The following is a 718,923-nucleotide window of genomic DNA, read 5'->3' as shown; positions in this document are numbered from 1 at the left end:
CACCAAGGATGCCCAAGATGATCAGTATCCGGTATTAGACCCCGTTTCCAGGGCTTGTCCCAGAGTGCAGGGCAGATTGCCCACGTGTTACTCACCCGTTCGCCACTAATCCCCTCCCGAAGGAGGTTCATCGTTCGACTTGCATGTGTTAAGCACGCCGCCAGCGTTCGTCCTGAGCCAGGATCAAACTCTCCGTGAATGTTTACCCGTGATCGGGTGCACACATCACGAGAGCGGAACATCGGGAGGAATAGTCCCGACGTTCACAGCGTCCTCGCTGTGTTTTCTTCAAAGGAACCTCGACCATCCGAACCGGATGGACGGGGTATCAACATATCTGGCGTTGACTTTTGGCACGCTGTTGAGTTCTCAAGGAACGGACGCTTCCTTTGTACTCACCCTCTCGGGCTTTCCTCCGGGCGCTTCCCTTCGGTCTTGCGTTTCCGACTCTATCAGTGTTTTTCCGGCCCTCTGACCACCGTTCCGCGGACATGCGGAAGGAGATCCGAAGTTAGGATCTGACGAGTTGGATTGCTGCCGGGTCCTGGATGCGTGTCCGCATCCCTCATCCCCAGGCAGGTCTAAGACTGTACACGGGGTCGCAGACCGCATGCAAATCCATTAGGGTGGGTGGTCTAGACCTCTTGTCTGGACCACGGATCTGGATCTGTCCCCGGAATCGGTACGTCTCATGACATACCCTGCTGAACAGCACGCCGGAGACAGCCAGTGACGGCGCTCGTACCGATCTCCATCTCTTGGGAGGACTCCCATGACCACCGTGACGTCCCCGCTTGCAGGACGGGCCATCGGACTGGCCTCCGTGCCCGATCCCGTCTTCTCCGGCGCCATGGTCGGCCCGGGCACCGCGATCGACCCCGTGCGGGAGCCTTCCGAGGCCGTCTCCCCCGTCGACGGCGTGATCGTCTCTCTGCACCCGCACGCGTTCGTCGTCGTCGACGAGAACGGGCACGGTGTGCTCACCCACCTCGGCATCGACACCGTCCAGCTCAACGGCGAGGGCTTCGAGCTGCTCGTCAACAAGGGCGACACCGTCACGCGCGGACAGAGCATCGTGCGCTGGAACCCGGCCGCCGTCGAGGCCGCCGGCAAGTCCCCCGTGTGCCCGGTCGTGGCGCTGGAGGCCACGGCGGACGCCCTCTCCGAGCTCCGTGAAGAGGGCGACGTGAAGGCGGGCGACGCGCTCTTCCTCTGGAAGTGACGTGACGCCGTCCCCGTGACGGCACAGGGCGACGGCACAGAACATCGGATGCTGCGGCGCGACCCGCCGCTTTACCGGAGACGGGTGAGATGGAGACAACGCTGCGAGGCGTCGGCGTGAGCCACGGGGTGGCGATCGGCGAGGTACGGCACATGGGCACGGCGGTGCTGGAGCCGCCGGCCAAGCAGATCCCGGCGGAGGAGGCGGAGCGCGAGCAGCAGCGCGCCCGTCAGGCCGTCGAGGCGGTCGCGGCCGATCTGACCGCGCGCGGGAACCTCGCCGGCGGCGAGGCGCAGGCGGTGCTCGAGGCGCAGGCCCTGATGGCGCAGGACCCGGAGCTGATGGCCGACGTGGACCGGCGCGTCGCCGTGGGCAGCTCCGCCGAGCGCGCGGTCTACGACGCGTTCGCCGCGTACCGCGAGCTGCTGGCGAACGCGGGCGAGTACCTGGCGGGCCGGGTCGCAGACCTGGACGACGTGCGCAACCGCATCGTGGCGCGGCTGCTCGGCGTGCCGATGCCGGGTGTGCCGGACAGCGACGAGCCGTACGTGCTGGTCGCGCGGGATCTCGCGCCGGCTGACACGGCGCTGCTGGACCCCACGCTGGTGCTCGGTTTCGTGACCGAGGAGGGCGGGCCCACCAGTCACAGCGCGATCCTGGCGCGTGCCCTGGGCGTGCCGGCGGTCGTGGCCCTGCCGGGGGCCGGTGAAATCGCCGAGGGCACGCTGATAGCGGTCGACGGCAGCTCGGGCGAGATCTTCGTGGACCCGACCGAGGAGCGTCGCGCCGCTCTGGAGGCCGCGGCGGCCGAGCGGAAGGCCGCTCTCGCGGCGGCGACCGGCCCCGGCGCGACGGCCGACGGGCACAAGGTGCCGCTGCTGGCGAACATCGGCGGACCGGCGGATGTCCCGGCGGCGGTCGAGGCGGGGGCCGAGGGCGTCGGTCTGTTCCGCACCGAGTTCCTGTTCCTGGACGACAGCAAGAACGCTCCGTCCGAGGAGAAGCAGGTCGAGGCGTACCGGCAGGTGCTGGAGGCGTTCCCCGAGGGGCGTGTCGTGGTGCGTGTGCTGGACGCGGGCGCGGACAAGCCGCTGGACTTCCTCACCCCCGGCGACGAGCCGAACCCGGCGCTGGGCGTGCGGGGTCTGCGGACCCTGCTCGACCACCCGGAGGTGCTGCGCACCCAGCTGACGGCGCTGGCCAAGGCCGCGGAGGGGCAGCCGGTCCACCTCGAGGTGATGGCCCCGATGGTGGCGGACCGGGCCGACGCGAAGGCGTTCGCGGACGCGTGCCGCGAGGCGGGGCTGCGGGCCAAGTACGGCGCGATGGTCGAGATCCCGTCGGCGGCGCTGCGCGCGCGTTCGGTGCTGCAGGAGGTGGAGTTCCTGTCGCTGGGCACGAACGACCTCGCGCAGTACACGTTCGCCGCGGATCGTCAGGTGGGTGCGGTCTCCCGGCTGCAGGATCCGTGGCAGCCGGCGCTGCTCGACCTGGTGGCGCTGTCCGCCGAGGCGGCGCGCGCCGAGGGCAAGAGCTGCGGTGTGTGCGGTGAGGCCGCGTCGGACCCGCTGCTGGCCTGTGTGCTGACGGGGCTGGGCGTCACCTCTCTCTCGATGGGTGCGGCGTCCATTCCCTATGTGCGGGCGCAGCTGGCGAAGTTCACGCTGGCGCAGTGCGAGCGGGCGGCCGCTGCCGCCAGGGCCTCGGACAGCGCGGACGAGGCGCGGAGTGCGGCGCAGGCGGTGCTGTCGGGCGAGTAGTTCCCGCAGGGCCCCCGCAACACTGTGTCCTGAGGGGCGCTCCACTTCGGTGGGGCGCCCCTCGGGCTGTCCGCTCTTGCCGAGCGCGGTCAGTGGCGGTGGTCCGGGCCGGGATCGGCGTCCGTGAGGTCGGGTGACGCGCAGTAGTCGACGTTGGACTCGGGCGGGATGATCTCGCCGGTCTCGGTGTCGGTGCAGTAGGCGTCGAAGACCTCTCCCGCGGTGAGGGGGACGAGTCCGTGGCCGCGGATGCGCCAGCCGTGGATGCGGTCGGGTGCGCCCGGGGTGCTGGTGCGCATCACCAGGCCGCCGGGGTTGGCGGTGGCGAGGCCGACGGCCAGGACGGTGGTGAACTCGAGGGCTTCGGTCTCGTCGATGCGGACGCCGTCGTCGGTGCCGTCGGCGTGCAGCACGGCGACCAGGGATTCGGGTGGTCCGGAGACGCTGCAGACGAGATGGCGGTCGCCCGGTGGCGCGCTGTCGAGGATGCGGGAGACGAGGCGGGAGGCGCGGGTGAAGGCCGCGTGTCCGAGGTCCTCGCCGCAGGAGGCGCAGGGGCCGAGTCGGGCGAGGAGCGTCGTGGCGTACTCCCAGGTGGCGCGGCGGACCGCCTCGTCGACGAGGGTGGTCATGAGGTCGGACAGGGGCCGGCCGTCGTAGGGGACGGCGGGTCCGGTGGCTGCGCGCTCGGCGGTGAACCGGGTGCGGCTGAGGTGGCTGTCGGGGTCGAGGCCGTGCTGCGCGCACCAGTCGGCGTACTCCTCGGGGTCGAAGAGGGCCACCGTGGTGTGGCTGCCCTGGAGGGCGCGGGCGCGCAGCACGGCCTCGACGTGTTTCAGGTAGGTGGCGTGGTCGTCGAAGACGAAGCTGTCGTAGCGCCGCATGGCGCGGAAGTCGTGTTCGTCGGTGAGCACGCCGATGGTGCCCACGATCTCGCGGCGCAGGACGCGTCGCAGGGTCCGCTGGTCGGTGTACGCCATGTCTCCCCCTCTGCACGGTCGATCAATGCTCACTCACCGTAATCGGCGGCACTGACATCGGGTGCGGAGGAGGAGAGGGGGCGCGGGCCGGTCAGGGGCGGGTGCGGGCCAGCTCCTGGTAGTGGGCGAGCAGGTCGAGGTTGTCGATGGAGCCGGGGTTGACGGCCTTCTCCAGGGGGGTGCCCTGGAGGAGTCGCTTGACCGGGACCTCGATGCGCTTGCCGGTGAGGGTGTGCGGGATGCCGGGCACCTCGATGATCTCGTCGGGGACGTGCCGGGGCGAGAGCTGGGTGCGGATGGTCTTCCTGATGCGGTCGGTGAGTTCGTCGTCGAGGGTGGCGCCGGGCGCCAGGTGGACGAAGAGCGGCATCCAGTAGCCGCCGTCGGGCTGTTCGATGCCGACGACCAGGGACTCCCTGATCTCGGGGAGGCGTTCGACGGCCTCGTAGATGTCGGCGGAGCCCATGCGGACGCCCTGGCGGTTGAGGGTGGAGTCGGAGCGGCCGTGGATGACCACGGAACCGCGCGAGGTGAGGGTGATCCAGTCGCCATGGCGCCAGACGCCGGGGTAGGTGTCGAAGTAGCTGTCGTGGTACCGGCTGCCGTCGGGGTCGTTCCAGAAGCGGATCGGCATGGACGGCATGGGGTTGGCGACCACGAGTTCGCCGACCTCGTCGGTGAGGGGCTTGCCGGCGGGGTCCCAGGACTGCAGGTCGGTGCCGAGGCAAGGGGCCTGGAGCTCGCCGACGTGGACGGGGAGGGTGGGGACGGCTCCGGCGAAGCAGGAGCAGACGTCGGTGCCGCCGCTGACGGAGGCGATCCACAGGTCGTGGCGGACCTCGTCGTGCAGCCAGCGGAAGCCGTCGGGCGGCAGCGGGGAGCCGGTGGTGGCCACGCACTTCACGGCGGACAGGTCGTGGTCGCGCGACGGGTGGACGCCGGCCTTGCGGCAGGCCATGACGTACGCGGCGGAGGTGCCGTAGAGGGTGGCGCCGGTGCGTTCGGCGATGCGCCACTGGGCCCCGGTGTCCGGGTGGCCGGGGCTGCCGTCGTAGAGGACGACGGTGGTGCCGGTGAGGAGGCCGGAGACGAGGAAGTTCCACATCATCCAGCCGGTGGAGGTGTACCAGAAGAAGCGGTCCTCGGGGCCGAGGTCGCAGTGCAGGCCGAGCTGCTTGAGGTGCTCGACGACGATGCCGCCCTGCGACTGGACGATGGCCTTGGGCAGTCCGGTGGTGCCGGAGGAGTAGAGCACCCACAGGGGGTGGTCGAAGGGCACCTGCTCGAAGACCGGTGCGGTGTCGGCGGCGGTGAGGGCGGACCACTCCAGGGCGCCGTCGGGGGCGTCGGTGCCGAGCAGCGGGATGTGCACGACGGCGCGCAGGGTGGGCAGTTCACGGCGGAGTTCGGCGACGATCCCGCGGCGGTCGTGTTCCTTGCCGCCGTAGCGGTAGCCGTCGACGGTGAACAGGACGACCGGTTCGACCTGCTGGAAGCGGTCGAGGACGCTGCGGGCGCCGAAGTCGGGGGCGCAGGAGGTCCACACGCCGCCGACGGCCGCGGTGGCGAGGAGGGCGACGACGGCCTCGGGGATGTTGGGCAGGTAGCCGCTGACGCGGTCGCCGGGGCGTACGCCGAGGGCACGCAGTTCGGCGGCGAGGGAGCCGACCTGGCGACGCAGTTCGCTCCAGGTGACGGGGCGGGGGTCGTGGGTCTCGTCCACATGGAGCAGGGCCGGCTCGTCCGCACGGGAGTCGGCGGCGCGCAGGGCGTGCTCGGCGTAGTTGAGGGTCGCTCCGGGGAACCACCGGGCGCCGGGCATCGAGCGGTCGCCGAGGACGCGCTCGTACGGCGTGGTGAAGCGGATGTCGAACCACTCGGTGACCGCTTTCCAGAAGGTCTCCAGCTCCTCGACGGACCACCGGTGGAGTGCCGCGTAGCCGCCGTCGGCGGGGGCGCCGTGGTGTTCGGCGGCCCAGGCCTGGAACCGGGTGATGCGGGCCTCGGCGATACGTTCCGCTGTCGGCTCCCAGAGCGGCTGAGGGTTCACGGTCGACATGGGGCGGCTCCCGGACTGTGCGCGTCGTGTGCGTCCTCCGCGCACGGGCTGGGGTGTGCGCGTGACGCGGCTGACAGGGACGATGCCACGTGATCGACTTCTGCACCAGGGTGCCCCCCACATAGTCCCTGTCGTGAAGATGTGGTCCGATCACGGGTTAACGGGAGTTGAACGCCACGCTTGCGGGGCGCGGTCGATGGCAGGGTGTGCAACATGAACGGTCGTGACCTGGTGCGTTCGTGGTGGTCGGTCGGTGTGGCGGGAGCGGCACGGGGGTTGCGTACCGTACGAGCAGCGTGGCGCAGGCGGGGTGCGGACGCCACCGGGCCGGGGCCGCGGGTGCGGGCGCGGGTGCCGGGGACCGTGAGGGAGGTGGAGCCGGGTCCCGGCGGGGGTGTGCTCCGGTTCGCCCGCTCGGAGCTGCGGATCCTGGTCGCGGTGAACGGCGCGGTGTTCTGGGGGTGGGACGGGGCGGGTCCGGAGCCGTCGTACGCGCTGGCCGGTGCGTGTCCGGAGCCGGATCCGCGGGCCGAGCTGGAGCCGGACACGGACGGCGGCTGGCGTGTGGTGGCCGAGCGGGTGACGGTCGCGGTGTCACGGCACGGGGCGCTGGAGGTGCTCACGCCCGGGGGTGTGACGTTGCGGCGGGATCTGCCGCCGCGGTGGTGGGAGGCGGAGGGCGGGGGCCCTGCGCGGTGGATGCAGCGGTCGGAGGTGCCGGCGGACGCCCGCTTCTTCGGCCCGGGCGGCCGGGCGGAGGGCCCGCGGCCGGGGAACGGCGTCTCGGGGACGGGGAGCGCGGCGCCGGTGACGATGCCCGTGCAGCTGGTGGTGGCCGACGCGGGCACGCATCTGCTGTTCGTCGACAACCCGTGGGACGGCACGCTGACGCTGCGCGAGGGGGCGGAGGGCGCCGGTTCCGGGCACGACCGGGCGGGCACGAGCGAGCTGCGCATGGAGGGCGGTCCGGTACGCGGCTGGGTGATGGTGGGCACGCCGGCCCGGGTCCTGCTCACGTGGGCGTCGCTGACCGGGGCGCCCGCGCTGCCGCCCGCGTGGGCGTTCGGCCACCACCATGTGCGGGAGGGCGCCGGCGGCGAGGACGAGGTGCGGCGGGTGGTCACCGGTCACCAGGAGCGGGGGCTGCCGCTGGACGCGGTGCATCTGGGGCACGGGCATCTGGACGGCGGCCGCGCGTTCACCGTCGACCAGGACCGCTTTCCGAAACTGCCGGTGCTCGCGGACGAGATGCGGCGGGAGGGGATACGGCTGGTGTCGGTGGTGCCGTCCGCGGTGCGCGCGGAGGACCGGTGCCACGAGGGGGTGTTTCCGGATCTCACCGACGCGCGCGTGCGGTACGCGGGTCTGGCGGCGCAGGGTGTCGTGGGGGTGTGGCACACGGCCCACGCCTCCGTCCCGGTCGGGCGCGTGGATGCTCTGGGCCTGGCCCGGGCGGCGTACGAAGAGCTACGGGACGAAGTACCCGCCGACGAGGGGCCGTTGGTGCTGTCACCGTCCGTGTGGGCGGGGCAGCAGCGGTACGGCGGGGTGTGGTGCGGCGAGGGCGCCGCGGGGTGGTCCGGGCTGCGGGCGTCGCTCGCGAGGGTGTTGGGGCTCGGGCTGTGCGGTGTGCCGTTCTCCGGGCCGGACGTCGTGGGCGTCGGCGGGGAAGGTGCTGAACTGTACGTGCGGCGACTGCAGTTGGCCGCGTATCTGCCGTTGCTGCGCACGGGCGCCGTGGGTCGGGCGGACGGCGGGCCGTGGGAGCACGGCGCGGTGGTGCTGGGACACACGCGCGTGGCGCTGGGCGAACGGCGGCGGCTGCTGCCGTACTTCGTGACGCTGGCGCACCTCGCGCGGCGGACCGGGGCGCCGATGGTGCGGCCGGTGTGGTGGCCGGCGCCGGAGGAGCGGGAGTTGCGGGACTGCGAGGACGCGTTCCTGCTGGGTGACGCGCTGCTGGTGGCGCCGGTGCTGGAGCCGGGCGCGGTCCGGCGGGAGGTGCGGCTGCCGCGCGGGCGGTGGTACGACACGGCGACGGGGCGGGCGTACGAAGGGCCGGCGAAGGTGCTGGTCGACGCCCCGCTGGAGCGGATACCCGTGTTCGCGCGGGCGGGCGCGGTGCTGCCGGTGCGCGGGGAGGACGGCGGGACCGAGCTGGAGGTGTGGGCGCCCGCCCCGGGCCGGAGCGGGGGCGGGCTGGTGGTGCCGGGCGGCGGGGACGGCGGGGAGGGGCCGGAGGCCGAGCGGTACTCGGTGACCCGCTCGGGCCCGCGGGTCGTCGTTCGGCGGGAGACGGAGGACGGCGTGGAGGAGCCGTCCCGGCCGGTACGCGTCCGCGGGCTCGACGGGCCGGGCGGTCAGATGTAGCGGCCCTCGAAGAAGGCGCGCACCGCCAGGGTGTGCAGGGGGAAGTCGAGTTCCTCCGGGCGGCGCAGCAGGTGTGTGCCCTCGGTCTCGTCGGTGGGCGCGGAGGCGGGCAGATCGGCCGCGGGGCGTTCGGGGAGCAGGCCGAACAGCAGCAGGTGGCCGTCGGGGGCGCTCATGGCGTCGACGAGCCGGACGTCGCGGCTCTCCGCGTCGAGGCCGGTCTCCTCCTTGAGTTCGCGGACGACGGCCTGGCGCCAGTCCTCGCCGTGGTCGATGTAGCCGCCGGGCAGGGCGGTGCCGCCCTTGGCGGGCGGGATCGCCCGGGTGACGACGACCAGGGCGGTGCCCTGGGTGTCGTACACGGGCTGGAGGGCCACGGCGACGGGGAGCGGGTTGCGGTAGGCGACGGCGCCGCAGGCGGGGCAGGTGCGCGGCCAGCCGGAGACGCCCTCTCCGTAGGGCGCGCCGCAGGTCGAACAGTGGCTGCCCGCCGCGGAGTTGGGAACGTGATTATCGGACACGCGCGGGACTGTATCCGATGGCGGAAGGGGCGTCTGTCGGCAGGGCGGTCCAGCGGTGGCCGGCGAGGGAGCTGCGGGCCACGGGGAAGTCGAAGTAGGTGTCCGGGTAGGCCTCGGGCTTGAAGGTGTAGTGCCACCACTCCTCGGCGAGGTTCACGAAGCCGAGGTCCTCCAGGGTGTTCTTGAGCAGCATCCGGTTGGCGCGCTGCTCTCCCGTGATGCGCGGGTCGAGGGTGTGGCTGAGGGTGTCGAAGCAGTCGTAACCGGTGCCCATGTCCACGGAGTTGTCGGGGAACCGCTCGTCCCGGGGCGCGAAGCAGGGGGTGAGCGGTTCGCCCGGGCGGTAGGGGCGAGTGGGGTGGGCGGGGAGCTTCACCAGGGTGAGGTCGACCGTGGAGCCGCGGCTGTGGCCCGACTTCTCCGCGATGTACCCGTCGGCGAACAGGCGGGTCTTGTCGACGTTCGGGTAGAACTCGGCCTTCATGGTCTGGTCGTCGAGGTCCTCGGCCCAGCGGACGAAGTGGTCCACGGCGCGTTGAGGGCGGTAGCAGTCGTACACCTTGAGGGAGTAGCCCTGCGGCAGCAGCCGGCGCTGGGCGACGCGGAGGGCCTCGGCGGCGGGTCGGGTGAGGATGCACAGGGGCTGCCGATAGCCGTCGATGCGCTCGCCGACGAAGTTGTGCGGGGTGACGTAGCGGATCTCGTGCAGGATCGTCGGGTCGACGCTGTGCAGGGCCACGAAGTCGCGGGGCGCCTTGGGTTCGGGCGTCGCCCGGGCGGGTGCGGCCGCCGCAGTCGCGGTGAGCAGGGCGACGAGAGTGGTGACCAGGGCGCGTACCGCGCGGGGAGAACGTGTCATGTCCCCTGCATCTATCAGACGGGGACCGCCGCGCGGAAGCAGGCGCCCCGACCCGTTCTGTCACCGACCTTGACGCTTCCTGACCGCCGGTGAACACTTCCGGTGTCAGTCGACATCGCCGTACATCTCGGCGCATTTCGGCGCGCCACGGCAGGCGTCGCACCGACGCCAGGACTCCCCCACGGGGCGATGCGGCTGCGACGGCACGCTCGTCACGGACGCCGGGCGGGGCGCGGATCCTCCCTGCCTTCGGCTGAAGTCGCCACGGGAAACGCACCCTGCACGTGAGGTCCGGGGCCGACCGTCCTGGGCCCCGGCCCAGGAGCCGCCATGAGCAACGGAGACATATTCGTCGGCGAGGTCATCGGCACCGCCATCCTCATTCTCTTCGGCGCCGGCGTGGTCGCCGCCGTCGTCCTCAACTACTCCAAGGCGAAGGACGCCGGCTGGGTGGTCATCGCGTTCGGCTGGGGCTTCGGCGTGATGGCCGGGGCGTACACCGCGGCCCCGCTGTCCGGGGGCCACCTCAACCCGGCGGTCACCCTCGGGATCGCCATGGACACCGGCGAGTGGGACAAGGTACCCGTCTACGTGGCCGGGCAGATGGTCGGCGCCATGCTCGGCGCCGTGCTCTGCTGGCTGGTCTACTACGCACAGTTCGAGGCCAACGCCGAGGAGGACATCTCCCAGCCGACGCTCGGCGTCTTCTCCACCACCCCGGCGATCCGCCGCCCGGTCGCCAACCTCGTCACCGAGATCATCGCGACCATGGGACTGGTCCTGCCGATCCTGGCCTTCGGGCTCACCGAGGGGCTCGGCGAGTCGGGCACCGCGATCCTCATCGTGTCGTTCCTGGTCGTCGGCATCGGCCTGTCGCTCGGCGGCCCCACCGGATACGCCATCAACCCGGCCCGTGACCTCGGCCCGCGCATCGTGCACGCGCTGCTCCCGATCCCCCGCAAGGGCACCTCGGACTGGGGGTACGCCTGGGTCCCCGTCGTGGGGCCGCTCATCGGCGGGGCCCTGTCCGGGCTCGTGTTCAACGCAGCCTTCTGACTCCGCAAGCCCGACGAAGGGGACGTCATGACGGACAAGTTCGTCGCCGCGATCGACCAGGGCACCACCTCCAGCCGTTGCATCGTCTTCGACCAGCTCGGCGCGATCGTCGCCGTCGATCAGCGGGAGCACCGCCAGATCTTCCCGAAACCGGGCTGGGTGGAGCACGACGCCACGGAGATCTGGTCCAAGGTGCAGGCCGTGGTGGCCGGCGCGCTCGCCAAGGCGGGCCTGCGCGCCGACCAGCTCAGCGCGCTGGGCATCACCAACCAGCGTGAGACGACGGTCCTGTGGGACCGGTCCACGGGCAAGCCCGTGCACAACGCCGTCGTGTGGCAGGACACCAGGACCGCCGGGCTGTGCGCGCAGCTCGGCGGCTCCGACGGGCAGGACCGGTTCCGCGACCGCACGGGTCTGCCGCTGGCCAGCTACTTCTCCGGGCCCAAGGTGGCCTGGCTGCTGGACAACGTGCCCGGGCTGCGGGCCCGCGCGGAGAACGGCGAGATAGCCTTCGGCACCATCGACTCCTGGCTGATCTGGAACCTCACCGGCGGCACCGACGGCGGACGGCACGTCACCGACGTGACCAACGCCGGACGGACGATGCTGATGAACCTGGAGACCCTCCAGTGGGACCCGACCGTCCTCGCCGCGATGAACGTCCCGGAGGCGGTGCTCCCGGAGATCAGGTCCTCCGCCGAGGTCTACGGCACCGCCGTCGGCCAGCTCTCCGGGGTGCCGGTCGCCTCCGCGCTGGGCGACCAGCAGGCCGCGGTCTTCGGACAGGCCTGCTACGACGTCGGCTCCGCCAAGAACACCTATGGCACCGGCAGTTTCCTGCTGCTCAACACCGGGGACCGGCCCGTGCCGTCGAAGCACGGGCTGCTCACCACCATGGGCTACAAGATCGGCGGCGAGGCGCCCGTGTACTGCCTGGAGGGGTCGATCGCCCTCACGGGCGCCCTGGTGCAGTGGTTCCGCGACCAGCTCGGCATCATCCGTACCGCGGACGAGATCGAGCCGCTCGCGGCGAGTGTGGAGGACAACGGCGGCGCGTACATCGTGCCCGCGTTCTCCGGCCTCTTCGCCCCGTACTGGCGCTCCGACGCGCGCGGTGTGGTCACGGGCCTGACCCGTTACGTCACCAAGGCGCACCTGGCGCGGGCGGTGCTGGAGGCGACGAGCTGGCAGACGCGTGAGGTCGTCGACGCCATGTACCAGGACTCCGGGGTGCGCATCACCACCCTGAAGGTCGACGGCGGCATGACGAGGAACGGCCTGCTGATGCAGCACCAGGCGGACGTGCTCGACGTGCCGGTGATCAGGCCCCGGGTGTCGGAGACGACCTGTCTGGGCGCCGCCTATGCGGCCGGGCTCGCCACGGGCGTGTGGAACGGCCTGGACGAGCTGAAGTCGCACTGGCAGAAGGACGCCGAGTGGACGCCCGCCATGGAGACGTCCGTGCGGGACCGTGAGTACCGCAACTGGCGCAAGGCGGTGGAGAAGAGCCTCGGCTGGGTCGAGGAGGGCGAGGACTGAGCCACGCGCATGGTGGCCGGTCCTTCGTGCGGCGGCCTGTGCCCCGGTCGGCGGGGGCACGGGCCGCGTACCCTCGCCGCTCTCAGGTGGCGACCGCGCTGCGCCGCCGTGCGGCCTGGGTCATGGCGTGCTGGACGACGCCGACCAGGACCTCCTTGACCGACTCGCGGTCACGCGCGTCGCACAGCACCAGCGGTACGTCGTCGTCGAGGTCGAGGGCGCGGCGTACCGCGTCCTCCGGGTAACGGGCCGAGCCCTCGAAGCAGTTGACGCCCACCACGAACGGTATGGCGCGCCGCTCGAAGTAGTCGACGGCGGCGAAGCAGTCCTCCAGGCGCCGGGTGTCGGCGAGGACCACCGCGCCCAGCGCGCCCTCGGACAGCTCGTCCCACATGAACCAGAACCGCTCCTGGCCGGGCGTGCCGAACAGGTACAGCACCAGGTCCTCGCGCAGGGTGATGCGCCCGAAGTCCATGGCCACGGTGGTGGTGCTCTTCGCCTCGACGCCGCTGGTGTCGTCGACGGGCCGCCCGGCCTCCGTGAGGAGTTCCTCGGTGCGCAGCGGCCTGATCTCGCTGACCGCGCCGACGAGCGTGGTCTTGCCCACGCCGAAGCCGCCGGCCACCAGGATCTTGAGCGTGACGGGCTCGACCGGGGGCTTGCCGCGCTCAGAACGCCCGAAGATCATCGGTCTCTTCTCCTGCTCGGTGGTGGTCGGGCGGCGGGCCGTATCCCCCGCCGCCGGGGGTTTCGATGACGAGGACGTCGCCGGGGCCGACGTCCGCCGAGTCGCTGCCGGCGAGCCGGGTGACGGTGCCGTCGGCGCGCTCGATCCGGTTGGCGCCCGTCGCTCCGGGGAGGCCGCCCGCCATGCCGTAGGGCGGCACCCTGCGGTGCTGGGACAGCGTGGAGACGGTCATGGGCTCCAGGAAGCGGATGCGGCGCACGGCTCCGTCGCCGCCGCGCCACCGTCCGGCGCCGCCGCTGCCCCGGCGCACGGCGAACTCCTCGAGCCGGACCGGCAGCCGCCACTCCAGGATCTCCGGGTCGGTGAGCCGGGAGTTGGTCATGTGGGTCTGCACGACGGAGGCTCCGGCGTATCCGTCGCCGGCGCCGGAGCCGGACGCCACGGTCTCGTAGTACTGGTGGCGGGCGTTGCCGAAGGTCACGTTGTTCATCGTGCCGGACCCCTCGGCCTGGACGCCCAGCGCCGCGTAGAGGGCGCCGGTGACGGCCTGTGAGGTCTCCACGTTGCCCGCGACGACGGCGGCCGGGGGTTCGGGCGCCAGCATGGAGCCGGGCGGGACGACGATGCGCAGCGGCCGCAGACAGCCGTCGTTGAGCGGGATGTCGTCGGCGACCAGGGTGCGGAAGACGTACAGGACAGCCGCGTTGACGACGGAGAAGGGCGCGTTGAAGTTGGTGGCGAGCTGCGGGGACGTGCCGGTGAAGTCGATGGTCGCGGAGCGTGCGGCGCGGTCCACGCCCACCTTGACGCGGATGACTGCGCCCGCGTCGGTCTCGTAGGCGTACTCGCCTTCGTCCAGTGCGCCGATGACGCGGCGCACCGCCTCCTCGGCGTTGTCCTGGACGTGCCGCATGTAGGCCTGGACGACGTCGAGGCCGTAGGTGTCGATCATGCGGCCGACCTCTTCGACGCCCTTGTGGTTGGCGGCGATCTGGGCGCGCAGGTCGGCGAGGTTGGTCGCGGGGTTGCGGGAGGGGTGTGGCGCCTCGGTGAGCAGGCGGAGGGTCTCCTCCTCGCGGAACCGGCCGTTCTCGGTGAGCAGCCAGTTGTCGAAGAGGACGCCCTCCTCGTCGATGGTGCGGCTGTTCGCGGGCATGGAGCCGGGGGCGATGCCGCCGATCTCGGCGTGGTGGCCGCGGGAGGCGACGTGAAAGAGGACCTCGGGCTCCGCGCCCTCCTCGGGGGTGCCGAAGACGGGGGTGATGACGGTGACGTCCGGCAGGTGGGTACCGCCGTGGTACGGGTCGTTGACGGCGTAGGTGTCGCCGGGACGCATGGAGGTGCCGCGCCGTCGGACGACCTCCTTGACGCTGGTGCCCATCGAGCCCAGGTGGACGGGGATGTGCGGGGCGTTGGCCACCAGGTTCCCGTCGGGGTCGAAGAGGGCGCAGGAGAAGTCCAGGCGTTCCTTGATGTTGACGGACTGGGCGGTGGACTCCAGGCGGGCGCCCATCTGTTCGGCGATGGACATGAAGAGGTTGTTGAAGATCTCCAGCAGGACCGGGTCGACCTCCGTGTCGACGTCGGGACTCCGTGTGACGGCCGCGCGTTCCATGACCAGATGTCCGTCCTGGGTGGTCGCGGCCCGCCAGCCGTCGTCGACGACGGTCGTGGAGCCGTCCTCGGCGATGATCGCGGGGCCGGTGACGGTCTCGCCGGGAGGCAGGTCCTCGCGGCGGTGGAGGGGGACGTCGCGCCAGGCGCCGCCGGTGTGGAGGCGGACGGTGACGGGTGCGGCGGGCCGGCCGGACCAGGTGGCGAGGGCGGCGAGATCGGGGGGTTCGGTGGTGCCGGTGGCCTCGACGGAGAGGGCCTCGACGACGATCGGACGGTCGAGGGTGAAGGAGTAGGTGGCGCGGTGCCGGTCCTCGAAGGCGCGCCGCATGGTGTCCGGGTCGGTGAGCCCGACGGTGAGGGCGGTGTCGGTGCCGTCGTAGCGGAGCTGGGCGCGGCGGGCGACCTCGATGCGCTCCTCGGGCACGTCCTCGGCGAGGAGTTCGGCGCGGGCCGCCGCTTCCAGCTCGTCGGCGGTCGCATGGACGTGGGGCATGGCGGCGGGTTCCAGCGGGGCCTCGACGGAGCGTTCACGCATGGCGGTGGTGTCGGCGAGGCCGATGCCGAGGGCGGACAGCACGCCCGCCATGGGTGGCACGAGGACGGTGCGGATGCCGAGGGAGTCGGCGACCATGCAGGCGTGCTGGCCGCCCGCCCCGCCGAAGGTGGTGAGGGCGTACCGCGTGATGTCGTGGCCCTTCTGCACGGAGATCCGCTTGACCGCGGCCGCGATGTTCGCGACGGCGATCTGGAGATACCCCTCGGCGACCTGTTCGGGGGTGCGATCGTCGCCGGTGCTCTCGTGGATCTCGCGGGCAAGTGCGGTGAAGCGTGCGCGGACCACGTCCGCGTCGAGCGGCTGGTCGCCGCCGGGGCCGAACACGGCCGGGAAGTGGGCGGGTTGGATGCGGCCCAGCATGACGTTGGCGTCGGTGACGGCGAGCGGGCCACCGCGGCGGTAGCAGGCGGGGCCGGGGTCGGCGCCCGCCGAGTCGGGGCCCACGCGGTAGCGGGAGCCGTCGAAGTGGAGGACGGAGCCGCCTCCGGCGGCGACGGTGTGGATGTCGAGCATCGGCGCGCGCAGCCGCACACCGGCGATCCGCGTGGTGAAGACGCGTTCGTACTCGCCGGCGAAGTGGGAGACGTCGGTGGAGGTGCCGCCCATGTCGAAGCCGATGACCCGGTCGAAGCCGGCGAGCTGCGACATGCGGGCCATGCCGACGATCCCGCCGGCCGGTCCGGACAGGATCGCGTCCTTGCCGCGAAACTGCCGTGCCTCGGTGAGCCCGCCGTTGGACTGCATGAACATCAGCGTGACGCCTTCGAGCGCGTCGGCGACCTGGCGCACGTAGCGGCGCAGCACGGGTGAGAGGTAGGCGTCGACGACGGCGGTGTCCCCGCGCGGCACCAGCTTCATCAGCGGGCTGACCTCGCTGGAGAGGGAGATCTGCGGGAAGCCGATGCGGGCGGCGAGTTCCCCGACGGCCTGTTCGTGGGCGGGGTGGCGGTCGCTGTGCAGGCAGACCACGGCGACGGCCCGGATCCCGTCGTCGTACGCCTGCCGCAGGGGCCCTTCCAGGGCGCCGAGGTCGGGGGCACGCAGGACGGTGCCGTCGGCGGCGACGCGTTCGTCCACCTCGACGACCCGCTCGTGGAGCGGTAAGGGCAGGTCGATGCGGCGCGCGAAGATGTGCGGGCGGTTCTGGTAGGCGATCCGCAGGGCGTCGCGGAAGCCGCGGGTGACGACCAGCAGGGTGCGCTCGCCCTTGCGTTCGAGGAGGGCGTTGGTGGCGACGGTGGTCCCCATGCGGACGACGTCGACGGGGTCGCCGGACCCGTTCAGCAGCGCGCGGACGCCGATCACGGCCGCGTCGGCGCCGGGCGGGCCGGAGCGGTCCGGGTCCGGACGGTCGGAGAGGACCTTGCGGGTGAGCAGCCGGCCGTCGGGGCGGCGCGCGACGATGTCGGTGAAGGTGCCGCCTCGGTCGACCCAGAACTGCCAGCCTGTCACGTCACTACCCCGCTTCCGCGCCGGTCACAGCGCCCGGAGGCCGTTGATCACGTCGCGCAGAATACTCTCGTCCGGCAGCTCGGCCGGGGGTACCGGCCGGTTCACATGGACGAATTCCGCGTCCACGAGATCGCCCACGAGGACCCGGACCACGCCCACCGGCAGGTCGAGCCCGGCGGCGAGTTCGGCGACCGTCTGGGGGGTGTCGCGGCACAGCCCGACGATGTCGACGTGCTCCGGGGAGAGGGAGGGGTCGTCCTCCGCGTCGTCCCCGTGCGGCTCCGCGACGACCACGGCGATCAGGTCGAGGCGGTGCTGGGCCGCACTGGTGGTGCGGCCCCGCGTCATGGCGTACGGACGGACGACCGGTCCGGCCTCGTCGTCGAACCAGTGGCTACTACCCTGACCGTGATCGCTCATGTCGGTCCACTACCCGCCCGAGGGCAGATCGGTGCGTGGCGCGGCGCCCAGGTGCACGCCGACACGCTTCACCAGGAGAGTCATCTCGTAGGCCACCTGGCCGACGTCGGAGTCGGCGTCGGCGAGGACGGCGAGGCAGCTGCCGTCACCGGCGGCGGTGACGAAGAGGAACGCCTCGTCGAGTTCGACGACGGTCTGGCGGACCTCACCGGCCTCGAAGTGGCGCCCCACGCCCTTGGCGAGGCTGTGGAAGCCGGAGGCGACGGCGGCCAGGTGCTCGCTGTCCTCCCGGGTCAGGTCCTTGGACGCCCCCGTGGGCAGGCCGTCGCCGGAGAGCACGATCGCCTTGCGGATGCTGGCGACGCGGTCCACCAGGTCGTCGAGGAGCCAGTTCAGCTCCCCCTTGTCGTGCGTGTGGCCGGTGGCGCTCGGTTCGGTCATCGACCGTCCCCCTTAGTCCTTCGTCGTGGTGCTGTGCCGCTGCCGGCGTCGTCGCCCGCGGCGTTCTCCTCCCGGCCGCGCTGCCAGCCGCGCTGGAGCGAGGCCATGCGGCTGCGTACTTCGTCCGCGTCCCGTTCGACGGGCCGGGCCCGGTCGGTCTTCCGGGTCGCGGTGTCGCGCTTGAGCTGCGGGGCCAGGCTGGCCTGCCGCACGCGCCGGGGCAGTGGTGCGCCGTCGGGCTGCGGTGTTCCGGTGTCCGTGTCGTCGGTGACCGGAGAGGAGTCGTCGGGGCCGCCGTGCGTGGTCGCGGGGCGGCGGGCGGGTGCGCCGGACGCCGGGCCCGCGGGGGTGGCGGCCCTTTCCTCGGGCCCGTCGGCGGGCCGGGCGGGTCCGGTGGTGCGGCGGCGGCCGGGCAGGGGCGGCGGTGTCTCCGCGCCCGGCTGCTCCGTGTCACGCGCGGGAAGTTCCGACACGGGTTCCGCGCCGGCGCGGCCGATGGCCCGGCGGCCGGTGTCGCCGCGGCGCCGGGAAGGCAGCGGCGGGGGCTCGTCCGTGTCGGGGCGGGTGTGCGGGGCGGCGGTGTCGTCATCGGTCCGTCCGCCGCGGGCCCGCTGGTCGCGGACCGGGCGGCCGTGGGAGCTGACCAGCTTGGGGGTCGCCCGGCGGGTGAGCGGCACGGGGCCGCTCCCCCGCTCGCCGGTCCGGTCCCGGTCGTCGTCGGTGGTCCCGTGCCGTGCGGTGTCTCGGCCGGGCCGCTCGTCGTCGGTGAGGGAGCGGCGGGGCCGGAACAGGCCGCCGTGCTCGCCGTCCTCGTCGTCAAGGGCGGGGAAGCCGTCGAGGGCGTCCAGGTCGACGGGCGCCTCGAGTTCGACCGGCCCGTCCAGCACGGAGGCGGGCAGTCCGGGCAGGGTCACGGGCACCTGGGAGAGCGCGGCGCGGCGGCTGTCCGCCGGTTCCTTCTCCGTACGGTGCGGCCGGTCGAGGCGGAACCCGACGCCGTTGGTGTCGGGCACGTCGTCGGTGAGCAGCGCGTCCGGGATGAAGACGACGGCCGTGGTGCCGCCGTACGGGGAGGGCTGGAGGGAGACGCGGACGTTCTGCCGCTGGGCGAGCCGGCTGACGACGAACAGGCCGAGCCGGTCGGTGTCGGACAGCTCGAACTCGGGTGTCTCCGCGAGCCGCAGGTTGGCGTCGAGCAGCGCGTCGGCGGCCATGCCGAGGCCCCGGTCGTGGATCTCCAGGGTGAAGCCGTTGGCGACGCGCTCGCCGACGACCTGGACGGCGGTGTGCGGCGGGGAGAAGACCGTGGCGTTCTCCAGCAGTTCGGCCACCAGGTGGGTGAGGTCGGCGACGGCGGGGCCGGTGACGGCGACCCTGGGGAGCCGGCGGACCTCGATGCGCTCGTAGTCCTCGACCTCGGCGACCGCGGCCCGTACGACGTCCATGAGCTGCACGGGCTTGCGCCACTGCCGGGAGGGGGCGGCGCCGGAGAGGATGACCAGGCCCTCGGCGTGCCGGCGCATACGGGTCGTCAGGTGGTCCAGCCGGAACAGGTCGGCGAGTTCCTCGGTGTCGTCGGTACGGCGCTCCATCGCGTCGAGCAGGGTGAGCTGCTTGTGCAGCAGCACCTGGCTGCGGCGGGCGAGGTTGACGAACACCTCGGAGACGCCCGACCGCAGTTCGGCCTGCTTGACGGCGGCCTCGACGGCGGCGCGCTGCAGGGTGTTGAGTGCCTGGCCGACCTCGCCGATCTCGTTCTTGTCGTACTCGAGGCGCGGGACCTCGGTCTCGACGTCGACCTGTTCGCCGGCCGAGAGGCGGCGCATCACGCTGGGCAGTCGTACCCCGGAGGCCTCGTGGGCCTCCAGGCGCAGCTGTCGGAGGTCGCGGATGAGTTTCCGGCCCACGCGCACGGAGAGGAACAGGGAGAACAGCAGGGCGGCGAGGCCGAGCACACCTGCGGCGACGGCCTTGACGATGACGCCCATGGCGACGGGCCGGACGCGTTCCTGGTAGCGGTCGGTCGCCTGGTCGTTGAGGGCACCGAGTTCGTCGAGCACCTTGCCGGCGGCGGTGTCCCAGCTCTTGGCGGTGACGCCGCGGGGCTCGCCCTCCTCGGCGAAGACGGCGGCCTGCTCGCCGACCCGCAGCGGGGCGGTCGTGGCGTTGGCCCAGAAGGTGTCGTAGCGGTCGCGCTCGTCCGCGGGGAGCTGCGGCAGGGCGGTCTCGTACAGCAGGCTGCGCTGGGCCATCAGGTCGGAGACGTCCCGCACCTCGGTGGGGGCCAGCCTGCCCACGATCAGGGCGGAGCCGAGGAGGGCGTCCTCGCGGGAGAGCAGCTCGCGGGCGCGGGAGAGGTTCACCAGGGCGCGGTACTGCTTGTCGAGGCCGACGTCCTCGACCACGTGCAGGTCGGACAGCAGCACGTAGCACGGGTCGACGAGGCGGTTGTACAGATCGAGCGCCTGGCGGCGGTCGACGGTGCCGTCGTCGACGCTGCGGCGGAGGGACTCGAGACCCTCGAACGAGTCGAGGGCGGCGTCGAGTTTGTCGGAGCTGCCGTGCATGGCCTCGCGCACACCGCTGCCGGACGCGCTCCTGCGGACCACGGCCACGGCCCTGTCCGTGGCGGCGCGGCTCGCCTTGAGAGCCGTGAGGCCGTCGGAGGCGCGGGGGTCGGCGAGATGGACGAGGGTCTGCCGCCGCTCCTGCTGGAGGACGCGGACGGTGTCCTCGACGGGGTAGCCGACCTTCTCCATCACCGACGACACGTCGAACAGGTGGCTCGCCTCACGGCTCGTGATCACGGTGGTGAAGGCCCAGAGCGTGGTCAGGGACACCAGCGGCACGAGGAGCAGCGCCACGATCTTCCGGCGGATGGACTTCCCGCGAAAGCGCATGGCCTCCCCCAGCTCGGCCCCCGGGCGACCGGAGGCACACATGTGCGTCAACAAACGGCGCGAGCCTACTACCGCCTCGGGGGCAACTCGAAGACCCGTCCGGAGGGTTCGATTCCGGCACCTGGCCGGTTCAGGCTGAGTTGTCCGGCCATTACGGGAGATTGCCTCCCGGAATCCCGGACGGGTCCCCCGGCCCTTACTCCCGGGTTTCACACGGTGGTTGGCCGAAATCTTTCCCGACCGGGAATCTTCACGCGTCTCCGCGCGTCCTTACCTGCGGGACATGGGGGCGGAATCGGCCACAGGAGCCGTGTCCCGCACCTGGGCGGCGTAAAACAGCGCAACCCGGGCAGCCAATGGGGAGCCGGGTCTTCGGACAGCAGCAGCGGGCTGGCGGCGGTGGGGAGTGACACGGGTGATGGGCACGGCGGAGCGGCGTGAGACGTCCGGCGACGGCACGGCGGCGCGGGAGGTGACGCGGCAGCAGGCCGCGCCGGCCACGGGCGCGGCCGGACGGCGGGCGGACGGCGGACCCGCCCGGGAGACCGCCGAGGTCCGGGCGGCGTACCGGCCGCTGTGGGTGGAGGAACCGGCCAAGCGGCGCAGGCTGCCCGATCCGGTGCGGACGGCCGCGGTGCGGGCGGTGCTGATCATCGCGGTGACGCTGATCCAGGCCACGGTGGCCGTGCTGTGCACGCTGGCCGGGTCCTGGCTCGCCTTCCCGATGGTCATCAGCAGCGTCGTCAGCACGATCGCGGCCACCTGGGCGGTCCTCGACGTGTGGGTGACCCGTCAGGTGTGGAACCAGCGGCACGGCGTGGTGTCCACGCCCAGCAGCACGGCCCGGGCGCTGCGCCGCGAGCGGCGGCAGGCCCGCCGGGCGGAGCGCGCCGCCGAGCGCGAGCGGGCCCGCATACGCCGGCGGGGCGGCGCCGGGCAGCTGTCCCACCCGTAGGGCACGCCGTCGGTAGGGTGGCGTTCCGTACGAGGCACGGCCCGACGGGCGCGGTGCACCGGGCGTACGGATGAATGAGGGCCGGCCATGACCCGTGCGGGACGCCCCGAGGAGCAGGGGAAGAGCGCGAGCGGCGCCGTGCAGTCCGTGGACCGGGCGGTGACGGTGCTGGAGATCCTCGCCCGGCGCGGCGAGGCGGGCGTCACGGAGATCGCCGACGAGCTGGGCGTGCACCGCTCCACCGCCTCCCGGCTGCTGGGCGTCCTGGAGAACCGCGGCCTGGTCGCGCAGGCAGGCGACCGCGGCAAGTACCACCTCGGTGCCGGTGTGCTGCGTCTCGCGGGCGCGGCGGCCGTACGTCTTGACGTCTCGCAGGAGGCCGTCCCCGTCTGCCGGGACCTCGCCGACGAGCTGGGCGAGACGGTCAATGCCGCGGTGCCGGACGAGGACGCGGCCGTCAACATCATGCAGGCGCGCGGCACGGCCGCGGTGACGGCGCAGGACTGGCTGGGCCGGCGCACGGCGCTGCACGCGACGTCCAGCGGCAAGGTGTTCCTCGCCCATATGACGCCCGCGCGCCGCGAGGAGCAACTGGCCCGCCCGCTGCGCCGGTTCACCGAGCACACCGTCACGGACGCGTCCGTGCTGCGCGCCGAGCTGGAGCGGGTGCCCGAGCAGGGGTACGCGGCGACGCGGGAGGAGCTGGAGCTCGGACTCGTCGCCGTCGCGGCACCGGTCCGCGCGCACGACGGCGCGGTGATCGCCGCGATCAGCGTCTCCGGCCCGGTGTTCCGGATGACCCCGGACCGGGTCCCCGTGCTGGGGGCCAGGACTGCCGCGGCGGCGGAGGAGCTGTCGCGGAGGATGGGGTACGGGTTCTAGGCGGGTGTTCGCGGCGCGGGCGACGACCCGCAGCCGTTGTTCGCCGGACCGGCCGACAGCCGTGGCAGCGGACCGGCGTGGGTGGTCGCGTCCGTGAGCGGGGCGGTGAGGCGGCGGGACCGAGTCCCGGGCGCCCGCGAGCGGGCCGGTGAGGCGTTCCGGTGTGAGCCGCCGGCGCCACGGCGCGACCCGACTCGCGGGCGGGCGTGGCGCATCCGTCCCTGTGACCGGCCCGGCGGTCGAGGCACCGGGCCGGGCTCTCAGGTCGTCGCCGCGGGCCGCTTGAACATCCGTGTCGCCGTGATCTCGCTGTGGGTCTCCTCGCCCGGGTCCGGCTGGGGCAGGCCCGGGCGGAGGTGCTCCTCCACGCTGATGTACTTCAGGCCCGCCCGCAGGTCGGCGTCGTTGCGGAGCCGGATGACGAGGGGGAACTCGGCCAGGGCCGTGGTGTCGAACAGGCCCGTGGTGTAGAGCAGCTGGACGCCGAGCGCGTCGGCGACCGCACGCTGGAGCTCCAGCAGATAGGTCGCGTTGGCCCGGCCGATGGGGTTGTCGAGGAACAGCGTGCCGGCGTGCCGGTGCTTGTCGCGGCCCCGGTCGTTGGAGCGCAGGGCGGCCATCGTGCAGTACAGGGCGATGGCCGCGGTGAGCAGCTGGCCGCCCGAGAACACGTCGCCCATCTGCCCGACCGGCACCCGCTCCGCGCGCAGCACCGCGTCGGGCTTGAGGATCTCGACCGCCACGCCCTTGGGCCGCAGGGCGGCGGCGACGCCGCGCAGCAGCAGGGACATGCCGTCGCGCCGCAGGTCGGAGTTCTTCTTGACGGCCGCGCGGGTGGCCTCGTCGACGACCTCGCCGAGGCGCTCGGTGAGGGTGGCCTGGTCGGGCTCCTCGAAGCGGATGCGCAGGAACTCCTGTCCGGACCACTCCCCCAGTCCCTCCGGCAGCCGGGAGAGCCGCTGGGCGGAGCGCAGGGTGGCCAGGGCGGACTCGACCAGACCGCGCAGCCGGTCCACGATCGAGTCGCGGTTGCGCTCCAGCTGCTCCAGCTCGTCGGTGAGGACCCGCAGCCGGGGGGCGAAGGCGTCGGCCCACTTCTTGGCGTGCTCCGGCAGCGCGGAGGCGGGCAGTTCGCGGATCTGCTGGCGGGCGGGCGTGCGGACCTGCTCGTAGCGGGTGGAGTTGGCGTGCCGCACCAGCACGTCGCTCGCCTCGCGCACGGCGGCCTCGGCGGCGGACAGGTCGGCGGCGCAGCCGCGCAGCGAGCGGCGCGCCTCGGCGGCCGAGCGCCGGGCGTCGTCCAGGTCGCCGGGGTACGGCTCGGGCCGTTCCTGCTCCTCCTCGGCGGTGTGCTCGCGCAGCAGGTCGCGGAGCATGGCGGCGATCTCGTCGAAGCCGCCGGCCGCGTCCTCGGCGGCCCGGTGAGTGGCGAGCAGCTCGGCGTGCGCCTCCCTGGCCTGGCTCAACTCCGCCTCACGGCTGGCGAGTTCAGTGGTGGCCGTGCGCAGGAGCGCCTGGGCGTGTTCGGCGTCGCGCGGGACCAGCTCCTCGGGAAGCTCCGTGTGCGCCTCACCGTCGGCGGGGGCGAGGCGCTCGGCCCCGCCGCGGAGCCGGCCGAGCTGCTCGCTCGCCCCGGACATGCGGGTCTCCAGAAGCTGCACCAGCTCCTCGGCGCGGGCGGCGGCGGCCTGCCGGCTGGGGCCGTCGGAGCCGTCGGGCGACTGGAGCAGCTGCTCGGCGCGGGTGCGGACCTTGTTGCTGAGCCGGTCCAGCTCGGCGCGGGCGGCGCTCTCGTCGCTCTCCGCGCGGGCCTGCTCGGCGCGCAGGTCGGCGCCGACGCCGACCTTCTCGTACACCTGGGACGCGGCGCGGTAGGCCTCCCGCAGGGCGGGCAGGGACGCCTGCGGAGCGCCGTCGGCGTCCTCGGGCAGGTCGTCGGGGGCGCCGGCGATCTCGGAACGCTCGGCGCGCAGGGTGCGGGCGGTGCGCCGGGCGTCGTCGGCGGCGCGCTGGGCGGCGCGCCGGTCCTCGTCGGCGGCGCGGGCGCGTTCCAGGCAGGACTGGGCGCGGGCCTCCGCCTCGGCGGCGTCGTCGGCCAGTTCGCGCAGCTTGGCCTGCCAGCCGGCGCGTTCGCGCAGCCGGAAGGCGAGTCCGGCGAGGGCGTCGGCGGCGCGCCGGGCCTTCTGGGCGGCCTCCTGCCGTTCGTCGCGGACCCTGACCGCCTCGGCGGCGGCCTCCTCGGCCTCCGCCCGGAGGCTGCGCGCCTCCGCCAGCTCGGCCTCGGTCTCCTCGGCGAACGCCCGTGCCTGCTCGGCCGTCGCGGCCAGTTCGGCGAGGCGTCCGGCGGGGCAGCCGGTGCGCCAGGAGGCGAGCCGGGCGGCGAGCTCGCGGTCCTTGCCGAGCCGGGCGGCGAGGGCACGGATCTCCTCGTCCCGTTCGGCGGCGCGGGCGCGCAGCGCCTGCCGCTCCTCGTCGGCGGCGTGCTCGTCGTGCATGGCCGGGTTCGGCGGTACGAGGAACACGTCGCCGGAGTCGGACGCGGGCGTGGGCGCGAGCAGCGCGGCGGCCGTGCCGACGGCGACGGCGGACCGGGGCAGCAGGGCGGCGTCGCTGAGCGCCTCACGGGCGCGGACGTGGGAGTCGGGGTCGGTGATGACGACGCCGTCGACCAGCTCGGGGCGGGCGGCCAGGACGCGCGCGTGGTCGGCGGGGTCGACGGCCTGGGCGAGGTAGCGCCACCCGGGGAGGGCGGGAATGCCGTGCTCGCCGAGGAACTCGACGGTGGCCAGCACGTCAGGGCCGGGCGGCAGCAGTCCGCCGTCGCCGAGGGCGCCGAGGATGCGGGCGTCGTCCGCGGCGGCGGTGCGCAGCTCGAACAGCTGGCGCTCGGCGGAGGACACGGCGTCGTCGAGCAGCTCGCGCAACTCGTCGGCGAACCGGTCGAGTTCCTCCGCGCTCAGCCCGCCCTCGCGGGGGCCGCCGGCTCCTCCGTCGGAGTCCGTGCGCTGGCCGGGTACGGCGGTTGGGCGCTTGCCGGAGACGCCGGGCAGGCTGAGCAGTTCCGCGAGCCGCTGTTCGGCGGCGAGACCCTCGGCGGTGCGGCGTTCGCTTTCGTGGGCGCGCTCGGCGGCGGTGGCCGCGTCGGCGGCGCGGGCGGCGGTGAGTTCGGCGCGGCTCTCGGCGGCGGCCGCCTCACGGGCGTGTTCGGTGGCCCGCCGGGCGGTCTCGCGGGCGGTGTCCCAGGCGGCGACCGCGGTCTTCTCGGCGTCGCTGGCCGCGAGGGCGGCGCGGGCCGGGTCGGCGTCGGGGGCGCTGTCGTCCAGCCAGCCGGCCCGGACGGCCTCGGCGGTCTCCTGCTCGACCTCGGCGAGCCGCTGGCGCAGGTGGCCGATCTCGCTGCGGGCGCGCTGCGCCTCGGTGGCGGCGGCGGTGGAGTCGCGGTAGGCGCCGTCGCCGACCTCCTGGAGGGCGGCGGACCGCGCCTCCTCCTCGTTGGCGAGGTTCTCGGCGTTCCGCGCCGCGGCGTGCAGGGCGCGGACCAGGTCGACGGCGGCCTTGGCGCGGGCGGCGAGGGCCGGCGCGGCGTCCCGCTCGGCCTCCTGGATCGCGGCGGACACTCTCGCGACCCGGTCGGCGGCGGCGCGGTGCCGCAGCACGGACTCGGCGGCCTGCCAGGCTGAGTGGAGGGTGCGCGCGTCGGCCAGTTCACGCTTCTGGGCGGCGGCGGACTTCTCGGCGGCGGCGAGCGCCAGCGAGGCGTGCCGGTAGGCGAGTTCGGCGGCGACGGACGCGCTGTGGGCGCGGGCGGTCTCGGCCTGGGTGACGGCGTGGGCGGCGGCGGTGACGCGGTGGGCGAGGTCGGCCGCGCGCTCGCGCTCCTGGGCGCCGCGCGCGGACAGCCGGCGGGCGAGGGTGCGGGTGCGGCGTTCGGCGGCGGCGTGGATCTCCCGGGCGCGGGTGCGGGTGTCGGCTGCCTCGACGATCCGGCCGAGGAGGTCCACCGACCCGGCGGTGAAGTCGCGTTCGGCGATGAGTTCGGCGCGCCGGCCCAGCTTGTTGCCGAAGCCGCTGACCAGGTCGGCGAGTCCGTCGGTGTCGCGGGTGTCGGTGACGGCGCGCAGCAGCAGGTCGGTGAAGTCGGAGTCCTTCTTCACCGCGAAGAGGCCGGCCGCCTCGCCCTCGTCGGCGTTCATTTCCCGCTGGTAGCGGAAGAGTTCGGGGTCGAGTCCGAGGTCACCGAGGTGTTCGGTCCAGCGCTCGTGGATCTCCTCCCAGTGCACCTCCAGATGCGGGTACGTCCTGCCCGCCTCGGTGAGGGCGTCGCGGAAGCCCTTCATGGTGCGGCGCCGGCCGCGCGCGCCGGACTGTCCCTCGGCGGGCGGTCGCACGGACGTGGCCTCGGCGACGGGGAGGTTGTCCAGGCTGAGGCCGGGTCCCGGGCGGAAGGAGTACCAGGCCTCGGCGAACTTCCGCGGGTCGCCGGAGACCTGACGGCCCCGCCACTCGCTGACCTTGCCGACGACGACGCACTCGCCGGTCTGCACGTGCTGCCACTCGAGCGCCACGTGGCCGCAGTCGTCGGCGAGGAGGAACTTGCGCAGCACGCCGGAGCTGGCGCCGCCGAGGGTGTTGCGGTGGCCCGGGAGCATCACGGAGAAGATCAGCTTCAGCAGGACGGACTTTCCGCCGCCGTTCTCCAGGAAGAGCACGCCGGCGGGCGCGGGACGGCGGGGCGGGCCGACGGGCTCGTCCGCGAAGAACTCCGCCTGCGTCGGCGCCGGGTTCGGCACTGTGGCGCCGACGCCGCGCAGATCGAGCACGGTGTCGGCGTAGCGTGCGCCGGCCGGTCCGATGGAGTAGAGGCGGACCCGGGACAGCTCGTACATGGCGGACTCTCGTGAGGCTTCGTGGGGTGGGGTCAGGCGGAGTGGAAGGGCAGGCCGGCGTCGGCGACCAGGTCCAGGGCGTCGCCGTCCTCGGGGGGCAGCAGCGTGGGGGTGCCGTCGGTGACGGGGACGACGCCGAGGTCGAGCAGTTCGGCCATGGCCGCGCTGCCCGCCATGTCGCGGACCTGGAGCTGGTAGCGGGCGGTGGTGCGGTAGGTGCCGCCGTTGTCGTCGCCGGTGCGCTGGAGGAAGCCGGAGTCGGTGAGGAAGGAGACGGCCTTGGCGACGATGCCGGTGGTGGATCCGGCCAGGCGGCGGGCGTCCTTGGTGGCGCCGGTGGCGCTGCGCCGGGACCAGATCCGCCAGGCGGCCTCCAGTCCGGGGGCGTCCGTGGCCGGGTCGGTGTTCTCGCCCTGCTCGGCGGCCCGCTCCTCCAGGCGGTGGCAGGCCTGGCGGACGAACGCGTCGACGCCGTTGACCGTGACGCGCCCGATGTAGCCGTCGTCGGCGAGGTCCTCGGGGCGGGGGAAGGCCATGGCGGCGACGGCGAGGTGGGCGAGGCCGTGCAGGAAGCGGTCGCCGCCGTCGGCGGAGGCACGGCGGGCGTAGTCACCCATGCGGACGGCGAACACCGAGTCCTCGGCGGCGGTGACGGCCATGCCGGCGCGCGGGGACACCTCCAGCACGATCAGTCCGAGGCCGGTGGCGACGGCGTCCGCGAGCCGCGCGAACGGCGGGTCCTCGCGGTAGCGGCGCAGCAGGTCGGCGTACTCCTGGTCGCGGGCGGGCTGCAGCTTGGGCTGGAGGCCGAAGGCGACGAGCCGGGCCGCGTCCGCGGCGTCGGCGGGCGTGACGGCGGTGCCGGCCGGCGTCGCCGCGGGCTCCGGCTCGCTCCAGTCGGCGTGCTCGGTCACGGTCGGGGCTCCTCGGTGCGTGCGGTGTCGGTGCGGGGGATGCAGCCGCGGGGGCCGCGGAGGCGGCAGGCGTGGACGCGGGGTGCCGGTGTCTCGGTCATGCCGCCTCCGTACGGTCCGCGGCCATGCCCGCCGCGTCCAGCAGGGCCGTGCCCACGATGAGGTCGGCGCCGCCGAACTCGGGGTCGTCGAGCTCGGTGCCGTCGTCCACGGCGAACAGCAGCTTCGGCTCGCCCTGGCGGTAGGCGGTGCCGACGGGGGGGCTGGCGGCGTGAACGGCCAGCAGGGCGACCAGGTAGGGCAGCTCGGGGTCCTTGCGGCGGGCCTCGGCGAGCAGCCCGGACAGCCGGCGGGGCGCGTCGGCCGGGAGGTCGAGCAGTGCGGTGGCGGCGGCGAGCTGTTCCTCGCTGAAGCGGCTGTCGTCGGGCGTGGCGATGAGGTCCGGCTCGGGCATCTCGGCGCCGAGGTGCTCCCGCTCCACGGGCGGGGTCAGCAGGATCTCGACGAGGTCGGCGACCCGGACGGAGACGGGCGTGCGCAGTCCGGTGCCGTGGGCGAAGAACACGTCGGTGACCCGGGACGCCTGCTCCACGGGGAGCGGCAGCAGCGGGGCGAGGAGCTGGCCGTACAGGTCGGTGCCGGCGGCCGCGGCGGGCGTGGCGAAGGCCTGCCGGTCCTGCTCGGCGCGGAACAGCGGGCCTGCCTCCAGGAGCCGGGACTGCAGCTGGGTGTGGCGCCGGATGCAGTCCTTGACGATGTCCACCAGCTCGGCGGCGCGGCGCTTGCGCTCGGGTTCCTCGGACTCGTCGCGGGCCTTGCGGATGTTGGTGAGGATGGCGTTCTCGTGGCGGTAGCGGTCGGCCACGTGGTCGAGAGCCTCGGCGATCATGTCGGGTACGGCGCTGAGCCAGTCCACCGCGCGGACGTTGCGCCGGGTGGCCTCCAGGGCGCGGCGCAGGGTCTCGGAGTACTGCACCGTGCGGTAGCGGGCCTGTTCGGCGGCGAGCTGGGCGTCGGCGAGCCTGCCCCGGCTGATCAGCACCTCGAGCTTGACCTCGGCGGCGATCTGGGCGCTGGTGACGTCGGTGTCGAGGGCGCCGACCAGGACGTTGACCGCCTCGTCGGTGGTGCGCAGGTACACCGTGCCGCCGGGGCCCGGGACCTCCTCGATCAGCTTGAAGTCGTAGTCGCGGCGGACGTAGGTGCCGTCCGGTCCGAAGACGCCGTACACCGCGCGGAAACCGCGGTCGACGCTGCCGACGTTGATCAGGTTCTCCAGGACCCAGCGGGCCACCCGCTCGTGCTCGGCGGCGGGGCGCCCGGGGGCCTGGGCGGCGACGCGCGGGAGGAGCCGGGCGACGATCTGTTCGTGGTCGGCGCCGGTGTCGAAGTCCATGTTGAGCGTGACCAGGTCGATGGCGGCGAGCGCGATCTCCGCCATGCCGTACACCGAGTACTCGCCCGCGAGATTGGCCTTGCGGGTGTCCAGGTCGTGCAGCGGCGCGGTGCACGCGAGCGCGCGCAGCCGCCGCGCCAGCCCTTCGTCGGCGGCCGGGCCCGGCGCGGGGCGCGGCCCCGCGCTGAGCTGGGGCGGAACGCTGTCCGTCGATGCAGGCGAAGTCACGGTGCACAGACTAGGTCCTCGGTCCGACAACGGCCCAAACGAGGCAGTTGCGCCCCGGCGCCCGACCTGCGGACCGCCTGCGGGGACGGGTTGCCGTGCGGGCCTAGTCCCCTTCGCCCACCCGGCGCCGGTAGACCTCCACCACCCGTTCCAGCGACACGTCGAGATAGGCGGCGAGCAGGCGTTCGGCCGCGTCCCGGTCGCCCGCCTCAAGAGCCTGGAGAATCTCGACATTTCGTGCGATGTACGGTTCGTGTAGCCGCTGCGGCTCGTCCACCACGTGGAAGGCGAGCCGAAGTTCGGCGAACACGCTGCGCATCAGCTCGGCGGTGCGCTCGCCGGAGGCGAGGGCGACCAGTTCCTGGTGGAAGTGGATGTTGGCCGTACCCACTGCTTTCCAGTCACCTTCGCGGGCCGCCCGCCGCCCCTTCTCGACCGCCTGGACGAGCCCGTCGAGGGCGTAGGGCGGCTCGCCGAGTCCTCGTACGACGGCGCATTCGACGAGCCGGCGGGTGCGGTAGATGTCCTCGACGTCCTCGACGGTCAGCACCCGTACGAACACGCCCCGGTTGAGCTCGTGGACGAGCAGCCGTTCGTGCGTGAGCAGCCGGAACGCCTCGCGGAGCGTGTTGCGGGACACCCCGAGGGCGCCGCCGATGCTGTCCTCCGAGAGCCGGGTGCCGGGCGGGAAGAACCCTTCGGCGATGCGGCTCCTGAGGATGTCCGCGACGCGCTCGGCGGTGCTGGTCCTGCCCAGCAGGGCACGGTCGTCGGCCAGTCCGCTCGTCTGCTCTGCCATGCCGGAATTCAAGCGCACCCGGAAGGACGAGACAACATGGGTATTGAAGGATCGTTCAACGATCCTCTACCTTGCTGAGGCATCGGCACGGCTCACCCTTCCTTGCACCGCCGTCCCCCCTCTGCGAGGTGCCCATGAGCACGACCCCTCCTCCGTCAGACGCCCTGACCGGAACCCCACGCCCCGTCAAGCCCGAACCCCCTTCCGAGGACGGGGCGTTCGGCTGGCTGCGCGCGCTCGGCCCACGCGGCCGCCGCGCCTTCGGCGGAGCTTTCGGCGGCTATGCCCTGGATTCGTACGACTACTTCACGCTGCCGCTGACGATGGTGGCGCTGTCCGCCTACTTCGGCCTGAACAGCGGTCAGACCGGACTGCTGACCACCGTGACCCTCATCGTCTCGGCCGTCGGCGGCGCCCTCGCGGGCGTCCTCGCGGACCGCATCGGCCGGGTCGAGGCACTGCTGCTGACCGTGATCACCTACGCGGTGTTCACCGTGGCGTGCGGCTTCGCCCCCAACTACGAGACACTGCTGGTCTTCCGTGCCCTCCAGGGCCTCGGCTTCGGCGGCGAGTGGGCGGTCGGCGCGATCCTGGTCGCCGAGTACGCCGGCGCCAAGCACCGGGGCCGCACACTCGGCGCGGTGCAGAGCGCGTGGGCCGTGGGCTGGGCCCTGGCCGTGATCGTCTACACGGCGGTCTTCTCGCTGGTCGACGGCGACCTGGCCTGGCGCGTGATGTTCTGGACCGGCGCGCTGCCCGCACTGCTCGTGGTGTGGGTGCGGCGCAGCGTGCAGGACGCGCCGGAGGCGGCCGCCGCGCGCGAGGAGAGCGCGAGCAAGGGATCGTTCGCGGCGATCTTCCGGCCGTCCCGTGCGGGCTCCCCCGGGCTGCTGCGCACCACCGTGTTCGCCGTGCTGCTCTCCACCGGCGTGCAGGGCGGCTACTACACCCTCGCCACCTGGGTGCCGACCTACCTCAAGACCGAGCGGGACCTGTCGGTCGTGGGCACCGGCGGCTACCTCACGTTCCTCATATCGGGCGCGTTCCTCGGCTATCTGACGGGCGGTTACCTCACCGACCTCCTGGGCCGGCGGCGCAACATCTGGCTGTTCGCCCTCCTGTCGGCGGTGTGCATCGTCGCGTACACGAACATCCCCAGCGGCGCCAACACCCTGGTCCTGGTGCTCGGGTTCCCGCTCGGGTTCTGCATGTCGGCCATCTTCAGCGGCTTCGGCTCCTACCTGAGCGAGCTGTACCCCACGGCCGTGCGCGGCACCGGACAGGGTTTCACCTACAACACCGGCCGCGCCGTCGGCGCCGTCTTCCCCACCACCGTCGGCTTCCTCGCCGACAGCTGGGGCGTCGGCGGCGCCCTGGTCTTCGGCGCGATCGGCTACGGCCTGGCCGCGCTCGCGCTGCTCGGGCTGCCGGAGACGCGCGGAAAGGAGCTCGAGTGACCACCCCCTTCGACGACGGCGCCCGCACCGCCGTGGACGACCGCCCCGTGGTCCTCGCGGACGACACCACGCGCGCGTGGAGCCCGCGGACGGCCCGCGCCCGCTTCCGGGAGGGCCTGGCGATCCCCACGGCCGGCGTGGCCGCCGGGTACGCCCAGGCCAATCTCGTCTCCGTGCCCGCGGACTGGGCGTACGACATGCTGCTGTTCTGCCAGCGCAATCCCCGCGCGTGCCCCCTCCTCGACGTCACCGACGCCGGTTCGACGTCCACGGTGCTCGCCTCCGACGCCGACCTGCGCACCGATCTGCCGCGCTACCGGGTGTGGGAGGACGGCGAACTGGTGGACGAGCCGACGGACGTACGGGCCTACTGGCGGGACGACCTGGTGTCGTTCCTCATCGGCTGCAGCTTCACCTTCGAGTGGGCGCTCGCTGCGGCCGGGGTGCCGCTGCGCCATGTCGAGCAGGGCCGGAACGTCCCGATGTACCGGACGACGTGGCAGTGCCGTCCGGCGGGGCGGCTGAGCGGCCCGATGGTGGTGTCGATGCGTCCGGTGCCGCCGGAGCACCTCGACGCGGCCATCCGGGAGAGCAGTCTGATGCCCGCTGTGCACGGCGCCCCGGTGCACTGCGGCGACCCGTCCGCACTCGGCGTCGAGGACCTGGACCGTCCCGACTTCGGCGACCGGGTGGAGCTCGCCCCGGACGACATCCCGGTGTTCTGGGCGTGCGGGGTCACCCCGCAGGCCGCGGTCATGGCGTCCCGGCCGCCGTTCGCCCTCACCCACGCGCCGGGCCGAATGTTCGTCGGCGACGCCCGCGACGAGCAGTTCCGCGTGTTCTGACCGGCGCCCTCACCCGCACGAAGAAACGAAGGACCCATGATCTCGATCGATCTGAACGCCGACCTCGGCGAGGGCTTCGGCCGCTGGACGCTCACCGACGACGAGCGGCTGCTGTCGGTGGTGACCAGCGCCAACGTGGCCTGCGGCTTCCACGCGGGGGACGCGCCCACCATGCGACGGGTGTGCGAACTCGCCGCCGCACGCGGGGTGCGGATCGGCGCCCAGGTCTCCTACCGGGACCTGGCGGGGTTCGGCCGGCGGGCGATGGACGTGCCGCCCGCCGAGCTGACGGCCGAGGTGGCGTACCAGATCGGCGCCCTGGAGGTGTTCGCCCGAGCGGCGGGGACCCGCGTCGCATACGTCAAGCCGCACGGCGCGCTCTACAACCGGGTGGTGCGCGACGAGGAGCAGGCGCGCGCGGTGCTCGACGGGGTGCTCCTCGCCGACCCCACGCTGCCCGTGCTCGGCCTGCCCGGCTCACGGCTGCTGGAGCTGGCCGCGAAGGCGGGGCTCCCCGCGGTCGAGGAGGCGTTCGCTGACCGTGCGTACACCGACGAGGGCACGCTGGTGGCACGCGGTCAGGAGGGCGCCCTGGTCACCGACCCGGAGGCCGTACTGCGGCGCTCGGTGGAGCTGGCCCGCGGCGGTGAGGTCGTGGCGCTCTCGGGGCGCCGCATCGAGATGAGGGCCCGCTCACTGTGTCTGCACGGCGACACCCCGGGCGCGGTGGACCTGGCACGGCAGGTGCGGGACGCGCTGGAGGCGGCGGGGATCCGCGTGGAGGCGTTCGCATGAGGACGCTGCCCGTCGGCGCGGACGCGCTGCTCGTCGAGGTCGCCCCGGGCGAGGATGCCCAGGCGCTCCTGGCGGACCTGCTGCGCCGCCGCGCGGAGGGGTCCCTGACGGCCCGTGAGATCGTCCCGGGCGCGCGCACGGTGCTGCTCGACGGTCTGCCCGATCCCGCTCGCCTGGCCGCCGAACTCACCTCACGTCCGGTGCCGCCCGTGCCGCCGCGCGCGGCCGGGACGGTCGAGATACCGGTGCGGTACGACGGTCCGGACCTGGCCGACGTGGCGGCGCACTGGGGTGTCGCGGAGGGCGAGGTGGCGCGGATCCACGCGGACGCCGAGTTCCGGGTGGCCTTCTGCGGTTTCGCCCCCGGCTTCGGTTACCTCACGGGCCTCCCCGCCCGCTATGAGGTCCCCCGCCGGTCCGCCCCGCGTACGTCGGTCCCGGCGGGCTCGGTGGCTCTCGCCGGGCCGTACACGGGCGTCTATCCGCGCTCCTCCCCCGGCGGGTGGCAGCTCATCGGCACCACGGACGTCGTGCTGTGGGACCACACCCGGGAGCCGGCCGCGCTGCTCTCGCCGGGCACGCGCGTGCGGTTCGTCCCGGTGGCCTCGAAGGGGCCGGCGACATGACGGACCGCGCGCTCTCCGTCGTCCGGGCGGGCGCCCTGACGACCGTTCAGGACCGCGGCCGGCCCGGTCATGCCCACCTGGGCGTCCCCCGCTCCGGCGCGCTGGACGGGCCTGCCGCCGCGCTCGCGAACCGCCTGGTGGGCAACGGGCCGGACGCGGCCGTCCTGGAGACCACCCTCGACGGCTGTTCCCTGCGGCCGCGGTCCGCCGTCACGGTCGCGGTCACCGGAGCGCCGTGCCGGGTGACGGTGGACGGCCGCCCCGCGGCCTGGGGCGCGCCGGTGCGGGTGCGGGCGGGGGCCGTGCTGGACGTCGGGCCCGCGGTGCTCGGGGTACGGGCCTACGTCGCCGTGTCCGGCGGGGTGGCCGTCGAGCCGGTGCTCGGGAGTCGGTCCACGGACCTGCTGTCCGGGCTGGGGCCGGCGCCGCTGACGGACGGGGCGGTCCTGCCGCTCGGGGCGCCGACGGGGGTGGACGCGCGCGTGGACGTGGCTCCGCAGGCCGGACCGCCGTCCGAACTGGTGCTGCGGGTCTCTCTCGGGCCGCGGGACGACTGGTTCACGGCGGGGGCGGTGCGGCGGTTCCTGTCCGGCGTGTTCCGCGTCTCGCCGGCGAGCAACCGCATCGGGTTGCGGACGACGGGGCCGGTGCTGGAGCGGGCGCGGAAGGAGGAATTGCCGAGTGAGGGGATGGTGCTGGGGTCGGTGCAGGTGCCTCCGGCAGGGACGCCGGTGATTTTCCTTGCCGATCATCCGACGACCGGGGGGTATCCGGTGATCGGCGTGGTGCACGCGGATGATCTGCCTGCGGCGGCTCAGGCTCGGCCGGGGACGGCTGTGCGGTTCGTCTCCGCGCGGGCGCGCGGTTGCCGAGGTTCCTGAGGGCTGCGCCCCCGGCCCCCCTTGTCGGCCCCGGCGGGCCTCGTCCTCGAACGCCGGACGGGCCGGACAGCCCCTCCGGCGTTCGTGGAGCGGGGCCCGGGGCGTGGCCCCGGGGTCACACAGCCGTGCCTTCGGGGCCGATCCTGCTGCGGACAGCCGTCTGTACTTCCGCCTCTTCCGCCGGGTCGGCGGCCAGGCGGCGGAGGCGGTCCACCACACGCGCGTCCCCCGTCTCGGCATGGCGCGCCGCGATCTCGCGGGTGGTCTCCTCGCAGTCCCAGAGACACTCGACGGCGAAGCCCGTGGCGAAGGACGGGTCGGTGGCGGCGAGGGCGCGGGCGGCGCGGCCGCGGAGGTGGGAGGAGGCGGTCTCGCGGTAGACGTGCCTCAGGACGGGTGCGGCACAGGCGATGCCGAGGCGTCCGGCGCCGTCGACGAGGGTCCACAGGGTCGTCGCGTCGGGGCCTTCGCCCCGTACGGCCTCACGGAGCGCCGCGAGGACGAGGTCACGGTCGCGTGTGCCGCCCCGGCAGGCGAGGACGCGGGCGGCGGCCTCGCCGAGCGCGTCGGGCCGGCGGGCCCAGCCCCGCGCCCGGTCGACGGCGGCCACACTGCGCATGCGTTCGAAAGCGTCGACTGCGGCGTCCACGACGGCCGTCGAGCCGTTGGCCGCGGCGGCCTCGATCAGGTCGAGGGCGTCGGGATCGGCGGTGTCGGCGAGATAGCGCAAGGCTGTGCAGCGGGCCCCGTCGGAGCCGTCCCGGGCCGCCCGGACGATCTCCGGGCGATCCTCGGGGCCCGCCACGGCGGTGAGGCAGCGGGCGGCCGGCACATGGAGGGCGGCGCCACGGTCCATGCCCTGCTGAGCCCAGTCGAACACCGCCTGGACGCTCCAGCCGGGGCGTGGCCCGGTGGGCCGCATCTGCCGTTGCCAGCGGTCGAAGGAGCCGGCCTCCTGGGCGGCGCGTACGCGTGCGGCGACGGCGGGGCGCGGATCGTCCGCCCACAACCGCCAGGGACGGGGTTCGAAGGCGTCCCGCACGGTCGCGGCCAGTTCGGCCTCGCCCTCGGCGTCGGTGGAGAAGCGCGCGAGCACCGGGGCGGCGAGGGAGCGCAGGCCGGCGTCGTCGTCGCGCAGGGCGAGTTCGTCGAGGGCCCAGGCCCAGTTGGCGCCCTGGGCGGCGTACCTGCGCAACAGGTGCAGGGCGTCCTGCCTGCCGTAGGAGGCGAGGTGGCCCAGCACGGCGAGGGCGAGCCCGGTGCGTGACTCGTCGGTGTCGAGGACGTCCTCGGGGTCGAAGAGGTGCGCCTCGATCGCCTCGAGTCCGCCGTGCAGGTCGAGGTAGAGGCGGGCGTAGTACAGGGAGCGGTTCTCCACCTGCCAGTCGTGGCGCGGGTCGCGCAGCACACAGTGGTTCAGCGCCGCGAGCGCCTCGGAGCGCGGGGCGGTGAGCGCGTGCAGTGTGCCGTCGCCGCGGCCCCGCTGGAGCAGGCCGAGCAGCGTACCGCTGGGCGCTATGACCGGATCGAACATGGGAAACAGCCTCACATCAAGCGTCGACGCAACCGGGAGTGTGGATCACCTGGCCGCGTGACAACACGTCGGGGCGCCCGCCGTTTCCTGCTTGTTGTAGACCATCTCTCTCTGCCTCTCGTCGGTGGCCCATGCGGGCCGCTCACGGCCCGCGCGGTGCGGCAACACCTGCCCAGCCGTCGCGTCCGTGAATCACGTCGTCATGATGACCCGCCGGTCACATCTGCCGCGACCGTATTTCGGCGGCCCTGTACCGCCTCCCCCGTTTTTGGTGTCGTCGCTGGTCGGAGCGGAGTCGCTCAGTTCTTGTCGAACAGCTCGAGCAGCTCCGTGCGGGCGAACATCCTGGCCGTGTCGACGGCCGACGGGGTGCCCGCGGAGGGGTCGGCGCCGCCCTCGAGGAGCGCCTTGACGACATCCGTCCCGCCCTTGAAGACCGCTCCCGCGAGTGGCGTCTGGCCGCGGTCGTTGACGCGGTCGGCGTCGGCGCCACGGGCCAGCAGGGCGCGCACCGCCTCGGCGTGGCCGTGGTAGGCGGCGAGCATCACGAGCGAGTCGCCGCGGTCGTTGGTGAGGTCGGCGGGGACGCCCGCGTCGACGTAGGCCACGAGTTCCTCGGTGCGGCCGCGCCGGGCCAGGTCGAAGATCTTGGTCGCGAGCTCCACGACCTCGGGGTCGGGGGCTTCACTCATCGCCGGACCGCCTCTCACTGCACACGGTTACACGCATCGGGAACAGGGTGTACGCCTGCACGTGGGGCAGCCGTACGGGTGAATCGCCAGGGTACTGGCTCGGGCGGCACATGAGCCGACACGGCCGAGGTAATGATCACCGCGGACACCGCGCGGCGTTCGGGGCGGATATCCACCCAGTTGCACCTTTTATCGTATAGATACATTCTGTGATCAGGGAAGTACTCATGGTGACTGTCCCCGTGAACCAGGAGAACTCACATGATCATCTCGATCTCATGCGTGGTGCTGCTCGGCATCGTCGTCTTCATCTTCTTCCGCAAGGACGGACTGAAGCTGTCCCACGCGCTGGTGGCGATGCTGTTCGGCTTCTATCTGGCCAGCACGGCCATCGCGCCGAGCATCAAGGCGGGCGGCGAGAGCCTCGCCGGCCTCCTGGGCGGGTTCAAGTTCTGACCCGGCCGACCACGCCCCGCCCGCCCGTACGCACCCTCTGGAGACCGTAGTGGCCCGGCGTCCCCTTCCCCGCATCCTCAGCAACGGAAGCGCCCAGCTCGCCCGGAGCCGGGAGCTGGCCAGGACTGCGGCCGACAGCGCCACGGACGTCCTCCACCCGCTGATCACCATCACGCGCGGGCTGCGCCGGCTGGCCTCGGCCGGACGGCGCAGGTGGGTCGACACACCCAAGGACCGGCGCGGCGCGCTGCTCTTCGGTGTGGCGGCGGTGCTGCTGGCCGTGGCGCTCGCGCCGTACGGCCCGCTGCTCGCCGTCGTCGCCCTGATGGCGGCGGCGGCCTGGCACGGGCGGGACCGCACGCCCGCGGCCCCCGCCGGACCCGCCCCCGGCCAGCTCCAGCGTCTGCAGTCGCTGTACGAGGCCCTGGTGCCGTACTTCTCGGCGAGCGACGACCCCGAGCCGCTGTACGCCCGCGGCGGCGACTGGGGGAAGGTCTTCTCCGAGTACGAGTTCGACGGCGACGGCCGTCTCGCGCACCTGATGATCTCCTACCCGGCCTACTTCACCGACGCCGAACCCGAGTCCCGGACGCGGATCGAGCATCTGCTCGGCGCCAAGTGCGGACGCGGCCGGGAGTACCACTTCTCGTGGGACGAGGAGGCCAACCAGCTCACGGTCCGCGTCCTCGCCCCGCTGCCCACCGACATCGCCGCCCAGCCGTTCGTCACGGCTCCCGGCGAGACGGTGCTCGGCTTCACCGACCCCACGCGCGTGCAGCGGACGCTGCCGCTCACGCACGGCGCGCACGGCGAGGAGCGGACCGACGTCCCGCCGGTCGTCTGGCGCACCGGCGTCCGCTCCACCGAGCCGCATCTGCTCGCCGTCGGCCAGCCGGGCAGCGGCACGTCGACGCTGCTGCGGTCCATCGCCCTCCAGGCGCTGCACCACGGCGACGTGGTGATCGTCGACGGCGGCGGGACCGGCGAGTACGCCTGCCTCACCGGCCGGGACGGCGTGCTCGCCGTCGAGTGCGCCCTGTCGGGGGCGGTGACGAGCCTGGAGTGGGCGGCCGCCGAGACGGAGCGGCGGATGGCCGCGGCGGGCAAGGCGCACCAGGCGGGTGACCCGCCGCCCGAGGACACCAAGCGGCCGCTGTGGCTGCTGCTCGACCGGCCGAGCGTCTTCACCCATCTGGCCGCGGCGGACGACGGCACGGATCCGCAGTCCCTCCTCCAGGCCCCGCTCCGGCACGGGCGTGCCGCGAACGTGACCGTGGTGGTGGCGGAGCAGTTCGACGGGCTCGACGCGCTGAGTGCGCCGGTACGGCAGCACACGAGGGCGCGGGTGGTGCTGGGGCCTGCGACGGCCGAGCAGCTGGAGACCGTTCTGGGCGCGCCGCCGCACACCACGCGGGTGGATCAGATGCCGCCCGGGCGCGGGTACGCGCGGCTGGGCACCGGCCCTGTGCACCGGCTCCAGGTGCCGGCGACCCCGGACCCCTACGACGACGCGACCAGCGAGGCGCACCGCCAGGCGGTCCTCGACCTCCTCCCGCCCCGCACGACGCCGGCGGACGAGGAGCCGGGTCCGGTGCCGGAGGCTGTGCGGTTGGACAAGGCGGCGACGGAGAAGGTGGCTGCGGCGGCCGCGCTGGCGACGGACACGGAGGTGTCGGAGCCGGCGGCCCCGGGGGGCGCGGCGGTGGCGGAGCCGTCCTCCTGACCCCGGCTGCGGGCCGCCCGCGGCAGATCGCGCAGTTCCCCGCGCCCCTGACGCCCTGCGGGCAGTCGTGCCGCAGGGCGGCACGGGTGGGCGCAGGCCGCACCCTCTCGGCGGGCCGCCTCCTCAGCAGCGCCGTACCTGCGGCCAACGGATTGCCGCGCATCGTCGTACGCCGGGTGCGGCCCGCCGAGGGCTGAGCGCGCAGTTCCCCGCGCCCCTGACACCCTGCGGGCAGTCGTGCCGCAGGGCGGCACGGGTGGGCGCAGGCGGCACCCTCTCGGCGGGCCTCGCCGACAGTGCCGTACCTGCGGCCAACGCGGCCCGCCCGGCGCTGAGCGGGCAGTTCCCCGCGCTCCCCAAGGGCGTCGTCCTCACGCGACGAAGGTGCGTGGGGCCTCCCCGCCCGTCGTTCCCCCCGTTTCCACGATCCGCGCCGCCGCCGCCAGGCGCACCGCCGCTTCCTCGGCGACCGCGCCTCCCACCGTGAACGGCAGCCGGACGTAGCCCTCGAAGGCGCCGTCCACCCCGAAGCGGGGCCCGGACGGGACGCGTACCCCCACCCGCTCCCCCGCCTCGGCGAGCCGGGACCCGGACAGGCCGCCCGTGCGGACCCAGAGGGTGAGGCCCCCGCGGGGCACCTCGAACTCCCAGCCGGGCAGCTCCCGCCGCACCGCGCTCACCAGTTCGTCCCGGTTCTGCCGGGCCTGCGTACGGCGCAGTTCGACCGCCTCCTCCCAGCCGCCCGTTCCGAACAGCCAGTTCACGGCCAACTGCTCCAGGACCGGCGTCCCCAGGTCGGCATAGGCGCGCGCCGCGACCAGGCTGCGGATCACGTCGGGTGCGGCCCGCACCCACCCGATCCGCATCCCCGCCCAGAAGGCTTTGCTCGCCGAGCCGACGGTGATCACGGTGGACCCCGCCGGATCGAACCCGCACACCGGCCGCGGCATCTCCACGTCCTCGTCGAGCCACAGCTCGCTCATCGTCTCGTCGGCGACCAGCACCGTCCCCGCCGAGCGGGCCGCGTCGACGAGCCTGCGCCGCTGGTCTTCGTCGGCGAGCGCCCCGGTGGGGTTGTGGAAGTCGGCGACGACGTAGGCGATGCGAGGCGCGGCCTCGCGCAGCACCTGGCGCCAGCGGTCGAGGTCCCACCCCGTCAGGCCCTCGGCCATGGCGACGGGGACCAGCCGGGCGCCGGCCTCGCGCATCAGCTGGAGGATGTTGGCGTAGGAGGGCGATTCCACGGCGATGCGCTCGCCGCGTCCGCCGAAGAGATGGCAGATGGCGTCGATGGCGCCCATCGCGCCGGTGGTGACCATGATCTGCTCGGGCATGGTGGCGATGCCCCGCTGGGTGTAGCGGTCGGCGATCATCGCGCGCAGCGCGGGCAGCCCCGCCGGGTAGTCGCCGTGGGTGTGCGCGTACGGCGGCAGCTCCTCCAGCGCGCCCTGGACGGCGCGGGTGAGCCACGGCTCGGGGGCGGGCAGGGCGGCGCAGCCCAGGTCGATCATGGAGCCGAGCGCCTCGGGCGGCAGCGGCTCCAGGCCCCGTGCCGGCACCGGGTTGCCTGCCGGGACGGCGGTCCAGCTTCCGGCGCCGCGCCGTGACTCGAGGAAGCCCTCGCCGCGCAGCGCCTCGTAGGCGGCGGCGACGGTGGTGCGGCTCACGGACAGGGCGAGGGCCAGTTCCCGCTCGGCGGGCAGCCGCGCGGCGACCGGCACGCGCCCTTCGAGCACCAGCAGCCGGATGCCGTCGGCGAGGGCGCGGTAGGCGGGCGGACGCCGGGTGCCGGGCCCCGCCGGGCGGTCCTGCTGGGAGCCGAGCAGCCGGGCCAGCTGTGCGGCACCCACTGCGGAAGTCCACTGCGCCATATGATTCAGTCCACCTTCCCCGGATTGGCCATGGATGGCATGACCAGTCAGGCTCCAGGGTGGCACGCATCGGTCCACTTCCACCACAGGGGGGCACCTTTTGGCCAGAAACGCGCTCGGCGAGCGCCATGTCGTGCGGCGGCTGTTCCAGCTCTACGCGGGCCTGGCCCTGTACGGGGCGAGTTCGGCGCTTCTGGTGCGGTCCGGGCTGGGGCTCGAACCGTGGAACGTCCTGCACCAGGGCCTGTCCGAGCGCACCGGCTTGTCCATGGGCGTGGTGCTGACCGCGGTGGGCGCGCTGGTCCTGCTGCTGTGGATCCCGCTGCGGCAGCGGCCAGGGCTCGGCACCGTCTCCAACGTGCTGGTGATCGGCGTGGCGATGGACGCGACCCTGGCCGTGGTGCCGGACGCGCACGGCATGGCCGTCAGGGTGGCGCTGATGGCGTCGGGGATCGTGCTGAACGGCGCGGCGACCGGCCTCTACATCGCGGCCCGGTTCGGTCCCGGTCCACGCGACGGGCTGATGACGGGGCTGAACCGGCGCACGGGCGTGTCGGTGCGTCTGGTCCGTACGGCCATCGAGATCACCGTGGTGGCCACCGGCTTCGTGCTGGGCGGCACGGTCGGCGTCGGCACCCTGCTGTACGCGGTGACCATCGGTCCGCTCGCCCAGCTGTTCCTGCGCGTCTTCGCCGTCCCCGTCCCGGAAGAGGGCAGCACCGTCGTTGCGGGGCGGACACCCCGGCGGGCGATACTGCGGTCGTGACCCCTCGGATCCGCCATCCCTACCTCGACCATCCGGGACCGCTCGCCTTCGCCCACCGGGGCGGGGCCGCCGACGGTCTCGAGAACACCGTCCGGCAGTTCCGGCGCGCCGTCGAGGCGGGCTACCGGTACATCGAGACCGACGTCCACGCCACGCGCGACGGCCGGCTCGTCGCCTTCCACGACTCCACCCTGGACCGGGTGACGGACGGCGCGGGCCGGATCGCCGACCTGCCCTGGGCGGAGGTGGCGCGGGCGCGGGTGGCCGGCCGGGAGCCGGTCCCGTTGTTCGAGGAGCTGCTGGAGACCTTCCCCGAGGTCCGCTGGAACGTGGACGTGAAGGCCGGACCCGCGCTGCTCCCCCTGCTGGAGCTCGTCGGGCGCACGGGCGCCTGGGACCGGATCTGCGTCGGCTCGTTCTCGGAGGCGCGCGTGGTGCGCGCCCAGCGGCTGGCCGGGCCACGGCTCGCCACGTCGTTCGGCACCCGGGGCGTGCTCGGCCTGCGGCTGCGGTCCTGGGGCCTGCCGGCGTCGCCGCGCCGGTCGGCCGTCGCCGCCCAGGTGCCCGAGGAGCAGTCGGGCGTCCGCGTGGTCGACGAGCGGTTCGTGAGGACGGCCCACGCGCGCGGGCTCCAGGTCCACGTGTGGACGGTGAACGAACCGCAGCGCATCCACCGGCTCCTCGACCTGGGGGTGGATGGCATCATGACCGATCACATCGACATACTGCGCAAGGTCATGGAGGACCGCGGCACCTGGGTCTGAGACCCCCGCAGCCCCCGTCGCCTCGGCGCGCACACGGGGAAGCGAGGGCACGGGTGGACATCGACACCGTGCGGTCACCGGCGGCGGACGACAGCGCCGGACGGCGGCGCGAGCAGCGCGGCTGGTACTTCTACGACTGGGCCTGCTCGGTCTACTCGACATCCGTCGTCACCGTGTTCCTCGGCCCGTACCTGACCACGGTCGCCGAGGCCGCGGCGGACGCGGAAGGGTTCGTGCATCCGCTGGGTGTACCCGTGCGCGCGGGCTCCTTCTTCGCGTACGCCGTGTCCCTGTCGGTGGTCGTGGCGGTGCTGGTGATGCCGCTGGTGGGGGCCGCCGCCGACCGGACCGGGCGCAAGAAGCCGCTGCTCGCTGCGGCCGCGTACACGGGCGCGGCGGCCACCGCGGGGATGTTCTTCCTCGACGGCGACCGCTATCTGCTGGGCGGTCTGCTGCTGGTGGTGGCGAATGCCGCGCAGTCGGTCGCGATGATGCTCTACAACTCCTACCTGCCGCAGATCGCGCCGCCGGAGGAGCGCGACGCCGTCTCCTCGCGCGGATGGGCCTTCGGCTACGCGGCGGGCGCGCTGGTGCTGGTGGCGAACCTCGTCCTCTACACGGGGCACGACAGCTTCGGCGTGTCCGAGGGCATGGCGGTGCGGATCTGCCTGGCGTCGGCCGGGCTGTGGTGGGGCGCGTTCGCCCTGATACCCCTGCGCCGGCTGCGGGACCGCCGCACCCCCGCGCGCGAGGCGGCCCTGCCGGGGTTCCGGCAGCTGGCGGCGACGGTCCGCGACATGCGCCGGCACCCGCTCACGCTCGCGTTCCTGCTGGCGTACCTGGTCTACAACGACGGCATCCAGACGGTGATCTCCCAGGCCTCCGTGTACGGCTCGAAAGAGCTGGGGCTGGGACAGTCGACGTTGATCGTGGCCGTGCTGCTGGTGCAGGTGCTGGCGGTGGCGGGCGCGCTGCTGCTGGGCCGGCTCGCCCGGCGGTACGGGGCGAAGCGCACGATCCTCGGCTCGCTGGGCGCCTGGACGGTGACGCTGGCCGCCGGCTACTTCCTGCCCGCCGGCGCGCCCGGCTGGTTCTTCGTGCTGGCCGCCGGGATCGGCCTGGTCCTCGGCGGCAGCCAGGCACTGTCCCGCTCCCTCTTCTCCCATCTGGTCCCGCCCGGCAAGGAGGCCGAGTACTTCTCGGCGTACGAGATCAGCGACCGGGGGCTGAGCTGGCTCGGACCGCTGCTGTTCGGTCTGACGTACCAGCTCACGGGCAGCTACCGGGACGCGATCGTCTCCCTGGTGGGGTTCTTCGTCCTGGGATTCGTCCTGCTCGCGCGGGTACCCGTACGCAGGGCGATCGCCGACGCGGGCAACCCGGTGCCCCAGCGGATTTAGCGCTCGACGCGAAAGGGCGGTAGTGTACGCGTTTGGCCTGCCAGGCGTACCGTTACTGCGCGTCAAAGATGCCGAACCGCTGTGTGACATCTGTGACCAGATGTGACAAACCGGGCGTCGGTGGGTACTGCACTGGTTGACAAAGGCTGCGGCCACGACGGCGACACATGACCCGGAACGGGACTCGGAACGGGAATCTTTACCGCCGACCGGACGTTGACCGGATGACGACGACAGCGACACCTGTCCTGTGGGCGACAAGCCCGGGAGGCACGATTCATGAGTGAGCGAGCTCTTCGCGGCACGCGCCTCGTGGTGACCAGCTACGAGACGGACCGCGGCATCGACCTGGCCCCCCGCCAGGCCGTGGAGTACGCATGCGAGAAGGGGCACCGCTTCGAGATGCCCTTCTCGGTCGAGGCGGAGATCCCGCCGGAGTGGGAGTGCAAGGTCTGCGGTGCCCAGGCACTCCTGGTGGACGGAGACGGTCCGGAGGAGAAGAAGGCCAAGCCTGCGCGTACGCACTGGGACATGCTGATGGAGCGGCGCACCCGTGAGGAGCTCGAAGAGGTCCTCGAGGAGCGTCTCGCCGTTCTGCGTTCCGGTGCGATGAACATCGCGGTGCATCCGCGGGACAGCCGCAAGTCGGCCTGATCCCGGCGGGAGCCCGCCCGGACGCACAGCGACAGGACCGAGGGCGCCGTACAGGTACGGCGCCCTCGGTCCTGTCCGTGTGCCCGGACGCGCGTCCGGGTTCCCCTACTTCGTCAGCGGAGGCCGCGGCCCGCGCGCGGTGTCCCCCTGGCTGCTTCCGGGCTCGTCCCTGATGACCTCGCCCTGGACCACCTTGCCGTCGGGGTGGTGCATACGGGCCTGGGTGAAGGCGTCCCCCAACGGGCTCTGCGCGGCGGCCTCACGGAGCTTGCGCTCGAAGGTGCGCTCCGCGTAGCGGCCGACGGCCTTCTGGACCGGCGGCACGAGCAGGAGCAGCCCCAGCACGTCGGAGATCGGACCCGGCAGGACGATCAGCAGACCGCCCAGCATCGTGAGCCCGTTTCCCTCGCTGTCGGACCGGGCGCCCGGGGTCACCGGTCCGCCGCCCTGCTGCTGTTGCACGGTCTCGGTGAGGTTCTTGAACGCGCGGCGGCCCGCCCGTTTGATCACGTACGAGCCGAGGACGACGCCGGCCAGCAGGATCAGGAAGACCACCAGCCCGTTGGACGCCCCGGCGACGAGGGTCAGCAGCCAGATCTCCAGTACGAGCCATACGGCGACACCGAGCGGCAGCAGCGTGCGCAGCCGGGAGCGCCGGGGCCGGGCGGGATACGGGCTGTGGGCACCAGTCGTCATACCCCCAGTGTGCCTGGGCCCGGCTCAGCACGGGATAAGCGGGCCCATGGACCCCGGGGCCCGGGTCTACGGCTCGGAGCGCCCGGTGTCCGCCGTCGTCTCCTCGACCGGGACGGCCTTGCCCGCGCGGGGCCTGCCGGGCTTGTTGTCGTCGTCGCGGCCGAGGACCTTGCCGACCCTCTCCCCCACGCCCCACGCGGTGACCCGCCACAGCGCCTCGACGAGGATGTCCTTGCTCATCTTGGAGTCGCCGAGTTCGCGCTCCACGAAGGTGATGGGCACCTCGACGACGTGGTAGCCGGCCTTCACCGCGCGGCGGGCGAGGTCGACCTGGAAGCAGTAGCCCTGGGAGGCGACCTCTTCGAGGCCGAGGCCCTCCAGCGTCTCGCGGCGGAACGCGCGGAAGCCGCCGGTGATGTCACGCAGCGGCAGGTCGAGCGCCATACGCGAGTAGAAACTGCCGCCGCGGGAGATGAACTCGCGCGACTTCGGCCAGTTGACCACCCGGCCGCCGGGCACCCAGCGCGAGCCGAGCACCAGGTCGGCGGCCTTGAGGGCGGTGAGCAGCCGGGGCAGCTCCTCGGGCTGGTGGGAGCCGTCGGCGTCCATCTCGACCAGTACGCCGTAGCCGTGCTCCAGGCCCCAGCGGAAGCCCGCCAGGTAGGCGGCTCCGAGGCCTTCCTTGCCCTTGCGGTGCAGCACCTGGACGTGGTCGTCCTCGGCGGCCAGTTCGTCGGCGAGCTTGCCGGTGCCGTCGGGGCTGTTGTCGTCGGCCACGAGGACGTGCGCCTCGGGAACGGCCTTGCGCACGCGTCCGACGATCGCCTTGATGTTCTCCGCCTCGTTGTACGTGGGGATGATCACCAAAGCCGTACCGAGCGGGCCGAATTTCCGCCCCTGGGATCCTGCCGCGAGGGTCCCGCCGCCGTCGTTCACTGCTGCCCCTTCATGTCCTGTGCGCAGGATCCCACCTTAGTGTGCACGACCTGCCGTGACATGACAGGACGTACATATGGTGGTGTCGTTTCCCGATCATCGGGTGGGCACATCTTCTTCCACCGGGTGCATGCGGACGGCGGATGGGGGCCCGGCGCCCTTCGGGCCGGCCCGGGACCCGCCGGCTGCGGATCACCTGGAGCCGTTGTCTACTGAGCGCCCGGGCCCCACCCGGGGTCGCACCTCCCCTGCCGGCGGACACGTCCCCCGGTCCCGCGCCGCGCTGAGCCTGGCTCCCAGCGACGGTGCCCCGGTGCGGCACACCGTCCCTGACCCAGCGGCGCCGGCCCGAGTGGCCGGACGGTCTCCGGTCGGGCGTCCGGTGGTGGACCCGGCCGAACCTACCGGCCCCCTGCGGCCGCCTGTCAACAGTCGTCCGACCTGCGCAGCGCGGTTCAAATGCCTGGTCAGAGGCGAGGATGCGCAGGTCGCGCGACGGGGGCGCGGTGCATGATCGACCGCCGCGCCGCCCGCGCAGATCACTCGCCCGGCCGTACGAAGACCGTGCGGCCGCCAACCACCGTGCGGAGGCAGACGGGCAGGTCACGGCCGGGGGTGAGGTCGGGCAGGCCGGGGGTGCCGGACCTCGGGTCGGTGGACCAGCGGGCCACCCGGTCGTCGGGCGCCTGGACGACGAGTTCGCCGGTGCGCCAGACGGCGTAGTCGGCGGGGGCGCCGGGCACCAGGACGCCCGCGTCGTCCCGTCCGGCGGCCCGCCAGCCGCCGCGGGTGTGGGCGGTGAAGGCCGCGCGGACGGAGACGCGGTGCTCGGGGGTCCGGTGGAAGGCCGCCGCCCGGACGGTCCCCCAGGGGTCGAGCGGGGTGACCGGGCTGTCGGAGCCGAAGGCGAGCGGCACGCCGGCGCGCAGCAGCGCGGCGAACGGGTTGAGCGTGCGGGCGCGCTCCGTGCCGAGGCGCTGGGCGTACATGCCGTCCTCACCGCCCCACAGGGCGTCGAACGCGGGCTGCACGGAGGCGGTGAGACCGAACTCGGCGAACGCGGCGATCGTCTCCGGGGTGACCATCTCGGCGTGTTCGACGCGGTGCCGGGCGGCGCGCACGCGGGCGGGACCGAGCTTTTCCGCCGCCGCGCGGACACCGTCGACCACCGTGCTCACGGCGGCGTCCCCGATGGCGTGGAAGCCCGCCTGGAGGCCCGCCTCGGTGCAGGCCACCACATGGGCGGCGACCGCGTCCGCGTCGAGGTGCGCGGTGCCGGTGTGGGCGGCGTCGGCGTACGGCTCGTGCAGGCAGGCGGTGTGCGAGCCGAGGGCGCCGTCGGCAAAGAGGTCGCCCGCCGCGCCGAGCGCGCCCAGTTCGCGGGCCTTGGCGACGTCCTGCTCGGCCCAGTAGCCGACGACGCGCGGGCCGGGCTCCTCGCGGGCCAGGCGCAGCAGGCCGGTGAAGTCGTCCTCGGACGAGATCTCCGGGCCACCGCACTCGTGCACCGTGCCGATGCCGAGGGAGGCCGCGTGGGCGAGCGCGGCGCGTTGGGCGGTGGTGCGCTGGGCGGGGGTGACGGCGCCCAGGGCGGCGGCGCGCACCGCGTGGTGGTCGTCGCCGGTGAGGGGGCGGTCTTCGCGGGTCACACCCCCGGCGACGAGGTCGAGCAGGGCGGTGGAGACGACGGCGGAGTGCACGTCGATCCGGCTCAGGTAGAGCGGGCGGCCCGCGGTGGCCTCGTCAAGCTCCGCGCGCGTCGGGGGCCGGCCGCCGGGCCAGCGGGCGGCGTCCCAGCCGTGTCCGAGGAGCACGCGGTCGTCCGGGCGGGCTGCGGCGAACTCCCGCACCCGGGCGAGGGCGTCGTCCAGGGAGGCGGCGGTGGACAGGTCCAGGCCGGTGAGGGCGAGGCCGGTGGCGGTGGTGTGCACGTGAGCGTCGGTGAACGCCGGGGTGACCAGCGCCCCGTCGAGGTCGACCACCTCGTCGACACCGTCCGCGAAGGCATCGGCGGCACCCTCGGAACCCACCCAGGCGACCTGTCCGTGCTCGACGACCATCGCGGTGGCGAAGGGGTCGGCGGGGCTGTGCACCTCTCCACGACGGAGCAGGACGGTGGGCGGCGGGGCGGTACGTTCACTCATGCCCTTAGTCTCGCGCGCCGCGCGCACGGCCCGGCACGCAGGTCCCGCTCGGGGCGCGTCGAGGTGTGCGCAGGGCCCCGGCGCGCTCGGGGCCCGTCAGATGCGCGGCGGCCGCGCCTCGTACGGCGTCGACAGGACCACCGTCGTGCGGGTCGACACTCCCGCCAGGGAGCGCACCCTCGCGAGGAGTTCCTCCAGTTCGTGCGGGGTCGCCACGCGGACCTTGAGGATGTAGTTCTCGTCGCCCGCGACGCTGTGGCACGCCTCGATCTCCGGGACGCCCGCCAGGCGGTCCGCGATGTCGTCGGGGGCGCTGGGGTCGAACGGTTTGACCGAGATGAACGCGGTCATGGGCAGGCCGACCGCCTCCGGGTCGACCACCGCCGCGTAGCCGCGGATGACGCCGCGCTGCTCCAGCCGTCGCACCCGCTGGTGCACGGCCGACGTGGACAGGCCCGTGGCCTTGCCCAGGTCCGTGTAGCTCATCCGCCCGTCCTTGACGAGCAGCTGCACGATCTGTCGGTCCAGCTCCTCCATGGCGCTGAACCTACAGGGCGCTTGATCGCCTCGGACACCGGAACGGCCACGCGCGGGGGCCACGGGCGGCACCCGCGAGCGGCGTGTGACGAAGACCACACGACTTGGGCCGTCTCCGTGATGTTCTCGTGATTACCCCCCAGGGGTGGAGGGAAGTGCTTGCTGTGGTCGAGGCCGCAGCGCCTGAACGGCCCAGCCCGAGGGGGAGAACCCAATGCAGAGTCTTAAGCGCCCTGGTCGTACCACGTCCAAGCGGCAGCAGCCCGTCGTCACGCCCGAGCCGGAGTACGTCGAACCCGGAACCCCGGACGACGACTTCGACGCGTACGACACCTTCGAGATGTTCCGGGTCGTGTGCCCGGACTGCTCGCAGCCCATCGCCCTCCTGGCGGACGAGGAGATCCTGCCGGAGCACGCCCTGTGTGCCTCGCCGTGGAACCCGTTCGGGCTCACGGTCTGCCCCGGCACCGGCCGGCGGGCCTCCGAGGCCCGGCCCGCGGACGAGACCGTCACACCCCAGGAGCAGGACACGGCCCTGCTGCTGACGCTCCCTCAGGGACTCGACTGGCGGACCCAGCCCTTCTCGCACGTCGGCGGACCGGGATCGCGTCCGATCCGGTTCCCGGTGTTGCGGCGCGACGCCGCCTGAGCGCGGGCCGGTCCGGGGGTGGCGGAGCACCGCCACCCTCGCCGTTCGCCGCCCCGCCGTTCGCCGCCCCGCCGGTGTCCGCCGCACGGGGCATCGTTGAACGCACGCTCTATTCGGCACGCCGGTGACCCGGCCGCCCGTTCGCGCGTTGGCCGGGCATGACGACCCCCACGTACTCGACGACCGGGCGTCAGCGCCAGGTGTTCGTGCCGCCGCCCGTCGAGGCGGCCGTGACCGTCCCGCGGCCGCAGCTCCCGGACCCGCCGATCTTCCGCGAGATGATGCGGACGTGGACGGACCGGGGCCGCACCGTGCCCGGGCGGCATGACCCGGAGTGGGCCCGGCTCGCGGAGCCCTGGCGGGGTTTCGGCCGGTTCAGCGCGTCTCCGGCCCCGCGAGGTGGCGGGCGATGACCATGCGCTGGATCTGGTTGGTGCCCTCGACGATCTGCAGCACCTTCGCCTCGCGCATGTAGCGCTCGGCGGGGAAGTCGGCGGTGTAGCCGTAGCCGCCGAGGACCTGCACGGCGTCGGTGGTGACCCGCATCGCGGTGTCGGTGCAGTGCAGCTTGGCCATGGCGGCCTGCCTGCCGAACGGCCGGCCCGCGTCGCGCAGCCGGGCCGCCGCCAGGTACAGGGCGCGCCCCGCCTCGATCTGGGTGGCCATGTCGGCGAGCATGAAGCGCAGCCCCTGGAAGTCGGCGATCGGCCTGCCGAACTGGCGCCGCTCGGTGGCGTAGCCGACGGCCTCGTCGAGCGCCGCCTGGGCCACGCCGATGGCGCACGCGGCGATGCCGAGCCGGCCGCCGTCGAGCGCGGACAGGGCGATGGCGAATCCCTGCCCCTCCTCGCCGATGCGTCGCGCGTCGGGCACCCGGACGCCGTCGAAGTGGACCTGGGCGGTGGGCGAGCCCTTCATGCCCATCTTCTTCTCGGGCGCGGCGGCGCCGACCCCCTCGGCGTCCCCGGGCACCAGGAAGGCGCTGATGCCGCGCGCCCCCTCGCCGCCGGTGCGCGCCATGACCGTGTAGAAGTCGGCGACGCCGCCGTGGGTGATCCACGCCTTGGTGCCGTCGATGACCCAGTCGTCCCCGTCGCGGACCGCGCGGGTGCGCAGGGACGCGGCGTCGGAGCCGGAGGAGGGCTCGGAGAGGCAGTAGCCGCCGAGCAGTCCGCCGCCGAGCATGGCGGGCAGATGCTCCGCGCGCTGCTCCTTGGTGCCGTAGGCGGCGAGCGGATAGGTGGCGAGGGTGTGCACGCTGACGCCGAGGGCGACGGTGAGGCGGGCGCGGGCGAGCTCCTCCAGCACCTGGAGGTAGACCTCGTAGGGCTGGTCGCCGCCGCCGTACTCGGAGTCGTAGGGCAGGCCGAGCAGGCCGGACTCGGACAACAGGGTGAACAGCTCGCGCGGGAAGCGGCCTGCTTCCTCCTCCTCGGCGGCCCTGGGGGCGACCTCGCGCTGCGCGATGTCGCGGACGAGCGTGAGCAGGTCCCGGGCCTCGTCCGTGGGCAGTAGCCGGTCCACCGGCTGCGGGGCGCGGTCGGGCATGACGTCGCTCTCCTCCCTGTTGGGGCACATCGGCGTGCGCCTTGGGTGGAGGCGGCTCCGCCGGGGTCGTTCCGGTGCCGGGCCGATGCTCGCACTCCCGGGTCTCGGAAGCTGCTGACCAGCGGCTGTGCGCTGTGAGTATGCCCGATCGGCGGCATCGCGTCACCAGTTAACGACCGCTTACTTCCGCCACACCTTACGGCGTCCTCTCCGCGATCACATTGGTCCGCACCATTGACCAACTGGTCTAGTCCTCCTAGGGTTTCCCTCCAACCCGAGTCACCGCGTTCATGCCAATGCAACGCGGCTCTCCCCTCCCCCACGAGGAGACACCGGATGCCATCCCCCCACCGCCCCCGCACGCTGCGGGCGCTCGTGTCCGCCGCCTGTACCGCCGTGCTCGGCGCCGGACTGCTCGCCGGCACGAGCGCCTCGACCGCCACCGCGGCGACCTCGGCTCAGGAGGCCGCCGCCGGCTCGAAGGTCGTCGGCTACTTCACCGAATGGGGCACGTACGACCGGAAGTACTACGTCAAGAACATCGAGACGTCGGGCTCCGCTGACCGGCTCACCCACATCAACTACGCCTTCGGCAACGTGACCGGCGGCAAGTGCGCCATCGGCGACGCCTACGCGGCCACCGACCGCGCCTACACCGCCGAGGAGTCCGTCGACGGGGTCGCCGACACCTGGGACCAGCCGCTGCGCGGCACCTTCAACCAGTTGCGCAAGCTGAAGCAGAAGCATCCCGACCTCAGGGTGATCTGGTCCTTCGGAGGCTGGACCTGGTCCGGCGGCTTCGGTGAGGCCGCGAAGAACCCGGCCGCCTTCGCGCAGTCCTGCCTCGACCTGGTGGAGGACCCGCGCTGGGCCGACGTCTTCGACGGCATCGACATCGACTGGGAGTACCCCAACGCCTGCGGCGCCACCTGCGACACCAGCGGCCGTGACGCCTACCGCGAGCTGATGGCGGCGCTGCGCTCCACCTTCGGCCCCGACGCCCTGGTCACCGCCGCGATCCCGGCGGACGCCACCGACGGCGGCAAGATCGACGCGGCCGACTACGCGGGCGCCGCCCAGTACGTCGACTGGTACAACCCGATGACGTACGACTTCTTCGGCGCCTGGGACACCGCGGGACCGACCGCCCCGCACTCGCCGCTGACCTCGTACGACGGCATTCCGAAGGCCGAGTACAACAGCGCGGCCACCATCGCGAAGCTGACCGGCCTGGGCATCCCCGCGGACAAGCTGCTGCTCGGCATCGGCTTCTACGGCCGTGGCTGGACCGGCGTCACCCAGGCGGAGCCGGGCGGCACCGCGACCGGTCCCGCGCCCGGCACGTACGAGGCTGGGATCGACGACTACAAGGTCCTGAAGGACAAGTGCCCCGCGACCGGCACCGTCGGCGGCACCGCCTACGCCAAGTGCGGCGACCAGTGGTGGAGCTACGACACGCCTGAGACCGTCGCCTCCAAGACGGAGTGGAAGAACCAGCAGGGCCTCGGTGGCACGTTCTTCTGGGAGCTGAGCGGCGACACCGCGAACGGTGAGCTGATCAAGGCCATCCGGTAGCCGACTGCCGCCGGACGCGCGCGGGGCGGGGGTTCCACGGGGGGACTCCCGCCCCGCGCGCGTACCCGGGCGGCACGCCCCGGCGTCAGCCGTCGCGGCGCGCGGGCTCCGGGGCCGGGTGGGCGGGGTCCAGTTCCTCGATGGCGCGCATCGCACCGCCGAGCGTCTTCACCAGCAGCTCGCACATGGTCTCGCGGGACAGGTCGGGGCGGTCGATCCAGGCCAGTACCGCGCCCTCCACGCTGCACACCCAGGCCAGCAGCCCCATCCGGGCCACCGGGGCGATGTCTCGGCGGCCGTACGCGCCCTCCGCGATGGTCGCGACGATCGCCTCGCGCACCCCGTCCCTGATGGCGTGCACCTCGGCGTCGAAGCCGACGCCGCCGCTCACGATCGCGCGGTAGGCGGCCTGGTTGTGCTCCGCGTAGCGCAGATAGCTGTCGATGGTGCGCTGGACCCGCTCCACGGGCGGCAGTTCGTCGCCGCTCGCCGCCATCGTGACCAGACCGGTCACCGAGTCCTCGATGATGGCCAGGTAGTAGCCGCGCTTGGAGTGGAAGTAGTAGTAGATCAGTCCCTTGGCGACCCGCGCCTGGCGTGCGATGTCGTCCATCGACAGCGCGTCGTAGGAGCGGTCGGCGAACAGGCGGCGTCCGACGGCGATGAGTTCGGCGCGACGGGCCGACGCTCGCCGGGTGCCGCGGGCCGAGGGAGGCACGGCGGACTGCTGGCTGATGTTCAATGTCGGCCCAGGTCTCCTGCGGGGGGCGGGACGGTCCCGCAGGAGTATGGCAGGCCGGCCCGCGCCGCGGCAGGCCGCCGGTACCTCGGGACTACAGCAGTCCCAGCTGCGTCACCAGCATCGCGAGGACCACGACGAGGGTCCAGCCGAGGACATGCTCGAGGATCTTCGGGCCGTCCTCACGGGGTCCGCCGGTACGGGCACGGGTGACGGTGGCTGCGTTGGCGCTCATGACTTCTACCTGGTCTCCGGTGGTGCGTGGATCCCCCCAAGCGACGTCGTCCACCTTGCCACCGGAAACGGCTGATCCCGCCGAGAGGTTGCTCACACGCGGCGGTCCCCGGTGGCGGCCGGGGCCCGCCGCGCGCGTCGGCTCAGCGCACGCCCACCGCCGCGAGCGCCTTGCGCTGGCGGGAGGTCGGGCGGGCCGGGAAGTACAGGTAGCAGACGCCGCCGGTGCCGGAGACGACCTTCCCGGAGGCGTTGTACCGCTTGGTCCGCAGCCAGACGTTCTCCCACTCGCGCCGCTTGTAGATCCGGCGCACGGCCTCGTTGTCGTCGGAGGCGGGGTCGTTGGCGATCACGTCGCCGTCGGCGGTGAAGCCGATCACCGTCATCAGGTGCCCGGAGGTGCCGTAGCCCGCCCCCGTCAGCTCCTCCTTGAGGAACGACTGGGAGGTGATGGCCGGGATGCCCGCCGCGATCAGCGTCTCCAGGTCGGTGAGCGACCTGAGCCGGGTGACCACGCCCTGGAGGCCCGGGAAGGTGGCCGCGTAGGCCGCGTTGAACGGCCAGTTGCCGCACCCGGCGTACTGGTAGTCGTACGTGTGACGGGCCGCGTGGCAGATCTGCGGGTCGGCGTACGCCGGGTCGACCCAGGAGAGCTGCTCCTGGGTGAGCCGGCCGCCCCAGTACTCGATGATCATCTGCGAGGAGGTGGGGCTGCACCAGGCCTCGCCGCCGTTGTCGTACTCGGGGTACTGGCCCTTGTGGATCTCCTGCGAGTAGCGCGGGACGAGGAGTTCCTTCGCGAGCCCGGGCGTCGAGGCGGGGACGGTGAACCGGTCGGGGACGTCGGAGCCCATCACGCCGAGGCGCCACACGGTCGGGGTGAGGCGGGTGCCGGGACGGCGGTACAGGGTGAGGCGCAGCCGGACGGAGGTGATGCGCAGCCCCGAGGCCGCGTCGTCGACGGCGAGCGTGTCCGTCCAGACGCTGCTCCTGCCGTCCTCCTGGTCGTCCACGGAGGTGCGCCGGATGTCACCGTCGCCGGCCGCCCAGCGGCCCATCACGTACCAGGGGGTGTCCGTGCCGTCGGAGTACGAGCCCTTCAGCTCGACCTGGATCCAGGTGCCCTCGGGTGTGTGCGCGTTCCAGGAGGCGATCACCTCGGTGGAGGGGACCGCGAGCCGGTGGACGGGCGAGGTCCAGGTCGCGTACTCCCAGGCGGCCGTGCGGCCGGTGTGCGGATCGGTGTAGTCCGTGGTGCCGGCCGCCTTGGCGATCACCACGCCGGGGCGGACACCGGCCTGGGCGCGGGTGCCGGCGGCGGTGCCGGAGCGCCAGTCGGTGTACGTGGTCCAGGCGCGGTTGTCGACGGTGCGGGCGGCGGCCCTCCCGGGCGCCGCGGGCCGGGTGGCGCCGGCGGTCGGGACGGCCGCGGACGCCGTCGCCGCGCTTCCGGCGACGGTGGCGACGACCGCCGCGGCCAGAACGGTTCTGCGGGACGGCAGTTCGGCTCTGCTCATGGGTGGGGGACCCCCAGGTGTCGGAGTCGGGACGGGACCGGTGCACGGCCGCCGGACGGTGTGCGGCCGGCGGATGGAGCGGGTGTGCGCCCCACTATGAACGCAGCTGGGCGGGTCCTGCCAGCATCCGGGCCGTGCGGTGTCGACCAACATGGGAGTGGACCAATGGCGGAGGCACCGCAGGTGGGCGAGGGGCCGCCCGCGGCGCCCGCGATCAGCGGCGCGACTGCGGGGAGGCGTGGTGCGCGGGCCGTGCCGGCGTTCGGGGCCTAGAGTGCTCCCGTCCGCCCTCCCCCACACCCCCGGGAACCAGCCATTCACACGCTCGCCTCCCGCATCCGCCGGCTCCCTCCGTCGTGCGGCCCGGTGCGGCTCGTCGCCGTCGACGGGCACGCCGGGTCCGGGAAGTCGACGTTCGCGGGGCTGCTGGCCGACCGGCTCGGCGGCGCCCCGGTGCTGCACCTCGACGACATCGCCCGCCACGACGAGCTGTTCGACTGGACCGCACGGCTGCACGACGAGGTGATCGGCCCGCTCTCCGGTGGCGCGACCGCGCACTACCGTCCCTACGACTGGCGTGCCCGCCGCCCCGGGCCGCCGCTCCCGCTGCCCGCCGCGCCGGTGGTGCTGGTCGAGGGCGTCGGCGCCGGGCGGGCTGCGCTGCGGCCGCATCTGGCCTTGCTGCTGTGGATGGACGTGCCGCGTGAGGAGTCCTGGGCGCGGGGGCGGGCGCGGGACGGCGAGGAGCAGCGGGAGTTCTGGGACGGCTGGGAGCGGGCGGAGCGCGCGCACTTCGCCGCCGACCCCTCGCGCCCCTTCGCGCACCTGCTGGTACGGCAGCGACAGCAGGGGTACGAGGTGATTCCCGGCCCTGCCGGGACAGGTGAGGCACGGTGTCCCCTCACACTCGGTGACGGGTCGTAGGCAATGTGGTGATCCTGTGAAGAGCGGTCCCGGACAAGTTGCCGCAGTCGCCCAACTCGGCTTGACCGAGGGCCCGTACAGGTCTTACGTTCTCAATGTGCGGCCCTTCGGGAACCGCTCGCAGACACGAAGCCCCCGGTTGTTCCCCCGTGATCGGGGGCTTCGTTCTGCCCTTTTCACGTTTTCCGGGCGCGCAGCGGCATATGACGATCACCCTCGGTGAGGATCACCTTCCGCGCTCCTCCCGCGCGCCCCCTTCCTCTCTCCGTTTCCCCTGCTCCGCACCCTGCGGACACCGCGCCCCCGCAGGTACGATGCCCCCGGTGCGACCGACGACGAAGCTTCGCGCACCTTGCAACTCCGGTCCGCGGCACAGCGGTTCGGCCACAGGGCGCCGGCGGCCGAGGGGCCGGCCTGCACACCGACGGGGGCACGGTTTGTGGGGGACGTGATGGACTTCGGCACGCAGGGCCCCCAGGCCCCGGCCGACCTCGCCTGGCTGCGAGGCGTGGACGCCTACACGATGGGCGCCTATCCGCAGGCGGAGGAGGAGTTCCGGACCGCCGTACGGATCGACCCGGGGATGGCGGACGGCTGGCTCGGACTGCACGCGCTGCGCATCGACACGACGACCGCGCTGCTGCGGATGTTCCGCCACCGCGAACGCTTCGGCGAACAGCGGACCCGGCACCACCGCACCCTCAACTCCTGGTACTGGCTGGGCTGGTGGGTGCAGCCCGTCCTCGAGACCCCCCGCGACCTGCTGCTCGCCCACGCCTCCCACTGGCTGGACGGCCGGCACGTCCCCGAGCTGGACCGCGCGCTCGCCGGACTGCCCCCCGTGGACGCCGACCCGCAGGTGCGCTTTCTGCACGCCTGCCGCGCCTATCTCGTCAAGGACTGGGAGCAGCTGGTCCGGCACACCGACCCGCTCGTCGACGACCCGCTGCTGGGCATCGAGGCGGGCCTGTTCGGCGGCATGGCCCGGGTGCGCCTCGAGATGTACGGGCAGGCCGAGCCCCTGCTGGCGGCGGCGCTGATGCGGTGCCGCAGCGAGCAGCCGCAGCGCAAGGAGCTGCGCTACTGGCTGGCGCGCGCCCGCGAGGGCACGGGCCGCAGCGCCGCCGCGCTCCCCCTGTACCGGGCCGTGCACCGGGTCGACCCGGCCTTCATGGACACTTCCGCCCGGCTCGCGGCGATCGCCGAGGGCGACGGCTACGACGACGACTCCGCCGACCTCGCCGCGATCACCCTGACCGGCGCCGGGCAGGACAGCGTCGACGGCCCCGACACGCTTGACCCGCTCTTCGGGACGGAGGGCCGCGACCTGCGGCTGTCCGACCCCGACCCCGCCCCTCCCCCGATGCCCTCGTTCGGCGGGTCCGGGGTGCGCGAGCGCTCCGGCGGCTCCGGCCCGGTCCTGCCCCCGGGACCCACCGACCCGGCGCTGCTGGAGGAGGCGCTCGCGGAACTGGAGCGCATGGTCGGCCTAGAACCGGTGAAGCGCCAGGTCAAGGCGCTGTCCGCGCAGCTGAACATGGCGCGGCTGCGAGCCGGCCAGGGGCTTCCGGTGCAGCCGCCGAAGCGGCACTTCGTCTTCTCCGGCCCGTCCGGCACGGGCAAGACCACGGTCGCCCGGATCCTGGGCCGGGTCTTCTACGCCCTCGGGCTGCTCGGCGGCGACCACCTGGTGGAGGCGCAGCGGGCGGACCTGGTGGGCGAGTACCTCGGGCAGACCGCGGTCAAGGCCAACGAGCTGATCGACTCCGCCCTCGGCGGGGTGCTCTTCGTCGACGAGGCGTACTCCCTGTCGAACTCGGGGTACGGCAAGGGCGACGCGTACGGCGACGAGGCGCTGCAGGTGCTGCTGAAGCGGGCGGAGGACAACCGCGACCATCTGGTGGTGATCCTCGCCGGCTACCCGGAGGGCATGGACCGGCTGCTGGCGGCGAACCCCGGGCTGTCGTCCCGTTTCACCACCCGCGTGGACTTCCCGTCGTACCGGCCGCTGGAGCTGACGAGGATCGGCGAGGTGCTGGCCGCGGAGAACGGCGACGTGTGGGACGAGGAGGCCCTGGACGAGCTGCGCTCCATCGCCGGGCACGTGGTGGACCAGGGGTGGATCGACGAGCTGGGCAACGGGCGGTTCCTGCGCACCCTGTACGAGAAGAGCTGCGCCTACCGCGACCTGCGGCTGTCGGTCTACCCGGGGCCGCTGTCCCGCGAGGACCTGGCGACCCTGCGCCTGCCGGACCTGATGCAGGCGTACGGGGAGGTGCTGTCGGGGCGGGGCCCGTCGGACCCGTCGGGGCCCTAGGACCCCGACGGGCACGTCGGCGTGCGGCGGCACGCGGTCAGGTGGCCATCGCCTCCTCCGGTGCCCCGCTCGCCCGCTGCGGGGTGAGCGCGACCTCCCGGTGGGCGGGGTCCCGCACCTCGCCGACCAGCATCTCCAGCACGTCCTCCAGGGCGACCAGGCCCAGCACCTTGCCGGACGCGTCCGCCACCTGCGCCAGATGGGTGGCCGCCCGGCGCATCACGGTGAGGGCGTCGTCCAGCGGGAGTTCGGGCCGCAGCGTCGTCATCGGGCGCCACAGGTGCTGCGGGACGGCCCGGTCGGCGTCCTCGAGGTCCAGGACGTCCTTGACGTGCAGATAGCCCATGAAGGCGCCGCCCTCGGCCGCCACCGGGAAGCGGGAGTAGCCGGTGCGGGCGGTCAGTTCCACGATCTGCCCCGGGGTGACCGCCGGGGTGACCGTCACCAGGGACTCGCGGCGCAGCAGCACGTCCGTCACCGGGCGCGAGCCCAGCTCCAGGGCGTCCTCCAGACGCTCCGCCTCCTCCGGGTCGAGCAGTCCGGCCTGGCCTGCGTCCTCCACCAGCCGGTTGAGCTGCTCGCTGGTGAAAACGGCCTCCACCTCGTCCTTGGGCTCCACGCGGAAGAGCCGCAGGACACCCTGCGCACAGGCCCCGAGGGCGACCGTGACCGGCTTGCACAGGCGTGCGAACCACACCAGCCCCGGGCTGAGCCACAGGGCCGCCTTCTCGGGCGCGGCCATCGCCAGGTTCTTCGGGACCATCTCGCCGATGACGAGGTGGAAGAAGACCACGGCGGCGAGCGCGATGACGTAGCCGAGCGGGTGGATCACCCCGTGCGGCAGGCGCATCCACGCGAACACCGGCTCGAGCAGCCCGGCGACGGTCGGCTCGGCGACCGCGCCCAGGGTGAGCGAGCAGACGGTGATGCCGAACTGGGCGGCCGCCATCATCTGCGGCAGATGCTCCAGGCCGTACAGCACCTGACGGGCGCGGGCGGTGCCGAGCGGCTCGATCTGGCTGCGGCGGACCGACACCAGGGCGAACTCGGCGCCGACGAAGAAGCCGTTGGCGAGCACGAGCAGCGCCGCGAACAGCAGTTGCAGGACGCTCATCCGGCAGCCTCCGCGAGAGGGACCCGGGCCGTGCGGACCAGGCGGACGCGTTCCGCGCGGTAGTGACCGACGCGGCGCACCGACAGCCGCCAGCCCGGAAGTTCCGTGCGGTCCCCCACGGCCGGGATGCGGCCGAGCAGATCGGCGACCAGGCCGGCCACCGTCTCGTAGGGGCCCTCGGGGACCTCCAGTCCTATGCGGCGCAGGATGTCGACCCGGGCGCCGCCGTCGACGTCCCAGGCCGGGTTGCCGTCCTCCGGCGGGGCCGGGGCGAGTTCGGGCACGTCCTGTCCGTCGTGCTCGTCGCGCACCTCGCCGACGATCTCCTCGACGATGTCCTCCAGGGTGACGACACCGGCGGTGCCGCCGTACTCGTCGACGACGACCGCGATGGGCTGCTCGCTGCGCAGCCGGGTGAGCAGCGGGCGCACCGGGAGGGTCTCGGGGACCTGCAGCGCCGGGCGGGCGATGCGGGCGACCGGGGTGCGCAGCCGTTCGTGCGCGGGGACCGCCAGGGCGTCCTTGAGGTGGACCATGCCGGCGATCTCGTCGATCCGTTCCCGGTACACGGGGAAGCGGGACAGGCCGGTGGCGCGGGTCAGGTTGACCACGTCCTCCGCGGTCGCGGACGCCTGGAGGGCGCTGACCCGCACGCGCGGGGTCATGACGTGCTGGGCGGTCAGCTCGCCCAGGGACAGGGTGCGGACGAAGAGGTCCGCGGTGTCCTGTTCCAGGGCGCCCGCGCGGGCCGAGTGCCGGGCCAGGGAGACCAGTTCGCCGGGGGTGCGGGCGGAGGCGAGCTCCTCGGCGGGCTCGATGCCCAGGGCCCGCACCAGCCGGTTGGCCACGGCGTTCAGTCCGGCGATGACCGGGCGGAACAGGCGGGCGAAGGCGTGCTGCGGGCCGGCGACGAAACGCGCGACCTGCATCGGCCGGGACACCGCCCAGTTCTTCGGCACGAGTTCACCGATCACCATCTGCACGGCGGACGCGAGCAGCATGCCGATCACCACGGACACGCCGGAGACCGCGCCCTCGGGTATGCCGGCGCCGGTGAGCGGGCCGTCCAGCAGGTGGGCGAGGGCCGGTTCGGCGAGCATGCCGACCACCAGCGAGGTGATGGTGATGCCGAGCTGGGTGCCGGAGAGCTGGAAGGACAGTTCGCGCAGGGACGCGACGACCCGGCGGGCGCGCCGGTCGCCGGCCGCTGCGGCCTCCTCGGCGTCGGCCCGTTCCACGGTGACCAGGCCGAACTCGGCGGCCACGAAGAAGCCGTTGGCGAGGATCAGCAGGAAGGCGGCTGCGAGAAGCAGCAGAGGGGTGCTCATGATGCCGCCGCCTCCGCATGGGCGCCCGCCGGGCGGTGAGCGCTATGTCGGCAGGGGGCGGCGCAGGTACTGCAGGACGATCCGTCCATCGCCGGAGAGGGTCACTCCTCGGATAGCTGGGGCCCCTCGGCGCACCGGGCGGGGCGGCAGGGGCGGAGGCGCTGTCGGCGCGCCTCCGCCCAACAGATTAATCAAGACAGGGGCGGCTGCGGCAGGTCCGTTCCTCCCCACGCGACCGACCCGGAGATGTCCGGGTCAGTCGCGGGGTGCCTCGGCCTCGGGTGCGGAGTGCGCCTCGGCGAGGGCCCGCAGGGCGCGGGCGTCGGCGACCGCGCGCTGCCGGGCGATGCCGGGCTGGATGCCGAGCGCGGGCAGGCTGGTGCCGTCGCTGAGGTCGAGGAAGACCCAGGGATCACCCGAGCGGAGGTTCACCTGAAGGATCTCCGCCCATTCCAGACGGCGCCGGTTCACGATGTTGACGACCGTGACGCCTGTCTCGTCGGCGACGATCTTCGGCCGCGCCAGCAGGAACAGCGCACCGGCCAGCAGCGCGGCGGTGAACACGAAGCTGATCCGCTCCCCCGGGCCGAGCCCGTTCAGAAGCAGCCCGATCAGACTGACCACGACGAACAGCGCGACGCCCGCGGTGAGCAGCACGGCGCGGGTGCGGCCGGGCCGGAACGTGACGGGAAGCTCGGGGAGCTCGGTGCCGGACATGAAATGGCTCTCCCTGCCCGTCAGAGACGGCAGGCGTGGATCGCCGTGGTGAGGATGGCGCGGGCCCCGATGTCGTACAGGTCGTCCATGATCCGCTGCGCCTCCTTGGAGGGGACCATGGCGCGGACGGCGACCCAGCCCTCGTTGTGCAGCGGGGAGACGGTCGGGGACTCGAGGCCGGGGGTCAGCGCGACGGCCTTCTCCAGCTGCTCGACCCGGCAGTCGTAGTCCATCATCACGTACGTGCGGGCGACCAGGACGCCCTGGAGGCGGCGCAGGAACTGCTGCACCTTGGGGTCCTCGCCGTCCGTGCCGGTCCGGCGGATGACGACAGCCTCGGACTGCATGATCGGGTCGCCGACGACCTCCAGGCCGGCGTTGCGCAGGGAGGTGCCGGTCTCGACGACGTCCGCGATGACCTGGGCGACGCCGAGCTGGATGGCGGTCTCCACCGCCCCGTCGAGGTGGACGACGGAGGCGTCGATGCCGTGCTCCGCGAGGTGCGCGGCGACGATGCCCTCGTAGGAGGTGGCGACGGTCTTGCCGGTGAGGTCGGCGGGACCGGTGATCGTGCCGGGCTTGGCGGCGTACCGGAAGGTGGAGCGGGCGAAGCCGAGCGGCAGGATCTCCTCGGCGTCGGCGCCGGAGTCGATCAGCAGGTCACGGCCGGTGATGCCGATGTCCAGCTGCCCGGAGGCGACGTAGATGGCGATGTCGCGGGGGCGGAGGTAGAAGAACTCGACCTCGTTGACCGGGTCGACGATCCGCAGCTCCTTGGACTCCCTGCGCTGCTGGTAGCCGGCCTCATGCAGCATCTCCGCCGCAGGTCCTGACAGGGAACCCTTGTTGGGGACGGCGATGCGCAGCATGAGGTCGGCTTCCTTTGCGTGAAGGGGTGGGCGGAGCGGGGGGTTTCTACAGGTGGGCGTAGACGTCGTCGAGGGAGATGCCGCGGGCGACCATCATCACCTGGACGTGGTACAGCAGCTGCGAGATCTCCTCGGCGGCCGCCTCCTTGCCCTCGTACTCGGCGGCCATCCAGACCTCGGCGGCCTCCTCGACGACCTTCTTGCCGATGGCATGGACGCCCTTGTCCACCAGCTCGGCGGTGCGGGAGGTGGCGGGATCCCCGTGGGCGGCCTTGTGCTGGAGCTCGGTGAAGAGCTCCTCGAACGTCTTCTTGGACATGGTGGTCCTTACCCTACGCGGTGACGGGGACTGCTCACCGCCAGGGTTCGGACACCGAGCGCAGGCAAGCTGCGGTGGCGACGGCCGCGGTGACCGCCTCGTGCCCCTTGTCCTCGCGGGAGCCGGGCAGTCCGGCGCGGTCGAGGGCCTGCTGTTCGTCGTCGCACGTGAGGAGGCCGAAGCCGACAGGGACACCGGTGTCGACGGACACCTGGGTGAGCCCCTGGGTGACGCCCTGGCACACGTAGTCGAAGTGGGGCGTGCCGCCTCGGATGACGACGCCGAGCGCGACGATCGCGTCGTAGCCCCGGCCGGCCAGGACCTTGGCGACGACGGGCAGTTCCCAGCTGCCGGGGACCCTCAGCAGGGTCGGCTCGTCGATGCCCAGGTCGTGCAGGGCGCGCAGGGCGCCGTCCACCAGTCCGTCCATCACCTTCTCGTGCCACTGTGCCGCGATGACGGCGACCCGCAGATCACCCACATTGCGTACCGTCAGCTCCGGTGCACCCTTGCCGCTCACGTCTCTCCTCGTGGTTCTTGTTACTGGTTGCCGCAGGCGGGCACGGTCGGCGTGTCCAGCCAGGGCAGGTCGTGGCCCATCCGGTCCCGCTTGGTGCGCAGGTAGCGGAGGTTGTGCTCGCTCGCGGTGACGGGCATCGGCTCACGCCGGACGACGTCGATGCCGTGGCGGGCGAGCGCGTCGGACTTGTCGGGGTTGTTGGTCATCAGGCGGACGCTGCGGACGCCGAGGTCGGCGAGGATCTGCGCGCCCGCCGCGTAGTCGCGGGCGTCGGCGGGCAGGCCGAGTTCCAGGTTGGCGTCGAGGGTGTCGCGCCCGCGCTCCTGCAGTTCGTAGGCGCGCAGCTTGGACATCAGGCCGATGCCGCGACCCTCGTGCCCGCGCAGGTAGACGACGACGCCCCGCCCCTCGGCCTGGATGCGGTCCAGGGAGGCGTCGAGCTGGGGGCCGCAGTCGCAGCGCTGGGAGCCGAAGACGTCCCCGGTGAGGCACTCGGAGTGCATGCGGACGAGGACGTCCGCGCCGTCGCCGAGGTCGCCGTGGACCAGGGCGACGTGCTCGACGCCGTCGACGGTGGAGCGGAATCCGTACGCGGTGAAGGTGCCGTGGGCGGTGGGCAGCCGGACCTCGGCCTCGCGGCGGACGGTGGGCTCGCTGCCGCGCCGGTAGGCGATCAGGTCCTCGATGGAGATGATCGACAGCCCGTGCTTGCTGGCGAACGGGACCAGCTCGGGCAGGCGCAGCATGCGGCCGTCCTCACCGGCGATCTCCACGATGGCGCCGGCGGGGCGCAGTCCCGCGAGGCGTGCCAGGTCGACGGCGGCCTCGGTGTGGCCGTCGCGCTCGAGCACGCCGCCGGGGCGGGCGCGCAGCGGGAAGATGTGGCCCGGGCGGACGAAGTCGTCCGGCGCGGCGGTGCCGGACGCCAGCAGCCGGAGGGTGGTGGCCCGGTCGGAGGCCGAGATGCCGGTGGTCACGCCGTGCGCGGCGGAGCCGTCGACGGTGACGGTGAAGGCGGTCCGCATGGACTCGGTGTTCTGCTCCACCATCTGCGGGATCCGCAGCCGGTCGAGCTCCTCGCCGGTCATGGGGGCGCAGATCATGCCGCGGCACTCGGTCATCATGAAGGCGACGATCTCCTCGGTCACCTTCTCGGCGGCGACGATCAGGTCGCCCTCGTTCTCCCGGTTCTCGTCGTCGACGACCACCACGGGGCGGCCGGCGGCGATGTCGGCGATCGCCTGCTCGACGGGGTCGAGCCGGAGGTCGAGGTCCTCGGTGTCGTAGAGAATCGGTGCCGCAGTCATGCCGGCGCTCCTTCCAGTGCGGGCCGCGCGTCACGGGAGCGCAGCCACCAGTCGCGCATGCCCCACAGGACGAGCGCGCCGTAGATGACGTAGACGAAGCCGGAGAAGGCGAAGCCGTTGGCGAAGTTCAGCGGGACGCCGACGAGGTCGACGAGCAGCCAGGCGAACCAGAACTCGACCATGCCGCGGGCCTGGGCGTACATCGCGACGATCGTGCCGACGAAGATGTAGGCGTCCGGCCAGGGGTCCCAGGACAGGGACGGGTAGGCGGTGAAGAGGCCGCCGACGGCGAGGGTGCCGGCGGCCGCCCCGGCGAGCAGCACGCCCCGCTCGCGCCAGGTCGCGAACCGTACGGCGACGGTGCCGTCCTGGGCCTGCCGCCGGCCGCGCTTCCACTGCAGGAAGCCCCAGACGGCGACGAGCATGACGACGACCTGCTTGCCGGCGCTGCCGGAGAGGTGGGCGGTGGCGAAGGCCGTGAAGAGGATGAGCCCGGAGACGAACTGGGCGGGCCAGGTCCACAGGGAGCGGCGCCAGCCGAGGGCGAGGCCGATCAGCCCGATCACGTTGCCGATCATGTCGGCCCACTTGATGTGCTGGCCGAACAGGGTGAAGGCCTCGGAGTTGAGCCAGTTCACCGGGTGGCCTCCTCACCCGCGACGCGGTCGCCGAGCATGCGCTCGACGTACTTGGCGATGACGTCCGCCTCGAGGTTGACCGGGTCCCCGGGCTTCTTGATGCCGAGGGTGGTCAGGGCGAGGGTGGTGGGGATGAGGCTGACGGTGAAGTGGTCGCGCCCGGCGTCGACGACGGTGAGGCTGATGCCGTCGACGGTGATGGAGCCCTTCTCCACGACGTAGCGGCTGAGCTCCGCGGGGAGGGAGATCTTGACGATCTCCCAGTGCTCGGACGGGGTGCGGTCGAGGATCTCGCCGGTGCCGTCGACGTGGCCCTGCACGATGTGGCCGCCGAGGCGGTCGCCGACGGCGGTGGGCCGCTCGAGGTTGACGCGGGAGCCGACGGCGAGGGCGCCGAGGCTGGAGCGGTTCAGGGTCTCCGCCATGACGTCGGCGGTGAACTCGTCGCCCTCGTGGTCGACGACGGTGAGGCACACGCCGTTGACGGCGATGGAGTCGCCGTGTTTCGCGCCCTGGGTGACCACAGGGCCTCGCAGGCGGAAGCGACAGGCGTCGTCGAGGGTCTCGACGGCGGTGACCTCGCCCAGCTCTTCGACGATTCCGGTGAACACTTCCCGGGTCCTCCTGCCTCTTCGGGCACGGACTCCGGGGCTGTCGATGACGACAGAATCACGGGTGAGGACACCGGGGCGACGCCGGACAGGGATCGCCCTGAGGGCGAACCGGTACGGCGGCGCGCATGGATGCCCGCCCGCCGCGCACTGCCTCCCATCCGGACTTTAACCGTCGGTCCAGGAATTTCACCTGGTCAACCGGTCGCTGGAGGCGACCGGGTCGCGGACTGTAACCGCCGGTTCGGACTTTCACCGACCCCGGAGTGCGCTGCTACTGGTACAGCCCCAGTCTGCCACGGCCGTGACTCGGCCACGCGGGTGAGGTGTGTGGAGTGGGTCACAGCGAGCGACGCGGAGGCAACCGAGGGTCGCACGATGCACAACTGCCGCGGACGTGCGCCCCCTTGGCGCCCCCTCCGCCTCCGACGACTGGTCCATACCTATTGACCGAAGTGGTCTAGTCCTCTTAGGGTCCGAGCTGCCTCCGCGGAGCGACGGCAGGACCGAGGGTCCCGCCGCGCTCCCCTCCCCGGCCGGCCCGGCGGCGGTGACGACGGCCCTTGCCCGCCGCCGGGCCTCACCACGCGCCCGGATGCGCCCGGCGCCCGGCCCGGCGAAGCTGGACCCCGTACGGCGCCACGCGCACGACACCCCGGGGCGCCCGTGTCCGGAGGGACTTGAGCAGCATGACCACGATCCTGGTGACCGGCGGTACCGGAACCCTCGGCCGGCATGTCGTCACGCGGCTGCGGGCGGACGGCCACGACGTGCGGGTGCTCACCCGCCACACCCCGCCCTACGCCGTCGACCTGCGTGAGGGTGACGACGGGCTGGAACGCGCCCTGGACGGCACGGGCACCGTCGTGCACTGCGCCACCTCGGCGCGCGGCGGCGACGAGCAGGCCGCACGGAACCTGATCGCGGCGGCGCGGCGGGCCGGGGTGGCGCATCTGGTCTACATCTCGATCGTCGGCGTCGACCGCGTGCCGTTCCCCTACTACCGCACCAAGCTGGCGGTGGAGCGGCAGTTCGAGGACTCCGGGACCGGCTGGACGGTGCTGCGCGCCACGCAGTTCCACGACCTGCTGTTCCGGCTGTTCCAGGGCCTGTCGAAGTCGCCGGTGATGCCGCTGCCCGCCCGGGTCAAGGACCAGCCGGTGGAGGTCAGGGAGGTCGCGCACCGCCTGGCCGAACTGGCCCGGGGCGCGCCCGCCGGACGCGCGGACGACATGGGCGGCCCCGAGGTCCGCACGATGCACTCCCTGGCCCGTTCGTACCTGGACGCCACGGGCCGCCGCCGCGCACTGGTGAAGGTCCCGCTCCGCGGACCGGCGTACGAGGCGTTCCGAGCGGGGGGCCATCTCGCCCCGGAACGGGCGGTCGGCACGCGGACGTTCGAGGAATTCCTCGCGGAGCGGTTCGCGGCGAAGGGGGGCCGGCGGTAGGCGTACACCCCGAGGCGCCGGGCGAGGCGGTCCGGCCCGCCGGGCACCCTTGTCAGTGCCCAGGCACTCCGAACAGTTCGTCCTGGGCGTGGTCGCGGGCCGTCAGCAGCGCTCCGCGCAGGACCGCTCCGCCGCCCAGGGTGCTGGGGCGCACGTCCACGGGGAGCGGGGACATCACGGTCAGCCGGTCGTGCACGCGGGCCGCCAGCGCCTCGCCGCCCGCCTGGCCGATCTCGCCGCCCAGGACCACGCACCCGGGGTCCAGCAGCGCGACCACGGAGGCGACGCCCACCGCGACACGGTCGGCCAGGGTGTCCAGGAAGCGCGTGTGCGCCGCGCTCCGTGGTGCGGAGACGGCCGCCCGTACCGCGCCCGCCGCCTCCGGGTCCGCCCCGGGCTCCGGTACGACGCCGCACTCCCTCGCGAGGGAGGCGACCGCCGCCGCGCCCGCCAGGGAGTGGAAGCCGCCCGCGCAGTCGGTGGCCGAGGGCAGGCCCCGGGTGCCCGGGACGGGGAGGAAGCCGATCTCGCCGGTGCCGCCGGAGGCGCCCCGGCGCAGCGCGCCGTCGAGGATCACGGCGGCGCCGGTGCCGTGGCCCAGCCACAGCAGCACGAAGGTGTCCCGGTCACGGGCGGCCCCGTCGCGCTGCTCGGCGAGCGCGGCGAGGTTGGTCTCGTTCTCCACGCTGACCCGGGCCTCGGGCAGCCGTTCCTGGAGGGCGGCCACCAGGCGTCGGTGCCACTCCGGCAGGCCGGTGGAGTCACGGAGTTCGCCGGTCGCGGGGTCGATGAGGCCGGGCGCGCCGATGCCCACCGTGTGCAGCCGGTCGGCGCCCGCCTCCTTGGCCGTCCGCTCGACCAGGGCGACGGCCTGCTCGACCGCGGGGCCGGTGCCGGTGTCGTCGGCGATGGGCAGGGAGGCCTCGGCCAGGACCCCGCCGACGAGGTCGGACACGGCCAGGGCGACACCCTCGGTGCGCACGTCCAGGGCGGCGAGGTGCGCGCGGCCGGCGACGATGCCGTAGAGCTTGGCGTTGGGGCCCCTCCGCCGGCCGCGGGCCTCGCCGGCGACCTCGATCAGACCGGCGGCGGTGAGGCGTTCGACCAGGTCGGCGACGGTGGGGCGGGACAGTCCGGTGAGCTCCTTCAGCTGTCCCGCGGTCAGCGGACCCTCCTGCTGGAGCAGGCGCAGGGCGAGCCTGTCGTTGATGGCTCGGGCGGTGCGCGGGGATGCGGCCATGCCGGGATCCTTCCAGATCGGCGGACCCGGCCGGCGGGTGCCGTGTCCCGGGGTACCCCGTTTCTTTCAGGCAGGGTTCCTGATAGTTTACGGCGGCGCGCGACTGAAGGAACGCGGTCACGACAGCGGTGGATCAGGGAGGGGCGGGTCGATGAGTGCAGTGGTTCACACGCCACGCGAGGTGAAGCGGGCACGGTACGCCGTGGCCGCGGTGTTCGCCGTGCACGGCGCGGTCACCGGGTCGTTCGCGACCCGGGTCCCCTGGATCCAGGACCACGCGGGGGTCAGCGCGGGTCAGCTGGGCCTGGCGCTCGCCTTCCCCGCCCTGGGCGCGTCCCTGGCGATGCCGCTCGCGGGCGGCATCTCGCACCGCTTCGGCGCCCGCAACGCGCTGCGCGGCCTGCTCGCCCTGTGGACGCTCGCGCTCGTCCTGCCGTCCCTCGCCCCCAACCTGCTGACCCTCTGTCTGGCCCTGTTCGTCTACGGCGCCACGGCGGGCATGTCGGACGTGGCGATGAACGCCCTCGGCGTCGAGGTGGAGAACCGCCTCGACCGGTCGATCATGTCGGGCCTGCACGGCATGTGGAGCGTCGGCGCGGTCGTCGGCTCGGCGGCCGGCACGCTCGCCGCGCACCTCGGCTCGGACGCCCGGCTGCACCACGCGCTGGCCGCCGCGGTGCTGACGGTCGTGGGCTTCGCGGCCTGCGCCTGGGTGCTCGACCTCCAGCCGGCCGAGGACGAGGATCCGCCGCCACGGTTCGCGCTGCCGCCGCGCTCGGCGCTCCTGATCGGCGCGATCGGCTTCTGCGCGGTGTTCGCCGAGGGGGCGAGCCTGGACTGGTCGGCCGTCTATCTGCGCGACCGGCTGGAGACGTCCGCGGGTCTCGCGGCGGCCTGCACCACCGGCTTCACCCTCACCATGGCGGTCGCCCGTATCGCGGGCGACCGGGTGGTGGACCGCTACGGCGCGGTGCGCACGGTCCGCGCGAGCGGAGTGATCGCCCTGCTCGGCGGCCTGCTGATCGTGTTCGCCGGCCACCCGGCCGTCGCGATGGCCGGATTCGCGCTGATGGGGCTGGGCATCGCGGTGGTCGTCCCGCTCTGCTTCGCCGCCGCCGGCCGCAGCGGCTCCAACCCCAGCCTGGCCATCGCGGGCGTGGCGACCATCACCTACACCTCGGGGCTGGTCGCCCCGAGCGCGATCGGCATGCTGGCCCAGGCGACCAGCCTGATGGTGTCGTTCGTACTGGTGACTCTGCTGACATGCGGCATCGCCGGCTTCGCCGGGGTGCTGCGCGCGGGCGACCGGGTGAAGGTCACGCGTCCGGACGCAGCAGTTCCCGAGCGGCGTCCCTGAACTCTTCGCTCCAGGGCGCCGGGCGCAGGGTCGTGGCGTCGAGCCGCACCAGTACCCGGCTGCCCCGGGCGTACGTCACCGCGCCGTCCGCCGAGCAGAACCGGAAGCCGTAGGTGAGCCCGGTCGTGCCGAGCCGGTCGAGCCACAGGTGGACGGCGTAGGGGCCGGGCCGGGTGACCGGGGCCTCGTAGGTGAGGCGGAGTTCCTTGACCGCGTTGCAGGCGTCGCCGGCGGCCGCCCAGTCGCCGTCGAAGGTGATGCCGTTGGCCTGCCACAGCTCGGCCCAGGCGCGCTCGACGAGCAGCGGGTAGCGGGCGTTGTGCAGCAGCCCCAGCGCGTCGAGGTCGTCGAAGTGGACGGTCACGGGGATCAGCCGGCCGTAGGAGAGGGCGGGCGCGGGCGGGGCTTCGGCGGTCACGGGCGGTGCTCCTGGGACGTACGGGATCGGTGCCGTGTGCAGCGATCAACGGCGTGCCCTCATCCTAAGCGGACGCTCAGGAGCGCCCGCGTGCCCGCCCACCTGTGCGAACCACTCCTTTCCGGGCCGCACAATGGTGCGGACACGCTGGCCGCACGACGAAAGCGACAACCCATGGATCTCGGCGTCCGCTGGAAACTGCACGGAGACGGACGCACTCCGGCACCCGGGGCGGTGGTCCGTCCCGACGAGCGCCTCTCCTGGCCGCGCACGGCGGGCCTGGGCGCCCAGCACGTGGTCGCCATGTTCGGCGCGTCGTTCGTGGCGCCCGTCCTCATGGGCCTGGACCCCAACCTGGCGATCATGATGTCGGGCGTCGCCACCATGGTCTTCCTGCTGGCCACCCGCGGCCGGGTGCCGAGCTACCTGGGCTGCTCGCTCTCCTTCGTGGGCGTCGCCGCGGTGATCCGGGCGGACGGCGGTTCCAGCGCCACGGTGACGGGCGCGGTGTTCGTGGTGGGCGGCGCGCTGTTCCTGGTGGGCCTCGCGGTGCGGAAGTTCGGCGCGCGGATCATCCACGCGGCGATGCCGCCCGTGGTGACCGGTGCGGTGGTCATGCTGATCGGCTTCAACCTGGCGCCGGTGACCGCCTCGACGTACTGGCCGCAGGACCAGTGGACCGCCCTGTTCGTGATGCTGTTCACCGGACTGGCCGTGGTGTGCCTGCGCGGCTTCTGGTCCCGCATCGCGATCTTCCTCGGCCTGATCTTCGGATACGCGCTGTCCTGGGCGCAGGACCGGATCTTCGGGCAGATCCACTCGGCCGACGCGAGCGGCAAGGTGACCGACCACTGGCGTCTGGACCTGTCCGGCGTGGGCCAGGCGGACTGGATCGGCCTGCCGGACTTCCACGGGCCGTCCTTCGAGTGGTCGGCGATCCTGGTCGCCCTGCCGGTGGTCATCGCGCTGATCGCCGAGAACGCGGGCCATGTGAAGGCGGTCGGCGAGATGACCGGCGACAACCTGGACGACAAGCTCGGCACGGCCATCTCCGCCGACGGCGTCGGCTCCATGCTGTCCACCGCGGTCGGCGGCCCGCCCAACACCACCTACTCCGAGAACATCGGCGTGATGGCCGCGACCCGCGTCTATTCCACCGCCGCCTACTGGGCCGCCGCCGGCTTCGCCCTGCTGTTCGGCCTGTGCCCCAAGTTCGGCGCGGTCGTGGCGGCCGTCCCCGGCGGTGTGCTGGGCGGCATCACCGTCATCCTGTACGGCATGATCGGCCTGCTCGGAGCCCAGATCTGGCTCAACGCCAAGGTGGACCTGCGCAATCCGTTGAACCTGGTGCCGGCCGCGGCGGGCATCATCATCGGCGTCGGCAACGTCTCCATGGAGTTCACCGACACCTTCTCGCTCAGCGGCATCGCCCTCGGCACGGTCGTCGTCATCACCGGCTACCACGCCCTGCGCGCCTTCGCCCCCGCCCACCTCAAGACGCAGACGCCGCTGCTCGACGAGGGCACCTCCTCCTACGACACGGGCGGCTCGGAGGAGGATCAGCGCGCCAAGTCGTAGGCGTACGACGGGCTGAAGGTCCCCGGCGCGCCCTTGCAGCCGTCGGACTCACCGGGGAGCTTCACCCACAGGTAGGCGTCGATCCGGGCCTCGCCGGTGCTGAGCGTCGGCGCCCGGCCCAGCTTGCGGCCCGCGGGGTCGCACCATGCGCCGCCGGCGGGGGCGCCGTTGCCGTTGCGGCTGGTGTCGATCACCGCGCCGAGGCCCGTCCCGCCGAGGGCGTCCAGCACGGCGCGGTCGTAGGCGATCTCGTCGGCGGTGCCGTGGAAGTTGGACACGTTGCTGAAGACGCCGTCCGACGACGCGGGCGAGGCGGCCCCCGCCCTGCGCAGCAGGTCCGCCTGCTCGGCGGGCGGGTGCCAGCCGGAGTGCCCGGCGTCGTAGTAGACGCGGGCGCGGGGGTTGGCGTCCTTGAACACGCGTCCGGCGCGGGCCAGCGAGGCGAACCGCTCGGCCCGCTGTCCGGCGGACAGACAGTCGGCCTGTGCGACCGAGTCGGGCTCCAGGATCACCACGACCTCCCCGCTGCCGAGCCCGGCGGCGAACCGGTCGATCCAGTCGTCGTAGGCGTCGAGATCCGGCGCGCCGCCCTCGGAGTGCCCGCCGCAGTCCCGCCCGGGAATGGCGTACGGCACGACGACGGGCACCCGCCCCGCGGCGGCCCCGCCGGACGTCACCGCCCTCACCCGCGCGGTGACGGTGTCCGGCGACCAGTCCGCGAACCAGACGGCCGCCGGCTGGTCGGCGATGCGCGACTCGATGAGCGGCCGGCGCGGGTCGCCGGGATGCCCCCGCACCCAGTCGAGCACGCGGGAGGCGGGGTGGCGGTAGAGCCGTGCGGACACGGCGACCGCGCGCTCCTTCTTGGCGCTCGGGGACGGCGACGCACTCGACCGCCTGGGCCCGGGGGACGTCGACGTCGTGGCCGAGAGCGACGCCGACGGGACGGCGGGCAGCGGCACGAGACCGGGCGACGCGGACGGCACGGGCCTGGCCTCCGGTACGTCCGGCCTCTCCCCCGTCGCCGAGATCACCCCGGACACGGTGCCGGCGGCGACCACGAGCGAGGCCGCCGCGACCATCGTGGCCCTCCGTGCGGCGCGCCGGCGTTCCGCACGGCGCGCCGAGAGTCTCCGGGCACGCGAGCCTGCCACCTTGTGCTTCCCCCTCCCCCACGGCGGGCGCGTTCCCCCGTTCCGGGGAAGCGCCGGGCCCGCCGCCACTGGAGTCAGACTAAAGGTGTCACCCTGCGCTCATGGCGCAATGCGAACAAGTCCTCACCCCGGTCGACGGGGTCGTCGCCCGTCTGAGCGCCCTCGACGCGGTCCTGCCCGCGCGGGACGGGGTCGCGGTCTTCAACCGTGTCTACCTCGCCGTGACACGGGCCGTGGACCGGCGCATCGACGCCGGTCTGTTCCCCGACACCCGTGCGGTGATCACCCTGGACGTCCGCTTCGCCGAGTACTACCTCGCGGCCGTCGACGCCGCGGCGGACGGCCGGCGTCCCCCCGCCTGCTGGCGTCCGCTGTTCCAGTTCCGCCGCCATCCCGGGGTACGTCCGGTGCAGTTCGCGCTGGCGGGCATCAACGCGCACATCGGGCACGACCTCGCGCTGGCCGTGGTGGACACCTGCCGTACGCTCGGCTGCGAACCCGCAGACCTGGAGGACGAGTTCGAGGCCGTGGGCGAGATCCTCCTGTCGCTGGAGGAGCGCATCCGCGACGAACTGGTGCCCGGCCCCGAGTCGCTGAGGATCGCCGACCCGCTGACCCATCTGCTCGGCGCGTGGAGCCTGGACCGCGCCCGGGACGCGGCCTGGACGGCGGCGCGCGCCCTGTGGGCGCTGCGCCGACTGCCCGACGTGGCGGCGGAGTTCACCGAACGGCTGGACACCGCGACGGGGTTCGCGGGCCGCATGCTGCTCACCCCGCTGCCCGACTGACGTCAGTCCTCCGGGAGTTCGACGGGCGCGATCTCGTCGTACAGGTCACCGGGGCCCGGGTTGGACGGGTCGGTGGCGCCCCCGAGCTGGTGCATCACGCCCCACACCGCGTTGAGCGCGGTCTGCACGGCGCCCTCGGCCCAGCCCGCCGTCCACGAGATGTCGTCGCCGGCGAGGAAGATGCCCCGCTTGTCCTCCGGCAGCCGGTCCTGCATGAAGTGCGTGAACAGCCGCCGCTGGTAGCGGTAGTGGCCCGGCAGGTTCGCCTTGAACGCGCCCATGAAGTAGGGCTCGTTCTCCCAGGAGACGGTCACCGGGTTGCCGATGATGTGCTTCCGGATGTCGACCTTGGGGTAGATCTCGCCGAGCGACTTCAGCATGACCTCCATCCGCTCGTTCGCGGACAGCGGCAGCCACTTCAGACTGTCGTCGCACCAGGTGTAGGACAGGCAGATGACCGCGGGCTTGTCCGGGCCGTTGTCCAGCAGATAGGTGCCGCGGGTCATACGGTCGGTGAGCGTCATCGACATGACGTCCCGCCCGGTCGGATTCCCCCTGTCGTCGACGGCCTTGTCCAGCCAGAAGGGACGGTCCACGGGCACGAACAGCTTGGAGCTCTCCATGTAGTGGGTGCGCTCGATCGCGGTCCAGTGGTCGATCGGGAAGAGCGAGTCGTCGCAGTCGATCTTCGACAGCAGCATCCAGGACTGGGCGGTGAAGATGGCCGCACGGTACGTACGGATGTCACCGCGGGCATCGGTCACGGTGATCCGGTTCCCGGCGGTCCGCCCCAGCCGTGTGACGGCGGGCCGCGGCTCCCCGTCCACGTGCAGCGACTTCAGCGAGGTGCCGTACGGCCAGTGGACGATCTTCTCGGGCTCCCGCTCCCACAGCCGCAGCGGCAGCTGCTGCGACCCGCCGACGATCCCCCGGTGGTGGTCGTCCGCCTCGGTGTAGACGACCCGCAGAATCTCCAGGATCGAATTCGGGAAGTCGGTGTCCCATCCCCCGGTCCCGAACCCGACCTGCCCGAAGATCTCCCGGTGCCGGAAGGACTTGAAGGCCTCCGACTCGCACAGGAACCCGTAGAAGGTCTGGTTGTCGAGCTTTTCCACCAGCCGCGACCAGATCTCCCGGATGCGCGGCACGTCCCGCTCGCGCAGGGCCCGGTTCATGTCGGAGAAGTCGGCTCCCTCCTCCAGACACCGCGCCCAGGCATCGGCCACGTCACGGTAGACCTGCGGCAGATCGTCCATCGTCTCCGCGTAGTGCGACTCGCCCTTCAGGTCGACGACGGTCGAAGGGGTCGCCTCGGCCAGCGGATTCGGGAAGGGCCGGGTCTCCAGCCCCACGAGGTCGATGTAGTGCTGCAGCGCCGTGGACGACGGCGGGAACCGCATGGCGCCCATCTCCGCCGTCAGCGACGGGTCGCACCCCTCGAACCCGACGGTCCGCAGCCGCCCGCCGATCCGGTCGGCCTCGTACACGACCGGCTTGAGTCCCATCTTCATCAGCTCGTAGGCGGCGACGATCCCCGACAGCCCACCGCCGATGACGGCGACCTCGGTGCCGTGCTCGGTGGCCGGCACCTGCCCGATCCCGGCGGGGTGGGCCAGGAAGTCGTCGTACGCGTACGGGAAGTCAGGGCCGAACATGGTGATCGGCGGCTGCTGCTCGTCGGCGTGCTCGACGGCGTTGGGCACCGTGGACGTCATGGGGTACGGACTCCTTGCAGTGATGGAACCAGGGAGGATCAGACGAGGGACCCGTAGAGGGGCGGCCGGCGGTCCCGCAGATACGGGTTGGCCTCGCGGGACGCGGCGAGAAGCACCGGGTCGACGTCGGCGAGGAGCAGTTCCTCACCCCGTCCCGCGCGGGCGCGGGCGACCCCGTCGGGCCCGGCCAGCGTGGACAGTCCCACGAACTCGAACTCGCCCTCCGGGCCGACCCGGTTGACGTACGCGATGTACATCTGGCTCTCGAAGGCGCGCACCGGCACGACGGACTCGGCGACGAACTGGTACGGGTGCAGCTGGGCCGTGGGCACCAGCAGCAGGTCGGTACCGGCGAGCGCGTGGGCGCGGACGTTCTCCGGGAACTCCACGTCGTAGCAGATCATCAGGCCGACGGTGAGGCCGTGCAGCTCGGCCTGCGCGACGGTGTCCTGACCCGGGGTGAAGTGGTCGTGCTCGAAGCAGCCGTACAGGTGGGTCTTGCGGTAGTTCGCGAGACGGACGCCGTCGGCGGCGACGAGCTGGACGGAGTTGTACACCGCGTCGCCGGCCCGCTCGGGGTAGCCGTAGGCGACGGCGAGACCGTGCCGGGCGGCGATCTCGGCGACCGCGTCCGCGGCGTCGCCGTCCTCCGGCTCGGCGAGGCGGCCGAGGTCGTCGCCGATGGCGTAGCCGGTGAGGAAGAGCTCGGAGGTCACCAGCAGATCCGCGCCCGCCGCGGCCGCGCGGGCGGCCACGTCGTCGAGAGCCTTGAGGTTCTCGACGACGTGGCCGGGGTGGCCGGAGCTCTGGAGCAGGGCGGTGCGCATGCGTGATCCTCACCGGAAGGGCGGGGGGTTGGGGGTCACCCATGAAGGTACGGTCGCGTGCCTGCGCCGGACAAGAAGAAGCCGTTGCGCACCGGTGCGCCGATCGTTGCGCGTGGAGGGCCGATCACGGCGATTCGTTGCACGCGATCAGCGCGCACCCCGGATGCTGTCGATGATGCGGGTCCAGTTGTCGCCGCCGTGCCCGTTCTCGATCGCGCGCCGGTAGTGGCCCTGCACGGCCAGGGGGAGCGCGAGGTCGAGACCGAGTGACCTGCTGGTCTCGACGATGTGGTCGGACGTGGCGCCCATCATGGTGACCGTGCTGAGATCGCCTGGATGCTCGCCGGCGTCGAGCGCGGAGCCGGGGTTCTCCTCACCGGCCCGCAGGATGTCGCCGGTCGAGTCGGCGGACGCCAGCAGCTCCGGCAGCGCTTCCCGCGCCTTCATTCCCACGGTGCCCAGCATCGCGGTGGCGTGCATCAGCCCGGAGAGGGTGGTGAGGAACACCGCGAGCTGGGCCTGGTACATCATCTGGGCGGCACCCGGGTCCTCGCCCAGATACTTCGGTGTCCCCAACAGCGCCAACGCCGCCCGGTGGCTCTCCAGCACGCGTTCAGGGCCGCTGTAGTAGACGAAGGCCGCCTCCGTGCCGACCATCGGCGCGGGGACCATGACCCCTCCGGTCAGGAAGGCGGCCCCGTGACCGGTCGCCCAGGCGGCCGCCTCTCGCGAGCGGTCGGGGGTGTCGGAGCTCAGATTGACCAGGGTCCGGCCGGCGAGCGAGGCGGTGGCGCCGCCGAGGATGTCGTACATCGCCTGGTAGTCGGTGAGGCTGAGAATCACGAGGTCACTCGCCTCGACCGCCTCCCCAGGCGTGGCCGCGGGCTTCGCTCCGTCGGCGACGACGGCGTCGGCCCGGCCGGCGGTGCGGTTCCAGACGGTGACGGAGCGGCCGGCGGCGAGCAGGGTACGGGTCATGGCCTGCCCCATGGGGCCGAGCCCGATCACGGTGACGGAGCGGTCGTCCTTGCGGGTGCTGTTCTCTCGTTCGTTCACCCCTCCATGGTTCGACGGCGTCACTACCCTGGGAAGTACCGACTTTTTTCTGCGGTACTTACCTTTTCGTAAGGGGGATCGGTGATGGCGAAGGCGCCGAGAACGGGGCCGTACATCTGCGGCATCGACGCCGCGCTCGACGTGGTGAGCGGCAAGTGGAAGGGCCTGATCCTCTGGGAGCTCGACGCCCACCGGGTCCGCCGCTTCGCCGAGCTCCGCCGAGGTCTGCCGGGGGTGAGCGAGAAGATGCTGACGCAGCACCTGCGGGAGATGGAGGAGGACGGTCTCGTGCACCGGGAGGTGTACGCCGAGGTGCCGCCACGGGTGGAGTACTCCCTGACCGAGTCCGGACGCGCACTGAACCAGGCCCTCGCTCCGCTCGGCGCCTGGGGCACCGAGCGGATGCGGCGCGAGGGCTTCACCACGGTCGACATGCCCGAGACCTCGCACGGGTGACCGCCGGCGGCCGCCCACGGCGAGGAGGGGGCGCGGCGGGGGTGGGCGCCCGCAGCGGCCGGCGCGTCCACGCCCTGTGCCCCTCCCGGCGACCCGGTCGCGCCGGACCGAGGACGGCAACCCCCGCCGCGACCCCACACTCCCACCGACCATGGGCACTACGCCGACCTCACCGGACGGAACCCCGCGCCGCAGGCGTCACACCTCAGCCCCCACCCGCCCCCTCCGCCGCACGACGGCCGACCCCACCGCCAGCCCCACGGCCAGCACCACGTACGGCACCGCCGACACCGCGAACGCCGCACCGTGCCCGTGGCCCGACGCGATCACCGCGTACCCCGCGAACACCGTCAGCGTCACGACCTCCGTGCCCAGCCCCGCCACCGACGTCAGCGTCGCGCGCCCCGTCGACTCGATCCGGTGCTGCAGGCGTGCCTCCGCCAGCACGGTCGCCGCCTGGAACGCACCGAACGCCACCGCGACCAGCAGCAGTCCCGCCACCGTCCCGGCGACGGCGCCCACCGCCAGAGCGAGGCCGCCCCCGCCCAGCAGCACAGCGAGTGCGCCCGTGCCGAACCGCTCCCCCTCCCCCGCCAGCAGGCTTCCTGCCGTGGCCCCGCCCCAGATCACCAGCAGCACCCACGGCACGGCCACATCGGCGGCCCCCGCCTCGCGGACCAGCAACGGTGTGTACTCGTCCAGCGCACCCCACACCGCCGCCACCGCCGGCACCAGCAGCAACGCCCCCCGCACGGACCGGTCCCGTCGAGCCTCACCCAGACCGGCCCGCATAGCGACGACCCAGCCCCTACGCTCCGCGGCCCGCGCCCTCCGGTGGTCGGGAAACCTCAGCGCGGTCAGCGACGTCAGCAGGCACACCAGCACACTCGCCGCTCCCACGGCCGCATGTCCGCCCCACGCCAGCACGGGCCCGGCCAGCCCCATCGCCGCCATCACGGCGGCCAGCCCCGCCGCCCGCGCCCGCCCCAGCACACGCGCGTACCGGTCGGAGGCCCCGCCCCGCTCCAGCTCGTCGTAGACGAGGGCCTCCAGCGCACCTGAGCACAACGCCCCGCCGGTCCCCCACAGGACGAATCCCACCGCGAAGGCGGCGTACGACGGCACGAGGATCCACAGCGCGAACCCTGCGCCCGTCAGCAGCGGACCGACGACCAGCAACAGCCGCCGTGACACCGCGTCGGCCCACGCCCCGGACGGCACCTCCAGCACCACGGCGGTGACGGACCACAGGGCGAACAGGGACGAGATCTGCCACACGGACAGCCCGGCGTCGCTGAACAGCAGCGCGTACACCGGGTACAGCAGAACGAATTCTTCGAAGAACGAGTAGCCGTACAGCGTGGTCGTCAGCCGACGCACGCGCACGTCGACGGCACGCGTGGGCGTGAGAGTCATGAGGCCTTCCCGTAAGGGCGGTTCGGACACCGGACGCTGAGGTCGAACGGCGCCCGCGGCGGCCCTCGGGAGGCACTACGGCTGCATCAATGTCGCCAGGTCATACTCCTGAGGGTAGTCCCCCGCCCCTCGGCGGCACCACCACATTCCCCTTTCGCTTCAGGCGCTGCCATGGCAGCCGGTACCCGCTGAGCGCGGTCAGGCAGGCCTGCAGCAGCACCAGGTACATCACCTGCCGGTACACGACCTGCTGCACGGGCAGCGCCCACAGTGGCCGCAGCGGCTCCCCGTCGAGACGGAAGGCGTACGCGGCGCACACCCCCTGCACCGCCAGCACCCCGCACCACGCCAGCAGCGTGAGTGCCGCGTTCCCGAACACCAGCCCGTACAGGGTCAGCAGGTCGATCAGCGGGGCGAGCAGCGGCGTGAGGATCTGGAACACCGCCAGCAACGGCAGTCCGACCCTCCCGAACCGCCCGGCGTGCCCCCGTTCGACGAGGGCGTGCCGGTGCTTCCACGCGGCCTGCATCGTGCCGTAGCTCCACCGGTACCGCTGGCGCCACAGCTGTCGCAGCGACCCCGGCGCCTCGGTCCAGGCGACGGCGTGCTCGGCGTAGCGCACCTCCCACCCGGCCCGGTGCAGGGCCATGGTGAGGTCGGTGTCCTCGGCGAGCGTGTCCCCGCTGAGCATCCCGGCCTGGCGCAGGGCCGAGACGCGGAAGGCCCCGACGGCGCCGGGCACGGTCGGCATGCACCGCAGCAGGTCGTACATGCGCCGGTCGAGGTTGAAGCCCATGACGTACTCGATGTGCTGCCAGCGGCCGAGCATGCCGTGCCGGTTGCCGACCTTGGCGTTGCCCGCGGTGGCGCCGACGGACGGGTCGGCGAACGGCTCGACGAGGTGACGGACGGTGGAGGGCTCGAAGACGGTGTCGGCGTCGAGCATCACGACGACGTCGTGCGAGGCGCGCAGCACACCGGTGTTCAGCGCGGCGGCCTTGCCCCGGTTGGGCGTGCGCACCACGGTCACCCCGGGCAACCGCAGCGCCTCGGCGGCGTCGGCGGTGCCGTCGTCGGAGCCGTCGTCCACGACGACGATCTCCACCGGGTGGTCGCTCGCGACCAGCGACCGCAGCGTCTTGCCGATGCAGACGACCTCGTTGTACGCGGGCACGACCACGCTGACGGGCCTGGTGACGGGCGGCCCCGGCCCGGCCCGCGGACGCCGGCGCGCACGCCGCGCGTGGCGGCGGGCCAGGCCCAGCATCGCCACGCACCGCGCCAGCACCAGCCCCCCGACGACCAGCAGCAGCGCGCCCAGCACGGACACCGTCGTCCCCGACACGGTCACGGCGGTCACGAACACCCACCCCTGCCACCGCTCCGCGGTGCCGGCACCGCCCATGAGGCGTTCGACGCCCACGAGCCCGGCGACCGTGGAGAAGCGGTAGCCGTCGGCCTTGAGTCGCGGCACCAGCGTCTCCAGCGCCCGCACGGTCTGCGAGCGGTCGCCTCCGGAGTCGTGGAGCAGCACGATCGTCCCCCGGCCGGGCACCTCGGGAACGGCCGCGTCGGCGATGGCCCGGGCGCCGGGCCGGCTCCAGTCGCGGGTGTCCTGGTCGACGAAGGCCAGCACGTACCCCTTCTCGCCGAGGTGCCGGGCGACGGTCCAGGAGGGGCCGTCCAGCGAGCCGGTGGTCGAGGAGTACGGCATCCGCACGAGCGAGCTGTGGACGCCGGCGGCCCCGGCGAGGGCGAGCTGGGTGAACGCCAGCTCCCGGTCGACCGCGTCCTCGGACTGGGTGGCCAGGTCGGGGTGGGAGAAGGTGTGCACGCCGATCTCGTGTCCCGAACGGATCAGGTCCCGTACGAGGTCGGGGTGGCGGGCGGTCTGCCGTCCGGTGACGAAGAAGGTGCCGGGCACGTCGTGGCGGTCGAGGACCTCGCGGATCCGGGGCGTCCACGCGGGGTCGGGTCCGTCGTCGAAGGTCAGGACGACCGTCCCGGCCGGGGCGCGGTAGGTGCGCGGCGGGTCGTGGCCCGCGTCGACGACCGGTCCCCCCTCCGCGACCTCCCGGGGCACGCCCGCCCCGCTCCGGCCGGCCCGCTCCCCGCGGCCCTCCTGGTCCCCGGCGAAGCCGCGGGAGGTGTAACCCTCGACGGCGAGGACGGAGACGACGAAGGCCAGCAGGACCAGCGGCACCACGATGCGGAACCAGCGCCGCCGCGGCCCCGGTGTCGCGGACGGTGGACCGGCCGGGCGGTGCGGTCGCCGCCGCATCAGGGGGTCCCGGCGGCCGGCGGGTCGTCGGGCTGGGAGGCGCCGGGGTTCTCGGACGGCGCCTCGGGCGTGGGCTGCGGCGTGACGGGCGGCTCGGGCGGGTTGTCCGTGCCGGGCCCGGACGGCTCGTCGGTGCCGGGCGGCGGCGCCTCGGAGTCACCGCCGTCGCCGGGCGCGGACGGCTCACCGGCGCCCGGTTCCTGCGGCTCCTCGGGTGCACCCGGCTCCTCGGCGTCGCCGGGCTCCCCGGTCTGCTCCGGCCCGTCCGTGACCTCCACCCCGCCCGGCTCCGGCGGCTGCACCGGCACCCCGGCGACGCTCCCGGGATCGGCGCCGGGCGGCAGCAGCAGCGCGCCCGCCGGGTTGTCCCCGGCGCCGGCGATCAGCGGGACGACCGGCATACCCGGCCCCGCCCCGGCCCCGGCGTCCTCGGGTGGACGCGCGTCCCCCTCCGCGTCCGGCCGCAGCGGCGCCGTGGGGGTGGCCTCGCCGGGCAGCGGCGGCAGCAGGGCCTCCGGGGCGAACGGGGTCGCCCCCATCAGGCTCAGCGCGAGCACGCTCAGATAGCCGGCCGCCAGCCCGGCGGCGCCGTATCCGGCCCGCCGCAGCAGCCGGGCCCGCCGGCCGGAGGCGTCGACGAAAACCGGATCCGGCCCTTCGGGCTCACCGGTCACCGCACCGGAATCGGAGGGCTGCCGCATATGCCCCAGATTACGCCGATTCAGTGACCCTCACGCGGGGACGACTCACCGAGTACGGCGGGACTCACCCGCTCCGCACGGCCTATGTCGGCGACCCCGACGAGAACCGCCGCAGCAACGGCGACAGCACCAGCACGGACTTGGTCCGCTCGACGAACGGTTCGCCGGCGATCCGCTCCAGCACCCGTTCGAAGTGCCGCATGTCGGAGGCGAAGACCTGGGCGACCGCGTCCGCGTCCCCGGTGACCGTGGACGCGGCGACGACCTCCTGGTACCGCTCGAGCCCCCGCTGGATGGTCTCCGGAGAGGTGTTGCTGCGGCAGTAGATCTCGACGAACCCCTCCGTCTCCCAGCCGAGGGCGGCGGGGTCCACCCGCACGGTGAAACCGGTGATGGCCCCGGTCGCGCGCAGCCGGTCCACGCGCCGTTTGACGGCGGGCGCGGAGAGGCCGACGAGCTGGCCGATGTCCGCGTAGGAGCGGCGGGCGTCCTCGGCGAGGGCGTGCACGATGCGTTCGTCGAGATCGTTCAGCACTGCGGGTCGTTCACTTCGCTTCCGACGGGGCGGGGGCGGCGAGCCGGGAGCGGCGGTAGCCGTAGAGGAAGTAGAACACGAGCCCGACGGCCATCCAGACACCGAAGACGACCCAGGTGACGGTGGACAGGCTGCCCATCATCCACAGGCAGAAGCCGAAGCCGAGGGCGGGCAGCAGCGGGGACAGCGGGACCCGGAAGGAGCGCGGCATGTCGGGGCGGCTGCGGCGCAGCACCACCACGGCGACGTTGACCAGGGCGAAGGCGAAGAGGGTGCCGATGCTGGTGGCGTCGGCGAGCTGGCCGAGCGGGACGGCGGCGGCGAGGACACCGCAGAACAGGGAGACGATCAGGGTGTTGGCGCGGGGCGTGCCGGTGCGCGGGCTGACCCGGGCGAACACCTTGGGCACCAGTCCGTCGCGGGACATGGCGAACAGGATGCGGGTCTGGCCGTACAGGACGGTGAGGACGACGCTGGCGATGGCGACGACGGCACAGAACGCCAGCAGGGTGCCCCAGAAGCTCTGGCCGGTGACCTCGCGCATGATTTGGGCGAGGGTGGCCTCGGAGTCGGTGAACTGCCGCCACGGCTTGGCGCCCACGGCGACGGCGGCGACCAGGACGTACAGCGCGGTGATGATCGCGAGGGACAGCAGGATCGCGCGGGGCAGGTCGCGCTGGGCGTTCTTGGCCTCCTCGCCTGCGGTGGAGGCGGCGTCGAATCCGATGTACGAGAAGAACAGGGTGGCTCCGGCGGCGCTGACGCCGGCCATGCCGAGCGGCATGAAGTTCTCGTAGTTGCCGGAGCGGAAGCCCTGGACGCCGATGGCGCAGAACAGCACCAGGGCGCCGATCTTGACGAGGACCATCACCGTGTTGGCGCGGGCCGACTCGCGGGCGCCGCCGAGCAGGAACGCCATGGCCAGCATGACGACGATCAGCGCCGGCGCGTTGAAGACGCCGCCGTCGCCGGGCGGGGCGGACAGCGCGGCGGGCAGGGTGACGCCGATGGTGCCGTCGAGGAGTTCGTTGAGGTACTCGCCCCAGCCGACGGCGACGGCCGCGACCGAGACGCCGTACTCCAGCATCAGACACCAGCCGCAGACCCAGGCGATCAGTTCGCCCATCGTTGCGTACGCATACGAGTACGAGGAGCCGGAGACGGGGATGGTGCCGGCCAGCTCCGCGTAGGAGAGGGCGGAGAAGAGGGCCGTCAGACCGGCGATGACGAAGGACAGCGTGACCGCGGGTCCGGCCTTGGGGACGGCCTCGCCGAGGACGACGAAGATGCCGGTGCCGAGCGTGGCGCCGATGCTGATCATGGTCAGCTGCCACAGCCCGAGGGAGCGGCGCAGGGTGCCGCCCTCGCCGTGGCCGCCCTCGGCGACCAGGCGTTCCACGGGCTTGCGCCGCATCAGACGCATACCCACGCCTGAGGAGTGCGGGGCGGCGGGACCGCCGTTGTGCGGGGGTGCGCCATGGTCGAGCACGCGCTGACTCCTTGATCGCTGCCGGGCTTCCGCGGCCGGGGACCGACGGCGCCCCGCGACAGCCGGGACCCGTCGAGCGGGGTCCCCGCCACACACGTACAGCGCGTAACCCTACGAGGTTCTTCGTTGCTGCTGAAATGCAGCAACCTTGCGCACCACCGCAAGATCATTGCGTTCCTCGAGGTGAGGCGGGTGTTCGTTGCGCCGGCCGTGTGGGCCGTTCCACACCCGCCCCACCGGACGGGTCAGCTCCAGCTGGCGTGCAGCGGCTTGCCCTCGGCGTAGCCGGCCGCGCTCTGGACGCCGACGACGGCCTTCTCGGCGAACTCCTCCAGCGAGGCGGCGCCCGCGTAGGTGCAGGAGGAGCGGACGCCCGCGATGATCGAGTCGATCAGGTCCTCGACGCCGGGGCGCTCCGGGTCGAGGAACATGCGGGAGGTGGAGATGCCCTCCTCGAACAGCCCCTTGCGGGCGCGGTCGTAGGCGGACTCCTCGGAGGTGCGGTTGCGCACGGCGCGGGCGGAGGCCATGCCGAAGGACTCCTTGTAGGGGCGGCCGTTCGCGTCGTGCTGGAGGTCGCCCGGGGACTCGTAGGTGCCGGCGAACCACGAGCCGATCATCACGTTGGACGCGCCGGCCGCGAGGGCCATGGCCACGTCGCGCGGGTGGCGGACGCCGCCGTCGGCCCACACGTGCTTGCCGTACTTCTTCGCCTCGGCGGCGCACTCCAGCACGGCGGAGAACTGCGGCCGGCCGACGCCGGTCATCATCCGGGTGGTGCACATGGCGCCGGGGCCGACGCCGACCTTGACGATGTCCGCGCCGGCCTCGATCAGGTCGCGGACGCCCTCGGCGGAGACGATGTTGCCGGCGACGACCGGCACCTGCGGGTCGAGCCCGCGCACCAGCCGGACAGCGTTGATCATCGACTCCTGATGGCCGTGCGCGGTGTCGATGACGAGGGTGTCGATGCCCGCGTCGAGCAGCTGCTTGGCCCTGCCGGCCACGTCGCCGTTGATGCCGACGGCGGCGGCGATGCGCAGCCGTCCCCGTGCGTCGGTGGCGGGCGTGTAGAGGGTGGCGCGCAGGGCGCCCTTGCGGGTCAGGATGCCGGCCAGGCGGCCCTCGGCGTCCACGGCGGGCGCGTAGCGGCGGTTGGCGCCGTCGAGGGTGTTGAAGGCCTCGCGCGGGTCCATGCCGGCGTCGAGGAGGAGCAGGTCCTTGGACATGACCTCGTCGAGCTGGGTGAAGCGGTCCACGCCGGCCAGGTCGGCGTCGGTGACCACGCCGACCGGACGGCGCTCCTCGTCGACGACCACGCCCGCGTTGTGCGCCCGCTTGGGCAGCAGGGACAGGGCGTCCGCGACGGTCTGGTGCGGGGCCAGCACGATCGGGGTGTCCAGCACCAGGTGGCGGGCCTTCACCCAGGAGACGACCTCGGCGACGACCTCGATCGGGATGTCCTGCGGTATGACGACCAGTCCGCCGCGCCGGGCGACCGTCTCGGCCATGCGGCGGCCGGCGATCGCGGTCATGTTGGCGACGACGAGCGGGATCGTGGTGCCCGTGCCGTCGGGCGAGCTGAGGTCCACACCCTGCCGCGAGCCGACCGCGGAGCGGCTCGGCACCATGAAGACGTCGTCGTACGTCAGGTCGTACGGGGGCTGGATGTCGTTGAGGAAACGCACGTGCTGCACATCCCAGTCGATCAGAGGTGGCCCCCGGACAGGTCAGCCAGGGGGAAGAGCACGTACTTCATTGTCCCACGGCGACCGGAACGTCAGCCCCGGTCGGATCGTCCAGCCTGGTCGGGAAGGTGCTCGGCGGATCCTCCAACGGCGAGCGCCACGGTGAGCGCCGGGTCCCGTTCCGCGGCCTCGGCGAACACCTCCTGGGCGGTCGCCCACTCCTGGGGACGGGAGTCGGCGTAGGCGCGCCAGCCGCGGACGACGAGCAGCAGCCCGCGCCCGTCCGCGCCCTCGGGCCAGACGGTGCGGTCGGAGAGGGAGTCGACGAGGGCGTCCCAGTTGCGGCCGAACCAGTCGGGCAGGCCGAGGGCGCGGGCGCAGCGGTCCATCAGGCCCGCCTTGTCGGTCACCCCGTCGAGGTCGAGGGGGACGACGAGCCGGCCGGTGAGGTCGTGGGTCATCTCGGTACCGCCCTGAACGATGCGTAGGGGTCGTCGGTGTAGTACGTCTCGCCGTTCCGCCCGATGACGATGCGCCGGGCACCCCGGTCGTCGGATCCGGGCGTGGGCACCGTGTATGCGCGACAGTCGCCGCGCTCGCGCCGGGGCAGCAGCCCTTCGACGCCGCCGAACACGAAGCCGTCCCGCTCGTAGGGGAACGGGCCTCCCTCGCCGATGAGTGAAGGGTGCGGCGGGCCACGGCGGGCAGCTCGGGCACCTCGGCGACAGGCGTCCCCCCGGCCCGGACCCGGGCCCCGGCACGGTCGGCCTCCGTCGTCACCGCCGGACGAGCAGCCCGCCGGCATCAGGGGGCGAGGAGCAGGCAGGCCACGAGACGCGGGAGGAGGGCCCGTAACGGCATCGTGCGGCCGATGCTGCCGGCCCCCTCCCGGTCCCACCCGCCGTCAGGGGCCGTCCGGGTCCGCGCGGTTCAGGGCGGAGCGCGGGGTGGGTCCCGCGGTCATCAGGTAGTCGGCGGCCGAGGTGTCGGTCACCAGGCTGGTGACGAGGCCGGAGCGCAGCACCGCGTCGATCGCCGGTCCCTTGCGCTGGCCGCCGGCGATGGCGACGACCTCGGGCACCTTGCGCAGCTGGTCGGTCTTGACGGTGATGCACCGCTCCCCCAGGTCGCGGCCGACCCGGCGCCCTTCGGCGTCGAAGAGGTGGGCGGACATCTCCGCGGCCACGCCGAGGGAGGCGTAGTGGGCGCGCTCCTCGTCGCTGAGCATGTCGTGCACCGTGGAGATGCCCGGCTCCCAGGAGCCGATGGACACACAGGCCACGGTGACCTTGTCGAAGTACTCGAAGGCCCGCGCGATGCCCGTCTGGTGGCGCAGCGCCTCCGCGGTGGCGGCGTCAGGCAGGAGCATCGGCGCGTAGATGGGGTGGGCGTCGCCGCCCGACACCTGCGCGGCGCGGCGCACTGCCTCGACCGAGCCGCGTTCCGCCGTGCCCGCGTCGTACACGCCGGTGAGCTGGACGACCGTGCAGGGCGGGAGCCGGTCCAGGGCCGCCGCCATGTGGATGGTGGAACGCCCCCAGGCGAGTCCCAGCACGTCCCCCTCGTTGACCAGCTCGCCGAGCAGGTCGGCGGCCACCTCTCCCAGGTTCTCGGGGTCGGGCGTCTCCTCGGCCTCGGCCGGGGACTCGACCACGACGGCGTGCCGCAGGCCGTAGCGTGCGCGGAGCGCGTCCGAGCGCTCGGCGTCCAGCTCGGCGGGCACACGGATCTCGATGCGTACCAGATCCCGCTCGAGGGCGGTCTCCAGGACCCGGGCCACCTTGAAGCGGCTGACACCGAACTCCTCGGCGATCTGGATCTTGGACTTGCCCTCGAGGTAGAAGCGGCGGGCCATGGCCGCCGCCTGCACCAGCTCAGCGGGTCCCATCCGCATGGCTGACCGGCCCGCCGACATACCCGACACGGCGATCTCCTCACTGCTGTTCACACTCTGGATTCGCCGTTCATCCTTGCAGATCCGGCGCTGTCGATCAGCCCTGCTGACTGCCGTTCACGTACATGACGCTCAGTGGTCGTGCAACCACGACGCCTTCGACGTCGCCGCCTCCGCCTGCTTGCGCAGGGCACGGACCGCCTCGGCCGGGTCCGACGCCCCGTACACGGCGGATCCCGCGACGAAGACGTCCGCGCCGGCGTCGGCGCACTGCTCGATGGTCGAGGCCGACACACCGCCGTCGACCTGCAGCCACAGCTCCAGACCGTGCTTGCTGATCAGCTCACGGGTGCGGCGGATCTTCGGCAGCATGATGTCGAGGAACGCCTGCCCGCCGAAGCCCGGTTCAACCGTCATGATCAGCAGCATGTCCAGCTCGGGCAGCAGATCCTCGTAGGGCTCGATCGGCGTCGCCGGCCGCAGCGCCATGGAGGCGCGGGCGCCCTTGGCGCGGATCTCCCGGGCGAGGCGGACGGGCGCGGTGGCCGCCTCGACGTGGAAGGTGACCGAGCCGGCCCCCGCCTCCACGTACTGCGGCGCCCAGCGGTCGGGCGCCTCGATCATCAGATGGCAGTCCAGCGGCGTGTCCGTGGCCCGGGCCAGCGACTCCACGACCGGCACGCCGAGCGTCAGGTTGGGCACGAAGTGGTTGTCCATCACGTCGACGTGGAGCCAGTCGGCTCCCTCGACGGCCTTCGCCTCCTCGGCGAGCCGGGCGAAGTCGGCGGACAGAATGCTGGGACTGATCTGCGGGGCCATGCCCCAAGCGTATGCGCTGCGCCGCGCGGCGGTACGGACGGTCCGGAGACTGGTCAACGACCTCGCGTAGAGGCGCCGACCGGTTTCGCCGGACCCCGGCGTCCGTGGGTCACGCGGCGGGCCCGTACGCCCGGGCGCCTGCCCCAACGCCCGGATGCCTGCGGCTGGCGGGGTATCAGCCACCGGCGTCGGTGCGAGCCGGGGGGCGTTCGCGCAACTCGGCGCCAACGAGATGCCGCCGCGCCCACCCGTGCCGCCCCAGGCGGCACGACTGCCCGCAGTTGGCGGCAGCCAGCCGCCGTCGTCCGGTCACGCGCCCACGGCCAGCGCGTTGTTGCCGCCCGCGGCGGGGAGGGGACGGGGTGGGGGTGAGCGCCCGCAGCGGCCGGCGCGTCCGCGCCCTCCCCTACCAAGCGACTCCATCGCGCCGGACCGAGGACGTCCGCCCCCGCCGCGGCCCCGCACCACCCACCCCTCGTAGGCGACGGCTCGGAGTCACGCCGTCCGGCGCAGCAGCGCCAGATACATCGCGTCCGTGCCGTGCAGGTGCGGCCACAGTTGGATGTCAGGGCCGTCGCCCAGGTCTGGGACATCCGCAAGCAGAGGCCGGGCGTCGATCAGTTCCGCGTCCGGGAACTGCTTGAGCAGGTCCCCCACCACCGCCCGGGTCTCCGCGAGATGCGGCGAGCACGTCGCGTAGCCGACGACACCGCCGACCCGCACCGACTCCAAGGCGGTGCGCAGCAACCCCCGCTGCAGCGGTGCGAAGCCGTCCAGATCCTCGGGGCGCCGCCGCCACCGCGCCTCGGGCCGCCGCCGTAGCGCACCAAGACCGGTGCACGGCACATCCACCAGCACCCGGTCGAAGCTCCCGGGCCGCCACGGCGGACGCGTCCCGTCCGCGGCGACCACCTGGTACGGGCCGGGGTTCCCGGCCAGCGCCTTGGCGACCAGCCCCGCCCGGTGCGGCTGCTTCTCGGAGGCGAGCAGCACGGCCCCGCGCTCCGCGGCGAGCGCGCCGAGCAGCGCGGCCTTGCCGCCGGGACCCGCGCACGCGTCCAGCCACCGCCGGTCCGGTCCCTCGACGGGCGCCGCCGCGAGCGCGAGCGCCACCAGCTGGCTGCCCTCGTCCTGGACCCCGGCCCGTCCCTCGGCGACCGCAGGGACCGCGCCGGGCTCCCCTCCCTCGGTGAGCCGCACCGCGTAGGGGGACCAGCGGCCGGGGACGGCGGCCTCCTCGGCGAGCAGCTCGTCGGTGGTGGCCCGCCCGGGACGGGCGACCAGCGTCACCTCGGGCCGCTCGTTGTCGGCGCGCAGCAGCTCCTCGACGCCGGCGCGTCCGCCGCCGAGGGAGTCCCACAGCGCGGAGACCACCCAGCGCGGGTGGGAGTGCACGACGGCGAGATGGTCCTCGGGGTCCTCGTCGTACGGCGGCGCGACCCGTTCCAGCCAGCCGTCCAGGTCGTCCTGGGCGATCTTCCGCAGCACGGCGTTGACGAACTTGGCGCGCCCGTCGCCGAGCACCACCCGGGCCAGCTCGACGGTGGCGGACACCGCGGCGTGCGTCGGGATCCGCGTGCCGAGGAGCTGGTGCGCGCCGAGGCTCAGCACGTCCAGCACCGGCGGGTCGACCTCGCGCAGCGGCCGGTCGACGCAGGCCGCGATGACGGCGTCGTAGGTGCCCTGGCGGCGCAGGGTGCCGTACACCAGCTCGGTGGCCAGCGCCGCGTCCCGCGCGTCGAACTTCTCGGGCCCTTCGTTCTCCCGCGCCTTGCGCAGCAGCGGGGGCAGGACGAGGTTGGCGTACGCGTCACGCTCGTCCACGGCCCGCAGCGCCTCGAAGGCGAGGATGCGGACGGGGTCCTTCTTGGGACGGCGGTAGGGCTTGGCGGGCCTGCGGGGCCGACGGGGCTGGTCGCTCACGAAAAAGGTGCTCCGGATGTGGGTGGACGTGCGCGCCCCAGCCTACGGCGTACGCCGGGGAGGAGCCGGGGGCCGTCAGTCGCCGAGGGTCTCCCCGGCCGCGATCCGCACCCCGCGCGCCCAGTCGGCGCCGCGCATCGGCTTCTTGCCCTGGGGCTGCACCCACAGCAGCTCCACGGCGTACGAACCGGTACCGACGTACACGTTGTTCTTTCCGGCGGACAGCTGCCCGGGCGTCAGGTCCGTCCGCTCGGGCACGGGCCTGGCCTGCACGATCTTCAGCCGCTCGCCGCGGAAGGTGGTCCAGGCGCCGGGCGCGGGCGTGCAGCCGCGCACCACGCGGTCCACGCGCAGCGCCGGGGCCCGCCAGTCGACGCGCGCGTCCTCGACGTTGACCTTCGGCGCCAGGCTGACGCCCTCGGCGGGCTGCGGCACGGCCTTCAGCGTGCCGTCCTCGATGCCGTCCATGGTCGCGGCGAGCAGTCCGGCGCCGGCGAAGGCGAGCCGGGTGAGCAGGTCGCCGCTGGTGTCGGTGGGGCGGATCTCCTCGGTGACGGTGCCGTAGACGGGGCCGGAGTCCAGCCCTTCCTCGATGAGGAACGTGGTGGCGCCGGTGATCTCGTCGCCGGCCATGACGGCGTGCTGGACGGGGGCCGCGCCCCGCCAGGCCGGCAGCAGGGAGAAGTGCAGGTTGACCCAGCCGTGGGCGGGGACGTCCAGGGCGACGCGCGGCAGCAGCGCGCCGTAGGCGACGACGGGGCAGCAGTCGGGTCCGATCTCCCGGAGCCGCTCCAGGAAATCGGGGTCCTTCGGCCTGACCGGCTTCAGCACCTCGATCCCGGCCTCCTCCGCCCGCTCGGCGACCGGCGAGGCGACCAGCCGGCGGCCGCGTCCGGCGGGTGCGTCGGGCCGCGTGACCACGGCGGCGACCTCGTGCCGCCCGGAGGCGAGAAGAGCGTCCAGAGCGGGAACGGCGACCTCGGGGGTACCGGCGAAGACGAGCTTCATGGGGTGCGGAGGGCCTCTCGGGCGGGAACGGTTCGGGCGACGCACCAGTCTATGGGGCGGCGTTCACCCCGGGACGCAGGGACGGCTCCGCGTCCGGCCCACGGGCTCACGGTGCAGGAACGTTCCGAACTGGGGACGGTCCCGTGCGCGCCGGTTCCCTCGGGGGCGTACGCATATGCCGCCGCGCCCCAGCCCGTGACCCGGGGACCGGAACGGCGTTGGTCAAGGAAGAGTTGACCAAGGGCCCCGACAGGGCCCGTTCCTTTCAACGCCGGTTCGAGAGGCTTGTTCATGGCCGACCACGCAACCCACGACGCCCAGGCTCGGGCCAGCCTGCACCTGCTGGTGCGGGACATCGAGCGGGTCCGCCGGCAGGTGGACGCACTGCGCACGCTCACCGCCCAGCTCGGCAACGTCTACCGCCCGCGCCGCTCCGGTCCCTCCACGGGCTTCGTCGTCTACGGACGGGCCCCAGCCCCGACCGTCCGTCTCGCCCAGGAACTGCGGGACAGCGTCGAGACCCTGGTCACGGCCGCCGTTGACTTCGACCGCTCCCTGGGCTTCTCGTGGGACGCGGTGGGCTCCGCGCTCGGGGTCACCAAGCAGGCCGTGCACCGCCGGTACGGTGCTCGGCGCGCTGCCGCGCAGGCGTCGGCCTCCGCCGAGACCGAGCGGGCCCCGGAGTCGTCGGGCTCGCGCACGGTCAACGTCGGCTCCGGCGTGACCACGGTGCCGACCGTGCCTGCGGCGCGCGTCATGCCGACCCAGCCCACCGCGGGCAGCCCGTCGCTCCGCGACGATCCCCGCCCCACGGCCTTCCCGGCCCCCCGCAACGGCTGACACCCGCACGCCCTCCCGGCCGCCGTCCCGGGAGGGCGCGCACCTGTCCTGGTGGCGCGCCCCTTTTCTCACCGTGCCGGGTTCCTGGGCTCCTGGGCTCGAGAGGCCCTGGGGGGTACCTCCCAGACCCTCAAGGCACCGGGGGAGGCACGACTGCCCGCAACGGCGGTGGGTCCGACAACTGCCGCGACCGCGAGTCCCTCCCCCTCCCCGACAGCCGCATGCGGCTGTCGGGGGCCCACGGCCGACCTGGCCGACACGCCGCAGGCCGAGCACCCGCGCCCTACCCGATGTCCGGTGGATCGATCCGCACCCACACCGGCGTGCTCCCGCCCCGAGCCATCCGCGCTGCCTGCGCAGCCTTCAGCGCGCCCGCGAGCGGAGCCCCGTGCCCCGGAGGAACGCGGATCAACGCGCGATCCCACTGCTCCCCCGGCGGAGGCGCCCCCGGCCGGCGGGGACGACCCGCCGGAGTCACCGGCATCGGCACAGGCCCCAGCACCTCCGCCTGAGCCGGCAGCTCCACCGCACGCAAGAACTCCGCCACCGCGTCCCCCGGCCCCGCCACCGCCGCCATCCGCGACACCGGCGGAAAGCCCAGCTCCCCCCGCTCCGCCAGTTCCCGTACCGCGAATCCCGGGGGGTCCCACCGCACCAGCGCCTGTACCGGCCGCAGCGTCGGCTCGGCGACCACGACCACCGTCCCGCCCGCCGTCTGCGGCCGCACCAGCGCCGCCGCGCCCATCCACCGCCGCAGCGCGTCCTCCCCTGCCCGCAGGTCGGGGCGGCTCAGCATGGCCCACCCGTCCAGCAACAGCGCCGCCGCGTACCCGCCCTCGGCGACCGGCTCCGCGCCGGGTGTGCTCACCACCACCGCCGGCGACCCCGGCACCGTGTCCAGCACGTGCTCCCGCCCCGACGTCCGGACCGGCACCGCGGGGAACGCCCGCCCCAGCTCCTCGGCGGTCCGCCGGGCTCCCACCACCTGCGCCCTCAGCCGGAAACCACCGCACTCGGGACAGTGCCAGCCGCTCTCCGTGCGTCCGCACCACCCGCAGCGCAGATCGTCCGAGCCGTGCGCCTCCAGCGGGCCCGAGCAGTGGCGGCACCGCGCCGGCGCCCGGCACGTCGCGCAGGCCATGCGCGGGACGTAGCCGCGCCGGGGCACCTGGACCAGCACCGGCCCGTGCCGCAGCCCCTCCCGGACCGCTTGCCAGGCGAGCGTGGGCAGCCGGGCGGCGCGGGCGGCCTCGTCCCGCGCCAGATCCTGATCCCCGACCGTCCGCACCAGCGGCGCGGACGCCCGCACCCGCTCCCGCGCGGCCTGCAACGGCCGCGCCCAGCCGGTGTCCACGAGCTGCGCGGCCTCCACCGTGCAGCTCCAGCCGCCCAGCAGGAAGCCGCACCGGTCCTGCGCGGCCCGCAGCAGCAGCACCTCCCGGGTGTGCGGCTGCGGCGCGTGCTGCTCGCTGTGGCTGTCGTCGCCGTCGTCCCACACCGCGACCAGTCCCAGGTCGCGCACGGGCGCGAACATCGCCGCCCGGGTCCCGATCACCGCCCGCACCGACCCGCGCCGTACGGCGAGCCACTGGGCGTACCGCTTCTCCGGTCCGGCGTCGGCGGTGAGCACCGCGTGCCGTCCCTCCCCCAGCAGTGCGGTCAGCGCGGCGTCGAGCCGGGCCACGGCCCGCCCGTCCGGCACGACGACCAGCGCGCCGCGCCCCGAGGACAGGGTCGCGGCGACCGCGCGGGCGATCTCCTCGCACCACAGTGGACCGGGCAGGGCGTTCCACACCGCGCGCGGGCTGCCGCCCGAGGCCAGGGACTCCAGGAACGCCGGTCCCTGCTCGTACCGCTCCCAGGGCCCGGCCGCCGGAGCCGGGGGCGGGGGCAGCGGATCCGGCGAGGGGCGCTGCTCGGCGCGGGCGTTGCGCGGCGGCACCGCGAGCTGGAGGACGTCGGCGAGGCTGCCCGCGTACCGGTCGGCGACCGCGCGGGCGAGACCGAGCAGCTCCTCGTCCAGGACCCGCTCGGGCGAGACGACCTGGGCCAGTGCGGCCAGCGGTCCGGAGTAGTCGGACTCGGCGCGGCGCTCGATCAGGAACCCGTCGATCAGTCCGCCGCCCTCGCGCCGTCCGTCCCGCACGCGGTGCCGGCCGGCGCCGAAGCGCACCCTCACCCTCACCCCCGGCTGGGCGGCGGCGTCCAGGTCCTCGGGGACGGCGTAGTCGAAGTAGCGGTCGAGGTGGAGGACGCCCTTGTCGACGAGGACGCGGGCGACGGGCAGCTCCTTGGCGAGGGGGGCGCCGCGCCAGGTGCGGGGCTTGGCGCGGGGGGCTTTCGCCCGGCGGACGGTCTCACGGATGAGGGCGAGCTGCTCGGGGGGCGCGCCTTGCGCGTCCCCGGCCGTCTGTCCGTCCTCGCTGCTCACCCCTGCATTGTTCCAAACGCGACTGACAACACCGCCGCCCGCCGTGGGTGCCGTTGCGCCCACCTGAGCCGCCCCTGCGGCCCGGCTGCCCGCGACGGCGGCGCTCACGCAGATCCACCGAGGCCCGGTCCCCCCCTCTCGGGGGGGGCCGGGCCTCGGTGGGAAGAACAGCCCGTGGGCTTACAGCCCCGCGGCCTTCCGCAGCGCGTCCACGCGGTCCGTCCGCTCCCACGTGAAGTCGGGCAGCTCACGGCCGAAGTGGCCGTAGGCGGCGGTCTGGGCGTAGATCGGGCGCAGCAGGTCCAGGTCGCGGATGATCGCGGCGGGACGGAGGTCGAAGACCTCGTCGATCGCCCGCTCGATCTTCTCGACGTCGACCTTGGCGGTGCCGAAGGTCTCCACGAACAGGCCGACCGGCTCGGCCTTGCCGATGGCGTAGGCGACCTGCACCTCGCAGCGGGCGGCCAGGCCGGCCGCGACGACGTTCTTGGCGACCCAGCGCATCGCGTACGCGGCGGAGCGGTCCACCTTGGAGGGGTCCTTGCCGGAGAAGGCGCCGCCGCCGTGGCGGGCCATGCCGCCGTAGGTGTCGATGATGATCTTCCGGCCGGTCAGGCCGGCGTCGCCCATCGGGCCGCCGATCTCGAAACGCCCGGTCGGGTTCACCAGCAGGCGGTAGTTCTCGGTGTCGAGCTTGATGCCGTCCTCGAGCAGCGCCTTCAGCTCCGGCTCCACGACGAACTCGCGGATGTCGGGGGCGAGCAGCGACTCCAGGTCGATGTCGGAGGCGTGCTGCGAGGAGACGACGACGGTGTCCAGGCGGACCGCCTTGTCGCCGTCGTACTCGATGGTGACCTGGGTCTTGCCGTCCGGGCGCAGGTAGGGGATGGTCCCGTTCTTGCGGACGTCGGACAGGCGCTTGGACAGGCGGTGCGCCAGGAAGATCGGCAGCGGCATCAGCGTCGGCGTCTCGTCCGTCGCGTAGCCGAACATCAGGCCCTGGTCGCCCGCGCCCTGCCGGTCCAGCTCGTCGTCGTCGCCCTCGACCCGGGTCTCGTACGCCGTGTCGACGCCCTGGGCGATGTCCGGGGACTGCGCGCCGATCGACACGGAGACGCCGCAGGAGGCGCCGTCGAAGCCCTTCTTCGAGGAGTCGTAACCGATCTCCAGGATCTTGCTGCGCACCAGCGTCGCGATGTCCGCGTACGTCTTGGTGGTGACCTCGCCGGCCACGTGCACGAGGCCGGTGGTGATCAGGGTCTCGACGGCGACCCGGGAGGTCGGGTCCTCGCGGAGCAGCGCGTCGAGAATGGTGTCGCTGATCTGGTCAGCGATCTTGTCGGGGTGACCCTCGGTCACGGACTCCGAGGTGAACAGACGACGGGACACAATGCTCCCTGGGGTTGCAGCGGCTGCTGGCTGATCATGGGCGAACGGCGGGGGCTGCACCCGACGCCGTCGGTGGAACAGTTTATCGGTCGTGCGTCGCCACGGGTCCCCCCGTCTCGCCTCGCGAGAGCGCTGTGACCTGCGGCACGGGCATTCTCTCCGCGCGGGGCGCGGTTCGCCAGAGGCGCCACACCCCGGATGGAGGCGTTCCGGGTGACCGGGGAACGGATGAGCCATTCATGCGAGGCGCTCGGCGACGAGGTCCCAGACGGTGTCGGCGAGGGCCTCTTTCGGCCCGTGCGGGACGGGCGTCTCGCTGCCGTCGGCGCCCAGAATCACGGCCTCGTTGGTCTCGGAACCGAAGGTCCTCGCCTCGCCCACCTCGTTCACCACGAGAAGGTCGCACCCCTTGCGCTTCAGCTTGGCCCGGCCGTTGGCGAGGACGTCGTCGGTCTCCGCGGCGAAGCCGACGATCACCTGTCCGGACCTCACCCGGTCGCCGGAGACCTCGGCGAGAATGTCCGGATTCCGCACCAGGGTGATGGGCTCCGGCTCCTTGTCGTCCTTCTTCTTGATCTTCCCGGCCGCGTAGACGGCGGGGCGGAAGTCGGCGACGGCGGCGGCCATGACGACCGCGTCGGCGTCGGCGGCGGCGCCGAGGACGGCCTCGCGCAGTTCCACGGCCGTGCCGACGCGGACGAGGTCCACGCCGGCGGGGTCGGGCAGCGCGGTGTTGGCGGCGATCAGGGTGACGCGGGCGCCCCGGGCGGCGGCGGTGCGGGCGAGGGCGTAGCCCTGCTTGCCGGAGGAGCGGTTGCCGAGGAAGCGGACCGGGTCGAGGGGCTCGCGGGTGCCTCCGGCGCTGACGACGACGTGCCGTCCGGCGAGGTCGGGGGCGGTGCCGCCGCGGGCCAGGACGCGGCGGCAGACCTCGAAGATCTCGGCGGGGTCGGGCAGTCGGCCCTTGCCGGTGTCGACGCCCGTGAGGCGACCGACGGCCGGCTCGACGACGACGGCGCCGCGGGCGCGCAGCGTGGCCACGTTCTCCTGGGTGGCCGGGTGCTCCCACATCTCCGTGTGCATGGCGGGGGCGAAGACCACCGGGCAGCGCGCGGTGAGGAGGGTGTTGGTGAGGAGGTCGTCGGCGAGGCCGTGGGCGGCCTTGGCGAGCATGTCGGCCGTGGCGGGCGCGACGACGACCAGGTCGGCGTGCTGTCCGATGCGGACGTGCGGCACCTCGTGGACGTCGTCCCAGACCTCGGTGGAGACCGGGTTGCCGGACAGGGCGGACCAGGTGGCGGCGCCGACGAAGTGCAGCGCGGAGGCGGTGGGGACGACGCGCACGTCGTGTCCCGACTCGGTGAGCCGCCTCAGCAGCTCACAGGCCTTGTAGGCGGCGATGCCGCCGCTGACCCCCAGAACGACCTTCGGCTTGTCCACCGTCTCTCCCCGCACCTCGGAATCCTGCTGCCATCACCCATGAGAACACCACAGGCCCGGCAGACGTCTGCCGGGCCTGTGGAAAAGTCAGCTGCGAGCTGATGGTACGACGTACTGACCGATCACTGGTTGGGGCCGTCGACGGCCTCGGAGGTCAGCAGTCCCGCGTTGATCTCGCGCAGCGCGATCGACAGCGGCTTCTCGTGGACGTGGGTGTCGACGAGAGGACCGACGTACTCGAGCAGGCCTTCGCCGAGCTGCGAGTAGTACGCGTTGATCTGGCGGGCCCGCTTGGCCGCGTAGATCACGAGGCTGTACTTCGAGTCCGTGGCCTCGAGGAGCTCGTCGATCGGCGGGTTGATGATGCCCTCGGGCGCGGAGATGGAAGAGGACACGCTCTACCTTCCGATGGATGGGAAAGATTCAGTCGTTTCGACCGGCGGACGGTCGTCCACGATCACACGACGTTCATCAAGGCTAGCAGCTCGCGAGCGACCTCCTCGACGGAGGTGTTGACCAGCGTCGTGTCGAACTCCGGTTCGGCCGCGAGCTCGGTCCGCGCGGCCTCCAGCCGGCGCTCGATGACCTCGGGCGACTCCGTGCCCCGGCCGGTGAGCCTGCGGACCAGTTCCTCCCAGGAGGGAGGGGCCAGGAACACCAGCTGGGCGTCGGTCATGGACTCGCGGACCTGCCGCGCGCCCTGGAGGTCGATCTCCAGGAGCACGGGCACCCCGGCCTCCAGGTGCTCCATCACCGCCGCGCGGGGCGTGCCGTAGCGGTTCCCCGCGAACTCGGCCCACTCGAGCAGCTCACCGTTGGCGATGAGCTTGTCCATCTCCTCGTCGGTGACGAAGAAGTAGTGGACGCCGTGCTGCTCACCGGGACGGGGTGTGCGGGTCGTCGCCGACACCGAGAGCCAGACCTCGGGGTGTTCCTTGCGCATATGCGCGACGACCGTGCTCTTGCCGACCCCGGAGGGGCCGGAGAGCACGGTCAGTCGCGGACGTTCGTCCGGGGGTACGGGGGTCGCCCCCCGGGGTGTTGCAGCCATGCGGCGATTATTCCAGCAATCGCGGGGTGTCCGGGACGCCGGTCCCGGACCGCCCGTGACTCAGGAGCCGGTGCTGCCGAACTCGCGCTCCAGGGAGGCGATCTGGTTCGAGCCGAGACCCCGCACGCGGCGGCTCTCGGAGATCCCCAGACGCTCCATGATCTGCTTGGCGCGGACCTTGCCCACGCCCGGCAGGGACTCGAGCAGGGCGGAGACCTTCATCTTGCCGATGACGTCGTTCTCCTGGCCCTGCTTGATGACCTCGTGCAGGGAGGCGCCGGAGTGCTTGAGTCGATTCTTGACCTCGGCCCGCTCCCGGCGAGCCGCGGCGGCCTTTTCGAGCGCGGCTGCGCGCTGTTCAGGGGTAAGGGGCGGAAGAGCCACGCCTACGTCACCTCGGATGTCGAACTGTCGGATACGGACCGGTGAGGAACCTAGTCGCCCCACACCTGGGGAGTCACGAGCAACGCGTGCCCGTTCACTCTTCGTCGGAGACTAGCGTCCATGGCGGCCCGAGTCAGCGAGAACAGCGGAAAAGTCCTGGTCAGCCTCCGTCAGGCCGGACATTCCGGACATAATTCCTCGGATTTGAGGGTGTATCCAGAGTGCGACGACCACGGAGTCCCCTGGTGAGCCTTCTCAGGCGGGCGTCAGCGCGGCACGGATCTCGTCCGCGAACCGCTCCGAGGCGTCACGCAGAGCGACCGTGTCGGGACCGTGGCGCAACACTCCCCGGCTGACGTTCGGCACGACGTTGCGCACGGCACGCCCGAACACCGCCGGGAGATCCGCCGGCGTCGCCCCCTGCGCCCCGATGCCCGGCGCCAGGATCGGCCCGCCCATGTCGAGGTCGTAGGAGGACAGGTCGCCGAGGGTGGCGCCGACGACCGCGCCGAAGGAGCCGAGCGGCTCCTCCCCCGCGTTCTCCAGCGCGAGATGGCCGAGCACCGTCGCCCCGACCGTCCGCCCGTCGGCGCGCACCGCGTGCTGCACCTCGCCGCCCTCCGGGTTGGAGGTCAGCGCCAGCACGAACAGTCCGGTGCCGGACTCCCGCGCCAGCGCGACGGCGGGACTCAGCGAGCCGTAGCCGAGGTACGGGGAGACGGTGAGCGCGTCGGAGAAGAGCGGCGCGTCCTTGTGCAGGAACGCCTCCGCGTAGGCGGCCATGGTCGAGCCGATGTCGCCGCGCTTGGCGTCCATGACGACCAGCGCCCCGGCCTCCCGGGCCTCCCGCACGGTGGTCTCGAGCACGGCGACGCCGCGTGAGCCGAACCGCTCGAAGAAGGCGCTCTGCGGCTTGAGCACGGCGACCCGGTCGGCCACGGCCTCGACCACCGTGCGGCTGAACCGCTCAAGACCGTCGACGGTGTCGCCCAGGCCCCACTCGGACAGCAGGGACGCGTGCGGGTCGATGCCCACGCACAGGGGGCCGCGCTCGTCCATCGCGCGGCGCAGCCGTGCGCCGAAGGGTTCGAGCACTGTCATGCGGAGATCCTCACGTCGGCGCCCACCGCGTCGGCGAGCGTGGCGTAGGGGCTGGTGCGCAGCCGCGCGGCGAGCCCCTTGTGGACGGAGCGGGCCCAGAAGGGGCCCTGGTAGATGAACGCGCTGTACCCCTGGACCAGCGTGGCACCGGCCAGGATGCGCTGCCAGGCGTCCTCGGCGTTCTCGACGCCGCCGACGCCGACCAGTGTGATCCGGTCGCCCACGCGCGCGTAGAGGCGGCGCAGCACCTCCAGCGAGCGGGCCTTGAGGGGCGCGCCGGACAGTCCGCCGGTCTCCTGGACGAGGGCCGGGTCGGAGGTCAGACCGAGGCCCTCGCGGGCGATGGTGGTGTTGGTGGCGATGATGCCGTCGAGTCCCAGCTCCACGGCGAGGTCGGCGACGGCGTCGATGTCCTCGTCGGCCAGGTCGGGGGCGATCTTCACCAGCAGCGGCACCCGGCGGGCGGGGACCGCGCGGTCGGCGGCCTCGCGGACGGCGGTGAGCAGCGGGCGGAGCTGGTCCACGGCCTGGAGGCTGCGCAGGCCCGGGGTGTTCGGGCTGGAGACGTTGACGACGAGGTAGTCGGCGTGGGGCGCGAGCCGCTCGGCGGACTTCACGTAGTCGGCGGCGGCCTCGGACTCCGGGACGACCTTGGTCTTGCCGATGTTGACGCCCACGACGGTCCTGAAGACCGGCTCGCGGGAGGCCAGGCGGGCGGCGACGGCGAGCGAGCCGTCGTTGTTGAATCCCATGCGGTTGATCAGCGCGCGGTCGGGGACCAGGCGGAACAGCCGCTTCTTCGGGTTGCCGGGCTGCGGCTCGCCGGTCACGGTGCCGATCTCGACGTGGTCGAAGCCGAGCATCGCCAGGCCGTCGATGCCGACGGCGTTCTTGTCGAAGCCGGCGGCCAGTCCGAAGGGGCTGTGCAGGCGCAGTCCGAGCGCCTCGGTGCGCAGTTCCTCGTACCGGGGGGCGAGCACGGCGGCGACGTACGTCCGCAGCACCGGGACGCGGGCGACACGGCGGATCCAGCGGAAGGCCAGGTGGTGGGCCTCCTCCGGGTCCATCCGCGAGAAGAGCAGGGTGAAGAGAATCCTGTACATGGTGTCCTCATGGAGAGGGGGACACCGTTTCCGGTGTCCCCCTTCGGGCTACTGGTCCTCGCGGGCCGCGATCAGATGTTCCGCGTGTTCCTGGAGCGAGCGCACTCCCACGTCGCCCCGGTTGAGCGCGTCGATGCCCTGGACCGCGGCGGCGAGCGCCTGGACCGTGGTGAGGCAGGGCACCGAGCGGGCCACGGCCGCGGTACGGATCTCGTAGCCGTCGAGCCGGCCCCCCGTGCCGTACGGGGTGTTGACGATGAGGTCCACCTCGCCGTCGTGGATGAGCTGGACGATGGTCTTCTCGCCGTTGGGTCCGGTGCCCTCGAACTGCTTGCGCACGACGGTGGCCCTGATGCCGTTGCGCTTGAGGACCTCGGCGGTGCCGGAGGTGGCGAGCAGCTCGAAGCCGTGCGCCACCAGCTCGCGCGCCGGGAAGATCATCGAGCGCTTGTCCCGGTTGGCGACCGAGATGAAGGCGCGGCCCTTGGTGGGCAGCGGGCCGTAGGCGCCGGCCTGCGACTTGGCGTAGGCCGTGCCGAAGACGCTGTCGATGCCCATGACCTCGCCGGTGGAGCGCATCTCCGGGCCGAGGACCGTGTCGACGCCGCGGCCGTGGATGTCCCGGAAGCGGGACCACGGCATCACGGCCTCCTTGACGGAGATCGGCGCGTCCAGCGGCAGCTCGCCGCCGTCGCCCTTCGCCGGGAGCAGGCCCTCGGCGCGCAGCTCGGCGACGGTGGCGCCGAGCGAGATGCGCGCGGCGGCCTTGGCGAGCGGCACCGCGGTCGCCTTCGAGGTGAAGGGCACGGTGCGGGAGGCGCGCGGGTTGGCCTCCAGGACGTAGAGGATGTCCCCGGCGAGGGCGAACTGGATGTTGATCAGTCCCCGCACGCCGACACCCTTGGCGATGGCCTCGGTGGAGGCGCGCAGCCGCTTGATGTCGAAGCCGCCGAGGGTGATCGGGGGCAGCGCGCACGCCGAGTCGCCGGAGTGGATGCCGGCCTCCTCGATGTGCTCCATCACGCCGCCGAGGTAGAGCTCCTCGCCGTCGTAGAGGGCGTCGACGTCGATCTCGATGGCGTCATCGAGGAAGCGGTCGACGAGGACCGGCCGGGAGGGGCTGATCTCGGTCGACTCGGCGATGTACGCCTCCAGCCGGGTCTCGTCGTAGACGATCTCCATGCCGCGTCCGCCGAGCACGTAGGACGGGCGGACGAGGACCGGGTAGCCGATCTCGTCGGCGATGGCCTTGGCCTCGGCGAAGGTGGTGGCCGTGCCGTGCTTGGGCGCGGGCAGACCGGCCTCCTTGAGGACCCGGCCGAAGGCGCCGCGGTCCTCGGCGGCGTGGATCGCCTCCGGGGAGGTGCCGACGACCGGTACGCCGTTGTCCTTGAGCGCCTGGGAGAGGCCGAGCGGGGTCTGGCCGCCGAGCTGGACGATCACGCCCGCGACCGGTCCGGCCTGCTGCTCGGCGTGGACGATCTCCAGGACGTCCTCCAGGGTGAGCGGCTCGAAGTAGAGCCGGTCGGAGGTGTCGTAGTCGGTGGAGACGGTCTCCGGGTTGCAGTTGACCATCACGGTCTCGTAGCCGGCGTCGCTCAGGGCGAAGGAGGCGTGGACGCAGGAGTAGTCGAACTCGATGCCCTGGCCGATGCGGTTCGGGCCGGAGCCCAGGATGATCACCGCGGGCTTCTCACGGGGCTCGACCTCGGTCTCCTCGTCGTAGGAGGAGTAGAAGTACGGCGTCTGCGCGGCGAACTCGGCGGCGCAAGTGTCGACCGTCTTGTAGACCGGGCGGATGCCGAGCGCGTGCCGGACCTCGCGGACGACGTCCTCGCGCAGACCGCGGATCTCGCCGATCTGCTGGTCCGAGAAGCCGTGCCGCTTGGCCTCGGCGAGCAGGTCGGGGGTCAGCTCGGGAGCGGCGGCCAGCTCGTCGGCGGTCTCCTTGATGAGGAAGAGCTGGTCGACGAACCACGGGTCGATCTTCGTGGCCTCGAAGACCTCCTCGGGCGTGGCGCCCGCGCGGATGGCCTGCATGACGGCGTTGATCCGGCCGTCGGTGGGGCGGACCGCCTCGCGCAGCAGCTCGGCCTTGTCGCCGGGTTCGCCCACGAACGTGAACTGGCTGCCCTTCTTCTCCAGCGAGCGCAGCGCCTTCTGGAACGCCTCGGTGAAGTTGCGGCCGATGGCCATGGCCTCGCCGACCGACTTCATGGTGGTCGTCAGCGTGGAGTCGGCCTGCGGGAACTTCTCGAAGGCGAACCGCGGCGCCTTCACGACCACGTAGTCGAGCGTGGGTTCGAAGGAGGCCGGGGTTTCCCGCGTGATGTCGTTCGGGATCTCGTCGAGGGTGTAGCCGACGGCGAGCTTGGCGGCGATCTTGGCGATGGGGAAGCCGGTCGCCTTGGAGGCGAGCGCCGAGGACCGGGAGACGCGCGGGTTCATCTCGATGACGATGACCCGGCCGTCCTCGGGGTTGACCGCGAACTGGATGTTGCAGCCGCCGGTGTCCACACCGACCTCGCGGATGATCGCGATGCCGACGTCGCGCAGCACCTGGTACTCGCGGTCGGTCAGCGTCATCGCGGGCGCGACGGTGATCGAGTCGCCGGTGTGCACGCCCATGGGGTCGAAGTTCTCGATGGAGCAGACGACCACGACGTTGTCGTTCTTGTCGCGCATCAGCTCCAGCTCGTACTCCTTCCAGCCGAGGATGGACTCCTCCAGGAGCACCTCGGTGGTCGGCGAGAGGGTGAGGCCCTGGCCGGCGATGCGGCGCAGCTCCTCCTCGTCGTGCGCGAAGCCGGAGCCGGCGCCGCCCATGGTGAAGGACGGGCGGACGACGACCGGGTAACCGCCGAGTGCCTCGACGCCCTTGAGGACGTCGTCCATGGAGTGGCAGATGTAGGAGCGGGCGGACTCGCCGTGGCCGATCCTGGCGCGGACGGCCTCGACGACCTCCTTGAACCGGTCGCGGTCCTCGCCCTTGTGGATCGCCTCGACGTTGGCGCCGATCAGCTCGACGCCGTACTTGTCGAGGACGCCGTTCTCATGGAGGGAGATCGCCGTGTTGAGGGCCGTCTGGCCGCCCAGGGTGGGCAGCAGGGCGTCCGGCTGCTCCTTCGCGATGATCTTCTCGACGAACTCGGGCGTGATCGGCTCGACGTAGGTCGCGTCGGCGATCTCCGGGTCGGTCATGATCGTCGCCGGGTTGGAGTTGACCAGGATCACGCGCAGGCCCTCGGCCTTGAGCACGCGGCAGGCCTGGGTGCCGGAGTAGTCGAACTCCGCGGCCTGGCCGATGACGATCGGGCCGGAGCCGATGACCAGGACGGACTGGATATCGGTGCGCTTAGGCACGCTGGCCCTCCATCAGGGAGACGAAGCGGTCGAACAGGTAGGCGGCGTCGTGCGGGCCCGCGGCCGCTTCGGGGTGGTACTGGACGCTGAAGGCCGGCTTGTCGAGCAGCTGGAGGCCTTCCACCACGTTGTCGTTCAGGCAGACGTGGGACACCTCGGCACGGCCGAACGGGGTGTCGGAGACCTTGTCGAGCGGGGCGTCGACGGCGAAGCCGTGGTTGTGCGCGGTGACCTCGACCTTGCCGGTCGTGCGGTCCTGCACCGGCTGGTTGATGCCGCGGTGGCCGTACTTCAGCTTGTAGGTGCCGAAGCCGAGGGCGCGGCCGAGGATCTGGTTGCCGAAGCAGATGCCGAACAGGGGGGTGCCGCGCTCGAGCACGCCCCGCATCACGGAGACGGCGTGGTCGGCGGTGGCGGGGTCGCCGGGGCCGTTGGAGAAGAACACGCCGTCCGGGTTCACCGCGTACACGTCGTCGACGGTGGCGGTGGCGGGCAGCACGTGCACCTCGATGCCGCGCTCGGCCATCCGGTACGGGGTCATGCCCTTGATGCCGAGGTCGACGGCGGCGACGGTGAACTTCTTCCCGCCCTGCGCGGGGACGACGTACGCCTCCTTGGTGGCCACCTCGGCGGAGAGGTCGGCGCCCGTCATCTCGGGGGCCTGGCGGACCTCGGCGAGCATGGTGCCCTCGTCGGGCAGGGCGTTGCCGGAGAAGATGCCGACGCGCATGGCGCCTCGTTCGCGCAGGTGGCGGGTGAGGGCGCGGGTGTCGACGCCGCTGATGCCGACGACGCCCTGGGCGGCCAGCTCCTCGTCGAGCGTGCGGCGGGAGCGCCAGTTGGACGGCACGCGCGCGGGGTCGCGCACGACGTAGCCGGAGACCCAGATCCGCTTGGACTCGGCGTCCTCGTCGTTGACGCCGGTGTTGCCGACGTGCGGGGCGGTCATCACCACGACCTGGCGGTGGTACGACGGGTCCGTGAGGGTTTCCTGGTAGCCGGTCATGCCGGTGGAGAACACCGCTTCGCCGAAGGTCTCCCCCACCGCCCCGTAGGCACGGCCGCGGAAGATCCGGCCGTCCTCCAGGACGAGTACGGCGGGAACCTTGCCGGTTCCCCTGGTGGAGGTTGTCATCGTGCGCCTTCCGTCTTGTTGATCATGTTCGTGAGGGCGTCGACCCAATCGGTGTGCTCCGCCGCGTGGTCGGAGCGGAAACCGGAGTCGATGAGCCGGTCGCCGTGCTGCCAGGTGATCACCAGCAGGCCGCCCTCGGTGAGGACCTTGCCGGCGATGCCCTTGTCGAGCCGGGCCTCGCGCAGCGCGTCCACCGGGATGAAGAAGTCGTCCGCGCCGGGGCGCACGACGTCCAGTCCGGCGTCGCTGAGGGTCAGCTCGGCACGGCTGCGGGTGCCCAGGCCGTGCGCCACGATGCGGTCCAGCCACTGACCGGCCGTGGTCGAGCCGTGGTAGCGGCCGCTCATGGTCAGTGTCGCCGGGCCGGGGTCGTCCGGCGCGCTGTGCAGCTCGGGCAGGTCGCTCTGGAGCGTGCCGCGCCACTTCCAGCCTTCGCGCATCAGCCAGTAGACGAGCGCGACGAAGAGGGCGAGGCCGACGACCCAGCCGATCCGGGCGGCCCAGTCGGTCACTTCCGCCGATTCCCTCTCGGCGGCCAGCAGGATGAGAGATGTCACGTGAGCTTCCCGTCGACGAGCGTGGCCTTGCCCCGGAGCCAGGTGTGGGTGACACGGCCCGGCAGCTCGCGGCCCTCGTAGGGCGTGTTGCGGCTGCGCGAGGCGAAGCCCGCGGGGTCCACCGGTCCACGGTATGCCGTGTCGACGAGGGTGAGGTTGGCGGGCTCACCTGCCGAGACGGGGCGGCCGTGGCCCTCGGCGCGGCCGATGCGCGCGGGTGTGAAGGACATGCGCTCGGCGACGCCGGCCCAGTCCAGCAGACCCGTGTCGACCATCGTCTCCTGGACCACCGACAGCGCGGTCTCCAGGCCGACCATGCCCATGGCGGCGGCGGCCCACTCGCAGTCCTTGTCCTCGTGCGGGTGCGGGGCGTGGTCGGTGGCGACGATGTCGATGGTGCCGTCGGCGAGCGCCTCGCGCAGGGCCAGCACGTCGCGCTCGGTGCGCAGCGGCGGGTTGACCTTGTAGACCGGGTTGTACGAGCGCACCAGTTCGTCGGTGAGGAGCAGGTGGTGCGGGGTGACCTCGGCGGTCACGCGGATGCCGCGGGACTTGGCCCAGCGGACGATCTCCACGGAGCCGGCGGTCGACAGGTGGCAGATGTGGACGCGGGAGCCGACGTGGTCGGCGAGCAGCACGTCGCGGGCGATGATCGACTCCTCCGCGACGGCCGGCCAGCCGCCGAGGCCCAGCTCGGCGGAGACGACGCCCTCGTTCATCTGGGCGCCCTCGGTGAGGCGGGGCTCCTGGGCGTGCTGGGCGACGACGCCGTCGAAGGCCTTCACGTACTCAAGGGCGCGGCGCATGATCACGGCGTCGTGGACGCACTTGCCGTCGTCGGAGAAGACGGTGACGGCGGCCGCGGACTCGTGCATGGCGCCCAGCTCGGCGAGCTTCTGTCCCTCCAGGCCGACGGTTACGGCGCCGATCGGCTGCACGTCGCAGTAACCGGACTCCTGGCCGAGCCGCCAGACCTGCTCGACGACGCCGGCGGTGTCGGCGACCGGGAAGGTGTTGGCCATGGCGAAGACGTTGGTGTAGCCGCCGCTCGCCGCCGCGCGGGTGCCGGTCAGGACGGTCTCGGAGTCCTCGCGGCCGGGCTCGCGCAGATGGGTGTGCAGGTCGACCAGCCCCGGCAGCAGCACCTTGCCGTCGGCCTCGACGACCTCGGCGCCCTCGGCGGAGAGGCCGGCGCCGACCTGAGTGATCGTTTCACCGTCGATCAGGACGTCCTGGGGCTCGCCGCCGAGCACCTTCGCACCACGGATCAGGGTCTTGCTCATCGTTGTCAGTTCTCCTCGGCGGTACGGGCGGGGGCGGCGGACGCGCTCGGCGTCTGGAACTCGGCTCCGCCGAGCAGCAGGTACAGGACGGCCATCCGGATGGAGACGCCGTTGGCGACCTGCTCGACGACGGTGCAGCGGTCGGAGTCGGCGACCTCGGCGGTGATCTCCATGCCCCGGACCATCGGGCCGGGGTGCATCACGATCGCGTGCTCCGGCATCCGCGCCATGCGGTCGCCGTCGAGGCCGTAGCGGCGGGAGTACTCGCGCTCGGTGGGGAAGAACGCGGCGTTCATCCGCTCGCGCTGGACGCGCAGCATCATCACCGCGTCGGACTTGGGCAGCGTGGAGTCCAGGTCGTAGGAGACCTCGCAGGGCCAGGTCTCGACGCCGACCGGGAGCAGCGTGGGCGGTGCGACGAGGGTGACCTCGGCGCCGAGGGTGTGCAGCAGGTCGACGTTGGAGCGGGCGACCCGGCTGTGCAGGACGTCGCCGACGAGGGTGATGCGGCGGCCGTTCAGGTCCTGTCCCAGCCCGGTGTCCCGGCCGACGAGCCTGCGGCGCATGGTGAACGCGTCGAGCAGCGCCTGGGTGGGGTGCTGGTGGGTGCCGTCGCCGGCGTTGATGACGTGTGCGTCGATCCAGCCGGAGGTGGCGAGCCGGTAGGGGGCGCCGGAGGCGCCGTGCCGGATGACGACCGCGTCGACGCCCATGGCCTCCAGGGTCTGGGCGGTGTCCTTCAGGGACTCGCCCTTGGAGACGCTGGAGCCCTTGGCGGAGAAGTTGATGACGTCCGCGGACAGCCGCTTCTCGGCGGCCTCGAAGGAGATCCGGGTGCGGGTGGAGTCCTCGAAGAAGAGGTTGACGACGGTACGGCCGCGCAGGGTGGGGAGTTTCTTGATCGGCCGGTCGGCCACCCGGGCCATCTCCTCGGCGGTGTCGAGGATGAGGACGGCGTCGTCGCGGGTGAGGTCGGCGGCCGAGATGAGATGACGCTGCATCTGTCAGGCTCCGTAAAGGCAGTTTCAATGAGGCGAAATCGGGCGGACGGGTACGCGCGTGGGCGTGCCGCGCCGGCGCACACCCGTCCGGCGTGCGCTTCGCGTGCTACTGCGGGGTCTGCTTGGCGCCGAGCAGCACGGTGTCGCGGCCGTCCTCCTCGGCGAGCAGGACCTTGACCGTCTCCCGCAGCGACGTGGGAAGGTTCTTGCCGACGTAGTCGGCGCGGATGGGCAGTTCGCGGTGGCCGCGGTCGACCAGCACCGCGAGCTGCACCGCGCGGGGGCGCCCGATGTCGTTCAGGGCGTCGAGGGCGGCGCGGATGGTGCGGCCGGAGAAGAGCACGTCGTCGACGAGGACGACCAGCTTGCCGTCGATGCCGTCGCCGGGGATCTCGGTGCGGGCCAGCGCACGCGGCGGCTGCAGGCGCAGGTCGTCGCGGTACATGGTGATGTCGAGCGAGCCGACCGGCACCTTGCGCTCGGTGATCTGCTCGAGCTTGTCGGCGAGCCGCCGGGCGAGGAAGACGCCCCGGGTCGGGATGCCGAGGAGCACCACGTCGTCGGCGCCCTTGGCGCGTTCGACGATCTCGTGGGCGATGCGGGTCATGACCCGGGCGATGTCGGGGGCCTCGAGAACGGGCCGAGCGTCCGCCTGGGAGGGCGGCGGTTGCGGGTCGTGCGTGTCCATACGAAACGGACCTCCTTCTCCGCCTCACGGGACGGACCTTAAAGGACGTCGGATTGCGCCCCTCAGGCTAGCAGGTCGTTTTCCGGCCGCAGCGACACCCCCGGTCACCCGTATGGAGCAGCCGATCTTCGCTACCACGGAAGAGTCGGTGTGGACCATTCGGCTTGACGCACGAGAGTAACGCTGCGTAACCTCACAGTGAGTTACCAGCCGCGCGGCATGGAATCCAGCCATCCGCGTCGACACAGTGCCGGGGAGCTATATGTCCAGCGAATACGCCAAACAGCTCGGGGCCAAGCTCCGGGCGATCCGCACCCAGCAGGGCCTTTCCCTCCACGGTGTCGAGGAGAAGTCCCAGGGCCGCTGGAAGGCGGTCGTGGTCGGTTCGTACGAGCGCGGCGACCGCGCCGTGACCGTACAGCGCCTCGCGGAGCTGGCGGACTTCTACGGCGTCCCGGTGCAGGAGCTGCTGCCGGGCACGACCCCGGGCGGCGCCGCGGAGCCGCCGCCGAAGCTGGTCCTGGACCTGGAGCGGCTGGCCACGGTGCCGGCCGAGAAGGCGGGCCCGCTGCAGCGCTACGCGGCGACGATCCAGTCGCAGCGCGGTGACTACAACGGCAAGGTGCTGTCGATCCGCCAGGACGACCTGCGCACGCTCGCCGTGATCTACGACCAGTCGCCCTCGGTCCTCACCGAGCAGCTGATCAGCTGGGGCGTGCTGGACGCGGACGCGCGCCGTGCGGTGGCCTCCCACGAGGACGCGTAGCCGCTCCGCGGGGGCGCAGAAACGTGCCGCCGGGGTGCCGGAACCTTCAGGTTCCGGCACCCCGGCGGTCTTTTCGTCTGCCTGCTGCGGTCGTGGTCCGGCCGCGGGCCGTGGCGGGCTGAGCGCGCAGTTCCCCGCGCCCCTGAAGGGGCGCCTACTGCTCGCGGCGGAGCGAAGGCTTGAGTTCCTTCAGGCGGCCGAGGAGGCCGTTGACGAACGAGGGGGACTCGTCCGTGGAGAACTCCTTCGCCAGCTGCACCATCTCGTCCAGCACGACCGCGTCCGGGGTCTCGTCGACCCAGATCAGCTCGTACGCGCCGAGCCGCAGGATGCTGCGGTCCACGACGGGCATCCGGTCGAGCGTCCAGCCGACCGAGTACTGCGCGATCAGCTCGTCGATCCGCTTCGCGTGCTCCGCGTAGCCCTCGACGAGCTGCATCGTGTACTCGCTCACCGGCGGCTGCCGGGAGTCGGTCCGGGAGTGCCGGATCCAGTCGGCGAGGACCGTCAGGACCTCGGTGCCGCGCTGGTCGCCCTCGAAGATGATCTGGAAGGCGCGCTTGCGGGCCGTGTTGCGGGCAGCCACGGTTAGCTGTTCACCCGGCCGAGGTAGTCGCTGGTACGGGTGTCGACCTTGATCTTCTCACCGGTGGTGATGAAGAGCGGGACCTGGATCTGGTGACCGGTCTCCAGCGTGGCGGGCTTGGTGCCGCCGGTGGAGCGGTCGCCCTGGACGCCCGGCTCGGTCTCCTGGATCGTCAGCTCGACGGCGGCCGGCAGCTCGACGAAGAGCACCTCGCCCTCGTGCTGGGCGACCGTGGCGGTGAAGCCCTCGACGAGGAAGTTGGCGGCGTCGCCGACGGCCTTGCGGTCGACCATGAGCTGGTCGTAGGTCTCCATGTCCATGAAGACGAAGTAGTCGCCGTCCATGTAGGAGAACTGCATGTCGCGCTTGTCGACGGTGGCCGTTTCGACCTTGACGCCGGCGTTGAAGGTCTTGTCGACGACCTTGCCGGAGAGCACGTTCTTGAGCTTGGTGCGCACGAAGGCCGGGCCCTTGCCGGGCTTGACGTGCTGGAACTCGACGACGGACCAGAGCTGGCCGCCTTCGAGCTTGAGCACCATGCCGTTCTTGAGGTCGTTCGTGGAAGCCACGGTTGCGGAATCTCCTGGACTGGACTGACGTGGACGACGGCCGGGGCGAGGGCAGGCGCACTGCGCGAGGCTAGAGCGCGAGCAGCTCCTTGGTCGTGATGGTGAGTAGCTCGGGTCCGCCGTCCGCCTCGGGGCGCACGACGAGCGTGTCATCGATCCGGACGCCGCCCCGGCCGGGGAGGTGGACCCCCGGCTCGACGGTGACCGGCACGCAAGCGTCCAGTTTACCCATGGCCGCCGGGGTCAATTGAGGGTCCTCGTCGATTTCCAGTCCGACGCCGTGACCAGTGAGGACGGGAAGCGCCTCCGCGTACCCGGCCGAGTCCAGCACCTGGCGCGCCGCACGGTCCACGTCACGGCACGCGGCGCCTGGCGCCAGGGACTCGCGTCCCGCCCGCTGGGCGGAGAACACGAGGTCGTACAGCTCGATCTGCCAGTCGGCGGGGGCGGTGCCGATGACGAAGGTACGGCCGATCTCGCAGCGGTAGCCGCGGTAGGTGGCGCCGAGGCAGACGGAGAGGAAGTCTCCCTCCTCGACCCGGCGGTCGGTGGGCCGGTGGCCGGGGCGTCCCGCGTGGGGTCCGGTGGCGACGGAGGTGGGGAAGGCCGGACCGTCGGCGCCGTGGTCGACCAGGCGGCGCTCCAGCTCCAGGGCGAGGTGGCGTTCGGTGCGGCCGACCAGGATGGACTCCAGGAGTTCGCCCAGGGCCTGGTCGGCGATCTCCGCGCCGATGCGGAGACAGGAGATCTCCTCCTCGTCCTTGACCACACGCAGCTGTTCGACCGCGCCGCCGACGCCGGTGAGGCGCAGGCGCGGAGCGGCCTCGCGGATCGCGCGGTGCCGGGTGACGGTGAGGTGGTGCTCCTCCACGGCGAGGGCGTCGACGCCCTGGGCGACCGCGAGGGCGGCGGCCTCCACGGCGGGGTCGCCGCCGATGCCGGTCATGACGTGCAGGCGCAGCGCCTCGTCGGGGCGGTTGTGCGGGATGCGGTCGTCCGGCGGCTCCGCGCACACGAGGACGTCCTCGGTCCTGCCGAGCAGCAGCACGGCGTTCTCGGGGGCGGCGCCGGACAGGTAGCGGACGTTGGCGGGCCGGGACACCAGCGCGGCGGTGCTGCCGCTCGCGTTGCAGCGTTCCCGGAGGCGCGTCCGGCGGACCGCGTAGACCTCAGACATGATTCGAGCGTAGGAGCGGCGGCGGGATGTCGCCGGTCGAGCGGGGCCGACCGGGGGCAGCGCGGCCGCTGCGCGCCGGCCCGCGCCCCTGAAGAACTCAGCTCACCACTTCGGAGGGCTGGCGATCGCCCGGGTGAGGACGTCGTCGAGGATGCGGGCCGTCTCCGGTATGTCCAGCTGGGAGTTGTCGATGATCGGCAGCCCTGAGCCGTACCAGCCGGCCATGCGGCCGTGGATGCGGGCCACCTCCTCGTCACTGAGGCGGCGGTTGCCGGTGCGCTCCGCGTTGCGCTCCAGGACGACGTCCAGGCCGGGCAGGAGGACGACGGGGAGCAGGCCGGGGCCGACGTGCCGCTTCCAGCCGCCGAGGCCGACGACCGGGCGGTCGGGGAAGACCGCGTCGTCGAGGATGCAGGAGATGCCGTTGGCCAGGAAGTTGCGGGCGGCGAAGCCGCAGGTGCGGCGGGCCAGCCGGTACTGCGCCTCGGAGTTGTCGTTCCAGCCGGTCTGCGGGTCGGCGAAGCCGGAGCGGACCCATTCGCGGACGTCGTCGAGGCTGATGTGCGCGGTGGGCACGCGGCGGTGGTCCGCCCAGTACTTGGCGACGCTCGTCTTGCCGGCGCCCGCGGGGCCGATGAGCAGCACGGCGAGGGTCGTCGCGCTCGGGTCGGGGGTCGCCGGGCCCTGTGGCGCGCTCGGTATGCCGACCGGGCCCCCGGGCGGCAGCGTGACATGGCCGGTGGTGTCCGGCGGCGGGGGCATGGAGGCGTGCTGCGGGCCGGCCGGGTGCGGGGGCGCCGGGTGGCCGGGGGGCTGGGCGTGCATCGGGGCCGCGTGGCCCTGCTGCTGATGCTGGCCTGGGTGGTGCGCGGCCGGTGACCAGCCGGCGGCCGGTCCGTGCCCCGGCTGGTGGGGCGGCGGCAGCGGAGAACCCACTGCGTGCTGCATCCGGTGCCACTCCGTCTCGTACAGGCAATGGGTCACTGACAGCGGGGGCCGTCCCCGCGTTACCGAACGGTACCGCCCCCTGCCGTCGTTGTGTGAACGGCCGGGGGCGGTGATGAGTGCCCGTCAGGCGGCTACTCCCCCACCTCGCCGTAGGCGGCGAGCAGGACGGCCGGGTCGGGGCCCTCCAGCACGGTGGGTCTGGCGAGCCCGTCGAGGACGACGAAGCGCAGCAGGTTGCCGCGGGACTTCTTGTCGACCTTCATGTTCTCCAGCAGCTTGGGCCACTGGTCGTAGCGGTAGTGCAGGGGGAGCCCCACGGCCTCGAGGACCGTGCGGTGGCGGTCGGCGGTGGCGTCGTCCAGACGGCCGGCGAGGCGGCCCAGTTCGGCGGCGAAGTGCATGCCGACGGCGACGGCGGCGCCGTGACGCCACTTGTACCGCTCGTTCTTCTCGATGGCGTGGCCGAGGGTGTGACCGTAGTTGAGGATCTCGCGGAGGCCGGACTCCTTGAGGTCGCTGGAGACCACGTCGGCCTTCACCCGGATCGAGCGTTCGATCAGCTCGGCGGTGTGCTGTCCGGCCGGGGTGCGGGCGGCCTCGGGGTCGGACTCGATCAGGTCGAGGATCACCGGGTCGGCGATGAAGCCGGCCTTGATGACCTCGGCGAGCCCGGAGACGTAGTCGTGGACCGGGAGGGAGTCGAGGGCGCCGAGGTCGCACAGGACGCCGGCGGGCGGGTGGAAGGCGCCGACGAGGTTCTTGCCCTCGGCGGTGTTGATGCCCGTCTTGCCGCCCACGGCCGCGTCGACCATGCCCAGCACGGTGGTCGGGACGGCGATCCAGCGCACGCCCCGCAGCCAGGTCGCGGCGACGAACCCGGCGAGGTCCGTGGTGGCCCCGCCGCCGACGCCCACGACGACGTCGGTGCGGGTGAAGCCGGACTGGCCGAGTGCCTTCCAGCAGTAGGCGGCGACCTCGGCGGTCTTGGCCTCCTCGGCGTTCGGCACCTGGATGGCGACGGCCTCGTAGCCCTGGCCGGCGAGGTCGGCGCGGAGCGCGTCGCCGGTCTCGGCGAGGGCCTCGGGGTGGATGACCGCCACCCGCTGGGCCTTGTCACCGATCAGCCCGGGGAGTTCGCCGAGCAGCTGCCGTCCGACCAGGACGTCGTAGGGGTCGGTGCCCGCCGTGCCCGCGACGTGGACACGGGTCACTGCCTCGTTGCTCATGGTTCCTTCAACTCCAGTGCGTCCAGGACCGCTTCGGCGACCTCTTCGGGCGTGCGGCCGTCGGTCGGCACGACGGCCTTCGCGGTCTCCTCGTACAGGTGGCGGCGGGCCTCCATCAGCTCGCGCCACTGCTTGCGCGGGTTGACCGCGAGGAGCGGGCGGGCGGCGCCGAGGCCGGTGCGGCGGACCGCCTCCTCGACATCCATCGACAGGTAGACGACCCGCTCCCCGGCGAGCAGCGCGCGGGTGTCCGGGTCGAGGACGGCGCCGCCGCCCAGGGCGAGGACGCCGTCGTGGGTGGCGAGCGCCTGCCGCACGGCCTCCTTCTCCAGGGCGCGGAAGGCGGGCTCGCCGTCCTCGACGAAGATGTCGGAGACGGCGCGGCCCTCGGCGGCGACGATGTCGTCGTCGGTGTCCCGGTAGCCGACGCCGAGGCGGTCGGCGAGGAGCTGCCCCACGGTGGACTTGCCGACGCCCATCGGGCCGGTCAGGACGAGCCGCGGGCTCACCGGATCGCCAGGTTGTCGAGGTACGAGGTGACGTTGCGGCGGGTCTCGGCGACGCTGTCACCGCCGAACTTCTCCGCCATCGCGTCCGCCAGCACCAGGGCGACCATGGCCTCGGCGACGATGCCGGCCGCCGGGACGGCGGAGACGTCGGAGCGCTGGTGGTGGGCCTGCGCGGCCTCACCGGTGGTGACGTCCACGGTCTTCAGGGCGCGGGGCACGGTGGCGATGGGCTTCATCGCGGCGCGGACGCGCAGCAGCTCGCCGGTGGACAGCCCGCCTTCGGTGCCGCCGGCCCGGCCGGAGACCCGCTTGATGCCCTCGGGCGTGCTGACGATCTCGTCGTGCGCCTTGGAGCCGGGCACGCGGGCCAGCTCGAAGCCGTCGCCGATCTCGACGCCCTTGATGGCCTGGATGCCCATGAGGGCCCCGGCCAGCCGGGCGTCCAGCTTGCGGTCCCAGTGCACGTGCGAGCCGAGGCCCACGGGGACGCCGTAGGCCAGCACCTCGACGACGCCGCCGAGGGTGTCGCCGTCCTTGTGCGCCTGGTCGACCTCGGCGACCATCGCCTTCGACGTGTCCGCGTCCAGGCAGCGCAGCGGGTCGGCGTCCAGCCGCTCCACGTCGGCCGGCGTCGGGTACACGCCCTGCGGCGCCTTCACCGAGCACAGCTCGACGACGTGGGAGACGATCTCGATGCCGGCCGTCTCCTTGAGGTACGACCGGGCCACCGCGCCCAGCGCCACACGGGCCGCGGTCTCACGGGCGGAGGCGCGCTCCAGGATCGGACGGGCCTCGTCGAAGCCGTACTTCTGCATGCCGGCGAGGTCGGCGTGGCCCGGGCGCGGGCGGGTCAGCGGGGCGTTGCGCGCGAGGCCGGCCAGCACCTCGTCGTCGACCGGGTCGGCCGCCATGACCTGCTCCCACTTGGGCCACTCGGTGTTGCCCACCATGACGGCGACCGGGGAGCCCAGGGTCAGTCCGTGCCGGACGCCGCCCAGGAACGTGACCTCGTCCCGCTCGAACTTCATCCGGGCACCGCGGCCGTAGCCGAGCCGCCGCCTCGCCAGGTGGTCCGCCACCATGTCCGTGGTGATCGGCACGCCGGCGGGAAGGCCCTCCAGCGTCGCGACGAGTGCGGGACCGTGGGACTCCCCCGCGGTCAGCCAGCGCAACCTGCTCAACGGTGCTCCTCCGTGTTCGCGCCCCGGTACTGCCCTGCGCACGCTCCTGCTCGCGTACGCGCGCGGCGGGACGGGGTGCGCGGGTCCCGGTCCGCCGTCCTTCGATCCTCCCACGTCGGGCGAGGCGTCCGGCCGCCGGTCCACCTGACGGACGGCCCGGATCACCAGCCGGCCACGGGGATCAGCCCCGCCCGCCGTCCTCACGGCGCGGGGCGTAGGCGCCGAGGAAGTCGGCGCCACTGGGCTCGCGGGTGCCCGGACGGGCAGCCGGGCCGCCCTGATGCTGCGGGGCGTACGGGCCGAGGAAGCCGGCGCCGCTCGCCTGCGCGTGGACGGACGCGCCCGCGCGCGGGGCGCGGCGGGCGGCGACACGGCGCTTGAGCTTCAGCGCCCAGGCCGCCAGGAAGGCGAGCACCACCAGCGCCAGTACGGTGATCTGCACCCAGTCGGGCAGAAAGCCCAGCAGCGACTCGAACATCTGCGTCTTCCAGGACGCCAGCGGCACGCCTGCGGACATGAAAGGGTCCCCTCCCCCAGAGTTCCGCCCCCTGCGGAACGAGGAGGGATCTTACCGGGCGGCCAGGGCCTCCTCGCCCGCCCGGCGCATGGCCTCCAGCGGGGCCGGGGAGCGGCCGGTCATCTGCTCCACCTGGAGCACCGCCTGGTGCACCAGCAGGTCGAGCCCGCTCACCACGGCTCCGCCGTGCGCGGACCAGCGGGCGGCGAGGACCGTCGGCCACGGGTCGTACAGCACGTCGAACAGGGCCGCCGGGCGCTCGGGCACGGCGTGGGCGAGGGCGTCGGTGACGCCGGCCGGGGTGGTGCTGACGACCAGCGGGGCGTGCAGGGCCTCCTCGGCGTCGTCCCAGGCGGCGATCCGCACGGTGACGTCGAGGCGCTCCGCCCACTGCCGCATCTCGGCGGCCCGGGCCTCGCTGCGCACGTAGACGGCGACCTCGCCGGAGCAGACGCGCGACAGCGCGGCGAGCGCGGAGGAGGCGGTGGCGCCGGCGCCGAGGATCGCGGCGGTGTCCACCTTGTCGATGCCGTGCTCGTGCAGGGCCGCGACCATTCCGGGGATGTCGGTGTTGTCGCCGGTGCGGCGGCCGTCCTCGGTGAGGACGACCGTGTTGACCGCGTCGACGGAGGCCGCCGTCTCGCTGATCCCGTCCAGCAACGGGATGACGGCCCGCTTCAGCGGCATCGTCAGCGACAGTCCGGCCCACTCGGGGCCGAGCGTCTCGAAGAAGCCGGGCAACGCCTTCTCGTCGATCTCGAACCGGTCGTAGGTCCACCCCTCAAGGCCCAGCTCGGCGTAGGCGGCGCGGTGCAGCACGGGCGAGAGGGAGTGGGCGATCGGGGAGCCGAGCACGGCGGCACGGCGGGCCTCAGGCATCAGTTCCCCCTCGACGCGTTGAACTTGTCGACGAGCTTCTGGTGCTCCTCGATGTTCCTGGCGAACTCGGTCTTGTCCATGCCGTCCGTGGCCACGAAGTAGATCCAGCCGTCCGAGGTGGGGTTGAGCGCCGCCTTGACGGCGTCGTCGCCGGGGTTGCCGATGGGACCGGGCGGCAGCCCCTTGTTGGTGTACGTGTTGTAGGGGTCGGTGTTGCTGTTGATCTCCGACTCGGAGATGTCGATCTCGCTCTGACCCTTGAGGTAGTTGAAGGACGAGTCGAACTGGAGCTTCTGGTTCGTCTCGGTGTTCGTCGGCTTCAGCCGGTTGTAGATGACCTCCGACATCTTGCGGAAGTCGTCGTGCGTCTTGCCCTCCGCCTGCACGAGGCTGGCGACCGTCACCAGTTCCCACGGCCCCTCGAGACCGAGGCTCTTCGCCTTGGTCTCGAAGTCCAGCGACTCGTACTTCTCGGTGGCACGAGCCACCATCTGCTTGAGCACCTCCTCCGGCGTCTGCCCCTTCGCGACGGCGTAGCTGGAGGGGAAGAGGAACCCTTCGAGCGGGTCCTTCACGTCCGGGTGGTTCACTGCCCAGTCGGGCAGTCCGAGGGTCTTCCACTTGGTCTCGGCGACCTTGGCCGTGGTGCCCTTCCTGACCTCGAGGCGCGCGTCGATCAGCTCGTAGACGGCGGCGTTGCGCTTGCCCTCGGCGATGATCAGGTTGTCGCGGCTCTTGGGGCTGAGCATCAGTTCGACCGCGCTCGCGGCCGACATCTCCTTCTGGAGCGTGTAGACGCCGTCCTGGATGTTCTTGCCGTCCGGGTTGGCCGCCTGGGCCGCGACGAACGCGTCGACGCTCTTGACCACGCCCATCTTCTTGAGCACCTGGCCGATGGCGTAGCCGCCGGAGCCCTTGGGGATGGTGACGGTGACCTGCTCGCCGTTGCCGGAGCCCGCGAAGTCCGGGGCGCTGCCGAAACGATCCTGGTAGAACTGGTAGCCGAAGTAGCTCACCCCGGCCAGTCCGCCGCCGAAGACGGCGACGACCACGAGGCAGGCCAGTCCGCTGCGCCGCTTCCTCTCCTTGCCGCCGCCCCTGCGGTCCCCGCCGCCCCGGCGCTCGCCGCGTCCGCGCCGGTCGTCCGGCTCTTCGTCGCGGCCGTCCTCGTCGTCGCCGCCCGCGAAGAACGCATGCTCGCCCTGGTCGGGTCCGGGGTCCCAGTCGGTCTGCGGCTCGGGCTCCCGCTCCGGCTCGGGCCTCCGCCGGCCGGGGGGCTCGGGCGGCGGGTAGGCCTCGGGGGTGCCGTAGTAGTCGGACTGCTCGCCGCCGTAGGGCGCGGGCTGCTGCGCGTACGGGTCCTGGGGGCCGCCGGCGTAGGGGTCCTGGGGGTACGAGCCGGTGGGCCAGCCGGTGTGGTCGTACTGCGGCTGCTGGGGCTGCTGCGACGCCTGGTGCTGCGGCTGCTGGGGCTGATGGTGCTGCGGCTGCTGGGGCGCGTACTGCTGACCGTACTGGTCGTACTGCGGGTACGACTGATCGCCGTAGCCGTGCTGCTCACCGGTGCCCCAGTCGCCGTACTGCTGCTGCGGCTGCTGCGGGTAGTGCTGCTGCTGGCCGCCGTAGGACTGCTGGGCCTGCTGGGCGGCCTGCTGTCCTCCCCATCCGCCGTCCCCGTACAACGGGTCGTCCGGATGCCACGGTTCGGAGCCTTGGCCCCGGCCATACTCAGTCATCGATCCCCTAGAGCCGCGAGGCGGCGGCAGCCCGGCCACCTGAAGACCTCGGCTTCCGTTCCGTCTCTCTCTGTGCGGGGGCTGTTCGAACACCGCCCGCATCGCGCGGAACGTTACCGTATCGCGATCAGATGACCACTTCGACGCCCTCGCCGGGTGGTCTGCCTGACACCCGTTCGGATTCCAGTGCCTGCTGGAGGATGATCACAGCGGCGGCCTGGTCGATGACGGAGCGCCCCTTCTTGGACTTGACGCCGGAGGCGCGCAGTCCCTGGCTGGCCGTCACCGTGGTCATGCGCTCGTCCACGAGCCTCACCGGGACCGGCGCGATCACGCGCGCCATCTCCTGGGCGAACCCGCGTACCTTCACGGCGGCGGGGCCCTCGCCCCCCTTGAGGGAGCGAGGGAGACCGACGACGACCTCGATCGGCTCGTACTCCTCGACGAGCCGGCTCAGTCTGCGGAGGGCGGCCGGGACGTCCCGGCCGGGGACGGTCTCGACCGGAGTGGCGAGGATCCCGTCGGGGTCGCAGGAGGCGACCCCGATCCGGGCGTCCCCGACGTCGACCGCGAGGCGGCGGCCGCGGCGCATGGCCGGGCCGTCCGCCTGCTCGTGCGCGGGACCGTTCACTTGGCGGTGTCCGCCACGAGACGCTCCACGGCCTCGACGGCCTCGCCGACGGCGGCCGGGTTCTGGCCGCCGCCCTGGGCGACGTCCGGCTTGCCGCCACCGCCGCCGCCGAGGGTCTTGGCGGCGGCGCGCACCAGCTCGCCGGCCTTGAGCCCGCGCTCACGGGCGGCCTCGTTGGTGGCGATGACGGTGAGCGGCTTGCCGCCCACCGTGCTGAACAGGGCGACGACGGCGGCCCGTCCGCCCTGGATGCGGCCGCGCACGTCGAGCACCAGCTTGCGCAGGTCGTCGGCGGTCGTGCCGTCCGGGACCTGGCCGGTGACCACGGCGACGCCCTTGATGTCCTTGGCGGACTCGGCGAGACCGGCGGCGGCCTGGAGCACCTTCTCGGCGCGGAACTTCTCGATCTCCTTCTCGGCGTCCTTCAGCCGGCCGAGCATGGCGGAGACCTTCTCGGGCAGTTCCTCGGCACGGCCCTTGAGGAGTTCGGTGAGCTGGTTGACGACCGTGTGCTCGCGGGCGAGGAAGTTGTAGGCGTCCACGCCGACGAGGGCCTCGATGCGGCGCACGCCGGAGCCGATGGAGGACTCGCCGAGCAGCTTCACCAGGCCCAGCTGGGCGGTGTTGTGCACGTGGGTGCCGCCGCACAGCTCCTTGGAGAAGTCGCCGATGGTGACCACGCGCACGCGGTCGCCGTACTTCTCGCCGAACTCGGCGATGGCGCCCTGCCGCTTGGCCTCGTCGATGCCCATGACGTCGGCGCGGACGTCGAGGTCGCGGGCGAGCACCTCGTTGATCTTCTGCTCGACGTCCGTCATGACCGTCTGCGGGACGGCGGACGGCGAGCCGAAGTCGAAGCGGAACCGGCCGGGCTGGTTCTCGGAGCCGGCCTGGGCGGCCGTCGGACCGAGGGCGTCGCGCAGGGCCTGGTGGGTGAGGTGGGTGGCCGAGTGGGCACGGGCGATGGCCTTGCGCCGGCGGTCGTCGATGGCGGCGTGGGCGCGGGAGCCCACGGTGACCTCGCCGACCTGGACGACGCCCTTGTGGACGTAGACGCCCGGGACGGGCTTCTGGCAGTCGCGGACCTCGATCACGGCGCCGGAGTCGGTGCGGATGCGGCCGGTGTCGCCGATCTGGCCGCCGCCCTCGGCGTAGAAGGGGGTGCGGTCCAGGACGATCTCGACCTCGTCGCCCTCGGTGGCGGCGGGCGAGGAGACGCCGTCGACGAGGATGCCGACGACGGCGGACTCGCCCTCGGTGTCCGTGTAGCCGATGAAGTCGGTGGCGCCGGCCCGGTCGGCGATCTCGCGGTAGGCACCGAGGTCGGCGTGGCCCGTCTTCTTGGCCTGGGCGTCGGCCTTGGCGCGCTCCCGCTGCTCCTTCATCAGACGGCGGAAGCCGTCCTCGTCCACCGAGAGGCCCTGCTCGGCGGCCATCTCCAGGGTGAGGTCGATGGGGAAGCCCCAGGTGTCGTGGAGCAGGAAGGCCTTGTCGCCGGGCAGCACGCCGGAGCCGGCGGCCTTGGTCTCGGACACGGCGGTGTCGAGGATGTTGGTGCCGGCCTTCAGCGTCTTGAGGAAGGCGTTCTCCTCGGCGAGGGCGACCTTCTCGATGCGCTCGCGGTCGGTGATCAGCTCGGGGTACTGCTGGCCCATCATGCCGATGACGACGTCGATGAGGTCCTTGACGACCGGGCCGGTGGCACCGAGGAGGCGCATGTTGCGGATGGCGCGGCGCATGATGCGGCGCAGCACATAGCCGCGGCCCTCGTTGCCGGGGGTGACGCCGTCGCCGATGAGCATGGTGGCGGTGCGCATGTGGTCGGTCACCACGCGCAGGGAGACGTCGGAGCTCTGGGCGTCGCCGTAGCGGACGCCGGTCAGCTCGGTGGCCTTCTCGATGACGGCCATGGAGGTGTCGATCTCGTACATGTTCTGCACGCCCTGCAGAATCATGGCGAGCCGCTCGAGGCCGAGACCGGTGTCGATGTTCTTGCTGGGCAGGTCGCCGAGGATCTCGAAGTCGTCCTTGCCGGTGCCCTCGCCCCGCTCGTACTGCATGAAGACGAGGTTCCAGATCTCCACGTACCGCTCGTCGTTGACGGCGGGGCCGCCCTCGGCACCGAACTCGGGGCCGCGGTCGTAGTTGATCTCGGAGCAGGGGCCGCAGGGGCCGGGGACGCCCATGGACCAGAAGTTGTCCTTCTTGCCCAGACGCTGGATGCGTTCCTTGGGCACGCCCACGACCTCGTGCCAGATCTGCTCGGCCTCGTCGTCGTCCTGGTAGACGGTGATCCACAGCTTCTCCGGCTCGAGGCCGTAACCGCCCTTGTCCTGGGGCGTGGTGAGCAGCTCCCAGGCGAGCTTGATGGCGCCCTCCTTGAAGTAGTCACCGAAGGAGAAGTTGCCGCACATCTGGAAGAACGTGCCGTGGCGGGTGGTCTTGCCGACCTCTTCGATGTCGGGGGTGCGCACGCACTTCTGCACGCTGGTGGCGCGGTCGAAGGGCGGCTTGACCTCGCCGAGGAAGTAGGGCTTGAAGGGCACCATGCCGGCCGGGACGAGGAGCAGAGTCGGGTCGTCCGCGATGAGCGACGCCGACGGGACGACGGTGTGCCCGCGCTCCTCGAAGAAGCTCAGCCAGCGGCGGCGGATCTCGGCCGACTCCATCAGTGGTCCTCATTCCGGTTGTACGGGTACGTCGGGTACGTCGACTTCTTATGGCCCTCAACGTACGGGGGGCTGTTGCGGTTCTCGATCACGGCGTAGCCGCGGGGCGCGGGCAGTTCACGGTCGACAGGAGCGTTGAGTCCGAGCGCGTCGCCGAGTTCGGCCTCGCGCTGCGCCATGTTGTCGCGGACCTCGAGGGCGAAGTCCACCGCGCGGTCCTTGAGCCGGCCGCCGGCCTCGATCGCCTTGTTCGCCGCGGCGACGGCGAGGTGCTCGGGGGTGAGCTGCTTGATTTTGCGGTTGACCTTGGTGGTGGCCCACACGCCGGCGGCGACGCCGGTGGTGAACCAGAACGTTCGGCGGAACATCGTCCGGTCAGTCCTTCTTTCCCCGGGTCCGCTTGTCGCGCCGCGCTCCCGGGACGGTGCGGCCCACGATCACGTTGCGCCGCGCCCCCTCCGGCGCGTCCTCCTTGCGGCCGCCGAGGGCCCGGCGCACGCCGTAGCCGAAGGCGGCGACCTTGACCAGGGGGCCGCCGAAGGTGGAGGCCACGGTGGTGGAGAGCGCGGAGGCGTTGGAGGTGACCTCCTGGACGTCGGAGGCGATCGCGTCGACCCGTTCGATCTGGGTCTGCGCGGACCGGACCGCCGTGGAGGCCTCCGCCAGCAGCGGGACGGCCTGGTCGGTCACGTCCGCCACCAGTTTGGTGGTCGCCCGGAGCGTCTGGGCCAGCCTCGCCAGTGCCACGGCGAGGAAGGAGACCAGGATCGCCCAGAAGACGGCCACCAGGATGCCGGCCACCTCGCCACCGGACACTGTGTGCACCCGCTCCCTTGAAACGCGCCTGAACATCGAGAAAGTCGTGTGACCGAGCCTATCGCGCCGGTGACGGGTCTCCGTACCGGATTACCGTCCGTCGCGGCGCCGGTCCGGACGGAAGGCGGCGGAAGGTGCCCGGGCGAGGACGAGCCCGCCGCCTCCCCGCCCCGGAGGGCGGGGGGACGACGGGCTCGGGATACCGCGTGCCTGCCTGCTCAGCGGGCGTAGTACTCGACGACGAGCTGCTCGTCGCAGATCACCGGGATCTCCTTGCGGTTCGGCTCACGGTCCAGGCGGAACGCCAGGGCCTTGAGGTTCACCTGCAGGTAGCGCGGGATCTCACCGTCGGGGGCGAAGCCACCCTCACGAGCGATCGTGAAGAGCGTCTTCTCCTTGCTGCGCTCACGGACCTCCACGACGTCGTCCGGGCGGACACGGAAGGAAGGCTTGTCGACCTTCTTGCCGTTCACCTGGATGTGGCCGTGGGTGACCATCTGGCGGGCCTGGTAGATCGTGCGGGCGATGCCCGAACGCAGGACCAGCGCGTCGAGACGGCGCTCGAGCTCGATGACCAGGGCCTCGCCGGTCTTCATCGAGGTCTTGGAGGCGCGCTCGTAGGCACGGACGAGCTGCCGCTCGGAGAGGTCGTACTGCGCGCGCAGACGCTGCTTCTCCAGCAGACGGACCTTGTAGTCCGAGTTCTGCTTGCGGCCACGGCCGTGCTCACCCGGCGGGTAGGGGCGGGCCTCGAAGTACTTGACGGCCTTCGGGGTCAGCGCGATACCGAGGGCACGCGACTTCTTGACCTTGGGGCGGGACTGGTTCGCCACTTCTTTTCCTTTTCCTTTACGGCTGCCTCAGGGTTACGGGAGGTCGCATCCGCAGCCGGGGAATCCCAGCAGGTCCCCATGGGACGTGCCGGGCAGCCGCTCCCCTGGTCTGGGCACATACGTGCAGCACACGAACGGCCCACCGACCGCTCCCGGGACTTACGGGTGGTGGTGGGCTGCCCGCGACACCTACGACGGTGCGCGACGCTCCTGGATCGAAAGATCCGGCTGGTCGTCCCGCCTGAGGCGCCGACCGGAGCCGGACACGGGACACAGCACTTCGCGTGATTCTACAGGGTGCTCAGGACCGCTTGCGACCGAGGTGCTTCCTGGTCCACTCCACGGCGTCCGCGTACCGCGCCTCGGCGCCGTGCCGGGTGGGCTCGTAGTACTCGCGGTCCTTCAGGGCGTCCGGGGCGTACTGCTGCTCGGCGATGCCCTCGGGCAGGTCGTGCGGGTAGGTGTACCCCTTGCCGTGTCCGAGCTTGCCCGCGCCCTTGTAGTGGCTGTCGCGCAGATGGGAGGGGACCGGGCCGGCCAGTCCCTTGCGGACGTCCTCCAGGGCGGCGCCGATCGCGGTGGTGGCCGCGTTGGACTTGGGGGCGAGCGCCAGGGCGATGGTGGCGTGGCTGAGGGTGAGCGCGGCCTCGGGGAAGCCGATCATGGCGACGGCCTGGGCGGCGGCGACCGCGATCTGCAGGGCGTTGGGATCGGCGAGGCCGATGTCCTCGCTGGCGGAGATCATCAGGCGGCGGGCGATGAAGCGGGGGTCCTCGCCGGCCTCGATCATGCGGGCCAGGTAGTGCAGGGCCGCGTCCACGTCGGAGCCGCGGATCGACTTGATCAGCGCGCTGGCGACGTCGTAGTGCTGGTCGCCGTCGCGGTCGTACTTCACGGCGGCCCGGTCGACCGTCTCCTCCAGGGTCGCCAGGGTCACCTCGGGCTCGCCCTTGTCCAGTGCGGCGCCGGCGGCGGCCTCCAGGGCGGTGAGCGCGCGGCGGGCGTCCCCGCCCGCGATGCGCAGCAGGTGCTCGGCGGTGTCGTCGGGGAGGGTGACGGCGCCCTTGAGACCGCGCTCGTCGGTGAGGGCGCGCCGCAGCAGGGAGCGGATGTCGTCGTCGGTGAGCGGTTCGAGGGTGAGCAGCAGGGAGCGGGAGAGCAGTGGGGAGATGACCGAGAAGTAGGGGTTCTCGGTGGTCGCGGCGATGAGGGTGACCCAGCGGTTCTCCACGGCGGGGAGCAGGGAGTCCTGCTGGGCCTTGCTGAAACGGTGGATCTCGTCGAGGAAGAGGACCGTCTCCTGTCCGTACCCGCCGGAGGCCCGGCGGGCGCCGTCGATGACCGCGCGGACCTCCTTGACGCCGGCGGTGATCGCGGACAGTTCCACGAAGCGCTTGTTGGTGGCCTTGGAGACCACGTAGGCGAGGGTCGTCTTGCCCGTGCCGGGCGGGCCCCAGAGGATCACCGAGGAGGGTCCCGCGGGGCCCGAGGAGCCTTCGCCGACCAGTCTGCGCAGGGGGGAGCCCGGCTTCAGCAGGTGCTGCTGGCCGACCACCTCGTCGAGGGTGCGCGGGCGCATCCGGACCGCCAGCGGGCTCCCGGCGGGGTCCTTCTCCTGGCGTTCTTCTGCTGCGGCGGTGAACAGGTCGGGCTCCACGCTGAAACCCTAAAGCACCGCGCCGACAGCCCGGCGCGGGCGGTCAGCTGGTCCAGAAGTCCCACCAGCGGGTCAGGATCAGCATGCCGATGATGCCGATGTGCAGCACCGGCAGGACCCAGGTGAACTCGCCGAAGAAGCTCTTGAGCCAGGAGGGCGCGGGCAGGAAGCCCTTGCGGATGTTGAAGGACGTCACGTACCAGAACATGACGATCGTGGCGACCCAGGCGAGGCAGCACCACAGGCACAGGGCGTTGATCCGGTACAGGGACTGGAACATCAGCCAGGCGCAGAAGCCGACGCCGAAGAGGGTGCCCGCGTTGAAGGTGAGCCAGTACCAGCGGGGGAAGCGGGCCCGGGCGAGCAGGCTCACGCCGACGCAGACCACGATGCCGTAGGTCACCAGGCCGAGCATCGGGTTGGGGAAGCCGAACACGGAGGCCTGGTCGCTCTCCATGACGCTGCCGCAGGAGACGACGGGGTTGAGGCTGCAGCCGGGGACGAACGTCTCGCCCTTGACCTTGGCCTCGAGCAGCTTGAACTTGTCGAGCGTGATCACCCAGGCGGCGAGCACGCCGGCCGCGCCGGTGATCACCAGGAGCAGCGCGAGGGCACGGCTCGCGCCCTCGGTGCGCGGTGCGGTCGCGGCTCGCTGCTGCGACGCGGAAGGTTCTGGCTCCATGTCGACGTCCCTGACTGTCGTCCTGCTCATACGCCGATTCCGTCACTGGTGAGTCTGGACCTGCTTCGGGCAGGGGTCATTGTGCCGTACGGTCCCGTGAACGCGCCGTTGGACCCGCATAAGGACGTACGGGCGTTCGGCCCGGGGTGCAGGGTTCCGGCCGGTTCTCGCGGGGTTCCGCACACGCGTCCGGTCCGGGGTCCCCCGCCGGGGTGGAGTCGGAATCCGTGTCGTTGACGACGCACGGGCGCCGGGCCCCTCGGCAAGAGACCCGGCGCCCGGAACGGGACGTCTCAGCCGAGGCGGGACTCGAGCTCCGCCACGATCTCGTTCAGGCCGACCGCGGTCTGCTCGCCGGACTCCAGGTCCTTGAGCTGGACCAGGCCCTGCTCGATGTCACGCTCACCGAGGATCAGCGCGTACCGCGCGCCCGAGCGGTTGGCCGCCTTCATCGCGGCCTTGAGGCCCTTGCCGCCGTAGGAGAAGTCCGCGGCCACGCCGTTCTTGCGCAGCTCGGTGACCTTCGCGAACAGCACCCGGCGGGCCTCGTCGCCGAGCGGCACGGCGAACACGCTGGTGGTGACGGGCAGTTCGAGCTCGACACCCTCCGCCTCCAGGGCCAGCACCGTGCGGTCGACGCCGAGCGCCCAGCCGACGGACGGCAGCGCGGGGCCGCCGATCATCTCGGACAGGCCGTCGTAGCGGCCGCCGCCGCCCACCGCGGACTGGGAGCCGAGGCCGTCGTGGACGAACTCGAACGTGGTGCGGGTGTAGTAGTCCAGGCCGCGCACCAGCTTGGGGTCGTCCTCGAAGACCACGCCCGCCGCCGTGACCAGCTCGCGCACCTCCTCGTGGTACGCCTTGCAGGCGTCGCAGAGGTAGTCGCGCAGCAGCGGGGCGTCGCCGAGCTGCTTCTGCACCGATTCGCGCTTGTCGTCCAGGACGCGCAGCGGGTTGATCTCCGCGCGGCGCAGGGTGTCCTCGTCGAGGTCCAGACCGCGCAGGAAGTTCTGCAGCGCCTCCCGGTAGACGGGTCGGCACTCCTTGTCGCCCAGGCTGTTGAGCAGGATGCGGAAGTTCTGCAGGCCCAGGGAACGGTACGCCTGGTCGGCCAGGATGATCAGCTCGGCGTCGAGGGCCGGGTCCTCGGCGCCGATCGCCTCGGCGCCCACCTGGGAGAAGTGCCGGTAACGCCCCTTCTGCGGGCGCTCGTAGCGGTAGTACGAGCCGGAGTACCAGAGTTTGACCGGCAGGTTGCCCGCCTTGTGCAGATTGGCCTCCAGCGCGGCGCGCAGCACGGAGGCGGTGCCCTCGGGACGCAGGGCGAGCCTGTCGCCGCCCTTGGTCTCGAAGGCGTACATCTCCTTGGTGACGATGTCGGTGGACTCGCCGACGCCGCGTGCGAACAGCTCGACGTTCTCGAAGCCGGGCGTCTCGATGTAGCCGTAGCCGGAGCCGCGCAGCGGGGCGGCGATCGCCTCGCGCACGGCGAGGTACTTGGCGGACTCGGGCGGCAGCAGGTCGTAGGTGCCCTTGGGGGCCTTGAAGGTGCTCACGGAAGTGTCACATTCCTCGTCGGGGAGCCTCGGTCCGGGCTCCCGGGCCGGCGGCCACCTGCCGCAGATACGGGTTGGTGGCGCGCTCCTGGCCGATGGTGGTCTGGGGGCCGTGTCCGGACAGCACCACGGTCGAGTCGTCGAGCGGCAGGCACACGCGGGCCAGCGAGTCGAGCATCTCGGCCATGTCACCGCCGGGCAGGTCGGTGCGTCCGACGGAGCCGGCGAACAACAGGTCGCCCGAGAACATGACCGGCGGGATGTCGGCCGACTCGGGCAGGCTGAAGGTCACCGACCCCTTGGTATGGCCCGGGGCGTGCGCGACGGAGAACTCGAGACCCGCCAGCTTCAGCGCGGCGCCGTCGGTGAGTTCCTTGACGTCGTCCGGCTCCCCCACCGTCAGCTCCCCCAGGAGCGGCATGCCGATGGACCGGCCTATGCCCTTCTCCGGGTCGCTCATCATGTACCGGTCCTCGGGGTGGATCCAGGCTGGCACGTCGTGCGCGCCGCAGACCGGCACCACCGAGGCGACGTGGTCGATGTGGCCGTGGGTGAGGACGACGGCGACGGGCTTGAGCCGGTGCTTGCGGACCGCCTCCGCCACACCGTCGGCGGCCTGGTGGCCCGGGTCGATGATCACGCACTCCTCGCCGGCGGCGGGGGCGACGAGATAACAGTTCGTCCCCCATGCTCCGGCGGGGAACCCGGCAATGAGCACGATCGTCCTTCGTTTGTGTCGGTACGGGAGGCTTGCGACGGGCTGCGCCCGTGGTCAGAGCCTACCGGCGCTGCCGATTCCTCAGCGAACCCATATACGGTACGGGGCACACGCAGGCGGTCGGCTCACCGCACGCACGCACGCGTACCGGCCGGCACACGAGACGCATGAGGAGAGAACCCGGTGGTCAGCCAGGAGCAGCGGCGGCGTCAGCTCGCCCGGGAGAAGTTCTTGCGGCAGCAGCAGCGGCGTACCGAGGCGCGGCGCAAAACGCGGGTCCGCAACGCGGTCATCGCGTCGGTGCTCGGTGTGACTCTGATCGGCAGCCTCGCGCTGTACACGACGGGGGTGCTCGAGCAGGACGACGACAAGACCAACGCGGCCGCGGAGGTCACGCCGGAGGCCGAAAAGACCTCCAAGGCCCCGGACCCGTGCGAGAAGCCGGCCGCGGGCGAGGTCGAGAAGCAGACGTGGAAGAAGGAGCCGGCGCTGTCGATCGACAAGTCTGCGAAGTACACGATGAGGCTCGAGACCACCTGCGGAACGATAGACGTGGCGCTGAAGGCGTCGGCGGCCCCGCACACGGTCAACTCGTTCCACTTCCTGGCGGGCAAGGGCTACTTCGACCACACCAAGTGCCACCGGCTCACCACCAACGGCATCTACGTCCTGCAGTGCGGCGACCCGACGGGCACCGGCACCGGCGGTCCCGGCTACACCATCCCGGACGAGAACCTGAAGGACGCGAGCCTGAAGAACAACACCTACCCCGCGGGCACGGTGGCGATGGCCAACACCGGGCAGAAGGACAGTGGCGGCAGCCAGTTCTTCCTGGTCTACGAGGACAGCCAGCTCCCGCCCAGCTACACACCGTTCGGCACCGTCTCGGACGCGGGCCTGAAGGTTCTGAAGAAGATCGCCGACGCCGGGGAGAGCACCGGGGCCGGCGACGGGGCGCCCAACGCGACGGTCGTGATCGACAAGGCGACCGTCACCGCATCCTGAGCCCCAACTGCGTAATTTCGGTCGCGCGGGATGCGGACAGGCATCCCGTCGGTCGCCTATGTTGGCCGTGACGAAACTGTGGACGATGCCCGGGGGAGCGCACAGGCCCCTCGACGGCATCATGTGGAGGAGGCGCTGTGAGCAGCGACCCGTGGGGCCGCGTCGACGAGACGGGGACCGTGTACGTGCGTACGGCCGACGGCGAGAAGGTCGTCGGTTCCTGGCAGGCCGGCTCCCCTGACGAGGCGCTGGCCTACTTCGAGCGCAAGTACGAGGGCCTGGTTGTCGAGATCGGCCTCCTCGAGAAGCGGGTGAGGACCACCGACCTGTCGTCCAAGGACGCCATGGCCGCGATCGACCACCTGCGCGAGCAGGTCGACGCCCATCACGCGGTCGGTGACCTGGACGCCCTCAGGGCACGGCTGGACAAGCTCGTGGAGCTGGTCGACAAGCGCCGCGAGGAGCGCAAGGCGCAGCGGGCCCGGCAGTCCGAGGAGGCGCGGCAGGCCAAGGAGGCGCTGGTCGTCGAGGCCGAGGAGCTGGCGCAGTCCGACCAGTGGCGGGCGGCCGGCGAGCGGCTGCGGGCCCTGGTGGACACCTGGAAGGGTCTGCCGCGGCTGGACCGCAAGTCCGACGACGAGCTGTGGCACCGGTTCTCGCACGCGCGGTCGGCGTTCTCCAAGCGGCGCAAGCAGCACTTCGCGCAGCTGGACGCGCAGCGCGAGGACGCCCGCCGGGTCAAGGAGCAGCTGGTCGCCGAGGCCGAGGCGCTGTCGGGCTCGACGGACTGGGGCCCGACGGCGGCCCGGTACCGCGATCTGATGGCGCAGTGGAAGGCCGCCGGCCGTGCCCAGCGCGAGCACGAGGAAGAGCTGTGGAACCGCTTCCGCAGCGCCCAGGACGTCTTCTTCGCGGCCCGTTCCTCGGTGTTCGCCGAGCGTGACGCGGAGCAGGCGGAGAACCTCAAGCTCAAGGAGGAGCTGGCCGGCGAGGCGGAGAAGCTGCTGCCGATCACGGATCTGAAGGCCGCAAGGGCCGCGTTCCGTGCGATCAACGAGCGCTGGGAGGCCATCGGCCATGTGCCGAGGGACGCCCGCCCGAAGGTCGAGGGCCGGATGCACACCGTGGAGCGCGCGATCCAGGAGGCCGAGGAGGCCGAGTGGCGCCGCACCAACCCGGAGGCCCGTGCCCGGGCCGAGGGTCTGACCGGTCAGCTGCAGGCCGCCGTGGACAAGCTGAAGGGCCAGATCGAGCAGGCCCGCGCGCAGGGCAACACCGCGAAGGCGGAGAAGCTGGAGCGCGAGCTGGAGGGCCGCCAGGCCTTGCTGGACCAGGCCCTGAAGGGTCTCCAGGAGTTCGGCGGCTGAGTCAGGGCGACGGACACGACGAAGGGGCCGCCGTACCTCGGGTACGGCGGCCCCTTCGTTTGTCCTCGCCTCGTGCTAGCCGCGGTTGCGTGCCGAGGTGACGCGGTAGACGTCGTAGACGCCCTCCACCCCGCGTACGGCCTTCAGGACGTGGCCGAGGTGCTTGGGGTCGCCCATCTCGAAGGTGAAGCGGGAGGTGGCGACCCGGTCGCGGGAGGTCTGGACGGCCGCGGACAGGATGTTGACGTGCTGGTCGGACAGCACGCGCGTGACGTCCGACAGCAGCCGGGAGCGGTCCAGCGCCTCGACCTGGATGGCGACGAGGAACACCGAGGACTGGGTGGGCGCCCACTCGACCTCGAGGATCCGCTCCGGCTCGCGGGACAGCGAGTCGACGTTCACGCAGTCGCTGCGGTGGACCGAGACGCCGCTGCCGCGGGTGACGAAGCCGATGATCGGGTCGCCGGGCACCGGCGTGCAGCAGCGGGCCAGCTTGACCCACACGTCCTCGACGCCCTTGACGACGACGCCGGGGTCGGCGCTGGAGCGGCGCTTGCGGCGGCTGCGGGTGGGCGGGACCGACTCGTCGATCTCCTCGGTGGCCGCCTCCTCGCCGCCGAGTGCCTGCACCAGCTTCTGCACGATGTTCTGCGCGGAGACGTGCCCCTCGCCGATCGCCGCGTACAGCGCGGAGATGTCCGAGTAGCGCATCTCGTGCGCCAGCGTGACGAGCGAGTCGCCGGTGAGGATGCGCTGGATGGGGAGGTTCTGCTTGCGCATGGCGCGGACGATGGAGTCCTTGCCCTGCTCGATCGCCTCGTCGCGGCGCTCCTTGGAGAACCAGGCGCGGATCTTGTTGCGGGCGCGGGGCGACTTCACGAAGCCGAGCCAGTCGCGGGAGGGGCCCGCGCCGGCCGCCTTGGAGGTGAAGACCTCCACCAGGTCGCCGTTGTCGAGGGTCGACTCCAGCGGCACCAGACGGCCGTTGACCCGGGCGCCTATGGTGCGGTGGCCGACCTCGGTGTGCACCGCGTACGCGAAGTCCACGGGGGTGGCGCCCGCGGGCAGCGCTATGACGTCGCCCTTCGGGGTGAAGACGAAGACCTCGTTGCGCGAGAGGTCGAAGCGCAGCGACTCCAGGAACTCGCCCGGGTCCTCGGTCTCCTTCTGCCAGTCGAGGAGCTGGCGCAGCCACGCCATGTCGTTGAGGTGGTCGTCCTTGCTCTTGCCGGACGACCTGGGCGCGTCGGTGCGGATCTTGGAAGCGCCGGCGACGGCCTCCTGCTTGTACTTCCAGTGCGCGGCGATGCCGTACTCGGCGCGGCGGTGCATGTCGAACGTGCGGATCTGCAGCTCGACGGGCTTGCCGCCTGGGCCGATGACCGTCGTGTGCAGCGACTGGTACATGTTGAACTTGGGCATCGCGATGTAGTCCTTGAACCGGCCGGGGACCGGATTCCATCGCGCGTGCACCGTGCCGAGGGCCGCGTAGCAGTCGCGGACGGTGTCCACGAGGACGCGGATGCCCACCAGGTCGTAGATCTCCGCGAAGTCACGGCCGCGGACGATCATCTTCTGGTAGACGCTGTAGTAGTGCTTGGGGCGGCCGGTGACGGTCGCCTTGATGCGGGCGGCCCGCAGGTCCTGCTGCACCTCGTCGGTGACGACGGCGAGGTACTCGTCGCGCTTGGGGGCGCGCTCGGCGACCAGGCGGACGATCTCGTCGTACATCTTGGGGTAGAGGATCGCGAAGGCGAGGTCCTCCAGCTCCCACTTGATGGTGTTCATGCCCAGGCGGTGGGCGAGCGGCGCGTAGATCTCCAGGGTCTCGCGCGCCTTCTTCTCCTGCTTCTCACGTTTGAGGTAGCGCATGGTGCGCATGTTGTGCAGGCGGTCGGCGAGCTTGATGACCAGGACGCGGGGGTCCTTGGCCATGGCCACGACCATCTTGCGCACGGTCTCGGCCTGCGCGGCCTCGCCGAACTTGACCTTGTCCAGCTTGGTGACGCCGTCGACGAGCAGCGCGACCACGTCGCCGAAGTCGCGGCGCAGATCCTCCAGGCCGTACTCGGTGTCCTCGACCGTGTCGTGCAGCAGGCCGGCCATCAGCGTCGCCGGGTCCATGCCGAGCTCGGCGAGGATGGTGGTCACCGCGAGCGGGTGCGTGATGTACGGGTCGCCGCTCTTGCGCTTCTGGCCGCGGTGCCAGCGCTCGGCTACCTGGTACGCCTTCTCGATCTGGCGGAGCGTGGCGTTCTCGATCTTGGGGTCGTTGCCGCGCACGATCCGCAGCAGCGGCTCCAGCACCGGGTTGTACGGGTTGGCCCGCTGGACGCCGAGCCGGGCCAGGCGGGCACGGACACGGTTGGAGGAGCCGGAGCGGGGCTGGCCGGTGTTGGGGCGGGCCGGGGACCCGGAGCGCTCGGGAGGGGACGGCTTGGGCCGCGGCTGCTCGGGCTTGTCCACGGGAGCCCCCTGGGCACGCTGGACCGGCCCGCGGGTGTCGTTCTTCGCGTGGGGCGTGTCCGGCGCGGGCTTGGCCGCCGGGGCCGAGGCGGGCTCGGGCTTGGCGGCGGTCAGGTGCTGGGCCTCGTCTGGCAAGAGGGCTCCTCGTGCGCGATCCGGGTCCCCCGGTCAGGCTCCGGAGACCCCATGGTAGCGAGCCCGGGCCCGCCGATCGCCTCCGGAACGGTGTGAGGACCGTCAACAGGAGAAACGCACGAGGCGGACGCCGGATTCCTCCGGGTCCGCCTGCGTGGTGTTTCCAGGGGCCGTCTCCGGTGCCCCAAGGGTCCTCAGACCGTGAGCAGCGCCTCCAGCGGTGCGCCCGCCAGGGCGGGCTCCAGCCGGGCCCGGCCGCCGAGGAAGCCGAGCTCCATCAGCACGGCGAGGCCGGCGACCTCGGCACCCGCCCTGCGGATGAGCTGGAGGGACGCCTCGGCGGTGCCGCCGGTGGCCAGGACGTCGTCGACGACCAGGACGCGGTCCTCGGCGCCGAGGTCCTCCGCGTGGACCTCGATCTCGGCCGAGCCGTACTCCAGGTCGTAGGACTGGCTGAGGGTGGCGCCGGGGAGCTTGCCCGCCTTGCGGACGGGGATGAAGCCCAGGCCGGCGCGGACGGCGACCGGGGCGCCGAGGATGAACCCGCGGGCCTCCAGGCCGACGACCTTGGTGGCGCCGGCCCGGTGGGCGACGTCAGCGAGGGCCTCCGTGAGCGCGTCGAACGCCTTGGGGTCGGCCAGGAGCGGGGTGATGTCCTTGAACATCACGCCCGGTTCCGGATAGTCCGCCACGTCCCGGATGCGGCTCTGCAGCAGGGCGGACAGGTCGGCGTGGTCGGTCATCGGCGCTTCCCCGAGGGTCGGCCGCGGCCGCGGGCACGGGACGCGGGCTGGTTGCGCGGTCCGACGACCGCCGCCGCGACGTCGGCGGGCTCGTCGCGTCCGTCGTCGGTCACCGGGGCGTCCTGGCCCTCGTCCGGGTCGCCGCCCTGGGCGCGCTTGGCGAGCACGCGCTTCTTCAGGCTCTTCATGGCCGGCTCGCGCTCCTTGAGGTCGGCGACGAGCGGGGTGGCGATGAAGATCGAGGAGTACGCACCGGCGGCGAGACCCACGAACAGCGACAGGGAGATGTCGTTCAGCATGCCGGCGCCGAGGACGCCGCCGCCGATGAACAGCAGGCCCGCCACCGGAAGCAGCGCGACCACCGTGGTGTTGATCGACCGCACCAGGGTGCTGTTGATCGACCGGTTGGCGATCTCGCTGTAGGTCCAGCGGGTCTGCTTGGTGATGTCCCTGGTCTGTTCCTTGAGGCTGTCGAAGACGACCACCGTGTCGTACAGCGAGTAGCCGAGGATGGTGAGCAGACCGATCACCGTGCCGGGGGTGACCTCGAAGCCGACGAGGGCGTAGATCCCGACCGTGATGGTGATGTCGTGGATCAGCGCGACGAACGCGGCGAGGGCCATCCGCCACTCGAAGGCGATCGCCAGATAGATCACCACCAGGATCAGGAAGATCCCCAGGCCCTGCCAGGCCTTGTTGGCGATCTGCTCGCCCCAGCTCGGACCGACCAGTTCGGCGTTGATCTTCTCGGCGTCGACCTTGAGGTCGCCGGCGAGGCGCTCCTTGATGGTGTCCGAGGTCTTGGTGTCGATGCCCGCGACCTGGATGCGCATGCTGCCGTCGCCGAGCTTCTGGACGATGGCGTCGTGGCCGGAGGCGTCCTCCGCGTAGCCCTCGGCGGTGGACACCGAGACGCTCATGTTCTTCGGGGTGGTGAAGACCGCGCCGCCCTGGAACTCGATGCCCATGTGCAGGCCGCGCACCGCCAGGCCGACGATGGCCGTGATGGTGATGAGGATCGAGATGCCGTACCAGATCTTGCGGTTCTTGACGAAGTCGTAGCCGATCTCGCCGTGGTGCAGTCGGGCGCCGAGGGTGCCGAGCTTCGACATCTCTCACGCCTCCTTCGTCTGGGCAGGGGCGGAGGGACGACGGGTGCGGCGCAGCGGCGGTTTCGCGCCCAGCGCCTTCGGGTCGAGACCGGACCACTTGTGGCCGCTCGCGAAGAACTTGCGGCGGGCCATCAGCGTCAGCAGCGGCTTGGTGAAGAGGAACACCACCACGACGTCGAGGACGGTGGTCAGACCCAGGGTGAACGCGAAGCCCTGCACCTTGCCGACGGTGACCACGAAGAGCACGGCGGCGGCGAGGAAGGACACGAAGTCGGAGACCAGGATGGTGCGCCGGGCGCGCGGCCAGGCCCGCTCCACGGAGGGGCGCAGGGAGCGGCCCTCACGGATCTCGTCCCGGACCCGTTCGAAGTACACGATGAACGAGTCCGCCGTGATGCCGATGGCGACGATGGCGCCGCAGACGGCCGGCAGGTTCAGCGCGAAGCCGATGGTCGGGCCGAGCAGTGCCATGATCACGTAGGTGAGGGCCGCGGAGACCATCAGCGACGCGATGGCGATGAACGACAGACCGCGGTAGTAGAAGAGCAGGTACAGGATCACCAGCGCGAGGCCGATGGCGCCGGCGATCAGACCGGCCTGGAGCTGCTCGCCGCCGAGGGCGGCGGTGACGGTGGTGACGCTGTCCTCGCGGAAGGTCAGCGGCAGGGCGCCGTAGGACAGCATGTTGGCCAGTTCCTGCGCCGACTGCTGATTGAAGTTGCCGGAGATCTCGGCGTTGCCGCCGGTCAGCGCCTGCCGGACGTACGGGTCGGAGACGACCTCGCCGTCCAGGACGATCGCGAACTGGTTCTGCGGCGACTGCTTCTGCGCGAGCTGGCCGGTGATGTCGGCGAACTTCTTGGAGCCCTCGCCCGTGAACTTCATGGTCACGGTCCAGCCGGCGCCGGAGGTGGTGTTCAGGACGGCGTCGGCCTCGTCGACGTCGGTGCCGTCGACGGCGGCCGGGCCGAGGATGTACTTCTGCCACTGACCCTGGGAGTTCTGGCCACAGGCGACGGTGGACTCGGTGGCCTTGGCGCCGTCACCGGCCGTGGCGCGGACGCTCTCCTTGGTGCAGTCGAGCTTGGCGTACTCGGCCTGGAGCTTGGCGTCGGAGTCGTCGGCGGCGCCGCCCGTCGCGGACGGGGAGGGGCTGGCCTTGTCCGAGGGGGACGGGCTCGCGTCGGCCTTGAGGGCGTCGGTGACCGCGCGGCCCTGGGTGGTGGCGCTCGCCGAGGGGTCGGCGGACGCCGAGGAGCCGTCGGTGGCCTCCTGGCTCGCGCCGTCCGTCGCCTTGTCCCCGGCCTTGTCGCCGGAGGGGTCGGCGGAGGGCTCGCCGGTCGCACTGGGCTGGGGGGCGGCGCCGCCCCCGGCCAGCTCGGTGGCGATCACGGGACGGAAGTAGAGCTTGGCGGTGGTGCCGACCTGTTCCCGGGCCTGCTTGGAATTCGTGCCCTTGGGAATGTTGACGATGATGTTGCGGTCGCCCTGCGTCTGGACCTCGGCCTCGGAGACGCCCAGACCGTTGACACGCCGCTCCATGATGGAGACCGCGGTGTCCATGTTGGTCTTGTTGATCGCGGACTCCTGGCCCGCCTCGGGGACCGCCGCCAGCGTGATGCTCGTTCCGCCGGCCAGGTCGATGCCGAGACGCGGAGTGGTGTGCCCGGAGGCGAACATCCCTCCGGTGAGCGCCACGATGGCGATCAGGATCAGAGCCAGCGAGCGCCACGGCTTGCTTGTGGCGCTCGCGTTCCGTCCCTTTTTGAGTGCTGCCACCTTCTCGTACTCCCTCTCGGGCCGCCTCGTCCCCGGTCGGGAGGCCGGCGGCCATGACATGGTGTCGGGATGATCCCGTGCGAGCCGGGCATGATCCGGGGCGCGCGGGGTCCTCCCGCGCGCCCCGGAACGCGGCTACTTCGCGTCGGAGTCGCCGTCGGACTTCTTCGCGCGCGCGTCCGCCGTGGCGTCGGCCGGCTCGTCCCCCGCGTCCTTCTTGCCGAGGTCGACAGGCGTGTCGTCGGAGTCGGCGGCAGCGTCGGAGGCGTCGTCGGTGTCGGTGAGGGAGGAGGCGTCGTCGGGGACGACGTCGGCGTCGGACTGCAGGTCGTGCTCGATGCCGTGCACGATGCGGTTGTACTCCTCGTCGGTCAGGACGGCACCGATCGAGTTCTTGGCGAACAGCAGCTCCACACCCGGCCCGGCGTCGAGGAGGACGGTGTCCTCGCTGACCTCCTTGACCGTGGCGTACATGCCCCCGATCGTGCGGACGCCGGAACCGGGCTGCATCTGGTTCCGCATCTCGATGGCCTGCTGCTGCTTCTTCTTGGCCGACCGGGTCATCAGGAACATGGCCCCGATGAGCACAATGAACGGGAGGAGGGTCAGGAGACTCACGGGTCGGAACTTCCTTCACACGACCGCGATGGTGAACGGCCTGATGGTTGGGGGTATGTGGTGCCGCCGACAAGGGCGGCATCGGCGGAGTCTAAGCGAGTCCGCACCAACGGAACAACGCTCAGCATGGCACCGGGGTTCCTGCCCGGGCCAGCGTGCTCGCCGTCACGCCCCGAACAGGTTCCCTTGTCCGTTTCCGGCGGCCTGCGAGCGTGGCGGCGTGAGGCCGAGATGCGACCATGCCGCGGGCGTCGCCACCCGTCCCCGCGGGGTACGGGCGAGCAGACCCTCCCGCACCAGGAAGGGCTCGGCCACCTCCTCCACGGTCTCACGCTCCTCCCCCACCGCGACGGCGAGCGTGGACAGGCCGACCGGACCGCCGCCGAACAGCTTCAGCAGCGCCTCCAGCACCGCCCGGTCCAGCCGGTCCAGGCCGCGGGCGTCCACCTCGTACACCGCGAGGGCCGCGGCGGCGACGTCCTTGGTGATCCGGCCGTCCGCCTTGACCTGCGCGTAGTCGCGGACCCGGCGCAGCAGGCGGTTGGCGATGCGGGGCGTGCCGCGGGAGCGTCCGGCGATCTCTGCGGCGCCCTCGGCGTCGATCTCCACGTCGAGCAGGCCCGCCGAGCGGTGGACGACCCGCTCCAGCTCACCCGGTTCGTAGAACTCCATGTGCGCGGTGAAACCGAAGCGGTCGCGCAGCGGGGGCGGCAGCAGACCGGCCCGGGTGGTGGCGCCGACCAGGGTGAAGGGCGGCAGCTCCAGCGGGATGGCGGTGGCGCCGGGGCCCTTGCCGACGATCACGTCGACGCGGAAGTCCTCCATCGCCATGTACAGCATCTCCTCGGCGGGCCGGGACATGCGGTGGATCTCGTCGAGGAAGAGGACCTCACCCTCCTGGAGGGAGGAGAGGATCGCGGCGAGATCGCCGGCGTGCTGGATGGCGGGGCCCGAGGTGATGCGGATGGGGGCGCCCATCTCGGCCGCGATGATCATGGAGAGGGTGGTCTTGCCGAGGCCGGGGGCACCGGAGAGCAGCACGTGGTCGGCGGTGGCGCCGCGGGCGCGGGCGGCGCGCAGCACCAGGTCGAGCTGCTCGCGGACCTTCTCCTGGCCGATGAACTCGCCCAGGTCCTTGGGGCGCAGCGCGGCCTCGACGGCCTGGTCCTCGCGGTCGGCGACCGATTCCACCAGCCGCTCGGAGGCGGCGGTGTCGTTCGTGTCGTCCCAGTTCATGTGCGTGTGCCTCAGCTCTCCGTACGGACTCGGGGCGCGGTCGTGGGCCGGCGGGCGCCGGTCGCGGTCCGCGGGCTATCGGGCGCGGTTCAGTGTCTGCAGGGCCGACTTGAGCAGCTGCCCCACCGGCACGGCGCCCTCGGCGGCCTCCGCCTGGGGAGTCACCGCGGCCACGGCTTCGTCGGCCTCACGGGTCGCGTACCCCAGTCCGATGAGGGCGGCGTGCAGCTGGTCGCGCCAGCCGGAGGTGACGGGCGCGCCGACGGCGGGGGCGCCGGTGGGCTCGCCGAGCCGGTCCTTCAGTTCGAGGAGCAGCTTCTGGGCGCCCTTCCTGCCGATGCCGGGGACGGCGGTCAGCGCCTTCTCGTCGCCGGTGGCCACGGCGCGGCGCAGGGCGTCGGGGCTGTGCACGGCGAGCATGGCCTGGGCGAGCCGGGGGCCGACGCCGCTGGCGGTCTGGAGCCGCTCGAAGACCTGGCGGCCGTCCTCGTCGGCGAAGCCGTACAGCGTGAGGGAGTCCTCGCGGACGACGAGGGACGTGGCGAGCTTCGCGGGCTGCCCGACACGGAAGGTGGACAGCGTGTCCGGCGTGCACCGGACGGCCATGCCGACGCCGCCGACCTCGACCACCGCGGTGTCGGGGGTGAGGGCGGCGACCGTGCCGCTGACGAAGGCGATCATGCCGTACGGCCTTTCGATGCGTGGCGGGCCGAGGGGGCCCGGGGGGTGGTCGGCGGGGTCCGCGCCGCGTGGGCGGCGACGGCCTGCTGGAGGCGGTTCTGGGCGGGGGCGCGCCAGATGTGGCAGATGGCGAGCGCGAGGGCGTCGGCGGCGTCGGCCGGCCTCGGCGGCGCGTCGAGCCGGAGCAGGCGGGTCACCATGGCCCCGACCTGGTCCTTGTCGGCGCGGCCCGAGCCGGTGACGGCGGCCTTGACCTCGCTGGGCGTGTGCAGGGCGACGGGGATGCCGCGCCGGGAGGCGCAGAGGATGGCGACGGCGCTGGCCTGGGCGGTGCCCATCACCGTGCGCACGTTGTGCTGGCTGAAGACGCGCTCCACGGCGACGAACTCCGGGCGGTGCTCGTCGAGCCACTGCTCCAGGCCCTGCTCGACGGCGACCAGGCGGTGTCCGAGGTCGGCGTCGGCGGGCGTGCGGACGACTCCCACGCCGAGCATGGTCAGCGGGCGTCCCGCGACCCCTTCGACGACGCCGACACCGCACCGGGTCAGTCCCGGGTCCACCCCCAGTACGCGCACGCGTCACCCCCTTGTTCGATCACCTGTTTGTGCAGGCTATCGGGTGCCACCGACAAAGCGGCGGGCCGACGGGGTGTGTCCCGTCGGCCCGCCGCCGTGATACGCCTCAGGCGTCGACCTTCTCCATGATCTCGTCGCTCACGTCGAAGTTGGCGAAGACGTTCTGCACGTCGTCGCTGTCCTCCAGCGCGTCGATGAGCTTGAAGATCTTCTTCGCGCCCTCCTCGTCCAGCTGGACCTGCATGGTCGGGACGAAGTTGGCGTCGGCCGACTCGTAGTCGATGCCGGCGTCCTGGAGAGCGGTGCGGACCGCGACCAGGTCGGTCGGCTCGCTGAGCACCTCGAAGCTCTCACCGAGGTCGTTGACCTCCTCGGCGCCCGCGTCGAGCACGGCGGCGAGGACGTCGTCCTCGGTCAGCTCGCCCTTGGGGACGATCACCACGCCCTTGCGGTTGAACAGGTACGACACCGAGCCCGGGTCGGCCATGGAGCCGCCGTTGCGGGTCATCGCGACCCGGACGTCGGAGGCGGCGCGGTTGCGGTTGTCGGTGAGGCACTCGATGAGCACCGCGACGCCGTTGGGGCCGTAGCCCTCGTACATGATCGTCTCGTAGTCGGCGCCGCCGGCCTCGAGACCCGCGCCGCGCTTGACCGCGGAGTCGATGTTCTTGTTGGGAACCGACTGCTTCTTCGCCTTCTGGATGGCGTCGTACAGCGTCGGGTTGCCGTCGGGGTCGGCTCCGCCCATCCGGGCCGCGACCTCGATGTTCTTGATGAGCTTCGCGAAGAGCTTGCCGCGCTTGGCGTCGATCACGGCCTTCTTGTGCTTCGTCGTGGCCCATTTAGAGTGGCCGGACATCTGCCTGTCTCCTTCGCGTAACCCATCTCTGCAACGAACGCAGGAATCCTACAAGGACTCGCCCCGCCGGTCCGCCCGCACCATGTCGGTGAAGAGGCGGTGCATCCGGTGGTCCCCGGTCAGCTCCGGGTGGAAGGACGTCGCCAGCGCGTTGCCCTGGCGGACCGCGACGATGTGTCCGCCGTGCTCGGCGAGCACCTCGGCGGAGGCGCCGACGGACTCCACCCAGGGGGCGCGGATGAAGACCCCCTCCACGGGTTCCCCGGGAACGCCCTTGACCTCGACGGCGGCCTCGAAGGACTCGTTCTGCCGTCCGAAGGCGTTGCGGCGCACGATCATGTCGATGCCGCCGACGGTCTCCTGCCCGGAGCGCGGGTCGAGGATCTTGTCGGCAAGCATGATCATGCCGGCGCAGGTGCCGTAGACGGGCATGCCGGCGCGCACGCGGGCGCGCAGGGGCTCCATCAGGCCGAAGAGCACGGCCAGCTTGGAGATCGTGGTGGACTCCCCGCCCGGGATCACCAGGCCGTCGACCTCGGCGAGCTCCTCCGGACGCCGGACCGGCCCGGCCACGGCGTCCGCCGCGGCCAGGGCCACCAGATGCTCCCGCACGTCGCCCTGGAGTGCGAGCACTCCGATCACGGGAGCGGTCATCACCAGCCCCGGTTGGCGTAGCGCTCGGTCTCGGGCAGGGTGTCGCAGTTGATGCCGACCATGGCCTCGCCCAGGTTGCGGGACGCGTCCGCGATGATCTTCGGGTCGTCGTAGAAGGTGGTCGCCTTCACGATGGCCGCGGCGCGCTTGGCGGGGTCGCCGGACTTGAAGATGCCGGAGCCGACGAAGACGCCCTCGGCGCCCAGCTGACGCATCAGCGCGGCGTCGGCCGGGGTGGCCACACCGCCGGCGGAGAACAGCACGACCGGCAGCTTGCCCAGCTCGGCGACCTCCTTGACCAGCTCGTAGGGGGCGCGCAGCTCCTTGGCGGCGGCGTACAGCTCGTGGTTGTCGTAGCCGCGCAGGCGGGCGATCTCGTTCTTGATCTGGCGCAGGTGGCGGACGGCCTCGACGACGTTGCCGGTGCCGGCCTCGCCCTTGGAGCGGATCATCGCGGCGCCCTCGGCGATGCGGCGCAGGGCCTCGCCCAGGTTGGTGGCGCCGCAGACGAACGGGGTGGTGAACGCCCACTTGTCCGAGTGGTTGACCTCGTCGGCCGGGGTGAGGACCTCGGACTCGTCGATGTAGTCGACGCCGAGCGACTGGAGCACCTGGGCCTCGACGAAGTGGCCGATGCGGGACTTCGCCATCACCGGGATGGACACGGCGTCGATGATGCCCTCGATCATGTCCGGGTCGGACATGCGGGCCACACCGCCGTCCTTGCGGATGTCGGCCGGGACGCGCTCCAGGGCCATGACGGCGACGGCGCCCGCGTCCTCGGCGATCTTCGCCTGCTCCGGCGTGACGACGTCCATGATCACGCCGCCCTTGAGCTGCTCGGCCATGCCGCGCTTCACGCGCGCGGTGCCGGTCTCGGGACCCTGGTTTTCGGAGAGCGTGCTGGACACGAATGACCTCGCTGGGATGAGGGGGATTCTGCAGCACTGAGGAAACGTGAACCGAGCAGGCCACAGCAAGGGCCAATGACGAGCCGGTGGCTCGTTTTCGGTCGGGGGCGGGGTGCCCGGTGGCCGGAAACCGCTGTCAGGCGGCCCGCTCGATCAGCGCCGCCGGCGGCTCGTCGTCCATCTCGAACGCCAGGGGGAACGGGGCGTGTCCGGCCAGCCGGAACCAGCGCACCTTGCGGTGCAGCCGCAGCGCGCGGGCGGCGCGCACGGCGTCGTTGTGGAAGCGGCGGGCCATCGGCACCCTGCGGACGGCCTCGGCGAGTTCGAGGGCGGCCTCCTCTCCCCCGGGCGCCTCCCGGACCGCGTCCACCTGCGCGGCGTCGGCGAACACCGCCCGAAGCGCCTGGCTCAGCTCGCTCTCGGCGACCTCCCGCTGTTCCTCCACCGCCTGCCGCGCGGCGTGCGCGGCCTCGTAGAGGACGATCGACGCGGCGGGGTCGAGCACCCCGGAGGTGGCCAGTTCCTGCGCCACGGAGGCGCGGCGCAGCAGTTGCGCGTCGAGCGCGGCACGGGCGGCGTCGATCCGGGCATGCAGCCGGTCCAGCCGCCCGGCCGTCCAGCTCAGGTACAGCCCGACGGCGACGAGGACGACGAGGATCCAGATCAGGGTTGGTGTCACGGGCGGCAAGGCTAGTACCGGCGGCGCCGGGCTCTGTCGTGGGGCTGCGCCCCGGGGGCGGTCGCGACACCGGGGGCGGGCCGTCGGGGGCTGGTCGCGCAGTTCCCCGCGCCCCTTCGGGGCGTTCAGTCCCGCGCGAGCCCCAGCCGGGCTCTCAGGCCCGTCGCCCTGTCGTCCGTCGCCACCGCCGCCGCGCCTGCCGTGACCGTTTCGTAGACGGAGAGGATGTCCGCGCCGACCGTCGACCAGTCGAAGCGGCGCACATGGGCGCTGCCCCGCGCGCGGAGTTCCTCGCGGCGCTCGGGGTCGCCCAGGAGGCGTACCGCCGCGTCCGCGAGCGCGTCCGCGTCCTCGTTGGCGAACAGCTCGCCGGCCGCGCCCTGGTCGAGGACCTGGGCGAAGGCGTCCAGGTCGGAGGCGAGCACCGGCGCGCCCGCCGACATCGCCTCGACGAGGATGATGCCGAAGCTCTCGCCGCCCGTGTTGGGCGCCACGTACAGGTCCACGCTGCGCAGCAGCCGTGCCTTGTCCTCGTCGCTGACCATGCCGAGGAACTCCACGCGCGACCGCAGCTCCGCCGGCAGCGACTCCACGGCCTCCTCCTCGTCGCCGCGCCCGGCCACCAGCAGCCGGGTCTGCGGGCGGGCGGCGAGGATCTTCGGCAGGGCCCGCATCAGCACCGGCAGGCCCTTGCGGGGCTCGTCGATGCGGCCGATGAAGCCGATGGTGTCGCCCTGCCACTGAGGCTTGGGCTCGGCCTTGGCGAAGAAGTCGACGTCGACCCCGTTGGGGATGACCACCGCGTCGCCGCCGAGGTGCTCGACGAGGGTGCGCCGGGCGTACTCGCTCACCGCGATCCGCGCGCTGATCTTCTCCAGGGCCGCCTGGAGGATGGCGTACGCGGCGATCATGGCCTTGGAGCGCGGGTTGGAGGTGTGGAAGGTCGCCACCAGCGGGCCCTGTGCCGCCCAGCAGGTCAGCAGGCCAAGGGACGGCGAGGACGGCTCGTGGATGTGCACCACGTCGAAGGAGCCGTCGTGCAGCCAGCGCCGGACCCGCGCGGCGGACAGGAACCCGAAGTTCAGCCGGGCCACCGAGCCGTTGTAGGGCACCGGCACCGCGCGGCCCGCGGAGACGACGTACGGGGGCAGCGGGGTGTCGTCGTCGGCCGGGGCGAGGACGGACACCTCGTGCCCCTGGCGGAGGAAGTACTCGGCCAGGTCGCGGATGTGGAACTGGACGCCGCCCGGCACGTCCCAGGAGTACGGGCAGACGATGCCGATCCTCACGCCGTGCCCTCCCGGTCGCGCTCGGGGGCGTGCGCGGGGTCGAGGTCCTCGGTCCACAAGCGCTGCAGCATGTGCCAGTCCTCCGGGTGCTCGGCGATTCCCGTGGCGAAGGCGTCGGCCAGCGCCTGTGTCATCACAGACGTCTTCTCGGCGCGCGTACCTGACGCGGGAACCTCGACCGGGGGATGCACCCGGCCCTGCATCACGGGCGGCTCGTCGTACCAGAGGGTCACGGGCAGCAGCCGCGCCCCGGTGTGCTGGGCCAGCAGGGCGGGCCCCGCGGGCATGCGGGCGGCATGGCCGAAGAAGCTCACCTCGACGCCCGAGGCGGACAGGTCGCGGTCGGCGACCAGGCAGACCAGGCCGCCGTCGCGCAGCCGCCGGGCGAGTGTGCCGAAGGCGGAGCCGCCGCTGTGCGGGAGGACCTCCATGCCGAGGCCCTCCCGGTAGGCGACGAACCGGTCGTACAGCGTCTCCGGCTTCAGGCGCTCGGCGACGGTGGTGAACGGTACGCCGAGCCTGGTGGTGACCCAGGCGCCGGCCAGGTCCCAGTTGGCGAGGTGCGGCAGCGCCAGGACGACGCCCTTGCCGGCCGCCATGCCCTCGTGGAGGTGGTGCAGGCCCTCCACGGTGAGAGAGTCGGCGATGCGCTCCGGGCTCCAGGCGGGCAGCCGGAAGGACTCCATCCAGTACCGCAGATAAGACCGCATCCCCGCGCGGGACAGCTCGGCGAGCCGCTCGGGGCTCGCGCCCGGCACCACGCGTGCGTAGTTGCTCTCCAGCCGCAGCACGCCCTTGCCGCGCTGTTTCCAGGCGGCGTCGGCGATGGTCCGCCCGAGGCGCACCGCGACCGGCTCGGGCAGCTTCTTCACGGTGCCCCAGCCGGCGCCGTACAGGGCGTCGGTGAGGCGCTCCCGGGCGCTCACCGGTCCGCCTCGCTCCCCAGCGCCTGCTGCTGCTCCGCGGCCTCCGCCTCGGCGGACTCGCGGCGCACGGTGACCACACGCTGGATCAGCGTGACGAGGCTGCCGACGGCGACCACCCACAGGGCGATCGGCAGCAGGTACTGGATGCCGGGCACGCCGAACGCGTGCATGCCCGCGAGCCCGGCCGCGACCAGCGAGATCACCAGCCGCTCGGCCCGCTCCACCAGACCGTTGACGGCGACCGGCAGCCCGATCGACTCGCCGCGCGCCTTGGTGTACGACACCACCTGGCCGCTGGCGAGGCAGAAGATCGACACCGCGCACAGCACGTTGTCGTCGCCGGAGCCCGCGTACCACAGGGCGAAGCCGCCGAAAACCGCGCTGTCGGCGACCCGGTCGAGGGTGGAGTCGAGGAAGGCGCCCCAGCGGCTGGAACGGCCCAGCTGGCGGGCCATGTTGCCGTCGACCAGGTCGGAGAACACGAACAGCGTGATGACGACCGTGCCCCAGAAGAAGTCGCCGCGCGGATAGAACACCAGCGCGCCGGCCACCACGCCCGCGGTGCCGATGAGCGTGACCGTGTCGGGGCTGACCCCCCGCCGGATGAGAAACGCGGCGAACGGTGTGAGGACACGCGTGAAAAATGCACGCGCGTACTTGTTCAGCATGGCCTTCCCGACGGTCGGTGTGGCCGTGTGGCCCCTGCTGGCCACCGGCGGGCCCATCGTAGTCACCGCGCGCGGGCGTGACTGCGGGGCACCCGGACCGCGCGCGGGGGGCGCCGCGGCGCATCGCCGGGACCGGGGACGCGAGGGGCGATCACGTCCTTCGTATGGACGCGCCGTGACGGGAGTGGAAAGCTCGAAGAACCGCGGGCGCCGCCGGAGCCGCACCGCAGGCGATGCCCCCGGACGGGGTCCGGGGAAGGCTTCCACGGGTCCGCGCCCACAGTGACCTCACCGTGCACGGGAGGCAGGATCATGGGCGACAAGGCGCACACACACCCCGGGGCCGCCGGCAGGGCACAGGCGGCCGACCGTCCCACGTCCGTACGGAACGTGGTGCTGGTCGGCCACTCCGGATCGGGCAAGACGACTCTGGTGGAGGCCCTCGCACTGACCGCGGGGGCGGTGAACCGGGCGGGCCGCGTGGAGGACGGCGGCACCGTCTCCGACCACGACGAGATCGAGCACCGGCAGCAGCGTTCGGTGCAGCTCTCCCTGGTGCCCGTGGAGTGGAACGGCATCAAGGTCAACCTTCTGGACACCCCCGGCTACGCCGACTTCGTCGGGGAGCTCAGGGCCGGTCTGCGAGCGGCGGACGCGGCCCTTTTCGTCGTCTCGGCCGCGGACGGCGTGGACGGTTCGACCCGCATGGTGTGGGACGAGTGCGCGGCGGTCGGCATGCCCCGCGCGATCGTCGTCACGCACCTGGAGGCGGCCCGCGCCGACTTCGAGGAGATGACCCGGGTCTGCGCGGAGACCTTCGGCGGGGACGACCCGGACGCGGTGCTGCCGCTGTACCTGCCGCTGCGCGGCCCCGAGGGGCCGGACGGGCACGCGCCGGTGACCGGCCTGATCGGGCTGCTGACGCGGAAGCTGTTCGACTACTCGAGCGGCGAGCGCGTGGCGAACGAACCGGTCGGTGACCAGGTTCCGCTGATCGAGGAGGCACGCGGCCGGCTGATCGAGGGAATTATCTCCGAGAGCGAGGACGAGACCCTCATGGACCGCTACCTCGGCGGTGAGGACGTCGACGTCAGGACGCTGATCGACGACGCGGAACGCGCGGTGGCGCGGGGCGTCTTCTTCCCCGTCCTGGCCGCCGCGCCCGCCGCCCCCGGCGCCCGGCAGGGACTCGGCACGGTGGAACTGCTCGACCTGATCACGGGCGGCTTCCCGACCCCGCTGGAGCACGGCACCCCGCAGGTGACCACGCTGGACGGCAGGCCGCGCGAGCTGAAGCCGTGCGACCCGGACGCCCCGCTGGTCGCGGAGGTCGTGAAGACCTCCTCCGACCCCTACGTGGGACGGCTGTCACTGGTCCGGGTCTTCTCCGGGACGCTGCGCGCCGACCAGACCGTGCACGTCTCCGGGCACGGGCTGACCGACCGGGGCCACGAGGACCACGACGTCGACGAGCGGGTCGGCGCCCTGTCCACGCCGTTCGGCAAGGTGCAGCGGCCCGTGTCGCACGTCATCGCGGGCGACCTGGCGTGCGTGGCGAAGCTGTCCCGCGCGGAGACGGGCGACACCCTGTCCTCGAAGGACGACCCTCTCGTCATGGAGCCGTGGGAGATGCCCGACCCGCTGCTGCCGCAGGCCATCGAGGCGCACAGCAAGGCCGACGAGGACAAGCTGTCGCAGGGGCTCTCGCGGCTGGTGGCCGAGGACCCGACGATGCGGCTCGAGCAGAACCAGGACACCCACCAGGTGGTGCTGTGGTGTCTCGGCGAGGCGCACGCGGACGTGGCGCTGGAGCGGCTGCGCAGCCGGTACGGCGTACAGGTCGACGTGGTGCCGCACCGGGTGTCGCTGCGGGAGACGTTCGGCGGCAGGGCGTCCGGGCGCGGACGGCACGTCAAACAGTCCGGCGGGCACGGGCAGTTCGCGATCTGCGAGATCGAGGTGGAGCCGCTGCCGAACGGCTCGGGCATCGAGTTCGTGGACAAGGTCGTCGGCGGCGCCGTGCCGCGCCAGTTCGTCCCGTCGGTGGAGAAGGGCATAAGGGCCCAAGCTCGGAAGGGAGTCGCGGCGGGGCATCCGCTCGTCGACGTGCGGGTGACGCTGCTGGACGGCAAGGCCCACTCGGTGGACTCCTCGGACGCCGCGTTCCAGACGGCGGGCGCGCTGGCGCTGCGGGAGGCCGCGGCGGACGCGAGGATCCATCTGCTGGAGCCGGTGGCCGAGGTGTCCGTGCTGGTCGGCGACGACTACGTGGGCACAGTGATGAGCGACCTGTCCGGGCGCCGCGGCCGGGTCCTGGGCACCGAGCAGTCGCCCGGCGGACGCACGCTGATCCGCGCGGAGGTGCCGGAGATCGAGATCGGCCGGTACGCCGTCGACCTGCGGTCGCTGTCGCACGGCACCGCACGCTTCAGCCGCCGCTACGTCCGGCACGAACCGATGCCGCCGCAGGTCGCGGAACGGGTCAAAGGGGAGGCGCACGCGGCCTCCTGACGCGCCGGGCGCCCGCCGGTCACTCCGGCGGGCGCCCGTGTGCGCGGTCGCGCTTCCGCTTCACTCCGCGACACCTCCCCCGTACCGGAGAACGGCTTGGAACGACCCCCGGCGCACGGCGGTGGCTGCCTATACGCTGAACACCTGATCAACAGGTGTGCGCAGCACGGAAGTCGGGAAGGCCGCAAGACGACAGTCGCGGCGATCGGGGGCGGGAATGACCGTTGAGAGCGGTTACGCGGAGTTCTTCGGTCCGCAGGTACCGCGTACGGGCGACGAGGGTCAGACACCCACGTTCGCGCTGGCCTCGGCGGCCTACCGGGACAACGAGGCCGAGGAGATACTCAAGGCCAACAGCGAGTGGCACAAGTCGGAGGTCGGCAAGCCGCGGATCAAGCTGTTCCGGCCCAATCTGGGCGAGGCGTTCTCCCGGGCGATCATCGACCGGATGCTGGGCTCGGGCCGCGCCCCGCTCATCCAGTCCTTCGGGACCCAGCCGCAGGTGGTCGTGGAGCACGCGCTGGCGGCCCACCGCATCCGCCGCGAGCGCGACAACTGGCTGACCGCCGTGATGGTGCTGTGCGGGCTGCTGTTCCTGCCCGGCCTGCTGGTCTGGCTGCTGGTGTTCCAGATCCGCACGACGATGGCCAAGCGCGACGACAAGCGGGCCGGCGCGCTCGCCACCGCCCTGCTGGTCGGCGTCGGCGCCCTGGCTGTGCTGTTCCTGCTGCGCATGCCGTTCACCGGGTTCTGGGCCTGGTACGCGCGCGCGGCGGTCGTGGCCCCGGTGCTGGGCTGGTTCTGGGCCAAGCAGATCTGCGAGCGCACCGCTCGTGACCTGCGGGAACGCTGGGACAGCCTGCTGTCGGGCAGCAGCATCGGCGCCAAGGTGCCCGAGGCGGTGCCGAGCAGCCCCGGCGAGACGGCGGCCGAGCAGCTGCGCCAGTCGCTGGCCCGGCTCAGCGCCGAGCAGCAGTCCAACTCCGTCTTCTACGCCGGTCCCAAGGGCATCCTCGGGATGGGCACCCGCTGGGGCAGCTGGCAGCTCGCCGAGGACCTGGCGCCGGCCGACCCCGACCGCGAGATCCACCCGTTCCGCAGCTGGGACGTCATCAAGGCCATCCACGACCGGCTGCGCATGCTGGAGCGCGGCCCGCTGAACACGGGCGGCTTCCCCAAGCCGTCGATACGCCACTGGATCGTCACCCCCATCGGGGAGAACGCCACGGCGGTCACCCGGCCCGAGGGCACGGACGTCGAGGCGTACCAGGTGAAACAGCACGCCGTGCAGGAGATCTGCAACAAGCAGCAGTTCGGCGCGGGCGACCGGCACTACCTGGGCGTGCAGTGGACCCTGTGGGACGGCCAGCTGGTGATCACGATGCTGATCACGGTGACCGTGCTGCACGAGACGCTGCGCATCGAGGTCACCGGGCATGCCCTGGGGCCGGTGCATTCCCTCTTCACCACCAAGCCGGCGGCGAAGGAGAAGGAGGTCCAGAAGTCGGTCAAGTTCTGGGAGACCCGGAAGGTCAAGCTCCCGCTGGTCGACTCGGACGAGGTGGTGCGCCTGGCCGCCCGCGCGCCCCTGACCAACTACCCTCCGCTGCTGTACTGGCTGGGCGGCAAGCTGACCCTGCCCGAGCCGTTCGGACTGCGGCACGCCTGGGCGGACAAGCCCTGGCGGCACCGGTTCATGGCGGACGACGCGCTGCGGGCGGCGACACCGGTGCTGCGTGTGGTGCACTCCGCGGCGATCAAGGTGCTGGAGGAGAACGGCGTGGACACCACCAAGTTCGGCTCCCGCTCCTCCTCCCTGTCCACGGCGGTGCAGGAGGCGACGCCGAGCAAGGCCGACCTGTACGACGCGTAGGCGTCCGGCGGGCGGGGTGCGCTGCCGCGGACCCCGCCTCCCCCGGTACAGGGCGTCAGGCCGTCGGCCAGGCCTCGGCGAGCATCTTGCGGGTGTCGGCCAGCAGCTGCGGCAGCACCTTGGTGTGGCCGATGACCGGCATGAAGTTGGTGTCGCCGCCCCAGCGCGGGACGACGTGCTGGTGCAGGTGGGCGGCGATGCCCGCGCCCGCGACCGTGCCCTGGTTCATGCCGATGTTGAAGCCGTGCGCGCCCGACGCCGTGCGCAGCGCGGTCATCGCCTGCTTGGTGAGCGCGGCGAGCTCCGCCGTCTCCTCGGCCGTGAGCTCGGTGTAGTCGGCCACGTGCCGGTAGGGCACGGTCATCAGATGGCCGCCGGTGTACGGGTACAGGTTGAGCACCGCGTACACCAGCTCGCCGCGGCGCAGGATCAGCCCGTCCTCGTCGGACTCGGCCGGGAGGGAACAGAAGGGGCAGCCGTCGCCGGCGCCGGGGCCGCTCGGCTTGTTCTCGCCCTGGATGTAGGCCATCCGGTGGGGCGTCCACAGACGCTGGAACGCGTCCTGCGTCCCCACTCCCAACTGCTGCTCCGGCTCACTCGTCATGCGTGCAGCATATGGCGTGACCGCGGGACCGCGGCAAAAAGCCCCCGGGATCGCTCCCGGGGGCTTCTGCGCGTACGGGTCAGACCTGCGCCCGCTCCTCGACGACCTTCACGATCTTGGCGATGGCCTCGTCGACGGGGATGCCGTTCTCCTGCGAGCCGTCGCGGTAGCGGAAGGACACCGCGCCGTTCGCCATGTCCTCGTCGCCCGCGATGACCATGAAGGGCACCTTCTGCTTCTGGGCGTTCCTGATCTTCTTCTGCATACGGTCGGAGGAGGAGTCCACCTCGACGCGCAGACCCTGCTTGCGGGCCGCGTCCGCGAACTTCTCCAGGTGGTCGACGTGCGCGTCGCCGATCGGGATGCCGAGCGCCTGGACCGGGGCCAGCCACGCCGGGAAGGCGCCCGCGTAGTGCTCCAGGAGCACCGCGAAGAACCGCTCGATGGAGCCGAACAGCGCACGGTGGATCATGACCGGGCGGGTCTTGGTGCCGTCCGCGGCGGTGTACTCCAGGTCGAACCGCTCCGGCAGGTTGAAGTCGAGCTGGATGGTCGACATCTGCCAGGTGCGGCCGATGGCGTCCTTCGCCTGCACGGAGATCTTCGGCCCGTAGAAGGCGGCGCCGCCCGGGTCCGGGACCAGCGGCAGGCCCTGCTTCTCGGCGACCTGGCGCAGCGTCTCGGTCGCCTCCTCCCAGGCCTCGTCCGAGCCGACGAACTTCTCCGGGTCCTTGGTGGACAGCTCCAGGTAGAAGTCGGTGAGGCCGTAGTCGCGCAGCAGGTTCAGGACGAAGGTGAGGGTCTTGTCGAGCTCCTCGGACATCTGCTCGCGGGTGCAGTAGATGTGCGCGTCGTCCTGGGTGAAGCCGCGGGCCCGGGTCAGGCCGTGCACGACGCCCGACTTCTCGTACCGGTACACGGTCCCGAACTCGAAGAGACGCAGCGGCAGTTCGCGGTAGGAGCGGCCGCGCGCGTCGAAGATCAGGTTGTGCATCGGGCAGTTCATGGGCTTGAGGTAGTAGTCCACGCCCTCGTCGAGCTGCATGGGCGGGTACATGCCGTCGGCGTACCAGTCCAGGTGGCCCGAGGTCTCGAAGAGCTTCCCCTTCGTCGCGTGGGGGGTGTAGACGAACTCGTAGCCCTCCTCCTCGTGCCGGCGGCGCGAGTAGTCCTCCATGACCCGGCGGATGATGCCGCCCTTGGGGTGGAAGACGGCGAGGCCGGAGCCGATCTGCTCCGGGATGGAGAACAGGTCGAGCTCGCTGCCGAGCTTGCGGTGGTCGCGCTTCTCGGCCTCGGCGAGGAACTCCAGGTGCGCCTTCAGCTCCTCCTTGGAGGGCCAGGCGGTGCCGTAGATGCGCTGGAGCATCGGGTTCTTCTCGCTGCCGCGCCAGTAGGCGGCCGCGTTGCGCATCAGCTTGAACGCCGGGATGTTCCGGGTGGTGGGCAGGTGGGGACCGCGGCAGAGGTCCTTCCAGCACAGCTCGCCGGTCTTGGCGTCGATGTTGTCGTAGATCGTCAGCTCACCGGCGCCGACCTCGACGTCCGCGCCGTCGTCGTGCGAGGCGGAGCCCTTGAGGCCGATCAGCTCCAGCTTGTACGGCTCGTCGGCGAGCTCCTCGCGGGCGGCCTCGTCGGTCACCACGCGGCGGGAGAAGCGCTGGCCGCGCTTCTGGATCTCCTGCATCTTCTTCTCGATGGCCTTGAGATCCTCGGGCGTGAAGGGCTTCTCCACGTCGAAGTCGTAGTAGAAGCCGTCCCGGACCGGGGGGCCGATGCCCAGCTTGGCCTCGGGGAACAGCTCCTGCACGGCCTGGGCCATCACGTGCGCGGTGGAGTGGCGCAGGATGTTGAGGCCGTCCTCGGAGGAGATCTCGACGCCCTCGACGGTCTCGCCGTCCTGGACCTGGTACGAGAGGTCCTTGAGCTCGCCGGCCACCCGAGCGGCGATGACCGAGCGCTCGCCGGCGAAGAGCTCGGCGGCCGTAGTGCCCGTCGTCACCACGCGTTCTTCCCGCTCGGAATCGCGTTGGATGATCACACGGACGTCTGACACCGGTCTCTCCTGACTGAAGGCTGTGGTCGCGGCGCCATACCGGAGCGCACGCATGGGTGCGATCGTACCGACCCGGGACCGGTGCAGGCGAAATCAGCCGTCGCGGGCCGGCCCGAAGGCATCGCCGAAGTCGTCCGCGCTCTCCTGCAGCACCTTGAGCAGCCGGTCGCGTTCGGCCTCGTCGACCTGGACCGGCGCGACCCCGCGGACCTCGGTGAGACGCCGGAACCCGCTGCGTCCGGCCAGCCGCCCGCGCATCCGCACCGGCAGCCCCATGAGGTGGGCGTGCCCGGCGATCCGGTAGTCCTCCTCGCCGAGCGTGACGCGGAGGTGCCCTACGTCGGCGCCCGCGAGCACCCGCAGCCGCACCAGGCCGACGTCCCCGGCCTGTGCCCGGTACATCCGCACGACCGCCCCGGTGACCGTGACGGTGACGGAGGGCTCCGCTCGCTGGTAGCGGCGGCCGGCCTCGATGAGCGCGGGCAGGTCGCCGGGCGAGAACTCCACGGGACCGGCGGCCGCGCAGCCCTCGGGCACCCCGGCCGCCGGCGACCAGTCCACGCCGACCCGGGCGCCCTCGGTCCCCCGCACCAGGGCGACGAGGGCCTCGGTGAACTCGTGGCTGACGCCCGCGCCGACGGCGGTGCCGAAGGCGTCCATGGAGCCGGTGGCCCGCCGGTGGTCGACGGCCTCGCGGGCGGCGTGCAGGGCGTGGAACAGACTCACGGCCAGCGGGCGGCCGGTGGCGACGGGCACGAAGGCGGTGAGGCCGCGGCCGTCCGGCGCGGGGCCCACCAGCACGCCCTCCAGCGCAGCGGCGGCCGGGCGCCGGTGGCGGGCGCCGTGGTAGCCGGCGCGGGCGCGGGTGGCGAGCGCGGCGGCGAGCAGGGTGCGGCGGGCGGCGGTCCTCAGCTGTTCCTCCGCGGTCCAGGCGACGGCGTCGCCTGGACCGGGCGGCAGGTCGCGGGACCAGCGGATCTCGTCGCTGGGGACGGCGAGGGCGAGCAGGATCTGGCGGGCGGAGGGCGTGCCGCTGCGGGACAGCGCGTCCAGGGCCTCGGCGAGCAGGTCCTCGCTGTCGGGGAAGGCACGGCCGGCCGGCACGAGCAGGCTGGTGCCGGTGCCCGGGCCGGGCGGGGCCCACCGGCCGTAGCGACCGGGGGCGCCGCCGCGCCGCTGCCAGCCGTGCCGGCGCAGCAGGGCGGTGAGCACGGCGGGGTCGGTGCCGGCGGCCTCGGGCGGCTGTGTGTCGGGGAAGGCGTCGGCGGGGTGCGGGCGGGCGGGCCGGGCGGGCTCCCCGGTGGGACGGTGGGTCATGGTCTGCCTCCCCTGCCGACCCGCGTCATGATCTCGCACAGCGCGCGGTCGTCGAAGATGCGTGAGGTCGGGATCCGTACGGTGGTGCGGCGGCGGCCGGTGACGGGGTGTCCGGCGAGGTTGACCCAGTAGCAGCAGTGGCGCAGGTCGAGCCGGTCGTGTCCGGCGCGCAGCCAGTCGTCCTGGGAGCGAGGCAGGATCATCACGACGAGGATCTTGTGCACGGAGACCGGGGTGCGGGCGAGCTTCTCCAGGTGGGCGTTGTCCAGGGTGAAGGAGAAGGAGCGTCCCCGGGGGTGCGGGGCGATCTGTGACGTGGCCTTGAGCTGCACCTTGATGGTGACCTCGTCGTCGACGAGGTGTCCGGGCGCGCTGTGGCTGACGTGCCAGTCGATGCCGTTGTCGGGGAAGGGCTGGGACAGCGAGCAGCCCGCCGCCGCGGCGACGGCGTGGAGATAGCCGACCTGCAGGGTCTCCATGCAGGCGGTGGTGGCGAGGGTGCCGCGAGAGGCCGGTGTGCGCTCCGGCAGCAGCCCGCCCCGTTCGGGCTGCGCGATGGCCATGACCAACAGCCTTCCAGAACAGTCGAATCCCATGCGCGGGTCGCTGAACTGCAAAGACCCGTACTCGTGTTGTCTCCTCCCCGCGTAGCGCGCAAACAGGGCGGGTATCACCGGTCCGAGCGGTCGACCGCGTGTCAACTGTTGATGGTGAGCGAGGGGTTGGTGGGTATGACGTGCTGGTACGAGGGGCCGCTGGCCGCCTTCGACACGGAGACCACGGGTGTGGACGTCGAGACCGACCGGATCGTGTCGGCCGCTCTCGTCGTCCAGGACGCGCCGGGCACCCGGCCGCGGGTGACCCGCTGGCTGGTGAATCCGGGCGTGCCGGTGCCGGCCGCGGCGACCGAGGTGCACGGGCTGACGGAGGAGCATCTGCAGCGCAACGGCCGCTGGCCGGCACCGGTGATGTACGAGGTGGCGCAGGCGCTGGCGGAGCAGGCGGCGGTGGGCCGGCCGGTGGTGGTGATGAACGCGCCGTTCGATCTGACGCTGCTGGACCGGGAGTTGCGCCGGCACCGGGCGTCGTCGCTGGACCGCTGGTTCGAGCGGTCGCCGCTGCTGGTGCTGGATCCGCGGGTGCTGGACAAGCATCTGGACCGCTACCGCAAGGGGCGCCGCACGCTGGCCGATCTGTGCGCGCACTACGAGGTGGAACTGGAGGAGGCGCACGACGCGGCGGCGGACGCGACGGCCGCGCTGGAGGTCACCCGGGCGGTGGGCCGCCGGTTCGCGTCCCGGCTGGAGCGGCTGTCCCCCGGTGAGCTGCACACGTTGCAGGCGGTGTGGCACGCGGCACAGGCGCGGGGCCTGCAGGCGTGGTTCGCGCGCACCGGAACGGAGGAGATCGTCGACCCGGCCTGGCCCCTGCGCCCGGACCTGCCGGCGGCGGCGTGACCTCACTCACCGGCCCACGGCATCGTGGGCCGGGGGCGTGGGTGGCGGAGCTCCCACAACGCGCGGCGAACCCGGGCAGAACACGAAGAGAGCGACGTGGTCCGCGTTTTCGGCGGACACACGTCGCTCTCGCGAGCGTGGGCGATACTGGGTTCGAACCAGTGACCTCTTCGGTGTGAACGAAGCGCTCTCCCACTGAGCTAATCGCCCGGGAACGCACTGAACAATACAGGGGTCGGGACGCTTCGTTCAAACCGCTTGAAGGTGCGCCGCCAGTCCGCGCCGCCCGGCCCGCAGCATCAGCGCGTGGTTGGCCCGGAAGAGCGGCCGGCCGGGCACGGCGAGCAGCCGCAGCAGCCGCGCCCGGACGTCGACCTCCTGCTCGTAGTGGGCGAGGCAGCCGTGCGCGCCCAGGTCGGTGACGGTCCACCGCGCCCAGCCGTCGATGTCACCGGACAGCCCGGCCTCCAGCACGCCGTTCTCCCGGTCCCGCCGCCCCTCCCGCAGGGTGAAGGTGAGGTCGTACGGGAGGACGGAGCGGATCGTGACGATGCCGGTGGTGTCGTCGAGGCGGGCGACCTCCCGCACCTGCGGCCACCACCGGGGGTATTCCTCGATCCGCTCCAGCACGCCGTACACGGTCGCGGCGGGCGCGGACAGCGTCCATACGGTGCGGAAGCGGTAATGGTTCCGGTCCATGTACGGAGTGTGCCCGCCCGCGCCCGCCTCGTGCGTCACGGCATGCGGTCCCCCAGGAGTGCGAGGTTCTCTATGGCGGCGAGTCCATACAGGGCGGTGTCGTTGGTGGAGACCCAGGGGGCCTCACTGCCTGCGACCAGGGCGGTGGGACCGCTCACCTTCTCGGTCTTCCAGGGCGCGGACTCCTTGTACCCGTCGGAGTCGTAGAACTTGGCCCACGCCCGCTGCGCCAGCGCCTCGTCCCCGGTGCGCACGGCGGCGTAGGCGTCGAGGCGGGAGTGGCCCTGGAAGAGGATCAGGCTGCCGAAGTCGGTGCCGTAGCGCGCGGCCTGTTCGGCCTTGGTGGCGTTGAACCAGCGGCAGTAGTCGTAGTACGCCTGCTCGAACTCGGGCATGTCGACGAGGTCGATCAGTTCGGCGCACAGTTCGTTGAGGCCGAAGACGGCGGACAGGTGGGAGACCTCCACCTTCGGTGTGCCGGCGACGGCGAACCGGCCGGTGTCCAGGTCGTACAGGCCGCTGCCCTGGACGAAGCCGTTGGGCTGGGCGGCGATGGTCTCCATGGTGGAGAGCACGCGCGCCCGGGCCTTCCGCCACTGGGGGCCCTTGCGTTCCCACTCGGTGAGCCAGGCGGAGACCAGGCCGCTCCAGTCGGTGCCGAAGCCGATGGACAGGGCGTTGCAATCCGGGGCGTACGGCTCGGTGCGGATCTTGCGCAGCGGGTCCAGGGCCAGGAAGGTCTCGTCGCTGTCGACGTTGGCGTGCATGAGGTCGCCGGTGCGTTCGTCGGCGGTGAGGAAGTAGTAGAAGCGCCGGTAGGTGGTGTTGGCGATGCGCTGCTGCTTGGCGCTGTCGGCGTAGTGCTGGACGCCGTGCCGGGTGCCGAGCCCGGCCCACTCGCCGAGGTGGTAGACGTCGACCTCGCCGGTGTGGCGGGTCATGGCCTCGGCGAAGCGGAAGATGTCGGCGCGCCCCGAGCGCAGGTAGGCGTACCAGAGCCACAGGTCGGGCGAGAGTTCGCTGTTGTCCCAGGCGTAGCCGCCGACGTCGTAGCGCCACTGGTGCCGGACGGTGTCGTAGGTGTGCATGATGTCGCCGTAGTCCCAGAAGCCGTACCAGCGGCGCTGCTCCACCTGGTCCTTGTAGTAGGCGAAGAGGAAGTCGAGGTGGTCCTCGATCTTCTCCTTGGCGGGGGTGGAGCGGTCGGGCTCGGCGAAGAGGCCCTTGCCGAAGACGCCGGCGGTGATCAGCTGCGAGGGCGGCGCGGCGAGCTGCGGCAGCACGCGTACGGCGCGTGCGCGGGCGGCGAGCCGGTCGGCGTCCGGGGTGGCGGCCTCGGCCCAGAACAGCAGCTCGGAGGTGCGGGCGATGCCGTAGGGCGTGCCGAAGCCGGGCTCGTAATCCTCGTAGGTGATGTTGAGGCCCTCGAGCTGTTCGGGGAAGGTGTCCTGGCCCATGCCGTCGTGGTAGAAGCGCAGGTCCATGGGCTGGGCCTCGGGTGACCAGAGCCAGAGGGTGACCTCGGCGGTGTCGGTGTGCGCGTCGCGGACGTCGAGCTGGGCGGGGTGCTTCTCCCAGAAGTCGCGCAGCCCAAAGGAGAGGCCGCCGCTGACGCCGCCGACGTAGCCGAAGCCGGAGGCGCGCCGCCCGCCGCCGGCGCCGATCCAGCCGTGGCCCTTCCTGGTGCGCTTGCGGACGGTGAAGCCGTCGGCGGACAGCTGGGAGAGGGTGTAGTCGCCCCATTCGGGGATGTACTGCAAGCGGCTGGTCACGCGCTGGTCCCAGGTGGTCGGGTCGGGCAGCCTGCGGCCCTCGAACTGGGCCTCCTGCACGGCGGTCCCCGGGTCACGGCGCAGCCCTGTGATCCCCTTGACCGCCTCCCGGAGCATCCCCTCGCCCTCGCCGCCGAGCCGGATGTGCCGGTCGTACGTCGCGTCGCGCAGCGGGACGGAGAAGCGGACGCCGATGCCGCGCACGAAGTCGCCCTTGGCGCTGCCGGGTTCCTGCTTCCCGTCGTAGGTGATGGTGTGCACCATGCGGAAGGAGTCGGCGCCCGCGTAGAAGTAGAGGCGTACGGAGAAGGGCAGCAGGGTGTCGCGGCCCTTGCGGTGGGTGCCGTCGACGCGGACGACCGCGCGGACGGGGCCGTCCTGCTCGACGGTGACGCCGGAGACGGTGCCGTCGAACCGCTCGGTGCGGACGGTGGTGCGGTCGCCGTCCTCGATCTCGGGCTGGCGCAGCACGACGAGGCGTCCGTCGCGGGCGATCTCGGTCGAGCCGCGGGTGACCGAGCGGACCAGGGTGTCGCCGCCGGTGCCGATCCGGGCGGTGATGACGCCGGTGGAGACGGTGACGGTGGCGCCGCGTCGGGTGACGGTGACCTTCTTGTCGGGTGCGGCGGGCGTGCCGGTCTTCAGAGTGAGCCGACCGGTGCCGGAAATGACGGCGTGCGCGGTCCACTTGAGGGAGCCGTCGGGCCAGTACGCGAGCGGCCAGGTCTGGACGGGGACGTCCTTGCCGTCGGCGTCCGTCACGGCGAAGGTCCGGGTCTCCGGATGGGCGCCGCGGGGCCAGGGGACGCCGACGGTGGAGCCCGGGGCGGCGCCCGGTCCGTCCTCCTCCAGCCAGTCCAGGGTCACCGGGTCGGAGACGCCGGGCGCGGTGGCGGGCGCCGCGGCGGCTTCCCTCTCGCCGAGGGCCAGGCCGGCCTGGGCGGCGGCTCCGGCGACGGCGACCGCCTTGATGAGAGTTCTGCGGGGGATGGGGGACATGGCCCGTCCTTTCCATGGCTGCCGGGTGCTGCGCTTATGTCAGGGGCATGACAGACGGAGATGTGGTGCCGGAGCGCCCACCCCGTAGGAGGCACCGCCCGTCAGCGGTGCCGGTGACGTTCCTCCACGGCGACGGCGGCCGCCGTGACGGCCCCCAGCGCGGGCACCGCGAGGGGGGTGCTGAACCAGGCGGAGCAGACCACGACGGCCAGCCCGCCGATGAGCAGGAAGGATCCGGCGGGGTCGCGGACGGTGTGCCGCCCGGCCCGCGCCATCAGCGGCCGCCAGGACACGCCGGGCCGCCACAGCGCCGCCGCCCGCAGCAGCGCGGCCGCCGCCCCGATGAGCGCGAGCACCCCGACGGCCCCGACCAGCGGGCCGCCCGGCAGTCCGGCCCGTACGGCGCGCAGGTCGGTCCACACCACGGCGACGGCCGCCCATCCGGCGAGCCCGACGATCCGGCCGCCGCGCACCGCCGCCCGGAAGTCGGCCGTGAACTCCCGCCATCCGCCCTGCTGGTGGGCCAGATGGCGGCGCAGGTGCCGGGCGCCCGCCGCCAGCGCGGCGGGGTAGGTGACCAGCGGCAGCGCGGCCAGCGCGATCCACACGCCGGTCAGCAGGCACTCGGCGAAGAGCGCGAACCTTCCCCAGGCCCTCGAATCGGTGCGTGCCAGGGACATCGTCAGCTCACTCAGCCCTTCAGTCCGGAGGTCGCCATGCCGTCGATGAGATAGCGCTGGAAGGCGAGGAAGAAGGCCAGCACGGGCAGCAGCGCGACCAGGGACATGGCGATCATGCCGCCGTAGTTGGCGAGCCCTTCCTGGTCGACGAACATCTTCAGCCCGAGGGAGACCGTGTACTTGCCGGGCTCGTTGAGGTAGATCAGCGGGCCCATGAAGTCGTTCCAGGCGTTGATGAAGGTGAAGATGGCGCTGGTGATCAGGGCCGGCCGGCACAGCGGCAGCACGATCGACCAGTAGATGCGCAGATGCCCGCAGCCGTCGAGCCGGGCCGCCTCGTCCAGCTCCCGGGGCAGGTTCCGCATGAACTGCACCATCAGGAAGACGAAGAACGCCTCCGTGGCCAGGTACTTCCCCAGCAGCAGCGGGGTGTACGTATTGATCATCTCCAGGTTGCGGAACAGCACGTACTGCGGGATCAGCAGCACGTGGTACGGCAGCAGCAGCGTGCCGATCATGAGCGTGAAGAGCAGATTGCGGCCCGCGAACCGGATCCTGGCGAAGGCGTAGGCGGTGAGCGAGCAGGAGATCAGGATGCCGATCACCGAACCCACCGCGAGGAACAGCGAGTTGAAGAAGAAGGTGGAGACGGGGATGTCGGCGATGCCATCGGCGAGGCTGGTGTAGTTGGACACGATCGGGTCGGCCGGGAAGAGGTCCAGGCTGCCGACGATGTCCTCGCTCGCCTTGAACGACCCTCCGATCACCCACACCACCGGGTAGAGGATCACCGCCAGGAGCGTCAGCGCCACGAGGTGCCAGGCGAGCGAGCCGGGCAGCCGGCGCCGCAGCGCGCCCTTCGCCGACGGGGTGCGGGTGATGTCGGTGGCCTGTGCGGTCATCGGCCGCCCTCCTCGTAGTGCACCCAGCGCTTCTGGGACCGGAACAGCACCGCCGTGACCAGGGCGACCGCGACCAGCAACATCCACGCCATGGCGGAGGCCAGGCCCATCCGGCTGTTCTCGAAGCCCTGGACGTACAGATAGCAGGTGTAGACCATGGAGCCGTCCGCCGGACCGCAGGCGTTGCCGCCCGCGCCGCCGCCGACGATGTAGGCGGAGCTGAAGATCTGGAACGAGTGGATCGTCTCCAGCAGGACGTTGAAGAACAGCACCGGCGAGATCATCGGCAGGGTGATGTTCCAGAACTGCCGCAGCTTGCCGGCCCCGTCGACGTCGGCCGCCTCGTACAGCTCCCGCGGCACCTGCTTCAGCCCGGCCAGGAAGATGACCATCGGCGCGCCGAACTGCCAGACCGTCAGGGCGACCAGGCTGTAGATGATGAGGTCCGGGTCGCCGGTCCAGCCGCCGGCGCCGATGCCGAACACCTTCTGCGTCCGGTCGACGATCGCGTCGTCCGAGAAGATCGCCTTCCAGACGATGGCGACCGACACGCTCGCGCCGATCAGCGACGGCGCGTAGAACGCGGCACGGTAGAAGGCCTGCCCGCGCCGCTTCTGCGCGAGCAGCAGGGCCACGCCGAGCGCCACGAGCAGTTTGACGGGCGTGCCGACGACGACGTACCAGAGGGTGACCCGCACCGAGTGGCGCCAGCGCGGGTCGCCGAACATCTCGGAGAAGTTGTCCAGGCCGATCCAGCGCGGGGCGTCGAACAGGTTGTAGTCGGTGAACGCGAAGTAGAGCGAGGCGACCATCGGGCCCGCCGTCAGCAGCAGGAACCCGGCGATCCACGGGGACATGAAGAGATAGCCGGCCAGGTTCTCCCGGTGCCCCCGCCGCTTCAGGTCGGCAGGGCGCGGGGGTGTGTCCGGACTGTGCCGCGGCTCGGGGTCCTTCGCCCGGACCTCCGTCGCGGGGGCGTGTGTCACGGCGGTTCCCATCAGCTGCTGAGGGCGGTCTTCGACTCGTTGAAGAACTGTTCGACGGCGTCGGGCACCGACCGCTTGCCCAGGCCCAGCTCCTCGCCGATGCGCAGGAACGCGGCCTCGCAGATGTCGGCGCCGTTCGGGTGCGGGGTGATGGGCTCCAGCACGCCCGCCTGCACGAGGGACTCCTCGTAGGCGGCGATCGCCTTGTTCACCGCGTCGGTGGGCCGGTACGCCTCGTACTGCGCCGTGGTGGCGGGCACGCCCCGGTCGTAGCCCATGATCTTGGCGACCTCGGGGTCGTGCACCATGAAGTCGATGAACTTGGCGACCTCCACCGGGTGCTGGGTGCGCCTGGAGGCGCTCAGCATCAGCGAGCCGAGGTACTGGCCGGTCCGCTTGCCGTCGGTGGTGGGGATCGGCGCGAGACCGTACTCGCTCCTGCCCTCGGAGGTGTAGCGGACGGTGAAGTTGTCCCAGGTGAACTCGGAGCCCGCGAGTTCGGCGGAGAGCGCCGACTTGGGCTTGATCTGGGCGACCTTCTTGGGGTCGGCGAAGAGTCCGGACCGCACGCCCTTCTCCGCCTTCGTCCACCACCGGGTCAGATCCGCCTCGGTGAAACCGAGACCGTCCTCGGTGAAGAACGCCTTGCCGTTCTGACGCAGGTACAGGTCGTAGAGGTACATGACGCCGTACATGCCGCTGTCGCCGGCGCGGCCCGTCCGGTCGCGCACCCGGGCCATCGCCTCGTCGAAATCGTCCCAGGTCCAGCCCGTTTCGGGAGTGACACCGGCGCGGGCGTAGACCGGCTTGTCGATGACGAGGGCCATCGAGTTGGACCCCACGGGCACGCCGAGGAGTTTGCCGTCGATCTCGCCGAACGTGTCGAGGCCCGCCCGGAATCCCTCCATGCGCAGGTTGCCGGCCTTGACCTGCTCCTTGAGGTCCAGGAGCACATTCTTCGCATCGTATTTGCGGAGGAATCCGATGGCATTCTGGAAGACGTCCGGCGGATTTCCGCCGGAGGCCTGCGTGTTGAACTTCTTCCAGAAATCCGTGTACGGCTGGAAGTCGGTCTTGACCCTGATCTTCGGGTACTTCTTCTCGAAGAGATCGATGGTCCTGTTGATGCGCCGCGCCCGGTCCTCGGCGCCCCACCACGCATAACGGATCGTCACCGTTCCGTCGCCGGAACCGCTTCCGCCACCGCAGGCGGTCGCCGTCGCACCGAGCCCCGTGACGGCGAGCGAGACCCCCGCCGCTTTGAGGACCGTCCGCCTCTCCACACCCCTGCCCTGCTGCATACGAGCCTCCCCGCGACGGTCCCGGCCGCCTCGTGAATCGTTTCAAGTAAGCGCTTGCTGGCACAAGGTACGGAGGGCCCACGGGCGCGTCAATGATTCGGACAGGAATTGGTGGCGAGGCCTCGCGGGCGCCGGGCGGCGGGGGCGTCCGGTAATCGTCCCGGGCGGGAGGGAAAGCGGCAGGTCCCCGGCCTCGCGGCCGACCGGTCGAACGGAACGGCGGCGGCCGTTGCGGGGCACGCGGCAGGTCACGGTCGGGTGACGCACGGGCGAAGCGGAACGGGACGGAGGGAGGTGTCGACGGGCCGTCCCGGCAACGACGAAGCGGCCCGGCTCACTGTTGGTGAGCCGGGCCGCTTGATCCCGGTGGGCGATACTGGGTTCGAACCAGTGACCTCTTCGGTGTGAACGAAGCGCTCTCCCACTGAGCTAATCGCCCGGGCGCAGGAAGAACATTACCCCATGTCAGGGGTGCCCGTGACCACTGTGACCACCGACCGGACGTGATCACCGTGTGCGCCGGGGGCCGGACGAACCGGCGCCCCGGCCCCTGTCACTGGTCCTTGATCTTCCAGGGCATCTGCAGACCGAACTTCCACAGGTAGAAGCCGGCCAGCGCGGCCACGATCACCAGGCCGACCGACGTCAGGATGATGTTGCGGCGACGCACCCGCGGGTCCAGCGCCCGCTGGGCCGCCTCGGTGACCTTGCGCTTGGTCCAGCGCAGCACCAGCTGGGCCCACACGAACTCGGTCGCCCAGATCGCCATGCCGCCGAAGATCACGACCCATCCAGGGCCAGGCAGCGGAAGCATGATCACGCCGGCCACCACCACGGCCAGACCGACGACGAAGACCCCCACCTGCCAGCTCAGATGCAGCGCCCGCCGCGCCTTCACGAACTCGGGCGCCCTCGACCCGAGTCCCCTCTCGTCCCGACGCTCGCTCTCGTCCACCGTCACCCCGTGGGCCGCGGCCACGACCTCGCCGGACTCGTTACTCCCCGTGTTCATGCAGCCCAACACTACCCGAGCCGAACACATCACCGGAATGGACGCAGGACACGAACGATCTCTCGGCCGGAAGAGTTACGTAATCCCACGCAAAACACTCAGAGGGGTTTACAACGGCACCGTAGGTGGCATGTCGATTTCGCCGACGTGCGAATCCCCGAGCGCACACTGAGCGAAAGGCCCTGGCGCTTATGAACACCACGGTCAGCTGCGAGCTGCACCTGCGCCTCGTTGTGTCGAGCGAGTCCTCCCTGCCTGTCCCCGCAGGCCTGCGGTACGACACGGCCGACCCCTACGCCGTGCACGCCACCTTCCACACCGGAGCCGAGGAAACCGTCGAGTGGGTGTTCGCCCGCGACCTCCTCGCCGAGGGACTTCACCGCCCCACGGGCACCGGCGACGTCCGCGTCTGGCCGTCGCGCAGTCATGGTCAGGGCGTCGTGTGCATCGCCCTGAGCTCTCCGGAGGGGGAAGCCCTGCTCGAGGCCCCGGCACGGGCTCTGGAGTCCTTCCTGAAGCGCACCGACGCCGCCGTGCCGCCCGGCACGGAGCACCGGCACTTCGATCTCGATCAGGAGCTCTCGCACATCCTGGCGGAAAGCTAGCGCGCCGCCTCGAAGCCGCCCGGCGCCGTCGACTCGGGGTGACGGCGCGGGCCTGAACAACAGGATGCATCGGCGTCGACGCCGCGGGTTTCTTGCCGTGGGTCGACGCCGGTGTGTTGTGCGGGGCGCGGGCGCGTCGGCGTGGCCGCGGGCGCGCCTAGGGCCCTGCGCGCCGTCAGGGGCTGCGCGCGCAGTTCCCCGCGCCCCTTCGGGGCGCTTCCTGGAAGGTACGTCCAAGGCGCCCGCAGGCCTCCCTGGCAAGGGCGTCGTGGGCGGGAACCGTTCACGGGGGTTCTGCGTTGGAATCGAAGCCGTGTGCGGAGCGGGGAGGTGCGGGGTGGGGTGGAGCCACTACCATCGGCCAGCATCGGCGGGCGCCCGCCCGACCCCCAGGCCAGGGAGCGAATCGTGCTGATCACCCATGACACCCGGTGCGCGCTGGACACCGTGGTGGATCTGGTGAACACCGCACCGGAGGACGACGCGACTCCGGACGGACTGGCGGACGTCGCCGCCCTCGAGGCGTTCGTACGGGACCACGAGGTCAGCGAGGTCGGGGTGCTCACCGAGTTCGACCTGGCCGCCGTGCGCAAGATCCGCGCCCGGTTCGCCGCGGTGTTCGCCGCTCCCGACGCCCGCAGCGCCGCCATGATGATCAACGAACTGATCGCGGCCGCCGGCACCACGCCCCGGCTCACCGACCACGACGGCTACGACTGGCACGTGCACTACTTCGCCCCCGGCGCGTCCGTGGCCGACCACCTGGCGGCCGACTGCGGGATGGCGTTGGCGTTCTTCGTGGTCGCCGGCGAGCAGGAGCGCCTGCGCCGCTGCGAGGCCCCGGACTGCCGGCACGCCTTCGTGGACCTGTCCCGCAACCGTTCGCGCCGCTACTGCGACAGCCGCACCTGCGGCAACCGGCTGCATGTCGCCGCCTACCGGGCACGCCGCAAGGAGGCCGCGGGCTGATCCGCCCCAGCCGCCACGGAGAGTGACGGGAGGTGCCGGGCCGACGCGGTCCCGACGGGTGACGCCGGGAACCGCGGGTACGGCTCACAGCCACAGCAGGTCGTGCAAGGCGGCCGTGAGCAGCAGACACCCGATCACCGCAAGGAAGATCATCAGCGGTGGCTGGGATAGGGCGAAGAGGCATCCGCGCGGCTCGCCCTGCTGCGGCGCGGCATCGCTCTGTGTCGTGTCCAGCATCTCGCCGCGATGATGACGCATCGGACGCGCCGGACGCGATCAACACTCGTGGAGAGCATGTGCGCACACGGAAAGCGCGGTCTACCGGTCAGAGCGTGATCACTTCCGCGCGGTCCGGGTCCCCCTGTGACGCATGTGGTCCTGGGTGGTCAGATGCCGTGCTTCTTGAGGATGGCCTCGATGTCGCTGAAGTCGTCGTCCCCCTGTGCGGCCGGCTTCTGCCGGGGCGCGGGGCTCTGTCCGCGGGCGGGCGCCTGTCCCAGGGCGGGCGCGGACGCGCCGGGCGCCGTGGCGGCGGGGGTGGCCGCCTCCCTTGCCGCCTTGCGTTCCTTGCGGATGCCGCCGCGCCGGCGCTCCACCGTGCGGGTCGTGGCGAACATCAGCCAGGACAGGCCCAGCACGCCGAAGCCCGCCCAGGCGACCGGACTGAAAGCGGTGTCCGCGAGCCACTCGACGACGCCGGTCATCACCAGACCGAGCGGCACGAGCGCGTAGGCGGCGATGCGCGTCGCCGTCAGGTAGCGCTTGCGGTAGGCCGTGACCACCGCGATGCCCAGGCCTGCCGCGGCGACGGCGGAGCAGACGGTCTCGGCAATCATCCGGTCCTCCAGGGCAGCGTGCGTGCGGTCACGACGGGCTTCGCCGGCGTCCTCTCCATCCTGCACCCGCCGAGCCCCGAGCGGCCATGCCCGGGGCGGACATCAGGGACATCTCCGGGTCCGGGCTCCTCCGAAGGTGCCGGTCGGCACACGCCTGAGGGTCTCGGGCCGGGGACGCGGGCCCGGGGCCGGATTGGGTGGTGCCGGGGTGCGGCTGGAAGACTGTCGGTCATGAGTGACTCCTCCCCCGCCCGCCCCGCCGCCCCTGTCCTCGACGTGTGGTGCGAGCTGCAGTGTTCGGACTGCCGGACCGCCCTGGACGACCTGCGCGCCCTGCGTGCCCGGTACGGCGACCGGCTGGAGATCCGGCTGCGGCACTTCCCGCTGGAGAAGCACAAGCACGCCTTCGCCGCGGCCCAGGCCGCCGAGGAGGCGTGGGAGCAGGGCCGGGGCTGGGACTACGCGGAGGCCGTGCTCGGCCGGGTCGAGGAGCTGGAGCGCCGGGGCGATGCGGTCCTGGTCGAGGTCGCCCGCGAGCTGGGCCTCGACGCCGACGAGGTCGACACCGCCCTGATCGACGGCCGGCACATCCTGGTGGTCGACGCTGACCAGGCCGAGGGCAAGGCGATCGGGGTGACCGGGACGCCCACGTACGTCATCGGCGGGGAGCGGCTCGACGGCGGCAGGAGCCAGGAGGGGCTGCGCGAGCGGATCGAGGAGATCGCGGACCGGCTGCTGACCGGGCAGGACGCCTGACCCCGCCGTCCCCTCCGTCCCGGCCGCTACACCAGCGGCTTGTACAGCGAGTAGCGGGTCGCGGTGTAGCCGAGCGAGTCGTAGAGCCGTTCGGCGGGGGTGTTGCCCGCGAAGACGTTGAGGCCGATGGTCCGGTTGCCCGCGGCGGCCGCCTGGGCCTCGGCGAGCAGCATGAGGCTGCGTCCGTGGCCGCGACCCCGGTGGGCGGGCCGGGTCTCGACGTCGTACACGTACGCGCGCTCCCCGCGCACCGCGAGCCAGAGCGTGCCGACCACCGCGCCCTCGTGTTCGAGGACGCTGAGGAGCATGTCCTCCGTGGCGAGGCCGTCAGGCAGCAGCGCCGCCTCGTCGGCGGCGGCCTTGGCCAGCGCCTCCGCCTCAGGCACCCCGCGACGCGCCCACTCCCGCGCGTAGTCGGCCGAGCTCTCGGCCTGCCAGGGGCCGAACTCCTCCTCGGTCATGGGGCGTGCGCGGGCGCCGTCGGGCAGGGCGGGCGGGGTGGCGCGAAGGGCCTTCTCCATCGTCCGGTTGCGCACGACGTAGCCGAGTGCCGTGGCGAGGGCGAGGGCGGTGCCCGGTTCGGCGGGGACGGTGACCTCGATGCGGCGGCAGCCCCAGCCGCGCGCCACCTCCTCCGCCGCGAGGGCCGCCACCGTGCCCCGGCCACGCCGGCGGTCGGGTTCGTCGATGCGCAGGCTGACGATCCGGGCCACGGCGTCGCCGAAGACGGGGTCCGTGCCGAGGCGCACCTCCCCCACGGGACGGCTGTTCACGCAGACGTGGAAGTGACGCGAACGCGTCCCGTCGGGATTCCGCTGGAGCGGCTCGGTCGGCCGCAGGGTGGTGGTCATCACGGGAGTTCTACCCCGCCGCGCCCCCGGCTTCAGCCGGTTTTCCGGCCCCTCACGGGTCGATGTCCGCCGCGGACCGCTCCTCGAAGATCCGCATGGCCTTGGCCGTCACCGGGCCGGGCGCGGCGGACAGTTCACGGTCGTCGACGCGGTGCACTGCCTGCACGTCGCGCAGGGTGGAGGTGAGGAAGATCTCGTCGGCCTCGCGCAGGACGTCCAGCGGCAGGTCGGTCTCCTTGGCCCCGGTCCACTCGGCGACCAGGGCGCGGGTGATGCCCGCGAGGCAGCCGGAGGCGAGCGGCGGGGTGTGGATCTCGCCGTCGAGGACGACGAAGACGTTCGACCCGGTGCCCTCGCAGAGCTGTCCGACGGTGTTGCCGAAGAGAGCCTCGGAGGCGCCGTGTTCGTGCGCGCGGGCGAGGGCGACGACGTTCTCGGCGTACGAGGTGGTCTTCAGGCCGGTGAGCGCGCCGCGTTCGTTGCGGGTCCAGGGCACGGTGACGACTGCCGTGGTGTCCGGGCGGCGGGTGGTCCCGCCGAGGGCGACGACGAGGGTCGGGCCCTTGTCGCCCCGGTCGGAGCCGAGCGGGCCGTGTCCGCCGGTGTAGGTGAGGCGCAGCCGGCCGAGCGGCACGGGGTTGGCCTCCAGAACGGCGGCACAGGCGCGGCGGACCTCGTCGAGGTCGGGGTCGGGCAGCCCGAGGCCCCGGGCCGAGCGGGTCAGCCGGTCGAGATGCCGGGTGAGGGCGAACGGCCGGCCGTCCACGGCCTTCACCGTCTCGAAGATGCCGTCGCCCACGGTCAGTCCGTGGTCGAAGACGGAGACGCGGGCGGACTCGGAGTCCCGCAGCGCGCCGTCGAGCCAGATCTTCACGTCTGGATCCTTTCGCTCACCTGGTACGTCCCCGACGCTACCGCGAGCAGCCGGGAAGCCTTCAGCTCGGTCTCGCGCCACTCCCCCTCGGGGTCGGAACCCCAGGTGATGCCGGCGCCGGTGCCGAACCGCAGCACGGCCGCGCCGTCGGCGTCCCGGTCGATCCAGAAGGTGCGGATGCCGACGGCGAGCACGCCGGTGCCGCGGTCGGCGTCGACCCAGCCGATCCCGCCGCAGTAGGGGCCGCGCGGGGCGGTCTCCAGAGCGTCGATGATCCGCAGCGCGCTGGACTTGGGCGCCCCGGTGACGGAGCCGGGCGGGAAGGCGGCGCGGAGCAGCCCGGGCCAGCCCTCACCGCCGCGCAGCTCGCCGCGGACCGTGGAGACGAGGTGGACCAGCCCCGGGTGCTTCTCGACGGCGCACAGGTCGGGGACGGTGACGGTGCCGGTGGCGCAGACCTGTCCGATGTCGTTGCGGACCAGGTCGACGATCATGACGTTCTCGGCGTAGTCCTTCTCCAGCAGGTCCGCCTCGGTGCGGCCGGTGCCCTTGATCGGCCCGGACTCGACGGTCCGGCCGTCCCGGCGCAGGAACAACTCGGGCGAGGCGGTGGCGATCTCCACGCCGTGCCGCGGCAGCCGAATCGTTCCTGCGTAGGGGGCCGGGTTGCCGCGGGCCAGCACGGCGGTGAGGGCGTCCACGTCGGCGTCCGGGGCCACCGGGGCGGACAGGACGCGGCAGAGGTTCGCCTGGTAGACCTCGCCCGTCGCTATGTGGTCGCGGATGCGGCGCACCGCCGCCGTGTACGCGGCACGGTCGAGGGAGGACGTCCAGTCGCCGGCCGTCGGTCCCCGCCAGGCGCCCGATGCCGGCGGCGGCACGGGCTCGGTGCGGACGTCCCGGAACCGGGCGCAGGTCAGGCGCCCCTCGAAGTCGGCGGCGACCGCCCAGAAGCCCGAGGAGTCGAGGGCGGCGGGGTCGTCGGTGACGTCGGCGAGGCCGGTGGCGACGCGGTCACCGAAGCGCGCGAGAGGTGGCAGGTCGTGCACGCCACGAGTCTATGGCGGGGGCGCGCGGGTGACGTGACCACGCCCCTGAGCAGGCGCAGCGCAGCACGCTGCACAAACGGGTTTTTGTGCTGGCCCCGGAATCCGCTAGAGTTCAGTTCGTCGCCGGGACGCGCAAGCGGACCGAAACGACAGGCGGACGTAGCTCAGTTGGTAGAGCGCAACCTTGCCAAGGTTGAGGTCGCGAGTTCGAGCCTCGTCGTCCGCTCGAAGGAAGAGGGGGCTTCCCGGTCCCCTACACTCCTGGTGGAGTGGCCGAGAGGCGAGGCAACGGCCTGCAAAGCCGTCTACACGGGTTCAAATCCCGTCTCCACCTCCAAGGACGATTAGCTCAGCGGGAGAGCGCTTCCCTGACACGGAAGAGGTCACTGGTTCAATCCCAGTATCGTCCACTGGATCTCCGGATCCTGGATCTGCGAAGATCCGAACCCCGCGCGATTAGCTCAGCGGGAGAGCGCTTCCCTGACACGGAAGAGGTCACTGGTTCAATCCCAGTATCGCGCACGCAGTGCCCATGAGCCGCTCCGCGGAGTGGTCGTGGTCCCGAGGACGATTAGCTCAGCGGGAGAGCGCTTCCCTGACACGGAAGAGGTCACTGGTTCAATCCCAGTATCGTCCACACGGCTCGAAGCCCCCGGTCCTGCGACCGGGGGCTTCGTCGTGTGCCCGTCAGCTGGAGAAGAGCATGTGGCCGAAGCTCTTGTGACGCCGGTGACCGCCGTAGTGGCCGCCGTGCGGCGCTCCCCACGCCGGGGCCTGCGGCGCCGCGGCCGGGGGGTACGCCTGGGGGGCGGCCGGCGGGGGCGGTGCGGGCTGCGACCACTGGGACTCGAGCCGGGTCAGCGCCTCCAGCTCGCCGTAGTCGAGGAAGATCCCCCGGCACCCGCTGCACTGCTCGATCTGGACACCGTTGCGGTTGTACGTGTGCATCGGGGCACGGCACTTCGGACACTGCATCTTCTGGTCAACTCCTCGCCGTTCGTATCTGCTTCGCGTATCAGCTGGACAGACTCCGTCCGGCTGTGGGCCGGTTGCACCCTACGCCGGGGAGATTCTGTCAGTCCGCCGGAGCTGCGGCCGGTACGGACCGCATGCGGGCACAGGCGTCGACCAGCCACTCCTCCACCTCGTCCAGCGGCCGGCCCGCCGCGGCCGCCTTGGTGACGGCGCGGGCGGCGGTCTGCGCGGTGAGGGCGCGGGCCGGGACGTCCAGCACGGGCCAGGGATCGCCGTCGGGCGGTACGGCGGGGCCGCCGGCGGCGCGGTAAGCGGTCAGGAAGCGGTGCCAGGCGTCGGGGTCGAGCATCCCCACGGCGTACCAGGCGGCGGGGCGGGCCAGGTCCCACACCGGCGGGCCCGCACCGAGGTCGTCCACGTCGATCAGCAGCCACGGGCCGCCGGGAGCGCGGTCGCGTATCAGCTGGCCGAGGTGGAAGTCGCCGTGGCAGAGGCGTACGGGCCCCGGCGCGGGCGCCTCGCCGCGGGCCCACGGAGGGAGGCCCGCCCAGGCGTCCAGCACGGGGGCGGCCGCCGGGTGGCGCGGGGCGAGGTCCCCGAGGAGCGCCACGGCGCGGGCGGCCTTCTCCGGTCCGCGCATGGGAGGGACGGCCTCGGGGAGCGGGGTCCGGTGCAGGCGGGCGAGGAGGACGCCCGCCTCCTCCCAGGGGGCGGCGTCCGGGTCGTCCGGGTCCACGGGCGTGCCGTACGGCCAGTACGTGACCGGGCGGCCGTGCAGCTCGGCCGGGGCCGGGGTGAGCGGGGGCAGCAGGATGCCGGGAAGGCGGGCGGCGACGGCGGTCCGCACGGCCAGCTCGGCGGTGTCCGTCTCCGCGGGGTGCGCCTTGGCCACCGCGACGGCGTGCCGGACGACGGTGGTGTCCTCGCGGTGGACGAGAGTGGCCGCGGTGCAGGGGCAGGCGGGGTCGCGGGCGTGGGCCGCCGCCGCGGCGCGGGCGGCCAGGGCGGGGAGGAGGTCCTCGGTCACGGGGTGAGGCTACGCGGGGCGGACGGGCGTCCTCGCGGGTGGGGAAAAGCAATGCCGGCGCAGCTCCCCAGCTGCGCCGGCATCTTGCCGTCCGCCGCACCCCCGTCCCCACGGGGTTTCATGGGTGGATGTCCCCGCCCGGACCGCTCTTCCGGGCCTGGGGTCGCTGAATTCAGCGTCCCAGCATCTCGCCCACGGACGACGCCTGTGTGGTCACCAGCTCCCACCCGTCGAAGACGAGGAGGAGCAGGACCGCCAGGGGCAGGGCCATGAGCGTCGCCACCAGCGGGTGCCGGCGGCCCTCGCCGCGATCCCGCGTGCGGAGCAGTGTCCGCGGTGCCGTGTACGCCATGGCCCCTTCTCCTGACCGTTTCTGTTGTCTTTGACAGCGGCGGGCGTCCGACCTCGGGGGACGAGTGCTGCACCCGCCGCTCGACATCGAATTTATGGGTTTCGGGCTTCCGGCACGTCATGCCCTCGTACCGATCGGTGGGCCTCCCGGAGGATGAGCGGGCCGCCGCGCCGTACTCCCCTGGGTGGAGACGGCGTCCTACGCCTCGGGGACATCCCCGAGGGGACGGCCGCCGCGGCCCGCTCCCTCCGAGGTGTCCTGGCGCGGGACGGGCTGCTCCACCAGGGCGAGCACCCGGTTCGCCATGAAACGCGCGGTGCGCACCACAGCCCCGGTTCGGGTGACTTCGCTCACTTCGACCACCCCTCGTCGTACCGCCGTCTCGACCCTGCGGCCCGCCCGCGAGGCCACCACCTCGTACGTACGCGTCGTGTCCCCTGCGTCCACGACGATCTCGACCCGGTCACCCCTCACGCGATCAATCCCCCTCCGCCGTCGGGTGGTTGGGACCGGACAGGTCCGCCCTCGCGCGAACCCGGCCTGCTCAGGCCCTCCCTGACCACACTTCAAGTCTCCCACCGGCCACTGACAATCCGTCGAACGGAGAGGGCGCGGCCTCTGCGCACGGACGGGTGTGGAAACGTAAGCTGTGGCACGTCACAGGACCGGGCAGCGGGGATGAACATGGCGATGATGCGCCTGAGGCGCGAGGACCCGCGCGTCGTCGGCTCTTTCAGGCTTCACCGACGGCTCGGCGCGGGCGGGATGGGCGTGGTCTACCTGGGCTCCGACAAGAAGGGGCAGCGGGTCGCACTGAAGGTCATCCGTCCCGATCTTGCGGAGGACCAGGAGTTCCGCTCACGGTTCGCCCGCGAGGTCTCGGCGGCCCGGCGCATCCGCGGTGGCTGCACGGCCCGGCTGGTCGCCGCCGACCTGGAGGCGGACCGCCCCTGGTTCGCCACCCAGTACGTGCCCGGTCCGTCGCTGCACGACAAGGTGGCCGACGAGGGCCCGCTCAGCGCCGCGGAGGTGGCCGCCGTGGGCGCCGCGCTCTCGGAGGGGCTGGTCGCGGTGCACGAGGCCGGGGTGGTGCACCGGGACCTCAAGCCGTCCAACATCCTGCTGTCCCCTAAGGGACCGCGGATCATCGACTTCGGCATCGCCTGGGCCACCGGCGCGTCGACACTCACGCACGTGGGCACGGCCGTCGGCTCGCCCGGCTTCCTCGCGCCCGAGCAGGTGCGCGGTGCGGCCGTCACACCGGCCACGGACGTGTTCTCGCTGGGCGCCACGCTCGCGTACGCGTCGATGGGCGACTCGCCCTTCGGACACGGCAGTTCCGAAGTGATGCTGTACCGCGTGGTGCACGAGGAGGCGCAGCTGCAGGGCGTCCCCGACGCGCTGGCCCCGCTGGTGCGGGCCTGTCTGGCGAAGGATCCCGAGGAGCGGCCGAGCACGCTGCAACTGTCGCTGCGGCTCAAGGAGATCGCCGCGCGGGAGGCACAGGGGCTCGCCGACGTCCGTCCTCCGGCGCCGCGCACCCCCGAGTCCGAGCGGGCGGTCGGCCGGCTCGCCGACACCTATCCCGACCGGGACGCGCGCCGGCAGGGGGACCGGGCCACTCCCCCGCGCGGCGGCTCCGCCTCCCGGAGCGGCGGCCCCTCGTCCTCGCGGGGCGGCCGCGGCGTGCCCCCGTCGCGGGGCGGCGGCTCCGGGCGCAGCGGGGCGCCCCGCCAGGGCACACCGGCCCGCCCCCGGCCGCGCACCGGCGCCCCGTCCCGCGGCGGAACCCGCCCCGGCACCGGCACGGGCGCCCGCCGGCCGGCGCCCCGCACGGGCTCAGGACTGCGCCCGGCGAACCCGCGGCTGCTGAGGCAGCGGCTGTTCGTGTTCGTCGTGGTGACGCTGGTGGTGGCGTTCGGGATCGCGGTGGTGCAGGGGTGCCAGGGACCGTCCTGAGGGGACGTCCTCCGGGCGAAGGTGCCGACCCGGCCGGTGGGCGGTGCGGTCGCCACCCGCTCGGCACGGTGGGGCCGTCGGCCGCCGTGCGGCAAGCCGCTCAGCCGTCCGGCCCAGCGCCTGGGTCCGCAGCCCGATCGCAGAAGCGGGGTAGGAAGGCCGCGCCCCAGGGCAGGACGCGCAGCTGTCCGGCGTTCAGGCCCGGACTCGGCCGGCGGGGCGCCCGCCCCTCCGTGGTGGGGTGCGTTCGGGGAGATCTGGCCGCCTTGGACACGCGGCGACCGCCCCGTCGGGCAGCCCGGTTCCGCTCCACCGGCCGGAGGCAGCGGTGTCGCTCTCCGGCGTGGGGGCGTGCGGTACTCCGGGCCGCGCGCGGAGGGCTCGCCGGGACATCGGTGAACGTGCCCGTCGGCGAGCGGCGCGTCGTCTCCTCAGGCGAATGAGGCGTCACCCTCCCAGTTCACGGTCACGACCTCGGGGAGCAGGGCGTGGATCACGACCCGCCCGACGTCCGTCTTGAACCGCTCGATAATGTCGGCGATCTCTCCCGGCGGGAACCTGTTCTGCAGTTCCGCGACGAGCTTGTCCGCCGGCACCCCGGCCTTGTCCGCGAGGGCACCGGTGTTTGCCGGGTTGTTGCCCCATCCCTTCGCGGCGTTGCTCCGCCCGACGTGGATCGATTCCCCGGCCGTCAGGACAGAGGCGCCGTTCTGCTCGATGCTCGACTGGCTGCTGGCCAGACGGGCAGTCAGGTGCGCCTTTTCACCGCGGATCGTCACCGAGGACGAGCCGCTCCTTCGGTCGACGACCTCGCCACCGGTATTCAGCATCACGTTGAGGTGGACCGCCAGTACGGCCGTCGTCGATCCGTCCTGCACCCGCACCTCCACCGGGCGCGAGATGAGGTTGTTGCCGCCGTTGTTGCGGGACTCCCGTCCGAACGGAAAGCCGCCGAGCGTGCGGTTGTGGCCGACGATGACGTCCAGGAGCCGGTCGCCGTCCATCCTGGCGGGAGCGGTGGCCTGCGCGCCCCCGGCGCGTTGGACGACTGCCGCCCGCTGCACGGGGACGGAACAGCCGGCCACCGCCTCGAAGGCCCCGGTGACCGGTGCGTCCGTCGCACGCTGGACGGGCGACGCGGCCGCGGCCCGGGCCCCGACTTCGGCCGCCTCGCGTTCGGCGTGGTCGTTCTCGTCGGAGACCTTCAGGCCGTTGCCCATGTCGGTGCCCGGGACGGCGCCCCTCTGCTGCTGCATGACGTGGTGCAGCTCGTGGTAGAGGGTCTGCGGCTGCGAGACGTCACCGACGATGTCGCTGCCCGAGGTGAAGGCGACGGCGCCCAGAGCGCGGGAGACCTCGATGTCCTTCGGGCCGTCATGGATCTGCACCGCGCTGTAGGCGCCCCTGGGGGTGCCCAGTCTGGCCTCCGCGTCCCGCTGGACCGATGTCGGCAGGGAACGGCCGCGCGAGCCGAGGATGCCCTTCACCGCCGAGCCGGTCCCCTCCTCGGTGGCCCGCGTCCCGTGCCCGCAGTCGGCGCTGTGCCTGTGCGCCTCCCGCTGCAGGGCGCGCGCGACGGCCCTGTTGCCCGCGGTCCGCTGGAGCGCGGTGACGTCACCCGGCCGGGGACCGGCGCCCTGGGAGAGCACCGCCGGGTCCGGGGCCGCCGAAGGGGTCCGGGTGACGGGGGCGCGGGGCTTCGTCCGGTCCTGCGCCTTCTCCGAGTCCTGCGCGCGCATGCGACGAAGCCCTCCCGGTGAACGTACGTGGTCCCCACCATGGATACGCCACAGGAGCACGCGACCGTAAGGACGAAAGGGGCACCGCCTTCTGCCCTTTGGGGCCCGGGCGACGGCGCCGCGCCCGTCGCCCGCCCGGCGTGCCTCTTCCCTAGTCCTGCGGTCGCCCCGCCGTCACCGCGTAGAAGGCGACCGCCGCCGCCGCGCCCACGTTGAGGGAGTCCACTCCGTGGGACATCGGGATGCGGACCCAGGTGTCGGCGGCGGCGAGGGCCCGGGTGGAGAGGCCCGTGCCTTCCGCACCCAGCATCAGGGCCACCCGGTCCATGCGGTGCGGCGCCGTCTCGTCGAGGGTGCGGGCGCGTTCGTCCGGGGTGAGGGCGAGGACGGTGAAACCCAGGTCCTGGACCGTCGTCAGATCCTTGGGCCAGGTTTCCAGGCGGGCGTACGGGACGGAGAAGACGGCGCCCATGGAGACCTTGACGCTGCGGCGGTACAGCGGGTCGGCGCAGTCCGGGGAGAGCAGGACCGCGTCCATCCCGAGGGCGGCGGCCGAGCGGAAGATCGCGCCGATGTTGGTGTGGTCGTTGACCGATTCCATGACGACGACACGGCGGGCCGTGCGGAGCACGTCGGCGGGGTCGGGCAGCGGCCGGCGCTGCATGGAGGCGAGCGCGCCGCGGTGCACGTGGTAACCGGTGACCTTTTCGGCGAGCGCGGGCTCCACGACGTAGACGGGGGCGTCGGAGCGGTCGATGACGTCCCGCATGACGTCGACCCACTTCCGCGACAGCAGCATGGACCGCATGCCGTAACCCGCGTCGCCGGCCCGCCGGACGACCTTCTCGCCCTCGGCGATAAACAGGCCCTCGGCGGGTTCGCGACGGCGGCGCAGCTCGACGTCCGTGAGGTCGGTGTAGTCGTGCAGGCGCGGGTCGGCCGGGTCGTCGACGGTGATGAGCTCGCCCATGTCAGGCGGTCGTCCCGTCCGGACCGAGGGCCACGACGTCGCCGACGACGATGACCGCCGGGGGCTTGACGTCCTGGGCGACGACCGTCTCGCCGACCGTGGCGAGGGTCGCGTCGACGCGGCGCTGGGCGGCGGTGGTGCCCTCCTGGACGAGGGCGACCGGGGTGTCCGGGGACTTGCCGTGCGCCACCAGTGTCTCGGCGATCCGGCCGATCTTGTCGACGCCCATGAGGATCACCAGGGTGCCGGTCAGCTTCGCCAGCGACGGCCAGTCGACCAGGGAGCGCTCGTCGTCGGGGGCGACATGGCCGCTGACCACGGTGAACTCGTGCGCCACACCCCGGTGGGTGACGGGGATGCCGGCCGCACCCGGCACGGAGATGGAGCTGGAGATGCCGGGGACGACGGTGCAGGGGATGCCGGCCTCGGCGAGGGCGTGCAGTTCCTCCATGCCGCGCCCGAAGACGTACGGGTCGCCGCCCTTGAGGCGGACCACGGACTTGCCCTGCTTGGCGTGCTCGATCAGCGCGTTGTTGATGGCCTCCTGGGCCATGAAGCGGCCGTACGGGATCTTCGCCGCGTCGATCACCTCGACGTGCGCGGGGAGTTCGGCGAGGAGGTCGCGCGGGCCGAGGCGGTCGGCGATGACGACGTCGGCCTCGGCGAGCAGACGGCGTCCGCGCACGGTGATGAGGTCCGGGTCGCCGGGGCCGCCGCCGACGAGGGCGACGCCCGCGGTGCGGGTGCGGAAGTGCGGGGCGACGAGGGTGCCGTCGCGCAGGCCCTCGACCACGGCGTCACGGACGGCCGCGGTGTGCCGGGGGTCGCGTCCGCGGGCGTCGGTGGTGAGCACGGCGACGGTGACGCCCTCGCTGTGGCCGGTCGCCGGGGTCCAGGCGGTGGCCCGGTCGGCGTCGTCGGAGCGTACGCACCAGACGCGGTGCGCCTCCGCCTCGGCGGAGGCGGCGGTGTTGGCGTCGGGATCGCTGGTCGCGATCAGCGCGTACCAGGCGTCGGCGAGGTCGCCCTCGGCGTAGGGGCGGCGGTGCCAGGTGATCTCACCGGCGTCCGCCATCGCCTCCACGGAGGGGGTGGCCTCCGGTGACACGAGGTGGATGTCGGCGCCCGCCTTGATCAGGGCGGGAAGACGCCGCTGGGCGACCTGGCCGCCGCCGAGGACGACGACCCGGCGTCCGGTGAGGCGGAGGCCTACGGGGTAGGGCGGGTGTTCGGCCATCAGCTGGGGCTCCTCGGACGAGCGGTGGGTCAGCGGGCACGCTGCGGCGTCGGAGCGGGCCTGACGTGGCATTTTATGCCCGCGGGTGGCAGGGGTGGGGAGGGTCCGGGGAGTGGGACGGCTCTCATCGAGGGCCTGCCTTCGCCCACGCACCCACCACGGACGGCGTCCCCGCCCGCCCCGTGTCGACGGGAGGGGCGGGGGCGTCTTGTCCTACTTCTCCGTCACGCCCGCCGAGTCGAACGTGGCGACCTCGTGCATGGCGCGGGCCGTGCTCTGGACCAGCGGGAGTGCGAGCAGCGCGCCCGTGCCCTCGCCGAGCCGCAGGTCGAGGTCGACCAGCGGGCGCAGCCCCAGCTTGTTGAGCGCGGCCACATGGCCGGGCTCCGCGCTGCGGTGGCCGGCGATGCAGGCCGCGAGGACCTCCGGCGCGATGGCGCGGGCGACGAGCGCGGCGGCGCCGGCGCTGACGCCGTCCAGGATCACCGGCGTCCGCAGCGACGCACCGCCGAGCAGCAGGCCGACCATCGCCGCGTGTTCGAACCCGCCGACCGCGGCCAGCACGCCGAGCGGGTCGGACGGGTCGGGCTGATGCAATTCCAGGGCGCGGCGCACGACATCGGTCTTGCGGGCGAGTGTCTCGTCGTTGATGCCGGTGCCGCGGCCGGTGACCTCGGCCGGGTCGGCGCCGGTGTAGACGGAGATGAGGGCCGCTGACGCCGTGGTGTTCGCGATGCCCATCTCACCCGTGAGGAGGGCCTTGTTGCCGGCCGCGACGAGGTCGCGGGCCGTCTCGATGCCCACCTCGACGGCCTGCTTGGCCTCCTCGCGGGTCATCGCGGGCCCGGCGGTCATGTCGGACGTACCGGCGCGGATCTTGCGCGGCAGCAGTCCGGGCGTGGCCGGCAGGTCGGAGGAGACGCCCACGTCGACCACGCAGACCTCGGCGCCGACCTGGGCGGCGAAGGCGTTGCACACCGCTCCCCCGCCGAGGAAGTTGGCCACCATCTGGGCGGTGACCTCCTGCGGCCAGGGGGTGACGCCCTGGGCGTGCACCCCGTGGTCGCCGGCGAAGATCGCGACGGCCGCGGGCTCCGGGATGGGCGGGGGGCACTGCCGGGACAGTCCCGACAGCTGGGCGGAGATGATCTCCAGCATGCCGAGCGCTCCGGCCGGCTTCGTCATGCGCTTCTGGCGCTCCCACGCCTCGCCGAGCGCCTTGGCGTCCAGCGGGCGGATCTGCGCGACGGTCTCGGCAAGCAGGTCGTGGGGGTCCTCTCCGGGCAGGGCGCGGCGGCCGTACGTCTCCTCGTGCACCACCCACGACAGGGGGCGCCGCTTGGACCAGCCGGCCTGCATCAGCTCGGGCTCGTCCGGGAACTCGTCGACGTAGCCGACGCACAGGTAGGCGACGACCTCCAGGTGCTCGGGCAGGTCCAGGGCGCGGACCATCTCGCGCTCGTCGAAGAAGCTGACCCAGCCCACGCCGAGGCCCTCGGCGCGGGCGGCGAGCCAGAGGTTCTCCACCGCGAGCGCCGAGGAGTACGGCGCCATCTGCGGCTGGGTGTGCCGTCCGAGGGTGTGGCGCCCGCCGCGCGTGGGGTCGGCGGTGACCACGATGTTCACCGGGGTGTCGAGGATGGCCTCGATCTTCAGTTCCTTGAACTGCTTGGCCCGGCCCTTGGGGAGCGTCTTGGCGTAGGCCTCGCGCTGGCGCATCGCCAGCTCGTGCATCCGGCGCCGGGTCTCCTCGGAGCGGATGACGACGAAGTCCCAGGGCTGCGAGTGCCCGACGGAGGGCGCGGTGTGGGCGGCCTCCAGGACGCGCAGCAGCACCTCGTGCGGGATGGGGTCGCCGCGGAAGCCGTTGCGGATGTCGCGGCGCTCGCGCATCACCTTGAGCACGGCCTCGCGTTCCGCGTCCGCGTAACCGGGGGCGGCGGGACCGGCCGGCTCCGCCTGCGGCGCCGGCCCTGGCTCCACGCCGGCGCCCTGGGTGTCCAGGTCGTCGGCGTTCTGCGCGACGTCGGCCTCGGCGTCGGCGGCGGGGGCCGGCGGCACGACGGCGGCGGGGGCGGGGGCGCGGTCGTCGGCGGGGGCGGGCTCCGGGGCGGGGGTCTCCACAGCGGCGTGCGCCTCGGCGGGCGCGCCCTCGGGGGCTGCCTCCTCGGGGACCGTCACGCCCTGCGGCGGGGTCGGGGCGAGGTGGGGCGCGGTGGGCACGGTGCCGTCCACAGGGACGAACTGACCCAGCGGCTGGTCCGCCTCGGGCTCGAGCGGCAGGGTGCCCGGGAGCGGGGTAGCGTGCGCGGGCGTCTGCTGGGGGCCCTGCACGGGCTCGGACGCGGGCACGGACTCTCCGGCGCCCTGGGGCGAGGGCACGGCCTGGGGCTCAGGCGCAGCCGCGGTTTCCGCGGCGGCCGGTACGGGCTCCGGGGCCACCGGGGCTTCGGGAGCCGGGACCGCCTCGGCGGTCGGCTCCGCCACCGGGGCTTCGGTCTCCGGTGCGGGCGCGGGCTGCGGGGACGCGGCGGTCACCGGAGCCTCCACGGCCGGTACGGCGGTGTCGGGGGCTTCGACGGCCGGGACCTTGGGCGTCTGGGCGTCCTGCGCCGCAGGAGCGTCCTGCGCCGCGGCGGCGTCCGGCACCGGGGCGGCTTCGTGCGCCTCAGGGGCCGGCACGGCCTCGGGCACGGCAGTGCCCGCTGCGACGGCGGGGGCTTCCCGGGCCTCGGCGTCCGGCGCACCGGCGGTCTCGTCGACGGCCGCCTGCACGTCGGTTGCCTGCGGTTCCGCCCTCTGCGGCGCGGCCGTCTCGGCGGCAGCCGCCCGGTCGGGGTCGTCCTGACCGTCCGCCACGACGGCCTCCGGCGCCTGGGCCTGCTCAGGGCCGACCACCGTCTCACCGGTGTCGTGCGCCGCCTGCGGGGCGACCGGCGCCTCGGCTTCGGCCTGTGGGGCCTGCGGCTCCTGGGCCACCTCCTGCGGCGCCTGAGCGCCCTCGGGCGACGGCACGGGCGCGTCCTGCGTCTCCCCCGGGCCGGTCACGGCGGCGACCGGTGTCCGGCCGGCCTCCGGGGTCACGGTTCCGTCCGCGGCGGCTTCCGGAGCCACCGCGACGCCGGCCTGCTGAGCAGCCTCCGTCACCTCACCAGGAGCCGCGTCCGCCGGCGCATTCCCGTCGTCGCCGGCCACCGCGTCCCCGGGCGCACCCGGCCCCGGCACGGCCGGCGTGACCTGCTCGCCGTACGCCGCCGCAGGCGTCTGCTCGCCCTCGGCGTCAACCGCCGTACCGACCGCCTGCGTGGCGACCCGGGCGACGGCCGCCTGGGCCGCGTCCACGGGCCGGTCGGCCGGAGCCGCCGCGCCCTGGGCGACCCAGGGTGCGCCCTGCGGTGCGGCGGCCTCCCGCGCGCGCGGGACGTCGAGGTACTCGGGGCCGAGGGTCGGCGGGCCCGGCTGGCGGGCCGGAAGGTCGGCGGGGCCTCGGTCGGCGAGGGAGCGGACCGGGCTCGCGGACAGGTCGGGCAGCGGCGGGCCGAGGTGCAGCGGACGGCGCGGCGCGGCGGGAGGCGGAGAAGGGGCGGGCGCGGGCGCCTGCTGCTGCGGCTCGGGCGGGCGGACGCCGCCGAGGTCGACGGAGCCGCTGTCACGGCCGTCCGTCTCGTGCGGGCCCGGCTGGTGGACGGTCTCGACGACCGGCTCGGGCGCGGGCGGCGCGATCTCGTTGCCCCAGGCGCCCTGGGCGCCCGGCAGCAGCAGGTCTTCGTCCTCGGCGGGACTGTCGGAGAGGTAGGTGTACGCGTCGGGCGCGGCGACGCCCGGCTGCTCCACCCTGCCTGCGTTCTCCGGCAGTCCCTCGCCCGGGACCTGGCCGGTGTCGGTCATGCGTACCCCTCGCCCATCGGTTAGTGCTCCTACGACCAGCTCACCCGGAACGGCGCACCGACCGCCCCACACTGAAGAACGAGCGTGCGTCCCCAGCGGCACGAACGGCCCGCCCGAAAAAGGCGACAAAGCCATTCACTGGCATTGTCGCGGGCGCACCGCCGTCGCGTCAGCTTGATCGGCGACGGTTCCGCTGTGGACTGCGCCACGTTGCGCGTCCTCCGGTTCCTGCCGTACCACGACCCACCCCAAAACGGGCGCGCTTTGTGGACATTGACCGACGAAGCGCCGGGTGACCAGTGCGGTACAACGATCGGCCAGCCTACCGCGCGCAGTACGACAAACCGATCACGGGGACGGCTTTGGGGCTCAGCGGCCCCGGGCGGGCAGCACCCCGCTGAGCAGGAACGCGACGCTCCGTTCCTTCTCCGTCCAGGCCTGGGTGTCGAGTTCGACGGACTGGAGGAGGGCGCACTCGACGCGGTAGCCGTGCTCCGTCAGGTTCCGGCCGATCAGCTCGGCGGCGTCACGGGTGGCGGCGTGCGTGACGATGCGCTGCGGACGGCGGTCGGCCACGGCGGAGACCACGGCCGCTCCCCCGCCGCCGACCCTGACCACGTCCGGCTCGGGGAGGTTCTCCAGGATCTGCGGCGCGGAGCCGTGGACGATCTGCATCTGCACGCCTTGGCGGCGCGCGGCGGCGTCGGTGCGGGCGCAGGCGTGGCGGTCGCGGTCGACGGCGATGACGGCGGCCCCGGCCCGTGCCGCGTCCGTGGCGAACGCCCCGGAGCCGCAGCCGATGTCCCAGACGAGATCGCCAAGGCCCGGTCCTAGACGTGCGAGTTGGCCGGTGCGCACGGGTTCCCGCTCGCCCTCGCCGAGGTCGCCGCCGTACTCCCCGGCGGGCAGGGTCCAGCCGCGCGGCCCCGCGGAGGGGTTGCGTCCGGCGATCCAGCCGGCGGAGTCGCCGGAGGCCACCGGGCCGCCGATGACGATGACCACGTTGGGGTCGCGCCAGGTGTGGTCGGCGGCCTTGTCGGAGGTGACGACGGTGACCTGTTCGCGCTCGGTGCCGAGTTCCTCGCAGATGACGAAGGAGCGGTGGACGCCCTCCATCAGCAGACCGAGTTCGGCGGGCCCGGCTCCGGGCGAGGTGAGAACCGCCACTTTGGTGTGGGCCCGGCATACGTTCACCGCGCGGCGCAGGGTGCGCGGGTGGGCGACGACCACCTCCGCGTCGTCCCACGGCATCCCGGCCCGGGCGAAGGCGGCGGCGACCGAGGAGACCGCGGGCACGACCTCGACCTCCAGGCCGAACTCGGGTGCGCGCAGGGTGCGCACGACGCCGAAGAAGCCGGGGTCGCCGTCGGCGAGCACGACCGCGGTGCCGCGGTGGGCGGCGATGCGGCGGGCGGCGAGGGAGACGGAGCCGAGGCGGATCCGCTCGGCCGCGGGGGGCACCTCGGGGAGCGCCAGATGGTGTGCGGCGCCTGCGACCAGCGTGGCGGCGCCGAGCGCGGCGCGTGCCGCGTCGGTCAGCGGCGAGCCGTCCCAGCCGATCACCGTGACCCGGTCGGCCATCGTCGTCAGTCTCCTGAGGTTTGCGCAGGTCGTCGTCGGCTGTTCCGCCCGGAGGCGGTCTGCTGAGATTACCTGGTGCGGTCACGGGCCGCCGCGCCGGTGCGGGCCGCCGTCCGCCCCTCGGACGTCAGTTCCAGTCGGTGTAGCCGGGGAAGCCGCCGCTGTCGGCCAGTTGTCCGTCCGCGCCCTCGATGTCCTCGGGCAGCAGGCTCCACACGATGTAGTCGGTGCGGACCTCGCTCCAGCCGCCGTCCTCGCCGCGGACCCTGGCTATGCAGGCGTTGCGCAGCACGCCCTCGCTGATGCAGCCGATCTTCTGGGCGACCTGCTGGGCGGCGGTGTTGTCGGCGGCGGTGCGCAGTTCGATGCGCTGGAGCTTCTGGTCCCCGAAGAGCCACTGGGCGGTGGCGAGCGCGGCCTCGGAGGCGTAGCCCTCGCCGCGCGCCCAGGGGGCGACGATGTACGACAGCTCGGTGGACCGCACGTGCCAGTTGGTGCGGGTGAGCCGGATGAGGCCGACCAGGCGCTGGGTGAGGAACTCGGCGACGGCGAGGTCCAGGCCGTGTCCCGCGGCGCGTTCGGCGGGGGCGTACTCGGTGATCCAGGTGCGGGCGGTGTCCTCGGTGAACGGCTGCGGGACGCCGGTCCAGGCGCCCACCTGCTCGTCGCTCATCATCGCGGCGAGGGCGGGGACGTCGTCCGCGTCGAGGGGACGCAGCACCAACCGCTCCGTGCTGAGGGAGATGTCGGGGAAGGTGCTCGTCATGCGCCGCTCCGTAACCTGAGAGACCGTCGGGTGCTGCTGAACTGCCCAGCATGCAGCATGAAAGCACCGGGACGCACCACGGGGTCCGCCCCTCGCGCGGAGTGGACCCCGTGGCCGGCGCGAGGCCGGATCAGAAGGAGGCGAGCACGGAACCGGCGTACTTGTCCTCGATGAACTTCTTCACCTCGGGCGAGGTGAGGAGCTTCGCGAGCTTCTTGACGCGCGGGTCGTTCTCCTGGCCCTCCTTGACGGCGAGCAGGTTGCTGTTCGGGTTGTCCTTGGCCTTCTCGAGGACCAGGGCGTCCTCGGCGGGCTTCAGGTCGGCCTCGATGGCGTAGTTGCCGTTGACCACGGCCGCGTCGACGTCGTCGAGGGAGCGCGGGGTCTGGGCGGCCTCGAGCTCCTTGAACGTGAGCTTCTTGGGGTTCTCGGTGATGTCCGCGGGGGTCGCCGAGGTGCCGACGCCGTCCTTGAGGGTGATCAGGCCGTTGGCTGCGAGCAGCTGCAGCGCCCGGCCCTCGTTGACGGTGTCGTTCGGGATCGCGACGGTGGCACCGCTCTTCAGCTCGTCGGCCTCCTTCACCTTGTGCGAGTAGAGGCCGAGCGGCTCCAGGTGAACGTCGACGACCGACACGATGTGGGTGCCGTTCTTCTTGTTGAAGTCGTCGAGGTACGGCTGGGTCTGGAAGTAGTTGGCGCCGACCGAGCCGTCCTCCGTCGCGGTGTTCGGGGTGACGTAGTCGGTGAACTCCTTGACCTCGAGGTCGAGGCCGGCCTTCTCGGCGAGGTTGTCCTTCACGAAGTTCAGGATCTCGGCGTGCGGCACGGGGCTCGCGGCGACGACCAGCGGGCCGGAGGTGTCGGAGGCGGCGTCCTTGTCCGAGCCGCAGGCGGAGAGCCCGAGGGTGAGGGCTCCGGCGGCGAGGACGGCGGTGGTGATCTTGGCGGTGTTACGCACGAAAAGTGCCTTTCCTTGGGTGGTGCGACCCCGTCTTGGTGCACGGGGAGTCGGGGGGAGGGTGGCGCGGGCGGCCCGGCCGGGTCAGGCGGCCTTGCCGACCTCGGCGGTGGCCGGTTCCTCGCCCTTCAGCAGCCGCAGCTTCGGACCGGGGCCGGAGCGGGCGCCGCGGCGGTGCAGGGCGCGGGCGGCGAAGTCGCCGGCGAACTGGATCAGCGAGATGACCACGGCGAGGATCGCCACGGTGATCCACATCAGGCCGGTCTCGAAGCGCTGGTAGCCGTAGCGGACGGCGAGGTCGCCGAGTCCGCCGCCGCCGACGGTGCCGGCCATGGCGGAGTAGCCGATGAGCGCGATGACCGTGGTGGTCGTGGAGGCGATCAGCGAGGGCAGCGCCTCGGGAACGAGAACCTTGCGGACGATGGTCCAGGTGTTGCCGCCCATCGCCTGCACGGCCTCCACGAGCCCGTGGTCCACCTCGCGCACGGCGGTCTCGACGAGCCGCGCGAAGAAGGGGATGCCGCCGATGGCGAGCGGCACGACCGCGGCCTCGCTGCCGATGGTGGTGCCGGTGACCCAGCGGGTGAAGTTCATCAGGGCGACCATGAGGATGATGAACGGCAGCGAGCGGCCGATGTTCACGATCTGCCCGATGACCTTGTTCACCACGGTGTTCTGCAGCAGTCCGCCCTTGTCGGTGAGGACCAGCAGGATGCCGAGCGGAAGGCCGCCGACGACGGCGATCAGGGTGGACCAGCCGACCATGACCAGCGTCTCGGTACAGGCCTGTTCCAGCAGCGGCTGCATCTCGGACCAGGTCACTTGGCACCCTCCTTCACCAGCGTGGGCTCGTCGTGGCCGACGACGTCGATCTGAAGGCCCTGCTCGCGCAGGAACCCGATGGGCACGACGTTGTCCTCGTAGCGGCCGGGCAGTTCGATGCGCATGCGGCCGACCTGGAGCCCGCCGACGGTGTCGATGGCGGCGCCGAGGATCGATATGTCGATGTTGTAGGTGCGCGAGAGCTGGGAGATGACCGGCTGGGTGGCGCTCTCGCCCTGGAAGGTCACGTCGACGACGGTGCGGTCGTCGCCGCTCGCCTCGCCGCCGACGGGGAACAGCGCGGCGGCGAGTTCCGAGCCGGGGGTGGCCAGCAGGTCGGTGACCGTGCCGGACTCGACGATGCGGCCCTTCTCCATGAGGGCGGCCGAGTCGCAGATCGACTTCACGACGTCCATCTCGTGCGTGATGAGCAGGACGGTGAGGCCCAGCTGGCGGTTGAGGTCGCGCAGCAGCTGGAGGATCGAGCGGGTGGTCTCCGGGTCCAGGGCGCTGGTCGCCTCGTCGGAGAGCAGCACCTTGGGGTCTCCGGCGAGGGCGCGGGCGATGCCGACGCGCTGCTTCTGGCCGCCGGAGAGCTGGGCCGGGTAGGACTTGGCCTTGTCGGCGAGGCCGACCAGGTCGAGCAGTTCCAGCGCCTTGCGGGAACGTTCCTTCCCGGACTTGCCGAGGATTTCCAGCGGGAGTTCGACGTTGTCCTGCACGGTGCGCGAGGACAGCAGGTTGAAGTGCTGGAAGACCATGCCGATGCGGCTGCGCGCCTGGCGGAGCTCCCGGCCGGCGCGGGGGCCGCGGCCGGCGAGCGCGGTGAGGTCCTGGCCGGCCACGGTCACGGTGCCCGAGGTGGGACGCTCCAGCAGGTTGACGCAGCGGATGAGGGAGGACTTGCCGGCGCCGGACTGGCCGATGACGCCGTAGACCTCGCCTTCGCGGACGTGCAGGTCGACGCCGTCCAGGGCGGTGACCTCGCGGCCGCGGGAGCGGTGAGTCCGATAGACCTTCGTGAGGCCCGAGGTGGTGATCACGTGGGTTTCCGTCACTGTCGAGTGCGCGGCACGTCGTGGGCGCCGGGCACGTGGCATGCAGGGAATGGCGGCAGGGCGGCACGGATCTCACGGACGTACGGGAGTCCGGGGAGAGACGTGCACGGGCTGGCCCGGTCGCGCGTGCGGGGCACGCGGGCGGACACGAGCCGGCTCTCGCTTCGGGGCGCGAGGCTCAGGCGGTGCGGGGGCCCTCTAGAAGGCGCACATTCGGCGGAGACACATACAACGAGCACCGGGCGTCATGGTCGCCTCGGTCGCAGGGGTGCGGTCGCTCGTCGTGGTCATGTGGGTCAGTAAAGCAGACGTTCACTTCTGAACGGACCCGGCCGTCCGCATGGTGGACAGCCGTGGACACCCGTGCGCGCACGTCAGGCCCGTACGCCGATGTCGATCCCGGCATCCGTGACCAGTACGGACAGGGCCGACAGGTCCCTCACCACCAGGTCGGCGGTCAGCTCCTCGGCGCGGTGGGTTGTGGCCAAGGCCACGGTCGTCATGCCGGCGGCGCGGCCGGCCTGGAGCCCGGCGGGGGCGTCCTCGAAGACGACGCACTCCGCGGGATCGACGCCGAGCATGCGCGCGGCGAGCAGGTAGGGCTCGGGGTCGGGCTTGCCATGGGTGATGTCGTCGGCGGCGACCAGGGTCTTGGGCAGGATGCCCGCGGCGCCCAGCCGGGCCTCGGCGAGCCGCCGGGTTGCGGAGGTGACCACGGCCCAGCGCTCGGCGGGCAGTCCGGCGAGGAACTCCTTCGTCCCGGGCAGCAGGCCGACCCCGCCCTCGGCGACGTCCTCCACCTCCAGGTCCTCGATGCGCGCGACGGCCTGCGGCACCAGGTGGGCGGGCAGCAGGTCGGCGGCTATCTCGGCGGCCGGCCTGCCGTGCAGCTCGATCCGCGCGAAGTCGTCGGCCGTCAGCCCGTACTCCACGGCCCACCGCGTCCAGCAGCGGTTGACGGAGTCCAGGGAGGACACGAGGGTCCCGTCGTTGTCGAACAGCAGGGCACGCGCATGAATGGTCATGCCATCGACCCTACGGGGCACGGGAGGCGGACCGGGAACGACGGCCGCGGGGCCGAGGTCGGCGCGGCTTTTCCGGCGTAATAGGCTCCCTGCCATGCTGGATGTCCTGACCGTGGTGACCGCTGTCGCCGCGCTGCTGCTCGCCGCCTGGTGCGGCTGGGCCGCCTACCGTGACCAGCCGACGAAGGACTGGCATTTCATCGGCATGGCCGTGGTCACCCTGCTGGCGCTGGTGCAGCTGGTGGTCGGGATCGTGCGGCTGGCCGGAGGCGAGAAGCCGGAGCAGGGCACGACGATCTTCGTGGCGTATCTGCTGGGCTCGTTCGCCTGCGTCCCGGCGGCGGGCTTCCTGTCGCTGGGCGAGCGCACGCGGTGGGGCTCGGTGACCGTCGCGGCGAGCGGCGTGGTGCTGGCCGTGCTCGAGGTGCGGCTGTTCGACATCTGGGGAGGCTGAGGTGACCTCGACGCGGGAGTGGCCGAACCGGACGCGGCTGGCGAGCGGACCCGGACTGCTGCTGGTCTGGCTGTACGGGGTGATGGTGGTGGGCGCCCTGTCGCGCTCGGCCTACCAGATCGCCACCGAGTTCGACCGGGCGCCGCTCGCCTACTCGCTGTCGGCGCTGGCCGGCGTGGTCTACGGCTTCATCACCTACACGCTGGTGCGGGGCGGGGAGAAGGCCCGCAGGGCGGCGCTGGTGTGCTGCGCCGCCGAGCTGGTGGGCGTGCTGACCGTCGGCACCTGGACGCTGGTGGAGCCGTCCGCCTTCCCCGACGCCACCGTGTGGTCCGACTACGGGATGGGCTACCTCTTCATCCCGGTGCTGCTGCCGCTGACCGCCGTGTACTGGCTGCGCCGGTCACGCGTCCAGGAGCCGGCTGCCTGACGGGCGGCCGGCCCTGGTCACGCGGTCTGTCACGCCGTCACGGTCAGGCGGTCGTCGCGTACGTCTCCGCCTTCTTCTCCAGCACGATCATCGGTACGCCGTCGGCGCCGCGGGACGTGCCGACGCGCTGGTAGCCGACCTTGCTGTAGAGGCGGAGGTTGCTCTCGCTGCGGTGTCCCGCGTGCAGCCGGAACGTGCGGGCGCCGCGCTCGCCGGCGAGCGCGGCCTCGGCGGCCTTGAGGAGCCGGGCGCCGATGCCGTGACCCTGGAGACGGGGGTGGACGCAGAGCTTGCCGATCGCGGCGGCGCCGTCCTCGGTGATCCTGCCGTGCACCGACCCGACGATCTCGTCGCCGAGGCGCGCGACGAAAACGCAGTCCCGGACGACCTCCTCGCGGACCGACTCGAGGGTCTGGACCAGGGGATCGATGCGGTAGTTGCCGTAGAGGGCCGCCTCGCTCTGGAAGCACAGGTACTGCAACCTGAAGATCTGCTCCGCGTCCTGCTCGGCCGCCGCAGAGATGGTCACGCTCATGCCCATGTGCGCACGCCTCCCGCTCACCTGATCACCTGTCGTCCCCCACTCCTATCCCCGTCCTCAGCCCGCCGCAACCTCCGTCGCGAGTAAACGACGCAGACATCCCAGGCATCTGGAGCGTTCCGGACCGATACTGCCCTGTGAGATACCCAACTCCCCTGCGATTTCGCGGTATGTCGGATCGCGGGGGGACAGGAGCGCGGCCAGCAGACCGGGGCAGCGGCCGGGGAGCCGGCGCACCGCGTCACGCAGGGCGCCGCGGTGGACGGCGACGAGTGCGAGCCGCTCCGGATCGTGCCGCCCGGTGTCGGCTGGTTCGCAGGTCAGCGCTGTCTCACGGCGGGCGGTGCGACGGATGCGGCGGGCCTCCGCGCGGATCGCGCGGCGCAGCCAGAGCTGCGGGTCGGCGGGCGGTCCAGCACGGCGGAGCCGCTCGAGGAGGCGGAGCCAGACCGCCTGTTCCAGGTCGCCCGCTTCGGCGCCGCCGGACGCCTCGGCGGCGGCCTCCGCGGCGAGAAGGGGGCCGAGCAGGGCGATCAGGTCGCGCTCCGGGAGCGGATCGTGCGTGGGGAGCGGATCGTGCGTGGGCAGCGGATCGTGCGCGGTCGGTGACTCGTGCGCGGCGAACGGGTCGGTTCTCACGACCGCTTCGACACGTGCGCCCCGGGCGGGGTTGCCCGGGGCGCACGTGCCTCACCCCTTCCGGGGGCGGTGCGGATCAGCGGTTGACGAAGTCCTCGCGGGCCAGCAGCCCGGTGTCCGGGTGGTCGGTGAAGACGCCGTCGATGCCGGTGGCGAAGTAGGCGCGGTAGGCGCCGAAGACGTCGCCATAGGCGTCGGGGTCGGAGCCCTTGCGGAACTCCGCGGGCAGGAACGGGTTCTCGTTGCGCAGTGTGTAGGGGTGCAGGATCAGGCCCGCGCGGTGGGCGTCCCGGACCAGGGTGGTGGGTTCGGTGAGCCGGCCCGCGGAGTCGCGCGGGATGATCAGGTTCAGGGTGGGGCCGATGCCCTGCGCGTAGGAGGCGATCTCCTTCAGGCCCTTGGGCGTGATGAGGTCGTCGACGGTGCGCGGGTCGCCGGCCTCGGTGAAGTCCCAGGGGCGGGTGCCCGCCCCGTCGAGCAGGACGACGAGCGGGTTGCCGACCAGTCCGCCGAGCCGCTGGACGGCCGTCGGCTCGAACGACTGAAGGATGACCGGGGAGTTCCTGCGGTCCTTGCCGTGCCGGCGCAGCACCTTCGCCACCCGCTCCTCCAGGCCGAGGCCCAGCTTGCGGAAGTAGGTGGGGTGCTTGAGCTCGGGGTAGATCCACACCTGCTTGCCGCGCCTGCGGGTCTGCTCGTCCTGCCAGCGCAGCACCTCCTCGAAGGTGGGGATGTCCCAGCGGCCGTTGTAGAGGGTGCTGTGGGGGCGGTTGGCGGGGATGCGCTCCACGGCGCGCAGCCGCTTGAGCTCCGCGAGCGTGAAGTCCTCGGTGAACCAGCCGGTGACCTGGACGCCGTCCAGCGTCTTGGTGGTGCGGCGGCCGGCGAACTCGGGGTGCTCGGCGACGTCGGTGGTGCCGCCGATCTCCGGTTCGTGGCGGCAGACGAGATGGCCGTCCTTGGTGGGGACGAGGTCGCCCGCCTCGACGATGTCCGCGCCCATGTCGAGGGCGAGCTGGTACGAGCCGAAGGTGTGCTCGGGCCGGTGGCCGCTGGCACCGCGGTGACCGATGATCGTCGGCACGGGCAGGCTGTCGAGGCCGCGTCCGCGCCCCTGCCCGGCGCCCTGGGCCGCGCGGGCCGTGCCGGCGAGCCCGAGGACGGTGCCGCCCGCGCCGAGAACCGCCGCTCCGAGCACGGCCCGCCGGCCGGTCACGCTCGCCTGTTCGTTCGACTCCGGTGTCGCCATGAACGCCTCCTGTGTCGGCTGGTGCGGTGCGGGCCGATCGTAGGTGCGCCCGGTTGACGCACGGGAGACCTCGAGCCGAACACACGGGTGGTGTCGCATGACGTACGCCCCTCCTACGAATGACGTACGCCTGTCGTATTCAGGCGAGGATGTGACGGCGCGTCCGGTTCGTGCCGGCGGGCGCGGGTACCCGGGCGGTGCGCGGGTCCGGGCGAGCTGTGTCACAGCGTGACAGCCGTGTTGCGCGCCGCCCGCGCGCACGGCCGCGCAGGTGAACCCGGGTCAAGAGTCCGTAAGACCTCGGTTAACTGCCACGAGCCCGATGTGCGCGACTCCCCGGACCGCGAGTAATGTCCTCACCTGCACAGACTCATACGGCATTCGTCGACGTCCGCTTCCCACCGGAGGGCCCGTTGTCCCGCTTCGCGCTCATCAAGGCAGTGCTCGGTCCGATCATGCGCCTGATGTTCCGCCCACAGGTGGAGGGCGCGGAGCACATCCCGGGCGACGGTCCGGTGATCCTGGCCGGCAACCATCTGACGTTCATCGACTCGATGATCCTTCCGCTGGTGTGCGACCGGCAGGTCTTCTTCATCGGCAAGGACGAGTACGTCACCGGCAAGGGTCTCAAGGGGCGGCTGATGGCGTGGTTCTTCACCGGCGTCGGCATGATCCCGGTCGACCGCGACGGCGGGCGGGGCGGCGTGGCCGCGCTGATGACCGGGCGCCGGGTGCTGGAGGAGGGCAACGTCTTCGGGATCTACCCGGAGGGCACCCGCTCCCCCGACGGCCGCCTCTACCGCGGCCGCACCGGCATCGCCCGCCTGACGCTGATGACCGGCGCGCCGGTGGTGCCGTTCGCGATGATCGGCACGGACAAGCTCCAGCCGGGCGGGGCGGGGCTGCCCCGCCCCGGGCGGGTCACGGTCCGGTTCGGCGAGGCGATGGAGTTCTCCCGCTACGAGGGGATGGACCGCGACCGGTACGTGCTGCGGGCGGTCACCGACTCGGTGATGACGGAGGTCATGCGGTTGTCGGGGCAGGAGTACGTGGACATGTATGCCAGCAAGGCGAAGGAGGCGGCCTAGTCAGGTCGACGTTCCTGTGCGGCGGGCGCCGGCGGAGTCCTCTCCGCCGGCGCCCGCCGCCGTTTCCGGTTCCGTGTGGGTGGGTGGGGCATGACGCGCAGTTCCCCGCGCCCCTTTACGCGTTGTCCAGCCGTTGGTCTTTCAGCATGAACCATGCTGCTGCCGAGGCTGCCAGGAGGACCGCTGCTCCCGCTCCCGCTGCCAGGGTGAGGCCGCTGACGAAGGCCTCTCGGGCCGCGTCGAGCATGGGGGCCGCGGTGGCAGTGGGCATGTGCGTTGCTGCTTCCACCGCGCTGCCCAGGGACTCGTGGGCGGACGGTGGCGTGCCCTGCGGGGCCGGGAAGCCGCGGTAGACCCCTGTGACGATCGAGCCCAGGACCGCGATGCCCAGGGCCGCCCCCAGTTCGTAGGCCGTTTCGGAGACGGCTGAGGCCGCGCCCGCCTGTTCCTTCGGGACACCGGAGAGGATCACGTCCGCCGTCACCGTGAACGAGAAGCCCGCGCCCGCGCCGACCACCAGGAGGGCCGCGCCCAGCAGGGGGTAGCCGGTGGACTGGCCGATGACGGTCAGGGCGGCCAGGGCCAGGCCGATCGCCGCCAGGCCCCCGGCGACGACCGAGCGCACCGAGAAGCGGCGGGCGGTCCGGCCCGCGATGAGGCCGGCCGCCACCGCGCCGATCGCGGCCGGGAGTTCCGCGAGGCCCGCTTCGAACGGACGCCGTCCCTGGACCAGTTGCAGGTACTGGGAGAGGAAGAAGACCAGGCCGGACAGGCCGAGGACGGTCAGGAGGTCGGCGAGCACCGCGCCGCTGAAGCCCCGGCTGCGGAACAGCCGCATGTCCAGGAGGGGCTTCGGGAGCGCCAGCTGACGGCGGACGAACAGGTACAGGGCCGTCGCGCCCAGCAGGCCCGCCGCGAGGGCGGGCACGGCGGCACCATGGCTCGCGGTCTCCTTCACCGCGTAGACCACGCCGATCATGCCGGCGAGCGACAGGGCCACGCTGGGCAGGTCCCACGGGCCCGGTTCCGGGGCGCGCGACTCCGGGAGCAGCTTGATGCCGACGAGCACCAGGACCGCCATGACCGGCAGGTTGATCAGGAAGACCGAGCCCCACCAGAAGTGTTCGAGGAGCAGTCCGCCGAGGATCGGGCCGACCGCCGTGCCCGCGGAGGCGGTCGCGCCCCAGATGCCGATGGCGAGGCTCCGCTCGCGCGGGTCGTGGAAGAGGTTGCGGATCAGCGCGAGGGTGGCGGGCATCAGCGTGGCCCCGGCGACGCCGAGCAGGGCGCGCGCCGCGATCATCACCTCGGGCGTGTGCGCGTAGGCGTTCAGCACGGAGATCAGGCCGAACGCGGCGGCGCCGTACAGCAGGATCCGCTTGCGGCCGATGCGGTCCCCGAGGCTGCCCATCGACACCAGCAGTCCGGCGAGCACGAAGGAGTAGACGTCGCCGATCCACAGCAGTTGGGAGCCGGTGGGGGCGAGGTCCTCACTGATGTACGGGGTGGCCAGGCCGAGGACGGTCGCGTCGACGGCCACCAGCAGGACGGCGAGTACGAGGACCGACAGGGCGAGCCAGCGGCCGGGGCGGGGTGCCGTCTCGTCGGTCGGGGCTGCCGTCCGTATGGCGCTGGTCATGATTGCTTCCTTGCCGCCGGTTCTTCCGGGCGTCGTACGCCGCCGAGCAGCAGCTCGACGATCATGTGGGTGAAGTCCTTGGGCGCGACCCTGCCTTCGGCGACCGCCCAGGCCGCGGAGGCGAGCAGACCGTAGAGGGCCTCGGTGAGCCAGGCCGGGGTGAGGTCGATGCGGAACTCTCCGCTCGACTGGCCGCGCCGGAACAGCCCGGCGACGCGCTCGTCGATCCTCGCCCAGCCCTCGTTCTGCTCCTCTCCCTCGAAGAGCTGGTTCTCGGAGTAGAGGAAGGCGAGCAGGCCCGCGTGCGGTTCGATCTCGGCGACCAGGCGCCGTACGGCCCCGGTGGCGGGACCCTCGTCGGTGCGGGCGGCGGCGAGGGCGGCCTCGCACTCGGCGATGCCCAGCGCCTCGAGCGCGCGGACCAGCGCGTCCCGCCCGGCGAACTGCCGGTGCAGGGTGGCGCGACTGATCCCGGCGGCCTTGGCGACCTCGTCCATGGTCGCGGTGGATTTGCGGGTCAGCAGGGCCGCGGCGCTGCGCAGCACGTGCTCTCGGTCGACAGCCATGAGTCAACGGTACCCCATGTGAGACATTCATGTCTCATCGAGGACGCATATGTCTCGCGCAGGGTGCGAACTACGTCCTCAGTGCCAGGGCAGCGTGCCTCGGTGCTGCCAGTACGCCTCGGGGGTCTCCCCCAGCGGAGCCAGGCGGGCGAGCTGGTCGTCGGTGAGGTCGACGGCGGCCGCGTGCAGGTTCGAGGTCAGCTGGACGACCGTCGCCGCGCCGGACAGGACGACGCCCGCCCATGGCTCGCGCAGGACCACGGCGAGGGCGACCGCGTCGCAGCCCAGGCCCGTTTCCTCGGCGACCGCGCGCAGCGGCTCGGGGGCGTGCGGTGCGGCCAGGCGGCCGTTGGCCATGCCCTCCTTCACGATCACCGTGAGTCCGGCGTCGTGCGCCTCGGCCAGTGCCGGGCCCGCGGAGGTCTCCAGGATGTTGTACGTGGACTGCACGGTGCGGAAGAGGGGTTCGCCGTCGACGGTGACCGCGAGGGCCGCGCGGACCGCGTCCGCCTGGCGGGGGCCGCTGGTGGAGAAGCCGACGGTCACGCCCTGCGCCGCCGCCTCGGCGAGGCGGGCGTGCAGGTCCTTGTCGGTGAGGGCGGGGCTGTCCGGGGTGACCGAGTGGATCTGGTAGAGGTCCAGGCGGTCGCCGAGGATCGCGTCGGTCTCGGCGCGCTGGCGTTCGTACGCGGCGAGGGAGTGGTCCTTGACCTCGTGACGCTCCGCGTCGGTGGTCCAGCCGGCGGTGTAGGTGTAGCCCCACTTGCTGCCGACGACCACGTCGGTGACGTCGGGGCGGCGCTTCAGCCAGTCCGCGAGGAACTCCTCGCTGCGGCCGTAGGAGCGGGCCGCGTCGATGTAGCGGACGCCTTGGGCGTAGGCGGCGTCGAGGAGTTGGTGGGTGCGGGTGCGGAGGTTCTCGACCGTGCGGTCGTCGCCTTCGCCGAGGTCGGCGGCTCGGTCGAGGGTGATGTAGCCGGGGCGGCCCACCGCGGCGAGGCCCAGGCCCAGGTGGGCGGTGGGGGTGGTGGCGGTGGCCAGGCGGGAGAAGGGCATGTCGGCTCCGTCGGTCGGCTCCGGTTTCGGCGGTGCCCAACGTAACCCGCGAGGTGGGTCTGCCCTCGGCCATGAGGTCGGGACGTGCGGCTGTGTGGGGGTAGTTTGCGCAGTTCCCCGCGCCCCCTGGAGGGGCCTCCGGGGGGCGCGGTGCGTGCGGCGGCGTCGGGGTTGGGCGCGCCGTTCCCCGCGCCCCTTCGGGGCGCTTGACCTACTGCTTCTTCGCAGTGGCCCACTTGTGCTGGAGCGCCACGTTCTCCTTCAGTTCCGCGAGCTGGACCGCGACCGCGCTCGGGGCCGTGCCTCCCCTGCCGTTGCGGGAGGCCAGGGCGCCGGGGACGTTGAGGACCGTGCGGACCTCGGGGGTGAGGTGGGCGGAGATCTTCGCGAACTGCTCGTCCGTGAGGTCGTCCAGTTCCTTGCCCTCCGACTCGGCGACCTTCACGCACTCTCCGGCCACCTCGTGGGCGACGCGGAAGGGCACGCCCTGGCGGACCAGCCACTCGGCGATGTCCGTGGCGAGGGAGAAGCCGGCGGGGGCCAGTTCCTCCATGCGCTCGCGGTGCACGGTGAGCGTGGCCGTCATCCCGGTGAACGCCGGCAGCAGGACCTCCAGCTGGTCGATGGAGTCGAAGACCGGCTCCTTGTCCTCCTGGAGGTCGCGGTTGTACGCGAGCGGGAGGGCCTTGAGGGTGGCCATCAGACCGGTGAGGTTGCCGATGAGACGGCCGGACTTGCCGCGCGCCAGCTCGGCGATGTCCGGGTTCTTCTTCTGCGGCATGATCGACGAGCCGGTGGAGAAGGCGTCGTGCAGGGTCACGAAGGAGAACTCCTTCGTGTTCCAGATGATGATCTCCTCGGCGATCCGGGAGACGTTCACGCCGATCATCGCGGTGATGAAGGCGAACTCGGCGACGAAGTCGCGGGAGGCCGTGCCGTCGATGGAGTTGCCGGCGCTGCCGTGCTCGAAGCCGAGGTCCTTGGCGACCGCCTCCGGGTCCAGGCCGAGGGAGGAGCCCGCGAGGGCGCCGGAGCCGTACGGGGAGACGGCGGTCCGCTCGTCCCACTGGCGCAGCCGCTCGGCGTCCCGGGAGAGGGACTGCACGTGCGCGAGCACGTGGTGGGCGAAGAGCACCGGCTGGGCGTGCTGGAGGTGGGTGCGGCCGGGCATCGCGACGTCCGGGTGGGCCTCGGCGAGCCCGATCAGGGCGTCCTGGAGGTCGGCGATCAGACCGCCGATGACGCGGGCGTGGTCGCGCAGGTACATCCGGAAGAGGGTGGCGACCTGGTCGTTCCGGGACCGTCCGGCGCGCAGCTTGCCGCCGAGGTCCGGGCCGAGCCGCTCCAGCAGGCCGCGCTCCAGGGCGGTGTGGACGTCCTCGTCGGCGATGGTGCCGGTGAAGGCGCCGGAGGCGACGTCGGCCTCGAGCTGGTCGAGTCCTTCGAGCATGCGGGTCAGCTCGTCCTCGGTGAGCAGCCCCGCCTGATGGAGCACGCGCGCGTGGGCGCGGGAGCCGGCGATGTCGTAGGGGGCCAGCCGCCAGTCGAAGTGGACGGACGCGGACAGCTTCTCCAGGGCCTCGGCGGGACCGTCGGCGAAACGGCCGCCCCAGAGCCGGACGTCACCGCTGTTGCTGCTCACTGCGTGCTCCTCGAGGGTTCCGGATGTGCCGCCGCCTCCTCACGGACGTGTGAGGAGGCGGCTGTCAGGCTAGTGCGTGTGAGGGGTCGTCAGGCGCCGCGGCGCTCAGGCGAGGTCGCGCTTGGCCGCGATCTTCGACGACAGGCTGTAGATGTCGATGAAGCCCTTGGCCGCGGCCTGGTCGAAGGTGTCGCCCGTGTCGTAGGTGGCCAGGTTGAAGTCGTACAGGGACGACTCCGAGCGCCGGCCGGTGACGACGGCGCGGCCGCCGTGCAGCGTCATCCGGATGTCGCCGTTGACGTGCTGGTTGGCCTCGGCGATGAAGCCGTCGAGGGCGCGCTTCAGCGGGGAGAACCACTGGCCGTCGTAGACGAGCTCGCCCCAGCGCTGCTCGACCTGCCGCTTGTAGCGGGCCAGCTCGCGCTCGACCGTGACGTTCTCCAGCTCCTGGTGGGCGGTGATCAGGGCGATCGCGCCGGGGGCCTCGTAGACCTCGCGGGACTTGATGCCGACGAGACGGTCCTCGACCATGTCGATCCGGCCGATGCCCTGGGCGCCGGCGCGCTCGTTGAGCTGCTGGATGGCCTGGAGGACGGTGACGGGCTTGCCGTCGACGGCGACCGGGACGCCCTCCTTGAAGGTGATGATCACCTCGTCGGGCTCCCGGGGCACGGCCGGGTTCTGCGTGTACTCGTAGACGTCCTCGATGGGCGCGTTCCAGATGTCCTCGAGGAAGCCCGTCTCGACGGCGCGTCCGAAGACGTTCTGGTCGATGGAGTACGGGGACTTCTTGGTGGTGGCGATCGGCAGGCCCTTGGCCTCGCAGAAGGCGATGGCCTTGTCACGGGTCATCGCATAGTCGCGGACCGGGGCGATGCACTTCAGGTCGGGGGCGAGGGCGACGATGCCGGCCTCGAAGCGGACCTGGTCGTTGCCCTTGCCGGTGCAGCCGTGGGCGACGGTGGTGGCGCCGTGCTTCTGCGCGGCGGCGACGAGGTGCTTGACGATCGTCGGCCGGGACAGCGCGGAGACCAGCGGGTAGCGGTCCATGTAGAGGGCGTTGGCCTTGATCGCCGGGAGGCAGTACTCCTCGGCGAACTCGTCCTTGGCGTCCGCGACCTCGGCCTCGACGGCACCGCAGGCGAGCGCGCGCTTGCGGATGACGTCCAGGTCCTCGCCGCCCTGGCCGACGTCGACCGCAACGGCGATGACCTCGGCGCCCGTCTCCTCGGCGATCCAGCCGATGGCGACGGAGGTGTCCAGACCGCCTGAGTAGGCGAGTACGACGCGCTCGGTCACGGGTTTCTCCTCACAGTGCATTCGCTGACATGCATGAGTATGCAGGAGTCCGCATGATTCGTCAATTCCCCTGGTCGCGGGGCGTCTGCCGGGACCGCACCGCAGCTGTTTCGCACGGAAGTTGAACGCGGGAAACCGCTTGCGCGTATGACTCGCCGGACGCAGGCGCCGCGTCGCTCCACCCGAGACACACCCGACCCCGAGTGAGGCATTCGCATGTCCAGGGCTCTTCCGAAGTACAACAAGCGCCGTGTCGGCCTGGCCGGCGGCGCCGCCGCGGTGGCACTGACCGGCGCCGTGATCGCGGGCACCGCGCTCGCGGGCGAGTCGTCCGACGGCGGCGGCGCGGACGCCAGGACCCTGGCCGGACCCGGCACGGTCTCCTGCCCGGACGTCGCCTCGCGGCTCCCCGCGGTCCCCGCCTCCGCCCAGGCCGAGGTCACCCGCAACCTGCAGCAGCTCGACCAGCAGATCGCCGAGGCGAACAAGCGACTGGTCGACACCGTCGGCCAGGGCGGCCCGAACTTCGTCCGGAACGCCATCCTCGGCCCGCTCGAGGACAAGCGGGTCGCCACCGTCAACCGCATCGCCACCGCCATAGGCCGCACCGCCGACCGCCCCGCCGGCCTGGACGCCCTGGCCGCGTGCTCGCTCGACGCGCAGGGCGCCCCGGCTGCTCCGGGCCAGGAGGAGACCGGCGGCGCCGGCGCCTCCGCGCCGCCCGCCGAGGACATGGGCGGCGACACGGGCGCGGGCGGCGGTGACACGGGCGCCGGTCAGGGCGGGGACGCCTCCGGCGCAGGCACGGTCTCCTGCCCGGACGTCGCCTCGCGGCTCCCCGCGGTCCCCGCCTCCGCCCAGGCCGAGGTCACCCGCAACCTGCAGCAGCTCGACCAGCAGATCGCCGAGGCGAACAAGCGGCTGGTCGACACCGTCGGCCAGGGCGGCCCGAACTTCGTCCGGAACGCCATCCTCGGCCCCCTCGAGGACAAGCGCGCCGCCGCCATCGACCGCATCGCCCTCTCCATAGGCCGCGCCGCCGAGCGCCCGGCCGGTCTCGCCCCCCTCGCCGCCTGCACGCTCACCAAGTGACGTGACAGGCGCTGTGGCCGCCCCGTTCAAGCGCCGGCCGGGGCGGCCACGGTCTCTTCCACCCCGTACGGGACCGTCAAATGCTTAGACAGGCGAAAGATCTGCCCGGATAATCGGTGGACATGGGAAAAACGTATGAGCGCATCGACGGGCGGCTCCGCACCTTCATCGAGGAGCAGCCGGTCTTCTTCACCGCCACCGCTCCCCTGTCCGCCGACGGCACGGTCAACCTTTCCCCCAAGGGGCTCAAGGGCTCCTTCGCGGTCCTGGACGACCTCACCGTCGCCTACCTGGACTTCGCGGGGTCCAACGCCGAGACCGTCGCCCACCTCCGGGAGAACGGCCGGATCACCCTGATGTGGTGCGCCTTCCAGGGCCCGCCGAACATCGTGCGCGTGCACGGGCGCGGGGAGCCCGTCTTCCGCGACGACCCGCGGTTCAAGGAACTGCTCGCCCACTTCCCCGGCATCGACCCGTGGAGCCACGGGCTGCGCGCGGTCGTGGTCGTCCGTGCCGACCTGATCCGGGACACCTGCGGCTACGCCGTGCCCTACATGGCGTACGAGGGCGAGCGGGACCTGCACGAGAGGCGGTTCGCCAGGGAGGACGACGCCTCCCTGGACGCCTACTTCACCAAGAAGGAGCACGTCGCGACGAGCCTGGACGGACTTCCCGGGCTGCCGTTGCCGCTGCCCCCGTCCAGCATGTGAGCCATGCGCCCACGTCGTGTCCCCGTCGCCGTCCTCGTACCCCTGGCCCTGCTCTCGCTCGGCACGGCGCAACGCCCCGCGTCGCCGCTGCCGGAGCGGATGGCGGACACCGGGGGCGGCACGCAGCTGATCACGGCGGTGGCGGCGCGGACCGGGTCCACCACCGGCACGGTCACCTGGTGGGACCGCAAGGGCGGACGATGGGTGGCGGCCGGCTCCGCGAAGGCCCGCTTCGGCGCGAACGGGCTAGCCGAGGGCACGACCCGCAGGCAGGGCACCCACACCACCCCCACCGGGCTGTACGGCCTGCCGTACGCCTTCGGCGTCGAGGCGGCCCCCTCCGGCACCCGCTTCAGCTACCGGCCCGTACGGCAGAACTCCTGGTGGTGCCAGGACAACGACTCCCGCGTCTACAACCGGTGGACCGAACCCCGGGCCGCCGACTGCCGGGCGAGCCGGGCCGAGCACCTGATCACCTACCGCACGCAGTACGCGCACGCCCTGGTCGTGGACTTCAACTACCGCCGTCCGGTGCGCGGCCGGGGCGCCGGCATCTTCCTGCACGTCAACGGGCGCGGCGCCACCGCGGGTTGCGTGTCCGTGCCGAAGAACGCGATGCGCGAGATCCTGCGCTGGGCGAACCCCGCCCGGGCCCCGCACCTCGCGATCGGCACCACCGGCGGGCGCACCGCGATCACCCGCTACTGAAACAGGCGGCGAATCCACGGTTTTCGCTGAACACTCCGGCGTGGCGGCACGTATGTGAGGGCCAAGGGCCGAGTCCCACGGAGGAACCGTGACCACCACGCTCGCCGGCGGCCGTGCCGCCCGCCGCCAGACGATGCGCCGCATCCGTCCGCGCCGCTCCCCCGCGGTTCCGCTGCTGCTCGCCGTGGGTGCGGGCGCGGTGGCCGTGCTGTGGCTCTGGTGGACGAGCACGCCGTCCATCGCGGACACCACCGGGAAGATCATCGCCGCCGGCCGGATCACCGGTCTGCTCGCCGGATACCTGATGGCCCTGGTCGTGCTACAGATGGCGCGGGTGCCGGCGCTGGAACGGCGGGTCGGCTCGGACCGGGTCGCCCGCTGGCACGCGATGAGCGGCCGCTACACCGTCAGCCTGGTCGTCGCCCACGTCTTCCTGATCATGTGGGGCTACGCCCGGCAGGCCGGCAAGTCCCTCGCCGACATCGCGTCGCAGACGATCACCTCCGTCAACACGCTGCCCGACATGGGCAAGGCCGCCATCGGCACCGGTCTGCTCCTGGTGATCGCCTTCCTGTCGATCGGCCCGGTCCGGCGCCGGCTGCCCTACGACGGCTGGTACCACGTGCACCTGCTGACGTACGCGGCGGTGTTCCTGACGTTCTGGCACCAGATCACCACCGGCAACGAGTTCGCCGTCACCCCGTCCGCGAAGACCTTCTGGTACGGCCTCTACGGCGCCGTGACCGCGCTGGTCCTCTGGTACCGGATCCTCACCCCGGTCCGGCTCAACCTGCGGCACCGGATGCGGGTCCAGGCCGTCATCGAGGAGACGCCCGGCGTCGTGTCGGTGCTGATCGGCGGGCACCGGCTGCACCGGATGGGCGCCGAGGCCGGGCAGTTCTTCCGCTGGCGCTTCCTCGCTCCCGGGATGCGGTTCAGCTCCCACCCGTACTCGCTGTCCGCCGCGCCCCGCCCGGACATGCTGCGGATCACCGTCAAGGCGATCGGCGACCACAGCTCCCGGCTGCGCGAGCTGGAGCCCGGCACCCGGGTGTGGGCGGAGGGCCCCTACGGGGCGCTGACCGCGCAGCGCCGCAGCCGCGGCAAGGTGCTGCTGGTCGCGGGCGGCGTGGGCATCACCCCGATGCGCGCCCTGTTCGAGACGCTGCCCGGCGCCTCCGGCGACATCACCCTGCTGTACCGGGCGAACAGCACGCAGGACCTGGCGCTGTGGGGCGAGCTGGCGAAGATCGCCGACGAGCGGGGCGCCCGGCTGATGTACGCGGTGAACAGCCCCGACGGGGAACGCCCGGACATCTCGGCGGAGAGCCTGCGGCGCAAGATCCCCGACGTCGACCGCCACGACGTCTTCATGTGCGGGCCGCCCGGGTTCGCCCAGCAGGTGTACGCGGCCCTGCGGGACGCCGGGGTCCCCGCGCGCCGGATCCACCACGAGTCGTTCGAGATGTGAGCGGCGGGCCGTCGGCCCCGGTCGCCCGTACCCGTCAGGAGCTTGAGAAGCGATGAGGAAGAGTCACCCCGTCCGGCGCGCCGTTCTGGCGACCGCCGCCACCGTCTCCGGGATCGTGCTGCTGCTGTCGCTGAAACCCGCGTCCGACCCGGGGTCGGCCGAGGCGGCGGGTGGCGCCCCGCCCGCGGCGGAGTCCGTGCAGGGCGGCGCCCGCCCCATCGGGGACGGCACGGTCACCGGCGACGCGGCTCGGACCCAGTACGGGGCGGTGCAGGTGCGGCTGACCGTCAGCGGCGGCAGGATCACCAAGGCCGAGGCCGTCCAGGCGCCCAAGGGCGGCCAGAGCGACCAGGTCACCTCCAACGCCGTGCCCAGGCTCAACCAGGCGGCCGTGCAGGCGCAGGGCGCGGACATCGACGCCGTGTCCGGCGCGACCTACACCAGCGCCGGCTACAAGGAGTCCCTCCAGTCGGCCCTGGACAAGGCGCGCGCCTCCGCGCCCGCCGGCACGGGCGGCGGCGACGCGGCCCAGGCGCGGACGGTCACCGGTGAGGCCGCGCAGACCCAGTACGGCCCGGTGCAGGTACGGATCACCGTCAGCGGCGGCAGGATCACCAAGGCCGAGGCCGTCCAGGCACCCAAGGGCGGCCAGAGCGACCAGGTCACCTCCGACGCCGTGCCGAAGCTGAACCAGGCGGCGGTGCAGGCCGGCACCGCGGACATCGACGCCGTGTCCGGCGCCACCTACACCAGCGCCGGCTATAAGGAGTCCCTCCAGTCGGCCCTGGACAAGGCCGGTGGCTGACACGGTGACGGAACCCGTTGAGGCGCCCGCCGCGGAGCGTCGCGTGGTGGAGACGATGGGGACCGTCTTCTCCCTCGACGTCCGCGGCGGGGAACCCGGCGCGGTGCGCGCGGCGCTGGAGGAGGCCGCCGCCGGACTGCTCCGGGTGGACGAGGTGTTCAGCACCTACCGCGAGGACACCCAGATCTCGCGTCTCGCGCGCGGCGAGCTGGACGTCGGGCAGTGCGCCGCCGAGGTCGCCGAGGTGCTGGAGCTGGCCGCGGAGGCGGAGCGGGTCAGCGACGGCTGGTTCAGCACGCGCTACCGGGGCCGGCTCGACCCGACCGGCATCGTCAAGGGCTGGGCCACCGAACGCGCGGCCCGCCGGCTCCTGGCGGCCGGGGCGTCGGGGGTGAGCGTCAACGGCGGCGGCGACGTCCAGCTGCTCGGCTCACCGGGCACGGGCCGGCCCTGGCGGGTCGGCGTGTCGGACCCGTTGCGCCCGGGTGGCCTCGCCGCGGTGGTATCCGCCGCCGGGGCGCGGGAGCTGGCGGTGGCCACGTCCGGCACGGCGGAGCGCGGCGACCACATCGTCGACCCGCGTACGGGCCGCTCCGCGGTGACCGACCTGGTCGCGGTGACGGTGGTCGCCCCCCGCCTGACCTGGGCGGACTGCTGGGCCACGGCGGCCTTCGCGATGGGATCCCGGGAGGGCCTGCGCTGGCTGGACGCCCTCCCCGACACGGAGGCCCTCCTGGTCACAGCGGGCGACGAGGTCCGCTGCACGGCGAACCTCGCCCAGTGGCTGGGCTGACGAGCGCCCCGTAAGGGGCGCGGGGAACTGCGCGACCAGCCACGTGCGGCCCGCACCCGGTGTGCAACAGGTCCCGGCACCCCGGTGGCCGTACGGGGGTGAAGCACAGGTCCGCTGGGGAGTGCCGCCTGCGCCCACCCGTGCCGCCCTGCGACACGAGCGCCCGCAGGCGGCGGGGGCGCACGACCAGCCCCCTCAGCCCCCGTTCTGGGCCAACCGCAGCAAATGATCGGCCAACGCCTGCCCACCCGTGGGCTCCCTGCTGATCAGCAACAACGTGTCGTCCCCGGCGATGGTGCCGAGGATGTCGTGCAACTCGGCCTGATCAATGGCAGAGGCCAAGAACTGCGCGGCCCCCGGAGGCGTCCGGAGCACGACCAGATTCGCGGAGGCCTCCGCGGAGATCAGCAGCTCCTGCGAGAGCCTCCGCATCCGCTCTTCCTTCGCCGACTCCCCCAGCGGCGCCCGCGGCGTGCGGAACCCGCCCTCGCTCGGCACTGCGTAGATCAGATCCCCGTCGTTGTTGCGGATCTTCACCGCGTTCAGCTCGTCGAGGTCCCGGGAGAGCGTCGCCTGGGTGACGCTCAGCCCGTCGTCGGCGAGCAGCTTCGCGAGCTGGCTCTGCGACCGCACCGGCTGCCGGTTGAGGATGTCCACGATCCGGCGGTGCCGCGCGGTACGGGTCTGCGGCACGGCAGGACCGGCCTGCCCGCCCTGACCCGCCGTACGCCCCTGGTCCTGCTCCTGGCTCATCGTCGTCTCATTCTCCGGATCGTCCTTCCCCACCCGCGCGTCCGGCGGCGTCCAGGATGCCGGGCAGCGCCCCGAGGAACGCGGCCACCGCGTCGTCCCCGAGGTTCAGCGGCGGCATGAGCCGCACGACGTCGGGGGCGGCGGCGTTCACGAGGAACCCGGCGTCCTGAGCCGCCTGTTGCGCCTGGGGCGCGAGCGGCTCGGTGAGCACGATACCCAGGAGCAGGCCCGCTCCCCGGACGTGGCCGATCAAGGCGTGCCCGAGGCCCTCGATCCCCTCGCGCAGCTTCTCGCCCTGCCGCTTGGCGTTCTCCAGCAGTCCGTCGCCTGCGATGGTGTCGAGCACCGCGAGTCCGGCGGCGCAGGCGACCGGGTTGCCGCCGAAGGTCGTGCCGTGATGACCGGGCCGGAGCAGCTGGGCGGCGCGCCCGAAGGCGACGGTGGCGCCGAGCGGCAGTCCGCCGCCGAGCTGCTTGGCGAGGGTGACGACGTCCGGCAGGACGCCCTCGTGGGCCTGGTAGGCGAACCAGTCGCCGGTCCGGCCGACGCCGGTCTGCACCTCGTCCAGCACGAGCAGCGCGCCCTTGGCGGCCGTGATGGCGCGGGCCGCCTTGAGGTAGCCCGTCGGCGGGACGACCACGCCGAGTTCGCCCTGGATGGGTTCGAGGATGACGAGGGCCGTGTCCTCGGTGACGGCCGCGTCCAGCGCCTGGGCGTCGCCGAACGGCACGTGGGTGACGTCCCCGGGCAGCGGCAGGAAGGGCTCCCGCTTGCCGGTCTGCCCGGTGAGCGCGAGGGCCCCCATGGTGCGGCCGTGGAAGGCGCCCTCGGTCGCGACGACGTGGGGGCGTCCGGTGAGCCGGCCAATCTTGAAGGCGGCCTCGTTGGCCTCGGCGCCGGAGTTGCAGAAGAAGACCCTGCCGTCCCGGCCGAAGAGCTGGAGCAGCCGCTCGGCGAGGGCGACGGTCGGCTCGGCGAGGAAGAGGTTGGAGATGTGGCCGAGGGAGGAGATCTGCCGGGTGACGGCCTCGACGATCGCCGGGTGGCCGTGGCCGAGGGCGTTGGTGGCGATGCCGCCGACGAAGTCGAGGTACTCCTTGCCGTCGGCGTCCCAGAGCCGCTGTCCCTCGCCGCGCACGAGGGGGAGGCGGGGCGTGCCGTAGTTGTTCATCAGTGCGCCCTGCCACCGGGCGGTCAGTTCCGCGTTGCTCACGACTCCCCCTGTTCGTCGGGCACGACCATGGTGCCGATGCCCTCGTCCGTGAAGATTTCCAGCAGGATCGAGTGCTGGACCCGGCCGTCGATGACGCGGGCGGTGTTCACACCGCCCCGCACGGCGTGCAGGCAGCCCTCCATCTTGGGCACCATGCCCGAGGACAGCTCCGGCAGGAGCTTCTCGAGCTGGGACGCGGTGAGACGGCTGATCACCTCGTCGCTGTTCGGCCAGTCCTCGTAGAGTCCCTCGACGTCCGTGAGGACCATGAGGGTTTCGGCGCCCAGTGCAGCAGCGAGTGCCGCAGCCGCCGTATCAGCATTGACGTTGTAGACATGGTGGTCGTCCTGGGAGCGGGCGATCGACGAGACGACCGGGATGCGGCCGTCGGCGAGCAGGGCCTCGATCGCGCCCGTGTCGATCTCGGTGATCTCGCCGACCCGCCCGATGTCGACCGGTTCGCCGTCGATCTCGGGCTGGTGCTTGGTGGCGGTGAGGGTGTGGGCGTCCTCGCCGGTGAGGCCGACGGCGAGCGGGCCGTGCCGGTTGAGCAGGCCGACCAGCTCGCGCTGGACCTGCCCGGCGAGCACCATGCGGACGACGTCCATGGCGTCCTCGGTGGTGACGCGCAGGCCGGCCTTGAACTCGCTGACGATGCCGTGGGTCTCCAGCGCGCGGCTGATCTGCGGACCCCCGCCGTGCACGACGACGGGCTTCAGTCCGGCGTGCCGCAGGAAGACGACGTCCTGCGCGAAGGCGGCCTTCAGCTCCTCGTCGACCATGGCGTTGCCGCCGAACTTGATGACGACGGTCTTGCCGTGGTGCCGGGTCAGCCAGGGCAGCGCCTCGATGAGGATCTGCGCCTTGGGCAGCGCGGTGTGCTTACGGGTGACGGTCATGAGGAGTAGGCGCTGTTCTCGTGGACGTAGTCGGCGGTGAGGTCGTTGGTCCAGATCGTGGCGGTGGCGTCGCCGGCGGACAGGTCGGCGACGATGTGCACCTCGCGGTAGCGCATGTCGACCTTGTCGCGGTCCTCGCCGACCCCGCCGTTCTTGCACACCCAGACGCCGTTGATGGCGACGTTGAGCCGGTCGGGCTCGAAGGCGGCCTTGGTCGTGCCGATCGCGGAGAGCACGCGGCCCCAGTTGGGGTCCTCGCCGTGGATCGCGCACTTGAGGAGGTTGTTGCGGGCGATGGAGCGGCCCACCTCGACGGCGTCGTCCTCGGTGGCGGCGTTCACGACCTCGACCTTGATGTCCTTGCTGGCGCCCTCGGCGTCACGGATGAGCTGGCCGCCGAGGTCGTCGCAGACCTGCCGCACCGCCTCCGCGAACTCCTCGTACTCCGGGGTGACGCCACTGGCGCCGGAGGCGAGCAGCAGCACGGTGTCGTTGGTGGACATGCAGCCGTCGGAGTCGACGCGGTCGAAGGTGACCTTGGTGGCGGCGCGCAGCGCCTTGTCCAGGGTCGCGCCGTCGACGTCGGCGTCGGTGGTGAGGACGACGAGCATGGTGGCGAGGCCGGGGGCGAGCATGCCCGCGCCCTTGGCCATGCCGCCGACCGTCCAGCCGTCCTTGGTGACCACGGAGGTCTTGTGGACGGTGTCCGTGGTCTTGATGGCGATGGCGGCCTTCTCGCCGCCGTGCTCGGAGAGCTGGGCGGCGGCGGTCTCGACGCCGGGGAGCAGCTTGTCCATGGGGAGCAGGACGCCGATGAGGCCCGTCGAGCAGACGGCGACCTCGCCGGCGCCGACGCCGAGCACCTCGGCGGCCTTCTCGGCGGTGGCGTGGGTGTCCTGGAAGCCCTTGGGGCCGGTGCAGGCGTTGGCGCCGCCGGAGTTGAGGACGACGGCGGCGAGCTGACCGCTCTTGAGGACCTGCTCGGACCAGAGCACCGGCGCGGCCTTCACGCGGTTGGAGGTGAAGACGCCGGCGGCGGCGCGGCGGGGGCCGTCGTTGACCACGAGGGCCAGGTCGGGGTTGCCGTTCTCCTTGATCCCGGCGGCGATGCCCGCCGCCGTGAATCCCTTTGCTGCCGTCACACTCACTGTGTCTCCTCGTTCGCCCCGCCGCGAAAGCGGCTGATGTCTCGGCCGCCCGTGCCGCGCAGAGGTGCGGGCATCGTGATCACCTGCGGCCCGGTGGCTGCACGCGCGTCGCTCACGGCGCGACTCCGATCGTCGAAAGCCCGGTGGTCTCGTCGAGACCCAGGGCGATGTTCATGCTCTGGACGGCACCGCCCGCGGTGCCCTTGGTGAGGTTGTCGATGGCGCTGATCACGACGATCCGGCCGGCGGCCGGGTCGTGGGCGACCTGCACCTGGACGGCGTTGGAGCCGTACACGGAGGCGGTGGCGGGCCACTGTCCCTCGGGGAGGAGGCGCACGAACGGTTCGTCGGCGTACGCCTTCTCGTAGGCGGCGCGCACGGACTCGGCGGTGACGCCGGGCTTCGCCTTCGCGGAGCAGGTGGCGAGGATGCCGCGGGGCATCGGCGCCAGGGTGGGCGTGAAGGAGACGGTGACGCGCTCGCCGGCCGCCGCGCTGAGGTTCTGGATCATCTCGGGGGTGTGCCGGTGCCCGCCGCCCACGCCGTACGGCGACATGGAGCCCATGACCTCGCTGCCCAGCAGGTGCGGCTTGGGCGACTTGCCCGCGCCGGAGGTGCCGGACGCGGCGACGACCACGGCCTCGGCCTCGGCGAGCCCGTCGGCGTAGGCCGGGTACAGGGCGAGGGAGACGGCGGTGGGGTAGCAACCGGGCACCGCGACACGCTTGGACCCCTCCAGCGCGGCGCGGCCACCCGGCAGTTCGGGCAGGCCGTAGGGCCAGGTGCCGGCGTGCGGGGAGCCGTAGAAGGCCTCCCAGTCGGCGGCGTCCTTCAGCCGGAAGTCGGCGCCCATGTCGATCACGAGGACCTCGTCGCCGAGCTGCTCGGCGACGGCGGCGGACTGGCCGTGCGGCAGCGCGAGGAAGACGACGTCGTGTCCGGCGAGCGCCTCGGGGGTGGTGGGCTCCAGCACCCGGTCGGCCAGCGGCAGCAGGTGCGGCTGGAGCGCGCCCAGGCGCTGTCCGGCGTTGGAGTTGCCGGTCAGGGCGCCGATCTCGACCTCGGGGTGCGTCAGGAGCAGACGCAGCAGCTCACCGCCCGCGTACCCGCTCGCTCCGGCCACCGCCGCACGTACCGCCATGGGAAAACCCTCCTCCTGGATGGCATGACTATACGTTTCCCTGCACGTTTATGCAACGCGGTGCCCGCGAGCCGCCGCCCTGACGCCGCTACGTCTCCGGGACCTCGGCGTGACACCGCTGGACGTGGGCCAGGGCGACGCCCTCCCCGGACGGTCGTCGCGGACCCGGAGGGCACCGCGTGCCGCATGCTGGAGCCCCGCGAGATCTACCCCTGCACCGGCCCGGGTCGCCCAGCTGATCAGAGAGGTCGGCGAGGTGTCGCGAGTACGTCCTCGAGAACCTTCTCGAGCGTGACGCGGGCCAGTTCGCGCCGCAGGGTCTCCTCGATGCCCTGGTAGATGCCCCGCATCGCCGGCTGGATGCCGTGACCCACCACGCATCCCTGGTCCGGGGTGGTGCGGTGCATCGCGAACAGCGGGCCGGGTTCCACTGCGTCGTACACGTCGAGCAGGGTGATCGACCCCAGCTCGCGCGCCAGCGACCAGCCCGCGCCCGCGCCCCGCCGGGACTCCACGAGCCCGGCCCTGCGCAGTTCGCCGAGCAGCCGCCTGATCACCACGGGGTTGGTGTTCGCGCTGGCTGCGATCTTCTCGGAGGTGGCGACCTCGTGGCCCTGGCGCTGGTAGAGACCGATCCAGGCCAGCGCATGGGCGGCAATCGTCAGCCTGCTGTTGGCGCTCATGACCCTCCTCCGGTCGCAACGCCCCATGTTACGACAACATCGTCGTAACAGTGTAAGTTGCGACCATCTGCCGTAACTATTATCGTTACGACAGCCGGGGAGGGCCGATCGCAGACAAGCGCGAGCGGATCTCGAGCGTGTGGGGAATTCAGAGGAGAGCAGAAATGGAAAGCAACGAAAAGACCGTTCGCGAGGCTTACCGGCTCGCGGAAGGGAACGTCCTCGACGGTGACGGTTTCCTGGCCTTGTTCACCGAGGACGGGTCGTTCAACGACATGTCGACCTCGCAGAGTTTCCGCGGGGAGCAGATCCCTCAGGTGATCGCGGGCCTCGCCCGCTCGTTCCCCGATGTACACCGTGAGCTGCTCGAGGTACACGCGTTCGGTGATGTCGTCGCCGTCGAGTTGCGAATCCAGGGGACGCATCTCGGAGGGTTTCCGACTCCGGCCGGCGAGATCCCACCGACCGGGAACCGGATCGACGTGCCGGCGGCGGACCTCTGGTACCTCCGTGACGGAAAGATCGAGAGGTTCAATTGCTACAACGCGATGAACGTGTGGCTCGACCAGATCGGGGTCCACCCCGACTTCAAGTCCGCAGTCGAGGCCACCGGGACAGCAGCCACGACGGCGTAACTCCGCCGGTCGGCCGAGTGTGCGACGGAAGTTCCGCGCTCGCCGGTCACCTCACCGCCCACGGCCTGGTCGGGCGAACCCTCGGGGCCGGTCCTGGCCGGCCCCGAGGGTCACGCGTTCCGCGTGGTCACCTCCGGCCGATCCTCATGAACGTCACCGAGTGCGGCGGGAAGGTGTACGTGAACCTGTCTGCCACGCCTGGGAACGTCGAGGTCACCGGGGCGACCGGGGTGTCCGTCTCGGTGTTCACCTCGTCCGGGTCGGCGGCCAGGGTGGTGACCCGGGCGCGGGAGGAGACGCGCGCCGAGCCGAGGCCGACGGAGGTGCGGGCCTCGGACGGCTGGGCGTTGACGACCTTGAGGAGCAGGTCGCCGGTGCGGGCGTCCTCGGTGACGACCTGACGGAACGGCTCGGCCGGCTTGTCGTCGGTGAAGCTGCCCCACTCCTCGCCGTCGAGGAACAGGGTGACCTGGCGGCCGCGCACCTCGACCCGGATGTCGTAGGCGCGACCAGTCTCGATCGAGCCGGGCTTGGAGAGCAGCGTGGACTTGCCGCCGTCGACGGCCTGCTCGACCGCCGAGCGGGTGTTGTTCCAGCCGCCCAGGTTCCACCAGTAGTAGTTCCCGGTGTCCTTCACGCCGAAGGCGATCAGGAAGCCCTCCTTGCCCGACCGCTTCTCCGCCGTGACCCGCAGGTCGTAGTCGCGCCACTCGGGGTCGCCCGCGGTGACCAGGGTGTTCTCGGCGGTCTCGTCGGTCTGGACGTAGCGGCCGTCCTGGACGGTCCAGCTGCCGCCGCCGACGTGACGCCAGCGGTCGGCGCCGGCCGAGAAGTCGTCGCTGAGCAGCGTGGCGCCGTCGGCAGCCGTCACCTCGACGTCGTCGTAGGCGGCGCTCGTCGCCCAGGTGGAGAGGCCGACCGCTCCGGTGACGGGGCCGCTGACGCCGGGTGTGGTGCTCGCCCGCGAGGGGACGACGCGGTCGCCGACGTTGTTCATGAACAGCTTCTGCACCTCGTAGTTCGCCGAGCCCCAGGAGGCGCGGTTGTTGAACCAGATCATGTCCGGCCGCCACTGCACGTAGTCCTCGTTGGCCAGCAGCGGCGCGTACGAGGCGAGCTTCACGACGTCGGCGTTGCGCTCGAGGCCGGTCATGTACGCCGCCTCGGCCAGGGCGTTCTTCCAGGCGTTGCCCTGAGAGGCGTACTCGCCGACGAAGACCTTCGGGCCCTGCCGGTCGTAGGAGTCGTAGCGGTCGTTGTTCCGGAGGAACCACTGCGGGCTGTTGTAGTAGTGCTCGTCGACCATGTCGACGCCGCCCTCGCGGTTGAGCCGCCAGGCGGTGTCGAAGACCGTGCCGGTGTCGTCCGGACCGGAGTTGGAGATCACCGTGATGCCCGGGTGCTCCGCCTCGACGGCGGCGCGGAAGCGCTGGAAGCGGGCGAAGAACTCATGGGGCAGGTTCTCCTCGTTGCCGACGGCGATGTGGGTGAGGCCGAAGGGCCTGGGGTGGCCCATCTCGGCGCGCAGGCCGCCCCACTTCGACGTCCTCGGGCCGTTGGCGAACTCGATCAGGTCGAGGGTGTCCTGGATGTGACGCTCCAGCAGCGCCTCGTCGTCGGTGGCCTCGTTCTGGCCGCAGCCGGTGACGAGCGCGGGGACGACCGGGAGCGGCATCGCGCCGACGTCCTCCGCGAAGCGGAAGTACTCGTAGTACCCGAGCCCGTAACTCTGGTTGTAGCCCCAGAAGTTGGCGTTGGTGGCGCGCTCCTCGACCGGACCGACGGTGTCCTTCCACTGGTAGGCGCGCTTGCGCTGCCAGCCGGAGGATTCGCTGTAGTCCTCCATGGAGCCGGTGTTGACCAGGCAGCCGCCGGGGAAGCGGAGGAATCCGGGCTTCAGCGCGGCGACCTTCTCGGCGAGGTCCTTGCGCAGCCCGTTGGGCTGGTTCCTGTACGTCTCGCGCGGGAACAGCGACACCATGTCCAGAGCCGCGTCGGCGGAGGTCGCCACGGTGAGACGGCCGCGGTTGCTGGTGCGGGACGCGGTGAACGCGGCCTTGTACTGCGTCCAGCCGCCCCGCACGGCCACCTTGCGGCTGTCGGCGAGGGCGCCCGCCGCGTCCTTGAGCGTGACCGTGAGAGTGGCGCCCGCCCGGGCGCGGGCCCACACCGAGAAGTCGTACCGCTTGCCCTGCTCGACCCGGATGCCGGTGTTGTAGCCGGCGTTGGTGACGGAGGAGCCGGCGCCGAGGGACAGGTAGGTGCGGTTGCGCTCGTTGAGCCGGCCGGCGTCGTCCGCCGCCTCGGCCGTGCCGGAGACGGTCCAGGAGGTCAGAGGCGTGTAGGAGGCGTGGTCGGCGGTGGAGTACTCGAACGAGCGGTTCTGGACGAGTTCGGCGTACAGACCGCCGTCGGCGGCCCGGTTGATGTCCTCGAAGAAGACGCCGTACATCGTGTCGTCGATCGCCGGGCCACGGGCGACGGTGTCGACGGTGATCGTGTAGTCGGTGACGGGCTCCGCGTGGGCGGGGACCGGCAGCAGGACGGTGGCCGTCAGCAGGGCGGCGCCGGTGAGGACGGCTCTGCGGCGGGTGCGGTGCCGGGCGGTGCGTGACATGGATACTCCGCGGCTCTTGGGGGGAGTGGGGCGGTGGTTCGATATGTCGGACGCTGTGCAGCACTTCGAACGGCAAGATAGGGAGGGGGCAGGAGCACGTCAATGGGGCGTGCGGCACCGGGGAGCACGGGAGGACTGGACGCCATGGGTGAGTTCTGGCCGGTACCCGACGCGCCGGCGTATCTGGCCGGCACCTGGCGGGCCGAGCGTGTCGTGCGGGACCTGGCGAGCGGGGACGAGGGGCGGTTCACCGGAACCGTGGTGTTCGAGCCGCTCGAGGACGGCGACGGTCTGCTGCAGCGGGAGTCCGGCGACTTCACCTGGCGGGGCGTCACCCGGCCCGCCGAGCGCACGCTCCGCTTCCTGTCCGGCCCCGACGGCACGGCGGACGTACGGTTCGCGGACGGCCGCTTCTTCCACGGCCTGGACCTCAGGTCCGGCCGGCACATCGCCGACCACCCCTGCTCGGCGGACCTCTACCGGGGCGAGTTCACCGTCCGGGACGCGGACCACTGGCGCGCGGTCTGGCGGGTGCGCGGCCCGGCGAAGGACCTGGAACTCGTCACGGAGTACGCACGAACTCCCGCCATGGGAGGTTAAGCGCGCAAGGGCTGGACCGGGACGCTGTCCAGCCGCAGGCTCCAGCGGCCCGGCCGCCCGGCCACGCTGATCGTCGACAGCGAGCGGACGTCGATGTTCCAGTAGGTGGCGGGCGGCGCCTTGAGCGCGTAGACGAGCGCCGCGCGGATCACGGACGGCTCGGCCACGGCGACCACCCGGCAGTGGTCCTCGGCGGGCCGCGTGTCCAGCCAGCCGCCGACGCGTCCGATGAAGTCCAGCAAGGACTCCCCGCCGTGCGGTGTGGACCCCGGGTCGGTGAGCCAGGCGTCCACCGCCTCCGGCTCGCGGGCCATCGCCTCGCCGAGGGTCAGTCCACGCCAGCGCCCCATGTCGCAGTCGCGCAGGGCGAGCTGGACGAGCGGCGCGTAGCCGAGTCCCTCCCCGGTGGCGCGGCTGCGCGGGGCCGGGGAGCAGTAGCGCAGGTCGGCCGCGGCCAGGGGCAGCAGTTCGTGCGCGACGCGTTGCACCTCGCTCCATCCGGCCTGGTCCAGCGGCCGGGAGTCCTCGAAGCGCTCGGACAGCACCGTGGAGCTCCCCGCTGCGGCGACGAACGTGACCCGAAGTGCCATGCGGCGATGGTCAGCCGCCGGGGTCGGCCGGTCAAGAGGTGCCGACCGGCCATGACGCATGGTGGCGCGGCCCTCACCCTCCGGCGAGGGCATACGGAACAATCCCGCCCTCCGCACCCGCCGGAGCGGGCGTCACGACTGCTCGAAAAGCAGCGCCATCCACTGGTCCGGCCGCTCCAGTGGCCGGAACCCGAGGGGCGCGTACACCTCGTGCGCGTCGTGCGTCGCGAGCAGGACGCGCCGTACGCCGTACTCGCGCACTTCCTCTCGTACGGCGGTGACCAGCGCGGTACCGAGGCCCTTGCCGCGGACGGCGGGGTCCACGTACACGTCGCACAGCCAGGCGAAGGTGGCCCGGTCGGTGATGACACGGGCGTACGCCACCTGCGCGCCGGTGACCGTGTCGTACACGCCGAAGTTGAGCGAGCCGCCGATCGCCCTGTCCTGTGTCTCGCGGGGACGGCCGAGGGCCCAGTACGCGTCGGTGGACAGCCACCGGTGCACGGTGTCGCCGTCGATGCGGGCGGGGTCGGTGGAGATCTCGTAGCCCTCGGGGAGGCGGGAGTCGGCAGTCATGCGCCGATGCTGGCAGCCGGCGGCGGCGGGCGTCGAGCCGTTATCCCACCACCTGGGACCAGGCCGTGCGCAGCCGGTGCACACCCTCCGTGATCTCGCCGATGCCGGCCACGGCTGCGAAGCTCAGGCGCAGGTGTCCGGCGGGCGGTTCCGCGCTGAAGTAGGGACGTCCGGGGGTGACGGCGACACCCGCGCGCAGGGCTGCGGCGGTCAGGGCGGACTCGGACGCGCCGTCGGGCAGGCGCAGCCACAGGTGGTAGCCGCCGGAGGGGATGTGCGGGAGGGCCAGGCCCGGCAGCTGGAGGCGGAGGGCCGCGGTCATGGCGTCGCGGCGGGTGCGCAGGGCGGTGGCGACGGCGCGCAGGTGGCGGGGCCAGGCGGCCGAGCCGACGAGTTCCAGGGTGGCCTCCTGGAGCGGGCGCGGCACGAAGAAGGTGTCGACGATCTGGATGGCCCGCAGCCGCTCCAGCACCGGGCCGTGCGCGGCAAGAGCGCTCACCCGGAAGCTGGGCGAGGTGGCCTTGGTCAGCGAGCTGACGTGCACCACCACGCCGTCGGGGTCGTCGGCGGCGAGCGGGCGCGGCAGCGGGCCCGCGTCCTCGTGCACGAGCCGCCGTACGAAGTCGTCCTCGACGACGAACGCGCCGGCCTGCCGGGCGATGCGCAGCACCTCGGCGCGCCGCCCGGGGGCGAGGACGGCGCCGGTGGGGTTCTGGAAGAGGGGCTGGCAGACGAAGACGCGGGCGCCGGTCGCGCGGAAGGCGTCGGCGAGCAGGGACGGCCGTACGCCGTCGGCGTCGACCGGGACGGGGACCGGGCGGAGTCCCGCGGCGCGGGCGATGGCCAGCATGCCGGGGTAGGTGGGCGACTCGACGAGGACAGGCGCGCCGGGCGGGGCGAGGGCGCGCAGGGCGGTGGTGAGGGCGGACTGTCCGCCCGCGGTGACGAGCACACCGGCCGCCGTCACGGGTCCGCCGATGGCACGCGCGAACCATTCGCGCAGCTCCGGCAGTCCCTCCATGGGCGGGCGGCCCCACGCTCCGGGCCTGCGTCCGGCGCGGGCCAGCGCGGCCGCCATGGCGCGTTCGGGCTGGAGCGAGGGGTGCAGATAGCCGCCGTTGAACTCGATCACCCCGGGTGCGGGGGCGGCGAGCGAGACGAGGACGCCGGACGCGTCGACCGAGCGCGGTACGAGGTCGGCGGCGCCGTCGGCGCTGAGGGCGACCTCCTGCCAGGAGCTGTCACCGGTGGGGGCGGCCGGTGTGCGGGGCGCGGCACGGAAGGCGCCGGCGCCGGGCCGGGTGACGACCAGTCCCTCGGCGGCCAGTCGCGCCAGGGCCCGGGAGACGGTCACGGGGCTGACCCGGAACCGCTCGACGAGGGCGCGGCTGGACGGGAGCTTCTCACCGGCAGAGTAGCGGTCCAGCTCCTGTCGGAGCTGTTCCGCCAGTTCACCGACGCTGCTACTCTCTTGCATGAGAGCACAGAGTAGCGCTACTGCCACGGTTCCGATAGCAGTTCCCGCTCCCCCGCGCGGCCGTGGCTTCGGCACCCTCCAGGCCGCCCTCGGGGTGGTCGCCTTCTCCCTGACCTTCCCCGCCACCGCCTGGGGACTGGAGGGCTTCGGCCCCTGGTCGCTGGTGGCGGTGCGCAGCGTGCTCGCGGCGGTGATCGCCGGGGGCTGTCTGCTGGCCCTGCGCGTCCCGCTCCCCGCCCGCCGCCACTGGGCGGGGCTCGCGGTGGTCGCGGCGGGGGTGGTGCTCGGTTTCCCCATGCTGACCACGCTGGCACTGCAGACGTCCACGACGGCGCACGCCGCGGTCGTCGTCGGCCTGCTGCCGCTCACCACGGCCCTTCTCTCGTCCCTGCGGACGGGCTCACGCCCCTCGCGCACCTTTTGGGCGGCCGCCCTCGCCGGCGCGGCGGCAGTGGTGGCGTTCACCGTGCAGCAGAGCGGGGGCGCGCTGACGACGGCGGACCTGTACCTCTTCGGCGCCCTGCTGATCTGCGCGGCCGGCTACACCGAGGGCGGCCGGCTGGCCGGCGCCATGCCGGGCTGGCAGGTCATCGGCTGGGCGCTGGTGCTGTGCCTGCCGCTCACGGTGCCGGTGGCCGCGGTGGCCCTGACCGCGGAACCGGTCCACCTCACCGCGCACAGCGTGACCGGCCTGCTGTGGGTGGCGGCGGGCTCCCAGTTCCTCGGCCTGATCGTCTGGTACCGGGGCATGGCGTCCATCGGCATCCCGAAGGCCAGCCAACTCCAGCTCGCCCAGCCCCTGCTGACCCTGTTCTGGTCGGTCTTCCTCCTGGGTGAACACCTCCCCCTGGCGGCACCGCTCACGGCGGTGGCGGTCCTGGTGTGCATCGCGGTGACACAGCGGGCGAGGGGTTAGTCCGCGGACGCGGCCGGCCGAACAGGACGTGACACGGCCCGGGCCGGGCGGGACGTCCGGGGCGCGCTCCCGCCGAGGGAGGTCGGGCCCGGCCGCAGCCCCCGGCGACGACGTCGGACCACTGCCGTCGTGGGTCTCCCGCCGTAGACTCGTAGGAGCATGGACCGCTGCTCCCGTCAGGTGAGGAGGCGACGATGCGCGCAACCGTGGGTGACCGTCTTGTCCAGCACGGCAGGGTGGTCGGCCAGCACGACAAGGTCGGCGAGATCGTCGAAGTGCTCGGCCGGGACGGCGACCCGCCGTACCGGGTCCGGTTCGAGGACGGGCACGAGGGCATCTGCTCCCCCGGCCCCGACACCGAGATCCGGCACCGGGAGGTCGTGACTCGGCACTGATCAGGACGGGGGCCCGGCGGGCCGGCCGTAGTGGTCGGCCACCACCCGTGCCATCGCCCCGACCGGATCGGCCGTCACCTCGCGCGCCGCGAAGAACACGTGCCCCCGCACCTCGGGGTACCGCCTCGCCAGCGTGAGGTGACGGGACAGTTCGGCGGGGTCCTGCCAGGCAGCCGGCTGCGCCGGGTCCCCCGCCTTGTACAGCGCCTCCCCCGCGTACAGCCGCGTGCCCGAGCCGCGTACGACGTCGGCCCACCAGGGCAGCAGCTTCGCGTAGTCGGCCGCGGCGAAGCCGATGTTCCAGTACAGCTGCGGGCAGATGTAGTCGATCCAGTTCTCCAGCGCCCACTTCCGCGTGTCCGCGTGCAGGTCGTCGTACGACTGCACGCCCGCGCGGGTGTCGGACCCCCGCGCGTCGACGTCGGCGTTGCGCCACACCCCGAAGGGGCTGATGCCGAAGCGGGTGCCGGGGCGGATCGTCCGGAGCGCCTCGGCCGTCTCGTGGACCAGCCGGTCGACGTTGTCCCGCCGCCAGGCCGCGCGGTCCGGGAAGGCGGCCCCGTACCGGTCGTAGGCGGCGTCGTCGTCGAAGGTCTGCCCGGCCACCGGGTACGGGTAGAAGTAGTCGTCGAAGTGGACCCCGTCGACCGGGTAGCGCCGCACCGCGTCCAGCATCGCCTCCCGCACGAACGCCCGGACCTCGGGCAGCCCCGGGTCGTAGTACAGCTTCCCGCCGTACGGGATCACCCAGCCGGGGTTGCGGCGCGCCGGGTGGGAGGCGGCGAGCCGCGTGGGGTCGGCGTGCACGGCGACCCGGTACGGGTTGAACCAGGCGTGCAGCTGCAGCCCGCGGGCGTGCGCCTCGACGACCGCCGTGCCGAGCGGGTCCCAGCCCGGGTCGGCGCCCTGCGTGCCGGTGAGGTACTGCGACCACGGCTCGTGCGGTGACGGCCACAGCGCGTCGGCCGTGGGCCGCACCTGCAGCATCACCGTGTCGAGGCGGGCGCGGACGGCGGCGTCGAGGTGGGCGAGCAGTTCGGCGCGCTGCCGGTCGGCGCTCAGCCCGGGCCGGGACGGCCAGTCCCGGTTGGTGACGGTGGCCACCCACATGCCCCGCATCTCACCGCCCGCCGTGCCTCCACGCCCCGGCCCGCCCGCCGTGCCCGCGTGCGGCGCGGGCCGCGGTGCGGCGGACCCCTGCGTCGTCGTCGCCAGCGCGGCCAGCCCCGCCGCCGCGAAGCCCCTGCGTGACACCCGCACCCTCGCCCCCTTGCCTCCGCTGCGGCGACATCTGCCACGATCGTCCCGGAACCGCCTGGTCAGGGCGGGTCGCCCGGCCAGGATGCCCCACCCCCGCGATCGATCATCGATACTTCGGAGTAACGTGCACGAACGGAGCAGGCGCCGGGACCCGGCACCCTGCCACAGCCGTAAGCAGTAGCGAAAGGGACGATGTGACCGACATCGAACGCGTCGGAGTGGTGGGCTGCGGTCAGATGGGCGCGGGTATCGCCGAGGTGTGCGCCCGTTCCGGGCTGGACGTCAAGGTCGCCGAGACCACCGGCGAAGCCCTGGAGATCGGCCGTACCCGGCTGTTCAACTCCCTGTCGAAGGCGGCGGAGCGCGGCAAGATCGGTGAGGAGGAGCTGGAGGCCACGCAGGCCCGGCTGACCTTCACCACGGACCTCGGCGAGTTCGCCGACCGTGACCTGGTGATCGAGGCCGTCGTCGAGAACGAGCAGGTGAAGACGGAGATCTTCCAGGTGCTCGACCAGGTGGTGACCCGCCCCGACGCGATCCTGGCGTCGAACACCTCCTCCATCCCGCTGGTGAAGCTGGCCGTGGCCACGTCCCGCCCGGACCACGTCATCGGCATCCACTTCTTCAACCCGGCCCCGGTGCAGAAGCTGGTCGAGCTGATCCCGGCGCTCACCACCTCCGAGGGCACCCTGAGCCGCGCGCAGGTCTTCACCGAGAAGGTGCTGGGCAAGCACGCGATCCGCGCCCAGGACCGCTCCGGCTTCGTGGTCAACGCGCTGCTGATCCCGTACCTGCTCTCCGCGATCCGGATGTTCGAGTCGGGCATCGCCAGCCGCGAGGACATCGACAACGGCATGGAGATGGGCTGCGCCCACCCGATGGGCCCGCTCAAGCTGTCCGACCTGATCGGTTTGGACACGGTGGCCTCGGTCGCGTACTCGATGTACGAGGAGTACAAGGAGCCCCTGTACGCGGCTCCGCCGCTGCTCCAGCGCATGGTGGACGCGGGGCGGCTCGGCCGCAAGACGGGGTCGGGCTTCTACTCGTACGAGTGACGGTACGAGCGCCGGCTCATCCGCGGGTCCCTGGCCGGTCGTCCGGCCCGGGACCCGCGGCGTACACCCCGAACGCCCACCGGCAGTGGGGCAGCAGGGCGCGCAGCGCGGGGTTGCGGACGGGGCGCCGGGCCAGGGCGGGCAGGCCGGGATGTGTGGCGCCGACGCCGGTCGGCGGGGACGTCGCGCTGACCTCGACCCCGCCGAGGGACGGCGCCGGCGCGCGGGCCCAGGTGGTGCGACGGGAGCCGGCTGCGGGTGCTGGAGCAGCCGGAGTTCGTGCGGCCCGCTCCCTACAGGCGCAGGTGGTGCAGGAGCAGTAAGGCGGCTGCCATGTTGGCCGCGGGGACCTCGCCGCGGGTGATCAGGTCCGGGACCACCTTCAGGGGGACCCATTCACGGCGGTCCGACTCGAAGGCGTCGACGGGGTCGCCGACGTACTCGCCCTCGTCGGACCAGTAGATGTGGTGGCGGGCGTCGGTGAGGCCGTTGGACGGCTCCACGCTCATCAGGTGGTGCAGCGGGCCCGGTCGCCAGCCGGTCTCCTCCTCCAGCTCCCGGGCCGCCGCGCGGACGACGTCCTCGCCGTCCTCCACCACGCCCGCCGCGAGTTCCCAGCCCCAGCTGTCGGTGATGAAGCGGTGCCGCCACAGCAGCAGGACCTCGTTGGCGTCGTTGACGACGGTGGCGACCGCGACGGGCCTGAGCCGTATGAGGAAGTGGTCGAGGTGACGGCCGTCCGGGAGTTCGACGTCTGCGATATTGACGCTGAACCAGCGGTTTGAGTACACAGGCTGTTCGTTTAGTTTCGTCCACTGCATGGTTCTGCCGCCTTCCGATGGGTAAGGGGCAATATCGCAGCAGCGGCGGCCGTACAGCAGGCGCACGGAGGGCCGCCCGTGACGCATGGGGCGGCGCGGTGAGGCACGCGCCGGGCGCGGCGCGGCCCCGGGCAGCCCTCGTACGCCGGGGGCGGCCGGGGGCCGTCTACAGCGGCACCCGCAGCGCCCCGTCGATGAGTTCGGCCGCCTCGGCGGTGCCCGCGTACCCGCTGCGGATCAGATGCTCGCGCACCTCGCGCAGGCGGTCGCGCAGCCGCTGCGACTCCATGCCGCGGGCCTGTTCGGCCATCTGCACGGCGACGGCCACCGCCCGGTCGGCGTTGCCCTGGCGCAGTTCGACCGTGCACAGCATGGCCAGCCGGTGCACCCGGCCCCGGTCGTGCGCCGGAGTGTCCACGGCCGCAGCCGCGTGCTCCCCCGCCGCCGCGAGCTCGCCGAGACGCAACAGCGCCTCCGCCACCTGCACGTTGACCAGGCCCGGCTGGACATATCCGGTCTCGTCGGGCTCGTGGCCGCGGTGAATGCGCGCGGCGGACTCCTCGGCCCGCCGGATGCACGACAAGGCGCCCGCCGCGTCTCCGAGATGGGCGTACGCCTTAGCCTGCATCGCGTACAGGTCCGAGGCGAGCGCCGGGGTGATCCGGTGGCCCGCGGCGCGCAGCGCGGCCTCGGCGAAGGCGACGGCCTGCCGGAACTCCCGCATGAACAGGGACTGGTTGACGAGCAGGGCGATGACGTACGCGCCGAGGCCCCGGTCGCCGCTGGCCTTGGCGAGCCGCAGTGCCTGGTGGAAGTAGCGCTGGGCGAGGCCATGGGCGTCGGAGTCGTAGGCGCAGATGCCGGCGATGGCGACCAAGGCGCCTGTGGCGCGGTGGAGTTGGCGGCCGGTGGCGTCGGTGTAGCTGCCGCGCAGCAGCGGGGCCGCCTCGGCGTTGAGGAAGCCGACGACGCGGGCGCGGGTCGCCATGCCGCCGGCCTTGCGGTACATCTGCTCGTAGTGGGCGCGGGCGGCGCGCAGCATCTCCAGGTCGCCGGGGGTGACCCGGTGCGGGCCGCCGCGGGATACGTCCACGTCCTCCGGCGGGTTCTCCCACTCCCACACGGGCATCACGGCCGGCGTGCCGGTGACGGCGGGGGCGCCGAGGAGGTGCGGGCGGCCCTGCTGGTCGGAGCGCCACAGGGCGGTGGCCCTCTCGACGAAGCCGGAGAGCGAACCGGCGTGCGGGACGGCCGGATCGCCGGGGACGCCCAGCCCGACGTCGTCGAGGGTGACGGGGCGGCGCAGCCGGGCGGCGAGCACCTCGCAGATCAGGTCGGGCACCTGGCCCCGGGGACGCTGCCCTTTCAGCCACCGGGCCACGGCGGTGTGTTCGTAGCGCAGCGTCAGACCGCGCGCCCGCCCCGCCTGGTTGACGTGCGCGGCCAGCCCCGCGTGGGAGATGCCGGCCTCGTCGAGGATCGCGTCCAGCAGAGTGTTGGGCTGCATGTCGGGCCCCCCGGTGGCTCGGTGCGGACAGGGTAGTGGCTGAGCGTTCACACGGGGTGTGAACGGAGTGCCCGCATCCGCAGTGTGCACGCGCTGTCGCGGAGCGTGCCCGGCCGGTTGACTGAATTGCCTCGAAAGAGGCCGGCCGGGCCGCCGGCTCCCCCTCGTACAGCGGCGGCCCGTATGTTCGCCGTCCGCCCGGCCGCCTGCCCGACACTCCGTGGCGGGGCGGACGGCCGCCGGCCTCACGCGGCGCCACCGGCCGGCCGTGGCCGGGCAGGGTGCGGCACTACCGCTCCGCCGTGGCCGAGCGGGGGACGCCGCGGGTCGGCCGCGCGGGCGGGGAGCAGCGTTCGTTTCTGAGGATCAGCAGGGCCACGTCGTCCTTCGGCGGGCCGTCGCTGTGCTCGAGCAGGGCGGTGAGGACCGTCCGCAGAACGGCCTGGGGCGTCTGCGGACGGGCGCGGGCCGCCTCGGTGAGGACGTCGCCGAGCGGGAAGAAACGGCCGCCGGTGTCGCGGGCCTCCTCCGCGCCGTCGGTGTGCAGGACGAGGATGTCGCCGGGGAGCAGACGGCCGCACGCGGTGGCGGGCAGCTCGCCGGGCAGGGGGAACAGGCCGAGCGGCGGCAGGGGATCGGCGCGGGCCAGCGGCTCGGCGCCCGCGCCGGTCAGCCGGTACGGCCAGGGGTGGCCGCAGTTGAGGGCGTGCACCTCGCCGTCCGGGAGGATCTCCAGCAGCAGCACGGTGACGAACTCCTCGGCGGCGGGGGCGCCGTCCGGGGCCGGGTGGTCACCGTCCGCGCGCTCACGCAGATGCCGGTCCATGGCGCGCTCCAGGCGGCCCAGCACCCCGGCGAGGGTCTTCTCGTCGTGGGCGGCCTCGCGGAAGCTGCCGAGGACGGCGGCGCCGGTACGGACGGCGCCGAGGCCGTGGCCGCGGACGTCGCCGATGACGGCCCGTACGCCGTGCTCGGTGGCCGTCACCTCGTAGAGGTCGCCGCCGATGCGGGCGCCCCGGTCGGCGGAGAGGTGCGCGGCGGCGACGGCCAGCCCTTCGACCCGCGGGGGCGGGGGCCGCAGCAGCACGCTCTGGGCGGCCTCGGCGATCCGGTGGGCGTGCCGGACCTCGCGCAGCATGCGGCGCCGGATGTGCAGGACGATGCCGGTGCCGACCGCGCACAGCAGGGCGCTGCTGACCAGGCGTGCGCCGAGGGCGTCGTCCCGGGCCAGCGGGCAGGTCAGCCGGTAGGCGACCGCGACGGCGCCCCACGCCGTGGGCACCGCCAGGGAGCGCAGCCGTGACAGGAACCGGGGTGGCACCCCGCGGGGAGCCCCAGGGTTGAAGCGGATCATGCCGATGGCCCCCCAAATAGGCCCGGACAGCGCAGACCGGCCTCGAGAGGCCGGTCCGATTCTGTCGACCGCTGCGCCACTTCCGGCCGCATCACCCGGCTCAGTCACCCGAACGAGTGAGTAACCGGCGGGACGCCGCAGTTCCGCTCTCTGACCAGCCTGACATGCCCGCGCCCACCCTCGCATATGCCCGAACCGGAACCCGCCCTCCGCCCCTCCGGGCCGCCTCGGCCCCAGCGGTCCCCTGGGCAGGGACGCACCTGGTACGCCCACAGCGGCGCCGACGCCGGTGGAGCTCGCGGTCGGCGGGGCGGGTGTCCGGGCGGCGCGGTGAGCCTCGAGCAGGAGCCGCGCGGCGAGGTGCCGGCGTCGGACCGGGCGCATCACCCGGCGCCGCGAGCGACGCCCCCACGCGCGACGGGCCGATCGCAAGGCGTGCTGCCTTGCGACCGGCCCGTGCACGGGACAGCGTGCGGCGTCAGCCGCGGAGTACCGCGCCGGTGCGGTCCGTCGCCAGGGCGACGGCCGCCTCGCGGGCCGCCGACGCCTCGTCGACGGTCAGCGTGCGGTCGTTCGCGCGGAAGCGCAGCGCGTAGGCCAGGGACTTGCGGCCCTCGCCGAGCTGCTCGGCGTTCTCGTAGACGTCGAACAGGCGGATGGACTCCAGGAGTTCGCCCGCGCCCTCGCGCAGCGCCGCCTCCACGTCCGCGGCGGGCACGTAGGCGTCGACGACCAGGGCGACATCCTGCGTGGCGACCGGGAAGGTGGAGATGGACGGAGCCTGCGGCACCGTGTCGCCGACCCGCTCCAGGACGTCCAGGTCCAGCTCCATCGCGCAGGAGCGCGCGGGCAGGCCCAGCGTCTTCAGGACGCGCGGGTGCAGCTCACCGGCGTGTCCGACGACGCGCTCGGCGCCGTCGACGGTGACGGTCAGCTCGGCGCAGCGGCCAGGGTGCCAGGGACCGTACTGCCCCTTGCGGATGCCCAGTTCGGCGCCCGCCTCACGGGCGACGGTCCGGGCGGCCTCGACCGCGTCGGCCCAGTCGGCCGGGCGGCCCTTGCCCCACCAGCCGGCCTGCTCGCGCGCGCCGGCCAGGACGACGGCGACGTGCCGGGGCTGGTCGGGCAGCGCGGCGTTCAGCGCGGCGATGTCGTCGGGGCTCGGACGCCGGTCGACGGGGAGGTTCGCGGCGACCCTGGCGGCGTCCCGCGGCTGGAAGACCAGGCCGGTCTCGAACAGCGCCAGGTCGTGCGAGCCCCGGCCGTCGTTGCGGCGCAGCGCGGCGAGCAGCCCGGGCAGCAGCGAGGTCCGCAGCGCGGGCTCCTCGTCGCTGAGCGGGTTGACCAGCTTGACGACGCGGCGGGCCGGATCGTCGGCCTCCAGGCCGAGCTGGTCGAAGACCTGCTCGCTGATGAAGGGGTAGTTCAGCGCCTCCACGTACCCGGCGCCGGCGAGCGCCCGTCCGATGCGGCGGTGCAGCCGCTGGCGGGCGGTCAGACCCCGGCCGGCGGGCGGCCTGGGCAGCGTGGAGGGCAGGTTCTCGTAGCCCTCCAGCCGGATGACCTCCTCGGCGAGGTCGTTCGGGTCGGTGAGGTCGGGCCGCCACGACGGGACGGTCACGATCAGCTCGTCCTGGCCGTAGACGTCGCAGCCGACCTCCTGGAGGCGGCGTACGACGGTCTCCCGGCCGTAGGTCACACCGGCGACCTTGTCCGGGTGGTCGGCGGCCATGGTGACGGTGTGCGGCGCGCCGGGGGCGACGACCTCGGTGACGCCGGCCTCGGCGGTGCCTCCGGCGAGCAGCACCAGCAGGTCGACGGTGCGCTGTGCCGCGGCGGCCGCGGCCTGCGGGTCCACACCGCGCTCGAAGCGGCGGGAGGCCTCCGAGGACAGCTTGTGACGGCGGGCCGTGCGGGCCACCGACACCTGGTCGAAGTGGGCCGCCTCGATGATCACGTCGGTCGTCGCCGCGGCGCCCTCCTCGGAGGGGTCGTGGTCGGCGATCTCGGTGTCGGCGCCGCCCATGACGCCGGCCAGGCCGATGGGACCGCGGTCGTCGGTGATGACGAGGTCCTCGGCGTGCAGCTTCCGCTCGACGCCGTCGAGGGTGACGATCTTCTCGCCCTCCTGCGCACGGCGGACGCCGATGGCGCCCTGGACCTGGTGGCGGTCGTAGGCGTGCAGCGGCTGGCCGAGCTCCATCATCACGTAGTTGGTGACGTCGACGGCGAGCGAGATCGGGCGCATGCCGACCTTCTGCAGCCGGCGCTGGAGCCAGATCGGGGAGCGCGCCTCCGGGCTGAGGCCGGTCACCGTGCGGGCGGTGAAGCGGTCGCAGCCCGCCGGGTCGGAGACCTTCACCGGGTAGCCGAAGGCGTTGGGCCCGGGCACGTCGAGCAGCGCCGGGTCGCGCAGCGGCAGGCCGTAGGCGATGGCGGTCTCGCGGGCGACGCCGCGGATGGACAGGCAGTCGCCGCGGTTGGCGGTGACGGCGATGTCCAGGACCTCGTCGACCAGTTCCAGCAGCTCGACGGCATCCTTGCCGACCTCGGTCTCCGGCGGCAGCACGATGATGCCGTGGGAGCCGTCGTCGCCCATGCCCAGCTCGTCGCTGGAGCAGATCATGCCGTGCGAGACCTTGCCGTAGGTCTTGCGGGCGCTGATGGAGAAGCCGCCGGGCAGGGTGGCGCCGGGCAGGACCACGACGACCTTGTCGCCGACGGAGAAGTTCCGGGCGCCGCAGACGATCTCCTGGGGCTCGCCGGTGCCGTTGGCCCGGCCGACGTCGACCGTGCAGAAGCGGATCGGCTTCTTGAAGCCCTCGAGCTCCTCGATCGTCAGCACCTGGCCGACGACCAGCGGGCCCTTGAGGTCGGCGCCGAGGTGCTCGACGGTCTCGACCTCCAGCCCGGCCGAAATCAGCTTGGCCTGCACGTCGCGGCCGGTCTCGGTGGCCGGCAGGTCGACGTACTCCCGCAGCCAGGAAAGCGGGACCCGCATCAGATCTCCATCCCGAACGGCCGGGTGAACCGGACGTCACCCTCGACCATGTCTCGCATGTCTTCGACGTTGTGGCGGAACATCAGCATCCGCTCGATGCCGAACCCGAAGGCGAAGCCGCTGTACTTCTCCGGGTCGACGCCGCAGGCGGTGAGCACCCGCGGGTTGACCATGCCGCAGCCGCCGAGCTCGATCCAGCCCTCGCTGGAGCAGGTGCGGCAGGGCCGGTCGGGGTTGCCGACGGACGCGCCCTTGCAGACGTAGCAGAGCATGTCCATCTCGGCGGACGGCTCGGTGAAGGGGAAGAAGTTCGGCCGCAGCCGGGTCTTCATCTCCGCGCCGAACAGCGACTGGACCATGTGGTCCAGGGTGCCCTTGAGGTCCGCCATGGTCAGGCCCTCGTCGACGGCGAGCAGCTCGACCTGGTGGAAGACGGGGGTGTGCGTGGCGTCCAGCTCGTCGGTGCGGTACACACGGCCGGGGCAGATCACGTAGACCGGCAGCTCGCGGTCGAGCAGGGAGCGGATCTGCACGGGCGAGGTGTGCGTGCGCAGCACGACGCCGGACTCGGAACCGCCCTGGGGGCCTTGCACGAAGAACGTGTCGGCCTCGCCGCGCGCCGGGTGGTCCGGGCCGATGTTGAGCGCGTCGAAGTTGAACCACTCCGCCTCGACCTCGGGACCCTCGGCGACCTCGTAGCCCATCGCCACGAAGATGTCCTCGATGCGCTCGGAGAGCGTGGTGAGGGGGTGACGGGCGCCGGCCGGGACGCGGTCGTGGGGCAGCGTGACGTCCACGGACTCCTCGACGAGGACGCGGGCGTCGCGCTCGGCCTCCAGCTCCGCCTGGCGGGCGGCGAGCGCCTTGTTCACGGCACCGCGGGCCTGGCCGACGCGCTTGCCGGCCTCGGCCTTGGCGTGCGGGGGCAGCGCGCCGATCTCGCGGTTGGCCAGGGCCAGCGGGGACGAGCCGCCGGTGTGGGCGACCTTCGCCTCCTGGAGCGCGTCGAGGGAGTCCGCGGCGGCGAAGGCGGCGAGCGCCTCGTCCCGCATGCGCTCGATCTCTTCCGGTTTCAACGCCTCGACCTCGACAGGGTCGTACGACTTATTCGGTGCCGACATCTCTTCCCGTGCTTCCGATTGGCTGGCTGATGGTCCCCGTCATCGACTCGTGGACGAACGGTCCGTCGCGCGCCCGCAGCGGGCCGCGGCTTTCGTCCTCGGGACGCAAAGGTGCCAAAGGCCGAGTCTAACGGGGTGAAGGTACGCGAAGGCGCCCGTGGGGGCCGCAGGCGTCTCAGGTGAGATACGCGGGGGCCGCCACGGGCAACGTAAATCGGAACTCGGCGCCGCCGCCGGGGGCGCGTCCGACCGTGATGGTGCCGCCGTGGGCCTCGACGATGCCCTTGACGATGTACAGCCCGAGGCCCGTGCCGCCGCGCTTGCTGCCCCGCCAGAAGCGGGTGAAGACGCGGTTCATGGACTCCTCCGGGATGCCGGGCCCCTCGTCGCTGACGGTGACGGACGTGGCTGCGGGTTCGGCGTGCTCGCGGTCGCGGGGTGACGCCGAGGGTGTGATGTCGATGGTGACGGTTCCCTCGCCGTGGCGCACGGCATTTTCCAGCAGGTTGCTCAGCACCTGGTCGATCTTGTCGGGGTCGGCCCACAGGGCGGGCAGCGGGTGCTGCACCCGCAGCAGGAACCGGTCGGCGGGCTGGCCCGCGGCGACGTGCGCCTGGATGTGGCGGCCCACGGCGGCCCCGATGTCGACGGGCTGGCGGCGCACCTCGAGGCGCCCGGAGTCGATGCGGGATATGTCGAGCAGTTCGGCGATGAGCCGGGTGACGCGGTCGGCGTCGGCGTCGACGGTCTCCAGCATGAGCCGCTTCTGGTCGTCGGTGAAGCGTTCCCACTTGGCGAGGAGGGTGGCGGTGAAGCCCTTGACCGAGGTGAGCGGGGAGCGCAGTTCGTGCGCGACGGTCGCGATCAGCTCGGCGTGGCTGCGCTCGGTGCGGCGTCGCGCCTCGGTGTCGCGGAGGGTGACGACCACACGGCGGACGGGCCCGGTGGGGCGGGTGCGGACGTAGCGGGCGGAGACGAGGACCTCCCGGCCGCCGGGCAGCAGGAGGTTGCGCTCGGGCTGGCCGACCCGGATGGCGAGGCCGCCGTAGGGGTCGGTGAGCTGCCACCAGCGGCGCCCCTCCAGGTCCTCTAACGGCAGCGCCGTCTCCAGGGACCGGCCGAGGGCCTGCTCGGCGGGGACGGCGGTGATGCGCACGGCGGCGGCGTTGAAGCAGATCACCCGTCCGTGCTCGTCGGCGACGACGAGTCCGTCGGGGAGCTGGTCGGGGTCGATGCCGAGGTCGGCGAGGTCACCGGGCCGGGGCGCGGGCGGGCGCGCCGTGCGCTCTGCTCCCGGTGCGCTGCTCGTGCCGACGCTCATCCCCGTACCCCACCTCTCGGAACGTCCTCGGGGCGCCCCGTTCCCGGGCCCCGGCCGAGAGCTTGGGGAGGTCCCCGAGCTGGTCAGCCTACTAGCTCTCGGTGACGGAGCGGGACCCTCCGGCGGCGCGCTGTGCACGTGCCGACGCGTAGAGACATACGGCGGCGGCAGTGGCGAGGTTCAGGCTCTCCGCCTTTCCGTGGATGGGGACGCGGACGACGGCGTCGGCGAGGGCGCGGGTCTCCTCGGGCAGACCCCAGGCCTCGTTGCCGAAGATCCAGCCGGTGGGGCCGCCCATGGTGCCCTTGTCGAGCTCCTCGTCGAGGTCGCGGTCGCCGGCCCCGTCGGCGGCGAGCAGCCGTACGCCCGCCTCGCGCAGCCCGGCGACGGCCCGCTCGACGGGCACGTTCACGGCGACGGGCAGGTGGAAGTGGGAGCCGACGGAGGCACGGACGGCCTTGGGGTTGTACAGGTCGACGGAGGCGTCGGTGAGCACGACGGCGTCGGCCCCGGCGGCGTCGGCGCAGCGCAGCACCGTGCCGGCGTTCCCGGGGTCGCGGACGTGGGCGAGGACGGCGACGAGGCGGGGACGGGCGGCGAGGATCTCCTCGAACGGCGTGTCCAGGAAGCGGCAGACGCCGACGAGGCCCTGCGGGGTGACGGTGGTGGAGATGTCGGCGACGACCTCGTCGGAGGCGAGGTGGACGCGGGCGCCGGCGTCCCGGGCGGCCCCGACGATGTCGGCGTACCGCTCGGCGGCCTCGGGGGTGGTGAACAGCTCGACGAGGGTGGCGGTGTCCTGGGTGCGGTGCGCGGCGGCCTCGCGGACGGCCTGCGGTCCCTCGGCGAGGAACAGCCGCTCCTTCCCCCGGAAGTTCCGCCTGGCGAGCCGCCGCGCGGCGCTCACCCGGGCGGACCGAGGAGAAATCAGCTCAGGACCAGCGGACACCATTTCAGTCACCTTCAGCGAGGACGGCCAGGGGCGCGGGGAACCGCGCGACCGGCCACGACGAACCCGCGGCCGCGGAACGGCCCGGCGGACAACGACACAGCACGGGACCCGCAGGCCGAAGCCTGCGGGTCCCGGAGAATGGAACGTCGGCCAAGGCCGACGACCTCACGCAGCCTTGGGCGCGTTCACGTCCGCCGGCAGCGCCTTCTGCGCGACCTCGACGAGCGCGGCGAAGGCGGTGGCGTCGTTGACGGCCAGCTCGGCCAGGATCTTGCGGTCCACCTCGACGTTGGCGGCCTTCAGACCCTGGATGAAGCGGTTGTACGTGATGCCGTTGGCGCGGGCAGCGGCGTTGATGCGCTGGATCCACAGCTGACGGAAGTCGCCCTTGCGCTTCTTGCGGTCGTTGTAGTTGTAGACCAGCGAGTGGGTGACCTGCTCCTTGGCCTTGCGGTACAGGCGCGAGCGCTGACCGCGGTAGCCGGAGGCCTGCTCGAGGATCGCCCGGCGCTTCTTGTGGGCGTTGACTGCCCGCTTGACGCGTGCCACTTGTTAACTCCTTGTAGCGGGGCCGTGGTGGTGCTCACACGGCCCGGAATCGATTGGGTCCCGGTCTGACGTACGTACGGCGCTCACGCGCCGGGGCGTCACTTGCCGAGAAGCTTCTTGATCTTCGCGGCGTCGCCCGGGGCCATCTCGGCGTTGCCGGTGAGGCGACGCGTCACACGGGACGACTTGTGCTCGAGCAGGTGGCGCTTGCCGGCACGCTCGCGGAGCACCTTGCCGGAGCCGGTGATCTTGAAGCGCTTGCTGGCACCGCTGTGCGACTTGTTCTTCGGCATAGCGCCGTTCTCTCCTCGTCGGTGGCGCTCCTGTGCCCGGTCGTGAAACCGGGCACGGTGGAGCGTCGTACTTGTGTCGGGTTGCTTCCTGGGGCTCGCGCCCCGGGGAGTCACGCCTCGGCCGGCTCCTCGGCCGCCTGGACGGAGTCCGCGTCTGCGGCGTTCTGCGACTTGCCGGGGTTGGCCTTCGCTTCTGCCTTGCGGGCTTCCTGAGCCTGACGGGCCTCGGCCATCGCCTCGGTCTTCTTCTTGTGCGGACCGAGGACCATGATCATGTTGCGGCCGTCCTGCTTCGGGTTCGACTCCACGAACCCGAGGTCGGCCACGTCCTCCGCGAGACGCTGCAGCAGTCGGTAACCGAGCTCCGGCCGGGACTGCTCGCGACCACGGAACATGATCGTGATCTTGACCTTGTCGCCCTGCTTGAGGAACCGGACGACGTGACCCTTCTTGGTGTCGTAGTCGTGCGGGTCGATCTTCGGCCGGAGCTTCATCTCCTTGATGACCGTGTGCGCCTGGTTCTTGCGCGCCTCACGGGCCTTCATGGCCGACTCGTACTTGAACTTCCCGTAGTCCATGAGCTTGCACACGGGCGGACGGGCGTTCGCCGCGACCTCCACGAGGTCGAGGTCGTACTCCTGCGCAAGCTCCAGGGCCTTGGCAAGCGGGACAATCCCGACCTGCTCGCCGCTGGGACCGACAAGTCGCACCTCGGGAACGCGAATCCGGTCGTTGATGCGGGGCTCGGCGCTGATGGATCCTCCTCGGTAGCACCACGCGACGGTCTGGCGGACAGCCGCGTAACGTCTGTGTTCGTTAGACCTAACCGCGCCGAGACACGAAAAATGCCCCGGACGATCACCTGCGGGGCTCCTCGAACTACCGGAGCACCGCCACGGGGACCGCGGGGCGCGCTTTCGGGCGGATCGCCGACTCGGGGACGGGATCTGCCTGACCGGTGACCCGCCGCCCTGAGGGCGGCCAGGTGGGAGTTCGAAAGCCTCCACTTGTGGGCCGGGCTCGCGTGCCGTGAGACATACGGGTCCGACCGGTCGTTACACAAGGTTAGCAGCTCCCGGAGACGTGCACCAACCGGCCGTCCGCCCGGCTCCTGGCGTCGGGAGCGCGCCGGGCTGCGCCTATCGTGTGGGGCATGAGTGAGACCTCCCCCTCGGACACCCCCGAGACCCCCGGCAGCCCCGACTTCGACGCCATGGCCCGCGACATCGCGGAGGTCCCGGCGGTCGAGGTGATCGTGACGGTCGCCGTCAACCTGATGAGCGCCGCCGCCGTGAAGCTCGGTCTGACCGAGGAGGGCGACCAGCACAAGGACCTGGACGAGGCCCGCAAGCTGGTGCACGCACTGGCCGGTCTGCTGGACGCCTCGGCGACCGAGATCAGCTCGTTCCACGCGGCGCCGCTGCGGGACGGTCTGAAGTCGCTGCAGCTCGCCTTCCGCGAGGCCTCCCTGATCCCGGACGAGCCGGGCAAGGGGCCGGGCGAGAAGTACACGGGCGCGGTCTACGGCTGACGCGGCGGGCGCCCCGGTGCCGGGGCGCCGTCCTTCCTTCTTCCTCAGCTACGCACGTACAAGGGCTCGCCGGGAGGCGTCGCCTCGGCCGGCAGGACCGCCAGGTCGAGGCCGCGCACCAGGCGGGCCCTCAGTGTCTCGTCGGCGGCGAGCCGCTGCGCCACGGCGCGGGCGGCCTCGGCGACCGGCGCGGCCGGGTCGAGGACCAGGGCGAGGGTGCCGTCGGCCTGTCCCGGCCCCAGATGGGCGCGGACCACGGACGGCTCGGCGGCGACGGCGGCGCGCACGGCCTCGACGACGGCGGGGTCCTTCAGCGGGTCGGTGCTGGTGCGGCCCTCGGCGAGGGCGAGCAGCGTGGGCCCGGTCAGTTCGAACGGCACCGGGCCCGCCAGGTCGAGGACGACCGTGTCCGCCTTCTCGTGCGCGGCGGCCTGGAGCGCCTGGTGCAGCGGTACGGCGACGGGGCGGGCCGCCGGGTCCCAGCGGGCGAGGGAGTCGGTGGAGGTGAAGGCGGGCAGCGCGGTGCGCCCCCCGGCCTTGAGCGTCGGCACGGCCATGTCGCTGGTCTTCTCGCGGCGCAGCCCGTTCTCGTCCTCCTCGACCTCGCCGAGCACGGCCACCACGGGCACGAGCAGCCGGGCGTCCTTGAGCGCCTCCAGGACCGGGCCGACGGCGTTGCCGTCCTCCGCCCAGGCGGCGAGCGCGGCGCTCAGCCGGGGGTCGGCCGAGCCGTCGTCGTCGCGGAAGGGGGAGTCGGGAATGTTCTTGTTCGCCACGGTCCCCGACCTTAGCGGCCGTGGGCGGGACGCCCGGACGCGGGCGGGAGGGAGCGCGGGATGACGGACGGGCCGAGGGTGTCGGCGGCGGCGCTGGATCTGGCGAGCGGGGAGACGTACGCCTCGGGCGGCGGGGAGTTCGTGACGGCGAGCGTGGTGAAGGTGGACATCCTGACCGGGCTGCTGCTGACCGCGCGCGACGCGGGCCGCGGACTCACCGCGGCCGAGCGGGCGCACGCGGAGGCGATGATCGTACGCAGCGACAACGACGCGGCGACGGCGCTGTGGCAGGTGGTGGGGCGGGCGGCGGGGCTGGACGCGGCGAACGCCCGGCTCGGCCTCACCCGCACCGTGGCCGACGCGCGTTGGGGGCTGACCCGGACGACGGCCGCGGACCGGGTGAGGCTGCTGCGGCAGGTTTTCGCACCGGGGGACGTGCGGGCGTACGTGCGGGAGTTGATGGAGCGGGTCGTGCCGGAACAGGCGTGGGGTGTGCCGGCCCTGGCCGACCCGGGCACACGGTGGGCCGTCAAGAACGGCTGGCTGCCACGGGACGCGACGGGGCTGTGGGTGGTGAACAGCACGGGGTGCGTGACGGTGGGCGGGCGCGTGTACGCGGTGGCGGTGCTGTCGGACGGGCACGCGTCGATGGCGGAGGGGGTGGCACGGGTGGAGGAGGCGGCGCGGGACGCGGTGCGGCGCTGCGGAGGTGCCGCTGTGCCCACCCGTGCCGCCCCAGCCACGAATGCCCGCAGCCAGGGCGGTGGCAGCAGCGCCCCTCTGGGGCGCGGGGAACTGCGCGACCAGCCACGGACTGCCCGCACCCGCCCACGCAGCGCCGCCACCCCCTCATGGCGGGGCGAACTGAACCCGTAGGCGCCCGGCGCGCTCAGAACGTGTCGGTCTCCCGGCGCCCCCGCCACAGCACGACCGCCACGACGAGGAGCACTCCGCCGACGCCGCCTGCCAGAGGGGCGGCCCAGTCTGCGGTGTCGTCGCCGGGGCTTTCGGCGGCCGGGCCCGGACCGAAGTACTCGTCGCCGTACGCCGCCGCCTCGAGGCCCTCCGGCTTCAGCCGGTCGGCGGCCTCGATCGCGGCGGCCGGATCGACGAACCCGAAGCCGCGGGAGTCGTCGCGTCCGGCGGCGGGCGCGTTGCGGGCGGTGTCCTGAAGGAGCCGCTTGATCTGCGCCGGGGTCAGGTCCGGGTGGGCGGCCTTCACCAGGGCGACGGCGCCGGAGACGAACGCGGCGGCGGCGCTGGTGCCCCAGCCCTCGTAGTACTTGTGGTCGGGGTCGGCGATGATCACGTCGACGCCGGGGGCGCTGACCGTGGCGTACCAGCGGCGGGTCGAGAAGGGGGCGCGGGTGCCGTAGCGGTCGACGGCGGTGGCGGCGATGACGCCCGGGTACGCCGCCGGGTAGGAGATCCGGTCGCCCTTCTCGCCGCCGTTGCCGGCGGAGGCGACGACGACCACGCCCTTGCGCAGGGCGTACTGGATCGCCTCGTCCTCGCCCTCCTCCGGGTGCGCGGAGGCGGAGTCGTCGCCGAGGGAGAGGTTGATGACGTCGGCGCCGTGGTCGGCGGCCCAGCGGATGCCCTCCGCGAGGGCGTTGCCGCGGGTGCTGCGGGCCTTGGCGCGGGCCGGGTCCTTGTCCTCGAGGATGACGCGGACGGGGAGGATCTTCGCCTCGGGGGCGACGCCCAGGACGCCGTCGCCGTTGCCCGGGCCGTGCCCGTGACCGGCGATGATGCCGGCCATGGCGGTGCCGTGGCGGGCCCACGCCTCGTCGCCCTCGCGTGCGCCGAAGCCGACGAGGTCCTTGCCCTGGAGGACGTTGCCGTCGAGGTCGGGGTGGTCGGCCTCGACGCCGGTGTCCAGGACGGCGACGGTGACGCCCGCACCGCGCGTGGTGGACCACACCTGGTCGGCGTGCAGGGCGTCCAGGGCCCACTGCCGGTCGCGGATGGTGTCGGCGTGCGCGGTGGTCCCGGGCACCAGGACGAGGGCGGCGGCGAGCAGGCCGCCGAGGGCGGCGGGGCGTTTCCTCATGACGGACGCTCCGTGGGGGTGCCGGCCCGTTTGCGCAGGGCGCGTTCGAAGCGGTCGGCGAGACCGCGGGCCTCGTGGCCCAGGCCCGCCTGGGCGGGGGCGGTGGTGGCTCCGGACCGCATGGCGTCCTCGGCGGGCAGCGGCTCGTCGACGGATCGGCCGTCGGCCCAGCCGGAGACGGCGTAGACGACGACGGGGGCGTCGGTGAGCACGGAGATCGCCCAGGAGGCCCGCTGCTCGGGGCCGAAACCCTCGGCGGCGGTGTCCTTCGCCGCGTACGGCAGCGGCATGAGGTCGCCGCGGCGGTCCAGGCGCTCCCGCTCGAAGCGGCGGGCGAGGGCCTCCATGCCGACCGCGTCCGCCTCGGTGAACAGCAGGCCGACGGTGGTGACATGGCTCTGCGTGGCGTCGGTGTAGGTCGCGCGGAGCAGGCGCTCGCAGCCGACGGGGGCGAGGACGCGGGTGAGGAGGGCGTCGAAGGCGCCCTCGCAGCCGCTGTCGGGGGCGACGGCGATCCGCGTCCAGACCCGGTCGGCCTCCCCGGGGCCCGCTCCCCGGCCCTGCACGGTGGGCGGGAACAGCTGGTCGACGGGCACCTCGTGCCACAGGTCGCCCGCGACCGCGAAGGCGTGCCGGGTGCCGGGTCCCTCGGGTCCGTCGGCGAGCCAGGCGCCGGTGACGGCGCCGCCGATCAGCCCCGTGCCGAGCACGAGACAGACGGCCGCGGCGACGGCCTGGCCGCGGGTGCGGCGCGCGAACGGGCGGGGCCCGGTCTCGGGTCCCCCGGAGGACACGGAGGCGGGACGTCCCGCGCCGGGGACGCCGCCCGGGGACATGGGCGCGCTCCAGGACAACGCGGGGTCCGGCTCGGCCGGGACGGCGCGCAGCCGGGTGGTGGTCTCCGAGGGGGTGTCCGGGCGGGGCCGGTGCGCGGGCCGGGGCGGTACGGAGGGCGCGGGCGGCGTGACGGCGGGGGTCGCGGACCCGGCCCGCCCGACGGTGGGCGGCGCGTCCGGGAACCGCGCGGAGGCCTGGGGCGGCGGGGGCGCGGCGCGGTCGTCGGCGCCGATACGGGGGAAGCAGGGGCGCTCCCCGGAGGCGGGGCGCGGGGGTGTGCCGCCGGGGGCGGGGGGTGCGGCCGGGCGGACGGGGGTTCCGTCGCCGGTGGGGCGGTACGTGGGCTCGGCGGGGGCCGCGCCGGCGCGGCGTGTGTCGGACGCGGCGGGCGTGGGACCGTCGCCGGCCGGGTGGTACGGCCGCTCGGCGGCGCCCGTGCCGCGCGCGTCGGGGACGGCAGGGGCGGCCGGGCGGTGCGCCGGTTCGGCAGGGGCCACGCCGCGGGGGGCGCCCTCGCGCCAGGCGTCGGGCGCGGGGCGCCGGGTGCCGACGGTGCCCGCGCGGTTGCCGGTGCCGGACGGCCGATGCGGCCGCTCGGTACGGGCCGCGCCCGCGTCGAGCGCGTCGGCGGACGCGCGGGGCGTCGTCGTGCTGTCGTCGGCGGTGCTGTCGCCTGTCGCCGTACCCGCGTCCCACGGGCCGGGCGTCCCCCGGCCGGCGCCGGGCGCGTCCGGTCCGGGGCGCGGGGCCTCGGGGCGGTCCGTGCCGGACTGCCGGTACGGATGTGCGTCGCCACCGGCGCCCGAGTCCGTGCCGTCGGACGCGGTGCGCTGGGCGACCACCCGGCCCGTGTCGTCGGAGGCGGGCCGGTCCGTCTGCGGCGAGGGGGTGTCGTCCAGGGGGGTTCGGGGGTCGAACGGTCCCGGGTTGCCTGCGGTGCGGGGGGCGTGGGGCGGGCGTGGGGGGAGGGAGGCGCGGCGCGCTTCCGTGCTCATGCACCCCCCGTTTCCTCGTGCCCGGGCCGGTCCTCGCCGTCCGCGGCCGGTGTGTCGCTGCCAGGTGGCCCGGCGCGGACGCGTCCCGGGCACAGATACCCGCACGACCGGCGCGTCATCCCGCCCGGACGACCGGGCCGGCCCCGTACCGCCGTGCGTGCGCGTCACTCTACGGCGTGCGGCGCGCCGAACGGGAACCAGTCCACAGGCCCGCGGCATCTGCCCGGAACGTCCCCCTACCCTGCGGTAATCCGGTCTGGCAGGCTGCGGTCATGACTGCGCGCGCCGCCGACCGGGCCCGTTACGACCGGGCCACCGCACAGCTCGACGCTCCCGTCGCGATCGTGGATCTCGATGCCTTCGACGCCAATGCGGACGATCTGGTCCGCCGTGCCGGGGGCAAGCCGATCCGGGTCGCCAGCAAGTCCGTGCGCTGCCGGGCGCTGCTCGAACGCGTCCTGGCCCGTGAGGGTTTCGCGGGGATCATGTCGTTCACGCTCGCCGAGTCGCTGTGGCTGGCCCGCTCCGGTTTCGACGACGTCCTCCTCGCCTACCCGTCCGCCGACCGCGCCGGGTACGCCGAACTCGCCGCCGATCCCAAGCTCGCCGCCGCAGTGACCGTGATGATCGACGATCCCGCGCAGCTGGACCTGATCGACGCGGCGCGGGCCGGCGGAAGTGAAGTGGTGCGTGTGTGCCTGGAGTTGGACACCGCGCTCACACTGCTCGGCGGGCGGGTGCGGATCGGCGCCCGCCGCTCCCCGCTGCACTCCCCCGCCCAGGTCGCCGAGATGGCCCGTGCGGTGGCCCGCCGGCCCGGGTTCAAGGTCGTCGGGATCATGGCGTACGAGGGGCATGTGGCCGGGGTCGGGGACGCGGTGGCCGGGCGGCCGCTGCGGTCCCGGGCGGTGCGGCTGATGCAGGCGGCCGCGCGCCGTGAACTCGCCGAGCGGCGGGCCGCGGTGGTGCGGGCGGTCCGGGAGGTCGTGCCGGACCTGGAGTTCGTCAACGGCGGCGGCACGGGCAGTGTGCAGCACACGGCGGCCGAGGACGCGGTGACCGAGATCGCGGCCGGTTCGGGCCTGTACGTGCCGCGGCTGTTCGACAACTACACGTCGTTCAGGGGGCGTCCGGCCGCGCTGTTCGCCCTGCCGGTGGTGCGGCGGCCCGGGGTCGGCGTGGTCACGGTGCTGGGCGGCGGCTACCCGGCGTCCGGCGCGCCCGGCGCGGACCGGCTGCCGGTGCCGTATCTGCCGGAAGGGCTGCGCTACGACCCGCAGGAGGGCGCGGGCGAGGTGCAGACGCCGCTGCTGGGACCGGTCGCGGACGATCTGCTGATCGGCGACAAGGTGTGGTTCCGGCACGCCAAGGCGGGCGAGTTGTGCGAGCGGTTCGACACGCTGCACCTGGTGGAGGGGGACGCCGTGACGGCGACCGTGCCGACGTACCGGGGTGAGGGGCACACGTTCCTGTAGCCGCGCCGTGCCCGGCCCGTGGCCGCTCAGCCGGTCGGGCCGATGCTGCTGCCGACGCCGCCGGACGCCTGGCCGGCGGTCGAGCGGATGCCCTTGGTGATGCGGTCCATGTCGGCCACGGGCGGTCCGTCCGGGCCCGCCTCGAAGATGAAACGGACGAGGACCGGGGACTCGGTGCCGACGCCGGACGGGAAGACGAGGGACTGGACGTGGCCCCCGGAGCCCTTGGCGGTGGTCACCCGCCAGCGCACCAGGTATCCGGCGCGGCCCGCCACCGCGACGGGCCCCGCCTTGACGACCTGGTGGGACGTCATGCCGCCGTAGGGGCGGTTGCCGAGGGTGTCCTCGTCGAAGGCCTCCTCGGCGGCTTCGGGGATGTCCGCCTCGGCCAGGGCGCGGGGTGAGGACTCGTCGGTGCCGGTCACCGTACGCGAGACGACCATGCCGCCGCGGCAGAGGGTGCCCTCTCCGGGGCAGTCGTGGGTGCCGTCGGTGGTCATGACGGCGTCCTTCTCGACCACGTGCTGCGGGCGGACCCAGCCGTCGAGGAGCGGGAAGGTGACGCCGTTCAGCTCGTCCACCACCACGCCCTCGTCCCGCGGCGCGGGCTCGGAGGGCGAGGGCGACGGCTGCGTGGACTGTGTCGTGGGCGCGGGAGCGGTCGGGCTGGGCCCGGTGCGGACCTCCGGGTCCCCGTCGTCACGGGTGAGCGCCACCGCCCCGGCGACGACGGCGGCGACCAGTACGGCCCCGGCGGCGGTCAGTGCGACGGCCTTGGCCCCGCCGGAGCCGCCCGAGCCGCCGGACCCACCGGTACCGCCACCGCCGGGCGGGGCCGGAGGACCGAAGCCTCCCGGAGCCCCGTACGAACCCGGCGCCTCAGGGGCGCTCGGCGCTCCGTACCCGTGCGCCCCCGTCCCGGACGCCGGCGCGGGCCCGGCCGCCGGTGTCCGCCGGTGCCCGGTCCAGGCCGTGCCGTCCCACCAGCGCTCCAGGTGCGGGGCGTGCGGGTCGGGGTACCAGCCGGGCGGGGGCGTCATGCTCATCCGAGCACTGTAACGACGGGCGTCGTCACCGCGGGACGGGCACTACAGGGGTGTGACGTACGCCCCCGAGATGCCGCCGTCGACGAGGAAGTCGGTGGCGTTGACGAAGGACGAGTCGTCGCTGGCCAGGAAGGCGACGGCGGCGGCGATCTCCTCGGCCTCGGCGAACCGGCCGAGCGGGATGTGCACCAGCCGTCGCGCGGCCCGCTCCGGGTCCTTGGCGAACAGCTCCTGCAGCAGCGGGGTGTTGACCGGCCCGGGGCACAGCGCGTTGACCCGGATGCCCTCACGGGCGAACTGCACGCCGAGCTCACGGGACATGGCGAGGACGCCGCCCTTGGACGCGGTGTACGAGATCTGCGAGGTCGCCGCGCCCATCCGGGCCACGAAGGACGCGGTGTTGATGATGGAGCCTTTGCGCTGCTCCCGCATGTAGGGGATGGCGGCCTTGCAGCACAGGTAGACGGAGGTGAGGTTGACCTCCTGGACCCGCTTCCAGGCCTCCAGGCCGGTCTCCAGGATGGAGTCGTCGTCGGGCGGCGAGATGCCCGCGTTGTTGAACGCGACGTCGACGCTGCCGTACGTCTCGTACGCGGTGCGGAACAGCGTCTCGACCTGCTCGGGGTCGGTGACGTCGGTGTTCACGAAGATCCCGCCGGTCTCCTCGGCGGCGGCCTTGCCGCGGACCTCGTCGACGTCCGCGCAGACCACGTTCGCCCCCTCGGAGGCCAGGCGGCGCGCGGAGGCGAGCCCGATGCCGCTGCCGGCTCCGGTGACGACGGCGGTGCGGCCGGCCAGGCGGCGGCAGATGATGTCCTCGCTCATGTGCGGTCAGGCCTCCGTGCTGATGAAGACGTTCTTGGTTTCGGTGAAGGCGGTCAGGGCGTCCGGGCCCAGCTCGCGGCCCACGCCGGACTGCTTGAATCCGCCGAAGGGGGTCCAGTAGCGCACGCTCGCATGGGAGTTGACGGACAGGTTCCCGGCGCGAACGGCGCGGGAGACGCGCAGGGCGCGGCCGACGTCCCGGGTCCACAGGGAGCCGGCGAGTCCGTAGTCGGTGGCGTTGGCGAGTCGGACGGCGTCCGCCTCGTCGTCGAAGGGGAGAACGACGGCGACGGGTCCGAAGACCTCCTCGACGGCGACCCGGTCGTCGGGACGGACGGCGGTGAGGACGGTGGGCGGGAACCAGTAGCCGGGGCCCTCGGGCGCCTTGCCGCGGATGCCGTCGAGGTGGTCGGGGACGTAGGAGCGGACGCGGTCGAGCTGGGTGCGGGAGATCAGCGGGCCCATGTCGACGTCCGCGTCGCCGCCGGGGTCGCCGACGCGGACGGCCTCGATCGCGGGGGCGAGCAGTTCCAGGAAGCGGTCGTGGGCGGAGCGTTCGACGAGGATGCGGGTGCGGGCGCAGCAGTCCTGTCCGGCGTTGTCGAGGAAGGACATGGGGGCGGCGGCCGCGGCGGCCTCCAGGTCGGCGTCGGCGAACACGATGTTCGGGCTCTTGCCGCCGAGTTCGAGGGTGACGCGCTTGAGGTGCGCGGCGCCCCTGGCCCACACCTGTTTGCCGACGGCCGTGGACCCGGTGAACACGATCTTGGCGACGCCGGGGTGCTCGACGAGGGCGTTCCCGGCGACCGGGCCGTGTCCGGGGAGCACCTGGAACAGGCCTTCGGGAAGACCGGCCTCCAGGGCGAGTCCGGCGAGGCGCAGGGCGGTGAGGGGGGTGGTCTCGGCGGGCTTGAGGAGGACCGCGTTCCCGGCGGCGAGGGCGGGTGCGGCGCCCCAGGCCGCGATGGGCAGGGGGAAGTTCCAGGGGGCGATGACGCCGACGACGCCGAGGGGCTCGAGGAAGGTGACGTCGATGCCGCCCGGGACGGGGATCTGCCGGCCGGTGAGGCGCTCCACTCCCCCGGCCGCGTAGTCGAGCAGGTCGCGGACGTTCCCGGCCTCCCAGCGGGCGTTCCCGAGGGTGTGGCCGGCCTCGCGGACCTCCAGCCGGGCGAGTTCCTCGACGTGGCCGTCGACGGCGGCGGCGAAGCGGCGCAGCAGACGGGCGCGTTCGCCGGGCGCGAGGGCGGCCCAGACCGTCTGGGCGCGGGTCGCGCGGGCGACGGCGGCGTCCACGTCGGCGACGGTCGCGGCCGGGACGGTGGCGATGACCTCCTCGGTGGCGGGGTTGCGCACCTGGAGCTCGGCGGACTGGTCGGACACTCGGGGCCTCACATGCGTTCGAAGGAGCGGCGCAGCTCCCAGTCGGTGACCGCGGCGTCGAAGGCGTCGGTCTCGACGCGCGCCATGTTGCGGTAGTGGGCGACGACCTCCTCGCCGAAGGCCGCCTCGGCGATCTCGCTGCGCTCCCACAGCTCCGCGGCCTCGCGCAGGGTGGTGGGGACGTGGTCGAAGCCGGCGGTGTAGGCGTTGCCCGCGCAGGGCTCGGGCAGTTCGAGGCGCTGCTCGACGCCGTGCAGCCCGGCGGCGACCATGCCGGCCACCGCCAGGTACGGGTTGACGTCGCCGCCCGGCAGCCGGTTCTCGAAGCGCAGGGAGCGGCCGTGGCCGACGACACGCAGCGCGCAGGTGCGGTTGTCGTGGCCCCAGGCGACGGCGGTCGGGGCGAAGGAGCCCGGCTGGAACCGCTTGTAGCTGTTGATGTGCGGGGCGTAGAGGAGGGAGAACTCACGGAGTGCGGCGAGCTGTCCGGCGAGGAAGTGCCGCATCACCTCGGACATGCTGTCCGGGTCCTCCGGGGAGTCGGGCATGGCGCTCTCGCCGCCGAGGTCGGCGAGCGACAGGTGGATGTGGCAGGAGTTGCCCTCGCGTTCGTTGTACTTGGCCATGAAGGTGATCGAGACGCCCTCCTGGGCGGCGATCTCCTTGGCCCCGGTCTTGTAGACGGAGTGCTGGTCGCAGGTGACCAGGGCGTCGTCGTAGCGGAAGGCGATCTCGTGCTGGCCGGGGTTGCACTCGCCCTTGGCGGACTCGACGGTGAGGCCGGCGCCGGCCATCTCGTTGCGGATGCGGCGCAGCAGGGGCTCGACGCGGCCGGTGCCGAGCACCGAGTAGTCGACGTTGTACCGGTTGGCCGGGGTGAGGCCGCGGTAGCCGGAGTCCCAGGCCTGTTCGTAGGTGTCCTTGAAGACGATGAACTCCAGCTCGGTGCCGACCTGGGCGGTGTAGCCGAGGGCGGCGAGCCGGTCGAGCTGCCGGCGGAGTATCTGCCGGGGCGCGGCGGCCACCGGGGAGCCGTCGGCCCAGGCCAGGTCGGCGACGACCATCGCGGTGCCCTCGTTCCAGGGGACGCGGCGCAGGGTGTCCAGGTCCGGGTACATGGCGAAGTCGCCGTAGCCGGTCTCCCAGGAGGACATGGCGTAGCCGTCGACGGTGTTCATGTCGGCGTCGACGGCGAGCAGGTAGTTGCAGCCCTCGGTGCCGTGGTGAAGGACCTCGTCGAGGAAGAAGCGGGCGGCGAACCGCTTGCCCTGGAGGCGGCCTTGCATGTCGGGGAAGGCCAGGACGACAGTGTCGATCTCGCCGCCCGCGACGAGGGCGTGCAGCTCCTCGACGGGAAGCGGCGGTGTGCGGTCTGCCACGGGAGGGCCTCCTCGGGCTTCTTCGGTCAACCGGGAGCCATAAGGTATTGCCGGGAACCATTGCTTGGGAAGGGGGCACGACCAGATGCCCAAGGATGCGGTGGGCGCGGTGGGGGACCGGCTGGCGCCGGTGCTGCGGCAGGTGCGTGCGGGCAACGGCTTCGAGGAGGCGCTGGAGCAGATCCTGCAGGTGGTGCGGCTCGGGCTGGTGGCGGGCGGGGAGCGGCTGCCGGCCGAGCGGGAGCTGGCGGAGCGGCTGGGGATCAGCCGGGTGACGCTGCGCGAGGTGCTGAAGGTGCTCCAGGACCAGGGCCTGGTGGAGTCCCGGCGCGGCCGGTACGGCGGGACGTTCGTGCTGCCCAGGCCGACGGACGCGGGCGAGGAGGAGCTGCGGCGGCGGATCGCCGAGGTGGACATCGAGGACGTGCTGCGCTTCCGGGAGGTGCTGGAGGTCGGCGCGGCCGGGCTGTGCGCGGGGCACGGGCTGACGGACGTGCAGGCCGGGCGGCTGCGGGAGGCGCTGGCCGGCACGCAGGAGGCGCCGCTGGGCGACTACCGGCGGGCGGACACCCTGTTCCACCTGACCCTGGCGGAGCTGTCCGGCTCCCCGACCCTGACGGCGCAGTACGCGGCCGTTCGGGCGACGGTGAACGACCTGCTGGACTGCATCCCGCTGCTGGTGCGCAACCTGGAGCACTCGCAGCGGCAGCACGCGGCGCTGGTGGGGGCGGTCCTCGAGGGGGACGCGGACGGGGCGCGCGAGGTGATGCGGGAGCACTGTGGGGGTACGGCGGCGCTGTTGCGGGGGTTCCTCGCCTGACGGTGTGGCGCGCGGCGGGTGCGGGCAGGGTTTACGGCGGCTTGTCGCACGGGGGTTGCGCTCGCGTCGGGTGCGCCACGAGGGTAGGGGACCGCAAAGGTCTGGATCCGTTCCATTACCGTCGTCCGCGCCACACCGCCTCCTGGGGAGCCGTGCCGTGAGCCTTCCGTCCGCATCCCGTGAACCCGCCGGCGAGCCCGACGACTACCTGGAACGCCGGAAGCTGCGCCGGGGCAGCGCGGGCTGGCTGCTGCTGACCGGACTCGGCGTCGCCTACGTCGTCTCCGGCGACTACTCCGGCTGGAACTTCGGCCTGGCCGAGGGCGGCTTCGGCGGCCTCGCGATCGCCATGGTCCTGATGGGCGCCATGTACACCTGCATGGTGTTCGCCCTGGCCGAGCTGTCGTCGATCCTGCCCACGGCGGGCGGCGGCTACGGCTTCGCCCGCCGTGCGCTCGGCCCGTGGGGCGGCTTCCTCACCGGCACCGCCATCCTCATCGAGTACGTCCTCGCGCCGGCCGCGATCTCCATCTTCATCGGCGACTACGTCGAGTCGCTCGGGCTGTTCGGCCTGGAGTCGGGCTGGCCGGTGTACCTGGCGTGCTTCGTCGTCTTCATCGGCATCCACCTGTGGGGCGTCGGCGAGGCGCTGCGGTTCAGCTTCGTGGTCACCGGCATCGCGGTGGCCGCGCTGGTGGTGTTCGCGCTGGCGGCGCTGCCCCAGTTCGACGCCTCCTCGCTGGACGACATCCCGGTGGACTCCTCGGCGCTGGGCGCGAGTTCGTGGCTGCCGATGGGGCTGCTCGGGATCTGGGCGGCGTTCCCGTTCGGCATGTGGTTCTTCCTGGGCGTGGAGGGCGTGCCGCTGGCCGCCGAGGAGACCCGGGAGCCGGCCCGTACGCTGCCGCGCGCGATCCGCTGGTCGATGGGCATCCTGGTGGTGCTGGCCCTGATGACCTTCCTCACGGCGGCCGGGGCGCGCGGCTCGTCCGCCGTCCAGGACGCGGGCAACCCGCTGGTCGAGGCGCTCCAGCCGGACGGCGAGGCGACCGTGCTGAGCAGGATCGTGAACTACGCGGGCCTCGCGGGGCTCATCGCCTCGTTCTTCTCACTGATCTACGCCGGTTCGCGGCAGCTGTTCGCGCTGTCCCGGGCGGGCTACCTGCCCCGGTTCCTGTCCCTGACCAGCAGCCGGCGCGCCCCGTACCTCGGCCTGGTGGTCCCGGGCGCGATCGGGTTCGCGCTGGCCGCGAGCACGGGCAACGGGGCGCGGATGCTGAACATCGCCGTGTTCGGTGCGACGATCTCCTACGCGCTGATGTCGCTGTCCCACATCGTGCTGCGGCGCCGGGAACCGGAGCTGCCGCGGCCGTACCGGACGCCGGGCGGGGTGCTGACCTCGTCGGTGGCCCTGGTGCTGGCCTGCGCGGCGCTGGTGGCGACGTTCCTGGTGGACGTGACGGCGGCGTTCATCGCGCTGGCGGTGTACATCGTGGCGCTGGCCTACTTCGGGCTGTACAGCCGCAAGCACCTGGTGGCGAAGGCGCCGGAGGAGGAGTTCGCGGCGCTGGCGGCGGCCGAGGCGGAGCTGACGCGGGACTGAGGAAGAGGAGGTGCCCGGGTGTCGGGCAGGCCACTGATCGGCATCAGTACGTACGCGGAATCGGGCGTGCGGTGGGGCGTGTGGCAGCTGGACGCCGCGCTGCTGCCGGCCGGCTATCCGCGGCTGGTGCAGCGGGCGGGCGGACTGGCGGCGATGCTCCCGCCGGACGCGCCGGAGCACGCGGCGGCGGCGGTGGCCCGGCTGGACGGCCTGGTGATCGCGGGCGGCCCGGACGTGGAGCCCGCCCACTACGGCGCCGAGCCCGACCCGCGCACGGGGCCTCCGGCCCGGGCCCGGGACGCCTGGGAGCTGGCGCTGATCCGGGCCGCCCTGGAGCGGGGCGTGCCACTGCTCGGCATCTGCCGGGGCATGCAGCTGCTGAACGTCGCCCTGGGCGGCACCCTGGTCCAGCACATCGACGGCCACGCGGAGGTCCCGGGCGTCTTCGGCCACCACCCGGTCAAGCCCGTCCCGGGCACGCGGTACGCGCAGGCCGTCCCCGAGGAGACGTCGGTCCCCACCTACCACCACCAGGCGGTCGACCGCCTCGGCACCGGCCTGATCCCCTCCGCGTACGCGGAGGACGGCACGGTGGAGGCCGTCGAACGGCCTGGCGGCCCCTGGGTGGTGGGGGTGCAGTGGCATCCGGAGATGGGGGAGGACGAGCGGGTGGTCCGCGCGCTGGTCGCGGCGGCAGGGGTCTGACGAGAAGCGGCCCGCCGGCCCGTCCACGGCAAGCGCGGGACGGTAGGGCTGTGCCCTGCGATTCCGCGCCGGCCGGCCGGTAGCCACCCGAGTACGGAGGCCTGAACGGCTCGCGTCAGGCTCGGCGCGTACGGCAACCGGTCGGGCACACGGTACGGAGGCGCGGCGGGCGGCGGCCGAGCAGCCCCGTCGGCGCGGCGGGCGACCCACCCGCATGCCCCGTCCTCGGGGCAGCGCTGTGCAGCGGCCTGGCACGGCGCAGTCGCCCGGGAGTCGCTCCTCCCCTCGGCCACGGCTCGCGCACCGACGCGTAGGGCGTCGTGCCGTGCTTCGGCCCCGGTCCGCCGCGCGGCTCCCCGTTCTGCCCCGTCATGGGCGTCTTCGTCGCCGTCGGGCTCGGCGCGGCCTCGGTCCTGCCCCGCCCCTCCCCGCCGAGGACGGCGTCGGCCCGGGGTCGCGGGCACGGGTGCCGACCCCGAGGCCCGTCGGAGGCCTCCACACCCCGGCGCCCAGGGTGCCGCAGGTGATCGAAGGGACAAGGCGCCCCCGTCCACGGCGCGGCAGCCCGCATCGTCCCGGCCGGGGCGTCTGCCGCCGCAGGCGCGGCGACGGGCACGATCCGTGTGACATCGGCGGCCAGGACGCCGCGTCCTTCCTCGCCGGGCGCGGGCCCGGATTCTCAGCTTCGGGTCAGCGACAGCAGATCCCGCGCCGGCCCCGTCGGGCGGTGGCCCGTGGGCCAGACCGCCCGCAGATCGCGGGCCAGGGCGACCGACTGGACCGGGATGCGGACCAGACGCCGCATCCCCAGCTCCTCCCCCACCGCCAGCTCGCTCAGCACCGCGGGACCCGCGCCGCCGACCGCCGCCGCCTTCACCGCCGTCGTCGAGGACAACTCGATCAGCGGGCGGGCCAGGCCGCCGAGCGCCGCGTCCAGCACCTGCCGGGTGCCCGAACCCTCCTCCCGCAGGACGAGCGGCGTGGCCGCCAGTTCCTCCGCCGCGAGGGGGCGTCTTCGGCGGGCCCAGGGGTGCGAGGGGGCCGTGACCACGACCAGCCGGTCATGGGCGATCACCGCGGAGTCGAGCCCGGCCGGCACCGTCAGCCCCTCCACGAAGCCGAGGTCCGCCTCCCCCGCCAGCAGCCGCTCCGCGACCGCCGTCGAGTTGCCGGCGAGCAGGGACACGGCCGTGTCGGGGCGCTGCGCGCGCAGCGCGACGAGCCACCCCGGCAGCAGGTACTCGGCGATCGTCATGCTCGCCGCGACCCGCAGCCGTGAGTCCCTGCGGTCCCGCAGCGCCTGCGCGCCCGCGTCGAACGCCTCGGCCGCCTCGACGATCCGCCGGGCCCAGTCGGTGACCAGGGCGCCCGCGTCGGTGAGCCGCGACCCGCGGGGCGAACGGTCGACCAGGGCGACGCCGAGCTGCCGTTCCATCGAGCGGATCCGGCTGCTCGCGGCGGGCTGGGTGATCCCCAGCTCCCGCGCGGCACGGCCCAGACTCCCCACCCGTGCCACGGCGAGCAGCAGCTCGAGCGCTCCGAGGTCGGGCACCCTGTGCGCGAGCGAACCGCCGTTCCCGGGCCGGTCGTCGCCGTGGTCTTCCGTCCTGCTCATAAGCCCAGCTTATGCAACGCGCGGCGCACGCCCGGACGGCCGCTGTCCGGCCCGTGGTCGCGCCTGTCGGATCACGCCGCATGTCCGGCACCCCGCCGGTCGGCCGCACACGCCCGCCCGTGCACGCCCGGACAGGCGTCCTCACCGGACCGCGGACCCGTGGGCCCGTGCGAGGGAAGACGCGGCACGTCCGGCACGCTGCCGGCCGGCCGCGTACGCCGGCACGGTGTGCCCGGGTCGCCGGCGCCGCCTCCGCCGGTACCCGCCGCTTCGGCCCGCTCACGGCGGGTCCCGCAGAGCCGCTCACGGTCATCGGCCGGAACGCGCCGTCCGCTCGCCCGGCCCCGTGCGCCGCCGGACGCGTCCCGGCCCCGGCTGCCCGCGGCACCCGAAGCACACCCCGCCGCGCGCGCCGCCGCTCAGGCGCCCGCCTCCCGCAACGCCTGCCCCAGCGCCTTCGGCGCCTGGGCCAACGACGGGCCGTACCAGGTGAGAGGGCGTCCGCCGACGAGGGCGCACGGCAGGCCGGGAAAGGCTTCCGGGCCGTCGTCGGCGGTGAAGCGGTACGGCTCGTCGGGGAGGACGACCAGATCCGGCCGTTCCGCGCGCAACTCGTCGAGCGGGACGCGCGGATACCGTTCGGAGTGGTCCGCGAACAGATTGCGTACGCCGAGCCGGGCCAGCAGGTCGCCCGCGAAGGTGTCACGGCCGAGCACCATCCAGGGACGGCGCCAGACGGGGACGACCGCCGTACGCGGCTCCCGGAACACCGGCGGCGCCTCCCACGCCGCCTGGGCCGCGTCCAGCCAGCCGGGCCGGCTCCGCACCCCGCACGCGGTCAGGACGCGGTCCAGTTCGGCGAAGGCCTGCGGCAGGGTCCGCACGTGGGTGACCAGGACGTCGAGGCCCGCCGCACGCAGGGCGTCGAGGTCGGGCGGCCGGTTCTCCTCCTCGTTGGCGATCACCAGGTCGGGGGCCAGCCCGGCGATCCGGTCGGTCTTCGGGTTCTTGGTGCCGCCGATGCGCGCCACGTCCAGGCCGGGCGGATGCGTGCACCAGTCGGTGGCCGCGATCAGGGCGCCGGGCGCCGACACGGCCACGGCCTCGGTGAGCGAGGGGACGAGGGACACCACGCGGAGGGCGCTCATCGGCGCGGCTTGGTGTCCCGCAGCGCCTCGATGTGCTCGGCGACGGCGACGATCAGCAGCCGGGTCTCCGGCACCGTGGCCCGCCAGCGGTGCCGTACACCGCCGGTGAGGTAGAGGGTGTCGCCGCGGCCGAGGCGGTAGGCGCGCCCCTCGGCCTCGATCTCCACGGCGCCTTCCGCGACGTACATCAACTGGTCGTTGCGGAACTGCAGTTCACGTCCGGCGTCGTGATCGCCGGTGAACTCCTGCGCGTGCATCTGGTGGTGGCCGCGGACCAGGGACCGCACCCGCGGCTCCGCCCACTCCTCGGCGCCGTCGGCACGGACGACGTCCACGCTGCACGCCGGGTCGGCGGCGGCGAGCAGTTCGACCGCGGTGGTGCGCAGCGCGTCGGCGAGCTTCTCCAAGGAGGTCTGGCTGGGACGCGCGCGCTCGTTCTCGATCTGGCTGAGGAACGGGACCGACAGACCGCTTCGCTCGGCCACGACGGCGAGGGTGAGATCCAGCGTGCGGCGTCGCCGCCGTACGGCAGCGCCCACCCGCAGGGGCTGTTCTTTGTGGTCGCCCATCGCTCCGGCTCCCTCCTTCGCCGCTCGTCGCACCCGACCGCCGAGGTTCCGGCGCTCTTCCCTCGCTGAGTTGTCTGCACCCTACGCATGTTCGGCAAACCGTTTCAGGCGCCTGTCACGTCGCGGTCACGCGCGGCCGGTGCGGACCTCACAGTTCACGCCAGCCGCCCGTCGGGCCCCTCGGCACACCCCGGATGCGAAAAGGGGTGTTCCCGCCATTGTTCACCGTGTTCGCCGGAAGGTCACGAGGAGATTCCAGGAGGTTCGGGCAGGGGTTCGCGCTCTGTGGTTGTCCGGATTCTTACGGTGGCGGGGGGCGGCTCCGGACGGCGCGAGGGGCGGGTCCGGGCGCCCCTGAGGACGCTCCGGGACCCGCCCCTCGCAGGACGTGACCGGTGTGCGCGACGGCTACTGCGGCGTCATCCGCTCCACCATGTCCGGGTGCTCCTCGAGCCAGGCGGCGACGGCCTCCTCCTCGTGCCCCTGGCCGCGGTTCTTGATCTCCGCCTCCAGGGTGCCGAGCTCGTCCTCACTCATGCGGAAACCCTTGATCCACTCGGTGAGCCGCGGGTACTGCTCGGGGAACTTCTTGCTGGCGATCGTGCGGATCGTGTTCCCCTCGCCGAAGGCCTTCTTGGGATCCTTCAGCTTGGTCAGCTCGTACTCGCTGTAGGCCCAGTGCGGCGACCACAGGGTGACCGCGACGGGCTTCTTCTGCGCCAGTGCGCGCTTGAGCTCGGCCAGCATCGCGGGCGTGGAGCCGTCGACGACCTCGTACTCGTCCTCGAGGCCGTAGCCCGGCAGCACCTCGTTCTTCAGCAGCTGCATCTCGCCGGTGCCGGGCTCGATGCCGATGATCTTCCCGTCGAAGAGGTCGGCCTTCCCCTTGAGGTCGGCGAGCGACTTCACGTCCTTGACGTACGACGGGACGGCGATCTCCAGCGAGGTCGGCTCGTACCAGGTGCCGAGGTCGGTGAGCTTGTCCTTGTTCTTGTCCCAGTAGTTCTTCTGCGCGTACGGCAGCCACGCGTCGAAGTTGAGGTCGAGGTCTCCGGAGGCGAGGCCGGTGTAGACCGGGCCGACGTCCATCTGCTTCAGGTTCAGCTTGTAGCCGCGCCGCTCCAGGACGTTCTTCCACAGGTAGGTGACGGCGATGTCCTCGTCCCAGGGGAACCAGGCGATGTCCAGCGGCCGCTTCGCCTCGGCGGGCGTGCCGCCGCCCCCGGAGTTCACGGGAGCCAGCTTGTCGACGACGTCCGGGTTGGACTTCAGCCAGGTGCGCACGGCCTCCTGCTGCTTGCCCTTGCCGGCCTTGTTGATCTCGGCCTCCAGGCTGGTGAGTTGCTCCTCGGTCATCGAGAAGTTCTTCAGCCAGTTGCCGACGGTGGGGTTGTCGCCGGCGAAGCCCTTGCGGGACAGCGTGTGCACACCGTCGCCCTCGCCCCAGGCGCCCTTGGGGTCCTCGAGCTTCTTCAGGTCGAGGTCGTTGTACGCCCAGTGCGGGGACCAGAGCGTGACGACGATCGGCTCCTTCTTGCTCATGGCGCGCTTCAGTTCGGCCAGCATGGCCGGGGTCGAGCTGTCGACGACCTGGTACTCGCCGTCGAGGCCGTACTCCTTGAGGACCTTGCTCTTCAGCAGGGCCATCTCGCCGGCGCTGGACTCGATGCCGGTGATCCTCCCCTTGAACTGCCCGGCCCTGCCCTTGAGGTCCGCGAGCGAGTTCACGTCCTTCATGTAGGCGGGGACGGTGAGTTCCAGGGACGTCTCGTCGTACCAGGATCCGAGGTCGTCGAGGCGGGAGCCGTACTTCTTCCAGTACTGCTCGTGGGTGGTCGGCAGCCAGGAGTTGGTGACGACGTCGATGTCGCCCTGCGCGAGGGAGGTGTAGAGCGGCCCGGCGTCGAACTGCTTGGCCTCCACCTCGTATCCGCGCTGCTCCAGGATCTCCTTCCAGAGGAAGGTGGAGGCGATGCCCTCGTCCCAGGGGACGTAGCCGAGGGAGACCTTCTGGCCCTTGCCGACCTTGCCGTCGCCGGCGGTGTCGGAGGAGCCGCCGGAGCCGCCGAACAGGCTCATGCCGCCGGCCACCAGGGCCAGGACGACGACGCCGATCACGGCGACCTGCGGGCGCGGCCGGTACGACCAGATCTTCATGCGGCCCGCGGCGCGGGCGCGGGCGGCGGCCCGGCGGCCCAGCGGGGACACCTGGGTGCCCAGGGCGCTGGTCATGCGGTCGAGGTAGATCGCCAGGATGACGATGGCGACACCGGCCTCGGAGCCGAGGCCGACGTTGAGCTGGCCGATGGCCTCGTTGACGTCGCCGCCGAGGCCGCCGGTGCCGACCATGCCGGCGATCGCGGCCATGGACAGACCCAGCATGATCACCTGGTTGACGCCCGCCATCACCGTGGGCAGCGCCAGCGGGAGCTGGACGCGCAGCAGGGTGTCGCGGGGCGTGGTGCCGAACGCCTCGGCCGCCTCGACGAGTTCCTTGTCGACCTGCCGGACGCCCAGCTCGGTCATGCGGACGCCGGGGGCGAGGGCGAAGATCAGGGTGGCGACGATGCCCGCGGAGGCGCCTGTGCCGAAGAACAGGATCGCCGGGATGAGGTAGATCATCGCGGGCAGCGTCTGCATGAAGTCCAGCACGGGCCGCACCAGTGAGCTGACGCGGTCGGAGCGGGCCGCCCAGATGCCCACGGGCACGGCGACGACCAGCGCTATCAGCGTGGCGACCAGCACCAGCGACAGCGTGATCATCGCGTTCTCCCACAGCTCCATCGACACGATGAACGCGAAGCCGAGGAAGGTGAGGACACCGGCGAGCGCGCCGCGCAGCCAGAAGGCGATCACCGCGAAGATCGCGACGAGCAGCAGCGGCTCGGGCGCCTGGAGGACGGCGTTGATGCCGTCGTAGGTGCCGGTGAAGACGGTCTTGAAGAAGTCGAACAGCCAGCTGACGTGGGCGAGGAGCCAGTCGACGGCGTCGTTGACCCAGTCGCCGAGCGGGATCCTAGGCATGCGCCATCACCTTCCCGCCCTGGTCCTTGGGGCTGTCGCAGACGCCGGGGTCCGCCTCCTCGTCGCCGAGGAAGCCGACCAGGCGCTGCCGCGGCACGACGCCGACGAGCTCACCGTCGTCGACCACGGCCACCGGGTGCGGCAGGCGCGCGCTGATCGCGCACAGCTCCGTGAAGGACGTGCCGGGCGTCGCGGTCTCACAGCCGCAGTCGGCCTCGTCGCCGCGCACCTCGTGGTCCATGACCGCTTGGGCGGTGAGCACGCGGGAGCGGTCGACGTCCTGGGTGAAGGAGGCCACGTAGTCGTTGGCCGGGCGGATCAGGATGTCCTGTGCGGTGCCGATCTGGACGATGCGACCGTCCCGCATGACGGCGATGCGGTCACCGAGGCGCATGGCCTCGTTGAGGTCGTGGGTGATGAAGACGATGGTCTTCTTCAGTTTCTTCTGCAGCTCGATCAGCTGGTCCTGCATGTCACGGCGGATCAGCGGGTCGAGGGCGCTGAAGGACTCGTCCATCAGCAGCAGGTCGGCGTCGGTGGCGAGCGCGCGGGCGAGGCCCACGCGCTGCTGCATGCCGCCCGACAGTTCGTCGGGCCACGAGTCCTCCCAGCCGGCCAGGCCACACAGGGCGAGCGCCTCGTCGGCGCGGCGTTCGCGCTCGGCGCGGGGCACGCCCTGCACTTCAAGACCGTAGGCAGCGTTGTCACGGACGCTGCGGTGCGGGAAGAGCGCGAAGTGCTGGAAGACCATGCTGATCTTCCGGGACCTGACGTCCCTCAGCTCGCGGTCGGACAGGGCGGTGAGGTCCTGTCCGTCGAAGCGGACGTGCCCGGCGGTCGGCTCCAGCAGACCGTTCAGCATCCGCAGCAGGGTCGACTTGCCGGAGCCCGAAAGGCCCATGACGACGAAGATCTCGCCCGGCTCCACGGAGAAGGACGCGTCGATGACGGCGGCGGTGACGCCGTCGGCCCGCAGCTCCTCGCGGTCCGCCGTGTTGGTGCGCAGTCGTTCCACTGCCTGGTCCGGTCGTCTGCCGAACACCTTGAACAGGTGCTCGGCCTCAAGCCTTGATGACACACGTACCTCTCGTCTCGGCGACAGATCCCGGAGCGATGCGAGGCGGACCCGTGGGCCGCGACAGGTTGAAACAGAAACCGGCATCGTTCCGCCGCCGCGCCTCCCCGCAATCGAACGGCGCAAACTTTTCGTGGGCCGCCTCACAGATGTGGCGCAGGACGCAACACGTCGCGCGGCAGGCCACGCGGGCGCGCCGACGGGCCGGTGCTGTCGGTGGGGTGGGGCATGATGCGGGACGTGACCGGACTGATGCTTCTCGACACCGCCTCCCTCTACTTCCGCGCCTATTTCGGCGTCCCGGAGTCCGTCAAGGCGCCGGACGGCACGCCGGTGAACGCCGTGCGCGGGCTGCTGGACTTCATCGACCGCCTGGTCAAGGACCACCGGCCGGACCGGCTGGTGGCCTGCATGGACGCCGACTGGCGCCCGCAGTGGCGGGTTGACCTGATCCCCTCCTACAAGGCGCACCGGGTCGCCGAGGAGCAGGAGACGGGTCCCGACGTGGAGGAGGTGCCGGACACGCTGTCGCCGCAGGTGCCGGTGATCGAGGAGGTGCTCGACGCGCTGGGCATCGCCCGGGTGGGCGTCGCCGGTTACGAGGCGGACGACGTGATCGGCACGTTCACCGCGCGCGCGGAAGGACCGGTCGACATCGTCACCGGCGACCGCGACCTGTACCAGCTGGTGGACGACGCGCGCGGGGTGCGCGTGCTGTACCCGGTGAAGGGCGTCGGCACGCTGCAGGTCACCGACGAGGCGGCGCTGCGCGCGAAGTATGGGGTGGACGGCAGGGGGTACGCGGATCTGGCGCTGCTGCGCGGCGACCCGAGCGACGGCCTGCCGGGCGTCCCCGGCATCGGGGAGAAGACGGCGGCCAAGCTGCTGGCCGAGTTCACCGACCTGGCCGGGATCCTGGCGGCCGTGGACGACCCGCGGTCGAAGCTCACGCCGACGCAGCGCAGGCGTCTGGACGAGGCGCGGCCGTATCTCGCGGTGGCGCCGAAGGTCGTCCGGGTCGCGGACGACGTCCCGCTCCCGGACGTCGACACGGCCCTGCCGCGCGCCCCGCGCGACCCGGCCGCCGTGGAGTCCCTGGCCGCGCGCTGGGGCCTGGGCGGTTCGGTCACCCGCCTGTTGGCGACGCTCGCGGAGCGGTAGGTGCTAACTTAGGCATACCTAACCGCAACTGGGAGGTCCTCATGGCAGAGCGACCGGCACGCGCGCCGCGCACCCCGCACACCGGCGTGGTCGTCCGCACCGAGCGGCTGACCCCGCACATGCAGCGCGTGGTGCTGGGCGGCGAGGGCCTCGCATGCGTCTCGGCGGACACCTGCACCGACCACTACGTCAAGCTGCTGTTCCCGGCGCCGGGCGCGGTCTACCCGGAGCCCTTCGACCTGGAGCGGATCCGCGCCGAGTTCCCGCGCGAGCAGTGGCCGGTGACCCGGACGTACACGATCCGCCACTGGGACGCCGAACACCGTGAGCTGACCCTCGACTTCGTGATCCACGGCGACGAGGGGCTGGCCGGCCCCTGGGCGATCAACGCCCGCCCCGGCGACGTGGTCCGCTTCCTCGGCCCCGGCGGCGCCTACGCACCCGACCCGGCCGCCGACTGGCACCTCCTGGCAGGCGACGAGAGCGCGCTGCCCGCGATCGCCCGCGCCCTGGAGTCGCTCCCGCAGGGCGCCCGCGCGGTCGCGTTCCTGGAGATCGCCGGCCCGGAGGAGGAGCAGAAGATCGACTCCGACGTGGAGATCCGCTGGCTGCACCGCGGTGACCGCAGGGTCGGCGAGGCCCTGGTGGAGGCGGTCAACGCCCTCGACTGGCCGGAGGGCCGCGTCCACGCCTTCGTCCACGGCGAGGCGCACTTCGTGAAGGAACTCCGCCGCCTGCTCCGCGTGGACCGCGACATCCCCCGCGAGGACCTCTCCATCTCCGGCTACTGGCGCCTGGGCCACAACGAGGACGGCTGGCAGGCCTCGAAGAAGGAATGGAACGCCCGCGTCGAGGCGGAGCAGGAGGGGACGCCCGCGGCGTAAGCGCCCCGCGGGGGCGCGGGGACCGCGCGAACGAAGCCCCACCGGCTCAGGGGCGCGGGGAACTGCGCGAACAACCCCCACCGGCTCAGGGGCGCGGGGAACTGCGCGAACAACCCCCACCGGCCCGCACCGGCTCACGGGCGCGGGAACTGCCCGAACGCCCCCCACCGGCCCGCACCGGCAGGTGACCCCGCACCTCCCCGTACCCTTGCCCCACGTGAGACGCAGACGCACCCCCGCCCCTCCCCCACCCCTGCCGCAGCGCGACGGCGTGGACCCGGTCCGGGTGCGTCTGCCGGCAGACGGCCCGGGCGCGACGGTGCGCGAACACCTGGTTCTGCGGCTGGCCGCACCCTCCGCCGTGATCGACGGCATGTTCGACGCCGGTGCGATCGTCGACGCGACCGGCAACCCCGTCCCGCCGGACACCCCTTACACCCCCGGCCTCACGGTCTGGTTCCACCGCGACATGCCCGACGAACCCCCCGTCCCCTTCGCCCTGCACGTGGTGCACCAGGACGACCACCTCGTCGTCGCGGACAAACCCCACTTCCTCGCCACCACGCCCCGCGGCCGCCACGTCCGCCAGACGGCCCTGGCCCGCCTCCGCCACGAGCTCGGCCTGCCGCACCTGACGGCCGCACACCGCCTGGACCGCCTCACCTCGGGACTGGTGCTGTTCACCGTGCGCCCCGAGGAGCGCGGCGCGTACCAGACGCTGTTCCGCGACCGCCGGGTGCACAAGGAGTACGAGGCCGTCGCCCCGTACGACCCGGCGCTGGACCTCCCCCGCACCCTCCGCAGCCGGATCGTCAAGGAGCGCGAGGAGCTGACCGCTAAAGAGGTCGACGGCGAACCGAACGCGGAAACCCACGTAGAACTGCTCACGCACCGTGCGGACGGCCTGGCCCGGTACCGGCTGGTGCCCGGCACCGGCCAGACCCACCAGCTCCGGGTGCACATGAGCGCCCTCGGCGTGCCGATCCTCGGCGACCCCCTCTACCCGGAGGTGAGCGCTCCGGTCCCGGCCGGCGACTTCCGGCGCCCGCTGCAACTGCTGGCGCGGGAACTGGCGTTCACGGACCCGGTGACGGGTGCGGCACACCGGTTCACCAGCGGCCGGACGCTCGAGGCGTGGACCTCGTACGACACCTGGGCGGCGGATCAGTAGCCGCGCCACCACCGCAGGAACCGCTGCCAGGCGCCCTTGGGCGGCTCGGGCTGCGCGAGCGGAGGCGGTACGGGCACGGCGGCCGGAACCGTACCGGCGTCCGGCGCCCCGCCGACACCCGCACCCGCACCCGCACCTGCACCCGCACCGCCCACAGCAGCACCCACCGATGCAGGCGCGGGTGCCGGAGTCTGCCGCGGGACTCCCCCGATCTGCCAGTCGTGCGCCGCGGGCGCCCCCGAGCCGGCCTCGTGGCCCGGCGCCTGCGTGATCTCCTGCTGAGGCCGCGGCGTGAAGTGCACCGGCAGCGAGACCAGATGGCGCGAGGCGATCGACTCGGTGAAGGTCAGCTCCTCCTCGTCGCAGCTCAGCTCCACGTCCGGCAGCCGCATCAGCAGGGCGTCGACGCCGACCTCGGCGATGACACGGCCGATGTCCTGGCCGGGGCACTCGTGGGTGCCGCCGCCGAACGCGAGGTGCGAGCGGTTGCCCTGCATGTCGGCGGTCGGGTCGGGGCGGACGCGCGGGTCGACGTTGGCCGGCGCGGGTGCGAACAGCAGCCCGTCCCCCTTGCGGATGCGCTGCCCGCCCAGCTCGGTGTCCTGCTTGGCGTAGTAGGCGAAGATCGTGCTGAACGGCGGTTCGTCCCAGAGGAGTTGCTCCACCGCCTGGGGCACGGTCATCTGGCCGCCGTTGAGCTGGGACCGGAACCGCGGGTCGATCAGCACCTGGCGCAGCACGTTGGCGAGCAGGTTCGCCGTGGCCTCGTAGGCGGCGATCAGCACCACCCGCAGATGCTGGCTGACCTCCTCGTCGGACAGCCCGGCCGGGTGGCTGACGAGTCGGCCGGTGAAGTCGTCCCGGGGTTCCTTGCGGCGGCGCGCGGTGAGGCGGTTCAGCGCCTCCATCACATGGGCGTTGCTCGCGATGGCGGTCTCGGTGCCGCGGATCATGTCGCGGGCGGCCTGCACCATGCGGTCGTCGTACTCGTCGGGCATGCCGAGGACGTGGCACATCACGGCCATCGGCAGGTGCTCGGCGTACTCACTGACCAGGTCGGCCTCGCCGGCCTCGCAGAACCGGTTGACGACCCGCTGGACGCTGCGGTTGACGTACCGGCGCAGACTGCGGAAGTCGGTCGCGGAGACGGCGGTGTCGATGGCGCCGCGCCAGCGCCGGTGCTGCTCTCCCTCGACATGGGCGCACATCGGCTGCCAGGCGATGTGCGGCATCAGCGGGTGGTCGGGTTTGACCAGGCCGTCGCGGAGCGCGGACCAGATGCGGCTGTCCTTGGTGAACTGCCCCGGACTTCGCACCAGTTGCTGACTCTCGGCGTGGCCGAGCACGATCCACAGCGGTACGTCGTCATGGATGAGGACAGGCGCCACCGGGCCGTGTTCCTCGCGCAGCCGCTCGTAGAGCCTCTTGAGGTCGTCCGACTCGTGGAGCCGGGCGAGTCCGCCGGGGCCCAGGCCGTGCGCGGGGCATCCGGGGGGCGGTCCGGGCCGGGCGTCGTCACCGGCCGGGCGGTCCGGCGTCTGGGAGTGGGATTCAGGCGTCACTGTGGTCGCTCCGGGAAGGGGAATGCCTATGAGGTTCCGAGGAAGGGAAAGAGGTCCCGCGCGTCAGGTGAGCGAGCCCGTCATGGCGAGCGAGTGCAGGAAGCGCATCAGGGTCATCAGCACGTCGCGGCTGGAGGCGCGGCGCCGCACGTCACACTCCACAATGGGGATCATCTCGGACAGGTCGAGCGCGGACCGCAGGTCGGTGATGGGGTAACGGGGCGCGTCCGGGAAGGAGTTGACGGCGACGACGAAGGGCACGCCGCGTTCCTCCAGGCGGCCCATGACGTCGAAGCTGACCTCGAGGCGGCGCGTGTCGACCAGGACGACCGCGCCGAGCGCGCCTTCGAACAGGCCGTTCCACAGGAACCAGAAGCGTTCCTGGCCCGGCGTGCCGAAGAGGTACAGCACCAGCTCGTCGGTGATCCTGATGCGGCCGAAGTCCATGGCGACGGTGGTGGCCGTCTTGGACGGGGAGCCGTAGTTGTCGTCGACCCCGATGCCGGCCTGCGTCATGGTCTCCTCGGTGGTCAGCGGTTTGATCTCGCTGACCGAGCCGACCATGGTGGTCTTGCCGACCCCGAACCCGCCGACGATCACGATCTTCACCGCGGACTGCGCCGTGTGGGGCAGCTGGTCCTCGGCGCGTGGGCCCGGGATGGTGTCAGAGCCGTTGAAGTCCATGCATCACCGCTTCGAGAAGGGAACGGTCCGGGAGCGCCTTGCGGACGATCGGGGAGCGCGCCTGGACCAGTTCCGCCGTCAGCAGTTCGGTGATCAGCACGGTCACCACGCTGAACGGCAGACTGAGATAGGCCGACAGCTCGGCCACGGACAAAGGGGCGACGCAGAGCCTGAGCAGCGCCGCCTGCTCGGGGGTGGCGGAGGGCGGGGGGTCGGGGGAACGCGCCACGATCAGCGTGACCAGGTCGATGTCGGCGCGCTCGCCGTCCGGTCCCGCGACGACGTACAGCCGCTCCGGGTTGCCGCCCTCGCCCTCCTTCCGGGCCGGGGCGGCCGGCTGTGCGGGCGTGCCCTGCCCGGGAGTGCGCCTCTGGCGTCGGGGAGGAGTCATACGGTCTGCCCGTTCCGTCGGGGCGGACTGGTCAGATGGGCGCCGATGCGGACGACGAGGTCGCGCATCATGCCGCCCATGCGGCCGGGTTCGCAGGTCATGTCGGAGAGGACCGCGAGGTAGGCGTTGGCACCGGCCGCCATCAGGTAGAAGTAGCCCTCGTCGATCTCGATGAGCACCATCTTCATCTCGCCGTCGCCGTGCGGGAGTTCCTGTGCGACGGCGGCGGCGAGACTCTGCACGCCGGCGCAGGCGGCGGCGACCCGGTCGGCGGCGTCCGGCTCGCCGCCGTAGCGTGCGATGCGCAGGCCGTCGGCGGAGAGCACCACGATCATCTCGACGCCGGGTACGCCGTCGGCGAGCTCCTTGAGCATCCAGTCGAAGTTGGCTCGTTGCTGGATCACTTGAGGTCCCCCTCGTCCTCGGCCTCGGTGCGGGCCGGTTCGTTGATGAGATGCAGGTAGGCGGTCGGGTTCCGGGTGAAGTCGGTGGGGTGGACGTCCGGGTCGAGGTCCTTCTTCAGCCCCTCCCAGAAGGCGTCGACCCACAGCCCCGGTTCGCGGTCGTGCCGCTTCTTCTTCGCGGGCTCGGCGGCGGCCCAGATGTCGTGGTACTCCTCGCCGCGCTCCCTGGCCTCGCGCTCGGCGCGCTCGGCGGCGGCCTGCTCGGCGTAGCGCTGGGCGAGCGGGGTCCTGACGCGGCTGCGGCGCTGCGGGAGGCCGCCCGCGGTCCATTCGGTCACCTCGGGGACGTCGTCCTCCACGGCGGCCGTCTCGGGGATGCGGGGGCTGGTGGGGCGGCGCTTCTTGGGGGCGCGCTGCGGGCCGGGGAGGGCGTCGACGGGGCGGGGCACGGCGGTGGCGCCGATGCCGTGGGCGAGACCGACTCCTGGCTGGTCGGTGATCATCTCGCTGGGGACGACCAGGACGGCGCGAACGCCGCCGTACGCGGAGGCGCGCAGCGACACCTGCATGTTGAACTGCGTGCACAGACGGCCGACGACGGCGAGGCCGAGACGCGGGTTGCCGCCGATCTCCTGGAGGTCGACGCCGCGCTGGGCGCGCTCGAGGATGCCCTCGATGCGGGCGCGGGCCTGCTCGTCGAGGCTGACGCCGGCGTCCTCGATCTCGATGGCGACGCCGGTCTGCACCTCGGTGGCGGTGACGCTGACCTTGCTGGTGGGCGGCGAGTAGCGGGTGGCGTTGTCGAGGAGTTCGGCGGCGGCGTGGATGACCGGCTCGACGTAGATGCCCTTGATGTTGATCTTGGCGATCGACTTCAGGTCGATGCGGCGGTACTCGAGGATGCGGGACATGGCGCCGCGCAGCACGCTGTAGAGCGCGACCGGCTTGGGCCACTGGCGTCCGGGGCGGCCGCCGCCGAGGACGGAGATGGAGTCGGCGAGGCGGCCGATCAGCGCGGTGCCGTGGTCGATGCGCAGGAGGTCGTCGAAGACCTCGGGGTTGCGGCCGTGGTCCTCCTCCATCTCCCTCAGTTCCTTGGCCTGCTGGTGGACGATGGCCTGGACGCGGCGGGCGATGGAGACGAAGGAGCGCTGCGAGGAGTCACGCAGGTTCTCCTCGTCGTCGATGATCTTGAGGACCGTGCGCAGCAGCACCTGCTGGTACGTGGGGAGGTCCCGCCAGGACGGGTTGAGCCTCGGCAGGTCACGCATCACCTCGTCCGGCTCGTTGCCGGCGTGCAGGTGGTTCAGGCAGGCGGGGAAGACCTGCTGGATGAAGTACTCGGTCTCCGTGTCGTGGGCGGCGATCCGCGCCTCCAGACACGCACGGTGACGCTCGTGCTCGGCGCGTGCCTCCCGCAGTACGCGGCCGCGGCGCACCGCCTCGGTCGCGGTGGCGGCCACCAGCAGGGTCGCTACGGCACCGCACACGCCGACAGCGATCCGGGCGGGCTCCGTCACCAGGGCGACGGCGGCTCCGGTCGCCGCGGCCATCACTATGGCCGGCATCAACAGCACGCGTGCGTAAGGAAGTTGGACACTCGCCATGTGAGCCCTCTGAAGCGTGTCGACTGACGGTCGGGAACGTGCACATAAGGGAACAAGCGCACGAATTCATCTCAACTCGGTGCGCTGCGGGCGAGCTTAGTCCGACGGGATCATCGCCATGTCATATTCAGCAACTGCCGGAAACGGCCCCCGGGGCAGGAGTACGCTCGAGGCCATTTGCACGGTCCGGGATGATTCGAACACACACTGTCACGACGCACAGGCGTACGACGACCACTCACCGTCACGGGTTAACCGGACCTGAGGAGCAGCGGTCCACGGTCTCTCGGAGGCCTCCCCATCCCTTCCCCCGCGCGCGGCCGGTGATGCGGCCGCACCAGGGCGCGCACAGTGCGGAAGCCCGGCGCGCGGGGGGCGCACCGGGCTTCCGGAGAGAGTGCCGAGCGGGGTCAGCCCACGGAGGAGTAGGCCACCACCCCGCGCAGCAGACCGTCCACCGCCTTGCGGGCGTTCTTCGCGACCGTCGAGCCCTCGGCGACCGGGGCCGCCGCGGAGATCTGCCCCAGCACGTCGATGACCTGCTTGCACCAGCGCACGAAGTCGCCGGCCGGCATCTCCGCCTCGCGCAGCACCTCGTCGAGGCCCTTGCCGGAGGCCCACATGTAGGCGGCCCAGGCGAAGCCGAGATCGGGCTCGCGCTGGCCCACGCCCTCGGTCTGGCTGATCCGGAAGTCCTCCTCCAGCGCGTCCAGCCGGCCCCAGATGCGGACCATCTCGCCGAGCGCCGCCTTCGCCCTGCCCGAGGGCAGCTTCGGCGCCGCCGCGTCGTCCGCGACCCGCGACTCGTACACCAACGCCGAGACGCACGCGGCGAGTTCGGCGGGGCCGAGGCCCTCCCAGACCCGCTCGCGCAGGCATTCACTGGCCAGCAGGTCCAGCTCGCCGTACAACCGGGCCAGCCGCCTGCCGTGCTCGGTGACCTCGTCGCCGCGCAGATAGTCCATCTCGGTCAGCAGCGCGACGATCCGGTCGAAGGTGCGGGCGATGGTGTTCGTCCGGCCCTCGATGCGCCGCTCCAGCTGCGAGGTGTCCCGCATCAGCCGGTGGTAGCGCTCCGCCCAGCGGGCGTGGTCCTCGCGGTCCTGGCAGCCGTGGCACGGGTGCGCCCGCAGCGCCTTGCGCAGCCGCGCGATCTCCCGGTCGTCGGCGGCCGGGGCGCGGTTCTTGCGGTGCCGGTCCGGCACGATGTGGCCGGCCTTGGTGCGCAGCGCGGAGGCGAGGTCCCGGCGGGACTGCGGGGAGCGCGGGTTGAACGACTTCGGGATCCGCATCCGCTCCAGCGCCTCCACGGGCACCGGGAAGTCGACCGACGCCAGCCGCTTCACCTGGCGCTCGGCGGTCAGCACCAGCGGACGCGGACCGTCGTGGTACTCCACGCCACGGTGGCCGTTGGTCCGGCCGGCGGGCAGCCCCGGGTCGAGCACCAGCGCCAGTCCGGCGTACTTGCCGGTGGGCACGTGGATGACGTCACCGGGCCTGAGCTTCTCCAGCGCGACGGCCGCCTCCGCGCGCCGCTGCACCTGACCCTGGCGGGCCAGCTCGTTCTCCCGGTCCTTCAGCTCACGGCGGAGCCGCGCGTACTCCTCGAAGTCGCCGAGGTGGCAGGTCATCGAGGCCTTGTAGCCCTCGAGGCCCTCCTCGTTGCGCTGCACCTGACGCGAGATGCCGACGACCGACTTGTCCGCCTGGAACTGCGCGAACGACGTCTCCAGCAGCTCCCGCGAGCGGTGCCGCCCGAACTGCTCGACCAGGTTGACCGCCATGTTGTACGACGGCTTGAAGCTGGAGCGCAGCGGATACGTGCGCGTGCCGGCCAGTCCCGCGAGGTGATCGGGGTTCATCCCGCGCTGCCACAGCACCACGGCGTGGCCCTCGACGTCGATGCCGCGGCGGCCCGCCCGGCCGGTCAGCTGGGTGTACTCGCCGGGGGTGATGTCGGCGTGCTGCTCGCCGTTCCACTTGACGAGTTTCTCCAGCACCACCGAGCGAGCGGGCATGTTGATGCCCAGGGCCAGGGTCTCGGTCGCGAACACGGCCTTCACCAGACCGCGCACGAACAGCTCCTCGACGACCTCCTTGAAGGTCGGCAGCATGCCCGCGTGGTGCGCGGCTATGCCCCGCTCGAGGCCCTCCAGCCACTCGTAGTAGCCGAGGACGTGCAGGTCCTCGGCCGGGATGGAGGCGGTGCGCTCCTCGACCAGGTCGCGGACCTGGGCCCGTGCCTCCTCGTCGTTGAGCCGCAGGCCCGCGTACAGGCACTGCTGCACCGCGGCCTCGCAGGCGGCCCGGCTGAAGATGAACGTGATGGCGGGCAGCAGACCCTCGGCGTCGAGCCGCTCGATGACCTCCGGCCGGCTCGGCGTCCACACGCGCGAGCGCTGTCTGCGCTCCCGCTCGCGGTCCGCCTCCCGCATGCCGTTGCGGCCCCGGCGGCGGTCGCCCCAGGACGGGCGGCTCGCCTCCAGCCGGGCCATGCGCGTCAGGTCGGGGTTGACGGCCTTCTTGTGGCCCTCCCCCTCCTCGAAAAGGTCGTACATCCGGCGGCCCGCCAGCACGTGCTGGAACAGCGGCACGGGCCGGTGCTCGGAGACGATCACCTCGGTGTCGCCGCGGACGGTGTCCAGCCAGTCGCCGAACTCCTCGGCGTTGGACACGGTCGCCGACAGGGAGACCAGCGTCACCGACTCCGGGAGGTGGATGATCACTTCCTCCCAGACGGCGCCCCGGAAGCGGTCGGAGAGGTAGTGCACCTCGTCCATCACCACGTAGCCGAGGCCGAGGAGGGTCTGCGACCCGGCGTACAGCATGTTCCGCAGGACCTCGGTGGTCATCACGACCACGGGCGCCTCGGAATTGACGCTGTTGTCACCGGTGAGCAGGCCCACCTTGTCGGTGCCGTAGCGGCGGCACAGGTCGGCGTACTTCTGGTTCGACAGCGCCTTGATGGGCGTCGTGTAGAAGCACTTCCTGCCCTCCTGGAGGGCGAGGTGGACGGCGAACTCGCCGACGATCGTCTTGCCGGATCCGGTGGGGGCGGCGACCAGCACGCCCTTTCCGGCCTCGAGGGCCCGGCAGGCCTCCACCTGGAAGGGGTCGAGGCCGAAGTCGTACATCTCGCGGAAGGAGGCGAGCGAGGTGGCCTGCTCGGCAGCGCGCCTGCGTGCTGCCGCGTACCGCTCGGCCGGTGAGAGGTCCTCTGTCATCGTGCTTTCGAGCGTACCGGGCCGCACCGACAACGTGACGATCATTATCCGGACCGGCCACGTGAGGTGCGGCGACGCCCGCTCAGGGGCCGACGACCCGGACCGCCCCCGGCACGCAGCGGGCGGTCAGCGGCAGCGGCCCGACGTACTCGCCGTCCGCGTAGCCGGTGACGTCCTCGGCGACCAGCTCCACGCTCGCCGCCCGCATGACGGACACCACGGGGTGGTCGACGTGCGTCCCCTTGTAGACCCGCGGAAACACCCGCAGCAGCGTGGCCCGGCTGCACTCGCCGACCACGGTGATGTCGAACAGTCCGTCGGTGAGGTCGGCGCCCGGGCATATCCGCATGCCCCCGCCGTACGACGGCCCGTTCCCCACGGCCACCAGCGTCGCCTCGACCTCGTGGACCTCCCCGCCGTCCAGCGTGATCCGGTACGGCAGCGGCCGGAAGGCGGCCAGCTCGGCGACCATCGCCACGTCGTACTTGAAGCGGCCGAGGGGGACGCGCATCCGGTTGCCCCGGTCGTTGACCCGGGAGTCGAAGCCGGAGGCGAGCACGGCCCCGAACCAGCGGTCGCCGATCCGGCCGAGGTCGACGTCACGGGAGCGGCCGCTCTTGAGGGCGTCGGCGATCATCCGGCCGGACGTGGCGGGTTCGCGCAGAGGCATGCCGAGTGCCCGGGCGAAGTCGTTGCCGGTGCCCGCGGCCACCAGACCGAAGGGGGTGCCGGTGCCGACGACGGCCTGCAGGGCGAGGTTGGCCATGCCGTCGCCGCCGACGGCGATCAGGGCCCCGGTGCCCTCCTCGACGGCGGTGCGCGCCCGGGACAGCGCGTCCTCGGGGCCGTCGCCCGTCACGGCGCTGACGTGGAAGCCGGCGTCGCGCAGCGCGGAGGCGGCCGACCGCGCCGCACGGGCGCCCCGGCCGCCGCCCGCGGTGGGGTTCACGAAGAGGGTGATCTCGCTGGTCACGGGAGTGACCCTACGAGGTGCCGGCTCGTCCTCAGGTCACGTCGTCATAACCGTTGACGCGGTCCCGGGAGGTCTGCTCGGGCAGCGCGGCGACCGGTTCGGCCGGTTCGACCGCTTCCGGGGTGTGGTCGAGCACGGAGGCCTCGTCGTCGGAGGGGCCCTCGGACTCCTTGCGGGCGCGTCGTCTGTCGTTCAGCAGCGAGAAGCCGACGGCCACGAAGTACAGGACGACGATCGGCCCGGACAGCGCCAGCATGCCCACCGGGTCGGTGGTGGGCGTGGCGACCGCGCCGAAGATGAAGACGCCCATGACGACACCGCGCCACCAGCCCGCCATCCGGCGGCCGGACACGATGCCCACCATGTTGAGCATGATCAGGAGCAGGGGCAGCTCGAAGGCCAGGCCGAAGACCAGCACCATGCGGATGGTGAAGTCGAGGACCTCGTCGAGCGACAGGATGTTCGCCGATCCCCCGGGCGTGAGACTGAGCAGCACCTTGATGCTGACCGGGAGGATGACGTACGAGAGGAGGGCGCCGCCGGCGAACAGCGGCACCGCGGCCGCGGTGAAGACGTAGGTGTACTTCTTCTCGTGCCGGTGCAGACCGGGGGCGACGAAGGCCCACAGCTGGTAGAGCCAGACCGGGCTGGAGACGACCAGGCCCGCCATGAGGCTCACCTTGATCGTCGTGGTGAACGGCGACGTCAGTGTGTTGAACGACACGATGGCGCAGTTGCCGCCGTCGCTGTTCGTCAGGGAGTCGCACTTGGGCACCGGCTCGGCCAGGAACTGCATGAGCTGTTCGCTGTAGAACGCGGCGACGACCGACACCACGACGATCGCGAGCACGGCCTTGGCCAGGCGGTTCCGCAGCTCACGCAGGTGTTCCACAAGAGGCATGCGCCCCTCGGGATCCCTCTGCTGTGTGCGGGCAGACTTGAGCAACCCACGTTCCCATCTCGTGCGGCGGGCCGGACGTCACCGGCCCTGCGTCAGCGCTTGGTCGTGTCCGTCGGCTCGGTGACCGGGCGGGAGCTGGTCACGTCGCCGGGGGCGGCCTGGATGGTGCGCTGCGCCGGGGGCTGCTCGCCGCTGGCCGGCGGGTCGGCCGGAGCGGAGGACTTGTTGTCCTCCTTCATCGCCTTCGCCTCGCTCTTCAGGATGCGGGCGGACTTGCCGAGCGACCGCGCCATGTCGGGGAGCTTCTTGGCGCCGAACAGCAGGATGATGACGACGAGGATCAGAATGATCTCGGTAGGTCCGAGCCGTCCCATAAGTCTTTACCTTCTCACCGAGGCGGGTGGGTGGGGGGCTGTCCGACCGGTCGGACATGCGTCCGAAGGACGGTGCAGACAGCGATCGTAACGCCCAGAGGTAAACGTCCGGCAATCCCTGTGCGTACTCCCGTCCGCGGCCCGTGCCTCGTTCTCCGGGCCGCGATCAGCAGCGTACCTGCCGGGCCCCGGCCCGTGACAGGGCGGCGACAACGCCCCGTCCGGACGGCCGTGACCCGCCGGCGCCGCCGCGGGTCACAGGGCCTCCGCCGAGCGGGCCGTGCTCTCCGCCGCCCGCTCCAGGTCCTCGGCCGCGCGGCCGATGCGGCGGGCCGAGTCCGCGACCTGCCTGCCGAGGCGCTCCGCCTCGACGAACACCCGGACGGCGAGCACTGCGAGCACCGTCAGCCCCAGGAATCCCAGGGCCACGGCGAACATCGGCCAGAACATGGGTCGAGCCTAGACGGTCGAGTGCAGCCGGAGCGTACGCACCCCGCCGCCGGTGAGCAGCTCGACGATCCGCTCCCCCGCCGGCTTGCGGACGGCGGCGCCGCACTCGGGGCAGGTGAAGGAGTAGAAGGTGGTGCGGCTGCTGGCGCCGATGGCCAGCCGCAGCGCGCTCGCGGACAGTTCGAAGCGCTCCCGGCAGTCCGGGCAGCCCGCCCGGAACATCACCGGGGCCACGTTCCTCATCCCGGCGAACGCGGACGCCGCCGTCATGCCTCGTGCCCCTGTGGTCGCCGACTCGCTCAAAGCCCTCGCTCCTGACTGTCGTCCTGCCCGGTCATCCCGCCGCCCCGGCCCCGTCGTACGCCTCCAGCGCCTCACGCGCCGCCCGGCGGGCGCTCTCGGCCAGTTCCCGCGGCTCCACGATGCGTCCGTCGCGGCCGAGCCGCAGCGCCAGCCGCTTCAGCGACGCGGGGTCGGGGGTGCGCAGGGTGATACGGAGCCCGCCGTCGGGAAGCTCATCGGCGCTGTCGTGCGGGTAGTACTCGGCCACCCAGCGCCCGCCCGGCCCGACCTCGACGACCACCTCGGGATCCTCGGCCGCGGGCTGCACCAGCCCTTCGGACAGGTCGCGCAGCTCGACCTCGGGCGGCGCGGACGGCTCGTCGAGGATCTTGATCTCGGCGACCCGGTCCAGCCGGAAGGTGCGGCGCGCCTCGGAGCGGCGGCACCACGCCTCGACGTACGTGTGCCCGACGCTGACCAGGCGGATGGGGTCGATCTCCCGCTCGGTGACCTCGTCGCGGGCGGGCGAGTAGTAGCGGATCCACAGCCGGCGGCGCTCGGCGATGGCCCGGTCGACGTCCGCGAAGACGCCGCCCTCGGACTCGAAGGTCACCGACAGCCGGGAGCTGGCGCCGGCCGCCTCGCCGGCCGCGGTCTCCACCTTCGCGGTGGCCCGCAGCAGCGCCTGACGATCGCTCTCGCGCAGCCCCGGCAGCGTGGCCACGGCGCGGGCGGCGACGAGCAGCGCGGTCGCCTCGTCGGCGGCCAGGCGCAGCGGCTCGGCCGCGTCGGCGCCCAGGGCGGCCGGGTTGTGCCACCAGATGCGCTCGCCGTCGGTGTCGATGTCCAGCAGGTCGCCGCCGCGGAAGCTGGTGCCGCACATGGGCAGCACGTCGAGGTCGGAGACCAGTTCGTCCTCGGTGATGCCGAAGGCGCGCGCCACGTCCTCGATGCGGGCGCCGGGGCGCTCGCGGAGATACGTCACCAGGGACAGCATCCGCCGCGTCTGGTCGATGGCGTTCACGGGCCTGACCGGTTTGCCTGCCACGTTGTCGTCCGCTCCCCCTCAGCCCTTGGCCACGGCACGCAGCCGGTCCACCACGTCGGCCCGCAGTTCCTCGGGCTCCAGCACCACCACGTCCGGTCCGAACTCCACCAGCCAGGCGTCCAGTCCGTGCCCGTACGGGATCTCCAACTCGTCCCAGCCGTTGCCGAGTTCCCGGACCGACGTGGCCTTGGCCCGGAGCGGGAAGCCGGCGTCGGAGCGCAGCCGGATGCGCGCGGAGCGGTCGGCGGTCTCCCCGGCCCAGCTCGCCACGGTCTCCCGCACGGTGACGACGTCGGGCACCGGCACGGTGAACCGGCCGGCGCGCGAGCGCACCTTGCCGGTGATCCGGGACAGCCGGAAGACCCGCTCGGCGCCGCGGTCGCGGTCCCAGCCGGCCAGGTACCAGTGGCCGCGCCAGCACTCCAGCGCCCACGGCTCGACATGCCGCTGCTCGGGCTGGGCGGCGTTGGCCTTGCGGTAGTCGAAGACGACCGGGCGGCGGTCGCGGCAGGCGAGCATCAGCGGCTCGAACGCGGCCTCGTGCACCGGGATGCGCGGCTCCAGCGCGCCGTGCGCGCCGTACGGGTCGACGTCCTCCGGGAGTCCGGCGGCGCGCAGCTTCTGCAGGGCGCCGGAGGCCGCTCCGGCCAGCCGGGCCTGCTGCCACACCTTCGCGGCGAGCCCGAGGGCGGCGGCCTCCTCGGCGTCCAGGGTGATGGGAGGCAGCCGGTTGCTGTCGCGGCGGGCGAGATAGCCCGTGTCGCCCTCGAGGTTCTCGACGGTCTCGATGACCAGTCCGAGTTCGCGCAGGTCGTCCTTGTCGCGCTCGAACATGCGGTTGAAGGAGTCGTCGGAGCCCGCCTCGAGGTACGCCTCGATGGACTCACGCAGCTCGCGCTTGGTGAGCGGCCGCCGCGTCCCGAGCAGACACAGCGCCAAGTTCATCAGCCGCTCGGCCTTGGCAATCGCCATCGACGCGCTTCGCCTCCCTATGGTGCTTACGACCGATGACCGTACCGCCCCGGGGTGGCGTGGTGAAAGCCGAGGGCCCGTGCCCGGACAGGCATGGGCCCTCGGCGATCGACTCCGGTCGGATCAGACGCCGAGCAGGTCGACCACGAAGATCAGGGTCTCACCGGGCTGGATCGCCGGGGTGGGGCTCTGGTTGCCGTAGGCGAGGTGGGCCGGGATGGTCAGCTGGCGGCGGCCGCCGACCTTCATGCCCTGCACGCCCTGGTCCCAGCCCTTGATGACCCGGCCCGCGCCCAGCGGGAAGCGGAAGGGGGTGCCACGGTTCCAGCTGGCGTCGAACTCCTCGCCGGTGCTGAAGGCGACGCCCACGTAGTGGACGGTGACGGTGTGACCCGCCTTCGCCACCTCGCCGTCGCCCTCCCAGATGTCCTTGATCTCGAGGTCCGCCGGGGGCTCGCCGCCCGGGAAGTCGATCTCGGGCTTGTCGATGCTCACGTCTTCATGCTCCTGCTTGTCTGCGGAAAGGCGAACACGCACAGTCTTGCATCCCGGCGGGGTCACAGCTTCGCGAGGATGTCCACGGAGAAGACCAGCGTGGAGTCCTTCTGGATGCCGCTGCCCTGCGGCGGGTTGTCGCCGTAGCCCAGCTTCGGCGGGATGACGATGAGGACGCGGCTGCCGACCTTCTTGCCGGTGAGGCCCTGCGCCCAGCCCTTGACGACCTGCTGGAGCGAGAAGGACGTCAGCTGGCCGCGGCCGTACGTGGAGTCGAACTCCTTGCCGCCGTCCCACAGCACGCCCTTGTACTGCACCAGGACGCTGTCCTCGGCGCCGACCTCCTCGCCGTCGCCCTCGATGACGTAGTTCGCCACGAGCTTGTCCGGGGCCTGGGCGTCGGGCACCTCGATGGAGGGTGCCTTGCCGTCGGTGTTGGTGCCGACCTTGGGCAGGTCGATGTCGTCCTGGGCGACGTCGGTGCCCTTGGCGGAGCTCTTGGCGTTGAACGTGTCCTGCACGTCGACCACGAACACCAGCGTGTCGGTGCCCTTGATGCCCGCCTGCGCGTTGCCCTGGTCGCCGTAGCCCCAGGTGGGCGGGACCGCCATCTGGACGCGGCTGCCGGTCTTCTTCCCCACGAGCCCGTAGCGCCAGCCGTCGATGATCGTGCCCTGGGCGAGCTGGATGGCCAGGGGCTGCTTGCGGTCGTAGGAGTTGTCGAACACCTTGGCGGTGCTCCAGACCTGGCCCAGGTAGTGGGCGACGATGAAGTCGTTCTCGGCGATCGTGCGCCCGCCGCCCGCGATGACCGTCTTGACCGCGAGGTCCTTGGAGGGGTCGCCGCTGCCCTTCGCGACGGTCGGCTTCTCGCCGAACTTGGTCCCGGCCGTGATCGCCGGCAGCGGGCCCTCGACGATCTTCGGCGACGGGGCGGCCGACGCCTCGGACTCGGAGGGCGCGGCCGTCTCGCTGGCCTTGCCGGAATCGGACTTGTCGTCGCCGCACGCGGCGAGGGTGGCCAGTCCAGCGGGGACGGCAATGAGAAGTGAGCGTCGGCGCACGGTGGGGGCCTCGTAATCATCGATCTTGTGGATGGCGTCCGCGCAACTCTACGGCGTGAGAAGGGCGCCGCACGGTGTAACGTACGGCGCCCGTGTGACGTTCCGGGTGTTTCGTCAACTCCCGGGGGACACGTCCTCTCACATGCCGGCGATCAGCTTCTCCACCCGCTCGTCCACCGAACGGAACGGGTCCTTGCACAACACGGTGCGCTGGGCCTGGTCGTTGAGCTTGAGGTGCACCCAGTCGACGGTGAAGTCCCGCCGCTGCTCCTGGGCGCGCCGGATGAAGTCGCCGCGCAGCCGGGCACGAGTGGTCTGCGGCGGCACGGACTTGCCCTCGAAGATTTTCAGGTCGTTGCAGATCCGGGCGGCTTGTCCCTTCTTCTCGAGCAGGTAGTACAGACCACGGCGACGGTGGATGTCGTGGTAGGCGAGGTCTATCTGCGCGACCCGCGGGTGCGACATGGTCATGTTGTGCTTGGCGCGGTAGCGCTCGAGCAGCTTGTACTTCATGACCCAGTCGATCTCGGTGCCGATGCGGTCGAGGTCCTCGGACTCGATCGCGTCCAGCGTGCGGCCCCACAGCTCCAGCACCTGGTCGACGGTGCCGGTGCGGATCCCGCGGCGCTCGCAGAAGTCCACGGCCTTCTCGTAGTACTCGCGCTGCACCTCCAGCGCGGAGGCCTCCCGGCCGCTGGCCAGGCGCACCTTGCGGCGGCCCGTGATGTCGTGGCTGACCTCGCGGATCGCCCGGATGGGGTTCTCCAGGGTGAGGTCGCGCATGACGGTGCCCGCCTCGATCATGCGCAGCACCAGGTCGGTGGCGCCGACCTTGAGCAGCATGGTCGTCTCGGACATGTTCGAGTCGCCGACGATGACGTGCAGCCGGCGGTAGCGCTCGGCGTCGGCGTGCGGCTCGTCCCGCGTGTTGATGATCGGCCGGGAGCGGGTCGTCGCCGAGGAGACGCCCTCCCAGATGTGCTCGGCGCGCTGGCTGACGCAGTAGACGGCGCCGCGCGGCGTCTGCAGCACCTTGCCGGCTCCGCACAGCAGCTGCCTCGTCACCAGGAACGGGATGAGGATGTCCGCGAGCCGGGAGAACTCCCCGTGCCGGGCCACGAGGTAGTTCTCGTGGCACCCGTAGGAGTTGCCCGCCGAGTCGGTGTTGTTCTTGAAGAGGTAGACGTCGCCCGCGATTCCCTCCTCGTGCAGGCGTCGTTCGGCGTCCACCAGGAGTCCTTCGAGAATGCGCTCGCCGGCCTTGTCGTGGGTGACCAGTTCGGTCACGTTGTCACATTCCGGCGTTGCGTATTCCGGATGTGACCCCACGTCGAGATAGAGGCGGGCGCCGTTCCGCAGAAAGACATTGCTGCTTCGGCCCCATGACACGACACGGCGGAAGAGGTACCGCGCCACCTCGTCAGGCGACAGGCGGCGCTGTCCCCTGAACGTGCACGTGACGCCGTACTCGTTCTCCAGCCCGAAAATGCGGCGGTCCATGAGGGAACATTACGCCCGATCCTTCGAGCTGAAACGGGGTTCGACGGCACGGTTCGGATCATTTTCCGAACCGGCCGCGACAACCGCCGTCCTGGCCGGAACCGCCAATACCCTTCCGGTGGCGATCAAAACCAGCAGCGACACGCCGCCCGCCGCACCGGGTACGGCGAATCCCCAGAGCGCCCCGCCGGCCTCGACCACGGGCCCGGTCACACCGGTCCCGAGCGACGCGCCGACGGTGAAGGTGGTCACCAGCCACGAGAACGCCTCGGTCACCGTCCCCCGCGGCGCGTGCCGGTCCACCAGGACGAACGCGCACGCGATCGCCGGGGCCAGGAACACCCCCGCGAGCACCGTGAGCAGCGTCATCGCCACCGGGCCCGGCATCAGCGTCAGCGGCAGGTAGAAGACGGCCAGGAGCGCCACGATCACCTGGAGCCGCCGCGCGGGCTCCCCGGCCCACTGCCGCGCCCCGTACGCGATGCCGCCGATCAGCGCGCCCAGCCCGATCCCGGCCATCATCCAGCCGTACACGACGTCACCGCCGTGGTCGTCGGCGTACGTCACGGCGGCCACCGTGATGGACCCCAGCGCCATGCCGACGGCCAGGAAGGCCCCGAGCAGCGCGATGAGTCCCGGCGAGCGCAGCGCGCCCAGCCAGTGGGCCTCACGCGGCGCGGACCGCCAGGCCCGCGAGGGCGGCGAGACGACCACGGACAGGGCGCCCAGCACCCCGATGACGTTCAGCACGAGCAGCGCGGCCTGGGCCGACCACAGGGAGACGCACACCGTCACGAGCAGCGGCCCGACGGCGAACATCACCTCCTGGGCCACGGCGTCGAGGGCGTACGCCCGGTGGACGTGCTCCTCCTTGGGCAGCACCGAGGACCACAGCGCACGCAGGCCGCCCTCCAGAGGCGGCGTGAACAACCCGGCCAGGGCGACGGCGGCATACGCGACGACCAGCGACCCGGTCCCCACGAAGGCGAACACGGCCATCGCCAGCGCCGACAGCAACGCCGCCGGCAACTGCACGCGGGGCTGCCCCTTCAGATCGACGAGCCGCCCCAGCACCGGCTGCCCCACGGCGTTGGCCACGCCGTACACCGCGGCGAGCACACCGGCCAGGCTGTACGACCCGCCTTCCGCCCGCACGAACAGCACGATCGCGATCGGCGCGGTCGCGTTGGGCAGCCGCCCGACCAGCGTGCCCACGAGCAGCCGGGTGGCGTGCCGCGCCCGGAGGATGTCCAGGTAACCCGTCGCCATACCGGCCCTCTCACCGAAGTGTTACGTATAACTAAGCCCTCCATACGTACCATGACCGCTGTTCACCAGTCCAGACGAAGGAGCGCCGGTGCCCAGAGCCAGCACCCGCCCGACGAGCCGGGACGTCGCCCGGGAAGCAGGCGTCTCCCAGGCCGCGGTGTCCCTCGTGCTGGGCGAGAAATGGCGGGGACGGGTCTCCGAGGCCACGGCGGCCCGCGTCCGCGAGGCCGCGCGCACGCTGGGTTACCGCCCCAATCTCGCGGCCCGCAACCTGCGGCTGGGCCGCACGCGTACCGTCCTGCTGGTCGTGCCGGCCCTGACCACGGAGTTCTTCGCGGGCGTCTACACGGGCGCGGCCCGTGTGGCGTCCCGCCACGGCTTCGGCGTGGTGCTCTACCCCTCCCCCGAGGGCATCGGCCCGGCCCGCGACCCGTTCGCGTCCGCGCAGGCGGCGCTGGACGGCGTCATCGCGTCCTCGATGGCGGCGGAGGCGCTCACCGCCATCCGCGGGGACCAGCTCCCCCTGGTCATGCTGGACAGCGACCCGTCCGCCCCCGGGGCCACGGTGAACCTGGACATCGCGGACGGGGTCCGCCAAGTGGCCGAGCACCTCCTCGGCCTCGGCCACCGCCACTTCCTGCACCTCGGCGCGGACGTACCGTCCTGGACCTTCGAGGTCCGCGCACGGGAGCTGGAGGCACGGCTCCGCCGCGTGCCGGGCACGTCTCTGCGCACGGCGCGCTCGCCGATCTCCATCAAGGGGGCGGAGGCCGCTGCGGAGGCGGCGCTGACGGCCGGGGAGCGGGTGACGGCGGTCGTCTGCGACGACGATCAGCTGGCGGCGGGGGTCTACAAGGCGGCCCGCCGGCTGGGCCTGCGTGTCCCCTCCGACCTCTCGGTCACGGGGATGGACGACCTGGCCCTGGCCACGGCGATCGACCCCGAGCTGACCACTGTCCGCCTGGACGCGGAGCTCTTCGGCGAGCGGGGCATGCAGGCGCTCCTGGCAGTCCTGGACGGCGAGGAACCCTCCGGGACGGACATCCCGGTCCACCTGGAGGTCCGGGGTTCGACGACCCGGGTCCCCTGAGCACGCGGTGTAGGTGCGGGCCAGGCGATGCCGGCGCACTTGGCGCCACCGATGTCGGTGAAGCCGCTCGCGGCGGAGAGGGGACGGGGTGGGGGTGGGCGCCCGCAGCGGCTGGCGCGTCCGCGCCCTGCACCTCTCCAGCCGGCACTCTCGCGCCGGACCGAGGACGCCCACCCCCACCGCGGCCCCGCACCACCACCCCACCGTGGGCGCTACAGCAACCCCCACCGGACAGGACGATGCGCCGCAGGCATCAGACCGCAACCCCCATGGGCCGCAGGCATCAGACCGCAACCCCCATGGGCCGAGGCATCAGACCGCAACCCCCACCGGCGGCTACTCCACGTCCCCGCCGGACCGCGTCTCCTCCGAGCCGCCCGCCGCCTCCAGAAGGCGAACCAGCTGCCGCCCCTCGATCCGCTTGAACTTCCGCTTCTGCGGCCGCGTCCGGTCCAGCACCGCCACCTCCAGCCGCTCCGCGGGAATCTCCCGCTCACTGCCGTTGGTGTCCCGGGACAACGCCTGGACCGCCAGCTTCAGCGCCTCCGCCAGCGTCATCCCGTCCCGGTGCCGCTGGTCGAGGTACCCGCTGATCTGCTCCGCGTTGCCCCCCACCGCCACCGATCCGTGTTCGTCCACGATCGACCCGTCGTGCGGCAGCCGGTAGATCTGGTCCTGATCCGGGGTCTCCCCGACCTCGGCCACCACCAGCTCCACCTCGTACGGCTTCTCCCCCACGCTGGAGAAGATCGTGCCGAGCGTCTGCGCGTACACGTTGGCCAGACCGCGTGCGGTGACGTCACCGCGGTCGTAGGTGTAACCCCGCAGATCGGCGTACCGAACGCCCCCGATCCGCAGGTTCTCGTACTCGTTGTACTTACCGGCCGCGGCGAACCCGATCCGGTCGTAGATCTCGCTGAACTTGTGCAGCGCACGGGACGGGTTCTCACCGACGAACACGATCCCGTCGGCGTACTGCAGCACGACCAGGCTGCGGCCTCGGGCGATGCCCTTGCGGGCGTACTCCGCCCGGTCCGCCATCGCCTGCTGAGGTGAGACATAGAACGGCGTCGACACCGGTTACCCGTCCCTTTCTGTCGAAGTCACTGGACCACCCTGAAGGACCACCCTGAGCCCCTGATCTACAGCAACGAGGCCCGCGGCCCGTCCGGCTGCTCCAGCCTGCGCTCCAGCACGGACCGGGCGATGTCGGACGACTCGTCCTCGGTCAGCCGGCGGTAGCCGTCCTCGGTGATCACGGTGACGATCGGATAGATCCGGCGGGCGACATCGGGACCACCGGTCGCCGAGTCGTCGTCTGCCGCGTCGTACAGCGCCTGCACCACCAGCGTGGTGGCCTCGGCCTCGCTCAGATCCTCACGGAAGAGCTTCTTCATCGCACCGCGCGCGAAGATCGACCCGGACCCGGTCGCGGCGAATCCGTGCTCCTCGGACCGCCCGCCGGTGACGTCGTAGGAGAAGATCCGGCCCTTCTCCCGGTCCACGTCGTACCCGGCGAAGAGGGGCACCACGGCCAGGCCCTGCATGGCCATCCCCAGGTTCGAGCGGATCATCGTCGACAGCCGGTTGGCCTTGCCCTCCAGCGACAGCTGCGCGCCCTCGACCTTCTCGAAGTGCTCGAGCTCGAGCTGGAACAGCTTGACCATCTCCACGGCGAGGCCCGCCGTGCCGGCGATGCCGACCGCCGAGTACTCGTCGGCCGGGAACACCTTCTCGATGTCCCGTTGCGCGATCACGTTCCCCATGGTGGCCCGCCGGTCACCGGCGAGGACCACACCGCCGGGGAAGGTGACGGCCACGATGGTCGTGCCGTGCGGGGCCTCGATCACGCCCTGCACGGGCGGCAACGTCCTCCTGCCCGGCAGCAGCTCCGGCTGGTGCTCGGAGAGGAAGTCCATGAAGGAGGAGGAGCCCGGCGTCAGGAAGGCAGCCGGCAGACGCCCGGTGCCAGGAGTATTGGCTTCCACGAAGTTCCTTCCAGGTAGGCAGCTGCCCGACGAACAGCGTCGGGATCATCTCCCAACTTGCCGATGGCCGAATTGCAGTTGAAGCACATTACGCCACGGACCCTACCCGCCCCACAGCAATGATCCACATTTCCTACAACAGCTTCTGGAACAGCCGGCCACACGCCTCAGAGCCGAGCGAACGCCGCCCGCGACCGGCCACAGGACCGGCCGCGGGCAGCGCCCTCTTGGTACCGCTCACCGCTCACCGCTCACCGCTGAACGCGACGAGCGATGACTGCCGAACCGGCGAAGCCGGTGAGGCTACTCGCCGCCCTTCTGGACGAAGGACCGCACGAAGTCCTCGGCATTGGCCTCGAGCACGTCGTCGATCTCGTCCAGGACGTCGTCCACGTCGTCGCTGAGCTGCTCGTGACGCTCCTTGAGGTCCTCCGAAGCCTGCGCCTCTGCCGCCTGCTCCTCGACCTCCTCGGTGGACCGCGTGGCCTTCTGCTGTCCGCCGCCGGTGTCCTTGGTCGCCATCACCCTCACCCCGCTCGGTTCGCCCGACACAGTTGTTCGGTCAAGATCAGACCCTACAAGCAGGGTCCGACAATGCCCCCGCAGTTGCTCCAACGTACGGGGACCACCTCGATGATTCCCGGACGGGCGGTTTTCCACCCTGTCCGGCCGGTCCGTCCCGGATACCCGCAGGTACCCCCACGACGGCGGCTCACCCGGTCAGCCGCCGGACAACACCCTGACCAGGTCTTCCGCCGTCCGGCAGCGGTCCAGGAGCGCCTTGACGTGATTACGCGTTCCGCGAAGCGGCTCCAGGGTTGGGACCCGTTGGAGGGAGTCCCGGCCCGGCAGATCGAAGATCACCGAGTCCCAGGAGGCCGCCGCGACGTCGTCCGCGTACTGCTCCAGACACCGCCCGCGGAAGTAGGCGCGGGTGTCCTCAGGGGGCTGCGTACGGGCGCGCTCGACCTCGGCCTCGTCGAGCAGCCGCTTCATCCGTCCCCGGGCCACCAGACGGTTGTAGAGGCCCTTCTCGGGCCGCACGTCGGCGTACTGCAGGTCGACCAGGTGCAGCCGGGCCGCGTCCCAGTCGAGGCCGTCACGGCGCCGGTAGCCCTCCATGAGCTCCCGCTTGGCGACCCAGTCCAGCTCGCCGGCGAGGCTCATCGGGTCGTTCTCCAGCCGCGTGAGCGTGTCCTCCCAACGGGTGAGGACGTCCTTGGTCTGCTCGTCGGCGTCGTCCCCGAAGCGCTCCTCGACGTACTTGCGGCCGAGCTCGTAGTACTCCATCTGGAGCTGCACGGCGGTCAGGGTGCGGCCGCTGCGGAGCGTGACGAGGTGCTTCAGGGAGGGGTCGTGCGACACCTGGTGCAGGGTCCGCACCGGCTGGTCGACGGCCAGGTCCACCGCGATGAACCCGTCCTCGATCATGGACAGCACCAGCGCCGTCGTGCCGAGCTTGAGATAGGTCGAGATCTCGGAAAGGTTCGCGTCGCCGATGATCACATGCAGCCGCCGGTACTTCTCGGCGTCCGCGTGCGGCTCGTCGCGCGTGTTGATGATGGGGCGCTTCAGCGTCGTCTCGAGGCCGACCTCGACCTCGAAGTAGTCCGCCCGCTGGCTGATCTGGAAGCCGTGCTCGTGGCCGTCCTGGCCGATGCCGACCCGGCCGGCGCCGGTGAAGACCTGCCGGGAGACGAAGAACGGCGTCAGATGGCGCACGATGTCCGAGAAGGGGGTCTCCCGCTTCATCAGGTAGTTCTCGTGCGTGCCGTAGGACGCGCCCTTGTTGTCGGTGTTGTTCTTGTACAGGTGGATGGGCTGGGCGCCCGGAAGCTGCGCGGCCCGCTCCGCCGCCTCCGCCATGATCCGCTCGCCGGCCTTGTCCCACAGCACGGCGTCCCTCGGGTTGGTGACCTCGGGGGCGCTGTACTCCGGATGGGCGTGGTCGACGTAGAGCCGCGCGCCGTTGGTCAGGATGACGTTGGCCAGGCCGATGTCCTCGTCGGTGAGCTGGCTGGCGTCGGCGGCCTCGCGGGCGAGGTCGAAGCCTCGCGCGTCCCGCAGCGGATTCTCCTCCTCGAAGTCCCAGCGGGCCCGGCGGGCCCGGTGCATCGCCGCCGCGTAGGCGTTCACGATCTGGGACGAGGTGAGCATGGCATTGGCGTTGGGGTGGCCGGGTACGGAGATTCCGTACTCCGTCTCGATGCCCATTACTCGCCGTACGGTCATGCGGCCCTCCTTGCCCGGCGGCGTCCCCGGTCGGGGGCGCCGCAGTACCGCTGGCGCTCCGGTGCGTGTGCGGTGCCCGTCCCCGCACTGCGCGACTCGGCGGTATGGAAGAGCCTAGAACGCCTTTGCGCTGGTGGGGAGATCATTTGCGTCATTGCTGTGCTCCAGCCGTGGCACCGAAAAGCAGTCGGCTGCGGGTACCCGTGGTGGGCACCCGCAGCCGCCCTCGCTTTTACAGGTACTGACCGGTGTTCGCCACCGTGTCGATGGAGCGTCCGGTGTCCGCGCCCTGCTTTCCGGTGATGAGGGTGCGGATGTAAACAATCCGCTCGCCCTTCTTTCCGGAGATCCGGGCCCAGTCGTCCGGGTTGGTGGTGTTGGGCAGGTCCTCGTTCTCCTTGAACTCGTCCACGCAGGCCTGGAGCAGGTGGGAGACGCGGAGGCCCTTCTGGTTCTTCTCGAGGAAGTCCTTGATCGCCATCTTCTTGGCGCGGCCCACGATGTTCTCGATCATGGCGCCGGAATTGAAGTCCTTGAAGTACAGGACTTCCTTGTCGCCGTTGGCGTAGGTGACTTCCAGGAAGCGGTTCTCCTCGGATTCCGCGTACATCTGTTCCACGGCGGTCTGGATCATGCTCTGGACCGTCATGGCCTTGTCGCCGCCGTGCTCGGCGAGGTCGTCGGCGTGCAGCGGGAGGCGCTCGGTGAGGTACTTGCCGAAGATGTCCTTGGCCGCCTCGGCGTCCGGACGCTCGATCTTGATCTTCACGTCCAGCCGGCCGGGACGCAGGATGGCCGGGTCGATCATGTCCTCACGGTTGGAGGCGCCGATCACGACCACGTTCTGCAGGCCCTCGACACCGTCGATCTCGGCGAGCAGCTGCGGGACGATGGTGTTCTCCACGTCCGAGCTGACGCCGGAGCCGCGGGTGCGGAAGAGGGACTCCATCTCGTCGAAGAAGACGATGACGGGGGTGCCCTCGCTGGCCTTCTCCCGGGCCCGCTGGAAGACCAGGCGGATCTGCCGCTCGGTCTCACCGACGTACTTGTTCAGCAGCTCGGGGCCCTTGATGTTGAGGAAGAAGCTCTTGCCGGCGGCGACACCGGTGACCTCGGCGACCTTCTTGGCCAGCGAGTTCGCCACGGCCTTGGCGATGAGCGTCTTGCCGCATCCGGGGGGCCCGTAGAGCAGCACGCCCTTGGGCGGCCGCAGCTCGTGCTCCTTGAACAGGTCCGGGTAGAGGTACGGCAGCTCGACCGCGTCGCGGATGGCCTCGATCTGGTTGCCGAGGCCGCCGATCTGCTCGTAGCCGATGTCGGGGACTTCCTCGAGGACGAGCTCCTCGACCTCGCTCTTGGGCACGACCTCGTAGACGTACCCGGAGCGGGGCTCCAGGAGCAGGGCGTCACCGGCGCGGATGGTGACGTCCAGCAGCGGCTCGGCGAGCCGCACCACCCGTTCCTCGTCGGTGTGGCCCAGGACCAGGGCCCTCTCGCCGTCCTCGAGGATCTCCTTGAGGGTGACGATCTCGCCGACGCGCTCGAACTCCATGGCCTCGACCACGTTGAGCGCTTCGTTGAGCATCACTTCCTGGCCGCGCCGGAGCTCCTCCAGCTCGACGTTCGGGCTGACGTTCACCCGCAGCTTGCGGCCGCCGGTGAAGATGTCGGCCGTGCCGTCCTCGTTCGCCGTGAGGAAGACACCGAAGCCGGCCGGGGGCTGGGCCAGCCGGTCGACCTCCTCCTTGAGGGCCACGATCTGGTCGCGGGCCTCGCGGAGGGTGCTCGCCAGCCGTTCGTTCTGGGCGGACACGCCGGCCAGGTTGGTCTGCAGCTCGACGATCCGCTCTTCGAGAATTCTCGTGTGCCGCGGAGAGTCGGCGAGCTTGCGTCGCAGGACGGCGATCTCCTGCTCAAGGTAGGCGATCTGCCCGGCCGGGTCGTCGGACCCGCGTCCCGGGCGGATGCCGCGGTTCATGTCGTCGTCGTGGGCTGCCACGGTCCTCACCTCCTCCAAGGGGAGCTGGACGCTTCCAGACCCTACCTGGGCGGGTGTCGATTGAAACCCCTAGATCACAAAGACGGTCGGGGTGTGTCCGATCTTCACCCTTGCGCTCTCCCTCACGCCAGGGGAATACCCATCGAGAATGATCGGAACCCAGTCGGCGTTAGGGTCGACGTGTTCAACACCCGTCAGAGCTGGCCGGATTCCCGCACGGCTCGGCGAACCCAACGGCAGGAGAGACGATCGTGCAGCAGGAGGCCGCAACCGGCGCCGAGGCCCTGGAGGTCTGGATCGACCAGGATCTGTGTACCGGCGACGGCATCTGCGCCCAGTACGCGCCCGAGGTGTTCGAGCTGGACATCGACGGCCTGGCGTACGTGAAGAACGCGCAGGACGAGCTGCTCCAGGACAAGGGCGCGGCAACACCCGTCCCGCTGCCGCTCCTCACGGACGTCGTCGACTCGGCGAAGGAGTGTCCCGGCGAGTGCATCCACGTGCGGCGCGTTTCGGACAGCGTCGAGGTGTACGGGCCCGACGCGGGGTGACCACCGCCGCACGGCGGGTCACGTCTGTCTGATTCCTCACACTCCCGGGCGCGCGTGGTCGCCGCGCGCCCGCGTGCGGGTCACACGCTCCGCGCGTCGGACGGCGCGGACCGGACGAACGCGCCGTTCTCCCAGCGCCACTTCACGGTCTCGCGCACGTCGGGGCAGCAACTGGGCACGTCGGCGGACGAGTAGCCGAGCAGCGTGGCGACGACGTCCCGGCCGCGTACGGCGAAGTCCTCGACGTTGGTGCGGTCCTTGGGGTCGGCGAGGGTGGCCACCACGCGCGGTTCCGCGCCGGCGGCCTGCGTGATCACGTAGACGCCGTCGGGCGGGGTGCCCATCGGGGCGTCGCAGTGGACCGCCGCGACCGTCTCGGGGCGGCCGTCGCCGTCGAGGTCACCGGATGCGTGCTTCTTCACCACCAGCTTCACGGGACCGCAGTCGAGCGGGAACTCCACCTCGGCCGGGTCCGGCGGCAGCGCCTGCGCCGGCGCGTTCTTCGTGTGCGGGGCGCCCGGCGCGGCGGCGGTCGCGTGGTCGGGCTGCAGCACGGAGGAGAGCGCCACGACTCCGGCGACGGCCGTGGCGGTGGCGACCCAGTGGATCGGCCGGGCGTGCGTGTGGGCGAGCTCCGGAACGGCGGAAGACTGCACGAGGAGTGTCTCCTGTGAGGGCTGTGCCGGTGGGGGTGGCCAGCATCGTGCCACACGTCACAGGACGGAGGGAACGGCGGGGTCCGCGGTCGTCGCGCGGAGGTGCCGTGGGGCCCGGTGGGAGCCCGGGCGTCAATGCGTCGGCGCCGTGGCGCAGTTCCCGCCGGGGTGGGGGAACCGGGCCACGGCGCCGGAGCGTTGCAGGGGTGCGGACCGGGTCAGCGGCCGGTGCCTCCGTCGGCGTTGGGGCCGGAGTAGTCCTCGCCGTAGGCGCCCTTGGCCGGGCGGCGCCGGCGCATGGGCGGCTCGACGCCGTCGGCGAGCCGGCGGGCGGTGAGCAGGAAGCCGGTGTGGCCGATCATCCGGTGGTCGGGGCGGACGGCCAGGCCCTCGATGTGCCAGTTGCGGATCATCGTCTCCCAGGCGGTCGGCTCGTTGAAGCAGCCGATCTCCCGGATGGACTCGACGGTCCGGGCGAGCTGGGTGGTGGTGGCCACGTAGCAGCAGAGGATGCCGCCGGGGACGAGCGCCTTGGAGACGGCCTCCAGGCACTCCCAGGGGGCCAGCATGTCGAGGATGACGCGGTCGACGTCCGTGTCGGACAGGTTGTCCTGGAGGTCGCCCACGGTGAGCTGCCAGGCGGGGTGCGGGCCGCCGAAGTAGCGCTCGACGTTCTGCCGGGCGATGTCGGCGAAGTCCTCGCGGCGCTCGTAGGAGTGCAGCATGCCCTGGTCGCCGATGGCGCGCAGCAGGAAGCTGCTGAGCGAGCCGGAGCCCACGCCCGCCTCGACGACGCGCGCGCCGGGGAAGATGTCGGCGAAGGCGAGGATCTGCCCCGCGTCCTTCGGGTAGACGACGGCTGCCCCTCGGGGCATGGACAGGACGTAGTCGGGGAGCAGGGGGCGCAGCGCGAGGTAGGCGACGTTCCCGGTGGTGCGGACAACGCTGCCCTCGGGAGCGCCGATCAGTTCGTCGTGGGGGAAGGAACCCTTGTGGGTGTGGAAGTTCTTCCCGGCCTCGAGCGTGAACGTGTAGTGGCGGCCCTTGGGGTCGGTCAGCTGTACCTGGTCCCCGACCTTGAAGGGCCCGCGCCTGCGGGCGGCACCGGTCGGTTCGGACATGTGACCAGCCTACCGGTCCCCGGAGGGCCCGCCGACCACGGACGGTGGCGGGGGCGGCGGGTCAGGAGGGGCGCGCCATGGCCTTCACGAAGGCGCGCTCCACGTCGGCGGCGGACAGCACGCCGTAGATCTCGCCGGTCTCCTCGACGACCAGATACTCGGTGGCGGGTGTCGCGCGCAGCGCGTCCAGCAGTTCCTCCCCGGCCAGTTCCGCGGAGACGCGCATGCCCTCGGTGATGTCCTGGGCGAGGGTGCCCACCGGCACCCAGGGGCGCCGGTGCTCGGGCACGCCGACGATCGCGGCCTCGCGGACCAGGGAGACCGGCACGCCGTCGGCGTCGACGACGACCAGGGCGCGGGCTCCGGCCGCGTTGGCCCGGCGCAGTCCCTCGGAGAGCGGGGTGTCGCTCTCCACGGGGACCGCGCGGCGGGTGAGGGTGCGGGCGCGCAGCTCGGGCAGGTGCTCCCGCAGGCGGGCCATGCGCAGGCTGTTCCCGGCGCCGGTCCAGATGATCGCGGCCAGGATGGCCGCGAGCAGGGCGTCCAGGACGGTGTCCATGCCGACGTTGTCCACGGCGTCGGAGCCGAGCGCCCCGGACTGGGTGAGCAGCGGGAGCCCGATCAGCACGCAGACGGCGAGGGCGCGGCCCACCCAGGCGGCGACGACGGTGCCGGTCATGGGCTTGCCGGTGATCGCCCAGACGACCGCGCGGAGCATCCGGCCGCCGTCCAGCGGCAGGCCGGGCAGCAGGTTGAAGGCGGCCACGATGAGGTTGGACACCATCAGTCCGGCCAGCAGCACCCCGGGCACGCTGCCGGGGTCGACGGCGAGCAGGCCGAGGTAGAACAGCCCGGCCAGCACCAGGGAGAGCAGCGGGCCGACGAACGCCAGCACGAACTCTCTGCCGGGTGTCTCGGCCTCCTTCTCGATCTCGGAGACGCCGCCGAAGAACTGGAGCTGGATACGGCGCACCGGGAGCTTGAAGCGGAGGGCGGCGAGGGTGTGCGCCAGCTCGTGCACCAGCACGGAGGCGTAGAAGGCCACCGCGAAGAACAGGGAGACCAGATAGCTGACCGCCCCCAGCTCGGGCAGGACGCGGTCGATCTGGCCGCCGAAGACCCAGGTGATGAGGATGGCGACGAGGAACCAGCTGGGCGCGACGTACACGGGCACGCCGAAGGGGCGGCCCATCAGCAGCCCGCCGCGCTTGCGCTCCTCGGGGCGCTGCGGGGGCTGTCCCTTGCCGCTGCCGGAGTGGGCGAACGGGTGGTCGGGGTGCTCGGGCCGCCCGGCGGGGGCCTGGGAGGGGCGGGCAGGGCGGTCCGCCGCCACGGGTTCCGTGTGCGCCGGGGTGCGGTGCCGGTCCTGGCCGGGCGCGGGGGCGTCGTCCGGGGCGGCACCGGTGTCCTGCGGCGTCCCGCGCTCGGGGGGCGGGGCGCCGGGGCCGGGCGTGTGACCCTCGGGCCGGGCGTCCGTCCCGTCGGCGGGCGTCGGGGCGGAGGGGGTCGTCGGGCCGTCGCCGGTGCCGCCGGGAGCCTGGGCCTCGGGCCCGGTGTGCTCGGCCGACTCGTCGTTGCCGGGCCGCGGCTGTCCGCGCCCGCCGCTTACGTCCACCGGTGTCCCCTCGTTCGCTGCGTCTCCCGCGCCTGCCGGACGGGAGGGTCCTGGGTCGATGGTATGCGCCGTCCGCCGCCTCTTCCGCCCCGCACCCCTGTCTCCACCCCCTCGTTCCCCTTCCTCCCCACGCTCCCCCGTCGCGCACTCCCCGCCCCCGTGCCCCGGGGGTTGTCCACAGGCTCGCCGCGATGTCGGCGGCGGGCCGTAAGGTCTGTGGTCATGGAGACGAGCACCGAGGGCGCGACGCGGCCCGACATCAGCCCGGCCGGGCCCGGCGAGGCAGTGGACACGGTCGTGGTGGCCGGTCCCCCCGCCGCGCCGCCCGTCTCGCTGTCGCCGTCCCGTGCGAGTGACTTCATGCAGTGCCCGCTGCTGTACCGGTTCCGGGTGATCGACCGGCTGCCGGAGAAGCCGAGCGAGGCGGCGACGCGGGGCACGCTGGTCCACGCGGTGCTCGAGCGGCTGTTCGACGCCCCGGCCGGCGACCGCACGGTGCCGCGCGCGAAGTCGCTGATCCCCGGCCAGTGGGACCGGCTGCGTGAGAGCAGGCCGGAGGTCGCGGAGCTGTTCGCGGACGACCCGGAGGGCGAGCGGCTGGCGCGCTGGCTGACGGAGGCGGAGGCGCTGGTCGAGCGGTGGTTCACGCTGGAGGACCCGAGCCGGCTGGAGCCCGCCGAGCGGGAGCTGTTCGTGGAGGCGGAGCTGGACTCCGGACTGCGGCTGCGCGGCATCATCGACCGGGTGGACGTGGCGCCCACGGGCGAGGTGCGGATCGTCGACTACAAGACCGGCAAGGCGCCCCGCCCGGAGTACGCGGAGGGCGCGCTGTTCCAGATGAAGTTCTACGCCCTGGTGGTGTGGCGCCTGAAGAAGGTGGTCCCGCGCCGGCTCCAGCTGGTGTACCTGGGCAGCGGGGACGTGCTGACGTACGACCCGGTGCTCGCGGATCTGGAGCGGGTGGAGCGCAAGCTGCTCGCGCTGTGGGAGGCGATCCGGCGGGCGACCGAGACGGGCGACTGGCGGCCCCGGCCGACGAAGCTGTGCGGCTGGTGCGACCACCAGGCGCACTGCCCGGAGTTCGGCGGCACTCCCCCGCCCTATCCGCTGCCTCTGAGGGCGCCTGAGTCCGGCGGGGGCGAGCAGGGCAGAATGGGGCCGGACTAGCGAAGGAGACTTACGTGGCCATCCGCGTCCTACTGGTCGACGACCAGCCGCTGCTGCGCACCGGATTCCGGATGATCCTGGAGGCCGAACAGGACCTCGCGGTCGTCGGCGAGGCCGGGGACGGACTGCAGGCCCTGGACCAGGTGCGGGCGCTGCAGCCCGACGTGGTGCTCATGGACATCCGCATGCCGCGGATGGACGGGGTGGAGGCCACCCGCCAGATCACCGGCCCGGAGCGGAACGGCCCGGCGAAGGTGCTGGTGCTGACGACGTTCGATCTCGACGAGTACGTGGTGGAGGCGCTGAAGGCGGGGGCCAGCGGCTTCCTGCTGAAGGACGCCCCTGCCAACGAGCTGGTGCAGGCGATCCGGGTGGTCGCCGCCGGTGAGGCGATGCTCGCGCCGAGCATCACGCGCCGGCTGCTGGACAAGTACGCCACGCATCTGCCGTCCGGCGAGGAGCCGGTGCCGGACACGCTGCACACGCTGACCGACCGTGAGGTCGAGGTGCTGAAGCTGGTGGCGCGCGGGCTGTCCAACGCGGAGATCGCCGCCGACCTGTTCGTCAGTGAGACCACGGTGAAGACGCACGTCGGTCATGTGCTGACCAAGCTGGGCCTGCGCGACCGCGTGCAGGCCGCGGTGTACGCGTACGAGAGCGGGCTGGTGCGCCCCGGCGCCCAGTAGCGCGTACGTCGCGTCTCACACATGCGTGTGGGCGCCCTCCCGGCCGGGAGGGCGCCCCCACGTTCGTCTGTGCGGCGGTCAGCTGCTCTTGCTCAGCTCCCAGAACCGGAACACGGTGGACGCGTCCAGGCAGTACTCAAGACCGTAGACGCCGTCCTGGACGACCGCGTACTGCTTGCCCTGCCAGATGGGCAGCAGCGGGACGTCGTCGGCGACCTGGTCCTGGATCGCGCCGAACTCCTTGTCGGTGGCGCCGCGGTCGCTCTCGGCGGCGGTGCGCGGCAGGAGCGTCTCGGTGATCTCGCCCGGGTCGTAGTTGTTGGAGAGGACGTTGCCCTCGCCGAAGAACGGGGCGGTGAAGTTGTCGGCGTCCGGGTAGTCCGGCACCCAGCCCTTCACGTAGACGCCGTACTTGCCGGCGGCGACGTCCTTCTCGTACTGGGCGAACTCGACCGACTTCACGTCGGCGTCGAACAGGCCGCTGGCGTTGAGCTGCCTGGCGATCGCCTCGAGCTCCTGGTCGGTGGCCGGGCCGTAACGGTCCGGGGTGGACCAGAGGGTCAGCTCCACCTTCCCGGTGATGCCCTCCTCCTCCAGCGCGGCCTTGGCCTTGGCCTTGGAGGGGCGGGCGCCGTAGGTGTCGAAGAAGGCGGTGTTGTGGCCGGCGACACCGGCCGGGATGATCGAGTACAGCGGCGTGGCGGTGCCCTCGTACACGTCGTGCATCAGGGCGTCGCGGTCGATCAGGTACGCCATGGCCTTGCGCACACCGAGCCGGCCGGCGACCGGGTCGTCCATGTTGAAGACCAGGTGCTGCACCTCGGCGCTGCTGCCCTCGACGACCTCGATGCCGCCGTTTCCGCGGTCGGCCTCTTCGATCTCGTTGATGGCCCGGGCGGTGAGACCGCGGTAGGCGATGTCGACCTCGCCCTTCTCCAGGGCCTTCTTCAGACCGTCCTGGTCGCCGTGGAAGAACTGCAGCGTCACGCCGTCGTTCTGCGGCTCTGCCGAGCCGCTGTAGTGCTCGTTGACGGAGAACACGGCCTTGTCGTCGTCGAACGAGTCCAGCTTGTACGGACCGGAGCCGACCGCCTTGCCGTCCTCACGCAGGCCGTTCGCGTCGTACTCGCGGTGGTTGACGATGGCGCCGGCACCGGAGGCGATCTTGCTGGGGAAGGTGGCGTCGGCCGTGTTCAGCCGGAAGACGACCGTCTTCTCGTCCGGCGTCTCCACCTGCTCCAGGGTCGGGAACATGACCGCGGGACCGTCGGGGTCGTCGATCTTCAGCATGCGGTCGAAGGAGAACTTCACGTCCTTCGAGGTGAGCGGGTCACCGTTGCTGAACTTCAGTCCCTCCCGCAGCGTGCAGGTGTAGACCCGGGTGGCGGTGTCGGTGAACGCGCAGCTCTTCGCGGCGTCCGGCTGCGGCTCGGTGCCGCCCTTGGGGAAGCCGAGCAGCGACTGGAACACGTTGTTGAACAGCAGCCAGGAACCGGGGTCGTATCCGGAGGCGGGGTCGGTGGCCAGGACGTCGTCGGACATGCCGACGACAATCCTGGAGCCGTTCGACGCCGCGTCCCCGCCCTCGGAGCCGCAGCCGGCCAGCAGGCCGGTGGCCAGCACGGCCACGAGGGGCAGTGCCGGCCACTGGGTGCGCAGTTTCACGAGCGATGCCTTGTCGTTTCCGTGGGTCCGGGCCGAGCCACCGGATCCCGGCGTGCAGATTCGTCAGCCGCTGACGCCGCGTCCGAGCTCCCACAGCTGGAGCGTGGAGGAGGAGTTGAGCGCGTAGGCGGTGCCGGTGATGTCGTCGCGGGCCGCGAGGTACTGCTTGCCCTGCCACAGCGGCAGCACGGGGACCTCGTCGGCGACGATCTCCTGAATCTTCGTGAAGGCCTTCGAGGCGTTGAGGCGGTCGGCCTGGCGGCGAGACTCGGGGATCAGGTCCTTGCGGACATCGGTGTTGACGTAGGGCGAGTTGAGGAAGTTGTCCTCGTCGAGGAAGGGCGCGACGAAGGCGTCGGCGTCCGGGTAGTCCGGGAACCAGCCCATGCCGTAGACGTCGTACTTGCCCTTCTGGCCGGCCGGGCGGAACTTGTCCCAGGAGGTGCCCTCGATGTCCGTCCGGAACAGGCCGCTGTCGTTGAGCTGCTTGCTGAGCTGCTCGAACTCCGCCTTGGTGGCGGGACCGTAGTGGTCGGTCGTGTAGTGCAGTGTGAGCTTCACCGGCGTGTCGACGCCGGCCTCCTCGAGCAGCTCGCGGGCCTTGCCCACGTTCGGGTCGCCGTACTTGTTGAAGAACGCGTTGGAGTGGCCGGTGACGCCGGCGGGCACCAGCGAGAACAGCGGCTCGGCCTGGCTGCCGTAGACCTTGCCGACGAGCTCGTCGCGGTTGATCACCTGGGCCATCGCCTGACGGACGGCCTTGTCCTTCACCGACTCGGCCTTGGTGTTGAAGGCCAGGTAGCGGATCTCCAGACCCGGGGACTCCACCAGTTCGACGTCGCCGTCGGTGGCGTTGGCCAGCTCCTGGATCTGCTCCGGCGACATGCTGCGGGTCATGACGTCGATCTCGCCGTCCTTCAGCGCGTCCCCCATGGACTCGGCGCTGTCGTAGGCGGCCAGCTCGACCTTGTCGTTGTTGACCTGGAGGACGCCCTTGTACGAGGGGTTCTTGGTGAAGGTGGCGCGGACCAGGGCGCCGTCCTTTACCTCGGTCTCCATGGTGTACGGACCGGAGCCGTCGACCTCGAAGCCCTCGCGCAGCTTGTCCTTGGCGTAGTCGTCCTTGTTGACGATGCCCGCGACCGGGGTGGACAGCTTGTACGGGAAGGTCGCGTCGGCCGCCTTGAGGTGGAAGATCACCTCGCGGTCGCCCTGCGTCTCGATCGTGTCGATGGTGGACAGCAGGGCGAAGACACCGCTGTCGCCCTTGAGGGAGAGGGCGCGGTCGATGGAGTACTTCACGTCCTGCGCGGTGATCGGGTCTCCGTTAGAGAACTGGAGGCCGTCGCGCAGGGTGCAGGTGTAGCGCTCGTTGCCGGCGTCGGTGAAGCCGCAGGACTCGGCCGCCTCGGGCACGGGCTCGCCGTCGCCCCGGGGCTGGACCATGAGGGTCTGGACGGTCTGCCGCAGGATGTTCCAGGTGCCGACGTCGTAGGCCCAGGCGGGGTCGAGGGGGGCGAGCCCTTCCTCCTCGGATGCGGTGAACCGGTCCGTGGTGCCCACGACGATCGCGTCGCCGTCGCCGCTGCCGCTCTCGGTGTCGCCACAGGCGGCGAGCACCGGCGCGAGCAGGCCCATCGCGGCCGCCAGCACCAAAGTCTTGCGGTTCATGCTCGAGTTTCTCCAGGACGTCGTCGTCTCCGCGCCGTCCGCGCGTGCAGGGGTCGGCACGGCGGCGAGCAGGGAGGGGTGCGGTTCTCGCGACGACATTAGTCCGCGTCCGCAGGAGGGTTCGCAGCCCCCGGAGTTGGGGCCCCATCACGCAGCGGAACCAGGTGTGAACGGACCGACAGGGATGACCGGGGAAGGATTGGTGCAGCGTCCCACCAATCAGGACACATGGGCGCGCCTGTGATCTCCCCAATAGGGCGGGATGCACGCCCGGACATCGTTGTCGGCCCGTGTGAATGTGGTGAACGTCACGTGTGAAAGAGGGCTCGACGGCCATGCAGATTCGGCCACCGGCGGCCGGAACGCATGCGGACGGCTCGGACGTGACGGCCCCTGGACGGAGCGCCGCGCATGCCGGTTCCGGCGGCGGTGCACACCGCGTGAGCGGTCAGCGCAGGTCCGTCATCAGACCGCGCAGGAACGGCAGGTCCACGACGTCCAGCGACGGGACGACCGTGCGCCGGGCGGCCGGGGTGATCGGGCCCACGGAGGGCACCGCGACCACCTGGCAGCCGGCGGCCTCGGCGGCGGTGACGCCGGTAACGGTGTCCTCGACGACCGCGCAGCGCACCGGGTCGGCGCCGAGGCCGGCGGCCGCCGCGAGGTAGGGGTCGGGGTGCGGCTTGGTGCGCGGCACCTCGTCACCGGCGACGGACAGGGCGAAGTACTCGGCGCCCAGGACGGGCAGCACCCGGTCGATGATGCGCCGGTGGGAGGCGGAGACGAGCGCTGTCGGGATCTCGTGCTCGGCCAGCTCGGCGAGCAGCCGCGCGGCGCCGGGCATCAGCGGCAGCGTGTGGTCGATGCGGCTCTCGAAGGCGTCGTTGAGCAGGACCGTGAGCTCGTCGAGGCCGATGTCGGCCCCGGTCGCCTCGATCAGGAAGCCCGCGCTCCGGGTCATGGGGCCGCCGACCACGATGTGGCGCCAGGCGTCGTCGAGGGTGTGCCCGAGGGACGCGAAGACCTCGGTCTCGACGTCCCACCAGAAGCCCTCGGTGTCCACCAGGGTGCCGTCCATGTCGAGGAGCACGGCCTGGAGGGCCGAGCCTTCGGCCGTAAGGGTTCCGAGCGCGGGGACCGTACTGGTCATCCACATACCTCCTAAAGGGACGATCAGGCCGGTTCCCACGAAGGGAACCGGCCTGCGGTGGACCGACCAGTGTACGTCGTGCGCGCCGGAAGTGCCTGGTGCGGCCGCCGGGGCGGCGGCCGCACGGGCCCGGCGGGCGTCGCCGGACCGGCTCAGCGGGCGTTGAAGTACTTCGCCTCCGGGTGATGGATCACGATGGCGTCGGTGGACTGCTCGGGGTGCAGCTGGAACTCCTCCGAGAGCTGCACGCCGATGCGTCCCGGCTCCAGCAGGTCCGCGATCTTCGCGCGGTCCTCCAGGTCGGGGCAGGCGCCGTACCCGAGGGAGAAGCGGGCGCCCCGGTACTTCAGGGCGAACATGTCCTCCATGGCGTCGGGGTCCTCGCCGGCGAAGCCGAGCTCGGAGCGGACGCGGGCGTGCCAGTACTCGGCGAGTGCCTCGGCGAGCTGGACGGACAGGCCGTGCAGCTCCAGGTACTCGCGGTAGGCGTCGGCCTCGAAGAGCCGGGCGGTCTCCTCGCCGATGCGGGACCCGACGGTGACGACCTGAAGTCCGACGACGTCCTTCTCGCCGGACTCCTCCGGGCGGAAGAAGTCGGCCAGGCACAGCCGGCGGCCGCGGCGCTGGCGCGGGAAGGTGAAGCGGGTGCGCTCGTTGCCGTCCTCGTCCAGGATGATCAGGTCGTCGTCCTTGGAGACGCAGGGGAAGTAGCCGTAGACCACGGCCGCCTCCAGCAGGTTCTCCGTCTGCAGCCGGTCCAGCAGACCGCGCAGCCGCGGCCGGCCCTCGGTCTCCACCAGCTCCTCGTACGTGGGGCCGTCGCCGGCGCGGGCCTGCTTCAGGCCCCACTGGCCCTTGAACAGCGCGCCCTCGTCGAGCCAGGAGGCGTACTCCTTGAGCTGGATGCCCTTGACGACGCGGGTGCCCCAGAACGGCGGCTCCGGGACCGGGTTGTCGGTGGCGACGTCGGAGCGGACGCTGCCCTCCTCGGGACGCTCCTCGACCTCCACGGTTGCCGCGCGCACCCGCCGCTGCTTCAGCTCCGGCAGCTTCGCCCCCGGCACCCCGCGCTTGATGCCGATCAGCGCGTCCATCAGCCGCAGGCCCTCGAACGCGTCACGGGCGTAGCGGACCTCGCCCTGGTAGATCTCGTGCAGGTCCTGTTCGACGTAGGCGCGGGTGAGGGCGGCGCCGCCCAGGATGACCGGGTAGTCGGCGGCCAGACCCCGCTGGTTGAGCTCCTCCAGGTTCTCCTTCATGATCACCGTGGACTTGACCAGCAGACCCGACATGCCGATCACGTCGGCCTTGTGCTCGTCCGCGGCCTCCAGGATCGCCGAGACCGGCTGCTTGATGCCGAGGTTGACCACGTTGTAGCCGTTGTTCGACAGGATGATGTCGACCAGGTTCTTGCCGATGTCGTGCACGTCCCCGCGCACCGTGGCCAGCACGATCGTGCCCTTGCCGGCCTCGTCGGTCTTCTCCATGTGCGGCTCCAGATGAGCCACCGCGGTCTTCATCACCTCGGCGGACTGCAGCACGAACGGCAGCTGCATCTGCCCCGACCCGAACAGCTCGCCGACCACCTTCATGCCGTCCAGCAGGGTGTCGTTGACGATGTCCAGCGCCTTGCGGGTCCGGAGCGCCTCGTCGAGGTCGGCCTCCAGGCCGTTGCGCTCGCCGTCGATGATGCGGCGCTTGAGCCGCTCGTCCAGCGGCAGCGCGGCCAGCTCCTCGGCCTTGCCCGCCTTCAGCGACTTCGCCGTGGCGCCCTCGAACAGCTGCATGAGCTTCTGCAGCGGGTCGTAGCCCTCCGCACGCCGGTCGTAGATCAGGTCGAGGGCGGTCTGCACTTCCTCCTCGCTGAACCGGGCGATCGGGAGGATCTTCGACGCGTGCACGATCGCCGAGTCCAGGCCCGCCTTCACGCACTCGTCGAGGAAGACACTGTTCAGCAGGATGCGGGCGGCCGGGTTCAGGCCGAAGGAGATGTTCGACAGGCCCAGGGTGGTCTGCACGTCCGGATGACGGCGCTTCAGCTCACGGATGCCCTCGATCGTGGCGATGCCGTCCTTGCGGGACTCCTCCTGGCCGGTGCAGATCGTGAACGTCAGACAGTCCACGAGGATGTCCTCCTCGCGGATGCCCCAGTTCCCGGTCAGATCCGCGATCAGGCGCTCGGCGATCTCGACCTTCTTCTCCGCCGTGCGCGCCTGGCCCTCCTCGTCGATGGTCAGCGCGATCAGCGCCGCACCGTGCTCCCGCGCCAGCTCCGTCACCCGGGCGAAGCGCGACTCGGGGCCGTCGCCGTCCTCGTAGTTCACCGAGTTGATCACCGCGCGGCCGCCGAGCTTCTCCAGCCCGGCGCGGATCACGTCGACCTCGGTGGAGTCCAGCACGATCGGCAGCGTCGAGGCGGTCGCGAACCGGCCCGCCAGCTCCCGCATGTCCGCCACACCGTCACGGCCGACGTAGTCGACGCACAGGTCCAGCATGTGCGCGCCCTCGCGGATCTGCTCCCGCGCCATCTCCACGCAGTCGTCCCAGCGGCCCTCCAGCATGGCCTCGCGGAACTTCTTCGACCCGTTGGCGTTGGTGCGCTCACCGATCGCCAGGTAGGAGGTGTCCTGCCGGAACGGCACGCTCTGGTAGAGGGACGCCGCACCCGGCTCGGGCCGCGGGTCGCGCTCCACCGGGGCCAGCTCCCGCACCCGCTCGACCAGCCGGCGCAGATGCTCCGGTGTGGTGCCGCAGCAGCCGCCCACCAGCGACAGCCCGTACTCCCGCACGAACGTCTCCTGCGCGTCCGCCAGCTCCGGAGCGGTCAGCGGGTAGTGGGCGCCGTCCTTGGTCAGCTCGGGCAGGCCGGCGTTCGGCATGCACGACAGCGGGACGCGGGAGTGGCGCGCCAGGTAGCGCAGGTGCTCGCTCATCTCGGCGGGGCCGGTCGCACAGTTCAGGCCGACCATGTCGATGCCCAGCGGCTCCAGCGCGGTCAGCGCCGCGCCGATCTCCGAGCCGAGCAGCATCGTGCCGGTGGTCTCCACCGTCACCGACACGATCAGCGGCACCTCGAGGCCGACGGCCTGCATGGCGCGGCGGGCGGCGATGACGGACGCCTTGGTCTGCAGCAGGTCCTGCGTCGTCTCCACGAGCAGCGCGTCGGCGCCGCCGGCGAGCAGGCCCTCCGCGTTCTGCTGGTAGGCGTCGCGGATGGCGCCGAACGTGGTGTGGCCGAGGGTGGGCAGCTTGGTGCCCGGGCCCATGGAGCCCAGCACCCAGCGTGGCCGGCCGTCGCGGGCGGTGAACTCGTCGGCCGTCTCGCGGGCGATGCGGGCGCCCGCCTCGGAGAGTTCGAGCACGCGCTCGGGGATGTCGTATTCGCCCAATGCGGTGAGGTTGGCGCCGAACGTGTTGGTCTCGACGCAGTCGACGCCCGCGTCGAAGTACTCGGAATGGACCGAACGGACGATGTCGGGGCGGGTCAGGTTCAGGATCTCGTTGCAGCCCTCGAGGTTCTGGAAGTCCTCGAGAGTGGGGTCCTGGGCCTGGAGCATCGTGCCCATCGCTCCGTCGGCGACCACCACACGGGTGGCCAGGGCCTCACGGAGCGCGGACACACGGGTCCGGCTGTCGGCGGAAGGGGTCAGCGGCAACGAGGCCATGAAAGGGGCTCCCTCAGGTGCGACGGCTGTCGGCTTTGCGGCTGCCCGGAAAAGTCACCTGTTCGAGCTTCCCCGGCAGGGCGCACGCCGTCAGGGTATCCGGGACCGCCCCCTGGCGTCGGGCGCGTCCACGGGCCGGACGAAGATGGCCGACGGGCGACGGTCGGGGCGGGAGAGACGCGACCGAACATGACCGACCATTAGCGAAGGGTCGGCATCGACCGGTAGTGTTCGGCATTGCCGAACAGCGGCAGCGACGTCGCGAGTCGGCGCTCGAAGGGGACGGAGGCAGTACGGCGATGGCACGGAACATCCAGTCGCTCGAACGGGCGGCAGCGATGCTGCGCCTGCTCGCGGGCGGCGAGCGACGGCTCGGCCTCTCGGACATCGCCTCCTCGCTGGGCCTCGCCAAGGGCACCGCCCACGGCATCCTGCGCACCCTCCAGCAGGAGGGGTTCGTCGAGCAGGACGAGGCCTCCGGCCGCTACCAGCTGGGCGCGGAGCTGCTGCGCCTGGGCACCACCTATCTGGACGTCCACGAGCTGCGGGCCCGCGCCCTGGTGTGGACGGACGACCTGGCCCGCTCCAGCGGGGAGAGCGTCTACCTGGGGGTGCTGCACCAGCAGGGCGTGCTGATCGTGCACCACGTCTTCCGGCCCGACGACAGCCGGCAGGTGCTGGAGATCGGCGCCATGCAGCCGCTGCACTCCACGGCTCTGGGCAAGGTGCTGTCGGCCTACGACCCGGTGGCGCACAGCGAGGCCCTGGAGGCCGACCGCAAGGCGTTCACCGACCGCACGGTGTGCGACGTCGAGGCCTTCGAGGAGATCCTCGACCTCACCCGCGCGCGGGGCTACGCGGCGGACGTGGAGGAGACCTGGGAGGGCGTGGCCTCGCTGGCCGCGCCCATCCACGACCGGCGGCGCATGCCGGTCGGGGCGGTCGGCATCACGGGCGCGGTGGAGCGGCTGCGCAAGGACGGCGAGCTGCGGTCCGAGCTGATCGCGGCGGTGCGGGACTGCGCCCGCGCGGTGTCGCGGGACCTTGGCGCCGGACGCTTCTGAGCGGGCCGGCCGCGCGCCGGACACCGGACGACACAGCACCCGGACGCCTGAGGGCGGACCGGGGCACACGCATGCGCCCGTACGGAGAAGGGCAGCGATCGGTCCGAGGGGCAGGTACGGCGATCAGTAACGATCGCGCTTTCGACAACCGAGACTCTTGACGCATCTCCGGTGCCGGGCAAGACTCCCGTCCATCGGTCGGCATTGTCGAACACCTACCGGCAATACGCGCTAGAGTGGGACAACGCCAAGGGCCGGCAACGCTCTCACCCCTGAGGGCGCCAATCCCCGGAGGGACCCGGGGGTCGGCATCCCTGGACGAAGGACAAAGGAGTCGCGGGTGTCCAGCTCCGACATCTTCATCGGCGAGACCATCGGTACCGCCATACTCATCCTGCTCGGCGGCGGTGTGTGCGCCGCCGTGACGCTCAAGGCCTCCAAGGCCCGTAACGCCGGCTGGCTCGCCATCGCCTTCGGCTGGGGCTTCGCCGTCATGACGGCGGTCTACATATCGGGGCCGCTCTCCGGCGCCCACCTGAACCCGGCCGTGACCCTCGCGCTCGCCATCAAGGACGGCGAGTGGGCCAACGTTCCGACCTACTTCGCCGCGCAGATCCTCGGCGCGATGATCGGCGCCACACTGGTGTGGCTCGCCTACTACGGCCAGTTCCACGCCCACCTCACCGACAAGGAGATCGTGGGCGGACCGGGCGCCCAGACGACGTCCGCCAAGGCCGTCGAGGCGCAGGAGAAGGGCGCCGGCCCGGTGCTCGGCGTCTTCTCCACGGGTCCGGAGATCCGGAACACGGTGCAGAACCTCACCACGGAGATCATCGGCACCTTCGTGCTGCTGCTCGCCGTCCTCACGCAGGGCCTGAACGACGCGGGCAACGGCCTCGGCATCCTCGGCGGTCTGGTCACCGCGCTCGTGGTGGTCTCGATCGGCCTGTCGCTGGGCGGCCCGACGGGGTACGCCATCAACCCCGCCCGTGACCTCGGCCCCCGTATCGTCCACGCCCTGCTGCCGCTGCCCAACAAGGGCGGCTCCGACTGGTCGTACGCCTGGGTCCCGGTGGTCGGTCCGCTGATCGGCGGCGCCATCGCGGCCGGCGTCTACAACGTCGCCTTCGCGTAGACGACCTCACCGGCTTCGACCGCGATCGTTGTAGAAGCGCCGTACCCACTGCCCCGTAACCAAGGAACTCCCAGGAGCACACCGTGACCGACGCCCACACCGCCGGCCCGTTCATCGCCGCGATCGACCAGGGCACCACCTCTTCCCGCTGCATCGTCTTCGACCGCGACGGGCGCATCGTCTCCGTCGACCAGAAGGAGCACGAGCAGATCTTCCCCAAGCCCGGCTGGGTGGAGCACGACGCCACCGAGATCTGGACGAACGTCCAGGAAGTGGTCGCCGGCGCCGTCGCCAAGGCCGGCATCACCCGGGACGACATCAAGGCCATCGGCATCACCAACCAGCGCGAGACCACCGTGCTGTGGGACAGGAACACCGGTGAGCCGGTCCACAACGCGATCGTCTGGCAGGACACCCGTACCGACGCCCTCTGCCGTGAGCTGGGCCGCAACGTCGGCCAGGACCGCTTCCGCCGCGAGACCGGCCTCCCCCTGGCCTCCTACTTCGCCGGTCCCAAGGCGCGCTGGCTGCTCGACAACGTCGAGGGGCTGAAGGAGCGTGCGGAGGCGGGCGACATTCTTTTCGGCACCATGGACACATGGGTCATCTGGAACCTCACGGGCGGAACGGACGGCGGTCGCCACGTCACCGACGTCACCAACGCCTCCCGCACCATGCTGATGAACCTGCACACCATGCAGTGGGACACGAGGATCGCCGAGTCGATCGGCGTCCCGACGCAGATGCTGCCGGAGATCCGCTCCTCCGCCGAGGTCTACGGCGAGATCAAGGGCGGCAAGCTGGGCGACCTGCTCGGCGGCATTCCGGTCGCCTCGGCGCTCGGCGACCAGCAGGCGGCGCTGTTCGGCCAGACCTGCTTCGCCGAGGGCGAGACCAAGTCGACCTACGGCACCGGCACCTTCATGGTGATGAACACCGGCGACAAGATCATCAACTCGTACAGCGGCCTGCTGACCACGGTCGGCTACCAGATCGGCGACCAGAAGCCGGTCTACGCCCTGGAGGGCTCGATCGCCGTCACCGGTTCGCTGGTGCAGTGGATGCGCGACCAGATGGGCCTGATCTCCACCGCCGCGGAGATCGAGACCCTGGCGCTGTCCGTCGAGGACAACGGCGGCGCCTACTTCGTGCCGGCCTTCTCCGGCCTGTTCGCCCCGTACTGGCGCTCCGACGCCCGCGGTGTGATCGCCGGCCTCACCCGGTACGTGACCAAGGCGCACCTCGCGCGCGCCGTCCTGGAGGCCACCGCCTGGCAGACGCGGGAGATCGCCGACGCCATGACGAAGGACTCCGGCGTGGAGCTCGCCGCTCTCAAGGTCGACGGCGGCATGACCTCCAACAACCTGCTGATGCAGACCCTCGCCGACTTCGTGGACGCCCCCGTGGTGCGCCCGATGGTCGCCGAGACCACCTGCCTCGGCGCCGCCTACGCCGCCGGCCTGGCCGTCGGCTTCTGGAACAGCACCGACGACCTGCGCGCCAACTGGCGCAGGGCCGCCGAGTGGACCCCCCGCATGGACGCGGACACCCGCGACCGTGAGTACAAGAGCTGGCTCAAGGCCGTCGAGCGGACCATGGGCTGGCTCGAGGACGAGGAGTAGAACCGCCATGACCACCCAAGCCACCCCGCAGTCCGTACCTGCCCTGGGGACGCACCCGGCCTCCGGCCCGAACCCGAGCCGTGCCGAGACCCGGGAGCAGCTTTCCAAGGCGTCGTACGACCTCCTCGTCATCGGCGGCGGCATCCTGGGCATCTCCACCGCCTGGCACGCCGCGCAGTCCGGTCTCAGGGTGGCTCTGGTGGACGCCGGTGACTTCGCCGGAGCCACCTCCTCCGCCTCCTCCAAGCTGCTCCACGGCGGTCTGCGCTACCTGCAGACCGGCGCGGTGAAGCTGGTGGCGGAGAACCACTTCGAGCGCCGTGCGGTCTCCCGTCAGGTGGCCCCCCACCTGTCGAACCCGCTCACGTTCTACCTCCCCGTGTACAAGGGCGGGCCGCACGGCGCGGCGAAGCTCGGGGCAGGCGTCTTCGCCTACTCGGCGCTGTCGGCCTTCGGCGACGGCGTGGGTCACCTGCTGTCGCCGGCGAAGGCCGCGCAGGACGTGCCGGAGCTGCGCACCGAGAACCTCAAGGCCGTGGCCGTGTACGGCGACGACCAGATGAACGACGCGCGCATGGCCCTCATGACGGTCCGCGCGGCCGCCGAGTCGGGCGCGGTCGTCCTCAACCACGCCGAGGTGACCGGCCTGCGCTTCACCAAGGGCCGGGTCACCGGCGCCGAGCTGCGCGACCGCCTCTCCGGCGACGAGTTCGGCGTCAACGCCCGGCTGGTGCTCAACGCCACCGGCCCGTGGGTGGACCACCTGCGCCGCATGGAGGACCCGGCCGCGGCCCCGTCGATCCGCCTGTCGAAGGGCGCGCACCTGGTCCTGAAGCGGACCTCCCCGTGGAAGGCCGCGCTGGCCACGCCGATCGACAAGTACCGGATCACCTTCGCCCTCCCCTGGGAGGACATGCTGCTGCTCGGCACCACCGACGAGGAGTACGAGGGCGACCCGGCGGACGTCGCGGTGAACGAGAAGGACATCGCGCAGATACTCGACGAGGCCGCCTTCTCCATCCGCGACCAGCAGCTCGACCGTGACCTGATCACGTACTCCTTCGCCGGCCTGCGGGTGCTGCCTGGCGGCCCCGGTGACACGGCCAAGGCCAAGCGGGAGACCGTGGTCACCGAGGGCAAGGGCGGGATGCTGTCCGTCGCCGGCGGCAAGTGGACCACGTTCCGGCACATCGGCCGTACGGTGATGCGCAAGCTGCAGGAGCTGCCCGGCCACCCGCTGGGCGAGGACTTCGAGCCGGTCGGCGCGCTGCCGAAGAAGCTGCCGCTGCCCGGCGTGGCCAACCCGCGCGCCGTCGCCCACCGCCTGCTGGTGGACGGCCCGGCGCCCGGCCCGCGCATGGCGGCCGACACCGCACGTCACCTGGCCACCCACTACGGGTCGCTGGCCTTCGACATCGCCCGCCTGGCGAACGAGGACCCGGCGCTGGCCCGTCGTGTCCACCCGGACGCCCCGGAGATCTGGGCGCAGGTCGTGTGGGCCCGGGACCACGAGTGGGCCGAGACGGCGGACGACGTGCTGCGCCGCCGCACCACCCTGACCATCCGCGGCCTGGCCACGGACGAGGTACGGGCGGACGTGCAGGAGCTGCTCGACAGGAAGTGACCGCGCCCGCGCCGGCTCCCCCGCACCGGAGCCGGCGTGCGGTGAGGGGCGGCCCGCGCCGACGGGGCCGCCCCTCACCGCGTTCCGCGTCCGCCGCGCGGGGTGTTTCCCGCCGCCGTGCGGGGCAGTGATGGGGCACTCCCCTTGTGCGGGGAGCTGCGGGAGCCCCCGTGGACACGCCGTAAGGTTGGTGCGTACATGAGGGCACGTCGGAAGGAGGCGCTGGGTGATCGAGCTCGAGGGGGTTCCCGAGCTGATCGACCCGGTCATGGTGGCCGCGTTCGAGGGCTGGAACGACGCCGGCGACGCCGCCTCCACCGCGGTCGCGCATCTGGACAGGGAGTGGAAGGGCGAGGTGTTCGCGGCGCTCGACGCCGAGGACTACTACGACTTCCAGGTCAACCGCCCCACGGTGTTCCTGGAGAACGGCGTGCGGAAGATCACCTGGCCGACGACGCGGCTGTCGGTGGTGCGGGTGGGCGGCGAGAAACCGCGCGACCTGGTGCTGGTGCGCGGCATCGAACCGTCCATGCGCTGGCGCTCGTTCTGCAACGAGATCCTCGGCTTCGCGCACGAGCTGGGCGTGGAGCTGGTGGTGGTGCTGGGCGCGCTGCTCGGCGACACCCCGCACACCCGTCCGGTCCCGATCAGCGGGACCACGTCCGACCCGGACCTGGCCCGCCGCATGGACCTGGAGGAGACCAAGTACGAGGGGCCCACGGGCATCGTCGGCATCCTCCAGGAGGCGTGCACGCACGCGGGCGTCCCCGCGGTGTCGCTGTGGGCGGCCGTCCCGCACTACGTGTCGCAGCCGCCCAACCCGAAGGCCACACTGGCCCTGTTGAACCGGCTCGAGGACCTGATCGACGTGCGGATCCCGCTGGGCGAGCTGCCCGAGGACGCGCGCGCCTGGCAGGTGGGCGTGGACCAGCTGGCCGCGGAGGACAGCGAGGTCGCCGAGTACGTGCAGACGCTGGAGGAGGCGCGGGACACCGCCGAGCTGCCGGAGGCGTCGGGTGAGGCGATCGCCCGGGAGTTCGAGCGGTATCTGCGGCGCCGTGACGGTGCGTCGGGGCCGCCCGGGGGCCACGCGACCGCGGAGGGGTCCGACGGCGGGCCGTCGTACCGGCGGGACGGGCCCGGTGGCCGGTCCCGGCCGCCCAAGCCGCCTCGGCGGGAGGCGGATCAGGACGGCGACGAGCCGTCCGAGGAGTGACGTGAGATGACGAGGGGCCCGTTCTCATGAGCGGGCCCCTCGTCTTTCGCGTCGCGCGGCGGGTGCGGCGGCGTTGTGGCTGGTCGCGCAGTTCCCCGCGCCCCCTGAAGGGGGTTTTCCTAGAGGGCGACTCCCAGCAATGCGTCCACGGCGCGGGAGACGATGCCGGGGGCGCCGGTGTCGGTGCCGCCGGTCTGCTCCTGGAGGACGGTCCAGCGGTCGACGGCGGCGAGCGCGGCCGGGGCGTTCAGGTCGTCCGCGAGGGCGTCGCGGATCTCCTCGACGAGCGCCTCGGCGGGAGGGCCGTCGGGGCGGGAGACCGCGGCGCGCCAGTGGTCGAGGCGGGTCACGGCGTCCTGGAGGACCTGGTCGGTCCACTCCCAGTCGGAGCGGTAGTGGTGGGCGAGGAGCGCCAGGCGGATCGCCGCCGGGTCGACGCCGTCGCGCCGCAACTGGGAGACGAAGACCAGGTTGCCCTTGGACTTGGACATCTTCTCGCCGTGCAGGGCGACCATGCCGGCGTGCACGTAGGCCTTGGCCATCGGGTATTCGCCGGTGAGCACCTGGGCGTGCGAGGCGCCCATCTCGTGGTGCGGGAAGACCAGGTCGGAGCCGCCGCCCTGGATGTCGAAGGTCATGCCCAGGTGGTCGAGGGCGATGGCCACGCACTCGATGTGCCAGCCGGGCCGGCCGCGGCCGAGCGAGCCGCCGTCCCAGCTCGGCTCGCCCTCGCGGGCGGCCATCCAGAGCATCGGGTCGACGGGGTTCTTCTTGCCCGGGCGGTCCGGGTCGCCGCCCCGTTCGGCGGACAGCATCCGCATGGCGGCCGCGTCCAGGTGCGAGACCTGGCCGAAGTGCCGGTCGGACTCGACGGAGAAGTAGATGTCGCCGTCGATCTCGTAGGTGGCGCCGAGCTCACGGAGCCGCTCGACGATCGGGACGATGCCGGGTATGGCTTCGACCGCGCCTATGTAGTGCCGGGGCGGCAGCATCCGCAGGGCCGTCATGTCCTCGCGGAACAGGGCGGTCTCCTGCTCGGCGAGCGCGGTCCAGTCGACGCCGTCGCGCTCGGCCCGCTCCAGCAGCGGGTCGTCGACGTCGGTGACGTTCTGGACGTAGTGAACCTGCCGCTTGTTGTCGAGCCACACGCGCTGCACGAGGTCGAACGCGTTGTAGGTCGCCGCGTGTCCGATGTGGGTGGCGTCGTAGGGCGTGATGCCGCAAACGTAGAGACGGGCGACGGGACCGGGGTCGAGGGTGACCGGACCGTCGGTCGCGGTGTCGTGGATCCTCAGGTCGCGGCCCTGACCGGGCAGGGCGGGGACTTCGGAAGCGGGCCAGGCATGCATGTCATGAGCCTAACCGGACCCGAGTTCCGGATACGAACCGGAACGGGGCGTTTGGCCGGGGAGGCGTTCTTGCGCGTCCCCGCGCCGTGTGCCTCACCGGCCTCCGTCACGGTCAGACCGGCGGCCAGGGGATGGGGGGCCAGTCGCCTCCCGGTTCCGGATGGGTGCCGGAGGCGAGCAGGGAGTCCACGCGGGCGCGGGTGGCGTCGATCTCCGCGGGGGTGATCAGCGGGGTCAGGGCCGCGGTGAGGGACCCGGCGGGCGCGAGGGCGTCCCTGAGGCGCCTGAGGACGTCCAGCGCCTCCTCGGGCAGCGGCTCCCCCGCCCAGCCCCACAGGAGCGTGCGCAGCTTGTTCTCGGTGTTGAAGGTGACCCCGTGGTCGATGCCGTAGAGGCGGCCGTCGGACGTGGGCAGCAGATGGCCGCCCTTGCGGTCGGCGTTGTTGATCACCGCGTCGAGCACGGAGAGGCGGCGCAGCCGGTCGTCGTCGGCGTGCACCAGCAGCGCGGTGCGGCCCTCGCCGGTCTCGGCGAATCCGATCGCCTTCCAGCCCGGCTCGGGCTCCTCGCCGTCCACCAGGGCGAGCAGCTCGGCACCGGGCGCGGTCTCGATCCACAGCTGGCACATGCCCTCGCCGTACGGGCCGTCGCGCAGCACGGTGGGCGGCACCAGGTCCCAGCCGGTCGCCCGGGACACCTCGTACGCGGCGGCCTCACGCCCGGCCAGGGTGCCGTCGGGGAAGTCCCACAGGGGCCGCTCCCCCGCGACGGGCTTGTAGACGCAGGCGGCCTCGCGGTCCTCGTGGGTGACGGTGCAGTACAGGGCGGCGTTCGACGCCTCACGGATGCGTCCGCGCACGGTCAGCTCGCCGCGGGCGAGCAGCTCGGCCGCGGCCGGGTCGGTGGCGGTCACGCTCCGCGGCGGTATCCGTTCTGGCGCGGACATACGTGTCCTTCCGGGTCGAGCGGGAGGCTGCACAGCGGGCACGGCGGCCGCCCCGCGTTGACGACGTCCAGGGCGCGCTTGGCGAAGGCCCGAGCCTGCGCGCCCGTGAGCCGGACGCGCAGCATCGGGGGGCCGTTCTCCTCGTCCTGGAGGAGCCGCTCCTCCGCCTCGGCGAGGTCCTCGTCGGAGTCGGCGTCCAGTTCGACGAGGGCCTGCGCCTCCACGATCATGCGCTGCTCCTCGCCGTCCCAGGCGAGCGCCATGGTGCCGACGCGGAACTCCTCCTCAACGGGGGTGTCCAGCGGCGCGGTGTCGGTGACCTCGGTCGGCGCCATCGCGGGCACCGCCGCGCTGCCGCCGCTGCGGCGCACCACCTCGTCGAGCAGTTCGTCCATCCGCTCGGCGAGCGCCGCGACCTGGGTCTTCTCCAGGGCCACGCTGGTCACCCGGGAGCCGGCGGAGGCCTGGAGGAAGAACGTACGGCGCCCTGGCAGTCCGACCGTGCCGGCCACGAAACGTTCCGGTGGGTCGTAGAGGAACACCTGACGGGACACGTCCTGTCTCCATGGGAAGTCGGGGATCGGGCGATGGGTGGATCGGAACGCAACTGTGCGGTCGCTTCACCCTACTGCGGGGAACGATCACGGTGCGCCCGCGTCGCCCCCCACCGTGGCGTCGCCGGCCGGCGGCTCCTCGCGCGGCGCCAGGGACGCGAAGTCGCCGGTGTCGCCGAGTCTGAGGAGAAAGGGGCGCAGCCGGGTGTAACGGATCGCGGTGACGGAGCACGGTTCGACGGAGATCCGCTGGAAGAGGTCGAGATGAAGTCCGAGGGCGTCCGCCACCAGGGACTTGATGATGTCGCCGTGCGAGCACATCAGGTACACGGCGTCGGGTCCGTGGTCGCGCTCCACGCGCGCGTTCCACTCGCGCACCGCTTCGGCGGCGCGCGTCTGCATGGCGCGCATGGACTCCCCGCCGGGGAAGGCCGCGGCGGACGGGTGCGCCTGCACGACCTCCATGAGCGGCTCGTCCTTGAGCTCGGCGAGCTTGCGTCCGGTCCAGTCGCCGTAGTGGCACTCGCCGATGCGTTCGTCGGTGTGGTGGGTGAGGCCGGGGCGGGCCTGGAGCAGCGGGCCGACGGTCTCCCGGCAGCGGTCGAGCGGGCTGGTGACGACCTCGGCCAGCGGCAGCGGGGCGAGCCGTCCGGGCAGGGCGGCGGCCTGTGCGGTCCCGCGGTCGTCGAGGTGCACGCCGGGCGTCCAGCCGGCGAGCAGTCCCTCGGTGTTGGCGGTGGATCGTCCGTGCCGGACCAGGAGCAACGTGGGCATGCCGCCCAGGGTAGGCGCAGGGGCGTGCCCGAGGAGCGGGGCGTGTGGACGACGGCGGGACGGGAAGGCGACGGCAGACCGGTTGTCGGGACGGGAGGGCATGCTTCGTGATCGTCGACTGTGGCGTCTACCGGGAGGGGCACCGGGTGGAGGGCCCCAAGGACTTCTCCGACGCGCTGGACGAGACACGGTCGGCGGGAGGTTTCGTCTGGATCGGGCTGCACGAGCCGACGGCGGAGGAGTTCGACCTGGTCACACGGGAGTTCGGGCTGCATCCGCTGGCCGTGGAGGACGCCCTCAAGGCCCACCAGCGGCCCAAGCTGGAGGTGTACGACGACTCGCTCTTCGTGGTCCTCAAACCGGTGGTGTACGAGCCGGACAGCGACACCGTGTCGTCCGGCGAGATCATGATCTTCCTCGGTGACTCGTTCGCGGTGAGCGTACGGCACGGGCGGGGCGCCCCGCTGGACGCGGTGCGGGACCGGCTGGAGCGGGAGCCGGAGCTGCTGGGCGAGGGGGCCACGGCGGTGCTGTACGCGGTCGCCGACGCCGTGGTCGACCACTACCTGGAGGTGGCGACCGAGCTGCAGACCGACCTGGAGGAGCTGGAGACGGAGGTCTTCACCCCCGAGGCGGGCGGCTCGCGGCGCACGGCGTCCAAGATCTACGGCTTCAAGCGGCAGATCCTGGAGTTCCGCCGGGCGACCGTGCCGCTGGCGGCGCCCATGGCCCGGCTGGCGGGGAACGGCGCGTCGGGGTCACGGGTGCCGTTCGTGGAGGAGGGGGCGCGGCCGTACTTCCGTGACGTCCACGACCACCTCACCCGCGTCAACGAGTCGGTGGAGGGCCTGGACCGGCTGGTGTCGGACGTGCTGTCGGCGCATCTGGCGCAGGTGGGCGTGCAGCAGAACGACGACATGCGGAAGATCTCCGCGTGGGCGGCCATGGCCGTGGTCCCCACGATGATCGCGGGCATCTACGGGATGAACTTCGAGCACATGCCCGAGCTGCACTGGACATGGTCGTACCCGGTGCTGATCGCGCTGATGGCCGTGCTGGAGGTGGTGCTGTTCCGCACCTTCAAACGCCGGGGATGGCTGTAGCCGGGCGGGGACGGGGCGGTCAGGCCGCTTCCGGCTCCGGGGTCGCGGGGCCGCCCAGCGCGTTGCGGCGCTCGGGCATCCGCAGCGAGACCGTCCGGCGCCACCCGCCGAGGCGTTCGTACAGGTACACGGCGTGGATGCCGGCCGCGAGGAGCGCCGCCTTGGGCTTCGGCCAGCCGAGGATGCGGCCCATGTGGGCCATCACGGCGAGGCTGACGTCGCGGTAGACGCGGATCTCGGCGAGCGCGCACTCGCGCAGGGTGCGCTGGATGGCGCGGCCGTGTCCGGCGTAGGCGAGGCGGAGCAGTTCCTCGTGGCAGTAGGCGAGGTGGTTGTCCTCGTCGTTGGAGATCATCTTCACCGCGCGGCCGACGTCGGGGTGGTCGGCGAAGTGCTTGCGCAGCAGCTCCATCTGCTCGGAGGCGCGCTGCTCGGTGACCCGGCTGTGGGCGAGGTAGGTGACGATGTCCTGGACGGTGAGCGGCTCGTCGCGCTCGAGCTTGTCGTGGGCCAGGCCGATGCCGTTCCGCTCCAGGAGCATCGTGTAGTCGGTGTCCGGAGGGACCGGAACGGGCTCCAGACCGCGCTTCTTGAGCAGGGCGTTGAAGATCCGGCCGTGTTTGTCCTCGTCGGCGCCGTGCCGGGTGATCTTGGGGGCCAGGTCCCGCTGGGTCTCGGGCACGAGGGCGGCGATACGGGCGTTCTCCCAGCCGCCTTGGGACTCACCGCTCGCGGCGATCGAACAGAACAGCGCGAACGACTCGTCGTTGTCGAGGATCTCCTGGAACAGGCTCTTCGCCGACAGCATGGGGCCCACCTCTCCACGGCGTCCGCGGTTCCGCGGTCCGCTCGTCCACAGTCGTCCCGAAGAAGGAGTCAAGTGCGGCTCGGCGGGTGCGGCAACCGGTGCGGCGGACAACTCCGCCAATCGGCGTACGTGCCGGGCATCGGGCGGGGGGACTCGGACGCGCGCGGGGGCGGGCAGGCGCCGGAGGTGTGGGGCGCGCGGGGCCCGTGACCCTCTCGGGTCGCGGGCGTTGTTGTGGGTGACGGCCGTGGCGGGGTCGGCCCCCGAGCCCCCGCCACGGCCGCAGGCCCTGGCCGCCGCCGCGGGGGACGCGGCGGCGGCCGGACGGGTCAGGCCAGACCCGCGCGCTCCAGGGCCTCGGCGCCGGCGCGCAGCGAGGCCAGCCGCTCGTCGAGGGTGAAGCCGGCCGGGGCGAGCGTGAGGGTGGTGACCCCGGCGGCCGCGTAGGCCTTCATGCGGTCGGCGATGCGGTCGACCGAGCCCAGCAGGGTGGTGCGGTCGATCAGGTCGTGCGGGACGGCGGCGGCCGCGCCCTGCTTGTCGCCGGACAGGTACGCGTCCTGGATCTCGGCGGCCTCCCGCTCGTAGCCCATCCGCCGGGCGAGCTGGTTGTAGAAGTTCTGCTTGCGGCTGCCCATGCCGCCGACGTACAGCGCCGTGTAGGGGCGGAAGGTGTCGGCCAGGGCGGCCACGTCCTTGTCGTCGCCCACGGCGAGCGGGACGGTCGGGCAGATGTCGAAGCCGTCGAGGGTCTTGCCGGCCTTCTCGCGGCCCGCGCGGATGTGCTTGACGGCGGTGTCCTCCAGGTGATCGGCGGACGGGAAGATCAGCAGCGCGCCGTCGGCGATCTCACCGGTCTGCTCGAGGTTCTTCGGGCCGATCGCGGCGATGTACAGCGGGATGTGCTCGCGCTGCGGGTGCACGGTGAGCTTGAGAGGCTTGCCCGGGCCGCCGGGGAGGGGCAGGGTCCAGTGCTCGCCCTCGAAGGAGAGACGTTCGCGGGTCATCGCCTTGCGGATGATCTCGACGTACTCACGGGTGCGGGCGAGCGGCTTGTCGAACTTGACGCCGTACCAGCCCTCGGAGACCTGGGGTCCGGAGACGCCGAGGCCGAGGCGGAAGCGGCCCTCGGAGAGCGAGTCGAGGGTGGCCGCGGTCATCGCGGTCATGGCCGGCTGGCGGGCCGGGATCTGGAAGATGGCCGAGCCGACGTCGATGCGCTCGGTGCGGGCGGCGACGAAGGCGAGGACGGTGGCGGCGTCGGAGCCGTAGGCCTCGGCGGCCCAGCAGACCGCGTAGCCGAGGCGGTCCGCCTCCTGGGCCACGGCGAGGTTGTCCGCGTCCATTCCGGCGCCCCAGTAGCCGAGGTTGATCCCTAGCTGCATGGCCGTCTCCCCTTACCGATCAGTAACGTGACTTGCGCAGACCTTATACCTCCCGCGCCCGCGCGGGAGGGGCACGGCAGGCACGGCAGCGCGGGTCCGGCCACGTGCCCGCGGGGCCGCGTGACGCCCGGAAAACGGTTGTCCACAGGCCCCCACACGCACAGCTCCGGCCGATAATCTCGGCGTTCATGGAGCAGAGGCATCTCGGCCGTACCGGCCTGCGTGTGTCCCGGATCGGGCTCGGGACCCTCACCTGGGGCCGTGACACCGACGAGCACGACGCGGCAGAGCTCTTGAAGACGTTCTGGGACGCGGGCGGGACGCTGGTCGACACGGCGGACGTGTACGGCGACGGGGAGGCCGAGTACCTGCTCGGGCGGCTGATGGACGGTCTGGTGCCGCGCCGGGACCTGGTGATCTCGACGAAGGCCGGCAGCGTGCCCGACCCGGACCGCCGGTTCGACTGCTCGCGCGGCCATCTGCTGTCCGCGCTGGACGCCTCGCTCGCCCGCCTCGGCACGGACTACGTCGACGTGTGGCACGTCCACGCCTACGATCCGGCCACCCCGCTGGAGGAGACGCTCCAGGCCTTGGACATCGCCGTCGCCAGCGGCCGCGTGCGGTACGCGGGGGTGTCCAACTTCTGCGGCTGGCAGCTCGCCAAGGCCGCGACCTGGCAGCTCGCCGCACCGGGCGCGCGGACGCGTCTGGCGAGCACCCAGATGGAGTACTCGCTGCTGCAGCGCGGGGTGGAGCGGGAGGTGCTGCCCGCCGCGATCGACCTCGGCATCGGCATGCTGCCGTCCTCCCCGCTCGGGCGGGGCGTGCTCACCGGCAAGTACCGCGGGGACGCCACCCCGGCAGACTCGCGCGGCGCCTCCGAGCATCTCGCGCCGTTCGTCGCGCCGTACCTGGACGACACGGCGAGCCGGATCGTGGACGCGGTGACGACCGCGGCGGACGGGCTGGCGGTCACCGCGCTGCAGGTCGCGCTCGCCTGGGTCCGCGACCGGCCCGGGGTGACCGCGCCCATCGTGGGCGCGCGCACGGCGCAGCAGCTCACGGCGGCGTTGTCAGTGGAGGCGCTTAGTCTTCCTGACGAGATCTGCCGGGCGCTCGACGACGTGTCGGCTCCGGTGCACCGCTATCCCGATCACGACTGGAGCACGCTGTGAGCACGCCGGAGACCCCTGAGGAGCCGAGGAGCGCGGACGACGGCACGCCCGCCGACGGCACGCCCGCCGAGGGCGCGCAGGTGTCCGAGGCCGAGGCGGAGCTGGCCGCGCAGCGCCTGGAGCGGGAGCGGATCGAGCGGCGCAAGGCGGAGCGGCAGGGCCCGATCGAGGCCGGCACCAAACTGAGCGGCACGGCGGCCGAACTGCTCGCCGCCGTACGGGCGGTGGAGAGCGGCGAGAAGCCGCCGGCCACCGTGTTCGAGGAGGCCCGGCCCGTGCCGCGGCGCCCCGCGCCGGAGCCGGTGCGGCGGGCCCCGGTGGTCCCCGAGGGATCACCGGTGCCCGCCGCACCCGCCGAGGGCACCGTGGGCGAGGTGCGGGAGGTGCTGACGCGGGGCGGTGCGCCCGCCGCGCTCGCCGCGCCGGCCGCCGCGGCCCTGGGTGAGGGGTCCGCGGAGCTGTTGCGGGAGGACCCCTGGCAGCTGCTGCGGGTGCCGGGCGTCCGGCCCGAGCAGGCGGACGGTTTCGCCCGCGCGCTGCTCGGAGGGGACACCGGGCCGGGCGACGAGCGGCGGGGCCGCGCGCTGACCGTCTGGCTGCTGGAGCAGGCCGCGCCCGCAGGGCACACGGCCCTGGAGATGGCCGCGCTGACCGAGGCGCTGGGCCGCCAGGGTGTGCCCGACCCGGAGGACGCGGTGCGGAACGCCGTCGCCGAGGGGGACGTCCTCGTGTTCCAGGACGCGATCGGCGAGGCGGTCGGGGAGGACGAGGAGCAGCCCGTCCGGGTGCTGGTCGGTCTGGAGCGCTGCGCCCTCGCCGAGGAGAGCCTCGCCGACGGACTGGCCCGGCTGATCAACTCGGCGCCCAAGCAGGACGGGGCGGCCGAGGAGTGGGAGCGGGCCGCCGCCGCGGCGGAGGGGTCCGCGGCCGACCTGATCCGCGCGGCCTCACGGCACGGGCTGGTGCTGCACACCGGCGGGGAGGCCGCGCTGGCCGAGCCGGCGGCGCTGCTGGACGCGGCGCACGGCATGGGCCTGCGCGCGTGGGCCGCGACGCACAGCCCCGTCGGGCGGGAGCGGTTCGCGTCCCGCGTCGACGGCCCGGGTGTGGCCACGGTCGCCGGGCTGCTGTCCGGCGCGGAGGGGCCCGGGCGGGACCCCGAGGGCGCGCTGGCCGTGGACCTGCTGGTGGTGCTGGACGCGCCGCAGCTGGACGTGGAGACCGCCGCGCTGCTGACGGAGTCCTTGCCGGACGGGGCGCGGCTGGTGCTGTCCGGCGATCCGGCGGTGCTGTGGTCGGTCGGCCCCGGGCGGGTGTTCGCGGACCTGCTGGCGGCTCGGGCCTGCCCACAGGTCGCCTCCCGGCGCCCGGATCCGGGGCCGCTGGGCGAGCTGGTCTCGGGCATCGGCGTCGGCGAGCTGCTCCAGGTGGAGGCCCCCGAGAAGGAGGTCGTCATCGTGCCCGTGCGGGACGCGGGCGAGGCGGTGCACCGGACCGTGCAGCTGGTGGCGGACTCGGTGCCGCGCGCCATCGGCGTGCCGGCCGAGGAGACGCAGGTGATCACCCCGGGCCACGGCGGCGCGGTCGGCACGCGTGTGCTGAACGCGGCGCTGAAGGAGCGGCTGAACCCGGGTCCGGGCCGCTTCGCCGGCTTCGACCCCGGCGACCGGGTGGCCTGGTCCCCCGCCCCCGGACGCGTCCTTCCGGGCCGCGTGGTCGGGGCGGACGCCGAGGGCCTGCGTCTGGACTGCGCGGGCGGGACGGTCGTCGTGCCGCGGGACCGTGTGGAGCAGACGGTCCGCCACGGCTGGGCGCTGACCGCGCACCAGGCGGTGGGCTCCCGCTGGCCTGCGGCGGTCGTGGTCCTCCCCGGCGACGCGGTCCCCGCCCTGAGCCGCCCCTGGATCTACACGGCCTTCAGCCGGGCCGACCGTCACCTGTCGGTGGTCCATGGGGTGGACCAGGCACTGCAGCGAGCGGTCGCGGAGGTCCCGGCGAAGCCGCGCACGACGCGCCTGCCCGTGCTGCTGGCACCACAGGTGCCGGGGGCCGGGGAGTAGATCTTCCGGCGCTCCGGGATCTGGCCGCGGTGCGGCGAGATCCCGGAGGCCGAGGCACGGCGAGGCCGTGTGCCCAGGGCCGGTGGGCCGCGGACGGGTGAGCGGGCCGGCTGGGGCCGGACGGCGGTCGTTCCGCTGCCCGACGCGGACGCTGACGGAAGCGGCGCCCTGCACCCGCACGGCGTGCAGTGAGAGCCGCCGTGCGGAACGGCCGAAGCCCGCGCCCGCGCTTTTCGCTCGGACGGGGCCGGCTGCGAGGCGCGGTGCGTCTTCGGCCGACCCCAGCGGGGCCGGGTGTGTGCCGCTGCAACGCTGCTGACCCGGCCTGTCGCGGCCGGACGGCGATCGTGCGTCGCCCGTCACGCGGGCGCCCGCTCCGAGGCTCCGGCAGGTCGACGGAGCAGCGCGCCGGAGAAGCCGGGCGCCGGATCGGGCGAAGCCTCCCAGGGCCGCCAGGGCTGCCTGATGAGGCCGCCCGTGGTGCATGCGCGCGTCGGCGGCGGCACCCCCGTCGGGGTGTCGCCGCCGGGCGAGTCGATCAGCGGTCCGCGTCCAAGGGCTCCAGGTCCACGTCCGCGTCCGGGGACAGCGCCGACTCCAGGTCGTCGTCGTCCTCTTCTTCGTCCTCGTCGTCGTCGAAGACCGCGCTGACGTCGAAGCGGCAGACCACCGCCTCCGGGTCCACCTGCTCGAAGGGAGCCTCGAGCCACTCGCCGGGGTCCGGGATCTCGTCCGATGCCGTGACCCAGAGCGTGGAGTCGCCCTCCTCCAGGCCGAACTCCTTGTGCCGGGAGGCGATCTCGTCCGGTTCGTACTCCCCGAACAGCAGGCCCAGCGCGCCGTGGACCGTGCTGGAGGCCTCCGAACTCTCGTCGTCCGCCTCCTCGATCCGCTGGGCGTGCGCCAGCAGCCGCTGCGGATCGACGACGGCGTAGTCGCGGCGGATCAGCACGCTGAGGGCGTTCGGTTCCTCGGGGCCGCCGTACGGGGGCAGGGCCTCCTCGGCGCCGGGGATCTCGAAGGGCGTGACCTCGTCGTAGCGGTCGTAGAGCAGTTCGTCGTACGTCTCCGCGGCCGCGGCCAGCTGGTTGAAGGCCTCGTAGACGGCCGGGTCGTCGTCACCCGACCGGCTCTCGACCGCGGCCAGGTGGCGGTCGAGCGCGGTCTTCACCGCCTCGGCGGCGGCGCGTACCTCGGCAGCGGTGGGCTGCGCAGCATCAGACATAGTGCAGACGCTATCCGTACCGGGGCCCGGCCCGCACAATAGATGCGATGCCGGAATACGAATTTGTCGACGTGTACGTGCCGCGCGGGGTCTCCCGCAAGGAGACGGCACGTCTGCTGACGGACCATGCCGAGTACGGTCACTGGGAGTTGTACCGCCTGACGCTGATGCGTGACGGCAGCCGCAGGGTGCGGCTGCGGCGGCGGATCATCCGCCAGGTGCGCGCCACCTGGTGAGCTGCGCGCGCCCGACCGGAGTCATCAGGCGGAGCGGACCCCGCGTCGGTCGCGGGGTCCGCTCCGTGTGTCCGAGATCACGCTGCGGCGCGCGCCCTCCGGTACAGGATGCCGCCGACGAGCAGCGCGCCCGCGCCGGCCGGCAGCGCGAGGCCGAGCGGCAGCTCGCTGCCGGTCTCGGCGAGCTGCGCGTCGCCCTGCGGGCCCGGCTGGTTGCCGGTGGAGGGGGTGTCCGGGGCGCCGGGCGTACCAGGCGTACCGGGCTCACCCGGGTTGCCGGGTTCACCGGGGTTGCCGGGGTTGCCGGGGTTGCCGGGCTCCCCCGGCTCACCAGGCTCCCCCGGATTGCCCGGCTCACCAGGCTCCCCCGGATTGCCCGGCTCACCAGGCTCCCCCGGATTGCCCGGCTCACCGGGCTCGCCCGGGTGCCCGCCGCCGTGCCCCGTGTTGGCGCAGTCGTTGTCGGCCGCCCCGTTGCCCACGCCGATGACGTCGACGCTGTTGCCGCAGACGTTCACCGGAACGTGCACCGGCACCTGCACGACGTTGCCGGAGGCCACGCCGGGCGAGTCGCTCGCCTTGCCGTGGGCCTGCGAGCCGCCGTGGTGGCCGGAGCCGCCCTTGTTGGCGCAGGCGTTGCCGACCGCCGGGTTGAGGACCCCGACGACGTTGACCGTGTTGCCGCAGACGTTCACCGGAACGTGCACCGGCGCCTGCACCACGTTGCCGGAGAGCACGCCCGGCGAGCCCTTGGCGCCGCCCGTCGCGCCGGAGTCGGCGTGGGCGGCGGCGCCGCCCGCGGCGGCGAGCACACCGGTGGCGGCGGCCATGGTCATCAAGCCCTTGCGGGTGACCTGTCGCATTGCTGAATTCCCTGTCCTCGGACCTGCTGCCGGGACGCGGAGCGTGCCGTGTCCCGGAATTCTCGACGAATGAGGAACCGGTCGGCCCCGGAGCGCATGGCGCGCGCTCCGGGGCCGACGGGCTCGAACCCTCAGCGGGCGATGCCTAGAGGGCGAGACACGACATCACGCGTTGACGCAGGTGTTGCCGAAGGCGGGGTTCAGCAGCCCGATCACGGAGATCGTGTTGCCGCAGACGTTCACCGGAACGTGAACCGGCACCTGCACGACGTTGCCGGACAGGACGCCCGGGGAGTGCACGGCGGCACCCTGCGCGCCCGAGTCGGCGGCGGCCATGCCCGCGCCCGCGAGAACCAGACCACCGGTGGCGGCCGCGACGGCGACGACCTTCTTCAGCATGTATTCCTCCTAGTTGGCAATGTGATCCAAAGTCGCGGATCACATCACGGGTAACGAGGAGGAAGTAATGAGGCTACGAGCTTATGGTCGCATTCACTCTTCCCGGTCAACTCCGCACGTCTGCCCGAATATTGGCCACGCCCCCGGCCCATGACAGGGACGGTTCCTCAGGACGCGTCCAGGAACCGGTCGAGCACGCGGACACCGAACTTGAGGCCGTCCACCGGCACCCGCTCGTCGACGCCGTGGAACATGCCCGCGAAGTCCAGCTCCGGCGGCAGCTTCAGCGGGGCGAAGCCGAAGCAGCGGATGCCGAGGTCGTCGAAGGACTTGGCGTCGGTGCCGCCGGAGAGCATGTAGGGCACGGCGCGCGCGATCGGGTCCTCGGCGCTCAGCGCGGTCTGCATGGCGTCGACGAGCCGACCGTCGAAGTCGGTCTCCAGCGCCTTGTCGGAGTGCACGTCCTCACGCCGCACGCGCGGGCCGAGGATGCGGTCGAGGTCGGCGAGGAACTCCTCCTCGTAGCCGGGCAGGAAGCGGCCGTCGACGTGCGCGGTGGCCTGGCCGGGGATGACGTTCACCTTGTAGCCGGCGCCGAGCTGGGTGGGCGCGGCGGAGTTGCGCAGGGTGGTGCCGATCATGCGCGCGATGCCGCCGAGCTTGGCGAGGGTCTCGTCCATGTTCTCCGGGTCGAGCTCGGTGCCGAGCGCGTCGGAGAGCTCGTCCAGGAAGGCGCGGACGGTCTTGGTGACCCTGACCGGCCACTTGTGGCGGCCGAGCCGGGCGACGGCCTCGCACAGCTCGGTGATGGCGTTGTCGTCGTTGGTCATCGAGCCGTGGCCCGCGGTGCCGTCGACGGTGAGCCGCATCCAGTGCATGCCCTTCTCGGCGGTCTCGACGAGATAGAGGCGCAGCTTCTCGTTGACGGTGAAGGAGAAGCCGCCGACCTCGCCGATCGCCTCGCTGACGCCTTCGAACAGCTCGGGGTGCTTGTGCACCAGGTGCTTCGCGCCGTACGTGCCGCCGGCCTCCTCGTCGGCGAGGAAGGCGAGTACGACGTCCCGCGGGGGCTTGCGGCCGCTGCGCATGCGCTCGCGGACGACCGCGAGGGTCATCGCGTCCATGTCCTTCATGTCGACGGCCCCGCGCCCCCACACGCACCCGTCGGCGATCTCGCCGGAGAAGGGGTGGTGGGTCCAGTCGTCGGCGTTGGCGGGGACGACGTCGGTGTGGCCGTGGATCAGCAGGGCGGGCCGCGACGGGTCCTCGCCCTCGATCCGCGCGATCGTGGAGGCGCGTCCCGGGTGGGACTCGAAGATCTGCGGCTCCAGGCCGACTTCGGCGAGCTTCTCGGCGACGTACTCGGCCGCCTTGCGCTCGCCGGGGCCCGAGTGGTCGCCGTAGTTGCTGGTGTCGATCCGGATCAGCTCGCGGCAGAGGTCCACGACCTCGTCCTCACCGGTGACGCCCTTGGCCGGGTCCGTCTGACTCACGTGCTTCCTCCCGCTGCTGGTGTTCCCGCTGGCCGGTCCCCCTCATCCTCCCTCGCCCGCGGGTCCGCCCCAAGACCCGGCCCGGCCCGTCACACGCCGTTCACGCGACGACGCGGAGGCGGGGGTGATCGGTCACCCCGGAACACCTGGTAATGTTTATGTCGTCGCCGCGGGGGGAAACCCGCGCGACAGACACCTTGTCCGGGTGGCGGAATGGCAGACGCGCTAGCTTGAGGTGCTAGTGCCCTTTATCGGGCGTGGGGGTTCAAGTCCCCCCTCGGACACTTGCTTCTTCGAGGGCCCCGACCGGACGGTCGGGGCCCTCGGGCGTTGTACGGAAGGTGCCCCATGACGTCTCGCACGCCCTGCCCCTGCGGTCTCCCCGAGCCCTACGAGGAGTGCTGCGGCCGCTTCCACCGCGGTGCGGCCTCGGCGCCGACGGCGGAGCGGCTCATGCGGTCGCGGTACGCGGCGTTCGTCCGGCGGGACGGGGCGTACCTGCTGCGGACCTGGCACCCGCGGACCCGTCCCGCCCGGCTCGACCTCGACCCGGCGATGCGCTGGACCGGGCTGGAGATCCTCGCCACGGAGGACGGCTCCGCCTTCCACTCCACCGGCACGGTGACGTTCCGCGCCTCGTACCGGGGCGGCTCCCTGCACGAACGCAGCCGCTTCGAACGGGTCGACGGGACCTGGGTGTACGTCGACGGAGACTTCCCCGGCTGAGGGACCCGGCGCAGGGCCGGGTCAGGCGGGCAGCCGGGTGTCGACGACGAAGGCGATCTCGACGAGCTGGCCGGGCAGGGTCAGTTCGGTGACGCCGAGGACCGTGCTCGCCGGGCGGTGGCCGCCGAAGTAGGCCAGGTTGGCCTCGGCCGTGGCCGCGGCGTGGCGGCCGAGGTCCACCACGTAGAGGGTCTGCGAGACGATCTGGCCGCGGGTGGCCCCGTAGTGGGCGAGGACCCGGTCCATGGCGGTGTGGGTGAGCCGCAGCTGGGCGTCGAAGTCGCCGGGGTGCGGGAAGCCGCCCGCCTCGTCGAAGGCGAGCTGTCCCGAGACGTGGATCAGATCGCCGGAGCGGATCGCCTGCGCGTAGCCGAAGTCGCTCTCGGCTGGGATTCCGTAGGAGAAGACATCACTGGTGGCCATGGGTAGGTTCGTCCTTTTCCAGTCGGTCTCTTGTGGTTACCCGGGAACTGTAGGAGAGTGAGCGCCGACCTGGAAGAACGCACTTTTCGGTGACTGGGGAACCAGATGGTGACCAAGCATGTGTTGGCGGGACTGCCGGAGGACGCCGATCTGCGGCGCGCGGACTCCCTGGCGCGGGAGATCTTCTCGGACGTCGCCAACAAGTGGGCGCTGCTGATCATCGAGGCGCTCGGCGAGGGCACTCTGCGGTTCAGCGAGCTGCGGGACGAGGTCGAGGGCGTGAGCCACAAGATGCTCACGCAGAATCTGCGCATGCTGGAGCGCAACGGCCTGGTCGAGCGGACGGTGCACCCGACCGTGCCGCCGCGGGTCGAGTACACCCTCACCGAGCCGGGCCGGGCGCTGCGCATCGCCGTGGACGCGATCTGCGGCTGGACGCACGAGCACCTGGGGCACATCGAGCGGGCGCGGGAGCGCTTCGGCGACCGGTGACCGCGACCGGCCGGCGGGTCAAGGCGCCAGGATGTCGAGTTCCTGGAGTGCACCCTCGGTGATCTCGCGGGTGAGTTTCTCCGCGCGGGCGGCGTCGCGGGCGCGGACGGCCTCGGCGAGCTGGACGTGGAGGGTGACGGCGGCCGGGTCGGGGTCCTCGAACATCACGTCGTGGTGCGTGCGTCCGGCCAGCACCTCCGCGACCACGTCGCCGAGGCGGGCGAACATCTCGTTGCCGGAGGCGGTCAGGATGACGCGGTGGAACGCCACGTCGTGGAAGAGGTATCCCTCCAGTTTGTGACCGCGTGAGTTCGCGACCATCCCGAGCGCGCACTCGGTGAGTTCGGCGCACTGCTCGGCCGTGGCGTTGTGCGCGGCGAGGCTCGCCGCGACCGGTTCGACCGCGGAGCGCAGCACGGTGAGGGAGCGCAGCTGGCGGGGGCGGTCGGCGCCGGCCAGGCGCCAGCGGATGACCTGCGGGTCGTAGACGTTCCACTCGCAGGACGGGAGGACCGTGACGCCGACGCGGCGGCGGGACTCCACGAGGTGCATGGACTCCAGGACGCGGACCACCTCGCGCATCACGGAGCGCGACACGTCGAAACGCTGGGCGAGCTCGTCCGTGCGCAGCACGCTGCCGGGCGGATACCCGCCTGCGGTGATCTCGGGGCCGAGGGTGTCCAGTACGCGGCCGTGCAGCCCCCGGCCCGTGGTGCTCATGCACTCAGAGTACGGGGCGGATCACACGAACAAAAAGTCAGACTTATTCGTCACAGACTCTTGAAGTTGTCGTACTTATAAGTTTCAGTTGCGGTCGGCATCAACGGCAAGGTGTCGACGAGGACAGCAGACAGCGAGGCAGCGATGAACACCCCCCATGTCGTCGTGGTCATGGGCGTCGCCGGAACGGGCAAGACCACCATCGGTCCCCTGCTCGCGGCCCGCCTCGGCGTTCCGTACGCCGAGGGCGACGACTTCCACCCGCAGAGCAACATCGCCAAGATGTCGGCGGGCACCCCGCTCACCGACGACGACCGGTGGCCCTGGCTCGACGCCATCGGCGACTGGGCGCAGGGGCGCGCGGGTCTGGGCGGCGTGGTCAGCTGCTCGGCGCTGAAGCGCTCGTACCGCGACCGGCTGCGGGCCGCCGCGCCCGGCGTGGTCTTCGTGCACCTCACCGGCGACCGCGCCCTCATCGAGGACCGGATGTCGCACCGGCAGGGGCACTTCATGCCCACGGCACTGCTCGACTCCCAGTTCGCCACGCTCCAGCCGCTGGAGCCGGACGAGACCGGGGTCGCCGTGAACGTGGCGGGCACCCCCGAGGAGATCACCGAACGGGCGGCCACCGCCCTGACGTCGCTCTCCGAGCCGACCCCGTAGGACCCCACCCCCCACCGGCCCCTCCCCCCGGGGCCGCCCCTCCCCCGACCCGTACTTCCTAGGGATCCACCGTGACCAGACTCAGCGTCGAGATGCTGGCAGCGGACGTACCCGAGCCGATCACCTCGGCCGGCCACGCTCAGCTGGGCATCGCCGTCCTGGCGGGCATAGCCGTCATCGTCCTGCTCATCACCAAGTTCAAGCTGCACGCCTTCCTGGCGCTGACCATCGGGTCACTGGCGCTCGGCGCCTTCGCCGGCGCGCCGCTGGACAAGGTCATCACCAGCTTCAGCGCCGGGCTCGGCTCCACCGTCGCCGGTGTGGGCGTGCTGATCGCCCTGGGCGCGATCCTCGGCAAGATGCTCGCCGACTCGGGCGGCGCCGATCAGATCGTCGACACCATCCTCGCCAAGGCCGGTGGCCGCTCCATGCCCTGGGCGATGGTGCTGATCGCCTCGGTCATCGGTCTGCCGCTGTTCTTCGAGGTCGGCGTGGTGCTGCTGATCCCGGTGGTGCTGATGGTCGCCAAGCGCGGCAACTACTCGCTCATGCGCATCGGCATCCCGGCCCTCGCCGGTCTGTCCGTGATGCACGGCCTGGTCCCGCCGCACCCCGGCCCGCTGGTCGCCATCGACGCCGTCGGCGCCAACCTGGGCGTGACGCTGGCGCTCGGCGTGCTCGTCGCCGTCCCGACCGTGGTGATCGCCGGTCCGGTGTTCTCCAAGTACGCCGCCCGCTGGGTGGACGTCCCGGCGCCCGAGCGGATGATCCCGCAGCGTCCCTCCGAGGACCTGGAGCGGCGCCCCGGCTTCGGCGCGACGCTGGCCACCATCCTGCTGCCGGTCGTGCTGATGCTCGCCAAGGCTCTGGTCGACATCGTGATCGACGACCCCGAGCACAACGTGCAGCGCGTCTTCGACGTGATCGGCTCCCCGCTGATCGCGCTGCTCGCCGCCGTGCTGGTCGGCATCTTCACCCTGGGCATGCCCGCCGGCTTCAGCAAGGAGCGGATCTCCTCCCTGGTGGAGAAGAGCCTGGCACCGATCGCGGGCATCCTGCTGATCGTCGGCGCGGGCGGCGGCTTCAAGCAGACCCTGATCGACACCGGTGTGGGTCAGATGATCCTCGACATCTCCGAGGACTGGTCGATCCCGGCGCTGCTGCTGGCCTGGCTGATCGCGGTGGCGATCCGGCTGGCGACGGGCTCGGCGACCGTGGCGACCGTCTCGGCGGCCGGTCTCGTCGCGCCGCTCGCGGCCGACATGTCGACGACGCACGCCGCGCTGCTGGTGCTGGCCATCGGCGCCGGTTCGCTGTTCTTCAGCCACGTCAACGACGCCGGCTTCTGGCTGGTGAAGGAGTACTTTGGCCTGAACGTCGGCCAGACGATCAAGACCTGGTCGATCATGGAGACGATCATCTCGGTGGTCGCGGGGGCGCTGGTGCTCCTGCTGTCCCTGGTCATCTAGCCGGGTCCGGACCCACGGCGGCCCGTCCGCCCCTCATGGGAGGGGCGGACGGGCCGCCGTCGTGTTCAGGGGCGCCACAGCGAGTGCTCGCGCTCGGCCCACTCCCGGCGGACCGAGCCGGTGCGCAGACCGCGGCGGGCCTCGGGGTCGGCGAGGGCCGTCCCGATGTGCCCCGCGAGGACGATGCCTACGGTCAGCGCGAGCCAGTCGTGGACGAAGGTCGCGGCGGTGCGCCACACGAGCGGGGTGAGGTGGGTGAACCACATCAGCAGCCCGGTGCCGAGCATCACCAGTGTGGCCCCGGCGATCCAGGCCGCGTACAGCTTCTGCCCGGCGTTGAACTTCCCGGCCGGGCGGGAGGCGGGGCGGCGGTCGCGGCGCAGGGCGGCCCGCAGCCAGACCCGGTCGTGCGGGCCGAAGCGGTTGAGCCGGCCCAGGTCCGCGCGGAACGCGCGGGAGACGAGGGCGGCGAGCACGGGGACGGGCAGGAGCAGCCCCGACCACTGGTGGAGGGTGACGACCAGGGCGCGACGGCCGGCGAGCTGTGCGAGCTGGGGGACGTAGAGGCAGGCGGCGGTGGCCACGCAGACGCCCATGAGCAGGGCGACGGCGCGGTGCGCCCACCGCTGGGCGGGGACGAAGCGCCGTACGGTCGTGGCGGCGGGCGGGGCGTCAGCTCGTGGGGGCATCGTCGCGTCCGTTCGAGCGGCCGACCCAGGCGTCCACGTCGTAGCCGCGCAGCTCCCAGTAGCCTGGTTCGACCTCGTCGGTGACGGTGATGCCGGAGAGCCACTTGGCCGACTTGTAGAAGTACATGGGCGCCACGTAGAGCCGGGCCGGGCCGCCGTGGCCGTGGCCGATGGCCTCGTCCCGCATGCGCAGGGCGACCAGGACGTCCGCGCGGCGGGCCTGGTCGAGGGTGAGGCTCTCGGAGTACGTCCCGTCGAAGCAGGTGAAGCGCACCGCGCGGGCGGTGGGGCGCACCCCGGCCGCGTCCAGCAGCCGGGACAGCCGCACGCCCTCGAACGGCGTGCCGGGCACCCGCCAGCCGGTCACGCACTGCACGTCCCGCACCAGGCGGGTCTGCGGCAGGGCCTCGAGGTCGGCGAGGGTGTAGGAGGCGGGGCGGTCGACGAGCCCGTCGACGGTGAGCCGGTAGGTGCGGGCGTCCTTGCGCGGGACGGACGCGGCGACCGAGTAGTAGCGGAAGCCGCCGCCGTTCGGGAGGAGTCCGGTCAGGCCGGTGGGGTCACGGTCGGCGGCGCCTGCGAGGAGGGACTCCAGGCCGCGCTGGAGGGAGGGCGCGGCGGCCAGGCCGAGCGCGCCGAGGCCGAGGGTGCCGAGCAGGACGCGGCGGCCGACGGGCGCGCCGCGCGCGTCCGGGTCGTCGGCGCCCGGGTCGTCCCGGCCCTGCGAGGGGTCTTCGGGTTTCACCCCCTCATTCGAGCACCCGCGCCCCCGGGCGGACCAGGGAACGCGGGTGCTCGTCAGACTTCGGTAAGCAACGGGGCCGGTGCTACGGGGTGCGCCCGGCCTCCTTCTCCAGCTGGAACGCCTCGTTGCCCAGACCGATCCGGGCGTGCGTCCCGGGGGCGCGGGTGCGCAGGATCGCGCCCTGGACGAGTCCGGTCACGAGGGCGACACCGATGACGCCGGGCAGGATCCAGCGCAGCGCGGAGTCCGGCCCTGTGCCGACCAGCACGTCGAAGTCCTTGACCGTGTAGACCGCGATGACCAGGAGGGCGATGCCGGCCACCGCCGAGGTGACCAGCCGCCAGGCCTGGGCGCCCGCGGCGCCGCGCCGTACGAAGAAGACCACGACGGACAGCGAGGCGATGGCCATCAGGACGATGACGCCGAGCGCGCCGATGTTGCCGCCCCAGGTGAACAGGTGCAGCACGGGCGCGGTGGGGTCGCCGGCCGGCTTGTCGTCGGTGAGCGCGAAGGTCAGCACCAGCACGACGGCGATGCCGGACTGCAGGAGGGAGCCGGTGCCGGGGGCGCCGCTGGAGCCCGTGGTGCGGCCGAAGGCGGCGGGCAGCAGGCCTTCGCGGCCCATGGCGAAGGCGTACCGGGCGACGACGTTGTGGAAGCTGAGCATGGCCGCGAACATGCCGGTCACGAACAGCACGTGCAGCACGTCGGTGAAGGTGGAGCCGAGCCGGTCCTCGGTGAGGAAGAACAGCAGGCCCGCGCTCTGCTCCTGGGAAGTGGCGACGATCGTGGCGGGGCCGGTGGCCACGGTGAGCGCCCAGCTGCTGATGGCGAAGAAGACGGCGACGCCGGTGACGGCGAGGAACATCACGCGCGGCACCAGGACGTGCGGCCTGCTGGTCTCCTCCGCGTAGACCGGCGCCTGCTCGAAGCCGAGGAAGGCCGCGATGCAGAAGCACAGGGCGGTGCCGACGCCGGCGCCGGTGAGGGTGTCCGGGTTGAAGGCGTGCAGCGACAGGCCCTCTTTGCCGGGGTCGGCGACGGCGGCGATGTCGAAGACGACGACCAGCAGCACCTCGATGACCAGCAGGACGCCGAGGACCTTGGCGTTGACGTCGATCTTCAGCAAGCCGAGCGCGCCCACGGCGAGCGCGGCGGCGAGCGCCGGTATCCACCAGGCGACCTCGAGGTCGGCGTAGGTGGCGAAGAGGCCGGAGACCTCGAAGCCGAAGATGCCGTAGATGCCGACCTGGAGGGAGTTGTAGGCGACGAGGGCGACCAGGGCGGCGCCCGCGCCGGCGGTGCCGCCGAGTCCGCGGGAGATGTACGCGTAGAAGGCGCCCGCGTTGTGGACGTGCCGGCTCATCTCGGCGTAGCCGAGGCTGAAGAGCACCAGCACGGCGCCCAGGACGACGAAGAGCAGCGGCTGGCCGACGATGCCCATCACCGCGAATGTGGTGGGCATGACACCCGCGACGACCATGAGCGGGGCGGTCGCCGCCAGCACGGAGAGCAGCAGGCCCCCGGTGCCGAGACGGTCGGCCCGCAGGGCGCGTTCCCGCCCCTTGAAGGTGCTGATCCCCTCGGCCGGGGCTCTGTTGGTGCTCGAACTGTCCGTCGTCATCTCGAGACCGTCCTTGGGTCGGTGGTGGGTGCGGGGGCGTTCGGGGTGGGGTCAGGCCGTGCCCAGGGCGGCGGCGCGAGCGCTACGGAAGGCGGTGAGGCCGTCCCGGTCGGGATAGGACCAGGGGGCGGGGGTGGCGTGGTCGCCGATGCGGTGGAACAGCGCGGCGGCCTCGGCCCCCCGGCCCTCGCAGACCTTGGCGTGGGCGAGGAAGTTGAGGTCGACCAGGCGGCGCGGGTGGTCCTCGTGCTCCCACTCCAGCCACCAGTCGAAGGCGGCCTTCATCACCTGCCGGGCGCGGCGTCCGACCCAGTGGCCGGAGGCGGCCGGGTCGGCGGGCTCGTGCCCGGCGGCGGCGAGGGAGCGGTAGCGCTCGGCGTGCGCGATGACCGGCAGGATGGCCAGCGGCGAGTCGGCGGGGGCCTGTTCGGCGGCCCAGTTGGCGAAGTCGTACACCTCGTGCAGCGGGTCGGGGCCCGCCTCCACCCGGCGCTCCGCGAGCCAGCCGACGACGAGGTGGTGGGCGTGGTGGTGGTCGGCGTAGCGGGTGCGGACCTGCTCGAAGATCCGGACCACGTCGCCCTCCGCGCCCAGGGAGCACTCCAGCATCAGCAGCCCGAGCCAGGGCGTCGGGTCGTGCGTCAGCTGCGCGGCTGCCTCGCGGCACACCTCGCTGACCCGGGCCGGCTTCTCCTTGCCGCGCAGGGCGCGCCGCACCTGGGCCATGGCCAGCAGCACGGCGGCGTCGCCGGAGTCGGGCTCGGCGAGCAGCCACTCGCGGGCCCACGCGGCACAGTACGGCTCCTTCGCGAGCACCGTGATCCGGTGTCCGCGGCGGTCCCAGTCGTCCCCCGTCCTGACCAGCAGCGAGCGGGTGCTCTGCCACCGCCCCTGTGCCAGTGCGGCCCGCGCGGCGACGAGTTCGGCGTCGTCGAGGGCCTCGTCGTAGGCCTGCGCCGCCCGTCTGCGGGCGCGGCCGAGGGGAGGCGGGGGTGGGGGCACCGCGAACTTCCTCACGCGCTTCTCTTGTCATACGGCTCGCGGCGGGTGGTCGGTGGCAGTGGTCGGCTGCCGATCGCCACGAGCTGATCACGGACAGCAAACCGTCAGCCAACGGATCACGTCAAGGGCACCGGGGCCGTTACACGCGTCAACTGCGGTCACGAACGGGCAACTTGTGGCGCCCGTGAACGACCTGCCGACCCCCGGCGGCGCAGGTCGCCGGCGCCGGGACGGCGAGGGCGCTGCTTTGATGGCGGTATGAGTGAGAGCGGCAGCAGCAGGAGCGGAACGAGCGCCGACGAGATCCTCGACATCGTCGACGAGCAGGACCGGGTGATCGGGCAGGCCCCGCGCGGCGAGGCGTACGCACGGGGGCTGCGCCACCGCTGCGTCTTCGTGCTGGCGCGCGACGCGGAGGACAGGGTCTTCGTCCACCGCCGCACCCCGACGAAGCTGGTCTTCCCGTCCCTGTACGACATGTTCGTCGGCGGGGTGGTCGGCGCGGGCGAGACGTACGACGAGGCGGCCCTGCGGGAGGCCGAGGAGGAACTGGGCGTGAGCGGTCTGCCCGCGCCCTCGCACCTGTTCACCTTCCTGTACGACGACGGCTCCACCCGGACCTGGTGGTCGGCGGTGTACGAGGTGCGCTGCGAGCTGAAGGTGCGGCCGCAGGCCGAGGAGGTCGCCTGGCACGCCTTCCTGCCCGAGGAGGAGGTTCTGCGGCGGCTCGAGGAGTGGGAGTGGGTGCCGGACGGGCTCGCGGCGTACGAGCGGCTGCGGGCGCATCGGGCGGGGCGGACGGACCAGGTCTGACCGGTAAGGTCGCCCCCGTGATCGACTTCGCACGGAACGTCCGGTTGTGGTTCTCCCCCGCCGAGGTGCGGGACGACGGGGAGACGCCCGACTACCGCTTCTCGCTGGCGAACGAGCGGACGTTCCTCGCCTGGCTGCGGACCGCGCTCGCGCTGATCGGCGGCGGGTTCGCGGTGGACCAGTTCCTGCCCGGTCTGCGGTGGGGGTGGCGGGTCGGGCTGGCCCTCGCCCTGCTGGCGTCGGGGGCTCTGTGCGCGCTGCGGGCGGTCAACCACTGGGTGCGGTGCGAGCGCGCGATGCGGCGGGGCGAGGATCTGCCGGTGTCGCGGTTCCCGGCGCTGCTGGGGGTGGTCGTGGCGGGGGTGGCCGTGGTGATGGTCGTGGTGGTGCTGTTGGGGTGGGAGGGGTGACGCCCGGACTGCTCGGCGAGCGGGATCCCGGGCTGCAGCCCGAGCGGACCCGGCTGGCGTGGCGGCGGACGACGCTGGCGAGCACGGTGGTGGCTGTGCTGGCGGGGAAGGCGGGGGTGGCCGGCGGGGCGTCGGGGGGTGTGCTGGCCGCGGGGGTCGTGTGCTGTGCGGGGTGGGCGGGGATGTTGGTGGTCGCCCATCGGCGGATTCGGGGGCTGGCGGGGGGCGGGGAGCCCGAGCGGCTCTCCCTTGGGTATGCGGCGGGAGTCGTGGTGTGCGTGCTGTTGACGGTGGGGGGTGGGGTGGGGGTGGTGCTGTGGTGAGGGGTTCACGCCCCCGCCGCCCTTTCCCGTCCCAGCCCGGGGCTCCGCCCCGGGCCCCGCTCCTCAAGCGCCGGAGGGGCTGATTTCCTGCGGCACCGTGATCGCGATCTTGCCGCGTACGTGGCCCTCCTCGCTGCGCCGGTGCGCGTCCGCCGTCCGTTCCAGGGGGAACGTCTCCTCGACATGGATCCTCAGCACCCCCTGATCCGCCAGTTCCGACAGCTTGCGGAGGTCCGCGGGGTCCGGCCGGACGAACCAGTACGCGCCGCCGTAGCCGGTCACTCCCGGGTCGACGATCGACGCCAGGCGCCCTTCCGGCGCCACCAGGTTCGCGGAGGCCTTGAGCGCGTCCCCGCCGACCGTGTCGAAGACCGCGTCCACCCCTTCGGGGGCGAGCCCCCGGACGCGTTCGGCCAGGCCCTCGCCGTAGCTGACCGGCTCCGCCCCCAGGGCCCGCACGAAGTCGTGGTTGCCTTCGCTCGCCGTGCCGATGACCCGCGCTCCGAGGTGGGAGGCGAGCTGGACCGCGACGGAGCCCACCCCGCCGGCCGCCGCGTGCACCAGTACGGTCTCGCCCCGCCGGACGTTCAGGACGCGGTGCAGCACCTGGTGGGCGGTGAGCCCCGCGAGGGGGATGCCGGCCGCCTCCTCGAAGGAGAGCCCCCGCGGCTTGGGCGCGAGGGTGCGCACGGGGGCGGCCACGTACTCGGCGCAGGTGCCGAAGGAGAGGACGTCCTCGCGGACGTAGCCGATCACCTCGTCGCCCTCGGCGAACTCGGGGACCGCGGGTCCGGGGCGGACGACGACGCCCGCGAGGTCCCAGCCGGGGATCACCGGGAAGACGGCCGGGAGGATCGCGTCGAGGTGCCCCTGGCGGGCCTTCCAGTCGACCGGGTTGACGGACGCCGCCCGGACCTTGACGAGCACGTCGTCGGGGCCCAGCTTGGGGTCGTCGGCCTCGCCGTACTCGAGGACCTCGGGGCCGCCGTACCGTGCGTAGCTGATCGCCTTCATGCGTCGACCCTCCGGTGTCGGCCCACGGCGTGCAAGCCGAATGGTCCGATGTACGCCGTTCGCGTCACCGCAGGGGCCGACGGCGGAAGGGCACTCCCCCTATCGTGGACCCGATCACGTTTCGCTCCCGGTCTGGACGGCATACCGACCGGTCGGCATCATGGGCGGGTACTGTCCGTCTGCCCACAGGAGCGACGATGAGCCCCGACCACCCGCCCGGACTGGATCTCGACCGGCTGCGCGAGCTGCTCGAACGCGAGCGGCCCGGTCTGCTCGGCGGCCCCCTCTCCGGCCGGCTGATCGAGGGCGGCAGGTCGAACCTCACCTACACGGTCACCGACGGCGCGGGGACCTGGGTGGTGCGGCGCCCGCCGCTCGGCCACGTCCTCGCCACCGCGCACGACATGAAGCGCGAGCACCGGGTGATCAGCGCCCTGCACCCGACCGGCGTGCCGGTGCCGCGTCCGGTGCTGCTGTGGGAGGACGAGGAGGTGCTGGGCGCGCCCTTCTACGTCATGGAGTACGTCGAGGGCACCCCGTACCGCACCGCCGAGCAGCTCGCCCCGCTGGGCCCCGGGCGCACCCGGAAGGCCGTGCTGAACCTGGTGGACACGCTGGTCGAGCTGCACGCCGTGGACCCTGCCGAGGTCGGGCTCGCGGACTTCGGCCGTCCCGAGGGCTTCCTGGACCGGCAGCTGCGGCGCTGGGGCAAGCAGCTCGACGCCTCCCGCAACCGGGAGCTGGCCGGCATCGACGAGCTCCACGCCGCGCTCGGCCGTGAGCTTCCCGTCTCCCCCGCGCCCGCCGTCGTGCACGGCGACTACCGGCTCGACAACGCGCTGATCAGTGACGACGAGTCGGTCCGCGCGGTCCTGGACTGGGAGATGTCCACGCTGGGCGACCCGCTGACGGACCTGGGTCTGCTGGTGATGTACAGCAGCCCGCTGGGCATGCCGGACTCCCCCGTCTCCACGACCGCCGAGGCCCCGGGCCATCCGACGCCGGCCGAGCTGATCGAACGGTACGCCGCGCGGTCGGGGCGGGACGTGTCGTCCGTCTCCTGGTACACGGCGTTCGCCTGGTTCAAGCTCGCCGTGATCCTGGAGGGCATCCACTACCGGTACACGCTGGGCCAGACGGTCGGAGCCGGGTTCGACCGCATCGGCGATCTGGTCCCGGTCTTCATCGAGCACGGTCTGACCACCCTTCAGGAAGGCTGACGAGACATGAACTTCGCGTTCGACGCGCGCACCGAGGAGCTGCGCGCCCGGCTCCTCGCCTTCATGGACGAGCACGTGTACCCCGCCGAGCAGGTCGCGCACGAGCAGCGGCAGCGGCTGTCCTCGCCGTGGGAGAACCCGCCGGTGGTGGAGGAGCTGAAGGCGGAGGCACGCCGGCAGGGCCTGTGGAACCTGTTCCTGCCCGACGCCGTGTACGGCGCCGGACTCACCAACCTCCAGTACGCGCCGCTCGCCGAGATCACCGGCCGGTCCCCGCAGCTCGCGCCGACCGCCACCAACTGCGCCGCGCCCGACACCGGGAACATGGAGGTGCTGGCGCAGTTCGGCGACGAGCGGCAGAAGAAGCAGTGGCTGGAGCCGCTGCTCGCGGGCGAGATCCGTTCGGCGTTCGCGATGACCGAGCCGGACGTGGCCTCCTCGGACGCCACCAACATCACCACGCACATCCGGCGGGAGGGCGACGAGTACGTCGTCTCGGGCCGCAAGTGGTACATCTCCGGGGCGATGCACCCGGACTGCAAGATTTTCATCGTGATGGGCAAGACCGACCCGGACGGGCCGGACATCCGCCGCCAGCAGTCCATGGTCCTGGTCCCGCGCGACACCCCGGGCGTCACCGTGAAGCGGGCCATGCAGGTCTTCGGCTACGAGGACCACTACCACGGCGGTCATGCCGAGGTCGTCTTCGACGAGGCGCGCGTGCCGGTGTCGAACCTGATCGGCGAGGAGGGCGGCGGGTTCGCCATCGCCCAGGCGCGGCTCGGTCCGGGCCGGATCCACCACTGCATGCGGCTGATCGGCATGGCCGAGCGGGCGATCGAGCTGATGTGCCGCCGTGCGGTGTCCCGGGAGGCCTTCGGCAAGGCGCTCGCCCAGCAGGGCGTGGTGCAGAACTGGATCGCGGACGCGCGGGTCGCGGTCGAGCAGCTGCGGCTGCTGGTGCTGAAGACCGCCTGGATGATGGACACCGTCGGCAACCGGGGCGCGCACACCGAGATCCAGGCCATCAAGATCGCCACCCCGCGCACGGTCGTCGGCATCCTCGACCGGGCGATCCAGCTGCACGGCGCGGGCGGCGTGAGCCAGGACTTCCCGCTGGCCGAGCTGTACGCGGGCGCGCGCACGCTGATGCTCGCGGACGGCCCGGACGAGGTGCACCAGCGGTCGCTGGCCCGCCGGGAGATCAAGAAGTACCTGTAGCAGGCGGGGAACCGGCCCGTCGGACGCCCTGGGCGCCCGACGGGCCGGTGACGCTTCACGGACGCAGCGCGCGCAGCAGGAGGTCGGCGAGGTGGTCGGCGACCTCCTGCGGGCTGAGCGGGCCGTCGGGGCGGTACCAGGTGGACAGGTGGTGCACCGAGCCGAAGTGGTAGTCCACGACGAGGTCGGCCGGGGTCGCCGTGGAGAAGACGCCCTCGCGCTGGCCCTCCTCGATCAGCGCGCGGAACCGCTCGTGGTAGCGCCGGCGCTCGGCGCGGACCTGCTTGTTCTTCTCCGGGCCGAGGTGGTGCATGGAGCGGAAGAAGATCGACGCGTCGTCGAGGTTCTCGATGGTGGTGACGACGACGTCGGCGGCCGCGCCGCGCAGCCGCTTCTCGATGGGCTCGTCGGCGTCGGCGAACCGGTCCAGGCGCTCCTGCTGGAGGCGCAGCACGCGCGCGTAGACCTCGTGCAGCAGGTCGTCCTTGGAGCCGAAGTAGTGGTACAGCGCCCCCTTGGTGACGCCGGCCGCCTCGACGATCTCCTGCACCGAGGTGCGGTCGTAGCCCTGCTCGGCGAAGAGCCGGGTGGCGGCGGCCAGCAGCCGCTGCGGCACGGGGGTCCCGTCACCGTCCGTCGTTCTGGGCACTGCCGCCACCCGCCTTTCCGTGTTGCTGTCGGTCGTCGTGCGTCCGGGGAACGCCGTCCCCGCCGGGAGATCTTCCCACTCCACGCGATCGCCGCTCCGGGCACCGCCTCCCCGCCCAGTTTCTCCCCCGGTACGGCGACACGTGCGGGCGGGTCCGCGCCGGAACCCGCCCGGTGGGGGTCGGGCGGGTCCGGCGCGGGTGTCAGCGGGTGGCCTCCCACTGCCGCTGGACGCGGTTCATGCCGCCGAGCCAGCGTTCGGGATCGGCCGCGCGGGCGCGGTAGTACTCGGCGACCTCGGGGTGCGGCAGGATCAGGAAGCGGTCCTGCTCGATGCCGTCGAACAGGGCGTCGGCCACGTCCTCCGGCTCGATCGCGGTGGGCTTGAGCACCAGGTCGCCGGCGCTGCCGCTGGCGTCGAGCATGTCGGTGCGCACGCCCTGCGGGCAGATGGCGTGCACCTTCACCCCGCGGTGCCGGTACGTGAGCGACAGCCACTCGGCGAAGGCGTAGGCGCCGTGCTTGGTGACGCTGTAGGGGGCGGTGCCGATCATGGTGAGCAGTCCGGCGGCGGAGACGGTGGAGACGAAACGGCCGCTGCCGCGCTCCAGCCACTCGGGGAGCAGCGCGTGCGCCGCACGGACGTGCGCCATCACGTTGACGTCCCAGGACAGCGCCCAGTCCTCCTCGCGCAGCGGCTCGCCGGGCTCCCCGCCGTCGCGGCCGACCCCGGCGTTGGCGCACCAGACGTCGACCGTCCCGCCGAGCACGTCCCGGGCCTCGTCGACGACCGAGGAGGCGTCGCCCGCCAGCGCGTGACCGCCGATCTCCTCGGCGACGGCCTTGGCGCGGGCGGCGTCCAGGTCGTTGACCACGACCCGCGCCCCCTGCGCGGCGAAACGGCGGGCCAGCGCCGCTCCGATGCCGCCCCCGGCTCCCGTGACGACCACCTTCGCACCCTGCACGGCTTGCACCATCGGTCTCCTCCGACGCGGCTCGCGAACGCCTCACCGCGTCAGACTAACCGGTCGGTATGCCGGTAGGAAGGGGCGTTCCGCGTGGCATCGGTCCCGCTCGTTCCCCGGGACGGTCCGGCGCGCTAGCGTGCGTGGCCATGACATGTACCGCGATCACGGAGGTCACCGCATGAGGCTGTCCCGACGGAGCCTGCTCGCCACCACCACGGCCGCGGTCGCGGCCTCCGCCGCGCCGGCCGCCGCCGCTCCGGGGCCGGGGTCCGGGCACGGCGGCGGCCGCACGCTGCGCACCGGGTTCGAACGGCTCGCGGCGGACGGCTACGCGCTGCTCGACGGCCGCCGGGTGGGCGTGGTCACCAACCCGACCGGCATCACCCGCGACGTGCGGCACATCGTCGACGTCATGCACGCTGACGACAGAGTGGCCCTGACCGCGGTGTTCGGCCCCGAGCACGGTTTCCGGGGCACCGCGCAGGCGGGCGGCTCGGAGGGCCGCCACGACGACCCGGTGACCGGCCTGCCCGTCTACGACACCTATCTGAAGAGCGGTCAGGACCTCGCCGACATCTTCACGGCGTCCGGCGTGGACACGGTCGTCTTCGACATCCAGGACGTCGGCGCCCGCTTCTACACGTACATCTGGACGCTCTTCGACTGCATGGAGGCGGCGCAGCTCGCGGGCCTGTCGTTCGTGGTGCTCGACCGGCCGAACCCGGTGACCGGGCGGGCCGCGCTCGGTCCGGTGCTGCACAAGGAGTTCGCGACGTTCGTCGGGCGGCAGCCGATCTCGCAGGCGCACGGCATGACCGTGGCGGAGCTGGCGCTGCTGTTCAACGCGGAGTTCCTTCGGGCGCCCGTCGCCCTGGAGACCGTGAAGATGTCGGGCTGGAAGCGGTCGGACTTCTACGACGCGTCCGGGCTGCCGTGGGTGCCGCCGAGCCCGAACATGCCGACGCCGGAGACGGCGCTGGTGTACTCGGGGACGTGTCTGTTCGAGGGCACGAACCTGTCGGAGGGGCGCGGCACGACGCGGCCGTTCGAGCTGCTGGGCGCGGAGGGCGTCGACGGGCGCTGGGCGGCCGCGGCGAACGAGCTGGACCTGCCGGGCGTGCGGTTCCGCGAGGCGTACTTCGCACCGACGTTCTCCAAGTTCCAGGGCAAGACCATCGGGGGCGTGCAGCTGCATGTGCACGACCGGGAGCGGTTCGACCCGGTACGGACCGGCATCGGCCTGCTGATCACGGCGAAGCGGTCGTGGGACGGCTTCGCCTGGCGCGCGGACAACTGGATCGACAAGCTCACCGGCTCCACCCAGGTCCGCACGATGATCGACGCGGGCGCGGACACGGACGAGGTGGTGGCGGGCTGGCAGAGCGAGCTGGCGGCGTTCCGCCGGAAGCGGCGCGAGCACCTGCTCTACCGGTAGCCCTCGGCCGGCCGGGGCACGCGACGGCGGCGGATCGCGGGACGGCGATCCGCCGCCGTCGCGTTCACGCCCCCTTTTCCGCCCCGCCCGCCTCTGTGACCTGGGCTTTCAGCGCCCCGTGCCGGGTGATGCGGGGTTTATCGGCCGACGGACCGGTGATCGGTGTGCATATCGGCGGGGTGTTCAGGAACCCGTGGAAGCCGCGGGGAGTTCTCAGAACGTCGGGGAAGGGCCGCCCCTCCGCGGGAGGGGACAGGGAGTCCGTTACCGCCGGTATCCCCGCGACGACGACAACTGAAGTGCGGGGCAAGCAAGTTGGCGCGGCATTCCCCGCGGCCGGCTGAGGGGGCCATCGGAAAGAGGATGGAGCCGAATCGCGTGCCGACACGTCTATTCGGCGACGTCCGTTCGACGACGCCGAAGTGACCGGATTACAGGTGCAGGTGTGACGGAGGTGCAGGACGATGGCCGGTTTCCGGAGTCTGGCGAGACAGGTCCGAGATCCCCGGTGCGATCTGGCGCTGCGGCGCTACTCGCTGCGCAAGTGCCTGGAGCGGTTCGCCCCGTACGGGCACCGCGCGACCTGGGACCACTTGTGCTCGCGGGCCGGGTTCGATCCCGAGGACCGCTCCGTCGACCCGGCGCGGCTCGTGGCCGCACTGGACGAGCTGGAGGAGGCCCGGGCGGTCTGGCTGGCGTACGAGGTGGAGTTCGCCGAGCGCCGCAGGAAGGAGAAGCACGACGGTCTGCGCAGGCCGGGCAGTGTGGACGACTGGCACCGGATGACCTGGGGAGGTTTCGGGGTCGCCTGGTGCGACGACCCGCGGGTGCACCCGAGGGAGCCCTTGGCCGAGGTGTTGCGGCGGCTGATCGCCGCGCTGGAGCGTGAGCCGGGCTCGTCCTGCCCCGTGTGCGGAGGGGCACGGCTGGTCTGGCGTCACGACCTGGATCACGAGCCCTCGTCGGGGCCGGTGTGCACGGAGTGCGGCATCCTGGTCCCGCGTCCCGTGCTGACCCCGGCGGCCCTCGCGGAGTCCCGCCGCGCGAGGCTGCTGGTCTCCGCCTGAACCGGCGGACGACGAGGACGGCGGGAGCGGCCGGCGACAGCCGGCGACGGTGACGAGCAACGGGGGCACGGGGGTGCGCGCCAGGGATGCCGCACCCCCCGCGCCCCGGGACGGTAGCAGGCGTTAAACCGGTCGTTCCACGGTTTTGTTCTCAGGACAGTGGGGCCGATGAAACCCCTCTGAGAACCCTTGGGAGCCGTCCCGATGTCGACGCTGCGCGTCACCGCCGAGATCCTGACCGTCCACCCGCATCCGCACGCCGACGCCCTGGAGCTGGCCCAGGTGGGCCTGTACCGGGCCGTCGTCGCCAAGGGCGCCTATGACACGGGCGACGCCGCGGTGTACGTCCCCGAGCAGTCCGTGCTGCCGCCCGCCCTGATCGACGAGCTGGGCCTGACCGGCCGGCTGGCGGGCCGGAACCACGACCGGGTCAAGGCGGTCCGGCTGCGCGGCGAGCTGTCGCAGGGCATCGTGTGCCGCCCGAAGGCGCTCGCGGACGTCGATCTGGTGCGGGCCGCCGCGGACGGCACCGACTTCGCGGAGCTGCTCGGCAACACCAAGTGGGTGCCACCGGTCCCGCCCACCATGAGCGGCGAGGTGGAGTCCGCGCCCGCCCTGCTGCCCTGGGTCGACATCGAGAACCTCCAGCGCCACCCCGGCATCTTCTCCCCCGGCGAACCCGTCGTGGTCACGGAGAAGCTGCACGGCACGGCCTGCCTGCTGACGTACGCCGCGGACGAGGACCGCGTGCACGTCTCCTCCAAGGGCTTCGGATCGAAGTCCCTCGCCCTGCGGGAGGACCCGCGCAACCTGTACTGGCGCGCGGTGCGCGGCCACGGCGTCGCCGAGGTGGCCGCCGAGCTCGCCGCCCGGCTGGGCGCGCGGCGGGTCGGCGTCTTCGGAGAGGTGTACGGCGCGGGCGTGCAGGACCTGTCGTACGGCGTGGACGGGCGGCGCGACACGCTCGGGTACGCCGTGTTCGACGTGTCCGCGGAGATCGACGGCCAGGTGCGCTGGCTGGACGCGGCGGAACTCCTCGAGGGCCGTCTGCCGCTGGTGCCCCGCCTCTGGACCGGCCCGTACGACAGCGAGCGGGTGCTGGAGCTGGCCGGCGGCCGGGAGACGGTGTCGGGCAGGGAGCTGCACATACGGGAGGGCGTGGTGATCCGCCCGGTGACCGAGCGGCACAGCCCGGTGACGGGCGGCCGGGCCATCGCGAAGGCGGTGAGCCCGGCGTACCTGACCCGCAAGGGCGGCACGGAGTACGAGTGAGGCACGGGCGGGCCGCGGAGAGCGGCCCGCCGGTCTTCACTCGCCGGACTTCCTCCGGCTGCTCTCCGCCATGAGCCGGGAGCCGGTGAGGCGCTCGCCGAAGGCGTCGTCGGGGTTGGACAGCACGCAGCCCTCCAGCGAGAGACAGCCGCAGCCGATGCAGTCGGTGAGGTGGTCGCGCAGCCGGTTCAGCTGCCGGATGCGCTCGTCCAGTTCGGAGCGCCACGCCTCGGAGAGCCGCGCCCAGTCGTCGCGGGTGGGTGTGCGTTCCTCGGGCAGCTCGGCGAGGGCCTCGCGGATCGTGGCGAGCGGGATGCCGACGCGCTGGGCGGCGCGGATGAAGGCGACCCGGCGCAGGGTGTCACGGGTGTAGCGCCGCTGGTTGCCGGAGGTGCGCCGACTGCGGATCAGCCCTTTGGACTCGTAGAAGTGCAGGGCCGACACGGCGGCGCCGCTGCGGGCGGAGAGCTGCCCGACCGTGAGTTCGTGGATCTTCTCTGGAATCCGGTGCACTCCTCGAAGCCTACCGGCCCCGTCCGGCGGCCCGTCCGTTGACAGGGACCCCACGGCCGACCATGCTAAGCAGTTGCTTAGGCATGCGCACGCGGATGCGCCTGCGACTACGTGACGCGAGAGGCCGGGACATGGCAGAGCCGAGGATCTTCACGTCCGTCGACGACCTGAAGGCGGCGGTGGGCGAGCAGCTGGGGTACACCGACTGGCTGGAGATCGACCAGAAGCGGATCGACCTGTTCGCCGAGGCCACCGGTGACCACCAGTGGATCCACGTGGACCCGGAGAAGGCCGCGGCGGGCCCGTTCGGCACGACCATCGCGCACGGCTACCTGACGCTGTCGCTGCTGCCGCTGTTCGGCCCGCAGCTGCTGTCCGTCGAGGGCGTGAAGATGGGCGTCAACTACGGCACCAACAAGGTGCGCTTCCCGGCCCCCGTGCCGGTCGGCTCGCGCCTGCGCGCCACGGCGAAGATCAGCGCCGTGGACGAGGTCCCGGGAGGGGTGCAGGTGGCCACCGCCTTCACCGTGGAGCGCGAGGGCGGCGACAAGCCGGTGTGCGTGGCCGAGTCGGTGGCCCGCTACTACCTCTAGGCGGGCCCGGCGTTCTTGGCCCCCACCATGCGGAGCACGAGGTCGGCGTAGAGCGCGCCGACCTCCTCCGGGGTGCGGGGCCCGTCGACGTTGAACCAGCGGGCGACGTCGATGCACAGGGACAGCACGGCGAGCGTGGTGCCCGGCACGTCCGGGACGTCGAACTCGCCGGAACGGACGCCGTCCTCGATGATGCCGCGCACCTCGGCGTCGACCTGACGGCGCAGACCGACGATCTCCGCGCGGGCGTCGGGGCCCAGCGAGTCTAGCTCGTACTGCACGACCCGGGCGGTGGTGCGGCCGCGCGCGTGCCAGCGGACGAAGGAGCTGACCGCGTCGGCGAGCCGCTCGGTCGCGGTGCCCTCGCTGCGGGACGCGGTGCGCAGGATGTCCAGCGCCTTCTCGTGCCCGATCCGGCTGATCCGGTGGAGCAGCTCTTCCTTGGTCTTGTAGTGGATGTAGAGCGCGGCCGGGCTCATGCCGGCGCGGCCCGCGATGTCGCGGGTCGTCGTGGCGTGGTAGCCGCGCTCCGCGAAGGCCTCCACGGCGGCGAGCAGCAGTCGCCGGGCCGCGTCGGGCGTGACCTCACCCCACGGCTGCGTCTCACCGCCGGCCGTCTCCTCCGCCGTACTCATCGCTCACCCCATTCGCTGACAGGGTCGCCATCCTACCGGCAAGGGTGAGCGAGCGCTTAGCGTGCCCTGGGGGCGTTTTCGAGGTGGACTACGCACGGCGTCGGTGCGGGCCGGGCGGAGTCCGCGCAGCGCGGCGCCGACGAGGTGCCGCCGCGCCCACCCGTGCCGCCCTGGCGGCACGCATGCCCGCGGGTGGCGGGGCGTGTGCCCGCACCCCCGCGTCGGTGTTGCCGCCCGCGGCCGGGAGGGGGCGGGGCAGGGGTGGGCGCCCGCAGCGGCCGGCGCGTCCGTCGCCCCGGGCTTCTCGAGACGCACTCTCGCGCCGGACCGAGGACGTCCACCCCTGCCCCGCCCCCGCTCCACCCACCCGCCGTAGGCGCACCCGCACGCACACCCGCACCCGCACTCACACCCTCACAGCTTCTGCAGCGGGTCGTAGTCGGCCAGCATCTTCTCCAGGCGGGCCTGGTCGACCCGGTTCACGATCTGTCCCGCCTCCTGCCGGTCACGGATGACCTTGGCCAGGGTGAAGGCCGACGTGACCAGGTAGAGAACCGCGATGCTCAGGAAGCCGCGGACCCACGCGTCCGTCTCCAGGTTGTAGATGCCGACGGCGGTGGCCCCGAGGGCCAGCGCGAAGGACGCCACGGCCTGACCGTAGAAGGCCGCCGTGCTCTGCTGCTTGACCGGTGTCTCGCTCATGCGGAACAGGATCGGCGGATGTGGCCGCCGCCACATCCGCCGAGATACTCACACCGTACTCAGTTCGCCGGCCCGGTCCTCAGAACGCCGAAACCCCCGTCAACGCCCGCCCGATGACCAGCTTCTGTATCTGACTCGTCCCCTCGTACAGCGTCATCACCCGGGCGTCCCGCAGCAGCTTCCCCGCCGGGTACTCGTCGATGTAGCCGTACCCGCCGAACACCTGAAGGGCGTTGTTCGCGGCCCGCACCGCCGCCTCCGAGGCGAACAGCTTCGCCTTGGACGACTCCACGGCGAACGGCTTCCCACGGTCGATCAGATCGGCGACCCGCCACGTGAGCAGCCGGGCCGCGTCCACGTCGACGGCGATGTCGCTGATCAGCTCCTGGACCAGCTGGTGCCCCGCGATCGGCTTGCCGAACTGCTCCCGCTCCCCCGCGTAGGCCACCGCCGCGTCCAGCGCGGCCTGGGCAATCCCGACGCAGCCCGCCGCGACCGACATCCGCCCCTTCGCCAGGGCGGACATGGCGACGGAGAATCCCTTCCCCTCCTCTCCGAGCATCGCGGACGCGGGCACCCGCACCCCGTCGAACACCAACTCGGCCGTGGCCTGGCCCCGCAGCCCCAGCTTGCCGTGCACGGCACGGCGGGTCAGCCCAGGCGTGTCGGTCGGCACCAGGAACGCCGAAACCCCCTTGTGACCCGGCGCGTCCGTGGAGCGCGCGAACAGCAGCACCACGTCCGCCCACGTCCCGTTCGTGATGAACATCTTCGAGCCGTCGATGACGTACTCGTCGCCGTCCCGCACCGCCCGCGTGGCGAGGCTGCCCGCGTCGGAGCCGGTGCCCGGCTCGGTCAGCCCGAAGCAGCCGACGTGCTCACCGGAGGTCAGCCCGGGCAGCCAGGTCCGCTTCTGCTCCTCGGTCCCCCACGCGGCGATCGTCTTGGCGACCAGCCCGAGGGAGACGGAGACGATCCCGCGCACGGAGGAGTCCCCGCGTCCCAGCTCCTCGGTGACCAGGCAGTACGCGAGGTGGTCGCCGCCGGACCCGCCGTATGCCTCGTCGATGGTCAGCCCGAGGAAGCCGACCTCGCCGAGCTTCTTCACGATGCCCCGGTCGACCTCCTCCGCGCGGTCCCAGGCGGCGGCGTGCGGCGTGACCTCGCGCCGTACGAAGTCCCGGGCGAGCCGGCGAACCGCCTCCTGCTCGTCACTCAGCTCCAGGTCCATCCCGAGTCACCCCATGTGAATGTGAGACGCGCGTGATCGTGTACGAGTAAATTAGCACTGCTAGTTTAGAACCGCAGCCCTACTATGTGCGCCATGGCCCGACCGCGCAAGCCCTTGCTCAGCACCGACCGGATCGTGGAGACGGCGCGTGCGCTGGTGGACGCGGAGGGGCTGACGGCGGTCTCCACCCGTCGCCTCGCCGCCGAACTGGGGGTGAGCGGGCCGTCGCTCTACAACCACTTCCGCACCAAGGACGAGATCCTGGAGGCGGTGGCGGACTCGGTGAGCGCTCAGGTCGACCTGTCGATGTTCGAGGACGGCCGGGACTGGCGGACGGCGCTGCACGACTGGGCCGTGTCCTACCGCGACGCGCTGCGTGACCATCCCAACATCGTCCCGGTGCTGGCCCGGGGCCCCGGCCGCCGCCCGGCGGCGCTGCGGCTGGCCGACGCGGCCTACGGGGCGATGGTCGAGGCGGGCTGGCCGCCCGCGCAGGCCACGTCCATCGGCGCGCTGATGCGGTACTTCATCATGGGCTCGGCGCTCGGCTCGTTCGCCGGCGGCTTCGTGGGCGACGCGAGCGCCTACGACCCCGCGGACTACCCGCACCTCGGCCAGGCGCATCTCCTCGCGGAACAGCAGGAGAAGATCGACGACCGCGCCTTCGAGACGGGCCTCACCGCCCTGCTGGACGGACTCGCCCTGCAGTACGAGCAGGTACGGCAGCACGTCTGACGGCGAACGGCGCCGCACGCGAGGCACGGCGGGCGCGTCACCACCGTGCCGTGCGGGGCACGACCGGCACCGTGAGTCCCGCGCTTTCGTCCACAGTGCGGCGCGGTGGCAGTTGCTCGCGCAGTTCCCCGCGCCCCTGGGGGGCGACCCCGACGCCCCGCTCGCCGGACCGGCGCCGGCCCTGAACGCACCCGAGGACGCCACCGTCCGCCCTCCCGCACGGTTCGGCACCCGCCGAACCGTTCCTGCCGCATGCTGGAGGACATGACCTCCAAGAACCCCAGGGCCGGCGCCCTCGCACGCCTCGCCGCACTGGCCGCGGACGAGACGCGGGCCGCGTGCCTGCTCGCGCTGCTGGACGGGCGGGCCTGGACGGCGGGTGAGCTGGCACGGCACTGCGGGGTCGCCGCGTCCACGCTCAGCGAGCACCTGGGCAAGCTGGTCGGCGGCGGGCTGCTGAGCGAGGAGCGGCAGGGCCGGCACCGGTACGTGCGGCTGGCGGACGCCCGGGTCGCCCAGCTCGTGGAGGACCTCACGGCGCACATCGCCCCGGACGCCGCCGAAAGGCCGCGCGGGCTGCGGCAGTCGGGCGCGGACTCCGCGATGGCACGCGGCCGCACCTGCTACGACCATCTCGCGGGACGGCTCGGGATCGCCGTCACCGACGCCCTCACCGCGCGCGGACTCCTGCGCCAGGACACCGGGTTCGCTCTCACCGAAGCGGGACTGGACTGGTTCGGCGCGCTCGGCGCGGACCTCGACCGACGGGGCCGGCGTCCGCTCGCCCGTGCCTGCCTGGACTGGACGGAACGCCGCCCGCACCTGGCGGGAGCGGCGGGTGCGGCCCTGTGCCGTCACCTCCTGGACCAGGGCTGGTGCGTACGGATCGGCTCGGGCCGGGCCGTGAAGGTGACCGGTCCCGGGGAGCGGGCGCTCACCGACCTCCTGGGCATCGACACGGCGGCGCTGCGCTGAGACGCCGGTGCACCCGGCGCCGGTCGGTCCAAGGCGTGCGCCCGGCATGCCCGCCCGTCCGCGACCCGACGGCGGGTGCGGCACCCCGGGGGTTGCTCGCGCGGTTCCCCGCGCCCCCGGGGCGCGTCCGCACCGGCGTGGCTCAGAAGACGACCAGGGCGCGGCCTCCCTTGCCGGCGACCATGGTGTCGAAGGCGGCCGGGATGCCGTCCAGGGTGATCCGCTCGGTGACCAGGGCGCCCAGGTCGAAGGCGCCGGAGCGGATGTGCCCGGCGAGGACCGGCAGGTCGCGGGCGGGGTCGGAGTTGCCGTAGACGCAGCCGGCGAGGGTGCGGCCCCAGTGGAAGATCTCCAGGGCGTTGAAGGAGACCTTCTCCTCCTTGCCGCCGATGCCGACGACCGTGGTGCGTCCGCCGCGCCGGGTGGACTCCCAGGCGGTGCGGATGGTGCTCGCCCGGCCGACGCACTCCACCGCCACGTCCACGCCCTGCTTCCCGGTGAGGGCGCGGATCTGGCGGGCGGTGGTGTCGGAGGCGACGACGTACTCGGTGGCGCCGGCCGCGCGGGCCAGTTCCTCCTTCTCGGGGGAGACGTCCACGGCGACGATCGTGGCGGCGCCCGCGATCCGGGCCGACCGGAGTGCGGCGAGGCCCACTCCCCCGACGCCGAACACGGCGACGGTCTCGCCCTCGCGGACGCGGGCGGAGTGGTGGACCGCGCCGTAGCCGGTGAGGACGGCGCAGCCCAGCAGGGCGGCGTCGGTGAGGGGGACGCCGTCCGGGGCGGGCAGCACGCAGGCGCCGGGCACCACGGTCTCCTCGGCGAACGCTGCCACGTTCAGGCCCGGGTGCAGGCCGGTGCCGTCGTCGGCGCGGCGGGCGTGCACGCGGGCGGCCCCGTCCAGGGCGTGCGCGCACAGCCACACCTCGCCGCGCCCGCAGGCGGGGCAGGCTCCGCAGGAGGGCGCCCAGTTGAGGACGACGCCGTCGCCGGGTGCGACATGGGTGACGTCCTCGCCGACGGCGACAACGGTGCCGGCGCCCTCGTGGCCGAGGATCGCCGGGACGGGCACGCGCATGGTGCCGTCGGACAGGGACAGGTCGGAGTGGCACACCCCGGCGGCGGCGAGGCGGACACGCACCTCACCGGGTCCGGGGTCGGGCAGGTCGACGCCGGTGATCTCCAGCGGGGCGCCGACGGCGGGCAGAACGGCGGCTCGTACGGACATGAGGGTCTCGGCTTCCCTAGAACTGGAGGGACTTGGTCTGCAGGTACTCGGTCAGGCCGTGGACGCCGAGTTCGCGGCCCACGCCCGACTGCTTGTAACCGCCGAACGGGGCCAGCGGGTTGAACCGGCCGCCGTTGATGTCGACCTGGCCGGTGTCCATGCGGCGGGCGAAGGCGACGGCCTCCGCCTCGTCACCGGCCCAGACGGCTCCGGCCAGGCCGTAGACGGTGCCGTTGGCGATGCGCAGGGCGTCCTCCTCGTCCTCGTAGCGCAGTACGCACAGCACGGGGCCGAAGATCTCCTCCTGGGCGACGGTCATGTCCGGGGTGACGTCGGCGAGGACGGTGGGGCTGACGTACCAGCCCTGCGGGCGCGGGGCCTCGGGGCCGCCCGCGATCAGGCGGGCGCCCTCGGCGACGCCCTTCTCGATGTACCCGCGCACCCGGTCCCGCTGCCGGGCGCTGACGAGCGGGCCGATGCGGTCGGCGTACTTGGCGGCGGCGGCCGCGGCCAGCTCCACCGCCTCGTCGTACCGGTCGCGGTGGACCAGCATGCGGGTCCAGGCGCTGCACGTCTGGCCGGAGTTGGACATCACGTTGGCGACGCCGACGTTCACGGCGCGGGCGAGATCGGCGCTGGGCAGGATGACGTTGGCGGACTTGCCGCCGAGTTCCAGGGCGACCCGTTTCACCATGCCGGCGGCGATCGCGCCGATCCGGCGGCCGACAGCAGTGGAGCCGGTGAAGGACAGCAGGTCGATGTCCGGGTGCTCGGCGAGCGCCTGTCCTGCCACCGGTCCGAGACCGGTGACCAGGTTGAACACACCGGCCGGGACGCCGGCCTCGTGCACGCACTCGGCGAAGATGCGGGCGACCAGCGGGGTGTTCTCGGCGGGCTTCACCACGATCGTGCAGCCGGCGGCGAGGGCGGGGGCGGCCTTGGCGACGATCTGGTGCAGCGGGTAGTTCCACGGGGTGATCGCGCCGACCACGCCGACCGGTTCGTGGTACACGGTCGAGTTGCCGATCTTCTCCTCGAAGTCGTACGTCGCGGCCAGCTCGGCGTACGAGCCGGCGACGGCGACCGGCACGCCGGCGTGGACGGCCTGGGAGAGCTTCTCGGGTGCGCCGAGTTCGGCGGTGACCGTCGCGGCGATCTCGTCCCTTCGGGCGTGCAGCTGGTCCCGCAGCGCGGCGAGGCGGGCCGCGCGCTCGGCGGGCGGGGTGGCGGCCCAGGCCGGGAGGGCGGCACGGGCGGCGCGCACGGCGGCGTCGACGTCCTCTACGGTGCCCGCGGGAACGGTGGCGATCACCTGCTCGTCCGCCGGGCCGACGACCTCGATCACGTCGGGGCCGGCGGCGGGGCGCCAGGCGCCGTCGATGTACATGCCGTCGTAAGCCTTCATCGCGGTTCCTCCGGGGCGGGGGCGTCCTGTGCGGACACCTAAACTAGCGATGTTAGTTTTTCCGCGCCAGAGGGTCGGCCGCGTGCCGCCGCTCACTCCTCCAGGTCGGGCAGGCGGTCCGGGCTGGGGCAGATCCTCTGACCGTGCTGGTCGAAGACGAAGAGGTGGGCGAGGTCGACCAGAAGCGGCACCTGCATGCCGTACCGGAGGCGGATGTCGGGCGTGGTGCGGACGATGAGGTCGCCGGGGAGGCGGGGTTCGGCGGAGGCGGGCGCGGAGGCCGTGTCGCCAGGGTCCGGGCGGTCGGATCCGTCCAGGGTGGCCACGGCGCCCGTGCGTACGGGGCTGGCCCGGAGGGCGCCCGCGCGCTCCCGGAGGCGTTCCAGCACCGTGCCGCCCTCGCGGCGGCGACGCCGGACGCCCGGGCGGCCGGGAGCCGGGCGCGGGGCCTCCAGTTCGGGGACGACGGCGGGGCGGGAGCCGGTGTTGAAGTGCACCAGCACCTCGTGCCCCTGGAACTCCAGGTGCTCCACCAGACCGGTGAGGGGCACCTCGCCGGGGCGCGCGGCGGACGGCTTGGCGATGCGCACGGCCTCGGAACGCAGGCCCACGATGACCTCGCGGCCCTGCTGCACCCGGAGCAACTGGTGGTCGAGGGACAGCGGTTCGGGCAGCCGCAGGAACTGTTTGCCGAGGCTGACGGTCATCGCGCCGTCCAACGGGGCGCGGACCAGGCCGCGCAGGAGGTTGATGCGCGGGGTGCCGATGAACGCGGCGACGAAGACGTTCTCGGGGAGCGAATACACCGCGCGGGGCGTGCCGACCTGCTGGAGGACGCCGCCGCGCAGCACGGCGACCCGGTCGCCGAGCGACATCGCCTCCGACTGGTCGTGGGTGACGTAGACGGTGGTGACCCCCAACTGCTGCGTGAGCTGCGAGATCTCCGCGCGGACGTGGTTGCGGAGCTTCGCGTCGAGGTTGGACAGCGGCTCGTCCATCAGGAAGGCGGAGGGGCGGCGGGCGATGGCCCGGCCCATCGCCACGCGCTGACGCTCACCACCGCTGAGCTGGGCGGGGAAACGGTCCAGGAGGTCCTCGATGCCCAGCATCCGGGCCGTGGCGTCCACCTTGGGCGACGGGTCGTCGCCTGGGGCCTCGATGCGGAGGGGGAAGCCGATGTTGTCCCGGCTGGTCATGCTCGGGTACAGGGCGAAGTTCTGGAACACCATCGCCATGTCCCGCTCGGACGGGGGCAGGTCGTTGGCGTACTCGCCGTCGAGGAAGAGGCTCCCCTCGTCGATCTCCTCCAGGCCCGCGATCATGCGCAGCACGGTGGACTTGCCGCAGCCGGACGGACCGAGCAGGACGAGGAACTCGCCGGGGGTGATGGCCAGCGACAGCCGGTCGACCACGCGAGCACCTCGCGTGTAGGACTTGCTCACGTCGTGCAGGGTGATGGCGCGTGTCATGAAAGTGCCCCCGGGGGCTCATCAGGGCGCTGCTGCTCCGCGGTCGGACGCCCCGTGCGGGTCGTACGGGGCGTGTGAGTCACGGAAGCTAACGGAAAGTAGGCGGCCGGGGAAGACGACGGACGCGATCGGGACGTCCCGTCCGCCTGGTGAGAAACCGGAGGGAATCATTCGGCACGGCGGACCGCGTGGGGGCCTGAGGGCAGGGTCCCCACCCCTCCCCTGGTCGGTCCGACCCGCCGCCGTCGGACGTCGAGCCGCTTCGGCTGCGGGGGCGGCCGAACCGGCCCAGGCGCCTCACCGCGGGCGGCGCGCCTCGCAGCGGCTCCCCCCGTCCGTGGGATGCCGGTCCGGCGCGGACCCGCGCGGGCCGGGCCCGTCGCCCGCGGCCGCGTCCGCCGCGGCGCTCTCCGGAGCCGGCCCCGACGGGGTCCGTATCGCCACCCCCGCCGACGCCAGCAGCAACGCGCCCAGCATCGCGAAGGGGGCCGCCACGCCCGCCACTCCGGCGATCAGGCCCGCCGTCGCAGGGGCCGCGACCTGGCCCAGGCGGTTGCCTGTGAGGCGTAGGGCCAGGGCGGTGGAGCGGGCGGCGGCGGGGGCGGCCTGGACGACCGTTGTCATGGAGAGCGGCTGGCCCACACCCAGGCAGAAGCCGAGGGAGGCGAGAACGAGCGCCAGTGCCGGCACCGGCAGCGGCAGTGCGACCGCGGCGCACAGCAGCGCCGCCAGCAGGCACGTCACCGTGAGCAGGGCCCGTCGGCCGAGCAGCCGCAGCAGCGGGGTGAGGACCAGCCGGCAGGCGATCGTCGCCGCCGCGCGCAGGCTGAGCAGCAGGCCGACCACCGCAGGGTCGATCCCCCGGTGCTCGCCCACCACCGGCAGGTACGCGGTGAGGATGTCCGTCGCCGACAGCACCGCCACGCTGATCAGCATGCCCGCCGGCACGCCCCGCGCCCGCAGGATGCCCCGCACCGGCACCCGGTCGCCCCGCGCCGAACGGGGTTTCACCGCCTCCGGTTGCTCGATGCGCCACAGCGAGGTGAGTGCGACGGCGCCGCCCGCGCCCGCGGCGAGGAGGGCGACCGCACTGGTGCGGGCCATGTCCGCACCGATCAGCGCGCCCGCCGCGGCCGGCCCGGCGAGTTGCCCCAGCGAGGCGCCGATGGTGAAGTGACCGAAGTTGCGGTCCTGTTCGTGCGGTGCGGACCGGCGGGCGACGAGCGACTGCGCGCCGATGACGAAGCACAGGTGTCCGAGGCCCATCACCCCGCTCCACAGCGCCATGGCGCCCAGCGACCCGGCGACGCCGCTGAGCGCACAGCCCGCGGAGATCAGCACCACGCCCGTCGGCAGCAGCGGCGCGCAGCGGCCGTGGTCGGTGCGCCGGCCGAGCGGGACGGCGGCGAACAGCGGCAGCAGTGCGTAGACACCCGCGACGACGCCGACCGCCCGCTCGTCCGCCCCGAGGGCCAGCGCCCGGTAGGAGACGGCGGGCCGGGCCATCGACACCGCCGCCTGCGCGAAGGCGAAAGCGATGACGAGCCGGAGCAGCCAGCCGCGGTTCCCGCCGGTCGTCATGACGAAGTCCTCCCGAAGACGCAGGGTCGAGGCGCGCGTGGTCAGATCGTGCCGAAGAGGATCCCGGCCGCGAGGATCAACAGGCACGTCAGTACCGCCCACTTGACCACGAACCGCGTGTGGTCGCCGAACTCGACCCGGGCCATGCCGACGAGGACGTACACCGCGGGGACGAGCGGGCTCGACATGTGCAGCGGCTGGCCGACGAGGGAGGCGCGGGCCATCTCGAGCGGGGTGACGCCGTGGGCCGCCCCGGCCTCGGCGAGCACGGGCAGGACGCCGAAGTAGAAGCCGTCGTTGGACATGAAGTAGGTGAGCGGCAGGCTCAGCACGCCGGTGACGAGGGCCATGTGCGGGCCCAGTCCCTCGGGGACGGTGTCCACCAGCCAGCCGGCCATGTGGTCGACCATGCCGGTGCCCTGGAGGACGCCGGTGAAGACGGCGGCGGCGAAGACCATGCCGGAGACGTTGAGGACGTTGTCGGCGTGGGCCGCGATGCGGGCCTTCTGGTCGGGCAGGCGCGGGTAGTTGACGGAGAGGGCGAGCGCGGCGCCCAGCAGGAACAGCACCGGGATGGGCAGCAGTTCCAGGATCATCGCCGTGATCAGGGTGCCGGTGAGCAGCGCGTTGAACCAGTACAGGCGCGGCCGCAGGGTGGGGCGGTTCGGGTCGAGGCCCTTGAGGAGGTCCCCGTCGTCGTCCCCGCCGTCCCTGTCGTCGTCCACGTCGTCGGCGCCGCCGCCACCCGCGACGGGTCGCTTCTCGAGACCTCCGCCACCCGCACCCGCACTCGTACCCGCACCGACGAGCACCGTTTCCTTCGTCTCCACCGACTCCCCGTCGAGCCGCAGAGCCCCCAGCCGCCTCCGCTCCCGCAGCCCCAGCAGGTAGGCGAGACCGAGGACGCCCAGCAGGCCGACCAGCAGCGCGGGGATCATCGGGACGAAGATGTCCGCGGCGTCGAGCTTCAGCGCGGTGGCCGCGCGGGCCGTGGGGCCGCCCCAGGGGACGGTGTTCATGACGCCGTTGGCCATGGCGGCGACGCCGGTCATCACGACCAGGCTCATCCCCAGCCGCTTGTACAGCGGGTACATCGCCGAGACGGTGATCATGAAGGTGGTGGAGCCGTCGCCGTCCAGCGACACGATCGCGGCGAGCACGGCGGTGCCGACGACGACCCGCATGGGGTCGGCCTTGCAGAAGCGGAGGATTCCGCGCACGACCGGGTCGAAGAGTCCGACGTCGATCATGACGCCGAAGTAGACGATCGCGAACATCAGCATCGCCGCCGTGGGGGCGAGGCTGGACACTCCGTCGATGACGTAGTCGCCGAGGTGGGCGCCCTTGCCGACGGCCACGCAGAACAGCGCGGGGATCAGCACGAGCGCCGCGATCGGCGACATCTTCTTCGTCATGATCAGCGCCAGGAAGGTCGCGATCATGGCGAAGCCGAGGATGGTCAGCATGAATGGGACACCTAACGTTCGCCCTTGAACTTCCGGCGAGGGGCCGGCGGTGTGACGACGTTAGGTACGCCCGGGCCGCGTCAACAAGACGTGAGACCGTGAGCAATAAGCGCAAAACCCCAGGTCAGGCGTTTGCTCAGGTCAGCGCGGTGACCGTTTCCGGCTCCTCGGCGTGCTCCGGGGACACCTCGACGGGCACGCCGTTGAGCACCGCGTTGCCGGACAGCGGGTCGAGAAGGCTGCCGTCGAGGAGCTGGTTGACGTTGACGCCGGGGTTCGCGGAGGCGTGCCGGGTGCGGGTGCCCGGCCGGTCGTGGCCCCAGCCGTGAGGCAGGCTCACCACGCCGCGGCGCACGGCGTCGGTGACCTCGGCGGGGACGGTCACCTCTCCGCCGGCCCCCTTGACCCGCACGGGCTGCCCGTCCCGTACGCCGAGGCGGTCGGCGTCGTCGGGGTGGAGGTGCAGGGTGCAGCGGTTGGAGCCGCCGGTGAGGGCGGGCACGTTGTGCAGCCAGCTGTTGTTGGAGCGCAGATGGCGGCGGCCGACCAGGACGAGTCCGTCGGGACGCTCGCGCAGGGCGGCCCGCAGCCGGGGCAGGTCGGCGGCGATCGGGCCGGGCAGCAGTTCCACCTTGCCGCTGCGGGTCTTCAGCGGCTGCGGCAGGCGGGGGCGCAGCGGTCCGAGGTCGATGCCGTGCGGGTGGGCGAGCAGCTTCTCCAGGGTGAGCCCGTCGGGGTCGGCGCCGAATCCGTCGCCGTAAGGGCCGAGGCGGAGCATCAGGTCGAGGCGCCGTTCGGGGCCGTTGTCTCCGGTGAGCAGGCCGGCGAGTTCCTTCGGGTCGCGGCCGTGCACCGGGGAGTGCGGTTCGCCGACGGCCTTGCCCAGGGTCTGCCGGATCACCAGGTCGTCCACGGCCGACGGGTCGGCGCCGTGCATGCCGGTGGCGGCGAGGACGAGCCGGGCGAGGATCTCGGTCTCGGCCATGCGGCCGGGTTCGAGGGGCACGGCGGGGCGCGTGTAGCGGACCTGGTTGCGTACGGCGAGGGTGTTGAACGCGAAGTCGTGGTGCGGGCTCTGGGCCGGCGGGGGCGGCGGCAGGACGACGTGCGCGTGCCGGGAGGTCTCGTTGAGGTACGGGTCGACGCTCACCATGAAGTCGAGGGAGGCGAGCGCCTTGTCCAGCCGGTCGCCGTCGGGCGCGGAGAGCACCGGGTTGGCGCCGACGGCGACGACGGCGCGGACCGGGGCGCCCTCCTCGGTGGGGGTGTCGATCTCCTCGGCGAGGGCGGACAGCGGCAGCTCGCCCTTGGCCTCGGGGTGGCGGCTCACCCGGGAGTGCCAGCGGCCGAGGGCGAAGCCGCGTCCGGGTCCCGCGGGGCGTGGCGTCCTGTCGGTGGCGGCCTGCGGGAAGAGCGCGCCGCCCGGCCGGTCGAGGTTGCCGGTGAGGGCGTTGAGGACGTCGACGAGCCAGCTGGCGAGGGTGCCGTGCGGGACGGTGCAGCTGCCGATGCGGGCGTAGACGGCGGCGGTGGGCGCGGCGGCGAGCTCGCGGGCCAGGGTGCGGATGACGGCGGCGTCGATGTCGCAGGCTTCGGCGACCGCCTCGGGGGTGAAATCGGCGAGGGCGTCGGAGAGTTCGGCGACGCCCTCGATGTGCAGGGCGGCGGCCCCGAGGTCGACGAGGTCCTCGTCGAAGAGGGTGCGGGCGACCGCGGCGAGCAGCAGCGCGTCGGTGCCGGGGCGGACGGCGAGGTGCCGGTCGGCGAGGCGGGCGGTGCGGGTGCGGCGCGGGTCGACGACGGTGAGGGTGCCGCCGCGCGCCTTGAGCGCCTTGAGCCGGCCGGGGAAGTCGGGCGCGGTGCAGAGGCTGCCGTTGGACTCGAGGGGGTTGGCGCCGATCAGCAGCAGATGGCCGGTGCGGTCCAGGTCGGGCACGGGGATGAGGTTGGCGTCGCCGAAGAGGAGCCCGCTGGAGACGTGCTTGGGCATCTGGTCGACGGTGGAGGCGGTGAAGAGGCTGTGGGTGCCGAGTCCGCCGATGAGCAGGGGCGGGTAGAGGGCGCCGGCCATGGTGTGGACGTTGGGGTTGCCCAGGACGACGCCGACCGCGTGCGGGCCGTACCGTTCGACGACGCCGCGCAGTCCGGCGGCGACGGCGTCGAAGGCCTCCTCCCAGGTGGCCTCGCGCAGTTCCCCGTCGACGCGGACGAGCGGGGTGCGCAGCCGGTCGGGGTCGGAGTCCACCTCCGGGAAGGCGGCCCCCTTGGGGCAGACGAAGCCCTTGCTGAACACGTCGTCGCGGTCGCCGCGGGCGCCGGTGACCTTGCCGTCGTCGACGGTGAGGACCAGGCCGCAGGTGGCCTCGCACAGGGGGCAGATACGCAGGGCGGTGCGGGACACGGGTCCTCCCGGTACGGCGGCGGTGACGCACGGACGGGCCGAGCATACCGACCGGTACGCACGGAGGGGAGGGCGTGCTGGGAACCGGGCGGGTCCGGGGTCAGTCCAGGACCCGGGCCAGGTACGCCCGGAGCAGCGCGCGCAGTTCGGCGACGACCTTCTCGTCCCCCTCGGGCGCCACCCGGAACGCCAGGTCGACCAGGGCGTCGGCGGTCTCCACGGCGACCAGGAAGATGCGGCGCAGGTCGTCGTCGGCCGGGCGGCCGAGGTGGCCGGAGAGGAGCGCGGTGAGCCGGTCGGCGACGCGGTGGTTGGGCTCGGCCCGGCGTGCTCCGACGGGGATCTGGTTGCCGAAGTCGACGAGGGAGAAGCCGGGGGCGGTGCGCTTCATGTCCAGGTACGTGTCGAGCACGACGTCCATGGCGTACCGCCAGCCGCGGTCGCCGGCGGCGGACAGCCGTTCGGTGACGCGGTCGGTGAAGCGCTCCAGGTTGCGCTGGGCGAGCGCGTCGGCCATCTGACGCTTGTTGGAGAAGAAGCGGTAGACGGAGCCGATGGGCACCCCGGCGCGCTCGGCGACCGCGCGGGTGCTCAGGTCGTCGTAGCCGACCTCGTCGAGGAGGCCGGCGCAGGCGTCGAGGATCCTGGCCAGCCGTTCGGCGCTGCGCCGCTGCACCGGCGCCCGGCGGAGCGATGGCGTGTGGGACACGGCCCTCATCATGCCCGCCCGGGTCCTTCCGGTGAACCGGGCCCGGCGGCGAGCGGCGCCACGCTCTGGTCCGGGGTCGGCTCCTGCCCGGAGACGGTGATGTCGGCGGTGCTCTCCACGGGCTCGCCGTCGACGGCCCACACGGACCCGTCGTCGGCGTACAACCGCGCGGTGACCTGGTGGGTGCCGCGCGGGAAGGCGCCGGGGGCGAGGTGGTACTCGGGGGTGCGCAGCACGGCGACGCGGCGGCCGTTCACCTCCAGGCGGGCCAGGCCGCGGCCGGGCTCGGCGCGGCGGCCCGTGCCGTCGGGCGAGAAGCGGAAGTTGCGCACCCGCAGCCGTACGTCCCAGCCGCCCTCGGTGTCGGGGGCGACCTCCACGGTGACCCGGGGCGCGCCCTCCTCGTCCACCTCCCGGTAGGGGCTGCCGTCCTCGGCGCGCTCGTCCAGGAGCCGGCCCACGGGTGAGGACGACACCTCGCCGGACCCCCGGCCGCCCGGGGTGTCGCAGCCCGCGGGTCCGGCCGGCACGACGACACAGACCGCGAGCGCGGGGATGACCGTCCTCCGTCTCCACGTCATGCCGGGGAGCGTAGAACAGCGGTCCGAACGCGCGAATCCCCCTGGAGTCTGGTTCCTGGTCCTCCGCGAAGGGGAGGGGAGCTCCGGCTCCGGAAGGAGACCGCGCGGCGCCCTTGCGCCCGGGTAACCGCAATCCTACGGTGTCCCATAGGAATCGGCTCGGTGCAAGGGAGCAGCGGACATGAGCGACGGGGCCACCGCCCGCGGCGGCGCGACGGAACGCGAGGAGGCGCGCAAGATCGCCGAAGGTCTGGAGCACCTCTCCGGCTTCGGCAACGAGCACAGCTCGGAGGCGGTGCCGGGCGCCCTGCCCGTGGGCCGCAACTCCCCGCAGCGTGCGCCGCTCGGGCTGTACGCGGAGCAGTTGAGCGGGTCGGCCTTCACCGAGCCGCGGGCGGAGAACCGCCGCTCGTGGCTGTACCGGATCCGTCCCTCCGCCGCGCACCCGGCGTTCACCCGCACGGGCAACGGCGCGCTGCGCTCGGCGCCCTTCGCCCAGACGGTGCCCGACCCCAACCGGCTGCGCTGGGACCCGCTGCCGGATCCGGCCGAGGGCACGGACTTCCTGGCCGGCCTGTGGACCCTGGGCGGCAACGGCGACGTGACCCAGCGCAGCGGCATGGCGGTGCACCTGTATCACGCCAACGCCTCCATGCGGCGGGTGTTCAGCGACGCCGACGGTGAGCTGCTGATCGTGCCGGAGCGCGGCGGGCTGCTGCTGCGCACGGAGCTCGGCATGCTGCATGTGGAGCCGGGACACATCGCACTGATCCCGCGTGGGGTGCGGTTCCGTGTGGAGCTGCTGGACGAGACGGCCCGCGGCTATGTGTGCGAGAACTACGGTGCGCCGTTCCGGCTGCCCGACCTCGGCCCGATCGGTGCCAACGGGCTGGCGAACGCCCGGGACTTCCGCGCCCCGGTCGCCGCGTACGAGGACGTCGAGGGCCCGGTGGAGGTGGTGAACAAGTTCTGCGGCAACCTGTGGGCGGCCACCTACGACCACTCCCCGCTGGATGTCGTCGCCTGGCACGGCAACCATGTGCCGTACGCCTACGACCTGCGCCGGTTCAATGTGATGGGCACCATCTCGTACGACCACCCGGACCCGTCGATCTTCACCGTGCTGACCTCCCCGAGCGACACGCCGGGCCTCGCGGGCGTGGACTTCGTGGTGTTCGCACCGCGCTGGCTGGTCGGCGAGGACACGTTCCGGCCGCCGTACTTCCACCGGAACGTGATGAGCGAGTACATGGGCCTGATCGAGGGCGCGTACGACGCGAAGACGGCCGGGGAGGGGGGCTTCGTGCCGGGCGGCGGCTCGCTGCACAACATGATGTCGGCGCACGGCCCGGACCGGGAGACGTTCGACCGGGCGAGCGCGGCGGAGCTGAAGCCGCAGAAGATCGACGACGGCCTCGCCTTCATGTTCGAGACCCGCTGGCCTGTGTCCCTCACCCCCCAGGCGGCACGGGCGGAGCACCTCCAGCAGGGGTACGACGACGTGTGGCAGGGCCTCGAGCGTCACTTCCGGCCATTGCACTGACCGTTCTCCGACCGGTACGGATAGCGCGTGACCTCCTTCGCCCCGGACTCGATCGTCCTCAACCGCAAGCTGCCGCTCTGGTATCAGGTGTCGCAGTCGCTGCGCGCCTCGATCCTCGGCCGCTCGCCGCACGACCCGCTGCGCCTGCCCACCGAGGAGCAGCTGGCCGGGCACTACGGGGTGAGCGTGCTGACCATGCGGCAGGCGCTGAAGGAGCTGGAGGACGAAGGGCTGATCACCCGGCACCGGCGGCGGGGCACGTTCATCGAGCCGGACGCCCGGCGGGGCGCGCCGGTGCGGCTGCTGGGCTCGGTCGACGCGATCGTGGCCCAGCAGTCCGGCATGACGACGGAGCTGCTGGAGCACGGTCCGGCGCCGGTGCCGTCCGAACTCGCCGAGCACTTCCCGGACCTGGCGGAGACGGCCGCCTACCACCGGCTGCGCAGCGACGAGAAGACCGGCGAGCCGACCAACCACGCCCGCAACTACGTCCGTCCGGAGCTGGCCGGGCGGATCGATCCCCAGGATCTGGTGCGGTGGCCGATGACGAAGGTGCTGCGGGACGTCGTCGGCGCGGACATCAGCCGCATCACGGACACCGTGGAGGCGCGGCTCGCGGACCCGGAGACGGCGCGGCTGCTCCGGGTCCCGCTACTCAGCCCGATCCTGCACTACACGGGCGTCACCTACGACTCCACGGGAAAGGCGCTGGACGTGGCCGTCATCCACTACCGGGGTGACCGTTTCTCCTTCACGGTGACCCTGGACGCCACCTGATCCGTCCCCGTCGGCAGGTCGTACGATGCCCAGCGTGACGCACGACGACGCTCCGCTGCTGGCGGACCTCATGCCGTGGTCCGTCGCACCGCCGCGGCTCGGCCGGGCGTGGCCGGCGGCCCCCGACGCGGCGTCCCTGAGGGCCCGTTGGGACGCCCTGGTGAAGGCCGAGGGCGCGGACCGCGAGGCCCTGTTCCGCCCGACGCGGTCCCGCACCCCGCACACGGCGGTCGGGCAGCTTCCCGGGCAGGACGGCGGCACGGAGCGGCTGGCCCGCGCCACGGGGCCGTGCCCGGAGCCGGTGCGGGTGCTGCGCGGACCGTTCGACGAGCAGTGGCTGATCCCCGACCAGCGGCTGATCGACGCGCCCCGGCCGGAGCTGTGGCGGGTGGCGGACGACCGCCAGATCTTCGCCGTCGAGACGGCCGGCGAAGGACCGCCGCTGCTGGCGACCTCCCTCTTCCCGGTCCTGAGCACCGGCCGGATCCGCCCGCTGTACCGCCGTCCGGGCGCCGCCGAGCCCAATCTGGCCCCCGGTCTGACGGACCACCTCGCCGCCCGGCTGGGGCTCGAGGTCTCCCCCGTCGACGTCCTCGCCTGGGCGACGGCCGTGGCGCGTCCCTCGCCGGACGGGCTCGCCGTGCCGCTCACCGGCGACCCCGACACCTGGCGGCGGGGCGTGGCGCTGGGCCGCCGCATGCTGTGGCTGATGCGCAGGGACGGCGATCGCCCCAGACTCCCCGGCGGCCGCCGCCCGTACGTCCGCGCCCCGCTGCCGTCCCGTCCGCCCGCGCCGGCCTACGACCGCGACCAGGAGGCGCTGCTGCTGGGCGAGGGCCGCGTCTCCCCGGTGCCCGTGGAGGCGTGGGAGTTCGAGTCGGGCGGGGTGCGGGTGCTGGAGGAGTGGTTCGCGTCCCGGACGGCACCGGCCGAGCCGGGCGCCCTGGAAGCGATCCGTCCGGCCGCCTGGCCACAGACCTGGACGTCGGAGCTGCTGGAACTGGTCACGGTACTCACCCTCCTCGCCGAACTTCGCCCGCTGCGCGACGAGTTGATTGGGACTTCGCCGGCGCCGGTCGGCCGGTCCGACCTGCGCGCGGCGGGCGTCCTGCCCGCACCAGCCTGGACCCGCCGCCCGGCCTCGGTCCTGGACACCCGGGAGGAGGGCCCGGAGGGCCAGCTCGCACTGCTGTGAGCGGGCGGGTGGGCGCCACCGCCCGCGCGGGGTGCGAGACGGCGCTGCCGACTCGGCGCCGCCCGGCACAGACGGCGGCGCCGTGCGGCTCGGCGCCGTTGTCCGCGAGAGCGTCCCGAGGAACCGCCACCGTCGGTGCACAGGGCGGTGCGGCACCGTCGCCCGTCCCCCGGGGCACGGATCACACGCCGTCAGGGCAACGCCCGTCACGCGCTCCGCCCGCGTGAGCCGCGGCACGGCCCGCGCATCCTCCGCACACGGGGCGTTCACCCGGGGACGAAGCCGCCCGGCGGCCGGAGGCGCCGCCCGTGAAGAACCCGGTCCCGCCCCGCAGGGTTCAGCGCTGCGGGTCGAAGCCGTCCAGTACCCGCGTGAGGGCCCGTTCGAAGACCGCCTCCAGGTCGATCGGGCCCGGGTCCTCCATGAACGTCGCCGCCATCCTCGGGTACTCCCCCGTCGCGATGCGGGACTGCAGATACGCGATGCGGACCGCGTTCTCCTGTTCCTGCGACCAGGGCAGGGAGCGGGTGCGTTCGGCGGTGGCCAGTTCGTTGCTGACGTAGGTCGTCACGATGCCGTTGAGCATCGCGATCAGCTCCATCTTGGCGCCCTGCGGGCCGGGCAGCGGGTCGAGGCAGGCCAGGCAGTGCTCCAGGTAGCGCAGTGCGTTGGGGCTGAAGCCGTAGACCGGTGACATCAGCCGCGGCAGCCACGGATGGCGGTGCATCAGGTCGCGCGTCTGGTGGGCCACCCGCAGCATGTCGGCGCGCCAGTCCCCGCTGGGCTCCCACAGCTCGTGCTCGCCGGCGACCGCGTCGGCCATCAGCTCGTGCAGGTCCTCCTTGCGGGGGACGTAGTTGTAGAGCGACATGGTGCCGCAGCCCAGCTCGGCCGCGACGCGGCGCATGGAGACCGCGTCCAGGCCCTCCTCGTCCGCGATCCGCACCGCCGCCGCCGCGATGTCGGCACGGCTGTACGCGGGCCTGGGCCCTCGGCCGCTGCGCTCGGGGCGCGCCCAGATCACATGGGGTTCGGCCGCTCGGCCCGCCATCGGTCATCACCTCGCTCACCATCGTAGTTACGTACACCGTACGTAGTGCGGTATGGTCACGCCATGACTACTACGTACGCTGTACTTAGTGAGGGTCTGGAGAAGCGCTTCGGCGCCGTGCACGCCCTGCGGGGGCTGGATCTGGCGGTGGCGCGGGGCACGGTGTGCGGGCTGCTCGGGCCCAACGGGGCGGGCAAGACGACGGCGGTGCGGCTGCTGACCACGCTGCTGCGGCCCGACGCCGGGTCGGCACGGGTCGCGGGGCTGGACCTGGTGCGCGAGGCGGCCGCCGTACGCCGGCGGATCGGCGTCACGGGGCAGGACACCTCGATCGACGGGGACCTCACCGGCCGGGAGAACCTGCGGCTGTTCGCCCGGCTGCACCGCGCGCGGGACGTGGCGGCGCGTGCGGGCGAGCTGCTGGACCGGTTCGGGCTGACGGAGGCAGCCGACCGGCCCGCGTCCACCTGGTCGGGCGGCATGCGACGCCGGCTCGATCTGGCGGTGAGCCTGGTCCGCAGGCCGGAGGTGCTGTTCCTGGACGAGCCGACGACCGGTCTCGACCCCGCGGGCCGGGGCCTGATCCGGGACGTGGTCCGGGAGCTGACCGGCGAGGGCACGACGGTGCTGCTCACCACGCAGTACCTGGAGGAGGCCGACCAGCTGGCGGACGACATCGCCCTGGTCGACCGGGGCCGGGTCGCGCACACGGGCTCACCGGCGGAGCTGAAGGCCTTGATCGGCTCGCACGCGGAGGTGGTGGTGGCGGACGGCACCACGCTGGAGGCGGCGGCCGGGGTGCTGGACCGGCTCACCGGGTCGCGGCCCTCGCTGGACCGGGAGCGGCTCGCGGTCGCCGCGGTCACCCGGGACCCCACCCTGACCCTCCCGCACCTCGTGCGCACGCTGGACGCTGCGGGTGTGCCGCTCGTCGACGCGAGCCTCAGACCACCGACGCTCGACGACGTTTTCCTGCGGCTGACCGAGCCGCCCGCGGACCCGGCGGCCCCTTCCTGCGACGACGAGGAGCGTGCGGCATGAGCACGCTGGCGTACGACGGCGCCGCGATGCTGGGCCGGCAGCTGCGGCGGGCGCGGAACAACCCGGGGTTGCTGATCCTCACCCAGTCGATGCCGGTGAGCATGCTGCTGTTCTTCGGCTACGTCTTCGGCAGTGCGCTCGCCGTGCCGGGGTCCGAGTACCGCTCGTTCCTGGTTCCGGGGCTGCTGGTGGCGACGGCGGCGGGCGGCGTGATGACCGGGATGTTCCAGTCGGCGCAGGACGCGCACCGCGGGGTGACGGACCGGTTCCGCACGCTGCCGATGAGCCGGGCGGCCGTGCCGGCGGGGCAGGCGGTCGCGGACGTGCTGCTGACGGCGGCCGGGGCGGTGCCGTTCCTGCTCGTGGGGCTCGCGGTCGGCTGGCGGGTGGAGGGCGGCGCGCTCGCGGCGGCGGGCGGCTTCGGCCTGCTGCTGCTGTTCCGGTTCGCGTGCGTGTGGGCCGGGATCTGCCTGGGGTTGCTGACGCGGAACGAGGAGGCGGCCGGCCAGCTGGGCGGGGCGACCTTCCTGCTGCCTCTGCTGTCGAGCGCGTACATCCCGACGGCGGGACTGCCGGACGGGGTGCGCACGGCGGCGGAGTGGAACCCGGTCAGCGCGGTGGCGACGGCGCTGCGGGACCTGTTCGGCAACGCGCCGGCGCCGGAGGGCTCGGCCTGGCCGATGGCGCACCCGGTGGCGGGGTCGCTGGCCTGGTGCGCGCTGCTGCTGGCGGTGTTCGTACCGCTGGCGGTGCGCCAGTACGCGCGGGCTGAGCGGTGAGCGGCCGCAGCATCGAACCGGCGGTGGAGGGTGCCCCTGCGGGGACGCCGGGTGGGATCGGCGTCGGCAGGGTGAGGGCCGGTGTCGCGGGCCGGCGGGGCAGGGCCGTGTGCCGTTGGGTTCGACGGGCGGGCGGGCGCCGCGCCGGGACGGGTGGGACCGTCCGGCGCGGACGCTACCGGCTGCCGAACAGGGAGCGGCGCAGTCGGCGCAGCGGGGCGAAGAGCGAGACGCGGCTCGCGCGGGCCCGTGCGCCCCTGGTGCCGTGGTGCGCGCCGTCACGCGCGGTCAGCTCACGCATGAGCGACGTCGCCTCGGCCGTCTCCCGCTGCGGGACGGCCGGCCCCGCGAGGACCGAGAGGTGGCGGTCGAGGCGCGAACTGCTCGCGCTGCTGCCGCAGGTGATCGCAGGGACCCTGGCCCTGCTGCGCACTGTTATCTGTTCCATGTCACTCCCCACCCGTACGACTCCACCCGGCCCGGGCAGGGTAACCCTATCGCCCCGTACGGGCACCCGTGTATCGAGGTCACAGGATTCACCTTCCCCGTAAGGGTGTTGACGAACACTCGACGATTACTCTCCGAATCCGACCGTTTTCAGGGCGAGTTGCGCGACGGGCTGGCCGGTGGGTTGCGGAGAGCCGCCGTCCGGTTCGACGGTTACCGCCAGTGACGTCGACGCCGGGTCGAGACCGGACGCCACCAGGGGCGTGTCGCCCTCGAAGAGCCCGAGGGAGCGGGGCCGGCCCTCCCGGTCCATGAGCCAGAGCTGACGCACCCGGCCCTCCGGAGGGTCGTCGTATCCGCCCAGAGTGACGACCGCCCCGCGGGCCGATACGGAGGCGATCACTCCGATCGTGCGGCCGCGGGCGTCCCGGCCGCTGCTCGCACGGGCGTCCGGCGCGGCCAGAACGTGGGCGATCTCACGTGCCCGGTCGCGCTCGGCGGCGAGTTCGTCCTGCGTGCGGTCGGCCTGGACGGCGAACAGCGAGGCGACGACGAGCGCCGCGGCGGCGGTGGCCGTCGCGAACGGCACGAGCAGCACCGCCCGGCGGCGCTCCCGGGCGCGCGGCGGGGGCGCGGTCCCCCAGACATGGGGGGGCAGCCGGCCTTCGCGGGCGCGCACTCCTTCCTGCGGGGCGGGTTCCTGGGCGGTGGTGCGCACTGCTGCGAGGACCCGGTCGCGCAGGGCGGGCGGGGCGGGCGCGGCGGTGGACCAGGCCAGCCGGACGGCGTCCTCGGCGAGGTCGCGCACCTCGGCGGCGCACCGGTCGCAGGACGTCAGGTGCTTCTCGAAGCGGATCCGCTCGGCGGGTTCCAGGGCGTCGAGGGCGTAGGGGGCGGCCAGCGAGTGCGGGTCCTCGCGGGAGAACAGCCGGCGGAACGCGCTCATGCCGCGCCTCCCAGACAGTCGCGCAGGCGGGTGAGCCCGTCCCGCATACGGGTCTTGACGGTGCCCAGCGGAAGTCTGAGCCGCTCGGCCACCTCGCGGTAGGTGTAGCCGTCGTAGTAGGCGAGGGTGACCGACTGGCGCTGGAGCGCGGTGAGGCGGTCCAGGCAGCGGCGCACCCATTCGCGTTCGAGGCCGGCCTCGACCTCCTCGGCGACCTGGTCGAAGGCGGGTCCGTGGCCGCGCCGCGCCTCCCGCTGCTCGCGCTCGCCGGCGGCCCGGACGCTGCGCACCCGGTCGACGGCCCTGCGGTGGGCGAGGGTGAGCACCCAGGACAGGGCGCTGCCCCGGCCGGGGTCGAACCGGGCGGCGGAGCGCCAGAGTTCGAGCAGCACCTCCTGGGCGACCTCCTCGGACTGGGCCGGGTCGCGCACCACGCGCCGCACCAGTCCGTAGACCGGCCCGGAGACCAGTCCGTACAGGTCCTCGAAGGCCTTCTGGTCGCCTCCGGCCACGCGGATCAGCAACTGGTCCGCCTCCAACGCTCGTCCCCCTCTCCCGGCCCTGCCGGACCGTCCGGTCGCACAAGGTATTCGCAGCGAGCGTGCCTCCGGATGGGAAGTACGGATCACCGGGCCGAAAACGCGGGTCCGCGCGGAGAAATGCCGAGCGGGAACGAGCCGTCGGGGAGCGGCGAGCGCGAAGCCGTGCGCGGCGTCGGGCGCGGGGGCGCGAGCGGCGTCGGGCGCGGGGGCGCGAGCGGCGTCGGGCGCGGGGGCGCGAGCGGCGCGGAAAAATTCGTTCGCGCTTCGGCCAATCCGGTTCGGCCGAGGCTCCGAATCCCAGTGCGTCAAGGCAAGTCGGCACTGAGGACGGACGGCATGACAACTGACTCCAGGACCGGTTCGGGGCGCAGGAGCCTCGCGACCCTGATCTGCGGTGCGCTGGCCGCCGGGGGACTCGCGGCCGCGGGCGCGTCCGCGCTGGAACCCGAGGCGGCCTCGGCCTCCTCCCACCGGGAGGCCCCGCTGATCTCGGGCACCCCGCAGTTCGACAACACGGACCTGTACGCGTTCGTCAGCCCCGACAAGCCGGACACGACGACGATCATCGCGAACTGGATCCCGTTCGAGGAGCCCGCCGGCGGGCCGAACTTCTTCACGTTCGCCGAGGACGCGCAGTACGACATCCACATCGACAACAACGGTGACGCGCAGGGTGAGCTGCTGTTCCGCTACACCTTCAGGACCCACGTCAAGAACGAGAAGACGTTCCTCTACAACACCGGCCCGGTCACCGGCCTGGACGACCCGGACCTCAACGTCACGCAGACCTACAACATCGAGATGCTGAAGCTGAAGGACCAGCACGCGGTGTCCCGCACGAAGATCGCGGACGACGTGCCGGTGGCGCCGTCGAACGTGGGCAAGGCGTCCATGCCGGACTACGACACCCTGCGCAAGCAGGCGGTGCACGAACTGGCGGGCGGCGCCACCACGTTCGCCGGCCAGGCCGACGACCCGTTCTTCCTGGACCTGCGGGTCTTCGACCTGCTGTACGGCGGGAACCTCTCGGAGGTCGGCAACGACACGCTCAAGGGCTACAACGTCAACTCCGTGGCGCTCCAGGTGCCGACGCACCTCATCACGGAGTCCGCGGAGCAGCCGGTCGTGGGCATCTGGTCCACCACCCAGCGCAAGAACGCCGAGGGACACTTCGTGCAGGTGTCGCGGCTGGGCAGCCCGCTGGTGAACGAGGTCGTGAACCCGGTCGGCGACAAGGACGCGTTCAACGCGTCCGCGCCGTGGGACGACGCCCGGTTCCTGAAGAACGTGACCGAGCCGGAGCTGCCGAAACTGATCGAGGCGATCTACAAGATCCCGGCGCCGAAGGGGCCGCGCGACGACCTGGTCGACGTGTTCCTCAAGGGCGTCGAGGGCCTCAACCAGCCGCCGCACGTGCGCCCCTCGGAGATGCTGCGCCTCAACACCTCGATCGCCCCGGCCGCGAAGCCGAAACGGCTGGGCGTCCTGGACGGCGACACCGCCGGATTCCCCAACGGGCGCCGGCTGACGGACGACGTGGTGGACGCCGCGCTCCAGGTCGTCGAGGGCGAGCTGGTCGGGGCGAAGAACGACCTGGGTGACGCGGTCGACGAGAACGACAAGAAGTTCGGCGCCTCCTTCCCGTACCTGGCGAACCCCACGGAGGGCTCGCGCGGCCCGCTCGCCAAGGGCGTCGACAGCGGCAACGACGTCCGCAGCCAGCTCGGTGACGCGCTGCGGCCGGCCGGGGCGGGCGGCGCGGACGACACCACCCTCATCGCCGCGTCCGCGGGCGCGGGAGCGGGCGGACTGCTCCTGATCGGCGTGGCGCTCATGTGGTGGCGCCGCATGCGCCGCCGCGCCTACTGACCCACCCGGCGGCCGGCGCCCCCGGCCGCCCCACCGGCCGGCGCGGCCCTCCCCTCCCGTCCCCCACGGCAGGGCCGCGCCCCCTCTCGACGAAGGAGCCCTCATGTCCCCGCGTACGAACGACAGCACCCGCGGGAGCGGCCAGGAGGCGGCCCCGCCCGCCGGAGCGCCGGCCGCCTCGGAGGTGCCGGCGGCCTCGGCGGCCCCGCGGACGGCGTCCACCGCCGAACGCGTAGACGCGCTGAGGCGGTTCGCCGCTGCCGTGCGCCGGGGCCGGGGACCGCATGCCGCGGCGTGCGCCGTGCTGCTGGCCGTGGCGATGACCGCCGGGTCCGTGGCCGTGGGGGGTGACGGGCGGGACGCGGCGCGGGCCGTGCCCGGGGTGTCCCGTGCGGTGAGCGCGGATGTGGTGGTCCGGGGGGACCTGGACACGGCGATCCGGTCGTTGCGGGCCCATGTGCGGGAGCAGCCGCGGGACTTCGGGGCCTGGGCGACGCTCGGGCTCGCGCAGGTCGAGCGGGCGCGGACCGACGGGGACCCCTCCCGTTACGCCCGTGCCGAACGCGCCCTCGCGCGGTCCCTCGCCCTGCGGCCCGGCAACGACCAGGCGCTCGCCGGGCAAGCCGCCCTCGCCGCGGCGCGCCACGACTTCGCCGCGGCCCTGGACCACGCCGAGAGCGCCCTGGAGCGGAACCCGTACAGCGAACGCGCCCTCTGCTCCCGGATCGACGCCCTGGTGGAGCTCGGCCGGTACGAGGAGGCCGCGAAGGCGGCCACCGTCGCGGACCGCAGGCGTCCGGGCGTCCCCGTGTTCACCCGGTACGCGTACGTGCGAGAACTGCGGGGCGACGTGCGCACCGCCCGCCGGGTGCTGCACCAGGCCCTCGACACCGCGGCAGGACCCGCCGACGTGGCGTACGTGGCGACCGCGCTGGGCAACCTGGAACGCGGCCAGGGCCGTTACGGCACCGCCCTGCGCCACTACGCCCGCGCGCTCGCCGCGGACGACGCCCACCTGCCCGCCCTGGAGGGCCGGGCGCGCGCCCAGGCCGCGGAGGGCGACCGCGCCGGCGCGATCACGACGCTGGAGCTGGTCGTCGCCCGCTCCCCGCTGCCCGGCCCGCTGGTCGCTCTCGGCGAGCTGTACGAGGACCGGGGGGACCGCGCGAAGGCGCGTGAACAGTACGCCCTCGTCGACGCCTGGACCGCGCTGGCCCGGGCCGGCGGCGTGGACGCGGACCTCGACACCGCGCTCGCCGCGGCCGACCACGGGGACACCGCCGAGGCGCTCCGCGCGGCCCGCACCGAGTGGGACCGCCGGCGGACGGTGCACACCGCGGACGCCCTCGCCTGGGCGCTGCACCGGGCGGGACGCTCCGCGGAGGCCTTGCCGTTCGCCCGCCGGGCCACGGCCACCGGCTACCGCGACGCCGCCTTCCTCTACCACCGGGGCATGATCGAGAAGGCCGCCGGGCACGACCGGGCCGCCCGCGCCTCCCTCACCGCCGCCCTGGAGCTGAACCCGGGCTTCTCCCCGCTCGGCGCCCGCGCGGCACGGGCCGCCCTGAAGGACCTGGGGGCGGCGCGGTGAGCGTCCTCCGACCCGCCGCGGCCGGCGCCGTGCTCCTCTCCGCCGCCACCGCCCTCGCCCTGGTCCCGGCCACGGAGGCGAGCGCGCACCCGCTCGGCAACTTCACCGTGAACCGGTACGACGGCCTGGTGGCCGCGCCCGGCGAACTGCGCGTGCACCACGTCGAGGACCTCGCCGAGATCCCCGCCACCCAGGCCGCGCCGGACCTCGCCGGCCTGGGCCGTGACGCCTGGGCCCGGCAACGGTGCGCGACGGCCGCCCGCGACGGCGCGGTCGTGGCCGACGGGCGTCCGGCGCCGCTCACCGTGCGCGCCGCTCGCGTCCGGGTGCGCCCCGGCCAGGCGGGTCTTGACACCCTGCGCGTGGAGTGCCGCCTGACCGCGCCCCTCCCCCGAGGCCGAACGGTCGCCGTCGAGTTCCGCGCGGCGGGCGGTGATTCGGGCCCCGGCTGGCGGGAGATCACCGCGCAGGGGGACCGTGCGACGCTCGCCGCCTCGGACGTGCCCGAGGCGTCCCTCTCCGCCCGGCTGACCCGCTACCCGGAGGACCGGCTCGCCTCCCCGCCCGACACCCGGACCGCGTCCCTGCGGATCCGCCCCGGCGGCCCGGCGCTGGCGGCGGGCGGCGCGGACGGGGCGGACGCGCCCGCCTCCGCGATCCTGCCCCGGGGCGCCGACCGCTGGACGCGGGCCCTGGACGACCTCGTCGCCCGGCGTGACCTGACCGTCGGGTTCGCCGCGCTCGCCCTGCTGCTCGCGGTGGTCCTCGGCGCGATGCACGCGCTCGCGCCGGGCCACGGCAAGACCCTGATGGCCGCGACCGCGGCGGCGCGCGGCGGCCGGGCGCGGATGCGGGACGTGCTGCCGATGGCCGCCTCCGTCACGGTCACCCACACCCTCGGCGTGGTCGCCCTGGGTCTGCTGGTCACGGCCGGTTCCGCCGCCGCGCCCTCCGTCGTCGCCTGGCTGGGGATCGCCAGCGGCGTGCTGGTCACCCTGGCCGGGGCCCAGCTCGTACGCCGCGCCCTGCGCCAGCGCGGCCACCACACGCATCCGCACCCCCACGCGCACGAGCACGCCCCCGGCCACGGACACGAGCACCCGCACGAGCACACCCCCGGCCAGGGACACGAGCACGCCCACCCGCACGACCACGGCCACTCCCCCACCTCCCTCACCCACACCCACGGCGGCCGTACGCACACCCACCCCGCCGCGCCCACACTGCGCGGCACGATCCTGCTCGGGTTCGCGGGCGGCCTGGTGCCCAGTCCGTCCGCCGTCGTGGTGCTGGTCGGCGCCGCCGCGCTGGGCCACGCCTGGTTCGGGCTGCTGCTCGTCGTCGCCTACGGCGTGGGGCTGGCGCTCACCCTGACCGCCGCCGGGTACGCGGTGGTGCGGGCGGGCGGGAGCGTGTCCCGGCTGCTGGCCCGGCGCCCGCGATGGACGAGCGCGCCGTGGGCGGCGCTGGTGCGCCGGAGCGCGCCCCTGGGTTCGGCGTGCGTGGTGCTGGTCCTGGGGGCCGGATTGGTGTTCAGGGGGGCCGCATCGGCGCTCGGCTGAGCTACTTTCATGAGGAAAGGGCGAATTCGCCCGGACGCGAATGGGGGCGCCGTGTCCGAAGAACCGGGCAGTGAGCGGGTGATCGCGGGACGCTACCGGCTGCTGTCGCCGCTGGGCGAGGGCGGCATGGGCACCGTGTGGCGGGCCCGGGACGAGGTGCTGCACCGCGAGGTCGCGGTGAAGGAGGTCCGCGCCCCGGCGGGGCTGCCGGCGTCCGACGTGGGGCGGATGTACGCGCGCCTCGAGCGGGAGGCGTGGGCGGCGGCCCGCATCGCCGACCGCAACGTGGTGACGGTGTACGACGTGGCCACGGAGGACGGACGTCCGTGGATCGTGATGGAGCTGGTGCGCGGCTTGTCGCTGGCGGAGGTGCTGGACGCGGAGGGTCCGATGACCCCGCAGCGGGCGGCACGCGTCGGCGCCGAGGTGCTGTCCGCGCTGCGCTCCGCCCACGCGGCCGGGGTGCTGCACCGGGACGTGAAGCCCGCCAACGTGCTGATCGCGAACGACGGCCGGGTGGTGCTCACCGACTTCGGGATCGCCATGGTCGAGGGCAGCTCGGCCCTGACGATGACCGGGGAGGTCGTCGGCTCGCCCGAGTTCCTGGCGCCGGAGCGGGCGTTGGGCCGTACTCCGGGTCCGGAGTCGGACCTGTGGTCACTGGGCGTGCTGCTGTACGCGGCGGTCGAGGGCCACTCCCCGTTCCGGCAGGACACCCCGCTGTCCACGCTGCGGGCGATCGTGGACGAGGAGCTGCCGCCGCCCCGCCGGGCGGGCCCGCTCACGCCGGTCGTCGAGGGGCTGCTGCGCAAGGATCCGGCCGAACGCCTCCCGGCGGACCGGGCTTCGGAGGACCTGCGCGTGGTCGCCGCCGGGGGCGCGCCGGGCGCCGGCCCGGCGCGTACGGCGTCCTCGTACGCGCCCACGGCGGCCGCGCTGCCCGTGCCGCCCCCGACCGACCCGTATCAGCCGCTCGTGACCTCCCGCCAGCCGTCCGGCGGAGCGCCCACGGCCGCCACGGCGCCCGCCTCGCCCCCGCGTGGCCGGTCAGGCGCCGCACTGCTGATCACGGGGCTCGTGTTGCTGGCGCTCGCGCTGGCCGGACTGACGTACGCGCTGCTGGACCGGGACGACGGTGAGCCCGAGGCCGGGAACGGCGGGGCGAGTTCCCCGGCGGCGACAGGCGACAAGGGCGCCGGAGGAACGGCGGGGACGGAGGACGATCCGTCGCCTTCCTCCTCGATGACGGACGACGCGACCGAGGACGAGGGCGGCGACGGCGGGCACGAGGAGGAAACCCCGGCCCTCACGGTGTCGGTCACGGTGACCGGCACGCGCACGGAGTACTCCGGCGCCTGCCCGCCCCCGCACGACGGGGCCCCCTCGTTCACGGCGGCGTTCACGGTGAACCGGCTGCCGGCCGAGGTGCGCTACCGCTGGGCGACCGAGGACGGCTCGGCGGCGGACCGGAGCTGGCGCACCTTGTCGTTCCCCGCGGACGGCGGCCGGACCAGGCAGGACACGGTGGTGGTGACGACGTACCCGGAGAGCGGGGAGCTCCACGGCCGGATCGGTGTGGAGGTACGGGAGCCGGTGCGCGCGACGTCCGGGACCGTGCCGTTCTCGGTGGTGTGCGCGACGGAGACCCCGTCGGACGGGGCCTCCGCCTCGGCGTCCGGTGCGGACGGGGACGGCTACTGAACCACGGGGGTCAGGCCGCCGAGTCGAACACCGGGAGGTAGCCGCCCGACTGCCCGGCGGCCTTCGGGTGGTACGAGTTGCCGATGTTCAGCCAGTCCACGCTGTGCAGCCAGGAGTCCCCGGAGCAGATCTCGTGGCCGCTGAACGGGGTGCGGACGTCGCCGAACGTGAAGCCGTACGCGCGGGCGCGTGCGGCGATGGCGCCGTTGAGGTGGTCGGAGGCGTCGTTGATGGCCTTCCGCTTGGTCTCGGAGAGGCCGATGCAGCTGGTGCCGAGCCGGTAGAAGCGGGGGTAGCCGAGCACCACGACCCGGGCGTTGGGCGCCCGGTCCCGGATCGCCGTGTAGACGCCGTCGAGCCTGCCGGGCAGCGTCGAGTCGACGAAGGCCCGGGCGGTGGCGATGCGGGAGAGGCAGGAGCTGTCGGACTGGAGCACACAGGTCGTCATGACGTCGGCGAACCCGGCGTCGTTGCCGCCGATGCTGAGGGAGACGAGGGCGGTGCTCGCGGAGAGCGGACCGAGCTGCCCGGAGAGGACATCACCCGTTCGGGCGCCCGAGCAGGCCGTGAAGGAGAAGGACGAGGGGGAGTTCGCGGCCGCCCAGAGGTACGGGTAGGCCTTCGTGCTGCGCTTGCAGTCGCCGCTGGAGGAGATGTAGCTGCCGGCGCCGACGCCCGAGGAGTAGGAGTCGCCCAGGGCCACGTACGGGCCGGGGACCGCCTGTGAGGACGCGTGCGCCGCGGTCGCCCCGGTGAGGGCGGCGGTGACGGCGAGGACGAGAGCGGTGAGGAAGAGGGCAAGTCGGGAACGTCTCATGGAACCTCCCTTTAGCAGGATCTCTGCCTCAACCGTCGTACCAACTACGCGTGTTGAGCGGAAGTGTTCATGTCAAAAGTATTACCGTCGAGTACCGGACAAACACCGGGACGGTATGACTTTCCGTCACCTCACATGGAGGATCCGTACACGGGGGCGACGCGACGCGCGCGGGCGCACCCGGCAAATCGGGTGCACGCGGGGCTCACGTGACCGATCATGGCGGCATGTCCGCGCACCCGCACGACGCCCTGCCGATCCGGCTCAACGTCGACGACAACGACTCCCCGTCCGACGTCGTCGACGCGCTGTTCCTCGGCCGCTTCGCGACGGGCGAGCAGCCCTACTCGCACGCCGTCAACATCGAACGCGTCAGGGCCGCCGCGACGCTCCTGCCCGCTCAGGCGCGGGTGCTGCGGCTCGCCAAGGACGACGACCGCAGTGCCACCCTGGCCGAGGGGGACGGCTGGACGCTGCTGATCTCCCGCTGGAGCCGGGGCGCCGACGTCACGGTGACCGCGACCAGCGCCGACCTGGCGAAGCGGGTCCTGGAGGAGGCCACCGACGGCGCGGCCGACGAGCCGGAACCGCAGCCGGAGAACGTCACCATGGGGTTCTGGTACGTCTCCCCGCGGCGCGGCCCGCACCGCACCACCCGGCAGATCACGGCCGGCACCTGGGAGGAGATCCGGCCCAACTACACCGCCCCGGTGGCGGACGCGATGGACCGCCTGATGAAGACCACCCCCGAGGACATCTCGGGGCGGTTGCTCCTGCTGCACGGCCCGCCGGGCACCGGCAAGACGTCCGCGCTGCGCACGCTCGCCCGGTCCTGGCGCGACTGGTGCCAGGTCGACTGCGTCCTGGACCCCGAGCGGCTCTTCTCCGACGTCGGCTATCTGATGGACATCGCGATCGGCGAGGAGGACGCGTCCGGCAGGAACCGCTGGCGGCTGCTCCTCCTGGAGGACTGCGACGAACTGATCCGGGGCGAGGCCAAGCACACGGCGGGCCAGGCGCTGTCCCGCCTGCTGAACCTCACCGACGGGCTGCTCGGCCAGGGGCGCAACGTCCTGGTGGGCGTCACCACCAACGAGGACCTGGAGCGGCTGCACCCCGCCGTGGTGCGTCCGGGCCGCTGCCTGGCCCGGATCGAGGTGGGGCCGCTGACCCGCACCGAGGCGGTGAACTGGCTGGGCCGTGAGGAGGGCGTCGGACGTGAGGGCGCGACCCTGGCCGAGCTGTACGCCCTGCGCCGGGGCACCTCCCCGGCCTCCCTGCCGGAGCCGCGCGGCGACGCGGACGCGGGCCTGTACCTGTAGGGGCCGGGAGGGCCGCATGCCGCTGCTGGTCGGGACCTCGGGATGGCAGTACAAGGACTGGCGCGGCGTGCTGTACCCGGCCGGTCTGCCGGTGCGGCTGTGGCTGGAGGAGTACGCGGCCGCCTTCCCCACCGTCGAGGTCAACAACGCGTTCTACCGGCTCCCCTCCCGGGAGACCTTCGCGTCCTGGCGGGAGCGCACCCCGCCGGGCTTCGTCGTCGCGGTCAAGGCGAGCCGCTATCTGACGCACGTCAAGCGGCTGCGGGACCCCGAGGAGCCGGTGGAGCGCCTGATGAGCCGCGCCACCGCCCTCGGCGACCGCCTGGGCCCGGTCCTCCTCCAGCTCCCGCCGACCCTCCGGGCCGACCCCGGCCTCCTGGACGCCTGCCTGCGCCGCTTCCCGGAGTCCACCCGGGTGGCCGTCGAGCCCCGCCACCCGTCCTGGTGGGCACCGGACGTACGCGCGGTCCTGGAGTCACGGGGCGCGGCACTCTGCTGGGCGGACGTCCTCTCCCGCCCGGTCACCCCGCTGTGGCGCACCACGGACTGGGGCTACGTCCGCTTTCACCAGGGCCGAGCCCGCCCCTGGCCGAACTACGGCCGCCAGTCCCTCCACACCTGGCTGCACCGCATCACCACGACATGGCCCCGAGAAGCAGACGTCTACGCCTACTTCAACAACGACCCCAACGCAGCGTCGGTCCACAACGCCCGCACACTCGAGAAGCTGTGGACCCAACACCCCCAGGGGCGCGGGGAACCGCCCGATCAGCCCCCACCCACCCGCAGGGGACACTGAACCCCAACCCACGTGGCGCCTAGGCCCGAAAAACCGCCCGCAGGGCATCCCGCACCGCGGCCATCGCCGCCTCCTCCCCCACCCCCAACCGCCGGGCCCGCTCGGCGAATCCCTGCGCGGCGGCAGCGACCTCCCTCTCCGCCGCCGGCCCCGCGGCAGCGATCACCGTTCCGTTACGCCCCCGCGTCTCGATCACGCCGTCCGCCTCCAGCGCCCGGTACGCCTTGGCGACCGTGTTCGCCGCGAGGCCGAGCGTCTCGGCCAGCCCCCGCACGGTCGGCAGCCGGTACCCCACCGGCAGTTCCCCCGACCGCGCCTGCTCGGCGATCTGCGCCCGCACCTGCTCGTAAGGCGGTGTTCCGTCCTGGATGTGGATCCGTACAGTCACGCCGCGATTCTCGCGCACCCCCGCCCCGGAGGCCGCATTCCCGGCCCCGGAAAATGGGAGGCACCCCGCCGCGCCACCTCGTAGCGTGCCCTCACATGACAGTGACCGTCCGCGATCTGCGCCCCGACGCCCAGGCCGACCTGGAGGGCTTCGCCCGCGTACGGCAGGCAGCGCTGCCGTTCATCCTGGTCACCCCTCAGTCCCTGATCCACGACCTCACCCGGATGCACCCCGACGCCCACTACCGCCCGCTGGTGGCGGTGGACGACGACGGCGAGGTGGTCGGCACGGCCCAGGTGCACCTGGTGCACGACAGCACCGTGCCCGGCCAGGGCAACGTCAACGTCTACGTGCACCCCCGGCACACGCGCCGGGGCGCGGGCACTCTGCTGGTGCGCGCCGCCGAGGAGCATCTGACCGCGCACGGGGCGACCCGGCTGCTTGCCTGGGTGCTGGACGAGCCCGGCAACCGCGCCTTCGCCGAGCTGCACGGCTACCGGGCGAGCCGCTCCGCGCACTTCCTCCGCCTGGACCTGGCGCACCGCGAACTGCCCCCGCTGCAGGACCCGCCGCCGGGTGTGGAGCTGCGTCCGGGTTCCTGGTACGCCGACGACCCGCGCCCGCTGTTCGAGCTGGACGCGGAGACCACGGCGGACGAGCCGAGCGACGTGGACGCGGAGTTCACCGACTACGAGGCGTGGCTCAGGGAGACCTGGCAGCACCCTCTGTTCGACGCGGAGCTGACCACGGTGGCCGTGGTCGACGGCCGGCCCGCCGCGTTCACCGCGGCCCGCACGGACGGCTCCGCCCGGTACGCGACGGGCATGACCGGCACGGCCCGCGCCCACCGCGGCCGGGGTCTGGCGAAGCTCGCGAAGAACGACTCGCTGCACCGGGCCCGCGCGGCCGGGTACACGGAGGCTTTCACGGGCAACGACACGGGGAACGAGCCGATGCTCGCCATCAACAAGTGGTTCGGCTACGAGCTGTGCGGGACGGAGGTGCGCCATGTCCGCGAACTCGGCTGACGGACCGGCGACGGTCGAGGTGGTCCTGGTCAAGGCGGGCCGCACCAAGATCAGCTACCCGGCGGAGCTGCTCGCCGACGACGGCACCCGGGTGAGCGTGCGCGCCCCGTGGGCGGGCGAGGGCGTGCGCGACTTCGGCTTCGTGCGGTTCGAGCCCGGGGACGTCTTCACGGAGCACTACTGGCGGGACCGCTGGTACTCCGTGAAGGAGGTGCGCGCCTTCGGGGGCGCGCTCAAGGGCCACTACTGCGACATCACCCGCCCGGCCGAGCTGGCCGGGGGCCGCCTGGTCGTGGAGGACCTCGACCTGGACCTGTGGGTCTCCGCCGACGGCACGGACGTACGGCGGCTGGACGAGGACGAGTTCGCGGCAAGCGGCCTGTCCGCCCGGGACCCGGGCGCGGCGGCGGCCGCGGTGGCCGCCCTCGACGAACTGGACGCCCTGGCCCGCGGGGAGGGCCTCGCCACCCTGCTCGACTGAGCCACGACCACCCGGACCCCCCGGGGTCAGTCCCGCAGGGCCACCACCGCGTACCGCTCGTCGTCGACCTCCCGTCCCCACAGCGCCGGGTCCCCCGACAGCCGCTCCACGCGCACCCGCGCGGTGAGCGGGGCGAGGAGGGCGGTGAGCCGGTCCGCGGGTATGCCGACCGGGCTCACCGTCCCCCACACGCCCTCGACCAGCACCAGCCGGCCGCCCGGCCGCAGCAGGTCGCGCCAGCGCCGCAGCACCCGGTCCGGCTCGGGCAGCGTCCACAGCACGTGCCGGACGAGGACGGCGTCGTACCGCTCGCCGTCGACCGGCGGGCGGGCCGCGTCGCCGGTGAGGAACACCGCGTGCCGCCCGGCGAGCTTCTGCCGGGCCAGCTCCACCATGGCCGGGGAGCGGTCCACGCCGGTGACCCGGTGGCCCTGCTCGGCGGCGAGGAGGGAGAGACTTCCGGTGCCGCAGCCGAGGTCGAGGACGTCGCAGGGCCGGCCGGGCAGCCAGTCCTTCAGCCGCGCGGCCCAGGCGGCGCGCACGCGGGGGACGCGCAGGCCGTGGTCCGGCTCCTCGTCGAAGGCGGCCGCCCGCTCGTCCCAGTCGACACCGCTGGTGTCCGCCCCGTCACCGTGATGTGTGGTCATGGGCTCAGGGTGACACCTGCCACTGACAGTCGATTCGTGACCGGGGCCACAGACACGACGGGACGGATGAGGAACTCTCCCCCGAAAGGTTCGCCGCCGTGGGAACGGGTGACCCGGTGGGCCTTCGAGGAGGCAGCCATGCGCCGCGTCACCGTGCAGAAGCCCTCGACGAGGACGGACACCCGCCGGGTCCGCGAGGAGGCAGACGAGCGTCCCGCGGAGCGCCCCGAGGTCCGCAAGGACGTCGCCCGCACCTGGTGGCCCGACGGCTGAACGCCCCGCGCGGGGTTCAGCCCAGCCGCTTGCGGTAGTGGATCCGGTCGTACGGGCCGGTCACCCGGCGTTCCACGGTCTCGTAGCCGAGCCGCGGGTAGATCTTCTGGTTCTCCCACATCATGGCGTTCGTGAACAGCCGGATCTCGGGCAGCCCGAGCGCCCGGGCCCGGGCCTCCGCGAACTCCAGCAGCAGCCGTCCCAGCCCGGCGCCCTGCGCGTCGGGGAGGACGGCGACGGTGTCCAGGTACAGGTGGTCCGCGCGGGGCTCCAGCACGACGAGGCCGGCGACCCGTACGGACCCGGTCCCGCCGTCGTCCGGGAGTTCCGCGACGAACACCCGGCCCGCGGCCACGTTCGCCGCGTGGTCCGCCTCCATGGGCACCGGCACCACGCCGATGCGGGCGACGTAGGGCCGGAAGGCCGCGTCGACCACCGCCTCCACGGCCGGTACGTCGGCGGCTACGGCCGGCCTGATCCGCGCCTTCGTCATGCGCGCACGCTCCCTACCTGATCCCAGTCCGAACGCTCCCTTAAAGCGACCATAAGGATCTCCCCGCACCGCCCTCACCGGGCGATTTCCGGGTTTCCGGGGGCTAGTTTCTGAGCCACCCCCACGGGATCCCCCCGGGGTCTCCCCCCCCTGAGATCCGCTGTTCGTCGAGGAGTTGCTGCCCCATGTCCGCACGCCGCAAGGCCGCTGTCGCCGCCATAGCTCTCGGCCCGCTCGCCCTCACCGGACTGTCCGCGGCGCCGGCCGCCGCCCACGGTTCGATGGGCGACCCGGTCAGCCGGGTCTTCCAGTGTTTCGGCGAGGGACCGGAGAGTCCGAAGTCGGAGGCGTGCAAGGCGGCCGTCGCGGCCGGCGGCACCCAGGCGCTGTACGACTGGAACGGCGTCCGCATCGGTGACGCGGGCGGACGCCACCAGGAGCTGATCCCGGACGGCAAGCTGTGCAGCGCCGGCAACGAGGCGTTCAAGGGCCTCGACCTGGCGCGCGCCGACTGGCCGGCGACGAGCGTGTCCAGTGGCGACCACACCTTCAAGTACCGGGTGACGGCCCCGCACAAGGGCACCTTCACGGTGTACATCACCAAGCCCGGCTACGACCCGGCCCAGCCGCTGGCCTGGGACGACCTGGACCTGGCCAACCCGGTGGCGACCTCCACCGACCCGGCCGCGGCCGACGGCTTCTACACCTTCTCCGGCACCCTGCCGGAGCGCTCCGGACAGCAGCTGCTGTACGCGGTCTGGCAGCGGTCGGACAGCCCGGAGGCGTTCTACTCCTGCTCGGACGTCACCTTCGGGGGCGCGGCCGGCGGCGGGACGGCGGACGACGGCGGCGAGGCGGACAAGGGTGAGGACGCCGCGGGCGACGACACCCCGAAGGAGGCGCCCGCCCCTGCGCCCTCCGCCTCCGCCCCGTCCCAGGAGCAGATCGAGGCCGGTACCGAGAAGTCGACGGTCGAGAACCACGGGCACGGTGACGACGATCCCGCCACCACGGCCGACCCGGTCGCGGCGGAGGCCGGCGCCGGCAACCAGCTGAAGGCGGCGGGCGGCGGCCGGAACCTGGCGGAGACCGGCGGCGACGACAGCACGCCGTACCTGATGGTCGGCGGCGCCGCGGCGCTGGCGCTCGGCTCGGCCGCGCTGTTCGCCTCCGCGCGGCGGCGCACGGCGACCGGACGCCACGGGCGCTGAACCGGCGGCGGGTCCCTGTCCGGCGGCTCAGGCCGGACAGGGACCCGCCGCTTCCAGCGTGCGGTGGCACGTGTCAGCTGAAGACGGAGGCACAGGTGGTGCGTCGCGCGCGGTCCGGGTCGAGGGCGTTCGCCACCTCGTGGAAGGCGATCCGGTCGAACAGCCCGATGGCCAGGTGCTCGGACAGGTCGACCGCGCAGAGGTCCTGGAGGACCACGTTGCGGACGTTCGGCCCGGTCAGGAAGGCGCTGCGGTACGGGGTGACGACCTGGTCGTACTTGGTGGCGATGACGGTGTAGCGGACGCCGGGGACGGTGTCGCCGCCCGCGTTGAGCTTGGCGAGGAAGGCGGAGCCGGCGATCTGGTCGGCGAGGGCGGGGGTGGCCTCGCTCAGCAGGTCCTCGGCGCCGGGGAAGTACGGCAGCAGCGCGGTGAGACCGCTGAGGGTGGTGCCGTGGTTGCTGGGGGCGATGCCGATCAGGGCGTTCACCTCGGCGGCGCCGCCGAGGAACTTGAGGTAGTAGCGGGGCATCATGCCGCCCTGGGAGTGGCCGACGATGTCGACCTCCGCGGCGCCGGTCGCGGCGCGCACCCGGTCGACGTAGGCGTCGAGCTGCTCGGCGGACTTCTCGACGGGGCCGAGGCCGTGGAAGAGCGGGACACCGGGGAGCCGGCCGTAGTCCAGGGAGAAGACGCAGTAGCCGCGGTTCTTCAAGTAGGGCGCGAGGCCCAGCCAGTTGTCGACGGAGTTGCCGAAGGTGCCGTGGACCAGGACGACGGGGCGGGGGTGGGCGGCGGAGGGCTTGCAGGTGAAGTCGTTCCAGCCGGAGCTGGGTGCGGCGGCGGCCTGCGCGCCCGACGCGGCGGGGGCGGTGACGGCGACCGCGGCCAGCAGGAACGCGGCCAGCGGTCTGATCACCCGCTTCCAGGGCAGCATCGTGTGATCTCCTTGCGGCTCAAGGGGGAGGGTGGGGTCCTACGCCCTGTGATCCGGATCACGGGATGCTGTTCACTCATCAAGTTACGGGCGAGTAGGGAAAGCCGGGAAGTTACGGGTCGGTAAAAAATCCCGCGACTCCCCCACATTCACCCGTCGCAGCCTGATATCGCGTCACCGAACGGACACATCACCGCTCCCCTCAGGCCGCCAGCGTCCCCGGCATCAGCACGTGCGGGCCGAACTTGGCCCGTACGCGGTCCGCGACCTCCTCGATGCGGCGCACCTTCTCGTCCACCGGGTCGAAGGTGAGCTGGTGGGCGGCCTGTTCGGCGGGGTCGAGGCCCTCCGCGCGCAGCACCACCGCGCGCACCCGGGCGCGTTGCAGACCGAGCGCCTCGTACAGGCCGTACGCCGCCCTGGTGAGCGCGGGCGAGTGCGCGGTCGGCTCGGGGAGCGTGCGGGTGCGGGTGGTGGCCGACCGGTCGGCGTAGCGGACGGTGAGGGTGAGGCCGCGGCAGACCTTGTCCAGGGCGCGCAGCCGGGCGCCCAGCTCCTCGGCGGCCGAGAGCAGGGCGCGCCGGTGCCGGCCGGGGTCCAGCTCGTCGCGGGTGAAGGGGCGTTCGGCGGCCAGTGACCGGGAAACGGCGTTGGGAACGACCCGGCCCCGGTCGACGCCGCCCGCCTTCTCGTGCAGTTCGCGTCCGGCGCGGGCGCCCACCAGCCGCTGGAGCGTGGACAGCGGCGCGGCGGCGACCCGGCCGAGGGTGTCCAGGCCGTACTCGCACAGGGTGCGGGCGGTCTTGGCGCCGACGCCGGGCAGCGCGACGACGGGCTGTCCGGCGAGGAACTCCCGCACCTCGTCCTCGGCCACCGCGCGGGTCCGCCCCGGCCGGGCCTCCCGCAGCGCCATGCGGGCCGTCATCGGTCCGGGACCCGCGCCGATCACGCAGTCGACGCCGTGCAGGGCGAGGGCGCGCACCCGGATCACCGAGGCCAGTTCCAGCGCGGTGCGCCCGAAGTACCGTTCGGCGCCGCGCAGATCGGCCAGCGCCCCGTCCGGCGGCAGGGCCTGTACCACGGGGGTGAACTCCTCCAGCAGGCCGAGCAGCCCCGGCAGGGCCGCCTCGTCCACCGGCGGCAGCTGGAAACGTACGCAGAGAATGGTCATCCCGCACTCCCCGGACTCTGGTGCCACAACTTCCTTCCCACCGCGGGCCCTTCGCCCGCGGGGCGCAGATCGGCCCAGGGGTGCATCTCGTACCCCGTGGGCATGCGGATCGTCCGCTCCTCCATCGGATCCCGGGCGGCCGAACCGGCCGGCGCGGGCAGCCCGTCCGAACCGGCCAGCCGCCTGCGGGCCGGCGCGTCGCCGTCGTCGGCGGCCCCGGAGCCGTTGCCGGCCGGGGCGGCGAGCCGCGCGGCGACTCCCTCCAGTCCCTCCTCCCGGCGGACCTCCAGCAGGTCGGCGAGGTTCCAGGCGGCGGAGCCGACCACGCTGAAACTGCGCGGGCCGCGCCGCTGCACCACCCCGCGCACCAGCAGCAGCCAGGAGTGGAAGACGGTGTGGGCGCAGGTGTCGTGCGAGTCGTCGAAGAAGGCGAGGTCGACCAGGCCCGTGCCGTCGTCCAGGGTGGAGAAGATGACCCGCCGCCCGGAGCGGATCGGCGGGGTCTGGGTGGCCGCCTTGGCGCCCGCGACCAGCACCGTCTCCCCGTGCCGCACCTCGCGCAGCCGCCGCGCGGAGACCACGCCCAGCTCCTTGAGGAAGGTGCTGTGGTCGTCCATCAGATGGCGGGAGGCGTCCATGGAGAGCACGCCCAGCTCGGCGCTGAGCTTCTCCGGTTCGGTGAGGTCGGGCAGCCCGGCCGGGGCGGTCCGCCGGCCCCCGGACAGCGGGAGCTGGTCGCCGCGCCCGCCGCGGGCGCCGCGGTGCAGCTCCGTCAGGTGCAGCTGCAGGTCACGGCGGTTGGCGCCGAACGCGTCGAGCGCGCCGACCTGGGCGAGCCGCCCGGCGAGCGGGCGGCTGGGCCGGGCCCGCTCCCAGAAGTCGAGCAGCGAGGCGTACGGCTGGCCCTCGGCGATCCGCTCCGCCTCGGCCTCGCTGATGCCGTGCACGTCGGACAGCGCCAGGCGCAGGCCCCAGACCGGCTTCCCGGGCTTCGAGCCGCCCTTCACCTTCGCTGATTCAGACACCAGTTCGATCCTGTGTGCGACCCCCGACTTGTTCACGTCCAACGGCAGCACCGGCACCCCCCGCCGCCGCGCGTCCGCCAGCAGCAGCCGTTTCGGGTACATCCCGGGGTCATGGGTGAGCAGTCCGGCGTAGAAGGCGGCCGGATGGTGCGCTTTCAGCCATGCCGACTGGTACGTCGGCACGGCGAAGGCGACCGCGTGCGCCTTGCAGAAGCCGTAGGAGCCGAAGGCCTCGACGATCTCCCAGGTCCGCTGAATCGTTTCCGCGTCATAGCCACGGGCCGCCGCGTGCTGGGCGAACCACACCTTGATCCGCCCCTGCGACTCCGGGTCGGACAGCCCGCGCCGCACCCGGTCCGCCTCGCCGCGTCCGCAGCCGGTCATCACCGCGACGATGTCGATGACCTGCTCGTGGAAGACCACGACGCCGTACGTCCCCTTCAGCGCCTCCTCCAGGTCCGGGTGCGGGTGGCGCACCGGCGCCCGCCCGTGCCGGGCCTCGATGAACGGCCGCACCATGTCGGCGGCGACCGGTCCCGGCCGGAACAGCGAGATGTCCACGACCAGGTCGTGGAAGGTCGACGGCTGGAGCCGCCCCACCAGGTCCCGCTGGCCCGGGGACTCGATCTGGAAGCAGCCGAGCGTCTCGGTCGACCGGATCAGCCCGTACGTCGCCGGATCACCGTCCGGCACCGCGTCCAGGTCGATCCGCTCCCCCGTCGCCCGCTCCACCTCGCCGACCGCGTGCGCCATCGCGGACTGCATCCGCACGCCCAGCACGTCCAGCTTGAGCAGCCCCAGGTCCTCCACGTCGTCCTTGTCGAACTGCGCCATCGGGAAGCCCTCGCCGCTGGTCGGCATGACCGGTGTGCGGGAGAGCAGGGAGGCGTCGGACAGCAGCACCCCGCAGGGGTGCATGGCGACACCGCGCGGCAGCGCGTCGAGGGCCTCGACCAGCTCCCACAGCCTGCCGTACTTCTCCTTCTCCCCCGCCAGCTGCCGCAGTTCGGGCAGTTCCTCGAGCGCCGCGCGGGCGTCGCGGGCGCGGATGTGCGGGAAGGACTTGGCGACCCGGTCGATCTCGGCCGGGTCCATGGACAGCGCGGCGCCGACGTCCCGGACGGCGTGGCGCACCCGGTAGGTCTCCGGCATGGCGACCGTGGCGACCCGCTCGGCGCCGAACCGGCCGATGATCGCGCGGTAGACCTCGAGCCGGCGGGCGGACTCCACGTCGATGTCGATGTCCGGCAGCACCACCCGCTCCTTGGACAGGAAGCGTTCCATCAGCAGGCCGTGCTCGACCGGGTCGGCGTGCGCGATGCCCAGCAGGTGGTTGACCAGGGAGCCGGCGCCGGAGCCCCGCGCGGCGACCCGGATGCCCATGTCCCGTACGTCGTCGACCACCTGGGCGACGGTGAGGAAGTAGGAGGCGAAGCCGTGGTGGGCGATGATGTCCAGCTCGTGGTGCATCCGCTCCCAGTACTCCCGGCGGCGGTCGTAGCCGCGCAGCACCATGCCCGCCGCCGCGCGGGAGGCCAGCGCCCGCTGGGCGGTGCGGCGGCCGGCGCCGACCAGATGCGCCTCGGGGAAGTGGACGCTGCCCATGCCGAGGTCGTCCTCGGGGTCGACCAGGCACTCGGCCGCCGTGGCCTGGGTCTGGTCGAGCAGCCGCAGGGCGGTGTCGCGGCGGAAGCCGGCAGCCTCCACGATCCGCTCGGCCGCCTCCAGCATGGCGCCCTGGTCCTTCAGCCAGGCCTCGCCGGAGTCCAGCCCTTTGGCCGGGTCGACCGGGACCAGCCGGCGGGCCGCGTCCAGCACGTCGGCGACCGGGCCGAGGCCGGGGTCGGCGTACCGGACGGCGTTGCTGAGCACGGGCCGTACCCGCTGCTCGGCGGCGAAGCCCAGGGTGCGGGCGGCCAGCCGCAGCGAGCCGGGGCCGGTGCCGGTGCGGCCGTGCCAGACGGCCTCCAGGCGCAGCGCGTCGCCGTACACCTCGCGCCAGGGGGCGAGCAGCCGGGCGGCGCGGTCGGGGCGTCCCGCGGCGAGGGCCCGGCCGACGTCGGAGTCGGGGCCGAGCAGGACGGTCAGCCCGCCGGCGTGGTTGTCCTCCCAGGCCAGCCGGGGCGGACCGTCGGCGGTGTGGGCGGCGGAGACCAGCCGGCACAGGTCGGCCCAGCCGCGGGCGCCGTCCCAGGCGAGGAAGGTCACGCGCGGCGCCGACTCGTCGATGAAGGCCCCGCCGCGCACCGGGGTGCGCAGGCGGTCCCGCCGTACGGAGCTGTCGCCGGGGGCGGGGGCGGCGGCGTCCGGGGGCGCCACCGCAAGGTTCGCGCCGAACAGCGGGCGGACGCCGGCCTTGGCGCAGGCCTTGGCGAAGCGGACGGACCCGGCGAGGGTGTCGCGGTCGGTGAGGGCGAGGGCGTCCATGCCCCGCTCAAAGGCGCGCTCGGCCAGCCGCTCCGGGTGGGAGGCGCCGTAGCGCAGGGAGAACCCGGAGACGGTGTGCAGATGCGTGAAACCCGGCACACGCACCTCCCGCACTCGTGAGTCCCGACCGTCTATCGAACAACTGTTCCCAGTCACCTCACCCCCACCATAGACCAATTTTCGAATGAGTGTGCGACATCCGTTCGGCCCTGTCCCACCTGCGCAAACACCCGCTCCCCCGGACCGTGGGGACATGACACAGAGCACCGGTCCCGGGGCCCGCCCGCGCTCGTTCCCCGGCGAGGTGCGCGACGCCGTCACCCCACGGGCCACCCTGCTGGTGCTCGGCGTGATCGCGCTGATGCTGCTGTTCATCACCTCGTACGTGGGCGCCCTGCACCACCCGGCCCTGCGGGACGCGCCCGTCGGGGTCGTCGCGCCCCCGTCCGTGGCGAAGGAGACGGTGACCCGGCTGAAGGAGCTGCCGGGCTCGCCGCTGGATCCCCGGGCGGTGGCGGACGAGGCGACCGCCCGCCGGCAGATCGAGGACCGGGACATCGACGGGGCCCTGGTGGTCGACCCCGAGGGGACCACCGACACCTTGCTGGTCGCCACCGGCGGCGGCACCACGCTGGCCACCGCCCTGGAGCGGCTCTTCACCGAGGTGGAGCGGGACGAACGGCGCGCCCTGCGGGTCGAGGACGTCGCCCCGGCCTCCGCCCAGGACGCCAACGGGCTGTCGTCGTTCTACCTGGTGGTCGGCTGGTGCGTGGGCGGCTATCTGTGTGCGTCGATCCTGGCGATCAGCTCGGGCGCCCGCGCGTCCACCCCGCGCCGGGCGGTGATCCGGCTCGGCGCCATGGCCGTGGTCGCGGTGCTCGGCGGGCTCGGCGGCGCGCTCCTCGTCGGACCCGCGCTGGACGCGCTGCCGGACGGTTTCGCGGGGCTGTGGGGGCTGGGGGCGCTGATCATCTTCGCCGTGGGCGCCGCCACGCTCGCCCTGCAGGCGGTCCTCGGGGTCATCGGCATCGGCGTGGCGATCCTGCTCGTGGTGATCCTGGGCAACCCGAGCGCGGGCGGGGCCCTGCCGGCGCCGCTGCTGCCGCCGTTCTGGGCGGCGATCGGACCGGCGCTGCCGCCGGGCGCGGGCACCTGGGCGGCCCGCTCGATCGTGTACTTCCGGGGCAACGGCCTGACCGGCCCGCTGCTGGTGCTGTCCGCCTGGGCCGTGGCGGGGACCGTCGTCACCGTGCTGATGTCGGCGCTGCGCCGGCGGCCCGGGCCGGAACCGGCGCGCACGGCACACGGATCCGGCGCCTCCTGAACGCGGGCGTCCCGCCCCTCCTCGCGGGAGGGACGGGACGCCGTGCGGCCCTGAGCTGGCTCAGCCGATCTGCGTACCGGTGGCCGACAGGGCCTCGGTGACGGGCTGGAAGAAGGTCGTGCCGCCCGAGGTGCAGTCGCCGCTGCCGCCGGAGGTCAGGCCGACCGCCTTGTCGCCCGAGAAGAGCGAGCCGCCGCTGTCGCCCGGCTCGGCGCACACGTCGGTCTGGATCAGACCGTTGACGATGTCGCCGTTGCCGTAGTTCACGGTGGCGTCCAGGCCGGTGACCGTGCCGGAGTGGACCTGGGTGGTGGAGCCGCTGCGCGTCACCTGCATGCCGACGGTCGCCTCGGCCGCGCCGGAGATCGACTGCGAGGAGCCGTCGTACAGGTTCACCTCGCTCGGGTGCGCCACGTCGGCCGTGTACTTGACCAGGCCGTAGTCGTCGCCCGGGAAGCTGGACGCGGCGTTCTCGCCGATCACGTCGCCCGAGGAGTCCGACCAGGTCGAGATCCCCTCGGTGCAGTGGCCCGCGGTGAGGAAGTGCGGCTCGCCGCCCTTGGTCACGTTGAAGCCCAGCGAACAGCGCCCGCCGTTGCCGGTGATGGCGTCGCCGCCCGCGATGAAGGGCTTGAACTCACCCTTGGTGCGCTGGAGCTCCACCGTGGTGCCGAGACCCTCGGCGACCTCGGTCAGCTCGGTCCACTCGGCCTGGGAGACCGTGCGGTCCGCCGTGACGACGACCTTGTTGGAGACCGGGTCGGTCACCCAGGACGTGCCCGGGACGGCGGCGTCCCGCTGGAGCGTGGTGCGCGCGCTCCTCAGGTCGGCGAGCGAGTTCGCCACGACTCTGGCCTTCGCGCCGGCCGACTCGACGGCCTCGGCCGCGGCCTCGTCGATCACGTTCACCACGAGGCTCTTGCTCTTCGCGTCGTAGTACGTCCCCGCCGCGTCCGCGCCGAGGTCCTGGAGCAGCGTCGAGGCGAGGTTTCCGGCCGCCTGGGCCGAGAGGGTGCGGGGCGCGGCGTCGGCCGGGACCTCGCTGGCGTTCGCAGTCTGGAAGGTGACCGCGCCCGCGGCCAGTGCGGCGATGCCCGCACCCGCCATGACGGCACGGCGCCCGGGTATGCGTCGGTGCTTCAACTCACGTCCTCCTGTGGGGGGACGGCCCGGAGGGGTTGTGGGGACCTCGCCGGACCGGAAGGCGTACGGCCACGGGGGTGGAGCACAGAAAAAGCCACGCCCGCGCCGGTTGAACGCCGCCCACTCTTCCGAACGCCACAGGGAGCACACAAGGTCGACTTCCGGACGCGCGTGCGACAACGACCGTGCGCCCTCTATGTCCTGACAGTTCATGGAGACACGGGACGGTTCATACTGCAAACGTCACACGGGGGTTACCGGGGGCACGCACCCCCTGTTCGGCGAGTGGCTCAAAATCGCCCCTCCGCGGCGAGATCCGTCCGCCGTGCCATGAGCGGGAGTTGCGATCGCACCGGTCGCGGCGCCCGGCCCGGAACAGGGACGAGCCCCCGCACGCGGGTCGCGTGCGGGGGCTCGTGGGACTGCAGGCTCCTCGGGAGCCGTACCGGACCGGCCGGGCCGGCGGGGCGTCCTAGTAGACGCTGACCCCGTAGGCGCTCAGGGCCTCGGTCACCGGCTGGAAGAAGGTCGTGCCGCCGGAGGAGCAGTTGCCGCTGCCGCCGGAGGTCAGACCGTACGCGGTGCCGTTGCTGCCGTAGAGCGGGCCGCCGGAGTCGCCGGGCTCGGCGCAGACCGTGGTCTGGATGAGGCCGGAGACGATGTCGCCGCCGCCGTAGTTGACGGTCGCGTTGAGCGCGGTGACCCGGCCGCTGTGGGTGCCCGTGGTGGAACCGTCACGGATGACGGTGGTGCCCACGCTCGGGGTGGCCGCACGGGTGATGTCCACGCCGTTCGCGGTGCCGGGCCGGCTGACGGACCCGGTGTACCGGACGATGCCGTAGTCGTTGCCCGGGAAGCTGGATCCGGCCGTCGAGCCGATGGCCGTGGTGCGGGCGGAGTTGGAGTACCAGGTGCCCGCGCCGTCGGTGCAGTGACCGGCGGTCAGGAAGTAGTCGACGCCGCTGCTGCTGCGGACGTTGAAGCCGAGGGAGCAGCGCCAGCTGCTCGCGTAGATGGCGTCACCGCCCTGGATGAGCTTGGTGAACTTGCCCGGGGTGCGCTTGACGGTGATCGCCTCGGCGTTCTCCCCGGCCTGCTGCTTGATCTTGTTGATCTCGGCCTGGGAGACGGTGCTGTCGACGGTCACGACGACCCGGTTGGTCTTGCTGTCGACGGCCCAGGCGGTGCCCGGGACGTCGGCCTTCAGCACCGAGCTGCTCGCACTCTTGAGCGCGGAGGCGCTGAAGGCGGTGGGGGTTTCGGCCGCGGTCGCGCTGGGGATCGCGATCGCGGCGGCGGCCACGAGCCCGGTGGAGACGGCGATCAGCCGAGTCCGTCTCGAGATGCCGCTTCGGGGGGTGGTGCGCTTGATCCTCACGTTTCGTTCCTCCACAAAGGAAGTTGGGGGCCCTCGTGGGGTTGTGGGCCCGGTGAGGCGCAGCCAGCGGACGGCGGACCGGATTCCGGACCCGTCGTGCCCCTGACAAGCGCTGCGGTGAGTATTCGGCCGACCGACCGTTCGGCGCAAGGGTGCCTTTTGGCCTGAGGATTAGGGACGACTGGTCGACTTGCTCCCCTCCCGTCCCGGCGTTACCGGTCGTCACACCGGGGTGACGACCGGTCGAACACTGATCGGGGTGGCCGAAACCCGCCCCCGACAGGCACACGGAGGGAACCGTGAGCGCGCCTGTCACGTCCGAGGCCGGATCAGCAGTCGCAGCCGCAGTCGCACCCGCTGCAACAGCCGTCCTCGCCGCAACAGTTGCAGCACTCGCAGCACTCGCAGCAGTCGCAGTCGCAGTTGTTGAGGCACCCTTCCTTGCGCTCGCGCGTCCACGGGTCCTCGTAGGTCCCGCAGCAGAGCTGACAGGTACAGGCGAGTCCCAGCCACACGGCGCACCCGGCCAGCAGGCCGCGCCGGTCCCGGCGCGGCGGCTCGGGGGGTGTGGGCCCACCCGGCGCACCGGGAGCACCCGGAGGGGCGTACGGATGCGAACCGTGGGCACAGGAGGGCGTACCGAAGGCACGCCGGACGGAGTTGGGGAGTTCATGCACGAGAAGCCGGTGGGCGAGAGAGCCGTCCGTGAACTCGGCCTCGCGCAGCGCCAGCCGGATGCCGTGCACGGCGTCGTCGGCGAGACGGCGGGCCTCGTCCAGCGAGGTGCCCGTGGCGGTGAGCGGATTCCAGGCGCCGGAGGCGGCGTCGGCCTCCCGGTCCTCCACCGCGTCCAGCAGATGCGCGAGGCGCCCGAAGAGACGCCCGGCCTCCGCGAGGGGTGCGGCGTTGTGGAACCGTCCGGCGAGCACCGCGGTGTGCGCGAAGGCCGCCGCGGTCGCCGTCTCGGTCGGCTCGGTGACGGTGAGGATCGGGGTGCCGGGCCCGGCCAGCGACTCGATGCCGGTCTGCCGGTCCACCGCGTCGACCAGGACGGCGGTGTCGAACCCGACCTCGGAGCCGGTCCGGGCGCCCGCCCGGTCCCAGCCCGCCGCCACCCGGCGCGCGGCGAGCGCCACCGGACGGCGGGCCAGCAGCCCGTCGCCGTCGGCGACATGGTCGCGCACCTTGGCGGAGGCGAGGACGAGGGAGACGGCCGCGGCCAGCCGCGCGCCCTCGCCGTGGGCGACGGACGCGGTGCGCATCCCGCGCAGCGGGCAGGGGCCGGCGGTCCGGCGTCCCGTGCCGCCGCCCCGGTCCGCCTGAGCTTCCGTCAGGACGGAGATGAGCAGCCCGTCGTAGTTGGTGACGATCCGTGCGAGCTGCCCGTGGTCGCCGCGCAGGGCCAGGCAGAGCCCGCAGAGATGGGCCGTCCACTGGGCGGTGAGCTTCTCGCCCAGCCGGTGACGGCAAGGCCTGACGATCCCGAACACGACATCCCCCCGTGCATGTGTACGACGTTCGGCTGCGGCATCGTACCGGTCGCGGCGTTCACCCGGATGCGCCCCTCTTCACCCGTACGCCGCGTAGAATCATATTTCACTCTCAGTCAGCATCCGTTTGTGTCACGGCCCTTGGGAAACCAGGACTCTCGACGGATTCGCTGTGCACCAGTACCGTCACAAACCCCCCGCGCGGCGTCTATCCACTTGGCGCACCCTCCGCATCATGGACGACCATAGGGATGCGGAAAGCACGAAAGACCGCTGTGAGAGGAGGCGTCCATGGGATCGGTACGCAAGGCGAGTGCCTGGCTTGGCCTCGTCGACGACAACGAAGACGAGCGTTACTACGACGACGACTATTCCGACGGGACCGAACCCGGCGAGGCCTGGGTCACCGACCCGCGGGTCAAGGTGGCCGCGGACGCCGCCGAGGAGCGGGGCCGCCGGATCGGCACGGTCACCCCGGACAGCTTCCGGGACGCCCGCGCCATCGGTGAGCTGTTCCGCGAGGGCGTGCCGGTCATCATGAACCTCACGGCCATGGACGCCGCCGACGCCAAGCGCGTCGTCGACTTCGCGGCGGGTCTGATCTTCGGTCTGCGCGGCTCCATCGAGCGGGTGTCCAACCGGGTGTTCCTGCTCAGCCCCGCCGACACCGAGGTGGTCAGCGGCGAGCCGGCCGCGCACCGCGCCGACGGTTTCTTCAACCAGAGCTGAGGCGGGGCCGCCGAGCCGGCCCCGCCCCCGCAGGCGGGTCTACCGGAACGCGTCGATTCCGGTGAGCGCCTTGCCCAGCACGAGCTGGTGCATCTCCACGGTGCCCTCGTAGGTGAGCACCGACTCCAGGTTCGTCGCGTGCCGCATCACCGGGTACTCCAGCGAGATCCCGTTGGCCCCGAGGATCGTCCGGGCCGTACGGCAGATCTCGATCGCCTCGCGCACGTTGTTGAGTTTGCCGAAGCTGACCTGCTCGGGACGCAGGCGGCCGGCGTCCATCCGCCGCCCCAGATGGTGGGCGAGCAGGATCCCCTTGTGCAGTTCCACCGCCATGTCGGCGAGTTTGGCCTGGGTGAGCTGGAAGCCGCCGATGGGCCGCCCGAACTGCTCCCGTGACTTCGCGTAGTCGACCGCAGCCTCGAAACAGCTCCGCGCGGCGCCCATCGAGCCCCACACGATCCCGTACCGGGCGTGCGACAGACAGCTCAGCGGGCCCTTGAGTCCGGTCACCCCCGGCAGCACCGCGTCGGCGGGCAGCCGTACGTCGTCCAAGACCAGCTCGCTGGTGACGGAGGCGCGCAGGGACCACTTGTGCCTGATCTCCGGCGCCGAGAAGCCGGACGCGTCGGTGGGGACGGCGAACCCGCGGATGCCGTCGTCGGTCTGCGCCCACACCACGGCGACCCCGGCGACGGACCCGTTGGTGATCCACATCTTGCGGCCGTTGAGCACCCAGTCGGAGCCGTCGCGCTTGGCGTAGGTGCGCATCGAGCCGGGGTCGGAGCCGTGGTCGGGCTCGGTCAGCCCGAAGCAGCCGATGACCTCGCCGGCCGCCATCCGGGGCAGCCACTGCTGCTTCTGCTCCTCACTGCCGAAGCGGTGGATCGCGTACATGGCGAGGGAGCCCTGCACGGACACCAGGGAGCGGATGCCGGAGTCGGCCGCCTCCAGTTCCAGACAGGCAAGCCCGTACTGCACGGCGCTCGCGCCCGCGCACCCGTAGCCGTCGAGGGACATGCCGAGCGCGCCGATCCCGCCGAGCTCCCGGGCCAGCTCCCGGATGTCCGGCAGCTCGCCCCTCTCGTACCAGTCCGCGACGTACGGCAGCACACGGTCCGCCGCCCAGCCGCGCACCGTGTCCCGGATCGCCAGGTCCTCCGGCTCCAGCAGGTCGTCGAGGCCGAGGGGGTCGGCGGGGTCGAACGCGGGCGGCTTCGCGGACGCGGCCATGGGTGCACCCTCCGGGGGCTGGTCATCCGGTACGTCGACTAGCACTGCTAGTCAGGCTCGGCCCGACGTTACGACGCGGTCCCCCCGCCGTCCACCCCGGCCCACGCCGGACGCGTCACACCGCGGCCCCGGCCACCCGGCGACTCCCGCTGAGCGCATCGCACGGGGCCGGTCCCGGCGTCGGGGCGCTCCGGGCCCGGCGCGGGCCTCCGGAGCGCCACCGGATCCGGCCCCGGAGGTGACGGCGTAGGCCGACCCCGGAGCGGGCCTCAGGAACACCACCGGAGACGGCCCCGTCACCTGCCGCGCGAACAGCCTCGCGGCCTGCCCCGCAGGGCAACCGGCGAACCGCCGAGGACGCAGCCCGCGGGCAACCGTGGCAGTGGCCCCCGAGGAGAATCTCGAGGCGGCTTCGGGCCGGCGGGTCAGACCTTCACGCCCGAGCCACGCGACTCCCGCTGCGCGGGCATCCGCACGGGGGCGCTGCCGAGGCCTGGGGCGACAGACGCCTCGGCGGTGGTCCCGGAGTCGGGGGCGGAGTCGGCCGGGGCGGAAGATGTCCCGGAGGCGGGTCCGGAGGGCGTTTCCTCCTCCGGGTCGCAGTGCATCAGGCGCGGCAGGCGCAGGGCCATCGCCGCGCCGGCGAGGAGGAGGCCCGCGCTGACCAGGAGCGTCACGTGCAGGCCGTGGACGAAGGAGTGGCGGGCGGCCAGGCGCAGCGCCTCACCCGCGGGGCCGTCGAGGCGGGCCGCTACCTCGTACGCCTCGCCCAGCGAGTGCGCCGCCGCGGCGGACGCCGAGGACGGCACCCCGGGGACGTGGGAGAGCCCGGGCGCGTAGGCCGCGTTCATCACGCTGCCGAGCAGCGCGATGCCGATGCCCGCGCCGAGCTGGTAGGACGTCTCGCCGATGGCCGCCGCCCCGCCGGCCTGGTCCTGCGGGGCCTCGCTGAGCATCGACTCGTACGCGCCGAAGAGGGTGGTCTCCAGCCCGAAGCCGAGCAGCACGAACCCGCCGAGCAGCAGCGGGGCGTTGTCCTCGCCGCCCATGGCGGTCAGCAGCACCACCGCCCCGGCCGTGAGGCAGAAGCCGAGGGAGACCATGCGGCGCGGGCCGAACCGGCGCAGCATCCGGGCGCCCGCCAGGCCCGCGGCCATCGCCGCGAAGGTGAGCGGCACCAGCCGCAGTCCGGTCTCCAGCGGGGACAGTCCCAGCACCAGCTGGAGGTACTGCGCGGCGATCAGCTCGAGGCCCACCAGGGCGAGCATGGCCAGCACGATGCAGCCGACCGAGGTGCTGAACGCGGGCCGGGAGAACATCCGCAGGTCGAGCAGCGGGTGCTCGCGCCTCCGCTGCCGGCGGACGAACAGCACCAGCAGGACGGCCCCCGCGGCCAGCGGCACCAGCGTGGCCGCACCGACCTCGCCCGCGCCGAGCCGCTTCACCCCGAGGACCACCGCGAACAGCCCGGCGGCGGCCGTGAGCGCGCCGACCACGTCCCAGGGGCCGTCGCCCTCACCCTTCGACTCGGGCAGCAGGATCCGCCCGACGGGCAGGCTGACCAGCATCAGCGGGATGTTGACCAGGAAGACCGAGCCCCACCAGAAGTGCTCCAGCAGGAAGCCGCCGAGCAGCGGTCCGACCGCGGCGCCCACGGCGGCGACGGCGCTCCAGACACCGATGGCGAGCGCCCGCTCACGGCGGTCGGGGAAGACCTGGCGCAGGATCGACAGCGTGGCCGGCATGATCATCGCGCCGCCGACGCCGAGCAGCGCCCGCGCCACGATCAGCAGGTGCGCGTCGTCCGCGAAGGCCGCCATGGCCGAGGCCACGCCGAACAGGGTGTAGCCGAGGAGGAGGATCCGTCTGCGGCCGACGCGGTCGCCCAGGGTGCCGAACAGGATCAGCAGCGAGGCGCAGACCAGCGGATAGGCGTCGACGATCCAGAGCAGTTCCACCGCGCCGGGCTTGAGGTCCTCGGTGACGGCGGGGACGGCCACGTGCAGCACGGTGGCGTCGACGGCGACCAGCAGCAGGCTGACGCAGAGGACGACGAGCACCACCCACCGGTTGGCACCGGCCCCGGCCGCCCGACGGCGCAGCGCGGCGGCCGTGGTCGTCCCGGACATGTACGTACCTCCCAGAAGTTCCCTCGCGGATGCCGCGGGCTCACGGGGTGGGGGACTCCCCCGTGCCTCGGCCGGAGAGGAGCGGTCGTCCCCGGCCCGCGCGGCGAACGGCGAGTGACACGTCAGAGTACGCGAGGGAACGCTGAGGTCGAGTGGCGGGCCTCTCAACCTCGCGGCCGATCGGTGTGGCGTACACCACTCCCCCGGCCCGTCCCTCCGTACGGTCCCCACGCCGGCGCGGGCGGGCCGGTTCCGGGCCGGGTCGATAATCGGCGCGTGAACGATCTCGAGACGCGTGCCGCCGCGGCCCGCCCCGGAGCTCTTCGCCGGGCCGCCCCGGCGCTCCTCGGGTACGCCGCCGTGCGTGCCCTGGGCCTGGTCGTCCTGGCCCTGTGGAGCGGGGCACGCGGCAAGAGCGCGTACACCTTGCTGACCGCCCGCTGGGACTCCCTCTGGTACACGAGGGTCGCCGAGCTGGGGTACGGCTACGAGGTGCGGCTGCCGAACGGCGACGTGCACTCCAACCTGGCGTTCTTCCCGCTGCTGCCGTGGCTGGAGCGGCTGGTGGCGGCGGTGTCCCCGTTGTCGTACGCCGACGGGGGGTTCGTGGTGAGCCTGCTCGCCTCGCTCGCCGCGGCCTGGGGGATCTTCGCGGTGGCCGACCATCTGTACGGACGGCGGGCCGGAGTGTGCGCGGTGCTGCTGTGGGCGGTGCTGCCGGTCGGGATCGTGCAGTCGATGGCGTACAGCGAGTCGCTGTTCACGGCGCTGGCGGCCTGGGCGCTGTACGCCGTGCTCACGGGGCGCTGGGTGACGGCGGGCCTGCTGGCGGGGCTGGCGGGGCTGACCCGGCCGGTGGGGCTCGCGGTGGTCGCGGCGGTGTGGGCGGCCGGGGTGGCCGCCTTCCTGCGGGAGCGCTCCGGTTCCTCCTTCGTGGGGGACGGCAGTGCGGTACCGGCGGGCGGCGCGCGCGGTGACGGCCACGCCGGTCCCCCGCCCGGCGCCCCGCGTACGGGCGCATCGGACGGCGCTCCGCCATCGCCGCACGCCCCCGGTATGCGCCCGCGCCGGGTGACCGGGATGCTGCTCGCGCCCCTGGGGGCCGCCGGGTACGTCCTGTGGGTCGGCGACCGCACCGGGGGCGGCCCGCTGGGCTATCTGGACGTGCAGGCCGGCTGGCGCAACGGCTTCGACGGCGGCTACGCCTTCGCCCTGTTCGTCGCCGGACGGTTCACGTCCTTCCCGTCGGCCCTCGCCGGGGTCGCGCTGGTCGCCGGCGTGGCCCTGGTGGTGTGGCTCTACGTCCTGTGCGTACGCCGGGGACAGCCGCTTCCGCTGCTGGTCTACGCCGGCACGGTCACCGCGCTCGCCCTGTGCGCGTCGAGCTACTTCGGGTCGAAACCGCGGCTGCTGATGCCGGCCTTCCCGCTGCTCCTGCCGCTCGCCGTGGCCCTGGCCCGGGCGCAGACCCGCCTGCTCGCGGCGGGACTGGGGACGGTCGCGGCGGCCTCGGCGGCATACGGCGCCTTCTGGCTGAACGGGTCCGGACCGCCCTGACCCCGCCGGACCGGCCGGCCGGTGAGCGGCACGGGAATTCCACGCGAGCCCCGGGTGAACCATTTCGGACAGCCGATAAACCGGGGGCACGACATGCCCAAAACAATTGCGCTCCGGGGGTTCGGATTCGCCGGAAATAAAGGTCCCGTCTGAGAGGAATGCCACATCACATCGTCATCACAAAGCCGCTGAATCGTCGGGCCCGCACACTCACTCGCTGTAACGTCGATTGGGTGCGTACCGAACGGAGTCACACCCGTCTGGACCGGGTGTTCGCGAGGCTGGACCGTGAGCCGGAGCGACCGGCCCACGTCGGCATGCCGCGAATGAGCCGGCACCGGATGGTGCTCCTCGGCGCGACCCTGGCCTTCTACGGGGCGATCGTGTGGGCCGTGGTGGCCACCTCCTGGCTGGTCCGCCTGGACTGGCAGGTCATGTTCTTCCGCCCCTACCAGCAGTGGCCGGAGCTGCACGCCTTCGTCGACTACTACGTGGTGCTGGGCCAGCGCGGCCCCACCGCCGTGATGGTCGCCGCCTGGCTGGGCTGGCGCTCCTGGCGGCAGCACACGCTGCGCCCGCTGCTCGCCCTCGGCGTCTCCCTGCTGCTCCTCAACATCACGGTGGGCGCCGCGAAGTACGGCATGGGGCGGCTCGGACCGCACTACGCGACCGAGATCGGCTCGAACGAGATGTGGCTCGGCGGGGATATATTTCCGAGCGGTCACACCGCGAACGCCGTGGTGACCTGGGGAATCCTGGCCTACCTGGCCTCCACCCCGCGGGCCCGCCGCTGGCTTTCCGCACTGTCGGCCGTGACGTCCCTGGGCGTCGGGCTGTCCACCGTCTACATCGGCACCCACTGGCTCAGCGACGTCCTGCTGGGCTGGGCCGCGGGCCTGCTGATCCTGCTCGCGCTGCCCTGGTTCGAGCCGCTGATCGCGCGGGCCGAGGCACGGATCCTCACCGTGCGGGACAGGCTGCGCGACCGTCGCAGGACGAAGGCGCCGGTGCCCGCCCCGGCGGGCCGCCCCGTCGTGGTCCGTCCGCTCACCGAGCGCGCCGCCGGCACGGTGCACGAGCCGGTTCCCGCCGGACGCGCGGCCCGGTCGCCGGTCTATCTGGCGCCCGGCCCCCACACCAGCCGCGCCGAGCGCTCCCCGGTGACACCCGTGGGCAGCCGACGCCCGCAGCACACCGACCGCCATCCGCGCGGGACGACACCGGCGCCGCGCCCCTGAGGGACCTCCGGACACACCGAGGGCCCCGGTCCACTGCTCATGGACCGGGGCCCTCGGTGTGTCTCAGCCCTTCCAGGCCCGCGCCACCCGGCCGTCCCTCACCTCGAAGTTCAGCCGGCCCACGCGGTACTCCATGGTGACGATCGTCCCCGGCGCCAGGGCCCGCACCGATGACCAGCCGCGCTCGCGCGCGAGGTGCTCGGCCCGGTCGGCAGCGAGGCCGACATAGGCGTCCGGGTTGTCGCTGGGTTCCCTGGGGGGTGTCGGAATGGGTGCCATGCGGCCACGCTATGCCCTGGCCCGGAAACGGGGAAGTCCGCGCCGGAAGCCGGGGCCGGGAGCGTCCGCGGTCACACTTGTGTCACAGGATCACGACGGGGGCGTACGGGCGGCTGTCACCCGAAAGAGCGGTTCCTTGCTCCGTCCGGCGTCATTCGACGAATATTCCCGAGTACCTCGCAGTCCCGTCGGCAAACCCCGAAAGAATTGTGTCGCGTGAGGTATTCGAGAGTGCTTCCGTGACGCATATCCGGGCTGGCACGGTCGGCACGTGAAAGGGATGTGCACAAGAAGTGCGCATTTTCGTCACATGGATCGGCACGCCCCGGCGGCTGACGGGCGAGGGTCCCTCCGGGCTGCGGAGGGACCCAGGCAGTCGGACGAAGGGGGCGCCTCAGACGTCGAGCCGCTGTCCGGGCACGAGCACGTCGGGATCGGCGCCGACGACGTCCCGGTTGGCCGCGTACAGCCGACGCCAGTCCGTCCCGTGCCGGGCGGCGATCCCGCTCAGGGTGTCGCCGGGACGGACGGTGTACTCGCCGCGGGATGCTCCCCGGTCCGCGCGGGCGGCGGTGCGCCCGGGGGCCGCCTGCGCCGTGCTCCGCTTCGTCGCGGCCGGCTTCTGCCCGGCCTCCCTCGCGGGCGCCGGGTCCGCGGCGGGGGCGGGCCCCGACGCCCCGGCACGGGCCCCGCAGGCGGGCCAGGCCTGCCAGCCCTGGGCGCGCTGGACCTTCGTGGCGATCTCGATCTGCTGGGCCCTGCTCGCCCGGTCGGCCGTCGGGGCGTACGCGGTGCCGCCGAAGGCGCGCCAGGTGGAGGCGGAGAACTGGAGCCCGCCGTAGTAGCCGTTGCCGGTGTTGATGTGCCAGTCGCCGCCGCTCTCGCACTGGGCGATGCGGTCCCACACCCCGTCGTCCGCGGCGGCCGCGCCGCCTGCGGCGGCGAGCAGTCCGAGCGGTGCGAGCAGGGCCGCGCCCGCCAGGAAGGCCGCGGGACGGGCCCTGCCGGCGTTACGACGGGTGTTGTCGGCACATGCGGACATGGAGGTCCTTCCCCGAGGACCCGGGCTTCCCCCGGCGGGACGCCGCCCGGCGCGTCAGATGACACGCGGGCCGCGGCCGCCCCGTCCGCCGCGGGGTCGTACGAAGGGTGGTGCGTCGGTGGTGCGGCCGGCGGACGTACCCGAGCGGTGCTCGTTGCACACGGCGGAGGAATGTAAGGAGCCGTCGGCCCCCGGATCAACCAATGGCCCGTCGTGCCTGGCCAGTTGAGACTTACCCGGGGTATCGGCGATTTTCGGCCACCCATTTCATTGCGCGATTTCCGGATTTGTCGACCACCGCGCGGTGTGAGCTGTGAGGCACCTCACCCTGTCAAACCCCTTGCGTCAAGCGCGAGTTGACATTGAGTGCCGGATTCCGCACCTGCTGTGACCCTGCGCGCTGGATGGTTCGATTCCGTTCGCCGTAGGGCGTGACTCCCGCCACAGATCGCCCGTTGTCTTCTTCATGAGCCGGGGACCCGCCCGGACCACGGGCCGGTAGCCATCCGGCCTCGCCACGCACCGCATCCCGAGGGAGCCACCCGTGCCGCGCATGCTCGACGTCAGCGACGAGGTACGCGCCGAGATCGGCGACGAAGAAGCAGCCCGCCTGCTCGCCGGAGAGTCCGCCCCGGGCAGTTACGACTGCACCTCCTGCCGCACCCCGGGCGACTCGGAGCAGGAGCGCACCAGCACCGTCCTGTTCATCGGGGACGAGACCGCCGTGCTCGCCTTCGCCCACGCCACCTGCCTGCCCTCGCAGGTCGTCCAGGTCACCGAGGAACAGCTCCAGGGCGCCGTGCGGTCGATCGGAGCCGTGGGCGGGGAGTCCCAGCAGCAGGCGCCGGCGCCGCAGCACATCCAGCAGCCGCCGCACGTCCAGCAGCCTCCGAACCTCGTACCCGAGCAGGCCGTGCTGGGGGTGACCAGCGGGCTGGTGCTGATCCAGAACGAGCTGCACCCGGCGCTCGTGGTCGAGCCGACCGCCCCTGTCGCCCGGCCCGGCACCGTCGGGTCCGGCGACGACTTCCTGCCGCTGCTGATCGAGCAGGGCTTCATGCCGCTGACCGAGCTGGCCGCCGTGCCGCCCGTGCTGCACGGGTGGTCGGTGCTGCTCGCGGCGGGGCAGCTGCACGCCGTGCTCCAGCCGAACCCGAACGGCGGCCGCCCCGTCGCCTGGTGGCAGGCGCACCAGCCGCTGCAGGTCACCGACGGGTGGCGGGCGGCGGCGAACAAGCACCAGCAGGTGCTGATGTTCGCCGCGCCGGTGGGGTCCGTCGGGCGTCAGCCCCGGGAGGACCTGATGCGGGACGCGCTGGACAAGGCCGCGGCCCACGGGAAGCTGGTGGCCGCGGCGCTGCCGCTGGCCGGGATCTGAGGCGGGGCGTCTTCCGTCGTGCGCCGGCCGACAGTGCGTTCCGGCGGTGCGGCCTGCGAAAACCCGGGGCGGGCCGCATCCCTTGTGGCACGGGGTCGTTTGGAGATACGTGCACGCATATGACGCTCCCCGCCGCCAGTCCCTCGCCTCGGTCCCCGCACCCGTGCGCCCGGCGCAGGACTCCCGGAGCGGCCACTCGGCCACGCCGATCTACGACGCTCTCTACGCCGAGTACGTCAAGTCCTTCCGTACGCTGCCGGGCGACCGCAGCGGTGAGGAGGACTGGGGCTTCACCGCCTTCGGGAACATCCCGCACGGTACGGGCGCGTACCGTGACCACAGTCCCGGGTCGTTCGGCGCGTCCCTCGTCCGGCCCGCCGCGGAGCCGCCGCAGTGGCAGCGCGTGAGCCCGGTGGGGCGCGGGACCAACGAGATGCACCATGTGCCGGCCGGGCTGCCCCCGGCACCCCGAAGCGGCGTCTGACGGACATGGCGAAGGGGCGGCCCCGTGATCGGGACCGCCCCTTCGCCGTGTCCGGCTACTTCTTGCGTCCGCGCTTCTCCCGCACCCGCACCGAGATGTGGATCGGCGTGCCCTCGAAGCCGAACTCCTCACGCAGCCGGCGCTCGATGAAGCGCCGGTAGCCCGCCTCGATGAAGCCCGAGGCGAACAGCACGAACCGCGGCGGCCTGGTGCCGGCCTGGGTGCCGAACAGGATGCGCGGCTGCTTGCCGCCCCGCACCGGGTGAGGGTGGGCGGCGACCAGCTCGCCGAGGAAGGCGTTCAGGCGGCCCGTCGGGACACGGGTCTCCCAGCCCGCCAGCGCCGTCTCGATCGCCGGCACCAGCTTCTCCATGTGTCGGCCGGTGCGCGCCGAGACGTTGACCCGCGGCGCCCAGGCGACCTGGCCGAGCTCCGTCTCGATCTCCCGCTCCAGGTAGTAGCGGCGCTCCTCGTCGAGGGTGTCCCATTTGTTGAAGGCCAGCACGAGCGCGCGGCCCGCCTCGACGGCCATGGTGACGATGCGCTGGTCCTGCACGGAGATGGACTCGGCGGCGTCGATGAGGACGACGGCGACCTCCGCCTTCTCGACGGCCGCGGCGGTGCGCAGCGAGGCGTAGTAGTCGGCGCCCTGCTGGAGGTGGACCCGCTTGCGGATGCCGGCCGTGTCGACGAACTTCCAGGTCTTGCCGCCCAGTTCGATCATCTCGTCGACCGGGTCGCGGGTGGTGCCGGCGAGTTCGTTGACGACGACACGCTCCTCCCCCGCGACCTTGTTCAGCAGCGAGGACTTGCCGACGTTGGGCCTGCCGATCAGGGCGACGCGGCGCGGGCCGCCGACGGCCGTGCCGAAGGTCTGCGCGGGCGCCTCGGGCAGCACCTCGAGGACCTGGTCCAGCATGTCGCCGGTGCCGCGGCCGTGCAGCGCGGAGACCGGGTACGGCTCGCCCAGGCCCAGGGACCACAGGTAGGCCGCGTCGGCCTCGCCGCTCGGGCCGTCCACCTTGTTGGCGCACAGCACGACCGGCTTGCCCGCCTTGCGCAGCAGGCGCACGACGGCCTCGTCGGTGTCGGTGGCGCCGACCTTGGCGTCCACCACGAAGACGACCGCGTCGGCGGCGTCGATGGCGTACTCGGCCTGGGCGGCGACCGAGGCGTCGATGCCGAGGACGTCCTGCTCCCAGCCGCCGGTGTCGACGACCTTGAAGCGGCGGCCCGCCCACTCGGCCTCGTAGGTGACCCGGTCGCGGGTGACGCCCGGCTTGTCCTCGACGACCGCCTCACGGCGGCCGATGATCCGGTTCACCAGGGTCGACTTGCCGACATTCGGACGGCCGACGACGGCGAGCACCGGGAGCGGGCCGTGGCCCGCAGCCTCGATGGCGCCCTCGACGTCCTCGAGGTCGAAGCCCTCCTCCGCGGCGAGCTCCATGAACTCCGCGAACTCGGCATCGCCCAGCGCCCCGTGATCGTGCTCGTGCGCAGCGTCGTGCGCGTCCGAGCCGCCGGGCTCGATGTGGTCGTTCATGAAGTCCGTACCTCGTCGTTCATCGTGGTGATCGGTGGAGCCCCGCGGGGCGGAGATCCACTACTCAAAGTGTCGCTCAGCGGCCGGTGAGACGCCTGGCGTTTTCCAGGTGGGCCGTGAGCTGCTTCTGGATGCGTGCCGTGGCCTCGTCGAGCGCCTTGCGCGTACGTCTTCCGCTGCCGTCGCCCGCGTCGAACGGGTCGCCGAAGACGACGTCGACGCGGGAGCGCAGCGGGGGCAGTGCCTTTATCAACCGGCCGGGCCGGTCGGAACTTCCCAGGACGGCCACCGGCACGATCGGCGCCCCGCTGCGCACCGCGAAGTACGCGAGCCCGGCGCGGATCGAGGCGAAGTCGCCCTCGCCGCGGGTGCCCTCGGGGAAGATGCCGAGGACGCCGCCCTGCTCCAGCACGCCCAGCGCCCGCGCGATCGCCGTGCGGTCGGTGGAGTGCCGGTCGACCTTGACCTGGCCGATGCCGGTCAGGAAGGGGTCGAGGGGGCCGACGAAAGCCTCCCTCTTGATCAGGAAGTGCGTCGGCCGGGGCGCCACGCCCATGACCATGGGGCCGTCTATGTTGTGCGAGTGGTTCACGGCGAGGATCACCGGGCCGGACGCGGGGACCCGCCAGGAGCCCAGCACCCGCGGCTTCCACAGCCCGTACATCAGGCCGACGCCGATGCGCCGTCCGACCTCGGCGCCCCGCATCGAGGGAACGTCGGTCACTTCCCCGCCCGCTTCTCCTCGACGAGGGTGACGACGCACTCGACGACCTGCTGCAGGGTGAGGTCGGTGGTGTCCACCTCGACCGCGTCGTCGGCCTTGGCCAGCGGGGAGGTCTTGCGGCTGGAGTCGGCCGCGTCCCGCTTGATCAGGGCCTCGCGGGTGGTGTGCAGATCGGCGCCCTTGAGCTCACCGCTGCGGCGGGCGGCGCGGGCCTCCGGGGAGGCGGTGAGGAAGATCTTCAGGTCGGCGTCGGGGAGCACCGTCGTGCCGATGTCGCGGCCCTCGACGACGATGCCGGTGACGGCGGAGGCGGCGATGGCACGCTGCAGCTCCGTGATCCGGGCGCGCACCTCGGGCACCGCGCTGACCGCGCTGACCTTGGAGGTGACGTCCTGCTCGCGGATCGGGCCGGACACGTCCACGCCGTCGACGGTGATGGTCGGGTTCGCGGGGTCGGTGCCGGAGAGGATCTCCGGCTTGGCGGCCGCGGCGGCGATCGCGGACGGGTCCGCTATGTCGATGCCGTTGGTCACCATCCACCAGGTGATCGCCCGGTACTGGGCGCCGGTGTCCAGGTAGTTCAGGCCGAGCTGCGCCGCCACGGCCTTCGACGTGCTCGACTTGCCCGTGCCGGAGGGACCGTCGATGGCGACGATCACGGGCTCGGCGGCGCCGTTTTCCACGGAGGAACACCTTCCTGGTGCGGTGGGGTGGGGTGTGCGGGGCGTGGACACGCCCCGCACCAGATTACTGGCTCCCGGGAACCCCTCCGACATGCGGACGCCTCCCTCGCCCGCGGGGGCGGGCGGGGAGACGGGTGTCACTGACGGATCGCCCAGCCCCGCTCCCGCAGCGCGGCCGTGAGGACCGGGGCGGCCTTGGGCTCGACCATGAGCTGGATGAGGCCGGCCTGCTGTCCGGTGGCGTGCTCGATGCGGACGTCCTCGATGTTGACCCCGGCGCGCTCGGCGTCGGCGAAGATACGGGCGAGCTGGCCCGGCTGGTCGTCGATGAGCACCGCGACGGTGTCGTAGACGCGTGGGGCGGAGCCGTGCTTGCCGGGGACTCGGACCTGGCCGGCGTTGCCGCGGCGCAGCACGTCCTCGATGCCGGTGACGCCCTCGCGGCGCTTGTGCTCGTCGGAGGACTCCAGGGCGCGCAGGGCGCGGACGGTCTCCTCCAGGTCGGCGGCGACGTCGGTGAGCAGGTCGGCGACGGGTCCGGGGTTGGCGGAGAGGATGTCGATCCACATCCGCGGGTCGGAGGCGGCGATCCGGGTCACGTCGCGGATGCCCTGGCCGCACAGCCGTACGGCGGCCTCGTCGGCGTTCTCCAGGCGGGCGGCGACCATGCTGGACACCAGGTGCGGCATGTGGGAGACGAGGGCCACGGCGCGGTCGTGGGCGTCGGCGTCCATGACGACCGGCACGGCACGGCAGTGCGACACCAGTTCCAGGGCGAGGTTGAGGACCTCGGTGTCGGTGTCGCGGGTGGGGGTGAGCACCCAGGGGCGGCCCTCGAAGAGGTCGCCGGTGGCGGCCAGCGGGCCGGACTTCTCCCGGCCGGACATGGGGTGGGTGCCGAGGTAGGGGGTGAGGTCGAGTCCGCGCGCCTGGAGCTCACGGCGGGGGCCGCCCTTGACGCTGGCGACGTCGATGTAGCCGCGGGCGACGCCGCGCCGCATCGCGTCGGCGAGCACGTCGGCGACGTGGGCGGGCGGAGCGGCGACGACGGCGAGGTCCACGGGCCCGTCGGGCGCCTCGTCGGTGCCGGCGCCGAGGGCGGCGGCGGTGCGGGCCTGCTCGGGGTCGTGGTCGGCGAGGTGGACGGCGACGCCCCGCTGGGACAGGGCGAGGGCGGCGGACGTGCCGATCAGTCCGGTGCCGATGACGAGGGCGGTTCTCACTGGGCGATGTCCTTGCGGAGGGCGGCCGCGGCGCCGAGGTAGACATGGGCGATGTCGGACCGGGGCCGGTCCGATTCGATGTGCGCGAGGAGGCGGACCACGCGGGGCATGGCGCCGTCGATGTCGAGTTCCTGCGCGCAGATGAGGGGCACGTCGACGATGCCCAGCTTGCGGGCGGCGGCGGCCGGGAAGTCGCAGCGCAGGTCGGGCGTGGCCGTGAACCAGATGCTGATCAGGTCGTCGCTGTGCAGTCCGTTGCGCTCCAGCACCGCGGTGAGCAGGGCTCCCACCTGCTCCTCCATGTGTCCGGCCTCGTCCCGTTCCAACTGGACGGCCCCCCTGACCGCGCGTACCGCCACGACGATGCTCCTCGCTCACGTGCGTAAAGGCTGTTCGGTCGTCCAGCGTAGTCAGGCGCGGGCCGTACCGGTGCGGGACGCCCGCCCGCTGAGACGTCCGGTATGCACCTCGGGTGACGTTTCGCCGGTATTGCTTCCTCCGTGCCGTTATCGGTGTCAGGATGCGGCGACGGCGATCCAGGGAGGGACCGGATGACCACACGGGCGACGCGGCGCACCGTCCTGCTCGCATCGGGAGCGGCGGCGCTGACGGCAGGCTGCGGTTCGGGCGGGGACGGCGAGTCCCCGGACACGGAGGGATCACCGGGGCAGGCGCTGCTGCCGGTGGCGGACGTCCCGGTGGGCGGGGGCAGGATCCTCGGGGCGGAGGAGATCGTGGTCACCCAGCCCGAGGAGGGCCGGTTCAAGGCGTTCTCGGCGATCTGCACGCACCAGAGGTGCCTGGTCTCCGAGGTCGCGGACGGCACGATCAACTGCCCCTGCCACGGCAGCCGCTTCCGTGTCGCCGACGGCTCGGTGGAGCGGGGCCCGGCGACCCGGCCGCTGCCCGAGGAGCGGATCACGGTGGACGGAAATACGATCCGCCGGGCGTGATCCACCGCGTACGCTCCCCGGCATGCGTCCCGAGAGCCTGGTCACGGACCACACGATCTACGCCTGTGTGATGGGCTCGCGTGCCTTCGGTCTGGCCACGGAGGCCAGCGACACCGACCGCAGGGGCGTGTTCCTGGCGCCCACTCCCCTCTTCTGGCGCTTCGAGAAGCCGCCCACGCACGTCGAGGGGCCGGCGGATGAGCAGTTCAGCTGGGAACTGGAGCGCTTCTGCGAGCTGGCACTGCGCGGCAATCCCAACATCCTGGAGTGCCTGCACTCCCCGCTGGTGGAGTACGCCGACGCCACCGGCCGCGAGCTGCTGGCGCTGCGCGGCGCGTTCCTCTCCCGCAGGGTTCACGAGACGTTCGTCCGGTACGCCCACGGCCAGCGCCGCAAGCTGGACGCCGACGTCCGCACCCACGGCGCCCCGCGCTGGAAGCACGCCATGCACCTGCTCCGCCTGCTGATGACCGCCGGCGACCTGCTGCGCACGGGCGTCCTCACGGTGGACGTGGGCGACCGGCGCGAGGAGTTGCTGGAGGTGAAGCGCGGCGAGGTGCCGTGGGCCGAGGCGGAGGCCCGCATGAACCGCCTGGTACGGGAGGCCGAGGAGGCGGCGGCGCGCAGCCCGCTCCCGGAGGAGCCCGACCGGCGCCGCGTGGAGGACTTCCTGGTCCGCACCCGTCGCGCGTCAGCCCTCCAGCCGTACCCGGACGAGAAGGTCGTGCAGGGCGTCGTGTCCCCCGGGTGCGTCGGGCAGGCCTGACGCGGCCCGTGCCGCGTCCAGCACCCCGTGCAGCCGCTCCACGTCGCCCCGCACCCGGTCGTGGTCGACGTCGGCACCCCCGTGCTCCCGCTCCGCCTTGGCGTCGATCAGCTCCGGCAGGTACGCCGGGGCCTCCGGCACCTCCCCGGCCAGCGTGGGCAGATGCGCCCGAACCTCCCCGGCCCGCATCAGGTGGATGCCGGTGAGCAGTACCCGGAAGGTGTACAGCAGCGGTTTCAGCTCGCCGGTCTTCTCGAACAGCCGCCACTGGGTGCCCGCGAACCCCCGGTAGTGGTGGGCGTGGTGGCTGGTGAGCACCCCGGGCGCCAGGGCGACCAGTTCCCGGTGGGCCTCGGTGGTGTGCACGACCAGCGGGGAGAGCAGCTGTTCCAGCACGTAGCCGTTGCGCCGCAGCATCAGGCGGACGAACTTGCGCAGGTCGTGGGTGACCAGGTCCATCTCGACGCCGTCCCGCACCCACATCCTGGAGCGGGTCTCGTCCGGTTCGCGCAGTCCGACGAGGGCGGCGGCCGGCAGCAGGTGGGCGCCCCGCAGGTCCACGTCCGAGTCACGGGACGGGAAGCCGTACAGGTGCGCGCCGGAGACCGTGGCGAACAGCACCGGGTCGGGCTGCTGTGCGATCACCGGGCGCAGGTCGAGTTCGAGGGTGTCGGTCATCGCTCAAGCGTCCCAGAGCGCGCCGAGGGCCAGCAGTTCGTCGCGGTACTCGATGCGGTCCGCCCAGTCGGCGGGCCAGGCGTCCGCGCCCAGGTAGGCGCCCGCGAAGGCCCCGGCGAGGCAGGCGATGGAGTCGGAGTCGCCGGAGGTGCAGGCGGCGCGGCGCAGGGCCGTCAGGGGCTCGTCGACGAAGAGGAGGAAGCAGAGCAGGCCGGTCGCCATGGCCTCCTCGGCGATCCAGCCCTCGCCGGTGGCCCTGCACGGGTCGGTCTCCGGGGAGACGGTGCGCACGGCTTCCTGGAGGCGGCCCAGGATCTCCAGGCACTCGTCCCAGCCGCGGGCGATGAAGTGCTCCGGGGAGGGGTCCTGGGAGCGGGTCCACAGGTCGCCGAGCCAGAACTCGTGGTAGCGGGTGCGGTTCTCGTAGGCGTAGGAGCGCAACAGCCCGATCAGGCCGGTCGGTTCGGCGCCCTCGGCGAGCAGCCGTACGGCGTGCGTGGTGAGGTCGGAGGCGGCCAGCGCGGTCGGGTGGCCGTGGGTGAGGGCGGACTGCAACTGTGCCGCGCCGGCGCGCTGTTCGTCGGTGAGGCCGGGCGCCAGCCCGACGGGGGCGACGCGCATGTTGGCGCCGCAGCCCTTGGAGTGGATCTGGCTGGCGTCCTGCCAGGGCCGTTCGTCGCGCGACAGCAGGTGGCAGGCGCGCAGGCAGGTGTTGCCGGGGGCGCGGTTGTTCTCCGGGGAGCGCCACCACTCCACGAACTCCTCGCGCACCGGGCGCTCCAGGCGCTTCGGGCCGAGCGTCCCCCGGTCCATGGCGGTGCGCAGGCCCCTCCCGAGGGCGAGGGTCATCTGGGTGTCGTCGGTGACGATCGCCGGCTTCGGCAGGTCCAGGGAACGCCAGTCGCCGTAGGCGGCGAGGATGGAGGGGACGTCCTTGAACTCGGTGGGGAAGCCCAGCGCGTCCCCGAGGGCGAGTCCGGTGAGCGCTCCGGTCGCGGCGCGTTTGGTGACGGCGGTCGTGGTCATGCGGGACGTCCTTCCGGGGCGGGCCGGAGCAGCGGCGGGTGGAGGGCGGCGGCGGTGCCCGCGCGGTAGAGCGCGGCGGGTTTGCCCCGGCCGCCGGTGAGGCGCGCGGCGCCGGGAACCGCTTCGACGAAGCCGGGGGTGGCGAGGACCTTGCGCCGGAAGTTGGGGCGGTCCAGGGCCGTGCCCCAGACGGTCTCGTAGACCTGCTGGAGCTCGCCGAGGGTGAACTCCGGCGGGCAGAAGGCGGTGGCGAGTCCGGTGTACTCGAGCTTGGCGCCGATCCGGTCCCGCGCGTCGGCCAGGATCTGGTCATGGTCGAAGGCGAGGTCCCGTACCGCCTCGTACCGGGTCCAGCGGGCCTGGGCCGCGTCGCCGCCGCCGTGCGCCTCGGGGGCGTCGGGCAGCAGCGCGGCGAAGGCGACGGACACCACCCGCATCCGGGGGTCCCGGCCCGGCTCGCTGTAGGTGCGCAGCTGCTCCAGATGCAGACCGGTGACGTCGGTCAGGCCGGTCTCCTCCCCCAGTTCGCGCCGGGCGGCGCGCTCCGCGGACTCGTCGGGCCGCAGGAAGCCCCCGGGCAGCGCCCAGCGGCCGGCGTACGGCTCCTGGCCGCGTTCGACCAGCAGGACGTGCAGCGCGGCCTCGCGGATCGTGAACACCGCGAGGTCGACGGTCACGGCGAAGGGCTCGAAGGCGTGCTTGTCGTAGCCGTCCACGACGACCTCCACCCCCTTTAATAGTCGGTGTGACCATTAAAGGGGGTGGAGGGTGGAAGCACAAGCCTCTCGGGCCCGGAGCAGGCCCTAGAGGTCGACCTCCTTCATCAGCATGCCGACCTCGGTGTTCGACAGCCGCCGCAGCCAGCCCGACTTCTGGTCGCCCAGGGTGATCGGGCCGAAGGCGGTGCGCACCAGCTTGTCGACCGGGAAGCCGGCCTCCGCGAGCATGCGGCGCACGATGTGCTTGCGGCCCTCGTGCAGGGTCACCTCGACCAGGTAGTTCTTGCCGGTCTGCTCCACCACCCGGAAGTGGTCGGCGCGGGCGTACCCGTCCTCGAGCTGGATGCCGTCCTTGAGCCGCTTGCCCAGGTCACGCGGGATGGGCCCGACGATGTGCGCGAGGTAGGTCTTCTTCACCCCGTACTTGGGGTGGGTCAGCCGGTGCGCCAGCTCGCCGTGGTTGGTGAGCAGGATGACGCCCTCGGTCTCGGTGTCGAGCCGGCCGACGTGGAAGAGCCGGGTCTCGCGGTTGGTGACGTAGTCACCGAGGCACTGACGCCCCTCCGGGTCCTCCATGGTGGAAACGACCCCGGCGGGCTTGTTCAGGGAGAAGAACTGGTACGACTGCGTCGCCACGGTCAGGCCGTCGACCTTGACCTCGTCCTTCTCCGGGTCGACCCGCTTGCCCTGCTCCAGCACGATCTCGCCGTTGACCTCGACCCGTGCCTGGTCGATCAGCTCCTCGCAGGCGCGCCGCGAGCCGTAGCCGGCCCGGGCGAGCACCTTCTGCAGCCGCTCGCCCTCCTGCTCGGCGCCGGGGAAGGTCTTCGGGAGCTTCACGTCCTTGCGGCCGGCGTACCGGTCGCGGTTGCGCTCCTCGATCCGGGTCTCGTACTCCCGCGAGCGCGCGGGGGCGGTACGGCCGCCGCCCTTGCCGGACGACGGCCTGGCGCCACCGCGGCCGGACTTCGGTCCGTCCTTGGTGGCCCCGGGGCCCACGTCGTAGCGGCGCTCCTCGGGGCGGGGCTTGCGGGGGCGACCCTGCCCCTGCTTCTGGTCCCTGTTGTTGCCGGCGCCGCGGTTGTTACCGCGCCCGCCGCTCTTTCCGCTGCCGCTGCTTCGCATCAGTTTTCCGTCGTCGTCGTGTCAGGCGTGTTCGTCGTGCGCGCCGTCGTCCGGGTCCGGGGCGTCCGGATCGAACGACGGCACCCCTTCCTGGGTCTCGGCCTCGATCGCCTCCGCCTCCGGGAGGAAGGGCGCGAGCTCCGGGAGCTCGTCCAGACCGCGCAGGCCCATCCGTTCCAGGAAGTAGTTCGTCGTCGTGTACAGGATCGCACCTGTTTCGGGTTCCGTGCCCGCCTCCTCGATCAGACCCCGCTGGAGGAGGGTGCGCATCACGCCGTCGCAGTTGACCCCGCGCACCGCGGAGACCCTGCTGCGGCTGACCGGCTGGCGGTACGCGACGACCGCGAGGGTCTCCAGGGCGGCCTGGGTGAGGCGGGCCTGCTGGCCGTCCAGCACGTAGCCCTCGACGGCCGCGGCGTACTCGGGGCGGGTGTAGAACCGCCAGCCGCCGGCGACCCGGCGCAGCTCGAAGCCGCGGCCCTGGACGGTGTACTCGTCGGCCAGCTCCCGCAGGGCGTCGGCGACCTGCCGCTTCGGCCGCTCCAGTACCTTCGCCAGATGCTCCTCGGTCGCGGGCTCGTCCACGACCATGAGCACGGCCTCCAGAGCCGGCTTCAGCTCGAGCTCCGCGACCCCGCCGGCCCCTGCCGGGGCCCCGCTCGTGTCCTCGCTCACGGTGTCCTCTCCTCCTGGGGCTGCTCGGGCGGCCGGTCGAACTCGTCGGTGACCGCGGCCACGGCGTCCCCGTCACCGCCGGTCCAGCGCACCGTCAGCTCGCCCAGCGCGGTCTCCTGGTCGAGGGCGACGGCCTTCTCCCGGTACAGCTCCAGCAGGGCGAGGAAGCGGGCGACGACGGTCAGGGTGTCGTCGGTGTCCTCGACCAGCGCCCGGAAACTGGCCTCGCCCAGCTCCTTGAGCCGCGCGACGACGATCCCGGCCTGCTCCTGCACGCTGACCAGCGGCGCGTGGATGTGGTCCACGTACACCTGCGGCTTGGGCTTGGGCTGCATCGCCTTGACCGCGAGTTCGGCGAACCTCTCGGGCCCGATGCTGATGACCACGTCGGGCAGCAGCTCGGCATGGTGCGGCTCCAGCCCGACGGTACGGGGGAACCGGCGCGCCTCGTCGTCCAGCCTGCGGCTGAAGATGTCGGCGATCTGCTTGTACGCGCGGTACTGCAGCAGCCGCGCGAACAGCAGGTCGCGCGCCTCCAGCAGGGCGAGGTCGGCCTCGTCCTCCACCTCGGCGGCGGGCAGCAGCCGGGCCGCCTTCAGATCGAGCAGGGTGGCGGCGACCACGAGGAACTCGGTCGTCTCGTCGAGGTCCCAGTCGGGCCCCAGGGCCCGGATGTGCGCCATGAACTCGTCCGTCACCTTGGACAGGGCGACCTCGGTGACGTCCAGCTTGTGCTTGGCGATCAGCTGCAGGAGCAGGTCGAAGGGCCCCTCGAAGTTCGCCAGCCGGACCTTGAACCGCCCGTCCCCGAAGTCGCCCCCGGCCGCGGCACCGGGCGAACCCGCCTCCTGGGAGGGCCCGCCGACGTCGGCGGGACGCCCGCCCGCATCACCGAACGCGCCGCCCGGCTCGGCCGGCTTCCCGGCCACGGCCGCTTCCTCGCCGCCGACCACCCGCCGCTCATCGGCGAGCGCACCGCCCGAGTCCGTGAGCACCGCACCTGGGGGCGCGGCCCCGTCGGCAGACGCGGCCTGCTCAACCGTCCGTTCGGGCCGGGCCGCCGCGTTCCCGGAGGCGGGGACCGTTACGGCGGGCGCCTCCGGCGTGACAGCAGGCGCAGCCTCGGCCGAGTCGTCCCGCGCGGCCGCCTCCCCGGTGAGGGGAGGCGCCGCGTCCGCGGACGTCGCCGGGCCGCGGCCCAAGGGGCGGCGGCGAGGCGCGGGGGCGGCTGCGTCGTTCGAGGTCATGGCCCCCGCAGGCTATCGCTACCGTCCCCGCAGGCGTCGTACGAGGATGCTGGCGTCCCCCCGGCTCTCCAGGTCCGCGAGGACCACGGCGACCGCCTCGCGGACGATACGCCCGCGGTCGACGGCGAGGCCGTGTTCACCGCGCAGGACCAGACGCGCGTGCTCGAGGTCCATCAGCTCCTCGGCGGAGACGTACACGGTGATCTTCTCGTCGTGCCGCTCGCGGCCGCTGGGCCGCCGTGCCGCGGGCCGTCCCCGCTTGCGCGGGGGCGCGGCGGCCGCGCCGTCGCCGGCCACCGCCGCGCGCCGTCCGGCGCCCGCGGCCCCCCGGCTGCGGGACTCCCCGGCCTCGGCGGGCTCCACGTCCGCCGCGGCGTGCTCCGTGCCCTCGCCGTCGCCGCCCTGCACGGGCACCGACTGCGGCGCGTCCTCGTGGACGGCCGCTGCCGCGTCGCCCTCCGCCGCGGGTGCGGGGACCCGGGCGTCGCCGCCGCGCCTGGGGGTGGACGGCTGGAGCGCCGTCCCCCCTGTCGTACGGAAGAGTTCGTCGGCCCCCGGCAGACTCACTCGGCGTGACACCGGGCGAGCACCTCCCTGGCGAGCTGACGGTAGGCGGCGGCGCCGACGGAGTTGGACGCGTACGTGGTGATCGGCTCACCGGCGACCGTGGTCTCCGGGAAGCGGACCGTGCGTCCGATGACCGTGTGGTAGACGTGGTCGTCGAACGCCTCCACCACCCGCGCGAGCACCTCACGGCTGTGCACCGTGCGCGAGTCGTACATGGTGGCGAGGATCCCGTCGAGCTCCAGCTCCGGGTTGAGCCGCTCCTGGACCTTCTCGATGGTCTCGGTCAGCAGGGCGACACCGCGCAGCGCGAAGAACTCGCACTCCAGCGGCACGATCACCTTGTGCGCCGCGGTGAGCGCGTTGACGGTGAGCAGGCCGAGCGAAGGCTGACAGTCGATCACGATGTAGTCGTAGTCGTCCATCAGCGGCTTCAGCGCCCGCTGCAGCGTCGACTCGCGCGCGACCTCGCTGACGAGCTGGACCTCGGCCGCCGACAGGTCGATGTTGCTGGGCAGCAGGTCCATGTTGGGGACCGCGGTCTTCAGCAGCACCTCGTCGGCCGCCATGCCCCGCTCCATGAGCAGGTTGTAGACGGTGAGGTCGAGCTCCATCGGGTTGACGCCGAGTCCGACCGACAGCGCGCCCTGCGGGTCGAAGTCGACGAGCAGCACCCGGCGTCCGTACTCCGCGAGCGCGGCGCCCAGGTTGATGGTCGACGTGGTCTTGCCGACGCCGCCCTTCTGGTTGCACATCGCGATGATCTTCGCGGGGCCGTGGTCGGTCAGCGGGCCCGGGATCGGGAAGTACGGCAGCGGGCGTCCGGTCGGGCCGATGCGCTCACGGCGCTGGCGTGCCGCGTCGGGCGCGAGCGTGGCCGCGTACTCCGGATCGGGCTCGTACTCGGCGTCGGGGTCGTAGAAGTGCCCCTCGGGCAGTTCGTCGTAGTCGGCGAAATGGTTGTGGGGCGCGCCACTTCCGTCGCCGGCCATGGCGTTCACGTGATGGCCATCCATGCTCTGGTGTGCTGGGTGAGTCACTCCTGGAGTTGCGTGACTCTGGTGGGCTGCGAAGGTGCGCACAGCGACGGAGCCGACAGCAGCGAATCCCGCGGACCCCTGGCCCGGCGCAGGCATTCCTGGTTGACCACCCCCGGGAGTAAATGTCGACTCATTCACAAGTCGTCTTACCTCCTTGGTGACCAGGAAACTTCTAGACAGGTCAGCGTGGCACCATGCCGACGGTTGGCGACTCTATGGCGTGTCGGCCGTCCGCAGCAACACAATCCGCCGGACCCGGCACGATGTGTCGGTAATGAAACACCCCTCTGTCAAGGGCGTACAGCCGTCGCACGGCAGGATTCACGGGTGTACGAATCGGTAGAACGGTTACGTTCGAGGCGAGTTGCCCCTGAACCAGGACGTGACCATACACACATCCGGCCGGACCTTGGCACGCAAGGTCCGGCCTGGTGCGAGGCGTTGACGCCCCGAGTTGACGTATCGCCTTTGCGGGTCCGTGACTTGGTCGACTTAACGCCGTGCGCGGATCAGCCGAGCAGCGAGGCGAGCTCCACGTGCTCGAGGCCGTGCGCCTCGGCGACCTCCTTGTAAACGACCTTGCCGTCATGGGTGTTGAGACCCTTGGCGAGCGCCGGGTCGCGGCGCAGCGCCTCCACCCAGCCACGGTCGGCGAGTTCGACGATGTACGGCAGCGTGGCGTTGGTGAGCGCGTAGGTCGAGGTGTTGGGCACCGCGCCGGGCATGTTGGCGACGCAGTAGAAGACCGACTCGTGGACCTTGAAGGTCGGCTCGGCGTGCGTGGTCGGACGGGAGTCCTCGAAGCAGCCGCCCTGGTCGATCGCGATGTCGACAAGGACACTTCCGGCCTTCATCCGGGAGACCAGCTCGTTGCTGACCAGCTTCGGCGCCTTGGCGCCCGGCACCAGCACGGCGCCGATCACGAGGTCGGCCTCCAGGCAGGCCTTCTCCAGCTCGAAGGAGTTGGAGACGACGGTCTGGATGCGCGTGCCGAAGACCTTGTCGGCCTCCTTGAGCTTGTTGATGTCCTTGTCGAGCAGGGTCACGTGGAAGCCCATGCCGATGGCGATCTGCGCGGCATTCCAGCCGGAGACTCCGGCGCCGATGACGACCGCGCGGCCGGCCAGCACGCCGGGGACGCCGCCGGGCAGCACTCCGCGGCCGCCGTGGGCGCGCATCAGGTGGTAGGCGCCGACCTGGGTGGAGAGCCGGCCCGCGACCTCGGACATCGGGGCGAGCAGCGGCAGCGCCCGGCCGGGCAGCTCGACGGTCTCGTAGGCGATGGCGGTGGTGCCGGACTCCAGCAGGGCGTCGGTGCACTCCTTGGACGCGGCCAGGTGCAGGTAGGTGAAGAGCGTCTGGTCCTTGCGCAGGCGGTGGTACTCCTCCGCGACCGGCTCCTTGACCTTGAGCAGCAGGTCGGCGGCGGCCCAGACCTCGTCGGCGGTGTCCAGGATCTGACCGCCCGCGGCGATGTACTCGCCGTCCGGGATCGAGGAGCCGACACCGGCGCCGCGCTCGATGACGACCTGATGGCCGTGGCGCACGAGCTCGTGCACGCCGGCGGGGGTGATGGCCACCCGGAACTCGTTGTTCTTGACCTCGCGGGGGATGCCGACCTTCACGTCGATCACGGTCCTTGGCTCAGAAGGTATGGGATATCACTACACATACCCGGGCACGCACGGGCACACCGGGAGAGACCGCAGGAGATGGTGCGGCAGAGCCAGTCTAATGAAGGTGTTCCCGCTGTCTAGCCTTCCATTGCATCAATCTTCAGCGGAAGCGGTACGGATTTCGCAGGCGTTAGCTCCATGTTCCGGCTCGGAGTCGCCCTCGGGGGCCTCCTCGGCCAGCATGCGCCCGGCCGTGCTCCGGTGCAGCGCGGCCGACGCGGGGTCGCCGAGACGCTCGTACGAGTCCGCCAGCCGCAGGTGCAGCGCGGCCTGCAGCCGGGTGTCCTCGGCCCGCCGCGCCCACTCCACGGCCTCACGGCAGGTGCGCAGCGACTCCTCCAGCCGTCCCGCGTACTCCTGCACCCGGCCCAGTTCGCTCAGCGCCCGCGCCTGCGCGGCCACGTCCCCGTCCCTGCGGTGCCCGGCGACGGCCGCGCGCCAGTTGCGCATCGCCTCGCCGTAGCGGCCCGCGTAGGTGTGGGCGGCGCCGATGCGGCCGTGGAGCCGGGCGGCCTCGGACCGCTCGTCGCGGGCGAGGCGCTCGACGAGGGCGCGGCCGAACCAGTCCGCCGCCCGGTCGTAGTCCCCCAGCTCCAGGTGCGCGCCGCCTACGGATTCCATCGCGCGCCCGGTGGCGTAGGGGTCGTTCGCCTCGCGTCCGGCGTCCAGCGCGGCCCGGTAGCGCGCCAGCGCCTCCGTGGTGCGGCCGGTGCGGGCGTCGAGGTCGCCGAGGTTGAGCAGGGCGGCGGCCCGCTCGCGGGGCAGGTCGCGGCGCTCGGCGACGTCGAGGACGAGGTTGTGGATGTCGTAGAGGTCGCTCGCGGCGGCGCGGGTGCCGAAGTGGGCGACCATGGCCCGCACCAGCTGGGACATCAGCCGCCGGGCGAGGGTGTCCAGCTCCCCGTCGGCGACCGCGAGCCGGGCGGCGGCCAGCAGGGCCGGCCGGCGCAGGCGCAGCCAGTCGGCGGCGGCGCGGGGCGTGGGGAAACGCAGGGGGCGCGGCAGAGCGAGGACCTTCTGGCGGGCCTCGGGGCTGTCGGTCTCGGTGATGGCCCGGCAGGACTGGAGCAGCCGTACGGTGCGCTCCAGCATGCGGGCGCGGGCGAGCTGGAGCTCGGCGGGCCGCTCGTGGTCCTCGGCGAGCCGGAGCAGCTCGCGGTGCAGGCAGCCGGGCACCCGGTACTGCGGCAGGGAGGAGACGACCGAGTGCAGCAGGCCGTGGGCGGCGAAGTCGTCGAGGGTGGTGTGCGCGGCCTCCACCGAGCAGCCGGTGAGCGCGGCGGCGGTGTGCGGGTCGGCGAGGCCGGCCGGGGCGAGGGCGAGCAGGCGCAGGGTGCGGGCGGCGGTCTGCGGCAGCGCGTCGTGCACCAGCCGCAGCAGCCGGGCGGTCACGGATCCGGCGCCGGGGTCCGTGTGCAGTTGCTTGGCCAGGTCGGCGACGGCGGCCTTGGGGCGTGCGGCGAGCCAGCCGCCGGCCAGCACCAGCGCGGCGGGCTGCCCCTGGCACTGCTCGGCGAGGCGTTCGGCCGCCCGTGGGTCGACGGTGATGCGCACCGAGCCGGTGAACCGGGACAGCAGCTCCACCCCTGACTTGGTGTCGAGGCCGCCGAGGGTGCAGGGGCGGACGTCGGCGATGCCGGTGAGCGGGCCGGAGGAGACGGCGACGGCCAGGCACTCGGGGTTGTCCGGGAGCAGGGCGTCGACCTGCTCGGCATCGGCGGCGTCGTCGAGCAGGAGCACCACGCGGCGCTCGGCGAGGGCGGTGCGCAGCGCCTCGCCGAGCTGGTCCTCGGGGGCGCCGGCGGGGGCGGGCTCGCCGAGCGCGTCGAGCAGGTCGCGGGCGGCGCGCCCGACGGGCACGGGGGTGCCGTCGGGCTCGCTCAGCCGGGTGCGCAGGACGCCGCCCGGATAGTCGGCGGCGACCTGGCGGACGAGCTCCTCGGCGAGCGCCGAGCGGCCGGACCCGGGGCGTCCCGCGATGAGCAGGACGCGGGCGCGGGGGGCCTTGCGGCCGGAGAGGGTGTCGAGCCCGGCGCGCTCGATGTCGGCGCGCAGCTCCTTCAGCTCCCTGGTTCGGCCCAGGAATCGACCTTCCGGGTGGGCGCCCTGAGGGAGCCGCACGCCGTTCGGGTCCACCGCCTGATCCGTCACGGGCCACACTCCCGTCCCACCGCACGCGCAAGCCCGCCGGGTCTCCGTACGGGCGTTTTCCAGAGCCTAGTTCACGCTCTGCGACGTGCCGTGAGAAGCGCGGCGCGGTGGGCGAGACTCCCTCGATCGGATCAACAGATCGTAGGATTCACCCCCGGGGGCCGTCCGTTACGGACCGTACGGCGTCACGCCTCGAACGGCCGGGCCGGCCACGGCGCCTCCGCCGGACGCAGCGCGTCCAGACCGTCGCCGGAACGGGCGGCGACCAGTGACAGCACGCCCACCACCAGGCAGTTGTTGTGCAGGTCACCGGCGAGCACCCCGCGCACCAGCTCGTCGACGGGGACCCGGGCCAGCTCCATGTCGGCCTCCTCGTCCTCCACCGCGAACCGGTCGCCCTCGGCCTCGGACAGCCCCCGTGCCAGAAAGATCCGCACGGCCTCGTCGCAGCCGCCGGGCGTGGTGTACACGTCGGCCAGCACCCGCCAGTCCTCCGCCTTGACGTGCGCCTCCTCGTACAGCTCGCGCTGGGCGGCGTGCAGCGGGTTCTCGCCGGGCACGTCGAGCAGGCCGGCCGGGATCTCCCACAGCTTCTGGCGCACCGGGTGCCGGTACTGGCGCAGCACCACGGCCCGGTCCGCGTCGTCGAGGGCCAGGACGGCCACGGACCCCGGGTGGACCTGGTAGTCGCGGTGGACCACGGCGCCCCCGGGCATGACGACCTCGTCGGTGCGCACGGAGGTCTTCTTGCCGACGAAGGGGGTCTGCGTCCCGCGGATCTCCCACTCCTCCGGGGTGTCCTTGATCGTCATGCCTGTCCTTCCGAACCGATGCGGTGGTACCCGGCCTGCCCGCCAAAAGCCGGCCGGGGCGCGAACCGTTGAAGATTCGCACCCCGGCAACCGTACAACTGGGCGTGCTACTGCGAGATCTTCCGCTCCACCGCGGCCTTCACCAGCCCGGCGAAGAGCGGGTGCGGACGGGTCGGACGCGACCGGAGCTCCGGGTGCGCCTGGGTGGCGACCAGGTACGGGTGGACGTCCCGCGGGTACTCGACGTACTCGACGAGCTTGCCGTCGGGCGAGGTCCCGGAGAACACCAGGCCCGCCTTCTTCTCCAGCTCCGCGCGGTAGGCGTTGTTCACCTCGTAGCGGTGCCGGTGGCGCTCCTCGACGTACTCCTTGCCGTCGTAGACCTCGCGGACGATGGAGCCCTCGGCCAGCTTGGCCGGGTACATGCCGAGCCGCATGGTGCCGCCCATGTCGCCCTCGCCGGCCACGATGTCGAGCTGCTCCGCCATGGTGGAGATCACCGGGTGGGCGGTGGCCGGGTCGAACTCGGTGGAGTTGGCGTCGGAGATGTCCGCCAGGTTCCGCGCGGCCTCGATCACGATGCACTGCAGGCCCAGGCACAGACCCAGCAGCGGGATCCTGTTCTCGCGGGCGTACTTGATCGCGCCGACCTTGCCGAGCACGCCGCGGTCGCCGAAGCCGCCGGGGATGCAGATGCCGTCGACGTCGCCGAGCTGCGCCTGGGCGCCGGCCGGGGTCTTGCAGTCGTCGGACGTGACCCACTTGATCTTGACGCGGGCCTTGTTGGCGAAGCCGCCCGCACGCAGCGCCTCGGTCACCGACAGGTAGGCGTCCGGCAGGTCGATGTACTTGCCGACCAGGGCCAGGGTGATCTCGTGGTCGGGGTTGTGCACCCGGTCCAGCAGGTCGTCCCAGGTGGTCCAGTCCACGTCGCGGAACGGCAGGTCCAGCTTGCGGACCACGTAGGCGTCCAGGCCCTCGCCGTGCACGGTCTTCGGGATGTCGTAGATCGAGCGGGCGTCGGGGCAGGCCACGACGGCGGCCTCGTCCACGTCGCACATCAGCGAGATCTTCCGCTTGATGGCGGTGGGGACCTCGCGGTCGCAGCGCAGCACGATCGCGTCGGGCTGGATGCCGATGTTGCGCAGCGCCGCCACCGAATGCTGGGTCGGCTTGGTCTTCAGCTCACCGGAGGGGCCGATATAGGGAAGGAGAGAGATGTGGACCACGAACACGTTGTCGCGGCCGACCTCGTGCCGCACCTGGCGGACCGTCTCCAGGAACGGCAGCGACTCGATGTCGCCGACCGTGCCGCCGACCTCCGTGATCACGACGTCGACCTCGTCGGTCGCCATGCGCCGGATGCGGTGCTTGATCTCGTTGGTGATGTGCGGGATGACCTGGACGGTGTCGCCCAGGTACTCGCCGCGCCGCTCCTTGGCGATCACCGTGGAGTAGACCTGGCCGGTGGTGACGTTCGCGGAGCCGTCGAGGTCGCGGTCGAGGAAGCGCTCGTAGTGGCCGATGTCCAGGTCGGTCTCGGCGCCGTCGTTGGTGACGAACACCTCACCGTGCTGGAAGGGGTTCATCGTGCCCGGGTCGACGTTGAGGTACGGGTCGAGCTTCTGCATCACGACGCGCAGACCGCGGGCCTTGAGCAGCATGCCGAGGCTGGAGGCGGTCAGCCCCTTGCCGAGCGAGGAGGCGACACCCCCGGTGACGAAGATGTGCTTGGTCGTCGTTGATTTGGGCGGCATGGCCAAGAGGGGGCTCCCGTGGTCGCGGTCTGTGGGTGCGGTTCCGGGGTTTCTCGCCCACCGGTCCACGGGCTACCAGCGTATCAGCGCCGCGGCGGAACGGCTGACGGCCACGCTCCGCGCACGGGGGGCCACGCAGCATGTATCCCACACGGGATCCTCACCCGGGGCTCACTCGTTCGGCGGAGCCGCGTTGCCGCGAGCGGCACACAGATCATCTACGTGCGTCGTATCCTGCTCGGACACTCGCTGCCGAGCCCGGCCGGCCGAACGGCACCACCCCCGCCCGTAAGTTCCGGAACAACGTGAGCTCGTCAGTTCGTTGAGCAAAGATTGGCGTTTTGCACGTAGGGCCGAGCGACTGCTTTGCTTCACAGCTCAACGACGCATTGCAATACCCCCCTTGACCGCACTAGCGACAGCCCCTCGCGGGGTGACGTGGCCGTTCGACTGGAGATGCACGTGGCCGGGCGCATCGAAGACTACGCACTCATCGGAGACATGCAGACCGCGGCGCTGGTCTGCCGGGACGGCACGGTCGACTGGCTGTGCCTGCCGCGCTTCGACTCGCACGCCATCTTCGCCGGGCTGCTGGGGACCGAGGAACACGGATTCTGGCGGCTGGGCCCCGCGCACGCCGACGACGCGGAACCGCCCGCGGCGACCCGGCGGTACTACCGGGGCGACTCCCTGATCCTGGAATCCGAGTGGGACACCCGGCGCGGCACGGTCCGCGTGACGGATTTCATGCCCCCGCGTGACGGCGCCCCGCAGCTCATCCGCATCGTGGAAGGCGTCTCGGGCCGGGTCCCCATGCGCTCGGCGCTGCGGATGCGCTTCTCCTACGGCCGGGTGGTGCCGTGGGTGCACCGGCACGAGGGCCGTACGGTCGCCGTCGCCGGCCCGGACTCCGTGTGGTTCGACACCACCGCCGAGACCTACGGCGAGGACCTGACCACGTACTCGGACTTCACCGTGGCGCCCGGCGAGCGGGTGGCGTTCACCATCTCCTGGGAGCCCTCGCACAAACAGCCCCCGGCGCTGCCCGAGCCCGAGCAGTCCCTGGAGGCCACGGAGGACTTCTGGCGCGAGTGGGTCGAGCACTGTACGTACCACGGTCCGTACCGCGAGGCCGTGATCCGTTCCCTGATCACGCTGAAGGCCCTCACCTACGCGCCGACCGGCGGCATCGTCGCCGCGCCGACCACCTCGCTGCCCGAGGACATCGGCGGCGTGCGCAACTGGGACTACCGCTACACCTGGCTCCGTGACGCGGCGATCACCCTGTCCTCGCTGCTGCGCACCGGCTACCGCGAGGAGGCCCGCGCCTGGCGTGAGTGGCTGCTGCGCGCGGTCGCCGGCGACCCGGAGAACCTGCAGATCATGTACGGCATCGCCGGGGAACGCGAGCTCGGCGAGGCGGAGCTGGACTGGCTGCCCGGCTACGAGGCCTCCGCCCCGGTCCGGGTCGGCAACGGCGCGGCCCATCAGCTCCAGCTCGACGTGTACGGCGAGGTCACCGAGGCCCTCCACCTGGCCCACATGACCGGCCTGGCGCGCAACGACTACGCCTCGCTGCTCCAGCTCAAGCTGATCCGCTACCTGGAGAAGCACTGGCAGGAGCCGGACGAGGGCATCTGGGAGGTGCGCGGTCCGCGCCGCCACTTCGTGCACTCCAAGGTGATGGCCTGGGTGGCCGTCGACCGCACGATCAAGCTGATCGAGTCCGGCGACGCCGACGGCCCGCTGGAGGAGTGGAAGCAGCTCCGCGACGACATCCACCGCGACGTGTGCGAGAAGGGCTACGACAAGGAGCGCAACACCTTCACCCAGTCCTACGGCTCCAAGGAGCTGGACGCGGCCCTGCTGCTGATCCCCCAGGTGGGCTTCCTGCCGCCGGACGACAAGCGGGTGATCGGCACCGTGGAGGCGATCCAGCGTGAGCTGTCCACCTCCGACGGGTTCATCCTGCGCTACCCGACCGAGGGCATGGACGAGGGCGTCGACGGCCTGCCCGGCGACGAGGGCGCGTTCCTCGCCTGCTCGTTCTGGATGGCCGACGACCTGGCCATGATCGGCCGGGTGGACGAGGCGCGGAAGCTGTTCGAGAAGCTGCTGGCGCTGCGCAACGACCTCGGGCTGCTGGCGGAGGAGTGGGACCCGCGCCTGAAGCGCCAGGTCGGCAACTTCCCGCAGGCGTTCAGCCACGTGCCGCTCATCGACACGGCCCTGCGCCTGACGGCGTCGGGGGCGTACGGGGGCTGACGGCGACGCCCCGCGCCCCGCCCGCCGGCCGGTCCGGAGGCGGGGCGCGGGCGTGTTCGCGCAGGCCGGACGTGTGACGGGGACACGCCCCCGGGTACCGTCCGCTGCATGAGCACCGCCGGCACTCCCCCGCCCACAGGCATCACCGTGCAGCGCGCCCTGGAGCTGCCCGGGCTGCGCAGCGGCCTCCCCGAGGTCGTCGCCTGCGCGGACCGGCTGGGGCGCACGGTGCGCTGGGTGCACGCGGGTGAGGTGCCCAACATCGCCTCCCTGCTCAAGGGCGGCGAGCTGCTGCTGACCACCGGCTACGGGCTGGGTACGCGCCCGGCCGACCAGCGGGCGTTCGTGCGCACGCTGGCCGACCGGGGCATCGCGGCCCTGGTGGTCGAGCTCGGCCCGCGCTTCACCCGGCTGCCCGCCGCCCTGGTGGACGCGGCCCGCTCCGCCGGGCTGCCGCTGGTGCAGCTCCACCGCGAGGTGCCGTTCGTCACGGTCACCGAGGAGATCCACACCGAGATCGTCAACGGGCACTACGCGCTGCTCCAGCGCGCGGAGGAGGTGCACCGGCGCTGCACGGAGGCGCTGCTGGGCGGCGGGGGCGTGCCGCAGGTGCTGGAGATCCTCGCCGGGTTCACCGGCAACCCCGTGTTCCTGGAGACCACCGACGGCCGGCTGCTGTACGCGGCCGGCGAGGGCCCCGAGCGTGCGGACCCGCTCCAGGTGTGGGAGGGGCTGCGCGAGCGGCAGCGCGACGACCCGCCGGCCGGCACGGTCCTCGTGGACGTGCCCGGCGGGGGGCCCGGCAGCGGAGGCGTCCGGGCGCGGCTGGTGCTGCTGCCGGTGCGCAGCGCGCCGGAGCCGGTGCACCGGATGGCGGCCGAACGGGCGGCGGGCATCATCGCCCTGGTGCTGATGCAGGCCCGCCAGGAGGAGGAACTGGCGGCGCGCGGCCGCGGCGACTTCCTCACCGACCTCGCCGAGGGCCGGATCGGGGCCGCGGACGCTCCCGCGCAGGCCCGGGTGCTGGGCTTCAAGCCGGGAGGGGGGCCGCTGCTGCCGGTGGTCATGCGGCTCGGCGACACGCTGTCCCCGCAGGGCGGCGGCTGGGCGGTCCTGGCCCGCGCGGTGGGCGAGGAACTGTCGTCGCTCGGTGTGCCGGTGCTGCTCGGTGTGCGGCCGGTCGAGGGGCGGGTGCCGCTGCTGCTCGCACTGCGCGCGGAGTCGGAGCGGCCGTCCGTCGCGGACCGGGTGGCGGCCGCGCTGCGCGCCGGGGTGGAGCGCGCGGGCATGCTGCGTCCTGGCGGGCGGCCGCCCGTGGTGGTGGTCGGTCCGGCCGGCGACTGGGCGGCGGTGCCGACGGGACTGCGGCACGCGGTGGAGACGGCTACGGCCGCGCAGGGACTGCCGGAGCGGCCCTGGTACGACGCCCGGCGGCTGGACATCGACCTGCTGCTGTGGCGGCTGCGCGACCATCCGGACCTGGCGGACTTCGTGCAGCGGGCGATCGGCCCGGTGCTGGACCACGACCGCCGCTCGCGGCCGGCGCTGCTGCCGACCCTGGAGACGTATCTGGCGCACGCCGGACGCAAGGCGGAGACCGCGCGGGAGCTGCACCTGAACCGGCAGACGCTGTACAACCGGCTCGCCCGCATCGGGGAGCTGCTGGGCGCCGACCTCGACGACCCGCAGACGGTGCTGACGTTGAGCCTGGCCCTGCGGGCGCGGCGTCACGTGCCCTGAGCGCGCCTGCGGACGGCCCCCGCGGACAGCGCGGTCAGGCCAGCGGCCGGGGCTGGGTCAGCTCGTCGTAGACGCTGAGCACCTGGGCGACCGTCTGGTCCTCGGTCGGCCACGTCGCCGCCTGCCGTACACCCCGCCGCACGAGCGTCTCCCGGTGCTCCGGATCCTCGAGGAGCCGGGTCACGGCGTCGGCGAGCGCCCGCGCGTTGCCGTGCGGCACGAGTTCGGCCGCGTCGCCGACGAGTTCGGGGACGGAGCCCACCCGGGTCGCGACGAGCGGCACGCGCGCGTGCAGCGCCTCCTGGGCGAACGCCGACCGCGCCTCCTCCCTGCGGCTGGGCAGCACGGCGACGTCGGCCGCGGCGAGCAGGTCGAAGGCGTCCTCACGGCGGCCCACGAGCCGCACCGGCAGGTCCTGCGCCTCGACGGCGCGCCGCAGTTCGCCGTGCAGCGGCCCCTCCCCCGCGATCACCACGAGCGGCACCGGGTCGAGGCGCTGCCAGGCGTGCGCGGCGTCGACCAGGACGTCGAGGCCGCGGTGCCGTTCCAGGGAGCCGACGGCGACGATCAACGGGCGGTCCACGGCGCCGAGTTCGGCCCGGACCTTGGGTGTGCGCCGCTCGGCCTCCTCGGACGCCGGCGCGCTGCGGGGCCCGGGCAGGGAGACCGCGGCGAGCCGGGCGTCACGCGCCCCGCTGCGGCGGGCCCGGTCCACCAGCGCGGAGGTCGTGCCCAGCACCACGCCGGCCGCGCGGACGACCCGCCGCTCCAGCACGCGCAGGAAGTGGGCGCGGGGGCCTTCGGCGTGTGCCCGGTCGTGCCAGGTGACGACGAAGGGCGTGTCGCGTCCGCTGAGCGCCAGGGACGTGCGGAACGAGGCGTGCAGGCCGTGCGCGTGCACCAGGTCGGCGCCCGAGCAGGCGGCGCGCAGCGCGGCCACCGACCCCGGGTCGCTGCTGCGGGGCACATGGACGTGCTCCGCGCCGACGCCGGTGAAGCCGTAGGCGCGGTCCGTCTCTTCGGGGGCGCACACCGTGACCCGCACGCCCCGTGCCACGAGACCGGCGGCCAGCGAGCGGACGTGCGCGCCGCTGGCGGCGTTGCCGCCGCCCAGCACCTGCACGGTGCGCAGCGGCGACTGGCCGTGCGGTGCGTGGCTGCTCACGGGGGTCACGTGGCCGGGCTCCTGGTTCGGGTCGGGCGGTCACGACGAACGTACCGAAGGATCCCGCCGAGGGGTGGCCCGCGCGGCGTCCTCCGCGTACACCGTCAAGCATGCCAGCACGCACGGCAGTTCCGGGAAACGCGCGGGCGTACGCCGGGGTCCACATCGGACGGCACATCACCCGTAAGGATGACGGAACGTCACCGTCCGGCAAGGTCAGGCGTCCGCCCGCGCCGTCGCCAGCAACTCCTCCGCGTGCGCCCGTGCCGTCTCGGAGTCCTCCTGGCCGGCCAGCATCCGCGACAACTCCCGTACCCGGTCCTCGCCTTCGAGCACCTTCACGCCGGACCGGGTGACCGAGCCGTCGTCGGTCTTCTCCACCAGCAGTTGCCGGTCGGCGAACGCGGCCACCTGCGGCAGGTGTGTGACGACGACGACCTGCGCCTTCTTCGCCAGCCGGGCAAGACGCCGCCCGATCTCCACCGCCGCCTTGCCGCCGACGCCGGCGTCCACCTCGTCGAAGAGATACGTCGGCACCGGGTCGGTTCCGGCGAAGACGACCTCCACGGCCAGCATCACGCGCGACAGTTCACCTCCGGAGGCACCCTTGGCTATCGGGCGGGGCGGCGCCCCGGGATGCGGGGCGAGCAGCAGCTCGACCTCGTCCACGCCCGAGGGTCCGTACGCCACCGTGCGCCCGTTCACCTCGACGCCGTCGGGGTCCTCGGTCTGCCGGATGTCGAACGACACGCGCGCGTGGGGCATGGCGAGCGACGCCAGCTCCTCCGTCACGGCCGCCGCGAACCGCTCCGCCGCCTCCGCCCGCGCCTCCGACAGCTCCTGCGCGAGCGCGCCCAGTTCGGAGCGGAGCGCGTCACGCTCGGCGGTCAGCTCGCCGATCCGCTCGTCGTCGCCCTCCAGCTCGCCGAGGCGCGCGGCGCTGCGCTCCGCCCAGGCCAGCACCTCGGCGACGTCCTCTCCGTACTTGCGGGTCAGCGCGGTCAGTGCCGCCCGACGCTCCTCGACCGCCGCGAGCCGCAGCGGGTCCGCGTCCAGGTCGTCGGCGTAACCGGCCAGCTCGCCCGCGACGTCACGCAGCAGGATGCCGATCTCGCCGATACGGTCGGTCAGCGCGGCCAGCGCCGGGTCATGGGCCCGTACGGCCTCCAGCGCCCGCTGGGCGCCCGCGACGAGCGTCCCGGCGTCCACGCCCTCCGGGTCCTCCGGGTTGCCCGCCAGCGCGGCGTGCGCGACGGCGGCGGCCGACGCGAGCGCCTCGGCGTGCCCGAGCCGCTCGGCCTCCTCGGCCAGTTCCGTGTCCTCGCCTGCGCGCGGCTCGACGGCGGCGATCTCCTCCAGCCCGAAGCGCAGCAGGTCGGCCTCCTGGGCCCGCTCCCGCGCACGGGTGGTGATCTCCTCCAGCTCCGCGGTGACCGCCCGCAGCCGCTTGTACGCCTCCGCGTACTTGCCGAGCGGCACGGCGACCGCGTACCCGGCGTACCGGTCGAGCGCCTGGCGCTGCCGGGACAGCTTCAGCAGGCCCTGCTGGTCGCTCTGCCCGTGCACGGCCACCAGGTCGTCGGCGAGCTCCGCGAGCAGCCCCACGGGCACGCTCCGGCCGCCCAGGTGCGCCCGCGACCGTCCCTCCGCCGAGACGGTACGGCTGACCAGCAGCGTCCCCTCGTCGAGCTCGGCCCCCGCCTCCTCGGCGCGTACGACGGCCGGCGAGCCCTCGGGCACGGCGATCCGTCCCTCGACCACGGCGTTGCGCGCGCCGATCCGCACCAGGGCCGCATCCGCCCGTCCACCCAGCAGCAGGCCCAGGCTGGTGACCACCATGGTCTTGCCCGCACCCGTCTCACCGGTGACGGCGGTGAAGCCGGGCGACAGCTCCACCACAGCGTCGTCGATGACACCGAGCGACCGTATCCGCATCTCCTCTAGCACGACACCGACCTTACGAGGTCCACGCTGCGGGATGCGACCGCCCCGCCCATGTCACCCACGGGAGTGGACACACCCCAAGGGGCGCGGGGCCGTATCGACATACGGCCCGCCGTGTGGGCGCGACGGCTACTGCGGCGCCCCCCGCCACCCCGACACCGGCAACGCGAACTTCGCGACCAGCCGGTCGGTGAAGGAGGCGTGGTGCAGGCGGGCCAGCCTGACCGGCACAGCCCCCCTCCGGACCTCCACCCGGGCCCCCGCGGGCAACTCGACCGTCCGCCGCCCGTCGCACCACAGCACCCCCGGCGGCACGTGCGGCAGCACCTCCACCGCCAGCACCGAGTCCGGCGACGTCACCAGCGGCTTGGCGAACAACGCGTGCGCGCTGATCGGCACCATCAGCAGCGCCTCGACCTCCGGCCACACCACGGGCCCGCCGGCGGAGAACGCGTACGCGGTGGACCCGGTCGGGGTCGCGCACACGATGCCGTCGCAGCCGAACCCGGTCACCGGCCGGCCGTCGATCTCGAGAACGACCTCCAGCATCCGCTCCGCGGACACCTTCTGCACGGCCGCCTCGTTCAGCGCCCAGTCGGTGTGCACGATGTCGCCGTTGCGGTGCACGACGACGTCGACGGTCATCCGCTCCTCGACCTCGTACGCCCGGCTCACCACGCGGTCGACGACCTTCTCCAGGTCGTCCCGCTCGGCCTCGGCGAGGAAGCCCACGCTGCCGAGGTTGACGCCGAGCATCGGCACCCCGGAGGCGCGGGCGAACTCGGCGCCGCGCAGCAGCGTGCCGTCACCGCCGAGGACGATCAGCAGCTCGCAGTCGTCCAGGCACTGAGGGGTGGCCTCCTTGACCGTCTCCACGTCGTCCGGGAGCGGCAGGTCGCGGGCCTCCTCCTCCAGCACCCGCACCCCCAGCCCCGAGCGCAGCAGGCCCTTGACCACGAGCTCGGCGCTGCGGATGGCCGCGGCCCGCCCCGTGTGGGCCAGCAGGAAAACAGTACGAGCACGGTTCTGTGTCAACGCGGCCCCTCCGCCACAGCACGGTCAACATCGGCCGGGTCCAGTTCCGGTGCCCCGGCCCGCAGCCACAGGAAGTATTCGACATTCCCGGAGGGCCCGGGCAGCGGGCTCGCCGTCACGCCCTTCACCCCGAGCCCCAGCTCCCAGGCGCTGGCGGCCACCCCCCGGACGGCCTCGGCGCGCAGCTGCGGACTGCGCACGACACCGCCGCTGCCCAGCCGCTCCTTGCCCACCTCGAACTGCGGTTTGACCATCATCACCAGATCGGCGTCCGGCGTCACGCACCGCCTCAGAGCGGGCAGCACCAGTCCGAGCGGGATGAAGGACAGATCCCCCACGACAAGATCCACTGGTTTCCCATCGATGACCTCGAGCGTCAACTCCCGTACGTTCGTACGGTCTTTGACGGTCACCCGTTCATCCTGCCGGAGGGACCACGCGAGTTGTCCGTATCCGACGTCCACCGCGACCACGTGGGCGGCGCCCGCCCGCAGCAGCACGTCGGTGAAACCGCCGGTGGAGGCGCCCGCGTCGAGCGCCCGCCGTCCCTTCACGACCAGCCCCCGCGGCACGAAGGCGTCCAGCGCCCCGGCCAGTTTGTGGCCCCCGCGCGAGACGTAGTCGGGGTCGCCGGCGTCCTCGGCGACCACGATCGCGGCCGCGGTCTCCACCTGGGTGGCGGGCTTGGTCGCCACCGTCCTGCCCACGCTGACCCGCCCGGCGGCGATCAGCTGGCCGGCGTGCTCGCGCGAGCGCGCCAGCTTGCGGCGGACCAGCTCCGCGTCGAGACGGCGGCGTGCGACTCCTGCCACGTTCGGTTCAGCTCCTGTGTACGTGTGCCGACTGGGACGGGTGCCCCGGCGTGCCCCGGTGCGGAGCGGCGGGTGAGGGACCCGGGCGGGCGTCGAGCGCGGTGAGCGCGTCGCGCAGCCCCCGGTGTACATCCTCGTACACCTCGAGGTGGCCGTCGGTGGTGAGGTGATCGGCGTCGGCCAGCCGCTCCACGTGGGCGTCGACCTCGGCGTTCCCGGTCGGGGTGCGCGGCACGCCCAGCGGTGCGGGTCCGGCGGGCCCGTCGTCGTACGGGGGCTGCGGCGCGGGCTGCTCCGGCGGCCCGTCCTGCGGGGCCCCGGCGTCCGGCTCCGTGTCCGCCGCCTGCGGCACTGCGTCGTTCATGCCCCGACGCTACCGCGAACGGCTGGGGTACCGTCGTGCGCGATGGCCACGATCGAGGAGTGCCGTGCGGCACTCGACAAGCTTTCGGACAGCATGGGCGGCACCGAGGGCGACGTCCGCGCGGCGGCGTCGATGGAGCGGTCGGTCAGCTGCCACGTCACGGACCTGGACGTGACCTTCGCGGGCCGCCTCACCGGCGGCCGGATCGAGGTGCGGGAGACCCACCCCGGCCCGCCGCGCGAGAAGGCGCAGATACGGCTCGCCATGACGGGCGACGACCTGGTGGCCCTGGTCGGCGGGGAGCTTCACTTCGCGCGGGCGTGGACCTCGGGGCGGGTGCGGCTGGAGGCGGGACTGCGCGACCTCTTCCAGCTGCGGAAGCTCCTCTGACGCCTCAGACCTTCGTGGCCTCCCTCTTCTCGGCCTCCGCCTTGGAGCGGGACGCCCGCGCGGCGGGCACGACCAGCGGGGTGCCCGTCTCGGGGTCGTCGATGACCTGGCAGCGCAGTCCGAACACCTGCTCCACCAGCTCGGCGGTGACGATGTCCTTCGGCGCGCCCTGGGCGATGACCCGGCCCTCGCGCAGGGCGATGAGGTGGGTGGCGTAGCGGGCGGCGTGGTTGAGGTCGTGCAGGACGGCGACGAGGGTGCGGCCCTGCTCCTCGTGCAGGTCGGCACAGAGGTCGAGGACGTCGATCTGGTGCTGGATGTCCAGGTAGGTGGTCGGCTCGTCGAGCAGCAGCAACGGCGTCTCCTGGGCCAGCGCCATGGCGATCCAGACGCGCTGCCGCTGCCCTCCGGACAGCTCGTCGACGTAGCGCTCGGCGAGGTCGGCGACGCCGGTGCGGGCCATCGACTCCCGCACGACCCGCTCGTCCTCGGCAGACCACTGGCGCAGCAGGCTCTGGTGCGGGTAGCGGCCGCGCGCGACGAGGTCGCCGACGGTGATGCCGTCGGGGGCGATGGACGACTGGGGCAGCAGGCCGAGGGTGCGGGCGACCTTCTTGGCGGGCAGGGAGTGGATGGCCTGCCCGTCGAGCAGTACCCGCCCCTCGGCGGGCTTGAGCATGCGGGACAGGGCGCGCAGCAGGGTGGACTTGCCGCAGGCGTTCGGGCCGACGACGACGGTGAAGGAGTGGTCCGGGATCTCCACCGACAGCTGTTCGGCGATGACCCGCTGGTCGTAGGCCAGGGTGACGTTCTCGGCGGAGAGACGGTTCACGGTGCTCCTTCGGGTGTTCTTGTTCTCGGCGCCGTTCATATCCGGCCCGCCCTGCGCTCGGTGACCAGCAGCCACAGCAGGTAGACGCCGCCCAGGACGCCGGTGACCACGCCCACGGGCAGCTGCTCGGCGCCGAACGCCCGCTGCGAAAGGAAGTCGGCGAGGACCAGCAGTGCGGCCCCCATGCACATGGAGGCGACCAGGTTCGGGCCCGGCGACCGGGTGAGGCGCCGGGCGAGCTGCGGCGCGGTGAGCGCGACGAAGCTGACGGGTCCCGCGGCGGCGGTCGCGGACGCCGTGAGCAGCACGGCGGACAGCATCAGCACCAGCCGCAGCCGCTCGACGCGCACCCCGAGGGCATGGGAGATGTCGTCGCCCATCTCCGTCATGCGCAGGGCCCGGGAGTTGGCGAGGACCACGGGGACGAGGACGGCGCACAGCGCGAGCAGCGGCCACACCTGGTCCCAGTCCCGTCCGTCGAGGGACCCGGTCATCCAGACGACCGCGCGGGCGGCGTCGACGATGTCGGACTTGGTGAGCAGATAGCCGTTGACGGCGGTGACGACGGCGGAGACGCCGATCCCGACCAGCACCAGCCGGTAGCCGTGCACGCCCCGCTTCCAGGCGAGGACGTAGATGGCGGTGCCGGTGATCAGGCCGCCGGCGAGCGCGCCGAGGGCCACCTGGTTGGCGGTGCCGGAGAACAGCACGATGACGGTGAGCGCCCCGGCCGTGGCGCCCTGGCCGAGGCCCAGGATGTCGGGGCTGCCCAGCGGGTTGCGGGAGATGGACTGGAACAGGGCGCCGCCGATCCCGAGGGAGGCGCCGACCAGCAGCCCGACCAGCACTCGCGGCAGCCGCAGCTCGGTGACGATGAACTCCTGCCCCTCGTCGCCCTGACCGACGAGAGTGGTCAGCACGTCGGAGGCGGACATCGGGAAGTCGCCGGTGCCGATGAGCAGCACGCTCGCGCCGAGCGCCAGCAGCATCAGCAGCACGACGACGGTGAAGGCACGCACGTCCAGCCGGACCGAGAGGCCGCCGGGGACGCGCACCGCACGGTTGGTCTTCACAGCTGGGCCGTCCTCCGCCGTCGTACGAGAAGAATGAACACCGGGCCGCCGATGATCGCGGTGACGATGCCCACCTGGAGTTCGGCGGGCCGGGCCACGATCCGGCCGAGCACGTCCGCGCCGAGCAGCAGCACCGGCGACAGGACCGCCGCGTACGGCAGGATCCAGCGCTGGTCGGGCCCGGTGAAGGAGCGCACCACGTGCGGCACCATCAGGCCGACGAAGACGATCGGACCGCACGCGGCGGTGGCGGCGCCGCTCAGCATCGTCGCGACGAGCATGGACAGCGCGCGGGTGCGGTTGAGGTCGGCGCCGAGGGCCTTGGCGGTGTCGTCGCCCATGGCCATGGCGTTCAGCGGCCGCGCGAGCAGCAGCGCCAGCAGGCTGCCGGCGACCAGGAACGGCACGACCTGCATGACGGCCTCGTCGCTGCCGGAGCCGAGCGAGCCGACCGTCCAGAAGCGCATCCGGCCGAGGGCGGCGTCGTCGAGGATCATCACGGCCTGGAGATAGCCGTAGAGCGCGGCGCTGATGGCCGTGCCGGCGAGCACCAGCCGTACGGGGGTGGCGCCCCGGCGCCCGCCGAGGAACCACACGACGGCGCCGACGGCGGCCGCCCCGAAGAACGCGAACCACACATATCCCGACAGGGAGGTGACGCCGAAGAAGGTGATGGCGGTGACGACCGCGGCGGAGGCGCCCGCGTTCAGGCCGAGGAGTCCCGGGTCGGCCAGCGGGTTGCGGGTCAGCGCCTGCAGCACGGCCCCGGCGAGACCGAGGGCGGCGCCGGCGAGCAGGCCCAGCAGGGTGCGGGACAGCCTGTCGGACACCACGGTGTCGGCGTAGGTGCCCGACGCGTCGAACAGTCCGTGCCACACCTGCCCGAGGGACAGTTCCTTCGCGCCGACCGCGATGCTCGCCAGCGCGACGAGCACCAGGACCGCGAGGGACACGAGCAGACCGGCCGCGCGTATCGCCCGGCGGCCGGGGGGCGCGGAGGCGGTCTCCGCGCGCTGTTCGGGGGGACTCTCGACCAACACCCGGTTAGGTTAGCCTATCCTCCGAATCGATCAAGATCCGGTGACCGGCGGACCGTCAGAGCCCCAGCCGCGCCAGCGCCTTCCCGGCGTCCAGCCCGCACGCCTCCTCGCCCGCCGCCGTCCAGGCCGCCGCGCACAGCGCCCGCAGCCCGTCCACCGGAGCGCCGTCCCCGTCCAGCTCCAGCCGTCCGGCGCCGGCCGCCGCCGTCCACCCGCCGCACCGGAAGGCGCCGCCGTCCTCGACGACCTCGGGCTGTCCGGTCAACAGCCCCCGCAGATCCGCGTCCACGTACGTCGGCCGGTGCTGCGGCGGCGCCGCGATCACCTGCGCGCCGTCCGTCACCCCGGTGAGCACCAGCAGCGAGTCCACCCCGCCGTTGAACGCGCCCTCGATGTCCGTGTCCAGCCGGTCCCCCACCACCAGCGGCCGCTCCGCGCCCGTACGCAGGATCGTCTCCCGGTGCATCGGCGGCAGCGGCTTGCCCGCCACCTGCGGCTCGGCTCCGGTGGCGATCCGCACGACCTCCACGGCCGCGCCGTTGCCGGGCGCGATGCCCCGGCCGCTGGGGATCGTCAGGTCGGTGTTGGACGCGAACCACGGCACCCCGCGCGCGACGGCGTAGCACGCCTCGGCGAAACGGCCCCACGCCAGCTCCGGGCCGCCGTACCCCTGCACGACCGCCGCCGGGTCGTCGTCCGCCGACTCCACCGGCACCAGACCGCGCTCGCACAGCGCCACCCGCAGGCCCTCGCCGCCCACGACGAGCACTCGGGAGCCCTGCGGCACCTGGTCGGCGATGAGCCGCGCCACCGCCTGCGCGGAGGTGATGACGTCACCGGCCTCGGCCGGTATGCCCAGCTCGGTCAGGTGAGCGGCGACGGCGTCGGGCGTGCGCAGCGCGTTGTTGGTGACGTAGGCGAGACGCATGCCGCCGTCGCGCGCCACGGCGAGGGACGGCACCGCGTGCTCGATGGCCTCACCGCCCGCGTACACCACTCCGTCGAGGTCGAGCAGCGCCGTGTCGTACGCCTCGTTCAGGGCCTGCCCACTGCCCTCGGGCCTCGTCCTGACGCTCCGGCTCATTCCGCATCGCTCCTCGTTCGACGGCTTTCCCCCGATCATCCCCCATGGGGCCGGCACCCGTACGATGCCGGGATGAACTCTGCAGGTCACTCGACGGCAACGGCGCCCCGAGGTCTGGAACTCGCCCCGTTCCGCGGCCTTCGGTACGACCCGGACCGGGTCGGCAGCCTGGCCGCCGTGACATCCCCGCCCTACGACGTCGTGGTCCGCCCCGACGGCCTGCACCACCTCCAGTCCGCCGACCCGTACAACATCGTCCGTCTGATCCTGCCCGAGGCCGCCACGTCCGCGGAGCGCAACGCCCAGGCCGCCGAGACGCTCCGCCGCTGGCGCGCCGAGGGCGTCCTCACCGCCGACCCGCACCCCGGCCTGTACGTCTACGAGCAGCGCGACGGCGACGGCCTGGTGCAGCGGGGCCTGATCGGCGCGCTGCGCGTCTGCGAACCGGAGGAGCGGCTGGTGATGCCGCACGAGGACGTCATGCCGCACATCGTGGCGGACCGCGCGGACCTGATGCGCGCCACCAGCGCCAACCTCGAGCCGCTGCTCCTCACCTACCGGGGCGACGGCACCACGGCGGGCACGGCCGGTCTGATCGAGCGCACGGCCGACCGGCCTCCGCTCCTGGCGACCACCACGGAGGACGGCGTCCACCACCGCCTGTGGTCGGTCACCGACCCGGCCGGCCTGGCGGTGATCCGCGGCGAACTGTCCGCGCACCAGGCGCTGATCGCCGACGGCCACCACCGCTGGGCGACCTACCTCCGCCTGCGCGCCGAGCACCCCTCCCCCAGCCCGTGGGACCACGGCCTGGTCCTTCTGGTCGACACGGCCCGCTATCCGCTGCGGGTCCGCGCCATCCACCGCCTACTGCACGACCTGCCGGTCACCAAGGCTCTGAAGGCGCTGGACGGCGCCTTCCGCGTCCGCCGTCTGGACGTACCGCTGCAGCGGGCGATGGACGTGCTGGCCGAGGCGGCGGCGGAGGGCAACGCGTTTCTCCTCACCGGGGGCGACGGCGCCTTCCACCTCGTCGACCGGCCGGACCCCGCACTGCTGGACCGCACCGTGCCCGCGGACCGTCCGGAGGCCTGGCGCACCCTTGACGCGACGGTCCTGCACGCCACGCTCCTCGACCACGTCTGGCGCGTCCCCGACGACCCCGCCCACATCGCGTACATCCACGACACCGCGGCCACGGTGGACAAGGCCCGCCGCGACGGCGGTACGGCGGTGCTGATGCACCCCGTGCACGAGGACGTGGTGCGCGACCTCGCCCGGCAGGGGGTGACGATGCCCCGCAAGTCGACGTCGTTCGGCCCGAAGCCGGCGTCGGGCCTGGTGCTGCGCGCACTGGACCTCTGAAGCGTCCGTACATACGAGAAGGGGCGGGCCCGGCATTCAGCCGAGCCCGCCCCTTCTCCTGTGCGGGGTGCCGCGAGGAGCTCAGTCCTTGTCGTCGTCCTGCGCGCCCTGCTCGTCACGGTCGGCGCCGTTCTGGTCCTCGTCCTCGACGAGGGCGTCCATGAACTCCACCCCGTCCAGCTCGGCCAGCCGGTCGGAGGCGTCCGTGCTGCCGTCCCGGTCTGCCTCGACGGCCTTGGCGAACCACTCGCGCGCCTCGCCTTCACGGCCGGCGGCGAGCAGCGCGTCGGCGTACGCGTACCGCAGACGCGCGGTCCACGGCTGCACGGAGTTCGACGCCAGCTCGGGGCTCTGCAGGGTGACGATGGCGGCGTCCAGCTGGCCCATGTCACGCCGGGCGCCGGCCGCGACGAGCCGCATCTCGACCTGACCGGCCTTGTCCAGCTTCTGCACCTCGGGGGCGCCGGCCATGTCCAGTGCCTTCTCCGGCCGGCCGAGACCGCGCTCGCAGTCCGCCATCAGCGGCCACAGCTCCACGGTCCCGGTCATCCGCCGCGCGGCACGGAACTCGGCGAGGGCCTCGCCGTACTTCTGCGTCGCGTACGCGGCGAACCCGGCCGCCTCCCGCACGGCGGCCACGCGCGAGGCGAGCCGCAGGGCGACACGGGAGTAGGCGTAGGCGCGCTCGGGGTCCTCGTCGATGAGCCGGGCGACCATCACCAGGTTCTTGGCGACGTCCTCGGCGAGCGTCTTGGGCAGGCTCTGCAGCTCCTGCCGGACGTCCTTGTCGATCTCCTCGCCGGTGACGTCCTCGGGGATCGGCAGCCGCTTGATGGGCTCGCGGTCACGGTCCCGCTCGTCACGGAACCGGCCGCCGCCCTGGCGGTCGTCACGCCCACGGAACCCACCGGGACGGCCGCCCCGGTCGTCCCGGCGCGGGCCGCGCCCACGGTCACGGTCACGGTCGTCACGGCCGCGGAAGCCGCCACGGTCGCCCCGGTCGCGGTCGTCACGCCGGAAGCCGCCGCCACGGGAGTCGCGGTCGCCACCACGGGTGTCGGTACGGCTGTCGCCACCGCGACGGAAGCCACCGCGGTCGCGGTCCCGGTCGCCGCGCTCGGGCCGGTCGTCACGACGGAAGCCACCGCGGTCACCGCGGTCGTCGCTACGGCCCCGGTAGCCACCACGGTCCCGGTCGTCACGCCGATCATCACGGCGGTCATCACGGCGGTCGTCGCGCCGCCCGTACCCACGGTCGTCGTCACGACGGAAGCCACCGCGGTCACCGCGGTCGTCGCTACGGCCCCGGTAGCCACCACGGTCCCGGTCGTCACGCCGATCGTCACGGCGGTCATCGCGACGGTCGTCCCGCCGGCCGTACCCACGGTCGTCGTCACGACGGAAACCGCCACGGTCGCCGCGGTTGTCGTCACGACGGAAACCGCCACGGTCACCGCGGTCGTCGCTACGACCCCGGTAGCCACCACGGTCCCGGTCGTCGCGCCGGTCATCACGACGGTCGTCACGGCCGCGGTAACCGCCGCGGTCGCCCCCGCGGTTGTCGCGGTTGTCGTCGCGTCCACGGAAGCCGCCACGCTCGGGCCGGCCGCCGCTGCGGTCACGGTCGCTGGTGCGGTCCCGGTCCCGGTCGCGGTCGTCGCGACGGAAGGGGGGACGGTCGCCGTCCCGGCGGAAGCCACGGTCGCGGTCGTTGCCGCGACGGGGGCCACCGCGCTGGCCGCCACGATCCCCGCGGTCCGAACGGTCACCACTGTCCCGTCGCCGCTGGTCGCGCTCCGGTCGGTCGTCGGGAGAGTTGGTGGACATCGGTGACTCCTGTCTCGGGTACTGCAAGCATAAATACAAAAAGGACCCCTGGCCCCAGCTGAACGCTGGCGACCAGGGGTCCTTCCAAAGATTGTTCGGCGGCGTCCTACTCTCCCACAGGGTCCCCCCTGCAGTACCATCGGCGCTGTAAGGCTTAGCTTCCGGGTTCGAAATGTAACCGGGCGTTTCCCCTACGCTATGACCACCGAAACCCTAATGGTTTCGAGCGAACAAGCACACTCTTCTGTTATGCGTTCTGCTCAAAGCCGACAACGGTCGTTGTCTCAGAACTAACACAGTGGACGCGAGCAACTGAGGACAAGCCCTCGGCCTATTAGTACCGGTCAACTCCACACGTTACCGTGCTTCCATATCCGGCCTATCAACCCAGTCGTCTACTGGGAGCCTTACCCTCTCTAGGAGGTGGGAGTCCTCATCTCGAAGCAGGCTTCCCGCTTAGATGCTTTCAGCGGTTATCCCTCCCGAACGTAGCCAACCAGCCATGCCCTTGGCAGAACAACTGGCACACCAGAGGTTCGTCCGTCCCGGTCCTCTCGTACTAGGGACAGCCCTTCTCAAGACTCCTACGCGCACAGCGGATAGGGACCGAACTGTCTCACGACGTTCTAAACCCAGCTCGCGTACCGCTTTAATGGGCGAACAGCCCAACCCTTGGGACCGACTCCAGCCCCAGGATGCGACGAGCCGACATCGAGGTGCCAAACCATCCCGTCGATATGGACTCTTGGGGAAGATCAGCCTGTTATCCCCGGGGTACCTTTTATCCGTTGAGCGACGGCGCTTCCACAAGCCACCGCCGGATCACTAGTCCCGACTTTCGTCCCTGCTCGACCCGTCGGTCTCACAGTCAAGCTCCCTTGTGCACTTACACTCAACACCTGATTGCCAACCAGGCTGAGGGAACCTTTGGGCGCCTCCGTTACCCTTTAGGAGGCAACCGCCCCAGTTAAACTACCCATCAGACACTGTCCCTGATCCGGATCACGGACCCAGGTTAGACATCCAGCACGACCAGACTGGTATTTCAACGACGACTCCACCCGAACTGGCGTCCGAGCTTCACAGTCTCCCAGCTATCCTACACAAGCCGAACCGAACACCAATATCAAACTGTAGTAAAGGTCCCGGGGTCTTTCCGTCCTGCTGCGCGAAACGAGCATCTTTACTCGTAGTGCAATTTCACCGGGCCTATGGTTGAGACAGTCGAGAAGTCGTTACGCCATTCGTGCAGGTCGGAACTTACCCGACAAGGAATTTCGCTACCTTAGGATGGTTATAGTTACCACCGCCGTTTACTGGCGCTTAAGTTCTCAGCTTCGCCCACCCGAAAGTGAGCTAACCGGTCCCCTTAACGTTCCAGCACCGGGCAGGCGTCAGTCCGTATACATCGCCTTACGGCTTCGCACGGACCTGTGTTTTTAGTAAACAGTCGCTTCTCGCTGGTCTCTGCGGCCACCCCCAGCTCAGAGCGCGAAGCTCATCACCGGATGTGGCCCCCCTTCTCCCGAAGTTACGGGGGCATTTTGCCGAGTTCCTTAACCATAGTTCACCCGAACGCCTCGGTATTCTCTACCTGACCACCTGAGTCGGTTTAGGGTACGGGCCGCCATGAAACTCGCTAGAGGCTTTTCTCGACAGCATAGGATCATCCACTTCACCACAATCGGCTCGGCATCAGGTCTCAGACACATGGTGCGCGGATTTGCCTACACACCGTCCTACACCCTTACCCCGGGACAACCACCGCCCGGGATGGACTACCTTCCTGCGTCACCCCATCACTCACCTACTACCAGCTCGGGTCACCGGCTCCACCACTCCGACCTCGTCCGAAGACTCAGCCGGCGGCTTCACGGGCTTAGCATCACTGGATTCGATGTTTGACGCTTCACAGCGGGTACCGGAATATCAACCGGTTATCCATCGACTACGCCTGTCGGCCTCGCCTTAGGTCCCGACTTACCCTGGGCAGATCAGCTTGACCCAGGAACCCTTAGTCAATCGGCGCACACGTTTCTCACGTGTGAATCGCTACTCATGCCTGCATTCTCACTCGTCAACCGTCCACAACTCGCTTCCGCGGCTGCTTCACCCGGCAGACGACGCTCCCCTACCCATCACAGCACCCGTTGGGGCTATCTGCTGCAATGACACGACTTCGGCGGTACGCTTGAGCCCCGCTACATTGTCGGCGCGGAATCACTAGACCAGTGAGCTATTACGCACTCTTTCAAGGGTGGCTGCTTCTAAGCCAACCTCCTGGTTGTCTGTGCGACTCCACATCCTTTCCCACTTAGCGTACGCTTAGGGGCCTTAGTCGATGCTCTGGGCTGTTTCCCTCTCGACCATGGAGCTTATCCCCCACAGTCTCACTGCCGCGCTCTCACTTACCGGCATTCGGAGTTTGGCTAAGGTCAGTAACCCGGTAGGGCCCATCGCCTATCCAGTGCTCTACCTCCGGCAAGAAACACACGACGCTGCACCTAAATGCATTTCGGGGAGAACCAGCTATCACGGAGTTTGATTGGCCTTTCACCCCTAACCACAGGTCATCCCCCAGGTTTTCAACCCTGGTGGGTTCGGTCCTCCACGAAGTCTTACCTCCGCTTCAACCTGCCCATGGCTAGATCACTCCGCTTCGGGTCTTGAGCGTGCTACTGAAATCGCCCTGTTCGGACTCGCTTTCGCTACGGCTTCCCCACCCGGGTTAACCTCGCAACACACCGCAAACTCGCAGGCTCATTCTTCAAAAGGCACGCAGTCACGAGAACAAGGCAAGCCTTGTTCCGACGCTCCCACGGCTTGTAGGCACACGGTTTCAGGTACTATTTCACTCCGCTCCCGCGGTACTTTTCACCATTCCCTCACGGTACTATCCGCTATCGGTCACCAGGGAATATTTAGGCTTAGCGGGTGGTCCCGCCAGATTCACACGGGATTTCTCGGGCCCCGTGCTACTTGGGTGTCTCTCAAACGAGCCGCTGACGTTTCGACTACGGGGGTCTTACCCTCTACGCCGGACCTTTCGCATGTCCTTCGCCTACATCAACGGTTTCTGACTCGTCTCATGGCCGGCAGACCATGAAAGAGAGATCCCACAACCCCGAATGCGCAACCCCTGCCGGGTCTCACACGCATACGGTTTGGCCTCATCCGGTTTCGCTCGCCACTACTCCCGGAATCACGGTTGTTTTCTCTTCCTGCGGGTACTGAGATGTTTCACTTCCCCGCGTTCCCTCCACTTGCCCTATGTGTTCAGGCAAGGGTGACAGCCCATGACGACTGCCGGGTTTCCCCATTCGGACACCCCCGGATCAAAGCCTGGTTGACGACTCCCCGGGGCCTATCGTGGCCTCCCACGTCCTTCATCGGTTCCTGGTGCCAAGGCATCCACCGTGCGCCCTTAAAAACTTGGCCACAGATGCTCGCGTCCACTGTGCAGTTCTCAAACAACGACCAACCACCCATCACCCCCGGAACAACCCGGAGTGCACTGGGGCCGGCACTGAAGGCGACCATGCGGCCGAACCCTCAGACACCCAACAGCGTGCCCGACACAGTCAGTTGACCAGATCAGCGTTCCACGCCCCGAAGAGCAGTACTAGCGCCTGGTCCATCCTGGACCGTGCCGAGTAGTCAACGTTCCACCCATGAGCAACCAGCATCAGACGTTCGCCGATGTACTGGCCTCTGACCTCGTCCCGAGGGACTCGGTGAGAAGTGCTCCTTAGAAAGGAGGTGATCCAGCCGCACCTTCCGGTACGGCTACCTTGTTACGACTTCGTCCCAATCGCCAGTCCCACCTTCGACAGCTCCCTCCCACAAGGGGTTGGGCCACCGGCTTCGGGTGTTACCGACTTTCGTGACGTGACGGGCGGTGTGTACAAGGCCCGGGAACGTATTCACCGCAGCAATGCTGATCTGCGATTACTAGCGACTCCGACTTCATGGGGTCGAGTTGCAGACCCCAATCCGAACTGAGACCGGCTTTTTGAGATTCGCTCCACCTCGCGGTATCGCAGCTCATTGTACCGGCCATTGTAGCACGTGTGCAGCCCAAGACATAAGGGGCATGATGACTTGACGTCGTCCCCACCTTCCTCCGAGTTGACCCCGGCGGTCTCCCGTGAGTCCCCAGCACCACAAGGGCCTGCTGGCAACACGGGACAAGGGTTGCGCTCGTTGCGGGACTTAACCCAACATCTCACGACACGAGCTGACGACAGCCATGCACCACCTGTACACCGACCACAAGGGGGACCCTGTCTCCAGGGTTTTCCGGTGTATGTCAAGCCTTGGTAAGGTTCTTCGCGTTGCGTCGAATTAAGCCACATGCTCCGCCGCTTGTGCGGGCCCCCGTCAATTCCTTTGAGTTTTAGCCTTGCGGCCGTACTCCCCAGGCGGGGCACTTAATGCGTTAGCTGCGGCACGGACGACGTGGAATGTCGCCCACACCTAGTGCCCACCGTTTACGGCGTGGACTACCAGGGTATCTAATCCTGTTCGCTCCCCACGCTTTCGCTCCTCAGCGTCAGTATCGGCCCAGAGATCCGCCTTCGCCACCGGTGTTCCTCCTGATATCTGCGCATTTCACCGCTACACCAGGAATTCCGATCTCCCCTACCGAACTCTAGCCTGCCCGTATCGACTGCAGACCCGGGGTTAAGCCCCGGGCTTTCACAACCGACGCGACAAGCCGCCTACGAGCTCTTTACGCCCAATAATTCCGGACAACGCTCGCGCCCTACGTATTACCGCGGCTGCTGGCACGTAGTTAGCCGGCGCTTCTTCTGCAGGTACCGTCACTTTCGCTTCTTCCCTGCTGAAAGAGGTTTACAACCCGAAGGCCGTCATCCCTCACGCGGCGTCGCTGCATCAGGCTTTCGCCCATTGTGCAATATTCCCCACTGCTGCCTCCCGTAGGAGTCTGGGCCGTGTCTCAGTCCCAGTGTGGCCGGTCGCCCTCTCAGGCCGGCTACCCGTCGTCGCCTTGGTGAGCCATTACCTCACCAACAAGCTGATAGGCCGCGGGCTCATCCTGCACCGCCGGAGCTTTCGATCACCAAGGATGCCCAAGATGATCAGTATCCGGTATTAGACCCCGTTTCCAGGGCTTGTCCCAGAGTGCAGGGCAGATTGCCCACGTGTTACTCACCCGTTCGCCACTAATCCCCTCCCGAAGGAGGTTCATCGTTCGACTTGCATGTGTTAAGCACGCCGCCAGCGTTCGTCCTGAGCCAGGATCAAACTCTCCGTGAATGTTTACCCGTGATCGGGTGCACACATCACGAGAGCGGAACATCGGGAGGAATAGTCCCGACGTTCACAGCGTCCTCGCTGTGTTTTCTTCAAAGGAACCTCGACCATCCGAACCGGATGGACGGGGTATCAACATATCTGGCGTTGACTTTTGGCACGCTGTTGAGTTCTCAAGGAACGGACGCTTCCTTTGTACTCACCCTCTCGGGCTTTCCTCCGGGCGCTTCCCTTCGGTCTTGCGTTTCCGACTCTATCAGACCCTTTCGGCTCCGATTCCCGGTCGGCGGGATGTCGTGGGGTTTTGAGCTTTCGCCCGTCGCCCTTTCGACATTCACTACGTTAACCGATCTCCCCGCCCGATTCATAATCGGGGCCGGCGGCTCCGAATTCGGACATGCGGACACGCCGAATTCGACCCCGCTGAAGGGGTGGTTGTAGGTAGTGGGTTGGCCGCCTGCGGATGCAGGACGAACGCCCTGCCCGGCTCAAGCGGCTCGGGCTATATTACGCATCTTCCGCGAGCGAGTCAACTTCGGCGTCGGCGCGGCACGTGGGCCCGGTAGGGGCTGACCGTCGGGTCGTCCGCGACCCAGTACCGCCAGGGGTGCACGGCACCGTCGCCGGAGACGCCGGTGCGGGGCCCGCTGCGTACCTGGGCGGGGTCGGCAGGCGTGCCGTGGAGGATCCGGAGCGGGGTGTCGCCGGTGGCGCAGGCGTCCGTGCCGTTGAGGGAGCGGTCGACGTCCAGAGCCGTGGCCAGGCGGGCCGGGCCCTTGGCCAGTTCCTTGTCGTTGCGGGCCGAGAGCCGGCGGGTGCGGGCGAGCTCCGCGCCCTCCACGATCTCCCCCGCGCGCAACAGGACCGCGCTCGCCCGGCCCTCGGGACCGCAGACCAGGTTCATGCAGAACCACATGCCGTAGGTGAAGTAGACGTACACATGGCCGGGCGCACCGAACATCACCTCGTTGCGGGCCGTGCGTCCGCGATAGGCGTGCGAGCCGGGGTCGTTCTGTCCGTCGTAGGCCTCCACCTCGGTCAGGCGGAGGACGATCGGGCCGTCCGGGGTGTCGCGGACGAGGAGGCGGCCGAGGAGATCGGGGGCGACCTCCAGGACGGGCCGGTCGAAGAACTCCCTCGGCAGGGGCGTACGGTCGGGGCTCGCGATCATGCCGTCCGAGGGTACTGGAGGCGGGTGGGCCACGGGCTGGTCAAGCCGCCGTCGCGGTTGCCAGGGTGGGGGCACACGGAACCGGCCGCGGCCGGATCGCGTTGTTAGGGAGCGAGTCCGGCGCACGACGTGCTGCGGGCCGGTGGATCAGGCGTGGCCCGCTGGGGTCGCCTGGAGAGGGAGAGACATGGCGTTCAAGAAGCTGCTGGCGAGTCTGGGGGCCGGCGGGGCCTCGGTCGAGACGGTGCTGCACGAGGTCAACGTCGTTCCTGGGGGTGTGGTCCAGGGCGAGGTGCGGATCCAGGGCGGGTCCGTGAACCAGCAGATCGAGGGGCTGTCGGTCGGCCTTCAGGCCAAGGTCGAGGTCGAGAGCGGCGACGAGGAGTACAAGCAGAACATCGAGTTCACCAAGCAGCAGCTGGGCGGCGCCTTCGAGCTGCAGGCGGGCGCGGTGCACGCGGTGCAGTTCGGCCTTGAGATCCCCTGGGAGACGCCGGTCACGATGATCGACGGGCAGCCGCTGCGCGGGATGGACATCGGTGTGACCACCGAGCTGGCGATCGCGCGGGCCGTGGACTCCGGTGACCTGGACCCGATCAACGTGCACCCGCTGCCGGCGCAGAAGGCGATCCTGGACGCGTTCATCCAGCTCGGCTTCCGCTTCAAGACCGCGGACATGGAGCGCGGCCACATCCGGGGCACGCGGCAGAAGCTGCCGTTCTACCAGGAGATCGAGTTCTTCCCGCCGTCGCAGTACCGCGGACTGCACCAGGTGGAGCTGAGCTTCGTGGCCGACGCGCAGGCGATGGACGTCGTGCTCGAGATGGACAAGAAGCCGGGTCTGTTCAGCGAGGGCAGCGACACCTTCCGTTCCTTCCAGGTGGGTCTGAACGACTACCAGGGGACCGACTGGGCGGCGTACCTGAACCAGTGGCTGTCGGAGGTCGGCTCCAAGCGCAACTGGTTCTAGGCTCGTTCGCGACTGAACGTCATCGATCAGGAGGTACCGAGGTGACCGAGCTCAAGCGGCGGCCGCTCCCCCATGACTTCCATCCGCCCGTGCCGTCGTTCACGGTGACGAGCGAGGATGTGACGGAGGGGGCGACGCTCAAGGACGCTCAGGTCCACGCGGCGGGCAACACGTCGCCGCAGCTGCGCTGGGAAGGCTTCCCGCCGGAGACCAAGAGCTTCGCAGTGACCTGCTACGACCCGGACGCCCCGACGGGCAGCGGGTTCTGGCACTGGGTGGTGTTCGACATCCCGGCCTCGGTGACGGAACTGCCGGCGGGAGCGGGCAACAGCCCGTTCGAGGGACTGCCCGAGGGCGCCGTCCACGCGCGGAACGACTACGGCACCAAGGAGTTCGGCGGTGCCGCGCCGCCGCCCGGGGACGGTCCGCACCGGTACGTGTTCACGGTGTACGCGGTGGACCAGGAGAAGCTGGGTCCGGACGAGAACGCCTCTCCTGCCGTGGTCGGTTTCAACCTGCGGTTCCACACGCTCGCGCGTGCGCAGCTGATCGGTGAGTACGAGGTGCCCGCGGAGTCCTGAGTCCCCCGCGCGACACCGGACGTTCCCGGAACGTTTGCCCGCCCCTGGTCTTGGAATTGATCAGGGGCGGGCATTTTTTCCGCCGGGGTCCCCGGGAGGCGTCTTCCGTGGGAGCAGCGGATATTGCGTTGTCCATCCCGGCGCGCCCGGCCAGAGTTGTTCCAGCCCGCCGAGGGGCGGGCCGGTGCGCACGGGAGGTGGGCTGGTATGCGGGACACGCTGGTGCTGAACGCGAGCTTCGAGCCGTTGTCGACGGTGACGCTGAACCGAGCCGTCGTTCTGGTGCTGCAGGACAAGGCCGTCGTCGAGCAGGCCCACCCCGAACTGCGGATGCGGGGAGCCGCGGTCGACATACCGGCGCCCCGGGTGATCAGGCTCTGCCAATACGTGCGGGTGCCGTTCCGAAGACGTGCGCCGTGGTCGAGGCGGGGTGTGCTGGTGAGGGACCGGCACCGGTGCGCCTACTGCGGGCGCAGGGCGACGACCGTCGACCATGTGGTGCCGCGGTCGCTCGGCGGGCAGGACACCTGGCTGAACACGGTGGCGTCGTGCGCCGAGGACAATCACCGCAAGGCCGACCGGACGCCGGAGCAGGCGGGGATGCCGCTGCTGCGTGAGCCGTACGAGCCGACGCCGGCGGACGCGATGCTGTTGGCGCTCGCCAGGGACGACTTCGACGCGTTGCCGGAGTGGCTGGCGTCGGCCGCGGCGTGACGGCTTCGCCGTAGGGGCTGAGCGGATGACCCGGGTGCGGGTCGGCCGTGGTTGATCGCGCAGTTCCCCGCGCCCCTTGGGGGTGCGGGGAACGCGTGTTTTCCGGGTGTTCTCAGTCGATCGAGGGCTTCTCGCGGCGTTCCTGGGCGGGGACGGTGCCTCCTGGGGCGCCGTTGCCGCCCAGGTTGGAGCCGAAGTTGCCGACGGCGCCGGAGAGGCCCTTGAGGGCGTCGCCGATCTCGCTGGGGACGATCCAGAGCTTGTTGGCGTCGCCCTCGGCGATCTTCGGCAGCATCTGGAGGTACTGGTAGGAGAGCAGCTTCTGGTCCGGGTCTCCGGCGTGGATGGCCTCGAAGACCGTGCGGACGGCCTGGGCCTCGCCCTCGGCGCGCAGGGCGGCGGCCTTGGCCTCACCCTCTGCGCGCAGGATCTGGGACTGCTTCTCGCCCTCGGCGCGCAGGATCTCGGACTGCCGGACACCTTCGGCCTGGAGGATGGCGGCGCGCTTGTCGCGGTCGGCGCGCATCTGCTTCTCCATCGAGTCCTGGATGGAGGTGGGCGGCTCGATGGCCTTGAGCTCGACGCGGTTGACGCGGATGCCCCACTTGCCGGTGGCCTCGTCGAGGACGCCGCGCAGCGCCGCGTTGATCTCTTCGCGGGAGGTGAGGGTCCGCTCGAGGTCCATGCCGCCGATGATGTTGCGCAGGGTGGTGACGGTGAGCTGCTCGATGGCCTGGATGTAACTGGCGACCTCGTAGGTGGCGGCCCGGGCGTCGGTCACCTGGTAGTAGATGACGGTGTCGATGTTGACGACCAGGTTGTCCTGGGTGATCACCGGCTGCGGCGGGAAGGGGACGACCTGCTCGCGGAGGTCGATGCGGTTGCGGATGGTGTCGATGAACGGGACGACGATGTTGAGGCCCGCGTTGAGCGTCCGCGTGTAGCGGCCGAAGCGCTCGACGATGGCGGCGCTGGCCTGTGGGATGACTTGGATCGTCTTGATCAGGGCGATGAAGACCAACACCACCAGGATGATCAGGACGATGATGACCGGTTCCATCGTCGGTTCCCCGAACCCTTCTTAGCCTCGGCGCCTACGGCAGGTCGTGTGTGCCTGTGCACGGTCGTGCGGTTGTAGATCTTGCTGGTCGAGTCTGTCAGACCGCGGGGCCAACCGGGGGCGTGTTCGCACCGGTTGTGCCGTACGGGAGGTGCGGGATCACATGATGACCGCGGTGGCCCCCTCGATGTCCACGACGTCGACCTCCTGGCCGACCTCGTAGGAGCGGCCGGTGTCGAGGGCGCGGGCCGACCAGACCTCGCCCGCCAGTTTGATGCGGCCGCCGCTGCCGTCGACGCGTTCGAGGACGACGGCCTGTTTCCCCTTCAGGGCGTCGACCCCGGTGGCCAGTTCGGGCCGCTGGGAGCGGTGTCTGCGGGCGATGGGGCGGACGACGGCGATCAGCGCGGTCGAGACGACGGCGAAGACCGCGACCTGGGCGACGGCTCCGCCGCCGAAGATGCCGGAGACCACTGCCGCGGCGACGGCGCCCACCGCGAGCATGCCGAGTTCGGGCATCGCGGTGATCACCAGCCCGATGCCGAGTGCCGCCGCGCCGATCAGCCACCACAGCCATGCGTCGATGTCCACAAGGTCATGGTAGAACCGCGCACCCGGTCACGGACAGGGCGCCGGTCGGTCGAACGTGCCTTGTCGTGCCGGGTGTTGTGCGCGCGGTGACGCCGTGTCAGCTCATCGGGAGGCCCTGGGCGGTCCAGCGGTCGCCGACCTGCTCGACGACGAGCGGGAGGCCGAAGCACAGGGAAAGGTTGCGGCTGGTGAGTTCGAGCTCGAGCGGGCCGGCGGCGAGGACCTTGCCCTGACGGATCATCAGGACGTGGGTGAAGCCCGGGGCGATCTCCTCCACGTGGTGCGTGACCATGATCATGGAGGGGGCGATCGGGTCGCGGGCGAGGCGGCCGAGGCGGCGCACCAGGTCCTCGCGGCCGCCGAGGTCGAGGCCGGCGGCGGGCTCGTCGAGGAGGAGCAGCTCGGGGTCGGTCATCAGGGCGCGGGCGATGAGGGTGCGCTTGCGCTCGCCCTCGGAGAGGGTGCCGAACTTGCGGTCCAGGTACTCGGACATCCCGAGGCGGTCGAGGAAGGCGCGGGCGCGCTGTTCGTCGATGTCCTCGTACTCCTCCTGCCAGCCGGCGGTCATGCCGTAGGCGGCGGTGAGCACGGTCTGCAGGACGGTCTGCTTCTTGGGCAGCTTGTCGGCGAGGGCGATGCCGGCCACGCCGATGCGGGGGCGCAGCTCGAAGACGTCGGTGCCGGGGCGGCCGAGGGTCTCGCCGAGGATGGTGGCGGTGCCCTTGCTCGGGTAGAGGTAGCTCGACGCGATGTTCAGCAGGGTGGTCTTGCCGGCGCCGTTGGGGCCGAGGATGACCCAGCGTTCGCCCTCCTTGACCGACCAGGAGACCTGCTCCACCAGAGCCCGGCCCTCGCGGACCACGGATACGTCCTGAAGTTCCAGAACATCGCTCATGAGCGCCTTGTCTCCCCTTGCAGTGTGGCCGGTCTCGGCTGTCGCGTACGCCTTGTGGGTCGGTCCGCCGCACCCGTGGGCGGGAGCCCATCATGAAATCTACGCCACCGGCCGACCCGGACATTCCATCGGTCCGGTTTCGGGGCGCTGTCTAGGGTGTACGCATGCTTTCGGAACCACGCTCTGGTCGTCTCGCCGCTTGGGGCAATGCCCTTCTTGCCGGACTTGTCTCCCCGGACGAGGCGGCGCTCGCCGCCGTCGGGGATGACGCGGTGCACCGGGTGGAGGGGGTGCCCGGGGAGTCCGCGCCGGTGGGGCTGACGCTGGCCCTGGGGCGGCTGCGGGGGCTCGGGGTGTCGGGGCTGCGGGTGGCGCTGCCGGCGCCGGGTCATCCGCTGGGACTGAGCGGGCCGCCGGAGTTCAACGCACGGGCGCTGGAGGCCGAGGAGGCCGTGGTGTGCCAGGGGGCGGCGCTGGGACTGGTGCCGGAGGTGTCGGAGGCCGGGCCCGAGGGCGATGTGCATGTGGAGGTCCTCTGGCACTGTCTGCCGGTGCGGGAGGCGCCGCCGGCGGACGTGCCGTCGCTGGGTGAGGCGGAGCGGGAGCTGGCGGAGGCGCTGCGGGAGGCGACGGAGGCGCTGACGCGACTGGACGTGGCCGGGTCGGGTCCGGTCGCGGAGGCGGCGATCGACGCCTACCGGGCGCGGGCCACGGCGTCGCGCGGGCAGGACGTGCTGGCGCCGGGGTACCCGCCGCGTGCGGTGCGGGTGCTGGAGCTGGCGCAGCGGGTGGGCGCGCTGGTGTCTCTGGCGACGGCGCACGGGCACGGGGGCGCGGTGAGCGCGTCGGAGATGTCGGCGCGGGCTCTGGCGCTGCGGCCGGTCGAGCGGACGGCCCGGCGGGCGCAGGTGGCCGCGTACAACGCGTTCGTGGAGGAGCGCGGGGCGCGCTGACCCCCGGGCACCCGTCCCGGACAGGGACGAGCCCCGGCGCCGGGTGGGGGCGGGCGGCCGGGGCTTGTCGTCCGGTGGCGTCGGTCGTCAGTCGTTGACGGCGACGTTGCCGAAGGCCGGGTTCAGCACACCGATGACGTTGACGCTGTTGCCCGACACGTTGACCGGGACGTCGACCGGGACCTGGACGAGGTTGCCGGAGACGACGCCCGGGGAACCCACGGCCTTGCCGTGCGCGTGGCTGCCCTCGGTGGCGGAGGCCACGCCCGCACCGGCGGCGAGCAGACCGCCGGCCACCATCGTCACGGCCGCTGCCTTCTTCAGGTTCTTCACTTTCCGAGCCCTCCCTTGCGACGACCGCGGCGAGCGCCGCGGTCCGTACTGGGCAACGCGCGGCACGGGCAGGGGACACGGCGCCCGGGGGCCATTCCCCCTACGGTATGAATCTCACACCGGAGGGGAACCTTCCGGTGACAACGGGCCGACGGTCACCCGCTGAGCCCGTGCCGTACGGCCCACAGCGCGGCCTGGGTGCGGTCTGCCAGGTCGAGCTTCATCAGGATGTTCGACACGTGTGTCTTCACCGTCTTCTCGGACAGCACGAGGGCGCGGGCGATCTCCCGGTTGGCGCGGCCGTCCGCTATCAGCCCCAGCACCTCGCGCTCCCGCTCGGTGAGGGAACCCGCGCGTCCCGCCCCGGAACCGCTCTCCTCCTGGGACAGCAGCGCGCCCGCCACCTCCGGCTGGAGCAGCACGTGCCCGGCGTGCACGGAGCGGATGGCGCCGGCCAGCGCGTCGGGGTCGATGTCCTTGTACACGTAGCCGGCGGCGCCCGCGCGGAGGGCGGGGATCACCGTGCGCTGCTCGGTGAAGCTGGTGACGACCAGCACCCGGGCGCGGTGGTCCTGCTCGCGCAGTCTGCGCAGCGCCTCCACGCCGTCCATGCCGGGCATCTTGACGTCCATGAGGATGACGTCGGGCTGGAGCTCGCCGGCCAGGGCGACCCCCTGCGCGCCGTCCGCGGCCTCGCCGACGACCTCGATGTCGTCCTGCACCTCCAGGAAGGTGCGCAGACCGCGCCGGACCACCTGGTGGTCGTCGACCAGCAGCACCTTGATCGGGTCAGCCACCGGGGACCTCCATCTCGATGGTGGTGCCCTTGCCGGGCGCCGATTCCACGGTCAGCCTGCCGCCGACCCCGCTCGCCCGGTCCCGCATGGAGACCAGGCCCAGATGGCGGCCCGCGCGGCGGACGGTGTGCGGGTCGAAGCCGTCGCCGTCGTCGCCGACCCGCAGGACCGCCCCCTTGCCGCGCCGTTCCAGGGTCACGTCGACGTGTGTCCCGCCGGAGTGGCGCAGGGCGTTGTGCAGCGCCTCCTGGGCGACCCGCAGCACGGCCTCCTCCTGGGCGGCGGGCAGGGCGCGCACGCCGTGGCCGGTGAAGGTGACGCGCGCGCTGTGGGCGCGGTCGAGGACCTGCACCTGGGTGCGCAGGGTGGCGACCAGCCCGTCCTCGTCGAGGGCGGCGGGGCGCAGCTCCACGACCGCGGCGCGCAGTTCGTCGGCGGCCTCGGCGGCCAGCTCCGCCACCTGCTGCAGCTCGCCCTTGGCGCGGGCCGGGTCGCGGTCCACGAGACGGGCGGCGGCCTGGGCGGTGAGGCGCAGGGAGAACAGTTTCTGGCTGACGGCGTCGTGCAGCTCGTGGGCCAGGCGGGAGCGCTCCTCGGCGATGGTCAGTTCGCGGCTGCGCTCGTACAGGCGGGCGTTGGTGAGGGCGATGGCGGCGTGCTGGGCGAGGATGCCGAGCAGTTCCTCGTCGTCCTCGGTGAAGCCGCAGGCGCCGTCCGGTTTCGGGCAGTTCTTGTTCGCGAGGAACAGGGCGCCGAGCACCTCGTCGCCGTCGCGGATCGGCAGGCCCAGGAAGTCGACGAGGTCGGGGTGGGCGCTGGGCCAGCCCTCGAAGCGGGGGTCGCGGCGCACGTCGGCGAGGCGCTGCGGGGCGGCGTCGTCGAGCATCGCGGCGAGGACGCCGTGCCGGCGCGGCAGGGGGCCGATGGCCTTCCACTGCTCGTCGCTGACGCCGTCCACCACGAACTGGGCGAAGCCGCCGTGGTCGTCGGGCACGCCGAGCGCGGCGTACTGGGCACCGAGGAGTTCGCGGGCGGAGGCGACGATCGTCTTGAGGACGTCGCGCACCTCGAGGTGCCTGCTCATGGCCAGCAACGCGGAGCTCACCGCGGCGAGGCCGGACCGGGGGCCGTGGCTCATGTCCTCACGGTACCGGCGGGGCGCGGGCACGCGGATCGGACCGCTGTCCGCCCCTCTCCCCCGCCGCTGGTCCTAGGTCCCGGGTCCGGGGCCGCCGCCGGGGACTAGGACGCGGGGCGGGGGCGTGCCGTCGTAGGCCGAAGGGACCCGGGCGGCTGCGTCCCGCGCCCGAGGCGGCCGCACGGCCCTGCTTCCTACGTTGATCGCACGCCGACAGGGCGGGACGGCGCCACGGACGAAGGGACGGTTGTCATGCCGGTTGCGATCATCACGGGAGCCTCGAAGGGGCTCGGACGGGCGCTGGCCGTGCGGCTGGCGGAGCGGGGCTGGGACCTGGTGCTCGACGCGCGGGGCGAGGACCGTCTGGCGGAGACGGCGGTGCTGGCCTCGGCGCACGGCACACGGGTGACGGCGGTGCCCGGGGACGTCTCGGACCCCGCGCACCGCGCGGAGCTGGTGGCGGCGGCCCGGCGGCTGGGCGGGGTGGACCTGCTGGTGCACAACGCGAGCGCGCTGGGCGCCGAGCCGCTGGTGCGGCTGGCGGAACTTCCGCTGGAAGGGCTGCGGCGGGCGCTGGAGGTGAACCTGGTGGCCGCGCTGGGCCTGGTGCAGGAGGCGCTGCCGCTGCTGAGGACCGCCGAGGCGGGCGCGGTGCTGGTGGTCAGCTCGGACGCCGCCGCGGAGCCGTACCCGACGTGGGGCGGCTACGGCGCGTCGAAGGCGGGGCTCGACCAGCTGGCGGCGGTGCTGGCGGAGGAGGAGCCGGGGCTGCGGGTGTGGTCGGTCGACCCCGGGGACATGGCGACGGACCTGTACGCGGCGGCCGTGCCGGACGACGACGATCTGCGGCCGGAGCCGGACACGGTGGTGCCGGGGTTCCTGCGGCTGCTGGAGGAGCGGCCGGCCAGTGGCCGCTACGGCGCCCCGGCGCTGCTGGAGGGACGGCGGTGACGGTCACGTTCCGGGTGCCGGAGGAGCTGTCGGCGCGGGTGCCGGCGGAGCAGCGGGCGCCCGGCCGGGACCGGGACGCGGTGCGGCTGCTGGTGTCGCGGGGCACCGAGGTGTCCCACCACGCGTTCGCGGAGCTGCCGCTGCTGCTGCGCGCGGGCGACCTGCTGGTGGTGAACACCTCGCCCACGCTGGCGGCGGCCGTCGACGGCCGGATCGGCGACGCGCGCGTGGTGGTGCACTTCTCCACCCGAGGCGACGACGGGCGCTGGGCGGTCGAGCTGCGGGACCCGGACGGGCGCGGCACCACGCGCGTGCGCGCGGGCACACGCGCGGGTACAGGGGTGCGGCTGGCCGGGGGTGCGCGGCTGCGGGTCGAGGAGCCGCTGAGCGCGGGGGCGCCGCGGCTGTGGTGGGCGCGGGTGTCGCGGGACGTGCCGGGACTGCTGCGGGAGCACGGGCGGCCGATCCGGTACGCGTACACGGAGCGGGACCAGCCGCTGTCGGCGTACCAGACGGTGTTCGCGCTGCCGTCGCGGGACGGCTCGGGGAGCGCGGAGATGCCGAGCGCGGGGCGCCCGTTCACCGCGCGGACGGTGACGGAGCTGGTGAGCCGCGGGGTGCAGGTCGCGCCGGTGCGGCTGGACGCGGGGGTGGCGTCGGCGGAGGCGCACGAGCCGCCGTACCCGGAGCGGTTCGCGGTGCCGGAGGCGTCGGCGCGGCTGGTCGGCGCGGTGCGGGCGGGCGGTGGCCGGGTGGTCGCGGTGGGGACGACGGCGGTGCGTGCGCTGGAGTCGGCGGCCGGTCCCGACGGGGTGGTGCGGGCCCGTGCGGGGTGGACGGACCTGGTGGTGACCCCGGAGCGGGGGGTGCGGGTGGTGGACGGGCTGCTGACCGGGCTGCACGAGCCGGAGGCGTCGCACCTGCTGATGCTGGAGGCGGTCGCGGGGCGGGAGGCGGTGGCGCGGGGCTACGAGGAGGCGCTGGACGGGCGCTACCTGTGGCACGAGTTCGGGGACGTCCATCTGCTGCTGCCGTCGTGACCGAGGGGCGCGAACCGTCCCTGCCGAAGGCACGGAACTCCTCACACAGCGCGTTGCGTCAGCAACACGTGGTGAGGAAGGACGAGGGCCGGTGTGAGGCCGGGCATAGGGCGCACATCACGTACGAAGCGGAGTAGGAGATACATATCGCCCACACGAGCGGGGCGAACAGTCCTATCTGCCCGGTTTGCCATCCCCCTGATCCACTACCCGGCTTCGTAGGTCACATCTTTGCCCAGCGATTTTGCGGCCGCTAACAATGGCTGCGTCGCTCAGCGCCGTGGGCTTTTGGCCCGCGGCGTTCGTGTGCCGAAGAAGCACCGGTCCCACCGGACATCGAGCGACCTCCGCGCTATTCGAAGAGGTCCGTTCCGCATGCCCAAGCACATCCTCACCCGTGGTCATGGTCGAGCCCTTACCCGCCACCACAAGATCGCCGCCGCGGGCGTCGCCGCTCTCGGCGCCGCCGCCATCGGCATCTCGGCGGTCCCGAGCAACGCCTCGACCTCGACCACGGCCGAGGCCCCCGCTCAGACGGCGAAGGTGGCCTACAGCACCCAGCAGATCCAGGGCGTCAAGGCCGACATCAACAGCCAGCTCGCCGGCGCCAGCGTGAAGGTCGAGCAGATCGCGGCCAAGAAGCAGGCCACCGCCGAGGCCGCCGCGAAGAAGAAGGCGGCCGCCGAGGCCAAGGCCGCGAAGGCCCGCCAGGCGGCGGAGTCCGCGAGCCGTTCCGCCGAGCGCGCCGAGGTGAAGAAGGCCGCTCCGAAGAAGTACGGGAACAACCTCGACGGCTGGATCCGCGAGGCCATGTCCATCATGAAGAAGAACGGGATCCCGGGCTCCTACGAGGGCATCCACCGCAACATCATGCGGGAGTCCTCCGGCAACCCGAAGGCGATCAACCTCTGGGACATCAACGCCCAGAAGGGCATCCCCTCCAAGGGCCTGCTCCAGGTGATCCCGCCGACCTTCGAGGCGTACCACGTCAAGGGCACCCCGAAGGACATCTACGACCCGGTCGCCAACATCGTCGCCGCCTGCAACTACGCGGCCGACAAGTACGGCACCATGGACAACGTCGACAGCGCGTACTGAGAGGTCGGCGCGGACCTCTCCTGCCGCACACAGACGCCGAAGGGCGGCACCCTCCTGACGGGGTGCCGCCCTTCGGGGTCGTACGGCGGGACTACTTGCGCATGACCTCCGGCTCGTGGCGGCGCAGGAAGCGCGCCACGAAGAAGCCGCAGACCACGCCGAGCGCGAGCAGCGCGCCCATGTCCGTCGCCCAGGCGGCGGCCGTGTGCTCCCACAGCGGGTCGTCGCTGTCCCCCTTGGCCGGCGGGCTGATGTTGTTGAAGTCCAGCGTCGCGCCCGCGGCGGCGACCGCCCAGCGCGACGGCATCAGGTACGACAGCTCGTTCACGCCGACCGAGTTGGCCAGCGGGAACAGGCAGCCGGTGAAGACGACCTGGACGATCGCGAACATCACCAGCAGCGGCATCGTCTTCTCGGCGGTCTTCACCAGGGCCGAGATGATCAGGCCGAACATCATCGCGGTGAAGCCCAGCGCCATGATCGGGATGCACAGCTCCAGCAGGATCTGGCCGCCGAGGACCAGGCCCTCGTCCGGCACCGTGCGGCTGGAGAAGCCGATGACGCCGATCATCAGGCCCTGGAGCATGGTGATCAGGCCCAGCACGAAGACCTTCGACATCAGGTACGCCGAGCGGGACAGGCCGGTGGCGCGCTCCCGCTCGTAGATCACGCGTTCCTTGATCAGCTCACGCACGGAGTTGGCGGCGCCGGCGAAGCACGCGCCCACCGCCAGGATCAGCAGCACCGTGAGCGCCGTGCCGTTGGCGACGGGCCTGTTCGTCCTCGGGTTGATCTCCGTGTTGACCAGCAGGTCCTTGCCCTGGTCGATGAGGAGACTGACCGAGCCGAGGACCAGCGGCAGGATGATCGACAGGGCGAGGAAGCCCTTGTCGGAGGCGATCACCGACACATAGCGGCGCACCAGCGTGGTGAACTGCGACGCCCAGCCCTGCGGCTTCGGCGGCTTCATCGCCTGCATCGCGGGGACCTGCACGGACTGCGGGGCGACCGCGTCGATGTCCGCGGCGTACATCTGGTAGTGCTGCGAACCCTTCCAGCGGCCCGCCCAGTCGTAGTCGCGGTAGTTCTCGAAGGCGGAGAAGACGTCGGCCCAGGTGTCGTAGCCGAAGAAGTTCAGCGCCTCCTCGGGCGGGCCGAAGTAGGCGACCGAGCCGCCCGGCGCCATCACCAGCAGCTTGTCGCAGATCGCGAGCTCGGCCACCGAGTGGGTCACCACGAGGACCGTGCGGCCGTCGTCGGCGAGGCCGCGCAGCAGCTGCATGACGTCGCGGTCCATGCCCGGGTCGAGGCCGGAGGTCGGCTCGTCCAGAAAGATCAGCGACGGCTTGGTGAGCAGTTCCAGCGCCACCGACACGCGCTTGCGCTGGCCGCCGGACAGGGACGTGACCTTCTTGTCCTTGTGGATGTCCAGCTTCAGCTCGCGCAGCACCTCGTCGATGCGGGCCTCGCGCTCGGCCGCCGTGGTGTCGGCGGGGAAGCGCAGCTTGGCCGCGTACTTCAGGGCGCGCTTGACGGTCAGCTCCTTGTGCAGGATGTCGTCCTGCGGGACCAGACCGATGCGCTGGCGCAGCTCGGCGAACTGCTTGTACAGATTGCGGTTGTCGTACAGCACCTCGCCCTGGTTGGCGGGGCGGTAGCCGGTGAGCGCCTTCAGGAGCGTCGACTTGCCGGAGCCGGACGGGCCGATCACCGCGATCAGGGACTTCTCCGGGACGCCGAAGGAGACGTCCTTCAGGATCTGCTTGCCGCCGTCGACCGTGACGGTGAGGTGGCGGGCGGAGAAGGACACCTCACCGGTGTCGACGAACTCCTCGAGCCGGTCGCCGACGATCCGGAACGTCGAGTGACCGACGCCCACGATGTCGGTGGGGCCGAGCAGTTGCGAGCCGCCCTTGGGGATCGGCTGGCCGTTGACGTACGTGCCGTTGTGCGAGCCCAGGTCGCGGATCTCCATGCGCCCGTCGGGCGTCGAGTGGAACTCCGCGTGGTTGCGGGACACCTGGAGGTCGGAGACGACCAGGTCGTTCTCCAGGGCACGGCCGATGCGCATCACGCGGCCGAGGGAGAACTGGTGGAACGTCGTGGGACTGCGGTCGCCGTAGACCGGCGGCGCCCCCGCGACACCACCGGGGCCGCCCTGCTGCTGAGGGATGTGCGGCGCGTTCTGCTGCTGCGGCTGCTGCTGCCAGCCCTGCTGGGCGGGCTGCTGGGCCGGCGGCTGCTGCCGGGCGGGGGGCTGCTGCCAGCCGGCGCCCGCGCCCTGGGCGGCGTACGGCTGCTGCGGCTGCGCCTGCGGCACGGCGGCGGCGACACCGGACAGCGCCACGCGCGGCCCGTCGTTCGCGTTGCCCAGGTTCAGCACCGTGTCGGCGGTGAACTCCAGGTGGTGGATCCGCTGACCCTGCACGAAGGTGCCGTTGGTGCTGCCGTGGTCCTCGATCACCCAACTGCGGCCGTCGAAGCTGATCGTGGCGTGACGCCAGGACACCCTGGCGTCGTCGAGGACGACGTCGCCCTGCGGGTCACGACCCAGGGTGTAGGACCTGGACGGATCGAGCGTCCAGGTACGTCCGTTTGATTCCAGTACGAGTTCCGGCACTCCATGCCCCACTGAGTTGTTCCCCCGAATTTCCCCCGTCGCAGGGAGTCTAGGGATGTCGAACATCGGGGGGAACTATTTCAGGCCCGGCCCTCCGACCGAAAGTCGGCCCTGTCACGACCCCGCGACAAGGCGTCGACGGCCCTGTCCGGACGGGGGTTGAAATCGTCCCGGGGAGTGGTAAACCACGCGAGGGGTACATGTGCGGCCTGCCGGGCCGCTCCGCGGATCGGGGGGTCTGCCCATGAGTACTGCCGCAGGGTCCACCGGGCCGGGGCGCGACACCGGTGTGCCGTGGGCGGATGTGGTGATGTCCGCGGTCGCGGCGGTGAGCTGGGCGCTGATCGGGATGGCGGCGACGGCCGCGCTGGGACTGCATCTGCTGGGCGCGGACGCGGCGGGGCCGTCGGCGCCGGCGACCGCCGCGGTGGTGGCGCTGGCGGTGGGCGGTTCGGTGACGCCTGCGGGGGACGTGTCGGCGTTCGGACTGTCCGGGGCCGAGGCGGACACGGCGGTCGACGTGATGCCGCTCGGCGTGGGGCTGGTGGGGGCGCTGCTGCTCTCCCTCATCTTCCTGAGGTCCTTACGGGCGGCGGGAGTTGTGGTGTCCGGCCGTGAACTCGCCGCGCGGGCGGGCACGGTGGTCGCGCTGGCCGTGGCGACGGCGGGCGGGCTGGCGTGGGCGGGCCACGGCGTGATCACCGTCGACGTGGCCGCTCTCGGCGTGGACGGTCTCCCGGGCTCGGACGGCGGCGGAGGGCTGGACGTCCCCGGGCTGGGCGACATCGGGAAGCTGCTGCCGGACCGGGTGGGGGACCTGGTCGACGCGGAGGTGACGGTGGGGTTCACCGTCGGCACGGCGCCGACGCTCCTGGCAGGGCTGGGCTGGTCGGCGGGCGTGCTGCTGGTCGCGCTGCTGGCGTCCCGGCGCACTCCTCTGCCGCCGGGGTGGGACGCCCTGCACCGGGTGGTGCGGCCGGTGGTCTCGTCGGTCGTCGCGGTGCTGCTGGGCGCAGTGGCGGCGGGGATCGCCGCCGCGGGGTACGCGGCGGTCGGCGACGACCACCCCCGGCGGATCGCCGGGGCGGCACTGCTGGGGACGCCGAACGGGGTGTGGCTGGGGGTGCCGGTCGGGCTGTTCGTCCCGTGGGACGCCCAGGGGAACGGCCCGCTGCTGGGGGCGCTGCCCCATCCCCTGGACGATCTGCTGCGGACGGGGAAGGAGGAGCCGGTCACCCTGGGCGCGCTGGCCGAGCTGGACGGGCGGGTGTGGCTGCTGGGGGTGGGCGCTGCGACGGCGATGCTGCTGGCGGGCGTGCTGACGGGGGTGCGGACACCGGTGGGGAGCCCGCCGGGGGCGGGTGGTTTCGCGGTGCGGTGCGCGGTGCGGCTGGGCGCCGCCACGGCGGTGGCGCTGCCGGTGCTGGTCCGGCTCACGGAGGTGTCCGCGGGCGCCTCGCTGTCGGTGCTGGGGTACGACGCGTTCGACGCGGGGCTGGACCTGCGCGGGCGCCTCGGCGCGGCGGCGCTGCTCGGCGCGGTGTGGGGCGCGGGGGCGGGCGCGGCGGGGGCGCTGCTGGTGTGGGCGTGCGGCGTGGCGGGGACACGGGTGGCGGCACTGGCACGGGGTGGCGAAGGCTTGCCGACGCCGGCGCCCTCGGGGCCCTACCGGCCGGGGACGCCGTACCGGCCGTCCGACCCTGGGACGAATCCGTACCTGCGGCTGCCGGGGGCGCGGGCGGAGCGGGGCGCCCCGCAGGACGCGGTGCCGGGCCGGGGCGCGCCCGGGGTCAGGGGCGCCGGCGCGGACGACGTGGCCGCGGCCCCCACGGTCGCCGGCCCCGCCCCACCCCCACGCCCGTCCCGCCCGGACCGCCGCCGCCTCTGGCCGGACGGGGTCCCACCCCCTCCCCCGCCACCCCCGGCGCCACGGCCTCCGGGTTCGGGCGAGCCCGAGGGAGGGGATCGGGGTGGCGGAGACTCGGGGAAACGGTAGGGGCGGGCCAGGACGGGGTGTCCGGAGGGCGGACCGTGGGGGCGCGGGGCACTCCGTGCCGGATACGGTAAGAACACCATGAGCGCATCGCAGACCTCCGACGTTCCCACCCTCCTGGTCAAGATCTTCGGCAAGGACAGGCCGGGCATCACGGCCGGCCTCTTCGACACCCTCGCCGCCTACTCCGTCGACGTGGTCGACATCGAGCAGGTCGTCACCCGCGGCCGCATCGTGCTGTGCGCGCTCGTGACCCAGCCTCCGGCCGGGATGGAGGGCGACCTGAGGGCGACCGTCCACAGCTGGGCGGACTCGATCAAGATGCAGGCGGAGATCATCTCGGGCAAGGGCGACAACCGCCCCCGCGGTCTCGGCAGGTCCCTGGTGACCGTGCTGGGCCACCCCCTCACCTCGGAGGCGACGGCGGCGGTCGCCGCGCGGATCACCAAGGCCGGCGGCAACATCGACCGTATCTTCCGGCTAGCCAAGTACCCGGTGACCGCGGTGGAGTTCGCGGTGTCCGGTGTGGAGACGGAGGCGCTGCGCACCGCGCTGGTGACGGACGCGGCCCGGTTCCGGGTCGACATCGCGGTGGTCGCGGCGGGCCTGTACCGCAGGGCGCAGCGCCTGGTGGTGATGGACGTGGACTCCACGCTCATCCAGGACGAGGTGATCGAGCTCTTCGCGGCGCACGCCGGCTGTGAGGACCAGGTCGCCGAGGTGACGGCGGCGGCGATGCGCGGAGAGCTGGACTTCGAGCAGTCGCTGCACGCGCGGGTGGCGCTGCTGGAGGGCCTCGACGCCTCCGTGATCGACAAGGTGCGCAGCGAGGTGCGTCTGACGCCGGGCGCCCGCACCCTGATCCGTACGCTCAAGCGGCTCGGCTATCAGGTGGGCGTGGTGTCGGGCGGCTTCACCCAGGTCACCGACGACCTGAAGGAGCGCCTCGGTCTGGACTTCGCGCAGGCCAACACGCTGGAGATCGTCGACGGCAGGCTCACCGGCCGGGTGACCGGCGAGATCGTGGACCGGGCGGGCAAGGCCCGGCTGCTGCGCCGCTTCGCGGCCGAGGCGGGCGTGCCGTTGTCGCAGACGGTGGCGATCGGTGACGGGGCGAACGACCTGGACATGCTGAACGCGGCCGGTCTCGGTGTCGCCTTCAACGCCAAGCCGGTGGTGCGGGAGGCGGCCCACACGGCCGTGAACGTCCCCTTCCTCGACACCGTCCTCTACCTGCTGGGCATCACGCGGGAAGAGGTCGAGGCCGCGGACACGCTCGCCGGCGACTGACCCGGGCGCACCGGCCGTGACGACGGACGGGCCCGGCGCCGACGAGGTCGGTGCCGGGCCCCTGTCGTGCCGGGCGGGTCAGCCGGGGGTCACTCGGTGGGCGCCCAGTAGTCGACCAGCGCGGCGGTGCCGGGCTCCAGGGACTTCCAGGGGCCGGTGAAGGTCAGGACCGCGAAGGCGGCGGCCGGGAAACCGCGCCGCGTCATGCGCTCGCGCGCGTCGCCCTCGGACGCGCCGGCCAGGATGTCGGCCAGCCCCTGCACGCCCGGGTTGTGTCCGATCAGCAGGACGTTCTGCGCGTCGTCGGGGGTCTCGTTGAGCAGGGCGATCAGCTCGCCGGGCGAAGCCTCGTAGATCCGCTCCTCGTAGACGGTTTTCGGCCGCTTGGGGAACTCGTGGACCGCGAGCTTCCAGGTCTCGCGGGTGCGGACCGCCGTGGAGCACAGGGCCAGATCGAAGGCGACGCCGGAGTCGGCCAGCTTGCGGCCGGCGGCCGCGGCGTCCAGGCGGCCTCGCTCGGCGAGGGGCCGCTCGTGGTCGGACACCGGAGGCCAGTCGGCTTTCGCATGCCGGAAAAGGACAATCCTGCGGGGTTCTGCGACGCTCATGGCACCCAGCTTCGCATGAAACAGGCCACAGGGCGCAGGGAGTTGACCGGCGTCTCGGCGCGTTCAGCGGGCCATGAGCTGCTGCGCCCGCTCGACGAGGACGGTGAGCGCGGGCTCACCGGCGGTCGCGTGCGCGTCGGAGGGGTGGAGGACGAGGGCGAGCAGGGCCACGAAGGCGAGGGTGGGGAGGGCCAGGGCCCACCACGGCAGCCGGGTGGCGGCACCGGCCCGGGGGGCCGGAACGGGCCGGGAGTGCGTGCGCGCCGACATGGGTGCCTCCGCTCTTCGAATGCTCCGTGGCCGCCGGTCGCGGCCACATCTCGAAGGTACGGATCGGCGGGGAGCCGACCCATCCGGTGATCCACCCACTTGACCCTGAGCCTGGCCCCCTAGGGGACGGTGGTGCCAGCACCACCATCAAGGGGACGAATCCGGTCACCCCGCTCAGGGGTGGGACAACAGCGGTCCGCTCAGGGCGCCAGCACCGTCGCGATGACGCCGATGACGATGAAGATCGCGAAGAACGCGCCGAAGACGAGCAGCATCTTCTTCTGGCCGTTCTGCGGGTTCGGCTCGAGGACTGGCATGGGGAAAGTGTCGCACCTTCACCGTCCGGCATCGCCCACGGGGTCCCCGGCGGGCGCGGCGCCCCGGCGCGGGACCCTGGGCGGGGCCCAGGGCCGGGGCACGCCCCCCGAGCCGTACGCCGGGCGTCTCAGCCCGCCGCCTCGTCCTCCACCGTGCGGTCCCGCCCGGCCAGGACCCCCACGATCATCTGCGGGACCATCAGCCCCGCCATCAGCGCGATCGGCAGCCCCCAGCCCCCGCTGTGCTGGTACAGCACGCCCACCAGCAGCGGCCCGGGGATGGAGATCAGGTAGCCGGTGCTCTGCGCGAAGGCGGACAGCTGCGCCACGCCCCCGCCCGTCCGGGCCCGCATGCCGACCATGGTGAGCGCGAGCGGGAAGGCGCAGTTGGCGACACCCAGCAGCACCGCCCAGACCCAGGCGCCGGCGGCCGGGGCGAAGTAGAGGCCCGCGTAGCCGATCAGGCCGCTGACGCCCAGGGCGAGCACGATCGGGCCCTGGCGGGGCAGGCGGGCGGCGAGGCGCGGGATGACGAACGCCAGGGGCACGCCCATCACCATGGTGACGGCCAGCAGCAGTCCGGCCCGGCCGGCGGGAACGCCCGCGTCGCGGAAGATCTGCGCCATCCAGCCCATGGTGATGTAGGCGGCCGTGGCCTGGAGCCCGAAGAACACGGCCAGCGCCCACGCCGTACGGCTGCGGGTGATGCGCAGCACCGGCGCCTGCCCGGCGTGCCGCTCCTCCGGCCGCCCGTCCCCCGGGCCCGGGGTGCCGCCCCCGTCCCGCACGAAGGCCAGCCAGGGCAGGACGGCGGCCGCGGCGAGGGCCGCCCAGACGGCGAGCCCCGCCTGCCAGTCGCCGCCGAGCGCGTCCGTCACCGGGACGGTCACGGCCGCCGCCGAGGCGGTGCCGAGGGCGAGGGCCATCGAGTAGAGACCGGTCATGGAGCCGACCCGGTCGGGGAACCAGCGCTTGACGATGACCGGCATCAGCACGTTGCTCACGGCTATGCCGGCGAGCGCGAGACCGCTGGTGAGCAGGAAGGCGGCGGTGGTGCCGACGAAGGGCCGGACCAGCAGACCGGTGGCGATGGCTGCCATGCCCGCGCACACCACCGCGCCGGGGCCGAAGCGTCGGGCGAGTCGGGGCGCGGTGACGCCGAAGACGGCGAAACACAGCGCGGGCAGGGAGGTGAGCAGCCCGGCCACGCTGCCGCTCATGCCGAGCCCGTCGCGCACCTCTTCCAGCAGGGCGCCGAAGCTGGTGATCGCGGGGCGCAGGTTCAGGGCGGCCAGCACGATGCCGGCGACGAGCAGCCGTTTCCGCCACGCGCGCGTGGGGGCGCCGACGTGTTCCGGGGGCGCGGTCGCGGCGGACGTACGGGCGGTGGCGGACGCGGTCGTCCGGGTCCCGTCACCAGTCATACGAGTCATGCGACCCATCATAGAATCATGGGATGATTGGTTGTCCATGTGGCGGGCGTCGTACGCGGCCTCTGCCGTGCGAAGGTGAAGCATGCCTCTGAGCCATCCGCGCCGATCCGCGCTGTCCGAGCAGGTCATCGCCGCACTGCGGGCCCAGATCACGTCGGGCGAGTGGCCGGTCGGCTCACGCGTCCCCACCGAGCCGGAGCTGGTGGAGCAGCTGGGGGTCGCCCGTAACACCGTCCGCGAGGCGGTGCGCGCGCTGGCGCACAACGGCCTGCTCGACATCCGCCAGGGATCGGGCACCTACGTGGTCGCCACCAGCGAGCTGGCCGGCGTGATGCACCGCCGCTTCGCCGGCGCCGACCCCCGCCACATCGCGGAGCTGCGCTCCTCCCTGGAGTCCTCGGCGGCGCGGCTGGCGGCGCAGCGGCGCACGGAGAAGGACCTCAAGCAGCTCGACACGCTGTTGCAGCGCCGCGAGGAGGCGTGGGAGTCGGGCGACGCGGAGACGTTCGTGACGGCGGACGCGACCTTCCACATGGCGGTCGTGGCGGCCTCGCACAACGACGTGATGACCGCGCTGTACGCGGACCTGGGCGAGGTGCTGCGGGACTGGCTGCGCGACGACGTGGGCGGGGACATGTCGCCGGAGACGCACATGGACCACAGCGGACTGGTGGACGCGATCCGCGCGGGCGACGAGGCGACGGCTGCCGAGGAGGCCGCCTCCTACCCCATGGCGTGCAAGCCGGGGCGGTTCACGTCCCCCGCGGGCGACTGAGCGAGCCCTCCGCACCCGCGCGTGGGCGGGCGCCGCTGGACACGCGCGAGGGCCCGCGCCCCCTGGGGGACGCGGGCCCTCGCGCTGTGCCGGGTGTCAGGCGCCGACGGCGTGCAGACCGCCGTCCACGTGGACGATCTCGCCCGTGGTCTTCGGGAACCAGTCGCTCAGCAGGGCGACGACGCCGCGGCCGGCCGGCTCCGGGTCCTTGAGGTCCCACTCCAGCGGGGCGCGCGTGTCCCACACGGAGGCCAGCTCCGAGAAGCCGGGGATGGACTTGGCGGCCATGGAGCCGATGGGGCCGGCGGAGATGAGGTTGCAGCGGATGTTCTGCTTGCCCAGGTCCCGCGCCATGTAGCGGCTCGTGGCCTCCAGGGCGGCCTTGGCCGGACCCATCCAGTCGTACTGCGGCCAGGCGTACTGCGCGTCGAAGGTGAGGCCGACGACGGAGCCGCCGTTCTGCATCAGCGGCAGGCAGGCCATGGTGAGCGACTTCAGGGAGAACGCCGAGACGTGCATGGCCGTGGCGACCGACTCGAACGGCGTGTTGAGGAAGTTGCCGCCGAGGGCGTCCTGCGGCGCGAAGCCGATGGAGTGCACGACGCCGTCCAGACCGCCGAGCTCCTCGCCGACGACGTCGGCCAGGCGGCCCAGGTGCTCGTCGTTGGTGACGTCGAGCTCGATGACCTTGGCGGGCTTGGGCAGCTTCTTCGCGATGCGCTCGGTCAGGGTGGGCCGCGGGAACGCGGTCAGGATGATCTCGGCACCCTGCTCCTGGGCCAGCTTGGCGGTGTGGAAGGCGATGGACGACTCCATCAGCACACCGGTGATCAGGACGCGCTTGCCCTCGAGAATTCCGCTCATGTGTGTCAGTGACCCATTCCCAGTCCGCCGTCAACGGGAATGACGGCTCCAGTGATGTACGAGGCGTCGTCCGAGGCGAGGAAGCGCACCGCGGCGGCGATCTCCTCGGTCTTCGCGTACCGGGCGAGCGGCACCTGGGCGAGGATCTTCGCCTGCTGCTCGTCGGTGAGCTCCCGGGTCATGTCGGTGTCGACGAAACCGGGCGCGACGACGTTGAAGGTGATGTTGCGCGAGCCCAGCTCACGGGCGAGTGACCGCGCGAAGCCCACCAGGCCGGCCTTGGAGGCGGCGTAGTTGGCCTGTCCCGCGGAGCCGAGCAGCCCGACGACCGAGGAGATCAGCACGACGCGGCCCTTGCGGGCGCGCAGCATGCCGCGGTTGGCGCGCTTGACGACGCGGAAGGTGCCGGTGAGGTTGGTCTCGAGGACGGACGTGAAGTCCTCCTCGGTCATGCGCATCAGGAGCTGGTCCCGGGTGATCCCGGCGTTGGCGACGAGCACCTCGACGGGACCGTGCGCCTCCTCGATCTCCTTGTAGGCCTGCTCCACCTGCTCGGCGTCGGTGATGTCGCACCGGACGGCGAGGAAGCCGGCCGGGGGCTCACCCGAGCGGTACGTGATGGCGACCTTGTCGCCGGCGTCGGCGAACGCGCGGGCGATGGCGAGGCCGATGCCCCGGTTGCCTCCGGTGACGAGAACCGAGCGGCTCAACGGATCACCCCTTCGATAGCGGTCTGTTCCACCCGCCCGGACACCGTGACGACAGGCGGCTGCACCGAAAACCTATCGGTCCCGGTCCGCCCCGGGACATCGGGGCACCGACAGTGGCATGGGAGCCGCTCTGTCGGGTCCCTACAGAAACGACCCGGCCGGACGACGGCGGTCAGCTGCGCGGTCACACGAATACGGCGGGGCTCGCCGCAAAGTTGTGGTCCCGGTGCGGCCCGGCGCGACATGATGCGCCGCAGCGCCAACTCGACGCAGCGACAACCGAACGATTCGAACCCGACAGGAAGAGACGTAGGTGTCTCATAGCATTGACGAAGCCTTCACAGCCCTGCCGCTACGCGCCCTCGCCGACGCCGCGCTCGCCCGGGCGCGGGCGCTCGGGGCGGAGCACGCGGACTTCCGTCTGGAGCGGGTGCGCAGCGCCTCCTGGCGGCTGAGGGACGCCAAGCCCGCCGGTTCGTCGGACACCACCGACCTCGGGTACGCGGTGCGCGTGGTGCACGGCGGCACCTGGGGCTTCGCGTCCGGGGTGGACCTCACCCTCGACGCCGCCGCGAAGGTCGCCTCCCAGGCGGTGGCCATGGCGAAGCTGTCCGCGCAGGTGATCCGGGCGGCCGGGTCGGACGAGCGCGTGGAGCTGGCCGACGAGCCGGTGCACGCCGAGAAGACCTGGGTGTCGTCGTACGAGATCGACCCGTTCACCGTGCCCGACGAGGAGAAGGCGGGGCTGCTCGCCGAGTGGAGCGGGCGGCTCCTCGCGGCGTACGGCGTGGACCACGTGGACGCCTCGCTGCTCACCGTGCACGAGAACAAGTTCTACGCGGACACCGCCGGGACCGTGACCACGCAGCAGCGCGTCCGGCTGCACCCGGTGCTGACGGCGGTCTCCGTCGACGAGTCCAGCGGCGAGTTCGACTCGATGCGCACCCTCGCGCCGCCGGTCGGCCGCGGCTGGGAGTACCTGACGGGCACCGGCTGGGACTGGGACGACGAGCTGGCGCGGATCCCCGAGCTGCTCGCCGAGAAGATGCGCGCGCCGAGCGTCGAGCCGGGGCTGTACGACCTGGTGGTGGACCCGTCCAACCTGTGGCTGACCATCCACGAGTCGATCGGGCACGCCACCGAGCTGGACCGCGCCCTCGGCTACGAGGCCGCCTACGCCGGCACCTCGTTCGCCACCTTCGACCAGCTCGGCAAGCTGAGGTACGGCTCCGAGCTGATGAACGTCACCGGCGACCGCACCGCCGAGCACGGTCTGGCGACCGTCGGCTACGACGACGAAGGCGTCGAGGCGCAGTCGTGGGACCTGGTGAAGGACGGCACCCTGGTGGGTTACCAGCTGGACCGGCGGATCGCGAAGCTGACCGGGTTCGAGCGGTCCAACGGGTGCGCGTTCGCCGACTCCCCCGGCCGTGTGCCGGTGCAGCGCATGGCCAACGTGTCGCTGCGGCCGGATCCGGCGGGGATGTCGACGGAGGACCTGATCGGGTCGGTCGACCGCGGCATCTATGTCGTCGGCGACCGGTCGTGGTCCATCGACATGCAGCGCTACAACTTCCAGTTCACCGGGCAGCGCTTCTACCGCATCGAGAACGGCCGGCTGGCCGGCCAGCTGAAGGACGTCGCCTACCAGGCCACGACCACCGACTTCTGGGGCTCCATGGCCGCCGTCGGCGGTCCGCAGACGTACGTCCTGGGCGGCGCCTTCAACTGCGGCAAGGCCCAGCCGGGCCAGGTCGCGGCGGTCTCCCACGGCTGCCCGTCCGCCCTGTTCAAGGGAGTCAACATTCTGAACACCACGCAGGAGGCCGGGCGATGAGCGCGCGCACCACCAAGCCGCACGAGATCGTCGAGCGGGCGCTGGAGCTGTCCCGGTCCGACGGCTGTGTCGTGATCGCCGACGAGCACTCGTCCGCCAACCTCCGCTGGGCGGGCAACGCGCTCACCACGAACGGGGTCACCCGCGGACGCACCCTCACCGTGATCGCCACGGTGGACGGCGCCCAGGGGACGGCCTCCGGGGTGGTGTCCCGGTCCGCGGTGACCGCGGACGAGCTGGAGCCGCTGGTGCGGGCCGCCGAGGCCGCCGCGCGCGGCGCCGGTCCGGCCGAGGACGCCCAGCCGCTGGTGACGGGCGTGGACCCGTCCCCCGAGTTCACCGAGGCGCCGGCCGAGACGACCTCCGCGGTGTTCGCCGACTTCGCCCCGGCGCTGGGCGAGGCGTTCGCCCGGGCCCGGACCGGCGGCCGGGAGCTGTACGGCTTCGCGAACCACGAGATGGTGTCCACGTACCTGGGCACGTCGACGGGGCTGCGGCTGCGGCACGACCAGCCGAACGGCACGCTGGAGGTCAACGCCAAGTCGCCGGACCGCACCCGGTCGGCGTGGGCGGGCCGCTCCACCCGCGACTTCAAGGACGTGGACCCGGCCGCGCTCGACGCCGAGCTGGCCGTACGCCTCGGCTGGGCGGAGCGGCGGCTGGAGCTGCCGGCGGGCCGCTACGAGACGCTGCTGCCGCCGACCGCGGTGGCGGACCTGCTGATCTACCAGCTGTGGTCGGCGTCCGGGCGGGACGCGGCGGAGGGCCGCACGGTGTTCTCCAGGCCGGGCGGCGGCACCCGCGTCGGCGAGCGGCTGACCGAGCTGCCGCTGACGCTGCGCAGCGACCCGAACGAGCCGGGGCTCGAGTCGGCGCCGTTCGTGATCGCGCACTCCTCCGGCGGCGACCAGTCGGTGTTCGACAACGGGCTGCCGCTGTCGGCGACGGACTGGGTGCGCGAGGGCGAGCTGCACCGGCTGACCACCAGCCGGCACAGCGCGGGCCTGACCGGCCTGCCGACCGCGCCCGCCGTCGACAACCTGATCCTGGACGGCGGCGAGGACCGCTCGCTGGAGGAGATGGTCGCGGCCACGGACCATCGCGGGCCCTGCCTGCTGCTGACGTGCCTGTGGTACATCCGCGAGGTGGACCCGGCGACGCTGCTGCTCACCGGGCTGACCAGGGACGGCGTGTACCTGGTGGAGAACGGGGAGGTCACCGGTGAGGTGAACAACTTCCGGTTCAACGAGTCGCCGGTCGACCTGCTGGGCCGGGCGGCCGAGGCGGGCCGTACGGAGAAGACGCTGCCCCGGGAGTGGAGCGACTGGTTCACCCGGGCCGCGATGCCCGCGCTGCGCATCCCCGATTTCAATATGAGCTCGGTCAGCCGGGGCGTATAACCTCGTAGGCGTTCGCAGCAGGCCGTCGCCCGTACGGCCGCAGATCACCGAGGAGACACGAGAACCGTGACGGACATCGTCGACGAGCTGAAGTGGCGCGGGCTGTTCGCCCAGTCCACTGACGAGGACGCTTTGCGCAAGGCGCTCGCGGACGGTCCCGTCACGTTCTATTGCGGCTTCGACCCGACCGCGCCGTCGCTGCACGTGGGGCACCTGGTGCAGGTGCTCACCGTGCGCCGGCTCCAGCAGGCCGGTCACCGGCCGCTGGCGCTGGTGGGCGGCGCGACCGGGCAGATCGGCGACCCGCGGCCGACGGCCGAACGCACGCTGAACTCTCCGGAGACCGTCGCGGGCTGGGTGGAGCGGCTGCGCGGCCAGATCGAGCCGTTCCTGTCCTTCGAGGGCGAGAACGCGGCCGTGATGGTCAACAACCTCGACTGGACGGCGAACCTGTCCGCGATCGAGTTCCTGCGGGACATCGGCAAGCACTTCCGCGTCAACAAGATGCTGACGAAGGACTCGGTGGCCCGGCGTCTGGAGTCCTCCGAGGGCATCAGCTACACGGAGTTCAGCTACCAGCTGCTGCAGGCGATGGACTTCCTGCAGCTGTACCGCCGCTACGGCTGCACCCTGCAGCAGGGGGGCAGCGACCAGTGGGGCAACCTCACGGCCGGGCTCGACCTGCTCCACCGGCTGGAGCCGGACGCCACGGTCCACGCCTACGCGACGCCGCTGATGACCAAGGCGGACGGCACCAAGTTCGGCAAGACCGAGGGCGGCGCCGTCTGGCTGGACCCGGAGATGACCACGCCGTACGCGTTCTACCAGTTCTGGCTGAACGTGGACGACCGGGACATCTCGGGCTACATGCGGATCCTGTCCTTCAAGTCCCGCGAGGAGCTGGAGGAGCTGGAGCGGCAGACGGCGGAGCGTCCGCAGGCGCGCGCGGCGCAGCGCGCGCTGGCGGAGGAGCTGACGACGCTGGTGCACGGCGCCGACCAGACGGCCGCCGTGATCGCCGCGTCGAAGGCCCTCTTCGGCCAGGGCGAGCTGGGTGAGCTGGACGAGCGCACGCTGGCGGCGGCACTCTCCGAGGTGCCGCACGTGAAGGTGGCCGAGCTCGGTCCGGTGGTGGACCTGTTCGCCGAGGTCGGCCTGGTGCCCAGCAAGTCCGCCGCGCGGCGGACGGTGAAGGAGGGCGGCGCCTACGTGAACAACGTCAAGGTCGCCGCCGAGGACGCCGTGCCCGCGAAGGAGGACCTGCTGCACGGGCGCTGGCTGGTGCTGCGCCGCGGCAAGAAGAACCTGGCGGCCGTGGAGGTCGCGGCCGGCTGAGCCGGCGGTGTGCGTGAGGGGCGGGGGTCCCGTGCGGGGCCCGCCCCTCCGCCGCGTCCGGCGGCCCGGTCAGACCCGCTGCCTCTCGTGCTTCCTGCGCTTCATCGAGTTGTAGATCATCTCCGCGAGCAGCACGACGACGATGGCCGCGCCGAGCTGGAAGATGTGCCGCCCCCAGTCGATGCCCCGGGTCTCCTCGATGCCGAAACCGCGCGCGATGGCGTTGCCGACGACCGCGCCGATCATGCCGCAGATGGTGGCGAGCCACAGCGGGAGGTGCTGCTTGCCGGGGATCACCGCCTTGGCGAGCAGGCCGAGCACGAATCCCACGATGATCGCCCACAACCAGCCCATGACTGCCTCCTCGTACGACTTGACGCGAGCATCACGGCAAGTGTCGGCCCAGTCGCGGTACGCCGCATGTCGGACATGCCGTACGCGGGACGGCGCGGCCGGGCCGGCGCGGTGCGGGTGACCCGCTCTCGTGACCGGGCGGGGTGCGGCGTACCGTTGGCGTTGTCCGGAAGGGTCCGATGCGGGCGGATGGTGGAATGTGATGCGGAAGCAGCGTGGCGGCGGCGCTCAGGTGTTCCGGATCACGGGCGCCCGGGCGGGCCTGCAGGAGGACGTACGGGGGCGGCAGCGCCGGTACGTGATCTCGATGACCGTTCGCACGATCTCGGTCATCCTGGCGGCGACCCTGTGGAACGTGGAGCGGCACGTCGCGATCGTGGCGCTGGTGCTCGGGGCGGTCCTGCCGTACATCGCCGTGGTGATCGCCAACGCGGGGCGGGAGAACACGCCGTCCTTGCCGTCGACCTTCGTGACGGCCCCGATGAAGCAGATGATCGCACCGCCGCGGACGAACGACGGTGCGACGGAACCCGATCCGGAAGAAGTGCCGTCGCAGACGGCGCCGGGCGCACGATCCGAGGATCCGGGCCGCTCCTGAGCAGCGAGCTGTGAGCACCGGACGCCGGGAGCGGAAGTGACTTCCCGGTCAAGCTCAAAGAAACCTCAGATCAATCATGTTCTTCCGGTGCCGGGGGCGGGGTGACCCGTGACATACTTCGTACGCGCTCCGCATCCCCCGTCGGAGCGACGGACCGACGCCGGGCAGCTCCCCCCGTGGCTGCTCGGCGTCGCCTTTCCCGGGGCGGATGTCCCTCCGGCACACGGGTTAGGGTCGGACGGTGATCAACCCTGACCCCGAGACGCCCATCTGCTCCGCGAAGGGCTGCCGCGCCCCCGCCGAGTGGGTGCTGGCCTGGAACAACCCGAAGATCCACACGCCTCGGCGGCGCAAGACGTGGCTGGCCTGCGAGGAGCACCGGGAGCACCTGGCGCAGTTCCTCGGGGTGCGCGGCTTCCTGAAGGACGTGGTGCGCTTCGAGGAGTGGGAGGCCCCGGAGGGGGCCTGAACCGACGGCCGGAACGTCTCGCGCCGCTCAGCCGCCGATGGCGGACATCGGACGGTCCGGCTGGACGAAGGACGGGTCGTCGAGGCCCGCGCCCGCCTTCTTGCCCCACATGGCGAGCTTCCAGATGCGGGCGATCTCCTCGTCGTCCGCGCCGGAGCGCAGGGCCGCCCGCAGGTCGGTCTCCTCGGTGGCGAACAGACAGGTGCGGACCTGTCCGTCGGCGGTGAGGCGGGTGCGGTCGCAGGCGGCGCAGAAGGGCCGGGTGACGGAGGCGATGACGCCCACCCGGTGCGGGCCGCCGTCGACCAGCCAGCGCTCGGCGGGGGCGGACCCGCGCTTCTCCTCGCCCTCGGGGGTCAGCTCGAACCGGGTGCGCAGGGAGGCGAGGATGTCCCCCGCGGTGATCATGCCGTCGCGCTTCCAGCCGTGCTGGGCGTCCAGCGGCATCTGCTCGATGAACCGGAGCTCGTAGTCGTGCTCCACGGCCCAGGCGAGCAGGTCGGGGGCCTCGTCGTCGTTGAGCCCCGGCATCAGGACCGAGTTGACCTTCACGGGCGTCAGACCGGCCTCGTGGGCCGCGTACAGGCCGTCCAGGACGTCCCGGTGGCGGTCGCGGCGGGTGAGGGTCTTGAACACGTCGGGGCGGAGCGTGTCGAGGGAGACGTTGACCCGGTCCAGGCCGGCCGCCTTCAGGGCGCCCGCCGTACGGCGCAGGCCGATGCCGTTGGTGGTGAGGGACATCTGCGGGCGGGGCTCGAGGGCGGCGACCCGCTCCACGATGCCGACCAGGCCGGGGCGGAGCAGGGGCTCACCCCCGGTGAAGCGCACCTCCTCGATGCCCAGGGAGGTGACCGCGATGCCGATCAGCCGGACGATCTCGTCGTCGGTGAGCAGGTCGGGTTTGGCCAGCCACTGCAGCCCCTCCTCGGGCATGCAGTAGGTGCAGCGCAGATTGCACCGGTCGGTCAGCGAGACCCGCAGGTCGGTGGCCACCCGGCCGTACGTGTCGATGAGCACGTGGGCCCCTCCCTCGACGCCGATCACTCATGTCCCGATACCTGCGAGCGTACGTGACGCGGCCGACATCCCCCAGCGACGCGATGTGACGAGATGCGGACGGCCGCGTCGCAGGGACCTACGGAGGTCCCTGCGACGCGGCCGTCGCGCGCGGTGCGGATCAGTGGGCGCCGGTGCCGGTGAGCGAACGGACCTCCAGCTCCGCGAACTTCTTGACGTCCGGCTCCTCCTTCGACAGGACGGTGCCGAGCCAGCCCATCAGGAAGCCGAACGGGATGGAGATGATGCCCGGGTTCTTCAGCGGGAACCAGGCGAAGTCGACGTCCGGGAACATCGCCTTCGGGTCGCCGGAGACGACCGGCGAGAACAGCACCAGGCCGACGGCGACGATCAGACCGCCGTAGATCGACCACAGCGCGCCCTGGGTGGTGAACCGCTTCCAGAACAGGCTGTAGAGGATGGTCGGCAGGTTGGCCGAGGCAGCGACCGCGAAGGCCAGGGCGACCAGGCCGGCGACGTTCAGGTCGCGGGCGAGGGCGCCGAGCGCGATGGAGACGATGCCGATGAGGACGGTCGCCCAGCGGGCCGCCCTCATCTCCTCCTTCTCGGTGGCCTGCCCCCTGCGGATGACATTGGCGTAGATGTCGTGCGCGAAGGAGGACGACGAGGCCAGCGTGAGGCCGGCGACCACGGCGAGGATGGTCGCGAACGCCACCGCCGAGATGGTCGCGAGGAGGATCGCGCCCCAGGCCGAGTCGACGCCGCCGATGTGCAGGGCGAGCAGCGGCGCCGCCGTGTTGCCCGACGGATTGGACTCGATGATCTCGTCCTGCGAGATGAGTGCCGCCGCGCCGAAGCCCAGCGCGATGGTCATCAGGTAGAAGCCGCCGATGATGCCGATGGCCCAGTTCACGGACTTACGGGCGGCCTTGGCGTTCGGCACCGTGTAGAAGCGGATCAGGATGTGCGGCAGGCCGGCGGTGCCGAGCACCAGGGCGATGCCCAGGGAGAGGAAGTCCAGCTTGGTGATGTTGTCGGCGCCGTACTGGAGGCCGGGCTCCAGGAAGGCGTCGCCCTTGCCGCTGTTCTCGGCGGCCTTGCCCAGCAGGTCGGAGATGTTGAAGTTGAACTTCAGCAGCACCAGGAAGGTGATGAGGATCGTGCCGCCGATGAGCAGCACGGCCTTCACCATCTGGACCCAGGTGGTGCCCTTCATGCCGCCGATGGAGACGTACACGATCATCAGGACGCCGACGAGGGCGACGATGAGGATCTTGCCGGCGTCGGAGGTGATGCCGAGCAGCAGGGAGACGAGCACGCCCGCGCCCGCCATCTGGGCCAGCAGGTAGAAGATCGACACGACGATCGTGGAGGTGCCGGCGGCGGTGCGGACCGGGCGCTGGCGCATGCGGTAGGCGAGGACGTCGCCCATCGTGTAGCGGCCGGAGTTGCGCAGCGGCTCGGCGACGAGCAGCAGGGCGACGAGCCAGGCGACCAGGAAGCCGATGGAGTAGAGGAAGCCGTCGTAGCCGAAGAGGGCGATGGCGCCGGCGATGCCGAGGAAGGACGCGGCGGACATGTAGTCGCCGGAGACGGCGAGTCCGTTCTGGAAGGCGCTGAACTGCCGTCCGCCCGCGTAGAAGTCGGCGGCGTCCTTGGTCTGCCGGCCGGCCCACACGGTGATGCCGAGGGTGGCGACCACGAACAGCGCGAACAGCGTGATGATCAGCGGCCGGTGTTCGCCGGCCTCGTTCGCGGCGAGGGTGACGTGGGTGATAGCGGGGCTCATGCGCCGCCCTCCATACGGGTCTTGATGGCCTCGGCCTTGGGGTCGAGCTTGGCGGCGGCGTGCTTGGAGTACCACCAGGCGATGAGGAAGGTGCTGACGAACTGCAGCACGCCGAAGACGAAGGCGACGTTGATGTTGCCGACGAGCTTGGCGCCCATGAAGCCGCCCGCGTAGTTGGACAGCAGCACGTACAGCAGGTACCAGACGATGAAGCCGACGGTCAGCGGGAAGGCGAACGAACGGTAGGAGCGGCGTAGTTCACCGAACTCAGCGCTCTCCTGAACCTCGGTGAACTCCTCCGGTGTGGGGAGTTTGGCTTTCTTTGTCGAGGGGGGCGGTGCTTCGGCGGCCACGGAGTCTCCTCGCGTTGCGGGTCGGTTCTTGCGTCGACGAAGGCGAGTGTCCTCGCGCTTCCTGCCCAAGGGCACGGCGCCACGCGAGGACCGGTTCAACTCGGTTCGGTTCTTTTCCGTGGACGTTTTCCGAAGACGTTGCACCCAAATCATTGCTGGCCAGCGGACGGGCGGGATAGCTTCACCCTGCACCACCCGTCATGTACCTGCCCGGGCAGCCACCCCTGTCTCGGGCCGGTTTCGTTTCCGGATGATGTGGAGACCCCATGGCTCATCTGCGTTCCAGACGCCGGCTCGCCCTCGCCGTTCCCGTCGTGCTGTCGCTGACCGCCTCGCTCGGCTTCCTGCCCGCGGCGGCCTCGGCCGCACCGGCCACGGCCACGGCGGAGCAGGCGGCGGACGCGCCCGTCCTGGCGTACGTCGTCAACACCAAGGCGGACCACCGCACGATCGCCAGGGTGAAGCAGGCGATCGCCGCGGCGGACGGCGAGGTCGTGATCGCGTACGAGAAGATCGGCGTCATCGTCGTCCGTTCCGCGAACGGCGACTTCGCGAAGACCCTCCGCACGGTGCCCGGCGTGCAGTCGGCCGGCGCCACCCGTACCGCCCCGCTCGCCCCGGCCGGGACCACGGACGCCGGCTCCGCGGAGTACCTGACGGCCGCCGACGCCGCGAAGCTGAAGGCCGCGTCGGCGAAGACGCCGGACAGCGAGCCGCTCGAGGCCGACCAGTGGGACCTGCGCGCCATCGGCGCCGACAAGGCCGCGAAGATCAACCCGGGCAGCAGGAACGTCACGGTCGCCGTCATCGACACCGGCGTCGACGACACGCACCCGGATCTCGCCCCGAACTTCTCGGAGTCCCAGTCCGCCAACTGCTTCGGCGGCGCCCCGGACACCACCCCGGGCGCCTGGCGGCCGTACACGGCGGGCGACTACCACGGCACGCACGTGGCCGGTGAGATCGCCGCCGCCCGCAACGGCGTCGGCGTCGCCGGTGTCGCCCCCGGCGTGAAGGTCTCGGCGATCAACGTCACCGACCCCGCCAACGGGCTGTTCTACGCGGAGGCCGTCGTCTGCGCGTTCGTGTTCGCCGCCGACCACGGCGTGGAGATCACGAACAACAGCTACTACGTCGACCCGTGGATGTACAACTGCATGGACGACCCCGACCAGCGGGCCATCGTCGACGCGGTCAACCGCGCCCAGCTGTACGCCCAGCGCAAGGGCACGCTGCACTTCGCGTCGGCGGGCAACTCCAACCACGACCTGGCCTCGGACGCGATCGACGACACGTCCAGCCCCAACGACACCACCGCGGTGCCGCGCACCATCGACCCGAGCGAGTGCTTCGACCTGCCCACGCAGCTCCCGGGCGTGGTCACGGTCAGCGCGACGGGCTCCGAGAACCGCAAGTCGTACTACTCCTCGTACGGCAAGGGCGTCGTCGACGTGGCCGCGCCGGGCGGTGACAGCCGCTACCAGCTGCCGGACACCCCCTCGAAGAACGGCCGCATCCTGTCCACGATGCCGAACGGCGAGTACGCCTGGCTCCAGGGCACCTCGATGGCCTCGCCGCACGCGGCCGGCGTCGCGGCCCTGCTGAAGTCCAAGCACCCGTGGCTGCCCCCGGCGGCTCTGCAGGCGCTGCTCAAGGCGCAGGCGAACAACCCTGGCTGCCCCGCGTCGTACGACCAGAACGGTGACGGCACGCAGGACGCGACATGCGAGGGCGGCCGGCAGGTCAACGGCTTCTACGGTCACGGCATCGTCGACGCGCTGCGCGCCGTCAAGTGAGCAAGGGACCCGCACACCCGCCGTACCGTCCGCACGTCAAGTGAACGAACTGGAGACTCCATGACAGCGTCTCACCCGCGTCACCGCCGGGCGCTGGTCGTCCCGGCCGGCATGGCCCTGGCGACCGCGCTCGCCTTCCTGCCGAACACGGCCGCCACGGCCGCCCCCGCCCACCAGGGGGCCGCCTCCGCGGACGCGGCCTCGCTGAGCTACGTGGTCAACGTGCAGGGCGGGCACGGCGCGCCGGCGCACGTGAAGAAGGCGATCGCCAAGGCCGGCGGGACGATCGTGGCGTCGTACGACAAGATCGGTGTGATCGTCGTCCACGCGTCGAACGCCGACTTCGCGAAGACGATCCGCAAGGTGCCCGGCGTGCAGTCGGCCGGCGCCACCCGCAACGCGCCGCTGCCGTCGGCGGCCACCACCGACCTGGGCTCCCCGAAGGTGCTCAGCGCCGCCGAGGTCGCCGAGGCGACGCAGGAGGCCGCCGCCGGCCAGGACCCGCTGCAGAACCTCCAGTGGGACCTGCCCGCCATCAAGGCGGACAAGGCGCACGAGAAGTCGCTGGGCAGCCCGGAGGTGACCGTCGCCGTCATCGACACGGGCGTCGACGACACCCACCCCGACATCGCGCCCAACTTCGACCGGGCCGCGTCGGTGAACTGCGTGGCGGGCAAGCCCGACACCAGCGAGGGCGCCTGGCGTCCGGGCGCGGCCGAGAGCCCGCACGGCACGCACGTCGCCGGTGAGATCGCCGCCGCGAAGAACGGCGTCGGCATGACCGGTGTCGCCCCCGGGGTGAAGGTCTCCGGCATCAAGGTGTCCAACCCGGACGGCTACTTCTACACCGAGGCCGTGGTGTGCGGCTTCATGTGGGCGGCCGAGCACGGGGTCGACATCACCAACAACAGCTATTACACCGACCCCTGGTACTTCAACTGCAAGAACGACCCGGACCAGAAGGCGCTCGTCGAGGCCGTCTCCCGGGCCACGCGGTACGCGGAGCGCAAGGGCGCGGTCAACGTCGCGGCGGCCGGCAACGAGAACTACGACCTCGCGTCCGACTCGATCACCGACCCGTCCTCGCCGAACGACGGCACCCCGTCGGACCGCGAGATCGACCCGTCGGAGTGCCTGGACATCCCCACGCAGCTGCCGGGCGTGGTGACGGTCGCGTCGACCGGCGCCAAGGGATGGAAGTCGTCGTTCTCCAACTACGGCCTCGGGGTCGTCGACATCGCCGCGCCCGGCGGTGACTCGACGGCCCTGCAGACCCCCGAGCCGCCCGCCACCAGCGGTCTGATCCTCGGCCCGCTGCCCGGCGGCCGCTGGGGCTACATGGCCGGTACGTCGATGGCGTCCCCGCATGTCGCGGGCGTCGCCGCGCTGATCAAGTCGAAGCACCCGTATGCGCCGCCGGCGCTGGTGAAGGCACTGCTGTACGCGCAGGCCGACGCCACCGCCTGCACCAAGCCGTACGACATCGACAACGACGGCAAGGCCGACGCGGTGTGCGAGGGCCCGAAGAACCGCAACGGCTTCTACGGCTGGGGCCTGGCCGACGCGCTGGACGCGGTGACGCGGTAGCAGCCGTCGTCTCGCGGAGCGTTCCGGAAAGGGGCCGGGCGGATGCGCCCGGCCCCTTTCGTCTGCCCGGCCGTGCGGTGCTGCACAGTGGGGCCATGACTCGTCTCGCGTCCTTCTGGTCAGGTCTCGGCGGGGAACCCGCCCTTGTGTCGCGGGTGACCGCCGTGGAGCGGCCCGGTGTGCTGCCCTCGCGACTGCCGGTGCGGGAGTTCGCGGGGGCGTGCGTCGGCGTGTGCGCGCTGGCCTCCGCCGAGCTCGCGGCGCGGCGCACGGGCGGCGGCGAGGTTCCGGTGGTGCGGGTGGACGACGGGGCGGTGGCCACCGCGTTCGTGAGTGAGCGTCATCTGCGGACCGGGGGGCGGGCCGCGGAGAGCTTCGCCCCGCTGTCGCGGTTCTGGCGCACGGCGGACGGGTGGGTGCGCACCCACGCCAACTATCCGCACCACCGGGCGCGGCTGCTCTCGGCACTGGGCACGCCCGAGGACCCGGACGAGGTCGCCGCGGCGCTCGCGGGGAGGTCCGCGTGGGAGGTGGAGGAGACGGTCACCGCGGCCGGCGGCCTGGCCGTCGCCCTGCGCACGCCCGGGGAGTGGGCGGCGCACGGACAGGCGGCGGCGGTGGCGCGGCTGCCGCTGGTGGAGCGGGTGCGGCTGGACTCCGCGCCCCCGCGACAGTTCGCGGCGGTGGGCGGCGGGGATCCGCTGCTGCCGGCCGCGGGACTGCGGGTGCTGGACCTCACCCGGGTCATCGCCGGGCCGATCGCCACCCGCACACTCGCCCTGTTCGGCGCGGACGTCCTGCGCCTGGACCCGCCCGGCCTTCCCGAACTGCCCGACCAGCACACGGACACGGGCTTCGGGAAGCGGTCGGCGCTGCTGGACCTGGCCCCGGACCGGGAGGTGTTCGACGAGCTGCTGGCGGGGGCGGACGTGGTCGTCACCGGGTACCGGCCGGGCGCCCTGGACCGCTTCGGGCTGAACGCGGAGACTCTGGCCGAGCGGCGGCCGGGGGTGGTCGTGGCACAGCTGTCGGCGTGGGGCGCCACCGGGCCGTGGGCGGGGCGCCGCGGCTTCGACAGCCTGGTCCAGGCGGCGACGGGCATCGCCCGCGTCGAGGGCGAGCGGGACCGCCCGGGCGCGCTGCCGGCCCAGGCCCTGGACCACGGCACGGGGTACCTCCTCGCGGCGGGGGTGCTGCGGTCCTTGTCGGACCAGGCGGACGCGGGCGGCAGCAGGCTGGTGCGGGTGGCGCTGGCGAGGACGGCGGGGGAACTCATGGTGGCGGGCGGTTCGGGTGACGCCGTACACGGCGGCGAGGTGCCCGCCACACCGTGGCTCGCCGAACGGGACAGTCCACTGGGGCGGTTGCGGTACGCGCTGCCCCCGGTGGAGTTCGAGGGCGGACCGCGTGACTGGGCGCGGGGGCCGGGGGTGTGGGGGGCGGACGCGGCGCGGTGGCTGTGAGCGGCGCGCGCGGGCGTGTGGAGGCGCGCGGGTTTCCCGGGCGACCGTCCGTCCCTCCGTGCGCGCCGGTGACGCGTCACACGGGTGAGCCTGCTGCGGGACAGGCGCCCGGCGACGGACGGCGGACGTTCGACGCCCAGCAGGTGAGTCACCTGCACCGACGGCCGCGTGGGCACCGGTGGCGGGACGACCCGCCTGCCCGGCTCCCCGCCACCGGGCGCGGACAAAGTCCGCAATCGTCCCCGCACTTGCCCCACTCTGTGTGACCTTGTGAAGATCCTGGGGTGACTCTGACGAAATCCAGGTCCCGGACCCGGGTGCCCCAGGCGCCCGGCGGGCGGCGGCGGGCCGTGGCCGTGCTCCTCCTGGTGGCGCTCGGTGCGCTGATACCCCTGCTCGGGCCGTCGCCCGCGCTGCACGGCACCGGGGAGGCGGACCCGCCCGGGACCGGGGGCATAGCCCTGCTGCGCACCGTGCTGTTCGCGGCGCTGGCCGTGCCCGTGGGCGAGCTGTTCGCCGTGCGGCTCGCGCGGACGCTTCCCGGCGCCCCGCCCGCCCTGCCGCGCAGTTGGTCGACCGTCGCCAACTCCGTCGGTTTCGTGGCCGCCCTGGGACTCGCGTCCGTCGTGGCGACCGGCAACCTCGTGCCCAGCAGTCCCACCGACATCGACGTGGGCGGCCTCTACGAGACGAGGGACGGCAAGCTCGCCCTCCTGGAGGTCAACGGGTTCCTCGCGGCGGCCCTGTGCTCCGCGTCGCGCCGCCCCGTCACCCAGGTCCTGCCGCTGACGGCGGTCGTCGTCGCCGAGGCGCTCCGCGCGCACCCGGCGACGGAGTACAGCCCGCTCGTCGGATCGGGACTGACGCTGGTGCACCTGACATGCGCGTCGCTGTGGGCGGGCGGCCTGCCGCACGTCCTGCGCACGCTGCGGCTGTGGGGGCGCGCGGAGGCGGGCGCGGCGCTGCTGGGCCGCTACGCGCGCGTGGCGCTCGTCCTGCTCGCCGCCATCACCGCGACAGGGGTGTGCAGTTCACTGCGCCGGATGCCGCCCGGGACGATCCTGGAGCAGCTGACGGACACCGCGTACGGGCGCGTGCTGCTCGCCAAGGTGGTCCTGATGGCGGGCGTGTCCGCACTCGCCCTGTGGGCGCGGGTGCGGCTGGCACGGGCGGCCGACCCGCTGACCGCCCGTTCACCCGCGCGGGCGGAGGTGTGCGTACTCGCCCTGGTGGTCGCGGTGTCGGGACTGCTGACCGCGCTGCCGGTGCCGATCCGCTGGTGACCGCCCCGCGCGCCCTCACGCGCGCGTCGCGAACGGACGCGCCGCACGGGGCACCTGACGGACAGGCCTGTCAGTAGCGGGCCGTATCCTCATGAACCATGCTCGAAGACCTCACCGCCGCAGCCGCCTCCCCCACCGCGTGGCCGGCCGCGTATCCGCAGGGATACGCGGTCGTCGACGTGGAGACGACGGGGCTGGCCCGGGACGACCGCATCATCTCCGCGGCCGTCTACCGGCTGGACGCGCGCGGCGAGGTCGAGGACCACTGGTACACGGTGGTCAACCCGGAGCGCGACCCGGGCCCGGTGTGGATACACGGGCTGACGAGCGAGATGCTCGAGGGCGCGCCCCTGTTCCAGGACATCGCGGCGGAGTTCGCGGCGCGCCTGGAGGGCCGCGTCCTGGTGGCGCACAACGCGGTGTTCGACTGGCAGATGATCGCCCGCGAGTACGCCCGCGCGCGCAGCGAGGCCCCGGTGAGGCAACGGCTGTGCACCATCGCCCTGTCGAAGGAGCTGAGGCTGCCGCTGCCCAACCACAAGCTGGAGTCGCTCGCGGCGCACTTCGGCGTCGTCCAGCGCCGGGCACACCACGCGCTGGACGACGCGCGCGTGCTGGCGGAGGCGTTCCGTCCCAGTCTGCGGGCCGCGGCGGCGGGCGGCGTACGGCTGCCGCTGCACGAGTGCCGGCCGCTCACCGAGTGGTCGGACCGTCCCCGCATCGGGCAGCAGGCGTCCTACGGCGGGCGGGCGCCCTCCAGTTGGCGCCCCTCCCGCAAAAGGCCCGCATGCCCCTATCCCAACCCAGGCCGGTACGAACCGGGCAAGCGTCTCAAGCAGGGCATGCGGGTGGCGTTCTCCGGGGACACCTCCACCGAGCGTGACCTTCTGGAGGACCGGGCGACCGAGGCGGGGCTGCACGTGGCGACGAGCCTGTCCCGGCTCACCAGCCTGCTGGTGACCAACGACCCGGACTCGGGCACGTCGAAGACGGTCAAGGCCCGTCAGTACGGCACGCCGGTGGTCGACGAGGCCGCCTTCGGCCAGCTTCTCGCGGACGTCGAGCCCGCCTCGGAGACCTGACCGCCCGACCGGGCGGGAGCCGGCCCGGGAGGGCGCGCGGGACGTACCCGGCTCCGAGCGCCTCCCGTCCGGGTTGTACCTTCGTGGGGTGTACCGCTTCCTGCTGTCCAGGCAATGGGTGACCCTCACGCTGGTCGCCCTGCTTCTCGTCCCCACGATGATCGCGCTGGGCATCTGGCAGATGAACCGCTACGAGGAGCGCTCCGCGCGTAACCAGCTGGTGACCGACGCGCTGGCCGCCGACCCGGTGCCGGTGGAGCGGCTCGCTGCCCCGGGCCACGAGGTGACCCGTGCCGAGCGGTACCGCACGGTGACCGCCACGGGCCGGTTCGACACGGACGCCGAGGTCGTGGTGCGCCGCCGCACCAACGCCGACGAGGAGATCGGCTTCCACGTCCTGACCCCGTTCGTCCTCGACGACGGCAAGGTGCTGCTGGTCAACCGCGGCTGGATCCCCGCCGACGGCCCCAGTCAGACCGCGTTCCCGAAGGTGCCCGCGCCGCCGCGCGGCGAGACCACGATCACCGGCCGGCTGATGCCGGACGAGACGACCGAGGCGAGCGGCATCAAGGATCTCGAGGGCCTGCCGGACCGGCAGATCATGCTGATCAACAGCGAACGGGAGGCGGAGCGGCTGGACGCCGACGTGCTCGGCGGCTACGTGGCGCAGACCGCTCCCGAACCCGCGAGCGGTCTCCCCCAGCAGCTCGGCAACCCGGGCAAGGAGAACGCGGCGCTGAACTACGCGTACGCGATCCAGTGGTGGCTGTTCGCCGCCGCCGTCCCGGTCGGCTGGGTCGTGCTGGCCCGCCGGGAGGCGCGCGAGCGGACGGCGAAGGCGGGCCAGGACACCGACACCGGCGCGCCGGACGCCGCCCGCAGCGAGTCCGCGGCCGTCTGACCTCACTCCCCCGTTCTCCCCGATCGCCGGTTTCTGTGCGAGAGTGGCGCACCGTCGGGCGTGTCGCCGATGGGTTCCGGACACGGAACAGACCGGTTTCCGTCATCCGGGCGGGCCGTCCGCGCAACTCTTCCCCGAGGGGCACAGCACACGAAGGACGGTGATCCATGGCCGGCGCAGCCATGACCACGACGTTCCTCACCGTGATCGGCGGGGCGTCGCTGCTCGCCGTGACCGCGCGCCGGCTGCGCCCCAGCGACCGCCTGCCCTCGCTGGAGGGCTGGGCGCTGGCCGACCGCGGCCTCGGCGCCGGCTGGACCTGGCTGCTGTTCGGCGGGACGGTCTACACCGCGTACACCTTCACCGCCGTGCCGGGACTGGCGTACGGCAACGGCGCGTCCGCCTTCTTCGCGGTGCCCTACACGGTGATCGTCTGCCCGCTGGCGTTCGTGCTGCTCAGCCGGCTCTGGGAGGTGGCCCGGCGGCACGGCTACATCACGGCCGCCGACTTCGTGCGCGGCCGCTACGGCTCGGCCCCGCTGGCCCTGGTCGTGGCGCTGACCGGCATCCTCGCGACGATGCCGTACCTGGCGCTCCAGCTGCTGGGCATCCGGGCGGTGCTCACGGCGGGCGGGCTGTACCCGCCGGGCGCGGCCGGGGACCTGGCGATGGTCGCGGTGTTCGCGGGGCTGGCGGTGGCCACCTACCGGCACGGGCTGCGCGCCCCCACGGTGATCGCCGCGCTGAAGGCCGTGGCGGTGTTCGTGTCGCTCATCGCGGTCTGCTGGCTGGTCCTGGACCGGTTCGGCGGGCCCGGCGCGGTCTTCGACGGGGCCGCCCGCGCCCTCGGCGGCACCGATCCGGCCCACTCGCCCATGGTGCTCACGCCCGGGCAGCAGCCCGCGTACGCGACGCTCGCGCTCGGCTCCGCGCTGGCGCTGCTGATGTACCCGCACGTGCTGACCGCCGGGTTCGCCGCCGACGGGACGCGCACCCTGCGCAAGGTGTCGGCGGGGCTGCCCGCCTGGACGGCGCTGCTCGCGCTCTTCGGCTTCCTCGGCATCGCGGCCCTCGCCGCCGGGGTGCGGGCGCCCGCGGGCGGTGCGGAGGCGGCGGTGCCGATGCTGGTCGACCGGCTGATGCCGGGCCCGCTCGCCGGGCTGGTGTTCGGCTCGATCGTGGTGGGCGCGCTGGTCCCGGCGGCGGTGATGTCCATCGCCGCGGCCACCAGCTTCGTCCGCAACGTGTACGTCGAGTACGTCCACCCGACGGCCACGCCGAAACGGCAGGTGCGGGTCGCCAAGGCGGTGTCGCTGACCGCGAAGCTCGGCGCGGTGGCGTTCGTGTTCGGGCTGCGCGACCAGGACGCGATCAACCTCCAACTGCTCGGCGGGGTGTGGATCCTGCAGGTCTTCCCGGCGGTCGCCGTCGGGCTGTACACGCGGTGGCTGCACCCGCGGGCGCTGCTCGCGGGCTGGGCCGTGGGCATGGCCGCCGGAACCCACCTGGTGGTGCGGGAGGGCTTCTCCTCGATCGTGCCGCTCGTCGCCGGCTCGCCCGAGATCTACGCCGGGGTCGCCGCCCTGGTGCTGAACCTGGCCGTCGCGGTGGCCGCCACACCCGTTCTCGCCCGGCTCGGCGTCCCGCGCGGCCCCGACGCCACCGACCTGCCGTCCCGCCCGCGCGCCGGGCGACGTCCCCCGACGGGAGCGAACAACGCGTGATACGCAGACACCGTCCCCCGGTCACCCTGCCCCCGGCCCCGGCCGGCCCGCCGCCGCCCGAGCCGCCGGGCCCGCCCGCCCCGCTCGCCGACCCCGCCGACCTGGAGCGGGAGGCCGGTGTGGCCCGCCTCTTCGAGCTGCACTACTCCTCGATGCTGCGGCTCGCCGTGCTGCTCGGCGCCGACGACCCGGAGAACGTGGTCGCCGAGGCGTACTACCAGATCTACCGCCGGTGGCGGCGGCTGAAGGACGCCGCCGCGGCCGAGGCCAGTCTGCGCTCCACGGTCTGCGACCTGACCCGGACGCGGGCACGCCACCTCCATGCCGCCCGCCGGCACGAGGAGCGGCCCGCCTCCCCGCCCGAGCCCACCGTGGCGTCCGCCGAGAACACCGCGCTGCTCCGGGACGACCAGCGGGTGCTGATCGACGCGCTGCAGCAGCTCCCGGCCCGGCAGCGGGAGGCGCTGGTGCTGCGTCACTGGCTCGGGCTGAAGGAGGCCGAGATCGCCGCCGCGATGGGCATCTCCCGCGGCTCCGTCAAGACGCACACCTCGCGCGGCATCGCCGCGCTGACCCAGGCCATGGAGGCCCGGCGATGAAGCATCAGGACGCGACTCCGTCACGTGGCACCAGTCAGGACCGCACCGGGCACGAGCGGTCCGGGCCGCCCCGGCCGCCGGGCGCCGAGCGCACCGAACGGGAGCTTGCCGACGCCCTGCACGCCCTGGCCGGCGGGGTGCTGCCCGCCCCGGACGCCTACCGCACCGCGCGCGGCGAGTGGCTGCGCCGGGAGCGCCGTCGTCGGCTGGTGCTCACCGTGCTGGTCGCCGTCGTCTTCGCGCTGGCCACGCTGATCGGGCTGTGGGTGCTCAACCAGGCGCCCGCCGAACCCGGTGTGATCTTCTCCGGCGACGGCGCCGCGTCCGCCGACGGACCGTCACTCCCCCGGCCGCCGGGCTGATTGCGGCACCCGGCGGCCGGGAACCCGCACCCCGTGCTTCGTATCGAGGACTACGCGCTCATCGGCGACGAGCAGACCGCTGCCCTGGTGGGCACCGACGGTTCGATCGACTGGCTCTGTCTGCCCCGCTTCGACTCGGCGGCCTGCTTCGCCCGGCTGCTCGGCGACGAGAGCAACGGGCACTGGCGCATCGCCCCGCCGGGCCAGGAGCGGTGCGCCCGCCGCGCCTACCGCGAGGACTCGCTGATCCTGGACACGGTGTGGGAGACGCCCGAGGGCGCCGTCCAGGTCACCGACCTGATGCCGCAGCGCCACCGGGCGCCCGACCTGGTGCGGATCGTGCAGGGGCTCAGCGGTGAGGTGACCGTGCGCAGCACGCTGCGGCTGCGGTTCGACTACGGCTCGGTGGTGCCCTGGGTGCGCAAGGCCGACGGACACCGGGTGGCGGTGGCCGGGCCCGACTCGGCGTGGCTGCGCAGCGTGCCGGAGGTGCACACCTGGGGCGAGGACCTGGGCACCCACTCGGAGTTCACGGTGAAGGAGGGCGAGCGGGTCGCCTTCGTGCTGACCTGGCACCCCTCGCACGAGCCGCGGCCCGCGCTGGTCGACCCGTACTCCTCGCTGCGGCACAGCCTGAAGGACTGGCAGGCGTGGGCGTCCCGCTGCCGCTACCGGGGACCGCACCGGGACATGGTGGTGCGGTCCCTGATCACGCTGAAGGCGCTCACCTACCGTCCCACCGGCGGTATCGTCGCCGCCCCCACCACCTCCCTGCCGGAGGAGCCGGGCGGCGTACGGAACTGGGACTACCGCTTCTGCTGGCTGCGGGACTCCACGCTCACCCTGAGCGCGCTGCTCGCCGCCGGGTACATGGAGGAGGCCGAGGCCTGGCGCGACTGGCTGCTGCGCGCGGTCGCCGGCGATCCGGCGGACCTGCAGATCATGTACGGGCTGGCGGGCGAGCGGCGGCTGCCCGAGTTCGAACTGCCGTGGCTGTCCGGGTTCAACGGCGCCGCGCCCGTACGGGTCGGCAACGAGGCCGTGAAGCAGCTGCAGCTCGACGTGTACGGGGAGGTCGTGGACTCACTGGCGCTGGCCCGGCGTTCGGGGCTGCCCGGGAGGCCGGACGTGTGGGCCCTGCAGTCGGTGCTGCTCAACTTCCTGCGCACGGCCTGGCGTCAGCCGGACGAAGGGCTGTGGGAGGTGCGCGGCGGCAGGCGCCACTTCGTGCACTCCAAGGTGATGGTGTGGGTGGCCGCCGACCGCATGGTGCGGGGGCTGGAGGCGTTCCCGGACCTCGACGGCGATCTGGACGGCTGGCGCGCCCTGCGTGACGAGGTGCACCGCGAGGTGTGCGAGAAGGGCTACGACCCGGTGCGCAACACGTTCACGCAGTCCTACGGCTCGCGTGAACTCGACGCGGCGCTGCTGCTGATCCCCCGGGCCGGCTTCCTGCCGCCCGACGACCCCCGTGTGCTCGGCACCGTCGACGCGGTCCGCGCGGAGCTGGGCCAGGACGGTCTCGTACGCCGCTACACCCCGGACGCCACCGACCTCGACGGGCTGCCCGGGCAGGAGGGCACCTTCCTGGCGTGCGCGTTCTGGCTGGTGGACGCCCTGCACCTGACCGGCAGGACCGAGGAGGCGCGCGAGCTGTTCGAACGGCTGCTGGGGCTGGCCAACGACGTGGGCCTGCTGGCCGAGGAGTACGACACGGCGACCGGGCAGCTGCTGGGCAACTTCCCGCAGGCGTTCAGCCACATCGGCCTGGTGAACAGCGCCCTCGCCCTCTACGGGGACGAGGGGGCAGGATAGGGCCATGGATCTTGGACTGAAGGACCGGGTGTACGTCGTCACCGGGGCCACCCGCGGACTGGGCCACGCCTCCGCGCGGGCGCTTCTCGCCGAGGGCGCGAAGGTGGTCGTCACCGGGCGGAAGGAGGACGCGGTCGCCGAGGCCGCGTCCGCGCTGGGGCCGGACGCGGCCGGGGTGGCCGTCGACAACGCCGACCCCGCGGCCGCCGAGCGGCTGATCGCCACCGCGCGGGAGCGGTTCGGGCGCTTCGACGGCGTCCTCGTCAGCGTGGGCGGGCCGCCCCCGGGGTTCGTCGCGGACACCACCGACGAGCAGTGGCAGGCGGCGTTCGAGTCGGTGTTCCTGGGCGCGGTGCGGCTGGCGCGCGCGGCCGCCGCGGAGCTGGGCGAGGGGGGTGTCATCGGCTTCGTGCTGTCCGGCTCGGTCCACGAGCCGATCCCGGGCCTGACCATCTCCAACGGCCTGCGCCCGGGCCTGGCCGGCTTCGCCAAGTCCCTCGCGGACGAGCTGGGGCCGCGCGGCATCCGCGTCGTGGGCCTGCTGCCCGGCCGCGTCGACACCGACCGGGTGCGCGAGCTGGACTCCCTGTCCGCCGACCCGGAGGCCACCCGCCAGGCGGCCGAGTCCCGCATCCCGCTGCGCCGCTACGGCACCCCTGAGGAGTTCGGCCGCACGGCGGCGTTCCTCCTGTCCCCGGCGGCGTCGTACGTCACGGGCGTGATGCTCCCGGTGGACGGCGGTTCGCGGCACGGGTTCTGAACCCGGACACGGTGGTCAGGTGACCCGCTCCGGGCGGTGCTTCACCGCCCGGAGGCGGACCTCCGCCGTGAGGTCCGGAAGGCCTGTGGAGTCGCGCGCGTGAGCCAACGGGCCCGCGGTGAAGGCGTCCAGGGCCGTGCCGGGGTCCACATGGGGCTCCAGGAGCATGACGACGCGGGTCCGTGGGGTGCCGCGGCGGCCGGTGAGGAGGACGCGGGCCCGGGCGACGCCGTCCTGGCGGTTCGCCTCCTCGGCGAGCGCGTGCTCCAGGGCGCGGCCGCGCAGCGCCCCCACCTCGCCGTCGCCGGTGTCGACGACGATCTCCGACATGCGCCGACGCCGGAAGACGGAGACCAGCCACCACAGGCAGAGCAGGACCACCACGGCGAGCGCGGCGATCACCGCCGGCCACCACCATCCCTCGTCCCGCCACCGGGTCCGCTCGGAGTCGTCGAGCAGCACGTCGTGCCGGCCGTGGTGCAGCCACCAGGAGGGCGCGGGCGCGCCCAGCCCGATCGCCAGCACCGAGCCGCCGAGCAGGACCAGCACCAGTCCCACGAGAGCCAGAAGCACGCGGTTCACGGTCTTGTTCACGGTTATCGCCCCTTCCGGCCGGGCCGCCGCACGCGCAGCGACAGCGTGGACGGCCGGGCCAGGCCCAGCCCCCGGATCGCCCCCTCCAGCACGGCGGTCAGGTCCTCCCGTACGTCGTCCAGGTCGCGGAAGTGCGACACCGCCCGCACGTCCGTCTTCCTCCGCTTCACGGCGACCCGGACCGACTGCACCCCGGCCACCTCGAGCGCACGGTCCCGCAGCACCGTGGCGGCCGCGTCCCGGTCGAGGCCCGCGCGGACGTCGGGGTGGACGCGGCGCATCGTCAGCAGGGAGCGCAGCCCGGGAGTGAGGGCCAGCACCAGCAGCCACAGGCCGAGCGCGGCGGCGACGGCCGCGCCGGTGAGCACCCACACGTCGTCCAGCGGGCGCTCGGCGAGCTGCCGGGCGAGGTCACGGCGCCAGCTCATCCCGGGCCGGTCGGCGCGTACCGCGGCGATGTCGTACAGGAACCACCCCGCGATCACGAGGATCGCCAGCGCCACCAGGCCCGCCGGGACGCGGCGGGCGGACCAGAAACGCCTGCGTCCGCCGCCCGCGCCGCCCGTGGTCGCGCCGCTCTCCGTCGGCGGCGCCGGGCCGGCCGTCGTGTCCTGGGTTGTGCTCATGGCGTCCTCCCGCCCACCGTGCCGGGCCTGGCGGCCAGGTGCAGCCGCTCGACCTGCACGACGACCTCCGGTACGGCCATGCCCGCGAGGTCTCGCACCCGGTCGACGATCCGCCGCCGCACCCGTGCGCAGCGGCCGCCGATGTCACCGGGGTAGTCGAGTTCGACGTGCACCCGCACGCGCGCGCTGCCGTGCCGGACGACGACGCTCGCGTGCGGCGGCTCCGCGTCCGGCGGGAGCACGCCGACGGCCTCACGCGCCGCCTGGGATGCGATCTTCGCGACCACCCGGTCGGCGATCGTGGTCTCCCCGCGCTCCGCCGGAGGGACGTTCCGCGGGTGTCCGGTGAGTTCCCCGGCCCCCGCGCCCACCCCCGTCACCGCCGCCGTTCGTCACGGGGACGGAAGAAGTCGCCGAGCTCCAGGTCGCCCTCGAGCAGCCGGCCGACCACGAAACCCACCGCGCCCAGGGCCGCCACGAGCAGGAAGGCCCCGAATCCGCCGAAATATCCGGCGAAGCCCAACGCCATGCCGGCGATCATGCCGACGACGGCCATCCTCATGCCTCGCTCCTCCGCTCAGGGTGTCTCACTGCAGGCGGGACTCGGGTTCGTCCTCCTCCTCGTCGGGCAGTTTGACGTCGCTCACCGCGATGTTGACCTCGACGACCTCGAGGCCCGTCATCCGCTCGACCGCCGCGACGACGTTCTCCCGCACGTCCTTGGCGACGTCCGCGATGGACACGCCGTAGTCGACGACGATCTCCAGGTCCAGCGCGGTCTGCACCTCGCCGACCTCGGCCTTCACACCGCGCGTCGGGGACTTCGACCCGCCTGGCACCCGTTCGCGCATGGCTCCGAAGGTCCGGGAGATTCCGCTGCCCATGGCGTGCACGCCCACGACGTCCCGCGCGGCCAGGCCGGCGATCTTCTCGACCACGCCGTCGGCGATGGTGGTCCGGCCCCGGTCGGCGGGGGCGCCGCCGCCGCGTCGGACGCCCTGGCCCCGGCGCGTGCCGGAGTCACCCAGGTTCTTCTCGGTGTCAGGAGCCCGTACCGAGCCACTTTCGGTCATGTCGCTCATCGCCATACATCCCTTCGGTCGTCCTCCTTCAACCACCGTATGTGCGCTTGCCCCGATTCGCGCCCGAGATACGGCAGGCTGGAGGAATGACCACGGACCGGTGGACGCAGATGGTGCGGCAACAGGTGGGGCTGGGCAGGATCCTGCCGCTGGGAACGGCGCGCGACGGCGCGTGGATCACGGAACGGGCGGTCGGGGCGGCGCTGCGCCGGGCGGCGGAACGGGACATGCCGGAGGTACGCCTGGACGGGGTCCGCGTCGGGCTCGCCGACCCCGCCGCGGCCCTCGAGCCGGCCGTGCCGGCGCCGCCGAGCGCCCTGCCGCCGGGCCCGCTGCGGCTCACCGCGACGTTCGCGGCGACGGCCGCGTGGCCGCTCCCGGAGACGGCGTCCCGTCTGCGCACGGCGCTGGCGGTCGCCGCGACCGAACGGGTGGGCCTGGACCTGACAGAGGTGGACCTGCGGGTCACTGAGCTCCTGGACACGGAGCCGGCAGCGGAACGGCCGGGGGCGCCGGGGAGGCCTGGGGTCCTGCACGAGTCCAGGGCGACGGACAGGCCCGGGGTGACGGACACGCCCGGAGGGACGGTCACGCCCGGGGCGGCGGCCAGGCTTGGGGATACGGACACGTCCGGGGCGACGGACGGACCCAGCGACACGGACACGCCCAGGGCGGCAGGTTGGCCCCGGGGTGCGGACACGCCCGGAGCTGAAGCGGTGCGGGCGCCCGGCGCGGGGGACGCCCTCGGAGCGGCGGGGTCGCCCGAGGCGGCACCGGGTTCCGGCGCCGCGGACGCGCAGGCGTCGGGAGTGGCGGACGCCGCTGACGGTGGCGGCTCGGAGGCCGAGCGGGTCGCCGCCGCGGTGCTGGGGGTGTCCGGGGTGAGCCGGTTGACGGGCGTGTGGGGACGACCGGTGCGGCTCGGCGAGCGGGCGCCGGCCGCCCGAGACGCCCTGCCGCGCCGCCATGCGCGCGTGCACCTCGCCGTCGCGGCGGGCTTCCGCCCGCTGGAAGTGGCACGGGCCGTGCGGGCCGCCGTGACCGCCGCGCTGCCGGACCGGCCGACGGTGGCCGTCCTGGTCACCGACCTGGACTGACTCCGCGCCGACGGCCGGTCACGGCCACCCGCTCACTCGCCGAGGCCGGCCAGATCACGCAGGCGGCGAGCCTGAGCCGCCCGCTCAGCGCCCCGCTGCTCGTCATAGGTGCGGCCCTGGGCGCCCCGCAGCAGCGCCTTCGTCTCGATGACGGCGTCGCGCGGCGCGGCCAGCAGTGCCGCCGCGAGGTCCTGCACCGCCCCGTCGAGCTCGGCGCCGGGCACGGCGAGGTTGGCCAGGCCGATGTTCACCGACTCCTCGGCCGTGACGAAGCGTCCGGTCGCGCAGATCTCCAGCGCGCGGGCGTAGCCGACGAGGCCGACGAGGGGGTGCGTGCCGGTCAGGTCCGGCACCAGGCCGAGACTGGTCTCGCGCATGGCGAACTGCGCGTCGTCCGCGACCACACGCAGGTCACAGGCGAGGGCCAGCTGGAATCCGGCCCCGATGGCGTGTCCCTGCACGGCGGCGATGGACACGATGTCGTTGCGCCGCCACCAGGTGAACGCGTCCTGGTAGCCGGCGATGGCGGCGTCCAGCGCGGCGTCGTCACTGCGCGCCAGGTCGACGAAGGACGGCTCACCCGGGATTCCCTCGGGCGAGAGCATCTGCCGGTCGAGCCCGGCGGAGAACGACTTGCCCTCCCCGCGCAGCACCACGACCCGGACGGATCCGGGCAGCGATTGACCCGCCTCGGTCAGCGCCCGCCACAGAGCGGGGCTCTGCGCGTTGCGCTTGGCCGGGTTGGTCAGCGTCACCGTGGCGATCGCGTCGTCGACGGTGAGCCGTACACCGTCCTTGTCGAGAACCGGACCGAGGTCCTGGGGGGACGAAGCCATGGGGCGCCTCCGATGGGTGCGGTCATCCAAGTGACTGCACAGTAACCACCCGGCCGGCCGGACGACCGACCGGGTGGCCACCGTCGGGTCTGCGGGGCCCCGGGATCAGGCCGACGGAGACTTCTTGCCCCGCGTCGCCCCGCCACGCCCTCGGAGCGTGACGCCCGACTCGCTCAGCATGCGGTGCACGAATCCGTAGGAGCGGCCGGTCTCCTCGGCCAACGCCCGGATGCTCGCACCGGCGTCGTACTTCTTCTTCAGGTCTGCCGCGAGCTTGTCGCGCGCGGCGCCGGTCACCCGGCTGCCCTTCTTCAGAGTCTCGGCCACCCGTGCCTCCTCATGGGAAGTGCGCTCTGGTCTCCTCATGATCACCCCTCCCGGGCCCGATGGCCACCCATTCGGCAAGGTCGATAAGACAACCTTGTGACGACGGGAGCGTGTCCCCACATCCGGAATGAGGAATTCCAAGCTGCTTCCGCGCGACCGCCGAACGGGTTTCTCGAGGAATGCGCAGGTCAGAAAGACGCGACGGCCGGACCCTCGTTCCACGAGCGTCCGGCCGCGAAATCCGTGTAGGACACACCTCAGGATGAGGAGATCTCACACGATTGATGGATCACCGATGGGCCGAATGATCCATACGCAGTGGATCACGCATTCGATCAAGCTCCGCTGACCCGGTCGGCGGGCTCTGCCGATCAGGCGAGCGCGACCAGATCCGCGTAGTCGGAGCCCCACAGGTCCTCGACGCCGTCGGGCAGCAGAATGATCCGCTCCGGCTGGAGCGCCTCGACGGCGCCCTCGTCGTGGGTGACGAGGACGACCGCGCCCTTGTAGGTGCGCAGCGCGCCGAGGATCTCCTCGCGGCTGGCCGGGTCGAGGTTGTTGGTGGGCTCGTCGAGCAGCAGGACGTTGGCCGAGGAGACGACGAGGGTCGCCAGCGCGAGACGGGTCTTCTCGCCGCCGGAGAGGACCCCGGCCGGCTTGTCGACGTCGTCGCCGGAGAACAGGAAGGAGCCGAGCACCTTGCGGACCTCCACGAGGTCCAGGTCCGGCGCGGCCGAGCGCATGTTCTCCAGGACCGTGCGGTCCGGGTCGAGGGTCTCGTGCTCCTGCGCGTAGTAGCCGAGCTTGAGGCCGTGCCCGGGGACGACGGCGCCCGTGTCGGGCTGCTCGACCCCCGCGAGGAGCCGCAGCAGGGTGGTCTTGCCGGCGCCGTTCAGTCCGAGGATCACGACCCGGGAGCCCTTGTCGATCGCCAGATCGACGTCGGTGAAGATCTCCAGCGAGCCGTACGACTTCGACAGGCCCTCCGCCATCAGCGGGGTCTTGCCGCAGGGCGCGGGCTCGGGGAAGCGCAGCTTGGCGACCTTGTCGGACTGGCGCGCCTCCTCCAGACCGGCGAGCAGTTTCTCCGCACGGCGGGCCATGTTCTGCGCGGCGACCGTCTTCGTCGCCTTGGCACGCATCTTGTCGGCCTGGGCGTTGAGCGCGGCGGCCTTCTTCTCGGCGTTCTGCCGCTCGCGGCGGCGGCGCTTCTCGTCGGCCTCGCGCTGCTGCTGGTAGAGCTTCCAGCCCATGTTGTAGACGTCGATCGTGGCGCGGTTGGCGTCCAGGTAGAACACCTTGTTGACGACCGTCTCGACCAGGTCGACGTCGTGGGAGATCACGATGAAGCCGCCGCGGTAGGTCTTCAGGTAGTCCCGCAGCCAGACGATCGAGTCGGCGTCGAGGTGGTTCGTCGGCTCGTCGAGGAGCAGGGTGTCCGCGTCGGAGAACAGGATGCGGGCGAGCTCCACGCGGCGGCGCTGACCGCCGGAGAGGGTGTGCAGGGGCTGGCCGAGCACCCGGTCGGGGAGGTTGAGCGCGGCGGCGATCGTCGCGGCCTCGGCCTCGGCGGCGTACCCGCCCTTGGTGAGGAACTCGGTCTCCTGGCGCTCGTACTGCTTCAGCGCCTTCTCGCGGGTGGCGCCCTGGCCGACCGCGATGCGCTGCTCGTTCTCGCGCATCTTGCGGATCAGTACGTCGAGGCCCCGGGCGGACAGGATGCGGTCGCGGGCGAGGACGTCGAGGTCGCCGGTGCGGGGGTCCTGGGGCAGGTAGCCGACCTCGCCGGAGCGGGTGACCGTGCCGGCGGCGGGCATGCCCTGGCCGGCGAGGACCTTGGTGAGGGTGGTCTTCCCCGCGCCGTTACGGCCGACCAGGCCGATGCGGTCGCCCTTGGCGACGCGGAAGGTGGCGCTTTCGATGAGGATGCGGGCACCGGCGCGCAGCTCGATGCCGGAGGCGGAGATCACGGACAGACTCCAGGGCAGGTGTGGAGGGCGGTGGGCGGCTGAGGGCGTTCCCGCCGTCTAATGCGCGAGGAGAATGGCCATGCGAGCCATTCTAACGGGGCGGTGCAAGCGCTTTTCCGCCCGCGGACCGCTCCCGGCGGTTGCCGGTGGCGGGTGTCACACTGACCCGTGATGAGACATCTCGGTGCACTTCGGACACGAGGAAGTGATCGTCATGGCAGGTACAGGCAGTGGCAGCTCCCGGCCGGGCGTCGTCCCGACCCTGCTGTACGCGGACGCGAAGGCGGCGATCCGTCAGCTGACGGAGGGGCTCGGCTTCACGGAGGTGTCGGTGTACGAGGGGGAGGACGGCACGGTGGAGCACGCCGAACTGGCCCAGGGGAACGGGGTGGTGATGCTGGGGTCCAAGGGGCGTGGGGGTGTGTTCGACAGGGCGATGAAGGGGGCGGGGCCGGCGGGGGTGTACGTCGTGGTGGACGACGTCGATGCGCATCACCGGCGGGCGGTGGACCAGGGGGTGGAGGTGCTGATGCCGCCGACCGACCAGGACTACGGGTCGCGGGACTACATGGCCCGGGACCTGGAGGGCAACGTGTGGAGCTTCGGCACGTACGCGCCGGAGGCGGGGGCCTGATCCGACGGTGGCCGGTGCGGCACCTGGGCCCGTGTCGTATCCGCCGCGTCCTGCGGGGTGCCGTTGATCCCACCCGGTACCCCCGCGGCGCCGCACCGTCCCCCGCCGTGGCGTGGGTCAGCCGCCCTTGTGGACCTGGAACGCCGCTCTTCGGACCGCCTTCGCGAAGGCCGGGTCCGGGTGGGCCGCTGCCAGGGCGACCAGGACCTGGACCGTGCGCGGGTGCCCCACCGCGCGGACCTCGTCCAGGAGCGCCGGCACCGTCGGCTGGACCGCCGTCTCCAGGTGACGGAGCAGCAGCGGCGCCTCACCGTGGTCCGCGACCGCCGCCGCCGTGTCCACCCACAGCCACGTCGCCTCCTCCCGCGTGAGCACCTCGTGCGCGTCCTCGGGGTCCATTCCGTCGTGCTCGGCGAGCCACAGCAGGGCGTACGGCCGCAGCGCGGGCTCGTCGAGGGCGGCGCGCACCTCCGGCTCGGCGGGGCCGCCGACCACCCGCAGCGCCTCGAAGGCGAGGCCCCGCAGCAGGGCGTCCTCCCCTCGCGCGGCGGCGATCAGCTCGGTGACGGCGCTGCCGACCGGCCGGGCGGCGAGCCAGGCGCGGTACTCGGCGCGGGCCGCGGCCGGACGGAGCCGCGCGCACCCGCGCAGCATGTCCTCCGCGCCCTGCTCGATGTTGCCCGCCGGGCTCTGCGCGGCGACGCAGATCTGCTCCAGCTTGACCCACACCGCCCAACTGCCGAGCGGCGTGAGGGTGGCCTGGCCTTCGCCGTAGGTGAGCGCGCCGACGGAGGCGAGGGCGCGCAGCGCCCAGTCGAGGAGCGGCTGCAGCGGGGCGTCCGCGGCGGGCGCGGGGCGGGGCTCCGGGGCGACGGCGGGGATGCCGGGCGCGTCGGGCCGCGGTCCGTAGTCCACCTCGCAGCGCTCCGTGCGCAGTTCGGTGACGCGCTGCTCCAGCAGGTCGAGCAGCTGGGGCACGGGCACCGGCCCGGCGGACAGCTGCAGGAAGGACAGCACCTGCGGCATGGCCGTCACGACCTCGGCGACGGCGGCGGGCTCGTAGTCCTCGGGTTCGGGGCAGGCGAGCGACCACGCGTCGCAGAGGGCGACCCAGCCCCGCAGCACGGCGCTGTCGTCGCGGTCCCAGGCGCGCAGCCGCCAGCCGGGGCGGGCACTGTCGCCGTGCACCTCGATGAGGCCGGCCAGCCGGGCGGTGTCCCAGTCGGCACGGACCTGATCGACGGTCAGGCCGAGGGCCTCGGCGGCCCGGCGGGCGGTCGCGTCCGACAGGGTGGCCTTGCCGTCGGCGGTGGCGCTGTCGCCGCCGGGGCCGAGGGCGCGGTCGGCCCAGCGGGCCACGCGGGCGGCCGCGGCCAGGACGGAGCGGGCCATTCCGGCCAGCTCGGCCGGTGCGGGTGTGCCCTCCGGGGGGCGTGGCGCGGGGCGGCGCACACGCCGCTGCTCGATCGCGGCGGGGGCGGCGGCCAGGGGTCGCGGGCGGACGAGTCGAAGCCTGGAGTCGCGCGGGATACGGGACGTCACGGGTGCAGTCTTCCGGTTGACGGTGCGAAAACCCAAACGGAATGCCGAGGGACGCCTCGGTGGCCCTCGCCGTCCCGGCCCGGACGGTGCCGGAGGGACCCGATCAAGCCAATGGTCCGGCCCTAAACGGAATCTCCCGCACCGCCCGCTGCGGCGCCCTTCGGAGGGGCTCGTCAGGGTGGGCCGCCGCACGGGACGCCGGCTCACATCAGCGGGACGAGGAACCTTCGCAGCGACTCCTCGTACGTGGCCGGGTCGGCATTCCACATCGCGGCGTGCGGGGCGCCCCTGACGGTCTGCAGGGTGACCGTGTTGGGGTGGGCGGCGGCGAGACGGCGGGAGAACCGCCAGGGGGCCACCGTGTCGTCGGGGCCGTGGAAGATCTGCGTCGGGATCGAGATGCCGTCCAGGCGCACCGCGCCGGGCCGGTGGTCGCCGTACAGGCCGGTGCGGCCCTGGGCGGCGCGGACGGCCAGCGGCAGGAGCACGCCGGGGGTGCGGCGGGCGCCGGCGAGGGCGCGCAGGGTGGACTCCCAGTCGAGCACCGGGGAGTCCAGGAGCAGTCCGGCGACGCGTTCGCGCAGTTCCGAGCGGGCGGCGGCGCGCAGCGCCATGGTCGCGCCGGTGGAGAAGCCGTAGAGGACCACTTTGCGGGCGCCGGAGTCGACCGCGTGCCGCAGCACGGCGTCGAGGTCGCGCCACTCGGTCTCGCCGAGGTGGTTGAGCCCGTCCGGGGAGCGGGGCGCCTCCGGGTCGCCCCGGTAGGCGGGGACGAGCACGGGGAACTGGTGGCGGCGGAGGGCGTCGAGGACGTTGAGGACGTGCTCGCGGGTGGTGCCGAGACCGTGCACGGCGATCACCCAGGTGTCCCGGTCTCCGGGCACGAACCACGCGGGCAGCGGCCCGAGTTCGCCCGGAACGTCGAGGACGGTGTGGTCGACGCCGAGCGCGGTGGCGGGGTCGCCGACGTGGACGTTCGGGGTGAAGCGGGCCCGGTCGCCGGGTTCGGGCGTCCCGTAGGTGACGCGTTCGAGGCGGCGTACGACGGTGTCGGCGGAGTGGGTCGCACCGGCCAGGACGGGTCCCACGACCGCGTGGAAGCGCTCGCCGACGAGGCCGTAGCGACCGGGCCGCAGCGCGGCGAGGTCACGCGTGAGGGTGACCTGGCCGGCGGCGGTGGCGTGGACGGTGAGGCCGGGCTCGGTGGGCAGGGGCCGGCCCGAGGGAATCCTCAGGGCGGCGTCGCTGGCGAACCGGCCGACGGCCACCGCGGCGGCGCCGGCCCCTATCACGGCGGTGACGGCTGCTGCCGTCGCAGTCACAGTGCGCACGCCTCCCAGTGTCGGGTCCGGACGCGGACCCGGCCAGTGGACATGTGACCGGAAACCCGCCCGGACGCGGTCGGCCTCACGGCCGCGTCAGCGGAAGGGGTTCCCGCCGGGCCGGTCATGACACCCGGGACTCGACGGCCGACAGGGGTACGCCACTCCGTCCGGCCGGCGGACGCCGGGAGCCGACGGAGCGGCAAACCGGTTTGTCGACATGGCGTCACGGAACACCAAGGACGCGGCGCTCCGGCCCGGCTCCCCGTCAACGCCTCACCCCCGTTGCCCATACCCCCGCAACCGCTCCCCCGCCTCCGCGAGCTGCTCACGGCTGAGCAGGGCCGGGGTCATTCCCGGTACCGATGAGGCCGTGAGCCAGACGCGGCACATCCATTCCAGCTGGGCGGTGCGGTCGTACGCCTGGGCGAGGCCCGCGCCGTGGGTGAGGGTGCCGTGGTTGCGCATCAGGCAGCCGGTGCGGCCGTCGAGGGCGCGCAGGGTGTTCTCGGCCAGTTCCGGTGTGCCGTAGGTGGCGTAGCGGGCCACGCGGACGGGGCCGCCGAGGGCCGCGGTCATGTAGTGGATCGCCGGGAGCTCGTCGACGAGCGTGGAGACGGCGGTGGCGTGCACGGCGTGCGTGTGGACGACGGCGCGCGCGTCGGTGGTGCGGTAGACGCCCAGGTGGAGGGGCAGCTCGCTGGTCGGGACCAGCGCGCCGAGCACCTGCCGGCCCGTGAGGTCCACCCCGGTCACGTCGGCCGGGGTGAGCCGGTCGTACGGGACGCCCGAGGGCGTCACCAGGACGGTGTCGCCGACCCGTACGGAGACGTTGCCCGAGGTGCCGACGACCAGGCCGTCGGCGACGGTCCGGCGGGCCGTGTCGACCAGCTCCGCCCAGGCCTCCGCCACCCCCTCGCCCAGCTCCGCGGAGCCCTCACCGCGCGTGCCCGTGACGCCACGCTCGGCGCCCTCCGCTTCCTGTCCGGTCCCGTGCTGTTCGGCCATGTGGAGATCCTGCCAGTGGCGCAGGCCGTCTGGGCCGGACGGCGGAGGGCCCACCCCCTCTTACGGTCACCGTGATGCCGGTTCCAGTTCATCTTCCGTTCACTCTGGTTACCTACGTTCGACCAGCCAATGACCTCGAACGATTGCCTGGGTAAATGGAAAGCTTCTCGCTGATCCTCGCGATTGTGGTGGTAACCGCACTCGCGTTCGATTTCACGAACGGTTTCCACGACACCGCCAACGCGATGGCAACGACCATTTCGACCGGCGCGCTCAAGCCCAAGGTCGCGGTGGCCATGTCCGCCGTGCTGAACCTTGTCGGCGCTTTTCTCTCGGTGGAGGTCGCCAACACGATCTCCAAGGGCCTCGTCGACGAGGCCGGCATCCGTCCCGAGGTCATCTTCGCCGCGTTGGTCGGTGCGATCCTCTGGAATCTCCTCACCTGGCTGGTCGGCCTGCCGTCCAGTTCCTCGCACGCCCTCATGGGCGGTCTGATCGGCGCCACGGTCGCCTCCGCCGGCTTCGGCGCGGTCCACGGCGACGTGCTGGTCACCAAGGTCCTGATCCCCGCGATCGCCGCCCCGCTGGTGGCCGGCGTCGCCGCGATGTTCGCGACCCGGCTCACGTACCGCATGGGCCGCAACGCCGACACCAAGGCCTCCGAGAAGGGCTACCGCGCCGGCCAGATCGCCTCGGCCGGCCTGGTGTCCCTGGCCCACGGCACCAACGACGCCCAGAAGACGATGGGCATCATCACCCTCGCCCTGGTCGCCGGCGGCGCCGTCGCCCCCGACTCCGACCCGCCGATGTGGGTCATCCTCTCCGCGGGCATCGCCATCGCCCTCGGCACCTACCTGGGCGGCTGGCGCATCATCCGCACCATGGGCAAGGGCCTGACCGACCTCCAGCCGCAGCAGGGCTTCGCCGCCCAGACCAGCGCCGCGACGGTCATCCTGGCCTCCTCGCACCTGGGCTTCTCGCTCTCCACGACGCACTCCGTGTCGGGTTCCGTCATGGGCGCCGGCCTCGGCCGCAAGGGCGGCGTGGTCCGCTGGTCCACGGCCACCCGGATGTTCGTCGCCTGGGGCCTGACCCTGCCGGCCGCCGCCCTGGTCGCGGCGATCGCCGAGTGGGTGTGCGGCTTCGGCAGCTGGGGCACCGCCGTCGTGGCCGTCTTCCTGGTCGCGTCCAGCGCGGCCATCTGGAAGATCTCCCGGCGCGAGGTCGTCGACCACACCAACGTCAACGACCACGGCACCCCCGAGGCCCCCGCCGAGGAGCCCCCCGGTGTGGTCACCCAGGCGATCGCCGCCGTGACCCCGCCGCCGGCCGGCCCCTCCGAGGACCTCTCGGCCACCATCCCGGCCCCGGCCGCCGCCGACCCGCAGGCCCCGTCGGCCGCCTCGACCGTCTGACCGCGTCCGGCACGAAGGAAGAAGCAGCATGAAGATCGACTGGGCGGCCCTCGGCTCCGTGTTCGGCGTCAGCCTCGTGGTCACCGTGGCCCTGGTGGCCCTGTTCACCCTCGGCATCTCCGGTCTGTCCCGCCGCGAGCGGGCGTCCGCCGAGGGCCGGACCGCGGCCCTCGCGGTCACCGGCGCCTACGCCTGCTTCGCCGCGTGCGCGGCGGCCGTGGGCTACGGCATCTATCTGATCATGGCCTGACCACCGGCCGCACGCGTGAGCGGGCGGGACGGGAGCAGCGGCTCCCGTCCCGCCCGTCGCCGTGTCCCCACCCATGTCGACCCACGCCGGACGTTCGCGCGCGGCCACGGGCCGCTCACGGCGTTCACCCACGTGAGCCCCTCTGTGGGCCTCGGCACACTTCAGCCCCGCAGGTCAACGGCAAGTTGACGGCCCTTCCAGAGGCATGGTGGACTGCCTCCGCCAATACGGCGACAGGAGAGGAAGCCGGTGCGAATCCGGCGCGGTCCCGCCACTGTCACCGGGGTGTGAGCCCCGGGAGCCAGGAACTCTCGCCGCCGGTCTCGTCGAACCAGGGCGCGGACACCCTGAGTGAGGACATATCGCCATGCGCGGCAGCCTGCCGAGGTCGACCAGCGACACCCCACCCCCCTTCGGGGCCGTAACCTCCGGATCCGTCACCGGCTGAACCCATGGGTGCCGATCGCGTGTTCGCGTACGGCGCCGCCGCCGGCCTCCTCGGCGACCTGCTGCTCGGCGATCCCCGCCGCGGTCACCCGGTCGCCGCTTTCGGGCGGGCCGCGGCTGCCGTGGAGCGGGTGCTGTGGCGGGACGACCGGGGCCGCGGTGCCGTGCACACCGCCGTGTGCGTCGGCGGCGCCGTCACCCTCGGGAGCCTGGCCGCCCGCGCCGTACGCCGCAGCCCCGCCGCTTCCGTCGCCCTGACCGGCCTCGCCACCTGGGCCGTCGTCGGCGGGACCTCGCTGGCCCGGGAGGCGCGTGCCGTCGGGCAGGCGCTTCAGGCCGGGGACGTCGAGGCCGCCCGGGAGCGGCTGCCGCACCTGTGCGGCCGTGACCCGCAGGCCCTGGACGCCGACGGGATCGCCCGCGCCGTGGTGGAGTCCGTCGCGGAGAACACCTCCGACGCCGTGGTGGGCGCCCTGGTGTGGGGCGCGCTCGCCGGGGTGCCGGGTCTGGTGGGCTTCCGGGCCGTCAACACCCTGGACGCGATGGTGGGTCACAAGTCGCCCCGGTACCGCCGTTACGGCTGGGCGTCCGCCCGTCTCGACGACGTCGCCGGCTGGCCGGGCGCGCGTCTGACGGCCGTGCTCGCCGCGCTCTGCGGTCCGGACCCGCGCGGGGCGGTACGGGCCTGGCAGGCGGACGCGGGCAAGCACCCCAGCCCCAACGCCGGTCCCGTGGAGGCGTCCTTCGCGGGCGCGCTCGGCGTGCGGCTCGGCGGCACCCTCTCCTACGGCGGGCGGGTCGAGCACCGGCCCGTCCTCAACGGCGGCGGACGCCCCGTCGCCGTCACCGACATCGACCGGGCGGTACGCCTGTCGCGGCGCGTCGGCTGGCTGGCGCTCGCGGCCGGGGTGGCCGCGCGGCGCATGCTGAAGGGACGTGCCCTGTGAGCGGTGGCGGACTGCTGGTCGCCGGGACCACCTCGGACGCCGGCAAGAGCGTGGTCACCGCCGGGATCTGCCGGTGGCTGGTGCGCCAAGGGGTGAAGGTCGCGCCGTTCAAGGCGCAGAACATGTCGCTGAACTCGTTCGTCACCCGCGAGGGCGCCGAGATCGGCCGCGCCCAGGCCATGCAGGCACAGGCGTGCCGGGTGGAGCCGACGGCGCTGATGAACCCGGTGCTGCTGAAGCCGGGCGGCGACCGGACCAGCCAGGTGGTGCTGATGGGCCGCCCGGTCGGCGAGATGAGCGCCCGCGGCTACCACGGCGGCCGTCAGGAGCGCCTCCTCGGCACGGTCCTCGACTGCCTGGAGCAGCTGCGGAACGAGTACGACGCGGTGATCTGCGAGGGCGCCGGGAGCCCCGCGGAGATCAACCTGCGCCGGACCGACATCGTGAACATGGGGATCGCGCGGGGCGCGCGGCTCCCCGTGCTGGTCGTCGGGGACATCGACCGGGGCGGCGTCTTCGCCTCCTTCTTCGGCACGGTCGCCCTGCTCTCCCCCGAGGACCAGGAGCTGGTCGCCGGGTTCCTGGTGAACAAGTTCCGCGGGGACGTCTCCCTGCTGGAGCCGGGCCTGGAGATGCTGCACGGCCTCACGGGGCGACGCTCCTACGGCGTGCTGCCGTTCCGGCACGGACTCGGCATCGACGAGGAGGACGGGCTCAGGGTGTCGCTGCGCGGCGCCGTGCGGGAGTCCGAGGTGGCGGCGCCGGCCGGCGAGGAGGTGCTGCGGGTCGCGGTGTGCGCGGTGCCGCTGATGTCCAACTTCACCGACGTGGACGCGCTGGCCGCCGAACCGGGCGTCGTGGTCCGCTTCGTGGACCGGCCGGACGAACTCGCCGACGCCGACCTGGTGGTCGTGCCCGGCACCCGCGGCACCGTGAAGGCGCTGCGCTGGCTGCGCGAGCGTGGGCTGGCGGAGGCGCTGGTGCGGCGGGCCCGCGACGGCAGGCCGCTGCTGGGCATCTGCGGCGGCTTCCAGTTGCTCGGCGAGCACATCGAGGACGACGTGGAGAGCCGCGCGGGCCACGTGGACGGGCTCGGCGTGCTGCCCGTCCGGGTGCGGTTCGCCCGCGAGAAGACCCTGGCCCGCCCCGTCGGCGAGGCCCTCGGGGAGCTCGTGGAGGGCTACGAGATCCATCACGGGGTCGCCGACGTCCTCGGCGGGGACGCCTTCCTGGACGGGTGCCGGGTCGGCGGCACATGGGGCACGCACTGGCACGGCGCGCTGGAGTCGGACGGATTCCGGCGGGCGTTCCTGCGCGTGGTCGCCGAGCGCGCGGGACGCCGTTTCGTGCCGGCCCCCGACACCTCATTCGCCGCGCTCCGCGAGGAGCAGCTCGACCGGCTCGGCGACCTGATCGAACAGCACGCGGACACGGACGCGCTGTGGCGGCTCATCGAGTCCGGCGCGCCGCAAGGACTGCCTTTCATTCCACCGGGAGCGCCCGCATGAGCACAGTGTTGTTGTTGTCGACCGCCGACACGGACCTGCTGGCGGCCCGGGCCTCCGGCGCCGGCTACCGCATCGGCAACCCCACCCGCGTGGACGTCGCGGAGGAACTGCCCGCGCTGCTGGACGGCGCCGACCTGGCCGTGGTCCGGCTGCTCGGCGGCAAGCGCGCCTGGGAGGACGGACTGGCCGCGCTCGAGGCGTCCGGCATCCCCACGGTGCTGCTCGGCGGGGAGAGCGTGCCCGACGCGGAGCTGATGGCCGAGTCGAGCGTCCCGGCGGGCGTGGTCGCCGAGGCGCTGCGCTACCTCGTCGAGGGGGGCCCGGACAACCTCGCCGAACTGGCGCGCTTCCTGTCGGACACCGTGCTGCTGACCGGAGAGGGCTTCGAACAGCCGCGCAGGATGCCGGAGTTCGGTGTCCACGGCGGGCGTCCCGCCGTACCGGGCCGTCCGACGGTCGGCGTGCTCTTCTACCGCGCCCACGAACTCAGCGGCAACACCGCCTTCGTGGACACCCTGTGCGACGCGATCGAGGCGCGCGGCGCCAACGCGCTTCCCGTGTACTGCGGTTCGCTGCGCGGCGCCGACCCGGAGCTGTACGAGCTGCTGGGCCGGGCGGACGCGCTGGTCGCCACGGTGCTCGCGGCCGGCGGCAGTCACGCCTCGCAGGCGTCGGCGGGCGGTGAGGAGGAGGCCTGGGACGTCGGCGCGCTCGCCGAGCTGAACGTGCCGGTGCTGCAGGGGCTGTGCCTCACGACCTCGCGCGCCGCCTGGGAGGGGTCCGACGCGGCCCTCTCCCCCATGGACGCGGCCATGCAGGTCGCCATCCCCGAGTTCGACGGCCGGCTGATCACCGTCCCGTTCTCCTTCAAGGAGCAGGGACCGGACGACGTCCCGGTGTACGTCGCCGACCCCGAGCGGGCGGCGCGGGTCGCCGGGATCGCCGTACGGCACGCGGCGCTGCGGCACAAGCCGAACGCGGAGAAGAAGCTGGCGCTGGTCTTCACCGCGTACCCGACGAAGCACTCGCGCGTCGGCAACGCGGTCGGGCTGGACACGCCCGCGTCGGCGGTGCGTGTGCTGGACGCGCTGCGGGACGCCGGGTATGCCGTCGAGGGGCATCCGTCCGAGGGCGACGAGCTGATCCACCGGCTGATCGAGGCGGGCGGGCACGACGTCGAATGGCTCACGGAGGACCAGCTGGCCGCCGCGCCCGCGCGGGTGCCGCTGGCCGACTACCGGGCGTGGTTCGCGACGCTCGACCCGGAGCTGCGGGACGCGATGACCGAGGCGTGGGGCGAACCGCCGGGCTCCCTGTACGTCGACGGGGACGACATCGTGCTGGCGTCCCTGAGGTTCGGGAACGTCGTGGTGATGATCCAGCCGCCGCGCGGCTTCGGGGAGAACCCCATCGCGATCTACCACGACCCCGACATGCCGCCGTCCCACCACTACCTGGCCGCCTACCGCTGGCTGGAGAACAGCTTCGGCGCCGACGCGATCGTCCACATGGGCAAACACGGCACGATGGAGTGGCTGCCCGGCAAGGGCCTCGGCCTGAGCGCCGGATGCGCGCCGGACGCGGTGCTGGGCGACCTGCCGCTGGTCTACCCGTTCATCGTCAACGACCCCGGCGAGGGCACGCAGGCCAAGCGGCGCGGACACGCCACGGTCGTCGACCACCTGGTGCCGCCGATGGCCCGCGCCGACACCTACGGCGACCTCGCCAAGCTGGAGCAGCTGCTCGACGAGTACGCGCTGGTCAGCGACCTGGACCCGGCGAAGGCGCCGGCGGTGCGGGCGCAGATCTGGACGCTGGTGAAGGCCGCCGAGCTGCACCACGACCTGCACGTCGACGACCAGCCGGACGACGACGCGTTCGACGAGTTCGTCATGCACATCGACGGCTACCTGTGCGAGATCAAGGACGTGCAGATCCGTGACGGCCTGCACATCCTCGGCGGCGGGCCGGTCGGCGAGCCGCGCGTGAACCTGGTGCTGGCGGTGCTGCGCGCCTCGCAGGTGTGGGGCGGGCGGGCCAACGCGCTGCCGGGGCTGCGGGCCTGCCTCGCCGCGCACTTCGGGCTGGTGGAGAAGGAGCTGCTGGCCGGGCCGGGCGCACCGGTGAAGGCGCCGGTGGAGCTGACGGACCTGGTCGACGGCCCCTCCCGTACGGCCGCCGACGCGATCGACCTGCTGGAGCAGCTGTGCCGGCGGCTCGCGGAGGGCATGGAGGAGCGCGGCTGGGCGGCGGACGCGGTGCCGGGCCTGGTGCGGGAGGTGCTGGGCAGCGAACTTCCGGACGCGGTGGCCGTGTTGCGGTTCGCGTGCGAGGAGGTCGTACCCCGGCTGGAACGGACGACCGACGAGATCGGGCACATCTTGCGGGCGCTGGACGGCGGGTACGTCCCGGCGGGCCCGTCGGGATCGCCGACGCGTGGACTGGTCAACGTCCTGCCGACCGGCCGGAACTTCTACTCGGTCGACCCCAAGGCCATTCCCTCGCGGCTGAGCTGGGAGGTCGGGCAGTCGCTGGCGGACTCGCTGGTGCAGAGGTACCTGCGGGACACGGGCGCGTACCCGGAGTCCGTCGGCCTGACGGTCTGGGGCACCTCCGCGATGCGCACCCAGGGCGACGACATCGCGGAGATCCTGGCGCTGCTCGGGTGCCGACCGGTGTGGGACGACGCGTCGCGGCGCGTGACCGGCTTCGAGGTCGTACCGCTGGAGGAGCTGGGCCGGCCCCGCATCGACGTGACGGTCCGCATCTCCGGCTTCTTCCGGGACGCCTTCCCGCACGTGGTGGGGCTGATCGACGACGCGGTCCGGGCGGTGGCCGAGCTGGACGAGCCCGCGTCGCGGAACTTCGTCAAGGCGCACGCCGACGAGGACACCGCCGAGCACGGCGACCGGCGGCGGGCCACCGCGCGCATCTTCGGCTCCAAGCCGGGGGCGTACGGGGCGGGGCTGCTGCCGCTGATCGACGCCCGGAACTGGCGCTCCGACGCCGACCTCGCCGAGGTGTACGCGGTCTGGGGCGGCTACGCCTACGGGCGCGGACTCGACGGGCGGGCGGCGCGCGGCGACATGGAGACGGCGTTCCGGCGGATCGCGGTCGCCGCGAAGAACGTGGACACACGCGAGCACGACCTCGTCGACGCGGACGACTACTTCCAGTACCACGGCGGCATGGTCGCCATGGTCCGGCACCTGACGGGCGCGAGCCCGGAGGCGTACGTCGGCGACTCGGCGACCCCGGACCAGGTGAAGACGCGCACGCTGGGCGAGGAGACGCACCGGGTGTTCCGGGCGCGGGTGGTGAACCCGCGCTGGATGGCCGCGATGCGCCGGCACGGCTACAAGGGCGCCTTCGAGATGGCGGCCACCGTGGACTACCTGTTCGGGTACGACGCCACCGCCGGGGTCGTGGACGACTGGATGTACGAGAAGCTCAGCGCGGAGTACGTGTTCTCGCCGGAGAACCGCGACTTCATGAAGAAGTCCAACCCCTGGGCGCTGCGCGGCATCACGGAACGGCTGCTGGAGGCGGCGGACCGCGGGCTGTGGGCGGAGCCGGACGCCGACACGCTGGAGCGGCTGCGCGCCACCTACCTGGAACTCGAGGGCGACCTCGAAGGCGACTCGGAGGGCGACGACCAGTGACCACCCCCTTTCCTTTCACGGCCGTCGTGGGCCAGGACGACCTGCGGCTCGCGCTGCTGCTGAACGCGGTGTCGCCGTCCGTCGGCGGTGTGCTGGTGCGCGGCGAGAAGGGCACGGCGAAGAGCACCGCCGTGCGGGCGCTGACCTCACTGCTGCCCGGGGTCGCGGTGGTGCCGGGGTGCCGGTTCTCCTGCGACCCGGCCGCGCCCGACCCGGGGTGCCCCGACGGGCCGCACGAGGGCGTGGGCATCGGTGCGTCCCGTCCCGCGCGGATGGTGGAGTTGCCGGTCGGCGCCTCCGAGGACCGGCTGGTCGGCGCGCTCGACATCGAGCGGGCGCTGGCGGAGGGCGTGAAGGCGTACGAGCCGGGGCTGCTGGCCGCCGCGCACCGGGGCATCCTGTACGTCGACGAGGTCAACCTCCTCCACGACCATCTGGTCGACCTGCTGCTCGACGCGGCGGCGATGGGCGCCTCGTACGTGGAGCGCGAGGGCGTGTCCGTGCGGCACGCGGCGCGGTTCCTGCTGGTCGGCACCATGAATCCGGAAGAGGGCGAACTGCGGCCGCAGTTGCTGGACCGGTTCGGGCTGACCGTCGAGGTCTCCGCCTCCCGGGAGCCGGACCAGCGGGTCGAGGTGGTCAGGCGGCGGCTGGCGTACGACGACGATCCCGCCGGGTTCGCCGCCCGGTGGGCCGACGAGGAGGCCGCCGTACGGCGGCGGATCGTCGCGGCGCGGGAGCTGCTGCCGTCGGTGCGGCTGGGGGACGGTGCGCTGCGGCAGATCGCGGCGACCTGTGCCGCGTTCGAGGTGGACGGAATGCGGGCCGACATCGTGATGGCGCGTACGGCGACCGCGCTGGCGGCGTGGGCCGGGCGGACGGAGGTGCTCGCGGAGGACGTGCGGCAGGCCGCGCTGCTCGCGCTGCCGCACCGTCGGCGACGCAACCCCTTCGACGCGCCGGGGCTGGACGAGGACAAGCTGGACGAGACGCTGGAGGAGTTCTCCGGGGACGACGACCCCGATCCGGACGGGGACGGCGGTGGTCCGGGTGGGGGCGGTGGACAGCCCGGGCCGGACGAGGGGCCGGCGGGCGACGGCGCCGCCGCACCGCCCGGGGAGGGCGAGGGCGAGCCCGCGCCCGGCGGGGCCGGGGAGCAGTCCCCCGTGCGGGCCGCCGAGCCCTTCCGCACCAAGGTGCTGAGCGTCCCCGGCATCGGCGAGGGGGCCGCCGGGCGGCGGTCGCGGGCCCGGACCGAGCACGGGCGGACGACCGGTGCGCGCCGCCCTCGGGGCGCCCTGACCAAGCTGCATCTCGCGGCGACCGTCCAGGCGGCCGCTCCCCACCAGCGGGCGCGGGGGCGGTCCGGGCACGGTCTCGTCGTGCGCCGGGACGATCTGCGGCAGGCGGCCAGGGAGGGCCGTGAGGGCAACCTCGTGCTGTTCGTCGTGGACGCCTCCGGGTCCATGGCCGCGCGGCAGCGGATGAGCGCCGTGAAGGGCGCCGTGCTGTCGCTGCTGCTCGACGCCTACCAACGCCGGGACAAGGTGGGGCTCGTGACCTTCCGGGGGTCGGCCGCCGATGTCGCCCTGCCGCCCACCTCGTCGGTGGACGCGGCGGCGGCCCGGCTGGAGTCGCTGCCGACCGGGGGGCGCACCCCGCTGGCGGCGGGGCTGCTCAAGGCGCACGACGTGCTGCGCGTGGAGCGGCTGCGGGACCCCGCGCGGCGGGCCCTGGTCGTGGTGGTGACGGACGGGCGGGCGACGGGTGGTCCGGAGCCGGTCGCGCTGGCGTCGCGAGCGGCGCGGCTGTTCGCGGCGGAGGGCATCGCCTCCGTGGTCGTGGACTGCGAGTCGGGGCCGGTGCGGCTCGGGCTGGCCGGGCGGCTCGCCGGAGAGCTGGGCGGGACGGCCGTGACGCTGGACGAGCTGCGGGCCGACTCGATCGCCGGCTTGGTGAAGGACGTGCAGAGGAGGGCCGCATAGTGCCGAAGGGGCAGCCGAGTGTCGTGCCGGACGACGGCCTGACGACGCGGCAGCGGCGGAACCGGCCGCTGGTCGTCGTCCACACCGGGATCGGCAAGGGCAAGTCGACGGCGGCCTTCGGGCTGGCGTTGCGCGCCTGGAACCAGGGGTGGCCGATCGGGGTGTTCCAGTTCGTCAAGTCGGCGAAGTGGAAGGTCGGCGAGGAGCGGGCGCTGCGGGTGCTCGGGGACTCCGGTGAGGGCGGGTCCGTCGCCTGGCACAAGATGGGCGAGGGCTGGTCCTGGGTGCAGCGCGACGCGCAGATGGACAACGAGGAGAAGGCCCGCGAGGGCTGGGAGCAGGTCAAGCGGGACCTGGCCGCCGAGACGTACAAGCTGTACGTGCTGGACGAGTTCGCCTACCCCATGCACTGGGGGTGGGTGGACACCTCCGAGGTGGTGTCCGTGCTGCGGGACCGGCCGGGGACGCAGCACGTGGTGATCACGGGGCGCAACGCGCCGGCGGAGCTGGTCGGTCTCGCGGACCTGGTGACCGACATGTCCAAGGTGAAGCATCCGATGGACGTCGGGCAGAAGGGGCAGAGGGGGATCGAGTGGTGACGGGGACCGCAGTCGGCTCCGTTCCCCGGCTGGTCGTCGCGGCGCCCGCGTCGGGGAGTGGGAAGACCACCGTCGCCACGGGGCTGATGGCCGCGTTGTCCGCGCGCGGGATGGCCGTGTCACCGCACAAGGTGGGGCCCGACTACATCGATCCCGGATATCACGCGCTCGCCACGGGGCGGGTGGGGCGGAACCTCGACGCGTACCTGTGCGGGGCCGAGCTGGTGGCTCCGCTGTTCGCGCACGGCGCGCGGGGGTGCGACATCGCCGTCGTCGAGGGCGTGATGGGGCTGTTCGACGGGGCCGCCGGGGAAGGGGAGCTGGCGTCCACCGCACAGGTGGCGAAGGCGCTGCGGGCGCCGGTGGTGCTGGTGGTCGACGCGTCGGCGCAGGCTCGGTCGGTGGCTGCGTTGGTGCATGGGTTCGTCAGCTTCGACCCTGAGGTCCGGGTCGGTGGGGTGATTCTCAACAAGGTGGGGTCCGAGCGGCACGAGCTGCTGCTGCGGGAGGCGTTGGAGGCGACCGGGGTTCCCGTGATGGGGGTGTTGCGACGGGACGCGGTGGTGGCGACCCCGGCTCGGCATCTCGGGCTGGTGCCGGTGGCTGAGCGGCGTGCTTCGGCTGTTGACGCCGTTCGGGCGATGGGGGCGATGGTTGCCGAGGGATGTGACCTCGCAGGGCTTGTCGCGCTCGCGTGCAGTGCGGGGTCCCTGGAGGCGGCGGCCTGGGATGCGGGTGAGGCGCTGTTCCCGGACCCCCTTGTCGGCCCTGGCGGGCCTCGTCCTCGCACGCCGGACGGGCCGGCAGTCGTCGCCGTGGCCGGCGGGGCCGCGTTCACGTTCTCCTACGCCGAGCACGCCGAGCTGCTGGCCGCCGCCGGTGCCCACGTCGTCACCTTCGATCCTCTGCGGGACGAGGAACTGCCCGAGGGGACCTCCGGGGTGGTGATCGGGGGTGGTTTTCCCGAGGTGTACGCCTCCGAGCTGTCCGCCAACGAGTCCTTGCGGAAGCGGATCGCCGAGCTTGCCGCGAGCGGTGCGCCCGTGGCCGCCGAGTGTGCCGGGCTGCTGTATCTGTGCCGGGAGTTGGACGGGATGCCCATGTGCGGCGTGCTGGACGCCTCCGCCCGGATGTCGGAGCGGTTGACACTCGGGTACCGGGATGCGGTCGCCGTGAGTGACAGCGTGCTGGCGACGGCCGGAACGCGGATGCGGGGGCACGAGTTCCACCGGACGGTCGTCGAGCCGGGGGCCGGGGCCTTCCCCGCGTGGGGGGTGCGTGTGCCCGAGCGCCGGGTCGAGGGGTTCGTCGAAGGCGCCGTGCACGCCAGTTATCTGCACACCCACTGGGCGTCGGCGCCCGGTGTCGCCCGTCGGTTCGTGGAGAGGTGCCGGACGTCATGAGCAGCAGGCTGATCGGGGTGGGCGTCGGGCCCGGGGACCCGGAGCTGGTGACCGTCAAGGGGGTCAACGCGCTGCGGGCCGCCGATGTCGTCGTCGTACCCGTGATGGACACGGGTGAGCGGGGGCGGGCCGAGGCGACCGTGCTGCACTACGTGCCCGCCGAGAAGGTCGTCCGGGTCGTGTTCGCGCTGAACGAGCGGACGGACAGGGAGCGGCGGGAGGCCGCCTGGGACGCCGCCGGTGAGCGGGTCGCCGGGATGCTGCGGGAGCGCGGCTCCGTGGCGTTCGCGACCATCGGGGATCCCAACGTCTACTCGACCTTCACCTATCTCGCGCAGACCGTCGGCGAGCTCGTGCCGGGGGTGGTGGTCGAGACCGTGCCCGGGATCACCGCCATGCAGGATCTCGCCGCCCGGTCCGGGGCCGTGCTGACCGAGGGGACCGAGCCGTTGACGCTGGTGCCGGTCACCGCCGGGAGCGCCGTGCTCAAGGAGGCCCTTGCCGGGCCGGGCACCGTCGTCGCGTACAAGTTCGGGCGGCAGGCCGGTGAGGTCGCCGAGGTGCTGCGGGAGACCGGTCGGCTCGAGGACGCGGTGTGGGGGTCCGCGCTGGGACTGCCGGAGGAGTCCGTGCGGTCGGCGGCGCAGATGGACGGGACGCCGCTGCCGTACCTGTCGACGCTCATCGCGCCGCCCCGGCGTGCGGGCGGGCGGGGCGGGAAGCTGTGAACCGGACCGACGGACGGTCAGTGGGCGGCGCCCACGACCAGCCAGATGAACAGCACCCCGGCGACCGTGCACACCAGCGTGGAGCGGGCCGGGTGGGCGTGGTGGGCCTCGGGCAGGATCTCGGCCGCCGCGAGGTAGAGCAGCGCGCCGCCGAACAGGCCGAGGTAGCCGCCGAGCAGCGGCTCCGGGATCGTGAAGAACAGGGTGGAGGCGGCGCCCGCGACCGGCGCCACCGCGTCCGCCCACAGCATGGCGAGGGCGCGGCGGCGGGCGTTGCCGTAGGCGTGGGCGAGTGTGTACGTGTTGAAGCCGTCCGCGAAGTCGTGGGCGATCACCGCGACCGCGACGGCGGCGCCCATGCCGCCGCCGACCTGGAAGGCGACGCCGATCGCCACGCCGTCCATCGCACTGTGCCCGACCATCGCCGCGGCGGCCGTGAGGCCCACCTCGGGGGTGCGGCCGTGGTTCTCGGCCGCGCCGTGCGCGGCCTGCCGGTGGGCGAGCAGCCGTTCCACCAGGTGGGCCAGCAGGAACCCGCCCACGAAGAGCAGCAGGGCGGCCGGGACGCCGTGCACCTCGGCGCCGGCGGCTTCCAGGGACTCCGGGAGGAGTTCCAGGCCGACCACGCCGAGCATCAGTCCGCCGGCCAAACCCAGCACCAGGTGGCGGCGGTCCGTCACACGGTGTGCCGACCAGCCGCCGGCCAGCGTCATCAGGAACGCGCCCAGCGCGACGAGGACCGCCATGTGCTCTTCGTATCCGATCAGCGGTCGCCCGCGCACGCGTGACAGCCGCTCAGCCCCCTTCGACTTCCGATCGCATTCAGAAAAGGACCTGTATCCATGGCCGACGCCCCCACCGGCAAGGTGACCTTCGTCGGGGCCGGTCCCGGCGCCGCCGATCTGCTGACGTTCCGCGGCGCGCGGGCCATCGCCGAGGCGGACGTGGTGATCTGGGCCGCCAGCCTGGTCCAGGCGGAGGTCCTGGAGCACGCGCGCCGGGACGCGGAGATCCTCGATTCGGCGGCGATGTCGCTGGAGGACGTGGTGGCCGTCTACGCGCGGGCCCGTGACGAGGGGCTGAAGGTCGCGCGGATCCACTCGGGTGACCCGGCGCTGTGGGGCGGCACCCAGGAGCAGTTCGACCGGTGCGTGGAGCTGGGCATCGCCACGGAGATCGTGCCGGGTGTGTCGTCCTTCTCGGCGGTGGCGGCGCTCGCGGGGCGGGAGCTGACGATCCCCGAGGTGGCGCAGTCGGTGATCCTCACCCGGCTGGGCGGCGGGAAGACGCCGATGCCGCCCGGTGAGGAGGTCCGGGAGTTCGCGCGGCACGGCACCACGATGGCGGTGTTCCTGTCGGCGGCGCGCAGCGGACAGCTGGTGCGGGAGCTGCTGGAGGGCGGCTATCCGACGTCCACGCCGGTCGTGGTGGCGTACCAGGCGACCTGGCCGGAGGAGCTGGTGGTGCGGTGCACGATCGGCACGCTGGAGGAGACCGTCAAGGAGCACAAGCTGTGGAAGCACACGCTGTTCCTGGTCGGTCCCGCCCTCGACGCGCACGGCACCCGCTCGCACCTGTACCACCCGGGTCACTTCCACGGCTTCCGGAAGGCCGACCCTCGGGCGCGCAGGGAGCTGCGGGAGCGGGGGGCGAGCACATGATCACCGTGGTGGGGACGGGGACGGGCGCACCGGTCGGCGTCCCGGAGATCGGGAAGGCCGCGCTCGTCGTCGGCGGGCGGCGGCATCTGGACGCCGTGACGGTGCCGGAGGGGGCCGAGCGGGTCGTGCTGGGGCCGTTGGCGCCCGCGCTCGACACCGTCGCGAAGTATGTGGCCGAGGAGCGGCCGGTGGTGATGCTGGCGTCGGGCGATCCCGGGTTCTTCGGGATCGTGCGGGCGCTGGCCGAGCGGTTCGGGCCGGAGAAGCTCGACGTGCGGCCGGGGGTCTCCTCGGTCGCCGCCGCGTTCGCGCGGGCCGGGCTGCCGTGGGACGACGCCGTGGTGGTCAGCGCGCACGGGCGGGATCCGCGGACGGCGGTGAACGTGTGCCGGGCGCATCCGAAGGTCGCCGTGCTGACCGGGCCGGGCGCCGGTCCGGCCGAGCTGGGGGTGGCGCTGCGCGGTGAGCGGCGGGTGCTGGTCGTCGCGTCGGCGCTCGGGGCGGCCGGGGAGTCGGTGGAGCGGGTGACGCCCGAGGACGCCGCCGGCCGGGACTGGGGTTCCGCGGTGAGCGTGGTGCTGTGCCTGGAGGAGACGCGGGCGCTGGGACCGGTGCGTACGGTCGCGGGGCTCGGGGAGCGTCCGGCCGGATGGGCGCTGCCGGAGGCGGAGTTCGCACACCGGGACTCGATGATCACCAAGTTCGAGGTGCGGGCGCTGGCGCTGGCCCGGCTGGGGCCGCGCCCCGGCGACCTGGTGTGGGACGTCGGCGCGGGGTCGGGGTCGGTGGCCGTGGAGTGCGCGCGGCTCGGCGCGGCCGCCGTGGCCGTGGAGCGGGACGCGGACGGTGTGGAGCGGGTGCGCGCCAACGCCGCCGCGCACGGTGTCGGCGTGCGGGTGGTGCACGGGGAGGCGCCGGGGGCGCTGGACGCGCTGGGCGACGATCCGGACGCCGTGTTCGTCGGCGGCGGGGGCCGGGAGCTGCCGGCGGTCGTCGGCGCGTGCGCGCGCCGGGCGCGGCGGACGGTCGTCGTGGCGATGGCCGCGCTGGACCGGGTACCGGCCGCGCGGGCGGCGCTGACCGGCGCGGGCCTGGTCTGCGACGGCGTGCTGCTGCAGTCGTCGCGGCTGGCGCCGCTGCCCGGGGACGTGACCCGGCTGGCGGCCACCAATCCGGTTTTCCTGCTGTGGGGCGTACGGCCCCCGGCGCACAGTGAAGGAGTCTGCGAGTGATCGGCCTCATCTCCGCCACGGCGGCGGGAGCGGCGGCGCGGGACCGGCTGGCCGCCGCCTGGCCGGACCGCACGCGCGTCTACGGCGGTCCGGTGGCGGACGCGGTGCGGACCGCGTTCGCCGAGTGCGACCGGCTGGTGTGTTTCCTCGCCACCGGGGCCGTGGTGCGGCTGGTGGCGCCGCTGCTGAACGGCAAGGCGGACGACCCGGGCGTGGTGTGCGTCGACGAGGCCGGGCGGTTCGCGGTGTCGCTGCTCGGCGGGCACGGCGGCGGCGCGAACGAGCTCGCCCGTGAGGTGGGCGAGGTGCTGGGCGCGGAGCCGGTGGTGACGACCGCGACGGACGCGGTGGGGCTGCCGGGTCTGGACACGCTGGGCCTTCCGGTGGAGGGCGATGTGGCGGCCGTGTCGCGGGCGCTGCTGGACGGGGAGCCGGTGGCGCTGCGCGCCGAGGTGGCCTGGCCGCTGCCGCCGCTGCCGGTCTCCGCCGAGGGCGCGTACACGGTCCGGGTGACCGACCGGCTGGTCGAACCGGCCGGTGGGGAGGCGGTGTTGCGGCCTCCGACGCTCGTCGTCGGGGTGGGCGCGTCGAAGGGCGCCCCCGTCGAGGAGGTGCTCGGGCTCGTCGAGGACGCGCTGCGGGAGGCGGGGCTGTCGGCGGCGTCCGTGGCCGAACTGGCCACCGTCGACGCCAAGGCCGGGGAGCCGGGGCTCGTGGAGGCCGCCCGGAGGCTCGGCGTGCCGCTGGTGACGCACGCGGCGGAGGAGCTGGCGCGCGTCGTGGTGCCGAACCCGTCGGACGCGCCGCTCGCCGCCGTGGGCACCCCGTCCGTCGCGGAGGCCGCCGCGCTCGTCGGCGGCGGTGAACTCCTCGTGCCCAAGCGGAAGTCGGCGGGCTCACCCGCCATGGCGACCTGCGCGGTCGCACGCCGTCCGGGCCGGGGGCGGCTCGCGGTGGTCGGGCTCGGGCCCGGCGCGCGGGACCTGCTCACCCCGCGGGCGCGGGACGAGCTGCGGCGCGCGTCGGTGCTGGTGGGCCTCGACCAGTACGTCGACCAGATCCGCGACCTGCTGCGGCCCGGCACCCGCGTGCTGGAGTCGGGGCTCGGCGCGGAGGAGGAGCGGGCGCGTACGGCGGTCGCGGCGGCCCGGCGCGGGCAGGCGGTCGCGCTGATCGGCAGCGGCGACGCGGGCGTGTACGCGATGGCGTCGCCGGCGCTCGCGGAGGCGTCCGACGACATCGACGTGGTCGGCGTGCCGGGGGTGACGGCGGCGCTCGCGGCGGGTGCGCTGCTCGGGGCGCCGCTGGGCCACGACCACGTGTCCATCAGCCTGTCCGACCTGCACACGCCGTGGGAGGTCATCGAGCGGCGGGTGCGGGCGGCGGCCGAGGCGGACCTGGTGGTGACGTTCTACAACCCGCGCAGCCGGGGCCGCGACTGGCAGCTCCCGAAGGCGCTCGCCGTGCTCGCCGGGCACCGGACGCCCGCCACACCCGTCGGTGTCGTGCGGAACGCGTCCCGCGCGGACGAGTCGGTGCGGCTGACCACGCTGGCCGCGCTGGACCCGGCGACGGTCGACATGATGACGGTCGTGACCGTGGGCAACACGGCGACCCGGCAGATCGCGGGGCGCATGGTCACCCCGCGCGGCTACCGCTGGCAGGAGGAGACCCGGTGAACCGCGTGATCCACCCCATCGAGCAGGAGTCCTTCCGGCGGCTGCGGGCCCGCCTCGACACGTCGCACCTCCCGCCGCTGACCCGGGCGGTCGTGGAGCGGGTCGTGCACTCCTCCGCCGACCTGGAGTACGCCGCCGACCTCGTCATGGACGAGGCCGAACTGGAGCGTGCGCACGCCGCGCTGCACGCGGGCGCGCCCGTCGTCGCGGACGTGGAGATGGTCGCGGCCGGGATCACCCGCCGCGAGACCGTGTGCCGGCTGCGCGAGGCGCGGTCCGGGCCGGGGCTCACCCGGTCCGCGCACGCCGTGCGGCTCGCCTACGAGGAGGTCGGGCCCGGCGCCGTGTGGGTGATCGGGTGCGCGCCCACCGCGCTGGAGGAGCTGCTGACCCTGGACGCCTCCCCCGCGCTGGTGATCGGCCTGCCCGTCGGGTTCGTCGGCGCCGCCGAGTCCAAGGCGGCGCTGCGGGAGAGCGGACTGCCCGCCGTGAGCAACGTGTCCGAGAAGGGCGGGTCGGCGGTCGCCGCCGCCGCGCTCAACGCCCTGCTGTACCACCCCGCTTCGACCGAGGAGACCCTGTGACCACCCCGCCCGCCCTGCTCATCGCCGGCCACGGCACCCGGGACGACGCCGGAGCGGAGGCGTTCCGCGCCTTCGTGCGGGAACTGGGCCGCCGCCGGCCCGGCCTGCCCGTCGCGGGCGGCTTCATCGAACTGTCCCCGCCGCCGCTGGGCGAGGCCGTCGCCGAGCTGGTGGGGCGGGGGGTGCGGCGGTTCGCGGCCGTGCCGCTGATGCTGGTGTCCGCCGGGCACGCCAAGGGCGACATCCCGGCCGCGCTGGCCCGCGAGAAGGAACGCCACCCCGGTGTCTCGTACACGTACGGCCGTCCGCTGGGCCCGCACCCCGCGCTGCTGCGGGTGCTGGAGCGGCGGCTCGCGGAGGCGGTGGACCCGTCCTGGGACCCCGCCGAGGTGACGGTGCTGCTGGTGGGGCGCGGGTCGACGGACCCGGACGCCAACGCGGAGGTGTTCAAGGCGGCCCGGCTGCTGTGGGAGGGACGCGGGTACGCGGGCGTGGAGACGGCGTTCGTGTCGCTGGCGAAGCCGGACGTGCCGAGCGGGCTCGACCGGTGCGCCCGGCTGGGGGCGCGGCGGATCGTCGTCCTGCCGTACTTCCTGTTCACCGGGATCCTGCCGGACCGGGTGCGGACGCAGACCGAGGAGTGGGCGGCGGCCCACCCGGACGCGGAGGTGCGGTCGGCGGACGTCATCGGCCCGGAGCCGGAGCTGCTGGACCTCGTTCTCGAGCGGTACGAGGAGGCGGTGAAGGGCGATCTGCGGATGAACTGCGACTCCTGCGTCTACCGGATCGCGCTGCCCGGCTTCGAGGACAAGGTGGGGCTGCCGCAGCAGCCGCATTTCCACCCGGACGACGACGGGCACCACCATCACGGGCATGGTCACACGCACTCCCACAGCCATGCCCACTGACCCGGGGACCGGCCACGACCTGCGCCATCACGGCGACGCCGAGGTCCGCGACGACGGTTCCACGCTCGTCGACCTCGCGGTCAACGTCCGCGCGGACACGCCCCCGGCGTGGCTGCGGGACCGCATGGCGGCGTCGCTGGCCGGGCTCGCCGCCTACCCGGACGGACGGGCCGCGCGGGCCGCGGTGGCGGCGCGGCACGGGCTCGGGGTGGAGCGGGTGCTGCTGACGGCGGGCGCGGCGGAGGCGTTCGTGCTGCTGGCGCGGGCGCTGAAGGTCTCGCGGCCGGCGGTGGTGCATCCGCAGTTCACGGAGCCGGAGGCGGCACTGCGGGACGCGGGGCACACGGTGGACCGGGTGCTGCTGCGGGAGTCCGACGGCTTCCGCCTCGACCCGGCGGCGGTCCCGCAGGACGCGGACCTGGTGGTGATCGGCAACCCCACCAACCCGACGTCGGTGCTGCACCCGGCTCGGACGCTGGCCCGGCTGGCCCGCCCGGGGCGGACGCTGGTGGTCGACGAGGCGTTCATGGACGCGGTCCCGGGCGAACGGGAGGCCCTGGCCGGACGAACGGACGTCCCGGGCCTGGTCGTGCTGCGCAGCCTGACCAAGACGTGGGGCCTGGCCGGCCTGCGCATCGGGTACGTCCTCGCGGCCCCGGAGACCGTCGCCGAGCTGGAACGGGCGCAGCCGCTGTGGCCGGTGTCGACGCCGGCACTGGCGGCGGCGGAGGCATGTGTGTCGCCTGCGGCGCTCGCGGAGGCGGAGGAGGCGGCGCGGGCGATCGCGGCGAACCGCGCGTACTTGATCGCGGGCTTGCGGGACTTCACGTCCCACGGCCTGCGGGTGGTGGAACCGGCGGAGGCCCCCTTCGTCCTGGTGCGCGTCCCGGACGCGGCGGGCGTACGGGAACGTCTGCGCTTCCTCGGCTATGCGACCCGCCGCGGGGACACGTTCCCCGGCCTGGACGAGGAGTGGCTCCGCCTGGCGGTACGGGACAGGGAGACCACGGAGGGGTTCCTGCGGGCGCTGGGACGGGCGCTGGGCGCCTGACCACCGAGCGGTTGCCCGCCGCTGCGCCGGGGGCGGGAAGTCCGCGGCCGGTCGCGCAGTTCCCCGCGCCCCTAAGGGGCGCCCCTCCCGTGCCACCGGGCGGCACCTCTGCGGCCCGCCTCGACCGGACCCGCGCCCCTGACGGCAACCCGTCTGCCGAGACCGCTCGTCCCCCGCCCGCGGCCCGTCCCGGGCTGATCGCGCAGATCCCCGCGCCCCTGAAGGGGCGCAGCGGCCAGCCCACCCGGCCTGCGGGCAGTCGTGCCGCTGGGGCGGCACGGGTGGGCGCAGGCGGCACCCTTGCGGCGCGGCTCGGCTTCGTCACGGGGACGCGCCGTGCCTCTGCGGGCGCGGGGTGCGGGGGCGTCCCCCCGCGCCCCGGCCGCTCAGGTCAGTTCCGCCGTCCCCGCCGCGACAGCAGCACCGCTCCCCCGCCGGCCGCGAGCAGCACGACCGCCCCCGCCGCCACGTACGGCGTGGCCGAATCCCCGCCCGTCTCGGCGAGGCCGGTCTCCGCGGGGGCCGCCTGTCCGGCGCGGGCGCCCTGGGGTCCGACGGCGGGCTCCGCCTTCTCGGGGGCGTCGGGGGCGGCCGCCTCCGGCTCCTCCTCGGCCGGCGCCGGCGTCTCGCACCGCGACTCCGCCAGCGTGAGGTGTCCCTCCACCTCGGCCACGTTCAGCTTCGCCGGGTCGACCGACACCTCCAGCTTCAGCGCGGTGGCCGCGGCCGTGGACGACGTCGTCGCGGTCGTGGACAGGTCGAGACGGACCGACCCCACTCCCGGCACGTCGACGTGCGTCGGGCCGCCCGCGCTCAGCGAGACCCGCTTGCCGAGGACGGTGACCGCGGCGGGCAGGGTGACGGAGGCGTGCGGGGTCGTGCCCGCCTCGCAGACCGCCCTGGAGCCGACCGCCTCGATCTCGACGAGCGACAGCAGCGGCAGTCCGGGGACGTGCAGGCGGGCGTCGGCGAGGGTGGTGGACGCCTCCGCCCTGTCCCCCTCGACGGTCGCGACCGCGTCGGCCACCTCGGCGCGCAGCACGCTGAACGGCTTGCCGCGGTCGACCCCGTCGAGGGTGGCGGTGAGGGCCGTCCTCCGCGCGCTCTGCGGCGCCTCGACCTCGTTGAGGGAAACGGTGAGCGGGACCTGCACCGACTTGTTGAGCAGGGACACGTCGAGGTCGGTGCGCAGCACGGAGGCGCCGGCGTGTCCATGGCCCTCGGTGGCGTACACGGGCGCCGCGCCGGCGAGGGCGACGGGTCCCGCGGTGAGCGCGCAGGCCAGCGCGACTGCCGGCCAACGGCGAACAGGCGCACGGAAGTTGTTGGTGTACAAGGTGGTGGGACCCCCATGAGACTTTGCTGGGACCCGGAAAGGATGTCCACGCCCGCGCCGCCCCGTCAGCGATCCGGCGACTCTTCACTCCTTCGGGGAAGACCGGAGAGCATTTTCGATTTCCAGGGCACGACTGTTCCCCGCCGTCACCCTCAGGGGCCCCACCGTCGGGCGCGTCCTACGCGACGACGCGCCCGTCGAGCACCACCCGGCGCGGAGCGGTGAGCACCTTCAGGTCCGCGCGCGGGTCGGCGTCGTAGACCACCAGGTCGGCCGGGGCGCCCTCCTCCAGACCCGGGCGGCCGAGCCACGCCCTGGCCTTCCAGGTGCCGGCGGCGAGGGCCTCGACGGGCGGGAGTCCGGCCTTGGCCAGTTCGGCCACCTCCTCGGCGGCGAGCCCGTGCGGAAGGGTGCCGCCGGCGTCGGTGCCGACGAAGACGGGGATGCCGGCGTCGTACGCGGAGCGGACGGTGTCGTAGCGGCGTTCGTGCAGCCGCCGCATGTGCGCGGACCAGCGGGGGAACTTGCCCTCGCCGCCGTCGGCGAGCGCGGGGAAGGTGGCGATGTTGACCAGGGTGGGGACGATGGCGACGCCCCGCTCGGCGAACAGCGGGATGGTCTCGTCGGTGAGCCCGGTGGCGTGCTCGACGCAGTCGATGCCGGCCTCGACGAGGTCGCGCAGGGAGTCCTCGGCGAAGCAGTGGGCGGTGACGCGGGCGCCCAGCCGGTGCGCCTCGGCGATGGCCGCCTCGACCGCGCCGCGCGGCCAGCAGGCCGACAGGTCGCCCAGGTCGCGGTCGATCCAGTCGCCGACCAGTTTCACCCAGCCGTCGCCGCGCCGGGCCTCCTGGGCGACGTACGCGACGAGGTCGTCGGGCTCGACCTCCCAGGCGTAGTTACGGATGTAGCGGCGGGTACGCGCGATGTGCCGCCCGGCCCTGATGATCTTCGGGAGGTCCTCGCGGTCGTCGATCCAGCGGGTGTCCGAGGGCGAGCCGGCGTCGCGCAGCAGCAGCGCGCCGGCGTCCCGGTCGGTGAGCGCCTGCTTCTCCGCGACGTCCTCGGGGACGGCCCCGTGCCGGTCGAGACCCACGTGGCAGTGGGCGTCGACGAGCCCGGGCAGCACCCAGCCGTCGACGGTCCGGACGTCACGGGCGCCGGCGGGACGGTCGTAGGAGATACGGCCGTCGACCACCCACAGCTCGTCGCGGACCTCGTCAGGGCCGACGAGGATCCGCCCCTTCACGTGCAGCACCGCGCGTTCACTCATGCACCGCACCCTAGTTGCGCGTCAGCAGGACTTCCCCACCTGGTCCGACGTCTCCTCCTCGACCTGCGCCATGGCCGGGTCGAGGAGCCGGGAGAGGAAGTGGCGGGTGCGTTCATGCTGCGGCGCGCCGATGACCCGCTCGGGTGCGCCGTCCTCGACGATCACGCCGCCGTCCATGAAGACGACCCGGTCGGCGACCTCGCGGGCGAAGGTCATCTCGTGGGTGACGACCATCATCGTCATGCCCTCGTCGGCGAGCATCCGCATCACCGCGAGGACGTCGCCGACCAGTTCGGGGTCGAGCGCCGAGGTGGGCTCGTCGAACAGCATCACCTCGGGGCCCATGGCGAGCGCCCGGGCGATGGCGACGCGCTGCTGCTGGCCGCCGGAGAGGGAGGACGGGTAGGCGTCCGCCTTCTCGGCGAGGCCGACCCTGTCCAGGTTCTGTGCGGCGACCTTCGCGGCCTCCGCCTTGCCGCGCCGCAGCACGCGGCGCTGGGGCAGCGTGAGGTTCTCGGTGACGGTCAGGTGCGGGAACAGGTTGAACTGCTGGAACACCATGCCGATGCGGCGGCGTACGGCGTCGATGTCGACGTCCGGGTCGGTCAGCTCGGTGCCGCCGACGAAGACCTGCCCCTTGCTGGGCTCCTCCAGGAGGTTCACGCAGCGCAGGAGCGTGGACTTGCCGGAGCCGGACGGGCCGATGACGCAGACGACCTCGCCCTGGCCGATCTCCAGGTCGATGCCGCGCAGCACGTGGTTGTCGCCGAACGACTTGTGCAGTTGGCTGACGCGGATCTCGGGGCGGCTCATTTGACGGCCTCCTGGGCCTTGGCCTCCATGCGGCGCACGACGAAGCCGAGCGGGATGGTGATCAGCAGGTAGCACAGTCCGGCCACCAGGATGGGCGTGGAGTTGGCGGTCTGGCTGGCCAGGTCGCGGCCGTACTTGGACAGCTCGCGCTCCTCCAGGGTGACGCCGAGGAACAGCACCAGCGAGGAGTCCTTGAACAGCAGGACCAGCTCGTTGGTGAGCGGCGGCAGGATGATCCGGAACGCCTGCGGGATGATGATCGACACCATGGCGCGGCCCGGCGAGAAGCCGAGCGAGCGGGCCGCCTCCATCTGTCCCTTGGGGACGGCCTGGATGCCGGCCCGGATGGTCTCCGCCATGTAGGCGGCGGCCACCAGACCGAGCGCGAGGGCGACCTTGCCGTACGTCCCGCCGATGATCTCCGTGCCGGGGAAGGCGAGCGGGACGGCGACGCCGATGAAGATGAAGATCAGCAGGGCGGGCAGGCCGCGGAAGATCTCGATGTAGACGCCGGCCAGCCAGCGGTAGGGTCCGACGGAAGACAGCCGCATGAGGGCGATGACCATGCCGAGCGCCAGGCCGACGCCGAAGCCGGTCACCGTGTAGAGGACGGTGTTCTTCAGCGCGAGCGTGATGACCTCGGGGAACATCCGCTCGGCGATGTCGACCTGCGCGAACTGGTTCTGCAGCCGTCCCCAGTCGGCCGTGACGCCGAAGGCGATCACGGCCGCGACGAACACGGCGTACTGGATGCCGCGCGAGATGGTGCGCTTCTGCCGCCGGGTCAGGCCCTTCCGCTTGGGCTGGAGCGGCGTCGTCTCCGTGTCGGCCATGAGGTCAGGAGGCGGCCGGCGAGGCGGCGGACTCGTCGTACGGGCCGATCCACTGCTCGTACAGCTTCTTGTACGTGCCGTCGGCCTTGGCGTCGGCGAGCGCCTTGTTCACGGCCTCCTGGAGGGCCTTGTTGCCCTTCTTCACGGTGAAGCCGTACTGCTCGCCGGTGTCGATCTGCTCGGCGACGGTGAAGGCGTCCGCGTTGGCCTTGTCCTTCAGCCAGCCCTGGACGACCGGGTAGTCGATGACGACGGCCTTGACCTGGCCGGTGCGCAGGCCGTTGAGGACGGCGTCGGAGGACTCGAAGGAGACCGGGTCGAAGCCCTCGCCCTTGACGTAGTCCTCGCCGGTGGTCTGCGCCTGGGCGCCCAGCTTGACGTTCTTCGCCTTCACGTCGGCGAGGGAGGCGACGCCGCTGTCCTTGGCGACGAGGACGGCCTGGGTGGCGTTGAAGTACGGGTCGGAGAAGTCGACGTTCTTCTTCCGCTCCTCGGTGATGGTCATGCCGGCCGCGGCGAGGTCGCACTCGCCGGAGTTGAGGAAGGCGCCGGTCTTGAAGTTCTCGAACGGCGTGTCGAGGATCTGCTGCTTCACGCCGAGGTCGTCGGCGACCAGGTCGATCAGGGCGACGTCGAAGCCCTGCACCTTGCCGTCGATCTCCGACTGGAACGGCGGGTAGGGCAGGTGGGTGCAGGTGGTGAGCTGTCCCGCCTTGACGAGCTCGACCCCGCCGGCGGTCGTGGACCCGCCGCCTCCGTCGTCGGTGGACGTGCAGGCGGCGAGGAGCACCATCCCGGCCGTCGCGGTGGTGGCAACCAGGACGCGGGTCCTGCGGCCGAGGTGCGTGTTCACGAGAGGCCTCCTGTGAGCGAACGAGAAGTTCCGATTATAAGGAAACGTTTGAGCACCTCACATCAATCGGAGGAGGATTACGCCGTCCGGCCTCCGATCTTCCGCCCGCGCGCCGACGGCCCGGACCGCGGGAAGCGGTCCGGGCCGTCGGACGGCGGGGTGCGCGGAGCCCGTGCGCCTACTTGTTGGCGAACGCGTCCCGCAGCCGCATCTCGTTGAACCCGTTCCCGTCGGAGTCGTCGGAGTACGTCAGGGACAGCCGGCCGTTCGGCGCCAGGGTGACCGCGGGGCCGCCCTGTCCGCCGCCCGAGACGACGTTCATCCGCAGCGCCGGGAGACGCCCGGTGGTGCTGCCGTCGAAGCCGAAGCCGCGGGCCCACACGTCGTCCAGACCGTCGACGAAGGCCTCCTTCCACGCCACCACGAAGTCACCGGCGTCGGAGACGGTGACGTCCGGGTCGGCCTGGGTGCCGATCGGACGGCCGGCCGGCACCTGGGACGAGTCCGGCGTGGTGCGCACCTCGGCGCCGCCGGGGGCGCCGGCGGCCGAGAAGGTGCGGTGGTGCACCCGCTGCTCGCGGACCACCGTGCCGCTGCCGGCGGTGTACTCGTCCGCCCACGCGGCCACGATCCGTCCGTCGCCGGTCACCGCGACCGCGGGCCGGGTCTGCTGTCCGTCGGTGAGCGTGTTGGCGACCTTGCGGGCGACCGCGAAGCCGCCCGAGGTGTTCAGCGTGGCCAGGCCGATGTTGAGCCCGCCGTTGCCGTCGGCGTCCTCCTCCCACACGACCGTCGCCCGGCCGGCGTCGTCGACGGCGACGTCCGGGCGGCGGTTGGAGCCGGCGGCGCCGGAGTTGATGGTGCTGACCTGCACGTCCTGGTAGCGCAGGGCGCCGGTCCCGGACCAGGAGGCCGCGTACACCTGGTTGAGCGTGGATCCGTCGGCCGTGGACTCCCACGCCACCGCGTAGGAACCGTCCGGGGCGACGGCGACGGCCGGGCGGAGCTGGTCGCCGTCGCCCGAGGCGTGCGGACGCGGCAGGCTGCTCACGGTTCCGTCCGGGGCGACCTTGCGCACGGCGATGTCACCGTACTCGTTGCCGTCCTCGTCGGCGGTCCACACGACGATCGCGTTGCCGTTCGCGTCGACGCCCACGTCGGGCTTCTGGTGCGACCAGGTGGCGCCGGTGCCGCTGGTGCTGAGCTTCTTCTCGCTCCACAGCGGCACGCCGTCCTTGTACATGCGGATGTACACGTCGGTGCCGAGCTCGGTGTCCGAGGAGTCGTGGCGGTCGCCCTCCTCGTAGACCACCGCGGTCCAGGTGGTGGAGGCGGTGCCGCCGGAGGCGACCGCGCTGTAGTGCTGGTCCCCGTCGCCCTTGGTGTTGACCCGCGAGTAGTGCTGGGCGGTGGAGCCGTAGACGGTGGAGTCGATGTCGTACGTGCCCTGGCGCACCGCGTTGAAGTTGTCGACGTACGCCTGGTAGATCCCCGGGTCGTCGATCCGCAGCAGCGTCTCGTCGTTGCGCTGGAGCGCGCCCTTGGTCCAGTTGTGCGAGCCGGTGAAGACGTGCCGGACCTGGGTGCCGTCGGCCTTCTGCCACTCGGTGAGCAGGTACTTGGAGTGGGTGGTGCCGCGGTTGCAGGTGATGGTCGAGTAGCGGCAGCCGCCGGGGCGGTTGGCGTACACGGGGATGTCGAGGCCGGTGAGCTCGTTGACGCCGGCGTTGTCGCCGTCGCCGTTGGGGTCGCTCAGGTCCCGGCCGTTGATCTCGATGGCGCAGCCGGCCGCCTTCTTGGCCGCCAGGGCGGTGTAGATCGCGGGCCGCGAGCTGCGCTCGTCGAGTTCGGCCGAGGAGATGCGGATGCGGCCGTTGCGGGCGCAGTCGACGTCGTCGATGAAGGAGGCGACGATGTCGGCGTTGCCGTAGTGCGAGGCGTCGGACGACGTGTCGCGCGGGAAGAAGAACGCCTCCACCGGGGCGGACGGGTCGCTCGTCGTGTGGTCGTACGTGGTGTGCAGGCTGTCGCCGGCGTGCCTGACCTGGTCCTGGAAGTGCGCGATGTAGCGCGCGGCGAGCTGCGCATTGTTCGACACGATCAGCGCGTTGTTGAGCTCGCCGGACTGGGAGAGGGCGATGTTCTGCGAGCTCTGCCAGACCACGTTCCTGCGTCCGTCGTCCAGGGCGGTGAAGACGAAGTACTTGTCGTGGTTGATGGCGTTGACGTCGTCGGGGCCGTTGCCGAGGCAGCTGTTGGTGCACCACGTCCATGTGGAGCCGTTCTTCAGCTCGGCGGCGGTGAAGGGCGTGCTGCTGGGCTCGTTGCGCTTCTCCGAGACCATGCGGAGGGTGACCCCTCGGTCCTGCGCCTCGAGCATCTTGGTCTTCAGCTCGGCGAGCCCGAACCAGTACATCCCCATGTAGACGGTGGAGCCCGGCGCCGCCCGGTCGATCAGACCGGCGAGGTCGTTGAGGATCGAGTGGTCGAGCGTGCTGCTGCCCGGCTTGGTGTAGTTGAACACCGCCTTGTAGTCGCCGGACGTCACGTCCGCGGCCTGGGCGGTGGTGGGGGCCAGCAGGGAGAGGCCCAGCAGGGCGGGTACGGCGAGTGAGCCGGCGCGTCGTATTCGTCTTCGCACGTGAGCGCTTCCTCGAGAGGGGTGTCCTGGAGCAGGGACGTCACGCTAGTGTTCCGGCGGCCAAGATCAAAGCGGCCCTGCGGACATCCTGCGCGGCGGTCGCTCCGGGGCGGCCCCTCCCGGCCGGTCCGCGAGGAAGGGTTAGGCTCGCAGGCGCGTACAGCGTCCCTGAGCGAAAGAGCACCACCGTGACGAACCTCCTCCTGGACCTGCCCCCGCTGAGCGCCGCGCGCTTCGCCTCGATCGAGGACCGGGTGGCACGGCTGCTGGGCACCCGGCAGGACGTGGTGATCACCCAGGGCGAGGCGCTGCTGCCGCTGGAGGGCGCGATCCGTGCGACGGCCGGGCCCGGGACGACCGCGCTGAACGTCATCACCGGCCCCTACGGGCAGACCTTCGGCGACTGGCTGCGTGACTGCGGCGCCACCGTCGTCGACCTGGCGGTGCCGTTCCACACGGCGGTGACCGCCGAGCAGGTGCGGGACGCGTTCGCCGAGCACCCGGAGATCGACTTCGTGTCGCTGGTGCACGCCGAGGCCGCCACCGGCAACACCAATCCGGTCGCCGCGATCGGCGAGGTGGTGCGGGAGCACGGGGCGCTGTTCTATCTGGACGCGGTCGCCTCGGTGGGCGCGGAACCGGTGTTGCCCGACGCCTGGGGCGTCGACCTGTGCGTCGTCGGGGCGCAGAAGGCGATGGGCGGGCCGGCCGGGGTGTCGGCGGTGTCGGTGAGCGAGCGTGCCTGGGCCCGCATGGCGGCCAACCCGAACGCGCCGCGCCGTTCCTACCTGTCCCTCCTCGACTGGAAGGAGCGGTGGATCGACGGCGGCCGCAGGACGCTGCTGCACGCCCCGGCACAGCTGGAGATGCTCGCGCTGGAGGCGTGCGTGGAGCGGATCGAGGCGGAGGGCCTGGAGACGGTGATGGCGCGGCACGCCTCGGCGGCCGCCGCGACCCGGGCGGGCGCGTCGGCGCTCGGCGGGGGGATCGCGCCGTACGTGCACGACGCGGCGGACGCGGCGCCGGTCGCCACGACGCTGCGGGCGCCGGCCGGTACGACCGCGTCGGAGCTGGTCGCGCGCGCCCTGGCCGCCGACCCCGAGCTTCCCCTCGCGGCGGGTGGTGGCGCCCTGGCGCGCGAGATGATCCGGGTCAACCACTACGGGCGCGACGCCACCCGGGGCACGGTGCGCGCGTGCCTGACGGCTGTGGCGACGGCCCTGACGGACGCGGGGCTGTCCGTCGACCTGCCTGCGGCGTTGGCGGCGGCGGAGCGGGCCTGGGTGTGAACGGGCCGGGGCCCCGCGGTCCTGAGCGTGGGTCTCCGGGCGCCGACGCCGATGCGGGGCGGGGCCGCCGCGCAGCCCGGCGACCCAGGGGCGGTACGGGTGGGCGCAGGCGGCACCTCGTGGCGCCGAGCCGCGTGACATGCCCTGAGGGCCGCCGGGGCGCCGGGGGCCGTCTGTCGCCGGGTGCGGGCCGAGTCGGGCCGTTCGCGCGGTTCTCCGCACCCCCGAGGTGGCGCGCGACCCCGATCGCGGGACGGACGACGCCTTCGCCGTGTGGCGGCGGGAGATCACCCGCGGGCGGAAGCTGCGCACCGGGCTCCTGCGGGAGCGCATCGAGGGGGTGACCGGCGCATGAATTCGGGGGGATTATCGAAATCCCTCGCACACATACTCCTGCGACATTCTCCGGCTTATTTCCCTATTACTCCGCGGAACAGCTTCCCGTCTTCTCCTGCCCGGTCCTCCGGACCCTAAACACCCTGATCCGAGAAGCGGCTACCGGACGTTTCCGGGGGCGGTCACAGAAGTTACACGGATGTGACCGGTTCCACATCCCGCCCGATTTGTTCCACTTCATTCCGCACAAACCGGAACATTTCATCGACTCCTCGCGCGGACACACTCGCACGCGCGATAACACATGACACGCTCGTACGTAACCCCGCAGGACGATGCAATTTTGAATTTACCTCGGTAAGTTCAATTCGCATGACTGCCGCACAAGCAGACCTGCAAATCGACCGCCCGACCGTGGCGGACGGAGCCGTGCTGTGGCGGATAGCCAAGGACTCGAAGGTCCTCGACCTGAACTCGTCGTACAGCTATCTGCTGTGGTGCCGTGACTTCGCCGCCACCTCGGCCGTCGCTCGCGACGAGCGCGGGGAGCCGGTCGGCTTCATCACCGGTTACCTCCGCCCGGACAGCCCGCGCACCCTGCTGGTCTGGCAGGTCGCCGTCGACGAGGCGCACCGCGGCCGAGGTCTGGCCGCCGCCATGCTCGACGCGCTGGCCGCCCGGACCGCCGCGGAGCACGGCGTGGACACCGTGGAGACCACCGTCGCTCCCGGCAACACGGCCTCCGAGCGCCTGTTCACCGCGTTCGCGGAGCGCCACGGCGCCCTGCTGGAGCGCGAGGTGCTCTTCGACGCCTCGGACTTCCCCGACGGACCGCACGACCCCGAAGTCCTGCACCGCATCGGGCCGTTCGCGCTCTGACGCGCCGGCCCGGCCCCCCGATCTTCCGACTCCCTCTGACTTCCCACGCCACCGAGGAGCGATTCGTCGTGACCATCACCCAGCCCGACCTCAGCGTCTTCGAGACCCTCGAGTCCGAGGTGCGCAGCTACTGCCGCGGCTGGCCCACCGTCTTCGACCGTGCGCACGGCAGCCGCATGTACGACGAGGACGGCCACGAGTACCTCGACTTCTTCGCCGGAGCCGGTTCACTCAACTACGGCCACAACAACCCCGTCCTCAAACGCGCCCTGATCGACTACCTGGAGCGGGACGGCGTCACGCACGGCCTCGACATGTCGACGACGGCCAAGCGCGCGTTCCTGGAGTCCTTCCAGAACTACATCCTCCGCCCCCGTGACCTGCCGTACAAGGTCATGTTCCCGGGCCCGACGGGCACCAACGCCGTGGAGTCCGCGCTGAAGCTGGCGCGGAAGGTGAAGGGCCGCGAATCCGTCGTGTCGTTCACCAACGCCTTCCACGGCATGTCGCTGGGCTCGCTCGCCGTGACCGGCAACGCCTTCAAGCGGGCCGGCGCCGGCATCCCGCTGGTGCACGGCACGCCGATGCCGTTCGACAACTACTTCGACGGCCAGGTCCCGGACTTCCTGTGGTTCGAGCGCATCCTGGAGGACCAGGGCTCGGGCCTCAACAAGCCGGCCGCGGTGATCGTCGAGACCGTGCAGGGCGAGGGCGGCATCAACGTGGCCCGGCCCGAGTGGCTGCGCGCCCTGGCCGAGCTGTGCGAGCGCCAGGACATGCTGCTCATCGTCGACGACATCCAGATGGGCTGCGGCCGCACGGGCGCGTTCTTCTCCTTCGAGGAGGCGGGCATCACGCCGGACATCGTGACCGTCTCCAAGTCGATCAGCGGCTACGGCCTGCCCATGGCACTGACCCTGTTCAAGCCGGAGCTGGACGTCTGGGAGCCGGGCGAGCACAACGGCACGTTCCGCGGCAACAACCCCGCGTTCGTGACGGCCACCGCCGCCCTGGAGGCGTACTGGGCGGACGGCTCCGCGATGGAGAAGCAGACCCGGGGGCGCGGCGAGCAGGTGGAGCAGGCGTTGATCGCCATCACCGAGGAGAACCTCGCCGACGTCAAGGAGTACCGCGGCCGCGGCCTCGTGTGGGGCCTGGAGTTCCACGACAAGGAGCGCGCCGGCCGGGTCGCTAGGCGCGCCTTCGAGCTCGGTCTGCTGATCGAGACGTCCGGCCCGGAGAGCGAGGTCGTCAAGCTGCTCCCCGCCCTGACCATCACCCCGGACGAGCTGGACGAGGGCCTCAGGGTCCTGGCCCGCGCCGTCCGTGAAACCGCCTGAGACACACCCCGGCCAAGGAGGCATCGCAACACCGTGATCGTCCGTTCGTTCAAGGAGATCGAAGGCACCGACCGGCACGTCAAATCGGCGTCCGGCACGTGGGAGAGCAAGCGCATCGTCCTCGCCAAGGAGAAGGTCGGCTTCTCCCTGCACGAGACGATCCTGTACGCGGGTACGGAAACGGACATGTGGTACGCGAACCACATCGAGGCCGTCGTCTGCACCAAGGGCGACGCCGAGCTGACCGACCGCGAGACCGGGAAGACGTACCACATCACGCCCGGAACCATGTACCTCCTCGACGGCCATGAGCGGCACACGCTCAAGGTCAAGGAGGACTTCCACTGCATCTGTGTCTTCAACCCGCCCGTGACCGGACGGGAGGACCACGACGAGAACGGCGTCTACCCGCTGCTCACCGAGGAGGTGTGATCCACCGTGACCACGACCACGCGCGTCACCGATCTCTACCCGACCCGCGGAACCACCGAGGTGGTCACCCCGCGCCAGGACCCGGTCGTCTGGGGTTCCCCGGACACGCCCGGCCCCGTCTCGGCGGGTGACCTCCAGGCGCTGGACCGCGACGGTTTCCTGGCCGTCGACCAGCTGATCGGCCCGGACGAGGTCGAGGTCTACAAGCGTGAGCTGGACCGGCTGGTGAGCGACCCGGCGATCCGCGCGGACGAGCGCTCGATCGTCGAGCCGAAGTCGCAGGAGATCCGCTCGGTCTTCGAGGTGCACAGGATCAGCGAGGTGTTCGCCCGGCTGGTGCGCGACGAGCGGGTCGTCGGGCGCGCCCGGCAGATCCTCGGCTCGGACGTGTACGTCCACCAGTCGCGGATCAACGTCAAGCCCGGCTTCGGCGCGAGCGGCTTCTACTGGCACTCGGACTTCGAGACCTGGCACGCCGAGGACGGCCTGCCGAACATGCGCACCATCTCGGTCTCGATCGCGCTCACCGAGAACTACGACACCAACGGCGGTCTGATGATCATGCCGGGGTCGCACAAGACGTTCCTCGGCTGCGCGGGCGCCACCCCGAAGGACAACTACAAGAAGTCCCTGCAGATGCAGGACGCGGGGACTCCGTCCGACGAGGCGCTGACCAGGATGGCGTCGGAGTACGGCATCAAGCTGTTCACCGGCAAGCCCGGGTCGGCGACCTGGTTCGACTGCAACTGCATGCACGGCTCCGGCGACAACATCACGCCGTACCCGCGCAGCAACGTGTTCATCGTGTTCAACAGCGTCGAGAACGCGGCGGTCGAGCCCTTCGCGGCCCCGATCCGCCGCCCCGAGTTCATCGGGGCGCGGGACTTCACCCCCGTGAAGTAGGGACACGCGCGGCGGTGCGTGTGCGCACCGCCCCACCGACTGCGGGCCGGGCCTCCTCGTGTGGGACAAGGAGGCGCCGGCCCGCTGCCCTGCGCTCAGCCGGCCAGCGCGTCGAGCAGCCGGTCCACGTCGGCGGCCGTGTTGTAGAGGTGGAACGACGCCCGCAGGTTGCCGGCGCGGTTCGACACCTCGATGCCCGCCCGCGACAGCTCCGGCTGCAGCCGCCCCAGCCCCGGCACGGACACGATGGGCGAGCCGGGCGCGGACACGGGCTCGTGGCCCAGCGGGGCGAGTCCCGCGCGGAAGCGGTCGGCGAGGGCGAGGTCGTGGGCGCGGACGGCGTCCACGCCGATCTCCTCGAGGAGCGTGAGGGACGCCCGCAGGGCCGCGTAGCTGAACAGCGCGGGGGTGCTGTCGAACCGCCGTGCGCTGCGGGCGAGTTCGGCGACGGGACCGTAGCAGCTGCCCCACGGGTCCTCCCCCGCGGTCCAGCCGGCCTGCACCGGGACCAGGTCGCCGAAGTCCTCGGGAACGGTGAGGAAGGCCGCGCCGTGTGCGCCCAGCAGCCACTTGAAGGTGATGGCGACGGTGTAGTCGTACGCGCCGGCCTCCACCGGCAGCCAGCCCGCGGCCTGGGAGAAGTCGACGTAGGTGCGCGCGCCGTGGGAGCGGGCCGCCTCGCGCAGCGCGGGCAGGTCGGCGATCCGGCCGTCGGCGGACTGGGCGGCGCTGACCGCGACCAGCGCGGTGCCCGGCCGCACGGCGTCGGCCAGGCCCTCCAGCGGCACCGACCGCACCTTGAGGTCGCCGCGCGCGTGGAAGGGGTTCAGCACGGAGGTGAAGTCGTCGTCGGCGGTGAGGACTTCGGCGCCCGGCGGCAGGGACGCGGCGACCAGCGAGGAGAACAGGGCGACGGTCGCCCCGGCCGCCACCCGCTCCACGGGCACGCCGGCCAGCCGGGCGTACGCGGCGCGGCACACCTCGACGTCGTCGAACAGCGGGTCGAGCGGACGCCCCTCCGCGCGCAGCCGGACGGCCGCGTCGAGCGCGGCCACGGCCCGCGCGGGCAGCAGGGCGCTGCTCGCGGTGTTCAGGTAGGTGTTCTTCGGGGTGAACTCGGCACGGACGAGGCTCTCGAAGGTCTCCATGGGACCACTCTGCGGCCCCGCCGTGCCCCCGTCCATCGCATATGTCTGCGCGGTACCGCCAAGGAACGCTTATACGTCCGCGCCGGCCTGGGCATTCCTCGGTCCGGGCACCGCGCACCCGTCCGGGCCGCAGGCGTCGGCGTCCGCGCCCCCGTCGACGAGGGTCAGCGGGGACCGCTCGCCCCAGGCCTGGGTGAGCGCCCGGGTGAAGACCTCGACGGGCTGCGCGCCGGAGACGCCGTACTTCCGGTCGAGCACGAAGAACGGCACCCCGCGCGCGCCGAGCCGGGCGGCCTCCTGCTCGTCGGCGCGGACCTCGGCGGCGTACGCCTCCGGGTCGGCGAGCACCGCGCGGGCGGCCTCGGGGTCGAGGCCGGCGGCGCCGGCGAGTTCGACGAGCCGCTCGTCGTCGCCGAACAGGGAGCGCTCCTCCGCGAAGTTGGCCCGGTAGAGCAGGTCGAGCAGCCGCTCCTGGCGGCCGTGCTCGCGGGCGAGGTGCAGCAGGCGGTGCATGTCGAAGGTGCCGCCGTGGTCACGGCCCCGGGTGCGGTAGGGCAGGCCCTCGGCGGCGGCCTGGGCGCCCAGGTTGTCCTCGCCGGCCTCGGCCTGCGCCTGGCTCATGCCGTACTTCTTGGTGAGCATCGTGAGCACGGGCTCGACGTCGTCCTTGGCGCGGCCCGGATCGAGCTCGAAGGAGCGGTGGACCACCTCGATCCCGTCACGGTGCGGGAAGGAGGCCAGCGCCTTCTCGAAACGGGCTTTTCCGACATAGCACCACGGGCAGGCGATGTCGGACCAGATCTCGACGCGCATGGGCGGGCTCTCTCCAGGGTCGGCACGGCTGCGGAGACGATCTCCGCAACCGGATGAACGTTCAAGCAACCGTCGGCATTCCCGGTGGACCCGGCCCTCGCTCAGCTGCCGTCGCGCAGGTCCGGCGGCCAGTGCAGCCGGTACTCGATCCGGTCGAAGGTCACCACGCACCCCTCCCCCATCGGCGACTGGGTCGCGAACCCGACCAGGGCCGCCCCCGTCTCCTTCTCGTCGCCGAGGGTGAACAGGCGGACGAAGGTCCACTGCTTGCCGTCGCGCGAGGCGTGGAAGGCGAAGGCGCGCCCGGTGCGGCTCACCCGCAGCCAGACCGTCTTGCCGTCCACGGTGAAGGAGTTGGCGTCGTCGGAGTGGCCCCGGGTGACGACCGTGCAGACGGTGGGCACGTCCGGGGAGTACTCCAGGCACAGCTTGGCCCACGCCCGCTCGCCGACATGGACGTAGAGCACCCCGGCGTCGAAGGAGCCGGCGAAGCCGACCGTGACGCGGGCGATCAGCTGGAAGTCGCCCTCGGGCGCGCCGAGCAGCCTGGGCGCGTCGGCGGCGGACTCCAGGGACTCGCCGGTGGGCGGCACGAAGCGGTCCTGCCGCGGTCCCGCCCATCCGGTGAGGACGCCGTCCTCGTAGGACCAGGAGCCGTCGGGGCCGTAGGTCCGCAGCGGGAAGGGGAGTTCGGGTATGTCCAGGTCCATGGCGGGATTCTCCCAGGAGCGGCGCCGCCGCGCGCACCGGGCCCCGGTCAGCGGCCCTGGAAGGTGTCCAGGGCGACCGCCTGGGCGACGGCGAGGCGCAGGTCGAGGTCGGGGGCGGTCACCTCGACGAGGTAGCGGTCGCGCAGGCCGATCTTCTTGTCGACGGTCATCACGGGCTTGCCCTCGCTCTCGAAGTCGAAGTGGTACGGCCAGGCGAACGGCACCAGGTCCAGCGGCAGCCAGTCCCAGGCCCGGCGCAGCACGGCCACGAACCGGTTGCGCTCCCGCCCCACGGCGTCGGGCGCGCCCGGCTGCTCCAGCACCCAGGTGGAGCGGACCAGGGAGGTGAAGAACCGCTCGCGCAAGGCGCCGACGGGCTTGCCGTCGGCGTCCGCCACGTCGAAGCCCTCGCCGGGGTCCAGCAGGGAGCGCTCCCTGACCGTGAACGCCACCTGGCTCCTGGACGCGTCGGCGAAGAAGGTCAGTTCCTCCCTGAGGGAGAACCGCTTCAGCTCGGCGTAGGCGAGGACCCGGCCCTCGGAGCCGTCCGGCGCGGTCTCCGTGACGAGGTACCGGTCGGTCTTCAGGGTGGCCCTCTGCGTGACGGTGAAGCGTCGTCCTGTCCAGGGTCCTGCTGCGTCCACTGCTGCGCTCCCGGTGTCGGTGGAGGGTGCCGCCGGCGGAGGTCCTCACCCGGCTCCGCCATCGTCGCCGGACGGGCCGGGCGGGCGCAGTCACCGGAAGTCGCGGGCCACAACGGCGGGATTACATACGGACGTTGACGGGCGTCGTTCACTTTCGTCGTTCGGGGCCGCTACGGAGGGAGGATGCCGGCGCCCCGGGGCGGACCCCTAGGGTCGGGCGCGTGGACATAGCGCAGACCTCTCGCCCCGCCCGTCCCCTGCTGTCCCGGCTGGCCGCCGCCTCCCCCTGGTCCCGCGGCCGGATCGCCGGGGAGAGCGTGCTCGTCCTGGTGCTCGCGGGCATCGCGGGACCGATGTACGCCACGGAAAGCGGATCCTCCGCGAGGGGCTGGGCGGTGGCCCTGCTCGTCGCCCTGCTCACGCTGGTCCGGCGCTCCCTGCCCGCCACCGTGCTCGTCGTCTCCTCCGCCCTGGCCGGCTCGATCCTCGGGACCGGCCCGCTGCTGATCTACGCGAGCTGGTCGGCCGGCAGCCGCATCAGGCGTCCCTGGCACGCGGTGGGCGCGTACGCCGCCGGACTGGTGCTGTACATCGCGGGCGGCCTGCTCGGGGACGGGGCCGAGGAGGTGCCGGAGCTGTCGCTGCTGATGACGGCGGTGCTGGGCGCGGGCCCCTACCTGGTGCTGGCGGTCGTGCCGGGGCTCGCCTCCCGGTACCGCGCGCAGCGCCGTGACCTGCTGGAGGCGCTGCGCCGGCACAACGCCCAACTGGTGCGCGAGCAGGCGATGGTGGCGCGGCAGGCGCGGCTGCTGGAGCGGCATCGGATCGCCCAGGACATGCACGACAGCCTCGGCCACCAGCTCGCCCTGATCGCGGTGCACGCCGGGGCGCTGGAGGTGGACCCGGAACTCGGCGACCGGCAGCGGGAGGGGGTGGGCATTCTCCGGGAGGCCGCCAGGTCGGCGATGCGGGAGCTGCGCGAGGCCGTCGGCATCCTCCGGGACGACACGGAGGAGCCGCCCGCGTCCTCTCCCTCCCCCGGACCGGAGGCGGCCGGGGCGCCGCCCGCCCGGGGCGCGGCCGGGGTGGACGCGCTGGTCGCGTCGTCACGGAGCGCGGGCGTGCCGGTGGAGCTGCGCCGCTCGGGCGAGCAGCGGCCGCTCGCCCCGGCCGCGGACCACGCCGTCTACCGCATCGTCCAGGAGGGCCTCACCAACGCCCACAAGCACGCGCCGGGCGCCGCGATCACCGTGGAGCTGCGCTACGAACCGGACAGCCTGGTGGTGGAGGTGGCCAACGGGCCGGTGGCGGACGGGGTGCCTCCGGGGCCGCCCGCGATCAGCGGGGGCCAGGGCCTGGCGGGGCTCGAGGAGCGGGCCCGGCTGGTCGGCGGCATGGTGCACAGCGGCCCCTCCCCCGACGGCGGCTTCCGCCTCGCCGGTGTGCTGCCGTACGGCGACGGCGCCTCGCCCGTGGGCCCCGACGACGCGACGTCCGTCGCCGCGGGCCGCGACTTTCGGGGGCAGATCCGGGCGGGCGCCGCGGGCGACGGTGGAGCGGACATCGAACGCTCCGACCCGAAGGAGTACGCCGCCATCATGAGCAGCAAGAAGAACGTCGCCCTGGGGTGCGCCCTCGTCTCCGTCGTCCTCGTCGCCGGCACCGTCGCCCTGCTGGTGTGGGGGGTGAACAAGATGATCGACGAGGTGCAGAAGGGGGTCATACCGGCGTACGTGTACGAGGACGCGCGCATCGGCGACGCCGAGGCGGATCTGCGCGAGCACTTCCCCGAGGGCGACTCGCTGCTCACCGACGGCGTGGAGGAGCAGGGGCCGCCGCTGCCCGCGGACGCGGTGTGCGAGCACTTCGTGGACGACGAGAAGGACATCGTGTACCGGTTCTGCTTCCGCGACGGGAAGCTGGTCGCCAAGGAGTCCTACCCGCACGTGGTCTGACGGGCCGCCGGCTCCGGGCCGGCGGGGGAATCGGGCATGATGGCATGGCTCCGCCATCCGCCCGTCCCACCGCACCGCGCAGGAGGCCGCGTGATCCGGGTCCTGGTCGCCGACGACGAGCCGCTCATCAGGGCCGGCATCAGGATGATCCTCACCTCGGCCGACGACATCGACGTCGTCGCCGAGGCCCGGGACGGCCGGGAGGCGGTGGAGACCGCCCGCTCCACCGCCGTCGACGTGGCGCTGCTGGACATCCAGATGCCGGAGCTGGACGGGCTGACGGCGCTGGCCGAGATCGGCCGGGTCGCGCCCCGGGTGCGCGTGCTGATCCTGACGACGTTCGGGGAACGGGAGAACGTGCTGCGGGCGCTGGGCCACGGCGGCGCCGGTTTCCTGCTGAAGGACTCCGCGCCGCAGGAGCTGATCCACGCGGTCCGCGCGGCGGCGGCCGGGAACGCCTATCTCTCCCCGGCCGCCACCCGGCACGTGGTGGACACCCTGGCCTCGCCCGCGGCGACCGCGCGCGGCGAGGAGGCGCGCCGCCGGCTGTCCGCGCTCACCGAGCGGGAGCTGCAGGTGCTGGCGCTCCTCGGGGAGGGGCTGTCCAACGCGGACGCCGGGGCCCGGCTGCACATGAGCGAGGCCACGGTGAAGACGTACGTCAGCCGGATCCTGACCAAGCTGGACTGCGACAACCGGGTGCAGGCCGCGCTCCTGGCCCGGGACGCGGGCCTGGAGCCGGCCGGCGGGTGAACGGGGGCCGGCCGGACGGAGGTCAGCGCTCCAGGCGGCCGTTGAAGCGGCGGGGCAGCCCGAGCGGGTTGTCGTCCTTCAGCTCCGGCGGCAACAGCGCCTCCGGGGCTCCTTGGTAGACGACGGGCCGCAGCCAGCGTTCGATCGCCGTGCCGCCCACGGAGGTGGACGTGGAGGTGGTCGCCGGGTAGGGGCCGCCATGGTGCTGGGCGGGGGCGACGGCGACGCCGGTCGGCCAGCCGTTCACCAGCACGCGCCCCGCCAACGGCGTCAGCTCCCGCACCAGTTCGGCGCCGCGGCCCTGTCCGGCCGCCTCCTCGGAGGACACGTGCACGGTCGCGGTGAGGTTGCCGGGGAGCCGGGACAGCACCGCCCGCACCTCCGCCTCGTCCGTGTAGCGGGCCACCACGGTGACCGGTCCGAAGCACTCCTCCAGCAGCAGGTCGTGCTCGCCCTCGCGGGTCAGCCGCTCCGCCGGGACGGTGAGGAAGCCCGCGCTGACGGTGTGCTCGCCGCCCGCGCCCGCGGTCACCGGGGATTCCACGCCGGGGAGCTGCGCGCGCTCGGTGACACCGGCGAGGAAGTTGTCGCGCATGCGGTGGTCGAGCAGGACACCGGGGTCGGTGTCGCTGACCGCGTCCGTGAGGGACTTCAGCAGGGCGTCGCCGGCCGAGGAGGCGGGGGCGAGGACCAGGCCCGGCTTCACGCAGAACTGGCCGACGCCCAGCGTCATCGAGCCGGCCAGCCCCGCCCCGATCGCCTCGCCGCGCTCGGCGGCGGCTGCCTCGGTGACCAGGACCGGGTTGAGCGAGCCGAGCTCGCCGTGGAACGGGATGGGGACGGGCCGGGCGGCGGCCTCGTCGAAGAGGGCGCGGCCGCCGCGGACCGAGCCGGTGAAGCCGGCCGCCGCGACCAGCGGGTGCCGGATCAGCTCGATGCCGGCGTCGAAACCGTGCACCAGTCCGAGCACGCCGTCGGGCACCTCGTGCCGGGCGGCGGCCCGGCGGATCACCCTGGCGACCAGCTCCGACAGGGCGGGGTGGTCGGGGTGGGCCTTGACGACGACGGGGCAGCCGGCCGCCAGGGCGCTCGCGGTGTCGCCGCCGGCCACGGAGAAGGCGAACGGGAAGTTGGACGCCGAGTAGACGGCGACGACGCCCAGCGGGATCTTGTAGCGGCGCAGGTCGGGGACGGGCGGGGTGGCGGTGTCGTCGGGGTGGTCGATGACGACGTCGAGGAAGGCGCCCTCCTCGACGATGCCGGCGAAGGCGCGCAGCTGATAGCAGGTGCGGGCGAGTTCGCCGGTGAGGCGGACCGGGCCGAGCGCGGTCTCGGCGTCGGCGGCCTCGACGAGCCGGTCGCGGGCGGCTTCCAGTTCGTCGGCGGCGGAGCGCAGGAAGGCGGCGCGCACGGCACGGTCGGCCAGCGCCTCACGCGCGGCGTGGGCGTCCCGGACGGCCGCGTCCACCTCCTGGGCTGTGGCCTCCACCGCAACCTGTTCACGCTGCTTCCCGGTTCGGGGGTCGACACTCCAGACTGGTGCTGCTGCCACCGCGGGTCCCTCCACTTGAATGCCGCATGCAATGCCGCAGTATGTACGTCACCCCCAGCGGGTGTTCGATATACTGAACACTGTCTCTGTGGGTGAATGTGCTTGGGAGACTATTTCCCGGCGAACGAAGGGGTCAAGGGCGATGTCGGCTGGCGAGACGGGCGGCGGGGCGCAGGTCAAGTCCGCGGTACGGACCGTTGAACTGCTCGAATACTTCGCCGGACGTCCCGGGATGCACTCCCTGGCCGCGGTCCAGGAGGCCGTCGGCTATCCCAAGTCCAGCCTGTACATGCTGCTGCGCACGCTCGTCGACCTCGGCTGGGTGGAGACGGACGCGACGGGCACCCGGTACGGCATCGGCGTGCGGGCGCTGCTGGTCGGCACCTCGTACATCGACGGCGACGAGGTCGTCGCGGCGGCCCGGCCCACGCTGGACCGGCTCTCCGACGACACCACCGAGACGATCCACCTGGCGCGTCTGGACGGCACCAACGTCGTCTACCTGGCCACCCGCCAGTCCCAGCACTACCTGCGCCCCTTCACCCGCGTCGGACGCCGGCTGCCCGCGCACTCGACCTCGCTGGGCAAGGCGCTGCTGAGCACGTACACGGACGAGCAGGTGCGCAAGATGCTCCCCGAGACGCTGCCCGCGCTCACCGAGAACACCATCACCGACCGGGAGAAGCTCATCGAGGAGCTGCACCAGGTGCGGGAGCAGGGCTTCGCCGTGGACCGCGAGGAGAACACCCTGGGGCTGCGCTGCTTCGGCGTGGCGATCCCCTACCGCACGCCCGCCCGGGACGCCATCAGCTGCTCGGTCCCGGTGGCCCGGCTCACCCCCGCCCACGAAGAGATGGTGAAGGACGCCCTGTTCGACGCCCGCGACCGGCTGACCCTGGCCACCCGGAGGCTCTGACCCGTGGACATCGCCCTGCGCCCGGTGCACGACAGCGACCTGCCCGTCTTCTTCCGGCAGACGAACGACCCGGAATCGGTGCGGATGGCCGCCTTCACCCCCGAGGACCCGGCCGACCGCGACCGCTTCGAGGCGAAGTGGGCGCACATCCGCAGTTCCCCGGAGATCGTGGCGCGCACGGTGCTCGTGGACGGCGACGTGGTGGGCTCCGTGTCCGTCTTCGGCGAGGCGGGCGAACGTGAGGTGACGTACTGGATCGACCGCGCCCACTGGGGCAAGGGCATCGCCACGGCCGCGCTGCGCGCCCTGCTGGCGGAGGTGACCGAGCGCCCGCTGTACGCGCGCGTGGCCGCCGACAACGCGGGCTCGCTGCGTGTGCTGCGCACGTGCGGCTTCCAGGTCACCGGTGAGGCCAGGGGGTACGCGCCGGGCCGGGGCGAGGAGACGGACGAACTGGTGCTGGCGCTGGAGGACTGAGCTCGAAGGGCCGGTGGCCTTCGGGCGCCGGCGGACAGCTCCCCCGGGGCGCGGGGAACCGCGCGCCAAGCCCTCACCCACCCGCACCCGTGTGAGCGGTCTCACGCCCGAGGGCGACTGTATGAACAGCCGATGAGAATCCGGCCGGACGGGAACGTCCCGCCCCTCTCCGCTCGTCTGTCCCCACGCGATGAACAGGACGATCAGGCGTGCCTCCGTCTTCACGCTGCTCCTGGTGTTCGCCCTGCTGGTGCGGGCGACCTGGGTGCAGTTCTACGAGGGCCGGGCACTGGCGGACGACAGCGACAACCGGCGCAACGCGATCGAGACGTACGCGGAGCCGCTGGGGAACATCGTCGTGGCCGGGGAGCACATCACCGGCTCGGCGCGGACGAAGGGGAGCGACCTCGCGTACAAGCGCACCTACACGGACGGGCCGCTGTACGCGGCGGTGACCGGCTACGCCTCGCAGGCCTACGCGCCGACCCAGCTCGAGGGCATCTACGCGGACGTGCTCAACGGCACGGACCCCCGTCTGAAGACGGTGGCGGACACCGTCACCAACGGGCGGGCCGCCCCGGGGAACGTGGTGACGACCGTCGACCCGGCCGTGCAGAAGGCGGCGTACAAGGCGCTCGGCGACAAGAAGGGCGCCGCGGTCGCCATCGACCCGGAGACGGGCCGCATCCTCGCCGCCGTGTCCACCCCGTCGTACGACCCGACGTCGCTGACCGACGCCAACACCGCGGGCGAGGCGTGGACACGGCTGAACGAGGACCCGGACAAGCCGCTGACCAACCGGGCGCTGCGCCAGCCGCTGCCACCCGGCTCGACGTTCAAGCTGGTGGTGGCGGCGGCCGCGCTGGAGGACGGGCTGTACTCCTCGGTGGACGAGCGGACCGACAGCCCCGACCCCTACCCTCTCCCGGACTCGTCGAAGGACCTCACCAACGAGAACCCGTCCGCGCCCTGCGAGAACGCGTCGATCCGGGTGGCGCTGCAGTACTCCTGCAACAACGTCTTCGGCAAGATGGCCGTCGACCTGGGGCAGGACAAGGTGCGGGACATGGCGGAGAAGTTCGGCTTCAACGACGAGAAGCAGGACGTCCCGGTGCGCGCCTACACCAGCGTGTACCCCTCGGACATGGACCGGCCCCAGACGGCGCTGAGCGGCATCGGACAGTTCGACGTGACGGCGACGCCGCTGCAGATCGCGATGGTGTCGGCGGCGATCGCGAACGACGGCGAGCTGGTGTCGCCGCACATGGTGTCCCGGGTGACCGACAGCGGCGGCGACGTGCTGGAGGACCACGACGAGGACGCCTCGACGCGGCGGATCGTCAGCTCCTCGACCGCCGAGCAGCTGCGGTCGGCGATGCAGACGGTCGTGAGCGAGGGCACGGGCACCAACGCGCAGCTGTCCGGCGCCACCGTGGGCGGCAAGACCGGCACGGCCCAGCACGGCGAGAACAACAGCAAGACGCCGTACGCCTGGTTCACCTCGTACGCCGAGTCCGACTCCAACGGCAAGAAGGTCGCCGTGGCGGTGCTGGTGGAGCAGTCGGACGCGGAGCGTTCGGAGGTCAGCGGCAACGGGCTGGCGGCCCCGATCGCGCGGGAGACCATGAAGGCCGCGCTCCAGGACTGACCTCGCGGACTCACGCGTGCGGGCCGCCCCCGGTGCTCCAGGGGGCGGCCCGCGGCGCTGTACGACGGTCAGATGCCGAGCAACTGCTCGATCGGGTCGATGGCGAAGTACACCAGGAACAGCGCCGAGGTGCCCCACAGCAGCCAGTGGACCTCCTTGGCGCGGCCCAGCACCGCCTTGATGAGGACGTAGGCGAGGAAGCCGGCGCCGATGCCGTTGGTGATGGAGTAGGTGAACGGCATCACGGCGATGGTGAGGAACGCCGGGACGGCGATCTCGTAGCGGTCCCAGTCGATGTGCTTGACCTGCGTCATCATCAGGAAGCCGACGGCGACCAGGGCGGGCGCGGCCGCCTGGAGCGGGACGATGGTGAGCAGCGGGGTGAGGAACAGCGCGAGCCCGAACAGCGAGCCGGTGACCAGGTTGGCGAAGCCGGTGCGGGCGCCCTCGCCGACGCCGGCCGCCGACTCGATGTAGGAGGTCGCCGAGGAGGCGGAGGCGGCGCCGCCCGCGACGGCCGCGGCGCCGTCGATCAGCAGCACCTTGCCGAGGCCGGGCACCTTGCCGTCCTCGTCCAGCAGGCCGGCCTCGGCGCTGACGCCGACGACGGTGCCCATGGTGTCGAAGAAGTCGGACAGGATCAGGGTGAACACCAGCAGCACGACGGTGACGACGCCGACCTGGCCGAACGCGCCGAACAGGCTGAACTGGCCGAGGAGACCGAAGTCGGGGGCGTCCACGATCGTGTCGGGCCACTCGGGGGTGGTGAGGCCCCACGTCTCGACGTCGGCGAGCGCGTTGACCGCCAGCGCGACGACGGTCATGGTGACGATGCTGACGAGGATCGCGCCGCGCACCTTGCGGGCGAGCAGGCCGATGGTGAGGAGCACGCCGACGCAGAACACCAGCATCGGCCAGCCGGCGAGGGTGCCGGTGCTGCCGAGCTGGACCGGCACGGTGGTGTTCGCGGCGTCCGGGATGCGGGTGACGAACCCGGCGTCGACGAAGCCGATCAGGGCGATGAACAGGCCGATGCCGACGCTGATGGCCTGCTTCAGCTGCCGCGGGATGGCGTGCATGACGGCCTCCCGCAGCCCGGTCACCACCAGAACGCAGATGAGCAGGCCCTCCAGCACGATCAGGCCCATGGCGTCGTCCCAGCTCATCAGCGGGGCGAGCTGGAAGGCGACGACCGCGTTGAGGCCCAGCCCGGCGGCCAGGGCGAGGGGCAGGTTGCCGCCGACGCCCATGACGATCGTCATCACGGCGGCCACCAGGGCGGTGGCGGTGGTGAGCTGCACCGGGTCGAGCTGCTCACCGGACTTGTCCTTCGCGCTGCCCAGGATGAGCGGGTTGAGCACGAGGATGTAGGCCATCGTGAAGAAGGTGGCGAAGCCGCCGCGTATCTCCCGGCCGAACGTCGAGCCTCGTTCGGTGATCCGGAAGAACCGGTCGACACCCGTCACCGTGGACGGCCCGGCGTCCTGCCGGCCGGCCGTCTTCTGTGCCTCGGACATGCAACTGCTCCTCGATGAGCGGGAGATGATGATCTGCTGAACGCTGGCTGGATTGTGCCCGTGCCGTACGTCGTTCCGGTGTTCTTCGTGTGACGGATTGGCATACCGGCTGGCCGGACATCGTCCGGCCAGCCGTACGGGGGTCACGCGCGCAGCACGGAGTCCAGCCAGGCGTACGTCTCGTCCTGCATCGGGGAGTCGAAGGTGTGCCCGTGCTCGGGCCGGACTCTCAGCCGCAGCCGTTCCTCGGCGTCCCAGGCCCGCCAGACGGTGCGCAGCCGGTCGTATGCGGCCCGAACGCCGTCGGCGGGGAAGTGGGGGTCGCGTCCGCCGTGGAGGAACAGCATCGGCTTGGGCGCCGCGATGCCCGCCACGTCGGGAAGGTCGAGGTGGCGGGCGAGTCCGGGGTGCAGCATGTGGAACGCCGACTGGCCGCGCAGTGTGGTGTTGCCCGGCACCAGCATCTGCTTCAGCCCGGTCATCCAGCAGACGCTCGCGGCGGCGGTGACGTGGTCGCCGAGCGCGGCGGCCTGCCAGGCGCGGTAGCCGCCCATCGACCAGCCGGCGGCGGCGACCCGGCGGGCGTCCACCCGGTCGAGACCGGCGAGGAAGGCGGCGGCGCGCTGGTCCTCGCGGGCGTGCAGTCCGGCGAGGGAGGAGCCCAGCTGGTAGAGGGTGCACGCGAGGGCCTGCTGCTCCTCGTACACGAGCGGGCCGCGTTCACCCCAGCCGAGGGCGTCGAGGCACAGCACGACATGGCCGCGGCGGGCGAGTTCGTCGCCGGGGAAGCGGCCGTCGAAGTGGCGCGCGGCCCATTCCTCGGCGGAGGCGAGCCGGGTGTCGTCGTACCAGGGGCGGACGCACTTCTCCTTGCCGATGTCGAAGCGGGAGCCGTGGTCGTGCAGCAGCAGGACGGCCGGGAAGGGTCCGGTGCCGTGCGGGGTGAGCAGGACACCGCGGGCCCGGGTACGGCGGGTGAGCGTGACCGTCACCAACTCCCGCGCGTACCCCTCCCCTTCGGGCCCGAGCGTGTGCTCGGGGTCGTAGGGCAGGGCGGGTTCGGCGGGGACGAGGAGCGCGTCCTCCACCACGGCCCGGGCCGTCCGGCGCCAGCGTGCGGGGTCGCGGACGGGCGAGGTCCCCCAGGCGAGCGGGAACGTCAGGTCGTCCTTGAGCGCGTCGAGCAGGCCGGGCGGTCCGGGCAGGGCGGTCATGCCTGGGGCCGCCAGTCGCCGAACCACGCCTGGCGGGTGTGCGCGGCGGCCTGGGCCGGGGTGAGCTGCGGACGGTTCGCGGGGACGGTGATCACCGCGCCGGGACCGGTGTTGCGGTACTCGGCGAACCGCTGGTCCTGCCAGGGGTACCCGCTGGACATGTTCGTGTACGGCGCGACGGCGTCGATGCCGGCGCCGAGGCGGGTGTCGCGGACGGTGAGCATGGGCCGCGCGGTCGGGTCGGAGCTGGGCACCCAGGGGCGGGCCAGCTTGTAGGAGCCGTCCGGTGCCGTGCTGCTGATGCGGCTGCCGGTCACCAGGAAGCCGTGCTGGTTCGCGACGGCGGTGGAGGGCGCGAACACGAAGCCGAACGGGGCGGACGTCAGGTCGCGGCGGACCAGTGCGCGGAAGTCGCAGTCCTCGAACACCGCCGTGGCCCGGCCGAAGACGAAGTCGACGTCGCCCTCGGCGTGGCAGCGCGCGAAGTACTGGCGGGACACGGTGTCCAGGGACGCCGAGTCGGCGTAGAGGGTGTCCTGGTGGCCGAGGAACCGGCAGTCGAAGAAGGCGCTGCGGTCGCCCATGACCTTGAGGGCGACGGCCTGGGTGCCGCTGACGCCGGGGTGGTCGGCGCGCAGCCAGTCGTTGGCGAAGGTGATCCGGCGGGCGGTGAAGCCGTCGGGGCGCAGGGTGGTGGTGGCCGACCCGGAGGTGCCGTAGGTGCCGGAGCCGTCGGGCTTGAGGGTGCCGGCGGCGTTGTCGTACACGACGACCACGTCACGGGGGTCGTCAACGGCGCCGATCCAGGTCATGCCGGTGCGGTCGGCGGGGACGGAGACGGTCTCGCGGTAGACGCCGGGGGCGATGACGAGGGTGCGTCCGGTGCCGGTGGCGGCGTCGACGGCGGCCTGAAGGCTCGTGAAGTCGCCGGCGCCGCGCGGGTGGACGTACAGGGTGGTGGAGGTGAGCCGCGCGAAGGGTGAGCCGTAGCGGCCGAAGGGGCGGCGCGGACGGCGGTGCGCATGGGCCGGGGCGGCGGACAGGGCGAGGGCGGAGCCGGCCGCGGTGCCGGCCAGCAGGACGCTCCTCCGGGACAGGTGCGAGGGCATGCGGGTGCTCCTTGGGGGGACTTGAGTGGGGAGCCGGTGCCGTCCGCTGTGGGGGCGGACCGCACCGGCGGTCCAGGACGGCGTGCGGGGTCAGCGGAGGCGGCCCGCGCCCGCGCCGAGACGGACCAGGGCGGGCACCGCCCACGCGGGGTGCACGGTCTTGCGCAGGGTGGGCGTCCAGCCGGCGCCGGAGCGCAGGGTCTCTTCGGGGATCTCCGCGTTGTGCACGGCGATCAGGTCGACCGGCCTGCCGTTGACCAGGTTGTGCCGGGCGGTGAGGGGCGAGTCGTTCCAGCGCTTGAGGACCTTCGCCGGGCTGATCCCCTCGGGCAGGGTGAACGCGTTGTGCTCGGCGACGAGCTGGGACTCCTTGCCGACGCCGAAGCTGTAGCCGTACCCGGAGCCGGCCACGAAGTGGTTGTTGTAGACGTCGACCTGCCCGAACCGGACGCGCGGGGTGCGCTCGGTGAGGTCCGTGAACAGGTTGTGGTGGAAGGTCGCCTTCAGCTTGCCCCGGTCGCCCACGGCGGTGGACTCGCTGTCGCTGTTGCCGATGAGGATCGTCTTGTCGTGCTCGGTGAAGACGTTCCAGGAGGCGGTGACGTAGTCCGCGCCCTTGACGATGTCCAGCTCGCCGTCGTGCTGCTGGTAGAGCATGCCGAAGTGGGTGGGGGCCGCGCTGTCGGGGTGGGCGCCGTCGGTGAACGTGTTGTGGTCCAGCCACACATGGGTCGAGCCGTGCACGACGACGGTGTCGTACTCGCTGTTCCAGTTGCCCCGGTCGCCGTCGGTGGGGTCCCACTGCGGGAAGCAGTCGACGGGGCTCTCCAGGGTGAGGTTGCGGACGACGACGTTGTCCACCTCCTTGATCTGGAGGCTCGCGCCCTTGATGGCGGCGTCGCGTCCCACGCCGATGATCGTGGTGTGGGAGGGGACGTTCACCTTGATCACCGCGTTCTGGCGGGCGGCGGAGGCGCGGCGCAGCCCCTCGGGGCTGTCGTCGGGCTCGTCGGTGAGGTCCCGATCCAGGCCCCATGTCTCGGGGGCGTACGTCTCCAGGTAGGCGTCGAAGTCGTAGCCGGGGACGGCGAACGCGTCGCAGCCGCCGGCGACGGCGTCGATGGTGCCCTTCACCTTGATGATCCTCGGGGCGTCCCCGCCCTCCGCGAGGGCGGCGGTGAACTGGGCCCAGTCGGTCACGGTGCGCACGTGCGCGGCGTCGGCGGCGGCGCCTCCGGTGGTGCCCGAGCCGTAGGACGCCCAGCCGTCCCCCGCGGGGAGGGTCCGGCGGGCGGGGTCGTGGTGCCCGGGGGTGTGGGCCTGCGCGGCGGTGCCGGCCAGGGTCAGCACGAGGGCGGTGCAGCCGGCCAGCACACCGACTCTTCTGCCATGCCCATGCCATACGCGAACGTTCATGGTGCGGCTCTCCTGTTCGTGGTCGGGGGGTGTTATGCGGCGGCCTCGGGCCAGGTGATCCACGACGGCGGGATCTCCTCGTCCAGCCGCCGCACGCCGTGCGGCGCGAGCACCCGGGGGCGCGGCGGCTCCCGGGCGACCAGCCGTGCCACGGCGGTCGCGCCCGTCGGGGAGAAGTACGTGTTGTCCTGCTCGGTGCCGGTCCCGTCGAAGTACGTCTGTGTCACGTCGGGCCCGAGCTCCTGCCACAGCGCCAGGGACAGCGCCTGCGCGCCCGGCCGGGGACGGCCCGCGGCCGCGAAACCGCAGACCGCCCCGGCCGAACAGGCGATCACCCCATCTGCTCGTCCCACTCGGCCTGAGCCTCGTTCAACTGCTCGGCCAGCCCGTCCAGGAACGCCTTCGCCGTCATGTCCCCCAACAGCACCTTCTGGAAGTTGGGCTCGTTGTCCGCCTTGGAGATGGTGTTCCAGTCCGGCAGGTAGTACGGCAGCTGCACGATGGTCGTCGAGCCGTCGCTCAGCGCGTCGGCGGCCAGCTTCGTCGGCTCCGCCTTCGCGATCCACGCGTCCTTCGCGGCGTCCGCGTGCGCCGGCACCTGCCCCGCCGACTCGTTGAACTTCGAGTTCGACTGCGCCGACACGGCGAACTCGATGAACTTCCAGGCGGCGTCCTTGTTCTTGGAGCTCTTGAACAGGCCTATGCCGTCGACCGGGTTGGAGACCTGCACCCGCTTGCCGTCGGGGCCGATCGGCTGCGGGATGCCCCGGAACTTGCCCACGCCCAGCGCCTTCACATGGTCCTGGTAGGAGCCCAGGTTATGGTTCAGCATCCCGATCTCGCCGGAGTCCCACTGCGCGACCATCTTGGTGAAGTCGTTGTTGAGGTCGGCGGCGGGGGTGACCTTCTTGAACAGGGCCGCGTACTTCTCCAGCGCCTTCACGTTCTTCGGGTCGTTGACCGTGGTCTTCCTGCCGGTGGAGTCCCAGAACGAGGTGATGCCGGACTGCCCGTACATCGCGTCGAGGGCCTGGGCGATGGAGCCGGCGCCGCCGCGGATGGTGTAGCCGAAGCGGTTGCTGCCCTTGTCGGTGAGCTTCTCCGCGGCCTCGAAGAAGCGGTCCCAGGTGGTCGGCTCCTCCAGGCCCGCCTTCTCGAACATGTCGGTGCGGTAGTACAGGACGCCGTTGTTGGCGGAGGTCGGCACGGAGTACAGCCGGTCGTCCCCGCCGCCGGCCGCCCGCAGCGACTCGATCATGTCCTTGTTCAGCTTGCCGTTCAGCGACGAGCCCTCCAGCCGCTCGTCCAGCGGCTCCAGCGCGCCCTGGGCGGCGAAGCCCGCGAGCATCGAGGCGCTGATGCCGCCCACGTCCGGCATGCTGCCGCCCTGGATGGCGGTGTCCACCTTGGACTGGTACTCGGTGGAGGCGATGCCGACGTACTGGACGTCGATGTCCGGGTTGGCCTTCTCGAAGTCGGCGATGATCTCCTTCCAGATGTCGGTGCGGACACCGCCGTTGTTGTCCCAGAAGACGATCTCGCCCTTGCCGTCGCCCTCGGCGCCCGCGCCGCCGCTGCCGTCGTCCCCGCAGGCGGTGGCGGTCAGCGCGAGGACCGCTCCCAGGGCGACGGCCGCCGACGTCCTGCCGCGACGTCCTCTGCCCGTGCTTCTTCCGAGAATGCTGATCTTCATCGGTCGGCTCTCTTCTCCTGGATACGGATCCTGAACTGCGTGAACGTGGCGGTACCGGCGTGTCCCTGACCGGTGGGCGCCACGGCGACCAGGCCGAGCAGAGCACCGACCCAGCGCCAGGGGGTCGCGGCGAAGACCTGACCGGAGGGGCGGAAGCCCTCCCCGGCGCCGCCTTGGGTGTCGTCCCCCGTGTCGTACGAGAAGCGGCAGCGCGCGCCGGCGCCGATGTCGACGCGCAGCCGGGCCCGGCCCCCGGGGGCGGGGCGCGGGGGCGCGGCGTCCCGCTCCTGTTCGGCCACCGTCTCGGCGAACCGGTGCACGAGCCGCACGGTGCCGTCCGGACCGCGCTCGAGCCCGATCCAGCTGTAGGCGTCGCCGAGGACCGTGAGTCCGGCGCGCGCCCCGGGTTCGCCGGACTCGAGCCGCAGGTCCACCTCGACGGTGCACGGGGTGCCGGGCAGCCGCTGGGTGAGGACGTTGGGCAGCAGCCGTAGGTCGTGGGCGCCGGGGGTGCGGACGCAGGTGAGGCGCAGCCCGTCGGCGGAGTGGTGGGTGGCCCAGCCGTCCCGGGGATTGGCCGTCCACTGCCACTGGCGGCCGGGGCGTCCGCCGGGGAAGTCGTCGTCGGTGGCGGGCGCGGCGGGCTTCTGCGGCGGAAGGTCCGGGCGGCGGTGCTCGGTGACGGGTGCGCCGTCGTCCCCGATCACCGGCCAGCCTCCCCCACCGTCCCACCGCATCGGCTGGAGGTGGACGACCCGGCCGTAGGCGCCGCGCTGCTGGAAGTGCAGGAACCAGTCCTCGCCGGACGGGGTGCGCACCCAGCCGCCCTGGTGCGGGCCGTTGACGTCGGTGTCCTTCTGCTCCAGGACCACCTTCTCCTCGTAGGGGCCGAAGAAGGCGCGGGAGCGGAAGGCGCCCTGCCAGCCGGTCTCCACTCCCCCGGCGGGGGCGAGGATCCAGAACCAGCCGTCGTGCCGGTACAGCTTGGGCCCTTCGAGGGTGAACCAGCCGGGGAGGCGGTCGCCGTCGACGATCACCTTGCCCTCGTCGAGGAGTTCGGTGCCGTGCGGGTGCATCCGGTGGCCGGTGAGGCGGTTCTTGACGCCGGAGCGGGACTTGGCCCAGGCGTGCACGAGGTACGCCTCACCGGTCTCGTCGTCCCACAGCGGGCAGGGGTCGATCAGTCCCTTGCCGGCCTTGACCAGGTGCGGGCGGGTCCACGGGCCGCGGATCTCCGGGGCGTTGACCTGGAAGACGCCCTGGTCGGGGTCGCCCCAGAAGATCCAGAAGCGGCCGTCGTGGTGGCGCAGGGACGGCGCCCACACCCCGCAGTCGTGCCGGGGCACGGCGAACTCGCCCTCGGGTTCCAGCCGCCCGAGGGCGTGGCCGACGAGGGTCCAGTTGACCAGGTCGCGGGAGTGCAGCAGGGGCAGTCCCGGGACGCGGCCGAAGCTGGACGCGGTGAGGTAGAAGTCGTCGCCGACGCGGATCACGTCGGGGTCGGACCAGTCGGCGTCGAGAACCGGGTTGCGGTAGACGGGGTCGTCGGGGGCGGCGCTCATGCGGTCACCGCCTTCGTGACCAGGGCGGCGGCCTCCTGGCGGCCGAGCCGGCCGTCGGCGACGACGGTGACGACCCGGCGTTCCACCGTCTCCCCGGGCGGGACGGGCAGCCGCGCGTCGTGCGCGAGGGAGGAGCCGACGCCCGGGTACTCCTCGGTGCGCACGAACCAGGGGTCGCGGCGGGTCGTCTCCGTGGCCGCGGCGAAGACGAGGGTCCAGGCGGAACCGGCCAGGGCGACCCAGTCGGCGGTCCGCCCGTGCGCCGCGTCCGTGCCGTCGGCCGCCGCGGTGAACACGTCGGGCGCGGTGTCCTCCTTGCGGGCCCGCCAGAAGAAGCCCCCGTAGGCGGCGCCGGGCCGCCCGTTGGTGGCGGGGCTGCCGACGGACAGCGGGCGTCCGGAGACGTTGGTGAGCGCGAAGGCGAGGTCGAGGGCCCACGCGCTGTCGGTGAGGGCGGTCGCCACGACCGTGCGCCGCTCACGCAGCAGTTCGCCGGGCGCGGCCGTCCAGCGCAGCTCCTCGGTGAAGCCGTCGGCCTCGCGCCGGTGGTAGGCGGTGTGCCGCTGGGCGCCGTGGTTGTCCAGCTCGGTGGGGCCGCGGCCCTGGACGTAGGTGCGTCCGCCCCAGAAGTTGAACCCCTCGACGTCGGGAACGGCGACACCGACGCCGAGGTGGTGTGCGTGGTCGGCGGGGCTCAGCTCGGTGACCGCCGTGCCGGCCAGGGTGGTGACGGGGTGGAGGTAGGGCCGCGGGGAGAGCCGGGGCGGCAGTTCCGGCCGGGTGACGTACCGGCCGACGGGCCGTCCGGCGACGCGCAGCACCACGGAGTCGTTGACGGTCATCGGGTGCTCACCTCTTTCGGCAGGTGGTGTCCGGCGGGTCGGCCCCAGGGGGCGCCCAGCTCGGAGTAGAGGGACAGGCGGTCCGCGGCGGCCGCGACCAGGGCGTCGACGCCGGGCACCACCCGGCGGTCCTCGCCGGGGACGCGGCGCCAGGCGCCGTCGGGCAGGGGGGCCGGGTCGGGTGCGGTGCGGATGGCCTCGACGACCTGCATGAAGGCGCCGGTGTCGTCGGGGGTGACCAGCAGCGGGCTGCCGTCACTCAGGTGGGCGACGAGGTTCTCCAGCAGGTCGGTGCGGCCGAAGCGGAGTTCCTCGGGGCCGTGGTCCGCGCGCTGGAGCAGGACGCGGTCCTGCTTGTACCAGAAGGTGATCCGGCCGCTGGTGCCGTGCACCACGACGTACGGCTCGTCGGCCCGCTCCGCGCACAGGGTGGCGGCGACGGTGACCGGGCCTCCCTGGACGGTGGTGACGCGGACGCAGGAGGTGTCGTCGGACTCGATGTCGTTGGCGCGCAGCAGCTCCGTCTCGATGCCGGCGACGTCCTCGGCGCGGGTGCTCCCGGCGAGCGCGAGGGCGGTGGCGACGGCGTGCGCGAGGGGGTTGGTGAGCGCCCCGTCGACCACGTCGACGCCGTCGAGGCGTCGGCGGCCCGCCCAGGGCGCGCGGCGGAAGTACGCCTCGGGGCGCACCCAGGCGCCGGCCCCGCCGATCCCCGTCACCCGCCCGACGGCGCCCTCGGCGATCAGGTCACGGATCGCGGGCACGGCGTGCGAGCCGAGCGACTGGAAGCCGATCTGGCAGGCCACCCCGGCCGCGGCGACCCCGTCCGCCATCCGCCGGAACTCGGCGTACGACGGGGCCGGAGGCTTCTCGAGCAGCAGGTGCGCGCCCCGTTCCGCGGCGGTGAGCGCGAGGGCGGTGTGGGTGGGGATGGGGGTGCAGACCACCGCGGCGCGGGCGCCGGTGGAGTCGAGGAGCGCCCCGAAGTCGTCGGACTGTTCGGGCAGCTCACCGCCGAACTCGTCCTCGGTGAGCGGGGTGAGTTCGCAGACGCCCACGAGCCGGACCAGGCCCTGCGCCTGGAGACGGCGGATGTTCTCCACGTGCCAGCGGCCGTGACCGCGGGCGCCGGCCAGGACGACGGGGAGCGGGGCGCCGGGGGCGGCGGACGAGGCGGTCATCCCTTCACCGCCCCCGCGCTGAAGCCGGTGATCAGCCATTTCTGGATGAAGGCGAACACGATCACGACGGGGACGGCCGCGATGATGCCGCCCGCGGCGAGCGCGCCGAGGTCGACGCTGTCCGCGCTCATCAGCGTGTTGAGGCCGACCGGGATCGTCTGCTTCTCCTGGTTGTTGAGGAACATCAGGGCGAACAGGAAGTGGTTCCAGGAGTGCACGAAGGCGAAGGAGCCGACGGCGATCAGACCAGGCCGCAGCAGCGGCAGGACGACCACCCGGAACGCCCGGAACCGGTTGCAGCCGTCGACCCAGGCGGCCTCCTCCAGCGAGTAGGGCACGTTCTTGATGAAGTTGCTCAGCAGGATCATCGACAGCGGCAGCTGGAACACCGTCTCGGCGATGATGACGCTGCCCAGGGAATTGATCATCCGCAGCTCGGCGAAGATCTCGAACAGCGGCACCAGCAGCAGCGCGCCGGGCACGAACTGCGAGCAGAGCAGCGCCAGCATGAAGCCGCGCTTGATCCGGAAGTCGAACCGGGCGAGCGCGTAGCCGCCGGCCAGGGCGACCAGGGTGGTCATGAACAGGGTGGCGACGCCGACGAGGACGCTGTTCTGGAAGAAGGTGCCGAAGCCTCGGTCCGTCCACACCTTCTCGAAGTGGGCGGTGGTCATCGGCCAGGGCACGAGCGAGGTGGAGCCGGCCGGGCGCAGCGCGAACAGCAGGATCCAGTAGAAGGGGACGAGGGTGAAGACGAGGTAGATGCCGAGCGGCAGGTAGATCTGCCAGCGGGGCGCCTCGTCCCAGGCCCGGCGCCGCTTCGCGGGGCGCGGCGGCTCGGGGACGGCCGGGGCGGGGGCGGGGGCGGCCGGGGCGGCCTCCTTGGTGATCACTTCTCGCCTCCGAACTTGCTCAGCCGCAGGTAGACCATCGAGCAGAAGAGCAGGATCACGAACGCCACCGTGGTCAGGGCCGACGCGTAGCCGAAGTCGTGGGCGTCGACGGAGGTGTTGGCGATGTACAGCGGCAGCGTGGTGGTCGAGCCGGCGGGGCCGCCGCCGGTCAGCGTGTAGAGCAGGTCGACGTTGTTGAACTCCCACACGGCGCGCAGCAGCGTGGAGAGGATGATGGCGTCCTTCAGGTGCGGCAGGGTGATGTGCCAGAACTGCTTGAAGCGGCCGGCGCCGTCCACCTCGGCGGCCTCGTACAGGTCCTTGGAGACGGACTGGAGGTCGGCGAGGATGAGGATCGCGAAGAAGGGCACCCCGCGCCACAGGTCGGCGACGACCGCGGCGGGGAACACGGTGGAGGTGTCCGACAGCCAGCTCACGCCGTACTCGCCGATGCCCATGTCCGCGAGGTAACGGGTGATGCCCGTCTGGGAGTTGTAGAGCAGCACCCAGATCGCGGAGGTGAGCACGCCGGAGACGGCCCACGGGGAGAAGACCAGCGCGCGGCCCAGCGCCCGGCCGACGAAGGTCTGGTTGACGATGAGGGCGAGGGCGAGGCCGAACATCAGCTGCAGGCCGACCTCGACGAACACCCACTTGGCGCTGAAGACGAGGGTGTCCCGGAACAAGGGGTCCTCGGTGAAGATGCGGGTGAAGTTGTCGAGTCCCGCGAAGCCGTTCCGCCAGGGCTTGGTGGGGTTGTAGTCCCGCAGGCTGTACCAGAAGACGCTGAGCACCGGGTAGGCGATGAACCCCAGCATGAGCAGGGCGGCCGGCGCGATCAGCAGGTAGGGCAGTCGGCGGGGTGTGGCGGAGGCACGGCGCCGCCTCGGTGGCGCGGGCGGTTTCGCCACGGCTGCGGCTTGGGCCATGACTGTTCTCCGTTTCTCGGTACGTCGTGCTGTGCGGGGTGCCTGGGCGGTGCGGGGGTGGTGCACGGGACGGATAGGAAGCGCTTTCTGCACGGGTGTGCGGGAGCCGGTTCCGCCCGGGCGGGCGGGTCAGCCCGCGTACGGGTCCTGGACGGTGCCCGGCCGGGCGAGGAACTCGAAGTCGCAGCCGGTGTCGGCCTGGGTGATCTGGTCGTTGTAGAGCGCGCCGTAGCCGCGCTCGTAGCGCGCGGGCGGCGGCGTCCATGCCGCGCGGCGGCGGCGCAGCTCCTCGTCGTCCACGTCGAGGGTGAGGGTGCGGTTCTCGACGTCGAGGGTGATGGGGTCGCCGGTGCGCACCAGCGCGAGCGGTCCGCCGACGTACGACTCGGGGGCGACGTGCAGCACGCAGGCGCCGTAACTCGTGCCGCTCATGCGGGCGTCGGAGATCCGGACCATGTCGCGCACGCCCTGCTTGAGCAGGTGGTCGGGCAGCGGCAGCATGCCGTACTCGGGCATGCCCGGGCCGCCCTTGGGGCCCGCGTTGCGCAGCACCAGCACGCTGTCCGCGGTGATGCCCAGCGCCGGGTCGTTGATGGTCCGCTGCATCTCCTTGTAGTCGTCGAAGACGACGGCGGGCCCGGTGTGCTTGAGCAGGTGCGGCTCGGCGGCGATGTGCTTGATGACGGCGCCGTCGGGGCAGAGGTTGCCGCGCAGCACGGCCACCCCGCCCTCGGCCGCGACCGGGTTGTCGCGGGTGCGGATCACATCGTCGTTGTGCACCCGTGCGCCGGCGAGCTGGTCGCGCAGGGTGTCGTGGCAGACGGTGGGACGGTCCAGGTGCAGCAGGTCCGGGATGCGGGAGAGGAACCCGGGCAGCCCGCCCGCGAAGTGGAAGTCCTCCATCAGGTACGTCCGTCCGCCGGGCCGTACGTTGGCGAGCACGGGGACCGTGCGGGCGACGCGGTCGAAGTCGTCGAGGGTGAGCTTCACTCCCGCGCGTCCGGCCATCGCGATCAGGTGGATGACGGCGTTGGTGGAGCCGCCGAGTCCGAGGACGGTCGTGACCGCGTCCTCGAAGGCCTCCGCGGTGAGGATGTCGCCGATCCTGCGGTCCTTGTGGACGAGGTCGACGATCGTCATGCCGGCCTTCGCGGCCATCCGGTCGTGCCCGGAGTCGACGGCCGGGATGCTGGACGCGCCGGGCACGGTGACGCCGAGCGCCTCGGCGGCGGCGGTCAGCGTGGACGCGGTGCCCATGGTCATGCAGTGGCCGGGCGAGCGGGCCAGGCCGCTCTCCAGCTCCTGCATCTCGCAGTCGCCGATGACGCCGGCCCGCTTGTCGTCCCAGTACTTCCACATGTCGGTGCCGGAGCCGAGGGTCTCGCCGCGCCAGTGCCCGGGCAGCATCGGCCCGGCGGGCACGAACACGGCGGGCAGTCCGGCGCTCGCGGCGCCCATCAGGAGGGCGGGCGTGGACTTGTCGCAGCCGCCCATCAGCACGGCCCCGTCGACCGGGTACGAGCGCAGCAGCTCCTCGGTCTCCAGGGCGAGGAGGTTGCGGTAGAGCATGGGGGTCGGCTTCTGGAAGGTCTCGCTGAGGGTGGAGACCGGGAACTCCAGCGGGAAGCCGCCCGCCTGCCACACGCCCCGCTTCACGGCCTGCGCACGGTCGCGCAGGTGGACGTGGCAGGGGTTGATGTCGGACCAGGTGTTGAGGATCGCGACGACCGGCTTGCCCAGGTGCTCCTCGGGCAGGTAGCCGAGCTGGCGGGTCCGGGCGCGGTGGCTGAAGGAGCGCAGTCCGTCCGTGCCGTACCACTGGTGGCTGCGGAGCTCTTCGGGTGACTTCATATCGACCATCCGGCGGCGATGGCGGCGACCTCGGCGCGCTCGCCCTCGGGCAGCGGCCTGCTGGGCGGGCGGACCTCACGGCGGCACAGCCCGAGGGAGGCGAGGGCCTCCTTGACGACGGTGACGTTGTTGGCGGAGCCGTTGGCGGCGCGCAGTTCCTCGAAGCGGCGGATCTGCTCCCACACCTTCATGGCGGTCGGGTAGTCGCCGGAGCGCAGCGCCTCCAGCATGGCCAGCGACACGGACGGGGCGACGTTGACCAGGCCCGAGGTGAAGCCGGTCGCCCCGGCGGAGAAGTAGGAAGGGGCGTACGGCTCGGCGAGGCCCGCCACCCACACGAAGCGTTCCAGGCCCGCGTCCCGCGCGAACGCGGCGAACCGGGCGGCGTCCGGCACCGCGTACTTCACGCCGATCACGTTGGGGCAGGCGTCGGCGAGTTCGGCGAGCCGGGCGCCGCAGAGCTGCGCGTTGCGGAGGTAGGGGACGACCCCCAGCTCGGGCACCGCCTCGGCGATGGCCCGGTGGTAGTCGACCCAGCCGCTCTGCGAGACGTACGGGTGGACGGGCTGGTGCACCATCACCATCTGCGCGCCGAGCTCGCGGGCGTGCCGCGCGGAGGCGACGGCGGTGGGCACGTCGTGGCCGACGCCGACGAGGATCGCGGCGCGGCCGCCGGCCTCCTCGACGGTCAGCTCGGTGACGAGGCGCCGCTCGGAGGGGGTGAGGGCGTAGAACTCGCCGGTGTTGCCGTTGGGCGTGAGGGTGGTGATGCCGCCGTCGAGGAGGCGGCGCAGCAGCGCCCGGTAGGTGTCCGGGTCGACGGAGCCGTCCTCGGCGAACGGGGTGACGGGGATCGCCACCACGTCGGCCAGGGCGGCGCGCTGCGCCTCGAACGACGGGGCCCCGGCCGCCCGGGGCGCGTGCGCCTGGGTGGGAGACGTCGCCGTCATGCCTGACCGTCCTTCCGGGATTCCTCCGCCGCCGCGAACTCCGCCTCGAACTGCGCCTCGGGGAAGGCGCGTCGCACGAAGGACGCGATGTGCGCGTGCAGGGCGCGGGCGGCGCCGTCCGCGTCCCCGGCGAGGGCCAGGTCGAGAATCACGCGGTGCTCGTCCGCCTCGCGCTCCCAGGAGGGGTCGGCGGCCCAGGCGACAGCGGAGACCAGGGCGGCCTGGTCGCGGACCTCGTCGAGCATCCGGCCGAGCAGCGGGTTGCCGCAGGGCAGGTAGAGGGCGCGGTGGAACTCGCGGTTGGCGAGGGAGCGTTCGGCGGTGTCGGTGGCCTCGTCGGCGCGGGTGAGCGCCTCGCGGGCGTCGTCGAGGGAGGCGCCGCGGCGCACGGCGCGCTTCAGCGCCTCCGGTTCGAGCAGCAGCCGCACGTCGTACACCTCGCGCGCCATGTCCGCGTCGACCATGCGCACCGTGACGCCCTTGTACTGGCTCATGACCACCAGTCCGGTGCCGGCCAGGGTCTTGAGCGCCTCCCGCACCGGGGTCTTGGACACCCCGAACTGCGCGGCGAGGTCGGTCTCGACCAGGGCCTGGCCGGGGGTGAGCCGGCCGGTGAGGATGCGGCGTTTGATCTCCTCCAGCACGTACTGCGTGCGGGAGGGGATCGGCGTGGGCACAGAGGTCATGCGCGCCTCTCGGATCTCGCGTCGGATCGCGTATCGGATCTCGCGTATCGCGTCTCATATATGACGTACGAAGTACGACGCGGATGACCGTAGGAGCGGCCGGGTGTTTCGTCAATGCTTCTGACAAAGGAAGGTGAAGGTGCTTCTCACCGCGCGGCCGGTCACGGCGTTCGGTTTCGCGCGGTGAAACGCGCGAAACCCCGCGTCGCCGTCCTCACCGGGTACGCGGGGCTCTCACGACGGGCCCGGGCCAGCTCCCCCTCCGCGCGGTCCAGGCCGCCTTCTCACGCGTGCCTGGTCCAGCCCGGGTCGCGGCCGCTGAGGCCGATCGTCCGGTCCAGCAGCGGGGCGTCGGCCGGGACGGCGACGACGGGTCCGAAGATGCCCCCGCCCCGGTCGTCCTCCTCGGCGGCGGCCAGCAGGAAGGCGTGCGCGCGCTCCAGCGCGGCGGGGTCGGGCGTGTACGGCTGCCCGGTCGCGCGGGCCAGGTCCCAGCCGTGGACCACCAGTTCGTCGACGGCGACGGCGGCGGTGACCTCACCCGGCATGTCGATGCCTCCGGCGCGCGTCATGCCGGTCCAGGCCGCCGGATCCCGCCAGGCCTCGGCGAGTTCGTCGAGCGCCTTGGGCAGTTCGGCGCGCCAGGCGGGTCCGACGTCCGGCAGGGCGTCCTGCGGATCGGTGTCCGTGGTGGTCCCGAGGTCCTTGCGGCCCGCGTCGCGGAAGGCGACGGCCAGTCCGAGGAGGTGGCCCAGGAGATGGCGCACGGCGTACCGCGGGCAGGGCGTACCGTCCGCCAGCTGCGCGTCGGTCACCCCTTCGGCGAGGCGGGCGACGATCCTGGTCTGCGGTCCGAGGTCGAGCGGAGTGTCGGTCATGGCTGCTCCCGGGATGCGGTGGCGTACGAAGGGGTGACCGGTCACGGCCGCGGAACTCATCGGCGGGCGGGTCCCGCGCCCGCCCCCCGCTCGCTCCCTAGGGCATTCGCCCGATGCCGTCACCGCCGCCTTAGGACCACGATGACCAGGCATGACGACGAGATGGACGGCGGTCCGCGTGCTGCGCGACCGCACGGCGGGCCGGTGTCTGACGGCGGTGGTGGTCTCCGGGTTCGGCACCTCCGCTCTGTGGCTGGCGTCGGGGGTGTGGGTCAAGGACCTCACCGGCTCGGACGGGCTGGCGGCGCTGTGTCTGCTGGCGATGTGGGCGCCCACACTGGCGGGCCCGGTCCTCGGCACGCTCGCCGACCGGCACCGCCGCCGGCCGCTGCTGGTCGCGCTGAGCCTGTTCATGGCGGCGCTGCTGCTCACGCTGTGCGCGGTGGACGCGCCGGGAGAGCTGTGGCTGCTCTACGCGGTGCTGTTCGTGTACGGCGCGACCGGCACCGTGCACGACGCGGCGGAGTCGGCGCTGGTCGCGGGCGCCGTGGACCGTTCCCTTCTGGGGGACTTCAACGGGCTGCGGATGACGGCCAACGAGGGCATGAAGCTGCTCGCCCCGCTGGCGGGCGCGGGCCTCTACACGGCGTACGGCGGGTCCGGCGTCGCCGTCCTGGACGCGGCGAGCTTCATGGCTGCGGCGCTGGTGTACGTGTCGCTGCGGGTGCGGGAGGAGCGGCCGGCCCGGACGCGGGAGAGCGGCCGGAGCGCGACCGCCGAGGGCGTCCGGCACCTGTGGCGGGACCCGGTGCTGCGTCCGCTGGTCCTGGCGGGCGGGGTGACCATGCTGTGCGCGGGCGTGAGCGGGGCGCTGACGTACGCGGTGGTCGAGGATCTGGGCCACTCCCCCGCGTACGCCGGTGTGCTGTACGCCGTGCAGGGCGCGGGGTCCGTGACGGTGGGGCTGCTGTCGGGCCCGGGCCTGCGGCGGCTGGGCGCACGGCGGTTCGCCGCGTACGGCATCGGCCTTCTGGCCGTCGCGGTGGCGTTGCGCGCGGTGCCGTCCGACGCGGTGGCGTGGGCGTGTGCCGCGGCGATCGGCCTGGGGCTGCCCGCCGCGCTGATCGCCGCGCTCACGGGTGTGCAGCAGCGCACGCCCGGCCCGCTGCTGGGCCGGGTCACCGCCACCGCCAACACCCTGGTGTTCACCCCGAACGTGGCCGGTCTCGCGGCGGGCGCGGCACTGGTCGAAGTCCTGGACCACCGCGCACAGTTGGCCGGACTCGGGATGGTGCTGGCGGTGACGGCGGCGGTGCTGCTCGGTCAGAGGGCGGCCAGCGCCGACCGTACGGCGGCGAGGTCCGCGTCCGACGCCAGTCCCGCGTGATAGAGCCGCAGCTCGGTCGCGCCCAGCCGGCGCGCCCCCTCCGCGTCGGCCGCGAGGGTGCCGGGGCTGCCGCCCATGCCGGAGACGACGGTGAAGTTGGCGGCGAGCACGGCGCCCTCCCGGCCCTCGCGGGCGAACGGGGTGATCAGGCCGGGGCCGCCGGTGCAGGGGACGACCACGCCGTCGGCGACGGAGAGGATGTGCGCGGGGTCGACGCCGGCGTTGGCGCCGCAGTGGTAGGACACCGGGTCGGCGTGCAGCAGCACCTGGAAGCCGTCGGGCGCGGCCCGGCGTACGGCGGCGACGGCCCCCTCCTGGAGGGTGCGGGCGGTGCGGTCGCGCCACGCGCGCGTGGCGTTCGCCCGGGTGTCGCCGAGCAGCTTCTCGACGCCCGTCCAGCCGCCCCCGGACGGCGCCTCCCCCCGCCACACCGGATCCAGGGCGTCCCGTACGGCGGCGGCGAGGTCGTCCGGGTCCAGCCCTTCCGTCCCGTAGCCGTCCCGGCAGGCGGGGCAGAAGCACAGGGACATCAGGTACTGCCCGGCGTCCCCGAGCGGGACCCCGGCGGTCTTGTCGTGGGCGTGCAGATGGGCCAGGCCGTACCAGCCGAGCGACTCGAGCTCGGTGCCGCGCGCCCCGGGCCGCACGGCCGCCTCGGCGGCGAGGCCGGTGAGATACGCGCGGGTGTCCGGCTGCGCGACGCAGGGCGCCCAGGGGTAGCGGTCGCCGTAGGCGTTCACCACGGAGGTGTCCGGGTGTTCCGCGCCGAGCCGGGAGTTGTGGGCGAGCACCACCCAGGTGTGCACCTCCAGACCGGCGTCCGTGAGCGCGGCGGCGGCCTCGCCGAAGGCGTCCCCCGGCGCCCAGTGGCCGGCCGGGTGGGGGCGCAGTGCGCGGCCGGCCCAGCGGGACTCCTCGGGCGGGTACAGCACGGCCGCGTACTCGGCGGTGACCACGCGGGTCCGTGGGTGACGGGGGGTCAGCGCGCGGGTGGAGTGGTAGGCCGAGGCGAGGGTCACCTGCGCGGCGCCCAGCTCCGCGAGCCGCGCGGGCGCCCCGGGGTCCCCGTTGACGTCCCAGGGGTAGACGAACGCCGACGCCTTCACATGCCCTCCTCGAGCAGCGCCTGTCCCCGCTCGATCAGCCGAGCGAGCTGCTTGAGATGATCCCCGGCCGGCTCGTGCAGCGGGGGACGGACCTCCCCCACGTCCAGCCCGCGCAGCCGCACCCCCGCCTTGACCAGCGAGACGGCGTATCCCTGGCCCCGGTCGCGCAGTTCGGCGAACGGCCGGTAGAAGCCGTCGACGAGACGGCGCACGCCGGCCTCGTCGCCGGTGCGCAGGGCGGTGTGGCAGGCGAGGGCGATCTCCGGCGCGAAGCAGAACACCGCCGAGGAGTACAGGGTGACGCCGAGACCGCGGTAGGCGGGCTGGGTCAGCTCGGCGGTGGGCAGCCCGTTGAAGTACAGGAAGTCCTCGACGCCGGCCGCGCGCACGGCGCTGACCGTGCGCTGCATCAGGTCGAGGTCGCCGCAGCCGTCCTTGAGGCCCACGATTCCTTCGGCGCGGGCGAGTTCGACGACGGTGGCGGGGGTGAAGACGGCGTTGTCCCGCTGGTAGACGATCACGGGCAGGGGGGTCGCGGCGGCCAGCTCGCGGTAGTGCCGCACCAGCCCCTCCTGCCCGGCCTTGACCAGGTACGGCGGCATGGCGAGCAGCCCGTCGGCGCCGGCGTCCTCGGCGAGGCGGGCGTAGCGGACGGCGAGGGCGGTGCCGTAGCCGGCGCCGGCGACCACCGGGACGCGCCCCTCGGCGGCCTCCACCGCCGCGCGCACGCAGGTCTGGAACTCCTCGGGTGTCAGCGCGTGGAACTCGCCCGTGCCGCAGCAGGCGAAGACGGCGGCGGCCCCGGCCTCGACTCCGCGCCGCACATGGAGCCGGTACGTGTCAGGGTCGACGGCGCCGTCGGGTCCGTAGGCGGTGACCGGGAAGAACAGCGGCCCGCTGGGGATACTGAGTCGCGCGGCGAGAGGGGCTGACGTCACAAGCTCTCCCTGGTCGTGGTCCACACTCTTGATTGTCGTCCATATTTCTGAACGCCACCACGCTACGGCGGGGCGGGGAGGCGGGTCAAGCGGATCGTCGCGCGCGGCTGACACGGCAGGGGCGGGGTGGGGATACTTGACGGGCAGCGCCCAGGCTCTTTAGCGTGTCCACGCACATGAACGCCGTGCGCCCACCTGCACGTTCGCTCCATCTGTTCCGGCCGGCGCCGCAAGGAGACCCGCAGATGCCCGCTCCCCGCACCGTCCTGCTCACCGGCGCCGCCGGCGGCCTCGGCACGCTGATGCGGGAGCTGCTTCCGCGGTACGGGTACGAACTGCGGCTGTTCGACATGCGGCCGATCGACGGGGAGCCCGACGCGGTCGTCGGCGACCTGGGCGACCGGGACGCCGTGCGGGAGGCGGTGCGCGGGGTCGACGCGGTCGTGCACCTGGCGGGGATTTCGCTGGAGGCGTCCTTCGACAAGATCCTCAGGGCGAACATCGAGGGGACGTACAACCTGTACGAGGCCGCGCGTGAGGAAGGGGTACGCCGGATCGTGTTCGCGTCCTCCAACCACGCCGTCGGCTACACCCCCCGGCCGCAGGGCGACGACCCGCTGATCCCCGTCGACACCCCGCGCCGGCCGGACACCTTCTACGGGCTGTCCAAGTGCTTCGGCGAGGATCTGGCGCAGCTGTACTGGGACAAGCACGGGATGGAGACGGTGTCCGTGCGGATCGGATCCTGCTTCCCGGAGCCGACGAGTGTGCGGATGCTGTCGGTGTGGATGAGTCCGGCGGACGGGGCGCGACTGTTCCATGCGGCGCTGACGGCGGAGGGGGTGGGGCACACGGTGGTGTACGGCTCCTCCGCGAACACGCGGCTGTGGTGGGACCTCCGGTCCGCGCGGGCGTTGGGGTACGACCCCCAGGACGACTCGGAGGTCTTCGCGGAGAAGCTGATCGCGGAACAGGGGGAGCTGTCCTCGTCGGACCCGTCCCACGCCTGCCTGGGAGGCCACTTCGTGACAGATCCCCCGATCTGGCCCTACTGACGGCGATCCGTCCGCGGCCCGTCACGGGTTGATCGCGCGGGTTTCCCGCGCCCTTCAGGGGGCGCACCGCCCCAGCCGCCTACGGCCGCCGCACCCGAGCGGCCCCGAGGGGCGCAGTCCACCCGGCCCGCGGGCAGTCGTGCCCGCCCCACCGCCTCAAGGGGCTGCGAGGTACCCCCAGGGCGCGGGCGGTGCCTCGCAACGCGCCTCGCCCGGACCCGCGCGCCCCGAGCCTGCCCGGCATCCCGCCCGCGAGACCCGCCGTCCGCCGACCGCAGCCCGTCCAGGGCCGATCGCACGGTTCCCCGCTCCCTGAAGGGCGCGCCTCACCTCCGTCCGCGGCGGCGTGAAACGCACCCCCGCCGATGCGCGCGGGCACGAAACGGGCGCCCGCGCTGCCGCATTCGGGCACCTGCCCTGCCCGCTCTCACCCCCCACCCAGGTCCGAGCCGGGCACCCACCCGCCCACCCGGGCACAACCGGGCACCAACGAACCGGCAACAGACCTGGTCAGCAACCCGCCCCCGCTGTACAACTTCCCCCAGAGGCCCGAACGGGCAACCGAGCACCACCAGGCACCACAGCGGCAGCGCAGAAAGCAGGGGTCCGGCCATGGCCATCAGAACGGCCGAGGAGCGTCAACGTGAGATCGTGCGGGTGGCCCGAGCCACCGGCTCGGTCGACGTGACCGCGCTCGCCGCCGAACTCGGCGTGGCCAAGGAGACCGTCCGCCGTGACCTCCGCGCCCTGGAGGACCACGGCCTGGTCCGCCGTACCCACGGCGGCGCCTACCCCGTGGAGAGCGCCGGCTTCGAGACGACGCTCGCCTTCCGTGCCACCAGTCACGTCCCCGAGAAGCGCAGGGTCGCGGCCGCCGCGGCGGAGCTGCTCGGGGACGCCGAGACGGTCTTCGTCGACGAGGGCTTCACCCCGCAGCTCATCGCCGAGGCCCTGCCCGCCGACCGGCCGCTCACCGTGGTCACCGCCTCCCTGCCGGTCGCGGGCGCCCTCGCGCAGAACGGCAACGCGTCCGTCCTGCTGCTCGGCGGCCGCGTCCGCTCCGGGACGCTCGCCACCGTGGACCACTGGACGACGAAGATGCTCTCCGGCTTCGTCATCGACCTGGCGTTCATCGGCGCCAACGGAATCTCCCGCGAACACGGCCTGACCACGCCCGACCCGGCGGTCAGCGAGGTCAAGGCACAGGCGGTGCGGGCTGCCCGCCGTGTGGTGTTCGCGGGGGTCCACACCAAGTTCGGAGCGGTCAGCTTCTGCCGGTTCGCCGAGGTCGGCGCGCTGGAGGCGATCGTGACGAGCACCCTGCTCCCGGCCTCCGAGGCCCACCGCTACTCCCTGCTCGGGCCGCAGGTCGTCCGGGTCTGACACGACGCCCCACGTACCGAACCGCACCGCCCGCACACCGTTTCCACGTCCCCACGGGGCCGAGCCATGCCAGGTGACGCCCGATGTCTCCCTATACGTCCAGGAGCGATCCATGCGAACCCAGAGCCGACGGAGGCCACGAGGCGTACTCGCCACGGCCGCCGCAGGGACGCTGATCGCCCCGCTGCTCTCCGGCTGCTGGGTCGGAGCGGGCGGGGCCGGATCCGGCGGCGACGCCATCAACGTCCTGATGGTGAACAACTCGCAGATGGTCGAGTTGCAGAAGCTGACCGCCGCACACTTCACCAAGGAGACCGGCATCAAGGTGAACTTCACCGTGCTGCCGGAGAACGACGTCCGCGACAAGATCAGCCAGGACTTCGCCAACCAGGCCGGCCAGTACGACGTGGCCACCCTGTCCAACTACGAGATACCCATCTACGCCAGGAACGGCTGGCTGAAGGAGATGGACGCCTACGTCGCCGAGGACAGGGCGTACGACCAGCAGGACATCCTCGAGCCGATGCGGCAGTCCCTCACCGGTGAGGACGGCAAGCTGTACGGCCAGCCGTTCTACGGCGAGTCGTCGTTCCTGATGTACCGCAAGGACATCTTCGCGGAGAAGGGCCTGACGATGCCCGAGCGGCCCACCTGGCGGCAGGTGGCCGACCTCGCGGCGAAGGCGGACGGCGCCCGGCCCGGCATGAAGGGCATCTGCCTGCGCGGACTGCCCGGCTGGGGCGAGGTCATGGCGCCGCTCACCACCGTGGTCAACACCTTCGGCGGCACCTGGTTCGACAAGGACTGGAAGGCGCGTCTCGACTCCCCCGAGTGGAAGGAGGCCGTCAACTTCTACGTGGACCTGGTGCGGGAGCACGGCGAGTCGGGCGCGCCCCAGGCCGGATTCGCCGAGTGCCTGAACAACCTGACCCAGGGCAAGGTCGCCATGTGGTACGACGCCACGTCCGCGGCCGGCTCCCTTGAGGCCGACGGCTCCCCCGTCGCCGGGAAGATCGGCTACGCGCCGGCGCCGGTGGAGAGGACGGAGTCGTCCGGCTGGCTCTACACCTGGGCATGGGGCATCCAGAACGCCTCCCGCAACCCGGACAACGCCTGGAAGTTCGTGTCCTGGGCGTCCAGCAAGGAGTACGAGCAGCTGGCCGGTGAGCAGGTCGGCTGGTCCAACATCCCCGCCGGCAAGCGCGCCTCCACCTACGCCAACCCCGACTACCGGGCGGAGGCCTCCGCCTTCCAGGAGATGACCAAGCGGGCCATCGAGCAGGCCCGCCCCGACGACCCCGGCGTCCAGCCCCGCCCGGCGCCCGGCATCCAGTTCGTCGGCATCCCGGAGTTCACCGATCTCGGCACCAAGGTCTCCCAGGAGATCAGCGCGGCCATCGCCGGACGCCAGTCCGTCGAGGAGGCCCTGAGGAAGTCCCAGCAGCTCGCAGAAGAGATCGCCGAGGAGTACGAGGGACGATGACCGCCACGACCACGGCCCCCGCGGCCGCACCACAGACGTCCGCCGCACCGCACCGGCCCTCCGCCCGGCTGCGCGCCTGGGCCACCCGCGCCCCGCTGCTGCCCGCCCTGATCTTCATGATCGTGGTCACCCAGCTGCCGTTCGTGGCGACCCTGGTGATCTCGTTCTTCGACTGGAACTCCCTCTACCCGGACGCCCGTCACTTCGCCGGGTTCGCCAACTACCAGGAGGTGCTGACCGACCCGGCGCTGCGCAAGTCGGTCTGGACGACCGTCCTGCTCACCGTGGGCGTGGTCCTGGCCAGCCTGGTGATCGGGCTGCTGCTCGCGCTGCTGCTGGACCGGAGGTTCCGGGGGCGGGCCGTCGTGCGCACCCTGCTCATCGCGCCGTTCCTGGTGGTCCCGGTCGCCGCCGCCCTGCTCTGGAAGCACGTCCTCTACAACCCGGAGTACGGCCTGCTCAACGGCCTGCTGCACTACGTCGGCGGCCCTCAGCCCGACTGGATCTCCGGCACCCCGCTGCTCGCCGTGCAGGCGTCGCTGGTGTGGCAGTGGACGCCGTTCATGATGCTCATCCTGCTGGCCGGGCTGCAGAGCCGGGACCAGCAGCAGCTGGAGGCGGCCCGCGTCGACGGCGCGAGCGACTGGCAGATCTTCGTGCACATCACGCTGCCGCACCTGCGCCGCTACCTCGAACTGGGCGCCCTGCTCGGCTCGATCTACATCGTGCAGAACTTCGACGCGGTGTTCACCCTCACCTCCGGCGGTCTCGGCACCGCCAACCTGCCCTACACCGTCTACCAGACCTTCTACCAGGCGCACGAGAACGGTCTCGCCTCGGCGGCCGGCGTCCTGGTCGTCATCGGCTCCATCGTCATCGCGACCTTCGCCCTGCGCGTGGTCTCGTCCCTGTTCCGCGAGGAGGTGTCCCGCGCATGAGCAGCACCGCCGTACGCACCCGCGGCCGGTTCCGCGGCGGAGCGGGTCTCGGCCTGGTCGCCTGGCTGGCCGGCATCGTGTTCTTCCTGCCCATCGCCTGGATGGCGCTGACGTCCTTCCACTCCGAGACGGACGCGGCCACCAACCCGCCCTCGTGGGGCGCCGCCCTCACCCTGGACGGCTACCGCGAGTTCTTCGGCGCGGACGGCGGCGCCAGCCCCTGGCCCGCCCTGATCAACTCGACGGTCGCGTCCGTGACCTCGACGCTCCTGGTCCTCGTGCTGGCCCTGCCCGCCGCGTACGCCCTGTCCATCCGCCCGGTGAAGAAGTGGACGGACGTCCTGTTCTTCTTCCTCTCCACCAAGATGCTGCCCGTGGTGGCCGGCCTGCTGCCGATCTACCTGTTCGCCAAGAACGCCGGGATGCTCGACAACATCTGGCTGCTCGTCATCCTCTACACCTCGATGAATCTGCCGATCGCGGTGTGGATGATGCAGTCCTTCCTCTCCGAGATCCCGGTCGCGGTCGTCGAGGCCGCCCAGATCGACGGCGCCCGGCTGCCGACGGTGCTGACCCGGGTGATCGCCCCGATCGCCCTCCCGGGCATCGCGGCGACGGCGCTGATCTGCTTCATCTTCAGCTGGAACGAACTGCTGTTCGCCCGGGTCCTGACGGGCGTGGTCGCCGAAACCGCCCCCGTCTTCCTGACCGGCTTCATCACCAGCCAGGGCCTGTTCCTGGCGAAGGTGTGCGCCGCGTCGCTCGTCATCTCCCTGCCGGTGCTCGCCGCGGGGTTCGCCGCCCAGGACAAACTCGTCCAGGGCCTGTCGTTGGGAGCCGTGAAATGAAGGCCGCCGTCATCGAGTCCGTGGGCAGGGCCGTCGTCACCGAGGTCCCGGACCCGACGCCGGGCCCGAGGGACGTCGTCGTCGAGGTCGCCGCGTGCGGGCTGTGCGGGACGGATCTGCACATCCTCCAGGGCGAGTTCGCGCCCAAGCTGCCGATCGTGCCGGGGCACGAGTTCGCCGGCGAGGTGGTCGGCGTGGGCTCCCAGGTCACCGAGGTGGCGCTCGGCGACCAGGTGGCCGTCGACCCCTCCCTGTACTGCTACGAGTGCCGCTACTGCCGTACCGGCCACAACAACCTGTGCGAGCGGTGGGCGGCGATCGGCGTCACCGCGGCGGGCGGCGCCGCGCAGTACGCGGTGGCGCCGGTGGCGAACTGCGTGAAGCTCCCCGAGCACGTCCGCACCCAGGACGCGGCGCTGATCGAGCCGCTGTCCTGCGCGGTGCGCGGCTACGACGTGCTCCAGTCGCGGCTCGGCGCGCACGTGCTGATCTACGGCTCCGGGACCATGGGCCTGATGATGCTGGAGCTGGCCAAGCGGACCGGCGCGGCGAGCGTCGACATGGTCGATCTGAACCCGGCGCGCCTGGAGACCGCCCGCAAGCTCGGGGTCTCCGCGTCCGCGGCCACCCCGGACGAGCTGGACCGGCCGCAGGGCTGGGACCTGGTCATCGACGCGACGGGCAACGCGGCGGCGATCCAGGACGGCCTCGGCCGGGTCGCGAAGGCGGGCACGTTCCTCCAGTTCGGCGTCGCCGACTACGCGACCCGCGTGGAGATCGACCCGTACCGGATCTACAACCAGGAGATCACCATCACCGGCTCGATGGCCGTCCTGCACAGCTACGAGCGCGCGGCGGAACTCTTCGCGAACGGCGTCCTCGACCCGGACGTCTTCATCAGCGACCGCCTCCCCCTGGACCGGTACCCGCAGGCGCTGGAGCAGTTCGCGGCGGGCGTGGGCCGCAAGATCGTGGTGGTGCCGTAGCGCTGCCGGCCGGGCAGGAAGGGGCCGCGGGCGCCGAGGAACAAATCCCTGGGCGCCCGCGCCCCCTCCCCGTACGATCGCCGGCATGGCCCGACCGAACGGCTTCGCGTACGAGGCGCACCCCGACGGGACCGTCCACATCACCCACCAGGGCCGCCGCGCCACCGTCCTGCGGGGCGACCGGGCCGCCCGCTTCCTCACCGAGGTCACGACCGCCGACCCGCAGCTCGTCATGGCCCGCTGGACCGGCGACTACCGCCGCGGCAACGAACGCACGGCCCGGGCCCACCCCCGCAACCGGGGCTGAAACAGGTCGGAGGAAGCCGCTGCGCCGAACGGACCACAGGTAAGGGAACGGTAAAACGGCCTCGCTCGTTCACCCGGCATGACAGCTATGACCCCCGGCTCGAACATCCCTCTTCCCACCGCCCGCGTGACGGTGGACGTCGCCGCGCCCGTGCGGCTCGACGTATCGGGCCTGCTGCTCACCGCCGACGGCAAGGTGCGCTCCGACGACGACTTCATCTTCTACAACCAGCCCACGGGGCCGGGCGTGACGTACCGCTCCGGCAGCGGCACGGCCCCCGACGCCATCACGGTCGACACCGCGGCCGTGCCCCCCGGCATCGAGAAGATCGTCGTGACCGCGAGCCCCGACGCGGCGGGCCAGACCTTCCAGGGCATCGAGCCCACCGCGACCGTCCGTGACGCGGACACCGGCGCCGTCCTGGCGACCTTCACTCCCCCGCAGCTCGGCTCGGAGACGGCCCTGGTGGTCGTCGAGATCTACCTGCGCAACGGCGCCTGGAAGGTCCGCGCGGTCGGCCAGGGCTACGCGAACGGCCTGGCCGGCATCGCCACGGACTTCGGCGTCTCCGTCGAGGAGCCCGCCGCCCCGGCGCAGCCGGTGACCCCGCCGGCCCCGCAGGCCGCGCCGCCCGCTCCCCCGGCCGCCGCCCCGCAGGCGCCTCCCGCCCCGGCGGCTCCCCCGGCCCCGCCCGCCGCCGCACCCGGCACCGGCAAGATCAACCTGGACAAGGGCCGGGTCAGCCTCCAGAAGAACCAGACGGTCTCCCTGATGAAGGGCGGCCGTCCGCTGCTGTCCCGGGTGCAGATGGGCCTCGGCTGGGAGCCCGCCTACCGCGGCAAGGACATCGACCTGGACGCGTCGGTCATCGCCTTCGGCCCGCAGCGCAACCACATCGACAGCTGCTACTTCGGCAAGCTGCAAATCCTCGGCGGCGCGATCCAGCACTCCGGTGACAACCTCACGGGCGAGGGCGGCGGTGACGACGAGGTCATCACCGTGGACCTCGGCCGCCTCCCCATGGAGGTCTCCGGCCTGGTCTTCACGGTGAACTCGTTCTCCGGCCAGAAGTTCACGGAGGTCGCCAAGGCGTACTGCCGCCTGCTGGACGCGTCCACCGGCGAGGAGCTGGTCCGGTTCGACCTCACGAGCGCCGAGCCGCAGACGGGCGTGATGATGGCGAAGCTGATCCGGCAGTTCTCGGGCGAGTGGGAGATGACCGCGATGGGCGAGTTCGTGAAGGGCCGCACGGTCCGCGGCATGGTCAAGCCGGCCGGTCAGGCGCTCTGACCCCCAACCCGTAGTCTGAACGTCCCACATCCGGGGGCCACAGCCGCGACTGCGGCCCCCGGCGGGTTCGGGTCTGTCCGGTTCGATGTCCCGCGCACGCCCTCGTAAGGCCTCACTTCGCTCCACCTCTCGTGCCGCGATGTCCGGGCCCACGAAGCTACAAGCGAGGCACTGCCGTCCATGACGAAGCGTCTCTTCCTCGGCACCGGCATGGTCTGGCGTTCGTGGACGAGGTAGGGACAGAAGGCCGCACTCGGCATGCGGGCGTGGTCTTCGCGGCGCCCTTTCAGCTCCCCTGCTGCGACCGCGCCTTGAACGCCGCCTTCCGCGCTTCCTTCGCGATCTTCTTGTCCGCGTGAAGGCGTCCCATCGCCTCCAGGACGTCCGCGGTCGCCGGGTGGTCCACCCGCCACGCCGCCTCGAAGAAGCCGCTGTGCTGCCGGGCCAGCCCCTCCACCAGTGAGCGCAGCTCCTCGGAGTCGCCTTCGGCGGCGAGCTGCGCGGCCACCGTGTCGATGGTCAGCCAGAAGATCATCGCCTCGGACGGCGGCGGCACGTCCGCGGCCCCGTGCTCGGCGAGCCACACCCGCGCCAGACCGCCGAGTTCGGCGTCGTCCAGCACCTCCCGCAGCGCCGGCTCCGCGGCGCCGCCCACCAGTGACAGCGCCTGCTGGCAGCGCAGCCTCCGCAGCGGCGCCCCGTCGTCGGAGCCGCGCGCGGCGGCCAGCAGCTCCCGCGCTGCCTCCAGCGGCCGGCGCCGCTCCAGCCAGTGCTCGGTCTCGGCGTGGGCGGCGGCCGGCGGGTACGCGGCCGTGCCGTCGAGCAGCACGTCGGCGCCCTTGTCCGCGAGGTCGCCGACCGCGGGCGCCTCGAAGCCCGCCTCCAGCAGCCGGGCGCGCAGCCCGTACAGACCGAGCGGGGTGAGCCGTACCAGCCCGTAGCGGGCGACGTCCGTGTCGTCGACCGGCGCGGCGGGCTCCTCGTCGGCGTCGGTCATCAGCGCCTCGTCAACCGGCTGGTACTCGACGAGCCCGACCGGCTCCAGCATCCGGAACTGGTCGTCCAGCCGCATCATCGCGTCGGACACCTGCTCCAGGACGTCGTTGGTGGGCTCCGCCATGTCGCCGGGCACGATGACGGAGGCGGCCAGCGCGGGCAGCGGCACCGGTGCGTCACCTGCCTTGTCCTCGCCGACGGTCAGCAGGTACAGGTTGCCGAGGACCCCGTCGAGGAACTCCGCCTCGGCCTCCGGGTTCCAGTCCAGCGCGTCGAGGTCCAGCTCCCCCGACCCCTCGCCCCCGGCGATGGCGTCGACGAGACCGCCCAGGTCGGGCACGCTCGCGTCGCCCAGCACGGTCTCCAGCGCGCCGAGCCACACGCTCAGCACGTCCTGCGGCGAGCCTCCGGTGAGCAGCGACAGCTCGTCGCCCGTGCGGACGGTGCCCTCCTCCTCGTCGACCACCTCGACGAGTCCGGTGTCCACGGCGACCCGCCACGCCTCGCCGGCGTCGGCCGCGGCGTCCTCCCCGCTCAGGCCCAACTCCGCCGCCGCGTCCGGGAGCTGCTCGTCCACCAGTCCGCCGCCCGCGTCCACGCGGGTCGCGGGGCCGGCCCAGCGGGCGAGCCGGGCGGCCCGGGACAGCACCGGAGTGGACAGGGCGTCGCGCGCCAGCTCCGCTTCGGGGCGCAACCGCGCCGGCGGCAGGATGGAGCTGTCTGACATCGGCTGTTTCTCCTAGTGCCCTCTACGTCTCAGCCGCTCAGCCTAGACGGATTTCCACCCATGCCGCCCACTTCCTCTCCGCGTCGTGCGGTGTACATGGCCGAAACCTTGACAAGTGGCTCGCACAGGCTGGACATTGACGCGCGTAGACGGGGTGTGGCCCGCACCGCACCCGCCCACCCTCGTTCCGGTCCCCGGAGGGAATCCGTTGCCGAGCAGACCGTCCGCGCGCCTCGCCGCGCTCACCGTCGCCGCCGTGTGTTCCGCGGCGTCCACCGTCGTCCTCACGACGCCCGCGCACGCCGAATCCGTGCGCGTCCACGACATCCAGGGCGACACGCGTGTGTCGCCGCTCGCCGGCAAGCAGGTCACCGGCGTGACCGGCATCGTCACCGGCATCCGTACCTACGGTTCGTCCCGCGGCTTCTGGATCCAGGACCCCGCCCCCGACGCCGACCCGGCCACCAGCGAGGGCGTGTTCGTCTTCACCAGCTCCACCCCGCAGGGTGTCGCGGTGGGCGACGAGGTCTCCGTCTCCGGCACGGTCACGGAGTTCGTCCCCGGCGGCGCGTCCTCCGGCAACCAGTCGGTCACCGAGATCACCAGGCCCACCGTGACCGTCGTCTCGCGCGGCAACCCGGTCCCGGCCCCGGCCGTCCTCGACGCGCGCACGGTCCCGGCCGCGTACGCGCCGCAGGGCGACCCGGCGGCCGGCGGGTCGGTCAACGCCCTCACGCTGCGCCCGGGCACGTACGCCCTCGACCTGTACGAGTCGCTGGAGGGCATGAACGTGCGGGTCGCCGACGCCCGCGTGGTCGGCGCGACCGACCCGTACACGGAGCTGTGGGTCACCGTGAAGCCGCACGAGAACCGCAACAGGCGCGGCGGCACGGTCTACGGCTCGTACGACGCCCAGAACACCGGCCGGCTGCAGATCCAGTCGCTGGGCAAGGCCGCCGACTTCCCCGACGCGAACGTCGGCGACGTCCTCGCTGGCTCCACCACGGGCCCGTTGGACTACAACCAGTACGGCGGCTACACCCTGGTCGCGAGCGAGCTCGGCACGCTGGAGGCGGGCGGCACGAAGCGCGAGGCGACCCGCGCACAGCACCGCTCCGAACTCGCGATAGCCACCTACAACGTGGAGAACCTCGACCCGTCGGACGACACGTTCGCCGCGCACGCCGAGGCGATCGTGCACGGTCTCGCCTCGCCCGACATCGTGTCGCTGGAGGAGATCCAGGACAACAACGGCGCCACGGACGACGGCACGGTCGCCGCCGACGTCACGCTCGCGAAGCTGATCGACGCCATCGAGGCGGCCGGCGGCCCGCGCTACGACTGGCGCGCCGTCGACCCGGCCGACAAGCAGGACGGCGGCGAGCCGGGCGGCAACATCCGCCAGGCGTTCTTGTTCAACCCGGACCGGGTGTCCTTCACCGACCGGCCCGGCGGCGACGCCGCCACGGCGACCGACGTGGTCAAGGTCCGCGGCAAGGCCGCCCTGACCTTGTCCCCCGGCCGGATCGCCCCGGAATCGGCGGCGTTCGAGGACAGCCGCAAGCCGCTGGCCGGCGAGTTCGTCTTCCGCGGCCGCACCGTCATCGTGATCGCCAACCACTTCTCCTCCAAGGGCGGCGACCAGGGCCTGACCTCGCAGTACCAGCCGCCGGCGCGCAGCTCGGAGACCCAGCGCCACCTCCAGGCGCAGGAGGTCCACGACTTCACCGCGAAGATCCTCAAGACGCAGAAGAACGCGGCGGTCGTGGCGCTCGGCGACATCAACGACTTCGAGTTCTCCCGCACCACCCGCATCATGGAGGGCGACGGCGTCCTCTGGTCGGCGGTCAAGTCGCTACCCGTGTCGGAGCGTTACTCGTACGTGTACCAGGGCAACAGCCAGGCGCTCGACCAGATCCTGATCAGCCCCTCGATCCGCCGCCAGTGCTCCTTCGACTACGACAGCGTGCACATCAACGCGGAGTTCCACGACCAGATCAGCGACCACGACCCGCAGGTCCTGCGCTTCAAGCCGTGACCCCGGCCTGACGTCGCCCGGCAGCGGGCGGCGGGGGACGGGAGCGGCTGTCCGCTCCCGTCCCCCGCCGCCCCGCACCCAGGTGCGGTTTCCCCGGCCGCGCGGCCCGCCCGCTCAGTGGTGGCGGCGCTGCACCATCACCACCGCGCCCACGGCCATCATCACCAGCGCTCCCGCGGCGGCCATCAGCTGCTTGCGGTGCTGCCTGCCGACCTCGCCGGCGTGCGCGGCGCTGCTGCGCATCTGCACGCCCATCGCGCCGGCCCGGTCCTTCAGTTCGTCGGCGCGCGCCCTGGCCCGTGCCTTGACGTCCATCTTCCCGGCCAGTTCCTCGACGGTGTCGCCGAGCTCGTGCCGGGTCCGTTCGATCTCCCGGCGCAGCTCGTCCGGGCCCTTGGCCCCGCGCGCCGCTTCACTGCCGGCGTCCACGTGGGCTCCCGACGGGGACGCCGAGCCCCTCACCTCGTGCGTCATCGGTGTGCCCTTTCCTTGATCTCCTCGACGTCGGCCTTGACGCTGCCCAGCGTCCGCTCCGGCTTGGGCGGCGTGGCCCGGCGCAGCTGCCCGCGTCCGGCCAGCGCCAGCACACCGGCGATCACGAACAGCACGCCCGTGATGATCAGGGCCGCCGCCCACAGCGGCAGCACCAGGTCGAGTGCGGCGATTCCCGTGGCGGCCAGCGCGAGCAGCCCCGCGTAACCGAACGCCCCCGCCGCTCCCAGCATCCCGCCGCCGACTCCGGCCCGGCGCCCCTTCTCGGCCAGTTCCTCCTTGGCGAGCGCCACTTCCTGCCGTGCGAGTCGTGAGATCTGTTCGGTGGCCTGGCCGACGAGCTCGCCGACGCTGTGCTCGTCGCGGACGGGCCGCTGTTGGATGGTTCCGGCCACGGTGCGCCTCCTCTCGGTGGGGTTACCCGAGTACCCCCGCCCGCTCCGGCCTATCCCTCAAGCAGTGCTTACGGGTATCGGTCAAAACATGTAAGTGGACCTTCACCGTGCGGGGGCCGACACTGCTCCCATGACCTCCACGCCCTTCTCCCTCGGCCGCACGCTGTGCGCGATGATCACCCCCTTCACCGCCTCGGGCGCGCTGGACCTGGACGGCGCGCAGCGGCTGGCCGACCGTCTGGTCACCCAGGGCTGCGACGGCCTGGTGCTGTCCGGCACGACCGGGGAGTCCCCGACGACGACGGACGCGGAGAAGCGGTCGCTGATCTCGGCCGTACGGGAGGCCGTCGGCACCCGCGCCACGCTGGTCGCCGGCGTCGGCACCCCCGACACCGCGCACACCGCCGCCCTGGCCCGTGAGGCCGAGGAGGCGGGCGCCGACGCCCTCCTGCTGGTCGCCCCGTACTACAGCCGCCCGCCGCAGGACGCGATCGAGGCGTACTTCCGCGAGACCGCCGACGCGACGGGCCTCCCCGTGGTCCTCTACGACATTCCGGCCCGCACCGGGGTCCGCGTCGAGCCGGACACCCTGCTGCGGCTGGCCGAGCACCCGCGCGTCGTGGCGGTGAAGGACTGCAGCAACGACTTCCTGGCGGCGCAGAAGGTGATATCCCGCACGGACCTGGCGTACTACGCGGGCTGCGACGAGCACAATCTGGCGCTGTACGCGGTGGGCGGCGCCGGGTGTGTCAGCACGGTGGCCAACGTGGCCCCCTGTGCCGTCCGTTCCGTCCTCGACGCCTTCGACAAGGGCGACACGGCGGGGGCGATGCGCCTCCAGCACCGGCTGATCCCGCTGATCGAGGCGATGATGGCGGGCGGCCTCCCCGGCACGGTGACGGCGAAGGCCCTGCTCCCCGCCCTGGGACTCCCCTCGGGCCCGGTCCGCCCGCCCCTGCGCCCGGCGGACCCCCACACGACGGCCGCCCTGCGGGAGACCTACGCCCGCCTGGCGGACGTCAGTTCCACACCTTCCCGTCGCTGAACGTCAGAACGTGCTCCAGCACGTCCTGACCGGGACCGTCGGCCTGCCCGGGACCGGCGTTCGGCCCGTTGGTCACTTGCCACCGAGCGCCGGCCACCGCCACCGGTCCCCGTCGCCGTCCCCGTCCTCGGCGGGGCGCGCCGCAGATACTCGTCGATCTCCGGGAAGACCCATACCCGGCTGTCGGTCCCGTGCTCCCACACGAAGACGTCGTCGCGTTCGGGCGCGACGACGGGTCAGCCCCGTCCGGGCCAGACCGGTCCCTGGTCGGTCCAGACGACGCCCTTGTTCCGGCACAGGCAGAAGGGGTGCCCGACCGGATCGGTGTAGATCCGCCACCCGTACCCCTCGGGCCCGACGAAGTCCTGCCGCAGCGTCGCCCCGAGTTCGAGCACCCGGGCCTGCTCGGCCTCGATGTCGTCGACCTCGAAGTCGAGATGGAACTGCTTGGGATGCTCGGTGTCGGGCCACTGCGGAGCCCGGTGGTCGTCGACCCGGATGAACGCCAACTCGATCTCGCCGAACCGGATCCCGGCCCAGTCCGCGGAACTGTCCTCCTTCACGGGCCGCCCCGTCACCTCGGAGTAGAAGCCCGCCAGCGCCATGGTGTCGGGACAGTCGATGATGAAGTCGGTGAGTCGCAGCATCCCGCGATGGTGTCACGTACTCACCACCGTGGTCATGCATGTCGCCACACGGACGAGCGCCCTCCCAGGCCGTGGAAGGGCGCTCGGCAGCTGCTGCGACGACGGCCGCCCGCCGTCAGTTGTGGCTGTGCAGAACGTCGTTCAGGCCGCCCCACACCGCGTTGTTCGGGCGGGCCTCCACGCGGCCCGTCTCCGAGTTGCGGCGGAAGAGGATGTTGGAGGCGCCGGAGAGTTCGCGGGCCTTGACCACCTCGCCGTCGGGCATCGTCACCCGGGTGCCGGCGGTGACGTAGAGGCCGGCCTCGACCACGCACTCGTCGCCGAGGGCGATGCCCACGCCCGCCTCCGCGCCGACCAGGCACCGCTCGCCGATGGAGATGCGGACGTTGCCGCCACCCGACAGGGTGCCCATCGTGGACGCGCCGCCGCCGATGTCGGAGCCGTCGCCGACGACGACGCCCGCCGAGATGCGGCCCTCGACCATCGACGTGCCGAGCGTGCCGGCGTTGAAGTTGACGAAGCCCTCGTGCATCACGGTGGTGCCCTCGGCGAGGTGCGCGCCGAGGCGGACTCGGTCGGCGTCGGCGATGCGCACGCCCTTGGGGGCCACGTAGTCCGTCATGCGCGGGAACTTGTCCACGGACGTCACCTGGAGGTGCAGACCCTCCGCGCGGGCGTTGAGCCGCACCTTCTCCAGCTCGTCCACCGCGACCGGACCGAGCGAGGTCCAGGCCACGTTGGCGAGGTGGGCGAAGATGCCGTCCAGGTTCTGGCCGTGCGGCTTCACCAGGCGGTGGGAGAGCAGGTGCAGCCGCAGGTACACGTCGTGCGCGTCGACCGGCTTGGCGTCCAGGGAGGAGATGACCGTGCGGACCGCGACAACCTCGACGCCCCGGCGCGGGTCCGGGCCGACCGCGGCGGTGGCGCCGCCGCCCAGCAGCTTCGCCGCCTGCTCGGCGGAGAGCCGCTCCGTGCCGGACGGGCCCGGCTCGGCGGCGAGCTCGGGGGCCGGGAACCAGGTGTCGAGGACGGTGCCGTCGGCGGCGACGGTGGCGAGGCCGGCGGCCACCGCGCCGGTGGTGCTCTGAGCAGTCGTGTCGGTCATGAGGGCAACCTAACCGGCCGGTGGCACCGGACGCGAACCGGTGCCGCCCGCATCTCAGGTGCCGGTCACGGGACCCGCGGGCCACCCGTCGCGGGTCGGCAGGCGCAAGCCACGGAACCCACGGGCGCCGGTCGCCGGACGTCGGCGGGAGCCGGTCGCGGGACGTCGCTCAGGACTCGGTCCCACGACCCCGGTCGGCTCCCGGCAGCAGCCGCCCCAGCGCCTCCCGCGCGTACTCCTCGTCGTACGGTGTGCCCGTCAGCAGGACCTGGAGGCAGATGCCGTCCATCAGCGCGACCAGGGCGCGCGCCGTCACCGGGTCCGTGCGGCGGGACAGCAGGGCGGCCGTGTCCTCGCACCACTCCGCCGCGACCGGGCGCAGGGCAGGGCGCCGCAGCGCGGCGAGATACAGCTCGTACTCCAGCTCCACGCCGGCCCGCTCACCGCCCAGCCACTCCCCCAACAGCGCCGCCAGCTCGGCCGCCAGGTCGCTCCGCGGGTCCTCCAGGGCGCCGCGCGAGGCGATCGCCTTGGCGAAGCCCTCGTTGGCCTGGCGCAGGGCGGCCACCATCAGCTCGTCGAGCGTCTTGAAGTGGTACGTCGTGGACCCGAGCGGCACATCCGCCTCGACGGCGACGCTGCGGTGCGTGAGCCGCGCGATGCCGCTGCGGCCGACCACCCGGATCGCCGCGTCGATGATCCGCTGCCGCCGCTCCGGGTCGTACCGGCGCCCCGCCATCAGTGCGCTCCGCCCAGGTTCAGCACCACCACTCCGATGATGATCAGCCCGATGCCGACGGCCTTGGCGACCGTCATCCCCTCGCCCATGAACACGATGCCGATGGTCGCGATGGCGGCCGTGCCCACACCGGCCCAGATGGCGTAGGCGGTGCCGACGGCCACGGTGCGCAGGGTCTGCGCGAGAAGGGCGAAGGAGACGACGTAGCCCAGCAGGGTCAGCAGCGAGGGCCAGAGCCTGCTGAAGCCGTCGCTGTACTTCATCGCGGTGGTGGCGCACACCTCGGCCGCGATGGCTCCGGCCAGCAGCAGGTATCCCATGTGTACGAGCGTACACAGCGGCGACGGCCCGAGACGCACGAAAACGGCGACGCCCCCGGAAGGGGGCGTCGCCGGCGGTCCGTGCGCGGCAGCGGCAGGCTCAGACGTTGAAGCCCAGCGCCCGCAGCTGCTCACGGCCGTCGTCCGTGATCTTGTCCGGGCCCCACGGCGGCATCCAGACCCAGTTGATCCGCAGTTCGCTGACCAGGCCGTCCGTGGCGGACTTGGCCTGGTCCTCGATGACGTCGGTCAGCGGGCAGGCCGCCGAGGTCAGCGTCATGTCGACGGTCGCCACGTTGGAGTCGTCCACGTGGATGCCGTAGATCAGGCCCAGGTTGACGACGTCGATGCCCAGTTCGGGGTCGACGACGTCCATCAGGGCCTCGCGGAGCTCCTCCTCCGAGGCCGGCTTCATCTCCACGGTCTCGCTCATGCCGTAGTCCTTTCGGCGTCGGCGCCCAGCGCCTGGGCCGTCGCGTCCTTCCACGCCATCCAGCTCAGGAGGGCGCACTTGACCCGCGCGGGGTACTTGGAGACGCCGGCGAACGCGACCGCGTCCTCCAGCACCTCCTCCATCGCGTCGTCGGGCTCGATCTTCCCCTTGGACTGCATCAGCTCCAGGAACGTGCCCTGGATCTTCTGCGCCTCGGCGAGATCCTTGCCGACCAGCAGGTCGTTCAGCACGGACGCGGACGCCTGGCTGATGGAACAGCCCTGGCCCTCGTAGCTGACGTCGCTGATGGTCGTGCCGTCGTACTTCACGCGCAGCGTGATCTCGTCGCCGCACGTCGGGTTGACGTGGTGCACCTCGGCGTCGCCGTCCCGGAGACCCCGCCCGTGCGGGTTCTTGTAGTGGTCCAGGATGACGTCCTGGTACATGGAGTCCAGCTTCACGCCTCAGCCCCTCATCCGAAGAAGTTCCGTACGTGCTCCAGACCGTCGACCAGTGCGTCGATGTCCGCCGGCGTGGAGTACAGATAGAACGACGCCCGCGTGGTCGCAGGAATTCCGTACCGCAGGCAGACCGGCCGCGCGCAGTGGTGGCCGACCCGGACCGCGATGCCCTGCTCGTCGAGGACCTGGCCCACGTCGTGCGGGTGGATGTCCCCGAGGGTGAAGGAGATCGCGGCGCCGCGGTCCTCGGCGCTGGCCGGACCGATGATGCGCAGGTCCGGCACCTCGAGGAGCCGCTTGACGGCGTACTCGGTGATGGCGTGCTCGTGCGCGAGGATCTTGTCCATGCCGATGGCCGACAGGTAGTCGATCGCAGCACCGAGCCCGACCGCCTGGGCGATCGGCGGGGTGCCCGCCTCGAACTTGTGCGGGGCGGGGGCGTACGTCGACGAGCTCATCGACACGGTCTCGATCATCTCGCCGCCGCCCAGGAACGGAGGCAGATCCTCCAGCAGCTCCTGGCGGCCCCACAGCACGCCGATGCCGGTCGGGCCGCACATCTTGTGGCCGGTGAAGGCCACGAAGTCGGCCTGGAGGGCCTGGACGTCCAGCGGCATGTGCGGCGCGGCCTGGGAGGCGTCGACGCACACCAGGGCGCCGACCTCCTGGGCGCGGCGCACGATGGCCTCGACCGGGTTGACCGTGCCCAGGATGTTGGACACCAGCACGAAGGAGACGATCTTCGTCTTCTCGGTGATGATCTCGTCGATGTTCGACAGGTCGAGCCGGCCGTCGTCGGTGAGGCCGAACCACTTCAGCTTCGCGCCCGTGCGCTGCGCGAGCAGCTGCCACGGCACGATGTTGGAGTGGTGTTCCATCTCCGTGATGACGATCTCGGTCTCGTGGTCCACCCGGTAGGGCTCGTCGGCCCAGCCGAGCATGTTGGCCACGAGGTTGAGCGACTCGGAGGCGTTCTTGGTGAAGATCACCTCGTCGCGCGAGGGCGCGTTGACGAACTCCGCGACCTTGTCGCGCGCACCCTCGTACAGCGCCGTGGCCTCCTCGGCGAGCACATGCACACCGCGGTGGACGTTGGCGTTGTAGCGCTCGTAGTACTCGCCGAGGGCGTCCAGCACCTGACGCGGCTTCTGGCTGGTCGCCGCGTTGTCCAGGTACACGAGCTTGCGCCCGTCGTGGACCTGGCGGTCCAGGATGGGGAAGTCCTTGCGGATCGCCTCGGTGTCGAGGAGGCCCGGCAGCTGTGTCACTCGGATGCGCCACCCTTCGTGTATGCCTCGTAGCCCTCGGCCTCCAGCTTGTCGGCGAGCTCGGGGCCGCCGGACTCGGCGATCCGTCCGGCCGCGAAGACGTGGACGTGGTCGGGCTTGATGTAGCGCAGGATGCGCGTGTAGTGCGTGATCAGCAGGGTGCCGACCTGGCCGGACTCGCGGACCCGGTTGACGCCCTCGGAGACGACGCGCAGGGCGTCGACGTCCAGGCCGGAGTCGGTCTCGTCGAGGATGGCGACCTTCGGCTTGAGCAGCTCGAGCTGAAGGATCTCGTGGCGCTTCTTCTCACCGCCGGAGAAGCCCTCGTTCACGTTCCGCTCGGCGAAGGCGGGGTCCATGTTGAGGCGCTCCATGGCCTCCTTGACCTCCTTCACCCAGGTGCGCAGCTTGGGGGCCTCGCCGCGGACGGCGGTGGCGGAGGTGCGCAGGAAGTTGGAGACGGAGACACCGGGGACCTCGACCGGGTACTGCATGGCGAGGAACAGACCGGCGCGGGCCCGCTCGTCGACGGACATCTCCAGGACGTCCTCGCCGTCGAGGGTGACGGTGCCCTGCGTGATCGTGTACTTGGGGTGACCCGCGAGCGAGTAGGCGAGGGTCGACTTGCCCGAGCCGTTGGGGCCCATGATGGCGTGCGTCTCGCCCTGCTTCACGGTGAGGTCGACGCCCTTGAGGATCTCCTTCGTGGCGTTGTCGGCCTCGACGGTGACGTGCAGGTCTCGGATTTCAAGCGTTGCCATGGGTGCCTCAGGACTCCTGGGTGAGGGAGACGAGCACGTCGTCCCCTTCGATCTTTACGGGGTATACGGGGACGGGGCGCGTCGCCGGGAGGGCGTCGGGCTTGCCGGAACGGAGGTCGAAACGCGAGCCGTGCAGCCAGCACTCGATGTGGCAGTCGTCCACCTCGCCCTCCGCGAGGGAGACGTTCGCGTGGGAGCAGATGTCGTGGATCGCGAACACCTCTCCCTCGGTGCGCACCACGGAGACCGGCGTGCCGTCGAGTTCCACCCGCTTCGGGGTGTCCTCCTCCAGCTCGCCCAGTCCACAGACGCGTACGAAGGTCATGCGACCGCGGCCTCCAGCTCCTCCTCGATCTTGGCGATCAGGCGCTCCTCGATGTCGGGGACGCCGATCTGCTGCACGAGCTCGGCGAAGAAGCCGCGGACCACCAGGCGGCGGGCGTCCTTCTCGGGGATGCCGCGGGCCATCAGGTAGAAGAGCTGCTCGTCGTCGAAGCGGCCGGTCGCGGAGGCGTGGCCGGCGCCGACGATCTCGCCGGTCTCGATCTCGAGGTTGGGCACGGAGTCGACCCGCGCGCCGTCGGTGAGGACGAGGTTGCGGTTCATCTCGTAGGTGTCGGTGCCCTCGGCCTTGGCCTCGATGAGCACGTCGCCGATCCACACGGCGTGCGCGTCGTCGCCCTGCAGCGCGCCCTTGTAGACGACGTTGGACTTGCAGTGCGGGACGTTGTGGTCGACCAGGAGGCGGTGCTCCTGGTGCTGGCCGGCGTCGGTGAAGTACAGGCCGAACAGCTCGGCCTCGCCGCCGGTGCCCGCGTAGGTGACGCGCGGGTGCAGGCGGACGACGTCGCCGCCGAAGGTCACGACGACCGACTTGAAGGAGGCGTCGCGGCCGACGAGCGCGTTGTGCTGGGCGACGTGCACGGCCTTGTCGTCCCAGTCCTGGACGGACACGACGGTGAGCTTGGCGCCGTCGCCGAGGACGTACTCGACGTTGGCGGCGAGCACCGCGTCGCCGGTGTGGTCGATGACCACGAGGGCCTCGGCGAAGGCGCCGAGCTCGATCACCTGGTGGCCGTAGGCGGTGCCGCCCTCGCCGTGCACCGCGATGCGGATGGGCTCGGTGAGGACGGTCTCCTTCGGCACGGTCACGACCGACGCCTGGGTGAAGGCCGAGTACGCCTGGGCGGCGACGCGGTCCACCGGGGCGCCGGTGCGGCCGAGCCGGGCGTCGTCGCGGCCGACGGTCTCCACGGTGACGCCCTCGGGCGCCTCGACGGCGACCTTGAGGCCCGCGTCGGTGGCGGCGGCGGTGCCGTCGTGCAGTCCGCGCAGCCGCTCCAGCGGGGTGAACCGCCACTCCTCCTCACGGCCATGGGGGACGGGGAAGTCCGCCACGTCGAAGGACGGGGGCGCGCTCATGCGCGTGGCGACGGTCGACTCGGCGGCGACCGCGATCGAACCGGCGGTCGTCGAACCGACCGGGATGTTCTGAGCCTCAGCCATGGCTGTCGTAGTGCTCGCTTTCCGTTACGTAAGGGGCCTGACGGGAGACGGGGGCGGTGATCAGCCGACCGCGCCTTCCATCTGGAGCTCGATCAGCCGGTTGAGCTCGAGCGCGTACTCCATCGGCAGTTCCTTGGCGATCGGCTCGACGAAGCCGCGCACGATCATCGCCATCGCCTCGTCCTCGGACAGGCCACGGCTCATCAGGTAGAAGAGCTGGTCCTCGGAGACCTTGGAGACGGTCGCCTCGTGGCCCATGGACACGTCGTCCTCGCGGACGTCCACGTAGGGGTAGGTGTCCGAGCGGGAGATGGTGTCCACCAGGAGCGCGTCGCACAGCACGTTGGACTTGGAGCCCGGGGCGCCCTCGCCGATCTCGATGAGACCGCGGTAGGAGGTGCGGCCGCCGCCGCGCGCCACCGACTTGGAGACGATGTTCGACGACGTGTTGGGGGCCATGTGGACCATCTTGGCGCCGGCGTCCTGGTGCTGGCCCTCGCCCGCGAAGGCGATGGACAGGGTCTCGCCCTTGGCGTGCTCGCCCATCAGGTAGACGGCCGGGTACTTCATCGTCACCTTGGAGCCGATGTTGCCGTCGATCCACTCCATGGTGGCGCCCTCGTAGGCGACGGCGCGCTTGGTCACCAGGTTGTAGACGTTGTTCGACCAGTTCTGGATGGTCGTGTAGCGGCAGCGGGCGTTCTTCTTGACGATGATCTCGACGACCGCGGAGTGCAGCGAGTCCGACTTGTAGATCGGCGCGGTGCAGCCCTCGACGTAGTGCACGTAGGCGCCCTCGTCGACGATGATCAGGGTCCGCTCGAACTGGCCCATGTTCTCGGTGTTGATCCGGAAGTAGGCCTGGAGCGGGATCTCCACGTGCACGCCCGGGGGCACGTAGATGAAGGAGCCGCCGGACCACACGGCCGTGTTCAGCGCAGCGAACTTGTTGTCACCGGCGGGGATGACCGTGCCGAAGTACTCCTTGAAGAGCTCCGGGTGCTCCTTCAGGGCGGTGTCGGTGTCGAGGAAGATGACGCCCTGCTCCTCCAGGTCCTCGCGGATCTGGTGGTAGACGACCTCCGACTCGTACTGGGCGGCGACACCGGCCACGAGGCGCTTCTTCTCGGCCTCGGGGATGCCCAGCTTGTCGTAGGTGTTCTTGATGTCCTCGGGAAGGTCCTCCCAGGACTCCGCCTGCTTCTCCGTCGACCGCACGAAGTACTTGATGTTGTCGAAGTCGATGCCGGAGAGGTCGGAGCCCCAGTTCGGCATGGGCTTCTTCTCGAACAGGCGCAGGCCCTTGAGACGGAGCTTCGTCATCCACTCCGGCTCGTCCTTCTTCGAGGAGATGTCCCGGACGACTTCCTCGTTCAAACCGCGGCGCGCCGACGCACCGGCCTCGTCACGGTCGGCCCAGCCGTATTCGTAGGTGCCCAGACCCTCCAGCTCGGGGTGGGCAGTCTCCGTGGGGAGAGTCATGCGGGGTTCCTCCCGGACGTGCTTGCAGATGCGTTGTGGGAAATCTTGGGGATGAACGTCGTGCAGACGCCGTCGCCGTGCGCGATCGTCGCCAGCCGCTGTACGTGAGTACCGAGGAGCTCGGCGAAAAATTCCGTCTCGGCCTCGCACAGCTGCGGGAACTGTTCGGCGGCGTGGGCGACCGGGCAGTGGTGCTGGCAGAGCTGCTCGCCGACCGGTGCGCTGCGCGCGGTCGCAGCGTACCCGTCCGCGCTCAGCGCCTTGGCCAGGGCCTCCGTGCGCTGCTCCGGCGGTACGGCCTCGACGGCCTTGCGGTAGGCGCCCGCCTGGGCGGCGATACGGGCCCGGGCGAACGCGGCGATGGCGTCGCTGCCGCCCTCCCGCTCGCCGATCCAGCGCAGCGCGTCCACCGCGAGCTTGTCGTAGGACTGGTCGAAGGCGTCCCGGCCGCAGTCGGTCAGGGCGAACACCTTGGCCGGACGTCCGCGCGAGCGCGTGCCGTAGACCCGCCGGTCGCGGGCCTCCACGACGTTGTCCGCGGCCAGGGCGTCGAGGTGGCGGCGCACGGCCGCCTGGGTGAGCTTCAGCCGCCCGGCCAGTTCGGCGACGGTCGACGGGCCGTGGTCCAGGATGGAGCGGGCGACGCGGTTGCGGGTGGACCGCTCACCGGTTGCCAGATCCTCGTGGGACGCCTCGCCAACGTTTTTCACAACGCCATTGTTGCGTAATTCTTCGGAGCCGGGCAAGCCGCGCCCGGACGGCCCACAGTGCCTTGCATCACTTAGGCATACCTAATCTGACCTGCGGAAACGATCTTTGATCGATCGGACGGGCACCGGCCGGAGCACCCCGCCGGCCCCGCCCGCACCCCCTCCGACCGGCGCACTTGCCGTTCTGAAGCACATCCGGGACGGTCCGCGCAAGACCGCGTCTCCCGTCCCGCCGGCTTCCCGCACCCCCGGGCCTGGGCCCCCCGGAAGCTCCCTAGACTCATGACCCATGCGAAGTGAGCCCGTGGTCCAGGTGCAGTCCCTGGTGAAGCGGTACGGCACGAAGACCGCGGTGGACGGCCTCGACCTGGCGGCCCGGCAGGGCGTGACCGCCGTGCTCGGCCCCAACGGAGCGGGCAAGACGACCACGGTCGAGATCTGCGAGGGGTACCGGCGGCCGGACTCCGGCACGGTGCGCGTCCTGGGTCTCGACCCGGTCCGCGAGTCGGCGGCGCTGCGGCCCCGCGTCGGCGTGATGCTCCAGTCCGGAGGCGTGTACGCGGGGGCGCGGGCGGACGAGATGCTGCGCCACGTGGCGAAGCTGCACGCGCGTCCGCTGGACGTGGACGCGCTGATCGAGCGCCTGGGCCTCGGCTCCTGCGGCCGCACGTCCTACCGGCGGCTGTCCGGCGGGCAGCGGCAGCGGCTCGCGCTGGCGATGGCCGTGGTGGGCCGCCCGGAGCTGGTGTTCCTGGACGAGCCGACCGCCGGCCTCGACCCGCAGGCCCGGCACGCCACCTGGGACCTGGTCCGCGACCTGCGCGACGACGGCGTCTCCGTCGTCCTCACCACGCACCACATGGACGAGGCCGAGCAGCTCGCCGACGACGTGGCGATCATCGACGCCGGCCGGGTCGTCGCCCAGGGCTCCCCCGAGGAGCTGTGCCGGGGCGGCGCCGAGAACACCCTGCGTTTCTCCGGGCGGCCGGGGCTGGACGTGGCGTCCCTGCTGAAGGCGCTGCCCTCGGACGCGTCGGCCGCCGAGGTGACTCCGGGCTCGTACCGGGTCACCGGCAAGGTCGACCCGCAGCTGCTCGCCACGGTGACCTCCTGGTGCGCGCAGCACGGTGTCCTGCCGGACCGGATCTCGGTGGAGCGCCACACCCTCGAAGACGTCTTTTTGGAGCTGACCGGCAAGGAGCTGCGTTCGTGACGGCCACCGGGACCTACTCTCCGCAGCCGGGCGCGGCGCCGCTGGCCCGCATGATCGCCGCGCAGGCGGTCCTCGAGACGAGGATGCTGCTGCGCAACGGCGAGCAGCTGCTGCTCACCGTGATCATCCCCACCCTGCTGCTGGTGCTGTTCAGCACCGTCGACGTGGTGGACACCGGTGAGGGCGCGGCGGTGGACTTCCTCGCGCCCGGCGTCCTCGCGCTCGCGGTGATGTCGACCGCGTTCACCGGGCAGGCCATCGCGACCGGCTTCGAGCGCCGCTACGGCGTGCTGAAGCGGCTCGCCGCCTCCCCGCTGCCGCGCTGGGGCCTGATGACCGCCAAGACGCTGTCGGTGCTGGTCACCGAGGTGCTCCAGGTGGTCCTGCTGACGGTGATCGCGCTGATGCTCGGCTGGGACCCGCAGGGCGGCGCCCTCGCGGTGGTCGCGCTGCTGGCGCTGGGCACGGCCGCCTTCTCCGGGCTCGGTCTCCTCATGGCCGGCACGCTCAAGGCGGAGGCGACCCTCGCCGCCGCCAACCTGGTCTTCCTGCTGCTGCTCGTCGGCGGCGGGGTCGTCGTGCCGCTGGACAAGTTCCCCGAGGCGGCGCAGGACGTGCTCGGCCTGCTGCCCGTCGCCGCGCTGTCGGAGGGCCTGCGGGACGTCCTCCAGCACGGTGCCGGGATGCCCTGGGCCGACCTGGGGATCCTCACCGCGTGGGCGGTCGCGGGACTCGCGGCGGCCGGCGCGTTCTTCCGCTGGGAGTAGGTGCGTGATGACCGGGACCGACCCTCGTGAAAGCGTGCACAAGCGGCGGCCTACGATGGGACGCGTGCCAAACGTGACCCGCGCCGACGCCCAGGCGGCCCTGCGTAACCCGCTCGCCTTCATCGCCGCCCGCTGGACCCCGGCCCCCCGGACCGTCCGCCGCGCGGCCCTCGCCGCGCTCGTGATGTCGGTGGTCATCGTGGTCACCGGCGGCGCGGTGCGGCTGACCGGCTCCGGACTGGGCTGCCCGACCTGGCCCAAGTGCACCGAGGACTCGCTCACGACCACCAGCGAGATGGGCCTGCACGGCGTCATCGAGTTCGGCAACCGCCTGCTGACCTACGTGCTCTGCGCCGCCGTCGGCTGGGCGATCGTCGCCGCGCGCTCGCAGAAGCCGTACCGGCGCAGCCTCACCCTGCTGGGCTGGACGCAGTTCTGGATCGTGATGGGCAACGCCGTCCTCGGCGGCATCGTGGTGCTGGTCGGCCTGAACCCGTACACGGTCGCGGCGCACTTCCTGCTGTCCTCGGCGCTGATCGCGGTCGCCACGGTGATGTGGCAGCGCACCCGCGAGGGCGACGCCGAGCCGCGGCCGCTGGTCGGCAAGGCCGTGCAGCAGCTGGTGTGGTTCCTGGTGGCCGCGTCCGTGCTGCTGATCGCGGCCGGCACGGTGGTCACCGGAGCGGGGCCGCACGCGGGTGACTCCAGCGAGGTCCCGCGAATGCCGCTGGACTGGGAGACGGTCACCAAGCTGCACGCCGTGCTGGCGTGGATCGTGGTGACCCTGACCTTCGCCCTGTGGTTCGTGCTGAAGGCCGTCGACGCCCCCAAGGAGCCACTGGCCCGTACCCGTGAGCTGTTCCTGATCCTGCTGGCGCAGGGCGTGATCGGCTACGTGCAGTACTTCACCGACCTGCCCGAGGTCCTGGTCGGCGCGCACATGTTCGGCTCGTGCGTGATGTGGATCTGGGTGCTGCGCGTCCTGCTGTCCCTCCGGGAGCGCCCCGATCCGGCCCCGCAGCCGTCGGCCGTCCCGGCTCAGGAACCGGCCACCAGCGCGTCGATCGCCGGCCCCAGGTAACCCCTCACCAGCGCGGCACGCCGGCTCGGGTCGGCGGCGACAGCCCTGCCGTACCGGCGTGCGCGGACGTCCTCGACGACCTCCTCGGGCGCGCCCAGGCCGGGCAGCATGTCCAGCGCCTCCCGCTTGCTGATCAGCCGGCCCTCCCGGAGGGTGACGGTGGCCCGCGCGAAGGTCAGCAGGCCCAGGTCGACCCACACGTCCCGGGTCCAGAGGTCCGCCCTGTCCACCATGGGCCGCCAGTAGTCGCGCTGGTCCCGCAGCACGAACGCGGCGAGCTCACCGTCCGGCACCGGCGGCAGGACGTCCGCGGGCGGCGCGCCGTGCAGCACCCGGCCCGACGTGTGCAGCTCGGTCCGGGTGACGGGGGTGACGGGACGCCGCAGCAGCCGCTCGTGCGCCCAGGTGAGGTGGCGCCGCTCCGAGTCGGCGGCCGTGTCCGGGCTCAGGTACGTGCAGTGGAGTCCGCCCGCCAGGGGTTCGGCGCGCAGCCGGTTGTGCAGGACGGCCACCCGCCACACGGCGCCGGGGCCCGGCGGATGCGGCAGGACGGCGATCAGGTCGAGGTCGCTGCGGCCCTCCACGTAGTCGCCGGCGGCCAGGGAGCCGTGTGCCCACACGGCGAGCGGGGAGAGGGGCGCGAGCCCGGCGAGGAAGCGGCCGAACAGGGCGTCGGTCTGCTGCATCCGGCCAGTCTCCCCCCGCCCGCTCCCCCGCACGGCGTCTTTCGGTCAGCTCAGCCCGTACACCCGTGCCGCGTTGCCTGAGGCGATCATCGTGGCGACGCGCCGGGCGTCGTCCAGGGACCAGGCCCCCTCGGAGACCCAGCCGCCGAGGACCCGGGCGAGGGCCTCGCGGAAGAGGTGGGCGCCGACGACGTGCAGCTCGGGCAGGCCGCGGGCGCCGCTGGAGAAGAGGATCTTGCCGAAGGGGGCCAGCTCCAGCACCTCCGCGAGGACGGTCGCCGCGCGGGCGCCGGTGCGGACCAGGGCAGCGCCGCAGTCGGCGTAGACGTGCGGGAAGACGCCCGCGAGATGGGCGGCGTGCCGGTGGTACGGGTAGCCGTGCAGCAGCACCAGGTCGGTGCCGAGCCCGGCGGTGGCCCGGACGAAGTCGGAGAGCAGCACCGGATCGGTGCGGTCGACGCGCGCGCCCGGGGCGCCCAGCCCGGCGTGCAGCTGGAGCGGCAGTCCCGAGGCGACGGCGATCCACAGGAGATGGCGCAGCAGCACCGGGTCGGTCAGCGGGTCCCCCGCGCCGCGCGCGGCCAGCCAGCGTCCGGCCGCGCCGCGCACCGCCCCCGCCTCGGGCGGCTCGGGGGCGAGCGCGAGACCGTGGCGCAGTCCGGCGACGGAGGTGAAGGCGACGGCGTGCGCGGCGGCGCCGTGCACCGACTCGGCGAGATTGGCGAGGAAGGACTCCACGGTGCCGGAGGTGTCGGCGACCTGTTCGGCGAGCTGCTCCAGGCGGACGATCTCGTGCGCCTCGGCCTGGCCGGCGCGGGCCAGCTCGCCGGGGTCGGTGAGGTCGCCGGGCAGACCGGTGTCGACGAGGTAGGCGGTGATGCCGCTGCCGCGCAGCAGCCGGCGGCCCGCCTCGGCCGTGCCCAGCTCACGGCGGCGGGCGAGATAGCGGGCCGGCGTGCAGTGCGGTTCCAGGCCGAGCAGCGGCGGGCACCAGCGGCGCACCGCGAACCCGGTCTGGGTGTCGAAGAGGGTGGTGCCGGGCGCCGGCGGTCCCTCGGTACGGGCCAGCTGGGCCTCGAACGTGCCGAGGCCCAGCTCCGTGCGCAGTACGCCGTGGCAGTACTGGTCCACGAGGGACGGCGGGTCGATCATCTCCGGGCTCTCCCCGTGTGGACGCTGGCGCTGCCTACACGTCCTAACGGGTGAACCGGGGAAGAGGTGTTGCCCGTGGGGCGGTCAGTCGTTGGAGGGGCCGCCGACCTGGATGCCCGCCATGCGGCTCCACTCGTACGGGCCGGTCCTCACCTTGGCGGCGAAGTCGCCGTCGAACTGCTCGCGCACGGTGATGCCCGCCTTCTCGACGGCCAGCCGGGCGATCTCCATGGAGGGCGCGTGGACGTCCCCCCAGGCGCCGTCCTCACCGACGAGGACGATGCGGGCGCCGCGCTGTCCGAGGTACTCCACGTGTCCCTCGGCGCCGCCGTGCTCCTTGGCGTAGCCGCCGATCCGCTTGGCGAGCCGGGCCGCCTTCTGCCCGTCCTTCGGGTCCACCTGCTGCGTGTCTGCCATGAGCAGGATGCTACCGACGGGTAGATCGAACGGCGACGGGCGGGGTCCGTGGCCTTGGCCACGTGCCCCGCCCGTCGGCGTACGCATGCGGGTCTCAGCGCAGGAAGGGATCCACCGCGATGGCGACGAAGAGCAGCGAGACGTAGGTGATGGACCAGTGGAAGAGGCGCATCTCCTTGAGCTTGGCGCCCGTCACCTCGGCCTTGGCGCGGTTCAGCAGCGCGTGCGCCTCCCACAGCCACCAGCCGCCGGCCGCCAGGGCGACCGCGGTGTAGAACCAGCCGGTGTAGCCCATCGGGGTGAGCAGCAGCGACACGCCGACCATCACCCAGCTGTAGACGACGATCTGCTTGGCGACCGCCTTGTTGCCGGCGACGACCGGCAGCATCGGCACGCCCACGCGCGCGTAGTCCTCCTTCACCTTCATGGACAGCGGCCAGTAGTGCGGCGGCGTCCAGAAGAAGATGACGAGGAAGAGGACGACCGGGGCCCAGGACATCGAGTTGGTGACGGCGGACCAGCCGATCAGCACCGGCATGCAGCCGGCGATGCCGCCCCACACGATGTTCTGCGCCGTGCGGCGCTTGAGGATCATCGTGTAGACGACGACGTAGAAGAGGAGCGCGCCGAGGGACAGCCAGGCGGACAGCCAGTTGACGGTCAGGCCGAACAGCAGCGTGGAGACGACCGCCAGGGTGATGCCGAAGACCAGGGCCTCGCGCGGGCTGACCATGCCGGTCACCAGCGGCCGCTGCGAGGTGCGGTCCATCAGCGCGTCGATGTCGCGGTCGATGTACATGTTGAGCGCGTTGGCGCCGCCGGCCGACAGGTAGCCGCCGACGCAGGTCAGCAGCACGAGCGTCAGGTCGGGCACGCCCTGCTGCGCCAGGAACATCACCGGGACGGTGGTGATGAGCAGCAGTTCGATGATCCGCGGCTTGGTGAGAGCCACGAATGCCGTCACACGGGCCCGGAACGGCCGATGCGCAGGGCTCTGACTCGTCCCCAAAACCCCCGCCGGGCGGGATTCAACGGCCGTCACGCACACCCCTACAGAGACATCCCAGCGAGCCGTTCCCTGTGAAGTGCGGGTAAAGGCTCGCGCGTACCACGCCACTCTAGACGTTGCCCAGACCCCGGCATTCGCGGGGGTCCGGTCGTGTTGGCGGACCCCTCTCCGAGGTGCGTCCCGAAGCTCGATTGAGCACGCGGATGAGCGGCTCCGTATTCATCTGCCGAATGCGGAAACTCACCGGTCAGGAGGCGCATCCCGGAGAGTGCCCGCACTCTGGAACGACCCGGAAAAAGGCGCGTCCTACGGGGGTAGGCTCGACCACGCCGGTGGGCAGTCACCGGCATCCGACATGTGGAGAGGAGCCCTGACTCAGGGTGAGCACCAAGCCGACCACCACAGACCTCGAGTGGACCGAGTTGGACCAGCGGGCCGTCGACACCGCCCGCGTCCTGGCCGCCGATGCCGTACAGAAGGTCGGCAACGGCCATCCGGGTACGGCGATGAGCCTGGCGCCTGCCGCCTACACCCTCTTCCAGAAGGTGATGCGGCACGACCCGGCGGACGCCGACTGGGTCGGGCGTGACCGCTTCGTGCTGTCCGCCGGCCACTCGTCCCTGACCCTCTACACCCAGCTCTACCTGGCCGGCTTCGGCCTGGAGCTGGACGACCTGAAGTCCTTCCGCACCTGGGGCTCGAAGACCCCGGGCCACCCGGAGTACGGGCACACCACGGGTGTGGAGACCACGACCGGCCCGCTCGGCCAGGGTGTCGCCAACGCGGTGGGCATGGCGATGGCCGCCCGCTACGAGCGCGGGCTGTTCGACCCGGAGGCCCCCGTCGGGGAGTCGCCGTTCGACCACTACGTCTACTGCATCGCCGGTGACGGCTGCCTCCAGGAGGGCATCTCCGCCGAGGCGTCCTCGCTGGCCGGGCACCAGAAGCTCGGCAACCTGATCCTGCTGTGGGACGACAACCACATCTCGATCGAGGGCGACACCGAGACGGCCGTCTCCGAGGACACGGTCAAGCGGTACGAGGCGTACGGCTGGCACGTGCAGCGCGTGGCCCCGAAGCCCGACGGGGACCTGGACCCGAACGCGATCTACGACGCGATCCAGGAGGCGAAGAAGGTCACCGACCGGCCGTCCTTCATCGCCATGCGGTCGATCATCGCCTGGCCCGCGCCGAACGCGCAGAACACCGAGGCCGCGCACGGCTCGGCGCTCGGCGACGACGAGGTGGCGGCCACCAAGCGGGTTCTCGGCTTCGACCCGGAGAAGACCTTCGAGGTCGCCGACGAGGTCATCGCGCACACCCGCAAGGCGCTGGAGCGCGGCCAGGCCGCGCGCGCCGTGTGGGAGAAGTCCTTCCAGCAGTGGCGGGACAACAACCCGGAGCGCGCCGCCGAGTACGACCGCATCGCCGCGGGCGAGCTGCCCGAGGGCTGGCAGGACGCGCTGCCGGTGTTCGAGCCGGGCAAGGGCGTCGCCACCCGCGCCGCCTCCGGCAAGGTGCTGCAGGCGCTCGGCGCGGTGATCCCGGAACTCTGGGGCGGCTCGGCCGACCTCGCCGGCTCCAACAACACCACGATCGACAAGACGTCGTCCTTCCTCCCGGCGGACAACCCGCTGCCGGAGGCGAACCCGTACGGCCGCACGATCCACTTCGGCATCCGCGAGCACGCCATGGCCGCGGAGATGAACGGCATCGCTCTGCACGGCAACACCCGCATCTACGCCGGCACCTTCCTGGTGTTCTCGGACTACATGCGCAACGCCGTCCGTCTGTCGGCGCTGATGCACCTGCCGGTGACGTACGTGTGGACGCACGACTCCATCGGTCTCGGCGAGGACGGCCCGACCCACCAGCCGGTCGAGCACCTCGCGTCGCTGCGCGCCATCCCGGGCCTGAACGTGGTCCGCCCGGCCGACGCGAACGAGACCGCGATCGCCTGGCGCGAGATCCTCAAGCGCTGGACAAAGGAGTTCGGCAAGGGCGCCCCGCACGGTCTGGCGCTCACCCGTCAGGGCGTGCCGACGTACGAGCCCAACGAGGACGCGGCCCGCGGCGGCTACGTGCTGTTCGAGGCCGAGGGCGGCGAGCCCGAGGTCGTCCTGATCGCCACCGGTTCCGAGGTGCACGTCGCCGTCGAGGCGCGTGAGCGGCTCCAGGCCGACGGCGTGCCGACGCGCGTGGTGTCCATGCCCTCCGTGGAGTGGTTCGAGGAGCAGGACCAGGGGTACCGGGACAGCGTCCTGCCGCCGTCCGTGAAGGCGCGTGTGGCCGTCGAGGCGGGGATCGGCCTCACCTGGCACAAGTACGTGGGCGACGCCGGCCGCATCGTCTCGCTGGAGCACTTCGGCGCCTCCGCCGACGGCAAGGTGCTGTTCCAGGAGTACGGCTTCACCGCCGACAACGTGGCCGCCGTCGCACGGGAATCGATCGCCGCCGCCCGGCGCTGACGCTCATATACGACACGTAGGAGATGGAATTTCCATGACAGACGCACTGAAGCGCCTTTCCGACGAGGGCGTCGCGATCTGGCTGGACGACCTGTCGCGCAAGCGGATCACGTCCGGCAACCTGGCGGAGCTGATCGACCAGCAGCACGTCGTGGGCGTCACCACCAACCCGACGATCTTCCAGAAGGCGATCTCCGAGGGCGACGGCTACGACACGCAGCTCACCGACCTCGCGGCCCGGAAGGTGACCGTCGAGGAGGCCATCCGGATGATCACCACGGCGGACGTCCGTGACGCCGCCGACATCCTGCGCCCGGTCTTCGACGCCACCGACGGCCAGGACGGCAGGGTGTCCATCGAGGTGGACCCGCGCCTGGCGCACGACACCCGCGCGACGGTCGCCGAGGCCAAGCAGCTCGCCTGGCTGGTGGACCGGCCGAACACCCTCATCAAGATCCCGGCGACCGAGGCGGGCATCCCGGCCATCGCCGAGGTCATCGGCCTGGGCATCAGCGTCAACGTCACGCTGATCTTCTCCCTGGAGCGCTACCGCAAGGTGATGGACGCGTTCCTGACCGGCCTGGAGAAGGCCGAGGCCCGCGGCCTGGACCTGTCGAAGATCCACTCCGTGGCGTCCTTCTTCGTGTCCCGCGTGGACACCGAGATCGACAAGCGGATCGACGCGCTCGGCACGGACGAGGCCAAGGCGCTGCGCGGCAAGGCCGCCATCGCCAACGCGCGCCTGGCCTACCAGGCGTACGAGGAGGTCTTCTCCACCGACCGCTGGGCCGCGCTGGAGCGCGAGGGCGCCAACAAGCAGCGTCCGCTGTGGGCGTCCACCGGTGTGAAGGACAAGGCGTACAAGGCGACGATGTACGTCGACGAGCTGGTGGCGCCGAACACGGTGAACACCATGCCGGAGGCGACGCTGTTCGCCACCGAGGAGCAGGGCGACATCCGGGGCGACACGGTCTCCGGCACCTACGAGCAGGCGCGCGCCGACCTGGACGCGATCGAGCGGCTCGGCATCTCCTACGACGAGGTCGTGCAGCTTCTGGAGGACGAGGGCGTCGACAAGTTCGAGGCGTCCTGGAACGACCTGCTGAAGTCGACCGAGGCGGAGCTCCAGCGCCTCGCCCCCTCGGAGGGCTGAGACCTTGTCGAGCAGCAATCCGCTGCGTGACCCGGCGGACCGACGGCTCCCGCGTATCGCGGGGCCGTCGGGCCTGGTCATCTTCGGCGTCACGGGTGACCTGTCGCGCAAGAAGCTGATGCCGGCCGTGTACGACCTCGCCAACCGGGGGCTGCTGCCGCCGGGCTTCTCGCTGGTGGGCTTCGCCCGCCGGGAGTGGGCGAACGAGGACTTCGCGCAGGAGGTCCACGACGCGGTCAAGGAGCACGCCCGCACCCCCTTCCGTGAGGAGGTCTGGCAGCAGCTCATCCAGGGCATGCGCTTCGTGCAGGGCACCTTCGACGACGACGAGTCCTTCGAGCGGCTGCGCGGCACGATCGAGGAACTGGACAAGGCGCAGGGCACGGGCGGCAACTTCGCCTTCTACCTGTCGGTGCCCCCGCGGTCCTTCCCGGTGGTCATCCAGCAGCTGAAGAAGCACGGCCTCGCGGACCAGACGGGCGGCTCCTGGCGGCGCGCGGTCATCGAGAAGCCGTTCGGGCACGACCTGAAGTCGGCCGAAGAGCTGAACGCCATCGTCCACGAGGTGTTCGCGCCGGAGCAGGTCTTCCGGATCGACCACTACCTGGGCAAGGAGACCGTCCAGAACATCCTGGCGCTGCGTTTCGCCAACACGATGTTCGAGCCGATCTGGAACCGGTCCTTCGTGGACCATGTGCAGATCACCATGGCCGAGGACATCGGCATCGGCGGCCGGGCCGGCTACTACGACGGCATCGGCGCCGCCCGCGACGTCATCCAGAACCACCTGCTGCAGCTGCTCGCCCTCACCGCCATGGAGGAGCCCGCCTCCTTCGACGCGGACGCGCTGGCCGCGGAGAAGACCAAGGTGCTCGGCGCCGTGCGGCTGCCGAAGGACCTGGGCCGGGACACCGTGCGCGCGCAGTACGCGGCCGGCTGGCAGGGCGGTGCGAAGGTCATCGGTTACCTGGAGGAGGAGGGCATCGACCCGGCCTCCAAGACCGACACCTACGCGGCGATCAAGGTGGGCATCGACAACCGCCGCTGGGCGGGCGTCCCCTTCTATCTGCGCACCGGCAAGCGGCTCGGCCGCCGGGTGACGGAGATCGCGGTGGTCTTCCAGCGTGCTCCGCACTCCCCGTTCGACACCACGGCCACCGAGGAGCTCGGCCAGAACGCCATCGTGATCCGTGTCCAGCCGGACGAGGGTGTCACGGTGCGGTTCGGCTCGAAGGTGCCGGGCACGTCGATGGAGATCCGGGACGTGTCGATGGACTTCGCGTACGGCGAGTCGTTCACCGAGTCCAGCCCGGAGGCGTACGAGCGGCTGATCCTCGACGTCCTGCTGGGCGACTCCAACCTCTTCCCGCGCACGGAGGAGGTCGAGCTGTCCTGGAAGATCCTCGACCCGATCGAGGAGTACTGGGACGCGCACGGCAAGCCGGCCCAGTACCAGGCCGGCACCTGGGGACCCGTCGAGGCGGACGAAATGCTCGAGCGAGACGGACGGAGCTGGCGCCGGCCATGAAGACAGACCTCACGGACACCACGGCCAGCAAGATCAACAAGGCGTTGGTGAAGGCGCGGCGGGCCATAGGCACGCCGGCCGTCGGCATGGTGCTGACCCTGGTCATCGTGACGGACGAGGAGAACGCCTACGACGCCCTGAAGGCGGCCGGTGACGCCTCACGCGAGCACCCCTCGCGGACCCTGGTGGTCATCAAGCGCGTCTCCCGCTCCCCGCGCGACCGGACGCAGTCGCGTCTGGACGCCGAGGTGCGGGTCGGCGCGGACGCCGGCACCGGCGAGACGGTGGTGCTCCGGCTGCACGGCGAGGTCGTCGACCACGCCCAGTCGGTGGTGCTGCCGCTGCTGCTCCCCGACGCCCCGGTGGTGGTGTGGTGGCCGGTCAACGCGCCGCTGGACCCGGCGAACGACCCGCTGGGCGCGCTGGCCCAGCGCCGGGTGACCGACACCTACGCCTGCGAGCAGCCGGTGAAGGAGCTGGCCGCCCGCGCCGACGCCTACACCCCCGGCGACACGGACCTGTCGTGGACCCGCATCACGCCGTGGCGTTCGATGCTGGCCGCCGCGCTGGACCAGGTCGCCTGCCAGGTGCAGGCCGTCGAGGTGGAGGGCGAGGAGTTCAACCCGAGCTGCGAGCTGCTGGCGATGTGGCTCGCCGACCGGCTGGACGTCCCCGTGCGGCGCACCCGTTCCGCGGGGCCGGGTCTCACGGCGGTCCGCATGGACACCGACTGCGGCCCGATCGTGCTGGACCGCGCCGACGGCTCGCTGGCGACGCTGGCCGTCCAGGGCCAGCCGAAGCGGGCGGTGGCGCTCAAGCGCCGGGACACCGCGGAGCTGATCGCGGAGGAGCTGCGCCGGCTGGACCCGGACGACACCTACGCGTCGGCCCTGCGCTACGGCGTGGAGCGGCTGAAGCAGGAGAACGGCGGTGACGCGCCGGCCAAAGGAGAACGGGACGCGGGCGGACGGAACGCCGGGGAACGGGAGGCCGTCCCCGCTCCCGTCGAGTCGGTTGCGAAAGGTCCCGCGGCCGAAGCGACGGCGGAGGCACCGGTGAAGAGGGCGGCGGCGAAGTGAGTACGGCACCCCAGCTGGTCGTGCACCGGGACAAGGAGCTGATGGCGCAGGCCGCGGCGGCCCGGCTGATCACCAGGATCGTGGACGCGCAGTCCTCGCGGGGCGAGGCGTCCGTCGTGCTGACCGGTGGCCGCAACGGCAACGGCCTGCTCGCCGCGCTGGCCGCCGCCCCGGCCCGGGACGCGATCGACTGGTCGCGCCTGGACCTGTGGTGGGGCGACGAGCGGTTCCTGCCCGAGGGCGACCCGGACCGCAACGTCACCCAGGCCCGCGAGGCGCTGCTGGACGCGGTGCCGCTGGACCCGAAGCGCGTGCACGCCATGCCCGCGTCGGACGGCCCGCACGGTTCGGACGTGGAGGCGGCGGCCGCCGCCTACGCGGCGGAGCTGGCCGCGGCGGCGGGCCCGGAGGACCACGGTCCGGTGCCGGTCTTCGACGTCCTGATGCTGGGCGTGGGTCCGGACACGCATGTGGCCTCGCTGTTCCCCGAACTGCCCGCGGTCCGCGAGACGGAACGCACGGTGGTCGGCGTCCACGGCGCCCCCAAGCCCCCGCCCACCCGGGTCACCCTCACCCTCCCCGCGATCCGGGCGGCCCGCGAGGTGTGGCTCCTGGCGGCGGGCGAGGACAAGGCGGAGGCGGCGGCCATCGCCCTCTCCGGCGCGGGCGAGATCCAGGCCCCGGCAGCAGGAGCGTACGGCCGCACCCGCACCCTGTGGCTCCTGGACGCGGCTGCGGCGTCCCAGCTCCCGAGGACGCTGTACCCGCCGGCGACGGCCTGACGTCTCACGTCCGGCCTGCCCGGCGTTTGAGGACAAGGCCCGAAGGGCCGTCAGGGGGCGAGCGGCGCAGCCCCCAGGGATGGGAAGGGGCGGAGGGGCGAAAACCTCCCCGCCCCACCCCCTACTTCACGGACCCCGCCATGACCCCCTGGACGAAGTGCCGCTGGAACGCGAAGAACACCGCCACCGGCACCACCAGCGACAGGAACGCCCCCGGCGCCAGCACGTCCACGTTGCTGCCGAACTGCCGGATCTGCGACTGCAGTTCCACGGTCAGCGGCTGCGACGAACTGTCCGCGAACAGCAGCGCCACCAGCATGTCGTTCCACACCCACAGGAACTGGAAGATGGCGAGGCTGGCGATCGCCGGCCGCCCCACCGGCAGCACCAGCCGGGTGAAGATCCGCCACTCGTTGCCGCCGTCCATCCGCGCGGCCTCCAGCATCTCCTTCGGCATCTCCGCGAAGTAGTTCCGCAGCAGGAACACCGCGAACGGCAGCCCGTACGCCACGTGGAACAGCACCACGCCCGGGATGGTCCCGAACAGGCCGAGCTGGCCGAAGAGTTTGGCGACCGGCAGCAGACCGATCTGCACGGGCACCACCAGCAGCGCCACCACGGCGAGGAACACCGTGTCCCGCCCGGGGAACTCCAGCCAGGCGAAGGCGTATCCGGCGAGCGCGGCGATCACCACGACGAGCACGGTGGTCGGCACCGAGATCAGCACGGTGTTCCAGAACGCCTGCGTGATCCCGGAGTTGTCCAGCAGCGCCGAGTAGTTGTCGAAGGACAGCTGCCCGGGACTGGTGAACACGGTCCACCAGCCGCCCTTCGCGGTGTCCTCCGCGGACCGCAGCGACGACAGGAACAGACCGGCCAGCGGGGTCATCCAGACCAGCCCGATCACCACCAGGAAGGCCTGCACCACCGCGTTGCCCAGGCCGCGACGGATCACGTTCATCGCTGACTCCTCTTGAAGCGGCGGACGTTGAACACCATGGCCGGGACGACCAGGAGCAGCAGCAGGACGCCGAGCGCGCTGCCCAGCCCCTGGTTGTTGCCGCCGCCGAAGGACACCAGCCACATCTGGGTGGCGAGGACGGTCGCGTCCTCCTGCACGGGTCCGGGCGCGATGATGTAGACGAGGTCGAACACCTTCATCACGTTGATCACCAGCGTCACGAACACCACGGTCAGGACCGGCGCGAGCAGCGGGACGGTGATCCTGCGGAAGATCTGCCACTCATTGGCGCCGTCCATCCGCGCCGCCTCCAGCGCGTCCCGGGGCAGCGTGGACAGACCGGCCCCGATCAGCACCATCGCGAACCCGGTCCAGATCCACAGGTACGCCCCGATGATCGCCGGGGTGACCAGCGCCGGGCCGAGCCAGGAGACGCCCTCGTAGGGCGGGGCGAAGTTGTCCGGGGGCAGCTTCAGCGCGTACGCGCCGTCGTCGAGGCCGGTGAAGCGGAAGGAGCCGTCGGACGCGGTGGTGGTGCTCGCGACCGTCTTCCCGTCGCGCACCGCCTCGACGGTCACGCCGGGCAGTCCGCTCTCCTCGCGGTCGACCACGCCCGGCTCCCCTCCTCCGCCGGGCGTGAAGTCCAGGTACACCACGCCGCGCACCTCGTCCGGTGCGGCGGTGTCCGACGCCGCCCCGGACGCGGGTCCGGCCTCGCCGGGCAGGTCCTTGGGGGCCACGCCGACCAGGCCGAGCGCCGCCGTGCCGCCGGGCGAGACGTCCGCGGCGGTGACGTAGGAGCCGTCCGGTTCCCTGGTGAGGCCCTCTCCGTCGCGGGGGCGGGCGGTCGGGTAGGAGGAGCTGCCGGTGAAGGCGTCGTGGACGGAGACGACGGCCGCGTTGAGGACGCCCTTGTCGGGGTCCTCGTCGTAGGCGAGCCGGAAGATGATGCCGGCGGCGAGGAACGACACCGCCATCGGCATGAACAGCAGCAGTTTGAAGGCGGTGGCCCAGCGCACCTTCTCCACCAGCACGGCGAGGATCAGTCCGAGGCCGGTGAGCAGGGTCGGGGCGACCACGACCCAGATGGCCGTGTTGCGGATGGCCTTGAGGGTCGCCGGGTCGCGGAACATCTCGGCGTAGTTCTCGCCGCCGACGAAGTCGGTGCCGGTGGCGTCGAAGAAGCTGCGCCCGACGGAGAACAGCACCGGGTAGACGACCAGCGCGCCGAGCAGCAGCAGCGCGGGGAGCGCGAACAGCAGGGCGACGATCCGGCCGCGCCGGCGCAGGCGCCGCCCGCGCGCGCCGTCGGGGCGCGCGGGGGCGGGCGGGGTCGCCCTTTTCACGACTGTGGCGGTCATGGCCGTCAGTTCCCGTAGGCCTTGGCGGCGGCCTTCTCGAGCTCGGCCGCGGTCTTCTTCGGGTCGGACGGGTCACGCAGGAAGTCCTGGAGGATCTTCCACTCGCCGGCGCCCTTGGTGCCGCCGAAGGCGGCGGGGGCCTGGTCGGACATGTCGAAGCGGACCGAGTCGCCGGCCTTGACCAGGGACTCGGCGGTGGCGCGGGTGACGTCGTCGCCGTAGGAGGACAGGTCGAGCTTCTTGTTCGGGGAGAGGAAGCCGCCGGCCTCGGCCCAGACGGCCGCGGCCTCGGGGCTCGCCAGGTACTCGACGAGCGCCATGCCGGCCTCGCTGTTCTTGCCGTCCTTGAGGACGACGGCCGCGTCGCCACCGCTGACCACGGGCGCCTCACCGCCGCCGACCGGCGGGAACGGGAAGAAGTTCGCGTCGGTGCCGATGGTCCGGCCGAACTGGTCCTTGGCGACGCCGGCCACGAAGTCGCCCTCGTACACCATGGCGGCCTCGGCCTTCGGTCCGAAGACCTTCTCCACCGAGCCGGGGAAGTCGGTGTTCAGGGCGCCCTTCTGGCCGCCCGCGATGAGCTGCTTGTCCTTGAACAGCTTGCCGAGGGTGGTGAGCGCGTCGACCACGGTCGGGTCGGTCCACTTGATCTCGTGGGCGGCGAGGGCGTCGTACTTCTCGGGTCCGGCCTGGGAGAGGTAGACGTTCTCGAACCAGTCCGTGAGGGTCCAGCCGTCCTGGCCGGCGACGGAGAAGGCGGCGAGCCCGGAGTCGGATATGGTCCGGCCGTTCTTCAGCATCTCGTCGTAGGACCTGGGCTCGGCGACTCCGGCCTGCTCGAGCGCCTCGGGGCTGTACCAGACGGTCGACTTGTGGGCGGCCTTGAAGTAGAGGCCGTACAGGGTGCCGTCGACGCTGCCGTAGTTCTGCCACACCTCGGCGAAGTTGGCGCCGACGGCGGACTGCACCTTCTTGTCCAGCGGCTTCAGCCAGCCCTGCCCGGCGAACTGCTTGAGCACACCGACCTGCGGGACCATCACGACGTCGGGGGCGTTGCCGCCTTCGATCTTGCTGCCCACGACGGTGGAGACGTTGTCTCCGGTGGAGACGAACTGGGTCTTGGCTCCGGTCTTCTCGGTGAAGGCGTCGAGCACCTTCTGGAAGTTCTTCTGCTCGCTGCCGGACCAGACACCGGCCACGGTGACGGTCTGGCCGCCGAGCGCCTTGTCGCCGCCGCCGGCCGCGACGGGCTCGCCGCCTCCGCAGGCGGTCGCGCCGAGCGCGAGGACGAGGGCGGTGCATCCGGCGAGCAGGGTGGTACGTCGTCGCATCATCATCGATGTCCCTTCGGGAGAACGGGGTTGGCCGGGGCGTGCTTCTCGGACGGGTGTCGGCCGAGGTGTGCTTCTCAGGAGCCGTCGATCCACCAGGCGGCGGTGGAGCCGGGGAGCTCCCCGGGCCGGCAGGGACCGCTGGAGAGCAGCGGGGTGCCGGGGACCGGGGCGGGTACGGGCGCGGTGCCGAAGTTGACGGCGCAGACGAGGTCGTCGCCGCGGGCGAAGGCGAGGACGCCGGGCTGGGTGTCCAGCCAGCGCAGCGTGCCCTCGCCCAACTGCTGCAGGGCGGAACGCAGTTGCAGGCCGTCGCGGTAGAGGTGCCAGGAGGAGCGGGTGTCGGCGAGGGCGCGGTGGGTGGCGTACTCGGCGAAGTACTCGGGCTGCGGCAGCCAGGGCTTGGCGCCCTCGGCGCCGGAGGTGAAGCCGAACGGCGAGGCCTGTCCGGACCAGGGCAGCGGCACCCGGCAGCCGTCGCGGATGCGGGCGCGGCTGCCGGTGCGCCGGAAGATGGGGTCGGTGAGCACGTCGTCGGGCAGGTCGACGACCTCCGGCAGGCCCAGCTCCTCGCCCTGGTAGATGTACGCGGCGCCGGGCAGCGCCAGCATCAGCAGAGCGGCGGCGCGGGCGCGGGCGGCGCCGAGTCCGCTGCCCTCGGCGGGTTCGCCGTAGCGCGTGACGGTGCGCACCTGGTCGTGGTTGTTGAGCACCCAGGTGACCGTGGAGCCGGTGCCGGCGATGTCCTGCATGGCCTCGGAGATGACCTTGCGGAAGGCGTCGGCGTCCCAGGGCGCGCCGAGCAGGTCGAAGAAGAACGCCTGGTGGAGCTCGTCCGGACGGACGTACTTGGCGTGCTCGCGGGCGGAGGGCACGGATACCTCGCCGACCAGGAGTCGCTCGCGGCCGTCCCGGGCGGTGTACTCCTCGCACACCGCGCGCCAGTGCCGCCACACGTCGTGCACCTCGGGCTGGTTCCAGGCGAGGGGGTTGACCGAGTCGCGCGTGCGGGCGTCGGCCTCGGGGTCCGGGGAGTCGGGCAGTTCGGGGTGCTTGAAGAGTCCCGCGGCGACGTCGATGCGGAAGCCGTCGACGCCCCGGTCCAGCCAGAACCGCAGGACCTGGTCGAACTCGTCGGCGACCTCGGGGTTGCGCCAGTTCCAGTCGGGCTGCTCGGGCGTGAACATGTGCAGGTACCACTGGCCGGGGCGGCCGTCCGCCTCGGTGACGCGGGTCCAGGCGGGGCCGCCGAACATGGCGTGCCAGTTGTTGGGCGGCTCGCTGCCGTCGGGGCCGCGGCCGTCGGCGAAGTGGAAGCGGGCGCGCTCGGGGCTGCCGGGTGCGGCGGCCAGGGCCTCACGGAACCACGGGTGCTCGCTGGAGCAGTGGTTGGGCACGATGTCGAGCAGCACCCGGATGCCGAGGCGGTGGGCGGAGGCCACCAGCCGGTCGAACTCGTCGAGGTCGCCGTAGACCGGGTCGACGTCGCGGTAGTCGGCCACGTCGTAGCCGTGGTCGTGCTGGGGCGAGGGGTAGAACGGGCTGAGCCATATCCCGTCCACGCCGAGCTTTCTCAGGTACGGGAGTCCCGCCCTGACTCCGGCGAGATCGCCGATGCCGTCCCCGGTGCTGTCCAGAAAGCTGCGGACGTACACCTGGTAGATCACCGCGTCACGCCACCAATGGTGCCTGTTCACCCCAAATGAACCTGTCTGTGAGGAGCGCTGCTTGTTATGCATGCATGTTAGGTAGCGGTGAACAGCCGGTGTCAATGAACGTGCGTAAGCGACCGGGATGTTACGCGGTACAGGCCAGGGCGAAGGGGGGCGATTCGGACGCGAACGAGATGTGCGCGTTACCTAACAAGTAACTAGGAACGGGGTCAGCGGGAGGAGACGGCGGCCAGTTCCGCCGCCAGCCGGCGCACCGCGGCCTCGGGCGTCTGCCGCCCGCTCATCGCGTCGTGCACGACCGCCTGCACCACCAGGCTCACCTGGTCGTAGCGCGGGCTCTTGGGCCGCGGCGCGGCGGCCAGCACGCTCTCGCGCAGGGTCGGCAGGTACGGGAAGCGGCGGACCAGCTCCGGGTCGTCGTAGAGATCGGCCCGCACGGGCGGCAGCGCGCCGCGGGTGAGCACCTGGCGCTGCACCCGCTCACCGGTGAGGTACGCGAGCAGGCGGGCGGCGGAGTCGGGATGTTCGGCATGGGTGCTGACGGCCAGGTTGGACCCGCCGAGCACACTGGTCCCGGGGCCGTCCGGTCCCGGCAGGGGCACGGCGCCGACCTTCCCCGCGACCTCCGAGCCCGGGGCGGAGGCGGCGACGTACGCGTAGGGCCAGTTGCGCAGGAAGAGCAGCCGGCCGTCCTGGAAGGCCCGCTTGGACTCCTCCTCCTTGTACGCCAGCGCCTCCCGCGGGATCCAGCCCTCGCGGACCCCGCGGGCCAGGAAGCCGATGCCCTCGCGGGCCGCCCGGGAGTCCACGGTGACGCGTTCGCCCTCGTCGCCGAGGATGGTGCCGCCCGCCGAGTAGACCGCCTCGGCCGCGTTCACGGTGAGCCCCTCGTAGGGGAGGAACTGGCCCGCGTAGCCGTCCAGTCCGCGCGCCGGGGCGAGGGTCTTCGCGGCCCGCTCCAGTTCGGCCCAGGTGCGCGGCGGCGGGACGCCCGCCTCGTCGAGGACGTCCTTGCGGTACAGCAGCAGCCCGGCGTTGGTCACGTACGGGACGGCGTAGAGCCGGTCGTCGTAGGTGGCCGTGTCGACGACCCGCGGCAGGAACGTGTCCAGCGGGAACCGGTCGCGGGGCAGCGGGCGGATCCAGCCGGCGGCGGCGAACTCCGAGGTCCAGCTGACGTCGATGTTCAGCACGTCGAAGCGGCCGCCCTCGCCGGCCCGCAGATCGGTGATCATCTGCGCGCGGGTCTCGTCGGCGGAGTCGGGCAGTTCGACGAGGGTGACCTCCTCGCCGGGGTGGGTGCGGTTCCAGCCGTCGAGGACGGAGCCGAGGTAACCGGTGAGGTCCCCGGCGGTGGCCAGGGTGAGCGGCCCGCGCCCGTCCCCGGGGCCCTCGTCGGCGCTCGCTCCGGAGGCGACGTAACCGGTCAGAACGACGATCAGGACGAGAAGGCCCCTACCCGCGGCATGGATCCACCGCATAGGTTCCTCCCTGTACACCGGCACCCGGGCACCCTTGCCGGGGTCAGAGGCCATGTATACCCGTTAGGTATGGGCGATACTAGGTCCTGCGGCACATTACCCAGGAGCGCGAGGAGGAGAGCACGAGTGCGGCTGCCCCTCCTGGCGCTGCTCGCCCGCGGCCCGGCGCACGGTTACGAGCTCAAGCAGGACCTTGAGCAACTGCTGGGCGCCGCGTACCCTCAGCCGAACGTCGGCCAGATCTACGTCACCCTCGGCCGCCTCGAGAAGACGGGGCTGATCGAGGGCGAGGCCATCGAGCAGTCGAGCCGGCCGAACAAGAAGGTCTACCACCTCACCGAGGCCGGGCACGAGGCGCTGCGCGCCTGGTACGAGGAGACGGCGGACGAGCCGCGGGTGCGGGACGAGTTCTTCATGAAGCTGGCCCTGGCCCCGCAGACCGGTCTGGCGGACCAGATCTCCCTGATCAACCGCCAGCGCCGCCAGTATCTGAACACCATGCGGCAGCTGTCGAAACTGGCCGCCGCCGAGGACCGGGACAACCGCATCTCCCATCTGCTGATCGAGGGCGCGATGCTGCACCTGCAGGCCGATCTCGACTGGCTGGAGCGGTGTCAGGAAGAGCTGGAGGAGCTTCGGTGAGTGAGAGCGACGCTCCCCTGCTGCGCGCCGAAGGCCTGGTCAAGACCCACCACGGCGAGGGCGCCCCGGCACACGCCGTGCGCGGCGTCGACCTGCGGGTGACCCGCGGCGAGTTCGTGGCGGTCACCGGTCCCTCGGGCGCGGGCAAGTCGACGCTGCTGCATCTGCTCGGCGGGCTCCAGCGGCCGGACGAGGGCTCCATCTGGCTGGACGGCGAGCGCGCCGACGGCTGGAGCGAGGCGCGCTGGGCGGTGGAGCGGCGGCGGCGCATCGGAATCGTCTTCCAGTTCTTCAACCTGGTCTCCGACCTGTCGGTGGCGGACAACGTGGAGCTGCCCGCGCTGCTCGCCGGGGTCCCGCCGAAGAAGGCCCGCGCCGGGCGCCGGGAACTGCTCGCCGAGCTGGGCCTCGAGGGCAAGGAGCGGAGCATGCCGGGCGAGCTGTCCGGCGGTGAGCAGCAGCGGGTCGCCCTGGCCCGGGCGCTGGTCAACCACCCTCCGCTGCTGCTGGCCGACGAGCCCGCGGGCAGCCTGGACAGCAGGGGCACGCGTGAGGTGATGCGGCTGCTGTCCCGCTTCCACCAGCGCGGGCAGACGATCCTGCTGGTCACGCACGACGCCCGGCTGGCGAGCGCCGCGGACCGGGTGATCTCGTTCTTCGACGGCCGGATAGCCGACGACGCCACCCTCGACGCGGGCCCGCCCCCGCGCAGGGCCGGCGCGTCCGGCGTGCTGGAGCTCAGGGACTGACATGCGCGTCCACGACCGACCCGCGAAGGGCTGAGGCCGGTGCGAGCGACTCTGCGCTGGGCGCACTTCGATCTGCGCACGCACCGTGGCGAGGCGCTGTTCCTGGTGCTCGCCACCGCGGGCATCGTGGTGTCCCTGCTGCTGGCCACGGCCCTGTTCGGGTACGCCACCAACCCCTGGCAGCGCGTCTTCACCCAGGCGCACGGCGCCCACGTCACCCTCCACACCACCGCCTCCGCCGACGCGGACAGGCTCACCGGCCTGGAGGGGGTGCGGTCGGTCGCCGGCCCCTACCCCACCTCCTCGCTCACCCTCGCCTCGCAGGGCGGCCGGGCCTTCGCCGAGGTGCGCGGCACCCGGGACCGGCCCGAGGTGGGCCGCCCGATCCTCACCTCCGGGCACTGGCTGGACCCGGCGACGCCCGACGGCGTGGTGCTGGAGAGCAACCTGGCCCGCGCCCTGCTCACCGCCCCCGGCGACACCCTCACCGTGCCCGGCACCGCGCGGCAGTTCACCGTGGTCGGCGTCGCCGACAGCGCCGAACCGCGGTTCCGGCCGGGCGAACGGGCGGGCCTGGTGTGGGCGCTGCCGTCGGCGGTGCCGGACCCGGACGGGCAGGTGATCGGGCTGCGGCTGGCCGACCCGGGCGACACCGGGTACGCCGTGCAGCGGGCGGTGACCGAGCTGGGCGCCGGGGCGATCGGCGAGGTGGCGACCTGGCAGCAGGCGCGCGCCGAGGCGCAGGGCGACAACCGGCTGCTGGGGCAGGTGCTGGGCCTGTTCGGGCTGGGCGCGCTGGTCGCCGCCGGATTCGCCGTGCACGGCGCGATCACCACCCGCATCCGGGGGCATCTGCGGGACATCTCCGTCCTCAAGGCGATCGGCTTCACCCCCGGCCAGGTGGTGCGCGTCTTCCTGATCCAGCACCTCGGCTACGCCCTGCTCGGCGCGGTGGCCGCCGCCGCGCTCACCGAGGCGCTCGGCGGTTCCGTCCCGGGGCGGCTCGGGGACGCGGTGGACGTGTGGCAGGGGCTGCCCGGGCACACGGCCGCGCTGTTCGTGGTGCCGGTGGGGGCGGTGCTGTTCATCGGCGCGACGACCGGGCTGGCCGCCTGGCGGGCGGGCCGGGTGCCGCCGGTGCCGGTGCCGCGTCCGGCGGCCGCTCCGGCGGGCCGGCTGAGCGGGGCGGCGCGCCGGGCGCTGGGCGCGCGGATGCCTCCGGCACTGGTGCTGGGCTGGCACAAGGCGTTCACCCGGAGGCCGCGGTCGCTGGGCGCGGTGGCCAGGCTGGCGCTGCCGCTGCTGCTGATCGTGGTGGCGCTGAGCGCGTGGACGACGATCGACCGCTTCCACAGCGCACCCGAGCGGATCGGGCTGCCGGCGGCGCTCAGCGTGCGCACGGACGCCTCGCTGGACGACGGGGAGGTGCGGGAGCTGCTGGAGAGCGACCCGCAGGTCGCCGCCGCCCACCCGGGCGTGGAGGTGGCCGCGCTGGTCCCCGGACAGACCGCGACGATCGCCCTGCGCGGGTACGGCACGCACGAGGACCCGTACCCGTTCGCGCTGGCGGAGGGCAGGCCGGCGCACGGTCCGGACGAGGCGGTGGCCGGACAGGGGCTGCTCGACCTGCTGCACGTCCGGGTGGGCGACTGGGTGCGGATGACCGTCGGGGACCGCCCGCAGATCCTGCACATCGTGGGCCGCAGCATCGAGCCGGAGAACGCGGGACGGGTCATCTCCACCTCCCTCGACACCCTCCGCGCCAACGACCCTGAGATGCGGCCCGGCCTCTACCAGATCCGTCTCGAACCCGGCGCGGACCCCGCTCAGGTGGCGGCCAGGCTCGCGGCGGAGGGCCGCGGCCATCTGGACGTGCACACCGTGGCCAACCCGGCGGACGGGCTGTCGCCGCTGCGCGCGGTGGTCCTGGGGCTGGTCGCGGTGCTGGCCCTGATCGGACTGGTGGAGCTGCTGACGGCGATCGGCGGCACCGTCCGCGAGGGCGAGCGCGACCTGCTGGCGCTGAAGGCCGTCGGCCTGTCGCCCCGGCAGATCACCGGGGTCACGGTCACCGCCACCGCCGGTACGGCCCTGGCGGCGGTGCTCCTCGCCACCGCGCTGGGTCTGCCGCTGGCGCACTGGCTGATCGACGCCCAGGGCAGGTCGAGCGGCCTCGGCGCGGGTATCGCCCGACTGCCCTCCCCCGCGCTGCTGGTGCTGCTGGGCACGGCAGCCGTCCTGGGCGCCGCCGCCCTGGCCGCCGTCCCGGCCGCCCGAGCGGCCCGCCGCCGCCTCGCGGACACCCTGAGCGCGGTGGCCTGAGCGGGCTGGGTCGCGGCCCTCACGGGCCGTACGGGGGCTGGGGGCTGTGCGGGGCGTAAGGGTTCCCGCCGGCTCCGGGGGCGTAGGGGTTGCCGCCGCCCTGACCGGGCACGAACCCGCTCCCGGGGTGCGGCTGCGGCGGGACGTAGGGGGAGCCGGGCGGAGGTCCGTACGGGTTCCCCTGGGGCGCGCCGAACGGGTTTCCCTGCGGCGGAAGGTGCGGGTGCCCCGACGGCGGGCCCGGGGGCATCGGAGGGACGGGGCCCGGGGCCGGCGGGTGACCGGCCGGGTGTGCGCCGAGCCGGATGCCGTAGCGCCGCCTGAGCCGGCCGGTCTCCAGCAGGGCGATGCCGGTGACGGTCACCGGGGCGCCGAGGATGAAGACGACTCCGAGCGTGAGACCGAGTCCGTGCAGATCGCCGGTGACCAGGTCGGGGACCGCCACTAGCCAGCTGGTGACCGTGGCGAGCAGCGCGGGAAGACAGCGGTGCACGGCGCCGGTGCCGAAGAAGTTGCCGGTCACCCGGAAGGCTCCCCGGGCGACGAAGCCGAGCATCCACATCATCGTCATGCCCGCCCCGATGACGACGAGGGGGTTGTGGGTGGCGTTGACGGTCTGCACGAGCAGCACCAGGGCGACGACGGAACCGATGAACAGCAGGAGCAGCGCCAGGGAGTCGAGAAGCGGTCTTCTCAACTGCCGCAGCGAGCCGGTGCGCCGCCAGACGAGGAGCATCACGCCGACCGTGAAGGGCGTGAGGATCAGCAGCACCGCCGAGGCGGTCAGGGCGTTCTCCAGCAGCTCCGTGACGTCGAACCCGCCGGCCAGCACGGTGTAGACGCCGATGGAGGCCACCGCTCCGGCGACGACCCGGATGCGCTTGAGCCTGTCGACGGCCGGGTCCAGCGACGGCGGGATCCACGCCGGGTGGAACACCGCGTCCGCCACCTTGTGCGGCTTCAGGATGTCGCGTGCCGTGAGTGTGCCGCCGGTCCACCGGCCGGGCGTGCGTGCCACTTCGTGTTCCCCCGAGTGCTCGCCGTGATCATCGACCCGGGGATTGTACGGGAGCGGACGGCGCGCAGCCGTCCGCTCCCCTGGCGGAGCGTCAGCCGCGTCCGCGCAGCTCCCGGTAGGCGGCGACCAGGGCCTTCGTCGAGGGGTCGAGGCCGGGGACGTCGGCGCCCTCGGTGAGGGCGGGCTCGACGCGCTTGGCGAGGACCTTGCCGAGTTCGACGCCCCACTGGTCGAAGGAGTCGATGTTCCAGATCGCGCCCTGCACGAACACCTTGTGCTCGTAGAGGGCGACCAGCTGGCCGAGCACGGACGGGGTGAGCGCCCGGGCGACGATCGTGGTGGTGGGGTGGTTGCCCTGGAAGGTCTTGTGCGGGACCAGTTCCTCGGGCACGCCCTCGGCGCGCACCTCGTCCGGCGTCTTGCCGAAGGCCAGCGCCTGCGTCTGGGCGAAGAAGTTGGCCATCAGCAGGTCGTGCTGGGCGGCCAGCCGGTCGCTCAGCTCCTCCACGGGCTCGGCGAAGCCGATGAAGTCCGCGGGGATGAGCTTGGTGCCCTGGTGGATCAACTGGTAGTAGGCGTGCTGCCCGTTGGTGCCCGGGGTGCCCCACACCACGGGTCCGGTCTGCCAGTCGACCTCGCGTCCGTCCCGGCCGACGTACTTGCCGTTGGACTCCATGTCGAGCTGCTGGAGGTAGGCGGTGAACTTCGACAGGTAGTGCGAGTACGGCAGCACCGCGTGCGACTGCGCGTCGTGGAAGTTGTTGTACCAGACCCCCAACAGACCCAACAGCAGAGGCGCGTTGGCCTCCGGCGGGGCGGTGCGGAAGTGGTCGTCGACGATGCGGAAGCCGTCCAGCATCTCCCGGAACCGGTCCGGCCCGATCGCGATCATCAGCGACAGCCCGATCGCCGAGTCGTAGGAGTACCGCCCGCCGACCCAGTCCCAGAACTCGAACATGTTCGCCGTGTCGATCCCGAAGGCCGACACCTTCTCCGCGTTGGTCGACAGGGCGACGAAGTGCCGCGCCACCGCCTTCTCGTCGCCGAGCGCGTCGAGCAGCCAGGCGCGGGCGGACGTGGCGTTGGTGACCGTCTCGATCGTGGTGAACGTCTTCGACGCCACGATGAACAGCGTCTCCGCCGGGTCCAGGTCGCGGATCGCCTCGTGCAGGTCCGCGCCGTCGACGTTGGAGACGAACCGGAACGTCAGGTCCCGCGCGGTGTAGGCGCGCAGCGCCTCGTAGGCCATCGCCGGGCCCAGGTCGGAGCCGCCGATGCCGATGTTGACGACGTTGCGGATCCGCCGGCCCGTGTGACCCGTCCACTCGCCCGAGCGGACCCGGCCGGCGAAGTCGGCCATCCGGTCCAGGACCGCGTGCACGGCAGGGACGACGTTCTCCCCGTCGACCTCGATCACCGCGTCCCTCGGCGCCCGCAGCGCGGTGTGCAGCACCGCGCGGTCCTCGGTGGTGTTGATCCGCTCCCCGCGGAACATCGCGTCCCGCAGCCCGAACACGTCCGTGGCCGCGGCCAGTTCCCGCAGCAGCCGCAGCGTCTCGTCGGTGACCAGATGCTTGGAGTAGTCGACGTACAGGTCACCGACCCGGAGGGTGTAGCCGGTGCCGCGGTCCGGGTCGGCCTCGAACAGCTCGCGCAGCCGCACCTCGCCGAGCTCCTCACGGTGCTTGGCCAGTGCGGTCCACTCGGGCGTCTGGTTGAGCCTGCTACGGCCGTCTGCGTTCATCTCGGACTTCAGCCTTCTTCCTTGGATGTCCCCGCTGTGCCGACTGGTCCCAACCTAATTGATCAGTCGTGAGGAGGACGGAAGAGTCCGGAGCGAACCGGCCCTGCGGCAGGCGGACGAGCCCGGCGCCTGCCGGGTGTCAGATCTCGCCCCGCAGCTTGGCGAGCGCCTCGGCGAGGATCGCCTCGCCGTCCGCGTCGCTGCGCCGCTCGCGTACATAGGCGAGGTGCGTCTTGTAGGGCTCGGTGCGCGGCGGGTCCGGGGGGTTGTCACGGTCCTGCCCGGCCGGGAAGCCGCAGCGTGGGCAGTCCCAGGTGTCGGGCACCTGCGCGTCGCTCGCGAAGCTCGGCTGTGTCTCGTGCCCGTTGGAGCACCAGAAGGAGACGCGCAGCCGCGGCGCGGACTCGCCGCGCTCGGCCTCGCCCATCGGCCCCGCCCCGACCCGGCTCCCCCGGATCGCGTTGCCACTTGCCACGGTCGTAACTCCCTGCGTAATGGTGCCGCGAAGCGAGTCGGCGTACCGCTTCGCTGCGAGCGCCTCAGTCTACGTAAGGCCCAACGCGCGTCCAGTGATAGGAGTTACCTGTCTCCGCATCCAGACGCAAGCCCCATGATAGGCCGCGCTCAGCTGCGCGTACCGAACATGGGGCGTTACGTGGGGAATGCGGGCGGATCGCGCCGCGCGGGTCAGTTGTTCATCTTCATCGTGATGCCGAGCACCACGATGCACGCGAACCAGAGCAGACCGATCACGACCGTGATCCGGTCGAGGTTGCGCTCGGCGACCGAGGAGCCGCCGACGGACGACTGCATGCCACCACCGAACATGTCGGAGAGGCCGCCGCCCTTCCCCTTGTGCATCAGCACCAGCAGCATCAGCAGCAGGCTGAAGACGATCAGGGCGATGGAGAACCCCAGAACCACGGCTGGACCAACTTCCTCGGAAACGGATGGACGACACGGGGTCCAGCTCGGGACTGGACCCCGCAAGAGTACGACGGATCGGCCCTGTGGCCTACTCCCGTCCCCGGGGTGCGCCCGCGGGCGGACGCACCCCGGCCGCTCACTGGTCGCGGAAGCGGATGATCTTGACGAACTCGTCGGCGTCCAGCGAGGCGCCGCCGACCAGGGCACCGTCGATGTCGGCCTGCGCCATGATCTCCGCGACGTTGCCGGACTTCACGGAGCCGCCGTACTGGATCCGGACCTTGTCGGCCAGCTCCTGGGAGTACAGCTCGGCGAGCTTGCCGCGGACGGCCGCGCAGACCTCCTGGGCGTCCTCGGCGCCGCAGACCTTGCCGGTGCCGATGGCCCACACGGGCTCGTAGGCGATCACGACGGACTCGGCCTGCTCGGCCGGGACGTCCTTCAGACCGCCCTCGACCTGGGCGAGGGTGTGGGAGACGTGGTTGCCCGCCTCGCGGACCTCCAGCTCCTCGCCGACGCACAGGATCGGGGTGATGCCGTGCTTGAAGGCGGCCTTCACCTTGGCGTTGACGACCTCGTCGGTCTCGGCGTGGTACTGGCGGCGCTCGGAGTGGCCGACCGCCACGTAGGTGCACTTCAGCTTGGCCAGCATGGGGCCGGAGATCTCGCCGGTGTAGGCGCCGCCGTCATGGGCCGAGATGTCCTGGGCGCCGTACTTGATCTTCAGCTTGTCGCCGTCGACCAGGGTCTGCACGGAGCGCAGGTCGGTGAACGGCGGCAGGACGGCGACCTCGACGGCCTCGTAGTCCTTGTCGGCCAGGGCGAAGGCGAGCTTCTGGACGTGGGCGATGGCCTCGAGGTGGTTGAGGTTCATCTTCCAGTTGCCCGCCATCAGCGGCGTACGGGTGGTCATTGAGGGTCAGTCCTCCAGTGCTGCGAGGCCGGGGAGCGTCTTGCCCTCGAGGTACTCGAGGGAGGCGCCTCCGCCGGTCGAGATGTGGCCGAATGCCTGCTCGTCGAAGCCCAGGGTACGGACCGCGGCGGCGGAGTCCCCGCCGCCGACCACGGTGAAGCCCGGGGAGTCGAGAAGGGCCTGGGCGACCGCCTTGGTGCCCTCGGCGTAGTCGGGGTGCTCGAAGACGCCCATGGGGCCGTTCCAGAAGACGGTGGCGGCGTCGGCGAGCTTCGAGGCGTAGAGCTTGCGGGTCTCCGGGCCGATGTCCAGGCCCATCTTCCCGGCCGGCATGGCGTCCGCGGCGACGGTCTCGGGGTTGCCCGGCGCCTTGGCCTTCATGTCGGGGAACTCTCCGGCGACCAGGGTGTCGACCGGCAGCACCAGCTCGACGCCGCTCTTCTCGGCGCGCTCCAGGTACTCCTGGACGGCCGGGATCTGGTCCTCCTGGAGCAGGGACGAGCCGACCTCGTACCCCTTGGCCTTGAGGAAGGTGTACGCCATGCCGCCGCCGATGAGGATGCGGTCGGCCTTGCCGAGCAGCTGGTCGATGACGGCCAGCTTGTCGGAGACCTTGGCCCCGCCGAGGGCGACCACGTAGGGCCGCCTGACGTCGTCGGTGAGCTTCTTCAGCACGCCGACCTCGGTGGCGATGAGGTACCCGGCGTAGTGCGGCAGGCGGGCCGGGAGGTCGAAGACCGAGGCGTGCCTCCGGTGCACCGCGCCGAAGCCGTCGCCGACGTAGACGTCGGCGAGGGCGGCCAGCTGGTCGGCGAAGGCGCCGCGCTCGGCGTCGTCCTTGGACGTCTCACCCGCGTTGAAGCGCAGGTTCTCGACGACGGCGACCTGGCCGTCGGCGAGGCCGGCGACGGTCGAGGAGGCGGACTCGCCGACCGTGTCGGTGGCGAACGCGACGTCGGCGCCGAGGAGTTCACCGAGGCGCGCGGCGGCGGGGGCGAGCGAGAAGGCGGGGTCCGGGGCGCCCTTGGGGCGGCCCAGGTGCGAGGCGACGACCACCCGGGCGCCCGCGTCGGCGAGCGCCTTGACGGTGGGCACCACGGCGCGGATGCGGCCGTCGTCGGTGATGGCGGTGCCGTCCAGCGGCACGTTGAGGTCGGCGCGGACGAAGACCCGCTTGCCCGCGACCCCTTCGGAGAGGAGTTCGTCGATCGTCTTCATGGGGGCTCCCTGCTAGAGCAACGTGTTCAGCGACCTGTTCGCTCGTGATCGCTCGTGATCGAAAGAGGGCGACCGTTCCGATACGTGCGTCAGGGCCCGGACGGCGCGTCGCCGCGCCTTCCGAGCCCTGCACTCATATCAGGCCGTCCGCTCCACGATCAGAGCTGGTTGCCGATGAAGACCGTCAGGTCGACGAGGCGGTTGCTGTAGCCCCACTCGTTGTCGTACCAGCCGATGACCTTCACGCTCTTGCCGTCCTGGACCATGGTCAGGGACGAGTCGAAGGTGCAGGACGCCGGGGCGTTGACGATGTCGGAGGAGACGATCGCGTCCTCCGTGTACTCCAGGTAGCCCTTCAGCTCGCCCTCGGCGGCCTTCTGGAAGGCGGCGTTGACCTCTTCCTTGGTGACCTCGCGGGAGAGCTCGACCACCAGGTCCGTGACGGAGCCGGTGGGGACCGGGACGCGCATGGCGATGCCGTCCAGCTTGCCCTTGAGCTGCGGCAGCACCAGGGCGGTGGCCTTCGCGGCGCCCGTAGTGGTCGGGATGATGTTCTCGGCGGCGGCACGGGCGCGGCGCAGGTCCTTGTGCGGGAAGTCCAGGATGCGCTGGTCGTTCGTGTACGCGTGCACCGTCGTCATCAGGCCCTTGACGATGCCGAAGTTCTCGTCGAGGACCTTCGCCATCGGCGCCACACAGTTGGTGGTGCAGGAGGCGTTGGAGATGACGTGGTGGTTCGCCGCGTCGTACTGCTCGTGGTTCACGCCCATGACGAGCGTGATGTCCTCGCCCTTCGCCGGGGCGGAGATGATGACCTTCTTCGCGCCGCCGGTGATGTGCTTCTCGGCGTCTTCCTTCTTGGTGAAGATGCCGGTCGACTCGATGACGATGTCGACACCCAGCTCGCCCCACGGGATGTCGGCGGGGTTGCGCTCGGAGAGCACCTTGATCGTCTTGTCACCGACGGTGATGGTGTCCTCGGTGTGCGAGACCTCCTGCTTGAGACGGCCCAGGATGGTGTCGTACTTCAGCAGGTGCGCGGTGGTCGCCGTGTCGCCCAGGTCGTTGACGGCCACGATCTCGATGTCGGCGCCCTGCTCCAGCAGTGCGCGGAAGTAGTTCCGACCGATGCGGCCAAACCCGTTGATGCCTACGCGGATCGTCACGAACCGATCTCCTCGTTGGTACGCCGGCTCTGACGCCGGCGAGCTGTATTTGGGATGTCCCCGACCACTGCCGACCCTACCTCTCCGGGGCCCCGGCCGTGACATCGAGTTGTCCCATACCCGGCAGGGCGGTCCGTACCCGCCAGTAGGGTACGGACCGCACCAGGGCGACGGTCTTCGGTCACCCTTTTCCGCCGTCCTTGACCGGTTCCGCCGGCGCCTTCGTCACCCGCGGACGGCAGCCAGCGCCTTTCTCAGCAGTGCCGCCCGGTCGGCCGCCGAGGTGAGGTGCTCCAGGCCGAAGGCCAGCAGCACGGTGTCCTCGGTCGTGACCGCCGCGTACGTCCGGAACAGCTCACCGGTGCGGGTCCAGTCCTTCAGCGCGGCCGGGCTGCCCGGAGGCGGCCCGGAGGGTCGCCAGGCGCCCAGGGACTCCTCGAAGCCCTCAGTCTCGGTGACGGTCCCGCCCGTGACCAGGGAGGCCTCGTCGGCGAGGACGCCCCGGCCGCCGCTGCCCGGGTCGGTGACGTAGGCGACCGACACCTCGGCCGTCCGGCCCGCGTAGGCGCTCAGGTCGAACTCCACCTGCTGCCAGCCGCCGGAGGACCCGGTGAGGGCGTTCCACGCGCCGGTGGTGCCGGTGGCGGTGCAGCCGTCGTCACCGAGCGTCAGGTAGTGCTCCAGCCAGGGGTGCCCGGCGATGTAGAACCCGGCCGCGCACTCGGCGGGCACGGTGGTGCGGGTGGCGCCTCCCGCCTCGGGCAGCGTCGTCCAGTCCTCGCCGCCGGCCGTGCGCGCCTCGACGATCACGTTGTCGTACCCCGGCTCTGTGTCCCACAGCAGGCGGGTGCGCAGCGTGGGCCGCTCGGCGGCGGTGACACCGGTGAGGTCGACGGTGCGGGTGAGACGCTTGTAGCCGTCGTCGGTGTGCACGGCGGCCGCCATGTACGAGCCCGCGTACGGCCCGTACGGGTTGACCGTGCCGGCGAACGACCCGGCGCCGGCGCTCGCGAACTGCGGGTACGCGGCGGGCGGCAGTTCGTCGGAGGTGAGGGCGAAGCTGCCGGGCCGGTCGAGCGGGTTCCCGGGCGCGTCGCCGAGCGGTCCGCCGGTGCCGGCGAGGCGTCCGGCGCCCGTGAACGCGGTGGCCCCGGAGGTGGCGGTGCGGGAGTAGGCGCCCAGGTAGTACTGGCTGAAGTCGTCGGACAGGACGCCGTCGCCGAGGTCGACGCTGCCGCCGGCCTGCTCGCCCGCCTCGATCAGCCGGCCGCCCTCGTTGAGGTAGGCCCGCAGCTGGAGCTGGGTGGTGACGCCCGGGACGGCCGCCCCGGTGTGGTGGACGACGGTGCGGAAATGGCTCAGCACGCCGAGCGCGTCGGGCGTGCCCTTCTCGGCCACGTCCCAGACGACGGCGTTCCGTCCGTTCGCCCGCAGCGCGTCGAGGTACGCCTTGGTGGCCGTGGCCTTCGCGCCCTCCTCGGACACGACGAGGACGTCCGCGCGGGGCCGCTCGGCCACGGTGTAGGTGAAGGGCTTGCCGGTCACCTTCTTGCCGCCGCGGGCCTTGCCGGTGAACCACACCTCGACCCGGTCGCCGGGTCCGGCGTGCCGGACCTTCGCGCGGTACTCGTCGAAGTAGAGGTCGTCCTCACCGCCGTAGCGCTCGCCGCCGCGCCAGGCCCTGAGGTCCGCGGCGTGCGTGCGGCCGCCGTTCACCCGGTACCGCATTTCCTTGTCGCGCACCGACTTGCGGGCCACGACGGCGACCTCTTGAGCCTCACCGCGCGCGTAGGACGTCGTGAAGGCCGCCGGGGTGAAGTCCGCGGCCTCCAGGCCGACCGCGGAGGACGGCCGGTCGGGATGCGCGGCGGACTCGGCGACGGACAGCGCGAACGGGACGTTCTTGGCGAACTCCTGCTGGATCAGCTTCTCGTCGTCCGGGAAGGTGAAGATCGAACGGCAGTCGCCGGGCTCCCAGGCGTCGTCGGGGTCGTACGCGGAGGCCGTCTGGCAGGTCGACATCTCCGGGGTGAACATCGCCATGCCGTTGACGTTGGCCGCGTGACCGTCGGCCTCGCCGTTGGTGGTGTACAGCTCGGAGGAGAGCTGCGGGTGGTAGCCGGGGATCGCCGAGTTGTCCGGCGTGCCCGCGAGTGCCTTGTACAGCACGTCGTCGGGGGTGGGTGTGGCCACCTGCCAGCCGACCCCGTAGAGGAGCAGCTCGGCGGCGGAGTGGTAGTTGATGCCGTAGGTGAAGCCGATGCGCTTCTGGAAGGCGTCGATCGCCTTGGTCTCGGGCTCGGAGCCCGGGGAGGCGCCCCGGTAGGTCTGGCTGGACGGGCTGGGTGAGGAGCCCTCGTCGTCGTAGCCCCACTTGTAGGGGAAGTTCCGGTTGAGGTCGACGCCGTCGCCCGAGCCGATCTCCCCGTCGCCGTTGACGTCCCGCAGGTTCTTGCGCCACAGGCGGTTGGCGTCGTCGGCGAACGTGTGGTCGTAGCCGTCGGGGTTGGCGGAGAGGACGAACCACAGCTCGGTGGTGTCGACGATCCTCTTGATCCGCTTGTCGGTGCGGTAGCGGTCCAGGTAGTGGTGCATCAGCCGGCGGGTCATCTCCGGCGTGATCCACTCACGGGCGTGCTGGTTGGCCATGTAGAGGACGGCCGGCTTGGAGCCGTCCTTCGTCGTGCGTGCCTGCTTGGTGAGTTTCAGGGCGAGGATGTCCTTGCCCTGGATCGTCTTGCCGATGGAGACGACCTTGGTGAGGGAGGGGTTCTCCTGCGCGGTGCGCAGGATCTCCTCCTTGAGGCCGCCCTTGCCGCTGTACGGCCGGAACACGCCCTCGGCCGCGTCCGCCACGCGCTTCTCGGCCCGGGCGGGAAGCGTGTGCTCGGTGAGGTCGACGCCCTGTTCCTCCAGCTTCCGGGCCTGTCCGCCGGTGAGGTACACCTCGACGGCGGCCGTGCCCCGTTCGGGCACCCGCTCGCCGAGTTCGTGGCCGTCCTGCCCCGCCGCCAGCAGCAGGGGTACCTGCTGCCGTGTGACGTCGGCGCGGTAGACCTTGACCTCGCCGGGGTCACCGGGCGAGGGCGGTGCGGGTTGTGCCTGGGCGACAGGTGCGAAGCCGGCTCCGCCGAGCAGGAGCGTGCCGACAGCGAGGATCGATCTCGCTCTTCGTCTCATGAGCCCCCCTGAAAGAGGTCCGCCACGGCGGCGAACAGATGCCAGGCTCATGACACAACATGATCGAGTCAAGGGCGCCGCCACGACACACGGAACCGGCGCCGGTCACCCAAGTGGGCGGCGGCGCCGGTGCTCTGACCGGACGTCAGAAAGAGATCACTCGTCCGGGTCAGACGCCGATCTTGTCGTCCAGTTCCTCGCTGAGGTTGGCCTCCGTGCCGGGGATGCCGAGGTCCTGGGCGCGCTTGTCGGCCATGGCCAGCAGCCGGCGGATGCGTCCGGCCACCGCGTCCTTGGTGAGCGGCGGGTCGGCGAGCGCGCCCAGCTCCTCCAGGGAGGCCTGCTTGTGCTCCATGCGCAGCCGGCCGGCCGCGGCGAGGTGCTCGGGCACGTCGTCGCCGAGGATCTCCAGCGCGCGCTGCACCCGGGCGCCGGCCGCGACGGCGGCGCGGGCGCTGCGGCGCAGGTTGGCGTCGTCGAAGTTGGCCAGCCGGTTCGCCGTGGCCCGCACCTCGCGGCGCATGCGGCGCTCCTCCCAGGCCAGCACCGACTCGTGCGCGCCCAGCCGGGTGAGCAGCGCGCCGATCGCGTCGCCGTCCCGGACGACCACCCGGTCCACGCCGCGCACCTCGCGCGCCTTGGCGGCGATGTGCAGCCGGCGGGCGGCGCCGACCAGGGCGAGCGCGGCCTCGGGACCGGGGCAGGTCACCTCCAGGGAGGAGGAACGGCCGGGCTCGGTGAGGGAGCCGTGCGCGAGGAAGGCGCCCCGCCAGGCGGCCTCGGCGTCGCAGGTGGCCCCCGAGACCACCTGCGGGGGCAGGCCGCGGATCGGGCGGCCCCGGCCGTCCACCAGACCGGTCTGGCGGGCGAGCTGGTCACCGCCCGCGACCACGCGCACCACGTAGCGCGAGCCGCGGCGCAGTCCGCCCGGCGCCATCACGATCAGCTCGGAGCTGTGGCCGAAGATCTCCAGGATGTCCCGCTTGAGCCGCCGGGCAGCCATGGCGGTGTCCAGCTCCGCCTCGATCACGATGCGCCCGCTGACCAGGTGGAGGCCGCCGGCGAACCGCAGAATGGCGGAGACCTCCGCCTTCCTGCAGCAGGTACGGGTGACGGGGAGCCGGCTGATCTCGTCCTTCACCGCTGCCGTCATCGCCATGGGCCGATCCTTCCATGCATCCGAAAAATACGGTCGTACGCGGCGGCCAACAGCTCCGGGTCGTGCCGGGGGCTTCCGTCGGGCCGGGCCACGGGGGCCAGCTCGACCGCGGCGCCGAACCGCTTGGCGGCATCGGTCAGCAAGTCGCGGTCGGGCACGGCGGCCTCGTCGGCCAGCACCACGTCCAGGGCGAGTTTAGGGGCGTGTCGCCCCAAAACCTCCAAATGACGCTGCGGGGAGAAGCCCTCGGTTTCTCCGGGCTGCGGGGCGAGGTTCAGCGAGAGGACCCGCCGGGCCTTCGTCTCGACGAGGGCGTCCAGCAGCTCGGGGACCAGCAGATGCGGGATCACCGAGGAGAACCAGGAGCCGGGTCCGAGCACCACCCAGTCGGCGTCCAGCACCGCCGCGACCGCCTCCGGAACGGCCGGCGGGTCGTTCGGCACGAGGTGCACCGACTGCACCTCACCCGGGGTGAGCGCGACGGTGGCCTGACCGCGCACGGTGTCGATGTCGTCGGGACGCTCAGGGTCGTGCCCCTTGACCAGCGCCTGGAGCTCCAGCGGCACGGCGGACATGGGCAGCACCCGGCCGTGCGCGCCGAGCAGCCGCCCCACCAGGTCCAGCGCCTTGACGTGGTCGCCGAGCTGCTCCCACAGCGCGACGATCAGCAGATTGCCGACCGCGTGCTCGTGCAGGTCGCCCTTGGACTGGAAGCGGTGCTGGATGACGCGCGCCCAGGTCTGGCCCCAGTCGTCGTCCCCGCACAGCGCCGCCAGCGCCTTGCGCAGGTCACCCGGGGGCAGCACGCCCAGTTCGTCGCGCAGCCGGCCGCTGGAGCCGCCGTCGTCGGCGACGGTGACCACGGCCGTGAGGTCGCCGGTGATCCGGCGCAGGGCGGCGAGCGAGGCGGACAGGCCCATGCCGCCGCCCAGGGCGACGACCTTGGGCTGGGCGCCCCTGCGGCGCGGGCGCGCGCCGCGCGTCTCGGCCGGCCGGCCGGCACGGCCCTCGGGGACCGCCCGGCGCAGCCGGCTCAGCCGCGGAGTACGTCGTGTCATTCCCGTCCCATGTCCCGGTGGACGACCACCGTCTCCACGCCCTCCGCGGCGAGCCGGGCGGCGAGCTTCTCCGACATGGCGACCGAGCGGTGCTTGCCGCCCGTGCAGCCGACCGCGATGGTCACGTAGCGCTTGCCCTCACGACGGTAGCCCGCGGCGACCAGGCGCAGCAGCTCGGCGTACCGGTCGAGGAACTCCTTGGCGCCGGGCTGGTTGAAGACGTACGACGCCACCTCGTCGTTGAGGCCGGTGTAGGGGCGCAGCTCCGGGATCCAGTGCGGGTTGGGCAGGAACCGCATGTCCACGACCAGGTCGGCGTCGACCGGGAGGCCGTACTTGAAGCCGAAGGACATCACGGTGGCCCGCAGCTCGGGCTCCTCCTCGCCGGCGAACTGCGCGTGCATCTTCGCGCGCAGCTCGTGCACGTTGAGCCCGGAGGTGTCGATCACCAGGTCGGCGTCACCGCGCAGCTCGCGCAGCAGCTCCCGCTCGGCGGCGATGCCGTCGACGATCCGGCCGTCGCCCTGGAGGGGGTGCGGGCGGCGCACCGACTCGAAGCGGCGCACCAGGGCCTCGTCGGAGGACTCCAGGAAGACCGTGCGACGGGTGACCCCGCGCGCGTCGAGGTCGGCGAGGGACTCGCGCAGATTGTCGAAGAAGCGCCGGCCGCGGACGTCGACGACGACCGCGATCCGCGCCACGTTGCCCTGGGAGCGCGCGCCCAGCTCCACCATGGTGGGGATCAGCGCGGGCGGCAGGTTGTCGACGACGAACCAGCCGAGGTCCTCCAGACACTTCGCGGCCGTCGACCGGCCCGCCCCGGACATCCCGGAAATGATCACCAGCTCGGGGATGCCCGCCTCGGGCACCCCGCCGTTGTCCTTGCCCGTCTTCACCTGTGCTCCGTTGTCCTGCCGGACGCCGGCGCGGGCCGTGGCCCCGCCCGCCTGCTGTGCGGCCCGGTCCCCGGGCCCCGTCTCGTGCTCGGTCATCGCTCCTGCCCCCGTCGTTCGTCCGGGGCGCCCGTGGACACGGGCTCCCCCGGAGAACCCGTCTGCTGCCCGGGTTCTTCCGTGTCATCCATGATCTCGCCCGTCGCCGTGTTCACGGCGGGACCGCCGGGCACGGCCTGGGCGAGAGCCGCGACGATCGTCTCGGCCGTCTTACGGCCTATGCCCGGAACGTCACAGATCTGCTCGATTGTCGCCGACCGCAGCCGCTTCAACGAACCGAAGTGCTTGATCAGCGCCTGCTTCCGGGTCTCGCCGAGACCGGGGACGTCGTCCAAGGGGCTGGAACGGAAGCGCTTGGCCCGCTTGGCGCGCTGATAGGTGATCGCGAAGCGGTGCGCCTCGTCCCGGATCCGCTGCAGCAGGTACAGGCCCTCACTCGTACGGGGCAGCACCACCGGGTCGTCGTCGCCGGGCAGCCACACCTCCTCCAGCCGCTTGGCGAGGCCGCACACCGCGATGTCGTCGATGCCCAGCTCGTCCAGCGCCCGCTGGGCCGCCGCGACCTGCGGCGCGCCGCCGTCCACCACGACCAGCTGCGGCGGGTACGCGAACCGCTTGGGGCGGCCGTCGTCCTCGGTGAGGGTGTTCGCGGGCGGCTCGGCGAGCCCTGCGGCGGCGGTCTCCGGGTCCGCCGCGGCGCCGGGCTCGTCACCGTCGGTCCACTCCCCCGTGCGCTCCTTCTCCGCCAGGTAGCGGCGGAAGCGGCGGGTGATCACCTCGTGCATGGAGCGGACGTCGTCCTGGCCGGCGAAGCCCTTGATCTGGAAGCGGCGGTACTCGCTCTTGCGGGCCAGCCCGTCCTCGAAGACGACCATGGAGGCCACCACGTCGTCGCCCTGGAGGTGCGAGATGTCGTAGCACTCGATCCGCAGCGGGGCGCTGTCCAGGCCCAGGGCGTCGCTGATCTCCTCCAGCGCGCGCGAGCGCGTGGTGAGGTCGGAGGCGCGCTTGGTCTTGTGCAGCACGAGCGCCTGCTGCGCGTTCCGCTGGACCGTCTCCATCAGCGCCTTCTTGTCGCCGCGCTGCGGGACGCGCAGGGAGACGTTCGAACCGCGCCGGCCGGTCAGCCACTCCTGCACCGGCTCCACCGGGTCCGGCAGGGCGGGGACCAGCACCTCGCGCGGCACGGCGTCGCCGGTCTCCTCGCCGTAGAGCTGCTGCAGGGCGTGCTCGACCAGGGCGCCGGTGGTGATCTCCTCGACCTTGTCCGTGACCCAGCCGCGCTGGCCGCGCACGCGCCCGCCGCGCACGTGGAAGATCTGGACGGCCGCCTCCAGCTCGTCCTCGGCGACCGCGATCAGGTCCGCGTCGGTGGCGTCCGCCAGCACCACCGCGTTCTTCTCCATGGCCTTCTTCAGCGCGCCGATGTCGTCGCGCAGGCGCGCGGCCCGCTCGTACTCCATCTCCTCGGCCGCCTCCGCCATCTGCCTCTCCAGACGGCGCAGATAGGTGCCGGTGCGGCCGGCCATGAAGTCGCAGAACTCCTCGGCCAGCTCCCGGTGGTCCTCGGCGGAGATCCGCTCCACGCAGGGCGCCGAGCACTTGCCGATGTAGCCGAGCAGGCAGGGGCGGCCGGTACGGGCGGCGTTCTTGAACACGCCCGCGGAGCACGTGCGCACCGGGAAGACGCGCAGCATCAGGTCCACGGTGTCGCGGATCGCCCACGCGTGCGCGTAGGGGCCGAAGTACCGCACGCCCTTCTTCTTGTGACCGCGCATCACCTGCACGCGCGGGTACTCCTCGTTCATCGTCACCGCGAGGTACGGGTAGCTCTTGTCGTCGCGGTACTTGACGTTGAACCGGGGGTCGAACTCCTTGATCCAGGAGTACTCCAGCTGCAGCGCCTCGACCTCGGTCGAGACCACCGTCCATTCCACGGACGCGGCCGTGGTCACCATCGACCGGGTGCGCGGGTGCAGCCCGGCGAGGTCCTGGAAGTAGTTCGCCAGGCGCTGGCGCAGACTCTTCGCCTTCCCGACGTAGATCACCCGGCGGTGCTCGTCACGGAACCGGTAGACCCCCGGCGAATCGGGGATCTCACCCGGTCTGGGGCGGTAGCTGGAGGGGTCGGCCATGCAACACACCCTACTGGCGGACACCGACAGCACGGCGGTGCCGGGGGCGGGGCTGTGGACGGCGGGGCGGGGGTCGGCGGTGGAGGTCGGAGCCGAGGGTCGGGGCCGGCTTCGGAGGCTGTGTGAGGGGGTGGCTGTGGACGGGCGTGGGAGGGGGTCGCCTCGGGGTCCGGGAGGCGGGTCCGCGGGACTCGGGCGGCGGGTCCGTGGGGTGGCCCGGGAGGCAGGTCTGTGGGGGCCTGGGAGACAGGTCTGTGGGGGCCTGGGAGGCGATCCCGTGGAGTCCGGGGAGGAAGGTCTGTGGGGGTTCGGGAGGCGGGTCCGTCGCGGTTCGGGAGGCGGGTCCGTCGCGGTTCGGGAGGCGGGTCCGTCGGGGTCCGTCAAGGCTGATGCGGGCCGGATGGGTTACGGCGGCCGGTAAGCGGGAATGTGGGGGGTCCGTGCCTCGGGCGATCACCGGGGCCGACGGACGGACCGCAGCGGCGGTCCGCCGGCGGTCCGCACCGGCTCCCCTGCCGGTGGTTCCGAGGCGGTCGTGACAGCGGTTCACGATGTGGCCGCGAGTCGGGAGGTCGTATGCGCCAGATGCGGATCGAGAAAACACGACGGCCGGCCCGGTACCGCCGGTACACGGACGAGACGGCTGCCTTCCCCGAGTCCCTCGACCCGCGCGACCCCGACATCGTGCGCGCGAAGCGCCTCCGGGCCGCGGACTCGCGGCTCCCCGGCGGGAGCCGCACCGACAGGGCCTGATCCCGGACGAACACGTACACACCCCAGGGGGCCGTACCGGCCGCACAGCCGGTACGGCCCCCTCGCGTGTGCCGCTCTTGCCGCCAGACGGTTGTCGGGACTTGGTCAACACGCTTCAATGCGGGGGAACTCGGGGCGCTGAACGACGGCGTACGCATGTGAAGACCGCGCCGCGCCGACGGGGGCGGGCACCCCGAGGGTGCTCCGTGCGAACGGTCTGACCAGCCGTTGTGACATTCACAGAAAGGCCCCTGCATGCCGCACGCCACACAGCACGCGGACGTCGTCACCGCAGAACTGGACTCGGCCCTCCGCGGCGGCCCGTTCCACGTCGCCCTGCGCGCCGCGATCGCCGCGCGGGGTCTGCCGTTGCAGCGGGTGCAGCACCACCTGTCGCGCCACGGCGTGAAGGTGGGCGTCACCAGCCTGAGCTACTGGCAGCAGGGCGCCCGCCGCCCGCAGCGCCCGGAGTCGCTGCGCGCCGTACGGGCGCTGGAGGAGATTCTGCAGCTGCCGGAGGAGTCACTGATCCGACTGCTCGCCGAGACGGACGACCGGGCCGGGGACCGCAGCTCCGCCGGCCGCACCTACCGCTCCCTCGTCGAGGCCTCGGGCGTCCTGGAGGAGCTCCTGGCCGACTTCGGCGCCCCGCGCGACGGCGGGCTGCACACCCTGGGCCATCACGAGCGCGTCCGCATCGGCACCCGCCGGGAGCTGGCGGAACGCGAATCCCACCACATCGTGCGCGCCCACCGCGACGGCGTCGACCGCTACGTCGCCGTCCACCACGGCGATCCGGACGCCGACCCCCGGCGCATGCAGGTCCGCGCCCTGGAGAACTGCCGCATCGGCCGCATACGCCGGCACCACGACACCGGCGTCCTCGCCGCCGAGCTGCTCTTCGACATCCGGCTGCGCGCCGGCGACACCTTCCTCTTCCGGTACACCGTGGAGGACGGCACGGCCGGCGTCTGCCGCGAGTACGTACGGGGTGCCGACTCCCCCGGCGGCCAGTACGCGCTCCAGGTCTGCTTCGACTCCTCCGCGCTCCCGGTACGGTGCCACCGCTTCACCCAGCACTCGGCAGCGGCCCCGCGCGGGGGACGCCAGGAACTGCCCCTCAGCGCACGGCACCGCTCGGTGCACCTGGTGGAACCGCGTCTGCGGGCGGGCTATGTGGGGATCGCCTGGGACTGGGAGTGATCCCGGACAGCACCGGGTGACACGGCCGCGGGCGCGGGTCGGTCCCGCTCGGTCCCGGGTCAGTCCCGGGGCTTGGCGACCAGGGTGCCGTTCTTCACCTCGACGGCCAGCGGCTTCAGGGGCGCCACGGCCGGCTCCCGCAGCACCTTGCCCGTGGTGGCGTCGAACTCGCTGCCGTGGCACGGGCAGACCAGCCTGGTCCCGTCCAGCTTGTTGATGGGGCACCCCGCGTGCGTGCACACGGTGTTGTACGCGGTGAGGGAGCCGTCCTCCCCCCGGTTGACGACCACGTTGTGGTCCCGGTACAGCTTCGCGCCGCCCGCTGCCACCTCGCTCTCCGGGCCCAGCTCGACGGGCCCGGCCAGCGGGGCCGACCTGTCGTCGCCGCCGCCCCCGCACGCGGTGAATCCCAGACCTGCGACGGGTGCGAGGGCCGCACCTCGCAGGACGGTCCGGCGGGTCGCGGCGGGTCGGGCGGACATGCGGGCTCCCACGGTTCGTACGCGGTGGACGAGTGTTCACCGGGACGATACCGGGGTGGGTGCGGCGGGTCGCAGGTGGGTGGGGGTGGGGGTGCGCGGGGCGGTGAAGGGGGGTGGGACGGCGGAGGGGGCTGGGGCGTAAACGCTTGCGTAAACGTTCGCGCGAACGCTTGCGCAAGCGCTGACGTAAGCGTTCGCGTAAACGCTTACGCAATCGTTTACGACCCCCGCTTCCATGCGATACGGTCTCCACCCGAGCCAGCCCAGCACTCAGCGGCCAACAGCCGGCGCACAGCCGGGTCAGCGGCGCCGCACGAAGAGAACGGACGACGATGGCCACCATGGCGGATGTGGCGCGCAGCGCCGGAGTCTCCATCGCGACCGTCTCGCACGTGCTGAACGGCACCCGTCCCGTACTCCCCCACACCCGCCAGGCCGTTCTGGACGCCGTGGAGGAGCTCGGCTACACCCCCAACACCCTGGCCCGCTCGCTGGTCACGGCCCGCACACGGTCGATCGGCCTCGCGGTGTCGGCTATCAGCAACCCATACTTCACGGAGATCCTCCAGGGCGTGGAGGCGGCCGCCCTGGAGCGCGGATACAGCCTCCTCATCGCCGATCCGCACGACGACCCGACGCACGAGCGCAAGGTCGTCCAGTTGCTCCACGAGCGCCGGGTGGACGGCATGATCGTGGCGCCCTCCCCCGAGCCCGGCGAACTCCTGGCCTACCTGAGGCGGCACCAGGTTCCGGCCGTGTTCCTGGACCGGCTGGTCGGGCCGCCCGCCGGCGACGGCCCGCCTCTCTTCGACCAGGTCTGTGCCGAGAGCACCGAGCCGACCACGGGTCTGGTCACCCATCTCGCGGGTCTGGGCCACCGCCGTATCGGTCTGGTCGCCGGGCTGCCCGGGCTCAGCACGACCACGGAGCGGATCACCGGCTACCGCCTCGGACTGGCGGCCTCGGGGCTGCCGTTCGACGAGCGGATCCTCGTGCAGGGCGACTCGGAGGCCGCGGGAGCCGAGCGCGCCACGGCCGAGCTGCTGCGTCTCGGTTCGCGTCCCACCGCGCTGATCACGGCCAACAACGCCATGACCATCGGCACCCTGCGCGCCCTGCAATCGCACGGCCTCTCCGTGCCCGGGGACATCGCCCTGTGCTGCTTCGACGACTTCGCCTGGGCCGACCTCTTCTCCCCCCGTCTCACCGCCGTGTCCCAGCCGAGCCGGGACATCGGTGCCAGGGCCGTCCAGATGCTGCTGGACCGTCTCGCCGAGCCGGACCGGCCGACCCGTACCGAACGCCTCCCGTGCACCTTCGTGCACCGCACTTCCTGCGGCTGCCCGGAAGAAAGGAACCCTCGTGATCGTCGTAGCCGGTGAGGCACTGATCGACCTGGTGCCGCAGGGGGCGGGTGCGCTCGCCGCGCTGACGCCCGCGCTCGGCGGCGGTCCCTTCAACACGGCGGTCGCGCTGGGCCGCCTCGGCTCCCCCACCGCGTTCTGCTCCCGGGTGTCGCGGGACGCCTTCGGTGAGGCGCTGCTGGAGCGGCTGCGGGAGACCGGTGTGGACGTGGCGCCGGTGCAGCGCGGCGACGAGCCGACGACGCTGGCCGTCGCGACGGTCGGCGCCGACGGCTCGGCGGCCTACTCGTTCTACGTGGAAGGCACGGCGGACCGGCTGTTCGGCAAGCCCCAGGCGCTGCCCCCCGGCACCCGGGCGGTGTCGTTCGGGACCTGTTCCCTCGTGCTGGAGCCGGGCGCGAGCGCGTACGAGGCGCTGATGCGTGAGGCGTCGGCGCGGGGTGTGTTCACGGCGCTCGACCCCAACATCCGGGCGGGGCTGATCGCGGACGCCGACGCCTACCGGGCCCGGTTCAGGAGCTGGCTGCCGTCGGTGTCGCTGCTGAAGCTGTCCGCGGAGGACGCCGAGTGGCTCGGCGGGTCCCCGCGGGAGTGGCTGGCGGCGGGCCCCGCGGCGGTCGTGGTGACCCGGGGCGGGGACGGGCTGACGGCGTACACCCGTGACGGCGCCGAGTACACGGTGCCGGGTGAGCGTGTCGAGGTGGTGGACACCATCGGCGCGGGCGACACGGTGAACGCGGCCCTGCTGCACGGGCTGTCCGAGCGGGACGCGCTGAGCGACGAGGGCGTGGCCGCGCTCGGCGCCGAGGGCTGGGAAAGCCTGCTGCGGTTCGCGGCGCGCGCGGCGGCGGTCACCTGTTCCCGCGCCGGTGCGGAGCCTCCATATGCCCGTGAGCTGGAGGCATGGAGGGCCGTCTGACGCAAAGGTGCCGTGCCCCGGAGGCTGTCCTCCGGGGCACGGCACTTGTGCGTGCGGGCGGACCGGTCAGGCCTTGGTGCCGCGCGTCGTCTTCTTCGCGGCGGTCTTCCCCACCGTCTTCTTGGCAGTGGTCCCGACCGTCTTGGTCGTGGCCCTCTTCGCCGTCGACCGGGCGGCGACCGTGTTCTTCGCCGCCGTGCGCGGGGCGCGCACCTGCTGGGCGTCGCTGATCCGCTCCGCGCCGAGGATCTCCCGCAGGAACTTGCCGGTGTGGCTGGCCGGCACGCCGGCGACCTGCTCGGGCGTGCCCTCCGCGACGACGAGACCGCCGCCGGAGCCGCCCTCGGGGCCCATGTCGACGACCCAGTCGGCCGTCTTGATGACATCGAGGTTGTGCTCGATGACGATCACGGTGTTGCCCTTGTCGACCAGGCCGGACAGGACGGTCAGCAGCTTGCTGATGTCCTCGAAGTGCAGACCGGTCGTCGGCTCGTCGAGGACGTAGACCGTGCGGCCGGTGGAGCGCTTCTGCAGCTCGCTGGCGAGCTTGACGCGCTGCGCCTCGCCGCCGGACAGGGTGGTCGCGGACTGGCCGAGCCGGACGTAGCCGAGGCCGACGTCGTTGAGCGTCCGCAGGTGACGGGAGATCGCCGGGACCGCCTCGAAGAAGTGCATGGCCTCTTCGATCGGCATGTTCAGCACGTCGGCGATGGACTTGCCCTTGTAGTGGACCTCCAGCGTCTCCCGGTTGTAGCGGGCGCCGTGGCAGACCTCGCAGGGGACGTAGACGTCGGGCAGGAAGTTCATCTCGATCTTGATGGTGCCGTCGCCCGCGCAGTTCTCGCAGCGGCCGCCCTTGACGTTGAAGGAGAAGCGGCCCGGCATGTAGCCGCGGACCTTCGCCTCCGTCGTCTCCGCGAACAGCCGGCGGATGTGGTCGAAGACGCCCGTGTACGTCGCCGGGTTGGACCGCGGGGTGCGGCCGATGGGCGACTGGTCGACGTGGACGACCTTGTCGACGAGGTCGTCGCCCTCGACACGGGTGTGCCGGCCGGGCACGCTGCGCGCGCCGTTCAGCTCGCGGGCGAGGTGCGTGTACAGGATGTCGTTGACCAGCGTCGACTTGCCGGAGCCGGACACGCCGGTGACCGCGGTGAAGACGCCCAGCGGGAAGGAGACGTCGATGTCCCGCAGGTTGTTCTCCCGGGCGCCGCGGACCGTGATGCGGCGCGACGGATCGTGCGGGCGCCGCAGGTCGGGCAGCGGGATCGCCTTCTTGCCCGACAGGTACTGGCCGGTCTGCGACTCGGCGTTGGCGAGCAGCTCCTTGAGGGAGCCGCTGTGCACGACCTTGCCGCCGTGCTCGCCGGCCCCGGGGCCGATGTCGACGATCCAGTCGGCGACCTTGATGGTGTCCTCGTCGTGCTCCACGACGATGAGCGTGTTGCCCATGTCGCGCAGCCGGACCAGGGTCTCGATCAGCCGGTGGTTGTCCCGCTGGTGCAGGCCGATGGACGGCTCGTCGAGCACGTAGAGCACGCCGACGAGGCCGGATCCGATCTGGGTGGCCAGGCGGATGCGCTGGGCCTCGCCGCCGGACAGGGTGCCCGCCGCGCGGTTCAGCGAGAGGTAGTCCAGGCCGACGTCGACCAGGAAGCGCAGCCGCTCGTTGACCTCCTTGAGGACGCGCTCGGCGATCTTCTTGTCGCGGGCGGTCAGCTTCAGCTCGCCCAGGAAGTCCGCGCAGTCGCTGATGGACATCGAGGAGACCTCGGCGATGGACTTGCCCATGACCGTGACGGCGAGGACGACCGGCTTGAGGCGCGTGCCCTCGCAGGAGGGGCAGGGCACCTCGCGCATGTAGCCCTCGAAGCGCTCGCGGCTGGCGTCGCTCTCGGCCTCGCTGTGCCGCCGCTTGACGAACGGCACAGCGCCCTCGAAGGCCGTGGTGTAGCGCCGCTCGCGCCCGTAGCGGTTGCGGTAGCGGACCTCGACCTGGGTCTTGTGGCCGTGGAGCAGGGCCTTTTTGGCGCGCTGCGGCAGGCCGGCCCACGGGATGTCCGTGCGGAAGCCGAGCGCGTCCGCGAGGGCGCCGACGAGGCGGTCGAAGTAGTCCTTGGTGTGGCCGTGGGACCACGGGTGGATGGCGCCCTCGTCGAGGCTCTTGTCCGGGTCCGGGACGATCAGCTCGGGGTCGACCTCCATGCGCGTGCCGATGCCGGTGCACTCGGGGCAGGCGCCGAAGGGCGAGTTGAAGGAGAACGAGCGGGGCTCCAGCTCCTCGAACGACAGGTCGTCGTAGGGGCAGTAGAGGTGCTCGGAGTACATGCGCTCGCGCTCCGGGTCGTCCTCGGGGAGGTCGACGAAGTCGAGCACGACCATGCCGCCGGACAGCCCGAGGGCGGTCTCCACGGAGTCGGTGAGACGGCGCTTGGCACTGTCCTTGACGGTGAGGCGGTCCACGACCACCTCGATGGTGTGCTTCTCCTGCTTCTTCAGCGTGGGCGGGCTGGACAGCTGGACGGTCTCGCCGTCCACCCGCGCGCGGGAGTAGCCCTTGGTCTGGAGGTCGGAGAAGAGGTCGACGAACTCGCCCTTGCGCTCGCGCACCAGCGGGGAGAGCACCTGGAAGCGGCTGCCCTCGGGCAGCTCCAGGACCTTGTCGACGATGGCCTGCGGCGACTGGCGGGAGATCGGCCGGCCGCACTCGGGACAGTGCGGCTTGCCGATGCGCGCGAAGAGCAGGCGCAGGTAGTCGTAGACCTCGGTGATGGTGCCGACCGTGGAACGCGGGTTGCGCGAGGTGGACTTCTGGTCGATGGAGACCGCCGGGGACAGGCCCTCGATGAAGTCGACGTCCGGCTTGTCCATCTGGCCGAGGAACTGCCGGGCGTAGGAGGAGAGCGACTCGACGTAGCGCCGCTGCCCCTCGGCGAAGATGGTGTCGAAGGCCAGCGAGGACTTGCCCGACCCCGACAGGCCCGTGAACACGATGAGCGAGTCGCGCGGGAGGTCGAGCGAGACGTTCTTGAGGTTGTGCTCGCGCGCTCCACGGACGATGAGACGGTCGGCCACGCCGGTCCGCACCTTTCTTGAGGGAAGTGACAGGGGCGGGGCCCCCGTCCTTTTCAGACTAGGGGGAGCCACTGACAACGCCGGTTCGGATTCACGGATAGTCAACAAACCCCGGCTCTCCAGCATGCCCGACGCCGCACCCGACCTTATAGCACGTGTATTCGATTTTGCTGTCCGGTCCACCTCCTTCACCCGAAGGTGTGACGCGGCTAGGGTCGGCGGCATGATTGATCACGCTGATGACCTGGCGTCTGTACAAGCCGCTACCGAGCGGCTGCTCCACGCGATCGGCACACTGGACAACGCGGCTGTGACCCAGTCGTCACGTCTGCCCGGCTGGACCCTCGGTCATGTGCTGACCCATCTGGCCCGCAACGCGGACGCCCTGGTGAACGTCCTCGAGGGCCGCCCCATGTACGCCTCCGCCGAGGCGCGGGACGCCGACATCGAGGCGGGCGCCGCGCGGCCCCTGGACGAACAGCTCGCGGACGTGCGGGACAGCGCGGAACGTTTCCGCGCGGCGGCCGGGGTCCCGGCGGACTGGTCCCGCACCGTCGCCCTGCGCAACGGCGTCACCGACCGGGCCGAGCGGGTGCCGTTCCGGCGCTGGATCGAGGTGGAGCTGCACCACGTCGACCTGGGGATCGGCTACGAGCTGGAGGATCTGCCGGCCGACTTCACCGAACGGGAGACCGAGTTCCTCGCGGCCCGGTTCAGCGGTCACCCCGACGTGCCCGCCACCACCCTGTCGGCCGCCGACGGCCGCACCTGGACGACCGGCGGCGGGGCGGACGGCGGCCCGGTCACGGTCGAGGGGACGCCCGCCGATCTGCTCGGCTGGCTCGCCGGACGCCGGGACGGCGGCGCCCTGACGGTGAAGGGCGGGGACCTCCCGAAGCTCCCGCCCCTGTGAGCACGGTCCGACGCCGATTCCGGCGCTAGGCTGACGCCCATGACGTACAGCGGGCGGGTGACGGTCGGCGGGCCGGCCGACGTGCACGAACTCAAGGACCTGATGATCACCAAGGTCGCGGTCGGCCCCATGGAGAACAACGCGTACCTGCTGCGCTGCCGGGCCACCGACGAGCAGCTGCTGATCGACGCGGCGAACGACGCCGACGCGCTGCTGGGCATGATCGGTGACGACGGCATCGCGTCCGTCGTCACCACCCACCGGCACGCCGACCACTGGCAGGCGCTCGCGGAAGTCGTCGCCGCCACCGGCGCCCGCACCTACGCGGGCCGGCACGACGCCGAGGGCATCCCGGTGGCGACCGACGTGCCGGTGGACGACGGTGACGTGATCCGCGTCGGCCAGGTCGAGCTCACCGCCCGCCGGCTCGTCGGCCACACCCCCGGCTCGATCGCCCTCGTCTACGACGACCCCCACGGGCATCCCCATGTGTTCACCGGGGACTGTCTGTTCCCGGGCGGTGTGGGCAACACCCACAAGGACCCGGAGGCGTTCGCCAGCCTGCTGCACGACGTCGAGACCAAGATCTTCGACGTCCTCCCGGACGAGAGCTGGGTCTACCCGGGCCACGGCAACGACACCACGCTCGGCGCCGAACGCCCCCACCTGCCGGAGTGGCGCGCCCGCGGCTGGTGAACGGGCGGCGGACCCGCGTCATGCCTCGGCCAGGCCCGCTCCTGCCAGTGCCGCGATCCGCTCCACCGCGAACACGTATCCCTGGACGCCGCACCCCGCGATGACGCCGTCTGCCCGCAGGGAGACGTAGGAGTGGTGCCGGAAGCTCTCCCGCCGGTGGATGTTGGAGATGTGGACCTCCAGTACGGGCATGCCGTCGCAGGCGTTGAGGGCGTCCAGGATCGCGACGGAGGTGTGCGAGTAGGCGCCCGGGTTGATCACGATGCCGCAGTGGTTGAGCCGAGCCTCGTGGATCCAGTCGACCAGCTCGCCCTCGTGGTTGGACTGGCGGAGGTCCACCGTGCCGTTGTGCGCGGCGGCCGCGCGGGCGCACATCGCCTCGACGTCGGCCAGCGTGTCGCGCCCGTAGATCTCCGGCTGCCGCTGCCCGAGCAGGTTCAGGTTGGGGCCGTTGAGGATCATGATCGGGGCGTCGGCCAGGTTGCGGGGCACGTTTCCTCCGGTCCTTGGAGAGCGCGGTCCCTCGTCGGAACCGCTGGTCGAACCCGGTCTATCACGCCGTGGCGGCGGCTCGTACGGCACTTCCGCCGCCGTGGTCGCGAGTCAGCCCGTGCCGGGAAGCGTCCGGGGCCGCCCGGAGGTAGGGGCGGCCCCGGGATCGGGCGGGCGGGCGGTCAGGGATTGATCGCCAGTTCCAGATAGGCGGCGAGCAGCACCAGGTGCACGCCGCCCTGGAGCGGTGTGGCCCGGCCGGGGACCACCGTCAGGGCGCTGACCACCACGGTGAGGGCGAGCAGCACCATGTGGGTGCTGCCGAGACCCAGGATGAGCGCGCCGGGGAGCCAGAGCGACGCCAGCGCGACGGCGGGGATGGTCAGGCCGATGCTGGCCATCGCCGAACCGAGGGCGAGGTTCATGCTGGTCTGCACGTGGTTGCGGCGCGCGGCGCGCACGGCGGCGATGGTCTCCGGCAGCAGCACCAGCAGGGCGATGATCACACCGACCACGCCGTGGCCGAGACCGGCCGCCTCCACCCCCGACTCGATCGTCGGCGAGACGCCTTTGGCGAGGCCGACGACACCGATCAGGGCGAGGAGCAGCAGCCCGGCGCTGATCAGCGCGGTGCGCGTGGAGGGCGCCTCGGCGTGCTCCTCCTCCGGTCCTGACGGCTCGCCCTGCTTGGCGACCGGCAGGAAGTAGTCGCGGTGTCGCACGGTCTGGGTCGCGACGAACAGGCCGTAGAGGCTCAGCGAGGCGACCGCCGCGAAGGTGAGCTGGACGGTGGAGAACTCCGGGCCCGGCTTGCTGGTGGTGAACGTCGGCAGCACGAGGCTGAGGGTCGCCAGCGTGGTCACGGTGGCGAGGGCGGCTCCGGTGCCCTCGGAGTTGAAGACCGCCGTCTTGTGGCGCAGCGAGCCGACGAGCAGGCTGATGCCGACGATGCCGTTGCAGGTGATCATCACGGCGGCGAACACGGTGTCCCGGGCGAGCGTCGCGCTCTTGTCCCCGCCGTCGAGCATCAGGGTCACGATCAGCGCGACCTCGATGACAGTGACGGCGACCGCGAGCACCAGGGAGCCGAACGGCTCACCGACCCGGTGGGCGACCACCTCGGCATGGTGCACGGCCGCGAGCACCGCTCCTGCCAGGACCAGGGTCACCACGACGACGATGCCGCCGGGCAGGTCCCTCCCCCAGGTCAGGACGAGCAGCACGACCGCGAGCACGGGAACGGCGACCGTCCATCGGGACGCCAGGGCCTTGATCCGGTCCGTCATGCGGCGATCGTCCCCGGCATGAGGGGGCGCCGCACCTCAAGGACTGTCGACCACCGGACGACCGTCGAGGGCGTCGGAACTGCTGTCACCGCCGTGCGGCGACCCCTTCCGCTCCGCGATCCTGATCGTCTCGGGGTCATCATGGTCACGCATGCCCTCCTCGTACTGGTCGGTTGCGGTCGGCGCCGCCCGGGGCCGGCGCGGTGGAACGTGCGGGTCCGGGAGCGGGGGCGGCGCTGCGCCGCCCCCGCTCCCGGTGCCCGTGTTCCTGGTTCGACGGGATCAGACGTCGATGTCGGTCTTCGCGGGGGTCTCGGTCTCGGCCGGCCCGGTGACCGCCTCGGTCTGCGCCTGCTTACGGGAGGCGCGGAGGCTGGTGATCGTGGTGATGATCAGCACCGAGCAGATCACGCCCAGGGAGACCGGAATGCTGATCTCGGGGACGTGCACCCCGGACTCGTGCAGGGCGTGCAGCACCAGCTTCACGCCGATGAAGCCCAGGATGATCGACAGGCCGTAGGAGAGGTGGACCAGCTTCTTCAGCAGTCCGCCGATGAGGAAGTACAGCTGCCGCAGACCCATCAGCGCGAACGCGTTCGCCGTAAACACGATGTACGGGTCCTGGGTCAGGCCGAAGATCGCGGGGATCGAGTCCAGCGCGAACAGGACGTCGGTGGTGCCGATCGCGAGCATCACGACGAGCATCGGGGTCATGACCCGCTTGCCGTTCTGCTGGATCCACAGCTTGGTGCCGTGGTAGCGGTCGGCCACGCCGAAGCGGCGCTCGGCCGCCTTGAGCAGCTTGTTCTCCTCGAACTCCTCGTCCTCCTGGTCGGCCCGGGCCTCCTGGATGAGCTTCCAGGCGGTCCAGATCAGGAAGGCGCCGAAGATGTAGAACACCCAGGAGAAGCTGGCGATGATGGCCGCGCCCGCGGCAATGAATATCGCGCGCAGCACCAGGGCGATGAGCACGCCGACGAGGAGCACCCTCTGCTGGTACTTCGAGGGCACCGCGAACTTCGCCATGATCAGGACGAAGACGAAGAGGTTGTCGACGCTCAGCGACTTCTCGGTGATGTAGCCAGCGAAGAACTCGCCCGCCGGCCGGCCGCCTCCGAAGATCAGCAGACCGAGCCCGAAGATCGCGGCCAGGACGATCCAGACGATCGTCCAGATCCCCGCCTCCTTGACGGACACGTCATGCGGCTTGCGGCCGATGAAGAAATCGACGGCGATCAGGGCGCACAGGCCCACGATCGTCAGGACCCACAGGGTCAGGGAAACATCCACTACGCCTCCGGCAGATACGTCACACGGCAAATGTCAGCGTCGTCGCTGCCGGAGGTCTCTTCCACCCGGACCTGGGGCGCGTGATGCGCCCGGACGGTCCTGGGCCGACGCCCCGGGATCTGGCCTGATCCGTATTGACGGGGTCGCCGCACAGACAGGGAGTACTCCCCTCCGTGCGACCAAGACTACCCAATCACCAAGGATTGGTAAAGAGATCAGTAAAGAAAGGCACAAAGACCCAGGTGAAGAGCTTTACGCGTCCTTGGCCGAAGCGCTCGGGCGGTCACCTGTTCCATGTGCGGCGGGCCTCGGCGACCTTGGTGAGGACCTGACGGAGCACCTCGCTGCCGTGCGGCACCGCCGGCGGCTCGTACGTCCAGGCGTGCCCCACCCACGGGTCGGCGAGGTGGTCGTCGGGCACCGGGGTCAGGCGCAGCAGCGCGCGCCACAGCGGGTCGAGCAGCGGGCCGTAGCCCGTGGACTCCTCGCGGTCCGCGACCATCATCAGGTGCACGCCGACCGACGGCCCCTCGTCGACGAGGTAGCGCAGCTGGTTCACGGCCCGGTCGTCGAAACCGTGCGGGAAGTCGTTGACGATCAGCAGTTGCTGCGCGGTGTCGAACCCGGGCGGCAGGGCGTCCGGGGCTCCGCCGCGCAGCGCCATCTGCACCAGGTCGACCCGCTGGGTGAGCCGGGCCAGCACCTCCGTCACACCCGCGGCGCCCTGGGCGGGCGGCTCTGCGAGGACGCCGGTCTGGGTGAGCGGGGCCAGGGCCTGCGCGCCGGACCCGGCCGGGTCGACGACGTGCACGGTGAACTCGCCGGCCGGGTAGACGGCGAGCAGCCGCGCGGTGTGCGCCACTGCGGTGTCCATGGCCAGGCGCCGCATGTCGTGGGAGTCGGTGAACGACCCGTCCGGGGAGTCGGTGCGTCCGCTGTCGATCCACAGTCCGCGCTCCAGCGGCAGCCGGAGCAGCATGGGGATGCGGATCGACTCGGCCTCGGGCAGCCGGAGGTCGCCCAGGCGCAGCGCCATGGGTATCTCCATCGGCACCCGGTAGGCGTGCCAGCAAGGGTTGTCCCAGCGGGCGAACGCCGGGGGCAGCGCGGGCTCGACGACCTCGGACTCGGCGACGAGCTGGGCGACGTCCCGGTCGAGGGACGCGCGCGCCTGGTCGACGAGCTGCGAGTACCGCGCGCGGGCCGCTTCGCGGGCTGCGTCGCCCTGGCCGCCGATGCGGCTGCGCGGGTCGGACAGGGCCTGCTCCAGCTCCTTGTCCATCCGCGACTCGGCGAAGTCCACGGCGCTGCGGTACGCGGCGGCGGTGCGGGCCAGGTCCTCGAACATGCCCCAGACCTGGTTGTACAGCCGCTCCTCCATGGACCAGCCGGTCGCGTCGCCCGCCACGGGCTGCGCGGGCCGTCCGGGCTGGGCCGGGGGCGCCGCGGGCGGGGGCGGCGGCGGGGCGGAGGTCTGCCGCCCGGGGTGGCTGTAGTTGACGGGCCCGCCTGACGCCGCGTGGGGGTCCGTGGCGCCGCCGTAGGGGGACTGCGGTCCGCCGTGTCCCTGGCCGCCGGCCGGCTGCCCGCCGTACGTCGGCGGCACGGGGCCGGGGGCGCCCTGCGGCGCGGCGCCCTGGTCGGGCCCGACCGCGGGGGCCGCGGCCTGACGGGAGCGGTCGCCCTCGGACGTGCGGGGCGGGGGCGCCTGGACCGAGCGGGCGAGGCCGCGGGCCACGGCCTCGTCGATGCCGGACGCGAGCTGTGCGGCCTCGGACAACCCCTGGTCAGCGAGGAGTTCGGCCAGTCCGCCCGCGTAGCCCTGGCCGACGGCACGTACCTTCCAGGCGCCCTGCCGCCGGTACAGCTCCAGCGCGATGACCGCGGACTCCTGGTCCAGGCCGGTGATGGTGTAGCTGGCGACCTCGGTGCCGTCGAGACCGGTGACGGCGACGAAGGGGGCGGCCACCGATCCGAAGCGGGCGGGTCCCGCGCCGCCGTTCGGGGCGGGCAGGGCGAGCAGCACGCTCACGCGGTGGACGGCTTCGGTCATGGCGTCCAGGTCCACCGCGAGACGGTGATCGGCGGCCGCCTGGCGCGACACCTCAAGGCCGGGCTGCACGGGAGCGCCCGGGTGGGCCACCCATTCCGCGCCCTGGATCCGTCCGTCCGCGTCGCTCAGCGCGGCGGCGGCGGCGACCGGCGTGCCGGCCGAGATCCGGATCTCCAGACGGGACTGGGACAGCGGGTGGTTCTGCCCCCGCACCAGCTCGGCCGTCATCGCGTTGGTCCCCCTGTGTCGCGTCGATGTGTCGGGTGCGCCGGCCGGCCCCCACGTGGGGCCGGCCGGCGCCGCTGCTGCCTAGAGGACCGGCAGGATGGCCGGCATCAGGTCCTGGAACGTGCGGCCGTTGGCCGGATTGCCGATGGCCGTCATCGTCCAGCCCGAGCCCGTGCGGTGCACCTTGGCCATGATCTGGGCGGTGTAGGGGCCGCCGCCGGCCAGCGTGTAGCGGGCGAGCTCCTGGCCGTTGGTCTCGTCGACCAGCCGGCAGAAGGCGTTCTGCACCTCCTGGAACGTCTGGCCCGTGAAGGAGTTCACGGTGAAGACGATCTGGTCGATGTGGACCGGGACGCGCGAGAGGTCGACGAGGATGGCCTCGTCGTCGCCGCCCTGGCCGACGCCGCCGACGAGGTTGTCGCCGGTGTGGCGCACGGAGCCGTCGTCGCTCACCAGGTGCCGGAAGAAGACGACGTCGACCGGCTGCTTGTCGGCGAAGAGGACGGCGGAGGCGTCCAGGTCGATCTCCCGCGTGCGGGTGCCGAACAGGCCACGCCGGGGGGCCGCCTGCCAGCCGAGACCCATGCGCACCGCGGTCAGGCTGCCGCCGTCGTTCTTCTGCAGACTGATGGCCTGACCCTTGGTCATGTTGACGGTCACGCGCTGATTCCCCTCTCGGACGTCCCCTGTTGCCGCGAAGACCGCGGTTGACCAGAACCCTACGCAGGTGCACCGACAGCGACGTACCCCGGTCCACACTTTGTGTCGGTCTTGCAACACATTCCGTGTGCGGAGGTCAGGACAGGCCCGCCTCCTGCATCTGCCTCAGTTCCTTCTTCATCTCGGACACCTCGTCGCGCAGCCGTGCCGCGATCTCGAACTGCAGGTCGGCGGCGGCGGCGCGCATGCGCGTGGTGAGTTCCTCGATCTGCTCGGCGAGTTCGGCCGCGGGGCGGTCGGTGGGCACGGTCTCGGCGGCCTTGCCCTTGGCGCCCTTGGCGTTGTTCGCCGCCTTCGCGGCCTTGCCGCCGAGGGCGGGCACGGGCGTCCTGGTGCCGCCGCCGTCCTTCTTGGCCTGGCGGTAGCCCGAGCCGAGCAGCTGCTCGGTGTCGATGTCCTCGCGGGCGATCTGGGCGACGATGTCGTTGATCTTCTTGCGCAGCGGCTGCGGGTCGATGCCGTTGGCCTGGTTGTACGCGACCTGCTTCTCGCGGCGGCGGTTGGTCTCCTCGATGGCCTTCTCCATCGCCGGCGTGATCTTGTCGGCGTACATGTGGACCTGGCCGGAGACGTTGCGCGCCGCGCGGCCGATGGTCTGGATCAGGGAGGTGCCCGACCGCAGGAAGCCCTCCTTGTCGGCGTCGAGGATCGCCACCAGGGACACCTCGGGCAGGTCGAGGCCCTCACGCAGCAGGTTGATGCCGACCAGGACGTCGTACTCGCCGCTGCGCAGCTCCCGCAGCAGCTCCACCCGGCGCAGGGTGTCGACGTCGCTGTGCAGGTACCGCACCTGGATGCCGAGTTCGAGGAAGTAGTCCGTGAGGTCCTCGGCCATCTTCTTGGTGAGCGTGGTGACCAGGACGCGCTCGTCCTTCTCCACACGTGTGCGGATCTCGTGCACCAGGTCGTCGATCTGGCCCTCGGTGGGCTTGACGACGACCTCGGGGTCGACGAGTCCCGTCGGGCGGATGATCTGCTCGACGAAGCCGTCCGAACGGGAGAGCTCGTACTGGCCGGGGGTGGCCGACAGGTACACCGTCTGGCCGACGCGCTCCTGGAACTCCTCCCACTTCAGCGGGCGGTTGTCCAGGGCGGACGGCAGCCGGAAGCCGTGGTCGACCAGGGTGCGCTTGCGGGAGGCGTCGCCCTCGTACATGGCGCCGATCTGCGGCACAGTGACGTGCGACTCGTCGATGACGAGGAGGAAGTCGTCCGGGAAATAGTCCAGGAGCGTGTTGGGCGGCGAGCCCGGTGTGCGGCCGTCGAAGTGCATCGAGTAGTTCTCCACGCCGGAGCAGGTGCCGATCTGGCGGAGCATCTCGATGTCGTACGTGGTCCGCATGCGCAGCCGCTGGGCCTCCAGGGGCTTGCCCTGCTTCTCCAGCTCGGAGAGTCGCTCGCCGAGCTCCTTCTCGATGTCGTTGACCGCGCGTTCCAGCCGCTCGGGGCCTGCGACGTAGTGGGAGGCGGGGAAGACGTAGAGCTGCTGGTCGTCGCTGATGATCTCGCCGGTGAGCGGGTGCAGCGTGGACAGGGCCTCGATCTCGTCGCCGAACATCTCGATGCGGACGGCGAGCTCCTCGTAGACCGGGAAGATCTCGATGGTGTCGCCGCGCACGCGGAAGGTGCCGCGGGTGAAGGCCATGTCGTTGCGCGTGTACTGGATGTCGACGAATCGGCGCAGCAGCTCGTCGCGGTCGATCTCGTCGCCGACGCGCAGGGGGACCATGCGGTCCACGTACTCCTGGGGGGTGCCCAGGCCGTAGATGCAGGAGACGGAGGCGACGACGACCACGTCGCGGCGGGTGAGCAGCGAGTTGGTCGCGGAGTGGCGCAGCCGCTCGACCTCCTCGTTGATCGAGGAGTCCTTCTCGATGTAGGTGTCCGACTGCGGGACGTACGCCTCGGGCTGGTAGTAGTCGTAGTACGAGACGAAGTACTCGACCGCGTTGTTCGGCAGGAGCTCGCGGAACTCGTTGGCCAGCTGGGCGGCCAGGGTCTTGTTCGGCGCCATGACCAGGGTCGGACGCTGGAGCTTCTCGATCATCCACGCGGTGGTGGCGGACTTGCCGGTTCCGGTGGCGCCGAGCAGCACGACGTCCCGCTCGCCGGCCTCGATGCGCCGGGCGAGCTCGGCGATGGCCGCGGGCTGGTCGCCGCTGGGCTGGTAGGGGCTGACGACCTCGAAGGGCGCCACCGTGCGTTCGATCTGGGAAACGGGCCGCATGTCATCCACGGTACGACCCCCCACTGACAACGGGTCCGGGTCAGCGGCGCTGGGGGGTGCGGGAGCGGTGTTCGACGGGGCCGCGGGCCCGCAGCCGGGAGCGGACCGAGGAGTGCTGTGCCGGGGAGTGGGCGGGGATCCCGGGCAGGCGCTCGGCGGAGGGCGCCGAGGGCCGGCCCATGACGACCAGCGGGTCGAAGATCACCACGATGCCGGCGAGGACGAGGACGGCGAGCGGGCCGACCATCATGGGGCCGAGCAGGGCCGCGGCGGACTCCCCCGTGGCGGGTTCGGCGGTGCCGTGCACGTGCACCTCGACGGCGGCCATGCCTGTGTAGTGCATGCCGGTGACCGCGAGACCCATCACCAGGCTGGCGCCGACGCTCCACAGGAACCCTCTGGCCTGTCCCGCCGCCCACAGGGCGGCGCTGGCGGCGGCCATGGCGACGACGACCGAGGCGGCGACGGCGACGGTGTCGTACTCGATCCGCCCGTCGAGACTCATCCCGGCCATACCCAGGTAGTGCATGGAGGCCATGCCGAGACCGGTGACGGTCCCCCCGGTGAAGAGGGCCGTCCCGGTGGCCCCCCGGTACCCGACGATGAAGATGCCTATGCCCACCATGACGACGGCGACGGCGAGGCTCGCGAAGGTCATCGAGCGGTCGTAGTGGATCGGCGTTCCCTCGACCGTGAAGCCCATCATCGCGATGAAGTGCATCGTCCAGACGCCGGCGCCGATGGAGGCCGCCCCGAGGGCGAGCCAGCCGGGTCGCCAGGAGCGCGGCCCCAGCCCGGCCCGGGTGGTGCAGCGCAGCCCCAGCGCACCTCCGAGACAGGCCATGAGATAGGCCACCAGAGGTGTTACCAGCCCGTAACTGAATCCGTCGACCGTGCCCTGCATGCGCGGCTGCCCTTCCGCCCTGTACGTCCCGCGTTGCCCCGTTGTGCGCCCCCTCCCAGAACCGCTGCGGCGGCCAGGGTTTCGCAGAGAGTATGACCCCCACCGGAATGGTCGAACGACTATCCGGCAAAGAAACACGTCCTTGCCGCAGGTGTGTGGCACCGGTGTGCGGCGCTCCGGGGCCGCCGTTCAATCCCTGGCCATCCCGCGCCCGTCTCGCGTTGACCCTCTGCTGTCACAGTGGTTCCTACCGTGACCGTTCGACGCGAGGAGTACACATGCACGCACGCGCTGCAGCCGCCTCGACCACCGCGCTTGCGGGAGCCGCCGTCCTCCTGCTGCCGCTCTCCCCGGCCCGGGCCTCAGAGAGCGCCGCGCCCGCGCCCGTGGTCGTCGCGCACCGGGGCGCCTCCGGCTACGCGCCGGAGAACACGCTCGCGGCAGTCGACAAGGCGGCCGCCCTGGGCGTCGAGTGGGTGGAGAACGACGTCCAGCGCACCAAGGACGGCGAACTCGTCGTCCTCCACGACGACAGCCTGCAGCGCACGACCGACGTCGAAGAGGTCTTCCCCGACCGTGCGCCGTGGAAGGTGAAGGACTTCACCGCCGCCGAGATATCCCGCCTGGACGCGGGCAGCTGGTTCGACCCGAAGTACGCGGGCGCGCGCGTGCCGACGCTGGAGCAGTTCGTGCACCGGATCGACCAGCACCGGCAGAAACTGCTGCTGGAGATCAAGAACCCGCAGCTGTACCCCGGCATCGAACGGGACATCCTCAAGGTGCTGGCCGACGAGGGCTGGCTCGGCCCGGCGCACGTGCGGCAGCGGCTGGTCGTGCAGAGCTTCGGTGCGGACAGCGTGCGCACGGTCCACCAGCTGGCGCCCGCGGTGAAGACCGGCTTCCTCGGCACGCCGCCGGTCGCGGACCTGCCGACGTACGCGGCCTTCACCGACCAGATCAATCCCTCGCACGCGTCGCTCACCGCCGACTACGTGACCGCGGTGCACGCCTTCAAGGGGGCGCATGGCAAACGGCTGGAGACGTTCACCTGGACGGTGAACGACGCGGCCGCCGCCCGCCGGGTGGCCGGCTACGGAGTGGACGGGATCATCACCAACAATCCCGACGTGGTGCGTGACGCGGTGGGCGGCTGATCCCTCGTCCGCAGCCGTCCTGTGTCTCGTCGCCGTTCCGGCCGGTGTTGTCGGTGGCGGGTCGTACGGTGGGGCGCATGGACAGCGACGGGCGGTACGAGCAGCGGGTCGTGTGGGCCGTCGTGGACACCGGCATCGGCCCGCTGCTTCTGGCCGCGACCCGGGAGGGCCTGGTCAACGTGGTGTTCCACGCCACCGACGAGGTGCGTGACAAGGCGCTGGAGCGGCTGGCGTCCCGGCTCGGCTCGGAGCCCGTGGAAGATCCCGGATCTCCCCTGCTGGCCGAGGCGACAAGCCAGTTCGACGCCTACTTCGCGGGTGAGCGTCGCTCCTTCGAGCTGCCGCTTGACTGGTCGCTGATCTCGGGTTTCAACCGCGAGGTGCTCCGCGAACTGGCCACCACCGTGCCGTTCGGCACGGTGGTGGGGTACGGCGACCTGGCGGGCCGGGTCGGTCAGCCGGGCGCCGCGCAGGCCGTGGGCATGGCCATGGGCGCCAACCCGTTGCCGGTGATCGTGCCCTGCCACCGGGTCGTGGAGAGCGGCGGCGGCATCGGCGGGTTCGGGGGCGGGCTTGAGACCAAGCGGCGGCTGCTCGCCCTGGAGGGTGTGCTGCCGGAGCCGCTGTTCTGATCTGACACCGCCGCTCAGCCCGGGGCCCGTGCAACCGCCGGTCAGTCGTAGTGACGCGCCTCGAAGACGTTGCCGTCGGGGTCGCGGAAGTAGAAGCTGCGCTTGGCGGGGCCGCGTGCGCCGAAGGAGTCGTGGGCGATGTCCGACACCGGGACCGACTGCTCCCGGAGACGGTCGAGGAGGGCGTCGAAGGCGTCCGCGGACAGCGACAGGCAGACGTGGTTGACGGGGTGACCGGAGCTGTCGGCGGCCCCGGGGAGCATCGTCATACGGTCCGCCTTGGAGCGCGGCATGAGGTCGAGGATCGTCTCCTCGCTGACGCGCACCGAGGGGAAGGGTGCCTCGCCCGCCGAGAACGCGGCGAGCCGGACCGGGTCCAGGCCGACGGCCTTCTCGTAGAAGTGCGCGGCGGCGATCGGGTCACTCACCCAGAGGACGATGTGGTCGAGCCGGGTCGCGTGGTCTGTCATGGCTCCAGCCTCCGTGAGCCGTGTGACGCGCCGCAAGGGTTTGGCCCGGCGTGCCGCCCGCCAGAGATGGAGGGAGAGGCGGCAGACAGGAGGCAACGCGTGGTGCTCATGGTGTCGGACGAGGTACGGGACGCGGTCGCGACGGGCCGGCCGGTGGTGGCCCTGGAGTCCACGATCATCGCTCACGGCCTGCCCCGGCCGCGCAATCTTCAGGTGGCGCGCGAACTGGAGGCCGCGGTGCGGCGGGAAGGCGCGGTTCCCGCGACGATCGCGGTGCTGGACGGCACGCCGCGGGTCGGCCTGGACAAGGAGCAGCTGGAGCGGATCGCGAACGAGGACGGCATCCGCAAGCTGGGCCATCGTGACCTGCCGCTCGCGGTGGCCACGGGGGCGAGCGGCGCGACGACGGTCTCCGCCACCGCGCTGGTCGCGGCGCTCGCGGGCATCCGGGTCTTCGCCACCGGCGGGCTCGGCGGGGTGCACCGCGAATGGACGGTCACCCAGGACGAGTCGGCCGACCTCGGGCTGCTGGCGCGCACCCGGATCACCGTGGTGTGCGCGGGCGTGAAGTCGATCCTGGACGTGCCGGCGACCCTGCAGCGACTGGAGACGCTGGGCGTGGCGGTCGCCGGGTACGGCACCGACCGCTTCCCCGGCTTCTATCTGTCGGACTCCGGGCATCCCGTGGATTGGCGGCTGGACACCCCGGAGGAGGTGGCCCGGGTGATGCGGGCGCAGGACGCGCTCGGCGGCCCGGAGTCGGCGCTGATCGTCGCCAACCCGGTGCCGGAGGACGAGCAGCTGGATCCCGAGACGCACGCGCGGGTGCTCGACGAGGCACTGCGGGCGTGCGAGGCCGCCGGGGTCACCGGTCAGGGCGTCACCCCGTTCCTCCTGGACCATCTGGTGAGGCACACCGACGGCGCCTCCCTCGAGGCCAATCTGGCGGCGGTGCGCGGCAACGTGGCGCTCGCGGCCCGGGTGGCGGCGGCCTGGGCCGCCGGGAAGTGACCGGGTCGGGCGGGGCGCTGCTGGTCGTCGGCGACGTGATCACGGACGTGGTGGCGCGCCATGCCGGACCGCTCGCCCCCGGCACGGACACGGCGGCCGTGATCCGCACGGTGCCGGGCGGGGCGGGAGCGAACGTCGCCTGCTGGGCGGCTCGCCGGGGCGGGTGCGAGGTGCGGCTGCTGGGGCGGGTGGGTGTGGACGCGGCGGTCTGGCACGAACGGGAGCTGGCGGCCTGCGGGGTGCGTCCGCGGCTGGTCGTGGACGCCGACGTGCCGACCGGGACGGTCGTCTGCCTGGTCGACGAGGGTGCGGGGGCCGAGCGGACCTTCCTCACCGACAGCGGCGCGTCGCTGCGGCTCGGACCCGAGGACTGGTCGGACGCCCTGCTGGACGGGGTGGGTCGGCTGCACTTGTCGGGCTATCTGGTGTTCAGCGGGAGCAGCCGGGCCCTGGCGGCGGTGGCGTTGAAGGCGGCTGAGGCCCGCGGGGTGCCGGTGAGCGTGGACCCGGCGTCGGCCGGGTTCCTGGCCGAGCTGGGTCCGGAACGCTTCCTGTCGCTGGTCGACGGGGTGGACGTGCTGCTGCCGAGCCGCGACGAGGCGTGCCTGCTGACGGGGTGTCCGGACGTGGCGGAAGCTGCGGTCTCGCTGAGCCGAAGGGTGCCGCTGGTGGTGGTCAAGCTCGGCGCGGAGGGTGCGCTGCTGGCGCGGTCCGGCGAGGTGTGCGGTCGCGTTCCTGCCCTGCCGGTGACACCTCGGGACACGACCGGCGCGGGTGACGCCTTCACGGGGGCCTTCCTCGCGGCGATGCTGGCCGGTGCGGATGCCGGGCGGGCGGCGGAGGAAGGGTGCCGGGCGGGGGCCGCGGCGGTGGAGCGAGTGGGTGCACGGCCGCCGGTGCGGGGCTGAAGGGCGTCGTCCTGGGCAAGGAGGGCGTCATCTTGCCCAGGAGGGCGTCGTCCTGCGCTGGCGGACGTCTTCTTCCACAGGCGGGAACCAAACGGAACTTGGCGTTTCCACAGGCCCGCACGCAGTCGGCCGGTCGCTGGCAGACTGGCGCGGCAGGCCGACGATGAAGCGCGGCACGGGGGATCCACACGAGGGGGAGCCGAATGTCCAGGGCAGTGAATCTGAGGAAGGTCACCGGTCTCGGCCGGGTGGGCAGGCTGCGCGGACTTGCGCGCAGGCGTCCCCGGGTGGATCTGAGCCACCCCGCCCGGTCGCCGCTGGGCTCCTCGGTGGTCAACTGCGTGACGTACCGGGACGGTCACCGCCTCTCCGTGCCCGGGGGCGCGGCCGACGCCGTCAAGCGGGTCCGGGAGAGCGGGGAGGGGTTCGTGTGGCTGGGGCTGCACGAGCCGACGAGCCGGGAGTTCGCCGGCATCGCCGAGCTGTTCGACCTGCATCCGCTGGCGGTGGAGGACGCCGTCGAGGCGCACCAGCGGCCCAAGCTGGAGCGGTACGGGGAGACGCTGTTCGCCGTGTTCAAGACCGTCTGCTACGTCGAGCACGAGGAACTGACCGCGACCAGCGAGGTGGTGGACACCGGCGAGATCATGGTGTTCGTCGGCGAGGACTTCGTGGTGACCGTGCGGCACGGCCGGCACGGGTCCCTCGGCCCGCTGCGCGAAGGGCTGGAGGCCGATCCCTCGCGGCTGGCGCAGGGCCCGTCCACGGTGCTGCACGCCGTCGCGGACCAGGTCGTCGACGACTATCTGCGCGTCGTCGACTCGGTCCAGGGGGACATGGACCAGGTCGAGACGGAGGTGTTCGCGGAGCACGGCGCCCGGGTCGACCCGAGCCGTATCTACCAGCTCAAGCGTGAGCTGCTGGAGTTGAAGCGGGCGGTGGTGCCGCTGGGCCGGCCACTCGATGAACTCGCCACCCGGCCGAGCCGCGTGGTCGCCCCGGACATACAGGCGTACTTCCGTGACGTCGCCGACCATCTGCAGCGGGCGACGGAGCAGATTGCGGCCTTCGACGAGCTGATCAACTCCATCCTCCAGGCCCACCTGGCGCGCGTCACGGTCGCCCAGAACGAGGACATGCGCAAGATCACCGCATGGGCGGCGATCGTCGCGGTGCCGACCATGGTGTGCGGGGTGTACGGCATGAACTTCGACCATATGCCGGAGCTGCACTGGCGGTACGGCTACGGCATGGTCCTCGGGGTGATAACCGTGGCGTGTCTGGTGCTGTACCGGGCGTTCCGGCGCAGCGGCTGGCTGTGACGCCCGCCCGTCCCGCCGGTCGCGGACGGCGGGGTCAGCCGGAGGCGGACCGGGCGTAGACGCTCTCGGCGAAGGCGGCGATCTGTTCGCCCGTCAGGTGCCGGGCCAGATCGGCCTCGCTGATCATGCCGACGAGACGCTTGTCGTCGATAATGGGCAGCCGGCGGATCTGGTGGGTGCGCATCTCGGTGAGCACGTCGTCGACGTCGGCGTCGGACTCGATCCAGCGCGGTGTGCCCTTGGCCATCTCGCCCGCGGTGACCTTGGCGGGGTCGTGGCCCATGGCGACGCAGCCGACGACGATGTCGCGGTCGGTGAGGATGCCGCAGAGCCGTTCGTTCTCGTCACTGATGGGCAGCGCGCCGACGTTCAGTTCACGCATCAACTGTGCCGCTCGGTCGAGGGTTTCGTGCGCGGGGATCCACTGGGCGCCACGGTGCATGATGTCTCCGGCGGTGGTCATGAGGTACCTCCCGGTGCCGGACGGCCGGCGCGGCGCGGGGCGCGCCGCGAGTCCCGACGTCCTTCATTGTCGCCGGGCCGCTCCCGGACGGCACCCGCAGCGGACGGCGCGGCGCCCTCGGTTCCGGCACGCCCTCGACCAGGCTCTTCGTCCGTGCTCTCAGCCGCGCCAGGCCGGGTGGCGGGGGTCGTCGGCCCGTACGAGCACGTCGGCGGTGCCGGCCGGGTCGGTCTCCCGCTCGTAGCGCTCGAAGGCGGGCAGGGTCCAGTGTTCGGCCTCGGGGGTGCGGCGGCGCAGCGCGCCGGGTGAGAGGAGGACGTGGACGGTCAGATCGAAGGGGAACCAGTGGTGCAGGAGGAGCGGGCCGTGCAGCAACAGCACACCGCCGGGCGGCAGTTCGACGTACGGGCTGCGGGTGGCGCGGTCGGTGACCGGGTCCCACAGGTCGGGCAGCACTCGTCCGCTGCCGCCGGGGCCGAGCGGGTCGAGCACCTCGCGCCACAGGGCGCCGGTGTCGTACCAGCCGCTGTAGTAGGACTCCAGGTCCTGGTGGCCGTACTCGAGCCGGACCGAGGCGGGGCGCAGGAAGCCCTCCGTGCCGACGACGAGGCTGGGGCGGCCGCGGACGCGCAGCGCCTCGGCGATCCGTCCGGCGAGGTCTCCCGGGCGGGCGGCCGGAGCGCCGTCGAGGGCGACGCGGGTCCAGGGAGCGCCGTCGGCCGTGTCGAGGTCCAGCAGACGCTCGGCGAGCAGGTCGACGAGCCGGTCCCAGGTGATCGCTTCGAGTCGCACACGGCCATGATGCGGCACGTTCCGGGCGGCCCCGGAAGTGCCGGGGAAGGCAGGGCGCCGCGGGCGGGCGCGGGCGGTGGACGCTCGCGTATGCGTGCGCGCCGCTGGGCCATGGCCCGGCGCGACGGGGGCGCCTTCACTGGTGGTACGGGCAGCCGGGGGAAGGGCCCGGCCGGAAGGGCGAGGATGGCGAGGATGGCGGGGGTGAGGACATGGGCGACGGGGCGTACGCAGTGCTGACGGCGCTGGGTGTGCTGGGGACCGGTCTGGTGGCCGGGGTGTTCTGCGCGTTCTCCACGTTCGTGATGCGAGGGCTCGCGGCGCTGCCGCCGGCGCGGGGCGTGGCCGCGATGCAGTCGGTCAACGTGGCGGCGGTGCGGCCGCCGTTCATGGCGGTGTTCCTCGGCACGACGGTGCTGAGCGCGGTGCTCACGGCGGTGACGCTCGTGACGTGGCCGGACGAGGGGGCGGTCGCGTCGGTGGTGGGCGGCGTGCTGTTCCTGTGCGGATCGTTCGGACTGACCGTGGCGGCGAACATACCCCGCAACGAGCGGTTGGCCCGGCTCGACGCGGGCGGTGCGGAGGCGGCCGCGTACTGGCCGGCGTACGTGCGCGGGTGGATGCGGTGGAACCACGTCCGCGCCGTCGCCTCGGCCGGAGCCGCGCTGGCGTACCTCCTGGCCCTCACCGGCTGAGTGCCGGACGCCGCGAGCGCTCCCCGGCTGAGGGGCGCCGCGCGCCGCCCGGGCAGCGCCGCCGTAGGGCGCCGAGCACACCGGCCGCGAGCCGGCAGCACAGGCTCCGCACGGACGGTGTCCGGCACACTGCGGGCCGGGATGGGCGGACGTATCGTTTGGGCAGGAGTGCCGCCCGACGACGCACGGCCTGTCACCCGCGCATACAAGGAAGACGGCCATGGCAGATCCCAGGGGTTTCCTCACCACGCCCCGCCAGGAGTGGCCGCGCCGGCCTGTGGAGGAACGGGTCGGCGACTGGGACGAGGTGTACGTCCCCGGAGGACTGCTGCCGATCATCGGCGAGCAGGCCGACCGGTGCATGGACTGCGGTGTGCCGTTCTGCCACGAGGCCTGTCCGCTGGGCAACCTCATCCCGGAGTGGAACGACCTGGTCTCCCGGGAGGACTGGCGGGCGGCGGCGGAGCGGCTGCACGCCACGAACAACTTCCCCGAGTTCACGGGGAGGCTGTGCCCGGCGCCGTGCGAGGCCGGCTGTGTGCTCGCCATCAACCAGCCGGCGGTGACCATCAAGAACGTCGAGTGCGCCATCGCCGACAGGGCGTGGGAGGAGGGGTTCGCCGCGCCGGCCCCGCCGGACCGGCTGTCCGGACGGACGGTCGCGGTCATCGGCTCGGGCCCCGCCGGGCTCGCCGCCGCCCAGCAGCTCACGCGGGCCGGGCACACGGTCGCCGTGTACGAGCGGGACGACCGGATCGGCGGGCTCATGCGGTACGGGATCCCCGAGTTCAAGATGGAGAAGCGCCATCTGGAGCGGCGCGTGGAGCAGATGCGGGCCGAGGGGACGAGGTTCCGCACGTCGACCACGGTCGGGCAGGACGTGGACGCTGCGGAGCTGCGCGGCCGTTACGACGCGGTGGTCATCGCCACGGGGGCGACGGCATGGCGGGAGCTGCCGGTGCCGGGGCGTGAACTCACGGGCATCCACCAGGCGATGGAGTACCTACCCCTGGCCAACCGGGTGCGCGAGGGCGACCTGGAGAGGTCGCCGCTGTCGGCGGAGGGGCGGCACGTGGTCATCGTCGGGGGCGGTGACACGGGTGCCGACTGCCTGGGCACGGCGGTGCGGGAGCGGGCCGCGTCGGTCACCCAACTCGACATCTACCGCAGGCCCGGCAGCGAGCGCGACGAGGAGAACGAGCCCTGGCCGACGTATCCGAAGCTGTACCGGCTGTCGGCGGCGCACGAGGAGGCGGGCGCGCTGCGGACGGCGCCGGCGGCGGAGGCCGACGCGCGGCTGTTCGCCGCGTCGACGCTGCGCTTCGAGGGGGACGCGGACGGGCGGGTGCGCGGGCTGCGCCTGGTCGAGGTGGACGCGGAGCGCAGGCCGGTGCCGGGGACGGAGCGGACGCTGCCCGCCGACCTGGTGCTGCTCGCGCTCGGCTTCTCCGGGCCGGACCGGGGCGACGGGATCATCGCGCAGCTCGGTCTCGAGCTGGAGCCGCGCGGCACGATCGCACGCGGGCCGGACTTCGCCACGAACGTCCCCGGCGTCTTCGCGGCGGGCGACGCCGCCCGGGGGCAGTCGCTGATCGTGTGGGCCATCGCGGAGGGCCGGGCGGTGGCGGCGGCCGTGGACCACTGTCTGACGGGCGGCACGAGCGGTCTGCCGGCGCCGATCGGCCCGTACGACCGGCCCATGACCGTCTGAGCCGGCCCCACGCACGCCCGCACGCCCGCGCGCTGCCCGAGCGCCCTCACGCGGCCAGGCACGCTCGTCCGTCGTGGCGCCCTGCGCCGTGGCCGGATCGCGACCGCGCACCCGGCGGACGCCGACCCGTCCCGGCCCTCGCACGCCGACGCCCCCGGGCTCCCAGCCGGAGCCGGGCGCCCAGGGGCGTCGAGGTCGAACCCGGAACGCGCCTACGGCTTGCGCGCCACCGCGCCGTAGCCGGGGATGATCCCGTCGTCCTGGCCCGGGACCGGGTCGCCCAGTTCGGGGTGCCACAGGTGCGGCACCTGGACGCCCGGTTCCACGAGATCGAGACCGTCGAAGAAGCGGGTGAACTCCTCGCGGCTGCGCAGTGCCAGGGTGACGCCCGCACCCTTGAGCTTCGCCGAGGCCTCCTCCGACTCCTCCGGGGTGAAGTCGGCCGTGGCGTGGCTGATCACCAGGTGGCTGCCCGAGGGCAGGGCGTCCACCAGCCGCGCCACCAGTTCGTGCGCGCCGTCCTCGTCGGGGACGAAGTGCAGCAGCGCGATGAGCGACAGCGCGATCGGCTTCTCGAAGTCGAGGACCTTGCGCGCGCCCTCCAGGATGGTGTCCGGGTCGCGGACGTCGGCCTGGAGGTAGTCGGTGACGCCCTCGTCCGTGCCGCGCAGCAGGGCCGCCGCGTGGGCCAGGACGATCGGGTCGTTGTCGCAGTAGACGACGCGGGCGTCCGGCGCGACCCGCTGGGCTATCTGGTGCAGGTTCGGCTCGGTGGGGATGCCGGTGCCGACGTCGAGGAACTGGCGCACGCCCTGTCCGGCGAGCCAGCGCGTGGCGCGCTGCATGAACGCGCGGTTGACGCGCGCCATGACCGGCACCCTCGGCTCCAGGGCGAGCATCTGCCGGCCCATGGCCTCGTCGACCGGGTAGTTGTCCTTGCCTCCGAGGTACCAGTCGTACATCCGCGCCGGATGCGGTCTGGTGGTGTCGATCTCCACGGGGTTCTGCCCGGTCATGACGGACTCCGTAACTGTCTGCAAGTGTTAGTGATCAATTCAGTGCCAAGCCGGTGCCAAGGGACAAGCAAAGGTAGTGCGGCAACAGGAGGTCAGGACAGCAGGAAATCCGCCTCTCCGGCCTTGGCCCCCTCGATGAAGGCCGTCATCTCGGCGGAGGTGTAGATGAGCGCCGGACCGTCCGGGTCGGTGGACTGGCGCACGGCGATCCGGCCGTCGTCCAGCTTCATCGCCTCCAGGCAGTTGCCGCCGTTGCCGCCGCTCCAGGGCTTGTGCCAGCCCTCGCTGCCCAGCTCCCGCGCGGGCATGCCGTTGTAGATCCTCCTGGCGTGCGCCCGTGCACGCGGCTGGGTCTTCGGGGGCTTGATGAGTTCCATTCACAGCTCCTTGCGGAGATCCCGGAGGATCTCCTTCGTGCGATGTGCCGTGGCGGCCTGGGCCGCCATGCGGTCCATGACCTCGAGGTGGGTCGCCACCTCGGTGCGCGCGTCCAGGTAGACGGCGCCGGTCAGGTACTCGCTGTAGACCATGTCCGGCAGTTCGGGCATGGCAAATCGGAACAGCACGAACGGCCCGTACGTGCCGGGATGGGGCCCGCTGTCGAAGGTGGCGATCTGCAGCGTCACGTTGGGCAGCGCCGACGCCTCGAGCAGCTTGTCGATCTGCGCGCGCATCACCTCGGGACCGCCGACCCGGCGGCGCAGCGCGGTCTCGTCCATGACGACCCACAGCCGGGGCGCGTCCTCGCGGGTGAGCAGTTCCTGCCGCCGCATGCGCAGGTCGACGTGGCGCTCTATGTCCTCGGGGCGGGTCTGCCCTATGGCGCCGGAGCGCAGCACGCCGCGTGCGTAGTCCTCGGTCTGGAGCAGGCCGGGGACGAAGTGGGGTTCGTAGCTGCGGATGAGGGAGGCCGCGCCCTCCAGGCTGACGTACATGGAGAACCAGCCGGGCAGGATGTCGTGGAAGCGCTGCCACCAGCCGGGCTTGTTGGCGTCCTCCGCGAGCTGGACGAATGCCTCGGCCTCCTCGTCGGAGACGCCGTAGGCCTTCAGCAGCAGCTGGAGGTAGGGGATCTTGAGCGCCACCTCGGCCATCTCCATGCGGCGCACGGTGGCGGGGGCGACACGCAGGATCCGGGCGGCCTCTTCCCGCTTGAGACCCGCGCGCTCGCGCAGATCCAGCAGGCGTCGCCCGAGGACGACCTGCCCGACCGTCGGCGCGGACCGGGGTTCGCTCACGCTTCACCTCCCTCGAACAAATCCTGACAGCCCGGCGGCGCCATCCGGTGATCTGGCACGGAGATCAATGGATCCGAACACATATTCGAATCGACTTCCGGCGATCCCAACTGGCGCCGCGCGAGGTGCTGTTGCGAGCAGTGTGCCACGCCCGTCCAGACCGTCACACAGCACTCTGCATTTTTCAAAGTGACACTTGCCAAGTGTTCACGGCGGGGCGATAGTGGCAAGCGTGATTCCGTCCGCGCCCTTAGGAACAGACGCCGCCGCAGCTCCCGTGGGCCTCGGCGCCGCTTCGGCCACCGCCCCCTCGGGGGCCGCCGCCGAGCGCCGGTTCCGTTTCGAACTGGCCGCTCACCCTGGCTCCCCCGCGCAGGCGAGACGGCTGACACGGGCCCGGCTGACCGGCTGGTCGGTCTGCGAGGACACCTGCGACACGGCGGCACTGGTCGTCTCTGAACTGGTCACCAACGCCATCGTGCACACCGCGAGCAGCCATGTCGTCTGCGAGCTGCACGACGGTGACGACCTGCTGCGCATCGCCGTGCGGGACGAGGGCTGCGCGCCGGGCCGGCCGCGGGCGAACACCCGGCAGCAGCCGGAGGAGGAGCACGGAAGGGGACTGCTCCTTGTCGACGCCCTGTGCCGCGCGTGGGGCGCCCACGAACACGGCCCCGGCCTGCTGGTCTGGGCGGAACTCCCCCGCACCGCCGACTCCCCGGGCGACACGGACGGACCCCGGAACGACCTCGGCTGGGGCGCCCGCCCCAAGCCCGGCCCGGCCGGCGGCTCGGAGGGCGGCGAGGACCAGACCGGCGACGACGGTGCGACCCACCCCGCAGAACAGCGTCTGGACATACCCGCCGACCGGGACGGAGGCCGGGCGTGACGGGCCCCGGTGCTCGCGTGCTGAGCCTGGACTCGCTGGTCCGGATCCAGCGCGGACGGCTGACACCGGGCGCGCCCCGGCGGCTTCCCGTGCCGGACGGCATGACCGCCCCGATGGGCTGCGACGCGGTGGCCGTCCCGGCCCGCTTCGGCCCGCTGGTCCTGCCCCGGCTGCCCCGCGTGGGGTGTGTGTACGCCGACGACGCGCACTGGTGGTGGCTGGTCCCGTCCGACTCGGACTACGCCCTGGAGTGGCCCGCCCCCGCGCACTACGCCGCCGGCGCGGTCCTCCCCGACTCCCCCGCCGACACGGACGCCGCCGGCCTCCCGGGGCTGATCCACCGCCCCGACGGCACGCTCCCCTACACGCCGCCGATACCGCTCTACCTGGCTCTGTGCCGGATCACCGGGACGACCCCCGTCTGGTCACGCCCCGTCACCGCCTGACGGCCGTACCCGGCGCCGCCCCGCCGGGGTCACGCCACCGCCTCACCGCCGGCGCTCTCGCCGCGGACGATCACCAGGAACATGTCGGTGGCGAGGTCCATGACGACCTCGGCGGGCTGGCCCTCCAGGCGCCGCGCGTGCGCGAACTCCTCCGCGGGCCAGGATCCACGCGGTCCACCTGCGGGAAAGCGTTCGAGCACGGTTCGCCCGTTCACCCTGCCACCTCCATGTAGCGCTGTACTCGTAGAGTTAAACGCCAACCATGGGGGGAACGCCTCGTCCGGTGACGGTACTGAGACGTAGTTGACACCCGTTCACTGCCAAGTGTGAGCGCGCTCTCAGCTTTCCGGAGTAATCCGTCACCGTCCGTGTCGGTCGTCGCACTCGTCGTGGTACTGGAGATGCGCCTGCGCCACGGGAGCCCCGACGGCGGGCGCGCGCCCCTGGGGCAACCCCAGGGGCTCCTGCGCGACGGTTCCGCTCCGCGAGGGGTGAGCGGAGTGCCGCGCGGCACTCACCGGCCGCGTCCGAAGCCTTCTCGCCGCTGCGACACGGGCCGCTCAGGTGTCGTACTCCTGGATGCGCCGGCCGTGGGAGCGGTCGACGAGGGCGGGCAGGCGCTCGTCCAGTTCGCGTACGACCTCGGGAACGTCGATGGTGAGCAGGCGCCGGTCGCGCATGAGGATCCGGCCGTCCACGACGGTCGTGCGCACATCGGCGGCGCGGGCGCTGTGCACCAGGGTCGCGGCGAGGTCGTGCACGGGCTGGGTGTGCGGTCCGGTGAGGTCGACCAGGACGATGTCGGCCCGGTGGCCGGGCGCGATGCGGCCGACGCTCCCCTCCAGGCCGACCGCGCGGGCGCTCTGCAGGGTGGCGTGGTGCAGGGCCTGACGTGAGGTAAGCCAGCGCGGGTCGTCCTCCGTGGACTTCTGGATCAGCGAGGTGAGCGCCATGGACTCCCACACGTCGAGGGAGTTGTTGGACGCGGCGCCGTCCGTGGCGAGTCCGACCGGCACCCCGATGTTCCGCAGCGCCCGTACGGGGGTGGTGGTGGGCCAGGCGAACTTCAGGTAGCCGCGGGGCGCGGTCGCCACCGCCGTACGCCCCCGCGCGTGCGCGAGGAGCGGCAGGTCGCTCTCGACGATGCCGGTGCCGTGCGCGATGAGCACGTCGGTGTCCAGGACGCCGGTGCGGTGCAGCACCTCGACGGGGGTGACGCCGTGCCGGGTGAGGGACGCCTCGGTCTGGTCGCGGTTCTCGGCGGCGTGCAGATGGACGGGCAGGCGGTGCTCGTGGGCCAGCTCGGCGGTGGCGGCGAGGTCGGTGTCGGTCACCGTGTAGGGGGCGTGCGGGGCGAGCGCGGTGGTGATGCGCCCGCCGGCCGTGCCGCGGTGGCGGAGCGCGAACTCCAGGGACCTCTCCCTTCCCCGAGGGCCCTGGGAGGAGAAGTACGCCTCTCCCAGCAGAGCGCGCATGCCGCTTGCCGCGACCACCTCGGCGACCGCGTCCATGGCGAAGTAGTGGTCGGCGAAGCAGGTGACCCCGGCCCGGATCATCTCCGCGCAGGCGAGCAGCGCGCCGAGAGTGACATCCCGCTCGGTGAGGTTGGACTCCACCGGCCAGACGACGTCGTTGAACCACGCCTGGGTCGGCAGGTCCTCGGCGAGCCCGCGCAGGGCGGCCATCGGGGCGTGGGTGTGACAGTTGATCAGACCGGGCAGCGCGACCTGTCCGCGGGCGTCGATCCACTCGTCGGCCGCGCGCCCGGCGACGGCCCCGGCGTCGGTCACCTCCTCGACGACCCCGTCGCGGACGACGACTGCCGCGTCCTCCAGGAAGACGGCCTCTTCTTGATCGTCGTGCGTGAGGACGGTGCATCCGGTGATGATGAGGCCGGCGGGACTCTCCACGGCAGAAGGCGTCATCACGTCAACGTACGACGGGACTCCGACCCGGGGGAGCCGAGCCGCGACATCCCGTCGCGGCTCTGTCGCACGGCGGGCCGGGCGCGCACCCTGGCCTCACCACGAGCCCGCCCACGGCTGAAAGGGGCCCGCCTTGCTCCTCGGCACCTGGAACCTCGAGAACCTGTACCGGCCCGGCGGCCCCTACGGGCCCGACGACGAGGCCGCCTACGCGTCGAAACTGGCCGCGCTCGCCGCGGTGATCACGGAGCTGGATCCGGGGCTGCTCGGCGTGCAGGAGGTGGGCGACCCCGGCGCGCTGGAGGACCTGGCGGGGATGCTCGACGACGACTGGCACGTCGCGCTGTCCTCGCACGCCGACAGCCGGGGCACCCGGGTGGGCTTCCTCAGCCGTACGGAGCTGACGGTGGTCGCCGACACGGCGGCGTTCCCGCCGCGGATGCTGCCGGTGCAGGCGGACGACACCGGGCTGACCGTCTCTCAGGCCGGGCGCGGCTTCCTCGCGGTGGAGGTCGCGGGCGAGCGTGGACCGCTGCGGGTGGCGGTGTGCCATCTGAAGTCGAAGCTGCTGTCGTACCCGGACGGCCGCTTCCTGCCGCGCGACGAGGGCGAACGGGCCCGGTACGGCGCCTACGCGCTGTACCGGCGGGCGGCCGAGGCGGCGGCGTTGCGCGCGCTGGCGGACCGGCTGCTGGAGGGCGACGGGCGGGAGCGGGACGTGGCGGTGCTCGGCGACCTCAACGACGAGGTGCAGGCGGCGACCACGCAGATGCTGCTGGGGCCGCCCGGCTCGGAGATCGGCACGCCGGGGTACGACCGGCCGGACCGGGGTGACGCGGTCCGGCTGTGGGACGTGGCGCCGCTCATCCCGGCGTCGGAACGCTACTCGCGGGTGAACTCGGGCCGCCGGGAGCTGATCGACCATGTGCTGCTCAGTCACCGGCTGGTGCGGAGGGTGACGTCGGCGGGGACGGGGCTTCCGGACGACGGGCCGCCCCGTCTGCCGTCCGTGGGGACGGATCCCGGCGAGCGGCGTGGAGCGGCGGGGTCGGATCATGCGCCGGTGTGGGTGCGGGTGGGGTGAACGCGGGGCGTTCATCTTGAGGGGGGCGGCCCCCTGTGCGTGCCGGCGGCGTGGGTGGGGCGGTGGTCCTGCGGGCGGCTGGGTGGCCATGCCGGCGGCGGGTGCGGGTCCGTGGGGGCCGGGCGCGCAGTTCCCCGCGCCCCTTCCGGGCGCGTTCGACCGACGCCGACGAGGCGATCAGCGGCGCCGAGCCACCCGCGGGGGGCGGTCCACCGGGTGCCGGTCCATGGGGGCTGGGCGCGCAGTTCCCCGCGCCCCTTCCGGGCGCGTTCGACCGACGCCGACGAGGCGGTCAGCGGCGCAGAGCCACCCGCGGGGGGGGGGCGGTCCACCGGGTGCCGGTCCGTGGCGGCCGGGCGCGCAGTTCCCCGCGCCCCTTCCGGGCGCGCTCGACCGACGCCGACGAGGCGATCAGCGGCGCCGAGCCACCCGCGGGGGGGGGCGGTCCGGTGCGTGCGCAAGTTCCCCGCGCCCCTTCCCGGGCGCGCTCGGCCGAGGTCGGCGGAGCGGTCACCGGCGGTCCGCGACCGGGCGCCGGTCCGCCGGGGGCCGTGTCCCGGCCGGGACGGGGAGGTGTACGTGCGCGCCCTGGTGGGACAGCTTGTCCCGGAGGGCGGTGAGGCGGCGGACGTGGTGGGGGTCGAGGGTGCCGGTGTCGTCGAGGTGGACGGCGCAGGCGGTGGTGGTGTCGACGAGCCGTTCGAGGGTCGCGGCGATCTCGTCGGCGCCGTCCGCGTGCCGGGCGAGCGGCGGGAGTTCGGCGGAGGCGAGGGCGATGGCGGCGCGGGCCTCGGCGAGGGTGCGGTAGGCCTCGCGGCGCAGCGCCCAGCGGGCCTCCCGGTCCTCGGACTCCCCCAGCACATGGGCGAGGTACTCGCGGGCGGCACCGCTCGCCTCGGTGAGCCGGGCGCGAATGGCGTCGCCGCGCCGGCCGGGGACGGGCAGGTGTCCGACGACCAGCACGATGGCGCAGGCCAGCAGGGTCTCGCCGATCCGGGCGAGGGACGCCTGGGGTTCGCCGCCGGCCATCACCAAGGCCAGTACGAGCACGGTGACGACGGCGGTCTGCGCGGCGAAGTGCCGGGCGGCGAGCGGGATCAGCGCCCCACAGAGGGCGACGAGGACGACGAGTCCTTCCGGCCGGGGCAGCACCGCGGCGAGTCCGGCGAACAGCAGCGCGCCGAGGACGGTTCCGGCGGCGCGGGACAGCACGCGGGAGGCCAGCGGCCCGAGGTCGGGCTTGACGAGGAAGACGGCGGTGGCGGGCAGCCAGTACCAGTGCTCGTGCTGGCCGTACCAGCGTGCGTGGTAGAGGGCCTGGGCGACGGCGGCGCTCGCGCCGAAGCAGAGGGCGACGCGCATCCCGTACTCCCGGCCGCGGGCGCCGAGGACGGTCCGCAGGACGGCGGTCCGGGAGCGCCTGCGGCCGTGCAGCCGCCGACTGTCCGCCCGGTCGAACGCCTCGGCCGCGTACAGCAGGGCGTCGTCCAGGGCGCGCAGGCCGGGCGCGGAGCGGGTGGGGGCGGGCAGCGGGCCGGTGGGGGCGCCGTCGCGCACGGCGGCGGCGAGGCGGCGGGGCGCCTCGGACGTACGGTCCGGCACCGGGTCCCCCGCCCAGGCCAGCGCGGTCGCGGCCTCCGCGAGCGGGAGGGCGGCGGCGTACTGGGCGTGCAGCCGGCGTTCCGCCGCGGAGGAGGGGCGGCGGCGCAGCCGGGGCCCGGCGAGCGCGTCCTGCGCCTGGTCGAGGGCGGCGGTGAGCGCGGCCCGCCGTGCGGTGGCACTGCCGGAGCCGACGGCGTCGAGCAGCGCGGCGACGGCCTCGTACACCCCGGCGACGGCGGCGCGTTCCCCGTCGAAGCGCAGCTCGAAGCGGCGGTCCCCGGCGAGGGTGTGGGAGGTGGGCAGCGCAAGCCGCAGCAGGAGCAGCCAGGCGGCGCCCGCGACGAAGGCGGCCGCCCGCAGCCGGCCCGGCTCGGGCAGTGGCATGCCCGCCCCGACGGCGGCGCCGACCAGCAGCTGCGTCCCCGCGGAGGATCCCACCGGCCCCAGCGCGCTGATCCCTCCGGCGGCCAGGCCCAGCACGGTCAGCAGCAGGGTGAGCAGCAGGGCAGGAGCATGGTCCCCGGCGAGGGTGCCCGACAGCAGTCCGGCCGCGCCCGCGAGAGCGGGCGTCCCGATCCGGGTCACGGAGGCACGGCGGCTGCCGGGCCGGTCGTTGATCCCGGCGAACATGGCGCCGATCGCGGCGACCACCCCGAGGGTGGGCCGTCCGGCGAGGACGGCGACGAGCAGCAGCGGCCCGCCGCCCAGCGCGCCGCGCAGCACCGCGCTGCGGGAGACCGGCCCCCGCTGGGAGCGGAGGGCATGGGCGAGCCACGGGGGTACGGCGGGGGCGGTGCGGGTCACAGGGCTCCTGTCGTCCGGTCGCTGCGGCTGCTCCTTCGGGCAACGCTGACCGGGGCGGAACTCATGCCCCCACGGTAAGGGGACTTCACCGACGGAAGGGAACAGGCGCGTTTCGCCGGTGTGACGGCCGGGCGGACGCGCGCGTCCGCCCCCCGCGGACCGAGCGGTGACCCCGCCCTCGAACTCGTCGGAAGTCCCGCAGTATCAGCCGCCTCCTTCCCCCTCGCCCGTCGAACTGGGCCGTTGGTGGGAAAGACCGCTCTCCGCGCGCCCGGGGTGGGCGGTGGACCTACGCTGCCGACATGGGGAGGCACAGTCCGCGCCATTTCCATTCGAGGAGAGCTGATGGCTGATCGCGTTACAGCTCCGCGCCGACGCGGCTATCGCGAAGGCACAGGCGGCGAAATGCTCGCCGAATTCCTGGGGACGTTCGTCCTCATTCTGCTGGGTGTCGGATCCGTGGCCGTCGCCGTCGTGGGTCTGCCCGGTTCCGGGCGTCAGTTCGTGGACTTCGGTCCGGCGAACTGGCTCATCATCGCCTGGGGATGGGGCCTCGCCGTCGTCTTCGGCGTCTACGTCGCCGGCGGCATCAGCGGCGCCCACCTCAACCCGGCGGTGACGCTGGCGTTCGCCGTGCGCAGGGACTTCCCTCTGAAGAAGCTGCCCGCCTACTGGCTGGCCCAGGTGTGCGGCGCGTTCGTCGCCGCCGCGCTCGTCTACGCCTGCTACCGCTGGGCGATCGACGCCGCCGACGCGAAGGCAGGGCTGGCCCGTGACGAATCACTGGCCACCTATTCCATCTTCGCGACCTTCCCCGCGGAATACTTCGGCGATTCCTGGTGGGGTCCGCTGCTCGACCAGATCGTGGGTACCGGAATTCTGCTTCTTCTGATCTGCGCACTCATCGACCTGAAGAACGTCGCACCCCTGTCGAATCTCCACCCGTTCCTCATCGGTCTGGTGGTCGTCGCCATCGGCCTGTCCTTCGGAACGAATGCCGGATACGCGATCAACCCCGCGCGAGATTTCGGTCCGCGGCTGTTCACGTACTTCGAGGGCTGGGGTGACATCGCCCTCCCGGGCACGTTCGGGTGGTTCAGCGGCTACTGGTGGATTCCCATCGTCGGCCCGCTGATCGGCGGCGTCGCCGGCGTGCTGGTGTACGACCTGATCATCAAGCCGATGGTCACGGCCAGGACGCGGGCGATGGAGGACCAGGAGGAAGGCCCGGCCACCGAGGAGGCGTAGGCCGCACCCGGGAGTCCGTCGTCACTCAGGAAAGGTTTCAGCGATGCCCGAATTCGTCGGCGCGGTGGACCAGGGGACCACCAGCACCCGATTCATGATCTTCGATCATGCCGGTAACGAGGTGGCGAAGCACCAGCTGGAGCACCAGCAGATCCTGCCCCGTTCCGGCTGGGTCGAGCACGACCCGGTGGAGATCTGGGAGCGCACCAACACGGTGATCCAGAACGCCCTCCGCGACGGCGGCCTGACGGCCTCCGACCTGCGGGCCATCGGCATCACCAACCAGCGTGAGACGACCGTCGTGTGGGATCCGCGCACCGGCCGTCCGTACTACAACGCGATCGTCTGGCAGGACACGCGCACCGACAGCATCGCCGCCGCCCTCGAGCGCGAGGGCCACGGCGACACGATCCGCCACAAGGCGGGGCTGCCGCCGGCCACCTACTTCTCCGGCGGCAAGATCAAGTGGCTGCTGGACAACGTGGACGGGCTGCGCGAGGCGGCCGAGGCGGGCAACGCCCTGTTCGGCAACACCGACGCCTGGGTGCTGTGGAACCTCACCGGAGGTCCGAACGGCGGCATCCACGCCACGGACGTGACCAACGCCAGCCGCACCATGCTGATGAACCTGGAGACCCTCGACTGGGACGACGAGCTGCTCGGCATCTTCGGCATCCCGCGCTCGATGCTCCCGGCCATCCACCCCTCCTCGGACCCGGAGGCCTTCGGCCAGGCCCGTACGTCCCGCCCGCTGGGCGCCGCCGTGCCGATCACCGGCGTCCTCGGCGACCAGCACGCGGCCACGGTGGGGCAGGTCTGCTTCTCCCCCGGCGAGGCCAAGAACACGTACGGCACCGGCAACTTCCTGGTGCTGAACACCGGCACCGAACTCGTCCGCTCGCAGCACGGCCTGCTGACGACGGTGGCGTACCAGTTCGCCGGCAGCCCGGCGGTGTACGCGCTGGAGGGCTCCATCGCCGTGACCGGCGCGGCGGTGCAGTGGCTGCGGGACCAGCTGAAGATCATCGGGAGCGCCCCGGACAGCGAGCAGCTGGCACGGTCGGTGGAGGACAGCGGCGGCATGTACTTCGTGCCGGCCTTCTCCGGTCTGTTCGCCCCCTACTGGCGTTCCGACGCCCGCGGCGCCATCGTCGGCCTGTCCCGGTACAACACCGGCGGCCACATCGCGCGAGCCACACTGGAGGCGATCTGCTACCAGAGCCGTGACGTGGTCGAGGCGATGGAGCAGGACTCCGGGGTGCACCTGGACGTGCTGAAGGTGGACGGCGGCGTCACCGCGAACGACCTGTGCATGCAGATCCAGGCGGACGTGCTCGGGGTGCCGGTCAGCCGGCCCGTGGTCGCGGAGACCACCGCGCTGGGCGCCGCGTACGCCGCGGGCCTCGCCACGGGCTTCTGGAGCGACGAGAACGAGCTCCGCACGCACTGGCAGGAGTCCAGGCGCTGGGAGCCGTCGTGGGACGAGGACCGGCGCCGCCAGGGCTACGAGGACTGGAAGCGGGCCGTCGAGCGCACCCTGGACTGGGTGAAGGTCGACTGAGCCCGACCCGACCGGTCGGCGGGCGCCTCGCGCGGCGGCTCAGCGGTCGGCGATGTCCTCCCGCAGACCGTCGGAGAACTCCCACCAGGACAGCGGGAGCCAGTCGCCGTTGACGAACGCGTCCACGGTCGCGCCGCGGCCGCGGACGGTCACGGTCGTGCCCGGGGGGTATGTGGTGCCGGACAGCCCGGGCACGGCCACCAGCAGGGTTCCCAGCCTTTGAGCTGCCATTTCTCCGCCCTTCCCTCTTGTCGGGTGTCGCGTCGGGTGGCGTCCTGAACGCCGGGTGCGGCGCCCCCGGGAACGGGGCGGACGTCGCAGGCTATTCGTCGGATGCTACCGGCTTGCTCCGAGCACAAGACCGGAGAATCATGAGATATCGGTCACGCGGGCCATCGGGAGGGGCGTCACTGCGCACCACGCAGAACACCAACCGAACGGAGATCGCACCATGAAGGCCGTCGTGTACAAGGGACCGTTCGAGGTCGCCGTCGAGGACGTCGAGAACCCGACGATCCAGCATCCGAACGACGTGATCGTACGGATCACCTCGACCGCGATCTGCGGCTCCGACCTGCACATGTACGAGGGCCGCACGGCCGCCGAGCCGGGTATCACCTTCGGCCACGAGAACATGGGCACCGTCGCCGAGGTCGGCCCGGGCGTCACCTCGCTCAAGGAGGGCGACCGTGTGGTCATGCCCTTCAACGTCGCCTGCGGCTTCTGCACCAACTGCGTCGAGGGCTTCACGGGATACTGTCTCACCGTCAACCCCGGCTTCCCCGGCGGCGCCTACGGCTATGTGGCCATGGGCCCCTGGAAGGGCGGACAGGCGGAGTACCTGCGCGTCCCCTACGCCGACTTCAACTGCCTGAAGCTGCCTGCGGGCACCGAGCACGAGATGGACTTCGTGCTCCTCGCGGACATCTTCCCCACCGGCTACCACGGCTGTGAACTCGCCCAGGTGCGCCCGGGCGACAGCGTCACCGTGTACGGCGCCGGACCGGTCGGCCTGATGGCCGCCTACTCGGCGATGCTGCGCGGCGCGCGGAAGGTGTTCGTGGTCGACCGCGTCGCCGAACGGCTGCAGAAGGCCCAGGAGATCGGCGCCGTGCCGATCAACTTCGCGGAGGGCGACCCGGTCGAGCAGATCCACGACCAGACCGAGGGCATGGGCACCGACAAGGGCATCGACGCCGTCGGCTACCAGGCCTCGGCGGGCGGCGGCACCGACCGGGAGGAGCCGGCGACCGTGCTGAACTCGCTGGTCCGCACGGTCCGGGCGACCGGCATGCTCGGCATCCCCGGGCTGTACGTGCCGTCCGACCCTGGCGCCCCGGACGAGCAGTCCAAGCAGGGCATGCTGCTGGTCGCGGTCGGCAAGCTCTTCGAGAAGGGTCTGAAGCTCGGCACCGGCCAGTGCAACGTCAAGCGGTACAACCGGCAGCTCCGCGACATGATCATCGAGGGGCGGGCCAAGCCCAGCTTCGTGGTCTCGCACGAGCTGCCGCTGGGCCAGGCGCCGTCGGCGTACGACAAGTTCGACAAGCGGATCGAGGGCTACACCAAGGTGGTGCTGCACCCGTAGGCAAACGCAAGGACGCTGTCCGTCAGGGGCGGCGGCGGGCGTACCGGTCCGTCGCCGCCACAAGGGCGTCGTCGCCGACGGCGCCCGCGTCGTGCCCGGCGTCGTCGACGATCACCAGCTCGCTGCCCGGCCAGGAGTGGTACAGCCGCCAGACGATGCCGAGGAGGTTGCCGAAGTCGAGGCTGCCCTGGACCAGGGTGCCGGGGACGTCCTCGAGGAGGCGGGCGTCGCGCAGGACGACGCCCGCCGCTCCCCCGTCGCCGGGGAAGTCGCCGAAGAAGTGGTCGTTGCCCCAGTAGTGGGTGACGGTGCGGGCGAAGCCGTGGCGGAACTCCGGGTCGCGGAACCGCTCGACGGAACCGGGCGGGGCGGGCATGATCGCCGTCTCCCAGTCCGTCCACGCCCGTGCCGCCCGCGCCCTGACCTCGGGGTCGGGTGATTCCAGCAGGCGGTTGTACGCGGCGGCCAGGTTGCCGTCACGCTCGTCCTCCGGGAGCTCGGCGAGGAACCGCTCGTACGCCTCCGGGAAGATCCGGCCGAGGCCCCGCGTCAGCAGGTCTACCTCAGCGGGCGAGCCGGTGGCCACGCCGGTCAGCACCAGTTCGGACACCACGCCGGGGTGCGTCTGCGCGTACCGCAGGCCCAGGGCCGAGCCGAAGGAAACGCCCCACACCAGCCAGCGCTCGATGCCCAGATGCGCGCGGAGCCGCTCCAGGTCCGCCATGAGATGCGGCGCCGTGTTGACGCTCATGTCGGTGGCCGGGTCTGCGGCCGACGGCCGTGACCGTCCCGCGCCGCGCTGGTCGAACAGGACGATGCGGTAGGCGGCGGGGTCGAAGTAGCGCCGCAGTCCGGCGCCCGCGCCGGAGCCGGGTCCGCCGTGCAGCACCACAGCGGGTTTGCCGTGCGGGTTCCCGCTGGTCTCCCAGTAGAGGGAGTTGCCGTCCCCTACGTCGAGCATGCCTTGGTCGTACGGTTCGATCTCCGGATACCTGCCCATCAGGGCACCGTAGCGCTGCCGGGCGGCCCGCTCACCTCTGTTTCGCCGGGCGCAGTCCGGCTGCAGTCGCCGCCGTGCGCAGGACGTCCCTGAGCATCTCGGGCGTGAGTTTGCCGGTGAAGGTGTTGCGCTGGCTGACGTGGAAGCAGCCGTGGAGGCCGAGCGGCGGACCGTCGGCGGCGTCCAGCTGGACATGGACGCCGTGCCCGAAGGCGGGCCGGGGGCGGGGCACGGTCCAGCCGGCCTCGGCGAACGCGGGCAGCGCCGCCTGCCAGCCGAAGGCGCCGAGGACGACCGCCGCCCGGACCGTCGGCCGCAGGAGCCGCAGCTCCTGCACCAGCCAGGGCCGGCAGGCGTCCCGTTCGGCCGGGGTGGGCTTGTTGGCGGGCGGGGCGCAGTGCACGGGCGCGGTGACGCGGACCCCGTACAGCTCCAGACCGTCGTCGGCCTGCACGGAGGTCGGCTGCGACGCCAGGCCCACGTCGTACAGCGCCCGGTACAGCACGTCGCCGGAGCGGTCCCCGGTGAACATCCGGCCGGTGCGGTTGCCGCCGTGCGCGGCGGGCGCGAGGCCGATGATCAGCAGCCGGGCGTCGGGCGGCCCGAACCCGGGCACCGGCCTCCCCCAGTACGTCCAGTCCGCGAACGCGGCCCGCTTGGTACGGGCGATCTCCTCGCGCCAGGCGACCAGGCGCGGGCAGGCCCGACAGCCGGCGATACGCCGGTCGAGCCGGGCGAGGGCTTCGGGATCCATGGCTCCACGGTAGGCGTCCGGTCTGCGGCCGGGCGGGCTAAGGTCGGGAACATGGTTGCGGAGGGTGCGCAGAACGACAGGACGGCCGGGGCGGACGACGGCGCGGCGGTCACGTCCGCGGGGACCACGCCCGAGGCGGTGGACCCCAAGGTCGCCGAGGCGGTGGCCGCCGCCGAGGCGGCGGGCCCGCAGAGCGGCGAGACCGTCCGGGTCGACAGCTGGATCTGGTCGGTGCGGCTGGTCAAGACGCGGTCCATGGGGGCCGCCGCCTGCCGGGGCGGGCACGTCCGCGTGAACGGCGAGCGGGTGAAGCCGTCGCACTCCGTGCGGGTCGGCGACGAGGTGCGGGTGCGGGTCGAGACGCGGGAGCGGGTCGTCGTCGTGAAGCGGCTGATCCGCAAGCGGGTGGGGGCGCCGGTCGCCGTCCAGTGCTACGTCGACAACTCGCCGCCGCCTCCGCCGCGCGAGGCGGTCGCCCCCGCCGGCATCCGCGACCGCGGCGCGGGGCGCCCGACCAAGCGGGACCGCCGCGAGATGGAACGGCTGCGGGGGCTGGGGAGCCTCGGCGCCCCCGGTCCGCTCGGCGGGCTCGCGGGCCCGCCCGCCCTCGGCGACCCGGGCGCGACGCCGGGCGGAGGCAAGGGCACGGGCGGCGCCACGGGTGGCCGTGGGACGGGCGGCGGCGGACGCCGGGGCCGGAACAAGGGGGCAGGGGGCGCGCCCAGGCGGTGAGCACCGGTGCGGTCACCCGGAGCGGGACGCGCCGGCGTCCGGGGGACGAGCGGCCGAGGTCACGACATCGGCACCGCCCTCACCCAGATCCCGTCCTCCGTCAGGTACCGGTCCACCCTCAGCCCTTCCTCCGCGAGTGCCGCCTCGAACTGCTCCGGGGTCAGCGGGCGTGACCGGAACGTCTGCGTCCAGGTCGCGTCCGGGAAGACGTACTCCGCGTGGACCGAGTCGACGCCGTCGCCCACCGGCTCCACGGCCACGATCCGCACCGTGAAGCCCGACGGGTCGACACGCTCGCGCGGCACCTTGGTGTGGTAGTCCGCGCCCTCCCGCTGGATCAGCACGCACCCGCCTTCCGCGAGGTGCCGTACGCAGGTGCGCAGCATGCCCCGGCGCACCTCGGCGTCCCCCGCGTGCACCAGGAACGAGGCCAGCAGCACCACGTCGAAGGTCTCGCCGAGGTCGAGCCGCTCGATCGGGCCGCATATCGTGCGCGCCCCGCGCACCCGCTCCAGCATCTCGGCGGACTCGTCCACCGCCGTCACCTCGAAGCCGCGCTCCAGCAGCGCGTGGGTCATCCGCCCCACCCCGCAGCCCAGCTCCAGGATCCTCGCGCCCGCCGGCACCGCCGCCGCGATGACGTCCGGCTCGTCCCCGACGGGAAGCCGCGCGTACAGCTCCACCGCGCAGCCGTCCGGGGTGATCGCCCCGGGGCCCGTCCCCTCATACCCTGCCCGCATCATCTGCTCCATGCCCGTCGAACGGGCCGCCCCCGCACGTCCGTTCCCCTCTCCACCGACACCACCCGAACGAGTGACAGGAGCTCGGGACGGGCACCCGGAACGCGAAAGGGCTCGGCCGCCACAGGGTGAGGACCGCGATGCGTACGGGCAGTGAACCGACGACCGCGCGGAGTCCTCTGCGCATGCGGTTCTGGCTGAGCGTGTGGGGTGTGGTCTGGACGGTGGCCGGAACGGTGGCGTTCGCGCTCGCCGGGTATCCGGGCTGGGCGCTGGCCTGCGGGATGCTGTTCCTGGTCGTCGTGGCGGACCTGGTGTTCGTGGTCCGCCACATCCGCCAGGGCCCGCACTACCAGCCGGGCCGCGACGTCCCGCCGTACGAGCCCCCGCACGGGCCGCCGGCGGACCGGCGCTAGCCGCGCGCGGTCCTGCGCGGCGGGCTCAGCCGTCGAAGCGCGCGGCCTTCAGGTACTCCGGGTTCGGGTCCAGCGCGGCCGCGAGGCGGAAGTGCCGCTTGGCCGGGCGGGTCCGGCCCTGCCGCTCGTAGGTGCGGGCGAGGGCGAAGTGGGCGAAGGCGTTGTCCGGCTCCCGCTCCAGGACGAGCGAGAACTCCAGCTCGGCGGGGCGCAGCTGAGCCGCCGCGAAGAAGGCGCGCGCCCTGAGCAGCCGGGCGGCCGTGTTCTCGGGATGGACGTCGATCACGCCGTCGAGCAGCTTCACCGCGCCCCGCGGGTCGCGGGAGGCGAGCAGGTGCTCGGCGGCGCGGAAGTCGATGACGTGCGTCTCCGGCGTACGTCCGGACGGACCACTGGTCTGGGGCACGGCGGAATCCTTCCCTCACTCGAGAGGATCAACGCCTCGCCCGGCGCGCGCTATTCCGGCCGGGATTCCCGCGCGCGGCGGACCAGGTCGGCCCACACCTCCCTCACGCGCCGTTCCAGCGCGTCGAGGGGCACGTCGTTGTCGATGACGACGTCCGCGATCGCGCGGCGCTGTTCGCGGGTGGCCTGGGCGGCCATGCGGGCCCGTGCGTCCTCCTCGCTCATGCCGCGCAGCCGCACCAGCCGGTCGAGCTGGGTGTCCGGGCTCGCGTCGACGACGATCACGACGTCGTAGAGAGGGGCGAGGCCGTTCTCGGTGAGGAGCGGGACGTCATGGACGACGACGGCGTCGTCGGGCGCGGCCTCCTCCAGCTCGCGCGACCGGGCGCCCACCAGGGGGTGCACGATCGAGTTGAGCGTGGCCAGCTTCTCCGGGTCGTTGAAGACGAGGGCGCCGAGGCGGGGCCGGTCCAGGCTGCCGTCCTCGGTGAGGATCTCCTCCCCGAAGGCCTTCACGACGGAGGCGAGCCCGGGCGTGCCCGGCTCCACGACCTCACGTGCGATGCGGTCGGCGTCGATCAGCACGGCGCCGCACTCCACGAGCAGCCGTGACACCTCGCTCTTGCCGGCTCCGATGCCGCCGGTCAGGCCCACTGTCAGCATGGGCAGCAGCCTAGGCGTCCGCTGTGACCGGCGGCCCGGCGGGCGTCAGTTGTCGCCCTCCCGCTCGGCCAGGAACCGCTCGAACTCGCGGCCGATCTCGTCCGCCGACGGGATCTCCACCGGCTCGGCGAGCATGTTGCCCCGGGTCGCGGCGCCCGCGGCCGCGTCGTACTGGTGCTCCAGGCCCTGGACGAGGGCGGTGAGCTCGTCGTCGCCCTCACGGATCTGCCGGTCGATCTCGGTCTGGGTGCGCTGGGCGTCGGTGCGCAGGGAGTGCGCGACGCCCGGCAGGACGAGCCCGGTGGCGGCCGTGACGGCCTCCAGCGCGGTCAGCGCCGCGTCCGGGTACGGGGAGCGGGCGATGTAGTGCGGCACGTGCGCCGCGACGCCCAGGACGTCGTGTCCGGCCTGCATCAGCCGGTACTCGACCAGGGCCTCGGCGCTGCCCGGGACCTGCGCCTCGTCGAAGACGCTGGTGCTGACCGGGACGAGGTCGGTGCGGTTGCCGTGCGGGGTGAGGCCGACCGGGCGGGTGTGCGGGACGCCCATGGGGATGCCGTGGAAGTTCACCGACAGGCGCACCTGGAGGCGCTCCACGATCTGCTGCACGGCGGCGGCGAAGCGCTCCCACTCGACGTCCGGCTCGGGCCCCGAGAGCAGCAGGAAGGGCGCTCCGGTGGCGTCCTGCACGAGCCGCACGGTGATGGCCGGCACCTCGTAGTCGGTCCACCGGTCGCGGGTGAAGGTGAGCAGGGGCCGACGGGCCCGGTAGTCGACGAGCCGGTCGTGGTCGAACCGGGCGACGACCTGGTGGGGCAGCGAGTCGAGCAGCCGGTCGACGATCTGGTCCCCGGTCTCGCCCGCGTCGATGTATCCGTCGAAGTGATAGAGCATGACAAGTCCGGCCGACTCCTGGGCCAGCGCCATGTCGACGACGCTCAGTCCCTTCGGCTCCCAGGCGTACAAATCCTGCGGATCAAGCACAGTGACCGCTCCTCCTCGTGTTTCACCCACCACAACGTGGCACGAAGCACAGGCATTCCCACGACTGCGACGCCGTCGGGGAAGCGTCCGCGATGGGCCGAGGGAAAACGCGTGACCAGCCCTGACCGGCCCTCGGCCGACGACAGACCCACCGGGGAACGCCTGAGGGGCCGCACCTCGAAGGTGCGGCCCCTCAGGATCACTCACTGACCCTCAGCGGAGAGCGCTCAGCTCTGGCCGCCCGCCAGCTTCTCGCGAAGCGCGGCCAGCGCCTCGTCCGAAGCCAGGGCGCCGGACTGGTCGCCACCCTCGGAGGAGTAGGAACCGCCGCCGGACGCGGCCGGAGCGGCGGCCTCGCCACCCTCGGCAGCGGCCTGGGCGTCCGCCTCGCGGGACTTGATGACCTGCGCCTGGTGCTGCTCGAAGCGAGCCTGCGCCTCGGCGTACTGGCGCTCCCACTCCTCGCGCTGCTTCTCGTAGCCCTCGAGCCAGTCGTTGGTCTCGGGGTCGAAGCCCTCGGGGTAGATGTAGTTGCCCTGGTCGTCGTAGGACGCGGCCATGCCGTACAGGGTCGGGTCGAACTCGACCGCCGTCGGGTCGGCGCCGAAGGCCTCGTTGGCCTGCTTCAGCGAGAGGCTGATGCGACGGCGCTCGAGGTCGATGTCGATGACCTTGACGAAGATCTCGTCGTTGACCTGGACGACCTGCTCCGGGATCTCCACGTGGCGCTCGGCCAGCTCGGAGATGTGGACCAGACCCTCGATGCCCTCGTCCACGCGGACGAACGCACCGAACGGAACCAACTTCGTGACCTTGCCGGGCACGACCTGGCCGATCTGGTGGGTGCGGGCGAACTGCTGCCACGGGTCTTCCTGGGTCGCCTTCAGCGACAGGGAGACGCGCTCGCGGTCCATGTCGACGTCGAGGACCTCGACCGTGACCTCCTGGCCGACCTCGACGACCTCGGAGGGGTGGTCGATGTGCTTCCAGGACAGCTCGGAGACGTGGACCAGGCCGTCCACGCCGCCCAGGTCCACGAAGGCACCGAAGTTGACGATCGAGGAGACGACGCCGGAACGGACCTGACCCTTCTGCAGGGTCGTGAGGAACGTCTGGCGGACCTCGGACTGGGTCTGCTCCAGCCAGGCACGGCGGGACAGGACCACGTTGTTGCGGTTCTTGTCCAGCTCGATGATCTTCGCCTCGAGCTCCTTGCCCACGTAGGGCTGGAGGTCGCGGACGCGGCGCATCTCGACCAGGGAGGCCGGGAGGAAGCCGCGGAGGCCGATGTCGAGGATGAGACCACCCTTGACGACCTCGATGACGGTACCGGTGACGATGCCGTCCTCTTCCTTGATCTTCTCGATGGTGCCCCAGGCACGCTCGTACTGGGCGCGCTTCTTCGAGAGGATCAGGCGGCCTTCCTTGTCCTCCTTCTGGAGGACCAGGGCCTCGATCTCGTCGCCGACGGCGACGACCTCGTTCGGGTCGACGTCGTGCTTGATCGAGAGCTCGCGGCTCGGGATGACACCTTCGGTCTTGTAACCGATGTCGAGCAGGACCTCGTCCCGGTCGACCTTCACGATGACGCCGTCGACGATGTCGCCGTCGTTGAAGTACTTGATCGTCTCGTCGATCGCGGCGAGGAACGCTTCCTCGTTACCGATGTCGTTGACCGCTACCTGCGGGGTGGTGGCGGTGGTCTCGGTGCTGCTCGTCATGTGGGAAAGGGCTCCGGTACGGACATTGAAGTCGTAGGTACTGCTACGCCGGAGCCCGTTTCGCTCTGCAGAAGCCGGACAGCCAAGGAAGCGCCACAAAAATCCGGTGGCGCCTCGACAACCGAGGGGACATACAACAGATGCGAGCGCAGCCTGCTACGTCTGAGGTGCGCAGGCCCGCAGCGCAACTTGTAGCATACGGGGGCGGCCGGGCAGGGTCAATGCGCGAAGCCGCCCACCCGGGGCGGATCGCCGCATAACCGGCACAACTGCCGTCTCCCGAGGCCACGCAGGGGTGATGAAGACCCCCTCGGCGACACACCGGGGACCCGGCTGGACGGAAGAGTACGACGAGGGAGCCGATCATCCAAGAGCCCGAAGTCCCCGAACCGGAGGCCACCCGGCGGGAGGCCGGCGTCACGGAGAGCTCCCGGGCCAACCGGGGCTGGTGGGACCGCAACGCCGACGAGTACCAGAACGAGCACGGCACCTTTCTCGGCGACGACCGCTTCGTGTGGGGCCCGGAGGGCCTGGACGAGGTGGAGGCGGAGCTGCTCGGCCCTCCGGAGGAGCTGAAGGGGCGCGACGTCCTGGAGCTGGGCGCCGGCGCGGCGCAGTGCTCGCGCTGGCTGGCCGCGCAGGGCGCGCGGCCGGTGGCACTGGACATCTCGCACCGCCAGCTCCAGCACGCGCTGCGCATCGGCGGGACGTTCCCGCTCGTGTGCGCGGACGCGGGCGCGCTTCCCTTCGCCGACGCCTCCTTCGACCTGGCCTGCTCGGCGTACGGGGCGCTGCCCTTCGTCGCCGATCCGCGGCTGGTGCTGCGCGAGGTGCGCCGGGTGCTGCGTCCGGGCGGGCGGCTGGTGTTCTCCGTGACGCACCCGATCCGCTGGGCGTTCCCGGACGAGCCGGGCCCGGAAGGGCTGAGCGTGTCCGGGTCGTACTTCGACCGCACGCCGTACGTGGAGCAGGACGAGACCGGCCACGCCGTGTACGTGGAGCACCACAGGACGCTCGGGGACCGGGTCCGTGACGTGGTGGCCTCCGGTTTCCGGCTGGTGGACCTGGTGGAGCCGGAGTGGCCGGCCTGGAACACGGCGGAGTGGGGCGGCTGGTCCCCGCTGCGTGGCAGCCTGATCCCCGGCACGGCGATCTTCGTGTGCGTACGGGACTGAGCGCGTGATCCGTCACGAGGCGCTGGAGTCCCTTCCGGTGCGCGAGGCGCTGCCCTCGCTCGCCGGGGCGCTGGACGCGCACGGCACGTCGGTGCTGGTGGCGCCGCCGGGCACCGGCAAGACCACCCTGGTGCCGCTGGCGCTGGCCGGGCTGTGGGGCGCGGGCCCCGCGCGGCGGGTGCTGGTCGCCGAGCCCCGGCGGATCGCGGCCCGCGCGGCGGCGCGCCGGATGGCGTGGCTGCTGGGCGAGCGGGTGGGCGCCTCGGTCGGCTTCACCGTGCGCGGGGAGCGGGCCGTGGGGCGGGACACGCGCGTGGAGGTCGTCACGACCGGTGTGCTGCTGCAGCGGCTCCAGCGCGACCAGGAGCTGGCCGGGGTGGACGCGGTGGTGCTCGACGAGTGCCACGAGCGGCATCTGGACGCGGACACGGCGGCGGCGTTCCTGTGGGACGTGCGCGAGACGCTGCGGCCCGACCTGCGGCTGGTGGCCGCTTCGGCGACGACGGACGCGGAGGGCTGGGCGCGGCTGCTGGGCGGTGCGCCCGTCGTCGAGGCGCGGGGCGCCGCGCATCCCGTCGACGTGGTGTGGGCGCCGCCCCCGCGCGCGGTGCGTCCGCCGCACGGCATGTGGGTGGACCCGGCGCTGCTCACGCACGTGGCGGCGGTGGTACGGCGCGCCTTGGCGGAACGGGACGGCGACGTGCTGGTGTTCCTGCCGGGGGCCGGGGAGATCTCCCGGGTGGCCGGGATGCTGGGCGGCCTGTCCGGCGTGGACGTCCTCCAGGTGCACGGGCGTGCGCCGGCCGCCGTGCAGGACGCGGTGCTGTCGCCCGGGGAGCGGCGGCGGGTGGTGCTGGCGACCTCGGTCGCGGAGTCCTCGCTGACGGTGCCGGGCGTACGGGTGGTGGTGGACTCGGGACTCGCCCGCGAGCCGCGCGTCGACCACGCGCGGGGGCTGAGCGCGCTCACGACGGTACGGGCCGCACGCGCCGCGGGACGCCAGCGGGCGGGGCGTGCCGGGCGTGAGGCGCCGGGCGCGGTGTACCGCTGCTGGTCGGATGCCGAGGACGCGCGGCTGCCGTCGTACCCCTCCCCCGAGATCAAGGTGGCCGACCTGACGGCGTTCGCGCTGCAGGCGGCCTGCTGGGGCGACCCGGACGCCTCCGGCCTGGCGCTGCTGGACCCCCCTCCGGGCGGTGCGATGGCGGCGGCCCGGGACGTCCTCATGGCGATCGACGCCGTACGGCCGGACGGCCGCCCCACGCAGCGGGGCGCCCGCCTGGCCCGCCTCGGCCTCCACCCACGCCTGGGCCGCGCCCTTCTGGACGCCTCCCCGCGCGTGGGCGCCGCCCTCGCGTCCGAGGTGGTCGCCCTCCTCTCCGAGGAACCACCCCGCGACCACGGTGAAGACCTCCCCACGGCGTTGCGCAGGGCACGCCGGGGTGGCGACGGGTACGCGGCCCGGTGGCGGGCGGAGGTCCGGAGACTGCGGGGCGCTGCGTCGGACGCGGAGGGGGCGGCACCGGCCGACGGGCCGGGCGGCGACGCCGTCACCTCCGGTCCGGGTGCCCTCGGTGCCGAGGAGCGGGGCGTCGGGCTCGTGGTGGCGCTCGCCTTTCCCGAGCGGGTGGCCCGGATCGACGGGGGGTCGTGTCTGATGGTGGGCGGGACCCGGGCCGAGATCGGGGCCGGGTCCGGGTTGCGCGGGGCCGAGTGGGTGGCCGTCGCCGTCGCCGACCGGCCCGTGGGGCGCGGGCACGCGCGCGTGCTGCTGGGGGCCGCCGTGGACGAGTACGTGGCGCGGTGGGCCGCGGGGACCCTCCTCGAACGGCGCGAGGAGGTGCACTGGGCCGACGGGGACGTCGTGGCGCGCCGGGTCGAGCGGCTCGGGGCGGTCGAGCTGGCCGCGCGGCCGCTCACGGACGCCGACCCCGCGCCGGTGCGCGCCGCGCTGCTGGACGGGCTGCGCCGGGAGGGGTTCGGACTGCTGCGCTGGCCGCCCGGGGCGGAGGTCCTGCGGCAGCGGCTGGCGTTCCTGCACGCGCGGCTGGGCGAGCCGTGGCCGGACGTGTCCGACGAGGCGCTCCACGCGCGCGTGGACGAATGGCTGGAGCCGGAGCTGAGCCGGGCGCGGCGCCGGACCGACCTCGCGCGGATCGACGCCGGGCAGGCGCTCGCGCGGCTGCTGCCGTGGGCGTCGGGCGAGGCGGCGCGCCTCGACGAGCTGGCGCCCGAGCGGATCACCGTGCCCAGCGGGTCGTCCGTCCGCGTCGACTGGTCCGACCCGGAGCGGCCGGTGCTCGCCGTGAAGCTGCAGGAGATGTTCGGGCTGCAGGAGTCGCCCACAGTGGCCGGGGTGCCGCTGCTGGTGCATCTGCTGTCCCCGGCCGGGCGGCCCGCCGCGGTCACCGCCGACCTCGCCTCCTTCTGGCGCGACGGCTACCAGCAGGTGCGGGCGGAGCTGCGCGGCAGGTACCCGAAGCACCCCTGGCCGGAGGATCCGGCCGCCGCGCGGCCCACCCGCCACACCAACGCGCGCTTGCGCGGGTAGCGGGCGGGGCGCCGGCTCAGGCGGCCGGGGTCTGTGACGGCTCGGTGGACGGGTCCGCCGAGGGATCCGGGTCCGCCGAGGCGTCCGGGTCCGCCGACGGGTCCGGGTCGGGGCTCGGCGTGGCGGCGGGCTCCACGGTCAGCTTCACGTCGAGGGTCGCACCGCCCGCCGTGGTGACGCGGAGCAGGAACGTGCCGGCGGTGTCGTCCGCGTACAGCTTCGGCAGGGTCAGCCGTCCGTCCGCGTCGGTACTCAGACCGGTCAGGGTGCGGAGCGCCTTGCCCTCGGCGTCCCTGAAATAGGGACCCTTGTCGTTCTCGGCGGGGTCGTCGGCGGACCTCACGAGCTTCGCCGTGACGGCCACCTTCCCGGCGGCCTCACCGCCGTAGGTGGCCTTGACCTCGACCGGTTCGGCGAACTCGCCGCCCGCGACGCAGGTCGGTTCCTTGTCGCCGACGCGGGTGAGGGCGTCGGCGACACGCTGGGTGACCGTCACCTTGTAGGGGACGCCCTTGACCGAGCGGCCGGCCACGGCCGCCTGGACGGCGAACGCGCCGGTCCTCTCCCCCGCCTGCAGCGCGGGCGCGACCGCGACGCCGGACGCGTCGGTGGTCACGGTCGCCACCCTCTCGCCGCCGGCGAAGGCGGCGTCCGTGTCGCCGACGATGGTGAAGCGGATCCGCACCTTGGCCACGGCCTTGCCCGCCTTCGTCTCCGCGCGCGTCGAGATGCGCTCGGCGAAGGTGTGGCCCGCCATGGCCGTGAGGGTGCCGGTGCCGGCGTCCTCCAGGTGGTGCACCGTGTCGGTGGGCGTCGGCGGGGTGGACGGCGGGGGCGTGACGGGCGGCGTGCCCGGGCTGCCGGTGCCGGGTTCGGCCGGGCTGGGCGACGGCCGGGAGCCGGAGGGCTTGCCGGGCCGGGAGCCGGGCCGCGCCGGCGGGGTGGTGCCCGGCGCGGACGGGGTGACGCCGGGGCGTGCGTCGCTGCGGTCCTCGGGCAGGGTGCCGGTGCCGTCGGGGATCTCGTGGGTGCCCTTGCGGTAGTACTCGAGCCACGACAGGACGGTGTTCAGGTAGTCCGTCGAGTTGTTGTAGCTGAGGATCGCCTTGCGCAGGTCGCCCGGCTTCGACAGGTCCCAGTCGTTGCGGCAGAGGTAGTGGCCGGCGGCGAGGGCGGCGTCGTAGATGTTGTTGGGGTCCTTGCGGCCGTCGCCGTTGCCGTCGCGGCCCGCCCAGTCCCAGGTGGAGGGGATGAACTGCATCGGCCCGACCGCCTGGTCGTACATCCGGTTGCCGTCGTAGGCGCCGTTGTCGGTGTCGCGGATGAGGGCGAAGCCGTTGCCGTCGAGCTGGGGGCCGAGGATCGGCGTGACGGTGGTGCCGTCGGCGGTGACCCGGCCGCCGCGCGCCTGACCGGACTCCACCTTGCCGATGGCGGCGAGGAGTTGCCAGGGCAGGTTGCAGCCGGGCTTCTTCTCGCGCAGCGTGGCCTCGGCCCGTTTGTAGGCGTCGAGGACGGTCGCGGGTATGCCGGCCTCGGCGGCCCGCTGGTCGCCCGTCTCGCCGGAGCTCGCGGAGGGCGACGGGTTGGGGCTGTTGAGGGGCGGCAGGTCCGTGTAGTACGGCGAGTTGCCGGTCGCGCTGTCGTCGGCGGCCGTGTCGGGCGCGGAGGTGGCGTCGCCGGTGCTCTGTCTGCCCTGGTCGTCGACCGTGACGCCGGGGGCCTGGGACGCGGACAGGGCCGCCACCGCTGCCGCGGCCACGGCGGTGGTTGCCGCTCCCTTGCGCAGCCTCCTGCCGATGTGCGCCGCCATAGAGTGAACCCCTCCCCGCAGGCGCTGTGAGCGCCCTCACCGTGTACTGCGTCCGCCCTGTTGTGACGATCTGCCCGCCCCGCCGGTTGCCCTGGGATGCGGGACCGGGTCGGCGACCCTCGCGACCCTACGACAACTTCCCTTGGACGGACACCCGTTGATGCCCGATATTCACCGGTTGGCCATCTTCTCGTCCGGACGGTTCGCGGGGCGGCGGACCGCCGCGAGCCGGCCTGCCGAATACTGAGGTCCGCCCTGCGCCCGGTCTTCCGGCCGACGCGCCCGGACATACCCGGTCAATGCCTGCTGCGAGGAGTCCCGTTGCCTTTCACGCTCAGCCACGCGGCGGCGGTGCTACCTGCCGTCCGCACCGACGGCACCGGGCGCGGCCCGCTGGTCCCGGCGGTGCTCGTCGCGGGCAGCTTCGCACCTGACATGACCTATTACGCGGCCAGTGTCGTGTCCGGGGCGATGGAGTTCGGCGACGTGACGCACGCGGGGTGGGGCGTGTTCACCGTGGACGTGCTCATCGCCTGGGCGCTGGTGGGGCTGTGGCTGCTGGTGCGGGAGCCGTTGGTGGCGCTGTTGCCGCGGGCCCGTCAGGGGCGGGTGGCGGCGCTGACGCGCTGCGGTGCGCCCCGGGCACGGGTACGGGCGTCGCTGGCGGCGCGCTGGTACGTGTCGGCCGTGCTCGGGGGCCTGACGCACGTGGTGTGGGACGCGTTCACCCATCACGACCGGTGGGGCACGCGGCTGATCCCGGTGCTGGGCGAGGAGATCGGCGGTTCGCCGGTGTTCTGGTACGCGCAGTACGGGAGTTCGCTGCTGGCCGCGATCGTGCTCGTGGTCTTCGTGGCGCGGGCGCTGCGGCGTACGGGCCCCGGGGACGCGGTGCCCCCGGAGGTGCCGGTGCTGCCGGCGGGCGGCCGGTGGGGCGCCGTCCTGCTGCTCGGCGGATGCGCGGTGGCGGCGGCGGTGCTGCGGGCCGTCCGGTGGTGGGACCACTGGGGTCATACGGCGAAGCCCTACGAGCTGATCCCGACCGTCTGTTTCGGCGCCGGAGCGGGGCTGGTGGCCGCGCTGCCGGTCTATGCCGTAGCCGTCAGGGCGTGGCGTCGGGCCCCGGCCACGGAGGGCCCTGCGGACGCCGGTACGCGGGAGGCGGACCGTACGGCCGCACGCTGAGGGTCTCGCTCGCCGCGACGAACACGGTGACCGTGCGGACCGGGCGGGGCCGGGGCAGCAGGGTGAGGACGAGGGTGAGGTAGGCGCGGGCCAGCTCCGCCCACAGCCGCCACGGGGGCCGGCCGGTCCCGGCGGCCGGGGCGGCGGGTGTGCGGCCGGTTCTCCACCTGCCGTCGGTGACGCGCCGGCCGAGCCGGACGGCGGTGTCGCGGAACGCGGCCGTGAGGCCGCCGGGGATGCGGGCGGTACTTGCGGCGGCCGCGAAGACCGGGACCGGCGGAAACGCCTGGGTGGTGGGTCCGTCGGCGTCGGCCCGCGGGGGTGCCGCTCTGCGGTGAAGCATGCGTATACCCATGCTTGGCATGCTGGCCGCCCACCCCGCTGCGGGCCCCCCTGCGGGGGCCACGCGAGTGAAACGACGAGAGCCCGGCATACGCCAGGACACCCTCCCGGACCCGCTCCGACCTGCGGATACGTCCTCGGGCAGTCTGGGACGGCGACGCCTCGTCACAAGTGCGCGGAAGCCGGGCGCGGCGTCACCACCGCGCCCGGACACGCGCGCCGCCTCAGTGCGCCGCCGACTCCCAGTCCGGGCCCACGCCCACCGAGACCCCGAGGGGGACCCTCAGTTCGACCGCGGAGGCCATCTCACGGCGCACCAGGTCCTCGACCTGTTCCCGCTCCCCGGGGGCGAGTTCCAGGACGATTTCGTCGTGGACCTGGAGCAGCATCCGCGAGCGCAGGTCCGCCTCCCGCAGGGCGCGGTCGACGTTCAGCATGGCGATCTTGACGATGTCCGCCGCCGTGCCCTGGATCGGCGCGTTCAGCGCCATCCGCTCCGCCGCCTCGCGCCGCTGGCGGTTGTCGCTGTTGAGGTCGGGCAGGTAGCGGCGGCGGCCGAAGAGGGTCGCCGTGTACCCCGTGGCCCGCGCCTCGTCCACGACGCGGCGCAGATAGTCCCGTACGCCGCCGAAGCGCTCGAAGTAGGCGTCCATCAGCTGGCGCGCCTCCGCCGCCTCGATGTTCAGCTGCTGGGAGAGGCCGAAGGCGGACAGCCCGTAGGCCAGGCCGTAGGACATCGCCTTGATCTTGCGGCGCATCTCCGCGTCCACCGCGGACTGCTCCACGGAGAACACCTGGGCGGCGGCCGTGGTGTGCAGGTCCTCGCCGGAGGTGAACGCCTCGATGAGGCCGGCGTCCTCGGAGAGGTGCGCCATCACGCGCAGCTCGATCTGGCTGTAGTCGGCGGTGAGCAGCGACTCGAAGCCCTCGCCGACCACGAAGCCGCGGCGGATGGCGCGGCCCTCGTCGGTGCGGACCGGGATGTTCTGCAGGTTGGGGTCCGTGGAGGACAGCCGGCCCGTCGCGGCGACGGTCTGGTTGAACGTGGTGTGGATACGGCCGTCCGCGGCGATCGTCTTGATCAGGCCCTCGACGGTGACGCGGAGCTTCGCCTGCTCACGGTGGCGCAGCATGATGACCGGCAGTTCGTTGTCCGTCTGGCCGGCGAGCCAGGCCAGCGCGTCCGCGTCCGTGGTGTAACCGGTCTTGGTCTTCTTCGTCCTGGGCAGGGCCAGCTCGCCGAAGAGGACTTCCTGGAGCTGCTTGGGCGAGCCCAGGTTGAACTCGTGCCCGGCCGCCGCGTGCGCTTCCTTCACCGCCTGCTGCACGGCGCCGGCGAACATCTGCTCCATGGCTTCCAGGTGCGCCCGGTCGGCGGCGATGCCGTGCCGCTCCATGCGGGCGAGCAGGGCGGAGGTGGGCAGCTCCATGTCGCGCAGCAGGTCGGACGCGCCGACGTCCGCGAGGCGGCCCTCGAAGGCCTCGCCCAGGTCGAGCACGGCGCGGGCCTGCACCATGAGCGCGTGCGCCTGGGCGCCGTCGTCCGCGCCGAAGGCGAGCTGCCCGTCGGCCGCCGCGGCGGGCGCGAGCTCCCGGTGCAGGTACTCCAGGGACAGCGCGTCCAGGTCGAAGGAGCGGCGGCCGGGCTTGACCAGGTACGCGGCGAGGGCCGTGTCCATGGTGACGCCGTCGACCGTCCAGCCGTGTTCGGGGAAGACGCGCATCGCGCGCTTGGCGTTGTGGAACACCTTGGGACAGGCCGGGTCGGCGAGCCAGGTGCGGAAGGCCCGCTCGTCGGCCTCGTCGAGCTCGGCCGGGTCGAACCAGGCGGCCGGTCCCTCCGCCGTGGCGAGCGCGATCTCGGCGACGGAGCCGGTGCCGAGCGCCCAGGTGTCGACGGCGGCGACGCCCAGCGGGCCGGTGGCGTGCTCCGCCAGCCAGCCGGCCAGCTCGCCGGTGCCCAGCACCGTGCCGTCGATCTCCACGCCGTCCGCGACGACCGGGGTGGTCTCGGCCTCCTCGGCGCCCGGGTCGACGCCGAACAGCCGCTCCCGGAGCGACGGGTTCCTGATCTCCAGGGTGTCGAGGATCATCGCCACGGCCTTGCGGTCGTAGGCCGTGCGCTGCAGGTCCTGCACGCCCTTCGGCAGCTCGACCTGGCGCTCCAGCTCGGTGAGCCGGCGGTTGAGCTTGACGGACTCCAGGTGGTCGCGGAGGTTCTGCCCGGCCTTGCCCTTGACCTCGTCGACCCGCTCGACCAGCTCGGCGAAGGAGCCGAACTGGTTGATCCACTTCGCGGCGGTCTTCTCGCCGACGCCGGGAATGCCGGGGAGGTTGTCGGACGGATCGCCGCGCAGGGCGGCGAAGTCCGGGTACTGCGCGGGCGTGAGGCCGTACTTCTCGAACACCTTCTCCGGGGTGAAGCGGGTCAGCTCGGAGACGCCCTTGGTCGGATACAGCACCGTCACGTGGTCGGAGACCAGCTGGAAGGAGTCCCGGTCGCCGGTGACGATCAGCACGTCGAAGCCCTCGGCCTCGGCCCGGGTGGCGAGCGTGGCGATGACGTCGTCCGCCTCGTACCCCTCGACGGCGAAGCGGGGCACGCTCATCGCGTCGAGCAGCTCGCCGATCAGCTCGACCTGGCCCTTGAACTCGTCGGGGGTCTTGGAGCGGTTCGCCTTGTACTCGGTGAACTCCTCCGAGCGCCAGGTCTTGCGGGACACGTCGAAGGCGACCGCGAAGTGCGTGGGCGCCTCGTCACGCAGGGTGTTGGCGAGCATCGACGCGAAGCCGTAGATCGCGTTCGTCGGCTGGCCCGTCGCGGTGGTGAAGTTCTCCGCGGGCAGCGCGAAGAACGCGCGGTACGCCAGTGAGTGCCCGTCCATGAGCATCAGGCGCGGGCGGCTTCCGCCGGGGGTCTGGTCGGTCTTCTTCGATGCTGTGTCTGCCACGTGTCCGATCCTGCCACGCCGGACTGACACCGGGTGTCGGCGCCCACGCCCGCGTCCTCGCCCACGGGGCGGGAGGCACCGGTGCGGCTGTGGTCCGGGGGTGTTCGCGCACCTCGGCGCCAACGAGGCGCCGCCGCGCCCACCCGTGCCGCCCCAGGCGGCACGCATGCCCGCAGTCGGCGACACCGCGGCCGCCGCCCGCCACGCGCCACCGGTGTTGGTGCAGCCGCCCGTCGGCGGGAGGGGACGGGGCGGGGGTGGGCGCCCGCAGCGGCTGGCGCGTCCGCGCCTTCCCCGTACCAAGCGACTCCGTCGCGCCAGACCGAGGACGACCGCCCCCGCCGCGGCCCCGCACCACCCACCGACCCTGCGCGCTACGCCCGCCCCCACCGCACCGCAACCCTGCGCCGCAGGCGTCACACCCAAGCCCCCACCGGACAGAACCCCGCGCCGCAGGCGTCTCCGTACGCGCACCCCCCGCATGCGAGGATCGAAGAGATCCACCTCACACGTGCGTGAACAGGAGTGCGCGATGGCAACGAAGCCGCCCCAGGGTGATCCGGTGCAGGACGCGCCGACGGTGGCCGAGCGGAAGCGGGCGGCCGCCGGGCTGCCCGCGATCGGTCACACCCTGCGCATGGCCCACCAGCAGATGGGTGTGAAGCGCACGGCGCTGACGCTGCTCAGCGTCAACCAGAAGGACGGGTTCGACTGCCCGGGCTGCGCCTGGCCGGAGCCGGAGCACCGGCACAAGGCGGAGTTCTGCGAGAACGGCGCGAAGGCGGTGGCCGAGGAAGCCACGCTGCGCCGGGTCACCCCCGAGTTCTTCGCCGCGCACCCGGTCTCCGACCTGGCCCGCCGCAGCGGCTACTGGCTGGGGCAGCAGGGCAGGCTGACCCACCCGATGTACCTCCCGGAGGGCGCCGACCACTACGAGCCGGTGAGCTGGGAGCGCGCCTTCGACATCGTCGCCGAGGAGCTGACCGCGCTCTCGTCCCCCGACGAGGCCGTCTTCTACACCTCGGGCCGCACCAGCAACGAGGCCGCGTTCCTCTACCAGCTCTTCGCGCGCAAGCTCGGCACCAACAACCTGCCCGACTGCTCCAACATGTGCCACGAGTCGTCCGGCTCGGCCCTGTCGGAGACGATCGGCGTCGGCAAGGGCAGCGTGCTGCTGGAGGACCTGTACCGGGCGGACCTCATCGTCGTCGCCGGGCAGAACCCGGGCACCAACCACCCGCGCATGCTGTCCGCCCTGGAGAAGGCCAAGGCGAACGGCGCGCGCGTGGTGAGCGTCAACCCGCTCCCCGAGGCGGGCCTGGAGCGCTTCAAGAACCCGCAGACGCCCAAGGGGCTGGCCACCGGCACCACGCTGACCGACCTGTTCCTGCAGATCCGCATCGGCGGCGACCAGGCCCTGTTCCGTCTCCTCAACAAGCTGATCCTGGACACCCCGGGCGCGGTCGACGAGGAGTTCGTCCGCGAACACACCCACGGCTTCGAGGAGTTCGCCGAGGCCGCCCGCACCGCCGACTGGGACGAGACACTCACCGCGACCGGTCTGGCGCGCGAGGACGTCGAACGCTTCCTGCGCATGGTGCTGAACTCGGAGCGGATCGTCGTCTGCTGGGCGATGGGCCTGACCCAGCACAAGCACTCGGTGCCGATGATCCGCGAGGTCGTCAACTTCCTGCTGCTGCGCGGCAACATCGGCCGTCCGGGCGCGGGGGTGTGCCCGGTGCGCGGCCACTCCAACGTGCAGGGCGACCGCACGATGGGCATCTTCGAGCGGCCGGCACCGGCGTTCCTGGACGCGCTGGAGAAGGAGTTCGGCTTCGCTCCTCCGCGCAGGCACGGTTACGACGTCGTCCGGGCGATCCGCGCGCTGCGCGACGGCGAGGCGAAGGTGTTCTTCGCGATGGGCGGCAACTTCGTCTCCGCCTCCCCCGACACCGAGGTCACCGAGGCCGCGATGCGCCGGGCGCGGCTGACCGTGCACGTGTCGACGAAGCTGAACCGCTCGCACGCGGTCACGGGCGCGCGCGCCCTGATCCTGCCGACGCTGGGCCGCACCGAGCGCGACCGCCAGGCGAGCGGCGAGCAGTTCGTGACGGTGGAGGACTCCATGGGCATGGTGCACGCCTCGCGCGGGCGCCTGGAGCCGGCGAGCCCGCACCTGCTCTCGGAGCCGGCCATCGTGTGCCGGCTGGCACGCCGCGTCCTCGGTGCGCAGGACGACGTGCCGTGGGAGGAGTTCGAGAAGGACTACGCGACGGTCCGCGACCGCATCGCGCGCGTGGTGCCCGGCTTCGAGGACTTCAACGCGCGCGTGGCGCGCCCCGGCGGTTTCGCCCTCCCCCACGCCCCGCGCGACGAGCGGCGCTTCCCCACCGCCACCGGCAAGGCCAACTTCACGGCGGCGCCGGTCGAGTACCCGCGCCTGCCCGAGGGCCGGCTGCTGCTGCAGACGCTGCGCTCGCACGACCAGTACAACACCACGATCTACGGCCTGGACGACCGGTACCGGGGCATCAGGAACGGGCGCCGCGTGGTGCTCGTCAACCCCGGTGACGCGCAGGAGCTGAAGCTCGCGGACGGCTCGTACGTCGACCTGGTGAGCGAGTGGAAGGACGGGGTGGAGCGCAGGGCGCCCGGTTTCCGCGTCGTGCACTACCCGACGGCACGGGGCTGCGCCGCCGCGTACTACCCGGAGACCAACGTGCTGGTGCCGCTCGACGCCACCGCGGACGTCTCCAACACCCCGGCCAGCAAGTCGGTCGTGGTGCGTCTGGAACAATCGGCGACCGACTGAGCGTTCGCTCAGGGCACAGACGTACCGACGTACCGACGCACGATTGGAGCCGGGCCCATGGGAGAGCCGCAGCAGGTGAAGTTCCCGCAGGAGGTCATCGACGAGTACAACGCGCTCGGTGTGGATCTCCAGGCGCTGTTCTCGGCGGGCCACCTCGGCACGCGGATGGGTGTGCAGATCACGGAGGCCTCGGCGGAACGTGTCGTCGGGACGATGCCGGTGGAGGGCAACACCCAGCCCTACGGCCTGCTGCACGGCGGTGCGTCCGCCGTGCTGGCGGAGACGCTGGGCTCGGTCGGCTCGATGCTGCACGGCGGGGTGAACAAGATCGCGGTCGGTGTGGACCTCAACTGCACGCACCACCGCGGGGTCCGTTCCGGCCTGGTCACCGGCGTTGCCACCCCGGTGCACCGGGGCCGGTCCACGGCGACGTACGAGATCGTGATCACCGACGAGGCGGACAAGCGGGTGTGCACCGCCCGGCTGACCTGTCTGCTGCGGGACGTCCGCCCCGGCGACGCGGAGAAGGCGGCCGGCTGACGTCGGCGGGGGTGCGGGAAGCCGCCCGCCGCACACCGGCCCCCGCCTCCGTACTCTCTCCACGGCACCGCGCCCGTCGCCTTTCCACAGCATCGCGCCCGTCGCCGCCATTGCCCGCGGCCGACGGGCGCTCTAGCGTTCGGTGCCATGGGACGGGGCGGCACCTCTCGCAGCGCCGGGGCGTTCCGGGCACCCCTCCGGGCGGTCCTCCTCGTGGCGGCCCTGGCCGTGACCGGGTGCGCGGCGGAAGGCTCCCGCGCCGCCCGCGCCCCCTCCCCCTCCATGGCCGACGGCCCGTCACCGAGGGCGACTTCGGACGTCGACCTGTGTGTGAGCATCGTCGGTCACTGGTCCCGCGAGGTGCTCGACGGCCGCGGGTACGGCGACTACCAGTCGATGGGGATGTCCGGCGGGCAGTACGACATCCTGCGCGAGGTCGTGGACTCGGCGCGCGCCGCCCGCCGCCAAGGGGCGGGAAACATCGACGTGTTGGTGGAACGTCAGGCTCGCGAGGGCTGCACGGCCTGGTACCGCTCCGGCGGGCCCGGAGAGGGGCCGTGGCGATGAGCGGGATCGGCCCGGTCGAACCGGACGGCGACACGCGCCCGTTGGACCCGCCTCCCGTCGTCGCACGCTCCCGAAGCGGGCCTCGGACCCGCATGCCGAGACGTCACCGGAGGGCCACCGCCGCCGCGTTCCTCGCCGTCGCCGTGCTCGCGGCAGGCGCGTTGCTGTACCTCACCCGCCCTCGTCCCGAGCCTCCGCCCGAACTGCGTTTCCCGAGCCAGACGACGTCCTTCCGGTACCTGTACATGCAGGTCAGAGACACAAGGACGACTGCGCCGGAATTTGAATTCACCATACAAGCGCTTGCGGAATCCGACGCTCCGGTGACCGTTCTGAGCATTTCCCAGCCCTACGCCGGCCTGTCCCTGACCTCCAGGCCGGCAACTCCTTTACGGGTGAAAGGTGGCGGCTCCCGCAAGATCGCCGTCATCGTCCGGGTGTCGGAATGCGGAAAAGTGCCACGGAACGCCGGACTCCCTTTCGTGGACGTAACACTGCGTAACACGCGCGCAAAGGAGGCCCACAGCTACATCCTCGGCGCCCGGTACGCGAGGGACCTGTCCATGGCACTGAAGGTGGCCTGCGGCAACGGATTTCGGTAATCAGCAAAACCCCTGATACACCTGAACCACCCCTGCTGGTTCCTGCGGTTTCTCACCATGCGGACAGGGCAAATCGGCGGGAATTCTGCTCTTCCCCCCACTCAGTACCGCTCTGCAATACGTCGTGTCATAACAAGAGCGTCACAGCCTTGGCCAGAGTCTCCTCCGCATTCCCCACACACGCTTAGAGTCACGGCCAGTCACCGCGGAGCCTGATTCTCACTCGGCCCAGCGCTCGACTCGGCCGTTTCCACGGGGAAGCGGCTGTCAGGGGAAAGGACTGGATCGTGCGTCAACGTTCGCTCATCGCCATCACCGCCGCCCTGGCGGCGGGTGCACTCACCCTCACCGCCTGCGGCTCCCGCGACGACAACGGCGGCGGCTCGGACTCGGGCAACGGTGACACCACCGTCGTCATCGGCGTCGACGCGCCGCTGACCGGCGACCTCTCCGCGCTCGGCCTGGGCATCAAGAACTCCGTGGACCTCGCCACGAAGATCGCCAACAAGGAGAAGTACGTCGAGGGCGTCACCTTCAAGATCGAGGCGCTCGACGACCAGGGCCAGGCCTCCGTGGGCCAGCAGAACGCCACCAAGCTCGTCGCCAACAAGGACGTGCTCGGCGTCGTCGGCCCGCTGAACTCCTCCGTCGGCGAGTCCATGCAGAAGGTCTTCGACACGGCCAAGCTGGTCGAGGTCTCCCCGGCGAACACCAACCCCGCCCTCACCCAGGGCGTGAACTGGGCCAAGGAGAAGGAGCGGCCGTACAAGTCGTACTTCCGCACCGCGACCACGGACGCCATCCAGGGCCCGTTCGCCGCGCAGTACGTTTTCAACGACGCCAAGAAGAAGAAGGTCTTCGTCATCGACGACAAGAAGACCTACGGCGCCGGTCTGGCCGCCACCTTCACCGCGGAGTTCAAGAAGCTCGGCGGCCAGGTCGTCGGCACCGAGCACATCAACCCGGAGAGCAAGGACTTCAGCGCCGTCGCCACCAAGGTGAAGAACTCCGGCGCCGACGTCGTCTACTACGGCGGCGAGTACCCGCAGGCCGGCCCGCTGAGCAAGCAGATCAAGGAAGCGGGCGCGAAGATCCCGCTGGTCGGCGGTGACGGCATCTACAGCGCCGACTTCATCAAGCTGGCCGGCGCGGCCGGCACCGGCGACCTCGCCACCTCCGTCGGCGCGCCCGTCGAGTCCCTGCCGTCCGCCAAGGAGTTCGTCGCGAACTACAAGGCCGAGGGCTACAAGGAGGCCTACGAGGCCTACGGCGGCTACTCCTACGACTCCGCCTGGGCCATCATCGAGGCCGTCAAGAAGGTCGTCGAGGACAACGACGGCAAGCTGCCGGACGACGCCCGCGCCAAGGTCGTCGACGCCATGCAGGACGTCTCCTTCGACGGTGTGACCGGCAAGGTCTCCTTCGACGAGTTCGGTGACGCCACCAACAAGCAGCTCACCGTCTACACCGTCAAGGGCGGCGACTGGGCCACCGTGAAGTCGGGCACCTTCACCGGCTGATCTCCGCCGCACCACTCACACGAGCCGCGCGGGGCGCTGTTCCACTGGCGCCCCGCGCGGACTCGCATCCGGCCCATCCGTCGAACATTCCGAAAGTCTCGGAGGACATGCGGTGAACGAACTGCCGCAGCAGCTGGTCAACGGCCTGCTACTGGGATCCATGTACGGCCTGGTCGCCATCGGCTACACAATGGTCTACGGCATTGTCCAGCTCATCAACTTCGCCCACGGCGAGATCTTCATGGTCGGCGCCTTCGGCGCCATCACCGTGCATCTGTACGTCTTGCCGGACGGCACCTCCATGTGGATCGCGCTGCCGCTCATGCTGATAGGCGCCATGATCGCCTCGGTGCTGGTCGCCATCGGAGCGGAACGGTTCGCCTACCGCCCGCTGCGCGGCGCGCCCCGTCTGGCCCCGCTCATCACCGCCATCGGACTCTCCCTCGCGCTCCAGCAGGCCATCTGGGCCTTCTACCCCGAGGCGAAGTCCAAGCTGGCCTTCCCGCAGATCGAGGGCGGCCCCTTCTCCATCGGCGGCGCCACCATCCAGACCGGTGACATCTTCCTGATCGTCGCCGCCCCGATCAGCATGGCGTTCCTCGCCTACTTCGTGATGCGGACCCGCACCGGCCGCGGCATGCAGGCCACCGCGCAGGACCCGGACACGGCGAAGCTGATGGGCGTCAACACCGACCGCATCATCGTGATCGCGTTCGCCCTCGGCGCCGTCTTCGCCGCCGTCGGCGGTGTCGCCAGCGGTCTGAAGTACGGCCAGATCGACTTCAAGATGGGCTTCATCCTCGGCCTCAAGGCCTTCACCGCGGCAGTGCTCGGTGGCATCGGCAACATCTACGGGGCCATGATCGGCGGTGTGGTCCTCGGCGTCGTCGAGACCCTGGCCACCGCCTACATTGCGGACATCCCCGGCCTGGACCAGTTCGGCAGCCAGTCCTGGGCCGAGGTCTGGGCCTTCATCCTCCTCATCCTCGTGCTCCTGTTCCGGCCCCAGGGCCTGCTCGGCGAGCGCGTCGCGGACAGGGCGTGACACCGATGACCACACAGACCACAGCGGACAAGACCGTGGCCGCACCCGCCCCGAACACCCCCTCCGGGCTCATCGGCATCCCCGCGAACCTCGGGCGGGCCCTCGCCACCGGCGGCAGCGTCCTCGCCGTCGTCTCCACCTTCCTCGCCTGGACCTGGACGGCCGCCTTCCCCGGCGACCTCACCTACTACGGCTACCCGGGCGGCCTCCAGGTGCTCGTCCTGGTCGGCGGCGCCCTCGCCACCCTGTTCTGCCTCGCCTCCTACGGCGTCAAGGGACTGGGCTGGCTCACTCCGGCCGGCGCCGACGCGGCCGTGAAGTACGCGGTGCTCGGCACCTTCGCCACCGCCTGGTACACCGTCGTCTCGATCAGTGTCGAGCTGGGCGGGGTCGTCAACCTGGAGCCCGGCGGCTACCTCGTCGCCGCCGCCACGCTGATCGCTCTCCTCGGCGCCCTGGCCCTCCCCTTCGAGCGGCCCGAGCCCGACCCGATCGACCCCGAGGCGGGCGGCTGGGAGCAGTTCCGGCACGACGCCGCGCACACCATGGCCGTGCTGCGGGCGGCCTTCTCCTCCGGCTCCCCGCGCCCCGTGCGCACGCTGCCGTCCTACGCCGAGATCCTGATCATCGTCGCCGTCCTGGCGGTCGCCCTGGTCGTCTTCACCTACGGCATCGGCACCGAGTACGACGAGCTGTTCGTCGGCTTCCTGATCACCGCCGGCTTCGGCTTCGGCGCGCTGAACCGCTCCGGCCTGATCGCCCACGCCTCCCAGATCAGCGCCCGCCACCAGAACATCACCGTCTGCGGCGCGTTCGTCGCGGCGGCGCTGTTCCCCTTCACCCAGACCGACGACCAGTACGCGACCCTCGGCGTCTACATCCTGATCTTCGCCACCGTCGCCCTGGGCCTGAACATCGTCGTCGGCCTCGCCGGTCTGCTCGACCTCGGCTACGTCGCCTTCCTCGGCGTCGGCGCCTACGCGGCCGCGCTGGTCTCCGGCTCGCCCAGCTCGCCGTTCGGCGTGCACTTCCCCTTCTGGGCCGCCGTCCTGGTGGGCGCGATCGCCTCGCTGGTCTTCGGCGTGCTGATCGGCGCGCCGACGCTGCGGCTGCGCGGCGACTACCTGGCCATCGTGACCCTCGGCTTCGGTGAGATCTTCCGTATCGCCGTGAACAACACCGACGGCACCTCCGGCCCGGACATCACCAACGGCTCCAACGGCATCGCGTCCATCCCGGACCTCAACATCCTGGGCTTCGACCTGGGCGTCGCGCACGACATCGGCGGCTTCACCATCGGCCGGTTCGCGAACTACTTCTTCCTGATGCTGCTCATCACGGCCGTGGTGGTCCTCGTCTTCCGGCGCAGCGGCGACTCCCGCATCGGCCGCGCCTGGGTCGCCATCCGCGAGGACGAGACCGCCGCGCTCGCCATGGGCATCAACGGCTTCCGGGTGAAGCTCATCGCCTTCGCCGTGGGCGCCACCCTGGCCGGTCTCGCCGGCACGGTGCAGGCGCACGTCACCTACACCGTGACCCCCGAGCAGTACCTGTTCGCCGGCACCACCCCGCCCAACTCCGCCTTCCTGCTCGCCGCGGTCGTGCTCGGCGGCATGGGCACCATCGCCGGACCCCTCATCGGTGCGGCGCTGCTCTTCCTGATCCCCAACAAGCTCCAGTTCCTCGGCGACTACCAGCTCCTCGCGTTCGGTCTCGCGCTCGTGCTGCTGATGCGCTTCCGTCCCGAGGGCCTCATCCCCAACCGGCGCCGCCAGCTGGAGTTCCACGAAGAGGCCGACGCGCCCACAGTCCTGAGCAAGACGGGGGCCTGACCACCATGACCACCGACACCACCACCAAGGACACCGCCGCGGGCGCGCCCGCCCCCGGCTCCGTCGTCCTCGACGCCCGCGGCGTCACCATGCGGTTCGGCGGCCTCACCGCCGTCAAGGACGTCGACCTCACCGTGCGCAGCGGTGAGATCGTCGGTCTGATCGGCCCCAACGGCGCCGGCAAGACCACGTTCTTCAACTGCCTCACCGGGCTGTACATCCCGACCGAGGGAGAGGTCCGCTACAAGGACAAGGTGCTGCCGCCCAAGTCCTTCAAGGTGACCGCGGCCGGCATCGCCCGCACGTTCCAGAACATCCGGCTGTTCGCCAACATGACGGTCCTGGAGAACGTGCTCGTCGGCCGCCACACCCGCACCAAGGAGGGCTTCTGGTCGGCCGTCCTGCGCGGGCCCGGCTTCCACAAGGCCGAGGCCGCCTCCCGCGCCCGCGCCATGGAACTGCTGGAGTTCGTCGGCCTCGCCGAGAAGGCCGACCAGCTCGCGCGCAACCTCCCCTACGGCGAGCAGCGCAAGCTGGAGATCGCCCGTGCGCTCGCCAGCGAGCCGGGGCTGCTGCTCCTCGACGAGCCCACCGCGGGCATGAACCCCCAGGAGACCCGGGCGGCGGAGGAACTCATCTTCGCCATCCGCGACCAGGGCACCGCGGTCCTCGTCATCGAGCACGACATGCGGTTCATCTTCAACCTCTGCGACCGGGTCGCCGTGCTCGTCCAGGGCCAGAAGCTGATCGAGGGCGACCCGGCCACCGTGCAGGGCGACGAGCGGGTCATCGCCGCGTACATCGGCGAACCGCTGGCCGACGATCCCGGCGCCGCCGAGGTCGCCGAGGTCGAGGCCGCCGAGGCCGCGGCCGAGGCGGCGGGCCGGCCCCAGTCGCCCGGCAAGACGGTCGACGCCGCGGCGCCCGAGACCGAGGCGGCCGAGGAGACGGCCGACGCGGACCCGCGGCCGGAGGCCGGGACGGAGGCGGAGGCCGAGGCCGACGCCCCCGCGGACGCCGGGGCCACGGACGCCGAGACAGAAGCACAGGCGGAGGCGGAGGCCGAGGCCACCACGGACGCCGCGCCCGGCAAGGAGAACGACCGATGACCGCACTCCTCGAGGTCGAGGACCTGAAAGTCGCCTACGGCAAGATCCAGGCCGTGAAGGGCATCTCGTTCAGCGTCGACGCCGGCGAAGTGGTCACCCTGATCGGCACCAACGGCGCCGGCAAGACCACCACCCTGCGCACGCTGTCCGGGCTGCTGAAGCCGGTCGGCGGACAGATCAAGTTCAACGGCAGGTCGCTGAAGAAGGTCCCCGCCCACAAGATCGTCTCGCTGGGTCTTGCCCACTCCCCCGAGGGGCGGCACATCTTCCCGCGCATGACGATCGAGGACAACCTGCGCCTCGGCGCCTTCCTGCGCAGCGACAAGCAGGGCATCGAGCAGGACATCCGGCGCGCCTACGACCTCTTCCCCATCCTCGGGGAACGCCGTAAGCAGGCCGCCGGAACCCTGTCCGGCGGTGAGCAGCAGATGCTCGCCATGGGCAGGGCCCTGATGTCCCGTCCGCAGCTGCTCATGCTCGACGAGCCCTCCATGGGTCTGTCGCCGATCATGATGCAGAAGATCATGGCGACCATCGCCGAGCTGAAGTCGCAGGGCACCACCATCCTGCTCGTCGAGCAGAACGCCCAGGCTGCCCTGTCGCTGGCCGACCACGGCCATGTGATGGAGGTCGGCAACATCGTCCTCTCCGGCACCGGCCGCGACCTGCTCCACGACGAGTCGGTCCGCAAGGCCTACCTCGGCGAGGACTGACCCGGCAGGCGGAAGGCCCGCACCCCCTTGACGGGGTGCGGGCCTTCGGCGTCCGCGGGACGACCGGTCAGCCGCCCTTCGCGGCCTTCTTCTCCTCGGCGTCGTCGATGACCGCCTGCGCGACCTGCTGCATCGACATGCGCCGGTCCATCGAGGTCTTCTGGATCCAGCGGAACGCGGCCGGCTCGCTCAGCCCGTACTGCGTCTGCAGCACCGACTTGGCGCGGTCCACCAGCTTGCGCGTCTCCAGGCGCTGGCTGAGGTCGGCGACCTCGCGCTCCAGCTCCTTCAGCTCCGTGAACCGGGAGACCGCCATCTCGATCGCCGGCACCACGTCGCTCTTGCTGAACGGCTTGACCAGGTACGCCATCGCGCCCGCGTCCCGCGCCCGCTCGACCAGGTCGCGCTGCGAGAAGGCGGTCAGCATCAGCACGGGGGCGATGGATTCCTCGGCGATCTTCTCGGCCGCGGAGATGCCGTCCAGCTTGGGCATCTTCACGTCGAGGATCACCAGGTCGGGGCGGTGCTCGCGCGCCAGCTCGACGGCCTGCTCACCGTCGCCGGCCTCGCCGACGACCGTGTACCCCTCCTCCTCGAGCATCTCTTTGAGATCGAGCCGGATCAGTGCCTCGTCCTCGGCGATGACGACCCGGGTCGTCATCGGCGGCACGTGCGACTTGTCGTCGTCGGGCACGTCTGCGGGCTGGGGCGACTCGGGGGCGCTCAACGTGGGCTCCTTGGTGCGAGGCAGGCCGGTACTGCTGACAAGAGCGTACCCAGCTGCGGTAAGGTGGGGGCACGGCGGGTGACCGTCGACCTTCGTTTTGCAGGGCGCCCCGGTAGCCCAGCGGTAGAGGCAATGGTCTCAAACACCATCCAGCGTCGGTTCGAATCCGACCCGGGGTACTTTTCCTCAGAATCCAAGGTCACGATTTGCTGGCGGATGTCCATCTTTTCGGTGAACATCCGCTTTTTCGTTTTTCGGTTTCCGCGTATCGTCCGGCCGCGCTACCGAGGACTGTCGTCCTCGCCGATGTGGTGGACGCGGACCATGTTGGTGGAGCCGGAGACCCCGGGCGGGGAGCCGGCGGTGATCACGACCGTGTCGCCCTTCGCGCAGCGCGCGTACCGCAGCAGCAGCTCGTCGACCTGGCCGACCATCGCGTCGGTGGACTCGACGTGCGGTCCCAGGAAGGTCTCCACGCCCCAGGACAGGCTGAGCTGGGAGCGGGTGGCCGGGTCCGGGGTGAAGGCGAGCAGCGGGATCGGCGAGCGGTAGCGGGACAGACGGCGGGCGGTGTCGCCCGACTGGGTGAAGGCGACCAGGAAGCGGGCGCCGAGGAAGTCGCCCATCTCGGCGGCCGCGCGGGCCACGGCGCCGCCCTGGGTGCGGGGCTTGTTGTGCTCGGTCAGCGGCGGCAGACCGCGGGCGAGGATGTCCTCCTCGGCGGCCTCGACGATGCGGGCCATGGTGCGCACGGTCTCCACGGCGTACTTGCCGACGCTGGTCTCGCCGGAGAGCATCACGGCGTCGGTGCCGTCGATGACGGCGTTGGCGACGTCGGACGCCTCCGCGCGGGTGGGCCGGGCGTTGTCGATCATCGAGTCGAGCATCTGCGTGGCGACGATGACCGGCTTGGCGTTGCGCCGGGCCAGCTTCACGGCGCGCTTCTGGACGACGGGCACCTGCTCCAGCGGCATCTCGACGCCCAGGTCGCCGCGGGCCACCATGATCCCGTCGAAGGCGGCGACGATCTCGTCGAGGGCCTCGACGGCCTGCGGCTTCTCGATCTTGGCGATGACGGGGAGCCGGCGCCCCTCCTCGTCCATGATCCGGTGGACGTCCTTGACGTCGCGTCCGCTGCGGACGAAGGAGAGGGCGACGACGTCGAACCCGGTGCGCACCGCCCAGCGCAGGTCGTCCTCGTCCTTCTTGGAGAGGGCCGGCACGGAGACGGCGACGCCCGGAAGGTTGAGCCCCTTGTGGTCGGAGATCACCCCGCCCTCGACGACGGTGGTGTGCACGCGGGGGCCGTCGACGGCGGTGACCTCGAGGGTGACCCGGCCGTCGTCCACGAGGACGCGCTCCCCCGGGGTGACGTCGTCGGCGAGGCCGGCGTGGGTGGTGCCGCACATGTGACGGTCGCCCTCGACGCCGTCCTCGACGCTGACGGTGAAGGAGTCCCCGCGTTCAAGGAGTACGGGTCCCTCGGCGAAGCGGCCCAGGCGGATCTTCGGGCCCTGAAGGTCGGCGAGGAGTCCTACGCTGCGGCCGGTCTCGTCGGCGGCCTTGCGCACCCTTCGGTACCGCTCCTCGTGCTCGGCGTGCCCGCCGTGGCTGAGGTTGAAGCGGGCCACGTCCATTCCGGCGTCGACCAGTGCCTTGATCCGGTCGTAGGAGTCCGTAGCGGGACCCAGGGTGCAGACGATTTTCGCTCGGCGCATGGTTCGACCCTAGGGCTTACCGACGGGTAGCGACCTGGCGGCGCGTGACGACCCAACGGCGCGCGGGTGAAGGGGTATTGACAAGCGTTGAAATGTGCGCCGGACCGCTCGGACGAGCGCGCGGGGGGCGGTCACCGGATCGAAACCTGTCAGGACTGTTCCCGGTCGACGTGTTCAGGTCAGAATCGTCGGGCGAATCTACGCGCGTTGTGCGCGGTCGTCGTACAAGGAGAGCCTGTCATGCCGTTGGACCGCCGGAAGTTCCTGAAGAAGTCAGCCGTCACGGGGGCGGGGGTGGCGCTGGCGGGTACGGTGGCCACCCCGGCGGCCGAGGCCGCTCCGCGGACGGGACGGGGGAAGAAGCCGGTGAAGCGGTACGCACTGACCGTCATGGGCACCACGGACCTGCACGGTCACGTCTTCAACTGGGACTACTACAAGGACGCCGAGTACCAGGACCCGGCCGGCAACGCGCAGGGGCTGGCCCGCGTGTCCACGCTGGTGAACCGGATCCGCGAGGAGCGGGGCCGGGAGAACACCCTGCTGCTGGACGCGGGCGACACCATCCAGGGCACGCCGCTGACGTACTACTACGCCAAGGTGGACCCGATCACCGCCGAGGGCGGTCCGGTGCACCCGATGGCGCAGGCGATGAACGCCATCGGGTACGACGCCGTGGCGCTCGGCAACCACGAGTTCAACTACGGCATCGAGACGCTGCGGAAGTTCGAGGAGCAGTGCGACTTCCCGCTGCTGGGCGCCAACGCCCTGGACGCGAAGACGCTGAAGCCCGCCTTCCCGCCGTACTTCATCAAGAAGTTCCACGTGAAGGGCGCCCCGCCGGTGAAGGTGGCGGTGCTGGGACTGACCAACCCGGGCATCGCGATCTGGGACAAGGCGTACGTGCAGGGGAAGCTGACGTTCCCGGGCCTGGAGGAGCAGGCGGCGAAGTGGGTGCCGAAGCTGCGCTCGATGGGCGCGGACGTGGTCGTCGTGTCGGCGCACTCGGGCACGTCGGGCACCTCCTCGTACGGTGACCAGCTGCCGCACGTGGAGAACGCGGCGGCGAACGTGGCGCGGCAGGTGCCGGGCATCGACGCCATCCTGGTCGGCCACGCGCACGCGGAGATCGCGGAGCTGCGGGTGACCAACGAGAAGACCGGCAAGGAGGTCGTGCTGTCGGAGCCGCTGTGCTACGCCGAGCGGCTGACCCTCTTCGACGTGGAGCTGACCTTCGAGCGGGGCCGCTGGCAGGTGGAGTCCGTGAAGGCGTCGCTGCGGGACGCGGCGGCCGTGGAGGACGACCCGCGGATCACCCGCCTCCTGGGCGACGAGCACGCCCAGGTCGTGGCGTACGTCAACCAGGTGGTGGGGACGGCGACCGAGACGCTGACGACGGTGGAGGCGCGCTACAAGGACGCGCCGATCATCGACCTGATCAGCAAGGTGCAGGAGGACGTGGTCCGGGAGGCGCTGGCGGGCACGGAGTACGCCTCGCTGCCGGTGCTGTCGCAGGCCTCGCCGTTCTCCCGGACCAGCGAGATCCCGGCGGGCGACGTGACTATCCGGGACCTGTCGAGCCTCTACGTGTACGACAACACGCTGGTGGCGAAGCTGCTGACGGGTGCTCAGGTACGGGCGTACCTGGAGTACTCGGCGGGATACTTCGTGCAGACCGCGGCGGGCGCGCCGGTGGACGTCGACAAGCTGACGAACGCGGGCGGCCGCCCGGACTACAACTACGACTACGTGTCGGGGGTGCGGTACGACATCGACATCGCCCAGCCGGCCGGGTCGCGCATCAAGAACCTGACGTTCGACGGCGCCCCGGTGGACGACGCGCAGCAGTTCGTGTTCGCGGTGAACAACTACCGCGCCAACGGCGGCGGGGCGTTCCCGCACGTGGCGTCCGCGCCGGAGCTGTGGGCCGAGTCGACGGAGATCCGCACCCGGATCGCGGAGTGGGCGACGGCCAAGGGCGTGCTCGACCCGAAGGACTTCGCGTCGCAGGACTGGCGTCTCACCCGGGACGGCACGCCGGTGTTCTGACCGTTCCTCGCACGGGCGTCCGCAGGGGGCGCCGCCGGTCCGTCCGGCGGCGCCCCCGCGTCGTCCCCCCGCCCGGCCTCAGGCCTCCTGGACGCGCAGGGCGCGGGCCAGGTCGTCGAGCCGGTCGGTGAACTGGCGGCGCAGTGCCGGCACGGGGTCGGCCTTGCGCAGCGTCTTCTCGCCGAGCTTCAGCGTCTCGGCCTCCACCGCGTGGGCGGGGAAGGCCCAGCGTCCCGCGGCCGTGGCGATGGCCGGGCCGCGGCGTGCGGCGACGGCCACGGCGTCCTTGAAGTAACGCGCCACGTACGGGCGGACCAGCTCGGCCTGCTCGGGCTGCCAGAAGCCCTGCGCGGTGGCGGTGAACAGGTAGTTGGACAGGTCGTCGGAACCGAACATGGCCTCCCAGGCTCGGGCCTTGGCGTCCGGGTCGGGCAGGGCGGCCCGGCAGCGGGCGGCGCCTTCCCGGCCGGTGGCGCTGGGGTCGCGGCGCAGCTCCTCGGCGACGGCGGTCTCGTCGACGGCGCCCAGCACGGCGAGCCGGGCGAGGATGCGCCAGCGCAGCTCCGGATCCAGCTCGGGCCCGCCGGGGACGGTCCCCTCGGCGAGCCAGGCGGCGATGGTCTCGGGGCGGGAGGCCGCGTCGATGCAGTGGCGCACCGCGACCAGGCGCAGGCCCGGGTGGTCGCCGTCCTCGGTGCGGCGGATGAGGTCGCGGCACAGGTCGGTGAGGGTGGCGAGCGCGGCGGGCCGCCGGTCCGGGGCGAGGTAGTGGTCGGCGACCTCCCCCGAGGCGAAGGCGAGGACGCCCTGCACGAGGGCGATGTCCGTCTCCTCGGGCAGATGGGCGGCTGCGGTGGCCAGGTAGGCGGAGGGGGCCAGGTCGCCGTCGCGGACCATGTCGCGCAGGCTGTTCCAGACGACGGCCCGGGTGAGCGCGTCGGGGATGCCCGACAGTCCGCGCAGGGCGGTCCCCAGGGAGGTCTCGTCGAGGCGGATCTTCGCGTAGGTCAGGTCCAGGTCGTTGGGGACGACCAGGGCGGGGCGGGTACCGGGGCGCGGCTCCGGGACGGCCGCCTGGGGCACGTCGGTCTCGTAGCGTTCGCGCAGGGTGAGGGTGCGTCCGTCGCCGAGGTCGCGGTCGTACACCCCGACGGTCACCCGGTGCGGGCGGCCGCCGTCGCGGTCCAGGGTGAGGGTCCACCGGCCGGGCACCGCGTCGACGGAGGCGGTGAGCGTGTCGACGCCGCTGGTGCGCAGCCAGGCGTCGGCCCAGGCGTGCACGTCCCGCTCGGTGGCGGAGGCCAGGGAGTCGATGAACTCGGCGAGGCCGGCGTTGGCGAAGCGGTACCGCTCGAAGTGGGTGTTGATCCCGGCCAGGAAGTCCTTCTCGCCGAGCCAGGCGACGAGCTGGCGCAGGGCGGAGGCGCCCTTGGCGTAGGAGATGCCGTCGAAGTTGAGCAGCGCGGAGGCGGTGTCCTCGACGTGCTCCGGGGCGACGGGGTGGGTGGAGGGCCGCTGGTCGGCGTCGTAGCCCCAGGTCTTGCGGGAGACGCCGAAGTCGGTCCAGGTGTCCGCGCCGCGCCAGCGGGGCGGCTGCCCGCCGGGGCTCCCGGGGGTGACCTCGTTGAGGGTCTGGTAGCCCATGTACTCGGCGAAGGACTCGTTCAGCCAGATGTCGTCCCACCAGCGCAGGGTGACGAGGTCGCCGAACCACATGTGGGCCATCTCGTGGGCGACGACCATGGCGCGCCGCTGCCGCTCGGTGTCGGTGACGGCGGAGCGGTAGACGAACTCGTCGCGGAAGGTGACCAGTCCGGGGTTTTCCATGGCGCCCGCGTTGAACTCGGGCACGAAGGCCTGGTCGTAGGAGTCGAAGGGGTACGGCTCCTCGAACTTCTCGTGGTAGCGGTCGAAGCAGGCGCGGGTGATCTCCAGCAGCTCCTCGGCGTCCGCCTCCAGGTGGGGGGCGAGGGAGCGGCGGCAGTGCAGGCCGAACGGCAGGCCGCGGTGCTCGGCGCGCACGGAGTGCCAGGGCCCGGCGGCGACGGCGACCAGGTAGGTGGAGACGGGCGGGGTGGGCGCGGCCTTCCACACCCCGCCGCCGGTGTGCTCGGTGACGCCGTTGGCGAGGACCGTCCAGTGCTCGGGCGCGGTGACGGTGAGCTCGAAGACGGCCTTGAGGTCGGGCTGGTCGAAGGCGGCGAAGACACGTCGCACGTCGTCAAGGAAGAGCTGGGTGTAGACGTAGGTCTCGCCGTCGCTGGGGTCGGTGAAGCGGTGCATGCCCTCGCCAGTGCGGGAGTAGCGCATGCGCGCGTCGACCAGCAGCTCGTGCTCGCCCGCGGTGAGGTTCTTCAGCGGGAACCGGCCGTCCTCGAGGAGGGCGGGGTCAAGGGCCCGGCCGTCGAGCGTGACGGAGCGCAGCTCGGCGGGGTCGATCTCGACGAAGCTGTCCGCGTCCGCGCGGGCGCCGAACCTGATGAGGGTGCGGGAGTCGAACGTCTCGTCCCCGGCGGTCAGATCGAGGGCGATCGTGTAGCGGTGGACGTCGATGAGCTGTGCTCGGTTCTGCGCTTCGTCGCGCGTCAGTACGGACATGCAGGCCATGCTGCCTGATGGCGTCGGCCCGGCACAGAGGAGGATGAGGTACGCGGCCTATGTCCGGTCCCCGCCGAGCTCCGCGGTGTGCGCCCCCGGGGGCTGCGCGGGGGGCACGTGCGCGTGCGGCGGGGGCGGCGCGGGGCGTGCGGCGGGGGCGCCGGCCGCGTCGAGCCGGGCGCGCAGGGAACGCACCTCGGCCTCCAGGGCGAGCCTGCGCTGGTGGGTGTCGTACAGGTGGCGCACCTTGGTGCGCAGCGCCCAGGGGTCCACGGGGGTGGTGACGAGGTCCGCCACGCCGAGGCGGTAGGCGGCGGCGCCGAGCCGGTGGTCGCGGGCGAAGCCGGTGAGCAGGACGACGGGTATGTGCCGGGTCTGCTCCAGGCGGCGCATCCAGCGCACGACGTCGAGGCCGCCGGTGCCGGGCATGTGGGCGTCGAGGAGGAGCACGCCGACGTTGCCGCGCAGGAGCTGCTTGAGCGCCTCGTCGCCGCTGGTGGCCCGGCCCAGCGGCTGTCCGAGCGGGGCCAGGGCGCTCTCCAGGGCGTACAGCGTGTCCTCGTGGTCGTCGACGAGGAGGATGCGGGCGGTGGGCGGCATGGGGCACGTCCTTCCCCGTCAGGGCCGGACGCGGGTCCGGGCGCTGACGGACAGTGCTCGTGAGCCGACAAGGCGTGCACAGCGAGCATGCACCGCACGGGCCGCCCTGTCACTCCCCGCCGCGTCCCGGACCCGGCTCAGGCCCGTTCAGGACCTGCCGCCCGCGGTGTCGTCCGCGATGCTCTCGTGGTGGCGGATCACCTCGGCGATGATGAACGTCAGGAACTTCTCGGCGAAGGCCGGGTCGAGCTTGGCGTCCTCGGCGAGGGCGCGCAGCCGGGCGATCTGGCGGGCCTCACGCCCCGGATCGGCGGGCGGCAGCCGGTGCTCGGCCTTGAGGCGGCCGACCTGCTGGGTGCACTTGAAGCGCTCGGCGAGCATGTGGACGACGGCCGCGTCGATGTTGTCGATGCTGTCGCGCAGACGGGTCAGTTCCCCGAGGACCGCGGGGTCGGTGTCGGAAGTGGCGGCGTTGCTGGTGGTCATGGCGGCTCAGCCTACGGCGGGCCGGGTCCCCGGCGGCGGAACGGCCCGTACAGTGGACGGTGTCCAGGCGCGGCGGGGGTGCGACGTGGCGAACGGCGGACCGGTGGAGCACGGTTACCCGCATCTGCGGACGGTGCGGGAGTCGGTCACGGCGCTGTACCGGCGCCTGTCGTACGACACGGTGCGCACGTTCTCGGCGAGCGTGGCGCCGGCCGATGTTGCCTTCGCGGACGTGGACGACCTGCATCTGGGGGCGCAGCGGGTGGCCCGGGAGATGGTGGCGCACTACCGGCTGCCGGACGCGCGGCTGATCGTCGGGTTCCGTGAGATGACCCATGCGGCGAACGTCGAACTGACGGCGGGACCGGAGTACTTCGTCGAGCTGAACGACCGGTTCCGTGACCACCGCCGGGACATCGGGGCGGCGCTGGCGCACGAGGTGGCGCACGTGTACCTGCACCGGCTGGGGCTGTCGTTCCCGTCGACGCGGGAGAACGAGATCCTCACGGACACCGTGGCGACGTACCTCGGGGCGGGGTGGCTGCTGCTGGACGCGTTCCGGGAGGACGGGGCGTCGTCGCAGAAGCTCGGGTACCTCACGCCGGAGGAGTTCGGGTACGTGCTGGCGAAGCGGGCGCTGCTGTTCGGCGAGGACCCGTCGGTGTGGTTCACCAGTCCGCAGGCGTACACGGCGTACCGCGAGGGGCTGGCGCTGGCCCGGCGGGACGCGGAGCAGCCGCCGCTGCGGGCGGCGGGGTGGACCGGGCGGCGCCGGTACGCGCGGGACCGGCGGCACGCGCAGGGGCACGCGGAGGCCCCGGAGGCGGGGCGGGAGACGGTGTACCGGTTCTCGGCGGACGGGCACGGCCCACTGCGGGTGTCGTTCCCCTGTCCCACCTGCCACCAGCGGATCCGGGTGCCGGTGGCCGGGCGGGTGCGGGCGCGGTGCGGTCTGTGCCGGTCCGTGCTGGAGTGCGACACCTGAGGTCCGGCTCCCGCCTCACTTCCTCGACGGCCTCCACAAGGGCGGCACGTCACCCCGGCATTCGCTCGCTTCTCGGGTGTTCGCTATTTTGTTCGCCGCTGTCGTTCCGTGCGCCGCCGTCCCCCGCCGGCCGTTTTCGTCCCGACCCGCCGAGGAGCCGGCCTGTGGAGCCCGAGTCCGCCGTCACCACCTGCTACCGCCATCCGCGGGTGGAGTGCCATGTGCGCTGCGTCCGCTGCGAGCGGTACATCTGCCCCGACTGCATGCGCGAGGCCGCGGTGGGCCACCAGTGCCCCGACTGCGTGCGGGAGGGCGCCCGCTCGGTGCGGCAGGCGCGCACCCTGGTGGGCGGCCGGGTCTCCGTCGTCCCCGTGGTGACGTACGCGCTGATCGCCCTCAACGTGCTGGCGTACCTGGCGGAGGTGGTCCGGCCGGAGGTCGTGGACCGGTTCGCGATGGTGGGCGCCGGGCTGCTCGGCCCGGACGGCGGCCACTACGTGTGGACGCAGCCGTACCCGGCGGACTTCACCGCGGAGGGGGTCGCGGGCGGCGAGTGGTACCGGCTGCTGACCGGCGCGTTCCTGCACCTGCCGCCCACGGAGGGGACGTTCGGCGTCGTCCACGTGCTGATGAACATGGCGGTGCTGTGGAACCTGGGCCGGGTGGTCGAGCCGATGCTCGGCCGGGTCCACTACCTCGCCCTGTATCTGCTGTCGGCGCTGGGCGGTTCGGTGCTGGTGCTGCTGCTCGCGCCCTCGGACCCCACGGTCGGCGCCTCCGGAGCGCTCTTCGGGGTCGGGGCCGCCTATTACGTCGTGTCCCGGCGGGTGGGCGCCGACATGCGCGGGGTGAACCGCTTCATGACCGGGCTGCTGCTGTGGCTGGTGGTGTCCGCGCTCTTCACCTCGTGGCAGGGCCATCTGGGCGGACTGCTGGCCGGCGGTCTGGTGGCGCTCGCGTTCGCCTGGGCGCCGCGCGACGGACGCCGGGTGCTGGTGCAGGCCGGCGCGTGCGCGGGGCTCGTGGTGCTGCTCGCCGTCCTGGCGGCGGCCAAGGTGTCGGACCTGACAGGTGGAGGGATCCCCCAGTGAAACGTGCCGGAGTGCTCTTCCTCGCCGTCGTACCCGTGGTCGCCACGGCGGTGTACTTCGTCCTGCCGTCGGGAGCCGCCGACGCCCCCGCCGCCCCGGCGCCGGCCGGGACGCAGTCCTCCCGCGACGACGCCAAGGACCGGGCCGAACAGGATCACGAGCAGCAGCGGGACAAGGACGACGAGATCATCGCCTCCCTGCCGCCCGGCCTCGCCGCGCCCGACAAGGAGGAGCTGGCCCACCGGCTGGTGTCGAGCGCCGAGCACTCCACCACCGACTGGCGCTCCACCTACGGGATGATCGAGGACCGCGACGACGACTGCGGCTACACCGCGGGCATCATCGGCTTCTGCACCGGCACCCACGACCTGCTCACCCTGGTCGAGCACTACACCGGGAGCCACCCCGGCAACGGCCTCGCGCGCTATCTGCCCGCCCTGCGGAAGGTCGACGGCACCGACTCGCACGAGGGACTCGACCCGGGCTTCACCGACGCGTGGAAGGCGGAGTCGGAGCTGCCGGAGTTCCGCGCCGCCCAGGAGGAGGAGCGCGACCGCGTCTACTTCGAACCCGCGGTCCGCCTCGCCAAGCTGGACGGCCTGGGCACCCTCGGCCAGTTCGTGTACTACGACGCGATGGTCTTCCACGGCACCGGCACCGACGAGAGCGGCTTCTACGCCCTGCGCGAGCGCGTCCTGAGGAAGGCGAAGACGCCCGCCGCGGGCGGCTCGGAGAAGGCGTACCTGGACGCCTTCCTCGACGTCCGCCGCGCCACCATGCTCACCCGCTACCCGGACCGGGACACCTCCCGCGTCGACACCGCGCAGCGCCGGTTCCTCCAGGCCGGGAACCTCGCGCTGGACACCCCGCTCACCTGGGAGATGTACGGGGACTCCTACACCTCGTCCTGAACATGTCGCGGCGCCTGCCCAGTCGGTCCGGTCGGGGACTGGCGGGCAGGCGCCGCGGTGTTCCGCACGCCTTTGTGCGGGACGTTCTCGGTGGTGTCAGACCGCCAGGGCGCGGTCCGTCGGGCGGATCGGGGCGGGCAGGGCGCTCGCCCCGGTCAGGTACCGGTCGCAGCCGCGGGCGGCCGAGCGGCCCTCGGCGATCGCCCACACGATGAGCGACTGGCCGCGGCCGGCGTCACCGGCCACGAACACGCCGGGCACGTTGGTCTGGAAGTCGGCGTCGCGGGCGATGTTGCCGCGCGCGTCCAGCTCCAGGCCGAACTGCTCGACCAGGCCGTTGACCCGGTCGGTGCCGGTGAAGCCCATGGCGAGGGTGACCAGCTGCGCGGGGATCTTGCGCTCGGTGCCCGGCTTCTGCGTCAGCTTGCCGTCGACGAACTCCACCTCGGTCATGTGCAACCACTGGACGTTGCCGTCCTCGTCGCCCTCGAAGTGGGTGGTGGAGACGGAGTAGATCCGCTCGCCGCCCTCCTCGTGCGCGCTGGTGACCTTGTACAGCATGGGGAAGGTCGGCCAGGGCTGGGAGACCGGGTCCCGCTCCTCGTTCGGGCGGGGCATGATCTCCAGCTGGGTGACGGACGCGGCGCCCTGGCGGTGGGCGGTGCCCACGCAGTCGGCGCCGGTGTCGCCGCCGCCGATCACGACGACGTGCTTGCCCTCGGCGGTGATGGGCGGGGAGACGAAGTCGCCCTCCTGCACCTTGTTCGCCAGCGGCAGGTACTCCATGGCCTGGTGGATGCCCTTGAGCTCGCGGCCGGGCACCGGCAGGTCGCGCGCGGTGGTGGCGCCGACGGCGAGGACCACGGCGTCGTACCGCTTGCGCAGCGCGGTGGCGGGCATGTCGCGGCCGATCTCGATGCCGGTGCGGAACTTGGTGCCCTCCGCGCGCATCTGCTCGATCCGGCGGTTGATGTGCCGCTTCTCCATCTTGAACTCGGGGATGCCGTACCGGAGGAGGCCTCCGATGCGGTCCGCGCGCTCGTAGACGGCGACGGTGTGACCGGCCCGGGTCAGCTGCTGGGCGGCGGCCAGACCCGCGGGTCCCGAGCCGACCACGGCGACGGTCTTGCCGGACAGGCGCTCGGGGATCTGCGGCGCGACGTCGCCGGACTCCCACGCCTTGTCGATGATCGAGACCTCGACGTTCTTGATGGTGACCGGCGGCTGGTTGATGCCGAGCACGCACGCCGACTCGCACGGGGCGGGGCACAGCCGCCCGGTGAACTCGGGGAAGTTGTTCGTGGCGTGCAGCCGGTCGCTGGCCGCGCCCCAGTCCTCGCGGTAGGCGTAGTCGTTCCACTCGGGGATGAGGTTCCCGAGCGGACAGCCGTTGTGGCAGAACGGGATGCCGCAGTCCATGCACCGGCTGGCCTGCTTGCTGATGATGGGCAGCAGGGAGCCGGGGACGTAGACCTCGTTCCAGTCCTTCTTGCGCTCCTCGACCGGCCGGGAGGTGGCGACCTCGCGGCCGTGGTTCAGAAAGCCCTTCGGGTCAGCCATTGATCGCCGCCTCCATCATCTTCTCGGTGATCTCGGTCTCGGAGAGACCGGCTCGCTCGGCGGCGTCCTTGGCGGCGAGCACTGCCTTGTACGTACTGGGGATGATCTTGCTGAAGCGCTCCACGGCGGTGTCCCAGTCGGCGAGCAGCTTCTCGGCGACGGTGGAACCCGTCTCCTCCTGGTGCCTGCGGACCACGTCGTGCAGCCACTGCCTGTCGGCGTCGTCCAGCGCCTCGACGGAGGCGAGGTTGCCGGCGTTGACGTTGTCCCGGTCCAGGTCGATGACGTACGCGACACCGCCGGACATGCCGGCCGCGAAGTTGCGTCCGGTCTCGCCCAGGACGACCGCGTGACCGCCCGTCATGTACTCGCAGCCGTGGTCGCCCACGCCCTCGGAGACGACCAGCGCGCCGGAGTTGCGGACGCAGAACCGCTCGCCGACCTTGCCGCGCAGGAACATCTCGCCGCCGGTGGCGCCGTAGGCGAGCGTGTTGCCCGCGATGACGCTGTACTCGGCGAGATGGTCGGCGCCGCGGTCCGGGCGGACGACGATCCGGCCGCCGGACAGGCCCTTGCCGACGTAGTCGTTGGCGTCGCCCTCCAGCCGCAGCGTGACACCGCGCGGGATGAAGGCGCCGAACGACTGGCCGGCGGAGCCGGTGAAGGTGATGTCGATGGTGTCGTCGGGCAGGCCCGCGCCGCCGAACTTCTTCGTCACCTCGTGGCCGAGCATGGTGCCGACCGTGCGGTTGATGTTGCGGATGGCGACCTGGGCGCGCACCGGCTGGGCGTCCTCGGCCCCGGAGGCGGAGAGCGCGTCGGCGGCGAGCTTGATCAGCTCGTTGTCGAGCGCCTTCTCCAGGCCGTGGTCCTGGCCGACCACCTGGTGGCGGGCGGCGCCCTCGGGCAGCTCGGGCACGTGGAACAGCGGCTCGAGTTCCAGGCCCTGCGCCTTCCAGTGGTTGACCGCGCGGGTCACGTCCAGCACCTCGGCGTGGCCGACGGCCTCGTCGATGGAGCGGAAGCCCAGCTCGGCGAGGAGCTCGCGGACCTCCTCGGCGATGAACCGGAAGAAGTTCACGACGTACTCGGCCTTGCCGGAGAACCGGTCGCGCAGCACCGGGTTCTGGGTGGCGATGCCGACCGGGCAGGTGTCCAGGTGGCAGACGCGCATCATGACGCAGCCGGAGACGACGAGCGGCGCGGTGGCGAAGCCGAACTCCTCGGCGCCGAGCAGCGCGGCGATCACCACGTCACGGCCGGTCTTCAGCTGGCCGTCGGTCTGGACGACGATGCGGTCGCGCAGGCCGTTGAGCAGCAGCGTCTGCTGGGTCTCGGCGAGGCCGAGCTCCCAGGGACCGCCGGCGTGCTTCAGCGACGTCAGCGGGGAGGCGCCGGTGCCGCCGTCGTGGCCGGAGATCAGCACGACGTCCGCGTGGGCCTTGGAGACGCCCGCGGCGACGGTGCCGACGCCGACCTCGGAGACCAGCTTGACGTGAATGCGCGCCTGGGGGTTGGCGTTCTTCAGGTCGTGGATCAGCTGGGCGAGGTCCTCGATGGAGTAGATGTCGTGGTGCGGCGGCGGGGAGATGAGCCCCACGCCCGGCGTCGAGTGACGCGTCTTCGCGACCCACGGGTAGACCTTGTGGCCGGGCAGCTGGCCGCCCTCGCCGGGCTTGGCGCCCTGCGCCATCTTGATCTGGATGTCGTCGGAGTTGACCAGGTACTCGGACGTCACGCCGAAGCGGCCGGAGGCGACCTGCTTGATGGACGACCGGCGGGCCGGGTCGTACAGGCGCTCCGGGTCCTCGCCGCCCTCACCGGTGTTGGACTTGCCGCCCAGCTGGTTCATGGCGATGGCGAGGGTCTCGTGCGCCTCCTGGGAGATGGAGCCGTACGACATGGCGCCGGTGGAGAACCGCTTGACGATCTCGGAGACCGGCTCGACCTCCTCGACCGGGACGGGCTTCCGGTCCGACTTGAAGCCGAACAGACCGCGCAGCGTCATCAGCCGCTCGGACTGCTCGTTCACGCGCTCCGTGTACTTCTTGAAGATGTCGTAGCGGCCCGAGCGCGTGGAGTGCTGCAGGCGGAAGACCGTCTCCGGGTCGAACAGGTGCGGCTCGCCCTCGCGGCGCCACTGGTACTCGCCGCCGATGTCCAGCGCGCGGTGCGCCGGGGCGATGCCGGAGGCGGGGTACGCCTTGGCGTGGCGGGCGGCGACCTCCTTGGCGATCACGTCGATGCCGACGCCGCCGATCTTGCTGGTGGTGCCGTTGAAGTACTTCTCGACGAAGGACTCCTCCAGGCCGACGGCCTCGAAGACCTGCGCGCCGCGGTAGGAGGCGACCGTGGAGATGCCCATCTTGGACATCACCTTCAGCACGCCCTTGCCGAGGGCGTGGATCAGGTTGCGGATGGCCTTCTCGGGCTCGACGCCCGGCAGGAAGGTGCCCGCGCGGACCAGGTCCTCGACGGACTCCATGGCCAGGTACGGGTTGACCGCGGCGGCGCCGTAGCCGATGAGCAGGGCGACGTGGTGGACCTCGCGGACGTCGCCGGCCTCGACCAGCAGACCCACCTGGGTGCGCTGCTTGGTGCGGATGAGGTGGTGGTGGACGGCTGCGGTGAGCAGCAGCGACGGGATCGGCGCGTGCTCGGCGTCGGAGTGCCGGTCGGACAGGACGATCAGCCGGGCGCCGTTCTCGATGGCGGCGTCGGCCTCGGCGCAGATGTCCTCGATGCGGGCGGCGAGGGCCTCGCCGCCGCCGGCCACCCGGTACAGGCCGGACAGGGTCGCGGCCTTGAAGCCGGGCATGTCGCCGTCGGCGTTGATGTGGATGAGCTTGGCCAGCTCGTCGTTGTCGATCACCGGGAAGGGCAGCGTGACGCTGCGACACGCGGCGGCCGTCGGCTCCAGCAGGTTGCCCTGGGGGCCGAGCGAGGAGCGCAGGGAGGTGACCAGCTCCTCGCGGATCGCGTCCAGCGGCGGATTGGTGACCTGCGCGAACAGCTGGGTGAAGTAGTCGAACAGCAGCCGCGGGCGCTCGCTGAGGGCGGCGATCGGCGAGTCGGTGCCCATGGAGCCGATGGGCTCGGCGCCGGCCTTGGCCATCGGCGCGAGGAGGACGCGCAGCTCCTCCTCGGTGTAGCCGAAGGTCTGCTGGCGGCGGGTGACCGAGGCGTGCGTGTGCACGATGTGCTCACGCTCGGGCAGGTCGGACAGCTCGATCTCGCCGGCCTCGAGCCACTCCGCGTAGGGGTGCTCGGCGGCGAGCTGCGACTTGATCTCGTCGTCCTCGATGATGCGGTGCTCGGCGGTGTCCACGAGGAACATGCGGCCGGGCTGCAGACGGCCCTTGCGGACGACCTTCGCCGGGTCGATGTCGAGGACGCCGACCTCGGAGCCGAGGACGACCAGCCCGTCGTCGGTGACCCAGTAACGGCCGGGGCGCAGGCCGTTGCGGTCGAGCACGGCGCCGACCTGGGTGCCGTCGGTGAAGGTGACGCAGGCCGGACCGTCCCAGGGCTCCATCATCGTGGAGTGGTACTGGTAGAAGGCGCGGCGGGCCGGGTCCATGGAGTCGTGGTTCTCCCACGCCTCCGGGATCATCATCAGCACCGAGTGGGGCAGCGAACGGCCGCCGAGGTGCAGCAGCTCCAGCACCTCGTCGAAGGACGCGGAGTCGGAGGCGTCGGGCGTGCAGACCGGGAAGATCCGCTCGAGGTCCTTCCCCGTGCCGAACAGGTCGGACATCAGCTGCGACTCGCGGGCGCGCATCCAGTTGCGGTTGCCCTTGACGGTGTTGATCTCACCGTTGTGCGCGACGAAGCGGTACGGGTGCGCGAGCGGCCACGACGGGAAGGTGTTCGTGGAGAACCGGGAGTGGACCAGCGCGATCGCGGAGCCGAAGCGGCGGTCGGACAGGTCCGGGAAGAAGGGCTCGAGCTGGCCGGTGGTCAGCATGCCCTTGTAGACGATGGTCCGCGCGGACAGCGACGGGAAGTAGACGCCCACCTCGCGCTCGGCGCGCTTGCGCAGCACGAACGCCTTGCGGTCCAGCTCGATGCCCGTGCTGTTCCCGTCGGTGACGAAGAGCTGACGGAAGACCGGCATGGTCGAGCGGGCGGTGGCGCCGAGCAGCTGGGGCGCGACCGGCACCTCGCGCCAGCCGAGAACGGTGAGCTCCTCGGCGGCGGCGATCTCCTCGATACGGGCGACGGCCTCGTCGGTGCCCTCCTCGGGGAGGAAGGCGATGCCGACGGCGTAGCCGCCCGCCGGGGGCAGCTCGAATCCGGCCACCTCGCGGAAGAAGGCGTCCGGGATCTGGGAGAGGATGCCCGCGCCGTCGCCGGAGTCCGGCTCGGAGCCGGTGGCGCCGCGGTGCTCGAGGTTGCGCAGGACGGTGAGGGCCTGCTCGACCAGCGTGTGGGACGCCTCGCCGGTGAGGGTGGCGACGAAGCCGACGCCGCAGGCGTCGTGCTCGTTGCGGGGGTCGTACATACCCTGCGCGGCAGGGCGAGCATCCATGAACGACCAGCTCGCGCGGTCGTTCGAGGAATGCTGGGACGGCTGGCGCGGCGTACGCATCGGCTCTCCCGTCGTCGTCAATTGGCATTCGTGCAAGTGCCGAGGGACGACGTTGGCCCTCTGCGTGGCTAAATTTCGTGCAGGTTACATGATGGAACGACTCTCGGGAACCGGGACAACCCGTTCCAGCATGCGGACATCGTCCGGGTCGCGGCGGGGTTCCGCGCCCGTCGACGGAAGCTGTGGGGAGCCGGTGCGGACAGATCGGTGTCCGTCGGCCCGGTGGCGGGAAGGGACCTCTTCGCCTCTTCCACTGGGCACGCCGTCGGCTTCGTTGCCTGTAGCGCGTACGGCTCATGCCCACTGGTCACACTGTCGAAACCAGCGAGTAATGATTGTTTATGCGATGCTCCGCATAGACGCAAGAGGTCATCCTACGGCGGTACCGAAAAGCGACCCCAGGGCGTACGTCACACCGGCCGCCGCACCACCGAGGGCGAGCTGCCGCAGACCGCTGTACCACCAGGAGCGCGCCGTGACCTTCGCCACCACGGCCCCGCACAGGAAGAGCCCGAGCAGCGCGACCAGCACGGCCGGCCACAGACTGCTCGCGCCGAGCAGGTACGGCAGGACCGGCAGCAGCGCGCCCAGCGCGAAGGACCCGAAGCTGGAGACCGCGGCGACGGCCGGCGAGGGCAGGTCGCCGGGGTCGATGCCCAGTTCCTCGCGGGCGTGTATCTCCAGCGCCTGCTCGGGGTCGCGGGAGAGCTGCCGGGCGACCTCGCGGGCCAGGCCGGGCTCGACGCCGCGCGACTCGTAGAGCGCGGCCAGCTCGGCCTCCTCGTCCTTGGGGTGCTTGCGCAGCTCCCTGCGCTCGACGTCCAGCTCGGCCTCGACCAGCTCGCGCTGGGAGGCGACGGAGGTGTACTCGCCGGCCGCCATGGAGAAGGCGCCGGCGGCCAGACCGGCCAGGCCGCTGAGGACGATCGTCTGATGGCTGACGGCCCCACCGGCGACGCCGGTCATCAGGGCGAGGTTGGAGACCAGCCCGTCCATGGCGCCGAACACCGCGGGGCGCAGCCATCCTCCGTTGACGTCGCGGTGGGTGTGGTTGTCGCGGTGCGCCTCGTGGAGCGTCGCCTCGGTCTCGATGATGGCCATGCCGGTCCCCCTGGACTCCGCCGGGCGCCCTCGCTTCCGGACACCCGCGCGGACGCGTTTTGGACTCATTCCAATTTTTGACGTCACCCAGTCTACGCCTCGGCGAAACCCCCTGCCAGCAAGGAAAGGCTGCGCTAACCAGCGCTTTCGCCTCCCGCCCCGGTCCGCTCGGACGCCCCGCGCATCTCGTCCGGGTGACGCTCCCGCGCCCAAGGCTGTGGCGGACACGGCACCGGGGACAGTTCCGCAAAGGGCCGGCGCCCCGCGGGGCGCGCCTGAGAGGAGAGCCGCGTATGGCATCGACCGCCCGCATCCCCTCGGCGCCCGCGCCCGGGGACGCCCTCGGGCTCCGCGAACGGGCCCGCGGCGCGCTGCTCGGCCTGGCCGTCGGCGACGCTCTGGGCGCCCCCGCCGAGAACATGAAGCCCTCCGAGATCCACGCGAAGTGGGGCCGCATCACGGGCTACGTGAGCGACCCCCCGGCCGGCACGGACGACACCGAGTACGCGATCTTCTCGGGTCTGCTGGCCGCCCGGCACGGCTCCGCGCTCACCCCCGCGCACGTCGAGGCGGCCTGGCACGAGTGGATCGCCGACCGCGCCGAGGGCCCCTTCCGCGGCGCCGGCTTCAGTGAGCGGGGCACGCTGGAGAATCTGCGCCGCGGCCTGGCCGCGCCGATCTCCGCCCAGCACCGGCACGCCTGGAGCGACGGGCTGGCGATGCGGGCCGCGCCGTACGGCGTGCACGCGGCCGGGCGTCCCGACGAGGCCGCCCGGCTCGCGGCGGTCGACGGCTCGGTCAGCCACGACGGGGAGGGCATCTACGGCGGACGGGCGGTCGCGGCGGGCGTCGCGGCGGCCATGGCCGGTGCGCCGGTGGTCACGGTCGTGGCGTCGGCGCTGGCGGTGGTGCCGGAGGACTCCTGGACCGCCCGCTCGCTGCGCCGCGCGGTGACCGCCGCCCACCGCGGCGAGCGGGCGGTCCGCGCCGCGGTGGTGATCGGCGGCTACCCCTGGACCGACCTCGCCCCGGAGGCGGTGGCCCTGGCCTTCGGCGCCTACGCGGCGGCCGACGGCGACTTCGAACAGGCGGTGCTGACCGCCGTGAACATGGGCCGCGACGCCGACACCACGGCGGCCGTGGCGGGTGCGCTGGCCGGGGCGACCCAGGGCGAAGCCGCCGTCCCCGAGCGCTGGGCCGCGGCCATCACCCCGGCCCGCGGCACCTGTCTGCCCGCCATGGCGGGCCACCACGTCCTCGACATCGCGGACCTGCTGACCCCGGAGAGCCCCACATGACCTCGACCACCCCCGCACCGACCACCGACGACACCCTCCCCCGCACCACCGCGCGGGACGACGCGGCCCCGGCGCCGCGCACGCCCGCCGCGCCCGCACCCCGTCCGTCCCGCGCGGCCGTCGAGGGCCTGCTCCTCGGACTCGCCGCCGGGGACGCCGCCGGCTGGCCCGCCGCCCGGCACCGCGCCGCCCGCATGCCCGAGTGGACCCGGCGCCTCACCCGCGAACTGGACACCTTCGCCGAGCAGAACGCCACCACCACGCTCCCCGTCCCCATCGCCCTCAACCAGCCCCCCGAGCCGCTCCGCCTCGGCCCCTCCGACGACGCCGAGTGGGCCGCGTTCGCCGCCGAGGCGGTGCTGCGCGCGGGCGACGACATGGTGCTCGGCGACCTCAGCCGGGAGCGCCGCACCCGCGCCGCCATCGACCTCACCTGGAACGCGGTCGCGGCCGAGGTCGCCGCCGCCACCGAGCGGGCACCCGAGACCGAGTCCGCCGTGCTGCCGCTGCGCGCCCGCATCTCCGTGCGCGCCGGACTCGGCAACCTCGCCACCGGGCTGCGCCCGCCCGCCTCCGGCCACGACAACCCGCACTACTTCGACGACGCCGCCTGCGTCCGGGCCTGCGTGCTGGCCGTGGCGCACCCGGGCGACCCCCGGGCCGCCGCCGACCTCGCCGAGTTCGACGCCCGCTACACCCAGGACGGTGACGGCGTGCACGGCGCCCGCGCCATGGCCGCCGCCGTGTCCCTCGCCCTCGCCGGGGCCGCGCCGGACGCCTGCGCGGCCGCCGCCTGCGCCGAACTGCCCGAGGACACCGAGATCGGCCGCAACGCCCGGCACGCCCTGGCGCTGGCGGCGGACGCCGACAGCGCCTTCGCCCTGGTGCCGCCGCTGGAACACCAGATCGTCGACCACGTCTACAGCTACGGCGTCGCCGCCGCAGAGACCGTCCCCGTCGCCCTCGCCCTGACCACCGCCGCCCGCGGCCGGATCGCGGAGGCGGTCCCGGCGGCGGCCTGTCTCTCCCGGGTCGCGGACTCCGCGCCGGCGCTGGCCGGGGCCCTCACCGGCGCGCTGGGCGGGAGCGCCGCGATCCCCCTGTCCTGGCGGGAGAGCTGTCGCACCCTGTCCGGCTGCGTGCTCCCCCGGCTCACCGGGACGGACCTGGTGGAACTCGCCGGGCTGCTGGAAGCCGCCCGACCGACCACCCCCGGAGGATGATCCCGGCATGGCACGTGAAAACCTCGAAGGAACCGAAAACACTAAAATCGCTGGAAACACCGCGTCCCTGGACGAGCGGATCACCGGGGCGCTGGTGGGGGCGGCCGTCGGCGACGCCCTCGGCGGCCCGGTCGAGGGGTACTCCCCCGAGCAGATCGCCGAGCGCCACGGCGGCCGTGTCCACGGCATCGTCGGCCCGTGGCACGGCGACGACTGGCGCACCGCCCGGCCCGTCGCGCCGTACCACAAGGGTGACGGGCACGTCACCGACGACACCCTGATGACCCACGCGCTGGTCCGGGTGTACGCGCGGGTCCGCGACCACCTGGACGCCTACGCGATCGCCGACCACCTGGTCCCGGACCTGATGACGAACCCGCGCTGGATCCCGGAGCTCGAGGCGGAGACGATCCCGCTGCACCGGATCTTCCTCGCCGAGAAGTGGCTGGCGGCCCGGCTGCACTACGGGCACGTCGACCCGCGCGAGGCGGGCGTGGGCAACATCGTCAACTGCGGCGCCGCGATGTACATGGCCCCCGTCGGCCTGGTCAACGCCGCCCACCCGGCCGCCGCGTACGCCGAGGCCCTGGACGTGGCGGGCGCCCACCAGTCGTCGTACGGCAGGGAGGCGGCCGGGGTGTTCGCGGCGGCCGTGGCGGCGGCCTGCGCACCGGGCGCGACCCCGGACTCGGTGGTCGCCGTGTGTCTGTCCCTGGCCAAGGACGGCACCCGGGAGGCGGTCGAGAAGGTCTGCGAGGAGGCGTCGCGGCACCCCGACGCCGAGTCGGCGCTGCGCCCGCTGCGCGAGGCGGTCGCCCCGTACGACACCGTCGGGCCCGACTACCGCTCCCCCTCGCTGGGCGCCCGGCGTCCCTCCCGGCTGCACGCGATCGAGGAACTGCCGGTGGCGCTCGGCATGGTGGTGGCGGCCCGCGGCGACTTCCGGCATGCCGTGCTGGGCGCGGTGAACTACGGCCGTGACTGCGACTCCATCGCCACGATGGCCGGGGCGGTGACCGGCGCGCTCGGCTCCCCGGTGCCCGAGGAGTGGGCCAAGACGGTCGCGGAGGCCAGCCGGCTCGACCTGTGGGAGCCGGCCGCCACGCTCACCGCGGTGGCCCGCGAGGTCTTCGCCCGGGACGTGGAGCGCCGCCGCGCCCACGAACGGGCGTTCGCGCGGCTCGGAGGCGCCGGATGCTCCGACTGACCTGGGTCCAGCCCGAGGACCTCGTCGGCCACGAACTGCGCCAGGCCGCGCTGGACGGCCGGGAGGCACGGGCGGTCGCCGCCCGCTGGCACGCGGCGGGCGGTCCCCCGGCCCCGCTCACCGCCGGCGCCTCCCCCCGCCCGGTCTCCCGCTACCTCCGGCGGCTGGCCTGCGACCTGCTGGACGAGCTGGCCGAGCTGCCCAGCGCCTTCGCCGACGACGAGCCCTCCGACCTTGCAGCGATCCAGGCGCTGTGCCCCGAGTGGCCCCTCTCGCCCGGCGCCCCGGCCGCCTGGGACGGGCCCGTGTTCGAGGCGCGGCTCGAGGCGGCCTGGCTCGGCCGGGCGGCCGGCTGTCTGCTGGGCAAACCGGTGGAGAAGCTGCCTCTCGCCGCCATCCGCGCCCTGGCCCGCGCCGCCGGCAACTGGCCGCTGAGCGGCTGGTTCACCGCCCGGGGCGTCCCCGACGGGCTGCTGGCCGAGCACCCCTGGAACCGGCGCTCCGCCGCCACCTCCCTCGCCGAGAACATCGACGGCATGCCCGAGGACGACGACCTCAACTACCCCCTGCTCGCCCTGCTGGTGCTGCGCCGCCACGGCCGCCGCTTCACCACCGCGGACGTGGCCCGCGTCTGGCTCGACGAGCTGCCCGCGGGCCGCGCCTTCACCGCCGAGCGGATCGCCTACCGCAATCTGCTCTGCGGGCTCGAACCGCCGCTGACCGCCCGCCACCGCAACCCGTTCCGCGAGTGGATCGGCGCCCTGATCCGCGCCGACGCGCACGGCTGGACCAACCCCGAGGACCCGGGCGCCGCGGCCGAGCAGGCGTACCGGGACGCCACCCTCACCCACACCGCCAACGGCGTCTACGCGGCCATGTTCACCGCCGCCGTCATCGCGGCCGCGGCGGGCGGCGAGCGGGACGTGCACGCCTGTCTGCGCACCGGACTCACCGTCGTCCCGCCCCGTTCACGGCTCGCCCGGGCCGTGCGCGACGCCGTGGGACTGGCCCGCGAGCACCGCGACTTCGACACCGTCGTCGACCTGCTGCACGAGAGGCACGGGGCCACCCACCACTGGGTGCACGCCGTCCCCAACACCGCCCTGCTGGCCGCCGCCCTCACCCACGCCGACGGGGACTTCACCGCCTCGATCTGCCGCGCGGTGTCCGGCGGCTGGGACACCGACTCGGTCGGCGCCACCGCCGGCAGCGTCGCCGGGCTGCTCGCCGGCTCGCCCCACGCGCTCCCCGAACGCTGGACGGCCCCGCTGAAGAACCGCCTGGCCACCTCCGTCGGCGACTTCGACGGCACCGGCTTCGACACCCTGGCCCGTCTCACCCATCTGGAGGCGTCCCGCCCATGACTCCCCCCGAACCGGCCCCCGCCGCGCCACCCGCCGCTCCCCCGCTGGACGGCCTGCGCGTCCTGGACCTCGCCACCCTCTTCGCCGGTCCCCTCGCGGCCACCCTGCTCGGCGACTTCGGCGCCGATGTCGTCAAGGTCGAACACCCCAGGAAGCCCGACCCCTCGCGCGGCCACGGACCCTCCAAGGACGGCGTCGGCCTGTGGTGGAAGGTGCTCGGCCGCAACAAGCGCACCGTCACCCTCGACCTGTCCACCCCGGGCGGCCGGGACACCCTGCTGCGCCTGGTACGCACCGCCGACGTGGTCGTGGAGAACTTCCGGCCCGGCACCCTGGAGAAGTGGGACCTGGGCTGGCCCGAGCTGTCGGCGGCCAACCCCCGGCTGGTGCTGGCGCGGGTCACGGGCTTCGGCCAGTTCGGCCCGTACGCGCACCGGCCGGGCTTCGGCACCCTCGCCGAGGCGATGAGCGGCTTCGCCGCGCTCACCGGCGAACCGGACGCGGCGCCGACCCTGCCGCCGTTCGGCCTCGCCGACTCCGTCGCGGGCCTCACGACGGCGTACGCGATCATGACGGCCCTCGCGGCCCGCGACCGCACGGGCCAGGGGCAGGTCGTGGACACGGCGCTGATCGAACCGATCCTCGCGGCCCTCGGCCCCCACCCCACCTGGTACGACCAGCTCGGGTACGTCCAGCCGCGCACCGGCAACCGGTCGCAGAACAACGCCCCGCGCGGCACCTACCTCACCGCCGACGGCACCTGGGTCGCCGTCTCCACCTCGGCCCAGTCGGTCGCCGAGCGGGTGATGGTCCTGGTGGGCCGCCCCGACCTGATCGACGCGCCCTGGTTCGCCACCGGCGAGGGCCGGGCCCGGCACGCGGACGTGCTGGACGAGGCGGTCGGTGGCTGGATCGCCCGGCACAGCCGCGCCGACGTGCTGGCCGCGTTCGAGAAGGCGGAGGCGGCCGTCGCCCCGGTGCAGGACGTCCGGGACGTCATGGCGGACCCGCAGTACCAGGCCCTCTCCACCGTCACCACGGTCGACGACCCGGAACTGGGCCCGCTGCGCATGCAGAACGTGCTGTTCCGGCTCTCCGCCACCCCGGGGGCCATCCGCTGGGCGGGCCGCCCGCACGGCGCGGACACCGAGGAGGTGCTGACCGGGCTGGGCCTCACCCCGGCCGATCTGGCGGAGCTGCGGGCGGAGGGCGCCGTATGAGAAGCGTCCCGCTGACCTGGCTGTACGCCCCCGGCGACCGCCCCGACGTGGTGGCGAAGGCCCTCACGGCCGGTGCGGACGTGGTGGTGGTCGACCTGGAGGACGCGGTCGCGCCGGACCGCAAGGCGTACGCCCGCGCGGCCAGCGCCGAGCTGCTGCGCGATCCGCAGCCGGTCCCGGTGCACGTCCGCGTCAACGCCCTCGCCGGGCCCTGGGGACCGGCCGACGTGGCGGCCCTGGCCCCCGCGCCGGGCCTGTCCGGGCTACGGCTGCCGAAGGTGTCCTCCCCGGCCGACGTGGTGCGGGTAGCCCGCCGGGCCGTGTCCGCACGCGGCGGCTCCCCGCCCCTGTACGCGCTGCTGGAGACCGCGCTGGGCGTCGAGCAGGCCCACGCCGTGGCGACCGCGCACCCGGCGCTGCGCGGGATCGCGCTCGGTGAGGCGGACCTGCGGGCCGACCTGGGAGTGCGCGAGGACGCCGGTCTTGACTGGTGCCGGGCGCGGGTGGTGGTCGCGGCGCGCGCGGCGGGGCTGGCCCCGCCCGCCCAGTCGGTGCACCCGGACATCCGCGACCTGGAGGGTCTGGAGGCGTCCTGCGTGCGCGGGCGCGCGCTGGGCTTCCTGGGCAGGGCGGCGATCCATCCGCGCCAGCTCCCGGTCATCGAACGGGCCTATCTGCCCACGGAGCGGGAGATCGAGCAGGCGGAGACGGTCCTCAAGGCGGCGGCCGCGACGCAGGGAGCGCAGGCGCTGCCGGACGGCACGTTCGTGGACGCGGCGGTGGTGACGGCGGCGCACCGGACGCTGGCGCTGGCGCACAAGCGGTGACGGGGCCGGACGCGCCGAGGGCGCCCGGGGTGTCCCCGGGCGCCCTCGGCGTGTGTACGGCGGGCGGTCAGGCCTTCTTTGCCGACCCGGCTCCGTCCTTGGACTCCTCCGGCTCCGCGGGCCCTTCGGACTCGTCGGGCTTCTCGGACTTGCCGGGCTTTCCGGCGTCGTCGGTGTCCGTGGCGTCCTCCGTCGTCGCGTCCTCGGCGGAGGCGTCCTTCCCGGCCGCGTCGCCGTCGGTCTGCCCCGCGTCGGCCGCCGGGCCCTCGCCGTCGCCGGCGCCCGGCTCGACCACGGCCTCCCGGCCCGGACGCTTCCGGGCGGACAGCACGATGTAGAGCACCGCCAGCAGGAAGACCAGGACGGCCGTCCAGTTGTTCAGCCGCAGGCCGAGGATGTGGTGGGCCTCGTCCACCCGCATGTACTCGATCCAGAAGCGGCCCGCGCAGTACCCGGCGACGTACAGCGCGAAGGCGCGGCCGTGTCCGAGGGTGAAGCGCCGGTCGGCCCAGATCACCAGCAGCGCCACGCCGATGCACCACAGCGACTCGTAGAGGAAGGTCGGGTGGTAGGTGCCCGGCATCCGGCCGTCGGCGGAGGAGGTGATCTCGACCGCCCACGGCAGATCGGTCGCCCGCCCGTACAGCTCCTGGTTGAACCAGTTGCCCCAGCGGCCGATGGCCTGGGCGATCGCGATGCCGGGGGCGATGGCGTCTGCGTACGCGGGCAGCGGGATGCCGCGGCGGCGGCAGCCGATCCACGCGCCGAGCGCGCCGAGGGCGATGGCGCCCCAGATACCGAGGCCGCCCTCCCAGATCTTGAAGGCGTCCACCCAGTCACGGCCCTCGCTGAAGTACAGCTGGTAGTCCGTGATCACGTGGTAGAGCCGGCCGCCGACCAGGCCGAACGGCACGGCCCAGACAGCGATGTCCGCCACCGTGCCGGCCCGCCCGCCCCGGGCGATCCAGCGCTTGTTGCCGAGCCAGACGGCAACGAAGACGCCGATGATGATGCAGAACGCGTAGCCGCGCAGCGGAACGGGGCCGAGGTACAGCACCCCGCTCGACGGGCTGGGAATGTAGGCAAGTTCCATGGCAGGACCGACGCTACCGTGCCGGGCCGCCCGTACGGCAGGCAGCCCGGCTACGGCTCCATAACAGGCCCCTGGGGACACGGCCCTAGGACTTGTCGGCCTCCTCGACCATCTGCCTGAGCTTCTCGGGCGTCATGGAACGGTCCTGGTAGATGTTCTGCCCGTCGAACAGCACCGTCGGGGTGCCGCTGAAGCCGCCCTTCTGGAAGGCCTCGTTGGACTTGACCACCCAGCCGTCGTGCGTGCCCTCCTCGACGCAGGTGCGGAACTCGGGTGTGTCGAGCCCGTCGACCTTGCTTGCCAGGTCGAACAGCTTGTCGTCGCTGGAGAAGGCGTCGTCGCTCTCCATCGGCTGGTTCTCGAACAGCACGTCGTGGTACGCGGTGAACTTCCCCGCGTCCTGGGCGCACGCGGCGGCGTTGGCCGCGTTCAGCGAGCCGCTGCCGCCGAGGCCCCCGTCGATCAGCGTGACCAGGTGGTACTCGACCTTCAGCTTGCCGGCCTCGGTCAGCTCGTTCAGCGTCGAGCGGTAGGTCTGCTCGAAGGACTTGCAGGCGGGGCAGCGGAAGTCCTCCCACACCGTGAGGGTGGCCTTGGCGTCCTCCTTGCCGACCGGGACGGCCAGGCCGTCCTTGCCCTGGGCCCCCGAGGGCGCCACCACCGGGCCGGACGCCTTGCTCTCGTCGTCCCCGCCGGAGTTGGCCGCGACGACGCCGATCACCGCCGCGAGTCCCAGGACGCAGACCACGCTCGCGCCCACGATCAGGGTGCGGCGCCGCTTCTCCGCCGTCTTCTGCTTCTCGCGCTCTGCCGCCATCCGCTCCCGGGCGGTGCGCTTTCCCTCACGGTTCTTGTCGCTCACACCCCGCAGAACGAACCGGGGAGGCGCCCAGCGCCTCCCCGGTCCCAGGTCCACCCGTACGAGGGACCCCGACGGCCCGCCGCGGACGGCCCGGCCGCTGCCGTCACGCCTTCCCGCGCACCCCCTCGGCCAGCTCACCGGCGAGGGCGCGGACCGCCTCGACGCCCGCGGCGTCGTCGGGCGCGTCCAGCATCCGCTTCACGAAGGCCGAGCCGACGATCACCCCGTCGGCGAACCGGGCGACCTCCGCGGCCTGCGCCGGGTTGGAGACGCCGAGTCCGACGCAGACGGGGATGTCGGTGGTGGCGCGGGTGCGCCGCACCAGGTCCTCGGCCTGCGAGCTGACCGACTCACGGGTGCCGGTGACGCCCATGAGGGAGGCGGCGTAGACGAAGCCGCTGCCGGCCGCGGTGATCTCGGCGAGCCGCTCGTC

The 718,923-nt window shown here is 72.5% G+C and carries 641 protein-coding genes, 9 tRNA genes, 4 rRNA genes, 3 pseudogenes and 2 riboswitches (2 of these 659 running past the window's edge); of the genes and pseudogenes, 241 read left to right on the top strand and 416 right to left on the bottom strand.

All coding sequences use genetic code 11. The annotated features are described in order from the left end of the window. A 16S ribosomal RNA gene (locus tag ELQ39_RS27360) occupies window positions 1–199 on the bottom strand (it extends 1,329 nt beyond the left edge of the window). A gap of 573 nt (window positions 200–772) precedes the next feature. Here ELQ39_RS27360 and ELQ39_RS27355 point away from each other — a divergent pair. Together ELQ39_RS27355 and ptsP are read left to right on the top strand one after the other, a co-directional pair. Then, window positions 773–1,222, top strand: a complete 450-nt coding sequence (locus ELQ39_RS27355) for a PTS sugar transporter subunit IIA (RefSeq protein ID WP_190004307.1) — start codon at window positions 773–775, stop codon at window positions 1,220–1,222. Between the two features lie 89 nt (window positions 1,223–1,311). Continuing rightward, entirely contained in the window at window positions 1,312–2,982 is a 1,671-nt protein-coding gene (gene ptsP / locus ELQ39_RS27350; RefSeq protein WP_242594469.1) for a phosphoenolpyruvate--protein phosphotransferase, read from the top strand. Between the two features lie 89 nt (window positions 2,983–3,071). Here the strand turns inward: ptsP and ELQ39_RS27345 are convergent, their stop codons facing one another. Next, window positions 3,072–3,962 carry a hypothetical protein gene (locus tag ELQ39_RS27345; protein ID WP_242594468.1) on the bottom strand — a complete coding sequence of 297 codons (891 nt, stop codon included), beginning with the start codon at window positions 3,960–3,962 and terminating at the stop codon, window positions 3,072–3,074. A gap of 91 nt (window positions 3,963–4,053) precedes the next feature. Beyond that, entirely contained in the window at window positions 4,054–6,021 is a 1,968-nt protein-coding gene (locus tag ELQ39_RS27340; RefSeq protein WP_242594466.1) for an acetoacetate--CoA ligase, read from the bottom strand. A gap of 213 nt (window positions 6,022–6,234) precedes the next feature. Here ELQ39_RS27340 and ELQ39_RS27335 point away from each other — a divergent pair, with 213 nt between their 5' ends. Then, window positions 6,235–8,391 (top strand): glycoside hydrolase family 31 protein, encoded by a 2,157-nt coding sequence (locus tag ELQ39_RS27335; protein ID WP_242594464.1) that lies wholly within the window; start codon window positions 6,235–6,237, stop codon window positions 8,389–8,391. On the opposite strand, the gene ELQ39_RS27330 is transcribed toward ELQ39_RS27335, so the two are convergent. Both ELQ39_RS27330 and ELQ39_RS27325 read right to left on the bottom strand, forming a co-directional pair. After that, window positions 8,382–8,912, bottom strand: coding sequence for an NUDIX domain-containing protein (locus ELQ39_RS27330; protein ID WP_242594462.1), 531 nt, complete (start codon window positions 8,910–8,912; stop codon window positions 8,382–8,384). The two genes, ELQ39_RS27335 and ELQ39_RS27330, sit on opposite strands and share 10 nt — an antisense overlap. Further along, entirely contained in the window at window positions 8,902–9,771 is an 870-nt protein-coding gene (locus ELQ39_RS27325; RefSeq protein ID WP_242594459.1) for a M15 family metallopeptidase, read from the bottom strand. The genes ELQ39_RS27330 and ELQ39_RS27325 overlap by 11 nt, the downstream gene beginning before the upstream one ends. 330 nt (window positions 9,772–10,101) lie before the next feature. Here ELQ39_RS27325 and ELQ39_RS27320 point away from each other — a divergent pair, with 330 nt between their 5' ends. Continuing rightward, window positions 10,102–10,827 (top strand): MIP/aquaporin family protein, encoded by a 726-nt coding sequence (locus ELQ39_RS27320; protein WP_190004300.1) that lies wholly within the window; start codon window positions 10,102–10,104, stop codon window positions 10,825–10,827. Window positions 10,828–10,854: 27 nt separating this feature from the next. After that, window positions 10,855–12,366: a glycerol kinase GlpK gene (glpK, locus tag ELQ39_RS27315; protein WP_242594456.1), complete on the top strand. Its 1,512-nt coding sequence runs from the start codon at window positions 10,855–10,857 to the stop codon at window positions 12,364–12,366. A gap of 82 nt (window positions 12,367–12,448) precedes the next feature. On the opposite strand, the gene ELQ39_RS27310 is transcribed toward glpK (ELQ39_RS27315), so the two are convergent. Genes ELQ39_RS27310 through ELQ39_RS27290 form a run of 5 tightly spaced genes read right to left on the bottom strand, consistent with a single transcriptional unit; the run spans window position 12,449 to window position 20,440 of the window. Continuing rightward, window positions 12,449–13,054, bottom strand: a complete 606-nt coding sequence (locus ELQ39_RS27310; protein ID WP_190004299.1) for a GTP-binding protein — start codon at window positions 13,052–13,054, stop codon at window positions 12,449–12,451. Further along, entirely contained in the window at window positions 13,035–16,679 is a 3,645-nt protein-coding gene (locus ELQ39_RS27305) for a hydantoinase B/oxoprolinase family protein (RefSeq protein WP_242594454.1), read from the bottom strand. Before ELQ39_RS27305 ends, ELQ39_RS27310 begins: the two co-directional genes overlap by 20 nt. 24 nt (window positions 16,680–16,703) lie before the next feature. Further along, window positions 16,704–17,099, bottom strand: coding sequence for a DUF742 domain-containing protein (locus ELQ39_RS27300; protein ID WP_190004297.1), 396 nt, complete (start codon window positions 17,097–17,099; stop codon window positions 16,704–16,706). 9 nt (window positions 17,100–17,108) lie between these two features. After that, window positions 17,109–17,540, bottom strand: coding sequence for a roadblock/LC7 domain-containing protein (locus ELQ39_RS27295; protein ID WP_190004296.1), 432 nt, complete (start codon window positions 17,538–17,540; stop codon window positions 17,109–17,111). Beyond that, window positions 17,537–20,440, bottom strand: coding sequence for a nitrate- and nitrite sensing domain-containing protein (locus ELQ39_RS27290; protein WP_242594452.1), 2,904 nt, complete (start codon window positions 20,438–20,440; stop codon window positions 17,537–17,539). The genes ELQ39_RS27295 and ELQ39_RS27290 overlap by 4 nt, the downstream gene beginning before the upstream one ends. A gap of 418 nt (window positions 20,441–20,858) precedes the next feature. Here ELQ39_RS27290 and ELQ39_RS27285 point away from each other — a divergent pair, with 418 nt between their 5' ends. Next, window positions 20,859–21,395, top strand: coding sequence for a hypothetical protein (locus tag ELQ39_RS27285; protein ID WP_242594450.1), 537 nt, complete (start codon window positions 20,859–20,861; stop codon window positions 21,393–21,395). Window positions 21,396–21,482: 87 nt separating this feature from the next. Further along, complete coding sequence (locus ELQ39_RS27280) at window positions 21,483–22,277, top strand: IclR family transcriptional regulator (RefSeq protein ID WP_242594448.1); 795 nt, start codon at window positions 21,483–21,485, stop codon at window positions 22,275–22,277. A gap of 260 nt (window positions 22,278–22,537) precedes the next feature. On the opposite strand, the gene ELQ39_RS27275 is transcribed toward ELQ39_RS27280, so the two are convergent. The 4 genes from ELQ39_RS27275 to ELQ39_RS27260 form a co-directional block, all read right to left on the bottom strand. Continuing rightward, window positions 22,538–27,163 (bottom strand): hypothetical protein, encoded by a 4,626-nt coding sequence (locus tag ELQ39_RS27275; RefSeq protein ID WP_242594444.1) that lies wholly within the window; start codon window positions 27,161–27,163, stop codon window positions 22,538–22,540. A gap of 32 nt (window positions 27,164–27,195) precedes the next feature. After that, a complete protein-coding gene (locus tag ELQ39_RS27270) occupies window positions 27,196–28,077 on the bottom strand; it encodes a hypothetical protein (RefSeq protein WP_190004291.1) in 882 nt (293 codons plus the stop codon). Between the two features lie 97 nt (window positions 28,078–28,174). Beyond that, window positions 28,175–29,701 (bottom strand): hypothetical protein, encoded by a 1,527-nt coding sequence (locus ELQ39_RS27265; RefSeq protein ID WP_242594442.1) that lies wholly within the window; start codon window positions 29,699–29,701, stop codon window positions 28,175–28,177. A gap of 103 nt (window positions 29,702–29,804) precedes the next feature. After that, complete coding sequence (locus tag ELQ39_RS27260; RefSeq protein WP_190004289.1) at window positions 29,805–30,500, bottom strand: GntR family transcriptional regulator; 696 nt, start codon at window positions 30,498–30,500, stop codon at window positions 29,805–29,807. Between the two features lie 134 nt (window positions 30,501–30,634). Between ELQ39_RS27260 and ELQ39_RS27255 the strand changes: the two genes are divergently transcribed. From ELQ39_RS27255 to ELQ39_RS27235, 5 genes are read left to right on the top strand one after another with little or no spacing between them, the layout of a single operon-like run. Further along, window positions 30,635–31,957: an MFS transporter gene (locus ELQ39_RS27255; RefSeq protein WP_242594439.1), complete on the top strand. Its 1,323-nt coding sequence runs from the start codon at window positions 30,635–30,637 to the stop codon at window positions 31,955–31,957. Next, entirely contained in the window at window positions 31,954–32,802 is an 849-nt protein-coding gene (locus ELQ39_RS27250) for a putative hydro-lyase (RefSeq protein WP_190004287.1), read from the top strand. The genes ELQ39_RS27255 and ELQ39_RS27250 overlap by 4 nt, the downstream gene beginning before the upstream one ends. A 36-nt stretch (window positions 32,803–32,838) precedes the next feature. Further along, window positions 32,839–33,597 (top strand): LamB/YcsF family protein, encoded by a 759-nt coding sequence (locus ELQ39_RS27245; RefSeq protein WP_242594437.1) that lies wholly within the window; start codon window positions 32,839–32,841, stop codon window positions 33,595–33,597. Further along, window positions 33,594–34,223 (top strand): 5-oxoprolinase subunit PxpB, encoded by a 630-nt coding sequence (pxpB, locus tag ELQ39_RS27240; protein ID WP_242594435.1) that lies wholly within the window; start codon window positions 33,594–33,596, stop codon window positions 34,221–34,223. Before ELQ39_RS27245 ends, pxpB begins: the two co-directional genes overlap by 4 nt. Beyond that, window positions 34,220–35,104: a biotin-dependent carboxyltransferase family protein gene (locus ELQ39_RS27235; RefSeq protein WP_225644980.1), complete on the top strand. Its 885-nt coding sequence runs from the start codon at window positions 34,220–34,222 to the stop codon at window positions 35,102–35,104. The genes pxpB and ELQ39_RS27235 overlap by 4 nt, the downstream gene beginning before the upstream one ends. A 115-nt stretch (window positions 35,105–35,219) precedes the next feature. On the opposite strand, the gene ELQ39_RS27230 is transcribed toward ELQ39_RS27235, so the two are convergent. Together ELQ39_RS27230 and ELQ39_RS27225 are read right to left on the bottom strand one after the other, a co-directional pair. Continuing rightward, window positions 35,220–36,638 carry a HEAT repeat domain-containing protein gene (locus ELQ39_RS27230; RefSeq protein ID WP_242594433.1) on the bottom strand — a complete coding sequence of 473 codons (1,419 nt, stop codon included), beginning with the start codon at window positions 36,636–36,638 and terminating at the stop codon, window positions 35,220–35,222. A 299-nt stretch (window positions 36,639–36,937) separates the two neighbouring features. After that, a complete protein-coding gene (locus tag ELQ39_RS27225; RefSeq protein ID WP_242594430.1) occupies window positions 36,938–37,330 on the bottom strand; it encodes an ankyrin repeat domain-containing protein in 393 nt (130 codons plus the stop codon). Between the two features lie 261 nt (window positions 37,331–37,591). On the opposite strand from ELQ39_RS27225, the gene ELQ39_RS27220 reads away from it, so the two are divergent. Together ELQ39_RS27220 and ELQ39_RS27215 are read left to right on the top strand one after the other, a co-directional pair. Continuing rightward, window positions 37,592–37,786 carry a hypothetical protein gene (locus ELQ39_RS27220; RefSeq protein ID WP_006136669.1) on the top strand — a complete coding sequence of 65 codons (195 nt, stop codon included), beginning with the start codon at window positions 37,592–37,594 and terminating at the stop codon, window positions 37,784–37,786. Window positions 37,787–37,835: 49 nt separating this feature from the next. Continuing rightward, entirely contained in the window at window positions 37,836–39,509 is a 1,674-nt protein-coding gene (locus ELQ39_RS27215; RefSeq protein ID WP_225644984.1) for a type IV secretory system conjugative DNA transfer family protein, read from the top strand. Window positions 39,510–39,880: 371 nt separating this feature from the next. Here the strand turns inward: ELQ39_RS27215 and ELQ39_RS27210 are convergent, their stop codons facing one another. Then, a complete protein-coding gene (locus tag ELQ39_RS27210; RefSeq protein WP_225642736.1) occupies window positions 39,881–41,380 on the bottom strand; it encodes an SCO1417 family MocR-like transcription factor in 1,500 nt (499 codons plus the stop codon). Between the two features lie 100 nt (window positions 41,381–41,480). Between ELQ39_RS27210 and yczE the strand changes: the two genes are divergently transcribed. The 4 genes from yczE to ELQ39_RS27190 all read left to right on the top strand — a co-directional run bounded on the left by yczE (window position 41,481) and on the right by ELQ39_RS27190 (window position 44,964). Beyond that, window positions 41,481–42,146: a membrane protein YczE gene (gene yczE, locus ELQ39_RS27205; RefSeq protein WP_242594429.1), complete on the top strand. Its 666-nt coding sequence runs from the start codon at window positions 41,481–41,483 to the stop codon at window positions 42,144–42,146. Further along, window positions 42,143–42,910: a glycerophosphodiester phosphodiesterase gene (locus tag ELQ39_RS27200; RefSeq protein WP_242594427.1), complete on the top strand. Its 768-nt coding sequence runs from the start codon at window positions 42,143–42,145 to the stop codon at window positions 42,908–42,910. Before yczE ends, ELQ39_RS27200 begins: the two co-directional genes overlap by 4 nt. A gap of 53 nt (window positions 42,911–42,963) precedes the next feature. Next, window positions 42,964–44,310 carry an MFS transporter gene (locus ELQ39_RS27195; RefSeq protein ID WP_242594425.1) on the top strand — a complete coding sequence of 449 codons (1,347 nt, stop codon included), beginning with the start codon at window positions 42,964–42,966 and terminating at the stop codon, window positions 44,308–44,310. A gap of 279 nt (window positions 44,311–44,589) precedes the next feature. Further along, window positions 44,590–44,964 carry an RNA polymerase-binding protein RbpA gene (locus ELQ39_RS27190; protein WP_003977404.1) on the top strand — a complete coding sequence of 125 codons (375 nt, stop codon included), beginning with the start codon at window positions 44,590–44,592 and terminating at the stop codon, window positions 44,962–44,964. A gap of 105 nt (window positions 44,965–45,069) precedes the next feature. Here the strand turns inward: ELQ39_RS27190 and fxsA are convergent, their stop codons facing one another. From fxsA to ELQ39_RS27170, 4 genes are all read right to left on the bottom strand, one after another. Next, a complete protein-coding gene (fxsA, locus tag ELQ39_RS27185) occupies window positions 45,070–45,660 on the bottom strand; it encodes an FxsA family membrane protein (protein ID WP_242594423.1) in 591 nt (196 codons plus the stop codon). A gap of 66 nt (window positions 45,661–45,726) precedes the next feature. Further along, window positions 45,727–46,596, bottom strand: a complete 870-nt coding sequence (locus ELQ39_RS27180; RefSeq protein WP_242594420.1) for a polyprenol monophosphomannose synthase — start codon at window positions 46,594–46,596, stop codon at window positions 45,727–45,729. Window positions 46,597–47,135: 539 nt separating this feature from the next. Then, entirely contained in the window at window positions 47,136–48,740 is a 1,605-nt protein-coding gene (locus ELQ39_RS27175) for an amidohydrolase family protein (protein ID WP_190004274.1), read from the bottom strand. 96 nt (window positions 48,741–48,836) lie between these two features. Beyond that, window positions 48,837–49,277, bottom strand: a complete 441-nt coding sequence (locus ELQ39_RS27170; protein WP_006136660.1) for an Lrp/AsnC family transcriptional regulator — start codon at window positions 49,275–49,277, stop codon at window positions 48,837–48,839. 214 nt (window positions 49,278–49,491) lie between these two features. On the opposite strand from ELQ39_RS27170, the gene ELQ39_RS27165 reads away from it, so the two are divergent. Further along, complete coding sequence (locus ELQ39_RS27165) at window positions 49,492–49,926, top strand: hypothetical protein (RefSeq protein ID WP_190004273.1); 435 nt, start codon at window positions 49,492–49,494, stop codon at window positions 49,924–49,926. Between the two features lie 375 nt (window positions 49,927–50,301). Here ELQ39_RS27165 and ELQ39_RS27155 read toward each other — a convergent pair whose 3' ends face one another. Next, complete coding sequence (locus ELQ39_RS27155) at window positions 50,302–51,474, bottom strand: acyl-CoA dehydrogenase family protein (RefSeq protein ID WP_242595666.1); 1,173 nt, start codon at window positions 51,472–51,474, stop codon at window positions 50,302–50,304. Between the two features lie 336 nt (window positions 51,475–51,810). On the opposite strand from ELQ39_RS27155, the gene ELQ39_RS27150 reads away from it, so the two are divergent. Then, the gene (locus tag ELQ39_RS27150) at window positions 51,811–53,049 is read left to right on the top strand and encodes a glycoside hydrolase family 18 protein (RefSeq protein WP_242594417.1); all 1,239 of its coding nucleotides are present in this window, start codon (window positions 51,811–51,813) and stop codon (window positions 53,047–53,049) included. Window positions 53,050–53,134: 85 nt separating this feature from the next. Here the strand turns inward: ELQ39_RS27150 and ELQ39_RS27145 are convergent, their stop codons facing one another. From ELQ39_RS27145 to ELQ39_RS27135, 3 genes are all read right to left on the bottom strand, one after another. Next, complete coding sequence (locus ELQ39_RS27145; protein ID WP_190004270.1) at window positions 53,135–53,791, bottom strand: TetR/AcrR family transcriptional regulator; 657 nt, start codon at window positions 53,789–53,791, stop codon at window positions 53,135–53,137. Window positions 53,792–53,882: 91 nt separating this feature from the next. Next, window positions 53,883–54,023, bottom strand: a complete 141-nt coding sequence (locus ELQ39_RS27140) for an SCO1431 family membrane protein (RefSeq protein WP_189905988.1) — start codon at window positions 54,021–54,023, stop codon at window positions 53,883–53,885. 142 nt (window positions 54,024–54,165) lie between these two features. Next, complete coding sequence (locus tag ELQ39_RS27135; protein WP_242594416.1) at window positions 54,166–55,539, bottom strand: peptidase C39 family protein; 1,374 nt, start codon at window positions 55,537–55,539, stop codon at window positions 54,166–54,168. 366 nt (window positions 55,540–55,905) lie between these two features. Between ELQ39_RS27135 and ELQ39_RS27130 the strand changes: the two genes are divergently transcribed. After that, window positions 55,906–56,463, top strand: coding sequence for a uridine kinase family protein (locus tag ELQ39_RS27130; protein ID WP_242594415.1), 558 nt, complete (start codon window positions 55,906–55,908; stop codon window positions 56,461–56,463). Between the two features lie 451 nt (window positions 56,464–56,914). Further along, window positions 56,915–58,780, top strand: coding sequence for an AAA family ATPase (locus ELQ39_RS27125; RefSeq protein ID WP_242594414.1), 1,866 nt, complete (start codon window positions 56,915–56,917; stop codon window positions 58,778–58,780). A 37-nt stretch (window positions 58,781–58,817) separates the two neighbouring features. Here ELQ39_RS27125 and ELQ39_RS27120 read toward each other — a convergent pair whose 3' ends face one another. From ELQ39_RS27120 to ELQ39_RS27080, 9 genes are all read right to left on the bottom strand, one after another. Continuing rightward, a complete protein-coding gene (locus ELQ39_RS27120; protein WP_190004268.1) occupies window positions 58,818–59,894 on the bottom strand; it encodes a hemolysin family protein in 1,077 nt (358 codons plus the stop codon). Continuing rightward, window positions 59,891–61,222, bottom strand: coding sequence for a hemolysin family protein (locus ELQ39_RS27115; RefSeq protein WP_242594413.1), 1,332 nt, complete (start codon window positions 61,220–61,222; stop codon window positions 59,891–59,893). Before ELQ39_RS27115 ends, ELQ39_RS27120 begins: the two co-directional genes overlap by 4 nt. Window positions 61,223–61,477: 255 nt before the next feature. Then, window positions 61,478–61,939, bottom strand: coding sequence for a PH domain-containing protein (locus ELQ39_RS27110; RefSeq protein WP_190004266.1), 462 nt, complete (start codon window positions 61,937–61,939; stop codon window positions 61,478–61,480). A 20-nt stretch (window positions 61,940–61,959) separates the two neighbouring features. Further along, window positions 61,960–62,808, bottom strand: coding sequence for an ATP phosphoribosyltransferase (hisG, locus tag ELQ39_RS27105; RefSeq protein WP_242594411.1), 849 nt, complete (start codon window positions 62,806–62,808; stop codon window positions 61,960–61,962). Between the two features lie 46 nt (window positions 62,809–62,854). After that, window positions 62,855–63,127 (bottom strand): phosphoribosyl-ATP diphosphatase, encoded by a 273-nt coding sequence (locus tag ELQ39_RS27100; RefSeq protein WP_004990764.1) that lies wholly within the window; start codon window positions 63,125–63,127, stop codon window positions 62,855–62,857. A 34-nt stretch (window positions 63,128–63,161) separates the two neighbouring features. Further along, window positions 63,162–63,647 carry a 6,7-dimethyl-8-ribityllumazine synthase gene (gene ribH, locus ELQ39_RS27095; RefSeq protein ID WP_019523710.1) on the bottom strand — a complete coding sequence of 162 codons (486 nt, stop codon included), beginning with the start codon at window positions 63,645–63,647 and terminating at the stop codon, window positions 63,162–63,164. Window positions 63,648–63,667: 20 nt separating this feature from the next. Beyond that, the gene (locus tag ELQ39_RS27090) at window positions 63,668–64,954 is read right to left on the bottom strand and encodes a bifunctional 3,4-dihydroxy-2-butanone-4-phosphate synthase/GTP cyclohydrolase II (protein WP_242594409.1); all 1,287 of its coding nucleotides are present in this window, start codon (window positions 64,952–64,954) and stop codon (window positions 63,668–63,670) included. Continuing rightward, window positions 64,951–65,592, bottom strand: a complete 642-nt coding sequence (locus ELQ39_RS27085) for a nicotinamide mononucleotide transporter family protein (RefSeq protein WP_242594407.1) — start codon at window positions 65,590–65,592, stop codon at window positions 64,951–64,953. The genes ELQ39_RS27090 and ELQ39_RS27085 overlap by 4 nt, the downstream gene beginning before the upstream one ends. Continuing rightward, a complete protein-coding gene (locus ELQ39_RS27080) occupies window positions 65,589–66,203 on the bottom strand; it encodes a riboflavin synthase (protein ID WP_242594406.1) in 615 nt (204 codons plus the stop codon). Before ELQ39_RS27080 ends, ELQ39_RS27085 begins: the two co-directional genes overlap by 4 nt. 143 nt (window positions 66,204–66,346) lie before the next feature. Beyond that, window positions 66,347–66,477: riboswitch (FMN riboswitch) on the bottom strand. Between the two features lie 415 nt (window positions 66,478–66,892). Between ELQ39_RS27080 and ELQ39_RS27075 the strand changes: the two genes are divergently transcribed. Then, window positions 66,893–67,651, top strand: a complete 759-nt coding sequence (locus ELQ39_RS27075; protein ID WP_242594405.1) for an SDR family oxidoreductase — start codon at window positions 66,893–66,895, stop codon at window positions 67,649–67,651. A 52-nt stretch (window positions 67,652–67,703) separates the two neighbouring features. Here the strand turns inward: ELQ39_RS27075 and ELQ39_RS27070 are convergent, their stop codons facing one another. Continuing rightward, window positions 67,704–68,891, bottom strand: a complete 1,188-nt coding sequence (locus ELQ39_RS27070) for an ROK family transcriptional regulator (protein WP_242594404.1) — start codon at window positions 68,889–68,891, stop codon at window positions 67,704–67,706. A gap of 151 nt (window positions 68,892–69,042) precedes the next feature. Here ELQ39_RS27070 and ELQ39_RS27065 point away from each other — a divergent pair, with 151 nt between their 5' ends. Continuing rightward, window positions 69,043–70,248, top strand: coding sequence for an MFS transporter (locus ELQ39_RS27065; protein ID WP_190004259.1), 1,206 nt, complete (start codon window positions 69,043–69,045; stop codon window positions 70,246–70,248). Here the strand turns inward: ELQ39_RS27065 and ELQ39_RS27060 are convergent. Then, a complete protein-coding gene (locus tag ELQ39_RS27060) occupies window positions 70,208–70,666 on the bottom strand; it encodes an acyl-CoA thioesterase (protein ID WP_190004258.1) in 459 nt (152 codons plus the stop codon). The genes ELQ39_RS27065 and ELQ39_RS27060 overlap by 41 nt on opposite strands. Window positions 70,667–70,840: 174 nt before the next feature. Here ELQ39_RS27060 and ELQ39_RS27055 point away from each other — a divergent pair, with 174 nt between their 5' ends. Continuing rightward, window positions 70,841–72,244 carry a uracil-xanthine permease family protein gene (locus ELQ39_RS27055; RefSeq protein ID WP_242594403.1) on the top strand — a complete coding sequence of 468 codons (1,404 nt, stop codon included), beginning with the start codon at window positions 70,841–70,843 and terminating at the stop codon, window positions 72,242–72,244. On the opposite strand, the gene ELQ39_RS27050 is transcribed toward ELQ39_RS27055, so the two are convergent. Next, window positions 72,226–73,326, bottom strand: coding sequence for a glycoside hydrolase family 6 protein (locus ELQ39_RS27050; protein ID WP_242594402.1), 1,101 nt, complete (start codon window positions 73,324–73,326; stop codon window positions 72,226–72,228). The two genes, ELQ39_RS27055 and ELQ39_RS27050, sit on opposite strands and share 19 nt — an antisense overlap. 173 nt (window positions 73,327–73,499) lie before the next feature. On the opposite strand from ELQ39_RS27050, the gene ELQ39_RS27045 reads away from it, so the two are divergent. After that, window positions 73,500–74,186, top strand: a complete 687-nt coding sequence (locus tag ELQ39_RS27045) for a DUF5995 family protein (RefSeq protein WP_242594401.1) — start codon at window positions 73,500–73,502, stop codon at window positions 74,184–74,186. Between the two features lie 2 nt (window positions 74,187–74,188). Here ELQ39_RS27045 and ELQ39_RS27040 read toward each other — a convergent pair whose 3' ends face one another. The 3 genes from ELQ39_RS27040 to ELQ39_RS27030 all read right to left on the bottom strand — a co-directional run bounded on the left by ELQ39_RS27040 (window position 74,189) and on the right by ELQ39_RS27030 (window position 77,784). Continuing rightward, window positions 74,189–75,901, bottom strand: a complete 1,713-nt coding sequence (locus ELQ39_RS27040; protein WP_190004254.1) for a flavin monoamine oxidase family protein — start codon at window positions 75,899–75,901, stop codon at window positions 74,189–74,191. A 38-nt stretch (window positions 75,902–75,939) separates the two neighbouring features. After that, a complete protein-coding gene (locus tag ELQ39_RS27035) occupies window positions 75,940–76,728 on the bottom strand; it encodes a carbon-nitrogen hydrolase family protein (RefSeq protein ID WP_242594400.1) in 789 nt (262 codons plus the stop codon). Between the two features lie 147 nt (window positions 76,729–76,875). Further along, window positions 76,876–77,784 (bottom strand): NAD(P)-dependent oxidoreductase, encoded by a 909-nt coding sequence (locus ELQ39_RS27030; protein ID WP_337663025.1) that lies wholly within the window; start codon window positions 77,782–77,784, stop codon window positions 76,876–76,878. Between the two features lie 84 nt (window positions 77,785–77,868). On the opposite strand from ELQ39_RS27030, the gene ELQ39_RS27025 reads away from it, so the two are divergent. Next, complete coding sequence (locus ELQ39_RS27025; RefSeq protein ID WP_242594399.1) at window positions 77,869–78,240, top strand: winged helix-turn-helix transcriptional regulator; 372 nt, start codon at window positions 77,869–77,871, stop codon at window positions 78,238–78,240. Between the two features lie 198 nt (window positions 78,241–78,438). On the opposite strand, the gene ELQ39_RS27020 is transcribed toward ELQ39_RS27025, so the two are convergent. The 12 genes from ELQ39_RS27020 to fmt all read right to left on the bottom strand — a co-directional run bounded on the left by ELQ39_RS27020 (window position 78,439) and on the right by fmt (window position 91,994). After that, window positions 78,439–79,656, bottom strand: a complete 1,218-nt coding sequence (locus ELQ39_RS27020; protein WP_242594397.1) for an MFS transporter — start codon at window positions 79,654–79,656, stop codon at window positions 78,439–78,441. Window positions 79,657–79,756: 100 nt separating this feature from the next. Beyond that, the gene (locus tag ELQ39_RS27015) at window positions 79,757–81,937 is read right to left on the bottom strand and encodes a bifunctional polysaccharide deacetylase/glycosyltransferase family 2 protein (RefSeq protein WP_242594395.1); all 2,181 of its coding nucleotides are present in this window, start codon (window positions 81,935–81,937) and stop codon (window positions 79,757–79,759) included. Next, entirely contained in the window at window positions 81,937–82,638 is a 702-nt protein-coding gene (locus ELQ39_RS27010; RefSeq protein ID WP_225626834.1) for a hypothetical protein, read from the bottom strand. The genes ELQ39_RS27015 and ELQ39_RS27010 overlap by 1 nt, the downstream gene beginning before the upstream one ends. Before the next feature lie 82 nt (window positions 82,639–82,720). Further along, window positions 82,721–83,173, bottom strand: coding sequence for an Lrp/AsnC family transcriptional regulator (locus tag ELQ39_RS27005; RefSeq protein ID WP_033275118.1), 453 nt, complete (start codon window positions 83,171–83,173; stop codon window positions 82,721–82,723). 10 nt (window positions 83,174–83,183) lie between these two features. Beyond that, a complete protein-coding gene (locus ELQ39_RS27000) occupies window positions 83,184–84,662 on the bottom strand; it encodes an amino acid permease (protein ID WP_190004247.1) in 1,479 nt (492 codons plus the stop codon). 245 nt (window positions 84,663–84,907) lie between these two features. Next, a complete protein-coding gene (locus tag ELQ39_RS26995) occupies window positions 84,908–86,350 on the bottom strand; it encodes a GuaB1 family IMP dehydrogenase-related protein (RefSeq protein WP_242595664.1) in 1,443 nt (480 codons plus the stop codon). Window positions 86,351–86,442: 92 nt separating this feature from the next. Beyond that, window positions 86,443–86,811 (bottom strand): barstar family protein, encoded by a 369-nt coding sequence (locus ELQ39_RS26990; protein WP_190004246.1) that lies wholly within the window; start codon window positions 86,809–86,811, stop codon window positions 86,443–86,445. Next, window positions 86,808–87,155, bottom strand: a complete 348-nt coding sequence (locus ELQ39_RS26985) for a ribonuclease domain-containing protein (RefSeq protein WP_399704495.1) — start codon at window positions 87,153–87,155, stop codon at window positions 86,808–86,810. The genes ELQ39_RS26990 and ELQ39_RS26985 overlap by 4 nt, the downstream gene beginning before the upstream one ends. Before the next feature lie 99 nt (window positions 87,156–87,254). Further along, window positions 87,255–88,298 (bottom strand): sugar-binding transcriptional regulator, encoded by a 1,044-nt coding sequence (locus tag ELQ39_RS26980; protein WP_019523731.1) that lies wholly within the window; start codon window positions 88,296–88,298, stop codon window positions 87,255–87,257. A 78-nt stretch (window positions 88,299–88,376) separates the two neighbouring features. Beyond that, window positions 88,377–89,063 (bottom strand): ribulose-phosphate 3-epimerase, encoded by a 687-nt coding sequence (gene rpe / locus ELQ39_RS26975; protein ID WP_190004245.1) that lies wholly within the window; start codon window positions 89,061–89,063, stop codon window positions 88,377–88,379. A 495-nt stretch (window positions 89,064–89,558) separates the two neighbouring features. Then, window positions 89,559–90,986: an RsmB/NOP family class I SAM-dependent RNA methyltransferase gene (locus ELQ39_RS26970; RefSeq protein ID WP_225626804.1), complete on the bottom strand. Its 1,428-nt coding sequence runs from the start codon at window positions 90,984–90,986 to the stop codon at window positions 89,559–89,561. 75 nt (window positions 90,987–91,061) lie between these two features. Then, on the bottom strand, window positions 91,062–91,994 hold the full coding sequence (gene fmt / locus ELQ39_RS26965) for a methionyl-tRNA formyltransferase (protein ID WP_242594392.1): 933 nt from the start codon (window positions 91,992–91,994) through the stop codon (window positions 91,062–91,064). Between the two features lie 291 nt (window positions 91,995–92,285). Here fmt and ELQ39_RS26960 point away from each other — a divergent pair, with 291 nt between their 5' ends. Next, window positions 92,286–92,834, top strand: a complete 549-nt coding sequence (locus tag ELQ39_RS26960) for a hypothetical protein (protein ID WP_190004242.1) — start codon at window positions 92,286–92,288, stop codon at window positions 92,832–92,834. Between the two features lie 283 nt (window positions 92,835–93,117). Here the strand turns inward: ELQ39_RS26960 and ELQ39_RS26955 are convergent, their stop codons facing one another. The 14 genes from ELQ39_RS26955 to pyrR all read right to left on the bottom strand — a co-directional run bounded on the left by ELQ39_RS26955 (window position 93,118) and on the right by pyrR (window position 109,760). After that, window positions 93,118–95,265, bottom strand: a complete 2,148-nt coding sequence (locus tag ELQ39_RS26955) for a primosomal protein N' (RefSeq protein WP_242594390.1) — start codon at window positions 95,263–95,265, stop codon at window positions 93,118–93,120. Between the two features lie 180 nt (window positions 95,266–95,445). Further along, window positions 95,446–96,654 (bottom strand): methionine adenosyltransferase, encoded by a 1,209-nt coding sequence (gene metK / locus ELQ39_RS26950; RefSeq protein ID WP_190004240.1) that lies wholly within the window; start codon window positions 96,652–96,654, stop codon window positions 95,446–95,448. A 237-nt stretch (window positions 96,655–96,891) separates the two neighbouring features. Further along, the gene (coaBC, locus tag ELQ39_RS26945; RefSeq protein WP_242594388.1) at window positions 96,892–98,094 is read right to left on the bottom strand and encodes a bifunctional phosphopantothenoylcysteine decarboxylase/phosphopantothenate--cysteine ligase CoaBC; all 1,203 of its coding nucleotides are present in this window, start codon (window positions 98,092–98,094) and stop codon (window positions 96,892–96,894) included. A 122-nt stretch (window positions 98,095–98,216) separates the two neighbouring features. Continuing rightward, window positions 98,217–98,489, bottom strand: a complete 273-nt coding sequence (rpoZ, locus tag ELQ39_RS26940; protein ID WP_006131222.1) for a DNA-directed RNA polymerase subunit omega — start codon at window positions 98,487–98,489, stop codon at window positions 98,217–98,219. Between the two features lie 62 nt (window positions 98,490–98,551). After that, complete coding sequence (gmk, locus tag ELQ39_RS26935; protein ID WP_190004238.1) at window positions 98,552–99,145, bottom strand: guanylate kinase; 594 nt, start codon at window positions 99,143–99,145, stop codon at window positions 98,552–98,554. 60 nt (window positions 99,146–99,205) lie between these two features. After that, window positions 99,206–99,529 (bottom strand): integration host factor, encoded by a 324-nt coding sequence (locus ELQ39_RS26930; RefSeq protein WP_003977346.1) that lies wholly within the window; start codon window positions 99,527–99,529, stop codon window positions 99,206–99,208. Between the two features lie 255 nt (window positions 99,530–99,784). Continuing rightward, complete coding sequence (gene pyrF, locus ELQ39_RS26925) at window positions 99,785–100,630, bottom strand: orotidine-5'-phosphate decarboxylase (protein ID WP_242594386.1); 846 nt, start codon at window positions 100,628–100,630, stop codon at window positions 99,785–99,787. Continuing rightward, the gene (locus ELQ39_RS26920; protein ID WP_190004236.1) at window positions 100,627–101,733 is read right to left on the bottom strand and encodes a quinone-dependent dihydroorotate dehydrogenase; all 1,107 of its coding nucleotides are present in this window, start codon (window positions 101,731–101,733) and stop codon (window positions 100,627–100,629) included. Before ELQ39_RS26920 ends, pyrF begins: the two co-directional genes overlap by 4 nt. A 48-nt stretch (window positions 101,734–101,781) precedes the next feature. Then, a complete protein-coding gene (gene carB, locus ELQ39_RS26915) occupies window positions 101,782–105,096 on the bottom strand; it encodes a carbamoyl-phosphate synthase large subunit (protein ID WP_225626808.1) in 3,315 nt (1,104 codons plus the stop codon). Continuing rightward, the gene (carA, locus tag ELQ39_RS26910; protein WP_225626809.1) at window positions 105,089–106,231 is read right to left on the bottom strand and encodes a glutamine-hydrolyzing carbamoyl-phosphate synthase small subunit; all 1,143 of its coding nucleotides are present in this window, start codon (window positions 106,229–106,231) and stop codon (window positions 105,089–105,091) included. Before carA ends, carB begins: the two co-directional genes overlap by 8 nt. Then, on the bottom strand, window positions 106,228–106,788 hold the full coding sequence (locus ELQ39_RS26905; RefSeq protein WP_242594383.1) for a PH-like domain-containing protein: 561 nt from the start codon (window positions 106,786–106,788) through the stop codon (window positions 106,228–106,230). Before ELQ39_RS26905 ends, carA begins: the two co-directional genes overlap by 4 nt. Next, a complete protein-coding gene (locus tag ELQ39_RS26900; RefSeq protein WP_190004232.1) occupies window positions 106,785–108,071 on the bottom strand; it encodes a dihydroorotase in 1,287 nt (428 codons plus the stop codon). Before ELQ39_RS26900 ends, ELQ39_RS26905 begins: the two co-directional genes overlap by 4 nt. Before the next feature lie 5 nt (window positions 108,072–108,076). Further along, window positions 108,077–109,072, bottom strand: a complete 996-nt coding sequence (locus ELQ39_RS26895; RefSeq protein ID WP_190004231.1) for an aspartate carbamoyltransferase catalytic subunit — start codon at window positions 109,070–109,072, stop codon at window positions 108,077–108,079. A gap of 106 nt (window positions 109,073–109,178) precedes the next feature. Next, window positions 109,179–109,760 carry a bifunctional pyr operon transcriptional regulator/uracil phosphoribosyltransferase PyrR gene (gene pyrR, locus ELQ39_RS26890; protein ID WP_190004230.1) on the bottom strand — a complete coding sequence of 194 codons (582 nt, stop codon included), beginning with the start codon at window positions 109,758–109,760 and terminating at the stop codon, window positions 109,179–109,181. A 262-nt stretch (window positions 109,761–110,022) separates the two neighbouring features. On the opposite strand from pyrR, the gene bldD reads away from it, so the two are divergent. After that, window positions 110,023–110,526, top strand: a complete 504-nt coding sequence (bldD, locus tag ELQ39_RS26885; protein WP_006131213.1) for a transcriptional regulator BldD — start codon at window positions 110,023–110,025, stop codon at window positions 110,524–110,526. Window positions 110,527–110,680: 154 nt separating this feature from the next. Here bldD and nusB read toward each other — a convergent pair whose 3' ends face one another. The 19 genes from nusB to ELQ39_RS26790 all read right to left on the bottom strand — a co-directional run bounded on the left by nusB (window position 110,681) and on the right by ELQ39_RS26790 (window position 129,416). Further along, window positions 110,681–111,112 carry a transcription antitermination factor NusB gene (gene nusB, locus ELQ39_RS26880; protein ID WP_190004229.1) on the bottom strand — a complete coding sequence of 144 codons (432 nt, stop codon included), beginning with the start codon at window positions 111,110–111,112 and terminating at the stop codon, window positions 110,681–110,683. A 2-nt stretch (window positions 111,113–111,114) separates the two neighbouring features. Beyond that, window positions 111,115–111,681, bottom strand: coding sequence for an elongation factor P (gene efp, locus ELQ39_RS26875; RefSeq protein WP_006131211.1), 567 nt, complete (start codon window positions 111,679–111,681; stop codon window positions 111,115–111,117). A 70-nt stretch (window positions 111,682–111,751) separates the two neighbouring features. After that, on the bottom strand, window positions 111,752–112,858 hold the full coding sequence (locus ELQ39_RS26870) for an aminopeptidase P family protein (RefSeq protein ID WP_190004228.1): 1,107 nt from the start codon (window positions 112,856–112,858) through the stop codon (window positions 111,752–111,754). Between the two features lie 102 nt (window positions 112,859–112,960). After that, window positions 112,961–113,806 (bottom strand): Pro-rich N-terminal domain-containing protein, encoded by an 846-nt coding sequence (locus ELQ39_RS26865; RefSeq protein WP_242594381.1) that lies wholly within the window; start codon window positions 113,804–113,806, stop codon window positions 112,961–112,963. Window positions 113,807–113,937: 131 nt separating this feature from the next. Next, on the bottom strand, window positions 113,938–115,032 hold the full coding sequence (aroB, locus tag ELQ39_RS26860; RefSeq protein WP_242594379.1) for a 3-dehydroquinate synthase: 1,095 nt from the start codon (window positions 115,030–115,032) through the stop codon (window positions 113,938–113,940). Then, window positions 115,029–115,541, bottom strand: coding sequence for a shikimate kinase (locus tag ELQ39_RS26855; protein ID WP_190004225.1), 513 nt, complete (start codon window positions 115,539–115,541; stop codon window positions 115,029–115,031). Before ELQ39_RS26855 ends, aroB begins: the two co-directional genes overlap by 4 nt. Then, window positions 115,538–116,722, bottom strand: coding sequence for a chorismate synthase (gene aroC / locus ELQ39_RS26850; protein ID WP_242594377.1), 1,185 nt, complete (start codon window positions 116,720–116,722; stop codon window positions 115,538–115,540). The genes ELQ39_RS26855 and aroC overlap by 4 nt, the downstream gene beginning before the upstream one ends. Window positions 116,723–116,903: 181 nt before the next feature. Next, window positions 116,904–117,239, bottom strand: a complete 336-nt coding sequence (locus tag ELQ39_RS26845; RefSeq protein ID WP_242594375.1) for a hypothetical protein — start codon at window positions 117,237–117,239, stop codon at window positions 116,904–116,906. Between the two features lie 51 nt (window positions 117,240–117,290). Further along, a complete protein-coding gene (locus tag ELQ39_RS26840) occupies window positions 117,291–118,118 on the bottom strand; it encodes a shikimate dehydrogenase (RefSeq protein ID WP_242594373.1) in 828 nt (275 codons plus the stop codon). Beyond that, window positions 118,118–119,854 carry an endolytic transglycosylase MltG gene (gene mltG, locus ELQ39_RS26835; protein WP_242594370.1) on the bottom strand — a complete coding sequence of 579 codons (1,737 nt, stop codon included), beginning with the start codon at window positions 119,852–119,854 and terminating at the stop codon, window positions 118,118–118,120. The genes ELQ39_RS26840 and mltG overlap by 1 nt, the downstream gene beginning before the upstream one ends. A gap of 127 nt (window positions 119,855–119,981) precedes the next feature. Continuing rightward, window positions 119,982–120,446, bottom strand: a complete 465-nt coding sequence (gene ruvX / locus ELQ39_RS26830; protein WP_190004324.1) for a Holliday junction resolvase RuvX — start codon at window positions 120,444–120,446, stop codon at window positions 119,982–119,984. A 35-nt stretch (window positions 120,447–120,481) separates the two neighbouring features. After that, window positions 120,482–123,154 (bottom strand): alanine--tRNA ligase, encoded by a 2,673-nt coding sequence (gene alaS / locus ELQ39_RS26825; RefSeq protein ID WP_190004221.1) that lies wholly within the window; start codon window positions 123,152–123,154, stop codon window positions 120,482–120,484. Beyond that, entirely contained in the window at window positions 123,154–123,522 is a 369-nt protein-coding gene (locus tag ELQ39_RS26820) for a hypothetical protein (protein ID WP_190004220.1), read from the bottom strand. The genes alaS and ELQ39_RS26820 overlap by 1 nt, the downstream gene beginning before the upstream one ends. A gap of 7 nt (window positions 123,523–123,529) precedes the next feature. Then, entirely contained in the window at window positions 123,530–123,979 is a 450-nt protein-coding gene (locus ELQ39_RS26815; protein WP_190004219.1) for a DUF948 domain-containing protein, read from the bottom strand. Between the two features lie 209 nt (window positions 123,980–124,188). Further along, window positions 124,189–124,803, bottom strand: coding sequence for a 30S ribosomal protein S4 (gene rpsD / locus ELQ39_RS26810; RefSeq protein WP_019523761.1), 615 nt, complete (start codon window positions 124,801–124,803; stop codon window positions 124,189–124,191). A 301-nt stretch (window positions 124,804–125,104) separates the two neighbouring features. Next, window positions 125,105–126,460, bottom strand: a complete 1,356-nt coding sequence (locus ELQ39_RS26805; RefSeq protein ID WP_190004218.1) for a replication-associated recombination protein A — start codon at window positions 126,458–126,460, stop codon at window positions 125,105–125,107. Window positions 126,461–126,503: 43 nt separating this feature from the next. Beyond that, complete coding sequence (locus tag ELQ39_RS26800) at window positions 126,504–127,172, bottom strand: vitamin K epoxide reductase family protein (protein WP_190004217.1); 669 nt, start codon at window positions 127,170–127,172, stop codon at window positions 126,504–126,506. A 263-nt stretch (window positions 127,173–127,435) separates the two neighbouring features. Continuing rightward, window positions 127,436–128,698 carry a histidine--tRNA ligase gene (hisS, locus tag ELQ39_RS26795; RefSeq protein ID WP_190004216.1) on the bottom strand — a complete coding sequence of 421 codons (1,263 nt, stop codon included), beginning with the start codon at window positions 128,696–128,698 and terminating at the stop codon, window positions 127,436–127,438. A 7-nt stretch (window positions 128,699–128,705) separates the two neighbouring features. Then, entirely contained in the window at window positions 128,706–129,416 is a 711-nt protein-coding gene (locus tag ELQ39_RS26790; RefSeq protein WP_242594369.1) for an MBL fold metallo-hydrolase, read from the bottom strand. Window positions 129,417–129,599: 183 nt separating this feature from the next. Here ELQ39_RS26790 and ELQ39_RS26785 point away from each other — a divergent pair, with 183 nt between their 5' ends. Both ELQ39_RS26785 and ELQ39_RS26780 read left to right on the top strand, forming a co-directional pair. Beyond that, window positions 129,600–130,421: a peptidylprolyl isomerase gene (locus tag ELQ39_RS26785; protein ID WP_242594366.1), complete on the top strand. Its 822-nt coding sequence runs from the start codon at window positions 129,600–129,602 to the stop codon at window positions 130,419–130,421. Between the two features lie 137 nt (window positions 130,422–130,558). After that, on the top strand, window positions 130,559–131,788 hold the full coding sequence (locus ELQ39_RS26780; RefSeq protein WP_190004213.1) for a DUF349 domain-containing protein: 1,230 nt from the start codon (window positions 130,559–130,561) through the stop codon (window positions 131,786–131,788). 75 nt (window positions 131,789–131,863) lie between these two features. Here the strand turns inward: ELQ39_RS26780 and relA are convergent, their stop codons facing one another. From relA to pgsA, 15 genes are all read right to left on the bottom strand, one after another. Next, on the bottom strand, window positions 131,864–134,389 hold the full coding sequence (gene relA / locus ELQ39_RS26775; protein ID WP_242594364.1) for a GTP pyrophosphokinase: 2,526 nt from the start codon (window positions 134,387–134,389) through the stop codon (window positions 131,864–131,866). A gap of 194 nt (window positions 134,390–134,583) precedes the next feature. Further along, window positions 134,584–135,132, bottom strand: a complete 549-nt coding sequence (locus ELQ39_RS26770; protein ID WP_190004211.1) for an adenine phosphoribosyltransferase — start codon at window positions 135,130–135,132, stop codon at window positions 134,584–134,586. Then, on the bottom strand, window positions 135,129–136,244 hold the full coding sequence (gene secF, locus ELQ39_RS26765; RefSeq protein WP_242594362.1) for a protein translocase subunit SecF: 1,116 nt from the start codon (window positions 136,242–136,244) through the stop codon (window positions 135,129–135,131). Before secF ends, ELQ39_RS26770 begins: the two co-directional genes overlap by 4 nt. A 3-nt stretch (window positions 136,245–136,247) precedes the next feature. Beyond that, window positions 136,248–138,023, bottom strand: coding sequence for a protein translocase subunit SecD (gene secD / locus ELQ39_RS26760; RefSeq protein WP_190004209.1), 1,776 nt, complete (start codon window positions 138,021–138,023; stop codon window positions 136,248–136,250). A gap of 135 nt (window positions 138,024–138,158) precedes the next feature. After that, complete coding sequence (gene yajC, locus ELQ39_RS26755; RefSeq protein ID WP_190004208.1) at window positions 138,159–138,641, bottom strand: preprotein translocase subunit YajC; 483 nt, start codon at window positions 138,639–138,641, stop codon at window positions 138,159–138,161. A 165-nt stretch (window positions 138,642–138,806) separates the two neighbouring features. After that, complete coding sequence (ruvB, locus tag ELQ39_RS26750) at window positions 138,807–139,877, bottom strand: Holliday junction branch migration DNA helicase RuvB (protein WP_190004207.1); 1,071 nt, start codon at window positions 139,875–139,877, stop codon at window positions 138,807–138,809. A gap of 75 nt (window positions 139,878–139,952) precedes the next feature. Further along, window positions 139,953–140,558 carry a Holliday junction branch migration protein RuvA gene (gene ruvA / locus ELQ39_RS26745; RefSeq protein ID WP_242594360.1) on the bottom strand — a complete coding sequence of 202 codons (606 nt, stop codon included), beginning with the start codon at window positions 140,556–140,558 and terminating at the stop codon, window positions 139,953–139,955. After that, complete coding sequence (gene ruvC, locus ELQ39_RS26740) at window positions 140,555–141,133, bottom strand: crossover junction endodeoxyribonuclease RuvC (RefSeq protein ID WP_190004205.1); 579 nt, start codon at window positions 141,131–141,133, stop codon at window positions 140,555–140,557. Before ruvC ends, ruvA begins: the two co-directional genes overlap by 4 nt. A 106-nt stretch (window positions 141,134–141,239) precedes the next feature. After that, window positions 141,240–141,992 (bottom strand): YebC/PmpR family DNA-binding transcriptional regulator, encoded by a 753-nt coding sequence (locus ELQ39_RS26735; protein ID WP_190004204.1) that lies wholly within the window; start codon window positions 141,990–141,992, stop codon window positions 141,240–141,242. A gap of 48 nt (window positions 141,993–142,040) precedes the next feature. After that, window positions 142,041–142,646 carry a pyridoxal 5'-phosphate synthase glutaminase subunit PdxT gene (gene pdxT, locus ELQ39_RS26730; RefSeq protein ID WP_190004203.1) on the bottom strand — a complete coding sequence of 202 codons (606 nt, stop codon included), beginning with the start codon at window positions 142,644–142,646 and terminating at the stop codon, window positions 142,041–142,043. Beyond that, entirely contained in the window at window positions 142,646–143,557 is a 912-nt protein-coding gene (gene pdxS / locus ELQ39_RS26725) for a pyridoxal 5'-phosphate synthase lyase subunit PdxS (RefSeq protein WP_048458196.1), read from the bottom strand. Before pdxS ends, pdxT begins: the two co-directional genes overlap by 1 nt. 136 nt (window positions 143,558–143,693) lie before the next feature. Further along, window positions 143,694–144,236, bottom strand: coding sequence for a hypothetical protein (locus ELQ39_RS26720; RefSeq protein WP_190004202.1), 543 nt, complete (start codon window positions 144,234–144,236; stop codon window positions 143,694–143,696). 125 nt (window positions 144,237–144,361) lie between these two features. Then, a complete protein-coding gene (locus ELQ39_RS26715) occupies window positions 144,362–145,525 on the bottom strand; it encodes a glycosyltransferase family 4 protein (protein ID WP_190004201.1) in 1,164 nt (387 codons plus the stop codon). Beyond that, window positions 145,522–146,451: a phosphatidylinositol mannoside acyltransferase gene (locus ELQ39_RS26710; RefSeq protein WP_242594358.1), complete on the bottom strand. Its 930-nt coding sequence runs from the start codon at window positions 146,449–146,451 to the stop codon at window positions 145,522–145,524. The genes ELQ39_RS26715 and ELQ39_RS26710 overlap by 4 nt, the downstream gene beginning before the upstream one ends. Next, complete coding sequence (pgsA, locus tag ELQ39_RS26705) at window positions 146,448–147,176, bottom strand: phosphatidylinositol phosphate synthase (protein ID WP_242595663.1); 729 nt, start codon at window positions 147,174–147,176, stop codon at window positions 146,448–146,450. Before pgsA ends, ELQ39_RS26710 begins: the two co-directional genes overlap by 4 nt. Before the next feature lie 255 nt (window positions 147,177–147,431). Here pgsA and ELQ39_RS26700 point away from each other — a divergent pair, with 255 nt between their 5' ends. Together ELQ39_RS26700 and ELQ39_RS26695 are read left to right on the top strand one after the other, a co-directional pair. Then, on the top strand, window positions 147,432–149,630 hold the full coding sequence (locus ELQ39_RS26700; protein WP_242594356.1) for an elongation factor G-like protein EF-G2: 2,199 nt from the start codon (window positions 147,432–147,434) through the stop codon (window positions 149,628–149,630). Between the two features lie 217 nt (window positions 149,631–149,847). Next, complete coding sequence (locus tag ELQ39_RS26695; protein ID WP_190004198.1) at window positions 149,848–151,503, top strand: hypothetical protein; 1,656 nt, start codon at window positions 149,848–149,850, stop codon at window positions 151,501–151,503. 55 nt (window positions 151,504–151,558) lie between these two features. On the opposite strand, the gene ELQ39_RS26690 is transcribed toward ELQ39_RS26695, so the two are convergent. The 4 genes from ELQ39_RS26690 to ELQ39_RS26675 form a co-directional block, all read right to left on the bottom strand. Beyond that, window positions 151,559–152,107: an HIT family protein gene (locus ELQ39_RS26690; protein ID WP_190004197.1), complete on the bottom strand. Its 549-nt coding sequence runs from the start codon at window positions 152,105–152,107 to the stop codon at window positions 151,559–151,561. 79 nt (window positions 152,108–152,186) lie between these two features. Next, the gene (gene thrS, locus ELQ39_RS26685) at window positions 152,187–154,163 is read right to left on the bottom strand and encodes a threonine--tRNA ligase (protein ID WP_242594354.1); all 1,977 of its coding nucleotides are present in this window, start codon (window positions 154,161–154,163) and stop codon (window positions 152,187–152,189) included. A gap of 93 nt (window positions 154,164–154,256) precedes the next feature. Further along, on the bottom strand, window positions 154,257–155,480 hold the full coding sequence (locus tag ELQ39_RS26680; protein WP_242594352.1) for a hypothetical protein: 1,224 nt from the start codon (window positions 155,478–155,480) through the stop codon (window positions 154,257–154,259). Beyond that, a complete protein-coding gene (locus ELQ39_RS26675) occupies window positions 155,477–156,043 on the bottom strand; it encodes a DUF4365 domain-containing protein (protein ID WP_242594350.1) in 567 nt (188 codons plus the stop codon). The genes ELQ39_RS26680 and ELQ39_RS26675 overlap by 4 nt, the downstream gene beginning before the upstream one ends. Before the next feature lie 168 nt (window positions 156,044–156,211). Here ELQ39_RS26675 and ELQ39_RS26670 point away from each other — a divergent pair, with 168 nt between their 5' ends. Continuing rightward, entirely contained in the window at window positions 156,212–156,937 is a 726-nt protein-coding gene (locus ELQ39_RS26670; protein WP_190004193.1) for a 3'-5' exonuclease, read from the top strand. A 138-nt stretch (window positions 156,938–157,075) separates the two neighbouring features. Here ELQ39_RS26670 and ELQ39_RS26665 read toward each other — a convergent pair. The 9 genes from ELQ39_RS26665 to ELQ39_RS26625 form a co-directional block, all read right to left on the bottom strand. Then, window positions 157,076–157,147, bottom strand: a tRNA-Val gene (locus ELQ39_RS26665). Between the two features lie 39 nt (window positions 157,148–157,186). Then, window positions 157,187–157,636, bottom strand: coding sequence for an SRPBCC family protein (locus ELQ39_RS26660; RefSeq protein WP_190004192.1), 450 nt, complete (start codon window positions 157,634–157,636; stop codon window positions 157,187–157,189). A gap of 35 nt (window positions 157,637–157,671) precedes the next feature. After that, complete coding sequence (locus ELQ39_RS26655; RefSeq protein WP_242594348.1) at window positions 157,672–160,407, bottom strand: exo-rhamnogalacturonan lyase family protein; 2,736 nt, start codon at window positions 160,405–160,407, stop codon at window positions 157,672–157,674. Window positions 160,408–160,508: 101 nt separating this feature from the next. Beyond that, window positions 160,509–161,087 (bottom strand): hypothetical protein, encoded by a 579-nt coding sequence (locus ELQ39_RS26650; RefSeq protein ID WP_225626824.1) that lies wholly within the window; start codon window positions 161,085–161,087, stop codon window positions 160,509–160,511. A gap of 11 nt (window positions 161,088–161,098) precedes the next feature. Further along, the gene (locus tag ELQ39_RS26645) at window positions 161,099–161,989 is read right to left on the bottom strand and encodes a carbohydrate ABC transporter permease (RefSeq protein ID WP_242594346.1); all 891 of its coding nucleotides are present in this window, start codon (window positions 161,987–161,989) and stop codon (window positions 161,099–161,101) included. Further along, on the bottom strand, window positions 161,986–162,987 hold the full coding sequence (locus tag ELQ39_RS26640) for a carbohydrate ABC transporter permease (protein WP_242594345.1): 1,002 nt from the start codon (window positions 162,985–162,987) through the stop codon (window positions 161,986–161,988). Before ELQ39_RS26640 ends, ELQ39_RS26645 begins: the two co-directional genes overlap by 4 nt. Next, window positions 162,987–164,276 carry an ABC transporter substrate-binding protein gene (locus ELQ39_RS26635; RefSeq protein ID WP_242594344.1) on the bottom strand — a complete coding sequence of 430 codons (1,290 nt, stop codon included), beginning with the start codon at window positions 164,274–164,276 and terminating at the stop codon, window positions 162,987–162,989. Before ELQ39_RS26635 ends, ELQ39_RS26640 begins: the two co-directional genes overlap by 1 nt. Before the next feature lie 367 nt (window positions 164,277–164,643). Continuing rightward, window positions 164,644–164,715 (bottom strand) — tRNA-Val (locus ELQ39_RS26630). Between the two features lie 114 nt (window positions 164,716–164,829). Further along, the gene (locus ELQ39_RS26625; RefSeq protein ID WP_225642813.1) at window positions 164,830–165,288 is read right to left on the bottom strand and encodes a TIGR02611 family protein; all 459 of its coding nucleotides are present in this window, start codon (window positions 165,286–165,288) and stop codon (window positions 164,830–164,832) included. Window positions 165,289–165,479: 191 nt separating this feature from the next. Here ELQ39_RS26625 and ELQ39_RS26620 point away from each other — a divergent pair, with 191 nt between their 5' ends. Together ELQ39_RS26620 and ELQ39_RS26615 are read left to right on the top strand one after the other, a co-directional pair. After that, window positions 165,480–165,893: an SsgA family sporulation/cell division regulator gene (locus ELQ39_RS26620; protein WP_004002642.1), complete on the top strand. Its 414-nt coding sequence runs from the start codon at window positions 165,480–165,482 to the stop codon at window positions 165,891–165,893. A 408-nt stretch (window positions 165,894–166,301) separates the two neighbouring features. Further along, complete coding sequence (locus ELQ39_RS26615) at window positions 166,302–166,862, top strand: CGNR zinc finger domain-containing protein (protein WP_190004185.1); 561 nt, start codon at window positions 166,302–166,304, stop codon at window positions 166,860–166,862. 84 nt (window positions 166,863–166,946) lie between these two features. On the opposite strand, the gene ELQ39_RS26610 is transcribed toward ELQ39_RS26615, so the two are convergent. Both ELQ39_RS26610 and ELQ39_RS26605 read right to left on the bottom strand, forming a co-directional pair. Further along, the gene (locus ELQ39_RS26610) at window positions 166,947–167,099 is read right to left on the bottom strand and encodes a hypothetical protein (RefSeq protein WP_190004184.1); all 153 of its coding nucleotides are present in this window, start codon (window positions 167,097–167,099) and stop codon (window positions 166,947–166,949) included. 149 nt (window positions 167,100–167,248) lie between these two features. After that, on the bottom strand, window positions 167,249–167,698 hold the full coding sequence (locus ELQ39_RS26605; RefSeq protein WP_242594343.1) for a hypothetical protein: 450 nt from the start codon (window positions 167,696–167,698) through the stop codon (window positions 167,249–167,251). 231 nt (window positions 167,699–167,929) lie between these two features. Between ELQ39_RS26605 and ELQ39_RS26600 the strand changes: the two genes are divergently transcribed. Then, entirely contained in the window at window positions 167,930–168,454 is a 525-nt protein-coding gene (locus ELQ39_RS26600) for a DsbA family protein (protein ID WP_242594342.1), read from the top strand. Between the two features lie 26 nt (window positions 168,455–168,480). On the opposite strand, the gene ELQ39_RS26595 is transcribed toward ELQ39_RS26600, so the two are convergent. Genes ELQ39_RS26595 through ELQ39_RS26585 form a run of 3 tightly spaced genes read right to left on the bottom strand, consistent with a single transcriptional unit; the run spans window position 168,481 to window position 171,228 of the window. Then, complete coding sequence (locus ELQ39_RS26595) at window positions 168,481–169,305, bottom strand: GNAT family N-acetyltransferase (protein ID WP_242594341.1); 825 nt, start codon at window positions 169,303–169,305, stop codon at window positions 168,481–168,483. A 52-nt stretch (window positions 169,306–169,357) separates the two neighbouring features. Next, entirely contained in the window at window positions 169,358–170,179 is an 822-nt protein-coding gene (locus ELQ39_RS26590; protein ID WP_190004180.1) for an aminotransferase class IV, read from the bottom strand. Further along, a complete protein-coding gene (locus tag ELQ39_RS26585) occupies window positions 170,176–171,228 on the bottom strand; it encodes a chorismate-binding protein (RefSeq protein ID WP_242594340.1) in 1,053 nt (350 codons plus the stop codon). The genes ELQ39_RS26590 and ELQ39_RS26585 overlap by 4 nt, the downstream gene beginning before the upstream one ends. 153 nt (window positions 171,229–171,381) lie before the next feature. On the opposite strand from ELQ39_RS26585, the gene ELQ39_RS26580 reads away from it, so the two are divergent. The 5 genes from ELQ39_RS26580 to ELQ39_RS26560 all read left to right on the top strand — a co-directional run bounded on the left by ELQ39_RS26580 (window position 171,382) and on the right by ELQ39_RS26560 (window position 171,865). Next, window positions 171,382–171,454 (top strand) — tRNA-Gly (locus ELQ39_RS26580). 37 nt (window positions 171,455–171,491) lie between these two features. Then, window positions 171,492–171,565: transfer RNA gene (locus ELQ39_RS26575), tRNA-Cys, on the top strand. Between the two features lies 1 nt (window position 171,566). Continuing rightward, window positions 171,567–171,638 (top strand) — tRNA-Val (locus ELQ39_RS26570). A gap of 40 nt (window positions 171,639–171,678) precedes the next feature. Then, window positions 171,679–171,750 (top strand) — tRNA-Val (locus ELQ39_RS26565). Window positions 171,751–171,793: 43 nt separating this feature from the next. Beyond that, a tRNA-Val gene (locus tag ELQ39_RS26560) sits at window positions 171,794–171,865 on the top strand. Between the two features lie 50 nt (window positions 171,866–171,915). On the opposite strand, the gene ELQ39_RS26555 is transcribed toward ELQ39_RS26560, so the two are convergent. From ELQ39_RS26555 to ELQ39_RS26540, 4 genes are all read right to left on the bottom strand, one after another. After that, on the bottom strand, window positions 171,916–172,203 hold the full coding sequence (locus tag ELQ39_RS26555; RefSeq protein ID WP_190004178.1) for a TFIIB-type zinc ribbon-containing protein: 288 nt from the start codon (window positions 172,201–172,203) through the stop codon (window positions 171,916–171,918). A gap of 100 nt (window positions 172,204–172,303) precedes the next feature. Beyond that, window positions 172,304–173,230 (bottom strand): phosphotransferase family protein, encoded by a 927-nt coding sequence (locus ELQ39_RS26550; protein WP_242594339.1) that lies wholly within the window; start codon window positions 173,228–173,230, stop codon window positions 172,304–172,306. A 172-nt stretch (window positions 173,231–173,402) separates the two neighbouring features. Further along, window positions 173,403–173,582, bottom strand: coding sequence for a hypothetical protein (locus ELQ39_RS26545; protein ID WP_019527115.1), 180 nt, complete (start codon window positions 173,580–173,582; stop codon window positions 173,403–173,405). Window positions 173,583–173,780: 198 nt separating this feature from the next. Then, entirely contained in the window at window positions 173,781–174,056 is a 276-nt protein-coding gene (locus ELQ39_RS26540; RefSeq protein WP_242594337.1) for a hypothetical protein, read from the bottom strand. Between the two features lie 204 nt (window positions 174,057–174,260). Between ELQ39_RS26540 and ELQ39_RS26535 the strand changes: the two genes are divergently transcribed. Continuing rightward, window positions 174,261–175,541: a serine/threonine-protein kinase gene (locus ELQ39_RS26535; protein ID WP_242594335.1), complete on the top strand. Its 1,281-nt coding sequence runs from the start codon at window positions 174,261–174,263 to the stop codon at window positions 175,539–175,541. A 431-nt stretch (window positions 175,542–175,972) separates the two neighbouring features. Here ELQ39_RS26535 and ELQ39_RS26530 read toward each other — a convergent pair whose 3' ends face one another. The 10 genes from ELQ39_RS26530 to ELQ39_RS26485 form a co-directional block, all read right to left on the bottom strand. Next, complete coding sequence (locus tag ELQ39_RS26530; RefSeq protein ID WP_242594333.1) at window positions 175,973–177,280, bottom strand: eCIS core domain-containing protein; 1,308 nt, start codon at window positions 177,278–177,280, stop codon at window positions 175,973–175,975. A gap of 151 nt (window positions 177,281–177,431) precedes the next feature. Further along, the gene (locus tag ELQ39_RS26525) at window positions 177,432–178,250 is read right to left on the bottom strand and encodes a TrmH family RNA methyltransferase (RefSeq protein ID WP_242594331.1); all 819 of its coding nucleotides are present in this window, start codon (window positions 178,248–178,250) and stop codon (window positions 177,432–177,434) included. Window position 178,251: 1 nt separating this feature from the next. Continuing rightward, window positions 178,252–179,487 (bottom strand): uroporphyrinogen-III C-methyltransferase, encoded by a 1,236-nt coding sequence (gene cobA / locus ELQ39_RS26520; RefSeq protein ID WP_190004173.1) that lies wholly within the window; start codon window positions 179,485–179,487, stop codon window positions 178,252–178,254. Between the two features lie 213 nt (window positions 179,488–179,700). Further along, entirely contained in the window at window positions 179,701–183,375 is a 3,675-nt protein-coding gene (cobT, locus tag ELQ39_RS26515) for a nicotinate-nucleotide--dimethylbenzimidazole phosphoribosyltransferase (RefSeq protein WP_242594329.1), read from the bottom strand. 369 nt (window positions 183,376–183,744) lie between these two features. Beyond that, the gene (gene cbiE / locus ELQ39_RS26510) at window positions 183,745–184,956 is read right to left on the bottom strand and encodes a precorrin-6y C5,15-methyltransferase (decarboxylating) subunit CbiE (RefSeq protein WP_225628916.1); all 1,212 of its coding nucleotides are present in this window, start codon (window positions 184,954–184,956) and stop codon (window positions 183,745–183,747) included. Window positions 184,957–185,083: 127 nt separating this feature from the next. After that, entirely contained in the window at window positions 185,084–185,722 is a 639-nt protein-coding gene (locus ELQ39_RS26505) for a GNAT family N-acetyltransferase (protein WP_190004170.1), read from the bottom strand. A 130-nt stretch (window positions 185,723–185,852) separates the two neighbouring features. After that, window positions 185,853–186,680, bottom strand: coding sequence for a MetQ/NlpA family ABC transporter substrate-binding protein (locus ELQ39_RS26500; protein WP_190004169.1), 828 nt, complete (start codon window positions 186,678–186,680; stop codon window positions 185,853–185,855). An 84-nt stretch (window positions 186,681–186,764) separates the two neighbouring features. Continuing rightward, on the bottom strand, window positions 186,765–187,502 hold the full coding sequence (locus ELQ39_RS26495; RefSeq protein WP_242594328.1) for a methionine ABC transporter permease: 738 nt from the start codon (window positions 187,500–187,502) through the stop codon (window positions 186,765–186,767). Further along, entirely contained in the window at window positions 187,499–188,545 is a 1,047-nt protein-coding gene (locus ELQ39_RS26490; protein ID WP_225628918.1) for a methionine ABC transporter ATP-binding protein, read from the bottom strand. Before ELQ39_RS26490 ends, ELQ39_RS26495 begins: the two co-directional genes overlap by 4 nt. A 389-nt stretch (window positions 188,546–188,934) precedes the next feature. Further along, complete coding sequence (locus ELQ39_RS26485) at window positions 188,935–189,585, bottom strand: HAD family hydrolase (RefSeq protein ID WP_242594327.1); 651 nt, start codon at window positions 189,583–189,585, stop codon at window positions 188,935–188,937. A 94-nt stretch (window positions 189,586–189,679) separates the two neighbouring features. Here ELQ39_RS26485 and ELQ39_RS26480 point away from each other — a divergent pair, with 94 nt between their 5' ends. Both ELQ39_RS26480 and ELQ39_RS26475 read left to right on the top strand, forming a co-directional pair. Beyond that, window positions 189,680–190,039, top strand: coding sequence for a hypothetical protein (locus ELQ39_RS26480; protein ID WP_190004165.1), 360 nt, complete (start codon window positions 189,680–189,682; stop codon window positions 190,037–190,039). Between the two features lies 1 nt (window position 190,040). Further along, window positions 190,041–190,469 (top strand): hypothetical protein, encoded by a 429-nt coding sequence (locus ELQ39_RS26475; protein ID WP_242594326.1) that lies wholly within the window; start codon window positions 190,041–190,043, stop codon window positions 190,467–190,469. A 43-nt stretch (window positions 190,470–190,512) separates the two neighbouring features. Here the strand turns inward: ELQ39_RS26475 and ELQ39_RS26470 are convergent, their stop codons facing one another. From ELQ39_RS26470 to ELQ39_RS26460, 3 genes are all read right to left on the bottom strand, one after another. Next, a complete protein-coding gene (locus ELQ39_RS26470; RefSeq protein ID WP_190004322.1) occupies window positions 190,513–191,010 on the bottom strand; it encodes a GNAT family N-acetyltransferase in 498 nt (165 codons plus the stop codon). Between the two features lie 57 nt (window positions 191,011–191,067). After that, window positions 191,068–191,598 (bottom strand): sigma-70 family RNA polymerase sigma factor, encoded by a 531-nt coding sequence (locus tag ELQ39_RS26465; RefSeq protein WP_391675380.1) that lies wholly within the window; start codon window positions 191,596–191,598, stop codon window positions 191,068–191,070. 127 nt (window positions 191,599–191,725) lie between these two features. Next, a complete protein-coding gene (locus ELQ39_RS26460) occupies window positions 191,726–192,898 on the bottom strand; it encodes a glycerophosphodiester phosphodiesterase (RefSeq protein WP_225642316.1) in 1,173 nt (390 codons plus the stop codon). A 413-nt stretch (window positions 192,899–193,311) separates the two neighbouring features. On the opposite strand from ELQ39_RS26460, the gene ELQ39_RS26455 reads away from it, so the two are divergent. Next, a complete protein-coding gene (locus tag ELQ39_RS26455) occupies window positions 193,312–193,986 on the top strand; it encodes a lysophospholipid acyltransferase family protein (protein WP_114873301.1) in 675 nt (224 codons plus the stop codon). A gap of 115 nt (window positions 193,987–194,101) precedes the next feature. Here ELQ39_RS26455 and ELQ39_RS26450 read toward each other — a convergent pair whose 3' ends face one another. The 5 genes from ELQ39_RS26450 to ELQ39_RS26430 form a co-directional block, all read right to left on the bottom strand. Continuing rightward, complete coding sequence (locus tag ELQ39_RS26450; RefSeq protein ID WP_242594325.1) at window positions 194,102–195,625, bottom strand: MFS transporter; 1,524 nt, start codon at window positions 195,623–195,625, stop codon at window positions 194,102–194,104. Further along, a complete protein-coding gene (locus tag ELQ39_RS26445; protein WP_242594324.1) occupies window positions 195,622–196,191 on the bottom strand; it encodes a TetR/AcrR family transcriptional regulator in 570 nt (189 codons plus the stop codon). Before ELQ39_RS26445 ends, ELQ39_RS26450 begins: the two co-directional genes overlap by 4 nt. Before the next feature lie 78 nt (window positions 196,192–196,269). Then, window positions 196,270–197,247 (bottom strand): aldo/keto reductase, encoded by a 978-nt coding sequence (locus tag ELQ39_RS26440; protein WP_242594323.1) that lies wholly within the window; start codon window positions 197,245–197,247, stop codon window positions 196,270–196,272. A 211-nt stretch (window positions 197,248–197,458) separates the two neighbouring features. Beyond that, the gene (gene argH / locus ELQ39_RS26435) at window positions 197,459–198,889 is read right to left on the bottom strand and encodes an argininosuccinate lyase (RefSeq protein WP_242594322.1); all 1,431 of its coding nucleotides are present in this window, start codon (window positions 198,887–198,889) and stop codon (window positions 197,459–197,461) included. Window positions 198,890–198,994: 105 nt separating this feature from the next. Next, window positions 198,995–200,188 carry an argininosuccinate synthase gene (locus ELQ39_RS26430; RefSeq protein WP_242594321.1) on the bottom strand — a complete coding sequence of 398 codons (1,194 nt, stop codon included), beginning with the start codon at window positions 200,186–200,188 and terminating at the stop codon, window positions 198,995–198,997. A 216-nt stretch (window positions 200,189–200,404) separates the two neighbouring features. Here ELQ39_RS26430 and ELQ39_RS26425 point away from each other — a divergent pair, with 216 nt between their 5' ends. From ELQ39_RS26425 to ELQ39_RS26400, 6 genes are all read left to right on the top strand, one after another. After that, the gene (locus ELQ39_RS26425; RefSeq protein WP_242594318.1) at window positions 200,405–201,280 is read left to right on the top strand and encodes a hypothetical protein; all 876 of its coding nucleotides are present in this window, start codon (window positions 200,405–200,407) and stop codon (window positions 201,278–201,280) included. A gap of 122 nt (window positions 201,281–201,402) precedes the next feature. Then, entirely contained in the window at window positions 201,403–201,990 is a 588-nt protein-coding gene (locus tag ELQ39_RS26420; protein WP_242594316.1) for a pyridoxamine 5'-phosphate oxidase family protein, read from the top strand. Window positions 201,991–201,993: 3 nt separating this feature from the next. Continuing rightward, entirely contained in the window at window positions 201,994–202,698 is a 705-nt protein-coding gene (locus ELQ39_RS26415; protein ID WP_242594315.1) for a L,D-transpeptidase family protein, read from the top strand. An 88-nt stretch (window positions 202,699–202,786) separates the two neighbouring features. Further along, entirely contained in the window at window positions 202,787–204,169 is a 1,383-nt protein-coding gene (locus ELQ39_RS26410) for a ferredoxin reductase family protein (protein WP_225628928.1), read from the top strand. Between the two features lie 52 nt (window positions 204,170–204,221). Continuing rightward, window positions 204,222–204,974, top strand: coding sequence for an FMN-binding protein (locus tag ELQ39_RS26405; protein WP_242594313.1), 753 nt, complete (start codon window positions 204,222–204,224; stop codon window positions 204,972–204,974). Between the two features lie 55 nt (window positions 204,975–205,029). Beyond that, window positions 205,030–205,767 carry an FAD:protein FMN transferase gene (locus ELQ39_RS26400; protein ID WP_242595661.1) on the top strand — a complete coding sequence of 246 codons (738 nt, stop codon included), beginning with the start codon at window positions 205,030–205,032 and terminating at the stop codon, window positions 205,765–205,767. A gap of 195 nt (window positions 205,768–205,962) precedes the next feature. On the opposite strand, the gene ELQ39_RS26395 is transcribed toward ELQ39_RS26400, so the two are convergent. From ELQ39_RS26395 to ELQ39_RS26370, 6 genes are all read right to left on the bottom strand, one after another. Further along, entirely contained in the window at window positions 205,963–206,520 is a 558-nt protein-coding gene (locus tag ELQ39_RS26395) for an arginine repressor (protein ID WP_190004153.1), read from the bottom strand. Window positions 206,521–206,527: 7 nt separating this feature from the next. Continuing rightward, window positions 206,528–207,733 carry an acetylornithine transaminase gene (locus ELQ39_RS26390; protein ID WP_242594311.1) on the bottom strand — a complete coding sequence of 402 codons (1,206 nt, stop codon included), beginning with the start codon at window positions 207,731–207,733 and terminating at the stop codon, window positions 206,528–206,530. After that, the gene (gene argB, locus ELQ39_RS26385) at window positions 207,730–208,632 is read right to left on the bottom strand and encodes an acetylglutamate kinase (RefSeq protein WP_190004151.1); all 903 of its coding nucleotides are present in this window, start codon (window positions 208,630–208,632) and stop codon (window positions 207,730–207,732) included. The genes ELQ39_RS26390 and argB overlap by 4 nt, the downstream gene beginning before the upstream one ends. After that, entirely contained in the window at window positions 208,629–209,780 is a 1,152-nt protein-coding gene (argJ, locus tag ELQ39_RS26380) for a bifunctional glutamate N-acetyltransferase/amino-acid acetyltransferase ArgJ (protein ID WP_242594310.1), read from the bottom strand. The genes argB and argJ overlap by 4 nt, the downstream gene beginning before the upstream one ends. A 112-nt stretch (window positions 209,781–209,892) precedes the next feature. Then, a complete protein-coding gene (gene argC / locus ELQ39_RS26375; RefSeq protein WP_242594308.1) occupies window positions 209,893–210,921 on the bottom strand; it encodes an N-acetyl-gamma-glutamyl-phosphate reductase in 1,029 nt (342 codons plus the stop codon). A gap of 239 nt (window positions 210,922–211,160) precedes the next feature. After that, window positions 211,161–211,604, bottom strand: coding sequence for an Rrf2 family transcriptional regulator (locus ELQ39_RS26370; protein WP_242594306.1), 444 nt, complete (start codon window positions 211,602–211,604; stop codon window positions 211,161–211,163). Between the two features lie 164 nt (window positions 211,605–211,768). Here ELQ39_RS26370 and ELQ39_RS26365 point away from each other — a divergent pair, with 164 nt between their 5' ends. Continuing rightward, entirely contained in the window at window positions 211,769–212,239 is a 471-nt protein-coding gene (locus tag ELQ39_RS26365; RefSeq protein ID WP_225642332.1) for a nuclear transport factor 2 family protein, read from the top strand. Between the two features lie 127 nt (window positions 212,240–212,366). On the opposite strand, the gene ELQ39_RS26360 is transcribed toward ELQ39_RS26365, so the two are convergent. Further along, window positions 212,367–214,856 (bottom strand): alpha-L-arabinofuranosidase C-terminal domain-containing protein, encoded by a 2,490-nt coding sequence (locus ELQ39_RS26360; protein WP_242594304.1) that lies wholly within the window; start codon window positions 214,854–214,856, stop codon window positions 212,367–212,369. Window positions 214,857–215,000: 144 nt separating this feature from the next. Here ELQ39_RS26360 and ELQ39_RS26355 point away from each other — a divergent pair, with 144 nt between their 5' ends. Next, window positions 215,001–215,456: a DUF6314 family protein gene (locus ELQ39_RS26355; RefSeq protein ID WP_190004145.1), complete on the top strand. Its 456-nt coding sequence runs from the start codon at window positions 215,001–215,003 to the stop codon at window positions 215,454–215,456. Here the strand turns inward: ELQ39_RS26355 and ELQ39_RS26350 are convergent. The 3 genes from ELQ39_RS26350 to ELQ39_RS26340 form a co-directional block, all read right to left on the bottom strand. Further along, window positions 215,453–216,046: a histidine phosphatase family protein gene (locus tag ELQ39_RS26350; RefSeq protein ID WP_242594302.1), complete on the bottom strand. Its 594-nt coding sequence runs from the start codon at window positions 216,044–216,046 to the stop codon at window positions 215,453–215,455. The two genes, ELQ39_RS26355 and ELQ39_RS26350, sit on opposite strands and share 4 nt — an antisense overlap. Before the next feature lie 132 nt (window positions 216,047–216,178). Then, entirely contained in the window at window positions 216,179–216,622 is a 444-nt protein-coding gene (locus ELQ39_RS26345; protein ID WP_242594300.1) for a GNAT family N-acetyltransferase, read from the bottom strand. Window positions 216,623–216,662: 40 nt separating this feature from the next. Then, complete coding sequence (locus tag ELQ39_RS26340) at window positions 216,663–218,099, bottom strand: aminotransferase-like domain-containing protein (RefSeq protein ID WP_242594298.1); 1,437 nt, start codon at window positions 218,097–218,099, stop codon at window positions 216,663–216,665. On the opposite strand from ELQ39_RS26340, the gene ELQ39_RS26335 reads away from it, so the two are divergent. Together ELQ39_RS26335 and ELQ39_RS26330 are read left to right on the top strand one after the other, a co-directional pair. After that, a complete protein-coding gene (locus ELQ39_RS26335) occupies window positions 218,098–219,015 on the top strand; it encodes a DMT family transporter (RefSeq protein WP_242594296.1) in 918 nt (305 codons plus the stop codon). The genes ELQ39_RS26340 and ELQ39_RS26335 overlap by 2 nt on opposite strands. 194 nt (window positions 219,016–219,209) lie before the next feature. Then, window positions 219,210–219,410 carry a DUF1918 domain-containing protein gene (locus ELQ39_RS26330; protein WP_128126111.1) on the top strand — a complete coding sequence of 67 codons (201 nt, stop codon included), beginning with the start codon at window positions 219,210–219,212 and terminating at the stop codon, window positions 219,408–219,410. Here ELQ39_RS26330 and ELQ39_RS26325 read toward each other — a convergent pair whose 3' ends face one another. Next, entirely contained in the window at window positions 219,411–220,664 is a 1,254-nt protein-coding gene (locus ELQ39_RS26325) for a glycoside hydrolase family 10 protein (RefSeq protein ID WP_443334350.1), read from the bottom strand. Window positions 220,665–220,864: 200 nt separating this feature from the next. Between ELQ39_RS26325 and ELQ39_RS26320 the strand changes: the two genes are divergently transcribed. Further along, a complete protein-coding gene (locus ELQ39_RS26320; protein ID WP_225628937.1) occupies window positions 220,865–221,725 on the top strand; it encodes a 3-hydroxybutyryl-CoA dehydrogenase in 861 nt (286 codons plus the stop codon). A gap of 293 nt (window positions 221,726–222,018) precedes the next feature. On the opposite strand, the gene ELQ39_RS26315 is transcribed toward ELQ39_RS26320, so the two are convergent. From ELQ39_RS26315 to infC, 10 genes are all read right to left on the bottom strand, one after another. After that, window positions 222,019–222,546 (bottom strand): NUDIX hydrolase, encoded by a 528-nt coding sequence (locus ELQ39_RS26315; protein WP_242594290.1) that lies wholly within the window; start codon window positions 222,544–222,546, stop codon window positions 222,019–222,021. Between the two features lie 166 nt (window positions 222,547–222,712). Beyond that, window positions 222,713–224,053, bottom strand: coding sequence for a transcriptional regulator (locus ELQ39_RS26310; protein ID WP_242594288.1), 1,341 nt, complete (start codon window positions 224,051–224,053; stop codon window positions 222,713–222,715). Window positions 224,054–224,342: 289 nt separating this feature from the next. Further along, window positions 224,343–225,407 (bottom strand): PP2C family protein-serine/threonine phosphatase, encoded by a 1,065-nt coding sequence (locus ELQ39_RS26305; RefSeq protein ID WP_242594286.1) that lies wholly within the window; start codon window positions 225,405–225,407, stop codon window positions 224,343–224,345. Window positions 225,408–225,885: 478 nt separating this feature from the next. Beyond that, window positions 225,886–228,408 carry a phenylalanine--tRNA ligase subunit beta gene (gene pheT, locus ELQ39_RS26300; RefSeq protein ID WP_242594284.1) on the bottom strand — a complete coding sequence of 841 codons (2,523 nt, stop codon included), beginning with the start codon at window positions 228,406–228,408 and terminating at the stop codon, window positions 225,886–225,888. Continuing rightward, entirely contained in the window at window positions 228,408–229,529 is a 1,122-nt protein-coding gene (gene pheS / locus ELQ39_RS26295; RefSeq protein WP_190004133.1) for a phenylalanine--tRNA ligase subunit alpha, read from the bottom strand. Before pheS ends, pheT begins: the two co-directional genes overlap by 1 nt. Before the next feature lie 175 nt (window positions 229,530–229,704). Continuing rightward, window positions 229,705–230,850 (bottom strand): sensor histidine kinase, encoded by a 1,146-nt coding sequence (locus ELQ39_RS26290; RefSeq protein WP_225642348.1) that lies wholly within the window; start codon window positions 230,848–230,850, stop codon window positions 229,705–229,707. Window positions 230,851–230,941: 91 nt separating this feature from the next. Beyond that, window positions 230,942–231,802: a TrmH family RNA methyltransferase gene (locus ELQ39_RS26285; RefSeq protein WP_190004131.1), complete on the bottom strand. Its 861-nt coding sequence runs from the start codon at window positions 231,800–231,802 to the stop codon at window positions 230,942–230,944. Between the two features lie 165 nt (window positions 231,803–231,967). Further along, window positions 231,968–232,351, bottom strand: a complete 384-nt coding sequence (rplT, locus tag ELQ39_RS26280; RefSeq protein WP_004933571.1) for a 50S ribosomal protein L20 — start codon at window positions 232,349–232,351, stop codon at window positions 231,968–231,970. Between the two features lie 98 nt (window positions 232,352–232,449). Beyond that, window positions 232,450–232,644 carry a 50S ribosomal protein L35 gene (gene rpmI, locus ELQ39_RS26275; protein ID WP_003977225.1) on the bottom strand — a complete coding sequence of 65 codons (195 nt, stop codon included), beginning with the start codon at window positions 232,642–232,644 and terminating at the stop codon, window positions 232,450–232,452. 110 nt (window positions 232,645–232,754) lie between these two features. Next, window positions 232,755–233,399 carry a translation initiation factor IF-3 gene (gene infC / locus ELQ39_RS26270; RefSeq protein ID WP_078540917.1) on the bottom strand — a complete coding sequence of 215 codons (645 nt, stop codon included), beginning with the start codon at window positions 233,397–233,399 and terminating at the stop codon, window positions 232,755–232,757. A 398-nt stretch (window positions 233,400–233,797) separates the two neighbouring features. Here infC and ELQ39_RS26265 point away from each other — a divergent pair, with 398 nt between their 5' ends. Further along, on the top strand, window positions 233,798–234,175 hold the full coding sequence (locus ELQ39_RS26265; RefSeq protein ID WP_190004130.1) for a DUF1844 domain-containing protein: 378 nt from the start codon (window positions 233,798–233,800) through the stop codon (window positions 234,173–234,175). 44 nt (window positions 234,176–234,219) lie between these two features. On the opposite strand, the gene ELQ39_RS26260 is transcribed toward ELQ39_RS26265, so the two are convergent. After that, window positions 234,220–234,951, bottom strand: a complete 732-nt coding sequence (locus ELQ39_RS26260) for an SseB family protein (RefSeq protein ID WP_225628944.1) — start codon at window positions 234,949–234,951, stop codon at window positions 234,220–234,222. A gap of 60 nt (window positions 234,952–235,011) precedes the next feature. Here ELQ39_RS26260 and ELQ39_RS26255 point away from each other — a divergent pair, with 60 nt between their 5' ends. Beyond that, a complete protein-coding gene (locus ELQ39_RS26255; RefSeq protein WP_242594282.1) occupies window positions 235,012–235,827 on the top strand; it encodes a serine hydrolase in 816 nt (271 codons plus the stop codon). A 13-nt stretch (window positions 235,828–235,840) separates the two neighbouring features. On the opposite strand, the gene mycP is transcribed toward ELQ39_RS26255, so the two are convergent. Beyond that, complete coding sequence (gene mycP / locus ELQ39_RS26250) at window positions 235,841–237,004, bottom strand: type VII secretion-associated serine protease mycosin (protein ID WP_242594280.1); 1,164 nt, start codon at window positions 237,002–237,004, stop codon at window positions 235,841–235,843. Next, complete coding sequence (locus tag ELQ39_RS26245; protein ID WP_242594278.1) at window positions 237,001–238,836, bottom strand: hypothetical protein; 1,836 nt, start codon at window positions 238,834–238,836, stop codon at window positions 237,001–237,003. The genes mycP and ELQ39_RS26245 overlap by 4 nt, the downstream gene beginning before the upstream one ends. A 272-nt stretch (window positions 238,837–239,108) precedes the next feature. Here ELQ39_RS26245 and ELQ39_RS26240 point away from each other — a divergent pair, with 272 nt between their 5' ends. Continuing rightward, window positions 239,109–240,311: an amino acid deaminase/aldolase gene (locus ELQ39_RS26240; protein ID WP_242594277.1), complete on the top strand. Its 1,203-nt coding sequence runs from the start codon at window positions 239,109–239,111 to the stop codon at window positions 240,309–240,311. 26 nt (window positions 240,312–240,337) lie between these two features. Here the strand turns inward: ELQ39_RS26240 and ELQ39_RS26235 are convergent, their stop codons facing one another. Genes ELQ39_RS26235 through ELQ39_RS26220 form a run of 4 tightly spaced genes read right to left on the bottom strand, consistent with a single transcriptional unit; the run spans window position 240,338 to window position 244,944 of the window. Then, window positions 240,338–241,351 (bottom strand): DUF2510 domain-containing protein, encoded by a 1,014-nt coding sequence (locus ELQ39_RS26235; RefSeq protein WP_242595660.1) that lies wholly within the window; start codon window positions 241,349–241,351, stop codon window positions 240,338–240,340. 48 nt (window positions 241,352–241,399) lie between these two features. Next, a complete protein-coding gene (locus tag ELQ39_RS26230; RefSeq protein WP_190004126.1) occupies window positions 241,400–242,182 on the bottom strand; it encodes a 3-oxoacyl-ACP reductase in 783 nt (260 codons plus the stop codon). Window positions 242,183–242,188: 6 nt separating this feature from the next. Beyond that, a complete protein-coding gene (locus ELQ39_RS26225) occupies window positions 242,189–243,565 on the bottom strand; it encodes an aldehyde dehydrogenase family protein (RefSeq protein ID WP_242594275.1) in 1,377 nt (458 codons plus the stop codon). Window positions 243,566–243,573: 8 nt separating this feature from the next. Beyond that, the gene (locus ELQ39_RS26220; RefSeq protein ID WP_242594273.1) at window positions 243,574–244,944 is read right to left on the bottom strand and encodes a glutamine synthetase family protein; all 1,371 of its coding nucleotides are present in this window, start codon (window positions 244,942–244,944) and stop codon (window positions 243,574–243,576) included. An 85-nt stretch (window positions 244,945–245,029) separates the two neighbouring features. Here ELQ39_RS26220 and ELQ39_RS26215 point away from each other — a divergent pair, with 85 nt between their 5' ends. From ELQ39_RS26215 to ELQ39_RS26205, 3 genes are all read left to right on the top strand, one after another. Then, complete coding sequence (locus ELQ39_RS26215) at window positions 245,030–245,764, top strand: FadR/GntR family transcriptional regulator (RefSeq protein ID WP_242594271.1); 735 nt, start codon at window positions 245,030–245,032, stop codon at window positions 245,762–245,764. 157 nt (window positions 245,765–245,921) lie between these two features. Then, window positions 245,922–247,367, top strand: coding sequence for an ethanolamine permease (gene eat / locus ELQ39_RS26210; RefSeq protein WP_242594269.1), 1,446 nt, complete (start codon window positions 245,922–245,924; stop codon window positions 247,365–247,367). 18 nt (window positions 247,368–247,385) lie between these two features. Further along, entirely contained in the window at window positions 247,386–248,072 is a 687-nt protein-coding gene (locus ELQ39_RS26205; protein WP_242594267.1) for a gamma-glutamyl-gamma-aminobutyrate hydrolase family protein, read from the top strand. 679 nt (window positions 248,073–248,751) lie between these two features. On the opposite strand, the gene ELQ39_RS26200 is transcribed toward ELQ39_RS26205, so the two are convergent. From ELQ39_RS26200 to ELQ39_RS26180, 5 genes are all read right to left on the bottom strand, one after another. Further along, window positions 248,752–249,687, bottom strand: coding sequence for a LysR family transcriptional regulator (locus tag ELQ39_RS26200; protein ID WP_242594265.1), 936 nt, complete (start codon window positions 249,685–249,687; stop codon window positions 248,752–248,754). Window positions 249,688–250,106: 419 nt separating this feature from the next. Next, window positions 250,107–250,835 carry a helical backbone metal receptor gene (locus ELQ39_RS26195; RefSeq protein ID WP_242594263.1) on the bottom strand — a complete coding sequence of 243 codons (729 nt, stop codon included), beginning with the start codon at window positions 250,833–250,835 and terminating at the stop codon, window positions 250,107–250,109. After that, on the bottom strand, window positions 250,832–251,404 hold the full coding sequence (locus tag ELQ39_RS26190) for a helix-turn-helix domain-containing protein (protein WP_190004118.1): 573 nt from the start codon (window positions 251,402–251,404) through the stop codon (window positions 250,832–250,834). The genes ELQ39_RS26195 and ELQ39_RS26190 overlap by 4 nt, the downstream gene beginning before the upstream one ends. A 408-nt stretch (window positions 251,405–251,812) precedes the next feature. After that, on the bottom strand, window positions 251,813–254,428 hold the full coding sequence (locus ELQ39_RS26185) for an ABC transporter permease/substrate binding protein (RefSeq protein ID WP_242594261.1): 2,616 nt from the start codon (window positions 254,426–254,428) through the stop codon (window positions 251,813–251,815). After that, the gene (locus ELQ39_RS26180) at window positions 254,421–255,506 is read right to left on the bottom strand and encodes a quaternary amine ABC transporter ATP-binding protein (RefSeq protein WP_190004116.1); all 1,086 of its coding nucleotides are present in this window, start codon (window positions 255,504–255,506) and stop codon (window positions 254,421–254,423) included. The genes ELQ39_RS26185 and ELQ39_RS26180 overlap by 8 nt, the downstream gene beginning before the upstream one ends. A gap of 228 nt (window positions 255,507–255,734) precedes the next feature. Between ELQ39_RS26180 and ELQ39_RS26175 the strand changes: the two genes are divergently transcribed. The 3 genes from ELQ39_RS26175 (at window position 255,735) to ELQ39_RS26165 (ending at window position 258,719) form a co-directional block, all read left to right on the top strand. Beyond that, window positions 255,735–256,664, top strand: a complete 930-nt coding sequence (locus ELQ39_RS26175; RefSeq protein ID WP_225641823.1) for a 5'-3' exonuclease — start codon at window positions 255,735–255,737, stop codon at window positions 256,662–256,664. A gap of 41 nt (window positions 256,665–256,705) precedes the next feature. After that, complete coding sequence (locus ELQ39_RS26170; RefSeq protein WP_242594259.1) at window positions 256,706–257,548, top strand: siderophore-interacting protein; 843 nt, start codon at window positions 256,706–256,708, stop codon at window positions 257,546–257,548. A 217-nt stretch (window positions 257,549–257,765) separates the two neighbouring features. Continuing rightward, window positions 257,766–258,719, top strand: coding sequence for an RluA family pseudouridine synthase (locus ELQ39_RS26165; protein WP_242594257.1), 954 nt, complete (start codon window positions 257,766–257,768; stop codon window positions 258,717–258,719). Here ELQ39_RS26165 and ELQ39_RS26160 read toward each other — a convergent pair. The 17 genes from ELQ39_RS26160 to ELQ39_RS26080 form a co-directional block, all read right to left on the bottom strand. Further along, complete coding sequence (locus tag ELQ39_RS26160; protein WP_242594256.1) at window positions 258,713–260,281, bottom strand: cytochrome P450; 1,569 nt, start codon at window positions 260,279–260,281, stop codon at window positions 258,713–258,715. The two genes, ELQ39_RS26165 and ELQ39_RS26160, sit on opposite strands and share 7 nt — an antisense overlap. A gap of 63 nt (window positions 260,282–260,344) precedes the next feature. Then, window positions 260,345–260,965, bottom strand: a complete 621-nt coding sequence (locus ELQ39_RS26155; RefSeq protein WP_190004111.1) for a GTP-binding protein — start codon at window positions 260,963–260,965, stop codon at window positions 260,345–260,347. Beyond that, window positions 260,946–261,356: a DUF742 domain-containing protein gene (locus tag ELQ39_RS26150; protein ID WP_242594254.1), complete on the bottom strand. Its 411-nt coding sequence runs from the start codon at window positions 261,354–261,356 to the stop codon at window positions 260,946–260,948. The genes ELQ39_RS26155 and ELQ39_RS26150 overlap by 20 nt, the downstream gene beginning before the upstream one ends. Beyond that, on the bottom strand, window positions 261,353–261,760 hold the full coding sequence (locus ELQ39_RS26145; protein WP_006132309.1) for a roadblock/LC7 domain-containing protein: 408 nt from the start codon (window positions 261,758–261,760) through the stop codon (window positions 261,353–261,355). Before ELQ39_RS26145 ends, ELQ39_RS26150 begins: the two co-directional genes overlap by 4 nt. Continuing rightward, window positions 261,757–263,313, bottom strand: coding sequence for a sensor histidine kinase (locus tag ELQ39_RS26140; protein WP_242595659.1), 1,557 nt, complete (start codon window positions 263,311–263,313; stop codon window positions 261,757–261,759). The genes ELQ39_RS26145 and ELQ39_RS26140 overlap by 4 nt, the downstream gene beginning before the upstream one ends. 464 nt (window positions 263,314–263,777) lie before the next feature. Then, entirely contained in the window at window positions 263,778–266,636 is a 2,859-nt protein-coding gene (locus ELQ39_RS26135; RefSeq protein WP_242594252.1) for a DEAD/DEAH box helicase, read from the bottom strand. A gap of 37 nt (window positions 266,637–266,673) precedes the next feature. Next, window positions 266,674–267,564 (bottom strand): diacylglycerol kinase, encoded by an 891-nt coding sequence (locus ELQ39_RS26130; RefSeq protein ID WP_242594250.1) that lies wholly within the window; start codon window positions 267,562–267,564, stop codon window positions 266,674–266,676. Between the two features lie 31 nt (window positions 267,565–267,595). Next, window positions 267,596–268,465 carry a twin-arginine translocase subunit TatC gene (gene tatC / locus ELQ39_RS26125; protein WP_190004107.1) on the bottom strand — a complete coding sequence of 290 codons (870 nt, stop codon included), beginning with the start codon at window positions 268,463–268,465 and terminating at the stop codon, window positions 267,596–267,598. 92 nt (window positions 268,466–268,557) lie between these two features. Continuing rightward, window positions 268,558–268,839, bottom strand: a complete 282-nt coding sequence (gene tatA, locus ELQ39_RS26120; RefSeq protein ID WP_242594248.1) for a Sec-independent protein translocase subunit TatA — start codon at window positions 268,837–268,839, stop codon at window positions 268,558–268,560. A 255-nt stretch (window positions 268,840–269,094) separates the two neighbouring features. Further along, entirely contained in the window at window positions 269,095–269,289 is a 195-nt protein-coding gene (locus ELQ39_RS26115; protein ID WP_190004106.1) for a hypothetical protein, read from the bottom strand. Window positions 269,290–269,298: 9 nt separating this feature from the next. Further along, on the bottom strand, window positions 269,299–269,559 hold the full coding sequence (locus ELQ39_RS26110) for a hypothetical protein (protein WP_033274974.1): 261 nt from the start codon (window positions 269,557–269,559) through the stop codon (window positions 269,299–269,301). Window positions 269,560–269,623: 64 nt separating this feature from the next. Continuing rightward, window positions 269,624–270,619, bottom strand: coding sequence for a helix-turn-helix transcriptional regulator (locus ELQ39_RS26105; RefSeq protein ID WP_107115323.1), 996 nt, complete (start codon window positions 270,617–270,619; stop codon window positions 269,624–269,626). An 18-nt stretch (window positions 270,620–270,637) separates the two neighbouring features. After that, on the bottom strand, window positions 270,638–271,591 hold the full coding sequence (locus tag ELQ39_RS26100; protein ID WP_190004105.1) for a helix-turn-helix transcriptional regulator: 954 nt from the start codon (window positions 271,589–271,591) through the stop codon (window positions 270,638–270,640). A gap of 123 nt (window positions 271,592–271,714) precedes the next feature. Next, window positions 271,715–272,086, bottom strand: coding sequence for an FKBP-type peptidyl-prolyl cis-trans isomerase (locus ELQ39_RS26095; RefSeq protein ID WP_019521618.1), 372 nt, complete (start codon window positions 272,084–272,086; stop codon window positions 271,715–271,717). Window positions 272,087–272,148: 62 nt separating this feature from the next. Continuing rightward, the gene (locus tag ELQ39_RS26090) at window positions 272,149–273,150 is read right to left on the bottom strand and encodes an FKBP-type peptidyl-prolyl cis-trans isomerase (protein ID WP_190004104.1); all 1,002 of its coding nucleotides are present in this window, start codon (window positions 273,148–273,150) and stop codon (window positions 272,149–272,151) included. 138 nt (window positions 273,151–273,288) lie between these two features. Further along, window positions 273,289–274,650: a Pup--protein ligase gene (gene pafA, locus ELQ39_RS26085; RefSeq protein ID WP_033274970.1), complete on the bottom strand. Its 1,362-nt coding sequence runs from the start codon at window positions 274,648–274,650 to the stop codon at window positions 273,289–273,291. A 9-nt stretch (window positions 274,651–274,659) separates the two neighbouring features. Continuing rightward, window positions 274,660–275,919: an MFS transporter gene (locus tag ELQ39_RS26080; protein WP_242594246.1), complete on the bottom strand. Its 1,260-nt coding sequence runs from the start codon at window positions 275,917–275,919 to the stop codon at window positions 274,660–274,662. Window positions 275,920–276,007: 88 nt separating this feature from the next. Here ELQ39_RS26080 and ELQ39_RS26075 point away from each other — a divergent pair, with 88 nt between their 5' ends. Further along, on the top strand, window positions 276,008–277,009 hold the full coding sequence (locus ELQ39_RS26075; RefSeq protein WP_242594244.1) for a LacI family DNA-binding transcriptional regulator: 1,002 nt from the start codon (window positions 276,008–276,010) through the stop codon (window positions 277,007–277,009). A gap of 336 nt (window positions 277,010–277,345) precedes the next feature. On the opposite strand, the gene prcA is transcribed toward ELQ39_RS26075, so the two are convergent. The 6 genes and pseudogenes from prcA to arc all read right to left on the bottom strand — a co-directional run bounded on the left by prcA (window position 277,346) and on the right by arc (window position 283,228). Further along, on the bottom strand, window positions 277,346–278,086 hold the full coding sequence (gene prcA, locus ELQ39_RS26070; protein ID WP_190004101.1) for a proteasome subunit alpha: 741 nt from the start codon (window positions 278,084–278,086) through the stop codon (window positions 277,346–277,348). Between the two features lie 65 nt (window positions 278,087–278,151). Then, window positions 278,152–278,997, bottom strand: coding sequence for a proteasome subunit beta (prcB, locus tag ELQ39_RS26065; RefSeq protein ID WP_190004100.1), 846 nt, complete (start codon window positions 278,995–278,997; stop codon window positions 278,152–278,154). Further along, window positions 278,949–279,128 (bottom strand): annotated as a pseudogene (locus ELQ39_RS26060) (endonuclease domain-containing protein); the annotation flags it as partial. The pseudogene ELQ39_RS26060 and the gene prcB, both read right to left, overlap by 49 nt. 172 nt (window positions 279,129–279,300) lie before the next feature. Continuing rightward, complete coding sequence (locus ELQ39_RS26055) at window positions 279,301–279,519, bottom strand: ubiquitin-like protein Pup (protein ID WP_190004099.1); 219 nt, start codon at window positions 279,517–279,519, stop codon at window positions 279,301–279,303. A 198-nt stretch (window positions 279,520–279,717) separates the two neighbouring features. Continuing rightward, the gene (dop, locus tag ELQ39_RS26050; protein ID WP_337662522.1) at window positions 279,718–281,229 is read right to left on the bottom strand and encodes a depupylase/deamidase Dop; all 1,512 of its coding nucleotides are present in this window, start codon (window positions 281,227–281,229) and stop codon (window positions 279,718–279,720) included. A 232-nt stretch (window positions 281,230–281,461) separates the two neighbouring features. Continuing rightward, complete coding sequence (arc, locus tag ELQ39_RS26045; protein WP_190004098.1) at window positions 281,462–283,228, bottom strand: proteasome ATPase; 1,767 nt, start codon at window positions 283,226–283,228, stop codon at window positions 281,462–281,464. A gap of 251 nt (window positions 283,229–283,479) precedes the next feature. Between arc and ELQ39_RS26040 the strand changes: the two genes are divergently transcribed. Then, complete coding sequence (locus tag ELQ39_RS26040; RefSeq protein WP_190004097.1) at window positions 283,480–283,779, top strand: ferredoxin; 300 nt, start codon at window positions 283,480–283,482, stop codon at window positions 283,777–283,779. 80 nt (window positions 283,780–283,859) lie between these two features. Here the strand turns inward: ELQ39_RS26040 and ELQ39_RS26035 are convergent, their stop codons facing one another. The 3 genes from ELQ39_RS26035 to ELQ39_RS26025 form a co-directional block, all read right to left on the bottom strand. After that, complete coding sequence (locus tag ELQ39_RS26035) at window positions 283,860–284,435, bottom strand: hypothetical protein (RefSeq protein ID WP_242594242.1); 576 nt, start codon at window positions 284,433–284,435, stop codon at window positions 283,860–283,862. A gap of 218 nt (window positions 284,436–284,653) precedes the next feature. After that, window positions 284,654–285,556, bottom strand: a complete 903-nt coding sequence (locus ELQ39_RS26030; RefSeq protein WP_019522703.1) for a tRNA (adenine-N1)-methyltransferase — start codon at window positions 285,554–285,556, stop codon at window positions 284,654–284,656. Window positions 285,557–285,617: 61 nt separating this feature from the next. Continuing rightward, window positions 285,618–287,171, bottom strand: coding sequence for a site-2 protease family protein (locus ELQ39_RS26025; RefSeq protein WP_242594240.1), 1,554 nt, complete (start codon window positions 287,169–287,171; stop codon window positions 285,618–285,620). Between the two features lie 222 nt (window positions 287,172–287,393). On the opposite strand from ELQ39_RS26025, the gene ELQ39_RS26020 reads away from it, so the two are divergent. Beyond that, a complete protein-coding gene (locus ELQ39_RS26020; RefSeq protein WP_225641717.1) occupies window positions 287,394–288,338 on the top strand; it encodes a RecB family exonuclease in 945 nt (314 codons plus the stop codon). 14 nt (window positions 288,339–288,352) lie between these two features. Further along, on the top strand, window positions 288,353–289,024 hold the full coding sequence (locus ELQ39_RS26015) for a response regulator (RefSeq protein ID WP_024885186.1): 672 nt from the start codon (window positions 288,353–288,355) through the stop codon (window positions 289,022–289,024). Window positions 289,025–289,102: 78 nt separating this feature from the next. Here the strand turns inward: ELQ39_RS26015 and ELQ39_RS26010 are convergent, their stop codons facing one another. From ELQ39_RS26010 to metH, 4 genes are all read right to left on the bottom strand, one after another. Beyond that, window positions 289,103–290,689 (bottom strand): ABC transporter substrate-binding protein, encoded by a 1,587-nt coding sequence (locus ELQ39_RS26010; protein ID WP_242594238.1) that lies wholly within the window; start codon window positions 290,687–290,689, stop codon window positions 289,103–289,105. 63 nt (window positions 290,690–290,752) lie between these two features. Beyond that, the gene (locus ELQ39_RS26005) at window positions 290,753–292,360 is read right to left on the bottom strand and encodes an ABC transporter substrate-binding protein (protein WP_190004092.1); all 1,608 of its coding nucleotides are present in this window, start codon (window positions 292,358–292,360) and stop codon (window positions 290,753–290,755) included. Between the two features lie 448 nt (window positions 292,361–292,808). Continuing rightward, window positions 292,809–293,510 (bottom strand): HAD family hydrolase, encoded by a 702-nt coding sequence (locus ELQ39_RS26000; protein ID WP_190004091.1) that lies wholly within the window; start codon window positions 293,508–293,510, stop codon window positions 292,809–292,811. A 152-nt stretch (window positions 293,511–293,662) separates the two neighbouring features. Further along, window positions 293,663–297,175 (bottom strand): methionine synthase, encoded by a 3,513-nt coding sequence (metH, locus tag ELQ39_RS25995; RefSeq protein WP_242594236.1) that lies wholly within the window; start codon window positions 297,173–297,175, stop codon window positions 293,663–293,665. A gap of 299 nt (window positions 297,176–297,474) precedes the next feature. Between metH and ELQ39_RS25990 the strand changes: the two genes are divergently transcribed. The 5 genes from ELQ39_RS25990 (at window position 297,475) to ELQ39_RS25970 (ending at window position 303,836) form a co-directional block, all read left to right on the top strand. After that, entirely contained in the window at window positions 297,475–298,239 is a 765-nt protein-coding gene (locus ELQ39_RS25990; protein ID WP_190004089.1) for an IclR family transcriptional regulator, read from the top strand. Between the two features lie 340 nt (window positions 298,240–298,579). Further along, the gene (locus ELQ39_RS25985) at window positions 298,580–299,374 is read left to right on the top strand and encodes an MIP/aquaporin family protein (protein ID WP_190004088.1); all 795 of its coding nucleotides are present in this window, start codon (window positions 298,580–298,582) and stop codon (window positions 299,372–299,374) included. An 83-nt stretch (window positions 299,375–299,457) separates the two neighbouring features. Continuing rightward, window positions 299,458–300,996 (top strand): glycerol kinase GlpK, encoded by a 1,539-nt coding sequence (gene glpK / locus ELQ39_RS25980; protein WP_190004087.1) that lies wholly within the window; start codon window positions 299,458–299,460, stop codon window positions 300,994–300,996. 7 nt (window positions 300,997–301,003) lie between these two features. Beyond that, the gene (locus ELQ39_RS25975) at window positions 301,004–302,620 is read left to right on the top strand and encodes a glycerol-3-phosphate dehydrogenase/oxidase (RefSeq protein ID WP_225627525.1); all 1,617 of its coding nucleotides are present in this window, start codon (window positions 301,004–301,006) and stop codon (window positions 302,618–302,620) included. Window positions 302,621–302,846: 226 nt separating this feature from the next. After that, window positions 302,847–303,836 (top strand): PAC2 family protein, encoded by a 990-nt coding sequence (locus ELQ39_RS25970; protein ID WP_242594234.1) that lies wholly within the window; start codon window positions 302,847–302,849, stop codon window positions 303,834–303,836. 119 nt (window positions 303,837–303,955) lie between these two features. Here the strand turns inward: ELQ39_RS25970 and mshC are convergent, their stop codons facing one another. The 4 genes from mshC to ELQ39_RS25950 all read right to left on the bottom strand — a co-directional run bounded on the left by mshC (window position 303,956) and on the right by ELQ39_RS25950 (window position 307,459). Continuing rightward, entirely contained in the window at window positions 303,956–305,185 is a 1,230-nt protein-coding gene (mshC, locus tag ELQ39_RS25965) for a cysteine--1-D-myo-inosityl 2-amino-2-deoxy-alpha-D-glucopyranoside ligase (protein ID WP_242594233.1), read from the bottom strand. 112 nt (window positions 305,186–305,297) lie between these two features. Continuing rightward, on the bottom strand, window positions 305,298–306,131 hold the full coding sequence (locus tag ELQ39_RS25960) for an SCO1664 family protein (protein WP_242594232.1): 834 nt from the start codon (window positions 306,129–306,131) through the stop codon (window positions 305,298–305,300). Next, window positions 306,095–306,685 (bottom strand): DUF3090 domain-containing protein, encoded by a 591-nt coding sequence (locus ELQ39_RS25955; protein ID WP_242594231.1) that lies wholly within the window; start codon window positions 306,683–306,685, stop codon window positions 306,095–306,097. Before ELQ39_RS25955 ends, ELQ39_RS25960 begins: the two co-directional genes overlap by 37 nt. 87 nt (window positions 306,686–306,772) lie before the next feature. Beyond that, on the bottom strand, window positions 306,773–307,459 hold the full coding sequence (locus ELQ39_RS25950) for a histidine phosphatase family protein (RefSeq protein ID WP_093768509.1): 687 nt from the start codon (window positions 307,457–307,459) through the stop codon (window positions 306,773–306,775). Between the two features lie 107 nt (window positions 307,460–307,566). Here ELQ39_RS25950 and corA point away from each other — a divergent pair, with 107 nt between their 5' ends. Beyond that, complete coding sequence (gene corA / locus ELQ39_RS25945; RefSeq protein WP_242594230.1) at window positions 307,567–308,562, top strand: magnesium/cobalt transporter CorA; 996 nt, start codon at window positions 307,567–307,569, stop codon at window positions 308,560–308,562. Between the two features lie 19 nt (window positions 308,563–308,581). Here the strand turns inward: corA and ELQ39_RS25940 are convergent, their stop codons facing one another. Next, complete coding sequence (locus ELQ39_RS25940; protein ID WP_242594229.1) at window positions 308,582–309,370, bottom strand: ferritin-like domain-containing protein; 789 nt, start codon at window positions 309,368–309,370, stop codon at window positions 308,582–308,584. Between the two features lie 329 nt (window positions 309,371–309,699). Continuing rightward, the gene (locus ELQ39_RS25935; protein WP_225641725.1) at window positions 309,700–310,755 is read right to left on the bottom strand and encodes an LLM class F420-dependent oxidoreductase; all 1,056 of its coding nucleotides are present in this window, start codon (window positions 310,753–310,755) and stop codon (window positions 309,700–309,702) included. A 188-nt stretch (window positions 310,756–310,943) separates the two neighbouring features. Here ELQ39_RS25935 and ELQ39_RS25930 point away from each other — a divergent pair, with 188 nt between their 5' ends. After that, window positions 310,944–311,930, top strand: coding sequence for an aldo/keto reductase (locus ELQ39_RS25930; protein ID WP_190004078.1), 987 nt, complete (start codon window positions 310,944–310,946; stop codon window positions 311,928–311,930). Beyond that, window positions 311,927–313,990, top strand: coding sequence for a helix-hairpin-helix domain-containing protein (locus ELQ39_RS25925; RefSeq protein ID WP_242594228.1), 2,064 nt, complete (start codon window positions 311,927–311,929; stop codon window positions 313,988–313,990). The genes ELQ39_RS25930 and ELQ39_RS25925 overlap by 4 nt, the downstream gene beginning before the upstream one ends. A gap of 538 nt (window positions 313,991–314,528) precedes the next feature. Here the strand turns inward: ELQ39_RS25925 and ELQ39_RS25920 are convergent. Further along, window positions 314,529–315,215, bottom strand: a complete 687-nt coding sequence (locus tag ELQ39_RS25920; RefSeq protein ID WP_190004076.1) for a hypothetical protein — start codon at window positions 315,213–315,215, stop codon at window positions 314,529–314,531. 47 nt (window positions 315,216–315,262) lie between these two features. Between ELQ39_RS25920 and ELQ39_RS25915 the strand changes: the two genes are divergently transcribed. Then, complete coding sequence (locus tag ELQ39_RS25915) at window positions 315,263–315,451, top strand: DUF5703 family protein (RefSeq protein ID WP_004933366.1); 189 nt, start codon at window positions 315,263–315,265, stop codon at window positions 315,449–315,451. Window positions 315,452–315,528: 77 nt separating this feature from the next. Here ELQ39_RS25915 and ELQ39_RS25910 read toward each other — a convergent pair whose 3' ends face one another. From ELQ39_RS25910 to ELQ39_RS25900, 3 genes are all read right to left on the bottom strand, one after another. Beyond that, on the bottom strand, window positions 315,529–316,314 hold the full coding sequence (locus tag ELQ39_RS25910) for a chaplin (RefSeq protein ID WP_242594226.1): 786 nt from the start codon (window positions 316,312–316,314) through the stop codon (window positions 315,529–315,531). A 165-nt stretch (window positions 316,315–316,479) separates the two neighbouring features. Further along, window positions 316,480–316,713, bottom strand: coding sequence for a chaplin ChpH (gene chpH / locus ELQ39_RS25905; protein ID WP_006135972.1), 234 nt, complete (start codon window positions 316,711–316,713; stop codon window positions 316,480–316,482). A gap of 167 nt (window positions 316,714–316,880) precedes the next feature. After that, window positions 316,881–318,206, bottom strand: coding sequence for a M20/M25/M40 family metallo-hydrolase (locus ELQ39_RS25900; protein ID WP_190004074.1), 1,326 nt, complete (start codon window positions 318,204–318,206; stop codon window positions 316,881–316,883). A gap of 199 nt (window positions 318,207–318,405) precedes the next feature. Here ELQ39_RS25900 and ELQ39_RS25895 point away from each other — a divergent pair. Together ELQ39_RS25895 and ELQ39_RS25890 are read left to right on the top strand one after the other, a co-directional pair. Then, window positions 318,406–318,490, top strand: a tRNA-Leu gene (locus ELQ39_RS25895). Window positions 318,491–318,554: 64 nt separating this feature from the next. Further along, the gene (locus ELQ39_RS25890; protein WP_242594224.1) at window positions 318,555–318,932 is read left to right on the top strand and encodes a YchJ family protein; all 378 of its coding nucleotides are present in this window, start codon (window positions 318,555–318,557) and stop codon (window positions 318,930–318,932) included. 21 nt (window positions 318,933–318,953) lie between these two features. Here the strand turns inward: ELQ39_RS25890 and ELQ39_RS25885 are convergent, their stop codons facing one another. Continuing rightward, entirely contained in the window at window positions 318,954–319,355 is a 402-nt protein-coding gene (locus ELQ39_RS25885) for a RidA family protein (protein ID WP_242594222.1), read from the bottom strand. A gap of 105 nt (window positions 319,356–319,460) precedes the next feature. Here ELQ39_RS25885 and ELQ39_RS25880 point away from each other — a divergent pair, with 105 nt between their 5' ends. Further along, window positions 319,461–319,847, top strand: a complete 387-nt coding sequence (locus tag ELQ39_RS25880) for a winged helix-turn-helix transcriptional regulator (protein ID WP_242594221.1) — start codon at window positions 319,461–319,463, stop codon at window positions 319,845–319,847. An 18-nt stretch (window positions 319,848–319,865) separates the two neighbouring features. On the opposite strand, the gene ELQ39_RS25875 is transcribed toward ELQ39_RS25880, so the two are convergent. Beyond that, window positions 319,866–320,567: a FadR/GntR family transcriptional regulator gene (locus tag ELQ39_RS25875; protein WP_242594219.1), complete on the bottom strand. Its 702-nt coding sequence runs from the start codon at window positions 320,565–320,567 to the stop codon at window positions 319,866–319,868. Window positions 320,568–320,711: 144 nt separating this feature from the next. Here ELQ39_RS25875 and ELQ39_RS25870 point away from each other — a divergent pair, with 144 nt between their 5' ends. Together ELQ39_RS25870 and ELQ39_RS25865 are read left to right on the top strand one after the other, a co-directional pair. After that, window positions 320,712–321,230 carry a gluconokinase gene (locus ELQ39_RS25870; RefSeq protein ID WP_190004069.1) on the top strand — a complete coding sequence of 173 codons (519 nt, stop codon included), beginning with the start codon at window positions 320,712–320,714 and terminating at the stop codon, window positions 321,228–321,230. Between the two features lie 71 nt (window positions 321,231–321,301). Further along, window positions 321,302–322,699, top strand: coding sequence for a GntT/GntP/DsdX family permease (locus ELQ39_RS25865; protein ID WP_190004068.1), 1,398 nt, complete (start codon window positions 321,302–321,304; stop codon window positions 322,697–322,699). A 65-nt stretch (window positions 322,700–322,764) separates the two neighbouring features. Here ELQ39_RS25865 and ELQ39_RS25860 read toward each other — a convergent pair whose 3' ends face one another. From ELQ39_RS25860 to ELQ39_RS25845, 4 genes are all read right to left on the bottom strand, one after another. Continuing rightward, window positions 322,765–323,388: a cytochrome b/b6 domain-containing protein gene (locus ELQ39_RS25860; RefSeq protein WP_242594217.1), complete on the bottom strand. Its 624-nt coding sequence runs from the start codon at window positions 323,386–323,388 to the stop codon at window positions 322,765–322,767. Beyond that, window positions 323,372–324,133 (bottom strand): molybdopterin-dependent oxidoreductase, encoded by a 762-nt coding sequence (locus tag ELQ39_RS25855; protein ID WP_242594215.1) that lies wholly within the window; start codon window positions 324,131–324,133, stop codon window positions 323,372–323,374. Before ELQ39_RS25855 ends, ELQ39_RS25860 begins: the two co-directional genes overlap by 17 nt. Window positions 324,134–324,215: 82 nt before the next feature. Continuing rightward, window positions 324,216–325,757 (bottom strand): APC family permease, encoded by a 1,542-nt coding sequence (locus tag ELQ39_RS25850; protein WP_190004065.1) that lies wholly within the window; start codon window positions 325,755–325,757, stop codon window positions 324,216–324,218. Window positions 325,758–325,808: 51 nt separating this feature from the next. Next, window positions 325,809–326,759 (bottom strand): hypothetical protein, encoded by a 951-nt coding sequence (locus ELQ39_RS25845; RefSeq protein ID WP_242595658.1) that lies wholly within the window; start codon window positions 326,757–326,759, stop codon window positions 325,809–325,811. A gap of 258 nt (window positions 326,760–327,017) precedes the next feature. On the opposite strand from ELQ39_RS25845, the gene ELQ39_RS25840 reads away from it, so the two are divergent. From ELQ39_RS25840 to ELQ39_RS25830, 3 genes are read left to right on the top strand one after another with little or no spacing between them, the layout of a single operon-like run. Continuing rightward, window positions 327,018–327,572 (top strand): NUDIX domain-containing protein, encoded by a 555-nt coding sequence (locus tag ELQ39_RS25840; RefSeq protein ID WP_242594213.1) that lies wholly within the window; start codon window positions 327,018–327,020, stop codon window positions 327,570–327,572. Between the two features lie 17 nt (window positions 327,573–327,589). Further along, entirely contained in the window at window positions 327,590–327,982 is a 393-nt protein-coding gene (locus ELQ39_RS25835) for a YidH family protein (RefSeq protein ID WP_190004063.1), read from the top strand. Then, the gene (locus ELQ39_RS25830) at window positions 327,970–328,305 is read left to right on the top strand and encodes a DUF202 domain-containing protein (RefSeq protein WP_399878998.1); all 336 of its coding nucleotides are present in this window, start codon (window positions 327,970–327,972) and stop codon (window positions 328,303–328,305) included. Before ELQ39_RS25835 ends, ELQ39_RS25830 begins: the two co-directional genes overlap by 13 nt. Before the next feature lie 63 nt (window positions 328,306–328,368). Here the strand turns inward: ELQ39_RS25830 and ELQ39_RS25825 are convergent, their stop codons facing one another. Continuing rightward, a complete protein-coding gene (locus ELQ39_RS25825; RefSeq protein WP_190004061.1) occupies window positions 328,369–329,319 on the bottom strand; it encodes an NADP-dependent oxidoreductase in 951 nt (316 codons plus the stop codon). 197 nt (window positions 329,320–329,516) lie between these two features. Here ELQ39_RS25825 and ELQ39_RS25820 point away from each other — a divergent pair, with 197 nt between their 5' ends. Beyond that, window positions 329,517–330,539 (top strand): phosphotransferase family protein, encoded by a 1,023-nt coding sequence (locus ELQ39_RS25820; RefSeq protein ID WP_190004060.1) that lies wholly within the window; start codon window positions 329,517–329,519, stop codon window positions 330,537–330,539. 6 nt (window positions 330,540–330,545) lie between these two features. Further along, entirely contained in the window at window positions 330,546–331,760 is a 1,215-nt protein-coding gene (locus tag ELQ39_RS25815) for an acyl-CoA dehydrogenase family protein (protein ID WP_242594210.1), read from the top strand. Between the two features lie 55 nt (window positions 331,761–331,815). Here the strand turns inward: ELQ39_RS25815 and ELQ39_RS25810 are convergent, their stop codons facing one another. Together ELQ39_RS25810 and ELQ39_RS25805 are read right to left on the bottom strand one after the other, a co-directional pair. Continuing rightward, window positions 331,816–332,409 carry a TetR family transcriptional regulator gene (locus ELQ39_RS25810; RefSeq protein WP_190004058.1) on the bottom strand — a complete coding sequence of 198 codons (594 nt, stop codon included), beginning with the start codon at window positions 332,407–332,409 and terminating at the stop codon, window positions 331,816–331,818. A gap of 202 nt (window positions 332,410–332,611) precedes the next feature. Continuing rightward, window positions 332,612–333,385: an SDR family oxidoreductase gene (locus tag ELQ39_RS25805; RefSeq protein WP_242594208.1), complete on the bottom strand. Its 774-nt coding sequence runs from the start codon at window positions 333,383–333,385 to the stop codon at window positions 332,612–332,614. A gap of 169 nt (window positions 333,386–333,554) precedes the next feature. Here ELQ39_RS25805 and ELQ39_RS25800 point away from each other — a divergent pair, with 169 nt between their 5' ends. The 3 genes from ELQ39_RS25800 to ELQ39_RS25790 all read left to right on the top strand — a co-directional run bounded on the left by ELQ39_RS25800 (window position 333,555) and on the right by ELQ39_RS25790 (window position 337,150). After that, on the top strand, window positions 333,555–334,811 hold the full coding sequence (locus tag ELQ39_RS25800) for an exo-beta-N-acetylmuramidase NamZ family protein (RefSeq protein WP_242594206.1): 1,257 nt from the start codon (window positions 333,555–333,557) through the stop codon (window positions 334,809–334,811). A 464-nt stretch (window positions 334,812–335,275) separates the two neighbouring features. Continuing rightward, on the top strand, window positions 335,276–335,878 hold the full coding sequence (locus ELQ39_RS25795) for a hypothetical protein (RefSeq protein WP_190004055.1): 603 nt from the start codon (window positions 335,276–335,278) through the stop codon (window positions 335,876–335,878). A 204-nt stretch (window positions 335,879–336,082) separates the two neighbouring features. Next, window positions 336,083–337,150, top strand: coding sequence for an RNA ligase (ATP) (locus tag ELQ39_RS25790; RefSeq protein WP_242594204.1), 1,068 nt, complete (start codon window positions 336,083–336,085; stop codon window positions 337,148–337,150). Window positions 337,151–337,186: 36 nt separating this feature from the next. Here ELQ39_RS25790 and soxR read toward each other — a convergent pair whose 3' ends face one another. Further along, the gene (soxR, locus tag ELQ39_RS25785; RefSeq protein WP_190004053.1) at window positions 337,187–337,663 is read right to left on the bottom strand and encodes a redox-sensitive transcriptional activator SoxR; all 477 of its coding nucleotides are present in this window, start codon (window positions 337,661–337,663) and stop codon (window positions 337,187–337,189) included. Window positions 337,664–337,794: 131 nt separating this feature from the next. Here soxR and ELQ39_RS25780 point away from each other — a divergent pair, with 131 nt between their 5' ends. Next, the gene (locus ELQ39_RS25780) at window positions 337,795–338,256 is read left to right on the top strand and encodes a MaoC family dehydratase (protein ID WP_190004052.1); all 462 of its coding nucleotides are present in this window, start codon (window positions 337,795–337,797) and stop codon (window positions 338,254–338,256) included. Here the strand turns inward: ELQ39_RS25780 and ELQ39_RS25775 are convergent. From ELQ39_RS25775 to ELQ39_RS25765, 3 genes are all read right to left on the bottom strand, one after another. Then, the gene (locus ELQ39_RS25775; RefSeq protein ID WP_242594202.1) at window positions 338,253–338,891 is read right to left on the bottom strand and encodes a TetR/AcrR family transcriptional regulator; all 639 of its coding nucleotides are present in this window, start codon (window positions 338,889–338,891) and stop codon (window positions 338,253–338,255) included. The two genes, ELQ39_RS25780 and ELQ39_RS25775, sit on opposite strands and share 4 nt — an antisense overlap. Window positions 338,892–339,305: 414 nt before the next feature. After that, on the bottom strand, window positions 339,306–339,593 hold the full coding sequence (locus ELQ39_RS25770; protein WP_048459099.1) for a YiaA/YiaB family inner membrane protein: 288 nt from the start codon (window positions 339,591–339,593) through the stop codon (window positions 339,306–339,308). Window positions 339,594–339,672: 79 nt separating this feature from the next. Continuing rightward, window positions 339,673–340,824, bottom strand: coding sequence for an acyl-CoA dehydrogenase family protein (locus ELQ39_RS25765; protein ID WP_190004050.1), 1,152 nt, complete (start codon window positions 340,822–340,824; stop codon window positions 339,673–339,675). A 93-nt stretch (window positions 340,825–340,917) separates the two neighbouring features. Here ELQ39_RS25765 and ELQ39_RS25760 point away from each other — a divergent pair, with 93 nt between their 5' ends. Both ELQ39_RS25760 and ELQ39_RS25755 read left to right on the top strand, forming a co-directional pair. Next, entirely contained in the window at window positions 340,918–341,559 is a 642-nt protein-coding gene (locus ELQ39_RS25760; protein ID WP_225627507.1) for a TetR/AcrR family transcriptional regulator, read from the top strand. Window positions 341,560–341,811: 252 nt separating this feature from the next. Continuing rightward, window positions 341,812–342,534, top strand: coding sequence for an ArsR/SmtB family transcription factor (locus tag ELQ39_RS25755; protein WP_242594200.1), 723 nt, complete (start codon window positions 341,812–341,814; stop codon window positions 342,532–342,534). A 142-nt stretch (window positions 342,535–342,676) separates the two neighbouring features. On the opposite strand, the gene ELQ39_RS25750 is transcribed toward ELQ39_RS25755, so the two are convergent. From ELQ39_RS25750 to ELQ39_RS25715, 8 genes are all read right to left on the bottom strand, one after another. Beyond that, complete coding sequence (locus ELQ39_RS25750; protein WP_190004047.1) at window positions 342,677–343,762, bottom strand: zinc-binding dehydrogenase; 1,086 nt, start codon at window positions 343,760–343,762, stop codon at window positions 342,677–342,679. 16 nt (window positions 343,763–343,778) lie between these two features. Then, window positions 343,779–345,167 carry an aldehyde dehydrogenase family protein gene (locus ELQ39_RS25745; RefSeq protein WP_242594198.1) on the bottom strand — a complete coding sequence of 463 codons (1,389 nt, stop codon included), beginning with the start codon at window positions 345,165–345,167 and terminating at the stop codon, window positions 343,779–343,781. Between the two features lie 92 nt (window positions 345,168–345,259). Next, on the bottom strand, window positions 345,260–346,636 hold the full coding sequence (locus ELQ39_RS25740) for an ABC transporter ATP-binding protein (RefSeq protein WP_242594196.1): 1,377 nt from the start codon (window positions 346,634–346,636) through the stop codon (window positions 345,260–345,262). A 297-nt stretch (window positions 346,637–346,933) separates the two neighbouring features. Beyond that, a complete protein-coding gene (locus ELQ39_RS25735; protein WP_242594194.1) occupies window positions 346,934–348,217 on the bottom strand; it encodes an MFS transporter in 1,284 nt (427 codons plus the stop codon). Window positions 348,218–348,258: 41 nt separating this feature from the next. Then, window positions 348,259–349,683, bottom strand: a complete 1,425-nt coding sequence (locus ELQ39_RS25730) for a CitMHS family transporter (protein WP_242594192.1) — start codon at window positions 349,681–349,683, stop codon at window positions 348,259–348,261. Window positions 349,684–349,819: 136 nt separating this feature from the next. Next, window positions 349,820–352,084 (bottom strand): molybdopterin oxidoreductase family protein, encoded by a 2,265-nt coding sequence (locus tag ELQ39_RS25725; RefSeq protein WP_242594190.1) that lies wholly within the window; start codon window positions 352,082–352,084, stop codon window positions 349,820–349,822. 100 nt (window positions 352,085–352,184) lie between these two features. Further along, window positions 352,185–352,802, bottom strand: coding sequence for a TetR family transcriptional regulator (locus ELQ39_RS25720; protein WP_190004312.1), 618 nt, complete (start codon window positions 352,800–352,802; stop codon window positions 352,185–352,187). After that, window positions 352,802–353,374, bottom strand: a complete 573-nt coding sequence (locus tag ELQ39_RS25715) for a hypothetical protein (RefSeq protein WP_242594189.1) — start codon at window positions 353,372–353,374, stop codon at window positions 352,802–352,804. Before ELQ39_RS25715 ends, ELQ39_RS25720 begins: the two co-directional genes overlap by 1 nt. Window positions 353,375–353,555: 181 nt before the next feature. Between ELQ39_RS25715 and hmgA the strand changes: the two genes are divergently transcribed. Genes hmgA through ELQ39_RS25700 form a run of 3 tightly spaced genes read left to right on the top strand, consistent with a single transcriptional unit; the run spans window position 353,556 to window position 356,889 of the window. Beyond that, window positions 353,556–354,917 (top strand): homogentisate 1,2-dioxygenase, encoded by a 1,362-nt coding sequence (gene hmgA, locus ELQ39_RS25710; protein ID WP_242594188.1) that lies wholly within the window; start codon window positions 353,556–353,558, stop codon window positions 354,915–354,917. Between the two features lie 27 nt (window positions 354,918–354,944). Next, the gene (locus ELQ39_RS25705; protein ID WP_190004039.1) at window positions 354,945–355,694 is read left to right on the top strand and encodes a GntR family transcriptional regulator; all 750 of its coding nucleotides are present in this window, start codon (window positions 354,945–354,947) and stop codon (window positions 355,692–355,694) included. A 25-nt stretch (window positions 355,695–355,719) separates the two neighbouring features. Next, on the top strand, window positions 355,720–356,889 hold the full coding sequence (locus ELQ39_RS25700) for a type ISP restriction/modification enzyme (RefSeq protein ID WP_242594187.1): 1,170 nt from the start codon (window positions 355,720–355,722) through the stop codon (window positions 356,887–356,889). 337 nt (window positions 356,890–357,226) lie between these two features. On the opposite strand, the gene ELQ39_RS25695 is transcribed toward ELQ39_RS25700, so the two are convergent. After that, the gene (locus ELQ39_RS25695; protein ID WP_190004037.1) at window positions 357,227–357,940 is read right to left on the bottom strand and encodes a TetR/AcrR family transcriptional regulator; all 714 of its coding nucleotides are present in this window, start codon (window positions 357,938–357,940) and stop codon (window positions 357,227–357,229) included. Window positions 357,941–358,003: 63 nt separating this feature from the next. On the opposite strand from ELQ39_RS25695, the gene ELQ39_RS25690 reads away from it, so the two are divergent. Next, a complete protein-coding gene (locus ELQ39_RS25690; protein ID WP_190004036.1) occupies window positions 358,004–358,981 on the top strand; it encodes an ATP-binding cassette domain-containing protein in 978 nt (325 codons plus the stop codon). Further along, window positions 358,978–359,760: an ABC transporter permease gene (locus ELQ39_RS25685; RefSeq protein WP_225641777.1), complete on the top strand. Its 783-nt coding sequence runs from the start codon at window positions 358,978–358,980 to the stop codon at window positions 359,758–359,760. The genes ELQ39_RS25690 and ELQ39_RS25685 overlap by 4 nt, the downstream gene beginning before the upstream one ends. 175 nt (window positions 359,761–359,935) lie before the next feature. Here ELQ39_RS25685 and ELQ39_RS25675 read toward each other — a convergent pair whose 3' ends face one another. From ELQ39_RS25675 to ELQ39_RS25665, 3 genes are all read right to left on the bottom strand, one after another. Beyond that, window positions 359,936–360,208, bottom strand: coding sequence for a hypothetical protein (locus ELQ39_RS25675; RefSeq protein ID WP_190004034.1), 273 nt, complete (start codon window positions 360,206–360,208; stop codon window positions 359,936–359,938). 126 nt (window positions 360,209–360,334) lie between these two features. Further along, window positions 360,335–361,153 carry an anti-sigma factor gene (locus ELQ39_RS25670; RefSeq protein WP_225641778.1) on the bottom strand — a complete coding sequence of 273 codons (819 nt, stop codon included), beginning with the start codon at window positions 361,151–361,153 and terminating at the stop codon, window positions 360,335–360,337. After that, window positions 361,150–361,692, bottom strand: coding sequence for a sigma-70 family RNA polymerase sigma factor (locus ELQ39_RS25665; protein WP_048459120.1), 543 nt, complete (start codon window positions 361,690–361,692; stop codon window positions 361,150–361,152). Before ELQ39_RS25665 ends, ELQ39_RS25670 begins: the two co-directional genes overlap by 4 nt. Window positions 361,693–362,031: 339 nt before the next feature. Between ELQ39_RS25665 and ELQ39_RS25660 the strand changes: the two genes are divergently transcribed. The 4 genes from ELQ39_RS25660 (at window position 362,032) to ELQ39_RS25645 (ending at window position 368,418) form a co-directional block, all read left to right on the top strand. Then, window positions 362,032–363,564, top strand: coding sequence for a DUF4331 family protein (locus ELQ39_RS25660; protein WP_242594186.1), 1,533 nt, complete (start codon window positions 362,032–362,034; stop codon window positions 363,562–363,564). A gap of 103 nt (window positions 363,565–363,667) precedes the next feature. After that, window positions 363,668–365,155, top strand: coding sequence for a tetratricopeptide repeat protein (locus tag ELQ39_RS25655; protein ID WP_242594185.1), 1,488 nt, complete (start codon window positions 363,668–363,670; stop codon window positions 365,153–365,155). Next, window positions 365,152–366,717, top strand: a complete 1,566-nt coding sequence (locus tag ELQ39_RS25650; protein WP_242594184.1) for a HoxN/HupN/NixA family nickel/cobalt transporter — start codon at window positions 365,152–365,154, stop codon at window positions 366,715–366,717. The genes ELQ39_RS25655 and ELQ39_RS25650 overlap by 4 nt, the downstream gene beginning before the upstream one ends. Window positions 366,718–366,726: 9 nt before the next feature. Next, entirely contained in the window at window positions 366,727–368,418 is a 1,692-nt protein-coding gene (locus ELQ39_RS25645) for a serine/threonine-protein kinase (RefSeq protein ID WP_242594181.1), read from the top strand. A gap of 10 nt (window positions 368,419–368,428) precedes the next feature. On the opposite strand, the gene ELQ39_RS25640 is transcribed toward ELQ39_RS25645, so the two are convergent. Then, complete coding sequence (locus tag ELQ39_RS25640) at window positions 368,429–369,235, bottom strand: SGNH/GDSL hydrolase family protein (RefSeq protein WP_242594178.1); 807 nt, start codon at window positions 369,233–369,235, stop codon at window positions 368,429–368,431. A gap of 227 nt (window positions 369,236–369,462) precedes the next feature. Here ELQ39_RS25640 and ELQ39_RS25635 point away from each other — a divergent pair, with 227 nt between their 5' ends. Then, on the top strand, window positions 369,463–370,557 hold the full coding sequence (locus ELQ39_RS25635; RefSeq protein ID WP_190004027.1) for a DUF5925 domain-containing protein: 1,095 nt from the start codon (window positions 369,463–369,465) through the stop codon (window positions 370,555–370,557). 16 nt (window positions 370,558–370,573) lie between these two features. Further along, on the top strand, window positions 370,574–371,356 hold the full coding sequence (locus ELQ39_RS25630; RefSeq protein WP_242594176.1) for a DUF72 domain-containing protein: 783 nt from the start codon (window positions 370,574–370,576) through the stop codon (window positions 371,354–371,356). A 19-nt stretch (window positions 371,357–371,375) separates the two neighbouring features. Here the strand turns inward: ELQ39_RS25630 and ELQ39_RS25625 are convergent, their stop codons facing one another. Next, a complete protein-coding gene (locus ELQ39_RS25625) occupies window positions 371,376–371,744 on the bottom strand; it encodes a GntR family transcriptional regulator (RefSeq protein WP_190004025.1) in 369 nt (122 codons plus the stop codon). Between the two features lie 95 nt (window positions 371,745–371,839). Between ELQ39_RS25625 and ELQ39_RS25620 the strand changes: the two genes are divergently transcribed. Beyond that, complete coding sequence (locus ELQ39_RS25620) at window positions 371,840–372,772, top strand: GNAT family N-acetyltransferase (protein ID WP_242594174.1); 933 nt, start codon at window positions 371,840–371,842, stop codon at window positions 372,770–372,772. Then, window positions 372,753–373,253 (top strand): DUF402 domain-containing protein, encoded by a 501-nt coding sequence (locus tag ELQ39_RS25615; RefSeq protein ID WP_225628752.1) that lies wholly within the window; start codon window positions 372,753–372,755, stop codon window positions 373,251–373,253. The genes ELQ39_RS25620 and ELQ39_RS25615 overlap by 20 nt, the downstream gene beginning before the upstream one ends. Before the next feature lie 26 nt (window positions 373,254–373,279). Here the strand turns inward: ELQ39_RS25615 and ELQ39_RS25610 are convergent, their stop codons facing one another. Continuing rightward, complete coding sequence (locus ELQ39_RS25610) at window positions 373,280–373,900, bottom strand: class I SAM-dependent methyltransferase (protein WP_242594172.1); 621 nt, start codon at window positions 373,898–373,900, stop codon at window positions 373,280–373,282. A 138-nt stretch (window positions 373,901–374,038) separates the two neighbouring features. Between ELQ39_RS25610 and ELQ39_RS32455 the strand changes: the two genes are divergently transcribed. Further along, the gene (locus tag ELQ39_RS32455; RefSeq protein WP_267461994.1) at window positions 374,039–374,173 is read left to right on the top strand and encodes a hypothetical protein; all 135 of its coding nucleotides are present in this window, start codon (window positions 374,039–374,041) and stop codon (window positions 374,171–374,173) included. A gap of 16 nt (window positions 374,174–374,189) precedes the next feature. Here the strand turns inward: ELQ39_RS32455 and ELQ39_RS25605 are convergent, their stop codons facing one another. Next, window positions 374,190–374,666: a GNAT family N-acetyltransferase gene (locus tag ELQ39_RS25605; protein WP_242594170.1), complete on the bottom strand. Its 477-nt coding sequence runs from the start codon at window positions 374,664–374,666 to the stop codon at window positions 374,190–374,192. A 185-nt stretch (window positions 374,667–374,851) separates the two neighbouring features. Here ELQ39_RS25605 and ELQ39_RS25600 point away from each other — a divergent pair, with 185 nt between their 5' ends. After that, complete coding sequence (locus ELQ39_RS25600) at window positions 374,852–375,877, top strand: lytic polysaccharide monooxygenase auxiliary activity family 9 protein (protein ID WP_190004020.1); 1,026 nt, start codon at window positions 374,852–374,854, stop codon at window positions 375,875–375,877. Between the two features lie 73 nt (window positions 375,878–375,950). Here ELQ39_RS25600 and ELQ39_RS25595 read toward each other — a convergent pair whose 3' ends face one another. From ELQ39_RS25595 to ELQ39_RS25585, 3 genes are all read right to left on the bottom strand, one after another. After that, window positions 375,951–376,814 carry an esterase/lipase family protein gene (locus ELQ39_RS25595; protein ID WP_242594168.1) on the bottom strand — a complete coding sequence of 288 codons (864 nt, stop codon included), beginning with the start codon at window positions 376,812–376,814 and terminating at the stop codon, window positions 375,951–375,953. Between the two features lie 202 nt (window positions 376,815–377,016). Continuing rightward, on the bottom strand, window positions 377,017–377,985 hold the full coding sequence (locus tag ELQ39_RS25590) for a DNA polymerase Y family protein (RefSeq protein ID WP_225641792.1): 969 nt from the start codon (window positions 377,983–377,985) through the stop codon (window positions 377,017–377,019). Beyond that, the gene (locus tag ELQ39_RS25585; RefSeq protein WP_242594167.1) at window positions 377,982–381,536 is read right to left on the bottom strand and encodes a DNA polymerase III subunit alpha; all 3,555 of its coding nucleotides are present in this window, start codon (window positions 381,534–381,536) and stop codon (window positions 377,982–377,984) included. Before ELQ39_RS25585 ends, ELQ39_RS25590 begins: the two co-directional genes overlap by 4 nt. A 154-nt stretch (window positions 381,537–381,690) precedes the next feature. Here ELQ39_RS25585 and ELQ39_RS25580 point away from each other — a divergent pair, with 154 nt between their 5' ends. Beyond that, the gene (locus ELQ39_RS25580; RefSeq protein WP_190004016.1) at window positions 381,691–382,761 is read left to right on the top strand and encodes a DUF3533 domain-containing protein; all 1,071 of its coding nucleotides are present in this window, start codon (window positions 381,691–381,693) and stop codon (window positions 382,759–382,761) included. Between the two features lie 60 nt (window positions 382,762–382,821). Here ELQ39_RS25580 and ELQ39_RS25575 read toward each other — a convergent pair whose 3' ends face one another. The 3 genes from ELQ39_RS25575 to ELQ39_RS25565 form a co-directional block, all read right to left on the bottom strand. After that, window positions 382,822–383,904 (bottom strand): S1 family peptidase, encoded by a 1,083-nt coding sequence (locus ELQ39_RS25575; protein ID WP_443334349.1) that lies wholly within the window; start codon window positions 383,902–383,904, stop codon window positions 382,822–382,824. Window positions 383,905–384,376: 472 nt separating this feature from the next. Further along, window positions 384,377–385,282, bottom strand: a complete 906-nt coding sequence (locus ELQ39_RS25570) for a S1 family peptidase (protein WP_225628747.1) — start codon at window positions 385,280–385,282, stop codon at window positions 384,377–384,379. 329 nt (window positions 385,283–385,611) lie between these two features. Continuing rightward, window positions 385,612–386,772 (bottom strand): DUF5685 family protein, encoded by a 1,161-nt coding sequence (locus tag ELQ39_RS25565; protein ID WP_242594166.1) that lies wholly within the window; start codon window positions 386,770–386,772, stop codon window positions 385,612–385,614. Window positions 386,773–387,063: 291 nt separating this feature from the next. Here ELQ39_RS25565 and ELQ39_RS25560 point away from each other — a divergent pair, with 291 nt between their 5' ends. Then, window positions 387,064–387,501 carry a cell division protein SepF gene (locus tag ELQ39_RS25560; RefSeq protein ID WP_019522796.1) on the top strand — a complete coding sequence of 146 codons (438 nt, stop codon included), beginning with the start codon at window positions 387,064–387,066 and terminating at the stop codon, window positions 387,499–387,501. Between the two features lie 39 nt (window positions 387,502–387,540). Here ELQ39_RS25560 and ELQ39_RS25555 read toward each other — a convergent pair whose 3' ends face one another. Continuing rightward, window positions 387,541–388,731 (bottom strand): acyl-CoA dehydrogenase family protein, encoded by a 1,191-nt coding sequence (locus tag ELQ39_RS25555; protein ID WP_242594165.1) that lies wholly within the window; start codon window positions 388,729–388,731, stop codon window positions 387,541–387,543. Window positions 388,732–389,156: 425 nt separating this feature from the next. Then, on the bottom strand, window positions 389,157–390,860 hold the full coding sequence (locus ELQ39_RS25550; RefSeq protein WP_242594164.1) for an MFS transporter: 1,704 nt from the start codon (window positions 390,858–390,860) through the stop codon (window positions 389,157–389,159). Window positions 390,861–391,136: 276 nt separating this feature from the next. Here ELQ39_RS25550 and ELQ39_RS25545 point away from each other — a divergent pair, with 276 nt between their 5' ends. Beyond that, window positions 391,137–392,417: a glycosyltransferase family 39 protein gene (locus tag ELQ39_RS25545; protein ID WP_242594163.1), complete on the top strand. Its 1,281-nt coding sequence runs from the start codon at window positions 391,137–391,139 to the stop codon at window positions 392,415–392,417. Window positions 392,418–392,650: 233 nt separating this feature from the next. Next, a complete protein-coding gene (locus ELQ39_RS25540; protein ID WP_242594162.1) occupies window positions 392,651–393,655 on the top strand; it encodes a phosphatase PAP2 family protein in 1,005 nt (334 codons plus the stop codon). Between the two features lie 63 nt (window positions 393,656–393,718). Here the strand turns inward: ELQ39_RS25540 and ELQ39_RS25535 are convergent, their stop codons facing one another. After that, window positions 393,719–393,934 carry an I78 family peptidase inhibitor gene (locus tag ELQ39_RS25535; protein WP_093765011.1) on the bottom strand — a complete coding sequence of 72 codons (216 nt, stop codon included), beginning with the start codon at window positions 393,932–393,934 and terminating at the stop codon, window positions 393,719–393,721. Window positions 393,935–394,328: 394 nt separating this feature from the next. Next, on the bottom strand, window positions 394,329–394,976 hold the full coding sequence (locus ELQ39_RS25530; protein WP_190004009.1) for a LysM peptidoglycan-binding domain-containing protein: 648 nt from the start codon (window positions 394,974–394,976) through the stop codon (window positions 394,329–394,331). Between the two features lie 544 nt (window positions 394,977–395,520). On the opposite strand from ELQ39_RS25530, the gene ELQ39_RS25525 reads away from it, so the two are divergent. Both ELQ39_RS25525 and ELQ39_RS25520 read left to right on the top strand, forming a co-directional pair. Further along, window positions 395,521–396,354 carry a hypothetical protein gene (locus ELQ39_RS25525; RefSeq protein ID WP_242594161.1) on the top strand — a complete coding sequence of 278 codons (834 nt, stop codon included), beginning with the start codon at window positions 395,521–395,523 and terminating at the stop codon, window positions 396,352–396,354. Window positions 396,355–396,463: 109 nt separating this feature from the next. Next, on the top strand, window positions 396,464–396,838 hold the full coding sequence (locus ELQ39_RS25520; protein ID WP_225628738.1) for a hypothetical protein: 375 nt from the start codon (window positions 396,464–396,466) through the stop codon (window positions 396,836–396,838). A gap of 55 nt (window positions 396,839–396,893) precedes the next feature. Here the strand turns inward: ELQ39_RS25520 and der are convergent, their stop codons facing one another. The 5 genes from der to aroH all read right to left on the bottom strand — a co-directional run bounded on the left by der (window position 396,894) and on the right by aroH (window position 401,373). Beyond that, window positions 396,894–398,384 (bottom strand): ribosome biogenesis GTPase Der, encoded by a 1,491-nt coding sequence (gene der / locus ELQ39_RS25515; RefSeq protein WP_019522804.1) that lies wholly within the window; start codon window positions 398,382–398,384, stop codon window positions 396,894–396,896. A gap of 76 nt (window positions 398,385–398,460) precedes the next feature. Continuing rightward, window positions 398,461–399,108: a lysophospholipid acyltransferase family protein gene (locus ELQ39_RS25510; RefSeq protein WP_242594160.1), complete on the bottom strand. Its 648-nt coding sequence runs from the start codon at window positions 399,106–399,108 to the stop codon at window positions 398,461–398,463. Next, window positions 399,105–399,791 carry a (d)CMP kinase gene (gene cmk, locus ELQ39_RS25505; RefSeq protein ID WP_190004005.1) on the bottom strand — a complete coding sequence of 229 codons (687 nt, stop codon included), beginning with the start codon at window positions 399,789–399,791 and terminating at the stop codon, window positions 399,105–399,107. Before cmk ends, ELQ39_RS25510 begins: the two co-directional genes overlap by 4 nt. 137 nt (window positions 399,792–399,928) lie before the next feature. Next, window positions 399,929–401,014: a prephenate dehydrogenase gene (locus ELQ39_RS25500; protein WP_225628735.1), complete on the bottom strand. Its 1,086-nt coding sequence runs from the start codon at window positions 401,012–401,014 to the stop codon at window positions 399,929–399,931. Next, window positions 401,011–401,373, bottom strand: a complete 363-nt coding sequence (gene aroH, locus ELQ39_RS25495; protein WP_225628734.1) for a chorismate mutase — start codon at window positions 401,371–401,373, stop codon at window positions 401,011–401,013. Before aroH ends, ELQ39_RS25500 begins: the two co-directional genes overlap by 4 nt. Window positions 401,374–401,565: 192 nt before the next feature. Between aroH and ELQ39_RS25490 the strand changes: the two genes are divergently transcribed. Then, the gene (locus ELQ39_RS25490) at window positions 401,566–401,967 is read left to right on the top strand and encodes a Rieske (2Fe-2S) protein (protein ID WP_242594158.1); all 402 of its coding nucleotides are present in this window, start codon (window positions 401,566–401,568) and stop codon (window positions 401,965–401,967) included. Between the two features lie 22 nt (window positions 401,968–401,989). Then, entirely contained in the window at window positions 401,990–402,733 is a 744-nt protein-coding gene (locus ELQ39_RS25485; RefSeq protein ID WP_242594156.1) for a nucleotidyltransferase domain-containing protein, read from the top strand. On the opposite strand, the gene ELQ39_RS25480 is transcribed toward ELQ39_RS25485, so the two are convergent. From ELQ39_RS25480 to ELQ39_RS25425, 12 genes are all read right to left on the bottom strand, one after another. Then, window positions 402,659–403,411 (bottom strand): nucleotidyltransferase domain-containing protein, encoded by a 753-nt coding sequence (locus ELQ39_RS25480; RefSeq protein ID WP_242594154.1) that lies wholly within the window; start codon window positions 403,409–403,411, stop codon window positions 402,659–402,661. The two genes, ELQ39_RS25485 and ELQ39_RS25480, sit on opposite strands and share 75 nt — an antisense overlap. 3 nt (window positions 403,412–403,414) lie before the next feature. Then, window positions 403,415–404,437: an ADP-ribosylglycohydrolase family protein gene (locus ELQ39_RS25475; RefSeq protein ID WP_242594152.1), complete on the bottom strand. Its 1,023-nt coding sequence runs from the start codon at window positions 404,435–404,437 to the stop codon at window positions 403,415–403,417. Further along, window positions 404,434–405,153, bottom strand: coding sequence for an NUDIX hydrolase (locus ELQ39_RS25470; RefSeq protein ID WP_225628770.1), 720 nt, complete (start codon window positions 405,151–405,153; stop codon window positions 404,434–404,436). Before ELQ39_RS25470 ends, ELQ39_RS25475 begins: the two co-directional genes overlap by 4 nt. 87 nt (window positions 405,154–405,240) lie before the next feature. Further along, a complete protein-coding gene (locus ELQ39_RS25465) occupies window positions 405,241–406,281 on the bottom strand; it encodes a pseudouridine synthase (protein WP_190003998.1) in 1,041 nt (346 codons plus the stop codon). Window positions 406,282–406,302: 21 nt separating this feature from the next. Further along, window positions 406,303–406,956 carry an SMC-Scp complex subunit ScpB gene (gene scpB, locus ELQ39_RS25460; protein WP_242594150.1) on the bottom strand — a complete coding sequence of 218 codons (654 nt, stop codon included), beginning with the start codon at window positions 406,954–406,956 and terminating at the stop codon, window positions 406,303–406,305. Next, window positions 406,953–408,203 carry a segregation and condensation protein A gene (locus tag ELQ39_RS25455; protein ID WP_242594147.1) on the bottom strand — a complete coding sequence of 417 codons (1,251 nt, stop codon included), beginning with the start codon at window positions 408,201–408,203 and terminating at the stop codon, window positions 406,953–406,955. The genes scpB and ELQ39_RS25455 overlap by 4 nt, the downstream gene beginning before the upstream one ends. A gap of 18 nt (window positions 408,204–408,221) precedes the next feature. Beyond that, the gene (locus tag ELQ39_RS25450; RefSeq protein ID WP_242594145.1) at window positions 408,222–408,782 is read right to left on the bottom strand and encodes a hypothetical protein; all 561 of its coding nucleotides are present in this window, start codon (window positions 408,780–408,782) and stop codon (window positions 408,222–408,224) included. Beyond that, window positions 408,767–409,903: a ParA family protein gene (locus ELQ39_RS25445; RefSeq protein ID WP_078492773.1), complete on the bottom strand. Its 1,137-nt coding sequence runs from the start codon at window positions 409,901–409,903 to the stop codon at window positions 408,767–408,769. Before ELQ39_RS25445 ends, ELQ39_RS25450 begins: the two co-directional genes overlap by 16 nt. Before the next feature lie 413 nt (window positions 409,904–410,316). Further along, complete coding sequence (gene ald, locus ELQ39_RS25440; protein ID WP_190003994.1) at window positions 410,317–411,441, bottom strand: alanine dehydrogenase; 1,125 nt, start codon at window positions 411,439–411,441, stop codon at window positions 410,317–410,319. Window positions 411,442–411,576: 135 nt separating this feature from the next. Continuing rightward, a complete protein-coding gene (locus ELQ39_RS25435; protein ID WP_242594142.1) occupies window positions 411,577–413,634 on the bottom strand; it encodes a tetratricopeptide repeat protein in 2,058 nt (685 codons plus the stop codon). 185 nt (window positions 413,635–413,819) lie between these two features. Next, on the bottom strand, window positions 413,820–414,446 hold the full coding sequence (locus ELQ39_RS25430) for an NUDIX domain-containing protein (protein WP_225629292.1): 627 nt from the start codon (window positions 414,444–414,446) through the stop codon (window positions 413,820–413,822). A 107-nt stretch (window positions 414,447–414,553) separates the two neighbouring features. Beyond that, window positions 414,554–416,203, bottom strand: coding sequence for a CTP synthase (locus ELQ39_RS25425; protein ID WP_190003991.1), 1,650 nt, complete (start codon window positions 416,201–416,203; stop codon window positions 414,554–414,556). Between the two features lie 462 nt (window positions 416,204–416,665). On the opposite strand from ELQ39_RS25425, the gene ELQ39_RS25420 reads away from it, so the two are divergent. Both ELQ39_RS25420 and ELQ39_RS25415 read left to right on the top strand, forming a co-directional pair. Further along, the gene (locus ELQ39_RS25420; RefSeq protein ID WP_190004309.1) at window positions 416,666–418,468 is read left to right on the top strand and encodes a glycoside hydrolase family 15 protein; all 1,803 of its coding nucleotides are present in this window, start codon (window positions 416,666–416,668) and stop codon (window positions 418,466–418,468) included. 108 nt (window positions 418,469–418,576) lie between these two features. After that, window positions 418,577–420,208 (top strand): PucR family transcriptional regulator, encoded by a 1,632-nt coding sequence (locus ELQ39_RS25415; protein WP_242594141.1) that lies wholly within the window; start codon window positions 418,577–418,579, stop codon window positions 420,206–420,208. A gap of 34 nt (window positions 420,209–420,242) precedes the next feature. On the opposite strand, the gene ELQ39_RS25410 is transcribed toward ELQ39_RS25415, so the two are convergent. From ELQ39_RS25410 to ELQ39_RS25390, 5 genes are all read right to left on the bottom strand, one after another. Further along, entirely contained in the window at window positions 420,243–421,382 is a 1,140-nt protein-coding gene (locus ELQ39_RS25410) for a glycosyltransferase family 4 protein (protein ID WP_190003989.1), read from the bottom strand. Between the two features lie 207 nt (window positions 421,383–421,589). After that, window positions 421,590–423,308, bottom strand: a complete 1,719-nt coding sequence (gene recN, locus ELQ39_RS25405) for a DNA repair protein RecN (protein WP_242595656.1) — start codon at window positions 423,306–423,308, stop codon at window positions 421,590–421,592. A 138-nt stretch (window positions 423,309–423,446) separates the two neighbouring features. Next, window positions 423,447–424,352, bottom strand: coding sequence for an NAD kinase (locus ELQ39_RS25400; RefSeq protein WP_190003988.1), 906 nt, complete (start codon window positions 424,350–424,352; stop codon window positions 423,447–423,449). Further along, window positions 424,349–425,164, bottom strand: coding sequence for a TlyA family RNA methyltransferase (locus ELQ39_RS25395; RefSeq protein ID WP_242594139.1), 816 nt, complete (start codon window positions 425,162–425,164; stop codon window positions 424,349–424,351). The genes ELQ39_RS25400 and ELQ39_RS25395 overlap by 4 nt, the downstream gene beginning before the upstream one ends. Window positions 425,165–425,171: 7 nt before the next feature. Beyond that, window positions 425,172–425,528, bottom strand: coding sequence for a hypothetical protein (locus tag ELQ39_RS25390; protein WP_225629288.1), 357 nt, complete (start codon window positions 425,526–425,528; stop codon window positions 425,172–425,174). Window positions 425,529–425,570: 42 nt separating this feature from the next. On the opposite strand from ELQ39_RS25390, the gene ELQ39_RS25385 reads away from it, so the two are divergent. After that, on the top strand, window positions 425,571–425,918 hold the full coding sequence (locus ELQ39_RS25385; protein ID WP_225629287.1) for a sterol-binding protein: 348 nt from the start codon (window positions 425,571–425,573) through the stop codon (window positions 425,916–425,918). 4 nt (window positions 425,919–425,922) lie between these two features. Here ELQ39_RS25385 and ELQ39_RS25380 read toward each other — a convergent pair whose 3' ends face one another. From ELQ39_RS25380 to ELQ39_RS25365, 4 genes are read right to left on the bottom strand one after another with little or no spacing between them, the layout of a single operon-like run. Further along, entirely contained in the window at window positions 425,923–426,789 is an 867-nt protein-coding gene (locus tag ELQ39_RS25380; protein WP_242594137.1) for an ABC transporter ATP-binding protein, read from the bottom strand. Continuing rightward, window positions 426,786–427,823: a FecCD family ABC transporter permease gene (locus ELQ39_RS25375; RefSeq protein WP_242594135.1), complete on the bottom strand. Its 1,038-nt coding sequence runs from the start codon at window positions 427,821–427,823 to the stop codon at window positions 426,786–426,788. Before ELQ39_RS25375 ends, ELQ39_RS25380 begins: the two co-directional genes overlap by 4 nt. Beyond that, window positions 427,820–428,863, bottom strand: coding sequence for a FecCD family ABC transporter permease (locus ELQ39_RS25370; RefSeq protein ID WP_242594133.1), 1,044 nt, complete (start codon window positions 428,861–428,863; stop codon window positions 427,820–427,822). Before ELQ39_RS25370 ends, ELQ39_RS25375 begins: the two co-directional genes overlap by 4 nt. A 55-nt stretch (window positions 428,864–428,918) precedes the next feature. Next, window positions 428,919–429,947, bottom strand: coding sequence for an HAD hydrolase-like protein (locus ELQ39_RS25365; protein ID WP_242594131.1), 1,029 nt, complete (start codon window positions 429,945–429,947; stop codon window positions 428,919–428,921). 72 nt (window positions 429,948–430,019) lie between these two features. Between ELQ39_RS25365 and ELQ39_RS25360 the strand changes: the two genes are divergently transcribed. Continuing rightward, a complete protein-coding gene (locus ELQ39_RS25360) occupies window positions 430,020–431,312 on the top strand; it encodes a DUF1015 family protein (RefSeq protein ID WP_242594130.1) in 1,293 nt (430 codons plus the stop codon). 81 nt (window positions 431,313–431,393) lie between these two features. Here the strand turns inward: ELQ39_RS25360 and ELQ39_RS25355 are convergent, their stop codons facing one another. The 5 genes from ELQ39_RS25355 to ELQ39_RS25335 form a co-directional block, all read right to left on the bottom strand. Continuing rightward, a complete protein-coding gene (locus ELQ39_RS25355; protein ID WP_197724510.1) occupies window positions 431,394–432,137 on the bottom strand; it encodes a tetratricopeptide repeat protein in 744 nt (247 codons plus the stop codon). A 1,095-nt stretch (window positions 432,138–433,232) separates the two neighbouring features. After that, window positions 433,233–433,349: ribosomal RNA gene (gene rrf / locus ELQ39_RS25350) — 5S ribosomal RNA — on the bottom strand. A gap of 104 nt (window positions 433,350–433,453) precedes the next feature. Further along, a 23S ribosomal RNA gene (locus ELQ39_RS25345) occupies window positions 433,454–436,577 on the bottom strand. 314 nt (window positions 436,578–436,891) lie between these two features. Continuing rightward, window positions 436,892–438,419 (bottom strand): 16S ribosomal RNA (locus ELQ39_RS25340). Together the 16S, 23S and 5S rRNA genes form the textbook arrangement of a ribosomal RNA operon. 526 nt (window positions 438,420–438,945) lie before the next feature. Further along, a complete protein-coding gene (locus ELQ39_RS25335; RefSeq protein ID WP_225629477.1) occupies window positions 438,946–439,587 on the bottom strand; it encodes a DNA-3-methyladenine glycosylase in 642 nt (213 codons plus the stop codon). Window positions 439,588–439,774: 187 nt separating this feature from the next. Between ELQ39_RS25335 and ELQ39_RS25330 the strand changes: the two genes are divergently transcribed. From ELQ39_RS25330 to ELQ39_RS25320, 3 genes are all read left to right on the top strand, one after another. After that, the gene (locus tag ELQ39_RS25330) at window positions 439,775–440,557 is read left to right on the top strand and encodes a sporulation protein (RefSeq protein WP_190005024.1); all 783 of its coding nucleotides are present in this window, start codon (window positions 439,775–439,777) and stop codon (window positions 440,555–440,557) included. Window positions 440,558–440,598: 41 nt separating this feature from the next. Then, complete coding sequence (locus ELQ39_RS25325; RefSeq protein ID WP_190005025.1) at window positions 440,599–441,138, top strand: YbhB/YbcL family Raf kinase inhibitor-like protein; 540 nt, start codon at window positions 440,599–440,601, stop codon at window positions 441,136–441,138. A gap of 207 nt (window positions 441,139–441,345) precedes the next feature. Continuing rightward, window positions 441,346–441,852, top strand: coding sequence for an HNH endonuclease (locus tag ELQ39_RS25320; protein ID WP_190005026.1), 507 nt, complete (start codon window positions 441,346–441,348; stop codon window positions 441,850–441,852). 112 nt (window positions 441,853–441,964) lie between these two features. Here the strand turns inward: ELQ39_RS25320 and ELQ39_RS25315 are convergent, their stop codons facing one another. The 3 genes and pseudogenes from ELQ39_RS25315 to ELQ39_RS25305 form a co-directional block, all read right to left on the bottom strand. Then, a complete protein-coding gene (locus tag ELQ39_RS25315) occupies window positions 441,965–442,912 on the bottom strand; it encodes an SPFH domain-containing protein (RefSeq protein ID WP_190005027.1) in 948 nt (315 codons plus the stop codon). Between the two features lie 159 nt (window positions 442,913–443,071). Beyond that, window positions 443,072–443,503, bottom strand: a complete 432-nt coding sequence (locus tag ELQ39_RS25310; RefSeq protein WP_242594128.1) for an NfeD family protein — start codon at window positions 443,501–443,503, stop codon at window positions 443,072–443,074. A gap of 364 nt (window positions 443,504–443,867) precedes the next feature. Beyond that, window positions 443,868–444,398: pseudogene (locus ELQ39_RS25305) on the bottom strand (ABC transporter ATP-binding protein); the annotation flags it as partial. A 164-nt stretch (window positions 444,399–444,562) separates the two neighbouring features. Between ELQ39_RS25305 and ELQ39_RS25300 the strand changes: the two are divergent. Beyond that, entirely contained in the window at window positions 444,563–445,351 is a 789-nt protein-coding gene (locus tag ELQ39_RS25300; RefSeq protein ID WP_242594125.1) for a hypothetical protein, read from the top strand. 87 nt (window positions 445,352–445,438) lie between these two features. On the opposite strand, the gene ELQ39_RS25295 is transcribed toward ELQ39_RS25300, so the two are convergent. The 3 genes from ELQ39_RS25295 to ELQ39_RS25285 all read right to left on the bottom strand — a co-directional run bounded on the left by ELQ39_RS25295 (window position 445,439) and on the right by ELQ39_RS25285 (window position 447,619). Then, the gene (locus ELQ39_RS25295; protein ID WP_242594123.1) at window positions 445,439–445,684 is read right to left on the bottom strand and encodes a chaplin; all 246 of its coding nucleotides are present in this window, start codon (window positions 445,682–445,684) and stop codon (window positions 445,439–445,441) included. Window positions 445,685–445,839: 155 nt separating this feature from the next. Beyond that, window positions 445,840–446,481, bottom strand: a complete 642-nt coding sequence (locus tag ELQ39_RS25290; protein WP_190005031.1) for a response regulator — start codon at window positions 446,479–446,481, stop codon at window positions 445,840–445,842. Then, window positions 446,474–447,619 (bottom strand): GAF domain-containing sensor histidine kinase, encoded by a 1,146-nt coding sequence (locus ELQ39_RS25285; RefSeq protein WP_242594121.1) that lies wholly within the window; start codon window positions 447,617–447,619, stop codon window positions 446,474–446,476. The genes ELQ39_RS25290 and ELQ39_RS25285 overlap by 8 nt, the downstream gene beginning before the upstream one ends. Window positions 447,620–447,871: 252 nt before the next feature. Here ELQ39_RS25285 and ELQ39_RS25280 point away from each other — a divergent pair, with 252 nt between their 5' ends. The 3 genes from ELQ39_RS25280 (at window position 447,872) to ELQ39_RS25270 (ending at window position 450,708) form a co-directional block, all read left to right on the top strand. Next, window positions 447,872–448,570, top strand: a complete 699-nt coding sequence (locus ELQ39_RS25280) for an SDR family NAD(P)-dependent oxidoreductase (RefSeq protein ID WP_242594119.1) — start codon at window positions 447,872–447,874, stop codon at window positions 448,568–448,570. Continuing rightward, window positions 448,567–449,610, top strand: coding sequence for an S-adenosylmethionine:tRNA ribosyltransferase-isomerase (locus tag ELQ39_RS25275; RefSeq protein ID WP_225629471.1), 1,044 nt, complete (start codon window positions 448,567–448,569; stop codon window positions 449,608–449,610). The genes ELQ39_RS25280 and ELQ39_RS25275 overlap by 4 nt, the downstream gene beginning before the upstream one ends. A gap of 375 nt (window positions 449,611–449,985) precedes the next feature. Beyond that, entirely contained in the window at window positions 449,986–450,708 is a 723-nt protein-coding gene (locus tag ELQ39_RS25270; protein WP_242594117.1) for a transglycosylase SLT domain-containing protein, read from the top strand. Window positions 450,709–450,799: 91 nt separating this feature from the next. Here ELQ39_RS25270 and ELQ39_RS25265 read toward each other — a convergent pair whose 3' ends face one another. Beyond that, a complete protein-coding gene (locus ELQ39_RS25265) occupies window positions 450,800–453,328 on the bottom strand; it encodes an ABC transporter ATP-binding protein/permease (protein ID WP_242594115.1) in 2,529 nt (842 codons plus the stop codon). A gap of 244 nt (window positions 453,329–453,572) precedes the next feature. Here ELQ39_RS25265 and ELQ39_RS25260 point away from each other — a divergent pair, with 244 nt between their 5' ends. Both ELQ39_RS25260 and serB read left to right on the top strand, forming a co-directional pair. Beyond that, window positions 453,573–455,324: a streptophobe family protein gene (locus tag ELQ39_RS25260; protein WP_242594113.1), complete on the top strand. Its 1,752-nt coding sequence runs from the start codon at window positions 453,573–453,575 to the stop codon at window positions 455,322–455,324. Between the two features lie 78 nt (window positions 455,325–455,402). Continuing rightward, the gene (gene serB, locus ELQ39_RS25255) at window positions 455,403–456,611 is read left to right on the top strand and encodes a phosphoserine phosphatase SerB (protein WP_225627415.1); all 1,209 of its coding nucleotides are present in this window, start codon (window positions 455,403–455,405) and stop codon (window positions 456,609–456,611) included. 89 nt (window positions 456,612–456,700) lie between these two features. Here the strand turns inward: serB and ELQ39_RS25250 are convergent, their stop codons facing one another. The 4 genes from ELQ39_RS25250 to ELQ39_RS25240 all read right to left on the bottom strand — a co-directional run bounded on the left by ELQ39_RS25250 (window position 456,701) and on the right by ELQ39_RS25240 (window position 459,230). Continuing rightward, window positions 456,701–457,219, bottom strand: a complete 519-nt coding sequence (locus ELQ39_RS25250) for a histidine phosphatase family protein (RefSeq protein WP_190005038.1) — start codon at window positions 457,217–457,219, stop codon at window positions 456,701–456,703. A 63-nt stretch (window positions 457,220–457,282) separates the two neighbouring features. Next, the gene (locus ELQ39_RS25245; RefSeq protein ID WP_225644460.1) at window positions 457,283–457,489 is read right to left on the bottom strand and encodes a hypothetical protein; all 207 of its coding nucleotides are present in this window, start codon (window positions 457,487–457,489) and stop codon (window positions 457,283–457,285) included. Window positions 457,490–457,689: 200 nt separating this feature from the next. Continuing rightward, window positions 457,690–457,806 carry an SGM_5486 family transporter-associated protein gene (locus tag ELQ39_RS32450; protein ID WP_019522097.1) on the bottom strand — a complete coding sequence of 39 codons (117 nt, stop codon included), beginning with the start codon at window positions 457,804–457,806 and terminating at the stop codon, window positions 457,690–457,692. Window positions 457,807–457,934: 128 nt separating this feature from the next. Then, a complete protein-coding gene (locus tag ELQ39_RS25240; RefSeq protein WP_242595655.1) occupies window positions 457,935–459,230 on the bottom strand; it encodes a CynX/NimT family MFS transporter in 1,296 nt (431 codons plus the stop codon). A 91-nt stretch (window positions 459,231–459,321) separates the two neighbouring features. Between ELQ39_RS25240 and ELQ39_RS25235 the strand changes: the two genes are divergently transcribed. After that, a complete protein-coding gene (locus ELQ39_RS25235; RefSeq protein WP_190005040.1) occupies window positions 459,322–460,014 on the top strand; it encodes a FadR/GntR family transcriptional regulator in 693 nt (230 codons plus the stop codon). A gap of 96 nt (window positions 460,015–460,110) precedes the next feature. On the opposite strand, the gene fabI is transcribed toward ELQ39_RS25235, so the two are convergent. After that, the gene (fabI, locus tag ELQ39_RS25230) at window positions 460,111–460,878 is read right to left on the bottom strand and encodes an enoyl-ACP reductase FabI (protein ID WP_190005041.1); all 768 of its coding nucleotides are present in this window, start codon (window positions 460,876–460,878) and stop codon (window positions 460,111–460,113) included. Window positions 460,879–460,883: 5 nt separating this feature from the next. Continuing rightward, window positions 460,884–461,588 (bottom strand): 3-oxoacyl-[acyl-carrier-protein] reductase, encoded by a 705-nt coding sequence (gene fabG / locus ELQ39_RS25225; RefSeq protein WP_225644458.1) that lies wholly within the window; start codon window positions 461,586–461,588, stop codon window positions 460,884–460,886. Between the two features lie 313 nt (window positions 461,589–461,901). Between fabG and ELQ39_RS25220 the strand changes: the two genes are divergently transcribed. The 3 genes from ELQ39_RS25220 (at window position 461,902) to tyrS (ending at window position 466,160) form a co-directional block, all read left to right on the top strand. Next, window positions 461,902–463,425, top strand: coding sequence for a TldD/PmbA family protein (locus ELQ39_RS25220; protein WP_242594111.1), 1,524 nt, complete (start codon window positions 461,902–461,904; stop codon window positions 463,423–463,425). Next, complete coding sequence (locus ELQ39_RS25215; RefSeq protein ID WP_225627412.1) at window positions 463,422–464,825, top strand: metallopeptidase TldD-related protein; 1,404 nt, start codon at window positions 463,422–463,424, stop codon at window positions 464,823–464,825. The genes ELQ39_RS25220 and ELQ39_RS25215 overlap by 4 nt, the downstream gene beginning before the upstream one ends. 66 nt (window positions 464,826–464,891) lie before the next feature. Further along, on the top strand, window positions 464,892–466,160 hold the full coding sequence (gene tyrS / locus ELQ39_RS25210) for a tyrosine--tRNA ligase (RefSeq protein WP_190005053.1): 1,269 nt from the start codon (window positions 464,892–464,894) through the stop codon (window positions 466,158–466,160). 69 nt (window positions 466,161–466,229) lie between these two features. On the opposite strand, the gene ELQ39_RS25205 is transcribed toward tyrS, so the two are convergent. Continuing rightward, complete coding sequence (locus tag ELQ39_RS25205) at window positions 466,230–466,514, bottom strand: GlsB/YeaQ/YmgE family stress response membrane protein (RefSeq protein ID WP_190005054.1); 285 nt, start codon at window positions 466,512–466,514, stop codon at window positions 466,230–466,232. Window positions 466,515–466,716: 202 nt separating this feature from the next. On the opposite strand from ELQ39_RS25205, the gene ELQ39_RS25200 reads away from it, so the two are divergent. Together ELQ39_RS25200 and ELQ39_RS25195 are read left to right on the top strand one after the other, a co-directional pair. Next, a complete protein-coding gene (locus tag ELQ39_RS25200; RefSeq protein ID WP_190005055.1) occupies window positions 466,717–467,112 on the top strand; it encodes a DUF3099 domain-containing protein in 396 nt (131 codons plus the stop codon). Between the two features lie 241 nt (window positions 467,113–467,353). Continuing rightward, the gene (locus tag ELQ39_RS25195) at window positions 467,354–467,581 is read left to right on the top strand and encodes a hypothetical protein (RefSeq protein WP_048458521.1); all 228 of its coding nucleotides are present in this window, start codon (window positions 467,354–467,356) and stop codon (window positions 467,579–467,581) included. Between the two features lie 27 nt (window positions 467,582–467,608). Here ELQ39_RS25195 and moaA read toward each other — a convergent pair whose 3' ends face one another. The 3 genes from moaA to ELQ39_RS25180 form a co-directional block, all read right to left on the bottom strand. Further along, window positions 467,609–468,598, bottom strand: a complete 990-nt coding sequence (moaA, locus tag ELQ39_RS25190) for a GTP 3',8-cyclase MoaA (RefSeq protein WP_190005056.1) — start codon at window positions 468,596–468,598, stop codon at window positions 467,609–467,611. 160 nt (window positions 468,599–468,758) lie between these two features. Beyond that, window positions 468,759–470,387, bottom strand: coding sequence for a solute symporter family protein (locus ELQ39_RS25185; RefSeq protein ID WP_190005057.1), 1,629 nt, complete (start codon window positions 470,385–470,387; stop codon window positions 468,759–468,761). Continuing rightward, a complete protein-coding gene (locus tag ELQ39_RS25180; protein ID WP_242594108.1) occupies window positions 470,384–470,740 on the bottom strand; it encodes a DUF485 domain-containing protein in 357 nt (118 codons plus the stop codon). Before ELQ39_RS25180 ends, ELQ39_RS25185 begins: the two co-directional genes overlap by 4 nt. 266 nt (window positions 470,741–471,006) lie before the next feature. Here ELQ39_RS25180 and ELQ39_RS25175 point away from each other — a divergent pair, with 266 nt between their 5' ends. From ELQ39_RS25175 to ELQ39_RS25125, 11 genes are all read left to right on the top strand, one after another. Further along, entirely contained in the window at window positions 471,007–472,536 is a 1,530-nt protein-coding gene (locus tag ELQ39_RS25175; protein ID WP_225644450.1) for a S8 family peptidase, read from the top strand. Between the two features lie 60 nt (window positions 472,537–472,596). Next, a complete protein-coding gene (locus ELQ39_RS25170; protein ID WP_242594106.1) occupies window positions 472,597–474,123 on the top strand; it encodes a S8 family peptidase in 1,527 nt (508 codons plus the stop codon). A gap of 95 nt (window positions 474,124–474,218) precedes the next feature. Continuing rightward, entirely contained in the window at window positions 474,219–475,586 is a 1,368-nt protein-coding gene (locus ELQ39_RS25165; RefSeq protein WP_242594104.1) for a CoA transferase, read from the top strand. A 290-nt stretch (window positions 475,587–475,876) separates the two neighbouring features. Next, window positions 475,877–476,869 carry a CopD family protein gene (locus ELQ39_RS25160; RefSeq protein WP_277995322.1) on the top strand — a complete coding sequence of 331 codons (993 nt, stop codon included), beginning with the start codon at window positions 475,877–475,879 and terminating at the stop codon, window positions 476,867–476,869. A gap of 98 nt (window positions 476,870–476,967) precedes the next feature. After that, window positions 476,968–477,951, top strand: a complete 984-nt coding sequence (locus ELQ39_RS25155; protein WP_225627407.1) for a DEDDh family exonuclease — start codon at window positions 476,968–476,970, stop codon at window positions 477,949–477,951. Window positions 477,952–478,039: 88 nt separating this feature from the next. Further along, the gene (locus ELQ39_RS25150; RefSeq protein WP_242594102.1) at window positions 478,040–478,852 is read left to right on the top strand and encodes an SURF1 family cytochrome oxidase biogenesis protein; all 813 of its coding nucleotides are present in this window, start codon (window positions 478,040–478,042) and stop codon (window positions 478,850–478,852) included. A 167-nt stretch (window positions 478,853–479,019) separates the two neighbouring features. Beyond that, on the top strand, window positions 479,020–480,576 hold the full coding sequence (locus tag ELQ39_RS25145) for a sodium:solute symporter family protein (RefSeq protein WP_242594100.1): 1,557 nt from the start codon (window positions 479,020–479,022) through the stop codon (window positions 480,574–480,576). Further along, window positions 480,573–481,175: a sigma-70 family RNA polymerase sigma factor gene (locus tag ELQ39_RS25140; RefSeq protein ID WP_242594098.1), complete on the top strand. Its 603-nt coding sequence runs from the start codon at window positions 480,573–480,575 to the stop codon at window positions 481,173–481,175. Before ELQ39_RS25145 ends, ELQ39_RS25140 begins: the two co-directional genes overlap by 4 nt. Continuing rightward, a complete protein-coding gene (locus tag ELQ39_RS25135; protein WP_242594097.1) occupies window positions 481,172–481,537 on the top strand; it encodes a hypothetical protein in 366 nt (121 codons plus the stop codon). Before ELQ39_RS25140 ends, ELQ39_RS25135 begins: the two co-directional genes overlap by 4 nt. 33 nt (window positions 481,538–481,570) lie before the next feature. Next, window positions 481,571–483,352: a glycoside hydrolase family 15 protein gene (locus tag ELQ39_RS25130; RefSeq protein ID WP_190005067.1), complete on the top strand. Its 1,782-nt coding sequence runs from the start codon at window positions 481,571–481,573 to the stop codon at window positions 483,350–483,352. A 4-nt stretch (window positions 483,353–483,356) separates the two neighbouring features. After that, window positions 483,357–484,112 carry an SDR family oxidoreductase gene (locus tag ELQ39_RS25125; protein WP_190005068.1) on the top strand — a complete coding sequence of 252 codons (756 nt, stop codon included), beginning with the start codon at window positions 483,357–483,359 and terminating at the stop codon, window positions 484,110–484,112. 15 nt (window positions 484,113–484,127) lie between these two features. Here ELQ39_RS25125 and amaP read toward each other — a convergent pair whose 3' ends face one another. Genes amaP through ELQ39_RS25100 form a run of 5 tightly spaced genes read right to left on the bottom strand, consistent with a single transcriptional unit; the run spans window position 484,128 to window position 486,405 of the window. Then, a complete protein-coding gene (gene amaP, locus ELQ39_RS25120) occupies window positions 484,128–484,712 on the bottom strand; it encodes an alkaline shock response membrane anchor protein AmaP (RefSeq protein WP_242595653.1) in 585 nt (194 codons plus the stop codon). Beyond that, window positions 484,709–485,332: a DUF6286 domain-containing protein gene (locus ELQ39_RS25115; RefSeq protein WP_242594094.1), complete on the bottom strand. Its 624-nt coding sequence runs from the start codon at window positions 485,330–485,332 to the stop codon at window positions 484,709–484,711. Before ELQ39_RS25115 ends, amaP begins: the two co-directional genes overlap by 4 nt. After that, window positions 485,329–485,712: an Asp23/Gls24 family envelope stress response protein gene (locus ELQ39_RS25110; protein ID WP_190005071.1), complete on the bottom strand. Its 384-nt coding sequence runs from the start codon at window positions 485,710–485,712 to the stop codon at window positions 485,329–485,331. Before ELQ39_RS25110 ends, ELQ39_RS25115 begins: the two co-directional genes overlap by 4 nt. Continuing rightward, window positions 485,709–485,894 carry a hypothetical protein gene (locus ELQ39_RS25105; protein WP_106414848.1) on the bottom strand — a complete coding sequence of 62 codons (186 nt, stop codon included), beginning with the start codon at window positions 485,892–485,894 and terminating at the stop codon, window positions 485,709–485,711. Before ELQ39_RS25105 ends, ELQ39_RS25110 begins: the two co-directional genes overlap by 4 nt. Before the next feature lie 25 nt (window positions 485,895–485,919). Next, window positions 485,920–486,405: an Asp23/Gls24 family envelope stress response protein gene (locus ELQ39_RS25100; RefSeq protein ID WP_391665030.1), complete on the bottom strand. Its 486-nt coding sequence runs from the start codon at window positions 486,403–486,405 to the stop codon at window positions 485,920–485,922. Between the two features lie 95 nt (window positions 486,406–486,500). Here ELQ39_RS25100 and ELQ39_RS25095 point away from each other — a divergent pair, with 95 nt between their 5' ends. Further along, on the top strand, window positions 486,501–487,511 hold the full coding sequence (locus ELQ39_RS25095; RefSeq protein ID WP_242594093.1) for a hypothetical protein: 1,011 nt from the start codon (window positions 486,501–486,503) through the stop codon (window positions 487,509–487,511). Window positions 487,512–487,543: 32 nt separating this feature from the next. Here the strand turns inward: ELQ39_RS25095 and ELQ39_RS25090 are convergent, their stop codons facing one another. From ELQ39_RS25090 to ELQ39_RS25080, 3 genes are all read right to left on the bottom strand, one after another. Next, entirely contained in the window at window positions 487,544–488,347 is an 804-nt protein-coding gene (locus tag ELQ39_RS25090; protein WP_225644431.1) for an enoyl-CoA hydratase/isomerase family protein, read from the bottom strand. A 105-nt stretch (window positions 488,348–488,452) separates the two neighbouring features. Beyond that, window positions 488,453–488,674, bottom strand: a complete 222-nt coding sequence (locus ELQ39_RS25085; RefSeq protein ID WP_006132657.1) for a helix-turn-helix domain-containing protein — start codon at window positions 488,672–488,674, stop codon at window positions 488,453–488,455. A gap of 371 nt (window positions 488,675–489,045) precedes the next feature. Further along, window positions 489,046–490,644 (bottom strand): ABC-F family ATP-binding cassette domain-containing protein, encoded by a 1,599-nt coding sequence (locus tag ELQ39_RS25080; RefSeq protein ID WP_242594090.1) that lies wholly within the window; start codon window positions 490,642–490,644, stop codon window positions 489,046–489,048. A gap of 214 nt (window positions 490,645–490,858) precedes the next feature. Between ELQ39_RS25080 and ELQ39_RS25075 the strand changes: the two genes are divergently transcribed. After that, entirely contained in the window at window positions 490,859–491,278 is a 420-nt protein-coding gene (locus tag ELQ39_RS25075; protein ID WP_190005076.1) for a VOC family protein, read from the top strand. 117 nt (window positions 491,279–491,395) lie between these two features. Here ELQ39_RS25075 and ELQ39_RS25070 read toward each other — a convergent pair whose 3' ends face one another. The 3 genes from ELQ39_RS25070 to ELQ39_RS25060 all read right to left on the bottom strand — a co-directional run bounded on the left by ELQ39_RS25070 (window position 491,396) and on the right by ELQ39_RS25060 (window position 495,150). Then, the gene (locus tag ELQ39_RS25070) at window positions 491,396–492,670 is read right to left on the bottom strand and encodes a hypothetical protein (protein ID WP_225627417.1); all 1,275 of its coding nucleotides are present in this window, start codon (window positions 492,668–492,670) and stop codon (window positions 491,396–491,398) included. A 353-nt stretch (window positions 492,671–493,023) separates the two neighbouring features. Beyond that, window positions 493,024–494,151, bottom strand: coding sequence for an alpha/beta hydrolase (locus ELQ39_RS25065; protein WP_242594088.1), 1,128 nt, complete (start codon window positions 494,149–494,151; stop codon window positions 493,024–493,026). 267 nt (window positions 494,152–494,418) lie between these two features. Beyond that, complete coding sequence (locus tag ELQ39_RS25060) at window positions 494,419–495,150, bottom strand: class II aldolase/adducin family protein (RefSeq protein ID WP_242594086.1); 732 nt, start codon at window positions 495,148–495,150, stop codon at window positions 494,419–494,421. A 155-nt stretch (window positions 495,151–495,305) separates the two neighbouring features. On the opposite strand from ELQ39_RS25060, the gene ELQ39_RS25055 reads away from it, so the two are divergent. From ELQ39_RS25055 to cobI, 9 genes are all read left to right on the top strand, one after another. Beyond that, window positions 495,306–496,565, top strand: a complete 1,260-nt coding sequence (locus tag ELQ39_RS25055; RefSeq protein ID WP_190005080.1) for an inorganic phosphate transporter — start codon at window positions 495,306–495,308, stop codon at window positions 496,563–496,565. 28 nt (window positions 496,566–496,593) lie between these two features. Then, the gene (locus tag ELQ39_RS25050) at window positions 496,594–496,815 is read left to right on the top strand and encodes a hypothetical protein (RefSeq protein WP_190005081.1); all 222 of its coding nucleotides are present in this window, start codon (window positions 496,594–496,596) and stop codon (window positions 496,813–496,815) included. 239 nt (window positions 496,816–497,054) lie between these two features. Beyond that, window positions 497,055–497,126, top strand: a riboswitch (cobalamin riboswitch). Window positions 497,127–497,267: 141 nt separating this feature from the next. Then, window positions 497,268–498,209 (top strand): cobalamin biosynthesis protein, encoded by a 942-nt coding sequence (locus ELQ39_RS25045; RefSeq protein ID WP_242594084.1) that lies wholly within the window; start codon window positions 497,268–497,270, stop codon window positions 498,207–498,209. Continuing rightward, on the top strand, window positions 498,206–499,717 hold the full coding sequence (locus tag ELQ39_RS25040; protein WP_242594082.1) for a cobyric acid synthase: 1,512 nt from the start codon (window positions 498,206–498,208) through the stop codon (window positions 499,715–499,717). The genes ELQ39_RS25045 and ELQ39_RS25040 overlap by 4 nt, the downstream gene beginning before the upstream one ends. Further along, window positions 499,714–503,379, top strand: coding sequence for a cobaltochelatase subunit CobN (gene cobN, locus ELQ39_RS25035; RefSeq protein ID WP_242594080.1), 3,666 nt, complete (start codon window positions 499,714–499,716; stop codon window positions 503,377–503,379). Before ELQ39_RS25040 ends, cobN begins: the two co-directional genes overlap by 4 nt. After that, the gene (locus ELQ39_RS25030; RefSeq protein WP_242594078.1) at window positions 503,376–505,364 is read left to right on the top strand and encodes a putative cobaltochelatase; all 1,989 of its coding nucleotides are present in this window, start codon (window positions 503,376–503,378) and stop codon (window positions 505,362–505,364) included. The genes cobN and ELQ39_RS25030 overlap by 4 nt, the downstream gene beginning before the upstream one ends. Continuing rightward, window positions 505,364–505,963 carry a cob(I)yrinic acid a,c-diamide adenosyltransferase gene (gene cobO / locus ELQ39_RS25025; protein ID WP_190005086.1) on the top strand — a complete coding sequence of 200 codons (600 nt, stop codon included), beginning with the start codon at window positions 505,364–505,366 and terminating at the stop codon, window positions 505,961–505,963. Before ELQ39_RS25030 ends, cobO begins: the two co-directional genes overlap by 1 nt. Next, window positions 505,960–507,366 carry a cobyrinate a,c-diamide synthase gene (locus ELQ39_RS25020; protein ID WP_242594076.1) on the top strand — a complete coding sequence of 469 codons (1,407 nt, stop codon included), beginning with the start codon at window positions 505,960–505,962 and terminating at the stop codon, window positions 507,364–507,366. Before cobO ends, ELQ39_RS25020 begins: the two co-directional genes overlap by 4 nt. Continuing rightward, the gene (gene cobI, locus ELQ39_RS25015; RefSeq protein WP_190005088.1) at window positions 507,363–508,094 is read left to right on the top strand and encodes a precorrin-2 C(20)-methyltransferase; all 732 of its coding nucleotides are present in this window, start codon (window positions 507,363–507,365) and stop codon (window positions 508,092–508,094) included. The genes ELQ39_RS25020 and cobI overlap by 4 nt, the downstream gene beginning before the upstream one ends. 17 nt (window positions 508,095–508,111) lie before the next feature. Here the strand turns inward: cobI and ELQ39_RS25010 are convergent, their stop codons facing one another. After that, a complete protein-coding gene (locus ELQ39_RS25010; RefSeq protein ID WP_242594074.1) occupies window positions 508,112–508,840 on the bottom strand; it encodes a permease in 729 nt (242 codons plus the stop codon). A gap of 96 nt (window positions 508,841–508,936) precedes the next feature. Between ELQ39_RS25010 and cobM the strand changes: the two genes are divergently transcribed. The 6 genes from cobM to cobC are packed head-to-tail and all read left to right on the top strand — an operon-like array spanning window position 508,937 to window position 515,209. Next, complete coding sequence (gene cobM / locus ELQ39_RS25005; RefSeq protein ID WP_190005090.1) at window positions 508,937–509,755, top strand: precorrin-4 C(11)-methyltransferase; 819 nt, start codon at window positions 508,937–508,939, stop codon at window positions 509,753–509,755. Continuing rightward, window positions 509,752–510,987 carry a precorrin-6y C5,15-methyltransferase (decarboxylating) subunit CbiE gene (gene cbiE, locus ELQ39_RS25000; protein WP_242594072.1) on the top strand — a complete coding sequence of 412 codons (1,236 nt, stop codon included), beginning with the start codon at window positions 509,752–509,754 and terminating at the stop codon, window positions 510,985–510,987. The genes cobM and cbiE (ELQ39_RS25000) overlap by 4 nt, the downstream gene beginning before the upstream one ends. Further along, window positions 510,984–512,666 carry a precorrin-3B C(17)-methyltransferase gene (gene cobJ, locus ELQ39_RS24995; protein WP_242594070.1) on the top strand — a complete coding sequence of 561 codons (1,683 nt, stop codon included), beginning with the start codon at window positions 510,984–510,986 and terminating at the stop codon, window positions 512,664–512,666. Before cbiE (ELQ39_RS25000) ends, cobJ begins: the two co-directional genes overlap by 4 nt. Further along, the gene (locus tag ELQ39_RS24990; protein ID WP_225643043.1) at window positions 512,663–513,250 is read left to right on the top strand and encodes a precorrin-8X methylmutase; all 588 of its coding nucleotides are present in this window, start codon (window positions 512,663–512,665) and stop codon (window positions 513,248–513,250) included. Before cobJ ends, ELQ39_RS24990 begins: the two co-directional genes overlap by 4 nt. After that, a complete protein-coding gene (locus tag ELQ39_RS24985; protein WP_242594068.1) occupies window positions 513,247–514,158 on the top strand; it encodes a sirohydrochlorin chelatase in 912 nt (303 codons plus the stop codon). The genes ELQ39_RS24990 and ELQ39_RS24985 overlap by 4 nt, the downstream gene beginning before the upstream one ends. Beyond that, window positions 514,148–515,209, top strand: a complete 1,062-nt coding sequence (gene cobC / locus ELQ39_RS24980; protein WP_242594066.1) for an Rv2231c family pyridoxal phosphate-dependent protein CobC — start codon at window positions 514,148–514,150, stop codon at window positions 515,207–515,209. The genes ELQ39_RS24985 and cobC overlap by 11 nt, the downstream gene beginning before the upstream one ends. A 391-nt stretch (window positions 515,210–515,600) precedes the next feature. Here cobC and ELQ39_RS24975 read toward each other — a convergent pair whose 3' ends face one another. The 6 genes from ELQ39_RS24975 to ELQ39_RS24950 form a co-directional block, all read right to left on the bottom strand. Beyond that, window positions 515,601–516,545 carry an SCO1860 family LAETG-anchored protein gene (locus ELQ39_RS24975; protein WP_242594063.1) on the bottom strand — a complete coding sequence of 315 codons (945 nt, stop codon included), beginning with the start codon at window positions 516,543–516,545 and terminating at the stop codon, window positions 515,601–515,603. A 178-nt stretch (window positions 516,546–516,723) separates the two neighbouring features. Continuing rightward, window positions 516,724–517,815, bottom strand: a complete 1,092-nt coding sequence (locus ELQ39_RS24970; RefSeq protein WP_225643037.1) for an amidohydrolase family protein — start codon at window positions 517,813–517,815, stop codon at window positions 516,724–516,726. A 21-nt stretch (window positions 517,816–517,836) separates the two neighbouring features. Then, window positions 517,837–518,628 (bottom strand): amino acid ABC transporter ATP-binding protein, encoded by a 792-nt coding sequence (locus ELQ39_RS24965; RefSeq protein ID WP_242594060.1) that lies wholly within the window; start codon window positions 518,626–518,628, stop codon window positions 517,837–517,839. Then, window positions 518,625–519,461 carry an amino acid ABC transporter permease gene (locus ELQ39_RS24960; protein ID WP_242594058.1) on the bottom strand — a complete coding sequence of 279 codons (837 nt, stop codon included), beginning with the start codon at window positions 519,459–519,461 and terminating at the stop codon, window positions 518,625–518,627. Before ELQ39_RS24960 ends, ELQ39_RS24965 begins: the two co-directional genes overlap by 4 nt. A 4-nt stretch (window positions 519,462–519,465) precedes the next feature. Then, the gene (locus tag ELQ39_RS24955; protein ID WP_190005100.1) at window positions 519,466–520,314 is read right to left on the bottom strand and encodes a transporter substrate-binding domain-containing protein; all 849 of its coding nucleotides are present in this window, start codon (window positions 520,312–520,314) and stop codon (window positions 519,466–519,468) included. Window positions 520,315–520,492: 178 nt separating this feature from the next. Beyond that, the gene (locus tag ELQ39_RS24950) at window positions 520,493–522,955 is read right to left on the bottom strand and encodes a phospholipase D-like domain-containing protein (protein WP_242594056.1); all 2,463 of its coding nucleotides are present in this window, start codon (window positions 522,953–522,955) and stop codon (window positions 520,493–520,495) included. Window positions 522,956–523,143: 188 nt separating this feature from the next. Here ELQ39_RS24950 and ELQ39_RS24945 point away from each other — a divergent pair, with 188 nt between their 5' ends. The 6 genes from ELQ39_RS24945 (at window position 523,144) to thpD (ending at window position 528,134) form a co-directional block, all read left to right on the top strand. Continuing rightward, on the top strand, window positions 523,144–524,244 hold the full coding sequence (locus tag ELQ39_RS24945) for a pyridoxal-phosphate-dependent aminotransferase family protein (protein ID WP_242594054.1): 1,101 nt from the start codon (window positions 523,144–523,146) through the stop codon (window positions 524,242–524,244). A 229-nt stretch (window positions 524,245–524,473) separates the two neighbouring features. Further along, a complete protein-coding gene (locus ELQ39_RS32445) occupies window positions 524,474–524,599 on the top strand; it encodes a hypothetical protein (RefSeq protein ID WP_277994727.1) in 126 nt (41 codons plus the stop codon). 353 nt (window positions 524,600–524,952) lie between these two features. Beyond that, window positions 524,953–525,459 (top strand): diaminobutyrate acetyltransferase, encoded by a 507-nt coding sequence (gene ectA, locus ELQ39_RS24940; protein WP_190005103.1) that lies wholly within the window; start codon window positions 524,953–524,955, stop codon window positions 525,457–525,459. A 68-nt stretch (window positions 525,460–525,527) separates the two neighbouring features. Further along, complete coding sequence (gene ectB, locus ELQ39_RS24935) at window positions 525,528–526,799, top strand: diaminobutyrate--2-oxoglutarate transaminase (RefSeq protein WP_242594052.1); 1,272 nt, start codon at window positions 525,528–525,530, stop codon at window positions 526,797–526,799. Window positions 526,800–526,832: 33 nt separating this feature from the next. Next, window positions 526,833–527,231: an ectoine synthase gene (locus tag ELQ39_RS24930; protein WP_106414818.1), complete on the top strand. Its 399-nt coding sequence runs from the start codon at window positions 526,833–526,835 to the stop codon at window positions 527,229–527,231. A gap of 6 nt (window positions 527,232–527,237) precedes the next feature. Next, on the top strand, window positions 527,238–528,134 hold the full coding sequence (gene thpD, locus ELQ39_RS24925) for an ectoine hydroxylase (RefSeq protein ID WP_242594050.1): 897 nt from the start codon (window positions 527,238–527,240) through the stop codon (window positions 528,132–528,134). A 95-nt stretch (window positions 528,135–528,229) separates the two neighbouring features. Here thpD and ELQ39_RS24920 read toward each other — a convergent pair whose 3' ends face one another. The 4 genes from ELQ39_RS24920 to ELQ39_RS24905 form a co-directional block, all read right to left on the bottom strand. Beyond that, the gene (locus ELQ39_RS24920) at window positions 528,230–529,282 is read right to left on the bottom strand and encodes an aminotransferase class V-fold PLP-dependent enzyme (RefSeq protein WP_242594048.1); all 1,053 of its coding nucleotides are present in this window, start codon (window positions 529,280–529,282) and stop codon (window positions 528,230–528,232) included. Between the two features lie 69 nt (window positions 529,283–529,351). Continuing rightward, window positions 529,352–530,095 carry a DsbA family oxidoreductase gene (locus ELQ39_RS24915; protein WP_242594046.1) on the bottom strand — a complete coding sequence of 248 codons (744 nt, stop codon included), beginning with the start codon at window positions 530,093–530,095 and terminating at the stop codon, window positions 529,352–529,354. Window positions 530,096–530,196: 101 nt separating this feature from the next. After that, window positions 530,197–530,805: a DUF1349 domain-containing protein gene (locus ELQ39_RS24910; RefSeq protein ID WP_190005108.1), complete on the bottom strand. Its 609-nt coding sequence runs from the start codon at window positions 530,803–530,805 to the stop codon at window positions 530,197–530,199. A gap of 47 nt (window positions 530,806–530,852) precedes the next feature. Continuing rightward, window positions 530,853–531,449 (bottom strand): hypothetical protein, encoded by a 597-nt coding sequence (locus ELQ39_RS24905; RefSeq protein ID WP_242594043.1) that lies wholly within the window; start codon window positions 531,447–531,449, stop codon window positions 530,853–530,855. A gap of 221 nt (window positions 531,450–531,670) precedes the next feature. On the opposite strand from ELQ39_RS24905, the gene ELQ39_RS24900 reads away from it, so the two are divergent. Next, complete coding sequence (locus ELQ39_RS24900) at window positions 531,671–533,404, top strand: sensor histidine kinase (RefSeq protein WP_242594041.1); 1,734 nt, start codon at window positions 531,671–531,673, stop codon at window positions 533,402–533,404. Window positions 533,405–533,494: 90 nt separating this feature from the next. Then, window positions 533,495–534,157: a response regulator transcription factor gene (locus ELQ39_RS24895; RefSeq protein WP_190005111.1), complete on the top strand. Its 663-nt coding sequence runs from the start codon at window positions 533,495–533,497 to the stop codon at window positions 534,155–534,157. A 22-nt stretch (window positions 534,158–534,179) separates the two neighbouring features. Here the strand turns inward: ELQ39_RS24895 and ELQ39_RS24890 are convergent, their stop codons facing one another. Continuing rightward, window positions 534,180–535,709 carry an aldehyde dehydrogenase (NADP(+)) gene (locus ELQ39_RS24890; RefSeq protein ID WP_242594039.1) on the bottom strand — a complete coding sequence of 510 codons (1,530 nt, stop codon included), beginning with the start codon at window positions 535,707–535,709 and terminating at the stop codon, window positions 534,180–534,182. A gap of 142 nt (window positions 535,710–535,851) precedes the next feature. Between ELQ39_RS24890 and ELQ39_RS24885 the strand changes: the two genes are divergently transcribed. From ELQ39_RS24885 to ELQ39_RS24875, 3 genes are all read left to right on the top strand, one after another. After that, window positions 535,852–536,625: an IclR family transcriptional regulator gene (locus ELQ39_RS24885; protein WP_242594037.1), complete on the top strand. Its 774-nt coding sequence runs from the start codon at window positions 535,852–535,854 to the stop codon at window positions 536,623–536,625. Between the two features lie 3 nt (window positions 536,626–536,628). Beyond that, entirely contained in the window at window positions 536,629–537,102 is a 474-nt protein-coding gene (locus ELQ39_RS24880; protein ID WP_190005113.1) for a GNAT family N-acetyltransferase, read from the top strand. A gap of 190 nt (window positions 537,103–537,292) precedes the next feature. Beyond that, window positions 537,293–538,750, top strand: coding sequence for a peptidoglycan D,D-transpeptidase FtsI family protein (locus ELQ39_RS24875; RefSeq protein WP_190005114.1), 1,458 nt, complete (start codon window positions 537,293–537,295; stop codon window positions 538,748–538,750). A gap of 68 nt (window positions 538,751–538,818) precedes the next feature. On the opposite strand, the gene ELQ39_RS24870 is transcribed toward ELQ39_RS24875, so the two are convergent. From ELQ39_RS24870 to ELQ39_RS24800, 15 genes and pseudogenes are all read right to left on the bottom strand, one after another. Further along, window positions 538,819–540,267 carry an NCS2 family permease gene (locus ELQ39_RS24870; protein ID WP_242594035.1) on the bottom strand — a complete coding sequence of 483 codons (1,449 nt, stop codon included), beginning with the start codon at window positions 540,265–540,267 and terminating at the stop codon, window positions 538,819–538,821. A gap of 143 nt (window positions 540,268–540,410) precedes the next feature. After that, window positions 540,411–541,481, bottom strand: coding sequence for a dienelactone hydrolase family protein (locus ELQ39_RS24865; RefSeq protein ID WP_242594033.1), 1,071 nt, complete (start codon window positions 541,479–541,481; stop codon window positions 540,411–540,413). Continuing rightward, on the bottom strand, window positions 541,478–542,590 hold the full coding sequence (locus tag ELQ39_RS24860) for a pectinesterase family protein (protein WP_242594031.1): 1,113 nt from the start codon (window positions 542,588–542,590) through the stop codon (window positions 541,478–541,480). The genes ELQ39_RS24865 and ELQ39_RS24860 overlap by 4 nt, the downstream gene beginning before the upstream one ends. Before the next feature lie 90 nt (window positions 542,591–542,680). Continuing rightward, window positions 542,681–544,006: a pectate lyase family protein gene (locus tag ELQ39_RS24855; RefSeq protein ID WP_242594029.1), complete on the bottom strand. Its 1,326-nt coding sequence runs from the start codon at window positions 544,004–544,006 to the stop codon at window positions 542,681–542,683. Window positions 544,007–544,038: 32 nt separating this feature from the next. Next, window positions 544,039–544,275, bottom strand: a pseudogene (locus ELQ39_RS24850) (rhamnogalacturonan acetylesterase); the annotation flags it as partial. Between the two features lie 62 nt (window positions 544,276–544,337). Beyond that, a complete protein-coding gene (locus ELQ39_RS24845) occupies window positions 544,338–545,699 on the bottom strand; it encodes an ABC transporter substrate-binding protein (RefSeq protein ID WP_190005120.1) in 1,362 nt (453 codons plus the stop codon). Further along, complete coding sequence (locus tag ELQ39_RS24840) at window positions 545,696–547,261, bottom strand: glycoside hydrolase family 43 protein (RefSeq protein ID WP_242594027.1); 1,566 nt, start codon at window positions 547,259–547,261, stop codon at window positions 545,696–545,698. The genes ELQ39_RS24845 and ELQ39_RS24840 overlap by 4 nt, the downstream gene beginning before the upstream one ends. Further along, complete coding sequence (locus tag ELQ39_RS24835; RefSeq protein WP_242594025.1) at window positions 547,258–548,103, bottom strand: PmoA family protein; 846 nt, start codon at window positions 548,101–548,103, stop codon at window positions 547,258–547,260. The genes ELQ39_RS24840 and ELQ39_RS24835 overlap by 4 nt, the downstream gene beginning before the upstream one ends. Then, complete coding sequence (locus ELQ39_RS24830) at window positions 548,100–549,284, bottom strand: Gfo/Idh/MocA family protein (protein WP_242594023.1); 1,185 nt, start codon at window positions 549,282–549,284, stop codon at window positions 548,100–548,102. The genes ELQ39_RS24835 and ELQ39_RS24830 overlap by 4 nt, the downstream gene beginning before the upstream one ends. After that, window positions 549,281–550,177 (bottom strand): carbohydrate ABC transporter permease, encoded by an 897-nt coding sequence (locus tag ELQ39_RS24825; RefSeq protein WP_190005124.1) that lies wholly within the window; start codon window positions 550,175–550,177, stop codon window positions 549,281–549,283. Before ELQ39_RS24825 ends, ELQ39_RS24830 begins: the two co-directional genes overlap by 4 nt. Then, window positions 550,174–551,106 (bottom strand): carbohydrate ABC transporter permease, encoded by a 933-nt coding sequence (locus ELQ39_RS24820; RefSeq protein ID WP_242594021.1) that lies wholly within the window; start codon window positions 551,104–551,106, stop codon window positions 550,174–550,176. Before ELQ39_RS24820 ends, ELQ39_RS24825 begins: the two co-directional genes overlap by 4 nt. A 129-nt stretch (window positions 551,107–551,235) precedes the next feature. Then, window positions 551,236–552,966 carry an L-arabinonate dehydratase gene (gene araD / locus ELQ39_RS24815; protein WP_242594019.1) on the bottom strand — a complete coding sequence of 577 codons (1,731 nt, stop codon included), beginning with the start codon at window positions 552,964–552,966 and terminating at the stop codon, window positions 551,236–551,238. Continuing rightward, on the bottom strand, window positions 552,954–553,907 hold the full coding sequence (locus tag ELQ39_RS24810) for a dihydrodipicolinate synthase family protein (RefSeq protein ID WP_242594018.1): 954 nt from the start codon (window positions 553,905–553,907) through the stop codon (window positions 552,954–552,956). The genes araD and ELQ39_RS24810 overlap by 13 nt, the downstream gene beginning before the upstream one ends. Beyond that, a complete protein-coding gene (locus ELQ39_RS24805) occupies window positions 553,904–554,593 on the bottom strand; it encodes a GntR family transcriptional regulator (RefSeq protein WP_190005128.1) in 690 nt (229 codons plus the stop codon). The genes ELQ39_RS24810 and ELQ39_RS24805 overlap by 4 nt, the downstream gene beginning before the upstream one ends. A gap of 284 nt (window positions 554,594–554,877) precedes the next feature. Further along, window positions 554,878–555,471 (bottom strand): TIGR03086 family metal-binding protein, encoded by a 594-nt coding sequence (locus ELQ39_RS24800; RefSeq protein WP_190005129.1) that lies wholly within the window; start codon window positions 555,469–555,471, stop codon window positions 554,878–554,880. 151 nt (window positions 555,472–555,622) lie between these two features. Between ELQ39_RS24800 and ELQ39_RS24795 the strand changes: the two genes are divergently transcribed. Beyond that, the gene (locus ELQ39_RS24795) at window positions 555,623–556,858 is read left to right on the top strand and encodes an MFS transporter (RefSeq protein WP_242594016.1); all 1,236 of its coding nucleotides are present in this window, start codon (window positions 555,623–555,625) and stop codon (window positions 556,856–556,858) included. Here ELQ39_RS24795 and ELQ39_RS24790 read toward each other — a convergent pair. Together ELQ39_RS24790 and ELQ39_RS24785 are read right to left on the bottom strand one after the other, a co-directional pair. Further along, window positions 556,795–557,964: a hypothetical protein gene (locus tag ELQ39_RS24790; protein WP_242594014.1), complete on the bottom strand. Its 1,170-nt coding sequence runs from the start codon at window positions 557,962–557,964 to the stop codon at window positions 556,795–556,797. The genes ELQ39_RS24795 and ELQ39_RS24790 overlap by 64 nt on opposite strands. After that, on the bottom strand, window positions 557,961–558,902 hold the full coding sequence (locus ELQ39_RS24785) for a 5-dehydro-4-deoxyglucarate dehydratase (RefSeq protein ID WP_242594012.1): 942 nt from the start codon (window positions 558,900–558,902) through the stop codon (window positions 557,961–557,963). The genes ELQ39_RS24790 and ELQ39_RS24785 overlap by 4 nt, the downstream gene beginning before the upstream one ends. A gap of 245 nt (window positions 558,903–559,147) precedes the next feature. On the opposite strand from ELQ39_RS24785, the gene ELQ39_RS24780 reads away from it, so the two are divergent. The 8 genes from ELQ39_RS24780 (at window position 559,148) to ELQ39_RS24745 (ending at window position 567,192) form a co-directional block, all read left to right on the top strand. Beyond that, window positions 559,148–559,957: an NAD-dependent epimerase/dehydratase family protein gene (locus tag ELQ39_RS24780; RefSeq protein ID WP_242594011.1), complete on the top strand. Its 810-nt coding sequence runs from the start codon at window positions 559,148–559,150 to the stop codon at window positions 559,955–559,957. Between the two features lie 612 nt (window positions 559,958–560,569). Continuing rightward, entirely contained in the window at window positions 560,570–561,340 is a 771-nt protein-coding gene (locus tag ELQ39_RS24775; RefSeq protein WP_190005134.1) for a DeoR family transcriptional regulator, read from the top strand. 112 nt (window positions 561,341–561,452) lie between these two features. Continuing rightward, complete coding sequence (locus ELQ39_RS24770) at window positions 561,453–562,823, top strand: ABC transporter substrate-binding protein (protein WP_242594010.1); 1,371 nt, start codon at window positions 561,453–561,455, stop codon at window positions 562,821–562,823. Further along, complete coding sequence (locus ELQ39_RS24765; RefSeq protein WP_190005136.1) at window positions 562,820–563,761, top strand: carbohydrate ABC transporter permease; 942 nt, start codon at window positions 562,820–562,822, stop codon at window positions 563,759–563,761. The genes ELQ39_RS24770 and ELQ39_RS24765 overlap by 4 nt, the downstream gene beginning before the upstream one ends. After that, window positions 563,758–564,609 carry a carbohydrate ABC transporter permease gene (locus ELQ39_RS24760; RefSeq protein WP_242594009.1) on the top strand — a complete coding sequence of 284 codons (852 nt, stop codon included), beginning with the start codon at window positions 563,758–563,760 and terminating at the stop codon, window positions 564,607–564,609. The genes ELQ39_RS24765 and ELQ39_RS24760 overlap by 4 nt, the downstream gene beginning before the upstream one ends. Then, on the top strand, window positions 564,606–565,595 hold the full coding sequence (locus tag ELQ39_RS24755) for a zinc-dependent alcohol dehydrogenase family protein (protein ID WP_242594008.1): 990 nt from the start codon (window positions 564,606–564,608) through the stop codon (window positions 565,593–565,595). Before ELQ39_RS24760 ends, ELQ39_RS24755 begins: the two co-directional genes overlap by 4 nt. A gap of 85 nt (window positions 565,596–565,680) precedes the next feature. After that, window positions 565,681–565,902 carry a hypothetical protein gene (locus tag ELQ39_RS24750; protein WP_242594007.1) on the top strand — a complete coding sequence of 74 codons (222 nt, stop codon included), beginning with the start codon at window positions 565,681–565,683 and terminating at the stop codon, window positions 565,900–565,902. A gap of 87 nt (window positions 565,903–565,989) precedes the next feature. Continuing rightward, a complete protein-coding gene (locus ELQ39_RS24745; protein ID WP_242595652.1) occupies window positions 565,990–567,192 on the top strand; it encodes a TerD family protein in 1,203 nt (400 codons plus the stop codon). A gap of 286 nt (window positions 567,193–567,478) precedes the next feature. Here ELQ39_RS24745 and ELQ39_RS24740 read toward each other — a convergent pair whose 3' ends face one another. Continuing rightward, window positions 567,479–568,915, bottom strand: coding sequence for a hypothetical protein (locus ELQ39_RS24740; RefSeq protein ID WP_190005139.1), 1,437 nt, complete (start codon window positions 568,913–568,915; stop codon window positions 567,479–567,481). Between the two features lie 208 nt (window positions 568,916–569,123). Here ELQ39_RS24740 and ELQ39_RS24735 point away from each other — a divergent pair, with 208 nt between their 5' ends. Beyond that, window positions 569,124–570,953, top strand: coding sequence for an endonuclease/exonuclease/phosphatase family protein (locus ELQ39_RS24735; RefSeq protein ID WP_242594006.1), 1,830 nt, complete (start codon window positions 569,124–569,126; stop codon window positions 570,951–570,953). A gap of 114 nt (window positions 570,954–571,067) precedes the next feature. Here the strand turns inward: ELQ39_RS24735 and ELQ39_RS24730 are convergent, their stop codons facing one another. Continuing rightward, window positions 571,068–571,382, bottom strand: a complete 315-nt coding sequence (locus ELQ39_RS24730; protein ID WP_225627927.1) for a DUF3618 domain-containing protein — start codon at window positions 571,380–571,382, stop codon at window positions 571,068–571,070. Between the two features lie 41 nt (window positions 571,383–571,423). After that, complete coding sequence (locus ELQ39_RS24725) at window positions 571,424–571,840, bottom strand: phage holin family protein (RefSeq protein WP_190005142.1); 417 nt, start codon at window positions 571,838–571,840, stop codon at window positions 571,424–571,426. 130 nt (window positions 571,841–571,970) lie between these two features. Between ELQ39_RS24725 and dapA the strand changes: the two genes are divergently transcribed. Further along, on the top strand, window positions 571,971–572,885 hold the full coding sequence (dapA, locus tag ELQ39_RS24720) for a 4-hydroxy-tetrahydrodipicolinate synthase (RefSeq protein ID WP_242594005.1): 915 nt from the start codon (window positions 571,971–571,973) through the stop codon (window positions 572,883–572,885). Window positions 572,886–573,121: 236 nt separating this feature from the next. On the opposite strand, the gene ELQ39_RS24715 is transcribed toward dapA, so the two are convergent. From ELQ39_RS24715 to ELQ39_RS24660, 12 genes are all read right to left on the bottom strand, one after another. Further along, window positions 573,122–573,532: a VOC family protein gene (locus ELQ39_RS24715; RefSeq protein ID WP_242594004.1), complete on the bottom strand. Its 411-nt coding sequence runs from the start codon at window positions 573,530–573,532 to the stop codon at window positions 573,122–573,124. 115 nt (window positions 573,533–573,647) lie between these two features. Further along, window positions 573,648–574,637 carry a 2,3,4,5-tetrahydropyridine-2,6-dicarboxylate N-succinyltransferase gene (dapD, locus tag ELQ39_RS24710; protein ID WP_190005145.1) on the bottom strand — a complete coding sequence of 330 codons (990 nt, stop codon included), beginning with the start codon at window positions 574,635–574,637 and terminating at the stop codon, window positions 573,648–573,650. A 169-nt stretch (window positions 574,638–574,806) separates the two neighbouring features. After that, a complete protein-coding gene (locus tag ELQ39_RS24705) occupies window positions 574,807–575,376 on the bottom strand; it encodes a TetR family transcriptional regulator (protein ID WP_190005146.1) in 570 nt (189 codons plus the stop codon). Then, complete coding sequence (locus ELQ39_RS24700; protein WP_242594002.1) at window positions 575,376–575,696, bottom strand: DMT family transporter; 321 nt, start codon at window positions 575,694–575,696, stop codon at window positions 575,376–575,378. Before ELQ39_RS24700 ends, ELQ39_RS24705 begins: the two co-directional genes overlap by 1 nt. A gap of 100 nt (window positions 575,697–575,796) precedes the next feature. Beyond that, window positions 575,797–576,129: a metal-sulfur cluster assembly factor gene (locus ELQ39_RS24695; RefSeq protein ID WP_004989638.1), complete on the bottom strand. Its 333-nt coding sequence runs from the start codon at window positions 576,127–576,129 to the stop codon at window positions 575,797–575,799. Next, a complete protein-coding gene (gene sufU / locus ELQ39_RS24690) occupies window positions 576,126–576,590 on the bottom strand; it encodes a Fe-S cluster assembly sulfur transfer protein SufU (RefSeq protein WP_093546387.1) in 465 nt (154 codons plus the stop codon). The genes ELQ39_RS24695 and sufU overlap by 4 nt, the downstream gene beginning before the upstream one ends. Window positions 576,591–576,601: 11 nt before the next feature. Further along, entirely contained in the window at window positions 576,602–577,858 is a 1,257-nt protein-coding gene (locus tag ELQ39_RS24685) for a cysteine desulfurase (protein WP_190005148.1), read from the bottom strand. Continuing rightward, window positions 577,855–578,619 (bottom strand): Fe-S cluster assembly ATPase SufC, encoded by a 765-nt coding sequence (sufC, locus tag ELQ39_RS24680; RefSeq protein ID WP_006131181.1) that lies wholly within the window; start codon window positions 578,617–578,619, stop codon window positions 577,855–577,857. Before sufC ends, ELQ39_RS24685 begins: the two co-directional genes overlap by 4 nt. 7 nt (window positions 578,620–578,626) lie before the next feature. Then, the gene (locus ELQ39_RS24675; protein WP_006131182.1) at window positions 578,627–578,944 is read right to left on the bottom strand and encodes a non-heme iron oxygenase ferredoxin subunit; all 318 of its coding nucleotides are present in this window, start codon (window positions 578,942–578,944) and stop codon (window positions 578,627–578,629) included. Continuing rightward, complete coding sequence (gene sufD / locus ELQ39_RS24670) at window positions 578,941–580,125, bottom strand: Fe-S cluster assembly protein SufD (RefSeq protein WP_190005149.1); 1,185 nt, start codon at window positions 580,123–580,125, stop codon at window positions 578,941–578,943. The genes ELQ39_RS24675 and sufD overlap by 4 nt, the downstream gene beginning before the upstream one ends. Window positions 580,126–580,185: 60 nt before the next feature. Then, on the bottom strand, window positions 580,186–581,607 hold the full coding sequence (sufB, locus tag ELQ39_RS24665) for a Fe-S cluster assembly protein SufB (RefSeq protein ID WP_190005150.1): 1,422 nt from the start codon (window positions 581,605–581,607) through the stop codon (window positions 580,186–580,188). Then, a complete protein-coding gene (locus ELQ39_RS24660; protein WP_190005151.1) occupies window positions 581,604–582,317 on the bottom strand; it encodes a helix-turn-helix transcriptional regulator in 714 nt (237 codons plus the stop codon). The genes sufB and ELQ39_RS24660 overlap by 4 nt, the downstream gene beginning before the upstream one ends. 289 nt (window positions 582,318–582,606) lie before the next feature. Between ELQ39_RS24660 and ELQ39_RS24655 the strand changes: the two genes are divergently transcribed. The 3 genes from ELQ39_RS24655 to ELQ39_RS24645 are packed head-to-tail and all read left to right on the top strand — an operon-like array spanning window position 582,607 to window position 585,378. Continuing rightward, window positions 582,607–583,530, top strand: coding sequence for an ABC transporter ATP-binding protein (locus ELQ39_RS24655; RefSeq protein WP_225627932.1), 924 nt, complete (start codon window positions 582,607–582,609; stop codon window positions 583,528–583,530). Continuing rightward, window positions 583,527–584,297: an ABC transporter permease gene (locus tag ELQ39_RS24650; protein WP_225627933.1), complete on the top strand. Its 771-nt coding sequence runs from the start codon at window positions 583,527–583,529 to the stop codon at window positions 584,295–584,297. Before ELQ39_RS24655 ends, ELQ39_RS24650 begins: the two co-directional genes overlap by 4 nt. 55 nt (window positions 584,298–584,352) lie before the next feature. Continuing rightward, window positions 584,353–585,378: a COX15/CtaA family protein gene (locus ELQ39_RS24645; protein WP_242594000.1), complete on the top strand. Its 1,026-nt coding sequence runs from the start codon at window positions 584,353–584,355 to the stop codon at window positions 585,376–585,378. Here ELQ39_RS24645 and ELQ39_RS24640 read toward each other — a convergent pair. From ELQ39_RS24640 to ELQ39_RS24625, 4 genes are all read right to left on the bottom strand, one after another. Further along, window positions 585,336–586,064 carry a nucleotidyltransferase domain-containing protein gene (locus ELQ39_RS24640; RefSeq protein WP_242593998.1) on the bottom strand — a complete coding sequence of 243 codons (729 nt, stop codon included), beginning with the start codon at window positions 586,062–586,064 and terminating at the stop codon, window positions 585,336–585,338. The two genes, ELQ39_RS24645 and ELQ39_RS24640, sit on opposite strands and share 43 nt — an antisense overlap. A 45-nt stretch (window positions 586,065–586,109) precedes the next feature. Then, window positions 586,110–587,216, bottom strand: a complete 1,107-nt coding sequence (locus ELQ39_RS24635; protein WP_242593997.1) for an amidohydrolase family protein — start codon at window positions 587,214–587,216, stop codon at window positions 586,110–586,112. 84 nt (window positions 587,217–587,300) lie between these two features. Beyond that, a complete protein-coding gene (locus tag ELQ39_RS24630; RefSeq protein WP_190005156.1) occupies window positions 587,301–587,633 on the bottom strand; it encodes a hypothetical protein in 333 nt (110 codons plus the stop codon). A 94-nt stretch (window positions 587,634–587,727) separates the two neighbouring features. Then, the gene (locus ELQ39_RS24625) at window positions 587,728–588,681 is read right to left on the bottom strand and encodes a heme o synthase (RefSeq protein WP_190005157.1); all 954 of its coding nucleotides are present in this window, start codon (window positions 588,679–588,681) and stop codon (window positions 587,728–587,730) included. A 341-nt stretch (window positions 588,682–589,022) separates the two neighbouring features. Between ELQ39_RS24625 and tkt the strand changes: the two genes are divergently transcribed. From tkt to pgl, 5 genes are read left to right on the top strand one after another with little or no spacing between them, the layout of a single operon-like run. Further along, a complete protein-coding gene (gene tkt / locus ELQ39_RS24620) occupies window positions 589,023–591,110 on the top strand; it encodes a transketolase (protein WP_242593995.1) in 2,088 nt (695 codons plus the stop codon). A gap of 34 nt (window positions 591,111–591,144) precedes the next feature. Next, window positions 591,145–592,263: a transaldolase gene (gene tal, locus ELQ39_RS24615; RefSeq protein WP_242593993.1), complete on the top strand. Its 1,119-nt coding sequence runs from the start codon at window positions 591,145–591,147 to the stop codon at window positions 592,261–592,263. 4 nt (window positions 592,264–592,267) lie between these two features. Then, complete coding sequence (gene zwf / locus ELQ39_RS24610) at window positions 592,268–593,791, top strand: glucose-6-phosphate dehydrogenase (protein WP_190005160.1); 1,524 nt, start codon at window positions 592,268–592,270, stop codon at window positions 593,789–593,791. Beyond that, window positions 593,788–594,870, top strand: coding sequence for a glucose-6-phosphate dehydrogenase assembly protein OpcA (opcA, locus tag ELQ39_RS24605; protein ID WP_225627939.1), 1,083 nt, complete (start codon window positions 593,788–593,790; stop codon window positions 594,868–594,870). Before zwf ends, opcA begins: the two co-directional genes overlap by 4 nt. Next, window positions 594,867–595,652: a 6-phosphogluconolactonase gene (gene pgl, locus ELQ39_RS24600; RefSeq protein WP_190005162.1), complete on the top strand. Its 786-nt coding sequence runs from the start codon at window positions 594,867–594,869 to the stop codon at window positions 595,650–595,652. Before opcA ends, pgl begins: the two co-directional genes overlap by 4 nt. A gap of 121 nt (window positions 595,653–595,773) precedes the next feature. Here pgl and ELQ39_RS24595 read toward each other — a convergent pair whose 3' ends face one another. From ELQ39_RS24595 to ELQ39_RS24575, 5 genes are all read right to left on the bottom strand, one after another. Beyond that, window positions 595,774–596,613 carry a carbohydrate ABC transporter permease gene (locus ELQ39_RS24595; protein WP_242593991.1) on the bottom strand — a complete coding sequence of 280 codons (840 nt, stop codon included), beginning with the start codon at window positions 596,611–596,613 and terminating at the stop codon, window positions 595,774–595,776. Further along, the gene (locus ELQ39_RS24590) at window positions 596,610–597,974 is read right to left on the bottom strand and encodes an ABC transporter permease (RefSeq protein ID WP_242593989.1); all 1,365 of its coding nucleotides are present in this window, start codon (window positions 597,972–597,974) and stop codon (window positions 596,610–596,612) included. The genes ELQ39_RS24595 and ELQ39_RS24590 overlap by 4 nt, the downstream gene beginning before the upstream one ends. A 5-nt stretch (window positions 597,975–597,979) precedes the next feature. After that, window positions 597,980–599,308, bottom strand: a complete 1,329-nt coding sequence (locus ELQ39_RS24585) for an ABC transporter substrate-binding protein (protein WP_242593987.1) — start codon at window positions 599,306–599,308, stop codon at window positions 597,980–597,982. Between the two features lie 74 nt (window positions 599,309–599,382). Then, a complete protein-coding gene (locus tag ELQ39_RS24580; protein WP_242593986.1) occupies window positions 599,383–601,044 on the bottom strand; it encodes a glycoside hydrolase family 13 protein in 1,662 nt (553 codons plus the stop codon). Between the two features lie 143 nt (window positions 601,045–601,187). Continuing rightward, complete coding sequence (locus ELQ39_RS24575) at window positions 601,188–602,459, bottom strand: ABC transporter substrate-binding protein (protein ID WP_242593985.1); 1,272 nt, start codon at window positions 602,457–602,459, stop codon at window positions 601,188–601,190. 126 nt (window positions 602,460–602,585) lie between these two features. Between ELQ39_RS24575 and ELQ39_RS24570 the strand changes: the two genes are divergently transcribed. From ELQ39_RS24570 to ELQ39_RS24560, 3 genes are read left to right on the top strand one after another with little or no spacing between them, the layout of a single operon-like run. Then, entirely contained in the window at window positions 602,586–603,101 is a 516-nt protein-coding gene (locus ELQ39_RS24570; protein WP_190005168.1) for a PadR family transcriptional regulator, read from the top strand. Further along, window positions 603,098–603,850 carry an ABC transporter ATP-binding protein gene (locus ELQ39_RS24565; RefSeq protein ID WP_190005169.1) on the top strand — a complete coding sequence of 251 codons (753 nt, stop codon included), beginning with the start codon at window positions 603,098–603,100 and terminating at the stop codon, window positions 603,848–603,850. Before ELQ39_RS24570 ends, ELQ39_RS24565 begins: the two co-directional genes overlap by 4 nt. Window positions 603,851–603,889: 39 nt before the next feature. Further along, on the top strand, window positions 603,890–606,172 hold the full coding sequence (locus ELQ39_RS24560; RefSeq protein ID WP_242593984.1) for an ABC transporter permease: 2,283 nt from the start codon (window positions 603,890–603,892) through the stop codon (window positions 606,170–606,172). Between the two features lie 19 nt (window positions 606,173–606,191). Here ELQ39_RS24560 and ELQ39_RS24555 read toward each other — a convergent pair whose 3' ends face one another. The 12 genes from ELQ39_RS24555 to uvrC all read right to left on the bottom strand — a co-directional run bounded on the left by ELQ39_RS24555 (window position 606,192) and on the right by uvrC (window position 621,643). Beyond that, complete coding sequence (locus ELQ39_RS24555) at window positions 606,192–607,190, bottom strand: hypothetical protein (RefSeq protein WP_242593983.1); 999 nt, start codon at window positions 607,188–607,190, stop codon at window positions 606,192–606,194. Between the two features lie 91 nt (window positions 607,191–607,281). Continuing rightward, the gene (pgi, locus tag ELQ39_RS24550) at window positions 607,282–608,934 is read right to left on the bottom strand and encodes a glucose-6-phosphate isomerase (protein ID WP_242593982.1); all 1,653 of its coding nucleotides are present in this window, start codon (window positions 608,932–608,934) and stop codon (window positions 607,282–607,284) included. Between the two features lie 139 nt (window positions 608,935–609,073). Continuing rightward, window positions 609,074–609,409 carry an RNA polymerase-binding protein RbpA gene (locus tag ELQ39_RS24545; protein WP_078066843.1) on the bottom strand — a complete coding sequence of 112 codons (336 nt, stop codon included), beginning with the start codon at window positions 609,407–609,409 and terminating at the stop codon, window positions 609,074–609,076. Window positions 609,410–609,621: 212 nt separating this feature from the next. After that, window positions 609,622–609,858 (bottom strand): preprotein translocase subunit SecG, encoded by a 237-nt coding sequence (gene secG, locus ELQ39_RS24540; protein WP_019525267.1) that lies wholly within the window; start codon window positions 609,856–609,858, stop codon window positions 609,622–609,624. Between the two features lie 139 nt (window positions 609,859–609,997). Continuing rightward, the gene (tpiA, locus tag ELQ39_RS24535) at window positions 609,998–610,774 is read right to left on the bottom strand and encodes a triose-phosphate isomerase (RefSeq protein ID WP_048456943.1); all 777 of its coding nucleotides are present in this window, start codon (window positions 610,772–610,774) and stop codon (window positions 609,998–610,000) included. A gap of 6 nt (window positions 610,775–610,780) precedes the next feature. Continuing rightward, entirely contained in the window at window positions 610,781–611,992 is a 1,212-nt protein-coding gene (locus tag ELQ39_RS24530; protein WP_242593981.1) for a phosphoglycerate kinase, read from the bottom strand. A 158-nt stretch (window positions 611,993–612,150) separates the two neighbouring features. Beyond that, window positions 612,151–613,158, bottom strand: a complete 1,008-nt coding sequence (gene gap, locus ELQ39_RS24525) for a type I glyceraldehyde-3-phosphate dehydrogenase (RefSeq protein WP_189999998.1) — start codon at window positions 613,156–613,158, stop codon at window positions 612,151–612,153. A 225-nt stretch (window positions 613,159–613,383) separates the two neighbouring features. Further along, window positions 613,384–616,338, bottom strand: a complete 2,955-nt coding sequence (locus ELQ39_RS24520) for a M14 family zinc carboxypeptidase (protein WP_242593980.1) — start codon at window positions 616,336–616,338, stop codon at window positions 613,384–613,386. Between the two features lie 169 nt (window positions 616,339–616,507). Next, window positions 616,508–617,497 carry a DNA-binding protein WhiA gene (gene whiA, locus ELQ39_RS24515; protein WP_006135276.1) on the bottom strand — a complete coding sequence of 330 codons (990 nt, stop codon included), beginning with the start codon at window positions 617,495–617,497 and terminating at the stop codon, window positions 616,508–616,510. Further along, entirely contained in the window at window positions 617,488–618,555 is a 1,068-nt protein-coding gene (locus ELQ39_RS24510; protein WP_093766739.1) for a gluconeogenesis factor YvcK family protein, read from the bottom strand. The genes whiA and ELQ39_RS24510 overlap by 10 nt, the downstream gene beginning before the upstream one ends. Continuing rightward, window positions 618,552–619,547 carry an RNase adapter RapZ gene (rapZ, locus tag ELQ39_RS24505; protein WP_190000000.1) on the bottom strand — a complete coding sequence of 332 codons (996 nt, stop codon included), beginning with the start codon at window positions 619,545–619,547 and terminating at the stop codon, window positions 618,552–618,554. The genes ELQ39_RS24510 and rapZ overlap by 4 nt, the downstream gene beginning before the upstream one ends. Continuing rightward, on the bottom strand, window positions 619,544–621,643 hold the full coding sequence (gene uvrC, locus ELQ39_RS24500; RefSeq protein ID WP_190000001.1) for an excinuclease ABC subunit UvrC: 2,100 nt from the start codon (window positions 621,641–621,643) through the stop codon (window positions 619,544–619,546). The genes rapZ and uvrC overlap by 4 nt, the downstream gene beginning before the upstream one ends. Window positions 621,644–622,219: 576 nt before the next feature. Between uvrC and ELQ39_RS24495 the strand changes: the two genes are divergently transcribed. Together ELQ39_RS24495 and ELQ39_RS24490 are read left to right on the top strand one after the other, a co-directional pair. Further along, window positions 622,220–622,396 carry a hypothetical protein gene (locus ELQ39_RS24495; protein ID WP_190000002.1) on the top strand — a complete coding sequence of 59 codons (177 nt, stop codon included), beginning with the start codon at window positions 622,220–622,222 and terminating at the stop codon, window positions 622,394–622,396. A gap of 255 nt (window positions 622,397–622,651) precedes the next feature. Next, window positions 622,652–623,599: a hypothetical protein gene (locus tag ELQ39_RS24490; RefSeq protein WP_190000003.1), complete on the top strand. Its 948-nt coding sequence runs from the start codon at window positions 622,652–622,654 to the stop codon at window positions 623,597–623,599. 59 nt (window positions 623,600–623,658) lie between these two features. Here the strand turns inward: ELQ39_RS24490 and ELQ39_RS24485 are convergent, their stop codons facing one another. Continuing rightward, window positions 623,659–624,081, bottom strand: a complete 423-nt coding sequence (locus ELQ39_RS24485; RefSeq protein WP_242593978.1) for a Rieske (2Fe-2S) protein — start codon at window positions 624,079–624,081, stop codon at window positions 623,659–623,661. 332 nt (window positions 624,082–624,413) lie between these two features. Here ELQ39_RS24485 and ELQ39_RS24480 point away from each other — a divergent pair, with 332 nt between their 5' ends. Continuing rightward, window positions 624,414–625,463 (top strand): LacI family DNA-binding transcriptional regulator, encoded by a 1,050-nt coding sequence (locus tag ELQ39_RS24480; RefSeq protein ID WP_242593976.1) that lies wholly within the window; start codon window positions 624,414–624,416, stop codon window positions 625,461–625,463. Next, window positions 625,444–626,364, top strand: coding sequence for a carbohydrate kinase family protein (locus tag ELQ39_RS24475; protein WP_242593975.1), 921 nt, complete (start codon window positions 625,444–625,446; stop codon window positions 626,362–626,364). The genes ELQ39_RS24480 and ELQ39_RS24475 overlap by 20 nt, the downstream gene beginning before the upstream one ends. Window positions 626,365–626,430: 66 nt before the next feature. Here ELQ39_RS24475 and uvrA read toward each other — a convergent pair whose 3' ends face one another. Further along, window positions 626,431–629,439: an excinuclease ABC subunit UvrA gene (gene uvrA / locus ELQ39_RS24470; protein ID WP_242593972.1), complete on the bottom strand. Its 3,009-nt coding sequence runs from the start codon at window positions 629,437–629,439 to the stop codon at window positions 626,431–626,433. 223 nt (window positions 629,440–629,662) lie between these two features. Between uvrA and ELQ39_RS24465 the strand changes: the two genes are divergently transcribed. After that, window positions 629,663–630,352: a maleylpyruvate isomerase family mycothiol-dependent enzyme gene (locus ELQ39_RS24465; RefSeq protein WP_225627956.1), complete on the top strand. Its 690-nt coding sequence runs from the start codon at window positions 629,663–629,665 to the stop codon at window positions 630,350–630,352. A 39-nt stretch (window positions 630,353–630,391) separates the two neighbouring features. Next, window positions 630,392–631,048, top strand: coding sequence for an MBL fold metallo-hydrolase (locus tag ELQ39_RS24460; protein ID WP_190000009.1), 657 nt, complete (start codon window positions 630,392–630,394; stop codon window positions 631,046–631,048). Window positions 631,049–631,066: 18 nt separating this feature from the next. Here ELQ39_RS24460 and aroQ read toward each other — a convergent pair whose 3' ends face one another. The 7 genes from aroQ to ELQ39_RS24425 all read right to left on the bottom strand — a co-directional run bounded on the left by aroQ (window position 631,067) and on the right by ELQ39_RS24425 (window position 640,248). Next, window positions 631,067–631,540, bottom strand: coding sequence for a type II 3-dehydroquinate dehydratase (aroQ, locus tag ELQ39_RS24455; RefSeq protein WP_242593970.1), 474 nt, complete (start codon window positions 631,538–631,540; stop codon window positions 631,067–631,069). A gap of 182 nt (window positions 631,541–631,722) precedes the next feature. Then, a complete protein-coding gene (locus ELQ39_RS24450) occupies window positions 631,723–632,826 on the bottom strand; it encodes a calcium:proton antiporter (protein WP_242593968.1) in 1,104 nt (367 codons plus the stop codon). A gap of 282 nt (window positions 632,827–633,108) precedes the next feature. Beyond that, window positions 633,109–634,116 (bottom strand): TerC family protein, encoded by a 1,008-nt coding sequence (locus ELQ39_RS24445; protein WP_242593965.1) that lies wholly within the window; start codon window positions 634,114–634,116, stop codon window positions 633,109–633,111. A 283-nt stretch (window positions 634,117–634,399) separates the two neighbouring features. Continuing rightward, a complete protein-coding gene (locus tag ELQ39_RS24440; protein ID WP_242593963.1) occupies window positions 634,400–636,397 on the bottom strand; it encodes a TerD family protein in 1,998 nt (665 codons plus the stop codon). Between the two features lie 81 nt (window positions 636,398–636,478). Further along, the gene (locus ELQ39_RS24435) at window positions 636,479–637,057 is read right to left on the bottom strand and encodes a TerD family protein (RefSeq protein WP_190000014.1); all 579 of its coding nucleotides are present in this window, start codon (window positions 637,055–637,057) and stop codon (window positions 636,479–636,481) included. A 136-nt stretch (window positions 637,058–637,193) separates the two neighbouring features. Continuing rightward, window positions 637,194–639,344 (bottom strand): excinuclease ABC subunit UvrB, encoded by a 2,151-nt coding sequence (gene uvrB / locus ELQ39_RS24430; RefSeq protein WP_242593961.1) that lies wholly within the window; start codon window positions 639,342–639,344, stop codon window positions 637,194–637,196. Window positions 639,345–639,384: 40 nt separating this feature from the next. Beyond that, a complete protein-coding gene (locus ELQ39_RS24425; RefSeq protein WP_242593959.1) occupies window positions 639,385–640,248 on the bottom strand; it encodes an MHYT domain-containing protein in 864 nt (287 codons plus the stop codon). 278 nt (window positions 640,249–640,526) lie between these two features. Between ELQ39_RS24425 and ELQ39_RS24420 the strand changes: the two genes are divergently transcribed. Both ELQ39_RS24420 and ELQ39_RS24415 read left to right on the top strand, forming a co-directional pair. Beyond that, window positions 640,527–641,402: a glycerophosphodiester phosphodiesterase gene (locus ELQ39_RS24420; protein ID WP_190000017.1), complete on the top strand. Its 876-nt coding sequence runs from the start codon at window positions 640,527–640,529 to the stop codon at window positions 641,400–641,402. A gap of 77 nt (window positions 641,403–641,479) precedes the next feature. After that, complete coding sequence (locus ELQ39_RS24415) at window positions 641,480–642,034, top strand: methylated-DNA--[protein]-cysteine S-methyltransferase (RefSeq protein WP_242593957.1); 555 nt, start codon at window positions 641,480–641,482, stop codon at window positions 642,032–642,034. Between the two features lie 41 nt (window positions 642,035–642,075). Here the strand turns inward: ELQ39_RS24415 and ELQ39_RS24410 are convergent, their stop codons facing one another. After that, window positions 642,076–642,504, bottom strand: coding sequence for a VOC family protein (locus ELQ39_RS24410; RefSeq protein ID WP_190000019.1), 429 nt, complete (start codon window positions 642,502–642,504; stop codon window positions 642,076–642,078). Between the two features lie 99 nt (window positions 642,505–642,603). Between ELQ39_RS24410 and ELQ39_RS24405 the strand changes: the two genes are divergently transcribed. The 3 genes from ELQ39_RS24405 (at window position 642,604) to ELQ39_RS24395 (ending at window position 645,745) form a co-directional block, all read left to right on the top strand. Further along, window positions 642,604–643,515 (top strand): pseudouridine-5'-phosphate glycosidase, encoded by a 912-nt coding sequence (locus ELQ39_RS24405; protein ID WP_242593955.1) that lies wholly within the window; start codon window positions 642,604–642,606, stop codon window positions 643,513–643,515. Next, window positions 643,512–644,423, top strand: coding sequence for a carbohydrate kinase family protein (locus ELQ39_RS24400; RefSeq protein ID WP_242593953.1), 912 nt, complete (start codon window positions 643,512–643,514; stop codon window positions 644,421–644,423). The genes ELQ39_RS24405 and ELQ39_RS24400 overlap by 4 nt, the downstream gene beginning before the upstream one ends. Window positions 644,424–644,626: 203 nt before the next feature. Further along, on the top strand, window positions 644,627–645,745 hold the full coding sequence (locus tag ELQ39_RS24395) for a magnesium and cobalt transport protein CorA (RefSeq protein ID WP_225627967.1): 1,119 nt from the start codon (window positions 644,627–644,629) through the stop codon (window positions 645,743–645,745). 34 nt (window positions 645,746–645,779) lie between these two features. Here the strand turns inward: ELQ39_RS24395 and ELQ39_RS24390 are convergent, their stop codons facing one another. Together ELQ39_RS24390 and ELQ39_RS24385 are read right to left on the bottom strand one after the other, a co-directional pair. Beyond that, window positions 645,780–646,208 carry a CBS domain-containing protein gene (locus tag ELQ39_RS24390; protein WP_242593951.1) on the bottom strand — a complete coding sequence of 143 codons (429 nt, stop codon included), beginning with the start codon at window positions 646,206–646,208 and terminating at the stop codon, window positions 645,780–645,782. Between the two features lie 159 nt (window positions 646,209–646,367). Next, window positions 646,368–647,000 (bottom strand): uridine kinase, encoded by a 633-nt coding sequence (locus tag ELQ39_RS24385; RefSeq protein ID WP_242593949.1) that lies wholly within the window; start codon window positions 646,998–647,000, stop codon window positions 646,368–646,370. Between the two features lie 212 nt (window positions 647,001–647,212). On the opposite strand from ELQ39_RS24385, the gene ELQ39_RS24380 reads away from it, so the two are divergent. Both ELQ39_RS24380 and ELQ39_RS24375 read left to right on the top strand, forming a co-directional pair. Continuing rightward, window positions 647,213–647,695, top strand: a complete 483-nt coding sequence (locus ELQ39_RS24380; protein ID WP_242593947.1) for an anthrone oxygenase family protein — start codon at window positions 647,213–647,215, stop codon at window positions 647,693–647,695. Window positions 647,696–647,915: 220 nt separating this feature from the next. After that, complete coding sequence (locus ELQ39_RS24375; RefSeq protein WP_242593945.1) at window positions 647,916–649,406, top strand: glutamate synthase subunit beta; 1,491 nt, start codon at window positions 647,916–647,918, stop codon at window positions 649,404–649,406. Between the two features lie 212 nt (window positions 649,407–649,618). Here the strand turns inward: ELQ39_RS24375 and ELQ39_RS24370 are convergent, their stop codons facing one another. From ELQ39_RS24370 to ELQ39_RS24360, 3 genes are all read right to left on the bottom strand, one after another. Next, window positions 649,619–650,422 carry an SAM-dependent methyltransferase gene (locus ELQ39_RS24370; RefSeq protein ID WP_242593943.1) on the bottom strand — a complete coding sequence of 268 codons (804 nt, stop codon included), beginning with the start codon at window positions 650,420–650,422 and terminating at the stop codon, window positions 649,619–649,621. A 92-nt stretch (window positions 650,423–650,514) separates the two neighbouring features. Further along, entirely contained in the window at window positions 650,515–650,799 is a 285-nt protein-coding gene (locus ELQ39_RS24365; protein WP_189899397.1) for a DUF397 domain-containing protein, read from the bottom strand. Further along, complete coding sequence (locus tag ELQ39_RS24360; RefSeq protein WP_093766709.1) at window positions 650,800–651,660, bottom strand: helix-turn-helix domain-containing protein; 861 nt, start codon at window positions 651,658–651,660, stop codon at window positions 650,800–650,802. 196 nt (window positions 651,661–651,856) lie between these two features. Here ELQ39_RS24360 and ELQ39_RS24355 point away from each other — a divergent pair, with 196 nt between their 5' ends. Next, on the top strand, window positions 651,857–652,549 hold the full coding sequence (locus tag ELQ39_RS24355; protein ID WP_277994726.1) for an ATP-binding protein: 693 nt from the start codon (window positions 651,857–651,859) through the stop codon (window positions 652,547–652,549). Beyond that, window positions 652,546–652,995 (top strand): hypothetical protein, encoded by a 450-nt coding sequence (locus ELQ39_RS24350; protein WP_242593939.1) that lies wholly within the window; start codon window positions 652,546–652,548, stop codon window positions 652,993–652,995. The genes ELQ39_RS24355 and ELQ39_RS24350 overlap by 4 nt, the downstream gene beginning before the upstream one ends. Before the next feature lie 29 nt (window positions 652,996–653,024). Here the strand turns inward: ELQ39_RS24350 and ELQ39_RS24345 are convergent, their stop codons facing one another. Both ELQ39_RS24345 and ELQ39_RS24340 read right to left on the bottom strand, forming a co-directional pair. Further along, entirely contained in the window at window positions 653,025–653,210 is a 186-nt protein-coding gene (locus ELQ39_RS24345; RefSeq protein ID WP_190000030.1) for a hypothetical protein, read from the bottom strand. Between the two features lie 345 nt (window positions 653,211–653,555). Then, window positions 653,556–654,920, bottom strand: a complete 1,365-nt coding sequence (locus ELQ39_RS24340; RefSeq protein WP_242593937.1) for an amidohydrolase — start codon at window positions 654,918–654,920, stop codon at window positions 653,556–653,558. Between the two features lie 133 nt (window positions 654,921–655,053). Here ELQ39_RS24340 and ELQ39_RS24335 point away from each other — a divergent pair, with 133 nt between their 5' ends. Next, complete coding sequence (locus ELQ39_RS24335; RefSeq protein WP_242593935.1) at window positions 655,054–656,004, top strand: endonuclease/exonuclease/phosphatase family protein; 951 nt, start codon at window positions 655,054–655,056, stop codon at window positions 656,002–656,004. A 510-nt stretch (window positions 656,005–656,514) separates the two neighbouring features. Here the strand turns inward: ELQ39_RS24335 and ELQ39_RS24330 are convergent. After that, window positions 656,515–658,410: an FUSC family protein gene (locus ELQ39_RS24330; RefSeq protein ID WP_242593933.1), complete on the bottom strand. Its 1,896-nt coding sequence runs from the start codon at window positions 658,408–658,410 to the stop codon at window positions 656,515–656,517. A gap of 345 nt (window positions 658,411–658,755) precedes the next feature. On the opposite strand from ELQ39_RS24330, the gene ELQ39_RS24325 reads away from it, so the two are divergent. Together ELQ39_RS24325 and glpK (ELQ39_RS24320) are read left to right on the top strand one after the other, a co-directional pair. Then, a complete protein-coding gene (locus tag ELQ39_RS24325) occupies window positions 658,756–659,658 on the top strand; it encodes an MIP/aquaporin family protein (RefSeq protein ID WP_242593930.1) in 903 nt (300 codons plus the stop codon). 43 nt (window positions 659,659–659,701) lie between these two features. Further along, window positions 659,702–661,219, top strand: coding sequence for a glycerol kinase GlpK (glpK, locus tag ELQ39_RS24320; protein ID WP_190000034.1), 1,518 nt, complete (start codon window positions 659,702–659,704; stop codon window positions 661,217–661,219). Between the two features lie 39 nt (window positions 661,220–661,258). On the opposite strand, the gene ELQ39_RS24315 is transcribed toward glpK (ELQ39_RS24320), so the two are convergent. Beyond that, window positions 661,259–661,450: a hypothetical protein gene (locus ELQ39_RS24315; protein ID WP_031018510.1), complete on the bottom strand. Its 192-nt coding sequence runs from the start codon at window positions 661,448–661,450 to the stop codon at window positions 661,259–661,261. Window positions 661,451–661,670: 220 nt separating this feature from the next. Between ELQ39_RS24315 and ELQ39_RS24310 the strand changes: the two genes are divergently transcribed. Continuing rightward, a complete protein-coding gene (locus tag ELQ39_RS24310; protein WP_225645185.1) occupies window positions 661,671–662,807 on the top strand; it encodes a glutathione-independent formaldehyde dehydrogenase in 1,137 nt (378 codons plus the stop codon). Between the two features lie 22 nt (window positions 662,808–662,829). Here ELQ39_RS24310 and pip read toward each other — a convergent pair whose 3' ends face one another. Together pip and ELQ39_RS24300 are read right to left on the bottom strand one after the other, a co-directional pair. After that, window positions 662,830–663,807 carry a prolyl aminopeptidase gene (gene pip / locus ELQ39_RS24305; protein ID WP_242593928.1) on the bottom strand — a complete coding sequence of 326 codons (978 nt, stop codon included), beginning with the start codon at window positions 663,805–663,807 and terminating at the stop codon, window positions 662,830–662,832. A 31-nt stretch (window positions 663,808–663,838) separates the two neighbouring features. After that, window positions 663,839–664,561 carry a uracil-DNA glycosylase gene (locus tag ELQ39_RS24300; RefSeq protein WP_242593926.1) on the bottom strand — a complete coding sequence of 241 codons (723 nt, stop codon included), beginning with the start codon at window positions 664,559–664,561 and terminating at the stop codon, window positions 663,839–663,841. Between the two features lie 51 nt (window positions 664,562–664,612). Between ELQ39_RS24300 and ELQ39_RS24295 the strand changes: the two genes are divergently transcribed. Next, a complete protein-coding gene (locus tag ELQ39_RS24295; RefSeq protein WP_242593924.1) occupies window positions 664,613–665,293 on the top strand; it encodes an RNA-binding S4 domain-containing protein in 681 nt (226 codons plus the stop codon). A 59-nt stretch (window positions 665,294–665,352) separates the two neighbouring features. On the opposite strand, the gene ELQ39_RS24290 is transcribed toward ELQ39_RS24295, so the two are convergent. Then, window positions 665,353–666,033: a class I SAM-dependent methyltransferase gene (locus ELQ39_RS24290; RefSeq protein WP_242593922.1), complete on the bottom strand. Its 681-nt coding sequence runs from the start codon at window positions 666,031–666,033 to the stop codon at window positions 665,353–665,355. Between the two features lie 140 nt (window positions 666,034–666,173). Between ELQ39_RS24290 and ELQ39_RS24285 the strand changes: the two genes are divergently transcribed. After that, window positions 666,174–666,449 carry a DUF6343 family protein gene (locus tag ELQ39_RS24285; protein ID WP_190000040.1) on the top strand — a complete coding sequence of 92 codons (276 nt, stop codon included), beginning with the start codon at window positions 666,174–666,176 and terminating at the stop codon, window positions 666,447–666,449. 25 nt (window positions 666,450–666,474) lie between these two features. Here the strand turns inward: ELQ39_RS24285 and ELQ39_RS24280 are convergent, their stop codons facing one another. From ELQ39_RS24280 to rpsA, 4 genes are all read right to left on the bottom strand, one after another. Next, on the bottom strand, window positions 666,475–666,855 hold the full coding sequence (locus ELQ39_RS24280; protein ID WP_242593920.1) for a tetratricopeptide repeat protein: 381 nt from the start codon (window positions 666,853–666,855) through the stop codon (window positions 666,475–666,477). A gap of 50 nt (window positions 666,856–666,905) precedes the next feature. Next, window positions 666,906–667,517, bottom strand: coding sequence for a dephospho-CoA kinase (coaE, locus tag ELQ39_RS24275; protein ID WP_242593918.1), 612 nt, complete (start codon window positions 667,515–667,517; stop codon window positions 666,906–666,908). A gap of 45 nt (window positions 667,518–667,562) precedes the next feature. Next, on the bottom strand, window positions 667,563–668,501 hold the full coding sequence (locus tag ELQ39_RS24270) for a PAC2 family protein (RefSeq protein ID WP_190000042.1): 939 nt from the start codon (window positions 668,499–668,501) through the stop codon (window positions 667,563–667,565). Between the two features lie 227 nt (window positions 668,502–668,728). Beyond that, entirely contained in the window at window positions 668,729–670,222 is a 1,494-nt protein-coding gene (gene rpsA, locus ELQ39_RS24265) for a 30S ribosomal protein S1 (RefSeq protein ID WP_006135530.1), read from the bottom strand. Between the two features lie 362 nt (window positions 670,223–670,584). Here rpsA and ELQ39_RS24260 point away from each other — a divergent pair, with 362 nt between their 5' ends. Together ELQ39_RS24260 and hrpB are read left to right on the top strand one after the other, a co-directional pair. Further along, the gene (locus ELQ39_RS24260; protein WP_225627053.1) at window positions 670,585–671,397 is read left to right on the top strand and encodes a class I SAM-dependent methyltransferase; all 813 of its coding nucleotides are present in this window, start codon (window positions 670,585–670,587) and stop codon (window positions 671,395–671,397) included. Window positions 671,398–671,401: 4 nt separating this feature from the next. Further along, the gene (gene hrpB / locus ELQ39_RS24255) at window positions 671,402–673,948 is read left to right on the top strand and encodes an ATP-dependent helicase HrpB (RefSeq protein WP_242593916.1); all 2,547 of its coding nucleotides are present in this window, start codon (window positions 671,402–671,404) and stop codon (window positions 673,946–673,948) included. Window positions 673,949–673,964: 16 nt separating this feature from the next. On the opposite strand, the gene ELQ39_RS24250 is transcribed toward hrpB, so the two are convergent. After that, on the bottom strand, window positions 673,965–675,761 hold the full coding sequence (locus tag ELQ39_RS24250; RefSeq protein WP_242593914.1) for a lytic transglycosylase domain-containing protein: 1,797 nt from the start codon (window positions 675,759–675,761) through the stop codon (window positions 673,965–673,967). Between the two features lie 321 nt (window positions 675,762–676,082). Here ELQ39_RS24250 and ELQ39_RS24245 point away from each other — a divergent pair, with 321 nt between their 5' ends. Then, on the top strand, window positions 676,083–676,946 hold the full coding sequence (locus ELQ39_RS24245; RefSeq protein WP_225627047.1) for a DUF4184 family protein: 864 nt from the start codon (window positions 676,083–676,085) through the stop codon (window positions 676,944–676,946). Here ELQ39_RS24245 and ELQ39_RS24240 read toward each other — a convergent pair. Next, window positions 676,864–677,301, bottom strand: coding sequence for a hypothetical protein (locus tag ELQ39_RS24240; protein WP_225627046.1), 438 nt, complete (start codon window positions 677,299–677,301; stop codon window positions 676,864–676,866). The genes ELQ39_RS24245 and ELQ39_RS24240 overlap by 83 nt on opposite strands. A gap of 211 nt (window positions 677,302–677,512) precedes the next feature. After that, the gene (gene polA, locus ELQ39_RS24235) at window positions 677,513–680,239 is read right to left on the bottom strand and encodes a DNA polymerase I (RefSeq protein ID WP_242593913.1); all 2,727 of its coding nucleotides are present in this window, start codon (window positions 680,237–680,239) and stop codon (window positions 677,513–677,515) included. A 532-nt stretch (window positions 680,240–680,771) separates the two neighbouring features. On the opposite strand from polA, the gene ELQ39_RS24230 reads away from it, so the two are divergent. The 8 genes from ELQ39_RS24230 (at window position 680,772) to ELQ39_RS24195 (ending at window position 690,979) form a co-directional block, all read left to right on the top strand. After that, window positions 680,772–683,051 carry an FdhF/YdeP family oxidoreductase gene (locus ELQ39_RS24230; RefSeq protein ID WP_242593912.1) on the top strand — a complete coding sequence of 760 codons (2,280 nt, stop codon included), beginning with the start codon at window positions 680,772–680,774 and terminating at the stop codon, window positions 683,049–683,051. A 57-nt stretch (window positions 683,052–683,108) separates the two neighbouring features. Continuing rightward, window positions 683,109–683,591, top strand: coding sequence for a PaaI family thioesterase (locus ELQ39_RS24225; protein ID WP_190000048.1), 483 nt, complete (start codon window positions 683,109–683,111; stop codon window positions 683,589–683,591). A gap of 147 nt (window positions 683,592–683,738) precedes the next feature. Next, window positions 683,739–684,158, top strand: a complete 420-nt coding sequence (locus ELQ39_RS24220) for a hypothetical protein (protein WP_242593911.1) — start codon at window positions 683,739–683,741, stop codon at window positions 684,156–684,158. Window positions 684,159–685,047: 889 nt separating this feature from the next. After that, on the top strand, window positions 685,048–686,280 hold the full coding sequence (locus ELQ39_RS24215; protein ID WP_190000050.1) for a branched-chain amino acid ABC transporter substrate-binding protein: 1,233 nt from the start codon (window positions 685,048–685,050) through the stop codon (window positions 686,278–686,280). A gap of 112 nt (window positions 686,281–686,392) precedes the next feature. Next, on the top strand, window positions 686,393–687,325 hold the full coding sequence (locus ELQ39_RS24210) for a branched-chain amino acid ABC transporter permease (RefSeq protein ID WP_242593910.1): 933 nt from the start codon (window positions 686,393–686,395) through the stop codon (window positions 687,323–687,325). A gap of 5 nt (window positions 687,326–687,330) precedes the next feature. Further along, the gene (locus tag ELQ39_RS24205; RefSeq protein ID WP_242593909.1) at window positions 687,331–689,157 is read left to right on the top strand and encodes a branched-chain amino acid ABC transporter permease; all 1,827 of its coding nucleotides are present in this window, start codon (window positions 687,331–687,333) and stop codon (window positions 689,155–689,157) included. A gap of 5 nt (window positions 689,158–689,162) precedes the next feature. Further along, the gene (locus tag ELQ39_RS24200) at window positions 689,163–690,266 is read left to right on the top strand and encodes an ABC transporter ATP-binding protein (RefSeq protein ID WP_225641371.1); all 1,104 of its coding nucleotides are present in this window, start codon (window positions 689,163–689,165) and stop codon (window positions 690,264–690,266) included. Further along, window positions 690,263–690,979 (top strand): ABC transporter ATP-binding protein, encoded by a 717-nt coding sequence (locus tag ELQ39_RS24195; RefSeq protein WP_190000054.1) that lies wholly within the window; start codon window positions 690,263–690,265, stop codon window positions 690,977–690,979. Before ELQ39_RS24200 ends, ELQ39_RS24195 begins: the two co-directional genes overlap by 4 nt. Window positions 690,980–691,046: 67 nt before the next feature. Here ELQ39_RS24195 and ELQ39_RS24190 read toward each other — a convergent pair whose 3' ends face one another. Beyond that, the gene (locus tag ELQ39_RS24190) at window positions 691,047–691,706 is read right to left on the bottom strand and encodes an ANTAR domain-containing response regulator (protein ID WP_033273066.1); all 660 of its coding nucleotides are present in this window, start codon (window positions 691,704–691,706) and stop codon (window positions 691,047–691,049) included. Window positions 691,707–691,812: 106 nt separating this feature from the next. Here ELQ39_RS24190 and ELQ39_RS24185 point away from each other — a divergent pair. Next, window positions 691,813–691,885, top strand: a tRNA-Leu gene (locus ELQ39_RS24185). 102 nt (window positions 691,886–691,987) lie between these two features. On the opposite strand, the gene pyk is transcribed toward ELQ39_RS24185, so the two are convergent. Continuing rightward, complete coding sequence (gene pyk, locus ELQ39_RS24180) at window positions 691,988–693,424, bottom strand: pyruvate kinase (RefSeq protein ID WP_242593908.1); 1,437 nt, start codon at window positions 693,422–693,424, stop codon at window positions 691,988–691,990. 240 nt (window positions 693,425–693,664) lie between these two features. On the opposite strand from pyk, the gene ELQ39_RS24175 reads away from it, so the two are divergent. Next, entirely contained in the window at window positions 693,665–695,473 is a 1,809-nt protein-coding gene (locus tag ELQ39_RS24175) for a 5'-nucleotidase C-terminal domain-containing protein (protein ID WP_242593907.1), read from the top strand. A 78-nt stretch (window positions 695,474–695,551) separates the two neighbouring features. Here the strand turns inward: ELQ39_RS24175 and pepN are convergent, their stop codons facing one another. The 3 genes from pepN to ELQ39_RS24160 form a co-directional block, all read right to left on the bottom strand. Then, the gene (gene pepN / locus ELQ39_RS24170) at window positions 695,552–698,080 is read right to left on the bottom strand and encodes an aminopeptidase N (protein ID WP_242593906.1); all 2,529 of its coding nucleotides are present in this window, start codon (window positions 698,078–698,080) and stop codon (window positions 695,552–695,554) included. 48 nt (window positions 698,081–698,128) lie between these two features. Beyond that, window positions 698,129–698,671 carry a response regulator gene (locus tag ELQ39_RS24165; protein WP_189896920.1) on the bottom strand — a complete coding sequence of 181 codons (543 nt, stop codon included), beginning with the start codon at window positions 698,669–698,671 and terminating at the stop codon, window positions 698,129–698,131. A 147-nt stretch (window positions 698,672–698,818) separates the two neighbouring features. Further along, complete coding sequence (locus tag ELQ39_RS24160; RefSeq protein ID WP_190000059.1) at window positions 698,819–699,157, bottom strand: chorismate mutase; 339 nt, start codon at window positions 699,155–699,157, stop codon at window positions 698,819–698,821. Between the two features lie 85 nt (window positions 699,158–699,242). Between ELQ39_RS24160 and ELQ39_RS24155 the strand changes: the two genes are divergently transcribed. The 3 genes from ELQ39_RS24155 (at window position 699,243) to ELQ39_RS24145 (ending at window position 702,144) form a co-directional block, all read left to right on the top strand. Continuing rightward, window positions 699,243–700,142: a hypothetical protein gene (locus ELQ39_RS24155; RefSeq protein WP_190000060.1), complete on the top strand. Its 900-nt coding sequence runs from the start codon at window positions 699,243–699,245 to the stop codon at window positions 700,140–700,142. Window positions 700,143–700,306: 164 nt separating this feature from the next. Beyond that, window positions 700,307–701,233: a rhomboid family intramembrane serine protease gene (locus ELQ39_RS24150; protein ID WP_242593905.1), complete on the top strand. Its 927-nt coding sequence runs from the start codon at window positions 700,307–700,309 to the stop codon at window positions 701,231–701,233. Beyond that, entirely contained in the window at window positions 701,230–702,144 is a 915-nt protein-coding gene (locus ELQ39_RS24145) for a chitosanase (protein ID WP_225627037.1), read from the top strand. The genes ELQ39_RS24150 and ELQ39_RS24145 overlap by 4 nt, the downstream gene beginning before the upstream one ends. A 96-nt stretch (window positions 702,145–702,240) precedes the next feature. Here ELQ39_RS24145 and ELQ39_RS24140 read toward each other — a convergent pair whose 3' ends face one another. From ELQ39_RS24140 to ELQ39_RS24130, 3 genes are all read right to left on the bottom strand, one after another. Beyond that, on the bottom strand, window positions 702,241–703,704 hold the full coding sequence (locus ELQ39_RS24140) for a glutamate synthase subunit beta (RefSeq protein WP_242593904.1): 1,464 nt from the start codon (window positions 703,702–703,704) through the stop codon (window positions 702,241–702,243). Further along, window positions 703,697–708,295: a glutamate synthase large subunit gene (gltB, locus tag ELQ39_RS24135; protein ID WP_242593903.1), complete on the bottom strand. Its 4,599-nt coding sequence runs from the start codon at window positions 708,293–708,295 to the stop codon at window positions 703,697–703,699. The genes ELQ39_RS24140 and gltB overlap by 8 nt, the downstream gene beginning before the upstream one ends. A gap of 369 nt (window positions 708,296–708,664) precedes the next feature. Then, a complete protein-coding gene (locus ELQ39_RS24130) occupies window positions 708,665–709,396 on the bottom strand; it encodes a VIT1/CCC1 transporter family protein (protein WP_190000064.1) in 732 nt (243 codons plus the stop codon). Between the two features lie 293 nt (window positions 709,397–709,689). Here ELQ39_RS24130 and ELQ39_RS24125 point away from each other — a divergent pair, with 293 nt between their 5' ends. The 6 genes from ELQ39_RS24125 to ELQ39_RS24100 are packed head-to-tail and all read left to right on the top strand — an operon-like array spanning window position 709,690 to window position 716,535. Next, window positions 709,690–710,694, top strand: a complete 1,005-nt coding sequence (locus ELQ39_RS24125) for an ADP-ribosylglycohydrolase family protein (protein ID WP_242593902.1) — start codon at window positions 709,690–709,692, stop codon at window positions 710,692–710,694. Continuing rightward, window positions 710,691–711,917: an ADP-ribosylglycohydrolase family protein gene (locus ELQ39_RS24120; protein WP_242593901.1), complete on the top strand. Its 1,227-nt coding sequence runs from the start codon at window positions 710,691–710,693 to the stop codon at window positions 711,915–711,917. The genes ELQ39_RS24125 and ELQ39_RS24120 overlap by 4 nt, the downstream gene beginning before the upstream one ends. A gap of 7 nt (window positions 711,918–711,924) precedes the next feature. Then, window positions 711,925–713,124, top strand: a complete 1,200-nt coding sequence (locus ELQ39_RS24115) for an ADP-ribosylglycohydrolase family protein (RefSeq protein ID WP_242593900.1) — start codon at window positions 711,925–711,927, stop codon at window positions 713,122–713,124. After that, a complete protein-coding gene (locus tag ELQ39_RS24110) occupies window positions 713,112–714,488 on the top strand; it encodes an ADP-ribosylglycohydrolase family protein (protein ID WP_242593899.1) in 1,377 nt (458 codons plus the stop codon). Before ELQ39_RS24115 ends, ELQ39_RS24110 begins: the two co-directional genes overlap by 13 nt. Beyond that, window positions 714,485–715,708 carry a CaiB/BaiF CoA transferase family protein gene (locus tag ELQ39_RS24105; protein WP_242593898.1) on the top strand — a complete coding sequence of 408 codons (1,224 nt, stop codon included), beginning with the start codon at window positions 714,485–714,487 and terminating at the stop codon, window positions 715,706–715,708. Before ELQ39_RS24110 ends, ELQ39_RS24105 begins: the two co-directional genes overlap by 4 nt. Beyond that, the gene (locus tag ELQ39_RS24100; RefSeq protein WP_225627030.1) at window positions 715,705–716,535 is read left to right on the top strand and encodes an HpcH/HpaI aldolase/citrate lyase family protein; all 831 of its coding nucleotides are present in this window, start codon (window positions 715,705–715,707) and stop codon (window positions 716,533–716,535) included. The genes ELQ39_RS24105 and ELQ39_RS24100 overlap by 4 nt, the downstream gene beginning before the upstream one ends. A 67-nt stretch (window positions 716,536–716,602) precedes the next feature. On the opposite strand, the gene lgt is transcribed toward ELQ39_RS24100, so the two are convergent. The 3 genes from lgt to trpA all read right to left on the bottom strand — a co-directional run. Further along, window positions 716,603–717,628 (bottom strand): prolipoprotein diacylglyceryl transferase, encoded by a 1,026-nt coding sequence (lgt, locus tag ELQ39_RS24095; protein WP_242593897.1) that lies wholly within the window; start codon window positions 717,626–717,628, stop codon window positions 716,603–716,605. A gap of 85 nt (window positions 717,629–717,713) precedes the next feature. Then, complete coding sequence (locus tag ELQ39_RS24090; RefSeq protein WP_242593896.1) at window positions 717,714–718,490, bottom strand: thioredoxin domain-containing protein; 777 nt, start codon at window positions 718,488–718,490, stop codon at window positions 717,714–717,716. A 103-nt stretch (window positions 718,491–718,593) separates the two neighbouring features. Further along, window positions 718,594–718,923, bottom strand: partial view of a tryptophan synthase subunit alpha gene (gene trpA / locus ELQ39_RS24085; RefSeq protein ID WP_225627027.1) — the end only. 486 nt of this gene lie beyond the right edge of the window; 330 of the gene's 816 nt are visible here — the last part of the coding sequence; its start codon lies beyond the right edge, outside the window; it ends in the stop codon at window positions 718,594–718,596.

The organism is Streptomyces sp. GB4-14 (genome assembly GCF_022696125.1).
In the GTDB taxonomy this organism is placed as follows: Bacteria; Actinomycetota; Actinomycetes; order Streptomycetales; family Streptomycetaceae; genus Streptomyces; species Streptomyces werraensis.
Note: the sequence above shows the minus strand (reverse complement) of the source record. Positions and strands in the feature narration are given on the sequence as shown.

Coding starts and splice junctions, on each gene's coding strand:
- ELQ39_RS27355 (WP_190004307.1), top strand. CDS start 773: ATGACCACCGTGACGTCCCCGCTTGCAGGACGGGCCATCGGACTGGCC.
- ptsP (WP_242594469.1), top strand. CDS start 1,312: ATGGAGACAACGCTGCGAGGCGTCGGCGTGAGCCACGGGGTGGCGATC.
- ELQ39_RS27345 (WP_242594468.1), bottom strand. CDS start 3,962: ATGGCGTACACCGACCAGCGGACCCTGCGACGCGTCCTGCGCCGCGAG.
- ELQ39_RS27340 (WP_242594466.1), bottom strand. CDS start 6,021: ATGTCGACCGTGAACCCTCAGCCGCTCTGGGAGCCGACAGCGGAACGT.
- ELQ39_RS27335 (WP_242594464.1), top strand. CDS start 6,235: ATGAACGGTCGTGACCTGGTGCGTTCGTGGTGGTCGGTCGGTGTGGCG.
- ELQ39_RS27325 (WP_242594459.1), bottom strand. CDS start 9,771: ATGACACGTTCTCCCCGCGCGGTACGCGCCCTGGTCACCACTCTCGTC.
- ELQ39_RS27320 (WP_190004300.1), top strand. CDS start 10,102: ATGAGCAACGGAGACATATTCGTCGGCGAGGTCATCGGCACCGCCATC.
- glpK (WP_242594456.1), top strand. CDS start 10,855: ATGACGGACAAGTTCGTCGCCGCGATCGACCAGGGCACCACCTCCAGC.
- ELQ39_RS27310 (WP_190004299.1), bottom strand. CDS start 13,054: ATGATCTTCGGGCGTTCTGAGCGCGGCAAGCCCCCGGTCGAGCCCGTC.
- ELQ39_RS27300 (WP_190004297.1), bottom strand. CDS start 17,099: ATGAGCGATCACGGTCAGGGTAGTAGCCACTGGTTCGACGACGAGGCC.
- ELQ39_RS27295 (WP_190004296.1), bottom strand. CDS start 17,540: ATGACCGAACCGAGCGCCACCGGCCACACGCACGACAAGGGGGAGCTG.
- ELQ39_RS27290 (WP_242594452.1), bottom strand. CDS start 20,440: ATGCGCTTTCGCGGGAAGTCCATCCGCCGGAAGATCGTGGCGCTGCTC.
- ELQ39_RS27285 (WP_242594450.1), top strand. CDS start 20,859: ATGGGCACGGCGGAGCGGCGTGAGACGTCCGGCGACGGCACGGCGGCG.
- ELQ39_RS27280 (WP_242594448.1), top strand. CDS start 21,483: ATGACCCGTGCGGGACGCCCCGAGGAGCAGGGGAAGAGCGCGAGCGGC.
- ELQ39_RS27275 (WP_242594444.1), bottom strand. CDS start 27,163: ATGTACGAGCTGTCCCGGGTCCGCCTCTACTCCATCGGACCGGCCGGC.
- ELQ39_RS27260 (WP_190004289.1), bottom strand. CDS start 30,500: ATGGCAGAGCAGACGAGCGGACTGGCCGACGACCGTGCCCTGCTGGGC.
- ELQ39_RS27255 (WP_242594439.1), top strand. CDS start 30,635: ATGAGCACGACCCCTCCTCCGTCAGACGCCCTGACCGGAACCCCACGC.
- ELQ39_RS27245 (WP_242594437.1), top strand. CDS start 32,839: ATGATCTCGATCGATCTGAACGCCGACCTCGGCGAGGGCTTCGGCCGC.
- pxpB (WP_242594435.1), top strand. CDS start 33,594: ATGAGGACGCTGCCCGTCGGCGCGGACGCGCTGCTCGTCGAGGTCGCC.
- ELQ39_RS27235 (WP_225644980.1), top strand. CDS start 34,220: ATGACGGACCGCGCGCTCTCCGTCGTCCGGGCGGGCGCCCTGACGACC.
- ELQ39_RS27230 (WP_242594433.1), bottom strand. CDS start 36,638: ATGTTCGATCCGGTCATAGCGCCCAGCGGTACGCTGCTCGGCCTGCTC.
- ELQ39_RS27225 (WP_242594430.1), bottom strand. CDS start 37,330: ATGAGTGAAGCCCCCGACCCCGAGGTCGTGGAGCTCGCGACCAAGATC.
- ELQ39_RS27220 (WP_006136669.1), top strand. CDS start 37,592: ATGATCATCTCGATCTCATGCGTGGTGCTGCTCGGCATCGTCGTCTTC.
- ELQ39_RS27210 (WP_225642736.1), bottom strand. CDS start 41,380: ATGGCGCAGTGGACTTCCGCAGTGGGTGCCGCACAGCTGGCCCGGCTG.
- ELQ39_RS27190 (WP_003977404.1), top strand. CDS start 44,590: ATGAGTGAGCGAGCTCTTCGCGGCACGCGCCTCGTGGTGACCAGCTAC.
- fxsA (WP_242594423.1), bottom strand. CDS start 45,660: ATGACGACTGGTGCCCACAGCCCGTATCCCGCCCGGCCCCGGCGCTCC.
- ELQ39_RS27175 (WP_190004274.1), bottom strand. CDS start 48,740: ATGAGTGAACGTACCGCCCCGCCGCCCACCGTCCTGCTCCGTCGTGGA.
- ELQ39_RS27170 (WP_006136660.1), bottom strand. CDS start 49,277: ATGGAGGAGCTGGACCGACAGATCGTGCAGCTGCTCGTCAAGGACGGG.
- ELQ39_RS27165 (WP_190004273.1), top strand. CDS start 49,492: ATGCAGAGTCTTAAGCGCCCTGGTCGTACCACGTCCAAGCGGCAGCAG.
- ELQ39_RS27155 (WP_242595666.1), bottom strand. CDS start 51,474: ATGCCCGACCGCGCCCCGCAGCCGGTGGACCGGCTACTGCCCACGGAC.
- ELQ39_RS27150 (WP_242594417.1), top strand. CDS start 51,811: ATGCCATCCCCCCACCGCCCCCGCACGCTGCGGGCGCTCGTGTCCGCC.
- ELQ39_RS27140 (WP_189905988.1), bottom strand. CDS start 54,023: ATGAGCGCCAACGCAGCCACCGTCACCCGTGCCCGTACCGGCGGACCC.
- ELQ39_RS27135 (WP_242594416.1), bottom strand. CDS start 55,539: ATGAGCAGAGCCGAACTGCCGTCCCGCAGAACCGTTCTGGCCGCGGCG.
- ELQ39_RS27125 (WP_242594414.1), top strand. CDS start 56,915: ATGGACTTCGGCACGCAGGGCCCCCAGGCCCCGGCCGACCTCGCCTGG.
- ELQ39_RS27120 (WP_190004268.1), bottom strand. CDS start 59,894: ATGAGCGTCCTGCAACTGCTGTTCGCGGCGCTGCTCGTGCTCGCCAAC.
- ELQ39_RS27115 (WP_242594413.1), bottom strand. CDS start 61,222: ATGAGCACCCCTCTGCTGCTTCTCGCAGCCGCCTTCCTGCTGATCCTC.
- ELQ39_RS27110 (WP_190004266.1), bottom strand. CDS start 61,939: ATGTCCGGCACCGAGCTCCCCGAGCTTCCCGTCACGTTCCGGCCCGGC.
- hisG (WP_242594411.1), bottom strand. CDS start 62,808: ATGCTGCGCATCGCCGTCCCCAACAAGGGTTCCCTGTCAGGACCTGCG.
- ELQ39_RS27100 (WP_004990764.1), bottom strand. CDS start 63,127: ATGTCCAAGAAGACGTTCGAGGAGCTCTTCACCGAGCTCCAGCACAAG.
- ELQ39_RS27090 (WP_242594409.1), bottom strand. CDS start 64,954: ATGACTGCGGCACCGATTCTCTACGACACCGAGGACCTCGACCTCCGG.
- ELQ39_RS27075 (WP_242594405.1), top strand. CDS start 66,893: ATGACCACGATCCTGGTGACCGGCGGTACCGGAACCCTCGGCCGGCAT.
- ELQ39_RS27070 (WP_242594404.1), bottom strand. CDS start 68,891: ATGGCCGCATCCCCGCGCACCGCCCGAGCCATCAACGACAGGCTCGCC.
- ELQ39_RS27065 (WP_190004259.1), top strand. CDS start 69,043: ATGAGTGCAGTGGTTCACACGCCACGCGAGGTGAAGCGGGCACGGTAC.
- ELQ39_RS27055 (WP_242594403.1), top strand. CDS start 70,841: ATGGATCTCGGCGTCCGCTGGAAACTGCACGGAGACGGACGCACTCCG.
- ELQ39_RS27050 (WP_242594402.1), bottom strand. CDS start 73,326: ATGGTCGCGGCGGCCTCGCTCGTGGTCGCCGCCGGCACCGTGTCCGGG.
- ELQ39_RS27045 (WP_242594401.1), top strand. CDS start 73,500: ATGGCGCAATGCGAACAAGTCCTCACCCCGGTCGACGGGGTCGTCGCC.
- ELQ39_RS27040 (WP_190004254.1), bottom strand. CDS start 75,901: ATGACGTCCACGGTGCCCAACGCCGTCGAGCACGCCGACGAGCAGCAG.
- ELQ39_RS27035 (WP_242594400.1), bottom strand. CDS start 76,728: ATGCGCACCGCCCTGCTCCAGAGCTCCGGCCACCCCGGCCACGTCGTC.
- ELQ39_RS27025 (WP_242594399.1), top strand. CDS start 77,869: ATGGCGAAGGCGCCGAGAACGGGGCCGTACATCTGCGGCATCGACGCC.
- ELQ39_RS27020 (WP_242594397.1), bottom strand. CDS start 79,656: ATGACTCTCACGCCCACGCGTGCCGTCGACGTGCGCGTGCGTCGGCTG.
- ELQ39_RS27015 (WP_242594395.1), bottom strand. CDS start 81,937: ATGCGGCGGCGACCGCACCGCCCGGCCGGTCCACCGTCCGCGACACCG.
- ELQ39_RS27010 (WP_225626834.1), bottom strand. CDS start 82,638: ATGCGGCAGCCCTCCGATTCCGGTGCGGTGACCGGTGAGCCCGAAGGG.
- ELQ39_RS26990 (WP_190004246.1), bottom strand. CDS start 86,811: ATGACCCACGACCTCACCGGCCGGCTCGTCGTCCCCCTCGACCTCGAC.
- ELQ39_RS26985 (WP_399704495.1), bottom strand. CDS start 87,155: ATGCCGGCGGGCTGCTCGTCCGGCGGTGACGACGGAGGCCGACCGTGC.
- rpe (WP_190004245.1), bottom strand. CDS start 89,063: ATGGCCCCGCAGATCAGTCCCAGCATTCTGTCCGCCGACTTCGCCCGG.
- fmt (WP_242594392.1), bottom strand. CDS start 91,994: ATGAAGCTCGTCTTCGCCGGTACCCCCGAGGTCGCCGTTCCCGCTCTG.
- ELQ39_RS26960 (WP_190004242.1), top strand. CDS start 92,286: ATGGCCGACCACGCAACCCACGACGCCCAGGCTCGGGCCAGCCTGCAC.
- gmk (WP_190004238.1), bottom strand. CDS start 99,145: ATGGCTGCAACACCCCGGGGGGCGACCCCCGTACCCCCGGACGAACGT.
- pyrF (WP_242594386.1), bottom strand. CDS start 100,630: ATGACAGTGCTCGAACCCTTCGGCGCACGGCTGCGCCGCGCGATGGAC.
- ELQ39_RS26920 (WP_190004236.1), bottom strand. CDS start 101,733: ATGTACAGGATTCTCTTCACCCTGCTCTTCTCGCGGATGGACCCGGAG.
- carA (WP_225626809.1), bottom strand. CDS start 106,231: ATGACAACCTCCACCAGGGGAACCGGCAAGGTTCCCGCCGTACTCGTC.
- ELQ39_RS26900 (WP_190004232.1), bottom strand. CDS start 108,071: ATGAGCAAGACCCTGATCCGTGGTGCGAAGGTGCTCGGCGGCGAGCCC.
- ELQ39_RS26895 (WP_190004231.1), bottom strand. CDS start 109,072: ATGCAGCGTCATCTCATCTCGGCCGCCGACCTCACCCGCGACGACGCC.
- pyrR (WP_190004230.1), bottom strand. CDS start 109,760: ATGGACACGCACGACCCGCAACCGCCGCCCTCCCAGGCGGACGCTCGG.
- bldD (WP_006131213.1), top strand. CDS start 110,023: ATGTCCAGCGAATACGCCAAACAGCTCGGGGCCAAGCTCCGGGCGATC.
- ELQ39_RS26870 (WP_190004228.1), bottom strand. CDS start 112,858: ATGTCTGAGGTCTACGCGGTCCGCCGGACGCGCCTCCGGGAACGCTGC.
- ELQ39_RS26865 (WP_242594381.1), bottom strand. CDS start 113,806: ATGCAGCACGCAGTGGGTTCTCCGCTGCCGCCGCCCCACCAGCCGGGG.
- aroB (WP_242594379.1), bottom strand. CDS start 115,032: ATGAGCAACGAGGCAGTGACCCGTGTCCACGTCGCGGGCACGGCGGGC.
- ELQ39_RS26845 (WP_242594375.1), bottom strand. CDS start 117,239: ATGTCCGCAGGCGTGCCGCTGGCGTCCTGGAAGACGCAGATGTTCGAG.
- ELQ39_RS26840 (WP_242594373.1), bottom strand. CDS start 118,118: ATGCCTGAGGCCCGCCGTGCCGCCGTGCTCGGCTCCCCGATCGCCCAC.
- mltG (WP_242594370.1), bottom strand. CDS start 119,854: ATGACTGAGTATGGCCGGGGCCAAGGCTCCGAACCGTGGCATCCGGAC.
- ruvX (WP_190004324.1), bottom strand. CDS start 120,446: ATGCGCCGCGGCCGCCGCCTCGCGGTCGACGTCGGGGACGCCCGGATC.
- alaS (WP_190004221.1), bottom strand. CDS start 123,154: ATGGAGTCGGCCGAGATCCGCCGCCGCTGGCTGAGCTTCTTCGAGGAG.
- ELQ39_RS26820 (WP_190004220.1), bottom strand. CDS start 123,522: ATGTTCCGCCGAACGTTCTGGTTCACCACCGGCGTCGCCGCCGGCGTG.
- ELQ39_RS26800 (WP_190004217.1), bottom strand. CDS start 127,172: ATGAGCAGGACGACAGTCAGGGACGTCGACATGGAGCCAGAACCTTCC.
- ELQ39_RS26770 (WP_190004211.1), bottom strand. CDS start 135,132: ATGACCGACCACGCCGACCTGTCCGCCCTGCTGCAGAGCCGCATCCGG.
- secF (WP_242594362.1), bottom strand. CDS start 136,244: ATGTCGAAGCTCGGCACCCTCGGCGCCCGACTGCACCACGGCGAGATC.
- ruvB (WP_190004207.1), bottom strand. CDS start 139,877: ATGAACTGGGACGACACGAACGACACCGCCGCCTCCGAGCGGCTGGTG.
- ruvA (WP_242594360.1), bottom strand. CDS start 140,558: ATGATCGCCTTCGTCAGCGGCACGGTCGCCGCCCTCACCCCCGACACC.
- ELQ39_RS26735 (WP_190004204.1), bottom strand. CDS start 141,992: ATGTCCGGCCACTCTAAATGGGCCACGACGAAGCACAAGAAGGCCGTG.
- pdxT (WP_190004203.1), bottom strand. CDS start 142,646: ATGACCGCTCCCGTGATCGGAGTGCTCGCACTCCAGGGCGACGTGCGG.
- pgsA (WP_242595663.1), bottom strand. CDS start 147,176: ATGGGCCCGCCGGTGGCCAGCAGGGGCCACACGGCCACACCGACCGTC.
- ELQ39_RS26700 (WP_242594356.1), top strand. CDS start 147,432: ATGGGCGACAAGGCGCACACACACCCCGGGGCCGCCGGCAGGGCACAG.
- ELQ39_RS26695 (WP_190004198.1), top strand. CDS start 149,848: ATGACCGTTGAGAGCGGTTACGCGGAGTTCTTCGGTCCGCAGGTACCG.
- ELQ39_RS26690 (WP_190004197.1), bottom strand. CDS start 152,107: ATGACGAGTGAGCCGGAGCAGCAGTTGGGAGTGGGGACGCAGGACGCG.
- ELQ39_RS26680 (WP_242594352.1), bottom strand. CDS start 155,480: ATGACCCACCGTCCCACCGGGGAGCCCGCCCGGCCCGCCCGCCCGCAC.
- ELQ39_RS26675 (WP_242594350.1), bottom strand. CDS start 156,043: ATGGCCATCGCGCAGCCCGAACGGGGCGGGCTGCTGCCGGAGCGCACA.
- ELQ39_RS26670 (WP_190004193.1), top strand. CDS start 156,212: ATGACGTGCTGGTACGAGGGGCCGCTGGCCGCCTTCGACACGGAGACC.
- ELQ39_RS26660 (WP_190004192.1), bottom strand. CDS start 157,636: ATGGACCGGAACCATTACCGCTTCCGCACCGTATGGACGCTGTCCGCG.
- ELQ39_RS26655 (WP_242594348.1), bottom strand. CDS start 160,407: ATGTCCCCCATCCCCCGCAGAACTCTCATCAAGGCGGTCGCCGTCGCC.
- ELQ39_RS26650 (WP_225626824.1), bottom strand. CDS start 161,087: ATGTCCCTGGCACGCACCGATTCGAGGGCCTGGGGAAGGTTCGCGCTC.
- ELQ39_RS26645 (WP_242594346.1), bottom strand. CDS start 161,989: ATGACCGCACAGGCCACCGACATCACCCGCACCCCGTCGGCGAAGGGC.
- ELQ39_RS26640 (WP_242594345.1), bottom strand. CDS start 162,987: ATGGGAACCGCCGTGACACACGCCCCCGCGACGGAGGTCCGGGCGAAG.
- ELQ39_RS26635 (WP_242594344.1), bottom strand. CDS start 164,276: ATGCAGCAGGGCAGGGGTGTGGAGAGGCGGACGGTCCTCAAAGCGGCG.
- ELQ39_RS26625 (WP_225642813.1), bottom strand. CDS start 165,288: ATGAACACGGGGAGTAACGAGTCCGGCGAGGTCGTGGCCGCGGCCCAC.
- ELQ39_RS26620 (WP_004002642.1), top strand. CDS start 165,480: ATGAACACCACGGTCAGCTGCGAGCTGCACCTGCGCCTCGTTGTGTCG.
- ELQ39_RS26610 (WP_190004184.1), bottom strand. CDS start 167,099: ATGCTGGACACGACACAGAGCGATGCCGCGCCGCAGCAGGGCGAGCCG.
- ELQ39_RS26605 (WP_242594343.1), bottom strand. CDS start 167,698: ATGATTGCCGAGACCGTCTGCTCCGCCGTCGCCGCGGCAGGCCTGGGC.
- ELQ39_RS26600 (WP_242594342.1), top strand. CDS start 167,930: ATGAGTGACTCCTCCCCCGCCCGCCCCGCCGCCCCTGTCCTCGACGTG.
- ELQ39_RS26595 (WP_242594341.1), bottom strand. CDS start 169,305: ATGACCACCACCCTGCGGCCGACCGAGCCGCTCCAGCGGAATCCCGAC.
- ELQ39_RS26555 (WP_190004178.1), bottom strand. CDS start 172,203: ATGCAGTGTCCGAAGTGCCGTGCCCCGATGCACACGTACAACCGCAAC.
- ELQ39_RS26545 (WP_019527115.1), bottom strand. CDS start 173,582: ATGGCGTACACGGCACCGCGGACACTGCTCCGCACGCGGGATCGCGGC.
- ELQ39_RS26535 (WP_242594335.1), top strand. CDS start 174,261: ATGAACATGGCGATGATGCGCCTGAGGCGCGAGGACCCGCGCGTCGTC.
- ELQ39_RS26530 (WP_242594333.1), bottom strand. CDS start 177,280: ATGCGCGCGCAGGACTCGGAGAAGGCGCAGGACCGGACGAAGCCCCGC.
- ELQ39_RS26525 (WP_242594331.1), bottom strand. CDS start 178,250: ATGGGCGAGCTCATCACCGTCGACGACCCGGCCGACCCGCGCCTGCAC.
- cobA (WP_190004173.1), bottom strand. CDS start 179,487: ATGGCCGAACACCCGCCCTACCCCGTAGGCCTCCGCCTCACCGGACGC.
- cobT (WP_242594329.1), bottom strand. CDS start 183,375: ATGACCGACACCGGCCAGGTCCCGGGCGAGGGACTGCCGGAGAACGCA.
- cbiE (WP_225628916.1), bottom strand. CDS start 184,956: ATGGCCGACCGGGTCACGGTGATCGGCTGGGACGGCTCGCCGCTGACC.
- ELQ39_RS26505 (WP_190004170.1), bottom strand. CDS start 185,722: ATGACGAGCACCTTCCCCGACATCTCCCTCAGCACGGAGCGGTTGGTG.
- ELQ39_RS26485 (WP_242594327.1), bottom strand. CDS start 189,585: ATGACCATTCATGCGCGTGCCCTGCTGTTCGACAACGACGGGACCCTC.
- ELQ39_RS26480 (WP_190004165.1), top strand. CDS start 189,680: ATGCTGGATGTCCTGACCGTGGTGACCGCTGTCGCCGCGCTGCTGCTC.
- ELQ39_RS26470 (WP_190004322.1), bottom strand. CDS start 191,010: ATGGGCATGAGCGTGACCATCTCTGCGGCGGCCGAGCAGGACGCGGAG.
- ELQ39_RS26460 (WP_225642316.1), bottom strand. CDS start 192,898: ATGGCGACACCGGAGTCGAACGAACAGGCGAGCGTGACCGGCCGGCGG.
- ELQ39_RS26450 (WP_242594325.1), bottom strand. CDS start 195,625: ATGACCAGCGCCATACGGACGGCAGCCCCGACCGACGAGACGGCACCC.
- ELQ39_RS26445 (WP_242594324.1), bottom strand. CDS start 196,191: ATGGCTGTCGACCGAGAGCACGTGCTGCGCAGCGCCGCGGCCCTGCTG.
- ELQ39_RS26440 (WP_242594323.1), bottom strand. CDS start 197,247: ATGCCCTTCTCCCGCCTGGCCACCGCCACCACCCCCACCGCCCACCTG.
- ELQ39_RS26425 (WP_242594318.1), top strand. CDS start 200,405: ATGTCCAGGGCTCTTCCGAAGTACAACAAGCGCCGTGTCGGCCTGGCC.
- ELQ39_RS26420 (WP_242594316.1), top strand. CDS start 201,403: ATGGGAAAAACGTATGAGCGCATCGACGGGCGGCTCCGCACCTTCATC.
- ELQ39_RS26415 (WP_242594315.1), top strand. CDS start 201,994: ATGCGCCCACGTCGTGTCCCCGTCGCCGTCCTCGTACCCCTGGCCCTG.
- ELQ39_RS26405 (WP_242594313.1), top strand. CDS start 204,222: ATGAGGAAGAGTCACCCCGTCCGGCGCGCCGTTCTGGCGACCGCCGCC.
- ELQ39_RS26400 (WP_242595661.1), top strand. CDS start 205,030: ATGGGGACCGTCTTCTCCCTCGACGTCCGCGGCGGGGAACCCGGCGCG.
- ELQ39_RS26395 (WP_190004153.1), bottom strand. CDS start 206,520: ATGAGCCAGGAGCAGGACCAGGGGCGTACGGCGGGTCAGGGCGGGCAG.
- argB (WP_190004151.1), bottom strand. CDS start 208,632: ATGACCGTCACCCGTAAGCACACCGCGCTGCCCAAGGCGCAGATCCTC.
- argC (WP_242594308.1), bottom strand. CDS start 210,921: ATGGCGGTACGTGCGGCGGTGGCCGGAGCGAGCGGGTACGCGGGCGGT.
- ELQ39_RS26370 (WP_242594306.1), bottom strand. CDS start 211,604: ATGAGCGCCAACAGCAGGCTGACGATTGCCGCCCATGCGCTGGCCTGG.
- ELQ39_RS26365 (WP_225642332.1), top strand. CDS start 211,769: ATGGAAAGCAACGAAAAGACCGTTCGCGAGGCTTACCGGCTCGCGGAA.
- ELQ39_RS26360 (WP_242594304.1), bottom strand. CDS start 214,856: ATGTCACGCACCGCCCGGCACCGCACCCGCCGCAGAGCCGTCCTCACC.
- ELQ39_RS26355 (WP_190004145.1), top strand. CDS start 215,001: ATGGGTGAGTTCTGGCCGGTACCCGACGCGCCGGCGTATCTGGCCGGC.
- ELQ39_RS26350 (WP_242594302.1), bottom strand. CDS start 216,046: ATGGCACTTCGGGTCACGTTCGTCGCCGCAGCGGGGAGCTCCACGGTG.
- ELQ39_RS26345 (WP_242594300.1), bottom strand. CDS start 216,622: ATGACTGCCGACTCCCGCCTCCCCGAGGGCTACGAGATCTCCACCGAC.
- ELQ39_RS26335 (WP_242594296.1), top strand. CDS start 218,098: ATGAGAGCACAGAGTAGCGCTACTGCCACGGTTCCGATAGCAGTTCCC.
- ELQ39_RS26340 (WP_242594298.1), bottom strand. CDS start 218,099: ATGCAAGAGAGTAGCAGCGTCGGTGAACTGGCGGAACAGCTCCGACAG.
- ELQ39_RS26330 (WP_128126111.1), top strand. CDS start 219,210: ATGCGCGCAACCGTGGGTGACCGTCTTGTCCAGCACGGCAGGGTGGTC.
- ELQ39_RS26315 (WP_242594290.1), bottom strand. CDS start 222,546: ATGCAGTGGACGAAACTAAACGAACAGCCTGTGTACTCAAACCGCTGG.
- ELQ39_RS26310 (WP_242594288.1), bottom strand. CDS start 224,053: ATGCAGCCCAACACTCTGCTGGACGCGATCCTCGACGAGGCCGGCATC.
- ELQ39_RS26305 (WP_242594286.1), bottom strand. CDS start 225,407: ATGATCCGCTTCAACCCTGGGGCTCCCCGCGGGGTGCCACCCCGGTTC.
- pheT (WP_242594284.1), bottom strand. CDS start 228,408: ATGCGGGTCCCGCTTTCCTGGCTGCGGGAGTACGTCGACCTGCCGGCC.
- pheS (WP_190004133.1), bottom strand. CDS start 229,529: ATGTCGGCACCGAATAAGTCGTACGACCCTGTCGAGGTCGAGGCGTTG.
- ELQ39_RS26290 (WP_225642348.1), bottom strand. CDS start 230,850: ATGAGCGTCGGCACGAGCAGCGCACCGGGAGCAGAGCGCACGGCGCGC.
- ELQ39_RS26285 (WP_190004131.1), bottom strand. CDS start 231,802: ATGGTGTCCGCTGGTCCTGAGCTGATTTCTCCTCGGTCCGCCCGGGTG.
- rpmI (WP_003977225.1), bottom strand. CDS start 232,644: ATGCCGAAGAACAAGTCGCACAGCGGTGCCAGCAAGCGCTTCAAGATC.
- ELQ39_RS26265 (WP_190004130.1), top strand. CDS start 233,798: ATGAGTGAGACCTCCCCCTCGGACACCCCCGAGACCCCCGGCAGCCCC.
- ELQ39_RS26255 (WP_242594282.1), top strand. CDS start 235,012: ATGACGGACGGGCCGAGGGTGTCGGCGGCGGCGCTGGATCTGGCGAGC.
- mycP (WP_242594280.1), bottom strand. CDS start 237,004: ATGAGGAAACGCCCCGCCGCCCTCGGCGGCCTGCTCGCCGCCGCCCTC.
- ELQ39_RS26245 (WP_242594278.1), bottom strand. CDS start 238,836: ATGAGCACGGAAGCGCGCCGCGCCTCCCTCCCCCCACGCCCGCCCCAC.
- ELQ39_RS26240 (WP_242594277.1), top strand. CDS start 239,109: ATGACTGCGCGCGCCGCCGACCGGGCCCGTTACGACCGGGCCACCGCA.
- ELQ39_RS26235 (WP_242595660.1), bottom strand. CDS start 241,351: ATGACGCCCCCGCCCGGCTGGTACCCCGACCCGCACGCCCCGCACCTG.
- ELQ39_RS26230 (WP_190004126.1), bottom strand. CDS start 242,182: ATGAGCGAGGACATCATCTGCCGCCGCCTGGCCGGCCGCACCGCCGTC.
- ELQ39_RS26215 (WP_242594271.1), top strand. CDS start 245,030: ATGCCCAAGGATGCGGTGGGCGCGGTGGGGGACCGGCTGGCGCCGGTG.
- ELQ39_RS26200 (WP_242594265.1), bottom strand. CDS start 249,687: ATGAGCAGGACGGAAGACCACGGCGACGACCGGCCCGGGAACGGCGGT.
- ELQ39_RS26195 (WP_242594263.1), bottom strand. CDS start 250,835: ATGAGCGCCCTCCGCGTGGTGTCCCTCGTCCCCTCGCTCACCGAGGCC.
- ELQ39_RS26190 (WP_190004118.1), bottom strand. CDS start 251,404: ATGGGCGACCACAAAGAACAGCCCCTGCGGGTGGGCGCTGCCGTACGG.
- ELQ39_RS26185 (WP_242594261.1), bottom strand. CDS start 254,428: ATGCCTAGGATCCCGCTCGGCGACTGGGTCAACGACGCCGTCGACTGG.
- ELQ39_RS26175 (WP_225641823.1), top strand. CDS start 255,735: ATGCGGGACGTGACCGGACTGATGCTTCTCGACACCGCCTCCCTCTAC.
- ELQ39_RS26170 (WP_242594259.1), top strand. CDS start 256,706: ATGGCAGAGCGACCGGCACGCGCGCCGCGCACCCCGCACACCGGCGTG.
- ELQ39_RS26155 (WP_190004111.1), bottom strand. CDS start 260,965: ATGGACTTCAACGGCTCTGACACCATCCCGGGCCCACGCGCCGAGGAC.
- ELQ39_RS26150 (WP_242594254.1), bottom strand. CDS start 261,356: ATGACTCCTCCCCGACGCCAGAGGCGCACTCCCGGGCAGGGCACGCCC.
- ELQ39_RS26140 (WP_242595659.1), bottom strand. CDS start 263,313: ATGGCCGCGGCGACCGGAGCCGCCGTCGCCCTGGTGACGGAGCCCGCC.
- ELQ39_RS26135 (WP_242594252.1), bottom strand. CDS start 266,636: ATGATCGTCACGTTGTCGGTGCGGCCCGGTACGCTCGAAAGCACGATG.
- tatC (WP_190004107.1), bottom strand. CDS start 268,465: ATGCCTCTTGTGGAACACCTGCGTGAGCTGCGGAACCGCCTGGCCAAG.
- tatA (WP_242594248.1), bottom strand. CDS start 268,839: ATGGGACGGCTCGGACCTACCGAGATCATTCTGATCCTCGTCGTCATC.
- ELQ39_RS26115 (WP_190004106.1), bottom strand. CDS start 269,289: ATGTTCTGGCCGATGTTCGCCGTGGCCCTGGGATTCCTGGGGCTGACG.
- ELQ39_RS26110 (WP_033274974.1), bottom strand. CDS start 269,559: ATGACGGCGGCGTCCGCGTTCGCCGGGATGAGGAACGTGGCCCCGGTG.
- ELQ39_RS26100 (WP_190004105.1), bottom strand. CDS start 271,591: ATGGCGATTGCCAAGGCCGAGCGGCTGATGAACTTGGCGCTGTGTCTG.
- pafA (WP_033274970.1), bottom strand. CDS start 274,650: ATGGACCGCCGCATTTTCGGGCTGGAGAACGAGTACGGCGTCACGTGC.
- ELQ39_RS26080 (WP_242594246.1), bottom strand. CDS start 275,919: ATGGCGACGGGTTACCTGGACATCCTCCGGGCGCGGCACGCCACCCGG.
- ELQ39_RS26055 (WP_190004099.1), bottom strand. CDS start 279,519: ATGGCGACCAAGGACACCGGCGGCGGACAGCAGAAGGCCACGCGGTCC.
- dop (WP_337662522.1), bottom strand. CDS start 281,229: ATGACCGTACGGCGAGTAATGGGCATCGAGACGGAGTACGGAATCTCC.
- ELQ39_RS26030 (WP_019522703.1), bottom strand. CDS start 285,556: ATGTCCGAACCGACCGGTGCCGCCCGCAGGCGCGGGCCCTTCAAGGTC.
- ELQ39_RS26020 (WP_225641717.1), top strand. CDS start 287,394: ATGGAGACGAGCACCGAGGGCGCGACGCGGCCCGACATCAGCCCGGCC.
- ELQ39_RS26005 (WP_190004092.1), bottom strand. CDS start 292,360: ATGAACCGCAAGACTTTGGTGCTGGCGGCCGCGATGGGCCTGCTCGCG.
- ELQ39_RS26000 (WP_190004091.1), bottom strand. CDS start 293,510: ATGACCAGTACGGTCCCCGCGCTCGGAACCCTTACGGCCGAAGGCTCG.
- metH (WP_242594236.1), bottom strand. CDS start 297,175: ATGGCCTCGTTGCCGCTGACCCCTTCCGCCGACAGCCGGACCCGTGTG.
- ELQ39_RS25990 (WP_190004089.1), top strand. CDS start 297,475: ATGGCACGGAACATCCAGTCGCTCGAACGGGCGGCAGCGATGCTGCGC.
- ELQ39_RS25975 (WP_225627525.1), top strand. CDS start 301,004: ATGACCACCCAAGCCACCCCGCAGTCCGTACCTGCCCTGGGGACGCAC.
- mshC (WP_242594233.1), bottom strand. CDS start 305,185: ATGCATGCCTGGCCCGCTTCCGAAGTCCCCGCCCTGCCCGGTCAGGGC.
- ELQ39_RS25960 (WP_242594232.1), bottom strand. CDS start 306,131: ATGTCCGCGCCAGAACGGATACCGCCGCGGAGCGTGACCGCCACCGAC.
- ELQ39_RS25950 (WP_093768509.1), bottom strand. CDS start 307,459: ATGCCCACGTTGCTCCTGGTCCGGCACGGACGATCCACCGCCAACACC.
- ELQ39_RS25940 (WP_242594229.1), bottom strand. CDS start 309,370: ATGCTGTCGGCGAAGAGCCTGTTCCAGGAGATCCTCGACAACGACGAG.
- ELQ39_RS25935 (WP_225641725.1), bottom strand. CDS start 310,755: ATGCAGCTAGGGATCAACCTCGGCTACTGGGGCGCCGGAATGGACGCG.
- ELQ39_RS25930 (WP_190004078.1), top strand. CDS start 310,944: ATGGAGCAGAGGCATCTCGGCCGTACCGGCCTGCGTGTGTCCCGGATC.
- ELQ39_RS25920 (WP_190004076.1), bottom strand. CDS start 315,215: ATGTCTGATGCTGCGCAGCCCACCGCTGCCGAGGTACGCGCCGCCGCC.
- ELQ39_RS25915 (WP_004933366.1), top strand. CDS start 315,263: ATGCCGGAATACGAATTTGTCGACGTGTACGTGCCGCGCGGGGTCTCC.
- ELQ39_RS25910 (WP_242594226.1), bottom strand. CDS start 316,314: ATGCGACAGGTCACCCGCAAGGGCTTGATGACCATGGCCGCCGCCACC.
- chpH (WP_006135972.1), bottom strand. CDS start 316,713: ATGCTGAAGAAGGTCGTCGCCGTCGCGGCCGCCACCGGTGGTCTGGTT.
- ELQ39_RS25890 (WP_242594224.1), top strand. CDS start 318,555: ATGACGTCTCGCACGCCCTGCCCCTGCGGTCTCCCCGAGCCCTACGAG.
- ELQ39_RS25885 (WP_242594222.1), bottom strand. CDS start 319,355: ATGGCCACCAGTGATGTCTTCTCCTACGGAATCCCAGCCGAGAGCGAC.
- ELQ39_RS25880 (WP_242594221.1), top strand. CDS start 319,461: ATGGTGACCAAGCATGTGTTGGCGGGACTGCCGGAGGACGCCGATCTG.
- ELQ39_RS25875 (WP_242594219.1), bottom strand. CDS start 320,567: ATGAGCACCACGGGCCGGGGGCTGCACGGCCGCGTACTGGACACCCTC.
- ELQ39_RS25870 (WP_190004069.1), top strand. CDS start 320,712: ATGAACACCCCCCATGTCGTCGTGGTCATGGGCGTCGCCGGAACGGGC.
- ELQ39_RS25860 (WP_242594217.1), bottom strand. CDS start 323,388: ATGCCCCCACGAGCTGACGCCCCGCCCGCCGCCACGACCGTACGGCGC.
- ELQ39_RS25850 (WP_190004065.1), bottom strand. CDS start 325,757: ATGACGACGGACAGTTCGAGCACCAACAGAGCCCCGGCCGAGGGGATC.
- ELQ39_RS25840 (WP_242594213.1), top strand. CDS start 327,018: ATGAGTGAGAGCGGCAGCAGCAGGAGCGGAACGAGCGCCGACGAGATC.
- ELQ39_RS25825 (WP_190004061.1), bottom strand. CDS start 329,319: ATGAAGGCGATCAGCTACGCACGGTACGGCGGCCCCGAGGTCCTCGAG.
- ELQ39_RS25820 (WP_190004060.1), top strand. CDS start 329,517: ATGAGCCCCGACCACCCGCCCGGACTGGATCTCGACCGGCTGCGCGAG.
- ELQ39_RS25815 (WP_242594210.1), top strand. CDS start 330,546: ATGAACTTCGCGTTCGACGCGCGCACCGAGGAGCTGCGCGCCCGGCTC.
- ELQ39_RS25805 (WP_242594208.1), bottom strand. CDS start 333,385: ATGGTGCAAGCCGTGCAGGGTGCGAAGGTGGTCGTCACGGGAGCCGGG.
- ELQ39_RS25800 (WP_242594206.1), top strand. CDS start 333,555: ATGAGGCTGTCCCGACGGAGCCTGCTCGCCACCACCACGGCCGCGGTC.
- ELQ39_RS25795 (WP_190004055.1), top strand. CDS start 335,276: ATGGCCGGTTTCCGGAGTCTGGCGAGACAGGTCCGAGATCCCCGGTGC.
- ELQ39_RS25790 (WP_242594204.1), top strand. CDS start 336,083: ATGTCGACGCTGCGCGTCACCGCCGAGATCCTGACCGTCCACCCGCAT.
- ELQ39_RS25780 (WP_190004052.1), top strand. CDS start 337,795: ATGGCAGAGCCGAGGATCTTCACGTCCGTCGACGACCTGAAGGCGGCG.
- ELQ39_RS25775 (WP_242594202.1), bottom strand. CDS start 338,891: ATGAGTACGGCGGAGGAGACGGCCGGCGGTGAGACGCAGCCGTGGGGT.
- ELQ39_RS25770 (WP_048459099.1), bottom strand. CDS start 339,593: ATGAGCGAGACACCGGTCAAGCAGCAGAGCACGGCGGCCTTCTACGGT.
- ELQ39_RS25765 (WP_190004050.1), bottom strand. CDS start 340,824: ATGGACCTGGAGCTGAGTGACGAGCAGGAGGCGGTTCGCCGGCTCGCC.
- ELQ39_RS25760 (WP_225627507.1), top strand. CDS start 340,918: ATGGCCCGACCGCGCAAGCCCTTGCTCAGCACCGACCGGATCGTGGAG.
- ELQ39_RS25755 (WP_242594200.1), top strand. CDS start 341,812: ATGCTGGAGGACATGACCTCCAAGAACCCCAGGGCCGGCGCCCTCGCA.
- ELQ39_RS25750 (WP_190004047.1), bottom strand. CDS start 343,762: ATGTCCGTACGAGCCGCCGTTCTGCCCGCCGTCGGCGCCCCGCTGGAG.
- ELQ39_RS25745 (WP_242594198.1), bottom strand. CDS start 345,167: ATGAAGGCTTACGACGGCATGTACATCGACGGCGCCTGGCGCCCCGCC.
- ELQ39_RS25740 (WP_242594196.1), bottom strand. CDS start 346,636: ATGACACGCGCCATCACCCTGCACGACGTGAGCAAGTCCTACACGCGA.
- ELQ39_RS25735 (WP_242594194.1), bottom strand. CDS start 348,217: ATGACGACCGGCGGGAACCGCGGCTGGCTGCTCCGGCTCGTCATCGCT.
- ELQ39_RS25730 (WP_242594192.1), bottom strand. CDS start 349,683: ATGCTGACCATCCTCGGCTTCGCCATGATCGCGACCTTCCTGGCGCTG.
- ELQ39_RS25720 (WP_190004312.1), bottom strand. CDS start 352,802: ATGAGGGCCGTGTCCCACACGCCATCGCTCCGCCGGGCGCCGGTGCAG.
- ELQ39_RS25715 (WP_242594189.1), bottom strand. CDS start 353,374: ATGACGTGGAGACGGAGGACGGTCATCCCCGCGCTCGCGGTCTGTGTC.
- hmgA (WP_242594188.1), top strand. CDS start 353,556: ATGAGCGACGGGGCCACCGCCCGCGGCGGCGCGACGGAACGCGAGGAG.
- ELQ39_RS25700 (WP_242594187.1), top strand. CDS start 355,720: ATGCCCAGCGTGACGCACGACGACGCTCCGCTGCTGGCGGACCTCATG.
- ELQ39_RS25695 (WP_190004037.1), bottom strand. CDS start 357,940: ATGGCGGGCCGAGCGGCCGAACCCCATGTGATCTGGGCGCGCCCCGAG.
- ELQ39_RS25690 (WP_190004036.1), top strand. CDS start 358,004: ATGACTACTACGTACGCTGTACTTAGTGAGGGTCTGGAGAAGCGCTTC.
- ELQ39_RS25685 (WP_225641777.1), top strand. CDS start 358,978: ATGAGCACGCTGGCGTACGACGGCGCCGCGATGCTGGGCCGGCAGCTG.
- ELQ39_RS25675 (WP_190004034.1), bottom strand. CDS start 360,208: ATGGAACAGATAACAGTGCGCAGCAGGGCCAGGGTCCCTGCGATCACC.
- ELQ39_RS25670 (WP_225641778.1), bottom strand. CDS start 361,153: ATGAGCGCGTTCCGCCGGCTGTTCTCCCGCGAGGACCCGCACTCGCTG.
- ELQ39_RS25660 (WP_242594186.1), top strand. CDS start 362,032: ATGACAACTGACTCCAGGACCGGTTCGGGGCGCAGGAGCCTCGCGACC.
- ELQ39_RS25655 (WP_242594185.1), top strand. CDS start 363,668: ATGTCCCCGCGTACGAACGACAGCACCCGCGGGAGCGGCCAGGAGGCG.
- ELQ39_RS25645 (WP_242594181.1), top strand. CDS start 366,727: ATGAGGAAAGGGCGAATTCGCCCGGACGCGAATGGGGGCGCCGTGTCC.
- ELQ39_RS25640 (WP_242594178.1), bottom strand. CDS start 369,235: ATGAGACGTTCCCGACTTGCCCTCTTCCTCACCGCTCTCGTCCTCGCC.
- ELQ39_RS25635 (WP_190004027.1), top strand. CDS start 369,463: ATGTCCGCGCACCCGCACGACGCCCTGCCGATCCGGCTCAACGTCGAC.
- ELQ39_RS25630 (WP_242594176.1), top strand. CDS start 370,574: ATGCCGCTGCTGGTCGGGACCTCGGGATGGCAGTACAAGGACTGGCGC.
- ELQ39_RS25620 (WP_242594174.1), top strand. CDS start 371,840: ATGACAGTGACCGTCCGCGATCTGCGCCCCGACGCCCAGGCCGACCTG.
- ELQ39_RS25615 (WP_225628752.1), top strand. CDS start 372,753: ATGTCCGCGAACTCGGCTGACGGACCGGCGACGGTCGAGGTGGTCCTG.
- ELQ39_RS25610 (WP_242594172.1), bottom strand. CDS start 373,900: ATGACCACACATCACGGTGACGGGGCGGACACCAGCGGTGTCGACTGG.
- ELQ39_RS32455 (WP_267461994.1), top strand. CDS start 374,039: ATGCGCCGCGTCACCGTGCAGAAGCCCTCGACGAGGACGGACACCCGC.
- ELQ39_RS25605 (WP_242594170.1), bottom strand. CDS start 374,666: ATGACGAAGGCGCGGATCAGGCCGGCCGTAGCCGCCGACGTACCGGCC.
- ELQ39_RS25600 (WP_190004020.1), top strand. CDS start 374,852: ATGTCCGCACGCCGCAAGGCCGCTGTCGCCGCCATAGCTCTCGGCCCG.
- ELQ39_RS25595 (WP_242594168.1), bottom strand. CDS start 376,814: ATGCTGCCCTGGAAGCGGGTGATCAGACCGCTGGCCGCGTTCCTGCTG.
- ELQ39_RS25590 (WP_225641792.1), bottom strand. CDS start 377,985: ATGACCATTCTCTGCGTACGTTTCCAGCTGCCGCCGGTGGACGAGGCG.
- ELQ39_RS25580 (WP_190004016.1), top strand. CDS start 381,691: ATGACACAGAGCACCGGTCCCGGGGCCCGCCCGCGCTCGTTCCCCGGC.
- ELQ39_RS25560 (WP_019522796.1), top strand. CDS start 387,064: ATGGGATCGGTACGCAAGGCGAGTGCCTGGCTTGGCCTCGTCGACGAC.
- ELQ39_RS25555 (WP_242594165.1), bottom strand. CDS start 388,731: ATGGCCGCGTCCGCGAAGCCGCCCGCGTTCGACCCCGCCGACCCCCTC.
- ELQ39_RS25550 (WP_242594164.1), bottom strand. CDS start 390,860: ATGTCCGGGACGACCACGGCCGCCGCGCTGCGCCGTCGGGCGGCCGGG.
- ELQ39_RS25535 (WP_093765011.1), bottom strand. CDS start 393,934: ATGGCACCCATTCCGACACCCCCCAGGGAACCCAGCGACAACCCGGAC.
- ELQ39_RS25530 (WP_190004009.1), bottom strand. CDS start 394,976: ATGTCCGCATGTGCCGACAACACCCGTCGTAACGCCGGCAGGGCCCGT.
- der (WP_019522804.1), bottom strand. CDS start 398,384: ATGAACGACCACATCGAGCCCGGCGGCTCGGACGCGCACGACGCTGCG.
- ELQ39_RS25490 (WP_242594158.1), top strand. CDS start 401,566: ATGACCACACGGGCGACGCGGCGCACCGTCCTGCTCGCATCGGGAGCG.
- ELQ39_RS25485 (WP_242594156.1), top strand. CDS start 401,990: ATGCGTCCCGAGAGCCTGGTCACGGACCACACGATCTACGCCTGTGTG.
- ELQ39_RS25480 (WP_242594154.1), bottom strand. CDS start 403,411: ATGACCGACACCCTCGAACTCGACCTGCGCCCGGTGATCGCACAGCAG.
- ELQ39_RS25475 (WP_242594152.1), bottom strand. CDS start 404,437: ATGACCACGACCGCCGTCACCAAACGCGCCGCGACCGGAGCGCTCACC.
- ELQ39_RS25465 (WP_190003998.1), bottom strand. CDS start 406,281: ATGCGAAGCAGCGGCAGCGGAAAGAGCGGCGGGCGCGGTAACAACCGC.
- ELQ39_RS25455 (WP_242594147.1), bottom strand. CDS start 408,203: ATGACCTCGAACGACGCAGCCGCCCCCGCGCCTCGCCGCCGCCCCTTG.
- ELQ39_RS25445 (WP_078492773.1), bottom strand. CDS start 409,903: ATGCCTGCGCCGGGCCAGGGGTCCGCGGGATTCGCTGCTGTCGGCTCC.
- ELQ39_RS25430 (WP_225629292.1), bottom strand. CDS start 414,446: ATGACGATCAAGGACACCCCGGAGGAGTGGGAGATCCGCGGGACGCAG.
- ELQ39_RS25425 (WP_190003991.1), bottom strand. CDS start 416,203: ATGCCGCCCAAATCAACGACGACCAAGCACATCTTCGTCACCGGGGGT.
- ELQ39_RS25415 (WP_242594141.1), top strand. CDS start 418,577: ATGAGCACCGCCGGCACTCCCCCGCCCACAGGCATCACCGTGCAGCGC.
- recN (WP_242595656.1), bottom strand. CDS start 423,308: ATGCGGATACGGTCGCTCGGTGTCATCGACGACGCTGTGGTGGAGCTG.
- ELQ39_RS25390 (WP_225629288.1), bottom strand. CDS start 425,528: ATGAACGACGCAGTGCCGCAGGCGGCGGACACGGAGCCGGACGCCGGG.
- ELQ39_RS25385 (WP_225629287.1), top strand. CDS start 425,571: ATGGCCACGATCGAGGAGTGCCGTGCGGCACTCGACAAGCTTTCGGAC.
- ELQ39_RS25380 (WP_242594137.1), bottom strand. CDS start 426,789: ATGAACGGCGCCGAGAACAAGAACACCCGAAGGAGCACCGTGAACCGT.
- ELQ39_RS25365 (WP_242594131.1), bottom strand. CDS start 429,947: ATGAGCCGGAGCGTCAGGACGAGGCCCGAGGGCAGTGGGCAGGCCCTG.
- ELQ39_RS25360 (WP_242594130.1), top strand. CDS start 430,020: ATGAACTCTGCAGGTCACTCGACGGCAACGGCGCCCCGAGGTCTGGAA.
- ELQ39_RS25335 (WP_225629477.1), bottom strand. CDS start 439,587: ATGATCGCGAGCCCCGACCGTACGCCCCTGCCGAGGGAGTTCTTCGAC.
- ELQ39_RS25330 (WP_190005024.1), top strand. CDS start 439,775: ATGGCGTTCAAGAAGCTGCTGGCGAGTCTGGGGGCCGGCGGGGCCTCG.
- ELQ39_RS25320 (WP_190005026.1), top strand. CDS start 441,346: ATGCGGGACACGCTGGTGCTGAACGCGAGCTTCGAGCCGTTGTCGACG.
- ELQ39_RS25315 (WP_190005027.1), bottom strand. CDS start 442,912: ATGGAACCGGTCATCATCGTCCTGATCATCCTGGTGGTGTTGGTCTTC.
- ELQ39_RS25300 (WP_242594125.1), top strand. CDS start 444,563: ATGCTTTCGGAACCACGCTCTGGTCGTCTCGCCGCTTGGGGCAATGCC.
- ELQ39_RS25285 (WP_242594121.1), bottom strand. CDS start 447,619: ATGAGCCACGGCCCCCGGTCCGGCCTCGCCGCGGTGAGCTCCGCGTTG.
- ELQ39_RS25280 (WP_242594119.1), top strand. CDS start 447,872: ATGCCGGTTGCGATCATCACGGGAGCCTCGAAGGGGCTCGGACGGGCG.
- ELQ39_RS25270 (WP_242594117.1), top strand. CDS start 449,986: ATGCCCAAGCACATCCTCACCCGTGGTCATGGTCGAGCCCTTACCCGC.
- ELQ39_RS25260 (WP_242594113.1), top strand. CDS start 453,573: ATGAGTACTGCCGCAGGGTCCACCGGGCCGGGGCGCGACACCGGTGTG.
- serB (WP_225627415.1), top strand. CDS start 455,403: ATGAGCGCATCGCAGACCTCCGACGTTCCCACCCTCCTGGTCAAGATC.
- ELQ39_RS25250 (WP_190005038.1), bottom strand. CDS start 457,219: ATGAGCGTCGCAGAACCCCGCAGGATTGTCCTTTTCCGGCATGCGAAA.
- ELQ39_RS25245 (WP_225644460.1), bottom strand. CDS start 457,489: ATGTCGGCGCGCACGCACTCCCGGCCCGTTCCGGCCCCCCGGGCCGGT.
- ELQ39_RS32450 (WP_019522097.1), bottom strand. CDS start 457,806: ATGCCAGTCCTCGAGCCGAACCCGCAGAACGGCCAGAAGAAGATGCTG.
- ELQ39_RS25240 (WP_242595655.1), bottom strand. CDS start 459,230: ATGACTGGTGACGGGACCCGGACGACCGCGTCCGCCACCGCCCGTACG.
- ELQ39_RS25235 (WP_190005040.1), top strand. CDS start 459,322: ATGCCTCTGAGCCATCCGCGCCGATCCGCGCTGTCCGAGCAGGTCATC.
- fabI (WP_190005041.1), bottom strand. CDS start 460,878: ATGAGCGGAATTCTCGAGGGCAAGCGCGTCCTGATCACCGGTGTGCTG.
- ELQ39_RS25215 (WP_225627412.1), top strand. CDS start 463,422: ATGAGCGCGCGCACCACCAAGCCGCACGAGATCGTCGAGCGGGCGCTG.
- ELQ39_RS25205 (WP_190005054.1), bottom strand. CDS start 466,514: ATGGGCTGGTTGTGGGCGATCATCGTGGGATTCGTGCTCGGCCTGCTC.
- ELQ39_RS25200 (WP_190005055.1), top strand. CDS start 466,717: ATGCGGAAGCAGCGTGGCGGCGGCGCTCAGGTGTTCCGGATCACGGGC.
- ELQ39_RS25185 (WP_190005057.1), bottom strand. CDS start 470,387: ATGAGCCCCGCTATCACCCACGTCACCCTCGCCGCGAACGAGGCCGGC.
- ELQ39_RS25175 (WP_225644450.1), top strand. CDS start 471,007: ATGGCTCATCTGCGTTCCAGACGCCGGCTCGCCCTCGCCGTTCCCGTC.
- ELQ39_RS25170 (WP_242594106.1), top strand. CDS start 472,597: ATGACAGCGTCTCACCCGCGTCACCGCCGGGCGCTGGTCGTCCCGGCC.
- ELQ39_RS25165 (WP_242594104.1), top strand. CDS start 474,219: ATGACTCGTCTCGCGTCCTTCTGGTCAGGTCTCGGCGGGGAACCCGCC.
- ELQ39_RS25155 (WP_225627407.1), top strand. CDS start 476,968: ATGCTCGAAGACCTCACCGCCGCAGCCGCCTCCCCCACCGCGTGGCCG.
- ELQ39_RS25145 (WP_242594100.1), top strand. CDS start 479,020: ATGGCCGGCGCAGCCATGACCACGACGTTCCTCACCGTGATCGGCGGG.
- ELQ39_RS25135 (WP_242594097.1), top strand. CDS start 481,172: ATGAAGCATCAGGACGCGACTCCGTCACGTGGCACCAGTCAGGACCGC.
- ELQ39_RS25125 (WP_190005068.1), top strand. CDS start 483,357: ATGGATCTTGGACTGAAGGACCGGGTGTACGTCGTCACCGGGGCCACC.
- ELQ39_RS25115 (WP_242594094.1), bottom strand. CDS start 485,332: ATGAGCACAACCCAGGACACGACGGCCGGCCCGGCGCCGCCGACGGAG.
- ELQ39_RS25105 (WP_106414848.1), bottom strand. CDS start 485,894: ATGAGGATGGCCGTCGTCGGCATGATCGCCGGCATGGCGTTGGGCTTC.
- ELQ39_RS25100 (WP_391665030.1), bottom strand. CDS start 486,405: ATGACCGAAAGTGGCTCGGTACGGGCTCCTGACACCGAGAAGAACCTG.
- ELQ39_RS25095 (WP_242594093.1), top strand. CDS start 486,501: ATGACCACGGACCGGTGGACGCAGATGGTGCGGCAACAGGTGGGGCTG.
- ELQ39_RS25090 (WP_225644431.1), bottom strand. CDS start 488,347: ATGGCTTCGTCCCCCCAGGACCTCGGTCCGGTTCTCGACAAGGACGGT.
- ELQ39_RS25075 (WP_190005076.1), top strand. CDS start 490,859: ATGGCAGGTACAGGCAGTGGCAGCTCCCGGCCGGGCGTCGTCCCGACC.
- ELQ39_RS25070 (WP_225627417.1), bottom strand. CDS start 492,670: ATGGCCCGCTCCGTCCTGGCCGCGGCCGCCCGCGTGGCCCGCTGGGCC.
- ELQ39_RS25060 (WP_242594086.1), bottom strand. CDS start 495,150: ATGGCCGAACAGCACGGGACCGGACAGGAAGCGGAGGGCGCCGAGCGT.
- ELQ39_RS25055 (WP_190005080.1), top strand. CDS start 495,306: ATGGAAAGCTTCTCGCTGATCCTCGCGATTGTGGTGGTAACCGCACTC.
- ELQ39_RS25050 (WP_190005081.1), top strand. CDS start 496,594: ATGAAGATCGACTGGGCGGCCCTCGGCTCCGTGTTCGGCGTCAGCCTC.
- ELQ39_RS25045 (WP_242594084.1), top strand. CDS start 497,268: ATGGGTGCCGATCGCGTGTTCGCGTACGGCGCCGCCGCCGGCCTCCTC.
- cobN (WP_242594080.1), top strand. CDS start 499,714: ATGAGCACAGTGTTGTTGTTGTCGACCGCCGACACGGACCTGCTGGCG.
- cobI (WP_190005088.1), top strand. CDS start 507,363: ATGAGCAGCAGGCTGATCGGGGTGGGCGTCGGGCCCGGGGACCCGGAG.
- ELQ39_RS25010 (WP_242594074.1), bottom strand. CDS start 508,840: ATGGCGGTCCTCGTCGCGCTGGGCGCGTTCCTGATGACGCTGGCCGGC.
- cobM (WP_190005090.1), top strand. CDS start 508,937: ATGGCCGACGCCCCCACCGGCAAGGTGACCTTCGTCGGGGCCGGTCCC.
- cbiE (WP_242594072.1), top strand. CDS start 509,752: ATGATCACCGTGGTGGGGACGGGGACGGGCGCACCGGTCGGCGTCCCG.
- cobC (WP_242594066.1), top strand. CDS start 514,148: ATGCCCACTGACCCGGGGACCGGCCACGACCTGCGCCATCACGGCGAC.
- ELQ39_RS24970 (WP_225643037.1), bottom strand. CDS start 517,815: ATGAGTGAACGCGCGGTGCTGCACGTGAAGGGGCGGATCCTCGTCGGC.
- ELQ39_RS24965 (WP_242594060.1), bottom strand. CDS start 518,628: ATGAGCCGCCCCGAGATCCGCGTCAGCCAACTGCACAAGTCGTTCGGC.
- ELQ39_RS24960 (WP_242594058.1), bottom strand. CDS start 519,461: ATGGCCGACACGGAGACGACGCCGCTCCAGCCCAAGCGGAAGGGCCTG.
- ectA (WP_190005103.1), top strand. CDS start 524,953: ATGACTGCCGCACAAGCAGACCTGCAAATCGACCGCCCGACCGTGGCG.
- ELQ39_RS24920 (WP_242594048.1), bottom strand. CDS start 529,282: ATGGAGACCTTCGAGAGCCTCGTCCGTGCCGAGTTCACCCCGAAGAAC.
- ELQ39_RS24915 (WP_242594046.1), bottom strand. CDS start 530,095: ATGCGCGTCGAGATCTGGTCCGACATCGCCTGCCCGTGGTGCTATGTC.
- ELQ39_RS24910 (WP_190005108.1), bottom strand. CDS start 530,805: ATGGACCTGGACATACCCGAACTCCCCTTCCCGCTGCGGACCTACGGC.
- ELQ39_RS24885 (WP_242594037.1), top strand. CDS start 535,852: ATGTCGGCTGGCGAGACGGGCGGCGGGGCGCAGGTCAAGTCCGCGGTA.
- ELQ39_RS24875 (WP_190005114.1), top strand. CDS start 537,293: ATGAACAGGACGATCAGGCGTGCCTCCGTCTTCACGCTGCTCCTGGTG.
- ELQ39_RS24870 (WP_242594035.1), bottom strand. CDS start 540,267: ATGTCCGAGGCACAGAAGACGGCCGGCCGGCAGGACGCCGGGCCGTCC.
- ELQ39_RS24865 (WP_242594033.1), bottom strand. CDS start 541,481: ATGACCGCCCTGCCCGGACCGCCCGGCCTGCTCGACGCGCTCAAGGAC.
- ELQ39_RS24860 (WP_242594031.1), bottom strand. CDS start 542,590: ATGCCCTCGCACCTGTCCCGGAGGAGCGTCCTGCTGGCCGGCACCGCG.
- ELQ39_RS24855 (WP_242594029.1), bottom strand. CDS start 544,006: ATGAACGTTCGCGTATGGCATGGGCATGGCAGAAGAGTCGGTGTGCTG.
- ELQ39_RS24845 (WP_190005120.1), bottom strand. CDS start 545,699: ATGAAGATCAGCATTCTCGGAAGAAGCACGGGCAGAGGACGTCGCGGC.
- ELQ39_RS24840 (WP_242594027.1), bottom strand. CDS start 547,261: ATGAGCGCCGCCCCCGACGACCCCGTCTACCGCAACCCGGTTCTCGAC.
- ELQ39_RS24835 (WP_242594025.1), bottom strand. CDS start 548,103: ATGACCGTCAACGACTCCGTGGTGCTGCGCGTCGCCGGACGGCCCGTC.
- ELQ39_RS24830 (WP_242594023.1), bottom strand. CDS start 549,284: ATGACCGCCTCGTCCGCCGCCCCCGGCGCCCCGCTCCCCGTCGTCCTG.
- ELQ39_RS24820 (WP_242594021.1), bottom strand. CDS start 551,106: ATGGCCCAAGCCGCAGCCGTGGCGAAACCGCCCGCGCCACCGAGGCGG.
- araD (WP_242594019.1), bottom strand. CDS start 552,966: ATGGTCGATATGAAGTCACCCGAAGAGCTCCGCAGCCACCAGTGGTAC.
- ELQ39_RS24810 (WP_242594018.1), bottom strand. CDS start 553,907: ATGACGGCGACGTCTCCCACCCAGGCGCACGCGCCCCGGGCGGCCGGG.
- ELQ39_RS24805 (WP_190005128.1), bottom strand. CDS start 554,593: ATGACCTCTGTGCCCACGCCGATCCCCTCCCGCACGCAGTACGTGCTG.
- ELQ39_RS24800 (WP_190005129.1), bottom strand. CDS start 555,471: ATGACCGACACTCCGCTCGACCTCGGACCGCAGACCAGGATCGTCGCC.
- ELQ39_RS24795 (WP_242594016.1), top strand. CDS start 555,623: ATGACGACGAGATGGACGGCGGTCCGCGTGCTGCGCGACCGCACGGCG.
- ELQ39_RS24780 (WP_242594011.1), top strand. CDS start 559,148: ATGCCCGCTCCCCGCACCGTCCTGCTCACCGGCGCCGCCGGCGGCCTC.
- ELQ39_RS24775 (WP_190005134.1), top strand. CDS start 560,570: ATGGCCATCAGAACGGCCGAGGAGCGTCAACGTGAGATCGTGCGGGTG.
- ELQ39_RS24770 (WP_242594010.1), top strand. CDS start 561,453: ATGCGAACCCAGAGCCGACGGAGGCCACGAGGCGTACTCGCCACGGCC.
- ELQ39_RS24765 (WP_190005136.1), top strand. CDS start 562,820: ATGACCGCCACGACCACGGCCCCCGCGGCCGCACCACAGACGTCCGCC.
- ELQ39_RS24760 (WP_242594009.1), top strand. CDS start 563,758: ATGAGCAGCACCGCCGTACGCACCCGCGGCCGGTTCCGCGGCGGAGCG.
- ELQ39_RS24755 (WP_242594008.1), top strand. CDS start 564,606: ATGAAGGCCGCCGTCATCGAGTCCGTGGGCAGGGCCGTCGTCACCGAG.
- ELQ39_RS24750 (WP_242594007.1), top strand. CDS start 565,681: ATGGCCCGACCGAACGGCTTCGCGTACGAGGCGCACCCCGACGGGACC.
- ELQ39_RS24745 (WP_242595652.1), top strand. CDS start 565,990: ATGACCCCCGGCTCGAACATCCCTCTTCCCACCGCCCGCGTGACGGTG.
- ELQ39_RS24740 (WP_190005139.1), bottom strand. CDS start 568,915: ATGTCAGACAGCTCCATCCTGCCGCCGGCGCGGTTGCGCCCCGAAGCG.
- dapA (WP_242594005.1), top strand. CDS start 571,971: ATGACCTCCACGCCCTTCTCCCTCGGCCGCACGCTGTGCGCGATGATC.
- ELQ39_RS24715 (WP_242594004.1), bottom strand. CDS start 573,532: ATGCTGCGACTCACCGACTTCATCATCGACTGTCCCGACACCATGGCG.
- dapD (WP_190005145.1), bottom strand. CDS start 574,637: ATGACCGACACGACTGCTCAGAGCACCACCGGCGCGGTGGCCGCCGGC.
- ELQ39_RS24705 (WP_190005146.1), bottom strand. CDS start 575,376: ATGGCGGGGCGCCGGTACGACCCGGAGCGGCGGCAGCGGATCATCGAC.
- ELQ39_RS24700 (WP_242594002.1), bottom strand. CDS start 575,696: ATGGGATACCTGCTGCTGGCCGGAGCCATCGCGGCCGAGGTGTGCGCC.
- ELQ39_RS24695 (WP_004989638.1), bottom strand. CDS start 576,129: ATGAGCGAGACCGTGGAGATGAAGCCGGCCTCGGAGGAGGAGCTCCGC.
- sufC (WP_006131181.1), bottom strand. CDS start 578,619: ATGGCAACGCTTGAAATCCGAGACCTGCACGTCACCGTCGAGGCCGAC.
- ELQ39_RS24675 (WP_006131182.1), bottom strand. CDS start 578,944: ATGACCTTCGTACGCGTCTGTGGACTGGGCGAGCTGGAGGAGGACACC.
- sufD (WP_190005149.1), bottom strand. CDS start 580,125: ATGGCTGAGGCTCAGAACATCCCGGTCGGTTCGACGACCGCCGGTTCG.
- sufB (WP_190005150.1), bottom strand. CDS start 581,607: ATGACTCTCCCCACGGAGACTGCCCACCCCGAGCTGGAGGGTCTGGGC.
- ELQ39_RS24655 (WP_225627932.1), top strand. CDS start 582,607: ATGCGAAGTGAGCCCGTGGTCCAGGTGCAGTCCCTGGTGAAGCGGTAC.
- ELQ39_RS24645 (WP_242594000.1), top strand. CDS start 584,353: ATGGGACGCGTGCCAAACGTGACCCGCGCCGACGCCCAGGCGGCCCTG.
- ELQ39_RS24640 (WP_242593998.1), bottom strand. CDS start 586,064: ATGCAGCAGACCGACGCCCTGTTCGGCCGCTTCCTCGCCGGGCTCGCG.
- ELQ39_RS24635 (WP_242593997.1), bottom strand. CDS start 587,216: ATGATCGACCCGCCGTCCCTCGTGGACCAGTACTGCCACGGCGTACTG.
- ELQ39_RS24630 (WP_190005156.1), bottom strand. CDS start 587,633: ATGGCAGACACGCAGCAGGTGGACCCGAAGGACGGGCAGAAGGCGGCC.
- tal (WP_242593993.1), top strand. CDS start 591,145: ATGACAGACGCACTGAAGCGCCTTTCCGACGAGGGCGTCGCGATCTGG.
- opcA (WP_225627939.1), top strand. CDS start 593,788: ATGAAGACAGACCTCACGGACACCACGGCCAGCAAGATCAACAAGGCG.
- ELQ39_RS24595 (WP_242593991.1), bottom strand. CDS start 596,613: ATGAACGTGATCCGTCGCGGCCTGGGCAACGCGGTGGTGCAGGCCTTC.
- ELQ39_RS24590 (WP_242593989.1), bottom strand. CDS start 597,974: ATGACCGCCACAGTCGTGAAAAGGGCGACCCCGCCCGCCCCCGCGCGC.
- ELQ39_RS24585 (WP_242593987.1), bottom strand. CDS start 599,308: ATGATGCGACGACGTACCACCCTGCTCGCCGGATGCACCGCCCTCGTC.
- ELQ39_RS24580 (WP_242593986.1), bottom strand. CDS start 601,044: ATGCATAACAAGCAGCGCTCCTCACAGACAGGTTCATTTGGGGTGAAC.
- ELQ39_RS24575 (WP_242593985.1), bottom strand. CDS start 602,459: ATGCGGTGGATCCATGCCGCGGGTAGGGGCCTTCTCGTCCTGATCGTC.
- pgi (WP_242593982.1), bottom strand. CDS start 608,934: ATGAACGCAGACGGCCGTAGCAGGCTCAACCAGACGCCCGAGTGGACC.
- tpiA (WP_048456943.1), bottom strand. CDS start 610,774: ATGACCACCCGTACGCCGCTGATGGCGGGCAACTGGAAGATGAACCTC.
- ELQ39_RS24530 (WP_242593981.1), bottom strand. CDS start 611,992: ATGAAGACGATCGACGAACTCCTCTCCGAAGGGGTCGCGGGCAAGCGG.
- ELQ39_RS24520 (WP_242593980.1), bottom strand. CDS start 616,338: ATGAGACGAAGAGCGAGATCGATCCTCGCTGTCGGCACGCTCCTGCTC.
- whiA (WP_006135276.1), bottom strand. CDS start 617,497: ATGGCGATGACGGCAGCGGTGAAGGACGAGATCAGCCGGCTCCCCGTC.
- ELQ39_RS24510 (WP_093766739.1), bottom strand. CDS start 618,555: ATGACACGACGTACTCCGCGGCTGAGCCGGCTGCGCCGGGCGGTCCCC.
- rapZ (WP_190000000.1), bottom strand. CDS start 619,547: ATGACCGAGCACGAGACGGGGCCCGGGGACCGGGCCGCACAGCAGGCG.
- uvrC (WP_190000001.1), bottom strand. CDS start 621,643: ATGGCCGACCCCTCCAGCTACCGCCCCAGACCGGGTGAGATCCCCGAT.
- ELQ39_RS24495 (WP_190000002.1), top strand. CDS start 622,220: ATGCGCCAGATGCGGATCGAGAAAACACGACGGCCGGCCCGGTACCGC.
- ELQ39_RS24490 (WP_190000003.1), top strand. CDS start 622,652: ATGCCGCACGCCACACAGCACGCGGACGTCGTCACCGCAGAACTGGAC.
- ELQ39_RS24485 (WP_242593978.1), bottom strand. CDS start 624,081: ATGTCCGCCCGACCCGCCGCGACCCGCCGGACCGTCCTGCGAGGTGCG.
- ELQ39_RS24480 (WP_242593976.1), top strand. CDS start 624,414: ATGGCCACCATGGCGGATGTGGCGCGCAGCGCCGGAGTCTCCATCGCG.
- ELQ39_RS24465 (WP_225627956.1), top strand. CDS start 629,663: ATGATTGATCACGCTGATGACCTGGCGTCTGTACAAGCCGCTACCGAG.
- ELQ39_RS24460 (WP_190000009.1), top strand. CDS start 630,392: ATGACGTACAGCGGGCGGGTGACGGTCGGCGGGCCGGCCGACGTGCAC.
- ELQ39_RS24450 (WP_242593968.1), bottom strand. CDS start 632,826: ATGACGGACCGGATCAAGGCCCTGGCGTCCCGATGGACGGTCGCCGTT.
- ELQ39_RS24440 (WP_242593963.1), bottom strand. CDS start 636,397: ATGACGGCCGAGCTGGTGCGGGGGCAGAACCACCCGCTGTCCCAGTCC.
- uvrB (WP_242593961.1), bottom strand. CDS start 639,344: ATGCGGCCCGTTTCCCAGATCGAACGCACGGTGGCGCCCTTCGAGGTC.
- ELQ39_RS24425 (WP_242593959.1), bottom strand. CDS start 640,248: ATGCAGGGCACGGTCGACGGATTCAGTTACGGGCTGGTAACACCTCTG.
- ELQ39_RS24420 (WP_190000017.1), top strand. CDS start 640,527: ATGCACGCACGCGCTGCAGCCGCCTCGACCACCGCGCTTGCGGGAGCC.
- ELQ39_RS24415 (WP_242593957.1), top strand. CDS start 641,480: ATGGACAGCGACGGGCGGTACGAGCAGCGGGTCGTGTGGGCCGTCGTG.
- ELQ39_RS24410 (WP_190000019.1), bottom strand. CDS start 642,504: ATGACAGACCACGCGACCCGGCTCGACCACATCGTCCTCTGGGTGAGT.
- ELQ39_RS24395 (WP_225627967.1), top strand. CDS start 644,627: ATGTCCAGGGCAGTGAATCTGAGGAAGGTCACCGGTCTCGGCCGGGTG.
- ELQ39_RS24390 (WP_242593951.1), bottom strand. CDS start 646,208: ATGACCACCGCCGGAGACATCATGCACCGTGGCGCCCAGTGGATCCCC.
- ELQ39_RS24380 (WP_242593947.1), top strand. CDS start 647,213: ATGGGCGACGGGGCGTACGCAGTGCTGACGGCGCTGGGTGTGCTGGGG.
- ELQ39_RS24375 (WP_242593945.1), top strand. CDS start 647,916: ATGGCAGATCCCAGGGGTTTCCTCACCACGCCCCGCCAGGAGTGGCCG.
- ELQ39_RS24370 (WP_242593943.1), bottom strand. CDS start 650,422: ATGACCGGGCAGAACCCCGTGGAGATCGACACCACCAGACCGCATCCG.
- ELQ39_RS24365 (WP_189899397.1), bottom strand. CDS start 650,799: ATGGAACTCATCAAGCCCCCGAAGACCCAGCCGCGTGCACGGGCGCAC.
- ELQ39_RS24340 (WP_242593937.1), bottom strand. CDS start 654,920: ATGACGCCTTCTGCCGTGGAGAGTCCCGCCGGCCTCATCATCACCGGA.
- ELQ39_RS24325 (WP_242593930.1), top strand. CDS start 658,756: ATGGCTGATCGCGTTACAGCTCCGCGCCGACGCGGCTATCGCGAAGGC.
- glpK (WP_190000034.1), top strand. CDS start 659,702: ATGCCCGAATTCGTCGGCGCGGTGGACCAGGGGACCACCAGCACCCGA.
- ELQ39_RS24315 (WP_031018510.1), bottom strand. CDS start 661,450: ATGGCAGCTCAAAGGCTGGGAACCCTGCTGGTGGCCGTGCCCGGGCTG.
- ELQ39_RS24310 (WP_225645185.1), top strand. CDS start 661,671: ATGAAGGCCGTCGTGTACAAGGGACCGTTCGAGGTCGCCGTCGAGGAC.
- pip (WP_242593928.1), bottom strand. CDS start 663,807: ATGGGCAGGTATCCGGAGATCGAACCGTACGACCAAGGCATGCTCGAC.
- ELQ39_RS24300 (WP_242593926.1), bottom strand. CDS start 664,561: ATGGATCCCGAAGCCCTCGCCCGGCTCGACCGGCGTATCGCCGGCTGT.
- ELQ39_RS24295 (WP_242593924.1), top strand. CDS start 664,613: ATGGTTGCGGAGGGTGCGCAGAACGACAGGACGGCCGGGGCGGACGAC.
- ELQ39_RS24290 (WP_242593922.1), bottom strand. CDS start 666,033: ATGCGGGCAGGGTATGAGGGGACGGGCCCCGGGGCGATCACCCCGGAC.
- ELQ39_RS24285 (WP_190000040.1), top strand. CDS start 666,174: ATGCGTACGGGCAGTGAACCGACGACCGCGCGGAGTCCTCTGCGCATG.
- coaE (WP_242593918.1), bottom strand. CDS start 667,517: ATGCTGACAGTGGGCCTGACCGGCGGCATCGGAGCCGGCAAGAGCGAG.
- rpsA (WP_006135530.1), bottom strand. CDS start 670,222: ATGACGAGCAGCACCGAGACCACCGCCACCACCCCGCAGGTAGCGGTC.
- ELQ39_RS24250 (WP_242593914.1), bottom strand. CDS start 675,761: ATGGCGGCGCACATCGGCAGGAGGCTGCGCAAGGGAGCGGCAACCACC.
- ELQ39_RS24240 (WP_225627046.1), bottom strand. CDS start 677,301: ATGGGTATACGCATGCTTCACCGCAGAGCGGCACCCCCGCGGGCCGAC.
- ELQ39_RS24230 (WP_242593912.1), top strand. CDS start 680,772: ATGGCAACGAAGCCGCCCCAGGGTGATCCGGTGCAGGACGCGCCGACG.
- ELQ39_RS24225 (WP_190000048.1), top strand. CDS start 683,109: ATGGGAGAGCCGCAGCAGGTGAAGTTCCCGCAGGAGGTCATCGACGAG.
- ELQ39_RS24220 (WP_242593911.1), top strand. CDS start 683,739: ATGGGACGGGGCGGCACCTCTCGCAGCGCCGGGGCGTTCCGGGCACCC.
- ELQ39_RS24205 (WP_242593909.1), top strand. CDS start 687,331: ATGACCACACAGACCACAGCGGACAAGACCGTGGCCGCACCCGCCCCG.
- ELQ39_RS24200 (WP_225641371.1), top strand. CDS start 689,163: ATGACCACCGACACCACCACCAAGGACACCGCCGCGGGCGCGCCCGCC.
- ELQ39_RS24195 (WP_190000054.1), top strand. CDS start 690,263: ATGACCGCACTCCTCGAGGTCGAGGACCTGAAAGTCGCCTACGGCAAG.
- pyk (WP_242593908.1), bottom strand. CDS start 693,424: ATGCGCCGAGCGAAAATCGTCTGCACCCTGGGTCCCGCTACGGACTCC.
- ELQ39_RS24175 (WP_242593907.1), top strand. CDS start 693,665: ATGCCGTTGGACCGCCGGAAGTTCCTGAAGAAGTCAGCCGTCACGGGG.
- pepN (WP_242593906.1), bottom strand. CDS start 698,080: ATGGCCTGCATGTCCGTACTGACGCGCGACGAAGCGCAGAACCGAGCA.
- ELQ39_RS24165 (WP_189896920.1), bottom strand. CDS start 698,671: ATGCCGCCCACCGCCCGCATCCTCCTCGTCGACGACCACGAGGACACG.
- ELQ39_RS24160 (WP_190000059.1), bottom strand. CDS start 699,157: ATGACCACCAGCAACGCCGCCACTTCCGACACCGACCCCGCGGTCCTC.
- ELQ39_RS24140 (WP_242593904.1), bottom strand. CDS start 703,704: ATGGCTGACCCGAAGGGCTTTCTGAACCACGGCCGCGAGGTCGCCACC.
- gltB (WP_242593903.1), bottom strand. CDS start 708,295: ATGCGTACGCCGCGCCAGCCGTCCCAGCATTCCTCGAACGACCGCGCG.
- ELQ39_RS24130 (WP_190000064.1), bottom strand. CDS start 709,396: ATGGCCATCATCGAGACCGAGGCGACGCTCCACGAGGCGCACCGCGAC.
- ELQ39_RS24125 (WP_242593902.1), top strand. CDS start 709,690: ATGGCATCGACCGCCCGCATCCCCTCGGCGCCCGCGCCCGGGGACGCC.
- ELQ39_RS24120 (WP_242593901.1), top strand. CDS start 710,691: ATGACCTCGACCACCCCCGCACCGACCACCGACGACACCCTCCCCCGC.
- ELQ39_RS24115 (WP_242593900.1), top strand. CDS start 711,925: ATGGCACGTGAAAACCTCGAAGGAACCGAAAACACTAAAATCGCTGGA.
- ELQ39_RS24110 (WP_242593899.1), top strand. CDS start 713,112: ATGCTCCGACTGACCTGGGTCCAGCCCGAGGACCTCGTCGGCCACGAA.
- ELQ39_RS24105 (WP_242593898.1), top strand. CDS start 714,485: ATGACTCCCCCCGAACCGGCCCCCGCCGCGCCACCCGCCGCTCCCCCG.
- ELQ39_RS24100 (WP_225627030.1), top strand. CDS start 715,705: ATGAGAAGCGTCCCGCTGACCTGGCTGTACGCCCCCGGCGACCGCCCC.
- lgt (WP_242593897.1), bottom strand. CDS start 717,628: ATGGAACTTGCCTACATTCCCAGCCCGTCGAGCGGGGTGCTGTACCTC.